This is a genomic window from Mycobacterium dioxanotrophicus, from assembly GCF_002157835.1.
GTDB classification, from domain to species: Bacteria; Actinomycetota; Actinomycetes; order Mycobacteriales; family Mycobacteriaceae; genus Mycobacterium; species Mycobacterium dioxanotrophicus.
This window is the reverse complement of sequence record NZ_CP020809.1, coordinates 6,157,775-7,075,800: the sequence shown is the minus strand read 5'-3', so window position 1 is coordinate 7,075,800 and position 918,026 is coordinate 6,157,775. Positions and strand designations below refer to the sequence as shown.

Annotated in this window: 855 protein-coding genes, 9 tRNA genes, 24 pseudogenes and 4 riboswitches (2 of these 892 running past the window's edge); of the genes and pseudogenes, 481 read left to right on the top strand and 407 right to left on the bottom strand. The window is 66.0% G+C overall.

Annotated features, from left to right (window positions below; translation table 11 throughout):
* The 4 genes from istB to BTO20_RS41440 form a co-directional block, all read left to right on the top strand.
* Positions 1-511, top strand: the 3' portion of a protein-coding gene (gene istB / locus BTO20_RS34290) for an IS21-like element helper ATPase IstB (RefSeq protein ID WP_087072468.1). The gene continues 278 nt to the left of window position 1, outside the view; only the last 511 of its 789 coding nucleotides appear in the window; its start codon lies beyond the left edge, outside the window; it ends in the stop codon at positions 509-511.
* Positions 501-800, top strand: coding sequence for a hypothetical protein (locus BTO20_RS34285; RefSeq protein ID WP_087072533.1), 300 nt, complete (start codon positions 501-503; stop codon positions 798-800). The genes istB and BTO20_RS34285 overlap by 11 nt, the downstream gene beginning before the upstream one ends.
* Before the next feature lie 64 nt (positions 801-864).
* Complete coding sequence (locus BTO20_RS34280) at positions 865-1,278, top strand: RidA family protein (RefSeq protein WP_087080681.1); 414 nt, start codon at positions 865-867, stop codon at positions 1,276-1,278.
* Between the two features lie 556 nt (positions 1,279-1,834).
* Positions 1,835-2,440, top strand: coding sequence for a helix-turn-helix domain-containing protein (locus BTO20_RS41440; RefSeq protein ID WP_408632136.1), 606 nt, complete (start codon positions 1,835-1,837; stop codon positions 2,438-2,440).
* 370 nt (positions 2,441-2,810) lie between these two features.
* On the opposite strand, the gene BTO20_RS34270 is transcribed toward BTO20_RS41440, so the two are convergent.
* Positions 2,811-3,107 carry an antibiotic biosynthesis monooxygenase family protein gene (locus BTO20_RS34270; protein ID WP_029371499.1) on the bottom strand — a complete coding sequence of 99 codons (297 nt, stop codon included), beginning with the start codon at positions 3,105-3,107 and terminating at the stop codon, positions 2,811-2,813.
* 436 nt (positions 3,108-3,543) lie between these two features.
* Here BTO20_RS34270 and BTO20_RS34265 point away from each other — a divergent pair, with 436 nt between their 5' ends.
* On the top strand, positions 3,544-4,446 hold the full coding sequence (locus BTO20_RS34265) for a uroporphyrinogen-III synthase (RefSeq protein ID WP_087080679.1): 903 nt from the start codon (positions 3,544-3,546) through the stop codon (positions 4,444-4,446).
* A 729-nt stretch (positions 4,447-5,175) separates the two neighbouring features.
* Here BTO20_RS34265 and BTO20_RS34255 read toward each other — a convergent pair.
* The 6 genes from BTO20_RS34255 to BTO20_RS34230 all read right to left on the bottom strand — a co-directional run bounded on the left by BTO20_RS34255 (position 5,176) and on the right by BTO20_RS34230 (position 12,742).
* Positions 5,176-6,390: an acetyl-CoA C-acetyltransferase gene (locus tag BTO20_RS34255; protein WP_087080676.1), complete on the bottom strand. Its 1,215-nt coding sequence runs from the start codon at positions 6,388-6,390 to the stop codon at positions 5,176-5,178.
* Between the two features lie 47 nt (positions 6,391-6,437).
* Positions 6,438-7,268: an SDR family oxidoreductase gene (locus BTO20_RS34250; RefSeq protein ID WP_051244096.1), complete on the bottom strand. Its 831-nt coding sequence runs from the start codon at positions 7,266-7,268 to the stop codon at positions 6,438-6,440.
* 97 nt (positions 7,269-7,365) lie between these two features.
* The gene (locus tag BTO20_RS34245) at positions 7,366-8,307 is read right to left on the bottom strand and encodes an AraC family transcriptional regulator (RefSeq protein ID WP_087080674.1); all 942 of its coding nucleotides are present in this window, start codon (positions 8,305-8,307) and stop codon (positions 7,366-7,368) included.
* 242 nt (positions 8,308-8,549) lie between these two features.
* The gene (locus BTO20_RS34240) at positions 8,550-9,848 is read right to left on the bottom strand and encodes a lipase family protein (RefSeq protein ID WP_087080672.1); all 1,299 of its coding nucleotides are present in this window, start codon (positions 9,846-9,848) and stop codon (positions 8,550-8,552) included.
* Between the two features lie 360 nt (positions 9,849-10,208).
* Positions 10,209-11,723, bottom strand: a complete 1,515-nt coding sequence (locus BTO20_RS34235; protein WP_087080670.1) for a long-chain-fatty-acid--CoA ligase — start codon at positions 11,721-11,723, stop codon at positions 10,209-10,211.
* A 50-nt stretch (positions 11,724-11,773) separates the two neighbouring features.
* A complete protein-coding gene (locus BTO20_RS34230) occupies positions 11,774-12,742 on the bottom strand; it encodes a polysaccharide deacetylase family protein (protein ID WP_087080668.1) in 969 nt (322 codons plus the stop codon).
* 260 nt (positions 12,743-13,002) lie between these two features.
* Here BTO20_RS34230 and BTO20_RS34225 point away from each other — a divergent pair, with 260 nt between their 5' ends.
* Positions 13,003-14,019 carry an NADP-dependent oxidoreductase gene (locus tag BTO20_RS34225; protein WP_036425179.1) on the top strand — a complete coding sequence of 339 codons (1,017 nt, stop codon included), beginning with the start codon at positions 13,003-13,005 and terminating at the stop codon, positions 14,017-14,019.
* 90 nt (positions 14,020-14,109) lie between these two features.
* Here the strand turns inward: BTO20_RS34225 and BTO20_RS34220 are convergent, their stop codons facing one another.
* From BTO20_RS34220 to BTO20_RS34195, 6 genes are all read right to left on the bottom strand, one after another.
* Positions 14,110-14,862 (bottom strand): DJ-1/PfpI family protein, encoded by a 753-nt coding sequence (locus BTO20_RS34220; protein ID WP_198344169.1) that lies wholly within the window; start codon positions 14,860-14,862, stop codon positions 14,110-14,112.
* Between the two features lie 124 nt (positions 14,863-14,986).
* Complete coding sequence (locus tag BTO20_RS34215; protein ID WP_087080664.1) at positions 14,987-15,997, bottom strand: alpha/beta hydrolase; 1,011 nt, start codon at positions 15,995-15,997, stop codon at positions 14,987-14,989.
* Positions 15,998-16,071: 74 nt separating this feature from the next.
* On the bottom strand, positions 16,072-16,485 hold the full coding sequence (locus BTO20_RS34210) for a RidA family protein (protein ID WP_087080662.1): 414 nt from the start codon (positions 16,483-16,485) through the stop codon (positions 16,072-16,074).
* 25 nt (positions 16,486-16,510) lie between these two features.
* On the bottom strand, positions 16,511-17,680 hold the full coding sequence (locus BTO20_RS34205; protein WP_198344168.1) for an NAD-dependent epimerase/dehydratase family protein: 1,170 nt from the start codon (positions 17,678-17,680) through the stop codon (positions 16,511-16,513).
* A 148-nt stretch (positions 17,681-17,828) separates the two neighbouring features.
* Positions 17,829-18,257 (bottom strand): Rid family hydrolase, encoded by a 429-nt coding sequence (locus tag BTO20_RS34200; RefSeq protein WP_087080659.1) that lies wholly within the window; start codon positions 18,255-18,257, stop codon positions 17,829-17,831.
* 87 nt (positions 18,258-18,344) lie between these two features.
* Complete coding sequence (locus tag BTO20_RS34195; RefSeq protein ID WP_087080657.1) at positions 18,345-19,055, bottom strand: HD domain-containing protein; 711 nt, start codon at positions 19,053-19,055, stop codon at positions 18,345-18,347.
* 316 nt (positions 19,056-19,371) lie between these two features.
* Here BTO20_RS34195 and BTO20_RS34190 point away from each other — a divergent pair, with 316 nt between their 5' ends.
* A complete protein-coding gene (locus tag BTO20_RS34190) occupies positions 19,372-19,557 on the top strand; it encodes a hypothetical protein (protein WP_087080655.1) in 186 nt (61 codons plus the stop codon).
* A gap of 386 nt (positions 19,558-19,943) precedes the next feature.
* Here the strand turns inward: BTO20_RS34190 and BTO20_RS34185 are convergent, their stop codons facing one another.
* Positions 19,944-20,717 carry an AraC family transcriptional regulator gene (locus tag BTO20_RS34185; RefSeq protein WP_087080653.1) on the bottom strand — a complete coding sequence of 258 codons (774 nt, stop codon included), beginning with the start codon at positions 20,715-20,717 and terminating at the stop codon, positions 19,944-19,946.
* Positions 20,718-20,802: 85 nt separating this feature from the next.
* Here BTO20_RS34185 and BTO20_RS34180 point away from each other — a divergent pair, with 85 nt between their 5' ends.
* On the top strand, positions 20,803-21,552 hold the full coding sequence (locus tag BTO20_RS34180; protein ID WP_232490945.1) for a sulfite exporter TauE/SafE family protein: 750 nt from the start codon (positions 20,803-20,805) through the stop codon (positions 21,550-21,552).
* Positions 21,553-21,693: 141 nt separating this feature from the next.
* Positions 21,694-22,116 carry an NAD(+)--rifampin ADP-ribosyltransferase gene (gene arr / locus BTO20_RS34175; protein ID WP_087080648.1) on the top strand — a complete coding sequence of 141 codons (423 nt, stop codon included), beginning with the start codon at positions 21,694-21,696 and terminating at the stop codon, positions 22,114-22,116.
* 45 nt (positions 22,117-22,161) lie between these two features.
* Here arr and BTO20_RS34170 read toward each other — a convergent pair whose 3' ends face one another.
* Positions 22,162-23,004 (bottom strand): SDR family oxidoreductase, encoded by an 843-nt coding sequence (locus tag BTO20_RS34170; protein WP_087080646.1) that lies wholly within the window; start codon positions 23,002-23,004, stop codon positions 22,162-22,164.
* A 90-nt stretch (positions 23,005-23,094) separates the two neighbouring features.
* Here BTO20_RS34170 and BTO20_RS34165 point away from each other — a divergent pair, with 90 nt between their 5' ends.
* Entirely contained in the window at positions 23,095-24,036 is a 942-nt protein-coding gene (locus tag BTO20_RS34165; RefSeq protein ID WP_087080644.1) for a LysR family transcriptional regulator, read from the top strand.
* Between the two features lie 30 nt (positions 24,037-24,066).
* On the opposite strand, the gene BTO20_RS34160 is transcribed toward BTO20_RS34165, so the two are convergent.
* On the bottom strand, positions 24,067-24,591 hold the full coding sequence (locus BTO20_RS34160) for a winged helix-turn-helix transcriptional regulator (RefSeq protein WP_087080642.1): 525 nt from the start codon (positions 24,589-24,591) through the stop codon (positions 24,067-24,069).
* Between the two features lie 128 nt (positions 24,592-24,719).
* On the opposite strand from BTO20_RS34160, the gene BTO20_RS34155 reads away from it, so the two are divergent.
* Entirely contained in the window at positions 24,720-25,634 is a 915-nt protein-coding gene (locus BTO20_RS34155) for an NmrA family NAD(P)-binding protein (RefSeq protein WP_087080639.1), read from the top strand.
* A gap of 26 nt (positions 25,635-25,660) precedes the next feature.
* On the opposite strand, the gene BTO20_RS34150 is transcribed toward BTO20_RS34155, so the two are convergent.
* Positions 25,661-26,545, bottom strand: a complete 885-nt coding sequence (locus tag BTO20_RS34150; protein ID WP_087080637.1) for a universal stress protein — start codon at positions 26,543-26,545, stop codon at positions 25,661-25,663.
* Complete coding sequence (locus BTO20_RS34145; protein WP_087080635.1) at positions 26,542-28,371, bottom strand: amino acid permease; 1,830 nt, start codon at positions 28,369-28,371, stop codon at positions 26,542-26,544. The genes BTO20_RS34150 and BTO20_RS34145 overlap by 4 nt, the downstream gene beginning before the upstream one ends.
* A 590-nt stretch (positions 28,372-28,961) precedes the next feature.
* Between BTO20_RS34145 and BTO20_RS34140 the strand changes: the two genes are divergently transcribed.
* The 5 genes from BTO20_RS34140 (at position 28,962) to BTO20_RS34120 (ending at position 35,044) form a co-directional block, all read left to right on the top strand.
* Entirely contained in the window at positions 28,962-29,324 is a 363-nt protein-coding gene (locus BTO20_RS34140) for a bifunctional 3-phenylpropionate/cinnamic acid dioxygenase ferredoxin subunit (protein ID WP_087080633.1), read from the top strand.
* The gene (locus BTO20_RS34135) at positions 29,321-30,514 is read left to right on the top strand and encodes an NAD(P)/FAD-dependent oxidoreductase (protein WP_198344167.1); all 1,194 of its coding nucleotides are present in this window, start codon (positions 29,321-29,323) and stop codon (positions 30,512-30,514) included. Before BTO20_RS34140 ends, BTO20_RS34135 begins: the two co-directional genes overlap by 4 nt.
* A 47-nt stretch (positions 30,515-30,561) precedes the next feature.
* Positions 30,562-31,701 carry an aromatic ring-hydroxylating oxygenase subunit alpha gene (locus tag BTO20_RS34130; protein ID WP_087080631.1) on the top strand — a complete coding sequence of 380 codons (1,140 nt, stop codon included), beginning with the start codon at positions 30,562-30,564 and terminating at the stop codon, positions 31,699-31,701.
* A 173-nt stretch (positions 31,702-31,874) separates the two neighbouring features.
* Positions 31,875-33,923: an NADH:flavin oxidoreductase gene (locus BTO20_RS34125; protein WP_087080629.1), complete on the top strand. Its 2,049-nt coding sequence runs from the start codon at positions 31,875-31,877 to the stop codon at positions 33,921-33,923.
* A 35-nt stretch (positions 33,924-33,958) separates the two neighbouring features.
* A complete protein-coding gene (locus tag BTO20_RS34120) occupies positions 33,959-35,044 on the top strand; it encodes an S-(hydroxymethyl)mycothiol dehydrogenase (RefSeq protein ID WP_087080627.1) in 1,086 nt (361 codons plus the stop codon).
* Between the two features lie 127 nt (positions 35,045-35,171).
* Here BTO20_RS34120 and BTO20_RS39635 read toward each other — a convergent pair whose 3' ends face one another.
* The 3 genes from BTO20_RS39635 to BTO20_RS34105 all read right to left on the bottom strand — a co-directional run bounded on the left by BTO20_RS39635 (position 35,172) and on the right by BTO20_RS34105 (position 37,782).
* Positions 35,172-35,519, bottom strand: coding sequence for a hypothetical protein (locus tag BTO20_RS39635; RefSeq protein ID WP_157680401.1), 348 nt, complete (start codon positions 35,517-35,519; stop codon positions 35,172-35,174).
* Positions 35,520-35,855: 336 nt separating this feature from the next.
* Complete coding sequence (locus BTO20_RS39630; protein WP_157680400.1) at positions 35,856-36,131, bottom strand: hypothetical protein; 276 nt, start codon at positions 36,129-36,131, stop codon at positions 35,856-35,858.
* A gap of 1,291 nt (positions 36,132-37,422) precedes the next feature.
* A complete protein-coding gene (locus BTO20_RS34105) occupies positions 37,423-37,782 on the bottom strand; it encodes a hypothetical protein (protein WP_232490944.1) in 360 nt (119 codons plus the stop codon).
* A gap of 284 nt (positions 37,783-38,066) precedes the next feature.
* On the opposite strand from BTO20_RS34105, the gene BTO20_RS34100 reads away from it, so the two are divergent.
* The 3 genes from BTO20_RS34100 to BTO20_RS34090 all read left to right on the top strand — a co-directional run bounded on the left by BTO20_RS34100 (position 38,067) and on the right by BTO20_RS34090 (position 41,173).
* On the top strand, positions 38,067-39,428 hold the full coding sequence (locus BTO20_RS34100) for an FAD-binding oxidoreductase (protein WP_087080621.1): 1,362 nt from the start codon (positions 38,067-38,069) through the stop codon (positions 39,426-39,428).
* 25 nt (positions 39,429-39,453) lie between these two features.
* Positions 39,454-40,248 carry a bestrophin-like domain gene (locus BTO20_RS34095; protein WP_232490943.1) on the top strand — a complete coding sequence of 265 codons (795 nt, stop codon included), beginning with the start codon at positions 39,454-39,456 and terminating at the stop codon, positions 40,246-40,248.
* 85 nt (positions 40,249-40,333) lie between these two features.
* Positions 40,334-41,173 carry a GAF and ANTAR domain-containing protein gene (locus BTO20_RS34090; RefSeq protein WP_087080619.1) on the top strand — a complete coding sequence of 280 codons (840 nt, stop codon included), beginning with the start codon at positions 40,334-40,336 and terminating at the stop codon, positions 41,171-41,173.
* A gap of 310 nt (positions 41,174-41,483) precedes the next feature.
* Here the strand turns inward: BTO20_RS34090 and BTO20_RS34085 are convergent, their stop codons facing one another.
* The 4 genes from BTO20_RS34085 to BTO20_RS34070 are packed head-to-tail and all read right to left on the bottom strand — an operon-like array spanning position 41,484 to position 45,212.
* The gene (locus tag BTO20_RS34085) at positions 41,484-42,308 is read right to left on the bottom strand and encodes a MetQ/NlpA family ABC transporter substrate-binding protein (RefSeq protein WP_087080617.1); all 825 of its coding nucleotides are present in this window, start codon (positions 42,306-42,308) and stop codon (positions 41,484-41,486) included.
* A 36-nt stretch (positions 42,309-42,344) separates the two neighbouring features.
* Positions 42,345-43,013 carry a methionine ABC transporter permease gene (locus BTO20_RS34080; protein ID WP_087080615.1) on the bottom strand — a complete coding sequence of 223 codons (669 nt, stop codon included), beginning with the start codon at positions 43,011-43,013 and terminating at the stop codon, positions 42,345-42,347.
* Positions 43,006-43,833 (bottom strand): methionine ABC transporter ATP-binding protein, encoded by an 828-nt coding sequence (locus BTO20_RS34075; protein WP_087080613.1) that lies wholly within the window; start codon positions 43,831-43,833, stop codon positions 43,006-43,008. The genes BTO20_RS34080 and BTO20_RS34075 overlap by 8 nt, the downstream gene beginning before the upstream one ends.
* Positions 43,830-45,212 (bottom strand): LLM class flavin-dependent oxidoreductase, encoded by a 1,383-nt coding sequence (locus BTO20_RS34070; RefSeq protein WP_087083072.1) that lies wholly within the window; start codon positions 45,210-45,212, stop codon positions 43,830-43,832. Before BTO20_RS34070 ends, BTO20_RS34075 begins: the two co-directional genes overlap by 4 nt.
* Before the next feature lie 577 nt (positions 45,213-45,789).
* Here BTO20_RS34070 and BTO20_RS34065 point away from each other — a divergent pair.
* Positions 45,790-47,145 carry an LLM class flavin-dependent oxidoreductase gene (locus tag BTO20_RS34065; RefSeq protein ID WP_087080611.1) on the top strand — a complete coding sequence of 452 codons (1,356 nt, stop codon included), beginning with the start codon at positions 45,790-45,792 and terminating at the stop codon, positions 47,143-47,145.
* Between the two features lie 15 nt (positions 47,146-47,160).
* Here the strand turns inward: BTO20_RS34065 and BTO20_RS34060 are convergent, their stop codons facing one another.
* The 3 genes from BTO20_RS34060 to BTO20_RS34050 are packed head-to-tail and all read right to left on the bottom strand — an operon-like array spanning position 47,161 to position 51,116.
* The gene (locus BTO20_RS34060) at positions 47,161-48,189 is read right to left on the bottom strand and encodes an ABC transporter permease (protein ID WP_232490941.1); all 1,029 of its coding nucleotides are present in this window, start codon (positions 48,187-48,189) and stop codon (positions 47,161-47,163) included.
* Between the two features lie 4 nt (positions 48,190-48,193).
* On the bottom strand, positions 48,194-49,765 hold the full coding sequence (locus BTO20_RS34055) for a sugar ABC transporter ATP-binding protein (RefSeq protein WP_087080609.1): 1,572 nt from the start codon (positions 49,763-49,765) through the stop codon (positions 48,194-48,196).
* A gap of 10 nt (positions 49,766-49,775) precedes the next feature.
* Positions 49,776-51,116: a sugar ABC transporter substrate-binding protein gene (locus BTO20_RS34050; protein WP_087080607.1), complete on the bottom strand. Its 1,341-nt coding sequence runs from the start codon at positions 51,114-51,116 to the stop codon at positions 49,776-49,778.
* Between the two features lie 139 nt (positions 51,117-51,255).
* On the opposite strand from BTO20_RS34050, the gene BTO20_RS34045 reads away from it, so the two are divergent.
* From BTO20_RS34045 to BTO20_RS34035, 3 genes are all read left to right on the top strand, one after another.
* On the top strand, positions 51,256-52,647 hold the full coding sequence (locus tag BTO20_RS34045; RefSeq protein ID WP_087080605.1) for an LLM class flavin-dependent oxidoreductase: 1,392 nt from the start codon (positions 51,256-51,258) through the stop codon (positions 52,645-52,647).
* 969 nt (positions 52,648-53,616) lie between these two features.
* Positions 53,617-55,116, top strand: coding sequence for an APC family permease (locus BTO20_RS34040; protein WP_087080603.1), 1,500 nt, complete (start codon positions 53,617-53,619; stop codon positions 55,114-55,116).
* 369 nt (positions 55,117-55,485) lie between these two features.
* Positions 55,486-57,378, top strand: coding sequence for an APC family permease (locus BTO20_RS34035; protein ID WP_232490940.1), 1,893 nt, complete (start codon positions 55,486-55,488; stop codon positions 57,376-57,378).
* A 242-nt stretch (positions 57,379-57,620) separates the two neighbouring features.
* Here the strand turns inward: BTO20_RS34035 and BTO20_RS39625 are convergent, their stop codons facing one another.
* From BTO20_RS39625 to BTO20_RS39620, 5 genes and pseudogenes are all read right to left on the bottom strand, one after another.
* On the bottom strand, positions 57,621-58,076 hold the full coding sequence (locus BTO20_RS39625) for a hypothetical protein (protein ID WP_157680399.1): 456 nt from the start codon (positions 58,074-58,076) through the stop codon (positions 57,621-57,623).
* A 231-nt stretch (positions 58,077-58,307) separates the two neighbouring features.
* The gene (locus BTO20_RS40810) at positions 58,308-58,781 is read right to left on the bottom strand and encodes a universal stress protein (RefSeq protein WP_232490939.1); all 474 of its coding nucleotides are present in this window, start codon (positions 58,779-58,781) and stop codon (positions 58,308-58,310) included.
* Entirely contained in the window at positions 58,778-59,026 is a 249-nt protein-coding gene (locus BTO20_RS40805) for a hypothetical protein (protein WP_232490938.1), read from the bottom strand. Before BTO20_RS40805 ends, BTO20_RS40810 begins: the two co-directional genes overlap by 4 nt.
* Positions 59,027-59,165: 139 nt before the next feature.
* Positions 59,166-59,327 (bottom strand): annotated as a pseudogene (locus tag BTO20_RS41435) (amino acid permease); the annotation flags it as partial.
* A gap of 2 nt (positions 59,328-59,329) precedes the next feature.
* Positions 59,330-60,099 (bottom strand): annotated as a pseudogene (locus BTO20_RS39620) (amino acid permease).
* Between the two features lie 952 nt (positions 60,100-61,051).
* Here BTO20_RS39620 and BTO20_RS34020 point away from each other — a divergent pair.
* The 3 genes from BTO20_RS34020 (at position 61,052) to BTO20_RS34010 (ending at position 61,764) form a co-directional block, all read left to right on the top strand.
* On the top strand, positions 61,052-61,537 hold the full coding sequence (locus BTO20_RS34020) for an HNH endonuclease (protein WP_087080598.1): 486 nt from the start codon (positions 61,052-61,054) through the stop codon (positions 61,535-61,537).
* Between the two features lie 68 nt (positions 61,538-61,605).
* Positions 61,606-61,677, top strand: a tRNA-Arg gene (locus tag BTO20_RS34015).
* Positions 61,678-61,690: 13 nt separating this feature from the next.
* Positions 61,691-61,764, top strand: a tRNA-Leu gene (locus BTO20_RS34010).
* A gap of 16 nt (positions 61,765-61,780) precedes the next feature.
* Here BTO20_RS34010 and BTO20_RS34005 read toward each other — a convergent pair.
* From BTO20_RS34005 to BTO20_RS33975, 6 genes and pseudogenes are all read right to left on the bottom strand, one after another.
* A complete protein-coding gene (locus BTO20_RS34005; RefSeq protein ID WP_087080596.1) occupies positions 61,781-62,305 on the bottom strand; it encodes a hypothetical protein in 525 nt (174 codons plus the stop codon).
* Positions 62,306-62,358: 53 nt separating this feature from the next.
* Entirely contained in the window at positions 62,359-65,961 is a 3,603-nt protein-coding gene (locus BTO20_RS34000) for a DUF7379 domain-containing protein (RefSeq protein ID WP_087080594.1), read from the bottom strand.
* Between the two features lie 100 nt (positions 65,962-66,061).
* Positions 66,062-68,572 (bottom strand): CHAT domain-containing protein, encoded by a 2,511-nt coding sequence (locus BTO20_RS33995; protein WP_087080592.1) that lies wholly within the window; start codon positions 68,570-68,572, stop codon positions 66,062-66,064.
* Between the two features lie 219 nt (positions 68,573-68,791).
* Positions 68,792-69,760, bottom strand: coding sequence for a bile acid:sodium symporter (locus tag BTO20_RS33990; protein ID WP_232490937.1), 969 nt, complete (start codon positions 69,758-69,760; stop codon positions 68,792-68,794).
* 105 nt (positions 69,761-69,865) lie between these two features.
* Positions 69,866-70,321, bottom strand: a complete 456-nt coding sequence (locus BTO20_RS33985; protein ID WP_087080588.1) for a MerR family transcriptional regulator — start codon at positions 70,319-70,321, stop codon at positions 69,866-69,868.
* 380 nt (positions 70,322-70,701) lie between these two features.
* Positions 70,702-74,137, bottom strand: a pseudogene (locus tag BTO20_RS33975) (protein kinase domain-containing protein).
* Between the two features lie 317 nt (positions 74,138-74,454).
* On the opposite strand from BTO20_RS33975, the gene BTO20_RS33970 reads away from it, so the two are divergent.
* The 4 genes from BTO20_RS33970 (at position 74,455) to BTO20_RS33955 (ending at position 77,952) form a co-directional block, all read left to right on the top strand.
* A complete protein-coding gene (locus BTO20_RS33970) occupies positions 74,455-75,111 on the top strand; it encodes a VOC family protein (RefSeq protein WP_087080584.1) in 657 nt (218 codons plus the stop codon).
* Positions 75,112-75,256: 145 nt separating this feature from the next.
* A complete protein-coding gene (locus BTO20_RS33965) occupies positions 75,257-76,489 on the top strand; it encodes a L,D-transpeptidase (protein ID WP_087080582.1) in 1,233 nt (410 codons plus the stop codon).
* A 120-nt stretch (positions 76,490-76,609) separates the two neighbouring features.
* Entirely contained in the window at positions 76,610-77,014 is a 405-nt protein-coding gene (locus tag BTO20_RS33960; protein ID WP_087080580.1) for a BlaI/MecI/CopY family transcriptional regulator, read from the top strand.
* Positions 77,011-77,952, top strand: a complete 942-nt coding sequence (locus BTO20_RS33955; protein WP_087080578.1) for a M56 family metallopeptidase — start codon at positions 77,011-77,013, stop codon at positions 77,950-77,952. The genes BTO20_RS33960 and BTO20_RS33955 overlap by 4 nt, the downstream gene beginning before the upstream one ends.
* A gap of 16 nt (positions 77,953-77,968) precedes the next feature.
* On the opposite strand, the gene ripB is transcribed toward BTO20_RS33955, so the two are convergent.
* Together ripB and BTO20_RS33945 are read right to left on the bottom strand one after the other, a co-directional pair.
* Positions 77,969-78,628, bottom strand: coding sequence for an NlpC/P60 family peptidoglycan endopeptidase RipB (gene ripB / locus BTO20_RS33950; protein WP_232491298.1), 660 nt, complete (start codon positions 78,626-78,628; stop codon positions 77,969-77,971).
* A 310-nt stretch (positions 78,629-78,938) separates the two neighbouring features.
* On the bottom strand, positions 78,939-79,601 hold the full coding sequence (locus tag BTO20_RS33945) for a winged helix-turn-helix transcriptional regulator (protein WP_087080574.1): 663 nt from the start codon (positions 79,599-79,601) through the stop codon (positions 78,939-78,941).
* Between the two features lie 245 nt (positions 79,602-79,846).
* Between BTO20_RS33945 and BTO20_RS33940 the strand changes: the two genes are divergently transcribed.
* Positions 79,847-80,218 carry a hypothetical protein gene (locus tag BTO20_RS33940; protein ID WP_087080572.1) on the top strand — a complete coding sequence of 124 codons (372 nt, stop codon included), beginning with the start codon at positions 79,847-79,849 and terminating at the stop codon, positions 80,216-80,218.
* 488 nt (positions 80,219-80,706) lie between these two features.
* Positions 80,707-80,925, top strand: coding sequence for a dodecin (locus BTO20_RS33935; RefSeq protein WP_087080570.1), 219 nt, complete (start codon positions 80,707-80,709; stop codon positions 80,923-80,925).
* A 66-nt stretch (positions 80,926-80,991) separates the two neighbouring features.
* Here the strand turns inward: BTO20_RS33935 and BTO20_RS40800 are convergent.
* Together BTO20_RS40800 and BTO20_RS33925 are read right to left on the bottom strand one after the other, a co-directional pair.
* Positions 80,992-81,141, bottom strand: a pseudogene (locus BTO20_RS40800) (RDD family protein); the annotation flags it as partial.
* Positions 81,142-81,265: 124 nt separating this feature from the next.
* Positions 81,266-82,006, bottom strand: coding sequence for a hypothetical protein (locus tag BTO20_RS33925; protein WP_157680395.1), 741 nt, complete (start codon positions 82,004-82,006; stop codon positions 81,266-81,268).
* 218 nt (positions 82,007-82,224) lie between these two features.
* Between BTO20_RS33925 and BTO20_RS33920 the strand changes: the two genes are divergently transcribed.
* Positions 82,225-82,548 carry a hypothetical protein gene (locus BTO20_RS33920; RefSeq protein ID WP_157680394.1) on the top strand — a complete coding sequence of 108 codons (324 nt, stop codon included), beginning with the start codon at positions 82,225-82,227 and terminating at the stop codon, positions 82,546-82,548.
* A gap of 10 nt (positions 82,549-82,558) precedes the next feature.
* Here the strand turns inward: BTO20_RS33920 and BTO20_RS33915 are convergent, their stop codons facing one another.
* Both BTO20_RS33915 and BTO20_RS33910 read right to left on the bottom strand, forming a co-directional pair.
* A complete protein-coding gene (locus tag BTO20_RS33915; protein ID WP_087080564.1) occupies positions 82,559-84,697 on the bottom strand; it encodes a DNA gyrase subunit A in 2,139 nt (712 codons plus the stop codon).
* A gap of 9 nt (positions 84,698-84,706) precedes the next feature.
* Positions 84,707-86,740, bottom strand: a complete 2,034-nt coding sequence (locus tag BTO20_RS33910) for a toprim domain-containing protein (RefSeq protein ID WP_087080562.1) — start codon at positions 86,738-86,740, stop codon at positions 84,707-84,709.
* Between the two features lie 272 nt (positions 86,741-87,012).
* On the opposite strand from BTO20_RS33910, the gene BTO20_RS33905 reads away from it, so the two are divergent.
* The gene (locus BTO20_RS33905; RefSeq protein WP_087080560.1) at positions 87,013-87,636 is read left to right on the top strand and encodes an IMPACT family protein; all 624 of its coding nucleotides are present in this window, start codon (positions 87,013-87,015) and stop codon (positions 87,634-87,636) included.
* A gap of 4 nt (positions 87,637-87,640) precedes the next feature.
* Here the strand turns inward: BTO20_RS33905 and BTO20_RS33900 are convergent, their stop codons facing one another.
* Entirely contained in the window at positions 87,641-88,306 is a 666-nt protein-coding gene (locus BTO20_RS33900; RefSeq protein ID WP_087080558.1) for a TetR/AcrR family transcriptional regulator, read from the bottom strand.
* Positions 88,307-88,439: 133 nt separating this feature from the next.
* Here BTO20_RS33900 and BTO20_RS33895 point away from each other — a divergent pair, with 133 nt between their 5' ends.
* The 8 genes from BTO20_RS33895 (at position 88,440) to BTO20_RS33860 (ending at position 99,507) form a co-directional block, all read left to right on the top strand.
* On the top strand, positions 88,440-88,865 hold the full coding sequence (locus BTO20_RS33895; RefSeq protein WP_087080556.1) for an MmpS family transport accessory protein: 426 nt from the start codon (positions 88,440-88,442) through the stop codon (positions 88,863-88,865).
* Positions 88,862-91,765, top strand: coding sequence for an MMPL/RND family transporter (locus BTO20_RS33890; protein ID WP_087080554.1), 2,904 nt, complete (start codon positions 88,862-88,864; stop codon positions 91,763-91,765). The genes BTO20_RS33895 and BTO20_RS33890 overlap by 4 nt, the downstream gene beginning before the upstream one ends.
* A gap of 68 nt (positions 91,766-91,833) precedes the next feature.
* Entirely contained in the window at positions 91,834-92,244 is a 411-nt protein-coding gene (locus BTO20_RS33885; protein ID WP_232491297.1) for a DUF5078 domain-containing protein, read from the top strand.
* Positions 92,245-92,396: 152 nt separating this feature from the next.
* Positions 92,397-93,644 carry a threonine/serine exporter family protein gene (locus tag BTO20_RS33880; RefSeq protein ID WP_087080549.1) on the top strand — a complete coding sequence of 416 codons (1,248 nt, stop codon included), beginning with the start codon at positions 92,397-92,399 and terminating at the stop codon, positions 93,642-93,644.
* Between the two features lie 27 nt (positions 93,645-93,671).
* Positions 93,672-94,700, top strand: a complete 1,029-nt coding sequence (locus BTO20_RS33875; protein ID WP_087080547.1) for an alpha/beta fold hydrolase — start codon at positions 93,672-93,674, stop codon at positions 94,698-94,700.
* A 30-nt stretch (positions 94,701-94,730) separates the two neighbouring features.
* Positions 94,731-95,783, top strand: a complete 1,053-nt coding sequence (locus tag BTO20_RS33870; protein ID WP_232490936.1) for a YncE family protein — start codon at positions 94,731-94,733, stop codon at positions 95,781-95,783.
* Positions 95,784-95,832: 49 nt separating this feature from the next.
* Complete coding sequence (gene phoU, locus BTO20_RS33865; RefSeq protein WP_087080542.1) at positions 95,833-96,477, top strand: phosphate signaling complex protein PhoU; 645 nt, start codon at positions 95,833-95,835, stop codon at positions 96,475-96,477.
* Between the two features lie 48 nt (positions 96,478-96,525).
* Positions 96,526-99,507: a protein kinase domain-containing protein gene (locus tag BTO20_RS33860; RefSeq protein WP_232490935.1), complete on the top strand. Its 2,982-nt coding sequence runs from the start codon at positions 96,526-96,528 to the stop codon at positions 99,505-99,507.
* A gap of 16 nt (positions 99,508-99,523) precedes the next feature.
* Here BTO20_RS33860 and BTO20_RS33855 read toward each other — a convergent pair whose 3' ends face one another.
* Positions 99,524-100,216, bottom strand: coding sequence for a DsbA family protein (locus tag BTO20_RS33855; RefSeq protein ID WP_232490934.1), 693 nt, complete (start codon positions 100,214-100,216; stop codon positions 99,524-99,526).
* Between the two features lie 82 nt (positions 100,217-100,298).
* Between BTO20_RS33855 and BTO20_RS33850 the strand changes: the two genes are divergently transcribed.
* Complete coding sequence (locus BTO20_RS33850) at positions 100,299-100,979, top strand: alpha/beta fold hydrolase (RefSeq protein WP_087080538.1); 681 nt, start codon at positions 100,299-100,301, stop codon at positions 100,977-100,979.
* A gap of 104 nt (positions 100,980-101,083) precedes the next feature.
* A complete protein-coding gene (locus tag BTO20_RS33845) occupies positions 101,084-101,734 on the top strand; it encodes a TetR/AcrR family transcriptional regulator (protein WP_157680393.1) in 651 nt (216 codons plus the stop codon).
* A gap of 30 nt (positions 101,735-101,764) precedes the next feature.
* On the opposite strand, the gene BTO20_RS33840 is transcribed toward BTO20_RS33845, so the two are convergent.
* Positions 101,765-102,070 (bottom strand): MerR family transcriptional regulator, encoded by a 306-nt coding sequence (locus BTO20_RS33840; RefSeq protein WP_087080536.1) that lies wholly within the window; start codon positions 102,068-102,070, stop codon positions 101,765-101,767.
* 151 nt (positions 102,071-102,221) lie between these two features.
* Here BTO20_RS33840 and BTO20_RS33835 point away from each other — a divergent pair, with 151 nt between their 5' ends.
* Positions 102,222-102,674, top strand: coding sequence for an Hsp20/alpha crystallin family protein (locus tag BTO20_RS33835; protein ID WP_087083064.1), 453 nt, complete (start codon positions 102,222-102,224; stop codon positions 102,672-102,674).
* Between the two features lie 424 nt (positions 102,675-103,098).
* Positions 103,099-103,734 carry a PAS and ANTAR domain-containing protein gene (locus BTO20_RS33830; protein ID WP_087083062.1) on the top strand — a complete coding sequence of 212 codons (636 nt, stop codon included), beginning with the start codon at positions 103,099-103,101 and terminating at the stop codon, positions 103,732-103,734.
* 13 nt (positions 103,735-103,747) lie between these two features.
* Here BTO20_RS33830 and BTO20_RS33825 read toward each other — a convergent pair whose 3' ends face one another.
* Entirely contained in the window at positions 103,748-104,188 is a 441-nt protein-coding gene (locus tag BTO20_RS33825; RefSeq protein ID WP_232490933.1) for a low affinity iron permease family protein, read from the bottom strand.
* A 112-nt stretch (positions 104,189-104,300) separates the two neighbouring features.
* On the opposite strand from BTO20_RS33825, the gene BTO20_RS33820 reads away from it, so the two are divergent.
* Genes BTO20_RS33820 through BTO20_RS33810 form a run of 3 tightly spaced genes read left to right on the top strand, consistent with a single transcriptional unit; the run spans position 104,301 to position 107,425 of the window.
* The gene (locus tag BTO20_RS33820; protein WP_087080534.1) at positions 104,301-105,002 is read left to right on the top strand and encodes a M24 family metallopeptidase; all 702 of its coding nucleotides are present in this window, start codon (positions 104,301-104,303) and stop codon (positions 105,000-105,002) included.
* 24 nt (positions 105,003-105,026) lie between these two features.
* Positions 105,027-106,076 carry a phosphotransferase gene (locus tag BTO20_RS33815; protein ID WP_198344166.1) on the top strand — a complete coding sequence of 350 codons (1,050 nt, stop codon included), beginning with the start codon at positions 105,027-105,029 and terminating at the stop codon, positions 106,074-106,076.
* Positions 106,073-107,425, top strand: a complete 1,353-nt coding sequence (locus BTO20_RS33810) for an aspartate aminotransferase family protein (protein ID WP_198344165.1) — start codon at positions 106,073-106,075, stop codon at positions 107,423-107,425. Before BTO20_RS33815 ends, BTO20_RS33810 begins: the two co-directional genes overlap by 4 nt.
* On the opposite strand, the gene BTO20_RS33805 is transcribed toward BTO20_RS33810, so the two are convergent.
* Positions 107,412-108,329 (bottom strand): undecaprenyl-diphosphate phosphatase, encoded by a 918-nt coding sequence (locus tag BTO20_RS33805; RefSeq protein WP_087080528.1) that lies wholly within the window; start codon positions 108,327-108,329, stop codon positions 107,412-107,414. The two genes, BTO20_RS33810 and BTO20_RS33805, sit on opposite strands and share 14 nt — an antisense overlap.
* A 172-nt stretch (positions 108,330-108,501) precedes the next feature.
* Complete coding sequence (locus BTO20_RS33800) at positions 108,502-109,191, bottom strand: MspA family porin (RefSeq protein WP_087080526.1); 690 nt, start codon at positions 109,189-109,191, stop codon at positions 108,502-108,504.
* A gap of 207 nt (positions 109,192-109,398) precedes the next feature.
* Here BTO20_RS33800 and BTO20_RS33795 point away from each other — a divergent pair, with 207 nt between their 5' ends.
* Positions 109,399-109,638 (top strand): hypothetical protein, encoded by a 240-nt coding sequence (locus tag BTO20_RS33795; protein ID WP_087080524.1) that lies wholly within the window; start codon positions 109,399-109,401, stop codon positions 109,636-109,638.
* Between the two features lie 261 nt (positions 109,639-109,899).
* Here the strand turns inward: BTO20_RS33795 and BTO20_RS33790 are convergent, their stop codons facing one another.
* Together BTO20_RS33790 and BTO20_RS33785 are read right to left on the bottom strand one after the other, a co-directional pair.
* Positions 109,900-110,988, bottom strand: coding sequence for an LLM class flavin-dependent oxidoreductase (locus BTO20_RS33790; protein WP_087080522.1), 1,089 nt, complete (start codon positions 110,986-110,988; stop codon positions 109,900-109,902).
* Positions 110,985-111,530, bottom strand: a complete 546-nt coding sequence (locus tag BTO20_RS33785; RefSeq protein WP_087080520.1) for a flavin reductase family protein — start codon at positions 111,528-111,530, stop codon at positions 110,985-110,987. The genes BTO20_RS33790 and BTO20_RS33785 overlap by 4 nt, the downstream gene beginning before the upstream one ends.
* A gap of 303 nt (positions 111,531-111,833) precedes the next feature.
* On the opposite strand from BTO20_RS33785, the gene BTO20_RS33780 reads away from it, so the two are divergent.
* The 3 genes from BTO20_RS33780 to BTO20_RS33770 all read left to right on the top strand — a co-directional run bounded on the left by BTO20_RS33780 (position 111,834) and on the right by BTO20_RS33770 (position 115,258).
* Positions 111,834-112,604 (top strand): SDR family NAD(P)-dependent oxidoreductase, encoded by a 771-nt coding sequence (locus tag BTO20_RS33780; RefSeq protein WP_087080518.1) that lies wholly within the window; start codon positions 111,834-111,836, stop codon positions 112,602-112,604.
* 60 nt (positions 112,605-112,664) lie between these two features.
* Positions 112,665-113,519, top strand: coding sequence for a mycofactocin-coupled SDR family oxidoreductase (locus BTO20_RS33775; protein ID WP_087080516.1), 855 nt, complete (start codon positions 112,665-112,667; stop codon positions 113,517-113,519).
* Between the two features lie 266 nt (positions 113,520-113,785).
* Positions 113,786-115,258 (top strand): APC family permease, encoded by a 1,473-nt coding sequence (locus BTO20_RS33770; RefSeq protein WP_157680392.1) that lies wholly within the window; start codon positions 113,786-113,788, stop codon positions 115,256-115,258.
* Between the two features lie 46 nt (positions 115,259-115,304).
* Here the strand turns inward: BTO20_RS33770 and BTO20_RS33765 are convergent, their stop codons facing one another.
* Complete coding sequence (locus tag BTO20_RS33765; RefSeq protein ID WP_157680391.1) at positions 115,305-115,841, bottom strand: TetR/AcrR family transcriptional regulator; 537 nt, start codon at positions 115,839-115,841, stop codon at positions 115,305-115,307.
* Between the two features lie 211 nt (positions 115,842-116,052).
* On the opposite strand from BTO20_RS33765, the gene BTO20_RS33760 reads away from it, so the two are divergent.
* A complete protein-coding gene (locus BTO20_RS33760; protein ID WP_087080511.1) occupies positions 116,053-116,763 on the top strand; it encodes a 3,4-dihydroxy-2-butanone-4-phosphate synthase in 711 nt (236 codons plus the stop codon).
* A 24-nt stretch (positions 116,764-116,787) separates the two neighbouring features.
* On the opposite strand, the gene BTO20_RS33755 is transcribed toward BTO20_RS33760, so the two are convergent.
* From BTO20_RS33755 to BTO20_RS33745, 3 genes are all read right to left on the bottom strand, one after another.
* Positions 116,788-120,243: a serine/threonine-protein kinase gene (locus tag BTO20_RS33755; RefSeq protein WP_087080509.1), complete on the bottom strand. Its 3,456-nt coding sequence runs from the start codon at positions 120,241-120,243 to the stop codon at positions 116,788-116,790.
* 99 nt (positions 120,244-120,342) lie between these two features.
* Positions 120,343-121,008 (bottom strand): SDR family oxidoreductase, encoded by a 666-nt coding sequence (locus BTO20_RS33750; RefSeq protein ID WP_087080507.1) that lies wholly within the window; start codon positions 121,006-121,008, stop codon positions 120,343-120,345.
* Between the two features lie 135 nt (positions 121,009-121,143).
* Positions 121,144-122,103 carry a MerR family DNA-binding transcriptional regulator gene (locus tag BTO20_RS33745; protein WP_087080505.1) on the bottom strand — a complete coding sequence of 320 codons (960 nt, stop codon included), beginning with the start codon at positions 122,101-122,103 and terminating at the stop codon, positions 121,144-121,146.
* A gap of 270 nt (positions 122,104-122,373) precedes the next feature.
* On the opposite strand from BTO20_RS33745, the gene BTO20_RS33740 reads away from it, so the two are divergent.
* The gene (locus tag BTO20_RS33740) at positions 122,374-123,084 is read left to right on the top strand and encodes an Rv3717 family N-acetylmuramoyl-L-alanine amidase (RefSeq protein WP_087083058.1); all 711 of its coding nucleotides are present in this window, start codon (positions 122,374-122,376) and stop codon (positions 123,082-123,084) included.
* Between the two features lie 15 nt (positions 123,085-123,099).
* Here BTO20_RS33740 and BTO20_RS33735 read toward each other — a convergent pair whose 3' ends face one another.
* From BTO20_RS33735 to BTO20_RS33725, 3 genes are all read right to left on the bottom strand, one after another.
* Positions 123,100-123,651 carry a cytochrome b gene (locus BTO20_RS33735; protein ID WP_087080503.1) on the bottom strand — a complete coding sequence of 184 codons (552 nt, stop codon included), beginning with the start codon at positions 123,649-123,651 and terminating at the stop codon, positions 123,100-123,102.
* Positions 123,648-124,757: a catalase family peroxidase gene (locus tag BTO20_RS33730; protein ID WP_232490932.1), complete on the bottom strand. Its 1,110-nt coding sequence runs from the start codon at positions 124,755-124,757 to the stop codon at positions 123,648-123,650. Before BTO20_RS33730 ends, BTO20_RS33735 begins: the two co-directional genes overlap by 4 nt.
* Positions 124,758-124,940: 183 nt before the next feature.
* Complete coding sequence (locus BTO20_RS33725) at positions 124,941-125,753, bottom strand: aminoglycoside 3'-phosphotransferase (protein ID WP_087080500.1); 813 nt, start codon at positions 125,751-125,753, stop codon at positions 124,941-124,943.
* Positions 125,754-125,949: 196 nt separating this feature from the next.
* On the opposite strand from BTO20_RS33725, the gene BTO20_RS33720 reads away from it, so the two are divergent.
* The gene (locus BTO20_RS33720; protein ID WP_087080498.1) at positions 125,950-126,753 is read left to right on the top strand and encodes a hypothetical protein; all 804 of its coding nucleotides are present in this window, start codon (positions 125,950-125,952) and stop codon (positions 126,751-126,753) included.
* A gap of 18 nt (positions 126,754-126,771) precedes the next feature.
* Here the strand turns inward: BTO20_RS33720 and BTO20_RS33715 are convergent, their stop codons facing one another.
* Positions 126,772-128,145: a hypothetical protein gene (locus BTO20_RS33715; RefSeq protein WP_332460250.1), complete on the bottom strand. Its 1,374-nt coding sequence runs from the start codon at positions 128,143-128,145 to the stop codon at positions 126,772-126,774.
* An 898-nt stretch (positions 128,146-129,043) separates the two neighbouring features.
* Between BTO20_RS33715 and BTO20_RS33710 the strand changes: the two genes are divergently transcribed.
* The 7 genes from BTO20_RS33710 (at position 129,044) to BTO20_RS33680 (ending at position 136,965) form a co-directional block, all read left to right on the top strand.
* Positions 129,044-129,862: an FAD binding domain-containing protein gene (locus BTO20_RS33710; protein WP_087080494.1), complete on the top strand. Its 819-nt coding sequence runs from the start codon at positions 129,044-129,046 to the stop codon at positions 129,860-129,862.
* Complete coding sequence (locus BTO20_RS33705) at positions 129,862-132,579, top strand: molybdopterin-dependent oxidoreductase (protein WP_087080492.1); 2,718 nt, start codon at positions 129,862-129,864, stop codon at positions 132,577-132,579. The genes BTO20_RS33710 and BTO20_RS33705 overlap by 1 nt, the downstream gene beginning before the upstream one ends.
* Positions 132,580-132,595: 16 nt before the next feature.
* Positions 132,596-133,567 carry an antibiotic biosynthesis monooxygenase gene (locus BTO20_RS33700; protein ID WP_087080490.1) on the top strand — a complete coding sequence of 324 codons (972 nt, stop codon included), beginning with the start codon at positions 132,596-132,598 and terminating at the stop codon, positions 133,565-133,567.
* 63 nt (positions 133,568-133,630) lie between these two features.
* Positions 133,631-134,716, top strand: a complete 1,086-nt coding sequence (locus BTO20_RS33695) for a hypothetical protein (protein WP_087080488.1) — start codon at positions 133,631-133,633, stop codon at positions 134,714-134,716.
* A gap of 37 nt (positions 134,717-134,753) precedes the next feature.
* Positions 134,754-135,836, top strand: coding sequence for a hypothetical protein (locus tag BTO20_RS33690; protein WP_087080486.1), 1,083 nt, complete (start codon positions 134,754-134,756; stop codon positions 135,834-135,836).
* A gap of 20 nt (positions 135,837-135,856) precedes the next feature.
* Positions 135,857-136,324 carry a nucleoside deaminase gene (locus BTO20_RS33685; protein ID WP_087080484.1) on the top strand — a complete coding sequence of 156 codons (468 nt, stop codon included), beginning with the start codon at positions 135,857-135,859 and terminating at the stop codon, positions 136,322-136,324.
* Complete coding sequence (locus tag BTO20_RS33680) at positions 136,321-136,965, top strand: DJ-1/PfpI family protein (RefSeq protein ID WP_087080482.1); 645 nt, start codon at positions 136,321-136,323, stop codon at positions 136,963-136,965. The genes BTO20_RS33685 and BTO20_RS33680 overlap by 4 nt, the downstream gene beginning before the upstream one ends.
* 2 nt (positions 136,966-136,967) lie before the next feature.
* Here BTO20_RS33680 and BTO20_RS33675 read toward each other — a convergent pair whose 3' ends face one another.
* A complete protein-coding gene (locus BTO20_RS33675) occupies positions 136,968-138,179 on the bottom strand; it encodes an acyl-CoA dehydrogenase family protein (protein ID WP_087080480.1) in 1,212 nt (403 codons plus the stop codon).
* 25 nt (positions 138,180-138,204) lie between these two features.
* Positions 138,205-138,816: a TetR/AcrR family transcriptional regulator gene (locus tag BTO20_RS33670; RefSeq protein ID WP_087080478.1), complete on the bottom strand. Its 612-nt coding sequence runs from the start codon at positions 138,814-138,816 to the stop codon at positions 138,205-138,207.
* Between the two features lie 150 nt (positions 138,817-138,966).
* Here BTO20_RS33670 and BTO20_RS33665 point away from each other — a divergent pair, with 150 nt between their 5' ends.
* Complete coding sequence (locus tag BTO20_RS33665) at positions 138,967-139,575, top strand: cysteine hydrolase family protein (protein ID WP_087080476.1); 609 nt, start codon at positions 138,967-138,969, stop codon at positions 139,573-139,575.
* A 60-nt stretch (positions 139,576-139,635) separates the two neighbouring features.
* Here BTO20_RS33665 and BTO20_RS33660 read toward each other — a convergent pair whose 3' ends face one another.
* A complete protein-coding gene (locus tag BTO20_RS33660) occupies positions 139,636-140,235 on the bottom strand; it encodes a TetR/AcrR family transcriptional regulator (RefSeq protein ID WP_087080474.1) in 600 nt (199 codons plus the stop codon).
* A gap of 331 nt (positions 140,236-140,566) precedes the next feature.
* Here BTO20_RS33660 and BTO20_RS33655 point away from each other — a divergent pair, with 331 nt between their 5' ends.
* The 8 genes from BTO20_RS33655 (at position 140,567) to BTO20_RS33620 (ending at position 149,515) form a co-directional block, all read left to right on the top strand.
* Complete coding sequence (locus tag BTO20_RS33655) at positions 140,567-141,766, top strand: LLM class flavin-dependent oxidoreductase (protein WP_087080472.1); 1,200 nt, start codon at positions 140,567-140,569, stop codon at positions 141,764-141,766.
* Positions 141,763-142,626, top strand: coding sequence for an enoyl-CoA hydratase/isomerase family protein (locus tag BTO20_RS33650; RefSeq protein WP_087080470.1), 864 nt, complete (start codon positions 141,763-141,765; stop codon positions 142,624-142,626). Before BTO20_RS33655 ends, BTO20_RS33650 begins: the two co-directional genes overlap by 4 nt.
* Before the next feature lie 3 nt (positions 142,627-142,629).
* The gene (locus BTO20_RS33645) at positions 142,630-143,457 is read left to right on the top strand and encodes an enoyl-CoA hydratase/isomerase family protein (protein ID WP_087080467.1); all 828 of its coding nucleotides are present in this window, start codon (positions 142,630-142,632) and stop codon (positions 143,455-143,457) included.
* Positions 143,458-143,472: 15 nt separating this feature from the next.
* Positions 143,473-145,380 (top strand): AMP-dependent synthetase/ligase, encoded by a 1,908-nt coding sequence (locus BTO20_RS33640; RefSeq protein WP_332460249.1) that lies wholly within the window; start codon positions 143,473-143,475, stop codon positions 145,378-145,380.
* 8 nt (positions 145,381-145,388) lie between these two features.
* Complete coding sequence (locus BTO20_RS33635) at positions 145,389-146,144, top strand: creatininase family protein (RefSeq protein ID WP_087080465.1); 756 nt, start codon at positions 145,389-145,391, stop codon at positions 146,142-146,144.
* Positions 146,145-146,169: 25 nt separating this feature from the next.
* A complete protein-coding gene (locus tag BTO20_RS33630; protein ID WP_087080463.1) occupies positions 146,170-146,691 on the top strand; it encodes a flavin reductase family protein in 522 nt (173 codons plus the stop codon).
* The gene (locus BTO20_RS33625; RefSeq protein ID WP_087080461.1) at positions 146,688-147,800 is read left to right on the top strand and encodes a 3,4-dihydroxy-2-butanone-4-phosphate synthase; all 1,113 of its coding nucleotides are present in this window, start codon (positions 146,688-146,690) and stop codon (positions 147,798-147,800) included. Before BTO20_RS33630 ends, BTO20_RS33625 begins: the two co-directional genes overlap by 4 nt.
* A 65-nt stretch (positions 147,801-147,865) precedes the next feature.
* Positions 147,866-149,515: a long-chain fatty acid--CoA ligase gene (locus BTO20_RS33620; RefSeq protein WP_087083052.1), complete on the top strand. Its 1,650-nt coding sequence runs from the start codon at positions 147,866-147,868 to the stop codon at positions 149,513-149,515.
* A gap of 579 nt (positions 149,516-150,094) precedes the next feature.
* Here BTO20_RS33620 and BTO20_RS33615 read toward each other — a convergent pair.
* Genes BTO20_RS33615 through BTO20_RS33600 form a run of 4 tightly spaced genes read right to left on the bottom strand, consistent with a single transcriptional unit; the run spans position 150,095 to position 154,604 of the window.
* Positions 150,095-150,838, bottom strand: a complete 744-nt coding sequence (locus BTO20_RS33615; RefSeq protein WP_157680390.1) for an IclR family transcriptional regulator — start codon at positions 150,836-150,838, stop codon at positions 150,095-150,097.
* Between the two features lie 30 nt (positions 150,839-150,868).
* Positions 150,869-151,192, bottom strand: coding sequence for a hypothetical protein (locus BTO20_RS39610; protein WP_157680389.1), 324 nt, complete (start codon positions 151,190-151,192; stop codon positions 150,869-150,871).
* Complete coding sequence (locus BTO20_RS33605; RefSeq protein WP_087080457.1) at positions 151,189-152,256, bottom strand: 2-oxo acid dehydrogenase subunit E2; 1,068 nt, start codon at positions 152,254-152,256, stop codon at positions 151,189-151,191. The genes BTO20_RS39610 and BTO20_RS33605 overlap by 4 nt, the downstream gene beginning before the upstream one ends.
* On the bottom strand, positions 152,253-154,604 hold the full coding sequence (locus BTO20_RS33600; RefSeq protein ID WP_087080455.1) for a transketolase-like TK C-terminal-containing protein: 2,352 nt from the start codon (positions 154,602-154,604) through the stop codon (positions 152,253-152,255). Before BTO20_RS33600 ends, BTO20_RS33605 begins: the two co-directional genes overlap by 4 nt.
* A 268-nt stretch (positions 154,605-154,872) precedes the next feature.
* Between BTO20_RS33600 and BTO20_RS33595 the strand changes: the two genes are divergently transcribed.
* On the top strand, positions 154,873-155,352 hold the full coding sequence (locus BTO20_RS33595; protein WP_408632135.1) for an Lrp/AsnC family transcriptional regulator: 480 nt from the start codon (positions 154,873-154,875) through the stop codon (positions 155,350-155,352).
* Positions 155,353-155,425: 73 nt separating this feature from the next.
* Here the strand turns inward: BTO20_RS33595 and BTO20_RS33590 are convergent.
* Together BTO20_RS33590 and BTO20_RS33585 are read right to left on the bottom strand one after the other, a co-directional pair.
* Positions 155,426-155,918, bottom strand: a pseudogene (locus BTO20_RS33590) (hypothetical protein); the annotation flags it as partial.
* Positions 155,919-155,937: 19 nt separating this feature from the next.
* Entirely contained in the window at positions 155,938-156,660 is a 723-nt protein-coding gene (locus BTO20_RS33585) for an SDR family NAD(P)-dependent oxidoreductase (RefSeq protein WP_087080452.1), read from the bottom strand.
* Between the two features lie 138 nt (positions 156,661-156,798).
* Between BTO20_RS33585 and BTO20_RS33580 the strand changes: the two genes are divergently transcribed.
* From BTO20_RS33580 to BTO20_RS33570, 3 genes are all read left to right on the top strand, one after another.
* Positions 156,799-157,332 carry a helix-turn-helix domain-containing protein gene (locus tag BTO20_RS33580; RefSeq protein ID WP_087080449.1) on the top strand — a complete coding sequence of 178 codons (534 nt, stop codon included), beginning with the start codon at positions 156,799-156,801 and terminating at the stop codon, positions 157,330-157,332.
* 101 nt (positions 157,333-157,433) lie between these two features.
* Positions 157,434-158,240 (top strand): aldolase, encoded by an 807-nt coding sequence (locus BTO20_RS33575; RefSeq protein WP_087080447.1) that lies wholly within the window; start codon positions 157,434-157,436, stop codon positions 158,238-158,240.
* An 11-nt stretch (positions 158,241-158,251) separates the two neighbouring features.
* The gene (locus BTO20_RS33570) at positions 158,252-159,136 is read left to right on the top strand and encodes a dihydrodipicolinate synthase family protein (RefSeq protein WP_087080445.1); all 885 of its coding nucleotides are present in this window, start codon (positions 158,252-158,254) and stop codon (positions 159,134-159,136) included.
* Position 159,137: 1 nt separating this feature from the next.
* Here the strand turns inward: BTO20_RS33570 and BTO20_RS33565 are convergent, their stop codons facing one another.
* From BTO20_RS33565 to BTO20_RS33535, 8 genes are all read right to left on the bottom strand, one after another.
* On the bottom strand, positions 159,138-160,280 hold the full coding sequence (locus BTO20_RS33565; RefSeq protein WP_087080443.1) for an FAD-dependent monooxygenase: 1,143 nt from the start codon (positions 160,278-160,280) through the stop codon (positions 159,138-159,140).
* The gene (locus BTO20_RS33560) at positions 160,277-161,620 is read right to left on the bottom strand and encodes an ABC transporter substrate-binding protein (protein WP_087080441.1); all 1,344 of its coding nucleotides are present in this window, start codon (positions 161,618-161,620) and stop codon (positions 160,277-160,279) included. The genes BTO20_RS33565 and BTO20_RS33560 overlap by 4 nt, the downstream gene beginning before the upstream one ends.
* Positions 161,617-162,969: an MFS transporter gene (locus BTO20_RS33555; RefSeq protein ID WP_087080439.1), complete on the bottom strand. Its 1,353-nt coding sequence runs from the start codon at positions 162,967-162,969 to the stop codon at positions 161,617-161,619. The genes BTO20_RS33560 and BTO20_RS33555 overlap by 4 nt, the downstream gene beginning before the upstream one ends.
* Before the next feature lie 44 nt (positions 162,970-163,013).
* The gene (locus tag BTO20_RS41170; protein WP_269770310.1) at positions 163,014-163,139 is read right to left on the bottom strand and encodes a hypothetical protein; all 126 of its coding nucleotides are present in this window, start codon (positions 163,137-163,139) and stop codon (positions 163,014-163,016) included.
* Complete coding sequence (locus tag BTO20_RS33550; RefSeq protein ID WP_232490930.1) at positions 163,126-163,683, bottom strand: peptidoglycan recognition protein family protein; 558 nt, start codon at positions 163,681-163,683, stop codon at positions 163,126-163,128. Before BTO20_RS33550 ends, BTO20_RS41170 begins: the two co-directional genes overlap by 14 nt.
* 124 nt (positions 163,684-163,807) lie before the next feature.
* On the bottom strand, positions 163,808-164,224 hold the full coding sequence (locus tag BTO20_RS33545) for a DUF5313 domain-containing protein (protein ID WP_087080437.1): 417 nt from the start codon (positions 164,222-164,224) through the stop codon (positions 163,808-163,810).
* An 8-nt stretch (positions 164,225-164,232) separates the two neighbouring features.
* A complete protein-coding gene (locus BTO20_RS33540; RefSeq protein ID WP_087080435.1) occupies positions 164,233-164,730 on the bottom strand; it encodes a MarR family winged helix-turn-helix transcriptional regulator in 498 nt (165 codons plus the stop codon).
* Positions 164,731-164,794: 64 nt separating this feature from the next.
* Positions 164,795-165,847, bottom strand: a complete 1,053-nt coding sequence (locus BTO20_RS33535) for a LacI family DNA-binding transcriptional regulator (protein WP_087083046.1) — start codon at positions 165,845-165,847, stop codon at positions 164,795-164,797.
* A gap of 146 nt (positions 165,848-165,993) precedes the next feature.
* Between BTO20_RS33535 and BTO20_RS33530 the strand changes: the two are divergent.
* From BTO20_RS33530 to BTO20_RS33515, 4 genes and pseudogenes are all read left to right on the top strand, one after another.
* Positions 165,994-167,407, top strand: a pseudogene (locus BTO20_RS33530) (sugar porter family MFS transporter).
* Between the two features lie 26 nt (positions 167,408-167,433).
* Positions 167,434-168,453: a Gfo/Idh/MocA family protein gene (locus BTO20_RS33525; RefSeq protein ID WP_087080432.1), complete on the top strand. Its 1,020-nt coding sequence runs from the start codon at positions 167,434-167,436 to the stop codon at positions 168,451-168,453.
* A 2-nt stretch (positions 168,454-168,455) separates the two neighbouring features.
* Positions 168,456-169,328, top strand: a complete 873-nt coding sequence (locus BTO20_RS33520; protein WP_087080430.1) for a sugar phosphate isomerase/epimerase family protein — start codon at positions 168,456-168,458, stop codon at positions 169,326-169,328.
* A gap of 94 nt (positions 169,329-169,422) precedes the next feature.
* Positions 169,423-170,286, top strand: coding sequence for a LysR family transcriptional regulator ArgP (locus BTO20_RS33515; protein ID WP_087080428.1), 864 nt, complete (start codon positions 169,423-169,425; stop codon positions 170,284-170,286).
* Here BTO20_RS33515 and BTO20_RS33510 read toward each other — a convergent pair.
* Entirely contained in the window at positions 170,269-171,267 is a 999-nt protein-coding gene (locus tag BTO20_RS33510) for a bile acid:sodium symporter family protein (RefSeq protein WP_269770309.1), read from the bottom strand. The two genes, BTO20_RS33515 and BTO20_RS33510, sit on opposite strands and share 18 nt — an antisense overlap.
* 71 nt (positions 171,268-171,338) lie before the next feature.
* Here BTO20_RS33510 and BTO20_RS33505 point away from each other — a divergent pair, with 71 nt between their 5' ends.
* On the top strand, positions 171,339-172,190 hold the full coding sequence (locus BTO20_RS33505; RefSeq protein ID WP_198344164.1) for a LysR substrate-binding domain-containing protein: 852 nt from the start codon (positions 171,339-171,341) through the stop codon (positions 172,188-172,190).
* 2 nt (positions 172,191-172,192) lie between these two features.
* Here BTO20_RS33505 and BTO20_RS33500 read toward each other — a convergent pair whose 3' ends face one another.
* Both BTO20_RS33500 and BTO20_RS33495 read right to left on the bottom strand, forming a co-directional pair.
* Complete coding sequence (locus tag BTO20_RS33500) at positions 172,193-172,633, bottom strand: TIGR03618 family F420-dependent PPOX class oxidoreductase (RefSeq protein WP_087080426.1); 441 nt, start codon at positions 172,631-172,633, stop codon at positions 172,193-172,195.
* A 17-nt stretch (positions 172,634-172,650) separates the two neighbouring features.
* Positions 172,651-173,709 (bottom strand): NAD(P)H-dependent amine dehydrogenase family protein, encoded by a 1,059-nt coding sequence (locus BTO20_RS33495; protein ID WP_087080424.1) that lies wholly within the window; start codon positions 173,707-173,709, stop codon positions 172,651-172,653.
* Positions 173,710-173,810: 101 nt separating this feature from the next.
* Between BTO20_RS33495 and BTO20_RS33490 the strand changes: the two genes are divergently transcribed.
* A complete protein-coding gene (locus BTO20_RS33490) occupies positions 173,811-174,503 on the top strand; it encodes a TetR/AcrR family transcriptional regulator (RefSeq protein WP_087080422.1) in 693 nt (230 codons plus the stop codon).
* Between the two features lie 7 nt (positions 174,504-174,510).
* On the opposite strand, the gene crp is transcribed toward BTO20_RS33490, so the two are convergent.
* From crp to BTO20_RS33460, 6 genes are all read right to left on the bottom strand, one after another.
* Positions 174,511-175,185, bottom strand: coding sequence for a cAMP-activated global transcriptional regulator CRP (crp, locus tag BTO20_RS33485; protein ID WP_083166144.1), 675 nt, complete (start codon positions 175,183-175,185; stop codon positions 174,511-174,513).
* A gap of 50 nt (positions 175,186-175,235) precedes the next feature.
* Complete coding sequence (locus BTO20_RS33480; RefSeq protein WP_087080419.1) at positions 175,236-175,967, bottom strand: response regulator transcription factor; 732 nt, start codon at positions 175,965-175,967, stop codon at positions 175,236-175,238.
* Positions 175,964-177,163, bottom strand: coding sequence for a sensor histidine kinase (locus tag BTO20_RS33475; RefSeq protein WP_087083039.1), 1,200 nt, complete (start codon positions 177,161-177,163; stop codon positions 175,964-175,966). Before BTO20_RS33475 ends, BTO20_RS33480 begins: the two co-directional genes overlap by 4 nt.
* Before the next feature lie 78 nt (positions 177,164-177,241).
* Complete coding sequence (locus tag BTO20_RS33470; protein ID WP_157680388.1) at positions 177,242-177,496, bottom strand: hypothetical protein; 255 nt, start codon at positions 177,494-177,496, stop codon at positions 177,242-177,244.
* A gap of 101 nt (positions 177,497-177,597) precedes the next feature.
* A complete protein-coding gene (locus BTO20_RS33465) occupies positions 177,598-178,557 on the bottom strand; it encodes a DUF808 domain-containing protein (protein WP_087080415.1) in 960 nt (319 codons plus the stop codon).
* A 97-nt stretch (positions 178,558-178,654) separates the two neighbouring features.
* Positions 178,655-180,070 carry an NCS2 family permease gene (locus BTO20_RS33460; RefSeq protein ID WP_087080413.1) on the bottom strand — a complete coding sequence of 472 codons (1,416 nt, stop codon included), beginning with the start codon at positions 180,068-180,070 and terminating at the stop codon, positions 178,655-178,657.
* A 298-nt stretch (positions 180,071-180,368) separates the two neighbouring features.
* Here BTO20_RS33460 and BTO20_RS33455 point away from each other — a divergent pair, with 298 nt between their 5' ends.
* The 9 genes and pseudogenes from BTO20_RS33455 (at position 180,369) to BTO20_RS33415 (ending at position 194,523) form a co-directional block, all read left to right on the top strand.
* Positions 180,369-180,944, top strand: a complete 576-nt coding sequence (locus tag BTO20_RS33455) for a sigma-70 family RNA polymerase sigma factor (protein ID WP_408632134.1) — start codon at positions 180,369-180,371, stop codon at positions 180,942-180,944.
* A gap of 202 nt (positions 180,945-181,146) precedes the next feature.
* Complete coding sequence (locus tag BTO20_RS33450; RefSeq protein ID WP_087083038.1) at positions 181,147-181,584, top strand: MmpS family transport accessory protein; 438 nt, start codon at positions 181,147-181,149, stop codon at positions 181,582-181,584.
* A complete protein-coding gene (locus tag BTO20_RS33445) occupies positions 181,581-184,514 on the top strand; it encodes an MMPL/RND family transporter (protein ID WP_198344163.1) in 2,934 nt (977 codons plus the stop codon). Before BTO20_RS33450 ends, BTO20_RS33445 begins: the two co-directional genes overlap by 4 nt.
* A gap of 90 nt (positions 184,515-184,604) precedes the next feature.
* Positions 184,605-186,335 (top strand): L-aspartate oxidase, encoded by a 1,731-nt coding sequence (locus BTO20_RS33440; protein WP_087080409.1) that lies wholly within the window; start codon positions 184,605-184,607, stop codon positions 186,333-186,335.
* Positions 186,336-186,491: 156 nt separating this feature from the next.
* Positions 186,492-189,281: a helix-turn-helix transcriptional regulator gene (locus tag BTO20_RS33435; RefSeq protein ID WP_087083034.1), complete on the top strand. Its 2,790-nt coding sequence runs from the start codon at positions 186,492-186,494 to the stop codon at positions 189,279-189,281.
* 44 nt (positions 189,282-189,325) lie between these two features.
* A pseudogene (locus BTO20_RS33430) lies at positions 189,326-190,462 on the top strand (acyl-CoA dehydrogenase family protein).
* Positions 190,463-190,535: 73 nt separating this feature from the next.
* The gene (locus BTO20_RS33425) at positions 190,536-193,319 is read left to right on the top strand and encodes an aminotransferase class I/II-fold pyridoxal phosphate-dependent enzyme (RefSeq protein WP_087080406.1); all 2,784 of its coding nucleotides are present in this window, start codon (positions 190,536-190,538) and stop codon (positions 193,317-193,319) included.
* Positions 193,320-193,419: 100 nt separating this feature from the next.
* Positions 193,420-193,692 (top strand): hypothetical protein, encoded by a 273-nt coding sequence (locus BTO20_RS33420; protein ID WP_087080404.1) that lies wholly within the window; start codon positions 193,420-193,422, stop codon positions 193,690-193,692.
* 30 nt (positions 193,693-193,722) lie between these two features.
* The gene (locus tag BTO20_RS33415) at positions 193,723-194,523 is read left to right on the top strand and encodes an acyl-CoA thioesterase (protein WP_087080402.1); all 801 of its coding nucleotides are present in this window, start codon (positions 193,723-193,725) and stop codon (positions 194,521-194,523) included.
* On the opposite strand, the gene BTO20_RS33410 is transcribed toward BTO20_RS33415, so the two are convergent.
* Entirely contained in the window at positions 194,508-195,977 is a 1,470-nt protein-coding gene (locus BTO20_RS33410; protein ID WP_087080400.1) for a PucR family transcriptional regulator, read from the bottom strand. The genes BTO20_RS33415 and BTO20_RS33410 overlap by 16 nt on opposite strands.
* 116 nt (positions 195,978-196,093) lie before the next feature.
* Here BTO20_RS33410 and gabT point away from each other — a divergent pair, with 116 nt between their 5' ends.
* The 4 genes from gabT (at position 196,094) to BTO20_RS33390 (ending at position 200,845) form a co-directional block, all read left to right on the top strand.
* Entirely contained in the window at positions 196,094-197,434 is a 1,341-nt protein-coding gene (gene gabT / locus BTO20_RS33405; protein WP_087080398.1) for a 4-aminobutyrate--2-oxoglutarate transaminase, read from the top strand.
* Positions 197,431-198,723, top strand: coding sequence for a Glu/Leu/Phe/Val family dehydrogenase (locus BTO20_RS33400; protein ID WP_087080396.1), 1,293 nt, complete (start codon positions 197,431-197,433; stop codon positions 198,721-198,723). The genes gabT and BTO20_RS33400 overlap by 4 nt, the downstream gene beginning before the upstream one ends.
* Before the next feature lie 10 nt (positions 198,724-198,733).
* A complete protein-coding gene (locus tag BTO20_RS33395) occupies positions 198,734-200,188 on the top strand; it encodes an NAD-dependent succinate-semialdehyde dehydrogenase (protein WP_087080394.1) in 1,455 nt (484 codons plus the stop codon).
* A 78-nt stretch (positions 200,189-200,266) separates the two neighbouring features.
* Positions 200,267-200,845, top strand: coding sequence for a TetR/AcrR family transcriptional regulator (locus BTO20_RS33390; RefSeq protein ID WP_087080392.1), 579 nt, complete (start codon positions 200,267-200,269; stop codon positions 200,843-200,845).
* Here the strand turns inward: BTO20_RS33390 and BTO20_RS33385 are convergent.
* On the bottom strand, positions 200,842-201,456 hold the full coding sequence (locus BTO20_RS33385; RefSeq protein ID WP_087080390.1) for a TetR/AcrR family transcriptional regulator: 615 nt from the start codon (positions 201,454-201,456) through the stop codon (positions 200,842-200,844). The genes BTO20_RS33390 and BTO20_RS33385 overlap by 4 nt on opposite strands.
* A gap of 56 nt (positions 201,457-201,512) precedes the next feature.
* Between BTO20_RS33385 and BTO20_RS33380 the strand changes: the two genes are divergently transcribed.
* Entirely contained in the window at positions 201,513-202,526 is a 1,014-nt protein-coding gene (locus BTO20_RS33380; RefSeq protein ID WP_087080388.1) for a Rieske 2Fe-2S domain-containing protein, read from the top strand.
* A 6-nt stretch (positions 202,527-202,532) separates the two neighbouring features.
* Positions 202,533-203,603: an NAD(P)H-dependent amine dehydrogenase family protein gene (locus BTO20_RS33375; RefSeq protein WP_087080386.1), complete on the top strand. Its 1,071-nt coding sequence runs from the start codon at positions 202,533-202,535 to the stop codon at positions 203,601-203,603.
* Here the strand turns inward: BTO20_RS33375 and BTO20_RS33370 are convergent.
* Positions 203,568-203,918: a hypothetical protein gene (locus BTO20_RS33370; RefSeq protein ID WP_232490929.1), complete on the bottom strand. Its 351-nt coding sequence runs from the start codon at positions 203,916-203,918 to the stop codon at positions 203,568-203,570. The two genes, BTO20_RS33375 and BTO20_RS33370, sit on opposite strands and share 36 nt — an antisense overlap.
* Positions 203,919-204,058: 140 nt before the next feature.
* On the bottom strand, positions 204,059-205,951 hold the full coding sequence (locus BTO20_RS33365) for an acyl-CoA dehydrogenase family protein (protein WP_087080384.1): 1,893 nt from the start codon (positions 205,949-205,951) through the stop codon (positions 204,059-204,061).
* A gap of 146 nt (positions 205,952-206,097) precedes the next feature.
* Between BTO20_RS33365 and BTO20_RS33360 the strand changes: the two genes are divergently transcribed.
* On the top strand, positions 206,098-207,309 hold the full coding sequence (locus BTO20_RS33360; RefSeq protein ID WP_087083030.1) for a CaiB/BaiF CoA transferase family protein: 1,212 nt from the start codon (positions 206,098-206,100) through the stop codon (positions 207,307-207,309).
* Positions 207,310-207,525: 216 nt separating this feature from the next.
* On the opposite strand, the gene BTO20_RS33355 is transcribed toward BTO20_RS33360, so the two are convergent.
* Entirely contained in the window at positions 207,526-207,969 is a 444-nt protein-coding gene (locus BTO20_RS33355) for an STAS domain-containing protein (protein ID WP_087083028.1), read from the bottom strand.
* A 263-nt stretch (positions 207,970-208,232) separates the two neighbouring features.
* On the opposite strand from BTO20_RS33355, the gene BTO20_RS33350 reads away from it, so the two are divergent.
* The 5 genes from BTO20_RS33350 to BTO20_RS33330 are packed head-to-tail and all read left to right on the top strand — an operon-like array spanning position 208,233 to position 215,232.
* Positions 208,233-209,543, top strand: coding sequence for an MFS transporter (locus BTO20_RS33350; RefSeq protein WP_087080382.1), 1,311 nt, complete (start codon positions 208,233-208,235; stop codon positions 209,541-209,543).
* Entirely contained in the window at positions 209,540-210,703 is a 1,164-nt protein-coding gene (gene rhaI / locus BTO20_RS33345; protein WP_087080381.1) for an L-rhamnose isomerase, read from the top strand. The genes BTO20_RS33350 and rhaI overlap by 4 nt, the downstream gene beginning before the upstream one ends.
* 3 nt (positions 210,704-210,706) lie before the next feature.
* A complete protein-coding gene (locus BTO20_RS33340) occupies positions 210,707-212,755 on the top strand; it encodes a bifunctional aldolase/short-chain dehydrogenase (RefSeq protein WP_087080378.1) in 2,049 nt (682 codons plus the stop codon).
* 28 nt (positions 212,756-212,783) lie between these two features.
* Positions 212,784-214,223, top strand: coding sequence for a rhamnulokinase (locus BTO20_RS33335; RefSeq protein WP_087080377.1), 1,440 nt, complete (start codon positions 212,784-212,786; stop codon positions 214,221-214,223).
* Between the two features lie 16 nt (positions 214,224-214,239).
* Positions 214,240-215,232 carry a LacI family DNA-binding transcriptional regulator gene (locus tag BTO20_RS33330; RefSeq protein ID WP_198344602.1) on the top strand — a complete coding sequence of 331 codons (993 nt, stop codon included), beginning with the start codon at positions 214,240-214,242 and terminating at the stop codon, positions 215,230-215,232.
* On the opposite strand, the gene BTO20_RS33325 is transcribed toward BTO20_RS33330, so the two are convergent.
* From BTO20_RS33325 to ligD, 4 genes are all read right to left on the bottom strand, one after another.
* Positions 215,229-215,837 carry a LutC/YkgG family protein gene (locus tag BTO20_RS33325; RefSeq protein WP_198344162.1) on the bottom strand — a complete coding sequence of 203 codons (609 nt, stop codon included), beginning with the start codon at positions 215,835-215,837 and terminating at the stop codon, positions 215,229-215,231. The two genes, BTO20_RS33330 and BTO20_RS33325, sit on opposite strands and share 4 nt — an antisense overlap.
* Entirely contained in the window at positions 215,834-217,297 is a 1,464-nt protein-coding gene (locus tag BTO20_RS33320; RefSeq protein WP_087080371.1) for a LutB/LldF family L-lactate oxidation iron-sulfur protein, read from the bottom strand. The genes BTO20_RS33325 and BTO20_RS33320 overlap by 4 nt, the downstream gene beginning before the upstream one ends.
* Positions 217,294-218,046: a (Fe-S)-binding protein gene (locus BTO20_RS33315; protein ID WP_087080369.1), complete on the bottom strand. Its 753-nt coding sequence runs from the start codon at positions 218,044-218,046 to the stop codon at positions 217,294-217,296. Before BTO20_RS33315 ends, BTO20_RS33320 begins: the two co-directional genes overlap by 4 nt.
* 177 nt (positions 218,047-218,223) lie before the next feature.
* Positions 218,224-219,453 (bottom strand): non-homologous end-joining DNA ligase, encoded by a 1,230-nt coding sequence (gene ligD, locus BTO20_RS33310; protein ID WP_087083026.1) that lies wholly within the window; start codon positions 219,451-219,453, stop codon positions 218,224-218,226.
* 56 nt (positions 219,454-219,509) lie between these two features.
* On the opposite strand from ligD, the gene fadD2 reads away from it, so the two are divergent.
* Both fadD2 and BTO20_RS33300 read left to right on the top strand, forming a co-directional pair.
* Positions 219,510-221,216: a long-chain-fatty-acid--CoA ligase FadD2 gene (fadD2, locus tag BTO20_RS33305; protein ID WP_087080367.1), complete on the top strand. Its 1,707-nt coding sequence runs from the start codon at positions 219,510-219,512 to the stop codon at positions 221,214-221,216.
* 104 nt (positions 221,217-221,320) lie between these two features.
* Complete coding sequence (locus BTO20_RS33300; RefSeq protein ID WP_087080365.1) at positions 221,321-222,103, top strand: SDR family NAD(P)-dependent oxidoreductase; 783 nt, start codon at positions 221,321-221,323, stop codon at positions 222,101-222,103.
* Between the two features lie 67 nt (positions 222,104-222,170).
* Here BTO20_RS33300 and BTO20_RS33295 read toward each other — a convergent pair whose 3' ends face one another.
* The 8 genes from BTO20_RS33295 to BTO20_RS33260 all read right to left on the bottom strand — a co-directional run bounded on the left by BTO20_RS33295 (position 222,171) and on the right by BTO20_RS33260 (position 231,075).
* Positions 222,171-222,482, bottom strand: coding sequence for a hypothetical protein (locus tag BTO20_RS33295; RefSeq protein ID WP_198344161.1), 312 nt, complete (start codon positions 222,480-222,482; stop codon positions 222,171-222,173).
* 5 nt (positions 222,483-222,487) lie between these two features.
* Positions 222,488-222,772 (bottom strand): hypothetical protein, encoded by a 285-nt coding sequence (locus BTO20_RS33290; protein ID WP_087080360.1) that lies wholly within the window; start codon positions 222,770-222,772, stop codon positions 222,488-222,490.
* 73 nt (positions 222,773-222,845) lie between these two features.
* Entirely contained in the window at positions 222,846-225,062 is a 2,217-nt protein-coding gene (locus BTO20_RS33285) for an acyl-CoA dehydrogenase (RefSeq protein ID WP_087080358.1), read from the bottom strand.
* A 139-nt stretch (positions 225,063-225,201) separates the two neighbouring features.
* The gene (locus BTO20_RS33280) at positions 225,202-225,570 is read right to left on the bottom strand and encodes a hypothetical protein (protein WP_087080356.1); all 369 of its coding nucleotides are present in this window, start codon (positions 225,568-225,570) and stop codon (positions 225,202-225,204) included.
* Complete coding sequence (locus BTO20_RS33275; protein ID WP_157680387.1) at positions 225,567-228,236, bottom strand: hypothetical protein; 2,670 nt, start codon at positions 228,234-228,236, stop codon at positions 225,567-225,569. The genes BTO20_RS33280 and BTO20_RS33275 overlap by 4 nt, the downstream gene beginning before the upstream one ends.
* Positions 228,237-228,350: 114 nt before the next feature.
* A complete protein-coding gene (locus BTO20_RS33270; RefSeq protein WP_087080352.1) occupies positions 228,351-229,316 on the bottom strand; it encodes a 2-hydroxyacid dehydrogenase in 966 nt (321 codons plus the stop codon).
* Positions 229,307-230,449: an alpha/beta hydrolase gene (locus BTO20_RS33265; RefSeq protein WP_198344160.1), complete on the bottom strand. Its 1,143-nt coding sequence runs from the start codon at positions 230,447-230,449 to the stop codon at positions 229,307-229,309. Before BTO20_RS33265 ends, BTO20_RS33270 begins: the two co-directional genes overlap by 10 nt.
* Positions 230,446-231,075, bottom strand: coding sequence for a TetR/AcrR family transcriptional regulator (locus tag BTO20_RS33260; protein WP_087080347.1), 630 nt, complete (start codon positions 231,073-231,075; stop codon positions 230,446-230,448). Before BTO20_RS33260 ends, BTO20_RS33265 begins: the two co-directional genes overlap by 4 nt.
* A 101-nt stretch (positions 231,076-231,176) precedes the next feature.
* Here BTO20_RS33260 and BTO20_RS33255 point away from each other — a divergent pair, with 101 nt between their 5' ends.
* The gene (locus BTO20_RS33255) at positions 231,177-231,770 is read left to right on the top strand and encodes a VOC family protein (RefSeq protein ID WP_087080345.1); all 594 of its coding nucleotides are present in this window, start codon (positions 231,177-231,179) and stop codon (positions 231,768-231,770) included.
* Here the strand turns inward: BTO20_RS33255 and BTO20_RS33250 are convergent.
* Together BTO20_RS33250 and BTO20_RS33245 are read right to left on the bottom strand one after the other, a co-directional pair.
* Complete coding sequence (locus BTO20_RS33250; protein WP_087080343.1) at positions 231,740-232,564, bottom strand: SAM-dependent methyltransferase; 825 nt, start codon at positions 232,562-232,564, stop codon at positions 231,740-231,742. The genes BTO20_RS33255 and BTO20_RS33250 overlap by 31 nt on opposite strands.
* Positions 232,565-232,618: 54 nt before the next feature.
* Positions 232,619-232,942: a VOC family protein gene (locus BTO20_RS33245; RefSeq protein ID WP_332460248.1), complete on the bottom strand. Its 324-nt coding sequence runs from the start codon at positions 232,940-232,942 to the stop codon at positions 232,619-232,621.
* On the opposite strand from BTO20_RS33245, the gene BTO20_RS33240 reads away from it, so the two are divergent.
* The 3 genes from BTO20_RS33240 to BTO20_RS33230 are packed head-to-tail and all read left to right on the top strand — an operon-like array spanning position 232,853 to position 234,431.
* Entirely contained in the window at positions 232,853-233,404 is a 552-nt protein-coding gene (locus BTO20_RS33240) for a TetR/AcrR family transcriptional regulator (protein ID WP_087080339.1), read from the top strand. The two genes, BTO20_RS33245 and BTO20_RS33240, sit on opposite strands and share 90 nt — an antisense overlap.
* Entirely contained in the window at positions 233,401-233,925 is a 525-nt protein-coding gene (locus BTO20_RS33235; protein ID WP_087080337.1) for a VOC family protein, read from the top strand. The genes BTO20_RS33240 and BTO20_RS33235 overlap by 4 nt, the downstream gene beginning before the upstream one ends.
* The gene (locus tag BTO20_RS33230) at positions 233,922-234,431 is read left to right on the top strand and encodes a carboxymuconolactone decarboxylase family protein (protein WP_087080335.1); all 510 of its coding nucleotides are present in this window, start codon (positions 233,922-233,924) and stop codon (positions 234,429-234,431) included. The genes BTO20_RS33235 and BTO20_RS33230 overlap by 4 nt, the downstream gene beginning before the upstream one ends.
* A 15-nt stretch (positions 234,432-234,446) precedes the next feature.
* Here BTO20_RS33230 and BTO20_RS33225 read toward each other — a convergent pair whose 3' ends face one another.
* Complete coding sequence (locus tag BTO20_RS33225) at positions 234,447-236,222, bottom strand: N-acyl-D-amino-acid deacylase family protein (protein ID WP_087080333.1); 1,776 nt, start codon at positions 236,220-236,222, stop codon at positions 234,447-234,449.
* A 99-nt stretch (positions 236,223-236,321) separates the two neighbouring features.
* Between BTO20_RS33225 and BTO20_RS33220 the strand changes: the two genes are divergently transcribed.
* Positions 236,322-237,323, top strand: a complete 1,002-nt coding sequence (locus tag BTO20_RS33220) for an AraC family transcriptional regulator (RefSeq protein WP_087080331.1) — start codon at positions 236,322-236,324, stop codon at positions 237,321-237,323.
* Here the strand turns inward: BTO20_RS33220 and BTO20_RS33215 are convergent.
* Together BTO20_RS33215 and BTO20_RS33210 are read right to left on the bottom strand one after the other, a co-directional pair.
* Positions 237,296-238,120 carry a helix-turn-helix transcriptional regulator gene (locus BTO20_RS33215; protein ID WP_087080329.1) on the bottom strand — a complete coding sequence of 275 codons (825 nt, stop codon included), beginning with the start codon at positions 238,118-238,120 and terminating at the stop codon, positions 237,296-237,298. The two genes, BTO20_RS33220 and BTO20_RS33215, sit on opposite strands and share 28 nt — an antisense overlap.
* Positions 238,117-238,764, bottom strand: a complete 648-nt coding sequence (locus BTO20_RS33210; protein ID WP_232490928.1) for a TetR/AcrR family transcriptional regulator — start codon at positions 238,762-238,764, stop codon at positions 238,117-238,119. Before BTO20_RS33210 ends, BTO20_RS33215 begins: the two co-directional genes overlap by 4 nt.
* A gap of 69 nt (positions 238,765-238,833) precedes the next feature.
* On the opposite strand from BTO20_RS33210, the gene BTO20_RS33205 reads away from it, so the two are divergent.
* The 17 genes from BTO20_RS33205 (at position 238,834) to BTO20_RS33130 (ending at position 259,174) form a co-directional block, all read left to right on the top strand.
* Positions 238,834-239,736 carry an oxygenase MpaB family protein gene (locus BTO20_RS33205; RefSeq protein WP_198344159.1) on the top strand — a complete coding sequence of 301 codons (903 nt, stop codon included), beginning with the start codon at positions 238,834-238,836 and terminating at the stop codon, positions 239,734-239,736.
* 35 nt (positions 239,737-239,771) lie between these two features.
* Positions 239,772-240,671: a class I SAM-dependent methyltransferase gene (locus tag BTO20_RS33200; protein WP_087080323.1), complete on the top strand. Its 900-nt coding sequence runs from the start codon at positions 239,772-239,774 to the stop codon at positions 240,669-240,671.
* 188 nt (positions 240,672-240,859) lie between these two features.
* A complete protein-coding gene (gene eccA / locus BTO20_RS33195; protein ID WP_087080321.1) occupies positions 240,860-242,629 on the top strand; it encodes a type VII secretion AAA-ATPase EccA in 1,770 nt (589 codons plus the stop codon).
* Entirely contained in the window at positions 242,626-244,179 is a 1,554-nt protein-coding gene (eccB, locus tag BTO20_RS33190) for a type VII secretion protein EccB (RefSeq protein WP_087080319.1), read from the top strand. The genes eccA and eccB overlap by 4 nt, the downstream gene beginning before the upstream one ends.
* The gene (eccCa, locus tag BTO20_RS33185; RefSeq protein WP_087080317.1) at positions 244,176-248,153 is read left to right on the top strand and encodes a type VII secretion protein EccCa; all 3,978 of its coding nucleotides are present in this window, start codon (positions 244,176-244,178) and stop codon (positions 248,151-248,153) included. The genes eccB and eccCa overlap by 4 nt, the downstream gene beginning before the upstream one ends.
* Positions 248,150-248,461: a PE family protein gene (locus BTO20_RS33180; protein ID WP_087080315.1), complete on the top strand. Its 312-nt coding sequence runs from the start codon at positions 248,150-248,152 to the stop codon at positions 248,459-248,461. Before eccCa ends, BTO20_RS33180 begins: the two co-directional genes overlap by 4 nt.
* Before the next feature lies 1 nt (position 248,462).
* Positions 248,463-250,031, top strand: a complete 1,569-nt coding sequence (locus tag BTO20_RS33175) for a PPE family protein (protein WP_087080313.1) — start codon at positions 248,463-248,465, stop codon at positions 250,029-250,031.
* A gap of 54 nt (positions 250,032-250,085) precedes the next feature.
* Positions 250,086-250,379, top strand: coding sequence for a type VII secretion system protein EsxG (gene esxG, locus BTO20_RS33170; RefSeq protein ID WP_029373989.1), 294 nt, complete (start codon positions 250,086-250,088; stop codon positions 250,377-250,379).
* A 30-nt stretch (positions 250,380-250,409) separates the two neighbouring features.
* The gene (locus BTO20_RS33165) at positions 250,410-250,697 is read left to right on the top strand and encodes a WXG100 family type VII secretion target (protein ID WP_087080311.1); all 288 of its coding nucleotides are present in this window, start codon (positions 250,410-250,412) and stop codon (positions 250,695-250,697) included.
* Between the two features lie 24 nt (positions 250,698-250,721).
* Positions 250,722-251,639, top strand: a complete 918-nt coding sequence (locus BTO20_RS33160; protein ID WP_087080309.1) for an ESX secretion-associated protein EspG — start codon at positions 250,722-250,724, stop codon at positions 251,637-251,639.
* Positions 251,621-253,030 carry a type VII secretion integral membrane protein EccD gene (eccD, locus tag BTO20_RS33155; RefSeq protein ID WP_087080307.1) on the top strand — a complete coding sequence of 470 codons (1,410 nt, stop codon included), beginning with the start codon at positions 251,621-251,623 and terminating at the stop codon, positions 253,028-253,030. Before BTO20_RS33160 ends, eccD begins: the two co-directional genes overlap by 19 nt.
* Positions 253,031-253,034: 4 nt before the next feature.
* Positions 253,035-254,408, top strand: a complete 1,374-nt coding sequence (gene mycP, locus BTO20_RS33150) for a type VII secretion-associated serine protease mycosin (RefSeq protein ID WP_087080305.1) — start codon at positions 253,035-253,037, stop codon at positions 254,406-254,408.
* Positions 254,405-255,343: a type VII secretion protein EccE gene (gene eccE, locus BTO20_RS33145; RefSeq protein ID WP_087080302.1), complete on the top strand. Its 939-nt coding sequence runs from the start codon at positions 254,405-254,407 to the stop codon at positions 255,341-255,343. The genes mycP and eccE overlap by 4 nt, the downstream gene beginning before the upstream one ends.
* A 667-nt stretch (positions 255,344-256,010) precedes the next feature.
* Positions 256,011-256,448, top strand: a complete 438-nt coding sequence (locus BTO20_RS33140; RefSeq protein ID WP_087083024.1) for a universal stress protein — start codon at positions 256,011-256,013, stop codon at positions 256,446-256,448.
* 183 nt (positions 256,449-256,631) lie between these two features.
* Positions 256,632-256,793, top strand: coding sequence for a hypothetical protein (locus BTO20_RS39605; protein ID WP_157680386.1), 162 nt, complete (start codon positions 256,632-256,634; stop codon positions 256,791-256,793).
* A gap of 348 nt (positions 256,794-257,141) precedes the next feature.
* Positions 257,142-258,674, top strand: coding sequence for an APC family permease (locus BTO20_RS33135; RefSeq protein ID WP_087080300.1), 1,533 nt, complete (start codon positions 257,142-257,144; stop codon positions 258,672-258,674).
* 47 nt (positions 258,675-258,721) lie between these two features.
* On the top strand, positions 258,722-259,174 hold the full coding sequence (locus BTO20_RS33130) for a universal stress protein (protein WP_157680385.1): 453 nt from the start codon (positions 258,722-258,724) through the stop codon (positions 259,172-259,174).
* Positions 259,175-259,265: 91 nt separating this feature from the next.
* Here BTO20_RS33130 and BTO20_RS33125 read toward each other — a convergent pair whose 3' ends face one another.
* Positions 259,266-260,144 carry an amidohydrolase family protein gene (locus BTO20_RS33125; protein WP_087080296.1) on the bottom strand — a complete coding sequence of 293 codons (879 nt, stop codon included), beginning with the start codon at positions 260,142-260,144 and terminating at the stop codon, positions 259,266-259,268.
* Positions 260,145-260,231: 87 nt separating this feature from the next.
* On the opposite strand from BTO20_RS33125, the gene BTO20_RS33120 reads away from it, so the two are divergent.
* Both BTO20_RS33120 and BTO20_RS33115 read left to right on the top strand, forming a co-directional pair.
* Complete coding sequence (locus BTO20_RS33120) at positions 260,232-260,996, top strand: trans-aconitate 2-methyltransferase (protein ID WP_087080294.1); 765 nt, start codon at positions 260,232-260,234, stop codon at positions 260,994-260,996.
* A 50-nt stretch (positions 260,997-261,046) separates the two neighbouring features.
* The gene (locus tag BTO20_RS33115; protein WP_087080290.1) at positions 261,047-261,910 is read left to right on the top strand and encodes an alpha/beta fold hydrolase; all 864 of its coding nucleotides are present in this window, start codon (positions 261,047-261,049) and stop codon (positions 261,908-261,910) included.
* On the opposite strand, the gene cysC is transcribed toward BTO20_RS33115, so the two are convergent.
* From cysC to BTO20_RS33090, 5 genes are all read right to left on the bottom strand, one after another.
* Complete coding sequence (gene cysC / locus BTO20_RS33110) at positions 261,877-263,736, bottom strand: adenylyl-sulfate kinase (RefSeq protein ID WP_087080288.1); 1,860 nt, start codon at positions 263,734-263,736, stop codon at positions 261,877-261,879. The genes BTO20_RS33115 and cysC overlap by 34 nt on opposite strands.
* Positions 263,736-264,656 carry a sulfate adenylyltransferase subunit CysD gene (gene cysD / locus BTO20_RS33105; protein WP_087080287.1) on the bottom strand — a complete coding sequence of 307 codons (921 nt, stop codon included), beginning with the start codon at positions 264,654-264,656 and terminating at the stop codon, positions 263,736-263,738. The genes cysC and cysD overlap by 1 nt, the downstream gene beginning before the upstream one ends.
* Positions 264,653-265,456, bottom strand: a complete 804-nt coding sequence (gene stf0 / locus BTO20_RS33100; protein ID WP_087080285.1) for a trehalose 2-sulfotransferase — start codon at positions 265,454-265,456, stop codon at positions 264,653-264,655. The genes cysD and stf0 overlap by 4 nt, the downstream gene beginning before the upstream one ends.
* Before the next feature lie 78 nt (positions 265,457-265,534).
* On the bottom strand, positions 265,535-266,938 hold the full coding sequence (locus BTO20_RS33095) for a sulfatase family protein (RefSeq protein WP_087080283.1): 1,404 nt from the start codon (positions 266,936-266,938) through the stop codon (positions 265,535-265,537).
* Between the two features lie 83 nt (positions 266,939-267,021).
* Positions 267,022-267,741, bottom strand: a complete 720-nt coding sequence (locus tag BTO20_RS33090; RefSeq protein ID WP_087083022.1) for an NUDIX hydrolase — start codon at positions 267,739-267,741, stop codon at positions 267,022-267,024.
* 55 nt (positions 267,742-267,796) lie between these two features.
* On the opposite strand from BTO20_RS33090, the gene BTO20_RS33085 reads away from it, so the two are divergent.
* Positions 267,797-268,468, top strand: a complete 672-nt coding sequence (locus tag BTO20_RS33085; protein WP_087083020.1) for a phosphatase PAP2 family protein — start codon at positions 267,797-267,799, stop codon at positions 268,466-268,468.
* On the opposite strand, the gene BTO20_RS33080 is transcribed toward BTO20_RS33085, so the two are convergent.
* The gene (locus BTO20_RS33080) at positions 268,422-269,885 is read right to left on the bottom strand and encodes a bifunctional phosphatase PAP2/diacylglycerol kinase family protein (RefSeq protein WP_087080282.1); all 1,464 of its coding nucleotides are present in this window, start codon (positions 269,883-269,885) and stop codon (positions 268,422-268,424) included. The two genes, BTO20_RS33085 and BTO20_RS33080, sit on opposite strands and share 47 nt — an antisense overlap.
* Positions 269,886-269,967: 82 nt before the next feature.
* On the opposite strand from BTO20_RS33080, the gene BTO20_RS33075 reads away from it, so the two are divergent.
* Complete coding sequence (locus tag BTO20_RS33075) at positions 269,968-270,621, top strand: L,D-transpeptidase family protein (protein ID WP_064949664.1); 654 nt, start codon at positions 269,968-269,970, stop codon at positions 270,619-270,621.
* Between the two features lie 3 nt (positions 270,622-270,624).
* Here BTO20_RS33075 and BTO20_RS33070 read toward each other — a convergent pair whose 3' ends face one another.
* Positions 270,625-271,092, bottom strand: coding sequence for a nuclear transport factor 2 family protein (locus BTO20_RS33070; protein WP_198344157.1), 468 nt, complete (start codon positions 271,090-271,092; stop codon positions 270,625-270,627).
* A gap of 215 nt (positions 271,093-271,307) precedes the next feature.
* Between BTO20_RS33070 and BTO20_RS33065 the strand changes: the two genes are divergently transcribed.
* Positions 271,308-273,170: an Hsp70 family protein gene (locus BTO20_RS33065; protein WP_087080278.1), complete on the top strand. Its 1,863-nt coding sequence runs from the start codon at positions 271,308-271,310 to the stop codon at positions 273,168-273,170.
* A gap of 247 nt (positions 273,171-273,417) precedes the next feature.
* Positions 273,418-274,290: a glycoside hydrolase family 16 protein gene (locus BTO20_RS33060; protein ID WP_198344601.1), complete on the top strand. Its 873-nt coding sequence runs from the start codon at positions 273,418-273,420 to the stop codon at positions 274,288-274,290.
* A 24-nt stretch (positions 274,291-274,314) separates the two neighbouring features.
* Here the strand turns inward: BTO20_RS33060 and BTO20_RS33055 are convergent, their stop codons facing one another.
* A complete protein-coding gene (locus BTO20_RS33055) occupies positions 274,315-274,902 on the bottom strand; it encodes a hypothetical protein (RefSeq protein ID WP_087080276.1) in 588 nt (195 codons plus the stop codon).
* 721 nt (positions 274,903-275,623) lie between these two features.
* Here BTO20_RS33055 and BTO20_RS33045 point away from each other — a divergent pair.
* Together BTO20_RS33045 and BTO20_RS33040 are read left to right on the top strand one after the other, a co-directional pair.
* Positions 275,624-276,301 carry a hypothetical protein gene (locus tag BTO20_RS33045; RefSeq protein WP_198344156.1) on the top strand — a complete coding sequence of 226 codons (678 nt, stop codon included), beginning with the start codon at positions 275,624-275,626 and terminating at the stop codon, positions 276,299-276,301.
* A 95-nt stretch (positions 276,302-276,396) separates the two neighbouring features.
* On the top strand, positions 276,397-277,050 hold the full coding sequence (locus BTO20_RS33040; protein ID WP_408632216.1) for a rhomboid-like protein: 654 nt from the start codon (positions 276,397-276,399) through the stop codon (positions 277,048-277,050).
* Here the strand turns inward: BTO20_RS33040 and BTO20_RS33035 are convergent.
* Together BTO20_RS33035 and BTO20_RS33030 are read right to left on the bottom strand one after the other, a co-directional pair.
* Positions 276,975-277,751, bottom strand: a complete 777-nt coding sequence (locus BTO20_RS33035; protein ID WP_087080270.1) for an O-methyltransferase — start codon at positions 277,749-277,751, stop codon at positions 276,975-276,977. The two genes, BTO20_RS33040 and BTO20_RS33035, sit on opposite strands and share 76 nt — an antisense overlap.
* Positions 277,748-278,974: a flavin-containing monooxygenase gene (locus BTO20_RS33030; protein WP_087080268.1), complete on the bottom strand. Its 1,227-nt coding sequence runs from the start codon at positions 278,972-278,974 to the stop codon at positions 277,748-277,750. The genes BTO20_RS33035 and BTO20_RS33030 overlap by 4 nt, the downstream gene beginning before the upstream one ends.
* A 519-nt stretch (positions 278,975-279,493) precedes the next feature.
* Here BTO20_RS33030 and BTO20_RS33025 point away from each other — a divergent pair.
* The 8 genes from BTO20_RS33025 (at position 279,494) to BTO20_RS32990 (ending at position 290,363) form a co-directional block, all read left to right on the top strand.
* The gene (locus BTO20_RS33025) at positions 279,494-281,764 is read left to right on the top strand and encodes an MMPL family transporter (protein ID WP_087080266.1); all 2,271 of its coding nucleotides are present in this window, start codon (positions 279,494-279,496) and stop codon (positions 281,762-281,764) included.
* A 5-nt stretch (positions 281,765-281,769) separates the two neighbouring features.
* Positions 281,770-282,480, top strand: coding sequence for an SGNH/GDSL hydrolase family protein (locus tag BTO20_RS33020; protein ID WP_157680384.1), 711 nt, complete (start codon positions 281,770-281,772; stop codon positions 282,478-282,480).
* 212 nt (positions 282,481-282,692) lie between these two features.
* On the top strand, positions 282,693-284,321 hold the full coding sequence (locus BTO20_RS33015; RefSeq protein ID WP_087080262.1) for an ABC transporter substrate-binding protein: 1,629 nt from the start codon (positions 282,693-282,695) through the stop codon (positions 284,319-284,321).
* Positions 284,318-285,289, top strand: a complete 972-nt coding sequence (locus BTO20_RS33010) for an ABC transporter permease (RefSeq protein WP_087083014.1) — start codon at positions 284,318-284,320, stop codon at positions 285,287-285,289. Before BTO20_RS33015 ends, BTO20_RS33010 begins: the two co-directional genes overlap by 4 nt.
* Entirely contained in the window at positions 285,286-286,152 is an 867-nt protein-coding gene (locus BTO20_RS33005) for an ABC transporter permease (RefSeq protein ID WP_087080260.1), read from the top strand. Before BTO20_RS33010 ends, BTO20_RS33005 begins: the two co-directional genes overlap by 4 nt.
* Positions 286,149-287,786 (top strand): dipeptide ABC transporter ATP-binding protein, encoded by a 1,638-nt coding sequence (locus BTO20_RS33000; RefSeq protein WP_087080258.1) that lies wholly within the window; start codon positions 286,149-286,151, stop codon positions 287,784-287,786. Before BTO20_RS33005 ends, BTO20_RS33000 begins: the two co-directional genes overlap by 4 nt.
* 1 nt (position 287,787) lies before the next feature.
* A complete protein-coding gene (locus BTO20_RS32995) occupies positions 287,788-289,158 on the top strand; it encodes an LLM class flavin-dependent oxidoreductase (RefSeq protein ID WP_087080256.1) in 1,371 nt (456 codons plus the stop codon).
* Positions 289,155-290,363 carry an acyl-CoA dehydrogenase family protein gene (locus BTO20_RS32990; RefSeq protein ID WP_087080254.1) on the top strand — a complete coding sequence of 403 codons (1,209 nt, stop codon included), beginning with the start codon at positions 289,155-289,157 and terminating at the stop codon, positions 290,361-290,363. The genes BTO20_RS32995 and BTO20_RS32990 overlap by 4 nt, the downstream gene beginning before the upstream one ends.
* Before the next feature lie 9 nt (positions 290,364-290,372).
* On the opposite strand, the gene BTO20_RS32985 is transcribed toward BTO20_RS32990, so the two are convergent.
* Positions 290,373-291,350: a hypothetical protein gene (locus BTO20_RS32985; RefSeq protein WP_087080252.1), complete on the bottom strand. Its 978-nt coding sequence runs from the start codon at positions 291,348-291,350 to the stop codon at positions 290,373-290,375.
* A 104-nt stretch (positions 291,351-291,454) separates the two neighbouring features.
* Here BTO20_RS32985 and BTO20_RS32980 point away from each other — a divergent pair, with 104 nt between their 5' ends.
* Positions 291,455-291,646, top strand: a complete 192-nt coding sequence (locus BTO20_RS32980; RefSeq protein WP_029366853.1) for an excalibur calcium-binding domain-containing protein — start codon at positions 291,455-291,457, stop codon at positions 291,644-291,646.
* A 121-nt stretch (positions 291,647-291,767) separates the two neighbouring features.
* A complete protein-coding gene (locus BTO20_RS32975; RefSeq protein WP_087083012.1) occupies positions 291,768-293,552 on the top strand; it encodes an ABC transporter ATP-binding protein in 1,785 nt (594 codons plus the stop codon).
* 38 nt (positions 293,553-293,590) lie between these two features.
* Here the strand turns inward: BTO20_RS32975 and BTO20_RS32970 are convergent, their stop codons facing one another.
* Positions 293,591-294,169 (bottom strand): maleylpyruvate isomerase family mycothiol-dependent enzyme, encoded by a 579-nt coding sequence (locus BTO20_RS32970; protein WP_087080250.1) that lies wholly within the window; start codon positions 294,167-294,169, stop codon positions 293,591-293,593.
* Positions 294,169-294,242: transfer RNA gene (locus BTO20_RS32965), tRNA-Gly, on the bottom strand. The genes BTO20_RS32970 and BTO20_RS32965 overlap by 1 nt, the downstream gene beginning before the upstream one ends.
* Before the next feature lie 49 nt (positions 294,243-294,291).
* Here BTO20_RS32965 and dcd point away from each other — a divergent pair.
* The 12 genes from dcd to BTO20_RS32905 all read left to right on the top strand — a co-directional run bounded on the left by dcd (position 294,292) and on the right by BTO20_RS32905 (position 307,146).
* A complete protein-coding gene (gene dcd, locus BTO20_RS32960) occupies positions 294,292-294,861 on the top strand; it encodes a dCTP deaminase (RefSeq protein ID WP_087080248.1) in 570 nt (189 codons plus the stop codon).
* Between the two features lie 290 nt (positions 294,862-295,151).
* The gene (locus tag BTO20_RS32955) at positions 295,152-296,462 is read left to right on the top strand and encodes an ammonium transporter (protein WP_087080246.1); all 1,311 of its coding nucleotides are present in this window, start codon (positions 295,152-295,154) and stop codon (positions 296,460-296,462) included.
* Positions 296,463-296,781: 319 nt separating this feature from the next.
* The gene (locus tag BTO20_RS32950; RefSeq protein WP_087080244.1) at positions 296,782-298,425 is read left to right on the top strand and encodes a DUF7159 family protein; all 1,644 of its coding nucleotides are present in this window, start codon (positions 296,782-296,784) and stop codon (positions 298,423-298,425) included.
* 83 nt (positions 298,426-298,508) lie between these two features.
* Positions 298,509-299,840 (top strand): UDP-glucose dehydrogenase family protein, encoded by a 1,332-nt coding sequence (locus BTO20_RS32945; protein WP_087080242.1) that lies wholly within the window; start codon positions 298,509-298,511, stop codon positions 299,838-299,840.
* A gap of 38 nt (positions 299,841-299,878) precedes the next feature.
* Positions 299,879-301,195 (top strand): cytochrome P450, encoded by a 1,317-nt coding sequence (locus BTO20_RS32940; RefSeq protein ID WP_198344154.1) that lies wholly within the window; start codon positions 299,879-299,881, stop codon positions 301,193-301,195.
* 1 nt (position 301,196) lies between these two features.
* Complete coding sequence (locus tag BTO20_RS32935) at positions 301,197-301,949, top strand: maleylpyruvate isomerase family mycothiol-dependent enzyme (protein WP_087080240.1); 753 nt, start codon at positions 301,197-301,199, stop codon at positions 301,947-301,949.
* A gap of 18 nt (positions 301,950-301,967) precedes the next feature.
* On the top strand, positions 301,968-302,333 hold the full coding sequence (locus BTO20_RS32930; RefSeq protein ID WP_087083008.1) for a nuclear transport factor 2 family protein: 366 nt from the start codon (positions 301,968-301,970) through the stop codon (positions 302,331-302,333).
* Positions 302,334-302,370: 37 nt separating this feature from the next.
* On the top strand, positions 302,371-303,381 hold the full coding sequence (locus BTO20_RS32925) for an AAA family ATPase (protein ID WP_087080238.1): 1,011 nt from the start codon (positions 302,371-302,373) through the stop codon (positions 303,379-303,381).
* A 7-nt stretch (positions 303,382-303,388) separates the two neighbouring features.
* On the top strand, positions 303,389-304,258 hold the full coding sequence (locus BTO20_RS32920) for a DUF58 domain-containing protein (protein ID WP_087080236.1): 870 nt from the start codon (positions 303,389-303,391) through the stop codon (positions 304,256-304,258).
* Entirely contained in the window at positions 304,248-304,718 is a 471-nt protein-coding gene (locus tag BTO20_RS32915) for a hypothetical protein (protein WP_087080234.1), read from the top strand. Before BTO20_RS32920 ends, BTO20_RS32915 begins: the two co-directional genes overlap by 11 nt.
* The gene (locus tag BTO20_RS40795; protein ID WP_087080232.1) at positions 304,709-306,466 is read left to right on the top strand and encodes a vWA domain-containing protein; all 1,758 of its coding nucleotides are present in this window, start codon (positions 304,709-304,711) and stop codon (positions 306,464-306,466) included. The genes BTO20_RS32915 and BTO20_RS40795 overlap by 10 nt, the downstream gene beginning before the upstream one ends.
* A complete protein-coding gene (locus BTO20_RS32905) occupies positions 306,463-307,146 on the top strand; it encodes a hypothetical protein (RefSeq protein ID WP_087080230.1) in 684 nt (227 codons plus the stop codon). The genes BTO20_RS40795 and BTO20_RS32905 overlap by 4 nt, the downstream gene beginning before the upstream one ends.
* Here the strand turns inward: BTO20_RS32905 and BTO20_RS32900 are convergent.
* The 6 genes and pseudogenes from BTO20_RS32900 to BTO20_RS41425 form a co-directional block, all read right to left on the bottom strand.
* Positions 307,143-308,378 carry a YibE/F family protein gene (locus BTO20_RS32900; RefSeq protein WP_087083006.1) on the bottom strand — a complete coding sequence of 412 codons (1,236 nt, stop codon included), beginning with the start codon at positions 308,376-308,378 and terminating at the stop codon, positions 307,143-307,145. The genes BTO20_RS32905 and BTO20_RS32900 overlap by 4 nt on opposite strands.
* 50 nt (positions 308,379-308,428) lie before the next feature.
* Positions 308,429-309,703 (bottom strand): pyridoxal phosphate-dependent aminotransferase, encoded by a 1,275-nt coding sequence (locus BTO20_RS32895; RefSeq protein ID WP_087080228.1) that lies wholly within the window; start codon positions 309,701-309,703, stop codon positions 308,429-308,431.
* Between the two features lie 122 nt (positions 309,704-309,825).
* Positions 309,826-312,779, bottom strand: a pseudogene (locus BTO20_RS32890) (heterodisulfide reductase-related iron-sulfur binding cluster).
* Positions 312,780-313,073: 294 nt separating this feature from the next.
* Entirely contained in the window at positions 313,074-315,575 is a 2,502-nt protein-coding gene (iniR, locus tag BTO20_RS32885; RefSeq protein WP_087080226.1) for an isoniazid response ATPase/transcriptional regulator IniR, read from the bottom strand.
* 6 nt (positions 315,576-315,581) lie between these two features.
* Positions 315,582-316,310, bottom strand: coding sequence for a hypothetical protein (locus BTO20_RS41430; protein WP_408632229.1), 729 nt, complete (start codon positions 316,308-316,310; stop codon positions 315,582-315,584).
* A 157-nt stretch (positions 316,311-316,467) separates the two neighbouring features.
* Positions 316,468-317,181: pseudogene (locus BTO20_RS41425) on the bottom strand (Hsp70 family protein); the annotation flags it as partial.
* A gap of 476 nt (positions 317,182-317,657) precedes the next feature.
* Between BTO20_RS41425 and BTO20_RS32875 the strand changes: the two are divergent.
* From BTO20_RS32875 to BTO20_RS32855, 5 genes are all read left to right on the top strand, one after another.
* Complete coding sequence (locus tag BTO20_RS32875; protein ID WP_087080224.1) at positions 317,658-318,179, top strand: Rv0340 family IniB-related protein; 522 nt, start codon at positions 317,658-317,660, stop codon at positions 318,177-318,179.
* Between the two features lie 302 nt (positions 318,180-318,481).
* Positions 318,482-319,588 (top strand): IniB N-terminal domain-containing protein, encoded by a 1,107-nt coding sequence (locus BTO20_RS32870; protein WP_087080222.1) that lies wholly within the window; start codon positions 318,482-318,484, stop codon positions 319,586-319,588.
* Between the two features lie 82 nt (positions 319,589-319,670).
* Positions 319,671-321,515 (top strand): isoniazid-induced dynamin-like GTPase IniA, encoded by a 1,845-nt coding sequence (gene iniA, locus BTO20_RS32865; protein ID WP_087080220.1) that lies wholly within the window; start codon positions 319,671-319,673, stop codon positions 321,513-321,515.
* A 23-nt stretch (positions 321,516-321,538) separates the two neighbouring features.
* Complete coding sequence (locus tag BTO20_RS32860) at positions 321,539-323,032, top strand: dynamin-like GTPase family protein (RefSeq protein WP_087080218.1); 1,494 nt, start codon at positions 321,539-321,541, stop codon at positions 323,030-323,032.
* 144 nt (positions 323,033-323,176) lie between these two features.
* Positions 323,177-324,994 carry an Hsp70 family protein gene (locus BTO20_RS32855; RefSeq protein ID WP_232490926.1) on the top strand — a complete coding sequence of 606 codons (1,818 nt, stop codon included), beginning with the start codon at positions 323,177-323,179 and terminating at the stop codon, positions 324,992-324,994.
* On the opposite strand, the gene BTO20_RS32850 is transcribed toward BTO20_RS32855, so the two are convergent.
* From BTO20_RS32850 to BTO20_RS32835, 4 genes are all read right to left on the bottom strand, one after another.
* The gene (locus tag BTO20_RS32850; RefSeq protein ID WP_087080216.1) at positions 324,991-325,494 is read right to left on the bottom strand and encodes a hypothetical protein; all 504 of its coding nucleotides are present in this window, start codon (positions 325,492-325,494) and stop codon (positions 324,991-324,993) included. The two genes, BTO20_RS32855 and BTO20_RS32850, sit on opposite strands and share 4 nt — an antisense overlap.
* An 11-nt stretch (positions 325,495-325,505) precedes the next feature.
* Positions 325,506-327,143 (bottom strand): thiamine pyrophosphate-binding protein, encoded by a 1,638-nt coding sequence (locus tag BTO20_RS32845; RefSeq protein ID WP_087080213.1) that lies wholly within the window; start codon positions 327,141-327,143, stop codon positions 325,506-325,508.
* 42 nt (positions 327,144-327,185) lie between these two features.
* Complete coding sequence (locus BTO20_RS32840) at positions 327,186-328,403, bottom strand: Glu/Leu/Phe/Val dehydrogenase dimerization domain-containing protein (protein WP_087080211.1); 1,218 nt, start codon at positions 328,401-328,403, stop codon at positions 327,186-327,188.
* 84 nt (positions 328,404-328,487) lie between these two features.
* On the bottom strand, positions 328,488-329,099 hold the full coding sequence (locus tag BTO20_RS32835) for a TetR/AcrR family transcriptional regulator (RefSeq protein ID WP_232490925.1): 612 nt from the start codon (positions 329,097-329,099) through the stop codon (positions 328,488-328,490).
* A gap of 185 nt (positions 329,100-329,284) precedes the next feature.
* Here BTO20_RS32835 and BTO20_RS32830 point away from each other — a divergent pair, with 185 nt between their 5' ends.
* Together BTO20_RS32830 and BTO20_RS32825 are read left to right on the top strand one after the other, a co-directional pair.
* Positions 329,285-330,835, top strand: coding sequence for an APC family permease (locus BTO20_RS32830; protein WP_087080207.1), 1,551 nt, complete (start codon positions 329,285-329,287; stop codon positions 330,833-330,835).
* A 37-nt stretch (positions 330,836-330,872) separates the two neighbouring features.
* A complete protein-coding gene (locus tag BTO20_RS32825) occupies positions 330,873-331,268 on the top strand; it encodes a hypothetical protein (protein WP_232490924.1) in 396 nt (131 codons plus the stop codon).
* 74 nt (positions 331,269-331,342) lie between these two features.
* Here BTO20_RS32825 and BTO20_RS32820 read toward each other — a convergent pair whose 3' ends face one another.
* Both BTO20_RS32820 and BTO20_RS32815 read right to left on the bottom strand, forming a co-directional pair.
* Complete coding sequence (locus tag BTO20_RS32820; RefSeq protein ID WP_087083003.1) at positions 331,343-332,272, bottom strand: TIGR03560 family F420-dependent LLM class oxidoreductase; 930 nt, start codon at positions 332,270-332,272, stop codon at positions 331,343-331,345.
* Between the two features lie 22 nt (positions 332,273-332,294).
* Complete coding sequence (locus BTO20_RS32815; protein WP_087080205.1) at positions 332,295-338,528, bottom strand: BTAD domain-containing putative transcriptional regulator; 6,234 nt, start codon at positions 338,526-338,528, stop codon at positions 332,295-332,297.
* Between the two features lie 210 nt (positions 338,529-338,738).
* Here BTO20_RS32815 and BTO20_RS40790 point away from each other — a divergent pair.
* Both BTO20_RS40790 and BTO20_RS32810 read left to right on the top strand, forming a co-directional pair.
* A pseudogene (locus tag BTO20_RS40790) lies at positions 338,739-339,245 on the top strand (DUF222 domain-containing protein); the annotation flags it as partial.
* Entirely contained in the window at positions 339,170-340,756 is a 1,587-nt protein-coding gene (locus BTO20_RS32810; protein WP_232490923.1) for a DUF222 domain-containing protein, read from the top strand. The pseudogene BTO20_RS40790 and the gene BTO20_RS32810, both read left to right, overlap by 76 nt.
* Here BTO20_RS32810 and BTO20_RS32805 read toward each other — a convergent pair.
* From BTO20_RS32805 to BTO20_RS32775, 7 genes are all read right to left on the bottom strand, one after another.
* On the bottom strand, positions 340,753-341,376 hold the full coding sequence (locus BTO20_RS32805; RefSeq protein WP_087080203.1) for a TIGR03085 family metal-binding protein: 624 nt from the start codon (positions 341,374-341,376) through the stop codon (positions 340,753-340,755). The two genes, BTO20_RS32810 and BTO20_RS32805, sit on opposite strands and share 4 nt — an antisense overlap.
* Before the next feature lie 45 nt (positions 341,377-341,421).
* Entirely contained in the window at positions 341,422-341,970 is a 549-nt protein-coding gene (locus tag BTO20_RS32800) for a hypothetical protein (protein WP_198344153.1), read from the bottom strand.
* A 34-nt stretch (positions 341,971-342,004) separates the two neighbouring features.
* Positions 342,005-342,733 (bottom strand): oxygen-binding di-iron domain-containing protein, encoded by a 729-nt coding sequence (locus tag BTO20_RS32795; protein ID WP_087080201.1) that lies wholly within the window; start codon positions 342,731-342,733, stop codon positions 342,005-342,007.
* Positions 342,734-342,742: 9 nt separating this feature from the next.
* Entirely contained in the window at positions 342,743-342,943 is a 201-nt protein-coding gene (locus tag BTO20_RS32790) for a hypothetical protein (protein ID WP_087080199.1), read from the bottom strand.
* A 25-nt stretch (positions 342,944-342,968) separates the two neighbouring features.
* Positions 342,969-344,462 carry an amino acid permease gene (locus tag BTO20_RS32785; protein WP_087080197.1) on the bottom strand — a complete coding sequence of 498 codons (1,494 nt, stop codon included), beginning with the start codon at positions 344,460-344,462 and terminating at the stop codon, positions 342,969-342,971.
* A 101-nt stretch (positions 344,463-344,563) separates the two neighbouring features.
* The gene (locus tag BTO20_RS32780; protein ID WP_087080194.1) at positions 344,564-345,268 is read right to left on the bottom strand and encodes a FadR/GntR family transcriptional regulator; all 705 of its coding nucleotides are present in this window, start codon (positions 345,266-345,268) and stop codon (positions 344,564-344,566) included.
* Between the two features lie 123 nt (positions 345,269-345,391).
* Positions 345,392-346,129, bottom strand: coding sequence for a cutinase family protein (locus BTO20_RS32775; protein WP_087082999.1), 738 nt, complete (start codon positions 346,127-346,129; stop codon positions 345,392-345,394).
* A 224-nt stretch (positions 346,130-346,353) separates the two neighbouring features.
* On the opposite strand from BTO20_RS32775, the gene BTO20_RS32770 reads away from it, so the two are divergent.
* Both BTO20_RS32770 and BTO20_RS32765 read left to right on the top strand, forming a co-directional pair.
* Positions 346,354-346,986 (top strand): hypothetical protein, encoded by a 633-nt coding sequence (locus BTO20_RS32770; RefSeq protein WP_087080192.1) that lies wholly within the window; start codon positions 346,354-346,356, stop codon positions 346,984-346,986.
* Positions 346,983-348,140 (top strand): PrsW family intramembrane metalloprotease, encoded by a 1,158-nt coding sequence (locus BTO20_RS32765; RefSeq protein ID WP_087080190.1) that lies wholly within the window; start codon positions 346,983-346,985, stop codon positions 348,138-348,140. Before BTO20_RS32770 ends, BTO20_RS32765 begins: the two co-directional genes overlap by 4 nt.
* Positions 348,141-348,156: 16 nt before the next feature.
* On the opposite strand, the gene BTO20_RS32760 is transcribed toward BTO20_RS32765, so the two are convergent.
* From BTO20_RS32760 to BTO20_RS32740, 5 genes are all read right to left on the bottom strand, one after another.
* Positions 348,157-348,774, bottom strand: coding sequence for a TetR/AcrR family transcriptional regulator (locus BTO20_RS32760; protein WP_087080188.1), 618 nt, complete (start codon positions 348,772-348,774; stop codon positions 348,157-348,159).
* On the bottom strand, positions 348,764-349,606 hold the full coding sequence (locus BTO20_RS32755) for an oxidoreductase (RefSeq protein ID WP_087080186.1): 843 nt from the start codon (positions 349,604-349,606) through the stop codon (positions 348,764-348,766). Before BTO20_RS32755 ends, BTO20_RS32760 begins: the two co-directional genes overlap by 11 nt.
* Positions 349,607-349,707: 101 nt before the next feature.
* The gene (locus BTO20_RS32750; RefSeq protein ID WP_087080184.1) at positions 349,708-351,030 is read right to left on the bottom strand and encodes a DUF445 family protein; all 1,323 of its coding nucleotides are present in this window, start codon (positions 351,028-351,030) and stop codon (positions 349,708-349,710) included.
* Positions 351,031-351,055: 25 nt separating this feature from the next.
* Positions 351,056-351,880 (bottom strand): Abi-alpha family protein, encoded by an 825-nt coding sequence (locus BTO20_RS32745; protein WP_198344152.1) that lies wholly within the window; start codon positions 351,878-351,880, stop codon positions 351,056-351,058.
* Between the two features lie 148 nt (positions 351,881-352,028).
* Positions 352,029-353,240 carry an FAD-dependent oxidoreductase gene (locus BTO20_RS32740; protein ID WP_198344151.1) on the bottom strand — a complete coding sequence of 404 codons (1,212 nt, stop codon included), beginning with the start codon at positions 353,238-353,240 and terminating at the stop codon, positions 352,029-352,031.
* Positions 353,241-353,406: 166 nt separating this feature from the next.
* Between BTO20_RS32740 and speB the strand changes: the two genes are divergently transcribed.
* The 8 genes from speB to lpdA all read left to right on the top strand — a co-directional run bounded on the left by speB (position 353,407) and on the right by lpdA (position 364,050).
* Positions 353,407-354,411 carry an agmatinase gene (gene speB / locus BTO20_RS32735; protein ID WP_064945759.1) on the top strand — a complete coding sequence of 335 codons (1,005 nt, stop codon included), beginning with the start codon at positions 353,407-353,409 and terminating at the stop codon, positions 354,409-354,411.
* A 32-nt stretch (positions 354,412-354,443) separates the two neighbouring features.
* A riboswitch (glycine riboswitch) is annotated at positions 354,444-354,535 on the top strand.
* Between the two features lie 236 nt (positions 354,536-354,771).
* On the top strand, positions 354,772-357,558 hold the full coding sequence (gcvP, locus tag BTO20_RS32730) for an aminomethyl-transferring glycine dehydrogenase (RefSeq protein ID WP_232491294.1): 2,787 nt from the start codon (positions 354,772-354,774) through the stop codon (positions 357,556-357,558).
* Positions 357,555-358,670: a glycine cleavage system aminomethyltransferase GcvT gene (gcvT, locus tag BTO20_RS32725; RefSeq protein WP_087080181.1), complete on the top strand. Its 1,116-nt coding sequence runs from the start codon at positions 357,555-357,557 to the stop codon at positions 358,668-358,670. The genes gcvP and gcvT overlap by 4 nt, the downstream gene beginning before the upstream one ends.
* Positions 358,671-358,682: 12 nt before the next feature.
* Positions 358,683-359,093 (top strand): glycine cleavage system protein GcvH, encoded by a 411-nt coding sequence (gene gcvH / locus BTO20_RS32720; RefSeq protein ID WP_087080179.1) that lies wholly within the window; start codon positions 358,683-358,685, stop codon positions 359,091-359,093.
* A 2-nt stretch (positions 359,094-359,095) separates the two neighbouring features.
* Positions 359,096-360,364 carry a serine hydroxymethyltransferase gene (gene glyA / locus BTO20_RS32715; RefSeq protein WP_087080177.1) on the top strand — a complete coding sequence of 423 codons (1,269 nt, stop codon included), beginning with the start codon at positions 359,096-359,098 and terminating at the stop codon, positions 360,362-360,364.
* The gene (locus BTO20_RS32710; RefSeq protein ID WP_087080175.1) at positions 360,364-361,740 is read left to right on the top strand and encodes an L-serine ammonia-lyase; all 1,377 of its coding nucleotides are present in this window, start codon (positions 360,364-360,366) and stop codon (positions 361,738-361,740) included. Before glyA ends, BTO20_RS32710 begins: the two co-directional genes overlap by 1 nt.
* Before the next feature lie 4 nt (positions 361,741-361,744).
* Positions 361,745-362,686 carry a lipoyl synthase gene (gene lipA / locus BTO20_RS32705; RefSeq protein WP_087080173.1) on the top strand — a complete coding sequence of 314 codons (942 nt, stop codon included), beginning with the start codon at positions 361,745-361,747 and terminating at the stop codon, positions 362,684-362,686.
* The gene (gene lpdA, locus BTO20_RS32700; RefSeq protein ID WP_087080171.1) at positions 362,683-364,050 is read left to right on the top strand and encodes a dihydrolipoyl dehydrogenase; all 1,368 of its coding nucleotides are present in this window, start codon (positions 362,683-362,685) and stop codon (positions 364,048-364,050) included. The genes lipA and lpdA overlap by 4 nt, the downstream gene beginning before the upstream one ends.
* Positions 364,051-364,164: 114 nt before the next feature.
* Here lpdA and BTO20_RS32695 read toward each other — a convergent pair whose 3' ends face one another.
* From BTO20_RS32695 to BTO20_RS32680, 4 genes are all read right to left on the bottom strand, one after another.
* Positions 364,165-364,920: a hypothetical protein gene (locus BTO20_RS32695; protein WP_157680383.1), complete on the bottom strand. Its 756-nt coding sequence runs from the start codon at positions 364,918-364,920 to the stop codon at positions 364,165-364,167.
* 230 nt (positions 364,921-365,150) lie between these two features.
* Positions 365,151-365,933 (bottom strand): creatininase, encoded by a 783-nt coding sequence (locus tag BTO20_RS32690; protein ID WP_087080166.1) that lies wholly within the window; start codon positions 365,931-365,933, stop codon positions 365,151-365,153.
* Positions 365,934-365,951: 18 nt separating this feature from the next.
* Positions 365,952-366,752 carry an SDR family NAD(P)-dependent oxidoreductase gene (locus BTO20_RS32685; RefSeq protein ID WP_232490922.1) on the bottom strand — a complete coding sequence of 267 codons (801 nt, stop codon included), beginning with the start codon at positions 366,750-366,752 and terminating at the stop codon, positions 365,952-365,954.
* 14 nt (positions 366,753-366,766) lie between these two features.
* Positions 366,767-367,684 carry an NAD-dependent epimerase/dehydratase family protein gene (locus tag BTO20_RS32680; RefSeq protein WP_087080164.1) on the bottom strand — a complete coding sequence of 306 codons (918 nt, stop codon included), beginning with the start codon at positions 367,682-367,684 and terminating at the stop codon, positions 366,767-366,769.
* Positions 367,685-367,787: 103 nt separating this feature from the next.
* Here BTO20_RS32680 and BTO20_RS32675 point away from each other — a divergent pair, with 103 nt between their 5' ends.
* The 5 genes from BTO20_RS32675 to BTO20_RS32655 all read left to right on the top strand — a co-directional run bounded on the left by BTO20_RS32675 (position 367,788) and on the right by BTO20_RS32655 (position 374,514).
* Positions 367,788-369,290 (top strand): PucR family transcriptional regulator, encoded by a 1,503-nt coding sequence (locus BTO20_RS32675; RefSeq protein WP_198344150.1) that lies wholly within the window; start codon positions 367,788-367,790, stop codon positions 369,288-369,290.
* Positions 369,291-369,504: 214 nt separating this feature from the next.
* Positions 369,505-371,130 (top strand): GMC family oxidoreductase, encoded by a 1,626-nt coding sequence (locus BTO20_RS32670; protein ID WP_087080160.1) that lies wholly within the window; start codon positions 369,505-369,507, stop codon positions 371,128-371,130.
* Positions 371,131-371,138: 8 nt separating this feature from the next.
* Positions 371,139-371,531: a hypothetical protein gene (locus BTO20_RS32665; protein WP_087080158.1), complete on the top strand. Its 393-nt coding sequence runs from the start codon at positions 371,139-371,141 to the stop codon at positions 371,529-371,531.
* Between the two features lie 30 nt (positions 371,532-371,561).
* Positions 371,562-372,989: a purine-cytosine permease family protein gene (locus BTO20_RS32660; RefSeq protein WP_087080156.1), complete on the top strand. Its 1,428-nt coding sequence runs from the start codon at positions 371,562-371,564 to the stop codon at positions 372,987-372,989.
* A gap of 25 nt (positions 372,990-373,014) precedes the next feature.
* Entirely contained in the window at positions 373,015-374,514 is a 1,500-nt protein-coding gene (locus BTO20_RS32655) for a PucR family transcriptional regulator (protein WP_087080154.1), read from the top strand.
* Positions 374,515-374,521: 7 nt separating this feature from the next.
* On the opposite strand, the gene BTO20_RS32650 is transcribed toward BTO20_RS32655, so the two are convergent.
* Genes BTO20_RS32650 through BTO20_RS32635 form a run of 4 tightly spaced genes read right to left on the bottom strand, consistent with a single transcriptional unit; the run spans position 374,522 to position 378,363 of the window.
* Positions 374,522-375,490: an ABC transporter substrate-binding protein gene (locus BTO20_RS32650; RefSeq protein ID WP_087080152.1), complete on the bottom strand. Its 969-nt coding sequence runs from the start codon at positions 375,488-375,490 to the stop codon at positions 374,522-374,524.
* The gene (locus BTO20_RS32645; protein ID WP_087080150.1) at positions 375,487-376,239 is read right to left on the bottom strand and encodes an ABC transporter ATP-binding protein; all 753 of its coding nucleotides are present in this window, start codon (positions 376,237-376,239) and stop codon (positions 375,487-375,489) included. The genes BTO20_RS32650 and BTO20_RS32645 overlap by 4 nt, the downstream gene beginning before the upstream one ends.
* A 1-nt stretch (position 376,240) precedes the next feature.
* Positions 376,241-377,080 (bottom strand): ABC transporter permease, encoded by an 840-nt coding sequence (locus BTO20_RS32640; RefSeq protein ID WP_087082990.1) that lies wholly within the window; start codon positions 377,078-377,080, stop codon positions 376,241-376,243.
* Complete coding sequence (locus BTO20_RS32635) at positions 377,077-378,363, bottom strand: aryl-sulfate sulfotransferase (protein ID WP_087080148.1); 1,287 nt, start codon at positions 378,361-378,363, stop codon at positions 377,077-377,079. Before BTO20_RS32635 ends, BTO20_RS32640 begins: the two co-directional genes overlap by 4 nt.
* Before the next feature lie 154 nt (positions 378,364-378,517).
* On the opposite strand from BTO20_RS32635, the gene BTO20_RS32630 reads away from it, so the two are divergent.
* Positions 378,518-379,525 (top strand): LacI family DNA-binding transcriptional regulator, encoded by a 1,008-nt coding sequence (locus BTO20_RS32630; protein ID WP_232490921.1) that lies wholly within the window; start codon positions 378,518-378,520, stop codon positions 379,523-379,525.
* A gap of 6 nt (positions 379,526-379,531) precedes the next feature.
* On the opposite strand, the gene BTO20_RS32625 is transcribed toward BTO20_RS32630, so the two are convergent.
* The 3 genes from BTO20_RS32625 to BTO20_RS32615 are packed head-to-tail and all read right to left on the bottom strand — an operon-like array spanning position 379,532 to position 383,451.
* A complete protein-coding gene (locus BTO20_RS32625; RefSeq protein WP_087080146.1) occupies positions 379,532-379,942 on the bottom strand; it encodes a GlcG/HbpS family heme-binding protein in 411 nt (136 codons plus the stop codon).
* 20 nt (positions 379,943-379,962) lie between these two features.
* On the bottom strand, positions 379,963-381,351 hold the full coding sequence (locus tag BTO20_RS32620; protein WP_087080144.1) for an MFS transporter: 1,389 nt from the start codon (positions 381,349-381,351) through the stop codon (positions 379,963-379,965).
* 48 nt (positions 381,352-381,399) lie between these two features.
* Positions 381,400-383,451 carry an NADH:flavin oxidoreductase gene (locus BTO20_RS32615; RefSeq protein ID WP_087080142.1) on the bottom strand — a complete coding sequence of 684 codons (2,052 nt, stop codon included), beginning with the start codon at positions 383,449-383,451 and terminating at the stop codon, positions 381,400-381,402.
* A gap of 132 nt (positions 383,452-383,583) precedes the next feature.
* On the opposite strand from BTO20_RS32615, the gene BTO20_RS32610 reads away from it, so the two are divergent.
* From BTO20_RS32610 to BTO20_RS32575, 8 genes are all read left to right on the top strand, one after another.
* Positions 383,584-385,182, top strand: a complete 1,599-nt coding sequence (locus BTO20_RS32610) for an FCD domain-containing protein (RefSeq protein ID WP_087080140.1) — start codon at positions 383,584-383,586, stop codon at positions 385,180-385,182.
* Between the two features lie 217 nt (positions 385,183-385,399).
* Positions 385,400-386,710 (top strand): SPFH domain-containing protein, encoded by a 1,311-nt coding sequence (locus BTO20_RS32605; protein WP_087080138.1) that lies wholly within the window; start codon positions 385,400-385,402, stop codon positions 386,708-386,710.
* Positions 386,711-386,714: 4 nt separating this feature from the next.
* Positions 386,715-388,169, top strand: coding sequence for a TFIIB-type zinc ribbon-containing protein (locus tag BTO20_RS32600; protein ID WP_232490920.1), 1,455 nt, complete (start codon positions 386,715-386,717; stop codon positions 388,167-388,169).
* 9 nt (positions 388,170-388,178) lie between these two features.
* Positions 388,179-388,472, top strand: a complete 294-nt coding sequence (locus BTO20_RS32595) for a growth/differentiation factor (protein ID WP_087080136.1) — start codon at positions 388,179-388,181, stop codon at positions 388,470-388,472.
* A gap of 224 nt (positions 388,473-388,696) precedes the next feature.
* Positions 388,697-390,550 carry a molecular chaperone DnaK gene (dnaK, locus tag BTO20_RS32590; protein ID WP_087080134.1) on the top strand — a complete coding sequence of 618 codons (1,854 nt, stop codon included), beginning with the start codon at positions 388,697-388,699 and terminating at the stop codon, positions 390,548-390,550.
* Positions 390,547-391,176, top strand: coding sequence for a nucleotide exchange factor GrpE (grpE, locus tag BTO20_RS32585; protein WP_087080131.1), 630 nt, complete (start codon positions 390,547-390,549; stop codon positions 391,174-391,176). Before dnaK ends, grpE begins: the two co-directional genes overlap by 4 nt.
* A 37-nt stretch (positions 391,177-391,213) precedes the next feature.
* Entirely contained in the window at positions 391,214-392,392 is a 1,179-nt protein-coding gene (gene dnaJ, locus BTO20_RS32580) for a molecular chaperone DnaJ (protein ID WP_087080129.1), read from the top strand.
* The gene (locus BTO20_RS32575) at positions 392,389-392,766 is read left to right on the top strand and encodes a heat shock protein transcriptional repressor HspR (RefSeq protein WP_087080127.1); all 378 of its coding nucleotides are present in this window, start codon (positions 392,389-392,391) and stop codon (positions 392,764-392,766) included. Before dnaJ ends, BTO20_RS32575 begins: the two co-directional genes overlap by 4 nt.
* A gap of 92 nt (positions 392,767-392,858) precedes the next feature.
* Here BTO20_RS32575 and BTO20_RS32570 read toward each other — a convergent pair whose 3' ends face one another.
* From BTO20_RS32570 to BTO20_RS32560, 3 genes are read right to left on the bottom strand one after another with little or no spacing between them, the layout of a single operon-like run.
* Positions 392,859-393,761, bottom strand: coding sequence for an aldose 1-epimerase (locus tag BTO20_RS32570; RefSeq protein WP_087080126.1), 903 nt, complete (start codon positions 393,759-393,761; stop codon positions 392,859-392,861).
* A 43-nt stretch (positions 393,762-393,804) separates the two neighbouring features.
* Positions 393,805-394,971, bottom strand: coding sequence for an FAD-binding oxidoreductase (locus tag BTO20_RS32565; protein WP_087080124.1), 1,167 nt, complete (start codon positions 394,969-394,971; stop codon positions 393,805-393,807).
* Positions 394,972-394,982: 11 nt separating this feature from the next.
* Positions 394,983-395,981, bottom strand: coding sequence for a hypothetical protein (locus tag BTO20_RS32560; RefSeq protein WP_087080122.1), 999 nt, complete (start codon positions 395,979-395,981; stop codon positions 394,983-394,985).
* A 100-nt stretch (positions 395,982-396,081) separates the two neighbouring features.
* Here BTO20_RS32560 and BTO20_RS32555 point away from each other — a divergent pair, with 100 nt between their 5' ends.
* Positions 396,082-396,711, top strand: a complete 630-nt coding sequence (locus tag BTO20_RS32555; protein WP_087080120.1) for a TetR/AcrR family transcriptional regulator — start codon at positions 396,082-396,084, stop codon at positions 396,709-396,711.
* Between the two features lie 2 nt (positions 396,712-396,713).
* Here the strand turns inward: BTO20_RS32555 and BTO20_RS40785 are convergent, their stop codons facing one another.
* The 5 genes from BTO20_RS40785 to BTO20_RS32530 all read right to left on the bottom strand — a co-directional run bounded on the left by BTO20_RS40785 (position 396,714) and on the right by BTO20_RS32530 (position 401,034).
* Positions 396,714-397,337, bottom strand: coding sequence for a hypothetical protein (locus tag BTO20_RS40785; RefSeq protein WP_232490919.1), 624 nt, complete (start codon positions 397,335-397,337; stop codon positions 396,714-396,716).
* Between the two features lie 54 nt (positions 397,338-397,391).
* Positions 397,392-397,703 (bottom strand): ESX-1 secretion-associated protein, encoded by a 312-nt coding sequence (locus tag BTO20_RS32545; RefSeq protein WP_087080118.1) that lies wholly within the window; start codon positions 397,701-397,703, stop codon positions 397,392-397,394.
* A gap of 27 nt (positions 397,704-397,730) precedes the next feature.
* Entirely contained in the window at positions 397,731-399,500 is a 1,770-nt protein-coding gene (locus BTO20_RS32540; RefSeq protein ID WP_087080117.1) for an EspA/EspE family type VII secretion system effector, read from the bottom strand.
* Positions 399,501-399,665: 165 nt separating this feature from the next.
* On the bottom strand, positions 399,666-400,334 hold the full coding sequence (locus BTO20_RS32535) for a GAP family protein (protein ID WP_087080114.1): 669 nt from the start codon (positions 400,332-400,334) through the stop codon (positions 399,666-399,668).
* 76 nt (positions 400,335-400,410) lie between these two features.
* Positions 400,411-401,034 carry a CYTH domain-containing protein gene (locus tag BTO20_RS32530; protein ID WP_087080112.1) on the bottom strand — a complete coding sequence of 208 codons (624 nt, stop codon included), beginning with the start codon at positions 401,032-401,034 and terminating at the stop codon, positions 400,411-400,413.
* Positions 401,035-401,218: 184 nt separating this feature from the next.
* Between BTO20_RS32530 and clpB the strand changes: the two genes are divergently transcribed.
* Positions 401,219-403,765 (top strand): ATP-dependent chaperone ClpB, encoded by a 2,547-nt coding sequence (gene clpB / locus BTO20_RS32525; RefSeq protein WP_087080110.1) that lies wholly within the window; start codon positions 401,219-401,221, stop codon positions 403,763-403,765.
* A 148-nt stretch (positions 403,766-403,913) separates the two neighbouring features.
* Positions 403,914-404,774 carry a trehalose monomycolate transport factor TtfA gene (gene ttfA, locus BTO20_RS32520; RefSeq protein ID WP_087080108.1) on the top strand — a complete coding sequence of 287 codons (861 nt, stop codon included), beginning with the start codon at positions 403,914-403,916 and terminating at the stop codon, positions 404,772-404,774.
* Between the two features lie 68 nt (positions 404,775-404,842).
* Here ttfA and katG read toward each other — a convergent pair whose 3' ends face one another.
* Both katG and BTO20_RS32510 read right to left on the bottom strand, forming a co-directional pair.
* Positions 404,843-407,077 carry a catalase/peroxidase HPI gene (gene katG, locus BTO20_RS32515; RefSeq protein WP_087080105.1) on the bottom strand — a complete coding sequence of 745 codons (2,235 nt, stop codon included), beginning with the start codon at positions 407,075-407,077 and terminating at the stop codon, positions 404,843-404,845.
* A gap of 34 nt (positions 407,078-407,111) precedes the next feature.
* Entirely contained in the window at positions 407,112-407,564 is a 453-nt protein-coding gene (locus BTO20_RS32510) for a Fur family transcriptional regulator (RefSeq protein WP_087080103.1), read from the bottom strand.
* 105 nt (positions 407,565-407,669) lie between these two features.
* On the opposite strand from BTO20_RS32510, the gene BTO20_RS32505 reads away from it, so the two are divergent.
* The 4 genes from BTO20_RS32505 to BTO20_RS32490 are packed head-to-tail and all read left to right on the top strand — an operon-like array spanning position 407,670 to position 411,118.
* The gene (locus BTO20_RS32505; RefSeq protein ID WP_087080101.1) at positions 407,670-408,446 is read left to right on the top strand and encodes an SDR family NAD(P)-dependent oxidoreductase; all 777 of its coding nucleotides are present in this window, start codon (positions 407,670-407,672) and stop codon (positions 408,444-408,446) included.
* A gap of 6 nt (positions 408,447-408,452) precedes the next feature.
* Positions 408,453-409,343, top strand: coding sequence for a hypothetical protein (locus BTO20_RS32500; RefSeq protein ID WP_087080099.1), 891 nt, complete (start codon positions 408,453-408,455; stop codon positions 409,341-409,343).
* The gene (locus BTO20_RS32495; protein ID WP_087080097.1) at positions 409,340-409,993 is read left to right on the top strand and encodes a TrmH family RNA methyltransferase; all 654 of its coding nucleotides are present in this window, start codon (positions 409,340-409,342) and stop codon (positions 409,991-409,993) included. Before BTO20_RS32500 ends, BTO20_RS32495 begins: the two co-directional genes overlap by 4 nt.
* A 15-nt stretch (positions 409,994-410,008) precedes the next feature.
* Positions 410,009-411,118: a glycoside hydrolase family 76 protein gene (locus BTO20_RS32490; RefSeq protein WP_087080095.1), complete on the top strand. Its 1,110-nt coding sequence runs from the start codon at positions 410,009-410,011 to the stop codon at positions 411,116-411,118.
* An 8-nt stretch (positions 411,119-411,126) separates the two neighbouring features.
* Here BTO20_RS32490 and BTO20_RS32485 read toward each other — a convergent pair whose 3' ends face one another.
* On the bottom strand, positions 411,127-411,807 hold the full coding sequence (locus BTO20_RS32485; RefSeq protein ID WP_198344149.1) for a GntR family transcriptional regulator: 681 nt from the start codon (positions 411,805-411,807) through the stop codon (positions 411,127-411,129).
* Positions 411,808-412,518: 711 nt separating this feature from the next.
* Between BTO20_RS32485 and nnhA the strand changes: the two genes are divergently transcribed.
* Together nnhA and BTO20_RS32475 are read left to right on the top strand one after the other, a co-directional pair.
* The gene (gene nnhA / locus BTO20_RS32480; protein ID WP_087080091.1) at positions 412,519-413,658 is read left to right on the top strand and encodes a 2-nitroimidazole nitrohydrolase; all 1,140 of its coding nucleotides are present in this window, start codon (positions 412,519-412,521) and stop codon (positions 413,656-413,658) included.
* 89 nt (positions 413,659-413,747) lie between these two features.
* A complete protein-coding gene (locus BTO20_RS32475) occupies positions 413,748-414,401 on the top strand; it encodes a GntR family transcriptional regulator (protein WP_087080088.1) in 654 nt (217 codons plus the stop codon).
* Positions 414,402-414,745: 344 nt separating this feature from the next.
* Here BTO20_RS32475 and BTO20_RS40780 read toward each other — a convergent pair.
* From BTO20_RS40780 to BTO20_RS32445, 8 genes and pseudogenes are all read right to left on the bottom strand, one after another.
* Positions 414,746-414,952: pseudogene (locus tag BTO20_RS40780) on the bottom strand (pyridoxal 5'-phosphate synthase lyase subunit PdxS); the annotation flags it as partial.
* Positions 414,953-415,117: pseudogene (locus BTO20_RS40775) on the bottom strand (L-serine ammonia-lyase, iron-sulfur-dependent, subunit alpha); the annotation flags it as partial.
* Positions 415,114-415,245, bottom strand: a pseudogene (locus tag BTO20_RS41420) (hypothetical protein); the annotation flags it as partial. The pseudogenes BTO20_RS40775 and BTO20_RS41420, both read right to left, overlap by 4 nt.
* 317 nt (positions 415,246-415,562) lie before the next feature.
* Positions 415,563-416,831, bottom strand: a complete 1,269-nt coding sequence (locus BTO20_RS32465; RefSeq protein ID WP_198344147.1) for a M20 family metallo-hydrolase — start codon at positions 416,829-416,831, stop codon at positions 415,563-415,565.
* Positions 416,832-416,876: 45 nt separating this feature from the next.
* Positions 416,877-418,259 carry a dihydropyrimidinase gene (hydA, locus tag BTO20_RS32460; RefSeq protein ID WP_087080086.1) on the bottom strand — a complete coding sequence of 461 codons (1,383 nt, stop codon included), beginning with the start codon at positions 418,257-418,259 and terminating at the stop codon, positions 416,877-416,879.
* Positions 418,260-418,390: 131 nt separating this feature from the next.
* Positions 418,391-419,401 (bottom strand): GTP 3',8-cyclase MoaA, encoded by a 1,011-nt coding sequence (moaA, locus tag BTO20_RS32455; RefSeq protein ID WP_087080085.1) that lies wholly within the window; start codon positions 419,399-419,401, stop codon positions 418,391-418,393.
* Positions 419,398-420,567, bottom strand: coding sequence for an XdhC family protein (locus BTO20_RS32450; RefSeq protein WP_087080082.1), 1,170 nt, complete (start codon positions 420,565-420,567; stop codon positions 419,398-419,400). The genes moaA (BTO20_RS32455) and BTO20_RS32450 overlap by 4 nt, the downstream gene beginning before the upstream one ends.
* Positions 420,568-420,714: 147 nt before the next feature.
* The gene (locus BTO20_RS32445; protein ID WP_087080080.1) at positions 420,715-421,398 is read right to left on the bottom strand and encodes a GntR family transcriptional regulator; all 684 of its coding nucleotides are present in this window, start codon (positions 421,396-421,398) and stop codon (positions 420,715-420,717) included.
* Between the two features lie 219 nt (positions 421,399-421,617).
* On the opposite strand from BTO20_RS32445, the gene BTO20_RS32440 reads away from it, so the two are divergent.
* From BTO20_RS32440 to BTO20_RS32415, 6 genes are all read left to right on the top strand, one after another.
* Entirely contained in the window at positions 421,618-423,621 is a 2,004-nt protein-coding gene (locus BTO20_RS32440) for an SCP2 sterol-binding domain-containing protein (protein ID WP_087080078.1), read from the top strand.
* Between the two features lie 8 nt (positions 423,622-423,629).
* The gene (locus tag BTO20_RS32435; RefSeq protein WP_087080076.1) at positions 423,630-424,514 is read left to right on the top strand and encodes an FAD binding domain-containing protein; all 885 of its coding nucleotides are present in this window, start codon (positions 423,630-423,632) and stop codon (positions 424,512-424,514) included.
* Positions 424,511-425,068, top strand: coding sequence for a (2Fe-2S)-binding protein (locus BTO20_RS32430; RefSeq protein WP_087080074.1), 558 nt, complete (start codon positions 424,511-424,513; stop codon positions 425,066-425,068). Before BTO20_RS32435 ends, BTO20_RS32430 begins: the two co-directional genes overlap by 4 nt.
* 8 nt (positions 425,069-425,076) lie before the next feature.
* Positions 425,077-427,422: a xanthine dehydrogenase family protein molybdopterin-binding subunit gene (locus BTO20_RS32425; RefSeq protein WP_269770368.1), complete on the top strand. Its 2,346-nt coding sequence runs from the start codon at positions 425,077-425,079 to the stop codon at positions 427,420-427,422.
* Entirely contained in the window at positions 427,422-428,438 is a 1,017-nt protein-coding gene (locus BTO20_RS32420; protein WP_087080070.1) for an LLM class flavin-dependent oxidoreductase, read from the top strand. Before BTO20_RS32425 ends, BTO20_RS32420 begins: the two co-directional genes overlap by 1 nt.
* A gap of 167 nt (positions 428,439-428,605) precedes the next feature.
* On the top strand, positions 428,606-429,667 hold the full coding sequence (locus BTO20_RS32415) for a LacI family DNA-binding transcriptional regulator (protein WP_232490918.1): 1,062 nt from the start codon (positions 428,606-428,608) through the stop codon (positions 429,665-429,667).
* Between the two features lie 29 nt (positions 429,668-429,696).
* On the opposite strand, the gene BTO20_RS32410 is transcribed toward BTO20_RS32415, so the two are convergent.
* The gene (locus BTO20_RS32410; protein WP_087080066.1) at positions 429,697-430,653 is read right to left on the bottom strand and encodes a LysR family transcriptional regulator; all 957 of its coding nucleotides are present in this window, start codon (positions 430,651-430,653) and stop codon (positions 429,697-429,699) included.
* Positions 430,654-430,676: 23 nt separating this feature from the next.
* On the opposite strand from BTO20_RS32410, the gene BTO20_RS32405 reads away from it, so the two are divergent.
* The 8 genes from BTO20_RS32405 to BTO20_RS32370 are packed head-to-tail and all read left to right on the top strand — an operon-like array spanning position 430,677 to position 439,162.
* The gene (locus tag BTO20_RS32405) at positions 430,677-431,849 is read left to right on the top strand and encodes an XdhC family protein (RefSeq protein WP_198344146.1); all 1,173 of its coding nucleotides are present in this window, start codon (positions 430,677-430,679) and stop codon (positions 431,847-431,849) included.
* Positions 431,850-431,900: 51 nt separating this feature from the next.
* On the top strand, positions 431,901-432,791 hold the full coding sequence (locus BTO20_RS32400; RefSeq protein WP_087080062.1) for an FAD binding domain-containing protein: 891 nt from the start codon (positions 431,901-431,903) through the stop codon (positions 432,789-432,791).
* Between the two features lie 2 nt (positions 432,792-432,793).
* Positions 432,794-433,270, top strand: a complete 477-nt coding sequence (locus tag BTO20_RS32395) for a (2Fe-2S)-binding protein (protein WP_087080060.1) — start codon at positions 432,794-432,796, stop codon at positions 433,268-433,270.
* Positions 433,267-435,666: an aerobic carbon-monoxide dehydrogenase large subunit gene (locus BTO20_RS32390; RefSeq protein WP_087080058.1), complete on the top strand. Its 2,400-nt coding sequence runs from the start codon at positions 433,267-433,269 to the stop codon at positions 435,664-435,666. Before BTO20_RS32395 ends, BTO20_RS32390 begins: the two co-directional genes overlap by 4 nt.
* A gap of 11 nt (positions 435,667-435,677) precedes the next feature.
* Positions 435,678-436,469 (top strand): XdhC family protein, encoded by a 792-nt coding sequence (locus BTO20_RS32385; protein ID WP_087080056.1) that lies wholly within the window; start codon positions 435,678-435,680, stop codon positions 436,467-436,469.
* The gene (locus tag BTO20_RS32380; protein WP_198344145.1) at positions 436,459-437,346 is read left to right on the top strand and encodes an AAA family ATPase; all 888 of its coding nucleotides are present in this window, start codon (positions 436,459-436,461) and stop codon (positions 437,344-437,346) included. The genes BTO20_RS32385 and BTO20_RS32380 overlap by 11 nt, the downstream gene beginning before the upstream one ends.
* On the top strand, positions 437,343-437,978 hold the full coding sequence (locus tag BTO20_RS32375) for an SRPBCC family protein (protein WP_087080052.1): 636 nt from the start codon (positions 437,343-437,345) through the stop codon (positions 437,976-437,978). The genes BTO20_RS32380 and BTO20_RS32375 overlap by 4 nt, the downstream gene beginning before the upstream one ends.
* Positions 437,975-439,162, top strand: coding sequence for a vWA domain-containing protein (locus BTO20_RS32370; protein WP_087080050.1), 1,188 nt, complete (start codon positions 437,975-437,977; stop codon positions 439,160-439,162). Before BTO20_RS32375 ends, BTO20_RS32370 begins: the two co-directional genes overlap by 4 nt.
* Here the strand turns inward: BTO20_RS32370 and BTO20_RS32365 are convergent.
* Positions 439,159-439,806, bottom strand: coding sequence for a DedA family protein (locus BTO20_RS32365; protein WP_198344598.1), 648 nt, complete (start codon positions 439,804-439,806; stop codon positions 439,159-439,161). The genes BTO20_RS32370 and BTO20_RS32365 overlap by 4 nt on opposite strands.
* Positions 439,807-439,942: 136 nt before the next feature.
* Between BTO20_RS32365 and fbaA the strand changes: the two genes are divergently transcribed.
* The gene (gene fbaA / locus BTO20_RS32360) at positions 439,943-440,980 is read left to right on the top strand and encodes a class II fructose-bisphosphate aldolase (protein ID WP_087082978.1); all 1,038 of its coding nucleotides are present in this window, start codon (positions 439,943-439,945) and stop codon (positions 440,978-440,980) included.
* 59 nt (positions 440,981-441,039) lie between these two features.
* Here the strand turns inward: fbaA and BTO20_RS32355 are convergent, their stop codons facing one another.
* Positions 441,040-441,801, bottom strand: a complete 762-nt coding sequence (locus tag BTO20_RS32355) for an Rv0361 family membrane protein (protein ID WP_087080046.1) — start codon at positions 441,799-441,801, stop codon at positions 441,040-441,042.
* A 64-nt stretch (positions 441,802-441,865) separates the two neighbouring features.
* On the opposite strand from BTO20_RS32355, the gene BTO20_RS32350 reads away from it, so the two are divergent.
* Positions 441,866-442,282 (top strand): DUF3151 domain-containing protein, encoded by a 417-nt coding sequence (locus tag BTO20_RS32350; protein WP_083165331.1) that lies wholly within the window; start codon positions 441,866-441,868, stop codon positions 442,280-442,282.
* A gap of 6 nt (positions 442,283-442,288) precedes the next feature.
* Here the strand turns inward: BTO20_RS32350 and BTO20_RS32345 are convergent, their stop codons facing one another.
* Both BTO20_RS32345 and BTO20_RS32340 read right to left on the bottom strand, forming a co-directional pair.
* Positions 442,289-443,710, bottom strand: coding sequence for an aldehyde dehydrogenase family protein (locus BTO20_RS32345; RefSeq protein ID WP_087080042.1), 1,422 nt, complete (start codon positions 443,708-443,710; stop codon positions 442,289-442,291).
* A 51-nt stretch (positions 443,711-443,761) separates the two neighbouring features.
* Positions 443,762-444,658, bottom strand: a complete 897-nt coding sequence (locus BTO20_RS32340; protein WP_087080040.1) for a cation diffusion facilitator family transporter — start codon at positions 444,656-444,658, stop codon at positions 443,762-443,764.
* A 124-nt stretch (positions 444,659-444,782) separates the two neighbouring features.
* Between BTO20_RS32340 and BTO20_RS32335 the strand changes: the two genes are divergently transcribed.
* The gene (locus BTO20_RS32335; RefSeq protein WP_087082976.1) at positions 444,783-445,214 is read left to right on the top strand and encodes a hypothetical protein; all 432 of its coding nucleotides are present in this window, start codon (positions 444,783-444,785) and stop codon (positions 445,212-445,214) included.
* Between the two features lie 5 nt (positions 445,215-445,219).
* Here the strand turns inward: BTO20_RS32335 and BTO20_RS32330 are convergent, their stop codons facing one another.
* Together BTO20_RS32330 and BTO20_RS32325 are read right to left on the bottom strand one after the other, a co-directional pair.
* Positions 445,220-445,999: a site-2 protease family protein gene (locus tag BTO20_RS32330; protein WP_087080038.1), complete on the bottom strand. Its 780-nt coding sequence runs from the start codon at positions 445,997-445,999 to the stop codon at positions 445,220-445,222.
* A 28-nt stretch (positions 446,000-446,027) separates the two neighbouring features.
* The gene (locus BTO20_RS32325) at positions 446,028-446,618 is read right to left on the bottom strand and encodes a hypothetical protein (protein WP_087080036.1); all 591 of its coding nucleotides are present in this window, start codon (positions 446,616-446,618) and stop codon (positions 446,028-446,030) included.
* A gap of 85 nt (positions 446,619-446,703) precedes the next feature.
* Here BTO20_RS32325 and BTO20_RS32320 point away from each other — a divergent pair, with 85 nt between their 5' ends.
* Genes BTO20_RS32320 through BTO20_RS32310 form a run of 3 tightly spaced genes read left to right on the top strand, consistent with a single transcriptional unit; the run spans position 446,704 to position 449,307 of the window.
* Positions 446,704-447,999 carry an adenylosuccinate synthase gene (locus BTO20_RS32320; protein WP_087080034.1) on the top strand — a complete coding sequence of 432 codons (1,296 nt, stop codon included), beginning with the start codon at positions 446,704-446,706 and terminating at the stop codon, positions 447,997-447,999.
* Positions 447,996-448,631, top strand: coding sequence for a PaaI family thioesterase (locus BTO20_RS32315; protein WP_087080032.1), 636 nt, complete (start codon positions 447,996-447,998; stop codon positions 448,629-448,631). Before BTO20_RS32320 ends, BTO20_RS32315 begins: the two co-directional genes overlap by 4 nt.
* A 19-nt stretch (positions 448,632-448,650) precedes the next feature.
* On the top strand, positions 448,651-449,307 hold the full coding sequence (locus BTO20_RS32310) for a hypothetical protein (RefSeq protein ID WP_087080030.1): 657 nt from the start codon (positions 448,651-448,653) through the stop codon (positions 449,305-449,307).
* On the opposite strand, the gene BTO20_RS32305 is transcribed toward BTO20_RS32310, so the two are convergent.
* From BTO20_RS32305 to BTO20_RS32290, 4 genes are read right to left on the bottom strand one after another with little or no spacing between them, the layout of a single operon-like run.
* The gene (locus BTO20_RS32305; protein ID WP_087080028.1) at positions 449,290-449,481 is read right to left on the bottom strand and encodes a ferredoxin; all 192 of its coding nucleotides are present in this window, start codon (positions 449,479-449,481) and stop codon (positions 449,290-449,292) included. The genes BTO20_RS32310 and BTO20_RS32305 overlap by 18 nt on opposite strands.
* A gap of 5 nt (positions 449,482-449,486) precedes the next feature.
* A complete protein-coding gene (locus tag BTO20_RS32300; protein ID WP_087080026.1) occupies positions 449,487-450,692 on the bottom strand; it encodes a cytochrome P450 in 1,206 nt (401 codons plus the stop codon).
* Positions 450,693-450,713: 21 nt separating this feature from the next.
* Positions 450,714-452,735 carry an MMPL family transporter gene (locus BTO20_RS32295; protein ID WP_198344144.1) on the bottom strand — a complete coding sequence of 674 codons (2,022 nt, stop codon included), beginning with the start codon at positions 452,733-452,735 and terminating at the stop codon, positions 450,714-450,716.
* A complete protein-coding gene (locus BTO20_RS32290) occupies positions 452,728-454,320 on the bottom strand; it encodes a Na+/H+ antiporter (protein ID WP_087080024.1) in 1,593 nt (530 codons plus the stop codon). Before BTO20_RS32290 ends, BTO20_RS32295 begins: the two co-directional genes overlap by 8 nt.
* Before the next feature lie 42 nt (positions 454,321-454,362).
* Between BTO20_RS32290 and BTO20_RS32285 the strand changes: the two genes are divergently transcribed.
* The 9 genes and pseudogenes from BTO20_RS32285 to BTO20_RS32245 all read left to right on the top strand — a co-directional run bounded on the left by BTO20_RS32285 (position 454,363) and on the right by BTO20_RS32245 (position 462,240).
* On the top strand, positions 454,363-454,665 hold the full coding sequence (locus tag BTO20_RS32285) for a UBP-type zinc finger domain-containing protein (protein ID WP_087080022.1): 303 nt from the start codon (positions 454,363-454,365) through the stop codon (positions 454,663-454,665).
* Positions 454,666-454,689: 24 nt separating this feature from the next.
* On the top strand, positions 454,690-456,057 hold the full coding sequence (gene purT / locus BTO20_RS32280; RefSeq protein WP_087080020.1) for a formate-dependent phosphoribosylglycinamide formyltransferase: 1,368 nt from the start codon (positions 454,690-454,692) through the stop codon (positions 456,055-456,057).
* On the top strand, positions 456,057-456,506 hold the full coding sequence (locus tag BTO20_RS32275; protein WP_087080018.1) for an Rv0361 family membrane protein: 450 nt from the start codon (positions 456,057-456,059) through the stop codon (positions 456,504-456,506). The genes purT and BTO20_RS32275 overlap by 1 nt, the downstream gene beginning before the upstream one ends.
* Positions 456,503-456,913: a rhodanese-like domain-containing protein gene (locus BTO20_RS32270; protein ID WP_087080016.1), complete on the top strand. Its 411-nt coding sequence runs from the start codon at positions 456,503-456,505 to the stop codon at positions 456,911-456,913. Before BTO20_RS32275 ends, BTO20_RS32270 begins: the two co-directional genes overlap by 4 nt.
* A gap of 7 nt (positions 456,914-456,920) precedes the next feature.
* Complete coding sequence (locus tag BTO20_RS32265) at positions 456,921-458,165, top strand: O-succinylhomoserine sulfhydrylase (RefSeq protein WP_087080014.1); 1,245 nt, start codon at positions 456,921-456,923, stop codon at positions 458,163-458,165.
* A gap of 3 nt (positions 458,166-458,168) precedes the next feature.
* Positions 458,169-458,579 (top strand): hypothetical protein, encoded by a 411-nt coding sequence (locus BTO20_RS32260; protein WP_087080012.1) that lies wholly within the window; start codon positions 458,169-458,171, stop codon positions 458,577-458,579.
* A gap of 12 nt (positions 458,580-458,591) precedes the next feature.
* Entirely contained in the window at positions 458,592-459,521 is a 930-nt protein-coding gene (locus tag BTO20_RS32255; RefSeq protein ID WP_087080009.1) for a LysR family transcriptional regulator, read from the top strand.
* A 105-nt stretch (positions 459,522-459,626) separates the two neighbouring features.
* Positions 459,627-461,006: pseudogene (locus tag BTO20_RS32250) on the top strand (APC family permease); the annotation flags it as partial.
* Between the two features lie 217 nt (positions 461,007-461,223).
* On the top strand, positions 461,224-462,240 hold the full coding sequence (locus BTO20_RS32245; protein WP_087080007.1) for an aminotransferase class IV: 1,017 nt from the start codon (positions 461,224-461,226) through the stop codon (positions 462,238-462,240).
* Positions 462,241-462,326: 86 nt separating this feature from the next.
* On the opposite strand, the gene BTO20_RS32240 is transcribed toward BTO20_RS32245, so the two are convergent.
* The gene (locus tag BTO20_RS32240; protein ID WP_087080005.1) at positions 462,327-463,178 is read right to left on the bottom strand and encodes an SDR family oxidoreductase; all 852 of its coding nucleotides are present in this window, start codon (positions 463,176-463,178) and stop codon (positions 462,327-462,329) included.
* Between the two features lie 133 nt (positions 463,179-463,311).
* On the opposite strand from BTO20_RS32240, the gene BTO20_RS32235 reads away from it, so the two are divergent.
* On the top strand, positions 463,312-464,550 hold the full coding sequence (locus BTO20_RS32235) for a PucR family transcriptional regulator (protein WP_232490917.1): 1,239 nt from the start codon (positions 463,312-463,314) through the stop codon (positions 464,548-464,550).
* Positions 464,551-464,641: 91 nt separating this feature from the next.
* Entirely contained in the window at positions 464,642-465,700 is a 1,059-nt protein-coding gene (locus BTO20_RS32230; protein WP_087080001.1) for an Abi-alpha family protein, read from the top strand.
* Positions 465,701-465,704: 4 nt separating this feature from the next.
* On the opposite strand, the gene BTO20_RS32225 is transcribed toward BTO20_RS32230, so the two are convergent.
* Positions 465,705-467,069: a DUF445 domain-containing protein gene (locus tag BTO20_RS32225; protein ID WP_087079999.1), complete on the bottom strand. Its 1,365-nt coding sequence runs from the start codon at positions 467,067-467,069 to the stop codon at positions 465,705-465,707.
* A 255-nt stretch (positions 467,070-467,324) separates the two neighbouring features.
* Here BTO20_RS32225 and BTO20_RS32220 point away from each other — a divergent pair, with 255 nt between their 5' ends.
* Genes BTO20_RS32220 through BTO20_RS32210 form a run of 3 tightly spaced genes read left to right on the top strand, consistent with a single transcriptional unit; the run spans position 467,325 to position 469,230 of the window.
* Entirely contained in the window at positions 467,325-467,825 is a 501-nt protein-coding gene (locus BTO20_RS32220) for a GNAT family N-acetyltransferase (protein ID WP_087079997.1), read from the top strand.
* Positions 467,822-468,919, top strand: a complete 1,098-nt coding sequence (locus BTO20_RS32215; RefSeq protein ID WP_198344143.1) for an LLM class flavin-dependent oxidoreductase — start codon at positions 467,822-467,824, stop codon at positions 468,917-468,919. The genes BTO20_RS32220 and BTO20_RS32215 overlap by 4 nt, the downstream gene beginning before the upstream one ends.
* Positions 468,920-468,930: 11 nt before the next feature.
* Entirely contained in the window at positions 468,931-469,230 is a 300-nt protein-coding gene (locus tag BTO20_RS32210) for a hypothetical protein (RefSeq protein ID WP_232490916.1), read from the top strand.
* Positions 469,231-469,240: 10 nt separating this feature from the next.
* Here the strand turns inward: BTO20_RS32210 and BTO20_RS32205 are convergent, their stop codons facing one another.
* Positions 469,241-469,981 (bottom strand): MBL fold metallo-hydrolase, encoded by a 741-nt coding sequence (locus BTO20_RS32205; protein WP_087079993.1) that lies wholly within the window; start codon positions 469,979-469,981, stop codon positions 469,241-469,243.
* Positions 469,982-470,015: 34 nt separating this feature from the next.
* On the opposite strand from BTO20_RS32205, the gene fgd reads away from it, so the two are divergent.
* Complete coding sequence (gene fgd, locus BTO20_RS32200; RefSeq protein ID WP_087079991.1) at positions 470,016-471,026, top strand: glucose-6-phosphate dehydrogenase (coenzyme-F420); 1,011 nt, start codon at positions 470,016-470,018, stop codon at positions 471,024-471,026.
* Between the two features lie 98 nt (positions 471,027-471,124).
* Here fgd and BTO20_RS32195 read toward each other — a convergent pair whose 3' ends face one another.
* Positions 471,125-471,889, bottom strand: a complete 765-nt coding sequence (locus BTO20_RS32195; protein WP_087079989.1) for a GntR family transcriptional regulator — start codon at positions 471,887-471,889, stop codon at positions 471,125-471,127.
* 222 nt (positions 471,890-472,111) lie between these two features.
* Here BTO20_RS32195 and BTO20_RS32190 point away from each other — a divergent pair, with 222 nt between their 5' ends.
* The 4 genes from BTO20_RS32190 to BTO20_RS32175 are packed head-to-tail and all read left to right on the top strand — an operon-like array spanning position 472,112 to position 478,327.
* Entirely contained in the window at positions 472,112-473,665 is a 1,554-nt protein-coding gene (locus BTO20_RS32190) for an APC family permease (RefSeq protein WP_087079987.1), read from the top strand.
* Between the two features lie 23 nt (positions 473,666-473,688).
* Positions 473,689-474,948, top strand: a complete 1,260-nt coding sequence (locus BTO20_RS32185; RefSeq protein ID WP_087079985.1) for an aspartate aminotransferase family protein — start codon at positions 473,689-473,691, stop codon at positions 474,946-474,948.
* A 19-nt stretch (positions 474,949-474,967) separates the two neighbouring features.
* Positions 474,968-477,082, top strand: a complete 2,115-nt coding sequence (gene pta, locus BTO20_RS32180) for a phosphate acetyltransferase (protein WP_087079983.1) — start codon at positions 474,968-474,970, stop codon at positions 477,080-477,082.
* 48 nt (positions 477,083-477,130) lie between these two features.
* Positions 477,131-478,327, top strand: a complete 1,197-nt coding sequence (locus BTO20_RS32175; RefSeq protein ID WP_087079981.1) for an acetate kinase — start codon at positions 477,131-477,133, stop codon at positions 478,325-478,327.
* A 437-nt stretch (positions 478,328-478,764) separates the two neighbouring features.
* Here BTO20_RS32175 and BTO20_RS32170 read toward each other — a convergent pair whose 3' ends face one another.
* From BTO20_RS32170 to glnX, 3 genes are read right to left on the bottom strand one after another with little or no spacing between them, the layout of a single operon-like run.
* Positions 478,765-481,035: a serine/threonine-protein kinase PknG gene (locus BTO20_RS32170; protein ID WP_087079979.1), complete on the bottom strand. Its 2,271-nt coding sequence runs from the start codon at positions 481,033-481,035 to the stop codon at positions 478,765-478,767.
* The gene (locus tag BTO20_RS32165; protein ID WP_087079977.1) at positions 481,035-481,994 is read right to left on the bottom strand and encodes a glutamate ABC transporter substrate-binding protein; all 960 of its coding nucleotides are present in this window, start codon (positions 481,992-481,994) and stop codon (positions 481,035-481,037) included. The genes BTO20_RS32170 and BTO20_RS32165 overlap by 1 nt, the downstream gene beginning before the upstream one ends.
* A gap of 5 nt (positions 481,995-481,999) precedes the next feature.
* A complete protein-coding gene (gene glnX / locus BTO20_RS32160) occupies positions 482,000-483,319 on the bottom strand; it encodes a protein kinase G-activating protein GlnX (protein ID WP_087079976.1) in 1,320 nt (439 codons plus the stop codon).
* Between the two features lie 127 nt (positions 483,320-483,446).
* Here glnX and BTO20_RS32155 point away from each other — a divergent pair, with 127 nt between their 5' ends.
* Positions 483,447-483,953: an NUDIX hydrolase gene (locus tag BTO20_RS32155; protein WP_198344142.1), complete on the top strand. Its 507-nt coding sequence runs from the start codon at positions 483,447-483,449 to the stop codon at positions 483,951-483,953.
* Here the strand turns inward: BTO20_RS32155 and thiE are convergent.
* Entirely contained in the window at positions 483,937-484,608 is a 672-nt protein-coding gene (gene thiE, locus BTO20_RS32150) for a thiamine phosphate synthase (RefSeq protein WP_087079974.1), read from the bottom strand. The two genes, BTO20_RS32155 and thiE, sit on opposite strands and share 17 nt — an antisense overlap.
* Positions 484,609-484,643: 35 nt before the next feature.
* Positions 484,644-484,757, top strand: a riboswitch (TPP riboswitch).
* On the opposite strand from thiE, the gene thiO reads away from it, so the two are divergent.
* The 11 genes from thiO to BTO20_RS32095 all read left to right on the top strand — a co-directional run bounded on the left by thiO (position 484,750) and on the right by BTO20_RS32095 (position 494,704).
* Positions 484,750-485,754 (top strand): glycine oxidase ThiO, encoded by a 1,005-nt coding sequence (thiO, locus tag BTO20_RS32145; protein ID WP_087079972.1) that lies wholly within the window; start codon positions 484,750-484,752, stop codon positions 485,752-485,754. (Overlaps the previous riboswitch by 8 nt.)
* On the top strand, positions 485,751-485,951 hold the full coding sequence (gene thiS / locus BTO20_RS32140; protein ID WP_087079970.1) for a sulfur carrier protein ThiS: 201 nt from the start codon (positions 485,751-485,753) through the stop codon (positions 485,949-485,951). Before thiO ends, thiS begins: the two co-directional genes overlap by 4 nt.
* Positions 485,944-486,702 (top strand): thiazole synthase, encoded by a 759-nt coding sequence (gene thiG, locus BTO20_RS32135; RefSeq protein WP_064944536.1) that lies wholly within the window; start codon positions 485,944-485,946, stop codon positions 486,700-486,702. Before thiS ends, thiG begins: the two co-directional genes overlap by 8 nt.
* A gap of 164 nt (positions 486,703-486,866) precedes the next feature.
* Positions 486,867-487,769 carry an ABC transporter ATP-binding protein gene (locus tag BTO20_RS32130; protein ID WP_087082966.1) on the top strand — a complete coding sequence of 301 codons (903 nt, stop codon included), beginning with the start codon at positions 486,867-486,869 and terminating at the stop codon, positions 487,767-487,769.
* Complete coding sequence (locus BTO20_RS32125; protein WP_087079968.1) at positions 487,766-488,524, top strand: ABC transporter permease; 759 nt, start codon at positions 487,766-487,768, stop codon at positions 488,522-488,524. Before BTO20_RS32130 ends, BTO20_RS32125 begins: the two co-directional genes overlap by 4 nt.
* 1 nt (position 488,525) lies before the next feature.
* A complete protein-coding gene (locus BTO20_RS32120) occupies positions 488,526-489,029 on the top strand; it encodes a DUF1990 family protein (protein WP_087079967.1) in 504 nt (167 codons plus the stop codon).
* 67 nt (positions 489,030-489,096) lie between these two features.
* A complete protein-coding gene (locus tag BTO20_RS32115) occupies positions 489,097-490,593 on the top strand; it encodes a M28 family metallopeptidase (RefSeq protein WP_198344141.1) in 1,497 nt (498 codons plus the stop codon).
* A complete protein-coding gene (locus BTO20_RS32110) occupies positions 490,590-492,026 on the top strand; it encodes a M28 family peptidase (protein ID WP_087079963.1) in 1,437 nt (478 codons plus the stop codon). The genes BTO20_RS32115 and BTO20_RS32110 overlap by 4 nt, the downstream gene beginning before the upstream one ends.
* Before the next feature lie 58 nt (positions 492,027-492,084).
* Positions 492,085-493,173: a type III polyketide synthase gene (locus tag BTO20_RS32105; RefSeq protein WP_087079961.1), complete on the top strand. Its 1,089-nt coding sequence runs from the start codon at positions 492,085-492,087 to the stop codon at positions 493,171-493,173.
* Positions 493,173-493,682 (top strand): isoprenylcysteine carboxyl methyltransferase family protein, encoded by a 510-nt coding sequence (locus BTO20_RS32100; RefSeq protein WP_087079959.1) that lies wholly within the window; start codon positions 493,173-493,175, stop codon positions 493,680-493,682. Before BTO20_RS32105 ends, BTO20_RS32100 begins: the two co-directional genes overlap by 1 nt.
* Positions 493,679-494,704, top strand: a complete 1,026-nt coding sequence (locus BTO20_RS32095) for an NAD(P)/FAD-dependent oxidoreductase (protein WP_087079957.1) — start codon at positions 493,679-493,681, stop codon at positions 494,702-494,704. Before BTO20_RS32100 ends, BTO20_RS32095 begins: the two co-directional genes overlap by 4 nt.
* Here the strand turns inward: BTO20_RS32095 and BTO20_RS32090 are convergent.
* The 3 genes from BTO20_RS32090 to BTO20_RS32080 form a co-directional block, all read right to left on the bottom strand.
* A complete protein-coding gene (locus tag BTO20_RS32090) occupies positions 494,660-495,958 on the bottom strand; it encodes a uracil-xanthine permease family protein (RefSeq protein ID WP_087079955.1) in 1,299 nt (432 codons plus the stop codon). The genes BTO20_RS32095 and BTO20_RS32090 overlap by 45 nt on opposite strands.
* 90 nt (positions 495,959-496,048) lie before the next feature.
* Positions 496,049-496,819, bottom strand: a complete 771-nt coding sequence (locus BTO20_RS32085) for an SDR family NAD(P)-dependent oxidoreductase (protein ID WP_087079953.1) — start codon at positions 496,817-496,819, stop codon at positions 496,049-496,051.
* Positions 496,820-496,831: 12 nt separating this feature from the next.
* Positions 496,832-497,665 (bottom strand): sugar phosphate isomerase/epimerase family protein, encoded by an 834-nt coding sequence (locus BTO20_RS32080; protein ID WP_087079951.1) that lies wholly within the window; start codon positions 497,663-497,665, stop codon positions 496,832-496,834.
* 219 nt (positions 497,666-497,884) lie between these two features.
* Between BTO20_RS32080 and BTO20_RS32075 the strand changes: the two genes are divergently transcribed.
* The 4 genes from BTO20_RS32075 to BTO20_RS32060 are packed head-to-tail and all read left to right on the top strand — an operon-like array spanning position 497,885 to position 501,717.
* A complete protein-coding gene (locus tag BTO20_RS32075) occupies positions 497,885-499,216 on the top strand; it encodes an MFS transporter (RefSeq protein WP_087079949.1) in 1,332 nt (443 codons plus the stop codon).
* Positions 499,216-500,043: a transketolase gene (locus BTO20_RS32070; protein ID WP_087079947.1), complete on the top strand. Its 828-nt coding sequence runs from the start codon at positions 499,216-499,218 to the stop codon at positions 500,041-500,043. Before BTO20_RS32075 ends, BTO20_RS32070 begins: the two co-directional genes overlap by 1 nt.
* Positions 500,040-501,017, top strand: coding sequence for a transketolase family protein (locus BTO20_RS32065; protein ID WP_087079945.1), 978 nt, complete (start codon positions 500,040-500,042; stop codon positions 501,015-501,017). The genes BTO20_RS32070 and BTO20_RS32065 overlap by 4 nt, the downstream gene beginning before the upstream one ends.
* Positions 501,018-501,060: 43 nt before the next feature.
* A complete protein-coding gene (locus BTO20_RS32060) occupies positions 501,061-501,717 on the top strand; it encodes a GntR family transcriptional regulator (RefSeq protein ID WP_087082964.1) in 657 nt (218 codons plus the stop codon).
* A gap of 75 nt (positions 501,718-501,792) precedes the next feature.
* On the opposite strand, the gene BTO20_RS32055 is transcribed toward BTO20_RS32060, so the two are convergent.
* Both BTO20_RS32055 and BTO20_RS39995 read right to left on the bottom strand, forming a co-directional pair.
* Positions 501,793-502,119, bottom strand: a complete 327-nt coding sequence (locus BTO20_RS32055) for a hypothetical protein (RefSeq protein WP_087079943.1) — start codon at positions 502,117-502,119, stop codon at positions 501,793-501,795.
* 11 nt (positions 502,120-502,130) lie between these two features.
* Positions 502,131-502,355: a hypothetical protein gene (locus BTO20_RS39995; RefSeq protein WP_198344596.1), complete on the bottom strand. Its 225-nt coding sequence runs from the start codon at positions 502,353-502,355 to the stop codon at positions 502,131-502,133.
* A 97-nt stretch (positions 502,356-502,452) separates the two neighbouring features.
* Here BTO20_RS39995 and BTO20_RS32050 point away from each other — a divergent pair, with 97 nt between their 5' ends.
* Positions 502,453-503,763: a TetR/AcrR family transcriptional regulator gene (locus BTO20_RS32050; protein ID WP_198344140.1), complete on the top strand. Its 1,311-nt coding sequence runs from the start codon at positions 502,453-502,455 to the stop codon at positions 503,761-503,763.
* On the opposite strand, the gene BTO20_RS32045 is transcribed toward BTO20_RS32050, so the two are convergent.
* Genes BTO20_RS32045 through BTO20_RS32035 form a run of 3 tightly spaced genes read right to left on the bottom strand, consistent with a single transcriptional unit; the run spans position 503,730 to position 506,477 of the window.
* Entirely contained in the window at positions 503,730-504,002 is a 273-nt protein-coding gene (locus BTO20_RS32045; RefSeq protein ID WP_087079939.1) for a hypothetical protein, read from the bottom strand. The genes BTO20_RS32050 and BTO20_RS32045 overlap by 34 nt on opposite strands.
* Before the next feature lie 16 nt (positions 504,003-504,018).
* Complete coding sequence (locus BTO20_RS32040; RefSeq protein WP_087079937.1) at positions 504,019-505,503, bottom strand: flavin-containing monooxygenase; 1,485 nt, start codon at positions 505,501-505,503, stop codon at positions 504,019-504,021.
* 41 nt (positions 505,504-505,544) lie between these two features.
* Positions 505,545-506,477: a DUF5996 family protein gene (locus tag BTO20_RS32035; RefSeq protein ID WP_087079935.1), complete on the bottom strand. Its 933-nt coding sequence runs from the start codon at positions 506,475-506,477 to the stop codon at positions 505,545-505,547.
* 583 nt (positions 506,478-507,060) lie between these two features.
* Here BTO20_RS32035 and BTO20_RS32025 point away from each other — a divergent pair.
* Positions 507,061-507,585, top strand: a complete 525-nt coding sequence (locus BTO20_RS32025; RefSeq protein WP_087079933.1) for a glycine-rich domain-containing protein — start codon at positions 507,061-507,063, stop codon at positions 507,583-507,585.
* A gap of 12 nt (positions 507,586-507,597) precedes the next feature.
* Here BTO20_RS32025 and BTO20_RS32020 read toward each other — a convergent pair whose 3' ends face one another.
* The 5 genes from BTO20_RS32020 to thiC form a co-directional block, all read right to left on the bottom strand.
* Positions 507,598-508,977, bottom strand: coding sequence for a cytochrome P450 (locus tag BTO20_RS32020; RefSeq protein ID WP_087079931.1), 1,380 nt, complete (start codon positions 508,975-508,977; stop codon positions 507,598-507,600).
* A gap of 45 nt (positions 508,978-509,022) precedes the next feature.
* Positions 509,023-509,550, bottom strand: a complete 528-nt coding sequence (locus tag BTO20_RS32015) for a septum formation family protein (protein WP_087079929.1) — start codon at positions 509,548-509,550, stop codon at positions 509,023-509,025.
* The gene (locus BTO20_RS32010; protein WP_087079927.1) at positions 509,547-510,188 is read right to left on the bottom strand and encodes an alpha/beta hydrolase family protein; all 642 of its coding nucleotides are present in this window, start codon (positions 510,186-510,188) and stop codon (positions 509,547-509,549) included. Before BTO20_RS32010 ends, BTO20_RS32015 begins: the two co-directional genes overlap by 4 nt.
* Positions 510,185-510,967: a bifunctional hydroxymethylpyrimidine kinase/phosphomethylpyrimidine kinase gene (gene thiD, locus BTO20_RS32005; RefSeq protein WP_198344595.1), complete on the bottom strand. Its 783-nt coding sequence runs from the start codon at positions 510,965-510,967 to the stop codon at positions 510,185-510,187. The genes BTO20_RS32010 and thiD overlap by 4 nt, the downstream gene beginning before the upstream one ends.
* Before the next feature lie 56 nt (positions 510,968-511,023).
* Complete coding sequence (thiC, locus tag BTO20_RS32000; RefSeq protein ID WP_087079923.1) at positions 511,024-512,631, bottom strand: phosphomethylpyrimidine synthase ThiC; 1,608 nt, start codon at positions 512,629-512,631, stop codon at positions 511,024-511,026.
* A riboswitch (TPP riboswitch) is annotated at positions 512,624-512,732 on the bottom strand. Its footprint overlaps the gene before it by 8 nt.
* A 177-nt stretch (positions 512,733-512,909) precedes the next feature.
* Here thiC and BTO20_RS31995 point away from each other — a divergent pair.
* Both BTO20_RS31995 and BTO20_RS31990 read left to right on the top strand, forming a co-directional pair.
* Entirely contained in the window at positions 512,910-514,685 is a 1,776-nt protein-coding gene (locus BTO20_RS31995; RefSeq protein WP_087079922.1) for an MFS transporter, read from the top strand.
* A gap of 89 nt (positions 514,686-514,774) precedes the next feature.
* A pseudogene (locus BTO20_RS31990) lies at positions 514,775-515,510 on the top strand (LOG family protein).
* Here BTO20_RS31990 and BTO20_RS31985 read toward each other — a convergent pair.
* The 8 genes from BTO20_RS31985 to BTO20_RS31950 form a co-directional block, all read right to left on the bottom strand.
* A complete protein-coding gene (locus tag BTO20_RS31985) occupies positions 515,491-516,804 on the bottom strand; it encodes a phenylacetate--CoA ligase family protein (RefSeq protein ID WP_087079920.1) in 1,314 nt (437 codons plus the stop codon). The pseudogene BTO20_RS31990 and the gene BTO20_RS31985 sit on opposite strands and share 20 nt — an antisense overlap.
* Positions 516,797-517,411, bottom strand: a complete 615-nt coding sequence (locus BTO20_RS31980; protein ID WP_087079918.1) for a hypothetical protein — start codon at positions 517,409-517,411, stop codon at positions 516,797-516,799. Before BTO20_RS31980 ends, BTO20_RS31985 begins: the two co-directional genes overlap by 8 nt.
* Entirely contained in the window at positions 517,404-519,266 is a 1,863-nt protein-coding gene (locus BTO20_RS31975) for a hypothetical protein (RefSeq protein ID WP_087079916.1), read from the bottom strand. The genes BTO20_RS31980 and BTO20_RS31975 overlap by 8 nt, the downstream gene beginning before the upstream one ends.
* On the bottom strand, positions 519,263-519,877 hold the full coding sequence (locus BTO20_RS31970) for a hypothetical protein (protein WP_087079914.1): 615 nt from the start codon (positions 519,875-519,877) through the stop codon (positions 519,263-519,265). The genes BTO20_RS31975 and BTO20_RS31970 overlap by 4 nt, the downstream gene beginning before the upstream one ends.
* Entirely contained in the window at positions 519,874-521,442 is a 1,569-nt protein-coding gene (locus tag BTO20_RS31965; protein ID WP_087079912.1) for an AAA family ATPase, read from the bottom strand. The genes BTO20_RS31970 and BTO20_RS31965 overlap by 4 nt, the downstream gene beginning before the upstream one ends.
* Before the next feature lie 123 nt (positions 521,443-521,565).
* Complete coding sequence (locus tag BTO20_RS31960; RefSeq protein WP_087079910.1) at positions 521,566-522,378, bottom strand: exodeoxyribonuclease III; 813 nt, start codon at positions 522,376-522,378, stop codon at positions 521,566-521,568.
* Between the two features lie 4 nt (positions 522,379-522,382).
* Positions 522,383-523,276: an N-acetylglutamate synthase, CG3035 family gene (locus BTO20_RS31955; protein ID WP_087079908.1), complete on the bottom strand. Its 894-nt coding sequence runs from the start codon at positions 523,274-523,276 to the stop codon at positions 522,383-522,385.
* Positions 523,276-523,869: a peptide deformylase gene (locus BTO20_RS31950; protein ID WP_087079906.1), complete on the bottom strand. Its 594-nt coding sequence runs from the start codon at positions 523,867-523,869 to the stop codon at positions 523,276-523,278. The genes BTO20_RS31955 and BTO20_RS31950 overlap by 1 nt, the downstream gene beginning before the upstream one ends.
* A gap of 138 nt (positions 523,870-524,007) precedes the next feature.
* Between BTO20_RS31950 and BTO20_RS31945 the strand changes: the two genes are divergently transcribed.
* The 7 genes from BTO20_RS31945 to BTO20_RS31915 are packed head-to-tail and all read left to right on the top strand — an operon-like array spanning position 524,008 to position 528,432.
* A complete protein-coding gene (locus tag BTO20_RS31945) occupies positions 524,008-524,316 on the top strand; it encodes a DUF3263 domain-containing protein (protein WP_029370048.1) in 309 nt (102 codons plus the stop codon).
* A gap of 48 nt (positions 524,317-524,364) precedes the next feature.
* Complete coding sequence (locus BTO20_RS31940; protein ID WP_198344139.1) at positions 524,365-524,838, top strand: LytR C-terminal domain-containing protein; 474 nt, start codon at positions 524,365-524,367, stop codon at positions 524,836-524,838.
* Positions 524,839-524,848: 10 nt separating this feature from the next.
* Positions 524,849-525,571, top strand: coding sequence for a superoxide dismutase[Cu-Zn] (gene sodC, locus BTO20_RS31935; protein ID WP_087079902.1), 723 nt, complete (start codon positions 524,849-524,851; stop codon positions 525,569-525,571).
* Positions 525,552-526,682 (top strand): glutamate--cysteine ligase, encoded by a 1,131-nt coding sequence (locus BTO20_RS31930; RefSeq protein WP_087079900.1) that lies wholly within the window; start codon positions 525,552-525,554, stop codon positions 526,680-526,682. Before sodC ends, BTO20_RS31930 begins: the two co-directional genes overlap by 20 nt.
* Before the next feature lie 9 nt (positions 526,683-526,691).
* Complete coding sequence (locus BTO20_RS31925; protein WP_087079898.1) at positions 526,692-527,099, top strand: hypothetical protein; 408 nt, start codon at positions 526,692-526,694, stop codon at positions 527,097-527,099.
* A gap of 18 nt (positions 527,100-527,117) precedes the next feature.
* Positions 527,118-527,726 (top strand): LON peptidase substrate-binding domain-containing protein, encoded by a 609-nt coding sequence (locus BTO20_RS31920; protein WP_198344138.1) that lies wholly within the window; start codon positions 527,118-527,120, stop codon positions 527,724-527,726.
* Between the two features lie 16 nt (positions 527,727-527,742).
* On the top strand, positions 527,743-528,432 hold the full coding sequence (locus tag BTO20_RS31915; protein WP_087079894.1) for a response regulator transcription factor: 690 nt from the start codon (positions 527,743-527,745) through the stop codon (positions 528,430-528,432).
* On the opposite strand, the gene BTO20_RS31910 is transcribed toward BTO20_RS31915, so the two are convergent.
* Both BTO20_RS31910 and BTO20_RS31905 read right to left on the bottom strand, forming a co-directional pair.
* The gene (locus tag BTO20_RS31910) at positions 528,393-529,796 is read right to left on the bottom strand and encodes an ATP-binding protein (RefSeq protein ID WP_087079892.1); all 1,404 of its coding nucleotides are present in this window, start codon (positions 529,794-529,796) and stop codon (positions 528,393-528,395) included. The two genes, BTO20_RS31915 and BTO20_RS31910, sit on opposite strands and share 40 nt — an antisense overlap.
* Positions 529,793-530,470 carry a phosphatase PAP2 family protein gene (locus BTO20_RS31905; protein ID WP_087079890.1) on the bottom strand — a complete coding sequence of 226 codons (678 nt, stop codon included), beginning with the start codon at positions 530,468-530,470 and terminating at the stop codon, positions 529,793-529,795. The genes BTO20_RS31910 and BTO20_RS31905 overlap by 4 nt, the downstream gene beginning before the upstream one ends.
* Before the next feature lie 143 nt (positions 530,471-530,613).
* Between BTO20_RS31905 and BTO20_RS31900 the strand changes: the two genes are divergently transcribed.
* Positions 530,614-530,847, top strand: coding sequence for a hypothetical protein (locus BTO20_RS31900; RefSeq protein WP_087079888.1), 234 nt, complete (start codon positions 530,614-530,616; stop codon positions 530,845-530,847).
* Between the two features lie 10 nt (positions 530,848-530,857).
* Here BTO20_RS31900 and BTO20_RS31895 read toward each other — a convergent pair whose 3' ends face one another.
* Genes BTO20_RS31895 through BTO20_RS31865 form a run of 7 tightly spaced genes read right to left on the bottom strand, consistent with a single transcriptional unit; the run spans position 530,858 to position 537,933 of the window.
* Complete coding sequence (locus BTO20_RS31895; protein WP_087079886.1) at positions 530,858-531,772, bottom strand: SAM-dependent methyltransferase; 915 nt, start codon at positions 531,770-531,772, stop codon at positions 530,858-530,860.
* Positions 531,773-531,810: 38 nt separating this feature from the next.
* Positions 531,811-532,143 carry a monovalent cation/H(+) antiporter subunit G gene (gene mnhG / locus BTO20_RS31890; RefSeq protein WP_087079884.1) on the bottom strand — a complete coding sequence of 111 codons (333 nt, stop codon included), beginning with the start codon at positions 532,141-532,143 and terminating at the stop codon, positions 531,811-531,813.
* A complete protein-coding gene (locus tag BTO20_RS31885) occupies positions 532,140-532,427 on the bottom strand; it encodes a monovalent cation/H+ antiporter complex subunit F (RefSeq protein WP_087079882.1) in 288 nt (95 codons plus the stop codon). The genes mnhG and BTO20_RS31885 overlap by 4 nt, the downstream gene beginning before the upstream one ends.
* A 31-nt stretch (positions 532,428-532,458) precedes the next feature.
* Positions 532,459-532,998 carry a Na+/H+ antiporter subunit E gene (locus BTO20_RS31880; RefSeq protein ID WP_087079880.1) on the bottom strand — a complete coding sequence of 180 codons (540 nt, stop codon included), beginning with the start codon at positions 532,996-532,998 and terminating at the stop codon, positions 532,459-532,461.
* The gene (locus BTO20_RS31875) at positions 532,995-534,593 is read right to left on the bottom strand and encodes a Na+/H+ antiporter subunit D (protein ID WP_087079878.1); all 1,599 of its coding nucleotides are present in this window, start codon (positions 534,591-534,593) and stop codon (positions 532,995-532,997) included. The genes BTO20_RS31880 and BTO20_RS31875 overlap by 4 nt, the downstream gene beginning before the upstream one ends.
* The gene (locus BTO20_RS31870) at positions 534,590-535,054 is read right to left on the bottom strand and encodes a Na(+)/H(+) antiporter subunit C (RefSeq protein ID WP_087079876.1); all 465 of its coding nucleotides are present in this window, start codon (positions 535,052-535,054) and stop codon (positions 534,590-534,592) included. The genes BTO20_RS31875 and BTO20_RS31870 overlap by 4 nt, the downstream gene beginning before the upstream one ends.
* Positions 535,051-537,933 carry a Na+/H+ antiporter subunit A gene (locus BTO20_RS31865; RefSeq protein WP_087079874.1) on the bottom strand — a complete coding sequence of 961 codons (2,883 nt, stop codon included), beginning with the start codon at positions 537,931-537,933 and terminating at the stop codon, positions 535,051-535,053. The genes BTO20_RS31870 and BTO20_RS31865 overlap by 4 nt, the downstream gene beginning before the upstream one ends.
* Positions 537,934-538,058: 125 nt before the next feature.
* On the opposite strand from BTO20_RS31865, the gene BTO20_RS31860 reads away from it, so the two are divergent.
* Positions 538,059-539,477 (top strand): FAD-dependent oxidoreductase, encoded by a 1,419-nt coding sequence (locus tag BTO20_RS31860; protein ID WP_087079872.1) that lies wholly within the window; start codon positions 538,059-538,061, stop codon positions 539,475-539,477.
* Positions 539,478-539,576: 99 nt separating this feature from the next.
* The gene (locus BTO20_RS31855; protein ID WP_087079870.1) at positions 539,577-540,446 is read left to right on the top strand and encodes a hypothetical protein; all 870 of its coding nucleotides are present in this window, start codon (positions 539,577-539,579) and stop codon (positions 540,444-540,446) included.
* 36 nt (positions 540,447-540,482) lie between these two features.
* Here the strand turns inward: BTO20_RS31855 and BTO20_RS31850 are convergent, their stop codons facing one another.
* Complete coding sequence (locus BTO20_RS31850; protein ID WP_087079868.1) at positions 540,483-541,799, bottom strand: ArsB/NhaD family transporter; 1,317 nt, start codon at positions 541,797-541,799, stop codon at positions 540,483-540,485.
* 7 nt (positions 541,800-541,806) lie between these two features.
* Complete coding sequence (locus BTO20_RS31845) at positions 541,807-542,295, bottom strand: CBS domain-containing protein (RefSeq protein WP_232490915.1); 489 nt, start codon at positions 542,293-542,295, stop codon at positions 541,807-541,809.
* Positions 542,296-542,439: 144 nt separating this feature from the next.
* On the opposite strand from BTO20_RS31845, the gene BTO20_RS31840 reads away from it, so the two are divergent.
* The gene (locus tag BTO20_RS31840; protein WP_087079866.1) at positions 542,440-543,399 is read left to right on the top strand and encodes a HAMP domain-containing sensor histidine kinase; all 960 of its coding nucleotides are present in this window, start codon (positions 542,440-542,442) and stop codon (positions 543,397-543,399) included.
* Positions 543,399-544,043: a response regulator gene (locus BTO20_RS31835; protein WP_064944443.1), complete on the top strand. Its 645-nt coding sequence runs from the start codon at positions 543,399-543,401 to the stop codon at positions 544,041-544,043. The genes BTO20_RS31840 and BTO20_RS31835 overlap by 1 nt, the downstream gene beginning before the upstream one ends.
* Here BTO20_RS31835 and BTO20_RS31830 read toward each other — a convergent pair.
* A complete protein-coding gene (locus BTO20_RS31830) occupies positions 544,010-544,447 on the bottom strand; it encodes a DUF1707 domain-containing protein (RefSeq protein ID WP_087079864.1) in 438 nt (145 codons plus the stop codon). The two genes, BTO20_RS31835 and BTO20_RS31830, sit on opposite strands and share 34 nt — an antisense overlap.
* Before the next feature lie 381 nt (positions 544,448-544,828).
* Between BTO20_RS31830 and BTO20_RS31825 the strand changes: the two genes are divergently transcribed.
* The 4 genes from BTO20_RS31825 (at position 544,829) to BTO20_RS31810 (ending at position 548,906) form a co-directional block, all read left to right on the top strand.
* The gene (locus BTO20_RS31825; protein ID WP_087079862.1) at positions 544,829-545,551 is read left to right on the top strand and encodes an 8-oxoguanine DNA glycosylase OGG fold protein; all 723 of its coding nucleotides are present in this window, start codon (positions 544,829-544,831) and stop codon (positions 545,549-545,551) included.
* A 677-nt stretch (positions 545,552-546,228) separates the two neighbouring features.
* A complete protein-coding gene (locus tag BTO20_RS31820; RefSeq protein ID WP_087079860.1) occupies positions 546,229-546,693 on the top strand; it encodes a hypothetical protein in 465 nt (154 codons plus the stop codon).
* 577 nt (positions 546,694-547,270) lie between these two features.
* Complete coding sequence (locus BTO20_RS31815; protein ID WP_087079858.1) at positions 547,271-548,002, top strand: cache domain-containing protein; 732 nt, start codon at positions 547,271-547,273, stop codon at positions 548,000-548,002.
* 115 nt (positions 548,003-548,117) lie between these two features.
* On the top strand, positions 548,118-548,906 hold the full coding sequence (locus BTO20_RS31810) for a FadR/GntR family transcriptional regulator (protein WP_198344137.1): 789 nt from the start codon (positions 548,118-548,120) through the stop codon (positions 548,904-548,906).
* A gap of 512 nt (positions 548,907-549,418) precedes the next feature.
* Here BTO20_RS31810 and BTO20_RS31805 read toward each other — a convergent pair.
* Entirely contained in the window at positions 549,419-549,670 is a 252-nt protein-coding gene (locus BTO20_RS31805; protein WP_087079854.1) for a CBU_0592 family membrane protein, read from the bottom strand.
* A 555-nt stretch (positions 549,671-550,225) separates the two neighbouring features.
* Between BTO20_RS31805 and BTO20_RS31800 the strand changes: the two genes are divergently transcribed.
* Positions 550,226-550,963, top strand: a complete 738-nt coding sequence (locus tag BTO20_RS31800; RefSeq protein ID WP_087079852.1) for a TetR/AcrR family transcriptional regulator — start codon at positions 550,226-550,228, stop codon at positions 550,961-550,963.
* Between the two features lie 292 nt (positions 550,964-551,255).
* Here the strand turns inward: BTO20_RS31800 and BTO20_RS31795 are convergent, their stop codons facing one another.
* From BTO20_RS31795 to BTO20_RS31780, 4 genes are all read right to left on the bottom strand, one after another.
* Positions 551,256-551,636 (bottom strand): YybH family protein, encoded by a 381-nt coding sequence (locus BTO20_RS31795; RefSeq protein ID WP_087079850.1) that lies wholly within the window; start codon positions 551,634-551,636, stop codon positions 551,256-551,258.
* 196 nt (positions 551,637-551,832) lie between these two features.
* Positions 551,833-553,374 (bottom strand): purine-cytosine permease family protein, encoded by a 1,542-nt coding sequence (locus BTO20_RS31790; protein WP_087079849.1) that lies wholly within the window; start codon positions 553,372-553,374, stop codon positions 551,833-551,835.
* A gap of 464 nt (positions 553,375-553,838) precedes the next feature.
* Positions 553,839-554,789: a PDR/VanB family oxidoreductase gene (locus BTO20_RS31785; protein ID WP_087079846.1), complete on the bottom strand. Its 951-nt coding sequence runs from the start codon at positions 554,787-554,789 to the stop codon at positions 553,839-553,841.
* Complete coding sequence (locus tag BTO20_RS31780) at positions 554,786-555,907, bottom strand: aromatic ring-hydroxylating oxygenase subunit alpha (protein ID WP_232490914.1); 1,122 nt, start codon at positions 555,905-555,907, stop codon at positions 554,786-554,788. The genes BTO20_RS31785 and BTO20_RS31780 overlap by 4 nt, the downstream gene beginning before the upstream one ends.
* A gap of 155 nt (positions 555,908-556,062) precedes the next feature.
* On the opposite strand from BTO20_RS31780, the gene BTO20_RS31775 reads away from it, so the two are divergent.
* The gene (locus BTO20_RS31775) at positions 556,063-556,863 is read left to right on the top strand and encodes a GntR family transcriptional regulator (protein WP_157680382.1); all 801 of its coding nucleotides are present in this window, start codon (positions 556,063-556,065) and stop codon (positions 556,861-556,863) included.
* A gap of 22 nt (positions 556,864-556,885) precedes the next feature.
* Here BTO20_RS31775 and BTO20_RS40770 read toward each other — a convergent pair.
* A pseudogene (locus BTO20_RS40770) lies at positions 556,886-557,089 on the bottom strand (HAD family hydrolase); the annotation flags it as partial.
* A 1,567-nt stretch (positions 557,090-558,656) separates the two neighbouring features.
* Between BTO20_RS40770 and BTO20_RS31765 the strand changes: the two are divergent.
* From BTO20_RS31765 to BTO20_RS31745, 7 genes are all read left to right on the top strand, one after another.
* Complete coding sequence (locus BTO20_RS31765) at positions 558,657-560,201, top strand: APC family permease (RefSeq protein ID WP_087079840.1); 1,545 nt, start codon at positions 558,657-558,659, stop codon at positions 560,199-560,201.
* Positions 560,202-560,457: 256 nt separating this feature from the next.
* Entirely contained in the window at positions 560,458-561,600 is a 1,143-nt protein-coding gene (locus BTO20_RS31760; protein WP_087079838.1) for an agmatinase family protein, read from the top strand.
* 131 nt (positions 561,601-561,731) lie between these two features.
* On the top strand, positions 561,732-561,965 hold the full coding sequence (locus BTO20_RS41415) for an urease subunit beta (RefSeq protein ID WP_157680381.1): 234 nt from the start codon (positions 561,732-561,734) through the stop codon (positions 561,963-561,965).
* 168 nt (positions 561,966-562,133) lie between these two features.
* Positions 562,134-563,267, top strand: coding sequence for a Nickel transporter NicT (nicT, locus tag BTO20_RS31755; protein ID WP_087079836.1), 1,134 nt, complete (start codon positions 562,134-562,136; stop codon positions 563,265-563,267).
* Positions 563,268-563,779: 512 nt separating this feature from the next.
* Positions 563,780-564,904 (top strand): polyprenyl synthetase family protein, encoded by a 1,125-nt coding sequence (locus BTO20_RS31750; RefSeq protein WP_198344135.1) that lies wholly within the window; start codon positions 563,780-563,782, stop codon positions 564,902-564,904.
* A gap of 27 nt (positions 564,905-564,931) precedes the next feature.
* A complete protein-coding gene (locus BTO20_RS39585) occupies positions 564,932-565,096 on the top strand; it encodes a hypothetical protein (RefSeq protein ID WP_157680379.1) in 165 nt (54 codons plus the stop codon).
* 103 nt (positions 565,097-565,199) lie between these two features.
* Positions 565,200-566,048: an EamA family transporter gene (locus BTO20_RS31745; RefSeq protein WP_087079832.1), complete on the top strand. Its 849-nt coding sequence runs from the start codon at positions 565,200-565,202 to the stop codon at positions 566,046-566,048.
* 19 nt (positions 566,049-566,067) lie between these two features.
* Here BTO20_RS31745 and BTO20_RS31740 read toward each other — a convergent pair whose 3' ends face one another.
* The gene (locus tag BTO20_RS31740; RefSeq protein WP_087082960.1) at positions 566,068-566,463 is read right to left on the bottom strand and encodes a hypothetical protein; all 396 of its coding nucleotides are present in this window, start codon (positions 566,461-566,463) and stop codon (positions 566,068-566,070) included.
* Between the two features lie 21 nt (positions 566,464-566,484).
* On the opposite strand from BTO20_RS31740, the gene BTO20_RS31735 reads away from it, so the two are divergent.
* On the top strand, positions 566,485-567,078 hold the full coding sequence (locus BTO20_RS31735; RefSeq protein ID WP_087079830.1) for a TetR/AcrR family transcriptional regulator: 594 nt from the start codon (positions 566,485-566,487) through the stop codon (positions 567,076-567,078).
* Here the strand turns inward: BTO20_RS31735 and BTO20_RS31730 are convergent.
* On the bottom strand, positions 567,075-567,977 hold the full coding sequence (locus BTO20_RS31730; RefSeq protein ID WP_198344134.1) for a LysR family transcriptional regulator: 903 nt from the start codon (positions 567,975-567,977) through the stop codon (positions 567,075-567,077). The two genes, BTO20_RS31735 and BTO20_RS31730, sit on opposite strands and share 4 nt — an antisense overlap.
* 92 nt (positions 567,978-568,069) lie before the next feature.
* On the opposite strand from BTO20_RS31730, the gene BTO20_RS31725 reads away from it, so the two are divergent.
* Positions 568,070-568,495, top strand: coding sequence for a VOC family protein (locus BTO20_RS31725; protein ID WP_087082958.1), 426 nt, complete (start codon positions 568,070-568,072; stop codon positions 568,493-568,495).
* Position 568,496: 1 nt separating this feature from the next.
* Here the strand turns inward: BTO20_RS31725 and BTO20_RS31720 are convergent.
* Positions 568,497-568,860: pseudogene (locus BTO20_RS31720) on the bottom strand (encapsulin); the annotation flags it as partial.
* Between the two features lie 215 nt (positions 568,861-569,075).
* On the opposite strand from BTO20_RS31720, the pseudogene BTO20_RS31715 reads away from it, so the two are divergent.
* Together BTO20_RS31715 and BTO20_RS39580 are read left to right on the top strand one after the other, a co-directional pair.
* Positions 569,076-569,279, top strand: a pseudogene (locus tag BTO20_RS31715) (DUF2945 domain-containing protein); the annotation flags it as partial.
* Between the two features lie 108 nt (positions 569,280-569,387).
* Positions 569,388-569,534 carry a hypothetical protein gene (locus BTO20_RS39580; RefSeq protein ID WP_157680378.1) on the top strand — a complete coding sequence of 49 codons (147 nt, stop codon included), beginning with the start codon at positions 569,388-569,390 and terminating at the stop codon, positions 569,532-569,534.
* A gap of 19 nt (positions 569,535-569,553) precedes the next feature.
* On the opposite strand, the gene BTO20_RS31710 is transcribed toward BTO20_RS39580, so the two are convergent.
* Together BTO20_RS31710 and sodN are read right to left on the bottom strand one after the other, a co-directional pair.
* On the bottom strand, positions 569,554-570,123 hold the full coding sequence (locus BTO20_RS31710) for a DUF488 domain-containing protein (protein ID WP_087079824.1): 570 nt from the start codon (positions 570,121-570,123) through the stop codon (positions 569,554-569,556).
* A gap of 206 nt (positions 570,124-570,329) precedes the next feature.
* The gene (gene sodN / locus BTO20_RS31705; protein WP_029370024.1) at positions 570,330-570,734 is read right to left on the bottom strand and encodes a superoxide dismutase, Ni; all 405 of its coding nucleotides are present in this window, start codon (positions 570,732-570,734) and stop codon (positions 570,330-570,332) included.
* Positions 570,735-570,915: 181 nt separating this feature from the next.
* On the opposite strand from sodN, the gene BTO20_RS39990 reads away from it, so the two are divergent.
* Positions 570,916-571,287, top strand: a complete 372-nt coding sequence (locus BTO20_RS39990; RefSeq protein ID WP_232490913.1) for a S24 family peptidase — start codon at positions 570,916-570,918, stop codon at positions 571,285-571,287.
* A gap of 376 nt (positions 571,288-571,663) precedes the next feature.
* Positions 571,664-571,945, top strand: a complete 282-nt coding sequence (locus tag BTO20_RS39575) for a helix-turn-helix domain-containing protein (RefSeq protein ID WP_087079823.1) — start codon at positions 571,664-571,666, stop codon at positions 571,943-571,945.
* Here the strand turns inward: BTO20_RS39575 and BTO20_RS31690 are convergent.
* The gene (locus BTO20_RS31690; RefSeq protein WP_087079821.1) at positions 571,936-572,955 is read right to left on the bottom strand and encodes an FUSC family protein; all 1,020 of its coding nucleotides are present in this window, start codon (positions 572,953-572,955) and stop codon (positions 571,936-571,938) included. The two genes, BTO20_RS39575 and BTO20_RS31690, sit on opposite strands and share 10 nt — an antisense overlap.
* A 356-nt stretch (positions 572,956-573,311) precedes the next feature.
* Between BTO20_RS31690 and BTO20_RS31685 the strand changes: the two are divergent.
* From BTO20_RS31685 to BTO20_RS31650, 7 genes and pseudogenes are all read left to right on the top strand, one after another.
* Positions 573,312-575,856 (top strand): annotated as a pseudogene (locus tag BTO20_RS31685) (ATP-dependent Clp protease ATP-binding subunit).
* 47 nt (positions 575,857-575,903) lie between these two features.
* The gene (gene fdh, locus BTO20_RS31675) at positions 575,904-579,245 is read left to right on the top strand and encodes a formate dehydrogenase (protein WP_157680377.1); all 3,342 of its coding nucleotides are present in this window, start codon (positions 575,904-575,906) and stop codon (positions 579,243-579,245) included.
* Positions 579,246-579,264: 19 nt separating this feature from the next.
* A complete protein-coding gene (locus BTO20_RS31670) occupies positions 579,265-580,251 on the top strand; it encodes a 4Fe-4S dicluster domain-containing protein (protein ID WP_087079814.1) in 987 nt (328 codons plus the stop codon).
* A complete protein-coding gene (gene nrfD, locus BTO20_RS31665; RefSeq protein ID WP_087079812.1) occupies positions 580,248-581,333 on the top strand; it encodes an NrfD/PsrC family molybdoenzyme membrane anchor subunit in 1,086 nt (361 codons plus the stop codon). Before BTO20_RS31670 ends, nrfD begins: the two co-directional genes overlap by 4 nt.
* A 54-nt stretch (positions 581,334-581,387) precedes the next feature.
* On the top strand, positions 581,388-582,512 hold the full coding sequence (locus BTO20_RS31660; protein ID WP_232490912.1) for an acyl-CoA dehydrogenase family protein: 1,125 nt from the start codon (positions 581,388-581,390) through the stop codon (positions 582,510-582,512).
* Positions 582,513-582,519: 7 nt separating this feature from the next.
* Entirely contained in the window at positions 582,520-583,371 is an 852-nt protein-coding gene (locus BTO20_RS31655; protein WP_087079808.1) for a phosphate/phosphite/phosphonate ABC transporter substrate-binding protein, read from the top strand.
* Positions 583,368-584,546 carry a diiron oxygenase gene (locus tag BTO20_RS31650; protein ID WP_087079806.1) on the top strand — a complete coding sequence of 393 codons (1,179 nt, stop codon included), beginning with the start codon at positions 583,368-583,370 and terminating at the stop codon, positions 584,544-584,546. The genes BTO20_RS31655 and BTO20_RS31650 overlap by 4 nt, the downstream gene beginning before the upstream one ends.
* A gap of 202 nt (positions 584,547-584,748) precedes the next feature.
* Here BTO20_RS31650 and selD read toward each other — a convergent pair whose 3' ends face one another.
* Positions 584,749-585,732 carry a selenide, water dikinase SelD gene (selD, locus tag BTO20_RS31645; protein ID WP_408632215.1) on the bottom strand — a complete coding sequence of 328 codons (984 nt, stop codon included), beginning with the start codon at positions 585,730-585,732 and terminating at the stop codon, positions 584,749-584,751.
* Between the two features lie 34 nt (positions 585,733-585,766).
* Between selD and BTO20_RS31640 the strand changes: the two genes are divergently transcribed.
* From BTO20_RS31640 to selB, 3 genes and pseudogenes are all read left to right on the top strand, one after another.
* A tRNA-Sec gene (locus tag BTO20_RS31640) sits at positions 585,767-585,862 on the top strand.
* Positions 585,863-585,892: 30 nt separating this feature from the next.
* Positions 585,893-587,192: pseudogene (selA, locus tag BTO20_RS31635) on the top strand (L-seryl-tRNA(Sec) selenium transferase).
* A 2-nt stretch (positions 587,193-587,194) separates the two neighbouring features.
* Positions 587,195-588,982, top strand: a complete 1,788-nt coding sequence (gene selB, locus BTO20_RS31630; RefSeq protein ID WP_087079802.1) for a selenocysteine-specific translation elongation factor — start codon at positions 587,195-587,197, stop codon at positions 588,980-588,982.
* Here the strand turns inward: selB and BTO20_RS31625 are convergent.
* Positions 588,961-589,665: an HAD family hydrolase gene (locus tag BTO20_RS31625; RefSeq protein WP_087079800.1), complete on the bottom strand. Its 705-nt coding sequence runs from the start codon at positions 589,663-589,665 to the stop codon at positions 588,961-588,963. The genes selB and BTO20_RS31625 overlap by 22 nt on opposite strands.
* A gap of 144 nt (positions 589,666-589,809) precedes the next feature.
* On the opposite strand from BTO20_RS31625, the gene BTO20_RS31620 reads away from it, so the two are divergent.
* Positions 589,810-590,067 (top strand): DUF7218 family protein, encoded by a 258-nt coding sequence (locus BTO20_RS31620; RefSeq protein ID WP_087082954.1) that lies wholly within the window; start codon positions 589,810-589,812, stop codon positions 590,065-590,067.
* On the opposite strand, the gene BTO20_RS31615 is transcribed toward BTO20_RS31620, so the two are convergent.
* The 6 genes from BTO20_RS31615 to BTO20_RS41160 are packed head-to-tail and all read right to left on the bottom strand — an operon-like array spanning position 590,053 to position 595,380.
* Positions 590,053-591,786 carry a GMC oxidoreductase gene (locus BTO20_RS31615; protein ID WP_087079798.1) on the bottom strand — a complete coding sequence of 578 codons (1,734 nt, stop codon included), beginning with the start codon at positions 591,784-591,786 and terminating at the stop codon, positions 590,053-590,055. The two genes, BTO20_RS31620 and BTO20_RS31615, sit on opposite strands and share 15 nt — an antisense overlap.
* The gene (locus BTO20_RS41165; protein ID WP_269770307.1) at positions 591,783-591,917 is read right to left on the bottom strand and encodes a hypothetical protein; all 135 of its coding nucleotides are present in this window, start codon (positions 591,915-591,917) and stop codon (positions 591,783-591,785) included. Before BTO20_RS41165 ends, BTO20_RS31615 begins: the two co-directional genes overlap by 4 nt.
* Before the next feature lie 9 nt (positions 591,918-591,926).
* Positions 591,927-593,009, bottom strand: coding sequence for an aromatic ring-hydroxylating dioxygenase subunit alpha (locus BTO20_RS31610; protein WP_087079796.1), 1,083 nt, complete (start codon positions 593,007-593,009; stop codon positions 591,927-591,929).
* The gene (locus BTO20_RS31605) at positions 593,006-593,977 is read right to left on the bottom strand and encodes a PDR/VanB family oxidoreductase (RefSeq protein ID WP_087079794.1); all 972 of its coding nucleotides are present in this window, start codon (positions 593,975-593,977) and stop codon (positions 593,006-593,008) included. Before BTO20_RS31605 ends, BTO20_RS31610 begins: the two co-directional genes overlap by 4 nt.
* Positions 593,974-595,212, bottom strand: a complete 1,239-nt coding sequence (locus BTO20_RS31600; protein ID WP_087079792.1) for a cytochrome P450 — start codon at positions 595,210-595,212, stop codon at positions 593,974-593,976. Before BTO20_RS31600 ends, BTO20_RS31605 begins: the two co-directional genes overlap by 4 nt.
* Before the next feature lie 33 nt (positions 595,213-595,245).
* Positions 595,246-595,380, bottom strand: coding sequence for a hypothetical protein (locus BTO20_RS41160; RefSeq protein ID WP_269770306.1), 135 nt, complete (start codon positions 595,378-595,380; stop codon positions 595,246-595,248).
* Positions 595,381-595,587: 207 nt separating this feature from the next.
* On the opposite strand from BTO20_RS41160, the gene BTO20_RS31595 reads away from it, so the two are divergent.
* Positions 595,588-596,850 (top strand): PucR family transcriptional regulator, encoded by a 1,263-nt coding sequence (locus BTO20_RS31595; protein WP_232490911.1) that lies wholly within the window; start codon positions 595,588-595,590, stop codon positions 596,848-596,850.
* A gap of 62 nt (positions 596,851-596,912) precedes the next feature.
* Here BTO20_RS31595 and BTO20_RS31590 read toward each other — a convergent pair whose 3' ends face one another.
* Positions 596,913-598,364, bottom strand: coding sequence for a UbiD family decarboxylase (locus BTO20_RS31590; protein WP_087079790.1), 1,452 nt, complete (start codon positions 598,362-598,364; stop codon positions 596,913-596,915).
* A 100-nt stretch (positions 598,365-598,464) separates the two neighbouring features.
* Here BTO20_RS31590 and BTO20_RS31585 point away from each other — a divergent pair, with 100 nt between their 5' ends.
* Positions 598,465-598,962 (top strand): TIGR02444 family protein, encoded by a 498-nt coding sequence (locus tag BTO20_RS31585; protein WP_157680376.1) that lies wholly within the window; start codon positions 598,465-598,467, stop codon positions 598,960-598,962.
* Positions 598,963-598,975: 13 nt separating this feature from the next.
* Here BTO20_RS31585 and ipdC read toward each other — a convergent pair whose 3' ends face one another.
* Genes ipdC through echA20 form a run of 4 tightly spaced genes read right to left on the bottom strand, consistent with a single transcriptional unit; the run spans position 598,976 to position 602,426 of the window.
* Positions 598,976-600,046 (bottom strand): (3aS,4S,5R,7aS)-5-hydroxy-7a-methyl-1-oxo-octahydro-1H-indene-4-carboxyl-CoA dehydrogenase, encoded by a 1,071-nt coding sequence (gene ipdC, locus BTO20_RS31580; RefSeq protein ID WP_087079786.1) that lies wholly within the window; start codon positions 600,044-600,046, stop codon positions 598,976-598,978.
* Positions 600,047-600,049: 3 nt separating this feature from the next.
* A complete protein-coding gene (ipdB, locus tag BTO20_RS31575) occupies positions 600,050-600,799 on the bottom strand; it encodes a cholesterol ring-cleaving hydrolase subunit IpdB (RefSeq protein WP_087079784.1) in 750 nt (249 codons plus the stop codon).
* A complete protein-coding gene (gene ipdA / locus BTO20_RS31570) occupies positions 600,796-601,674 on the bottom strand; it encodes a cholesterol ring-cleaving hydrolase subunit IpdA (protein WP_087079783.1) in 879 nt (292 codons plus the stop codon). Before ipdA ends, ipdB begins: the two co-directional genes overlap by 4 nt.
* Positions 601,671-602,426 carry a (7aS)-7a-methyl-1,5-dioxo-2,3,5,6,7,7a-hexahydro-1H-indene-carboxyl-CoA hydrolase gene (echA20, locus tag BTO20_RS31565; protein WP_087079782.1) on the bottom strand — a complete coding sequence of 252 codons (756 nt, stop codon included), beginning with the start codon at positions 602,424-602,426 and terminating at the stop codon, positions 601,671-601,673. The genes ipdA and echA20 overlap by 4 nt, the downstream gene beginning before the upstream one ends.
* 61 nt (positions 602,427-602,487) lie before the next feature.
* Between echA20 and BTO20_RS31560 the strand changes: the two genes are divergently transcribed.
* A complete protein-coding gene (locus BTO20_RS31560) occupies positions 602,488-603,267 on the top strand; it encodes an SDR family oxidoreductase (RefSeq protein ID WP_087079781.1) in 780 nt (259 codons plus the stop codon).
* A gap of 25 nt (positions 603,268-603,292) precedes the next feature.
* On the top strand, positions 603,293-604,198 hold the full coding sequence (locus BTO20_RS31555) for an SDR family oxidoreductase (protein ID WP_087079780.1): 906 nt from the start codon (positions 603,293-603,295) through the stop codon (positions 604,196-604,198).
* 70 nt (positions 604,199-604,268) lie between these two features.
* On the opposite strand, the gene BTO20_RS31550 is transcribed toward BTO20_RS31555, so the two are convergent.
* The 7 genes from BTO20_RS31550 to BTO20_RS31520 all read right to left on the bottom strand — a co-directional run bounded on the left by BTO20_RS31550 (position 604,269) and on the right by BTO20_RS31520 (position 611,906).
* Positions 604,269-605,045 carry a hypothetical protein gene (locus BTO20_RS31550; RefSeq protein ID WP_087079779.1) on the bottom strand — a complete coding sequence of 259 codons (777 nt, stop codon included), beginning with the start codon at positions 605,043-605,045 and terminating at the stop codon, positions 604,269-604,271.
* Positions 605,046-605,245: 200 nt separating this feature from the next.
* Positions 605,246-606,598, bottom strand: a complete 1,353-nt coding sequence (locus BTO20_RS31545) for an EspA/EspE family type VII secretion system effector (RefSeq protein WP_087079778.1) — start codon at positions 606,596-606,598, stop codon at positions 605,246-605,248.
* Positions 606,599-606,749: 151 nt separating this feature from the next.
* Positions 606,750-608,075, bottom strand: coding sequence for a histidine phosphatase family protein (locus BTO20_RS31540; RefSeq protein WP_232490910.1), 1,326 nt, complete (start codon positions 608,073-608,075; stop codon positions 606,750-606,752).
* A gap of 208 nt (positions 608,076-608,283) precedes the next feature.
* Positions 608,284-609,603 (bottom strand): histidine phosphatase family protein, encoded by a 1,320-nt coding sequence (locus BTO20_RS31535; RefSeq protein ID WP_157680375.1) that lies wholly within the window; start codon positions 609,601-609,603, stop codon positions 608,284-608,286.
* Positions 609,604-609,767: 164 nt separating this feature from the next.
* Positions 609,768-610,244, bottom strand: coding sequence for a nitroreductase family deazaflavin-dependent oxidoreductase (locus BTO20_RS31530; RefSeq protein ID WP_087079775.1), 477 nt, complete (start codon positions 610,242-610,244; stop codon positions 609,768-609,770).
* 8 nt (positions 610,245-610,252) lie between these two features.
* Positions 610,253-610,603 carry a hypothetical protein gene (locus tag BTO20_RS31525; RefSeq protein WP_087082950.1) on the bottom strand — a complete coding sequence of 117 codons (351 nt, stop codon included), beginning with the start codon at positions 610,601-610,603 and terminating at the stop codon, positions 610,253-610,255.
* A 139-nt stretch (positions 610,604-610,742) separates the two neighbouring features.
* Positions 610,743-611,906, bottom strand: coding sequence for a steroid 3-ketoacyl-CoA thiolase (locus BTO20_RS31520; RefSeq protein WP_087079774.1), 1,164 nt, complete (start codon positions 611,904-611,906; stop codon positions 610,743-610,745).
* A 153-nt stretch (positions 611,907-612,059) separates the two neighbouring features.
* On the opposite strand from BTO20_RS31520, the gene BTO20_RS31515 reads away from it, so the two are divergent.
* The 18 genes from BTO20_RS31515 to BTO20_RS31430 all read left to right on the top strand — a co-directional run bounded on the left by BTO20_RS31515 (position 612,060) and on the right by BTO20_RS31430 (position 633,593).
* Complete coding sequence (locus BTO20_RS31515; protein ID WP_087082948.1) at positions 612,060-613,310, top strand: cytochrome P450; 1,251 nt, start codon at positions 612,060-612,062, stop codon at positions 613,308-613,310.
* Positions 613,311-613,337: 27 nt separating this feature from the next.
* Positions 613,338-614,342: an acyl-CoA dehydrogenase family protein gene (locus BTO20_RS31510; RefSeq protein ID WP_087079773.1), complete on the top strand. Its 1,005-nt coding sequence runs from the start codon at positions 613,338-613,340 to the stop codon at positions 614,340-614,342.
* Positions 614,343-614,345: 3 nt separating this feature from the next.
* Positions 614,346-615,509: an acyl-CoA dehydrogenase FadE29 gene (gene fadE29 / locus BTO20_RS31505; protein WP_087079772.1), complete on the top strand. Its 1,164-nt coding sequence runs from the start codon at positions 614,346-614,348 to the stop codon at positions 615,507-615,509.
* 81 nt (positions 615,510-615,590) lie between these two features.
* The gene (locus BTO20_RS31500) at positions 615,591-616,556 is read left to right on the top strand and encodes a bifunctional MaoC family dehydratase N-terminal/OB-fold nucleic acid binding domain-containing protein (RefSeq protein ID WP_087079771.1); all 966 of its coding nucleotides are present in this window, start codon (positions 615,591-615,593) and stop codon (positions 616,554-616,556) included.
* Entirely contained in the window at positions 616,553-616,963 is a 411-nt protein-coding gene (locus tag BTO20_RS31495; RefSeq protein WP_198344131.1) for a MaoC family dehydratase, read from the top strand. Before BTO20_RS31500 ends, BTO20_RS31495 begins: the two co-directional genes overlap by 4 nt.
* Before the next feature lie 2 nt (positions 616,964-616,965).
* Positions 616,966-618,120, top strand: a complete 1,155-nt coding sequence (locus tag BTO20_RS31490) for a lipid-transfer protein (protein WP_198344591.1) — start codon at positions 616,966-616,968, stop codon at positions 618,118-618,120.
* A 75-nt stretch (positions 618,121-618,195) separates the two neighbouring features.
* The gene (locus BTO20_RS31485) at positions 618,196-619,287 is read left to right on the top strand and encodes a hypothetical protein (protein ID WP_087079768.1); all 1,092 of its coding nucleotides are present in this window, start codon (positions 618,196-618,198) and stop codon (positions 619,285-619,287) included.
* 48 nt (positions 619,288-619,335) lie between these two features.
* The gene (locus tag BTO20_RS31480) at positions 619,336-620,133 is read left to right on the top strand and encodes a hypothetical protein (RefSeq protein ID WP_087079767.1); all 798 of its coding nucleotides are present in this window, start codon (positions 619,336-619,338) and stop codon (positions 620,131-620,133) included.
* A 1,158-nt stretch (positions 620,134-621,291) separates the two neighbouring features.
* Positions 621,292-622,326, top strand: a complete 1,035-nt coding sequence (locus tag BTO20_RS31475) for a Gfo/Idh/MocA family protein (protein ID WP_087079766.1) — start codon at positions 621,292-621,294, stop codon at positions 622,324-622,326.
* The gene (locus tag BTO20_RS31470) at positions 622,323-623,432 is read left to right on the top strand and encodes a DegT/DnrJ/EryC1/StrS family aminotransferase (RefSeq protein ID WP_087079765.1); all 1,110 of its coding nucleotides are present in this window, start codon (positions 622,323-622,325) and stop codon (positions 623,430-623,432) included. The genes BTO20_RS31475 and BTO20_RS31470 overlap by 4 nt, the downstream gene beginning before the upstream one ends.
* 47 nt (positions 623,433-623,479) lie before the next feature.
* Positions 623,480-624,370: a hypothetical protein gene (locus tag BTO20_RS31465; protein ID WP_087079764.1), complete on the top strand. Its 891-nt coding sequence runs from the start codon at positions 623,480-623,482 to the stop codon at positions 624,368-624,370.
* Positions 624,371-624,376: 6 nt separating this feature from the next.
* Entirely contained in the window at positions 624,377-625,984 is a 1,608-nt protein-coding gene (gene murJ / locus BTO20_RS31460) for a murein biosynthesis integral membrane protein MurJ (protein WP_087079763.1), read from the top strand.
* Positions 625,981-627,405 carry a hypothetical protein gene (locus BTO20_RS31455; protein ID WP_087079762.1) on the top strand — a complete coding sequence of 475 codons (1,425 nt, stop codon included), beginning with the start codon at positions 625,981-625,983 and terminating at the stop codon, positions 627,403-627,405. Before murJ ends, BTO20_RS31455 begins: the two co-directional genes overlap by 4 nt.
* The gene (locus tag BTO20_RS31450; protein ID WP_087079761.1) at positions 627,389-628,039 is read left to right on the top strand and encodes a sugar transferase; all 651 of its coding nucleotides are present in this window, start codon (positions 627,389-627,391) and stop codon (positions 628,037-628,039) included. The genes BTO20_RS31455 and BTO20_RS31450 overlap by 17 nt, the downstream gene beginning before the upstream one ends.
* A gap of 73 nt (positions 628,040-628,112) precedes the next feature.
* The gene (locus BTO20_RS31445; RefSeq protein ID WP_198344130.1) at positions 628,113-629,333 is read left to right on the top strand and encodes a glycosyltransferase family 4 protein; all 1,221 of its coding nucleotides are present in this window, start codon (positions 628,113-628,115) and stop codon (positions 629,331-629,333) included.
* Positions 629,228-630,742 carry a nucleotide sugar dehydrogenase gene (locus tag BTO20_RS31440; protein ID WP_157680373.1) on the top strand — a complete coding sequence of 505 codons (1,515 nt, stop codon included), beginning with the start codon at positions 629,228-629,230 and terminating at the stop codon, positions 630,740-630,742. Before BTO20_RS31445 ends, BTO20_RS31440 begins: the two co-directional genes overlap by 106 nt.
* On the top strand, positions 630,732-631,727 hold the full coding sequence (locus tag BTO20_RS31435) for an NAD-dependent epimerase/dehydratase family protein (RefSeq protein WP_157680372.1): 996 nt from the start codon (positions 630,732-630,734) through the stop codon (positions 631,725-631,727). Before BTO20_RS31440 ends, BTO20_RS31435 begins: the two co-directional genes overlap by 11 nt.
* 108 nt (positions 631,728-631,835) lie before the next feature.
* Positions 631,836-633,593 (top strand): FAD-dependent oxidoreductase, encoded by a 1,758-nt coding sequence (locus tag BTO20_RS31430; protein ID WP_087079757.1) that lies wholly within the window; start codon positions 631,836-631,838, stop codon positions 633,591-633,593.
* Here BTO20_RS31430 and BTO20_RS31425 read toward each other — a convergent pair whose 3' ends face one another.
* On the bottom strand, positions 633,594-634,169 hold the full coding sequence (locus BTO20_RS31425; protein ID WP_087079756.1) for an acyltransferase: 576 nt from the start codon (positions 634,167-634,169) through the stop codon (positions 633,594-633,596).
* 182 nt (positions 634,170-634,351) lie between these two features.
* On the opposite strand from BTO20_RS31425, the gene BTO20_RS31420 reads away from it, so the two are divergent.
* Complete coding sequence (locus BTO20_RS31420; protein WP_157680371.1) at positions 634,352-635,398, top strand: GNAT family N-acetyltransferase; 1,047 nt, start codon at positions 634,352-634,354, stop codon at positions 635,396-635,398.
* Positions 635,399-635,416: 18 nt separating this feature from the next.
* On the opposite strand, the gene BTO20_RS31415 is transcribed toward BTO20_RS31420, so the two are convergent.
* Entirely contained in the window at positions 635,417-637,723 is a 2,307-nt protein-coding gene (locus tag BTO20_RS31415) for a GNAT family N-acetyltransferase (protein ID WP_087079754.1), read from the bottom strand.
* Between the two features lie 105 nt (positions 637,724-637,828).
* On the opposite strand from BTO20_RS31415, the gene BTO20_RS31410 reads away from it, so the two are divergent.
* A complete protein-coding gene (locus BTO20_RS31410; protein WP_087079753.1) occupies positions 637,829-638,626 on the top strand; it encodes a hypothetical protein in 798 nt (265 codons plus the stop codon).
* On the opposite strand, the gene BTO20_RS31405 is transcribed toward BTO20_RS31410, so the two are convergent.
* Entirely contained in the window at positions 638,587-639,837 is a 1,251-nt protein-coding gene (locus BTO20_RS31405; protein ID WP_087079752.1) for an FAD-dependent monooxygenase, read from the bottom strand. The two genes, BTO20_RS31410 and BTO20_RS31405, sit on opposite strands and share 40 nt — an antisense overlap.
* Before the next feature lie 913 nt (positions 639,838-640,750).
* Between BTO20_RS31405 and BTO20_RS31400 the strand changes: the two genes are divergently transcribed.
* The 8 genes from BTO20_RS31400 to BTO20_RS31370 all read left to right on the top strand — a co-directional run bounded on the left by BTO20_RS31400 (position 640,751) and on the right by BTO20_RS31370 (position 650,786).
* Positions 640,751-641,524 (top strand): glycosyltransferase family 2 protein, encoded by a 774-nt coding sequence (locus tag BTO20_RS31400; protein WP_087079751.1) that lies wholly within the window; start codon positions 640,751-640,753, stop codon positions 641,522-641,524.
* Between the two features lie 755 nt (positions 641,525-642,279).
* Positions 642,280-643,065, top strand: coding sequence for a glycosyltransferase family 2 protein (locus BTO20_RS31395; protein WP_087079750.1), 786 nt, complete (start codon positions 642,280-642,282; stop codon positions 643,063-643,065).
* A gap of 411 nt (positions 643,066-643,476) precedes the next feature.
* The gene (locus BTO20_RS31390; protein ID WP_198344129.1) at positions 643,477-645,042 is read left to right on the top strand and encodes a glycosyltransferase; all 1,566 of its coding nucleotides are present in this window, start codon (positions 643,477-643,479) and stop codon (positions 645,040-645,042) included.
* Positions 645,027-645,788, top strand: a complete 762-nt coding sequence (locus BTO20_RS31385) for a hypothetical protein (protein WP_087079748.1) — start codon at positions 645,027-645,029, stop codon at positions 645,786-645,788. Before BTO20_RS31390 ends, BTO20_RS31385 begins: the two co-directional genes overlap by 16 nt.
* Positions 645,789-645,795: 7 nt before the next feature.
* The gene (locus BTO20_RS31380) at positions 645,796-647,106 is read left to right on the top strand and encodes a lipopolysaccharide biosynthesis protein (protein ID WP_087079747.1); all 1,311 of its coding nucleotides are present in this window, start codon (positions 645,796-645,798) and stop codon (positions 647,104-647,106) included.
* Between the two features lie 68 nt (positions 647,107-647,174).
* Positions 647,175-648,476, top strand: coding sequence for a polysaccharide pyruvyl transferase family protein (locus tag BTO20_RS31375; protein WP_157680370.1), 1,302 nt, complete (start codon positions 647,175-647,177; stop codon positions 648,474-648,476).
* On the top strand, positions 648,473-648,775 hold the full coding sequence (locus BTO20_RS39570; RefSeq protein ID WP_157680369.1) for a glycosyltransferase family protein: 303 nt from the start codon (positions 648,473-648,475) through the stop codon (positions 648,773-648,775). The genes BTO20_RS31375 and BTO20_RS39570 overlap by 4 nt, the downstream gene beginning before the upstream one ends.
* Positions 648,711-650,786, top strand: coding sequence for a glycosyltransferase (locus BTO20_RS31370; protein ID WP_087079745.1), 2,076 nt, complete (start codon positions 648,711-648,713; stop codon positions 650,784-650,786). Before BTO20_RS39570 ends, BTO20_RS31370 begins: the two co-directional genes overlap by 65 nt.
* 52 nt (positions 650,787-650,838) lie before the next feature.
* Here BTO20_RS31370 and BTO20_RS31365 read toward each other — a convergent pair whose 3' ends face one another.
* Both BTO20_RS31365 and BTO20_RS31360 read right to left on the bottom strand, forming a co-directional pair.
* Positions 650,839-651,624 (bottom strand): polysaccharide deacetylase family protein, encoded by a 786-nt coding sequence (locus tag BTO20_RS31365; RefSeq protein ID WP_232490908.1) that lies wholly within the window; start codon positions 651,622-651,624, stop codon positions 650,839-650,841.
* A gap of 161 nt (positions 651,625-651,785) precedes the next feature.
* On the bottom strand, positions 651,786-652,613 hold the full coding sequence (locus BTO20_RS31360; RefSeq protein ID WP_232490907.1) for a glycoside hydrolase family 16 protein: 828 nt from the start codon (positions 652,611-652,613) through the stop codon (positions 651,786-651,788).
* 379 nt (positions 652,614-652,992) lie between these two features.
* Between BTO20_RS31360 and BTO20_RS31355 the strand changes: the two genes are divergently transcribed.
* A complete protein-coding gene (locus BTO20_RS31355) occupies positions 652,993-654,057 on the top strand; it encodes a carbohydrate-binding domain-containing protein (protein ID WP_198344128.1) in 1,065 nt (354 codons plus the stop codon).
* A gap of 22 nt (positions 654,058-654,079) precedes the next feature.
* Here the strand turns inward: BTO20_RS31355 and BTO20_RS31350 are convergent, their stop codons facing one another.
* Together BTO20_RS31350 and BTO20_RS39985 are read right to left on the bottom strand one after the other, a co-directional pair.
* Positions 654,080-655,309 (bottom strand): alpha/beta hydrolase family protein, encoded by a 1,230-nt coding sequence (locus BTO20_RS31350; RefSeq protein WP_087079741.1) that lies wholly within the window; start codon positions 655,307-655,309, stop codon positions 654,080-654,082.
* On the bottom strand, positions 655,296-656,006 hold the full coding sequence (locus tag BTO20_RS39985; protein ID WP_198344127.1) for a DUF2510 domain-containing protein: 711 nt from the start codon (positions 656,004-656,006) through the stop codon (positions 655,296-655,298). Before BTO20_RS39985 ends, BTO20_RS31350 begins: the two co-directional genes overlap by 14 nt.
* A 345-nt stretch (positions 656,007-656,351) precedes the next feature.
* Here BTO20_RS39985 and BTO20_RS31340 point away from each other — a divergent pair, with 345 nt between their 5' ends.
* A complete protein-coding gene (locus BTO20_RS31340) occupies positions 656,352-657,620 on the top strand; it encodes a hypothetical protein (RefSeq protein ID WP_198344126.1) in 1,269 nt (422 codons plus the stop codon).
* 9 nt (positions 657,621-657,629) lie between these two features.
* Here BTO20_RS31340 and BTO20_RS31335 read toward each other — a convergent pair whose 3' ends face one another.
* The 3 genes from BTO20_RS31335 to kstD form a co-directional block, all read right to left on the bottom strand.
* Positions 657,630-658,616 carry a glycosyl hydrolase gene (locus BTO20_RS31335; RefSeq protein ID WP_157680365.1) on the bottom strand — a complete coding sequence of 329 codons (987 nt, stop codon included), beginning with the start codon at positions 658,614-658,616 and terminating at the stop codon, positions 657,630-657,632.
* A 623-nt stretch (positions 658,617-659,239) separates the two neighbouring features.
* Positions 659,240-660,100 carry a MaoC family dehydratase gene (locus BTO20_RS31330; RefSeq protein WP_087079737.1) on the bottom strand — a complete coding sequence of 287 codons (861 nt, stop codon included), beginning with the start codon at positions 660,098-660,100 and terminating at the stop codon, positions 659,240-659,242.
* Between the two features lies 1 nt (position 660,101).
* The gene (gene kstD / locus BTO20_RS31325; RefSeq protein ID WP_087082946.1) at positions 660,102-661,808 is read right to left on the bottom strand and encodes a 3-oxosteroid 1-dehydrogenase; all 1,707 of its coding nucleotides are present in this window, start codon (positions 661,806-661,808) and stop codon (positions 660,102-660,104) included.
* A 73-nt stretch (positions 661,809-661,881) separates the two neighbouring features.
* On the opposite strand from kstD, the gene BTO20_RS31320 reads away from it, so the two are divergent.
* The 4 genes from BTO20_RS31320 (at position 661,882) to BTO20_RS31305 (ending at position 666,850) form a co-directional block, all read left to right on the top strand.
* The gene (locus BTO20_RS31320) at positions 661,882-662,667 is read left to right on the top strand and encodes a 2-keto-4-pentenoate hydratase (RefSeq protein WP_087079736.1); all 786 of its coding nucleotides are present in this window, start codon (positions 661,882-661,884) and stop codon (positions 662,665-662,667) included.
* A 12-nt stretch (positions 662,668-662,679) separates the two neighbouring features.
* On the top strand, positions 662,680-663,594 hold the full coding sequence (locus BTO20_RS31315; RefSeq protein ID WP_087079735.1) for an acetaldehyde dehydrogenase (acetylating): 915 nt from the start codon (positions 662,680-662,682) through the stop codon (positions 663,592-663,594).
* Positions 663,591-664,637: a 4-hydroxy-2-oxovalerate aldolase gene (gene dmpG, locus BTO20_RS31310; protein ID WP_087079734.1), complete on the top strand. Its 1,047-nt coding sequence runs from the start codon at positions 663,591-663,593 to the stop codon at positions 664,635-664,637. The genes BTO20_RS31315 and dmpG overlap by 4 nt, the downstream gene beginning before the upstream one ends.
* Positions 664,638-664,744: 107 nt before the next feature.
* Complete coding sequence (locus BTO20_RS31305; protein WP_087082945.1) at positions 664,745-666,850, top strand: RecQ family ATP-dependent DNA helicase; 2,106 nt, start codon at positions 664,745-664,747, stop codon at positions 666,848-666,850.
* On the opposite strand, the gene BTO20_RS31300 is transcribed toward BTO20_RS31305, so the two are convergent.
* Positions 666,847-667,746: an IclR family transcriptional regulator gene (locus BTO20_RS31300; protein WP_087082943.1), complete on the bottom strand. Its 900-nt coding sequence runs from the start codon at positions 667,744-667,746 to the stop codon at positions 666,847-666,849. The two genes, BTO20_RS31305 and BTO20_RS31300, sit on opposite strands and share 4 nt — an antisense overlap.
* Before the next feature lie 98 nt (positions 667,747-667,844).
* Between BTO20_RS31300 and BTO20_RS31295 the strand changes: the two genes are divergently transcribed.
* Genes BTO20_RS31295 through BTO20_RS31285 form a run of 3 tightly spaced genes read left to right on the top strand, consistent with a single transcriptional unit; the run spans position 667,845 to position 670,918 of the window.
* Positions 667,845-668,972 (top strand): hypothetical protein, encoded by a 1,128-nt coding sequence (locus tag BTO20_RS31295; protein ID WP_087079733.1) that lies wholly within the window; start codon positions 667,845-667,847, stop codon positions 668,970-668,972.
* A 3-nt stretch (positions 668,973-668,975) separates the two neighbouring features.
* Positions 668,976-669,770: an SDR family oxidoreductase gene (locus tag BTO20_RS31290; protein WP_087079732.1), complete on the top strand. Its 795-nt coding sequence runs from the start codon at positions 668,976-668,978 to the stop codon at positions 669,768-669,770.
* Positions 669,767-670,918: a sulfotransferase family protein gene (locus BTO20_RS31285; protein ID WP_087079731.1), complete on the top strand. Its 1,152-nt coding sequence runs from the start codon at positions 669,767-669,769 to the stop codon at positions 670,916-670,918. Before BTO20_RS31290 ends, BTO20_RS31285 begins: the two co-directional genes overlap by 4 nt.
* A 9-nt stretch (positions 670,919-670,927) precedes the next feature.
* Here BTO20_RS31285 and BTO20_RS31280 read toward each other — a convergent pair whose 3' ends face one another.
* The 4 genes from BTO20_RS31280 to BTO20_RS31265 form a co-directional block, all read right to left on the bottom strand.
* Entirely contained in the window at positions 670,928-671,566 is a 639-nt protein-coding gene (locus tag BTO20_RS31280) for a sensor domain-containing protein (protein ID WP_087079730.1), read from the bottom strand.
* A gap of 4 nt (positions 671,567-671,570) precedes the next feature.
* Positions 671,571-672,020, bottom strand: coding sequence for a hypothetical protein (locus BTO20_RS31275; protein ID WP_087079729.1), 450 nt, complete (start codon positions 672,018-672,020; stop codon positions 671,571-671,573).
* Positions 672,017-673,234: a Rieske 2Fe-2S domain-containing protein gene (locus BTO20_RS31270; protein WP_087079728.1), complete on the bottom strand. Its 1,218-nt coding sequence runs from the start codon at positions 673,232-673,234 to the stop codon at positions 672,017-672,019. Before BTO20_RS31270 ends, BTO20_RS31275 begins: the two co-directional genes overlap by 4 nt.
* 104 nt (positions 673,235-673,338) lie before the next feature.
* Positions 673,339-673,869, bottom strand: coding sequence for a hypothetical protein (locus BTO20_RS31265; protein ID WP_087082941.1), 531 nt, complete (start codon positions 673,867-673,869; stop codon positions 673,339-673,341).
* A 194-nt stretch (positions 673,870-674,063) separates the two neighbouring features.
* Here BTO20_RS31265 and BTO20_RS31260 point away from each other — a divergent pair, with 194 nt between their 5' ends.
* Positions 674,064-674,597 (top strand): gamma carbonic anhydrase family protein, encoded by a 534-nt coding sequence (locus BTO20_RS31260; RefSeq protein WP_087079727.1) that lies wholly within the window; start codon positions 674,064-674,066, stop codon positions 674,595-674,597.
* Here the strand turns inward: BTO20_RS31260 and BTO20_RS31255 are convergent.
* The 5 genes from BTO20_RS31255 to BTO20_RS31235 are packed head-to-tail and all read right to left on the bottom strand — an operon-like array spanning position 674,594 to position 679,138.
* Positions 674,594-675,013, bottom strand: coding sequence for a nuclear transport factor 2 family protein (locus tag BTO20_RS31255; protein ID WP_087079726.1), 420 nt, complete (start codon positions 675,011-675,013; stop codon positions 674,594-674,596). The genes BTO20_RS31260 and BTO20_RS31255 overlap by 4 nt on opposite strands.
* Before the next feature lies 1 nt (position 675,014).
* Positions 675,015-675,893 (bottom strand): TIGR03619 family F420-dependent LLM class oxidoreductase, encoded by an 879-nt coding sequence (locus tag BTO20_RS31250; RefSeq protein WP_087079725.1) that lies wholly within the window; start codon positions 675,891-675,893, stop codon positions 675,015-675,017.
* Between the two features lie 2 nt (positions 675,894-675,895).
* On the bottom strand, positions 675,896-677,074 hold the full coding sequence (locus tag BTO20_RS31245) for a thiolase domain-containing protein (protein ID WP_087079724.1): 1,179 nt from the start codon (positions 677,072-677,074) through the stop codon (positions 675,896-675,898).
* On the bottom strand, positions 677,075-678,136 hold the full coding sequence (locus BTO20_RS31240) for a thiolase domain-containing protein (RefSeq protein ID WP_087079723.1): 1,062 nt from the start codon (positions 678,134-678,136) through the stop codon (positions 677,075-677,077).
* Positions 678,137-678,148: 12 nt separating this feature from the next.
* A complete protein-coding gene (locus tag BTO20_RS31235) occupies positions 678,149-679,138 on the bottom strand; it encodes a Zn-ribbon domain-containing OB-fold protein (RefSeq protein ID WP_087079722.1) in 990 nt (329 codons plus the stop codon).
* 57 nt (positions 679,139-679,195) lie between these two features.
* Between BTO20_RS31235 and BTO20_RS31230 the strand changes: the two genes are divergently transcribed.
* From BTO20_RS31230 to BTO20_RS31220, 3 genes are all read left to right on the top strand, one after another.
* Positions 679,196-680,236, top strand: a complete 1,041-nt coding sequence (locus BTO20_RS31230; RefSeq protein ID WP_087079721.1) for an LLM class F420-dependent oxidoreductase — start codon at positions 679,196-679,198, stop codon at positions 680,234-680,236.
* Between the two features lie 158 nt (positions 680,237-680,394).
* Entirely contained in the window at positions 680,395-681,075 is a 681-nt protein-coding gene (locus BTO20_RS31225; RefSeq protein ID WP_087082939.1) for an acetoacetate decarboxylase family protein, read from the top strand.
* The gene (locus BTO20_RS31220; protein WP_087079720.1) at positions 681,072-682,313 is read left to right on the top strand and encodes a cytochrome P450; all 1,242 of its coding nucleotides are present in this window, start codon (positions 681,072-681,074) and stop codon (positions 682,311-682,313) included. The genes BTO20_RS31225 and BTO20_RS31220 overlap by 4 nt, the downstream gene beginning before the upstream one ends.
* Here BTO20_RS31220 and BTO20_RS31215 read toward each other — a convergent pair whose 3' ends face one another.
* A complete protein-coding gene (locus tag BTO20_RS31215) occupies positions 682,314-682,967 on the bottom strand; it encodes a nitroreductase (protein ID WP_087079719.1) in 654 nt (217 codons plus the stop codon). It abuts the gene before it with no gap.
* Positions 682,968-683,134: 167 nt separating this feature from the next.
* Here BTO20_RS31215 and BTO20_RS31210 point away from each other — a divergent pair, with 167 nt between their 5' ends.
* Positions 683,135-683,422, top strand: coding sequence for a hypothetical protein (locus BTO20_RS31210; protein ID WP_087079718.1), 288 nt, complete (start codon positions 683,135-683,137; stop codon positions 683,420-683,422).
* Between the two features lie 83 nt (positions 683,423-683,505).
* Here BTO20_RS31210 and BTO20_RS31205 read toward each other — a convergent pair whose 3' ends face one another.
* On the bottom strand, positions 683,506-684,306 hold the full coding sequence (locus tag BTO20_RS31205) for a crotonase/enoyl-CoA hydratase family protein (RefSeq protein ID WP_087079717.1): 801 nt from the start codon (positions 684,304-684,306) through the stop codon (positions 683,506-683,508).
* A gap of 33 nt (positions 684,307-684,339) precedes the next feature.
* Here BTO20_RS31205 and BTO20_RS31200 point away from each other — a divergent pair, with 33 nt between their 5' ends.
* On the top strand, positions 684,340-686,028 hold the full coding sequence (locus BTO20_RS31200; protein ID WP_198344125.1) for an acyl-CoA synthetase: 1,689 nt from the start codon (positions 684,340-684,342) through the stop codon (positions 686,026-686,028).
* Positions 686,025-687,146 carry an NAD(P)H-dependent flavin oxidoreductase gene (locus BTO20_RS31195; protein WP_087079715.1) on the top strand — a complete coding sequence of 374 codons (1,122 nt, stop codon included), beginning with the start codon at positions 686,025-686,027 and terminating at the stop codon, positions 687,144-687,146. Before BTO20_RS31200 ends, BTO20_RS31195 begins: the two co-directional genes overlap by 4 nt.
* Before the next feature lie 15 nt (positions 687,147-687,161).
* Here BTO20_RS31195 and BTO20_RS31190 read toward each other — a convergent pair whose 3' ends face one another.
* Positions 687,162-688,220 carry a magnesium and cobalt transport protein CorA gene (locus tag BTO20_RS31190; protein ID WP_087079714.1) on the bottom strand — a complete coding sequence of 353 codons (1,059 nt, stop codon included), beginning with the start codon at positions 688,218-688,220 and terminating at the stop codon, positions 687,162-687,164.
* Positions 688,221-688,468: 248 nt separating this feature from the next.
* On the bottom strand, positions 688,469-690,022 hold the full coding sequence (locus tag BTO20_RS31185; protein WP_087079713.1) for a succinic semialdehyde dehydrogenase: 1,554 nt from the start codon (positions 690,020-690,022) through the stop codon (positions 688,469-688,471).
* 197 nt (positions 690,023-690,219) lie between these two features.
* Here BTO20_RS31185 and BTO20_RS31180 point away from each other — a divergent pair, with 197 nt between their 5' ends.
* A complete protein-coding gene (locus BTO20_RS31180; protein WP_087079712.1) occupies positions 690,220-690,612 on the top strand; it encodes a VOC family protein in 393 nt (130 codons plus the stop codon).
* Here BTO20_RS31180 and BTO20_RS31175 read toward each other — a convergent pair.
* The 4 genes from BTO20_RS31175 to BTO20_RS31160 are packed head-to-tail and all read right to left on the bottom strand — an operon-like array spanning position 690,549 to position 695,186.
* Positions 690,549-691,265, bottom strand: a complete 717-nt coding sequence (locus BTO20_RS31175) for a helix-turn-helix domain-containing protein (RefSeq protein ID WP_087079711.1) — start codon at positions 691,263-691,265, stop codon at positions 690,549-690,551. The genes BTO20_RS31180 and BTO20_RS31175 overlap by 64 nt on opposite strands.
* A gap of 54 nt (positions 691,266-691,319) precedes the next feature.
* A complete protein-coding gene (gene fadD17, locus BTO20_RS31170) occupies positions 691,320-692,864 on the bottom strand; it encodes a long-chain-fatty-acid--CoA ligase FadD17 (protein WP_408632133.1) in 1,545 nt (514 codons plus the stop codon).
* 2 nt (positions 692,865-692,866) lie between these two features.
* The gene (locus tag BTO20_RS31165; RefSeq protein WP_087079710.1) at positions 692,867-693,991 is read right to left on the bottom strand and encodes an acyl-CoA dehydrogenase family protein; all 1,125 of its coding nucleotides are present in this window, start codon (positions 693,989-693,991) and stop codon (positions 692,867-692,869) included.
* A 13-nt stretch (positions 693,992-694,004) separates the two neighbouring features.
* Positions 694,005-695,186: an acyl-CoA dehydrogenase family protein gene (locus BTO20_RS31160; RefSeq protein WP_087079709.1), complete on the bottom strand. Its 1,182-nt coding sequence runs from the start codon at positions 695,184-695,186 to the stop codon at positions 694,005-694,007.
* Positions 695,187-695,351: 165 nt separating this feature from the next.
* Between BTO20_RS31160 and BTO20_RS31155 the strand changes: the two genes are divergently transcribed.
* The 13 genes from BTO20_RS31155 (at position 695,352) to BTO20_RS31095 (ending at position 707,722) form a co-directional block, all read left to right on the top strand.
* Positions 695,352-695,543, top strand: a complete 192-nt coding sequence (locus BTO20_RS31155) for a ferredoxin (protein ID WP_064942352.1) — start codon at positions 695,352-695,354, stop codon at positions 695,541-695,543.
* A gap of 14 nt (positions 695,544-695,557) precedes the next feature.
* Positions 695,558-696,475, top strand: a complete 918-nt coding sequence (locus tag BTO20_RS31150; RefSeq protein WP_087079708.1) for a 3-oxoacyl-ACP reductase — start codon at positions 695,558-695,560, stop codon at positions 696,473-696,475.
* A gap of 261 nt (positions 696,476-696,736) precedes the next feature.
* A complete protein-coding gene (locus BTO20_RS31145; protein ID WP_087082935.1) occupies positions 696,737-697,501 on the top strand; it encodes an MlaE family ABC transporter permease in 765 nt (254 codons plus the stop codon).
* A gap of 52 nt (positions 697,502-697,553) precedes the next feature.
* Complete coding sequence (locus tag BTO20_RS31140; RefSeq protein WP_087079707.1) at positions 697,554-698,396, top strand: MlaE family ABC transporter permease; 843 nt, start codon at positions 697,554-697,556, stop codon at positions 698,394-698,396.
* 5 nt (positions 698,397-698,401) lie between these two features.
* The gene (locus tag BTO20_RS31135; protein ID WP_087079706.1) at positions 698,402-699,604 is read left to right on the top strand and encodes an MCE family protein; all 1,203 of its coding nucleotides are present in this window, start codon (positions 698,402-698,404) and stop codon (positions 699,602-699,604) included.
* A complete protein-coding gene (locus BTO20_RS31130; protein WP_087079705.1) occupies positions 699,604-700,650 on the top strand; it encodes an MCE family protein in 1,047 nt (348 codons plus the stop codon). Before BTO20_RS31135 ends, BTO20_RS31130 begins: the two co-directional genes overlap by 1 nt.
* Complete coding sequence (locus tag BTO20_RS31125) at positions 700,643-701,701, top strand: virulence factor Mce family protein (RefSeq protein WP_087079704.1); 1,059 nt, start codon at positions 700,643-700,645, stop codon at positions 701,699-701,701. Before BTO20_RS31130 ends, BTO20_RS31125 begins: the two co-directional genes overlap by 8 nt.
* On the top strand, positions 701,698-703,137 hold the full coding sequence (locus tag BTO20_RS31120; RefSeq protein ID WP_087079703.1) for an MCE family protein: 1,440 nt from the start codon (positions 701,698-701,700) through the stop codon (positions 703,135-703,137). Before BTO20_RS31125 ends, BTO20_RS31120 begins: the two co-directional genes overlap by 4 nt.
* The gene (locus BTO20_RS31115) at positions 703,137-704,330 is read left to right on the top strand and encodes an MCE family protein (RefSeq protein WP_087082933.1); all 1,194 of its coding nucleotides are present in this window, start codon (positions 703,137-703,139) and stop codon (positions 704,328-704,330) included. Before BTO20_RS31120 ends, BTO20_RS31115 begins: the two co-directional genes overlap by 1 nt.
* Positions 704,331-706,040 (top strand): MCE family protein, encoded by a 1,710-nt coding sequence (locus BTO20_RS31110; RefSeq protein ID WP_087079702.1) that lies wholly within the window; start codon positions 704,331-704,333, stop codon positions 706,038-706,040.
* Positions 706,040-706,732 (top strand): mammalian cell entry protein, encoded by a 693-nt coding sequence (locus BTO20_RS31105; RefSeq protein ID WP_198344124.1) that lies wholly within the window; start codon positions 706,040-706,042, stop codon positions 706,730-706,732. Before BTO20_RS31110 ends, BTO20_RS31105 begins: the two co-directional genes overlap by 1 nt.
* On the top strand, positions 706,732-707,214 hold the full coding sequence (locus BTO20_RS31100) for a mammalian cell entry protein (protein ID WP_087079701.1): 483 nt from the start codon (positions 706,732-706,734) through the stop codon (positions 707,212-707,214). The genes BTO20_RS31105 and BTO20_RS31100 overlap by 1 nt, the downstream gene beginning before the upstream one ends.
* Positions 707,215-707,299: 85 nt before the next feature.
* On the top strand, positions 707,300-707,722 hold the full coding sequence (locus BTO20_RS31095; protein ID WP_087079700.1) for a hypothetical protein: 423 nt from the start codon (positions 707,300-707,302) through the stop codon (positions 707,720-707,722).
* Between the two features lie 6 nt (positions 707,723-707,728).
* On the opposite strand, the gene BTO20_RS31090 is transcribed toward BTO20_RS31095, so the two are convergent.
* From BTO20_RS31090 to BTO20_RS31070, 5 genes are all read right to left on the bottom strand, one after another.
* Complete coding sequence (locus BTO20_RS31090; RefSeq protein WP_087079699.1) at positions 707,729-709,198, bottom strand: alpha,alpha-trehalose-phosphate synthase (UDP-forming); 1,470 nt, start codon at positions 709,196-709,198, stop codon at positions 707,729-707,731.
* The gene (locus tag BTO20_RS31085) at positions 709,199-709,363 is read right to left on the bottom strand and encodes a hypothetical protein (RefSeq protein ID WP_087079698.1); all 165 of its coding nucleotides are present in this window, start codon (positions 709,361-709,363) and stop codon (positions 709,199-709,201) included.
* Between the two features lie 47 nt (positions 709,364-709,410).
* The gene (locus tag BTO20_RS31080; RefSeq protein WP_087079697.1) at positions 709,411-709,800 is read right to left on the bottom strand and encodes an intersectin-EH binding protein Ibp1; all 390 of its coding nucleotides are present in this window, start codon (positions 709,798-709,800) and stop codon (positions 709,411-709,413) included.
* 100 nt (positions 709,801-709,900) lie between these two features.
* On the bottom strand, positions 709,901-710,212 hold the full coding sequence (locus tag BTO20_RS31075; protein WP_083162549.1) for a hypothetical protein: 312 nt from the start codon (positions 710,210-710,212) through the stop codon (positions 709,901-709,903).
* 57 nt (positions 710,213-710,269) lie between these two features.
* The gene (locus BTO20_RS31070) at positions 710,270-710,626 is read right to left on the bottom strand and encodes an intersectin-EH binding protein Ibp1 (RefSeq protein WP_087079696.1); all 357 of its coding nucleotides are present in this window, start codon (positions 710,624-710,626) and stop codon (positions 710,270-710,272) included.
* A 266-nt stretch (positions 710,627-710,892) separates the two neighbouring features.
* Between BTO20_RS31070 and BTO20_RS31065 the strand changes: the two genes are divergently transcribed.
* From BTO20_RS31065 to BTO20_RS31055, 3 genes are all read left to right on the top strand, one after another.
* On the top strand, positions 710,893-711,804 hold the full coding sequence (locus BTO20_RS31065; RefSeq protein WP_087079695.1) for an enoyl-CoA hydratase: 912 nt from the start codon (positions 710,893-710,895) through the stop codon (positions 711,802-711,804).
* A 39-nt stretch (positions 711,805-711,843) separates the two neighbouring features.
* Complete coding sequence (locus BTO20_RS31060; protein WP_083162546.1) at positions 711,844-712,677, top strand: SDR family oxidoreductase; 834 nt, start codon at positions 711,844-711,846, stop codon at positions 712,675-712,677.
* A 138-nt stretch (positions 712,678-712,815) separates the two neighbouring features.
* On the top strand, positions 712,816-713,250 hold the full coding sequence (locus BTO20_RS31055) for a YdeI/OmpD-associated family protein (protein ID WP_087079694.1): 435 nt from the start codon (positions 712,816-712,818) through the stop codon (positions 713,248-713,250).
* On the opposite strand, the gene BTO20_RS31050 is transcribed toward BTO20_RS31055, so the two are convergent.
* The 4 genes from BTO20_RS31050 to BTO20_RS31035 are packed head-to-tail and all read right to left on the bottom strand — an operon-like array spanning position 713,228 to position 717,633.
* Positions 713,228-713,722, bottom strand: a complete 495-nt coding sequence (locus tag BTO20_RS31050) for a (2Fe-2S)-binding protein (protein WP_087079693.1) — start codon at positions 713,720-713,722, stop codon at positions 713,228-713,230. The two genes, BTO20_RS31055 and BTO20_RS31050, sit on opposite strands and share 23 nt — an antisense overlap.
* Entirely contained in the window at positions 713,715-714,590 is an 876-nt protein-coding gene (locus BTO20_RS31045; protein WP_087079692.1) for an FAD binding domain-containing protein, read from the bottom strand. Before BTO20_RS31045 ends, BTO20_RS31050 begins: the two co-directional genes overlap by 8 nt.
* Positions 714,587-715,285: an SRPBCC family protein gene (locus BTO20_RS31040; RefSeq protein ID WP_087079691.1), complete on the bottom strand. Its 699-nt coding sequence runs from the start codon at positions 715,283-715,285 to the stop codon at positions 714,587-714,589. Before BTO20_RS31040 ends, BTO20_RS31045 begins: the two co-directional genes overlap by 4 nt.
* Before the next feature lie 2 nt (positions 715,286-715,287).
* Complete coding sequence (locus BTO20_RS31035; protein WP_087079690.1) at positions 715,288-717,633, bottom strand: xanthine dehydrogenase family protein molybdopterin-binding subunit; 2,346 nt, start codon at positions 717,631-717,633, stop codon at positions 715,288-715,290.
* Between the two features lie 131 nt (positions 717,634-717,764).
* Between BTO20_RS31035 and BTO20_RS31030 the strand changes: the two genes are divergently transcribed.
* Together BTO20_RS31030 and BTO20_RS31025 are read left to right on the top strand one after the other, a co-directional pair.
* Positions 717,765-718,379 (top strand): M15 family metallopeptidase, encoded by a 615-nt coding sequence (locus BTO20_RS31030; RefSeq protein WP_087079689.1) that lies wholly within the window; start codon positions 717,765-717,767, stop codon positions 718,377-718,379.
* Between the two features lie 248 nt (positions 718,380-718,627).
* The gene (locus BTO20_RS31025; RefSeq protein ID WP_198344123.1) at positions 718,628-719,770 is read left to right on the top strand and encodes a glycoside hydrolase 5 family protein; all 1,143 of its coding nucleotides are present in this window, start codon (positions 718,628-718,630) and stop codon (positions 719,768-719,770) included.
* Here the strand turns inward: BTO20_RS31025 and BTO20_RS31020 are convergent.
* From BTO20_RS31020 to BTO20_RS31010, 3 genes are read right to left on the bottom strand one after another with little or no spacing between them, the layout of a single operon-like run.
* Positions 719,767-721,506 carry a DUF885 domain-containing protein gene (locus BTO20_RS31020; protein ID WP_087079688.1) on the bottom strand — a complete coding sequence of 580 codons (1,740 nt, stop codon included), beginning with the start codon at positions 721,504-721,506 and terminating at the stop codon, positions 719,767-719,769. The two genes, BTO20_RS31025 and BTO20_RS31020, sit on opposite strands and share 4 nt — an antisense overlap.
* A 14-nt stretch (positions 721,507-721,520) precedes the next feature.
* Positions 721,521-722,306, bottom strand: a complete 786-nt coding sequence (locus BTO20_RS31015) for an enoyl-CoA hydratase/isomerase family protein (protein WP_087079687.1) — start codon at positions 722,304-722,306, stop codon at positions 721,521-721,523.
* Positions 722,303-723,211, bottom strand: coding sequence for an RNA polymerase sigma-70 factor (locus BTO20_RS31010; protein WP_087079686.1), 909 nt, complete (start codon positions 723,209-723,211; stop codon positions 722,303-722,305). Before BTO20_RS31010 ends, BTO20_RS31015 begins: the two co-directional genes overlap by 4 nt.
* 118 nt (positions 723,212-723,329) lie before the next feature.
* On the opposite strand from BTO20_RS31010, the gene BTO20_RS31005 reads away from it, so the two are divergent.
* Positions 723,330-723,698, top strand: coding sequence for a DoxX family protein (locus BTO20_RS31005; protein ID WP_232490906.1), 369 nt, complete (start codon positions 723,330-723,332; stop codon positions 723,696-723,698).
* Here BTO20_RS31005 and BTO20_RS31000 read toward each other — a convergent pair.
* From BTO20_RS31000 to BTO20_RS30985, 4 genes are all read right to left on the bottom strand, one after another.
* Positions 723,695-724,303 (bottom strand): dihydrofolate reductase family protein, encoded by a 609-nt coding sequence (locus BTO20_RS31000; protein ID WP_087079685.1) that lies wholly within the window; start codon positions 724,301-724,303, stop codon positions 723,695-723,697. The two genes, BTO20_RS31005 and BTO20_RS31000, sit on opposite strands and share 4 nt — an antisense overlap.
* 40 nt (positions 724,304-724,343) lie before the next feature.
* Complete coding sequence (locus BTO20_RS30995) at positions 724,344-724,748, bottom strand: HNH endonuclease family protein (RefSeq protein ID WP_087079684.1); 405 nt, start codon at positions 724,746-724,748, stop codon at positions 724,344-724,346.
* A gap of 47 nt (positions 724,749-724,795) precedes the next feature.
* A tRNA-Thr gene (locus tag BTO20_RS30990) sits at positions 724,796-724,867 on the bottom strand.
* 22 nt (positions 724,868-724,889) lie between these two features.
* On the bottom strand, positions 724,890-725,912 hold the full coding sequence (locus BTO20_RS30985) for a hypothetical protein (protein ID WP_087079683.1): 1,023 nt from the start codon (positions 725,910-725,912) through the stop codon (positions 724,890-724,892).
* Between the two features lie 127 nt (positions 725,913-726,039).
* On the opposite strand from BTO20_RS30985, the gene BTO20_RS30980 reads away from it, so the two are divergent.
* Both BTO20_RS30980 and BTO20_RS30975 read left to right on the top strand, forming a co-directional pair.
* Positions 726,040-726,759 (top strand): response regulator transcription factor, encoded by a 720-nt coding sequence (locus tag BTO20_RS30980; RefSeq protein WP_029374156.1) that lies wholly within the window; start codon positions 726,040-726,042, stop codon positions 726,757-726,759.
* Positions 726,760-726,817: 58 nt separating this feature from the next.
* Complete coding sequence (locus BTO20_RS30975) at positions 726,818-728,260, top strand: sensor histidine kinase (protein WP_087082925.1); 1,443 nt, start codon at positions 726,818-726,820, stop codon at positions 728,258-728,260.
* Here BTO20_RS30975 and BTO20_RS30970 read toward each other — a convergent pair.
* From BTO20_RS30970 to BTO20_RS30925, 10 genes are all read right to left on the bottom strand, one after another.
* Positions 728,220-728,636, bottom strand: a complete 417-nt coding sequence (locus BTO20_RS30970) for an HIT family protein (protein WP_087079682.1) — start codon at positions 728,634-728,636, stop codon at positions 728,220-728,222. The two genes, BTO20_RS30975 and BTO20_RS30970, sit on opposite strands and share 41 nt — an antisense overlap.
* Positions 728,637-728,669: 33 nt before the next feature.
* A complete protein-coding gene (locus tag BTO20_RS30965; RefSeq protein WP_087079681.1) occupies positions 728,670-729,491 on the bottom strand; it encodes an SDR family NAD(P)-dependent oxidoreductase in 822 nt (273 codons plus the stop codon).
* Between the two features lie 29 nt (positions 729,492-729,520).
* Positions 729,521-729,949, bottom strand: coding sequence for a nuclear transport factor 2 family protein (locus BTO20_RS30960; RefSeq protein WP_087079680.1), 429 nt, complete (start codon positions 729,947-729,949; stop codon positions 729,521-729,523).
* Positions 729,950-730,010: 61 nt separating this feature from the next.
* Positions 730,011-731,138 carry an NDMA-dependent alcohol dehydrogenase gene (locus BTO20_RS30955; protein ID WP_087079679.1) on the bottom strand — a complete coding sequence of 376 codons (1,128 nt, stop codon included), beginning with the start codon at positions 731,136-731,138 and terminating at the stop codon, positions 730,011-730,013.
* Between the two features lie 83 nt (positions 731,139-731,221).
* Positions 731,222-731,770 (bottom strand): nuclear transport factor 2-like protein, encoded by a 549-nt coding sequence (locus tag BTO20_RS30950; protein ID WP_087079678.1) that lies wholly within the window; start codon positions 731,768-731,770, stop codon positions 731,222-731,224.
* 2 nt (positions 731,771-731,772) lie between these two features.
* Entirely contained in the window at positions 731,773-731,979 is a 207-nt protein-coding gene (locus BTO20_RS30945; RefSeq protein WP_087079677.1) for a ferredoxin, read from the bottom strand.
* A 6-nt stretch (positions 731,980-731,985) separates the two neighbouring features.
* Positions 731,986-733,335: a cytochrome P450 gene (locus BTO20_RS30940; RefSeq protein ID WP_198344588.1), complete on the bottom strand. Its 1,350-nt coding sequence runs from the start codon at positions 733,333-733,335 to the stop codon at positions 731,986-731,988.
* Between the two features lie 5 nt (positions 733,336-733,340).
* Positions 733,341-734,168: an SDR family oxidoreductase gene (locus BTO20_RS30935; protein ID WP_087079675.1), complete on the bottom strand. Its 828-nt coding sequence runs from the start codon at positions 734,166-734,168 to the stop codon at positions 733,341-733,343.
* Positions 734,169-734,221: 53 nt separating this feature from the next.
* Entirely contained in the window at positions 734,222-735,424 is a 1,203-nt protein-coding gene (locus BTO20_RS30930) for a cytochrome P450 (RefSeq protein ID WP_087079674.1), read from the bottom strand.
* Positions 735,425-735,504: 80 nt separating this feature from the next.
* A complete protein-coding gene (locus tag BTO20_RS30925) occupies positions 735,505-736,098 on the bottom strand; it encodes a TetR family transcriptional regulator (RefSeq protein ID WP_087079673.1) in 594 nt (197 codons plus the stop codon).
* Positions 736,099-736,287: 189 nt separating this feature from the next.
* Here BTO20_RS30925 and BTO20_RS30920 point away from each other — a divergent pair, with 189 nt between their 5' ends.
* The 5 genes from BTO20_RS30920 to BTO20_RS30900 all read left to right on the top strand — a co-directional run bounded on the left by BTO20_RS30920 (position 736,288) and on the right by BTO20_RS30900 (position 741,139).
* Positions 736,288-737,757 (top strand): aldehyde dehydrogenase, encoded by a 1,470-nt coding sequence (locus tag BTO20_RS30920; protein WP_087079672.1) that lies wholly within the window; start codon positions 736,288-736,290, stop codon positions 737,755-737,757.
* Positions 737,758-737,840: 83 nt separating this feature from the next.
* On the top strand, positions 737,841-738,593 hold the full coding sequence (locus BTO20_RS30915; protein ID WP_087079671.1) for an SDR family oxidoreductase: 753 nt from the start codon (positions 737,841-737,843) through the stop codon (positions 738,591-738,593).
* Positions 738,590-739,468, top strand: coding sequence for an NAD(P)-dependent oxidoreductase (locus BTO20_RS30910; protein ID WP_087079670.1), 879 nt, complete (start codon positions 738,590-738,592; stop codon positions 739,466-739,468). The genes BTO20_RS30915 and BTO20_RS30910 overlap by 4 nt, the downstream gene beginning before the upstream one ends.
* A gap of 11 nt (positions 739,469-739,479) precedes the next feature.
* Positions 739,480-739,923: a carboxymuconolactone decarboxylase family protein gene (locus BTO20_RS30905; protein WP_087079669.1), complete on the top strand. Its 444-nt coding sequence runs from the start codon at positions 739,480-739,482 to the stop codon at positions 739,921-739,923.
* A complete protein-coding gene (locus BTO20_RS30900; RefSeq protein ID WP_087079668.1) occupies positions 739,913-741,139 on the top strand; it encodes a hypothetical protein in 1,227 nt (408 codons plus the stop codon). The genes BTO20_RS30905 and BTO20_RS30900 overlap by 11 nt, the downstream gene beginning before the upstream one ends.
* A 15-nt stretch (positions 741,140-741,154) precedes the next feature.
* On the opposite strand, the gene BTO20_RS30895 is transcribed toward BTO20_RS30900, so the two are convergent.
* Positions 741,155-741,667, bottom strand: coding sequence for a sensor domain-containing protein (locus BTO20_RS30895; protein ID WP_157680364.1), 513 nt, complete (start codon positions 741,665-741,667; stop codon positions 741,155-741,157).
* Between the two features lie 236 nt (positions 741,668-741,903).
* On the opposite strand from BTO20_RS30895, the gene BTO20_RS30890 reads away from it, so the two are divergent.
* Positions 741,904-743,169, top strand: coding sequence for a DUF5642 family protein (locus BTO20_RS30890; protein WP_198344122.1), 1,266 nt, complete (start codon positions 741,904-741,906; stop codon positions 743,167-743,169).
* A 46-nt stretch (positions 743,170-743,215) separates the two neighbouring features.
* On the opposite strand, the gene BTO20_RS40765 is transcribed toward BTO20_RS30890, so the two are convergent.
* The 3 genes from BTO20_RS40765 to BTO20_RS30875 are packed head-to-tail and all read right to left on the bottom strand — an operon-like array spanning position 743,216 to position 746,104.
* Positions 743,216-744,217 carry an EspA/EspE family type VII secretion system effector gene (locus BTO20_RS40765; protein ID WP_232490905.1) on the bottom strand — a complete coding sequence of 334 codons (1,002 nt, stop codon included), beginning with the start codon at positions 744,215-744,217 and terminating at the stop codon, positions 743,216-743,218.
* A 4-nt stretch (positions 744,218-744,221) separates the two neighbouring features.
* Entirely contained in the window at positions 744,222-744,836 is a 615-nt protein-coding gene (locus tag BTO20_RS30880) for a TetR/AcrR family transcriptional regulator (protein ID WP_087079665.1), read from the bottom strand.
* A gap of 17 nt (positions 744,837-744,853) precedes the next feature.
* Complete coding sequence (locus BTO20_RS30875) at positions 744,854-746,104, bottom strand: cytochrome P450 (protein ID WP_198344121.1); 1,251 nt, start codon at positions 746,102-746,104, stop codon at positions 744,854-744,856.
* A gap of 92 nt (positions 746,105-746,196) precedes the next feature.
* Between BTO20_RS30875 and purD the strand changes: the two genes are divergently transcribed.
* Positions 746,197-747,465, top strand: coding sequence for a phosphoribosylamine--glycine ligase (gene purD, locus BTO20_RS30870; RefSeq protein ID WP_087079664.1), 1,269 nt, complete (start codon positions 746,197-746,199; stop codon positions 747,463-747,465).
* A 111-nt stretch (positions 747,466-747,576) separates the two neighbouring features.
* Here the strand turns inward: purD and BTO20_RS30865 are convergent, their stop codons facing one another.
* Positions 747,577-748,410: an alpha/beta hydrolase gene (locus tag BTO20_RS30865; RefSeq protein WP_087079663.1), complete on the bottom strand. Its 834-nt coding sequence runs from the start codon at positions 748,408-748,410 to the stop codon at positions 747,577-747,579.
* Between the two features lie 109 nt (positions 748,411-748,519).
* On the opposite strand from BTO20_RS30865, the gene BTO20_RS30860 reads away from it, so the two are divergent.
* Entirely contained in the window at positions 748,520-749,149 is a 630-nt protein-coding gene (locus BTO20_RS30860; RefSeq protein ID WP_087079662.1) for a TetR/AcrR family transcriptional regulator, read from the top strand.
* Here BTO20_RS30860 and relZ read toward each other — a convergent pair.
* Entirely contained in the window at positions 749,146-750,873 is a 1,728-nt protein-coding gene (gene relZ / locus BTO20_RS30855; protein ID WP_087079661.1) for a bifunctional ribonuclease/(p)ppGpp synthase, read from the bottom strand. The two genes, BTO20_RS30860 and relZ, sit on opposite strands and share 4 nt — an antisense overlap.
* A gap of 50 nt (positions 750,874-750,923) precedes the next feature.
* Here relZ and purB point away from each other — a divergent pair, with 50 nt between their 5' ends.
* The 4 genes from purB to BTO20_RS30835 are packed head-to-tail and all read left to right on the top strand — an operon-like array spanning position 750,924 to position 755,032.
* Positions 750,924-752,342 (top strand): adenylosuccinate lyase, encoded by a 1,419-nt coding sequence (purB, locus tag BTO20_RS30850; protein ID WP_087082920.1) that lies wholly within the window; start codon positions 750,924-750,926, stop codon positions 752,340-752,342.
* Entirely contained in the window at positions 752,339-753,559 is a 1,221-nt protein-coding gene (locus BTO20_RS30845) for a cytochrome P450 (RefSeq protein WP_087079660.1), read from the top strand. Before purB ends, BTO20_RS30845 begins: the two co-directional genes overlap by 4 nt.
* Complete coding sequence (locus tag BTO20_RS30840) at positions 753,556-754,470, top strand: tellurite resistance/C4-dicarboxylate transporter family protein (RefSeq protein ID WP_087079659.1); 915 nt, start codon at positions 753,556-753,558, stop codon at positions 754,468-754,470. Before BTO20_RS30845 ends, BTO20_RS30840 begins: the two co-directional genes overlap by 4 nt.
* Positions 754,451-755,032: a DUF1707 SHOCT-like domain-containing protein gene (locus BTO20_RS30835; RefSeq protein ID WP_087079658.1), complete on the top strand. Its 582-nt coding sequence runs from the start codon at positions 754,451-754,453 to the stop codon at positions 755,030-755,032. Before BTO20_RS30840 ends, BTO20_RS30835 begins: the two co-directional genes overlap by 20 nt.
* A 40-nt stretch (positions 755,033-755,072) precedes the next feature.
* Here the strand turns inward: BTO20_RS30835 and BTO20_RS30830 are convergent, their stop codons facing one another.
* Positions 755,073-755,696 carry a hypothetical protein gene (locus tag BTO20_RS30830; protein ID WP_087079657.1) on the bottom strand — a complete coding sequence of 208 codons (624 nt, stop codon included), beginning with the start codon at positions 755,694-755,696 and terminating at the stop codon, positions 755,073-755,075.
* A 30-nt stretch (positions 755,697-755,726) separates the two neighbouring features.
* On the opposite strand from BTO20_RS30830, the gene BTO20_RS30825 reads away from it, so the two are divergent.
* Both BTO20_RS30825 and BTO20_RS30820 read left to right on the top strand, forming a co-directional pair.
* Entirely contained in the window at positions 755,727-756,614 is an 888-nt protein-coding gene (locus BTO20_RS30825; protein WP_087079656.1) for a phosphoribosylaminoimidazolesuccinocarboxamide synthase, read from the top strand.
* A complete protein-coding gene (locus tag BTO20_RS30820) occupies positions 756,611-758,773 on the top strand; it encodes a S9 family peptidase (RefSeq protein ID WP_087079655.1) in 2,163 nt (720 codons plus the stop codon). Before BTO20_RS30825 ends, BTO20_RS30820 begins: the two co-directional genes overlap by 4 nt.
* Here the strand turns inward: BTO20_RS30820 and BTO20_RS30815 are convergent.
* Positions 758,699-759,148: a DoxX family protein gene (locus tag BTO20_RS30815; protein ID WP_087079654.1), complete on the bottom strand. Its 450-nt coding sequence runs from the start codon at positions 759,146-759,148 to the stop codon at positions 758,699-758,701. The genes BTO20_RS30820 and BTO20_RS30815 overlap by 75 nt on opposite strands.
* Before the next feature lie 84 nt (positions 759,149-759,232).
* Between BTO20_RS30815 and BTO20_RS30810 the strand changes: the two genes are divergently transcribed.
* The 4 genes from BTO20_RS30810 (at position 759,233) to BTO20_RS30795 (ending at position 762,722) form a co-directional block, all read left to right on the top strand.
* Positions 759,233-759,778: a TetR/AcrR family transcriptional regulator gene (locus BTO20_RS30810; protein WP_087079653.1), complete on the top strand. Its 546-nt coding sequence runs from the start codon at positions 759,233-759,235 to the stop codon at positions 759,776-759,778.
* A gap of 18 nt (positions 759,779-759,796) precedes the next feature.
* Positions 759,797-760,285 (top strand): glutathione peroxidase, encoded by a 489-nt coding sequence (locus BTO20_RS30805; RefSeq protein WP_087079652.1) that lies wholly within the window; start codon positions 759,797-759,799, stop codon positions 760,283-760,285.
* Positions 760,286-760,352: 67 nt separating this feature from the next.
* Positions 760,353-761,057, top strand: coding sequence for a DUF2334 domain-containing protein (locus BTO20_RS30800; RefSeq protein ID WP_087079651.1), 705 nt, complete (start codon positions 760,353-760,355; stop codon positions 761,055-761,057).
* A 21-nt stretch (positions 761,058-761,078) separates the two neighbouring features.
* Entirely contained in the window at positions 761,079-762,722 is a 1,644-nt protein-coding gene (locus BTO20_RS30795) for an FAD-binding dehydrogenase (RefSeq protein ID WP_087079650.1), read from the top strand.
* Here the strand turns inward: BTO20_RS30795 and BTO20_RS30790 are convergent.
* Positions 762,719-763,357 carry an MBL fold metallo-hydrolase gene (locus tag BTO20_RS30790; protein ID WP_198344119.1) on the bottom strand — a complete coding sequence of 213 codons (639 nt, stop codon included), beginning with the start codon at positions 763,355-763,357 and terminating at the stop codon, positions 762,719-762,721. The genes BTO20_RS30795 and BTO20_RS30790 overlap by 4 nt on opposite strands.
* 31 nt (positions 763,358-763,388) lie before the next feature.
* Between BTO20_RS30790 and BTO20_RS30785 the strand changes: the two genes are divergently transcribed.
* From BTO20_RS30785 to BTO20_RS30755, 7 genes are all read left to right on the top strand, one after another.
* Positions 763,389-764,051: an ATPase gene (locus BTO20_RS30785; RefSeq protein ID WP_087082918.1), complete on the top strand. Its 663-nt coding sequence runs from the start codon at positions 763,389-763,391 to the stop codon at positions 764,049-764,051.
* A gap of 10 nt (positions 764,052-764,061) precedes the next feature.
* Positions 764,062-764,301: a phosphoribosylformylglycinamidine synthase subunit PurS gene (purS, locus tag BTO20_RS30780; protein WP_019970485.1), complete on the top strand. Its 240-nt coding sequence runs from the start codon at positions 764,062-764,064 to the stop codon at positions 764,299-764,301.
* Positions 764,298-764,972, top strand: coding sequence for a phosphoribosylformylglycinamidine synthase subunit PurQ (purQ, locus tag BTO20_RS30775; protein WP_087079649.1), 675 nt, complete (start codon positions 764,298-764,300; stop codon positions 764,970-764,972). The genes purS and purQ overlap by 4 nt, the downstream gene beginning before the upstream one ends.
* 108 nt (positions 764,973-765,080) lie before the next feature.
* The gene (locus BTO20_RS30770) at positions 765,081-765,365 is read left to right on the top strand and encodes a type VII secretion target (protein WP_087079648.1); all 285 of its coding nucleotides are present in this window, start codon (positions 765,081-765,083) and stop codon (positions 765,363-765,365) included.
* Positions 765,301-766,707, top strand: coding sequence for a WXG100 family type VII secretion target (locus BTO20_RS30765; RefSeq protein WP_157680362.1), 1,407 nt, complete (start codon positions 765,301-765,303; stop codon positions 766,705-766,707). Before BTO20_RS30770 ends, BTO20_RS30765 begins: the two co-directional genes overlap by 65 nt.
* A complete protein-coding gene (locus BTO20_RS30760) occupies positions 766,704-767,441 on the top strand; it encodes a hypothetical protein (RefSeq protein WP_157680361.1) in 738 nt (245 codons plus the stop codon). The genes BTO20_RS30765 and BTO20_RS30760 overlap by 4 nt, the downstream gene beginning before the upstream one ends.
* Before the next feature lie 62 nt (positions 767,442-767,503).
* A complete protein-coding gene (locus BTO20_RS30755) occupies positions 767,504-768,784 on the top strand; it encodes a hypothetical protein (RefSeq protein ID WP_232491292.1) in 1,281 nt (426 codons plus the stop codon).
* A gap of 162 nt (positions 768,785-768,946) precedes the next feature.
* Here the strand turns inward: BTO20_RS30755 and BTO20_RS30750 are convergent, their stop codons facing one another.
* On the bottom strand, positions 768,947-769,744 hold the full coding sequence (locus tag BTO20_RS30750; protein ID WP_029369870.1) for a family 1 encapsulin nanocompartment shell protein: 798 nt from the start codon (positions 769,742-769,744) through the stop codon (positions 768,947-768,949).
* A complete protein-coding gene (locus BTO20_RS30745) occupies positions 769,741-770,778 on the bottom strand; it encodes a Dyp-type peroxidase (protein WP_087079644.1) in 1,038 nt (345 codons plus the stop codon). The genes BTO20_RS30750 and BTO20_RS30745 overlap by 4 nt, the downstream gene beginning before the upstream one ends.
* 49 nt (positions 770,779-770,827) lie before the next feature.
* Here BTO20_RS30745 and BTO20_RS30740 point away from each other — a divergent pair, with 49 nt between their 5' ends.
* Genes BTO20_RS30740 through BTO20_RS30730 form a run of 3 tightly spaced genes read left to right on the top strand, consistent with a single transcriptional unit; the run spans position 770,828 to position 773,686 of the window.
* Positions 770,828-772,087, top strand: a complete 1,260-nt coding sequence (locus BTO20_RS30740) for a M18 family aminopeptidase (RefSeq protein ID WP_087079643.1) — start codon at positions 770,828-770,830, stop codon at positions 772,085-772,087.
* A 15-nt stretch (positions 772,088-772,102) separates the two neighbouring features.
* On the top strand, positions 772,103-772,450 hold the full coding sequence (locus tag BTO20_RS30735) for a VOC family protein (RefSeq protein ID WP_087079642.1): 348 nt from the start codon (positions 772,103-772,105) through the stop codon (positions 772,448-772,450).
* Positions 772,451-772,477: 27 nt separating this feature from the next.
* Complete coding sequence (locus BTO20_RS30730) at positions 772,478-773,686, top strand: cation:proton antiporter domain-containing protein (RefSeq protein WP_087079641.1); 1,209 nt, start codon at positions 772,478-772,480, stop codon at positions 773,684-773,686.
* Between the two features lie 9 nt (positions 773,687-773,695).
* Here the strand turns inward: BTO20_RS30730 and BTO20_RS30725 are convergent, their stop codons facing one another.
* Positions 773,696-774,670 carry a hypothetical protein gene (locus BTO20_RS30725; RefSeq protein WP_232490904.1) on the bottom strand — a complete coding sequence of 325 codons (975 nt, stop codon included), beginning with the start codon at positions 774,668-774,670 and terminating at the stop codon, positions 773,696-773,698.
* Between the two features lie 66 nt (positions 774,671-774,736).
* On the opposite strand from BTO20_RS30725, the gene purL reads away from it, so the two are divergent.
* The 3 genes from purL to BTO20_RS30710 are packed head-to-tail and all read left to right on the top strand — an operon-like array spanning position 774,737 to position 779,372.
* The gene (gene purL / locus BTO20_RS30720) at positions 774,737-777,034 is read left to right on the top strand and encodes a phosphoribosylformylglycinamidine synthase subunit PurL (RefSeq protein WP_087079640.1); all 2,298 of its coding nucleotides are present in this window, start codon (positions 774,737-774,739) and stop codon (positions 777,032-777,034) included.
* Positions 777,031-778,755 (top strand): alpha/beta hydrolase, encoded by a 1,725-nt coding sequence (locus tag BTO20_RS30715; RefSeq protein ID WP_087079639.1) that lies wholly within the window; start codon positions 777,031-777,033, stop codon positions 778,753-778,755. The genes purL and BTO20_RS30715 overlap by 4 nt, the downstream gene beginning before the upstream one ends.
* On the top strand, positions 778,755-779,372 hold the full coding sequence (locus BTO20_RS30710) for an Rv0804 family intramembrane glutamic endopeptidase (protein ID WP_087079638.1): 618 nt from the start codon (positions 778,755-778,757) through the stop codon (positions 779,370-779,372). Before BTO20_RS30715 ends, BTO20_RS30710 begins: the two co-directional genes overlap by 1 nt.
* Here the strand turns inward: BTO20_RS30710 and BTO20_RS30705 are convergent.
* The 3 genes from BTO20_RS30705 to BTO20_RS30695 are packed head-to-tail and all read right to left on the bottom strand — an operon-like array spanning position 779,326 to position 782,287.
* Complete coding sequence (locus BTO20_RS30705; protein WP_087079637.1) at positions 779,326-780,591, bottom strand: APC family permease; 1,266 nt, start codon at positions 780,589-780,591, stop codon at positions 779,326-779,328. The two genes, BTO20_RS30710 and BTO20_RS30705, sit on opposite strands and share 47 nt — an antisense overlap.
* A gap of 19 nt (positions 780,592-780,610) precedes the next feature.
* A complete protein-coding gene (locus tag BTO20_RS30700; RefSeq protein ID WP_087079636.1) occupies positions 780,611-781,033 on the bottom strand; it encodes a PPOX class F420-dependent oxidoreductase in 423 nt (140 codons plus the stop codon).
* Between the two features lie 45 nt (positions 781,034-781,078).
* The gene (locus tag BTO20_RS30695) at positions 781,079-782,287 is read right to left on the bottom strand and encodes an MCE family protein (RefSeq protein ID WP_087079635.1); all 1,209 of its coding nucleotides are present in this window, start codon (positions 782,285-782,287) and stop codon (positions 781,079-781,081) included.
* Positions 782,288-782,303: 16 nt separating this feature from the next.
* Between BTO20_RS30695 and BTO20_RS30690 the strand changes: the two genes are divergently transcribed.
* Complete coding sequence (locus BTO20_RS30690) at positions 782,304-782,684, top strand: sterol carrier family protein (RefSeq protein ID WP_087079634.1); 381 nt, start codon at positions 782,304-782,306, stop codon at positions 782,682-782,684.
* Positions 782,685-782,687: 3 nt separating this feature from the next.
* On the opposite strand, the gene BTO20_RS30685 is transcribed toward BTO20_RS30690, so the two are convergent.
* Complete coding sequence (locus BTO20_RS30685) at positions 782,688-784,040, bottom strand: DoxX family protein (RefSeq protein WP_232490903.1); 1,353 nt, start codon at positions 784,038-784,040, stop codon at positions 782,688-782,690.
* A 210-nt stretch (positions 784,041-784,250) separates the two neighbouring features.
* Between BTO20_RS30685 and purF the strand changes: the two genes are divergently transcribed.
* Complete coding sequence (gene purF / locus BTO20_RS30680; RefSeq protein WP_087079633.1) at positions 784,251-785,783, top strand: amidophosphoribosyltransferase; 1,533 nt, start codon at positions 784,251-784,253, stop codon at positions 785,781-785,783.
* A 62-nt stretch (positions 785,784-785,845) separates the two neighbouring features.
* Complete coding sequence (gene purM / locus BTO20_RS30675) at positions 785,846-786,937, top strand: phosphoribosylformylglycinamidine cyclo-ligase (protein WP_064942171.1); 1,092 nt, start codon at positions 785,846-785,848, stop codon at positions 786,935-786,937.
* 84 nt (positions 786,938-787,021) lie between these two features.
* Here the strand turns inward: purM and BTO20_RS30670 are convergent, their stop codons facing one another.
* Both BTO20_RS30670 and ygfZ read right to left on the bottom strand, forming a co-directional pair.
* Entirely contained in the window at positions 787,022-787,195 is a 174-nt protein-coding gene (locus BTO20_RS30670; protein ID WP_072278584.1) for a DUF3073 domain-containing protein, read from the bottom strand.
* 142 nt (positions 787,196-787,337) lie between these two features.
* Positions 787,338-788,423 (bottom strand): CAF17-like 4Fe-4S cluster assembly/insertion protein YgfZ, encoded by a 1,086-nt coding sequence (ygfZ, locus tag BTO20_RS30665; RefSeq protein WP_087079632.1) that lies wholly within the window; start codon positions 788,421-788,423, stop codon positions 787,338-787,340.
* Between the two features lie 32 nt (positions 788,424-788,455).
* Here ygfZ and BTO20_RS30660 point away from each other — a divergent pair, with 32 nt between their 5' ends.
* On the top strand, positions 788,456-789,346 hold the full coding sequence (locus BTO20_RS30660; RefSeq protein ID WP_198344118.1) for an aminodeoxychorismate lyase: 891 nt from the start codon (positions 788,456-788,458) through the stop codon (positions 789,344-789,346).
* Positions 789,347-789,587: 241 nt separating this feature from the next.
* Here the strand turns inward: BTO20_RS30660 and BTO20_RS30655 are convergent, their stop codons facing one another.
* From BTO20_RS30655 to lmeA, 9 genes are all read right to left on the bottom strand, one after another.
* Positions 789,588-790,019 (bottom strand): hypothetical protein, encoded by a 432-nt coding sequence (locus tag BTO20_RS30655; protein ID WP_087079631.1) that lies wholly within the window; start codon positions 790,017-790,019, stop codon positions 789,588-789,590.
* Positions 790,020-790,087: 68 nt separating this feature from the next.
* Positions 790,088-790,339, bottom strand: a complete 252-nt coding sequence (locus BTO20_RS30650; protein ID WP_087079630.1) for a hypothetical protein — start codon at positions 790,337-790,339, stop codon at positions 790,088-790,090.
* Entirely contained in the window at positions 790,339-791,016 is a 678-nt protein-coding gene (locus tag BTO20_RS30645; RefSeq protein WP_087079629.1) for an FABP family protein, read from the bottom strand. The genes BTO20_RS30650 and BTO20_RS30645 overlap by 1 nt, the downstream gene beginning before the upstream one ends.
* Positions 791,017-791,244: 228 nt before the next feature.
* Positions 791,245-791,547 carry a DUF1416 domain-containing protein gene (locus BTO20_RS30635; protein ID WP_029369850.1) on the bottom strand — a complete coding sequence of 101 codons (303 nt, stop codon included), beginning with the start codon at positions 791,545-791,547 and terminating at the stop codon, positions 791,245-791,247.
* Position 791,548: 1 nt separating this feature from the next.
* A complete protein-coding gene (locus tag BTO20_RS30630) occupies positions 791,549-792,385 on the bottom strand; it encodes a sulfurtransferase (RefSeq protein ID WP_087079628.1) in 837 nt (278 codons plus the stop codon).
* A gap of 37 nt (positions 792,386-792,422) precedes the next feature.
* Positions 792,423-792,890, bottom strand: a complete 468-nt coding sequence (locus BTO20_RS30625) for a DUF4395 domain-containing protein (protein WP_087079627.1) — start codon at positions 792,888-792,890, stop codon at positions 792,423-792,425.
* Positions 792,891-792,982: 92 nt separating this feature from the next.
* A complete protein-coding gene (locus BTO20_RS41410; RefSeq protein ID WP_353651897.1) occupies positions 792,983-793,075 on the bottom strand; it encodes an Ms5788A family Cys-rich leader peptide in 93 nt (30 codons plus the stop codon).
* 29 nt (positions 793,076-793,104) lie between these two features.
* A complete protein-coding gene (locus BTO20_RS30615; protein ID WP_087079626.1) occupies positions 793,105-793,530 on the bottom strand; it encodes a thioredoxin family protein in 426 nt (141 codons plus the stop codon).
* Complete coding sequence (lmeA, locus tag BTO20_RS30610) at positions 793,527-794,330, bottom strand: mannan chain length control protein LmeA (protein ID WP_232491290.1); 804 nt, start codon at positions 794,328-794,330, stop codon at positions 793,527-793,529. The genes BTO20_RS30615 and lmeA overlap by 4 nt, the downstream gene beginning before the upstream one ends.
* A gap of 175 nt (positions 794,331-794,505) precedes the next feature.
* On the opposite strand from lmeA, the gene BTO20_RS30605 reads away from it, so the two are divergent.
* The 6 genes from BTO20_RS30605 to pstB all read left to right on the top strand — a co-directional run bounded on the left by BTO20_RS30605 (position 794,506) and on the right by pstB (position 800,331).
* Complete coding sequence (locus tag BTO20_RS30605) at positions 794,506-795,288, top strand: winged helix-turn-helix transcriptional regulator (protein ID WP_232491289.1); 783 nt, start codon at positions 794,506-794,508, stop codon at positions 795,286-795,288.
* Positions 795,285-796,277, top strand: a complete 993-nt coding sequence (gene mshD, locus BTO20_RS30600; RefSeq protein ID WP_087079624.1) for a mycothiol synthase — start codon at positions 795,285-795,287, stop codon at positions 796,275-796,277. The genes BTO20_RS30605 and mshD overlap by 4 nt, the downstream gene beginning before the upstream one ends.
* A gap of 112 nt (positions 796,278-796,389) precedes the next feature.
* Complete coding sequence (gene pstS, locus BTO20_RS30595; RefSeq protein WP_087079623.1) at positions 796,390-797,529, top strand: phosphate ABC transporter substrate-binding protein PstS; 1,140 nt, start codon at positions 796,390-796,392, stop codon at positions 797,527-797,529.
* Between the two features lie 43 nt (positions 797,530-797,572).
* Positions 797,573-798,631 (top strand): phosphate ABC transporter permease subunit PstC, encoded by a 1,059-nt coding sequence (gene pstC / locus BTO20_RS30590; protein WP_087079622.1) that lies wholly within the window; start codon positions 797,573-797,575, stop codon positions 798,629-798,631.
* A complete protein-coding gene (gene pstA / locus BTO20_RS40760) occupies positions 798,628-799,545 on the top strand; it encodes a phosphate ABC transporter permease PstA (RefSeq protein WP_087079621.1) in 918 nt (305 codons plus the stop codon). The genes pstC and pstA overlap by 4 nt, the downstream gene beginning before the upstream one ends.
* Positions 799,546-799,554: 9 nt before the next feature.
* Positions 799,555-800,331: a phosphate ABC transporter ATP-binding protein PstB gene (gene pstB / locus BTO20_RS40755; protein WP_083166334.1), complete on the top strand. Its 777-nt coding sequence runs from the start codon at positions 799,555-799,557 to the stop codon at positions 800,329-800,331.
* A gap of 88 nt (positions 800,332-800,419) precedes the next feature.
* Here the strand turns inward: pstB and BTO20_RS30575 are convergent, their stop codons facing one another.
* Positions 800,420-801,394 (bottom strand): quinone oxidoreductase family protein, encoded by a 975-nt coding sequence (locus BTO20_RS30575; RefSeq protein ID WP_087079620.1) that lies wholly within the window; start codon positions 801,392-801,394, stop codon positions 800,420-800,422.
* Positions 801,395-801,473: 79 nt separating this feature from the next.
* Between BTO20_RS30575 and BTO20_RS30570 the strand changes: the two genes are divergently transcribed.
* Positions 801,474-801,980, top strand: a complete 507-nt coding sequence (locus BTO20_RS30570) for a MarR family winged helix-turn-helix transcriptional regulator (protein ID WP_198344117.1) — start codon at positions 801,474-801,476, stop codon at positions 801,978-801,980.
* Positions 801,981-801,986: 6 nt separating this feature from the next.
* On the opposite strand, the gene phoU (BTO20_RS30565) is transcribed toward BTO20_RS30570, so the two are convergent.
* From phoU (BTO20_RS30565) to BTO20_RS30550, 4 genes are all read right to left on the bottom strand, one after another.
* A complete protein-coding gene (gene phoU / locus BTO20_RS30565; RefSeq protein WP_087079618.1) occupies positions 801,987-802,655 on the bottom strand; it encodes a phosphate signaling complex protein PhoU in 669 nt (222 codons plus the stop codon).
* 72 nt (positions 802,656-802,727) lie between these two features.
* The gene (locus BTO20_RS30560) at positions 802,728-804,986 is read right to left on the bottom strand and encodes an LCP family protein (RefSeq protein ID WP_198344116.1); all 2,259 of its coding nucleotides are present in this window, start codon (positions 804,984-804,986) and stop codon (positions 802,728-802,730) included.
* Positions 804,987-805,195: 209 nt separating this feature from the next.
* Complete coding sequence (gene dusB, locus BTO20_RS30555; protein ID WP_087079617.1) at positions 805,196-806,371, bottom strand: tRNA dihydrouridine synthase DusB; 1,176 nt, start codon at positions 806,369-806,371, stop codon at positions 805,196-805,198.
* Positions 806,368-807,369 (bottom strand): acyl-ACP desaturase, encoded by a 1,002-nt coding sequence (locus BTO20_RS30550; RefSeq protein WP_083166338.1) that lies wholly within the window; start codon positions 807,367-807,369, stop codon positions 806,368-806,370. Before BTO20_RS30550 ends, dusB begins: the two co-directional genes overlap by 4 nt.
* Positions 807,370-807,551: 182 nt before the next feature.
* Here BTO20_RS30550 and BTO20_RS30545 point away from each other — a divergent pair, with 182 nt between their 5' ends.
* Positions 807,552-808,016: a hypothetical protein gene (locus BTO20_RS30545; RefSeq protein WP_087079616.1), complete on the top strand. Its 465-nt coding sequence runs from the start codon at positions 807,552-807,554 to the stop codon at positions 808,014-808,016.
* On the opposite strand, the gene BTO20_RS30540 is transcribed toward BTO20_RS30545, so the two are convergent.
* Positions 808,013-808,606 (bottom strand): TetR/AcrR family transcriptional regulator, encoded by a 594-nt coding sequence (locus tag BTO20_RS30540; RefSeq protein ID WP_087079615.1) that lies wholly within the window; start codon positions 808,604-808,606, stop codon positions 808,013-808,015. The genes BTO20_RS30545 and BTO20_RS30540 overlap by 4 nt on opposite strands.
* Before the next feature lie 81 nt (positions 808,607-808,687).
* Here BTO20_RS30540 and BTO20_RS30535 point away from each other — a divergent pair, with 81 nt between their 5' ends.
* Positions 808,688-809,698 carry an oxygenase MpaB family protein gene (locus BTO20_RS30535; RefSeq protein ID WP_087079614.1) on the top strand — a complete coding sequence of 337 codons (1,011 nt, stop codon included), beginning with the start codon at positions 808,688-808,690 and terminating at the stop codon, positions 809,696-809,698.
* A 28-nt stretch (positions 809,699-809,726) separates the two neighbouring features.
* On the opposite strand, the gene BTO20_RS30530 is transcribed toward BTO20_RS30535, so the two are convergent.
* Positions 809,727-810,074, bottom strand: coding sequence for a DUF732 domain-containing protein (locus BTO20_RS30530; RefSeq protein WP_087079613.1), 348 nt, complete (start codon positions 810,072-810,074; stop codon positions 809,727-809,729).
* A gap of 166 nt (positions 810,075-810,240) precedes the next feature.
* Here BTO20_RS30530 and BTO20_RS30525 point away from each other — a divergent pair, with 166 nt between their 5' ends.
* From BTO20_RS30525 to BTO20_RS30505, 5 genes are all read left to right on the top strand, one after another.
* A complete protein-coding gene (locus tag BTO20_RS30525; protein WP_087079612.1) occupies positions 810,241-810,918 on the top strand; it encodes a TetR/AcrR family transcriptional regulator in 678 nt (225 codons plus the stop codon).
* 140 nt (positions 810,919-811,058) lie between these two features.
* Positions 811,059-811,904, top strand: coding sequence for an ABC transporter substrate-binding protein (locus BTO20_RS30520; RefSeq protein WP_087079611.1), 846 nt, complete (start codon positions 811,059-811,061; stop codon positions 811,902-811,904).
* Positions 811,905-811,918: 14 nt separating this feature from the next.
* Positions 811,919-812,701: an amino acid ABC transporter permease gene (locus BTO20_RS30515; RefSeq protein ID WP_087079610.1), complete on the top strand. Its 783-nt coding sequence runs from the start codon at positions 811,919-811,921 to the stop codon at positions 812,699-812,701.
* A 9-nt stretch (positions 812,702-812,710) separates the two neighbouring features.
* Positions 812,711-813,496 carry an amino acid ABC transporter ATP-binding protein gene (locus BTO20_RS30510; protein ID WP_087079609.1) on the top strand — a complete coding sequence of 262 codons (786 nt, stop codon included), beginning with the start codon at positions 812,711-812,713 and terminating at the stop codon, positions 813,494-813,496.
* 39 nt (positions 813,497-813,535) lie between these two features.
* Positions 813,536-815,143, top strand: coding sequence for a gamma-glutamyltransferase family protein (locus BTO20_RS30505; protein WP_087079608.1), 1,608 nt, complete (start codon positions 813,536-813,538; stop codon positions 815,141-815,143).
* Between the two features lie 18 nt (positions 815,144-815,161).
* Here the strand turns inward: BTO20_RS30505 and BTO20_RS30500 are convergent, their stop codons facing one another.
* Both BTO20_RS30500 and BTO20_RS30495 read right to left on the bottom strand, forming a co-directional pair.
* Positions 815,162-816,760 carry a class I SAM-dependent methyltransferase gene (locus tag BTO20_RS30500; RefSeq protein WP_087079607.1) on the bottom strand — a complete coding sequence of 533 codons (1,599 nt, stop codon included), beginning with the start codon at positions 816,758-816,760 and terminating at the stop codon, positions 815,162-815,164.
* A 195-nt stretch (positions 816,761-816,955) separates the two neighbouring features.
* A tRNA-Lys gene (locus tag BTO20_RS30495) sits at positions 816,956-817,028 on the bottom strand.
* Positions 817,029-817,184: 156 nt separating this feature from the next.
* On the opposite strand from BTO20_RS30495, the gene BTO20_RS30490 reads away from it, so the two are divergent.
* The 3 genes from BTO20_RS30490 to BTO20_RS30480 all read left to right on the top strand — a co-directional run bounded on the left by BTO20_RS30490 (position 817,185) and on the right by BTO20_RS30480 (position 817,484).
* Positions 817,185-817,257 (top strand) — tRNA-Glu (locus BTO20_RS30490).
* Between the two features lie 36 nt (positions 817,258-817,293).
* Positions 817,294-817,370: transfer RNA gene (locus BTO20_RS30485), tRNA-Asp, on the top strand.
* Positions 817,371-817,410: 40 nt separating this feature from the next.
* A tRNA-Phe gene (locus BTO20_RS30480) sits at positions 817,411-817,484 on the top strand.
* A 45-nt stretch (positions 817,485-817,529) separates the two neighbouring features.
* Here BTO20_RS30480 and BTO20_RS30475 read toward each other — a convergent pair.
* A complete protein-coding gene (locus tag BTO20_RS30475) occupies positions 817,530-818,588 on the bottom strand; it encodes a tyrosine-type recombinase/integrase (protein ID WP_232490902.1) in 1,059 nt (352 codons plus the stop codon).
* 118 nt (positions 818,589-818,706) lie between these two features.
* Positions 818,707-819,441, bottom strand: a complete 735-nt coding sequence (locus BTO20_RS30470) for a carbohydrate kinase family protein (RefSeq protein ID WP_157680360.1) — start codon at positions 819,439-819,441, stop codon at positions 818,707-818,709.
* A 141-nt stretch (positions 819,442-819,582) separates the two neighbouring features.
* On the opposite strand from BTO20_RS30470, the gene BTO20_RS30465 reads away from it, so the two are divergent.
* From BTO20_RS30465 to BTO20_RS30445, 5 genes are all read left to right on the top strand, one after another.
* Positions 819,583-819,771 carry a helix-turn-helix transcriptional regulator gene (locus tag BTO20_RS30465; protein ID WP_087075934.1) on the top strand — a complete coding sequence of 63 codons (189 nt, stop codon included), beginning with the start codon at positions 819,583-819,585 and terminating at the stop codon, positions 819,769-819,771.
* Between the two features lie 253 nt (positions 819,772-820,024).
* Positions 820,025-820,372 carry a hypothetical protein gene (locus BTO20_RS39980; protein ID WP_198344114.1) on the top strand — a complete coding sequence of 116 codons (348 nt, stop codon included), beginning with the start codon at positions 820,025-820,027 and terminating at the stop codon, positions 820,370-820,372.
* A complete protein-coding gene (locus BTO20_RS30455) occupies positions 820,369-820,743 on the top strand; it encodes a DUF2742 domain-containing protein (RefSeq protein ID WP_087079604.1) in 375 nt (124 codons plus the stop codon). The genes BTO20_RS39980 and BTO20_RS30455 overlap by 4 nt, the downstream gene beginning before the upstream one ends.
* Positions 820,740-822,104 (top strand): AAA family ATPase, encoded by a 1,365-nt coding sequence (locus tag BTO20_RS30450; RefSeq protein WP_198344113.1) that lies wholly within the window; start codon positions 820,740-820,742, stop codon positions 822,102-822,104. Before BTO20_RS30455 ends, BTO20_RS30450 begins: the two co-directional genes overlap by 4 nt.
* Positions 822,101-822,487 (top strand): hypothetical protein, encoded by a 387-nt coding sequence (locus tag BTO20_RS30445; RefSeq protein WP_087079602.1) that lies wholly within the window; start codon positions 822,101-822,103, stop codon positions 822,485-822,487. The genes BTO20_RS30450 and BTO20_RS30445 overlap by 4 nt, the downstream gene beginning before the upstream one ends.
* 94 nt (positions 822,488-822,581) lie before the next feature.
* Here BTO20_RS30445 and BTO20_RS39560 read toward each other — a convergent pair whose 3' ends face one another.
* The gene (locus BTO20_RS39560) at positions 822,582-822,818 is read right to left on the bottom strand and encodes a hypothetical protein (protein WP_157680359.1); all 237 of its coding nucleotides are present in this window, start codon (positions 822,816-822,818) and stop codon (positions 822,582-822,584) included.
* Positions 822,819-822,878: 60 nt separating this feature from the next.
* The gene (locus tag BTO20_RS30435; protein WP_157680358.1) at positions 822,879-823,097 is read right to left on the bottom strand and encodes a hypothetical protein; all 219 of its coding nucleotides are present in this window, start codon (positions 823,095-823,097) and stop codon (positions 822,879-822,881) included.
* 14 nt (positions 823,098-823,111) lie between these two features.
* Between BTO20_RS30435 and BTO20_RS30430 the strand changes: the two genes are divergently transcribed.
* From BTO20_RS30430 to BTO20_RS30400, 8 genes and pseudogenes are all read left to right on the top strand, one after another.
* Positions 823,112-824,566 (top strand): terminase large subunit domain-containing protein, encoded by a 1,455-nt coding sequence (locus BTO20_RS30430; RefSeq protein ID WP_087079600.1) that lies wholly within the window; start codon positions 823,112-823,114, stop codon positions 824,564-824,566.
* Positions 824,563-825,894: a phage portal protein gene (locus tag BTO20_RS30425; protein WP_198344112.1), complete on the top strand. Its 1,332-nt coding sequence runs from the start codon at positions 824,563-824,565 to the stop codon at positions 825,892-825,894. Before BTO20_RS30430 ends, BTO20_RS30425 begins: the two co-directional genes overlap by 4 nt.
* Positions 825,894-826,067, top strand: a complete 174-nt coding sequence (locus BTO20_RS39555) for a hypothetical protein (RefSeq protein ID WP_157680357.1) — start codon at positions 825,894-825,896, stop codon at positions 826,065-826,067. Before BTO20_RS30425 ends, BTO20_RS39555 begins: the two co-directional genes overlap by 1 nt.
* On the top strand, positions 826,064-826,522 hold the full coding sequence (locus BTO20_RS30420) for a hypothetical protein (RefSeq protein ID WP_087079598.1): 459 nt from the start codon (positions 826,064-826,066) through the stop codon (positions 826,520-826,522). Before BTO20_RS39555 ends, BTO20_RS30420 begins: the two co-directional genes overlap by 4 nt.
* A 99-nt stretch (positions 826,523-826,621) precedes the next feature.
* The gene (locus tag BTO20_RS30415; protein ID WP_087079597.1) at positions 826,622-827,476 is read left to right on the top strand and encodes a phage major capsid protein; all 855 of its coding nucleotides are present in this window, start codon (positions 826,622-826,624) and stop codon (positions 827,474-827,476) included.
* A 4-nt stretch (positions 827,477-827,480) separates the two neighbouring features.
* Positions 827,481-827,780, top strand: coding sequence for a hypothetical protein (locus tag BTO20_RS30410; protein WP_087079596.1), 300 nt, complete (start codon positions 827,481-827,483; stop codon positions 827,778-827,780).
* A 461-nt stretch (positions 827,781-828,241) separates the two neighbouring features.
* Positions 828,242-828,616: a hypothetical protein gene (locus tag BTO20_RS30405; protein ID WP_157680356.1), complete on the top strand. Its 375-nt coding sequence runs from the start codon at positions 828,242-828,244 to the stop codon at positions 828,614-828,616.
* A 79-nt stretch (positions 828,617-828,695) separates the two neighbouring features.
* Positions 828,696-828,902 (top strand): annotated as a pseudogene (locus BTO20_RS30400) (VOC family protein); the annotation flags it as partial.
* Between the two features lie 30 nt (positions 828,903-828,932).
* On the opposite strand, the gene BTO20_RS30395 reads toward BTO20_RS30400, so the two are convergent.
* A complete protein-coding gene (locus BTO20_RS30395; RefSeq protein ID WP_087079594.1) occupies positions 828,933-829,820 on the bottom strand; it encodes a LysR substrate-binding domain-containing protein in 888 nt (295 codons plus the stop codon).
* Between the two features lie 101 nt (positions 829,821-829,921).
* Here BTO20_RS30395 and BTO20_RS30390 point away from each other — a divergent pair, with 101 nt between their 5' ends.
* Together BTO20_RS30390 and BTO20_RS30385 are read left to right on the top strand one after the other, a co-directional pair.
* Complete coding sequence (locus BTO20_RS30390) at positions 829,922-830,332, top strand: cupin domain-containing protein (protein ID WP_232490901.1); 411 nt, start codon at positions 829,922-829,924, stop codon at positions 830,330-830,332.
* Positions 830,333-830,349: 17 nt separating this feature from the next.
* A complete protein-coding gene (locus tag BTO20_RS30385) occupies positions 830,350-831,282 on the top strand; it encodes an NADP-dependent oxidoreductase (RefSeq protein ID WP_087082902.1) in 933 nt (310 codons plus the stop codon).
* On the opposite strand, the gene BTO20_RS30380 is transcribed toward BTO20_RS30385, so the two are convergent.
* Both BTO20_RS30380 and BTO20_RS30375 read right to left on the bottom strand, forming a co-directional pair.
* Positions 831,263-831,835, bottom strand: coding sequence for a hypothetical protein (locus BTO20_RS30380; RefSeq protein WP_157680355.1), 573 nt, complete (start codon positions 831,833-831,835; stop codon positions 831,263-831,265). The genes BTO20_RS30385 and BTO20_RS30380 overlap by 20 nt on opposite strands.
* A gap of 284 nt (positions 831,836-832,119) precedes the next feature.
* Positions 832,120-832,485: a hypothetical protein gene (locus BTO20_RS30375; protein ID WP_087079591.1), complete on the bottom strand. Its 366-nt coding sequence runs from the start codon at positions 832,483-832,485 to the stop codon at positions 832,120-832,122.
* Between the two features lie 371 nt (positions 832,486-832,856).
* Between BTO20_RS30375 and BTO20_RS30370 the strand changes: the two genes are divergently transcribed.
* Genes BTO20_RS30370 through BTO20_RS30360 form a run of 3 tightly spaced genes read left to right on the top strand, consistent with a single transcriptional unit; the run spans position 832,857 to position 834,366 of the window.
* A complete protein-coding gene (locus tag BTO20_RS30370) occupies positions 832,857-833,435 on the top strand; it encodes a YdcF family protein (protein WP_087079590.1) in 579 nt (192 codons plus the stop codon).
* A gap of 46 nt (positions 833,436-833,481) precedes the next feature.
* Positions 833,482-833,745 carry a hypothetical protein gene (locus BTO20_RS30365; protein ID WP_232490900.1) on the top strand — a complete coding sequence of 88 codons (264 nt, stop codon included), beginning with the start codon at positions 833,482-833,484 and terminating at the stop codon, positions 833,743-833,745.
* Positions 833,746-833,778: 33 nt separating this feature from the next.
* Positions 833,779-834,366 carry a TetR/AcrR family transcriptional regulator gene (locus tag BTO20_RS30360; RefSeq protein ID WP_087079589.1) on the top strand — a complete coding sequence of 196 codons (588 nt, stop codon included), beginning with the start codon at positions 833,779-833,781 and terminating at the stop codon, positions 834,364-834,366.
* 12 nt (positions 834,367-834,378) lie between these two features.
* Here the strand turns inward: BTO20_RS30360 and hxlB are convergent, their stop codons facing one another.
* From hxlB to BTO20_RS30335, 5 genes are read right to left on the bottom strand one after another with little or no spacing between them, the layout of a single operon-like run.
* Positions 834,379-834,936 carry a 6-phospho-3-hexuloisomerase gene (hxlB, locus tag BTO20_RS30355; RefSeq protein WP_087079588.1) on the bottom strand — a complete coding sequence of 186 codons (558 nt, stop codon included), beginning with the start codon at positions 834,934-834,936 and terminating at the stop codon, positions 834,379-834,381.
* The gene (locus tag BTO20_RS30350; protein ID WP_087079587.1) at positions 834,933-835,562 is read right to left on the bottom strand and encodes an orotidine 5'-phosphate decarboxylase / HUMPS family protein; all 630 of its coding nucleotides are present in this window, start codon (positions 835,560-835,562) and stop codon (positions 834,933-834,935) included. The genes hxlB and BTO20_RS30350 overlap by 4 nt, the downstream gene beginning before the upstream one ends.
* A complete protein-coding gene (locus BTO20_RS30345; RefSeq protein WP_087079586.1) occupies positions 835,559-836,542 on the bottom strand; it encodes a sugar kinase in 984 nt (327 codons plus the stop codon). The genes BTO20_RS30350 and BTO20_RS30345 overlap by 4 nt, the downstream gene beginning before the upstream one ends.
* On the bottom strand, positions 836,542-837,312 hold the full coding sequence (locus tag BTO20_RS30340) for a fumarylacetoacetate hydrolase family protein (RefSeq protein ID WP_087079585.1): 771 nt from the start codon (positions 837,310-837,312) through the stop codon (positions 836,542-836,544). Before BTO20_RS30340 ends, BTO20_RS30345 begins: the two co-directional genes overlap by 1 nt.
* Positions 837,309-838,616, bottom strand: a complete 1,308-nt coding sequence (locus BTO20_RS30335; protein WP_087079584.1) for an MFS transporter — start codon at positions 838,614-838,616, stop codon at positions 837,309-837,311. The genes BTO20_RS30340 and BTO20_RS30335 overlap by 4 nt, the downstream gene beginning before the upstream one ends.
* A 151-nt stretch (positions 838,617-838,767) precedes the next feature.
* On the opposite strand from BTO20_RS30335, the gene BTO20_RS30330 reads away from it, so the two are divergent.
* From BTO20_RS30330 to BTO20_RS30315, 4 genes are all read left to right on the top strand, one after another.
* Positions 838,768-839,553 (top strand): IclR family transcriptional regulator, encoded by a 786-nt coding sequence (locus BTO20_RS30330; RefSeq protein ID WP_232490899.1) that lies wholly within the window; start codon positions 838,768-838,770, stop codon positions 839,551-839,553.
* Positions 839,554-839,653: 100 nt separating this feature from the next.
* Positions 839,654-841,006 (top strand): cytochrome P450, encoded by a 1,353-nt coding sequence (locus BTO20_RS30325; RefSeq protein ID WP_087079583.1) that lies wholly within the window; start codon positions 839,654-839,656, stop codon positions 841,004-841,006.
* Positions 841,003-841,887: an alpha/beta fold hydrolase gene (locus BTO20_RS30320; protein WP_087079582.1), complete on the top strand. Its 885-nt coding sequence runs from the start codon at positions 841,003-841,005 to the stop codon at positions 841,885-841,887. Before BTO20_RS30325 ends, BTO20_RS30320 begins: the two co-directional genes overlap by 4 nt.
* A complete protein-coding gene (locus tag BTO20_RS30315) occupies positions 841,884-842,738 on the top strand; it encodes an SDR family NAD(P)-dependent oxidoreductase (protein WP_087079581.1) in 855 nt (284 codons plus the stop codon). Before BTO20_RS30320 ends, BTO20_RS30315 begins: the two co-directional genes overlap by 4 nt.
* A 3-nt stretch (positions 842,739-842,741) precedes the next feature.
* Here BTO20_RS30315 and BTO20_RS30310 read toward each other — a convergent pair whose 3' ends face one another.
* The 5 genes from BTO20_RS30310 to BTO20_RS30290 form a co-directional block, all read right to left on the bottom strand.
* Positions 842,742-843,677: a TAXI family TRAP transporter solute-binding subunit gene (locus BTO20_RS30310; RefSeq protein WP_087079580.1), complete on the bottom strand. Its 936-nt coding sequence runs from the start codon at positions 843,675-843,677 to the stop codon at positions 842,742-842,744.
* Positions 843,674-845,053 (bottom strand): sensor histidine kinase, encoded by a 1,380-nt coding sequence (locus BTO20_RS30305; protein ID WP_087079579.1) that lies wholly within the window; start codon positions 845,051-845,053, stop codon positions 843,674-843,676. The genes BTO20_RS30310 and BTO20_RS30305 overlap by 4 nt, the downstream gene beginning before the upstream one ends.
* Positions 845,054-845,719: a response regulator transcription factor gene (locus BTO20_RS30300; RefSeq protein ID WP_087079578.1), complete on the bottom strand. Its 666-nt coding sequence runs from the start codon at positions 845,717-845,719 to the stop codon at positions 845,054-845,056. It abuts the gene before it with no gap.
* 10 nt (positions 845,720-845,729) lie between these two features.
* A complete protein-coding gene (locus BTO20_RS30295; RefSeq protein WP_087082896.1) occupies positions 845,730-847,100 on the bottom strand; it encodes an MFS transporter in 1,371 nt (456 codons plus the stop codon).
* A 128-nt stretch (positions 847,101-847,228) separates the two neighbouring features.
* Positions 847,229-847,699: a DUF2834 domain-containing protein gene (locus BTO20_RS30290; protein WP_087079577.1), complete on the bottom strand. Its 471-nt coding sequence runs from the start codon at positions 847,697-847,699 to the stop codon at positions 847,229-847,231.
* 69 nt (positions 847,700-847,768) lie between these two features.
* Here BTO20_RS30290 and BTO20_RS30285 point away from each other — a divergent pair, with 69 nt between their 5' ends.
* The 3 genes from BTO20_RS30285 to BTO20_RS30275 are packed head-to-tail and all read left to right on the top strand — an operon-like array spanning position 847,769 to position 851,023.
* Positions 847,769-848,386: a TetR/AcrR family transcriptional regulator gene (locus BTO20_RS30285; RefSeq protein WP_087079576.1), complete on the top strand. Its 618-nt coding sequence runs from the start codon at positions 847,769-847,771 to the stop codon at positions 848,384-848,386.
* 48 nt (positions 848,387-848,434) lie between these two features.
* Entirely contained in the window at positions 848,435-849,997 is a 1,563-nt protein-coding gene (locus BTO20_RS30280) for a phytoene desaturase family protein (protein WP_087079575.1), read from the top strand.
* Between the two features lie 48 nt (positions 849,998-850,045).
* Complete coding sequence (locus BTO20_RS30275) at positions 850,046-851,023, top strand: cytochrome c oxidase assembly protein (RefSeq protein WP_087079574.1); 978 nt, start codon at positions 850,046-850,048, stop codon at positions 851,021-851,023.
* Positions 851,024-851,026: 3 nt separating this feature from the next.
* Here the strand turns inward: BTO20_RS30275 and BTO20_RS30270 are convergent, their stop codons facing one another.
* Positions 851,027-854,287: a protein kinase domain-containing protein gene (locus BTO20_RS30270; RefSeq protein WP_087079573.1), complete on the bottom strand. Its 3,261-nt coding sequence runs from the start codon at positions 854,285-854,287 to the stop codon at positions 851,027-851,029.
* Between the two features lie 266 nt (positions 854,288-854,553).
* Positions 854,554-854,901, bottom strand: a complete 348-nt coding sequence (locus BTO20_RS30265) for a UBP-type zinc finger domain-containing protein (RefSeq protein WP_087079572.1) — start codon at positions 854,899-854,901, stop codon at positions 854,554-854,556.
* Between the two features lie 32 nt (positions 854,902-854,933).
* Between BTO20_RS30265 and BTO20_RS30260 the strand changes: the two genes are divergently transcribed.
* Positions 854,934-855,377 carry an SRPBCC family protein gene (locus tag BTO20_RS30260; protein WP_064942269.1) on the top strand — a complete coding sequence of 148 codons (444 nt, stop codon included), beginning with the start codon at positions 854,934-854,936 and terminating at the stop codon, positions 855,375-855,377.
* Here the strand turns inward: BTO20_RS30260 and BTO20_RS30255 are convergent, their stop codons facing one another.
* Positions 855,378-855,863 carry a carboxymuconolactone decarboxylase family protein gene (locus tag BTO20_RS30255; RefSeq protein WP_087079571.1) on the bottom strand — a complete coding sequence of 162 codons (486 nt, stop codon included), beginning with the start codon at positions 855,861-855,863 and terminating at the stop codon, positions 855,378-855,380.
* A gap of 79 nt (positions 855,864-855,942) precedes the next feature.
* Positions 855,943-857,619 carry an alpha-keto acid decarboxylase family protein gene (locus BTO20_RS30250; RefSeq protein ID WP_087079570.1) on the bottom strand — a complete coding sequence of 559 codons (1,677 nt, stop codon included), beginning with the start codon at positions 857,617-857,619 and terminating at the stop codon, positions 855,943-855,945.
* Positions 857,620-857,637: 18 nt separating this feature from the next.
* Between BTO20_RS30250 and BTO20_RS30245 the strand changes: the two genes are divergently transcribed.
* The 5 genes from BTO20_RS30245 to BTO20_RS30225 are packed head-to-tail and all read left to right on the top strand — an operon-like array spanning position 857,638 to position 862,014.
* Positions 857,638-858,720, top strand: a complete 1,083-nt coding sequence (locus tag BTO20_RS30245; protein WP_087079569.1) for a CaiB/BaiF CoA transferase family protein — start codon at positions 857,638-857,640, stop codon at positions 858,718-858,720.
* Between the two features lie 57 nt (positions 858,721-858,777).
* Complete coding sequence (locus BTO20_RS30240; protein ID WP_087079568.1) at positions 858,778-859,665, top strand: universal stress protein; 888 nt, start codon at positions 858,778-858,780, stop codon at positions 859,663-859,665.
* A gap of 28 nt (positions 859,666-859,693) precedes the next feature.
* Positions 859,694-860,587 carry a universal stress protein gene (locus BTO20_RS30235; RefSeq protein WP_087079567.1) on the top strand — a complete coding sequence of 298 codons (894 nt, stop codon included), beginning with the start codon at positions 859,694-859,696 and terminating at the stop codon, positions 860,585-860,587.
* 29 nt (positions 860,588-860,616) lie between these two features.
* On the top strand, positions 860,617-861,060 hold the full coding sequence (locus BTO20_RS30230) for an SRPBCC family protein (RefSeq protein ID WP_087079566.1): 444 nt from the start codon (positions 860,617-860,619) through the stop codon (positions 861,058-861,060).
* Positions 861,061-861,099: 39 nt separating this feature from the next.
* On the top strand, positions 861,100-862,014 hold the full coding sequence (locus BTO20_RS30225; RefSeq protein ID WP_087079565.1) for an LLM class F420-dependent oxidoreductase: 915 nt from the start codon (positions 861,100-861,102) through the stop codon (positions 862,012-862,014).
* A gap of 7 nt (positions 862,015-862,021) precedes the next feature.
* Here BTO20_RS30225 and BTO20_RS30220 read toward each other — a convergent pair whose 3' ends face one another.
* Positions 862,022-863,191 (bottom strand): pyridoxal phosphate-dependent aminotransferase, encoded by a 1,170-nt coding sequence (locus tag BTO20_RS30220; RefSeq protein ID WP_087079564.1) that lies wholly within the window; start codon positions 863,189-863,191, stop codon positions 862,022-862,024.
* Positions 863,192-863,246: 55 nt separating this feature from the next.
* On the opposite strand from BTO20_RS30220, the gene BTO20_RS30215 reads away from it, so the two are divergent.
* The 3 genes from BTO20_RS30215 to BTO20_RS30205 all read left to right on the top strand — a co-directional run bounded on the left by BTO20_RS30215 (position 863,247) and on the right by BTO20_RS30205 (position 867,904).
* On the top strand, positions 863,247-864,350 hold the full coding sequence (locus BTO20_RS30215) for an alkene reductase (protein WP_087079563.1): 1,104 nt from the start codon (positions 863,247-863,249) through the stop codon (positions 864,348-864,350).
* A 164-nt stretch (positions 864,351-864,514) separates the two neighbouring features.
* Positions 864,515-865,726: an acetyl-CoA C-acetyltransferase gene (locus BTO20_RS30210; protein ID WP_087079562.1), complete on the top strand. Its 1,212-nt coding sequence runs from the start codon at positions 864,515-864,517 to the stop codon at positions 865,724-865,726.
* Between the two features lie 15 nt (positions 865,727-865,741).
* Entirely contained in the window at positions 865,742-867,904 is a 2,163-nt protein-coding gene (locus BTO20_RS30205) for a 3-hydroxyacyl-CoA dehydrogenase NAD-binding domain-containing protein (protein WP_087079561.1), read from the top strand.
* A gap of 96 nt (positions 867,905-868,000) precedes the next feature.
* Here BTO20_RS30205 and BTO20_RS30200 read toward each other — a convergent pair whose 3' ends face one another.
* A complete protein-coding gene (locus BTO20_RS30200; protein WP_087079560.1) occupies positions 868,001-868,936 on the bottom strand; it encodes an SDR family oxidoreductase in 936 nt (311 codons plus the stop codon).
* 115 nt (positions 868,937-869,051) lie between these two features.
* On the opposite strand from BTO20_RS30200, the gene BTO20_RS30195 reads away from it, so the two are divergent.
* The 3 genes and pseudogenes from BTO20_RS30195 to BTO20_RS30185 all read left to right on the top strand — a co-directional run bounded on the left by BTO20_RS30195 (position 869,052) and on the right by BTO20_RS30185 (position 873,352).
* Positions 869,052-869,915, top strand: a complete 864-nt coding sequence (locus tag BTO20_RS30195; protein ID WP_087082894.1) for a helix-turn-helix transcriptional regulator — start codon at positions 869,052-869,054, stop codon at positions 869,913-869,915.
* 114 nt (positions 869,916-870,029) lie between these two features.
* A complete protein-coding gene (locus BTO20_RS30190) occupies positions 870,030-871,853 on the top strand; it encodes a S9 family peptidase (RefSeq protein ID WP_087079559.1) in 1,824 nt (607 codons plus the stop codon).
* Between the two features lie 216 nt (positions 871,854-872,069).
* Positions 872,070-873,352, top strand: a pseudogene (locus BTO20_RS30185) (DUF222 domain-containing protein).
* A 387-nt stretch (positions 873,353-873,739) separates the two neighbouring features.
* Here BTO20_RS30185 and BTO20_RS30180 read toward each other — a convergent pair.
* The 7 genes and pseudogenes from BTO20_RS30180 to BTO20_RS30155 form a co-directional block, all read right to left on the bottom strand.
* Positions 873,740-874,336, bottom strand: a complete 597-nt coding sequence (locus BTO20_RS30180) for a class I SAM-dependent methyltransferase (protein ID WP_087079558.1) — start codon at positions 874,334-874,336, stop codon at positions 873,740-873,742.
* Between the two features lie 48 nt (positions 874,337-874,384).
* Positions 874,385-875,575: a WXG100 family type VII secretion target gene (locus tag BTO20_RS30175; protein WP_087079557.1), complete on the bottom strand. Its 1,191-nt coding sequence runs from the start codon at positions 875,573-875,575 to the stop codon at positions 874,385-874,387.
* Between the two features lie 13 nt (positions 875,576-875,588).
* Positions 875,589-876,365, bottom strand: a complete 777-nt coding sequence (locus tag BTO20_RS30170; RefSeq protein WP_157680354.1) for a hypothetical protein — start codon at positions 876,363-876,365, stop codon at positions 875,589-875,591.
* A 17-nt stretch (positions 876,366-876,382) separates the two neighbouring features.
* Positions 876,383-876,943 carry a transglycosylase SLT domain-containing protein gene (locus tag BTO20_RS41405; protein ID WP_408632214.1) on the bottom strand — a complete coding sequence of 187 codons (561 nt, stop codon included), beginning with the start codon at positions 876,941-876,943 and terminating at the stop codon, positions 876,383-876,385.
* Positions 876,935-877,048: pseudogene (locus tag BTO20_RS41150) on the bottom strand (hypothetical protein); the annotation flags it as partial. The gene BTO20_RS41405 and the pseudogene BTO20_RS41150, both read right to left, overlap by 9 nt.
* A 262-nt stretch (positions 877,049-877,310) precedes the next feature.
* Positions 877,311-877,736 (bottom strand): pyridoxamine 5'-phosphate oxidase family protein, encoded by a 426-nt coding sequence (locus BTO20_RS30160; RefSeq protein WP_087079554.1) that lies wholly within the window; start codon positions 877,734-877,736, stop codon positions 877,311-877,313.
* A gap of 48 nt (positions 877,737-877,784) precedes the next feature.
* The gene (locus BTO20_RS30155; protein WP_087079553.1) at positions 877,785-878,669 is read right to left on the bottom strand and encodes a helix-turn-helix domain-containing protein; all 885 of its coding nucleotides are present in this window, start codon (positions 878,667-878,669) and stop codon (positions 877,785-877,787) included.
* An 87-nt stretch (positions 878,670-878,756) separates the two neighbouring features.
* Between BTO20_RS30155 and BTO20_RS30150 the strand changes: the two genes are divergently transcribed.
* The 4 genes from BTO20_RS30150 (at position 878,757) to BTO20_RS30135 (ending at position 882,188) form a co-directional block, all read left to right on the top strand.
* Positions 878,757-879,347: a non-oxidative hydroxyarylic acid decarboxylases subunit B gene (locus BTO20_RS30150; protein ID WP_087079552.1), complete on the top strand. Its 591-nt coding sequence runs from the start codon at positions 878,757-878,759 to the stop codon at positions 879,345-879,347.
* A 20-nt stretch (positions 879,348-879,367) separates the two neighbouring features.
* Positions 879,368-880,792, top strand: a complete 1,425-nt coding sequence (locus BTO20_RS30145) for a non-oxidative hydroxyarylic acid decarboxylases subunit C (RefSeq protein WP_087079551.1) — start codon at positions 879,368-879,370, stop codon at positions 880,790-880,792.
* 13 nt (positions 880,793-880,805) lie between these two features.
* Complete coding sequence (locus BTO20_RS30140) at positions 880,806-881,042, top strand: non-oxidative hydroxyarylic acid decarboxylases subunit D (RefSeq protein WP_087079550.1); 237 nt, start codon at positions 880,806-880,808, stop codon at positions 881,040-881,042.
* Between the two features lie 156 nt (positions 881,043-881,198).
* On the top strand, positions 881,199-882,188 hold the full coding sequence (locus tag BTO20_RS30135) for an LLM class F420-dependent oxidoreductase (RefSeq protein ID WP_087079549.1): 990 nt from the start codon (positions 881,199-881,201) through the stop codon (positions 882,186-882,188).
* Here the strand turns inward: BTO20_RS30135 and BTO20_RS30130 are convergent.
* Together BTO20_RS30130 and BTO20_RS30125 are read right to left on the bottom strand one after the other, a co-directional pair.
* Complete coding sequence (locus BTO20_RS30130; RefSeq protein WP_087079548.1) at positions 882,169-882,534, bottom strand: YybH family protein; 366 nt, start codon at positions 882,532-882,534, stop codon at positions 882,169-882,171. The genes BTO20_RS30135 and BTO20_RS30130 overlap by 20 nt on opposite strands.
* Positions 882,521-883,234, bottom strand: coding sequence for an SDR family NAD(P)-dependent oxidoreductase (locus BTO20_RS30125; protein WP_087079547.1), 714 nt, complete (start codon positions 883,232-883,234; stop codon positions 882,521-882,523). Before BTO20_RS30125 ends, BTO20_RS30130 begins: the two co-directional genes overlap by 14 nt.
* A gap of 118 nt (positions 883,235-883,352) precedes the next feature.
* Between BTO20_RS30125 and BTO20_RS40745 the strand changes: the two genes are divergently transcribed.
* A complete protein-coding gene (locus BTO20_RS40745; protein ID WP_232490898.1) occupies positions 883,353-884,342 on the top strand; it encodes a LysR family transcriptional regulator in 990 nt (329 codons plus the stop codon).
* Here the strand turns inward: BTO20_RS40745 and BTO20_RS40740 are convergent.
* From BTO20_RS40740 to BTO20_RS30095, 4 genes and pseudogenes are all read right to left on the bottom strand, one after another.
* Positions 884,328-885,368: pseudogene (locus BTO20_RS40740) on the bottom strand (YbfB/YjiJ family MFS transporter); the annotation flags it as partial. The gene BTO20_RS40745 and the pseudogene BTO20_RS40740 overlap by 15 nt on opposite strands.
* An 80-nt stretch (positions 885,369-885,448) precedes the next feature.
* Complete coding sequence (locus BTO20_RS30110) at positions 885,449-886,462, bottom strand: alcohol dehydrogenase catalytic domain-containing protein (RefSeq protein ID WP_087079545.1); 1,014 nt, start codon at positions 886,460-886,462, stop codon at positions 885,449-885,451.
* Positions 886,463-886,643: 181 nt separating this feature from the next.
* Positions 886,644-887,666, bottom strand: a complete 1,023-nt coding sequence (locus BTO20_RS30105) for an NAD(P)H-dependent flavin oxidoreductase (RefSeq protein WP_087079544.1) — start codon at positions 887,664-887,666, stop codon at positions 886,644-886,646.
* Between the two features lie 319 nt (positions 887,667-887,985).
* A complete protein-coding gene (locus BTO20_RS30095; RefSeq protein ID WP_087082892.1) occupies positions 887,986-888,633 on the bottom strand; it encodes a helix-turn-helix transcriptional regulator in 648 nt (215 codons plus the stop codon).
* A gap of 151 nt (positions 888,634-888,784) precedes the next feature.
* On the opposite strand from BTO20_RS30095, the gene BTO20_RS30090 reads away from it, so the two are divergent.
* Entirely contained in the window at positions 888,785-889,219 is a 435-nt protein-coding gene (locus BTO20_RS30090) for a DoxX family protein (protein WP_198344587.1), read from the top strand.
* Between the two features lie 49 nt (positions 889,220-889,268).
* Here the strand turns inward: BTO20_RS30090 and BTO20_RS30085 are convergent, their stop codons facing one another.
* The 6 genes from BTO20_RS30085 to BTO20_RS30055 are packed head-to-tail and all read right to left on the bottom strand — an operon-like array spanning position 889,269 to position 894,433.
* A complete protein-coding gene (locus BTO20_RS30085; protein ID WP_087079541.1) occupies positions 889,269-889,988 on the bottom strand; it encodes a hypothetical protein in 720 nt (239 codons plus the stop codon).
* A 1-nt stretch (position 889,989) separates the two neighbouring features.
* Positions 889,990-890,853: an MBL fold metallo-hydrolase gene (locus BTO20_RS30080; protein ID WP_087079540.1), complete on the bottom strand. Its 864-nt coding sequence runs from the start codon at positions 890,851-890,853 to the stop codon at positions 889,990-889,992.
* Complete coding sequence (locus BTO20_RS40735; protein WP_232490897.1) at positions 890,850-891,944, bottom strand: alpha/beta fold hydrolase; 1,095 nt, start codon at positions 891,942-891,944, stop codon at positions 890,850-890,852. The genes BTO20_RS30080 and BTO20_RS40735 overlap by 4 nt, the downstream gene beginning before the upstream one ends.
* The gene (locus BTO20_RS30065) at positions 891,941-892,663 is read right to left on the bottom strand and encodes a flavin reductase family protein (RefSeq protein ID WP_087079539.1); all 723 of its coding nucleotides are present in this window, start codon (positions 892,661-892,663) and stop codon (positions 891,941-891,943) included. Before BTO20_RS30065 ends, BTO20_RS40735 begins: the two co-directional genes overlap by 4 nt.
* A gap of 1 nt (position 892,664) precedes the next feature.
* Entirely contained in the window at positions 892,665-893,516 is an 852-nt protein-coding gene (locus BTO20_RS30060) for an MBL fold metallo-hydrolase (protein ID WP_198344110.1), read from the bottom strand.
* Positions 893,517-893,527: 11 nt separating this feature from the next.
* Positions 893,528-894,433, bottom strand: a complete 906-nt coding sequence (locus BTO20_RS30055) for an alpha/beta hydrolase (RefSeq protein ID WP_087079538.1) — start codon at positions 894,431-894,433, stop codon at positions 893,528-893,530.
* Between the two features lie 169 nt (positions 894,434-894,602).
* Between BTO20_RS30055 and BTO20_RS30050 the strand changes: the two genes are divergently transcribed.
* Positions 894,603-894,896, top strand: coding sequence for a CDGP domain-containing protein (locus BTO20_RS30050; protein WP_087079537.1), 294 nt, complete (start codon positions 894,603-894,605; stop codon positions 894,894-894,896).
* Positions 894,897-894,900: 4 nt separating this feature from the next.
* The gene (locus BTO20_RS30045; RefSeq protein WP_232490896.1) at positions 894,901-895,701 is read left to right on the top strand and encodes a helix-turn-helix domain-containing protein; all 801 of its coding nucleotides are present in this window, start codon (positions 894,901-894,903) and stop codon (positions 895,699-895,701) included.
* A gap of 9 nt (positions 895,702-895,710) precedes the next feature.
* Here BTO20_RS30045 and BTO20_RS30040 read toward each other — a convergent pair whose 3' ends face one another.
* Together BTO20_RS30040 and BTO20_RS30035 are read right to left on the bottom strand one after the other, a co-directional pair.
* A complete protein-coding gene (locus BTO20_RS30040; RefSeq protein WP_087079535.1) occupies positions 895,711-896,085 on the bottom strand; it encodes a hypothetical protein in 375 nt (124 codons plus the stop codon).
* Positions 896,082-896,366, bottom strand: coding sequence for a hypothetical protein (locus tag BTO20_RS30035; protein ID WP_087079534.1), 285 nt, complete (start codon positions 896,364-896,366; stop codon positions 896,082-896,084). Before BTO20_RS30035 ends, BTO20_RS30040 begins: the two co-directional genes overlap by 4 nt.
* A 210-nt stretch (positions 896,367-896,576) precedes the next feature.
* On the opposite strand from BTO20_RS30035, the gene BTO20_RS30030 reads away from it, so the two are divergent.
* From BTO20_RS30030 to BTO20_RS30020, 3 genes are all read left to right on the top strand, one after another.
* Positions 896,577-896,900 (top strand): hypothetical protein, encoded by a 324-nt coding sequence (locus tag BTO20_RS30030; protein WP_157680353.1) that lies wholly within the window; start codon positions 896,577-896,579, stop codon positions 896,898-896,900.
* A gap of 149 nt (positions 896,901-897,049) precedes the next feature.
* Entirely contained in the window at positions 897,050-897,394 is a 345-nt protein-coding gene (locus tag BTO20_RS30025) for a cupin domain-containing protein (protein ID WP_087079532.1), read from the top strand.
* Between the two features lie 88 nt (positions 897,395-897,482).
* On the top strand, positions 897,483-899,042 hold the full coding sequence (locus BTO20_RS30020; protein WP_087079531.1) for a cytochrome P450: 1,560 nt from the start codon (positions 897,483-897,485) through the stop codon (positions 899,040-899,042).
* On the opposite strand, the gene BTO20_RS30015 is transcribed toward BTO20_RS30020, so the two are convergent.
* The 3 genes from BTO20_RS30015 to BTO20_RS30005 all read right to left on the bottom strand — a co-directional run bounded on the left by BTO20_RS30015 (position 899,005) and on the right by BTO20_RS30005 (position 904,773).
* Positions 899,005-900,654, bottom strand: a complete 1,650-nt coding sequence (locus tag BTO20_RS30015; RefSeq protein ID WP_087079530.1) for a DNA repair helicase XPB — start codon at positions 900,652-900,654, stop codon at positions 899,005-899,007. The two genes, BTO20_RS30020 and BTO20_RS30015, sit on opposite strands and share 38 nt — an antisense overlap.
* 130 nt (positions 900,655-900,784) lie before the next feature.
* Positions 900,785-902,233 carry an alpha/beta hydrolase gene (locus tag BTO20_RS30010; RefSeq protein WP_232490895.1) on the bottom strand — a complete coding sequence of 483 codons (1,449 nt, stop codon included), beginning with the start codon at positions 902,231-902,233 and terminating at the stop codon, positions 900,785-900,787.
* Between the two features lie 248 nt (positions 902,234-902,481).
* Positions 902,482-904,773: a helicase-associated domain-containing protein gene (locus tag BTO20_RS30005; protein WP_087079529.1), complete on the bottom strand. Its 2,292-nt coding sequence runs from the start codon at positions 904,771-904,773 to the stop codon at positions 902,482-902,484.
* Between the two features lie 69 nt (positions 904,774-904,842).
* On the opposite strand from BTO20_RS30005, the gene BTO20_RS30000 reads away from it, so the two are divergent.
* The 4 genes from BTO20_RS30000 to BTO20_RS29985 all read left to right on the top strand — a co-directional run bounded on the left by BTO20_RS30000 (position 904,843) and on the right by BTO20_RS29985 (position 906,519).
* Positions 904,843-905,040, top strand: coding sequence for a hypothetical protein (locus BTO20_RS30000; RefSeq protein ID WP_087079528.1), 198 nt, complete (start codon positions 904,843-904,845; stop codon positions 905,038-905,040).
* A 2-nt stretch (positions 905,041-905,042) separates the two neighbouring features.
* On the top strand, positions 905,043-905,522 hold the full coding sequence (gene moaC / locus BTO20_RS29995) for a cyclic pyranopterin monophosphate synthase MoaC (RefSeq protein ID WP_087079527.1): 480 nt from the start codon (positions 905,043-905,045) through the stop codon (positions 905,520-905,522).
* Complete coding sequence (locus tag BTO20_RS29990) at positions 905,495-905,998, top strand: MogA/MoaB family molybdenum cofactor biosynthesis protein (RefSeq protein WP_087079526.1); 504 nt, start codon at positions 905,495-905,497, stop codon at positions 905,996-905,998. Before moaC ends, BTO20_RS29990 begins: the two co-directional genes overlap by 28 nt.
* Positions 905,999-906,090: 92 nt before the next feature.
* Positions 906,091-906,519 carry a molybdenum cofactor biosynthesis protein MoaE gene (locus tag BTO20_RS29985; RefSeq protein ID WP_087079525.1) on the top strand — a complete coding sequence of 143 codons (429 nt, stop codon included), beginning with the start codon at positions 906,091-906,093 and terminating at the stop codon, positions 906,517-906,519.
* 6 nt (positions 906,520-906,525) lie between these two features.
* On the opposite strand, the gene BTO20_RS29980 is transcribed toward BTO20_RS29985, so the two are convergent.
* The 4 genes from BTO20_RS29980 to BTO20_RS29965 form a co-directional block, all read right to left on the bottom strand.
* On the bottom strand, positions 906,526-907,260 hold the full coding sequence (locus BTO20_RS29980; RefSeq protein ID WP_087079524.1) for a transglycosylase family protein: 735 nt from the start codon (positions 907,258-907,260) through the stop codon (positions 906,526-906,528).
* A gap of 8 nt (positions 907,261-907,268) precedes the next feature.
* Positions 907,269-907,452, bottom strand: a riboswitch (cyclic di-AMP (ydaO/yuaA leader).
* 248 nt (positions 907,453-907,700) lie between these two features.
* Positions 907,701-907,961: a MoaD/ThiS family protein gene (locus BTO20_RS29975; RefSeq protein WP_087079523.1), complete on the bottom strand. Its 261-nt coding sequence runs from the start codon at positions 907,959-907,961 to the stop codon at positions 907,701-907,703.
* 2 nt (positions 907,962-907,963) lie between these two features.
* Complete coding sequence (gene moaA / locus BTO20_RS29970; protein ID WP_087079522.1) at positions 907,964-909,034, bottom strand: GTP 3',8-cyclase MoaA; 1,071 nt, start codon at positions 909,032-909,034, stop codon at positions 907,964-907,966.
* A complete protein-coding gene (locus BTO20_RS29965; protein ID WP_087079521.1) occupies positions 909,031-909,423 on the bottom strand; it encodes a YccF domain-containing protein in 393 nt (130 codons plus the stop codon). The genes moaA (BTO20_RS29970) and BTO20_RS29965 overlap by 4 nt, the downstream gene beginning before the upstream one ends.
* A gap of 162 nt (positions 909,424-909,585) precedes the next feature.
* Here BTO20_RS29965 and BTO20_RS29960 point away from each other — a divergent pair, with 162 nt between their 5' ends.
* Positions 909,586-909,996 (top strand): cold-shock protein, encoded by a 411-nt coding sequence (locus BTO20_RS29960; protein ID WP_029369734.1) that lies wholly within the window; start codon positions 909,586-909,588, stop codon positions 909,994-909,996.
* Between the two features lie 27 nt (positions 909,997-910,023).
* Positions 910,024-911,073, top strand: coding sequence for a glutathione S-transferase family protein (locus BTO20_RS29955; protein ID WP_087079520.1), 1,050 nt, complete (start codon positions 910,024-910,026; stop codon positions 911,071-911,073).
* On the opposite strand, the gene BTO20_RS29950 is transcribed toward BTO20_RS29955, so the two are convergent.
* Both BTO20_RS29950 and BTO20_RS29945 read right to left on the bottom strand, forming a co-directional pair.
* Positions 911,058-911,564 carry a DUF2771 domain-containing protein gene (locus BTO20_RS29950; RefSeq protein ID WP_087079519.1) on the bottom strand — a complete coding sequence of 169 codons (507 nt, stop codon included), beginning with the start codon at positions 911,562-911,564 and terminating at the stop codon, positions 911,058-911,060. The two genes, BTO20_RS29955 and BTO20_RS29950, sit on opposite strands and share 16 nt — an antisense overlap.
* Complete coding sequence (locus BTO20_RS29945) at positions 911,561-913,138, bottom strand: MFS transporter (RefSeq protein ID WP_232491286.1); 1,578 nt, start codon at positions 913,136-913,138, stop codon at positions 911,561-911,563. The genes BTO20_RS29950 and BTO20_RS29945 overlap by 4 nt, the downstream gene beginning before the upstream one ends.
* A 328-nt stretch (positions 913,139-913,466) precedes the next feature.
* On the opposite strand from BTO20_RS29945, the gene BTO20_RS29940 reads away from it, so the two are divergent.
* Positions 913,467-914,168: a DUF3027 domain-containing protein gene (locus BTO20_RS29940; protein ID WP_087082884.1), complete on the top strand. Its 702-nt coding sequence runs from the start codon at positions 913,467-913,469 to the stop codon at positions 914,166-914,168.
* On the opposite strand, the gene BTO20_RS29935 is transcribed toward BTO20_RS29940, so the two are convergent.
* Positions 914,165-914,617, bottom strand: a complete 453-nt coding sequence (locus tag BTO20_RS29935; RefSeq protein ID WP_087079518.1) for an SRPBCC family protein — start codon at positions 914,615-914,617, stop codon at positions 914,165-914,167. The two genes, BTO20_RS29940 and BTO20_RS29935, sit on opposite strands and share 4 nt — an antisense overlap.
* A gap of 9 nt (positions 914,618-914,626) precedes the next feature.
* Entirely contained in the window at positions 914,627-914,872 is a 246-nt protein-coding gene (locus BTO20_RS29930) for a DUF2530 domain-containing protein (RefSeq protein ID WP_087079517.1), read from the bottom strand.
* 55 nt (positions 914,873-914,927) lie between these two features.
* Between BTO20_RS29930 and BTO20_RS29925 the strand changes: the two genes are divergently transcribed.
* From BTO20_RS29925 to BTO20_RS29915, 3 genes are read left to right on the top strand one after another with little or no spacing between them, the layout of a single operon-like run.
* Positions 914,928-915,359, top strand: coding sequence for an Rv0880 family HTH-type transcriptional regulator (locus BTO20_RS29925; protein WP_083168925.1), 432 nt, complete (start codon positions 914,928-914,930; stop codon positions 915,357-915,359).
* Complete coding sequence (locus BTO20_RS29920) at positions 915,356-916,183, top strand: TrmH family RNA methyltransferase (RefSeq protein WP_087079516.1); 828 nt, start codon at positions 915,356-915,358, stop codon at positions 916,181-916,183. The genes BTO20_RS29925 and BTO20_RS29920 overlap by 4 nt, the downstream gene beginning before the upstream one ends.
* Positions 916,184-916,192: 9 nt before the next feature.
* Positions 916,193-916,465, top strand: coding sequence for a DUF2537 domain-containing protein (locus BTO20_RS29915; RefSeq protein ID WP_087079515.1), 273 nt, complete (start codon positions 916,193-916,195; stop codon positions 916,463-916,465).
* A gap of 4 nt (positions 916,466-916,469) precedes the next feature.
* Here BTO20_RS29915 and BTO20_RS29910 read toward each other — a convergent pair whose 3' ends face one another.
* Positions 916,470-917,387 carry a class I SAM-dependent methyltransferase gene (locus BTO20_RS29910; protein ID WP_087079514.1) on the bottom strand — a complete coding sequence of 306 codons (918 nt, stop codon included), beginning with the start codon at positions 917,385-917,387 and terminating at the stop codon, positions 916,470-916,472.
* Between the two features lie 184 nt (positions 917,388-917,571).
* Here BTO20_RS29910 and BTO20_RS29905 point away from each other — a divergent pair, with 184 nt between their 5' ends.
* Positions 917,572-918,026, top strand: the 5' end (the start) of a protein-coding gene (locus BTO20_RS29905; RefSeq protein WP_087079513.1) for a dipeptidase. 631 nt of this gene lie beyond the right edge of the window; the window shows 455 of its 1,086 coding nt (coding positions 1-455); its start codon is at positions 917,572-917,574; its stop codon lies beyond the right edge, outside the window.

Sequence of the window (918,026 nt, the reverse complement as noted above, 5' to 3'; positions counted from 1 at the left end):
CCTGGCCAGTCTGCGCTTCCTCGACGACGCGGCCAACGTGCTGTTCGTCGGCCCACCCGGGGTCGGCAAGACCATGCTGGCCGTCGCGTTGGCCCGCGGCGCGGTCGAGGCCGGCCACCGGGTGTATTTCACCACCGCCGCCGACCTGGCGGCCCGCTGCCACAAAGCCGCCCTGGAAGGCCGCTGGCACACCTGCATGCGGTTCTTCGCCGGACCGAAACTGTTGGTGATTGACGAACTTGGCTACCTTCCGCTGCCCGGCGATGGGGCATCCGCGTTGTTCCAGGTGATCAACCAACGGTATCTGAAGTCGAGTACGATTCTGACAACCAATGTTGGGATCGCTGACTGGGCAACCGCTTTCGGAGACGCCACCGTCGCAGCCGCCATGTTGGACAGGCTACTGCACCGCGCCACCGTGGTCGGTATCGACGGACCCAGCTACCGGCTGCGCAACCACCAAGCCACCGCCGAAACGATGCGTAAGGCGGTCGCCGCCCATGTCAGCTGAGACCCGTTCCTGCCAAGCCTGCTGGACCGAATTCACCGCCACCACACCGACCAAGATCTACTGCTCAGACCGCTGCCGCAAACACGCCTGGGAGCAACGCAAACACAGCGACACCGCCGCCACCGTCACCGAGGCCCGGCCACCCGCCCCACAGCCGGCCGCCACCCGTTCCTGCCCGCATTGCGGCGAACCCATCACCATCGTCGCTTTGCTGACCACTCCAGAAGCTGCCCGCCCCAGCACCCCCGGCGACGGCACAATCGTTCCCCTGCAACGACGAACCTGCTAACCTTAGCCACTCAAGCCAACTGGGCAATTTCGCTTAGCATCTCTGGGCAGTCTTCTTTAGCGCCATCAACACTGTTGAGGTCCCCGAAGACTCTGAGATCTTCGGCAAGACCCTGAGCGCCTTCGAGAGTTTCGGCTATTCCGCTGCAGTGCGCTCACACGGACACCTATTCATCGCCGGCACAATCGGTCGGCGCCCCGACAGCACCATCCCTGAGGGCATTGAGGAACAGACCGAGATCGCTATTCGGAAGCTGCGTGAGATTCTCCGTCTGGAAGGACTCGATCTGTCTGCGCTCGTCGATGTCACCAGCTACCACGTCGACATCCACCAGCACTTGTCCGGCTTTACCAAGGCGAAGTCCCGCCTGATCCAGCCGCCTTACCCGACTTGGTCACTGATCGGCGTCAGCGGGCTCGCCAGCCCCGGACTGCTTGTCGAAATTCGCGCTACCGCAGCATATCCGGACGGATCCTGAGCAACACGCCTCTTGCGCGCGGACGCACGCGTGACCTACGGGCTCGCATCTGGGTTGACGTTCCCACCGGTGATCCGTAAGTTAGGGCACCGGGCGCATGAGCCCGACATACCCACCAAGCACGTCTCCGGTTGAACCAAACGCCGTCGCAGAGATGGCCCAGCCCGCTCGGATGTCCGTGCCGGCCTTCATGTGCCGGTTCACCGACCAGACGACTTCGTGCAGTGGCTCGTCATCGCACGAACTGTCGCTGCACACGAATTACTTGAAACCACTTGTCAATGGTTTCTGAAAACTTGACCCTCTGCAGGTCTCGTGAACTTGACCCACCGGGACTGTGGATTAAACGGTGTTTCTGCCCTGACGCGCTGAGCGATGCTCGACGGGGATGGTGCCGTCATGACGACACTGGATGATGTGGCAAAGAGGAAGTCGCCCGATGGTGTCCGTGGCCATGAAAAAGTACCCACTGGTGGCCAAGTAGAGGTATCCGGTTTTGGCCAGGTAAAAGTATCCACCCCGTGTTCGTCGTGTCGATCAGGAACTGCGGGCCCCGATGGTGACGGTGAAGGCGCCAACCAATCGCCGCCACCATCGGGGAGTTCCATTGAAGTCTGCGAAGGACCGTATGGACATCATTTCTGCCTACCAACAGCTCGGGTCGTACAGGGCCGCCGCCGAGGCGTGCGGCACCACCCACCGCACCGTCAAGAAGATCATCGACAAGTTCGAAGCCGACCAGGCCGGCGTGCCACCGGCGCCGCGAACCGAACGGGCCCACAATTACGACGCGGTGGCTCATCTGGTCGCCGAACGGGTCGAGAAATCACAGGGTCGGATCTCGGCCACGCGATTGCTGCCGATCGCCCGTGCCGCAGGGAGGGTTCAGGCCGTCGCCCGGCGGTGTGGTCGCCGGGCGAAGGGTGACATGGCGCAGTGGTGCGTTGGCTCAGGCGAGCACGGGTCGGTCCAGGTCGTTGAGGTGGTCGACGGCGTTGCGCCCGATTACTCCGAGAGCGCCGACGGCGAGGGTATGAGAGTCATTGTCAGACAACGTGAGCCGGTGATCAGCTTGGTGAGATCGGATACCGGGAACACGATTGCGCCGCCGACATCTTCTGGGCCCCGATCTGCCCGACCGGGAGCTTGCGCACCTCGGTAGCGAAATGTTTGATGGCGGCTTCGCGGTCGAGGCCGTACTCGGCAGCCAGACTGACAGCGAACCCGCCGCCCCTGTCCCAATGGGCGGTGCGGGTCGGCCCCCGGAGAGACGATGTTGCTGCGAATGCCCATGGCGCCGAACTCGTTCGCCATGACTTGGACAGGTTGACGACGCTGTATATCACGCGTCCCGTCAACCCTGCGCTGTTTGCCGATACCTGGCGGGACGAGGAGGTGCCGAAATCGTGATGCAGTAGCCGATCCGCAACCGATCGCCTCGAATTGTAACCAAGAACGCGGGAGCCAGCCGATAGTGCCTAAGAACTTCCACCGATACGCTGAGTCCGTAGAGGATCTTCGTCCTGATGCCTTCAGGACAGGTCGACGACTTCGAACTCGAGCAGGTCGGCCCCGGTGGCCACCGGTTTGCGTCCGTCGGCGACCGGCCCGTGGTCAACCGCCTTCGCCCGCCAGGCATCAAAGGACTCCTGGCTCTCCCAGGTCGTCATCACGAAGTACCGATCTTCGCCTTTGACTGGGCGCAACAAGGTAAAACCCTCGAACCCGGGTTCGCCGTCGATAATGCGCGCCCGTGCAGCAAAGCGTCCTTCCAATTCAGCGCCCTGGCCTGCCGGAACATGCAGGGCATTGATCTTCACTACAGACATCAATCTCCTTGTGTCATCGGTTGTTAGTGGCGGTCACTGAGCAGTGAGTGCGACCGATCTTCGGTGATGGACCGAACTGGGCCTGATGCTGTTCACCGACGAAGCTCAATTCTACTGAAGGTTCGGCTCCCGGGCATTGCGACTGTCTCTGCTTGCCGATACGAAAAGCGTTGGCACGCAGTTGTAACACTATGGCAGCAACCTAACGCAGCCTGGCACGATCGCCGCTGGCGACGTCCGAACGCGCCGACGATGATGAAGTGGCCGGTTTCTTCGCAAGCCCAGGAAGGGACAACGCTCTTGATCGCCATCGACCAGTCGCTGGAGCGCTCGTTCGTAAATATCCACGCGGGCAGCGCCTTTCACCTCGCTGTCGCCATGACGAGATCGAACCTCGTCAAAGGCAAATAGCTGGTAGCGATGTCAGCATCAACACATGACGCTTAACGGTGAGAGTTCCTGCCGCACGTTGGGCAGCAGGGAAGTGACGGCATCACCGCTGCGACAAAATGATTCGTCAACCGCTGGGTGGTCTCTTGAAGGTCGCCTGATCGGAGTGACAGCGGCTCGGAAAGCCCGAGAGCAGATCGAGATGTTCCAGCGACGCGGCGCCGATATCATGTGGGCGCCCGCGCTGTCACTTGTCCCGTCGATGATCGACGAGCGGGAGCTTCGCCGCACTACGCAGGCCGTCGTGGGCCGGCCTGCGGATCTGTTTCTGGCGACAACCGGTACCGGCATAAATTCCTGGTTCGAATCCGCCGACTCATGGGGATTGGGTCACGATCTGGTCCGAGTCGCCGCCGGCGCCGAGGTGTTGGCTCGGGGACCGAAGTCAGCCGGTGCACTGGTCGGGCGGGGTGTACGCGTTGACTGGTCGCCGCGGAGTGAGTGCTTCGCAGATGTCCTGGCCCACCTATGCCGCAGAGACCTCTCTGGTAAGCGAATCATCATGCAGGAGCATGGCCTCTCGCAGGATCGCGCAGCTCAGGTCCTGCGCGAGCGGGGGGCTGAGGTGATTATCGCCTCGATCTACCGTGTCGAAGGACCTGAGTCGCCGGCGCGGCTTGATGAACTTCTCGATCTGGTCGTCGGTCATGCTCTCGACGCACTCACCTTCACCTCGGCGCCTGCCGTCGCCTCGATCATGCGCGCCGCCGCACTCACCGGTCGCGAATCCGCCTTCGTTGATGCGCTACGCGGCGACATTGTGGTCGCGTGCGTGGGACCGGTGGCTGCAGACGCATTCTCGCCCTGGAGTATTCCTGTCGTCGTGCCTCGCCGCTATCGGCTCGGCGCGCTCGTCAAACTCGTCGAATCCTACCTAAAGCAACGCTGACCCGTGAACCAGAGTCGATCGACACGCTCACTCACGCCGCATCCCGTTGCGTGGCGACACTTGGGCCCAGCGGCCTCGACCACCAATCGAACAAGGAACGCCGGCAGACCTTTTGGCGATCTCTCTGATGGGAGCGGGTGCACCGGCATGGATGGATCGTTATGAGGCAACCGCATCCTCACCAAGTTCCTTTGATCGGTCTGGTCCGGTCCCGAGCATCGAGCATTGCTCTTCGGGTCGGCTTGGGAGCCGTATGCGCGCTACTCGGCTCCGCCTGTGCGGCACATATAGCTCCCCGCACTGAAACCCGATGGCCTGCTTCGGATAGTAGCTCTCACATAGCACGTGATGTTGTTGAGGAACTGAAGCGCAGCGGGTTACAGCCGGGCCAGCCCGTGGACAGCAGCGCCGCGGACTGTCCGAGGATCGGATGCGCGCAGTCGATCACCACCGAGCGTATGCAAGTTCTCTCGTTTCGCACAAGTGGTGCGGCTCAGCTATATGCAGCAGATCACGGCATGCGCCAGGTAATGACTGTAGTCGTCGCATTCGGCCCGACGATGCATGCCGAGGAGCGTCAGGCATACTGGGCCGCCATCACCCGTCTGATGAGTTAGGTGGGGTCGCAGGGCGAATCGTGTTTGGTCGCGGTGCGTGCGAGAGTCGCATTCCGGTCAATGACGTCACTGGATGCCCGAGTTGAGTGACGTCACCAACCTCTGGGTCATGTTATGACAGGCGTTCGAGAATCATAGCCATGCCTTGGCCGCCCCCGACGCACATGGTTTCTAGACCGAATTGCTTGTCATGGAACATCATCGAGTTGATCAGCGTGCTGGTGATCCGGGCGCCCGTCATACCGAAAGGATGGCCGAGTGCGATGGCGCCACCGTTGATGTTGACTTTGTCTTCGTCCACACCTAGTTCTCGCATGGAAGGGATGACTTGGGCAGCGAAAGCCTCGTTGATCTCGACGAGGTCGATATCGTGGATGTCGAGGTTGGCCCGCCGCAATGCCTGTCTGCTCGCTTCAACAGGCCCGAGTCCCATGATTTCTGGTGACAATCCGGTGACGCCTGTGCTGACTATGCGTGCAAGTGGAGTGATACCGAGTTCGGTTGCCTTGGAATCTGACATCACCACGAGTGCGGCTGCACCGTCGTTGAGTGGGCAGCTGTTGCCCGCGGTTACAGTTCCGTCTGTCCTGAACACCGGCGGCAGTGCGGCTACGGCTTCGAGAGTGACATCGGTGCGTGGGCAATCGTCGGTGCTTACATAGCTGCCGTCGGGTAGACGTACAGGGGTGATGTCGCGACCCCAAAAGCCGTACTGGATGGCCGCTTCGGCGCGGTTCTGGCTGCGCACCGCGAAGGCGTCCTGATCGGCGCGGCTGACTCCCTTTAAGTTGGCCACGTTCTCCGCGGTCTGCCCCATCGCGATGTAGAGATCTGGTAGCTGATCCCCGGCTCGGGGATCAGCCCAGCTGAGGTTGTCCTTTGCTCGGGCGGCGGTGCGGGACTGAGCATCGGCAAAGAGGGGGTTCCGTCCTTCGGGGTTGTCCGAGGCGCCGTTGAAGTATCGACTGACAGTCTCTACACCGGCAGAGATGAATACGTCCCCTTCGCCAGAGCGTATGGCGTGCAGTGCCATACGAGTTGTCTGCAAACTGCTTGAACAGTAGCGATTGACCGTGACACCGGGGAGTTGATCGAGGCCGGCCAAGACGGCTACGGCTCGGCCCAGGTTGTTTCCGGATTCGCCTGCCGGTTGGCCGACACCGAGCATGAGGTCGTCGATCTGGGTGGGATCGAGTTCGGGGACTTTGGCCAGTGCGGCGAGCACGGCGTGTGCGGCGAGGTCGTCGGCGCGAAGGTCTTTGAGGGATCCCTTGACGGCGCGGCCGATCGGGGTTCGCGCAGTGGAGACGATGACGGCTTCGGGCATGCGGGTACTCCTGTGGTGTTGGTGATGTGTGCTGTCGGGATGAGGGTTCAGTTCGTGGCGCCGCTGAATCCGCCGTCGACCGGAAGCACGGCTGCGGTGACGAACGCCCCGGCTGTTGAGGAGAGGAATCTGACGGCGCCGACGATGTCGTCGGCTTGGCCGTAGCGGCCGAGGGGGACGGTGTTGAGCAGCTCGCCTTCCTGCGCGGGGTCGGCCGCGACGTGGCTGAGCATGTCGGTGAGGAACGGCCCGGGGGCGATGGCGTTGACCGTGATGCTGTCTGGTGCCAGGCGGCCGGCTAGATGGCGGGTGAGCATATGCAGGCCCGCCTTGCTGGCGCTGTAGGAGTAGTTCTCCCACCGCGGTGCGACCAGCCCGTCGACGCTGCCGATGTTGATGATGCTGGCGGGACGCTGCGCGTTGGCGCCTTTGCGCAGCAACGGGAGCAGTCCGACGATGATGCTGAAGGGGGAGACAAGGTTGGTGTTCAGGACCTTGCTCCAGCCGGCGATTGGGTAATCCTCCAGGGGTGCTCCCCACGTGGTGCCGGCGTTGTTGATCAGGATGTCGATGTGCTCGTGGCGATCGTTGACCGAGTTGACCAGATGTTCGATGCCGGCCGGCGTCGAGAGATCGGCGCTGATGTAGCTACAGCGGCCTGAACCTCCGAGAGTCTCTGCCTCGCTATTGATCTGGTGGGCAGTGGCGCGGCACTGTTCGACTTTGCGGCTGGTGATGATCACATCGGCACCATCGGTGACCAGCCCGCGGGCGATCATGGCGCCGATTCCGCGGGATCCTCCGGTCACCACGGCTATGCGGCCGCTGACAGAGAACAGGGTGTCGTTATCGGCGAGAGGATGAGTTGCATGTTCCATGCTTCGACGCTAAGAGATGGTGCGGCGTACTAGCTTGGAGCCTTGCGCACGTATGTTGTTGTGCGCGACGTATTTAACGGATGTTGGCAGCAGATTTTCAGTGAGATGTGCGGGTGTCTGATGGTCGTTCGCCGAAGCTGCGGTGGTAGGCGTTGCTGAAGGTGCTCAGGTCGCCGAATCCTGATGAGAAAGCGATCTGGGTGATGCTCTGCGCCCGCCAACCGGGATCCTGAAGGCGAAGTCGCGCCAGTGCGAGCCGCTCCTCGCGGATCAGGTCCGAGGGTGTGGTGCCCACGCGTTGCAGTTGGTTCTGAATATGGCGCAGTGACCAGCCCAAGCCTGCGGCGATGCCTGCGCCGGTCAGCGCCGGATCGTGTGCGTTGCTGCGCACATAGCGGCGGATGGAATCGACTAGTGCGTCGGCGGGAACATTGTCCAGCGGTGCGCTGAGATCGTTGTAGGCGATGGCGATGAGGTCGACGATCCGGTCCATCACTGCGTCGAACTGGAAGCCGTCCAGTTGATCGCGCTCGCCACGGATCGTGCGTAGCTGATCGACGACGATCCGGCCGAGCCCGCGCCGCGCATCAAGGGATATCGGACGATCATTGGTCGGCCGCGCCAGTCGAGAGTCGAGGTGATCTCGTGGAATGACAAGGGCTACCGCCGAGACGTTGTCGCCATGTCGCATATCCATCGCAGCATCCAGCGAGGTGAGCGTCATCGTGTGTGGCACCGCGACGATGTCGCTGTCCCCTTGTGCAAGCTGCAGATGACCATGGACTGGGATGAGCAACTCGTAAGAACCGTGCGGAGATCGCCGGATCTGGGTGGAATCTCGAGTCAGTGCTTCAGCGTCACCCCACCAACGGACCAGTCGATAGCGACCCGACTGCTGATATTCGATCCGCCCGGAGTAGTCATCGGCCAGCGCGAAGGACATCGGACAGTGAATCTCTGACACACGGTCTCGCCACCAGTCGCTGCGATCCTTGGCGCCCAGATCCTGGGTACTAAGGGTCTGCACGATGTAGCTCATGTCGGAACGTCGCTTTCTCGTGGTGGGCGCCTCTGCTTGTCGCCAAGCTGGTTGCGCTGGGCAGGTTTGGTGGCAGCGCACTCACTGTTGAAATGTGACCTAGAACACGTCTTGGCTATATGCGCAGCGTACCTTTTGCTGTGCGCATGGCCAACTTCGTAGCGAACTGTATTCGCCCGATTGCGGTGCGGCCATCACGGTTTGAGGCGACTTCGCAACCGGACCGCGGCAAACGTCACATGTCAGGCCGGGGCCGGAATCTGACCGCAGTTGGGCGCACTGGGTATCCCATTGAACCGGTCGGCGATCCAGCTCATACTTCGCTCTCCATCGACAAAGACGGGCAGCATGGAATTGATGTCCAACTTGTTGAACAGCGGTGGCTGTTCATTGGTCCACAGCGTTACGTCGGCGCCCATCGCGCACCAGTCGGCCGCGGTTTGTTCTACGGCGGAGTACGGATCAAAGGGATCCCACCGATTGTGAGTCAGATAGACAGGGCCGGTGGGTTTGACGTTGCCGATCCGCTGGGCCCACAGCAGGGACTTGAAGGGTTCCGCGGCGGCGGTGGCGAAGATGTCCTGTTTGAACCAAAACTGGATATGACGAAACATGTAGTCGACACCGGTCTGCAGCAGGCATTGACTGCCGGTATTGGCCAGCATTTCCACTCCGCGCGGGGTGAGGGCATCCCAGATGGGCTGCTCGGTCGCAGGATAGGACGCCATGATCCCTCGCAGGACATAGCCGAGAACACCGGCCAAGAAGTTGCCGTCCATGGCGGGCAGGACTGCCGCGATATCCGTTGGTGCCGCAGCAGCGTACGTGCCAACAACGTGCAGCTCGGTACCGTAGCTCGCGGCCAATTCGGCCGCTGACAGCGCCGCGTGCGCGCCCGCGAGCCACCCCCAAAAAGCGACAGGGCCGTGCGGGTCCAGGGACGTGCCGGGCAACTTCATTGCAGCGCGGGCAGCGTCTATGAGTGCAGCTCCGCCAGCGTTGCGGTTGAGGAATTGCGGAGACCTAGAGTCATGGATACCCATCCCGACGCCGTCAGTGATGACGATGGCGAAGCCACGCGCGAGCAGGGTCGCGACCCACCCCTCCTCCAGGTTGAACATGACATCAAAACCGGTCTGCAAGGAGGCGTGGATGCCCTGATTGAACATGCGCGACGGTGCACACTGTTCGCCCATGCCAAAGCCCATGACCGCATACGCGAGAAGGGGACGGGGGCCGATGCCCGGCCAAGGTACGTCGGGTTCTATGTAGGTGCCAGTCACCGCCACTGGCTGTCCTTGGGCATCGGTGCTGCGGTACATGATCCGCGTTCCTGTGCCGACAAACGCTCCGAGTTGCCCGGACGGTTCGAGTACCAGCCGCGACGGTTCGGTGCGGATGAGGTCGCCCGGCCGGCCGGGCGGGAGCGGACTAGGTGGCGTGTAGAACGGGAGATACGCAGTTTCGTCTGCACGCACGACCGGCAGCATTGCCGATCCGCAGACCGCGAGTACGATAACCGCGACGGCCAACCCGAGCATGCGTACCAACCAACGCGTCACGTGAGTACGCACCGAACCTGGCACCACAGCGGTTTGGGACCAGGATCGTGGTGTGGCAGTGCGTTCGGGCGTGAGATGAGTCATGTTGGCTGCTCCGGGGATTGAGGTCTGGGGTCGGGAAATTCGGGAAGAGGCACAGCCTGCAGTCGGATCGCTCGGTCTGCGGTTGAGGCGTCTGCTGCGATGGCGGGCCGGAACGAGTGAACGGCGCTCATCGCCGTGGTGCTGTGGTTCGGGCGCCGATCGTGAAACCCCGGACAGGCGGGTCTGTCAGCCCTCCGAGCCCTGGTGACATTTAGTAAAAGCGCTGTGGCGCAGTGTTGTTAATCCGCCCCCCGACTATGCGATGGCCGCGCTGTTCGCGTTTTTGAGCTGATGTTTGAGGACCTTGCCCGTGGCGTTGAGTGGAAGCTCGTGGCAAAACTGAACTGTGCGTGGGCATTTGTATACGGCCAGGCGGTCACGGCACCATGCGATAACTTCAGATTCGGCAAGCGTCGTGCCCGGCCGCGTGATCACGAAGGCTTTGATCTCTTCGCCGACGCGTTCATCGGCAATCCCCACCACCGCGGCGAGAGTGATGTCGGAATGAGTCATCAGGGTCTCCTCGACCTCGCGGGGGTAGACATTGAACCCGCCGCGCACGATGAGATCTTTGGCGCGATCGACGATGTAGAAAAAGTTGTCTTCGTCGCGAGTGGCGATATCACCAGTGTGAAACCAGCCGGCAGAATCGATGGCCTCATCGGTCGCGTCAGGGCGACCTATGTATCCTTTCATGACGTTGTGCCCGCGGACGACGAGTTCACCGCGATCGCCAGGACCGCAGTGCTGGCCGTCGGCACCGAGCAGCGCGAGTTCGACTCCCCACACCGGCATCCCGATGGAACCGGGGCGGCTGGGTCGGTCGAGTCGATTGAAAGCCACCACCGGGCTTGTTTCGGACAAGCCGTATCCTTCGCGGATGCCCACCCCGAAGACGGTCTCGAATCGCTTGAGAAGCTCGACGGGCAGCGCGGCGCCACCGGACATGGCCACTTTGAGCTGCCTGCCCAGTGCGGTGATGTCATCGCGGTTCGCAGCTGCGCCCAGCAGCGCCCAGTACATGGTGGGTACGCCGGCGAACACCGTGATCTGATGATCGCGGATCAGGTTCAATGCGGTACCGGCATCGAATCGGGTCAACAGCACGAGCGTTCCACCCTGGCTGAAACCGGCGTTTAGCTGGACAGTTTGGGCGAACGAGTGAAACAGCGGCAGTGTCACCAACTGCGACTCACCGTGTATGTCGAAAAGACGGTGACACGTCAGAGCGTTCAGGACAAGGTTAGCGTGTGTGAGCTCGGCGCCCTTGGGCTTACCTGTGGTGCCGCTGGTGTACAGGATGACGGCAGTGTCAGTCGCGTCGGTCGGGACCAACACATCCTCGCCAGAGTGCTCGCCGAGGAGTTCGGCCAGGTCGTTGATGGCAATGGAGAATTCGCATGTGGCGACGTCGTCGAAGCCGCGCCACGCATCGTCGGGCAGGTAGGCATCAGCAAAAAAGTAAGCACGCGCGCCCGAATCGCGAAGATGGTAGGCGACTTCGGCGCGCTTCAGCATGGTGTTCATCGGTACGACGACCGCGCCCGCCTTCAGGATCCCGTAATAGATGACGGGGAACTCGAGAACATTCGGGACACTCATCGCGACTCGATCACCGGCGTTGACGCCACGGCGAATCAACAGCGCTGCGATCTGATTGGCCGCAGCGTTGACCTCACGGTAGGTCATCCGGCGGTCCCCTTCGAGCACTGCTGCCGTAGTGGGTCGTTCCCGGGCGGTATCAGTCAGCATGACAGAGAGATTGAGCACGAGTTACTTTCTCTTTCTTATGATGTGATGGCCTCGACACTGCCCCTTGGTTATGACCAGTCCCATAGATAGGGCGAGCCCACCTGATCAGCGATCGGCTTGAGGACCTTCTCGTCGTAGAACTGAAGGGTGTCCATACCGTTGATCGGGCACTTGACCAGGATTTCGCCGAAAAGCTCGTCAGAAAGGTCGGGTTTCGCGATGCCGGCCGCCATCGCGTAACGCTGAAGGTGGTTGCTGAAGGAGTCCTGCACGGGCGGCATGCTGAAGTTCACCGGGTGCTGCATAGCCTTCTCAAGGCTGACGAATTGCACACCTCGCTGCTTGTACGCCTCGATGATGCGTCCGATAGTGCGTGCGGCCAGGGGCGTGCCATGCACCATCCAGATGTGCGGTACGTCGGTGCCGAACATGGCGCGGGCAGATGCGGCATGCGTCTCCAGTCCTTCGATAGCGCCCTGGACGTGGAGGTCTTCTAACCGGGCTTGCGCGTCAACATCTCCGGTGATGAGGGACCGCTGATACGGCACGATGTAGACGAAGTCACCGAACCAGCAGGTGATGGGTGCGTTTCGATATCCGTTGTCGCGCAAGAAGTCCTCGACTTGTCCACGTTTACTCTCCGATCCGGAACACATATCCATCGGGTAGCGGAAGTAGCGCTCGGGGGCTTGATCGACAAGCGGGCCGATAAGCTTCTCGGCCTGGTCAACGTCACGGCAGAAGTCGTCAGCGCTCATCCAACGCAGTGGAGCGTGTTGATGGGTGTGGTTGCCCAGGTGATGGCCGGCTTCCAGCCACGCGTTCCAGCACGCCAAGCTGGCCGGGTCCTTAGCGATGCTGTAGGTGTGTGCGAACCCGTAGATACCGTGCTGCCCGGCACCGGTCAGCGCCTCCGCGAGCGCGCGGGTCACGTCGAGCGAGCTATGTCCTTCGGGAAGCGGCGTACCGTCCCACAACACGAAATCATCGACCGTGATGGCCACTTGGACGTTACTGAGCGAAGCCTGGCCAGTCATGGCGAAGTTCCTTCTGCAAATGATGTGGCGGTCCGGTTGAACGCCACGCGACATTGAACCTATGAATGTGATGGGGAGCACGTCTTGGGCTCAGGCGCACGCCCACTTTCACCGCGCGCACGGCGATGGACGTCATCCACCTCGATGTTTGATGCAGCGCTGGAATCGAACTCCGTGCGCATGTAGCCAAGCCGCGCCGCTTCGTCCGTTTCTACCGTGGCATGACGGCCGCGCGAGCCGGAAACGGAAGGAAGATCCACGTGACGAAGACCCTGCAGTATGTGCTTGCCCGCCGCCCCAAAGGGCCAGTCGCCGAGGATGATTTTCGCCTCGTGGAGACCGTACTTCCAGATCTCGACGACGGCGATGTAGAGTTCGAAACCCTTTTCGTCTCAATAGATCCAGCGATTCGTGGTTGGCTAGACGACCGTCCAAGCTACCTGCCGCCTGTGCAGATCGGCGCTCCGGTACGAGCGCTGGGAATCGCCCGTGTGATCTCAACACGCCACAAAGGATTCTCGCCAGGAGATCTAGTGCGTGGGTTCGTCGGCTGGCAAGAGCGTTTCGTGGTCACCGCTCCAGGACCTGAGTGGGAACGTATCCCTGAGAATTCGGATGTACCGCTGCAGCGCTGGCTCGGAATACTCGGCATGACAGGGCTCACCGCCTGGGCAGGCATCCGCGACATACTTAAACCTCAAGCCGGACAGACTGTCCTGGTGTCCGGAGCCTCAGGTGCTGTCGGCAGCATCGCAGTGCAGCTCGCCAAGCATGCCGGCGCCCGCGTTGTCGGCATCGCCGGCGGTCCAGAAAAGTGCCGCATGCTCGTCGAAGATCTCGGCGCGGATGACGTCGTCGACCGTAAGGCGAAGAACTGGGCAGAACAACTGGTCGAGGCGACCCCCGAGGGGATCGACCTCGTCTTTGAGAACTCCGGAGGCCCAATGTTCGAAGCGACCATCGATCGACTCAACAACCACGCCCGCATAGCCCTATGCGGCTTGATCGATGGATACAACATGGATCAAAGGCCCGTAGGGCCACGAAACTTCGGACTGCTGCTCAGCAAACGTACCCAGCTACAGGGATTCATCGTCCTTGACTACTTCAACCGCGCGGCCAAGGCCCACCGGGAACTCTCACAGTTACTCCGACAAGGAACTCTCAAAGAACTCGACACCGTGGTACACGGTTTCCATGAGCTGCCGCTTGCTTTCATCCGATCGTTTGAATCTGGAACTCCAGGCAAGTTAGTAGTCGAGACTCTGCCCGTGTAGATACGTGAGCAATGACGTTCACCGTGAGGCAGAACAGGTCTCGCATATGCTGGGCCACTCGTTCGGAAGAGTCCGACGCATTGCCGTGCCTCAGCTATTGGTGACGATACGCCGGGCGGTTTGAATTCGACGCTCAAGAAGTGGTTTGCCTCGGGCGGTGACGGATTGCAAGACGTGTGGCGGCGCCGTTTCGGGTGTGCCGCTGGAGAACGGCGGCTGGGGTGCGTACTGCATGAAGAGTTGGATCGCTTGCGCTTCGTCGAGTCCGCGCAGTTCGGCCGCGACCATCAGGGCCGCGTCGATACCAGCGGTGACTCCGGCTGCGAACACGAAGCTACCGTCGGTGACTACGCGCTCAGGGACGACGGTAGCGCCGAAGACCGAAAGAACTTCGAGCGAACCCCAGTGTGTGGTTGCACGCCGTCCATGCAGCAACCCTGCGGCTCCCAGCAGCAGTGCGCCGGTACACACCGATAAGACACATCGAGCTCCAGACGCCTGCCTTTGCAACCAATCCAAAAGACGCCGGTCTTCCATATGGGCCTGCTGCCCGGGACCACCGGGTACGTGCAGCACATCCAGCTGCGGCGCTTCCTCGAGCACCGCATCGGGTAGAAGTGTCAGTCCACGACAATCACGGACGGGCTGTGGCGACATGCCGTATGTGGTGTACGTGACGTTGCTCAAAGAGGCGAGAACCTCGTAGGGGCCAGTGAAGTCGATCTGATCCATGTCCTCGAAGATGATGGATCCAATCTTCAGATTCTGCCGATGCTGTTTGGCCTCACCGCGATCGTCCATGCCGTCATTCTGGTTGGGGGAAAGGTCCGTTGCGCCAGTCATTGCTGCCACCTTCCGCATGACTGCAGCCATATCGCCGAGCCTTCAGCCGTCTGCGTACGCGGGCACACCGACAAACGCCACTGTCCGACCACTGTAGTCGGGTAGCTCAGTGTCTCGGAGTCAATCACCGTGGGGCACCCCTGCGAGCGAGGTCGTCGATCGCATCGGTGATTTCCGCCGAGCGCTCCTGGTGGACCCAGTGTCCGGCGTCCACTCCACGGATATCGAGATCGTCGCACAACTCGCGCATCGGGGATGCAAGTTCCGAGTAGGCGGCGTCGTTGACGTAGTCATGTCGGCCGACCACCAGCAGAGCCGGGAAGCTCACTCGATCTCGACCGGCCTGTTCGACAAATGCTCGGTTGTCATCATCGTTCATGTACAACGAGTTCACACCGAAAAACCCAGTCCGCGAATAATCGTCGACGAACCGTTTCAGGTCGCCGGTGCTGATCACCGTGGGATCGTGTTCCCTTGCCGGCGCCGGACCACCATCGAACCAGCCACCCCGTCTGCGTACCGTGGCCGTCGGCCACACAACGTTCTGTTGCCCCGGCTCATCGCCGCGGAGGAGGTTCGCGAAGAACGCTGCGATGTCGGCCTCGAATTGCTCTAGTGCAGAATCAAACTCCTCTGCGTAGAACTGGTAGTAGTCCATTTGCCCGGCGGGGTACTCAGTTTCGGGGTAGACATCCCGACGGACGAACGAAGCTACCCGCTCGAACCCCTTCTCTAGGGTGTCGTATGGCGTACTCAGGGATCCACCTGCCGCGAACCTCTCGGGATGGTGCCGGGCGGCGCTCCACACTGCGGGAGCACCCCAATCGTGGCCAACCCACGTTGCTCGATCGATTTCGAGCGCGTCCACTAACGCGATCAGGTCATCGACCTGATGCCGCAGCGCGTAATCATCGTGGTGTTTGAAAACCGTTGATCCACCAGTCCCACGCAGGTCCGGTGCGATTACTCGGTAGCCACGGGCTCCAAGCTCCGCGAGTTGGTGGCGCCAAGCCCATGATGTCTGCGGCCAACCGTGTACCAACACGACAGGCTGTCCATCGACAGGCCCAGATTCGCGGTACGCGATCACCTGCTCATCTATCTGAATCTGTTGCAGTGGCAAGTCTTCAATCATTGGCCTTCGCTTACGGTCGTCGTTTTCAGTAGTAGGCTCACCGTCGGATCGCCGAATTCGGCTGCTGGAAGGGCTCAGTCGCGATATGCGACGGCGGGGATCTCCAGGACTTGACCCGGCAACAAGAAGCCGGCGACCTGGACAATGGACATGTTGGGCGCGTGATCCCCGACCCACGGAACGTAAACTCGGGGGATGGCTTCCGCCAATGCGGGCAGGTCAGATGCGTAGATCGTCAAGGACACAAGATTCGTGCGGTCCAAGTGTTCAGTTTTCAAGAGGTCGTCGATAACTCGCAGGATGAACTCCAACTGCCTGGCAGTGTCATCGGGATGAACGATCTGCAGATCCTCCAAGCTGCCGACGTTCGCGACAACGCCTGCGAGATGGACGGTGTCGCCTGCACTCACGATCTGATTGAAGCCGAAGCCCTTGAAAACGTCAGGGGTTATGAAGTTGTTCACCTGCGGGGAAGACCTGCGAATCATGATGTTCCTTTCAAATAGACCGCATCTATTGCGGTGCACTGTTTCCGCGCCAGCGTGCGGCTCTCAATTGCTTGAGCCCGTCGGCGCGCGAGGTTTGTCCGACGTAGCCGAGCTCGGCACGGGCGGCACGATCGTCGGTAGTGAATTCTCGTCCGATCATGCGGACCATCGTTCGGGTCAAAGGTGGATCGGTCTGATCCGAGCGGAGGGAAGCAATGGTCTCCATGAACCATCCCAGGGAAACCGCCGCGGGGTAGGGAACTGATCGAAGTTTGTCGATGGAGAAGCCCTGGACATCAGCCAGCGACGCGATAAATTGGCGGAAGGTGATGGGTTCCCGGTCGTTCACGAAGTAGGCGTGTCCACCCGGACCGCCGCCGAGTGCAAGTTGCACCGCCTCGGCAACATTGTCGACGTGACAGGTACTGAACGGATAGTCGCCGCGGTTGATGAATGCGAACCTCCCGGTTTCGATGCGGCCGGGAATCTCGCGGCTGAACGAGTCGCCTGGGCCCCAGATCGCCGAGGGGCGCAGTGCGATGGTGCGAAACCTCATCGTGTTCGCCGCCAGCACTTCAGCCTCACTGATCGACTTGGTTGCGATATAGCCTGAGGAGCTTTTCGGATAGGTCTTCGCCGACTCGTTGACAGCGTGCATGGGGGAGCCACGGCCATCCATGACGACTCCAGCCGCACTCATGTACACGAATGTGGTGGCGCCGGCGTGCTTCGCAGCGTTGAGCAGCGCCCGAGTGCCTGCGACGTTGGAGCGGAAGTACGCCGCGCGCGACCCCGCGAAGCGGAAGTATGCCGCGGCGTGCACAACTGCATCGAGCGCGGGTAGGGCGAACTCGTCGGGACGATCGAGATCGCCGGGTAGCGGCGTTGCCCCCAGCGCACGGACCTTCTTGCCTGACGTGGAAGACCGAGCAAGAGCGAGTACGGTGTGCCCGTCCGCAGCCAACCTCCGGAGGAGGTGTTCGCCTACGAATCCGGAGCCCCCGGTGACGAGAATTTTCATGATTGCGGTCCTCTCGTTTCGGACGATTGCAGGCACTGCGCAGCCGACCGGCACGGACCGTGCGCAGTTTGGGGTCGCAAGCCCGTCAGTGTGGCCTTCGGTCGCTTGTTGCGAACGAGACCTGCTGAGGCAGAACATGCTCCGCGTTACGGTGCCGACCGCACGGCGAGCCATGTACTGCAATCTCGTTCGAACAGCAAAGCGCGGGCAGTCGCCGAATCATTCATCTGTTCCGCTCGAAGCAGGGCTACGATGCCTTGGCGATTGCGACAGGGCTGTCCCAACGCCGCCTCGCACCGAGACAGCCCTGTCGTAACGCGAGCTATTCGCCGCCAGCCCGGATCAGAGCGACAGCCTCGACCTCGATATGCATCTCGGGCAGACCCAGCGCTTTCACTCCCAGCGCAGTCCACAGTGGCAGGTGTTCTCCCGCCCGCTTGCGGAACTGATCAACGACTGCTGTCAGGTGATCGGCACCGATAGAACTTTCACTGGTGGGCTTGTGATACGTACTGACCTTCACGACGTCATGCCACGTGGCACCCGCCGCTAATAGGGTCTTTTCGACGTTGTCAAAGGCCTTTTCGATCTCTGCTTCCAGGGAATCGACCGGGAAGGTCAGGTCATCGTTCCATCCGCCCTGGCCGGAGATTTCCACGCGATCGCCGATCCGAACGGCCTGACCGTAGCTGTACTGTGTGCGAAAAATATCCCCATATCCGGGGGTGTCGAAGAACTCAGGGGTAGACATTCAGGTACATCCTTTCGTTGTCATTTCGTATCCACTTCGGCAAGCCCGCCGTCACGGAGTCTCTGTTCGATGGGTGTGCTTCGGCACTCAGTTGCCCCACCGGGAACCGCCCGCAGCGATGAGTTGCTCACTGTAGGTGGCACCGAATTCGCGTCGCTCGCGCAGAACTTCGCCTGGGGGGCTATAGCGCGGGGCGTTGTTCGGATGGCTTGCAGCGTGATCGGCGACCGCATCGATGACCGATGTAGCCATATTGAAACGAGGGTAGGCAGAGTGGATTACGGCTCCGATTTGTGCGGTTACCGCGTTCAGGTGTACCTCCGGCAGACCAAGGACACCGCCGAAGTCGATGGCGACGCCTTGGTATGTCAGCGAAGTCAGGGCGCCCATCCGCTCAGGTATGACCGCCGTGTTGTGGAGGGCGATGGCTTCCCAGACGGCATCGACCTTCTGCGCCTCCAGGCCATGGCCGCTGAGAAACTCGGCCGCGCGGTCCGCACCATCAACCTCGAAGCGAGTGTTTCTCTTGGCGAGCGGTGACAGTCCAACGTCATGCAGGACACACGCGAGGTAGAGCAGCTCGTCGTCAAAATCTCGGCCAGGTGTCAGCCCAACGTGTGGGGCGAGCAGCCGAGCGAACAAATAACTCCGCACGCTGTGATTGGCGATCGCCGGCGACTCAGCGCCTCGGACCAATTCGAGCGCGGCTAGCGCTAGTGGTGTGCTCGGCAAGGTGACCAGATCGGTGTCAGTGGAGGGCTGGTCCTTCTCAGTGGGTGAAGCGTGCGGCAATGTCATACGACGAGTCTGCGGTCACCCCCTGGGTCCAGCCAGAGGCAGAATTGCCGGTATCCGCTAGGTTGCTGCCAATTTCTGGCGATGTGATCTCAGCGACCTCGGTGACATCTTGCTGCGACTTCCGCGCAGGGGTGGAGGTTTGGTGTGACAACTTGATGGATGTTGGAATCGAAAGGGCAGCAACGGCTATGACATCACCATCCGCTCGTCGAACACGCACTGGCTGCTGCGGCGTTTATTGTGCTCCCCACCCGCGGTCGTCGGCTGAGCTAGGCGAGCGTTTCCGGGACGCGCTCAACGATGCCACCGCCCAAGGATGAAAACCATCGTGCACGAGCATATTTGGACGGTGCCCCGACTGGCGGTATTGCTGGTGGCCGACATGCATCCCGATGTCAATGCTGATCTCATTGCTGATTCCTACGACGCATTCGACCACGAACATGTCGTAACCGAACACCCGAACCCGTACAGACTGCCCCTGACGACGGTCCGCGTGTAGCGGTTCCGTCGTGGCTACCGGCCGCCGTCGGGGTGCCGACGCCGGTGAATGCGTTGGTGGTCGATCTGGCGCATGCGGGCCGAGTCGGCCTACATCCACGAAGCAGATGTGACCCGCATCGGCCGACGGTCCGAATAACATGTGCGGCCAGATATTGTTATGGCGCAATCTGATTAGCTCGCCGTGTGGCCGACCCGCCCTGACATGATGTCCGGATGTATCACGTGCCGGCCACCTCCGTGACTTGCTGGCATGGCGAACCTGGCCCGCTCCACGGCGACGCCGCCAACCACCCGCGACGAGTGACAACATTCACGCGCTGTTGCCCTTGAAGACGAACACGCCGCGAACCGAGCAACGGACCCACCTCGGCTGTGCGCCAGTTGTCAGCCCGCCCGCGGCGTCCGTGTCATGCGCGACGGTGCGATTCCGAACTCGGCAGAGAAGGCGGCGGTAAACGCCGCCGGTGTCGCGTACCCGAGGCGGCCCGCCACCTCCGCAACAGTGGCGTCGCGTAATAGTGGAACTGCGGCGAGCAGTCGTGCGCGGCGACGCCACGCGGCAGGGCTCACGCCGGTTTCGGCGCGGAACCGGCGGCTGAACGCTCTCTCGCTGAGATTCAGCCGGGCGGCCCACTGCGCGTTGTCGATTCGAACGTCCGGTTCGGTGAGGTAGTCGCGACATAGGGCGCCTAGATCCGCGGCGCTGGGCAGTGCGACATGAAGTGCAACGGGAGTCAATGCGGCGATCTCATGCAACAGCAACGTAGTAACTGCGCCCTCGCGGCCAGCTGGATCGTAGTCGGCATCGAAATCCGCTGCAACGAGCAGGAGTTCACGCAGAAGTGGCGTGACTTTCACCACGATGCAGTGGTCAGGCCACCAGGGGACGGCGTGGGGTTCTATGTAGAGGCTGCGAGTGCTCACCTGCCGGGTCCGCATCAGGTGTTGAACGCCCGCCGGGATCAGCACAGCGAGGTCGGTGGGAACTGTCCAGGTGCCATCGCGCGTCTCGACCACCATCACTCCGGTCACGCTGTGGAGGAACTGTGCACGCCGGTGCGAATGCCAGTCCAGTACGAAGCCGTCGGGATAGTCGGTTCCTACGGGTAATACGACTCTCGGTGCCTCGTCGAAGTCATCTGCGGCGACATTGCGCACCTGTCCACCCTATATGTCCGAATCGCGAAGGTATTCGTCTGACTTTCGATTGTCGGTAGACATCCCAGGACGGTTCGATGAGGGCGTGACCTTCGAGATCCTGGTCGTAATTGGCGCGCTTTCGGGCGTCACTACGGTGTTGTTTGGGTTTGGCGGCGGGTTCGTGACTGTTCCGGTCATCGTGTGGGCCGACGCGGGACTCGGCTCTGAGGCGATGCGAACCGCAGTGGCCACATCGGCCGTCGTAGTCTTCGCTGCTTCGGCTATTGCCACCGCGTCGACCCGCAGTGAGATCCTCGCGAGCTTGCGCGGGAAACGTGTTCTTCTGGCACTGCTGGCCGTGGGCGGTGTGGTGGGCGGCCTGGCTGCGCGAGTCGCCCCCGCCGAGCTGGGGCGGTGGTCATTCGTGGCGTACCTCGGTATAAGCCTGATCGACGCCGTCGCCCGGCCAGGTTTCGTACGCCCAGTCGGTGTGGCCGCCGAACGTCAGTCCATTCGAGCCGGATTCGGGCTCCCGGTCGGCGCGGTGGCAGCGTTCCTCGGAGTGGGTGGCAGCGTGCTCACGGTCCCGTTGTTGCGTCGAGCCGGCCACTCCATGGAATCGGCTACAGCTCTTGCAAATCCGATGACGATCGCCATCACAGCACCCGCTGTTGTACCGCTGATCGCATCGGTGGACGTTACCTCTGCCGCCGCGCTGCTGCTGGGTGCTACACCGGTGGTGGTTGTGTTGCGGCGCTATGGGATAACGATCCCCGACATCGTCCACGCCCGTGCCTATGTTGGACTGATCGGCACAGTGTGCGTCGCGATGACACTGTCTGCGCTGTACTAAGACTCCCGGAGTCCGGTCCGGGAGCCATGCACGAACTCCGCCCTTTCTACCTTCAGGATAAGGCGTGATGGGGGGCTTGCGGCAAGGCCCGGGTGGTGTTGCATGCTTGCGGGTCTCAGCAGTCTGTCCAAAGGATTTTGTGTGTCCAATTCGCTCGATGAAGGTCCGTTCTTCCACGGCACAACCGCGGAACTGAATGTGGGTGAGTTCTTCACCGCAGGTCGTCGGTCGAACTACCGTCCCGAGATCGTGATGAACCACATCTACTTCACCGCGCTGGTTGATGGGGCCGGCCTGGCGGCGGAAATCGCCGCAGAACTCGCCGAGGGCCACCCCCGCCCGAGGGTGTACCAGGTAGAGCCAACCGGAGAGTTCGAGAACGACCCGAACGTGACCGACAAGAAGTTCCCCGGCAACCCCACTCGGTCGTACCGGAGTACGGCTCCACTGCGGATCGTCGGGGAGATCACCGAGTGGACGCGACTCACGCCCGAGCAACTGCAGACGTGGCGGGAACGACTGTCTGCACTGCTTTCCAGTGAAGGTGGCGAGATCATTAACTGAACCCGTATCCGCATGGCAATACCCGGTGCGTGGGAGGTGCGACAGTTAGAGGAACGCGTCGCGGTGGTCGATTGCCCAGTCGAGGTAGCTGATGGGTCGATGGCCAGTGATGTCGTGAACTGCTGGCGCGACGACGGCCTTCTCGGTCGTTTCGAAGGCCCATTGGCCCATGAGGAGGTCGAGATATTCCGGTGGCAGCACTTGTCCGTACAGTGCGCGTGCTTCAATCTCCGAGAGCTCAGTGATGCCGATGGGCTCGGCGATGGCCTGGCTGATGAGACCGACTTGGTCTCGCATGGTCAAGGAGCTCGGTCCCGTGAGGACGATCTTCTCTCCGTCCAGTTGTGAAGTGGTGATCGCACGTACGGCGACAGCAGCGATATCCTCGTCGGCTATCGGGGCCTGCTGGGATTCTGGGAAGGGCAGGCCAACAGTGCGATGTTCCCGAATTTGATTGGCCCAAAAGCGAATTGCATTGCGGGCGAAGGCGCCGGGCCGCAAGCATACAGCGTTGAAACCGCTGTGGGCGATCGCATTTTCGACCTCGAGGTGACGTTGTTTGTTGTATTCGACGAACGGTTCATGGCGAGTGGTGTCGATCGTGGACAGCACGATCACCTTTTCGACGCCGGCAGCCTTCATCTCTTCGACCAGTCGTGGCAGGCTGTCTCGTTGGGCGAAGCTGTAGAGGAAGACGGTCTCGACACCTTCGAGGGCCTGTCGCATCGTGTGTGGCTGATTGAGATCGCTCGGAAATGTCTGCAGCCACGGCCACCGTTGTGGATCGGGTCGGCGACATGTCGCGCGGACCTCGAGCCCGGTGTCACGCAGCTGGCTGATGATGCTGGATCCGACACCGCCAGCGGCTCCGGTTATCAGTACGCGCATCGCCGTGTCCTTCCTATGCGGTCGGACTCGACTGTAGGTTTCCGGTCATATCAGCACCAATCATGATCTCGCATGTGTCAAATTCACGAGGTGAATCTTTCCGGTGTCGACCTCAATCTCCTCGTCGTGCTGCAGGCGGTTCTTGAAGAACGCAGCGCCACGAAGGCCGCAGCACGGTTGCATCTGACACAGCCGGCGGTCTCGAATGCGTTGGCGCGCTTACGTGTGTTGTTGGGTGATCCGCTCGTGGTGCGCAGCGGTCGAGGCCTCAGCCCCACGCCTGCCGCGCTGGCCATTCAGCCTCGGCTCGACACCGCACTGCGGCTCGTTGACGGCATAGTGCACGACCTCGACGACTTCGATATAGCGACGACGACCCGCGAGTGGGTCATAGCCTTTGCCGACCTATATGGCCCACTGGTGTTACCCGGGCTTGACCGTCAACTACAGCAGAAAGCACCCCGGTCCAGCGTCCGGGTTACACCGCTGGATCGCATCAGCGTTGTCGACGCACTGGCCACGGGAGAGATCGATTTGTACCTGGGCATCCCCACAACAGTCCCGTCGGCATGGCACTCGGAACCCGCATTCGCTGACGACACTGTCGGTGTCATCGCAGCCCACCATCCTGACGCCCGCAGCGTCATGACACTCGAGCGTTTCATCGAGCTTCCCCACGTCCACGTTCGAATCAGCCCGGGTCGAGGTCGGGAAGTCGACGACGCTTTGGCCCGCCTCGGGCGCACCCGACGCATCTCCCTCACCGTGCCGCACTACAGCTCGTTGTTCCCTGTCGTCGAAAACGGTCATTGCATCGCTGTTGCGCCCCGCCGCCTGGCCCGATACCACGCACGCAACTCAGCAATCTCTCTCTTCGAGCTACCGCTTGCACTGCCGCCCTATGACGTCCGACTGTTCTGGCACGAGCGCGTCGACAACGACGCGGGGACTGCGGCCCTCCGCAGCATCCTCCGGGAAGTCCTGGCCGCCGAGCCTTCCGAAGCCGGAAACCCGTCACCCGAACGCGGTTGATCTTGGAGGAGCACCGGTGGAGCAGCGGGTTCAGGGTTGGGTGTCTGGCTGCGCCCGTTGTCGACGTGCTTGGCGCAGTGTGGGGTCGAGCCTTTCCTCCATGAAGGCATCGGCGTCCGGTCCTGGCAGGAATGCGGTGTTGATCGCTGAGAGCTGTCGACCGCTGGCTTGATCGGTCAGGACCGGAATGATCTCCTCGCCGCTGTCCTGATCGACCAGCACAACCTGGCTGTTTCCCACAGCTGAGTGCTTTGTGCCCCACGCGTACAGGGCGACAATCACTACCGCCAGATCCTTACCGCGGGGCGTGGGCAGGTACTCGAAGCGTCTTGGTGTGGCCGTGTATTGCTGTCGCTGCAGCAGTCCGGCCCCGACGAGGGCTTTGAGCCGGCGGGTCAGCATGGTCGGTGCGATGCCCAGATTGCGCTGCAACTCGTCGAATCGGGTGAACCCGTCCAGCACGTCGCGCATGATGACCAGCGTCCACCAGTCGCCGACCATGTCCAGCGCTCCGGCGATCGGGCAGCCCATCGACTCGAAACTGGTGTGCTGCAAAGGGTCTCCTCTCTCCTCGTCCTATCGACGGGCGATCGAACATTACCCGGCAAGTAACTTGCATAATAGTAGTAACCCTCATAGCTTCTGTCTGTCCCACCCCGCCAACGACGACAACGAGGTGCTCTATGCAACAGACGCTGGTACTCGGCGCCACCGGCCGCCATGGCCGAACCGGTGCACGGATGGTCGAGCGGCTACTGGGCCAGGGGCATCAGGTGCGGGTGATGGTCCGCACCGCCGGGCCTGTGGTCGAGGAACTGCGCGACCACGGTGCCAGTGTGGTGATCGGCGACCTGCTGGATCGGCGGACGCTGCGTGCGGCTGTCGACGGCATCGATGGGGCCTACTTCGCCTATCCGGTTGCGCCGGGAGTCGTGTCCGCCGCCGCCAACCTGGCGTCGGTTCTGCGCGAGGCCGCACTGTCACCGAATCTGGTGGTGATGTCGATGGCTGCAGCGGCCACGGAGAATCCCAGTGGGCTCGGACGAGCTCACTACGTGGCCGAAGAAGTGTTCGCCTGGGCCGGGCTCAAGCCGACGGTCCTGCGGGTGGCGGCCCTGTTCTACGAGAACATTCTGCTCCTGCACGGTTCGTCCATCCGGGCGGGTGGCTGCTTCGCCAACAGCTTCGGGGCGGCCCGGGTGCCGTGGATCAGCGGACGCGATGCGGCCGACCTCGCGGTCGCGGCGTTGGTGAACCCGGATCGGTTCGCCGATAGCCGCATCGCGTACCCACCGGGTGCCGAACTGCTCAGCCACAGTGACATCGCCGCGACGATCAGCGCTGAGATCGGCAGTCCCGTCCATTACACCCACATACCTCAACAGCAATGGGAAGCCGAACTTGCGGGCACTGCGGGATCTGTGATCAATCCTGGTATGGCCCAGCACATATCGGCGATCGGAGCCATGCTGTCCAACCCTTCGGCGGCGCTGCCGGTACACCCGGACCCTCGCCGGCTGGCCGCGCTGATCGGTCATGAGCCGATGTCATTCGCCGAGTTCGTCAGTCAGCATCGAAACGAATTCCTATGCCCCTGAGGATGTCCGGTCGCTACCGGCCGCCGCTAGCCCTGCATCTGCGGCAGGATCATGACCGGAACGGGGACGTGTCGCAGGATCTTCGACGCGGCCGAGCCGAGGAACACCTGAGCCAACGGCCCTGCTGCCGCTGAGCCGAGGACGAGGAGGTCGCCGGATTCCCAGGCGATGTCGTTGACAGCGGTGGACCAATCGATGCCCATGCCGATGACGAGATCCACATCGGGAAGTGGAATTGTTTCGCGGGCACGATCGAGTTGTCGCCGCAGCGCGCGCACGGCATTGCTGGTCCATTGGTCGGTGACGAGATCCTCGGCGGAGGGTTCGATTGATCCGCTCAGCATGAGTGGGGGACGGACGGCGAAGGATGCGATTCGCATCTGCACATCCCATTGCACCGCAAGTTCGGCGGCGGTGCCGACGATCGGAGTGGTACCGGACATGCCGCCGTAACCGACCGTGAGCCGTTCTAGGGTAAGTGGGCTGCGCGGGTATCCGCGCGGTGAGATCGCCACCGGTACGCGGGCCGTGTGTGCCAGGCGTTCGGTTACGCTGCCCAGTGCGATTCGGCCCAGCAGTCCCGATGACGATGACCCGACCACGATGAGATCGGCGTTGTGCTGTGCGGTCAGTTCCGTCAGGCCGCGCGGTATCGATGTGGATCGGTGAACGACTGGTGTGATGTCGACATCGGTCCGCATCTGTGCGATCGCTTGGTTCAGCGATCGCAGCACTTGGATGGACAGTTGATGGTGGTATTCGCGGTCGAGTTGGTCGATGCCTATCACTGAGGGCCCGGCGAGTATGGCAGCGGCGATGACTTGTTCACCGGTGGTGCGGGCGATCTGCGCCGCTAGATGCAGTGGCGCACTGCCGTTGTGGGTGGCGCTGAACCCGGCGACGATCGTCACTGCTGGAATTCCTCGGACGAGGCCGGCGTCGCGACGACGTGTGTGACCGGGATGGCTGGATAGTCGCTGCGCGCGCGATCGACCACGTCGAACCGGTGCCAGACCGACTGCTCGGGCGGCAGCGTCGCGATGACGATCTGATCGGGGCGAAAGGTGTCCACGGCGTTGGCCAGGGCACGCAGCGGGCGAAAGTCGCCGTGGATACCGTCGGCGTCGAGATCGGCCGAGCGCAGCACTCCGACGGTGTGGTCGAGCCTGTCCTGTGCGGCCTGCTGGGTCGCCTCCCACACGTCGAGTGGACCGTGGGTGGCCGCGGCGCCGGTCTCGATAGGGCTGTCGGGGACGACGACGAGGTACTTGGCAGTGCGTGCTGCCTTGATGTCGCGCAGTTCGGCAATCAGTTCGTCGGATGCCGCAGTTTCGTTGGCCAGCACAAGAACTCGGGTTGCCGGTGTCTCGGGGATGGCGCTCTCGACGTGCGGGCGGCGGTTGATCGCCCACCGGTTGATGAAATACAGCACGATCACGACAGCCCAGGACAGCAGGCTCAGCACCAGTTGGGACCGGGAATCCGCGCGGATCCCCATCTGGGCGAGGATCGCCATGATGGCGAGTACAGTGCCGATGGACAACACTGGGAACAGCCACATCTTGACCTTCAGGTGCGCAGAACCGTCGCGATAACGCAGGATGACCTGCGAGATCCCGATCAGGCAGTACACGAAGAGGATGACCGCACCGCTGGAGTTGAGTAGGAATTCGAACACGGTGTCGGGGGAGATCGCGGCGGCGATGACGCACAGGAAGCCGACAATCGACGATGCCATGATCGCCACCGCGGGCACGCCGCGGCGTGTGACCCTGACGAGTTGCTGCGGTGCTTCGCGACGTGCGGCGAGCACGAACAACATCCGCGATGCGGTGTACATCCCCGAGTTCAGGCAGCTCAGCACGGCGGTGAGCACCACGGCGTTCATGATGTGGTCCGCGTAGGGCAAGCCCATGTCACTGAACGCTGCGACGTAGGGTGAAGCCGCGATGGACTTGTCGTTCCAGGGCACGATCGTCACCAGTAGGAACATTGAGCCGACATAGAAGATGGCGATCCGCGCGATGACGGAGTTCGCCGCCTTGGCCACTGCTCGTTCGGGATTGTGTGATTCGGCGGCGGCGATGGTGGCCACCTCGGCGCCCGTCATCGAGAAGATGACCGTGACAATGGCTGCGGTGATCGCCCAGCCACCGTTGGGCAGGAAGCCGCCGTGGGCGGTCAGGTTGGAGAAGTCCATCGATTTGTGCGGCCATATTCCCAGCACGTACGCACCGCCGATGGCGAGGAACAGCACGATCGCAGCGACTTTGATTCCGGCGAACCAGAATTCGAACTCTCCGAAGGACGATACCGAGAACAGGTTGGTGAGGGTCATGGCCGTCAGCAGGATCAGTGAACATAGCCAGAGCGGAATTTCGGGGAGCCAGTATTGGACGATCTTGGCTCCTGCGATCGCCTCGAATCCCACGATGATGACCCAGAAGTACCAGTAGAGCCAGCCAACAGAGAAGCCGGCCCACGGTCCGAGCGCGTTGCGGGCGTAGTCGGCGAACGAACCGGTGGACGGGTTGGCCACCGCCATTTCGGCAAGCATCCGCATCACCATGATGACCAGAAATCCGCACAAGGCGTAGGGGATGAACGCAGCCGGACCGGTGGCGTGGATGACCACACCCGATCCGACGAACAGTCCCGCCCCGATGACGCCGCCAATGGCGATCATGCGGAGTTGTCGATCGCTGAGGCCCTTGTGCAACCCGGGCGAAGTGCCCATGGCATATCTCCTTCGTGATGTGAGCTGCGTGCAGCCAAAACTGCTTCAATGCCGTTGGGTCGCTGCGCAGAACGGGGAATGGTGCTGAAGTGCACCTGATACATCAGAAGTATATTTGGGATCCGCCCGACTCACCCCCGCCGCGTGCAAAGTTGCTGTAAACCAAAGTGACCGCCCTGTAACCGAGGCGCCGCTAAACGGCTGAAATCAGTAACATATCGTTCACATTCCTTGCTTGACAGCTGTTTTCGACTGTCTGGACGAGGCGGGCGAGTTACCGCGCCGAGACTGTTGACCCGCGCGCCGCTTCACTTGGCTTCTGGGGATTCGGAGGCGCGCCATACGGTTTCGGCACCGAGCAGTATTGCGCCAGATCGACCCGAAGCCCAGCGTGGGCACCCATGCGTCCGTCAGTTAAACAACTTGAAACACAGGTTTTCTCAGGGTCTTTGGAACAGTGGCGCTGCCGCCGGCGGTGAAGGACGCATCGTTTCTCCCTCCGCTTGACAAGGGTTACGGCAGCTCTCACACTGTTGCGTACAACGAGCGCGTTGCGCTATTCGCACCACTTCGGGTTTGAGAGGCCGTCCATGCTTGAGATTTGTTTGCTCGCCGATCTACCTCCCGGGGAATCGCGCCGCGTGGAAGCCGACCCTCCCATCGCGGTCTTCCATACCGAAGATGGCGAGGTATTCGCCATCGATGACACGTGTTCGCACCAGGACGCTTCGTTGGCAGACGGATGGCTGGAAGGTTGCGAGATTGAATGTCCGCTGCACGCTTCACGATTCAACCTCCGCACGGGTGGCGTGGACGCACCGCCGGCGAAGCTTCCGATTCGCACACACACTGTGGTCATCACCGATGGTGTCATCCACGTCGAACTGAGTACCGACAAGCCGAACTTGCCGCCTGATGTCCGTGCGCGCCTCGGTGAGGGCCCGAGGCCGTGAAACACATCGCGATCGTCGGGGCATCGCTGGCCGGGCTGTCGGCGGCACGGGCCTTGCGGAGCAAGGGGTTTGACGGCAGATTGACCATCATTGGAGATGAGACACGACGGCCGTACGATCGGCCCCCGCTGTCCAAGGAATTCCTGTCCGGCGATATGGCCGAAGCTGATCTTGCCCTCGAGTCTGCCACCGATGACGACCTCCGCGCAGAGTGGCTCCTGGGTAGCGCTGCGACGCAACTTGATAGCAACTGCGGCGCAATAGAACTTGCCGACGGCAGGCGTATCCGCGCAGAGGGTGTAGTGGTTGCGACGGGTTCACGGGCGCGACGGTGGCCGGGCAGCGACGCGCTGGCTGGTGTGCACGTGATTCGCACCGTGGACGACGCCATCGCTTTGCGTGCTGACCTGCGGGCGGGCGCCCGATTGGTTGTCATCGGCGCCGGCTTCATCGGCGGCGAAGTCGCCTCGACCGCAAGAAAACTCGGACTCGATGTGACAATCGTCGAGGCTGCGTCGGCTCCATTGCAGAACCAACTCGGCCGGCGGCTGGGCGCTGTCGTCGCAGCCCGCCACGTCGTCAACGGAACTACGCTGATCTGTGGCGTCGGTGTCGCCGGCCTGACCTCAGAGCATCGGGGCCTGCACAATGGCGACGGCGCGCGCCGCGTCACCGGGGTCGACCTCGCCGACGGCCGACACCTGCCGGCCGAGGTCGTCGTGGTCGGTATCGGCGGCGTGCCCAATATCGAGTGGCTGACAGGTAGCGGCTTGCGTCTCGGCAACGGTGTGCTCTGCGGGGCGAACGGGCAGACCGGCATCCCGAATGTCGTCGCGGTGGGGGATTGCGCGGCGTGGCTCGACGCCTCAACCGGTGTGGCACACCGCGTCGAACACTGGACCGGTGCTCTGGAGCGACCGGCTATCGCAGTCTCCGCCTTGCTATCCGGTGGGTTCGATCCCAGCTCGCCCGTCAAGCCTCCGTACTTCTGGTCAGACCAGTACGGCTCCAGAATCCAATTCGCCGGTATCGCTGCCCCCGACGACGAGATCGTCATCGAAGACGGCAGTTACGAAGACCATTGCTTCCTGGCCACCTACCGCCGTGACAACCGCATCGTTGCGGTCTTGGCGATCGACCAGCCACGGCTGTTCACTCGCTGGCGGCGGCAGATCGCGGCCACCGCTTGATACCCCGTCCCTCAACTCGCCAATCACCGACAGACCTAAGGAAACCCGTGACCACAGCAGCACCCGGATCCGCCACGAGCCTGCCTGAAAGCCTGATTCCCACCCTGCCCGGAAACTACTACACCCACCCCGAGATCTTCGCGCTTGAGCAGGAAAAGATCTTCGAGCGGATGTGGTTTTGCGTTGTGCGCGCGACGGATCTCGACAAGCCCGGCGCCTTCAAGACGGTCCAGGTTGGTCGCGAGAGCGTGCTGGTGGCCAGGTCGCGCTCAGGCGACATCAATGCCTTCTTCAACGTGTGCCGCCACCGCGGCGCGCAGTTGTGCACCGAGGCTGCCGGCGAGGTCAAGCGTGCGTTCCAATGTCCTTACCACGCTTGGACTTACGATCTTGACGGTAAGCTGATCGCCGCGCCGAACCTGACCAGAATGCCCGATGTCGACCGGGTCGAGTACGGGCTGCGCAAGATTGCGGTCAAACAGTGGCTCGGCTACGTGTGGGTGTGCCTGGCCGAGGCGCCCCCATCGTTCGAGGACACCGTCATGCAGGAGGTCGTGGACCGGCTCGGTGACATCGAAGCGATCGACCACTACACCGTCGCAGAGCTAAGCGTCGGGCGTCGGATTGTCTACGACGTCAAGGCGAACTGGAAGCTGATCATTGAGAACTTCATGGAGTGCTACCACTGCGCCACGATCCACCCGGAACTGACCGAAGTGTTGCCGGAGTTTGCCGATGGTTATGCCGCGCAGTATTACGTGGGGCATGGCGCCGAATTCGGGCCGGAAGTACAGGGTTTCACGATTGACGGGTCAGAGGGCCTCGACCAGATTCCCGGCGTGACCGAGGACCAGGATCGTCGCTATTACGCCATTACCGTCCGCCCGCAGGTGTTCGTCAACTTGGTGCCTGATCATGTGATCGTGCACCGGATGTTCCCGCTGGCCGCCGACCACACGGTGGTGGAATGCGATTGGCTTTACCTGCCTGGCGTGGTCGAATCCGGTCGTGACCTCGACCGGTCTGTCGAGCTGTTCCACCGGGTCAACCAGCAGGACTTCGAGGCCTGCGAGCGCTGCCAACCTGCGATGGACTCGCGTATGTACCGCGACGGTGGTGTACTGGTGCCCAGCGAGCACCACATCGGCGCCTTCCATGATTGGTTGCGCGGCAAGATCGCCGAATGACGTTGCGGGAGTGAATCCGCGGCCCAGCATCCGCAATTCGCCACATTCCATCGTTTCAGACACGTACGCCGACGGTGCGGTCGGACACATTCACGACAGCAGCACGGAAACGCCCGCAGCGGAATCTCGGCGTTCTTCCATATGCGTCCAACACTTCAGAAGGCCGGATCCGTATGACATCGCAACTCCTCGACCCGCTCCTGCAACCCTTTCAGTTGAAGAACATCGCCTTGCGGAACAGGGTGGTCAGTACCTCGCATGAACCCTCCTACACTGAGGACGGCATGCCGAAACGGCGCTATCGCCTCTACCACGAAGAGAAGGCCAAAGGTGGGGTGTCGCTCACCATGATGGGCGGCTCGGCGGTGGTGGCTCCGGACAGCCCGGCGGCCTTCGGCAATCTGCACCTCTACAAGGACGAGATCGTGCCCTGGCTGCGAGAACTGGCCTACGGCGTGCACGAGAACGGCGCGGCAGTGATGTGCCAGGTCACCCATCTGGGCCGTCGTACAAGCAACTACGACGGGGACTGGCTGCCCGTGGTCTTCCCGTCATCGATCCGGGAGCCCGCGCACCGGTCGTTCCCCAAGGTTGCCGAGGAATGGGACCTCGAGCGCATCGTGCGCGCCTATGCCGACGCCGCGCAAAGGTGCCGCGAAGCCGGGCTCGACGGGATCGAACTTGAGGCATACACCCACCTGCTGGACGCGTTCTGGTCTCCTCTGACGAACCACCGTGACGACGACTACGGCATCTCCAGCATGGAGGACCGGCTTCGCTTTCCGCTGAGGGTAATTCGTGCGGTACGCGAGGCCGTGGGGCCCGATTTCGCGGTGGGCATCCGGATGTCGCTCGATGAGGATGAGCCAGGTGGGTTGGGCTACGACGAAGGAGTGGAGATCGCCAGACGCGTGGCGGCCGAGGGTATCGATTTCATCAGTGTGATCAAGGGTTACATGGCCAGCGACGAGGCGCTGTCGCGGGTCATTCCCCCGATGGGCACGCCCGTCGCACCGCATCTCGAATTCGCCGGGCAGGTGAAACAGGCGCTGCAGATCCCGGTCATGCACGCCGCGCGGATCAACGATGTCGCCACAGCGCGGCACGCGATTCGTGACGGCATCATCGACCTTGTCGGGATGACGCGTGCACATATCGCCGACCCGCATATCGTCGCGAAAATCCTTGCGGGCGAGGAAGACCGGATCCGGCCGTGTGTTGGTGCCAGTTACTGCCTGGATGAGATCTATCAGAACCGCGACGCCAAGTGCGTGCACAATGCATCCACCGGGCGCGAAGACAGGATGCCGCACACGGTGCCGCCCGCTATGGGGCCTGCGCGCACCGCGGTGGTGGTCGGGGCGGGACCGGCCGGGCTGGAAGCGGCGCGGGTGCTCGGAGAGCGGGGTCACCGTGTGATCGTCTTCGAAGCTGCGGACGAGCCGGGCGGCCAGATCCGCCTCGCGTCCGCGGCGCCGCGGCGGCGCGACCTCATCAGCATCATCGAGTGGCGTCTCGATGAGTGCAAACTGCACGGTGTCGAAGTCCGGACAAACAGCTACGCCGAGGTCGGCGAGGTGCTGGCCGAGGATCCCGACGTGGTTGTCATTGCGACCGGCGGTGTGCCGAACACCGAATTCCTCGAGGACGGAGCGCATCTGGTCACTGACGGCTGGGACGTACTATGCGGTGCGGTGCGCCCGCGCGGGCAGGTGCTGTTCTATGACGACAACGGTGGCCACCCAGGCATGGACGCAGCCGAAATGCTGGCCCGTAGCGGCGCTCCGCTCGAGATCGTCACCCCGGAGCGAACGTTGGCTCCAGACGTCGGCGGTGTGAACTACCCCGGCTACTTCAAGGTGTTCGCCGAGCACGACGTCCGTGTGACCCTCAACGAACGGCTGACCGCGGTGCGACGCAAGGACGGTCGCCTGGAGGTGGATCTGTACAACGAGTACGCGCACGCCACCCGCCAACGCATCGTCGACCAAGTGGTCGTCGAACACGGCACCCTGCCCTCCGATGAACTCTACTTCGCGCTGGTCGCCGGCTCGTCGAACCTCGGCGAGGTCGATCAGCGGGCGCTGCTGAACCTGAAGCAGCAGAACGTCGTTCGGAACGCCGGTGGCAGATACCAACTGTTTCGTATCGGTGATGCGGTCGCCAGCCGCAATATCCATGCCGCGATCTACGACGCCTTCCGTCTGTGCATTGTCCTGTAACCGTCCGAACAAAACCCTGAAAAGAGAGTGATCCCATGCCGCAACGTGTTCGGGGCGTGATAGCCCGAGAAAAGGGGGCGCCGGTCGAGCTCACCACCATCATCATCCCCGACCCTGGTCCAGGCGAAGTCGTCGTGCGAGTGCAGGCCTGCGGGGTGTGCCATACCGACCTGACCTACCGCGACGGGGGAATCAGCGACTCATTCCCATTCCTACTGGGCCACGAGGCTGCGGGTGTGGTCGAAGAGGTCGGCAGCGGCGTCGAATCAGTTGCGGTCGGCGACTTTGTGATCCTCAACTGGCGCGCGGTGTGCGGGCAGTGCCGGGCCTGCAAGCGGGGTCGCCCGCAGTACTGCTTCGACACCTTCAACGCCACCCAGGAGATGACGCTTGAAGACGGTACCGAGCTGACCCCGGCGCTGGGTATCGGTGCCTTCACCGACAAGACCCTTGTTCATGCCGGCCAGTGCACCAAGGTCGACGCCACCGCCGATCCCGCCGTGGTCGGACTGCTGGGCTGCGGCGTGATGGCCGGGATCGGAGCGGCAGTCAACACCGGCAACGTCTCCCGCGGCGACTCGGTCGCCGTCATCGGCTGTGGCGGAGTCGGCGACGCCGCCATTCTGGGGGCTCGCCTCGCCGGTGCCGGGATCATCATCGCTGTTGACCGTGACCTCCAAAAATTACAGTGGGCCAAGGACATTGGCGCCACACACGTAGTGAACGCCGCGGAGGTCGACTGTGTCGAGGCCGTGCAGGCCATCACTGGAGGGTTCGGTGCCGACGTGGTGATCGACGCAGTCGGCCGCCCCGAAACCTGGCAGCAGGCGTTCTACGCGCGCGACCTGGCCGGAACCGTCGTGCTGGTCGGCGTGCCCACGCCGGACATGACCCTACAGATGCCGCTGATCGACTTTTTCTCGCGCGGTGGAGCGTTGAAGTCCTCGTGGTACGGCGACTGCCTGCCCGAACGTGACTTCCCGACGCTGGTGGATCTCTACCAGCAAGGACGACTGCCACTGGAACGTTTCGTTTCCGAACGGGTCGAGCTTGCTGATGTCGAAGACTCCTTCCACACCATGCACGAGGGCAAGGTGCTGCGGTCCGTGGTCGTGCTGTAAGCCGCCCCTACACCGCGGCACCCGGCACTGATGCCCCTGCCTGGCCGCTCATATTGTGGAGGGCCGCTGCGGCACCGGGCAACGTCACCGGCGCCGCAGCGACCTGACCGGGGGCGGTCGATGCTCGTCACGTCGGATGTCCGCCGCCAAGCCTGCGGAGCCGTCGGTAGCTGGGGTGGCCTTCGTACGCACTCACCCACCGACTGAGGCGCCGTGCGAGATCGTCTGGAAGTGCCGCCTTTTCCCGTTCCAGCGCTGTGAGCGCGACATCGATGGCATCAATGCAATCATCGCAGGTGATCCTGACGAAAACCGCGTTGAGTTCAGCGATCGACAGTCGAGAACGAGTGAATTCCACGATGTCCCAGGCCAGTTCGCGCTCACCATGTGGTCCTGCCTCGTGGCTGCCGCCGCCGTCATGATGAGTGCAGCTCTCGTCGGCTTGAGGGGCGATGATGGGTCGATGCGGGTCCATGCTTGACGTCCTTTGCTCCCACAGAGCGAGCTTCGCTGTATCGAGTCGTCTGTTCGACAGATATCCGGGGGCACGACGTTGTGCGAATAGGTGGACGGGTCGGTAGACCCGATTGACCGCGTCCGGGCGGAAGCAGGGCTCCACGTCGGCCAACGGCCCGGCTACAAGCCAACCAAATCGAACAGTCAGATGTGCGAGAGTCGCCGGTCTATAACGGGAATCACACATCGACGTCACAGGACCTGGCTTGATCGGGTGCCCAGCGGTGCGCCGAGACCCGCGTTGGCCGACGAGTGCATGCGGCGAGGGAGTGAACTGACTCATCACGGTCGGCTGCTAACGAAGCTGTACAGCGGTGCCGTTGGTCAATGCGTAGCGGTGACAGAGTGTGCCGATCGCCACGGTGGGCAGGTCGATGTCTTCGATCTGCTGAATGGCGCCATCCCCGATGTCGGCGTCGGGTCCGTAGATCGCAAGCCATGTCAGATCGAGCCGGCAGTCGGTGAATGCCAGCCAGAGTGCGTCGTCGGAGGCCATCTGAGTGGCGACTGCGGCGACCGGTTCATCGGGTTCGACGACCACGACGACGGGTCGCAGTCCTCGGGCTGTCATCGAGCCAAGTTGTGAATTCAGTTGGTGTAGACCTGGATCCGACTCTGCCCGGAGTAGGCGACGCAGGGTGTCGCCGCAAGTGCCAGACCGGTGGGCACCGCCGAGTCGGGTGCGCACCCAAATGTTCGCGATCGCCGCCTCCTGATGTTCGACGACGGAGGGAAGCTCATGGCTGGCGATGCCCGTCCGGCCGGCCATCGCGGACCGAAAACTGCTGCGTGCCTCACTCAAGGTGTCGGCTCCGCCTGTCAAACGGCTTGGAAGCGAGTAGTACTGGACCGCCGGACTGTACTCGGGGTCGCAGACGTAGATGACGTTCTCCGGCGGTGCGGCGTCACGGTCGGTCAGACTCATCACCGGTCCCACCCACGAGCGATGTCAGCGCCGCAGCTGGTGCGAATTCCCCGCAGTCGGGTCGGATGGGTAGCGGAACTGGTGCCGCGGCCGGGTGCCGTCGAGCTACCGGGTGGCGGGTCACCGATCGACTCCTGTTCGCTCATTGAAAAGCCTTCCGTATCGCGGGGTGGGCAGTGCACGCGCCGAGCGAGCCTTGCGAATTGAGCCTCAGCGTGAATGCTTTTTCCGTGTGCGAGCTGGACCATATCCAAACTCAGGTCAGAGGTTTTAGCAAGTCGTGAAATCGGCTTTGACCAGTACCACTTGTCGAAGGTACCAATCGGACACAGACGGTCAACATATTCGTTGACTGGTCGTTCGGAACGGGGCTGGCCTCACCTGTGCCGTTCCGGCTGCGCGTCCCGACTGAAAACGCTCTGTACTGGGGGTTTGCGTCACTATGAGTGCTGACGTGTACGCGTTGGGCAAGAGATCGGCGGCTGGGTGACCGCTTTGCATGGTGCCGTTGAAAGCCCGAATTGAAACGTGTTCTTTTATGGTCTTATTGGGACGGTTTGGATTGTTTCTGAAGCCGATCATTTGTGTTTATTCATCCGTGGCTTTGGTGCCCGTTTGGTGGCAACCGTGTTGATTCTTCCCGGCGCGATGTTGGACTTGTTTGTGTCCGGAAATTGGCCTCCGATGATGCGAGTCCGGATGAGTCGATACGATGGCCGCCCAAAGTCGGCGGTTCTCGGTGTCGCAACCTGGTCGGACTCCCATGCGGCCATGTCACCGTCGCACTCCGGCGCGCCCGGCCCGCAAGCCGTCGGGCTCTTGGAGACGCTCGCGCCACTTGTGCCCGCGTCCGTGCTGTACGCGAGTGATCAAAGCTCGCTCAGTAGCAGGTTGCGACGCCCCCTGCGCCAAAGACGGTGAGAAGAACCAAGGATCCCTATTCCGTCATCCAGTACGTCAGCACCATCGACTGGCCGTCAGTCTGGAAACCGATTCCCTCGAAGGCGATTTCGCCTGGCGCGGAATCGGCGTCGGGTCGGTTACGCCACGTCAGGCGACAAGCGTCCCCGAGCTGCTCGATATGCAAATCCAAATCGCCGACCAATTCGTCCTCGGCGCCGAAGTACTTGACGTGGTAATCACCGGGAAAGCCGTTGGAGGTGTCGCCCGTTGCTCGGCCCCGGCAGATCTTGCAGCCTTCCTCGACCTGGTCAGCTGTGATCCAGCGCGCCTCGATGACGTCTTCTTCAGTACTGATCCGATATTCGCAAACGCCGATCACCGCAGTGTGGATCATGACGAGAGCGTATGCCTCTGGCATGGCGCTGTAGAGGGCGTCGGGGTCTGTCGTGTGCCCGTTCTTCACCAGTGCACCCGAGTCCCCAGCGAGGATCCAGTGAACTCTCAGCAAATAATCTGCGGAGCTGTCAAATTCCCCGAACAACACCCGCCTTGCTGAGTAGATTTGGCGTGTTGATTCCTGCGATGGTAGGGCCGCGATGACGGAAGTTGTGCCGCAAGTTCGCGTTGCCGACGAGTTGTCCGCTGTCATCTGCCCTCAAGCGAGCAAGGAGTGACGCTGTGGCCACAATATTGACCGGTGAGGTTGTGCGGCCCGGTGATTCGGGCTATGAGGCGGCGCGGGTCGGCTACAACCTGCTGTATTCCTCCCATCCTGAGGCCATCGTGTTCTGCACCGAGACGGCGGATGTGGTCAACGCCCTGGCGTGGGCGCGGCAGAACGACGTTCCTGTCCGAGCGCGCAGCGGTGGACACAGCTTGGAGGGTTGGTCGGCTGTCGACGGCGGCCTCGTCATCGACGTGAGCCGCATGAAGTCGACCCAGATCGACGGGGCTTCGAGTACCGCCACCGTCGGCGCCGGACTCAATCAGTTGGAAGCGGTCAGAGCACTCGGTAAGGCCGGTGTCGCGGCGCCGACCGGGACCGAGGGAACGGTCGGGCTGGTCGGGGCGACCCTCGGAGGCGGTTTCGGTCTGCTGACCCGCAGGTTCGGGATGGCATCCGACAATCTGCTTGCCGCGGAGGTGGTCGTCGCGACGGCGGACGGCGGGGCCACAACGATCATCGCCGACGAGGAGAACAACACAGATCTGCTCTGGGCGCTGCGAGGTGCGGGCAACGGTAACTTCGGAATCGTTACGGCACTGACGTACAAGGTTCATCCCTTGACGCAGGTCATCTACGTAACTGTGAAATGGCCGGGGTTGCTCGACCTCCAGGAGGTGTTCGCAGCCTGGCAGACCGTCGCACCTCACACCGACAACCGCCTCACGTCCCAGCTTGAGATTCACCGTGATGAGGTCAAGTTGGTCGGTGTGCTGGCCGGTGGTTCGGAAAATGAGGCCGTGCAGATGCTGGCGCCGATTCTGTCGGTGGGTGACCCCGAGGTCGCGGTCAAGGATGCAGGCTGGGCTGACATCTATGCGGGTTTCCAGATACCGGTCGAAGAAGAACCCGCGAACTGGAAGTACCACTCGCAGTTCATTTCTCAGCCCTTCCCGCCGGAAGCGATCGGTCTGGTCGCATCGCTCATGGCCAAGGCGCCGACTTCGACTTGCGACTACTTCACCAATGCGTTCGGTGGAGCCGTCACCAGCACCGAACCCGCCGGCGGTTCTGCATTCGCGCACCGCGACGCCCTCTTTTATGCCGAACCCGGCGCCGGGTGGGGCACTCGCGGTGCCGTAGCCGCCGCAGACGATCAGTTGACCGCAGAGTGCCTGGCTTGGATCGCGGACTTCGGTGAGGCGTTGAGTCCTTTCGTGAATGGCGCCTATGTCAATGTTCCGAATGCCGATATGGCGGGGTGGGAAGCCGCCTATTGGGGGTCCAACGTCGACCGGCTACGCATCATCAAGGCCAAGTACGACCCTGACGAGGTATTCAGCTACGAGCAAAGCCTCTCCGTTGTCAGCGGGTGAGCGCGGTGCGTGAGGACCGGAGCCGGTGAGTCGCTGGTTGCTGGTCAACGTCCCGTCGTGGCTGCTTCTCCTGGGCCTCATTGCCCTCGTCGCAGGCGGTGCGCTGCTGCTCTTGTTCTATGTCCGGCGCCGGTTCCCGCGGCTGGAGGAGGGCGCGCACAACCATGTCACGTTGTTCGCCTTCAGCTTCATCGGATTCATGTTCGCGATCCTGGTCACATTCTTCACCAACACCTTTTGGGGTCAGATCAATGACGCCGACTCCGCGGTGCGGGCCGAGTCGGCGACCGGGGTGCAGCTGGCCGGGGACCTCAGTGCGTTTGACAAGGCTGACAGCGACCGGATCCGCAAGAGCCTGCTCCAGTACCAACGCGCGGCAATAGCGGAGTGGCCAGAAGCGGCGGGGGGCAACTTCTCTTCCGAAGCGAACAACGCCCTGGCCGGCGTCTACACCGCGTATCGACAAGTCCAACCGCGAAACGATGCTCAAACCAAGTCGCTTGACACTTCCATGGCGAATCTCGACAGCATCCGCCTGTCACGCACAGAACGGATACTGCAGGCCCGGGTTGACGTAGGACCACCTTGGTCGTTGTGGGTGGTCATTCTGCTGACCAGCGGGTTGGTTCTCGGCTGCGCCATCATCTACGGCGTCGAGAAACCCGGCATGCACTACGCGATGGTCGGGAGTTTGGGTGTGCTGATTGCCGCGGCACTGTTCATGGTCTTGGAGTTCTCGCATCCGTACATCGGTGAACTGGCGACGTCCCCGGAACCGCTGCACGAGGTCATTCAGGTGCTCTCGACCGCACCGGCTTAGTGGAGGCGGACTACCGGAAGATGGGCAAGCAGGGCCAACGCTGGACTCGTAGTTACCGGTGCGTCAGTTATGCCACACTCGTCGAATGACGCACTCGGATCCGCGCACCGACGACTCGCTTCCCGCGAAGACGGCGAATCAGGATGTCAGCGAAGCGGCCGACCTGGTCGTCGCGGCTGCCGCAGGGGAGCGGCAGATCAGCGCCACCGAGCTCGGGCGGAGACTACTCGCAGTAAGTCGCACCGTCGCCGACGAGGACGAACTGCTCAGCCTGCTGCAGAACCTCGCCCAAATTGCCCAGCAGACGATTCCCGGCGCCGACAGCACCGGCGTGACCATCGATCTGGCCAGGCGAACCTATACGGCTGTGCACACAGACCAGCGCACTCTGCGGGTCGACACCGAACAGTACGACTGCGGCGAGGGCCCCTGCCTGCAGGCCGCCCGCACCCGCCAGATCGTGCTCGTGGACTTCGGTCAAGCCGCAGCGACATGGCCGCGGTTCGCGGCCGCCGCGCAAGCCGAAGGCATTCTCAGTTTTCTCGCTGCGCCACTGACAACTGAGGACCAGACCCTCGGATCACTGAACCTGTACGGCCGGTCTCCTTCGGCGTTCGACAGCTTCGACGTCGAAATTCTGGATCTGTTGACCGAAGCGGTGTCTCGTGCGATCGGTGATTTCGCGCGCTTCCGCTCGGCCCATGATGTGGCGACCGGACTGCAGCGAGCCCTGGAGACACGCGCGCCCATCGAACAGGCCAAGGGAATGTTGATGGCCATGCATGCCATCGATGCCGATGAGGCCTTCGCCCGGTTGCGTCGCGAAAGCCAGAACACAAATGTGCCACTCCGCATTGTGGCCACTCGTCTCGTGCGGCAGCTCACTTCGCCGCCCGGCACGGAAACCGATGGCGAGGCCGTCTGAGCTCTCACACCGGGAATGTTGTCACACGTCAGCCGCCATGGTTCTGGCGGTGGCCGTAGGCAACATTCCGCGATGGAGTCGGCGATACGGGATCGGCGCTGGGTGCTCAACGCCGCGGCTGCCGTCCAAAGCATCGCCTTGTGCGGACCTCGATGCAGCCCGTCGCAGCCCTCACCGTCGAGTAATGTGCCCACCGAGCTGCTGACGCAAACACCGCAGAAGGAGGCCGCCCGAGATTCCGGGCGGCGACCGCCTGGAAAACCGTCTGACCACGAGCTTCGAGCGCTTGTGCAGGCGCGCGGCGGTGCGGTTACCAGGCGGGGACGAGGACTTCCTTGCCTCCGAACGAATCCAGCAGTTGCTTCTTCACGGAGTCACTCTGGTACGAATCCTTGAGCACCTTGATCTTCTCGGTCTCCTGCTGGCCGTTCTTGACCGCGATGACGTCGGGGGACTGGCTCGACTTGGCTTCCTTGACAAGCGCGGTGTTGTAGTCAATTCCGATGTCAGCGGCCTGCGACCCGTAGAGAAAGCCGGCGTCGGCATCGTCGAGTGCCTTGGGCAGCAAGGCGTAGTCGAGGCCCTGGATCTTGATGTTGCGCGGGTTCTCGACGATGTCCTTGTCGGTGATCGCGAGTGGGTCGACGCCTGGCCGCAGTTTGATCAGGCCCGCGTCCTGCAGCATCAAGAACGTGCGGAAGAAGTTCGACGGGTCGATGTGAGCTGTGACTACGGCGCCGTTCGGCAGATCCTGGATCGACTTCCACTTCTTCGAGAACAATCCACTCGGGTCGGTGAAGGCGGGAAATGCCGCAACGAGATTCCCGTGGAACTGTCGGTTGTAGTAGTCCAGATAAGCCTGATGCTGGTGGTACGTGGCGTCGGCTTCACCGCTTTCCACCGCTGAATTGAGTTCGGGCCCATCGGTGATGAACTTGTAGTCAAGCTTGTAGCCGTGCTTGGCGACCTCGTCCGCCAGTGCCTTGGTGGTGTCCTCGTAGACCGCGATATTGGTCGAGACGAACTTGATCGTCTTGTCGTCGCTGCTGTCGCCGAGTCCGGTGACCGACGAGCACGCCGCAGTGGCACCGGTCATGATGAGCAGTGCAGCGGCGGCGAATGCCTTGAATCTCATATTGACTCCTTCTTGAGGGAATGGGAACGGGGTGGTTCAACGTCTGCGTTTGTCCGTACGGCGGACGAAGTAGTTCCCGGCCATCTGGATCACCTGCACCCACAGGACGATCACCAGCACGGTCGCGGCCATGACGGCGGGCTCGTAGCGGTAGTAGCCGAACGTGATGGCGAAATTGCCCAAGCCGCCACCGCCCACCAGCCCGGCAACCGTCGTGGCCGACAGGTAGATGACACTGAGAATGGTGAACGCATTGATCAGGCCTGGCCGTGCCTCGACCAACAGGATGTGACGGATCAGCTGTAACCGGCTGGCGCCGAAAGCTTGTCCCGCCTCGACCACTCCTCGGCGAACATCCAGCAGCGCCTGCTCGACCAGCCGAGCGAACTCGGGAATCGCGCTGATCGACAGGGGCACCACGACCGCGGTGGTCCCGATCGCGGTGCCGACCACAAAGCGCGTCAAAGGGATCACCGAGATGAGCAGAATCAGAAAGGGGAAGGAGCGGACGAAGTTCACCACGGCGTCGAGCACGAGATAAAGAGATCGATTGGGCGCCAAGGAGTCCGGACGCACTATGTATAACCAGATACCGAGAGCCCCACCGAAGATGAACGCCACGACCAGCGTCAGCACCAGCATGTACGCGGTTTGGGCGGTCGCGATGCCGATCTCGGGCAACACGCCGTGCACCTTCTCAAGCATCGGCGACCTCCCACCCCCGCGACGGCCGGTCAGCCTGACCGAACAGGTACCGCGAAATGGAGGTCTCCGGTCTGATCGGGGCGCCCAAGCTGAAGTTCTCGACGATCACCCCGCGCTCCATCACCGAGATCCGGTCGCACACAGCGTTGATGACGTGTACCTCGTGTGTGACGACGACGATGGTGATACCACGATCGGAGTTGATGCCACGTAACAGCTGGAGGATTTCGTCGGTGGTGCGCGGGTCCAGTGCAGAGGTTGCCTCATCACACAGCAGTACCTCGGGTTCGGTGACCAGTGCCCGCGCGATGCCAACGCGTTGTTTCTGCCCGCCGCTCAGTCGCTCCGGGTACCCGAAGGCCTTGTCCTCTAGTCCGACCGCTGCCAGGGATGCCAACGCCTTCTCACGCCTGGCCGTGCGGCTGACCTTCGCCAGCCTCAACGGCAGTTCGACGTTTTCCACCACGGTCTTGTTCGCCAGGAGGTTGAATTCCTGGAAGATCATCCCGATGGCGCGGCGCCGGGCGCGCAAAGATCGCTCGGAGAGCGTCGTCAGGTCCTCACCATTGACGACGACGGCACCCGACTCGGGTCTTTCGAGCATGTTGACGGTCCGCAGCAGGGTGGATTTGCCGGCGCCGCTGAACCCTGCGATGCCGTGCACGCAGCCACGAGTGATGTCGAGATCCACGTTGTCGAGGGCAGTGAACCGGCCGCCGTCATGGTTGCGGTACGTCTTGGTCACCCCGGCCAAACGCACAAGCGGCTCGGGGACGTCCGGTAGATGCGAGCTGGAAGGCGACTGAGTCTCGGATGTCATGCTCGGGCCGCCGGTCGGGCACCGATCCGGTAGGTCGATGCAGGATGATCATCACCGATTGCAGCAGAGGCGGTTTCGCCGAGCTTCTCCCGCAATGTGCCCGGAAAGTACTCGTTGAGCAACCGACCGCGGCGGCGTAGCTCGGGTACCACGAATTCGATGAAGTCTTCGAATGAACCTGGGCTCACCACGTGCGCCAGATTGAAACCATCGAGGTCGGCTTCCTCTGCCAGCGCTTCGAGGTAATCGGCCACGCGGTGAGGGCCACCGACGATCGTCGGGTGCAAGCCTCCGAGCGCCATGGTGTCCACGATGTCGCGCAGGGTCCGGCCTCGTCCGGAAGCCAGCGTCGACTGCGACGCGTTCGTCTCGGTGCGTTCGACGACTTCATCGAGATCGTGACCGGACCAGTCGTGTCCGGTAAACGCCGAAAACAGTGCCAAGGCACCTTCTGCACTCGAATGGCCAAGGTAATCAGCATGCTTGGACTGCGCCGTCGCGTCGTCGGGACCGGTGATGACAGTCACCGATGTGACGAACTTGATGGCGTCAGGGTCGCGGCCCGCTGCGGCGGCGCGTCGTTTGATCTGGGCGACGTTGCGTCCGATCTCCCGGGCGTCGCGTCCTCCGAGGAAGACCAGTTCGGCGTTTCGTGCTGCGAACTCTTGGCCGCGAGTCGACGCGCCGGCCTGGAAGATCACCGGGGTCCGCTGTGGTGTCGGTTCGCACAGATGAGGGCCCGCTACGGCGTAGTACTTTCCGTGGTGGTCGATGCGGTGCACTTTCGCGGGGTCGGTGTAGACGCCGGCGACACGATCGCGCAGTACGGCTCCGTCTTCCCACGACCCCTCCCAGAGCTTGTATGTCACGTCGAGGAACTCCTGGGCACGGTCATAACGCTCGTCGTGGTCGAACTGCTCCGAGAGCCCCAGATTGCGTGCCGCGCTGTCGATCATCGATGTGACGACGTTCCAGGCGATCCTGCCATCGGTCAGCTGGTCGAGGGTCGAGAACGTTCGCGCGAGCAAGTAGGGCTGCGCGTAGGACGTCGATACCGTCACACCGAAACCCAGATGACGCGTTGCCGCCGCCATCGCTGAAACCGCCAGTAGAGGATCGCTGACCGGCAGCTGCGTGGCATTGCGCAATGCAGCATCAGCCTTGCCCTGATACACCTCGATGGGCCCGAGGACGTCGGCGATGAACAGCGTGTCGAATCCACCCGATTCCAGCAATTTCGCCAGATCGGTCCAGTACTTCAGCGAAGGGTAACGGTATGCGTGGTCGTCAGGGTGCCGCCACAGGCCGGGCGAAATATGCCCGACCGCTGACATCGTGAAACCATTGAGAATCAGTCGTTTTGGACGCGCGGAAGGCATGTCATCTCGTTTCGGTTCGATAGGGAGTCGGCTCAGTCCATCGGTGCGGTCGCCTGACGGCACCGGGCCGGTGCTCAAAAGTAGGTCGGCGGCCGCGTCAGGCGCAGCCGCGGACCACCGCTCGTCGGTGATGCCGGCCGGACGGTAAATGCACGGCAGCAACGTATTGGCGCCGCTGGCATTACTCCGCCTTTCCGAGCCGTCGGTTCACCTGTGGCCCTGCTCACCCGTCATGATGATGCGACGGCGGCAGAGGGGACCAGTTTCGTCTGTACTGTGCCTCAACTGAATCCGCTGCGTCAGTGATCGAATCCGAGAGATTCTTATGGTCTACGCGCGTATTGACGACAGAACGCTCCTTGGCGGACGTATACCGACTGCGCTGCAGTGCGTTTGCGCAGATATCGGTCGAGACGTGATCCCGTCACGTTGATCGCAACGCTGGCCAGCGCAGGGCGGCATCTGCCAATCTTGCTGACGTCCGGGTTATTCGGACGTCCAAACGGTGGTCCCGGATCGGATCGACCAGGTCTCGGAGGACAAACCGATCTTTGCCCTGCCAGGAGAACCGATCTAGATGAGCACACGCGAACTGCACTTGGGCGTCAACGTCCTCTCCGACGGGATGCACCCCGCCGCCTGGCAATACCCCGGCTCAGATCCGAACTGGTTCAGCGATCCCGCATTCTGGGTCGATGTCGCCCGGACGGCAGAGCGCGGCACCCTCGATGCGCTGTTCCTGGCCGACAGCCCCTCGCTGTTCCAGCCGCCGGGAGAACCGTTGGTGGCTCCGCCGCTCGCTCTTGATCCGATCGTGCTGTTGTCGACGTTGGCATCGGCGACGACCCACCTCGGGCTCATCGGAACGGTCTCGACGTCGTTCGAAGAGCCCTACAACATCGCGCGGCGGTTCGCGTCGCTGGACCACCTCAGCCGCGGGCGCGCCGCTTGGAACGTGGTGACCAGCAGCGATCCCTACGCGTGGGGAAACTTCGGGCATGGTGACGAGACGGCGGAGCAGCCCAACCGGGCACAAAGATACCGGCGCGCAGCCGAATTCATCGACGTGGTGCGCGCGCTCTGGGATTCCTGGGACGACGACGCCGTCCTCGCCGACAAGGCGAAAGGCGCCTTCAGCAGAGTCGGATCGATCAACACGATCGACCACCGCGGCGAGTTCTTCAACGTCACCGGTCCGCTGACACTCCCGCGATCCCCGCAGGGCCACCCCGTCCTGTTCCAGGCAGGAGGGTCATCCGGCGGTCTCAACCTCGCAGGCAAGTACGCCGACGGCGTCTTCGCCGCGCAGGCATCGTTGGCCGACGCTCTGCGCAATGCTGACGAACTACGGTCCCGCACAGTCGCTTACGGTCGGCCCAGGGACGCGATTCGGATCATGCCGGGGTTGTCCTTCGTACTGGGCAGCACCGAAGAAGAGGCCTGGCGGCGCAATGCCGAGCTCAACGAACTCGCGGGGGAGCGCAGGCTGGCGCATCTAGCCGCGCAGCTCAGCGTCGACCCGGCCGAGCTCGATTGGGACAGCCCGTTGCCGAAGTGGCTGCTCGACGGTGCCGAGACGATCGGTGGCTCCCAGGGCGCCCGGGACATCGTCGTCAACCTCGCGCGCCGGGAGCAGCTGACCGTTCGGCAGCTGTTGGATCGCGTGATCACGTGGCATCGTTTGGTGATCGGTTCACCGGAGCAGATCGCCGACGCGATCGAGGAGTGGTTCCGGGCGGGCGCGGTCGACGGTTTCAACCTGATGCCCGATGTGTTCCCGTCCGGTCTGGAGCTCTTCGTGGACCACGTGATCCCGATCCTGCGGGCACGCGGACTGTTCCGGCACGAATACCGGCACAGCACCCTGCGCGGCCATCTCGGCCTGCAGCGGGTGCCGGATCGCCGATCGCGGGTCACCGCACAAGCCGGGTGACCGGGACCGAGGGCGTTACTTCACGATGAGTTTGCGTTGTGAAGCCATGGTGAACACCGCGGCGACGATGATGACCAAGCCTTTGATGATGGTCTGTGTGTAGTCGGCCGCCCCGATCTGGTTGAGGCCGTTGGACAGCACGGTGAGGATCAGCACACCGAGCACGGTGCGGCCGACTCCGCCGACCCCGCCCGAGAGCGCGGTTCCGCCGATGACGATCGCGGCCACCGAGTCGAGCAAGATCGTCGACCCCAATGTCGGCCCGGCCGCTCCCAGTTGGGCGGTGAGCAGCAGACCGGCCAATCCCGCAGTGATACCGGAGACCAGCAGAACGAGAACCTTGACTCTCCGGGTGCGCACTCCGGCCAACTCCACCACGCGCTCGTTACCGCCGATCGCGTAGACGTACAGCCCGAAACGGGTGCGGCGGGCGAAGAACCAGATGACACCGAGGGCCACCAATGCGATCAGCGCCGCGTTCTGGATGTTCGGGATCAGCTGTCCGATCGCCAGATTCCGGATCGCCTGATCGGTGAAGTTGATCGTGCTGCCCTGCAGAACGGTCAGGCCGATACCGGCGAACAGTGACAAGGTGCCCAAAGTGGCGATGAACGAGGGAACCCGACCGTAGGCGAAGACCACTCCGTTGAGTACACCGATCGCCGCTCCCACTGCAATCGCGATGAACAGCACCACGATCGGATTGCCGGTCCCGTTGTTGATCAACCAGGCCACGATGGCGCCGGTGAGCAGAGCGATTGAGCCGACGGACAGGTCGACACTGCCTGCCACGATCACCAGGGTGGCGCCCAGCGAGGCGAGCAACAGGATTCCGGCCTGACCGCTGATCAAGGTCAGGTTGGCCGCCGTCAGGAACGCCTCCGCGCGTACCGAGAAGAAGAGTACGAGCGCCAAGAGTGCGGCCAGCGGTAACACGTCGCGTACCAGATTGATGCCGCCCGACAGGCGTCGTCGTGGCGTGGTTCCCGCAACATCCGGCGTGGACTCGGAAACTGGCGCGGAAGTGGCTAATTCGGCGGTCATGTGGTCATCCAATGGTGGTAGGGACGGCGTTCGTGCCTGGCAGCATCAGCGCGACCAGGTCGTGTTCGTCAGGCTTGTTGTCCGCGGGTGCCTGCACAGTGGTCACCAGGCGCCCGTCGGTGACCACGGCGACCCGATTGGACAGGCCGATCAGTTCCGGTAGGTCGTCGCTGACCAGGATGATCGACGTGCCGGTGGCGGCGACTCTGCGCAGCAGGTCGTAGATCCCTTCGCGCGCACCGGTATCCACACCTTGAGTCGGTTCGTCGAGAACCAGCACATCCGGCTCGCGCAACAGCCATTTGGCGATGAGCACCTTCTGTGCGTTCCCTCCCGACAACGACGACACCGGGGCGTCGAGACTGTCGGCAACGATGCCCAGTTCGTCGACATAACGCTGGGCCAGCCTTCTGGCCCGCCCCACCGCCCATAGTCCCACTCGGCGAGTGGCCAGCCGGTCGTGCAAGGAGGCCAACTGGATGTTCTCGACGATCGACGACGAGGTGATCAGGCCCTTCACAGATCGGTCCGGTGGCACATAGGCGATCCCGGCCTGTACGTGACCCGCGATGCTGCCGCGGACTTCCTTGCCGTTGAGGAGAACTCGTCCCGTGGCGGCTGGCACCACGCCGGCAATGATCTCGCCCAACACCCGCTTGCCGGAACCTTCAGTGCCGGCCAGGCCGACGATCTCGCCGGGCGCCACCTCAAGCGTTGCATCCCGCAGGACGCCGGCTCCGGATACCGATTCGACGACCAGCCGCGCCGGCTGCTGCGGTTCGATCGACCGCTGGGTGTGTTCGCGGTAGTAGTTCTCGGCGCGGACCCTGCCGACCATCAGCCGGTGCAGCTCGTTCTCGTCGACGCCTGCGGTGGGGCGGTCGGCCACCGACTGGCCGTCCTTGAATACCGTGACCCGATCGGTTGATTCGATGATCTCCGGTAACCGGTGGGAGACGAAGACCACGGCCGCGACCCCGCGCAACCGCTCGAGCAGTCGCAGGAAGTTGTCCTCATGTTCGGAATCCAGCGCGGTGGTCGGCTCATCGAAGAGCACCACCGGCCGCTGCACGTCAAGCAGCTCTGCGAGCGCGGTGACCCTGGCGATGTCGAGACTCTGCTTCTGGCCCGGGCTCAGCCGGCCGGTCGGTGCGGATACATCGACCCCGTCGACCTCCGCCCGCAACAATGCGTCGGAAGCCGCCTTTCGCAGCGCACGCCGGTCCAATCCGCTGCTGCGGGTGCGGAACAGGTGCTCCCAGCCGAAGAACACATTCTCGTAGACGGCCAGCGAATCGATCAGGTTCGGATCCTGAAACACCCGGAAGATCCCGAGCCGGTTGGCTTCCTGGTAGGTCTTGGGGGCAATCTCCTTGCCGTCGAGCCACAGCGACCCCGCGTCATGGGCCAACACTCCGGACACGATGTTGAGGATGGTGCTCTTCCCGGCGCCGTTCTCGCCGATCAGGCCCACCACCTCGCCGTCCCCGACCGTGAGGTCGACACCTTTGAGAGCTCGGTGGGCACCGAACGTCTTGACGATTCCGCGCGCCTCGAGCCGTATTTGCGTTGTCATGGCGTATCTTTCAGACCTTCTGATAAGGCGACGGTCCCAGTACGGGAGTGCGGTAATGCGCGTTGTAGAGCGCCCGGACCCGGTCGAAATCGCCGTTGCGTCTGGCTTGCAGGTAGGACTCCGGATACTGGAATCCCTTGGGCTTGGGCACTCCTGGCCAGATGGACTCGAGGTCCTCAACGGGATAGCCGTCGAACTGTAGGTCGAAGTCTGCGGGGTGCTCGGTGCGTGACAACAGCTTCACGTCGAACGACTGCGCGATGGGCCCGTCGACGTAGCGGGACTTGAAGGCCTGCACGTTCTCGGCGGTGATGATTTCGGCGTGCCAGCCGTAAAAGCGTTCGGCGGGTTCAGGTTTCCAGCCACGCAACCGGTCATGAAACTGGGCGAGGGTGAAGAACGACGGATACGCAGGCACGTTACCCGTCGTGACCAGTTGTTTGCCCGCGACGATTCGGTCTATCCCTGCGGTGGAACCGTTGGCGCCCACCACGAATACATCCTTGCCCGGCACCTTGCCGGCGGCCTCGATACCGGCGACGACGCCCGTGGCCGCGTCGTCGTTGACGGCCACGATGCCGACGGTGTCGGGGTAGCGCGCCAACAGCGTTGCGGCCGCCCGCTGCGAGAGATCGGCGTCGTACTTGGCATGCAGTTCGCCGGCGAAGCGAATCTTCGGGTATTTCTTGAGAGTGTCGTGGACCGCGAGGCGACGCTGGACTTCGCAGCCGTCGATCGACGGATAGTAACCGCCGACGCGCACGATGGTGCCCTCTTCGCCGATCTTGCGGGCGAGCACGTCAACCGCCTTACCGACCGCGATGTACTCATCGGGCATCAGGAACGTGTTGTATTTGTCCCCGTCTGCGTCGCTGTGCCATGGCGTGTACCAGGCGGGCGAGTTCCACGCCGCTTGGAACAGCACGCCCCCGTCATTGGCGTCATGGGCCAGCGTGGGTAAGGCGCCAGGGTCGTTGAGCCCGACGAAAATGGCGGTGGTCTTCTGCGTGAGCAGTTGGTTGAACTGATTCGACTGCACGGCTGCGTCACTTTTTCCGTCGAGAACCACGCTCTTGTAGCCGAGCTGACTCGCCGCGTCTTGAAAGGCCTTGGCCCACTGCACCTGATAATCCCCGGTGGCCGACCAGTTCAGCAAGGCGAACTGGCCGTCGGTGTAGGCGACCGCGTCTCCTCGTGCGGCGTCACGACGGCCGACCGCGGTCAACGCCCCTGCCGCGGTCAGTGCGGCCGCGCTGCCGGCCAGCAGTTTGACGAACTGCCGCCGGCCCAGTCCGTAGGTGTCCAGGCGGTCCAGGACAGAGTCGATGGCGCGTCGCTCATCGGAGGTCATCGGGCAGAAGCTAGCCGACGCCTTGGGGCCGAACGATGGTCTTGCTCATCGTGAACGCCACGGTGAGGATCTTCGGGAATGCGACGCATCGTGATCGAAACGATTGCACCATGCCGTGTTTCATCGCCAGATTCGGTGAATGTCGACCTCGCCCGCACCGCCTCTGCGTTTTTCCGCCTTCGTCATGAACACCACCTCGCATATCCTGCAGGGACTGTGGCGACAGCCCGATGCGGGCCAGACCGACTTCAATTCGTTGGATCACTGGGTACATCTGGCCAAGGTCCTCGAACGGGGCCGATTCGACTTCATATTCTTCGCCGACGTCGTGGGACTCTACGGTGACTACGGCGGGTCCTATGAGAAGTACGTGCAGAGCGGCCTGCAGATACCCAGTAACGATCCCAGCGTTATCGCGTCGGCCATCGCCTTCAACACCACCGATCTCGGAATCGCCGTCACCAGCTCGGTGATCCAAGAACACCCGTTCAACTTCGCGCGAAAAATCTCGACGCTCGATCACGCATCCCACGGGCGCATCGCCTGGAACATCGTCACCAGCGCCTTGGCCAATGCCGCCCGCAACTTCGGCTACGACGGACTCGAGGAACACGATGAACGCTACCGGTGGGCCGACGAATACGTCGACGTCACCTACAAGCTGTGGGAGGGGTCCTGGGACGACGGTGCGCTGTTGCAGGACCGCACCCGTGGTCTGCACGGCGACTTCAACAAGATCCACAAGATCCATCACGCCGGCAAGCGGTACCGGGTAGAAGGCCCGCACCTGGTGGCACCCTCGCCGCAACGAACACCGGTGCTGTTCCAGGCCGGATCATCCTTGGCCGGGCGTGATTTCGCTGCCCGCAACGCCGAAGCGCAGTTCATCATCAGTCCCGGTCCTGATGCGGCGCGTGACCTGATCGATGACACCCGACGCCGGGTGGTCGCCGCGGGGCGCAAACCCGGTGATCTGAAGTTCTTCCAAGGTTTGCATTTCGTGATAGGCAGCACCGAGCAGGAGGCCCGCCGCAAGGAGCTCGACCTCGATGAAGCGATCGACCTCGACGGCATGGTCGCCCACCTGTCAGGGGCCGTGGGCGTCGACTTCGGCGGCCACGACCTGGACACCCCGCTTGGTGACATCGCCGAGACCGACGGCACCCGCAGCATCGTGCAATGGGTACAGGAATCGGTGCGCGGTCGGGAGGCCACCGTGCGCGACCTCGGACTGTTGCAGGGACGCAACTCTCGTGTCGTCGGAACCCCGGAGAGTATCGCCGATCAACTGCAGCGCTGGCGTGATGCTGGGGTGGACGGGATCAACGTCGTCAATGCCACGATTCCGGGCAGCTACGAGGAGTTCGTCGATCACGTCATTCCGGAGCTGCAACGCCGCGGTCTGGCGCAGCGCGAGTATGCGCCGGGAACAGTGCGTGCCAAACTGTTCGGCACCGACCTGATCAACGATCGGCATCCTGCGGCGCAGTACCGCGGTGCATTCACCACCGCGGCGACCACCAGTCCGTAGGTGACGATCGCGGTGCTGACCGCGGTTGGTGACACGCTGAAGTCTGCGACCATGCCGCCGATCGATACCGGCAGCGCGGCGACGTTGAACGACATCAGCATCTGGGCGAAGGCAACAGTGGGGGTCGCGCGCGGCATTTCATGGTTTTGTCTGCCTTGCAGACGGGTCCCGGTGGTGCGAAACCTCGCCGGTAATGCAAGCCAGCGATGCTGCCGAGGAGCCCACCATCACGTTGCTGTGAGTATCTGATGGCTGACCACATATCCCGGCGGATCAGCAGGACAAGGCTTTTGAGCGGTTGGCGCGGTTGGATGCCGGCCCGGGTGGGCGGTACAACGATCTTGACCTTCAACTCGCGTCGGCGAACGTCGAGGTCAGATCCATTGTCGGACAGACGCGTACGACGAGTTTGCATGGTAGGCAAGGGGTTTGATGGTCGTATCAGTGTTGGTGCCTGAGGTGAGCCGGAGACTCGAAGGTGTGCGAATACGCGGTCGGCATCGTCGCCGAGTCTCACCGCCTGGCATTAGACCTCGAAGGGCGGGTAATTCGCTGCTTCTGTTACCGGCCCGTGGCGCGACTGTCGCGGTCGGCGACGCGTACTACGTTGTTGCCGAAGTGATTTGGAAGACCGGTGGCCACCTTTTATGAACATTCCGGCGACGGGTGAGAAGTTCTGCTGCGTAGAAGAACGGTCGGTGCGGATCGAAGTCAGTCAATTAGAAGGTCTAGGCAATCGCTGCTCGACTGACTGGGCTGTGGAGCGGGATCTCGGACGTTGTTGTGGCGGTGGGTTTTTGCGTGGGCAAGCAGTGCTGATCTGGGGGTGTCGGGGGCGGTCCGGGGCGTACAGGTTTTTCACAACAAGAAATTCTGTTTCTTGCCGCGAAACAGGCGTACTGTGCTCCGAATCACACCGCTGAGGTGCGTTCGTCCGCTGCACGCCGCAGCCCCGCGAAGGGACGCGACATGACGTCGAACCCCGTTGGCCAAGAACGGAAGTTGCACAAAGGCACCAACTGGTGGGGTGCCTTTGTCATCGGTCTGGCCGGCCCCATCCTGGTCACCGGGATCGACCCCCCGGCCGTGCAAGCCCTCGGCGCGGCCGCGATACCCCTGCTCGCCGTCACGACAGCGATCGGTGTGTTGCTGTGCCTGTTCGCCGCCGAACTGGCCGCCGTGATGCCGCACCGCACCGGCGGCCTGCCCTCCTACACCACCGAATCCTTCGAACTCGTCCACCCCGCCACCGCCACCCACCTCGGCGGCCTGTCGGCCTGGGCCTACTGGCTGGGCTGGTTTCCCGTCGCCCCCATCAACATGATCCTGGCCTCGGCCTACATCACCCAACTGTTCTCCATACCGCAAGGACCATCGTTCCTGCCGTTCGGCGGACTGGGCAGCCCCATCACGCTCTCGGTGCTGATCATCTCCGTCGTCGCCATCGCCATCATGTACGTCCCGGCCTACTTCGGCATCAAACTGGGCGCCGAATTCGCCACCATCCTGGGCATCGTGTCCATGGCACCCCTGACCATCCTGATCCTGCTGCCCCTGTTTCACCCCAGCTCGATCCACCTGAGCAACCTCGCCGGCTTCCACTTCGCCCCCGGCGTCCTGGGCAGCCCCACCCTCATCCTGGCCTGGATGTTCGTCATGACCTGGTCGGTGCTGGCCATGGAAGCCGCCGCCTGCTACCTCGGCGAATGCCGCAACCCCGCCCGCGACGCCAAAATCGCCATGACCATGGAAGGCGTCTACGGCTTCTTCATCTTCGTCTTCATGGCCGTCGCCCTGGTCGCAGTCCTGGGCGTGGCCAAAGACGCCGACCCCCTGACCATCTTCACCTCACTGATCACCGCCGTCACCGGATCCTCGGGCGGCTGGGTGCAATGGGCCCTGGGCCTACCGCTGATCGTGGCGCTGCTGCTCTCCGTACTCAACGCCATCATGGGCTGCGCCCGCTCCCTCTACCAAGCCTCCGAAGACGGCATGCTGCCCCGCTGGTTCGGCCACCTCAACACCCACGGCGTGCCCGCCCGCGCGATGGCCTTCAACGTGGTCTGCTCATTCCTGGTCCTGCTCTTCGGCAGCCCCCTGCGCATCTACATCTTCTCCAACATGGGCTACCTCTTCTCCGCCGGACTGGTGTTCTTCGCCTACTTCGCCCACCGCCAAACACGACCCACCATCCACCGCCCCGTACGACTGCCCGGCTTCATGCGCTGGCTGTCCCTGGCCATCGGACTATTCGTCCTGGTGCTATGGCTCTTCGGCGGCTGGAACAGCCCCGCCATCGTCATCGGCACCCCCAGCCACACCCTCTTCTTCGTCGGCGTCCTCATCCTCGCCGCCTACATCCCACTACACATGTGGCGCCGCATCACCGACCGCCGCCGCCCACACACCACACCCACACCCATCACCACCCACACCCCCGAACCCGAACCGGAACCGGAACCCGTATGAACAGGCCGATAAATCCGCATCCTCTGGTGTGGAGACCCAGCGAAATCCGGGCATAACCGAAAACGACACCCACCCCTCGGTCGCCAGCTGACGACCGATCACCCTGACCGGGCCTCTGGCGACCATGACACGCCAGGTGGGGGGCCCAGAAAAGACAGCGGAACTCCCAGTACCGATGGATTGTCCTGCACGACACCATCTCACCTGGGGTTCCGCTGTCGTTCGGACCCGGCCGTGCCCAATTGCCTTACCAGCCAATGCCCTTCGTGGAGGAACACGATGACCCAGACCGGGCTTCCAGATATCACAGTCGCCGATCCGATACCGGACAGACGTCAGCGTTCAGCGAGTCCGTTCGTTCGTTGGCTGATGCGCGAGCGGATCACGTCAATCACCGGGCCGGAGGTATCCGAGGAGCACCACGAGGAAAACGCCTGGTGGAAAGTGATGTGCCTGACCGGTGTGGATTACTTTTCCAGTCTTGGTTATACGCCGGGGATCGCCGCATTGGCCGCCGGCGCCATCTCGCCGCTCGCCACGCTGCTTATCGTGTTCCTGACCCTGCTGGGCATGCTGCCGATGTACCGGAGGGTGGCCCAGGAGAGCCCCCACGGGCAGGGATCGGTGGCGATGCTGGAACGACTGTTGCCGTTCTGGCGGGGCAAACTGCTCGTGCTCGTGCTGTTGGGGTTCGTGGTCACCTCATGGATCATCACCATCACCCTGTCCGCGGCTGATGCCACTGCGCATCTGATCGAGAATCCTTTCACACCAAAAGCTTTCGACGGCCACGCTGTCGTGATCACGGTGATCCTGCTGCTCATCCTGGGCGGGGTGTTCCTGGCCGGCTTCAGTGAAGCGGTCATCGTTGCGGTGCCGCTGGTGGTGGCTTACCTCGGCCTCAACCTGGTTGTGGTGATCGCCGGGGTGGTGTCCTGTATCGGCCAACCTGTCCGCGTGCACGACTGGTTCACAACGATGCTGGCCACCGGCGGCGCGGGGAATGCCCTGGTCACGGCTTTCATTGCGTTTCCGCTGTTGGTCCTGGGCCTGTCCGGGTTCGAGACCGGGGTGAGCATGATGCCGCTGATCAAGGCTGACGGAAAGACCGACAAGGAGCGATTGAAGAGCCGAATCGCCCGCACCCGAAAGCTTCTCGCCTCCGCGGCAATCATCATGAGTGCCTATCTGCTCGCGACCAGCTTCATCACCACTGTGCTCATCCCGGCCCCGGAGTTTGCCGCCGGCGGGCAGGCCAACGGGCGTGCACTGGCATACCTGGCCCACGGTCTACTCGGCAATGGGTTCGGTACCGCTTACGACATCAGCACAATCCTGATCCTGTGGTTCGCCGGCGCCTCGGCCATGGCCGGGCTGATCAACATCGTGCCGCGCTACCTTCCTTCATACGGCATGGCCCCCGAATGGGGCCGCGCGCTACGCCCCGTCGTGCTGCTCAACACCGCGATCGCGATCGCGATCACCATCTGGTTCGGGGCGGATGTCGACTCCCAGGCCGGCGCCTACGCCACCGGCATCCTGGTCATGATGATGTCCGGGGCATTCGCGGTGACCCTGGCCATGCGCCGCTACCACCGCACCGGCGCCGCCATCGGATTCGGCCTCGTGACCGCGCTACTGGCGTACGCCGTGGCTGTGAACATCATCGACAAGCCGGACGGCATCGTCATCTCAGTGCTGTTCATCGTCGCGATGGCCGTGGTCTCGCTGGCTTCTCGGATCAGTCGCAGCACCGAACTGCGGCACGAGCGCATCGAATTCGACGACCTGGCACTGGCTTTCATCGCCGACGGCATCACCGCGGGATCGCTGCATTTCATCGCGCACCGCTATCACTGTGACGAGACCGCAGAAGAGCTGAAAGAAAAAGAACACCAGCAGCGTCTGCTCAACCCGATCCCACCCGAGGCGCACGTCATCGTCGTCGAGGTCGAAGTGACAGACCCCTCGGAGTTCTCCTCCACTCTGATCGTTCACGGGATCGAAACCGCCGGCCACCATCTGCTGAGACTGGAGAGCGCAGCCGCCCCGAACGCCCTCGCCGCGTTGATGCTGCGCGTGCGCGACCACACCGGCCTACTGCCACACCTGCATTTCCAATGGACCGAAGGCAATCCCCTCGCCCACCTGGCCCGATTCGTCCTACTCGGCCAAGGCGAGACCGCGCCGGTCACCCGCGAAGTGCTCCGCCAGGCCGAACCCAATGTGAAACGCCGACCGATCGTGCACGTCGGAGGATAACCCGCTGCCGCAGGCTCTCTCCGGTGTCTGCGGTCAGGCTTGGTTGGCCGCATCGTAGGTGTACTCGGCAGCCACGTTGGTGACAGTTGGTTGATCGGGGAGACATGTCCACCAATCCCGGAGGTCCTCCCGTGTCACACGAAAACAGTCAAACGCCGTCCCTGCGAGTACGTCTCGGGATGGGTAGCTTCGCCGCGTCGGGCATCCATCCGCCGTTGATGCCGCCGTGTTCGCCCTCGCGTTTATGACAGGCGACGACGTGGCCAGGAGACCGCGGGTCCGACGTTTTGCGGCTGGGTAACGGCCTGTGGCACCAGCCGACGGATGAGATCGCGCAGCTGCGATTCGTTGTCGGTGCCGGCATAGCACTCCAGCCATGATTCCACAGCTCTGATGAGCTTGGTCGGCAGAGGAAATCTTTGGCGCACAACAATATCGAGCACTCGCCGGATGGTGGCGGATGCTTCGCCCGCACCCAACGCAGCGTAGGTCCAGGCATGCTCGGCGTCGGTGAAGCAGGCCGCGACCGTGTCGGCAAGCGACCACGCCAGCTTGACCTCTGATCCGGCGCGGATTTGGTGTCTTGAGCCCGGTTTCGTGGAACTTTTTGAACGACGCGCGGGCGGACCGCCGGATCGCCCGATCCCTGACGTGTCCGAGTGGGAGCTTGGTGTGTGCTGGCCTTCAAACCCGCTCACGACATACCTTCCCGTCGTGTTTGACCGTTCGCCGACCGAGCCCTGTGGGCACCGGATAAGGGATGTTCAGGCCAGCTGCCCAACGCCGGGGGCATCGGCCGTGGTCGCCGGGTTGGTTGTCGCTGAATTCACTAACGCCCACTCCGGGCGCATCGGCGACAACCTGACCCGGCTACCACCTCGACGCATCGAAGCCCGAGTCGCTTGATTGGCGATGGGCGGGTTATCGCATCAGGGCTGAGGTATCGATTCGACGGTCACGCTAGGTTCTAATCGGCGCGCGAGCCGGCGATGTAAATCGCCTTCCAGGAACCGCCGAAGTGGGCTGGCGGTCGATGTTTCCATCAGGACCCGCGTTGCGCCGCGAAGGCGAACGATCCGGGTGATCGCACGGTCGGCGTGGCGGGTGACCACGATCTGGCCGTCCACATCGACACCCGCGCGGCGCAGCCTGTCGACGGTCTTGGTGACCCCGGTGTTGGCTGCCGCGGATTCTCGCGCCGTTGGCATAAGACCGGGGTTGGGCATTCCGAGGGAATAACCGTGGATCTTCAGTGGCACAACAACTGTCGCTGTGCCGCCCGCGGCACGTGCGGCCTTGAACAGTGCGTCGGATGCGGGGGCGTTGGGGCGTATGACGATGACGACGTCGCGGGGCGTTGCGGGTTGCTGATCGCCGCGGCGGCGTTTGAATTTGGTGTTCATACGGGTTCCGGTTCCGGTTCGGGTTCGGGGGTGTGGGTGGTGATGGGTGTGGGTGTGGTGTGTGGGCGGCGGCGGTCGGTGATGCGGCGCCACATGTGTAGTGGGATGTAGGCGGCGAGGATGAGGACGCCGACGAAGAAGAGGGTGTGGCTGGGGGTGCCGATGACGATGGCGGGGCTGTTCCAGCCGCCGAAGAGCCATAGCACCAGGACGAATAGTCCGATGGCCAGGGACAGCCAGCGCATGAAGCCGGGCAGTCGTACGGGCGGTGGATGGTGGGTCGTGTTTGGCGGTGGGCGAAGTAGGCGAAGAACACCAGTCCGGCGGAGAAGAGGTAGCCCATGTTGGAGAAGATGTAGATGCGCAGGGGCTGCCGAAGAGCAGGACCAGGAATGAGCAGACCACGTTGAAGGCCATCGCGCGGGCGGGCACGCCGTGGGTGTTGAGGTGGCCGAACCAGCGGGGCAGCATGCCGTCTTCGGAGGCTTGGTAGAGGGAGCGGGCGCAGCCCATGATGGCGTTGAGTACGGAGAGCAGCAGCGCCACGATCAGCGGTAGGCCCAGGGCCCATTGCACCCAGCCGCCGAGGATCCGGTGACGGCGGTGATCAGTGAGGTGAAGATGGTCAGGGGGTCGGCGTCTTTGGCCACGCCCAGGACTGCGACCAGGGCGACGGCCATGAAGACGAAGATGAAGAAGCCGTAGACGCCTTCCATGGTCATGGCGATTTTGGCGTCGCGGGCGGGGTTGCGGCATTCGCCGAGGTAGCAGGCGGCGGCTTCCATGGCCAGCACCGACCAGGTCATGACGAACATCCAGGCCAGGATGAGGGTGGGGCTGCCCAGGACGCCGGGGGCGAAGTGGAAGCCGGCGAGGTTGCTCAGGTGGATCGAGCTGGGGTGAAACAGGGGCAGCAGGATCAGGATGGTCAGGGGTGCCATGGACACGATGCCCAGGATGGTGGCGAATTCGGCGCCCAGTTTGATGCCGAAGTAGGCCGGGACGTACATGATGGCGATGGCGACGACGGAGATGATCAGCACCGAGAGCGTGATGGGGCTGCCCAGTCCGCCGAACGGCAGGAACGATGGTCCTTGCGGTATGGAGAACAGTTGGGTGATGTAGGCCGAGGCCAGGATCATGTTGATGGGGCGACGGGAAACCAGCCCAGCCAGTAGGCCCAGGCCGACAGGCCGCCGAGGTGGGTGGCGGTGGCGGGGTGGACGAGTTCGAAGGATTCGGTGGTGTAGGAGGGCAGGCCGCCGGTGCGGTGCGGCATCACGGCGGCCAGTTCGGCGGCGAACAGGCACAGCAACACACCGATCGCTGTCGTGACGGCGAGCAGGGGTATCGCGGCCGCGCCGAGGGCTTGCACGGCCGGGGGTCGATCCCGGTGACCAGGATGGGCCGGCCAGACCGATGACAAAGGCACCCCACCAGTTGGTGCCTTTGTGCAACTTCCGTTCTTGGCCAACGGGGTTCGACGTCATGTCGCGTCCCTTCGCGGGGCTGCGGCGTGCAGCGGACGAACGCACCTCAGCGGTGTGATTCGGAGCACAGTACGCCTGTTTCGCGGCAAGAAACAGAATTTCTTGTTGTGAAAAACCTGTACGCCCCGGACCGCCCCCGACACCCCCAGATCAGCACTGCTTGCCCACGCAAAAACCCACCGCCACAACAACGTCCATCGCGGATCGCTGCAGGCATTCATCATCGTGGGCCGGTGGGGAGAAAAAGGTAGTTGTGCTGGCGGGCGTCGCTGCTACCGTTGATCGCATGTCTATGACGTGCAACGACAATTTGCTGGCCGGGATGCATCGCGCATCTACGGCCGCTTTGTCATGCGCGGGCGCGGTCGGCGTTGCTGCCGACTTTTGGATCAGCGAAATTCTGCGCAACAGCGAAAGCTGGTCCAGGCGCTTCCGGTTGTTCCATCCCCTTTCTGTCTCGGCTCTCGGTGTGCGCATCAACCGGAAGCAGGGCCTGAAAGAAAAATCTCATACATCTCTCACGATGGCTGTTTGCCCCGCTAGGAACGTCGCTCGACATTCCTAGGTTTCGTTGTATTCAATTACGTTGTAGTGCAGCGTTACTCGGTAAAAATACCGGTTTACAACCACCGCGCTCCGTAGCATCATCAGAACCGCACCGCACGGTGAACAGCGTGATGTCAATCGCAGGTGGAACCACGAATCTCCCTGTCGTGCAAGGTCCCAATCCCAGCCATCAACTTGTGTCCGTGACCATCATCAGAAAGGAGGCACGCGGCCATGCCGATTCAGATACCCGATCTGACAGTCGAGGTCTACAACGCCGACTACCGCGTGCTGTCCCGAATACCGTGGCAGGACGCGATCCAGCTGATGCTGCGTGACGCCGTGTACGTCATCGATCGCCACAGCCCGGCCGTGCACATCCATGGCCCCTCGCTGGTGATCGAGCTGCCCATGTCGGTGGAGTTGCGCGAATACGTGCACATTCCGTACCGGCACAACGAACGTGCAACGCGCGAAGGAATTCTGCGCCGCGACCGCAGCACCTGTGTGTATTGCTGTGGACGTGCTCAGACTATCGATCACGTGCTGCCCAGGAGTCGCGGCGGATCTGACTCCTGGCTCAATTTGGTGGCGGCCTGCCAGGCCTGCAATGGCCGCAAAGGCGACCGCACTCCATACGAAGCCGGGATGCGCATGATTCGCGAACCGTTCGAACCTCGTCAGCGCGACAGGTTCGCGCGGATGCCTGCACTGGTGTGACGGGCGCGTTGGAAGAGCCTGGCTCAACCTCCGCCCGTTCACCACGTGCGCGGCGCAGACGTCCGAATGCCCCTGTAGCTCAACGGAAAGAGCGACAGCCTACGACGCTGAGGATGGGAGTTCGAATCTTCTCAGGGGTACTTCCGTCAACACGTCCTTGTAGCCCAACTGGTAGAGGCGCTGGATTCAGATTCCAGTGGTTGTGGGTTCGACTCCCTCCAAGGACACCGCCAGCCGTAGTGCTCAGACGTTGCCGAACGTGGTGACGGCGTCAGCGGTCGCGATAAAGCCGTTGTACTCGGCTCCTGAACCCATCCGGCAGGCCAGCGCGATGGTGGCGGTCCACACGCAGACCGCATCGTCGAACGCGTACGCGGTGTCCTTGGGTAGCAGATTGATCGGTTGGCCCTCGAACTGGGGAACACCGGTGGACTGTGGTGCGTCGCCGTGGGTGAATTTCACCGGGGTGACCACGTCGCCCGACTCGAAGAGGTTCACCCAGTTCGCCCCGTCGGGCGTGCCAACCAGTGGCCCCGTGCAGTTCACCGCATACATCGCACGGTGATTCGACGACGTGCAGTACAACCCGCTGGGTGTGCGGAACCCACGCACTGAATACGCCAGTCCGGGCCGCACCGTGTAATCGTCCTCGGACACCTTCGGATACGACGAGAAGTCGGGAACGTCCGGTGCCGCTTGCGCGGGAACCGCAGGCGCCGCGGCAAGCATGATCAAACCTCCGACGAACGCCTGCACGATCCGCTTCATACAATTCATTCTCGACGCTCATCTGGGCGACGGCTCGCACCAATTCGGGCTCGCTATCGCTTGATCAGGCGCCCATCGGGTCGTCCGTACACGACGTAGGCCAGCCAGGTGGGGTCACCCGCGGCGCGGCACTTCTGCCGGGCGGCCACTGTCGCTTGTGCCACGGTTTTGCCGGCGATCAGCTCTCCGTAGAACTCTTCGGTGAAGATGCGGGCCGGTTCGTCGACAACCGACCACAGTGTGCTGACGAAGATGCCCGCCCCGGCTTTCAGGAACGCCTGGGCAAATCCGCCGACCCGCGTCAACTGGTAACCGGCACGCCCCACCTGGCAGGCGTTGAGAAACACCAGTGGGCGATTGCCCTTCTCGATGCGTAGCCTCGCGTACTGTTCGACCAGCGTCGGGCTGAGTGACACCGGCTCCCAGCGACCATTCATGTTGCGCACCTGGATGATCAGTCCGGCGTTGGCGATGTCGCCGGCGTCGGCCATTCCATGCCCGGCGAAATGCAGGAGGTCGAATTGGCCGGGCTGTTCGAGCAGAGTCATGATCGTCTCTACATCGGCTTCCACCCGCGTGGCACCGAACGCCGATTCCAGGTAGTCGAACTCGTTGGCCGGTTCCGCGAGGCTCCAGCCCGATCCTTCCGGATAGGACGGAGTGATCGCGTTCGCATGTCCGGAGCGCACCTCGACCTTTTGTGGTGCGATGCGTGCGTTGTCGATCCAGCGAACCAGGCCCATATTGGCCAGGAACAGTTCCTCGGTGGGCAGTTTGCCGTCAGGGCCTTTGAGATGGACGATCTCCCAGGGAATGAACGGGTCGACACTGTTGACCTGAATCTGCTTGATCTTGTCCCGGTTATCCCAGAGCTGCCGTTGGATGGACTCGGGTAGCAGTTCGTCGAACAGCTGTCCCCCGTAGGCGCGCAGTGCGCGGTTGAAGGCCGTGGCGTCTTTGGCACTCGTGCCCCAGTCCGCCTCGATCTGCTTGTACAGCTTGGTCACATAGTCGAGGCGATCGCCCTTGATCGTGTCGGTGGTATCGCGCAGCTCGAGGTCGAGCGTTTCGGATCTGAAGCGCACATCGAACTTGGTGTCGACCACAACCTCGCGCTGACCGTCCGGCGACATCGCGACGGTGGTGTTTTCGTCAATGATCAGCTGATCAGAGTTCGGCGCGTCGGTCACTGTCGGGAGCGCGGCGCAGACCGCGGCGCGCCCGCCGTCGGCCGGCTGGCCGTTGACGACGGTCACGTCGAGGACGAGTTTCACCAGGTCGACCGGCCCCTGTCCGGCGATGACCAAGAGCTGGCCCGGGCCGGGACGAGTGCCTGTCACAGAGAACCGAAGGCTGCGCGGCTCGCCGGCCACCGGCGGCTTGACGGTGGCGTGCTTGTCGCCGTTGATGCTCAGGTTGATCCGCGGCACCACGTGCACGGTGATGGGCTTGGTGCTGTCGATGTCGGCCGAGCCACCCTTTGCGTTCGGCCCGATGAGGCCCTCCAGCACCTCCAGCGCAATATCAACGAGGACAAGTGATTCCTCCGTAGTGCTGATCACTGCGTCAGTCTCGGCGCGGAAGTAAGCCTGAATGGTGGGCTGTGCCGCCTCCTCGAGCTGGTCGTCGAGGGCAAGGGCTTCTTCCTGGCCGCCGCGCCGTCGCCGGCCCGCGTTTGCGTCGAGAACATCGGTCGGCGGTACCACGCCCACAGGTGAACCATCCAACAGCACAACGGTTCTCGATGCCCACGGCGACGCCGCGGCAGGCGGTCGCGGCGCGATGATCCTGATCGAACTGGTCGCCGGGGAGGGCACGGTGTCGGTCAGCGCGCCGGTCTGAGTGAGGCTCAACTGACTCAGCTCGGGCGCGATGGCTCCGGTGATACCGAGGAACTCGTCGGTGGTGAAGGCGTAGTGGACCACCTGGCCGTCGGCGTCCAGGTCCCGCACCACCGCGAAGTCGTGAGTCGAGTCGCGCAGCTGTCGGGTCACGATGTTCACCGGCGAGTACGCGTCGATCATCGCGAAATTGGTGTCGACGAAATCGGGCAGGGCGTTGACCATTTGGCCGACAGGAAAAGCGTCGGCACCGGGCGAGGCGTCGGTGTCGGGCCGCCCGAGCAGCCAGCCTTCGATCGCCTCGAGCACCGATTGATCGACGAAATAGGAGCAGTGGTAGGTGGTGGGGTTGTCGCCCAGGGCGAAGGATTGGTGGATGAGCCCCGGCGTGCCGGGGTCGACCGCCGTCATGGACTTGACGTCGACCACCAGATCGTTTGCCTCACCCATCAATTGGTCGACGAAGCCGTCGGCGACGAGCCGTTTCAGTTTGTCGGGTAGCTCCTGGGGTCCGGACAGCCCGGTGACCTCGAAGTCGGATGACACCGTGTAATACGCCGCGGCGATCGGATGTCCGGGTGCGGCGCTGCGGTTGATGTCGGTGATGAACCTGCCGCCGGGGACCATGGCCCCCAGCCCCGGCACTCGTTGCTCGTCGGCCGCTTCGGCGACGATGGCCTTGACCAGGATGGCAAGAGCCTGAAGCGATTCCCGCAAAATGGTCGTCACTGTCGCTGCCGGCGGCGCGGCAATGCCGATCACCCGGCAGATGCCGACCGCGAGATTCGTGTAGAGGTCGACCAATGTCTTCCAGTTTTTCGGGCTGGCCAGCAGTGTGCCGGCGTTCGGGCCTGCGACCATGACGACCTTGCCGATGCTCAGCCGGTCGTCTGCCTCCAGGGCATGTTCCACCAGACTGCGGACAACCAGTGCGCCGCGGCTGTGGGTGACGACATCGATGTCGACGCCGGCATCAGCGGGCAGTGCGCGCAAGGCAGTCAGCAGCTGTTCGGCGTTCTCGAGCGGGTCTTCGCTGAGTGTGCGGTGGTCGAAGCCCAACACCGCGTCGTAGTCCGCCACGGCCCGCTCGAGGAGGTGCTTGCCGGCGTCGGTGCCGATGAACGAGCCGAAGCCGCCGCGCGTGGAGCTGAAAGTGCCGTGGACGAGAAGCAGCACCCGCGCGCGTCGATCGGTGGGCAACGGGACTGTCTTCGGGTCGGCGAGCTTGGTCCACGTGACGGGATCGACCTGGTCGATCGTGACCACACCGGGCTCGATCGCACGCTCCAGCCGTTTGACGAGTTGGCCGATGACCAGCCTGGCGGCAAACCGAAAGACGATGGTGGTGACCGGCTTGATCAACGCGTCGGAGATCGGACCCCGCTTGGGCGAAGCTCCCCCAGGCGCTTTGGTGTCGAGCGGGATCTCGAACGTGACGATGGCCGTTGACGGGCCGCGGCGCGTCGCCGGCGACGGCGCCTCTTTCGCGCCGGTGATCCAGGAGTAGTAGCCGTCCTGCTCGACGAGTACCACCGCGTGTTCGTCAGGTGCGACGTCGACTCGCATCAGCGCCGACGGCGCCGGGCCGCGGCGGCGAGGCGCTGGTGCACCGGCGGAGACCTCGAGTGGCACGGTGTCGACCACGGTGAGTTGGTCCGCCAGGGCTTGGGCGACCACGTCGGGTGGAACGACATCGGTTGGAGCAACGGCGCCGGCGCCGCCACGGCGACGGCGACCCACGTCGGGTCGTTCCTCCGCGATCGACACGTTGTCGGGAAGGTCGAGCTCCAGTGCGCCACGGCGGATGGTCGCCATCGTGTCCTCCTATTCCTATCGCAAGACGTGACGGGGCGGTTCGCTGGTCCTGGTGAAGCCGAAGATGCCGGGGGAGAACGGAAGTGGGCTCAGCATCAAATCAAACCCGCATTTCCGCAGCGAGTCGCCGATGGTCCGACCCGGAGCCGACCGCCGAAAACGGTTGTCCGTCACCGAAGACCGCGAAGCCGGCCCAATCGCGGATCTGCTCGCCGGCCATCATGAACGCCGTGCTCGCTTTCTGCAGCGCCCCGGCGGGCCCCAGATCGAGCAGATGACGGTAGAACTCCACCATCAGGCGTGCCGTGCGCACGTCGTCGACCTCCCACAGCGGCCCGAGGACGTTTCGCGCGCCGGCGGCCAAAAACGCCGAGATCAGCCCGAACTGCTCATCGCCGGGGCCGAAGCGGGCCAGCCCACCGTCGCAAATGCTCAGTGTGGCCAGCGCGGTGCCCGACAGGTCCATGCCGCGCACCTCTTCTGCATGGAGACGTCCGTCGTGACCGTCGGCCGGTGTCAACAACGCGCGGTGCAGATCGATGGCATCTTCCTGAGGGAATTCGCCGTGGGTGGCCAGATGCAGGATTGACTGGGCCGGCGCCAGCTCGCGGAAACGGGTTTCGGTCGCCTCGGCACCGGTGTGTGTCTGCACCGCCAACGCACTTAGCAGTCCGGCAATTTCGGTGACCTCGCGTCGTGCATCGGGCAGTGCGGCCCACCGGCTGCCCAACCGCGGGTCGGCGAATCCGGCGAAACTGCTCACTGTGGCTGCCGGCCGCTTGCGGAGCCGGTGCCAGACCGAGGCGCTGGGTGCCACGGTGTGGGCGACCATTTGCGCGACGAACCGGCCGTCCTCGGCTTGCAGGGCTGCGAACGGTACCGCGTGCAGCGGCCCGTGCGGAACGATGATCAGTCGGCTGAACGTGTCCGGAGTGCGACCGTAGTCGGCGAGTGGGCCGAGCAGTATGTCGTACAACGGACGCAGGTAACTGGCGGCTTCGTCATCGTGACCTTCGCGGATTGCCAAGCGCGCCAACGTGATGGCTTGTCCCACCGGGCTCACATCGACGGGTTGTTTGCCGTCCACCTGCATCCGCATGGCCCGGAGGTCGTCGTCGGGCGTGAGCCGGTCGGGCAGTGCCCGATGGATGGGTAAGGCGCCCTCGCATGTGATCAGCAAGATCACCAAGTCGCCGGCCGGGTCGAGTGGGTCGTAGGGAATGTGCAGATGCAGCAGTCCCTCGCCGGGCTGGAGACTGTCCATGATCTCCGGCAGGGTGCTGATACCCGCAGACCCGACGAAGCCTGCGCGGTGTCGTCGATAAACCTCGTCGAGCTCGTTGATGCCCTGCACGTCGATCTTGTCCGGCGAGCTGTCGAGACCACCGATGGGCAGGCGGCTGACCAGACTCTGCTCGCCCCAGCCTTTACCGGCCCCCTGTGCGGCCAGGTGTAACAGCTGACTCTCCTTGGCCAGCAGGCCTTTTGCCGTCGCGGCATCATCCACGGTGACGGTGTTACCGTCCAGCTCGTCGAGTAGGATGCGGGACTTGTTGGCCTCCAGCGCCGTGAAGCAGTCATCGACGTCGCGGCCCACCAGCAGCCGGAATTCGTCGAGAATCATCTCGCTGAGCAGGGCGTCCAGCCGTTGCGCGGTGTGCACGCGCGCGGCGCGAGACAATGCGGCGTCGCGCGCGCAGTCTATGGCGAACCACGCGTCGCGGCGCAGTGCGTGAAGCTGGTCAGCGGAGCGCTGTGCCGTCCGCTCCAGGGCGTACTGCGCGCACAGCCTCTCGAGGGGAGCCATCGAGTCGGTGTCGTCATCCGTTCGGCTCGCCAGTAGTCGGCCACGGCCGTGGTCTGGGCTGCCGTATTCGTACGACAATCGGGCCAGCCTAGCGGCGGACTCCGCGCTGATCGCCGGGTCACCGCTGATCGAGAAGTCGTTCGGCACATAGGTTTCGATGGCCAGGGCCAGCGTCCGCAGCTGCTCTCGGACCTCGACCTCGTCATGGCCCTCGAACCAGCCCAGCGCGCCCATCGCCTCGACAACGGTCTGGGTGATCAAGCTGACGAAGACGCGTAACCGAAAGGCGGTCGCGGCCTCGACGAATTCGACCGCACGCACGCAGGCGGCGAGAGCTTGCCTCAAGACGGTGTGGTAACTGTCCCGCTCGCCGCGTTGCTGGTACGCACCGGCCTGGAAGTACGCCGCGTCGGCTGCGGTCGCCAGCGCATCGAAGACGAGTTTCGGTTGGGCGATGCTGCGGGCGAGTTCGCCCAGACTCTCACACGACAGCCGCACGGCTTCGTAGGCCTCCGGCTCTTCCGCCAAGACCTTGTCGACCTCGCACGCGATCAGGTTGCAGTTGATGGCTGCAGCCATCTCACCACTGTGGAGGCACAGCAGTCCTGCAACTCGCAGGATCAGCGGCGCCTCGGCCATCCGGTCGGCGTTGTGCGCCACCTCTTGGCCGTAATCGGCGGCCAGCTCGGCCAACTCACGGCCAACCGCCGGTGGCAATGACTCGATGTGCGCTCTCAGTGCCTCGTAGGAGCGTTCCGCGACGGTGAGGAGGTCGTCGAGGCGCGGGTCGGGTGAGCAGCTCACTGGTCAGCTCAGCGGGGACTTGTCAAGCGGACTAGGGGGCATACCGACCACTTCCTCGCGTGTGCGACTTCGGCTGAGCATTCCGATTGTCGCCGCCGGATTCGGCGGAATATCGAGTAGTCGACTACTCGAATTTCGGCTGGAACCCACACCGGTGGCGCAGGCCCGGCCGTTCCCACAGTGCCGGCGCGCGGTACTCCCGCTGGACCAGGCCCGCGGCTACTGCGCGGCAGGCGTTCTCACGGGTACCAGTCTGGGGATGGCGCGGACATAGATGATCATGCCGAGCAGTTCCACGAGGGTCTGGCTGACCACGATGGCCGGCGTGATCGCGTAGGCGGCGGGTAGTGCGAGCGCCAGCGGTAGTACGACGAGGGAGTTGCGGGTGGCCCCGGTGAAGATCAATGCCCGGCCCCGCCCACTGTCGAACCCGAGCACGCGCACCACGCCCAGCCCAACCGCCGCCATGATGACCAGGAACGCAGCATAGATCGGGACCACTTGGAGAACCTGATCGAGTTGATGGCTGATCTTGGGGAACTGGCTGGCGACCACCACGAACAGGGTTGCGGTCATGAGGGGCACCATGGCCGCTGTCATCGCCGAGGTGATTACTTCTCCGCTGCGGTGGCGGTCAGCGAGTGTTTCTGTGGCCCATGCCAACAGCAGAGGTACCACGATGAGGATGAGGAACGCCTCCAGGAAGGGGCCGACGTCGACGATGTCGGCGAGTTCGGGGCCGACGAACAACCACAGCAGCAGCGGCAGGGCCAGCATCTGAACCAGCATGAGCAGCGGCGCGGCGGCCAGCAGGCGTTGGTTGTCGCCGCCTGCCAGCCCGCAGAACACGATGACGTAATCGATGCACGGCGCGAGCAGCGTCAGCAGCACCCCGAGCAGCACGGCTTGAGGCAGCGACACGACGGTGACCAGGGCGGCGACGACCAGCGGCACCACGATGAAGTTCACCGCCAGGACTGCAGACAAAAACCGGACATCACGAAACGCCGCAGTCAGTTTGGTGAACGGAACCTGCAGAAACGTGGCATACAGCAAGGCGCCGAGTACCGGGTAGATAGCGGCCTCCCACGCATGCCCGCCTGCCGGCCAGACCGCTCCGACGGCAGCGCCGGCAGCGAGCCCTGCGAGGTAGATCGGAATCTGGTGGCGTTCGAGCCAGTCGGTCAACGGCGACGACAATTCGGCATGTCCTCTCTCGAAGTGCCAGGGCGCGGCTGATCGCCCGCGCCCACATCTGTTGCGGTGTCGGTCCGCCCACATCGTTTGCGGAAGCTATCCGCAGCAGCCGCCCTGCTCCACCTGTGGCTCGCACGCGTCATCACTGGCGAACGGCAATGGGCAACAGGGGCTTTCGACGCACACCAGCAGATCATCACAACCTGCCTCCAGCGCGGCGCGCAGAGTGTCGCGCACCGCTGTGAGTTCGGCGAGTTTCTCGTCGATCTCGACCAGCTTGGTCTGCGCACGAGCCCGCAACCCCGCATCCGATCGGGAGCCCGCCCGCGTCGCGGCCAACAGGTCCGCGACCTCTTCGAGAGTGAAACCCAGACGCTGCGCCGCTTTGATCATCCGGAGCATCGTGACTGCGTGCGCCGGGTACAAGCGATGGCCGCCCAATGATCGCTGCGGTTCGGCCAACAACCCACGCCGCTCGTAGTACCGCAACGTCTCGACGTTCACACCCGCCGCCGCAGCGAGTTGCCCGCTCCGCAATCCTGCATCAGTCACGCCCCACCGCCTCGTTTCGCCGCGCCCATCCGCGCCGCCAACCCATCCAGCACAACGGACTGCGATGCTGGAACGTCAATGCACATGACCACTTTCGTCCCGTCTGCTACGAATCTGAACGTGAAGAACGAGCAACACCCTGCCTCCCGTGCTGCCAGACCACGTGCTCGTTCCTCCGCCACGGCATCGAGCACCACATCCAGTCGTGTTGCGTTCGGCCGCGTCCACCGCACGGCCGATTCACCAAACAGCCGGTCGAATTCAGCTACTCGAAAGGGTCGCTCCGCAGTGGGCAATGTGCATGCTTGCGGCACCCACTGCGGGACTTCTCCGGGCGCCATACACCGACGATAAACCCGTACCCAGGTACGGAATGCAAGTTACCAGGTCTCCGGCCCGAGACTGTCGTCCAGGAACGACAGAGGCACGGGCGCCCAGTCGGATTGCCACCGGTTGGCCTGCGCCTCGCGGCGCAACGTCGCGAGCAGCGTACGAACCGGTGCTCCCTCGTCGAGGAGGAACCGCACCATCCGGTGCTCAGCGCACACGGCTGCCGTCGTCGACAGCAGTTGCAGTGCCTCGGTGTCGTGACCGGCCACCGCCAAGCAGGTCACCAGTAGTCGCTTGGCTTGCAGCAGTGCCCTGTGCCGTCCGCGTCCCTCCAGCTGGTCAACCCATTCCCGCGCCCAGGTGACGGCGAGTTCGAGCTGCTCGGGTCGAGCTTCGTTGAGTAGCAACCGGATCGCGGTGGCCTCCTGCAGCTGCAGGGTCACCTCATCGATGCCGTCGGCGGGCTCTCGGCGCGCAGCGTGGTCGATCGGAGGCGCAGCGACGGGCAGGCGTAAGCGGGCACGTTCATGCTCGACGGCAGCGCGTAGGCGCCGCAGCTGCAACGAGTCCGCAACCTGCGCGCCCTCCTTGAGATACTGTGCCGCTGCAGTGAGATCACCGCGCAGCGCCTTGATCCGGGCGCCGGTCGCGTAACGCGCGATCATGAAGTCGACGGTGCCGTTCTCAGCGCCGAGTTCCTGGCTCATGTCGAGAAGTCGCTCGGCCTCGTCGATCTCGCCGCGCTCATACAGCAGATCACCCAGCAGTGCCGAGGCGATGCGGGCAGGGTAGGAATGTTGATCTCCCGCGGAAGTCGCCATCCGCAGACCCTCGCGGAAGAGACCTTCGGCGGCAGCCATGTCGAGCTGCTCGGAGGCCGCGAGCCCGGCAAAGCGGTAGCCGTACACCACCGACAGCGGCCCGCGGGTACGTGCGTGATAGGTGAGCGCCCACTGGTGGCGGCGACGCGCTGCGTCGAAGTCGAATCGGAACAGATTCGCGAACACCGCATCGTCGGCCGCGCACGAGACCACCCAGGCCGGCAACGTATCCGGGCGCGACAGGCACTCGGCGACAAGCTGTTCCACACCATCGAGCCGGTCGCTGATGACATGGATATCGGCCTGGACGACGTCGGCCTCTGCGCGCAGATCAGCGAGTTTGAGGTCGTCACCCTGTTGCGCTGTGAGCAGGGCACGTGCGCCGTTCACGGCGGCCTGCGCAGCCGCTGGACGCACCGCGGCATTGTTGGCCCAGGCGATGGTGAGCTGCAGGCGTGCGCTCTGACTCACCTGCTGCGGCGGCAATTTCGCCACCAGCCCGAGCAGCGTGAACATCCGCCCCTGCTCAAGCAGCTGCATGCCGTCGCGTTCGACCAGCTCGACAGCCCGCCCCGGACCGCCTGCGGCCAAGGCATGATCGACGGCCTCACTGAGCATCCCGTGGTCGGCAGACCATACCGACGCGGTGCGGTGAAGGCGTTCGATGCGGCCCGGTTGATCGCGGTCAAGGCGTTGCCGCAGATACTGGGCGAACAGATGGTGGTATTGAAACCACTGCCCCTCCTCGTCGAGCCGGCGCAGGAACAGATCGCGTTGCTCAACCTCTTCCAGCATGGCCTGCCCGCCCGGGGAACCCATGAGCGCGGACGCCAGCGAGCCGCAGATCCGTTCCGTCACCGACGTCGCCAACAAGAAGTCGAGGATCTCCGGGTCAAGACCGTTGAGGACGTTCTCCGCCAGAAACTCTCCGACCGCGCGATGACGTCCCGACATCTGGCCGATCAAAGCGTCCGGATCCGACGATTCGCGCAACGACAGCGAGGCCAACTGCAAACCGGCAACCCAGCCTTCGGTCGCCTCGGCCAGGCCGGCAATCGCCGAGTCCGCCAATGACAGCCCGCCACGCTCAACCAGGAACGCCCGCGCCTCATCGATGTCGAAACGCAGTGCCGTAGCGTCGATTTCGACGAGCTCGTCGCGCACCCGCAGACGGCCCAGCGGCAGACCGGCCTTCGTCCGACTGGTCACGATCACCTGCAGGTGTTCGCAGCCGCTGTCGAGCAGGAATCCCATCGCTGCGACGGCCGCCGGATCGGAGATGACGTGCCAATCGTCGACGACCACCGCCACCGGCTCACCGCTCTGGTGGATTTCGTTGATCAGCGAGGTCAATACATACCGCTCGGCCTGATCGCCATGCTCCTCGAGCACTCGCCCCAGTTCACCGGCCAGCGACGGTCTGACCTGGCGGATCGCCTCGATGAGATGCGTGAGGAACCACACCACGTTGTTGTCGTCGGTGTCGACCGACAGCCACGCCACCGCCGCTCCTTGCTCGGCGAGCAGTGCGCTCCACTGCCCGGCCAGCGTGGTTTTGCCATACCCGGCCGGGCCGTGGATGAGGGTCAGGCGCCGACCTGCGCCGCCACGCAGTGTCTCGATCAATCGGTCCCGGTCGATCAGCCGCCGCGACGGGCTGGGCGGATGAAACCGGGTGAGTGGCACTGGCGGTGTGATCGAAATGGACCGGCGCGCGGTTGGGACCGGCGCGGCGCGTGTCCCTGACCGTGGCGCGTCGACCGCGGTGGGGAGTGCCAGCTCGTCGATGAACACCCCGCGCAGACGCTGCGCGTGCCGCAATTGCTCCCCGAATGCCGCTGCCGTACCAGGCCGATCGGGAGGATCGACGGCCATGGCCGATGCGATGGCCGCCGAGATCTCGGCGGGGATGTCCTCACCGCGCAGGATGGGGGTCGGTTCGCTGGTGATCCTCAGGAACTGGGCGATCACCTGTTCGCCTCTACGCCGCTCGAAGGCGGCATGTCCGGTGATCGCGCAGAACAACGTGGCGCCCAGACTGTAGACATCGGAAGCGGCCGAGGGGGACCGGCCTCCCAAGACCTCCGGTGCGGTAAAAGGCAGGCGATCCGGTGACCACGCCGGTGCCGGTCTCGTACCCGCCCGCCATCCGCGCGATCCCGAAATCAGTCAGCTGTGGCTGACCGTAATCGGTGAGCAGGATGTTCGCCGGTTTCACATCGCGGTGCAGGATCCCCGCCTGGTGTGCGGTTTCGAGTGCTCCGGCCAGCTTGACGCCCAGCGACAGGGCCTCCGCCCAGCCGAGCGGACCATGCTCGCGGATCCGGCCGTCCAGCGAGCCTCGCGAGTGGTACTGCATGACGATGAATGGCCGGCCGGAAGCTGTTGTCCCGACGTGCAACACGTTGGTGATGTGGGGATGTCCCGACAGCCGTCCCATGGCCCGTTGCTCGCGTAGGAACCGTTCCACATTCTCGGTCCCCAGATCCGCGAGGAGGACCTTGACCGCCACCGTCCGGTCCAGGGCAGGCTGCAGACAGCGGTAGACCACACCGAATCCGCCCCGCCCGATCTCGACCGCTTGTTCGAAACCCGCGGCGCGCAGCTCCTCAGGAATCCGCACCATCGGGTCGGGCTGAGTTGTCAGCGGATCGGATTCGGCCACCGCGGTCGCGCCTCCTTTCCGCCGTCCAACGCGCGCCACCGTCCATCGGCCTGTTGCCCCTCAGCCTTCCCCGACCTGTGATCCGAGAATCCAGACCGGCCGCCGAACGTTGACCACGCACACCATGCGCCTGGTCGACCACCCATTATCGCCCAGTCGGCATCGCCCCACACGATCTCCGGCCAACTTCGGCGACGTAGCAGCAACCGAGAGTCAACGCGCAGATCTCCACTGCGACTAGCATCGACCGCGATGTCCGTAGCGGCGACTCCATCGCCACCTGCCCGTCGGGTTATCTAGAAAGGGCACACACGCTCGTGCACCTCGATCACATCGTCGTCGCAACAACCGATCTCGGCGAGTCGGCGCGCCGGCTGGCTGATACGTCGGGTCTGGCCGCGGTCAAAGGGGGTGTGCACGACGGCTTGGGAACCCATAACTGCATCGTTCCGTTGGGTCGTGGGTATCTGGAGTTGGTCGCTGTGCATGATGCTGACCTTGCTGGGGGCAATCCGTTCGGCCGGTTGGTGCTTTCGGCGTTGGCCGGGGCCGAGGAGGCGTTCGCCGGGTGGGCGGTGGCTGTGGCCGCCGATGAACTGGATGCCCGGTCGCAGCAGGTGGGGTTGCCGATCGGACGGCTGACGCGTGCGGGTGTGGGTGTGCGGCATCTGGGGATGACGCGGGCGCTGGAGTCCTCGGGGCTGCCGTTTCTGTTGGCGAGGGACGCGGGTAATCAGGATCCTGGCTTGTTGGCCGCTGGGCATACGGTCAGGCCGCGTGGGGTGCGGGCAGTGTCGGTCGGCGAGGCTCGGTCTGAGGTGGAGGCCTGGTTGATGACGCGTGTCGGCGTCGAGAACCCTGAGTTGCCGGTGGTGTGTCTTTCTGCTGGGCGGGGTGTCGCCCAGGTCGATATTGAAACCGATGAGGGCACAGTGGCATTGCTCCACACTCAACCCACGACTGCGTTGAGCTGATGCCCCTCGGGCGGTAACCGGGAGGTTGCCGCGCGAGCGCAGGCAGCACAGCCCACCATCTACTATGTAGCCTAGTAGATGTGGTGGATGGTGCATTGTCTCCGCAGTTCTCGGGTGGGAGGCCGACGTGACGATTGACCGCCGGATGCGCGTGCGGGTGCTGGCCGCGGTGTTGCTGCTCACCGCGACACTCGGGGCGGCCCTGGTGGTGAGTATCTCTCGCTGCGCGGACTCTGGCCCGACGGCTCGTCAGCAGCGGGATGGCGCTCCGCCACCTCCGGCGCAGCTGACGATCACCCCCGGTTCGGCGGCTGCCGAGGTGGATCCGATGGCGCCGGTGGAGGTTTCGGCGCGGTTTGCCGCATTGTCGGAGGTGGTGATGGTCAACGAACAGGGCACCCGCATCGTCGGCATCACCACGCCGGATGCCACGCTGTGGAAGCCCGGCGTCCCGCTGGGCTACGGACGTACCTACACCATCACCGCCACCGCTGTCGCTCCCGACGGGTCACGGCTGCAACGTAATTCGACTTTCTCGACTCTGCTGCCGGACAATCAAACCCGGGTCAGGCTGACCACGACGTCCGGCGCGGAATTGCGCGACGGCGGGACCTACGGAATCGGCACCGTCGTCGTGGCGCGGTTCGATGAGCCCATCATCGACAAGGCCGCGGCCGAGCGGCGACTGCTGGTGACCACCGCGCCGGCGGTGACCGGGTCCTGGTACTGGCTCGACGACCAGCGCGCACACTGGAGACCCGCGCAGTACCACGCCCCTGGTACCACGATCCTGGTGCAAGCCAACATCTATGGGGCTGCCCTCGGTGACGGCCTGTATGGGCAGGAAGATGCGCAGGTGAGCTTCGTCATCGGTGATGCCCACGTGGCGATCGCCGACGACACCACCAAACAGGTCAGTGTGTTCAACAACGGTCAACTGGTGCGCACGATGCCGACCTCGATGGGTATGGGCGGTACCGAGACAGTCAATGGGCAGACCATCTCGTTTTGGACCCAGCGCGGCGTCTACACGGTGATGGACAAGGCCAACCCAGTGGTGATGGACTCCTCGACCTACGGCCTGCCTATCAATTCCCGGCTCGGATACCGCGAAATCATCCCGTGGGCCACCAGGATCAGCACCGACGGGATCTATCTGCACCAGCTGGAGAGCACCGTGTGGGCGCAAGGCAAAACCAACGTGTCGCACGGCTGCCTGAACCTCAACCCTGACAACGCCCGCTGGTTCTACGACTTCTCGCAACCCGGCGACGTCGTGGAGGTACGCAACACCGGCGGTGAGCCCCTACAGATCTGGCAGAACGGCGACTGGAGTGTGCCGTGGGAGCACTGGCAGAAAGGCAGTGCGCTGAGCTGACGCCATCTACGATGAAAGTCAGTACACGCTGCAATATCGCGTGGCAATCGCTGTGCCGCAGCGGCCCAGGGGTCACCGGGCGCGGTAGGGTGGTCGCGACGACGTCGGAGGGTATAAGCCGTGCGGACACGAGGTTTCGGGGAACTGGAAGCCGTGATCATGGACCGTATTTGGAGCCACAATCCCGAAACGGTCACAGTCCGTGACATTTTCGACGAACTCGCCGCCGAGCGTCAGATCGCGTACACCACGGTGATGTCCACAATGGACAACCTGCACGGCAAGGGTTGGCTGAGTCGCGAGCGCGACGGACGTGCCTATCGGTACTGGCCGGTCATGAGCCGCGAAGAACATTCCGCGCAACTCATGCGGCAAGCCCTCGACGGTGGCGGGCGCTCGGATCTCGTGCTCAATTACTTCATCGAACAGATCGACCCGGCTGAATCCGAACGGCTGCGCGAGGCGCTACGCCGCCTGGCGCGCCGTACGAGCCGGGCAAAAACGGCCGAAACGAAGAAGCGGTGAACGCGGCGGCGGGCCTGCTCGCCTACGGCGCAGCCGTGCTGGCGTTCGGGCCGTCGGTGTTGGGCCGCCTGTCACGCGCCGGTCATGCCCCGCGGATCGGTGTCGCGGCGTGGTTGGGTGCGGTCGCCAGCGTGCTGGTGGCGTGGCTGGCCGCGGCGATCCTGCTCGCGGTCAGTGTGGCCACCCACTGGGGTCGTCACAATTCGCTGGTGCGGTGCTGCGTGGAAGTGCTGTGCCGCTTGGCCGCCGGCGAAGCCGGTCGGTACGCGCAGTCGGGGGTGCTGGCTGGCCTGGGCGTGGTGCTGGCCGGCGTCGTCTACCTGGTGGTGCGCGGCGGCCGCACCATCGTGCGGCTGCGGGGCCACGCCCGCGCGCACGCCCAGGCCGTCCGCCTCGTCGGGCACCCGACAGACCTGCCCGACGTGTACGTCGTCGACGCGCCCGAACGTACCGCGTACTGCGTGGCCGGCCGTCCGCCGACCATCGTGGTCACCAGCGCGGCGGTGGCCGTGCTGGACCGTCACGAACTCGCCGCGGTGATCGCGCACGAACGTGCTCACGTGGCCGGGCATCATCCCGCCGTGATGACGATTCTGCGGGGCGTGGCCACCGTGTTTTCGCGTCTGACGCTGATGAACCAGGCGGCCACCGAGGTGTCGCGGTTGCTGGAAATGTGCGCCGACGACGCTGCCGCCCGCTGCCACGGTCGCCACGCTTTGGTCGGCGGTTTGCTGGCATTGGTCGCTGCAGTACCCGCCGGTGCGCTCGGTGCGGCCGATGTCGCCGTGTTGAGCCGGGCACAGCGTCTGCTGTCGCGCCCCGAGCCCGGCGGCCGCGTGACTGCGCAAGTTGGGCTCGCCGCCGCTGCAACGGCGTTTCTCCTCACGCCGGCCAGCCTGGTCGTTCTCGACATCGCCGGACTGTTGCCCTGCATTTAGCGACGCCGTCGAGGCCTCAGGTCTCGATGATGCGCGTGACGTAGGGCGTCATCCCGGAGGTGCGCACCGGCGAAACCTTGACCGGCACCCCGGTCTGCTGTGCCTCAAGCATCTGACCGCCGCCGAGGTAGAGCGCTTCGTGCTGGCCACCGCCGGGCCCCCAGAACAACAGATCTCCGCGCTTGGCCTGCGAGGGGGGAAGCTGGCGGCCCGCACTGTACTGGTCGCCGGAATACCTTGGCAGCAGCACTCCTACACCGGCGAACGCATACCGGACCAGCCCCGAGCAGTCGAACCCGACAGTGTCGGCGCCGGAATCCACTCCGCGGCTGGGCCCCGTCAAACTGCCGCCTCCCCACGAGTACGGAACCCCGATCTGAGAGCCGGCCCGCCGGATGACGTACTCGATCGCCTGTCTGCCGTAGACCCGGTTGCCGCGCAGTGCGCCGGGGGCCGTCATGGTGTTGGTCGGCATCAGCCCCAGACTCCCGAGGAACGAGCGGCCCAGGTCCATCGTCGTCTGTGCGGCCCGGGCACTGGCCTGCAGCGAGGCATTGGCTATGGCCACCGGGTCACCGGGGGCGCCCGCACTGAGCAGATTGGGCAACGTCGGATCCCACGCCCCCGTATTCGGTTCGGCGTGAGCGACCGGCGCGGCGTACACCGTCACCGACATGACTGCCAGATATCCCGCGCGCAACAGTGTCCGGCGATCCCACCAACGTGGGTCCGTCGCGGGGCGGTGCTGAAATGCGTGCGGCGGGGAAGGCATGATCGCGTTCTCCCTTCCCTGTCATGGCCAAGTCCGACGGCACCGGGACATGTCGTCGCACTGCGTGCGTCCGGTGCTTGGCATCGTTACGACTTACGTACCTATGTAGTAGATACGTATGTTTTGTACCGTACAACACTCTGTTCACTTTGGTAACACCCGTCGTGTGAATTTCACGGACGTAATTCGATGTGCCCGAAGAACTTCCGTGTGTTCAGTGCCAGCCTTCGGGGGCGAGGCGGAAGCCGCGTCCCCGGACGGTCAGTATCAGCATGGGTCTCGTGGGGTCATCGCCCAACCGCTTGCGCAGCTTCCCGATGTGGACATCGAGTAGCCCCGGGCTACCGGTCCGTTGTGGACCCCACACCTCGGTCATCAATTCGGGCCGGGACACGACCTCACCCGCGCGGCGTGCCAGGGCGGCGAGAATGTCGAACTGCGTCCGGGTCAAGCGAATTTCGACATGGGCGACCGACACGTGGCGGCGGACGGTATCAATGCACAGAGGCCCGAAGATCTGCCTTCCGAACGGGTGTCTCCCGCTCGCCCTCACGGTCTGGATCGGGTAATTGGCGTTGTCGGGCCGCCACGCCAGAGTCGCGATGTCGGCTCCGGTCAGGGCCGTATCGGTAGGGCTGTCTGTGTCCACCTCGATGACATGTGCGTCGCCGGTTTGCCACGCCGCACACTGGCGAGAGAATGCACTCAGGATGATCACCCGTGGTTGGAAATGGTGGGTGAGGTCCCAGGTGGCGGGCCCTTCCGGCACCACCAACACCGGCATCCGGTGACGCCGCAGCTCGGCAAGGATGCCCTGCACCCACCCACCTGCATCGTCGACGACGAGGACCCGAGGTGCGGCGTGGACATCTCGCATTCAGTAATACTGACCTACTACGTAGATCGTAGAAGGTCGTTTCTGAGTGCGGACGTGCTTCTTTAATCAATCGTGACCTTGGCATCTGCCGATCGCCGTGCGACCTGATGACCAAGGGCCCTTCCGTCGGGGCGAGAATGGTGAGACCGTAGTAACGGACCTCCTCACATGGGCATCATCGGGCGGCCCGATCAGCGCGGACGCATCAAACGGCTCGCCACCTATCGATGTGCACGGGAGCAGCGATGAATGAATCCCACGCCGACCTCGACCAGTACGCCGGCGCCCTGTCCACCTGTGTCACTGCCGAGCACGGCGAATATCACGTCAGCATCGTCGCCGGGTACGCCGATGTGGCGTTCGCCGACATCCGGCCCAGCTCCTCGGCCATCGAGCTCAGCATCGACATCGCTGCCGGGAACCCTTCGCCACGGCTGCGCAGGGAGCTGATCGACGCGGTATTCCACCTCGATGTCATGCACAATCCGGTGACATTGAGGGCCACCTTACCCCTCGGCGACGTCGACCTCCTCGACGATGTCGCCCTGCACTGCGCCGACATCCACACTAGGGCGGCCGGTGGTAGTTGCCTTGTCGACGGACATCTGTCGGCATAGCCACGCGTCGAGCGCGAGACATTTCCTGATCGCACGTGGGCCAATCGAAAAGCACGACAATCTGTCTCATAGGTCGACTACCATTACCCGCAATGTGGTGCGACGCTGCGCGCCGCATCCATCGTGGCGCCTGAGCATCGACAGCGGTATTGCTGATGTCCAGAACAGGCGCTATGCCCCGGTAGTTGCCGACTCAAAGACCAACTGCGCCAGCAAAACCAGACGTCAGCGCTTCGTGCAACCGCCCGAGTTCTGACACCCGACGGTGACGCCGCTGAACTCCTCGCCGCGGGACTGCTGCAGTAGCTGGTCTACTGAAACGCCAACCATATCGGGACGGGAGCGCTTGTCCCCACCCATGGCTGGAGTGGTTGCGGCGCATGGTGTTCGGCACAAGCGGTGAACGACTTATGGCGATTTGACCGCCCCGGCAACGCATGTAACCAGTACGCTTGGACGTCCAGGCTGACGTCCGAAAGGGGACCACTGTGAGTGATCACGTCTACCGTGTCATCGAGGTCGTGGGCAGTTCGCCAGATGGCATCGATGCGGCCATCCGCAACGCCATCTCACGCGCTTCGCAGACTGTGCGCGACCTGGACTGGTTCGAGGTGCAGCAGGTCCGCGGCCACCTCGAAGCGGGCGAGGTCAAACACTTTCAGGTCACCCTCAAGGTGGGATTCCGGTTGGAGTCCGCGGCCGACTGATTTCCGCTCGGCCGGTTGAGCCCAGCCGCTAGCCGCGTGCTCGGTTCCACGCCGCCGCTGTCGGTGAGGAACGCAGACGGTGGAGGTGCTCTTGTCGGCGAGCGTCTGGCGGCGAGCATTGCACAGCGGAAGCAGACATCCGGTGTAGCAGATGGGCGCGTCAACCGCGTGTGCCAGCTGCCGCACCGGTGACATGCCGAATCCGATTGATTCGCCGGCCCTTTGATACCTTTTCGGCATCATTGCAGGGACGCAATCGATGATCCAGGCAAGTGCACTGAGCTACGGCGAGAATCACGCCGTTCCGCTTCGGCTACGACTATCGTTGGCGGATAAGCTGTTACGGTTGTGCGAACTGCTTGACGAACGCCACAACGTCATCCTTGGGTGGCGGTACGTCGTAGGTCTTGACTTGGGTGCCATCGTCGAAGCTCATGAACATCGGGCAGGTGTCATCGGTGGTCGATAACTCCGTCCGGCCGAGCTCTTTCGCAGTTACCGCCGACCGCACTGAGAGCGAGTACGTCGCGGCCCGCAGGTTGACCCTGTTTCCGGTCGCGGCGCCGTTGTCCTCGTACCCGGTGCACTCTTTCAAGGGTTGTTCATCGGTCACCTGGATACAGGCCACCAGGTCGATCTCCACGTAGGCATCGCTGTTTTGGCTGTACTGGACCGTCCAATCCGTGGGCAGCATGCTGGTGTCCTCCACGAGTGAGCCGTTGAGGGGAGAAAACAGAATCACCTTGTGGGACTGTGCCTGTGGATCGAAAGCTGTCGCGCGTGACGCAGTTGCACCACTGCACACCCCTTGGAAATCGCCACCGGTCAGCTCTACAGGTGGCGCCGAGGTGTCCGGGTCATAGGTGGGGACCAGCTTGCCTACGTCGACGCTCGAACATGCAGCGGCGAAGGCCAAGACCAGGCTCGCGGCAACAGTGGTGACTGCGCGCGCCACGGCGACGGATTTCGGGTGAGTACGAGCTGCGTCAAGGCTCATCGGCGGGCCTTGCCTGCCGTGTGTACACGGCCTGCAATCGCGCAAATCCGCACCGCGCGTCGACCGGCATTCGGCCGCCAGCATGTCGTCATCTGTCACTCCTCTCTCACCGGCCCGCCGGCACACGGTCCGCCATCGCGAGACCGCGGACGCCGATGTCCCGGTGCACGGTGATAGATAAGTCGCGGGGTTACAGGAGATGGCGAAGCGCCGGTGATCAAGCAGGGTGGGCCAGGGCGAACCAGTGCCGCAACGACACCGATCTATTGTCGGTGTCGCACCTTTGGTGCAGCATGCGCCTTATGACAATCAGCTTCATCACTGCGAGCCTCGCCGCGATCTCGCTACTGCTCAACACCGGTCATCATCGTCGCTGGTGGTCGCCGGTGTCCGTCCCAGCTGTTATCACCGCGTTCGTGTGGCTGCTGACCGCGCTGTCGTGCATCGGGTCAGCTATCGAGGCTGTTGTGCACGAACCGAACCAGTCGGAGGCCCAAGCCGTGCTTTGGGTGTTCGGGGCGATCTTTCCTCTGCTCTTCGCTGTGAACGCCGGTGGTCCCGCGTTTGTGCATGGCTTCTACAGGGAGGCAATGGCTTTAGACTGGGCCAAACAAGAGGTGCCGTAGACGCGGGCCCTTATCCCGCAGGCGACACGTCGGTGCCTGACCCCTTCACCGAAGCCTTCGCGCGCTTCTCGGCGCGTACCGCTTTGCCGTTGCGCACGTACCCGGTCGTCGAGATGGACGCGGCGAGCACCGCGTCCTCACCGCCCACGAATGGGTGAAACCCGACCCCGGCGCCACCGCGGCCCTTGACCGGGATGTCGGCGACTTCGGTGACCTTCCAACCCTTTTCCGAGATCGACAGGATGGCTTCGCCGTTTTCACACGAAATCGGCAGTGCGGCAATGACCTCGTCACCTTCACCCGCGAGCTTCACCCCGGCCACGCCGTTTCCGGCTGCGCCCTGAGGGTTCACCGCGGCGGGGTCGATACGCAGGATCTTGCCGCGTCGCGTCACCAGCGCCAGGTGGTAGCCCGGTGTCAACACGCCCGAGCCCAGCAGACCGGTGATGTCGGGTGCCACGGGGATATCGCGGATCTTGAACGGCAGACCGTTGCCGTTGGTGAACTTGACGCGTCCGTCGGTCCACACCGCCCAACCCAGGCCCGAGGTCAGGAGGTCGCCGTGACTGTCGGAGAACACCCCTCGATCGTCAAGGCGCCAAGCGGTATTGACTTTGCGTTCGCGGGGGCCGTCCTCGTCGGCGCTCGACGCCGTCGGGGTGGCGTCAAAATCCAGGACGGTGCGGCGGTCGAACTCGGGTCCCTTGAAGAGCTTTGCGGTCTCGACGAGCTCGTTGTCGATGACCACTCGTCGCGCGTCGGGATTCGATACCAGCTCGGTCAGATCGGCGAACTCGGCGTCCAGCTTCTCCGCCTCGGCCTGCAGCTCGATGACATCGAGCCGGGTCAAGCGCCGCAGTTGCAGCGCCAGCACGTAGTCGGCCTGGTCGGAGTCGATCTCGAACCGCTCCTGCAGGCCCGTGCGGGCCTCGTCGACCGTGTCGGAGGCCCGAATGATCGCGACAGCAGCATCGATGTCCAGGTGGATCTTCAGCAGGCCGGCTACCAGGTGCCGGCGCGCGACGACCTTTTCCAGCCGATACTCGCTGCGGCGCACCACCACTGAATCGCGCAGATGCAGGAACGCACTGATCAGCTCACGTACCGACCACCACCGCGGTACCCGGTCCTCGTCCAGGGCGACCAGGCTGGCGGCGAATGTCGACTCCAATGGGGTCAACGCGAGCAGTTGATCCCGGATGGTCTCGGCGCTGTGGCCGCGCTTGGCGGTGACCACGATCCGCAGCCCGTTGCGGCGGTCGGTCAGATCGGACATGTCGGCCACGCCCGAGAGTTCGCCGGACTCGACCAGGGCCCGGATCCTGTCCTGCACGGTGTTACTCGCGACACCGGGCGGCAGTTCGGTGATGACGACGTTCTTTCCGTCGACCGTCAAGGTGCCACGGACCGTGAATGCACCGCGACCGGTGGTGATGTACTCGCGCAGTCCGGTGGTGCCGACCACGGTGGCGCCGCAGCCCCAGTCCGGGCCGGGAATGAGCTTCACCAACCTGTCGTCGGTCATGTTCGGGGTTTTCAGCAGTGCCCGGCAGGCAGCCATGACCTCACGCGGGTTGTGTGCCGGCACCTTGGTGGCCCAGCCTTCCGCGATACCCACCGCGCCGTTGCACAGCAGCACGGGCCACCGTGCCGGCAGCACCGTCGGCTCGATCCACTCGCCGTCGAATGTGGACACCATGGGCACCGCGTGATCGTCGAGTTCGGCGGTCAGCGCCGCGCCGGGCGCCGAAAGCCGCATCTCGGTGTAACGGTCGGCAGCGGGAATGTCACCTTGGATGCGTGGGAAAGCGCCTTGCCCGTCAATGACTTTCACGCGCTGGAACTCGGCGGCCATCAACGCGGCCGCCCCGTACATCGATGCGCCGCCGTGGGGGTGCAGGTTGCCGGTGACGGCAGAGCACACTTTCGAGGACTTCTGTGGCTTGTTGCCGGGCAGCAGCTTCGAGTCGTGCATCTGATAGAGCAGACGCCGTTGACCGGGCTTGAGTCCGTCGAACGCCGAAGGGATGGCACGGTCGCTGACGCTGTAGAGCGCGAAAGTCAGCTGGTAGTGGTTCCAGTAGTCGTCGGCGCTCTGGTCGAGCACCAGGTCCGGGTTCTGTTCGGGAACGTCGAGGGTGGCGGTCACTTCGTACTCCTAGTCCAGATCCAGCGCGGAGGTGTCGACGCGGGATGCGACATCGGCCATCCACGTACGCCGGCCCTCGGGCGGCCCGCCGAACAGAGTGTGGTGCAACTTCTTGTCACCGTCGTCGAGGTGTACGCGAATCACCGTGCGCCGCTGCGGATCCAGCACGGTGTTCCAGAAGTCGTCGGCATCCATCTCGCCGAGGCCCTTGTTGCGCTGCACCTCTACCTTGCGTTTGGAGGTGGCGCGCATCTGTGCCACTGCGGCGTCGCGCTCGGACTCGTCCTGGCAGTAGATGCGTTGCGTGCCGTCCTTGACCACGAACAGCGGAGGCAGCGTCACATAGACCATCCCGGCCTCGACGAGCGGGCGGTAGAAGTCCAGGAACATCGAGATCAGGCTCGAGTTGATGTTCCCGCCGTCGGGATCGGCGTCGGAGGCGAACAGGATCCGGTCGTAGCGGCACTGCTCCGGGTCGCAGTTGTCGCGCAGCCCGCAACCCAGGATGCGTTCGATCGAGTCGAACTCGTCTTTGACCCGTGCCTTGCTCACGGTGAACCCATAGACGTTGGGTGGTTTCCCTTTGAGCGGGAAAGCCGCCTGGAACGTGGCGTCGCGCGCCGCTTTGATCGTGCCCAACGCCGAGTCGCCCTCACAGAGGAACAGCTCGGCACCCGACCCGCGGCCGGTTTCCCGGCTGGGCAGCAGCTTCGGTGGCAGCGACAGATTCGTTCCCAGCCCTTTGGCTTTCGACGCTGCGCGGGAGCGGGCCTTGGCGCCTTCGGCGCTGCGTCGCGCCCGGGCCGATTCCAGGGCCAGCTTGGTCCAGAGCGACACCGCGTCGCTGTTTCCGGGGTTGGCCGCCCAGATGGTGACGCTGCGCGCGACGTCAGGGGCCATCGCGACGTTCAAGGACCGCGACGACACCGCGGTCTTGGCCTGGGAGTCCCATGCCACGTCGGGTGCGCGGGTGTCCACGGCGAGCGCGGTGACCGCGGCGAAGTCCTGCGGCTCCGGGCCGTCCTCACCTTTGGCCAGGCCCAGATCGCGGATGCGGGACGCACGGTCGGCCAGGGCTTCGGACAACCCTTTCATTGCGGCCGTCAGATGCGATCCGCCGCCCGGGGTACGCACGGTGTTGCAGAACGCGGCCACCGTCGCCGGTTCGGCAGGCCCGGCGGTCAACGACCAGCGGAACGGCGTGGGACCGCGACCGGTCGTGTACTCACCGCGCCCTTCGACGGCGGCGCGCACGTCGGGCAGGGGAGTGCCGGCAGCGGTGCACATGAGGTCGAGCAGGGTGTCGGTGCCCCACGGGCCGTTGAACGGTTCCATCAACGCGGGCGGTACATCCTCGCCGGGCCAGCCTTCGTCGATGACGTGCAGGTGCACTCCGGGCGACATGCGCGCCGCGGCATGTGCCCGCAGCAGGACCTCGCCGATGTCGACGTTCGAATCCGGCACCACGGCCGGGTCGAACAGGATGCGCACCGTGGTGCCGTGCGCGTCGGGCTTGCGGTTGCCGGTGCCGCGGAGTTTGTGGGTGTCAGCGCGGGTGAACTCGGCGTCCGGATCGAAATCCCTGCCTTCGAACACGCCCGGGTAACCGCGGCCGAAGCTCTGCAGGTAGGTCTTTCCCGCGCGCCGCACCGTCACATCGGTGCGGGCGGAGATGAACACGGCCGCCGCGGCGCCGATGCCGTTCAAACCGGCGCCGGTGCTGGCGGCGTCGGAGTGGACGGAGAACTTGCCACCCGCTCGTGCGGTGCCGAGGGTTTTGACGATGCCGTTCTTCCCGGTGACCGGGTCGGAGTCGACGGGCAGGCCGCGGCCGTCGTCGGCGACGCTGACCGATCCGTCGGTGTGCAGGGTGATGGTCACGGTGGACCCGCCGTGGCTGGGGTCGGCGACCTCCTCGATCGCGTTGTCGACCAGCTCACGCAGCGCGGTGTTGAGCACGTCGAGGCCCAGGTTCACCGCGGGCCGCAGGCGCGTGTGCTGGACATCGTCGAGCTCGGTGATGTCTGCGGCGTTGTAACTCACTGCTGGTCCTTCCCACCGCGGCCGGTGTCAGGGCGATCGGGGTTTCGTCAAAGGTTGTGCCGCAGGAATCGTAGGCGTCGGGACCGACAGCTCTGGGTATGCCGCTCGGGCGATGCGGCAGGTGCCTTTCCAGTAGGTGGCGCGTCGACCTTCTAGCTGGTCTTTTCTGAACACTGTTGTCCGTACTGAAGAACGATGCTCGCTGTTGAGGAGAACAGTCATCCGCTGTTGACGGGGCGGTCGGCGCGACCCGCACTCCTACAATTCCGCCTATGTCGTTCTCGCTCGACCCTGAGGCAAGGCCGTACTCCGAGGAGACGATCAAGAAGTCACGGTTCATCGCCCGGCTCCGCCAGTGCGGCGGCGAGGAAGAAGCCCACGAATTCGTCGCGCTCGCCCGCGAACTAGAACGCGGAGCGGGCCACCACTGTTTCGCCTACGTCCTCGGTGACGAAACCGAGAGTCGCATCGAGCGGTACAGCGACGATGGCGAGCCGAGCGGAACCGCAGGCGCACCGATCCTGGCTGTCCTCAAAGCGCGGGAGCTGGTGAACGTCGTCGCGGTGGTGTCGAGGTACTACGGCGGTATCAAGCTCGGAACCGGTGGGCTCACGCGCGCATACTCCGGCACAGTCACGTCGGCACTCGAATCGACGCCGCTGCAGGCACGGGTCCGGATGCAGGTGTTCACGCTCGCGGTCGATCACGCCGAGGCGGGATGGGTCGAGGCGGAATTGCGCAGGCGCGGATTCGAGGTCGACGGCGTCGACTACGGGCAGAAGGCGGTCATCAGGGTGCTTTGTGCCGAGGCGACGACCCTGGAATCCGCGGTGGCTGAAATAACTTCGGGCCGTGGGGAACTTGTTCACATGGGGCACGTATGGGGCAGCGCGTGACGTCTCATCGGGGCGGGCTGCCCGCCGGATGCCAACCACGCATCGCCGCATCCATCTGCTCGTCTTGCAGCGCGTCCACGCGCAGCCCTGATTGGTCGTCGCGCTGGCGCATGCCGTCGAGCAGCAGTCCGACGTAGCGCCGCCACAGGTCGGGTTCGACGTGGCCGGCCCACTCGCTGACCGTTCCGGCCAGTAGGCCCAGGATCGGCATGTCCGAGCCTTCGACGTCGGGCCGCAGATAGCCGTCGGCCCGGGCGCGCTCGACAAGTTTGGTCACCGACGGGGACAGCCGCAGTCGTGCGCACTCGACCCCATGGCCGCCGTAGCCCCTGCTGTAGACCATCTCACGCAGCCCACGGTCGGTCGCGGTCAGCTCGCACTGTTGCTCGACAAACCACACGAACCCGTCCCACGAATTCTCTTTCTGCAACGCGGTTTCCGCCAGCGCGACGACCTGGTCGATACCGTCCTCGAAGACCGCATCGAGCAGCTCCTGCTTCGTGGCGAAGCGGCGGTACACGGTACCCACCCCGACGTTGGCGTGCCGTGCCACGTCGTTGAGCGTCGCCTCGAGACCTTTTTCGGCGAACAGTTCCCGCGCGGCGTCGAGAACACGCTGCCGGTTGCGCTCTGCATCCTTTCGCAGCACGCGGCGAGTTCCGTCGGTCATATCTCCCAGCTTAAGTGATCGGGGTCATAAGTGGATTGAAGTTATCCACTTAATAGGTTAGCTTGCTTAACTGAACTGAGCAGGCGTCGCGCACAAGGTCGTCGCGAATCCACTGAACGCTGAGAGGCCCACCATGACCAAGGCGCTGCGACGAATGTGGCTCCCTGTTTTGATCATCGTCGCTGTAGTGGCGGGCGGCCTGATGGTGATGAACGTGCGGAAGGTTTTCGGTTCGAATCCCGTTGTCGTGACGGACAAATCCTCGGACAACGCCGAGGACTTCAATCCCAAGATCGTCAAGTACGAGATCTTCGGCTCGGGGGCGACGGCAGTGATCAACTACATGGATCTGGAAGGCAAGCCTCAGCGCGTGCCGAGCACGCCGTTGCCGTGGACGTTGACGCTGCAGACCACGCTGCCTTCGGTGATGCCCAACATCATGGCCCAGGGCGACGGCGACAGCATCGGTTGCCGCGTCACCGTCGATGACGAGGTCAAACAGGAGAGGACCGCTACCGGCATGAACGCCGAAACCTTCTGCTTTGTGAAGGCCGCATGAGCGCGCCGACGGACGACGCTCCGACCGACGCCATACCGGCGGCACGCCACGCCGCGCCCCCGCGGCCGCGCCTTCCGCGGTTCATCCGAACGTTCGCGGTACCGATCATCCTGGCGTGGATTGCGATCGTGGCCGTTCTCAACACCGTCGTCCCGCAGCTCGAGGAAGTGGGCAAGCTGCGCGCGGTGTCGATGAGCCCCAACGACGCGCCATCGATGATTGCCACTAAGCGGGTCGGCAAGGTGTTCCAGGAATACGACACCAGCAGCTCGGTGATGATCGTGCTCGAAGGCGATCAGCCCTTGGGTGCCGATGCCCACGACTTCTACGACAAGATGGTTCGGGATCTGCGCGCCGACACCACCCACGTGCAGCACGTCCAGGACTTCTGGGGCGATTCTCTGACCGCTAAAGGCGCACAGAGTGCCGACGGCAAGGCCGCCTATGTCCAGGTCTACATCGCAGGCGATCAGGGTGAAACGCTGGCCAACGAGTCGGTCGAGGCGGTGCGCCACATCGCCACCGAAAGTCCCGCTCCGCCAGGCGTGAAGGCGTACGTCACAGGACCCGCGGCGACGAGCACCGATCAGAATGCCGTCGGCGACAAGAGCATGGAAATGATCGAGATGGTGACCTTCGCGGTCATCGCGGTCATGCTGTTGGGGGTTTACCGGTCTGTCATCACCATGCTCATCGTGATGGTGATGGTGGTACTCGAACTGTCCGCGGCCCGGGGGTTGGTGGCATTCCTGGGATTCCACAACGTCTTCGGGCTGACGACCTTCGCCACGAACCTGGTGGTCACCTTGGCCATCGCCGCGGCCACCGACTACGCGATCTTCCTGATCGGTCGATATCAGGAGGCGCGGCGGGCCGGTGAAGACCGAGAATCGGCCTACTACACCATGTTCCATGGCACAGCGCATGTTGTGCTGGCCTCGGGCCTGACGATCGCCGGTGCGACGCTGTGCCTGCACTTCACCCGGTTGCCGTACTTCCAGACGATGGGTATCCCGTTGTCGGTCGGCATGGTGATCGTCGTGGCCGCGGCGCTGACCATGGGGCCCGCCGTCATCTCGGTGTTGAGCCGCTTCGGCCGCATCCTGGAGCCGAAACGCGTGACCCAGTCTCGCGGATGGCATCGGATCGGCACCGCCACAGTGCGGTGGCCCGGCGCAATCCTGGTGTGCGCCATCGTCGCATCGCTGATCGGCCTGATCACTCTGCCCGGGTACCACACGACCTACAACGACCGCATCTACTTGCCCGAGGACGTTCCCGCGAACGTCGGCTACGCGGCCGCCTTCCGGCACTTCTCCGAGGCCAAGATGAACCCGGACCTGATGATGATCGAGACCGATCGCGATCTGCGGAACCCGGCGGACTTCCTGGTCATCGACAAGATCGCCAAGGCGCTCAAGGCCGTTCATGGCATCGCCCAGGTGCAGACCATCACGCGACCCGACGGGGATCCGATCAAGCATTCGACGATCCCGTACACGCTGGGCCAGAACGGCACCAGCCAGATCATGAACAACGACTACATGCAGACCAATCTCGACAACATGCTCAAACAGGCCGACGACCTTCAGATGAGCATCGACGCGATGACCGAGATGATGAACATCCAGACGGACCTCGCCGCGGTGTCGCAGCGCATGGCCGACAAGATGAAGACCACCTCTGGTGACATCTCGTCGGTTCGGGACCACCTGGCAGACTTCGACGACCAGTTCCGGCCGCTCCGAAATTACCTCTACTGGGAACCGCACTGCTTCGACATTCCGATGTGCTGGTCCCTGCGGTCGGTCTTCGACAGCCTCGACGGCATCGGCACGATGTCCGACGACTTCCAGGATCTGGTTCCCGACATGCAGCGCATGGCCGACCTGATGCCGCGGATGGTCGCCGTGATGCCGGCACAGATCCAGTCCATGAAGAATCAGAAGCGGACGCTGCTGAACCAGTACCAGGTGCAGAAGGCTCAGCAGAACCAGACGATGGCGATGCAGGAGAACTCCACCGCCATGGGCGAGGCGTTCGATGCGGCCAAGAACGACGACTCGTTCTACCTGCCGCCGGAAGCGTTCCAGACTGCCGACTTCCAGCGCGGGATCAAGCTTTTCATGTCGCCCGACGGACATGCGGTGCGGTTCACCATCATTCACCAGGGTGACCCGCTGACACAGGAGGGAACCTCACGTATCGAGCCGCTCAAGGTCGCGGCGGCCGACGCGATCAAGGGGACACCGTTCGAGGGAGCCAAGATCTATCTGGGCGGCAGCGCAGCCATGTACAACGACATGCAGCTGGGCGCCAACTACGATCTGCTCATCGTCGCGGCGTCCGCGTTGATCCTGATCTTCATCATCATGATGGTGCTCACCCGTGCCGTGGTGGCTTCGGCGGTGATCGTCGGCACGGTGGTGCTCAGTCTGGCCTCGGCATTCGGCTTGTCGGTGCTGCTGTGGCAACACGTCGTGGGCATCCCGCTGCACTGGATGGTGCTGCCGATGTCGGTCATCGTCCTACTTGCCGTCGGCGCGGATTACAACCTGCTGCTGGTCTCCCGCGTGAAAGAAGAGATCCACGCGGGTTTGAAGACCGGCATCATCCGAGCCATGGTCGGCACCGGTGCCGTGGTCACGGCCGCCGGTCTGGTCTTCGCCTTCACCATGGCGTCGATGGCGGTCAGCAATCTGATCATCATCGGCCAGGTCGGCACCACCATCGGCCTCGGCTTGCTGTTCGACACCCTCGTGGTCCGGAGTTTGATGACACCGTCGATCGCCACGCTGCTCGGCCGCTGGTTCTGGTGGCCACAGCGGGTCCGTCAGCGCCCGGTGCCGCAACCCTGGCCGAAGGCGATCCAACGCAACCCCGAGGAGGCGTTGGCCTGATGAGGTCGGAAGCGAAAGGTAAAGGATTGTCTACCAACCTGATTCGGTGTGCTGTCGCCGCCGTCGCGATGGCCGCGACAGTGGGAGCCGTTCCGGCGCTCGCCTCGGCCGATGCCACCGACGACTACCCGATCCCGAACCGCATTCTCAAAACGCCGTGTACCGCTGAGCAGATCATGGCTGCCGCACGTGATGTCGAACCGGTGTACTACGAGCGCTACATGATCGACTACAACAACAAGCCGGCGGCCGATCAGCAAGGTGCCCAGGACCGGATCCACTGGTTCTTCTCGCTGGACTACGCCGGACGGCGTCAGTACTCCGAGGACACGGCCACCAACGCGTTCTACGAGAACATGTCCTGGCGGTGGCCGAACTGGGCCAAGTTGTTCTTCAACAACAAAGGAGTGGCCGCCCGTACCACCGACGTCTGCATGAACTACCCGGCAGGCGACATGTCGGTGTGGAACTGGACCTGATTGCGGACCCGGTCAACAATTACCGACGGCGAAAATTGTTGACCGGGTTGTCGATCCTGCGGAATCGCTGAAATCGCCCTGAGGCGACTCGAGTACGGTTCTGCACGCCAAACTCGGCACGTCCGCACGGCAAACGTTTTACAGTTCCGATCGTGTCCGAGACGGTTGAGCACGTCGACGACGAGCAGCGCGCAGTCGTCGACTATCTGGCGCGGCTCGGTGCCGCGATGCTCGCCGCCGACTATTCGGTCGACTATGTGCGGATGGTGCTCACCCGTGCCAGCGACCGCTTTCGTCTCGAACCTCGTTTTCTGATCTTGCCGAACTACATCCAGGTCGGCGAATCCTGTGACAGCCGTATCGAGCATGTCGGGGAGAGCCTGCGCTACGACCAGGCGTTCCAACTCGGCGCATTGGTGCGCAGAACGTATCGGAACTTCATCAGTCCCTCGGACGGCACCGCTGAGCTCGACCGGATTCTGGCGCTGCCCCGCCCGCTTCCGTGGTGGGTCAACATGATCGGGTACGCAGTGCAGAGCGCGGCGTACGGACTGATCCTGCAGCCGACTCCGGTCGGGTTGGTGGCGGCCACCGGTTTCGGCTTGGTCGTCGGGGCTCTCGATATCATCGCGCGCTTCAATGCCGCATTCCTGCGGCTCCTGCCGTTCATCAGCGCGTTCATCGTCACGTTCGCGGCGTTCAGCATCGGACGGCTGCTGCACATGGGGCAGGACAGTCTGCGGGTGCTCATACCGCCGCTGACGTTGTTCCTGCCCGGTGTCGGCATCACGCTGGCAATACTCGAGGCGTCTACCGGTGAAGTCGTCTCCGCGGCGGCCCGCCTCACGCAAGGGTTCACCCGGCTGGCACAGCTCGCGCTCGGGATCGTGCTCGGCATCCAAGCCCTCGGCATCACGCAGTGGGAGTTGACCGACGCACCGCGAAACCTCCTCGGCCCTTGGGCGCCGTGGCTGGGGGTTGCGGTGTACGGCGTGGGAATCATGCTCTACCACGGGCCGCCCCGCCGATTCATGCCCTGGCTGCTGCTCATCCTGTACGTCAGCTACGCCGCTCAATTCGGCACCGCTGAACTCTTCGGTGCGTACACCAGCGGATTCGGTGGTGGCTTGGCACTCATGATCTGCACCTTGGCGCTGGGTGAGCTGCGCAGTACCCCGTCCTCACGGGTCCTGCTCGTACCCGGGTTCTGGCTCATGGTGCCCAGCTCGATCGGTCTGGTCGGCATCACCGAGATCGTCGGCGGCGACGGCGACAGCACCAACGCGATCATTCTGATGCTGGTCTCGATGTTGTCGATCTCGCTGGGATTCCAGGCCGGGCGCGCCATCTGGGCGCTCATACCGCCCCGCATCCGCTTCCGCGACGACGCAGAATATTGATGGGTCGGACACCGAGAGGGGCCCAGCATGGAACGAACTGCCCAGGCGTGGCTCGAAGCGGGTGCTCACTTCGAGTGGGTTCCGACCGAACCCATGCGGCATGCCCGCACCCTGAACATCTTCCACGCCGAATTCGGCGATCCCGAGGCGCCGGTGCTGCTCATGGTGCACGGGTTTCCGACCAGCAGTATCGACTGGCAGGACGTGGTGGGGGAGCTCAGTGCCGACTATCGCGCGTGCGTCCTCGATCTGCCCGGCTTCGGATTCTCGGACAAGCCCAAGGGCGAGAACTACACCCTGCGGCGCGACAGTGAGTTGCTCGGCTACTACCTGGTCGACGTCCTCGGTGCGCACGAGGGCGCTGTCGTCGCACACGATCGCGGCGACAGTGTCGCGCTGGCGTTCGCGCGCCGCTGTAGCACGGGGCAGACGCCGTTCGCGGTGTCCAATCTGGTGCTCAGCAACGGCAATATCTTTCTGCCCTTGTCGAATCTGAACGAGTTCCAACGACTCGTCCTGCATCCTGAATCGGCTCCCGCGACGATCGCGGCGATCACGCCCCAGATCCTCGCCGCCGGCTTGGGGCAGACGACGTTCACGCCGCGGCGTGGACTGGATGATCCGGCGATCGCTGCGCTGGCAGACACCTTCGGTGTCAACGACGGCATCGGCGTCATTCACGACACCATCCAGTATCTGGTGGAACGATCCGAGCACGAGCAGGAATGGCTGCAGGCGCTGGCCGTCATGCCGGTGAAAACCACTGTGGTGTGGGGGTTGTACGACGAGATATCGCCCCTCCGGGTCGCGGCGTACGTCTGGAACAACTACCTCGCGACCAAGCCGGGCGCTAACGAGTTCTGGCTGCTGCCGGGCGCCAACCACTACCTGCAGAACGATCAGCCTGCACAATTCGTGCAGGTTCTCAGCGCCACTCTGTCGAATAGCTCGCCCACCGCACCGGGTGCGGTGAGCGCCGATCCGCAGGCGCCGGTGTTCCTCGATCGGTCGCGGCCGCAACTGCCCACAGCACAGGAAATGCTTGCCGGAGCCTAGATTCGGCATCCCCGGCGTACGGTTCAACCTGTGACTAACTCAGGTCACGCAATGGTGGGGCGGGCCGCGGCTCGGCGTCTGCTCGACGTTGCGGTGACCGGCGTTCTTGCCGCGGCGGGGTGCACGGGTGGCTCGGCCGGTCCACAGTCCTTGCCATGGCAACAGGTGTCGACGCTCGATCTGACCGGTGGCACAGGGCGTTTCGATTACCAGGCACTCGATGCTGGAAGAGGTCTGTTGTTCGTGGCGCATATGGGTGCCGGTCAACTCGTCGAGGTCGATCTGACCCACCACCGGGTGCTGCGTACCGTGAACGACCTGCCAGATGTGCACGGCGTGATCGTGGTGCCCGAGCAGAGGCGGGTCTATGCGACCGTGACGGCTCGCAACCAGCTGGTGGCGCTCGACGAGGACAGCGCCGCCACCGTCTTTACCGCTTCGACTGCCGCCTATCCGGATGGTCTGGCCTACGACCCGCTACGGCATACGGTGTGGAGCACCAATGAAAGTGCCGGAAACGAAACCGTTGTCGACGCCGGAGCCGGTGCGGTGGTGGCGACCGTGCCTCTTGGCGGCGATGTCGGCAACGTCGTCTACGATCCCGCCATCGACCGCATGGTGGTTGCCGTACAAGGCCGTGGTGACCTGGCGGTGGTCGATCCCGTCTCGAAGTCGGTCGTCGACCGCATTGCGACTCCGGGATGCGATCACCCACATGGCCAGGTGCTCGACAACGTCCACCAGGTGATGTTTGTTGGCTGCGAAGGCAACGCCACCCTGGCCACAGTCGATCTCGCGGGCCGTACCGTCGTCGACACGCTGCCGGTGGGTGATTCGCCCGATGTGCTCGCCTACGATCCGCCGAGAGGTCGGGTGTACGTCGCCACTGAAAGCGGCTGGGTGAGCATCGCCGACCACGACCGCGGACATCTGCACGCGCGCGGATCGGCTCACGTCGCCGACGGGGCTCATACCGTGGCCGTGGACCCCGTAACCGGCCAGAGCTATCTCCCTGTTGCCGACAACGGTCACGGCACACCGCAGTTGTGGGAATACCGACCGAGCGCGGCTTTGTCCCGATAACCGGACGGTTCGGTGCGAGGCCGCCGCGTACGTCATAGCATCAGCGCGTATGCGGCACGCCTTTCGCGCGCAGCTCGACGCCCTCCACGGTGGGATCGCGAACCTGTGCGATCACGCCGGATCTGCCATGGACCACGCCACCGAGGCGCTGTTGCAGGCTGACTTGCAGATCGCCGAAGACGTCATCGACCGCTACAACGACATCGCCTACCTGTGCACATCGCTCGAATCCGACGCGCTGGTGATCCTGGCTCGGCAAGCCCCCGTGGCCGGTGATCTGCGAGCGGTGGTGAGCTCGCTCAAAGATGTGGCCGACCTCCAGCGCATGGGTGCGCTGGCGACGCATGTCGCGCGGATCAGCCGACGACGCCATCCCGCGATCGCAGTACCCGCCGAGGTTGCCGACTATTTCGGCGAGATGGGCCGCATCGCCGTGAGACTCAGCGAGGACACGAAAAACGTTGTGCTGGCTCGGGATCCAGACCAAGCCGCGCAATTGAACGTCGATGACGAAGCGATGGACGAGCTGCACCGAGAACTGTTCGCACAGGTGATGAACCCGGGCTGGTCACACGGCACCGTCACGGCCGTCGACGTCACATTGCTGAGCCGCTACTACGAACGCTTCGCCGACCACGCTGTCGATGTCGCCAACCGCGTCATCTACCAAACGACGGGGAAACAGCAGCGCTGAACCCCACGGCAAGTGGGAGATGGCGGGATACGCTGAATCCGCGCCCAGGTGAATCGCAGGCAGTCGATGGTGGACGGCGATCGCTTCCCGACCCAGCGCGACGGCAGGGCTGTCGCGGCGGAGTTGGGCGCCGCTGGGCTGGCCGACGCGCTGGAAATCGGTCGTGGCGGGTTCGGCATTGTCTACAGGTGTCGTCAGCCCGACCTGGACCGCACAGTAGCCGTCAAGGTTCTCATCGACGTCGGCGACGGAAACCGGGAGCGCTTCCTGCGCGAAGAGCGGGCGATGGGCAGACTGACCGGTCATCGCCACATCATGAGCGTCCTGCAAGTCGGCCAAACGGACAGTGGCTACCCGTATCTGGTCATGCCGTATTTCGCGGCGGGCTCGCTCGACGTCCGAATCCGCCGGCACGGCGCGATGACGGTGGGCGACGCGTTGGAGTTGGGTGAGAAGCTCGCGGGGGCGTTGGCCGCGGCCCACCAGATGGGGATCCTGCACCGCGACATCAAGCCAGGCAATGTTCTGTACAGCGATGACGGCGAGCCGGTACTGAGCGACTGGGGTATCGCCAGGATTGCCGGCGGCTTCCAGACCGCGACCGGGACATTCACCGGCTCACCAGCTTTCACGGCCCCCGAGATCCTCGGCGGGAACGTGCCCAGCCATGCCTCGGACATCTACGCGTTGGGAGCTAGTCTCTTCTGCGCGCTCACCGCACACGTACCTTTCGAGCGGCGCAGCGGAGAACAGGTGGTGGCGCAGTTTCTTCGGATCGCCACCGAACCGGCCCCCGACCTTCGCGTCAGCGGGATACCCGACGATGTCGCGAGCCTCATCGAGTCGGCAATGAGTCGGCGACCCGAGCAGCGGCCGGCCGCTGACGCGTTCCGCGACATGCTGCGAGCTGCTCGCATCCGCCGTGGCCGCGCCGGAACTGCTGCGTTACCCACATCGGAGAGTTCTCATCCGGACCGGCCGCAGCTGTCGGGCCTGGCCGGGAGAACCCTCGGAAGCCTGCCTCCCGAACTCACCAGCTTCGTGGGACGACGCGCGGAATTGGCCAAGGTGAGAGACCTCCTGGCCCGCTCTCGGCTCGTCACCCTCACCGGGGTGGGCGGCGTCGGCAAGACGCGTCTGGCGTTGCGCGCCGCCGCAAAGGCGTCGCGGAGGTTCGCGGACGGCGTCCGCGTGGTCGAGCTGAGTGAGCTCCACGACGCCTCCATGCTCGTCTATGCGATAGCCGCGGGATTGGGGCTGCGCGAAGACCTAGTCAGGTCGCAGCAGGACGTGCTCGTCGAGTTCCTCTCCTGCCGCAAGTTGCTGCTCGTGATGGACAACTGTGAGCAAGTGGTTGATGCGGCAGCGAAACTGGCGGAGTGGTTGCTGTCAGCTTGCCCGGACTTGCGGATGCTGATCACCAGCCGCGAGCGGCTGGGGGTCGCCGGGGAATCGATCCTGCGCCTGTCGCCGTTGGGATCTGACGCGGTGGACCTGTTCGCCGCGCGGGCGGCTCAGTCTGTACCCGGCTTCCGCGTATCGGAGGGGAACAGGAGCACGGTCGCCGCAATCTGTTCCAAGGTGGACGGTTTGTCGCTCGGCATCGAGTTGGCCGCGGCGCGCTTGCGCGCGATGTCTCCCGAGCAGTTGCTGCAGCGGCTGCACAATCGATATGCGTTGTTGTCGAACGCGACGCGGGGTGCGCCGCAACGGCAGCAGACCCTCGGTTACAGCATCGGTTGGAGCTATGACCTGTGCACTCCCTCGGAACAACGTGTGTGGTCACACCTATCGGTATTCGCCGGGAGCTTCGTGTTGGAGGCAGCCGAATACATCTGCGCCGCTGACCTTTCGACCGAAGCCTTCGATGACATCCTCACTGCGCTCGTCGACAAATCAGTTGTGATCAGGACTGAGGCCGAAGGTTCTGTACGTTTTCGGTTGATCGATACGCTGCGCCATTACGGCCTCGACCGCATCGAGGACGTCGCCGAATTTCATGAGCTGCGGATGCGACACCTCTACTGGTACCGATCGTGGGCGGGCCAGGCCGCGGCCGACTTTTTCGGACCACGTCAGCTCGACTGGATACGGTTCGTCGAAGCCGAGATCCACAACTTCCGCGAAGCCGCGGAGTTCGCCCTGACGGTCCCAGGCGGCGACCCTCTGGAGTTGATCGTCGCACTGCAGTGGTACGGCATTGCCCACGGGACATTCAACGAGACGCGGCGAGCTCTGGAACAAGGTCTGGCTGCGGTTCCTCAGGAACCCACGATCGTCAGAGTCAAAGCGCTGCACGCGCTTGCGATGATTGCCGGCGGGCAGGGCGACATCACGACCGCAGCTGGATGTGCTACTGAGGCGCGCGGGCTGGCGGCCCAACTGGCCGACCCCGTGGCGAACGGGCTGGCCTCCATCGCTGAGGGGTTCGCCGCAGTACTGAACAGCCAATTAGACATCGCAGCAGCGCATCTCGACGATGCCATCGCTGCGAGCGATGACCCCATCGTGCAGATTTCCGCCATGATGCTGCGAGGCTGGGTGCTACAAGCCCACGGCGACACCGGACGGGCCCTGGTCTGGCAGGAGAAGGCATTGGCCATCGCGGTGTCTGCCGGCGAGACGGCCTTCCAGTCCTACGGGTTGTGGTCCATCGGGATCGGGTGGTGGCGACACGGCAACGTCGATCGGGCTGAACAGCTACTGCAGCAAGGGATTCAGCTTGCACAACTGGTCGACGACGCCAGGCAGTGCGCGGCTCTGCTGGAGGCGCTGGGGTGGATCGCGAACGCCAGAGGAAACCCGCATCGTGCGGCGGTGCTTCTGGGTGCGGCCGAGCATCTGGGCCGTTCGTCTGGCGTTTCCCCGTCCCCGCTTCCCGACCTCGCTGCTTTCCACGACGAGTGTGAACAGTCCGCGTGCGAGGCGCTCGGCGCGACGGCATTCCACTCAGCCTGGCTGGAGGGTAGTGCTTTCGGGCTCGACGAGTCAGTGCGCTACGCGCTGGACGCCGACCCTGGAACCCGCTGACCTGGCGTCGACATCGTCAGCGTGGCAGCTGGTCGAGCCAGGCGGAGTTACCGTCGACGGCCTTGCTGTCGATGACGACAAGTGGCACACCGGGATCGGGGAACTGACTGAGCAGTGCATGGTTGTTCGTCGCGATGGTGTGCGGGTCGTAGGGGATGGGCAGGCCCAGCCGGATCATGTCTTGCGCGGACTGCGGCGCGCCGACGTGATCCGCGAGGCTCGCGAGTTGATCGTTGCTGAGATCTGACGGGCCCTTCTCCTTCGGCTGCTGATCAGCGGAATAGATCTGCTCTATGAAGCGCCACGTGGTGTCGCTCGTTTGCGAGTGGTCTGCGACGAGGTAGGTAGCGTAGATCGCTCGACTGTCGTAAGTGCCACTGGCCGAGTACTTTTCCAGGAAATTGACGAAGCGAACGTTGACGTGAAGCTTGCCGGCTTCGATGCGTCGGCCGATCTCGGCGCCCTGGTCTCGGACCATCTTGCCGCTGAAGGGGCACAGCGGATCGAGATAGAGCTCGATCTGGCCCGGCGCCGCTGGATCGCCGAGGGCGATGACATCGCCCGCGGGCGACGCGTCGGCCGCGTACGCCCGACCGACGTTGGGACCCCACACCACAAGCAGCGCTGCGAGCAGGCCCACCAACGCGATGTGAATCGATCGAAATGCCGGCGTCTTCACCGAGCTGGCTCCAGTCTGGCTCACATTCATGATCACCATCATGTCCCAGGCGGGGATGCCATCATGTCGCTGTGCGTTCGACCAGTCGAGGTTTGACGCCGGGGCTGGCTGAATGACGACGTTCTTGCTCATCCCGGGCGGCGGCGCGGACCCGTCTTGCTGGCGGTTCGTGGTGGCCGAGCTGGCCGACCGCGGGCACCGTGGAATCGCGGTTGACCTGCCTTGCGAGGACGATGCGGCGGATCTGCACGCATACGCGGAGGTAGTCGCCGCCCAACATGTCCAACAGCGTGAAGACAACGAGCGGCCTATCGTCGTTGCCCATTCTTTCGGCGGCTTCACCGGAGCCCTCGCCTGTACGCGAGTGGATGCGTCTGCTTTGGTCTACGTCTCGGCAATGATCCCGCGTCCGGGGGAACGTCCCGACGATTGGTGGGCGGCGACGGGGTGGAAGAACGCGCAGCGGTCCGCTGCCCTATCTGGCGGGTACGACCCCGACGACATGGATGCCCTGTTCTACAACGGAGTCGACGCCGCGGTGGTCGCGGACGAGGTCGAGCGAAGGCAGTCAGATACGCCGTCGCTGGCCCCGTGGCTGTCAGCAGATCTTCCCCCGATCCCTACCCGGTTCGTGGTGTTCAGGGATGACCGCTTCTTCCCCGAGTCGTTCATGCGTCGGGTGGTGGCCGAAAGACTGGGCATCGAACCTGCCGTCATACCCGGTGGGCACATGGCGATGTTGTCGCATCCGGTTGAGCTTGTCGACCAACTCATCCCGGCGGCCGAAGCCTGAGGGCGATGTAACACGGGGCAACCCCGCCGCCGATACGCGAGTGTGACCGCTCACACGCCTGCTGCGAACCAGCCCCATGAGTCGAGCGTGGCACGTTGCTGGAGGTGACGGGGCCGTCCGTCGCGCCGCGTCGGCGAGGTCGCCCACCGACAGCTACGGCGGCAGGGACGAGGAACCGGATTCTGCAGGCGGCCCGCGAAGTGTTCAGTGAATGCGGCTACGACGCCGCGACGTTCCAGACCATCGCGCGCCGAGCCGGTCTGACCCGACCAGCCGTCTGCCATCATTACGCCAGCAAGTCACAGTTGTACAGCGCAGTGGTCGAGCAGACGACGGCCGCGGTGATCAGTCCCGCCGTCGTCAAGGCTCAGCAGCAGTCGACTCTGTTGGCCAAGCTGTCGACCTTCTTCGCGGCGGTCATGAGCGCCGAATCGGCTGCCGCGGCATTTCTGGTGACGACGGTGTTCGAGTCGCGTCGGCACCCGGAATTCGCCGACTCCACGCCCGATGCGTTGCAGGCTTCGCGGGAGTTCGTCGCATGGGCCCTCGACGACGCCGTGCACCGTGGCCAGGTGGTCGTCAACACCGACGTCGGTGAGACCGTCGAGATGTTGCTCGCGGCCATGTGGGGGATGGGCTTCTACGTCGGCTACGTCAGCAGCGGTGAGCCTCTCGGTGACATGGTCGACCAGTTTGAGCTGCTGATGGGTAACAAACTCTGGCAGCTGAGCGGCGCGGTGGCTGATCAGGTGTAGCGCAGTCGTCGGCTGAGCCTTGTCTTGTCCCTACTCTTGCCGGTCGATGATTTGCCGTAGCTCGGAGTTGTCGTCTTCGAGATCGAGAATGCGGGCGACGCCGGCGATGTTGACACCCGCGGCCACCAATGCCGCGATGCGCCGGACCCGGGCGAGGTCGTCCGCGCTGTAGCGGCGGGTGCCTCCTTCGGTGCGGCTCGGGTACAGCAGGCCGTGGCGCTCCCATAGCCGCAGGGATTGCGTGGGGACGCCGGACAGTTCGGCGGCGACGGAGATGCCGTATACGCCGTGGTCTGGGGCCGGCGCACCGCGGGCCCGGTGCCTGTTGTCACCCACCGATCGGGGGCTTCCAGTGTCGGAGAGATCTTGGGACGGCAATTTACTTGCCTCTCATCTGTCGTGGTGCTATATAAAACTTGTGCCGACTGGCACAGATTATCAGTCGGCTTCCGTTCAGAACAGGAAAGGATATGTGGAGGTGGCCACCATGCTGATGCGTACTGATCCGTTCCGGGACCTGGACCGCTTCGCCCAGCAGGTGCTCGGCACGGCAGCGCGCCCGGCGATCATGCCGATGGACGCCTGGCGTGATGGTGAAGAGTTCATCGTCGAGTTCGATCTGCCCGGTATCGCGGAGGACTCGCTGGATCTGGACATCGAGCACAATGTGGTGACGGTGCGCGCGGAGCGTGCGCCTGTGGACCCCGACCGGGAGATGCTCGCCACGGAGCGGCCCAGAGGGGTGTTCTCGCGCCAGTTGGTGCTCGGTGACAACCTGGATACGGGAAAGATCGCCGCGAAGTATCACGACGGGGTGCTACAGCTACGAATTCCGGTGGCGGACAAGGCCAAACCCCGAAAGATCGTCGTCGACCGACCTCGCGACAACGTGATCGTGGACGCGGACTCCTCGTCACCCAGAGAATCCATCAACGCCTGATCGGCCGCGCACGCGTCAACGGATTTCGCGGTGCGTGGCGCCCCGGGGAGCTGGATGGCTCGGACGTTCTCAAGGCCCAGCGCCCCGGCCGTCCCGCTGAGTAACCGCACATCGGGAAGGGGGTGAGACCACCACGGTGGAGCGAGAGGGGTGGCGGCAGCGCCGCCACCCACTCGCACAGGGCGTCCCGGCCGATCGACCATCCGCTCCTGACGAAAGGCTGTGAAGCGAAACATGTTGGGCGACGATCATTCTGATATGAAACAACGCTTGCTTCCCCGAAGATATTTAGGATGGAATCATGGCTGGGACTGGTGATGGCAGGTCCATTTCCGGGATTGGAGTCTCCAGGAGTGCGGGCGTAGCGGAGGCCGATGTGATCGAGGTCGTGACCGATGATCTAGCTGGACAGACACCGGTGCCGATGGGGTGGTTTCGCTTCTACTTCGATGAGCAGCGCTGGGAGTGGTCAGAGCAGGTTGCGCGGTTGCACGGCTATGCGCCCGGCACGGTGGTGCCCACGACCGAACTGGTGCTGTCGCACAAGCACCCCGACGACCGTGAAAAGGTCGCCGACACCATAGAAGCCATCATGAACACCCGCGGTGCGCTCAGCAGCAGGCACCGCATCATCGACACTGCCGGTGCGGTGCACTGGGTGATGGTGATCGGGGATCAGTTCTTCGATGATCACGGCGCGGTGATCGGCACGCACGGTTTTTACGTCGACGTGACGCCCGCCGAGGATCAGCGTGTGGACGCCGAGCGTCGGCGGCAGGACCTTGTCACGGCACGCGTAGCCGAAATCGCCACGAATCGCGCCAGCATCGAACAGGTCAAGGGCATGCTGATGCTCATCTACAACGTCGACGAAGACGTGGCGTTCGATGTGCTCAAATGGCTGTCCCAAGAGCACAACGTCAAGCTGCGTGTCCTGGCCCAGCAGTTGCGCAGCGACCTGCGGGACATGGCTCGGGAGACCGTTGATCAGTCGACCTATGACCACGTGCTGCTGACGGTGCATCAACGTCTGGCGGCGAACCCCGAAGCAGCGTCGTAAGGCCAATCCCGGCTCAGTCCGCGCTTTCCCGATCTTCGAGGCCGACGGCTGCTCGCAACTCCTTGATGTCGTCTTCGGCGTCGGGATCGTCTCGCAGGTGGTGCATGAGATCGCCGAGGGCCTCGGCGATGGCATTGAGTTTCTGCTGAAGCGCGTCGTCGGCGCGACGCTCGGTGTTCTGCAGCAGTGCCACCAGCAAGAAGGTGATGATGGTGGTGACCGTGTTGATGATCAGCTGCCACGTGTCGAGCTGGAGAAAAGCAAACGTCGGTGCCCAAACCACCACGAGGAGCACACAGCCCAGGAAGAACCACGCCCGGGAGACAAATGAACTGGCACCCGTCGCGAACCTGTCGAACAGCGAGAGGCCCGATTTGCTGTTCGACGGCATGACATCCTGTTCGCCGGGACGGCTCTTCCCGTTGCGCCCCGCCGAACCCTCGACAGCGACCATGTCCGATCCCTTCGTCCACAACCCGACGAACGCTGTGCAGCGCTGATTGGCGTGAATTCCCCACCCAAAGCGAAATAAACCTCGCCACCGGTGTCCGCTATAGCATCGACCAATGAATCGACCGACTGTCGGAGAGCCTGTACGGGCCGCGAAGCTGATCGAAGCCCAAGACATGGCAGCGAAGCTGTTCGCGGAAATCAGCGACCGGCGCATGGTCCGGGCCGGTATCGGCGAGCGGGCTCTCTCCGACGAGATTCACGACTTGGCGGCCGCGATGTTCGGCGTCACGGGGCACTGGCACAAGCGCATTGTCCGTTCGGGGAGCAACACATTGGAGACTTTCCGGGGCAACCCGCCCGATCGCCGGCTGACCGAAGATGACGTCGTCTTCCTCGATTTCGGCCCCATATTCGAGGAGTGGGAAGCTGATTTCGGCCGAACGTATGTATTGGGCGACGACCCCCGCAAGCTCGAACTGCTCGATCGACTACCGGAGGTATGGCGGGCGGGTCGTGAGTTCTTCAGGAGCGAGCCACAGGTCACCGGGGAGCAACTCTACGACTTCGTCGTAGCGACCAGCCGTGATGCGGGATGGGATTTCGGCGGGGTCATCGCCGGGCACCTGGTCGGCGAGTTTCCGCACGAGAAGATCGACGGCGAGGACATCGAGTCCTATGTCGCGCCCGGATCGACCAGGCCGATGCGGCGAAAAGACCGGGCCGGCAACGAGTGTCACTGGATCCTCGAAGTGCATCTCGTCGACCGCAACCGTGGGTTCGGGGGCTTCTACGAAGAGCTGCTCGACCTGCCGTGATCGTGCAGGCGGTGTAGGGGCATGATGACGAGTACGCCGAGCGATCCCGCGGGCGCGGAGATTCCCTTGGTGATGACCCTGGTCGACCGGTACTACGGTATGCAGGTCCACGCGCTGACCTTCCTGGGCGGTGAGATCGACCGCAACTACCGGTTGACGACGGCGGACGGCGCCACCTATCTGGCGAGGCTTCAACTGCCCGTGCAGAACGCCGCGGAATTGCAGTGGCAGGAAGCAATCTTGCTGCACCTGCTCGGCAAAGACCTCGGTGTCGCCGTGCCCACCATCGTGCGTGCGGCCGACGGCAGCCTGCACGTGCCGTTCGAGTCGGGCGCCGACAACGGCGTGCTGCGGGTGCTCAACTGGGTCAGTGGGACTGAGCTCAACAAGGTTGCGCAGCATTCGCCGGCATTGCTGAGACAACTGGGTGCGACTGCCGCCCGGGTGACGTTGGCCCTCGACGGTTTCGCCGCGCCGAATTTCCCGGCTACGCACCACTGGGATGTCACGCGCTCCGGCGAAGCAATCCATGAATGTCTGTCCGCCGCTCCGGAACTCATCGACAGTCACGGCGCCGCCACGGTGCTCGGCTGGTTCAGCGAAATCGAGCCTGTGCTGCGCGAATTGCCCCGGGTGATGGTGCACCAGGATCTCAACGACAACAACGTCCTGGTCGAGCTGCGGGATGGCGTGCAGGTAATCTCCGGCGTGCTCGATTTCAACGATGCGCTGTGCGGCCCTCGGGTCGCGGAGCCCGCGATCGCCGGGGCATATGCGATGCTGCGCAAGGACGATCCGCTGCGGGCGCTGGGGCATGTGGTCGCCGGCTACCACGCTGTCGTCCCGTTGGCGCGGGCTGAAATCGACGTCATCTATCCGCTCGCGGCGGCGAGATTGTGCGTGCAGGTGTTGACATGGACCGTCCGGGCCCGCACCAACCCGACCGCGTACGGCAGCATGCGCATGCGCCACACGTTGCCGACCCTCGAGCGTCTGCTGACCATCGATCCTCGAACGGCCGGTGCGCACCTGCGCTCGATGTGCGACGCCGAACCCCGGAGGGAGTCGAAATGAATTCGCAGCCAATGCATATGGCCAATGCCTACGACGGCATCGGAGCGGCCGAGCTCGACCCCGGTAGCCGCGCCCTCGCCGAGCGCCGGGAGGCGGTGCTGGCACCGAGCTATCGCCTGTTCTACCGGCGCCCGGTGGCGCTGGTGCGTGGCTCCGGCGTCTGGCTCTACGATGCCGACGGCAACCGGTATCTCGACGCCTACAACAACGTTCCAGTGATCGGGCACAGCCATCCACACGTGCAGCAGCTCGTCGGTGAGCAGCTGGGAATTCTCAACACCCACACGCGCTATCTCACCGAACCCCTTGTTGCCTACTCCGAACGACTGCTGGCGCTATTTCCCGCGGAGCTGTCGAAAGTGGTCTACACGTGCACCGGCAGCGAAGCCGTCGACCTCGCGCTGCGCACCGCCCGCTATCAGACCGGTGTGCAGGGCATCATCTGTACGTCGCACGCCTACCACGGCTGCACTGCCGCGGCCGCCGAGATCTCGCCGAGTCTGGGACCCAACAACGAGATTCCCCCTCACGTGGTGTGTGTCGACGCACCCGACTTCTATCGTGAGTCGCCGCATCAGGCGGGCGAGCGTTTCGCGCAGCGGGTCCGGGAGGCCGTCGATGTTCTCGCCCAGCGAGGATTCGGGCTCGCCTGCATGATCGTCGATTCGGTGCTGTCCAGTGACGGCGTGCAGGCCGACCCTGCCGGGTTCCTCCGCCCGGCGGGCGAGGTGATCCGTGCCGCCGGGGGGTTGTGGATCGCCGATGAAGTGCAGCCGGGATTCGGGCGCCTCGGTGCCGGTTGGTGGGGCTTCACTCGACACGGATTGCACCCCGACCTCGTGGTGCTCGGCAAGCCCATGGGCAACGGCATACCGATTGCCGCGGTGGTGGGCCGCGACGACGTAATGGCTCGTTTTGGTCGAGATATCCGTTACTTCAACACCTTCGGTGGCAATCCGGTCAGTATCGCGGCCGCGACGGCGGTGCTCGACGTCATCGAGGACGAACAATTGATCGACAATGCCCGCGCGGCCGGCGCGCGGCTGATGGCGGGGTTGCACGAGTTGGCAGGACGCCACCGCGTGCTGGGCGACGTCCGTGGTGCGGGACTGTTCGTCGCCGCCGAGATCGTCAACGACCGCGAGAGCCGGTCACCCGATGCCGACACCGCCGCGACCGTGGTCAACGAGCTGCGAGAGCACCGCATCCTGATCAGCGCTTCCGGCCGGGAGCAGAACGTCTTGAAGATCCGACCACCGCTGCCGTTCACCGTCGACCACGCCGACTTGTTCGTCACGGCTCTCGATGAGGTGCTGACGGGCGGGTCCGCGCGACTCAGCGCGCCGTGAGCCAGAGCAGGCTGCCGAGGCCGGCGACCACGCAGTAGATCGCAAACGGAGTCAGGGTGCGGGTTTCGAAATAGCGGGTCAGAAAGCGCACGGCCAGGTAGGCGCTGACAAACGATGCGATGCTGCCCAGTAACACCTGGCCCCCGATGCCGCTGCCCTGCGGACCGAACAGCTCGGGGATCTTCAGCACGCCTGCCGCGAGGATCACGGGTGTCGCGAGTAGGAACGAGAACCGTGCGGCGTCCTCATGCGACAGGCCGCGCAGGAGACCGGCGGCCATGGTCACACCGGACCGGCTGATCCCCGGTAGCAGCGCCAAAGCCTGTGCCGAGCCGATCACCACACCGCGCGCCATGGGGATTTTGCTGATCCGCACATCGGCTTCGGTGAGCAGGCCGCCTGCGGTGGCCGCGCCGGGCGCATCGGTGGCGGTCAGCACGGTTGCGCGGCGTCGCAGTCGCTCAGCCCCGTAGAGAACGGCACCGTTGATGGCAAGGAACACGGCGGCCGGCACCGGCTTGCCGAGCGTCGTGCGGAACAGATGATCGAGGGCCAGGCCGGCGACGCCCACGGGAATCGTCGCGGCGATGATCATCCAGGCCAGCCGCTCGTTGGATTCGGTGATGCGCCGATAGCGGATGGACGTGACCAGGCCGCGGACGATGGCGATCCAGTCCCGCCAGAAGAACACGAGCAGTGCCAATGCGGTCGCGACGTGCAACCCGACGATGAATGCCAGATAGGGCGATTCGGGTGCGGACACGTCGAGGTCGCGGCTCCATTGGCCGCCGACGAGCGCGGGGATCAGGATCGAGTGGCCGAGGCTGGACACCGGAAACAGTTCGGTGACACCCTGCAGAGCGCCGACGACGAGCGCCTCCAGATAACTGAGGTGTGCTGACACGCGAGGTTCCCTTCGGTCGACGCCTCGCCGGCGCTCGACGGTGGGGCCATGCCCAGGCGCTGAGTTGATGTCGGTGCGATCGGTGACCGCAACCTGAACCACCGTAGGTGGCCCTTGCTGAGCTTTCGCTGAAGGGAACCAGGGAGGTGCCTGGACCCGGATTGCTACCAGATCAAACGGTTGTCGTGACGCCTACGTAGGACAACACGACGTCGGATTCGTCGGTCCGCCGCGTCAAGGTCGCGTACGAGCGGATGAACGACTGGCCCACGCACCCGTCGATCTTGACGTGAAAGTTACTGATCATGATCCAAGGTCTGGCGCTCTTGAATTCCTTCTTGTCCACCGGAACCACGATGATGATGCCGGGTTTGAGGCCCACTGTGATGACGCCGTTGACCGGCGTGCCGATCACGGGCACCACCGTCGTCGGCAGTGCACCGATGGGACCGGAGAGCCCGACCGACGGGGTGAGCCCGGCGCTGCCGGCCATCGTCACACCGTTCGATGTGCTCATGTCGACGCCACACCCGATCTCATAGCCGACCTCCAACAGTCCTTGGGGATCGCCCGGGCCGGCCAATGTCCCGGTGAACGTGCCGTTGGCAAGGTATTCACGCGATGAGACAGCAGTCGTCAACGGAGGCACCGGAACCTGAGCCTCGTCCATGGCTCCGAGCGTCAGAAACCAGCCGTCCGGCGTGTGAACGCTGACCGTCTCGCCGGATGTCACTTTGCCGTCGGCAGCGGGGGCAGCGTCCGGTGGCGGAGCGGCGGGGTCTGGATCTGCCGCGGCGGGAGGTGAGATGGTCGCGGCGAGGGCGACGCACACGACGAAAGCCGCGGCGCGGCGGAAACCCATGGTCGATGGATTCACGGCCGATACGCTAGACCTGCGGTGATTCGTCGCTTGGCCGACGCTCGGTACTGAGAGCGCAGTCGTTATGGCGCCGTGATCGAGATGGGATGTGGCCAGGGCGGGTGAGTGGTCCAACCCTGTGCGTAATCGGCACACGCGCCCTATCGTGGAAGAGAACGCCTGGTGGGGCGGTGTCATTGAGGAGATGTGATGAACGGTCGCAAGTGGGCGCTCGCCCTGCTGACCGGTGGCGCCCTGGCCATTACGACGGGCAGCGGCCTGGCACATGCGCAGCCCGACCCTTCAGTGCCGGTGATCCCATCGATCCTCGACCAACTGGTGTCGTCCACGCCCGCCCTGTCGGTCGACCCGAGTGACCGAGGCGGTCCATACACCTACTCGGACGACGTCGGCATGGTCTGCCAGAATCTGACGGTTCACTGTCGTTGAGCGATGCTGTGCAGCCGACTAGCAACCGGTTATTGCCGTCGCGAGTGTGCGTCCACTGCGAAATGCGGGCGGGTTTTTCGCAGACAGTTCACACTCGCGACGCGACTGGATCTGACCCCCGTTGAGTGGTGCGGTGCATCGACAGTTGAGGCTCAGAACACCGACCAGCGAGCCAGCCTGGCGAATTCCTCGATGGCCACAACCCCGCCGTGCGTTCGGATCGCGCCGCATCGGGCGGCCCGATCCGAACGCACTACCGGGCTACTCGCCGGTGAGGTGAGTCAGCGCGGGCCGCACCTTGGTGCCCATGAGTTCGAAGCTTCGACGGTATGTCTCGGGCTCGTCGCAGTACTCGTGGGTGAAGGTGACGAGACTTCCGAAACCACCCAGCTTGCTGTACAGGTCTTCGATCTTCCCGATCACGGTGTCGGGCGAACCGACGATGAGGAAGTTGTCCACCATCCATTCGATGGACAGATCCTCAGGGGGGATGGTGCCGCCGGAGATCAGGTCACCGATGTGGAGCTTGTTGACGAAGGTCGGGATGTTGTATTCACCCCACAGCTTTCCGAGGGCGCCGTTGTACACCCGGTCGTAGGCTTCGTCGTCGGTCTCGGCGACGAAGTAGTCCCTGCAGATGCGCCAGTCGGCGCGGGCCGGGCTTCGTCCCGCATCGGTGGCGGCCTTGGAGTAGGTTTCCCAGTGTTGCACGAGTACGGACTCGTGGACCTGCTGGCTCATCGGTATCGCGCCACGTCTGCCCGCTTCGGTCAAGCTTGGTGAGGTTGGTTGCATTCCCGTGATCATCAACGGAATCCCGTTCTGCTGACGGGGTTTGAGGTGCGGACCGGCTATGTCCGGATCGAAGGCCGGCATATCGACCGAGTAGAACTCACCGGTCATAGTGAAGGGTCCCGGTTTTGTCCAGATGGCCTCGATCGTATCGATAGCCTCGACGAGCATCTTCGGGTTGTTCTTGCCGGTACCGAACAGTTGAGCGTCACTGGGGTAGGCCCCCGGTGCCACGCCCGCGATGTAGCGGCCGTCGGTCATGTGGTCGAGCCACATCATGCGGTGCGCCAAGGCAATCGGATTGTGGTAGGGCAGTAGGTGGGCCGCGGCTCCAAGAGTGATGTGCGACGTCAGTTGCGATGCTGCGGCGATCATCAGGTCAGGTGCCGGCGAGGGCTCATCTCCCAATGTGTAGTGCTCAGCGAAGAACGCCTCGTCGAGCCCGTATTCGTCGGCCCATCGGGTGATCTGGAGATCCCAGTCGATCACCTGCCGGGCGGTGCGCCGACCGGCGGAATAGCCCAGTGCGTAGGGTATGTTGAAAACACCGAATCTCATTGTGCCGGTATCCTTTCGATTTGGTTGTGACGATCGGCGTGCAGGCGGGGAAAGCCTGAACGATGAAAGATCAGCGGAGCCGGAGTCGCACCGCTGGAGGTAGGCGCAGAAGCCTCGAGGATGCGCGCCACAACAATGGTGTGGTCTCCTCCGTCGTGCTCAGCCTCGACGGAGCAGTCGACCCACGCGGTTGTTCCGGCCAGCAGTGGGCCACCCAGTTCAGGGGCGGACGTGTAGTCCACGCCGCGAAATTTGTCGGTCGCCGTTCGCGCGAACTGCCGGGCGAGCGATCCTTGTTCCTCGCTCAGGATATTTACTAGGAAGCGCCTGGCGGTTGCGATCTGTGGCCAGGTTTTCGAAGTCTTCGACACTGAGAGAAGCGCGAGCGGTGGAGTGATCGACAGTGACAGAAATGATTGCAACGTCATCCCGACCGGATCGGATTCGATTGTGGCAGTGATGATTACCACTCCGGTCGGAAAGTGGCCCAGTACCGTGCGCAGCGTTGACTCGGTGACTGGGGGACGTTTGTCTCGTTTCATGGAGATCTCCCGAACGGCGCTAGCGCCTTAATGTGAACATTTGTTCAATGTTGCAATGAAGCTACCGGAGTGTCCGCATCACGTCAACTGGCACTTCGGAAGTCGTTGCGGTTCACGGACTTAATGTGACGAGCCGCCTGAGCGGCATGGGCGGAACCGGGGGTTGACAGTGGGTGCGACTGAAGCGACGATGTAGAAGTTCATTACTTGAACAAAAGTTCAAAGTGCTACAAGGTGGCCTGAGCTGCCGGCCGGTCGGACGTGCGGTGCCGTCAAGGCCATGCACTGGAATGGAGAAGTGTTGTGATTCAAGAGTTCAGCGGCAAGACCGTCCTTGTCTCAGGTGCGGCTCGCGGGCAGGGGGCCGCGCACGCGCTGCGCTTCGCTGAAGCCGGTGCCAGTGTGGTGGTGTCCGACCTCCGTGATGACCTGGGCGAAGGTGTCGTCGAGCAGATCCGCATGAAGGGCGGACAAGCCGTCTACCAGCACCTGGACGTCCGCGATGGTGGGGACTGGGATACCGCAGTTGCACGGGCCGAAAGTGTGTTCGGCGGTCTGGACATTCTGATCAACAATGCCGGCGTGGTCGCCTGCGAACCCGTCGACACGTGCACCGATGACACCTGGAACAACGTCATGCAGACCAATGCCGCTGGTGTGTTCCAGGGCATGCGGGCCGCGGTACCCGCGATGCGGCGCCGCGGTGGAGGTGCGATCGTGAACACAGCCTCGATGATGGGGCTCGTCGGATCGTGGGGGTACGCCGCCTACATCGCGAGCAAGTTTGCCGTCGTCGGTCTGACGAAGTCGGCTGCGTTGACATACGCAGCGGACAACATTCGGGTGAACGCTGTCGCGCCTGGATGCGTGGACACGCCCATGCTCGATGAAGAGAAGAAGATCATGGCCACGAATCCTTATTGGGACTTCGATGAATGGGTTGCCAATCAACCTATTTCGACCATCGCTCAGCCGGAAGAGGTCAGCGAGTTGGTGTTGTTCCTTGCCTCGGGGCGCGCCAGGTACTGCACCGGCGGCGTCTACCCCATCGATGGCGGTTCGACCGCGGGATAGGAGTCGCCGGCTGGCGCCGGCGCAACTGTGTACGGAACCTTGTGGAAGGGAATTTTGGGTATGGGCATGCTGGATGGCCAGGTGGTGTTCGTCACCGGCGGCGGGCGAGGACAGGGCCGGGCGCACGCTGTCGCCTCGGCGCGTGAAGGCGCCGATGTCGCACTGTTCGACTGCGTACACGACATCGACACGGTCGGATATCCGCTGGCCCACCGCGCGGATCTGGAAGAGACGGCGTCCTTGGTGGAGTCCGCCGGACGCCGGGCCTTGCAGTTCGTCGGCGATGTGCGGTCGCAAGCTGACCTGGACCAGGCGGTGGCGAAGACGATCTCCGAGTTCGGCCAACTGGACGCGTTGGTCGCGAACGCGGGAATCTGGGCCACGGGTCCTTTCTGGGAACTGTCCGACGACCAGTGGTCGGACATGATCGACATCTGTCTGACGGGGGTGTGGCGTTCGGCCAAAGCCGTTGCCCCGCACATGATCGACCGGCAGAGGGGTTCGATCGTGATGACGTCGTCGGTCGACGGTCTGGAGCCTGGCGGCATCTACGCGCATTACACGGCGGCCAAGCACGGAGTGCTGGGACTGATGAAGAGCGTTGCGCTGGAATTGGCCCCGCACGGCCCCCGCTGTAACAGCGTGAACCCCGGGGCGGTTGATACGCCGATGCTCGACAATCAGCCCGGTTACGACCTCATTTCGGGGCACCCGGGTGGCACCCGCGACGATCTCGTCGAGGGCGGGCATCGCTTCAACGTCTTGAAGAACACGGCGCTGCTTGATCCGATCGACATCGCCAACGCCGCTGTCTTCCTGAACTCGGACCTGGCTGCCCGGATCACTGGGACGACCCTGCTGGTCGATGCCGGGCACATGCTGCTCACGGGCTATAACCACAATCCCGTGCGCTGATTTCCGCAGCCTGTTCTGTTCCTCAAAGATGTTGGTAAAAAACGGATTACTGATCGCCGGCCGCTGCTTTGGGTCAGCGTGATGGCGTGGGCGATCGGTCGCGCGTGCCATCCCGCTTCAACCGTTCGCGTGCATGCCACCGGTAACACATACAGCCCAAATGGGCATTGACGTAGGTCACACCGAAGCCTATATTTCCCAAGTATTGAACTTTTGTTCAAAGTGACATTCAGCGCATGCCGGCCCGTGAAGGAGACTGCATCGATATGACCACGACTCAAGATCCGGCGGACGGGACTAGCACTGCGCCCGAGCAGTTGGTCGGGCACCTTACGGTCACCAAGCTCATCCTCACCGTGCTGGCGATGTCGGCTCCGCTGGGCGCAGTCGCCGGCATTGTGCCGCTGGTGATTGCGGAAGGCAATGGCGTCGGTGCCCCGATGACCTATGCGTTGATGGGGCTTATCCTGCTGATGTTCGCGGTGGGGTTCACCACCATGGTGCGGAACTTTCCCCGTACCGGCGCCTTCTATGCCTACATCACCGGCGGCTTGGGCAAGCCGATCGGACTGCCGGCGGCCTTTCTGGCGCAGTTGGGCTATCTGACGTTGCTGGTCGGAACCTATGCGTTCTTCGGTGACTCGGTAAAGGTCTTGCTGGTATCGCTCTTTGGGCAGGCCTTCGCGCCATGGTGGGTCTGGGCGATCGTCCTCTGGCTGGCAGTGTCTGCACTGGGCCATTTCAATGTCGAACTGTCCGGCAAGATCCTGAGCTTCCTGATGGTCATCGAAGTGCTCATCGTTCTGGTGTTCAACGTTTGCGTCGCGACAACCGGTGGGCCGCACGGGTTTCAGTTCGAGTCGTTCACGCCATCGGCATTCAGCTCGGGTTCGGTCGGCGTGGGTATCCTGTTCGCCAGTGCGACGTTTCTCGGCTTCGAGGGCACGGCGATCTATCGTGCCGAGGTCAGGGACCCGGCGAGAACGGTGCCACGCGCGACGTACCTGGCGATCATCTTGATCGGCCTGTTCTACGTGTTCTCGTCATGGGCGCTGGTGACGTTCTACGGTGTGAACGGCGCGGTGGACGCCGCCAAGGCCGATTCGACCGGAATGTTCGCTGCCGGCCTACGGTTCTACGCCGGCAATGTTGTTGCCGAGATCATGACCTGCATGGTGGTCACAAGCTTGTTCGCGGCGACCTTGGCTGCTCATAATCCGTTGGCGCGCTATACGTTTGCGCTGGCCCGTGACGGTGTTCTGCCATCGTTCCTCGGGCGCGTTGACGCCAACCACGGGTCACCGTCGACGGCGTCGGCGACGGTATCGACGATCGCCCTCTTGCTGACGCTGCCGTTTGTGTTTGTCGATGTCGACGCGGTGACGTTCTATTCGTGGATGTTCGGCATCGGCACTTACGCGATCCTGGTCTTGATGGCGACAACATGTCTGGCGGTTCTGGTCTATTTCCGGCGCATTCGTCATCAGGAGCGAGCCTGGAATACGCTCATCGCACCCGGCCTGGGGTTGGTCGGAATGATCGCGATGCTGTCGATCAGCAGCTACTACTTCCCCTTGCTGGTGGGCGGCAACTTCGCAGTGGGGCTGGGTCTGCAGCTCTTCATCCTCGCATTGGCAGTGTTCGGATGTGTTCTCGCGCTGGTGTGGCGGCGTACCCGGCCGGAGGTCTACCGCCGCATCGGTGGTGAACCCGAGACTCCGGAGAACGCCCATGCATGAGACGTCGACCAGCCGGGCCAGTGAACATATCGAGAACGTGCCTGTGTCAGGTAGTTTTCGACGGTTGCTTCTGCGTGGCGCGCCGCCGCGGCGTCTTGGCCTTCTCCTGGCTGAGCACAAGACGGATGAACGGTTCGGCATCCTCTGCGGATTGCAGGGAACCGCCCATGATGAGCTGAACCCCTACGCCTTCCCAGGCAGCCTCCAGACGCTGCGCGGTTTCGGTGCTGTACAGCCGGGCCAACTCGGCGCGGGTCGACACCGACCAGTTCTCCACCAAGCGGTGATACGCGGGATCCCGCACCGAATGGGCGTAGATCTCGAACAGCAGAATTCTGTCGCGCTTGTCGCCGTACATGACATCGATGAGGTTCAGTACGGCGGCCACCAGCGTGTCTTCATCGACGGCCGCTTGAAATGGCGGCATGAACCGGTCGGTCTGACTCTGAACCCACGCCGCAAACGCCTCGAACATCAGCTCGTCGATGTTCTCGTAGTGATAGCTCGCAGAACCGAGCGCTACCGACGCCACCGAGGCCACCCGGCGGTGAGTGACTCCTTTGACGCCGTATTCACTAGCCACGGTGAGAGCCGCTTGACGCAACGCCGCTCTCGTGGGTTCCGATCGTTGACCGGCTCGAGGCACGTTCTCCCCCTCCCCGCGACACCATTTCAACAGCTGTTCAGACAACACGGTACCAGTCCGAGATCAGTGGTCCTGACGTCGGCCGGGAGCTGATGTGTTGCATCAGAGACCATCTCGTCATGTCCAAGGCGATACGAACGACCAGCTCATGGCCACCTCAGTCGATGACATCGATGAACTCGCCCCGGTCCGGGTCCAGCGCTTTGCCAAGAGCTTCGAGGATGTGCTGACGCGATTCCTCGACGGCGACATCGTGGTCGTCGGGCACGGAACGTCGTGTGCGCTGACGCTCAATGCACGTATCGCGTCGGTGTCGTCGACTGCCGCCATGATCCGGCATGGGTCTGGTCTGATTTTCGTTGCCATGAAACAGAACCGGCTCGCCGAGCTGCGAATCCCGCCGATGCCCGCAGATGCGGCGTCGCGATGTCCGGGCTGCCATGTCGCCATAGATGCCTCCGATGGGACAGGGACGGGTATATCCGCGCGCGACCGCGGTGAGACACTGCGACGGCTCGCGGACAGTGAGAGCGTGCCGCAGGACTTCAGGCGGCCCGGGCATGTCGTACCCGTCGCAGGTGATCTGGTGGTCGGCGGTGTTGCGGCCACGCCGCAGATTGTCCTCATGTTGGCATCGTTGGCAGAGGATGCATCGGCGGCCGGCGCTTTTACGACCCTGATGTCGGTCGAGCGTCCTTGCGAAGTGGCGACGCCTGAGGAGGGGATCGATATCGCCTCTCGCCTGGGGTATCACTATGTCGACGGCCATGCGGTGAGAAAAGCGTTCTACGGCTACAGCTGGCCGAGTCGACCGCCCGGCGGTTTGTCTGGTCGAACGCGTGGCGCGATCGTCAGCTAGCCGTGTTCGGGTTAACCCACAGCATCACACCCGTTGCGGTGCAGCGGCGTTGAGCGCCTGGTCGAGGAAATCGGCTGGCACCTCGGGCCACGCCGGATTCCATTGCCCCGCCTGCTGATCGGAACGCAGCGCAGCGAGGGTGGCGACCACGTGAGGGCCGCCGTCGACGAGGTAACGCAACATCCGCAGCTGGGCACATTGTGCTGCCACCGTTACGACGACGGCCTTGGCGTCGGCCGTCCGTCCGTCGGCGGCCAGGCAGGCACCCAGCAGGCGTCGCGCCCGCAGCATCGCCTGCGGCCGGTTCAGCGGGGCCAGCCGCTCCACCCATTCCCGGGCCCAGCGGCAGGCGAGTTCGCGCTGTGCCGGATCGGCGCCGGAGATGAGCATGCGGATCGCCGAGGCCTCTTCGAACTGCACGGCGATCTCGTCCATCGCGTCGACAGGTTGGCGGCGGGCGTCATAGGACGTCACCGGCATGGGACCGAACTCCGGATGCGGAGGCAGCCCGAGACGGATGCGCTCATGCTCGGCCAGCGCACGCAGCCGGTTGAGGGACAGCGCCCGTGCGACGCGGGTGGCCTCGTCGAGACGTTGGGCGGCTGCGAGCCGATCGCCCTGCAGGGCCTTGATCCGGGCGTTGATCACGTACCGGGAAATCTTGAAGTCGACTGAACCACCCTCCGGCCCGAGCTTGTAGCTCTCGTCCAGCAGGCGCGTCGCTTCATCGAGATCGCCTCGCTCATAAAGCAGTTCGCCGAGCAACGAGCTGGCCAGCCGGGCGGTGTAGGAATGAATGCCGCCCGACCGCTTGGCGATTCGCAGCGCTCTGCGGAAGAACGCTTCGGCTGCGGTGTTGTCGAGCATCAGGTGATGTGCCATCCCGGTGAAGCACAGGCCGTTGACGATGGTGAACGCGTCGCCGCTGCGCGCGTAGAAGGGCGCCGCCCAGTCCTGGATCCGATTGACCTCGTCGAGGTCGTAGCGGTAAGCGGCCGCGAAGGTCGCCACGTTGGCCGCCGACGCGACACTGAACGGGCGCAGCCGGTCCCGGCGTCGAATCGCCGCCGCGATGTGTTCGTCGATACCGGCGAGCCGGTCGGCGCGCAGATCCACCACACCGCGTACCACACCGGCGTCGGCTTGCACGTCGGCGATCTCGTCGGCGGACAGCCCGGAATCTTCCAGCGTCGTATCCACCAGTGCGAGAGCCTGTTCGGCGGTCGGGATCCGATGTAGCACGATGTTGGCCCATGCCAGGGCAAGCTGCAGGCGCGGGTGCGATTGCACGGCAGCAGCGGGCAGCTTGCCCGCCAGCCCGATCAGTGTGGCCATCTGGGAGTTGGCGACGAAGGAGAGGCCGTCCTGCTCGACGAGGGTGACGGCGCGTTGCTCGTCGCCGGCGGCCAGCGCGTGGTCGACCGCCTCGCTGATCAGCAAGTGCTCGGCGAACCATTCCGAGGCCGCCCGGTGCAGCCGTGCCACCCGCTGCGGGTCGCGACCGAGCCGGTGCTGCAGAAAGTCCAGGAACAGTTGGTGGTAGCGGAACCACTGGTCGTCGATCCGGCGGAGGAACAGGTCGCGTTCCTCGATCTGTTCGAGTATCGCGAGCCCATCGGGCACACCGGTCAGTGCGGACGCCAGATCCCCGCAGATCCGTTCAGTGATCGAGGTGGCCAGCAGGAAGTCGAGGATGGACGGTTCCAGGGTGTCGAGCACGTTCTCGGCGAGAAATTCGCTGATCATGTGGTGCCGGCCGGTCATAGTGCCGATGAGCTCGACCGGGTCGTCGCGGTCACGCAGTGACAGCGAGGCCAGCTGCAGGGCCGCCACCCAGCCGTCGGTCTTGGCGGTGAGCTCCTCCACATCGGTCGGGTCGAGGTCGAGACCACCGAGTTCCACCAGCAGATTCTCAGACTCGGAGACGTCGAAACGCAGCGCTGTGGCGTCGATTTCGACGAGTTCATCCTGCATTCTCATCCGGCTCATCGGCACCCCGCTCTGGCTGCGGCTGGTGATCACGATGGTCATACCGGAGGCGACGTTGTCGAGCAGGTAGCGCAGCGCCCCGATGGTCGCGGGATCAGTGACGCGCTGCCAGTCGTCGATCACCAGGGTCATGCGCGTGCCGCTTTGATGGATCTCGTTGATCAGAGACGTCAGCACATAGCGTTCGGCTTCGTCCCCATGTTCCTCGAGTACCTCACCGAGATCGGCTGCCAGCGCGGGCGTCACCGCGCGGATCGCCTCGATCAGATGGGACAGGAACCAGACCACGTTGTTGTCGTCGTGGTCGACGGTCAGCCACGCCACCGTGGCCCCTTCGGATTTCAGCAGCTGCGCCCATTGAGCGGCCAACGTGCTCTTTCCGAAACCGGTCGGCCCGTGGATCACCGTGAGCTTCTTGTCGCGTTGAGCGCGCAGCACCTCGATCAGGCGGGCCCGTTCGACGAGCGTCTTCGTCGACATAGGCAGCCTGAACCGGGTGGCCGGGGCGGGTGGCGTCAACGTTCGTACCCGCTGCCCGCTGAACGGTGTGCGCGGCGACGCCGACGGCTCCGACCGATTCGCCGGTGCCGGGACCGGTATGGCCATGTCATCGACCGGTAGACCGTGACGGCGTTGCAGTTCGCGCAATTGCTCCCCGAAGGCCGCCGCACTCGCCGGACGGTCTTTGGTGTTGCGCGACATCGCCCGTTCGATGATCGTGCACATGTCGGCGGGCAGCTCCGAATCCCGCAGGTTCGGCATCGGTTGTTTGGTGATCCGCAGGAACTGGGCCACCATCTGCTCGCCTTCGCGACGCTCGAACACCGCGTGGCCGGTCGCGGCGCTGAACAAGGTGGAAGCAAGGCTGTAGATGTCGGAGGTGACCTCGGGTGGTTGCCCGAGCAACACCTCGGGCGCTGTGTAGGCGGGCGAGCCGGTGATGGCACCGTCGGCGGTCTCGAATCCACCGATGACGCGCGCGATGCCGAAATCGGTCAGCTGCGGGTCGCCGTACTCGGTGAGCAGAATGTTCGCCGGCTTGACGTCACGGTGCAGGGTGCTGCGACGGTGTGCGGTCTCCAACGCACCGGCCATCTTCACTCCGATGCGCAGCGCCTCCTGCCAGCCGACCGGTCCGGTGTCGCTGACCTTGGCGTTGAGTGAACCGTGCGCGTGGTACTGCATGACGATGTAGGGCCGGCCGGTCGCGGTGGTGCCGACTTGGAAGATGTTGACGATGTTCGGATGGCCGGACAGCTTGCCCATCGCGATCTGCTCGCGCATGAACCGTTCGAGATTGTCTGGTTCCAGATCGGTGGTCAGGACCTTCACCGCGACAGTGCGGCCCAGGGCGCGTTGTGTGCAGCGGTACACCATGCCGAACCCGCCGCGGCCGATTTCCTCGGGATCCTCGTAACCGGCCGCCGACAGCTCCGCCGGGATCCCGGCTGGCAGATCCCGCTGCGTCGGCAGCGGGTCATTACGGCCCATCGTTCGCCTCGAAACTCTCATGGCGTCGCCGCGGCATCTCAGCCGCCTTAGAGAGGATATCTCTGGCTTTGCCGGCGGACGCGGACTCGGAGAGATCGGTTATGCCGGCTGGCGCGTCAGGTGCTCGGGCCCGCTGACATAGACGATGGCGGGGTGGCCGGGGGAGGTCGCAGCGTCGGCGACGGCCGCGGCGAAGTCGACCGCTGAGTCGGAGAGCACCTCGCCGGACACCACGGTGAAGTTGATTCCGTGCCGGTCGAATTCCTTGCGCATCGCGTACAGGGTGGTCTCGCCGGCGCGCTTGCCTGCGGCGATGGATGCGTACCCCTTCGGGACTGCCTTATAGGGGTAGAAGTGCGCCTGATGGCTGGTGACGAAGACGATACGGCCGCCGACGGGGATCAGGGGCAGCGCGAGCCGCGCGAGACGGCGCTGGGCGTCGCGGTTTTGGTGCATGGCCGGGCCGGGCTCGGTGCAGTACTGTCGTCCACCCGATGCGTTGAGCACCAGCATGTCGAGTCGGCCGAAGCGGGTCGCGACGTCGTCGATCATCGCGGCGACTGCCGTTTCGTCGCAGATGTCGGCGGCGGAGGTCGAGGCATGCCCTCCCGCGCAGCGAATGGCATCCGCGACGTAGTCGGCGCGTTCGGTGTTCGACCGGTAGCCGACGACCACGTGGATGTCAGGGTGAGCGAGCTGGAGAGCGATTTCGGCGCCGATGCCTCGCGATGCACCGGTCACCAGAGCGACCCGTTGGCTGTGCATATTCGGTTCCTTTCCCTGGTAGCGGTGACAAAGCACAAATGCGCTCCGCCGCCATGACAACCGGATACGTCGACGCTACACCGAAATTAAGAAAAATAAGAGACTCGTGAGGTCACGGTAAGGTTGAGATGCAGGTCACTTTCGGTGTTCACGGAGCCAGTCGAGCACCTGCTGACCGTGGGTGTTCGGCGGGAAGATCGGGTAGAAGACGTGCTCGATCACGCCATCGGTGACCACCAGCGTTAGCCGCGAGTAAAGCCGCGGATGCCCCGGTGCGGCGAAGGTCGGCAGGCCCAAGGTGTCGCCGAGGGAGAACTCTGGGTCCGACAGCATGCGGAACGGCAGGTGCAGACGCTCGACCACCTCGGCCTGATACTCCGGCGACTGGCTCGACATGCCGTAGATCTCCGCAGCCCCGGCGTCGCGAAGCTCCTGATGATGGTCGCGGAAACTGCACGCTTCGGTTGAACATCCCCGGGCCCCGGGAATCGAGTCCCAGCCTTCGGGCAGATCCGTACCCGGCCGACCGGTGAGCGGATACAGATAGATGATCGTGCGCCCACGGGGGAGGGCGGACAGGTCGGCACTGCCGCCGTCGCTCGTGTGCAGCGTCAGTGACGGCATGGGCTGCCCCGGCAGGTGTGCGGCGCGGCCATCGTCGGTCGGCACGGGCAGGCCGGCGGGCAGAGTGGTGAAGTCGATGGGCATGGTGAAGACCTCCGAGCCGGGTTGATGGTGGTAGGGCCGGGTGGCGCCCCGATGCAGCTTTTCGGCCAGCACGGTCCGGCGATGCGTCAAATCAGCTATGACACGGTCGATTTCGGCGATGCCGTCGCGGTAGGCCGCCAACGATGCGGGGCACTCGTCGCTGTGGATGTGCCCGGCGTCGAGGCATTCGATGAATGGACCCGCTTTGGCAGGCGGGATGCCGATCTGCGCGAGCTCACGAATCTCGGCCACCGCGCGCAGGTCGTTCTCGTCGTACTCGCGGTAGCCGTTGGGTCTGCGCTGCGGGCTCAGCAGTCCCAGCTGCTCGTAGTAGCGCACCGCCTTCACCGAAACCTTGGCCTGCCGGGCCAGCTCGCCGATCTTCATCGTCACCTCCTGTAACCGACGGTAAACCCTGCCCCTGGGGGCAAGGTCAAGTCGTGGGGCCCACGCAGCTTGTTCGGCGGTGGGCTGACAGCACATTCACATGTCCACGTGACGGTTTCGATACGCCACGATTCGGCCCTGTCGGTGTCGGGACGCTCGTCGCCGCCGTACTGTGCAACAGTGCAGATTCCGAGCGGCCGTGGCCGATATCGGCAAGCCGGCTGCGTCACCCGTCGGGATGTACTCCGGTACGCGGCGGCCGGACCACTCCTGCTCGGTCTTCCGACGGTCACTGCGGCACTGACTGCGCCTGTCGCGACAGCCGCATCGGACATCGCCGGAACCATCGTGTTTCTCGATCCCGGGCACAACGGCGCCAATGACGGCTCCATCAACCGACAGGTGCCTACCGGCCGTGGCGGTACCAAAGAGTGTCAAACCACCGGCACCACAACCGATAGCGGTTATCCCGAGCACACCTTCAACTGGGATGTGGTGTTGCGGGTCCGGGCTGAGCTCTCGCAGCTCGGGGTGCGGACCGCGCTGTCGCGAGGCGACGACAACGCGCTCGGGCCGTGTGTGGATCAGCGGGCGGCCATGGCGAATAGCCTGCAGCCCAACGCAATTGTGAGTATCCATGCCGACGGTGGCCCGCCCGGTGGCCGCGGCTTCCACGTCAACTACTCGGCGCCGCCGCTCAACGAGGCTCAGGCCGGCCCAGCCCTGCAACTCGCTCGGGTGATGCGGGACCAGCTTGTCGCGGCCGGATTCACCCCGTCGACCTACCGCGGCACCGACGGCCTCTACGGGCGTTCGGACCTTGCCGGTCTCAACCTCGCGGAGTTCCCGTCGGTGCTGGTCGAACTGGGCAACATGAAGAACAGCGACGACGCAGCGGTCATCGTCAGCGAACAGGGCCGGGCAAAATACGCCGCAGCCGTCGCATCCGGACTCAACGCCTATCTGTCACAACGGGTTTGAAATCCAGCAAGCTGGTCATCGGCTCCTCGACGGCCACAGCGCCATGCGGTCGAGCAACCCATCGCGCAGCACGAGCGTGTGGAACAACACGGCGCACAGGTGCGCGGTGAACGTCACGAACAGCAGGGCCGCCAGCACGACATGCGCAATGTGCAAGCCGCCGAACAGGTTCAGGTTGTGGGGCGCGATCGCGGGCAAGCGCCAGGGGCCGACGACGACGGGCGTTCCCGACGCCGAGACCATGGCCCAGCCGACCAGGGGTTGCAGAAGCAGCAACGCATACAGCAGCCGTTCCGACCAGGTGGCGACGCGGCGTTCGGTGCGGCCCATGGTGGCCAGGAACGGCGGTGGGTGATGCCGCATCCGGTTGCCCAGTCGGACCACGGCGAACAGCAGGATGATGATGCCCAGCGGGCGATGGATCGCCAACAGCAGCGGGTAATACGCCAGCGATGCGACCATCGTGACACCCAGCAGTACCTGGGCGACCACCATGGCAGCCATCGACCAGTGCAACAACCGCGACGCCACGGTGAAGCGCGTTGGGGTGAGCTGGTCAGTGCTCATCGCGCTGCGGCCTCGACGTTCACAGCGCTGGGCTGCTTGGGTTCTGCCGCACGTCGCGCGAACGACCGCGCGTACACCGCTGACCGTGCAGCGAGCAGCGGATCGTCGGAAGGAGCGATACCGCGCGGCAGCACAAGGGGATCGAAGTTGATGTCACGGGCATTGCCCGGCGCCTCGGTGTGGACGGCTTCGATGGTCAGCGTGCCCGCATCGATCGTGCGGCGATCTGCCGGCCAGGGTTTGGTCGCGTCGTTGGTGGGGTCTTCAGGTGCTCCGACCACAATTTTCAGCGTCCACGCCTGCGGCCCACGTTCCATGGCTTTGATCAAGGCGTCGAACAGGTAGTTGGGATCTGATTTCGCGGCGTCTCCGACAGGTTGGCCGGGCTGCTGCTGCGGCACCAGCATCCACCGCACCGGCGCGGTGACGCCCGCGCTGTTGGTCATCCGGAACGCGTTGAGCCCCCAGAATGTGCTGTCGGCGAATCCGGAGGTGGGTGGCTGCTGTGCGATGATGCGCTGCGCGGCAACGGTTTCGGGATGTCTGGCCAGGAAGGCCGACATCGCGGCAGGGTCTGGTTTGCCGGTCTGCGGCTGGGTTTTGGCGGCCAGGATGCGCTCGTAGAACCCCTGTGGTGTGCTGTCGACGAACACCGGGGTGTTGATCATCGGGCTGCGCCACTGCTCGCCGTTGGGCAACTGGTACTGGACCGCCAGGCCACGCACGGTCGCGGGCTTGTCGGCCTGGTCGGGTGCCCCACCCGACAGCGAGAAGCGCGCGTCGACAGGGAGCGTGCCTTTGGCGAACACTGCGGCATGGCAGATGTCGGCGGCGGCGCCATTGCTTGCGAAGGTGCCGGTGGCGGCGAGGCCCTTCGCATGGTTGCGCCGGAAGCCGTCATGGTGGCCCGCGATCTGCTCGAACCGGTCGGCGAACTGCGCCGGGATCAAGGTGTCGGGGCGCAGCCAGCCACCGGCGTACGCGAATCCGCCGACGTCGATCGCGGCGACACCGGCCACGGCGGCCATGCCGAGCATGACGGCGCGCCGATTGATGGGGGGTGTGTCCGGCCCGCGCGGAGCATCGTCGGGAGCCGCGGGTGCCATGGTGTTCCCCCCTCGGTGAATCCGGCGCTCCCACCGATCCTGCACCTGTCTCGACGCTGTGTCGACACCTGCTGGCAGGGAAAGGCAATACCTGCTAGCTGCAATGCCCTGAGCCGGGTCGCCGAGATGCGGTCGGGCAAAGTCGTTCTCGCGCTTGCCGATCTGGCCGGTGCACACTGTGCATCAGGCCAGGTCGTAGAGCAGGCGGTAGTAGGCGATGCGGTGCGGGTCGGGGTCGATTCCGTAGGCGTCGAACAGCACGTCGTCGAAGCCTGGGCCGAAGTCCCAGCCGAGGCTCCAGGTGGCCACCGCCAGATCAGCCCAGCGATCGGCAATCCCAAGCGAGCCCAGATCGACGTGCGCGGCGAATGTCGCGTCGTCATGCAGCAGGGTGTTGGGAACACAGGCATCGCCGTGGCAGACGACCAGCCGGTCGACGGCGGGCGGCGCGTCCAGCCGGGCACGCGCCTCGTCGGGATCCAGGTGCCGGTGCTCGGGGAACCAGTTCGCCGGGCCCTCGCCGGCGGCGATGCGCTCGTCGGCGCGGCGCAGACGACGTTCGATGCCCCAGTCGAACGGGCATTCATCGACCGGCAGCGCGTCGTGCAGCAACCGTAGTCCGCGGCCGATCCCGGCGGCGACGTCGGTGGCGCGCCCGGCCCAGTGAGCGTCGACGGCCGACCGTCCCGGCACGGCCGCTGTGAGCAGCCATGCACCGTCGAGGTCGGTGCCGTGGTCGAGGACCGGCGGCACGGCGACCCGCGCCTGCGCCCACACCAACCGTTCGGCCTCACCGACCAGATCGATCTCCGGAGTGCCTGCGGCAACCCATTTGACGTACGACGTCACCCCATCGCTTCTGTCGAGGCGGAAGGTCAGCCCACCGAGTTCGTTGCGCCACACCGGGGTCAACGCGGCATCGCCGGCGAGGGCGGTCACCACGGCGGGCACCGCGACAGGTTCGACCGGTGGGCCTGACAGCGATGGAGTATGCACGCCACGACATTGCCACAGTACGGCCGGGCCGTTGACGAGCCTCGAGCGGCGCCGTTGACGTCAAACTCGATGTGAGATCGGGTATTGGTGACAAGGTCCCCGACCCGGAATTTCCGCATCGAATCGGTCCGGCAGGGGCCTCGGCCTGAGGGCTCCTGACAAGACACGCCGCCGCAGCACCCGCGAAGATGGCGGCATGGGACTTTCCGTGATGCCGAAAGCACACCTGTCCGACGCCGACGTCGCAGACGCACTGCAGCGCGCTGTGAGTGTGGCGGGCGTCATCCTCGATGTGTTGGCTGAGGCCGATCCGCTCGGGTTGCGGCGTCGCACCCATGACCTGGGTAGCGGGGCCGGTGCGGGCTGCCTGGGTGGGGCGTTCAATCTCGCGGCACGGGTGCTTGACTGCGCCGATCTGCCGGGCACGCAATCCTGGGAACGCAAGGACCGCACCGCCCGCATCCAGTGGTGGGTCCGGCGGGTGGGTGCAATCGATACCGTTTTGGTGGCGTTTCCCGGAGTGTTCGGCGTTCTGGCCAAACGACTGCCCATCCAGGATGTGTTCGGATTCGCCAATCAGGCCCTGGTCTTATGCGCTGTCGCGCGTGAGTACGGGATCACCGATACGCCGACGCAGGTCCGGCTGCTGGCCTCGGTGCTATGCGGGCGCGAACTCGACAAGTCTTCCGCTGCAATGGATCCAGAGGAAGCCTGGCCGGAGTTGTCCGACAGATCGATCATCGGAAAGCTCTGGCACCTGGCCGGCATCCTCAATGCCGTCAGCGAGGAACTCGGCAAACGGCCGCACCCGCGCTCGATCTTCCGGTACTTCGCCATGCTGCCGTGGATCGGTGCGGTCGCCGATTATCTGGGCGAGTACGGGGCGTTGGTACGCGCAGCAGATGCCGGTGAAACGTGGATCCTGGCCCAAGACAACGAAGTTGACGAGGCAGGGTCAGCGCCCGACGCGCGGGAAGCGGTCACCGATCCGATGGTGTGATCAGCCGCGGCCGCCCCGTTACGGCGTGATCAACGTGCCCGCATCCGACGCCGCCTTCTGCAGTTCCGGAATCGTCATGTCGCCGTAGCCGCTTTCCACCGGCCCCATGGTGGCGCCCAGCCACGGCACCACACCGGGATCAGGCGTGACACCCAGGTTGTAGGCCTGCATGCCGGGCAGGTGATGCTCGAAGAAGTTACCCAAGATGTCGACCACGAAGATGACGTCGCCCACCGGATTGGGCCCCCACAGCGAGGCGGCGTTGACCAGCGGTGTCGTTGCATTGGGGTCGCCGATCATCACGATCGAGCCGTAGTGCGGTTTGGTGCCGCCGCCCGGTACGTACGGCGGCACGAACGGTTGCAGCGCAGGCAGATCCGTCGAGAAGTACGCGGCGGTGTCACCGTAGGTCTCGACATTGACGAAACCCGAGTTGGCGCCGTTGCCAGGCACTGTGGTGTTGATTCCGGGGCTTTCGAATCCGATGCCACCGACGCCGGTTTGCTGCGCGACGTACTCCGCTTCCCATCCACCCAGCGAGTGGCCGGTGACGAAGATGTCGTCCTGGCTGTAGCCCTGCTTGGCCGCCTCGGCCGCAACCTGCTGTTCGAAGGCCAGGGAATCGGTGAAGGCCTGCGGGGTGGTGTTGGTGAAGATCACCTGGGCGTCGGTGATGATTTGCGAGACCGCGATCACCGGGTTGGCCAACAGGTTTGTGCCGCCGGTGGTGCCCTGGTAGGCGACGATGATCTGCCCCTGCGGTGTCACCCAGGCCTTCGCGGACTCACCCGAGAGCGTATTGGTGGACTGCATCTGCTTGCCGTTCACCGTGAACGGCTTCAAGTCGCCCGGGGTGCCGCCGAGCACGTACTCGGCGGCCGCGGCGTTCAGGAACTGCGACACCGTAGGAGTCTTGCCCGTCGCCGGACCCGTGTAGGTCAGCGGTGGCGGTGTCGGTTGCGCGGCGGGTGTCTTGTCCAATCCCAAACTCGCTTCGACGCGTCGGAAGGCTGCGAACAACGCCTCGTCGACCGGCTGGAAGTTGATGGGACTCTTCGGGCCGTTGGCAGAGACGGTGATGTCGAGCGCTTGTAGCACCGAGTTGATGACGCGGCCCGGCAACTCGGCGAGCTTGGCGATGGGGGACAGCGGTTGTGGCGGCGTCGGAGTGCTCGGAGTCGGCGTGCTCGGCGCCTCGACCGATGATGTGGCCGCGGCGAGTTTCGCCGTCAGCGGGATCGCCTTGGTCTTGAGGCTGGGTTGGGGCGCCCCAGTGGCGTCGGGCTGCTTGGGTTCGGTCGCCTGCGTCTTGATGGTGCCGCCGGTGAGCGTGGCAGCCACCGTCGTCAGTTGCTTCGCGGCCGCCCGCACGCGGGTCGGAGCCGCCTGCACAGCGTGGGACTTTCCGGTAGGGGTGTCCGGGGCGGGGTCCTGGCGAACAGCACTCGGTTTGCGCTGTGTTGGTGTCGAATCCTGTTGTGGGTTAGCGATATTCGCGGTTTCCGCGGCCGGTTGGGTGGGCTTCGTGTCGGTGTCCGACACTGCTGTGCCACCGGTGGGTCCCTTGTCCTGCGTGTCGTCCTTGGTCGACGACCGACCAGGTCTGGTGCGATGGTCCTGCGTCGATTTCTTGGGGCCGTGGTCGGTGGTGGCACTCGAATGGCTCGCTGTCGTTCTGGGCGAATCGGCCGTGCCAGGGTCCGCCCACGCCACAGCGTGTCCGCTCGCCCCGGCGATGCCGATGCCGACTGCTACGACGGCCAGCCCGTAGCGCGGTGGTAAGCGTCTGGCACTTTTCGGGCAGCGTGAATCATGCACCATAATTGATGTCCCCCTTGACATTTCACGGTGGTGTCCGCATCTGCCGATGGCATGAGTGCCAGCCGCCCCGAACACACGCCGGCTCAATATATGACATCGGGTGATGTCATTCTGGGTTTTGGCGGATGCGGTCGGTACGCGCAACCGCCGTGCTCGGGTCGACCGGCGAAGTCGCTGCCGCCCGGTCTCCCGCAACTCGGCTTCCGAAGCGATCGGTCAGCTGCAGGAGCTCGGCTACAACGTCCAGGTCAACGTCGTGAACGGGCCGCGCTCGGTGGGTGACATTCGTTGCGCACGAGAGGTTTTACGGCCACGCGCCCTCCAGCTCTGAGTCGCTGATTGTTTGCTGATTGACCGCTGGGCTGAATCTGTGAACCCGAACTATGCGCAATCTCTCACTTATTGACGGCGCTTTTTATACAGTTGAGCCGCCAATCCGGGCCGAGCAGCGAGTTCGCTGGAGGTTCACATGGATCTCAATACCGTAACCGACATCATTCGCTGGCCACCCAATCCGCCGGGCGCCGCCTGGAGCGTCGGAGATGCCTGGCTGGCCGGGGGGACATGGCTGTTTTCCGAACCTCAGCCCAGCGTGCACCGCTTGATCGACCTCACCGAACTCGACTGGCCCGATCTGGTCGTGGACGCCGGAGGTCTCCAGATCGGCGCGACCTGCACGGTGCGGAAGCTCCACGAGTATGTGCCGCCGGATGACTGGTCCGCGGGCAGCCTGTTGCGGACCAGCTGTGAGGCGTTCCTGGCGTCGTTCAAGGTATGGAATGCCGCAACGGTGGGTGGCAACATCTGCATGTCCCTGCCGGCAGGCCCGATGACCACCATGAGCGTGGCTCTCGAGGCGTCCTATCGCCTGTGGGCGGCAGACGGAACCGAACGCACCGTCGCAGCCCGGGATTTCGTCACAGGAGACCACCGCAACGTGCTGCGACCGGGGGAGATCCTGCGCAGCGTGTACATACCGATCAGTGCGTTGCGCAACCGCTACACATTCCGACGATTCACCCTGACCAAGCTCGGCCGCTCCACCATATTCATGGTCGCGACGCAGGGGCCGACAACCGACGGCCTGATGCTCACCATCACCGCGGGTACCACACATCCGGTGGTGTTGCGGTTCGACACGATGCCCACCGCCGAGACCCTGCAAGACCACATCGACGCGATCGCACCGGAGTCCTGGTTCGCCGATCCGAACGGCACCCCCGCGCATCGCCGGCATCTGGCGAAGCACTACGCCGAAGAAATCCGGACCGAACTCGGAGGCTTGTGATGAGCTACAGCGTCAACGGCAAGACGTTCTCACAAGAACCGCAGCCGGGCCAGTGCCTGCGCACATTCCTGCGGCACCTGGGCTGGCACGGGGTCAAGAAGGGGTGTGACGCCGGAGACTGCGGCGCGTGCACCGTCTGGCTCGACGGCCGCCCGGTACACAGTTGCATCACGCCGGCGTTCCGCGCGGACGGGCACGAAGTGACGACCATCGAGGGCCTCGGATCCCCCGAGAACCTGCACCCGATGCAGCGGCAGTTCCGCGACGCCCCCGGATTCCAGTGCGGTTTCTGCACTCCCGGCATGATCATGACGGCATCGGCTCTCACCGACGAACAGAAGAAGGACCTGCCGCACGCCTTGAAAGGCAACCTGTGCCGATGCACCGGGTATCGGGCCATCGAAGACGCCGTCAACGGCGTGGCCGCGATCGAGGCGGCGGCGCCGGGCCAGGCGGTCGGGACGAGCGTCGGTGCACCAGCGGGCGCCGGGGTCGTGACCGGGCGCGCGGAGTACACGATGGACACCGACGTCCCGGGCATGCTGCATCTGAAGGTGCTGCACTCGCCCCACGCGCACGCGCGCATCGTCTCGATCGACAAGTCCGCGGCGCTGGCCGTTCCCGGGGTGCACCGCGTGTACACCTGGGAAGACGTGCCCCGCAAGCTGTTCACCACCGCGATCCACACCGATCATCTCGTCGACCCCGACGACACCTACATCCTCGACAATGTGGTGCGCTTCGTCGGCCAGCGCGTGGTGGCGGTGCTGGCAGACACGATCGGCGCTGCCGAAGAGGGCTGCCGCAAGGTGGCCGTCGAGTACGAGGTGCTGCCCGCGGTGTTCGATCCCGAGCAGGCGATGCAGTTCGGTGCACCACAGCTGCATGGATCCGACGATCCGTTCGTGCACGATCCGGTACACAACATCCTCATCGAATTGCACGGCGAAATAGGCGATGTGGCACAGGGATTCGCCGAAGCCGACGTCATCCACGAAGGAACCTACTTCTCGCCGCGGGTACAGCACGCCCATCTGGAGACGCACGGATCGATCGCCTGGATGGAAGACGGCCGGCTGCATGTGCGGACCAGTTCGCAGTCCCCGTGGATCGCCAAAGGCAAGCTCGCCTACCTGTTCGACCTGCGGCCCGATCAGCTGCGGGTGTTCTGCAAGCGGGTCGGCGGTGCCTTCGGCGGCAAGCAGGAGGTGATCAGTGAAGACCTGGTCGCACTGGCCACGTTGGACACCGGTCGCCCGACATGCTGGGAGTACACCCGCGGCGAGGAGTTCACCACCGCCTCACCCCGGCACCCGATGAAGATCACCGTCAAACTCGGTGCCCGCGCGGACGGCACGCTCACCGCGATGCAGTTCCGCAACGTGGCCAACACCGGTGCCTACGGCAACCACGGCGCGGAGACCCTGTTCGCGGGCGGGTCCGCGATCGCGGAATACCGCTGCCCCAACAAGCGATTCGATGGATATTCGGTCTACACCAACACCGTTCCCAGCGGGGCACTGCGCGGCTACGGCATGACGCAGCCGGTGTTCGCGATGGAATCGGCGATGCACGAGCTGGCGGTCGCACTCGGCGTCGACCCGCTGGAGTTGCGGCGGCGCAACATCGTTCGGCCCGGTGACCCGCTGCTGTCGGTGCACGACGAGGCCGACGATGTGGCGTTCACCGACGACAGCTTGGCGGCCTGCATCGACTGTGTCGATGGGGCGCTGCAGGCGCACCCCAACGGACAGGCTCTCGGCGACGATTGGTTGATCGGTGTCGGCACCGCAAGTTCGATCCACGAGACCGCGCCGCCGACCGAGCACATCTCCGTCGGGCTCGCGACGCTGTGCTCCGATGGACTCTATGAGATCGCGGTAGGCACAGTCGAGTTCGGTGAGGGCACCTCGACGGCGCACGTCCAGATCGCCGCGTCGGAGCTGGGCACCACCCCGACCCGGATCCGGCTCGTCCAATCCGACACCGACCGCACGGGGTTCGACACCGGAGCGTTCGCCAGCGCGGGCCTCTTCGTCGCAGGCAACGCGGTGCAACGGTCCTCGATCGCACTGCGGGAGCGGATTCTGCGCTTCGCTGCCCTGCACACCGGGGTGGACTTGGCGGCGTGCACCATGGACGACGACGCAGTCCGTTGCGGTGACATCCGGGTTCTGTTAGGGGACCTGGCCGCAGCGGCAGCGGCGCGGGGTGTGCGGTTGACAGAATCGCGCAAGGCGTACGGCTCGCCACGAAGCCTGGCTTCCAATGCCCACGGCTTCCGCATCGCCGTGCACCGGGTGACCGGTGAGATCCGGATCCTCTACAGCGTGCACGCAACCGACGCCGGGGTGGTCGTCAATCCCGCACAGGTTCGCGGTCAAATCGAAGGCGGCGTGACCCAGGGCCTCGGTTTCGTGTTGACCGAGCATCATCTCGTCGACGGCAACGGCGTGATGACCAACCCGACGCTGCGCAACTACCGGATCCCCACCTACGCCGACGCACCGCGCACCGAGGTGATCCTGGTCGACTCGACCGATTCGGCAGGCCCGGTGCGGTCCAAGGGAATCGCCGAGATGTGCATCAACCCCGTCGCACCCGCCATGGCCAACGCGCTGCATGACGCGACCGGTGTGCGCTACCGCGAGCTGCCGTTGACACCCGACCGGATCTTCACGGCCCTGCAGTCGTCCCGGCTGACCCCGACCGGGTAAGCGGCAGCGGCATCCGATGTCTCCCGGCAGGCTTGTCGGCAACGCCGTCACCGTCATCATCGGCGAACGGGTCCTCTCCGGCTGCGAAGACGCGTTCATGGCGTGGCAGCAGAAAGTGAACAGCGCGGCGTCAAACTATCCGGGATTCATTGCCGCGGAGATCAACCCGGCGACCTCAGTGCAGCAGGACTGGTCGCTGACCTATCGCTTCGATTCAATCCCCAATCTGCAGGCGTGGCTCAACAGTGCCACGCGCCACGACCTGCTCACCGAAGGACGGTCCTACTGCGACGGGCCGCCCACCCAACAGATCGTCACCGGCACGGCCCCGCCACCGGACACACTGGTCACGGCGGTGGTGACACACCGGGTGGCACCGGAGGACATCGACCATTTCCTGGCCTGGCAGCAGCGACTGCGGTTGGCGGAGAGCAAGTTTCCCGGCTACCGGGGATCTGAGATCTTTCGTCCGATCGAAGGTGTGCAGGACGAGTGGACGACGCTCTACCGTTATGACAGCGCCGCAGACCTGGATCGATGGCTGACGTCGAGTGAGCGGCGACAGCTCCTCGACGAAGGGAAGAGATTCGGCGAGTTCGGGCTGCGCACGATCGACAGCTCGTTCGGTAACTGGTTTGCCTTCGGCGAGGTCGGTGGTCAGGCGGCGGTGCCGTCCAATGCCAAGACGGTGATCGCGGTCTGGGTAGGTTTGTATCCCACGGTGATGCTGCTGAGCCTCGCGATGGCGCCCGAGCATCTTCGCATGTGGCAGGGCATGCTGATCGGAAACCTGTTGTCCAGCTTCATCATGACCTACGTCACGATGCCCTTCTACGTGAATCGGTTGCTCTACCGCTGGCTGTACCCGGCTTCCGATACGCCCATGACCGCGACCAACATTCGTACCGCGCTGGTGATCGTCGCGGTGACGGTCTTCTGGGCAGTCCTGTTCTGGTTGGTGACCACCGTGCTCTGGACACTGCCATGAAACCCGCGACCCGACACCAGATGACGTATCCCACGCCACCATCGAGAATAGGAAGTGACCGTTATGTCTGAATCCAATGGCAAGGCATTGCCGGACTTCATGCGTCCCGTCGTCGCCGACGAACCAGCGGCAAGCGACCGTCTCGTCGCCGAGCACGCCGTTCTCGCGCTGAACGATTCGATGCTGCAGCTCTACGAGACATCCCTGATCAAGTTCAAACAGAACATGCGTGATCAGGTGCCCATCATCCTGGCACTGTTCTCCGGCCAGGGCGGACAGATGATTCTCTATCCGCCGGGTGAGCCTGCCGAAGTCGCGCCGCCGGTGCCGCTCGTGTACCAACTGGCCAAATCCGTCGGCCACAGCAGCATGGCCATCTACGAGATCGTCTCGCCGTACCTGACCAATGCCTATAAGAACCACCTGTGGCGGGCTCCGCTCGAAATGTATCGGACGCAGAATCGGACAGCGTTGGAAGGCCTTGAGGCCCTGGACATGTCCGACGATGACCGCGGAGTGCTGCGCCTGATCCTGGAATGCAATCTGGCGTTCATGGACGAGTGTCTGGCCAAAGGCGGCTATAGCTACGACGATGTCGAGCAATTCGTCCGCGACACCGTGCCGCATTCGTTCAAGGCCATCGGCCTGGCGTCGGGAACTCAGGTGAGCCACTGGATGGACGTCCTCGAGTGGTGGAAGACGAAACTTGGTGACGCCTGGGACCGCACCTATGCCGTGAGCAATTCGCTCTACGTCGCACGCCAGAACAACATCCTCTACACCGTGCTCGTCCAGTTCCTGGGCACCGAAGCCATGGGTGACCGGTTGCTGCTCATCGAGACACCGGAATTCGAGACCACGCCCGACAAGATGCTCGACGTCCTGGGCCGCATCGTCGCCGACCGCTCGCTGGGCATGATGTTCTTCCGCGACTACTTCCTCATGGACGTCGAACTTCTCGGTGGTGGTGGCCGGGCCGCGATCGAGCGGGAGATGGCCAAGCGCGGCAAGGAAGCACTGTTGCCGAGCCTGGCGCCGTTCCGCTCCAACGAGTGGCCGTGGAAGACCGACCCTGACCGGGGAACGGGCCCCGCCAGGCTGGAGGACGTCGCCTTCGGCTGCCCGGTCCGGCCAGAACCCGTCAGCTAGGGCGCGATCCGATGTCTCCCAGACCGGATCGAATGTCATGACCGCATCCAACGGTAGTGCCGTGCCGGACTTCATGCGCCCCGTCGTCGCTGATGGGCCGCCGGCCAGCGCACGCGTCGTCGCCGAGCACACCTTCCTGGCGCTCAACGAGTCCATGAAGCAGCTCTACGAGACCTCGCTGACGACATTCACGCAGAACATCCATGATCAGGTGCCCGTCGTCCTGGCGCTGTTCAACGGCGCCGGCGGACAGATGATTCTGTACCGCCCCGGTCAGCAGCCGGAGTGCGCGCCGCCGGTGCCCATCAGCTATCAGATCGAAAAGTCGGTGGCGCACAGCACGATGGCGATCTACGAGATCCTCGCGCCGTATCTGGACGACGCCTACGCGAACCAACTCTGGCGAGCCCCGCTCGCGATGTACCGCACGCAGAATCAGTCCGCCCTCGAATGTCTGGCGGCGCTTGATGTTCCCGACGACACCCGCGCCACCATGCACGGGGTGCTCGAGCACAACCTGGCGTTCATGGACGCCTGCCTGTCCAAGGGTGGCTACACCTACGCAGAGCTGGAGAACTACACCCGCGGCACGACGCCGCTGTCCATCACGTTGATCGGCATGGCGTCGGCCGTCCAGGTCGGCCACTGGATGAGGGTGGTCGAGAACTGGAGGAACGAGCTCGGCGCGGACTGGGAGCGTAGCTACGCGGCCACCAACACTTCACACGTTGCGCGGCGCAACCACATCCTCTACACGGTCCTCGTCCAGTTCATGGGCGCCGAGGCGATGGGTGAACGGTTGTTCCTCCTGGAGACACCGGAATTCGAGACCACACCCGAGAAGATGCTCGACGTGCTCGGCCGTATCGTCGCCGACCGGTCCCTGGGCATGGTGTTCTTCTGCGACTTCTACCTCATGGGTGACGTCGAGCTCCTCGGTGATGGTGCCCGTACAGCCATCGAACGTGAGATGGCCAAACGTGGTCGCGAAGCGCTGCTGCCGCCCAGGGTGCCGTTCCACTGCAACGACTGGCCCTGGGCGACCGACCCGGCCAAGGGAACCGGCCCGGCGCGGCTGGAAGACGCCGTCCTGGGCTGTCCGGTCCGACCGGTCGGCTGAAACAAGATTCGAGGAATCCCATGGATTTTGCACAACGTGCGATCGACATCGCCCACGACAGTGTCGCCGAGGGCGGTCTGCCCTTCGGAACTGTGATCGTCAAGGACGGGGAGATCCTGGCCGAGGGCAGCAATCTCGTCCCTCAGACCCACGATCCGACCGATCACGCGGAGATTCGCGCCATCCGCGAGGCGTGCCGGAAACTGGGCACGGAGTACCTGACCGGCTGCACGGTGTACGCCATCGCACATCCGTGCCCGATGTGCCTCGGGGCGTTGTATCACTGCGCGCCAGACGAAGTCGTGTTCATGGCTACCCGTGAATCCACCGCACCGTACCTGTCCGGCGGACACGAGAAGTACTACGACCCCAGCAGCTTCTATGGCGAGTACGCCAAGCCGTGGGATCAGCGGCGGCTGCCGATGCGTTTGGACTCGCGTGACAGCGCCGTCGCGGTCTACAAGCTCTTCCAGGAGAAGAAGTCGTGATCATCGCCATCGGCTTTTACCCGGGATTCACCGCATTGGACGCGATCGGCCCGTATGAGGTTTTGACCTACCTGCCTTACTACGTGCCCGGCGCCCAAGTCGTGCTCTGCGCCGAGCTGACCGGAATCATCGACGACCAGTACCACCTGGTGCACCTGGGCATCGATACGACGTTCGCCGATGTGCCGCGGCCCGATGTGGTGCTGGTGCCGGGTAGTCCGATCGCCGGCCGGTACGCCGCAGAAGGACACGCCATCGTGGACTGGATCCGCGATGCCCATCCCTACACGACCTGGACGACGTCGGTGTGCACCGGAGCGCTGTTGCTCGGTGCGGCGGGACTGCTAAAAGGTCTGCCCGCGACCACACATTGGGACGCTTACGACGAGCTTGCCTCCTACGGCGCTCAGCCCACCGAACAACGCGTCGTCACCGCAGGGCGCATCGTGACCGGCGCAGGCGTTTCCGCGGGCATTGACCTCGCCCTCACGCTCGCCGGTAAGATCGCCGGACCCGATGTGGCGCAGGCCATTCAGCTGTCCATCGAATACGACCCGCACCCGCCGTTCGACAGCGGAGCTCCGTCGAAGGCGCCGCAGCCGATCTACGAACTTGCGTCGGCAGCCCTCGACGGGAAGTGACGTCAGCGAATCGCCAACCCCGTCAGCGCGCGTGAGATGACCAGGCGCTGAATCTCACTGGTGCCCTCGAAGATCGTGAAGATCTTGGCGTCGCGGTGCATACGCTCGACCGGATAGTCCCGGGTGTAGCCGTTGCCGCCCAAAATCTGGATGGCCTCATCGGTGACGTAGACCGCGGTTTCGCTGGCGACGAGCTTGGCCATCGATCCCTCGGCGTTGTCGAAGCTCTGGTTGTTGCGGGCCATCCAGCCGGCCCGCCAGACCAGGAGTCGGGCGGCGTCGATGCGGCTCTTCATGTCGGCGAGCTTGAACGCCACAGCCTGGAACTCGCCGATCTTGCGACCGAATTGCTCACGCTGGCAGGCATATTCGAGAGCGTACTCATATGCGGCACGGGCCACGCCGACCGCCATGGCGCCCACCGTGGGCCGGGTGCGCTCAAAGGTCTTCATCGCGGCCTGGCCGCCGGCGGACGCGCCGGACTTCACGCGGGCCACCCGCTCCTCGAACTTCTCGCGTCCGCCGAGGATCAGATCTTCGGACAGCCGCACGTTGTCGAGCACCACCTCGGCGGTGTGCGATGCGCGAATGCCGTGCTTCTTGAACTTTTGGCCCTGCACCAAGCCGGGGGTTTCGGGCGGGACGATGAAGGTCGCCTGTCCGCGGGATCCGAGTTCGGGGTACACCGACGCCACCACGATGTGAACGTTGGCGATGCCGCCGTTGGTCGCCCACGTCTTGGTGCCGTTGAGCACCCACTCCCGGGTGGCTTCATCGAACCGGGCCCGGGTGCGGATGGCACCGACGTCCGAGCCGGCATCCGGTTCCGACGAGCAGAACGCCCCCAGCTGCGGTTCGCCGGGCGTACCGAACATCGCGGGCAGCCACTGGCCGACCTGCTCAGGAGTTCCGTTGCCGGCCAAAGCCGCTGCCGCCAAGCCGGTGCCCAAGATGGACAACGCGATACCGGCGTCACCCCAGAACAGTTCCTCGAACACCGTGATGAAGCCCAGCCCGGTCGGTTCGGCGGCCTGGGTTCCGAAGAACTCAGGGGAGTACAGGCCGACCTTGGCGGCTTCCTGGATGATCGGCCACGGGGTTTCTTCCCGTTCGTCCCACTCGGAGGCTGCGGGACGCACGACCTCGGTGGCGAACTGGTGCACCCAGTCGCGGACCGCGATCACGTCGTCGCTGAGCTGAAGGGAAAAGGTCATGTGTGACTCCTCAAAAGCGAAGTGATCAGCGGTTTTTAGGGACGGAATACTGCTTGAGCATGCTGACGGTCTGGGCGACCCATGCCTCGAAATAGCGGTCGTCGTCGATGTTGCCCGGGGTGCGCCGGGTGAGTGCCCGCAGCGTGGCGTGATAGGACAGAGCCCCGATGGCCACTGCGGCTGCCGCGGCAGGATCGGGGATCTGGGTGCGACCCGCGCGGTTGGAGGCCTCCAGCTCGTCGGCGAAGCGCTGGTAGGCGTTGTCGGTGATGGTCTGCCAGGTGTGCTCGTCGAGTTCGCCCAGCTCGTCGGGCTCGCGGAGCATGACCCGCAACAGGTCCTCACTCTCGGAGAGGTTGTTCCAGATCAATTGCCCTGCCGTGCGCACCGCGGCCTCGGTACTCGTGGGTTCACCTGAGTCGAATTGCTCACGGGCGGTGACGATGTTGTCGATCCGGTGGCCGACGGCGGCCTCCAGCAGCGCGCGTTTGGACGAGAAGTGTTTGTAGAGCGCGCCTGACCCAGGCGCCAAACCGGCGGCCTGTTGGATGTCGGCGACCGACGTCGCCGCGTAGCCCTTGGCGGCGAACAGTTCCAGCGCGATGGCCAAAAGCTGATCACGCGTCGATGCGGACATGGTGAGAGAGTACTCACTCACTTCATGTGGGGGCAAACCGGGCCGTCTCGAAGTTGCAGTGATGACGACTGCTCGGAAAGTGCGGTCCGCATATCGCGTACCTGGACGCGACCGATTGCTCTCCGCAGAAGGTGCGATTAACCTGCGGTTATGGCCATCGACCCAGCCGCAACAGCCGTCGTCCTCATCGAGTTCCAGAACGATTTCACCTCGGAGGGTGGCGCCTTGCACGGTGCCGTGGCCGAGGTCATGCAGGCCACGAAGATGCTGGCCAATATGAGGGAAGTCGTCGACGGTGCACGGGCCGCCGGAGCGACCGTGATGCACGCGCCGATCACGTTCGCGGAGGGATACGGGGAGATCTCGGCTCATCCGTACGGGATCTTGAAAGGCGTCGTCGACGGACAGGCGTTCATCAAGGGCTCATGGGGAGCCGCGATCGTCGACGAACTCGCGCCGATGCCCGGCGATATCCTGATCGAGGGCAAACGCGGTCTCGACACGTTCGCCAGCACCAATCTCGACTTCATCCTGCGCAGCAAGGGAATAAGCACGCTTGCGCTGGGTGGATTCCTCACCAACTGCTGCGTCGAATCAACCATGCGCACCGGCTATGAGAACGGCTACCAGGTCGTGACCCTGAGCGACTGCGTCGCCGCCACCTCGATGGCTGAACACGAGAACGCGCTGAAATACGACTACCCGATGTTCTCGCGTCCGATGACGGCCGGTGAATTCATAGCGGAGCTCACGTCGTAGCGGGGTGCGGAGGCAACGAACCAGCTCAAGATGTGCCTCTGTACTTGACCCGGCGGTGCGTCAGTCGTCGCCGGGCGAGGTGAGCGCTTGTATCGCTGCGGTCGACATCGTCTTGATGATGGACTCGTGGTCCAGTCCCTTGTTGAGGGTCGCCACGGAATTGAGCATTGAGAACACCGTATGGGTGAGTAGCCGAACCTCTGGTTCGGATAAGTCCGGCCGCAGCGCTGCCACGATGGAAATCCATTCCTCTGCATAGAGGTTCATCTCGCGTCGGATACGCCGTCGGTCCTTCTCGGGCAAGGCGTGTTCGTTCTTCATGAAGACCAACGTTGTCGGAGCTGAGGTCACCACGCTCCTGATATGGAAGTCGACCAAGATCTCCAGCGCGGCCCGCGGATCAGGCTCAGCCTCCGCGGTTTCCCTGGCGAACTGGTGCAGGGCGGCCAAGGGACTCTCCACCACGGCGAGCAAGAGCGCCTGCTTGTTCGCGAAATGGTTATACAGGCCCGGCCCGGAGATTCCGGCCGCTGTGCAGATCATGTCCACTGTCACGCCGTCGTAGGAGTTTCGCAAGAACAGGTCGGCGGCGACCTTGAGCAAGACATCTCGGCGTGAGGTGCCGGCGGACGGCTCGTGCGCGGCATCGGCAGTGGTCATGGCCAACAACGATAACCATAGCGCGGACCGCTGCCGAGCCCGGGAAGTAGTCGAGGACGTGCCGCGTTGGGGTCGCGCCGAATCTTCGCCGGCTGGATAGGTGACTGACACGAGATTAATAGGTATTCACATAGGGATGAAGCGGCGGCTCGCACGTGTGTGATCCAGGGAGGCTGCAGGAAGACCGGCGGAGCGCGATATAAACCCAGGGTGTGCGGGGTTTTAATGGCTGAGGAGGATCCCCTGCCTGTGGTCCGGAAGTTCTGCATTGACAATCAAGCAGCCTCGCCCTACGTTAAGAAGCGTTCACCTAGTGGAAAGTGGTGAGAATATGCGCTTCATATTCATGAGCGAAGGCGAGACGGTCCCGGGGCATACCCACGAGCACCGCTACCGCGAGCTCGTGGACGAGGTCCTACTTGCGGAGAAAGTGGGGTTCGATGCGTTCGGGACATCCGAGCAGCACGTTGCGATCGGCACGGCGACAACCTCCGCACCTGAGGTCATCTATCCCTATCTGATGGCGCTGACCAAGCGCATCCGATTCATGCACTTGGTCACGCTCTTGCCCACGCGCATCAACCATGCCCTTCGGGTTGCCGAACGGTTGGCAACAGAAGACATCCTGTCCAGTGGCCGAGTGGAACTCGGAGTTGGACGCGGGAACACGACACTTGCGCTGCGTGCCTTCGAAGTTGAACCAAGTGAGAACAAGGATCAGCTCATCGAAGGCCTGGAGGTCATTCGCCGGGCCCTGCACAATGACGTGTTCTCTTACGTTGGCGAGCACTACAAGATCCCGCCGAGAAGCCTGGTACCCAAGGCAATTCAGCATCCATATCCCCCCATCTCGATGGCGGCCGGAAGTCCCGACTCGGTTCGCAAGGCCGCCGAGCTCGGCATCGGAGCCATCGTGGGCGGTTTCTATCTGGGCTTCGAGTTTGTCGAGAGCATGTTGCGCATCTACGACGACGCCCTCGACGGAGCCACGCATATCTATCCGCCGCAAGCGCAGAAGCTGGTTGCGGTCGGAGGCGGCATGCACTGTGCCGAGACGCGTGAGGAAGCCCTCAAGTGGGCGCGGAATCTCAAAGAGACGGTCTCCCTTTCGACGGACGCGTATGAGCGCCTGTCCAAGTTGTCGGCTGACTATCAGTACATGGGTGCGGTGCGGAACGTCGACTTCAACGATGAGCGATACATGTTCGAGGACTCATCCGGATTCATCGTGGGCGACCCGGATGACTGTGCGGAACAAGTGCAGCGATTCGCCGACCTTGGCGCAGACGCCATCGTCATGCGTATCGATGGACTCCCGCACAAAGAGCTGATGAAGTCGATCGAGCTCTTCGGTAAATATGTCATTCCCAGGTTCAAGAACCCGCGGGCTGTGGTGCGGCCCGCTGACGCGATTCTGGCCGACATCCGCAAGGCCCGGCCCGCTCATTACGCGGAGCTCGAAGCGTTCGAAGAGTCGAAATCCCAGTCGAATTCGCACAAAAATGTTGTCACGGTAGGAGAAGCACGATGAGCAAATTGGCCGCTGACGACATCTTCAGCCGCTACCCCGAGGAAGTCATGATCGAGCGCAGGCCCAACGGTGTTCTGCTCATCACGATCAACAGACCCGACCGGCTCAATGCCTTGACGATGCCGATGTTCGATCATCTGTCGGACATCTGGGTGGACGTCGACCGGGACCCGGAAACACGGGTTGCTGTCATCACCGGCGCAGGCCGTGGTTTCTGCACGGGCATGGATGTACGCCAGCCAGAGCCGACGCTGGACGAAGCGGTGGCGCTCATGGAGGGCGAGCGCAAGCGGATTACGGCCATTCTCAACATGGACAAGCCGCTCATCTCGGCGATCAACGGCCCCGCGGTTGGCTGGGGTTTGTCGATGGCGCTTTTGGCCGACATCAGCGTTGCTGCCGAGGATGCCTTGCTTCGAGACGGGCACACCCGTGTCGGTGTGGTCGCCGGCGACCATTCCTCGCTCATCTGGCCGTTGCTCGTGGGAATGGCGAAAACAAAGTATTACCAGCTGACTTCGGCAAGTATGACCGGCGTCGAGGCTGAACGAATCGGCTTGGTGAGTCTCGCCGTACCGAGGGAGAGTGTGCTGGATCGCGCCCTCGAGATCGCCGACGAACTTGCGCAGGGCTCGCAGCAGGCGATCCGCTGGACGAAGCGGTCCCTGAACACCGGCTGGCTCACCAATGCCGTCCCACAGCATGAACTTTCCGCGGCTTTGGAGGTCATCGGCTTCGCGAGCGCAGACTACTTCGAGGCCCGGCAGGCCTTCCGCGACGGCCGTCCGCCGGAGTTTCCGTCCGCACGCGGCGAAGGGCGCTCTGTCCTGGGACCGCAGCCGGCGAACGCAGCCAGGTGACCTATGAGTGCACCCGCGCCCGGCCAGGCCGCCACTCTCGACACTGCTGACCACGATGGCGTTCTGGTCGTCGCGTTGGACAGGCCACCGGCAAATGCGATGAACCGCCAGCTCATCCACGATCTCGCCAGGCTGTTCGAACAGCTCCGCGCCAGGCCAGACGCACCACCGATCGTGCTCACTGGTAAGGGGGGGCGATTCTTCAGCGCTGGAGGGGACATCAAGGAGCTAGAGGGCGCGCTCGTCGGCGAGATCGAGACCCGCATGCGGGAGTTCCACGCACTACTCGTGGCGATGGACCGCTACCGTCGGCCAGTGGTCAGCGCGATCAATGGGCACTGTGTTGGTGGCGGTATGGAGGTTGCGCTCTTTTCGGACAGTGTGCTGGCACTGAACTCGGCACGGTTCGGGTTTCCGGAGATCAATCACGGACTGCTGCCGGCGGACAAAGGAATCCAACGGGCCAACCGCGTGCTCGGTGTGCGCGTCGCCCGGCGAATCATTCTGTCAGGTGAGCTCTTCGACGCGCAGCACGCTCTCGACATCGGCTTGGTCGACGAACTCGTCACTGATTCCAAGGAGCTGATCCCCGCAGCCATCGCGATGGCGCGCGCCGCCGGCTCGAAGGCTCCGGTGCTCTATGGTGCGTTGAAGAGCAGCGTCAACGATCCGGACGACATGCGCGATGAGGCGTCACTGCAACGCACGCTGAAGGCAGCTGCCGACTATTTCAACGACCCGGTAGCACGAGAGTTGCGGCAACGGTGGAGTGGCCGAAGGGCTCCCGCAACCACGGCGCAGTTATCCGACCGGGCGCTACGACTCGGCTGAAGAACTGGGCTGACTATGAACATGCACAACACACATGCAGCGGCCTCGTCGTCGACGACACGGAAGGAGGTGCCGGTGCTTGACACGCTGACGCAGTTCGAAGCCGTGAATCGAACTTTCGCTCAGATGCTCTGTGACCGCGCCGAGCGGGAACCGGACGTGATCGCGTATTGCAGCTGGGAGAACGGGGTAGCCCGCCCGACCACGTGGAGCGAATATCTCCAGCAGGTCCGGGAGGCTGCCCTCGGTTTGCATGATCTCGGTGTCGCGCCAGGCGACCGGGTGGCCATCGTGTCGTCTACTCGCCACGAGTGGGTCGTGGCCGCACTGGCCATACTCAGTCTCGGTGGTGTCCCCGTAGGGGTGTATCCCACGAGCTCGGTCGCCGAAGTCAAGCAGGCACTGGAGAGTTCAGAGGCTAGGGTCGTTTTCGCGGAGAACACGGGAGCTGTCGCGAAAGTTGCCGCCGTGGCAGGCGAGCTGCCGCGATTGCGCGCGGCGATCGGGTTCGACACCACACCGCATGGCCTGGCGGAGTCTGTGTGCAGCGTGCACTGGGGGGAACTGCGCCGTCGCGGTCGATCCCGCGGGGCGACCGAACCCGAGCGGTTTGCGGCGCTGGTTGAGGCGGGCGACATCGACCAGCCGGCCGCTTTGTTCTACACGTCGGGATCTACCGGTGCGCCGAAAGGCGTGATTCACACCCACCGCACCCTGCAGTACTCGGTGCTCGCCTTCGCCATGTCTTACCCGCAGGTCGGCAGGGTCAGGCACGATCTCGTCGCCTTCCTTGGCCTCTCACACGTTGCACCCGCGCTGATCGGCGTATTCACCCCGATCATGACTCGCCTCGTCATCACTTACTGCACCATGGATCAACGTGTGGACGCGCTTGTCGGCGTACGACCGACAGCGGTCCTGTGGCCACCGCGGATGCACGAGAAATTGGCGGGCGAGGTGTTACAGCAGCTCTCAGAGTCTGGCACCGCCTTTCGGTTGCGGTACGCGATAGCGATGCGGATCGCTCGCAGAGTAAGCGAGATGCGTTGGGGAAATCGTGATGTCCCGTGGCATTTCAACTATCTGTACAACGTCTGCCTCCGTCGGGTGTTCATTCCCCTGCGTGCAAAGGTTGGCATGGACCGCATCAGGGTCGCCTGGACTGCTTCGGGCAGCATGTCTCCCGATGTAATAGCGTTGTGGCAGATGTGGGGCCTTGACCTTCGTGAGCTCTTCGGAACGACGGAAACTTGCGGATCGGTTCTGGCCCAGTGGGATCGGGCGTTCCCGCCGCCCGGAACGATCGGGAAATCGATGCCCGACCCACGGTGGGAGGTGCGCGTATCTGGAGACGGTGAGCTGCAGTTGCGCAGCCCCTGCCTCTTCGGTGGTTACCTCAACGACCCGGCGGCGACTGCCGCTGCGATGGACCACGGTTGGTATCGCACCGGCGACCTGGTGGAGATGGATCCCGCTGGGGAGGTGCGGATCATCGGCAGGATCAAAGATGTCCTCAAGACCAGCGGAGGAAAAACCGTTAGCCCTCAGCCGATCGAGCTCCGTCTCAAGGCCAGTCCGCTCATCGATGACGCGATTGTCGTCGGTGAAGGACGCAAGTATCTGACTGTGCTGGTCGGCGTGAGTGAGGCGGCGCGCGCGATGCCCACGGTCGACCGAGATGCCGCGCTTGCCACATGGATCAACGAAGTCAATTCCGAACTCTCACGGCCCTTGCAATTGAAGAAGTTCCGCATATTGCCAAGGCCGCTCTCGGCCGCAGACGGCGAGTTGACGCTCAAGGGCACCATACGACGCTCCGCGATTCTCGGGTCGTTCAGTGACCTGGTCGCCGAGATGTACGACGCCGGGGAGCAGGGGGAGATCGCCCGCCAGGCGCGGTTCGCCGGCGGCAACCTGAAGTAGGTGAGTCGATGAACGAGGTCCGGATCGAGTTCATGACAAGCGCTGAGATCGACGTAGCGATCTCAGAAGGCGCGCGCACAGCAATCCTGCCGTTGGGAGCGGTCGAGCAGCACGGTGGGCACCTGCCGCTGTCGATGGACGCCGATCATGCTGACGCGCTCGCGGTGCGGGTCGCGCGCCATCTAGGGGGTGCGCTGGTTCTGCCGACAGTGCGGGTGGGGTATTCGCCGCACCATCTCGGATTCACCGGCACTCTGTCGCTTCGCGCGTCCACGCTGGAATCGGTCTGTGAAGACTACTGTCGTCACCTCGCCAAAGATGGCTTCGAACGAATCGTCATGTTCTCCGGGCATATCGGGAACCATCCCGTGATGCGTGACTTCGAGGTGCGGCTTGCGGAGGCACTCGCACCGCTGACAGTCATCGTCTTCTCCGATACGGAGGCCATCTTGAACGCGTGGCGACGGGCGGCGGAAATCGTGGCATTCTTGGGCGCCAACGTGGGAGGGCACGCTGACATCGCGGAAACGTCGGTGATGCTCGAACTTCACCCACAGAAAGTTCGCCTCGATCGGCTCTCCCGCGGCTACACCGGCAGGGTGGACCAGCAGCTACTCGATCGGGCATTTCAAGACGGAATCGGAGCAGTCTCACCCAATGGCGTTCTCGGCGATCCAGAAGGCGCCTCGGAGCGGATCGGGGCAGCCTGCCTCGATGCGGTCACATCACTTATTGCCGACTACGCCCGGGCCCGAGGCGCGTGACATTCACGAGAACGGAGTGCAAGCGATGATTACCCTCGATCCCGTTTCTTCTGGGAACGCTGACCAAGATGGGTCGAAACTACGCACACTCTACGGTCGTTTTCCGACAGGCGTCGCGGCGGTGTGCGCACTGCGCGACGGAAAACCGGTCGGGATTGTTGCGACCTCGTTCACGCCGGTATCCATCGATCCGGCGTTGGTGTCGATCTGCGTGCAGCACACTTCGACGACCTGGCCGCAGCTGGCCGATGGAAGCCACCTGGGGGTCTCTGTCCTGGCATCGCGGCATGAAGCCGCATGCCGTCAGATCGCGGCCAAGAATGTGGATCGATTTGCCGGCGTGTCGTGGTTCGCCACCGACTCCGACGCGGTGCTGCTGTCGGACGCGGCGGCGCAGCTCGACTGCGAGATTTCGACGTCCATCTCGGCAGGCGACCACGATGTGGTCCTTCTCCACGTCAAGGCCGCCGCGGCGAACATCGACGCGTCGCCGCTTATCTTTCACGACAGCCGATTTCGAACGCTCACAGTCGGACACGACTCATGACGGTGCACAGCTGTGCGTCTCGGCCGGCGATCGAGCGAGCCGCTGAGGCTCTGCGCGCTGGGACTCCGGTTCTGGTTGTCCACGGCGCTGACGACCTGAGCGTGGCCGATGTAGTGCTCGCGGCTGCCCATGCCACGCCGCACTGGACGGCATGGCTGGTGAGGTTCACCTCCGGGCTGGTTTGTGCTGCGCTGCCCGCGCGTCGAGCAGCCGAACTGGATCTGCCGACCATGGCCCGTGATGATGATTCAGACGTTGACGCGCCCACGTTTGCGGTCGCAGTGGACGCCGCCTCCGGGATCGGCACCGGCATCAGCGCGATCGACCGCGCCCGCACTGCGCGCGTTCTGGCAAGCGACAGCTCCCGACCCAGTGATTTGGTGCGACCCGGTCATCTTCTCCCAGTAAAGGTCGCAGGCAGCGGGGTTCTCAAGCGCCGGGGGAGTGCAGAAGCGGCGGTGGATCTTTGTGATATAGCCGGGCTTTCGCCTGTAGGACTGACTGCTGTCCTACTTGGGGACGACGGTGAACTGCTGCAGGAACCGGAACTCAGTGCGTTCGCTCAGAAGCATCACTTGCCGATGGTGCACATCGACAGTGTCGTCCACCACCGACTTTTCCATGGAGATGGACGTCGTAAACGGGTGATGCTGGTCCAGAATCGGCTCGAGAGGCCGGGCGTCCGAATCAGAGCAGTCGACTTTGAAGACCAGCTGACGGGCGCTCGGCATACGGTGTTCATCGGCACCTCCGCACCTGCTGTCGATTCGCTCGTGTATGTCGTCACAGAATGTGTCCACCGTGACCCACTCCGCGCCTCTCGCTGCGGATGCAGAGTCGAATTTGACAGGTGCCGCGAGCGCATCGCTGCACACGGCGGAGTCATCGTGTACCTGCGGCCACCGATCACCTCAGCGCCGCGGTTCTCGGTGCCGCAGCCAGAGTTGGTCACAGGTTGCATCACCGCGATGCTGGTCGAGCTTGGTTTCACGACAGTGACTTTGGCCGACTTCGCGCGGAGCATGCAGATGACATCACTGTGCGACCTGGTCGTCTCTGGCCCTGCCGCGACCTCGCAGCCGTGCACGCTCTCCGCCGCTGCCCCCTGACACCTCCCGCCTCCTGAGCGCAACAGACGATCGGAGAGACCACATCCATGGACATCCGCGCCACCATGCAGAACGTACCGCTGACGCTCACCGCGCTCCTAGACGGAATCGACGGCACCTTCGGTGATTCAGAGGTCCTCACCTATGCAGGTGCCAACGCCGTCGTACAAGCCGCCACATTCTCTGAGATCGCCACGCGCGCAGCTCAACTGGCCAACGGATTGGCGGGGTTCGGAATCGAGGCCGGTGACCGGGTTGCGACCTTCATGTGGAATAACCAGCGGCACCTCGAGGCCTACCTCGCCGTGCCATGTTCTGGCGCGATCCTGCACACACTCAACATTCGGCTCACGCCTGAGCAACTCGGCCATATCGCGTCCCATGCCGGGGACAAGATCATCATCGTTGACGCCAGTTTGCTCGACACGTTGCTTCCAGCGTTGCCGCTGATGCCGGAGCTGGCGGCGCTGGTAATCGCCGGTGACCCGACCGACGCTCAGCTGGCCGAGGTATCACGTCTGGTGCCCAACGTGATCGCCTATGAGCAACTCGTGAACAGTCAACCGACCACGTTCGCGTGGCCAGTGCTCGACGAACACAGCGCAGCGGCGATGTGCTACACCAGCGGAACCACCGGGGATCCCAAAGGCGTGGTCTACAGTCATCGGTCTGTCTATCTGCACGCCCTTGCCGTCTGCACGGCCAACGTTGCGGGAATCTCCTCCGGTGACCGGGTGCTTCCCATAGTCCCGATGTTTCACGTCAACGCGTGGGGCGTTCCGTATGCGTCGCTGATGGCCGGCGCAGCACTCGTACTGCCGGACCGCTACCTCAAGCCCGACACCCTCGTAGACATGATCATCACCTATGGTGTCACGTTGTCTGCCGGTGTCCCTACGGTTTTCAACGACATGTTGCAGTGGCTTCGCCGCAACCCCGGCCATCGAATCGGCTCGTTGCGCCGGGTGCTGTGCGGGGGTGCCGCGGTGCCGGCGTCCCTGGTCGCCGCGTATCGCGATGAATTCGCCGTTCCCTTGGTCCAAGCGTGGGGCATGACCGAAACCAGCCCCATTGTGACTATCGCTGATGTCCCCGCCGATGTGACCACTACCGATCAGCAGCGAAAGCTCAACAGCGCGGGGCGATTTCTGTTCGGCGCCAAAGGACGCATCGTCGACGAGGCGGGCACTGTTCTGCCCCGCGACGGCAGATCAGTTGGCGAAGTACAAGTGTCTGGCCCTTGGATCACCGGTGGCTACCATGGCGGCGTCGACGCCGAGAGCTTTTCCATCGACCCGGACGGGCAACCCTGGCTCCACACGGGCGACATCGGACACATCAGCGCAGACGGGTACCTGACGCTCACCGACCGTGCTAAAGATGTCATCAAGTCCGGCGGCGAATGGATCAGCTCCGTTCACCTTGAAACCACTCTGGTAGGTCATCCCGATGTGGTTGAAGCCGCCGTGGTCGGCGTACCTGACACCCGTTGGGATGAGCGACCACTGGCATTGGTGACCCTGCGCCCCGGCTCTGCCGTGCGGGTCGAAGACCTGAAGGCATGGCTTGCGGAGCGCGTGCAGCGATGGTGGCTGCCAGAGCGGTGGGCCGTGGTCGGCGCCATCGCTCGCACCGGCGTCGGCAAGTACGACAAGAAGCTGATCAGGCAGCGATACCAGTCAGGCGAGATTCCTGTCACCCTGCTGCCGCGTTAGATCGACATCGTCACTGCGGTGACTGATTGACCAAGCGTGAATCTCACTGCTGCACGTGCCAACCGACCATCTGTGGTGCTGGTATTGGTCGTGAGCAGCCTGGCCGGCTCGCTCGATCGCGATCAGACTCATTGGCGTGCAAAGGAATCCGGATACAATCCCCAAAGTCGCCAGAGGAGAATCTGATCCGAGATAGTCGGACAGCTAATGACGTACATCATGTTTCGCGTGCAGTGTGGTACCCGTCACTTCAACAGTCTTCCGGCGTATCGGCAGGCTGTCACCTTCGATGGGAGACACTATGGGATCCAACACTATTGGAAGCATCATTGGAAGCGTCAAGACGCTGTCAGCGGTGGTGGGTACGGCAGCAGCGATAGCAATGGGGACAATGTGCTTCACCCATGGAAGTGACGTCGTTGGCATCAGTGTTGCGCTTACCAATGATCCGCTGTTGGTCACGGTGACGCGGTCAACGGCACCGAGTGAGCTGGCCACCCCGTTTGCCCGGCCGACCCACACCGCCAAACCCTGTGCCGCGAGGGCCACCATGCCTTGCTGACAAGAGGTCTGCGGGTTTCAGCGCGACGGAACCTCGTTCTGAACGAGGCTACGCGCGGTCCGCCGGGCGATGCGGAAGTACGCTTCCCTACGGTTCATAAGTCGTTCCGTAGGCGCACTGATCGATAATGCCGCGATCGCCCGGCGGTCGCGTTGATGGATGCCCACCGCAATGCATGACTGGTCCGGATAAGTTTCACCGTGCTCTATGGCGACGTCGTCGCGTTGGGCGGAGATGAGCTGCGCACGTAGGTCATTCACGTCAACCACGGAGTTCTCCGTGAATCTCGGCAATCCGTTTCGGTCTATGAGTTCCTCTACCGCCTGCCACGGTAGCTGCGCCATGAGCAGCTTCCCGAGTGCTGAAGTGTGACCGGAGATGTGAAGTCCATCAGTGACTATCGGCTGAGATCTGTCCGGTGACGCGCTGGTGATACAGACGACGCCTTGGCCGTCCCAGGCGCCGACTGTGACCACGGCCGAGAGCCGGTGGGCCAGCGCCACCACGCAGCGATTCGTGTTGGCGTCAAAGCAGCTGGAACTCATGAGCCGACGACTGATGAGTAGAACGCGCCAGCCGAGTCGATAGCGGTCACCTGAAGCCTGTTGTAGTAGGCCGATCGCCGCGAGACTGGCCATGATGTCGAAGGTCGTCGACTTTGGCAGCTGCAGCTGCGCCGCAACCGCCGTCACTCCCCACTCAGGTCTGTCAGCCGTGAATAGATCGAGCACCTTCCCGGTGCGGGCGATGGTGTTGAGCACGTATGCGGCCTCTCGTACCACGGGGCTCAGTCAGGAGTTGAGCGGGCGACTGGCGGCACGAGGTTGATCGGGAAGGCTGAGAGCGGCGAGTTTGGCCAAGCAGTACCCGATCACACGTTGTCGATCCGATTCGCCCATCGCTGGGAATGGTGTGTCTTGGACGAGCGCCAGCACTCGACGATAGAAGATCGACGGCGCTATGCCGAACTCCGGCAAGATGTACTCGTCGCCGTGATCGAACGGTCCCCACCGAGCCACGAAGTCGACCATACGATCGTCTTCAATAATCTTGTGCGAGTTGAAAGTTGTCGGTGTTGGCGCTGGTGAGCCCGACTTTGGGCGTTCGGTGATCATCGAAGGTCCGCATCGTCGAAACCGCGCTCCAAGCTATGGCGCACTGTGCCGAGATAGCGTGCGGCGTCGGCGCCGTCGATGATCCGATGGTCGTAAGACAACGACAGGTAGGCCATCGAACTGGTCTTCACCAGGAGGTTGCCAAGCTCGTCGCGTTCAGGAACCAGTCGTTCGACCACCGTGCCGACGCCCAGGATGGCTGATTGGGGTTGATTGATGATCGGGGTGTCGAACAGCGCGCCGCGGCTTCCGGTGTTGGTGATCGTGAAAGTTCCTCCCGACAGATCGTCAGGCCGTACCGTCCCCGATCTCACCGCCAGGGCTGATACCGCGATGGCTGTTGCCAAGCCGGCCAACGTCATTGACTGGGCGTCGCGGATCACCGGCACCATCAAGCCCTTGTCGCTGTCCACGGCAACACCCAGATGGACCGCACTGTGATAGGTGACCTCGGTGCAGTCGGCGTTCAGCGAAGAGTTGATCACCGGGTGTGCCGTAAGGCTTTCCACGGCGGCGCCGACGACAAACGGCAGGTAGGACAGCTTCTGGCCGGTCCGGGCCTCGAATTCCGACTTGTTGCGGTTGCGCACCACCGCGATACTGGTCAGGTCGACTTCGACCACCGTCGTCAACTGCGCCGATGTCTGTAGTGATGTCAGCATCCGCTGCGCAATTGTGCGCCGGATCCGCGAGAGCTTCTCGACTCGCTCCGTTGCTGTTTCGGCAGGTTCGGGTTCCGGTTTCGGTTCAGGTTCGGTGACCTTCGGAACGCTCTCTTGCTCATAGGCCGTATCGTCGGCGGCCGCCGCGTCGGCAGTGGTGATCACCGCGATGATCGCGCCTATCTCGACCACGGCGTCCTCCGGCTCGATGATCTGAGCCACGATCCCGGCTGCGGGAGAGCAGACTTCGGTATCGACCTTGTCGGTGGCAACCTCGAGCAGGGGTTCATCATGCTGGACTTCATCGCCTACTGCTTTGAGCCACCGGGTGATGGTCGCCTCGGTGACAGCCTCGCCAAGGAAAGGCAACTCCACGTTGGTAATACTTGTGGCGGAAGTCATTTCACGCTCCGTTCGGCCAGGTCGAGCGCCGCGCTGACAATGCTGTCTGTGTCGATGCCGTGATACCGATAGACATCGTCGAGCGAGCCGACCTGCCCGAACCGGCTCACTCCCAGTGCGGCTCCCGCCACGTTGTTGATGCCGGTCAGAAAGGCCAACGTATGTGGATGTCCGTCGAGCACCGTCACCATGGGGGCGGCGCGATCGGCCGGGAAGATCTGGTCGAGGATCCAGGAGGGGCTCTTGGAAAGCCCTCGGCGAGCCTGCAATGCGTCGAACAACAGGCCCGGGCTGGTCACGCAGACGACGTCGGCACCGATGCTCTGCTCGGCCAGCCGATCCGCGGCCTGCAGGGCTTCGGTGATCATCGCTCCCATCCCGACCAGAGTGACCTGCGGTATGCCACCGACTCGTCGCAGCAGGTACGCACCGGCGACCACGTGCTTTCTCCGACGTTCGCGGGCGGCACCGTCGTCGGGCACCGACGCCAGCGTTTGGTCGACAGGCCGGGTGGACAGCCGCACATACGACGACGAGCCATCCGGGCGCCCCAGCCGCCCGATGCATGACAGCAGTGTCCATTCGACATCGATGGCAAATGCCGGCTCGTAGCTGATGCAGCCGGGTTGCTCAAGGCCGATCGACGGTGTCTTGATGGACTGATGCGCGCCGCCCTCGGCCGCGAGGGACACACCGGATGGCGTCCCGACCAGAATCGACTGTCCGCCTGCGTATATACCGTAGGACCACGGCTCCAAGGCACGCTCCACGAACGGGTCGTAGACCACCCCGATCGGAAAGAGAGACTCGCCCCACCGGCTCCACGTTGCGCCGAGTTCACCGATGAGGCCGACGAGATTGGTCTCGGCGATGCCGAGTTCCATGTGCTGTCCGGTCGGTCTCTCCCGCCAGTGCATGATCGTCTCGGGGTCGTCGTCAAACCAGTTCCGACGTTCATCGGGTGACCACACGCCAACCTTGTTGAGCCAACCTGCCAGGTTGGTCGTCGAGCTGACGTCGGGGCTCACGGTCACCACACGTTTGGCCGCGCCCGGAGCTTGACGGCTCAGGTCGAGCAGGACCCGGCCCAGGGCCGCCTGGGTGGACGACGTGCCCGAGGGGGTGCGACCAGTGTCGACCGGAACGGCAGGGGGAGTCGACAATGTCACCGGGTCGCGCCGCAGTCGCTGGGCAGTCTGGGCGCACAGTTCGCCGGCTGCGCTGTCGATCTCGAAACGCTGCCACGGATTGGTCGGGTCCATACCGAGTTCCGTGGCGAGCTGGTCGTACTGCTCGTTTGTGAGCAGTGACGAATGGTTCTGGGGATGGCCCTGGGTGGGCAGTCGGTGACCTTTGATGGTGTAGGCGATGATCACCGTCGGACGGGTGTCATCGATTTGGGCGTAGGCCGCGCGCAGTGCGGCGAGGTCGTGACCACCCAGATTGCGGATCGCGGCCAGCAACGCGTTCTCATCGAGGTCGCGGATCAGCGTCGAGATCGCGTCGGCTGCTATTCCCTTGCCAGGCAGCCTCTCCCGTAGCTCTTCGGCTGAGCAACGCAGCAGACGCTGATACTCGGGATTGGGCATATCGAGGATTCGGGCGCGCAGCGCTGCCCCACCGCTGCGTTCAAACAAAGACTCAAGCTGAGCGCCGAACTTCACGGTGATCACTTGCCATCCGGCGGCCGAGAACATCGCCTCCAGCCGTCCGGCCGCGATGTTCGGCACGACGCGGTCGAGTGACTGGCGGTTGAGGTCGACAATCCAGACGATCTCGCCGAGCTCGGCGACGGAGTTGTCCAGGATGGCTTCCCAGACCGCCCCCTCGTCGAGTTCGGCGTCGCCCACCAGCGAGTACTGCCGACCTTTTCCTGCGGCGCCGATCTGCGCACCGACGTAGCGGCGGGCGATCGTGGCCCAGATTGGCGCGGTCGCCCCAATACCCACCGATCCTGTCGAATAGTCGACGGGGTCAGGGTCTTTCGATCGGCTCGGGTAGGACTGCAGACCACCGAACTCACGCAAAGTGGTCAGGTACTTCTGATCGAGTTCGCCCAGCAGATAGTTGATGCTGTGCAGTACGGGCGAGGCATGCGGCTTCACCGAAACCCGATCGCCTGGTTGAAGCTGTTCAAACCACAGTGACGTCATGATCGAGGTCATCGAGGCGCACGACGCCTGATGCCCTCCCACCTTCAGGCCTGTGGGATTGGGCCGAACACGATTGGCGTGGTGGATGATCGACGTCGACAGCCATAGAACGCGGTCCTCGACTTCGCGGAGGGCAGCATCGAATGACGGGTCGATGCCACGAGCCCGGGTATCGACTGATTGCGTGCGGTCCATCAGTGGCTTCCTTAGCGTGGGAGTTCCAGATCGTTCAACCGGTCTGCGTCGGTGCTCAGATCGTGAGCACGGCGACGACGCGTCGCGGCAAGCGGGCTCGGGTGCGAGCACAGCCGCTGCCGACCGCGGTGAGACGGCCGTCGGAGCTCCAAGGGGTGCAGAACTCACTATCAAGTCGAGCATCCAACTACACTTTGAACAAGTTCGATCCGATTGACTGAGCATTTTGCTGACACGGTCTGACGGCAGATGGCTGGAGGTTGTCATTTTGACCACGGAAACCAGAGTTGACGCCCTGGACGCGCGGATCCTCAAGGCGCTCAACGACGATCCTCGGGCCACCGTGATCGCATTGGCCGACAAGACGCGGCTCTCGCGAAACACCGTCCAGGCGCGCATCAACAAATTGGAACGGCTCGGCGTCCTCCGCTCGTTCGAACGGCGCGTCGACCCAGCCACCCTGGGTTACCCGTTGACCGCGTTCATCCTGACCCGCGTCACGCAGCGCAAGCTCGCTGCCATCGCTCGAGAACTTGAGCAGGTTCCGGAGGTCGTCGAAGTACAGGGGCTCGCCGGTGCAACCGATCTTCTGATCCACGTGGTGGCCCGCGAGGCCGACGATCTCTACCGGGTCGCCGGCCGGATACTCGGCATAGACGGCGTTGAACAGACCACCACCTCACTGGTCATGCGCAAACTCGTCGACTTCAGACTGACACCGCTCCTGGAGAAGCTGGTTGAGGAATAGTCGCTACTTCGCGCAGCTCGGCTCAGTTGCGCTGTACTACCCCGGCGCGCCCGCCGGCGCCAGCCAGGCCGCGATGGTCGGCGAAGTGGTGAAACGTCGACTCCGCCAATGCCCGCCCGAGCCGCCTGCCGTCCGGGGTGCGCTCGCCGTCGATCAGCACGGCGAGGTTGAACCGCCGCCCGCTGGACGTGCTGCGCCCCTGAGCGAGCACGGTCGTGTACGGACCGTCGACCGTCACCAGACCCTCGTGTGGGTGTGCGGGGAACCACTCGATGCGGCCGCTAGCGGTCTGCCTCGTGCGCAGCAGCTCGTGCACCGACCCGTCGACGAACACCGGCTGGTAGTCGCCATTGGCGCCGGAATGGTAGTTCGGCCAGCAGCCAGAGTTGATCGAAGCCGTACTCGTCGAGTTGACTCAGCACCGGGTCATCGCAGTGGCAGGCCCGGTTGCGGGCCACCACGTCATGACCCGCCGCGCGCAATTCGGCAGCCAACAAAGAGAAGCGGCTGATGTCCCAGTCATCACGGTTCGCCGGAATGGTGGTCTGCAGCAGGATCTTCGACACGGCTTCGTCTCCTCGACGGTCAGATGGCGCTGCCGCCACCGTCGACGTGCAATGTGGACCCGGTGATGAAGCTGGACCGTGGCGATGCCAGAAACAGCACGGCCTCGGCGATCTCCTCGGGCCGCGCGGTGCGTCCCAACGGCAGCGAGCGGCCGAGTTCCTCGTTGGTGTCGCCCCATTCCGCTTCGACGCCTTCGGTTTTGGTGGGTCCGGGTGCGACGCTGTTGACCCGGACACCGTACGGGCCGAACTCCGCGGCCCAGGTGCGGGTCAGTGATTCCAGTGCCGCCTTCGATGCACTGTAGGCCGACGCGCCGGGCACGCCTTTGGTGGCGACCATGGTGGTGACGTTGACGATGCTGCCGCTGCCTCGTTCGATCATCCCCGGCACCAGGCCCGCTGCCAGGAAGTACGAGCCGCGAACATTGGTGTGAAAGGTCTTCTCGAAGGCTGCGACTGCCTGGTCGACGGTCAGCGCGGCAGGGAAGCTCGCGGCGTTGTTGACCACGATGTCCACGTTGTCGAGTTGCCGCACAAGGTCGTTCACCGAATCGAGGTCCGACATGTCGGCTCGGGCGAACCGTGTTCCCGCCCCGATGTCGTCGGCGGCCGCCGCGCCGCGGACCGGGTCTCGTCCGGTGATCACCACCGACGCGCCTGCGCGCGCCAGCAAGCGTGCCGACGCCAGGCCGATTCCTGCGGTGCCGCCGGTGACCAGGGCCGTGTGTTGCGCCAATTCCATGTAGCCAAGCCTGGCCGGGACGCGCTGACTTCGGACCCTTGACATCCCGTAGTCGATGTCCGGTGTTGTCGTGACACGCGGTGTCCGATCGGTGAGTGGGTAAACTCGGCTGGCGTCGAGAGGAATGCGGGAGGTGCGATGAGTGCTCTGCTGCGCTCAGTGCGTCAGCAACGGGGGATGACGCTTGAGGAACTTGCCGAGGCGACCGGGCTGACCAAGAGTTACCTGTCGAAGATCGAACGGCAGCGGTCCACGCCGTCGATCGCGGTGGCGATGAAGGTGGCGCGTGTCCTCGACGTCGATGTGGCGCAGCTGTTTTCCGAAGACCCTGAGGTGACGACGTTGTCGGTGGACCGCGCCGGGGACCGTCCGGCCGGCCGCTACCATGCGGTTGGCGCGGGCATGCTCGGGAAGGCGATGTCGCCCTTCATCGTTCACCCGACCCGCGAGTTCAGTGAGCATCCGCACCCCGCCCACGTCGGCCAGGAGATGGTCTTCGTCCACGCGGGCTCGGTGGAGCTGCGCTACGCCGAGCAGATCATCACGCTGGACACCGGGGACTGCGCGTACTTCGACGCTGCGCAGCCACACCAGCTTCGTCAGCGGGGTTCGGTGCGCAGCGAAGTGTTGGTGGTCGCGCAGGCCGACTTCGGTCGCTCCCGGCAGGGTTGACCGGCAGCCGAAACCGCGGAAACACACTATTGACGATAGGACACAATGTGTCCTATCGTCGCTCTTGTGTCGGTCCGTACAGTTCCGGAAAGGCGTTTGAGATGACTGCCACCACCCTTGGTGATTCAAAACAAGTGTTGATGCAACGGGCGCTGGACGCGCTGTCGAGCCACGTCCAAGACTCCCTGCTCACGACCCGCCAGAAACTGGCGTTGACCTGCCGGGCGCTGTTCGACGCCGGTCATGACTCGGGTCTGGCCGGCCAGATCACGGCGCGCGCCGAGAAGCCCGGGACGTACTACACCCAGCAGCTCGGGCTCGGGTTCGACGAGATCACCGATGCCAACCTGCTGCTCGTCGACGAGGATCTCAATGTCCTGGACGGACAGGGGATGGCCAACCCAGCCAACCGGTTTCACTCATGGATCTACCGGGCGCGCCCTGACGTGCAGTGCATCGTGCACACCCACCCGTTCCACGTGGCGGCGCTGTCCATGCTCGAAGTGCCCCTGCAGGTTTCACAGATGGACATGGCTCCGCTGTACGACGACTGTGCGTTCCTGCCCGACTGGCCCGGCGTTCCGGTGGGCAACGAGGAGGGCGAGATCATCAGTGCCGCACTGGGAGACAAGAAGGCCATCCTGCTCGCGCACCACGGCCATGTCGTCGCAGGCGCCAGCGTCGAAGAAGCCTGCTCACTCGCGATGCTGATCGAACGGGCCGCGAAGCTGCAACTGGCTGCCATGGCGGCGGGCACCATCGCCGAGCTGCCCCCGCGACTGGCCCGCGAAGCCCACGACTGGACGCTGCGGCCCAAGCGCAGCCAAGCCAATTTCGCCTACTACGCCCGACGTGCCCTGGTGCGTCACCCCGACGCCCTGACCGGCGATCAGCCCAACAATCACTGAGGAATCCGAACATGGCCAAAGACAAAGATATTCACGGAATCATTGCGTATCCGGTCACGCCGTTCACCGCGGACAACGAGGTCGACACCGGTAAACTCGCCGCTCTCGTCGATCGGTTGGTGGAGACCGGGGCGCACGGTATCGTCCCGCTCGGCAGCACAGGTGAGTCCGCGTACCTCACCGAGTCCGAGTTCGACGCGGTCATCGACATCACCATCGACGTGGTCAACGGCCGGGTACCCGTCATCATCGGTGCATCTGACCTCACCACCGCCAACACGATCCGCCGCGCGCAGTACGCCCAGCGGGCCGGTGCCGACGCCGTGATGATCCTGCCGATCTCCTATTGGAAGCTGTCCGAACGCGAGATCGCCCAGCACTACGCATCTGTCGGGGCGGCGATCGACATTCCGATCATGGTGTACAACAACCCCGCGACCAGTGGCATCGACATGAGTCCCGAGCTGCTCGTGCGGATGTTCAACGAGATCGACAACGTCACGATGGTCAAGGAGTCCACGGGTGACATCACCCGCATGGAGCGCATGTCCGAGCTCACCGACGGGCAATTGCCGTTCTACAACGGCAGTAATCCGATGATCCTCAAGGCTTTCAAGGCAGGGGCCAAAGGATGGTGCACGGCGGCGCCCAACCTGCAGCCGCAGCCGTGCCTGGACCTCTACGCAGCCGCGCAGGCCGGGGACTGGACGAAGGCCGAGGCCATCTACACCGAATTCAAGCCGCTGCTCGAATTCATCGTCGCCGGCGGCTTGCCCACCACCATCAAGGGTGGCCTCGACCTTCTGGGCCAGGGCGTCGGGGTGCCGAGGTTGCCGCTCTTGCCGCTGGACGACAACGACCGTGCCGAACTCGGCCGGCTGCTGAAGATCTCCTGACTCAGCTGCCCACGATGTCGGCGAGCCGGGTCACGATCGTGGCCCGGCGTTGGGCATAACCGCGTGCGGCGCGCTGGATTTCGGCGGTCTGGTCTGTCCGCACGCGCTGATACTGCTGCAGGGCCACGGCATACGATCCGTCGCGCACCCTGCCTAGTTGGGCCGCCAACTCTCCGGCGTCCTGGATCGCCTGATTGGCGCCCTGCCCACCGAACGGGGTCATCGGGTGCGCGGCGTCGCCGAGCAGCGCGATCCGCTGCGTGGTCCACCGCTCGATCGGGTCGCGATCGTAGACCGGATGCATGAACACCGGACCGGTCGCTGACCGGATCATTCGCGGCACGACCGGGTCGAACTCATCGAACTGCATGGCCAGAGCCTCCAGGTCGGCACGCGCCGACCACAGATGCGCGGGCGGTTCGTCGACGCCGAGGGTGGCGTCCACCGCGACCTGCCGCCCCGAGCGCACCGGCATGGTGATCATGTGCTTGGCACGATCGGCCGAGTGCCAGGCCCGCAGCCGATCGTTGGGTCCCAGATCCCGCAGACACGCGGCCGGGCTGACGGCGCGGAAGATCACCGACCCGCAGTAGTGCATGTCGTCGTGGCTGAACAGTTTTCGCACGGTCGAGCGCAGGCCGTCCGCACCGATCACCAGTCCGGCCCGGGCGGTCACTTCATCGTTGAAGACCAGTTGGACATGGTCGTCGCGCTCGACGATGTCGGCCAGGCGGTGATTGAGCCGGATCTCGGCGTTGCCCACCGCCGAGACCAGCAGGGCGTGCAGGTCGGCCCGATGCACTGTGCGCGGCGCCATCTCCGCGTCGGCATAGCCGAACCGGCCGTGATCGGTACCTTCCTCGGGTGCCGCCGCATACTCGGTCACCTTCAGCAGCCGGCCGTTCTGATCGCGGTCCTCGAAACACGGTGTAGCCGAGGAGATCTTCTCGAACTCAGCAAGAATGCCCCACGTCTTGAACAGCCGCAGGGTCTGGGGCGAGATGCCGAGCGGACCACCGACCTCGCCGAGTGCTCTGGTCTTATCGAACACCACCGCGCGGTATCCGTGGTGGTGCAAGGCCACGGCGGCGGCGAGACCACCGAGGCCGGCCCCGACAATGGCGATGGGAACATCGACGGTCATGGGACGTAAACCTTTCGTGTTGTCTGGACGGGCTCGAGCCGAACGAGCCCTTCGGTGTCGAGCCGTGCCGCGACCGCTCCGGGCCGATAGCCGGCCACAGTGCGGACATTGCCGATCGGATACCACAGGCCCCGTTCGATGATCAGCTCCTGGATGGTGTCCACCAGGGTGCGGCGCGCGTCGGTATCGGCACAGTGCAGTTGTGCGTCGAGCAGATCGTCGAGGTCGTCGGATTGTAGGCGGCGGTTCATGTTTCGCTGCGAGACGGCGAACTGGTAGCGCAGCACGTCGGGATCTTCGCCGGTGTAGTAGAAGAACCGGAAGTCGTAGTCGCCGGACTGCTGGCGGCTCCGCAACTCGGCGAAGCCGACGTCGGCGAGCCGCAGTCGGATCCCATGCCTCGACCATTGGTCGGCGACCGCGGTGAGGAGTTCGGTGTCGATCGGGGAGAAGGTGCTGTTGAACAGCACCTCGAAGGTGAGGCCTGGCCCGGCCCCGGCAGCGTCCAGCAGGCGATGGGCCCGAACGGGATCGTAGGTGAGCTCGGTGCTGAGATCCCGGTGGTAGCGCGTGGTGGGCGCCAGAACCGAGGTCGCTGAGGTGTACCCCGCCTGCGCGAGGATGGGTTGCAACCGGGTGTGGTCGATCAGCAGCGACAGCGCACGCCTGATCCTCGGATCGGTGAGCGGACCGCGGGATGTGTTGGGGCACAGCCCGTATGTGATGCCGGCGTTGTCGTGTTCGGCCATCCGGTACTCGGCGGCGGCGTCACCGGCGTAGACATCGGTGTCGGGATGTTCGGCCTGCACGAAGACCACCTGGTGCGAACCGTCGGTCAATGTCGCGGGCACACCGGACCCCAGTGCCGGTCGCCACCTGCCCGTGCCCACCCGGGTGTCACCGGCGGCCTTGCTGACGGCGAGGCCCACGCCGGCCAGCGACCGCAGGAATGCGGCATTGTGGCGTTCGAAGTGAAACGTCACGGTGGCGGCGGTGGCCCGAATGTCCTTGAGCCCGGCCAGCGCTGCCACCGCGGCAGGTAGAGGCTGCACGTGCTGCAGCCCGAGGATGTCCAGGAAGCTCTGCCGCACGTCCGCACCGGATAGTGCTGTGCCGTCGGAGAACTGGACACCCGCGCGGATCACGAACTCGACGGTGAGCGGATCGATCTGCCGCCGTGACGTGGCCAGCCATGGCACCAGCTCTCCGGTGGTTTCGTCGACGTCGAGCAGGCTGTCGAAAGCCATGCGGGCGTAGGTCTTCGACATGGTGTTGTAGGCGAGTCGAGGATCCCGGGTGAGTTGTGCGGTGGGCCAACCGAACGTGATCTCGGCGCTCATCCGACCGGGGCCAACTGCGAGGAGGCCGCGCGTCGGGCCGCCTGGGCGGCAACGAATGCCACGATCCCGGCGAGCGCGATGAGCGCGGCGACGGTGCTGAACAGGTCTGTGCCATCAGCTGTTTCGCCGACGACCGTCGCGCCGATCGACACCCCGATCGCGGCGCCGAGTGCGCGCAGGTAGTGGTACACGCTGGAATCGAAGGGGATCTGTGCGGAATTGGTCAGCACGTTGGCGGCCAACGGACTCCACAGCAGGCCCATCGCGCCACCCATCAGGGCGGCGCTGACGAGCAGCGGGACGACACCGTCGCCTGGCACGGTGGCCGGGACCGTGAGACTCGCCGCGGTCACGATCAGCAGGATGGCACCGTAGCTCACGAGCCGGGTGTTCTCGTGGCTGTTGCCGGGACGTCCCCACGGCAGCACCGGCAGTAGGCCCGCGAAGAATGCCATCGGGAGCAGGACCAGTGCCGACCGATAGGAGTCGAAGGACCGTACCTGCTGCAGGAAGTACATCACCGAAAGGGTGAAGACGTTGGTCGCCATACCGGCGACGAAGACGATGAGGAAGCTCTGGTAGAGGACTGGTCGGGTTCCGTCAGACGTGCGCCGGCAGATCACGATGACCGTGGCGCCGACGGCGATTGCTGTGGTGCACAGCGCAATTCGGGTCACGGCCGTGTCGGCCAGGCTCGTCACCAGGAAGATTCCCACCTGCGCCACGCCCAGGCCGACGATCACCGCCGCCGGGCCGGGCGACCGGTTCGGCGCGGGCTGCTCCTCGGGAGCGCTGCGCCCGGTGGAGGCCAACGCCATCAGGGCAACGGCGGCAATAGTGGTGGCCACGGTCTCGTACGGGAACGAGCGCCATCCCCACGCGTCGTTGAGTGCCGCGGTGATCAGCGGTGACGCCAACGCGGAAGCGGAGACCACCAGACCCCAGGTTCCGAGCACCGCGGAGTGATGATCGGGATAGAACTGTTGGCGGATGATCCGGAAGATCTGCGGGGCCAGGGCGGCCGATGCCACGCCCTGGAGGAACCGGATGACGATCAGGACCCAGAACTGTGGGCTGAGGCTGGCGGCAATACCGAGCACGACGAGCGCCATCGAGCTCACCTGGAAGGCACGCATGGCTGGATAGCGGTGCACGGTCATCCCGGCAGGCAGCAGGGCCAGGCAGAAGCCCGCCAGAAAAGCCACGCCGACGTAGGCGGCTTGCGCGAACGGTATGTCGAAAGACTCGGAAATCGCCGAATTCAACAGCACAGTCGACGAGGAGTTGGAGTAGAGGGTGTATTCGGTCAGATATAGCGACGCCGCAACGGCGCAAAGGGACGGCTTCATGACGCCTCAGAGAACTAGCAGGGGTTAGTCGAACAAACGAAGAACTAACCCGCGATTCTCTTCAGCGGTGCCAGCCGGGCGCGGTTCCAGATCGACGCCAGCAGACTCGGTGCGCACGACACGTCGACCCGCACCACGCGTGCGGATGCGCTGTCGTCACCGGCACCCATGCCGACGACTGTACCGCGTGCGGCCGGGAATCCGGTCTGCGATATCAGCCCGGAGCTGATCCATGCTCAGCGACGGATCGTGTTTGGTGAGGTCCCATTCCTTGTGCCCGATCACATGTGATGCGGGTTGCCCGATCTTGGCGACGACCGCCGCGCAGCACTGCACGTAGGCCAGATACTGCTCCAGGGGATAGGGCTTCTTGCCGGCGCTGACGGCATGGATACCGATCGTGTGGGCGTTGGCCCTGTTGGCAGGCAGATCCGGATACGATCCGTGGCCCGCGTGGTGCGCGATGCCGGCAGCAACGACCGTGGCGGAGCCGTCACGGCCAACAAGAATGTGTGACAACGGGCCCGGTAGGTCGGCGGTGCCGTCAGCAACCAGGTCAGCGGCGACGGTGTCGCCCCCGGTGTGGTGGCACACCACGCCCCACGCGTCGTCGATGTACCCGTGGCCGCGTTGACGCCATCCGTCGATCTCGGTCACCGTGAGCCCCTCGGCCCGCAGGACGTTCGCGAGCCAACCCAAATCATCGATGGCCACAGACCCTCCCTGAAACGCTGCCCGGCGGTGAGATCGCGCATGGGTAGGCGCGATGGATTCATGCTCACGGCTCAGCGGCTCGGGAGGCCCGAGTAGTGCGGTACCTGTTTTTGCTGGGGCCGGTTCAGAAGGGGCTGCTGTTGGCCTGGAAGCGGGCCGATTCCGGCCGGGGGCCGAAGCGCCGGATGTAGTCCTCGTGAATGTGGGCTTCCTTCTTGTACTTGATCTCGTCGACGAGGTTGGGATCCAGATTGTGCTGGGCCAGCCGGTGACGGCGCCACACCTTGTTCAACGCCAATGCCATCAACAGTGCCCAGATGTAGATCGGCACCGTCATCTCCATGTGGACGTACAGCGATGCCGGCAACAACCACAGCGGGGCCAGGACGAGTAGCGGGGGGATCGCCATGCGCACCATATGGCGGCGTACGGCGCCGTAGTCGGCCAGGTCGTGGGCTACCCACTCGCGCATCGAGTCGGGCAGCCGCCGGCCATACGCGTAGGTGAGGTACTGGATTGGATTCGGGCGGTCTTTCGCCATGGTGGCTCCTAGGTTCCGGCGGTGAGTGCGTTGGCGGCCAAGGCCGCGGTGTTGATCCGGGTGAGTACCCGGTGCAGCTCCTCGAGCTCGGCCATGTCGACGCCCAATCGGGCGACGACGGCCGGCGGGATCTGCAAGGCCTGCTCACGCAGGGCGACGCCGGCCTCGGTCAGGCCGATGTCGGTCGAGCGTTCGTCGCCCGTGCTGCGGGTGCGGGTGATCAGGCCCAGCGTTTCGAGCCGCTTGAGCATCGGTGAGAGCGTCGCGGATTCGAGCTGCAGTGCCGCGGCGATCTGCTTGACCGTCAGCGGGGGCATGCCCGCGGCGTCCGACCGCTGGTGGTCCCACAGCGCCAACATCACCAGGTACTGCGGGTGGGTGATGCCCAGTGGCTCCAGCAGGGGCCGGTAGACGGCCTGCACCGCGCGGTTGCTGATGGCCAGCGCGAAACAGACCTGTCGCTCAAGGGCGAGCGGATCGACTTCCACCTCAGTTGGTGTGGGCATGATTAAAAAGTACCCTAATAGTTAGGGCACTATCAATATTTGGTGTGTCACACCTGCGGCGGCGCTACGGTTTCTGGCGACTTTCGGGCGGAATCGCGCCAAAAACCGTCGTCTCGGCGAGCGAGTGGGGGTCCTTCACTTGCGCCGTCGTGGAGCGCACCACCAGCTTGGGTTCCAGTACGACGTCGTCGGCTTCGCTGCGGCCCTCCAGCATCGCCACCGCCAGTCGCACGGCGTGCTGAGCCAGCCCTGCCGCATCCTGATGGATGGTGGTCAGATCGATGCGCGGGTTGTCCGACAGATGACTGTCGTCGTAGCCGATCAAGGACAACTCGCCGGGGATGTCGACGCCGGCGCGGGTGAACACGTCGAGCAGACCCAACGCGCAGCGGTCGTTGCCGGCCAACACCGCGGTTGGCAGGCTGCCCGCGTCGAGCATGGCCCGCGCTGCGGCCGCACCGGCCTGCTCGTTGTGGGCGCCCGGGATCACCGCGACGCGGTCGGCGAGCCCGTGACTGCGCATCGCGGCGCGATACGCGCGGCGGCGGTCGGCCGAACCGGGATCGTCGCCGCCGTCGACGTGGTGGATGTCGCGGTGGCCGAGATCGACCAGATAGTCGACGGCCAACCGCATGCCCTTGGCGTCGTTGGTGCGGACCGTCGCCAACATGGCGGCGCTGTCGACGTGGGCGAGCCTGCGGCCCACCACGACGGTCGGGGCGCGTTCGGCGAGTCTCTTCAGGTAGTCATGAGTTGACCTGGGGCCCAACAGGATCAGGCTGCCGCAGCGGTGGCTCAGCAGCGACTCGACGAACGTCGACTCGGGATGGTCGCGCAGGTTGGCCGACAGCAGCATGTCGTAGCCGCAGCTTTCGGCGGCCGGGTAGATGTTGGTCACCAGCTCGGCCTGGAACAACTGGTGCACGTCGGTGAGCACTCCGATGGTGCGACTGCGGCCCTGAGCCAGCAGTCGCGCCGCCGAGTCGGGGCGATAACCGATCTCGTCGGCGACCGCCAGAACCCTTTGCCGGGTCTCCTCGCTCGCACCCGGCTTGCCGTCGAGGATGAACGAGACCAGCGTTCGCGACACTCCCGCGCGTTCGGCGACGTCGGCCATGGTGGGCCGCCGCGGACCGGTGCGCGGCGACGGGCTCACCGGGCTCCCGGGAAAAGTGACGGTTGACACAGTTCGGGCATGCGCACATAGTAGACCTCACGCGCGTTACTAACGCGCGTTAGTACGAAGAGGAATCGAGGCCTGCAATGTCCGGATCATCTGGCGGAGTCCGAACTGCCCCGCATGGCAGATTCCTGACCAAGCTCACCGTCATCGCCACGCTCGGTGGGCTGTTGTTCGGGTACGACACCGGCGTCATCTCCGGTGCCCTGCTCTACATGAAGGACGACCTGGGGCTCAGTGACTTCGGTGAGGCCACCGTGGTCAGCTGCCTGCTGTTCCCGGGCGCGGCCTTCGGCGCCCTGCGGCCGGGTCGCCGACCGGATCGGCCGGAAACGCACGCTGTTGGTATGCGCCGGCCTGTTTCTCGTCGGCGCGATCGGGTGTGCGCTGGCGCCCGGTGTCCAGGTCATGGTGGCCGCGCGCATCGTCCTCGGGCTCGGCGTCGGCGCCGCGGCGGTGACCTGCCCGCTGTATCTCGCGGAGATGGCGCCCGCCGACCGACGCGGACGCATGGTCACCATCAACGAGCTGATGATCGTCACGGGCCAGATGCTGGCCTTCGCGACCAACGCACTGCTGGACCGCTTGTTCCACGATCCGCACGTGTGGCGGATCATGCTCGCCGTGGCTGCTGCCCCGGCCATCGCTCTGCTCATCGGAATGCTGGTGCTGCCGGACTCGCCGCGGTGGTATGGCCTCAAAGGCCGGATGGCCGAGGCGCGGTCGGTGCTGGGGCTGAGCCGCCACCCAGGCGAGGCCGACGCGGAGTACGTCCTGATCGAAGAACACACCGCACACATGCTCAAGACCACCGCCACACCGTTCTCGGTGATCCGCGACGTGCCGTGGATCCGGCGCGTGGTGCTCATCGGATGCGGCCTGGCGATCATCCAGCAGGCCACCGGTATCAACACCGTCAACTATTACGCCCCAACGATTCTCAAGCAGAGCGGGCTGGGAGTCAGCGCTGCACTGGTGGCGACCATCGCCGTCGGCGTCACGTCCGTGGTCACCACCGTCATCGGGATCGTCCTGCTGGGCTACATCGGCCGCCGGACCATGCTGCTGATCGGATTCGCCGGCGTCGCCGGCTCCCAGGCCGCGCTGTCACTGGTATTCCTGCTGCCGGAGTCGATGACCCGCAGCTACGTGATCCTCGGCTGCATGATCGCCTTCGTCGCGTTCGTCCAGATGTTCATCGGCACGTGAGTGTGGCTGCTACTGTCCGAGATCTTCCCGCTCAGCATTCGCGGATTCGCCATGGGCATCGCCGTTTTCGTGCTGTGGTGTACCAATGCCATCATCTCGTTCCTGTTCCCGCTGCTGAACTCGGCGCTGGGCTCGACCGGCACCTTCGCACTGTTCGTGGCGATCAACCTCGTTTCGTGGTGGTTCGTCCGCCACTACGTGCCGGAGACCAAGGGCACCAGCCTCGAAGAACTCGAAGAGCGTTTCGAGGCCCACGGCACCGGCCCGATCCCCGTCGCTACTCACTGATCCCCCTATAGCCGAAAGGAATTGCCATGTCCGATCTTCGAGTTGCCGTCCTGGGCGTCGGCCTGATGGGCGCCGACCACGTCGAGCGGTTGTCGTCGCGCATCTCCGGTGCGCGAGTTGCGGTTGTCAACGACTTCCTCACCGACAAGGCCGAGAAGCTCGCCGCGGGGATCCCCGGCTGCCGGGCGATCGGCGATCCGCTGGATGCGATCGCCGATCCCGACGTCGACGCGGTGGTGCTGGCAACCCCGGGGCCGACGCACGAGAAGCAGCTGCTGGCATGCCTCGATCACGGCAAGCCGGTGCTGTGTGAGAAGCCGTTGACCACCGACGTCGAATCGGCGCTCGCAGTTGTCAAGCGCGAAGCCGAGCTAGGCAAGCGGCTCATCCAGGTCGGGTTCATGCGCCGCTTCGACGATGAGTACATGGCGTTGAAGGCGATGCTCGACGAGGGCGAGCTGGGACAGCCGCTGGTTTTGCACTGCGCGCATCGCAACCCGGCCGTGCCACACGGTTTCGACAGCGCCATGGTGGTGCGTGATTCGCTGGTCCACGAGATCGATGTCACCCGGTTCCTGTTCGACGAAGAGATCGCGTCCATCCAGATCATCAAGCCAGCACCGAATCCCGCTGGCCCAGAAGGACTTTCCGACCCGCAGATCGCCATCCTGCGCACTGCGAGTGGCAAGCATGTCGACGTCGAGCTGTTCGTCCACACCGGGGTGGCCTATGAGGTGCGCACCGAGGTGGTTGCCGAGCGCGGTTCGGCGATGATCGGCCTGGACGTCAATGTGGTCCGTAGGAGCCAACCGGGCATGTGGGGTGGGCGGATCACGCCAGGATTCCGGGAGCGCTTCGGCCGGGCCTATGACACCGAAATCCAACGGTGGGTCGACGCAGTTCGTAGCGGAGCGAACGTCGATGGGCCCACCGCCTGGGACGGCTACGCCGCTGCCGCGGTATGTGAGGCGGGCGTCGAATCCCTGCGATCCGGCCAGCCGGTCGAGGTGTCCCTGGTCGCGCGCGACTCGATTCCAGGAGCATGAGCATGAAGATCGCGTTGGATCCCACGCCGTTTCATCACTCGCACGGATTGTTGGAGTTTCCGCGGGTGGTGGCGGAGTTGGGTTATGAGTATGTGCAGTTGACGCCGCACCGGGATTTCATCCCGTTTTTCAATCACCCACGCGCCGATGACGATCTGGTCGCCAAGTTCCGCAAGGCGTGTGCCGACGCGGGCGTCGGGATCGCGTCGGTGCTGCCGGTGCTGCGTTGGTCGAGCCCTGACCCCGATGCCCGTGACGCCGCGGTGCGTAACTGGAAACGCGTCATCCAGATCACCGTCGACCTGGGCGTCAACGTCATCAACACCGAATTCTCCGGCCGCCCCGAGAAAGCCGAGGAGTCCGAGCGGGCGTTCTTCCGGTCCATGGAAGAGCTGCTGCCGATCATCGAACGCGAGGGCCTCGACGTGCGCATCGATCCGCACCCCGATGATTTCGTCGAAGACGGCCTGGAAGCGTTGCGCATCATCCGCGGGGTCAACTCGCCCAACATCGGCATGGTGTACGTGGCGTGTCACACCTACCACATGGGTGGCAACATGTCCGAGATCATTCGGACCGCCGGCGACAAGCTGCGGTTGGTGCATGTGGCCGACACCATGGACCATCACCGCAGTCACGGCCTGCGCTACATCACCAATCCGCCCGGCAACCCGGTGCGGGTGCATCAGCACCTCAAGATCGGTGACGGCGACATCGACTGGGATGAGTTCTTCTCCTGCCTGGCCGCTATCGGTTTCTACGACCGGCCCGACACCGTCATGGTCTCCAGCGTGTTCGCCGAGGACGAGACCGCGCCCGACGTGTCGCGCTATCAGCTGGCCACCATGACCGATTACGTGGCCAAGTACCGCTGAGTTTCCCGGCGAGCAGTCACTGCGGTACCGCAACCACGGCGTGTCGCGTACCGCAGCGTCTGCTCGCCAGAAGAACTGGTGGTTAGCTTCGAACATGCGCATCGACGGCCAGCAGCTCGCTGCGCTGGCCGCTGTGGTCGAGTCGGGAAGCTTCGACGCGGCCGCGGCCCGCCTGCATGTCACGCCGTCGGCGGTGAGTCAGCGGATCAAAGCCCTGGAGCAACGGGTGGGCCAGGTCCTGGTAGTCCGCGAAAAGCCTTGCGTCGCAACACCAGCCGGAGTTCCGCTGCTGAGGCTGGCAGCGCAGACCGCACTGCTGGAGTCTGAGGCGCTGGCCGAGATGGGTGGCGAAGCGGCTCCCTGGACCCGTATTGCATTGGCCGTCAACGCCGATTCGATGGCAACCTGGTTCACCACCGTGCTGGCACGGCTGCCCGGTGTGCTGTTCGACATCCACATCGAGGACCAGGACCACTCGGCGCAGTTGCTGCGCGAAGGCGTGGTGATGGGCGCGGTGACCACCGAGCGCAGGTCCGTGCCGGGCTGCCGCGTCCACCCACTGGGTGCCATGCGGTACGTGCCCGTGGCCACCGTCGACTACGTCGAGAGGTACCTGCCGCACGGGTTCACCGCGGCGGCTGCCGCGCAGGCGCCGTCCCTGGCGTGGAACCGCGCCGATGCGTTGCAGGACAGCCTGGTACGCAAGGTGTTCCGCAAAGACGTCGGCCGCCCGGTCCACTTCATCCCGACCGCAGAGGGTTTCGGCGCGGCGGTACGCGCGGGGTTGGGGTGGGGCATGTATCCCGAGGAACTCGTCGAGCCATCCTGGGTCCCGATCGCCCCGCAGCATCTCGACGTCCCGCTGTACTGGCAGTGCTGGAAACTCGACAGCGAGATGGTCTCGACCGTCACCGATACGATCCGCTCGGCGGCGGCGGGCCTACGCGCGCGCCGGTAACGGCGACGCCGTCGCTTCGTGTTCCGCCGCCCTCCTGCCCCACCGCCCCGCCAATGCCGCGCAGGTGATGAGCTGAATCTGGTGAAAGATCATCAGCGGCAACACGATCAGCCCGACCGGATGGCCGGCGAACAGTACGGTGGCCATCGGCAGACCGGTCGCCAGGCTCTTCTTCGAGCCGCAGAAGATCACCACGATGCGGTCGGCCCGGTCGAAGCGCAGCAGCCGTGCCACGCCCGCGGTGACGCCTAGCACCACCGCCAGCAGCATCACGCTGACCGCGATGACCGCGATGACGCTCGTGGCCCTCATGCCCGTCCAAATATGTTCTGCCATACCGGCACTGAAGGCCGCGTACACCACGAGATACACCGATCCCCGGTCGACGACCTTCGTGAGCGTGGTGTGTGACAGCAGCCGGTGCAGTTTCGACCGGAGCACCTGCCCGGCGATGAACGGCACCAGCAGCTGCAGGACGATCTCCAGGATGGAGGTTGCCGAGACGGTCGCGCCGCCGCTGGTCTGCATCAGCAGCGTCACCAGCAGCGGGGTGATGAAGATACCGAGCATGTTCGACGTCGACGCGCTGACGACCGCGGCGGCGACATTGCCCCGGGCGATGGAGGTGAAGGCGATGGAGGACTGCACGGTGGACGGCAGCAGACACAGGTAGAGCATGCCGAGGTAGAGCTCGTCGGTGAGCACGGACGGGACCAGCATCCGCATCGCCAGGCCGAGGAGCGGGAACAGGACGTAGGTCGCGGCCAGCACGGTGGTGTGCAGCCGCCAATGCTTCAGTCCCTCCAGGGCCTCCCGCGGTTCCAGGCGTGTGCCGTACAGGAAGAAAAGCACGGCGATGGCCACCTTGGTCGCCCACTCCAGGGCATTTGCGGCGTCGCCGCGCGCAGGTACCAGCAGGCCGACGGCCATCGAAGCGACCAGGCCGAGCAGGAACCCATCGATGCGGAGTTTGGCGAGCACCGGTTCACGGTACGGCGATCGGCACTCATAGCAGAAGTCGATGGGCTCGATAACTCTGAACGGGTATCGTGATGAATGTGTTCGACCCGGAGTTGCTGCGGACCTTCCTCGCGGTCGAGCGGGCAGGCGGTTTCACGGCAGCCGGCCGGGTGCTGGGGTTGCGGCAATCCACGGTGAGCGGTCATATCGCACGCCTGGAACAGGCTGTCGGCCGCGAGCTGATCCGGCGGGACACCCGGAATCTGGCATTGACGGCCGACGGCGCGGCGATGGTCGGATTCGCGCGTCGCATCCTCGACGTGGAAGCCGAGGCCAAGCGGCATTTCGGCTCGCGGCTCACCGGTTTCATCCGGCTCGGCGCCTCCGACGACCTGGTGACGCGCGAATTGCCCGACGTGCTGGTCGAATTCCAGCGGGCCTATCCGGGCGTGGACCTCGAGCTCGTCGTCGGCCTGAGTGAGAATCTCAAAACGCGCATGGCCGCGGGTGAACTGGACCTGATGGTGGCCAAGCGGTTGCCCGGTGAGCAGCACGGCCAGCTGTTGTGGCGGGACCGATTGGTGTGGGCCGGACGGGCAGGGCTGACCGACGTCGCCGATCCGGTTCCCGTCGTGACCTATCCGACGCCGAGCCTGACGCGCCGCGTCGCGTTGCGCGCGCTGGAACGTGAGCGGCGCACCTGGCGGATCGCATGCGTCAGCGACAGTCAATTGGGTCTGCAGGCCGCGGCGCTGGCCGGGCTCGGTATCGTCCCGCATGCCGAAACGCTGTTACCGGCAGGCCTTTTCCCGGTGGACGACGATCGGCTTCCGGATCTCGGTGAACTCGAATTCGTGCTGCTGCGTAGGCGTACCGCGCCGTCGGAGCCCGAGCAGGCGCTCTACGACGCCATCGTCGACGGTGCGAACCGCATGCACCGCTGAGCCTACCCGTTGCTGTAAACCCTTGTGGGCGCGACGAGTACGGCTGTGCGGCCCTGTTCGGCCATCACCCGGTCGTAGGTGTCCCAATCGTCGTGGGTGCCGCCGGCGGCGGTGAAGATCTCGCGCAGCAAGAGTCGCAGTCGTTCGGGATCCAGCCAGGGTTGCGGATCGTCGGGACCTGCCAGCTCGGCACGTCCCTCGACGGTGGCCCACTGCCAGCCGTTGCGGAATGTGACCGAGATCTGCGGCCTGGCACGCAGATTCGCGAGCTTCACGCGGCCATACGTGACGAACCCGAGAGCCGGTACCGATGTTGCCGGGTGCGCCAGGACGCCGGCGTTGACGAGCGTGGACTGGATGGTCGCGTCGGCGCGCAGGGTCGACACCACCGCCAGGCCATGGTCATCTCGGGCCAGTTCGGCGGCCTCGTCCAGTGTCGGCATGCCGGCGCCTCCTCGTATCAGCCCACCGGCACCACACCACGCGGCAAGATCAGCGGCAGATCGTTGTAGGTGACAATACCCGGAGCGGCCGACACGACGGCGGGGATCGCGTTGAGCGGCGGTGTGGCCGTCATGATGTGGCCGAGCACCATGAACTCCTCGAGTGTGGTGGCCTCGAAGTCGGGTGGCGGCAGGAAACCGACTTTCATGGTGACCGTCGGGCGCCCGGCCACCTCGATCACCCAGCCGTCCTGATCGATCTGCCAATCCGGTTGCAGTGCTTGCCCTTTGCGCCAACGGACGTTGATCTCCACGCGCGTCACGCCTCCGACGATGCCCTTCCAACTGGCATACACGCCGGCCACACACCCCGCCGGAATGGTCCACGAGCCGAGGTCGAGATCCTCGGTGGTCTGGGCGTACTCGGCATCACATCGGACCTCGTCGAGTTCGATGCCGAGGGCATCGGCGACCATGCGCACGGCCTCACCGAACACGCCGGTGCCGCGTGCGGTCATGGCCTGGAGATCGGGATGGTCGATGGGCTGGCCGAAGCCGACCGGCTTCTCGGTGGCGGGGGAGTCGTAGAACGTCGTATCGGCCGCCTCGTTCACGGTGATCTTGTCCACGCGGTCGCAGATACCCGCGGCCACGACGGACAGCTGGTTGACATAGCCCGGGCTGATGCCGGACCCGAACATCGTCGCGCCACCGCGCCGGCACGCGTCGGCGATACGCTGCCGCCCGTCGCCCTGGTTGTGCCCGGTGATGAACGACGCGGTGGCGACGACGTTGATGCCGGCCTCCAGGATGCGGGCCAGCTCGTCGACGTCGATCCACATCGGGTTGTAGACCACGACATCGGGTTTCAGTGCGAGCAGGGCCTCGATGTCGTTGGTCGCGTTGATGCCGAGCGGCTCGATCCCGCAGAGTTCGCCGACGTCGCGGCCCGCCTTGTCGGGCGACCACGCGTAGCAGCCGACGAGCTCGAGCGTGGGATTCCTGGCAATGGCTGCCACCGAGCTCTTGCCGACATTGCCCGTCGTCCACTGGACCACCCGATAGTTACCTGACATCTCGTCAGCCCCTTCCGTCGGCTCCAGCGGAAGTTTTCCACGGCCGTGAGAAAAAGGGAAGAGTTGGCTGCGTCCCCCTCCGGGCCACTACTGTTGCCGCAATGACCGGCCGAGCAGCTGCCCGTACGGGCGATGCCGACGAAACCCGGCGGCGCCGCGGCCGACCTCGACGCATCGATCACGAGCAGATCGTCGCCGCAGCGCGGGGCATCGCCCCCGAAGACCTGACCATGCAAGCCGTCGCCGACGCGCTCGGGGTGGACCGCACCGCTCTGCACTACTACGTCGGCGATCGGGACGGGCTGCTGGAACTCGTCGTCGCCGACCTGTTCGAGAACGAGATCCGGGCGATCGAGCTACCCGATGACGTCGACTGGCGGGAGACCCTGCGGGCCTACGCCAACGCGATCCGGCAGGGCGTCCTCAAGCTCGGTGCGACCGGAATGAGCTTCCGGCTCAGTGGGATTGGCGGAGCGGCAAGTCTCGGGCTCGCCGAGCGTGTGCTGCGGTCGCTGACCGGCGCCGGTTTCGGTGTGGACGATGCGGGACGCGTCCTCACGCTGGTGTCCGGTATCGCCCTGTCAGCCGCCCACGACGTGCTCGGTTCCGCGGAATCGCGGCGGCACCATCAGAACCCGGAGGTCGCCAGGGTCCTCAAAGAGCTACCGGCCGAGGACTTTCCGCTCCTGGGCGCAGTGAACGCCCGACGCGCCGCGGCAGCCGCCGACGACCACGACTTCGATTTCAACCTCGGCGTCATCATCGCCGGGCTCGAACGCACCCTCGGCGACTGACACAGACCTATTTGGCGCGCAGCGCCAGCCGCTCTGCGTTGTCGATCAGAATGCTCTTGCCCTGCACGCGAATCCAGCCGCGCTGAGCGAAATCAGCGAGCGCCTTGTTGACGGTCTCGCGAGACGAGCCGACCAACTGGGCGATTTCCTCCTGGGTCAGTTCGTGATTGACCCGTAGTGCATTGCCTTCGCGGCTGCCGAAGCGCTGCGCAAGGTAAAGCAGCTGCTTGGCGACCCGGCCCGGCACGTCGGTGAAGATCAGGTCGGACAGGTTGTCGTTGGTGCGGCGCAACCGGCGGGCCAGCACCCGCAGCAGCTGTTCGGCGATCTCGGGCTCTTCGGCGATCCATGACTGCAGCGCCGCACGGCTCATCGACACGGCCGACACGTCGGTGAGGGTGGTGACGGTGGACGTACGCGGACCGGGGTCGAAGATGGCGAGCTCGCCGAACATGTCCGACGGACCCATCAGCGTGATCAGGCTCTCGCGGCCGTCGGTGGTCCTGCGCCCGATCTTCACCTTGCCGGAGATGATGATGTAGAGCGTGTCGCCCGGTTCGCCTTCGACGAAGACGGTGCGTCCGCGGGGGAAGGTCACCGGTTCGAGTTGACGCGCGAGTGTCTCGATGGCTTTGGGCTGCAGGCCCTGGAAGATACCGGCACGGGCCAGGACCTCGTCCATGCCGCCCCCCTTCAACTAATCGACTCAGGCGTCACCGTCAATTTCGTACCCTACCGAGGGCGCGGATTTTCCAACGTGACGGATACCACTTTAGCTGACCGGTTTCCCGGCTCCTGTGTCACTGGGGGGGCGACGATCCCGGTGTCGTAGGCGTGGATGATCGCGGCGGCCCGGTCACGCAGGTTCAGCTTGACGAAGATTCGGCCAATGTGGCTCTTGACAGTGAGCCCGGAAATGCTTAGTTCGTCAGCGATCTCGGAGTTCGACCGGCCCCTGGCGATGAGGGTCAGGACATCGAGTTCACGCGCTGTGAGGTCGCTGACGGCGGTGGCGCGCGGTGACGTGGCGGCTTTGCGGTAGGTGCTGAGAACCCTTGACGTCACGGCAGGGTCGAGGTAGCTGTGTCCCGCAGCGACCGCCCGGACCGCCCGGATCAGCTCTTCGGCGGAGGAGTCCTTCAGGACGAATCCGGCTGCCCCGGCCCGCAGCACGCCCGACAGCAGTTCGTCGTCGTTGAAGGTGGTCAGGGCCAGCACAGGTGGACCCGACTGCGCGGTGAGCAGGCGGGTGGCTTCGATGCCGTCGACGCGTTTCATCCGCAGATCCATCACGACCACGTCGGGGCGGTGCCTGCCGACCGCGGCGGCCACCTCGTCGCCGTCGGCGCATTCGGCGATGATGGTGAACCCGTCCTTGCGGCGCAGGATCCGGCGGAGCCCAGAGCGCACCAGGTCCTGATCGTCGACGAGCAGGACCGCGATCTCGGGCGCCGGGTCGGTCATGACGACGCCAACGGGCAGGACGAGTCGGTGGTGCCGAGCGGAATGTTGGTGCGTACCGCCCAGCCGTCGGACGTCGGGCCGACGCTGATGATGCCGCCGAGTTGCCCGACGCGCTGTCGCATCCCGCGCACACCACGCCCTTCTGTACATCCGGCTGTTACCGCCACCGGCAGTTGATTGAACACGTTCAGTGTTACCGATGTGCGTGAGATCGCCAGCGTCACAGTAGATTTAGCTTCAGGCGAATGCTTGGCGATATTGGCCAGCGACTCTTGTGTGATGCGGTACAGGGCCAGGCCGACAGCGGGGGAGACCTGCGCGGCGCGTCCACTCGCGGTGAATTGCACCGTGAGGCCCGCGCGGACGAAGTCGTCGATCAGAGCGGAGATGTCGTCGATGCCCGGCTCGGGCGTGGTGCCCATCGGGGCGCCGTCGAGGAGACCGACCGTCCGGCGGATGTCGGCCATCGCCTGGCGGCCCAGGTGTTCGGCCTGCTCGAGCGCATCGACGGCATCCTCGACATCGCGGTCCTGCTGCAATCCGCGGCGAGCGCCCGTGATGTGCAGCAGCGTCACGCTGAGCGAGTGGGCGATGACGTCGTGCACCTCGCGCGCGATGCGGCGCCGCTCGTCTGCTGCGGCATGGGTTGCCAACGCTGCCTGGGCTTGCTGCTGCTGCTCCATCAATACGGTCTGCACCCGCATGAGATAGCCCACCAGCCAACCCATTCCGAGGATGCCGAGATAGAGCGGAACATTGTCGAGCCTGTGCAGAGCCGACGCGGTCAACAGCAGAGCGGCGGCGCAGAGCGAGGAAAGGCACCCGCCCGGTATCCCGGTCAGCGACGTCACCTCGCCCACCATCAGCACCACCAGCAGGGGAGCGAAATCGTTGGCGACCGGCGTGGACGTCGCGAACAGCAGCAACGCCGTCGCGGCCGTCCAGGCGGCCCACACCACCGGAGCCTTGAACTTGGCGCCCGACGCGTAGACCTGCACAAACGGCGCGACCGCCAGGGCAAGCGCGAGCAGGGACACGGCGAGGTCGGCGGCCGGACGCTGGACGGCGGCGATCACCGCGGCGCCCACCACGGTGGCGTCGACCGCGATCACAGACGCCCAGTTGTGGCCGACCGGGATCGACTCGCCTTGCCGGCGCATCTGCTCGCGCACGGAGCGCGCCATCGCACTCAGCATGTTCCGATCGTAGAAGCCCCGGTCGCCGGTTCGCATCGTTCCGCGGGGGGATGGATGTGTCCTACCACGGTCGTAGAGCTACAGCCGCAACATCTCGCGGCCCATCGCGGCGTCCTCGATGAAGTCCAGTCGGTGCGGTCGGTGGTACTCCTGCGGCGGCCTTGGTGTGAACGCAGGTGCCAGCAGCCAGGCACGTACGGCCGCGATGATTCGGTGGTGTCTGCCGGTGGTCGGACGGGGCCGGATGGCGGGTATCGCGACGGGGACGGCGCGCGGCAATGCACGTGCGACGAGCGCCATCTGGTGGGCTGGTGAACGTTGTGCTTGCGTCATGGATTGACGCTATGAAGTCGAGGGGGCCCTCCACATCGGTCTGTCGTCCGATCTTGATGTGCTACCGCGGTATGACATCGGCACCGACCGCAGCACCAGGCTCAGGAGTGCTTGTCCTTCTTGCCGAATGGCAGCACGTGCATGGTCGCGACCACGATGGCGCCGACCACCAACCCGATGACCGCCGATGCGGCGGTGTTGACCAGCCACGCCGCCACTCCGCCAAGACCCGCCGCATTCGCCAATGCGTGATGCACGAATTCTTCGGCGTGGTGCACCAGACCGTACGGGCCGTGCCAGCCAAGGGTATTGGTGCCGACGAGCAGGATGTGGCCGCCGACCCAGAGCATCGCGACCGTGCCGATGGCCGACAGCGCCGTGAGCAGCTTGGGCATACCGGCGACCAGGCCCCGGCCGATCCATTTGGCGAAACGCGAATTGCGTTGTGTCAGTGCCAGTCCGATATCGTCCATCTTCACGATGCCGGCCACCACGCCGTACACCGCCGCGGTGATCACCAGTGCGACGATGACCAGGATGATCAGCCGGGGGAAGAACGGTTGGTGGGTCACCTCATTGAGGGCGATGACCATGATCTCGGCGGACAGGATGAAGTCGGTGCGGATCGCGCCGGTCACCATGTAACGCTCGGCGTCCCCGCCGACGGCGCCGGCCGGCGCGTCGTGATGCCCTCCGGCTCCGTGCTTGGCGACGTAGCCCCAGACCTTTTCGGCCCCTTCGAAGCAGAGGTAGGTCGCGCCCAGCATCAGGATCGGGGTCAGCATCCAGGGCGCGAACTGGCTGAGCAGCAAGGCGACCGGCAGGATGAACACGATCTTGTTGCGCAGCGAACCGATCGCGATGCGCTTGATGACCGGAAGTTCGCGATCGGCAGTGATGCCGTGCACGTACTGAGGCGTCACCGCGGTGTCGTCGATCACCACGCCGGCGGCCTTCGCGGTGGCTTTCCCCGTCGCAGCGCCGATGTCGTCGATTGAGGCCGCGGCGAGACGTGCCAGCGCCGCGACGTCGTCGAGCAAACCGAACAGCCCGGCGCTCACTGCTTGCTCTCTTCGCGCAAGCGGCTCATCGGTTTGATTTCTCTTCGCGCAAGCGGCTCATCGGCGGCGCGTCTCCCATGAGCCTGAACATTACCTGTCAGTGCATGCCGATGAGCGACTCGATCCAGCCGCGAGCGAAGTACAAGATGAAGCCGGCGGCGACGATCCACAGCAGCGGGCTGATCTCCCGGGCTTTGCCTGCGGCCGACCGCAGCACCGCCCACGCGACGAAACCGACGCCGATGCCGTTCGCGATCGAGTAGCTGAACGCCATGGTCGCCACCGTGAGCACGACCGGCAGCGCGATCGAGAACTCAGAGATGTCGATGTGGCGCAAGTGCGACACCATCATCGCTCCCACGATGACCAGTGCCGCGGCGGCGACTTCCGTTGGCACGATCGAGGCCAGCGGCGAGACGAACATCGCCGCCAGGAACAGCGCACCGGTGACCAGGTTCGCCAGGCCGGTGCGGGCCCCCTCCTCGATGCCCGCGCCCGACTCGATGAAGACCGTGTTCGACGACGCGGAGGTCGCGCCGCCGACGACGGCACCCGCGCCCTCCACGATCAGTGCGGCCCGCAGCCGCGGGAAGGTGCCCTGGGCGTCGGCCAGGCCGGCTTCCCGGGACAGCCCGGTCATGGTGCCCATGGCGTCGAAGAAGTTCGCGAACACGAGCGTGAACACCAGCATGATGGCCGCCAGCGCGCCGATCCGGCCGAAGCTGCCGAGGCTGAAGGCGCCGACCAGAGACATGTCGGGCAGCGCGAACGGAGAGCCGGAGAGCGACGGCACCGACAGTCCCCAGCCGCCGGGGTGCTCGGTCGCCGACCCCAGGTGCCAGATCGCCTCGACGATGATTGCGATCACGGTGCCCGCGGCCAGGCCGATCAGGATGCCTCCGCGTACCCGCCGGGCCACGAGGATGCCGGTGATCAGCAAGGTGAACACGAACACCACGGTGGGCACGGTGTTGATCGAGCCGGTGCCGCCGCTGCCCAGGCCCACCGGCGGCGACGGGCGGCCGGTGGAACCCACGAAGCCGGCGTCGACGAGGCCGATGAACAAGATGAACAACCCGATGCCCGCGGTGATGGCGAGCTTGAGCTGGATCGGCACGGCGTCGAACACCAGCCGCCGCAGACCGCTGGCCGCCAACAGCACGATCACCAGGCCGTTGATGACGACGAGGCCCATCGCCTCCGGCCACGTCACCGACCCGACGACAGTGGTGGCCAGGAACGAGTTGATGCCGAGGCCTGCCGCGAACGCGAACGGCATCCGGGCGATGACGCCGAACAGGATCGTCATCACCCCGGCGGCCAGGGACGTCGTCGCCGACACTTGCGCGAACGCCAGCTTGTTGCCTGCCACGTCTTGAGCGCTCGACAGGATGACGGGGTTCAGCACGATGATGTAGGCCATCGCGATGAACGTGACGACGCCACCTCGTATCTCGGCGGAGACACTGGAGCCGCGCGCCGAGATTTCGAAGAAGCGATCGAGGCGGTTCATAGCTGATGACCCTAAAGTCCGCGGCTGCCGCGCGCTCAGCATCGCCCCGACTGCCATGCCCGTGCCGCGCCATGGAACGCCTTGACCTCAAGTTGACTTCAGGTGCCATGCTGCGGTCATGACAGTCGGACGGCCGCCCGTAACACTCGCGGTCGCGTCGGGAAACCAGCATGAACCCGGAGGTAAACCCCCTGGGAGCGGGCTCCGGCGCGGGATAGCTTCGGGTTACGAAGTGGCCAGGACCGGATCGACGACAAACGGCAGGAGCGGGGCCATGCCAGTCACCAAGCCAGTCCCTATGAGTGTGCGATTCGAGCGCGACGCGCTGCCCCTGTTGGATCAGCTTTACGGGGTCGCGCGCAAGTACGCGCGCAGCGCCGCGGATGCCGAGGACTTGGTGCAGGAGACAATGCTCAAGGCCTACGCCAGTTTTCACACGTTCGAAGACGGCACCAACATCAGGGCGTGGCTGTTCCGGATCCTGACCAACACGTGGATCAACTCGTATCGCGCCGCCCAGCGCAGGCCGGACGAGGTGCTGGCCGACACCGTCACCGAGTCGCAGTTGGCTGCTGTGGCAGCACGTTCGACCGTCGAGCTGGCCTCGGCGGAGCTCGCCGCGCTTGAGGCGCTGGGCGACGACGAAGTCTGTCAGGCCGTGCAGTCCCTGCCGGAGTTCCAGCGGATCGTCGTCTACTACGCCGACGTTGTGGGCTTCCGGTACAAGGAGATCGCCGAGATCCTGCAGATTCCGGTGGGCACGGTGATGTCCAGACTGCACCGCGGCCGACGCGAGTTGCGCGGCCTGCTCGCCGAGATCGCTGTTGCTCGTGGCTATGTCGGCCGCGACGGTTCCGCGGGAGCGGCCGCCTAACTCCCTTGCGTCCGGTCACGGCGAAATTGCCCGGTGAACCGGGAAGCCGGACGCGCCCGCCCGTGTTGTCACCTGATTGAGGCACGGCTCGGTGGAGCGGATAACCCCGCTTGGGTGTAAGGTCTTTTCCCGCTGTACATAGTTATTCGAACTAATTCGCTGAGCGTTCGCACAGTTCGGATGATGTCGGGAGGTATGGGTGGTGGCGAGTCGCATCGCGCGAGCGTTCAAAGTGCTGTGGATACCACTGGTCCTGATCGTCGTGTTGGCGATCTCGGGTCTGGTGGTGTCACGACTGCACCGGATGTTCGGCTCCGAAGATCTCAACGCGAATGCCGGTGCCGGCATCGAGATCGTGCAGTTCAACCCGAAAGTGCTGGTGTACGACGTGTACGGCCCGCCGGGGTCCACCGCGCAGATCAGCTACTTCGACCCGGACGCCAACATCCATCAGGTGAACACGACGCTGCCGTGGTCGGTCACGCTGTCGACGACACTTCCGACGGTCAGCGCCAACCTCATGGCCCGCAGTGACAGCGACCAAATCGGCTGTCGCGTCACGGTGAACGGAACCGTTCGCGAAGAGCAAGCCGCCGATGGCGTCAATGCCCAGACCTACTGCTTGGTGAAGTCCGCATGACACATACCGTGCCCGATCAGCCCGCCGAACCCGCGCAGCCGGCGCACGCCGAGAAAGGCCGTGGCCACCGGCCCTATTTCGCGCACGCCATGCGCATACTGGCCCTGCCCATCATCCTGTTCTGGATCGTGTTCGCGGTCGTGGTCAACGTGATCGCACCGCAGCTGGAGGTCGTCGGCGAGGAACACTCGGCGCCTATGGCGCCGGCCGATGCGCCCTCGATGATCGCGATGAAGCGCATGGGCGCGAACTTCCAGGAGTTCAACTCCAACAGCACGGTGATGGTGGTCGTGGAGGGCGAGAAGCCGCTCGGCCCCGACGCGCACCGGTACTACGACGAGATCATCCGCAAGCTGCGTGAGGATCCCGAACACATCCAGCACATCCAGGACTTCTGGGGTGACACGCTGACGGCCGCGGGCGCACAGAGCGCTGACGGCAAGGCTTCCTACGTCATGCTGAACCTGGCCGGTGAGCAAGGCCAGACCCTGGCCAACGAGGGCGTCAACAAGGTCCGCGATGTCATCAAGAACACGCAGGCCCCACCGGGCGTGCAAGCCTACGTCGCAGGCCCCGCGGCCCTGACCGACGATCTGCACGTGATCGGCAATGCCAGCCTCGGCCAGATCACCCTGTTCACCCTGGTGGCCATCGCGGTGATGCTGCTCATCGTCTACCGGTCGATCCGCACCACGCTGGTGCAGTTGTTGCTGACCGCGATCGGCCTGTTGAGCTCGCGCGGTGTGGTGTCGGTGCTCGCCACCCACGACGTGTTCGGCCTGACGACGTTCGCGGGAAACATCCTCACGATGCTCGCGATCGCCGCGGCGACCGACTACGGCATCTTCCTGTTCGGTCGCTACCGCGAGGCACGCGGTTCGGGCGAGGAACGAGAAGACGCGTACTACACCACGTTCAAATCCGTCGCGCCCGTCATCATCGGTTCCGGCCTGACGATCGCCGGTGCGACGTACTGCCTCAGCTTCGCCCGGCTGCCGTACTTCTCCACCATGGGTGAGCCCGTCGCGATCGGCATGGTCGTGGTGGTCGCATCGGCGGTGACCATGGGACCGGCGCTGCTCTTCCTCGGTACCCTGGTCGGGCTGTACGAAGCCAAGAAGCCCGACACGGGCCGGTTCTGGCGCAAGGTCGGTACTGCGGTAGTCCGTTGGCCCGCACCGATTCTGGTGGCCAGCGCCGTTGTGGTGATGATCGGTCTGGTGGCGGTACCCGGGTACAAGCCCGCCTACAACGACCGCTGGTACCTGCCCACCGATGCACCGGTGAACGTCGGATTCGCCGCAGCGGACCGGCATTTCACCCAGGCCCGGATGAACCCCGACATCCTCATGGTCGAGGCCAACCACGACATGCGCAACCCGGCCGACATGCTGGTGCTCGACCGGGTGGCCAAGAACGTGCTGCGCACGCAGGGCATCGCGATGGTCCAGAGCATCACCCGGCCGCTGGGAATTCCCATCCAGCACAGCTCGATTCCCTTCCAGACCAGCATTCAGGGTCAGACCAGCAACCTGAACCTGCCGTTCCAGCGGGCGCAGTTGGACGACCAGCTCAAGATGATCGACGCGACCAATGAGTCGATCTCCATCCTGGAGAAGCAGTACCAACTGTCCCTCGAGCAGACCAAGCTCACCCAGGACTCGGCGGCCAAGTCGCAAGAGCTGCTCGCCGTCACCGAGAAGATGCGCGACAACATCGCCAATTTCGATGATCAGTTCCGGCCGCTGCGCAACTACTTCTACTGGGAGCCGCACTGCTTCGACATTCCCATGTGCGCCGCGACGAGGTCGATATTCGATTCTCTCGATTCGATCGACGAACTGACCGACAAGACGGCCTCGGTTCAGGTCAACACCGACCAATTGGCGGACCTGGCACCGAAATTGACCGCACTCCTGCCTCAGACGATCGCCTCGATGAAGACCAGCAGAGATCTGTCGCTGGCGTCGTACAACTCGCAGAAGGCCCTGCTCGATCAGATGGAGGCGATGAACAATACCGCGCTGGCGATGGGCCAGAGCTTCGACGACGCCAAGAACGACGATCTGTTCTATCTGCCGCCCGAGGCGTTCACCAACCCCGACTTCGAGCGCGGTCTGAAGATGTTCCTGTCGCCGGACGGGAAGTCTGCGCGCATGTTCATCACCCACCAGACCGACCCGGCGACCACGGAAGGCATCGCGCGCGTCGATGCGGAGCGGACCGCCGCGCAGGAGGGCCTCAAGATGTCCTCGCTGTCCGACGCCAAGATCTATCTCGGCGGCGTGGCGGCGACGTACAAGGACATGAGCGACGGCGCGCGGTACGACCTGATGATCGCGGTGGTGTCAGCGCTGACGCTGATCTTCATGATCATGCTGATCCTGACGCGAAGCGTGGTGGCCGCATTGACCATCGTCGGCACCGCGGCCAGCTCGATCGCGGCGTCGTTCGGTATCTCAGTGTTGTTGTGGCAGGACCTTTTCGGCATCCAGGTGCAGTGGTTGGTCATGCTGATGTCGGTGATCATCCTGCTGGCCGTGGGATCGGACTACAACCTGCTGTTGGTGTCGCGGTTCAGAGACGAGATCCACGCGGGCCTCAAGACCGGCATCATCCGGTCGATGGGTGGCACCGGCGGCGTGGTGACGTCGGCCGGGCTGGTGTTCGCCGCGACCATGGCGGCGATGATGGGCAGCCAGTTGATCGTGCTGGCCCAGATGGGGTCGACCATCGCGATCGGTCTGCTGATGGACACCCTTGTGGTGCGGTCGCTGTTGATGCCGTCGATCGCGACGCTGCTGGGCCGGTGGTTCTGGTGGCCGCAGGTGGTCTACCCCCGTGGGGACTACCACTTCCGCAAGTACCGGCCGCGTCGGCAGGACCACGGCAAGGACGACGACACGGTGTCGCTGCCCGCCCAGGTGTAGCGCCGGGCAGGATGACCGCCGCGCCCTGCCGGCGTTCTGGCTGTCGAGACGTCGCGCGACCTCGTGACGACAGCCACCGGGGAGCGACAGATGGACTGCGTCGAGCAGCAGGTTGCCACGTCGGTACTGGTCATCGGTACCGGCGGCGCAGCGCTGCGGGCCGCCATCGAACTGGCCGAGCGAGGCATCGACGTGCTCGTCGTGGGGAAGAGACCGATGGCCGACGCGCACACCACGCTGGCCCGGGGCGGGGTCAACGCGGCGCTGGCCACCATGGACCCCGACGACAGTTGGCAGCAGCACGCGGCCGACACCCTGACCGAGAGCTGCCTGCTGGCCGACCCGGTCACGGTACGCATCGTCACCGAAGGGGCGGCGGAGGCGATCCGGGACCTCGAGCGCTACGGCATGGCGTTCGCCCGGGAGCGCGACGGCCGGATCTCCCAGCGCTTCTTCGGGGCGCACACGCACCGCCGGACTGCGTACGCGGGCGACCACACCGGCCTGGAGCTGCACCGCACCCTGGTACACCGGGCGCTGGAACTCGCTGTCCCGGTGATGGATTCGGTCTACATCACCAGTCTGCTGGTGCGCGACGCCGTGATTTTCGGAGCCTACGGATTCGACGTGTGCGACGGCACGCGCTACACCATCCACTCCGATTCGGTCATCCTGGCGACGGGTGGACATGCCCGGATCTGGCGCCGGACCTCGTCGCGGCGCGGGGAGAACACCGGTGACTCTTTCCGTCTGGCGCACGAAGCGGGTGCCCGAATCCGCGATGCCGAACTGGTCCAATTCCATCCGACGGGGTTGATCCAACCCGAGGAGTGGGCGGGGACACTGGTCCCGGACATCGCCAGAGCCGAGGGCGGGATCCTGCGCAACGCCCTGGGCGATCGGTTCATGCGGCGTTACGACAGCGAGCGCATGGAGCTTTCGTCATCGAATCAGGTGGCGGTGGCAGCCGACACCGAGATCCGGGCCGGCCGCGGCACGCCGCGCGGTGGGGTGTGGCTGGACCTGACTCATCTGCCGCGAACTCACATCCTCGACCGGCTGCCCCGGCTGTACCAGAGCCTGCTGGACGTGCAGTCGCTCGACATCACCACCGATCCGATCGAAGTCGCTCCCGCCGCCCATTATTCGATGGGCGGGGTCTGGGTCCGCGCCGACGACCACAGCACTGATGTCGCGGGTCTCTACGTGATCGGCGCGGCATCCACCGGCATGCATGGCGCCGGCGTGCTTGGTGGCAACCCGCTCATCGAACTGCTGGTGTATGGCAAGATCGCCGCCCGTGCCGCCGCGCGCTACTCCATTGGGCTTGGCGCACAGCAACGTTCCCGGTCCGCGGTGTCCGACGCACGCGATGCCATCGCCGGGCTGCTGTCGTCGCCGGGCTCGGAGAATGCGCACTACCTCCACCGTGCTGTCCGCGCCACCATGACGCGGCACGCCGGCGTGGTCCGCGACGAAGCGGGACTTCGCGCCGGGCTCGACGAGATCGACGACATCGAAAGCCTCACGCCGCGGCTCGCCGTCCATCCCGACATCGCCGGATTCGTCGAGCTGGCAGAGGCTTTCGATCTGCGGTCGGCGTTGTCGGCCGGGCGCGCCACGTTGGAGACGGCGCTGCAACGGCGGGAGACCCGCGGCTGCCACAACCGTTCGGATTGCCCGCCCGCCGACGAATCGTTGCGCGTCAACCTCGTCTGGTCCGGGCCGGGCAGGGTAGCCGCCGAACCTGTGCCGGACATTCCCGGGGACATCGCCGCGCTGATGCGCCCGGTGAGCACGATCGGCAAACTTCTCGAATAGTCGGTTCAGGGCGAATGCGCTGTCGAGCAAGGCTTTCCGGTCCGGTGTACGGTCTGGTTCTCCATCGGCGGGAAGAGCTCACTATTATTTCGTGATCGGACCTTCTACGGCCGCTGGTGGGCGGCTGGGCGCCACGAGAAACGGACGATGGTGCGGATGACGAGTGTGGGTGGGGGCCAACCGCTGCGGGGACGCGCCGCGGAATGCGAAACGCTACGCGGTGTGGTTGCCGATGCTCGCTCCGGCATCAGTCGGACCCTGGTGCTGCGCGGTGAGGCCGGGGTCGGCAAGACAGCGTTGCTGGAGTATGCCGTACGCCAGGCGTCGAGTTTCCGGCTCGCTCAGGTGTCCGGCGTGGAATCGGAGATGGAACTGGCCTTCGCCGGTCTGCAGCAGTTGTGCGCACCGTTGCTCGGTCACATCGACGAACTGCCCGAACCGCAGCGCAACGCACTGTCGGTGGCGTTCGGACTCGGTGTCGGGCCGACCCCCGACCGCTTCCTGGTCGGGTTGGCCGTGCTGAGCCTCATGGCGGCGGCAGCCGACGACCGGCCGCTGATGTGTGTTATCGACGACGCGCAATGGCTGGACCAGGTATCGGTGCAGACGCTGGGATTCGTGGCACGCCGAATGCTGGCTGAACCCGCGGCCATGATCTTTGGAGTGCGCGATGGTGTCGAAGACTTCTTGACCGGTTTGCCGGAGTTACGGGTCAGCGGCCTGCCCGACAGTGACGCACGGGTTCTCTTGGAGTCGGTCATGTTCGGCGGAATCGATCCGCGGGTGCGCGACCGTATCGTGGCTGAGACCAGGGGAAACCCGTTGGCGCTCCTGGAGGTGCCGCGCACCATGTCGGCGGCGGAGATGGCAGGCGGCTTTCGGCCTGCCGCCGTGCGGCCGCCGGCAGACCGGGTCGAGAGCGGATTCGTCGAGCGGATCAAGGCGCTGCCCCACGACACCCGGCGACTGGTGTTGGCCGCCGCCGCCGAACCGGTCGGCGACGCAGCGTTGTTTCTGCGCGCTGCCGAACACCTCGGTATCTCCGCCGATGCGCTGATCCCCGCCGAGCAAGCCGGGATCATCGAATTCGGTCCGCGCATGCGCTTTCACCATCCGCTCGTGCGTTCGGCCGCCTACCGCGCCGCGGACATCGCCGAGCGCCGCGACATCCACCGTGCCCTGGCGCACGCCACAGACTCGACCATTGACCCCGACCGCCGCGCCTGGCACGCCGCACATGCCACCGCGGGACCCGACGATGCCGTCGCGAAGGAGTTGGAAGCCTCGGCCTGGCGGGCCCAGACCCGCGGTGGTATCGCGGCGGCCGCGACCTTTCTGGAACGCGCGGCCATCCTCACCGCCGATCCTGAGTTGCGCGGCTCGCGCGCCATCGCGGCAGCCCAGACCAAGCGTGATGCGGCGGAACCCCAAACCGCTTATGAACTACTCGCTTTGGCTGAACTGAGCCCCCTGACGGCGCTGCAGCAAGCCGAGATCGGGCGGTTGCGGGCGCAGATGGAGTTCACCCGCAGCCGCAGCGGTGCCGGTGACGCACCGCAAGTCGACCAGGCCGCGGCGCGGCTACTCAAGGCCGCAACTCGACTGGAGAGCCTGCACGATGAACTCGCCAGGGAGGCCTATGTAGAGGCCTTCGCGGCGGCGATGTACGCCTCACGCAACCAGCCCGACGCGCTCGTCCGCGTGGCAACAGCGGCACGCAACGCCGTCGACCGCGTTACGGACCTGCGGCATCCCATCGACCTGCTGCTCAGTGGCATGGCCCATCGCGTCACGGGCGGGCTTGCCGCCGGTACCCGCCAGCTGCGCGCCGCCCTCGAAACATGGTGCACTCCAGCTGGATCCGACGACGTGCAGGCGCTGCGCTGGATGGCGCTGGCGTACCCCGTCGTCCACGAATCCGCCGCGGGTGAGATGTGGGACGACGATCTGCTCGACCGCATGTCCAGCGCGATGGTTCAGCGGGCGCGGGCAGCCGGCGCGTTGGCGCTGTTGCCCCCGGCCATCGCATTCCGGGCTGGCGTGTATGTCCTGGAAGGTGAATTCGCCGCGGCCACAGCACTTATGGAAGAGGCCGACGCGATCTCGGTGGCGATCGGACACCAGCCGATGAAATACCACAAGGTGGAGCTGGCCGCCTGGCAGGGCGACCTGGCGGTGGCGAGCGGTCTGATCGAAGCGGGTACCGCCGAGGCGTCCGCCAAGGGGGAGGGCCGCCTGGCCGGCGTGATCGGCTACACCGCGGCGATCCTCTACAACGGGCTGGGCCGCTACGAGGCGGCCCTCGCCGCTGCCACCGAAGCGTGCGGATTCGACGATCTCGGCTTCTACGGCTGGTGCCTGCTCGAGCTCGCCGAAGCCGCTGCACACACGGGCGATCGCGAAGCGCTCGCGATGGCGGTGCGACGTCTGGAGGAAGGCGCAGGCGTCAGCGGAACGGATTGGGGGCTGGGTGCTTTGGCGAGTGCCCGCGCCATGCTCGCGGACGGCGACGAGGCCGACGCGCTGTTCACCGAATCGGTCGAGCGGCTCGGACGCACCAGGGTCCGGTCGCAGCTGGCCCGTGCGCACCTGCGCTACGGAGAATGGCTGAGGCGTCAGAAGCGTCGCGGCGCCGCGCGTGAACACCTCGGCACCGCCCATGAGATGTTCACCGGGTTCGGCGCGCGGGCGTTCGCCGAACGTGCGCGCCGGGAACTCATCGGCACCGGGGAGAAAGTGCGCAAGCAGGCCATCAGTTCCGGTGACGAGATGACGTCGCAGGAAGCGCAGATCGCGCAGCTGGCCCGTGACGGCCTGACCAATCAGGAGATCGGTGCGCAGCTGTTCATCAGCACTCACACGGTCGAGTGGCACCTGCGGAAGGTCTTCGTCAAACTGGGTATCAGCTCCCGCAGGCAGCTGCGCACGGTGTCCTGGCCCCACTGAGTTATAGCTTTACAAATATTCGCGATACTGTCACGGTAGTCGGTATGGATTTCTCCCGGGTGGCGCTGTCGGCTCAGGACGAGGCCTTCCGTGACGAGCTGTGAACGTTCCTGGCGGCCGTCGTCACCGACGAGGTCATCGCGCGTGACCGGGAAACCGGCGAAAACTTCGATGAGACAGTGCATCTCGCGCTCGGTCGCGCCGGATATCTCGCCGGTGACTACCGCGGCGAGGCCGACGGAGGTTTCAGCGCCGTGCGGCGGCGCATCTGGGAATTGGAGATCGGGCGAGCTCACACTCCCTGGTTCCATTGGGGCACAACGGCGATGGTGGCGCATACGGTCGAGCGGTTCGGTTCGGCGAAGCTGGTCGACGAGGTGTTACCGGGCGTGCTCGCGGGGCGGCTGCGGCTGTGCCTGGGATACACCGAGCCCGACGGCGGCTCCGACGTCGCCACCTGCAAGACCCGGGCGGTGCGCGATGGTGACGGCTGGATCATCAACGGATCCAAGATGTTCACCTCGAATGCCCACAACGCGCAGTACGTCTTCCTGGTCACCAACACCGATCCGGACGCGGCCAAACACCACAGCCTGACCATGTTCCTGGTGCCGCTCGATGCTCCTGGCGTCGAGATCCAGGGCATCCGCACGGTCGACGGCGACCGCACCAACATCACGTACTACAGCGATGTCCGGGTGGCCGACCGCTATCGCGTCGGCGCGGTCAACGGTGGGTGGGCGGTGCTGCGCGGCGCGCTCGACGTCGAGCACGGCACCGTCGAAACCGACACCCAGGGCCTGCAGAAGATCGCGACGATGACGGAGCACATCACGCTGATGGCCGAGGCCGTCGACCACGTCGCCGGCGCCGTGTCGAATCCGGCCGGGCACGACGATTCGGTGTACTACCGGCTCGGCCGCGGTGTTGCCCGGCTGGAGGCTGCGATGAGCACACCCGAGATGTACGGGCGGGTCGCGATCGCGCAGACCTTGCGTGACGTGTCCCCGGATCTGATGGACATCCTCGGCCCGGCCGGAGTCCTCACCGGCGGTGTCGAATACCTCTTCCGGCTGGCCGGCCCCACCGGAATCTACGGTGGCACGCTCGAGGTGTTCCGCAACATGATCGCCCAGCACGCTCTCGGCCTGGGTCGCCCGGTCTACGCAGCGCCCGCGTAACCGCTGCTGCAATACCGCATCGTTTTCCCGGGAAACGGGCGTAATACGCGGCCGCTGGCGGAGGATCGGGGGCATGGACCGAGATAGCGGACGTACCAGAAGGCTGCGGGTCTCTTCGCTGGCGGCGGTGGCCAACCCGTCGTACTCGCGGATCGACACGTGGAACCTGCTCGACGATGCCTGCAGGCAGTTGCTCGCGGTGCACCGCGCGGGTCTGGACACCAAGCATGAGACGGTTCGGGTGAAACGGTTGTTGGACCGGCTCAGCGCCTACGAACGGTACTGGCTGTATCCCGGTGCTGAGAAGGTCGAGGAGTTTCGCGACTACCTGGGTGATCTGGCGACAGAGCTGCTCAGTGACGAGGTGTCGCTCGCCGTCCGGTTGCTCTCGGATTACGGCGACCGCGCGGCGCTGTTCGACACGTCCTCGTCGTTGGCCGAGCAAGAGCTCGAAGCCAGGGTCAAGCGTGCGCAGTACTACACGGTGTTGCTCGCCGATGACTCGACATCGACAGGCCCGGAGGGACTGGCGGAGAGCCTGCGTGCGCTGCGCAATCCGGACGACGATGTGCAGTTCGAACTGCTGGTGGTGCCCAGCGTCGAGGACGCGATCACCGCCGTCGCGCTCAACGGCGAGATCCAGGCGGCGATCATCCGCCACGACCTGCCGCTGCGCTCGCGGGACCGGTTGCCGGTGATGGCGCGGCTGCTCGGCGCCAACGATGTGGCCGTGGCGACCGATCGCACCCACGACTGGGTGGAGTGCGGGGAGTGGATCCGGGAGCTGCGCCCGCACATCGACCGGTATCTGGTCACCGACGAGTCGATCGCGTCACCCGGCGAGTACGAGCCCGACATCTATCACCGCACGTTCTACCGGCTCAACGACGCCACCGACCTGTACAGCACGGTGATGGCCGGTATGCGTACCCGGTTCGCGACGCCGTTCTTCGACGCCCTGCGCGAATTCGCGCAGTCTCCGGTCGGGCAGTTCCACGCGCTTCCGGTGGCCCGGGGCGCGAGCATCTTCAATTCGAAGTCACTGCAGGACATGGGCGAGTTCTACGGCCGCAACATCTTCATGGCCGAGACCTCGTCGACCTCGGGTGGCCTCGACTCGCTGCTGGATCCGCACGGCAACCTCAAGAAAGCGATGGACAAGGCCGCCAAGACCTGGAATTCCAACCACACCTATTTCGTCACCAACGGCACGTCGACGGCGAACAAGATCGTCGTGCAATCGCTGGTCCGACCCGGCGACATCGTGTTGATCGACCGCAACTGCCACAAGTCGCATCACTACGGCCTGGTGCTGGCGGGGGCGTCCCCGCTGTATCTCGATGCCTATCCGCTGGAGTCCTTCGCGATCTACGGCGCGGTGCCGTTGCGCACCATCAAGCAGACCCTGCTGGATCTGGAGGCGGCCGGTCAGCTGCATCGGGTGCGCATGCTGCTGCTGACCAATTGCACGTTCGACGGTGTCGTCTACAACCCGCAGCGGGTGATGGAAGAGGTCCTGGCGATCAAGCCCGACATCTGCTTCCTGTGGGACGAGGCGTGGTACGCGTTCGCCACCGCGGTGCCGTGGTCACGCGGCCGCACCGCGATGATCAGTGCCGAACGGCTGGAGACCATGCTCGAATCGGGCGAGTACGCCGAGCGGTACCGGGCCTGGTGTGCGGACATGAAGGGTGTCGAGCGCAGCGAGTGGGTCAACCACCGCTTGCTGCCCGATCCGAAGAAGGCCAGGGTGCGGGTGTACTCGACGCATTCCACCCACAAGTCGCTCTCGGCTCTGCGACAGGCGTCGATGATCCACATCCGGGACCAGGACTTCAACACCCAGAGCCGGGATGCGTTCGGCGAGGCGTTCTTGACCCACACCTCGACCTCGCCGAATCAACAGCTGCTGGCGTCGCTGGACCTGGCTCGGCGCCAGGTCGATCTGGAGGGCTTCCAGCTGGTCCGGTACGCCTACAACATGTCGCTGGTGTTCCGGCACCGCGTCCGGATCGACCCGTTGGTGAAGAAGTGGTTCCGGATCCTCGACGAGTCCGATCTGGTGCCCGAGCAGTACCGGCCCTCGGAGGTGCGGTCGTACCGACAGGTCAGCCAGGGGGCGTTGGAGGGCTGGAACGAGGCGTGGCGGTCCGATGAGTTCGTGCTCGACCCCACGCGGCTCACGTTGTTCATCGGCAAGACCGGGATGACGGGTTACGACTTCCGGGAAAAGGTGCTGATGGAGCGGTTCGGCATCCAGATCAACAAGACCTCGATCAACAGTGTGTTGCTGATCTTCACCATCGGTGTCACATGGTCGAGCGTGCACTATCTGCTCGATGCGCTGCGCCGCGTCGCGACGGATCTGGACCGGCAGTTCAGCACGGCAAGCAAGGCCGACCGGGCACTGCTGGCGCGCCGGGTCGAGGAGATCACCGAGGATCTGCCGCCGCTGCCGAACTTCAGCGAGTTCGACATCGCGTTCCGCCCCGACGGTGCCAGCTCGTTCGGGGACATGCGGTCGGCGTTCTACGCCGGATACGAAGAATCAGATCGCGAGTACGTGCCGCTGGGGGCGGCGGGCCGGCGCATCGCGGAGGGAAAGACGTTGGTGTCCACCACATTCGTGGTGCCCTATCCGCCCGGCTTCCCGGTGCTGGTGCCCGGACAGGTGGTCTCCAAAGAGATCCTGTACTTCCTCGCTCAACTCGACGTCAAGGAGATCCATGGCTACAACCCGGATCTCGGACTGTCGGTGTTCACCGAAGAGGCGGTCGCGCGGCTCACCGCAGCCCGCCTCGGGAGCGGCACGCCCGCGGTAGACCACCTGCCCGAGACGGCGTTCGACGTCAGGTGAGTGCTCCGCTGAGAGGATTTGCGAAGTCCCGACGACGGCGTCAAATACCTGTCACGATGACAGCCATCGGGGCCATCAGTTGGACAAGTAGGAGCATCACATGGCCAAGCGCACCACGACGCTGTTGTCCGCCGGCTTATTTGCGGCCGCAACGGCATTCGTACCCCTGATCAGTGCACCAGCGGCGGGAGCCGACGTGTGTGCGGGCGCAGACGGCCGGCACTTCGCCGCGGGCGGCTGCACCAACATCGCCGGCGACGTCGCCACCGGTGCCGCCATCGCCGCGGCTCACGTGCCGTACGTGCCGGGCGAGATCCCGTGCTACACGGTCGAAGGCGTGCCGTACTACACCCCACCGGGCGACCCCTGCTGAACACGAACGGCCCCTGCCTACGCTGTCGGAGTGAATTGCTTCGACAAGGCGCTGGAGCTGCAACCGGCCGGTGACGGGCGGCTGCGCGGCCGGACGATGCCGGAATGGGCCAACATGGTGGGGCCCTTCGGCGGGATCACAGCGGCCACCCTGTTGCGAGCAATCGAACTGCAACCGGACCGCCACGGCCGGCCGATCGCCCTGACCGTCAACTACCTGGCGCCGATCGTCGACGGAGATTTCCTGATCTCCACGCGGGCGATCAAGACCAATCGCTCCAATCAGCACTGGATTCTCGAACTGAGCCAGGACGGTGACGTCAAGACTTCGGCCACAGCGGTATTCGGGCTGCGGCGGGACACCTGGTCGGCTACCGAGATCGTCGCGCCGCCGGCACCACGGCCCGAGGAGATCACCCGGTCGCGGCCCCCGTTCGACCTGGTGTGGTTCGACAACTACGACATGCGGTTCGTCGACGGTGCCTTCCCCGACCCCGAGGAGGGCGGCTCGGAGGTGTCGGTCACCACGCTGTGGGTACGGGACAACCCGCCTCGCCCCATGGATTTCGCGGCGCTGACCGCCCTCTGCGACATCTTCTATCCGCGTGTCTACCTGCGCCTCGGCCGGGCTCTGCCGGCGGGCACCGTCACGATGACGATCTATTTCCACGCCGACGAACACGAGATCACCGTTCAGGGCGACGATTTCGTCCTCGCGACGGCACGGGCGCACCGGTTCTCCGGCGGCTACCTCGACCAGACTGCTCAGCTGTGGGGCCGCGCCGGTGCGCTGCTGGCCACCACTCACCAGTTCGTCTACTTCAACGGCTGAACCTGCAACGCGATCCAGGCGCTGACCCGGGTCTGCGGATCGTCGAGCTTTCCCGGAAGCACCGCCTCGATGGCCTCGAGCCGGTTGCGCACGGTGTTGCGGTGCAGGCCGAGTTCCTCGGCGACCTTGAGCCGGGATCCGTGATGGCGCAGGAAGCAGCGCAGTGTCTCCAGTTGTTCGGAATCCAGGTCGCTCAACCATGATTCGGCGAACGCCGCGGCCCGCTGCGGGTCGATCAAACCCAGCGGACCATCGCCGATGACGCGGTCCCAGTTCACCACGCGCGCGGTGGGGGTGGCCTGGGCCAGGGCCAGACCGGCGGTGCGGTAGCCGGCGGCGGCGTCGGCCAGCGGCACGGCATGGCCGATGCCGATCAGCAGACCGGTCTGGTCCAGCCGGTCTGCGGCCTGCTGCGTCTGTTCCGGCGTCAGGACCGCGCACAGTTCGCCCGCCACCATCCCGGCCAGCATGCCGCGTCGTTCCAGCGCCGACATCGCGTCATCGGTGTCGTGCTCGGGCCCCGTCGCACGCAGAATGCGGACCCGCTCCGGCAGCACAGGCACCGGCCAGTCCACATCGAGCACCAATTGAGCTGTCCTGGAATCATTTCCGACCACGAGCTCGACGGCTCGCCCACGCAGGTGCCGCCGGGTCCTGGCGCGACTGCGGTCCTGCTCGTCGACGAGGCCGAGCACGGCCACCGCGGTGGTGACCGCATGCCGCTGCCCGTCGGACAGCCGCATCGGGCCCATCGCGGCCAGATAGGTCGATGGTCTGCCGCGCAACCCGATGGGATAGACCGACACCGACTGGCCCGGGCGGGACTGAACCGCCGCCGAGTGTCTGCCGTGTGCGTGGAGCCGACGGACATCTTCCTCGACCTCATCGAGTGGGAAGTCCGCGCGCCGCGGTCCGACCGGGCCGGTCAGTACTCGGCCGTCGGGGGCCATCAGGCACACCGCGCCGTTGACGGCCTGGGCCAGAGCCGTGATGACCGCTGTCGTCGGGTCGGGTTTGGCCGCCGCGGAGATCAGCTGGCGCTGGGTCGTGAGGGCTTCGCGGGCGGCAGTGGACTCCTGTTCTTCGAGCAGCTGCGCGATGTGCCTGCTGATCGCGACGAACGTGGTCTGGCGCGGTACCTCGAACAGGTTCACGTCGTGGATCCGGCACGCAGTGATCAGGCCCGTCGGCGTCTCGGCGTGGGTCAACCCGGTCGCCATGCCGATGGCGGCCACCCGGGCCTGCGCCAGCCGCTGCACGTACCCGTCCCACTCCGTGCGCCAGCGGCCCGTCTCAAGGCCCGTGGTCAGCAGGATCTCGCCGCTCTCCAGAAAGGGCGCCGGATCGGCCAGTTCGCTGGTGGCCACCCAGCGGACATCGGCATCGGGCCGCGGGACATGGATCCCCTGCAGCCCCAACGCTTCGGATCGCAGGATGTCGCCGACCGTGAGCATGCCGCCATTTTTGCACAGTTTGACGTTATGGAATTGTGCGTCCTTGACATGACGGAGTGACGCCGGTCTCCCTAACGTGGTCAGCAATACCGCTCAGTAGTTTTTAGGAGGAGCACGTGACCACCACGGAGCTTTCGGCCATCGCACAGGAACGCCGGCTCGTCACAGCCATTCCCGGACCCGTCTCGCAGCAGATGCACGCCCGCAAGGAGTCCGCGGTGGCCCGCGGCGTCGGAGCCACCCTGCCGGTGTACGTCGTCGCCGCCGGCGGCGGCATCCTGGTCGACGCGGACGGTAACCAGCTCATCGATTTCGGTTCCGGCATCGCCGTGACCACCGTCGGCAACAGCGCCCCGGCCGTCGTCGACGCCGTCAGCCAGCAGGTCGCGGCCTTCACGCACACCTGCTTCATGGTCACGCCCTACGAGGGTTACGTACGGGTCGCCGAGGAACTCAACCGGCTCACCCCGGGTGATCACGACAAGCGCACCGTGCTGTTCAACTCCGGCGCCGAGGCTGTCGAGAACGCGGTCAAGATCGCCCGCGCCCACACCCGCCGCCAGGCCGTCGTCGTGTTCGACCACGCCTACCACGGCCGCACCAACCTGACCATGGCGATGACTGCCAAGAACCAGCCGTACAAGAACGGCTTCGGGCCGTTCGCCGGCGAGGTGTACCGCGTGCCGACCTCGTTCCCGCTGCGCGACGGCGAGATCGACGGCGCCGCCGCGGCCGCCCGGGCCATCGACCTCATCGAGAAGCAGGTCGGCGCCGAGAACGTCGCCGCCGTGGTCATCGAGCCGATCCACGGCGAGGGTGGCTTCATCGTCCCTGCTCCCGGCTTCCTGGGCGCTCTGCAGAACTGGTGCACGACCGCGGGCGCGGTGTTCGTCGCCGACGAGGTGCAGACCGGGTTCGCCCGCACCGGCGCGATGTTCGCCTGCGAGCACGAGGGCCTCGTGCCGGACCTGATCGTCACCGCCAAGGGCATCGCAGGCGGCCTGCCGCTGTCCGCGGTCACCGGCCGCGCCGAAATCATGGACGCCCCGCACGCGGGTGGGCTCGGCGGCACCTACGGCGGCAACCCGCTCGCCTGTGCGGCGGCCCTCGCCGTCGTCGAGACCATCGAGCGTGAGCAGCTCGTCGCGCGGGCCGCGGCCATGGGGGAGACCATGATCAGCCGGCTCACCGCGATGGCCGCGGGCGATCCGCGGATCGGCGATGTGCGTGGTCGCGGCGCCATGGTCGCCATCGAGCTGGTCAAGCCCGGCACCATCGAGCCCGATGCCGATCTGACCAAGCGCGTCGCCGCCGCGGCGCATGCCCAGGGCCTGGTCGTCCTCACCTGCGGCACCTACGGCAACGTGCTGCGCTTCCTGCCGCCGCTGTCGATGCCCGACCACCTGCTCAACGAAGGTCTGGACATCTTGGCCGCCGCCTTCGCGGAGATCGCATGACCATCGCGACGGAAGTGCCGCAGGCGCCCGCGCCGGAAGCGCCCGTCGCGCTCAATCCGCTCGACGACGCCCGCTCCCAGCTGCGTGAGGCGACCACGATCCTCGGTTACGACGACGGCGTGTACAACGTGCTGGCCACCCCGCGCCGTGAGGTCACGGTCGGCATCCCGCTGCGCCGCGCCAACGGCGACATCGAGCTGCTCATCGGACATCGCGTGCAGCACAACGTTTCCCGCGGTCCCGCCAAGGGCGGTCTGCGCTACTCGCCGGACGTCACCCTCGACGAGGTGCGGGCGCTGGCCATGTGGATGACGTGGAAGTGCGCCCTGCTCGACGTGCCCTACGGCGGCGCCAAGGGCGGGGTCCGCATCGACCCGCGGCAATACAGCACCGCTGAACTCGAGCGCGTCACGCGGCGCTACACCAGCGAGATCAGCCCGCTGATCGGCCCGGCCCACGACATCCCGGCGCCTGACGTGGGCACCGACGAGAACACCATGGCCTGGCTCATGGACACCTACTCGGTGCAGAAGGGCCACACCGTCCTTGGCGTCACCACCGGCAAGCCCGTGAGCCTCGGCGGCTCCCTGGGCCGGGCCACCGCGACCTCCCGCGGTGTGGTGCACGTGGCGCTGGCCGCGATGCGCTCGCGCGGTATCACGGTCGACGGATCATCCGCGGCGGTCCAGGGTTTCGGCAAGGTCGGCCGGCATGCCGCCCGGTTCCTCTTCGACGAGGGTGTCCGGGTGGTCGCGGTGTCCGATCAGTACGGTGCCGTCGCCAATGCCACGGGACTCGACGTGCCTGCCCTCGAAGACCACGTCGCCGCCACCGGTTCGGTGGTCGGTTTCCCCGGCGGGGTCGAGATCTCGGGCGCCGACCTGTTGGAGAGCGACGTCGACCTGCTGGTGCCCGCCGCCATCGAAGGTGTGATCACCGCTGCCAACGCGCACAAGATCCGGGCGCAGGTTGTGGTCGAGGGCGCCAACGGCCCCACCACGCCCGAGGCCGACCTGGTGCTGAACGACGCGGGTCGCCTTGTGGTGCCGGACATCCTGGCCAACGCCGGCGGTGTCATCGTCTCGTACTTCGAATGGGTGCAGGCCAATCAGGCGTACTGGTGGCGGGCCGACGAGGTCGAGTCACGGCTGGCCGAGCGCATGCTCACCGCGTGGGACGAGGTCTGCGCGCACGCCGCCAAATTGAATCTTCCCCTGCGTACCGCGGCCACCTGCCTGGCCGTGGAACGCGTCGCCCAGGCCGCGCAGCTGCGCGGGCTCTACCCCTAGGGAGCCGACCGTGAACTACCAGAAAGCCATCGCCGAACTCGACGCCAAACACGGCATCCTGATCGACGGCCGGGCGCACGGCACCGCAACGACCTTCGAGGTGCACGACCCGGCGAACGGCTCCGTCATCGCCGATGTGTCCGACGGTACGGTGGCCGACGCCACGGCCGCAGTCGACGCCGCACACCGGGCCTTTCGTTCCTGGGCTGCCATGGCGCCGCGCAACCGCAGCGAAATCCTGCGCTGCGCATACGATCTCATGATCGCCGATGCCGACCGTCTGGTCGCGCTGATCTGCGCCGAGAACGGCAAGCCGCAGACCGACGCCCGCGCCGAGGTGATGTACGCCGCCGAGTTCTTCCGCTGGTTCAGCGAGGAGGCCGTGCGTACCGACGGCGGCTACGGAATCAGCCCGGCGGGCGCTGCGCGCACCTTGGTGACGCACAAGCCGGTCGGGGTGGCCGCACTGGTGACGCCGTGGAACTTCCCGGCCGCCATGGCAACCCGCAAGATCGCCCCCGCGCTGGCCGCGGGCTGCACCGTGGTGCTCAAGCCTGCCGCCGAAACCCCGTTGACCGCATTGGCGATCGCGCGGATCCTGTCCGACGCGGGTGTACCCGAGGGTGTCGTCAACGTGGTGCCCACCACCGACGCCGGGGCTGTGGTGTCGGCCTGGCTCGCCGACGAGCGGGTCCGCAAGATCTCGTTCACCGGGTCCACGGGCGTCGGCCGGGTGCTGCTCAAGCAGGCCGCCGATCGAATTGTCAAGGCCAGCATGGAACTCGGCGGCAACGCCCCGTTCGTGGTGACGGCCGACGCCGACATCGAGGCCGCCGTGCAAGGCGCGATGATCGCCAAGTTCCGCGGTGGCGGGCAGGCCTGCACCGCGGCCAACCGGTTCTATGTGCACGCCGCGGTGGTCGACGAGTTCGTCGCGCGCTTCGGCGCCGAGGTCGCCGCCCTGCGGGTCGGCCCGGCGGCGGATCCGGCGTCGCAGGTCGGCCCGCTGGTGAGCCCTCGGGCCGCTGAGCGCGTGCGTGGCGCGGTCGAGGCTGCGGTCGCCGACGGTGCCACGATCGCCGCGCAGGCCCACGTGCCCGCCGATGGTTGGTACGTCGCGCCGACCCTGCTCACCGGGGTCGCCCCCGACGCGGCGATCCTCGCCGACGAGATCTTCGGGCCCGTCGCGCCGGTGGTGGTGTGGGAGGATCGGGACGAGCTGCTGGGCTGGGTGAACGACACCGAATACGGTTTGGCGGCATACGTTTACGCGGGCCGTCTGCAGGATGCCCTGCGACTGGCCGAGTCCATCGACGCCGGCATGGTCGGTATCAACCGGGGCATCGTGTCGGACCCGTCGGCACCGTTCGGCGGGATGAAGCAGAGTGGTCTCGGACGCGAGGGCGCTCGGGAGGGCCTGCACGAATTCCAGGAGACGCAGTACTTCAGCGTGGCGTTCGACTGACCCGCGTGTCGCTTATGACGACCGTTATAGCTGCAGGTAATCTGCGCTAAACGGTCGTCATAGTGAGGGGTGCGACGCATGGTCGACGGGCTCGATGCACGAGGGCGCCTGATAGCGGGCACGGCCGACATGCTCAGGCGCCGCGGCCTGAACGCTGCAAGTGTGCGTGAGCTGGCCAAGCACGCCGGCGCCCCCCTGGGCTCGACCTACCACTACTTTCCCGGCGGGAAGTATCAGCTCGCCGCCGAAGCCGTGCGCTGGGCCGATGACATCACCGCGCGCGCACTTGTCCACGCGATGGCTGCCGGTCCGCAGGAAGGACTGCGGGCATTCCTCGGCATGTGGCGCAAAATCCTGGTGGACAGCGAGTTCCGGGCCGGATGTCCGGTCCTGGCCGTGTGTGTCGATGACGTGCCCGACGAAGATGGCGCACCGCGGGAAGCGGCGGTCTTCGCGTTCAGCAACTGGGTGTCCATCCTCGCGGCGGCCCTGCGAGATAACGGCTGTGACCGCGAACAGGCCATGGGGACAGCCACATTGATCGTCGCCGCGGTCGAGGGCGCGGTGGCGATGTGTCGTGCCGAGCGCAGCGCCGACCCGCTGGACCGGGTGGGGGAGCAGTTGCAGCGCGTGGTGGTTGGTGCGCTGCGGGGCTAACGGGTCTGCGAATTCTCCAGGTACGCGACGATCGCCTTGGACAGGCCGCGGCGCGCCTCGTCGAGGTCGATGTAGGTGCCCAGCTGCCGTTCTGAGGTGATGCCGCGCATGGCGCCCGGGATGAACAGCGCCACCTCCCGCACCCGGGCCGGATCGACGTCCAGATCGGCAAATGCCTTCTGGCAGTCCTCGATCCATGTCCGCTGCCACGACGCGAGCTCGGCAGCGGTCTGCGGATAGAGGCGTTCCAACTCAGCTCTGTCCCGGGGCAGGGCTGCGCGCAGATTCTCGATCGCGCGAGAATCCGTGGCGGTCAGTCCGTCGTACATGACATCGAGGATGCCGGTGACGCGCTCGGCCAGCGTGCCGTGCGGCACAGCGTGCGATGGCATCTGCCCCCGGCGTTCGGCGGTGTGGCGCAACACCGCCGCCCAGAGGCCGTCGATGTCGCCGAACTGGTACTTGACCGTGCCCCACGTGGCACCCGCATCCTTGGCGATGCGGTTGCCCGATACCGAGCCCGGCGCACCCGAGGCGAGCGCATGGACCGCGGCGTCCAGCATGCTCTCGCGGCTTGCCTGGCCACGCCGGTTGGTGCGCCGCTCGGTCATTTCCGGGATGCTACGCGAGTATTGACTTTGATAGAACCCTCTGTGATTCTCGAGCCATGGCAAAACCGCCGTTGTCGATGAAGCCGACGGGCTGGTTCCAGGTGGCGTGGTCGGACGAGATCGGTGCGGGCGAGGTGCACCGGATGAAGTACTTCGATCGCGAAATGGTCGCCTGGCGTGCGCAATCCGGACAGTTGACGGTGATGGACGCCTACTGCGAACACCTCGGCGCACACCTTGGCTATGGCGGACACGTCGAAGGCGAGGTCATCCAATGCCCGTTCCACGGCTGGCAGTGGAACCACGAAGGCCGCAATGTGTGTATCCCGTACCAGGACCGTCCCAACCGCGGCCGCCGCATGCGCACCTACCCGGTGGCCGAACGCAATGCGTCGGTCTACATGTGGCATGACGTCCAAGGCCGCGACCCGTACTTCGAGGTGCCCGACATCTTCGCCGACTTCGGTGCGAAGACCGACGCCGACTACTACCCGCAGCAGCGGTTGTTCCGTCAGGACCTGGAGCTTCATCCGCAGTACGTGCTCGAAAACGGCGTTGACTTCGCCCATTTCAAGTTCGTGCACCAGACTCCTATTGTCCCGGTGTTCACGCGGCACGACTTCGCCGACCCTTGGTCTTACGTCGATTTCACCATCACCTTCGAAGGTGACGATGCGCAGAAGATCGAGGACGTCACCAGCGGCGTCGAGGCCATCAACGGCGGGCTGGGCATAGCGGTGACCAAGAGCTGGGGCATGATCGACAACCGCACCATCTCGGCGGTCACGCCCGTCGACGACCGGACCTCCGACGTGCGCTTCATGGTCTACATCGGCCGGACCCCCGGCCGCGACGACGAGAAGATCGCCGCGCGGGCTCAACTGTTCGGCGACGAAGTCATCCGGCAGTTCACTCAGGACATCCACATCTGGTCGCACCAACGGTATTCGGATCCGCCGGCCCTGGCCGCCGCCGAGTACGAGGGCTTCACCGCGATCCGCAAGTGGGCGATGCAGTTTTATCCGGACGGTCTGGGCGGCAGCGCCGCGGACCTTGCCACGAAAGGCTGAGATCACATGACCATCCGCGTCTTCCAGGTGGCCACCGGCAATGTGGGCACCGAGATGATCAAGCGCATCGCCGCTCACCCCGACCTGACGCTGATCGGGTTGCATTGCTACACACCGGAAAAGATCGGTAGGGATGCCGGTGAGATCGCCGGGCTGGCACCCAACGGGGTGATCGCCACCGGATCGATCGACGAAATCATCGCCGCCAGACCGGATGTCGTCACATTCCACGGCGTATTCCCCGACGAGGACCTCTACGTGAAAGTTCTCGAGGCGGGCATCAACATCGTCACCACAGCGGACTGGATCACCGGTTGGCACCGCGACACCAACCATCCGCATGCCTCGGGCAGGAAGGTCTCGGAGCTGCTCGCGGAGGCTTGCGCGAAGGGTGGTGCGACGTTCTACGGCACCGGCATGAATCCCGGCCTGAACCAGATTCTCGGGGTGGTGTGCTCTGCCGACGTCGCCGAGATCACCAATGTCACGACCATCGAATCCGTCGACGTGTCGTGCCACCACTCGGCGGATACCTGGAAAGAGGTGGGTTACGGTCTGCCGGTTGATGATCCACGCCTGCCCGGCATGCTGGAGAAATACACCCGGGTGTTCGCCGACAGTGTGCTGTTGATGGCAGACTGCTTCGACATGCCACTGGACGAGGTCACGTTCAGCTACGAACTCGGCGCGTGCACCAAGGACGTCGACCTCGGCTGGTATCGGCTGCCCAAGGGCTCACTCGGCGGCAGCTACATCACATACCAAGGTCTGGTCGACGGTGAGCCCAAGATCGAAACGCATCTCGAGTGGCAGATGACCCCGCACACCGACCCCAGTTGGGATATCAAGGGCTGCTACATCACTCAGATCATGGGTGACCCGTGCGTCTACAACAAGCACATGATCTTCCCGAAACCGGGAGTGGACCTGTCCGACCCCAGCAGCTTCGCATCGATCGGGATGACGGTCACCGGTCTGCCTGCGCTCAATGCCATCAAATCGGTCGTCGCCGCTGCGCCCGGCCTGGTCACGAGCGCGGATCTACCACTGCGGGGTTTCGCCGGCCGGTTCAAGTAAGGAGGGGATGACCGGCTGCCACATCTGACCGTTGTTGAACGGTGTGGTGTGCAACGTCGCGCTCAACACGCACACGACCGCGGACAACAGGAACGCCAGCATGACGACAGCCATGACGACGACGACGAGTCCTTTCAGACACTCCCGCTTGGCCCGCTCGAACTTGGCCAAGAATTCGTCATGCTTGAACTCGCTTGCCCAGACGGCGAACTCGACGTCGGTCAACTCCGCTTCGGAGGCGGGGGCGCCGGTGGCGATCTCGCGAAGACGGGCTGCGGCGATCCCGACACCGACGTCCGCGAATCGACGACTCATCTGCCGTGCCTGCCGGCGACTCAGGCAGTGATCACGCATATGCACCGGATGAGGCCAATATCCCCATTCGCCGCCATGCGCGTTCGCCGACGCCATAATTTGCCCAGTTTACTTCTGAGGTGGTGCCTTCGATAGGTCGTTCATCGGATGTGCCGGTGCACGTCTTCGCCGACAGTGCCGCCTTCCTGGGCGATCCACGGTCCCTCGATGGACGGGTCGACGATCCCGCGCTCGAGCCAGGTGTAGCGACCCTCCAGCACATCTTTTGCCAGCGACCGGTCGGACTCGTCGCTGTTGTCCCACAATTGCTCGAACAGCTGATCGGCCCGGACCCGGGCCTGACGGCTGAATGCGTCGGCGAGGTCGCCGGCGCCGTCGTTCATCTCGTCGCACTGAGCCCGGACACAGGCCGCGGTGATCGCGAAGAGCTCCGCACCGATGTCGACGATGCGGCCCAGGAATCGTTGCTTGTGCTCGAGCCCGCCCTGCCACCGCGACATCGCGTAGAAGGTGCTGCGCGCGAGTTTGCGACTGGCGCGTTCGACGTAACGCAGATGTTCGGCGAGCGGCCCGAACTCGGAGTACGACGTGCGCAGCTGGCCTTTACCGGTCACCAGTGTGGGCAGCCAGCGGGCGTAGAACTTGCCGGCCTGTGCGGCCGCCTTCGCCTTCTGGCGCAGGTCGGCCTCGGGGTCGATGATGTCGCCGGCCACCGACAGGTGGGCATCCACCGCCTCCCGGGCGAGCATCAAATGCATGATTTCCGTGGAGCCTTCGAAGATGCGGTTGATCCGCATGTCGCGCAGGACCTGCTCGGCGGGCACGCCACGCTCGCCGCGGGCAGCCAGCGACTCGGCGGTTTCGAAACCGCGTCCACCCCGGATCTGCACCAGCTCGTCGGCGATCAACCACGCCATCTCCGAGCCGTAGAGCTTGGCCAGCGCGGCCTCGATCCGGATGTCGGTGCGGCCCGCGTCGGCCAACTCGCCCGCCAGCTCGACCATGGCCTCGATCCCGTAGGCGGTGGCCGCGATGAATGCCACCTTGCCGGCCACGGCGTCGTGCTCACCGACCGGACGACCCCACTGGACCCGTTCCTTCGACCATTCGCGGGCGATCTTCAAGCACCACTTCGCCGTTCCCGTGCACACCGCAGGCAGCGACAGGCGTCCAACATTGAGTGTGGACAACGCGATTCGCAGCCCTTCCCCTTCGCTGCCGATGCGGTTGGCCGCGGGCACCCGGACATCGGTCAGCCGGGTCAGGCCGTTCTCGATGCCGCGCAACCCCATGAACCGATTGCGGTTCGCCACGACGATCCCGGGCGTGTCGGCTTCGACGACGAAGGCGGTGATGCCGCCCCGATGTCCCTGGCTCGCGGGCACCTGAGCCATCACCACGAGGAGATCCGCGATCACACCGTTGGTGGTCCACAGTTTGACGCCGTTGAGTACGTAGTCGTCACCGTCGGGTGTGGCCGTCGCATGCAGCCGGGCAGGGTCGCTTCCCACGTCGGGTTCGGTCAGCAGGAACGCGCTGATCTCGCGGGTGCAGCGAGGCAGCCAGGTGCGTTTCTGCTCCTCGGTGCCGAACATCGCGACCGGCTGCGGGACGCCGATCGACTGGTGCGCCGAAAGCAGCGCGCCCAGCGAGGGATGCACGGAGCCGACCAGGGCGAGCGCCTTGTTGTAGTACACCTGCGACAGGCCGAGTCCGTCGTACTCGGTGCCGATCTTCATGCCGAACGCGCCGAGCTCCTTCAGACCCCGGATCACCGCGTCCGGGATCTGGGCCTCTCGTTCGATCACCCCCGCGTCGATCTGCGTTTCGCAGAATTCCCGGAGCCGGGCCAGGAACGCCTCGCCCCGCTGGGTCTTCTCGGCCGGCCCCCGAGGATGCGGATAGACCAGATCCAACCGCAATCTGCCGAGGAACAGCTCCTTGCCGAAACTGGGCTGGTGCCACTGCGCTTCGCGGGCCTCCTCGGCAACCTGCCTGGCCTGCCGTTCGTTGACTTCTTCGCTGACGGTCATCGCGGACCTCCATCAGTTCACGCGCAACTGGACGGCAACGCCATCCGAGGTCGGGGGTACCCGCAATCCGCGCGGTTCACGCGCCCTCTTCTCGCTACACTTACCGTAAGTCCAACGGTTGAAGGGGTGCGATGGCGACCATGGTGATGCAGGGTGTCCGGATCTTGGAGGTCGCGCAGTTCACGTTCGTGCCGGCGGCAGGTGCCATCCTCGCCGACTGGGGCGCCGATGTCGTCAAGGTAGAACACCCGCTGCGGGGCGACACCCAGCGCGGTTTCATCCACATGGGCGGTTTCGAGCTCGACCCCGACCGGCATCCGCTCATCGAACATCCCAACCGGGGCAAGCGCAGCGTCGGCATCGATGTGTCGACCCCGGGTGGTCAGGAGGTCCTCTACGAGATCGCCAAGACCGCCGATGTGTTCCTGACCAACTACATGCCGCAGGCCCGGCAGAAGAACAAGTTCGACGTCGAGCACATCCGCGCGGTCAATCCGGACATCATCTATGCCAGGGGTAGCGCCTACGGCGACAAAGGGCCGGAGCGGATGGTCGGCGGTTTCGACGGCACCGCGTTCTGGACCCGCAGCGGGGTCGGTCATGCGCTGACACCCGAGGAACTCGGCGGTGCCCTGTCGCAGGGCATCCCGGCGTTCGGGGATTCCATCGGTGGCATGAACATCGCCGGGGGCATCGCCGCGGCGCTGTTTCACCGGGAACGGACCGGAGAGACGACCGAGATCGACGTGTCACTGCTCAGCACCGCATGGTGGGCCGCCGGCGCGAGCGTCACTCAAGGCATGGAGAGCGGCGAGACGATGCGTTCGGTGATGCCGGACTCGGTCGGCCCCACGGTGAACCCGTTTCTCGGTAACTATCTGACGTCCGACGGCGGCACCATCAACCTGTGCATCGTGAGCCCCACCGGCTACATCAGGGACGCGTTCGAGCACCTCGGGCTGCCCGAATTGGCCGACGACCCGAGGTTCTCCGATGTGCTACCGCTCATCGAGAACGCGGAGGCGGCCGCGGAGCTGATCGCCGGCGCCATCCGGAGCAAGCCTTTCGAGTACTGGCGCAAGCACCTCACGACGATGAAAGGTCAGTGGGCGCCGTTCCAGAGCTTGGTCGACCTGGCCACCGACGAGCAGGCCATCGCCAACGACATGATCGTGGAGGTCGAGGGCGCGGACGGTAAGCCCTTCCGGGTGGTGCGTGGGCCCGTGCAGTTCAACCACGAGCCGCTGGAGACCACGCGGGCGCCGCAGGCCTCCGAACACACCGAACTGGTGTTGATGGAGCTGGGCATCGACTGGGACAGGATCGCCCAGCTCAAGGATTCCGGCGCCATTGCCTGAGCGCCTGATTGCCTGAGCGCCTCAAAAGCGAAACCGACGACGTGCGTGCAGATAACCTCTGCAGCACGCCGTCGGTTTCGCGGTGGTGAGTAGCCGGGTGTTCACCCGGCAGGTCTCAGTGGGCGAGCAGGTGCCGGTGGTGGGCGACCCGGCGCCGGCGACCCAGGAGCATTGTCAGCCATCGAACGTCGATCAGCATGGTGGTGGCCCTTTCTCTCAGGCACTCTTGGTAAGCAGGGGGAGCAGCCGGCGGCGAGCCAGGTTGCCTTCGGCGAAGTGGTGCAGTGCTTCGGCCACGGACGCGGTGACCGGCACGCCGATGTCGTGGAGCTCGGAGATGACGGCGTCGCTCGCGACCACGGCCCAATCGACACCGAGTGCGCCGCAGCGCTCGTCAACGTCGTAGAACAACGAAATCGACTGCGAGGCAAAGCCCGTCACGCCGCTCATGTCGACGACCAGTGGCTTCTCGGGAAGAGTGGACCGGCGCACGTATGCGGTGATGGTGTCGATGTTGAAAGTGTTGACGTCGCCCTTGATCGTCACCACCGTGGCCAGCTGTCGGCACTGTGATCGGATCGAGGCACCGTCGCAGACGAGCGCCTGGTTCACGTACCGAAAATTGCCGTCCGAAGCCGGGGTGTTGGTCGTGATAGTCATGATCAGCCTCCCTTCGGTGGTTCCTGTGCTTGCTGGGTTGTGCGTCATCGCTTCAACCTGTCCCCAACGCTAAGTGGGCAATCTAAGGCGGCTGGGTGCTGCCGTTAATACTTTGCTAAGAACCTGAATTCGTACTGGTCAGTAGCGGAATCGGTCCGGATGGGGCTGCCGGGGCCTTGACGGGGTCGCACCCGATCCTCTAACGTGACCGCCATCACGAATTGAAACGTTTCAATTTTGCGGCCCAGCGGGAGAGGCGGTCCATGAAGATCGGAGCACGCTCCACAACCGGGTGGCGGGCCACCATCGCGGTCGCCATGTCGAACTACATCGAGGCCGGGTCGATCATCGCGATCGCCACCAGTCTGGGGTTCTGGCAGGCGGCCTTCGGGATCGGAAACTTCGCAGTCGGATTGCTGGCGGCGTTGAGCGCCAACGCTTTTGGCGCAGCGATCGGTGCGATTCTGGGTGGTCCGCTGTGTGATCGCTTCGGGCGCAAGGCAATCTACACATACGATCTGCTGGTCTACATGGCCGGCGTGCTGCTCGCCGCGTTCGCGGTGAACTACGCCATGCTGCTCGCCGCATTCGTCATCACCGGTATCGCGGTCGGCGCCGGTGTCCCCGCGTCGTGGACCTACATCGCCGAACAGGCACCGTCGACCGCCCGGGCCAAGCACGTCGGCACCGCACAGCTGGCCTGGTCGATCGGACCGCTCATCGGGTTCGCGTTGGCGGCCGCGCTTGCCCCGCTCGGACTGATCGGCTCCCGCTTGGTGTTCGGCCACCTCTTCGTCGTCGCCGCCGTGGTCTGGTGGGTGCGGCAGGGCCTGGCCGAATCGCAGATCTGGGCCGACGAGGGCCGCCACGAATCGAATTCGCTGGCATCGGCGGTCGGCACGCGCGGACTGCGCGGACTGTTCTCTCGCCGGGTCAACATCACCGCTCTGTTGTTCCTCGGCGGCATCTACCTGTTCTGGAACACGGTCGCCGGACAGGCGGGCATCTTCATGCCCCGGGTCTATGACACCGCCGGGCTGCACAGCCCGGTCGCCCAGAATCTGCTGCAGGTTCTGGTGTGGGGCTGCACGGTGCTCACCACCTACTTCGGCTTCATGCGGTACGCCGACCGGATGAGTCAGCGCCTGCTCTATGTGATCGGGGCGGTGCTGGGAATCGTCGCCTGGATCGTGCTGGTGGCGTTCACCGACAGCGGCGTGCCGACCATGCTGGCCTTCGCGGTGCTGTGGGGTCTCGCCAGCGGCATCGGCGCCCAGGCCTTCTACAGCCTGTGGGCCAGCGAGCTGTTCGCCACGCCGTACCGGGCCAGCGCGCAGGGGGTCATGTTCTTCGTCGTCCGCACCGCCACCGGGCTGTTGAGCTACTTCTTCCCGACCCTGCTCGCGGCCACCGGCCTCACGGCCGTCGGGATCTTGCTCGTCGCTCTGCTCACCGTGGCGCTGCTGATCGGTGCCGTCGGCGCCCCGCGCACCCGCGGCAAGACGCTGCAGCAGATCGAGGTCGAGCGTTACGGTGCGCCCGTCGTCACCACCATGGAAAGGACCGCAGCATGAGCACCCTCGTCCTGCCCGCCGAACTGGACAACCTGGCGATCGAACTTCCATCGTGGGCCTTCGGCAACTCCGGCACCCGCTTCAAGGTGTTCGGCACGCCCGGTACCCCGCGCACTGTCCGGGAGAAGATCGCCGATGCGGCCACGGTGCACCGGCTGACCGGTCTGGCGCCGAGCGTGGCACTGCACATCCCGTGGGACACCGTCGACGACTACGCGGCACTGGGCAGCTACGCCGCCGAGCACGGCGTGCGGCTGGGGACCATCAACTCCAACACGTTCCAGGACGACGACTACAAGTTCGGGAGCCTCACCCACACCGACAAGACCGTGCGGCAGAAGGCCATCGACCATCACTTGGCCTGCATCGAGATCATGAATCAGACCGGGTCGCGCGATCTGAAGATCTGGCTCGCCGACGGCACCAACTATCCCGGCCAGGGCGACATTCGGAACAGGCAGGACCGGCTCGCCGAGTCGCTGGCATCCATCTACCAGCACATCGGTCCGGACCAGCGAATGGTGCTGGAATACAAGTTCTTCGAACCGGCCATGTATATGACCGACGTGCCGGACTGGGGCAGCGCGTACGCCCAGGTGAGTGCGCTGGGGGAGCGGGCGATGGTGTGCCTGGACACCGGGCACCACGCGCCGGGCACCAACATCGAGTTCATCGTCGCCCAACTGCTGCGGCTGCGAAAGCTGGGATCGTTCGACTTCAACTCCCGTTTCTACGCCGACGACGACCTCATCGTGGGGGCCGCCGACCCGTTCCAGTTGTTCCGCATCTTGTATGAGGTGGTGCGTGGTGGCGGGCTCGACGCCCACTCGGAGGTCGCGCTGATGCTCGACCAGTGCCACAACATCGAGGCGAAGATTCCCGGTCAGATCCGGTCGGTGCTCAACGTCCAGGAGATGACGGCCCGCGTGCTGCTGATCGACACAGACGCACTGGCGGTCGCGCAGAGCAGCGGAGACGTGTTGGGCGCCAACGGGATTTTCATGGACGCGTTCTACACCGACGTCCGACCCGCGCTGGCACAGTGGCGCGCCGAGCGGGGACTTCCGACCGATCCGATGGCTGCTTTCGCAGCCTCGGGATACCAGGACACCATCAACGCCGAGCGCATCGGCGGAACGCAATCATCATGGGGAGCATGACGTATGACGAATCCTAGTGTCGCCGAATTGATCGCCCGGTCCAACCGGCTCGGGGCCGATCCGAAGAACACCAACTACGCCGGCGGGAACACCTCGGCCAAAGGCACCGACACCGACCCCGTCACCGGGGCACCCGTGGAGTTGTTGTGGGTCAAGGGGTCCGGCGGTGACCTCGGCACCCTGACCGAGAACGGCCTTGCGGTGCTGCGGCTGGACCGCATGCGGGCGCTGGTCGATGTGTATCCCGGTGTCGACCGCGAGGACGAGATGGTCGCCGCCTTCGATTACTGTCTGCACGGACGCGGCGGCGCTGCCCCGTCGATCGACACGGCCATGCACGGGCTGGTCGATGCCGACCATGTCGATCATCTGCATCCCGACTCGGGCATCGCCCTGGCGACAGCCGTCGACGGTGAGGCGTTGACCGCCAAGATCTTCGGTGACCGGGTGGTGTGGGTGCCCTGGCGGCGCCCCGGGTTCCAGCTCGGCCTCGACATCGCGGCCATCAAGGAGCGCAACCCGCAGGCGATCGGGACCGTCCTCGGGGGTCACGGCATCACCGCGTGGGGCGCGACATCAGCTGACGCCGAGGCGAACTCGCTGGAGATCATCGAAACCGCCGAGCGTTACATCGCCGAACACGGCAAGCCTGAGCCCTTCGGCACGCCACTGCCCGGGTTCGAACCGCTGCCCGACGAACAGCGCCGGACCAAGGCCGCCGAACTCGCCCCGTTCATCCGCGGCCTCGCCTCCACCGACAAGCCGCAGGTCGGCCATTTCACCGACGACCCTCGCGTACTCGAATTCCTTTCCCGCAGTGAACATCCCCGACTGGCGGAGCTCGGCACCAGCTGCCCCGACCACTTCCTGCGCACCAAGGTCAAGCCGATGGTGCTCGACCTGCGGGCCGATGCGTCCATCGAGGACGCCAAGGCCCGGCTGGCCGAACTGCACGGCGCCTATCGTGCCGACTACCAGGCCTACTACGACCGGCACGCGACTGCGGACAGCCCGGCGATTCGCGGCGCCGATCCGGCGATCGTGCTCATCCCGGGCGTCGGCATGTTCAGCTACGGCAAGGACAAGCAGACCGCCCGGGTGGCAGGCGAGTTCTACCTCAACGCGATCAATGTCATGCGGGGCGCCGAGGCGGTCTCGGTATACGCCCCCATCGACGAATCAGAGAAGTTCCGCATCGAGTACTGGGCGCTGGAGGAGGCCAAGCTGGCCAGGATGCCCAAGCCCAAACCGTTGGCGACCCGCATAGCGCTGGTCACCGGGGCGGCGTCGGGCATCGGCAAGGCCATCGCCACGCGGTTGGCTGCCGAGGGTGCGTGCGTGGTGATCGCTGACCTCGACGCGGAAAAGGCGGAAGCGGCTGCGTCAGAAATCAACACAACGATCGGCTCCGCTGATATCGCAATCGGCATCGCCGCCGACGTCACCGACGAATGCGCGGTGCAGGCCGCCATCGACGCCACCGTCCTGGCCTTCGGCGGGATCGACATCGTGATCAACAATGCGGGCCTGTCGCTGTCGAAGTCGTTGCTGGACACCACGGTCGAGGACTGGGACCTGCAGCACAACGTCATGGCGCGCGGCTCGTTCCTGGTGTCGAAGGCGGCCGCGCGAGCGCTGATCGACCAGAAACTCGGTGGCGACATCATCTACATCTCGTCGAAGAACTCGGTGTTCGCCGGGCCCAACAACATCGCGTACTCCGCCACCAAAGCCGATCAGGCCCACCAGGTTCGGTTGCTCGCCGCAGAACTGGGCGAGCACGGTGTCAAGGTGAACGGCATCAACCCCGACGGTGTGGTCCGCGGCTCGGGCATCTTCGCCGGCGGTTGGGGCGCCAAGCGGGCCGCGGTCTACGGCGTCGCCGAGGAGGATCTGGGCAAGTACTACGCGCAGCGCACGCTGCTCAAACGCGAAGTGCTGCCGGAGAACATCGCCAACGCCGCATTCGCCCTGTGCACCTCGGACTTCTCCCACACCACCGGGCTGCATGTGCCGGTGGATGCGGGGGTGGCCGCGGCCTTTCTGCGATGAGCGCTTGGGCGAAGAGCCGAGGGCTGCGATGAGTCAGGTTGCCGCCGTCGACCTGGGCGCGACCAGCGGCCGGGTCATGGTCGCCGACATCGGCGGCGACCGGTTCGACATGCGGACCGTCGCACGGTTCGCCAATGACCCGGTGCGGCTGTGGGACGGCACACGCGACGCGTTGCACTGGGATGTGCCAGGGTTGTACGCGCACGTCATGGACGGCTTGGTCGCGGCAGGCCGGGACTGCGACAACCTGGTCGGGATCGGGGTCGATTCGTGGGCCGTCGATTACGGTCTGCTCCGCGATGGTCGGCTGCTGTCCTTACCGCACCACTATCGTGATATCCGAACCGAGCGTGGCGTCGATCTCGTCCACGCGGTGATCGGTCCAGAGCAGCTGTACCGCCGCAACGGGTTACAGTTCTTGCCGTTCAACACCGTGTACCAACTCGCCGAGGAACGGGCGCACGGAATGCTCGAGTTGGCCGATACCGTGTTGCTCATACCGGATTTGGTGACGTACTGGCTGACCGGTGTTCTCGGAGCCGAACGGACCAACGCGTCGACCACCGGCCTGCTGGGGCTGGACGGCACCTGGGACGGTGAGCTGATGGCGCGGTTGGGGCTGTCGCGTCAACTGTTCCCCGACCTCGTGGAGGCCGGCAGTGGTCGCGGGCGGGTGCTGCCCGGCGTGGCCGAGCAACTCGGATGTGCCGCCGAGGTGGTTTCGGTGGCCTCGCACGATACCGCTTCGGCGGTCGCCGCGATCCCGATGGATCCTGATCACGCCGCGTACATCTCCTGCGGGACATGGGGTTTGGTGGGTGTCGAGCTGACCGGACCAGTCGCGACAGAAGATGCGCGGCGGGCCAACTTCACCAATGAGGTGGGCGTCGGCGGCCGGATCCGCTTCCTGCACAACGTGATGGGGATGTGGTTGCTCAGTGAGACGCTGCGGCAGTACCAGCGGGAGGGACACCGCGTCGAGCTCACAGACCTGCTGGCACAAGCCGCGCAGGCGCCGGCGTCGGACGACGTGTTCGACACCAATGACCCCCGCTTCCTGACACCCGGCGACATTCCCACTCGGATCTGCCAGTGGTACACCGAACACGACCGACCCGCCCCGGCCGGCCACGTGCAGACGATCCGGGTGATTCTGGAAAGCCTGGCCGCGGCCTTCGCCGCAGCGGTGCGCACGGCCGCCGAGCTGTCCGGCGTCGACGTGCAGACGGTACACATCGTCGGCGGCGGTTCGCAGAACGAACTGCTGTGCCAGCTCACCGCCGACCGGCTCGGTGTGCCGCTGCTCGCCGGGCCGGTCGAGGCCACCGCCCTCGGTAACCTGCTGCTCACCGCGCGTGCCCAAGGGCTCATCGACGGGGGCCCGGTCCAGTTGCGTGAGCGGGTGGCCCGGTGGTTTCCGCCGCGCCGGTACGTCCCGCGCACGAAGCGGGCCGCCGCAATGGTGTGATGGTGCCGTGGTGAGCATGCGTGAGGTCGCCGCCGCGGCGTCGGTATCGGTGGGCACGGTCTCCAACGTGCTCAACGCTCCGGACAAGGTCGCGCCGGCAACAGTAGCCCGGGTGCAGGCCGCCATCGACCAACTGGGCTTCGTCCGCAACGACGCCGCCCGCCAGCTCAAAGCGGGCCGGTCCCGCAGCGTGGGTCTGGTGGTGCTCGACATCGGCAACCCGTTCTTCACCGATATCGCCCGGGCTGCCGAACGGCGCGCGGGCGAACACAATCTCACGGTCCTGCTGGGCACCTCCGACGACGACGGCGACCGGGAACGTGCCTACATCGACGCTTTCGACGAGCAGCGGGTGTTCGGCTTGTTGGTATCGCCTGTCGGTGAGGACCTCGCTCGACTGAATGCGTTGCGGGACCGCGACACTCCCGTGGTGCTCGTGGACCGCGATGGCAGCGGAACGGCATTCGATTCGGTGGCGGTCGACGACGTTGCCGGTGCGCGGTTGGCCGTGCAGCACCTCTGTGCGATCGGACGACGCCGCATCGCGTTCGTCGGCGGCCCTGCGACGCTCCGGCAGATCCGGGACCGCCGCCAGGGCGCTGCCGCCGCTGTCGCGGAAACCCCTGGCGCACAACTGGAAATCATCGACACCAGCGCCCCCAGCGTGCTCGACGGGCGGGCGGCAGGCGAGCGGCTGCGAGACCGCCGTCCCGAGGATCGCCCCGATGCGGTGTTCTGTGCCAACGACCTGCTGGCCATGGGGGTATTGCAGGCGCTGACCCTGATGGGTGAGGTGCAGGTGCCTCGCGACATCGCGTTGGTCGGCTACGACGACATCGACTTCGCCCGTTCGGCTGTCGTGCCATTGACCTCCGTGCGCCAGCCCACCGCCGAGATCGGCGCGACGGCGGTGGACCTGCTCGTCGAAGCCGCCGAAGGCCGCCCCGGCGAGCCCAAACATGTGGTGTTCCAACCGGAATTGATCGTGCGGGACTCCACGGCGGGCTAGACGATCAGCACGTCCAGGGTGCGGGGGCCGTGCACCCCTTCCACGCGTTCCAGTTCGATGTCACTGGTCGCGCTGGGTCCTGAGATGAAGGTCAGCGGGCGGGTCGCGGTGAGTGCGGCGAATCCCTGTGGCACGGTGTCGACGATCTGATCGACGCGCACGACGCAGATGTGGTGATCGGGTACCAGGGTGAGGACACGTCGGCCCTGGGTGGCGCCCGCGTCGAGCACGATGGTGCCGGTCGCGGCGATCCCGACGGCGCACCCCGTCAGGACCGCGTCGGCCGCGTCGAGGGCGTCGATTCCCAGCGGCGGATCGTCGGTGACGGTACGCACCCCGGTGACCCAGTCGGCGGGCACGTCGGCGGGGATCACCACGGTGGCGTCGGCGCCGGTCAGTTCGCGCACGGTGGCGGCAATGTCGGCAGCGGCGACGCGGTGTACCCGAGCTCGGTATTCGGCCACCGTTTCGGCGAACCGGTCCACGTTGCAGGGCCCGGTGAGCGGTTGGTGGTCGTAATCCCGGGGTACCGCAACAGATTGCGGTGGGGCGCCGGCCAGGGCCGTGCGGATCCGGCCGAGAATTTCTGAACGTGGGTCGGTCATGGCGTGCTCCCGTGCGTGCGGATCCACCACTGCCGGAAGGTCTCCTTCGGTGGCTCGGGAATGTCGCGGCTGGCGGTCCATTTCGAGGCAGGCCACGGCAGTGCGGAGATGCGGTGATCACGGCCTGCGGCCAATCGTCCAGCGGCCATGGCCTTTTCGGCCAGCGAGAAGCGGCCTGCGGAGGCCATCGCCCAGCCGGCGGCGCGCATGGCCAGATCCTGACCGGAGGGGAGGCCGCCGCGTTCGGCATCCACCTGCTCGGCGCGCAGATGCACCAGGATCGAGGGGATGTCGATGCGCACCGGACACGCCTCGAAGCAGGCTCCGCACAGCGATGACGCGTAGGGCAGGCTGGCGTTGGGATCGTCGTGACCGGTGGTCCCGGTGAGCTGTGGGCTGAGGATCGCCCCGATCGGCCCGGGGTACACCGACCCGTAGGCATGGCCGCCGGTGCGCTCGTAGACGGGACACACGTTGAGGCACGCGCTGCACCGGATGCAGTGCAGCGCAGCACGTCCCACGTCGTCGGCGAGGACGCGGGTGCGGCCGTTGTCCAACAGGACCAGGTGGAACTGCTGCGGCCCGTCGCCGGGATGCACCCCGGTCCACATAGAGGTGTAGGGGTTCATGCGCTCGGCGGTCGACGAGCGGGGCAGCAGCTGCATGAACACCTCGAGGTCGGTGAACCTCGGCACGATCTTCTCGATGCCCATCACGGTGATGAGGGTCTGCGGCAGCGTCAGGCACATCCGGCCGTTGCCTTCGGATTCCACCACGGCCAGCGTTCCTGTTTCGGCGACACCGAAATTCGCCCCGCTGATCGCGACCTTGGCGGTGAGGAACTTGCGCCGCAGATGCGCCCGCGCGGCCATCGCCAGCACCCGCGGATCGTCGGTGAGCTCACCGGCGTCGGGCATCTCGCGGGTGAAGATCTCGCGGATCTCCGCCCGGTTGCGGTGGATCGCGGGGACCAGGATGTGGCTGGGTTTGTCGTGGCCGAGTTGGACGATCAGTTCGGCGAGGTCGGTTTCGAACGCCGTGATGCCTTCGGCTTCCAGGTATTCGTTGAGCCCGATTTCCTGGGTGGCCATCGACTTGACCTTGACGACTTCGTCGGCGCCGGTGGCGCGCACCAATTCGGCGACGATGCGGTTGGCCTCGTCGGCGGCGCGGGCCCAGTGCACCACACCCCCGCGCGCAGTGACGTTGCGTTCGAGTTCGTCGAGCAGTTCGGGGAGCCGGGCCAGCACGTCTTGTTTGAGTGCGCTGCCCGCGGCCCGCAGTTCTTCCCAGTCGGCGCATTCGCGGATTGCGCCCAGCCGCTTGGCGCGAATGGTGTGGGTGGCGTGACCGATGTTGCGGCGCAGCTGGGAATTGTCGAGCGCGCTGCGCGCTGCCTTCGGAAAGGATTCGTCGCCGCGCAGATTGCCCACGCCCGGGGTGCCCAGGAAGGTGGTCATGCTCCCGTCCCATTCCCGCCCCGGCCCGCCAGGATCTCCGCCAGATGCACGGTGCGCACCCCGCTGCGCAACCGGCTGAGCCCGCCGCCGATGTGCATCAGGCACGACGAATCGCCGGCGCTGCACACCTCGGCGCCGGTGTCGAGGATGTTGGTCATCTTGTCGGTCAGCATGGCCGTGGAGGTGTCGGAGTTCTTCAGGGCGAAGGTTCCGCCGAAACCGCAGCAGGATTCGGCTTCGGGCAGCTCCAGCAAGGTCAGGCCGCGGACATGGCGCAGCAGCCGTAGCGGCTTGTCGCCGACGCCCAGCATGCGCAGCGAGTGGCACGTCGGGTGATAGGTGACCCGGTGCGGGTAGTAGGCGCCGACATCCTCGACTCCGAGCACGTCGACGAGGAACTCCGACAGTTCGTAGGTGCGGGCCGCGATCGCCTCGGCGCGGGCGGCCAGTTCCTCGTCGCCCGCGCGGCGGGCGACCATGGCGTGCTGGTGACGTACCGAACCCACACAGGACCCGGAGGGGGCGACGACGGCGTCGCAGTCCGCGGCTTCGAACACCTCCACGTGGTTGCGCACCACAGCGGTGGCCTCTCTGAGGTATCCGGTGTTGACATGCATTTGGCCACAACAGGTTTGGCCGGGTGGAAATGCGACTTCGTGGCCGAGCCGCTCCAGCAATTCGACGGTGGCGATGGCGGCAGGCGGGAACAGGGCGTCAGCCAGGCAGGTCGCGAACAGGGCGATTCGCATGACGCCTCACGCTACCGGCGGCGCCACGGCCGCGGCTGCGGACTCGTGGGTCCACAGGGTCATGCCAGAGGCCTCCCTCGACTGAAACGTTTCAATCATCTGGGACGAACGTAGTGTGACGGCAGTCAGGTGTCAACGTCGGACTCGCGTTCGAAAGACGCCGAGGCGCCGGCAGAGTCAGCCCTGCCGCCACTGCTTCCCGGAGTAGTTCTCCCACGGGCTGTAGTCGGCGATCAGATCCTCTTGTGGCGGGCGCTCGGTTTCCGGTACGTGCTGCAGATTGATCCGGATGCGGTACCAGATGGAGCTCGGCCCGCGCATGCCGTCGACCAGGATGTCCACGGGCTCAAGCCGTTCAGCGACAGCCGGATGCCGCTCACGCCACACGTCCAGCGCCGCCATGGCCTCATCACGGGTCTTGGTGCGGGCGATCTCGATGAGCGGCATCGTAGAAACCCGCCGGCCGTCGCGGGACGCACCCTTGGGGGCCTTCTCGGCGGGGCCGAGTTCGTCGGCCAACTCCAGCAGTGCGTCCAGGCCGCCGGGTGCGTCGTCCATGCCTTCCCAGGGATCGCCGATCTCGGCGAACCGCGCGGGCACTGTGGAAATGGTGAATACCTCGGGCCGGCAGCCCGGAACCTCGTCCCAGCGCAACGGCGTGGACACCCGCGCGTCGGCCGTCGCCCGCACCGAGTAGGCCGAGGCGACTGTGCGGTCCTTGGCGTTCTGGTTGAAGTCGACGAAGACTCCTTCGCGCTCCTCTTTCCACCAGTGCGCCGTCGCAAGCTCCGGAGCGCGTCGCTCCACCTCCCGCGCGACCGTCTCGGCGGCGAGCCGGACCTGCTTGAACGGCCAGCGGGGGTGGATGCGGGCGTAGATGTGAAAGCCTCGCGAGCCGGACGTCTTCGGCCACGCCGTCAGGCCGTGATCCTCCAGCACGTCGCGCGCGATGAGTGCCACCTCGACGATCTGGCGCCAGTCGACGCCGGGCATCGGGTCCAGGTCGACGCGCAATTCGTCGGGATGGTCGAGATCGGTGGCCAGTACGGGATGCGGGTTGAGATCGACGCAGCCGAGGTTCACGGCCCACACCAGCCCGGCGGCGGTGTCGATGACGGCTTCCTTGGCCGATGTGCCGGAGCGGTATTTGAGCTCGGCGACGTCGATGTAGTCCGGGCGTTTCTCGGGCGCGCGCTTCTGAAAAATCGCTTCGGCGGTGATGCCCTTGACGAACCGTTTGAGAATCATCGGACGCCCGGAAACCCCGCGCAGCGCACCGTCGGCAACCGCGAGGTAGTAGTCGATCAGGTCCCGTTTGGTGACGTTGGCGTCAGGGAAAATCACCTTGTCCGGGTTGCTGACCGACACCTGCAGACCATCCACATCCAGTGTCACACCACCGGCCATCAGCTCATGGTAGCTATCCCGCCCGACTGCGACCCGCGTCACATATTGTGGGCCCCATGCCAAGTCTTTCTGACCTGCCTGCGCAGGTCGCGGGGAAAGCCCAGCGATACCTTGACCGCGGTGCCGCGGAGTTGCACTACGCCCGCAAGATGTTCGAAGCAGGCGCATTACGCCTCGAACCGCCGCAGAACATGGCCGCGATGCTGGCCGACATCGTGCGCTGGGGCGAGTTCGGCATGATTCCCGCGCTCAACGCGCGTCGTCACCCCAATCGCACCGCGGTCATCGACGACGACGGGGAGCTGACCTTCGGCGAACTCGACCAGGCCGCCCACGCGGTTGCCAACGGCCTGCTGACCATGGGGATCACGGGCGGCGACGGCGTCGCGATCCTGGCCCGCAACCACCGGTGGTTCCTGATCGCGGTGTACGGCGCGGCCCGCACGGGCGCCCGGATCATCCTGCTCAACAGTGAGTTCTCCGGGCCGCAGATCAAGGAGGTCGCCGAGCGCGAAGGCGCCAAGGTGATCATCTACGACGACGAGTACACCGCCGCGGTCTCGCAGGCCGAACCGGAACTGGGCAAGCTGCGCGCCCTGGGCAAGAACCCGGACAAGGAGGAACCGTCGGGTAGCACCGACGAGACCTTGGCCGATCTCATCGCCCGCAGCAGCGGCAAGCCCGCGCCCAAGGTCAGCAAGCATTCGTCGATCATCATCCTGACCAGCGGGACCACCGGAACGCCTAAGGGCGCCAACCGCAGCACTCCGCCATCGCTCGCACCGATCGGCGGCGTCTTGTCGCACGTTCCGTTCAAGGCCGGCGAGATCACCTCGCTGCCCGCCCCGATGTTCCACGCGTTGGGCTTCCTGCACGGCACCATCGCGATGATGCTCGGCACCACGCTGGTGCTGCGCCGCCGCTTCAAACCGGCCACGGTGCTCGCGGACATCGAGAAGCACAAGGTGACGGCCATGGTGGTGGTGCCGGTCATGCTGTCGCGCATCCTCGACGCCCTCGACCAGACCTCGCCCAAACCGAACCTGTCGTCGCTGCGCATCGTGTTCGTCTCCGGTTCCCAGCTGGGTGCCGAGCTGGCCACGCGCGCGCTCAAGGATCTCGGGCCGGTCGTCTACAACCTGTACGGCTCCACCGAGATCGCGTTCGCGACCATCGCGCGGCCCAAGGATCTCTCGATCAACCCCGCGACGGTCGGGCCGGTGGTCAAGGGCGTGCGGGTGAAGATCTTCGACGACAACGGCAACGAAGTGCCGCAAGGGGAGGTCGGGCGGATCTTCGTCGGCAACACCTTCCCGTTCGAGGGCTACACCGGCGGAGGCGGCAAGCAGATCATCGACGGCATGCTCTCCTCGGGTGATGTCGGCTACTTCGACGAGCACGGCCTGCTCTACGTGAGCGGCCGCGACGACGAGATGATCGTGTCCGGCGGCGAGAACGTGTTCCCGGCCGAGGTCGAGGACCTGATCAGCGGGCATCCCGAGGTCGTCGAGGCCACGGCGCTCGGTGTCGAGGACAAAGACTGGGGTGCGCGGCTGCGTGCCTTCGTGGTCAAGGCCGAGGGCGCCACCATCGACGAAGACGCCATCAAGACCTACGTCAAAGACCACCTCGCCCGCTACAAGGTGCCCCGGGAGGTGGTGTTCCTCGAGGAGCTGCCGCGTAACCCGACCGGCAAGATCCTCAAACGCGAGCTCCGGGACATCGCGGTCGGCGGAGCCGACGAATCAGACAGCGGGGACTGATCCCGGCGAGCAGACATGGCGGTACCGGAGAGCCCGCGTGTCGCGTACCCGCGTGTCTGGTCGCGCTGAAATAAAAGGGGACCGGCGAGAGGTAGTACTGCGACGTGAACATCGACCTCACCGGAAAGACCGCACTCGTCACCGGCTCGACGCAAGGCATCGGGCTGGCCATCGCTGAACACCTCGCCCGCAGCGGCGCCCGCGTCGCCGTCAACGGCCGCACCGCCGAACGGGTCGACGAGGCCGTGTCCAAACTGGCCGGCCTCGACGTGATCGGCGTGGCCGCCGACGTTACGACCGAGGAGGGGACGGCCGAACTATTGCGGACGCTGCCCGCCGTCGATGTCCTGGTGAACAACCTCGGCATCTTCGGCGCGGTGCCGCCCATGGAGATCACCGACGAGCAGTGGCGCACCTACTTCGACGTGAATGTCCTTGTCTCGGTACGACTCATCCGTAGCTACCTGCCCGGGATGGTCGAGCGGGGGTGGGGCCGTGCGATCCAGATCGCCAGTGACTCGGCGATCGTGACCCCTGCGGAGATGATCCACTACGGGGTGTCGAAGACCGCACTGCTGGCCGTATCGCGCGGTTTCGCGAAAGAGGCCGCCGGTACCGGGGTTACGGTCAACTCGGTGATCGCCGGGCCGACCCACACCGCAGGAGTCGAGGACTTCGTCTATCAGCTCGTCGACAAGTCGCTCCCATGGGATGAAGCGCAGCGGGAGTTCATGATCAAGTACCGGCCGCAGTCGCTTCTGCAGCGGTTGATCGAGCCGGAGGAGATCGCGAACATCGTGGCCTACCTGGCGTCGCCGCTGGCTTCGGCGACCACCGGCGGCGCGTTGCGCGTCGACGGAGGTTACGTGGACTCGATCCTGCCCTAGGCCGAATGGCCAGTTGTTGCACGGATTTTCGTGGATCGCGTGCAATAACTGGCCGCTGGGCACAGTCCTACGGGGACAGTATCGCTGAACCCGGCACGGCCAGGCAGACCAGCGACAGAGCCAGCAGGAACCAGCCGGCCCCATGCCAGATGGGCCAGGTCCCGCCGACCTTCCACACCTGGTAAGTGCGCACGAATGCGCCCACACCGCCGACGAACAGGACAGTGGGCACCAGGATGGCGGACAGCACCGAGTGGTCACCGATGAACGCGTACGACGCGAGCGCCACACCTGCCACCACCACGACGCACACCACGTAGGTGACGGCCGACCGGAACATCTGCGGGTCGTGCCAACGCTTTTCGACGTCGTTGGTCATCATTCTCACGGCCCGTTCACGTACCACGACAGGCATCCCGGCTTGCCGCGGCACGCGATGATGGCTCCGGCATCGGGAGCCGCGCCGCGCACCCGCGGCATTCTGGGCTGTAGGTTGCAGTTCACGATGTAGGGGTTCCACGGAATGACGCCGTCTACACATGGGTCGGCGCGAGTTTCGGTGGGCCCGGGTGAGATCTGCTCGATGACCGCCGTCGGTGCGATGACAACCGACAGCGCTGCGGCGCCCACCAACACCGGGCGCAGTACACGTTGCCTGAACATCTTCATCACCAATGCCAACCGTTTGTGACGTCCGCCTATTTCGACGGTAGCACCGGACATCCCCGGCGAGCAGCAAGAGTTACGGGTCGCGCGGCAGTCCCAGCAATCGTTCGGCGATGATGTTGAGCTGCACCTCCGAGGTGCCGCCGTAGATGGTGGTGGCCCGGCTGGCCAGCAGATACTCCGCCCACCGGCCCGGCTGCTGCGTGTTGTCCCCGATCGCCGCGGCGGTGCCGAAGGAGGCCACCGCGAATTCGGCATAGCCCTGACCGGTTTTCATCGACAACAGCTTGGAGATGGCGGCTGCGGGCATCGCGTCGCCACCGGCCAGCGTGAGCAGGGTCGAGCGCAGGTTGAGCACCTTGGCCGCGTGGCCTTCGGCGATCAACTGGCCGGCCCGGTTCTGCTCGATCTGGTCGAAGTGGCCGTCGCGCAGAAACTCCACGAACTGGTCCAGGTTGGCCAGGAACGGCGGCTCGCTGCTGCCGATCGACACGCGTTCGTTGGTCAGCGTGTTGCGGCTGACTTCCCAGCCACGGTTCACCTCGCCCAGCACCATGCTGTCGGGCACGAAGACGTCGTCGATGAACACGGTGTTGAACATCGCGTTGCCGGTCAGTTCGCGCAGCGGCTTGACCTCGACACCCGGTGACTTCATGTCGAGCAGGAAATAGGTGATGCCGTTGTGCTTCGGCGCGCTCGGATCTGTACGCGCCAGCAGCGCGCCCCACGCCGAGTACTGCGCAGCGGTGGTCCAGATCTTCTGTCCGGTGATGCGCCAGCCACCGTCGACCTTGGTGGCCTTGGTGGTCAGGCTCGCAAGATCCGATCCGGCGCCGGGTTCGGAAAACAGCTGGCACCAGATCACTTCGCCGCGGAAGGTGGGCGGCAGGAACCGTTGCTTCTGCTCGTCGGTGCCGAACGCCACGATGGACGGGATGATCCAGGCGGCGATGCCCATCTGCGGGCGCTTCACTCGGCCCGCGGAAAACTCCTGGGCGATGATGATCTGCTCGATCGGTTCGGAGGCGCGGCCCCACGGCGTGGGCAGATGCGGTTGCACCCAGCCGCCCTCGGCGATGGCGATGTTGCGTTCCTCGCGCGGAATCGCTTTGAGGGCATCGACTTCCGCCCGGATCTCGGCGCGCAGTTTCTCGGTGTCGGGGTCGAGGTCGATGTCGACGGGCCGCATCCCGGTGGTGGTCGCGGTGTCGACCACGCGCTGCGGATATTCGGCGGAGCGGCCGAAGGCCGCCGCCAGCACCAGTGCGCGGCGGTAGTAGATGTTGGCGTCGTGTTCCCAGGTGAAGCCGATGCCGCCGTGCACCTGAATGCAGTCTTGCGTGCAGTGCTGCGCCGCGGCGGGCGCGAGTGTGGCCGCGACGGCTGCGGCGAATTCGAAATGGGCTTCCGCTGAATCGTTCTCGCGCAAGTCGTCGATGGCTCGTGCGGCATCCCAGACCGCCGCGGTGGCCCGTTCGGTCTCGGCGATCATCCCGGCGCACTTGTGTTTGATGGCCTGGAACTGGCCGATGGGCCTGCCGAACTGCTCGCGGATCTTGGCGTAGGCCGCGGCGGTATCGGTGGCCCAGCGCGCCACGCCGATGGCCTCGGCCGAGAGCAGGGTGGATATCAGGGCATGGGCCAGTGGCCGGCTGAGGTGGTTGAGCACCCGCGCGGCTTCGTCGTCGGAGCTCAGCTCGACCGCGTTGGCCCGCACGTGGCCCAGCGGACGCAGTGGGTCGACGCTCTTGACCGGTTCGATCTCCAGCGAGTCGGCGTCGAGGACCACCCACTCCTCGCCGGAGTCGATCGCGACCGGGAGCACCAGGACCGAGGCCTGCGCGGCGGCCGGCACCGCCTGCACTTCACCGCGGATCACGAGTCCGTCGCCGTGCCGGGTCGCGGTCAGCCCGGAATCGATGGCGTAGGTCGCGATGGCCTCACCGGAGGCGAGCCCGGCCAGCACGTTGGCCACCGGATCGTGCGCGGCGATCAGCGCGCTGGCTATCGCCGACGAGACGAACGGCCCGGGTACCGCACCGTAGCCGAACTCAGCCAGCACGATGGCGAGCTCGAGGATGCCGAACCCTTGTCCGCCAACGAATTCCGACAAGTGCACGCCCTGCAGGCCTTGCTCGGCCGCGGCCTTCCAGAACGGTGGGGGATTGGGGATCGGGCTTTCCCAGTCGGCGTCCAACGCCTCGTGCAGCACCTCGGACGGTGCGACGCGGGCCACGAACGATCGGACCGAATCGGCGAGGTCGGTGTGCTCAGACGTGATGGCAATGGGCATGCGGTTCCTCCGTTGGCAGCATTTCCCTATTAACCGGTGGGTCGGGTTCGAGGGTACGCCGGGGTGATCGGCGCCACCGCTCCCGGGCTGGATCACTTCGCCGCAGGCAACTCCACGACACGTCGGTCCGGAGTCGGTATCACCCGGCGATGTCGATCGCGGTCACCCGTCCGTCGAGCGAGAGTTGCGCGGTCACGGTGATGGCGTCCATCGTCCAAGCGACGCGTTCGGACGACGCGTCGACCGCCCAGTACCGCTTCCCCGGCCCGAGCCGGACGACCAACTCGTCGAGCGGCGCCGGTTGCGCCAATTGCAGGTGCGCGGAACGAAGTTGCCCTGACTGCACACTGGCCTGCAGCCACTGGACTCGACCGTCGCGGGGCCGGCCCCTGACCATCGTCCCGACCTCGTCGAACGGGACGGCCAGCCAGGCTGTCAGCTCGGCCGCCGTGGCCGGCGCGCCGATTCGCGTCGACCACTCCACGATCAGGGACCAGGCGTCGTTCACTTCTCCTCCGCGAGCTGCGACAGGCCGGCTGCGCTGAGGCCGGCGGCTACCACCGCAGCGATTGCCATGTTGAGCTTTCGCCGGAAGTCCGCTCGCTCAAAGGATTGCAGCAATGCCTCCTGAGCGCCGTACGCCTGTACTTCCTCAGGAAGCTGCTCGTAGGCGCGGATCGACGCTGCGTGCGCAGCAGCCTTCTGCTGGTAATACTGTTGTGCCGTCTGGAGATCGGCGGTGGTCTTTCCTGGGCGTAGCTGGCCGGTCTGCTGGTCGACGACACTGTTGAATCGGAGTTGCTCCAGCTCGAAGTCGAGCTTGGTCAGGGTCATGGTCCGATAGATGGCGTCTCGAGCGCCCTTGTTGACTCCCCAGATGCTCTCGAAAACCGCCTTGGCGCGGGTGTATTCGGCGGCGGCGGGCAGCAGCTTGCCGCGGTTGACTGCGGCGGTGAGACCACGCTGATCGATACCCAGCAATTGCTGAACCTGGCTGGGGGTCAGGTTCTCGCCGAGCTTCAAACGGGCCACGTTGATGAAGTCTTCGAAGTGCACCGCTTCGTGGTACACGAGGCTCACGACGTCCTCCATCGAGTGCAGGCCGTCCAAAAGAGCGGGGTCGATATGCAGGCTCCACGTCACCCAGTCCGCGGCGGCGCCGCCTTTACCGGGCGTGTGGATGACAGCCGCGAAGTCGGGTATGCCTTGTGCCGCCATGCGGTCCTGAACGATCTTGACCACCTTGGCCTCCCGCTCGGCCGAGGTCATCGTCTTCCAAGCCGAGCCGATCTCCTTCCGCGCGGCCTTGACGGTGGCATCGTAGGAGGCCTTACTGCCCAGCCCATTTGGGTCGACGACGGGCGCCGCGCGCGCAACCCGCTTTCCTTCCGCCGCCTCCTGGGTTGCTTGCAACAAGCCTCGTGCTTTCTCTGAAGCCTCCTCGGCACGCTTGACTGCTGCGGCTGCGCGCGCCGATTCTTCGGGCGTCGCGGATTGCGCGGCGCTTCGCGCATCTTCCAGAGCCTTCTGCGCGTTCGCGGCTTCTGCCTGCAACGCGGGCAGTGCGGACTTCGCCTCCGCTGTCGCTTCCTTCGCCGCCTCTTTCGCCATCCACTTGTTGGCGGCGGTGGCTGCCCGTGTCGCCCCCTCGGCTGCGGCCTTCTCGAAGTGGAGAACCTCGCGCAATGCCCCGCGAACTGCGCCCGCGGCGAACACGGTGTCGATCAATGCGAACGCGGCCGTTTCGATGAGTTCGGCCTGCGCGGCGTTGACTTGTCCCTCGGTGATCAGGGACATCTCCTCGGTGGTCGTCGCACCGTATGCGCTTTGCATGGCATCGGCTTTGCCTGCCGCCAGAGCGGTGTTCATCGCACCTTTGGCCGCCAGGCCGATTGCCAGCGCGGTGCCGCCGGTGGCCAAACCCGCGACGACGTACGCACCCAACTCCGCTGCGGCGAGCCCCAGCGCTTCCCACCAGGGTCCCGGTTTGCGTTCCTCCACCATGTCGGCCGCAATGGCGCTGTAGAACGCTGACGTCTTCCAGTTGCGGTCAGGCGAGCCGGTACGGGTGCCGGCGATGAGCTGCCCGTGGATGGGTTCGAGATCGGGGGCAAGTACCGAGAGCATCGGCCGGGCCTTGCCGATGTTGTCCAGGACGCCTTTCAGCCCGTCGCCAATCGTTTTGAGCGCGTCGGTTTGTGAGCCCGCCGCCACGGCTTTGGTTTTGCTCGCGTCTTCGGGCGTGCCCCTGGCAAGCGGAAACAGCGTGGGGTTCACCATCAGGCGAGCACGAATGAGGCGGTCGAGCGCGTCGTATTGCTTTTTGACTTCCTCCCAGGTCTTCATGCCCTTCGCCAGGTCGTCGGGCTGCGGACCGGCGCCGGGTGCGTTGTCGGGATCAAACCTGGCTTGCTGGCCCACGTAGACCGGTGCGCCGGTGCCTCCGGGCGGCGATTCGATATTGGTGTAGCCGACGACAACGTTGCGCAGGTCAGCCATCGCTTCCTGGTCGGCGGCGAGTTTGGCCGCGTCGTTGCGTGTGCTTTCCAGTGCGTGGGCCTGGTCGGCCGTCGGCGGACCGATCGGGATGTCACCGCTTTCGGTCAAGCCGAATCGTCCGAACTCCGATTTGCAGTACTGCTCGTTGACATCCAAATAGTCGTTCGCGACGTGCACGACGTCGCGAACGAACATGGTGCGGGATTGGACAACGTTGTAGTTCGATCGCATGAGCGACGCCGCGACGGTGAACGATTTCTTCCACCGGTCACCATTGGCTTCGGCCGTTGCCCGCAGCTGGTCGCCGAAGGCATCCCACAGGTATGGCAACTGGATGCGCTGGAATTGGGTTCCCGACGAGTTGAGCACGTCGATCATGGCCAGCCGCTGCTCCGGGGTGGCCGCGTTGATCGCATCTCTGTCCAGGGCGGCGATCGCTTCGGGACTCCGTGCATCGGCGGCCTCTTGCGCGCGCTGCTTCGGGGTCTTCTCGTCACCACGTTGCACCGAAATCGATTGAATGCGGTCGGCCACCGCACGATTCCCGGCTTGACGTTGCAGGTCGAGAATATGGGCGGCATCGGAACGCGGCTGCGTCGACTGCTGTGGTTGTGGTGTGGGTCGTACGGGGCGCGGCGAATCCGCCTTATCCCGATGGCTGAGATCAGCGACCACTCTCGGATGCTAGCCACCCAGTGACCGGCTCGGTTGCCCGTTAGGCCCGTCTTGCGGGCGACGTCTTTGCGATGAGTTGGCCTGAGCCGGGCCGGCCTGATCCCTGGGCGGGGCCTAGGTCACGTCGTTCACCACGTTGACCAACGGCTGGCCGTCGTGGATGCGCCGGCAGTTGTCCACCGCCGCCTGCAGATAGCGCCGCATGGTGTCGACGGTGTACCAGGCCACGTGTGGCGTGAGCACCACGTTCTCCAGCCCCAGCAGCGGGTGCCCGTGCGGAATCGGCTCGACCTCGAACACGTCGAGCCCGGCCGCGGCGATCTGCCCGGTGCCAAGGGCTTCGAGCAGCGCAGTCTCGTCGATGATGGGACCGCGCGCGGTGTTGACGATGACCGAACCGGGCTTCATCGAGGCCAGAGCGTCCCGGTCGAGCAGCCCGCGCGTGGCGTCTGTCAGTGGCAGGTGCAGTGACACGATGTCGCTGGTGGACAACAACTCCGGTAGGTTGCGCCAGCGTGGATGGCCCGTGTTGCGGGTGCTGGTGTGCAGTACGTCGGCGTCCATGGCCGTGACGATCCGCTCGACTCGGTGGGCGACATTGCCGTAGCCGATCAGCCCGACCGTGCAGCCGCCGATGTCGCGGACCGTCTCACCCAGCGTCGGATCGGTCGGCCAGCCGTCGCCCTCACGGGTGTACTGGTCGAGTTCGATCACGCGCCGCAGCGCGGCCAGCATCAGCAGCACCGTGCCCTCGGCCACCGAGGCCGCGTTGGCGCCGGGCATGTTGGCCACCAGGATCCCCAGTTGCGTTGCGGTGTCCACGTCGATGGTGTTCACCCCGGCGCCCATCTTGTGCACGAGCCGCAGTCGCAACGCTCGGTGCAGATCGTCGCCGGTGATCGGCCGCAACACGTGCCAGAGCACCTCGGCCTCGGGCAGCTCCCGGTGGAACGTGGCGTCGTCGTCCTCGGCGCAGAACCGGACGTCAAGCCAATCAAGATGGGGCGCAAGGAAGTCCAGCACCTTCTCGCCTGGTTCGAAATGCGCGAGGACCCGGATCGGGCCGGGACTCACCGCCATCTCTTGCCGATCCAGCGGGCGATGGTGTCGGCCTGCTCGCTGCGGGCACCCGGCGTGGTGAAGTAGTGGTCGGTGTTGATCGAGCACTGCGTCTTGTCGGTGCCCGCGAGCGCGCCGAAGATGCGTTGCGCATCGGAGGGGTACACCCCGGTGTCCTGGTGGGCGTTGATAACCAACGCCGGGCAGTGGATGCGGGTCAGGTGCGGCTCGGCGCGGGTCTGGGCGTGGCGCAGGCTCCACATCCCGAGCCAGTTGCGCAGCGTGGTGGCCGCGGCGATACCCCGCGCCGAGCGGTTGGCCTTGACCGGAACCCCGGCGTAGCAGAGGTTGGCCTGACGTGCGGTCGGTTCGATGGTCGGATCCACCATTCGGGGATCGGCCCAGGTGCGCAGCACTGTGAACGGGCGGTCCGAATATCCGGCGGCCTGGACGTGTTCGAGTTCCTGCTCGACCCAATCCGTGATGGCGTCGTTGCGGGCGATCTGGGCGGTCCGGTAGCGGGCGACGAACTCGGGTGCGAAGGGTGGGCCGTTGCGCTGGTCGAACAGGTCCAGTGCGGGGTCGCCGGCCACCGCATCGTTCTCGTCGATCACCGACGCGTCCATCCATGCCGTGAGCACGTCGGGACGTCCCGGGTGGGCGGCGCTGGCGATGTAGCCGTCGGCCGGTGGCAGATTGCCGATGCCCGCCGCCGGGCGCATGCCCTCGGGTGGGGTGATGTGCCGGTCAACGGCCTGGGCCTGGTAGGCGGCCATCAGCGAACCGCCGCCCGAATTGCCGAGCAACACCACGGTTTCGATGCCCTGGACCTCACGCAGCCAGCGCACTCCCACACCGATGTCCACCAGTGCGTGGTCGAGCACGAAACTGCTCTCGAAGCCCCGGAACCGGGTGTTCCAGCCGAGGAAGCCGATACCCCGGGTGGCCATGTAATCGGCGAGATAGTGCTCGGAGAAGTCGATCTGGTAGTGGGTGGCGATCATCGCCACCTTGGGTTTGCGGCCGACGCCGCGGTAGTAGATGCCCTGACACGGGTGTCCGCCTGCGCCGGCGCGGCGCGCGGTGGGGGATTCCAGCCCGACGAACTCGCGGACCACACCCGCGGCCGCTGCCGACCCGGAGGTTCTGCTCATGGACGCGCGCTCTCCTTGTGGTAGATGGTCCGGTAGAAGATGTTGGCCAGGGTCGTCACGCAGGCCTGGTCGTCGACGTCGGCGGCGTTGCCTCCCGATAGCTGCGTGTAGCAGAACTGGTTGAGTGTCGACACCAGCGCGACGGCGGTCAGGTGCGGATCGTCGTCTGGGCAGAAGCCCTGTCGCTGAGCATGTTTGACCATATCGGTGATCAACCCTATGGGCAGTTCGCAGATCTCGGCCCAGTACCGGGCGAAATCCTCGTTGACCATGGCGAGTTGGTACACGCTGATGATCTCGGCGAGGCGGTGCCGGTAGGTCTGCCAGTGGGCGGCGGCGGCTTCATACGAACGTTCCCAGCCGGACAACCCAGGTTCGGCCCCGGCGCGTGCGCGGTCGCGGGCCTCGTCGCGGAAGCGCAGGGCCCATTCGCGGACCATGGCCTCTTTGGAGTCGTAGTAGTTGTAGAACGAGGCTGTGGACCGGCCCGCTTCCGAGGCGATATCGGCGATGGTCGTGGCCAGGATGCCCTTGCGCGCGATCACGTCCCGAGCGGCCGCATCGATGGCGGCCTGGGTCTGCCGACCCCGCGCGGTCGGCAGTTGCTCACGGGGGCTGACGGTCACGGGACTCCTTGTTCGAGCGTTGATCAGACCTGAATCTGATGTTAGATTCAGATTGGGAGCCACGCCAGTTCTCGGCGGGTTCGCAGCGGAGGAGTCGCGACGTGATCAAGCCCAACAATCCCAATTCCGAGTTCGAGCTCGGCGGCATCAACCATGTGGCACTGGTGTGTTCGGACATGGAACGGACCGTCGACTTCTACAGCAACGTGCTGGGCATGCCCCTGGTGAAATCGCTGGATCTGCCCGGCGGCATGGGGCAGCACTTCTTCTTCGACGCAGGCAACGGCGACTGCGTCGCGTTCTTCTGGTTCCGGGACGCGCCCGACGGCGTACCCGGGGTGTCGGCGCCTGCCGCGATCCCCGGTATCGGTGAGATCGTCAGCGCCACCGGCTCGATGAACCACCTCGCGCTGCACGTGCCCGCCGAGAAGTTCGATGAGTACCGGCAGAAGCTCAAGGACAAGGGCGTGCGGGTGGGCCCCGTGCTCAACCATGACACCAGCGCCATGCAGGTCTCGCCCACAGTGCATCCGGGTGTGTACGTGCGGTCGTTCTACTTCTTCGACCCGGACGGCATCACTCTCGAATTCGCGTGCTGGACGAAGGAATTCAGTGACGAGGACATCCATGTGCCCCCGAAGACTGCGGCGGACCGCCGGCCGGCTCAGGCGCCCTTGGCTGCCTCGACGAAGTAGCCGCGCGGGACGTTCGGCACGTCCAGCGGCACCGCGGGGGCGAACCACCGGTTCCAGCGGTTGCCGGGTTCGGCCACGTCGGTGACGACGGCCGACCAGCCCAGCCGCCCACTCAGCTCGCCGGGTTCATCGGTGCCGAACAACCACGGTGCGCTGTTGCGTGCCATGTGCTCGCGGACCGCCGTCAGCATCACGTTGTCCAGCAGGGTCTTGCCCACCACGTCGTACAGCAGTACCGACTCGGGTGCGGACACCGTATCGATGGTTTCGAACAGGGTGCGCACCGCGGATTCATCGAGGTATTGCAGCAGCCCTTCGATCAGCCAGACCGCTGGGTGCTGGGGGTCGAAGCCTGCCGCTTGCAGTGCGGCAGGCCAGTCCTCGGCCAGGTCGATGCCGATGGCGACGCGTCGGCAGCGTGGCTGCTCACCGGCCAGAGCCTCGGCTTTGGCAGCGATCACCGCAGGTTGGTCCAGTTCGTAGACCGTGGTGCCGTCGGGCCACGGCAGGCGGTAGGCCCGGGCATCCATCCCGGCGGCCAGGATCACCACCTGGTCGACCGCCGCGACCACGCGTAGCAGGGCCTCGTCCCAGAAGCGGGTGCGCACCACGATCTGCAGTGTGGTCTTGTCGCCGGCGGTGGCGATGGCCTCCTCGAGCAGGCGGTGCCCGGACTCGCCGGCCAGCTTCTCGGCGAACGGATCGGTGAACAGCCGGTCGTCGCGGCGGGATTCCTTGGCGCGGATGGCGGCCACCATCAGTCCGGTGTCGGCCACGCCCTGTCCAGAACTCATGACGTCATCATGCGGGTCGGATCGCGGACCGTCTTGGATATTTTTGCCGCACTCTCAGTCAGATAGCGGTGAATGGAAGAACCACAGTTGACCTTCAAGGTCGCGGGCTCCCCATTCACGGACGCCATAGGGCTGGTCCGTGGGTTCCTCGATGACCTGGGCGCCTGCGGCGAGGCTGCGGCGGTAATGGTCATCGGCGTTGTCGACGACGATCACTGTCATGCCGGTTGCCGCGCCGAGCGACTTGGGCGATTGATAGTCGGTCGCTGAAGGGTGCAGCCAGATCACATGATCGCCCGCACTGACCTCACCGTGAATGCAGCGGCCCTGGCCAGCGTCGGCGAACGTGCCGGCTACAGCCGGGGGTTGGCCACCCACCACTTCGGTTCCAAAGGCGCATTGATGCAACGCCTGGTCGAAACTGTCACGCATCAGTTCCGTGACGCGATGTTCGACCGGTCAGGCTCCGATCCGCTCGGTGAACTCCTGGCGTTGATCGACATCTACTTCACGGTGCTGTCGAATCCGCTTGCGGTCAACCGGGCCCGGCTCGTGCTCTGGGCCGAAGCCGTCACCAATCCGTCGGAGGAGATCAGGCCGTCGATGGTGGCGGCCGACCGGGAGTTCCGGGAAGAGATCGAGAAGCGTCTGCAGCCGGCTGTGACCGGGGGCAGGCTGCCGGGCTCGGTCGATCCGCACGGGCTGGCCACAGTCATCATCGCCATGCTGCGCGGGGTGGCGCTGCAAGCGCTGATCGACGACCACGTCGACCTTGCCGCGGCCCGCTCGGAGATCGAACAACTCGTAACCGCCAGACTGACCCAGGAGAAGCTGCAATGAGCCGAATGTTCGGCACCGTCAACCAAATCGGATATGTGGTGCGTGACATCCACGCCTCGATGGACCGCTGGGGCCATCACGGTGTCGGGCCGTGGTTCTACGTCGAGAACGTCGTCACCGACTATTTCCGGTACCGCGGTGAGGATTCCGCGATGACGATGAGTGTGGCGCTCGCCAACTCCGGGGACGTCCAGCTCGAACTCATCCAGCCAACCAACGATGCCCCGTCGATGTACCGGGACTTCCTGGAGTCCGGACGCGAAGGGGCCCAGCACATCGCCTACTGGAGTACTGACTACCAGGGCCTCTACGACCGCGCTCTGGCGGCCGGGTACACCGTGGGCCAGGAGGGCTGCATCGGAGGCGAACTGGGCCGATTCGCCTATCTGGACACCGAATTCGACCAGGGCACGGTGATCGAGATCAGTGACATCAGCGGCCCCAAAGGTCAGATGTTCGCCTATGTCCGGGACGTGGCCGCCAACTGGGACGGCAGTGACCCGATCCGGGTGCTCGGATGACCTCAGAATTCGCCTACCCCGATCCCGACACGCTGCCCGGCGAGCTGCGCGAGGCCGTCACACAACGGGCGTCGCTGAACATCTTCCGGATGATCAGCCACACCCCGAACCTGGCGCCCGGCTTCCTGTCCATGGCGGCCGATGTGCTGCAACACAATTCGTTACCGGCGACCTCGCGGGAGTTGGTGATCCTGCGGGTCGGGTACCGATACCAGGCCGGCTACGAGACCTATCAACACGTCAACATCGGCCGGGCCATCGGGATGCGCGAGGACGCCATAGCGGCCGCCGAATCCGGAGCGACCGACGGCCTCGATGAGCGCGAGGCCCTGCTGCTGCGGTTGACCGACGTGCTGTTGGACCGGCACACCCTCACCGATGCGGAACGCGATGAGGCGTTGACGGTGTTGACGGCCAACCAGCTCGCCGACTTCACGCTGACCGTCGGGTTCTACCAAATGGTCTGTAATTTCCTCAACACCTTCGGGGTCCGGCCCGAGAACTGAGAATGCCACTGGGTATCACACCCGCGCCTCGGCGGGAGCGGGCGTTGCGGTATTGGCACGCAGGAAGCTTCCGGTGCGTCGGGACCCGAGCACCTCGGTGGGCTGCCCGTTGAGGAACACCGCTTGCCCGCCGACGAAGACCGCGCTGACGGTGTCGTCGTTACGGTTGACCATCCTCGACATTCCGCCGTACTGCTCGACCGTGTCCTCTGAATAGCTGTCCAGCGAATCGTCGAGGTGCGCCGGATCGACGATCATCAAGTCGGCGCGATCGCCGATCCGCAGGTGCCCCGCGTCGATCTGATACCAGTCGGCCAGTTCGCCAGTGAGCCGGTGTACCGCCTGCTCGACGGACATGAACGGCGCGCCTGCCCTGTTGGCGTCGTGGACGTGGCGCAGCAACCGCAGCCCGAAGTTGTAGAAGGCCATGTTGCGCAGGTGGGCGCCGGCGTCCGAGAAGCCCATCTGGACACCGGTGTCGCGGGCCATCCTCTTGAGAACCTCGGGGCGGTGGTTGGAGATCGTGGTACGCCACCGCAACTCGGTGCCGTGTTCGACCACCAGGTCGAGGAAGGCATCGACGGGGTGCAACCCACCGCGGTCAATCCCGACCTGACCGAACGAATTTCCGATGACCGACGGGTCAGGGCATGCGACGATCTCGGCGTCGAAGAAGTCGCGGTGCCACACCCGGAGCCCGTACTTGTTGTCGTAGTCCTTGCGGAACCACCGCCGGTAGGACTCGTCGCGCAGTAGCTCGTTGCGCTGCGCCACTTGCTCTTTCAGATGCATGGCAGCTGCCCCGGAACCGAACTCCTCGAAGATCACCAGATCGATGCCGTCGGCGTAGACCTCGAACGGTACCGGCAGGTGCTGCCAGCGGAAGTTGCCGCCGAGCTTGTTCACGATGCGGGCCGCCGGGCCCATCGTCGCGATCAGCCACGGGTTGGCTTTGATGTCGGCGGCCGACAACAGACTGGTCTTGAGCGGACGCCGGAGGAGTCCCAACGACTGGGCCGCCTGAGAGACGATGTTGAGCGGGTTCTGGATGTCGGGCCCGGCCTGCAAGACCCTGCCGCTGCGTCGCAGCAGCGCCTTGAGTCGTCGCAGTTCCCGCGGTTTCGCGTACGTCGACGGCAAGGTGCGCGAACGGCACGTATCGCCGTCGAGTTTGTCGAAAAGCAGTTGTTGCGAGGACATTCCGACGAATCCCGCCCGAAGTGCCTCGCCGAGAAGCTGTTCCATCAGGATCTGCTCGGCTTTCGTCGGGCGTACCTCGTGGCGGGTGGCGCGATCGAGGCCCATCACCGCGGCCCGCATGTCGGAATGACCGAGGAAAGCCGCGATGTTCGGACCCAACGGCCGCTCCTCCAACGCGGTGATGTACTCCTCGCAATTGCTCCACGTCTTGTGGCGATCCACCGCGCTGATCACGTGGTCACGTGGGATGGCCTCCACGCGGCTGAACAGGTCACCGGCATCCTGGCCGTCGACGTGCACGGTCGACAGTGAACACGAACCCACCAGCACGGTCGTCACGCCGTGGCGCAGGGACTCCGAGAGTGACGGGGCGCCGAGCACTTCGATGTCGTAGTGGGTGTGGATGTCAACCATCCCGGGCAGCACCCACTTGCCGTCGGCGTCGATCACGTGGTCGCAGCCGGTTACGTCGAGCGGCTGGGCACTGACGGCCACGATGTGGCCGTCGCGGATGCCGATGTCGCGGATCGCCGACGCCGCACCCGTGCCGTCGAACCAACGGCCGTTGCTGATCACGGTGTCGAAACTCATGGAGATGGTCCTTCCTGGTTTGCCTCGTTGGCTTCAGGATGCGGCCGCGATACCGTCGCAGTCTTGACAGTTGCGGACGATTATTTGACATTAGTTGACATGTCGGTGGTGCGAGGCTCGTCCCTGTCGGGCTATCAGAGCCTGGTCGACGAGCTGGGGGGCGACTCCGTCGCGCTGCTGCACGCCGCCGGTATCGACCCCGGTGATGTCGGCGAATACGAAGTGTTCGTGCCCTACCGCAGCCTGATCGTGGCGGTCGAAACAGCAGCCGCGGCGACGACGACCACCGATTTCGGGCGGCGGCTGGCCCTGCGACAGGGCATTGAAATCCTGGGACCGCTCGGGGTGGCCGCCCGCACAGCCGCCACCGTCGGCGATGCGTTCCATATCGTCGAGACCTTCCTGGCGGCCTACAGCCCGGCCATCGCCGTCCGCTTCGAGCCGGCAGCCACCACAGGGCAGGCGTTTTACGCCTTCGACATCGTGATCGAGCGCCCGCCGCCGCATGCGCAGACCACCGAACTGTCCCTCGGGGTATCGCTGCGGGTATTGCGGTTCCTGCTGGGCGCGTCCTACGCGCCGTTGTCTGTGCACTTGACACACGAGCCGCTGACCGCAACCGAGGACTATCTGAGATATTTCGGCTGCCGGGCGTATTTCGCCCAACCCGCAGCAGGCTTCACCGTGCGCACAGCCGATTTTGCGCGTCCGCTCACCCAGGACGCACTGGCTCATCAAGCGGTCGTGCAATACCTGACCGGAATCACGGGACGCCACACGGGCATGACCCAGTCCGTGCGCACCATGGTGCGTCAGCTCCTGCCCACGGGAGCCGCCAGTCTTGAGTTGGTCGCCGCCCAGTTCGATCTACATCCGAAGGCGTTGCACCGCCGATTGTCCGCGGAGAACACCACATTCGGTGAACTCATCGACAGTGTGCGCCGCGAGACCGCCGAACACTATCTGTGCGACACCGACATCAGCCTGTCGCACCTGACCCGGGAACTCGGCTACGCCGAGCAGAGCGTGCTGAGCAGGTCGTGCAGCCGCTGGTTCGGGTGCGGTCCGAGTAGCTACCGCAGGACCGTGCGCTCCGGCTGATGGCCGAGCCCGACGTGGCTGGGCAGCCACATGCGCCGGTGCGCATATTGCGTCGGTGTCATCGCGGTGAATTCCCGGAATTCCCGGGCGAAATGGGCTTGGTCGAAGTAACCGAGGGTCGCCGCGACGTCGGCGCCGCTCGTCGCGCCGCGGTCGAGCAGGCGCAGCGAGGCCTGCAGCCGTCGCACCCGTAGGTAGGCCTTGGGCGTCAATCCCACCTCGGTGCGGAACAGCCCGATCAGTCGCTTCGGCGAAAGACCGGTCAGCGCAACGGCTTGTGCGACACGCATCGACGGATCGCGTTCGGCGGCGTCGAGCACCGCGCTCATCCCTGCATGCCGCGGCCGGATCCTGGGCAGCAAAAACTGTTCCATGAGTGCGATGCGGGACGCCACCGAGGATGCATCGAGCAGCCGGTCGTGCAGCTCGGCTCCGGCGGCACCCCAGACATCAGCCAGCCCCACGCAGCGGTTCTCCAATTCGCTCAGCTCGGCGGCGAATATCACGCCGGGACGAAAGTGGATCGTCAAAACGGTTTGCGCGGTGGCGATCTGGGTGACATAGGAGATGCTGCCCGCCCCCGCGATGAACGCCGGAGGCACGTCGAGGCGGGTGGTGCCGTCGGCGGCATAGAAATCGACCTGCTGGCGCGGGCTGAGGTCGATGATCACCGTTGCCGCCCCGCGGGGCAGCGCGCGGCTGCGATGAGTCGGGCCGCCGTCGCGATCCCAGTAGCCGAAGAAGTCGACGTGCGATGCCAGCGCTGGGCTGGGCCGGAACAGTTGGGGCCCGCTCACGGCACCTTTCGCTGCGACTCGATGCCGGCCAGCCCGTCGAGCATCGACCGCAGCTGCTCGACGAGTTGCTCTGGGCTCAGCCGTAGCTCGCCCGCGAGCCATGCGCTGATGGTCTGGGCCACCCCGCCGACCGCGAAATGGGCTGTGGCTCTCAGATGTTCGTTTTCTTCGAGGTTGAGCGCGGCCTCGGCGTGCTGGCCGAGCAGCATGGCGAAGAACGTGGTCGATTCGACCCGTTTGCGGGCCAGCATCTCGTTGGCGAGTTCGCTGCTGAACAAGAGCCTGCCCACCCGCGGGTCCTCGGCGATGGTTCGCACAATGTTGCGCATCGCGGCGCCGGTCTGTTCGGCCAGCGGTGCGGCCGCCACGACGGCCTGGGTGGAGGTGGCGATGTCTCCGATGACCCAGTCGTACACCGCGGCGACGAAGTGGTCCTTGTCGGTGAAGCTCTCGTAGAAGTACCTCGCGGCCAGTCCAGCCTGGCCGCAGACTGCGCGCACCGTCAGGTCGGTGGACTCGGCGCCTTCTGCACCGAGCAGATCGAGCCCAGCCGTCAGCAATTGACGACGACGCTGCGCGAGGCGAGCGGTTGCGTCGATGCCGCGGTAGGGCCGGACCGGTGTCACGCAGATATCGTGACACATCTTGACACCTGTCAGACGCCCCGCCAATATCAGGAAACAGACGTTCTCAACTTTGCGACAGGGGTGATCATGACGGTCGACGAGCCGATCCTGCATGTCGAGCGCGCCATGGACGAGCCGGCACGTCCCACGCACGCGGCCCGGCGACGCAGGCTTGGTGCCACCATCGACGACGGTCTGATGGGTGTCGCCCTGCTGGCCGGTCCGGCGAACGTGATCATGCAGCTCGCGCGGCCCGGCGTCGGCTACGGCGTGATGGAGAGCCGGGTCGAGAGCGGACGCGTCGACCGGCACCCGATCAAGCGGGCCCGCACCACCTTCACCTACCTTGCGGTGGCGACCCGGGGCACCGAGCAGCAGAAGGCGGCGTTCCGGCGGGCGGTGAACAAGGCGCACGCGCAGGTGTACTCGACCGAGGACAGCCCGGTGCAGTACAACGCGTTCGACAAAGGGCTGCAGCTGTGGGTGGCCGCGTGTCTCTACAAGGGGGCCGTCGACGTGTACCGGATGTTCGTGGGGGAGATGGACGACGAGACCGCCGACCGGCACTACCGGGAAGGCGTCACGCTGGGTACGACGCTGCAGGTGCCGCCCGAGATGTGGCCGGCCGACCGAGCGGCGTTCGATCGGTATTGGCAGGAGTCGCTGGAGCAGGTGCACATCGACGATGCCGTGCGGGACTACCTGTATCCGATCGCGGTCGCCCGGTTGCGCGGAGTGACCTTGCCCGGCCCGCTGCGGCGGGCGTCGGAGGGCACGGCCCTGTTGATCACCACCGGCTTTCTGCCGCAACGGTTCCGCGACGAGATGCGGTTGCCGTGGGATGCGCGACGGCAGCGCCGGTTCGACAGGCTCATCGCCGTTCTGCGTACCGTCAACCACGTGCTGCCGCGGGTGGTGCGGCAGTTCCCGTTCAACGCGCTACTGCTGGAACTGAACTGGCGCATCCGGACGGGACGGCCGCTGGTGTAGGAGGCTTGTCAGGTTCGGCGCGTACTCTCGCGGCCGTGAGCAGCCGCACCGATAAAGACACCTGGGACATCTCCACCAGCGTCGGCCAGACCGCGTTGTTCGTAGCCGCAGCAAGGGCTTTGGAAGCACAGAAACCTGATCCGCTGGCTGTCGACCGGTATGCCGAAGTGTTCTGTCGTGCCGCAGGCGGCGATGCAGCGGCGGCACTCGACGACGCCGATGCGGACTTCCCGCTGCGCACCGAGTGGGGCGGACACTTCGTCAACTTCCAGGGCGCCCGCACGCGGTACTTCGATGACTACTTTCAGGGCGTCGCGCAGGCCGGTGTCCAGCAGATCGTGCTGCTGGCGGCGGGCCTGGATTCCCGGGCATACCGGTTGTCCTGGCCCGCGGGCACTGTCGTCTACGAACTTGACCGGCCACGGGTGCTGCAGTTCAAGCGCGAGACGATGGACAGCCACGGTGACACTCCGACGGCCGAGCGCCGCGAGATCGCGATCGATTTGCGCGATGACTGGCCGCAGGCGTTGCGCAGCCACGGCTTCGACCCGTCGAAGCCGTCGGCGTGGATTGCCGAGGGTCTGCTGATCTATTTGCCTGCGGCCGCGCAAGAACAGCTGTTCGCCGGTATCGACGCGCTGGCGGCCCCAGGCAGCTTCGTCGCCGTCGAAGAGGCGGTGCCCATGGACCGCGAGGTGTTCGAGGCCAAGCGTGCCGAGGGCCGCGTCTCTGGTCAGGAGACTGAATTCTTCTCGCTGGTCTACAACGAACAGCACGCTCCCGCCGAACAGTGGTTCTCCGAGCATGGCTGGACTGCAACCACTACCGGCCTTTCGGGTTATATCCACCAGCTCGGTCGCGAACTCCCTGGTCCCGGCACTGATGCTCGGCACATGCTCGATTCGAACAGTTTGGTTACCGCTCGCAAGGAGTGAGCGGGCTCACGCCTCTTCCCGATACCGTGCGTCTCGACACTTAAGTTATGCAATGCTAACTTCAGCCGAAAGTTAGCTTAGGCATACATAAGGGAGAGAGACGGGGGCGGATGTCGCTTCCGTGCACGCATATGGGTAGTGACACGCTCGCCGCTCCAGTTCAGGGAGCGCCCAGGCTCGACCGCGATGTGGTCAGCCGATTTGCCACATGCTGTCGAGCGCTCGGCCTGACGGTCAACGACCGGCAGCGCCCGGCCGATCTGGCTGCCGCCCGGTCCGGGTTTGCCGGGCTGACGCACATCGCGCACGACCACTGTGACGCCTGGATCGGGCTCGCCGCCGCGGGCGACGTGTCGGCTCCCGTCATCGACTCGGTGTGGCGCACGGTGGCGAGCGCAGGCCGACTGCAGCGTGAGATCGATCTCGCCGCGGGCGACCTCGGATTCACCTACGACACCGGGCTGTATTTGGCATTCCGGGCCATCGACGCGGACGACTTCCAGCTCGCGTACGCCGCACTGCGCTGCGAGGCCGGTGACTTGGCCGAGGCCGACGCGCTGGTCGACGAGGTGCTGACGCGACGGCCGGGCTGGTTCAGCGCGCGCTGGCTACGGGTCGCGATCAACCACCGCGCGCAGCGCTGGTCTGACGTCGTGCGCCTGCTCACCCCCGTGGTGACCGACGAGTCCCTCGATGACGTGACCGCGCATGCGACCAGGACCACCTTGGGTATCGCATTGGCCCGGCTGGGCATGTTCGCGCCCGCGCTGTCGTACCTGGAGGATCCGTCCGGCCCGGTCGCGGTGGCCGCCGTCGACGGCGCGCTGGCCAAGGCCCTGACCTTGCGCGGCCAGGGCGAGGACGAGGACGCCAACGATGTCCTGCAGGATCTGTTCGCCGCGCACCCGGAGAACACGCAGGTCGAAGAGGCGCTGCTGGACCCGACATTCGGTCTGGTGACCACCACGTCGGCGCGCATCGACGCGCGCAGCGACCCATGGGATGCGGAGACCGAGCCGACCGAGGATGAGTTCGTCGACCCGGGCGCCAAGGAACGCAAGGCACACCTGCTGATCGAGGCCGAGGCCGAACTCGCCGAATTCATCGGTCTGGAAGAAGTGAAGTTTCAGGTGGCCCGGCTCAAGAGTTCGGTGGCCATGGCCATCCGGCGTCAGGAACGGGGCCTGGCTGTCGCGCAACGCACCAATCACCTGGTGTTCGCAGGCCCACCGGGAACCGGTAAGACCACCATTGCCCGCGTGGTCGCCAAAATCTATTGCGGCCTCGGTCTTTTGAAGAAGGAAACCGTCCGCGAGGTGCACCGCGCCGACCTGATCGGCCAGCACATCGGTGAGACCGAGGCCAAGACCAACGCGATCATCGACAGTGCTCTGGACGGCGTGCTGTTCCTCGACGAGGCGTACGCCCTGGTCTCCACGGGCGCCAAGAACGACTTCGGCCTGGTTGCCATCGACACGCTGCTGGCCCGGATGGAGAACGACCGCGACCGCCTGGTGGTGATCGTCGCGGGTTACCGCAAGGATCTGGACAACTTTCTGGACACCAACGAGGGTCTGCGGTCGCGCTTTACGCGCAGCATCGACTTCCCGTCGTACAGCTCGTCGGAACTGGTGGAGATCGCCGTCCGGATGGCAGAGAAGCGCGACAGCCTGTTCGAGGCCGCCGCCCACGACGACATGGAAAAGCTGTTCGGCCACCTGGCCCAGGCCACCACGCCCGACGCCAACGGCGTGCCGCGACGCAGCCTCGACATCGCGGGCAACGGCCGCTTCGTCCGCAACCTGGTCGAACGTTCCGAGGAGGAACGCGAATACCGGTTGGACCACTTGGAATCCGATGACTTCACCGACGAGGAGATGATGACGATCACGGCCGGTGACGTCCGTAACTCGGCCGCCCCGCTGCTGCGTGGCCTCGGTTTGACGGTGCCCGAATGACCGCGCCAGGTTCGGAGGATCGACGTTCGTTCAGTTCCCGCACCCCGGCCAACGAGAACCCCGACCGGGTGCAGTATCGCCGCGGCTTCGTCACCCGCCACCAGGTGACCGGATGGCGATTCATCATGCGCCGCATCGCATCCGGCGTCGCGCTGCACGACACCCGCATGCTGGTCGACCCACTGCGCACGCAGAGCCGGGCCGTGGTGACCGGCGCGCTGATCGTCGCCACCGGCCTGATCGGCTGTTTCGTCTTCTCGCTCATTCGTCCCGGTGGGGTCGCGGGCCACGACAAGGTGCTCGCCGACCGATCCACCGCGGCGCTCTACGTGCTGGTCGGTGAGCAACTGCATCCCGTGCTGAACCTGACCTCGGCCCGGCTGATCGCCGGCGCCGCGGACAATCCCACCACGGTCAAGACCAGCGAGATCGACAAGTATCCGCGGGGCAACCTCCTCGGCATTCCGGGTGCTCCTGAGCGGATGGTGCAGACCACCGCCAAGGATTCGGATTGGACTGTGTGCGAATCAGTTTCAGGCCTCAATACCGGTGTGACGGTGCTGGCCGGTCGACCCGACGCCGGCGGTGAACGCGCGGTGTCGCTGCCTGCCGACCGGGGTGTGCTGGTGCACAACAGCTCCGGTCCGAACCCGGGGGACTGGCTGCTGTGGGGCGGCAAGCGCAGCCCGATCGACGTGGGAAACCGTGCCGTCACCGAGGCGCTGGGCCTCGGCGCCGACGTCGCGGTACCTCGCCCGATCGCGGCCGGACTGGTCAACGCGATCCCCGAGGCTCCTACGCTCGCCGCACCCGCCATCGCCGATGCCGGTGCAGCCCCGCACTTCGAACTGCCGATCCCGGTGCCGGTCGGCGCCGTGGTGACCGCGTTCGCCGCAGACAACAGCCTGCGTTACTACGCGGTGCTGGCCGATGGCCTGCAGCCGGTGTCGCCGGTACTGGCCGCGATCCTGCGCAACACCGACTCCTACGGGCTCGAACAGCCGCCACGGTTGGGCGCTGACGTGGTCGCCGCGGCGCCGGTTTCCCGCGCCATCGACACCGCAGCCTTCCCCGGGCAGCCGATCCATCTGGTGCAGGCCTCAGCGGATCCGGTCACGTGTGCCAAGTGGACGAAACCCGCTGGGGCGACCGAGAGTTCGCTGACCCTGCTATCGGGTGCGACGCTGCCGCTGCCCGACGGGCTGCACCCCGTCGACCTCGTCGGGGCAGGAAACAACGGCGCGGCCGACCGCGTCGCACTGACCCCGGGCACCGGCTACTTCGTCCAGACCGTGGGCGCCGAACCGGGCTCACCGACGGCAGGCTCGTTGTTCTGGATCAGCGATACCGGTGTGCGCTACGGCATCGAAACCGCCGGTGACGACAAAGTCGTTGGCGCACTGGGCCTGCACAACCCTGCCCTGCCCATCCCGTGGTCGGTGCTGGCCCAGTTCGCGGCCGGCCCAACCCTGTCCCGCGGCGACGCGCTGGTGGCACACGACACCCTGTCGCCCGACTCCAATTCCGCGCGCCAGGAGGCGACACGATGAGCAGGTTGATCTTCGAGCACCGGCGCCGCGTCGCGCCGCCGACCACCCGCAAGGGCACCATCACCATCGAGCCGCCGCCGGAACTACCGCGGGTGGTTCCGCCGTCGTTGCTGCGCCGGGTGCTGCCGTACCTGATCGTCATCCTGATCGTCGGCATCATCGTGGCGCTGGTGGCGACCGGCATGCGGCTGATCTCGCCGACCATCTTGTTCTTCCCGTTCGTGATGTTGTTGGCGGCCACCGCGCTGTACCGCGGCGGCGGCGACAAGATGCGTACCGAGGAGGTGGATGCCGAGCGCGCCGACTACCTGCGCTACCTGTCGGTGGTCCGTGACAACGTCCGCGCCCACGCCGCCGAACAGCGTGCGGCACTGGAGTGGTCGCATCCGGCGCCCGACGTGCTGGCCACCATCCCCGGCACGCGCAGACAGTGGGAGCGCGACCCCCGCGACCGCGACTTCCTGGTGTTACGCGCCGGATTGCACGATGTCCCACTGGATGCCGCGATTCGGGTCAAGGACACTGTCGACGAGATCGACCTGGAACCGGTGTCGCACAGCACCCTTCGCGGTCTGCTTGATGTGCAGCGCACGGTCCGTGACGCTCCGACCGGCATCGACGTCACCAAGCTCGCCCGCATCACCGTCATCGGCGATGACGAGGACGTGCGCGCGGCGGTGCGAGCCTGGATCGCCCAGGCCGTGACCTGGCATGACCCCACCATGCTCGGTGTCGCGCTGGCCTCGCCCGGCGTCGACTCCGAGGACTGGTCGTGGCTGAAATGGCTTCCGCATGTCGACATTCCGGGGCAGGCCGACGGTGTCGGCCCGGCCCGCTACCTCGCCGACAACGCAGCCGAGCTGCGTGCCCTGCTGCAACCGGCCTTGGGTGACCGGTCGCCGTTCCCGGGGGAAACGGACCTGGCCGCCAAGCATCTGCTGGTGATTCTCGACGATGCTGATGCCGATCCGGACGACATCGCCCGGCGTCCCGGCCTCGCGGGCGTCACGGTGATCCACCGGTCGGCAGAGCTGCCCAACCGCGAGCAGTATCCGGACCCCGAACGGCCCGTCCTGCGGATCGTCGACGGCCGTATCGAGCGCTGGCAGAGCAACGGATGGCAGCCCTACGTCGACCGTGCCGACAAGATGCCCGCCGCCGAAGCCGCCCATATCGCCCGCCGGTTGTCGCGGTGGGACTCCAACCCCGGTTACGTGCGGTCCACCTCGACCGGCGGTGCCACGTTCACCACCCTGCTCGACATCCCCGACGCCTCCGCGCTGGATGTGGCGGGCCTCTGGGCACCCCGGCCCCGCGACGAAGAGTTGCGGGTCCCGATCGGCGTCACCGCCACCGGTGAGCCGTTGTACTTCGACCTCAAGGACGAAGCCGAGGGTGGCATGGGCCCGCACGGGCTGATGATCGGTATGACCGGTTCCGGCAAGTCGCAGACCCTGATGTCGATCCTGTTGGCGCTGTTGACAACCCACTCTGCGGATCGGCTGATCGTGATCTACGCCGACTTCAAGGGTGAGGCAGGCGCCGACATCTTCCGCAACTTCCCCCAGGTCGTCGCGGTGATCTCGAACATGGCCGAGAAGCGGTCACTGGCCGAGCGGTTCGCCGATACGCTGCGCGGTGAGGTGGCCCGCCGTGAGCAGATGCTCAAAGAAGCCGGGCGGCGGGTTCAAAACAGCGCCTTCAACTCGGTGACCGAGTACGAGGCTGCGATTGCCGCCGGCCACGATCTGCCGCCGATGCCGACGTTGTTCGTGGTGGCCGACGAGTTCACCCTCATGCTCGCCGATCACCCCGAATACGCCGAGCTGTTCGACTATGTTGCGCGCAAGGGTCGTTCGTTCCGGATCCACATCTTGTTCGCGTCGCAGACGCTGGACGTCGGCCGGATCAAGGACATCGACAAGAACACCTCGTACCGCATCGGTCTGAAGGTCGCCAGCCCGAGCATCTCGCGCCAGATCATCGGCGTCGAGGACGCCTACCACATCGAGTCGGGCCGCGACCACAAGGGCGAAGGCTTCCTGGTACCCGCGCCCGGTGCGGTGCCGATCAAGTTCCGCAGCACCTACGTCGACGGTATCTACGATCCGCCGAAGGTCGAGAAATCAATTGTGGTACGGGCACTTCCGCAGCCTGCGCTGTTCACCGCCAGCCGCGTCGAGCCGGAACCCGACACCGTCGTGGTGACGGGCGGCGACACAGACGAGCTCGCCGCACTGCCACCACGCAAGCTGATCACCACCATCGGCGACCAGCTTGCGCAGTTCGGTCCGCATGCACCCAAGCTGTGGCTGCCGCCGTTGGATGAGGCCATCCCGCTCGATGATGTGTTGGCCCGCACCGGAATCGACGCCGGTCAGCTGCGATGGCCACTCGGCGAGATCGACAAGCCGTTCGAGATGCGGCGCGATGCACTGGTCTTCGACGCCAACTCCTCGGCGGCCAACGTGTTGATCCATGGCGGTCCCAGGTCGGGTAAATCGACTGCGCTGCAGACGTTCATCCTCTCCGCCGCAGCGCTGCATACGCCGCGTGAGGTGACGTTCTACTGCCTTGATTACGGCGGTGGCCAGTTGGCCGGCCTGCAGGACCTGGCCCATGTCGGAAGCGTCGCCACGCCGCTGGAGCCCGAGCGGATCCGCCGGACCTTCGGCGAGTTGGAGCAGCTGTTGCGGGCGCGGCAGCAGCAGGCTTCGGTGAGCCGGCAGGGCGCGTATGCCGACGGCTACGGTGCCGTTTTCCTGGTCGTCGACAATCTGTACGCCTTCAGCCGTGACAACACCGACACGTTCAACACCCGTAACCCGTTGCTGGCCAAGGTCACAGAACTGGTCAACACCGGTCTGGCCTATGGCATCCACGTCGTCATCACGACGCCGAACTGGCTCGAGGTGCCACTGGCGATGCGCGACGGCCTGGGGCTGCGGCTCGAGCTCAAACTGCACGACGCGCACGACAGCATCGTGCGCGTGGTGGGTGCCCTGCGCCGCCCCGCGGAATCGGTGCCGGCCGACCAGCCCGGTCGCGGCCTGACCATGGCGGCCGAGCACTTTCTGTTCGCGGCGCCGTCGCTCACTGACATCGCTGTCATCAATGCGCGGCACCCAGGTGTCAGCGCCCCACCGGTGCGGCTGCTGCCCGCAGAGCTGTCCCCGGCGGCGGTGGCGCCGCTGTATCCGGCGCCCGAGACGGTGGTCATCGGCCAACGCGAAGAGGATCTGGCTCCCGTCGCCATCGACTTCGCGAACAACCCGCTGCTGACCGTGTTCGGCGACTCCAAGTCGGGCAAGACGACACTGCTGCGGCACATCATCCGGACCATCCGGGAGAACTCGCAGCCCGACGAGATCGCGTTCACGGTGGTCGACCGCAGGCTGCACCTGGTCGACGAACCACTGTTCGCCGACAACGAGTACACCGCGAACATCGACCGCGTGCTGCCCGCGATGCTGGGACTCTCGGCCCTCATCGAAAAGCGCCGTCCACCGGCCGGTTTGAGTCCGCAGGAACTCAGTGGATGGGGTTACACCGGGCACACGCATTACCTGATCGTCGACGACGTCGACCAGATTCCCGACGCTCCGGCCGTCAGCGGCCCGTTCGCCGGGCAACGGCCGTGGACCAACGTCGTCGGTCTGCTGGCCGAGGCGTCGGACCTCGGGCTGCGGGTCATCGTGACGGCCAGGGCCACCGGATCGGCGCACGCGGTGATGACGGCGCCGCTGCTGCGCCGGCTCAACGACCTGCAGGCGACGACGCTGATGTTGTCGGGTAATCCGGCCGACAGCGGCAAGATCCGTGGCCACCGGTTCGCCCGGTTCCCCGCGGGACGCGGCATGTTGCTCGGTGACGGGGACGCCCCCGAATTCGTGCAGCTGGTCAACCCGTTCGGTGCCGATTCGGCGCTGTCGGCGAACAACGGAACCACCACCAGAGGAAAGGAATACCGATGACATTGCGGGTAATCCCGGAAGGGTTGACCGCGGCCAGTTCGGCTGTGGAGGCACTGACCGGGCGGCTGGCGGCTGCCCACGCGGCGGCCGCACCGGTGGTCTCCGCGGTGGTTCCGCCTGCCGCCGATCCCGTCTCGCTGTTGACCGCAACGGGTTTCAGCGCCCACGGTGCCGAGCACAACGCGGTCGCGGCCCACGGCGTCGAGGAACTCGGCCGGTCCGGTGTCGGTGTCGGGGAGTCCGGTGCGAGCTACGCGACCGGTGACGCCATGGCGGCGTCGTCGTACCTGATCGCCCGCGGTATCTGAGATGACAGCCCCCGTGTGGATGGCCCTGCCACCCGAGGCGCACTCGGCGCTGCTCTCCAGCGGTCCCGGTCCCGGGCCACTGCTGGCCGCCGCGGGGGCATGGCAGGCGCTGAGCACTGAATACGCCTCTGCGGCAGCTGAACTCACCAGTGTGCTGAGCGCCGTGCAGGCCGGCGCGTGGGAAGGTCCGAGCGCCGAGCAGTATGCCGCCGCGCACGGGCCCTATCTGGCATGGCTTGCGCAGCAGAGTGCCAACAGTGCCGCCGTGGCGGTGCAGCACGAAACAGCGGCCGCGGCGTACACCACCGCGTTGGCGGCCATGCCGACCCTGCCGGAACTGGCACTGAACCACGTGGTCCACGGCGTGCTGATCGCGACGAACTTCTTCGGTATCAACACGATTCCGATCGCCGTCAACGAGGCCGACTACGCCAGGATGTGGATCCAGGCGGCCACCACCATGAGCACCTACGAGGCCGTGTCGGGTGCCGCGGTGGCGGCCGTGCCGACCAGCACACCGGCACCGATGCTGCTGGCGCCGGGGGTGGGCGAGGCCGGGGATGCCGCCGCGACGGCACAGCAGCTGGCCACCCAGGCCCAGGCCACCGATTCCGGTTCCTCCCTGAGCATTTCCGACTGGTTGTCCGACCTGCTCGAGCAATACCTCAAGAACGTCCCGGGCGGGCAGGAGATCATCGACTTCCTCAAGGATCCCATCGGTAACCTCGGGAAACTCATCACCGATTTCCTGACCAATCCGTCGGGAGCCCTGACCACTTGGGGGCCGTTCCTGTTCGCGGTCGCCTACCAGGTGTTCTTCAACCTGGTGGGCTGGCCCACGTGGGGCATGATCCTGGCGTCGCCGTTCCTGATCCCGGCGTTGGCAGCGCTCGGGATCACCGGGCTGGTACTGCTGATCGATCACGTCATGCAGCCGGCTCCGGAAGTCGCGCCCGAGGAGACGCCGCAGGACGCGGCCCAGCCCCGAGCCGAACAACCGAACGTGTACAGCCTCGCCGGTGTGCCGTCCGGTGGTGGCGCAGCCACCGGCGCCGCGGGTGCGCCGGGCGGTGCCGCGTCGGCCGCAGGCGCTCCGGCGGCTCCCGCGGCTCCGGCCGCGCCGCTGGCGATGTACGCCGTGGCCGGTGGTGACCCGGGCGAAGGATTCACGCCGACGTTGCGCGACAAGACCAGCGCCCAAGCGCCTGCGTCGGGCATCCCGGCCGCTGCCTCAGGAGTCGCCGCTTCGGTGGCGGCACGGCGTAAGCGCCGGCGCAAGCGGGCCGCGGAGCTCGAGGACTACGGCTACGCCGACGCTTACATGGACTACGAGGAGCCGGACCCGGATCCAGATCCGCGGCGCGAGGCCTCCGTGAGCGCCTCCACACGCGGCGCAGGACAGCTGGGATTCACCGGGACCGCGACGCGATCCGATGCCGTCGCCGGCGGGTTGACCACGCTGGCCTCCGACGGTTCGGGGCTCGGCGACGGTCCTGTCGCGCCGATGCTGCCGGGCAGCTGGGAGCCCAGCGATACCCCGGACACACCGGAGGGGGGTCCGCGCCGCTGATCACACCGCACTCGCATGTTCTGACCACCACGCACCATCACGAAAGGAAAATCCATGAGTCTGTTGGACGCTCACATTCCCCAGCTGGTTGCCTCCGAGGCCGCCTTCGGGGCCAAGGCCGCGCTGATGCGCACCACCATGGCCCAGGCCGAGCAGGCGGCCATGTCTGCCCAGGCATTTCACATGGGTGAGGCGTCGGCCGCTTTCCAGGCCGCGCATGCCCGGTTCGTCGAGGTCTCCGCCAAGGTGAACGCCCTGCTGGACGTCGCACAGCTGAACCTGGGCGATGCCGCGAGCACCTACGTCGCGCAGGACGCCGCCGCGGCGAGCACCTACACCTCCGTCTGATCACCAAGCCGAAGAGTCACAGGAGTTTTCATGTCACAGATCATGTACAACTACCCGGCGATGCTCGCGCACTCCAGCGAGATGACCGGCTACTCGGGCGCCCTGCACGCCGTCGGCGCCGACATCGCCAGCGAGCAGGCCGCTTTGGCCAGCGCCTGGCAGGGCGACACCGGGATGACGTACCAGGCCTGGCAAGCCCAGTGGAACCAGGCCATGGAGGAGCTGGTTCATGCGTACCGGTCGATGGCCGGCACCCACGAGATGAACACCATGTCGATGAGCGCACGCGACCAGGCCGAGGGCGCCAAGTGGGGCTGATGCCCGGCCGCCGGTGCATGTCCAGTGGTCGCTAACGCCGTCGAGCTGACCACCGAGCAGGCCTGGTATCTCGCCGACGCGCTCGGCGCCGGGGCGTACCCCTGGGTGCTGGCGATCACGCCGCCGTACAGCGACCCGGCGCAGCGCCCGGCGTTTGTCGCCGAGCAGACCGCCGAGCTGACCCGGATGGGTGTGTTGGGTGCGGATGGCGAGGTCAGAACTGAAGTGGCCCAATGGGTTCGGTTGGCCTGTCGGCCGGTCCAGTGGCTCGACCTGAGGTTTGTCTCGGGACCGGGTGACCTGTTGCGCGGTATCGTGGCCCGCCGACGAGCGCTTGCACGAGGAGCCGATGAACACCGCGACGGGCGCAGCGTCGTGGTGTTGCGCAACGCGCAGCTGGTCACCTTCACCGAACTCGACATCAGCCATCCGCATGCGTTGGTGCCGGTACTGACCGCCGGACTGGCACACCGTAAACCGGCGATCTTCGAGGAGTTCGCGATGCCGGCGGCAGCGGGTGCCCGTGCCGACGAACAGATCCGCTCGGGCACGCCGCTGGCCGAGATACTGGGATTCCTGGGAATCCCACGGTCGGCGCACGCCGTGGTGGAGTCGGTGTTCGAAGGCAGGCGTACCTATGTCGAGATCGTTGCGGGTGAACACTGCGACGGCCACCGCGTGACCACCGACGTTGGGGTGAGCATCGTCGACACCAGCGCCGGCCGTATTCTCATTGCTCCGACCAAAGCATTTGACGGGGAATGGATTTCGACGTTCACCCCGGGTAGCGCCGATGCGATCGCCGTCGCGGTCGAACGGCTGATCGCGGCACTGCCCAGCGGGCGTTGGTTCCCTGACCATCCGCTCACGCGCGACTTCGACGAAGCCGCGCCAACCTATCGAGAAAGACCCAGAGAGAACGAATGCCCGACAACACTGTGATGCCGATTGTCCGGGTGGCCGTGCTGGCCTCCGGAGACGACGGTGGTCGGCTGACCGAGATGGCACTGCCGTCGGAGCTGCCGCTGCGCGAGATTCTGCCCGCCGTTCAACGGATCGTCCTGCCCGTGCGCGAGGACGGAGCAGCGCCGGACCCGGTGCGGCTGAGCCTTGCTCCGGTGGGTGGGGCACCGTTCAGCCTCGACGCCACGCTGGACACTGTCGGCGTGGCCGACGGTGATCTGCTTGCGCTGCAATCGGTTCCCGCCGGTCCGCCCGCGCCACGCATCGTCGAGGACATCGCCGATGCCGCCGTCATCTTCTCCGACGCGCGCCGGCGGCCTTGGGGCCCTGCGCATATCGCTCGCGGTGCGATGCTGGCACTGATCGGACTCATCCTGGTCGGAACGGGTCTGGCTGTGGCCCAACGCATCGGCACCGGCCAGTGGCTGGGTCTGGTCGTCGTGGCGGGCATCGCCGTGGGCACGGCGCTCGCCGCGCTGTGCACCCGCGGGCATGCACCTGTGCTCTCGACCGCACTGTCGGTGACCGCGTTTCTTCCCGTCGGGGCCACCCTGGCTCTTGCGGTCCCTGGCGGCTTCGGTGCGCCCAGTGTGGTTTTGGCCGCTGCCGGTGTCACTGCATGGGCGTTGATCAGCATGGCCGGTTCGCCCGATGATCGCGGTATCGCGGTGTTCACCGCCGTCGCGGTCGCCGGAGTGGGTGTGCTGCTGGTCGCCGGCGCCGCGTCGCTGTGGGAACTTTCGGCCACGGTTCTGGGCTGTGCCCTGGTGCTCGTCGGCCTGTTGGTGACCGTGCAGGCGCCGCAACTGTCGGCCATGTGGGCACGGTTCCCGCTGCCGGTGATTCCCGCTCCCGGCGACCCGACTCCGTCGGCGTTGCCGGTGTCGGTGTTGGCCGACCTGCCGCGTCGAGTCCGGGTGAGCCAGTCCCATCAGACGGGTGTTGTCGCCGCGGGCGTGTTGCTCGGCGTGACCGGATCACTGGCTCTGGTGGCGGCACCCACCGCGTCGCCGTGGGCCTGGTATCTCGTCGTGGCGGCTGCGGTCGGCGCCGCGTTGCGCGCCCGCATCTGGGATTCCGCGGGATGCAAAGCCTGGCTGCTCGGGCACTCATACCTGCTGGTCGTGGCGTTGTTGGTGGCCTTCGCCGGCCAGGGCCGCCACCAGGCGGCGTGGTGGGCGCTCGCGGCACTTGCCGTGCTGGTGCTGACCTGGGTGGTGGCCGCGGTCAGCCCACGGGTCGTGTCGCCGGACACCTACTCGCTGCCGATGCGGAGACTGGTCGGGTTCCTGGCCACCGGTGTCGATGCCTCGCTGATCCCGGTGATGGCGTATCTGGTCGGGCTGTTCAGCCTGGTACTCGACAGGTGACGCAGTGATCCGCAAGAACCTCGGCGTCGCGGCGGTGGCCGCGCTGGTGACGCTGATCGGGTGCCCGTCCGCGGGCGCCATCAGCCCACCGGTGGTCGATCCGCAGGCCGGCCCACCACCGGGCAGCACCGGTCCGCTGCAGCCGATGATGCAGCGCACCGCGTGCAGCACGACCGCGGTGTTGCCCGGCAGTGATCCCGGTGCAGTCAGCGCAAACCAGTTGGCGCTCAATCTTTCCGGGGCCTGGCAGCACAGCCGCGGAGAAGGCCAGACCGTCGCCGTGATCGACACCGGCGTGCAGCCGGGGCCACGGCTGCCCAACGTCGAGCCCGGCGGGGACTACGTTGAGTCGACGGACGGGCTCACCGACTGCGACGGGCACGGCACCGCCGTGGCCGGACTGATAGCCGGACAGCCTGAGGCCGATGGCTTTTCGGGCGTCGCTCCGGCCGCACGGCTGATCTCGATCCGGCAGAACTCACCACGGTTCGCGCCGCGCACGCCGGGCACCGATGCCGTCGTCCGCGCAACGGCTGACGTCGCAACCCTCGCACGCGCCGTGGTGCGGGCGGCCGATCTGGGCGCCCGCGTCATCAACATCTCGGTGGTCACCTGCCTGCCCGCCGACAAGCCCATCGACCAAACGGAACTCGGTGCGGCACTGCGGTATGCGGCCGTCGAGAAGGACGCGGTCATCGTCGCTGCCGCGGGCAACAACCGCGGCGGGGTGAGCACCGGGTCGGCGTGCGAATCCAACCCGCTGTCGACTGCGGGCACCGGCGACCCCCGGAACTGGGGCGCGGTGGCCTCGGTTTCGATACCGTCCTGGTGGCAGCCGTACGTGCTGTCGGTCGGATCGCTCACCGCGAGTGGGCAGCCGTCCGGGTTCACGATGGCCGGCCCGTGGGTGGGCATCGCAGCGCCGGGGGAGAACATCGTCTCCGTGAGCAACGCGCCCGGCGGAGGGTTGGCCAATGCCGTGCACACCGAACAGGACAAGCTGAACCCGTTGAGCGGCACCAGCTATGCGAGTGCGTATGTCTCCGGGGTGGCCGCGCTCGTGCGCAGCAAGTATCCGGGTTTGACTGCTCGGCAGGTGGTGCACCGTCTCACGGCCACCGCGCAAGGTGCAGCCCGGTCGCCGTCGAACCTGACCGGTGCCGGCGGGGTCGACCCGGTGGCCGCGCTCACCTGGGACGTTGCCGACCTCCCGGCCGATGGGCCTGCCGCTCCGGTCGCCAAACCCATTGCCGCTCCTCCAGAACCCGCACCGCGGGACAACACCCCCCGCACCATCGCGTTCGCAGGCACCGCGGTACTCGCAATCGCAGCTCTGGTCGCGCTGGTGGCGCACCGACGGAAGGACAACACCACATGACCGCCCGCCTCGCGTTGGCGTCCCTGTTCGTCGTGGCGGCGGTGCTGGCCCGCCCCTGGCAGAGCCCGGTGGAACGCTGGGTGCTCGGCGTCTCCGTCGCTGCGGTCCTGGTGCTGATCGCCTGGTGGGGCGGGTTGTTCCTGAGCACTCGGATCGCTCGACTGCTGACGATGTGGTGGCGCAATCTGTCGAAGAACAAGGGAGACAGCGGTTTCTCTCCCACAGTCGAGACCGTCGTGCTACGCGTCGACCCCGCCGCCGAGGCGCAGCTGCCGATCGTCGTCGGTTACCTGAACCGCTACGGCATCCGGTGCGACAAGGTGCGGGTCACCCACCGCGACATGGACGGCACCCGGCGCAGCTGGATCAGCTTGACCGTGGCCGCGACCGACAACCTCGCCGCGCTGCAGGCCCGTTCATCGCGGATTCCGCTGCGCGACACCGCTGAAGTGGTAGGCCGTCGGCTGGCCGACCACCTCCGCGAGAACGGCTGGACCGTCACCGTCGTCGACGGGGTCGACACCCCCTTGCCGGACCCGGCGAAGGAGACGTGGCGCGGGGTCAAGGACGAATCAGGATTCGCCGCGGCCTACGGTGTCGCGGTCACTGACTCACTGGCCGACACCCTTGCGGCGGTGCGCGGGCTGCCGGCCCGGCAGATCTGGACCGTGCTGGAGTTCACCGGAGAACCGTCGCAGCCACAGCTCGTCGTCGGCTGCGCGGTGCACACCGACGAGCGTCCCGGCGCCAAGGCCCCGGTCCCGGGACTCATCCCGCAGCGGGGACGGCACCGCCCTGCCCTGCGGGCGCTGAGCCCACTGTCACCGGATCGGTTGGATGACCGGCCGGTCGACGCTCTCGACGTGCTGTTCGAGGGTCCGGTGGTCGAACCTGACGTGCTCGCCCCTGCGACAAAGGAAAAGGCCACGACCTGAGGGTCGCGGCCTTCGCCGTTGCTGTGCCGGTGCCCCCCAGCTACAGCTGCATCTTCGATGCCGGTGTCCACTGCGAGTGTGCAGACCCGCTGGACGAGGCGCTTGCCATGCTAGGAGGCCCCGCGACGCCCGGTCAAGAAGCAAACGTCAAGCAAACTCACAGGAAATTTGCAGGTGGTCTTGAACGCGCGTCTCTGTCGGAATCGCCGCGCACAGCAAACAGCGACACCTGAGGATGGCGGGTTCGTTCCGTGATGTCGGGCCTGGCGGATGCCGGGAAGTCATGCGCTGTTGCGGGTTCATATCTTCGTCGCCACAACTACCTGCCGTCGGCCGTCACGGACCCCGTCGTCTTCCGATTCCTTGTTCCGCAGCACCGGCGGTCCACTCTCGCTCTGCCGGTCGTCGGGACCGGGACGATCTCGCCGGCCGCGCCGTATACCGCCGTATAGAAAATGACCGATCGCACGGCGGATTGCGTGGATGTCAGTCGGCGTGGCCACCCGGAAGGGTAGGTGAGGCGATCGTCTCTTTCCGCTCCCACGCCGAAATCCCCCCGTTTCCAAGGCAACTGGATTGGCCTGTTTTGAGCCGCGCGGGCACGGTCACATGGCATGATCAACCTTGACGGACAACATGATTAGCCCCAGCCTGAGTGGAGCGCACCATGACAGATTCTGACGCCAAGCCCGTTGTTGTTGTGGGCGTTGATGGTTCGCAGAGCAGTAAGGATGCGCTGCGATGGGCCGCCAACTATGCCGAATTGACCGGTGCCGAAATTCGCGCGGTGATCTCCTACAAGACCGAGCTCTTGATCACCAGTTCGCCCAATGCCGGGCTGGCTGCGCAGGCTCGCGAAACTGTCGAAGAGGCGATCAGCGATGTCCTCGGGGCAGAACCGTCGGTGTCGGTAACCTCCGACGTGGTCGGGGGCCATCCCGCCCAGGTGCTTGTCGAGGCGTCCCGCTCGGCCGACCTGCTGGTCGTCGGAAGCCGTGGGCACGGTGCCTTCGTCGGCATGTTTCTCGGATCGGTCAGCAACCACTGCGTCCACCACGCGAAGTGCCCTGTGCTGGTCATCCACCATGACGACGACCACGTCTGAGTAGAAAAGCCGGCTTGATCGGCTTCGGCGCTCTGCGCCGGTCCCCGGTGCTGGGGGCGCGTATGTCGGTGTGACGTCGACATCGATTTTCCGCTGTGAACCCGGCTGTAGATGTGTGCTGGCTGACCGGCGCCGACAATCTCCACGCCGGGCAGTCCTGGCTTCAGCCGTCATCGCCGTCGCATGAAGCTGCGCGACTCCGAAAACATGGACAGCCGGGTTGACGTGCGCGTTCGGGGCGAGATCGCGGTGCGCGTTGCTCAAATTGCCGGTCCGGTGATGTGCAACGTGTTCCATCAGCGGGCTCTGGGCCTGGGCTTTCAGGTTTTTACCAGCCTGCGGTAGGCGCGGTTGGTGCCGTTGAGACCGGTGATCAGTGGGGTGGGCAGTATGCCAGGGACGAACACCGGCATGCCCGAGCGGGCCGGATGGCGGCTGGTATCGGAAACGCCGACAGGCGGGCGGCGCACCCTGAAAGTCGTTGTGCAACAAGCAGGATGCGCTGCTCGCAATGGCCACTCCGGTATACCTCGAGGAGCTTCTTGAGGTCACCGAAACCGCTAAACAGTGGTCCCTATTGACACACCAATAAGAAACGTTGTTTCCTTAGAGGAACCTTGCCGTGACCTGTGCCACAGCCAAGGTAGGGGGTGAGAAGTCTCTCTCTCACAGAAAGCTGGAAGAAGGATCGAGTTGAGCAACAACGACGTAGCTACAGACGATTTCCTGGACTATGAACACGGAAATCTGCAATCCGGGACGAACTGGTGGGGCGCCTTCGTCATCGGTCTCGCCGGCACAATCCTGGTCACGGGTGCGGCGCCCGCGTTTCTGACTGTTTTCGGCGCCTCTTACATCCCCTTCATCACCTTCTTCACCCTCACCGGTGTGGTGCTCTGTCTGCTGTTGGCCGAACTGTCCGCCATGATGCCCGGCCGAACCGGCGGATCGCCGTCCTACGCCTATCCGGCGTTCAAGATGCGATTCCCGCGACTGGCACCGCATGTCAACGGCATGACGGCCTGGATGTACTGGGTGGGGTGGATGCCCGTCGCACCCCTGAACATGATCCTGGCCTCCTTCTACATCACCCATCTCCTCGGTCTCGACGCCACCAAGGGCTTCACCCCGATCAGCACCTTCATTCCCTGGTGGACGCTGGTGATCACGATCGTCGGCCTGCTCATCCTGTCGATTCCGGCCTACCTGGGCATTCGCTTCGGAACCTCCATGGCGACGGTTCTGGCGATTTTGTCGATGATTCCGCTGACCTTCCTGTCCATCGGCTTCATCTTCAAACCGAGCAAGACCAACTGGAACGAGCTCGCCGGGTTCCCGCATCTCGATGGTTCAAGCTTCTCCAGCCCGATCCAAGGTCACTCTTCCTGGGTCATGTACATCGCCTACGCCTTCCCGCTGCTGTGGACAGTCATCGCCTACGAAGCGGCTGCCTGCTACATCGGTGAGTGCAAGAACCCGCATCGCGACGCCAAGATCGCGATGACCCTGGAAGGTGGATACGGGGTGTTCGTCTACACCCTGCTGCCGATCTCGTTCGTTGTCGTTCTCGGCGCGGGTGCCCTCTCCAACCCGGACCTCGTCGACCCGAAGACGATGTTCGTCACGTTCGCCAGCACCATCTTCCCGGGTGTGGCCGGCGCGGTGATGGAGTGGCTGATGGCAGGCATGCTCATCGTGGCGCTCGTGCTGTCGGCGCTGAACTCCCTGATGGGTTGCTCGCGGTCGCTCTACCAGATGTCGCTCGACGGTCAGTTCCCGAAGTTCTACCAGCACCTCAACAAGCACCATGTGCCCGACCGCGCCATGATGACCAACGTCGTTGCGAGCATGCTCATCGCCTTCATGGGTGGCGCCATCGAGATCTACGCGTTCTCCAACGTCGGCTACCTCGGCTCCTTCGTGCCGGTGCTGATCGGTTACTACCTGCTCCGTAAGGACCGGCCGAACCTGCCGCGTCCGTTCCGGTTGCCGGAGCCGTTCAAGTACCTGGCGCTCGCGTTGGCCGCGCTGTACTTCTTCGTGTGGCTGGTCGGCGGCATCATCTACTCCAACATCGGTGGTCAGGCCATTTACTACTACCTCGGCGTCGCGGCGATCTTCCTCTACCTTCCGCTTTACTGGTACCGCAAGCACGAGGATCGTAAGAGCATGGTGAACCAGCCCGTCGGGCCGGATCAGGCACCAGAACCGGAGATGGTGAAGTAGCAGTGTTTCGGAACCGCCAGAATCGCCCACGTCGCTCTCTGCCGCCTGTGGCACCGGAGAACGCGGCTGAGATCCTGCTCGCGTCCGAGGGGCGTCCCTTCACCGAGGATGCTCTGAAGCTTGCGGCGCGGATGTCTAAAGAGGGGCGTGGGCGGGCGATGGTGATCACCATCGCGCGGTTGCACGGCACAAGTTTCGGCCTGCCCAACCCGGGGTTGCAGCCCAACCGGCGGGAGATGGCAGAACAGGAGGAGATCGTCGAGAGCGCCATCGCCAAGCTCAAGAAGCTCGGCGTCCCCGCCGACGGGCACATCGCCATCACCCGCAGCCCCCGAAAGAGCATCCTCAAGGAGGCTCGGCGGTGCCACTGCTCCGCGATCGTGATGGGGGCTGATCCGAAGCGCAACCCCATTGTTTCCTCACTGATGTGGAGTCAGGAACCGTATCGGGTCCGGAGACGGTCCGATATCCCGGTCCATCTCGTGGAGACATCGCCGTAGCCGTCCGGCAGTAACAACCACCACGATGCGGGGTGGTCTCAACTGAGAATGTTGAGACCACCCTGCATCGCCATGTCCGCCGTCTACCGGATCAGGTCAACCCGAACAGGCGCGCCGCGTTGTCGTGCAGCACGTTGCGCAGCCACGCGTCGTCGATGCCGGGCAGATCGGTCATGGTGCGGATGGCATCGACGTAGCTGTACGGGATGTTCGGGAAGTCACTGCCGAACAGGATCCGGTCGCCCATGGCCCGCAACCGGTTCTCATCCGCGCGGGGGAACGGCATGGTGGATTCGACGAACGGCGTGAACGCCATCGTCGTGTCGAGCCGCACGTTGTCGAAGCGTTCGGCGATATCGAGGAATTCGCTGTACTCGGGCATTCCCATGTGCGCGACGATCAACGCCAACCGGGGGTGGCGGGCCAACAACTTCTCGATCCGCAGCGGGCCCGTGAATTCGCCGGGCACCGGTCCAGATCCGCAGTGGATGATCACCGGAACCCCGGCGTCCTCGATGACTCCCCATACGTCGGTGAGTAGAGGATCGTTGGGGTCGTAGCGGCCAACCTGAATGTGGGCCTTGAACACTTGCGTGCCGGCTGCGATGGCACGTGCGACGTAATCCGCGGCACCGGGTTCGGGGTAGAAGGTCGCGGTGGCCAGGCAGTCCGGGGTTTCGGCGGCGAAACCGGCGGCCCACTGATTGAGCCACTCCGCCATGTGGGGCTTGTGCGGATACACCAGCGAGGAGAACCGCCGTACCCCGAACGACCGCAGCGTGGCGACACGCTCGGCTTCCTCGGCCCGGTAGGTGATCGGCCATTCTCGACCGATCATCGGACCCTGCGCGTCAAAGTACTGCCAGACCTTGTCCATGACGTTCTTCGGCATGAAATGGGTGTGGACGTCGATCATGCCGGGCAGGCCCAGTGACTCCCAGATCTGACGTACTGACTCTGACTCGCTCATCGTCAAGCACCATATAAAACCCCGCACGTTGGCTGCCGCACGCCAGGAGGACGATTGGCTGGAGCACGTGAGGAGGACGATTAGCGCATGTGGAACCCCGATACCTATCTGGCCTTCGCCGATCACCGCGGCCGACCATTCTTCGACCTGGTCGGGCGGGTAGGTGCGGACAATCCCCGTCGCGTCGTCGATCTGGGCTGCGGCCCGGGCAATCTCACCGTCACGCTTGCGCAGCGCTGGCCGGGCGCGGTGGTGGAAGCCTGGGACAGCTCGCCGGAGATGGTGACCGCGGCGCAGGAGCGGGGCCTCGACGCCCGCGTCGGCGGCATCGAACAGTGGTCGCCTGAACCGGACACCGACGTGGTGATCTCCAACGCCGCGCTGCAATGGGTGCCCGCGCACCGCCAACTGCTGGTGCGGTGGGCTGCGCAGTTGGCGTCGGGGTCGTGGATCGCGTTCCAGGTGCCCGGCAACTTCGACTCACCGTCGCATCAGGCGGTGCGTGAGGTGGCGCGTCGTCCGAATTTCGCAGATGCCTTGCACGACATGCCGTTCCGCGAGGCGGACGTGGTTGATGCGCCCGAGCGGTATGCCGGTCTGCTGACCGACGTGGGATGCGTGGTCGATGCCTGGGAAACCACCTACACCCACCAATTGACCGGTGACACACCGGTACTGGACTGGATCACCGGGACCGCCCTGACCCAGGTCAAGGGCCGTCTCACCGACGAGGGCTGGAAGCAGTACCAAGAGGAGATCATCCCGCTGCTGGCCGAGGCCTACCCGCGACGCGCTGACGGCATCACGTTCTTCCCGTTCCGGCGGGTGTTCGTGGTCGCGCAGGTGGGCTGATTACCTCCGACGTAATCGACAGGCATACGTACAGGTTCGACGATGGAGGCATGCCGACACTATCGACCGCCGATCGCACCGACATTCACTACACAGACGCCGGAACGGGCCCGACCGTGGTGTTCACCCACTCGTGGGGCCTCAATTCCGGACAGTGGGCAGACCTCGCCGAACGCCTTGTGCAGTCGGGGCTTCGGTGCGTGCGCTACGACCGCCGCGGCCACGGCGCGTCCGGTAGGTACGACGGTGAGTGGACGCTGGATCTGCTCGCCGACGACCTGGCCGCCCTGCTGGCGTATCTCGACGTCAAAGATGTGACACTGGTCGGCCATTCGCTGGGATGCGGCGAGATCGTGCGGTACCTCAGCCGGCATGGCAGCACTCGGGTGAGCGGCGCCGTGTTCGTCGCACCGCAGTTGCCGCTGCTCATCAAGACCGCCGACAATCCGGATGGCGTCGAGGAGGCCATGCTCGACGCGATGCTCGCGCAGCTCGAGGCCGACGTGCGGCAGTGGTGCATCGACAATGCGGCACCGTTCTTCGGAGCCAATCACCCTGTACCGCAGGGAGTTCTGGCTCAGACCATCGAGCAGATCGTGGCGGTCCCGGTGCAGACCCTGGTCGCCACTCAACGGATGGGCGCCCGTACCGATTACCGCGCCGAACTCGTCGACCTGGATCTGCCTGTGCTGGTGATCCATGGTGACGCCGACGTCTCGGCACCCATCGAGCTCACCGGCCGGCGCACGGCAGCGCTGCTGCCGCAGGGCGAGCTCATGGAGATCTCCGGTGCCGCGCACGGGCTCTACGTCACCCACGCCCACACGATTTGTGGTGCTTTGGCCGCATTCGCCACGGCCAAAACACCGCAAATCACAAGTCAGCGGTGGGAATTCAGCAGCTCGACAACCTGAGCGACGAGTGCGTCGATGTCGGCTTCGGTGGTGTCGAGCACCAGGTCCGGGTTCTCCGGCGCCTCGTACGGTGCGTCGACGCCGGTAAGCCCCCGGAGTTCACCGGTGCGGGCCCGGGCGTAGAGCCCCTTGGGGTCGCGCCGTTCGCATTCGGCCAGCGAGGTGGCTACGCGGATCTCGATGAACGGCAGCTTCGCGGCATCATTGAGCGCCCGTGCGGTGTCGCGATCGGACTTCAGGGGCGACACCAGAGAAGCCAACGCCACCACACCGGCGTCGGCCAGCAGCCGGGTCAAATGTCCCACGCGACGGATGTTCTCGGTGCGGTCACCCGCCGAGAAGCCGAGATCATCGGAGAGGCCGTGACGCAGGTTGTCTCCGTCGAGCAGGTAGGCGACCTGGCCGGCCTCGACCAGCGCCCGCTCGACAGCCACCGCCAGCGTGGACTTGCCCGACGCGGGCAGCCCGGTGAACCAGATGGTGGCGCCGCGCTGCCCGGTCTTGCCCCAGCGGTAGGAGCGGTCCAGTGATGAGGGATGCCACTTGATGTCGGATCGGTTGTGCCCGCTGGGCTTTACCTCACGCGCTTCGAGAATGATCCCGGCGCCGACGGTGTCGTTGGACACCTCGTCGATGAGGATGAACGCGCCGTTGTCCCGGTTCTCGGCGTACGGGTCGGCGACGACGACGGAGCTGGTCCGCAGCGTCACCGAGCCGATGTCGTTGAGCGCCAACTCGACTGGACCGTCAACCTCGTCGAGGGTTTCGGGGTCCAGCTTGGTGTGCAGCTCCTGGACGGTGGCCCGCACCGTGCGCGTGCCCTGCTTGAGGGCCAACCGGTCCCCGGCCCGCAGGGGCGCGTCGAAGAACCAGCACACCGTGGCGTCCAATTCCCGGGCCAGCACAGGCAGTACGGCGTGTTCGGAGCCGCTGACGAACACGTCGCCACGCCCCACGTCGATGTCATCGGCCAGTTCGATCGAAACCGACAGCGGCGCAACACCTATCGAGCGGTCGTCGTCGAGGGTGTCCAGGGCGGTCACCGTCGAGCGGTTCCCGGCCGGCAGGCTCACGATCGAGTCACCGACACTGAGCGTGCCGGCCGAAAGCCGCCCTGTATAGCGCCGCCGCTGCTCGGAGGTGGGGCGCGAAACCCATTGCACCGCCAGGCGAACGCTCGCCGGATCCGGGTGTGGCGCCGACAATTCGATGTCCTCGAGGTAATCCAGCAGCGTGGGACCGTCGTACCACGGCGTGCTCTCGGACCGGTGCACCACGTTGTCGCCGTGCTTGGCGGCGATGGGGATGACGGTCAGATCCGCACCGCCGAGCCGGTCGGCGACCTGATGCAGTTCACGCTCCACCTCGGCGAACCGTTGCTTGTCGAAATCGACCAGGTCGATCTTGTTCACCGTGGCGACGAAGTGCTTGATACCCAACAGTTTCGCGATCCGCGCGTGCCTGCGGGTCTGGCGCAGCACCCCGGCACGGGCGTCGACCAGCAGGATCGCCACATGGGCGTTGGACGCACCGGTGAACATGTTGCGGGTGTAGCGCTCGTGGCCCGGGGTGTCGGCCAGGATGTAGCTGCGGGTTTCGGTCGAGAAGAACCGGTACGCCACATCGATGGTGATGCCCTGCTCACGCTCGGCGCGCAGGCCGTCGGACAACGCGGCCAGGTCCGCCACGCCCTCGGAGTCCGTCACCGCTTCCAGATGGTCCAACGGCAGGCTGTCGGTGTCGTGCAACAACCGGCCGATCAGGGTGCTCTTGCCGTCGTCGACCGACCCGGCCGTGGTGATGCGCAGTAGTTGCCGGGTACTCATCAGAAGTACCCTTCCCGTTTCCGGTCTTCCATCGCCGCCACCGACGTCCGGTCGTCGGCGCGCGTTTCACCGCGTTCCGACACTGTGGCAGCGGAGATTTCGGTGATGACACCGTCGATCGTGGTGGCCGTCGAGCGCACGGCGCCCGTGATCGTCAGGTCACCCACGGTGCGGTACCGGACCCATTCCACGGCCGCGTTCTCGTCGCCGGTCGGCTGTGCGTACTCCGACACCGCGAGCAGGATGCCGTCACGTTCGAACACCTCACGTTCATGTGCGAAGTAAATCGACGGCAACTCCAGGTTTTCCAACTCGATATAGCGCCAGATGTCCAGCTCGGTCCAGTTCGACAGCGGGAACACCCGGACTTGCTCGCCCTTGCGGATCCGGCCGTTGTAGAGCGACCAGGGCTCGGGCCGCTGGGCCCGGGGATCCCATTGACCGAACTCGTCACGGAAACTCAGGATGCGTTCCTTGGCACGGGCGCGTTCCTCGTCGCGACGGGCACCGCCGAACGCGGCGTCGAATCCGCCGGCCTCCAAGGCGTCCAACAGGGTTCGGGTCTGCTGCCGGTTACGGGAGGCGCCGGGGCCCGGGTCGGCCACCCGGCCGCTGTCGATGGTTTCCTGCACCGAACCGATGATCAGCTTGTGTCCGACGCCGGTGGTGCGGCGGTCACGGAACTCGATGACCTCGGGAAAGTTGTGGCCGGTATCGACGTGCAACACCGGGAACGGCAGCGGTGACGGACGAAAAGCCTTCTCCGCCAAGCGGAGCAACACGATCGAATCCTTGCCCGCCGAGAACAGCAGCACGGGCCGCTGTAACTCGGCGACCACCTCGCGGATGATGTGCACGGCTTCGGCTTCCAACAGCCTCAACTCGTCGACCTGGGTCAGGGCGGTAATCGTGCTCGTCATACCGGGAGCCCCTCCTTCTCGGCATCCGAGCGGTAGCGGTCCACCCACTCGTCGGAACGTTGATCGGCCTGACGCTCCAGCACTGGCGGGGGAGCGAGCCGCGGGTCGAGGTCCAACGCCTCCAGCACCGTGGCCACGACCTCGGTGAGATTGCGCCACAGGTACGGATACGAAATGTCGATCGGTTTGATGTCTTCCTCGGCGAACCACGAGCGCCAGCCCTCCTCCTGCGCACGCAGCAGGGTGACGACGTGCGCGATGGCGCCTGCGTGGTACTCGGCGCGGGCGTCACGCACCGGGTCGGGCCTGCCGCGCCACACCCGGGTCTGCACGGCCCGCCAGAACGACACGGCCTGGGAGACCACGTCGGGGCGGTACACGTGGATGAGCACGGGGTCGCTGCCGACGACATCGCGGATCGCCGAGAGCAGTCCGGGTCCGGACCGGTCCGGCAGCCCCTGGGCGCGGTCCAACAGCAGCGGTGTCTGGTTCCACATCAGCTTGCCGCCCCACACGCCGTTGGGGGTGCGGCCCACGGTCTGGATGTAGTCGCGCCAGATCGCTGCCGGAGCCAAGTCGGGCTTGCCCTCGTCGAGTGGATCCAGCAGACGCAGGATCGACTCGTCCTCGACGCCGGCGAACCACTGCCGCGGCTGGGGCGACTGGCTGGTGGTCGGCAGGTATTGGAAGAACTCCTGCGGCTCCCCGGCTACGCCGGTGGCGCGTAGAGATTCCACGAGCAGCGTGCTGCCGCTGCGCTGCGATGCGAGCACCAGGTACGCGGTGGGATGGTCTGGCATGGGCGAGACTCTAATCCCATTTTGTTTGCGGCGCCTATTGGAGACGGTGACTGATATTTATATTCACCGTGAACGAAACTATTGTTCGTCCTGTCGTGTTTCGGCCAGGTTGCGATCAGTGGCGATGGCCGATCTGCTGGTGGCAGGACGGCCATGAATATGAAGATATGTCTCGGTATATCGCTCGGATATCCGGGTGCCGGCGAAATCCGAGGGAATGACGTCGTGGGTCTTGTGTCGCCAGTCGTTCAACTGCAGGGCCAGCTCGTCGGCAATTGCCTCGTCCTTGTCATTGACACCGGGTCCGAGCAGGTTATTAGACTCAGTCGGGTCGTCGGTGAGGCGGTAGAGCTCGCGGGCCGGGCGGGGCGTGCGGGTCAGGGGCTCGAGGATGCGTCCCGGCGGGCTGTCCGCGATATCCCACGGGAGATCCAACAACGGCCGTTGCGCATAATTCTCGATATAGCTGTATTCCTTGGTACGAATCGCGCGAATAGGATCGAAAGAATCGTGAAAAGTTTTTGTGGTGTAGACCGCGGCACGCACCTCGTTGCCGTTATCTGAATTCTCACGGAGATTGCTGGCGTGGGACAGCCCATCCACTTCCGCGGGAATTTCCACGCCGAGCAGATCCAGCAGGGTAGGCAGCAGGTCGACCCCGCTGAACAGATCTTCGTAGCGCCGCGGCGCGATACCCGAGCCGGTCGGCGGCCGCGCGATGAGCGCGATGCCGGTGCCCGCGTCGTACAGCGTCGATTTGGCCCGCGGTAGGGCCGGGCCGTGGTCGGTCATGAACACCACCCAGGTGTTGCGGTCGAGACCGCTGGATGCCAGCGCGTCGAGCAGTTCACCCACCTTGGCGTCGGCCAGCGCGATCGAACCGTAGAACTCGGCGAGGTCTTCGCGCACCTCGCCGGCGTCGGGAAGATAGTCCGGCACGCTCACCGCGTCCGGCTCGGCAGGGACGTAACGCTCACGCGGGTAGGGGCGGTGCGTTTCGAAGAAGCCCGTCGTGAGCAGGAATGGTTCGCGCGGGGGCTGGGCCAGCCATGCGATGGCTTTCTCGGTGACGTACTCACAGAAGGAGTTCGACACGTCGAACTGCTTGTAGCCGAGTGTCGTCGGATAGGAGGTTTCGTGTTGCATGCCGAACAGCGCTGTGTACCAGCCGGATTCCGCGAGCAGATGGGGCAGGGTGCGGACACCTGCGTGGTATTCCCAGCCGTGGTGGGCCAATCCGAGAATGCCGTTGCTCTGCGGGTAGCGGCCGCTGAACAACGAGCCGCGCGACGGCGAACACAGCGGCGCGGTGGCATGCGCGCGGGTGAACAGGATGCCCTCGGCGGCCAGCGCATCAAGTCGTGGGCTCGACACATCGGGATGTCCGTAGACACCGAGATAACGTCCGAGATCGTGCCAGTGCACGATCAGCACATTGCTTTTCGAGCTCACGTCCGCCTCCTCATCTTTCGAGGCAACCATCCCACAGCGAGAATTTCATCTGTTGTTGGCTTTTGCTCACCACGATCGAAGTGCTGTACATCGCGGACCCGTCCGCGTTCGCCTTACTTCCAGGCGAAGACGGGTTGTTCGAGCTCATCCACCCGGTCATGGCGTCCTTCCAGACACAGCCACCGCAACTGCAACAGCACAGCGCCCGTCGGAGCGTGGATCAGATCGTTGCCGAGCGGGATCTGCACGACCGGCTTGGGGCTCTCGGGGATGGTGACGTAGCGCGGAGAGTCTTCGCGTTGCAACTGGTGCAGACCGACGCGGTAGGCCGCGACCACCTCGGCGGGGGACGGGCGCGGGTCCAGCCGGCCGCCACCCCAGATCACCACCGGGGTGATGACGTAGCCGGACCGGGTCGGGTAGTCGTCGAGCTGGCCCAGCACGGCGCTGCCGGGCAGGTCGATCCCGACCTCCTCGTGCAATTCGCGCAGCGCCGCGTCGACCGTCGTCTCACCCGGATCCAGCCGCCCGCCCGGCAGTGCCCACTGGGCGGCGTGCGAGTTCATCCGGATCGCCCTGCGGCACAACAGGAACGCCGCACCGCCCGAGACGTCGACCATGCGGCCGTCGAGGTTCGCCTCGGGCATCGGCCGGCCCCCGATCCAGTCGTCGACCGGTGCCGGGTCTACCCGGTCCTCCCCGACGGCCGAATCCACCAGCACCACTGCCACCGCCGCGTGCCTCTTCGTCGGGTCGGTCACGGTGTACCGCTCGTGACTGGCCAGGTTGGCCTGGATCCGCCGGCGCAGCGCCTCGTCGTAGCTGATGGTCATCGTCTGACCATAGGCGCCGTTCATCGGCGGCCCGGTGGCGCGCTTGAATGAAACGGTGACCACACGAACCGGATGGCTGATCGCATCGGCGGTGATCGCCGTGGCGCTGTACGCACTGATGTGGATCGGCTACGGGCAGCAGTGGACCTGGCTGGCTGACTTCGACGATGCCGGGCTGAGCGTGCCGTACCGGTATGGGGCAGCCCACCCCGCCTGGGTCGCGGGCTGGGACGTCTTCTGCACGGTGCTGAGCCCGGTCACCTTCCGGATCGTGACGCTGGTGCTCATTGCCGTCGCCGTGATGCGGCGGCAACTGCGAATCGTGCTGTTCCTGCTGTTCGCCGTCGAGTTGAGCGCTCTCGTCACCGAGGTGGCCAAGAACCTCGCCGACCGGCCCCGCCCGGTCACCGCGCTGGCCTACGCTCCGTCAACGTCGTTCCCGTCCGGGCACGCGCTAGGTGTGATGGTCGGCGTGCTGGCGTTGCTGGCCGTGGCCTGGCCGCTGCTTCGGGCACCGCTGCGCACGTGGCTGGCGGTGCTGGGCGCGGTGGTCATCGTCGCGATCGGGGTGGGGCGGGTGGTGCTCAACGTGCACCACCCGTCCGATGTGGTGGCCGGTTGGGCGCTGGGGTACGCCTACTTCGTCGTCTGCTGGCTGGCGCTGCGGCCCTATCCGACGGTCACGGAAGCGGACGGAACACCGGTAGCGCCCGGTATCGCACGCTGAAATCTGCTTTTGTGCAGGATTCGCCGACTTCGCCGTCGTGGGCCAGCACCGTGGGCCCGTCCAGGGTGGTGAAGCGAAATTCGGGCACCTGCAGTTCGTGGTAGAGCGGGCTGCGCACGAGGCGGCCCAACGCGATCGCCGTGGCGATCCGCAGACCGCTGAATCGCCTGCCGCTCTCCAGAATCCGCACATCGAGCAGCCCGTCGTCCATGCGTGGGCGTACCGACGGCGCGAATCCTGACGGCAGGTACGTCGAATTGCCCAGGAAGAACAGCGAAGTCTGCAACGTCTTGTCGTCGTAGGCAATGCGGACCGACTGGTCGCGGCGCAACGTCAGATACGCCGCGTACGCCCCGGCCAGCCGCTTGCCGATCTTGCCTTCGAGCTTCTCCCGCACCCGGACATAGTTCGGATAGGCACCGATGCTCGCGGTGTTGATCACCGTCTTGTCGTCGTTGAGGCGAACCAGATCCACATACGCCGCGCTGCCGTCGCGGATGGCGTTGACCGTCTGTGCGACCGTGTCACACCCGATGTCCTTGGCGAAGTGGTTGAATGTGCCGCCGGGGAAGACCGCCAGCGGGACCCCCGCGTCGAATGCCACCCCCGCGGCGCAGGCGACGGTGCCGTCACCACCACCGACAGCGAGCACCTCGCCGCGGGCCGCGGCCTCGCGCATCACCTGCACGACATCGTCGTCTCCGTCGAGTTTGACGATCTCGATGTGCGGCAGTCTTTTTCGGACCTCATCGATGACGCGACCGCCGGTGCCCTCACCGGAATCGGGGTTGATCACCAAGACCACGCCGTCGCCGTCCGGCCGGGGATCGGTGTGGTAGCGCAGCGGGTCGGCCGTCGGGATCGCCGAGGTGGGGATGGTGGGCACGACCCTGGCGCCCAGGATGGCGATACCGGCTCCGATGCCGAACCCGGCGAAGACATCTCCGGGATAGTGCGCGCCGGTGGCCACCCGGGACAGCCCGACCAGACCGGCGAGCAGGGCCAGCGCGAGCCCGACGGGCGGGCTTTCCAGGCCGACGCCCACCGCGAACGCCGCGGCGCTGGCCGAGTGGCCCGATGGCAGGGAATGCGAGGTGGGGACGCGTCGCGAGCGCCGGGCCAGGGGGATCAAGGTCCGGTCCGGCCGGGGCCGGTGCCACAGCCGTTTGGCGATCTGGTTGGTCACCAGGCTGGTCACGGCCAGGCTGGCCACGCCCCGGACACTGCCGCGACGCACCGACGAGCCGCCCAACGCGCCCAATACGGTCGCGATACCCAGCCACAGCTTCGAGTGGTCGGCGGCATTGGTCAGCCGCGGCATGGCTGTGTCGAGCAGCGGGCTGGGGGATTCCGCGACAGCTTCGAAGACTTCGCGGTCCAAGGTCCCCAGGTCGCGGGCGATCTTTCGCACGTCCATCAAACCAACTTACCGACCGTCCGCGACCCGATCGTGTCCAAACCTTTACGGCGACGATAGCGTCGCCAGCGACGATGGTTGGGTGCGACGACTGGGAGCCCTGCTGTGCGCCGCGGTGTTGGCGCTGGCGGGCGCGCCGGTGGCCGGCGCGGTCGAGCCGTGGTTCGGCAACTCGGTGGGCACCGCCACACAGGTGATTTCCGTTGTCGGCGTTGGTGGTTCGAAGGCCATGATGGACGTCTACCAGCGGGATGCCACCGGCTGGCAGGCCGTCGCCGCCGGCATTCCCGCCAGCATCGGCGCCAACGGCATGGCTGCCGAAACCCACGACGGCAACATGGCCACCCCGATGGGCGTCTTCTCCCTCGACTTCGCGTTCGGCACCGCGCCGAATCCTGGTGGTGGGCTGCAATACGTGCAGATCACCGACAACAACCACTGGTGGGACGGCGACGTCAAGAGCCCGACCTACAACACCATGCAGGTGTGCCAGAAGGCGCAGTGCCCGTTCAACACCGACCCCGCCAGCGGTACCGAGAACCTGAACATCTCGGCCTACAAGCACGCAGTGGTGATGGGAGTCAACAAGGCTCGGGTACCCGGCAACGGTGGGGCGTTCTTCGTGCACACCACCGATGGCGGACCCACCGCGGGGTGTGTGGCGATCGACGATGCCAAACTCGTGCAGATCATGCAGTGGCTGCGGCCCGGTGCGGTGATCGCCGTCGCCAAATAGGCATCAAATATGCAGGGCGGTACCGGGTTTCAGGTTGAAGTTCAACCCCTCCAGCGACATCGTGGCGTCGTAGGTGCGGTCGTATCCGGTGCCGCTGATCTTCCAGCCGTCACTCGTGCGGCGATAGGTGTCGTGATAGAACGCCGCGCCGATGAGCATGAAGTTGAAGGCCGGTGCGATCACCCGGTCCTGTAGGTACCACGTCGCCGTGGCCTCGTCACCGGTGACCGTGATCTCGGGGTGGGAGACGTGATGCTCGGTGATGGTCTCCGGGCCCAGTGACCGCCGCATGTAGTCCACGAGGGCGTCGCGGTCGGTGAAATGCAGCGACTCGCCGAGCGACTGCCCGTAGTCCGCGACGACGTCGTCGGTGAGAGTCTTGGCGAATTCGTCCCAGTTCTTGGTGTCCAGCGCGCGCAGATAGCGGTATTTGACCTGCTTGACGTCCTCGATGTCGCTCATGCCCGTCATTGCAACACAGTCGCCTGGGGCGGGTACAGAGCCGGCATTGTTAGGGTCGTCAGTGCGCAGCGCGCGGGGGCTATGCGGCATGTGGGCGTCGGTATAGAACGCGCTGTGAATGGCATGTGGAGTCCAAAAGTGCGATGGCGGAACGTGTTCGATTCGATTACGAAAGTGTGTCAGGGGTCTGTGTGCGTGCCGAACCGACTACTGTGATTCCCGTTATGAGCGACCCGCTTGGGTTGTCGATCGGGACCACCAACCTGGTTGCGGCGCGCGTCGGCAATCAACCTGTGATACGGCGATCGGTATTGACCTTGTCGGCAGACCGCACGCCGCAGGTCGGCGTGCCCGCCGACGCGCACGGTGTGACGTTGGCCGGATTCGTGGAACGGGTTGGTGACCCGGTACCGCTGGTGGCGCCCGACGGGGCGTCGTACCCCGCCGACGCCCTGCTGGTCGAGGCGCTCGACGCGATGGTCGATGCCGCAGGAGGCCCGTCGCCGCAGCTCGCGATCGCGGTTCCCGCCCACTGGGGCGCGCCGACGCTGCGCGCGTTGCGCAGCGCCATGCGCACCAACCCGAACCTGTCCCACGACGGGATGCCCGCCCGGCTCGTCTCCGACGCGGTGGCGTCGTTGACGGCGCTGCGGGCAAACCCGGGGCTACCGCTCAGCGGCGTGGTGGCGCTGCTCGATTTCGGTGGCGGCGGCACCAGCATCACCCTGGCCGACGCGGGAGCGTCGTTCGCGCCGATCGACGAGACCACCCGTTATCCGGACTTCTCGGGTGACCAGATCGACCAGGCGCTGCTGACCCATGTGCTCGACGGTGTCGCGCAGGCCGGTGGTATCGATCCCGCGGGCACCGTGGCGGTGGGATCGTTGGCCCGACTGCGCGAGGAGTGCAGGCAGGCCAAGGAGCGGTTGTCGGCGGAGACTGCCACCGACCTCATGGTCGAACTGCCGGGATACTCCGCGACTGTCCGGGTGACCCGTGCCGAGCTCGAGACGCTGATGCGGCAGCCGCTGGCCGGTGCCTTGGCGGCGCTGGAAACGGCCCTGGAGCGCAACGGAATTGGCTGGCCCGCGGTGGCCGCTGTGGTCACCATCGGCGGCGGTGCGAACATTCCGATTGTCACCCAACAACTTTCGGAGCATTCGCAGGCCCAGGTGGTGATGACGCCGCAGCCGGCCCTGGATGCCGCGATCGGTGGCGCGCTCGCCGCGGCGTATTCCGCGGACGCCGACGTCCAGACCGGAGTGGCTCCGACGCTCGAAGCCACCGCCGCGACCCCGATACCGGAAATGACGCCGCAGGAGCCGGATTCGTCGACCTTCCGGGCGCTGGCCTGGTCTCAGGACGACACCGACGACGACGTGGTGCCCTACACCGGGCCGGATCTGGAGTCGTTCGGAACGCAGACCGCTGCGCGCCCGACCGTGCACTACGTACCGCGGACCGGTCCGATCGAAGAACCCCGGTCGGCGTGGCAGAAGCTGCCCGTGGCAGTGTTCGGCGTCGCCGCTGCGTTGGTGGTAGTCGCCATCGGTGGGGTGACCTATGCGCTGACCAGTGCCACGGACACCGCCACGACATCGGTGGCGCCGCCGCCTCCACCACAACCCGTGACCCAGAAGCAGGCCGCACCGGTAGAACCGCCACCTCCGTCGGCGGCACCGCCGCCCCCGCCAGCACCCGTGACCGAGGCGGCCCCGCCACCGGCCCCGGTGACCGAAGCGCCCCCACCACCCCCGCCGCCGCAGACGGAGACCCGGGTGGTGACCGTGACGTCGACGCCGCCACCACCACCGACGCACACGACGACCACCACCACGACCACCGAAACGACGACGACCACGCCGCCGACGACGACCACCACGACACCGACGACGACCACCACGACGACGAATCCGATGACGACGACCTACATCACGGTGCCGTTCGTCCCGGTGCCGATTCCGATTCAGGTGCCCAACACGAACCCGACCACCCAGCAGCCGCAATACCCGTATCAGCAGAACCCGTATCAGCCGCAGTATCCGTATCAGCAGCAGAACCCGTACGGGTCGCCCTATCAGCCGTAGCGGGTGGAGCCCCTGCGCCGAATTCGACGGAAACGTCGTTCGCCGTCGCGATCGACAACATTCACGTCGAATTCGGCGTGGAGTCGAGACGGCTGATTTGGATTCGTTCGGGTCAGACGGCTCGATTGGGCCGGGAGCTGCAGGTTTACCTCAATGGCCGCGATGTCGCCGCCGGACGCGAACACGTTCACAGCACCTAAGTACGCAGGAGCGTGCTTAGCCCCTCTATTGTGTGCCTGTGCCTGATATGGATCGTCGCAGTGTGATGTTCATGATGGGTCTGGGGGTGGCAGCCGCGGCGCTGCCTGCAGGGGTCGCCAACGCAGACCCCGTGGGGGGAAACCCGCCCGGACCCGCCGCGCCCGGAGCTCCGGTGCCGGCTGCTGCTGGAACGCCCAACTACCTGTTCCAGGATGAATTCAACGGACCTGCCGGAACTCCGCCGGATCCAGCGTGGCGGCACCTGGTGCCTGAGCGCGAGACCATCAAGAACCCGGTCGAATGGGACAAACCGTTCAACATGGGGCGGTACGTGACCGACACCGACCACGTGTTCCAGGATGGCAAGGGCAACCTCGTCATCCGTGCGACGCGCGGCCCTGGCACGACGATCCAGGAGAAGTACGCGAGCGCCAAGGTCATCGGGAACTGGCGGGGCGGCATCGGCACCACCTGGGAGGCCCGCGTCAAGCTCAACTGCCTGACCGACGGTGCCTGGCCCGCGTTCTGGCTCCTCAACGACGATCCGGTTCGTGGCGGCGAGGTTGACCTGGTCGAGTGGTACGGCAACCGCGACTGGCCTTCGGGCACAACGGTGCACGCCCGGCTCGACGGTGAATCGTTCGCTACCGATCCTCACCCGATCGACGGCGGGTGGCACACCTGGCGCATGTCGTGGACGCCGCAGGGCATGTACTTCTGGAAGGACTACGCGGCAGGCATGGAGCCGTTCTTCTCGGTTCCGGCGAACTCGTTGGACGACTGGCCGTTCAACGATCCGGGCTACACCCTGGTGCCGGTGTTCAACATCGCTGTCGGTGGCTCGGGCGGTCGCGATCCCAGCGGCGGGAGCTACCCGGCCGAGATGCTGATCGACTGGATCCGCATCTTCCAAGGCTGATCGTTCGCCCGCGGGGTAGACGTTCTAGAACGACCGGCTGCCCTGCGGGCTCAACACGAATCCGTATTGCCATGGCCCGTCCTGGCCGGTTCCTGCCACTGTGCACACCACGTTGTGGTCGCTCGGCACACCGCAGGTGACGGACGAACTATCCTCTGGCACCACAATTTTCGAGCCGGTCGGCAGCAGGTGATACGACGCCGGATCGACCCGGTCGACGTCGGGGCCGCTGCGGTGCTCGTAGCTCCGGTAGGTTTCGAAGTCCTCGAGGTTCGCGGTGCCGAGCCCTGATCTCACATCGTCCGTCGGGCCGAACCATGGCCCTTTGGCGAAGGCATAGTTGGTGCTCCCAGTGACACCTGGCAACGAACCCCAACAATCTGCCGTCGGCGGGCTCTGCCAGCGGGTGATCGTCATGATGCGGCAGTGGATGCCGTCAGCGGTGGTGAACTGCCAGCCGCCGGCGCCGTACGTGCTGTAGGTGCCATAGGTGCTGGCGTCCACCGGTGTGAGTGCGGCCAGCGCGCCGGCATCGGGCGACGCACTCGCCTGCGGTGCCGCGAGCAGTCCGGCGGACACGGCCGCCGCGGCGATGACGCTGATCCGGTGCATCTACCCATTGTCAGTGACCCGTCGGTGGTCTTCCCGCACCAAAAAATCGGTCCCCTCCCTGGCTGCGAGGGGACCGATCACGTCGGTGCTGTTCGGCGTCCCCCGAACCGCCTGCACCGGCGTCGCTCTTGTTTGCTTGGCTGGGTTTGTCTGACTTGGCCGGTTTGGCGAAGGCCTTCTTGAGTCCTTGGCCGATCTTGTTGATGCTGCCGCAGATTCGCTTGCCGACGTCTGAGAGTCGTTTGGTGGCTGTCGAGTTCGCTGTGGTGCCCGGCTTGCCCGGCGTGGAAACCGCTGCGTGGGTTTGGATTGCGGGTGTCGTCGTGGCAGCACCAGTCCGTCGATGAGCGGATCTGCTCGGTGGCGTACCGCAACGAAAGGCCGCGCGTCGCGACGGCTTTCTCCCCGAGGATGACGCGGCGGGTCTTCGGGCGCCCGCCATCCCACGGCTTCATGGACCGGCGCCCCCCGCGATGTACGGCTGCGTCAATTTTGGGTAGGAGCGTAGCGGGCGGCACCTGACCGGGATGACATTTTCAATTCGTTTAGTCGCCTAGGTGGCACGCCGCGCGGCGAGCGAATCGGCCGCTCACAGGTCACGATTGCGTGTCGGTGCGCACCAAAAAGTCGATTGTGTGTTATCTGGCGAGACTCTGAGGAAACTCCAAGATCGGCTGGGGGGTTGCTGCACGGATCCTGAGCCGCTCGTATGGTGCTCCGTGTGGGTCGGCACGCATTAGCCAGTCGGCGGCGGGTATCACCGGCCGTCGGCGCTACCGTGCTCGCCTCGACCGCGGTGTTCTTCGCCGTCGGCGGGAGCGCCGCTGAACTCAGCTCCGGGCAAGCCGCCAAATCGGTCATCGAGGGTGATGTCGCGAGCGGTCTGCAGGTGGTCACGCCGGTGCGGAGCAAGTTCTCGTCAGCCCCGTCCGAGGAGGACTCGGGCATGTCCGTCGTCTCCCTGCAGGCGGCTTCACGCTCGCACTACCGCGTCGTACCCGTCGCCGTCGTCCCCCGCTTCCTGCCGGTCGGGGTCGCGCCCGAACGGGGCCTACAGGTCCGGACGATCCTGACGGCCCGAGCCGTCAGCGCAGCGTTCCCCGAGATTCACCAGATCGGAGGGGTTCGACCCGACGCGCTGCGCTGGCATCCCGACGGGCTGGCGCTCGACGTGATGATCCCCAACCCCAGCAGTGCCGAGGGCATCGCGCTGGGCAATGCGATCGTCGCGTACGCGCTGAAGAACGCGGACCGGTTCGGGCTGCAGGACGCTATCTGGCGCGGCACCTATTACACGCCGAGCGGCCCGCAGAGCGGCGGCTACGGCCACTACGACCACGTGCACCTCACCACCACCGGCGGCGGTTACCCGACCGGCGGCGAGGTCTATCTGCGCTAGCTCGCCGGCTGCGGCGGTTCTTCGAGGCTGACAGCTCGTCCACAGCTTGATCGAGGGCACGACGATGCCGACGTGCGCATACTGGGCGCGTGCGTCTGAATTCGTGGCTGACGGCGGTGTGGCGGTATGTCCGCAGCGCGCCGCTGACCTACACCTGGCTGGCGGCCCTGCTGGTCACCACGATCATTCAGCACCAACTGCACGGGCGGGACCTGCACGTCCTGCTGATCCAGAGCTCGACCAACATCCACCACCTGGAGACCGACCCGCTCTACGTGCTGGTCACCAGCCTCTTCTGGATCGACGGCCGCTTCTGGACGCCGTATCTCGTACTGTTCAGCCTCATCCTCGCGCCCGCCGAACGCTGGCTCGGACAAATCCGGTGGCTCAGTGTCGGCTTGATCGCCCACGTGCTGGCCACCTACATCAGCGAAGGCCTGCTGTACCTGGCGATCCACGATCACGTCGCGCCAGAGCGTCTCGTCCACGTGCGCGACATCGGGGTCAGCTATTTCCTGGTCGGGGTGGGCGCGGTGCTGGCATACCGCATCGTGCGGCCCTGGCGGTGGGTGTATCTGGGGACGGCGTTCATCTACTTCGGGGCCGCGCTGGTGGGCAACATCAACTTCACCGCTATCGGGCATCTCTGCGCTCTGCTGATCGGCCTGTGCTGCTACCCGTTCACCCGGCCGTCGCGTGATGCGGGCAGGACGACCGACTCCAGCATCAGGTCCCGGACCACCGTCTGATATTCGCCGTGGGTGTTGTGCTCGATGGTGTCGAACGTCGTGCCCTGCTGCTGGCGCATGTATTCGCGGTACTTCGGGGCGCCCGGGATCTTGACGTTGTCGGCGACGACGATCGAACCGGGATGCAGCCATCCCCGCTCGACGATGCTGTGCAGATCTGGCAGGTATGCGCTCTTGACGTGGTCGAGGAACAACAGGTCCAGGGCGCCGGCCCGGAATCCGTGGTCTTCGAGTGCCTGCAGAGTGCGCCCGCCGTCGCCGATCATGCCGACGACGCACGTGATCCGGTAGTCCACGCCGGCGTGTGCCCAGATCCGCCGGGCGATGTCGGCGTTGGCCTGCGCCCACTCCACCGAGAACACCTTCGCCGTCGGCGCGGAACGGGCGATTCGCAGCGCGCCGTAACCGCAGTAGGTACCGAGCTCGAGTGCCAGACGGGTGTCGGCGCGTTTGACCGCGGCGTCGAGCAATTCGCCCTTCTCGTCGCCGACGCTGATCAGGAAGGTCTTGTCATAGGCGAATCGGTCCATGGTGGCCAGCACGTCGTCGACGTCGCCTCGGCGGGCGTTGGCCAGCACGTACTCGGCGGCCGCGGCCTCCCGGCCGTCACCGAACTGGCCGGTCCGCGCGAATGTCCGCGGCAGCAGGAACGTGTTGATGACCGACCAGCGCAGCGGCGCCAGGAACCGTTTGAGCGTCATCGGAATCGGCCCTGCTCGGCGGCGCGCCTGCCGCGGGTCCCCGAGACAGGCTGTGGCGCTTCACTTCTGATAGATAAATCCCTCAGATACCGGGCAATGTCGCGGGCCAGCCGCGTCGCGTGCCGACGGATCGACCGCAGCGGACTGTTGGGGGGGATGCCGTAGCCGATGGTGAAGAGACCGTCGCCGAGGTGACCCGAGAAGCCGCCGCGGGGATTGCCGCGATCGTCCAGGACGCCGAGATGGCCGACCAGGTCGTCGAGATCGGGACTGAATCCGGTGGCGGCGATGATCACATCGGGTGCGACGGACGAGCCGTCGGCGAGCGTCACGCAGCTGGGCCCGACCGCTTTCACCGCGGGCACCACTTCGATGCGTCCGGCCCGAACCGCAGCGACGAGTTCGTCGGCGAATGTTGGGATGCGGCCGCGTTGTTCGACAGTTGCCTTCAGTCCCAACGGTGGCCGCTGAAAACCGTAGACGGACAGATCGGTGCCCCACACCAGCCGGTGGGTGCGCGCGATCAGTGGGTCGACCACACTTGCCGGTATCCGGGCGGACAGCTCGAGAAACACGTCGGACGGAATCGGGCCCAGCGCCCGGCGCACGAGATGCGGGGGAGTGCGCACGGCAAGCCAGATCCGGTTGGCGTCGTCGTCGGCGAGTTGGACCGCGATGTCGGCGGCCGAATTCCCGGCGCCGACCACCAGGACATCGCGATTCCGGTACGGCCGTGCATTGCGGAAGCCCGCGGAATGCGTGACCTCGCCCGTGAAATCGTTGAGGCCTGGCCAGGCCGGGATGACCGGCGTCCGGTAGTTGCCCGTCGCGAGTACGACCGTCGGTGCGTGGATCTCGCCCGCCGACGTGTCGAGTTGCCAGCCGTCGGCCGTGCGATCGACCCGGTTGACCTCGCATTCGAAGCGCAGCGAGATGTTCTGACGTTCGACGTAGCTGTCGAAGTAGGCGACCATGTCCTCTCTGGTCGGCCAGCGTCCGGCCGCGACGGGGATTCTCTGCCCCGGGAGATGGGAGAGGAAGCCGGTGGTGTTCAACCGGAAGTTGTCATACCGTGTTCGCCACGAAATTGCCGGTGCCCCAGCACGATCGAGGATCAACGCCTTGATGCCGTGCCGATGCCGCAACTCGCGTGTGACGGCGAGGCCGGACGGACCTGCGCCAATGACGATGGCGTCAAATAGGTTCCGGGCCTCGGTGGTCATCCACCGCCTCCGTTCGCTCAGCTATCACTGCCGGGCCCAAGGGGGACTGGCCTGTGGCGTCGGTCATTTCAGGCTAACTGAAAACAGCGTCGGCGCAGTGCTGCCGATGGAATTTGGCGCACCGCGGCCCCTATGATCCGTCCTCTCCTGGAGACCATCTCCAACACCGTGAATTATGGATGCCGTGTGGTGCGGCGAGATTGAGTAACGCACTACTGCAGTCTCGTCCCGTGGGCCAGGTACTACTGGTGATCGTTGATCAGCTTCGGTCGTCAGCGCTCCAATCTGGTCGTCACTGATGACACGGTGCCGACCGCGCCACGGTTCAACGTTCGCATGCTTAGAAATGCCCGGCATCCCCTGTCGTCCTTGATTTTTGACTCCGCAAAAAGGCCGGCCTCAATCGCGCTGTGCCGGTGGCTCTCGGATCCGGCCAAGGGCTCGCAGAACCTCGATCTGCCGCTGTAACATCGCAAGTCGTCAAGGTAGCTGGAACTGTCGTCCGCAAAGGACACGAACTTGCTGCACCGCATTGCTCGCCTCGCCATCGCGGCACCACGACTGACCGTCTCCGTCGCGGCGCTGGCGATGGTCGTCGCCGCTGTCTTCGGTATCCCGGTGGCCAACAGCCTTTCGCCGACCGGGTTCGAAGACCCGGCATCCGAATCGGCGATCGCGACGCGAATGCTCGCCGATCGATTCGGCCAGGGCGACCAACAGCTCGTGTTCGTCGTCAGCTCGCCGGACGGTGCCGACAGCACAGCGGCCCGCCGGACCGGCACCGCGATCGTCGACGAACTGCACCGCTCACCGCATGTGGCGAACGTGACGTCCGCATGGACCGTCCCGCCGGCCGCGGCCACCCAGCTCGTCAGCAGAGACGGCAGGTCGGGACTGATCGTGGCAGGCATCACCGGCGGAGAGCGGGACGCGCCCAACTACGCAAACACGCTGTCCGAGCAGATATTGCGGAACCACGACGCCGTCACGGTGCAGACCGGCGGCCCGGCGATGGTCAACGCGGGGATCACCCAGCAGACGCAGAAGGACCTGCTGCTGATGGAGTCGATCGCCATACCGCTCAGCTTCCTTGTTTTGGTGTGGGTCTTCGGTGGATTGTTGGCCGCGGCGTTGCCCGTGATGGTCGCGGTGATGGCGATCGCGGGCGCGCTCGCCGTCCTGCGGCTGATCACGTTCACCACCGACGTGTCGATCTTCGCGCTGAATCTGAGCACCGCGATGGGCCTCGCGCTGGCGATCGACTACACGTTGCTGATCATCAGCCGGTACCGCGACGAGTTGGCGGACGGCGCCGGCCGCGACGAAGCGCTCGAGCGCACCATGGTGACGGCGGGCCGCACGGTGTTGTTCTCCGCGACGACGGTCGCGCTCTCGATGGCCGCGCTGATCTTGTTCCCGATGCACTTCCTCAAGTCCCTGGCGTACGCGGGCGTTGCCACGGTGACCTTCGCCGCGAGCGTGGCGGTGGTGGTGACACCGGCAGCGATCGTCGTGCTCGGCACCCGGCTGGACGCGCTGGACGTTCGGCGATTGCTGCGTAGATCGCCACCGGTGCCCCGTCCCGTCGACCAGCAATTCTGGTACCGCTCGACCAGATTCGTCATGCGCCACGCGGTTTCGATCGGACTGGCGGTCGTCACGCTGCTGGTGCTGCTCGGTGTGCCGTTCCTCGGCGTCAAGTGGGGCTTCCCCGACGACCGCGTGTTACCCAGTTCGGCGTCACCGCATCAGGTCGGGAACCAACTCCGCACCGGGTTCGATGCCGACCCCGCCACGTCGGTGTCGGTGGTCATCCCCGACGCCGACGGGCTGGGGCCCCAAGACATTGCCCGCTACGCGGCCGACCTCTCGCGGGTCCCCGGCATCACCGCGGTGTCCACCCCGATGGGCACCTTCGTCAGCGGTGTGCAGACCGGCCCGCCGTCGGCGGCGACCGGCGAGGCACAAGGCAGCATGTTTCTCACCGCATCCAGTACGGCACCGCTGTTCTCGTCGAGTTCGGAGACCCAGCTCGACCAGATCCACGCCCTGGCAGGTCCAGGCGGCCGCAACGTCGACATCACCGGGACCGCGCAAACCAACCGAGACACCGTGAACGCGATCATGTCTCGACTACCCATGGTGCTCGGGGTGATCGCGGTGATCTCGCTGCTCCTGCTGTTCATGCTGACCGGCAGTGTGTTCCTGCCGCTGAAGGCGTTGGTGCTCAACGTGTTATCGCTCAGCGCCGCGTTCGGCGCCATGGTGTGGATATTCCAGGACGGCCATCTCTGCGGATTGGGGACGACGGCGACGGGCACGCTCGTCACCAACATGCCCGTGGTCCTGTTCTGCATCGCCTTCGGCTTGTCGATGGACTATGAGGTGTTTCTCGTGTCCCGGATCAGGGAGTTCTGGCTGGCGTCGGAACGAACCCGCGCCGCCGCCGACGAGAGCGTCGCCTTGGGCGTCGCGCACACCGGGCGCGTCATCACCGCAGCCGCGCTGGTGATGTCGATCTCGTTCGCGGCGCTCACCGCTGCCCACGTGTCGTTCATGCGGATGTTCGGCCTCGGCCTGACACTGGCCATCCTGGTCGATGCCACGCTGGTGAGGACGGTGTTGGTGCCGGCGTTCATGCACCTGATGGGTCGGTGGAGCTGGTGGGCGCCGGCGCCGTTGGTCTGGCTGCACAAGCACATCGGGATCACCCACGGTGAGCCGGCCTCACCCGCACCGAAGCATCGATGGGTGCCCGCGCAACGACGCGACAGCGAGGAGGTGCAGTAGCCGTCATGCCCCGACGCGTCGTGTGCCTCGGCGACAGCATCACCCGCGGCCAACTCAGCGCCGACTACGTGGCGATGCTGTCGGAGCGAACATCGTTGGCGCCGTTGGAGTTCACCAATGCCGGCGTCAACGGTGAACTCGCTGAGAACGTGCTGCGGCGTCTTGCGGGAATCGTCGAACTGCAGCCCGACGTGGTGACGGTGTTGATCGGCAGCAACGACGTGGTCGCAAGCATGTCGGCGAAAAGCGGTGCCAGAGCGCGGCGGATGAACAAGCTCACCGGGCGGCCCGGCATCGAAGGGTTCGCCGACAACGTTGCCGCGATCGTCGAGCGGTTGACGCGAGAAACGTCGGCTCGCATCGGGCTGCTGTCGCTGCCGGTGCTCGGCGAGGACCTCGGGTCCGCATCGGTGCGACGCTCGCAGGAGTACAGCGCGGTGCTCAAGAAAATCGCTGAAAGCGACCGTGTGACATACCTTCCGCTCAACGAACGGCAGGTCGAGTATCTGACCGTGGGCGGGTTCCAGCCATGCACCCACTACCGCGACAACCTGGCCCTCATGGTCGGCGGGGCGATCCAGCACTTTCTGCTGCGGCGATCACTCGACGACATCTCCCACCGGCGAGGGCTGCAGCTCACCACGGACCTGCTGCACCAGAACACTCGAGGCGCGACGATGATCGCGGATCTGATCGAGGAGTTCGTGGCCGGATAAGGATCGCCACGATTCCATTACTTCCGGCATCCGAGGGATCGCGGGATTGTTTCTGGGCCCTGTCCGCCAGAACCACCCGATAACACAACACCAGCGCCAGACCGCACGCCCGTCTCCGTGGGGCGTGCGGGCCGTCTGGCGTGGCGTTGATCGCTGCACCGAAAGACCAACCACCGATGCCAGATTCCTTCCTCTCTCGTCGCGCTGCCGCAATGACCGCGGTGGCCCTCGTCGCCGGCCTGGCGCTGTCCGGCTGCGGTGGTTCGAGCCAGACCTCATCCGATGGCGGCGGTACACCGGTCAGTGGCGGCTCGATCGTCTACGGCGCCGACCGCGAACCGCTGTGCCTCGACCCGCACAACAACGGTGACATGCCACAGACCTACGTCGCCCGGCAGTTCTTGGATTCCCTGGTCTCCGAACGCCGCGACGGCACGGTGGTGCCGTGGCTGGCCGATTCCTGGACGGTCTCATCTGACGGGTTGACCTACACGTTCAAGATCAAGCAGGGCGTCAAGTTCCACGACGGTGAGCCGCTCGACGCCGCCGCGGTCAAGGCCAACTTCGACCAGATGCTCGACCCCGCAACACAATCGTTGACCGATGCCGGCTATCTGAAGCCGTACTACCAGTCCTCGCGCGCGGTGGACCCGGCGACGTTCGAGATCAAGCTGTCCAAGCCGTATTCGGCCCTGCTGCCGGTGCTCTCACAGGCCTTCTTCGGCATCGAGTCGCCCAAGGCGATGGCACGCGGTCTCGGCGCCAATTGCCAGAGCCCCGTGGGTACCGGCCCCTTCAAGGTCAAGGAATGGGTCCACGGCCAGAGTGTCGAACTCGACCGCAATCCCGACTACAACTCCGCACCCGCCGACGCCAAGCACCAGGGCCCCGCCTACCTCGACCATGTGAGCTGGAAGTTCCTCGAAGACGGGTCCGTGCGGTTCGCCGCCGTGCAGGGGCAGGGCGCCGACCTCATCTTCAACCCGCCGCCGCAGCAGAACGCCGCGCTCAAGAACGACCCGAACCTGGCCTTGCAGGAATTCACCCATACCGGGCAACCGAACGGGTTCGCGCTCAACACGACTCGGGCACCGTTCACCGACACCGCCGTCCGCCAGGCCTTCATCCACGGGGCCAACGCGGAAGCGGCCGTCAAGAGCGCATACCTGGGCGTCTTCAACTGGGAGCACGGCCCGCTGTCGTCGACCACGCCGTTCGTCGACGACAGCCTCGGTGACTTCTACACGCACGACCCGGGCAAGGCCAACCAGCTGCTCGACGCGGCGGGATGGACGCAACGTGACGGTGACGGCTTCCGGACCAAGGACGGTAAGCAGCTCACCGCAACGGGCGTGTACTCGTCCGACCCCGGCGACACCCCACCGGCGGACGTCACGCTGTACCAGGACATCCAGGCCGCGGAAAAGGAAATCGGCTTCAATCTCGTCCTCAAGCCGATACCGCAGGATCAGTACTACGCAGCGTTCACCGACCCCAATGCGTACGACGCGTTGGCCGGGGCCTACTGGAACAGCCCGACGCCCCTTGTGTTGTCGATCGTGTACTCCACGGACTCGCTGAAACTGGCTCCCGGCAACAACATGTCGTGGGTGCAGAATCCCGCCATCGACGGACCACTGCACGAGGTTGCGGCATCGAACGACGTCGAGCAGCAAAAGCATCTGTACGACACCGTGCAGAAAGTGGTGGCGGAGAACGCCTATTTCCTGGGCCTGTATCCGCAGACCACCCGGTTGGTGAGCAAGAAGCGGCTCAAGGACGTCTGGATCGAACCGTCCGAAGGCGAACCCGTGCTGCACGACGCGTGGCTGGCGCCGTGACAGACGTCGCCGTTCCGGCGCGCCGCACCCCGATCCGGGTGCGGCGGCTGGCCGGTCGGGTCGTCGGTGTCGTCGGCGTGCTGTGGGGTGCGGCGACCCTGACCTTCTTCGCGCAGAAGCTCATGCGCACCGACCCGGTGCTGGCGATCCTGGGCGGCGCCGGTGCCAAACCCTCCCCCGAGCAGATCGCCGCGGTGCGCGTCCAGTACGGGCTCGACCAGCCGGTGCTGGTCCAGTATCTGCACTATCTCGGTGGATTGGTGCGCGGTGATCTCGGCACGTCCTACAGCCGCAAACAACCGGTGACAGACATGATCGTGCAACAGATCGGTCCCACCCTGACACTCACCGCCGTGTCATTGGCCGCGTCGTGGGTGATCGCCGTTACCGTCACGTTGCTGACGGCGCACCGGAGTCGTCCGGTCGCCGCGATCGGCTCGGCGCTGGAGACCTTTCTGGCCGCCCTGCCCCAATACTGGCTCGGCATCGTACTTTTGGTGATCTTCGCCTTTCAGCTGCATTGGCTTCCCGTGGTCGGTGACGGCGGTGTCGACGCGCTTGTCCTGCCCGCGTTGACCCTCGCGCTGCCGCTTGCGGGGTTCCTCGGACAGGTGACCCGCGACGAATTCTCGTCGGCACTGGAACAACCGTTTGCGGTCTCGGCCCGCGCCCGCGGGATGAGCGACTGGGGAGTGCGCTGGCGGCATGCCCTGCGCCATGCCGTGCTGCCCGGCCTCACGCTGTCCGGGTGGGCGTTGGGCTCGTTGTTCTCCACGGCGGTGATCGTCGAGACCATCTTCGTCCGACCGGGTCTGGGCCGCATGCTCGTCGACGCCGTCATTGCGCACGACATGCCGGTGGTGATGGGCGTGACGTTGTTCGTCGCAGCGGTCTATGTGATCGCCAACGCCGCGGTGAACGCCGCCTTCGGGCGGATAGATCCGCGCTTGCGAAAGGCCGGCCGATGACCGTCAACATCGCGGACCCGACCGCCGTACGGTCCACGCTGCACGTTGCGTCGGCACGTGGGTTCCGCCCGGCGGTGTGGCTCTCGGCGCTGTTCCTGCTGCTGGTGCTGGCGTGGGTGGTTGCACCGGGTCTCTTCACGCACGAGTCGCCATTCGACACCGACATCGCTGCTGCCCTGCAAGGTCCGTCGCCGCAACACTGGTTCGGCACCGACGCATCGGGCCGCGACATCTACACGCGGGTGGTGTTCGGCGCCCGCAGCTCGCTGCTGATCGGCACCGGCGCAACGGCTCTCGCGCTGCTCTTCGCGATCGTCTTCGGGTTCGCGGCGGGGCTCGGCGGACGGATCACCGACGGTGCGATCAGCCGATTCCTCGAAGTCGTCCTGTCGATACCCGGGCTGCTGATCGCGCTGTTGTTCATCGCGGTGTTCGGGCCGGGCGTGGCGACGGAGATCGTCGCGGTCGCACTCGGATCCGCAGCCGGCTACGCGTGGATGGTGCGCGGTCAGGTGATCGCCGTCAAGGATTCCGGATACGTCGATGCCGCGATCGTCCTGGGGCACACCCCATTGCGGATCATCGGAAGCCACGTGTTCCCCAACGCCATGCGGCCGCTGGTGGCGTTGGCGACATTGGGTGTCGGCCAGTCCATCGTGTGGGCGTCCTCGTTGAGCTTCCTGGGGCTCGGCGTCGCGCCACCGGCGCCCGAATGGGGCGCGATGCTCGACGCCGGACGCGATTTCGTGTCGACGGCGTGGTGGCTGGAGCTGTTTCCCGGCCTCGCGATCGTCGGGTGCACCTTGGCCGTCACGGTGCTCGGCCGTCACCTGCAACAGCGACTCGAAGGACGTCTGACATGACCACACAGCTCCTGCGGGTCGAAGACCTGGCCGTCGCCTTCGGTGCCCGCGACCCGCAACCGGTCGTGCGCGGAGTCTCTTTCGACGTCGCACCGGGTGAGTGCTTCGCGATTGTCGGCGAATCCGGTTCCGGCAAAAGCGTCACCGCCCGCACCCTGCTCGGATTGTCCGGCGCCACCGCGCAGGTCACCGCGACCCGACTCGAACTGCAGGGTCGCTCCGTACTGGGGAACCGGGACCGCGACTGGCGCCGAATCCGCGGCAGCCAGGTCGGTTTCGTACTGCAGGACGCGCTGGTATCGCTCGACCCGCTGCGGACCGTGGGCAGTGAGATCGCCGAGACGCTGCGGCTGCACCGGTTCGGTGGGCGTGCCCGGCGTCGAGAGCGGGTACTCGAACTACTCAGTGCGGTCGGCGTTCCCGAACCGGAGCTGCGGGCCCGCCAGCTGCCGCATCAGCTCTCCGGCGGGCAGCGCCAACGCGCCCTCATCGCCTCGGCGATCGCACTCGACCCGCCCCTGCTGATCGCCGACGAGCCGACCACCGCACTCGACGTCACGGTGCAGGCGCAGATCCTCGATCTGCTGCAGAGCATGAAAGAGCGTGGTACCGGGCTGATCCTGATCAGTCACGACCTGGCAGTGGTGACCCGATTGGCCGATCGCGTCGCGGTGATGCGCAACGGCCTACTGGTCGAACAGGGCCCGGTCGCGTCGGTGCTGCAGCAGCCGACCCATCCCTATACGCGCACCCTGCTCGACGCCGTGCCGGCCGCTCACCGCAAAGGCACCCGGCTGTCGGGTACGCCCGCACCGGAGGTGGTAGCGGCGCCGCACCGGGATGAGGTGCTGTTGGCCGCCGAGGGGCTACGGAAGGCGTTCACCGGACCCGACGGCGTGCAACGTGCCGCCGTCGAAGATGTTTCGTTCGCACTCGGGGTGGGGGAGACGCTCGGCATCGTGGGCGAGTCGGGCTCCGGGAAGACGACGACGGCCCGGCTCGCGCTGGCACTGCTGGAACCCGACGCCGGGACCGTGACGCTGGCCGGTGAACCGTGGAGCGCAGTGCCCGAAGCGGCGCGCCGCTCCCGCCGCCGCCGGATCTCGGTGGTGTACCAGGACCCGCTCGGATCGTTCGACCCGCGCTGGACCGTGCGGCGCATCATCGAGGACGCGCTGCCCGTGGAGGTATACGCGGACCCCGAGGCGCGGCAGGACCGCACAACCGAGTTGATCGCCGACGTCGGGCTGCCCGCCGAACATCTGAACCGGCGCCCACTGTTGTTGTCCGGTGGTCAGCGTCAGCGCGTGGCGATCGCCCGGGCCCTGGCACCCGAGCCCGATGTGATCGTCTGCGACGAGCCGGTATCGGCGCTCGATGTGACGATCCAGGCTCAGGTGCTCGACCTGCTGACCGACCTGCAGCAGCGGCTCGGCTTGTCGTATCTGTTCATCTCACACGATCTCGGGGTCATCCATCACATGGCTGATCGGGTGCTGGTGATGCGTGGCGGTCGGATCGTCGAATCCGGCACTGCCGCAGAGATATTCGACTCGCCGAGCGACTCCTATACCCAGCAGCTGTTGGCGAGCCTGCCCAGCGCCGCCGAACCGCAACCCGTCTCCGGAGGCTGACATGACCCGACAGATCGTTCTCAACGCGTTCGACATGAACTGCGTGGCACACATCGTCGCGGGCACCTGGCGACACCCCGAATCGCAGGCCGCGCAGTACAAGGATCTTCGGTACTGGCTGGACCTGGCGAAGTTGTTGGAGCGCGGACTTTTCGACGGGCTCTTCATCGCCGATGTGCTGGGTGTCTACGACGTCTATGGCGGCGGACCCGAGGCCGCACTGCGTTCCGGCGCCCAGGTCCCGGTGAACGATCCGCTGCTGGTGGTACCGGCCATGGCCACGGTCACCGAGCATCTCGGATTCGGCGTCACCGCCGCGACGTCATTCGAGCACCCGTACTCGTTCGCGCGCCGCATGTCGACGCTGGACCACCTGACCAAGGGCCGGGTCGGCTGGAACATCGTCACCGGCTACCTGGAGAGCGCCGCGCGCAACCACGGGCTGGACACCATCACGCCGCACGCCGACCGCTATGACATCGCCGACGAGTACACCGAAGTGCTCTACAAGTTGTGGGAAGGATCGTGGGACGACGATGCCGTCGGCACCGACCCGCGCCGCGCCGAGTACGCCGACCCGGCCAAGGTGCATCCGATTGGCCACGAGGGCAGGCATTTCCGCGTTCCGGGCATCCACCTGTGCGAGCCGTCCCCGCAGCGCACCCCGGTGCTCTACCAGGCCGGCGCGTCCAGCCGCGGCAAGCAGTTCGGCGCCGAGAACGCCGAAGTGATCTTCGTCGGCGCGCCGACCAAGGAGGCGTTGCGGGAGACCGTCGCCGACATCCGGCGCCGTGCCGAAGCCGCCGGCCGCGACCCGTACGACGTCAAGATCGTCAACGGTCACGTCGTGGTCACCGGTGCCGACGATGCCGCCGCGCAAGCCCGGTACGCCGACTTCCGACGCTACATCGACCCCGAGGGCGCGCTGGCATTGTGGTCGGGCTGGCTGGGAACCGACCTCTCCCAGTTCGATCTCGATGATCCGGTTGCGGTGACCGACAACGAATTCCTCAAGTCGTCGGTGCAGAACTACGGCCAGGGCCAGTGGACGCTGCGCGATTTCGTCGATGCACACGCCATCGACGCCGAGGGCGGGTTCAGCGTCGGAGGCCCGCAACGGGTCGCTGACGATCTGCAGGAGTGGGTCGAGGAGACCGACGTCGACGGGTTCAACATCACCAACGCCATCACACCGGGCTCGTTCGTCGACTTCGTCGATCACGTCGTCCCCGAGCTGCAGCGCCGCGGGGTGTACAAGACGTCGTATGCCGAAGGGACATTGCGGCACAAGCTGTTCGGTCAAGGGCCGCGACTGCCCGAGACACACCGAGCGGCGGGTTACCGCCGCGTGACCCAGGAGGCACACCGATGACCGTCACGACCGTCGATTTGGGTGCGGATCGGCTCCAAGAGCTGTTTGCTCTTATCAGCGCGGGTGCGCTGGAGCGCGAGCTCACCGGTGAACGACCCTTCGCAGCAATCGATCTCATCCGAGATGCTCGCCTCGGTGCATTGCGAGTACCCGCCGAAGACGGCGGAGGTGGCGCCAGCCTGCGCGAATTGTTCGCCACGGTGATCGCATTGGCCCGCGTCGACGTCAACGTCGCACACATCCTGCGTGGGCATTTCGCGCATGTGGAAGAGCGGCTGCGGCTCGGGGGCGACGAGCGCACGCGCGTCATCGATCTCGCGCTCAGCGGCAGGCTCGTCGGCAACGCGTCCACCGAGTTGGGCACGACCACGGTGGGTGAATTCACCTGGCAGACCCGGCTCGCACCACATGGCGATGAGTTGCGGCTCAACGGAACCAAGTACTTCACCACGGGCACCCTCTACGCCGACTACACCGAGGTGCTGGCCAGTGACCACACCGGTGCGACCGTGCTGATCCTCGTGCCGACCGATCGCGCCGGCGTCACGGTCGTCGACGACTGGGACGGTATGGGCCAGCGCGCCACCGGAACCGGAACCGCGGTATTCGACGACGTGGTGGTGTACCCGCAGGAGGTACTGCCCCTGCCACCTAACGCAGACGGCAGCGACCCCGCGCCGATGTACCTGTCCGGAGCCTTCTTTCAGCTGTACGTGACCGCTTTGATCGTCGGGGTGCTGCATGCGCTGCGCGACGATGCCGTCGCGCATGTGCACCAGCGCTCCCGCAGCTTCGCCTGGGCGCCCACGCCGTCTGCCCCCGACGATCCACTGCTGCAACGCGAAGTCGGTGAGATCGCCGCCGCGGCCTATGCCGCCGAAGCGACGGTGCTGCGCGCCGCCGATGCCCTGGAGTTGGCGTTCGACGCCGACACCGCGGGCACCGATCCCGATCTGCGGCTCGCGCACGAAGCGTCGCTGCAGGCGGCGCATGCCAAGGTGGTCGTCGACGCACTGGGACAGAAGGCAGCGTCGCAGATCTTCGACGTCGGCGGCGCATCGGTCGTTCGCAACGCGCATCTGCTCGATCGGCACTGGCGCAACATCCGGACCCTCGCGTCGCACAATCCGACGTCCTACAAGGCGCAGGCGATCGGCGCCTACTACGTCCGCGGTACCGCGCTGCCGGGAAGTGGCTACTTCTAACTGGTGCTTCTAGCTCAGCCACACCCAGAGTTTCTGCAATTGCCACCACATGTTGACGCGTGCCGTGCAATCCATGTCGGTCACGTCGGTGTGGATCACGGTCTCGCAGCCGCCGAGGATCTGCACCTTCTCGCCGGCGTGCAGCGCGTCGGCGAAGTCGGTGGCGAACACCGCCGGGCCCGCGGGGATCGGCGGGAACGTGAAATTGAAGTCGTCGCCTTCGAGTTGGACCCAGGTCTGGCTGAAGACGGTCTTGAATGACGTGACGCGCTGATCGCCGCGGAGCACCCGCACGAATACGTGGTGGTCGAGTGAGATGTTCGCCGAAGACAAGCCGAAGTTGTCGGTTCCGCGCACCCAGATCTGGTTGACCAGATTCTTCATGCTGATCGCGACGTTGAGGAAGCCCGAGCTCGGCGACTCGAAATCGATGCCCACCGACACGTCGCAGCCGGCCCAGCGGTTGAAGTCGTTGATCTCGCCGAACGTGTTGTCATCGTGCCAGGTGACGTCGTTGATGATCAGGCCTTGAGGCGGTGACGTCGCGGACTGATTGGATTTGATCGGATCGGTGCCGGGGATGTCCGGGAATTCCACGATGTCCGACGCGGTGAACGGCGGCTCGAACGTTTGCATGCCGAAGGTGTCGAGGCTTTCGGCCCAGGACTTCGCGTGCACTTGGAGCCGATCTTTGCGGTGGTCTGTGAGGCGCTGGTAGTCACGCGAAAACTCTTGCTGCAGTTGCCGTATCGCGTGGTAGTTGGGTAGGTGTTGGAGGGCCTCGCGCTTGTCGGCGAGTAGCTTGGCGCGGGTTTCGGCCATCGCGGCGGGGTCGCCGATCGTCGTCGCCAGCGAATCCGCCCACGCCGACCGGTGGTTGGTCCGGAGCTCGGCCAGCTTGGTTCTGCTGTCGGCGTTCAGGAGTCCCCGGACGCGATCGTCGAACCCGCGCCGCAGCCTGGCGATTTCCTGCGTCCGCTCCCGCATGACTGGAGTTCGTACCACAGAGCGGGACGCGATTTGTGACGAATGTCACGGAACCGCTAGGCTCTGACGTTCTTACGTCCACGTCAATTCAAGGTCAGGTTGCCATGCTCGTCCGTGCGTTCCTCGTCGTTGCCGCCATCGCCGTCGCCGGCACCGGTCTCGCGCCCATCGCCGCCGCGCGGCCCTACGCCAACTGCACCGAGGCGCACAAGGACGGGCGATGGAACATTCCGCAGGACGATCCGGCCTACTGGTCGGGCGGCGACCGTGACGGAGATGGACTCGCCTGCGAGTAGTGGGCGCGCTTTCACGCGCCTTCGTGGAAGATGCCACTGAGCAGTAGAGGCTGCTCTCGCGTCGTACGAAGGGCGGAATCCATTGGCCCGATCTCGCCATCTGGTGTGGCGCAGTCTGCGCATGCTCCGCCCGGTACGCGGGCTGCTCGTCGTGCTCCTGCTGCTCGGGGTGGTGGCGTCGGCGTTGCCGTACCTCACCGTCGCGGCCTTCGGGCCCATGATGCAGGTGGTTGCCGACGCCGGTCGCAGTGGAAACCTCAGCGGGGTCTGGGATTTACGCGGGCCTCTGGTCGCCCGCGACAACGGTCTGCTGCGGTCACTGGCGGGTTCGGTGCCGTTCGCGGTGATGCTGGCGGTGTGGGCCGGTTCGCTCCTACTGGCCCAAGGCATGTACTTCGTCAATGCGTGGGTCGGCACCAAGGTCGAGCGGGCGCTCGTGGTCGACATCCGGCAACGCGTGCACGACCACATGCAAACCCTGTCTCTCGACTTCTTCACCGGGTCCCGCAGCGGTGAGCTGATCCAACGCGTCACGACGGAATCTGCTGGTGTGCAACGTCTTCTGACCGACTGCCTGCTGCCACCCGTCATCGACGCCGTGGTGCTCGTGGTGGTGATCGGGTACCTGTTGGCCATCTCATGGCAGATGACCGTTGCCGCATTGCTTCTCACGCCGCTGGCCCTGCTCGTCCTGAGATTCGCCGGCCGCCAGGTGCAGGCCGTGATGCGCCGAGTGATGAACGCCAACCGCACCATGGCCTCCGAGGTCGAGCAGACCGTCAGCGGTATCGCGGAGATCCAGCTGTTCAACGCTCAACCGGTGCGCAGCAGAAGGTTTCGTGCCGCGTCGCAGGATGCCGCCAAGAGCGACGCCGATTCGGTCGTGTGGATGCAGGCCACCGTGAACGGATCGCAGATCTTCGTCGCCCTCAGCACGGTCGTCGTGCTGATCATCGGCGTTGCCTACAGTGCGACGTTCGGCCTGACATTCGCCGGGCTCTTGGTGTTCGCGGGCATGGTGCCGACGATGTTCGGTGCGGCGCAACGGGTTCTGGGTGCCTACACCACCTACCAGTCCGTGGCGCCGAACGCCGCGGCAACCTACGAGTTGCTCGACACCCAGCCCACGGTGCACGAACCCGCGGACGCCGTCGACCTCGGGCACGTGCGCGGCAACGTGGTCTTCGAGGACATCGCGTTCGGCTACACCTCGGATCGACCGGTGCTCGACGGATTGTCGTTCTCCGTCGCCGAGGGCGAGACCGTGGGCATCGTCGGTGGCATCGGGTCGGGCAAGTCGACCGTGTTCAACCTCGTGCTGCGGTTCCTCGACCCGCAGCGCGGGCGGATTCTGCTCGACGGTCATGACATCACCGGCGTCACGATCGCGTCGTTGCGCGACGAGGTGTCCAAACTCGCGCAGTTCCCGTTCTTCACCAAAGACACCATCCGCGAAAACATTCGGCTGGCTTCTCCGTCGGCAACCGATGCTGAGATTCGGGCGGCATGCACGCTGGCCCACATCCACTCGGTCATCACCGATCCCACGAAGATGGCCGACGGATACGACACCGTCGTCGACGTGCAGGTGCCGTCCGGCGGGCAGAAGCGCCTCATCGCGCTCGCCCGCTGTCTCCTGCGCCGGCCTACGGTGCTCCTGCTCGACGAGCCGACCGAGAACCTCGACGCCGACGAGCGCGCCAGACTCATCGGAGTGATCCGTGGCTACGCGAAGGAGCGCACGTGTCTGGTGATCAGCCACGACATGGACTTCATCGCGGGCGTCGCCGATCGCATCCTGGTCCTGGAGAGCGGCCGAATCACGCAGTCGGGGGACCATCAGTCGCTCTTGGCGCAGGGAGGGTTGTATCGGCGGTTGTATGAGGCTGGTGCCGTTGTTGGGTGAGGCCTCAATGTCTCCGCGGTCTCACGGTCGGCGCGGTCTCACGGCCGGCGCCGGGCGAAGGTCATCACGATGTCGCGGATGGGCTCCTCTCTAAGAGCTCCCCAGTGCGGGCCGACCGCGAAGCCGGCATCGGTGGCGACGAACCGATAGCCCGGCAGGTCGCGGCGCGGGGTGAACGGAAACTTCATGTGCCACAACCGTTCTGCAACCGCCACGGCCGCCTCGGTGGGCATCGGCCGGTCAATTCCCAGCGGTATGCAGATGTCCTGGGTGTGCACCAGGATGTCCATCAGCGGATCGACTTCGGCCGTCAGCGGTGGTCGTTTTCTCGAACCGGCCATGGCGCGCAGTCTTGCGGTGATCTCTTGTGGGCTCTGCGGGTCATTGATCGCCGCATTCCGGACCATGGCATCGAAACGGAAACCCGACTTCAGCGCCCCCACCACCAGCTCCTTGCGGCCGACGTGTGACTGCGTGATGTGGACTGCGACATCACGCACCGTCCAGCCGTCACACAGCGATTGCGTCGCCCACTGTTCCGGGGTCAAAGTGTCGAGCAGATCGGCAAGTGCAGTCCGCTGCTCATCGATCGTGCGCCAGATCGCGTCGGAGTCCATGGAGCCGATGACGGGAATCGAACCCGCGTATTCAGCTTGGGAAGCTGATGTTCTGCCATTGAACTACATCGGCGGTGTGGCTAGGAAGATTAGCATCCGCGCCCTACCTATACGCTCGTCGGGTGCTGCTCTCTGACCGCGATATCCGAGCCGAGATCGCCGCGAAGCGCCTGTCCATCGAGCCGTTCGACGACACGCTGGTGCAGCCGTCCAGCGTCGACGTCCGGCTCGACAGCTTGTTCCGCGTGTTCAACAACACCCGGTACACCCACATCGACCCGGCGCTTCAGCAGGACGAGCTGACGTCGTTGGTCGAACCCAAGCAGGGGGAGCCGTTCGTCCTGCACCCGGGGGAGTTCGTGCTGGGGTCGACGCTGGAACTGTGCACGCTGCCCGATGACCTGGCGGGCCGGCTCGAAGGCAAGAGCTCACTGGGCCGGCTCGGCCTGTTGACGCACTCGACGGCGGGCTTCATCGATCCGGGTTTCTCGGGCCACATCACGCTGGAGTTGTCCAACGTCGCCAACCTGCCGATCACGCTGTGGCCGGGGATGAAGATCGGACAGCTGTGCCTGCTGCGGCTCACCAGCCCGGCCGAGCATCCCTACGGCAGTGCCAAGGTCGGCTCCAAGTACCAGGGTCAGCGCGGGCCGACCCCGTCGCGATCGCATCTGAACTTCATCAAGTCCTAGCGCCTGGCGAGTGGCCAGTTATGTACGTCAGACGCGTCAAATGCGTGCATAGGTGGCCAGTGGGCGCCACCGAGCTCAAACCTCACTCCCCGGCCCCACGAGCGTGCACAAAGTGCTGGTCAAACACGACGTGGCGGGCAACAGACACGCACGCTCGCGGAGCCAACCCGAGCCCAGGACACACGTGAGCTTTCAGTAACCCCGAGGCAACACGAAACATCCCGGAAACACCTTTGCCGCGTGGCTGAAACGCGGGGCCGACATTCTCGTCGGAACCGAAGGAGTCCGAGTTGTCTCACATCGACCCCGCCGCGACCGCCTGGTTGTTGGCGAGCACCGCATTAGTCCTGTTGATGACGCCAGGCCTGGCGATCTTTTACGGCGGCATGGTCCGCACCACCGGCGTGCTCAACATGATCATGATGAGCTTCATCTCGATCCCGCTGGTCACGGTGGCGTGGCTGGTGGTCGGCTACACGCTGGCGTTCTCCGGCGGGGGCGGTTTCATCGGAGACCTCGAACACATCGGGATGGCCGGCATCAACCCTGACACCGCCCATGGCGCGGTCCCTGAGTTGTTGTTCGCGACGTTCCAGCTGACCTTCGCGATCATCACCGCGGCGCTGGTCAGCGGGGCGATCGCGGACCGGGCGCGGTTTGCCGCGTGGATGGTGTTCGTGCCGGTGTGGGCGATCGTGGTGTATGCGGTCGTCGCCCACTGGGTGTGGGCCCCGACAGGCTGGCTGGCCCGCCTCGGCGTGCTCGACTACGCCGGCGGACTCGTCGTCGAGATCGTCTCCGGGTCGTCGGCCCTGGCCCTGGCGATCGTGCTGGGCCCGCGCATCGGCTTCAAGAAGGAAGCCATGCGCCCGCACAATCTGCCATTCGTTCTCCTGGGCGTCGGGCTGTTGTGGTTCGGCTGGTTCGGCTTCAACGCGGGCTCGGCGCTCGCGGCCAACGGCACGGCCGCCGCGATTTTCCTCAACACCCTCATCGCCGGCTGTATGGGCATGTTGGGCTGGCTCACGGTCGAGCAGATCCGGGACGGCAAGCCGACGACGTTCGGCGCGGCCTCGGGTGTGGTGGCCGGTCTGGTTGCGATCACGCCGTCGTGCGGCACGGTGAACACCCTCGGCGCGGTCGTGGTGGGGGTGGCCGCAGGCGTGGTGTGCTCGTTCGCGATCGGGCTGAAGTTCCGTTTCGGGTACGACGACTCTCTCGACGTCGTCGGCGTGCACTTCGTCGGCGGCGTGGTCGGCGTGCTGCTCATCGGTTTCCTGGCCACCGAGGTGATGACGCAGGGTCCACAGGGCTTGTTGTACGGCGGGGGTTTGGTCCAGCTGGGTAAGCAGTTGTTGGCGGCGGTCGTGGTCGCGGCCTACGCGTTCGCGATGTCCTACGGGCTGGCCAAGCTGATCGACCGGTTCATGGGTTTCCGCCTCAGCCCCGAGGACGAAACCACCGGCGTCGACTTCACCCAGCACGCCGAGACCGCGTACGCCGAGGGTGTGCACGGGCACCTGCCGCCGCGTCGGCCCGGACCGTTCGGTCCGACGTTGGGACTGCGGCCGGAGTCTGCCGAGGACGAGCAATCCGGCTGATCTGCCGGGCCAGAAACGAGCGTGCGCAGACTGCTGCTGAAACACGGCGTGTTGGGCAGCAGACACGCACGGTCGCGGAAATGAGGCAATCCGGCGCGAACTGGCTGGCGCCGTCCGCCGTAATACCGAGTAGGGTCTAACTAACCGGCGTCGGCGGGCACCGTGTCGTCGCGGTCCGACCAGAACAAGAGCCATCAGCTAATGCGTTCGGGTGTAACGATCGAGCTGTTTGCGTCGATGAAAGTTCTAGTTGTCGGCTCGTGCGGGATGTGTGCGCAATGGCGACTCACGTAGTGCAGCAAACACTTTGGAGGGCTTGGTGGACATCGTATTAGGTGTGTCGATGACACCTACGACGGTCCGCATGGTGCTGGTCGAGGGGGAGAAAGCCGACGGCGTCACCGTCGATCACGACGTCTTCGACGTCAACGGCGGCGACGGCTCGGCAACCATGAGTGCGGCGGATCAAGTGGTCGCGGCGGTGCTCGGAACCCAAGAGAGCGCCGTGGCGGGCGGGCACCAATTGAAGGCGACCGGGGTCACGTGGACCGACCATTCGGACGCCTCCGCGTTGCGCGACGCCCTGACCGCACACGGGATCGACGACGTCATGCTGGTGTCGGAAGGGCACGCCGCCGCGGCCTTGGCCCAGGCGGTCGGTCACGCGGTCGGCTATGACACCACGGCGCTGCTGTTCATCGACCGCGACGCGGCGACGCTGTCGGTGGTCAAGACCGACGACGGTTCCGTGGTCAAGGTGCTGGGCCGCAGCCTGCACAGCAGTGACGCGATGGCCGTGCTCAGTGAGCTGGCCGCCGCCGTCGACGCGCAGGACGCCGCGCCGCAGGCCATGTTCGTGGTCGGCTCGGGCGTCGACGTCAGCTCGGTCAAGGCCCAGCTGGAGAACCTGGTGTCGCTGCCCGTCAGCGCGCCCGACGAACCCGAACTCGCGCTGGCCCGGGGCGCTGCCCTGGCGGCGGCGAATGCGCCTGCGCTTGAGGCGTCCACCGTCGGTCTGGCCTACTCGCAGGATCCTGACGGCACCACGGCCGGTAGCGCATACGCCGGCCTGGCTGCATTGCCCACCGAACTGGCGCCCGTCGGCACCGAGTTGGATGCGTTCGAATCCGTTGCCGACGACGTTCCGGTCGACGAGGGGCGCAAGCCGTTCCTGCTGGTCGGTAGCGCATTGACCTCCATTTTCGTCATTGGCGTTGTCGCGCTGGTCATTTCGCTGGCGGTCAGCATCCGCCCGACCGTCGACCAGCGGCCCGCCCCCGCGCAGGGCGCGGTGATCCCGGCCGCCCCGGTCAAGCCCGCGGCACCGGCCCCCGCGCCGGTCCCGGAGGCGCAGCCCGCGCCGCAGGCGCCGCCACCCGCACCGCCGCCGGAGACCATCAAGGCTCCGATTCCGGTGGTGCAGGAGGCCCCGCAGCCGCGCACGGTCGTCGTCGACCAGCAGCCCGCGGCCGTCCCGCAGGCCCCGCCTCCGGCGGCGCCCGCCCCCGCACCCGAGGCACCGCCACCACCGCCGCCCGCGGCACCGGTGCCGGTCCTGCCCGCCCCCGCGCCGATCTACAACCCGCCGGGCTACATCCCGCCGGTGGTGGTGCTCCCGCCGCTCCTGCGTCCCCCGGTGATCGACCCGCCGCGGCGCTCACCGTGGCAGCCGCCGTGGCAGCGTCAGCCCGTCGACGAGCCCGACTATCCGTGGCAGCCGCCGTCGCGGCAGAACCCGGACTACCCGTACCCGGGCAACTCCGGTAACGGCTCCGGAGACTGGGGCCCCGGTTCCAACTCCGGCGGAGGCTCGGGCGGCTGGAACCCCGGTTCCGGTTCCGGCGGACGCGGTGGCGACAACGGCTGGAATCCTGGTTCGGGTGGTCACGGCAATGACGGCGGCAGCCGTGGCGGTAACGGCGGCGGCTCCATCTGGCCGTGGCCGTTCGGTGGCGGACACTAGCCACCACCAACCGTTACCTGACGTTGGTTTGCCGCTCAGGGTGACGTAGCGGCTCGCTCATTCGCGCGGCCTATTCAGGCAGTATGCGATGCACCGTATTCGGAACCGGTTACCTCGGCGCCACCCACGCCGCCGGTATGGCAGAGCTCGGCCACGAGGTCGTCGGGGTCGACATCGACCCGGGCAAGGTGGCCAAGCTGGCCTCCGGCGACATCCCGTTCTATGAGCCCGGGCTGCGGAAGGTGTTGAACGACAACCTGTCCGCCGGGCGCCTGCGGTTCACCACCGATTACGAGGAAGCCGCCGACTTCGCCGACGTGCACTTCCTCGGCGTCGGGACACCACAGAAGAAGGGCGATTACGGGGCCGACCTGCGTCACGTGCACGCCGTCATCGACAGCCTGGTGCCGCGGTTGCGCCGCCCGGCGGTGATCGTCGGCAAGTCGACCGTTCCGGTGGGTACCGCCGCGGACCTGTCCAAGCGGGCCCGCGACCTGGCCCCCGAAGGTGTCGACGTCGAGGTGGCCTGGAACCCCGAGTTTTTGCGGGAGGGCTTCGCCGTGCACGACACGCTGCATCCCGACCGCATTGTTGTTGGGGTGCAGGCGGATTCGGTACGGTCTGAGGCCGCGGTGCGGGAGCTGTACGCGCCGCTGCTCTCGGACGGCGTGCCTTTCCTGGTCACCGACCTGCAGACCGCCGAGCTGGTCAAGGTTTCGGCAAATGCCTTCCTTGCCACCAAGATCTCGTTCATCAACGCGATCTCCGAGGTGTGCGAGGCCGCCGGCGCCGACGTCACGCTGCTCGCCGACGCGCTCGGCTACGACCCGCGCATCGGGCGGCGCTTCCTCAACGCGGGCCTCGGTTTCGGCGGGGGCTGCCTGCCCAAGGACATTCGCGCATTCATGGCCCGTGCCGGTGAGCTCGGCGCCAACCACGCGCTGACCTTCCTGCGCGAAGTCGACAGCATCAACATGCGGCGCCGCACCGCCATGGTGGAGCTGACCACGCGGGCGTGCGGGGGATCGCTGCTGGGCGCCAACATCGCGGTACTGGGTGCGGCGTTCAAGCCCGAATCCGACGACGTGCGGGATTCACCCGCGCTCAACGTGGCGGGCATGCTGCAGCTCAACGGGGCCACCGTGAACGTCTACGACCCCAAGGCGATGGAGAACTCGCAGCGGGTCTTTCCCACACTGAACTATTCGACGTCGGTTGTCGAGGCCTGCGAGCGGGCCGACGCGGTGCTGGTGCTGACCGAATGGCAGGAGTTCCTGGACCTCGATCCCGACGCGTTGGCCGGTACGGTACGCGCGAAAGTCGTTGTCGACGGCCGCAATTGCCTGGACGTGCAGCGATGGCGGCAGGCCGGATGGCACGTGCATGCGCTGGGCCGCGCGACCAGCACTGTTTGACACTTGTCCAACAATCCCGCCGGTCGTAGGCTCGGGGCATGCGGGAACGGATCCGTTGGTTTGCCCTGCACGGCGTCATTCGCGGCATGTCCGCGATGGGACTGCGGGACGGGGACCCTCAGGCCAGGCTGATCGCCGATCCGCAGGTACGCGCGGATCCGACGGCCTTCGCCGACGAGATGCGCGTGCGTGGCCCGGTGATCCGCTGCCGCAAGGTGTTGTTGACGTTCGATCACACCGTCGGGCACGAACTGCTGCGGTCAGAGGAGTTCCGGGTCAGCAAGCTGGGAGCGAATCTGCCGAAACCCTTGCGGTGGATCGTCGACAAGACCGACACGGGGCTGCTGCACCCGATCGAGCCGCCGTCGCTGCTGTCGATCGAACCACCCGACCACACCCGGATGCGCAAGCTGGTGTCGTCGGTGTTCACCACACGCGCGGTGGCCCGACTGCGCGAACGCGTCGAGGAAACCGCGGCCGAACTGCTTGACGGACTTGGGAACACCGGCGCACCCACAGATGTCGTCGGCCGGTATTGCGCCAAACTGCCCGTCGCGGTCATCGGCGACATCCTCGGTGTCCCCGAGTCCGACCGCCCCAACATCCTGCACTTCGGTGAACTGGCCGCACCCAGTCTCGACATCGGCCTGTCGTGGCCGCAATACCAGCGGGTCAACGAGGGCATCGCGGGCTTCGATCACTGGCTCACCGGTCACCTGCGGCACCTGAGGAGCGATCCGGGCGAGGATCTGATGAGTCAGATCATCGCCGCGTCCGACAGCGGGCAGGCAGGCGAACCGCTCACCGAGCACGAGTTGAAAGCCCTGGCCGGGCTGGTGCTGGCGGCCGGTTTCGAGACCACGGTCAACCTGCTGGGCAACGGGATCCGGATGCTGCTGGACCACCCCGAGCATCTTCAGACGCTGGCCGCGCGACCCGAATTATGGCCCAACACAGTCGAAGAGATCTTGCGGCTGGATTCGCCGGTGCAGATGAGCGCGCGCATGGCAGCGCGCGACACCGATGTCGCGGGTACCGCCGTGCAGGCCGGCGAGCTCATCGTCATCCACCTGGCCGGCGCCAACCGCGACCCTGCGGTGTTCGCCGACCCGCACCGGTTCGACATCGAACGTGAGAACGCCGGGCGGCACCTGTCGTTCTCCGGTGGCCGACATTTCTGCCTGGGCGCCGCGCTGGCCCGCGCCGAGGGGGAGGTAGGCCTGCGCGCGTTCTTCGAGCGCTTCCCCGACGCCCGGTTGGCGGGCGGAGGCGTTCGGCGCGACACCCGCGTGCTGCGCGGATGGTCGACTCTGCCGATCGCGCTCGGCACCGCGCGTGCAGCGGTAAGTTCGTAATGTGGACTTCCGAGCCGCTCTGCTCGATCAGACCCGCGCCTTCGGGGAATTGGTTGCCACCGGCGATCCCGAGACGCACATCCCGACCTGCCCCGACTGGACGCTCAAACAGCTCTTCCGCCACGTCGGTCGCGGAAACCGTTGGGCAGCACAGATAATCGCCGACCGGAGAACCAGCGCACTGGATCCTCGTGAGGTCCGCGACGGCCGTCCACCCGACGACACCGCTGAGGCGATCACCTGGCTCAACGACGGTGCGGAGCTGATCCTCAAAGCCGTCGACCAGGTCGGTACCGACGCGCGCGTGTGGACGTTCCTGGGGGCCAAACCCGCCGGCTGGTGGATCCGCCGTCGCGTGCACGAGGTCGCCGTGCACCGCGTCGACGCCGCGCTGGCGTTGGGGGTGGCCTTCGACCTACCGCCGGAGCTGGCCGCCGACGCGATCAGCGAGTGGCTGGACCGGACGTGTGTGGAGGCGACGAAAGCGCACCACACGCCACTGCACCCCGGACAGACGCTGCACCTGCACGCCACCGATGACGGATTGGGGCCGACCGGGGAGTGGACCGCCTACAACGAGGACGGTGAGATCTCGTGGTCGCACGACCACGGCAAGGGCAGTATCGCGGTGCGCGGGAGCACCACGAACCTGCTGCTCGCGCTCACCCGCCGGGGTACGGTGGCCGACCTCGGGCTGGAGACCTTCGGCGACACCGCCGTCTGGGACCGGTGGCTCGAGCACACCCCGTTCTGAGTGGCGTACGTTTCGTTCATGACCACATCCGAGATCGCGACGGTTCTGGCCTGGCATGACGCGCTCAACGCGCGGGATTTCGGCACCCTGGACCGGCTGTGCAGCGACGATATCGAGTTCGGTGACGCCCGAGGGGCCGCACAGGGTCGTGCTGCGCTGCGGCAATGGGCCCAGGAGCTGGGCGAAACCGTGACGGCCGGGCAGATGTTCGTGCACGACGGCGTGGTGGTCGTCGAGCAGACCATCGCAGACTCCGACGGCGAGACCGATACCTCGGCGTCGGCGTTCCGGGTGGTACGCGACCACGTCACCTCGGTGTTTCACCACCGCGACCTGGCAGCGGCACTCGCGGCGACCGATCTGACCGAGAGTGATCTTGTCTAAGGCGTGAGAACGGGCATGCCCGGGTACTTCTCCGGGCATGACGGCACCGCGATTGCACGCTGACCCGCGTGACGCCGCCGAAGCTCAGCGCACCATCGACGCGGTGACATCGGCGTTCACCACGCGCGTCGTCGGCCAGGATCACCTGCGCGAATCGATGCTGGTGTGCCTGCTCGCCGGTGGCCATCTGCTCATCGAAAGCGTTCCGGGGCTGGCGAAGACCACGGCGGCACGCGTCGTCGCCGAATCCATCGACGGCACCTTCCATCGCATTCAATGCACCCCCGACCTGTTGCCCAGCGACATCATCGGCACCCAGATCTACGACGCGGGAGCCGCTGCGGAGTCGGCCTTCAGCATCCGGCTCGGCCCGGTGCACGCCAACATCGTGCTGCTCGACGAGATCAACCGGTCCAGCGCCAAGACCCAGAGCGCCATGCTGGAGGCGATGGAGGAACGGCAGACCACCATCGGCGGCATCGAATACCGGCTGCCCGAGCCGTTTCTGGTGATCGCCACCCAGAACCCGATCGACCAGGAGGGCACGTATCCGCTGTCGGAAGCCCAGACCGACCGGTTCATGCTCAAAGACATCGTCGGCTACCCGTCGGTCGAGGACGAGATCGAGATCGTCGCGCGGATGGACGCCGGTCTCTACGCCCGCGACCGACCATCGGACGCCGTCGTCACCGTCGGCGACATCCGCCGGGCGCAACGCATCGTCGCCTCGGTGTACATGGATCGAGGCCTGGTCGAGTACGCCAGCCGGTTGGTGAACGTCACCCGGGAACCGGGCAGGCACCTGCCGGCCAACCTGGCGCGGCTCATCGAGTACGGGGCCAGCCCCCGCGCCACCCTGGCGTTCTGCCGAACCGCGCGCGCGATGGCAGTGCTGCGGGGGCGTGACCATGTGGTGCCCGACGACGTCGCCCGCCTCGCACACCGGGTGCTGCGGCACCGGCTGATCCTCGGATTCGAGGCCGCCAGTGCCCGCGTCACGCCGGATGTGGTGGTCGACGCGGTGCTGCGCGCGGTGCGGGTGCCGTGAGGCCGCCATGGGCAAGTACCTCGATTCTGCCAAGGCGTATGTCGGCCGTGACGCCGGCGGTCTGCTCGAAGGTGGCCACTACGCGCTGATCCACACGCGCAGCCTGGAGTTCGACGAGTTGCGGCCCTACGTACCGGGGGACGACGTCCGCGACATCGATTGGACAGCGACCGCGCGCTCCGGGCACACGCTGGTCAAGCGATTCGTCTCCGAGAAGCATCACAAGATCCTGGTCGTCACCGACACCGGGCGCAACGGCCGTGCGCTGGCGCCCTCGGGTGAATTGAAATATGTGGTGGCCCTTCATGTCATCGGCGCTGTCGGTCTGATGACCCTGCCGCGCTCCGACGAAATCGGCATGGTGCTCGGCGACCGTCGCGGCTGTGTCGACATCCGGTTGCGGCGCGGGGAGACTCACATCGAGAGCATGCTGCACCGCTACCAGCAGCACGCCACGGACGATGATCCCGCGCCCAGCGACATCATCGTCCAATTGAGCTGGGTGGCACGGCACTACCGGCACCGGCTGCTGATCGTGGTGGTCAGTGACGAACCGGACATCAGTGACAGGCTCGCAGAGGTGCTGTGTTCCTTGACCGCGCGTCACGACGTGCTGTGGGCGATGGTTGCCGACATGCCCGCCGTGCATCCCGACGCCCAGCATCGGAAGAGCTATGAGATCACCGATGGGCGACCGATTCTGGATGACTTGGACGCCGACGTGATCGAGGCCTATCGGCGGGCCGAAGCGCAACGGCGCGAGCAGCTGACCGAGTTCCTGACCTTGCAACGGATACCGCACGCGCGGATCACCGGAAGCGCCCGCATCCTGCCGGCTCTCACCACGATGACCGGGGTGTATACGCGTGCCCGATGATCTGCTCTCGCATCTGATCGGGCCGTCACCGTACGCATCGGCGTGGTTGTGGACCGCGGTGGTCCTGGTGTTCGGCCTGATCGCCTGGTACGCGGCAGTTTTCGCACTGACCTCGCGACGCCGGCTGCGGGATCTCCCGGTGCTGGGTGCCGCGCGGGACGAGCTGATCCGGCGCCGGGCGGTCCGCGCTGTTCGCACCATCGGAAACCGTTATCGGGCAGGCGAACTGGAACCTGGCCCGGCCGGCGCCGCGGTGAGCGGTGAGCTGCGCTCCTTCCTGCACGCCGCGACGGGGATGAACGCCGAGTACATGCAGGTCGAGGCCATGGCCGTCGGTAAGCTCGCGCCTGCGGCGCCGATCCTGTTCGAACTCAACGATGTTCAGTTCAATCATCGGTCCGTGGTCGATGTGGGTGCGCTCAGCGAGGCGACCGAGGAGCTGATCCGCGAATGGACCTGATCTGGTGGGTGGTGGCGATGGCCGGTTGCCTCGCACTCGCCGGGTGCGTCGGGCTCGCGGTCCTTTGGCCCCGCCAGGTGTCGCGGGAACAGCTGCGGCCGTTGGCCAATACCGGTCGGCTCACCCGGTTGCCGGAATATCAGCGGGCAGCGCGGCGACGCGCCTTGACCATCGTTGCCATGATCGCCTTGCTGGTGGTCGCATTCGTGGCATCGTTGTTGGTCGCTGCGCGTCCGACAGGACTGCCGTCCTGGGCCCGCAACGCCCAGAGTTCGGCACCCGAGGACATCATGGTGTGTGTCGGCGGCGCGCAGAACAGCCCCGGGGTGGCGGCGACACTGAAGTACTTCGCCGACCGGATCACCACGTTCGGCACCCAACGCATCGGGCTGACCTCGGCCAACCGCCGCATCGTGCCATTGACGCGCGACTATCAATACGCCGCAGCACGATTCGCCGACTACGCACAGCCGCAGGGCGGACCGTCGTTGGTGGCGCCGGTGTCCTATGCCGACTACATGCCGAACGCCGAAGACGTGGTGGCGATGTGCGTGACGGGCTTGCCGCCGTTCGACCGCACAGCTGACCAACGGCGTTCGCTGATCTACGTCGGTCCCCAGACATCTTCCGGTGGTGCTCCGGGGTTGTTCACCGCCGACCGCGTGGCCGATTTGGCGCACCAGGCGGGGGTGCAGATCAACGTTCTCACGACCGGGTCCGCCACCGGGCCGCTGACCGACGTCGCCCACGCCACGGGTGGGCAAGCGTTTTCGGCGGACTCCGATGTGACGGCCCACCTCGACCAGATCCGCAAACACCCACCGGCAGCTCCGCCGGGAGCAGGCGCGGCCCGGACGATGGAGTCCCCGGAGATTCCGGCCATCGTGGCGCTGAGTGCGGTCGTCGTCCTGATTGCCCTCGTCGCGATCCGCCGGCGTGGCACCACTCGGTGGCGAATCGGCCTGATGGCCGGTGCGGCAGTGCTTCTGGCGATCGCCATCGCCCGCCCCGTGATCGGCGGATCCACCCCGCCACCCGCAGTCGCAGGTGCTCACGACCCGAGCATCTTCGTGCTGGTCGACCGGTCTGCGGACATGGGAGTCTCCGATGGGCAGGGGCGTAGCCGGCTGGCTGCGGCACGTGACGACATCGCCACCCTGATGGACCGCTACCCGAACGCCCGGTTCGCCGTCATCTCCTTCGCGTCCCGACCGGCACTGAATTGGCCGTTGTCGCAGGACAACTGGAGCCTGAGACCGATTGTCGACGCCATCACGCCGTACGCGTCGACCCCCGCCCAGGCTGCTCAAGCCGACGTCGGCGCCGCCTCCACAGTGCTGCGCTATCAGCTGTTCGGTGCCGTGCAGCAGTACCCGCGGGCGCAGAATCTGGTCTTCTATCTCGGGGCGGGAGCACCCGAATCGCAAGAGCCGGACCGTGCATTCGACCCGCCTGCCGGAGCGATCGACGGCGGTGCGGTGTTGGCCTACGACGCGGCAGGCGAACCAGCATTGCAGGCCGTTGCCGGACAACTGGGAGTGCCACTGCTCACGCGCGGCGGTGACGGACCGCTCACCGGATGGGCCGAGAACCCCGTGCACGAGACCGTGCCCACAACCGCCGCCGCGACCGGGTTCGAGACGTACTGGATCGTGGCGATGGGTGCGGCGGGCCTCGTTCTCATCGAGTTGTATCTGGTGCTACGGCAATTCGGCCGTACCCGGCTCGTCACACCGGAGTCGCCATGACCACGCGCCGGCGGCTTCTGGTGTACTCGGCCCCGATCGTGGCGGTCGTGATTCTCGTTGTCGTCAAATGCCTTTCGGTGGTCATCGCGGGCAATTTGGCGGCGTCGCACTTCACTGCCCGCGACACCGGCGCGCTGCACCGCGACGTCGCCACGCTGTCGGTGCTCAATGTGGCAGAACCGGCGAAGGCGCCGTTCGCGGCGGGCACCCTGGCGGTGCTGCAGAACCGGCTGGACGACGCCGACCGCGAATTCTCGGCGGCACTGGCGGCCAGTGGGTCCGAAACCTGCTCTGCCCGGGTCAATCTCGTCCTGGTCCGCGAGACCATGGGAGACCGGTCGATGGCGGCCCTTGATGGCCGCGGCGCGCTCGACCACTATCTCAGCGCACGCCAACTCGTCGAACAGGCGCCGCACGGCTGCTTCGCCGGCAATCGCGATCCGGACGAGCCGCGGCGGGCCGTGCGCGACCAGAGTGCAGCCCGCCTCGACAGCAAGATCGCCGCGGCGCGGGCCGCAGTGCCGCCACCGCCGCCGGTGCCCGTCGTCCCGCCGGCAGGTGCGCCCCCACCGGCGGCGGGTACGGCACCGGAAAACCCCGACGCGAGACTGCGACTCGATCCAGGAGCCGGCGACCCGTTCGACCGGCTGCAACAGATCCTGCGCGACGCGCAGCGCTAACGGTGTGAGTGCCGTTCGGGCGTGGCCAGCACGGCCGCGATGCCCGTCGTCAACGGAACCGACAGGGCCAGAGCGATACCGCCCACCGCGGACCGGGTGATCTCGATGGCCACGCTCTCACCGGTCAGCACGTCGCCGAGGGACCGGTTGGCCACGCTGAACAACAGCAGCAGTGGCAACGCGCTGCCCGCGTAGGCCAACACCAGGGTGTACACCGTACTGGCGATGTGATCGCGGCCCACCCGCATGGCGCCCAGGAAGACGGAGCGGCGGGTGCCGCCGTGCTCGGCCAGCTCGAACACCGTCGAGGCCTGCGTGACGGTCACGTCGTTGAGCACACCGAGTGAGCCGATGATGAACCCGGCCAACAGCAGACCCGTGATCGACACGTTGCCGAGATACGCCGCGACCTCGTTGTTCTGATCCTCCGACAGACCCGTCAAGTGCGCCACTTCGATTGCTCCCCACGACAACAACGCGGCGAGCAGCAGGGCGGCCAGGGTGCCCAGCAGGGCAGCGCTGGTTCGCAGGCTCACTCCGTGGGCGAGATAGATGACCGCGTACAAGATCGCCGCAGAGGCCACCAGCGACACCGGGACGGCCGAGGCGCCGTCGCGCAGCGCGGGCAGGAGGAAGACCACCAGCACCACGAACGCCACGGCGATACCGATCAGTGCGCGTAGCCCGCGCCAGCGTGCCACCGCGACGATCACCACCGCGAAGACGGCGGCCAGCGCGGCCAGCGGCCAGGTGCGTTCGAAGTCGAAGAACGCATACGTCGTCGTTCCCCCGTCGTCGACCTGCCGGCTCAGCCGGACGTTGTCCCCGACAGCAAGATGCGGCTGCCCGGGCCCGTTGGTGAACTCCAGCAGCGTGTTGGCGCCCTTGTTGGGCCCCGAATCGATCGCGATCAGGTTCTGCACACACTGGCCGCCGCCGGGTGGGGCCGGGGTCGGATTGGCGGTGAGCACCCCGCCGGTCGACGGGCTGCCACAGTCGACCATGCGGCTGGAGAGGACATGCCCGGCCTCGGTGGTCACGGCGCCGCCCGCCGCGTTCTGGAACGGCAGCGGAATGGCGACCTTCTGCTGACTCGGCCACAGCAGGGCCAACCCGGCCAGGACCGCGATACCGATGGCGATCAGCAGACCGACGACGACCTTGGCGGCCAGCGGACCCAGCGGGGCAGGACCGCCACTGAGTGAGTGCGAGTGCGAGTGGGAATGCGCCACCCGCACAGGGTAGAGCGCCGAGCTGTCCGGTTACTGCGCCGGATTGGCGCCTACTGCCGGTAGCTGGCCAGGAAGTTGCCGAGACGTTCGATCGCGGCGGACAGGTCACGCGACCACGGCAGGGTGACGATGCGCAGGTGATCCGGTGTGGGCCAATTGAATCCGGTGCCCTGCGTCAGCAGGATCTTCTCCTGCATGAGCAGGTCGAGTACGAGTTGCTCGTCGTCCTGGATGTCGTGGACCTCGGGATCCAGTCGCGGGAACGCGTAGAGCGCCCCGGAGGGCTTCACGCAGGACACCCCGGGGATCTCGTTGAGCTTGGTCCATGCGGTGTCGCGCTGTTCCAGCAACCGGCCGCCGGGCAGCACCAGATCGTCGATGCTCTGATGGCCGCCGAGTGCCACCTGAATAGCGTGCTGCGCAGGCACATTCGGACACAACCGCATGTTGGCCAGCAGGCTGATGCCTTCGATGAAGCTGCTTGCGTGCTCCTTGGGGCCGGTGATCACCAGCCAGCCGGACCGGTATCCGGCGACCCGGTACGCCTTGGACAGCCCGTTGAAGGTCAGCGTCAGCACGTCCGGCGCCACCGACGCCATGGAGATGTGCTTGGCGTCGTCGTAGAGGATCTTGTCGTAGATCTCGTCGGCCAGCAGCATCAGCTGATGCTTGCGCGCCAAATCGGCGATCTGCGTGAGGGTTTCGCGGCTGTACACCGCGCCCGTCGGGTTGTTCGGGTTGATCACGACGATCGCCTTGGTGCGATCGGTGATCTTGGATTCCAGGTCGGCGACGTCGGGGTTCCAGCCCTGCGTCTCGTCGCACAGATAGTGCACCGGAGTGCCGCCGGCCAACGAGGTCGACGCGGTCCACAGCGGGTAGTCCGGCGTGGGGATCAGCACCTGATCGCCGTTGTCGAGCAGGGCCTGCAGGGTCATGGTGATCAGCTCGGAGACACCGTTGCCGAGGAAGACGTCGTCGACGTCGAACCGGGGGAATCCCTCCACCAGCTCGTAGCGGGTGAACACCGCACGGCGGGCGCTGAGAATGCCCTTGGAGTCGGAGTAGCCCTGCGCGTACGGCAGTGCCTGGATGATGTCGCGCATGATCACGTCGGGAGCCTCGAAGCCGAACGGCGCCGGGTTGCCGATGTTCAGCTTGAGGATGCGATGGCCTTCAGCTTCCAGCCGCGAGGCGTGCTCGTGTACCGGCCCGCGAATCTCGTACAGGACATCCTGCAGCTTCGTCGATTGGGCGAACACACGTGGCTTCGGGTGGTGCCCGGTACCCTGCCACGGCAGCTGATGGGTAGTCACGTCCACCATGGTCTCACCGTCGTCCAGTTGTTTTGCAATTTGCGGTGTAAGCCACAGAAACGCCAATGGCCAGTCATGACACACAGTTCACGGAGAACCTGTGCCATAACTGGCCACTGCGCGGTACTGATCTAGCGCTTGCCGGGGCGCCGGGCGCCCGGCTTGATACCCAGGCCCACCACCGGGGGCTCAGGCTTGGCCGGCTCCGCCGGTGCGGCGGGGGCGGCCGCGGCGGGTGCCGGTGCGGCAGGAGCCGCGTTGTTGTTCGGCGCGGCCTTCTTTGCGCCGGGACGACGGGCGCCCGCGGCGATGCCCAGACCCACCACCGGGGGCTCGGGCTTGGCCGGAGCTGCCGCTGCCGGAGCAGGCTGCGCCGCAGCGGCGGGAGCCTGCGCGGCCGGAGCCGCCTTCTTGGCTCCCGGACGCTTGGCACCGGCTGCCAGACCCAGGCCCTTCACCGGAGCGGCGGGTGCCGCAGGCGCTGCCTCCGCAGGAGCCGCGGACGCTGCCGGGGTGGCAGCGGTCTTCTTGGCTCCCGGACGCTTGGCGCCGCCGGCGATGCCGAGGCCCTTGACCGGGCGGCGGGTGCTTCGGCTGCCGGAGCCGCGGATGCTGCCGGGGCGGCAGCGGCCTTCTTGGCTCCCGGACGCTTGGCACCGCCGGCCATGCCCAGGCCGGTGACCGGCTTGGCCGCCGTGTCGGTGGCCGTCGATGCGGCCGGTGCCGCGGTCTGCGCCTCGGGTTCGGCCGCCGCCGGAGCGGGAGCCGCGGCTGCCGCAGCAGCTTCGGCCTTGGCCTCGGCCTCGGCGCGAACGGCCGCGCGAGCTTCGGATTCCTTGGCGGCCGCGCCCTTCTCCGGCAGCGTGATGACGCTCTTGTCCAGCGAGTTCAGCAGCAGCTGGGCCACGTCGAGCACTTCGGCCTTCTCGACGTTGCGGGCCGCGGCCACGTCGTCGACACCGTCGGTGATCATCACGCGGCAGAACGGGCAGCCGGTCGCGATCGTCGAGGCGGTGTCCATCGCCTCTTCGGTGCGCTCGACGTTCACGCGCTTGCCGATGTGCTCTTCCATCCACATCCGCGCGCCACCGGCACCACAGCACAGGCCGCGGTCGGCGTGGCGGGGCATTTCCTTGAGCGTCACACCCGAGGCCTCGACCAGCTCACGCGGAGCCTCGTAGACCTTGTTGTGACGGCCCAGGAAGCACGGGTCGTGGTAGGTGACCTCGGGGCCACCCGTGGACTTGACCGGCACCAGCTTCTTGTCCCGCACCAGGCGGTTGAGCAGCTGCGTGTGGTGCACGACGGTGTAGTTGGCACCCAGCTGCGGGTATTCGCGACCGATCGTGTTGAAGCAGTGCGGGCAGGTCACCACGATCTTGCGGTCGACCGTCTCGACACCCTCGAACAGCTCGTTGATGGTCTCGACGTTCTGCGCGGCCAGCTGCTGGAACAGGAACTCGTTGCCGGAGCGGCGAGCCGAGTCACCGGTACAGGTCTCACCGGTGCCCAGAACCAGGAACTTCACGCCGGAAGCGGCCAGCAGTTCGGCAACGGCCTTGGTGGTCTTCTTGGCGCGGTCCTCGTAGGCGCCGGCGCAGCCGACCCAGAACAGGTACTCGAAGCCGTCGAAGCTCTCGACGTCCTGGCCGTAGACCGGAACGTCGAAGTCGACCTCGTCGATCCAGTTGGTGCGGTCCTTGGCGTTCTGGCCCCAGGGGTTGCCCTTGGTCTCCAGGTTCTTGAACAGCACGCCGAGCTCACCGGGGAACTCAGACTCGACCATGACCTGGTAGCGGCGCATGTCGACGATGTGGTCGATGTGCTCGATGTCCACCGGGCACTGCTCGACGCAGGCGCCGCAGTTGGTGCAGGACCACAGGACGTCGGGGTCGATGACGCCGCCCTGTTCAGCGGTGCCGACCAGCGGGCGCAGCGCCTGCTCGGGGCCGGAACCTCCGATGCGGGCGAAGCCGTCTTCGGGCACACCGTGCGCGTGCAGGCTGTCGCCCAGCTTGGCGAAATCAACCGTGCCCTCTTCGGGCATCGGCTTGCCTTCGATGATGTACGGAGCCTTGGCGAACAGGTGATCGCGCAGGTTCATCATCACGAGCTTGGGGGACAGCGGCTTGCCGGTGTTCCAAGCCGGGCACTGTGACTGGCAGCGACCGCACTCGGTGCAGGTCGCCATGTCGAGGTTGGCCTTCCAGGTGAAGTCCTCGATGCGGCCCTTGCCGAACACCGCGTCCTCGGCGGGATCGTCGAAGTCGATCTTCTCGCCCTTGTACTCCATCGGCAGCAGCGGGCCGAGGCCGTCCGGCAGGCGCTTGAACGTGACGTTGATGGGGGCCAGGCCGATGTGCAGGTGCTTGGAGTGCAGCACGATCAGCAGGAACGCCAGCATGACGCCGATGTGGGCCATCAGTGCCACGGTCTCCAGCCACAGGTTGGCGGTGTGGCCCAGCGGAGCCAGCAGGGCGGCCATGCCGTCGGAGAAGAACGCACCGGACTGGTACGGGAAGGCGGCGCGACCCTCGTAGTTGAGCACGTTGACCGCTGCGCCGCGGAAGATCGCGTAGGTCAGGATGACCAGGAAGATCATGATCAGGATCGTCCAGGCGCCGCCGTTGTGCGAACCGTAGAACCGGGATTCGCGGCCGATCTGCTCGGGGTTCTTGCGGATGCGGATGATCGCGAAGACGACGATGCCGGCCAGCACGGCGACGGCGAAGAAGTCCTGCAGGAAGCCGAGCACCGGCCAGCGGCCGACCAGCGGGATGTGGAACTCGGGGTTGAACAGCACGCCGTAGGCCTCGAGGTACACCGTGGCCAGGACGAAGAAGCCCCACATCGTGAAGAAGTGCGCGAGACCCGGGATGGACCACTTCAGCAGCTTGGACTGCGCGAAGACTTCCTTGTTCTGGTTCAGGAAGCGACGGACCAGATCGTCTTTGCGGCCGCGTTCGTCACCGAGCTTCTGCCCGGAGCTGATCAGTTTCGTCAGCCACGTGATGCGCTTGGCGGCGAATACCAAGACGATCGCTGTTGCCAACAATCCAAGGATCAACCGGCCTGTCGTGAGCATATGCTCCAGGCTGTTTTCCAACGGGGGCCTCCCAGTTTCGTGGTTACTCGCCGGTAACAAAATCCATGTTACTGATCGGTAACTTAAGCTCAGTGCCTGCTTATAGTGACATCAACCACAGAACCCGCGCCACTAAGGTTGCCCTAAGTCGATTTCGGGGCCGTTTGCGGAAGGCTTGCGAACCCGGCGCAGCAGACCACCGCGCGCGTCGTCGACGGGCCGAAACCGAGCCGCGACACGCCCGGGATGCATCACGAAATTCTTCGTTTTTCGGACGTGTGATGGACGCTGTCGTCAGCTCTGAACGGCCAACATCGCCCGCAACATCGACAGCATTTCCGAGCGCGATTCGGCGCCCAGCCGCCGCCGGATGCGGGCCACGTGATGCTCGACAGTCTTCGCCGAAATGAACAACTGGCTGCCGATATCGCGATACGGCATGCCGAGGAGGAGCAGCTCGGCGACCTCGCGCTCCCGGTCGGACAACCGCGCCGCGGAGCTCGATCCGGGCTGGGCCGCAGGCACCGGAGCCTTCGCGAGGGCCGCGACATCGGGCAGCGGTGATTCATCGACCGCGCTGCTCTGCTTGAGGTCGCGGGCCAACTGCAGCATCGCCTGCGACACCCGGGCATCCGGGGTCTGCAGCGCCGCCTGACTGGCCAGCCGAGTGCCGTCCCACGTCAGGCCGTACTGCGCAAGCGCCCGCGCGGCCACGGTGACCTCGTCGGTGTCGACCTGGTTGGCCAGCACCCGAAGCCAAGTGCGCCCCGCATGCGCGAGGGCTCGCGCGAACGCGCTCTGCCCGGCGGCCGCGGTCAGCGCCTGCCCGTGCGGCGCCACCGCGGCCGGCGAATTGGCCAGGATTCCGGCGTGCACGCCTGCCCAGTGCAGCGGCACCGACCACAGCACCGGCTTGCCAAACGAATCCAGCAGATCGAACGCCTGCGACAGGGCATGCTGCATGCGGTCGACCTGGCGCATGCGTGCGCCTGCCACCCACAGTTCACCCAGCGGGAGCAGGGAAAACAGATCGATCGAGTACTCGGCGAGGACCTCCATGGCCGCGTACCAGTGCTGCTGCACGGCGCCGCTGTCGCCGGCGCGGCGCGCGATGGCAGTGCGCAGCGCGGCGGCCCACAGGGCATCCCGCCGGTGCAGGCCGTGGTCTGCCGCGGCCGCATCGGCAGTGGCAGACCCGAGCTGACCGTCCTGCATGCGCACCCAGCCCTGCAGCAGCCGGTGCCGGTGCACGGTGAAAGGCACTTCGTCGGCACCTTCGGCCCGCACGGCCCGACCGATCACACTGCGGGCGCGCACCGGATCGCCTCCGTGCAGCGCAACCAGCGTGACCAGCGCCGACGGAGTGTCCGGGGCGACGGCGCCACCATGATGCTCGCTCGCGAGAGCCTGGCCGAGGCGGGCGACGGTGGCCGCGAACGGCTGATCCAGCGACGACAGCACGCCCTCAGCGAGGCTGTGCGCCGCCCGGGCCGCGGCCGTCGGCGGGCCCGTGCGCTCGGCCGTCAGCGCATCGCGTGCCGTCGGCAGGTCGCCCGCCGCGAGACCCACGACGACGGCCGCCGCACTCACCGAAGCATCCGGATACGGGCCCAGCCACCGGAACAGATCCGCTGCCGCCACGGCGTTGCCGTCATGGGCGGCGACACTGGCAGCGACCCGGACCGCCGCCGCCCGCTGGCCGGCGTCGTCGGATTCCAGCAGTTCATCGGCCATCCGGCCGGCCGTCGCGCAATCGCCCGTCAGGGCCAGCGCATCGGCCAGCCGCGCACTACCCGAGATGGACCCGGCCTTGGCGGCGGCCCGGTACAGCGCTGCCGCGCGGGCCGGGCGGCCGTGCACCTCGACCGCACGCTCGATCAGTGCATCGGCCAACCGGTCGTCGCGCAGACCGTGCTCGGCCAGCTGCACCGCAAGATCCGCCGACAGCGTCGACATCCCCAACTGCGAATTCAGCAGCGACGTCTCGATCTCGTGATGCCGCGCGGCCCCCGCGATCTGCGCGAGGCACTCGTGCACGAGCCGCACGAACCGGCGATCGTAGGACGGTTCGACAAGGCCGCAGGCCCGGGCCCGGTCGACGAGGTCGACTGCGTCGGCGCCGCTGCAATGCAACGCCGCGGCCACGTCATCGGGACCAAGGCCCTGACTCAGTGACGTGATCAGCAGGGTGTCGCGGGTGCGTTCATCGATGCGGCGCAAGCGGTCGATCAGGGCGAACCGGGCGGACTGCTCGGGCGGCGTCGTGGCCTGCGCGGCCGCGGTCACCAGCAACGGCAGGCCGGCGGTCGCGATCAGGACCGAGCGGACGGTTTCGGACGACGGGGATGCGCCCAGGGCGGTCGTGAGGATGTGGTTGACCTCGGTAGCGGGCAGCGGGCCAAGGATGACTTCCGGGCTTTCCCGCTGCAGCGCGGTGGCCAGTGCCCGCAGTGCCGGCCGGTGCGCCAGGGGTGCGGCCGCGACCACCACGGTCGCTGCCGGATCGGTGATGTGCTCGACGAACGCAGCGAGTTCGGCGTCGGCGAGCAGGTGCGCATCGTCCACGACGTACGCCGCATCTGCGGCGTCCTCGGCGCGGGGCGGACGGGTCAGTACCACCCGCCCGGCATCGCGCAGCGCGCCGCGCACAGCGGCCAGCACTGACGTCTTGCCGGTCCCGATGCCACCGGTCACCAGCAGTTTCGTCGGCGCGGTCGGCGTAGCGAGCACAGCCGCGACGGCGCGGCGGGCAGCCGGCGGCAGGTCCATGCCGGTGTCCGGCGCCGGGTGCGACATGACCGACTAGGCGCCGCCGCCGGCCGCGGTCGTGGTGACCGGCGGTTGTGTCGTGGTCGGCGGCTTGGTGGTGGTCGGTTGGGTTGTCGTCGGTTGGGTTGTCGTCGGCGCTGTCGTGGTCGGCTGGGTGGTCGTTGTCGTCGTGGTGGGCGCCGTGGTGGTGGTCGTTGTCGTGGTGGTTGTCGTGGTCGGACTCGTGGTCGTGGTGGTGGGCGACTCGCTCGTCGTGGTGCCGGACGTGGCGGTGTCCGTCGGCGTGTGCGTCTGGGTGATGACGGTTGTCGGGGTGATGACGGTGGTGGTGCCCTGACCGTCCGGGCCGACGGTGACCGTGGTGACCGGCGGCAACATCGAGACCGTGGTGCTGGTCTCGGTCACCGGCGTCGAGTCGCCAGACGAGCTGGTCAGCGTCACGGCGAGACCACCCGCCGCGAGCAGGACCGCGGCGGCCGCCGCCGCGAACAGGATCACCGGCCGCCTGTACCAGGGCAGTGGTGCGGGCTCGGCCTCGAACGCCTCTTCTTCGTGGGCGAACGCCATCTGCGGGCGGGCCGAGGTCGGGCCCGTCCCGCCGCTCTCGTAGTTGTAGTTGTAGTCCGGTCCGGCGTAGGGGACCGGTTCGTCGGTGGGGGCGTCGTCGTCCTGCGACCACGCGAGCGAGCGGAACGTCGCGGACGCGGCGCCGTCGGCCGCGGCAGCACCGGCCGCGCCCGCCGCCCAGGCGCTCGGCGCCATGCCGGTCGGGACGTCCGCGGGTTGATCCCCGGCGCCAGACCGGTCGGCGCGTCGGCCGCGATGATCCCGGGGCCATCCCGGTCGGGGCGCCTGCGTCGGCGACGACGTCGGCCACGAGCGCTGCACCCGCCGCGGCGGTCAGCTGCGGCTGCGGCGACGTGACGACCGGTGCGCGCAGGTGCTCCGACAGCCGCTGGGTCACCAGTGGGATCGCGGCCGAGCCGCCGACCGTCGCCACCGCTGTCACGCTCGACAACGCAATGTTGTTGCGCTGCAGCATGTCTGCGACGCTGTTCAGTAGCCCGGTCAGTGGCTCGGCGACGAGTTGTTCGAGCTCGGAGCGCGTCACCCGGACATCGGAGGTGAACCCGGGAAGGTCGGTCGGGACGACAGCGACGGTGTCGGCGGACAACTGTTCCTTGGCCTGGCGGCAGTCGGAACGCAACCGGGCCAGTGAACCGACCGCGGCCGTCCCGGCCGGGTCGGCATTGCCTGCAGCGGCGACACCGCTGAGCACATGGTTGAGCAGCGCCTGATCCACCTGGTCGCCGGAGAAGTCCGGGTATCGCACGGTCTGGCCGATTTGGGACAGGCCCGCGCTCGCGTCGGCCAGTGTCACGCTGGTGCCGCTGCCGCCGAGGTCGCACAGCACCACGACGCCTTCGGTGGGCAGGCCGGGACCGGTGCGCAACGCCGCGAGCGCGGCCAGGGAGTCGGGGACGAGTTCGGCGGGAATGCCGTCGGGAGCCAGGGCGGGTCTGCCGCGCAGCGCGCCGCGCAGTGCGCCGCGCAGTGCGCCGACAGCGGCGGGGCCCCAGTAGGCCGGGACGGCGATCGTGACGGGTGCACCACCACCGACAGCGTGGGCCATCGCGTCGAGGGCCTCGGCGAGTGCGAGCTCACCGCGATGCTGCGAACCGTCGGCGGCGACGATCGGCACGGGGTCGCCCACCCGCTCGACGAACCCCGTCAGCGCCAGGCCATGACCGCCGTATTCGCCGACCTCGGGAGCTCGGTCGGCGAACAGCGTGAGGATCGAGCGGCGAACGACCGGCGGACGGCCCTCGCGGGCAGCCACCAGGTTGGTTGTCCCGATCGACAACCCCAGTGCGTCGGTCATCAGGCGTCACTCCTGTGTTGTCTGGGCCGTCCCCACGATAGCGGCTGGCCCCCCGGTGTCGAGGATCCATCCCCTAGTCGCCAGAATCCCCTAACAGCCGACCCCCTAATTGGACCGCCAAGGGGGTGGGTTGGACACCGATCCCAGTGACGCCACTGGTGGATAGCATCGATGACAGCCGTCACGAGACGGGGCCGAGATGGTCACAAGAGAGTAAGGAAGGTGTCATGGCGAATTCGCTCCTCGACTTTGTCATGTCACTCGTGCGCGATCCGGACGCCGCCGCGCGCTATGCCGCCGACCCGTCGCAAGCCATCTCCGATGCCCACCTGACCGGAGTGACCAGCGTCGATGTCAACAATCTCATTCCGGTGGTGTCCGAATCACTGACCGGCGGCGAGGGGTTCGGCACCGAACCCGCGAGCAACGTCTGGGCCAGCGGGGCGGCCACGGCCGCGTTCGACGCCTTCGGCGACCATGTGCCCGCCGCGGCCACGCTCGCCGATACCGGGCACACCGTGGACCACGTGATCACCCAGCCGGACCACATCGCGCCCGCCGCGCTCGATGACTACTTCACCGACAGCGGGACCACCACTCAGTCACTCGACGATTCATCGCTGCAGCTCAGCGACCCCGTCATCGATGACGCACCGGCCACCCACGCCGACTTCGGTACCGAGTGGGCAGCCCCCGCAGTGGACGATCACCACCACGATGGTGGGGCCGGCTTCGATCTGTTCAGCTGAACGCAGCCGCATCTAACCGTAGCGAATTAGCGCACAACCTCTTTGGTTGTGCGCTTTTTGACGTTGACGTGCATAGATGGCGACCTCCCAGGATCTGACCATATTTGCTTCAGGAACCCCTAGCGATCCCCTAATCCCCTAATGGGTCCCCATTCGCCAGCCCCGGTGGGCCTGCGGGAGGGAGGGGATCCGGCCCCGTTTGCGGGGGCTTGCGGGGCCCATAACGTTGTCACCAGTTCGCCGGGACGCCCCGGAACGAGAACCAGAACCTCAGGCAAGACACAACGAAAGGCAGTACCGAGATGACCACTCTGATCGACTTCATCATGGACCTGTTCCGCAGCCCCGCCGCTGCCGCCGCCTACGTGGCCGACCCGGAAGGCGCGCTGCGCGACGCCGGCCTGCCGAACGTGTCCGCCGCGCAGCTGGCCTCGGTGGCCGCCACCGCCGCTCCGGCCGGTCTGGCCCTGGGTAACGGTGATCCGGTCTACGGCCTGCAGCGGGCAGTCGCCGACTACCACAACATCGCCTCCCCGTTCTCCCCGCAGACGGCCTTCACCTCGCAGCCGACCTTCGCGCCGCAGACCGACACCTCCCTGATGGGCGGCAACTCGACCGACCTGGCCAGCCACAACAACGTGCCGATCATGAGCCCCAACCAGGACGCCGGCGCCAACGCCCAGCAGGGTGCGTTCAACCTGGGCTTCGGCGACATCACCCTCGGCGACAAGACCAGCACGACCAACACCGCCACCAACGGCGGCGTGGTCAACACCGGTCACTCCAGCGGTCCCATCGTCACCGGTGACGGCGCAGTGCTCGGCCACGGCAACACGGTCAACAACGGCGATGTCTGGGCCGGGTCCGGCTCGCACGTCGCCGTCGGCCAGGGCAACGAGATCTCGGACAGCTCGCAGCACGCAGGCGGTCAGATCATCTCCGGTAACGACGGACCGGTCATCAGCGGCAACGACATGAGCGGTGGCCACGGCGGTGGCGCGAGCGCCAGCGGCAGCGGCGGTGGCCTGCTCAACATCGGCGGCAGCGGCGGCCACGCCAATGCCGGCGACGGCGGCAACGCCGGCTCGATCATCGTGACCAGCAACGACAGCCACGCAGTCGGCGGCAACCAGACCACCGCGGGTCACGACGTCGGCAGCGGCAACACCAGCTCGATCGACTCGTCGGTGCACACCGCGTCGTCGACCCACACCTCGCTGTCCGATCAGTCGGTGCACGACAGCTCGGTGGGCAACACGAGCACGGTGCACAGCGACAGCTCGGTGCACAGCTCGGTCACCGACGATTCGGTGCACCAGGTCGGTGGCCTGCACACCAACGTGTCGACCACCAACGATGTGGCCAGCCACAACACCGTCGACCCGCACGCCGGGTTCCACGGCTTCTGATCGGAACAGCACCGCTACTGGCGGGGACCGCAAAGGTCCCCGCCAGTTCGCCGTTTACCGTTAGAGGCCGGAGGGTTTCCCTATGACGCAATCGAACGACCCGCGCAAAGTAGCGGTCATCGTCGAGCTGATCGACCACACCAGCAGGATCGCCGGCGCCAGAGACCGTGGCGACCTCGTCGAAAGCCTGGCCCGCGCCAAGGAGCGCATCACCGACCCGCACATCCGGGTGGTGATCGCCGGCCAGCTCAAACAGGGCAAGAGCCAGCTGCTCAACTCGCTGTTGAACATGCCGGTGGCCCGCGTCGGCGACGACGAGAGCACGGTGCTGGCCACCATGGTGTCCTACGGCGAGCAGCCGTCGGCCCGGCTCGTGGTGGCGCGGCCAGACGGAGCCGAACCCGAACTCATCGACATCCCGCCGGGCGAACTGCGCAACGATCTGCGCCGCGCCCCGCAGGCCGGCGGGCGCCAGGTGTTGCGGGTCGAGGTGACCGCGCCGAGCCCACTGCTGCAGGGCGGGCTGGCGTTCATCGACACCCCCGGCGTGGGCGGGCATGGGCAGCCGCACCTTTCGGCGACGCTGGGCTTGCTGCCCGACGCCGACGCGATGCTTATGGTCAGCGACACCAGCCAGGAGTTCACCGAACCCGAGCTGAGGTTCATCCGTCAGGCGCTCGAAATATGCCCGGTGGCAACGATTGTCGCGACCAAGACCGATCTGTACCCGCATTGGCGGGACATCGTCGCTGCCAACACCGCCCACCTGCAGCGCGCGGGTCTGAATGTGCCGGTTACTCCGTTGTCTTCCGTGCTGCGCAGCCATGCGATCCAGCTCAATGACAAGGAACTCAACGAGGAGTCCAACTTCCCGGCCATCGTCAACTTCCTTTCCGAACGGGTGCTGTCGCGTGAGAACGACCGCATCCGCGATCAGGTGGTCGACGACATCCGGTCTGCCGCAGAGCATTTGAAGCTCGCTGTGGAAACGGAGCTGGCCTCGATCAACGATCCGGAGATACGCGCACAGCTGACCAGCGAGCTGGAGCGTCGCAAGCAGGAGGCGCAGGACGCCCTCGCGCAGAGCGCGCTGTGGCAGCAGGTGCTCAACGACGGTATCGCCGATCTCACCGCCGACGTGGATCACGATCTGCGGCAACGGTTCCGGACCATCAGCGCGCACACCGAGAAGATGCTCGACAAGGTCGACCCCACCGCGCACTGGGCCGAGATCGGTGCTGAGCTGGAGGACGCGGTGGCCACCGCGGTCGGCGACAACTTCGTGTGGGCCTATCAGCGGGCCGAGGCGCTGGCCGCCGAGGTGGCCGACACCTTCGCCAAGGCCGGGCTGGACGCTGTGGCCCTGCCGCAGCTCGATGCGCGTGAAATGGGCGCTGGTTTCGGGGAATTCAGCTCGGTGCAGAAACTGGAGGCCGGGCCCATCCGGGCGGGCCACAAGCTGGTCACCGGTATGCGGGGTTCCTATGGCGGCGTGCTGATGTTTGGCATGATCACCTCGTTCGCCGGCCTCGGCATGTTCAACCCGCTGTCGCTGGGTGCGGGACTCCTGCTGGGCCGCAAGGCTTACAAGGAGGACATGGAGAACCGGATGCTGCGGGTCCGCGGCGAAGCCAAGGCCAACGTGCGCAAGTTCGTCGATGACGTGGCGTTCGTGGTGGGCAAGGAATCCCGTGACCGGCTCAAGGCCATCCAGCGTCAGCTCCGCGATCACTATCGTGACGTGGCCAACCAGACGAACCGCTCACTCAACGAATCCCTGCAGGCCACGCTCTCGGCGGCCAAGGTCGAGGAGAACGAGCGCAACACCCGGGTGGCCGAGCTGGAGCGTCAGCTCAACATCCTCAAGCAGGTGGTCGAGCATGCTGGGAACCTCGCCCAGGGAGCACCGCTAGGCTCGCGGGGTTAAGTGAAAGGGTCGGATTTCGCAGCGTGAGCACGAGCGATCAGGTACGGACGATTCTGGGCGGCACCATCCAGGCGTACCGGGGCGACCCGGCGTACCGTGACCGGCCCGACGTGCACAACGAACTCGACCGGATCGGGCGCAGGCTCAACCAGCCGATTCGCATCGCGCTGGCCGGCACACTCAAGGCGGGCAAGTCCACGCTGGTGAACGCGCTGGTCGGGGAGGACATCGCACCCACCGACGCCACCGAGGCGACGCGCATCGTCACCTGGTTCCGGCACGGCCCCACCCCGAAGGTGACGGCCAACCACCGCGGGGGGCGCCGGTCCAATGTGCCGATCGCACGCGACCCCCACGACCGGGGCCTGACGTTCAGTTTCTCGGCGCTGGATCCCGTCGACGTGGTCGACCTGGACGTGGAGTGGCCTGCCGCCGAACTGATCGACACCACGATCATCGACACCCCGGGCACGTCGTCGCTGTCGCGTGACGTCTCCGAACGCACGCATCGGCTGCTGGTGCCCGAGGACGGGGTGCCGCGCGTCGACGCGGTGGTCTTCCTGCTGCGCACGCTCAACGCCGCCGATATCGCCCTGCTCAAACAGATCGGGGAGCTGGTCGGCGGTTCGGCGGGCGCGCTCGGCGTGATCGGGGTGGCGTCGCGGGCCGACGAGATCGGTGCCGGCCGCATCGACGCCATGATGTCGGCCAAGGACGTCGCGAAACGGTTCACCGCCGAGATGGACAAGACCGGTATCTGCCAGGCCGTGGTGCCGGTGTCCGGGTTGCTCGCGCTGACTGCCCGCACGCTGCGTCAGAGCGAGTTCGTGGCGCTGGAGAAGCTCGCCGGGGTCGACTCCGCCGAGATCAACAAGGCAATGCTGTCGGTGGATCGCTTTGTGCGCGAGGACAGTTCGCTGCCGGTGGACGCGGCGACTCGCGCGGCGCTGCTCGAGCGGTTCGGCATGTTCGGCATCAGGATCTCCATCGCGGTGCTGCGTGCGGGCATCACCGATTCGGTGGCGCTGGCCGACGAACTGCTCGAGCGCAGTGGCCTGGTCGCGCTGCGCGATGTCATCGACCAGCAGTTCGCGCAGCGCTCCGATCTGCTCAAGGCGCACACCGCGCTGCTGTCGCTGCGGCAGTTCGTGCAGCACAACCCGATCTACGCGACTCCCTACATCCTGGCCGACATCGACCCGCTGCTCGCGGACACGCACGCGTTCGAGGAGTTGCGGCTGCTCAGCCAGCTGCGCGGGCGCCCGACGACGCTCAACGAGGACGAGATGGCGTCGTTGCGCCGCATCATCGGAGGGTCGGGCACCGACGCCGCGAGTCGGCTCGGGCTGCAGCCCGACACGCCGTATGACGGGCCGCGCGCGGCGTTCGCGGCCGCACAGCGCTGGCGTCGGCGAGCCGAGCACCCGCTCAACGACCCGTTCACCACCCGCGCGTGCCGGGCCGCGGTACGCAGCGCCGAGGCGTTGGTTGCCGAATATTCGGCCCGCAACCGCTGACGCCAGCGAGGAGCCGGAGGCGGATCGCGCATCGGCGGGTGCAACGAATCAGGGCCCGCGACCGACATAGAAGGTATGCGTGGTTGCCTGGGGTTGTCGGTTGGTGCGACCAACCTGACAGCGGTTGTTGACCAGGCGCCGATCGTGCGGCGGAGCGTGCTGACCCTGTTCCGGGACCGCATGCCCGAGGTCGGCGTCTTGGACGGAGACGGTCTTGTCATCAGCGGCTTCGTGGAGCGGGTCGGTGATCCGATCCCGCTGCTCGCTGCCGACGGCTCGGCCCACCGCGGCGAGCAATTGCTGGCCGCGGCGGTCGAGTCGATGACCCGGGCCGCCAGTCCGGCGCAGCGTCCCGAGCGCACCGTCGTGGCGGTACCCGCGTACTGGGCCCCGGCCGCGTTTGACGCGGCCCGCGCCGCGATGCCAGGGGTGCGGGTGGTGTCCGACGCCGTTGCGGCGTTGACGGCGATGCAGGCACATCCCGGGCTGCCGGCCCGCGGCATCGTCGCCCTTGCCGATTTCGGGGCCACCGGAACCAGCCTGACGCTCGCCGATGCCGGTGCGCGTTTCGCGCCGATCGGACAGACCGTGCGGTACGACGATTTCTCCGGTGATCTCGTCGACCAGGAACTGCTGCGCCACGTGCTGAGCAGCCTCGACGCCGACGCCTCGGGTACCGCGGCGGTGGCCGCACTGTCCCGGCTGCGTGAGGAATCGCGGGCCGCCAAGGAACGGTTGAGCTACGAGGCCGCCACCGGGTTGCCCGGCCCGATGCCGGGGAGCACGTTGCGGCTCACCCGTGCCGAGCTCGAGGCGGTCATCGACGCGCCGCTGGGCGGGGTGGTCGAGGCGCTGCACGACCTCCTGCGGCGCAACGGCGTGCACCCGGCACAGCTGGCGGCGCTGGTGACCGTCGGCGGAACGGCGCGGATTCCCCTTGTCACGCAGCGTCTTTCGGAAGCCTTCCGGATGTCGGTGACCACCGTCGCGCAGGCTCAGGTGGTGACCGCGATCGGTGCCGGTCTGCTGGCCCGCCGCGGTGAGGCCGAGACGGCGGCGACCCGGGCGGTGACGGCCGCACCCTTCGTCGCCGCATCGACGACCGGCACAGTCGCTGCTTCGTCGCTGGCACCGGCCGCGCTGGCCTGGTCGGTCAGCGATCCGGCCGCCGAGGTCATGGACTACATCCCGGAATCGGTGTCTGAGGATTCGGCCAGGCCCGCATTCGTGTTCGCCGAAGCGCCGCGCGAGCCCTCTGCGGCGGCCCGCACCCCGTGGTACCGCGGCATCCTGGTGTGCGCGGCGGCGCTGCTCACGGTCGTCGGCACCGCGGGCCTGCTGCTGTCGGCCCACGCCGACAAGATGGACGCCACGCCTGCCAACGGCCCGGCGGCACCCGGACTCGCACCGGCGGAGGCGCCACTGGCCCAGGTCGGTGCGGCACCGCCGACCCGCACCGTCGTCGTGCAGGATCCCGCGGTACCCGCTCCCGCCCCGCGGCGTCGCCGTCGTCCGCGCCGTATTCGGTCCAGCGCCAGCAGGTGGCGTCGGCTCCGGCGCCGCAGGCCGCTCCGGCCCCGGCTTTGCCCCAGGCCGCGGACCCGGCTCCGGCTGACCTTCCCGCTCCGGTCGCGGTGCCGCCGGCCCCCGAGCTGCCGCCCATCGCGCAGTTGCCCATCCCGGCGCTGCCGCTGCCGCAGTTACCGGTACCGCAGCTACCCGTGCCGCAGTTGCCGATCCCGACGTTCACGCCGCCCCCGCCGCCGACGCACACGCCTGCGCCGGAACCGACCCAGTCCCCAACGCCCGAGCCGACGCACACGCACACCGCGCCGCCCCCGCCGCCCGAGCCGACGCACACTCAGGCGCCGGAGCCCACGGTTGCGCCGAGCGCACCGCCGAAGCCGTCGCATTCGACGGAGCCGACGACGTCTACGGTGCCTACGCCGTAATCGCTGCTAGTTGCCGTGCCTGCGGGGGAACTCGGGAATGGTCACGGTGTTGGTGACGACGGTGGTGCTCGTGCTGACGGTCACCGAGGGTTCGGTCGTCGTCGTGGTGACCGGCGCCTCCGTCGTCGTGGTCGTCGTGCCCGGGTCCGTGGTCGTCGGGGTGTCCGGCGCCTGGGTTTCGGTGACGGTCTGCGTGGCCGGCGGCACTACCGCGGTGCTCTGCTGTGCCGGGGTGGTGGTCGCTGTCGTCGACGACGTGGTCGAGGAGGTCGTCGTGACGCTCGCGGGCTTCGCGTCGCCGCCCGACGAAAACAGCTGCACGATCGCGTAGACGACCAGGGCCGCGACGATGGCGCCGAGTGCTCCGAGCCCGACCAGGGCAGCCGGTTTGCGGTACCAGGGGACGGGTTCAGGAGCAGGTGGCTCGGGTTGCGTTCCGTAGTCGCCGTAGTCGCTGTAACTCTGGGCGTACTGAGTCGGCTCGTTGTCGTCGGAGTAGTAGTTCGACACGCCAACCGATGTTAGGCGGACTCAGTTTCTCGACCGGATACGCGTAGGTGGATGAGCGTGGGTCGGTCGGCGTTCAGCGCGGCCCCGACGGCATCGGCCAATAGTGCGGCGGACTCGAGGGACACCCCGTGGCAGCCGAGGGATCGCGCCAGCGCGGCGAAGTCGGGGCTGGCCAGATCAACCGCGTGCACGGTGTCACCGCGGTCGGCCATCTCGTTACGGATCTCGCCGTAGCCTCCGTTGTCGACGATCACGACGGGTATGGCCAAACCGGCCTGCGCGGCAGCCGCGAGCTCGGCGATGGTGAACATGACACCGCCGTCACCGAGCAACGCCACCACTTGGCGTTGTGGCGCTGCGATTTTCGCGCCGATCGCAGCCGGCAGACCGTAGCCCAGGGTGCCCACCCCGGTCGGATAGAGAAAGGACCGGGGCCGGTGCAGCGGAAGGTTCGACAGTGCGCCGTAATAGCAGGCCATCGCGCTGTCGGCGGCAATCAGGGCGCTGTCGTCGAGTGCGGCGTCCAACGCGGCACACAGCTCGAGGTAGGCACTGCCTTCTTGTGCAGCGTCCTGCCGGAGCAATCGCCGCCACTGCGCGGAAGATTCGCGACCATCGGTGCGCCCTGCGGTGGTGAGGCCCGTGAGCAGCGAGGAGATGGTCTCGGCGGCGTCACCGACCAGAGCGACGGCGGGGGAGATGTTTGTCGCCGCGGCCGTCGGATCGATGTCGATGCGAATCACGGTGCTCTGCTGCGCTATTGGTCCCCACCACCAGTCCGAGGGGGCCAGCTCGGTGCCGACAGCCACGACCACATCGCTCGCGGCCACCAACTCCTTGACGGTGGGGTGATGGACGCCGGCGCCCAGCGACAACGGATGTGTCTCGGGCAGAACGCCTTTGCCGTTGGCAGTCGTGATCACCGGCGCTTGCAGTGCTTCGGCGAGATCACGGACTTCGTTCGCCGCGCCCGATGCGCCGCCGCCGACGATCAGCAACGGGTGCTCGGCGGCATCCAAAAGCTCCGTCGCCGCTCGAATCGACTCCGGATTCGGACGAACCGGGCGACCGGCGTAGGGCGGCACCAGCGCCGTGGTGGCCTCGAGATCGAGGAGGTCCAGCGGGATTTCCAGGTACGCAGGCCGGGGACGCGTACTCGTCATCGCCGCAAAGCACTGCGCGACCGCCAACGGTATCTCTTCGACAGTGGTCACGCGTTGCGCATGCCCGACGATCGAATCCATCGCGCGGAATTGGTCTTTCACCTCGTGGAGGTACCCGTTGCCCCGGCTCGGGTGATGCAGCGGCAGCCCCGGCGCGATGAACAGGACGGGCACGGAATCCGAATAGGCCTGGGCTGCCGCGGCTGCGGCGTTGAGGATGGCCGGTCCGGTGGTCGTGATCACCACCCCTGGCTTGCCGCTGGCCCGGGCGTAGCCGTCGGCGGCGTAGCCGGCACCCTGTTCGTGGCGTGCCAGAACGTGCCGGATACCCGCGCCGCCCAGCGCGGCGTAGACCGGCAGATTGTGCGTTCCGGGGATCCCGAAGACCACGTCGACGCCGTGGAGGGTCAACGCGTCGACCAGAGCTTGGCCGCCGCTGCGGCGCTGTCCGGCGGGCGCGATCGTGGCTTCGGTGTGGGTGCTCATGAGTCCTTCCTGGGGTCGTGCGCGATCTCGTTGGGCCGCAGGCTAACTGGGGTACGCGGTGGTCAACTTGGCGAGCCGGTCGGTGGCCATGGTGTACGCGGCGGCGCGCGCGGTGATCTTGTCGGCGGCCGACAACGCGAACATCTCGCTGCTCAACTCGCGCAGCCGCGTGGAGATCTTGGCGAAGGACTGCTCGGCACTTCCGTCGATGTCGCCGAACAGGACCCACCACCACCACGCGTTGGTCGCGGAATTGGCCACGAAGTCCGGAACGATCACGATTCCCCGTGCGGCCATGTCGGTTTCGGCTTCCGGGGTGACAGGCATGTTGGCCGCCTCGACGACCAGTTTGGCCGTCACCTCATGCTGGTTGGTGGCGTTGATGCAGTAGGACGTGGCGGCGGGGACCAGCACGTCGGCGGCCACCGACAGCCAGCGGTCACCGGGCAGCTCGACATCGTCGGGGCCCAGCTCGGTGCGGTTGACCCCGCCGCTGGGTGTGCGCGTCAGCAGCAGCCGCTCCACGTCGAGTCCGTTCGGGTTGGCGACGACGCCGTGCACGTCGGCGATACCCACCACCCGCACGCCGGCCCGCTGCAGGTACCGGGCGGTCGCCCCGCCCATCGACCCGAAGCCCTGGATGAATGCCGTGGCGGTATCCGGGCGCAGGTCGTGCAATTCCATTGCAGCCAGTGCCGCTTCGGCGACGCCGTAGCCGCCGACCAGCTCATCGAGCTTGACGCCGTCGACGTCCGTGCCGAACGCGACCCGCATCCGGGCTTGCGCCTGCTCGGGATCGTCGACGTGTTGGTAGGCCGCGTCCACCGAGCTGCCGAGACCGATCTGGGCAATGCACTTGTCAACGGTCTCCTGGCGAACGCCGAAGTCTTCGCCCATCGTCCAGCGTTGCTCGATGAGAGGTTTCATCGCTTCCAGATAGCGGTAGAGCACCGACTCTGCCGCCGGATCGGAAGGTTCGAAGTCGATACCGCCCTTGGCGCCGCCCAGCGGAACGTAGCGCGCGGCCTCTTCGTAGTGGATGGCCTCCTTGAGGGTCATACCCCGGGCCAAACCGCGGACCTCGTCCAGCGAGCAGCCTTTGCGCATCCGCAGGCCGCCGCTGCTGATGCCGCGCACGAGCCGGTCGAGCACGAGGTATCCGCGGGCACCGGTGATCGGGTCCGTCCAGATCGCCTCGAAAACCGGCGAGTCGTCGGCCTGCTCGACCGAACCGATGGCATTGGGCAAAGAAAGAGACATGTGACTCCCCAAAAGTGACTGACTAAGCAGTCAGTATGGAGAGTGCGTCAGGTCACGTCAAGTGTGGCTTGGATCGTCGCCGCGCTATGCGGATGGTGCCGGCAGCCCCAGCTCGTTGCGCAGGGCGTCCTCGGTCCAGCGGTGAATCTCCTCGGTGGTCACTGCCCCGCCGAGGGCGACCGACTGAACTGCCAGGCCGTCGAGGAGCAGCGTGAGGCGCCAGGCCGCCCCATGCGGATCGGGGGTGTGGAATTCCCCGGAACCCACGCCTTCCGCGATGAGCATCGCCACGGTCTGGCGCCACTGTGAGTCCATGTTCTTGACGACTTTCCGCAAGTTCTCGTCATGCAGGCCTGCTGACCACGATTCGATCCACAGCCGCCAGCCGAGCGCGTTTCCGGTGGGTCCGTAGTGACGTAAAACCGCGCGCAGTCGATCGAGCACCGACTCGTTCGCGACACTGTCGAGCGTGTTGCGGAGTTGGGTCAAATCGCGTTCGGCGGCAACGGCGAACGCGTGTTCAACCAGATTCGCCAGCGTCTCGAAGTGGTAGAAGATCAGGCCCGTGCTCACGCCGAGGCGTTTGGCGATGTCGACGGTGCGAAGCTGGCCGACGCCGTTCTCGGTGATGAACTCGATGGTCGTGGCCACGATGTCGTCGGCGCGGCCAGGGGACTGTTTCTGTGATCGGACCACATCGGCACCGTACCCGGCCTCATCTGCGCAGGTGGCGCAGTGATGACGCTCGCGGCCTTGACAAATTGTGACGCGCGCCGCACAGTCTTCCTGCTTACTGATTGAGCAGTCAGTTGTTATTGGCCTCTCACGCGCCCGGTCCACTTGGACGTGCATGGACAGTGGCAGAACCAGGAGAAACCGCTATGACGCAACAAATCATCGAGGAACCAGAGATCGAGCGTCCCAGAGCGCGGCTGCGGCAAGGGCTCCGCCGCTTCGATGTCTTTTTCCTGCTGCTGTGCTCGCTGGTCGGGCTGGACACCATCGGCGCGCTGGCTGCCTCGGGGCCCGAGGCGTTTGCCTGGCTACTCGTCTTCTCGGTGGTGTTCTTCGTGCCCTACGGGTTGATCGTCAGCGAACTGAGCTCGACCTTTCCGCTTGAAGGCGGCCAATACACCTGGGTACGTATGGCATTCGGGCGCGGCGTGGCATCCGTGGCGCAGTTCGTGTACTGGCTGTCCAACCCGGTGTGGGTCGGCGGTGCCTTGGCGGTGGTCGCACTGGCCACCTTCCAGACCTTCATCCATCCCTTACCAGGGGCGTGGACGTACGTCTTCGGCCTGGCTTTCGTGTGGGCGGGCGTCTTGGCGGTGTCCGTGTCACTGAAAGCCGGTCGCTGGGTGCCCATCGCCGGTGCCGTGGCACGCATCGTCCTCCTCGGATTCTTCTTCGTGTCGACGGTGATCTACGGCGTCATCCACGGAATCCAACCGCTCACGGCATCGGACTTCTCCCCGTCGTACCTGGGCTTCCTCGCGCTGGCACCCCTGATCGTGTTCACCTTCGTCGGGTTCGAGGTTTCCTCGGCGGCGGCCGAGGAAATGGAAGCCCCGCAACGCACCATCCCGCTCGGTGTCATGCGCTCAGGGCTCGCCGCGTTCCTGATGGTCGCCGCTCCGGTGGTGGCGATTCTGGTGGTCTTGCCACGTGACCAGGTCAGCCATCTGAGCGGATTCCTCGACGCCGCCAAGCTCGTCTTCACTATCTACGGAGGCCATGTCGGCCCGGACGGAACCGTCGAATTGACCGGTGCGGGTGAGGTTATCGGCGTCGTCTGCGCCGCAGGCGTCATCATCGCCCTCTTCACCAGCGGCGTGAGCTGGGCGATCGGTGAGAGTCGCGCCCAGGCCACCGCGTGCTCAGACGGTAGCGGCCCCGCGTGGCTCGGCCAGATCTCCGAACGGTTCGGCACGCCCGTCCGTATCAACGTCTTGGCCGGAATCCTGGCGACCGTGGTGATGATCGCGGCGCTGAACTTCACGTCCGGTGACATCGGCAAGTACTTCAGCGTGGGGCTCAACCTGGCCATCTCGATGACCATGGTGGCCTATCTGGTGATGTTCCCGGCGCTGATGGTTCTGGACCGCAAATACCCTGACGCCAATCGGCCGTTCCGCATCCCGGGAGGTACCGTCGGCCGGTATCTGTGTTCAGCAGCAGCCACACTCGTGGTCATCTTCACCCTGATTCAGCTGCTCTACCCGGGCGCCGGCCTCGGTCTGTTCGGCTCTCCCGGCACCCCCGATGACGCGCTGCCTGCCGGATTCGCCGGGGACCGCCTGGATTACGAACTCGGCCAGCTGATTCCGATGGCGTTGTTCATCGCCACGGGGATCGCGTTCTATCTGATCGGGCAGCGAGAGCTGCGACGCGAGCGCAACGCCGTCCTGGCGCTCGACGACCCGCTGGGGTGATGACGGGCGGCCTCAGTTTCCCGGCAACGGATAGAGCGTGCGCGTCACATTCGTGCGGACCCGTGGGCGGCTGGTGCTGGTGTCGCCGGCATGGCTGCGGGTGGTGGGCAGCTCCCCGGTCGTCGATGGGCTGGTCGACGATGTGTCGCTCGATGACGAGGTGTCCGACCCCGAAGTGGTGGCGGCGTCCGAAGGTCCCATGATCTCGGAGGTGCTCACCGGCGGGGTGGTCGTGATGGTGGCTGTCGTGGTCGTCGTGGACCCCGCAGGCGTCGACGACGAAAACGTCGGATCGACAAACTGGGTCGGTGCCTCCTCCGGACTGTTGGCGCTGCTGGTCAGGCTCACCACGCCCCACACCAGCAGGGCGATGACGCCGAGGGCTACGGCGCTCGCACCAGCGACCGCCGACGTCGAATGGTGCCAGGGCTGATCATGAGCCCGGTCGTCGTCGTCCTTGGCGGTCACGGGGTCCGATGATAATCGCGTTACCTGGTCTTGCCCCTATCAGTTCAATTGGCGGATGACCTCGGTGGAGAACAGTTCGACGTGGTCCAGATCGGCCATATCGAGCACCTGCAGGTAGACCCGCTGCACGCCGGCTTCGACGAACGGAGCCAACTTGTCGACGATCTCCGCGGGTGTCCCGACCAGCGGCGAATTGCTGCGAAGCTCGTCGACTTCGCGGTTGATGGCGGCCGCCCGGCTGGCGATCTCGGCGTCGGTGCGTCCCGCACACAGCACGAACGCCGCGGAGTAGGTGAGCGAGTCGGGGGCTCTCCCGGCGGCAGCAACCGCGGCGGCGACCCGGGCGAACTGCGCCTTGAGGACGTCGAGGGGGACGAACGGGATGTTGAACTCGGCGGCGAATTCCGCGGCCAGCGCAGGCGTGCGCTTGGGGCCGCCGCCTCCGATGATGATCGGCGGATGCGACTGCGTGGGCTTGGGCAGGGCCGGTGAGTCGACGACGGTGTAGTGCTTGCCGTCGAAGTCGAATTTGTCCCCGACCGGGGTGTCCCACATGCCGGTGATGATCCGCAGCTGTTCGGTGAGCCGGTCGAACCGTTCACCCAACGGCGGGAACGGGATGGCGTAAGCCTGGTGCTCGGCTTCGAACCAGCCCGCTCCAATACCCAATTCGACACGGCCACCGCTCATTTCATCGACCTGTGCGACGGAGATGGCCAATGGACCCGGGTGGCGGAAGGTCGCCGAGGTGACCATGGTGCCCAGGCGAACGGTCGAGGTCTCGCGGGCGATACCGGCCAGCGTCACCCAGGAATCAGTCGGGCCGGGCAGGCCATCGCCGCTCATCGCCAGGTAGTGGTCGGACCGAAAGAATGCCGAGTAGTTCAGCGCTTCGGCCGCTCGGGCGACAGCGAGCTGATCGGAGTACGTAGCGCCTTGCTGGGGTTCGACGAACACACGGAAGTCCATGGGCGCCAGCGTATCGGGCATCTCAACCCGCCGATGTGAGCTCCTCGAACCGTGCCAAAGCAGCGGCGAGGTCGGCCTCGTCGAACAGTTCGCAGCGGTTGATCAGGTCGCCGGCGAGCGTGAGGAGCGCGATCTCACGCCATTCGGCGTCGAAGCCCTCCGGCGACGTCCCGTGCACCGCCTGTGTGACGAGCGCACCGCACTTGTTCAGGCGATGGATGGTTTCGGCATGGGCCCTGGCGCCGGGTGTGACATCCCAGGTGGCTTGGATGTAAGAGGTCTGCTCGCCAGGAGCGAAGGCGATCGCGCGCCTGCGGTCGACGTTCTCCCAATCGAGCGTGGTCGCCGGCAGCTCATGCCTGTTGAACGCGGCGTAGCCCGCCGTGATGGCCGACCAGGTGCGCGCGTGGGCGGCGCCTTCGCCGGCGAGATAGCGCGCATCGAGCTCGGCTAGGGCGGCCTCGATGCCGTCGGGATCAAAGGTGACCACCGCGGCGATTCGCTCGTCGGTATCCAGCTCGACGACTTCGAGCACGTAGACGTCAATCGCGGCGGACGGTTGCCCCACGTAACGCGAGCGCCTGAGCATGAGGCGCTCACCCCGCGTCGCGATGACCGTCGCCGCGGCGACCCTGATGCCGAGGCCGGCGATCGCGCAGGCGTCCTGAAGTGCGGCATCCCGACCAATCCGAATTCCGGAGCCTACGAGGTGCCGGCGATCGTCACCGTAGAAGCTCTCGGCCAGCATCGCCTCGATCGCGGCCAGATCCGGTGCAGCGAAACACTTGTGGAAGCGCTCGTACATGTCGCTTGCGGTGTTATGTAGACGCCCGGCCGTCGGGTGCAGCTCCTCGAACCGGGCCAGCGCAGCGTCGAGGTCTGCCTCGTCGAATAGTTCACAGCGGCTGACCATTTCGCCGTCGACCAGCAGAATGTGGGTGTCCTTCCACTCGGCGTGGAAGCCGTCCTGCGAGACCCCTTGCGCGACATGGGTGACCACTGCGCCGTGGTCGGTCAACCGGTGCACCGCCACGATGTGGATCTTGGTGTCAGGTGAGTCATCCCATGCGGCTTGGATATAACTGATCATGTCGCCAGGCTGGAAACCTGCTCCTCGACGGTTGTCGATGTTCACCCAGCCAGGTGTCGTCGGGGCAGTCTCGCGGCGGTTGAATGCGGCGTATGCAGCCACGATTACCGACCAGGTCCGCGCGAACGGCGCCGCCTCACCAGCAAGGTAGCGGGCGTCGAGTTCGGCGAGAGCCGCGTCGATGTCGTCGGGATCGAAAACGACGCGTGCCACAACTTGTCCGTCGGCGTCGGTTTCGACCACGTCGAGCACATCGGTGTGGAACGCCTCCGGTAGTTCGCCGCTCGATGCTCGTGCACGATTGAGAACGATGCGATCGCCACGGACCGCGATAGTGTCCGCCGTCCAAGTCGTTACTCCAACCCCGGCGATGCCAGATATCTCGCTGATCACGGCATCACGCCCACGTTGGACACCCGCGTTGACCACCAGGCGACGGTCGTCATTGGATATGCCCTCAGCTAGTACCTCGGTCAGTGCGGCCCAGTTGCCGCTGGAGTAGCAGTCCTTCATGCGCTCGTACGCACGAGTTGCCGCGTTTTCCAGTCGCGCCCTCGGGGCGCTGAGCTCTTCTAGTTTTGCGACCGCGAGGGCCAGATCCGCCTCGCCGAAAGCTTCAGCGCGACTCATCCGGTCGCCATCGACCGTCAACAAGGCGATGTCTCGCCATTCGGCGTCGAACCCTTCGTTCGAGGTCGCTGATGACACGTGAGTTGTGACTGCGCCGATTTCAGTGAGTCGATGTACTGCTTCGACATAGATGGTGGCTTGCGACGTGATGTCCCACAATGCGTTGAGCGACACTCCCAATTCGCCCGTGTCGACCGTGAGCACCTGTCGGTGATCGATGTCCACCCAGTCCGGCGTCACCGCGGGAAGCTCGCGCCGATTGAGAGTGACATAGGCGTCAGCGATGACGGACCACGTGTGCGCGTGCGGGGCGGCTTCCCCGGCAAGGTAACGAGCGTCCAGTTCCGCGATGGCAGCATCGAAGTCGTCGAGGTCGAACCATATCTGCAGAGCGATTCGGCCGGCGTCGTCGATGCCATATATCTGGAGAAGCTCGTCCTCGGGTGCCCCAGCGCTCATGTCGGCGGTGCCCACTCTCAATCGTGAAAGGGCAAGGCGCTCCCCTCGAACAGCGATCACCGTCGCGGTGACCCGCATGCCGCCGGTCTCGAGGTTGAGTCTGTTCTGGTGCACCCAGTCAGACGGCATGTCGACCGGCGCGAAACCGACGATCTTGCGACAACTTTCTGCAGTGGCCGCAGCTGCGAACAGTTGCTCGAATTCGGCCCACGCCCCTCGGTCGACAGCCGCCAACACGCGCTCGCCTGCTCGCACACATGAGCTATCGAGCTCGCCGCTCGCTGGCTCAGGTAGCGCCGGCGTAGTGGTCCGGACGCTCTCGCCGACAAGGCGACGTGCCTTCTCGACAAGGGCTACAGCCTCCTTCTGCTCGTACAGGGCTGCAGCTCCTTCGGCAGCGGACTGCATCCCGGAGGGATCGCCTGCGGCACCCAGCACTATTGCGAGCACCAAACATGCATCGCCGTGATCGACCAGCGCGTCGGTGCGCTCGGCCAGGGCCACAGCCTCCTCGGCGAGCCGCCGTGCCTCAGCGTGATCTTTGCCTCGTGACAGCAGCTGTGCCTTGAGGACGCGCCACGCAATCGAGGCCTTCAGTGCATGGCCTGCGAGGCGCTCACTCTCGGCGCATAGTTCGTCGGCTTCGTCGTCGCGGCTCAGGAGCATGCACGCGCGCCCCAACAGGGCGGCCGTCTCGGCTGTATCGGCGTCAAGGCCCATCCGGCGAAAGCCGTTGTAAGCCAGACGCAAATGCTGTTCGGCCGCGTCCGGATCGTCGAGAATGAGCTCGACGATGCCGGCGAAGTGCTCGACCTCGAGGAGCCCATGTCGCAAACCAAGTCCGGTGACCGTTCGGCGGGCCGAGTCGATCATGCGTCGTGCGGCACCGGCCCGGCCGCGATATGCCTCCAGTACGGCCTGACACCGCGTCGACGTCGCCTCCACCGCAGGCGAATCGGCGGTGATTCGCAACAGGCGCACCACATCAAGGCAGCGCCCGCCTGCGCGCGGAACCGGATTGGGTCCCCAGAGAGCCGCAAGGGGTGCTCCGGCCAACACGTTGTTCACCCTGCGGTGTTCTCGTGCGCGGCGGGCAGCGGAAAGCGCATGGTCCAAGGCGGTTTCGCAGTCGGCGATCCGACCGAGCCGGGCGAGACATTGCGCGCGCACGGTGTGTGCCTTGGCTTCCCCTGCGCCATCGTTCAATTCGGCCAATCGCTGGGCGGCTTTGTCCAACGCGAGTTCGAGATCGTCGAGTCGCTCGGGATGGATTAGCATCGAGAGTTGTCCGTCGAAGCACGTCGCCCACGCCGCGAGGCGTGCTGAATGCTGGGTCGCTTCCTGGAGTTGGGCGACGGCGCTTGCCGCCGACGCGACGTCACCCGAGGCCAACAGTGCTTCGCACCGTGCGACCAGTAGTTCGGCGCGTTGGTCGTCGCGGTCGGGCAACTCGTCGTCGAGTTCTTCGAGTGCATGCAGGGCTTGGTCATAGAGTTCTGCGGCGCCTTCGTAGGCAAGTCGGGTCATCGCTTGGTCGGCTGCACGTCGGCAGTATTCGACGGCCTTGACTGCATTTCCGGCCCAGGCACATTCGAAGTAATGATGCGCCAGTTCGGCCAACCGCTCGTCGTCGATGCCGGGCGTGTTCTCCAGTGTGGTGGCGATGCGCTGGTGCAGTCGCATGCGCCGCACGGACGCCAGCTCGGCCAACAGTGACTGCCGGACGATGGCGTGATTGAACCGGTAGCAGCCGCCAGGCTCTTCGATGATGATGCCCGCCGTGCACGCTTCGTCGAACGCATCGACGAGCTCCTGGTCAAGCACCCGCTCGACCAGGTCCACGGCAAACCGGCTGCCAACAACCGCGGCTGCCGAAAGCGCCTTGTTGGTCTCCGCGGAAAGCCGGGAGAGCCTGCGGCTCACGGCTTCTCGCACCCCCTGGGGCAGGGTGCTCGAGTCCCAGCGGCCACCGCTTTCACCGACGTGCCGCAGCGCTTCGATGAGAAAGAACGGATTGCCGCCGGTGACCGACGCCAAAGCCCGGCCCAGTTCTTCGTCGTCGTAACCGGCTTCGGCGACGTACGCGGTCACGTCGTCGGTGCCCAGGCCGCTGAGCTGAACGCGGTCGGCTGTGCCGGCGCGATGGAGGTCGGCAAGCATGGCCGCGAGCGGGTGCGACCGGTCGAGATCTGTGCTGCGGTATGTGCCGACGAGCTGTACGCGGGCGTGGTCGCCGAACCGCAGGACGTGTCGCAGCAGCAGCAAGGTGGATTTGGCGGCCCAGTGCAGGTCGTCGAGAACCAGCACGACGGGTGCGGTCGCAGACGCGACTTCCAGGAGCGCGACGACAGCGTCGAACAGCGCGTAGCGTTCGGTGTCCGGGTCGGCTCGGGCGGGTGCGACAAGGTCGGGCAACGCATCGAGCAATCCAGGAATCAAGGGCAGCAGCGCTTCGACGCCGCGCATGGCCCGCAACCGGCTGCCCCCAACGCACGGCACAAGAGTGCGTAGCGATTCCGCGAATGGTTGGTACGGCGCGCCGAGGTCCTCATCGCACCGGCCGTACAGCACGACAGCACCTTTCTCGTATGCCCGAGAGGACCATTCGCCGGCCAGCCGAGTCTTGCCGACACCAGGCTCGCCGGCGATCAGCACTGCTCGGGTGCCGCCGCTGAGCGTGGCTTGCCAGGCGGACGTGAGATGACTGAGCTCAGACTCGCGCCCGACGAAGGGGCCGGATCCGGTGAGTACGGCGGGCAATTCGGGTCGCGCGATCGGGGGAGTGCTTGGGGGCGATGCGTTGTCGTTGGTGTCGAGGCGAAGTTCGTAAACGTGCTCGGGGCGTGCCAGATTCTTCAGTTGTCGCGTCCCCAGATCCACGAGTGCAACGTCGTCGGAGAGGGAATCGATCACGAGTTCGGCGGTCGCACCCGAGCACAGGGTCTGCCCACCCGTGGCCAGGGACCGTAGCCGGGCGGCGCGGTTGACCGATCGACCGAAATAGTCGCCGTCGCGGAGTTCTGCCTCGCCGGTGTGCAAGGCGATTCGGATACGCATGGGTTCGGCCAGCGCCCACGGCTCCTGGAGGATCGCGTCTTGCAGCTCGATGGCGGCAGCGGCGGCTGCCGAAGGGCGGTCGAAGACCGAGAATGTCGCATCGCCCTCCCCGCGCGTCTTGATCAGGCGACCGCCTCGGGATGTGATGACCTGCTCGACGATCTCGTCGTGGCGAGCGAGCGCGACGGCCATGGCGTCGGCATCTGCCTCCCAGGCGGAGGTCGACCCCTCGATGTCGGTGAGCAGGAAGGTCACCGCGCGTGTTACAGCGGGAACATGTTGCGCCGCAGGGAGGTCCAGTGTGTCGTCCTGCGCGACGATCGCGGCCTCGAGGCGTCGAAGCTCGGGTCCGGGATCTATTCCCAACTCATCGGCCAGCAGCGTGCGGGCGCGTCGGTACGCGCCCAGCGCCTCACCCTGCCGGCCGGCACGGTACAGGGCGAGCATCAGCTGGCCCCAACGTCTTTCGCGCAGCGGTGCGTCCGCCACCGAGGCCTCAAGCTCACCGATGATTTCCGCCGCTCTGCCAGTCATCAGCAGCGCGTCGGCCCGATCTTCGATCAGTGCGGCGTGGCCCTCGACCCAGCGCGTCTTCTCGGACGCTCCGCGCCGGCCGTCGGGAAGCTCGGGAACTCCCCGCCACAAGGCCACAGCCTCGCCGAACCGAGCCACTGCACCGCTGGCGTCACCGGCGGCTGCTGCGGCACGACCGAGCCCGACTGCTCGCTTGTAGCGTGAGGCATCAACTTCGGTGGTGCTCAGGCGCCATCCGGTTCCCTCGGTCAAGACGAATCCGTCGCCGAGAGCATGCCGCAACGACGAGATGTGGGTCTGCAGGGCTTTGGCGGCGGTGCGTGGTGGGGCATCGCCCCACAGCAACTCGACCAGCGTCGTGGCGGGGACGACCGAACCACCGTGCAGCCCGAGCATCGTGAGTATCGCGCGCGGCTTTGCGCCCGGTATGACGACGGGCGCACCGTCCTTCCGGACCTGGAGAGGTCCCAAAACCTCCAGTTCCACCGATGGAAGCGTACTCACATGGGAGATCGTCGGTGTGGCGATTCAACATGTGGTCAAGATCGAGTAAAGGGTAGTGAGTGAGCCCTTTTGCGACGGGCATTGTCGCACGATCGTCTGTCGCGCAATTGCATTGCGCCATAAGGCCTGTGGATGAAGTGCGGGTTGTGGATAACCGGTTCGTGGGTCGGTGGATCGCGCTAGAATTCGAACATGCTTGCGAACACCGTGGTGGACCGGGACGCGGTCCTGGCGGCGTTCGACGAGTACGACGCGGTGTGCGACAAGCTGGCGGGGTTGAACTTCGACGCGCTGAGCCTGCCCGAGCTCTTGGAGCTGGCGTCCCGCCGTGAAACCCAGGCCCGCCGCGCCCCCACGGTCGATCACCGGTTGCTCGCCGAAGCACAAACACGGGTCACCGCGCGTGAGATCGGCGCGAAAAGCTGGGCCGACGCGTTGGCGATCCGGCTGCGGATCAGCCCGACGGAAGCTAAACGCCGCGTCACCGAGGCAGCCCTGCTCGGCCCGCGCACCGCGGTGTCGGGCGAACCCCTGCCCCCGGTGCTGCCGGCCACCGCCACCGCCCAAGCCGCCGGCCAGATCAACACCGAGCATGTCGCGGTCATCAAGAAGTTCTTCGACAAATGCCCGGTACCACTGGACGCGTCGACCCACACCGAGATCGACACGGATTTGGCCCGCATCGGCGCCGGCAACTCCCCGGACATCCTGCGGCGCTGCGCCGAACGCATCGCCTATCTGCTCAACCAGGACGGCCCGAACCTCAGGAGTCTGTCCAGGAGCGGCGTCGCGGGATCGTCATCTCCCCGCAACGCCTCGACGGGACGAGCAAGATCTTCGGCTACCTCGACGCCGAAACCGCGGCCACCTTGGCGCCGATGCTGGCCAAACTCTCCGCCCCGGGCATGTGCAACCGCGCCGATGAACATCCATGTGTCGATGGCACGCCCAGCGCCGAGGCCATCGCCGCGGATACGCGTACCGCCGCGCAACGCACCCACGACGCGTTCCTGGCCATGGGGCGCGCGCTGCTGGCCTCGGGAAAATTGGGCCAACACAACGGATTACCGGTATCCGTCGTGATCTCGACCACGGTTCGAGAATTGGAATCGTTATCCGGGGTGGCCACCACCGGCAGCGGGATCCGCTTGTCGATCCCGCAGGTGATTCACATGGCGGCACGCGCCCGGCAGTACCTGGCGGTGTTCGCCAACCACAAGGAAGTGCCGTTGTATCTGGGGCGCGCCAAGCGGCTGGCCTCGGTCGGGCAACGCCTGGCCCTGCACGCCCGCGACGGCGGCTGCACCAAACCCGGATGCTCGCACCCGCCGGATCGCTGCCAAGGCCACCACGCCGAGAGGGACTACGCCCAAGGCGGGCAGACCGACATCACCGACCTGACCCTGGCCTGCCCCAAAGACAACCGCCTGGTCAGCGAACAGGGCTGGACCACCCACGTGCGCGACGACGGCCGCGTGGAATGGATCCCCCCACCGCTGCTCGACACCGGCCAAGACCGCCTCAACCACTACTGGCACCCCGAAGACCTCTTCCACCCCAACACAGACGCCGTCGGCGAGGGCACCGGTGCGGACGCCGACGGACAGCCCGCCGAGGCCGCCCCGCCGGAGGAAGAACCATGCCACCGGAACCCAGACGAAACCGGCGATACCGGCCCAGCGTCCAATCGTGATGAGGCACGGGACCAAGAGACACCTCAGATCGGCGGCGAGGACACTGACGACGACGCCGTGACAGGCGACCAAGCACCCGCCGAGGCCGACCCGTGGCCTGAAGTGGTCACCTCAGGGCCTGAAGAACTGCGCCCCACGAACACGCAAGACACCGGCGATACCGGGACTGACTCCGATAACGATGACGCACCAGAAGATCCCGCCCAACCAGGCGCCGAGGCAACCCAGATCATCGGCGGCGAGGGCACTGACGACGACGCCGTGACGGGCGACCAAGCACCCGCCGAGCCCGACCCGTGGCCTGAAGTGCTCACCTCCGGACCTGAAGAAGTGTGCCCCGCGAATGCGGACGAGACAGGCGATGCCGACCCCGCCTCCAATAATGATGACGCACCAGAAGATCTCGCCCAGCCGGACAATGCGGCACCCCAGGCTATGGGCGGCCGAGACGCCGGCAACCACACCGCCCACGCCACACAACGACCCCGCAACCGGGACGGGCCGGACGACCCCTAGAGGCCGCGGCGGGCGGAGCGCAACGCGGCGACGGCAACGTCGTCGCCGGAGAACGTCACGTCGGCCTGTTCGCGGCCCGCCGCGAACATCAACAGCTCACCGGGAGCACCGGTGACGGTGACCTCTGGGCCGCGGCCGATGGTGGTCAGTGTCTTGCCCTCGGGCGTGGTCAGTGTGACGCGGGCCGGAGACTTCGACATCGTCATCCTGGCCATGTTGGAGACCATCCGGGCCAGTGCGCTGACGGTGGCATCGTCGAGTTCCCTTGGCTTCCAGCCGGGTTGGGCACGCCGGACATCTTCGTTGTGAATGAACATCTCACCGACGTTCACCAACGGGTCGAGCAGGAAGAACGGTGAGTACAGCGGTGGGCCGGCGGCGATCTTGTCCACCAGCTCGGCCCAGTCGGTGCCTGCGGTGACCTGTTCCTGCACCTTGGCGGTGTAGCCGGCGAGCTGCGGAACCAGGATGCCGGGCGCGGCGTCGAGCCGACGTTCCCGCACCACCAGGTGGGCGGCCAGGTCGCGGGCGTTCCAGCCCTCACACAGTGTGGGGGCGTCCGGACCGGCCGCACGCATGGTTTGAACGAGCGCCGCGCGCTCGCGCTTCGCTGCTGTCATGCGCGATCCGCCTTCGGTTCCTCGCTGGAAGTCATACCCACGACTCTAGAAGCTCTCCACACCCTGCACCGCGACAACCATGCCGTGACCAGTCGCATCGTTGGTGAACCGGGTGCCGTCGCTGCCGGCGTCGACGGTCCAACCGAGTGCCCGATACGGGCGGTAGTCGAGCGTCACTGCCGGGATATCGCCGAGATTGCCAAGAACCCAATGGATTTGACCGCCGGTACTGACTCGGACTCCGTTGGCGGGCGCGCCGTCGACGATCGGTGAGTTTGTGAAGTCCGATTCGCAACCGACTTCCCGGCTGGAGATCTGGCAGCGCGTCTTACCGGATTTGGTCTGGATGAAGACGTAGCCGTTGGTCGGTTCGAGCGCGGCGGCACCGGGTGGGGCTTGCGAGGTGGTGGTCGCCGGTGGCGTTGTGGTGCTGGGGGACGGCGTGGGACTCGACCGACTCGGCCGGGGAGTGGGGAAGGTGGGCTCGGTCAGCGAGGGCGGGCTGGTGACGGGCGAGCCCTCGATGCTCGAGTGGCACGCGGTGAGTAAGGCCCCGGCGGTCAGCAGGGCACCCAGCAGTGGCCGAGCCGTCACGCGACAAGGCTATGCAGCCGGCCGCGCCGGTGGGTTATGACGCGCCGACCATTGCCGCATATCCGTCGGCGAGGGCCCGCAGCTGGGCTGCGCCGTCGCCGCTGTGCGATGAGCCGTGCATGATCGCCATAGTCGTCGGATTCAGCTCGGCCAGTTGGGCCAGGGTAGGACCCAGGTTGGTGGTCAGGCCGGTGGCGTGAAACAGCCCCTCGGCTTCCAGTGCCGGTGCCACGCAATCGGATTCGGTCAGTGCCGGGCATTGCCCGGTGTGGGTGAAGAGATCACCCGCCAACAGCGTTGAGGTGGTTTCGTCGAACCAAAGGCCCGCTTCCCAATTGTGTGGCACGTGCGGCGTCGGGATGAATCTCAGCCGGTGGCCGCCGATGTCGTGTGCACCCTCCGGTGCGGCGACCGGCGGCCGGTCGCACATGTCGGCCAGCGACAGCATGATGGCCAACGGGCCGTGGATCACCTCGGCGTTCGGGGCGGCGGCCAGCATCTGGTTCATCGCACCGCATTCGTCGGCTTCCAAGTGACCGAAGGAGATCCAGCGCAGTCGGTCAAGTGGCAGGACGCGTTTGATCGCCTCGGACACCGACGGAAACAGGTACCGCATGCCGGTGTGGAACAGGAAAGGCTGGTCGCCGGTCAACAGGAACTGGTTGAAGGTGAAGCCGTGCTCGGTGATGCCGGGAACCCACGTGGAGATCCGGTAGATGTCCGGTGCGATCTCGTCAACCTGGGCTGCTGTGGAGTCGCTCATCGCCGCGAGTCAGGAGAAGTCGCGGAACGCGAGTGCAAACCCGGCGACCGCAGTCACCGCGGCGATGGCGTAGCCGATGATCGACCACCAGCCGAGGTGGTAATACGCGGTGACGGCCACGATCGCCATCGCGAGGAACACCATCACCATCCCGTACAGCGGCGGGCGAGCGGCGTAACGGTTACGGGTATGGGGATGGCTGCGGGTCATCGATTCACCTCGTCCTGTCCGGTTCTTACTCTTCAGGATCCACCGGACGGTTCGCCACCACCGGGAATTCGCCGGTATAGCCCATACGTTCGCCCGCGGCCTCCATTACGCGGCCGCGCACCAGGTACCAGCCGCCGATGAGCATCGGGATGAGGACGACGAGCGTCCCGACGGTCCAGGTGCCGATCGGAGCGTCGAAGGCCATCAGTACCAGCACGGCGACGAGGAACAGCAGGGTCGCGTAGCCGCTGTACGGCGTGAACGGCATCCGGAAGTTGGGCCGTTTCATGATGCCTGCGTCGGACATCTTCACCAGTCGCAGCTGGCACAGCACGATCGTGCCCCACGACGCGATGATGCCGAGCGCCGCCATGTTGAGCACGATCTCGAACGCCTCACCGGGCTCGAAAGCATTGAGGACCACACCGAAAAGGCAGATCACGCACGTCAGTACGATGCCGCCGTACGGCACGCCGTTGCGCGACATCCTGGCGGTGAACTTCGGTGCGCTGCCGTTCATCGCCATCGACCGCAGGATGCGGCCTGTCGAGTACAGCCCGGCGTTGAGGCTGGAGAACGCCGCGGTGAGCACCACGATGTTCATGATGTCGCCGGCTCCGGCGAAGCCGATCTTGGAGAAGAACGTGACGAACGGGCTCTGGTGCTTGTCGTAGGCGGTGTAGGGCAGCAGCAGCGCCAACAGGACCACCGATCCGACGTAGAAGATTGCGATGCGGGCCACCACGGAGTTGATGGCGCGCGGCATGATCTTCTCCGGTTCGGCGGTCTCGCCAGCCGCGGTGCCGACCAATTCGACTGCGGCATAGGCGAATACCACGCCGGACGTGACGATCAGCAGGGGTAGCGCACCCGTGGGGAACAATCCGCCGTGTTGCGCGATGATGCTCAGGCCGGTGCTGTGGCCATCGACCTGATAGCGGCCGGCGAGGAAGATCGTGCCGACGACGAGGAACGTCATGAGCGCCAGCACCTTGATCAGCGCGGCCCAGAACTCCATCTCGCCGAACATCTTGACCGAGATGAGGTTGACCGACAGCACGATCGCCAGCGCGAGGAACGCCAGCAGCCACTGCGGAATGACGTTGAAGGTCTTCCAGTAGTGGAAGTAGGTGGCGATGGCCGTGGTGTCCACGATGGCCGTCATCGCCCAGTTCAGGAAGTACAGCCAGCCGACGGCGTATGCCGCCTTCTCGCCGTAGAACTCGCGGGCATAGGACACGAACGATCCCGACGACGGCCGGTGCAGGACCAGCTCACCGAGTGCCCGCAGGATCAGGAACACGAAGATGCCGCAGACGGCGTACACCAGGAACAGTCCGGGGCCGGCCGAGGCCAGGCGGCCACCTGCGCCGAGGAACAGGCCGGTGCCGATGGCGCCGCCGATGGCGATCATCTGCAGCTGGCGCGGCTTGAGGCCCTTGTGATAGCCGGCGTCTTCCTTGGTGAGGTTCGGCGACGGGGCGGTGGCGGGTTGGGCTTGCGGAGACTGCGCGGTCATCGGAGTCCAATCTCGGCTGTGCGGCTGTCAGACAGCTTGATCGAACGAGTGTGACACCGGTCACGTTTTTCCGTCAAGGAGGTGAACTTCGGTTCAGGGCCTCATGGGGTCATGGAGGTCAGCTTGTTGACCGCGTCCTCGACCCGATCCAGGTGTTGCCGCATGCTGTCGGAGGCGTCGGCGAAGTCCCCGGCGGTGATGGCCTCGAGGATGCGGCGGTGTTCGCGATCGGATGCGGTGCGTCGTTCGTGGATGCTCGCGTTGAGTAGCCGCGACTGGATCGACAGCGCGCCGCGGATGGCCCCGACCACCGTCGCGAACACCTCGTTGCCCGAGGCTCGGGCGATGCCGAGGTGGAAATCGGTGTCCATCTTGACCCACCGTGCCGGATCGGTTTCGGCACTCATGGCGTCGACAATCTTCGTCAGAGCTGCCAGTTCTTCATCGGTGCGGCGGCGTGCCGCCCAGCCGGCGGCCGGTACCTCGATGTAGGGCCTGGCCTCTACGAGGTCGCGCGCCGAGAACCGGCCATACCGTGGGGCGGCCGCATGGGTCGAGATCACGGTGGTGCCCGAACCGGTCTTGGTCTCGGTCAAGCCGAGTGTTTGGCAGGAGCGCAGCGCCTCCCGGATCACCGAGCGGCTGACTCCGTAGCGCGCGGCCAGCGCGGCCTCGGGCGGCAGTTTCACCCCGAGCGGCAGGTCGCCGTTCTCGATGGCCGAGCACAGGTCGTCGAACACTGTTTCGGCGGCGTTGCGCCGCACGACGGCGGCCGGCCGATCTGTCCAGCTATCGGGCAGATTCATGAAACTAGCGTGCCCGTCAGCTGTGAGGACTGTCAACGTCCGCGAGGCCGGTGTCCCCGAAAAGAGCGACGGCCGGAAGCGGTCCAATGCGGACCTGCTTCCGGCCGTCGGCCCGGGGTTCTGTTAGCTTCCGGCGTCACCCGCGGTCTGCACCACGGTCGCTGCGGGAGCGGAGGCGCCCAACTGGCGGGCCGCGAAATCGGCTGCCTGGATGGCCATCCCGTTGTCCTTGTAGGAGCTGTGCGCCGACCGGTTCAAGCCGCCCGGGTAGCACACCGGGTCACCCGTCGCGCAGAGCTGAATGGTCTTGCCGGAGTAGAGCGGCCCGATGGCGATAGACGGTGCGTCGCGGTCGGCCAGGTGCAGGAACCAGTCGTCGGGCGTACCGAACAGGGCCACGGCGGCGACGTGGGAGGCGACGGCCGGCGGCATCGGACCTGAAATGCTGGCGGGCAGGACGAATCCGGCGGGAACGGAAGCCGATGTGGTGTAGCCGGCCACCGCGGCGCCCTGCGAGTACCCGCCCAGCACGATCTTGGTCGCCGGGCAGTTCGCCGCGATCGACTGAATCCTGTTGCTGGCGTCGGCGATTCCGTCAACCGCCTGGCCGAAATCCAGGGATGCCGGGTAGTTCACCGCGTACACGTCGACGGTCTTTCCCGGCAGCCGGTCGGTGAGGGCGTCGACGAAGGCCTGCCCCGTCGCGCCGACACCGGGTGCTTCGAACGTGCCGCGGGCGAACACGACCTCGACGTTCGCACATGCATCGTCGGCCGCGTTGGCGGTCGCGACCGGGCCGGCGAGCGAGCCGACGACGATAGCTGCCAACGCGAGCACGGTGTAAATCGTGGACTGCGCCATTCTGGTGATCACGTGCCACTCCCATCTCGGTCCGTTTGCCACGGCTACGGTGTCTTCAGTGGCAACTAACTGCTACAAGTGGGAGACCTGAGCTGCGATTCCGTGGACGTCAAGTGATGTACGCCACGTGATGAAAGTGCGTGTTTCGGGATTGCCGAAGGCGCGGCGAGCGTTAGCGCCGCGGATGTCGGCCCGGGCGGCGAGGACGCCGGTAATCTGCGCACATGCTGCCCGTTTACGAGCCCGACGAACGGTGGGTACCCGCCGACCGGCGCTGGTGCGGCCTCGACCGCCGGACCATCCCGCCGGCCCTGGCTGTCCTGTGCCTTGCGATCGTGATGACTGTGGTTGCGCCTGCGGTGAATTCGTCGTTCACCTACACCGAGCAGGTGGCGCCCGGCGACATCATGGAACTGGCCGACGGTGTGACGTTCGTGCCCGAGCCGGGCTGGGGCATCACCGACGGCGTGCGCCGCGGCAACGAGCCCGCAAGCGGTTATCCGAGCACCGCGACCGTGGTCAACGGGGACGCGTCGCTGTCCGTCGGGGTGGTGCCGTTCAAGGGCGACGCCGATGCCGCGCTGGCTCAGCTCGAGGAGCGCGTGCGCAGGGCCGAGCCCGACGGTGCCGAGGCGACGACGAGTGCCCGGGCCCCGGTGACCACGGATCAGGGAGTGCAGGGGAGAACCGTCGACCTCACGGATCCGGTGGCGCACAAGGTGTTGGCGGCGTTCGTCATCGACGGTTTCGCGGTGAAGGCCGTCGCGATCGAGCCGCTGCTGGCCACCAACAGTGACCGTGACACAGCCAACCGGATGATCACCAGCATCCGGCGGGACGTGCAGGTGGGCCGATGACCGCACCGGAAACGGCCCAGATGGATTCCCTTGTCGCCGCGCGGATCTCAGCGATCGACGCGTCCGGATGGGGGCGCCGCTTCGTGTTCATCCAACCGCGCAACCTGGCTTTCTGGGTATACGTGCTGCTGGTCCTCGTCGGGCTCGGCCAGTTCGCCGATTCCGTGGGCAGTTTCAACTCGCACTCGGTGCTGACCGCGGCCGTCGTCTTCGCGATCTACGGCGCGGTCATCTGGTTCCTGGCCCAGCGCGCCGACCGCTACACCGAGCTGCCGGTCAAGCTGCTGATCACGGCCTTCGTGTGGGGTGCCTTCGCCGCGACCTGGGCGATGGCGGCCGTCGCCAACACAGCCATCGGGGACTTGTACGCCAAGCAGTTCGGCCAGCGCTGGTCGTTGGACTGGGCTGCCGGGTTGTCGGCGCCCGTCACCGAGGAACTCGCCAAGGGTGCCGGGCTGGTGCTGCTCATTGTGCTGGCACCGCGCATCGTGCGGACCGCGTTCGACGGATTCATCATCGGCCTGGTCATCGGTCTGGGATTCCAGTTGCTCGAAGACATGTTGTACGCGTTGCGCGATCAGGACGGGATGGCCGTCGTCATGGTGCTGCGCATGCTGACCGGCGTGGGTGGCCATTTCGCCTACACAGCGATCTTCTGCGCCGGGCTCATCTATGTGTTGGGCCGCCCCGCCGAACCCCGCAGGGTGGGCCGCGGGCTGCTGCTCATGGTGTCGGCGCCTGTGCTGCATGGTCTTTGGGACTCGGCCGGAAGCCTGGTCGGTGGCAGCAGCCTGCTGCTGATCGTGCTCTGGGCGGCCATCCTGCTGGTGACGCTGGTCATCTTCTTCCGGGTCTATGTGCTGACCGTGCCGCGGGAGCGGGCGCTGCTGCGCAGTGTGCTGGCGCCCGAGGTGGCGTCGGGAGTGTTGGCGGAGGCCGAGCTCGACGCCATCGCGGGCAACCGCAGAACCCGGCGGCGCTATCGGAAGTCCTTGCGTCCCAAATCCGTTCGGCGTACGGCGCGGCAGGTTCTGCAGGCCGGCTACGATCTGGCGCAGGAACTGGCCCGTTCCCGCGGTGCCGATACTCCGGCGGTCCAGTTCGCGCGGTCGGAGATCGCCCGCATCCGCAGCGGCGCGCCGTCGCGGTGGTGACGCGACGCGGGTGATGTCAGGCCGACGGGCCGAGCAGCCCACGCAGCGCGGTCTTCGCCAGCTGGCGCGCATGTTGTTCGGTGAGCGCGTAGTGACCGGTCATGCGCCGGAAGATCAAAGGCCCGAACAAAATGTCGATGACGTCGTCGATCGCCAGGCCCGGGTCGGCGTCGCCGCGTGCCACGCCGCGCTGCCACAGGGTGGTGATGGCCGCACGCCTGCCGTCGAGGAAGTACTCGCGGAAATATGTTGCGCCGACGGGATCGTCGACGCACGCGGCGAGTAACTGAGCGAACACCTCGCCGCGTGCACTGGCGTAGAAGGCCGACACCCGCATCACCTGTTCGGTGAGATCTCCTGCGGTACTTCCGGTGTCGGGCAGTGGCAGGGCTTGGGCCATCATCGTCCCGAACGCTTCGGCAGCCACCGCGGTGCGCGATGGCCAGTGCTTGTAGATGGTGGCCTTGCTGGCGCCTGACCGCGCCGCGATCGCGTCGACCGTGGTGGCGGGAAAGCCGCCCGTGTCGAGCAGATCGGCGGTCGCGTTCAGGACGGCCTGGTGGATGCGGTCGCTGCGCGCGCCGGTGGGGCGGACGAAGGCGTGCTCACCTGCGCCGTGGGTGTCAGGCGACATCGTCGTGGTCGGTGGACTCGGCGACGGCGCGCCACTGGTTCATCTCGGATTGCACGTGGGCGATCTTGGCCTCGACCGCCGCGATGGTGTCGCGGCCCAGCTGCAGGCGCAGTGGCGGCTGCGGGGACTCCACGACGTCGATGATGGCGTTGGCGGCCTTCACCGGATCGCCTGGCTGATCGTGGTTGCGCTCACCGGCGACGACGCGCATCTGCCCGGCCGGCCCGTCGGTGTAGTCGTCGATGGTCCGCTGCTGGGTCTGCAGGCTCGACGAGTCGAGGAAGTCGGTGCGGAAGTATCCGGGCTCGATCACCATCGCGTGCACGCCCAGCGGTTTGAGCTCGGCATGCAGCGCCTCCGACAGCGCCTCGACAGCGAACTTGGTGGAGGCGTACACGCCCCAGCCGGGCGAGCCGACGAATCCGCCGACCGAGGAGATGTTGGCGATGGTGCCGGAGCGCTGTCCGCGCAGTACCGGGGCCACCGCGCGGGTGACGGTGAGCAGGCCGAAGACGTTGGTGTCGTAGACCGCGCGAATTTCGGCATCGGTGGCTTCTTCGACGGCGCCCAGCAGGCCCCGGCCCGCGTTGTTGATCAGCACGTCGATGCGGCCGAACCGCTCGACCGCGGCTTGAACGGCGTCGCGGGCCTGTGCCTCGTCGGTGACGTCGAGCGTCACGGCCAGCAGATGCTCGCCCGCGTCGGGCAGGGCCGCGGTGATGGTGGCGGCATCGCGTGCCGTGGCGACCACGTCGTGACCGCGGGTGAGGGCCTCGCGGGCGATCTCCAAGCCGAAACCGCGGGATGCTCCGGTGATGAACCAAACGCTCATGTTGTGACCTGCCTTTTCGGACTCAACTGAACTGTACGATCAGTTTAGTTTTGACGGAACGGTCGATGCAACGGACGAGTCGGGATGGTTATTCCTGCGATTCAGTGATGCAGCGCGGTGCGCACCACATCGACCATCGCGGCGGTCTCGGGTGTCCGGCCGAAATGCTCGATGATCTGCACCTGAATCTCACCGACGAGGCCACCGAGGATCGCGCCGACCGCGATCATCGTCGGCTCGTCGTCCTTGAAGACCGGCCGCAGGATCGATTCGTACTCCTCGTTGGTGAGCTGACCCATCTTGTCGACGATGGTCTGCTCGAGGTCCAGCGCGCTCATCGCGTAGTCCTGCGCGTCGCGCAGTGTGGTGGGCAGCCGCTCGAGCACCATCTGCACCAGGTTGTCCTTGAGCGCGTTGTACCGCTGGGTCCCGATGGCGAGCTTCACCAGGGGTGTGGCGATACCGGTCTGCGCGTCGATGGCGGCTTCGACCTCCTTGCCGACGAGCGCGAACAGCTTGTCGGCGCCCGGACCGCGCAGGATGCCGTCGAACAGGATCTCCGGCGAGAACAGATCCTCGGACAGGATCCTGGCGTAGTCCTTGGTGATGGTGTCGCGTTGTGCGTGCAGCAAGCCCTGGAACGGGATGAAGCCCAGATACTTGGTCGGCTGGACCGGCCGGAACAGCATGTTCAGTGCGATGTAGTCGCTGATGAAGCCGACGCCGAAGCCGAACGCCGGCATGATCCACGGGTTCTGGAACAGCGCCCACGCCACCATCTGCACCAAGCCGATGCCCAGGCCGAAGTAGATGCCGCTGCGCCGGACGAACGCCATGGCGTTGTCGCCGAGCCCGCGCATCAGCTTGTTGAGCTTCTCCTTGTTGCGCACCAGCGTGGTGACCGCGAGGAACTGCACGTCGACGAAGCGGGGCAGGTCGGCCCGCATCTCGCCCAGCATCTTCTCGACGACCTTTGGGGTCTGCTCGTGGATGCGGGCCTGAATGGTTCGGCGGGCCGCGTCGGGAAGTGAATCCCACAACCCCGGACGGATCTGCTCGGCGAGTTCGCGGGAGATCTCGTCGACCGCCTGGGTCAGCGGCTCGCGCAGGTTCTCGACAGCCTCCCTGGCGTCGACCTTCTCGAGTAGTTCCTCGGGTTTGAGCAGGTTCTGCGTGAGCAACTCGATGGTCTTGGACCCCACCTTGCCTGCGCGGCGCGGCACGATGCCCTGCCAGCCGATCGGGCCGATGCCGACGAAGGCCAGGGGTCGGTAGAGCATCTCCAGCGCCACGATCTTGGTGCTCCACCCCACGAAGGCGGCCACGAAGGGCATGGAGAGATAGATGAACCAGTTGGCGCCGAAGTCGGCCTTGATCTCCTGCCAGTTCTGGATGGCGAGGATCGTCTCGCTGGTGCTGCTCATGCGCGATCCGCCTCCGGCTCCTCGCTCACCGACCGTCCTGCGCCATAGCGGCCTCCCACAACCCCATGCCCAGGCTCGACAGGCTCAGCGTGAGTCGCTCCACGCGTGCCGTCAACGGACCGCGCGTCGCTGTCTTCATCGCCGCGAGCACTGCCGGCTCGGCCATCAGCACCTCGTAGTCGCTCTTCATGCCCGGGTCCTCGGGCCCGGTCTCCACCAAGCCCAACGAGAGCAGATGCCCGACGTACTGCGGCACCATGCCGGGCAGTGCCACGTTGGCGGTGCGGCCGATCAGGCACGCGTTCTCCAGCACGGCCTGTCCGGGGGTCCGCGAGCGGGTCCAGGACCGGACGTTGACCAGAGGCGAGGCCGCGCCGTCGGACAGCGCGCCGATGATGCGGGCTTCGTCGGCGACGAGCTGGTTGAGCAGCCGGTGGTACAGCTCGACCTGGCTGCCGCTGGTGCTCTGGTCGAGCGCCCGCTCCAGCAGCCGGCCCATCTTCGAGTGCAACGATTCGGTCGTCGGCTCGTCGGGCACCGCCGACTGCGGTGTCTTGGGCGTCGTCTCGACCGCGTCGAGCCGGTCCCGCAGCAGGGTCATCAGCTGCTCTTCGCCCCAGCTGGCGAGTTGCATACCGACCTTGGCGGCGTCGGTCGCCCGGCCGGCGATGCCGAATGGGTCGAACCACTTGGGCACAGGCGCCTGGTACTTCGGCGTGCGGATGGCAAACGCGATCTCACCCACCGGCGTGGACAGCTTGAATCCGCGGCGCTGAAGGGCCCGCCGTTTCTTCGGCGAGTCGGAGGTGACTGGCGTGCTGGAATCCGCCTTCGACAATTCCTGTGACATCGCTGATCGACCGCCTCCCCGGTACCAGATGTGTCCGCAGTTCAGTACCGATCGACCTTAGATCTACGGCATCGAGATGTGCGCACGGTACCTGGTCGGGGGACCGCGGTGCGCCAGTGGGCGCAAACTCACACTCGTTCGGCGACCTTCAGCGGCGGCGGGCGATGGTCGGGACGTGTTCGGGGCGCACTCCGGTGCCGATGATGTAGCCCGGCACGGTAGCCAACCGGGGTAGCCGGTGCAGCAGGTTCCGCAGTGCCGGCGGCGGGATGATCTCCTTGCCCGCCATGGCAGGCGCCAGCACCTGCCGGTGCACGATCCGCTGAAAACCCTGGGTGACGACGGTGGGCACGGTGCGTTGGCGCTGCACCGCGGCCAGATTGGTTTCGGTGAGGCGGTGCTCGCGCAGGGGTGCGTGCAGCAACCGGGACGCCGCAACCGCATCCTGGATCGCGACATTGACGCCGACGCCGCCTGCCGGAGACATGGCGTGTGCGGCGTCGCCGATGCACAGCAGTCCGTCGCGATGCCAGGTGTGCAGGCGGTTGAGCCGGACATCGAGAAATTTGACGTCGTCCCACGAATTGAGCGAATCCACGTCGGACTCGGGGATCAGCTCGGCGAGCTCACTTTTGAAGCGGTCCAGGCCGCGGGACCGCAGGCCGGTGTCACTGCCTTTCGGGATCAGGTAGGCGATCTGGAAGTACCCCCGGCGCGGGATCATGATCAGCGCCTTGCCGGGTGCGGTGCGCGGGATGAGTGAATAGTCACCGTCGTTGGTGCGCGGCACCCGCAGCCACCAGACGTCGAACGGCACCGGGTACTCGCGGACCGACAGGCCGGATTCCCGGCGGGTGACCGACCAGCGTCCGTCGCAACCGACGGTGAGGTCGGCACGTAACTCGCCGGGACCGTCCGGGCTCTCGTAACGGACGCCGGTGATCCGGTCCCCGTCGCGCAGCAGTCCGGTGACCTCCGTTTGCATCCGCAGTGTGAAATGCGGTTCGGATTTGCCGGCGTCGGCGAGCAGGTCGAGAAAATCCCACTGCGGCACCATCGCGACATAAGGATGCGGTTGCCGCAGCCGCCGGAAGTCGACCATGGTGATGGCTTGTCCGTCGACGGTGAAGTCGCCCTTTTCGACCTTGCTGTAAGGGATTTGGTCGAACTTCTGCAGCAGGCCCAGTTCGTCCAGCAGGCGCATGGTGCTGGGGTGGACGGTGTCGCCGCGGAAATCCCGCAGGAAGTCGGCGTGCTTCTCCAGCACCGTCACATCGACCCCGCATCGGGCCAGGATCAGGCCGAGCATCATGCCGGCCGGGCCGCCACCCACGATGGCGCACGTCGTGCTGTCGGTCACGACACCCAGCCAACCACGAAAACCGCCGGCACAGAACGACAGGGCGATTGTGCGATCGCTCAAAGACGCCGGCGGGGGTTTGGGCATTATCTGCTCGCCATCGATGGTCGTCGGGGTCGATGCTGGCAGTCGAACACCCGGCGATTCGAAAGGCTGGAAACCACAGATGACCACGCGAAACGGCATCATCGGCGCTGTGCCCGCCACGCAGGTTCCGCGGTATGCGGGCAAGGGCACCTTCGCCCGGATCGCCGACATCCACGAGGTGTCCGATTACGACATCGCGATCCTCGGCGTGCCGTTCGACGGCGGAACCTCCTACCGCCCGGGAGCACGGTTCGGCCCGCTCGCGGTGCGCACCGCGGCCCGCGCGCTTCGCCCCGGCTACCACGTCGAACTCGGTGTCGCTCCCCTCGAACACGTCCAGGTGGTTGATGCCGGTGACGTCGCGGTCACGCCGTACAACATCGACGAGGCGTGCCGCCAGATCCAGGACCACGCCTCCGACATCCTCGCCGGCGGCGACCGCCGCATCGTGTCGATCGGTGGTGACCACACCATCGCGCTGCCCAATCTTCGTGCGCTGCATGCCAAACACGGGCCCGTCGCGCTGGTTCACTTCGACGCACACCTGGACACCTGGGACACCTATTTCAACGCCCCGGTCACCCACGGCACCATCTTTCGGCGCGCGTTCGAGGAAGGGTTGCTCATCGAGGACCACTCCATCCACGTCGGCATCCGCGGGCCGATCTACGACCAGATGGACCTCGACGACGACGCCAGGATGGGTTTCAAGATCATCCGGGCCGGCGACCTCGACGTGATCGGCGTCGACGCGGCCGTGGACGTGGTGCGCCGGCGGGTCGCCGACGTCCCGGTGTATCTGTCCATCGACATCGACGTGTTGGACCCAGCCTTCGCCCCGGGCACCGGCACCCCTGAAATGGGTGGCCTGACCTCGCGGGAGCTGCTCAAGATGCTGCGAAAGATGACCGGCCTCAACATCGTCGGCGCCGACGTCGTCGAGGTGGCTCCGGCCTACGATCACGCCGAGATCACCTGCGTCGCGGCGGCGACGCTGGTCTTCGACATCGTGTCGCTGATGGTCGCCGGAGCCCGCACCAACCTGCCCGTCAACGGAGAGGTTGCGACAACCGCCCGTCCATGACGTAGCATGCATCACACAACTGAAAACGTCGTTGACGCACTGTGGGAGAACCTCCGTTGTTCGGAGGCGCCGTAGGAGCAACTCCTCCCCGGGAATCTCTCAGGCCCAATACCGCAGTGTCGAGGCAACTCTGGAGAACAGCGCGATCCCTGGATCTCGCTTACCGAAGGGGAACAGCGCGGCAGCGCTAAAACTCTCAGGTTTCAGGACAGAGCGGGGAGGTGTCACCACCCGATACGTCGCGTCATCGCGGCGCCCCGAAACCGGAGTCACCTCGTGCCTGAGCTTTCTGAATTTGTCAACGGCGACAGTGTTTTTCGCGATCGCCACATCGGCCCCGACCGCACCGGCCAAGCCCGCATGCTCGACGTGCTCGGCTATCCGTCCGTCGATGCATTGATCGACGCGGCCGTACCCTCCCAGATCCGCAGTATCGACGGGTTGCGGCTGCCCGCGGCGCGGTCCGAGGAGCAGGTGCTCGATGCGCTGCGGGCGCTGGCGGACCGCAACCAGACGCGGGTGCAGATGATCGGTCTCGGCTACCACGACACCATCACCCCCGCCGTCCTGCGCCGCAACATGCTGGAATCGCCTGCCTGGTACACCGCGTACACGCCGTACCAACCGGAGATCTCCCAGGGCAGGCTCGAAGCGCTGCTGACCTTCCAGACGGTCATCGAGGACCTCACGGCACTGCCGGTGGCCGGTGCATCACTGCTCGACGAGGCCACCGCGGTCATGGAGGCCGTGCTGCTGATGCGCCGGGCCAACAAGACCTCGAAGTCCAATCGTGTTGTGCTCGACGCAGATTGCCTGCCCCAGACGCTCGCGGTGGTGCGCGGGCGGGCCGAGTCGGTGGGCATCGAGGTGGAGGTCGCCGACCTGACGCGGGCATTGCCCGACGCTGACGCGTTCGGCGTCGTCTTCCAATCGCCCGGCGCCAGCGGCGTCGTACGCAACCACGCCCCGCTGATCGCTGCGGCCGCCGACCGCGGCATGCTCACCACGGTCGCTGCCGATCTGCTGTCGCTGACACTCATCACGGCACCCGGCGAGCAAGGTGCCGACATCGCCGTCGGCTCGGCGCAGCGGTTCGGTGTGCCGCTGTTCTTCGGTGGCCCGCACGCCGGGTACATGTCGGTGCGCTCGGGACTGGAGCGCATGCTGCCGGGGCGGTTGGTCGGCGTCTCCGTCGACGTGGACGGCAAGCCCGCCTACCGCCTCGCACTGCAAACCCGCGAACAGCACATCCGCCGGGACAAGGCGACCAGCAACATCTGCACCGCGCAGGCGCTGCTGGCCAACGTCGCCGCCATGTACGCCGCCTACCACGGTCCGGAAGGGTTGCGCGCCATCGCAACCCGCGTGCACGGTCATGCCGCCGCGCTGGCCGAGGGGCTGCGGTTCGCGGGCCGCGAGATGGTCCACGACCGGTTCTTCGACACCGTGATGGTGCGGGTCCCCGGCGGTGCCCACGACATCGTCGACGCCGCCGACCGCGCCGGAATCAACCTGCGTCTGGTCGATGCCGACCACGTCGGCATCTCCTGCGACGAGCGCACCACCGACGACATCGTGCGGCGCGTGCTCGACGTGTTCGGTGCCGTCCCTGTCGCGGTGGGCGGCGGCGTCGCGTTGCCCGCAGACCTGCTCCGCACGTCGGATTACCTGACCCATCCGGTGTTTCACCGGCACCGTTCCGAGACCGCCATGTTGCGCTTCCTGCGGGAACTCTCGGACAAGGACCTCGCGCTGGACCGCACGATGATCCCGCTGGGTTCGTGCACCATGAAGCTCAACGCCGCCGCCGAGATGGAACCCATCAGCTGGCCCGGGTTCGCTGGTATCCATCCGTACGCCCCGGCCGCGCAGACCAGCGGCTATCGGGAGTTGATCGGCAACCTTGAGGACTGGCTGGCCGAGATCACCGGCTATGACCGGGTTTCATTGCAGCCCAACGCCGGATCGCAGGGCGAGCTCGCGGGCCTGCTGGCCATCAACGCCTACCACCGGTCCCGCGGAGACGTCGAGCGCGACGTCTGCCTCATCCCGCAATCCGCGCACGGCACCAACGCCGCGTCAGCGGTTCTGGCCGGCATGCGCGTGGTGGTGGTCAAGACCGCACCCAACGGCAACATCGATGTGGAGGACCTGCAGGCGAAGCTGTCCGACCACGGCGGGCGCGTCGCGGCCATCATGCTGACCTACCCGTCGACCCACGGCGTGTACGAGACCGAGGTGCGCACGGTGTGCGATCTCGTGCACAGCGCGGGCGGCCAGGTGTACGTCGACGGAGCCAACCTGAATGCCCTTGTCGGCCTGGCCAAACCGGGTGAGTTCGGCGGCGACGTGTCACACCTGAACCTGCACAAGACGTTCTGCATCCCGCACGGGGGTGGGGGCCCGGGCGTCGGACCGGTCGCGGTGCGGGCACACCTGGCGCCGTTCCTGCCGGGCGATCCGCTGTCCGTCGACGGTCCGGCCCCGGTGTCGGCCGCGAATTACGGGTCTGCGGGCATCCTTCCGATCACCTGGGCTTACCTGGCGCTGATGGGGCCCGACGGGCTGACGGCCGCGACCAAGACCGCGGTGCTGGCCGCCAACTATCTGGCTGCGTCGCTGGCCGACCGGTACCCGGTCCTCTACACCGGGGAGTCCGGTTTGGTCGCGCACGAGTGCATCCTGGACCTGCGCGAGATCACCAAACGCACCGGGGTGACGGCCGAGGACGTCGCAAAACGGTTGATCGACTACGGTTTCCACGCGCCGACCCTGTCGTTCCCGGTCAACGGCACCCTGATGGTGGAACCCACAGAATCGGAGGATCTGGCCGAGCTGGACCGGTTCATCGCGGCCATGATCGGCATCCACGACGAGATCAGCCGGGTCGACTCAGGAGAGTGGGCGCTGGAACAGAGCCCACTGCGGCAAGCACCCCACACCGCTGAACAGGTCACCGACGCCGAATGGACGTTGCCCTACAGCAGGCAGTACGCGGCGTATCCCGTTGCCTCCCTGCGACTCAACAAATACTGGCCGCCGGTCCGCCGCATCGACGGCGTGCACGGTGACCGCAACCTCGCCTGCTCGTGCCCAGCACCCGAGGCGTTCCAGACCGAACCGAACCTGCAGGAGGCTCTCGTATGACCGACGACCACACCCCGGCTTCGCCGCTGATCGACGAACACCGGGAACTGGGCGCCAGTTTCACCGACTTCGCGGGATGGGCGATGCCACTGAAGTACGGCAGCGAACTGGCCGAGCACCGCGCGGTGCGGGAGACCGCAGGCCTGTTCGACCTCTCCCACATGGGTGAAATCTCGATCACCGGACCACAATCCGCCGCGACGCTCGATTTCGCGCTGGTCGGCGAGGCCTCCAAGATCGCCGTCGGACGCGCCAAGTACTCGCTGATGTGCGACGCCGACGGCGGCGTCATCGACGATCTGGTGGTGTACCGGCTCGCCGACGAGCACTTCCTGGTCGTCGCCAACGCCGCGAACGCCCCCACGGTGGCGGGCGAACTGCGCAGCCGGGCAGCCGAATTCGACGCCCAGGTGGACGACCAATCCACCGATACCGCACTGATCGCCGTGCAGGGCCCCGCGTCCGAAGCCATCGTGAGTTCGCTGGTGCCTGAGAATCAGCGCGAGACGGTGCGAGATCTCAAGTACTACGCGGTTACCGAGGCCACCGTGGGCGACATCGATGTGCTGCTGGCCCGCACGGGTTACACGGGGGAGGACGGCTTCGAACTCTACGTGCCCAACGCGCATGCCGTTGCCCTGTGGCGGTCCCTGCTGGCGGTCACCACTGCCGCCGGCGGGTCACCCGCAGGTCTCGCGTGCCGCGACACGCTGCGGCTGGAAGCCGGAATGGCGCTCTACGGGCACGAACTCGACAAGGCCACCAACCCCTACGAGGCGGGGCTCGGCAAGGTCGTTCGCCTGGGCAAGGAATTTGTGGGACGCGATGCACTGCAGCAGCTTTCCGGGCAGACCGTGCAGCGGGTGCTGGTGGGGCTGAAGGGCTCGACCCGGCGCGCGGCCCGGGCCGGCTACACCGTCCATCACGGTCCCGAAGGGGCCGCGGTCGGCACCGTCACCTCCGGCGCGCTGTCGCCCACCCTCGGATACCCGATCGCTCTGGCCTACCTGGACACGTCGCTCGCCGAACCGGGAACGGTTCTGCAGGTCGACATCCGCGGCAACAAAGAGCAGTTCGAAGTCACCCCGGCGCCGTTCTACCGCCGCAACTGAAAAGGAAGCACTATGGCAGACATCGCCAATTCTCATACAGTCCTGGACGATCGCAGCTACACCGAGGAACACGAATGGGTGCTGATCGTGCCCGGTGCCGCATTGCCTGACGTTCCGGTGCGGGTCGGGATCACCTCCGTCGCCGCGGCGGCGCTGGGTGATCTGGTGTTCCTCGACCTGCCTGAGGTCGGAGCCACCATCACCGCGGGCGAGACCTGCGGCGAGGTGGAATCCACCAAGACCGTGTCCGAGCTGTACCCACCGGTCAGTGGCACCGTCACCGCCGTCAACACGGCCGCTGTCGACGATCCCGCCCTCGTGACGTCCGACCCCTACGGCGAGGGCTGGCTTTTCGAGGTGCAGGCGACCGCAGCGGGAACACTGCTGACCGCTGCCGAATACGCCGCGAAGAGCGAGGCCTAGACATGACTGTGCTCGATCAGGATCTCACCGAGTTCGATCCCGAGATCGCCTCGGCCATCGGCGATGAACTTCACCGGCAGCGGCTCGGCCTGGAGATGATCGCCTCGGAGAACCACGCGCCGCTCGCGGTCATGCAGGCCCAGGGCTCGGTGCTGACCAACAAGTACGCCGAAGGCTACCCGGGCCGCCGCTACTACGGCGGCTGCGAACACATCGACGTCATCGAACGCCTCGCCATCGACCGGGTGAAGGCGCTCTTCGGCGCGGAATTCGCCAATGTGCAGCCACATTCGGGTGCTCAGGCCAATGCCGCCGTGATGCATGCGCTGATCAAACCGGGTGACACCATTCTCGGTCTGTCGCTGGACTGCGGTGGTCACCTGACCCACGGCATGCGGCTGAACTTCTCCGGCAAGCTCTACAACGTCGCCGCGTACGGGGTGTCCAAGGAGGACTACCTCATCGACATGGACGCCGTTGCCGACGCGGCCCGAGAGCACAAGCCGCAGTTGATCATTGCCGGGTGGTCGGCGTACCCGCGGCAACTCGATTTCGCGCGGTTCCGCGAGATCGCCGACGAGGTGGGTGCTTACCTGATGGTCGACATGGCCCACTTCGCGGGCCTGGTCGCCGCCGGTCTGCATCCGTCGCCGGTCCCGCACGCCCACGTCGTCACCTCCACGACGCACAAGACCCTCGGTGGTCCCCGCGGCGGTGTCATCCTCACCAACGAGGCCGACATCGCCAAGAAGATCAACTCTGCGGTGTTCCCCGGCCAGCAGGGCGGGCCGCTGGAGCACGTCATCGCTGCCAAGGCCGTCGGATTCAAGATGGCGGCCCAGCCGGAGTTCGCCGAGCGTCAGCGGCGGGTGCTGCGCGGTGCGCAGATTCTGGCCGAGCGGCTGAACCAGCCCGACGCCCATGCCGCCGGGATCACGGTGCTCACCGGCGGAACCGATGTGCACCTGGTGCTGGTGGATCTGCGCAACGCCGCCATCGACGGGCAGCAGGCCGAGGACCGGCTCGACGCCGTCGGCATCACCGTCAACCGCAACGCGGTGCCGTTCGACCCCCGCCCGCCGATGGTGACGTCGGGGCTGCGCATCGGCACCCCGGCGCTGGCCGCCCGTGGATTCGGCGACGAAGAATTCGCGAAGGTCGCCGACATCATCGTCGGTGCTCTCATCGCCGCGCCGGGCGCGAACACCGATGATCTTGCCGCGCAGGTGCGTTCCCTGGCCGAGCAATTCCCGCTGTATCCGGAGCTGTAATGGCCATCAGCGTGTTCGATCTGTTCTCGGTCGGCATCGGGCCGTCGAGTTCGCACACTGTCGGCCCGATGCGGGCCGCAGGCAGATTCGTCGACGAACTCGTCGCCCGCGACGTACTCGACGAGGTCGCCGACGTCCGCGTCGACCTGTTCGGCTCGCTGGCCGCGACCGGCGCCGGGCATGGCACCATGCCGGCGATCCTGCTGGGGCTGGAAGGCTACCGGCCCGAGACCATCGAGACCGACGACATGGAACGACGGCTCGCGGCCGTCCGGGTCGAGGGAAAGATCCAGCTCGCCGGCCGGATTCTGTTGGCGCTCACCGAAGCCGACATGGTGCTGCACCCGTTGACTCAGCTCGGGCATCCCAACGCGATGACGATCACCGCTGTGGGGGCGCAAGGTCACGAGGTATACCGCGAGACGTACTTCTCCATCGGCGGCGGATTCGTCGTCACCGAAGGGGAATCGGGCGCGCAGGGCGACGGCGAACCGGCCGACGACAATGGGTTCCGTTCCGCCGCAGATCTTTTGGCTCTCACTGAACGCGATCGGAGTTCAGTGAGCCAGGCGATGATGCGGCTGGAATGCGCGACCCGCACCGAGACCGAGGTGCGGGAGCGACTGCTGCACATCCGCGATGTGATGGTCGCCTGCCAGACCAAGGGCATGTCCCGCGACGGCTACCTGCCCGGCAACCTGCGGGTGCGGCGGCGTGCGCACGACTGGTTCGCCCGACTCGCCGCTGAAGACCCGGACCGTGACCCGGCTTTCGCCGAGGACTGGGTGAACCTGGTGGCACTGGCGGTCAACGAGGAGAACGCCTCCGGCGGACGCATCGTGACCGCGCCGACCAACGGTGCGGCAGGCATCATCCCGGCGGTCCTGTACTACGCGTTGCACTACACGCGCGCAGGGCGTGCCGACCCCGACGACGCGACCGTCCGCTTCCTGCTCACGGCCGGCGCGATCGGCTCGCTGTACAAGGAGCGGGCCTCTATCTCGGGCGCCGAGGTCGGCTGCCAGGGTGAGGTCGGCTCCGCGGCGTCGATGGCTGCCGGTGCGCTCGCCGAAATCCTCGGTGGCACACCGCAGCAGGTCGAGAACGCCGCAGAGATCGCGATGGAGCACAGCCTTGGCCTCACGTGCGATCCGATCGGTGGGCTCGTGCAGATCCCGTGCATCGAACGCAATGCCATCTCGGCAGGCAAGGCCATCAACGCCGCTCGCATGGCGCTGCGTGGTGACGGCACCCACCGGGTCAGCCTCGACGAGGTCATCGACACCATGTGGGCCACCGGGATGGACATGAGTGCCAAGTACAAAGAGACCTCCACCGGTGGGCTCGCTGTCGCGGTGAATGTCGTCGAATGCTGATGCCATGACCGTCACCCCAGAAGGGCGCCGCCTGCTGCGCCTCGAGGTCCGCAATGCGCAGACTCCGGTGGAACGCAAGCCGTCGTGGATGAAGACCACGTTCAAGACCGGCCCCGAATACCGTGAGCTGAGTGCGCTCGTGCGGCGCAACGATCTGCACACCGTGTGTCAGGAAGCGGGCTGCCCCAACATCTTCGAATGCTGGGAAGCCCGGGAGGCGACATTCCTGATCGGCGGCGATCAGTGCACCCGGCGGTGCGATTTCTGTCAGATCGCGACCGGCCGACCGGAACCACTGGACCGCGACGAGCCGCGGCGCGTGGCCGAATCGGTGGCGCAGATGCAGTTGCGCTACGCGACCGTCACCGGGGTGGCGCGGGACGATCTGCCCGACGGCGGAGCCTGGCTGTACGCCGAGACCGTCCGGCAGATCCATGCGGTCTGCCCCGGCACCGGTGTGGAACTGCTGATTCCCGATTTCACCGGGACACCCGAGCAGCTCGATGAGGTCTTCGACGCCGCCCCGGAAGTGTTGGCGCACAACCTGGAAACCGTGCCGCGCATCTGCCGCCGGATCAGGCCGGGTTTCGACTATGACCGCTCGCTCGCCGTGCTGTCACGGGCCCGCGGCCAGGGCCTCATCACCAAGTCGAACCTGATCCTCGGCATGGGGGAGACCACCGATGAGATCGTGCAGGCCCTGCGGGATCTGCACGCCGCCGGATGCCAATTGATCACCATCACCCAATACCTGCGGCCCACGCCGCGGCATCACCCCATCGAACGCTGGGTCACGCCAGACGAATTCGACGATCTCGGCGGCATCGCCCGTGAGGTCGGCTTCCTCGGGGTGATGTCCGGACCGTTGGTGCGCTCGTCCTATCGGGCCGGAACGCTCTACAACGAGGCGCGCGCCGCCATGGCAAGTCAAAGGAGCCTTACATGAATACAGCTGACGTCGTCATCCTCGGCGGCGGCCCTGGCGGTTATGCCGCTGCGATCCGCTCGGCGCAGCTCGGGCAATCGGTCATCCTGATCGACGAAGCTCAGGTGGGCGGCACCTGCCTGCACCGCGGCTGCATCCCGACCAAGGCGCTGCTGCACGCCGCCGAGGTCGCCGACAAGGCCCGCACCGCAGCCCAGTTCGGCATCAACGCCACATTCGAAGGCGTCGACCCCGAGAAGCTGCACGGGTTCAAGAACACCGTGGTCTCGCGCTTGCACAAGGGCCTCTCGGGTTTGATCGAGGGCCTCGGGATCACCGTCGTCAACGGCCGGGGCAAGCTCAGCGGACCCACCACTGTCGACGTCGACGGCACCACCATCACCGGCCGCACGATCGTGCTGGCCACCGGATCCGCCCCGAAGGTGCCCGGTGTGATCGCGACGTCAGACCGCGTGCTCACCAGCGATCAAGCACTGGAGCTCACGACCATCCCCGAAACGGCGATCATTCTCGGCGGCGGCGTGATCGGTGTCGAATTCGCCAGTCTCTGGGCCTCGTTCGGCACCAAGGTGACCATCGTCGAAGCACTGCCCCGGTTGGTGCCCAACGAGGACACCGCCATCTCCACCTACCTGGAGCGGTTGTTCCGCCGTCGCCGCATCACCGCCAAGACCGGCGCACGGGTCACCGGCGTCACCTCCGATGACGATGCCGTGCAGGTGACCCTGGAATCCGGTGATGTGCTCACCGCCGACGTGCTGCTGGTCGCGGTCGGCCGCGCCCCGCGTACCGCGGACCTCGGACTGGCCGAGAACGGCGTGACGGTCGAGGGCGGGTTCGTGGTGACCGACGACTCGTTGCGCACCAGCGTGCCAAGCGTCTACGCCATCGGCGACATCGTCGGCGGACTCCAGTTGGCGCACCGGGCATTTCAGCATGGCATCTTCGTCGCTGAGCGGATCGCGGGCCGCGAGGCCGAGTTGGTCGCCGATGCGGGCATTCCTCGGGTCACCTATTGCCATCCCGAGATCGCGTCGGTCGGGCTCACCGAGGAAGCGGCGCGTGAGCAGTACGGCGATGGCGTGGAAACCGTCACCTACGACCTGGCGGGCAACGGGCGCAGCCAGATCCTCAAGGCCTCCGGCGCGGTCAAGCTCGTGGTCGACCCGGCCGGGGCAGTGGTGGGTGTACACATGGTCGGCGCCGGGGTCTCCGAGCTCATCGGCGAGGCGCAGCTGCTCTACAACCTCGGCGTGAAGGCCGCCGAGGCGGCCCGGTTCGTCCATGCCCACCCGACCCAGAACGAGGCCTTGGGTGAGGCGCTGATGGCCGTATCCGGTGCGCCGCTTCACCTCCACGGGTAGCGCGGCCGGGCACCCCCTCACCGAGCCCCGCGAGCGTGCGTGTCTGCTGCCCGACACTCCGTGCCGGGGCAGCATTCCACGCACGCTCGCGGTGCAGAGGGATTCCGGCTTCGACTACCGGTAATCCCGATGGAACTTCATCCTGCCCTGGACGTCGACCCAGCGATCGTCCGGCCAGGCGCAGCTTCCCGGGAGCAACGTGACCCATTTGTCGGGCACCGATATCTCGCCGCGAAGCGTGTAGAAGTGGGCGACCGGCGCGCCCCACCAGGTGGAGAGATCGAAGTTCACGTGCCACTTCTCGGACTCTTGGATCGGGGCGCACGGATCGATGATTATCGTCACGTTCCCGCTGGAATTGCCCCAGAGCGTGCGGCCTTTCCACGTCCCGAGTGGCACCACGACCGCGAATGACCAGTTGACGAACTCGAAGTCGCCGATGTTGGTCTCCACCTCGTAGCTGACAATTGCCTGATTGGCGGCCGGCCCGGGCGGTTTGCCCGGTGCGGGCGGTTGATCCGGCTGGTACTTGTGCAAGACCAGGTCGTGCGTTTCCTGGTCCGGACCGGTGAGGGTGCCGGTCAACTCGTCACCAGCAAACATGCCCGTCAACTGCAGCGGGTCGCGGCTTGCCGCCGGGTCGAGCAGCTGACACTCGAGTCGTCCCGCCGCGGCCCGCCCGTCGACGATGAGTGGATCGCTTCCCGTGCCGGCCGTCACCAACTGGGCGAGGCCCCTGGCTCGGCCGTCGAACAGCAATCCCTTGTCGAGATGGATTGCTAGGTCTCCGCCTTGCGGACGTTGCAGCTTGCCGCGCCAGTGCTGACCCTCAATCAGGACGTTGCCACCGGATGTCGTCGGATACACCATCATGACCCCCTGTCACGTGCCGGATCTGCTGGCTCGTCCAGCAATCACGAACGCGAACCATCATCCGGCAATCTGTCTGCTGGCGTCGGCTGTTCGAACATGTCCGAACGAATTGCAGACGTTGGTGATCGGCATTCCGCACACTGTTGAGAAGTCGACGCCGGGGCAGCTCTCGGTCTGGCCGGCGGCAAACTACCCCCGAGTGGTCTCGCCGGTGCGTCGGTCGGGTGTCAGACGGTCAGTCGGCGGTCGCCGAACTCCTCGTCGAGGATGGCGACGAGGCGGTCGACCATCCACTCGGTGAGCATCTTGCCCTTCTCGGCGCTGGCGGCCTCGGGAGAAGAGAGCGTGCCGGTGGTCGTGGACATGCGGGTGTCGATCGGCAGCACATCGTGGTTGACCACCCGCTCTGGAGCGTCGGCCTTGATGTGCTCGGCGCGCACCAGATGGGGCGCATGATGCAGCAGCAGCGAGGTTTCGATCACCGCGGCATGCTCGAGCGCCAGGCCGGGGAAGCCGTCGGGCCAGATGGCTTGCTGGCGATCCGGCGTGAAGTCGGGGTTGGCGTCCTCCATCACGAGGATCTTCAGATCGGGATGCTTCTCGGAGATCAGGAACGCGGGCTCGTAGATGAATCCGCTGTTCTCGTAGTGCCAGTTGTACAGCACGATGTTGCGGAACCCGGCCCGCTTGAGCTCGCTGAGGATGTCCTCGAGCAGGGCGATGTAAGTGGTGGCCCGCAGTGACAGAGTGCCCGGAATATGTTGTCCGCCGCCGCTTCCCGGCCTGCTGCGGTAGCCGAACGGGACGAACTGCCCGACGACCAGGTCGGTGCGGCGGCTGGCTTCCTCCAACAGTTTCTCGGGGATCAGCCAGTCGGTGCAGACGGGCAGGTGGTGGCCGTGCTGCTCGGTCGAGCCGATCGGGATGGCGACCGGGATGTCGGCGCGCGCCGCCTCGGCGATCTCCGGCCAGGTCATCTCCCGGTAGAGACGCGGCTTCTGTTCAGTCATGTCGTAACTCCTTGTGGCTCAGTAGTTCTGGGAGACGCCGATGTTGCCGGCCGGTATGCAGGTCGACCGGCCACCGTCGACCACGAGATGCGTGCCCACCGCGTAGCTGGCTCGGTCGGACAGCAGGAACACCACGGCCTCGGCGATCTCCTGCGGCTCGCCGAACCGTCCGGCGGCGACGCTGGCCGAGATCTCGGCGATCTCGGCCTCCGGATCGGCGCTGTCCTCGAATTCGACCATGAGCAGCGGGGTGCGGGTGGTGCCTGGACACACCGAGTTGACCCGGATGCCCCAGGTCACCAATTCGGCTGCGGCACTGCGGGTCATCGCGACGATGGCGCCTTTGGTCGCGGTGTAGGCGACGAAGCCCGGCTGACCCATGAGAGCGAGCTCGGAGCCGGTGTTGACGATCGAGCCGCGCCGGCGGGACTGCATGACGCGGGCCGCCTCGCGCAGCACGTAGAACGATCCGGCCAGGTTGATCGACACCAGATCGTCGAAGTCCTTGTCGGTCGTGTCGACCAGCGGTGCGACGCGGGAGATTCCGGCATTGTTGAGCACCGCGTCGATGGGGCCGAGCTCTGCTTCGGCTCGCTCGAACGCCGCCCGCACCGCCGCGGAGTCCCGGACGTCGACGCTGACCGGCAGGGCGCGCCGGCCGTGCGCGCTCACCAGCTGTACGGCCTCGGACAGGTCGTCCTCGGGCCGGGCCAGCACGGCCACGTCGGCGCCTTCGCGGGCCAGCGTCGCGGCGGTGGCCAGCCCGATCCCGGAGGAGGCCCCGGTGACCAGCGCCGTACGGTTCGTCATCTCACCCATGTGCTGCAATCCCTTCAGAGGTTCTCGGTAGCCCGGATCCACTCGATCTGCTTCTCCAGACCCTTCTCCAGCGCCCACTGCGGCACATAGCCGAGGTCGCGTTCGGAGCGGCTCAGGTCGAATTGGACCTGCCGGTCCCAGTCGGGCAGGTAGCCGGGGCCGATGTCGAACTTGGCTTCCGGCAACAGTTTTGCGAGCAGCTCGGCGGTCTCGAACACGGTCATCCGGTCGCCGCCTGACACGAAATACGTCTGCTGGGTGAGGTTTTCGGTGGTGGAGGCGAGCCGGGCGGCGGTCGCGACATCGTCGACGTAGACGAACTGGAACCCGTGGTCACCGCCGGATTCCAGGGTGAAGGGCTCACCACGCAGGCCGGCCCGGATCATGTCGCCGAGCAGGCTGGGCATCCACAGCCCGGGGCCGTACACCTCGGTGATCCGCAGTGACACGATCTCCATGCTGTAGAGCGAGTTGTACGCGCTGCCAAGCAATTCGCCCGCCACCTTCGTGACGCCGTAGACGGTGGTCGGGGCCGGTTTGACGTCCTCGATGACGGGCCCCGGCTCGGTGATGTTGCCGAGCGCGCATTCCGACGAGAAGAACACGATGCGGCGCACGCCAGTCATGCGGGCGGCCTCGTAAACCGCAAGCGTGCCATCGGCATTGGCGGCGAACGTGGTGACCGGCAGTTCGATCGAGAGGGCCGGATGGCTCTGCCCGGCCGTGTGGATGATGCGGTCGACGCCATAGGTGGTCAGCGTGTCGGTCAGGCGGGGGATGTCGAACAGTTCGCCGAGGACCGCGACCACTCCGTCGCGAGGGTCGACGGAGTAGTCGCGGTTGTACATGATGACGCGCTCGCCTTCGGCAAGCAGTTGGTCCACCAGGTGACGACCGACGAAGCCGCGGCCGCCGGTGACGAGTGTGGTCATGGATGCTCCTCGCTGTTGTGTGGACCAGAATGCCCTGCTGGTCCGTCGGCGACAACGGACGAAACGTCATACATTCAACGATGCACGTAGGTCATACTGTCGTATGACCTTGACCGTCGGTGACGTGCTTGCCCACCCGTCGCTGCGGTCGGCCAACCCGGCCGTGCTCAGCGGCCGGGACCACCTCGACCACACCGTGCGGTGGGTGCACTCCACCGATCTGTACGACATCGCGGATCTGCTGCGAGGTGACGAGGTGCTGCTGACCAACGGTGTCGGCCTCGTCGGTGTCGACGAGGGAGGCCGCAGGCTGTACATCCGGCGGCTGGCCGAGCGGGGAGTGGCCGGATTGTTCTTCGAGGTCGGCCGGACGTTCGCGCAGGTGCCGCCGGAAATGGTCGACGAAGCGCAGCCGCTCGGGTTCCTGGTGGTCGAGTTGGCTCCGACGTTGCGGTTCACCGAGGTCGCCGAGGCGGTCAACAGTGAGCTCATCGACCGGTCGGTGTCGCGGTTGCGCTATGCCGACGAGACGTCGCGGGCCTTGTCCGAAGCGTTGGCCCGCGGCGCGACCCTGCACGAACTGATCGATCAGGTCGCGGCGATGCTCGGGACGTCGGCGCGGCTCAGTGATTACGCGGGTCGGGTGATGGTGACCGCCGGTGCCGTCGAGGGAAACGATGCGACGCGCGCGGAGGTGCCCGTCATGGTCGACGGTACGGCCTGGGGTCGGCTGTCGGTGGACCCGTCGGGTGTGCCCGAATTGCTATGCGCCGCAGTGCTGGAGCGGGCGCCGACCGTGCTTGGTCTGTGTCTGATGCGGGAACAGACCGGAATCGCGGGCACCCTGCGGGCGCAACAGTTGGTGCTCGATCAACTGGTGGCCAATCAGGCAGGCGATCATGGCGCGTTCGAAACCCGGCTCCGGGCAGCGGGTATCGCGACGTCGGGGCAGCGCTACGCGTGTGTGGCCGTCGACCCGCAGCGCGTCGACTCCGTCGCGATGGTCGCCGACACCCTGATGCATCACGTGGGCCACGGCATCTTCGGACTGGTCGACGGTCTGTTGTGCGGCGTGCTGGCGGTGTCGGCCGCCGAGCCGCGCACCGACGTCGCCACCGCGGTGCAGGCTGCGGCGCGGGCGCTGCGGTTGTCGCGAAACCGGTTGTGCATCACCGTGAGTCGCATGGTTGACGACATCGACACGTTGCCCCGGGCGATGACCGAGGCGCGGGAGACCCTGCGGCTCGGACAGGATCTCGGGGTGGCGGGTCCAGCGCTCGGGGTGCGGACGCTGGCGCTGGAACGACTGCTGGCCGGCCACGGTGACGTCGATGCCTTGCGCGCGTTCGTCGACGACCAGATCGGCGCGCTGGAACGCAGCGATGCGGCCAAAGGCGGCCAGCTGATGCGGACGCTGGAAGTGCTGATCGAGTGCGGAGGAGCCAAGGCCGAGGCGGCCAAACTGCTGCACATCCGCAGGCAGTCGCTGTACTACCGGCTGGACCAGATTGCCCGCCTGCTCGACGTGAACCTCGACCAACCCGGCCAGTTGACGACGCTCGCGGTCGCCGTCGCGGCCCGACGGATGCGCGGCGTGGTGCGGTAACTCTCTCGGCGAGCAGTCACTGCGGTACCCGAAACGCGGCGTGTCGCGGACCTGAGTGTCTGCTCGGCGGAGAGATGCGGCGGGGGAGTTGGCAGGACGTTGCCAGACTTTGTGCGTATGCACAAGGCAGGTTTACCGTTTTGTGCGGATCACTTCTCGCGCCCGTCAGTGTGACGCACGCATCATTATTCGCACAGCAGCCATCTGACCTGGAGTGCGACTGGTGAATACCCGAGAAATCGACGAGCAACCTGATGTCCTGATCATCGGCGCGGGTGCGTCCGGCGGAGTGGCGGCCCTGGAGCTGGCCCGCCACGGCCTCAAGGTCGTGTGTCTCGAACAGGGCGGCTGGAACCTGCCCGACGACTTCGCAGCCGGCAAGCCCGAATGGGAGCTGACCCGGCTCAAGCAGTGGAACGCCAGCCCGAATGTGCGGCAGAACCCGGCCGACTATCCGATCGACAGCACCGAGAGCCCGGTCGAGCCGCTGATGTTCAACGGCGTCGGCGGCAGCACCATCATGTTCTCCGGACACTGGGTGCGCGCCATGCCGTCGGACTTCCGGGTCAAGACCCTCGACGGTGTCGCCGAGGACTGGCCTTTCGGCTACGAGGACCTGCGCCCGTTCTACGACGAGGTCACCCACCACATCGGGGCGTCCGGGCTCGAAGGCGACCCGGCCTACCCCGACGCGCACACCTTCCCGCTGCCGCCGCTACCGATCGGCAAATACGGCCTGATCGCGGCCAAGGGCATGGACAAGCTGGGCTGGCACTGGTGGCCCGCGCCCAACGCCATCGCGTCACGCAAGTACAAGAACCAGGAAGCCTGCATGCGCTACGGCGCCTGCGAATCCGGCTGCCCCGTCGGCGCCAAGGCCAGCACCGACATCACCCACTGGCGTGACGCGATCAAGCTCGGCGTGCAACTGGTCACCGGAGCCCGCGTCAGCCGGATCACCGTCAACGACCGCGGGCTCGCGACCGGCGCCGAGTACATCGACCGCGACGGCACGCTGCAGCATCAGGCCGCCCGCGTGACGGTGTTGGCGGCCAACGGAATCGGCACGCCGAGACTGCTGCTGAACTCCGCCCCGGACGGCCTGGCCAACTCCTCGGGCCTGGTCGGCAAGCGACTGATGACCCACCCGTACGCCTCGGTCTACGGCGCTTACGACGAGGACATGGAGACCTGGCTCGGCCCGGCCGGCCAGGCGCTGCAATCCCTGCAGTTCTATGAGACCGACACCGACCGTGGATTCGTCCGCGGCGCGAAGTGGAACCTCATGCCGACGGGTGGCCCACTGGCGCAGACCCTCTGGGAGCCGGGCGACGACTGGCGCGACAGCTTCGGCGCGAACTTCCATCCGCGCTTGCAACGCACATTCGGCCGCTACACCGAGTGGGGCATCACTACCGAGGACCTGCCCGACGAATCCAACACCGTGACACTGGATCCCGACGTCACCGACTCCGACGGGATTCCCGCAGCCAAGATCCACTACAAGATCGGCGAGAATTGCCGGCGGATGCTGGACTTCAACGTCGCGCGGGCCGTCGAGGCCCACGAGGCCGCCGGAGCCGTTGAGATACACCCGATTCCGGTGGTTCGGCACAGCGCCTGGCATCTGCTGGGCACCACCAAGATGGGGACCGACCCGGCCAACTCCGTGGTCGACGAATGGTGCCGCACGCACGACGTGCCGAACTTGTTCATCGTGGACGGCAGCACCATGGTCACCTCGACCGGCATGAACCCCACCGCCACCATCATGGCCGTCGCGCTGCGGTCCATGCGGCACCTGACCGAAACCCGCTCCAGCATCCCCACACCGTTCTGAGGACCGCCATGCTCACTCCCGAACAGCGTCAGGTGTTCGCCACCCTGGCCGAAACCCTCATCCCGGCAAGCGACACCATGCCGTCGGCCACCACGGCAGAGGTGTCCGGCGCCCTGCTCGACCAAGCCCTGGGCTATCGGCCCGATCTCGTCGACGCGCTCACCGCCGCACTGGATTCCAGTGCGGACAAGGACCCCGAAGCCGCATTGGACAGCCTCGCCACGGAGCAGCCGGGAGGGTTCGAGGCGCTGACCGTGCTGGCCGCGGGTGCCTACTTCCTCAGCCCCGCAGTGAAAGCCGCCATGCCCTATGACGCGGCACCGCGCCCCGCGCGCGACGACATGGACAGCTACGTCGACATGCTCGAGCACGTCGTCGACCGCGGCTTCGTCATCCGCTGATCCGCCCGACCGCCATCAAAGGAACTCGACATGAGTGAAACCCGCACTAAATCAGCGGAATCCATCTCCTCCATCGAGGAGAACACCATTCAGCAGGTGCCGCTGGATCAGCGGCACGGCCGCAACCGGGACATGTTCACCATCTGGTTCGGCACCAACATCATGATCCTGGCCATCGTCACCGGTGCGCTGGCGACGACGGTGTTCGGCCAGCCGGCCTGGTCGGCGGTATTGGCCATCGTGCTCGGCAACCTGTTCGGCGCGATCTTCATGGCGCTGCACTCGGCCCAGGGTCCCACCCTGGGCGTGCCCCAGATGGTGCAGACCAAAGGCCAATTCGGTTCGCTGGGTGCGGTACTCATCGTCGCCGTCGTGGTGTGTATGTACACCGGGTTCTTCATCTCGATCCTGGTGTTCGGCGGTGAGTCGCTGGCCTCGGTGCTGCCGTTCCTCGGGGTCAAGGGCGGCATCCTCATCCTGGCGTGCGTCAGTATCGCGGCGACGATCTGGGGTTACACGTTGATCCACGCCTACGCGCGGATCATGACCTGGGCCTCGGGCATCACGCTGGTACTGGCCTTCGTCTGGGCGTTCGGTGTCCACCCGATGCCTGCCGACTTCTTCCACAGCACGGGCGCCTCCGCAGCCGGCTTCCTCGGTACCTTCGCGGCCGCCGCGGTATGGCAGATCGCCTATGCCCCTTACGTTTCGGACTACTCGCGGTACCTGCCCAAGGCGACCGGTGCCAAGCCGGCCTTCTGGATGAGTTACTGGGGCACCACCACCGGATCGATCCTGCCGATGCTGCTCGGTGCCGGAGTCGGTCTGCTGGCCCTCGACGACGATCCGGCCATCGCGCTGACGAAGGCCACCGCAGGCATCAGTGTGCTGGTGGTCGCGGTGTTCAGCGTCGGCGTGGCGGCGACCAACGCGATGAACCTCTACTGCGGAACCCTGTGCACCATCACCATCCTGCAGACCTTCTTCCCGAAGTTCACCGCCAGGGCCCGGGAACGCGCCATCATCGCCGCCTGCATCTGCGCCTTCGCGGTGTTCGTCGCCCTGTCGGCCGGTGACGACTTCGTCGCCAAGTACAACAACCTGCTGATCCTGCTGCTGGGTGCGCTGGTGCCATGGACCGCGGTCAATCTCGTCGACTTCTATCTGGTGCGCCACGGCGACTACGTCGTCGAGGACTTCTTCCTGGCCGACGGTGGCCGTTACGGCCGGGTCAACTGGCCAGCGGTGATCTGCTATCTGATCGGTGTCGCCGTGCAACTGCCGTTCATGATCATCGGCACCGCCTACACCGGCCCGATGGCCAAACTCCTTGGCGGAACTGATATCTCGTTCATCGTCGGCCTCGTCGTGGTCTCGCCGCTGTACTACTTCACGATGACCTCGCTGGCGCGTCGGCAGAAGGCCACCGTCCCGGTCGTGCGCAATCCCGTTCCCTGACCCGATCCAGCGATACGGTTGGCAGGTGAGCATCACGGTGCGCGAGCTGCTGGACATGCCGCACCTGCAGCTGCGACTGCATTCCGGCAAGGCCGGGTTGGACCGCCAGGTGTCCTGGACGCACACGTCGGACCTGCCCGAGCCGTGGCAGTGGGTCAGCGCCGGGGAGCTCCTGATGACCAACGGCATGTCGTTCCCCGCGGGGGCGGCCGAGCAGGAACATCTGCTCGACGAGTTGCAGCGGGTCGGCGCCAGCGGGTTGGCCATCGGCGAGGAGATGTATTGCCCCCGGCTGACCCAGCGCTTCACCCGCGCCAGCGAACGCCTCGGCCTGCCGGTGCTGTGGATCCGCTATCCCATGCCGTTCGTGGCGATTTCGCGGGCCATCGCCGAGGCCACGCTGCTAGAGCAGTCGCAGCGGCTCATGCGCACGGCCCGTATCTACGATGCGCTGCGCCGCACCACCGCCGGCGACGTGGCGCGGTCCCGCATCGCCGACGCGCTCACCAAGGAATTGCGGTGTTCGGTGTTCGTCTGCGACCGCGTCACCGGCGACGCGTATCACCCCGACGGACCGCACCCCGGCGATGAGGTCAAGGAGACCGTGCGTGCGGCATCGCAGGGCACGCTCGCCGCAGGGGCGCGGTCCATCCTGACGCCCAGCGGCGTCGAGGTCCTCGTCGGCGAGGTACCGACACACGAACACGCGGTGCTGGCCGTCATCCGGGAAGGCGGAGTGGCCCTCGACGGCGTGCTGATCCAGCACGCGGCGACGGTCGTCGCGCTGGAACTGTCCCAGACCCACCTGGCCCTGGAACACACCCGTCGCTCGGGCGCCGAGCTCACCGCGCAGCTCATCGACGGCCGCATCGATCAGCGGGTCGGGCGCAGGCAATTGCAGTCAGCGGGTCTGGACCCGGCGACGTCGATGTTCGTCTCGGTGACCTGTGCCGACGACCGCAGGCTGCGGGATCTGCATGTGGCCTTGTGGCGGCGCCGGATTCCGCATGTGACCGCGTTCCGTTCCGGCGTCGCACATGCCGTGGTTCCGGGTACCGACGCGGCGGTCGACGCCATCGCCGCGTCGCTCGGCTCGACCGCCAGGATCGGGGCGAGCCGGGTGATGAAGACCGTGGGCCGCTCGGCGGAAGCCGCCCGGGAAGCGACCTGGGCCCTGGGCACCGCGCAGCGGACCGGCGATGCCATCGTGCGGTACGGTACGGCGACGTCGTGGGTCGGGATGGGCGGCGTCGAGGACGCCCAGGCCATGGTCGAGCGGTGGCTGGGCCCACTCATCGAGCACGATGCGCAGCATCGCACCGGATTGGTCGAGACGCTGGAGGCCTTCCTCACCAACCAGCGCTCGTGGCAGCGCACCGCCGCTGCCATGAACGTGCACCGCCAGACCGTGCTCTACCGCGTGCACAAGGTCGAAGAGCTCACCGGCGCACGGTTGTCCGACACCGCCGACATCGCGCAGCTGTGGTTGGCGTTGCGGTCCCGGGATCTGCTGGACGGGCGCTGACCGCCGGCTACGTCGCCGGTTTCGTCAGGAACCGGTTGTCCAGGAACTGCGCGTAATCGGGCAACGCGGCCGTGGCGTCGATCGACTTCTGGGTCTTGGCCCATTCGCCGAGATCGGTCAGCTTGGCAGCGAGATCCGGATTGAGCTGCAGCGTGAAGTCGAATTCTTTGAGCACCGGGCGCAGCAGGCCCGCGTCGAGCTGCGTGGCTTTGGCCACGGCGTCGATCGCGGCGTTGTCCTGTTGGGACAGAGCGGATCCCGCGTCGGCGAGGGCTGCGAAGAAGCTCGTGATCGCCGGACCTTTGTCGGCGATCGCCTGCTGGGTGGCGAGGAACAGGCTGTGCTGGTGATAGGTGCCGCCGTCGAGCTCGACCGCGTCGGTGTCGAGCGCCTGGATGGTCTGCGCCTGGTACGGCTGGAAGATCGACACCGCGTCGACGTTGCGCTGGGTGGCCGCGGTCACCACGGCCGACGGCGCCACCTGCACCAGCTGGGCGTTGATGTGGTTCTGCGCCAGGGCATTCGAGATGTAGTACGCGGCGCTGGTGCCCAGCGGGGTGCCGATCGACTTCCCGTTCAGGTCGGCGATGGTTGTGATGCCCGCGCTGCGCCGCGCCACGATGCGCGAACCTTCCCACCGGGACCCGTCGCCGACGACCCTCAGGGTCGGGGTGCGGGTGAGTGCGGCCGACGTGGGAACGTCTGCGGCAGTGGTGATGTCGACCTGACCCGCCGACGCGGCCTGCAGCGCCTCGACGCCCGAGGAGAAGTTCACCACCTTGACCTTGACGCCGTGCTTGTCGAACAAGCCGGTCGAAGCCGCCACCGGGACCTGCGCCCAGGACGGGTCCACGACGAAGCCGACGGTCAATTCGTCGGCGTTCGCACTGCCCGAGCTGGTGCAGGCGGTGACCGACACGGCGAGCGCGGTGGCGGTCAGTGCGGCGGTGAGCATCCGCCAGAGAGTGGATTTCACGTTCGGGCATCCTCGAGTTGGTGGTGCAGGGTTTTGCGGATCTCGCTGTAGCCGGGCTGATCTGCCAACGCGTCGGCGGGCCGGGGCCGGTTCAGCGGGTTGACGATGTGGTCGGCGATCCGGCCGTCGCGCAGCACACTGACGGTGTCGCCGAGCCGGATGGCTTCATCGATGTCATGGGTGACGAAGACGATGGTGCGGTTCAGCCGCGTCCACAGGTCGATCAGCAGATCCTGCATCCGCAGCCGGGTGAGTGCGTCGAGCGCCGCGAACGGCTCGTCCATGAGCATCACCGACGGTTCGCCCGCGAGTACCCGGGCGATACTGACCCGCTGGCGCATCCCGCCGGACAGTTCGGTCGGGCGTTGGCGCGCCACGTCCTCGCGCAGGCCGACGAGATCGAGCAGGACGCCGATCTGCTCCTGCCGTTGTTCTTTGGCGAGATGCCGTGCCGCCAGCGCGAAGTCGATGTTGTCGGCGACGGTCATCCACGGGAACAGCACATCGCGCTGGAACGCCACGCCACGGCGCGGATGTGGTTCGGTGATGGGTTCGCCGTTGTCGGTCACGGTGCCCGAGGTTGGGGTGATGAGGCCGGCCAGGCAGTGCAGCAGGGTGGATTTGCCGCTGCCGGAGGCGCCGACGAGTACCGCGAACGATCCGTCGGGAACGGTCAGTGAGATGTTCTTCAGCGTTGGTTCGCGTTGGCCGGGAAACCGAACGATCAGGTCGTGCGTCTGAATGGCCACGTCAGTGTTCCTCCTGCGCCCAGCGGGTGAACGGTGTGGTGACCGCGTTGACGGCCAGGTCGCACAGGGCACCGAGGATGCCCAGCACGATCAGGCAGAAGATGAGCCGGTCAGCCTGGGAGAACAACTGCGCCTGATAGATCCGGTAGCCGATACCCGCTGTGGTGCCGGTCATCTCGGCCACCACGATCAACACGAATGCCATCGCGGCACCCACCCGCAGACCCGCGGCGATGTCCGGTGCAGCCTCGGGCAACACGACCCTGCGCAGCGTCTGCCAGGGTCCCGCCCCCAGGCAGCGGGCGGCCTTCAGGTAGTCAGCCGGTGTGCTCGCGAGCCCGGAATGGCTGTTGATCCACACCGGGACGAACACGCCGAGCGCGATCACGAGGGTCTTGCTGTTCTCGCCCAATCCGAACCAGAGAATCGCCAGTGGCACCAGGCCGATCGTTGGGATCGGCGCGAAGACGCGCAGCACCGGCTGCAGGAGGTTGCGTCCGGCCGCGGTGGTGGCCGTGAGCACCGCGACGACGACGCCGATGGCCGCTCCGATCGCGAAACCCAGTGCGGCCCTGCTCAAGCTGGCGCTGATGTCGTCGAGCAGCAGCCCGTCGGCCCACAGGGCGTGGCCTGCGGACAGGATCTGCGGGACGCTCGGGAAGAGCTGACGGGGGAATCGGCCCGTCGCGACCACCAGTGACCACACGGTCGACGCGAGCACCAGGCCGGCGACGGTCCAGCCGAGCGCGGAGAACCTGGTCAGCGCCGAGCGCAGCCGGACCGGACGCGCTCGTTTCGCCGTGCCTGCCGCCGGTGTCCGGACCGCCACTCCCGCGGTCATGAGCGCCCACCCGCGAGCGGGGTCCACTCGAAAGGTACGGCCTGGGACCGGTACACCAGGGCGGTCAAGGTGAGCCGATCGACGCCCGGGACCCTGGGCTGTTTGACCTCGGGCTCGCCGGCGACACCGTACCCCTCATACGGGCTGTGGTACTCCCACGCGACGTCGCCGTCGGCCGTCACCTGGAACAGCCGCCCATGCATGCCCTCGGTGATCAGGGTGTTGCCGTTGGGCAGCCGCTGGGCGTTGCTCACGAAGGAACTGAAGAACGTCCACGACGGGCGGCCCGAATCCTCTGCGGTGTACTGCCACACGATTTCCTGTGTCGCCGGGTCGATTTCGAGAACACGGGAGCCGGCGTAGATGCCGAGCGGTGCGGGCGGGTAACCCGCGCCGCCCTGGTTGTCGAACACCAGGATGTTGCCCGCGCCGGGCAGCCCGGCGGCGATCATGTGCGGATTGTGTTGTCCGGACGTCTGATCCAGTGGGCGCGGCACCTTGTGGGCGTTGATCCGCTGGTGCTGGGCCCCGGCCTGGGCGGCGTAGTAGGGTCCCAGTTTCCAGGCGACGGTACCGGACGCCTTGTCGATGAGCGCGATGATGTTGGCCTTGCGGAAGCTCACCAGGATGTTGTCGGGATGAAACACGGTATCGGGCTGCGCGTCGTACCAGTGGTTGGGGCCAAGGGATTTGGCGCTGTTCATCTCCAGGTAGCCCCACGGGTCTTCGGGATCGCGGGCCACCGTCTCACGCAGCGCGGCCCAACCGGCCTCGGAAAAGCCGAACTCGTCGAGGTGATCGCCGGCCAGCCAGGTCCACACGATCTCCCCGTCCGGTGTCACTTCGTAGAGGCCCTGGTCGCCGACGACGTGGTCGCCCAGTGCCGGTACGACCCGGGGCGCCGTGACCAGGATCAGCCGGTTGCCGCTGGGCAGCAGCTCCCAGTCATGGTTCTGCCGGGCCGCCCCGCCGGGTGCCTGCAGACCCCATTCCCAAACCCGGTCACCGCTCCAATCCAACTGTCCCACAGTTCCGTTGGCGTAGATACCGCCGCGCGCATCGCCACTGTCGGACAACTGCACCCCGACATCGCCGACGCGGCCGCCGTTGAGCGCGGGATCCAGGATGCGGGGCGGCACGCCTGCGTAGGGCCACTCGTGCACGACGGTGCCGCGCAGGTCGATGAGGCGGGTGACCGAATCTGCGCCGGTGAACAGCACGTAGCTGTCGTAGGCGAGTTCGGGGTCGAAATGCGTGACGCCGGACTGTCGCACGAATGCCATGTCAGCTACTCCACCAATGTCGTGTTACGTCCACGGGTCCTCCCCGTAACGGTTCTAATCGATTAGCGTAATGAGCGAAGGTCCTGGCGTAACCGTCATAATCGGCGTGATCGAAAGTCTGGCGAAGCGGCGCCGGGGGACGGGGAATCCAAGGGTGAGCGGAAAGCGTCCGACCCTGGCCGACGTGGCGAGCCGAGCAGGCACTTCGACGGCAGTGGTGAGCTACGTGCTCAACAATGGACCGCGTCCGGTGTCAGAGTCGTTACGCGCCAAGGTGATCGACGCCATTGAAGAGTTGGACTACCGGCCCGACCTGCGCGCCCGAGCATTGCGCCGACCACGCCGGTGGCGGCAGATCGGTCTGCTCGTCCCCGACCTCGGGCTGCCGCTGTTCGGTGAATTCGTCGGGCACATCGAGGTCGAAGCCAGGGCCCGCGACCACCTGACCATGATCGGCAACACCGGTTATGACCCGGAGCGTGAGCTGGAATTCGCGACCGCGTTCGCCGAAGTGGGCGTCGACGGCCTGGTGGTGATCGGCGCCGCCAACGCGCCGGAAACGGTCAAGCTGTGCCGCCACGAACGCATCCCGGTGGTGTGGCTGCACAACATCCGCGGGGACGTTGCCGCTGACATCGTGGCTGTGGACCATACGCATGCGGGTGCGCTGGCCGCCCGTCATCTACGTGACGAACATGCGTGCCACGACACGGCATTCGTGGGTGGTTTCACCGAATCCGATGTCCGTCACGGCGATCGGGAAACCGTGGAGCAGCGGTATCGGGGCGTCGCTTCCGTCGTCGGCGCGCAACTTCGGCACATCCGCACCGATCTCACGCCGGCGGGTGCTTACGCCGCCGTGAGCACGTTTCTGCGTACGGAGCGCCCGCCGCGAGCAATCGTCGTCGGCACCTACGGGCAATCAGCTGCCACCATCCGGGCCGTCGCGGACGCCGGCCTGCGGATCCCGGAGCGTATCCGCGTCGTCGGATTCGACGGTGGCGCAACTGATTACGGTCAGCTTCGGCTCACCGCGGTGCAACAACCGGTCGACGCGTTGGCGCGCCGCGCGGTGGGGCAGCTGCTGGGGGAGAGCGGCGTCGGCACGGAACTCAGGGCATCGCTGCGGATCGGGGACACCTGCGGCTGCCCTGCCCCGTGACCCAGCTCAGCCGAACGCCGCCACCGCGGCCTCGGCACACGCGACGTCGTCGGCCGCGCTGGCGCCGCTGACCCCGACACCGCCGACGATCACACCGCCGGCCCGAAGCGGGATGCCGCCACCGAAGATCACGAATCGCCCGCCGCCGTTGGCCTGCAGGCCGAAAAGCTCACCGCCAGGCGCGGCCAAAACACCCAGCTCCGCGGTCGCAGTGCTGTTGGCCACGGCGGTGTAGGCCTTGTCGACGGCGAGGACGGGGCCGGCGATCTCGGCCCCGTCCATCCGCGCGAACGCCACCAGGTGTCCACCCGAATCGACCACCGCGGCAGATACGGTCACCGCCCGCCGCTGTGCTTCGGCATGAGCGGCCGCCACCAGGCGCTGCGCTGTGGTCAGGTCGACACTCGAAGACGTCATGCGCGCCAACCTACTGCGGATCAGTGCGCCAGCGTCGACGCGGTCTCGGCCAGGGTTCTGCCCTTGGTTTCCGGGGCAAGCCACTGGGACAGCGCGGCTCCCACCAGCGCGACCCCGGCCGCGACCAGCATGCTGACCGACATCCCCAGGTGCGCGATCGACCAGGGCAGCAGGAACGTGCCCATACCCGCGCCGATCCGGCTGAACGCGGCGGCGAAGCCGGTGCCGATGCCACGGACTTCGGTCGGGAACACCTCGCCGGGGTAGACCTGGGTCAGCGTCGTGTAGCCGGCATTGAAGAACGAGAACGCCAGGAACATGGTCAGCACCGCGATGGACGGTGCCCCGGTCCACAACCCGATCACGGCCAGCAGCACGACGCACACCCACTGCGTGGGGACCGACAGCACGCGTCGGCCGAGCTTGTCGAGCAGCAGCGCGGTGCCGAGGACGCCGAGGCATGCCAGCGCCGACAAGCCGACACCGCTGGCCAGGCCCTCACCCATGCCGTACTGCTTGAGCACCTTGTCGGCGAAGGTCGCGATGGCGAAGTACGGGGTCACAGCGCAGAACCAGAAGCCGGCCGTGAACAGGGTGGCGCGCCAGTTGTGCTTGTTGAACAGCATGCTGAACGTGCCGCTGACGACGGGTTTCTTGTCGCAGCCCTCGCTCTCGCGGGTCACGGCGGCGGCTTCGAGCACGTCCATGTACTTGTTGGCGATGGACAGCGCTTCGTCGCGTCTGCCCTTCTGGATCAGCCAGCGTGGCGATTCGGGGAGGCCCAACCGGGCCAGGAACAACCCCGCGGCGATCACGGTGCTGGAGCCGATGATGATGCGCCAGTTCACGCCTGCGTCCATCAGCGCGTGCGCCACGATGAACGCGACCATGAAGCCGACGTACCAGGCCACCAGGGCGGCGCCGAGCAGGCGGCCACGCAGCCGGGCCGGCGAGAACTCGGTCATCAGCGGCATGCCGATCGAATATTCGCCGCCGATCGCGATGCCCATCAGGAAACGGATGATGAGCAGCTGGATTGCCGAGGTGATGAAGAACTGGCCCAGCGCCACGAAGAACTGCAGGAATGACGCGAGCACGAACAGGCCCATGTCGATCAGGAACATCGGTTTGCGGCCGAACTTGTCGGTCAGCCAGCCGCCGACGGGGGCGCCGACGAAGATGCCGAACAGCGTGCCCGCCGCGATCAGGCCGATCCACAAATCGTTTACCTGCAGATCGTCCTGGATCAAGCCGGTGACGGGACCGATGATGCCCAGGATGTAGCCGTCCAGGAACATCCCGCCGACCAGAACCGCGGTGAGCCGGAACAGGAATCGGCGCCTGAACCCCGGAGTGCTTACGGATGAACCAGCGGTGTCCTTACCCGCTGTGCTTTCTAACGAAGACATGGCTGTACTCCTCGGGTGGGTGGGCTGTGGAGGTTTTGCGGTGGATTTTCAGATGGCCAGGCAGAGGCGGTAGGCATCGAGGATCGCGGCGTGGATGTTGCGGCTCGCGACGGCATCGCCGACTCGATAAAGGGCGTAGCGACCGTCGGGATTCGCCGTCGCCGGCTGCGGCGAGCGGGCCAGCAGTTCGCGGATCGCGATCTGGCCGAGGTTGACCGAACCGGGCAGCAGCGCTTCGTAGAGCTCGTTGTCGGGTTCGGTGCCGTGTTCGACCACGACCGTGTCGACGACGCGCTCTGTGGCCGCCTTGGCGCCTTCGACCTGCAGCCGGGCCAGCAGACGGCCGTCGTGCTTCTCGATCGACACCAGCCGGTGCAGCACGCCGGTGGCCACATCGTGGTCGGCGAACAGCGCGAAGTACTGGCCGGCCGGAGACGCGCCGACATCGACGGCGACGCTGCGTTCCGGGGTGACGTATTCGACGGTGCCCGCGGTACGGATCAGGGCCTCCACCGCATCCATCGCCTGGTGGCCGCCGAGATCGTCGTACACGAGCACGTCGCCACCGACCTTGCGGGACCCGGAGATGATGTCCCAGGTGTCCACGGCCAGCTCAGCGCCGGGAATGCCGAGATCGGGGTTCGGCAGGCCGCCGGTGGCCAGGATGACCACGTCCACCGACGCGGTGAGGGAGTCGAGTTCCGACGGGTCGACGTAGTGGTTGCGCTTGAGCTCGACGCCGAGCCGCTTGCACTCGTCGTACCGCCAATCGACGATGCCGATCAGATCGCGCCTGCGCTCGGAGACCGCGGCCAGCGCCACCTGCCCGCCGAAGCGGTCGCCCGCCTCGTACAGGGTCACGGAATGGCCGCGCTCGGCGAGCACACGCGCCGCCTCCAGTCCGGCGGGTCCGCCGCCGATCACCACGCAGCGCTTGTGCTGCTCGGCCGGGGCCGGGGTGACGCGCTGCGGCAGTTGGGTTTCCCGTCCGGTGGCCGGGTTGTGGATGCACATCGCCGAACCGTGGGTGTAGATGCCGTCGATGCACACGCTCGCGCCGACGCACGGCCGGATCCGGTCGGCGTGGCCCTCCTGCGTCTTGTTCGGCAGATCCGGGTCGGCCATCAGTGCGCGGACCATGCCGACCATGTCGAGCAGTCCCTCGCTGATCGCGTAGCGGGCCGTGGCCACGTCCGCAATACGGGACGAGTGCATGACCGGGACCGACAGCTGCTTCTTGACCCAGCCTGCGAACTCCAGGTGCGGGTTGGCCGGGGTGAACATCGGCGGGATGACCTTGGCCAGCTCCCAGTCGGTGTCGGCGTTGCCGCGGTTGACACTGAAGAAGTCGACCCCGGCGTCCTGCATCGCGGCCGCGATCTGCAGCGCGTCGGCAGGGACCATGCCGGAGTTGTCCGGCAGCATCTCGTCGAAGGACATGCGCACGCCGACGATGAAGTCGTCGCCGACGGCTTCCCGCACGGCGTTGATGACCTGCAACGGGAACCGCATCCGGTTCTCCAGCGAGCCGCCGTACTCGTCGGTGCGGTGGTTGTGCCGGGGCGAGAGGAAGCTGTCGAGCAGGTGACCGGTGTACGCGGAGATCTCCACGCCGTCCAGGCCGCCGGCCTTGCAGCGGGCCGCGGTGTCGGCGAAGTCGCGGGCGATGCGCTCCAGGTCGCGGACATCGGCGATGCGCGAGAACGACCGGTGCGCGGGCTCGCGGGTGCCTGACGCCGACAGCGCAGGAATCCAGTCGTGGGTGTAGTTGTCGGTGCGGTGGCCCATGTGCGTCAGCTGGGTCATCACCGCGGCGCCCTGCTCGTGCACGTCGTCGGCGAGCGCGCGCAGCAGCGGCTCGGCCTCGTCACGCCACAGCTGCAGGTTGCCGAACGGCGGCATCGAGTCGGGGCTGACCAGTGCGCTGCCGCCGATCATCGTCAGCGCGACGCCGCCGCGGGCCTTCTCCCGGTGGTACATGCGGTAGCGGTCTTTCGGCAGACCGTCCTCGCTGTAGGCCGGTTCGTGCGACGTGCTCACGATCCGGTTGCGGAGCACCAGATTCTTCAGCTTGAACGGAGTGAACAGCGGGTCACTCATTTTTTTTCGAACTCCCTTCGCCGCGGTACGCGCGGAACCACTGGAAGTACGATGCGTGATGCAAATCACCACGGACTAGTCTGTGTGAGGGATCTGATCCAGATTGATTCACAGGAAAGTTGTGGTTGCAGCATGGCGGACGACGCGCATCGCCTTTCTCGCGAAGACCGGGCGGAACTGTTGCGGATCACCCGATCACGCCAGGTTTCCCATGGTCAGGGCGTGCGAGCCCGGGTGGTTCTCGACTGCGCCGAGATGGGCGTCACCGAGGCGGCGCGGCGCGCATCGGTCAGCACCACGTCGGTGAGTCGGTGGTGGCGCACGTACCGGCACGGCGGAGTGGATGCGCTGCTGGCCGTCACTCCGCCGCAGGGCCGCCCGACCGTGACCGACGACATGCTGCGTGCGGTACTCGGTTGCTCACTCACCGCGCCACCGGATGGTCGCGACCGGTGGACCACGCGCGCCGTGGCCGAGGTGACCGGGGTCAGCCAGGCGACGGTGAGCCGGATCCGCCGCCAGCACTTCCCGCCTGTCACCGGCCTGGATGTCGGCGAGAAGACGCTGATCCTGAGCTACGTCGATATCGGCCCCCGCGGCTGCACGCTCGGCTTTGAACGCGAGACGGGCGAGTCGACCGGGGCGGAACCATCGGCGGTTCTGACCGATGCCGTCGAGACGGTGTTGTGCGCGGCGCTGCTTCGTCGTTCGCGCGCGGACGACGCCGGGACCACCCCCGACGGTGACGCGTTCGCGCTGCTGCGGCGCGCGGAACGGGAGTGGCTGCCCGAGGCGCCCGTGACGCTGGTAGTGGACCAGCCGCTGGATTCGTCTGCCCGGCGCTGGCTCACCCGGCATCCGACGGTGACGGTACTGGTCCGGCCCGGGCCGGAGTGGCCGGCTCAGCTGCACCATCTCGCCGCGCGTATCGCACCCACCCAGCTGCGCGAGCTGCGCGCGCTGCAACTGCGGATCCGTGACGCCGCGGCGACGGCGAGCGGCGAGGAGCCGTGGACGTTCACCTGGAGCCGCGGTCTGCCCCGCGCGACACCGCCGCCCGAACCGATGCCCGCCGCGCCGGCCTCGGTCCAGGACATCTCCGACACCGTGGCTGCCATGTGCTCGGCGATCGCCGACGGCGGGGTGAGACCCGGCGAAGCGATCTCGGTCCGCTTGATCTCGGGCCTGTCGGGGCTGTCGCGGCCGCGCACCAGCGAGGTGCTGAACTACCTGGCCGACCAGGCGATCCTCGACCGCCGTGCGGGCCACCTGTGGTTGCCCGCGCCCACCCCTCGCGACGTGATCGAGACGTACACGGCGCGCGGTCTGCTGGGCACGGCGCTGGTGCGGACCATGGCCTTGCAGCGGATCTCGCCGCCGGCGTACGTGGACACCACGCTGGCCCGCATCTCGGTGTGCGCCGAGCACCGGCTCGACGCCGAGACCTACGCCCTGGACATGGATCTGCAGGACCAACTGGCCCTGGCCGCCGGGATGCCGCGAATCAGCTGGATGTTCGTGCAGCTCACCGCCCAGGTGCGGCTGTTCATCTCGATCCTCGGCCTCGATTACCGGTATCCGACCGCGGAGATCATCGCCGACGATCAGCGGATCATCGATGAGATCCGCAGCCAGGACCCGGCGCGGGCCGTGGAGGCGTGGCGGACCAAGGTGGACAACTGCGTGCGGTACATGCTCGGCCAGCTCAACGTCGACGATCGCCGCAACTGACCCGCGCGCGCCGGGCACGTACCCGAACCCGGTCTTCGATCACGACCACCGGCGAAGAATGTGCCCCGCAGGGCAAAGGGTGTGCCCCCAAGACCGCCCTGTCCGAAGGGTTTACGCGGGTACGCTGTGGCTGCCAGCCAAGGGCAAATGCCCTCTCCGTCGAGGCGATTGACAGCTCCTGCTGTCGGATCGCTGCGAGGTCTAAGGAGCGCCAATCGTGGGATTCATTCAGGCTTTCGCAGGCGCCTTCGGCGGGACGCTCGCTGACCAGTGGAAAGACTTCGTCGTTCCGCCGCAGGTCGCCCCGACGGCAGCGATCTTCCCCGGCGTTCCGGTCGGACAGAACGCCGGCCGTGGCTCCAACACCCGTGGGTCGCAGAACATCATCAGCAACGGATCGAAGATCGTCGTCCCCGAGGGCACCGGCCTGCTGACGTTCCAGGACGGCAAGATCACGGGCTTCATCGCTCAGCCCGGTGGCTACGAGTGGCGTTCCGATGACATCAACTCACAGTCGGTCTTCGCCGGAAACGGCATCGTCAGCTCGCTCGTCACCCAGTCGTTCGAGCGCTTCAAGTTCGGCGGCCAGCCCGGTAGCCAGCAGCTCGTGTTCTATGTGAACCTGCGTGAGCTGCCCAACAACCGCTTCGGTACGCAGTCGGAGATCTATTGGGACGACGCCTATCTCGGCGCCCAGGTGGGTGCCATCACCCGCGGCACCTACACCATGCGCATCATCGACCCGGTCCTGTTCGCCACGCAATTCGTGCCGTTGACCTACCTGCAGGCCGGCGGTCAGGTCTTCGACTTCACCGATTTCGACAATGACGCGGCCACCCAACTCTTCAACGAGGTGGTGTCGTCGCTCGCGCCGGCGTTCTCGCACTATACGAACGACCCGAGCAAGGGCAATCGGATGGCGCGCATCCAGGGCGACTCGATCGGTTTCGCGCAGTCGCTCTCGGCGGCCGTCGACAGTGCCTACCGATGGACCAGCGGGCGCGGCATCACGATCGTCAACGTCGCGATCGCCTCGATCGAGTACGACGAGGACACCCGTCGGCTGCTGTCGGACGTCAAGAAGGCCGATGCCCTGAGCGGTTCGCGTGGCAACTCGTTCCTGCAGCAGTCGGTCGCGCGCGGCATGCAGGCCGCGGGCGAAAACGGCGGTGGTGCTGCCGGAATCGCGATGATGGGCATGGGCATGAACGCCGCGGGCGGCGCGATGGGCGGCCTGCAACAGCCTCCGGGACCTGCGCCGTACCAGCAGGTGCCCCCGCCGCAGCAGGGCTATCCACAGCAGGGCTACCAACAGCAGTACCCGCAGCAAGGGCAGCAGGGTTATCAACAGCAATATCCGCAGCAGGGCTACCAACAGCAGGGCCCTCCTCCGCAGAACCCGCCGCAGCAGGCACCGGCCGGCGACGACCCGGTGGCGAAACTCGCCCAGTACAAGAGCATGCTCGATCAGGGCCTGATCACCCAGGCCGACTACGACGCCGCCAAGGCCAAAGCGCTCGGACTGTAAGGCCATGTCCGACCCTTACGACCGCCGGTCTGGCGGGTATCCGCCGGACAACGGCCAGCCCCCGCCGCCGCAGAATCAATGGCCGCAGCAGGCTCCGCCGTCGCAGCCATACGGCTACGCACAGCCGGGCGGGGTGATCCCGCGTGACCGGGCCGTCGAGGTGACGCCGCCGGGCGAATTCGCCAATGCCACATGGGATGACGTGAACCGGGCGCGCGAGGCCGAGCGCAACGCGGGCTACGGCCCCGGTGAAGCGCCTGTGGTGACCTACGACCAGCACGACGGGCCTCAGGTCATCCAGACCTCGACCGACCGGGCGGACGGGCTCAACAAGTGTCCGCGCTGCGGGGCCACCGACATCGGCTTCGACATCAAGGGCAGCCAATTGGTGTGCCGGTTCTGCCGATTCGCGTGGAGCGAGAAGAACGCCGCGGACCTGTTCAATCTCAACTCGCCGATCAGGGATCTGCGGGGCCGCCAGGTCGGCTCGGCGTCCGGCAACATCGTGCCGGGGGTCGATCAGGTTGTGAGCTTCAAATGCAGTGCGTGCGGCGCCGAGGTGTCGATCGACACCGCCCATGCCGTGCAGGCGCGCTGTCACTGGTGCCGCAACAAGCTCTCGGTCAACGAGCAGATCCAAAACGGCGCGGTCCCCGACGTTGTGTTGCCGTTCTCGCTACCCAAAGCCGAGGCCGTCGCCCGGATCTCCGAATTCGTCTCGGCGCGAAAGTTTTTCGCCAACCGGCGGTTCACCGCGGAGTTCGCACCCGAGAATGTCATGGGCGTCTACCTGCCCTACTTGATCATCGACTTCAACAGCTCGGTGGAGTTCGTGGGTTTCGGCGAGCACACCACCCGCAGCTACACCGTGCGGATCGACGACGAGAGGTCCGAGACCCGTTACGACTTCGACGCGTATCGCGTGGCCCGCAAGTTCGATCTCTACGTCGACGACCTCACGATCGAGTCGGCCGCCGACAAGCGCGACTTCCACACCGATCGCAACACCAACAACATCATCAATTCGATCATGCCGTTCGACACCAAGAACGCCGTGCGCTACGACCCCAACTACCTATCCGGGTTCACCTCGCAGCGCCGCGATCTCGACGTCGACGCCATGTTCGGACCCGCGCGCCTGCAGGCCCAGGACATCGGCCGGTACCGCGCGGCCGAGACCTTGGATTTCTACGACCGGGGCGTGCGGTGGGACCAGCAGCGCATCGATGTCCACGGCGAGCGGTGGGTGTCGGCATATCTGCCGGTGTGGCTCTACAGCTACTACGAGCGCAAGAGCGGCGGGAAAGAGCTGCTGCACTACATCGCGGTCAACGGTCGAACCGGAGAGACGATGGGCTCGGTGCCCATCAACACCACGCGGTTGTGGGTCGCCTCCGGTGTCGCCGAATTGTTCGGGCTCGCAGGGACATTCCTCTCGGCCCTGGTGTTCTGGCGGTAGGGGGCGCAGGTGGACATCTCAATGTGGTCGATGGCGTTCGACATCGTCGCGTCGAGCCATCACTCGTCGTCCTCATCGTCGGGCGGCAGCGAGTGGATTCCCTTCCTCTTCCTCCTCACCGGACCGGCGTTCTTCATGTATCAGTACTCGCGCTACCGGAACAAGAACAAGAGGCATCACCACGAGCGGGAGACGCTCTCGGAGATCGCCAACATGCAGTCGATGGACCAGTTCGCGCAGAGCGTGACCAACACGCGCGATTCCCGCATGTCGGGCGCCAATGAGCGGGAAGTCCTCGGCTAGCAGTAGGCCGGCGCCGCGGTCGCGGCGAACCCCTGAGCAGCCAGTTCGGCATCTTCCGGAAAAATTTGCGGGTTCGGGAACAAATCCCGGTAAACCCCCGTTGACCACATCGACAACAAGTTGAGTGACGCAGACTCAAGTTTGGGTTGACATCCGATGGTCGGCTGCAGCAAGCTTGAGCCCAGTCCGCTCAGACCCCTATATGTCTAACAGGAGGCAACACTATGGCTCGTGCGGTCGGTATCGACCTCGGGACCACCAACTCCGTCGTCGCGGTTCTGGAAGGTGGCGACCCCGTCGTCGTCGCCAACTCCGAGGGCTCCCGTACCACCCCGTCGGTCGTCGCGTTCGCGCGCAATGGCGAGGTGTTGGTCGGTCAGCCCGCCAAGAACCAGGCGGTGACCAACGTCGACCGGACCATCCGTTCGGTCAAGCGCCATATGGGCAGCGATTGGTCCGTGGAGATCGACGGCAAGCACTACACCGCGCAGGAGATCAGCGCGCGGGTGCTGATGAAACTCAAGCGGGACGCCGAGGCCTACCTCGGTGAGGACATCACCGACGCGGTGATCACCGTGCCCGCCTACTTCAACGACGCCCAGCGTCAGGCCACCAAGGAAGCCGGCCAGATCGCCGGCCTCAACGTGCTGCGCATCGTCAACGAGCCGACCGCGGCCGCCCTGGCCTACGGCCTGGACAAGGGTGAAAAGGAACAGACCATCCTGGTCTTCGACCTCGGTGGCGGCACCTTCGACGTCTCGCTGCTGGAAATCGGCGACGGCGTCGTCGAGGTCCGCGCCACCTCCGGTGACAACCACCTCGGTGGTGACGACTGGGACGACCGCATCGTGGAATGGCTGGTCGACAAGTTCAAGGCCACCTCGGGCATCGACCTGACCAAGGACAAGATGGCCATGCAGCGGCTGCGTGAAGCCGCCGAGAAGGCCAAGATCGAACTCTCGAGCTCGCAGAGCACCTCGATCAACCTGCCCTACATCACCGTGGACGCGGACAAGAACCCGCTGTTCCTCGACGAGCAGCTGACCCGCGCCGAGTTCCAGCGCATCACCCAGGATCTGCTGGACCGCACCCGCAAGCCGTTCCAGCAGGTGATCAAGGACGCCGGTATCGCCGTGGGCGACATCGACCACGTCGTGCTGGTGGGTGGTTCCACCCGTATGCCCGCGGTCACCGACCTGGTCAAGGAGATGACCGGCGGCAAGGAGCCCAACAAGGGCGTGAACCCCGACGAGGTCGTCGCCGTGGGTGCCGCGCTGCAGGCCGGTGTGCTCAAGGGTGAGGTGAAAGACGTTCTGCTGCTTGACGTCACCCCGCTGTCCCTCGGTATCGAGACCAAGGGTGGCGTGATGACCAAGCTCATCGAGCGCAACACCACCATCCCCACCAAGCGGTCGGAGACCTTCACCACCGCCGACGACAACCAGCCGTCGGTGCAGATCCAGGTCTTCCAAGGTGAGCGCGAAATCGCCTCGCACAACAAGCTGCTCGGATCGTTCGAGCTGACCGGTATCCCGCCGGCCCCGCGCGGTGTGCCGCAGATCGAGGTCACCTTCGACATCGACGCCAACGGCATCGTGCACGTGACCGCCAAGGACAAGGGCACCGGCAAGGAAAACACGATCAAGATCCAGGAAGGCTCCGGCCTGTCCAAGGAAGAGATCGACCGGATGATCAAGGACGCCGAGGCGCACGCCGAGGAGGACCGCAAGCGTCGCGAAGAAGCCGACGTCCGCAACCAGGCCGAGTCGCTGGTCTACCAGACGGAGAAGTTCGTCAAGGAGCAGCGTGAGGCCGAGGGCGGCTCGAAGGTTCCCGAGGACACGCTGAGCAAGGTCGACGCCGCGATCGCCGACGCCAAGAAGGCGTTGGAAGGCACCGACATCTCCGCGATCAAGTCCGCGATGGAGAAGCTGGGCGAGGAGAGCCAGGGTCTGGGTCAGGCCATCTACGAGGCCACCCAAGCCGAGCAGGCCGCCGGCAGCGCCGGGGGTTCCACCAGTTCCGATGACGACGTGGTTGACGCCGAGGTCGTCGACGATGACAGGGAGACCAAGTGAGCGAGAACGATTCGCACGAGCCGGTGACCGTCACCGACAAACGGCGCATCGATCCGACCACCGGTGAAGTACGTGAGCCGGCGCCGACCCCGGAAGGGGCGGCGCCGGCCGCGGCCGCAGCACCGGAGCCGGCCGGCGATAGCGACGAGGTCGCCGAGCTCAAAAGCACACTGCAACGTGTGAAGGCCGAGTACGACAACTACCGCAAGCGCGCCCTGCGGGATCAGCAGCTCATCGCTGAGCGGAGCAAGGCCGGTGTCGTCACCCAGTTGCTGGGTGTGCTCGACGACCTGGACCGCGCCCGCAACCACGGCGACCTGGAATCCGGTCCGCTGAAGTCCGTCGCCGACAAGCTCGTCGGCGCCCTTGAAGGGCTTGGGCTTTCCGCGTTCGGCCAGGAGGGCGACGAGTTCGACCCGTCACTGCACGAGGCCGTGCAGCACGAGGGCGACGGCACGCATCCGGTGGTCGGAACGGTGATGCGCCGCGGCTACAAGGTCGGTGACCAGGTGGTGCGGCACGCGATGGTCGGTGTCATCGACACCGTGCCGGACGCCGCGTCCGGAGCCGGCGCTGCCGATAACCCGGACGCCGCCGGTTCGCAGGCCGCAGAATCAGACAAGTAAGACCAACTAGAGAGACGAGGTAAGGAGGTGGCGCAGTATGGCCCAGCGCGAATGGGTCGAGAAGGACTTCTATAAGGAGCTTGGCGTCTCCTCTGACGCCAGCGCCGACGAGATCAAGAAGGCCTACCGGAAACTGGCCTCCGAACTGCACCCCGACCGGAATCCCGATGCGGGAGCCGCGGAGCGGTTCAAGGCGGTATCCGAGGCCAACAGCGTCCTGTCGGACCCCGCGAAGCGCAAGGAGTATGACGAAACCCGGCGGCTGTTCGCCGGGGGCGGCTTCGGTCGCCGGTTCAACGACGGCGGCGGTGGCGGCTTCAGCGGCGGATTCGGCTCCGACGGAGCCGAATTCAACCTCGGTGACCTGTTCGACGCGGCCGGTCAGAGCGGCGGCGCGAATATCGGTGACCTCTTCGGTGGGCTGTTCGGGCGCGGTGCGCAACCGCGCCCGAGCCGGCCGCGGCGGGGTAACGACCTGGAGACCGAGACCGAACTGTCGTTCCTGGAGGCCACCAAAGGCGTGGCCATGCCACTGCGGCTGACCAGCCCGGCGCCGTGCACCAACTGCCACGGCAGCGGTGCGCGGCCGGGCACCAGCCCGAAGGTGTGCCCGAACTGCAACGGCTCTGGTGTGGTCAACCGCAACCAGGGTGCGTTCGGGTTTTCCGAGCCGTGCACCGAATGCCGGGGCAGCGGCTCGATCATCGAGCACCCGTGTGACGAGTGCAAAGGCACCGGCGTCACCACCCGCACCCGCACCATCAACGTCCGGATCCCTCCGGGCGTCGAGGACGGGCAGCGGATCCGGCTCGCCGGACAGGGCGAAGCCGGGTTGCGGGGTGCACCATCCGGTGACCTCTATGTCACCGTGCATGTGCGCCCGGACAAGGTGTTCGGCCGTGACGGCGACGACCTGACCGTCGCAGTCCCGGTGAGTTTCCACGAATTGGCGCTCGGCACAACACTTTCGGTGCCGACGCTGGACGGTAAGGTCGGCGTCCGGGTGCCCAAGGGCACATCCGACGGCCGGATCCTGCGGGTCCGTGGACGCGGAGTGCCCAAGCGCTCCGGTGGTCATGGCGACCTGCTGGTCACCGTGAAGGTCGCGGTACCGCCGAACCTCGAAGGCGAGGCGGCCGAGGCGCTGGAGGCATACGCGAAAGCCGAGCGGGCCAGTGGATTTGATCCGCGGGCCGGATGGGCAGGCAACGTATGAGCAAGCGCAAAGAGGAAGCACGCACGTTTCTGATCTCGGTGGCCGCCGAGCTGGCCGGTATGCATGCGCAGACCCTGCGCACGTACGACCGGCTCGGCCTGGTCACCCCGCAGCGCAGTTCCGGTGGGGGACGGCGGTATTCGGAGCGTGATGTGGATCTGCTGCGCGAGGTGCAGCGTCTGTCGCAAGACGAAGGCGTCAACCTCGCCGGCATCAAGCGCATCATCGAACTGACCAATCAGGTCGATGCCCTGCGCGCCCGGGTCTCCGAGCTGACCCAGCAGGTAGAACAGCTCAGTGCGGGCTCCCGCCACGATGTCGGGATGACCTCCAAGGCCGTGGTGGTCTGGCAGCCGCGCAGGGGCGCCCGCTAGTTATCGGCCTTTTCTAGCTGCCGAGTGGCCAGTTATCGCACGCGGATGTCGTAAATCCGTGTCATAACTGGCCAGTCGACGCGATCGACTGCCTAGCTGACCTTGATCGAGAACGTGCTGGTCTCCGGCTGCCCCGGAACGGCCATCGGATAGTTGCCGCGGCGCAAAGAGTCGGTGGGCGCTGCCATCGGTTCGATGCCGATCACGTCGTCGTTCCCCGGCGCGAACAATTGCGCGGCCGGGTAGCCGCGGTCGAACGTCACCTCGACGCGACGGTCGCCGCCCGAGATGGCGAACACGGAACCTTCGCGAACCTGGTCGAAGCCGTGGTCCAGTTCGGTGGTCTTGAGCGGTTCGGTGCCGCCCGGCCATTCCTCGGTCTCTCCGGTCGGGATACCCCAGTTGTCCACCGGCAGATGACGCATCGTCGGCGTCTGCAGCTGCCATTCCTCGCGCGGCACGTCGGGGATCTTGAGATACGGGTGGTAGCCGTAACACAACGGCACCGACGCCGCCGTCGACGGCATCACCGTGGTGGCCACGGTGAGGGTGCGGTCGGCGAGTGTCACCGTCATGGTCAGGATGTGCGCGAACGGGAAGGTTGTCAGCAGTCGCGGCTTGCCACCCCAGTCGAGGATCGCGACCAGTTTGTTGTCGGTCTGTTCGATCACCAGCCAGCCGGGGTTCGCGGCGAGCACGCCGTGGATGGGTACGCCGTGCTGGTCGCTGCGCACCCCGGCCACCCCGGGCGTCAGCGTCACGACCGCGCCGTTGATGGCATATTTACTGGCGCTCAACCGATTTGCCCACGGATACAGGATCGGGATGCCCATGGTCTTGCCGGTGGTGATGTAGGCCTCCAGGCCGCGCCGCTGGCCCAGGAACTCCACACCGTCATCGGCCAGCGACGTGCACACCATCCCGGCGACCGGTACGTACGTCGCGGTCAGCGATGACGACGGGTCGCGCAGGATGACAGGTTGGTAGTCGGCCATGGCGCCAGTCTGTCATGCGCCGGTGGCGGTCACACCAATACGGTCAGTCTGTGAGTGGGTCGTGCTGGATGCGTTCAGGCGGTGCACCTCTGGCGATCAGAGCGGCTTTCGTCGCCTCCACCATGCCGGGACTGCCGCAGATCAGGATCTGCCGGTCGCCCCAGTTGCCGTAGCGGGTCACCACTTCGGGAAGCTGACCGGTCTGGCGGACATGCAGGCCGCGCGGCGGCTGCGGGTCGGGATAGTCGGTGGCCCACGGTGGGTCGGTGCTGTACTCGGATACCGGGGTCACCGACAGCCACGGGTTCGACGAGGCGATCTGCCACAGCGTTTTCAGGTCGTACAGATCGCACGGAAACCGTCCGCCGAAGAACAGGTGCACCCGCGGATTCACGCCGTGCTGGGTCATGTCCATGATCAGCGTGCGCAGCGGTGCCAGGCCGGTGCTGCCCGCGACCATGAGCACGTCCTCGCCGGCGCGGTCGACCTGCATGGCGCCGTGCGGGCTGGAGATCCGCCACCGGTCGCCGACGCGCGTCTCGGCGACGATCGCCGTGCTGACCATGCCGCCGGTGACCGAGCGGACGTGGAATTCGACGGCGCCCGAGCGGTCTGCCGGGATGGCCGGACTGAGGTACCGCCACCGCCGCGGCCATTGCGGGACCTGCACCGTCACGTACTGGCCGGGGTGATAGAACAGCGGCTGGTCGAGTTGCAGCCGGATCACCGAGACGTCGCGGGTGACGCGGAGGTGCTCGATGACGGTGCCGTCGCAGTAGGCCGGGGTCTGCTCGGCGTCGGCGGCCCCGCGCATCACCCCGACGAACAACCCGACCGCCTCATGCGCGGCGTCGGCGATCCGGTCGGTGAACCCGGCGCCGAGATGGGTGCGCATGGTGACCAGTAGCGCTTCCTGCATCGAGTCGTAATGCTGTTGTGTCACACCGTATTTGCGGTGATCGCGGCCCAGCTGCGCCAGGAAGGCCACCGGCTCTTCCGCGCGTTGGTCGATCAGTTCGCCGAACAGCCAGGTCATCGCGCGGGCGAACACCGTGCGCTGCCGGGTCATGTCGGGGGGAAACAGGTCGCGTGCGGTCAGGTCGGTGGCGAACCAGTGGGTGTAGAAGTCGCGGATCAGCGCGTCGGACCCGTGCTCGGGGTCGACCGCATCGCGGAGTATCTGCAGCGCGTCACGGTCATCGAGGCCCACGCGGTCGCATTCTAAACGTGCCGGCGCAAAGCTGCGGTGATCACCAGGGCCGCCCCGGCGAGCGCCCAGCAACTCAGCACCAGGATCGCAGTGCTCGCACCCGCGCCGTCGAAGAACGCCGTGGACCGCAACAGTGTGGCGTTGGCGCCCTGGGGGAGCAGCTGCCCTGCGAATCCCCATCCGCTGGGTAGCATCTCGGGCGCCGAGGTGAGCCCGGACAACGGGTTGCCGACCAGAAGTGCCAGCGCTGCGCCCAGTCCCAACCCGACTTTGCCGAACAGCGAGCCCAGGCCCAGCATGAACAGCCCGGCCGCACCGATGCCGAGGCTCAGGCCCGCGGCCACGCCCCACAGGTTGGTTTCGATCGAGCCGAAGACGTAGTACAGCAGCGCGGCGACGGTGACACCGGCTATCCCGGAGAACGCGATGGTCGCGACGAGGCGCGTCCACACCTCACGCTTGAGCGCGAGCACCAGCGCGATGGCGGGCAGCATGCCGGCCAGGGTGATGGGAAGGGCGGATGCGGCCAGGCCTGCGCCGCGGGGGTCCTTGGCCGGTGGCGGGGCCACATCCTCGGTGCGCAGCGCGACACCCGAGTGCTGCGCGATGCCGGTGCCGACCTGGGTGAGCAGTTGGGCGACCGCGGGGCTGGCCCCGGTGGCGATCAGCAGCACCGGGCCCTGCGGACCGAAGGCTATGCCGCCGTACACGTTTCGATTGCGGATGGCATCACGCAGCTCGGCCTCGCCCGGGTAGTAGGTGACGGTGAAGGCCTCTGCTGCCTGCTGCTCGAGGCGTTCGGCGACTTGGCTGCTCGCCGCCTGTCCGCCGGCGGCACCGATGGGGACGTTGTGAGGTTTGGACCGTGCCGCGGGCAGTGCGAAGGCGATGGCGACGAGCGCGATCGCGGCGGTCAACAGGGCGATGATGCCGAAGGCGCGCAGCGCGGCGGGCGCACGGTGCTCGGGGGCTGCGTGGTGTGCGGGGGTGGGAAACGCGGTTGTTGTCACGGGATCAGCCTTTTCATCCAGTGTTGAATTAACGAGCTGCGCCGAGCGTAACGCCGCCTTGCCAAGATTTCAACAGTCATTGAAATGATAGTGTTCGCGCATGGCTTCACCTGCGCAAACCAGGCGTCGAGGTCGCAGGCAGGGCGACCCGGTCTCGCGAGACGCGGTGCTGGCCGCCGCGAAAGCCCGATTCGCCGCCGACGGTTATGACAAGACGACGCTGCGGGCCATCGCCCGCGATGCCCACGTCGACCCGTCGATGGTGCTCTACCTGTTCGGCTCCAAAGCCGACCTGTTCCGGGAGTCCCTGCGGCTGATCATCGACCCGGCCAACCTGGTGGCGGCCCTGGAAGGGCCCGGCGACGACGTGGGCACCCGCATGGTGCGTGCCTACCTCGGCATCTGGACCGCACCGGACACGGCGGCGAGCATGCGGGTGATGCTGCAGTCCGCGACGTCGAACACCGATGCGCACGAAGCGTTTCGAGGCTTCATGCAGAGTTACGTGCTGACCGCGGTCTCGGGGGTGTTCGGCGGCGGCGAACAGGCGCGGCTACGCGCCATGCTGGCCGCGTCGAGCCTCGTCGGCGTTGCGTTGCTGCGGTACGTGATGGAGATTCCGCCATTGGCGACGTTGTCCGAGGACGAGGTGGTGCGATTGGTGGCGCCGACGGTGACGCGTTATCTCACCGCCGACGCCGACGAGCTGGGGCTACCCGCGGCGGGCTGACCTCACTCCCGCCGATACTGCGCGACGAAGTCGGCCTCGGCCTCCTTGGCCTGCTCGATGTTCGGCAGGTGCATGCCGAACTCGACGAAATTGCGCGCCGACGAATGGTCCATGCCCTGCTTGACCAGGGTGCTGTAGACGAAGTAGTTCAGGCCCGCCTGTGCCTTTTTGATGGCGACGGCAGCGGTCCGCTGGATCTCGTGGCCGAGCTCGGACTCGGTCATCTTGCTCGCCTGGGCGGAGAGCTGAATCTGTTGCAGCTGACCGCTGATCGCGGCGGTGACGCTGACCGTGCCCGGGGGATTGGTGACGACGAACAGCGGGAACAGCGTGTCCTGTTCTTCCTCGCCGGTCTCCGGTACGGGGTCGTGGAACGCGGCGAGGTCGCTGTCCGTGTCGTGCTCGCTGGCCGCTGCGTCCGCGTACAGGACGTCGAAATCGTCGTCCTCGCCGCTGTCGTCGCTCGGTGCGCCGTGATCGTTCGATCCGAAACCGTCGAACGAGTCCAGGCCCGCATCGTCGTCGGCCGCTGCGTCGGGGGTCGAGAAGTCGAACGCACCCAGTCCGTCGTCGGGTGAGCCGCCCCAGTCGTCGGTGTCGTCGTCGAACCGGTCGTGGTCAGCCATTGCTCAATCCCCTCAAGGCGCGGACGGGACAGCGTGGTGCGCGGCGTCGCGCCGTCACGTGTACATCGTGGTGTCGAGTTCGGAGGCCTGCGCGGAATCGGTCTGGTCGTACTGCGAAGCGGCCGTATCGAGCATCTCCGACAGGGTCGACGAGACCGTCGCCGCGGCCGTGCACGCGGATCCCCGCGCGCTGTCGGCCGCCATCACCGCCATGTTCGTCGCGGAGCAGACAATGCCGTGCGAACTCCACATGTTCATGGCGGTGCCCTGTGTCGCGGCGGCGGCCTCGGTGATCGCACTCGCGGCTTCGCTTTGCTGGCTTGCCAATTCGCGCAAATGGGCCGTGGTGACGTTCAAATTTCCCATGGGTATCTCCCTCTGGTCGGATCTCGGTTAGACCTGTTGGGTGGGCGGACGGGAGACGACGGGTGCGGCGTTGGGGTGGTCCGGATCCAGCGTCACGTTGACCGGCCCGTGCACCTGCTCGCGGTCCATGTCGAACTCGAAGTGAATCGGGGCCCGCTCGCCGGGAGCGCCCGGCCCCTCGGCTCCGGCCAGTTGAGCGTCCTCGGGCTTGTCGGCGTCGCCCTCGGCCTTGTCGCCGTCTTCGTCCCTGGTGTCCTTGTCCAGGTCCTTGCCGTCTTTGTCTTTGGCCCTGTCCTTCTCGTCGGCGCCGGGGTCCTGTGCCTTCTGATTCTGTGGATTCTGGGCGGCCTGCGCCCCCTGTTGAGCAGCCTGGCCGATCAACGAACCGAGCGCGCTGCCGAGGCCGCTGAGCAGGCCACTCGGGGAGCCGCCGCCAGACGCGCCGCCGCCGGGCAGGCCACCCGGTACCCCGCCTGACGATCCGGGGGACATGCCGGCCGGGGTCGCGGTGGCTGACCCCTGACTGACCGGGGCGCCACCGCCGGTTGCGCCGCCGCTGCCGGTGCCTGCGCCCGGGTTGCCCCCGCCGCCACCTCCGCCGCCGCTGCCGGTGCCGCCACCGCCGCTTCCGGCGCCATAACCACCGCCCGGATACATGCTGTCGCCGCTACCCGGCGTCGCGTTGTCGCCGAGCGGGGTCTGGGTGAGCCACGGCGGTGTCTGCGACTCCGGCTTGCCGTTGGTCGGCGAATCCTTCTGGTGCGGTCGGCGGTTGCCTCCTGTGGACGGCGAGAACGACGGCGAGCCATCGAGTTTGGCGTTGGACGCGACATCGCGGTAGGAATTGGCGGCCTGTTGGATGGCCTGGGCGTTCTGCATCGAGTTGCTCACCATGTTGGCCATCGCCGGAGTCGCGATGGCCATGCCGCTGGCCACTGCGGCGATCTGAATGGCGACCGAAATCGCCTCGCCGCCGAGCGGATCGGCCATCGCGATGGAGGCGGGCAGGATGGCGAGCTGGAGAATGGTTGCGGCACTGTTGAGTTGCTGCACCGTGCCACCGAGCTGCTCGGCTTCCTGGGCCAGAACTTGTGCGACTGTGCTGTCCGTCTCGGCCAGGGTCTGCATCCGGCCCTGCTGCTTGACGTTCTGCTTGGAATAGGCACTCGCGCCGCCACCCTCCCAGCTGTCGTCGGGCGCAGCCGAATTGAGGGACTGACCGACGTTGTCCAACTGGTCGGCGCCGCCGGCGAAGCCCTCGCCCGTGTCGGGGCTGCCGTTGCCGCACATCTCGCTCATGCCGTTGATGACTTGCAGGCCCGCGTCGATGATCGGCGTCTCCGGCGCCTTGGAGAAGAACTGCCTGCCGATGTCGATGAGATTGCCGAGGCCGCCGGCCAAGCCGCCGAACGTGCCGCTGAATATGTCCTTTACGTCGCTGACGACGTCGGAGACGGTGTCGGTGATGTCCTTGACGTCGGAGACGATGTCTTTGATGTCGGAGACGATGTCCTTGGCGTCGTTGAACGCGTCTTTGATCTTGCCGAAGGTGCCGCCGCCGTGGCCGCCCTCGTCGCTGGGGTGGTGGCCACCGGGATTGTGGGGGTGATGTCCGCCTGGATTAGGCTGGTGCCCACCGGGATTGTGAGGGTGATGTCCGCCTGGATTGGGCTGGTGCCCACCGGGGTTGTGGGGGTGATGTCCGCCTGGATTGGGCTGGTGCCCACCGGGATTGTGGGGATGGTGCCCGCCCGGATTCGGGTGATTTCCCGGATTGTGTGGAATCCTCGGCGCCATGTGGCAACGCCCCCTCTCGTCGAAACTGAGGCTAACAGCGCATCGGTGGGGCTGAGCGCACCAATTCGCCGCGACGTGAGGGGCCTATTGCCAACGCTACCAGTGACTTTCCAGGTTATTCACAGAAACCGCTGGTGGACTGTCCCGACAGTTTCAGCCGGCCCGCTACAGCGCGTGAATACCCTTGTACAGCACCAGAAGTCCGATCACCACGAGGATTCCCGCCACGAGCACCGCATGCTGGCGCTCCATCCATTCCTTGAGGCGGGCCAGCAGCGGGTCCAGGCGTTCGCCCGATATTGCGTACCCCAGGATCGGCAGTGCCACTGTCGAACTGGCGATCACCACGTAATAGATGACGGCAGGCCACGCCCTGTGCTGACCCAGCCCGGCGCTACCGATCGCCAAACCCGCTGCGGCGCAGATGAACAGCACCTTGGGGTTGACCGCCGTCAGCGCCGCGCCCGTGACCGCCGCACGGGGTGGGCTCAGCTTGCTCATGCTGCTCAGCCAGGCCGGGCTGTGTTCGGACTTGGCTCGGGTGAGCCAGCGGTAGACGCCGAAAACCACGAGGGCGATGCCGATCACGATGCGTAGCCACGACGCCCATCGCGGCGCCTTGTCGAGTCCGCCGAGCAGGTTGGACACCTCGACGAACACCGCCGTCAGGATCAAGAGGCCGACCAGCCAGCCGGCGAGGAACGCCAGTCCGGTCGGCCGGGGCCGCGGGGTGTGCAGCACCAGCACGGCGGGGATGATCGACAGCGGTGACAATGCCACCACCAGTGCCAGCGGGATGAGTTCGGTGAGCACCGACCCCCAGCTTTCGGACATGGCCCACTCTCTCGGTGTTCGCAGGATTCGTCGGAGACCGTAGCAACGATGTGGCGTCGGCGGGCCCTGAGTGTCGTCAGGTGCCTTCGAATTGGTTTCGGCCAAGGGTGTCGACGAACGTCGGGCCCAGGGCGTCGAGTTCGCGTCGATACTCGTCGGCCCATCCGCCGAACGGGTGGTGAGCGAGATATTCGTTGCGGAACCGGTCGTCCTCGGACACCTCGGTCACGCAGAACGCGGGGATGGCGAGATCGACCACCGGGCCGCCGCGTTCGACCTCGGACAACACGAGCGGGGTGTTGGCGCCGAGGAACCGGTCGATGATCCAGCCGTCTTCACCCAACCACGCCGAGTACCGGACCTTGGCGACCACGTGCTCGGCCCGGCGCACGATCTGTCCCGCGACCATCGGATCGAGTTCGCGTTCGGCCTCGTAGCGGGTACCGCCCACGGCGGGGCCTTTTGCGGTCATGGTCCCAATCGATTCTTCGCCGAGGGCCTCGACGAGCTCGCCGGGTGTGGCGTGCAGGTCGGCGGGGCCGGGGCCCTGAACCCGGACCCGCACCGCGTAGCCGTCGGCCGAAAACAGATAGGCCTGCACGATCAGCGCAGGGGTGGGATCCGACGCCGCCACGGCAGGCAATTCGCGGACGAAGAACTTCCGCTCGTATTCGAAGTCACCGAAGCCGGATTCGGACATGCGTAGACGGTAGCCCGGTACTGCCGAAACGGCGTGGACCTTGGCCGATTACCGGCGCCCCGTCATCGGAGGCGCGCCTGCGGGAAACTGACCGGAAAATTTTCAGACTTGAGTGGAACAGACTCAACCTTGACTACGTTGTACATCGCGACAAGCATTTTCTGTATCCGAAAAGGGAGGTGTCGTGGACTCGTTCAACCCGACGACCAAGACTCAGGCGGCGCTGACCTCAGCGTTGCAGGCGGCCAGCTCTGCCGGCAACCCCGAGATCCGCCCCGCCCATCTATTGATGGCACTGCTCACTCAGAACGATGGCATTGCCGCACCCCTGCTGGAGGCCGTCGGTGTCGATCCCGCGACGATCCGGGCCGGAGCGCAACGGCTGCTCGACCAGCTGCCCAGCGCCAGCGGCGCCAGCTCGCAACCGCAGCTGAGCCGGGAATCGCTCGCTGCCATCACCACAGCCCAGCAGCTCGCGACCGAGATGGACGACGAGTACGTCTCCACCGAGCATCTGATGGTCGGCCTGGCCACCGGTGACTCCGAGGTCGCCAAGCTGCTCAGCAACAACGGCGCGTCACCGCAGGCCCTGCGGGAGGCGTTCACCAAGGTCCGCGGCAGCGCGCGCGTCACCAGCCCCGACCCCGAGGGCAGCTACCAGGCGTTGGAGAAGTACTCCACCGACCTGACCGCCCGCGCCCGGGAAGGCAAGCTCGACCCGGTCATCGGACGCGACAACGAGATTCGTCGCGTCGTTCAGGTGTTGAGCCGGCGTACCAAGAACAACCCCGTGCTCATCGGCGAACCCGGCGTCGGCAAGACCGCGATCGTCGAGGGCCTCGCCCAGCGCATCGTCGAAGGCGACGTGCCGGAAAGCCTGCGGGACAAGACGGTCATCGCGCTCGATCTCGGATCCATGGTGGCCGGCGCCAAGTACCGCGGCGAGTTCGAGGAACGCCTCAAGGCCGTCCTCGACGACATCAAGAACTCGGCAGGCCAGGTCATCACGTTCATCGACGAGCTGCACACCATCGTCGGCGCCGGTGCCACCGGCGAATCCGCGATGGACGCAGGCAACATGATCAAGCCCATGCTGGCCCGCGGTGAGCTGCGGCTGGTCGGTGCCACCACGCTCGAGGAGTACCGCAAGTACATCGAGAAGGACGCCGCCCTGGAGCGTCGCTTCCAGCAGGTGCTGGTCGGCGAACCGTCCGTCGAGGACACCGTCGGCATCCTGCGCGGCCTCAAGGACCGCTACGAGGTGCACCACGGCGTGCGCATCACCGACTCCGCGCTGGTCGCCGCGGCGACCCTGTCGGACCGCTACATCACCAGCCGGTTCCTGCCGGACAAGGCCATCGACCTGGTCGACGAGGCCGCGTCGCGGCTGCGCATGGAGATCGACTCCCGGCCCGTCGAGATCGACGAGGTCGAGCGGCTGGTCCGTCGCCTCGAGATCGAGGAGATGGCGCTGTCCAAAGAAGAGGACGAGGCCTCCAAGGAGCGGCTGGAGAAGCTGCGCGGCGAGCTGGCCGACTACAAGGAGAAGTTGGCGGAGCTCACCACCCGGTGGCAGAACGAGAAGGGCGCCATCGACATCGTCCGCGAGCTCAAGGAGCAACTGGACACGCTGCGCGGTGAGGCCGACCGGGCCGAACGCGACGGCGACCTGGCCAAGGCCGCTGAGCTGCGCTACGGACGCATCCCCGAGGTCGAGAAGAAGCTCGACGCGGCGCTGCCCGTGGCCGAGGCCCGCGAGAACGTGATGCTCAAGGAAGAGGTCGGACCCGACGACATCGCCGACGTGGTCGAGGCGTGGACCGGTATTCCGGCAGGCCGGATGCTCGAAGGCGAGACGGCCAAGCTGCTGCGCATGGAGGAAGAGCTGGGCAAGCGCGTCATCGGACAGGCCGAAGCGGTCGTCGCGGTGTCGGACGCCGTGCGGCGCAGCCGGGCCGGTGTCGCCGATCCCAACCGGCCGACGGGCTCGTTCATGTTCCTGGGCCCGACCGGTGTCGGCAAGACCGAGCTGGCCAAGGCGCTCGCGGAGTTCCTGTTCGACGACGAGCGAGCGATGGTCCGCATCGACATGAGCGAGTACGGAGAGAAGCACTCGGTGGCTCGGCTGGTCGGTGCGCCTCCCGGCTACGTCGGTTACGACCAGGGCGGTCAGCTGACCGAGGCGGTACGGCGGCGTCCGTACACGGTGGTGCTGTTCGACGAGATCGAGAAGGCTCACCCGGACGTGTTCGACGTGCTGCTGCAGGTGCTCGACGAGGGCAGGTTGACCGACGGTCAAGGCCGCACGGTCGACTTCCGCAACACCATCCTCATCCTGACCTCCAACCTGGGCGCCGGTGGCACCCCGGAGCAGGTGATGGCGGCGGTGCGGGCGGCGTTCAAGCCGGAGTTCATCAACCGGCTCGACGACGTGCTGATCTTCGACGCGCTCAAGCCCGACGAGTTGGTCTCCATCGTCGACATCCAGCTCCAGCAGCTCGACAAGCGGCTGGCGCAGCGCCGGCTGTCGCTCGACGTGTCGCTGGACGCCAAGAAGTGGCTGGGCGACCGTGGTTTCGACCCGCTCTACGGCGCGCGGCCGCTGCGCAGGCTGGTGCAGCAGGCCATCGGCGACCAGCTCGCCAAGGAGCTGCTGGCCGGTGAGGTGCACGACGGTGACGTGGTGCCCGTGAACGTCAGCGAGGACGGCGAAAGCCTCGTGTTGGGCTGATTTCTCGGCCGAGCAGACACAGACTCGCACTTTTCATCAAGGAAATGTGCGAGTTTGCGTCTGCTGGCGGGAAGAGAAACCGCACGTAACCGGGTTGTGACCTCAGTTAGTTCGAGCAACCGGCCTACCAACAAGTAGGCTAGGTCCGATGGTCCCGCTCTGGTTCACGCTGTCCGCACTTTGTTTCGTGGGTGCGGCAGTGCTGCTGTACGTCGACATCGACCGTCGACGTGGGTTGGGGCGACGCCGCAAGTCGTGGGCGAAGTCGCATGGCTTCGACTACGAGCACGAGTCCGACGAGATCCTCAAGCGCTGGAAGCGCGGGGTGATGTCGACTGTCGGCGACGTACCGGCCAAGAATGTCGTGCTCGGCCAGATTCGTGGCGAGGCGGTATTCATTTTCGACATCGACGAAGTCGCCACGGTGATCGCGTTGCACCGCAAGGTCGGCACCAACGTCGTCGTCGACCTCCGACTCAAAGGCATCAAGGAGCCTCGGGAGAGCGACATCTGGCTGCTCGGCGCGATCGGCCCGCGGATGGTGTACTCCACCAACCTCGACGCCGCCCGTCGCGCGTGTGACCGCCGGATGGTGACGTTCGCCCACACCGCTCCGGACTGCGCCGAGATCATGTGGAACGAGCAGCACTGGACGCTGGTGAGCATGCCTGTCACCAGCACCCGGGCCCAGTGGGACGAAGGGCTGCGCACCGTGCGGCAGTTCAACGACCTGCTGCGCGTGCTGCCGCCGGTTCCGCAGAACGGCTCGTCGGCGCCGGCCAGCCAGGCTGCGCTGGTGCGTCGGGCCGGGTCGCCGAGTCGCCCGCTGCAGCCCACTTCGGCCGGTCGGCGCGAGCTGCCGCCGGGCCGTGCCGATGCGCCGCCAGGACGCGGTGACGTGAGCCGCTACACGCAGCCACGCCAGGAGCCCGCCCGCTCGGACACGATCCGCAGGCCCGCGCCGCCGCAGGCGCGCAACGGGCGCCACGCACCGCACTACCAGCGCTAGTACTCGAAAAGACCACCCCGTGAGCCGCAGGCCCACGGGGTGGTCTTTTTCAATGCGTCTTCAATGCGTCACTTCTTGACGTCGAACCGATCGTTGTCGGTCACCTTGACCCACGCGCCGACGAAGTCGTTGACGAACCGGTCCGCACCGTCGGCCTGGGCATACACCTCAGAGATGGCACGCAGCACCGAATGTGAGCCGAAGACCAGGTCATTGGCCGTCGCGGTCCACTTGAGGTCACCCGACGCCCGGTCGCGGCCTTCGTAGACGTTCTCCTGCGACTCCGCAGCCGTCCACTCGGTGCCACCGTCCAGCAGATTGACGAAGAAGTCGTTGCTCAGCGTGCCCGGACGATCGGTGAACACCCCGTGCTTGCTGCCGCCGTGGTTGGCGCCCAAGGCCCGCAGCCCGCCGACCAGCACCGTGAGCTCCGGTCCGGTGACGCCCAACAGGTAGGCACGCTCCAGCAGCAGCTGCTCCAGCGGCGCCTTCTCACCGGCACGCACGTAGTTGCGGAACCCGTCGGCTCGCGGCTCCAGCACCGCGAACGACTCCACGTCGGTGTTCTCCTGGGTGGCGTCGGTGCGGCCCGGGGTGAACGGCACCGTCACCGAGACACCACCGTCCTTGGCGGCCTTCTCGATCGCGGCATTGCCGGCGAGCACGATGACGTCGGCCAGTGACACCTTCTTGGCGCCGGCCGCGTTGAAGTCGGCCTGGATCTTCTCCAGCACCGGCAGCACCTTGTCCAGCTCCGACGGTTCGTTGACCTCCCAGCTGCGTTGCGGTTGCAGCCGCAGCCGAGCGCCGTTGGCCCCACCGCGTTTGTCGGTGCGGCGGAAGCTGGACGCCGCCGCCCACGCGGTCTTCACCAGTTGCGGAACCGAGAGCCCGGAATCCAGGATCTTGCCCTTCAGTGTTGCCGCGTCGGCGTCGTCGATCAGCTCACCTTCGACCGGGGGCACCGGGTCCTGCCACAGCTGCGGTTCGGCCACCCACGGCCCGAGGTACCGCGAGATCGGTCCGAGGTCGCGGTGCAGCAGCTTGTACCAGGCCTTGGCGAACGCCTCGTTGAGCTCCTCGGGGTGGTCGCGCCAGCGCCGGGTGATCTCGCCGAACTCCGGGTCCACGCGCAGCGCCACGTCGGTGACGAGCATCGTCGGCTTGCGGTTCGGCGCGCCGGGGAACGGCGGCGGGATGATCGCCTCGGCGTCCTTGGCCTCGAACTGCCATGCCCCTGCCGGGCTCTTGGTCAGCTCCCACTCGTAGCCGTAGAGGATCTCCAGGAAGGAGTTGCTCCACTTGGTCGGCGTGGGGGTCCACACCACTTCGAGGCCCGAGGTGATGGTGTCACCGGCGTTTCCGGAGCCGAAGGGGCACTTCCAGCCCAGACCCTGCTGTTCGATCGGGGCCGCCTCGGGTTCCGGGCCGACGAGGTCGCCGTCGCCCGCCCCGTGGGTCTTGCCCAGGGTGTGACCGCCGACGATCAGCGCCGCGGTCTCCTCGACGTTCATCGCCATGCGGCCGAACGTCTCCTTGATGTCGACGGCTGCCTTCAGTGGATCCGGATTGCCTTCGGGGCCTTCGGGATTCACGTAGATCAGGCCCATGGTGGTGGCACCGTAGGGTTGCGCCAGCTCACGCTCGCCGGAGTACCGCTTGTCGGTACCCAGCCAGGTGTCCTCCTCGCCGAACAGCACCTCTTCGGGCTCCCACACGTCCTCGCGGCCGAAGCCGAAGCCGAACGTCTTGAATCCGGCCGATTCGAGGGCGACGTCGCCGGCGAAGATGATCAGATCGGCCCAGGAGATCTTGTTGCCGTGCTTCTGCTTCACCGGCCACAGCAACCGGCGTGCCTTGTCGAGGTTGGCGTTGTCGGGCCAGCTGTTCAGCGGGGCGAACCGCTGCAGGCCCTGCCCGCCGCCGCCGCGTCCGTCGAAGATGCGGTAAGTGCCCGCGGCGTGCCAGCTCAGCCTGATGAACAGGCCGGCGTAGCTGCCGTAGTCGGCCGGCCACCAGTCCTGCGACGTGGTGATCACGTCGAGGACGTCGGCCTTGAGGGCGTCGACGTCGAGCTTGGCGAATTCCGTTGCGTAGTCGAAGCTTTCACCCAGCGGATTGGACGCCGGGGCGTGCGGATGCAGCCGCGACACGTCGATCTGCTCCGGCCACCAGTCCTGGTTGGTCAGCGGGGCGTGCGACTGCGGCTTGGGCGAGGCGATGGCCGGGTTCTCGCTCTCGCTGCGGCTCGCGGTATCGGCGTCGGGGTGGGGTGGGCGGCTGTGGGACGTATCGGATGACACAACATTTCCTTCCGGGTTGTCGATGGGGCTGTGATCAGGAGTGCGATCGGGAAGCCGGGGCGGAGCAGTCGGGGCACAGGCCCCAGTAGATGACCTCGGCCTCATCGACCACGAAACCGTCGATGGCCTCGTCGAGGTCGGACGGTGTCAGGCAGGGCGCAGCGCCGATCGCGCAGTCGATGTCGGCGATGGTGCCGCAGCCGCGGCACACGACGTGGTGGTGGTTGTCGCCGACGCGGGTCTCGTAGCGGGCCACCGAACCGAGGGGCTGGATCCGGCGCAGGAGCCCGGCCGAGGTGAGGGCGTTGAGTACGTCGTAGACGGTCTGGCGAGAGACCTCGGGCAGGACCGCACGCACCGCGCTGAAGATGGTGTCGGTGTCGGCGTGCGGATGGGTGCGCAATTTCTCCAGAACGGCGATGCGCGGCCGGGTGACGCGAAGGTGGGCCGCACGGAGTTGCGCCGCATATTCCGCCGTTGACGTCACGGCATCACTATTGCCCGCTATCTGGAATCGATAAACGTTTAGTTGCGGTCGTGCGTTTAAAGCCGGCAGCCATCGCGTCGCATACCGTTCAGTAGTGTGTCGGGCATGTCCCGTCCCGTCGCGCTGATCACCGGACCGACGTCGGGGCTCGGAGCGGGATTCGCCCGCCGATATGCCCGCGACGGGTATGACCTGGTGCTGGTCGCCCGCGACACCGCCCGCCTGGAACAGCTCGCAGCCGAATTGCACGACGAGGCGGGCGTCGGCGTCGAGGTGCTGCCTGCCGACCTGGCGGTGGCCGCCGACCGGGCCAAGGTCGCCGAACGGCTGCGGTCCGGTGTGCAGGTTCTGGTCAACAACGCCGCGTTCGGCACGTCCGGTGAATTCTGGACCGCTGAATTCGCCCGGCTGCAGGCCCAATTGGATGTCAATGTCACCGCCGTGATGGAGCTGACGCACGCGGCGCTGCCGACGATGGTCGAGGCGGGCAGGGGCACCGTGATCAACGTGGCCAGTGTTGCAGGTCTGATCCCGGGACGCGGGTCGACGTATTCGGCGTCCAAGGCGTGGGTGGTCTCGTTCAGCGAAGGGTTGGCCAACGGGCTGGCGGGTACCGGGGTCGGCGTGCACGCGCTGTGCCCGGGGTTCGTCCGCACCGAGTTCCATGCGCGGGCAGGCATCGACATGGCGGATACGCCGTCGTACATGTGGCTCAAGGTCGACGACGTGGTGCGCGAATGCCTTGCCGAGGTGGCCAAGGGCAGGGTCGTCATCGTGCCGGGTCTGCAGTACAAGGTGCTCACCACCGGCAGCCGGCTGGTGCCGCGCGATTTTGTGCGTGCCATGACAAGGGTGGTAGGCAAGGGCCGTGGCAGAACCTGAGACACGGTGCGGGCACTGATCGCGGCGGTGACGGCGGTACTTCTCGTCGTTGCCACTGCTTGTTCGTCTGACAGTGCGCCGCGCCGCACCTACGAGGCACTCACGGCGTCGTTCGGTGCCTCACTGGCGGTGCTGGGCTGGAATTTCACGTTGAACAACCTGCGGTTCGACAGCGAGCACGTCCTCGTCGACGTCGACGCCTCGGCCGCGGGTGACCAACGAGCCAAACCCGAGGACCTCCGGTTCGGCCTGTACGGCGCACTGTCGCATCCACTCGAAGCCAACGGATTGGCCGGGTGTACCGGGGTGAGCAGCCTTGGTATCCGGCCGCTGGCCGCCTCCGGTCCCGACAAGCTCAGTGGCACAGTGTGTCTGGGTCCATTGCGGGACCAGAGCCAGGTCCGCGGGGTGTATGTCTATTCGCCGCGCGAGCGCATCCCGAAGACCACCGTGGCCTACCCGGCGGCCTTCCCCGTGGGCATGCTGCCCACCGACGCCGGCGACACCGGCATCGCGATCAAGACGACGACCGTCGACGCGTTCGGCGCCGACGGTGCTCAACTGGCCCCGACCGCGATGGGTGCACCCGACGCGTTCAAAGGCAATGGCTACATGCTGCTCGGCCTCGAGATCGACGGCCTGGCAAAGCGTTACCGGGACGACTCGGCGCAACGCGGCGGGCCGCTGATGGTCGTGGTGGCTCCGACACTGCCGCCGCCGGGGCTCAGTTACGCCTGCTCGGCATACGGGGCTTCGGTGCTGTTGCTGCCGGACGCATCGCGCGAAGCGGTGAACACCCGGACTTCGCTGTGCACTCAGGGCGAGATCAACGCTGCACTCCTCTACGCCACGGTGTCGGTGATCGGCACGCACGCGGCTCTGTGGACCAAGCCATGAGTGAGCCACTGGGGCCAACGGAATGGGGACAGACACCCGGCGTCGGTCCGTGGCCTGGACCGCTGCCCTCGGGAGACGATGCCGCGCACTACGACCCGGAACTCCTGCGCGAGGGCGATACCCGCAATGTCGTTGACGCCTATCGGTATTGGACCCGCGAAGCGATCGTGGCCGATATCGACCGACGCCGACATGCGCTGCACATCGCGATCGAGAACTTCGGCAACGACGCGAACATCGGCGCGGTGGTGCGGACCGCCAACGCGTTCGCTGTCCACACTGTCCACATCGTCGGCCGGCGGCGGTGGAACCGGCGTGGCGCCATGGTCACCGATCGCTATCAGCGGTTGCGCCACCACGACACCACCGCCGAACTGCTGGCCTACGCCGCCGAGGCGGGACTCACCGTCGTCGCCGTGGACAACGTGCCCGGTGCGACCCGGCTCGAACAGACCGAGTTGCCGCGCGACTGCCTGATGGTGTTCGGCCAGGAAGGCCCCGGAATCACGCCGGAAGCGCAGGCCGGCGCGGCGCTGACGGTGTCGATCGCGCAGTTCGGATCGACCCGCAGCATCAACGCCGGAGTTGCTGCCGGAATCGCCATGCACGCCTGGATCACTCGACACGCCGACATTTCGGCGGCCTGGTAGGGCAGGATCGGGGTCATGGATCAGCTATGGGCCAACCGCGCGGGCAGCGCCGAAGCTGCGATCATCCAACGACATCTGAGCAAACTCTGGTACCTGCCGGGTACTCAACTCGGTGTGGTGGCCTGGCCGTCGACGCCGAAGTATCGGCATTTCGGCACCTGGCACTACTGGTGGCAGGCGCACCTGCTCGACTGCCTGGTCGATGCGCAGGTGCGGGATCCGCAGCCGGACCGCAAGCTGCGGATCGAACGGCAGATCCGGTCGCACCATCTGCGCAACACCGGGTGGACCAACGACTATTACGACGACATGGCTTGGCTGGCACTGGCTTTGGAACGGGCGGGACGGCTGGCGGGGGTCGAGAAACGGGGTGCGCTCAAGAAGCTGTGTGAGCAGTTCGTCAACGCCTGGGTGCCCGAGGACGGCGGCGGAATCCCATGGCGCAAGCAGGACCAGTTCTTCAATGCCCCGGCCAACGGCCCGGCCGGCATCTTCCTGGCCCGCTACGACGATCGGTTGCGCCGCGCCCAGCAGATGGCCGACTGGATCGACGACACGCTGATCGACCCGGAAACTCACCTGGTGTTCGACGGCATCAAGGCCGGTTCGATGGTGCGGGCGCAGTACACCTACTGCCAGGGTGTGGTGCTCGGCCTTGAGGTGGAGCTTGCGGTGCGCACTCAGGACCCCAGGCATTCCGAGCGGGTGCGTCGACTCGTCGCGGCGGTAGCCAAAGAGATGACCGAGGACGGTGTCATCAAAGGTGCCGGTGGCGGCGACGGCGGGCTGTTCAACGGGATCCTGGCGCGGTATCTCGCACTGGTGGCGACGACGCTGCCGGGTGACACCGCCGAGGATGCCGCCGCCCGTGACACCGCCCGGTCGCTGGTTCTGAAATCCGCGGAATCGGCGTGGGATTACCGCCAGACGGTCGACGGCCTCCCGTTGTTCGGCCCGTTCTGGGATCGCAACGCCGAGGTGCCCACGTCCGCGGGGCAGGAGGCCGAGTTCGTCGAGGGCGCGGTCAACGCTTCGGCGATACCCGAACGCGACATGTCGGTGCAGGTGTCGGGGTGGATGCTGATGGAGGCCGCCCACACCCTGGCCGACGAAACTGAGGCGTGAGCAGCCTGCTACGACGCGGGCAGCACCTTGGTCAGACCCTCCAGCGACGGCGCCCGCCCGTGCTCGATGTGGGCCAGCGCGAGCGCACCGGCCAGATCAGGATTGCCGGCGTAGATCGCGTCGCACAGCGCTCGATGCTCTGCGTACTCCACCTCGGGATCACGGTCGGCGGTCAATGCGAACACCCAGCGCATGCGGCCCAGCAGCGGCGCCATCGTGGTGGCCAACAGCGAATTGCCCGCCATCGCCACGATCTCGGCGTGAATCTCGGTGTTGGTCTGGCGGATCGCGACGACGTCGCCCGAGCGGGTGGCACGCAGGGCGGCGACGACGATCTGCTGCAGTTTGTCCCCGGCGCGCCCTCCGGCGCTCGCGAGAGCCGCTTGCCGCGCGGCCAGCACCTCGAGTGACACCCTCAGATCGAACAGTTCGACGACGTCGCGCACTGTCAGTTGGGTGACCACCGCACCACGGTTCGGGCTGGTGGTCACAAAGCCTTCGACTTCGAGCTGGCGCAGCGCCTCGCGTACGGGTATCCGGGACATCTGCAGGTTTTCCGAGAGGTCGCGCTCGCGCAGCCGGCTGCTCGGCGGGTACCGGCCCTCGATGATGCCCTCGCGTATGGCGTGTGCCGCCACCTGCGACATGGAGGTGGTGCTCTCGCCTCCATGCGCCCGGTCTGTCGACATGCTTCGCCCTCCCCGCCGGGCGGCAGGCCGACGATGACCGGGCCCGGCTGATCAAGGCTAGTCAGCCGGTTGTCCGCTCACCGGAAAGGGTCCGGTTCATTTAGTCCCCCGCTGATCGTGGATACATCTGGAGTACGGCCGTCCATCGGTGCGTGAGGTGAGGCAGTCGGAAGCGGGCAGGGCGAAGGCGCCGATGCGATGGGCAGGTCGTGTGACGGGCTAGGCGGCCGTCTTATCGGTCCCTGAGGTTTTTGCCTGATGCATCAGCTACATGCGTGAAATGGAGGCGAGGCGGTGGGATTGCCGAAGGGTGGGCGCTGGCCCAATTCCGTTGGGATTCTGCGGTTCTGGTCGTCGTCGACAGGGACACCCGCGCCGGCGAATTGAGCAGGCCAGTCTTCCCGCGCGCACCGACATGGCTGCGACGCACCTGTGAAGGTGTAGCAGCCAACACTCGCGTTGTGTCGGCTGGGGGATATGTGAGCCCAACTTCGGGCTGCGCACCGCTAATTAGCGTGCGTGATCCAAGTGTGCGCTGTGACGTGGCGGAGTGCGGGTACGTGATGCCTTTAAGTCGGGCATGAATCAACATTGACAAATGATCGATCATTGCGCAAAATTGGCGTGTGACGTAAGTCACGCATCTGACGGGTCTTGCATTCCAGACCCGGCTCCCTTCCCTCTACATGGCAAGCAAAGGGGTTAAGCAGAATGACCACTGTTGACAAGAGGCCGTCTTCACGCGGTTACGGTGATTGGCGGCTTTCAGACATCCCGCAGTACAAAGACGGCATCAGCACCTACGAATTCGTGCGTGCCACACACGAGGCCGATTATCGGACGCATCAGGCGGAACCTGTCGCTGGGCGTACGTTCGGTTTCAACGGGATTGGTCGCCTCACTGAGGTGGCACTTCACATGCCGACCAAGTACACGCTGCACGATCAGAGTTCGCAATACAAGGAATCTCCGTCCTTCTTTCAGGGATTGATGGGTGTTCCAGACCGCGGCCCAGTTGATCTCGCCGCATTCCAGCGCGAAACCGAAGAGCTGGCAACGGCATTCGAGAACAACGGCATCAAAGTGCACTGGGTTGACTATCCGGAGGAACCCGCGAATCCATACGGCCCCTTGATGGGTCATGTGTTCTTGTCGTGGGGATCGATCTGGCGGGGTGGCTCGGTCATCTCGCGTTTCGGCTTCCTGCCGGGCATGGTCGGCGTCAGTGAGTACTTGGCGAAGTGGGCGTGGAACACCCTCAACATCCCTCCGCTCGTTGCCATCACAGAGGGCGCAATGGAGCCGGGTGCATGCAATATGATCGCTGACGAGGTTCTCGTCACCTGCTTGTCGGCCTCCTACGACCAGCGTGGGACTGATCAGTTGGTCGCTGCCATCTCGAAGACCAGTGGTACCGAGGAGTTTCACAACCTCCAGCTGCGGCCTGCAGTGGAAGGGTTCTTCAACAAGGCCACGGGCGCGTGCGCGCACCCCGATATCAATATCAACGCAATCGATGTCGGCAAGCTCGTGGTCTCGCCGGCGGCACTGGATTGGGATGCGCGTACTTGGCTGTATGACAATAACTTCGAGCTCATCGAGGCCGATCCTGACGAGCAGCGCGAGTTCCTCGCTCCGTGCAACGTCTTGCTGCTCGAGCCGGGCAAGGTGATCGCCCACGCAGACTGCCACAAGACCAATCAGAAGATCCGGGACGCTGGGGTCGAGGTCATCGAAGTCACCGGCACAGAGATTCGCAAGGCATGCGGCGGAATCAAGTGCCGCGTGATGCAGATCAACCGTGAGCCCGGCCCGACGCTCGCTGACGTCCGCAACCGGGTTTGGCGTTAGGAGCGACTACCACCGTGACGGGGTGCGGTTTGGGCAACCAAGCCGCACCCCGCATTAACCGCCCGCGGCGTTCCCTAGACTGTATTGCTATGCCCAATATTGGCGAGTCCTCGCCGCCAGTCCGAGGATTGCCTCTACGGGAACAGATTCTGCAGGTTCTCATAGACGGACTGGTTCGCGGCCGCTGGAGTCCGGGTGATCGGATCGTAGAACGCCATGTTGCCGCGGAACTCAATGTCAGCCAGGCTCCGGTTCGGGAAGCGCTCCGGGATCTGGAGGCATTGCGGCTTGTCACGTCTGTGCCGAACAAGGGCGCACGCGTTCGTGATATCGGCCCCGACGATCTTTTCGAACTGTATCCAGTTCGAGCGAACTTGGAGGGTCTGGCGGCTAGTTTGGCGGCTGACAGGCTTGCCGAGGATACCTCTGCACTGCAACGCTGTGCCGACGCGATTCGCCGGGCAGCTGACGAGGGTGATATCGAGATGCAGGTGCGCGCCAGCGTCGCCTTTCATCGCGAGATAGTTGCCAGTTCAGGCAATCGTGTCCTTTTGTCAGTGTGGGAATCTCTCGGGATCGAAGTTTGGACAAACGTCTCGCTTCGGATGCTTCGAACACAACTCCAGGAAAACGTGGACGACCACGACGCAATTGTCGAGGCGTTCAAGACTCGTGATCCCGATGTCGAACGCCTCGTCCGCGAACATGTGCTGTCGTACTGTTACGGGAGTCCTCCGGGATAGCCTCGCAATGCGATCGGCTTCGACTGTCCACAAAGTCGACAACCTCCGCTACTGCAACGTATGTGCACGGAAGTAGTCTCGGTCACCAATCATGGCGTGCGCGAGGTCTCAGCTCGTAGGCACGTGCCTCCGCGATGAGTAGGCGATCTTCGTACGACCGGGCGCCGGTTTCGGTGAGTTCGCGATTTACGATTCTGGAGAATCGTTCGCGCAGAACAGATGTTGTGATGCCGAACTCTATGAAGGTCTCGTCGGCGGGCGGTCCTCCGTAAGGTGCCCACGACAGGACGTATCGGAGCACGTGACGTTCATTCGTGTCCATTCCGTTAGCCGGTTCCGCGGTGCTACCAGCCGCGCTCGGCGAGCCTGTGCGGTTGTGGGATGTCGTCGACGTTGATGCCGACCATGGCCTCACCCAGCCCGCGCGACACCTTGGCCAGCACGTCGGAGTCGTCGTGGAACGTGGTGGCCTTCACGATCGCCGCGGCCCGCGCAGCCGGGTTGCCCGACTTGAAGATGCCGGATCCGACGAACACACCCTCGGCAAGCAGGGCTGCCGCCAGCGATGCAGCCGAGCCCACCTCACCTTGGCAGCCCGCCTCGGCCCCTGATATCGGTGCAGGCTCCTCGCACAGGGTGCCGGTCGCGTCCGCGGCCGGCCTGGAAGGGATCGCGGTGTCATCAGGGTCGGCTGCGCCACCTATGGCGGAGGTCATTTGAGAACCTTTCGGGAGTCGCCGCCGATCTTCGGATCAGACTGTTTTGCAAAGGCTTCCGGAGGTGGGCATGAACACACGAGATTGCGGTCACCGTGCACCCCGTCGATCCTCCGCACCGGCGGCCAGTACGTGGTCGCCCGCAACGAGGCCACCACCGGGCAGGCAGTAAGGCAGTGTCCGGCTGGACATCGATACGGGACGCCCTCCCAGCTCTATCCCGAAACCTAAGAGTCGGTGCGATGAGCTCTACAGCTTGGGTAAGTACCGGTTCTCCCGCCGCGAGTCAGTGGCGTATACAGTTGTGGTGATTCACGTTGCACCGCGACCGCAAAATCGTCTCTAACCGATTCCGCTGTCTTACTTACACTTTCGCAACGGCGATGCTGACAGATGGTCGATGGAGGACACAGGCGCCTCCCTCGATGGTGCTGACCCTGGCCTGTCAGGCGGACGAAACGGAATCGGCCGCATCGAGTGCGGTGATGGTTGCCGAAAGAACCTGAACACCCGCTGCAATGTCGGCGAAGTCTGTCCATTCGTCGGGGCAGTGACTGCGTCCCGCTCGGGACGGGACGAAGATCATGCCCATGGGGCACAGTCGGGCGAGATGGACCGCATCGTGGGTAGCCCCACTGGGTACCGCCTTCCATGAGAGACCTGACTGTTCTGCCGATGTAGCGGCGAGATCCTGGATCTGCGGCGCCGAATGGACGATCTCGTTGTCGGTGGTCCAGTCGAACTCGACGTCCACTCCTTCCGAACGCGCTTCATCGACGATGTCGGTCACGACCTGCTGCTTGGCCAATGAGAGCCACTCGGTGTCGATGCTACGGAACTCGGCTCGCATCTGGACCTCGCCGGGCACGACGTTCGGTGATGCCATACCGTTCGCAAGCCGGGTCGTGGTGGCCACGCCGTGTAACGGTGCACCACAACCGATTCGCTGTACCGCGAGCACAGCGCGCGCGGCCGCGACCATCGCGTCCCGGCGATCGTCCATCGGCCTCGTCCCAGCATGATCGGGTCTGCCGAGGAACATCGCGAGTACGCGCTCGATGCCCGCGATCGCGGTCACCACACCGATCTGCGTTTCGTGACGCTCGAGCACAGGACCCTGTTCGACGTGCAGTTCGACGTAGCTGTGCAATGGGGTATTGCGCAGCCACCGGGCAGAAATCGCCGCAGAAGGGTCCAGCCCGAAAGTGTCGTACCGGTCACCGAGTCGCTGGCCCTGGCCGTCTCTGCGCTCCAGGTCCGCTGCCGTCAACTCGCCCGCGAGCGATCGACTGCCGAGGCAACTGAGGCCCCAGTCGTTGGACTCCTCTCCGAGGAAATCGACCACGATCAGATCTCGCGTGAGTGTGATGTCATTCTCCCGCAGTTGTCGCACCAGCTCGAGGGCACCCATCACACCGACGATGCCGTCGAAGCGGCCTCCCCCTGTGACGGTGTCGGTGTGCGAACCTGTGATGAGTGCCGGTGCGCCGGGCGAGCTTCCGCGCAGAACCCCGACGATGTTCCCGGCCGGGTCGGTGTGTACCTCGAGACCGCAGCGACGCATCTTCGCAGCGACCAGGTCGCGCGACGATCTGTACGGTTCGCTGAACACCTGCCGTGTCCAGCCATGTTGGTCGGGTTCGCGCAACATCGAAAGTTCGACGATGTCGGACTCGATTCGCCCGGCCAGTGGCTCGAATGTTCTTGTGGACAACGAAATTCCTAAGAGTGGTCGAGAACGGTGATGAGATGGGACCGACTACTGGCCGGCCCGGGTGACGAAGCGTCCACGGCCGGATTCGCCGATGTACTGTCCATCCTTGGCGATGAGTTCCCCGCGGGAGTAGACGGCGGTCACGGCACCCGGAATGGTCCAGCCCTCGTAAGGCGTGTAGTCCATCCGCTGTTGTTGGGTGGCCGCGGAGATTGTCGTGCGGCCCCGGGGGTCGAGCACCGTAATGTCGGCGTCAAAGCCGGCGGCGATCGCGCCCTTGGAAGTCAGGCCGAACTGTCGGGCAGGTGCGGTCGAGGTCAGATCGACGAACTTCTGCATCGAAATCCGATTTTGCACAACGCCTTCGGAGTACATCACCATCATCCGGTGTTCCACACCAGGTCCGCCGTTGGGAATCAGGCGGAAGTCGTGTTCGCCCAGGCGCCGCTTCTCTGCGAGGCAGAAGGGGCAGTGGTCAGAGCTTACGACCCCGAGCGAGCCGGCGCGCAATCCTCGCCACAACGCGTCGCGGTGCGTCTGTGTGCGCAGCGGGGGAGTGAGGACCACCTTCGCAGCCTCGAACCCCGGCTGGTCGTAGAGTGCCCGGTCCAGTGTCAGGTAGTGGGTGCAGGTCTCACCGGCGATCGCCCAGTCGTTGGCCCGTGCTTCTGCTACGGCCTCGACCGAACCCTCAGTAGAAAGGTGCACGAAATACAATGGTGCATCGGCCATCCGGGCGATGCGGATTGCCCGGCGGACAGCTTCGACCTCCGTCGAAGGCGGCCGCGAGATCTCGTGTGAGGCCGGCCCGGTCCGTCCGTCCGCTATCAGGTCGGCCGCGAGCCGGTCGATCACATCGCCGTTCTCTGCATGTACGCAGACTTGCCCGCCGGCCTTGCTCGACTCCCGCAGGACATCGAACAACGCCCCGTCGTGCAGCATCAAGGTGCCACGGTAGGCCATGAACACCTTGAAGCTGCTGACCCCGGACTGCACGATCTCCGGAAACTCATCGACGGCGTTGTCGTACAGATCGGTCACGCACATGTGGAACCCGTAGTCGATGACCGCCTTGCCCTGCGCCTTTGCGTGGTGGGCCTCCAGCGATTCCAAGAGGGTCTTGCCGGGCAGTTGCATCGCGAAGTCGACCACCGCGGTCGTGCCGCCGCAGGCCGCTGCCCGGGTGGCGCTCTCGAAGTCATCAGCGGTGACCGTGCCCATCATCGGGGAATCGATATGAGTGTGAACGTCTACACCACCGGGGACCAACAGTGAACCTGAATGGTCGATACGATCCAATCCGTCGATCGCGATACCGTCGAAACTGCCGACGGCTACGATCGTGCCGTCCTTGATGAGCACGTCGGCATCTACTGTCGTCGTGCTGTTCACCACGGTCCCGCCGGTCAGTAATGTGTATGCGGTCATGTGCTACTCCTCGTTGTTGGGCGGGATCAGCAGTGACAGTGATCCCGGACTCAATTTCTGCTGTTCTCAGTCGAATTGGTATGTGCAGACGTTCGCCTTCCGGGGCGCAGTCCACTCACTCGCGGTCGGGATCAGCCGCCGATGGCACTCATGGGACGAACCGGCTGGACGAACCCGTCGGAGTCCATGGCGTGACCGGCGAGCTTTCCCAACATGGCCGCCCGCCAGGCGTGGACGATTTCGTCCTCGCTGCCACCTCGGCGAAGTATCGAGCGCAGGTCAGTTTCCTGCTGGCTGAACAGACAACTGCGGACCTGGCCGTCGGCGGTCAGTCGCGTGCGATCACATGCCCGACAGAACGGGTGGGTAACCGAACCCACGATGCCGACCCTTCCGGGCCCCCCGTCGACCAAAAACTCCTCGGCCGGTGCTGATCCGCGTGGTTCCGGTGCACGCGACAAGTGAAATGTACTGCCGAGGAGCCGCAGGGTCTCGTCCGCGGAGATCATCTCGGACCGGCTCCATTGCCGCTGTGCGTCGAGCGGCATCTGTTCGATGAATCTCAGCTGATAGCCGTTCGCGAGGCAGTAGCGAAGCAGCGGCACGGCATCGGATTCGTTGATGCCACGCAGCAGGACGGCATTCACCTTGACCGGAGTGAGTCCGGCTTGCACGGCCGCCGCTAGACCGCTGAGAACGTCGTCGAGCCGATCGCGGCGGGTGATGGCCACGAACCGGTCCCTGTCGAGCGTGTCCAGCGATACGTTGACGCGGTCGAGCCCGGAATCGGCCAGCGCGTTGGCGTGGCGTCCAAGGTGTATTCCGTTGGTGGTGAGTGACATTTGCGGCGTCGGGGTGAGCTTCTTGATACGCGCGAGCAGGTCGACGAGCCTCTGTCTCAGGAGCGGCTCGCCCCCCGTGAATCGCACCTCTCGCACTCCCAGTCTTTCCACGGCGATCCGGATAAGTGCGAATAGTTCGTCGTCGGAAAGGATCTCAGCACCAGGTAGCCAGTCCAGCCCTTCCGCAGGCATGCAGTAGCGGCAACGCAGGTTGCATCGGTCGGTCAATGACACTCGCAGGTCGGTGGCAACTCTGCCGAACTTGTCCCGGAGAACCGAGGGCGTGCGCTCCATCGTCATCGGACGAGATGTTCCAGAGGCTGTGAGGTTACCCGGATGGACTCGTTGGCGGGATGGATCGCGCCCTTCGATTTCCGGAGCCGCGCACCGCTGCCGCCCCGGGCCTCGGCGATAATCTCTGCCGCAACCGACACCGCTGTCTCCTCAGGGGTATGCGCACCCAGATCGAGTCCGATGGGCGAGTGCAGGGACGCGAGTTCGGTTTCGGTGACGCCACATTCACGTAGCGCGGCGAGGCGCTTGTGGTGGGTCCTGCGGCTTCCCATCGCTCCGACGTACGCCACCGGCAGGCGCAGGGCGGTGGTGAGTACGGGGATGTCGAACTTCTCGTCGTGGGTGAGAACGCAAATGACTGTGCGTTCGTCGGTAGTGGTTTCCTGAAGATAGAGATGGGGCCAGGACACCACGACCTCGTCGGCTGCCGGAAAGCGGGCCACCGTAGTGAATGTCGGACGCGCGTCGCAGACCGTGACGTGGTAACCGAGGAACCTTCCGATCTCGGTAACGGCCCGCGCGAAGTCGATGGCGCCGAACACGATCATCCGTGGGCGGGGAGCGAAACTCTGTACGAGGAACACCTGTTCCCCACAAGCTGCGCCGTTGCGCCCGCACTCGATCACGCCGTCCGCCGCCCGATCTAGGAGGGCGCGTGCCGAGTTCGTGACCATCGTGTCGGTATCCCGATCGCCGAACGATCCGCTGAGCCCGCTCGGGCCGAGGAGAAGGTGGGCGCCGATGTGCTCGCCCGGGGTGGCCTCGGGCGCCTCGGAACCACCTGCAACGCGAGTGATGACAGCAGCCGGTGCGGCACTGATGCGATCCGTGCCTAACGCCCTTAGGTCAACGGAGTGGTCGTCGGGAGCCGGCCGAACGAACACCTCCAGGATCCCTCCACAGGTCAGGCCCGTCTCGAAGGCGTCTTCGTCGCTGATCCCATAGCGCACCAACTGTGGTTGTCCCGTTGCGAGCACTTCCTCCGCCACGGCGTACACCGCGCCTTCGACGCACCCGCCGGAGATGCTGCCCACGACGTCACCGGCCTCAGAGACCGCCATCGACGCCCCAGTTCCGCGTGGCGCGGAGTGCCAGGTCCGAACGATGGAGGCCACCGCGAACCGCGTCCGCGAGCGCTGCCAGTCGGACAGTTCGGTGAGGATGTCGCGCATCAGCGCCTCCGTTCGACAATCGACTGCGGGAGGGTGGCGATGAACCGCAATCGTTTGGAATGCCAAAACGGACTCTACGTCCCGTCGCCGCGTTCGACAAGGGAGCACCCGAAGGCATCGATGTCCACGTGGGGCTGACTGCGTGCCTCAGTCGCCGGACTCGCCGGGGAACAGGCTGGCCAGCGCGAGTTTGCAGCTGTGCCTGACGTGTCCGATCGCGAACTCACGCGCTGCAGACTCGTTGTGAAATGCAATGAGCTGCACGAGGATTGCGTGCTCGTCCAGCAGTCTGGACCAGTCCTCGTTCTGTTGCATGAGCCACCGCATGCGCCCCTGCAGCGGCTGGATCAGGCGATGCAACTGTTCGTTGGCCGCGATCTCGGAAACGACGTCGTGGAAGTCGGCGCTGAGCCGGTGCAGCACTGTTTCGTCGGTGGCCGAGCGGGTTTCGTCCAAGAGGTGGTTCAGCCGGTCGATGTCTTCCGGTGTCGCACGACGTGCGGCGAGTGCGGTCACAGACGGTTCGAGTGCTTCGCGGACTTCGAAGAGGTTCTCGACGTCCCGGCGGGTCCAGCGGCGGACCGTTACTTTGCGCGGGGTCTCGGCGACCAGAAAGCCTTCGAAGATCAAAACTTGCAGCGCTTCCCGGACGGGGCTACGTGATACCCCGAGCTGTTCGGCGACGGAACGCTCGACGAGGCGGTCGCCGGGACGGAGTTCGCCCTCGATGACCTGGCGTCGGATCTCCTGGGTCACCTCTTCGCGCATCGCGGCCAGCGCTGTGCTGGGGGCAGGGGCGCCAGCCAGTGGTTCCGGAGCGTTTGTCGCCATGCGTCAAAGTGTGGCAGACCCGTCGGTGCCCGCCTGTTCATTCGATCGGGTTCTGGAATCTGTCGCAGGGTTTGGAATACCAAACCTTGACTGGATGTCGGATCGGGAGCATCATTGTCGCAATCGTTTGTGTGATTCATCTCCCATCGGCCTGCGGTTGGCCCGTCACGGACTCACGTCCCGCACGAATTGGTTGCCGCGCACATAGGAAGTACACATATGACGTCAGCGAAGCCCAGAAAGCTTCCACTGCTGCAGGAATCGTTCACCGACGACCCCGTGGTGGTGCAGCGGCAGAAGATCGACGATTACGCGGCACATGTCGTCCCGATGACCTGGCGAGCCGGTCGCTGGTCGATGTCCATGGCGTGGTACGCCCTGGCCAGCGCGATGGCATGGTTGTTGACCGCGGGCGTCGCCGCGGTACAGGTCGGACCGCGAGACGCGTTGATCGGAGCAGGCCTGTCGGTCTTCGCCTACAGCGGCATCTGTTCGGCCATGGCGACGTACGCCGCTCGGACAGGGACGAACGTAAACATGTTCTCCCGCATGATCTTCGGGCTCCGCGGCGGTGTCATCGCCACTCTGGTGCTGTTCGCGATCGCGACGTTCTACGCCACCTTCGAGGGCGCTGTCGTCGCGCACGCATTCTCGGTGGAGTTCGGTGGACCGTCCCTGAGCATCTGGTACCTGATCGTTGTGTTGTACAGCGTGCCCTTGGCGGTCGGCGGTGTGCGGGTTTTCCTCGACAAGTTCAACGGCGCACTGCTGCCGATCTACATCATCGGGCTCGTCGCCGCGGTGGTGTGGACAATCAGTGAACGCGGGTACAAAGCAGATTGGCTCAGCGGTCAGGGCACCTCGACCGTCGCGGGGCCGGGTTGGGTCTACAGCTTCTCGCTCTACATGGGTGTGTGGGTGCTGATGATGTTCACCGGGGACCTTGCGCGTCAGGCAAAGGTCGAGGATCTGAGGTTTCACCGATGGTTCACCTTCGGCCCTGTGTTCCACGGCTTCACACTGTTCGTCAACGCAGTGGTCGGGATCTTCCTTGCCGAGCACCTGGTTGTCGGCGAGCTCACCGAGTTGTCCGCGGTCGACGGCATGCTCGCACTGATGGGGGTCTGGGCGGTGGCCCTGATCTGGGTCACGCAGAGCCGGATCAACACCGCGAATTACTATGTGGCATCGAGCAATCTGGCGAATCTTGTCGGCCGGGTAATCCCACGAAGCATCCCGCGCTGGGTCTGGGTGGTCGTCCTCGGCGCCCTGGTTTACCTGCTCATGCTGCAGGACCTGCTGCACAAGCTGTCTATTGCCCTGCAGTACAGCGGAATCATCACGGTCGCCTGGGTGGGTGCGGTCCTCGCATACATGCTGTGGGCAAAAGTCCAAGGCATCCCACCGGAGAACGTTGAGTACCGGCCCGGCCGGGTGCTCACGGTGAATTGGACCGGCGTGATCGCCTGGGTGGCCGGCACCGCTGTCGGGGTTGTATTGCTCAACTGGGGCGGTTCGGTCGGCCTGACGTGGTTTGCGCCCGGGGCCGTGGTCGTGTCGTTCGTGGTGTACAGCGTGGCACTGCTGATCAAGGGTGATGCCAGCTTTGTACTGTCGCGACCGGCGGACCCGCGTAGCGAGGTTGCCGACGCTTGGGAATCACGCATCAGGTGTCACCACTGTGGTCACTCCTATGTCGCTCAGGAGATGGATCGCGATCCCAGTACCGGTCACCAGGCCATCTGCTGTGAGTGTGCTGCCGCCAGTCGCCAGTTCCTCGAGGCAGCGCACCACGAGGCGACCACCGCCGAAAGGATCCAAACCACCTTGAAATGTCAACTGGCCATGAGGGTTTTCACCTACTTCCTCAATCGCACACCTGAGGTCGCGTCGCTGTTGGAGGGCTGGGACAAGACGCTGCAGTTCGACCTTGAAGGCGAACGGGCGTTCCACATCGTCGTCGAGGAAGGACGAGCACGAGTCGTACGCGGACAGGCTGTGAACGCCGATGTCGTCATCGAGGCGCCGGCGGAGCTGTTTCTGACGATGATGCTCGACACCGGTGTTGCCGACGAGTCGTACATGAACAAGAAGTACGAGGTATACGGGCCGCCTGCGGACGCGACCCGGTTCCGCTACCTCGGCGAGAAAGTTCAGGAGTGCCATCCGCTCATCTTCAAACCGTTGCACAAGCTTGCCCCGATCGCCCTTCGAGTGATGTAGGAAATCCGATGCCGACACTGTTGTTTCAACCCGAGGACTACCGCTTCCCGACTTCGATCGATGAGGTGTTGACAACGCTGGCAGAGCAGGGCGACAAGGCTCGGGTGATCGCCGGTGGGACAACCGTTCACGAGCTGGCGTACCGCCGTGCGATGGGAGACGTCCGCACTCTGCTCGATGTCACTCGGCTTCCGCTGCGCCAGATCGCTGAGGCGACCGGAGCCATGCATCTGGGAGCGACGATCACCTTTACCGAATTGGCGGAATATATTTCAGCACACCACCCGTCGACCCTGGCGATCATCACCGATGCGATCGCCGGCATCCGACCCATGCAGATCCGCAACGTCGGGACCGTCGGCGGGTCCATCTGCTCGAGCCTGCCGTTCTTCGACTTGCCGGCAGCGCTGGTCGCGCTCGACGCGAGGGTCACCACGCACGCTGTGACGCGGGCGCCGCGCACCATACCGATCGAGGATTTCTTCCACGACTTCTTCCTGCCGGACCTCCGATTCGGCGAGTTCCTCACGGAGGCGGAATTCACGCTGCCAGTGCATAATTCGTCGGGATCTTTCCAGAAGTTCGAGTCAAACTCAGTCGACTGGGCGCTGGTCAGCATCGGTGTGCAGGTAAGCGTCGACGCCGGCCGGTTCACGTCGGTCCGCATCGCGCTCGGTGGTGGAATCGGCCGCAAGGTCACCCGCGCCATAACTGTCGAGAATGCCCTGCTCGGAGCGCCGGTCGAGGACCAGGTCATCGAGAAGGCCGTGGCACACGTCGCCGACGACGTTCGCGCTTTCAGCGACTTCCGTGGTTCGGCAAAGTTCCGCAACCACCTGCTCAAGGTCTATGTCGCCCGGTGCCTGAAACAAGCAGCAAGGAGAATCCGATGACCCGCACCAACGACCCCCGACACGCCGCCCCGCGGACAGCGCCGAGAACTGACGAACCCGCGCCTCCTAAAACCGCACGCACCCGGGTGCTCAACATCGTCGTCAACGGCGAGTCGCATGCGGTCGCTGTCGGACCCTATGAAAGCCTGAACTCCGTTCTGCGGGACCGACTCAACCTCACCGGCACCAAGCGTGGGTGTGACACCGGTGGTTGTGGCACGTGCACAGTTCAGGTAGACGGGCAGGCCGTCTATTCCTGCATGTATCCGTCGCTGCGCGCCGAGGGCAAGGATGTCGCCACCGTTGAGGGATTGTCCCGCAACGGTGTTCCCAGCTCGATGCAGCAGGCCATGGTCGACGGTGGCGGAATCCAGTGCGGATACTGTACGCCCGGTGTGCTCATGGCCTGCGACGCCATCTTTCGGGAGCACCCCCAGGCCGGCGCCGAAGTCATCGCCGAGGAACTCGCCGGAAATCTCTGTCGCTGTACTGGTTACGTGAAGTTGGTCGAGGCACTAGCCAAGGCTGGAATGACGCAGAAGGAGTCACAGTGACCGAGACCATGCCGGTTTCCGCCGAGTACCACAACATCGGCAGGCGTGTTCCCAAGTTCGACGCCGTGCACAAGGCCACCGGACAATTGAAATTTGTCGGGGACATCCGGCTGCCGAGAATGCTGGACATCAAGATTCTGCGTAGCCCCCACCCGCATGCAGAGATCGTCCGGATCGACATCACACGGGCGCTGGCCATCCCCGGGGTCAAGGCGATCATCACCCACGAGGACGCACCGGCGCACCCATACGGTCGCGAGTTCGCGCTGCCCCCGGAGTACATGCCGCGGGACAACTTTGTCATCCCGGACAAGGCGCGGTATGTCGGTGATGTGGTGGCCGCCGTCGCCGCGACTAGTGTGGAGATCGCTGCGAAGGCCGTCGCGGCGATCGAGGTTGAGTACCGGAAGCTGCGTGCTGCGCTCGATCCGTTCGAGGCGATCGCGCCGGGCGCACCCCAGGTGCATCGCACCGTCTTCTGGGGTGATGAGCGAGACGACCTGTCGGGCAACATCTTACGGACCGTGAAAATGGGTGTCGGCGATATCGACAAAGGTTTCGCGGAGGCAGATCTCGTCATCGAGAACACGTTCGCGGTGCCCAAGCAGCAGCAGAGCCCCATGGAGCGTCGCTGCATCGTCGTTGACCCGCGCCCCGACGGGCGGCTCGACGTGTGGGCCACCACGCAATCCATCCACGGACTTCGCCACAACATGGCACGCGCACTTGGCATCCCGTACAGCCGGATCAACGTCCATCAGGTGTTCCTCGGTGGGGCGTTCGGTGCCCGACTGGACATGAACGTCGACGAACCGATCGCGGCTCTGCTGGCCATGAAGGCTGGCCAGCCGGTCCGACTGCAGCTGACGCGCGAGGAGGACATGATGTCCACCAGCCGGCATCCTGCGACGGTGACGCTGAAGACGGGTGCCCGACGGGACGGCACGCTGGTCGCCCACCAGATGGTCGCCCACGTCGACACCGGCGCCTATGCCTGCTCGGGGGAATGGGTGACCAAATGCATGGGTGGGTGGTTCATGTCCATGTACCGCGTCCCGAATCAGGACTTCACGGGTCACGTCATCTACACCAACACGCCGCCCGCTGCGGGCTTCCGCGGATTCGGCAACCCGCAAGCCAACGTTCCGGTGGAGTCCCACATGGACATGCTGGCCGACAAACTGGGTATCGATCCGGTGGAGATGAGGCTGCGCAACTATATTCGCGAAGGCGATGCCTACTATGCGCAGGGACCCAACGTCATCGACTACATCAAGAGCTGTGGTGTCGAGGAGATCCTGACCGAAGGTGCACGCCGGATCGGCTGGCACCGTCGCGCACAGTTGGCACAGCAACCGAAGACCCAGAAGGTCCTCAAGGGAATCGGGATGGGACGTGCGTTCCATACATCTGGCTGCGGCCAGGCCAACGAGGTGTCAGACATTCTCGAGTACGCCGGCAGCATCATCAAGATGAACGAGGACGGCACCGCCAGCCTCACCACTGCGTTGATCGACATGGGCACCGGAAATCTCATGGGCCATGCGCAGATCGTTGCCGAGGTTCTTGGCCTGCGGGTCGAGGATGTCATCGTCAATACGACCGATACGGATTCGTCTCCGTACGACGTGGTTACACACGCCAGCCGTAGTACCTACGTGTCGGGAATGGTCGCGAAGCTATGCGCGGAGAAGGTTCGAACGATCCTGTGCGAGATGGCTGGTCGCATCCTGGAGGCCGACCCGGGCGACATCGTGCTGGTGGGGGGACGAGCGCAAGTGACAGGTCCGTCAGTGGCCGGCGCGTCGCAACCCTCGATCAGCATCATGGAGATCACCCGGACCGCGCAGATGCGGCAGTGGGGCACCATCATGGCGGAGGAGAGTCGTCGCGCGGTGACGACCGCATCGCATTTCACCTGCAAGTTCATCGAGGTGTCGGTAGACACTGAGACAGGGCACATCTCGATCGACAAGGTCGTCGCGGGATCCGATGTGGGCCAGGTGATCAACCCGGTTCTCGTCGAAGGACAGATCCACGGCGGGGCTGCGCAGGCGTTCGGTTACGCGCTCCTCGAAGAGATCCAAGTGGACCGCGAAACTGGCAGAACCCTCAACGCTGACTACCTGAACTACAAGATTTTCACGTCAAGGGACATGTGCCGTGATTTCGACGTCTTCTTTGCTGCCACACACGAAGACTCGGGCCCGTTCGGGGCCAAGGGAATCGGCGAGGCTGCCAACAATGACGGAGCCGGTGCGGTGGTCAATGCCGTGGCCAATGCGCTCGGGGTGCACATCAAGGAATTGCCTTTGACGCCAGAACGTGTTCTCAAGGCACTCGGGAAAATCTGATGCCGGGCCTGGGCTGCGCAGGGTATCCCAGTATCGGAGTGTTCTTCCACGGATGGGCGACCCCCGACCGTCAGGATGCAGAAGTGTTGGACGAGATCCTCGAATCCACTGAGCGCGCTGATCGCCTTGGCTTCGATATCGCCTGGTACACCGAACAACACACACATTCGTTCGGCAACATCTGGGGGCGGGTGGCAGCACCGCAGTTGCTGATCGCCAATGCCGCGGCCCGGACCGACACCATCGGTCTGGGATCGGCGGTCCGACTGGCCGCCGACGTCAATGCGTCGACACTGGTTGAAGAGATGCTCACCTTGGACGCCCTCACCGACGGGCGGGCCCAATTCGGATTCGGCGCAGGCATGGCCGGAGTCGGACAGGGGTACCGATCACGTGAACTGCGCCGGACGGCCCTGCGTACGCGCGTCGGTGAGGTGGCCGACATGCTCGAAGGGCGGCGGCACGCCACGCGGGAACCGATGGCGATGCAGATCCGCGATTTGAGTGATCGCATTCACGTGGCTTCCATCGACGAACGAACCATCGAACTGGCCGCTTGCCGCGGATTTGGTTACTTTGCAGGACTATTCGGAGGTGCACGGCAGGCCGAATTGGTCAGGAGCTTCCGAGCGGCGGGAGGGCAGGGGCCCGCGCACGCGGTTCGAATGGTCTTCGTGGGAGCCGACGATACCGAGGCGCGGGATTTCGCGGAACCAGCGGTCATGCAGTTCTGGAGCAACTTCACCCCGCCGTCGCCCCAGTGGCGCACAGACGTCGCGAAAGCAGGAACGATGACCTACGAGCAGATAACTGCCGAATTGGGCTGGATCGTCGGAGGCCCCGAGAGCGTGACGCGCGATCTTCGCCGGTACATGGCGGAGTGCGGTCTCGACGGAATCGACGTGTCGTTCCACGCGCCGGGTCTCGACAGTGCGAGTGCCGACCGATCGATGGAACGGTTCGCCCGGCGCGTACTCCCGGGTATCCGCGCATCAGCCAGACTTAATTGCGGGTGACCCCGGCTCGATGTTCAACGAGGTGAGATCGGGGATGCAGGACAGTGCAGATCACCGTTCATCTTTTTGCCGGGGCTGCCGACGGCAGCGGATACAACGGCGACGTTGTTGACCTCATCGTCAGGCGATGCCCGCGGAGCTTCCCACGGTGTTTGTGGTGAGAGCGCATGAAGCCGATTGGTAAGCCGCTTTCGATGAACGGTCCGGTCGCGTCCTCCCGCGTGACACTGTCGACAGTCGCCAGTCGCGCAGGTGTCCACCCGTCCACGGTCTCGCGGGCGCTAAGCGATGACCCCGTCGGCGTGAGCAAACGGACCGTCGCGCGGGTTCGAGGGATCGCCGACGAACTGGGTTATTTCCGCGACATCACCGGCGCGTCGCTACGCACCGGACGGACACGGATGATCGGCGTCCTGGTGCCGCGCCTGACTGACGTTGTGCTCGCACAGATCTACGAGTCGATCGACGACGCAGCGCGTGCCGCCGGCTACAACACCGTCGTGGCCAACACCCGCGACGACCCCGCTGTGCAACGTCTCCGACTGGATGGCCTGCTTTCGCGTCGTGTAGATGGACTGATCGTGTGCGACCTCAGAGATGGGGACGAGCTTGCAGATCACCTGCTGGCCCTAGGCGTGCCATTCGTTCTCACGATGCGCCGCGTGGGCCGGCATCCATCCGTCACCACCGATGACCTCGAAGGTGGGCGATTGGCTGCCGAGCACTTTCTTGAGCTAGGCCATTCGGTCGTCGGTGTGATTGCGGGCGATCCCCTAACGAGTACAGGGCGTGAACGCCGCAACGGCTTCGTCGGACGATACGCGGAGGCCGGAATCACTGTCTCGGCGCACTACATCGTCGATTCCGCATTCGACGTCGATAGCGGGCGATCCGCTGCCGAGATATTGCTCTCGCTGAAGCCACAGCCATCGGCGGTGTTCGCGATCAATGACTTCACTGCGATCGGCGCCATCGGAGCATTGCGCGAGCATGGCCTCGAACTGGGCCGGGATGTCGCGGTGCTCGGGTACAACGACGTTCCGATCGCAGCACAGCTGTCTGTTCCACTGTCCTCGATCCGATCGCCTCTCGACGATATGGGCAGGTTGAGTACGGAAATGTTGCTCACCCGCCTCGATGGCGGGCACCCGTGTTCGATCAGGCTCAGCCCGACGCTCGTTGCTCGTGAATCCACGCTGTTGAGCGGCGTAGGCCCGCTCTCGCGGTAGGAATGGGGCTCTTGGGCTGAGTCAGCCCGTCAACTCCAGAGAGTCACATGCACCTTCGGGCGGAACCGGGCGCCCCCCACACCCGTGCCGCGGATCATCGCCTGGGTACAGCGCGGTGTGGTGATGAAGCGCACCAGCTCCGAGACGGCGGGCTGGCGGGCCGCGGTCGGCAGGGTCGAGGCCGACCACTCGCCGGAGACCTGCAGGCCCGATCCCTTGACGTGCACGAGCCGTCCGCTCGTCAGATCCTTCGCGACGGCAAAGCCGATCGTAGGCGTCACGCCGCCGACCCGCTGGACCTCGTCGAGAGCGGCGGCGTCGCTCTGGAAGATGCGCTGGCGCGCTTCGGGGATCGCGAGATCGCGCAGCATGGAAGCGATTTCGCCGTCCACACTCCCGCCTGACGGGCCCAGCAACCAGTGCTGCTCGCGTAGCAGGGCCGGGGTGGGGGTACGGGTGGCCAACGGACTGTCCGGTGAGGTGACGGTGATGATCTGGTACTTCAGGAAGGGCCGCACGGCGATCTCCCGGCCGGTGCTGTCCGCGGCCGGGCCGAGTGCGATGTCGACGGCACGCGAGGCGATCAGGTGCGCGAACTGGCCCGCCGGATGCACGCTGAGTTCGACCGAAAGGTCGTCGGCGCGTGAGGAAAACAGTTCGATGAGTCCCGGCGCCGCGTGCTCCGCGAAGGCGCTCGACGCCGCGATGCGCAGCAGCCGTCGGCCGTGCGCGGCTTCGGTCACCTCGATGGCGGTCTGTTGCTGCAGGCCGAGGATTTCGATGGCACGGCTGGCCAGCCGCAGCCCACCCGGGGTGAACGCGAGCCCGGCCGCGGTCCTGGTGAACAGGGGATCGTCGAGCTCCTTGCGCAGTTGGGCGACGTGCATCGACACTCCGGCGTCGGAGACGCCCAGCTCTTCCGCGGCCGCGCGCACCGAACCGAGCCTGACCACCGCCGAAAATGCACGCAGTTGCGCAGGTGTCACGTTTGAAGCCTAGATTGATTCTCGTGAGAGAGGTGCTGAGCACTCTGTTAGCAGTCTGGCGGACGGGTGGCACCGCAGGCCTCGGGACAGTGGTGCGCACATTTCGATCGGCTCCGCGCCCGCCCGGTGCGGCGATGGTGGTGACGCCCGACGGCACGGTGAGCGGCTCGGTGTCGGGTGGTTGTGTCGAGGGTGCGGTCTACGACGTGGCGTCCGAGGTGCTGGCCACGGGGATACCCGTCCTGCAGCGCTACGGGGTCAGTGACGACGCTGCCTTCGAGGTCGGGCTGACGTGCGGCGGAATCCTCGATGTCTTCGTGGAACCGGTGTCGCAGAGCACTTTTGGTCAACTCGATGCCATCGCCGCCGACATCGACGCGCACCGCCCCGTCGCGGTCGCAACGGTCATCGCCCACCCCGACGCTGCCTGGGTCGGCAGGCGGCTGGTGGTGCGGCGCGACCCGGGGGACGGTCCGGTCGACGGCGCCCTGGGCTCGCCCCGGGCGGACGCGGCGGTGACCGACGATGCGCGCGGCCTGCTGGCGGCGGGCCGCAGTGAGGTGCTGACCTACGGCCCGGACGGGCAACGGCGTGGCGAAGGCATGGAGGTGTTCGTCGCCAGTCATGCGCCGCGGCCTCGCATGCTCGTGTTCGGGGCCATCGACTTCGCCGCCGCGGTCGCGCAGCAGGGCGCGTTCCTGGGTTACCGCGTCACCGTGTGCGACGCCCGCCCGGTGTTCGCCACCTCGGCGCGGTTCCCGACGGCCGACGAGGTCGTCGTCGATTGGCCACACCGTTACCTGGCCGCGCAGGCCGCCGCGGGTGCCATCGACGCCCGCACGGTGATCTGCGTGCTGACCCACGACCCGAAGTTCGACGTACCGCTGCTCGAGGTGGCACTGCGGTTACCCGAGCACGCCCGCGCCGCCTACATCGGTGCGATGGGATCGCGGCGCACCCACGAGGACCGGCTGGATCGGCTGCGCGAGGCGGGGCTGACCGAGGCTGAGCTCGCCGGGTTGTCCAGCCCGATCGGATTGGACCTCGGCGGCCGGACCCCGGAAGAGACCGCGGTGTCGATCGCGGCGGAGATAGTGGCCCGGCGATGGGGCGGCGGCGGCCGTCCGCTGGCCGAGACCGGCGGCCGGATCCACCATGAGCTGGGCAACGGGAGTCGCAGCCGGCGAGTTAAGTGATCGCTTAACTCGCTATTGACGCTGACGTCGGGCAGGCGTGAGCTGGTTCGCATGCAAGTTCCCGGCCCCTTCGAGTACGAACGCGCGACCAGCGTCGACCACGCCGTCGGTCTGCTGGACAGGTTGGGCGAGGACGCCAGGATCGTCGCCGGCGGGCACAGCCTGCTGCCGATGATGAAGCTGCGCATCGCCAACCCCGAATACCTCGTCGACATCAACGACCTCGCCGCCGAGCTCGGCTATATCGTCACCGACCCCACCCTGGTGCGCATCGGCGCGATGGCCCGGCACTGTCAAGTGCTGGAGTCCGATCCGCTGGCCGCGGTGTGCCCCATCTTCCGCGACGCGGAGCAGGTGATCGCCGACCCTGTCGTGCGCAACCGGGGCACCCTCGGCGGGTCGCTCTGCCAGGCCGACCCGGCCGAGGACCTGACCACCGTGTGTGCCGTCGTCGGGGCGGTGTGCCTGGTACACGGACCGGCCGGGGACCGGGAGATCCCGGTCGACGACTTCCTGGTCGGCCCGTATGAGACCGCGCTGGCCCACAACGAGATGCTCACCGAGGTGCGCATCCCGGTACGGCATCGCACCTCCAGCGCATACGCGAAAGTGGAACGGCGAGTGGGAGATTGGGCCGTGACGGCCGCCGGCGCGCAGGTGACTGTGGACAACGGCTCGATCGCGGTCGCCCGCGTCGGCCTCACCGCGGTGAATGCCGACATGGGTGCCCTGCGTGAGCTGGCGGAGTCCCTGGCAGGCAAACCGGCGACCGAAGAGACCTTCGCCGCGGCGGGAGCAGCCGCCGCGCAGGCCTGTGAACCGGTCAGCGATATGCGCGGCAGCGCCGACTACAAGCGCCACCTCGCGTCCGAACTGACCATCCGCACGCTGCGCACGTCGGTCGAGCGCGTGCGCAACGCCCCTGCACTGGAAGGGAATTAGCCATGCAGGTCAACATGACGGTCAACGGTGAGGTGGTCAGCGCCGAGGTCGAGCCGCGGATGCTGTTGGTGCACTTCCTGCGTGACCAGTTGGGGCTGACCGGAACCCATTGGGGCTGCGATACATCCAACTGCGGAACGTGTGTGGTGGACGTCGACGGCGAACCGGTGAAGTCCTGCACAATGCTGGCCGCGATGGCCTCGGGGCATGCGGTCCGCACGGTGGAGGGCATGGAAGTCGACGGACGCCTGGACCCGGTGCAGGAGGGCTTCATGCAGTGTCATGGCCTGCAGTGCGGATTCTGCACGCCGGGCATGATGATCACGGCCCGTGCCCTGCTGGACCGCAACCCCGATCCGACCGAAGCCGAGATCCGCGAGGCCATTTCGGGCCAGATCTGTCGGTGCACCGGTTACACCACGATCGTGCGCTCCGTGCAATGGGCCGCGCGGCATGCCCGCGAGGAGGCGAACGTATGACGACGCTGGAAAACCCGGTGAGCCGGCCCGAGGACACCGCCGCCAACGACGAAAAGCCGTGCGGGCACGGCAGAATGCTCCGCAAGGAGGACCCGCGGTTCATCCGGGGCCGCGGCAACTACGTCGACGACGTGAGACTGCCCGGCATGCTGCACCTGGCGATTCTCCGTTCGCCGTACGCCCACGCCAAGATCGTCAGCATCGACGTCAGTGCGGCGCAAGCACATCCGAAGGTCAAGGCCGTGGTCACCGGTGCCGACCTGGCGGGAAAGGGCCTCGCATGGATGCCGACCCTGTCCAACGATGTACAGGCCGTGCTGGCCACCGACAAGGTCCGGTTCCAGGGCCAGGAGGTCGCGTTCGTCGTCGCCGAGGACCGCTACTCGGCGCGCGATGCGTTGGAGCTCATCGACGTCGAGTACGACCCGCTGGACCCCGTGATCGACGCCCGCCACGCACTTGACGCAGACGCCCCGGTGATCCGCACCGACCTCGACGGCAAGACCGACAATCACTGCTTCGACTGGGAGACCGGTGACGCCGCGGCCACCGAGGCCGTGTTCGCCACGGCCGACGTGGTGGTCAAGCAGGAGATGGTCTATCCCCGGGTGCATCCCGCGCCGATGGAAACCTGCGGTGCGGTGGCCGATCTGGATCCCGTATCCGGCAAGCTGACACTCTGGTCCACCTCGCAGGCCCCGCACGCGCACCGCACGCTGTACGCACTGGTCGCGGGCCTGCCCGAGCACAAGATCCGGGTGATCTCCCCGGACATCGGTGGCGGGTTCGGCAACAAGGTGCCGATCTATCCCGGCTATGTGTGCGCCATCGTCGGCTCGCTACTGCTGGGCAAGCCCGTCAAGTGGATGGAGGACCGCAGCGAAAACCTCACCAGCACAGGCTTTGCCCGCGACTACATCATGGTCGGTGAGATCGCCGCGACCCGTGACGGCAAGATCCTCGCGATCCGGTCCAACGTGCTCGCCGACCACGGCGCGTTCAACGGCACTGCCGCCCCGGTGAAATACCCTGCCGGTTTCTTCGGGGTGTTCACCGGCAGCTATGACATCGAAGCCGCCTACTGCCACATGACCGCGGTGTACACCAACAAGGCGCCCGGTGGCGTGGCGTATGCGTGCTCGTTCCGCATCACCGAAGCCGTGTACTTCGTCGAGCGCCTGGTGGATTGCCTGGCCTTCGAGCTCAAGATGGATCCTGCCGAGCTGCGACTGCGAAACCTGTTGAAACCCGAGCAGTTCCCGTACAAGTCCAAGACCGGCTGGGTGTACGACTCCGGCGAGTACGAGAAGACCATGCGCCTGGCGATGGAGATGATCGACTACGACGCGCTGCGGGCCGAGCAGCGGGAAAAGCGCGAGCGCGGTGAACTCATGGGCATCGGGATGTCGTTCTTCACCGAGGCCGTGGGCGCCGGCCCCCGCAAGGACATGGACATCCTCGGGCTCGGCATGGCCGACGGCTGTGAGCTGCGGGTGCATCCGACCGGAAAAGCCGTGGTGCGCTTGAGTGTTCAGACGCAGGGGCAGGGTCACGAGACGACGTTCGCGCAGATCGTGGCCGAGGAGCTCGGCATCCCGCCCGAGGATATCGACGTGGTGCACGGCGACACCGATCAGACGCCGTTCGGTCTGGGCACCTACGGCAGCCGGTCCACCCCGGTATCGGGTGCGGCGGCCGCGCTCGTCGCGCGCAAGGTGCGCGACAAGGCCAAGATCATCGCCTCGGGCATGCTCGAAGCCTCGGTCGCCGACCTCGAGTGGGACAAGGGCAGCTTCCACGTCAAGGGTGACCCCACGGCGTCGGTGACCATCCAGGACATCGCGATGCGCGCGCACGGGGCGGGGGACCTGCCGGAGGGACTGGAAGGTGGTCTCGACGCCCAGATCTGTTACAACCCGGAGAATCTCACCTACCCGTACGGCGCGTACTTCTGCGTCGTCGACATCGACCCCGGCACCGCCGTGGTGAAGGTGCGCCGGTTCCTCGCGGTCGACGACTGTGGCACCCGGATCAACCCGATGATCATCGAAGGGCAGGTGCACGGCGGCCTGGTCGACGGCATCGGCATGGCGCTGATGGAGATGATCGCGTTCGACGCCGACGGCAACTGCCTGGGCGGGTCGCTCATGGACTACCTGATTCCCACCGCGATGGAGGTGCCGCACTTCGAGACCGGCCACACCGTCACGCCGTCGCCGCATCACCCGATCGGCGCGAAAGGCATCGGTGAGTCCGCCACGGTCGGTTCGCCGCCCGCCGTCGTGAACGCCGTCGTGGATGCGTTGGCGCCGTTCGGTGTTCGGCACGCCGACATGCCGCTGACGCCGTCGCGGGTGTGGGAAGCCATGCAGGGCCGGGCACGGCCGCCTATCTAGAGGGAGACCGGATGACCCTGACCGAACGGGTAGCGCAACTGCGACGGGCCCGGACACCGTTCGTGCACGCCACCGTGGTGCGCGCGCAACCGCCTGCCTCGGCCCACGCGGGCGACGAGGCGATCCTGTTGGCAGACGGCACCATCGAGGGGTTCGTCGGTGGTCAATGCGCGCAGAACTCCGTACGCAAGGCCGCTCTGGGCGCACTGCAGGTCGGCCAGAGCGTACTGCTGCGGGTGCTGCCGGACGGTGACGTGCATTTCCCGGAGGCGCCGGGCGCCTGCGTGGTGGTCAACCCGTGCCTGTCCGGGGGCGCGCTGGAGATCTTCCTCGCGCCCGAGGTGCCCGCACCCCTGGTGCAGATCGTCGGTGCGACACCGGTGGGCGACCGGGTGGTCGACCTGTGCGCGGTACTCGGCTACGACGTGCGTCGCCCTGCAGACGTCGACGGCGCCGATTTCGGTGATACCACCGCGGTCGTCATCGCGAGCCTCGGTGGTCCCGAGGCCGAGATCATCAGGGCCGCACTGGATGCCGGGGTGCGTTACGTCGGTCTGGTGGCCAGCCGGGTGCGGGGCGCCTCGATCCTGGATGCCATGCAGTTGTCGGAGGCTGAACGCGCACGCGTGCACACCCCGGTCGGGCTGTCCATCGGAGCGAAGACCCCCGCCGAGATCGCGGTGTCCATCGTGGCCGAGGTGATCCAGGGCATCAGGGTCGGTGGCCTCGCGGAGCGTTCGTTCGAGACCCACGCCCGGCCGCCCGATTCCGGCGAACACCACTGCGATGCGCATGGCCACTGAACCATTCGGCGGCGTCGCCGACGTGGCGCGGCGCTTCGACGTCCACGACTACCTGCTCGGCGAAGGCACCGCGACGGCGATCTACCTCGCGGTGACCATGGGCCGGCCGCTGCTGCTGGAGGGCGAACCCGGCGTCGGCAAGACGACCGCCGCCAAAACCCTTGCCGCAGTGCTCGACACCCCGTTGATCCGGTTGCAGTGCTACGAGGGGCTGACGGCGGCCGAGGCCCTCTACGACTGGAACTACCAGCGCCAGTTGTTGTCGATCCGGCTGGCGGAGGCCCACGGCGGAGCGGCAGTCGGCGAATCCGACCTCTATACCGAGGCGTATCTCATCGACCGGCCCATCCTGCAGAGTGTCCGCCATCGCGGGCCCACCCCGCCGGTGCTGCTCGTCGACGAGATCGACCGTGCCGACGACGAATTCGAGGCACTGCTGCTGGAATTCCTCGGTGAGGCCGCGGTCACCGTGCCCGAGCTGGGAACGTTCGCCGCCGAGCGGCCGCCGATCGTGGTGCTGACCTCCAACCGCAGCCGCGACCTGCACGACGCCCTGCGCCGACGCTGCCTCTACCACTGGATCGAGTACCCGGACCGGGGCACGGCCGTCGCGATCGTCCGACGCACCGTACCCGGCGCGACCGACGCGCTCATCGAACGCGTGGCCCAATTCGTCGGTGCCGCACGCAATCTCGACCTGGACAAGCCACCGGGCATCGCCGAAACCATCGACTGGGTGGCCGCGCTGGTGGCACTCGGGGTTTCAGACTTGGTCGATCCCGCCGCGCCGGGCACGCTCGGCGCACTGGCGAAAACCCCTGACGACAGCCAAATCCTGCACGACGCATTGCTGGAACTGAGAGGGAGCCCGCCATGAACATCGCCAACGAGTTCACCGTCAGCGTGCCGATCGAGGACGCGTGGGATCTACTCACCGATCTCGACCAGGTGGTCCCGCTGATGCCCGGCGCACAGTTGACCGGGCAGGACGGCGACGACGTACTCGGCAAGGTCAAGGTCAAGGTGGGCCCGGTGACCAGTGAGTTCAGCGGCAAGGTGCGCTTCGTCGAGCAGAACCGCGACGAGCATCGGGCCGTCATCGACGCCAAGGGCAAGGAAGCGCGCGGCACCGGCAACGCCGCCGCCACGGTCACCGCCCGATTGCACGACGCGGGACAGACCACCCGGGTCACCGTCGACACCGATCTGAAGATCGTGGGGAAGCTCGCGCAGTTCGGCAGCGGCATGCTGCAGCAGGTGTCCGAGAAGCTGCTGGGTCAGTTCGTCGACTCGCTGGAAGCCAAGCTCGCCGCCGACCAGCCCGTGGCCGCGGCACCCGTGGCCGCCGTCGGGCCGGCACAGCGGGCAGCCGAACCCCAGCCCATCGACCTGCTCGACCTGGCCGGTGGCAGCGCGTTGAAGAAGTACGGTCCCCGGGTCGCGGTGGCGTTCCTGATGGCTGCTGTGGTGTTCACGATCGTGCGCCGGATGGCCCGCGCCCGTCGATGACGAGCCCGCACCTGCTCAGGGGGGTCGACCTCGCCGCGTTCGCGGTCGCCCTGGTCGATCGGCTGCGCGGCGCCGGAGTCGCGGTGTCGGCGGTCGGATCCGCCGGCCTGGTCGAAGCGATGCATGTGCTGGCTCCCGCCCGCCGGTCCCAGCTGTACTGGGCGGCGCGGCTGACCTTGGTGAGCCGGGTCGACGACCTCGCGGCATTCGACGCGGTGTTCCATGCGGTGTTCGATGACGCCGTGCTCGGTCTCGATCCAGTGAGCGTGAAAAGGCCGCTGGACCCGGCGCTGAGCCCGGCGGGGCGGCCCACCGCCGATGCCCCGTCGGCCGGGGACGGTGACGGGCTGCCGTGGACCACGCGGCTGGCCTCGGTCAGCGCCGCGACACATCCGCCCACGGGCAGTGCGGTGCCGGAGCTGTTGCCGAGCCGACTCGTCGCGCAGGCCGACACGCCGTTCGAACAATTCGACTCCGACGAGCTGCGCCGCATCGGAGCCTGGCTCGAAAGCGCGCAAACCCGCTGGCCACGGCGGCGTACGTTGCGTCGTCAACGCCACCCGGCCGGGCGGCACGTCGACCTGCGCGCAACCATCAAGGCATCTCGGACGACCGGATGGGAGCCGCTGCGGGTGGCCCGCACCCGTAGGCAGGTGCGGCCGCGCCGGGTGGTCCTGGTCTGCGACGTCAGCGGTTCGATGCAGCCGTACGCCACGGTCTACCTGCACCTGATGCGGGCGACGGCCCTACGCTCCTCGGGGCTGCGTCCTGAGGTGTTCGCGTTCGCGACCACGCTGACGAGGCTGACCGCGGCACTGTCGCACCGCTGTGCCGAGACCGCGCTGGCCCGGGCCAACGACAAGGTGATCGACCGCTACGGCGGCACTCACCTGGGCCGCTCGATCGGCACCCTGCTGGCGCTACCGCACGGCAACGCCCTGCGCGGGGCGGTCGTGGTGATCGCCTCGGACGGCTGGGACGCCGACGGGCCGGACACGCTGCGCCGTGCCATGAGCCGGCTACGGCGTCGCGCACACCTGGTGATCTGGCTCAACCCCCGCGCAGCCGCCCCGGGATTCGCCCCGCTCACCGGATCGATGGCTGCGGCACTGCCGTTCTGCGACCATTTCCTGCCCGCACACACCCTCGCCGGGCTGCGGGAACTGTTCGACGTGCTCGGCTAAGGGGTCTCGGACGCATCCTTCGTCGCGCGGCGACGCTTGAGCCACTCGATGAACATCGGGGCGACCGAGGCCAGCACGATGACGATGAAGATGGGTTCCAGCAGCTTCTGGATGATCGTGAACTGACCCAGCCAGTAGCCCAGCAGGATCAGGCCGACACCCCAGACCACCGCACCGAGGATGTTGAAGGTCGTGAACACCGAATAGCGCATCTTCGCAGCGCCCGCGGTCAGTGGGGCCAGGGTCCGCACGATCGGCACGAAGCGCGCGATCACGATGGCGAACGGCCCACGCTGCTCGAAGAAGGCGTGTGCCTCGTCGAGGTAGCGCTGTTTGAGCACCTTGGCGTCGGGCTTGAACATCGACGTGCCGATGGTGCGCCCGATGAAGTAGCCCACCTGCCCGCCGAGGATCGCGGCCAGCGGGATGAACACCAGCAGCTGCCACAGCTGGAAGTTCGCCTGGGCGTCGATTCCCCGGGCCGCGGTACCCGCCGCGAGCATGCCCGCCACGAACAACAGCGAGTCACCGGGCAGGATCGGGAAGAGGACTCCGGACTCGACGAACACCACGACCAGGATGCCCACGAGCGCCCACGCGCCGAAGTATCCGATGAGGTTGAGCGGATCCATGAAACTCGGCATCAGCGCCAGATTGGTCGTAACCTCTGGGATGGCGGTGGCGATCACGAGTCCCAAGGGTACCTGCGCCCTGTCACCGTCCCGCACCTGCGAGAACCTGCGCCGCAACAATCAGCATGGGACAGGAAAGGACACCGTCATGCCCATCGCCACTCCCGAGGTTTACGCCGAGATGCTGGGCCGGGCCAAGGAGCATTCGTTCGCGTTCCCGGCGATCAACTGCGTCGGGTCGGAGAGCATCAATGCGGCGATCAAGGGCTTCGCCGACGCGGGCAGTGACGGCATCATCCAGTTCTCCACCGGCGGCGCGGAGTTCGGCTCCGGCCTCGGGGTCAAGGACATGGTCACCGGCGCCGTCGCGCTGGCCGAATTCGCCCATGTGATCGCCGACAGGTATCCGATCACCGTCGCGCTGCACACCGACCATTGTCCGAAGGACAAGCTGGACACCTATGTCCGGCCGCTGCTGGCCATTTCCGCCGAGCGGGTGGCCGCCGGGCGCAATCCGCTGTTCCAGTCGCACATGTGGGACGGCTCGGCGATACCGATCGACGAGAACCTGGCCATCGCCCAAGACCTGCTCAAGCTCGCGGCGGCCGCCAAGATCATCCTCGAGGTGGAAATCGGCGTGGTCGGCGGCGAGGAAGACGGCGTCGAAGCCGAGATCAACGAGAAGCTCTACACCAGCCCGGAGGACTTCGAGAAGACCATCGACGCGCTGGGCGCCGGCGAGAAGGGCCGGTACCTGCTGGCGGCGACGTTCGGCAACGTGCACGGCGTGTACAAGCCCGGCAACGTCGTGCTCAAGCCCGAGGTGCTGGCCGAGGGGCAGCGCGTGGCCGCGCAGAAGCTCGGATTGTCCGGCGACGCAAAGCCTTTCGACTTCGTCTTCCACGGCGGCTCGGGTTCGCTGAAGTCCGAGATCGAGGATTCGCTGAAGTACGGCGTGGTCAAGATGAATGTCGACACCGACACGCAGTACGCGTTCACTCGTCCGATCGCCGGGCACATGTTCAGCAATTACGACGGCGTGCTCAAGGTCGACGGCGAGGTCGGCAACAAGAAGACCTACGATCCGCGCACCTACCTCAAGAAGGCCGAGGCCTCCATGACCGAGCGCGTGACCGAGGCGTGCAACGACCTGCACAGCGCGGGCCGCAGTGTGACCGCCGGCTGAGCCGGCAAATTGGGCACCGCCGGCTGAGCCGGCAAATTGGGCACCGCCGGCTGAGCCTGCTAGCCCGTGGGGGCCTGGCAGATCTTCCACTGATCGTCGCGGAACTGCAGATCGAAGCTGCGGGTCGACCGCGTCTGGGGCGCGAACGCCATGAAGGTGGTGACGTTGGCCTCGGCATGGTCGTCGTTGACCATCACCTGGTCGATGCTGGACACCACGGGGTACTGCTTGGCTGCGGCCACGCGGGCATGGGTTTCGTCCCAGGCCCGCTGGTCGTAGTTGACGTAGTTGTCGCGCGTGCTGCCGCAGGTGATGGAGCGCAGCGTGGCCAGATCACCGCTCTGGACCGCGGCGTCGAAGTTCTCGATGGTGGCGCGCACCTTGTCTTCCTGCGACGACGCCGTGGAGTTGCGGGTGAGCAGCACGGTGCCCAGGATCGCGATGGCCACCAGTGCTGCGATCACCAGCAGGACCGCGATCACCCAACCCCAGCTGCGCCGCGACGGCGTCTCGGGGGCGGGTGGCACCGGCGCCCCGTCCCGCGGCGGAATCATCTGGGGCGCCGCGGCTTTTGCCGTCGGTGGGGCGAACACCTCGGTTTCGGGGTCCGGCGGGGTGTCGATCTTCTGTGTCGAACCGTCAAAGCCCGACGGCGCGGTGAACCGTCGCTCGTCGTGCTGCTGCGCCGCTTCTGTCATGGCGGTCGCGGATCCGATGATCTCGGTGGTGGCCTCGGACTCGGCGTCCACCCTCATCTGCTCGGTCTGGTCGTCTGCTCGCCCCGGCCTACCGGCGTCGTCCGGCTCCGATGGATTCGACATCCCTGTTGCGGTCCTCCCGTACGTCGCTACCGGTGGAGCTTATAGGCCGGTGCACAATAGGCCCATGACGCGGATGGGTGATCTGCTAGGACCGGATCCAGTGTTGCTCCCGGGCGACCCCGAGGCCGAGGACGAACTCGCTGCGGGGGAGAAGCCCGCCGTGGTGGCTGCGGCGCATCCGTCGGCGTCGATCGCGTGGGCCGTGCTGGCCGAGGCCGCGCTCGACGACGACAAGGCGGTGACCGCTTACGCGTATGCCCGCACGGGCTACCACCGCGGGTTGGACCAGCTGCGCCGCAACGGGTGGAAGGGCTTCGGCCCGGTGCCGTTCGGCCATGAGCCCAACCAGGGGTTCCTGCGGTGTGTCGCGGCGTTGGCCCGCGCCGCCGACGACATCGGCGAGACCGACGAGTTCCAGCGCTGCCTGGACCTGCTCGACGACTGCGATCCGTCGGCCCGCGCCGAGCTCGGGCTGGGCTGACCGGCCTTAGGGCGCGTACCCGAGGGCGGCCTTGACCTCCAGGTATTCGTCGAAGCCGAAATTGCCCCACTCGCGTCCGTTGCCGCTGCGCTTGTAGCCGCCGAACGGAGCCGCGATGTCGAAGGCGTGGTTGATGGCGACCGAGCCCGCCCGGATTCTGCGGGCGACCGCCCGCGCCTGGTCGAGGTCTGCGGCCGAAACGTAGCCGGCCAAGCCGTAATCCGTGTCGTTGGCGATCTCGACGGCGTGGTCGACGTCGTCGTAGCCGAGGATGCACAGCACCGGCCCGAAGATCTCCTCGCGCGCGATTGCCATGTCGTTGGTGACGTTCGCGAAGACGGTGGGTTTGACGAAGTACCCCGTGTCCATCCCGTCGGGGCGGCCGACACCTCCGACGACGAGCGTGGCGCCTTCCGCGAGCCCCGCGCCGATCAACCTCTGGATCTTGTCGAACTGCGCGCGCGATGCGACGGGCCCGATGGCCGTCTTGACCTCTGGATCGCCGACGGCGACGCCCGAGCCGACCCGCCGGGCGATCTCGATGGCCTCGTCCATGCGCGAATGCGGAACCAGCATGCGCGAAGGAGCGTTACAGCTCTGCCCGCTGTTGAGCATCATCGTCGTGACGCCCGCGGTGACACTCTTGGCGAAAGCCTCGTCGTCCAGCACGATGTTGGGGCTCTTGCCGCCGAGCTCCTGGCTGACCCGCTTCACGGTGGGGGCGGCGGCGCGGGCGATCTCGACGCCTGCGCGGGTCGATCCGGTGAAGGACACCATGTCGATGTCGGGGTGAGCCGAGATGGCGGCGCCGACACCCTGGCCGTCGCCGAACACCATGTTGAACACCCCGGCCGGAACGCCTGCGGCAGCGAGGATCTCAGTGAAGATCTGCGCGGAGTAGGGCGCGACCTCGGAGGGTTTGAGCACCATGGTGCAGCCGGTGGCCAGCGCCGGGTACACCTTGACCGCGATCTGGTTCAGTGGCCAGTTCCATGGCGTGATCAGTCCGCAGACGCCGATGGGTTCCTTGATCAGCATGGTGGAGCCGCGTTGCTCGTCGAACTCGAATTTCGTGAGCACGTCGATGGCGGTGGCGAGATGGGCCAGGCCGAGATTGACCTGCGGGCCCGCCGCCAGCCGTGGCGGGGCGCCCATTTCTTCGCTGACGGCGGCGGCGAGATCGCCTGCGCGCGTTTGGTATTCGGCCTGGATCGCCTGCAGTAGGGCGAGGCGATCCTCCTTGGTGCTTCGTGACCAGGACGGGAATGCCCGGCGGGCGGCCGCCACCGCACGGTCGACGTCCGCCGCCGAACCGTTGGCGATGTGGCCCGACACCCGCTCGGTCCGCGGGTCTTCGACGTCGAGGGCGGCGGGGTTTAGCGGATCGACCCACTGGCCGTCGATATAGAACTGCTGGTATTCACGCACGGGGGCAACTGTGCCTCAGTCGGCGTCGGTGCGGCGTGGTTTCGGGCATCGTCACCATGTCGACTCGCAGGGGCAGTCCCCGCTGGCGCCAGGTGCCTCGACCTGCACCGTGGCGTGTTCCAGGCCGCGTGCGGTGAGGACCGCGCGGGCGCCGTCGAGCACGGTTGCCGCGTCGGCGGTGCTGGTCAGGTGAGCGGTGACCATGTCTTTGCCGGGTACGAGCGTCCACACGTGCAGGTCGTGCACGCCGGTGACGCCGGTGACCCGACCGAGCGCAGTGCGCAGCTCCTCGACGTCGATGTGGCGGGGCGAGGACTCGCTCAGGATGCGCAGGGCGGCACGGGCCAGGGAGATGGCGCGGGGCAGCACCCACAGCGCCACCAGTACCGCGACGACCACGTCGGCGTAGGGCCATCCGGTGGTGACCGTGACGATGCCGGCGATCAGCACTCCGATGCTGCCGACGGTGTCGGCCACCACCTCCATGTAGGCGCCCTTGACCGCGAGGCTGCTTTCGGAGTGCGAGCGCAGCATCAACACCACGACGGCGTTGGCCAGCAGTCCGACGAGCGCGACGACGATCATCGGCACACCGGGAATCTGAGGTGCGTCGCCGAGCCGTTCGAACGCCTCATACAGGATGAAGCCCGCGACGCCGAGCAGCAGGACGGCGTTGGCGACGGCGGTGAACACCTCGGCGCGGTGCCAGCCGTAGGTGCGGGCCGGCGATGAGCTGCCCTTGCGGGCCAGCAGCACCGCGGTCAAGCCCATGAACATCGCAACCAGGTCGGTCAGCATGTGGCCGGCGTCCGCGAGCAGCGCGATGGAGTTGATGGTCAGCGCCGTGACCAGCTCGACGACGAAGAAGATCGAGAGGATGGCGGCAGCCATGACCATCCGGCTGACGCGCGTGTCCATCGAATGGCTGTGATCGTGGCCGGCACCCATAGACGCAATATATGCGCATAATCGCATATGTCGCAAGTGTCACGTTCGCCACGGTTCGGCGAGCGTGTCACCTTCGCCGCATTTTCGGAATTGCGCAGTGACGAGGCTCGTTATGCCGTTCGAAATGAGCTATGACAACGCCTTCGATGGGTCCGCGCTGGTCCGATTCGCCGCGCGGGTGTTTGCGTGGCACTACGACCAGCAGCTGCTCGACGGCGTGACCATCGAGCCGGGCAGTGCGCTGGCCATGCACGTCGCGCGGCTGACCTCCGACCGCCATCGCCACGAGCTGGCTGAGACGCTGGACCTGGCGGTGCAGCGCGCAGAAGCCGACCCGATGTTCTACGCGTCGCGGATCCCGACCCATCTGGGCGCGGTGATGTCGGCCGTCGATCAGATCGAGGAGATCCGGCTGCGGTTGAAAGGCCCCCGGCCCGTGCGGGCGCACGGTGTCGCCCGGCTGCGGATGCTGTTGGCCGACGGTGTGGGTCCGTTCTACGTACCGGGCCGCCGCGGCCTCGCCGACGCGCTGCGGGCCGTGCTCGCCGACCTCTAGGCCGGTTACATCCAGGCCGACCAGAACCGCGTCAGCTGCCCGCCGATCTGCATCAGGAATCTCGGCACGCCGGACAGTTCGCAGGCCCAGTAGACCAGGCCGAAGAACCACCGGTTGAGGGCCGGCGTGATGAGCAGGATCAGCAGGATGAAAAAACTCCACTGCTTGGCCGGCTCCAGCGCGCGCTGCGTCTCGGGGCTCAGGTGGGGTTCGAGTGCGTTGTAGCCGTCCAGTCCCGGAATGGGCAGCAGGTTCAGCACCAGCGCAGTGACCTGCAGAAAACCCAGGAATGCCAGCCCGGACCAGAACACGCCGTGCGCCGGGTCGTAGAACAACCGGGTGGCAGCGAGCAGCAGGATCGCCAGTACCAGGTTGGCTGCCGGACCGGCCAGGCTCACGATCGTTCGCTGGCGGGCCGTCATCCAGGACGTCCGTACGTACACCGCCCCGCCGGGGAACCCGATGCCGCCGAGCGCGATGAACAGCACCGGCAACCCCAGCGACAGCATGGGGTGCGAGTACTTGAGCGGGTTGAGGGTCAGGTAGCCCCGCACCGCGACGTCGTGGTCGCCGAACCGCCACGCCGTGAAGGCGTGCCCGAATTCGTGCAGGCACAGCGACACCAGCCAGCCCGCCACCACCAGCACGAACACGCCCGCGTAAGACAGCGGCCGCACAGTGTCGCCGGCCAGCCACGCGGCCACGCCGCCCGCGGCGGTGATGGCGACGACGGCCAGGAAAACCGGGCTCGGGCGCACCGATTGATGCAGCGGGCGGATGTTCACGATTCGACGCTACCGGTTGCTGTGCTGCTCAGCCGACCCGCAGCCAGCCCTCGGTGTGCCGGTAAAACGTCGAGCGGCGCACCTTGCGCGGTACCGCCACGCCGTCACGGGTGACCTGGGCGCCTGTGGTGCCCAGCTGGGCGGCCCGGCCGGTCACCCAGGTGCGGGGCCGCCCGCGTTCGGTGAGCACGGCCGCGCGCAGCCCCGGCATCGAGAGCGTGGGTTCCACCCGAACACCCGGGACCTCGCCGTCGAACAGCAGATGGTCGTCGACCACCGCTTCGCCGTGCAGTGGCCCGCCGTCGGCGCCGCGCCACTGGGCCGCCGACACGATGACCGCCCCGGTCTCGTCGCGGATCAGCGGAACGCGGCGGGCCGCGGCGCCGAGGGCACGACGTGCGGAGAGGTAGCCGGTGGCATGGGCAACCTCGACATCGAGCCGGTCGGCCCGCAACAACGCGGTCAGCACAGCGGCCAGCTCATCCGCCCCACCTGCGACGATGACTCGGCGCTGGGCGGCGACACCGTCGAGCTCGACGGTCGGCAGCCCGCGCAGCGGCCCCCGTGCGGCGCTGCCGAAGACCGCGACACCAGGCGCATCGGGCGTCTGGTTGGACAAAATGTGTGCTCCTCGCGTGCGCTGGGATAAGGTGACCTACCGGCTGCGCCAGTTCAAGGTGCGGAGATAGGCGGGAGATTACGCCATGCCGGCAATCGTGCTCATCGGTGCCCAGTGGGGCGACGAGGGCAAAGGTAAAGCCACCGATCTACTCGGTGGCCGGGTGCAATGGGTCGTTCGCTACCAGGGCGGCAACAACGCCGGACACACGGTCGTGTTGCCCACCGGGGAGAACTTCGCCCTGCACCTCATCCCCTCGGGCATCCTCACGCCCGGTGTCACCAACGTCATCGGCAACGGTGTGGTCGTCGACCCCGGTGTGCTGCTGACCGAGCTCAGCGGTCTCGAAGAGCGCGGAGTGGACACCTCGGGGTTGCTGATCTCGGCCGATGCGCATCTGCTGATGCCGTACCACGTCGCGATGGACAAGGTGGTCGAGCGGTACGCGGGCACCAAGAAGATCGGCACCACCGGCCGCGGCATCGGGCCGTGCTACCAGGACAAGATCGCCCGGATCGGCGTCCGCGTCTCCGATGTGCTCGACGAGCAGTTGCTCGCCGAAAAGATCGGGGCCGCACTGGAGTTCAAGAACCAGGTGCTGGTCAAGATCTACAACCGCAAGGCGCTGGACCCGGCCGAGGTGGTGGAGAACCTGCTCACCCAGGCAGAGGGGTTCAAGCATCGCATCGCCGATTCCCGGCTGCTGCTGAACAAGGCCTTGGAAGGCGGCGAGACCGTGCTGCTCGAAGGGTCGCAGGGCACCCTGCTCGACGTGGACCACGGCACCTACCCGTTCGTCACCTCGTCGAACCCGACGGCGGGCGGCGCATCGGTCGGCTCCGGCATCGGCCCCACCCGCATCACCACGGTGCTGGGCATCCTCAAGGCGTACACGACCCGTGTCGGGTCGGGGCCGTTCCCGACCGAACTGTTCGACGAGCACGGGGCGTACCTGGCCAAGACCGGTGGCGAGGTCGGTGTGACGACGGGACGGCCGCGCCGGTGCGGCTGGTTCGATGCGGTGATCGCCCGCTACGCCACCCGCGTCAACGGCATCACCGACTACTTCCTGACCAAGCTCGACGTGCTGTCCAGCCTGGAGACCGTGCCGATCTGCGTCGGGTACACGGTCGACGGCAAGCGCACCGACGAGATGCCGATGACACAGTCCGACATTCATCGCGCCGAGCCGATCTACGAGGAACTGCCCGGGTGGTGGGAGGACATCTCCGGCGCCCGCGAGTTCAGCGACCTGCCCGCCAAGGCGCAGGATTACGTGCTTCGCCTCGAAGAGCTTGCCGGCGCGCATATTTCGTGCATCGGTGTGGGCCCGGGCCGGGACCAGACCATTGTGCGGCGCGACATCCTGGCCCCTTCGTGAGTGAGGAAGCGGCGGACTCCGTTTCGGTTTTCGAACAGCACGGCGGATTCCCGGTTTTCGAGGCCGCCGATCCCGGGCCGGGTTTCGGGCGGTTCGTGACGGCGATGCGCCGTGCCCAGGACCTGGCGGTGTCGGCGAACCCGGACGCTCACGTCTGGGACGCGGCCGCCGACCGCGTCGAGGAACTCGTCAAACTGCTCGCCCCGTACGAGGCGCCCGAGGGAGTCGGCCCGGCCAACCGCGTGCCGTCACTGCCCGGTGCGGGCAGCCTGCTGATGCCGCCATGGACCGTCGCCAAGTTCGATCCCGACGGTGTCGAAGTGCAGGTGGATTTCAGCCGGTACTACGTGGGCGGCAACTACGCCGTGCACGGCGGGGTGCTGCCGCTGTTGTTCGACTCGGTGTTCGGCATGGTGATCCACGCCGCCGGGCGGCCCATCAGCCGCACCGCGTTCCTGCATGTGGACTACCGCAAGGTGACGCCCATCGACACGCTGCTCACCGCGCGCGGCTGGGTGCGGGAAGCCGAGGGCCGCAAGGCATTCGTCAACGCCGAATTGCGTGACGCGGACGGGAATCTGCTGGCCGAGGCCAACGGCCTCATGGTCAGATTGTTGCCCGGCCAGCCCTGAGCCGTGCGAACATGACGCGGTGGCTCAACAGCATCTGCGTCGACTCTCCACGCCCCGCGCGGCGGCACTCGCCGGCGTCCTGTTCGCCCTTCTGTGTGGGACGGCGCTGGTCCTGATCCGCACGGCGCTGCCGGAAGGTGCCGAGCCGGGATCACAGTGGCTGGTGACCGGCAGCACCAATCTTCAAGTGGCAGCGACGATCATGCCGTTCGCCGGCATCAGCTTCCTGTGGTTCATGGGCGTGATGCGCGACGGCCTGGGCCGCTACGAGGACAAGTTCTTCTCGACCGTCTTCGTCGGCAGCGGCATTCTGTTCCTGGCCATGCTCTTCGTGGCCGCCGGGGTGGGTGCCGGGCTGGAACACAGTGGCGGGGCGATGGATCCGAGCGTGGCGACCTTCGGCCAGTTCGTCCTTCTCACCATCTCGAAGACCTACGCGCTGCGGATGGCCGCGGTCTTCATGATCTCGCTGGCCACCATCTGGCTCAAGACGGGTCTCATGCCGCACTGGCTGGTGATCACCAGCTACGTGCTGGCCGTCGGGCTGCTGGTGGCCGGCGACGTGTCCATGTGGCTGACGTTGGCGTTCCCGGCGTGGGTGCTGGTGGTCAGCGTGCTGGTGCTGATCCGGGCCGGCGTGATCGACCTGCCGGGAGAGTCAGTCCACCAGACGTAACGCGCTGGCGGGGCACAAGTTGACGGCCTCGCGGGCGTGGTCGAGTTCGGCGTCGGGAACCTCGTCGACCAGCGGCCGCACCACACCGTCGTCGTCCTGGTCGAAGACCGCGCCCGCGACCATCACGCAGTTGCCCGATGCGATGCACGCGTCCCGATCCGCTTCGATCCTCATGGCGCTCACCACGTTACCGCGAGCGATCGCAGCCCGTAGATGAAGTGGAAGGAGCGGTACTGCACCTCCTCGAACGGTTCGGCGAGGGCCAGCCGCGGAAAGCGGCGCAGCAGGGCGGGGAACGCGATCCGCATCTCCATGCGAGCCAGGGGCGCGCCGAGGCAGTGGTGGACGCCGTGGCCGAAGGCCAGGTGTCCCGGTGCGCCGCGGCGGATGTCGAGGGTGTCGGGGGAGTCGATGAAATCCGGGTCCCGGTTGCTCGACGGCAGCGACGCGAACACCAGCTCGCCGGCCGGTATCTGGACTCCGGCGATCTCGACTGCGGTGGTGGTGATGCGGGGGATCGCGTTCTGCACGATCGACAGCCAGCGCAACAGCTCCTCGACAGCCGGGCCGACGGCCGCCGGATCGTCGCGTACCGCGGCGAGCTGGTCGGGGTGGCGCAGCAGCGCAAGTACGCCCAGTCCCAACATGTTCGACGTCGTCTCGTGGCCGGCGAGCAGCAGCAGCCCGGCGATTCCGATCAGTTCGTCGTCGCTGAGCTCGTCGCCGTGTTGGCGCACCAGCATGCCGAGAATGTCCTCGCCCGGATCGCGGCGCGCCCGCTCGACCAGCCGGCGCATGTAATCGCGGCCCTGACGCTGCAATTCGAGGCGTTCGGGGATCGGCGCGGACAGGTCGAGCTGCCGGGTGGAGCGTTGCTGGAAATCGTCACGGTCCGCGTAGGGAACGCCGAGCAGCTCGCAGATCACCAGTGACGGGATGGGCAGGGCGAAATCGGCCACCAGATCGGCAGGCGGCCCCGCGGCGGCCATGGCGTCCAATTGCGCCTCGACGATCTCGACGACCCGTGGCTCCAGGCCGTTCATCCGGCGGATGGTGAACTCCGCGGTGAGCATCCGGCGCAGTCGTTGATGCTCGGGCGGGTCGAGCCCCAGCAGATTGCCTGCCCGGGCGCTGGCCTGCTCGTCGGCGGACATCTCCGGGGCTCCGGGCAGCGCGAAGCCCGGCGGCCTGCTGTTGGAGAACCGCTCGTGATCGGCCAGCACCATCTTGACGTCGTCGTGACGGGTGACCAGGTGTACCGACATGCCCAGCGCGTTGACGACGGTGCGCACGCCGTCGGTCTCACGGACCTCCCGCAGATACGGCGTGGGGTCGAAGGCGTTGCGCCGCATGTGCAGTGGCGGCAGGACCTCGGGCGCAGTCATGAATTCGACGGTACGCCGCTGTCACGTGCGCAGCCCGGGCCACCAGATCCGCGGGCCGATCAACGTGAACAGGGCCGGGACGATCACCGTGCGGACGACGAACGTGTCCAGCAGGATCCCGAGGCCCACGATGATGCCCAGCTGCGTCAGGACGATCAGCGGCAGGACACCGAGCACGCAGAACACCGCTGCCAGCACGATGCCCGCGCTGGTGATGACGGCGCCGGTGGCCGACACCGCGCGCACGATGCCCTGCCGGGTGCCGTACTGCGGGGTCTCCTCCCGGGCCCGGGTCACCAGGAAGATCGTGTAGTCGACGCCGAGTGCCACCAGGAAGAGGAACGCGAACAGCGGAGTGCTGTTGTCCAGCGCCGGGAAGCCGAAGACGTGCACGCTGGTCCAGCCGCCGAGGCCGAGCGCGGCCAGCGCGCTGAGCACCGTGACGGCGACGAGCACCAGCGGCGCGAGCGCTGACCGCAGCAGGAGGTACAGCACGGCGAGCACCACGGCCAGGATCGCGGGGATCACCACGAGCCGGTCCCGTTGCGCGGCCGCGGCGGCGTCCCTGGCCTGGGCGTCCGAACCGCCCACCACCGCCGTGTCGTCCACCGAGTGCACCGAGTTGCGCAGCGCATCAACGGTTTTGAAGGCTCCGTCCGATGCGGGAGCGGCCCGCAGGACCACCGACCACTGGCTCAGCCCGGTCGGCGACTCCCCGGCGCGGGTGGCGCTCACGACGCCCGGGGTTTCGGCGATGGCCTGCTGCACGGCGTCGGCCTTGGTGGTCGCGGCGATGACACGGGTCGGATCGGTGAGGCCGCTGGGGAAGTGCGCGGCCAGCGTCTCGTACCCGGTGACCGATTCGGCTTGGACCCGGAACTGCTCGGTCTGCGACAACCCGATCGGTGTGCTCAGCAGCCCGACGCACAACACCGCCAGCCCCGCCGTGGCGACCACCACGACCCGGCCGGGCCGCTTGGCCACCGCGTCGGCGATCCGATGCCAGATCCCGCTGTCGGTAACGGCTTTCGTGCCGGACTCGGGGACGAACGGCCAGAACAGCCGCGTGCCGCACAGCGCCAGCAGAGGCGGCAGCACCACGAGCACGAAGATCGCGGCGATCACCAGACCCGCGGCGGCCTGGACGCCCAGGCTGCGGTTACTGGGTGCCGACGCGAGCAGCAGGGTGAGCAGCGCCAGCACCACCGTGGCGTTGCTGGCCATGATCGCCGGGCTCGCGGCCCGGACGGCCACCCGCAGTGCCTCACGATGGTCGGTGTGCGTGTTGAGCTCTTCGCGGTACCGCGAAATCAACAGCAGCGCATAGTTGGTGCCTGCGCCGAACACCAGCACGCTGGTGATCCCACCGGTCGACCCGTCGGGGTGCAGGCCCAGGCCGGAGGCGACGGCGGTGCCGAGCACGCCACCGACTCGGTCGGCGAAGGCGATCACCAGCAGCGGGACCAGCCACAGCACGGGCGAGCGGTAGGTGATGATCAGCAGCAGCGCCACCACCGTGGCGGTCACGGCGAGCAGTGTGATATTGGCTCCGGCAAAGGAATTCGCGATGTCGGCGCCGAATGCCGGCCCGCCGGTGAGCTGTGCGTGCAGCCCGGCGGGCAGGCCTGCCCCGGCCTTGTCCCGCAGCTGCCGCACGGCGTCGTTGAGGGCGAATCCGGACAGCCCGGCGTCGAGCGGGACCGTCGCGACCGCGGCTTTGCCATCGTCGGAGGCGAGGACGGGCGGGCCGGAGACGGCGGCGGGCGCGCCGGGCGCATCCGTCATCCGGTGCCGCGCAACGGCCGTGGCATCGATGTCGTCGGCGCCGAGCTCGGCCCCGTCGGTGCGGGTGACCACGAGGATGGCGGGAACCTCTCCGCCACTGGGGAATTGGGCACGCAACGCGTCGGCCCGCGCGGATTCGGCGTTGTCCGGAACGGCGACCGGGGACTGGGACCCTGACTCGTCTCCGCTGAGCAGTCCCAGCAGCGCGCCGGAGAGCAGCACGACCAGCACCGCAACCCAGGACAGTGTTCTAATCACGGTTCAGTGTCGCTTCTTCCAGGTCAAGCCCGCGTAGCACGGTGCGGAGCACCTCGTCGTCGATGTGTCCGGCATCGCGCTCGGCGATGAACGTCTTTCGTTCGGCGGCAAGCATTTCCAACCGTAACCGGCGGAAGGCCGAGGTGGGGCTCTCGCCGATGTCGGCGTCGTCGCGGCCCAGCCGTTCCCAGGCGGCGTTGCGGCGCCGGGTGTTCCACGCCCGCAGGATCTCGGCTGCCCGCTCCGGCACGTCGGTGCTGGCGTGCTGCTCGGCGAGCAGTTCATCGAGCCGGTCGGCGGCGGCCCTGGCCGCCCGGTCCTGTGCGGCCGCGGTGGCGATCGCGTCGGCCTGCTCCTCGTTACCCTGCACTCCAAGCATTCTGATGAACCACGGCAGCGTCAGACCGTGCAGCAGCAGCGTTCCGACCACCACGACGAAAGTGAGGAACACCAGCTGCGGCCGGCCGGGAAAGGGCGCACCGGACAGCGTCGTGGCGGGCACACCGAAGGCCGCGGCCAGCGAGACCACACCACGCATGCCCGCCCAGGCCAGGATGAACACCTGGCCCGGGGTCGGCGCAGGCTCACGGGCCCGCAGCTTCGCCGACAGCAGCCGCGGCAGATAGGCGAAGCAGTACACCCAGACGATGCGCACCACGATCACCGCGGTGAGCACGGCCGCCGACGAGATCGCCAGCGTGGCCGCCGAGATGCCCGTGAGTTCGCCGATCACCTTGGGCAGCTGCAGCCCGATCAGGAAAAACGCGAACGACTCCAGCACCAACTGCAGCGCCTTCCACACCGCGGTGTCCTGCAGCCGGGTCGCGTAACCGGCGTCGGTCTCCCGTTGCCCCAGCAGCAGCGCCGCGACCACCACCGCGATCACGCCGGAGCCGTGCACCTCCTCGGCGACGAGATAGATGGTGAACGGCGCCACCAGTCCGATCGCGCTTTCCACCAGCGGATCGTCGAGCCGCGTGCGGATGTAGTGCACGACCATGCCCAGGGTGACGCCCACCACGATGCCGCCGACCGCCGCCAAGGCGAACGTGCCAAGACCGCGCTGCCACGTGGCCGCCGCGCCGATCGACGCGGCCAGCGCCACTTTGTACGCGGTCAGGGCGGTCGCGTCGTTGAGCAGGCTCTCCCCGCCAAGCAGGGTCATGATGCGGCGCGGCAACCCGAGCCTGCGGCCGATGGCGGTGGCCGACACCGCGTCGGGCGGCGCGACGATCGCGCCAAGGGTGAGTGCGGCGGGGATGGTCAGTTCGGGCACGGTGTGGAACGCCACGATCCCCACGACCAGCGTCGTCGCCAGCGGCAACCCGACCGCCAGCAGTCCGATGGTCCGGATGTTCTTGCGCATCGCCACGTAGCTGCTCTCCAGCCCGGCGGACCACAGCAGCGGCGGAAGGATGACGTACAGCACCAGCTCGGGGTCGAGGTGGACGTCGTGGAGAACGGGGACCGCACTGGCGGCCAACCCGGCCACCACGAGGGCCAACGGCGCCGAAACGTCGCAGCGGCGGGCCACCGCGGCCAGCAGCACCGAGACCACGAGAGCTGCCAAGAGTGAGACACCCACGTCGTCGATCCTCCTTCGCGTCCGGTCCTATCCTTGATCAACATGTTGAGGAGATCACGCCGGCAGGAGCCGACCGCGGTGCCCACGACGTGTGAGCACCTCGCTGCCGCCGTGGACGAACCCGAGCCGATTACCCCCGGGCGGTGTCAGGAATGCGCGGAGGACGGCGAGAACAACTGGGCCCACCTGCGGATGTGTATGACGTGTGGGCATGTCGGCTGCTGTGATTCCAGCCCGCACCACCACGCCACCGCACACTTCAAGCAGAGCGGGCATGCCGTCATGCGGTCGGCCGAACCGGGCGAGAGTTGGCGTTGGTGCTACATCGACCATCGCGTCGGATGACGATCTGGCAGTCTTGGTGGCGCGATGAGTGACTCGATTGACGCAGCCCTCGAAGAGGCCGGCGAGAAGACCGAAGAAGCCGAATCGGCGCAGGAATCTTCTGCTCCGGAGGCGGTGGAGCCTGCGACCCCGCCGGAGGCGGAGCCGATGGACGCGGAGCCGACGGACGCCGAGCCGACGGACGCCGAGCCTGACGATGCCCCGGCAGAACCCTCCACCGTTATTGCTCCTCGCGTGCGCGAGCCGGAGCCGTTGCCTGAGGAACCCGCGCCACGGCGGACCACCGCGCTCATGCTGGGCGCCGGTGAATCCAGCCGTGAGCTGGCGCTGGCCTTCGAGCGGCTGGGCGTTGCCGTGGTCGCGGCGGACCGCGGAGACGACACCGAAGAACTCGCCGCGCTGATCGAGCGCGAGCGTCCGCACTATGTGGTGACCGAGTCCGGCGCGGTCGCGGCCGACGCGTTGATCGCGGTGGCCGAGCAAGGCGACACCGAGGTGCTGCCGACTCCGCGCAGCATCCGGCTCAGCCAGGATCGTGAGGGCCTGCGGCGGCTGGCTTCCGACGAGCTGGGGTTGCCGACCGTGCCGTTCTGGTTTGCCGGGTCGGTCGACGAGCTGACCGCCGTCGCCGAGCACGCCGGATACCCGTTGCTCGTCAAGCCCGTCGCGGGTTCGCTGGAGGACGGCCAGTCGGTGTTGCTGCGTCCCGATGACATCGAGCCGGCGTGGGATCGTGCGACCGCTGCGGGCGGGGTCATGCGGGTGCTGGCCGAGTCGGTGGTCGAGGTCGAACACGCGATCACGCTGCTCGTCATCCGCACGACCGGCCCGGCCGGACCGGCTGTGCACTTCTGTGAGCCGATCGGTCACCGTGACGACGACGGTGATGTGTTGGAGGTGTGGCAGCCGCAGCGGCTCGCGCCTGCGGCGATGGACGGCGCGAAATCCATCGCCGCGCGCATCGTCAACTCGCTGGGCGGACGTGGCGTCTTCGCCGTCGAGCTGCTGGTGCAGGGTGACGATGTGTACTTCGCCGATGTCCGCGTCGGTCCGGGGGACAGCGGCCTGGTCACGGTGCGTTCGCAGCGACTGACCCAGTTCGAGCTGCACGCCAGGGCGATCCTCGGTCTGGCGGTCGACACCATCATGATTTCGCCTGCCGCGGCGGAGGTCAGCTACGGCACCTCCGAATCCGCCGACGCGAGCACCGTCGCCGCGGTGCTCGCCGACGCCTTGGTCACCTCGGAAAGCGACGTGCGGCTGTTCGCCGGCGGCGACGACTCCGATGGCCGGCGGCGGCTCGGGATGGCCCTGGCCACCGCGCCGGATGTGATCGTCGCGCGCGACCGGGCCCGTCGGGTGGGTACCGCCCTGCGCAAGCTCTTCTCGTGATGGCCGACGAACCGGTCGACCGGCCGACGATGGCGCCGTTTCTGGGGGCGTTGGCCATCATTGTGCTCGTCGTGATCGGCATTACCGTGGCCAACGTGCTGTCCAGTGGTGACGGCCTGTCCGAGGAGCAGCGGGTGGGACGCGCCGCGGTCGGGCAGAACGACGCCATGCAGCGGGAGAACTGGAGCGCGTTCGGCGACTACACCTGTCGCGACCAACGCGGCACCGAGGCTGATTTCCTTGCCCGGCAACGCGATTCGGTGGCCAAGCAGGGCGCCCGGTTCGTCGACGACGTGACAGGTGTGCACATCGACGGTGACCGCGCCACCGGCACTGTGGTCTATCACTTCGACAAGGCACCCGACACCAAGCTCGACGCCGAGACGACCTTCGTGCGCGAGGACGGCGCATGGCGCGTGTGCGGTGGTGTGAAAGACTCACGGCCGTGAGCTATGCAGGGGACATTACGCCGCAGGAGGCGTGGAAACTGCTGAGCGAGGACCCTCGCGCCGTGCTGGTGGACTGTCGTACCGACGCCGAGTGGCGCTTCGTCGGCGTTCCGGATCTGAGCCAGCTGGGCCGCGACGTGGTCTACATCGAGTGGAATCACACCGACGGCAGCCACAACGATGCTTTCGTCGACGATCTGCGCGGCAAGGTCGACTCCGCTGACCGCCCGGTGGTCTTTCTGTGTCGCTCCGGCAACCGCTCGATCGGTGCCGCCGAGGCTGCGACCGCAGCGGGCTACGGCCCGTCCTACAACGTGCTCGACGGCTTCGAGGGCAACCTCGACGAGAACCGCCACCGCGGCGCTACCGGTTGGAAGGCCGTCGGTTTGCCCTGGAAGCAGAGTTGAGGACGGCATGACTGACAACCCATCTGTGCCGCCGCGCACGCGAGGAGCAGAAACACCATCTGTGCGGATCCCCGCACCGCTGCCCGACGGCGTCAGCCAGGCCACCATCGGAGTGCGCGGTGGCCTGCTCCGGTCGGAGTTCGAGGAGACCGCCGAGGGCCTGTTCCTCACGTCGGGATACGTCTACGAGAGTGCGGCGGCCGCCGAAAAGGCGTTCACCGGTGAGATCGACCGATTTGTCTACTCGCGCTACGGCAACCCGACCATCTCGATGTTCGAGGAGCGGCTGCGGCTCATCGAGGACGCTCCGGCGTGCTTCGCCACCGCCACCGGCATGGCCGCGGTGTTCACCGCGCTCGGCGCGTTGCTGGGCGCCGGCGACCGGCTGGTGGCCGCGCGCAGCCTGTTCGGTTCGTGCTTCGTGGTGTGCAACGAGATCCTGCCCCGGTGGGGTGTGGAGGCGGTGTTCGTCGACGGCGACGATCTCTCCCAGTGGGAGAAGGCGTTGTCGGTGCCGACGCAGGCGGTGTTCTTCGAGACGCCGTCCAACCCCATGCAGTCGCTGGTCGACATCGCCGCGGTGTCCGAGCTGGCGCACGCGGCCGGGGCAAAGGTGGTGCTGGACAACGTCTTTGCCACCCCGCTGCTGCAGCAGGGCCTGCCGCTGGGCGCCGACGTCGTGGTGTACTCGGGCACCAAGCACATCGACGGTCAGGGCCGCGTACTCGGGGGAGCCATTCTCGGCGACAAGGAGTACATCGACGGCCCGGTGCAGAAGCTCATGCGTCACACGGGCCCGGCGATCAGTGCCTTCAACGCCTGGACGCTGCTGAAAGGCCTTGAGACCATGGCTGTTCGGGTGGACTACTCCAACCGGTCGGCCCTTGAGGTCGCCGAGTTCCTGGAGAGCAAGGCGGGCGTGAACTGGGTGAAATACCCGTTCCTGGAGTCACATCCGCAATACGACCTGGCCAAGCGGCAGATGCGCGGCGGCGGCACCGTGGTCACCTTCGAGCTCGATGGCGGCAAGGACCGGGCCTTCGAGGTGCTCGACAAGCTGCGCGTCATCGACATCTCCAACAACCTCGGCGACGCCAAGACGCTCGTCACGCATCCCGCGACCACCACCCACCGCGCCATGGGGCCCGAAGGGCGCGCGGCGATCGGACTGGGCGACGGCGTCGTGCGGATCTCGATCGGTCTGGAAGGCACCGAAGATCTGATCGCCGACCTCGACCAGGCCCTGGGCTGAGGCGTGTCCCGGGCGTCCGACGGCAAGAAGGCCCGTCGCAAGAAGCGGCAGGCGACCCAGAACTCGCGCTGGGTACCGCAGGAGGTCGTCGAGCAGCTGTCGGCTATCCAGGACGCCGTCGTGGCCGACCTGGCCGAGTTCGACGAGCGAATCACCGAGCGCGGCTGGACTTTTGACGAGGAAACCTCCAGCGACGAGGTTGCCGCGTGGTTCTACGAACCGTCCGGTGCCGAGGTCGATGACGGCCTGCCCGTGACCTCGCTCTGGCTGGACGCGGCCGAGGACGGCGCGATCGTGCGCGTGGTGTTCGTCGGCAGCACCGACAGCCACGAGTTCGGGCACGACGCGTTCGTCGAGCACCTCGATGCCATCGAGGCCTACCGCGCCGGCGATCCGGTCCCGGAGTTCGGTTAGACGCCCGCGGCCATGACCGACGTCACCCTGCGTCAGCTGCGGTACTTCGCGGTGCTGGGTGAAGAGCTGAACTACCGGCGTGCCGCCGAGCGGCTGTTCATCACGCAGCCCGCGCTGTCGACGGCCATCAAACAGCTTGAGCAGGCGTTCGGGGTGGTGCTGCTCAACCGCAACACCCGCGAGGTCGCCTTGACCGATCTGGGTGCGGCCTGGTTGCCGCAGGTGCAGCAGGCCCTCGCCGGTGTCGACGCGGTGGTGGCCAACCTCGTGACGCTCTCGGGTACCCGGCAGGGCCGGTTGCGGGTCGGATATCTCATCGGCACCGGTGCCGACCTGCTGTTCCGGATCGTGCGGCATTTCGAGGCGGCGTACCCCGACGTCCGCGTCGAACCCATCGAATTCGACTTCGCCGACCCGACCGCCGGGCTGGCGGCGGGGACCACCGATGTCGCGCTCATCCGGCCGCCGGTGGATCTGCCCGAGCACCGCATGCTGATCCTGGACTCCGAGACCTGGGTGGCGTGCCTGCCGCGCGATCATCGGCTGGCCGACCGCACCGAGGTCCACATCGCCGAGCTGCTCGACGATCCCATCGTCTGCGCGCCGGTCACCGCGGGGACCTGGCGGGACTACTGGCTCGCGATGGACGCCCGGGGCAACCGTCCGCCGACCATCGCGGCGGTGGCGGCGACCTACGAGGCGGAGACGACGTCGATCGCGCGCGGTTTGGGCATCAGCTTCACCACGTCGTCGGTGGCCCGGTTCTACGACCGGCCGGGCATCGTCTACGTGCCGATTGTGGATCGGCCGGCCAGCCATGTCGCGCTGGCGTGGCATCCCGCCGCGATCACCCCGCAGGCCGACGCGTTGATCAGGCACGTGCAGCGGGAATGGAATTTCGGGGAGGGCGAGGAAGTGGCCGTGCCCGCCACGCAGCACTGATAAAGCACGGTTATCACTCCATCAAAAGATGGAACTTCCGGTAGCCGACCGGTGGCGATTTCCTTACATCAGTCGTTCACTTGCCTTACCTGACCTGGAGTGATCATGACCGACGCACTGGCTTCACCCACTCATTCACCCAACCCCCACCAGCCGCTCGACGCCGAAGACGCCAAGCTGGCCGAGCTGGGCTACACCCAGAAGCTGGACCGGTCGGTCGGCAAGCTGGCTTCGTTCGCCATCGGTTTCGCCACCATCAGCGCCACCACCGCGGTGTTCACCGGCTTCGGTGCCGGCTACTTCACCGCGGGAGCGCCGTTCGTATGGACGCTGCTGCTGGCCGGCGCGGTGTTCGCGCTGTGGGCGTTGATCGCCGCCGATCTGACCGCGAAGCTGCCGCTCGCGGGCTACTCGTATCAGTGGATCAGCCGGATCAACGGGCCCGACCTGGCCTGGTTCACCGGGTTCATCGCGCTGATGGGCTGGGTCTGCGGCATGACCGGCGTCGGCTTCATCCTGTCCGGTTATCTCGGTGGACTGTTCGGCTGGACCATGAGCCAGAGCGCTCAGATCCTGCTCGCCATCGGCGTCGTCTTCGTCTGCGTCCTGATCAACATCTACGGCGTGCGCTTCGCGACCATGGTGAACAACATCGGCGTCAGCCTCGAACTCGTCATCACGGTCGGCGCCACGCTGCTGGTCGCTGTCATCGCGTTCTCGGCCCCCGAACACCATCAACCCATTTCGGTGCTGTTCACCGGCGGCGAGTCCGGTGACAAGAACTCCTACGTGCTGGCCTGGCTGGCGGCCGCCCTCGGACCGTTCTTCGGGTTGATCGGGGTGGAGTCCGGTGCCGATGTCGCCGAGGAGACCCGCAACGCGCGTCAGGTCGTGCCTCGCACGATGTTCTACGCACTGGTGACGTCCATCGTCATCGAACTGCTGATGTACATCGTCTACGTGCTGGCGATCCGCGACGCCGGTGCGGTCGCAGCCAACCAGGCCGCACCGATCGAAGAGATCATCAACCAGCAGGCCGGCCCGGTCGTGACGAAAATCGTTGTCGCCGTTGCCTTGACGAATATCCTGGCCTGCCTGCTGGCCAACATCCTGGTCGCCACCCGGCTCACCTACTCGATGGCCCGCGACAACATGCTGCCGTTCTCGCACATCTGGCGGCACGTCTCGCCGACCCGAAAGACGCCGACCTACGCGGTGATCGGGCTGGGCTGCCTGTCCGCGGCGCTGCTGTTGTCCGCCCTGGTCAACGAGGAGGCGTTCAACTACATCATCGGCATCGCGTCGCTGCTGTTCTTCTTCGTCTACATCCTGCAGACCATCGGCCTGCTGGTCGGCTACCGGCGCGGGACCATTCCCGCCGCCGAACCCGGCACGTTCGACCTCGGCCGGTTCCGGCTGCCGCTCTACATCGCAGCCCTGGTGATCTTCGTCGGAGTCGCCGTCACCCTGCTCTTCCTGCCCCAATTCACCAACAACAAATGGGTTTTCCTCGGCGTCGCGGCCATCGCGGCGGCCTGGTGGGCCACCGGCCTGAAAGCGCGGTTGCGCCGCGGCGACGCCGGTGCCGACTACGTCAAGACCCACGCTTCCTGATTACCGCCTGAGTCTGCGGTCACGGCGCCGATCACTCGTACTTTTGCGCCGTGGCGGCAGAGCCAACTCCACACCGAAGGAAATTGCTATGACAGTCACAGATGCCGGCACCTCCAACCTGGTCGCCGTCGAACCCGGCGCGATCCGCGAGGCCACCCCCGCGGGCTCGGTAATCCAGTACAGCGACTACGAACTCGACGAGTCGAGCCCCTTCGCGGGCGGTGCCGCGTGGATCGAGGGAGAGTTCATTCCCGCCGAGGACGCCAAGATCTCGATCTTCGACACCGGGTTCGGCCACTCCGACCTGACCTACACCGTCGCACATGTCTGGCACGGCAACATCTTCCGGCTCGGCGACCACCTCGACCGGCTGCTCGACGGCGCGGCCAAGCTGCGTCTGGACGCCGGCTACTCCAAGGACGAGCTGGCCGAGATCACCAAGAAATGTGTGTCGCTGTCGCAGCTGCGGGAGTCGTTCGTCAATCTCACCGTCACCCGCGGATACGGAAAACGCAAGGGCGAGAAGGACTTGACCAAGCTCACCCACCAGGTCTACATCTACGCCATCCCGTACCTGTGGGCCTTCCCGCCTGCCGAGCAGATCTTCGGCACCACGGCCGTCGTACCGCGCCACGTGCGCCGGGCCGGGCGCAACACCGTCGACCCGACCATCAAGAACTACCAGTGGGGCGATCTCACCGCGGCCAGTTTCGAGGCCAAGGACCGCGGCGCCCGCACCGCCATCCTGATGGACGCCGACAATTGCGTGGCGGAGGGACCGGGCTTCAACGTCGTCATCGTCAAGGACGGCAAGCTGGCCTCGCCGTCGCGAAATGCGTTGCCGGGCATCACCCGTAAGACGGTGTTCGAGATCGCCGATCAGATGGGCATCGAGGCCACGCTGCGGGACGTGACGAGTTACGAGCTCTACGAGGCCGACGAGCTCATGGCCGTCACGACCGCGGGCGGCGTCACTCCGATCAACACCCTCGACGGCGAGCCCATCGGCAAGGGTGAGCCCGGCCCGCTCACCGCGGCTATCCGAGATCGCTTCTGGGCGTTGATGGATGAGCCCTCGTCCCTGATCGAGCCCATCACCTACTAGCGTCCATCACCTACTAGCGCGAGCAGACACGGGGGTCCGCGACACGCCGCGTGTCGCGGACCTCACTGTCTGTTCGGCGGAGAAACTCAGCTCTCGATGACACCCTGGGCGGCCTGCGCGCGGTCTTCGTAGCTCTTGCGCTTGGCGGCGTCGTACTCGAGGAACACGGTGTCGAGGCCCAGTGCCTTGTTGAGCCGACGGCGTCCGCGCGGCGGCAGCAGCTGGGCGGCCTGAGCGGTGAAACGCAGCGGCGGCGGCACCGACACGTGGGTCTTGGGCTTGTTGAGCGTCTTGATGATCGCCGCGGCGATCTCCTCGGGTTCGACCGGCTTGATGGGCCCGCTGGACTTGGTGCCTGCGATGAGATCGGTGTTGGTGAACGGCGGCATCACCACCGACACGTTGACGCCGTGCGGCGCCATCTCGTCGGCCAGTGCCGTGGACAGCCCGACGACCGCGTACTTGGCGCCGACGTACACCACCTGTCCGGGCAGCGGGATCAGCCCCGACAGCGAGGCGATGTTGATGACGTGGCCGCTGCGGCGCTTGACCATCTCCGGCAGCGCGAGCTGGCAGCCGGTGAGCACGCCGTACACGTTGACCTCGATGGACGACCGGATCGACTGCTCGGTCTGCTCGAGGAACGGACCGATCGGCATGACGCCCGCATTGTTGATGAGCACGTCGATGTGGCCGCCGCCGTCGGTGCGGGCCTTGTCGAGGAAGGTGGCGAAGGATTCCCGGTCGGTGACGTCGAGCGGGTAGCCCGAGACCGGACCAAGTTTGGTCAACTCGACGACCGCGGATTCCTGCAGCGCCACGTCCCGGTCGCCGATCACGACGCGGGCGCCGTGGGCCAGCAGGGCCTTGGCGGTGGCATAACCAATACCGCGGGCGGCGCCGGTGATCGCGATGGTCTTGCCCCTGATGTTGTCCATGGCGGCGAACTTTACACGTGTCAAGTTTTGGAGGGAAGGGCCCGGGCGTTTGTCCTCGGGGGCCGATACCGACGCCCGACACTGTCGTTCGCGGCCAGTGTGTTCGAGCAGCGCGGGCATTACCTTTCATGCAATGACCCCGATGCGCCCGATGAGCGGTTCTGCTGTTCACGACCTGGTCGCGCGGGCTCGACAGGATCTCGGTCGGCTGGTCGACGACGCGTACACGGCCATCCGCGAACAGGTCGACTGCTACCGGCATGCCGACGTGGTCTCGGCCGACGAGCTGCGGCAATCCATCTCGCGCAACCTCGGTGGACTGCTCGACGCGCTGGTCGAGCCTGCCCGCAGCGCACATCTGGGCGCCGCCGGGGAGACCGGGCGGACGCGGGCGCGGCAGCGCGCCCCGCTGCCCGAGGTGCTGCAGGCCTTCCGGATCGGCAACACGATGCTGTGGGACCACCTGGCGGCCCAGGTCCGTGGCACCGTGGACCTGCGTTCGCTCGGCGCATTCGCCGAGGTCGCGACCCTGCTGTGGCATCTGTGCGACGCACAGGCCCAGACGCTCACCGAGGTATATCGCGACGCGACGGCCGAGCTCGTGGCAGCGCAGGAGCGACGGCGATCAGCGTTGGTCGATGCGCTGTTCAGCGGGCAGATCGTGCTCAACTGCGGCCCGTGGGAGGTGGGCAAGATGCTCGGGCTGTCGCTGGACGGCAGCCTCGTCGTGGTCGTCGTCGAGACCTCCGGCCCGCCGCAGGACGGCCGCGCCGTCGTCGAGAAGCGGCTCGCCGAGCACGGCATGATCTCGGCCTGGCACGTGAATTCCTCGCTGTACGCCGGCGTCATCTCGCTGCGCGACGATCAGCACGGGTTGATGCTGCGGGTGCTCCGCGAGGCGGGCGCCACGCGGGCCGGGCTCAGCCCGGTGTACCGATCGCTGGCCGACACGCCGCGGGCGTTCCATCTGGCCCGCACCGCACTGGCGGAGATCCCGCCAGGGGACGCGGCCCTTCGTGAATTCAGTCCCAGCCCATTGGCAGGGCTTGTCGCGCGCGACCCGGACGAGGGCCGCCGGATGGCCCAGGATGTGCTGGGCGCAGTGCTGGATCTGCCTGTCGAAGACCGGCAGGGCCTGTTGGAGACGCTGCGGGCGTTCTTCGACGAGGGTGGGTCGACCGAGCGGACGGCGCGGGCGCTGCACTGCCACCCCAACACCGTGAGATACCGCTTGCACCGCATCGCCGAGCTCACCGGCCGGTCACTGAGTGAACCGCGTGCGCTCGCCGAGCTCGTGACGGCGACCTACGCGCTGGGGCAGCACGACGACGCCCGACGGGGCGGGACGTTCCCCCGGCGGCCGACGGGCTAGTCGGTGCGCCCGAAAATGGTGGTTCACCAGACGCTTTCGCCGCGGTGTCCTAGGGTGAAGGTCGGACACCTGCCATTTGATCGGGAATCCCATGGGGCATAAGGGAAAGAAGAAGGACAAGCGGCCGGAGCCGACCGACGGTCAGTCACTCGGCCTGCTCGGCGCGCTTGGTGAGATCGCCTTGGGCGCAACGAAAAATGTCGATCCGCGGTCATCCGCGGGGCGGCACAGTGTCGACGGCAGGCACAGTGTCGACCGGTCCGACGATGCGCTCGGTGTGGTGACCAACGCGCTGACCGATGTCGCGCGTGCGCTGCGCGGCGAATCGGCCCCCCGCGGCGAGGGCGAGCACACCCGCAAATCGGAGGGCGAGGACATTGACGCGTCCGTAAAACCCCTTGGTGCGCTTGGGATTCTCGGCAATGTCATGGGGCTTCCGAACAACCCGGTCACCGACGCCATGGACACGGTTGCCAACGTGGCGATGGGGCCCGTGCTCGGTGCCGGACAGCTTGCGTCAGCGCCACTGGCAGGTGTCACCGAAGCGCTCGGGCGGGTGCTCGGCACCCAGGCATCGGCGGAATCGGCTGCGGCGCTGCGCAAACGCGGTAGCGCGCTGATCCGCATCTCCTACCAGCCGGACTGCCAGCGGCGCGACATGCATCCATCGTTCCTGCGCATCATCGACGAACTCCTGCCCGACGAGGCGCGCATCCTGCGTTTCATGGCTGTCGCGGGCACCCAGCCCGTCATCGATGTGCGCACCAAGACGCTGTTCCAGATCGGTTCGGTGCTGCTGGCCAGCGGCATCACGATGGTTGCTCAGATGGCGGGCTGCCACTGGCCCGACCGCGATCACCACTACTTCGCCAACCTGCATCGGCTCGGGCTGTTGAACTTCTCCCGGGAACCGGTCGAGGACTATCGCCGCTATGCGCTTCTGGAGGTGCAGCCCGCAGCGGTGCATGCCATCGAAAGTGTGCCGAAGGCCGTGACCATCTACCGCAGTCTGCGGCTGACGCCGTTCGGTGAGCAGTTCATCGACGTCTGTTTCGACACCGAGGGCTATCACGCGGGTGGCTGGGACACCGACGGTCGGCAGGACAAGATCATCGGCAAGGGACCGCCGGCGTTGCGGCACAAGGACTGACGCGTCACCAGCCGAACAGCAGCAGGTGGACCGCGCCCACCAGCACGCCCAGCAAGCCGCCGTGCACATAGAGCAGCCACGCGTCCTGTTCGATTGCCGCATAGAGCATTTCGCTGAACTCGGCGGGAGGCAGCTCACGGAACTTCGTGGTGGCGAAGTCCGCGATCTTCTTGGCCTTCTCGTCGTTGAACTCCTCGGAGTAGAACACCTCCGGGGCCAGGTCGACGATCTCCTGGCTCACCTTGCGTTCCAGATCGTCCCAGTCGACCACCCGCAATGTCCGCCCGACGCTCACCGCCAGCGGAGTGAAAATCTGGTCCACTTCCTCGGCCACCACTTCGGCGAGATAGGACGCGGTCTTGTCACCGCTGGCGCCGAACAGCAGCTCGCGCGTGAAATTCGTTACGGTGAGTACCTTCTCGGACATCATTGTCGCCACTTGCGCAGCAGCCTCGTACTGGCGCTTCGGGAAGATGCCCTGCTTCCAGAGGTATTTGTAGCGGGGCTGCGGGTCACCCGGCTCGAACACGATCTTGATGGCCAGAATGTTGACCACCACGCCGATGATGGCGGCGCCGGCGAGCACCACCAACCAGGACGGGACGGCGCTGAGAATTGGCGGGTGGGCTTCGTGAACCCAGTTGAGGTACAACGCGAGTGGGATTCCGAAGAGGAACCCGAGCGCCCCGATCTTGACCATGAAGCGCAACTCCGGGGCACCCATCCCCTTGAAGATGTCGCTCAGCACAGCCGGATTCCGGCGCAGATGGTTGACCGTCATCAGCTTGACGTTGAGCAGATCGTCGATGTGGTCGCCGACGCGGGCAAAGGCGCGCTGCGAGATCGCCGGAACCCGGGCGTCGATCGTGGCGATCACGCTGTCCTGGGCGGGCGCGGGCAGCGCGTCCCACAGCCATCGGTGGTTGCTGTTGATGACATCACCGGCTATGCGGCGGATGTGCGGCCGTGCTTCGCGGGCCATCTGCTCGGCCATCTTGTCCGGCTCGAGCTGTTGATAGAAGTCGGCGATGCCGCCGATGCGGGCTATCGACATGTCGACGATCAGGCTGGCCATCTTCTCCGCCCGGCACGGGATGAAGCCCTGGAAGCCGAGAATCCCGTTCGGCGCGAAGATGGGCAGAATCTGCACCTTGCGGGGGAGCAGCGGGAAGAGCGTCTTGAGCCCGGGGACATAGAACCCGGTGAACTGCGTGGGCGCGAACAACATGAGGACGCCGGTCCAGTTGGTGATCAGGCCGGCGATCGCGCTGAAGATGGGGATGCTGACCATGTCGATCACAAATTTCGACTGGCCGGTGAGCCCCTCCCAGTCGATGAAAGATGTGGTCGCCAGACCGACAGTGGTCATCTCGGGCCCATCCCTTGTCTTCGGGTCGATGCCAGTTGAAACTAGCGACGCGGCAGACCGTCCGATCCGGAGTTGCGCGTGGCGTTGTCGCAATCCACGGGAGTTGTTGTGGGTGCCCACAATCCGCAGCGGTCAGAAAAATAACGCCTGCGGCAATCCTGCCGTACGTCGCGGACCTCGATGAAATTTCAATCATCGCGATCAAATATCCCCAGTCGGAATGCGGACCGGGCGCACACGTTAGACATTGAAGTGATGCCCGGATCAACGTTGGAGCGGTTGCGCTTCCAGGCCGTGGGACAAGATGACCCGCTGGCCCAGCCGCTGCTGGCCGAGTTGGCCGTCGAATACTCGGGTCGCTACGGCGGCACCGCCGAACGCGTGATGGAGTGGCTGCGCGGCCACCCGGCTGCTGACTTCGCGCCACCCGATGGCGGTCTGCTGATCGGGCTGCTCGACGGCCAACCCGTCACCGGCGGCGCGTTCCAACGGTTCGACGCCGATACCGCGGAGCTCAAGCGCATCTGGACCGCCAGCGGTCACCGCCAACGCGGGTATGCGAGCAGGCTGCTCACCGAGCTCGAAGCGGAGATCGCCACCCGCGGCTATCGGCGCGTCTTTCTGACCACCGGGCATCGTCAGCCCGAAGCCGAGGCGCTCTATCTCTCGTCGGGCTACCGACGGATGGAGCTCGAGATGCAGGCCGAAGGGGGCGGGACGGTGCTTCCGATCGCGTTCGAGAAGGCATTGACGTGACCCTTCCGCTCTCGGTCCTCGACCTCGCACCGATCACTGCGGGCAGTAACGCCGCGACTGCGCTGCGGAACACCGTCGACCTGGCCCGCCACGCCGAACAGTGGGGCTACAAGCGGTACTGGGTGGCCGAGCATCATTTTGTGGCGGTGGCCAGCTCGTCACCCGCGGTGTTGGTCGGGCAGATCGCGGCCGCCACCGAGAAGATCCGCGTCGGTACCGCGGCAGTGCAACTCGGCCACACCACCGCGGTGGCGGTGGCGGAGAGCTTCGGGACGCTGGCCGCGTTTCATCCCGGGCGTATCGACCTCGGCGTGGGCCGGTCGGGGCAGAAGCGGGCCGAGGCCGTCAAGGCCGCGCCCGGCGCGCCGAGAACTCCGCGGGAGTGGCACGAGACCGACGGCGTGGTGATCCCCGCGCCGTTCGATATCGTTGCGCTGCTGCGTAATCCGCGATTACAGGCGCAGGCGGCGGCGCTTCAGCAGCCCGAGGCGGTGGCGCCGGATTTCGCCGATCAGGTCGACGACATTCTGGCGCTGGTGGACGGCAGGTATGCCGTCGGGACGGCGGTTCCGGGTGCCGGTACGGGGCTGACGCCGTGGATCTTCGGCAGTAGCAAGGGCCAGAGCGCCCGGGTCGCAGCGGCCAGGGGCTTGCCGTTCGTCGCCAGCTACCACATCACTCCGGCCACCGCACTGGAGGCGATCGAGGTGTACCGCAACGGATTCAGGCCGTCGGACCGCCTGGCCGAACCGTACGTCGTGGTGTCGGCTGACGTGGTGGTCGCCGACGACGAGGCCACCGCCCGCCATCTCGCGACCACCTATGGACATTGGGTCTATTCGATCCGTTCCGGCGGTGGCGCGGCGCCCTACCCGGATCCCGACGACGCCGCCCCGCTCACGGTCGAACAGCAGGAGTTGGTGCGCGACCGCACCGCAACACAATTCGTCGGCGATCCCGATCAGGTGGCCCACAGGTTGGCGGCGCTGCAGCGGCTGAGCGGTGCCGATGAACTGGTGATCACGTCGGTGACCCACCGGCACGAGGACCGGCTGCGCTCGCATCAGCTGATCGCCGAGCGCTGGGGACTATAAGCTCGGGAGTTGTGCCGAGTTCGCAGGTGCTGGTGGGGACGCTGCTGCTCGCGGGGGCAGCGGCGGTGTTCGCGCTTGGCATAGGGCTGCGGATCTTCATCGGGCGGCGCACCGACTCGTCCGGCATGCGCCGGCGCATGCACAGGTTCCGTCAGACCAGGGTGGCTCGCGTGCTGTTCGGCCCGGTGTACGACGACGAGGAACTGGATCCCGACGAACTCGACCAGATCATCCTGATGCCCGCGATCGTGCTGGCCTGCGGATTGTGCCTCACCGGGTTCTTCCTGCTCGGCTACAAGGTGATCCACTGACTTTCTGCGCCTAGCCGTGCCGGGCGATGGCCTCCTGCACTGCTTCGGCGATGGGGCCGCGCCATACCGGGCCGTGTCCCGGCACCAGCACATCGGTGTCGAGCCGCCCCAGGGCTTCCAGACTGCGCAGGCAACCGGCCTCGTCATGGTTGAACAGGGCGGGCAGCAGCTGTGGCCCGGGCCGCGGTATCAGCGGGTGCCCGGTCACCAGGGCGTCTCCACCGACGAGGACCCCGTCGACGATGAACGAGCAGTGCCCGCCCGTGTGCCCCGGCGTGGGTACCGCCACGGGCGCGCCGGGCAGCGCGGACGCGACGTCGGGCGTCAGCGCCGCTGCGGTGGGGATGCCCGAGTGGTCCAGCCCGCCGTTGGCGATGAGGGTCGCGGTCCACTTGAGCCAGCGCGGCTGCCAGATGTGTTTGACGACGTCTGCCGGGGAGGCTTGCTCCAGATACTCACGTTTGGTGTGGCCGACCTCGTCGGCGTGGCAGAACACCGGTGTGCCATGGGTTTTGGCGAACCAGATGGCCGACCCCAGGTGGTCGATGTGAGCGTGGGTCAGCAGGATCGCGGTGACGTCGTCGACGCCGAAGCCGAGCTGCCGCACCGAATCCAGCACGTCGTCGCGCTGGCCGGGGTATCCGGCGTCGATCAGCATCACGCCGTCGCCGTCGGTCACCAGAGTCCAGTTGACCAGGTCCGTTTGTGCGATGTGTACGTGTTCGGTGATCGCGCTCAGGACTGCTGCCATGCCGCGAGTCTATGGACTGGAGTAGAAACAAAGCGTGGCTGAACTCAAACTTGGTTATAAAGCTTCTGCAGAGCAATTCGCGCCCCGGGAACTGGTCGAGCTCGCGGTGCTGGCCGAATCGTCGGGGATGGACAGCGCGACGGTCAGCGACCATTTCCAGCCGTGGCGCCATGAGGGCGGGCATGCGCCGTTCTCGCTGGCCTGGATGACGGCCGTCGGCGAGCGCACCGAGCGACTGGTGTTGGGCACGTCGGTGTTGACGCCGACGTTCCGGTACAACCCCGCGGTGATCGCGCAGGCGTTCGCGACGATGGCATGCCTCTACCCGGATCGCGTCTTCCTGGGCGTGGGCACGGGGGAGGCGCTCAACGAGATCGCCACCGGCTACACCGGCGAGTGGCCGGAGTTCAAGGAGCGTTTCGCGCGGCTGCGGGAATCGGTCAAGCTCATGCGGGAACTGTGGGTCGGTGACCGCGTCGATTTCGACGGCGAGTATTACCGGCTCAAGGGCGCCTCGATCTACGACGTGCCCGAAGGTGGCGTGCCGGTCTACATCGCTGCCGGCGGTCCCGTGGTGGCCAAATATGCGGGCCGCGCGGGTGACGGCTTCATCTGCACCTCGGGTAAGGGGGAAGAGCTCTACAAGGACAAGCTCATTCCCGCCGTGAGGGAGGGCGCGCAGGCCGCCGGGCGCAACGCCGAGGACATCGACCGGATGATCGAGATCAAGATCTCCTACGACCCCGATCCCAAGCTCGCGCTGGAGAACACCCGGTTCTGGGCGCCGCTGTCGCTCACCGCCGAGCAGAAGCACTCCATCGACGATCCGATCGAGATGGAAAAGGCCGCCGACGCGTTGCCCATCGAGCAGGTCGCCAAGCGCTGGATCGTGGCATCGGATCCCGACGAGGCCGTGGCCAAGGTCAAGGACTATGTCGACTGGGGCCTGAACCACCTGGTGTTCCATGACCCGCGGCCGGATCAGCGTCGCTTCCTCGAGTTGTTCAAGACCGATCTGGAACCCCGGTTGCGCAAGCTCGGCTGAGCCCTGCCCCGCTCTTGCACCGCGAGCGTGCGCGTCTGTCCCTCGACACGCCGCATATGCCCGGCCTGCAGCGCACCCTCGTGCCGCGCGAGCGTGCGCTAAATGCCGGCGAGCATCGGTGTGTCGACCAGCAGACGCGCACGCTCGCGGTGTGAGGTGAGCCGGACCCGGTCGGCCCGGAAGAGGTCGTAGGCGTACTCGAACGGCCGGTCACTGCCATCGCGGGTGACCCGGGTAATGGCCAACAGCGGCTTGCGGTGGGCGATGTCGAGCCATTCGGCTTCCCGCGGGCTGGCGCTGACCACCTCGATGGTTTCCGTGGTGGTGGCCGGGGTCAGCCCGTAGCGCACCCGCAGCAGTTCATAGAGTGAGCCGCCGAGAGGCTGTTCCAGCAGATCCTCCATGTGTTCGGCGACGAAGCACGCCAGGTCCACCGAAAGCGGCACACCGTCAGCGAACCGCAGCCGCCTGATCGTGAATATCTCTGTGCCGTCCGGGATTTCGAGTGCGCGGGCTTCGGCGGACGTGGCCGCCCTGCGGTCGGTCCCGAGCACCCGCGTGGCGCTGGTGTGACCTCCGCTGCGTAACCGGGCCGGGAGTCCGACGAGTTCACCGGCATTGCGTTCGACCACGTCGGCCCGCACGAACGTGCCACCACCGCGGCCCGTGCGCCGCTCCAACACGCCGGCCTGGCTCAACGGCAGCAACGCGCTGCGCAGCGTCGACCGGGACACCGAAAAGTTCTCGGCCATCTCGCGTTCGGTTCCCAGTCGGGAGCCGGGCCGCAGCGTGCCCTGGGCCAGCATGGACAGGATGCGTCGACGGACGTCCTCGGCGACGGGACCGCCGGATGTCGCAGTCATGCCCCGAGTGTGTACCAAACGACTCGGCGCAGCAGACCAAAAAACGAGGTGTAACCTTCCCGTTTCACGATTCCCAGTTTCGAAACATTGCGGAAACAAACATATTGGGCTGCAACGAATTTCGAGTTGACCGAGGCATCATCGCGCGATAGAAATGTGCTCGTCGCACCACAGCGCTGTCGGCGACGCCAAGGAAAACAGACCAAATGGCGGGACCCTGTAATGAGCGAGATCATCGATCCGGCACCGGTTGGTGCTGATATCCAGCGCCTCAAACCCAATGCCGTGGGGCTGGTCGGCGTGCTGTTCATGGCGGTGGCCACCGCCGCACCCATCACGGCCATGGTCGGCAACGTGCCGATCTCGGTCGGCTTCGGCAATGGTGCCTACGCGCCCGCCGGCTACTTCGTCGCGACCATCGTGCTGACCCTGTTCGCGATCGGATATGCGGCCATGAGCAAGCACATCACCGCCACCGGCGCCTTCTACGGCTACATCTCACACGGCTTGGGGCGCATAGTCGGCCTGGGTGCGGGATTCTTGACGGCCTTGGCGTACATGGTGTTCGAGGCGTCGCTCATCGGCATCTTCTCGTTCTTCGGCAACGATCTGTTCACATCGTTCTTCGGTATCGACGTTCCGTGGATCGTGTTTGCGGTCGTGATGCTGGCGGTCAACACCGTGTTGACCTACTTCGACATCAACCTGGCGGCCAAGGTGCTCGGGGTTTTCCTGATCACCGAGATCGTGATGTTGGCGTTGATGGCGCTGTCGGTGGTGTTCACCGGCGGCGGTCCGCAGGGATGGTCGTTGGGATCCCTGAACCCGCTCAACGGTTTTCACAGCCTGTCGGGGTCGGTGACCGGCGCCGACGGCAACATGATCGCGGTCGCGGGTTCCGCGGGCGTCGGCCTGTTCTTCGCGTTCTGGTCGTGGGTGGGCTTCGAGAGCAGCGCCATGTACGGCGAGGAGTCGCGAAACCCCAAGAAGATCATCCCCATCGCGGTGATCAGTTCGGTGGTCGGTATCGGGGTGTTCTACGTGCTGGTGTCGTGGCTGGCGATCGTCGGCACGGGGCCCGACAATGCCGTTGCGTTGGCACAGGATTCGGCCACCGCGGGCAACATCTTCTTCAATCCGGTGCAGCAGCATCTCGGCCAGTGGGCGGTCGACTTGTTCAAGATCCTGCTGATGACCGGATCGTTCGCATGTGGCATGGCTTTCCACAACTGCGCGGCCCGCTACCTCTATGCCCTCGGACGGGAGAACGTCATCCCGGGCATGCGCAAGACCATCGGTGCGACCCACCCGGCGCACGGCTCCCCGCACATCGCCGGATTCGTCCAGACCGGTTTCGCAACCGCCGTGGTGCTGTTCTTCGACGTGACGGGGCGCGATCCTTACACCGGGTTGTACGGCCTGATGGCGTTGCTGGGCACCACGGCGATCATGATCGTGCAGGCGCTGGCGGCGTTCTCGGTCATCGCCTACTTCCACGTGCAGAGGCAGCATCCGGAGACCGCCAACTGGTTCACCACATTCCTGGCCCCGTTGCTGGGCGGCGCAGGCATGCTCTACGTCATCTACCTGCTGGCCAAGAACGCGTCGTTCGCCGCGGGTACGGCCGCGTCGGACTGGATATTCGCCGCGATCCCGTATGTTGTAGGCATCGTTGGTATCGGCGGTGTGGTGCTGGCCCTGTTCTTGAAATACCAGGACCCGCAACGGTATTCCGATCTTGGTCGGACGGTGCTCGAGGAGGCGCACGAACGCTGAACGCACAGGGCTTCTCCAACATCATGGATTCCAACAGCTACTCCGGCGGTCCGGCGACCGATCCGGAGACGGAATCCCTGATCGCGGACCGTACCCGGATGCTGGGACCGGCGTACCGGCTGTTCTATGAACGGCCGGTACATCTGGTTCGTGGTCAGGGCAGCCACCTGTTCGACGCCGACGGGGCCCGATATCTGGATGCCTACAACAACGTCGTCAGTGTCGGGCATTGTCACCCGCATGTGGTCGATGCGGTGACACGTCAGATGCAGACGCTCAACACCCACACCCGTTATCTGCACGAAGGCATCGTCGACTACTCGCGCCGCCTGCTCGCCACCATGCCGTCCGCCGTGGACCAGGTGATGTACGCATGTACCGGCTCGGAGGCCAACGATCTCGCCCTGCGGGTGGCCCAGATGCACTCCGGGGCCCGGGGGGTCATCGTGACCAGCGACGCCTATCACGGCAATACCGAAGCCGTGACGGCGATTTCACCATCGCTGGGCGGAGCCACCGTCGTCGGGCCGCATGTGCGCACGGTATCGGCTCAGACCCTCGATGTTGCAGCGGCGATCGACGATCTGCAGGATTCGGGCCACGGCGTGAGCTGCCTGATCGTCGACACGATCTTCGCTTCCGACGGGATCTTCCCGGATCCCACAGTGCTGGCCCCGGCGGTGGAGGCGGTGCGCGCGGCGGGCGGGGTGTTCATCGCCGACGAGGTGCAGCCCGGGTTCGGCCGGACCGGCGAGGGCATGTGGGGCTTTGATCGCCACGGTGTGGTGCCCGATCTGGTCACGATGGGCAAACCGATGGCCAACGGGCTGCCGGTCGCCGCGATGGCTGCGCGCGGTCACGTGTTGCAGACCTTTGCCCGGGGCGTGCCGTATTTCAACACGTTCGGCGGAAATCCGGTGTCCATGGCCGCCGCGGCCGCCGTCCTCGATGTGATCGAGGACGAGAACCTGATCGACAACGCCGCCCGGGTCGGCACCGCGCTGCGCGACGAGATCGCCCGGATCGGCGCCGACCATCCCCGCATAGGTGAGGTGCGCGGCTGCGGGCTCTACGTGGGTGTCGAGATTGTCACTGCCCAGGGTGCCCCGGACCGCGTCGGGGCCCACGACCTCGTCAACGCGATGCGGGACCGGCACGTGCTGATCTCGGTGTGCGGCAGCGACGGCAACGTGCTCAAGGTGCGCCCGCCGCTGGTGTTCGCGATGTCCGACGTGGACTGGTTCTGCACGGAGTTCGCGGGCGCGGTGGCGGAACTGTCGTGATCTAGGGAATGCTGGAGCGGTGCCGGATGGGAACATCGCGACCGCGATCTATGTAGCCTCGCCCGAGGGGGATACCGGTAAGTCGACCATTGCGCTGGGGATCCTGCACCGGCTCGCGGCGACCGTGCCCCGGGTCGGGGTGTTCCGGCCCATCACGCGCCTCGTCGGAGGGCAGGAGCGAAGCGACTCGGGAAATGGGTCCGAGGACCGCGACTACATCCTCGAACTGCTGTTGGCCGGTGCCACGGCCGGTCTGCCGTACGAGGATTGCGTCGGCGTCGGCTACCAGCAGGTGCATGAGGATCCCGACGCCGCGATCGCCGAGATCGTCGACCGGTTCCACCGCGTCGCCGATCGGTGCGACGCGGTACTGATCGTCGGCAGTGACTACACCGACGTCGCCACCCCCAGCGAGCTGAGCATGAACGCGCGCATCGCGGTGAACCTGGGCGCCCCTGTGGTGCTCGCGGTCAAGGCCGCCGACCGCACGCCAGAGGAGGTCGCACACGTCGTCGAGGTGTGCCTGGCCGAACTGAATCACCAGCACGCGCACGCCGCGGCCGTGGTCGCCAACCGGTGCGATCCGGCCCAACTCACCGCGGTGGCCGATGCCCTCAAACCGCTGGGCCCGCCGGCCTACGTGTTGCCCGAGGAACCGCTGCTGGTCGCACCCTCGGTGGCTGAACTGCAGGTGGCAGTGGACGGCACGGTGATCGCCGGTGATCCGGCGCTGTTGTCCCGTGAGGCGATGGGCGTGCTCGTGGCCGGTATGACCGCCGAGCATGTGTTGGAGCGGCTGACCGAGGGCGTCGCGGTGGTGACACCGGGTGACCGATCCGACGTGGTACTCGCAGTGGTGAGTGCCCATGCCGCGGAAGGCTTCCCGTCGTTGTCATGCATCATTCTCAACGGCGGGCTCGATCTGCATCCGTCGATCGCGGCTCTGGTCGAGGGGCTGGGGCTGCGGTTGCCGATCGTGGCCACCAAGTACGGCACGTTCGAGACCGCGAGCCGGGTCGCCGGTGCCCGGGGCCGCGTGACCGCGAAGGCTCAGCGCAAGATCGACACCGCGCTGGCCCTGATGGACAAGTACGTCGACGTCAACGATCTGCTGGCGCAACTGAGCATCCCGATCCCGGCGGTGACGACGCCGCAGATGTTCACCTATCAGCTGCTCGACCGGGCCCGCTCCGACCGCAAACGCATCGTGCTACCCGAGGGCACCGATGACCGTATCCTCAAGGCCGCGGGCCGGCTGTTGCGGCGCAGTGTGGCCGATCTGACCATCCTCGGTGAGGAAAACCAGGTCCGTTCCCGCGCAGCCGAACTCGGCGTGAACATCGATGCGGCCATCGTCCTCGATCCGCGCACCAGCGAGCTGTGCGACCAGTTCGCCGAGCAGTATGCCGAACTGCGCCGCAAGAAGGGCATCACCGTCGAGCAGGCCCGCGAGACCATCCACGACGTGTCCTATTTCGGCACCATGCTGGTTCACAACAACATGGTGGACGGCATGGTGTCCGGCGCGGCCCACACCACTGCGCACACCGTGCGGCCGGCGTTCGAGATCATCCGCACTGCGCCCGGTATCTCGACGGTATCGAGCATCTTTCTGATGTGCCTGGCCGACAAGGTGCTGGCCTACGGTGACTGCGCGATCGTGCCGGATCCCACCTCCGAGCAGCTGGCCGACATCGCCATTTCCTCGGCACGCACCGCCGCACAGTTCGGCATCGAGCCGCGGGTGGCTATGCTGTCCTACTCGACGGGCACTTCGGGAACCGGAGCTGATGTCGACAAGGTCAGGGCGGCAACCGAATTGGTGCGGCAACGCGAGCCGGATCTGCTGGTCGAGGGTCCGATCCAGTACGACGCCGCCGTGGAGCCATCCGTCGCGATCACCAAGATGCCGGATTCCGCGGTGGCGGGCCGGGCCACGGTGCTGATCTTCCCGGATCTCAACACCGGCAACAACACTTACAAGGCCGTGCAGCGGTCCGCGGGCGCCATCGCGATCGGTCCGGTGCTGCAGGGCCTCAACAAGCCCGTCAACGATCTGTCGCGGGGTGCGTTGGTCGAGGACATCGTCAACACGGTCGCGATCACCGCGATCCAGGCGCAAGGGGTGTCATGACGCGGACGCGAGGAGCAAAAAGATGACGCGCACGCGAGGAGCAATTGGATGACCGACACGGTGCTGGTGATTAACTCCGGCTCGTCGTCGGTGAAATACCAGCTGATCCAACCTGATTCGGGACAGCAGCTGGCCAACGGCATGGTCGAGCGCATCGGCGAGGACTCGTCGACCGCGACGTTGAAGGTGGGCGAGCGCACGCTGCGCCGCGAGGGCCGGGTCGCCGATCACGATGCGGCGCTGCGGCTGGCGTTCGAACTGTCCGCGGAAGCGGGCCTGCACCTCGACGACCTCGACCTCGTGGCGGTCGGGCACCGCGTGGTGCATGGCGGCAAGACGTTCTATCGGCCGGCCGTGATCGATGACGCGATGATGTCCAAGCTCGAAGAGCTCGCTCCGCTTGCGCCGCTTCACAATCCGCCGGCGATGGTCGGAATCGACGTGTCTCGGCGCATCCTGCCCGGCGTCCCGCACATCGCGGTGTTCGACACCGCGTTCTTTCACGATCTGCCTGCCGCCGCGGCCACCTACGCCATCGAGCACGATGTCGCGGAAAAATGGCACATCCGGCGCTACGGGTTCCACGGCACCTCACACGAGTACGTGAGCCGGCAGGCCGCGGATTTCATCGAGCGGCCTTACGATTCGGTGAATCAGATTGTGCTGCATCTCGGTAACGGCGCATCGGCCTCGGCGGTGGCCGACGGTCGTGCGGTCGACACCTCGATGGGGCTCACCCCGCTGGAGGGGCTCGTGATGGGCACCCGCAGTGGCGACATCGATCCCGGTATCGTGGGCTATCTGTGCCGCACGGCCGACATGACCATCGAGGACATCGACACCATGCTCAACCGCCGATCCGGGCTGTTGGGACTCGGCGGCGAGAACGACTTCCGCAAACTGCACGAGCTGATCGAAAACGGCGATGCGGCAGCTCAATTGGCGTACGACGTCTACATACACCGGTTGCGTAAGTATGTCGGCGCCTATCTTGCGGTGCTCGGGACGACCGACATCATCAGCTTCACCGCGGGGGTGGGCGAGAACGACGCCGCCGTCCGCCGCGATGCGCTGAGCGGGCTGGCCGCATTGGGCATCGAACTCGACCCCGAGCTCAACGAGAGCCCGTCGCGGCAGCCTCGGCGCATCTCTGCCGAGTCGTCACCGGTCACTGTGCTGGTGATTCCGACCGATGAGGAACTGGCCATCGCCCGCGCGTGCGTCCAGGTGGTCCGCACCGCTTAGGTGCCGACTGTTCTCGACCGGAGTCACATCAGTCACAGCTGTCCCGGCTGCGGAAGGGAAACTCGAGTTGCCCGCCTGTTAGCGACACTGGAGCGACAATCGCCGCATCAGTACCGCTGGCACCAGGGGCCCCGTGGGGGCCAGTCCCGTGCGTCAGTCTGGCACCATCAGATCGGTTCTGCCCCACTGGTTGTGTGCCCGCGCTGCGAGCGACACTGTCGCTAACAGCCGGGCACGGCAAATTTCGGTACGGATGTGGTTGGCGTTGCTGTCGAGTCCGGTGGGGTTCCGCTGATGGTTCTGAAGTGAAAAGCGATGCAGGCGAGGCGGTTTCCGCGACTTTCTCGCTAACAGGCGGGCGCGACGTCACACGGTTTCCGAGCAGGGACTGGTGTGGCTGGTGTGACCAGTTCCGTCTGATCCGCGTCGACCTGCGCTCAGAACGTGCTCATGGGCCGCACACTGTTGGCCAGGTCCACCAGGGCATACCGATGCGACTGGGTGGGAGCCACTCGGGCCAGCGCCCGCAGTGAGGCCTCCACGCCGAGCTTGAGGCCGTGCTCGGTGAACGGGAAGCCCAGGATGTGGTTGCTGCTGGCCGTGTTGTCGGCCAGCCAGTCCATCGCGGTACCCAACACGAGTGCCCGGATCTGCAACACACGGGGCTCGGTGTCGGGCAGCGCCTCCACCCGCCGCGCGGCGTCACGGATGTTCTGCTCGGTGATCTCACTGGCCGTTCGTCCGGACAGCAGCGTGACGGCGCTCGTGAGCCGCGCAGCGGTGAAATGCCGTGAGGTGGCGGGAACTTCGTCGAGCGTCCGCACCGCGCCGTCGCGGTCCCCGCTGACCGACTGGGCCCTGGCCAATCCGAATCCCGCGGAGATGACGCCGTTGTCGGTACCCCAGACGGTCTTGTAGAACGTCAGCTCGTCGGCCGTGCCTGCCAGCTCTGCGGTTGCGGCCAGGGCCAGCTTCGGTGCCAACTCGCCGGGCAGGGTGTCCAGCACTTCGGTGAAGTGCTTTGTGGCCGAGTCGTAATCGGCGGACAGCATCTCGGCGACCGCGCGGAACCAGATCAACCGCCAGTTCCAGCCCACCCGGGCGGACAGATCGTCGAGCTTGCGGGTGGCCTTCGCCACGTCACCCAGATCGAGCAACGCGCGGGCCTCCATCAGCGGCAGCTCGACCGACTCGGACAGGTCCACGCCTTCCGCGTCGAGCGCCCCGTGCCGCGCGGCGCGCAGCTGATCGAGAGTGTGCACGGGCTGGCTCAGCACGCTGGCGACCAGCATCGGCGCCCCGACATCGGTGCGGTCCACCAACGGCACCGGCAGGGCGCGGACGATCTCCTGGGCCGTCAGCTTTTCCGAGTGCACCTGACCGTCGACGTAGACGTCGGTATGTGCGACAAGCAGATCCACGCCGAACGTCGACCGCGACGGGCTGAACACCGTCGACAGGCCCGGCCGTGGCAAACCGCTGTCGGTGGCCACCACCTCACGCAACACACCGAGCAGCTGTGACGACATCTCCTCGGCGGTGGCGAAGCGCCGTCGAGGATCGGGGTCGATGGCGCGGCGCAGCAGGCGCCCGAACGAGTCGTACTTGGTGAGCACCGGATCGTCGGACGGCAGGCCGTCGACGTAGCGCCCCTTGCGGGTGCGCAGATTCAGCGTCAGGGCGGCCAGGGTCCGGCCCACGGTGTAGATGTCGGTGGCCACGGTCGGCCCGGTGCGCACGATCTCCGGTGCCTGGTAACCCGGTGTGCCGTACAGGTATCCGTAGGAGTTGAGCCGCGACACCGCACCGAGGTCGATCAGCTTGAGCTGCTCCTCGGTGATCATGATGTTCTCGGGCTTGAGATCGTTGTAGGCCAGCCCGATCGAGTGCAGGTAGCCCAGCGCAGGCAGGATCTCCATCATGTAGCCGATCGCCTCGGCGACCGGCAGCTTGGTGCCCTTGGCCTGCTTGAGCGATGTTCCGCCGACGTACTCCATGACGATGTAGCCGACCGGATTGCCGTGCTTGTCATCGTGTTCGACGAAGTTGTAGATCTTGACGATCCCTGGATGGGTCACCTCGGCCAGGAACTGACGTTCGGCCATCGCGATGGCCTGCGCCTCGGCGTCGCCGGAATGCACCAGGCCTTTGAGCACGACCGGCCGTTCGTTGACGTTGTGGTCGAATGCCAGGTACACCCAGCCCAGCCCGCCGTGGGCGATGCAGCCTTTGATTTCGTACTGGTCGGCGACGATCTCGTTGGGGGACAGCTGCGGCAGGAAGGAGTACGAGCTGCCGCAGTTGGGGCACCAGCCTTCCGAGAGGGCCTTGCCATCCGGCGACGACCGGCCGACCGGTTTGCCGCAGTTCCAGCAGAACCGCTTCGATTCGGCGACCACCGGGTTGGTCATCAAGGCGGTCAACGGATCCCGCTCGGGTACCCGCGGGATCTCCACCAGGCCGCCACCCAACCGGCGGACCGGCGAGAGGACGCGGGTCATCACCGTGCCGTGGTCGTGCGCCTCGGTGTCGCCGAAAAAGGAAGGCTGGCCCTGTTCTTCATCGTCATCGAATTCCGGCCGGAACACCGCCTGGGTGGCCATCGGGCGCGCCGTCGACCGCGAATCCATGTCGAGGTCTTCGAAGCTGGCCGGCTGTGTGCCGGGGTCCTCGTCGGGTTCCTCTGGGATTTCTGGGGGCTGTGTCATCAGTCGATGTACCTCGCGACGGGAGGGGAGGGCGCCGGACCAAGGACCGTCAACCACTTGCGGTACAACGTGTTCCACGTGCCGTCCCGCCGAATACGTTCCAGCGTGCCGTTGACGAACCGCACCAGCCCGGTGTTGTCCAGGTTCACCCCGATGCCGTACGGCTCCTGGTTCATGCTCGGGCCGACGATGTGCAGATAGGGGTCTTGAGCGACCAGGCCGGCCAGGATGGAGTCGTCGGTGCTGACCGCGTCGGCCTGCCGCTGCTGCAGTGCCACCAGGCAGTCGGCCCATGTCACCACCGAGACGATGATGGGCGCCGGGCTGATCTCCTGGATGCGTTTGAGTGACGTGGTGCCGTCGACCACGCACACCCGCTTGCCGGACAAGTCGGAGACCTGCGAGATGGTCGAGTCGCGCGGAGCCAGGATGCGCTGATTGGCCATCAGGTAGACGGTCGAAAAGTTCACCTGCTTGCGACGCTCACAGGTGATGGTCATGGTCTTGACGACGATGTCGACCTTCTTGTTCTGCAGTGCGGTGATCCGGTCGGCCGAGGACAGGATCCGGTACTCGACCTGCGCCGGGGTGCCGAAGATGTCGCGGGACACCTCGCCGGCGATGTCGACGTCGAATCCGGTGATCTCACCGGTGATCGGGTCGCGGAACGAGAACAGGTTGCTGCCGATGTCCAGGCCGACGATGAGCCGGCCGCGGTTGCGGATCTCGGCCACCGCGGCGTCGGCCTCGGCCTTGTTACTGAACGGGCGCAGGCTGGCCGTGCGGTCGCAATCGTCGGTCTCGGCCGACGGCACCTGCACCGGCTGGGGCGTCAGTTCCTGCATGCCGGCCGGCGTGGGCGGGGACAGGGTGAGCGCCGGGACGGTCAGAGCAGGCGCGGTCTGGGCGCAGCCGGCCACCGCCAACACTGTCGCGAGTAGGACCAGAACTTTTCTCATCGTGCTTACCGGTACTCACTGAGTCGCGGCCACAACCCCAACGCCACCGCCACCGCAGCGGCCACGCTCAGCACCGCGGCGCCGACCGTCGCGCCCGAGAGCACGCGGCGGGCGTTGACGATGTCGTTGCGCAACTGGTTACGGCTTTGTTGGATGCCTTTGGACAGCGCGTCGTCGAGCTTGTCGAACGCGGGGGTGGAATCGTCCTCGCTGGTGCCCAGCGCCACCTGGGTGGCGGCCTGGTAGTTGCCGACCGCGATGTAGGCGTTGATCCGGTCGTCGGCGGCACGCCAGCGGGTCAGCAACTGATCGGCGTCGGCCAGATCGGTTTTGTCCATACCGTTGTCACGAGCCAGGTAGGCCGCGAGTTGCTCGTGCATCATGTCGATGCGCTGGTAGTAGGACTGCTTGCGCAGGTTCTCGTCGCCGCGGCGGATCAGCGCCAACGTCTCGTCGGCCCGGGCCTGCTGGGCGGTGATGGCCAGGTTGGTCACGGTCTTGAGGGAGTCGGCGGCCGTGACCTTGGCGCTGCGGCTGTCCGACGTGGAGATCACCAGCGCCGTCATCACCCAGATCAGCATGATCAGAACGGCCATCCCACCCGCGACGAAGCCGATGTTGACCCGGCGCCGGGTCCGTCGCGCCAGCCAGCGGTTGGCGAACGCCCCGAACATCAACGTCGCCAACACCGCCAGCACCACCGGCGCCGGGATCCGGGTGGAGGCCGTGGTCTCGGCGTCGACGCGGGCCGAGGTCTGCTCGTAGAGCCGCTGCGCGTCCGGCAGGATCAGCGTCTGCATCAGCGACGAGGCCTCCGACAGATACGACGACCCGACAGGGTTGCCGGCCCGGTTGTTGGTACGCGCGGTTTCCACCAGTCCGGTGTACACGGCGAGCCGGGCGTTGATGCGGCCCAGCAGCTGGACCAGCGGTTCGTCGGTGAGGCCGCTCGAGGCCCGGGTGACCGCGACGGACGCTTCGGTGATCGCCTGTTCGTAGCGCTGCCGGACGTCACGCGGCTCTGCACCCGAGATGAATGCGGTGGCCGCGGCGGCGTCGGCCACCGACAGCGTGGTGTAGAGCTGACCGGCGGCGAAGGACAGCGGTTCGGTGTGGTCGAGCACGGTGGTCAGCGCCTGCTGCCGGTGGTTGATGGTGGTGGAGGTCGCGAAGGCGCTGACGATGACCAGTCCCGACAGCACGAGCCCGATGGTCAGGATGCGCCCCGGTGTCGTCCACAGAAACCACCAGCGCGGATGGGCAGGAGTCGTCGGCGACCGGGACGCGAGCGGCTCGGTCGACGGATGTGCCAACTCCACAGTCACCTGCGCGCGGACCTTTCCGGCTGTCGTACGGCTGTCCCAACTCTATAAAAGAAGTCTAAGAGTTCGCGGGATGGCTCGCCCGGAATCAGGAACCCCCGAAACCGGGCATGTTCCCTATCCTGTACGAGTGCGTGGCGACGGTGACGGATGGGTGGTGTCCGACAGCGGCGCGCGGTTCTGGGGCCGGCACGGTGCGGCCGGGTTACTGCTGCGAGCGCCTCGGCCTGACGGATCGGCCGCGGTGTTGTTGCAGCACAGGGCCCCATGGAGTCATCAAGGCGGGACGTGGGCGCTGCCGGGCGGCGCCCGCGACAGCCACGAGACCGCCGAGCAGGCCGCCGTGCGCGAAGCGAACGAGGAGGCCGGGCTCTCCGGGACGCAACTGACCGTGCGGACCACGGTCGTGACCGCCGAGGTGGTCGGGTCCGGTGGCACCCAGTGGACCTACACCACCGTGATTGCTGACGCGCCAGAACCGTTGGACACCATCCCCAACCGCGAGAGCTCCGAGCTGCGCTGGGTGGCCGAGGATCAGGTGGCCGAGCTGCCGCTGCACCCCGGTTTCGCGGCCAGCTGGCAGCGGCTGCGGGAGGTCACGGCCACCATCCCGCTGCTGGTCATCGACCCTCAGTAAGCGCTGACTTCAGTTCTTCGGCGGCGGCCCGCGGGTCCTCGGCCGCAGTGATGGCACGGACCACCACGACGCGGCGGGCGCCGGCGGCCAGCACCTCGGGCAGCCGTTGCGCGTCGATACCGCCGATCGCGAACCACGGCTTGTCCGGGTTCAGCGCCGCGGTGGCCCGCACCAGCTCGAGCCCGGGTGCCGTGCGCCCCGGCTTGGTGGGGGTGGGCCAGCACGGGCCGACGCAGAAGTAGTCGACGGGTTCTTCGATGGCCGCGGCCACCTGTTCGGCGTCGTGAGTCGAGCGGCCGATCACCGGACGCGTCCCGATGATGCCGCGCGCCATCGGCAGCGGCAGATCGTCCTGGCCCAGGTGCAGCACGTCGGCCCCGGCCGCCAGCGCGATGTCGGCGCGGTCGTTGACGGCCAGCAGGGCGCCGTGCCTGCGGGCGGCGTCGGCGAGCACCTCAAGGGCGTCGAGCTCCTGGCGTGCCTCCAACGGCCCGAACTGTCGCTCGCCGGCGGAGCCCTTGTCGCGCAGCTGGATCAGATCCACCCCGCCCGCCAGTGCGGCGTCGGCGAATTCGGCCAGGTCACCGCGCTCACGGCGGGCATCGGTGCACAGGTACAGCGCGGATTGGGCGAGTCGGTCGGCAGGTTGTTGCACACCGCGACGGTAGTGCCTCGGCTCCGAGTATGGTGAACAGGCAACACGGGAGTCCCGGGAGCGGGGGCTGAGAGTGGGCATACGTACCAGCCCTTACCGTCACACCTGATCCGGGTCATGCCGGCGAAGGGAGGAGATGAAATGGCCCCACCACTATCCGTCATCGGCGGCGGCGTCATCGGGCTGTCCGTCGCCCGCCGGGCGGCGCTGGCCGGCTGGTCGGTGACGCTGCACGCCAGCGTCGAGCGCGGCGCCTCCTGGGTGGCCGGCGGCATGATCGCCCCGCACAGCGAGGGTTGGCCCGGCGAGGAGCGGTTACTGCAGATCGGCCTGGAATCGCTGCGGCTGTGGCACACGGACTTCCTCGACGGGCTGCCGCCCGAGGTGGTCACCGCACGGGAATCGCTCGTGGTCGCCGTCGACCGGGCTGATGTCGCCGACCTGCGGACCGTCGCCGACTGGCTGGCCGCGCAGGGACATCCGGTCGAGCCGACGACGGCTGCCCGCGACGTGGAACCGCTGCTGGCTCAGGGCATCCGGCACGGCTTCCTGGCGACGACCGAACTCGCGGTGGACAACCGCGCGGTCGTGGAAGGCTTGACCGCGCACTGTCGGGAGCTGGGGGTGCAGTGGGCGCCCGCGGTGGATTCGCTCGACGAAGTCGACGCCGAGCAGCGCGTCATCGCCAACGGCATCGACGCTCCACGGCTGTGGCCCGGCCTGCCGGTGCGCCCGGTCAAGGGCGAGGTGCTGCGGCTGCGGTGGCGCAAGGGCTGCATGCCCGTGCCGACCCGCGTGGTCCGGGCCCGCGTGCACGGCCGCCCGGTATACCTGGTGCCGCGTGCCGACGGTGTCGTCGTCGGCGCCACCCAGTACGAGCATGGTCGCGACACCGCGCCGGTGGTCACCGGCGTACGTGACCTGCTCGACGATGCGTGTGCCGTGATGCCGGCGCTCGGCGAGTACGAGCTGGCCGAGACTGCGGCCGGATTGCGGCCCATGACACCTGACGGACTGCCGGTCGTCGAACGGCTCGACGACCGCACGCTGGTGGCGGCCGGGCACGGCCGCAATGGATTTTTGTTGGCGCCGTGGACCGCTGAGCGGATCACGGCCGAGCTCGAGGTGAGTGTGGGAGCGAAATGATCACCATCACTGTCAACGACGAAACCGTCGAGGTGGCCGAACAGACCACCGTCGCCGGATTGCTGGAAACCCGGGGTTTTCCGGACAAGGGCATCGCGGTGGCGTTGGACTGGTCGGTGATACCCCGCTCGGAGTGGGATCGCACCCTGGCCGAAGGGGCTCGCATCGAGGTTGTGACGGCGGTGCAAGGTGGCTGATTCGGTACTGAAGATCGGCGGCCGGGAGTTCGGTTCGCGGCTCATCATGGGCACCGGCGGGGCGCCCAATCTCGCTGTGCTGGAAGAAGCTCTGGTCGCTTCGGGCACTGAGCTGACGACGGTCGCGATGCGCCGGGTCGACGCGTCAGGCGGTACGGGCGTGCTGGATCTGCTCAATCGGCTGGGTATCGCGGCGCTGCCGAACACCGCGGGCTGTCGAGGCGCGGCCGAGGCGGTGCTGACCGCCCAGCTGGCCCGCGAGGCGCTCGGCACCGACCTGGTCAAGCTCGAGGTCATCGCCGACGAGCGCACCCTGCTGCCCGATGCCATCGAATTGGTCAAAGCCGCAGAACAATTGGTCGACGACGGGTTCATCGTGCTGCCGTACACCAACGATGATCCGGTGCTGGCGCGTCGCCTCGAGGACACCGGCTGTGCTGCGGTGATGCCACTGGGCTCGCCGATCGGTACCGGGCTGGGCATCTCCAATCCGCACAGCATCGAGATGATCGTCGCGCAGGCCGGCGTCCCGGTGATCTTGGACGCCGGTATCGGCACCGCGTCTGATGCTGCCCTCGCCATGGAATTAGGTTGCGACGCAGTGTTGTTGGCCACCGCCGTCACCCGGGCATCCGATCCGCCGACGATGGCCGCGGCCATGTCGGCAGCCGTCACCGCCGGCTACCTCGCCCGGCAAGCAGGCCGCATCCCCAAGAGGTTCTGGGCTCAGGCGTCCAGCCCGTCGCTGTAGTCGGGTCGGGGTCTCGCGCTTCGGGCTTCTCGCCCGGCTTTCCCGGCTCAGCCCCGCGAATGTGAATCCTCTGCGAGTTCGCGGCCGATTTTTCGCAGACGATGCATACTCGCGACAAGACGGCCGTTGGCCGCGGCGCGCTGCGGTGGGAATACTGGACGACGATGATCGAAATCGCCGGGCTGACCAAGCTCTACGGAACCCATCGCGCCGTCGACGACCTGACGTTCACCGTCGAACCGGGAGTGGTCACCGGGTTTCTCGGACCCAACGGTGCAGGCAAGACCACGACGATGCGGCTCATCCTGGGTCTCGACCGCCCCAATGCCGGCACGGCCACCATCGACGGCAAGCCCTACCGCGAACTGCGTGATCCGCTGCGAACCGTCGGTGCGTTGCTCGACGCGCGTGCGGCCCACCCCAACCGCAGCGCGCGTAATCACCTCCGCTGGATCGCGGCGGCCAACCGGATCCCGGTACCCCGCGTCGACGAGGTGCTCGACGCCGTCGGCTTGGAATCGGTGAGTGATCGGCCCGCGGGGACGCTGTCGTTGGGTATGAGCCAGCGCCTGGGCATCGCCGCGGCGCTGTTGGGGGATCCGCCGGTGCTGTTGTTCGACGAGCCGGTCAACGGTCTCGACCCCGAAGGCATCCACTGGGTGCGCACGCTGATGCGCAGCCTGGCTGCGGAGGGACGCACGGTGTTCGTGTCCAGCCATCTGCTTGCTGAAATGTCCAACACCGCAGACCGGCTGGTGGTGATCGGCCAGGGCAAGCTGATCGCGTCGACCACGGTCGCGGAGTTCGTCAGCGGGTCGGGCAACGCCGTGCGAGTGCGCAGTCCGCAGCTGGTCACTCTGGCCGAGGTACTGGGCGACGCCGGGTTGCAGGCCGACGTGGACGGCGACGCGCTGACGGTTCGTGGCGCGGCCATCGAGGTGATCGGGGAACTGGCCGCCCGCAATTCGATCGTGTTGCACGAACTGAGCACGCGGTCGGCTTCGCTGGAGGAGGCGTATTTGAAACTCACCGACGACGCCGTCGACTACCGGGCGGGCAAACCATGAGCGCGCTGGCGGTGCTCGACGCCGAACGCATCAAACTGTCGACCACCCGCTCGCCGCTGTGGTCGGTGCTGGGGGTGGCCGCGTTGAGCCTGGGGGTGGCGGCGCTGCAGGGCTGGACCTCCTACGGTTTCACCCCGCTGCCGCCGGGCAAGGCCGCGCTGGGAGTGGCGGTGTTCGGGGTGCCGGTGCTGATGATCCTGGCGTCCATGACGGTGACCGGCGAGTACCGCACCGGCCTGATCCGGACGACGTTTCTGGCAACTCCGAACCGCACCTGGGTGCTGATTGCGAAGGCCATTGTGGCCGCGGCATTTTCGTCGGTCTGCACGGTGGCGATGGTGTTGGCGTCGGTGATGGTGGCGCGGCTGTTCGCCGAACCGGTGGTCGGCGCGCAACTGTCGCTGGTCAGCGCGGCGACCTGGTCGGTGGCCGGCGGTTTCGCGCTGTACGCCGCGCTGGCCGCGGTGCTCGGGGTGGCGGTCGGCGCATTGATCCGCTTCGCGGCCGGCGCCGTCGCGGTGCTGTTGTTGTGGCCGCTGGTCGCCGAGCCGCTGCTGGCCAATCTGCCCTCCACCGGTGTGCAGCTCGGCCCGTGGCTGCCGTTCGCCAACATGTACCGCTTCCTCGGCGTGGAATGGTTGTTCCCGAGCTTCAACATCCCCTGGGGTGAGACAGGGTCGCTGTGTTACTTCGTGGCGCTGGTCGCGGTGGTCTTCGTCGTGGCGGTCGCCGTGCTGAACCGGAGGGATGCCTGACATGGATTGGGCCGCGCTGGGTCGCAAACCGTTGAACTACGCCGAAGTCGGGGCGACTGCGGGTGTGCTGCCGAGCGGCTATCACCACATCCGGCGGACCGCCGCCCTCGGGCAGGGCCGAAGCTGCTTCGAGGAGGCCGCCGACCGGTTGATGCACTGGGGTGTGCAACGCGGTGCGGGATTACGGATCGAGACGTCGTCGGAGGTCGCCGAAGAGGGCACCCTGCTCACGATCAGGCTGGGACCGGTGCTGGCCTACGGGCGGGTGGTCTACACCATCGATGAACCCGACCGACGCGGCTTCGCCTACGGGACGTTGCGTGGACATCCCGAGTCCGGGGAAGAGTTGTTCGCCGTCCGGTATGACGACGGCAGCGTGTACGTGGATGTGGTCGCGTTCTCCAAACCCGCCACGTGGTGGAGCTTGCTCGGCGCGATCCCGGCGGCCGTTGCGCAGAGACTCGTCACCAACCGCTATCTGAAGGCGCTGAAAGCCGACGCCTGACGGAGCTCGGCGGCACGCGACCGATTAACGCCGCCCGCCCGCGGAGCTACCCACTACGGTGGGTGCAATGCGACGCAATTTGACGGGGGCGGTCCTTGGCGCGGTGGTGCTGACCGTGGCTTTGGCCGGCTGTGACAGCAAGACCGAACTCAACGTCGACACGCCGGCGGCCGCGCCCGCGGCCCGAGAATTCGCCGAGCAGCTGCGTCACCAGGTGTCGGTGGACGCGATGATGGGGCACCTCAAGAAGCTGCAGGACATCGCCAACGCGAACGGCAACACCCGCGCGCTCGGCACACCCGGCTACGACGCCAGCGTCGACTATGTGGCGAAAACTTTGCGCGACAAGGGGTTCGACGTGCAAACCCCCGAGTTCCAGGTGCGCATACCGTTCTCCGAAGATCCGCAGGTCACTGTGGGTGGTCAGCCGGTGACCGCCAAGCCGCTGCTCTATACGATCGGCACCGGCGCCGAAGGGGTGTCCGGGCCGCTGGTGCCCGCCCGCACCGGGGATTCTCCGGGGTGCGAGGCCAAGGACTACGACGGGCTGCCCGTGGCCGGTGCGGTGGTGCTGGTCGACCGTGGGCATTGCGCGTTCAGTGCCAAGGAGACTGCGGCCGTCGAACGCGGCGCTGTTGCGGTGATCGTCGCCAACAACCAGGACGGGGATCAGATGGGCGGCACGCTCGGTGAGCGCACCGACGTCAAGATTCCGGTGGTCAGCGTGACCAAGGCCGACGGCGCCCGGCTGCGCGCGGCACCCGGACCGACCACCATCAAGCTCAACGCCGGTGTCCGCACCGAGCACACCCGCAACGTGATCGCCCAGACCAAGACCGGTTCGACCTCCGACGTGGTCATGCTGGGCGCGCATCTGGACAGCGTGCCCGAGGGCCCCGGCATCAACGACAACGGCTCAGGGGTCGCCGCAGTGCTGGAAACCGCGCTGCAGCTGGGTGTTTCGCCCGACGTCAAGAACGCGGTGCGCTTCGGGTTCTGGGGCGCCGAGGAGGAGGGCCTGCTCGGCTCGCGCAACTATGTAGAGTCGCTGGACCTCGAAGCACTCAAGGACGTCGCGATGTACCTGAACTTCGACATGCTGGGCTCGCCCAATCCCGGCTACTTCACCTACGACGGTGACCAGTCCGCACCGCCGGATCCCAGCGGTCCGCCGCGGGTGCCGGAAGGCTCGGCGGGTATCGAACGCACGTTGGCCACCTATCTGCAGAACGCCGGAAAGACGCCGCGGGACACCAACTTCGACGGCCGGTCCGACTACGACGGATTCACCCAGGCCGGTATCCCGGCGGGCGGGTTGTTCTCCGGCGCCGAGGACAAGATGACCGAGGAGGAGGCCAAGTTGTGGAAGGGCAAGGTCGATCAGCCGTTCGACCCGAATTACCACCAGGCCACCGACACCATCGACCACGTCGACCAGACCGCGCTGCAGATCCACGGTGAGGGAGTCGCCTACGTCACGGGGCTGTACGCGCAGGATCAGAGTGGCCGCAACGGGATTCCGATCAGATCCGACCGCACCCGCCGCGAGGTCACCCCGTCGTGAAGGCCGGTTGGGCCGCGGCGCTGGTGGCCGTAGCCGTCGTCGGGTGTTCATCGCAGTCGCCGCCGCAGGCAGATCTGTCGCACGAACTGGCGGGCCGGATCACCGTCGACGCCATGTACACACACCTGCGCAAGTTCGCCGAGATCGCCGAGGCCAACGGCGGTAACCGCGCGCAGGGCACCCCTGGGTACGACGCCAGTCTCGACTACGTCTCGAAGCTGTTGAAGGACAAGGGCTTCGATGTACAGACGCCGGAGTTCGACCGGCTCGGCCCCATGCAGGGCGGCGATCCCGCGCTGGTGGTCGACGGTACCCGGTACCCGGTCGTTCAAGGGTCGCTCCTGGTCCAGACGCAGCCCGGTGGCCTGAACGCACCCACCCTGCATCCCGTCAAGCTCGCGGGCTGCACGGCAGCCGATTACGGGTCCAAGAAGATGACCGGAGCCATCGCGGTTGTCGACGACACCGGGTGCTCGGTGGTGGTCAAGCAGGACACCGCCGTGGCGCAGGGCGCCGTCGGGCTGTTGGTGGTCAGCACCGTAAAACCCAGCCCCACAGGGTTGTTCACGCCAGGCTACTACCGGCAGTTGAAGGTGCCGGTCGGCATCATCGACAAGACCACCGACACCGCGCTGCTGGGTACGTCGGCTGCCGTCAAACTCACCCTGGACGGTAAGTCCGATCTGATCAAGTCGCGAAACCTGGTGGCGCAGACCAAGACCGGATCCACCTCCGATGTCGTGATGGCCGGGGCGCACCTGGACAGCATCCGCGGCGGCCCGGGCATCAACGACAACGGCACCGGCGTGGCCGCGCTGCTGGAAACCGCACTGCAGCTGGGCAGTTCGCCGGCGGTGCACAACGCGGTGCGGTTCGCGTTCTGGGGTGGCCAGGAGACCGGGCTGGACGGCTCGACGCAGTACGTGCGGGGGCTCGACGCGGGGCAGCTCGCGGATGTGGCGTTGTACCTGAACTTCGAGATGCTCGGTTCGACCAACGCCGGGTACTTCACCTACGACGGTGATCAGTCCGCCGCGACGACGGCCGTCAAGGCGGTTCCCGAAGGCTCGGCGGGCATCGAGCGCACCCTGGCCGGCTATCTCAACCTCGCCGGAGTACGGCCCGCCGACATGCCGCTGAGCGATACCACCGACTACACCGCGTTCCTGGCCGCCGGCGTGCCCATCGGCGGTACCACCACGGGATCGTCGCAACGCAAAACGGAAGTGCAGGCGCGGCTCTGGGGCGGTAAGGCCGGCCAGCCGTTCGATCCGAATTACCACACCCCGAGGGACACCGTCGACAATGTCGATGCCCATACGCTGTCAATCATGGGACCGGCGGTGGCGTTTGCTGTCGGTAGCTATGCGATGTCGATCGACGGCGTCAACGGGGTTCCATCGCACGACAAACGAAATCGCCGCGCACGCTGAATCAGAAAAATCGCCGGATTCCGGTGAACCCGACCGCGGGCTACTCCGTAGTACGGGTATGGGAATTGACTTCGGCCACATTGTCAGTCACAGCACAATCGCCGGTGTTCACGGTGTTCTCCCGCCCAATCGATACACCCAGGACGAGGTCACCGAGGCCCTGCTCGCGCTGCCGGGGTATGACACCGTCGCCGACGTGGTGCGCGCGCTGCACAAGAGCGCGAAGGTCAACAGCCGCTATCTCGTCAGACCGCTGGAAGAGTACGCGAGTCTGAGCGATTTCGGTGAGACCAACAACCTGTTCATCGAGCACGCCACCGAGCTGGGCTGCCAGGCGTTGTCGGGTGCGCTCGAAGAGGCCGGCCTGCGCCCGCAGGACGTCGATCTGATCATCACCACGACGGTCACCGGCGCGGTGGTCCCTTCGCTGGATGCGCGCATCGCCGGCAGGTTGGGTCTGCGACCCGATGTGCGGCGAATGCCGATCTTCGGTCTGGGCTGCGTGGCCGGGGCGGCCGGCATCGCCCGGCTCAATGACTACCTGCGTGGGGCTCCCGACAAGGTCGCGGTGCTGGTGTCGGTGGAGCTGTGTTCGCTGACGCGCAAACACCATCCGTCGATGCCGACGCTGGTGGCAGGCGCGCTGTTCGGCGACGGTGCCGCGGCCGTGGTGGCCGTGGGTGCCGACCGGGCAAAGAAGCTCGACCCGAGCGGGCCGGATGTCCTGGACTCGTGCAGCCACCTGTACCCGGATTCGTTGCACGCCATGGGTTGGGACATCGGCAGCGACGGGTTCGAGATTGTGCTGAGCGCCGAGGTGCCGGGCTTCGTGGGCCGGTATCTGGGCGACGACGTCACAGGTTTCCTTGCCGCACATGGCCTCACCATCAGTGACGTCGAGTCGTGGGTGAGCCACCCGGGCGGCCCAAAGGTGATCGAGGCCATCATCGAGACACTCGAACTCCCTTCCGACGCATTGGATCTGACCTGGCAGTCGCTGGCCGAGGTGGGCAACCTGTCGTCGTCGTCGGTGTTGCACGTGTTGCGGGACACCATCTGCAAGCGCCCCGAGCCTGGCACCCCGGGAGTCCTGATGGCCATGGGCCCGGGATTCTGCTCCGAACTCGTCCTGCTGCGTTGGCGCTGATGGGACGCAGAAACATCACAGTCCTCGTCGCCGCGGTCGCCGCCGAGCGGGTGGTCGAGCTCGTGGTCTCCCGGCGCAACCTGCAGTGGAGTAAAGCCAACGGCGGCAAGGAGTTCGGCGCCGGGCATTACCCGGTGATGGTGGTCCTGCACACCGGGCTGTTGGCCGGTGCGCTGCTGGAGGCGCGTCGGCGCCCCTACCGCCGGTGGCTGGGCCGCCCGATGCTGGCTCTGGTGCTGGCCGCACAGGGTCTGCGGTGGTGGTGCATCACGACGCTGGGGCGCCAGTGGAACACGCGGGTGGTGGTGATACCGGGCGCTGCGCGGGTGACCGGTGGACCGTACCGGGTGGTGCCGCACCCCAATTACGTCGCGGTGGTGACCGAGGGGGTGGCCCTGCCACTGGTGGGCGGCGCCTGGCTCACCGCGTTGATCTTCACCGTCGCCAACGCGGTGTTGTTGCGGACCCGGATCCGGGTGGAAAACGATGCGTTGCAAGGCTTGACGTGATCGACCTGTTGGTTGCGGGCGGTGGGCCGGCCGGTCTGGCCACCGCGGTGCACGCGGCGCGCGCCGGCCTCGAGACGGTGGTGGTGGAACGCCGGTGCGGCCCGATCGACAAGGCTTGCGGTGAGGGCTTGATGCCGCATTCGGTGCGGCACCTGCACGCCTTGGGCGTCGACGCGGACGGGCAGGTGTTCCGCGGCATCCGCTATCTGGATGGCCGTCGCGTTGCCGAGGCCCGGTTCTTCGGCGAAGCCGGTCGCGGTGTGCGGCGCACGGTGCTGCACGCGGCATTGTCCGACGCGGCGGCTGCGGCCGGGGTAAAGGTGGTGCAGGGCGAAATCGGTGCAGTGCAGCAGGATTCGACGTCGGTGTCGGCGGCGGGGTTTCAGGCGAGGTACCTGGCCGCGGCTGACGGGTTGCATTCGCCGATCCGACGTTCGCTCGGGCTATCGGAGGACAACGGGCCGCGGCGGCGATGGGGCATCCGGCGCCATGTCCGGATCGCGCCGTGGTCGGACTGCGTCGAAGTGTACTGGGCCCGGGATGGGGAGGCCAGTGAGGCCTACGTGACCCCCGTCGCCGACGACTGCGTCGGCGTGGCGATCCTGACGTCGGCCCGCGGACGGTTCGACGAGCACGTCGGGAAGTTTCCGGCATTGGCCGACCGGATCCACGGATGCCCTCATGGCACGGACCGGGCGGCGGGACCGTTGCGGCAGAAGGTACGTCAGCGCAGCGCGGGACGCGTGCTGCTGGTCGGGGACGCGGCGGGCTACATCGACGCGCTGACCGGCGAGGGACTGGGCCTGGCGTTCGGCGCGGCCGAAGTGCTGGTCGGATGTGTGCTGGCGGACCGGCCGGGCGACTATGACAGGCAGTGGCGGGCGCTGACCCGACGCTATCGGTTCCTGACCGCAGCGCTGTTGTGGGGCAGCGGTTTTCGGCCGGTACGGGCGAGCATCACGCCGGCGGCCGCGGCGCTACCCGTCGTGTTCTCCGCGGTGGTCAACGCGCTGGGGCAGTGAGCGTCGCTGCCCGCCGGCGAACTGCAGCACGCGCATCCCGTGGTAGACCACCAGCGCGGCGATGGACCCGAGGGCGATCCCGGTGAACGTCAACGAGCCTGCGCTCCACGTGAAATCGGCGATCCCGATGATCAACGGGATCGCCGCGGTCATCTGGTTGATCGGCTTGGCGAAGTCGACGTGATTGGTGAGCCAGATCCGGACGCCGAGGATACCGACCAGCCCGTAGAGCACCACGGTCGCACCGCCCAGTACGCCCGGCGGGATGGCCGAAATCGCGGCACCCACCTTGGGACACAACGACAATCCGATCGCCACAGCGGCCGCCACCCAGTACGCCGCGGTCGAGTAGACCCGGGTCGCGGCCATCACCCCGATGTTCTCGGCATAGGTGGTGGTCGCCGACCCGCCGCCGGCCCCGGCCAGCACGGTGGCCAGCCCATCGGCGGCCAGGGCGCGGCCCACGAGCGGGTCCATGTCCGTCGCGGTCATCTGCCCGACCGACTTGACGTGGCCGATGTTCTCGGCGATCAACGCGATCACCGCGGGCACGAACAGCGGCAGTACCGCGACGGTGAACGTCGGCGTCTGGAAATGGGGCAGACCGAGCCACGGCGCCGCGGCGATCGCGGACGTGTCGACCTCGCCGAGGATCAGGGCCAGCAGATAACCGATCAACACCGCCCCGAAGATGGCCAGCCGCCCGATGATGCCGCGGAAGAACGCCAGCGTCGCGACCAGGACCACCAGCGTGACCAGGCCGACCACCGGCCCCTTTTCGAAGTTGCTCTTGGCGGCGGGGGCCAGGTTGAAGCCGATCAGCGCGACGATCGCGCCGGTGACCACCGGCGGAAGGGTCAGGTCGATCCAATGGGTCCCGATCAGGTGCACGACCCCACCGACGATCATCAGCAGCGCTCCGAGCGCGATGAGCCCGCCCAGAGCGCTCCCCATGCCGTGGGAGGCGGTCGCCGCCGTCACCGGGGCGATGACAGCGAAGCTCGAACCCAGGTAACTGGGCAGCCGGTTACCGGTGATGATGAGGAACAGCACGGTGCCGACACCGGAGAACAGCAGCGTCGTCGACGGCGGGAATCCGGTGAGTACCGGAACCAGGAAGGTGGCGCCGAACATGGCCACCACGTGCTGGGCGCCGATGCCGACGGTTCGGGGCCAGTCGAGCCGTTCACCGGGTGCGACGACGAAGTCGTCGTCCGCGCGGGCCTCGACGCGTTTCCAACTCAGCAGGGTCACGCACTATCTATAGGCGTCGAATGGCCAGTTATGCCACGTTTGTTGCGAAAATCCTTGTAAAAACTGGCCACTCGGCGAGAGGAAGCGGCGTCAGTGCATGTGGCTGCCACCGTTGATGTCCACGGTGGTACCGGTGAGGTAGCTGGCGTCCTGGCTGGACAGGAACGTGATGACGGCGGCGACCTCGTCCGTGGTGGCGGTGCGGCCCACGGGGATGTCGGCGGCGAGCTTGGCTTCCTGCTCGTCGGTGGAGCCGACGCGGATGTTGGTGTCCACCGCGCCCGGGGTGACGGCGTTGACCGTGACACCGGTGTTGGCGATCTCGCGGGCCAGCGACTTGGTGAAGCCCAGGATCGCGGCCTTGGCCGAGGAGTAGGGCACCTTGCCGAAGACGCCGCCGCCGCGCTGCGCGGACACCGAGCTCATGTTGACGATGCGGCCCCAGCCTGCGTCGATCATGTCGGGCAGGAAAGCCTTTGTCACAAGATAGGTTCCGGTGGCGTTGACGGCCATGACCTTGTTCCAGAGGTCCAGCGTCGTCTCGAGGAACGGCACGGGGGAGGTGATGCCGGCGATGTTGGCCAGCGCGCCGATCGTGGGCAGGTTGCCCGCGGCGACCTCGGCGGTGACCGCGTCGTACGCGGCGGTGACCGACTCTTCGGAGGTGACGTCGACGGCGTGGCCGAACGCGGGTACCCCGAATTGGTTGCCGATCTCGGCGGCGACCTTGGCGGACTTCTCACCGTCGAGGTCGAGGATCACGACGGCCCAGCCTTCCTTGGCGTAGCGCTCGGCAACGGCCACGCCGATGCCCTTCTCTGAGGTGGCTCCGGTGACGACGGCGGTACGGGTGACAGACATTGGTGGTTCCTTTCAGATCAAGGTGGAGATGAGGTTTCCGGCCGCGGCAGCGGCGGCGGGACGTTCGTCGTGGGTGACGTCGCGGGTTTCCAGTTCCAGCGCGAAGTGCCCCGAATAGCCGGCGTCGGCGAGGCTCTTGAGGCCTGTCGCGAAATCCACCTGGCCGTTGCCGACCGACAGATTGATGTTGCCGGGGACGGCATCACGGATGTGCACGTGCCGGATGCGTGGCCCGAACCGTGCCACGAAGTCGACCGGATCGCCGCCGGACGCCACGATGTGACTGAAATCCATGACTATTCCCACGTTTTCGTCGAGCCGGTCGGTGAGCTGTTGGGCGCGCTCGATGCCGAAGCACAACCGGAAGAAGTGCAGTGACTCGGTCCACAGCGCGACTCCGCGGGCGGTGGCGACCTCGCAGGCCGCGGCCAGCTCACCGGCAACTGCGGTCAGGTCCTCCTCGAGCGAGTTGATCGGCTCGTGGTCGAGCGCACCGCAGGGCAGTACGAGGGCGTCGGCGCCGGTGGCGGCCGTCAGCTCGAGCAGCATCGCCAGGTGTCGGTCCCGGGCGGCCCGACCGGCGGCGTCCAGTGCGACGTTGAGGTCGCCGATGTCGCCGTTGATGGACCGGACCCGGATGCCCGACGCCGCAACGGTGGCCGCGACCTCGCGTACGGCGTCCTCGTCGAGGACGAAGGGAACGTGGTCGCACACGCCGGGTAGCGCACCCAGATCGATCTCGGTGAAGCCCAGGCCGGCGATGGTGTCCAGGGCCTTGGGCAATCGCTGGTGGCGGAAGCTGATGGTCGAACAGCCCAGTCGGCTGTGAAACGAATGAGCTGGCATCTGGCGGCACTTTCTCCCGGGCCTTCGCGGCTGTGGCGGCGCCCACACTACAGTCGTCGACTGTTAACAGTCAACGGGCGGCATTAATTCGTGTTGACTGTTGACAGTGCGTTGTGTGCAGGCTCACACTGGGTGACACCTACCGCATTGTTGACAGTCAACATGTCAGGCAATTCGCAGGTAAACCTGGATTTGAGCGGGATTTGAAAGGATGAGCCCATGAGCGATGACGCTCTGAAAATGCGGGGTCCCGTACTTGGCACCAAGGACGCCAAGAGGGTAGCGGTCGGCTCCGCCGTCGGCGCGGTGATCGAAACCTATGACTTCATCGGGTTCGGAACCGCCGCCGCGCTGTACTTCGGCCACGCGTTCTTCCCGCACTCCAGCCCGGTCGCCGGCACCCTGGCCTCGTTCGCCACGCTCGGGGTGGGCTTCGCGGCCCGCCCGCTGGGCGGCATCATCGGCGGCCACCTCGGCGACAAGGTCGGCCGCAAGCCCGTACTGGTGGCGTCGCTGCTCATCATGGGGCTGTCGACCTTCGCGATCGGGCTGCTGCCCACCTACGCCGCGGTCGGCGTGCTCGCGCCCGCGCTGTTGGTGACCGTGCGGATCATTCAGGGCCTGGCGTTCGGCGCCGAGTGGGGCGGGGCCATCCTCATGAGCTACGAGCACGCTCCGTGGAAAGAGAAGGGCCGCTACACCGGCATCGTGCAGGCCGGCTTCCCGGTGGGGCTGCTGCTGGCCAACCTGGTCTTCCTGGTCAGCGTGCACCTCGGCGGTGACTGGGCGTGGCGGGTGCCGTTCCTCGCCAGCATCGTACTGGTGGTCGTCGGGCTGATCATCCGGGCCAAGGTGCCCGAGTCGCCGGTCTTCGAAGACGTCAAGGACGAGGGCAAGATCGTCAAGGCGCCCATCGTCGAGGTGCTCAAGAACGACTGGCGAAACATCGTGCGCGGCATCGGCCTTCGTGTCGCCGAGACCGCCGGCTATGCCGTGTCGATCACCTACATGATCTCCTATCTCAAGACCGCGAAGCTGGCCACCGCCACCGAAACCCTTGTCGCACTGTGCATTGCTGCCGCAATCGGCATCTTCGCGACGGCGGGATGGGCTCGGCTGACCGACAAGGTCGGTCGCAGACCGGTCTACGTGTGGGTGTGCGCCTTCGGCATCCCCTTCGGCGTGCTGATGTTCGTGCTGGTGAACACCGGCCTGTTCTTCCTCATCATCGCAACCGTCGTGATCGCCTACGGGGTATGCCAGAACGCGCTCGCAGGCTCCCAGGGGGCGTGGTTTCCCGAGTTGTTCACCGCCAACACCCGGGCCTCGGGAGCCTCACTGGCATACCAGATCTCGGCGATGGTGTCGGGCTTCACGCCCTTCATAACGACACTGTTATTCGAATGGATGGGATGGATGGGACCTGCTCTGCTGTTCTCCGCGTACGCCGCGGTCGGCCTGTGGGCCGCGTTGGTGACCCGCGAAACCTGGGGATCTGCCGAACGTCAGGCTGCCGACAAGGCGGCCTCCGACCAGGCGATGGCCGCCTGATGCGCGCCGCGAAGGTGCGTGATGCTGCCTACCGGATGCGGCACCATGTGCTGAACATGGGCGAGGCCCAGGGGCAGGGCTATGTCGGGCAGGCCCTCGGTGCCGCCGACATGCTTGCCACGGTGTACGCCGATCAATTGCGCTTCCGCGCCGACGATCCGGATTGGGACGGACGCGACCGGTTCCTGTTGTCCACCGGGCACTACGCGATCGGACTGTATGCGGCACTGGCCGAAGCGGGCATTGTCGATGTCGCCGAACTCGACACGTACGGATCCGACGAATCTCGGCTGCCGATGTCCGGAATGGCCAGCTACACACCGGGTATGGAGATCTCGGGGGGATCGCTGGGGCACGGCCTCCCGGTCGCCGTCGGCATGGCGCTCGGTCTGCGACACCAGGGGAACGGCGCCCGGGTGCTCAACTTTCTCTCTGACGGTGAACTCGACGAGGGTTCGACGTGGGAGGCCGCGATGGGTGCTTCGCATCATGGGCTGACCAACCTGACCGCGATGGTCGACATCAACGCGCTGCAGGCCGACGGCCCGACCGCGGGCGTGCTGCGCACCGAACCCGTGCCCGACAAATGGGCGGCCTGTGGCTGGCACGTCCAGCGCGTCGACGGCAACGACGTCCAGGCACTTCTCGACGCATTCGACCGGATCAGTACCGAAGCGCCCTCAGTCATCTTGTGCGACACCAAAGTTGGCAAAGGTGTGCCGCTGCTCGAAACGCGGGAGAAAGCGCACTTCATGCGTATCGACGCCGACGAGTGGCAGATCTGCCGCGACCAACTCACAGCGGGATATCAAGGAGTACCGGCATGAGCACCAAACTTCGCACCTCGGCGATGATCGCGTCGTTCGCCGATCCCGGGCAGAAGACCACACCGGCACCGTTCGGGCACGCCCTGGTGAAAGCCGCGCAGGCTGATGACCGCATCGTCGGACTCACCGCTGATCTGGGCAAGTACACCGACATGCACATTTTCGCGCAAGCCTTTCCGGAGCGGTTCTTCCAGATGGGCATGGCCGAGCAGCTGTTGTTCGGCGCCGCGGCCGGTATGGCCGAGACGGGCCTGATCCCTTTCGCGTCAACCTATTCGGTGTTCGCCGCGCGGCGGGCCTACGACTTCATCTGCCTCGACGTCGCCGAGCCGGGGCTCAATGTCAACATCGTCGGTGGATTGCCTGGGCTCACAACGGGTTACGGGCCGTCACACCAGGCGACCGAGGACGTCGCGATCTTCCGGGGGATGCCGGGGCTGACCATCGTCGATCCGTGCGATTCGGTCGACATCGAGCAGGCCGTGCCCCAGTTGGCCGAGCATGCCGGACCCACGTATCTGCGGCTGTTACGAGGAAACGTGCCCACTGTCCTCGATGAGTACGGATACACGTTCGAACTCGGCAAAGCCAAGGTGGTGCGGCCCGGCAACGACGTCGTGTTCGTCTCGAGCGGCCTGATGACGATGCGGGCGTTGCTGGCGGCCGAGGAACTGACGGCCCACAATGTCGACGCGGCCGTGGTGCACGCGCCGACGCTCAAGCCGTTCGACGCCGAAACTGTGCTGCGCGAACTGGATTCGGACCGCCTGGCGCTGACGCTGGAGAACCACACCGTGGTCGGCGGCTTGTTCGAGACGGTGGCCTCGGCCATGGTGCAGCGCGGGGTCGGCCGGCAGGTCACGCCCATCGCGCTGCCGGACGAATTTCTGGCCGCCGGGGCACTGCCGACACTGCACGACCGCTACGGGCTGTCGACTCGGCGCATCGTCGCTTCGGTCCTCGAGCGACTGTAGGATCAGTGTTGACAAACAAATGTTGACACTCAAGGAGCAGGTCATGTCGGAGGCCCCGTCGCTGCTGCGACTTGAGAAGACCAGCCTGCGCGAACAGGCGCTGTCAGCGCTGCGCCGGGCCATCACCTCTGGTCAGCTTCAGCCCGGTACCCACCTCGTGGAGACCGACCTGTCCGATGCCCTGCAGATCAGCCGAGGCACGCTACGCGAGGCCATGCGTCAACTGCAGCAGGAAGGGCTGATCTCGGCGGGGGCGCGCGGTCGACTGTCGGTGCGGCACCTCGACGCCAAGGAGATCAAGGACATCTTCGACGTCCGCGGTGCCCTGGAGTCGCTGGCCGCCAGTGACCTGGCGTCGCGGGACGATCGGGCCACGGCGGTATCGGCCCTGCGCAGCGCCGTCGCCGACATGGAGCGATGGGCCGCGGCCAACCTGGAGGACCGCATCGAGGCCGACCTCAAGTTCCACCGGACCATGTGTCACCTGAGCGGCAACGAGACCCTCCTGCATTCGTGGTCGTCCCTGGAGGGCAGCATCCGGATGTCGATCATGTACGCCGGGGTGGACCGCGCGCTCAAGAACATGGACGCCAAACGTCATCTCGACATCGTCGACGCCATCGAATCGGGCGACCCGGCTGCGGCAGCGGCCGCGGTCCGGGACCACATGTGCACCGCCGCGGCGGTCCTGGTCGACTAGCTACCTCGCCACTGGCCAGTTGTCGCACGCGATTCGCGAAAAGGCGTGCCGCAACTGGCCATTCGACGCTAGAGCTCAGTGGGTGTCGCGCGTCGGAACGAGTGATTCGTGAGCCGACGAGGTCGCCGCCCGCACCAGTACCGCGATGACTGCCAGGGCACCGATCGCCACCACCGGGATGGTCCACAGCCTGCGCGTCAGCAGCGCCGAACCGCACTTGTCGACGTACTGGTCGCCTGCGGCGCTGGCCTGCACCAGATGCGCCGAATACGACGACCCGCACGGGATCTGCATGCCGTACCGGTCGAAGTCGTCGAGGTACACGGGCATGCTCATCAGGTACAGACCGATGCCGAGGACCACTAGACCGGCGATCCCTAGATACACAGCTCGATAACTCATTTATGCCCCCTTCAGGTCATACAAACGTCGGCGAACAGCAGCACCGGCCACGACACGATCGACCCGAGCGCCGACACCACGGCATCCAGGCTGGACATCTCCCGGAGATGTTCGGTGTGGGTGCTCGACCAGATCACCCCGATCAGCCCGTACGGGGTACCGACGATCAGCGCGATGACGATCAACTCGCCGACCGCGACACGGTACGCCAGCAATCTTCGCAACCTGACCAGCACGGGACCCCCATCCGGCATCAACCCTGGCTATGTTAATGGGCATTCTGCCGTGTCTGGCCCCTTTGACCACATTCGCGGGTCCGTTTATGGTGTCGACATGGCGCGCACCCCGCCCACCCGCGGCGACCGGAGTGCAGCTGTCGTGCGACGCCGCCCGAAAGACCGGAAAGCCCAGATCGCGCGCGCCTCGGCGGAGGAGTTCAGCGCCCTCGGCTATCACGGGGTCAGCATGGAGGCCATCGCGTCGCGCGTCGGGATCTCGGCGGCCGCGTTGTACCGGCACTATTCGAGCAAGTACGAACTGTTCCGCGACGCCGTGCTCAACCTCGGCCAGCAACTCGTCGACGGCACTGCGTTCGCCGACGAGATGGACCCCGACCCGGACCCGCGTCAGGAACTGCGGCGCCTGGTCGCCGCCCTGACCGACACCGCGCTGGCCAACCGGGAGTCCGGTGGCCTCTACCGCTGGGAGGCCCGGTTCCTGCGGGGCGACGACCAGACGGCGTTGAACAGCCAGATGCGAACCGTGCACCTGCGTATCCAGCGGCCGCTGCGGGTGCTGCGGCCGGACCTCGGATCGCACGAACGCTGGACGTTGTCCACGGCTGTGCTCAGTGTGCTCGGCAGCATCGTCGACCACCGGGCCAAGCTGCCGGCCGGCCAGATCCGTGCGGTGCTCGCCGAGATCGTCGACACCGTGCTCACCGCGGATCTGCCCGAGCTTCCCGCGGCCGCCGATCCGGTGGCGCAGGGGCGCACGCGAGGAGCAATCGGGGTCGGGCGCACGCGAGGAGCAATCGAGGTCGACGCCCCACCGGCCACCGGCACCACCAAATACGAAGCGTTGCTGAGTGAATCGCTGCGGTTGTTCAACCTGAACGGCTACCGCGACACCACCATGGAGGACATTGCGAGTGCGGTCGGCATGCCGGCATCGGGCATCTACCGGTACTTCTCCGGCAAGACGGACATTCTCGCGGCTGGATTCCGGCGGGCGGCCGATCGATTGTCCGAAGACATGGCCGAGGTACTGCGCACGGTCTCCGATCCCGAGCAGGCACTCGCGGTGCTCATCGACGGCTACGTCGCGCGTTCGTTCGCCCGTCCGGAACTCGACTACGTCTACTACACCGAACGTCTCAACATGACTGGCGCCGACCAGAAGATCCTGCGCGACCTGCAGAGGTCGGCAGTCGAATCCTGGGTGAACCTGGTGATGTCCGTGCGGCCCCAGTGGAGCGCCGGTCAGGCGCGGTTTGCGGTTCATGCTGCGATGGCGTTGGTGATCGACCTGGGCCGGCTCATGGGTTACCAGAATTCGGAGCAGGCCCGGGCCGTGGTCACGGCCATGGTCGATCTGACCCTGTTGGGGCGCTACCGGTTGCGGGCGGCGTTGCCGGCCAGATAGGCGACGTATCCGACGGTTCCGGCCAGCGCCAGCTTGCGGGTCTTGCGCAGGACCAGACCCAACCCGAGCGCGGTTTCGATGCCCCCGTTGGTGTAGATGTGCTTGTGCGTGTCCTTGGGAAACGCGGACTTCGTGATCGATTCGAACAACTGCGGTTTGACGAAATGAGCCACACCGGTTCCGGCCAGGCCGAGGCCGGCGAGCTTGGCCAGCGTCGAGTCGTTGTTCTGTTCGGTCATGGATGATCCTCTCTGATCAGGAAAATGCGTAGTCGCTCAACGGGAATCGGGAAGCATCCGAAACGGCCCGACGCGTTGTCATGGGTCGCAGCAGGGTGGCTTCGCCGCTCGGATTGAAATAGTACGACCGTGCCGAAGCGCAGTCGCCGAGGGTGAACAACGAGTCCCCGAGCAACTCGGTCATCAAGTCCAGGTACCGCGCGTTGGCCTCCTCGGTCACCTCGAACGTGGTGGCGCCACGGCGTTTCAGCTCACCGAACAGCCGGTCCATCAACCGCATCTGGTACTCCATGGTGTTGAAGAAGTTCAACCCCAGGAACGCATATGGACTGGCCAGGCTCAGGTAGTTCGGGAAGTACGGCATCGACACCCCCTGATAGGCCTGGAACCTGGTGTCGCGCCACCATTTCCCCAGGTTGCGGCCTTCCCGGCCGATCACCTCGATGGCAGGGAAATTGGCCTCCCAGAGGTCGAATCCGGTGGCCAGCACGAGGGTGTCGATGACTGTTTTGCTGCCGTCGGCGTTGACGATCCCATCAGATTCGATGTGATCGATGCCGTCGGCCTGCAGCTGCACGTGCGGTTTGGTGAAGGTCCGGTAGTAGCTGTTGGAGAATGTCGGCCGCTTGCAGCCGAAGTCGTAGTCCGGCGTCAGTTTGCGCCGTAGCTCGGGGTCACGGATCGAGGCGAACCGGTGCAGTTTGGCCAGGTCGGCCGCCGCGATGTTGAGCCGGCGGAAGTAGCGGTGTTTGAGCACCGCGGTGTCGACCATGGCCGCGTAGATGCCGTCGGTGAGGGCCCGTATGGTGCGCTGGGTCAATGGGATTCGGGCGAACAACGCCTTGACCCGGGGCGAGAACCGCACGTCGATCTTCGGCACCACCCAGATCGGGGTGCGTTGGTAGACGGTCAGCGCGGTGACCCGGCGGGCCAGCTCGGGGATGAGCTGTACCGCGGTGGCCCCGGTGCCGATGATCGCCACGCTGCGGCCGGAGAGGTCGTAATCGTCGTCCCAGTCGGTGGTGTGGATGATCTTGCCCGCGAAGCTGTCGATGCCGGCGATGTCGGGCGTGTGCGGCTGGGAGAGAAACCCGGTGGCGGTGAAGAGATAGCGGGCCCGCAGTGTCTCACCGGCGGCGAGCGTCACCTGCCACTGCGCGGTCTCCTCGTCCCAGCTCGCGCCCTGCACGGTCGTGTTGAACCGGATGTGTCGGCGCACGTCGTACTTGTCGGCGACCGCGTCGGCGTAGCGCTTGATCTCGGTGCCCGTGGAGAACACTCGTGACCAGTGCGGGTTGGGCTCGAAGAAGTACGAGTACGTGGTGGTGGGGACGTCGACGGCCAAGCCGGGGTAGTGGTTGACGTGCCAGGTGCCGCCGAGGTCGTCTTCGCGGTCGACGATCACGAAGTCGTCGATACCCATCCGCTTGAGCTGGATGGCCGCGCCGATCCCGGCGAATCCCGCCCCGACGATCACCGCGTCGTGTGCCCCCGGACTCATGGCGAAACAGTACCGCAGGTACCGGGTACTTTGTCGAGGGGTTACTGACCGGGCGTGCGCCACCTGTGCGGATCGGTCTCCAATTGCGAGCGGTCCCAGCCCGCTAGGTCAGCGGCCGCGGCGTAGGTCGACTGCAGGAACTCCAGCAGCGCGCGGTCGGGGTCGGAGGAGGTCCGCACCGCCTCGTAGGGCAGCAGGAACTGGCGGAACTCCGGGCTGTAGAAGGCGGCCTCCGGGCCGACCGGGTACTCGGCGAATCCCGCGGGTTCCGGGTAGGCGTACGCGTAAAAGGCGCCCTCTTCGCCGCCGCCAGGCCAGAATCCGCAACTGCTCAACTCGTGCGAGTAGCCCTCCACCATGACCCAGTCGCCGCAGTTGGGTGCCCCGCCGGGGTGTTCGGGGGCGGGTCGGCCGGAGAACCTGGTGCAGGCCATGTCGAATGAACCCCAGAAGAAGTGCACCGGGCTCACCTTGCCGATGAAGAAGGAGCGGAATTCGTTGATCACCCGGTGGGCCTGAATCAATTGGCGCCAGAACAGGTGTGCGGCCTGCGGATCGTAGGACGCGTGTTGGTGGTCCTCGGCGAACGGAATGGCCGGATCGACCTCGTTGGGCCGTGCGGATATCCCAGCCTCGATGCCGAGTTCTCGTAGCGCGGCGACGGTTTCGGCGTAGAACTTCGCGACGGGCTTGGCGGTCAGGGCGACGGTGGCCGACCCGCCGTCGCTGGTGCGCAGTGCCAGCACGTGGTCGACGAAGTCGAATTCCAGGTCGAACAGCCGGTTTTCGTAGGGTATGGACCCGGTGGTCAGCCCGCGTGGACTGACGTACAGGGTGACCTGCCACCAGTGGTTGAGCAGCGGCGAATGGGTGAGGCGGATCTTGCCGACGATCTGCGTCCACATGTGCAGGGTGTCGCGGGTCGGCTCCCAGTCCGCCACTCGCAGGGCCGGCCATCCGTTGGAGGTGCTCATTGCGGTCCTTTCTACGTGCCCACGCAAACATCTCACCGCCGCGCGCCGGTGCGGTCAATGCCGGAACGGCGAGTCGAACCAAATATGTTGTCAGCCCGAGCGATTCGCATGGGCGGCGATGTACCGGCCGAATCTGTGAATCGTGCAAGGAAACGCCTGATGCGCGCCCGATCCCTTCCTTGCCATGTGGCCATCCTCACAGAATGTGATCGTCACGCCGAGCCAAAGGAGGCTCACCATGCACACGACAGAACTGGGCGTAGTGGTGGTCGCACTCGCAGTGCTGTTGACAAGCGCGCTGGTGCGGCATGCCGGCAGGACGCGCCGTCGCGATCAGGAAACCCCGGAACAGCAGTGCCGCAGGGAAATTCGGGCGCTCCGACAGGATTCCGGCCGTTATCTGCGGCCCCGCCGGGTCGCACTCTGGGCGGCAGGCGCACCTTCGCAGCCGCGGGCGAAGCGTACCGCCTCGAAGACCTCGGACGCGGGCGGTTGCGGTGGGTGCGGTGGTGGTTGCGGCGGCTGTGGTGGCTGCGGAGGCTGCGGCGGGTGATCGCCGGTGCCGTCGATGGAGGGCAGACGTATGGAATCTCGCTGGTGGGCACGACGCCGAGACGTCGGGTTCGAAAGGTCCTATGCCGCGGTGGCGGCTCTCGAACTTCCGCAGGCCGTCTTCAAGACCTGCCCGTGGCAGCCACAGGCGCTGGTCAAAACCGGGTTGCGGCAGTGGCTGCGGTGCTGCGCTGCGGCAGTGCGAGACGATCAGCTGATCGGGATGCCGTCGCACGCAGTCGACGAGGCGTGGCACGGGTTGATCCTGTGCACCATGCGCTACCAGTCGTTCTGCGCAGATGCCTACGGGCGCTTCATGCACCACACGCCCGTCGGCGGCGCACCGGCCGACAGTCGTGCCGCAACCGAGCCCATGTCCGAGCAGCTCCGCAGGACCGTCATCGCATGGGAACTCGTCGCGATGCCGGGCGAGCAGTGTGTGCTGTGGGACCTCGACACCCGAGTCGGAGTGGTCGATCCGTGGGGCCTCTGCGCCGACCGCGTGGCGGAGATCCGCGAATCGGTCGCCAAAATCACTGCGGGGGTGAGCTTCTGACGATGACGGTCATCAGGGTGTGCGCCGTGCCACCCGCGCGGGGATCGGCTCGGCGGCAACCACCGTGAAGGGGGTCTCCACCGGGAAGTCGTCGTGCAGAGAAGCCACAGAGACCTCCCGCACCAGGGTGGCCAGCGCCAGGGTCGCCTCCAGCATCGCGAAGTGATCCCCCACGCACGAGCGCGGTCCACCACCGAAAGGCAGGTACTGCCAACGGCTTCGGCCTGCCGAGCGCTCCGGGGTGAACCGGTCCGGGTCGAACGCCAGCGGATCGTCCCAGAGGGCGGGATCACGGTGCATGGCGTAGAAGTTGACCATCGCCATCGTGCCTGCCTCCGCGCGGTAGCCGTCGATGGTGATCTCCTCGTTGAGCATCCGCGGTGTTCCCGCCCCGGGCGGGCACAGCCGCAGCGATTCGTGCAGCACCCGCACGGTGTACTCGAGGCGGGGCACATCCTCGGGCGTGAGCAGTCGGTCACCCAGCGCGGCGACCTCGGCGTGCACCCGGGCCTGGATGTCGGGATGACGGCCCAGCGCCCACAACGAGTAACACAGCGTGGTCGAGGTGGTGTCATGGCCGGCGAGCATGAACAGCACCAATTCATGGCAGATTTCGTCGTCGGTGAGCCGTTTCCCGGTGTCCGGGTCGCTGGCCTCGATCAGGGCGCGAACCAGTGGGGCGTCTCGATCGGGGTCGGCGCGCACGGCGGTCAGGATCTCGTCGGCGAGCTGATGCAGCCGCGCGTTGCCCGCCTTCGCCCGGCGCTGCGCCGGGGTGGGCACCCACTGCGGGAGTTTGACCGGGTGGGTCGCGCGGTCCGATATCCACGACAGCGACGCACGCAACGCCGGGCCCACGTCTTCGGCCCGCTCGTCGAGGTCGAGCCCGAACACCGAGCGGCCCAGGGCCCGTAGCGTCAGCGTGCGGCACGCGGCGTCCAGATCGATCGTCGCGCCGTCATCCCAGCTGTCGGCGACCGCCTGCGCTGCGTCGGCCATGTGTCCGGCGTATCGGGGGACATGCTTCTTGGTGAACATCGGCTGCAGGGTGCGGCGCCGGGGCAGCCAGCGGTCATGCGGCAGATTCAACAGATTGCCACCCATCAGCCTGCGCAGGTCGATCATGTTGACGGCGCCGCCACGATCGGCGACCGCGTCGGGGCGGCCGAGGACGTCGCGTGCCCCTTGGGGTGACGTGATCAGCAGGACCGGCGGGATGAGCCACCGGGGACCCAGCACGATGCGGCTGACCGGACCGCCCGCGTCGCGCAGTCGCTGATGGCCCTCGATGAAGAGCCGCAACGCCTTGATCTGTTGGCGGTAGGGCAGGGGATTGAGGGGTGCCAGCGGCAGCACAGTGGTGGTGACCGCCGGACTGTCGATCTCGACCATGCGTCGAGTGTCGAGCCTGCCGGGTCGCCGGATTAGAGTAGGGCGTTACCCCAATTTCCCGGTGCGGGGATTATCGCTGGTGGCGATGCATGTAACGGTGCGGTCTCCCCGTTGCCAGGAGTCGGACGTCGGGTACAGCACAAACAACTTGACGGTTGCGTCGTTGGCGGCATTCGGTGCGTAGTTGGTGAGCGCCGGCTTGCACTGGTCGGTGTACTTCATCACCGCGGCGTCACCCGGGAAATTGCCGTCGGGCATGGTCAGCACCGAGAACACCTCGCCCTTGTGCGGCTGATCGCAGGTCACGGTGTGCACGTAGAGCACCCTGCTGCTGTCGGGCACCTCGCCGAGGCAGTCTCCGACCTTGACCTGCGTGGCCTGCGTCGAGTCCCGGTTCACCAGGTAATAGACCGCGGCGGCCGCGGCGACGGCGACCACCACGACCACTGCCAGCACGATCAAGATCCACTTGAGCGCCGAGGACTTCTTCTTGGGCTGGGACGCGAACCGGCCGGACTCCGCGGAATACGGCTGCGGTGGTGGGGGTGGGTAGTGCCCAGGCGGATTTGTCACGCCAGCAACCGTAACGCCGCGTCGACGGCCAGCGCTGGCACGTTCGACGTCTTGGAACCCAGATCATGTCGGGCGCCGGGGATCGCGACCAATTCGGTCGGGCCGGCGACGAGCGCGACCGCGGCGGTCAACTCGTCGAGCGTGCCGAACGGGTCGGCGCTGCCGTGGGTGAACACCGTCGGCGCGGTGATGCGCGGCAAGTGCTCGGTGCGGGCGCGCTCCGGCTTTCCCGGCGGGTGCAGTGGGTAGGAGAACAGCGTGAGGACGTCGACTACGAGCGGTGCCTCGGAGCCTTCACCGGCCACCGCCATGGACGTCTGCCTGCCGCCGTAGGAATGTCCCCCGGCGATCACCGGACCCTCGGTGAGCGTGCGGGCCAGCGCCACGGCCTCGGCGATACCGGCGCGGTCGGCGGCCGCCGATCCCGACGGCGGGCCCTTGGGCCTGCGGCGCCGATACGGCAGGTTGTAGCGGATCGCGAGCCAGCCCCGCGAAGCCCATTCATCGCACACCTTGACCAGCATCGGGGAGTCCCGGTTGCCGCCTGCCCCGTGGGTGAGCACCACGACGCCGTGCGGGGTGTTGTCGGGTTCGTGTGCGATGCCGTCGATCGGAGCCAGGCTCGCGTCCACAGTCATGTGTTCAATCTAAAGAGCGCCGACACCGGGCCGTGGCCGTGGCCGAGCGGATACGCCGCGCGCAGGCATTCGGTGACCCATCGCTTGCCGAAGGCGACGGCGTCGGGCACCGAATAGCCGTGCGCGAGAGCACTGGCCGTGGCGGCCGCCAGGGTGTCGCCGGCGCCGTGATCGTGCCCGGTGTCGACGCGTTCGGCGTCGAACTCGTGGAACTCGGCGCCGTCGAACAACAGATCGGGGCTGTGCGTGCTGGCCCGCAGGTGCCCGCCCTTGACCAGCGCCCACCGTGGTCCCAAGGCGTGCAAGGCGCGAGCCGCATCCTTCTGGCTGGCGGTGTCCACCACGTCTATGCCCGTCAGCAGCCGTACCTCGTCGAGGTTCGGCGTGACCAGCGTCGCCAGCGGGAACAGCCGCGTGCGCAGCGCGTCCAGAGCGCTCGGGTGCAGCAACGGGTCGCCGTGCATCGAGGCGCACACCGGGTCCACCACCAGCGGCACACCCAGGCTCAGTTGGTCCCATGTTTCGGCGACGGTCTCGATGATGTCCGACGACGCCAGCATGCCGGTCTTGGCCGCCTGCAGCCCGATATCCGTTGCCACGGCCTCGATCTGGCCTGCCACCACGTCCAGCGGGATTTCGTGAAACCCCTTGACGCCCACCGAGTTCTGGACCGTCACCGCGGTGATGGCGACCAGCCCATGCAGACCCAGCATGGCGAAGGTGCGCAGATCGGCCTGAATGCCTGCACCACCGCCGGAGTCTGATCCGGCGATGGTCATCACCCGGTGCGGGGCCTGGCCCGGTGGGGTCAGCGGCAGGAAGCTCTCGTGGTTCGTCACGGGGCTAAGGGTAGATACACCCGATTTCCATGGTCGGCGAACTCCTGCGATTTCGCCGCCATGCCCTGCGCGATCTCGTCGGGCACTCCGTTCGGGTAGGCGTCGCGGATGTCCTGCGTGATCCGCATCGAACAGAACTTCGGCCCGCACATCGAGCAGAAGTGGGCCGTCTTGGCCGGTTCGGCGGGCAGGGTCTCGTCGTGGAATTCGCGTGCGGTATCCGGATCGAGCGACAGCGCGAACTGATCGTGCCAGCGGAACTCGAAGCGGGCCTTCGACAGTGCGTTGTCACGTTCCTGTGCCCGCGGGTGCCCCTTGGCGAGATCGGCCGCGTGTGCGGCGATCTTGTACGCGATCACGCCGTCCTTGACATCCTTACGGTCGGGCAGGCCGAGGTGTTCCTTCGGGGTGACGTAGCACAGCATCGCCGTGCCGGCCTGCGCGATGATGGCCGCACCGATCGCCGAGGTGATGTGGTCGTACGCCGGCGCGATGTCGGTGGCCAGCGGGCCAAGCGTGTAGAACGGCGCCTCTTCGCAGAGCTCTTCCTCGAGCTTGACGTTCTCCACGATCTTGTGCATCGGCACGTGTCCGGGGCCCTCGATCATCACCTGCACCCCATGGGATTTGGCGATCTTCGTCAGTTCGCCCAGGGTGCGCAGCTCGGCGAACTGCGCCTCGTCGTTGGCATCGGCAATCGAGCCGGGCCGTAGCCCGTCGCCCAGCGAGAAGGTCACGTCGTAGCGGGCCAGGATCTCGCAGAGTTCCGCAAAGTTGGTGTACAGGAACGACTCTGTGTGATGCGCCAGGCACCACGCCGCCATGATCGAGCCGCCGCGGGACACGATGCCGGTGACGCGGTTGACGGTCAGCGGGATGTAGCGCAGCAGCACCCCGGCGTGCACAGTCATGTAGTCGACACCCTGCTCGGCCTGCTCGATCACGGTGTCGCGGTACAGCTCCCACGTCAGCTTGGTGGGATCGCCGTTGGTCTTCTCCAGTGCCTGGTAGATCGGCACGGTGCCGACCGGCACGGGGGAGTTGCGCAGGATCCACTCGCGGGTCTCGTGGATGTTGCGGCCGGTGGACAGATCCATGATGGTGTCCGCACCCCAGCGGGTGGCCCACACCATCTTGTCGACCTCCTCGCCGATGGACGAGGTCACGGCCGAATTACCGATATTGGCATTGACTTTCACGCCGAAGGCCTTGCCGATGATCATCGGCTCGCTCTCCGGGTGATTGTGGTTGGCGGGGATGACGGCGCGGCCGCGGGCCACCTCGTCACGCACCAGCTCGGCTGAAACCCCTTCGCGGGCAGCGATAAAGGCCATCTCGGCGGTGATCTCCCCGGCCCGGGCCCGCTGCAGCTGGGTGCCGCGGTCGCGGATGACGTTGGAACGCGGGCGAAGACCCGCGGTCAGGTCGATCACCGCATCGTCATCGGTGTACGGCCCGGAGGTGTCGTACAGGTCGAGATGCTCACCGTTGGTGAGATTGACCCGGCGGAACGGCACCCGCACGCCGTCGATCTCGCGGTAGACCTTGCTGCTTCCGGTGATGGGGCCGGTGGTCACAGACGGATCGACAAAAACGTCAGTCATGAAGACATCTCCCTACGCCGGCATTACCCGGTCAGGTTCAACGGTCGACGGGCCTACCCGTCCTCTCAGCGCACTCGGCGTGCACTCCCGTGTGGATTTGAATTGTGCGGGTACCAACCTAGCGCAGATGCCTCGCGGTGGGGAACAGCGGTGCGGTTCTCAGGAGATTGGCAGCAACGAGTGGGACTGCACTGGAATTGCCGTCCGTTGATTTACATAGCTAATATATACGTTCTGGGCGGTTCACGAACCGACGATGACTACGACGAAGAAGATTGATGACGACTGAGACGACGACTGAGAACGAGTCCACGCTGACCGGTGCCAACACGGACGCGGCGGCCCTGGAGACGGCGCGCCGACGGATCCGTATGGACCACGACCACCCGTTCTACAAGTGGATCGCGCTGTCCAACACGACGCTGGGCACCTTGATGGCGACCATCAACGCCTCGATCGTGCTGATCTCCCTGCCCGCGATCTTCCGAGGGATCGGGCTCAACCCGCTGGCCCCGGCAAACGTCAGTTACCTGCTGTGGATGCTCATGGGCTACCTCGTGGTGACGGCCGTGCTGGTGGTGCTGTTCGGCCGGCTCGGCGACATGTACGGCCGGGTCCGCATCTACAACCTGGGCTTCGTGGTGTTCACCGTCGCGGCCATCGCGCTCTCGGTGGATCCGTTCCATCTCGGCGGCGGCGCGGTGTGGCTGATCGGCTGGCGCGTGGTGCAGGGCGTCGGCGGCGCGATGCTGATGGCGGCGTCATCGGCGATCCTCACCGACGCGTTCCCGGCCAACCAGCGCGGCATGGCCCTCGGCGTCAACATGGTGTCCGCTGTCGCGGGCTCCTTCCTGGGCCTGCTGATCGGTGGCGTGCTGTCCGAATGGGACTGGCGGGCCATCTTCTGGGTCGGCGTGCCCGTCGGCATCCTCGGCACCGTCTGGAGCTACCGCTCGCTACGTGAACTGGGCACCCGTAGCCCGGGCCGGCTGGACTGGGCGGGCACGCTGACCTTCGGCATCGGGCTGACCGTCCTGCTCACCGGCATCACCTACGGCATCCAGCCCTACGGCGGCTCCACCACCGGATGGCTGAACCCGTGGGTGCTCGGCGCCATCATCGCCGGTCTCCTGATGCTGGTCGCGTTCTGCGTCATCGAACTGCGCGTCGCTCATCCGATGATGAACATCCGGCTGTTCCGCAGCACCGCATTCGGGATGGGCAACCTCGCCGGGCTGATGAGCTCGGTGGGCCGCGGCGGCCTGCAGTTCATGTTGATCATTTGGCTGCAGGGCATCTGGCTGCCCCTGCACGGCTACAGCTTCGAGTCCACCCCGCTGTGGGCAGGCATCTACATGCTGCCGATGACCATCGGATTCCTGGTGTCCGGTCCGCTGGCCGGGACCCTGTCCGACCGCTACGGAGCGCGGCCGTTCACGGTCGGCGGCATGCTGCTGATGGCGGTGACATTCGTGGCGCTGGTGATGATTCCGGTCGACTTCAACTACTGGTTGTTCGCCGCGCTGGTGTTCTTCAACGGTCTGGGCGGCGGCATCTTCACCGCACCTAACACGGCCGCCATCATGTCGGCGGTGCCTGCCGCCGAGCGCGGCGCGGCCTCCGGTGTGCGCGCGACGTTCTTCAACGCGGGCTCGTCACTGTCCATCGGCATCTTTTTCTCACTGATGATCGTCGGGCTCGCCGGAACTCTGCCCACTGCGATGTCGAGCGGCCTTGAGCAGCAGGGTGTCTCCGCGGCGGTGGCCCAAGACGTCGCGCAGCTTCCACCGGTCGGCAGCCTGTTCGCGGCATTCCTCGGCTACAACCCGATCGCCGAGTTGTTGGGCCCCTCGCACGCCCTGCAGCAACCGGGGGTCAACGCCGAGGTGCTGACCGGGCAGCAGTTCTTCCCGCAGCTCATCACCGAGCCCTTCCATTCGGGACTGGTGGTGGTGTTCATCGCGGCGGCGGTGATGATGGTGCTCGGTGCGATCGCGTCGATGTTCAGCGCGGGCCGGTATGGGACCGAGGCGGGAGCCGACAACGCGGCCTGAGTCGGGAGCCGACAACGCGGCCTGAGTCGGGAGCCGACAACGCGGCCTGACCGGGCCCGCCTGCGCATACGCTGGCAAACGTGACCGAGATCGACCAGAGCGAGTTTCAGATCCGCGGTTCGGTGCAGCTGCGCCGGGACCGGTGCGCCACCACCACCGCCGACCAGCGGCTGTTGGATCGACACGACGACACCCAGTGGCTGCACACCGATCCGTGGCGGGTGCTGCGCATCCAGGGTGAATTCGTCGAGGGTTTCGACGCCCTCGCCGAAATACCCAAGGCCGTCACTGTTTTCGGGTCGGCCCGAACCGAGCCCGGCTCACCCGAGTACCGGTTGGGGCGCGAACTGGGTGCCGCGTTGGTGCAGGCGGGCTACGCGGTGATCACCGGCGGCGGGCCCGGCGCGATGGAGGCGGTCAACCGCGGAGCCAGCGAGTCCGGCGGCTACTCGATCGGCCTCGGCATCGAACTGCCCTTCGAGCAGCGCCTCAACGAGTGGGTCGATCTCGGCATCAACTTCCGCTACTTCTTCGTGCGCAAGACCATGTTCGTCAAGTACGCGCAGGCGTTTGTCGTTTGTCTGCCTGCCGGGCGGATTCGGCACGCTCGACGAACTGTTCGAATCCCTGACCCTCGTCCAGACCCACAAGGTCACCAAGTTCCCGATCATCCTGCTGGGCGTGGACTACTGGTCGGGCCTGATCGACTGGATTCGCAACACGGTCCTGCCCGGCGCGAAGATCGACGAATCGGACCTCGCCCTGCTTCATTGCATCGACAGCGTGCCAGAAGCGGTGGAACTCATCACTTCGTCGGCGAAGTAGCCGAGGAGTAACGCCGAGGCTTGCCCGGTCCCAGTTCGGCCAGCGTCGCCACCCGGGTCACCTCGACCGGGCGTCCCAACAGCAGGGCCAGTGCCTCGCAGACCCGCTGCCGGTCACCGGACGCGATCACCGCCGAGATGTGCCCGGCCGCATCCTGTTCGACGCTCCAGCCGCGGGCGCCTGCGGCCTGCAACTGCTGGGTGAGGTCGACGCACGGCACAGCTGCGCCCGTCGTCGTGGTGAAAACCGTTGCCTCCCTGCCTTCCAGGTCGGCCAGCGCGGGCCGATCACGATGCGTGACCAACCGTGCGTAATCGCCGGTGCGATACCGCACCAGTGGCAGGAACTGGTTCTCGCCGCACGTCACGACGACCTCGCCCGCCAGGACCTCGACGTGCACCCGGCGTTCGGCGACCACGAATGGTCCGCCGTCGTCGCTGACCGCGATGGGTCGCGTCTCGTGCAGCCCGTAGATGTCGAGCACCGGACAGGCGTAGGCAGCCTGCAGTGCCTGCCGTAGCGGGGCCGTGAGCGTCATCGCCCCCGAGATCAGCGCCAGGGGGCGCAACGTCCGGGCCAGGCCCGGTTCCAGCAGCACCTCCAGCGACGTGGGTGTCCCGCTGATCACCTGGGGATCGGTGTGCCGCAGAAATTCGTCGCGCTGCGGGCCGCCGCCCGCCCACGTGGCGGGATGCAGGTTGAGCCGGGCCATCAACGCCTCACCGAACCCGGGCAGCACCGAGGCATAGGTGAACGCCTGCCGCTGAAAAACCGTCTGCACCAACGCGACCCGATGCGCCACTGGTTCCCAGTGCGTGCCCACCAACCCGCGCAACCAGTGGAATCCGCGGGCCAGCTCGTCCGGGTCGTCGGGCATCACCAGTGCCGCACCGGTGCTGCCCGAACTAGTGCCGTGCAGCATGCGGTTCAGGTCGGCGCCGGGCGGGACGAACGCCGCGATGTCCCCGACCAGATCCTCGCGCCCGATCAGCGGGAAGTCGGTGAGGTTGTCCAGCGGGCCCGTATGGCCGCGGTACGCGGGCAGTGTGCGGGCCAACGAGAGCTGTTGGGTAAGCCAATCATCAAGGAGCAGTTGATGTGTGGTGGCCTGTTGTTGGTCGGGTGTGAGTCGGTGGCCGGCGCGGTGACACCATGCCGGTGCCAGGTGGTGCTGTTCCAGCTCGGCGAGCCGTTGCCGCCCGGCGGCCGAGAGACCGGGCCAGCGCTGCTCATCGGTCAGCGCCACCTGGCCGAACGGGACGTAATCGTCGAGGCGTAGCGGGTCGTCACTCACTGTTGTACCGCGCCGCAGCTTCTTTGGCCTGAGCATCGGCCAGCCGGCGTTGCACCGCCATGCGATGCTCGTGATCAGCCAGGGCCTGAGCCAGCGCACCCTCGCGCCGCACCGAATCACGCATTTCGAACAACGACCGGGCCTGCGTGGCGTCCTCCCCGTGGGGCAGTAGACCATCCCACAGCAGGAATGTCCGCACCACCTCGTCGCGGCGTTCCGCATCGCTGAGCCAGCGGCCGGGGTCGACCAGCGGTGCCACCCGAAAAGCCAACGCCAGCAGGGCGCGTGCTGCCAGGGGTTCGTCGAGCGGCACGCTGAACGGGCCGATGAGATCCGCGCTGGCGAACAACCACAGGCCCATCGCCGCGCCGCGCTGCGAGGCCGGGGCACCCTGCTCGACGATGCGCTGGGCGGCCGCCGCGCACCCGGTGTGGTTGAACACGTCGCACGCGAGTGCCACCACATCGACGGTGTCGGCGAGGAACGGTTGTGGTGTGCTCGCCAGCCGCGCGGCAACCTCGTCGACAGGCGGGCCGGGTCGCAGCCGCGACCACACCGCGTGTTCGTCCAAGCCCTCGGCGAACCAGTTCGCCAATTGGTCAGCCATGCAACACTTCCCGTCGATATCCTGCGATGTGGGCGGCCAACCTCGCGCAGACCGGCGGGGCGTCGGACATGGTGTCCAGATAATCGACGGCGTAGCCGGCCTCCGCCGCCGGGCCCGCCACCGAACGAGATCGGTCCTGGACCAGCAGAGTGGCGGTGTCGAGATGGCGCCGCACGGTGGCTGCCACCTCGGCGTACTCCTCCTGGCCGGCGCCGAAGAGCGAGGCCAGACCGTCGTCGGACAACACCACCAGATGGCGCAGCTCGTCACGGTCCCGTCCGCCGGCCGGATACCGGTCGGCCAGCAGGTCGAGCGGAAACGACGTGCCGCCACAGAAGAACGTGGTCAGCTGCCGCATGATCTCCAGCCGGTCGCGGGTGAACGCGCTGTCACCTGCCACCTGACCCGGGCCCGACCACGACGTGACCCGCACCCGCCCACCACCTTTGAGCACCGAAAGAATCAGGATCATGCCGGCAAGCACCGCCGGCGAGCCCCGCTGGGGGTTCGGCATCGAGGCCGATGAATCGATGTACAGATCCAGCGTGACCGCTTCGGTGGTGAGCGCTGGATCGTCGGGCAGGTGCGTGCGCCGCCGCGTCGTCACCCCGGGCACCACCACCGGATTGGTGGCAAGGGTTGCCGGCCAGTCGATGTCGGCGACCTCGTCGTCGAGTTCCCACGTCTCCAGCGGCCCCGGGATGCCCGCAGTGGCGATACCGCGGCCCCTTTGTCGCAGCGGAGACACCCACGGTCGCGCCTGCGCCTCGTACCAGGCGAGCATCACCGCGTTCGGATCAGACCCGGCGAACAGCGCCAATGTCTGTGCGACACCGTATTGTTGGCCCGGTGCCGGGTCCTGCAGCGGGACTCCGACGGCGGCGGTCGCGGGGTGCACCGGGGTCTCGTTGAGCCGCGGATCGGCCAGCACCTCGGCGAGCTCGACTGCGGTGGCGGGCGATCCGCCCACCTCGGCGCAACCGCCACCCGAAACTTCTGTGGCCCCGGAGATGATGGAGTCCAGTACCAGGTAGGGCACCAGCACCATGCCGAACGTCAGGGCACCGCCCACCGGGTCGGCCCCGAACGTACGGATCGCGTTCGCGACGTATTCGGCGTCGGCGACCGGCTGCACGGGCTGGCTGAGCAGGAGCTCGTCCTGCAGGGCCTGCACCCGCAGGGCCGCGGCCCGGTGGGCACGTTCCTTCTCCTGGAGGTCCTCGCGGACCATCGACACGTCGAGGGTGGCCGGGTCGATGTGCTGGCGGGCTCGCGCTTCGTCGCGGACGGCTTCGGGCACCACGGGAGGATCATTGGGACACAACGTGTTCGACGGCAGTGACCACAGCAACTCATAGGCCCGCATCAAAACCCACCAAAACGCGTTCGACACCGGGTCTCCGGCCGCGAGGGTACGCCACAACGCGATCATGTCCGGTTCGGTGCCGGGATGGCGCCTGCGCTGCATCCGCACCACCCGATCGTTGATGAGCATGTCCGACCACAGGTTGGAGAGCTTCTGCGCCGTGGTGGTGACGGGGATGGTTCGGCGCGGATCGCTCGCCACGATGGCCCGGGCCATCTGCTGCAGCAGCTTGAACGACACGATGCGGGTGCTCGGAGACAGCACGTGATGGCCGATCTCGTGCGCGAAGACGCTGACCAGATGGTGCTGCGCGCCGTGGCGGGCGAGCTCGTCGACGTCGATCGAGATCGACGGCGGGAACGAGAACCACGCGAAGGTTCCGGTTGCACTGTCGCGCACCATGTTCGGCAGATGCAGTTGCACACCCCACAGCTGCAGTGCGGCCCGCCAGGTCACCAGTTCGGTGTCGGTCGGTGCCCGGCCGGTCATGCCGGCCAGATCTCGGCCAGATACGAGGTCCGACGGACCACCAGTTGCGCGGTCCGGGGCCCGTCGTCGGGCGCGGTGTCGGTGGGGGCGTAGGACAGCACGTGGCCGAAAACGTCGGCGTCGATCTGCCGGCGCTGGTCGCCGACACCGACGGACCATCGTCCCGGGCCGTGGCACGCCGGATTGGTGGGCGGGTGGTCCCACGCGCCGCCGAGTCCGGTGAAACCGCCGATCCGGGCGATCAATTGGCCCTGCGGGCGCAACGGCCAGTAGAAGCGGTCCACCGCCTGCCCATCGGTGAAGGGCACCACCGCGTCGGCGGGAAGGCCCAGTACCGAGGCAGCGACATCGATGGGCAGCAGCTGTAATCGGGCCAGCGCGTCGGCGCGGATACCCAGCACCCCCGACCGCCAGGCCGCGACCGCGGCGACGTTGACCATCGCGTCGGCCGGCGCCGAGATGCCGTGCAGCGCTTGGCGGTAGCGGTGCGGGTCACCGCCGAAGCGGGCCACGTTGTCGGCCGACAGCGCCAGATCGAGCCCGGGCACCGTGGGCAGGTCGACTGCCGCGGGCGCGTCGAGGTTGACTTGGTGGTAGGCCCGGGCAATCACGTGCCGCTCTCCAGCCAGTGCAGGTAGTTCGAATACCGCTGGTAGAGATACTTGAGCGCGACCAGGTCATCGAAATCCCGGCCGTAGATCTTGCCGACACCCGAGACCGCCGAGATCCTGGCCTCGATCGAGGTGAGGCGCCGCGACACCTCGAGCGCGTCCACGCCATCGAGGCCACGGCCGAACTGGGCGAGCAGCTCGGCCACCGGATCCTCGTCGTCGCGGGCCAGCGCGACGAACTGCCGGCAGGACGCGTCGAACAGATCGGTCAGCCAGCTCGCCGGGTCCGACGCCAGTTCCCGGTCCGCGCCGGTGTCGAATCGCGGATGAGCGGGGTTCGGTAACAGCTTGCCGCGCAAGGCGAACGGCACCATCGCCCGGACATCCTCGAGCGTGACGGTGTCGTTGCCGCGGAACCAGGCCAGTGCCTTGGCGTAGAGCACCAGGTTCTGCAGCGAGCGCACCGACACCCCGTTGACCGTCTGTGCGCCGAGATCGACCTGCAGATCGGCACCCGAGTTGGCGTCGATGATCTGCTCGACCTCAAGACCGGCGGTGGCCACCACATCCTTGGTGCGGTACTCGAAACGGCGGCCGCCGTGCTGGACGAATTCGAAGTGGCTGACGAAGAACTCCACGCGGCGGCGCACCTCGGTGGGCACCGGGATCGCGCGGATCTGCTCGACCATCGCGGCCTGCTCGGCGGCGGTGAACACCAACTCGGCGGGCACGTTGTCCTCGGGGCGGTCACCGGCTTCCACCCGGGTCACCAGCTCGTCGAGGAACCGGCTGTTGAATCCGAAGGCCTGCACCGTCACGTCGATCCGGTCGCGCAGCGCCTGGATCACCGGGAAGGTGCCGCCACCGCCGTCGTCGTTGGCGGTGAAAAACCAGCTCTGCACCCCGTTTTCGGGTGCGGTGACCTGCATCTGATCGTGACTCTCGACGTAGCCCTCGGCGACCATGGTCAGCAGCGCGGACTGGGTCTTGGTCGGAATCCGGTTGTACTCGTCGACGATCTTGACCGGCGCGGTCAGCCAGCTCTTCCAGGCGATGGTGATCTCGGCAAGGCTGCCGGCCTGCACCAGATCACGCGGCAGCGGAATCCCGACCAGGTCACCCACGGTCAATTGTGGTTGGCCCTGCTGAACGTGGCGGCGCACATCGGCGGGGGCTGACCCGGCGAGGACGCCCATCAGCACCGCAAGGGTGGTCTTGCCGCGCCCCGGGCCACCGATCAGCAGGCATCTGCCGCCCACGGCGAAAGTCAGCAGTGGCACAAGGACATTGGACGAGTACGCCGGTTGCTTGGGCAGGCTCAGGGCGGCGCCGGCATCGCCGAGCGGATAGTTGACCGTGGTGTCCGAGCCGAATTCGACGTCGTAGAACGGGGAGATGACGGCCTTGTTGATCAGCCAGAAGTAGGCCTGGCGCAGCTTCTCGTCGAGCGTGACCGTCGCGGCGACCGGCGGGGTGAACAGGTCCGCGGCAGTGAGCCCGTCGGCCGGGGCGTGGTGCACGGGCAAGGTCGGCGATGTGGACACCGCGCTCCACCTGTTTGTCATCTGGCCCCTCCCGTCGGGCCAATGCTAACCGTCCGCAGCGTGCCGGCCGTGCGGTGATTCTGCGTCCAGGGCGTGGCTCACTCGGACCTTGGCGCCGTGGACACAGAGGCAACGGATGGGGGCTCAGCTCAGCTCGACGACGACCGGTGCATGGTCACTGGGCGCGGTGGTGCCCTTCTTGGGCCGCCGCTCGTCCTTCACGATCTCGGCATGGGTGACGCGGGAGGCCAGGCCGGGGGAGCCGAGGATGAAGTCGATTCGCATGCCGCGGCGTTTCTGGAATGCCAGCTGGGTGTAGTCCCAGTACGTGTAGATGCCCGGCCCGGGTGTGAAAGGCCGCACCACATCGGTGAATTGGGCGTCGTTGATGGCCTGGAAGGCGGCCCGCTCGGGCGCGGAGACATGCGTGCTGCCGTCGAATCTGGCCATGTCCCAGACATCCTCGTCGGTGGGAGCTATGTTCCAGTCGCCGACCAGGGCGATCGGCATCTGCGGGTCGTCACGCAACCAGCCTGCCGCGGTATCGCGAAGGGCGGCAAGCCAATCCAGTTTGTAGGTGTAATGCGGATCGGCCAGCGTGCGGCCGTTGGGCACGTACAGGCTCCACACCCGCACACCGCCGCACGTCGCGCCCAGTGCGCGGGCCTCGGCGGTCGCCTCCTCTTCGGGCTTGCTGCTCCAGGTCGGCTGTCCGTCGAAGCCGATCTGCACGTCCTCAAGGCCGATTCGCGACGCGATGGCCACCCCGTTCCACTGGTTGAGCCCGACGTGGGCGACCTCGTAGCCCAGCGCGGCGAACGGCATGGTGGGGAACTGCTCGTCGGTGCACTTGGTCTCCTGCATCGCCAGCACGTCGACATCCGCACGCGACAACCAGTCGGTGACGCGGTCGACCCGGGTGCGGATGGAGTTGACGTTCCAGGTGGCCAGGCGCATGGGGTTAGAGCGTACGGGCGTCGACGTAGCGGCTGTGGTGGTGCAGTCGGAAACCCATCAAGGTGTAGAGCGCAATGGCGGGGTCGTTGTAGACCTCGACCTGGACGTAGGCGTGTTGCGCCCCCGCCGCGGCGCCCCACGCGAGCAGCGCCTCGCACAGTGCGCGGGCGTGCCCCTGCCTGCGGCTGCCTTCGGCCGTCCGGATCGACGAGATGCCGAGCCATCGGGTGCCGTCGGGAGTAGCGGTGACCGCGCCGCGGCCGACCGCCCGGTCTGCCATGGACGCGAAGATCAGCTCGCCGTCGACCACGGCGGTCAGCACGTCGACGGGCACCTCACGCCGATAGCCGGCCAGCCACGTCGCGTCGGGCCGGGGCGCCAGCGAGACGGCCGGTGGCGCTGTGGTCGGCGTGTCCAGCGGGCGCACCATGACGCGGGTCGCCTTGACGCCCGGAGTCCGGATCGGCAGCAGCCGCTCGGGCAGCGCCAACCAGGGTGTCAGGCCCCGCTCGCGATACCAGTCCACGATGGCGGGAAGGTCGGCTATCTGCGCCGACATGTCCAGCGGGACAGCCGAATTGGCGCGGCTGGTGACGCCGCCGGCGGCGCGCAGGAGCCAGCCGCGGTGCCAGTGTTGCTCGGTGCCCGGCCACGCGCACGCGGCCGCGTGCTCCAGGGCCCGGATCTCCGAGGCCCGCACCGGGGCGTACGACAACTCCCGCACGCTCACAATGTCGCCGGGGTCGATGTCGACGAGTTCGCCGGATTTGGTGCGCACCAGCACGGTCGGCTCGACCTGCTCCACGTGACCGACGACGTCGGTCAGCGGTTTGGCCGAACCCGCAGGTAGGCGGTACCGCAGGCTGACCCGCGTGCCCGGGGTCGGCAGCGCTGGCATCAATGCCCGAACGGGTCGGCATCCTCGCCGGGCATCCAGGACAGGCCCGGCACGCCCCAATGATTGCGCTTCACCGCACGTTTGGCGGCCCGCGCGTGACGGCCCACCAGCTTGTCGATATAGAGGAATCCGTCGAGGTGACCGGTCTCGTGCTGCAGCATGCGGGCAAACAAATCGGTGCCCTCCAATGTGATGGAGTTACCGTCCGCATCCAGTCCTGTGACGCGGGCCCAGTCGGCGCGGCCGGTGGGGAATTGCTCACCCGGCACCGAGAGGCAACCTTCGTCGTCGTTGTCCGGGTCGGGCATGGTCTCGGGAATCTCGGAGGTCTCGAGCACCGGGTTGATGATCACGCCGCGGCGGCGGTTGGTACGGGTTCGGGTGTCGGCGCAGTCATAGACGAACAACCGCTTGGCGACGCCGATCTGGTTGGCGGCCAAGCCAACCCCGTTGGCGGCGTCCATCGTGTCGTACATGGTCTGGATCAATTCGGCGAGATCAGCCGGGAGTGTTCCGTCCGGTCCGACGGGCACCGGCTCGGTCGGCGTATGCAACACGGGATCTCCGACAATGCGAATCGGTACGACAGCCACGGGGGAAGCTTAGGCGGAAATGCTTCCCACCCGACTCGCGGGCTGATGTGTCACGTCAAGCCAGCAAGCCGTGGTTGAATAATCGCCGAACCACAGCGATGTCATTTCTCGAGTGTCGGAAGGGTCCAAGGGAGCAATATGGACGGCGCCATGGCGCGGACTGAGCGATCCGGGGATGACTCTGATCTGACCGACGGGCTCACCCGACGCGAACACGATATTTTGGCGTTCGAACGCCAATGGTGGAAGTACGCGGGCAGCAAGGAAGACGCGATCAAAGAGCTGTTCTCCATGTCGGCAACGCGGTACTACCAGGTGCTCAACGCACTGGTGGACCGTCCGGAGGCATTGGCCGCCGATCCCATGCTGGTCAAGCGGCTACGCCGGTTGAGGGCCAGTCGGCAGAAGGCCCGGGCGGCGCGGCGGCTCGGCTTCGACGTCACGTAGGCCTGCGCCGGTGACGGGTCGGGCAATTCGCTCGATACAGTGGATCCGATGAATCAGCGAGAATCCTCCGGGCTACCCCTGCGTGCCATGGTGATGGTGCTGCTGTTCCTCGGGGTGGTTTTCCTGTTGGTCGGATTCCAGGCGATCGGCTCAGGCGACGACTCCTCGGGGGACACCTCCACCGTGTCTTCGACGACGACCACCACGACCACCGCCACGTCCGCGGCCCCCAAGGCTGCGCCGGACCCTGCCAAGACAGATGTCCGCGTCTACAACATCTCCGATGTCTCAGGTGCCGCCGAAGGCACCGCCAACCGGTTGCGCGAGGCGCACTGGCACGTCACCGAGACCGGCAACCTCACGTTGGACGGCGTCACCGCCACGACAGTGTTCTTCGGTGACACCCCCGGAGAGAAGGAAGCCGCTGATGAGGTGGGCAAATTGCTCAATGCTCCGGTCGAACCTCGACGCGCTGAACTCAACGAGCAACCACCGGGCGTGATCGTGGTTGTCACCGGCTAGGCTTTTGCCCATGCTGAAGCCCGTCAGTGTCGCTGTCCTGTTCGCCGCCCCCGTTGTCGCGCTGAGCGCCTGCAGCCCGCCTGGTCAGGTGCCGTCCGACACGCCGGGTACCACTCCGTCGATCTGGACCGGATCACCGTCCCCGTCTGCGGCTCCCGGTGAGCACGGCGGCGGGCACGGGAACACCGGGGCCACCGGCACGCAGAGCGCAGGCGAGACCCTGACCGCAGACCTGAAGACCGCCGACGGCACGTCCGTGGCCACCGCGGAATTCCAGTTCGCCGACGGCTTCGCCACCGTCACCGTCGAGACCACCGCGCCCGGGAAGCTGGCCCCCGGATTCCACGGCCTGCACATCCACTCCGTGGGCAAGTGTGAGGCCAACTCGGTCGCCCCGACCGGTGGCGCCCCTGGCGACTTCAACTCCGCAGGTGGACATTTCCAGGTGGCCGGGCACACCGCGCACCCCGCCAGCGGCGACCTGAGCTCGCTGCAGGTACGTGCCGACGGTTCGGGCAAGCTCGTGACCACCACCGACGCGTTCACCGCCGCCGACCTGCAAGGCGGTGCCAAGACGGCCATCATCATCCACGAGAAGTCCGACAACTTCGCCAACATCCCGCCGGAGCGCTACCAGCAGATCAACGGTGGCGCCCCCGGCCCCGATGAGGCCACCATGGCCACCGGCGACGCTGGCAAGCGCGTGGCCTGCGGTGTCATCGGTACCGGCTAACAGCCGCATCGATTTTGCCGGCTCACCCCGGCCCACGCTCGGGGTGGAGTGGGAGTTCGCGCTCGTCGACGCCGGCAGCCGGGAACTGAGCAACGAGGCCGCCGCAGTGATCGCCGACCTCGGCGACAACCCGCACGTACACAAGGAGTTGCTGCGCAACACCGTCGAGATCGTCACCGGGGTGTGTGAGAACACCGCGGAGGCGATGGACGACTTGCGCGGCACCCTTGGCTCCGTGCGGCGCATCGTCGAGTCGCGCGGCATGGAGTTGTTCTGCGCGGGCACCCATCCGTTCGCGAAATGGTCGACGCAGCAGCTCACCGACGCGCCGCGGTACGCCGAGCTGATCAAGCGAACCCAGTGGTGGGGACGCCAGATGCTGATCTGGGGCGTGCATGTGCACGTCGGTGTCTCCTCGGCGCACAAGGTGATGCCGATCATCTCGTCACTGCTCAACCAGTATCCGCACCTGCTGGCGCTGTCGGCGTCCTCTCCGTTCTGGGAAGGGGAGGACACCGGCTACGCGAGCAACCGCGCGATGATGTTCCAGCAGTTGCCGACGGCAGGTCTGCCGTTCCAATTCCAGTCGTGGCCCGAGTTCGAGGGCTTCGTGCACGACCAGAAGAAGACCGGCATCATCGACCACCTCAACGAAATCCGTTGGGACATCAGGCCGTCACCTCAGCTGGGCACCGTGGAGGTACGCATCTTCGACGGCGTGTCCAACCTCCGCGAGCTCAGGGCCCTGGTGGCCCTGACGCATTGCCTGGTCGTCGACCTGGACCGTCGGCTCGACGCGGGCGAGCTGCTGCCCACCATGCCGCCGTGGCATGTGCAGGAAAACAAGTGGCGCGCAGCGCGGTACGGGCTCGACGCGGTGATCATCCTCGACGCCGACAGTAACGAGCGGCTGGTCACCGAGGATCTCGACGAGCTGCTCAACCGGCTGGAGCCGGTGGCCAAATCCCTGAAATGCAGCGATGAATTGGCCGCGGTCGCCGACATCTACCACTCAGGGGCGTCGTATCAACGGCAGCGCCGGGTCGCCGAGGAGAACGACGGCGACCTGCGTGAGGTCGTCGACGCCTTGATCGGCGAGCTTGAGCTATAGGGTGAGCTGATGCAGCGTTCGATGACGGCTGTGATCGCCACTGCGGCCATCTGCCTCGCCGGCTGCACCGATGTCACCGCCGGCTCGCCGATGGCCGACCCGGATCAGACCGGGATCACGACCACCACAACGACTACGACGACCACGACGTCCAGCCCACGGCTCACGCCGTCGCGGACCCCGAGCAGCAGCGGTGACAGCACGCCGCCACCGAACGGCATGTCCACGACGTGCGACGAGTATGCGGCATTCGACGACCCGACCAAGATGGGCATGGTCCAGCTTCTCGGCGACAACGGCTACCCGGGACTGAAGAAGAACCCGTTTCTCTGGGTGAGTTTCATCGGGGCGATCTGCGTGCTCGCCGACCCCGGCGCCACGGTGGTGCAGGCGATCAGCAAGAAAGTTCCCGGCTGACCCGTGACCGCGACACCGATGTTTCCTCTCGAGGTGGCGATGCTGCCGGGTGAGGAACTGCCGCTGCGCATCTTCGAACCCCGCTACGTCGCGCTGGTGAGCGACTGCATGGCCATGACCGAGCCGGCGTTCGGCGTCGTGCTGATCTCGGCCGGCCGTGAGGTCGGCGGTGGCGACCAGCGGTGCGACGTGGGCGCGCTGGCCCGTATCGTCGACTGCCAGAACTTCGGCGTGGACCGCTACCGGCTCAGATGTGTTATGGCCGAACGTATCCGAGTGTTGCGCTGGCTGGACGACGATCCGTACCCGCGCGCCGAGATCGAAGTCTGGGACGACGAGCCCGGCACTGCCGACGCGTCGTTGCTGGCCGACGTGCAGGACCGCATGGTGGCACTGTTCGACTTGATCGGCGAGGCGCGGGGCGTCGCGTTCCACAGCCGCGACATCGTCACCGCCGCGGCGGCCGACCCGATCGATCCGTTGTATGCACTGGCCGCCCGGGTGCCGATGGGGCAGGCCGACCGGTATTCGGTGTTGTGCGCGCCGAGTGCCGCGGCCCGGTTGGATGCGCTGAGTGAAGCCGTCGACACGGTGACGGCCATGGTGGAGTTTCAACTGTCCGAGTAGCAGGATTGACGCCGAGATGCGGGTTTTGATCGTCGACGACGAGCCACGGCTCACCAAGACGCTGAGCTTGGGGCTGCGGGCAGAAGGCTGGGTGGTGGTTGCCGTCGACAATGGTGTCGACGCTGTGCACCACGCGGTCGAAGACGATTTCGACGTCATCGTGCTCGACATCATGTTGCCCGGGATGAGTGGGTACGAGGTGCTGCGCCGCATCAGGGCCGAGCAGGTGTGGACCCCGGTGTTGATGCTGACCGCCAAGGACGGTGAATTCGACGAGACCGACGCCCTGGACCTCGGCGCCGACGACTATCTCACCAAACCGTTCAAGTTCAACGTGCTGGCCGCGCGACTGCGTGCCCTGCAGCGTCGCTGTGCCCCGGAGCGCCCGGTGGTCATGACGGCGGGGACCTTGTCGCTGGACCCCGCCCGCAAGACCGTTTCCCGCGACGGCGTGCCAATCGAGTTGACGCGCAGGGAATTCGGTCTGCTGGAGTACTTGATGCGTAACAAGGACACCGTCGTCGCCAAGTCCGACATCCTTCGCAACGTATGGGACGCCCACTATTCCGGGCCGCACAACGTCGTCGAGGTGTATGTGCGCTACGTCCGCCGGAAGATCGATGCGCCCTTCGGCACCAACACGATCGGCACCGTGCGCGGTGTGGGTTACCGGCTGGAGTCCGGCGAAGTGCCCGACGGGAACTGAACGCGCACGGCGGTCCCGCCGCCGGGTCGATCGGTCATGTTGATGCTGCCATCATGTGCCGCAACGATTTCGGCGACGATCGACAGTCCGAGTCCGGTGCCGCCGCCGCTGCGGGCCCGGTCGGAGTCCAGTCGGACGAAGCGGTCGAACACCCGGAGCCGGTCTTTCGCCGGGATTCCCGGTCCGTCGTCGGCGACCGCGAGCAGGATGCTGCCGTCGTGCTCGCTGAGCGTGATGTCGATGCGTGAATCAGCATGGCGGGCCGCATTGTCGGTGAGATTGCGCAACAACCGCAGCAGCGCCCGGGAATCACCGCGCAGGTGTGCCGGCGTGATGTCGCGGTGTATCGCGAGAGTGGTTTCGCGACACAGCCGGTCGGCCTCGGCGATGGCGATCGCCTCCAGATCGACGTCCTCCCTGCGCAGCTTCAGACCGCGTTCGTCGGCGCGGGCCAGCAGCAGGAGATCGTCGATGAGCAGCTGCATGCGCTGAGCTTCGGGGATCAGGGTCTGCTCGATCATGTCCTGATCGAGCAATTCGGGATGCGACTGTGCGACGTCGAGTGCCGAGATGATCGTGGTCAGCGGGCTGCGCAGCTCGTGCGAGGCGTCGCCGACGAACTGGCGCTGCGCGTTGTGGCCCATCTCAAGGCGGGCCAGCATGGCGTTCATGGTGTCGGCGAGGGCCGCGATCTCGTCGTGGCTCTCGGGCATCGGGACCCGCTCGGACAGATCCGAGGTGCTGATGTCGGAGACTCTGGCGCGGATGGCGTCGACCGACCTCAGGGACCGCTTGACCAACAGATACGTGGCCATGGCGACCACGGTGATCACCAAAGGTGCTGCGCCGCAGAGCAAGAAGGCCACCGTCTGGACGGTGGTCTCGGCGACCTCGCTGCTGCCGGCCACCAGCACCGTGTAGTGGCCACTGGAGGTGTGCACGCGCTCCCCGACGATGCGCAGGTCGTTGTCCGGAGTTGCGTTGTCCGACATCTGAGTCGGCGTCTTGCCGATGCCGCCGATCGGGACCAGCGGAGTCGACGGCGCGTCGGTCGACCGGTAGACGACAGTGTCGTTGTCCGAGACCACCTGGATCGCGATGATCCGCTGATCGGTGTCCAGCAGGGCGCTGTCGAACTCGTTGGGCGGCTCGGAGCGCAGCCCGCTGACGATGTCGTGCAGGCGCGCCGCCGCGGCGTCGTCGACCTCGGAGATCAGGAAGTGGCCAAGCAGCGCGATCAACGCCGCTCCGGCGACGATGTGCACCACCAGCACGACGGTGGCCGCGACGATGGCCGACCGGGTCGCAATGCCCCAGCCACGGGGTCTGAGCCGCAAACCGCGGGTAGCGGCGCGTGACGTCATCCAGACAGTTTGGGCCCAGCTGACACCAGAGTGCGCGTCGGGGTCGAGAGGGTCGCATGCCAGCTCAGGAACGCCGACCCGAGCAGTACGGCGGCGGACCCGAGCACCGCGCCGCCGAGGACATCGGTGAGCCAATGCACGCCGAGATAGAGCCGGGTGGCCGCCACCACGAATCCGGCCAGGGCGGCACCGGTCAGCAGCGCAGGTGTGCGGCCCCAGCGTTGCCCGACGATGACCGCGAGGATGCCCAGCAGCGCCACCGTCCCCGTGACGTGCCCCGAGGGAAATGAGTGGTCGGTTTCGGCGAGCAGTTGGGTGGCGGCCGGCGGACGGTCGGAACCGACGACAAGTTTGGTCGCGGTGCTCACCACCGACGGCAGCCCGACCGTGGCGAGCACCACGGCCGCGGTGAGCGTCGCCCGCGTGCGCCACCAGATCACTGCGGCAGCGACGAACGCGAGGGCGACGATGGCGCCCGGACTGCCGATATCGGTGATGGCGATGGCGACCATGGTCAGCCAGGACTGCCGATGCCCGACGAACCAGTCGAACACCGCGTGGTCGAGCGCGGTGCCGGTGTGAGCCCGGTAGGCGACGGCCGCCAGGCCGAAGAATCCGGCGAGGAGGACGAGCGCAGCGCTGACGGGTCTGGCGGCGTGTTGAGTCGCTGTCACATGTCCACGATCTCCATGGCGGCTGACAGAACGCTGAGAGCAAAGTTCACCGCGGCTTTTATCAGCGTTCTCTCATCGACGCCCTGTCACCATTTGGGCTCCGGTCGGGAAGCCCGAAACGCTCGTTTGCCAGAGGAGAACAGATGTACCAGCCAGACAAGCCGCGCCACCGCGTGAAGAAGTTGGCGGCGGTCGCCGGTCTGGGCGCCATGGCCGTGATGGGTGTGATCACCGCGATCGACGGCACCCAGGCCACAGTGGGCGGAACCACCGATCAGGTCGCCATGAAGCTGGGCGCCACCGTCACCATGACCACGCCGCCGACGGCGCCGGAGACCTCTTTCGCCGCCCCGACGGTCAAGGCCACGCCGAAGTAACTCCGGGCTCTCAGCCCTCGGGACGCTCGTTCAGGACGCCCTCGACGAACACCGACGGCACCCGTGCGTCGTCGGAGTCGTCGAGGGGCGCCCGGTGATAACGGGCCATCAGTTCGTCGGCCGCCACGGACGAGACCTGCCAGCAGTGGTCGTGTAGCCACGTCGCCACGTCCGCGCGCTCCTCGAGGTACCAGAGCTGGGCCGGATCGGGCATGTCGTGACCCGTCTCGGCGGCCTGCTCACGTAGCTGCTGCAGCCGGGCCTGGCGGCGTGCCAGGTAGTCATCGGTGAAGAAGTCGGCGCTGAAGCCCTCGACGGCGATACGGCTGTCGCGGGCCGACAATTCGGTGATCCGCTCGAAGAGCAGATCCTGCGCGGTGGCCGGCAGATAGGGCAGCAGACCCTCAACCGACCATGCGGTGGGTTGCGCCGGGTCGAACCCCGCCTGGCGCAATACGGTCGGCCAGTCCCGCCGGAGGTCGACGGGGACCGCCACCTGCGCCGCGGCCGGCCGGGCATGGTGTGACTCCAAGACCTCGGCTTTGAACTGCAGCACCTTGGGCTGGTCGATCTCGTAGACCACGCTGTCGCCGACCCACGGCAATCGCCAGGCCCGGGCATCGAGCCCCGCGGCGAGGATCACCGCCTGTCGCACGCCGCTGGCGCCCGCGGCGATGAAGAACTCGTCGAACCACTTCGTCCGCGACGCGGCGTAATCGCCGATGGTCTTGATCCGCTCGGCCATCGCGCCCTGCGGCGGGACCCAGCCCCGCTCGGCGGCGGCATCGAGAAACATCTGCGCGTACGGATCGAGGAACAGCGGAGATTCGGACTCGGTCTCGCGGGCACGCGCCATCGCCACGCCCAGCGCCGTCGCACCCACGCTCTCGTTGATGTCCCAGGTGTCGTCGTCAGTTCTGCTCACTGTTTCCAGTGTTCCCGAACTTCGCTCGCCAGGGGTGCTCAGCTGTCGATGTCGCGCAAGTCGTCACGCGTGAGCAGGTCGTCGCGGATGTTCTGCTCGCGGTAGGCGAGTTGCCCGACCCGATTGGCCACTACGGGCGCCGTGATCAAGGTGAACAGACCCGTCAGGATCACCATGCCGACGTCGGCATTGCCCCGCAGCCGGATCGCGGCGCCGGCCAGCACCAGAAGCAGTCCGAGCACCTGCGGCTTGCTCGCGGCGTGCATGCGCGACAGCGTGTCCGGGAAGCGGACCACGCCGATCGCAGCGGTCAACGACAGGGTCGAGCCACCCAGGATCAGGACCGCGGTGACGATGTCGAGGACGTTCACGACACTCCCCGCTTGTTCCGCGGCTTGTCCTTGTCGGGCACGCGGAAGCGCGCCACGCTCACCGAGCCGACAAAGCTGATCAACGCCAACGCGGTGAGGCTGTAGGTCACCGTGCTGTCCAGGCTGAACGCCGCCCAGGTGCCGATCGCACACATCGTCACCGCAACCAGGGTGTCGAGAGCCACGAGGCGGTCCAGAGTGGTCGGCCCGGCCAGCAACCGGAACATGGTGGTGGCCGCGGCGGCCGACAGCATCACCGCGGCAATGATCCAGACGGTATTCATGCGCGATCCGCCTTCGCTCCTCGCTGGCCCTTCATGCGGGCTCCACCCCCTGCTCCGCCGCCGGCCGCCAATCCTCATCCCGTTCGAAGGCCGCCACCAACATCCGCTCGACCTGTTCGACCTGACGGTAGAACCGCTGCACCGACCGCTCCGAACCCACGTCGATGACGTGCAGATAGAGCATTCGGCGCGACTGGTCGATCTCCAGCACGATCGAGCCCGGGATGAGGTTGAAGATGTTGACCGCCAGGGCCAGCACCAGATCCGACTTGAGTGCCAAATGTGCCCGCAGGACGGCGACCAGCGGTGGCGGGCCGGGCCGGATCGCCAGCCAGGCCACCTGCACCGAGGACAGCACGAGGTAATAGCCCACCAGTACATTGAGTTTCAGCAGCGACAGAGGATGCAGCCGACCTTCGACCGGCACCGCGGGCAACGGCAGCAGCAGCGTGATGACCAGCGCCACCACCAGCCCGCTCGCCATGTTGGCGATCGAGAAGTGGCCCCACAACAGGCACCAGACCAGGATCAGGAAACACAGGATCCACAGCCGCAGCAGTGGGTGTCTCATCGCTCACCACCTGCCAGCACCGCCGAGATGTACTGCCCCCGGTCGAGCACCTCGGCGGCCGACCGCTCGGCGTAGGAGAAGATCGGTCCGGCGGCGACGGTCAGGGCCAGCCCCACCGCGATCAACGCACCCGTCGGTATCAACATCCCGATCGGCATGCGCCCCACGCTGTCCCGGTCGGCGAACTCGATGTCCTCGATGTCGTCGAGCAACACCGCCGGGGCGGCCGCGGCCAGATGCCCCTCGGGCGCGTCAGCGCGAGCCCGCCAGAACGCCTTGGTCCACACCCGGGCCACGACGTAGAGCGTCAAAAGGCTCGTGACGACGGCGCCGGCCACCAGGATCCAGGCCAGTGCCGACCCGTTCTGGGCGCCGGCCTCCAGCAGTGCGATCTTCCCGATGAATCCGGAGAACGGCGGGATCCCACCGAGATTGAGGGCGGGCACGACGAACACGAAGGCCAGCACCGGGCTGGCGGCGGCCAAACCGCCCAGCCGCTGCAGCGTCGACGCCCCGGCCTGCCGTTCGATGAGACCGACCACCAGGAACAACGTCGTCTGCACGACGATGTGGTGCGCGACGTAGTAGATCGCCCCGGACATTCCCAGCTGATTGCCGAGCGCGACCCCGAACACCATGTAGCCGATGTGGCTGACGAGCGTGAAGGACAGCAGCCGCTTGATGTCGCTCTGCGCGATGGCGCCGAGGATGCCGATCACCATCGTCAGCAGTCCGGCCACCAGCAGCACCGAATCCAGTCCGCCGCCCGGGAACAACAGCGAGTGCGCCCGGATGATGGCGTACACGCCGACTTTCGTCAGCAACCCGGCGAACACGGCCGTGACGGGTGCGGGCGCGGTGGGGTACGAGTCGGGCAGCCAGGCCGACAGTGGGAACACCGCGGCCTTGATCCCGAACGCCACCAGCAGGACGGCGAACAGGGCGTCGCGGGTGCCGGTCGATATCCCGTCGAGCCGCAGCGCCAGCTCGGCCAGGTTGAGGGTGCCGGTGGCGGCGTAGATCAGCGCGATGCCGATCAGGAAGATCAGCGACGACACCATCGACACCATCACGTACGAGATGCCCGCCCGCACCCGGTCGGGGCTGGCGCCGATGGTCAGCAGCACGAAGCTCGCCGCCAGCAGCACCTCGAACCCGACGAACAGGTTGAACAGGTCGCCGGCCAGGAACGCCGTGCACACACCGGCCGACAGCACCAGGTAAGTGGGCATGAAGATGGACACCGGTTGGCGTTCGTCGCCGTCGCGGATACCCTGCCCGATGGCGTAGACCACCACCGCCAGCAACACGATCGACGACACCACCAGCATCAGCGCCGAGAGCCGGTCGACCACGAGCGTGATGCCCAGCGGGCCCATGCCGGGCACGCTCTGCGCCCAGCCGCCGACATGCAGCACGAGCGTGCCGTCGCGGTCGGCCAGGTACAGCAGGGCCGCGCACACCGCGACCACCGTCGCCAGCGCCACTTGGGTGATGATCCGCTGCAATCGCGGACGACGACCGGCCACCAAGGTGGCGGCCGCACCGAGCGCCGGGATCAGCACCGGCAGCGGGATCAGGCCTTGCGCGCTCACTTGGCGCCCTCGAAACCGGGCAGTGCGTCCAGCTCGTCGGGGGCGTCGGTATCGAGGGCGGCCGTTGGCTGGGGGATGTCTTCCGCCTCGTCTTCTGTGCCGGACTGCTGCGACACCCGGGTGTCCTCGGGATCGTTGCTGACCTCTTCCACAGTGGTCAGCCGGTATGACCGGTAGGCCAGGGCCAGCACGAACGCCGCGATGCCCATGCTGATGACGATGGCGGTCAGGATCATGCCCTGCGCGAGCGGATCGGCCGTGGTGGTGGCGCCGTCGCTGGTGTTGCCGCGGATCGGCGGATTGCCCGATGCCCCGCCGACGGTCAGCATCAGCAGGTTGACGGCATTGCCGATCAACAGCAGGCCCAGGAGCATCCGGGTCAGGTTGCGTTCGAGCAGCAGGTAGACCCCGGTGCTGGTGAGGCCGCCGATGAGCAGCAGGGGAACCAGGAACGTCGTCATCGCGCCACCGCCTTGGCGAGCCCGGCCGCCTCTGCCATCTCGTTGTCCACCCGCGCGCCGAGACTGCGCAGGACATCGAGCACCAGGCCGACGACGATGAGATACACCCCCAGGTCGAAGAACAGTGCGGTGACCAGCTTGACGTGGCCGAACACCGGGAGGTCGAGCTGAACCACGGCCGACGACAACGCGGGTGCGCCCAAGGCCACCGACGTGATGGCAGTCGTGGCCGACAGGGCGAGTCCGGTGCCCAGGATCTTGCCCGCGTCCAGCGGCAGCGTCTCGCCGAGTTCGTAGCGCCCGCCGGCCAGATACCGCAGGACCAGAGCCAGGCCTGCGGTCAGCCCACCGGCGAAACCTCCGCCCGGATGGTTGTGCCCGGCGAAGAAGAAATATGCCGACAACATCATGATCAGCGGGAAGATGACGCGCGTGGCGACCTCGAGCACCAGCGACCGGTGCCGGGGATCGCGCAGTTCGCTGCCGCGCAGCCAGGTGATGTCACCCGCGGCCGGGCTGTAGGCGGCGATGGGCCCGATGTCGGGCTGACCGACGGCCTGGCTGACGCGGGGCGCCGCGCCGAACCGACGGTGCCGGAACACCAGCGACGCCACGCCCGTCGCCGCCACCAGCAGCACCATGACCTCGCCCATGGTGTCCCAGGCGCGGATGTCGACCAGCAGCACGTTGACGGTGTTGGACCCGTGTCCGCGGTAATAGGCCGCGTCCGGTAGCAGCGCGGCGATGCCGACGCCGGTGCGCGCCGCCATCGCGTAGACCGCCAGGGTGGTGACCGCGGCCCCGACCGCCAGCGCCAGAAGGGCGCGCGGCAACCGGTGACGGTTGATGTTGGTCCGGTCCGCCTCGGCGGGCAGGGTCCGCAACACCAACAGGAAGATCACCAAAACCAGTGTCTCGACCAGGAATTGGGTCAAGGCAAGGTCAGGGGCGCCGTGGAAGGCGAAGATCGCGCCGCAGCCGTAGCCGGTCACGCCGATCAGCAGAACGGCGGCCAGCCGGTTGCGCATCACCACGGCGCCGAGTGCGGCGGCCAGCATCAGCACTCCGACGACCACCTGTATCGGGGAATCCCACAGTGCGAAGTCTGGGCGGTCGCGGGCGCCCAACGCCAGCATGATGATCGGCACCAGTACGAGCGTGGAGAGGATCACCGACTGGGTGGCAGGCAGCGAGCCGCGTTGCGTCACAGCGGTCAACCGGACCGCCAGGATGTCCAGTCCGCGGATCACCGCGTCGTACATGCGGTCGGCGTTGCCCAGCGGTAGGAAGCCGGATGCCGTGCGGGGCAATCGGTTCCTGCCGAAGAACGCGGCCGTACCGACCGCGAGCACGACAGCCGACAGCAGCAGCGGCAGGCCCAACCCGTGCCACAGCGCCAGGTGATAACCCGAGCCGCCGGGCATGGTGGTGGCGTATTCGTCGAGCACCGCGTCCATGCCTGCCGGCCACAGCCCGAAGGCCAGGCCCGCAGCGGCGAGGATGGCCGGTGCGGTGAGGAAACTGGTTGAGGGGCGATGCATTTCGGCGACCCGGGTGCTCGGCTGCGGCAGTCCCTTGGCGGAGAACGCGCCCCAGAGGAATCGCAGGCTGTAGATCGTGGTGAACACCGAGCCCACCACGATGCCGGTCAGCACCCACGGGGCCGCGGAGCCCAGCGCCGGGCTGTGCAGCACGGTCTCCAGGTCGGCCTCCTTGGCGACGAACCCGAAGAACGGCGGCAACGCGGCCATGCTCGCGGTCGCGCCGACGGCGATGGCGAACAGGGGACGGTTGTGCCGCCCGAGGCCCGCCAGTCTGCGGATGTCGCGGGTCCCGGTGGCGTGGTCGATCACGCCGACCACCATGAACAGCGCCGCCTTGAACATCGCGTGCGCGCACAGCATGGCCAACCCGGCGAGCATCATGTCGCTGCCGCCGGCCCCGACCATCACGGTGATCAGGCCCAGCTGGCTCACCGTGCCGAACGCCAGGATCAACTTGAGGTCGTATTCGCGCACCGCCCGCCAGCCGGCCAGCAGCATGGTGAGCAGACCGAGACCGATCACCATCGGTCGCCACAGCGGGGTGTCGGCGAATCCCGGCGTCATCCGTGCCACCAGGTAGACACCGGCCTTCACCATGGCGGCGGCATGCAGATAGGCACTGACGGGGGTGGGGGCCGCCATCGCTCCGGGGAGCCAGAAGTGCATCGGGACGATCGCCGATTTGGACAGCGCGCCGACGAGGATCAGCGCCACGCCGATCGCGGTCGCGGTGCCACCGGGCGGGGACGCGATCAGCTCCGACAACAGATAGGTGCCCGCCAGCTGCCCGAGCACCACGATGCCGACCAGCATGGCCAGCCCGCCGAAGGTCGTCACCAGTAAGGCCTGGGTGGCGGCGCGGCGGCTGGTGGCGCGTTCGGCGTAGTGGCCGACGAGCAGGAACGACAGCACTGTGGTGGTTTCCCAGAAGATGTAGAGCACCAGCATGTTGTCGCTGGCCACCAGCCCGAACATCGCTCCGGAGAACGCGACCAGCTCGGCGGCGAAGCTGGGCAGCCGGTTCTCTTTGTGCCCGTCGTGGTGGTGGAAGTAGTCGGCGCAATAGAAGAGGACGAGCGCGCCGATGGCCAGCACCAGCACACTCATGATTGCCGCGAGCGAGTCGAAGCGCAGCGTGATGTCCATCGACAATTCGGGGAGCCACGGGATGTGCACGGTGGGCACCCGGTCGTGGCTGGGCCAGTTCAGCGCCACCCACACCAGCGATCCGAGCGGCACGAGGGCAAGCGGATAAAACGCCGCTCGGCCCCATCTGGCGACCAGAAGGGGCGCAAGCGCGGTGGCTACCGCGTGAGCGACCAATACGGCGAGCATGGCACTCCGATCTGGTTGGGGTCGGGGTGTCGGACACCGTTGAGCGCTGACGCGGAATCAACGAGCACAAATGGCGTCGGGTTTCGGCCATTCTACGTGGGCGGGTGTCGCTAGCATCGGTTCCTGTGGGAACCCGTGAGGTTCTGGTGGTCGGTGCCGGGCCGACCGGTTTGATGCTGGCCTGCGAGCTCGCGCTCGGCGGTGCGGCGGTCACAGTGCTCGAGGAGCGCACCTCAACGCCCAACATCACCAGGGCGTTCGCCGTGCATGCCCGCACCCTTGAGCTGCTCGACGGGCGGGGGCTGGTCGATGAGTTGATCGCTCGCGGAGTGCCGGTCCACGACGTGGCTCCGCCCGGCGGCCGCACGTTGGACCTGCGTGAGTTGCCGACGCAGTTCGGCATGGTGTTGATCGTCCCGCAGAGCGGCACCGAGCACGTGCTGGAAGAGCGGGCCGCGCAGCTGGGCGTCACGGTGCGCCGTGGTGCCGAAGTGGTCGGGCTCCAGCAGGACGACGACGGCGTGACGGTCGAGCTGGCCGGCGGGGACAGTCTGCGGGCCGACTATGTGGTGGGTTGCGACGGCGCGCACAGCGCGGTACGCGAGCTGCTCGGCATCGACTTCGTCGGCAAGCAATACGCCACCCACATCTTGCTGGCCGATGTCCGGCTGGCAGAGCAGCCCACCGAGACCCTGTTCGGCCGGACGAGCGCCGACGGCGTGGTGCTGTTCGTGCCGTTCGGTGACGGCTGGTTCCGGGCGATCGCCTGGGACCGGTCGCGGGAGCAGGCGCCGCTGGACGAGCCCGTGACCCTCGACGAGATGCGCGGCGCGTTCAACCGGATCGCCGGCGAAGACTTCGGCATGAGCGACATGCGGTGGAGCTCACGTTTCCTCAGTGAACGACGGCAGGCCCGGCACTACCGGTCGGGGCGGGTGTTCCTGGCGGGCGACGCCGCACACGTGCATTCCCCGCTGGGCGGGCAGGGTATGAACACCGGGCTCGGCGACGCCATCAACCTGGGTTGGAAGCTCGCGGCCGCGGTCCGCGGGCAGGCCCCGCCGTGGCTGCTGGACAGCTACGAACGCGAACGGCATCCGGTCGGCGAGCGGGTGCTGCAGATGACCGACGCGTTCAACCAGATCGTGCTCGGCTCACCGGTCACGCGGCGGCTGCGGGCTCTGGTCCTCGCGACCGTGCTGCGGATACCTCGTACCCGCCGGTTCGTGGCCGAGTTGCTGAGCGGTATCGGCATCGCCTATCCCCACGCCCGCGGTGAGGACTGGTTGGTCGGTCGCCGGATGGCCGACGTGAAATGCGGCAACACCCGACTGTATGAGCTCCTGCGGGCAGGCAAGTTCGTGTTGGTCACCGCGGCGCCGGTCGACGTCGCCGGCTGCGACGTCGTGCAAGCGATCGACAACCGGCCCGAACTGCCCGACGCGGTGCTGGTGCGCCCCGACGGCTATGTGGCCTGGGCCAGCGAACGATTACCGCGGTCCTCCGATGTGCGTGCGGCGATCGCGCACTGGACTCGCGCGTGAGGCCGACACCGAGACTGTACTGAGGGACAAGATCAGGCCGAGATTTGTCCCTCAGTTCAGCCTCGGTGTGGTGTCGGTACCGCGTGCCAATATTCCGCCATGGGTGGGGTGATCATCGGCAGTGAAGCATTGTCCAAGCGGCTCGTCACGCGCAATGAACTTCGGCATCACTACCAGCGGCTGTTTCCCGACGTATATCTCCGAGGAGAACCGACACTGCGCGATCGGACCGTCGGCGCCTGGCTGTGGTCGGGCCGTCGGGCAGTGATCGCCGGCGTCGCCGCGTCGGCGCTGCACGGTGCGGCGTATGTGGATCCCGACGTCCCGATCGAACTCGTGTGGAACAACACCCGACCACCGGCAGGTTTGGTGGTGCGCAACGAAACCCTTTCTGGCGACGAAATAAGGCGGGTCGTGGGCATGCCGGTCACCACACCTGCGCGCACCGTGTTCGACCTCGGCCGCCATTACCCACGCGACGAGGCCGTCGCACGTATTGATGCGTTGGCGTGGACTCGGCGCGTCACCGTCGACGACGTCACGCCGCTTATCGCGCGGTACCCGAGCGTTCGGGGGATCCGAGCCCTGAAAGTCGCGCTGCCGCTGGTCGATCCGGGTGCCGATTCCCCGCGGGAAACATGGCTGCGCTTGCAATTGACCGACGCCGGAATGCCGCCCGACGAAACTCAGATCGTGGTGATCGCAGGCCGCGGCCGAGTGGTGGCGGTGCTCGATATGGGTTGGGAGCGGTTCGGTGTCGCCGTCAACTATGACGGCATCTTCCACCAGTCCGATCGCAAACGCTATGTGCAGGACCAGAAGACCCTGCGCCAGCTCGAGGCCATGAGGTGGATCGTCATCCGCGTGATCGCTGAGGACAACATCGCCGACGTCCTCGGCCGCGTCGAACGAGCATTGCTCAGCCGCGGCTGGCATCGAGACTGTAGCCAAGGACGAAAATCGGCATGATCCTGTCCCTCAGTACAGTATCGGCGCCCGAGCCCTTCAGAAATAGCGCAGCCATACATAGATCCATGCGAGGGTCGTGCTCAGCAGGGTCACCACGACGCCGTAGCGCGTGAAGCGCCAGAAGCTGATCGCGTGTCCCGCGCGCTGGGCGATCCCGAGCGCGACCACGTTGGCACTCGCCGCGATCGCGGTGCCGTTACCGGAGAAGCAGGCACCCAAGGCGAAGGCCCACCACAGCGCCTGGCCCGTGCCGGCGTCCGGGGTCTGCGCCACCATCGATTCGACGACGGGCGTCATGGTGGCGGTGTAGGGAATGTTGTCCACGAACGCGCCGAACACCGCCGAGCCGAACAACAGTGCCGTGGCCGCGCCGAACCAGTTGTCGCCGAACGCGGACTCGGCCACCGAGCCGAGCTTCCCGATCACCCCGGTGTGCACCAGCCCGGCGACCATCACGAACAAGCCCATGAAGAACACCAGCGTCGGCCATTCGACCTCGGGCAGGATCTCGCTCACATCGATGTCGGTGACCAGCAGCATCACGCCGGCCCCGAGCAGTGCCACGACCGACGGTGCCACGGGCAGCACCGAATGCAGCGCGAAGCCGAGGATGACCAGGTTCAGCACCACCAGCGCGCGCACGAGCAGGCGGGTGTCCTTGATGGCGCGGCGTTCCTGCAGGGCCATGACCTCGTCGATGTGGATCTCCTCGGCGCGCAGGTCTTTTCGGAACAACACCCGGGTGAACACCACGAACAGCGCGAAGATGATCGCCACCGCGGGCGCCATGTGCACCAGAAAGTCGTTGAACGTCAAGCCCGCTCGGCTGCCGATGATGATGTTGGGCGGGTCGCCGATCAGGGTTGCGGCACCGCCGATGTTGGACGCCAGCACCTCGGCGATCAGGTAGGGCTGCGGGGAGATCCGCAACCGGTCGCATATCACCAGCGTGACGGGGGCGACCAGCAGGATGATGGTGACGTTGTCGAGCACGGGCGACGCGATCGCGGTGATCAGCATCAGCATCACCATGAGCCGAAAAGGCTTGCCCCGTGAGCGTTTTGCCGCCCAGATCGCCAGGAAATCGAACAGGCCGGTCTGCTTGACCACACCGACGATGACCATCATCCCGAGCAGCAGGAAGATGACGTTCCAGTCGATGCCTTCGTGTTCGGAGTAGAAGACCCGTTCGCCGGGGATGAGCCCGAGCAGCGCCATCAGGCCGGCCGCTACCAGGACGGTCTTGACCTTGTCGGCCCGCTCGGTGGCGATGAACCAGAAGGCGGTGACGAATATGGCCAGTGCCAGGACCTGGGCGAGCGAAGCGACGGGGGTGACTTCTGCGGCGAGCACCGGGGGATCAGTCGCCGGGCCCGGCCACCGCCAGACTGGTCAGCAGCCGTTCGAGCGTCACCGCCCCGGTGAGCCGGCCGGTGCTGTCGACGACTGCGATCAGCGGGCTGCGCTTGTTCGCCATGACGGTCGCGATCTCGAGCAGGGTCGCGTCGGGCGGCACGGTGGCCGGTTTCGCCACGGGTGTCGGCAGACAGTCGCCGACGGTGAGTTTGCCCGGTCCGTGCCAGAACAGGTCGGCGTGGATCTCGTCGACCGTGCGCACCAGGGCCGGATCATCTTGGTAGGACTCGGGTATCGCCAGGCGCAGCACCTGGGTGCCGGGGAGCACCGCGACGGGCCGCCCCGATTCGTCGACCACCACCAGCCCGGGCAGCCGGTTGACCACCATCAGCTGAACCGCCTTGGACACCGGGTCGTCGATGCGGACCGTCGGCGGGTGGACGGCGATTTCATGTGCCTGCATGTCTTCGTTCCAGTGGGTCGCTACGGTCATGGTCCTCGTTCTCCGAGTCGCCGGGCGTCGATTGCGCTCAGTTTCGGACGCAGCCCCGGCCACTGACCATCGGGTCTGACACCCATTCCGCGGGGGATGGCGCCTGTATGGACAAACCCCGGCGTCGCACGCCACCCTGGTGGGGTGAAACCGGCGCGTACCCCGGCGACGGCGCTGTTCCGACGGGTGTTTCTGATCAACGGGCTGATCTTCACGCTCGGCACGTTGATCCTTGCGGTGTCGCCGGCATCGGTGTCGTCGCGCATCAAGCTCGCCGAGATTCCGGTGTTGCTGGTCGGTTTGGTGGTGATCCTGACCGCCAATGCGCTGCTGCTGCGATCGAGTCTTGCCCCACTGGATCGGCTCGCCGCGTCGATGCGGCGAGTCGATCCGCCCAAGCGCACCGACCGGATGAACCCTGACGGCAACAGCGATCTGGAGCATCTGATCACGTCGTTCAACACGATGCTCGACCGGTTGGAGACCGAGCGGACCACGGCGAGCGCATCGGCTCTCGCGGCGCAGGAGAACGAGCGTCAACGCATCGCCCGGGAGTTGCACGACGAGATCGGCCAGACCCTGACGGTGGCCCTGCTGCGGCTCAAGCGGGTCGCCGACCAGGCGCCCGCCTCGATGCAGGACGAGCTCGCCGATGCCCAGGAGATCGTGCGGTCCAGTCTCGACGAGGTCCGGGAAATTGCCCGACGGCTGCGCCCCGACGCGTTGGAGGACCTCGGGCTGCACAGCGCACTCAACGCGCTGTGCACCGACTTCGGTCAGGCTTCCGGTATAGCCGTGGTCAAACATATTGCCCCACAAGAAGATCGGCTGCGTCCCGACGTGGAGTTGGTGTGTTACCGGATCGCCCAGGAGAGCCTGACGAATGTGGCACGGCATTCCGGGGCGAGCAAGGTTTGGCTCGATTTGCATTCCGGCGCAACCGATGTGACGCTGCGGATCGCCGACGACGGCCGCGGTGGCGTGGATGACGAAGGGGCGGGCATCAATGGCATGCGCGAGCGGGCACTGCTCGTGAACGCCGAATTGACCATCACCTCGCCACAAGACGGCGGTACCGAGGTGCGACTGGTGATCCCGCTCTGATGACCGCCCGGATCCTGCTTGCCGACGACCACGCGCTGGTGCGCAGTGGCCTGCGCATGATCATCGACGCCGAGCCCGATCTGCAGGTGGTGGCCGAAGCCGCCGACGGGTATGAAGCGGTGTCGGCGCTCGACCAAACCCCGGTGGATCTGGCCATTCTCGACATTGCTATGCCGCGGATGACCGGTCTGCAGGCGGCACGCGAGATCAACCGGTCGCATCCGCACGTCCGCATCCTGATCCTGTCGATGTACGACAACGAGCAGTATTTCTTCGAGGCACTCAAGGCGGGGGCATCCGGCTACGTGCTGAAGTCGGTCGCCGATCGCGATCTGCTGGAGGCGTGCCGGGCCACGATGCGTGGTGAGCCGTTCCTGTACGCGGGGGCGGTGACCGCACTGATCCGTGACTATCTGCACCGCGCCCGGCAGGGCGAGCTGCCGGACACCATTCTCACGCCGCGCGAAGAGGAGGTGCTCAAGCTCATCGCCGAGGGCTACTCGACGCGCGAGATCGCCGCGACGCTGACCATCAGCGCGAAAACCGTGGACCGGCACCGCACCAACATCCTGGCCAAGCTCGGCCTGCGGGATCGGTTGGCGCTGACCCGCTATGCGATCCGGGCGGGCCTCATCGAGCCGTGAGCCCAGATCGGGATGGCATGGGACGCAACGCCGATGCCCCAGCCCATGATGGGCCAGACCGGCCAGAAGTACCATCCACCGCCGCCGAGCCCGACCGCGAGCCAGATGCCGATCATCAACAGTGAGACCGCAATGTAGACGCCGCCGTGGATGCGGACGCTGAGCTTCGCGGCGCGGACCTGGGCGGCACGGCGGCGGGGATCGTTGCGGCGCAGCCGCGCCAGCGGGAGGTCGGCCACGAGTTCTCGGAGCTCCCCGTGGGTGTTCGCCCCGAACGTCGTGGCCAGTCTGTCCTCGTATTCGGCCATGGTCAGGTAGCCCTGGGCGAGGGCCTGCCCGAGATCGTTGGCGGTCTGCTCGCGCTCACGGTCGCCGGCGCGGGTGGGTTGCTGCATGACAGACATGACGCCTCCGTTGAACTTGTCACTGACTAGTTCAATGATGAACGCTGATCTAGTCAGCGTCAAGATGCAAAATGTGTGCCGCGACGGCCGATCGGCGGGCCCGCATGGTGGCGCGGCGTTCGAGCAACGAATCAACGGGCCAGAAGGTCGGGATTCGCCCGTGATGGAGTGTTCGCGTCGGCCGCGTCGCTGGCCCAACTCCTCGGGTATAGTCCCACCACCGTGATTCAGGTGGGTCGGTCCGTCGACGCATCGCCGGGACGGTTAGATGCCGCGCTCACCCCGTTTGGACCGGAATCTGTCATGTGATCGTTTTGCTTCGTGCCGATGTGAGAGGGGCTTGGGGCTTGAGATGGACGTTGCAAGTGGAGCAATGCGGTGATGGCCGCGACGCCGTCGAATGAGATCCGGTTGCCCGAAGCAGCGGTTACCGAACTGCAGGAAGTTGATGTCGCCGAGTGGATTGACGACCACGCGATCGTTGTAGAACGCGCCTCGTGGAACCAGATGCTGTCAAGGTATGGCTTCAACGACGGTCCCGTTGGTGAGATCAATGCGCGCGCAGATCTTTTCGATCTTGCAAAGGACGCCAGCACCGATCCAGCGTCGGCGCTGCGCCTCCTGTTCAATTCACTTGCCTGGGCGAGCAGGGAGACCCATCGCACCACCAGGTTGAGCGTCGCCAAGATCGCCGACGACCCATACGACGTCTGCCAGCTACTACAGCGCGCCGCGGCCCTCAGCCATACCAATCCGCGACGGGCCTACGAGTTGCTTTATCCGCGTGGTCGCGCCGTCGTCGCCGACCTCGGTCCGGCGGTATTCACGAAGTACCTGTACTTCGCCGGTGGTGGCGATGCTGAACATCCATGCTGCATCCTCGACGGAAACGTCGCACTGGCGTTGCAGAAAACTTGCGGTTGGCTGTCCCTGGCATCCCATGGATGGCTGGCCCCGGCGTACGAGCGATACACCGCTCTGCTCGGAACGTGGGTTGAGGAATTCGGACTCAGTCGCCGTGACGTGATCGAACGCTGGCTTTTCGAGGAGGGGCGGCGCATCCGGCGGTGTGCTCGCAGTAGTCGCGACGGTGAGGGCACCTGATATGTCCCGTGGGTTGACGAGCGAGACATGTCGCGTCAACCTGCGATTTGATAGTCAGCGACAAAACTGAGCCAGCGCCTGATCGGTGGTCTTTAGCCCAGGCCAGACCTTGTTGTGGCCGAGCGAGACGTTTCGGATCCCATCTCCCTTGGCGGCGGCAGAAGCCATGCGCACAAGGGTATTTCGTCGGCTACGGAGTGCTCGGAGCCAGCTTGGTGGTACTCCGGCATTGGCGGTTCGGGCTTGAACGGGTGACGTAGTTGTCCGAAAGATGCGGTGTGAGACTGCCGGAGCCCCGCCTGACCCGTATCTCAGCGCTGGCCATTCCAAGGGGCAGGTGGGCGCTCCAGCGGTACCGCCGCGGAGGCGCATAGCTTGATGCGGTGATGTTCCGCTGGTTGAGGCTGGGCACCTTGACGTGAGCCACACCACAATGTAAAGATTCGATTCTGAAACATCAAAATCGGTTAATTTTCCCTCCAGCCCGGAAGGCCAGAACCGTGACCATCCGCAGCAAAGCCGGCCTCCGTCCGCCAACCTGGCGGTATGGAACAGCGACTTTCGGACGTTCCTCCTCCGACTTCGCCATCCGAATCCGATTTCTGGGTCGCAGGGCATCTTGCCTCGTGGCACCACCTGCGGCGACGGGATCGTGAATGACGACCAGAGGGTCAGACGTGGCAAGTGATGATCCCTGCAGGCAATCCAACTCATCGTCCGACAGCCGCCAGCACACCGGTGCCCAACACCTCGACTGGTTCGACCGCAAAATCATCGAGTTCATCTTGGCCTGGGCGCCCTACGACGGGCCAACTGACGATGAGACGTTTCCCGAATTCGGTATGAGCACAGAAGATTTGAAGGCTCGTTTCGTGGAGATCATTGCCATGCAAACTCTGATGAGGCACGTGATGGGCAGTGACGACAGGGCGCTGTTGCAGCGAGCACAAGCACACGCCTACTACCTGCACATCACTCACCGCCCACCACTCAGTGTCGCGCCTCCGAAACAGGAGGAACCGGTCGCTGATCGCACCGGCACCACTGAGGGCACGGGGTCCGCGCACCGGGTTCCCGTGCGCTATCACATTCGATCTCCGTCAGCGCACTTCAGTGATGCAATCTCGAACGAGGGGTTATGACGGCCCCGACAGCGGCGAAGGCATTGGTTGCACCGCTGGCGGGGCTTACCTACGGAGTCGCCGATCCTGCGGTTCTTGGCGCAGTTCCCGCGACATCAATAACTCCGTTGTACCGCAGGACAATCCGGTATCCGACGGCCACCGCAACGATGACGCACCGATCCTGGCTTTGGTACGAACCGCCGTTGGGCCGCGGCGAGCGTGCGCGGCTGACACCCGACGACTGCGGGGTCTGCGGAGCAACGGATCACCGCCGGCGTGACCGGTTTCGCTACCAGGTCCACGGATTCGACACCCCCGCCACGCAGACAGTGCCGACCATCGACGCGATTACTCCGTGGCGGCGACGCGCACCAGCGAAGGTACAGCGCACTGCTCCGGAGTATCTCCACTGCGCTCAGAGGTCAACGACCACCACGGCGTCCACCGCCGTGCGGAGAAGCCCCGAGTGCTGCCGGCAGTGGACCGAGTCTTACGGTAGCCGCACCCCGTCGCCTCGTCGGTGTCGACGACCATGCCCCCGGCAGGGTGAACCCCGTGCAAGGGAGTCACGCCGACAGCCAATCAGGAGCAACACGTGAATGACGCCCAGCTGCACAACCTACTTGAAACCACCGCATCGCACCTCGGTCAGCGACTCGACGAGTTGTTCGACCTGGTTGACCTCGTACGCGTCCGAGTCACCGACCTAGCCGGCCGCGCGGCCGAGCACCACAAGCCCTTCGACCGGACCGTCCTGGCCACGATTCGGCCTCTGCTGCAAGACATCCTCCGCCGTGACGAGCCACTCCTAGAAGGCATCGGCGTCGCCGTCGACCAGAACACGCTGTCGGACGCACCCCGCTGGCTGGAGTGGTGGTGGCGCGACAATGCCGAGGAGAGCCATTTCATGGCCCACGTCCTAGACCCCCAAGCAGTTGGGTTCTACGACTATCAGTCGCGGGAGTGGTTCGTGCACCCGCTGGCTGACGACCATCCTCGCGCTATCGGCCCGTATGTCGATTCCGGCGGGGTCGACAAATACACGGTGACTTTGACCAGTCCGGCGCCGCTGGCCACCGGCGGCAGGATTGTGATCGGCGGCGATCTGTGCATCGCGGGCCTGGAGAGCTTCGTACTCGACCAACTGGGCTTCCGACGGCCTCCCGTTGCGTTGGTCGGCAATGGCCGGGTGATTGTGTCCAACAGCGGGCGCTATGTCAGCGGATCGCGGCTACGGCCCCAGACCACGATTCACCACACCGTCGCGGTGCACTCTGCCCGCGACGAGCAGCTCACGTGGCGCCTCGTTGTGTTGGAGACTCCATGATCGGCTCGACCGACTACGTACCTGCCGACGCCAAGATCGCCACACTCGTCCCGGCACAGCTCACCGCCCAGAGGGGGTGGCGTGTTTGACGCTCTATTCATCCTATTCTGGATCGATGACGGGTCTCGAGTTTCTCGATAATCGGGCTCCATTTGCACTGGTCGGGCTGCTGCGGACGAGTGAGTTCGAGGGTGCCAGCCGACCCGATCAGGTCACCCATCAGATCGAAACTGCCATCGCCGTCGGGTTAATCGGCGCTGGTGAGCGACTGCCGCCGGAGCGACAACTCGCGACCCAGCTGGGGGCGACCATGCTGCAGATTCGCCAGTCGCTGGCAACGCTGCGAAAACGCGGGCTGATCGAGACTCGCCGGGGCCGCGGCGGCGGAAGTGTGGTGTGCGATACCTCGGCGGTCAGTCGCAGCGAAGTCGATCGGCGGCTGCGGGAACGCAGTACTGAAGAACTGCGTGACCTTGGCGATTTGGCCGCCTCGTTGGCTGGCTCGGCGGCGCGGTTTGCCGCCGCACGTGCTGAAGAGCCCGAACATGACCGTTTATTACTGCTGGCGCGACAATTCGAGGAAGCCGACAACGTATTGGACCTTCGGCGTGCCGATAGCCGATTTCACATCGGGCTAGCCATTGCCGCCCAGTCACGCCGACTGACCACCGCGCTCGTACAGGTGCAGGGCGAGATGGCACCGCTGCTGTGGGCGCCATGCGACCACATCACTGACACCTCCGAAGCGGTCAACGCCCACACCCAAATCGTCGAAGCAATCGCCGCCGGCGATGAGTATCGCGCCCAAGAAGCGGCCATGGCTCATGGGAGCCGCGAAACCGAACTGCTCGTCGATGCTCGGTTCGAGGTACTCCTGGGCAACGGTCGCCGCGCATCCTCCTGAGGCCTGACTTGGCCCAGCCGACCCTCTTGATCGCGTGGTAAACCGCGACGGCCGCGACCCGGGCGTCAGGCGTGTGGTGCTTGACGCAGGCACCGCGGGGCGTGAGCACAACTTGGGCCACCACCGCCTGTTGGTCGAACAACTCGCAGGCGTCGCGGGTCAGGGCCAGTTCGGCTCGGGCTGCGCGATACGTTGCGGGCAGCCGCGCAACGACCTGCCGGCGCACCGACGACGAATGCTCACTGGGCATGTGAGCTCCCGATGACCACTCTGCCCTCAACTCGCGCAACTGTGGACCGACAACATGGGTGCAGATCAGGTGGTCGCATTCACGGAAACCCTGCACCGGCATGAAACCGGACCGTCAATCGCGTACTCAACCCGCCAGCGATGTCCAAAAACACTGGCGTCCAGGATATCCCGGATAAGTACATAGGCATTGGACCTGTCGATGATGCACGTGCGAAGGAGACAACGCTCGCTTGCCGTCAGCAAGTGCACGTTACGAATGGTCAGTGCAATGCTACGACAGGCCGGCCCGCCGCTTTCCGCATGATCGTGCCGAGGGAGACCAGCGCCCAAACGCCTTCGAGGATGATGAATCCCCATTCACGACTCATGACCGCGGTGCCGACCAGAAATGAGGATCCGACCAGGTTGGTGATTAGGTATGGGTAACTTGAAACGCTCGCCTTTCCGGTCAGCGTCCCTACGAACGCTGCCAAGATCAAAAGTGAGCCGGTGATCTGAATAACGTCATACATGCGCGAGTCTCCTTCACGATGCTGCCCACCGCTGTCGACAGTGCGCCAGGTCGTCTTCCGACGAGATCCACCTGCGGACCTCGATCCAATTCCCAATGTTGCGGTGTTCGTGCCCCGAATCCTGCAGTTCGCGCAATGGACCCGACCAGTTCCAATACGATATAGAAACTTCGGCTCTGTGTGCAAGATATGTGTCGGAAGCACCGTCGTAGGTGGGCACGTTCGACGGTCTACAAGCGCGGTCGCGAACACCCTGGTGAGTTCGTCGACAACGCGTTCGTACGCTGCCTGGGCCCCGGCGGGGACGGCCGAAAAGCCCGCTGCCCCATCATGTTCGGCCCGACTCACACGGGCGGGGGGTTCCGAGTAATCGGCAGGAAAGGGCAATATCGTCTACGCGGTCGCGTCCAGCCGTCGATGGACCCCGTAGACTGGTCCACGCCGCCAGGCACGCCCGGACACGCGCAGTCGACCAGCTGCAAGATCTCTGAAGGCGCACGGCTATCCGCTCATCTCCATGGCGTCAACGGGATCTACTGATAGGAAGGCAGACCGGTGGCCGGACATGCAGCCTCCGATCGTGATCGCGGGGGCAGGACACGCGCCGACGGCAGCCGGTCCTCTGATCCACGCGATGAAATCATCGCTGCTGCAACGCGTCTGTTCGCCGAGAAGGGCTATGCGGACACGACGATGAAAGCTGTCGCTGATGCTGTCGGCCTGCGGCAGCCCTCGGTCTACTACTGGTTTCGCAACAAGGAAGAACTGCTGCATGCCACCGCGTCCATCAACCGGTATTCGGCTACGGTCGTCGCGTTATTGACCGCCAACGACAGCGCCCCTCCGCCGGCGAAACTCTACCGACTGCTGTACGAAGACACCAGACATATTTGTCTACTCCGCCCCCTCGACTACCACCAGGTCGAGAGCATTGCCTATCAACGGCCGCAGGAGTTCAGTCAGTTCTGGGCCGATTACCGGGCATTGTTCGACGGCGTCGTCGCGTTTATCGAGGATTCCCAGAAATTGAAGAACTTCCGTTCGAGCGACTCACTCAGCGCGGCAGCGGCTGCCCTCGGCCTCAATGAGGGACTCCAGAAACTGCGTCGCCACCATGCCGGTTCTGTTGCTGCCGTTGACTTTCCGATCCCAGTGCCGGCTCTTGACGACGTCTCGGCGGTGGCTCACCTCAGCGCCACGACCACGCTGTTGTCGCACCTGGTGGATCACACCTCGCTGGACACTGTCCGTGCCGAGGCGATGGCGATCGAGTTGCCACCGGACTCACAGTGACCCGTTGCGGAACCCCCTTCATTTCGGGCGGTGGGACCAACGGTCAGAAGAATTCCAGAGGGAAGTGATCTCCCACTCGGTGACGTGCGCCCGGTAGGAACCCCGTCCTGTCCGTTCCCATCGAGGAATGACCGCATGGCACGTGGAAAACTCCAGCCCCAGCGATCTGCCGCAGATGAGTCAACCGCTCATGCCTGTCTATCCGTGGTCATGCTCACGGACGGCCGACCCTGGCAATCTGAAACGCCCTATTAGTTGGGTTGGCTGAACCCGTCGCGACACATTGCCATCTTTACGGCAGCGCCGATAGATGCTCATGAATGCAGATCCATCCGTTTGGCTGTTTCTCAAGTATTATCGTCTCTCGCTCGAAGCGCGTTTCGGCATTTCCGTCGATTTCAAGTCTGGTTTCCACATCGTGACAGAAGATGGCGATATCGCCGCACATCTGAACATTCTGATTCGTCGAAATGCATTTGCCTACTTTGAAGCCTCTCTCCAGTTCCCACTGCCGCCAAAGAGCTTCATATGCAGCTCGGGATCCGAGAAATTCCGGCGTGTAGTAAAAGATAAACGTTGCATCTTCTGCGAAGCCCGAAAAATACTCAGCGGTATGGTGTTTTCCGAAATGCTCGATGACCTCCAAGGCCGCATCCACGGCACCCTGCTGCATCACTTATCTAACCCCTTCCACGTGTCGTTTGACCCAGCTGCCAAGACCGCTCGCATCGCGGGGTCATCCTCGGCTGACACCCACAACATAAATTCGTAACTCAACCCAATACCTCCCGTGAGCGTGACAAGCGGTGATATCTACCAGAACCCGCTGAGATCAAGAAGCCCGGCTGTTATGCCCAGATTGAACGCCGTCATTCCGCGCTAGTTCCTACCGTTCCGACTTTGCCGGCATTAGGCTCAGGGGCAAATACTGAACGCGGCTCAGGCCATATCCTGAGTGCCAGGGGATAAAAGACCGCTGTCAGAACCCCGCCGACGATGAATCCGAAGTCTGCTCCGTTCGTCAACTCCGTGCCGGGACCTGTGTACCAAGCTGTGTTCGTGAAGAAGAACGACACAACAACGGCAGTCGCCCAGACCCCGAGAGCACGCCAGTTGAGTCCATGACTAAACCAATAGACCCCTCCGCGCTCACCTCGGTTAAATACCTGTAGATCGTCGACATCGTAATATCCGTCTCGGTGAATGAAGCCAATGATCATGATGATTATCCAAGGCACCGAACAGATGACCAAGAGCGACAAAAATACGCTCACCGACTCCATGAGTTCCGTATAGAAGTATCCCAAGTACACAAGCAATGTAGCTCCGCCACAGGCCGCAAGCGTCGCCTGCACGCGATTGAGCTTGGGAATGAGTGACGATGTGTCTAGGCCCGTTCCATAAGTGTTGATCACGGCTTGTGCAGTGCCGGACGCTAGGCCGAGGAAAATAAGAAGCGGAACGTACCATAAAGGTGCAGCCTTTACGAGGCCAAAGACGTAGGGGGTATATGCGTCACCCAAACCGGAGGAAAGCACGGCGACTGATGTGAAGGTACCGAAGAGAATGCAGCCACCCAAACCGAAGAATCCTCCAAAAAACAGAGATCCTACAACTTGGCGATCACTGAAGCGTTTTTTAGAGATGTGCCTGGTCCAATCGCCCACGTACGCTCCATACGAGGTTACCGTCGAAATGTTCAGGAGCACCGCGGACAGCCAAGTTGGCCAAAATGAGCCGAGTAGGTAATCGCCGGTCCCGGCATAGCCGAAATCAGCCTTCGGCAGAAAGACAAATACTCCAATAAGCAATGCGAGGCCGGCAGTGGGAAGCATGAATTTCTGTGCGGCAACCATGGCATGGTGTCCGAAAACTGAGACGATAGTCACAATCACGCTCAGCACGGCATAAGCGACGATTCGGGTAACAGCGTGGTCACTGACATTGAACAGAGCCTTCATGCCGGCAACGAGCGCGTCGCCGCCGGTCCAAATACTGAGGGCGGCAAAGGCGAGCGACGCACTCGCCTCGAGAAGCGTTCCAATTATCCGACCGACCACCCCAAACAATGCACCACTCGACACCGGATTGTTAGTGCCACTCCGTGGTCCCATAAGTCCCATGGGCGCGAGTAGGAGAGCACCAAGGAACGCACCTACCACCACGGCACTACACGCTGCCCACCAACTCAGCCCGAACGCGATCGGGAACCAACCTAGAATGATGACGCTGAAGGTGATGCTGCCGCCAACCAGTATGTAGAACAGATTGCTGGGCTTAGATTCGCGCTCCTCGTCCGGTATGTAGTCGATACCGTGCGGCTCAATCCTAGTGATACGGTCATCGGCGTCGGTCCGGTCCAATGGATCAAGTTGAATTGCGTTATTATCGGTTTCCTTCGTACGAAACATAGAATTCTCCAATTCTGGGGTGGGCAACAATGCTCTTAGGCAGAAATCTTTTGGGATAGCCCGACGTCTCGGGCCTTCAACGGGATGGCCAACTCGCACTACCAGCTATTGCGACCCGGGCGTCTGTTCGCGACGGTTTGGACAGGCGACGGCGGCACCGATGACGAGCGAATGCTCGCCTCTAGCGGCAGCCTGAATTCCTGATCTCCGGGGATGGGTTCGACTGTTCGCGGCTCAGTCTCATCCCGCTCGATGTCGAACTCGTCGAGCGTGGTTATCGGCTTCGCTTCGTACCGGTGCGGATCGATGTCTCCCTCACCGGGCACCTCGGTAACGTGCTGCCCGGACAACGACCGGGATCTCCGACATCCGACCTCGGACCCATCAAGCAGGTCGACGCTTCACCTGATTGGTCGACTGCTAGGTCTTACACAATAAATACAAGTGGAGAAGAAGCCGACACCTCAAAGATCGAGCTGTATCCGCTCTCCCGCCGCGGCGCGGGAGACACAGATCATCATCGAGGTGTGGGCTATCCGCTCCCCCTCGGTGAGCAGGCTGTCGCGGTGGTCGGCCCTGCCCCCGAGCATCTTGGTCTCGCATGTCCCGCAAAATCCGCTCTCGCACGACGAGTCCACTCCCGGGATGACCTCACGGACGACTTCAAGCACCGACTTGTGTGAAGGTACTTGTAAGACCGCACCGGTGCGGACGAGCTCGATCTCAAAGCCGTCGTTGTCCTCGCTTGGTCGAGGTGCGACAGCCCCGGCGCTGAACCTCTCGGTGTGCAGCACGAGTCCGCGATGCGACCCGCACAGCTCGGTAAGCTGCTCCAGCATCGTCGGCGGGCCGCAGCCGTATATGTGCGTCTCTGGCGGGAGCGAGGCCAGAGCTTCGGCGAGGTCAGCGCGTCCGTCCTCGTCGCCGGCGACAAGCTTGACGAGGCCATGGTTGGGTAGGGAACGGGCTCGGTCCAGGAACGCCATATCTGCGCGGCTGCGTCCGGCGTACAGCAACCTCCAATTCGCACTACGGCGTATTGCCACGTGCTCCGCCATCGTGAGAATGGGGGTGATCCCGATTCCTCCGGCGACAAAGAGGTAATTCGCAGCATCTGTAAGGGAGAAGTGATTGCGCGGTTCTGAGACCTCGACGAGTGTCCCGACCCGGAGCCTGTCGTGGATCTCTATCGAGCCGCCGCGACCCTCCACAACCCGAAGCACTGCGACGCGATAGCTGTACCGGTCCGCGGGATCACCACAGAGTGAGTAGTGCCGTAGCAGACCCGAGGGTAAGCGGATCTCGAGATGCGCCCCCGGCGTCCACTCGGGTAACTCCTGGCCAGTTGGATCGCTCAATTCCAGGGAGACTGTGCGCTCCGCCTCATACCGGACAGCGTTCAGTCGCAACCTCATAGCCCGGGAGACTTCCGCGCCTGCAAGATTGCGTCGACTGCGAACTTTGTGGCCCGACGGTAGTTGAGGGTGAAGACGTCAGCCGGGACGGAGGCTTCGAAAGACTGGCCGGCCAGAGGCACCTCCGGGGGGTGGAGTCCCCCCAGGATGGGCTTGTCCTCGTCGAAGACCTGTGTTTCCAAGACCAGGATCTCGTCGACCGTGCCCCCCTTGAAATCCTTGTCCGTGGCGACGCCCCAATAGATGATGCATTCCCCGTAACTCACCGGCGACGGAAAATCGACCAGGTAGCGTTTGCCGATCTCGGGACCAAAGTCGTACAGGATCGTCGCGATGCCCGGCGCATAGGAGTGGTAGTGCATCCATGAGTCTCCGGTGTCGGAGAAAGGCGAGCCCGGCACCTTGGGGTAGAAGAACGTCGTCCGTATCTCACGGCCATCCCGCTCGACCTCGATGTTGGGGACCGCCGGTTCCACTTCGCCCATCGACACCTCGTGGACGAACGGGAAGTGGGCCATGTCGCGAAAATTCTCCATGGCGGACATGAAGCCGCACTGGGCTGGAATCGGGTCTGCGGCACGCCACTCCAGCGTGAGGTCGGCGATCTCCGGCGGGTCAGGCAATGCGAAGACCGGGTCTCCCAGACACGTCCAGACGTGACCGAATTTCTCCTGAACCGGGTAGCTCTTGACTTCTGCTTTCGGCGGGATCTGTTGGGAGTTGGTCAGCGAGGGAATGCGGGAGCAGATGCCACTTTTCCCTTCAAAGCGCCAGCCGTGATAGGGGCACTGGATCGCGGAGTCGATCACCTTTCCCGCGGCCAGGTCAGCGCCTCGGTGAATGCAATGGCGGTCAAGCACGCGCGCATGACCGTCGGCGTCACGGAAGACGACGAGGTTCTTGTCAAGTAGTTGCGCGGGCCGCGGCTCATCGATGTCCTCCGACCGCGCAACGACAAACCAGTTGTGCAGGTACGCCTCGCGTAGGGTTTCGGGGTCGTAGGTAGTGCTCCTCACCTCCTCTCCCGCTCCAGCCGGCCGATCGCGTGTTGAGGTCCGGCCGGGTGATCCCATGGGGCGCGCATCTTGGGTTGAAACGGGCTGGTTCAGTTCGTGCATTTTGAGTCTCCTGCATGAGTTGTCTGCTGGGTGAACAAGATGCTCTATGCGGGCATATCCCCATGTCAAGAGGCAAAATTTATGTCCAGTGAGGGTGAAAACCGGTTGTCCGATCGCAGCCTGTCTATTTGTCCTATCGTATGTACGATCGAGGAGTGAAAGACAGTGACGTCAGTGGCCTGGCGGGACTCGGCCAATACGAACTTGATCGACACAGCTTCGTGCCCTTGTATTACCAGCTGCAAGAAGTGCTCAAGCGGCACATTGAGTCAGGACGCTGGCAGCCTGGTGACTTGCTGCCCTCCGAACCCACCCTTGCCAAGCACTTGGGAGTCAGTCGCGTCGTGGTGCGCCATGCGCTCGAGATCCTGGCGGACGACAACCAGATCCGGCGTGAGCGGGGCCGCGGTACTTTCGTCACGACGCCAAAACGGGTTCACCGAGCGGGGGGATTGAGCCGTCTCCTGGCTGCTCCGCGCGAGAACGGTGTGGAGATCCTGGTGCTCGATGTCAACACCAAACGTGTCGACCAGAGCGCGCGGGAGTACCTCGGAGTCTCGAAGGACGAGCACCTGCTGGGGGTTACGACTCGACTGATGGCGGGCGACGTGCCGTTCGCCATCGCCTACTCCACTTTCAGACAGTCCGATGCACGCTGGCTTCAGGACGCCATACAAGTTGGACAACCTATCCCGGATGAGCTCACCCTGGCCGACCAGGAGACCTCGCTGAGCCACTCGGAGATCGTCGTCGAAACCAGCCAGAGCGGAAGGTTCGACGCCGATATTTTCCATATCCCCGACCGGTCACCCATACTCCTGGTGCTGTGCACGGAGTTCTGTCGGACCGATGACGGTGTCCGGCCCTACGAGATCGCGCGCGTCGAGTATCGCGGTGACACAATTCAGCTGCGCGTCGATGGCGCCACCACACTGACGAGGCCGCCGTGGAGTTGACCCACTTTCGCGGACACCCGGTTCCTGTGGACACCGCCTGCTCGGCCGTGACGCGGGCGCGGTTCAGCGCTGCTTGGACAATGGCGGGGTCCGGCTTCGCGGTGTCGACGTCGCGGGATGATGTCGCCGCCGAGACGATATCGTCGCAATCGAGTACGCCGCGTAGGACGTCCAGCTCGTCTTCGGGTGCCGAACTGGCCAGTACCACCTGAAGACCCAGTTCGCTTGATCGTCCGTTGAGCATCGGAGACGGCGGCGTCGAACTCGGCAGGACACCGCTGTGTAGGCGAGCGTGCGTGGCCCCCGGTGATCGGTGAGTGCATCCTCCGTCGCTCGCGACGCAAGAGCCGAATGCTCTTACCTCTACCGAAACCGAGACCTGCCAAGGAAAAGTGGACAGACGGCAGCCAGATCCGGTCGGCAGCGTCGCTGTAGGCGCCAATGACACGTCTGCGAATGCCCGTGCGCCACAACCGTTGCAGCGGAGAGTGCACTGATACATCGTTGCCGCACAGACTCAGGCAACCGTCGCGACGCAAACAGTGGGAAACTGACACGCGCACAATATCTTCGGAGTCGCATCACGAAAGGCGGTCAATGCTGTTGCGCCTGGGTGTGACGGCTGGTCTGCGAGGTCGCTGGTGTAGTCAAACGTGCGCTGGACGCCGTCGCGGGCAATCGACAGGCGATACGACCACCCTTGGTAATCGATGAGGTGGGCTGCCGTGCTTCACTCACCATCTGCCTGAACCGGATGATTGCGAAATACCCTCGTAGAATCCACAATTCACTTGACTTCTGGGAACATGTCGTCGACATCAGCCTGAAACGGACCCGACCGATACAGGACCGTCGATCACCTTGAGGCCCAAGCAATAGACGACGACTGCGATGAGCGCGTCGGCCCTCCAGGGTCGCATCAACTCAGAGATCCCGGCCGCAGCGGCGCTATACCCGGTACACCCGCGCCAGGGGCAGTTCTTCGCGATGGACTGAACTCTTCCCACGCGATCTCGCGCTACCTAAGCGAAATGATCGAAATAACTGATCAAACAGCATATTTCAATGTCCAGCGCCTAGGCCTGGGATGGTCAGACTGGGCACTGGGCCAGGGCTTTTGGTCCGAACGGCGCCACCATGTCACGGCACGACAATGTGGGCGTCGGTTCGCGCGTGCCAGGCGCGGATCCACGGACCGCGTATGTAAAGATGTTTGCTGCCAAGCTGATTCGAGTTGTCGACCTCGATGTCAGCGAGCCGGAGAGCCGCAGGGCTCGAGTACGGCAAGGCTCATCCACCGTCTGCGCATACGTTGGCGGTAACCGTGTTGCGGGGGTGCGAGCGGCTGGTGTCGCGGTAAGGCCACTCCGGTTGTCTGCCTGGGTGGGTCGCAACTTCGACGACGGCCGCGGGCACTGCAGGCGCGGCTCGATCGGGACCGTACCTACGTCTTTGTTGATCACCACATCGCACGTAACCATTGAATTAGACCGCCGCGTAAAGGATCCCGCGTCCCGCCTGGCGGGCAGGACGGCGATCGTTCGCGCGACAACCCCGTAAGCGCGCGCGGCCTCCAGCGGCAGTCGGCTTACCGCGGCATCGGACCCCGCCGCTTCTGGTCGCGGGTTTTCAGCCGCCTTCGGGGTCTCGCCATGTGACCCTTGACACAACCTCGTCCACGCTGTTTCATAAATATCGCGAAACAAAGTTTCACATCCGAATATTTTGACCCTGGAAGGACGGCCCATGGATCACCACGCCACAGGGGCGCTGAAGTCGCGAGGAGCGATAGCATGACGCATTTGGATCGGACCACGCCGGAAGACTCGGGTGGCGACGGTGATTCCGTAGAGGCTTTTGGTTATGCGCAGGAACTTCCGCGCGTATTGAAACTGTGGACCAACTTCGCCATCGGGTTCGCCTTTATTTCGCCCGTTGTGGGCTTGTATACCGTCGTTGTTCTTGGAACACAGACCGCAGGGCCGGCGTGGGTCCTGGCTATGCCCGTTGTCATTGCTTGTCAGCTATTGGTGGCGCTCGTTTACACGCAACTAGCGGAGCGTTGGCCGATAGCCGGCGGCATCTACCAGTGGTCGCGGCGGCTTATTGGAGCGCGATACGGTTGGTGGGCTGGCTGGGTCTACATTTGGGCGCTGACAATCACATTGTCTACTGTGGCTTACAGCGGTGGACTGTTCTTGGCCGGACTTTTTGGCATCAACAACCCAACACTGACCGAGAGGGTCGTTTTCGCGCTAATTTTGATGGGAGTTTTCACCTTCGTTAATGCCATCGGGCTAGATCTTCTCAAGTGGACACTGAATATCGGGATCGCTGCAGAGGTCATAGCCACCCTGGGAATAAGCATCGCACTGATCACTTTCTTTCGCGAGCACCCCGTCAGCGTTCTATGGGACACTAGTTTGCGACCTGACGGCACAGCGTGGTGGCCCGCATTCGTCGCGGCGATTGCGATTTCTGGGTGGATTATTCTCGGCTTCGATGCCTGCGGTAGCTTGGCGGAGGAGACTCAGGATCCCAAGAGGGACGTGCCGCGGGCAATCTTGATTTCGCTGTTCACAGTCGGCTTGGTGGACTTACTCGGAGCGGCTGCGCTGATGCTTGCGTCGCCTGACCTTGGCGCCATAATTAGCGGAGAAGTGCCCGATCCGGTGTCGAGCGCGGTGGAAAGTTCGCTGGGCGCTTGGGCTGCTAAGCCATTCCTTGCGGTTGTTATCGTATCGTTCACAGCGTGTGGCATCGCGGTTCAGGCGAGCACAGTTCGTGTCCTCTTCTCATTCGCGCGAGACCGCATGGTGCCGTTCTCGACGATCTGGAGTCGAGTCTCTAAGCGCAACCATTCGCCAGTCTATGCCACCTTGCTGATAGGAACGCTAGCTTCGCTTGCCTTCATTTATGCGAATGCATTATCTATTCTCGTTTCGTTCGCTACTGCGGCGTACTATGTGTCCTTCTTGGCTCCAGTTGCGGGCGTTCTCTACGTACGCATGAAAGGGCGGTGGAGCACGGAAGGCAGATGGAGTCTTGGGAAAGTGGGAGTCGGTATAAATGTGCTGGCCGCCGCCTGGTTGGTGTTCGAACTGATCAATATCGCCTGGCCGCGAAACTCCGCTCTTCCGTGGTGGCAGAACTGGGCCGTGGAGGTAGGGTTTGTCGCATTTGGCCTCATCGGACTCTTGTACTTTTTGAAGGCGCGTCCCGATCGTATGTTCACAACGGACAGCGCCACCATGGCTGGCGTCCCGCTGGAAGCCCTGGAAGTCGAGGCAGATAAGAAGCAGCGGAATCTCGCCACGGCAGGTGAGGGCGGGCATTAAGGCAAACCACGGATTTACGGTGATCTCCAACCCAATGGTTTTCGCCCTCATATTTCGCGCCTGCCCCCTTTAGTCTCCCCGTAACCGGGCCGGAGATTTGACGATGCCACCCGTTATTTCGAGCCCGGCTACGGGGCCTTCTTAAGGCTGTCCGGCCAGCATTTCCAGCGGCCATCGGTGAGGGACTCGCCGATCAGTCGTAAATCAGTTAGATGATGCACCACCAACCCCTTCTGAACCGATAGGAGAATAGGTAATGAGTAAGGCACAACGTCCATCAGACGAAGGCTTTGATCGTACTCAACTGCAGGGAGTCAAGAATCTAGATCTCTTGGCGGCGATTCCCACAAACGTTGAAGAGGAGGCGGTGGCCCGTGGTATCGCGCTTGGTTTGGACGCGGCAGAGTCGATAAACGACAGAAGAATCTCGACGTTCAGCAGAGGAGCACAGCCGGCGTTTGCGGGTATTAACACTTTCCTCAAGGCTCCGTACTGTGAAGACATTCATGACGTCGGGAATTACGATGTCGCCATCTTGGGCGAGCCGTTCGACATGGGTACGACGTATCGATCGGGCTGTCGATTTGGGCCGCAGGCGGTGAGGAGGATCTCCGCACTGTATGACTCCTACAACTTGGATATGGCAGTCGACCTGGCGCAGGAATTGTCTATCTGTGACGCGGGGGATGTCTTCGTGATTCCCTCAAATATTGAAAAGTCGTTCGATCAGATGGACCGTGCTGTCTCCTACATCATCAACGAGGGGGTTTTCCCAGTAATGGTTGGCGGCGATCACTCGATCGCCTACCCGAACATACGAGCCATCGCCCGGCAGACGGAGGGCAATATCGGGGTTATCCACTTTGATCGGCATATTGACATTCAAGAGTCTGACATGGACGAGCGGATGCATACGACCCACTTCTTCCATGCGACAAATCTTCCCAACGTTCCTGCAAAAAATCTTGTGCAGATAGGAATCGGAGGATGGTATGGCTCTCGACCTGGTCTCAAGGTCGCAAGGGATCGTGAGACAACCGTTATGACAATGGGAGACATTGAAAATCTAGGTATCGATAAGGCTGTCGATGCGGCCTTGGAGATCGCCTGGAAGGGTGTCGAGAAGGTTTATCTCTCGTTTGATATCGATGTGGTCGATGGCGGAATGGCGCCCGGCACGGGCTCGCCGGAGCCGGGTGGGTTGCTTCCGCGTGAAGCGCTCAGGGCGTTGAGCAGGGTTGCGCAAGAAGGGATCTGCGGTATGGAGGTAGTCGAAATTGCTCCGCCGTACGACACCAGTGACTCCACCGCACAGCTGGGCTGTCGAGCCATCATGGATGTGCTCGGAACCCTCGTCGCTAATGGCCATTTGGGTTCACGAGCCGCCAAGCAAGGTTAGTCATCCTTCACGCTGTCCGGATTCACTGGCCGTCTTACTGAAGGTAACGAAGGGTTCGCCCAGCACTTGAGCGGGCGGAGAAGCCGTTACCGGCATGCACAAAACCGGCTTCGTCGACAGGAAAGCGTGAGATGACCTACCGAGCCACCCGGCGGGGGCACGCGGAATTGGGTTCGCATTTCGACTTCTTCGAAGCCAACCGAGCGCGGCGCATCAGTCGAAGCGCCGCGCTCGGAAGGCGTCAAGCTGTCCGGCGTGAGGCAGGTTTGCTCGGGCCCATTGAGGTGCAGAGCGTTTCATTGACGCCGTGCGCGGCGGCTCGTGACCACCATGCACAAACCGGGTTCGTTGAGAAGAAGGCGTGAGATGACCTATCGCGGCAGCCCCCGGCGCTTCGCCGAATCATATCGGGGCGCACTGCGGGCGACAGGTTCCGACTGGTCGGCACTGAGTTGCCGGCCAAAGTCGAGACCGTCGCAACAGTGTGCAGCCACCAAGCTGTCTTCGGTGACGGCAATACAAAGGGAGAAGACATGACCGTCCACGACGGAGTCTCAGTCCATAGCTTCGCACAGTTCCGACGCAGCCTGTCGGGTGCCGACCGTCGCTCACTCGTTGGGATGTACGGGTTTATCGTGGCGCTGCACCTGGTGGGGTTTGGGGTTCTTTTCGCCTTCGTCCTTCCGCGGCATTACCAGCTGGGTGGCGATCACCCTGTTTTCACCCTGGGTGTGGGAATCCTCGCCTATACCTTGGGACTTCGGCATGCGTTCGACGCAGACCACATCGCCGCTGTCGACAACACCACCCGCAAATTGCTCGCAGAGAACATCGACAAGGGCATTGATCGCAAACCCCTGTCAGTCGGGTTCTGGTTCTCCCTCGGCCACTCCACCATTGTGTTCACCCTGACCTTCCTGTTGGCGCTCGGCGTGCGGGCTTTGGTCGGTCCGGTGGAGGACGAAGACTCGCCACTGCACACGATCACCGGCGTAATCGGCCCTTCAGTGTCGGGGGTGTTCCTGTGGATTATCGGAATCATCAACCTGGTCGCATTGATCGGCATCGTCAAGGTGTTTCGCGAGCTGCGCCGTGGCCGCTACGACGAGGCCGCCCTGGAACGTCAACTCGATTCTCGAGGCCTGATGAACCGATTCTTGGGTGGCCTGACCAAATCGGTGACCAAGCCGTGGCACATCTACCCGATCGGCGTTCTCTTCGGCCTCGGATTCGACACCGCCACTGAAGTCGGACTTCTGGTGATCGCTGGTGGCGCTGCCGCGTTCAGCCTGCCGTTCTATGCGATCCTCGTCCTGCCGATCCTGTTCGCCGCTGGCATGTGCTTGATGGACACCACCGACGGCGCCTTCATGAATTACGCCTACGGGTGGGCTTTCGCCAAACCAGTGCGAAAGATCTTCTACAACCTCACCATCACCTCCCTTTCGGTAGCGGTGGCGTTGATCATCGGCACCATCGAACTCATAGGGGTACTTGCCGACCGCTTGCATATTGACTCCGGTCCAGTGGCTGCGCTCGCTGCCATTAACCTCGACTATGCCGGCTATTTGATAGTCGGACTGTTCATCGTCTCGTGGCTGATCGCCGTGGCGGTGTGGAAATTTGGACGCATCGAACATCGCTGGTCGGCCAAGCTTGCCGACTAACCACGACCAACCACCCAGGTGGCCGCGGGACCGCACTCCCGCGGCCACCCCAGATCCGCGCAGCGGCCTCCCGTTATACGGATTCTCCTCGTTCACTCAGTCAGAAGTCGGACATTCAGTGTGGCCGTCGAACGCGAATAAGGCGCCGACGGCGTTACCGCTGCAAAATCCTGCAATGCGGTATCCGGCAGATACCCTTCAACGGAGTTGACTATGATCGACCTGCTTGGTATGGAATTGCAGATTCTCGCGGTCCATTCAAAAGCTCGCCGTGACAATTGGCCGAGCGCTGAACTCACCGAGCAAAATTTACATCGGAACGAAATCGGCCCGTGTGCGATCGCACTCTTGATTTGCACCATCGAGTCCTCGGTTCCGGTACCTCGGCCAGCGGACGATTTTGTAGCGGCAGCTCTTATCGCTCCGAAGTCAGTCACCGGAAGACGCTGACCTGCATGACTTCATCCGTCTGCGGGGAGTCGTACCGACAGTCCGCTTGTCCGTTGCCGTCGATGCCCGACCTGGTCGCAGCGATCGACTCGCAGTTGAGCACTCACCTAGATGCCCGACGCCGCGACGCTGCTTACCTCGGTGCTGACTACGAGGCGCTCATTGTCGCGCTGGTGCGATTTATCCTGGGCGGCGGCAAGCGATTGCGCCCAATGTTTGCCTACTGGGGATGGCGGGCAGCGCTGCCAGCGAACTCCCGTCCATCGCCCAGCGAGGTGGAAAACCTTTTGCTGTTGTTCTCAGCTTTGGAGCTCTTGCAGGGTTGTGCGTTGCTGCACGATGACATCATCGATCAATCCGAGCAACGTCGAGGTAAGGCCACCGCGCACATTGCATTTGCGGACCTGCATCGGGCCAGTGAGTGGAGTGGTTCAGCAGAACAGTTCGGCATCTCCGCCGCCATCCTGATGGGAGACCTCTCGCTGACATGGGCTGACGACATCGTCGCTTCGGCGCCGCTATCGCGCGACACCCACCAGAGGGTTCAAAAAGTGTGGTCAAAATTGAGAACTGAGATCCTTGGCGGCCAATTCCTCGACATCGTCGCCGAATGTAGCAACAACGAGTCGATCGTCGCAGCCATGAAGGTAAACAGGTACAAGACAGCTGCGTATACCGTTGCGCGTCCGCTACAGCTTGGCGCGGCCGCGGCGGCGGATAGACCGGACTGTCAAAAAGTCTTTCACTCGATCGGCATGGCCTTCGGCATCGCCTTTCAGCTACACGACGATATTCTCGATCTTTTCGGTGATCCGGCGCTGACGGGCAAGGCTCGCGGCCAAGATCTGCGGTGCGGCAAGCGTACGGTCCTGCTGGCGGAAGCGATTGCGCGTGCAGATAGCTCAGCGCCGAAGACTGGCAATCACTTGCGAGGCCTCGTCGGTTCCAATCTCACGGAAGCTGAGGTGGCCGATTGCGCTGCATTGATCGAGACCTTGGGTGCGCGCGCCGCCGTCGAAGAGCGCATCAACTCGCTAATGCAGCAGGGCCTTCACGCGCTTGATGCCGCACCGGTCGACGCCGTCGCACGAATTGGACTCCGCCAACTAGCGGCAAACTTGTGCACTCCATCCGAGCGGGGAAACGACGATCCTGCGCTTCCAGCCCGAATCGGGGAGCGCACATGACCGCCATCGGCAACATCCTGCCTGGGCTTGGAGATGAGAATTCGGCTGGCTCTGGGCGCGGCCAAGGGCGAGCAGGCCTTCGCGACCACAGCGCACCCGGCGGTGGATTTCCGGCGCTTCCGCGCCGCCGATGTCGGATCATCCTGGCCGCTCCGAGGCAGCCAACTGATCCGGCCATCTCGCAACGGCTGAGTGCGTGCACGAATCGCATTGACCTGAACTGAGATCCGCGACCGGAGTGCAGAAAGCAGCCGGAAGATAGCGGCGTCGAGTCGGTCCGGTAGCGTCGCCTGCCGTGGGTATCCTTCTCGCGCTGGGCGCGGCGAGCATGTACGGGCTATCCGATTTCCTCGGTGGCGTGCTGTCTCGACGGACGTCGGTCTGGCGGGTGGCGTTTGGGGTCCAGCTAAGCAGTGCGGTCGTCCTGGCTCTGGTGGCGGTGGTCTTCGGGGGCGCGCCCAGCAGTACGGCGCTGGCATGGGGTGCACTGTCCGGCATCGGTTCCGGCGTCGGCACCGGATTCCTCTACCGCGGCCTGGCCAACGGGCGGATGAGCGTGGTGGCGCCGTTGTCGGCCGTCGGGGCGGCCGCCTTGCCGGTGCTTGTGGGTGTGGTCGTCGGGGAACGACCCAGCGCGTTGGCCTGGTTCGGCATCGTTTGCGCGCTCCCGGCGATCTGGCTGATCGCCAGCGGCGAGGGCGACGAGAACGTCGAAGGCGGCCACGTCGCCAAGGGCGGAACCGGTGTACTCGACGGGATCGTCGCCGGCATCGGTTTCGGATTCCTGTTTGTCTCGCTGGGGCAGGTGCCCGAGGGCTCCGGGCTGTTCCCGGCCGCACTCAGCCTCGCGGTGTCGGTCGTGGTCATCGCAGTGATCGCCGGCGTGTTGCGGCAGAGCTGGCTGCCGCGGGACCGGTATGCCGCGATATCGCTGGCGGTCGGCCTGGCCACCGCGGCCGCCACCATGCTGTTCCAGCTCGCCACGCAGTCCGGCCTGCTCGCGATCTCGTCGGTGCTGTCCTCGTTCTATCCCGCGTTCACCGTCCTGCTCGCGGTGGTGGTGTTGCGGGAACGGATCCACCAGGGTCAGGCGTTCGGGCTGGCGATGGCCGCCGGGGCGGTCACCCTGGTCACCCTCGGCTGACCCTCGCGGTCCGCTGATTTCAGGCTTGTCGGACGCCCACGCCGCGGCGGCGCGCCTCGTCGGCGATGCGCTTGAGCGCCCAGCGCACGACGATGCGATGGCCGCCAGTCCCGATGACCAGGGCGCGGTAGACCTTTCCGCGGAGATGCGGGAACGCCGCCCACGTCTGCGATCGCACCCGGGTGCGGTTCGGCGTCAGCGCGTCCAGTTCGAAGACCCATTCGTAGACCGCGAACGGGTGGCGCCCGGCGAGCACGAGACGTTCGTTGGCGCGACACTCGCCGATCCTGAAGCCGAGCGGTGCGTGCGGATCGGCCGGGTTGCCGCACAGGACGCTCAGCACCGCCTCCCATGTTGTCGCCGCATCGGCGTCGATGGTTGTGGCATGCTCGTCGATATAGGGTAAACGTTCTATATAGAAGGACCATACTAGATCGTGGCACCTCCGCGGAAGCATGAAACCGACGCAATTCTCGACGCGACGCGCGCACTCGTCCTGACCGACGGACCCCGCGCGGCGAGCGTCGCGGCGATCGCCCGGGCCAGCGGAGCTCCGGCGGGCACCCTCTACCACCGGTTCGGCAACCGCAACGGCATCCTGACCGCGGCGTGGATCCGGGCGTTGGAGCGGTTCCAGTCCCGCGCGATGGCCGCGGCGGGGGAGACGCCGTTGGAGACGGCTGTCGCGATGGGCGTCGCGGCGGTCCAGTTCGCCCGGGCCACCCCTGACGACGCCCGGCTGCTGCTCACCATCCGGCCCAGCGATCTGCTCGACGGCGAGCCCGACGCGGACTTCGAGACTCGGCTCGCCGCTATGAACGCCCCGCTGATCGAGCGCGTGCGCGAGCTGGCCCGCGAGGTGTTCGGCAACGACGAGGCCCGCACGATGGATGCCATGACGCGCGCCGTCGTCGACCTGCCGTATGCCGCGGTCCGACGGCACGCCGACGATGCGCAGTGGCCCTCATGGCTCGAAGAAGATCTGGCGCAGGCCGTGCGCGCGTTACTGTCGGTCGGGCTGGCAGGCTAGCCGGGTTCGACGGTGATCCGAGCGGTCTGCGCGATCTGGACGAGCGCGCGTGCCAACACCGACCCAGGTTCTGCAGCACTGGTCACCAACGCGACCGTCGCCGTCACCGACGGATTGTCCAGCGGCACCACCCGCACCCCGGCGGGCGGACGAAAGGTCCGCAGCCAGGTTTGCGGCACGATGCTGGCCCACTGGCCGGTGCCGACGTGTGCCAGCAGGGACACCACCGAATCCGCCTCCAACCGCGGTGTCAGCGTGAGACCGTGCGCGGCCAACGCCGAGTCGAGAAGTTGACGACCGCGCATTCCTGTATTCAGCAGGCACAGCGGCAGTTCCGGCACGTCGGCCCACGTCGTCGGGTCGGGTTGGCTCGTCAGCAGGTCGCCACTGGCGATGAGCACCTGGCGTTCCTGGTACAGCGGCGTGACGAGAAGGTCGGTGGTGTTCTGGCCGTCCGGATAGATGATGCCCGCGTCGAGTTCGAAGCGGCGGATGCGCTCCACGATGCCTGCCGAGCGTAAGCTGCTCTCCAATTGCACTCGCACCAAAGGATGTTCGAGGCAGAACGGGTTGGTGAGCAATGCCACCGTGCTGGATGCACCGGGGATGACACCCAGGCGTAGCTCGCCGGTCAGGCCGGTCTGTAGCGCGGTGACTTCGTGGATGAGGGCGTCGTGGTCGGCCAGAATGCGCCGCGCCCACAGCACGAGCCGTTCACCTTCGGGGGTCAGGCCGTCGAAACTCTTACCGCGCCGCACCAGCGGAACCTTCAGCTCGTTCTCCAGCTTGCGGATGGCCTCGGACAGTGCCGGCTGCGACACGTAACACGCCGCGGCCGCGCGGGCGAAATGCTTCTCGCGAGCGAGCGCCACGAAATATTCCAGCTGGCGAAAGAGCATGAACCATAAGACCACGGGTGATAGGCGAGACTTATCGGCATGTCGAAATTCCCCGTTGGACGTTTACGGTGAGCGACGGTCAGACTGACATCATGGACAACGAGATCAACGTGACCGTCACATCGTGCGTCGTTCGGGTGACCGACCTGAGCCGGTCCGTCGACTTCTATCGCGCCATTTTCTCCTGCCGGGTCGCGGTGCACACAGACGACATGGCATTGCTGTTGACGCCCAAAGGCTTCCAGATCTATCTGCACGCCAAGGAGCCGTTCCTGGAGCGCGGCATCGGTGTTCTCGGCGTTCAGCACCTGGTGTGGTCCACCGACAGTGCGGCCGATCTTGAGCAGATCACCCAGCGCTTGCAGGCCTACGATCCCGCGACCTACGTCCACACCGATGACGAGACCGGGTTGACCTTCGTCGACGCCGTCGGCCCGGATTACGAGCGGATCATCATCACCCACCCGAGCCCGCGGGAACTGCCCCGCACGGCCATCGCGGATCGCCTGCGCGGCTGACCTACGGTGTCAGCGCCACCGATGCCTCAGCGGTGTAGCACTGGAAGGTCATGGTCCCCTGCAGATACCACTGCACGTTCTGCGCGTCGTGGGAGAGGTATCCGATCGACACGTCAGTGCCAAGGTGCAGATCGAAATCGCCGCCACGCGTGGACAACACGAATGCACCGTCGATCGCGGGAGCCCAGATGATCTCGCCGCTCGCTGAAGGCCAGTTTCTTCGCGGCGGCCTTCACCGGATCCCAGTTCGAATCCTGCGCTCCCCGTTCGATGTCGTCGACGTCCTCTCGGGCCACGGTGAACGGAACCCGCAGTCGCACCAGGACGCCGACGGCTTGACCCGACCATACGCAGGGCTCCGACGGCGGCGCACGGCCAGGCCGACGTGCTGTCGGAGCCGACAAAAGTGGTTGTTGGCCATCACAATCCGAGGCCGATCACTCGGCGCGGCGAAGTACGCTCGGATTCATGACCAACAAGAACGAACGTGAGGAAGCCATCGAAAAGGAGGAGGAGCGTCGGCAAGCAGAACGCGAACGTCTGGAGAAGGAGGAAGAACGTCGCCTCCGTTAGCCACCGCTTCAGTGTCGGTGACCACGTCGCCTGGAATTCCGAGGCGGGGCGGGTCAGTGGCACCGTCATCAAGGTCCACACCCAGGACGTGGATTACAAGGGCTACACCCATCACGCCAGCCCGCACGACCCTCAGTACGAAATCAGGAGCGACAAGACCGATCACGTCGCGATGCACAAGGGATCCGCGCTGACGAAGCTTGCGCGTTGATCGATATCGCTTATTGATCATTCGAAATCACGTCTTGGACGCCGTCGGGTCCTTCGCAACAGACTGGAACCTCCACCAGCGCGGACCGCATTCGACGAGGAGGTATTCGTGTCTGAGCCGACAGAGCCCGCAGAGCCGGATCGCTGGCGTACCCGTCCGGAGCTGCCGTCGATGTGGCAGGAACTCGCCTCGGCCGGACCGGCACTCGTGGCCGCGGGGTGGCGCTGGCTGCGGAGCAACGTTGCCGACAAATGACGGGAACGTATGCAGCCCATCACAGAAGCGTCGGCTGGTCTGGCGGGTAGGACACCGACGTGCCATCGATCTGCGCGAAGCCGGTGAGCTTGTGTATCCGATAGTCGGTGGCGGACAAGATCTCCACGGCGGGAACACCGTGCGCGTAGAGCGCGTCGGCGACCAGCGAGCGGTGGCAGCGCCACGGCACTGCCTCGGCGCACATTATGCAGGTGCGTTTTTCGCGGCCGAGCACGATCAGCGTTTCGATCGCGTGCTGAAAAGCCTCCGTCTGCATGTAATCGGCGTAGCCGCGAAAGCTCTTGTTCTTCCACCCTGTATTGGGTGAATCCTTCCGGGCGTGCCGCAGACCACCCAACGCCGGCAGCGGCAGGTATTCGATGTCGTGAGCCCTCAAGCTGACGGGCAACTCGCTGTCGTTGAACTGCGGATTATGCCGCGAACGCGGAATCGTGCGGATGTCCACGAGTCGTTCGATGCCGTAGCGCATCAGCAGATCGACAAACGCCTCGATCGGTAGCGTCGAATGCCCGACGGTGAAAATCGCGCCGGCGGGCCAGTGTGCTTCTTGTGGCGGGGGGTCGCTCATCCAGCAGAGATGGCCAGCCACGAATCGTCGGCCATGCCGCCTGAGGGATTTCCGATCGTCTTCGCGCTGATTGTCACGTCCCCCGTGCTGTCCCTCGATCCGGTTGACCCGGTTGCAGCCTAATGCGCAGGCGCGACTGCAGACGGGTCAACCGGCGAGGTCTGTGCTTGACTTCGAACTCGATTGTGCGTGACGACAGAATCGAGTCAGGACTTCTTGGTCTCCCAGAAGATCTTGGCGATCTCGTCGATCTTGTCGAGGAGCTGTTGCGCCACCTCCGGGTCGACCGAGCCCTTGGTGCCGGATGCGCCGGCCAGCTTGGTCGCCTCGTTCACCAGCTGATGCAGCTGGGGGTATTTCTCGAAGTGGGGCGGCTTGAAATAGTCGGTCCACAGCACCCAGAGATGGTGCTTGACCAGTTCCGAACGCTGTTCCTTGATGATCAGCGCGCGGGTGCGGAACTCGGGGTCCTCATTGGCCTGGTACTTCTCCGCTATGGCCTTGATTGATTCGGCCTCGATCCGCGCCTGGGCCGGGTCGTACACACCGCAAGGCAGGTCGCAGTGTGCACGGGCGATGACGCGGGGGGCGAGGAAGGACGGCAGTCGCATATGACTCTCTCCTGTACCAACATGAAAACTGCTGTGCGGGTAGGTAGTCCACGCACAGAGCGGATCGACCGTCGCTGCGTCGACTCCTTGTTGTGACATTACTCCTGAACCGGATAACCAGGCTGACAAAGTGGTAAACGTGCCTTGCGGCAATCCGGACCCTCTCGCGTACGGTTCGGTCGTGACCTGGGCATGGCGGGCGAAGACGATTGCGATACTCGTCGCGGCGGCAGGTATCGGCTGGGTGTGGTCGCGGGTGTTCACCGTGGGAGTTTCCGGCCCGTCGATGGCGCCGACGCTGCAGGACGGTGACGCGCTCGTGGTCTACCGGGTGCGGCGGGTACGACCTGGGCACGTGGTGATCGCACGCTTCGACAGCCGCCCTGATCTGCTCGTGGTCAAACGCGCCATCCGGCCCTACCGTGGCGGGTGGTGGATCGAAGGTGACAACCCCATGATGGCCGACGACTCGCGCAAGTACGGCGAGGCTACGGTGACGGCCCGGGTGCTGTTCCGATATTGGCGAGCATCGGCGCAGCCGCCGGTCCGATAGCGCACGTATGGATGCCGCTGCGGGCTCAAGCCGTCTTCGTCACGCCCGTCCCACCAGTACCTGGAAGGTTGGGGTATGTGCCTCCCGGAACGCGCCACCGCCGGCAGTATCAGATTTTTTGGTATCGCCCGCAGTGGCGCATTTCCAGGTGTGGTATGCCTTCAGGGCCACGACACGCCGAGCCCGCCAACCCGCCGCTGCGCTGGCGACCCATCAGCGGTTCGGGTGGTCTGTCGATACCAGTTGCCCCGGTTCATGTTTCGACCTCCGGCCCCGGCCGGCGGCAGCAACGACCGGTACGGTTGATCTGCCGGCCGGCACGGGGCAGCGACACCAGCGAGGTCGGCGTCCTCGCCGGCCAGGTCAGTGAGGCCACGTGAACGAGGCGAGGATCGCGGAACTGGCATCGTGGGCCGAGAGTGGAGTCCTACCGCGCGGCGACTGCCGAGTTGCTGGTCGGACGCCAGCAACGTCGGCCGAATCGACGGCGAAGCTTCTGCACTGCCACCCGAACACCATCCGGTACCGGCTGCGCCGGTTGCACGAGTTCACCGGCCGATCACTGCTCGACCCGCAGGGTGTCGCGCAACTGGCAACCGCCGCCTACGCACTGAGATTGATTCCGGGAGAGGCCAATTCGAGTGGCGCTCAGCCCTGATCGGGGTGCGGGCCGGTGGTTCGGTCCTTGATGATCAGCGCGACCAGGATCGCGGCCCCGACGCCGATGATGGTATCGATGCCGCGATAGGCCAGCAGCTCGAGCGGTGCGGCCGGTTGGGCCAGGTCTGTCATCAGCATGATCAACGGTGTGAAGAAGCCCAGCGCTACCGCGTGGTGATGGGTCATGAACAGTTCGGTCGGGAACAGCAGCGCCATCACGCAGATCGCCAGCACGTACTCGCTCGGCTGCGGGATGAGCAATACCGCGGCCACCATGAGGCCGATGAATGTTCCACCGAGACGGTGGACACCGCGCCGGACGCGTCCGCTCGCGTCGGCGGCGGCCAGTGGGCCGGCGGCCGCGGCCATCGCCCAGTTGGCGTGGTCGATGCCGAGCGACAGCCCCGCAGTCCCGGCGGCGGCAATGGCGATCGCGTAGCGGCTCGCGTGCATCAGCACGTCACGGCGGTCCGGCATGGGCGGCCGTGGCTCCCGCTGCGATCCGCGTGGTGCGTCGAGAACCCCGAGCAGGATCGACAGTAAAGCCGTTGCGGCACAGATGAATATCGCCGAACCCGCCGACACGCGGCCCGCCGGGACGGTCGCCACCGCGCCGAGGGCGAACAGGCCGTAGAAGGGCCCCTCGGGTTTGAGTGCGAGATGGTCCGTCGCCACCGACCCGACCACCGCAAACACCACCGCGGCGAGCACCAAGACTCCCGGCACGACGTGAGAATTGCCCAACGCGACACCGATGGACACCCCGAGTATCAAAATCACGGCGCCCTGGGTCTGGTGTGCGAGCCTGCGCTGGCGTGACTCCGTCCGTCCGTACATCCCGGTGATCGCCCCGAACACCGCGTAGATCATCAGATCAGGGCGTCCGGCCGACAACAGTGCCACGCCGGGGACGGCCAAGCCGAGGGCCACGCGTAGCGCCGGGCGGTGGTCGCCCATGGGTGGAGTCATGGCGATGCGCACCTGCGTGTACACCTGCACGGCGCGCATGGGTTCACTCCGATCGATCAAAAGGTCTGGCAGACAACAACAATGAGGCTGCCGTACCGCGATGTCGCCGTCAAAGCGGAAGTTCCGAGTTGGTGATCGGCGGCGCCTATCAGTGCAGCGGGCGGGCCGTTGATCGGCGTCGCCTATCACGCGGTCGGAAGCAAGTCTTGGACGCACGAGGGGTCGAGGGGACAGGCTTGATGTACCGGGCCGAGCGCCGGTGGCCACATCCGTCACCGGCCCGCTATGAGGACCACGGTCCATTCCAAAAATGTTGTGAATCCGACGATCTGGCGATGCAATGTTCGATCGCAGATCGCCCTTCCATCAATCCACCATGGTTAGGAGCTCTTCTGATGAGTGATTTCGACGATTTCTTCGATGACGTGTTCCAGCGGTTTTTCGGCCCGGGTGCGCGTTCGCGGCCGCCGGTGCAGCAGGTCGACCTCGGCCGGTTGCTGACCGACAGCGCCAAACAGCTCGTCGGCGCGGCACGCGACGCCGCGGTGGAATGGGGCAACCCGGAGATCACCGCGGAGCATCTGCTTTACGCCGCTGCCACCAATGAGCCGACCCGCGAAGCCATCGCGGGTCTGCAGCTGGACCCCGATCAGGTGGCCGAACAGATGAAGGCGGCGGCCGGATCCGGTGACGCCGCGGGCGGCGCGCCCGCGCTGAGCCCGGCGGCCAAGCGCGCCCTGCGCGTCGCGCAGCAGCACGCCGCGCAGGCCGGGCAGAGCTACATCGGCCCGGAGGACATCCTGCTCGGCGTCGCGGCAACGCCCGACACCGCGGCCACGAAGGTCCTCGCCGGTGCGCCCAGCCTGCGCGCCGCAGCCACGGGCAAGCAGCCCGCCAGCGACACCCCCACGCTCGACGAGTACGCCCGCGACGTGACCGCCGACGCCCGGGCCGGCAAGCTCGACCCGGTCGTCGGCCGTGCCGACGAGATCGCCCAGACCGTCGAGATCCTGTCCCGGCGGCGCAAGAACAACCCCGTGCTCATCGGGTGACCCGGGCGTCGGCAAGACCGCCATCGTGGAGGGCCTGGCGCAGCGCATCGTCAACGGCGACGTGCCCAAGACCCTGGCCGACCGCCGGGTCGTGGCGCTCGATGTCGGGTCGCTGGTCGCCGGGAGCAAGTACCGCGGCGAGTTCGAGGAGCGGCTGACCAAGATCCTCGACGAGGTGCGGGACCACTCCGACGAGCTGGTGGTGTTCATCGACGAGCTGCACACCATCGTCGGTGCCGGGTCGACCGGCGAGGGTTCGATGGATGCGGGCAACCTGCTCAAGCCGGCCCTGGCCCGCGGTGATCTCAACGCCATCGGCGCCACGACCATCGACGAATACCGCCGCTACATCGAGAAGGACGCCGCCCTGGAACGCAGGTTCCAACCCGTCATGGTGTCCGAGCCGTCGGTGAACGACACCATCGAGATCTTGCGCGGGCTGGCCGACGTGTACGAGGAGCACCACCAGGTGCACTTCAGCGACGAGTCCCTGGTGGCCGCGGCCGAACTGTCGGACCGCTACATCACCGACCGGTTCCTGCCCGACAAGGCGATCGACCTGATGGACCAGGCCGGGGCCCGGGTCCGGCTGCGCACCAAGACTCCCAGTGCCGATGCGAAGAGCCTCGAAGAGCAGCTGGCCCGGCTCAACCGCGAGAAGGACGCCGCGGTGGCCGCCGAGGACTTCGAGAAGGCCAACGAGCTCAAGAAGGAGATCGCCCAGCAGATCGAGAACTCCAAGGAGCAGGTCGGGGAGATCGAGGCCGGGGCCGAACCTGAGGTCGGCGTGGTCGACATCGCCGAGGTGGTGTCACGGCAGACCGGCATCCCGGTCACCGAGCTGACCGCCGAGGAACGCGACAAGTTGATGGCGCTGGAGGATGTACTGCACAATCGGGTCATCGGGCAGGAGGACGCGGTGAGTGCCGTGGCCGAGGCCGTGCGACGCTCGCGCGCCGGGCTGGCCGACCCGAACCGGCCGATCGGCTCGTTCCTGTTCCTCGGGCCCACCGGCGTCGGCAAGACCGAGCTGGCCAAGGCGCTGGCCGAGGCGGTGTTCGGCGACGAAGGCCGGATGATCCGCTTCGACATGAGTGAATTCCAGGAGAAGCACACGGTGTCGCGGCTGGTCGGCTCCCCGCCCGGCTACGTGGGTTACGAGGACGCCGGTCAGCTCACCGACAAGGTTCGGCGCCAACCGTATTCGGTGATCCTGTTCGATGAGATCGAGAAGGCGCACCCGGATGTGTTCAACGTGCTGCTGCAGCTGCTCGACGACGGCCGGGTGACCGACGCGCAGGGCCGCACAGTGGATTTCAAGAACACCATCGTGATCTTGACGAGCAACATCGGATCGGATCTGATCCTCGACGCCCCCGACGGCGACGTCGAGAAGATCACGCCGCAGCTCATGGAGTTGCTGGGCACGCGGTTTCGGCCGGAGTTCCTCAACCGCATCGACGAGACCATCGTCTTCCACCGGCTGGACAAGGCGCAGCTGCGGCAGATCATCGGCCTCATCCTCGACGGCACGCGGCGGTTGCTGCACGCCCAGGACATCGAACTGGACGTGACCACCGCGGCCGAGGACTGGCTGGCCGAACAGGGCTTCGATCCCAAGTTCGGGGCCCGGCCACTGCGCCGGACGGTGCAGCGTCAGCTCGACAACAAGCTGTCCGGGCTGCTGCTGAAAGGCACTGTGCGCTCGGGCGATACGGTCCGGGTCGATGCCGACGGGACCGGTCTGGTGATCGAGACGGTCAGCCCGGGCGGCGCCGAGGGCACGGCTGACACCACCGGTGAGTCCGCGGCCTCCGGGGACGGTCGGGGGACACAGAAGAAAGCCGCCAAGAAGACCGCGAAGAAGACGCCGGCAACGAAGGAGTGAGGTGATTCAGACCGATGAGCCGGCGTTCGCGTACTAGCCTCGAATCCATGGCAGGACCGAAGTTCTTTCTTCAGTGGCCCGTGCTGCGGCAATTCCGCTCCGGTGACCTGTTGGGTCGCGGGCCCGCGGTCACCTCCGCACACACTCGTGCCATCGAGCCACGTACCTCGACCGCCGACCGCGTCGTGCAGTCGGTGTGCCCGTACTGCGCGGTGGGCTGCGGCCAACGGGTGTACGTCAAGGACGAGAAGGTCGTGCAGATCGAGGGAGACCCCGATTCGCCGATCTCGCGGGGGCGGCTCTGCCCGAAGGGCTCGGCCAGTGAGCAGCTGGTCAACTCGCCCGGCAGGCAGACCGAGGTGCTCTACCGCGCGCCGCGGGCCACGCAATGGCAGAAGCTTGACCTCGACACCGCCATCGACATGGTGGCCGACCGGTTCATCAAATCGCGCCGGTACACCTGGCAGGAGCGCGATGAACAGGGCAGGCCGCTGCGCCGGACCATGGGCATCGCGTCGCTGGGCGGCGCCACGCTGGACAACGAAGAGAACTACCTGATCAAGAAACTCTTCACGGCCGCGGGCGCCGTCCAGATCGAGAACCAGGCGCGTATTTGACACAGCGCCACGGTTCCCGGTCTGGGAGCCTCCTTCGGTCGCGGTGGTGCGACGCAACCCCTGCAAGACATGGCCAATGCGGACTGCATTGTCATCCAGGGTTCCAACATGGCCGAGTGCCATCCCGTGGGCTTCCAGTGGGTCACCGAAGCGAAAAAGCGCGGGGCCACCGTGATTCACGTCGATCCGCGGTTCACCCGCACCTCGGCGGTCGCTGACAAGCACATCCCGATCCGGGCCGGTTCGGACGTGGTGCTGCTCGGCGCGTTGATCAACTACATCCTGACCAACGACCTGTGGTTCAAGGAGTACGTGGTCGCCTACACCAACGCGGCCACGCTGATCAACGAGAACTACCGCGACACCGAGGATCTCGGTGGCCTGTTCTCGGGCTTCGATCCCGAGACGGGCCAGTACGACCCGACGACATGGTCGTACGCCGATGCGGACGGCGGTGGCATCGGGGCGCCCGGCCAGGAGGCGTCTGGTCAGAGCGCGTCGGACAGTGCCACCGGTGACCAGTACGGAAGCGGCGGCCCGCCGCTCGAACACGCAGGCGTGCAGCGCGACGACACCCTGCAGCATCCGCGGACGGTGTTCCAGATCGTCAAACGGCACTACGCCCGCTACACCCCAGAGATGGTGCGGGACGTGTGCGGCATCAGCGTCGGCGACTTCGACTATCTGGCCCGGACCATCACGCAGAATTCCGGCCGGGAACGCACCACCTGCTTCGCGTACGCGGTCGGTTGGACCCAACACACCCTAGGCGCCCAATTCATCCGCACCGCAACCATTTTGCAGCTGTTGCTGGGCAACGTGGGGCGTCCGGGCAGTGGCATCATGGCGCTGCGCGGGCACGCCAGCATCCAGGGCTCGACGGACATCCCGACGCTGTTCAACCTGCTGCCGGGTTATCTGCCGATGCCCAAGGCGGGCAGCCACGACACCTTCGCCGAATACGTGGAGGCGGTCGGGTCGAAGAAGCAGAAAGGGTTCTGGGCCAACGCCGATGCCTACACCGTGAGCCTGCTCAAGGCGTGGTGGGGCGATGCCGCACGGGAGGACAACGACTGGGCCTACGACTACCTGCCGCGGCTCAACGGCCCGCACGGCACCTACCAGACGGTGATGTCGATGCTCGACGACGAGGTCGAGGGGTACTTCCTGCTCGGCCAGAACCCCGCGGTCGGGTCGGCACACGGCCGCATGCAGCGCCTCGGCATGGCGCATCTGAAGTGGCTCGTGGTGCGCGATCTCAACCTCATCGAGTCGGCGACCTTCTGGAAGGACTCGCCCGAGATCGCGTCGGGCGAGCTGCGCACCGAGGACATCGAGACCGAGGTGTTCTTCATGCCGGCGGCCACCCACGTCGAGAAGGCGGGATCGTTCACCCAGACCCAGCGGCTCGTGCAGTGGCGCCATCAGGCTCTCGCCCCGCCCGGGCAGTGCCAGAGCGAGCTGGACTTCTTCTTCAAGTTGGGCCAGCGGATCCGGGCCAAGCTCGCCGGGTCGACCGACGAGCGGGATCGTCCGCTGCTCGATCTCACGTGGGACTATCCCACCGACGAGCACGGCGAACCGTTGCCCGAGTCGGTGCTCGCCGAGATCAACGGATGTCATCTGACCGGCCCGGACGAGGGCACGCCGTTGTCGTCGTACAACGAGCTGCGCGCGGACGGGTCGACCGCCGCGGGCTGCTGGATCTACACCGGGGTATACGCCGAGGGTGTCAATCAGGCCGCCCGCCGGGCGCCGGGCGGCGGCCCGTCGCCGAGCCAGTCGGAGTGGGGGTGGGCGTGGCCGGCCGACCGCCGGATGCTCTACAACCGCGCGTCGGCCGACCCGGACGGCAAGCCGTGGAGTGACCGCAAGAAGTACGTCTGGTGGGACGAGCAGCAGGGCCGCTGGGTGGGCGACGACGTGCCCGACTTCCCGGCGGACCGGGCCCCGGGCAGTCGCCCGGACCCGGCGCTCGGTGGGCCTGCCGCGCTGGCCGGTGACGACGCGTTCATCATGCAACCCGACGGCAAAGGCTGGCTGTTCGCGCCGCGCGGGCTGCTCGACGGGCCGCTGCCCACGCACTACGAGCCGCAGGAGTCGCCGGTCGCCAACGCGCTCTACCCGCAGCAGCAGAGTCCGTCGCGAGTCATCTTCCCGCGCAAGGACAATCTGAGCGCTCCCAGTGCCGGCGACCCGGGCGCGGATGTGTTTCCGTATGTCTTTACGACCTACCGGCTCACCGAGCACCACACGGCAGGCGGGATGAGTCGTTGGCTGCCTTACCTTTCCGAGCTGCAGCCGGAGATGTTCTGTGAGGTCTCGCCGGAGCTGGCCGCCGAACGGGGCCTGGAACCCTACGGCTGGGCCACCATCGTGTCGCCGCGCGCGGCGATCGAGGCCCGCGTGCTGGTGACCGAGCGGATGACCCCGCTGACCATCGGCGGGCACACGGTGCACCAGATCGGCCTCCCGTATCACTGGGGTGTCGGTGGCGACGCCGTCGTCAGCGGCGACGCGGCCAATGATCTCCTGGGCCTCACGCTCGATCCGAACGTGCAGATCCAGGAGTCCAAGGCCGGGTCGTGCGACATCCGGCCGGGCCGCAGGCCCCAAGGTCCCGCGCTGCTGCAGTTGATCGAGGAGTACCAGTCCCGGTCGGGCGCGACGACCGAGACGGACAATGTGCGGATCACCGATCCCGCGCGGGAGATCATCGACCCGCCGGGCGAACAGGACGATCCCGCCAAGGAAGGATGGTCACGGTGGTGACGTCCGGGAGGGAGCGCTGATGGGTCAGTTCGCGGGGCCGAGCGATCCGGCCGCCGACGCGCACTGGGCGGAGCACACCGCGGAACGCAAAGGTTTCTTCACCGACACGTCGATCTGTATTGGCTGCAAAGCCTGCGAGGTGGCGTGCAAGGAGTGGAACCAAAACCCGCGTGACGGTGACCTCGAGCTGCTCGGCTCGTCCTACGACAACACCGGCGCGCTCGGCGCCAGCACGTGGCGCCATGTCGCGTTCGTCGAACAGAACCGGGACCGCATCGAGGAGGCGCGCGAGTCCGGCCGTGCTCTGGTGAGCCTCGGGATGCCCGCTGTCGGCAGGCCGGTCGCGGCCATCGACACCACACCGCCGGACACCCCGGAGTTCCGTTGGCTCATGGCCTCGGATGTGTGCAAGCACTGCACACACGCCGGATGCCTGGATGTCTGTCCGACGGGCGCGATGTTCCGCACCGAATTCGGCACCGTGGTGGTGCAGGACGACGTGTGCAACGGCTGCGGCACGTGCGTGGCCGGCTGCCCGTTCGGCGTGGTCGAGCGGCGCAACGACGGCACCTTCGGGACCACGACCGGGCCCGGCGACCGCAAAGGCGAACAGCCTGAGGTGCCCAAGCGCGGCATCGCGCAGAAATGCACGCTGTGCTACGACCGGCTCGTCGAGGACCAGACCCCGGCGTGCGCGAAGACGTGCCCGACGACGTCGATCAAGTTCGGTGACCACGACGACCTGGTCGTCGAGGCGCGTGAACGGGTGGCGCAGCTGCATGCCCAGGGCTTGACCGAGGCAAGGCTCTACGGCGCCAACGAACTCGACGGGGTGGGCGGCACCGGTTCGGTGTTCCTGCTGCTCGACGAACCCGAGGTGTACGGCCTGCCGCCGGATCCGCGGGTGTGCACAGCCGATCTCATGACGATGTACAAGAGGGCAGGCGTCGCCGCACTGGGAATGGTTGCGGCGGCGGCGTTCTCGTTCCTCCGAGGTAGGTCATGAGCGAATTCGACAGCTATCGGCCGCCCGAGCCGCCGCGGCGGCGGCGCGGCGGCGGTAAGCGGCGGCGCCGTGGTGGCGGGTCCGGCGGGGACGGCGCTCGTGAGATGCCGATGGTGCCGGAGGCCGAATTCACCTCGTACTACGGCCGTCCGGTGGTCAAACCACCGCCATGGGGCCATGAGGTCGCGGCGTATCTGTTCCTCGGCGGGGTCGCGGGCGGTTCGGGTCTGCTCGGGCTCGGCGCGCAGCTGACCGGCAGGCCCCGACTGCGGCGCAATGCACGGTTGGGTGCGCTGGGCGCCGTCGGCCTCGGCGCGGTGGCGCTGGTCGCCGATCTTGGGCGGCCCGACCGGTTCTACAACATGATGCGCACCTTCAAGATCACCTCGCCGATGAGCGTGGGGTCGTGGATCCTCTCGGCGTTCAGCGGGGGTATCGGCGTCGCGGCGGTCGCCGAAGTCGACCGGATGACGGGGGAGCGGCTGCCGCTCGGACCGTTGCGCTCGGTGCTGCGGGTCGTCGAGGGACCGGCCGGCCTCGAAGCAGGCGTGTTCGCCGCGCCCCTGGCCGTCTACACCGCAGTTCTGTTGTCCGACACCGCGAATCCGACGTGGAACGACGCCCACCGGGATCTGCCGTTCGTGTTCGTCAGCTCCGCGAGCCTGGCTTCGGCAGGACTGGCGATGGTCACCACACCGGTGGCCGAGACCGGCCCGGCGCGCACGCTGGCCGCGCTCGGTGTGGTCGGCGACATCACGGCCATGAAGCTGATGGAACGCCGGATGGACCCGGTCGCGGCGGAACCACTGCATCACGGCTCGGCCGGAGAGATGCTGCGGTGGGCCGAGCGGCTGGCCGTCGCCGGTGGTGTGGGTGCGGTGCTCGGCGGGCGTAACCGCGTCGTCGCCGCGGTTTCCGGCCTGGCGTTGATGGCGGCCTCGGCGTTGACCCGGTTCGGTGTCTTCGAGGCAGGCATCCATTCGGCCAAGGATCCGCGCTACACCATCGAACCGCAGAAGCACCGGCTCGCCGCGCGGCGCGCAGCAGGCATTACCGACGACTCGATCACCACGGCAGGCTGAAGCCGGTACGGTGGCGAGCGCTGTGCCTGGCCCGCCTACGTACCGAGGTTGTCTGTGGATTCTGCGCTGTGTTCCGCCCTTGATGAAGTCGTCGGCAATGTCATCGAACCGGCGGCCGCGGCCGTCGACGCAAGCGGCGATTTTCCCCGCGAATCGATCGACGCACTGGCGAAGGCGGGGTTTCTCGGCCTGCTGAGCGCGCCCGAGTTCGGAGGGAGTGGCGGCACCCTCGGGGACGCGGCCGAGGCGGTGCGCAGCGTCGCATCGGTCTGCGGTTCGACCGCGATGGTGCTCACCATGCACTACGCCGCGGTCAGCGTGCTCGAACGCTTCGCCGACGACGACACCCGGACCGCCATCGCGACCGGCATGCACCTGAGCACCCTGGCGTTCTCCGAAGTTGGCTCCCGCAGCCACTTTTGGGCACCGGTCGGCACCGCCGTGCGCGGTGACGGCGACACCGTGCTGCTGGATTCCCGCAAGAGTTGGGTGACATCGGCCGGCCATGCCGACAGCTACGTGTGGTCGAGCCGGGCACTCGAGGCCGAAGGTCCGATGACGCTGTGGCACGTGCCTGCCGCGGCCGAAGGGCTCGGGGTCGCCGGCTCGTTCGACGGGTTGGGTTTGCGCGGCAATTCGTCGGCGCCGATGACCGCGGACCGTCTCGTGGTTCCCGCGTCGGCGATGCTGGGCACCGACGGGCAGGGCCTCGACCTGGCGCTGGAGTCGGCGCTGCCGACGTTCCTGGTGCTCAACGCGGCGTTCTCGGTCGGGTTGATGCGGTCGTTGATCGCCGCCGCAGGCACGCATCTGGCGGGCAGTCGTCTCGAGCATCTCGATCAGAGCCTGGCCGAACAGCCCGAGCAGCGCCGTGCCTACGCGCGGCTGCTGACGCTGGTCGACGGGGCCGCGCTGTTCCTCGACGACACGCTGGGCGCCTTGGCGGCGGGGCGCGCCGATGCGATGTTGCGCGTATTGCAGGTGAAAGCTGTTGCCGCCGAAGCTGCTTCGGAAGTCGCCGACGGGGTGATGCGGTTGTGTGGTGGTTCGGCGTTCCGTAAGGAGCTGGGTATCGAGCGCCGGTTCCGCGATTCGCTGGCGGCCCGGGTCATGGCACCCACCACCGAGGCTCTGCACGATTTCGTCGGCCGCGCCGCGTTCGGCCAACCACTACTGTGAGGCAGCGATGACTCTTCTGCTGGGCGCTGTTGCGTACGACCCCAAGGTGGTCACCATCTGGTCGGGGTTTCGAGACTGGTTGCGCCAGAACGGCCTCGACTTCGACTTCGTCCTGTACTCGAACTACGAGCGGCAGGCCGAGGATCTCGTGGACGGTCGCATCGACGTGGCCTGGAACTCGCCGCTGGCGTGGTTGCGGTGTGAGCGGCTGGCGGCGGCGCAAGGTCGCAAGGTGTCGGCGCTGGTGATGCGGGACACCGACCAGGACCTGACCTCGGTTTTCGTGGTCCGCGCGGATTCGCCGATTCAAGCCATCGCCGACCTGAGAGCGGCGCGGCTGGCGTTGGGTGCCGTGGATTCTCCTCAGGCCACGCTCATTCCGTTGGCGACGCTGGCCGAGGCGGGCTTGCTCGCCGGCCGCGACGTCACCATCGAGCGCTTCGACATCGGTGTCGGCCTGCACGGCGACCACATCGGCGGTGAGCGCGACGCCGTGCGGGCTGTGCTGGACGGTCGGGCCGACGCCGCGGCGATCATCGACACCAACCACCTCGGCTTCGGCCGGAACGGCACGGTACCGCCGTCGAGCCTCCGGATCATCGGTCAGACAACGCCTTTCGACCACTGCAACCTGACCGTGATCGACACCGCGCCCGCCGCGGAGGTCGAGCAACTGCGGGGCCTGCTGCTGTCGATGTCGTATACCGACGAGACCGTGCGGCCCCTGCTGGACCTCGAAGGACTCACCCGATGGTTGCCCGGGCGTGCCAGCGGCTACGACGTGTTGAACACCGCTGTGGAGCTGCTCGGTTTCTACGATGCGTCAGGAGCGATCACCGCATCCGACTACCGGCCATGAATCCGCGGGTCGACCTGGGCGACCTGGGGTTCGACAACGGCGCGCACCTGCTGGTGCAGCGTGCGCTGAATTCCGTGCCGCCGGGCTGTGTCGTCGAAATCGTCGGCCGCGCACCGGCTCTCGCCGTGGATCTGCCGGTCTGGTGCCGACAGTTCGGCCACCGGGCGACCCGCCACGACGACTCCTGGACCATCGAACCGGGTGCGCGTGACCGCTGGGCCGGGGCTGAACGCGCGGGCACACCCGGCCCCGACGGGATCGTCGCCTCCGCTCCCGCCCACTGGGGCCTGGCCGCACGGGGCGCGCTGGTCGAGCGGGGCGCCACGCCGTACTCACCCTTTGACATCCGCGACCGCGACCTGGTGTGGGCGGACATCGCACCCAGCCTGTACGCCCACGCCGCCGCCGAACAATGGGACCCGGCGACCGCCGTGCACTGGGCCGCCCCGATCGACATCCACCCCGACGTCGACCGCGCCGTCGTGCAGGTCATGACGTACCTGGTCGAGAACGAGCAGGCCGCGCTGGTGGTCCCGGCGAAACTGCTGGCCCGTATCCATCCGCATTTCCGCGAGGTGCTGCAGCTGCTGGCGGTGCAGGCCGCCGACGAGGCCCGGCACATGGAGGTCTTCACCCGTCGCGCCCTGCTGACCGGTCTGCCGATGGGTACCTCGACGGTCGGCGGTAGGCAGTCGCTGGCAACGCTGCTCGACGAGGCCGACTTCTCCATGGCCTCATTCCTGTTGTCGGTGCTCGGCGAGGGCAGTTTCCTCAACCTCCTCGAGTTCCTGGACGTGCACGCACCGGACCCCGTGACCCGCGACGTCACCCGGCTCGCCCGCCGCGACGAGGCCCGCCACGTCGCCTTCGGCGTGGCGCATCTGCGTTATCAGGCCGACCGCGACAGCCGGGTGCTCAGCCAGCTTCGCGGTGCCGTCGAGCGTCGGTATTCGGCTCTGGTCGACACCGCGGGCCTCAACGCGGACGTGTTCGACTCGCTGGTCCTGCTGGCGGCGGGCAGCTGGGAACCGGCCGCGATCGCGGCGGGCTACCGTGCCGTGCTCACACTGCAGGACGAGATGGATCAGGGGCGGCAGCGGCGGCTGGTCCACCTCGGTTTCCCGGCCGACGAGGCCGCCGACATCTCCGCGCTGCATACTCGAAATTTCATGTAGCGGCTCAGCGCACTTCACTTGGGCGGTCGAGGTAACCGGCCCACACGACACCGCTCGCCGTTTTCGACCTGAGGGTCGCGCGGGAGCACCCGTGACAGCCCTGGCGTCAAAAGCGTTGTGTTACTTCGTCCGAACCACACGTTACGCCGTGGATTGCAGCCACCCAGTGGCTGCAATCCGAGACGTTGTTTGCGCTAGCGGCTCAGCGCACCGAGATGCCGCTGCCGGCCACCGTGTGGCCGATGACCGGATAGCCGGGCACTTCACCGACGACCAGCAGACCGCCGGAGGTCTGAGCGTCGGCGAGCAGCAGCAGATCGTCCTCGGAGACGTCGGCGCGCAGGTGCGGCCGCACCCAGTCGAGATTGCGCCGGGTGCCGCCGGAGACGTAGCCGTCGCGCAGCGCGTCGAGAGCGCCGTCGACGACGGGCACCGCGGCCCGGTCGATCACCGCACCCACGCCGGAGGCCCGGCACATCTTGTGCAGGTGCCCGAGCAAGCCGAACCCGGTGACATCGGTGGCCGCCCGGGCGCCCGCCGCCAAAGCAGCCTCGGACGCGTCACGGTTGAGCGCCGTCATCGTCGTGAGCGCCTCGGCGAACACTTCGCCGGTCTGCTTGTGCCGGTTGTTGAGCAGGCCGACGCCGATCGGCTTGGTCAGCGTCAGGGGCAGTCCCGGCTCGGCGGCGTCGTTGCGCAGCAACCGGTTCGGGTCGGCCACGCCCGTCACCGCCATGCCGTACTTCGGTTCCGGATCGTCGATGGAATGCCCGCCGATCACCGGGCACCCGGCCTCCGACGCCACCGCGAGCCCGCCGCGCAACACCTCGGTCATCAGCTCCATCGGCAGGGTTTCGCGGGGCCATCCGACCAGGTTGATGGCGACGACTGGCCGTCCGCCCATCGCGTACACGTCGGACAGCGCGTTGGCCGCGGCGATGCGGCCCCAGTCGTAGGCGTCGTCGACCACGGGCGTGAAGAAGTCGGCCGTCGAGAGCACCGCGAGATCGTCACGGACCAGCACGGCTGCCGCGTCGTCGCCGTCGTCGAGGCCGACCAGGACGTGGTCGCCCGACTGCCCGACCAGGCCGCGCACCGCGTCTTCCAGCTCGCCGGGCGGGATCTTGCAGGCGCATCCGCCGCCATGGGCGTAGCCGGTGAGACGAACGGATTCCATGGCGTCAATGTAGCCGCCGAGGGGATTGGCTAAGTTGAGCGGCGGAGGCGTTTGGGTTCCTGGTGGTCCCCCCGGTCTTCAAAACCGGTGAGATCGAGTATCTCGGTCTGGCGGGTTCGATTCCCGTCCGCCTCCGCCAGTTTCTGCTGTCGACGCTCGAGGAGGGCAGGTGACCCAGCCCGACCCCCGTCGGCACATCCCGCGTACCGATCAGCTGTTGGCGCTGCCGCAGGTGCGGGAAGCGCGAAACCGGCTGGGCGACAGTGCGGTGCGCGCCGTGGTCCTCAAGACCCAGGAGCAGGCCCGGCAAGGCGCCCTGCCGGTCGACGAGGTGGCGGCGGCGGTGGTGGCGGGCCTGGCTGCGCGGGCGCCGGTGTCGCTGCGTCCCGTGCTCAACGCCACCGGGGTCGTCGTCCACACCAACCTCGGCCGGGCACCGCTGTCGCGGGCTGCGGTGGACGCTCTGGTGTCGGCGAGTGGGTACATCGATGTCGAATTGGACCTCGCCACGGGGACGCGATCGAAACGCGGTGTCGCGGCCCGGGAGGCTCTGCTGGCCGCGTGTCCGGCGGCCGGGGACGCGCTGGTCGTCAACAACGGGGCGGCCGCGCTGGTGCTGGCCACCACCGCCCTGGCTGCGGGCCGTGAGGTGGTGGTGAGTCGCGGCGAGCTGATCGAGATCGGCGCGGGGTTCCGCCTGCCGGACCTCATCGCGTCGACCGGGGCCAGGCTGCGTGAGGTGGGTACCACCAACCGCACGCACCTGCGGGACTACACCGACGCGCTTGGCCCGGACACCGGATGCGTCCTCAAAGTCCATCCGAGCAACTTCCGGGTCACCGGCTTCACCTCGGGCGTGTCGCTGGCCGAGCTCCGCGATGCGTTGCGGGACAAGGGAATACCGCTCGTCGCCGACTTGGGCAGCGGGTTGCTCGCGCCCGATCCGCTGCTGCCCGACGAACCCGACGCCGCGACGGCGCTCTCCCACGGCGCCGACGTGATCACCGGCAGCGGTGACAAGCTGCTGGGCGGCCCGCAGGCCGGCATCGTGCTCGGCCGGGCCGAGATCGTGGCCCGCATGGCCCGGCACCCGCTCGCACGCGCCGTGCGCGCCGACAAGCTGACCCTCGCCGCGCTGGAGGCCACACTGTGTGGCGGACCGGCCCCGGTCACCCAGGCGCTGCACGCCGACGCCGAGGCGCTGCGGGCCCGGGCCGACCGTATCGCCGACGCCGTCGGCGCAACCGTGGTGGCCCACGACGGGCGCGTCGGCGGGGCGGTGCCCCGGCGTCCCGCTGCCCGGATGGGCGGTCCGGCTGCCCGAAGCCGCTGCGGCCCGGCTGCGTGCCGGCGATCCCGCGATCCTGGCCCGCGTGCACGACGGCGCCTGTCTGGTCGACCTGCGCTGCGTACCCGAGGCCGACGACGAGCGGGTGCTGGCCGCGGTGAAGGCCGCGCTGGACGGTTGACGGTGCAGCAACACGTTGTCGCGACGGCAGGCCACGTCGACCACGGCAAGAGCACCCTGGTGCGGGCGCTCACCGGCATCGAACCGGACCGGTGGGCCGAGGAACGCCGCCGCGGCCTGACCATCGACCTCGGCTTCGCGTGGACCACGCTGCCGTCGGGGCGGGAGGTCGCCTTCGTCGACGTGCCCGGCCACGACCGCTTTTTGGGCAACATGCTGGCCGGCCTCGGGCCCGCGCCGGTGGTGTGTTTCGTGGTCGCCGCCGACGAAGGCTGGCAGGCGCAGTCGAGCGACCATCGCGACGCCGTCGCTGCGTTGGGCATCCGGCACGGGCTGCTCGTGATCAGCCGCGTCGACCGCGCCCCGGACCGCATCGACGACGTGATCGCACAGGCCCGCGCCGAATTGGCCGATACCGGGCTGCGCGACGCCCCGGCGGTCGCGGTGTCGGCCGTCGACGGCAGCGGCTTGTCCGAGCTGCGGACCGCGCTCGATGACGTCCTGGCGGCGGTGCCTGCCCCGTCGACGACAGCGCGGGTGCGGCTGTGGGTGGACCGGTCGTTCACCATCACGGGGGCCGGGACCGTGGTGACGGGCACGCTGGCGGCGGGCACCATCGCCGACGGTGACCGGCTCGAACTGGTCGGCCGCCGGGGCCGCGAAGCGGTTGTCCGCGGTCTGGAATCGCGGGGTGAGCCGTACCCCGCGCTCGGCCCGGTGACGCGGGCGGCGCTCAATCTGCGTGGGGTGTCGGCTGATCAGGTCCGTCGCGGTGATGTGCTGCTTACACCCGGCGCGTGGGAGACCACCCGGACTCTCGACGTGCGTCGCGTCAGCGGAGGCGGGTTCAGCGAGGCGCCCGAGCGGCTCACCGTGCATGTCGGTACCGCGGCGGCACCGGCCCGGCTGCGGCCCTTCGACGACGACCACGCGCGGTTGGTGCTCGACCGCCGGCTGCCCCTCGTGCTCGGTGATCGGTTGGTGCTGAGGCATCCGGGTAGTCGCCGGGTGCTCGCCGGTGCCCAGGTGCTCGACGCCGACCCGCCCGCACTGCGGCGCCGCGGCGACAGCGCCCGGCGGATCGGCGCGCTCGCCGCGATGGACACCCGCGGCGACGTGCTCGTCGAGGTGGCTCGCCGCGGTGTGGTGACTGGAGAACATCTGCACCGGTTGGGTTTTCGGACCGACCATGTGCCGACGGGCATCCGGGTGATCAAGACGTGGTGGGTGCACGTCCCGACGTATGAGGCGTGGCAGCAACGGCTACGGGTGGCGGTGCAGGAGCTGCATGACCGGGACCCGTTGGCGGCCGGCCTGTCTCGCGGTGCGGCCAGCGATCTGCTGGCCTTACCGGACCCGGCGCTGCTCGATGAGATCAGCCACGCGGCGGGTCTCGAACAGGCCGAGGGACTGATCCGGCTGCCCGGCCGGTCCGACGATCTCGGACCCGCCGAAGCCGCTGTCGCCGAGCTGGCGGACAGATTGCGGGACAACCCTTTTCACGCTCCGGAGGCCGACGATCTGGCGGCGCTGCACCTGGGTGTGCGGGAGTTGGCCGCCGCCGAGCGGGCTGGGCGGCTGCTCCGCCTGCGCGACGGGGTGGTGCTGTTGCCCACCGCGCCGGCCCTGGCCATGCGTGAGCTGGCCCGGCTGGACCAACCGTTCACCACCAGCGAGGCGCGCCAGGCATTGAGCACCACGCGTCGCGTCGCCATCCCGCTGCTGGAGCATCTCGATTCCCGCGGCTGGACCCGCAGGCTCGACGCCGGTCACCGCGAAGTCGTGCGCTGATCCTCCCGTTCCGCGTACGCCAACGTGGCGATCGGTGTGGTGTTGATGACATCGAGAAGATCAGCGGGATCGTCGAAGACGGCGACGGCTCCGGCCTGCGCGAGCTCGTCGCGCGATGTGCCACCGCACCGTAGACCGATACACGGCATGCCGGTCCGGCCGGCGGCCTCGACATCCCACACGGCGTCACCGACGAACACCGCCTGCTCGGCCGTGACGCCGGCGCGGTCCAGCGCGGCCTGGACAATGGCGGGGTCCGGCTTCGCGGTGTCGACGTCGCGCGATGACGTCGCGGCCGACACGATGTCGTCGCAATCGAGCACGCCGCGCAGGACGTCCAGTTCATCTTCGGGTGCCGAACTGGCCAGTACCACCTGAAGACCCAGTTCGCTGACCGCGTGCAGGAGCTTCCGCGCGCCGGGTAGGGGCTTCAACAGATTGGTGGTGTCGCGATAGAAGTCCGAGTGCAAGGTCTTGAGTCGCTGGGCGATGTCACCGGCAACGTCGCCCGCGAGCGTCTGTACCAACGTCGCACCGTCCATTCCGATGCTGCGGTGAATCTTCCAGGCCTGCACGGGTATCCGCTCGGAGGCGAACGCTCGGGCCCACGCGTACACGTGCAGGTAGTTGGAATCGACCAGCGTCCCGTCGACGTCGAACAGCACCGCAGCGTTCCGTGTCATCCAGAGCCCCTGACATCGTGTGGTCTTCGCATGTCGGCGACGAATACCCCGTGATGATCAGGTGGAAACGGGACCGATGGGTGGTTTGCCCGGCTGCTCAGCGGGAATAACACAGACAGAATGTCTGCCGAGGAGGTGGCTTGCGTGCCGAATTCGTCGATCAAGAACGAGAAGATGTATCGGGATCTTCGCAAGGAGGGTGACTCCAAGGAGAAGGCTGCGAGGATATCCAACGCGGCTGCCCGCAAGGGCAGTTCCGCGCAGGGCCGCAAAGGCGGCAAGTCCGGCTCTTACGAGGACTGGACAGTTGCCGACCTCAAGAAGCGCGCCAAACAAATTGGTCTGTCCGGGTATTCGTCGCTGCGCAAATCCGAACTGGTGAGCAAGTTACGTCACCACTGACGAGCCGCCAGTCAGTCGCAACGCCGCCGGTGCGCCTGCGGGAACCGCCGGGCGCTGAGGGGCGATCGGGTCCAACCGCCGATACTCGGCGCCGAGCGGCGGACGGGCATCGGGCTCGCCCTTGTTCGGCCACAACGACGTCGCCCGCTCGGCTTGCGCTGTGATGGTCAGCGACGGGTTCACCCCGAGGTTGGCCGATATCGCGGAGCCGTCCAGGATGTGCAGCCCCGGATGCCCGAACACCCGGTGGTAGGGATCGATCACGCCGTCCTCGACGCTGTCGCCGATCACGCATCCGCCGAGGAAGTGTGCGGTCATCGGGATGTCGAGGATCTCGCCGATGCTGCTATAGGGCGCACCGTCGATCTCGTCGGCCAACCGGCGCACCGTCTCATTGGCGGCCGGTATCCAGGTCGGGTTCGGTGTGCCGTGACCCTGCCTGGACGACAGCCGCATCCGTCCGAACCGGCCGCGCTTGGGGAACAACGTGATCGAGTTGTCCTCGGTCTGCATCACCAGCGCGATCACCGTGCGCTGCGACCAATCCTTCAGCCCCACATACAGAGACACAGTCTGACCGGGATGACGCAGCAACTGGCCGAGCCACTTCAGCCACCGCGGCACCCGGCCACCACCGTCGGTCATCACCGTGGTCAGCAGGGCCATCGCGTTGGAGCCCTTGCCGTAGCGGACCGGTTCGATGTGGGTCTTCTCGTCGGGATGGATGGACGACGTGATCGCCACGCCCTGCTCGAACTCGGCGCCCGCCCGCTTGCTCAGTCTGACGCTGGCCGTGCAGAGCGCTTCGGAGTTGGTGCGGGTCAGTTCACCGAGTCGGTCGGACAGCTGGGCAAGGGAGGCTTGGGCTTTCATGCGGTGCAGCAGCTGCTGGGTACCCCACGTGCCTGCTGCGAAGATCACCTGCTCGGCGGTGAAGGTACGCGCGGTGCGCTTGGCCCGCCAGGCGCCCGTCCGGCGGGTGTCCACCGCGTATCCGCCGCCGGGCAGCGGACGCACGGCTGTGACGGTCGTGAGCGCATGCACCTGCGCCCCGGCCCGCTCGGCGAGGTACAGGTAGTTCTTCAACAGCGTGTTCTTCGCGTTGTGCCGGCATCCCGTCATGCATTCACCGCACTGCAGGCAACCGCGGCGGCACGGCCCCGCACCGCCGAAGAACGGGTCGTCGACCTCTTCGCCCGGGGTGCCGAAGAACACCCCGACGGGCGTCATGGTGAAGCTGTCACCGACGCCCATCTGGTTGGCCACCTTGAGCAGCACGCGGTCCGACGGCGTCATGGTCGGATTGGTCACCACGCCGAGCATGCGTTTGGCCTGTCCGTAGAAGGGTGCCAGCTCCGACTTCCAGTCGGTGATGTGGGACCAGTGCGGATCGCGGTAGAACGCATCGGATTTCGGCTCGTAGAGGGTGTTGGCGTAGACCAGCGATCCACCGCCGACACCGGCGCCGGCCAGTACCACGACATCGGGCAGCATGTGAATGCGCTGAATGCCCGTGCAGCCCAGCCTCGGTGCCCAGAACGCCTTTCGCACCTGCCAGTTGGTCTTCGCGAACTCGTGATCCTCGAACCGACGGCCCGCCTCCAGAACCCCGACCCGGTAACCCTTCTCGGTGAGCCGCAGGGCAGCGACCGATCCGCCGAAGCCCGAACCGATCACCAGAGTGTCATAGTCGAAGTGGCGCGTGGTCAGCGATGTCATGAGTCCTCATCGGGATTGTCTTGGCGTCCGCGCCGCCGGTGGCGGGCGCGGACTATGGAGGTGGCTGCGGCGGGCACCAGAACCGGCAGCAGGCTGATGACGACCATCGCGACACCGCCGACGACAGTCACGGGACGCGGCTACCTGGCCGCCGGCCAGCTACGGGTCAGCCTGCCGGATTCTTCGTCGACCATGTCCAGGGCGATGCGCCGGGCCCGTACCGCGGCACGGTCGGCCTTCACGTTGAATTCGCGCCGGGGCGGCTGGGTAGATTCTGTGCTCCTCGCGTCCGCATCCTCGTCGAGGAGATCCTGCATGCCCTCGAGCACTTCGGCGTCGCGTTCGGCCCAGTCGTGGAACATGGTGGCGAGGAACGTGCCGACCGCATCGTCATCGGGCGCGTAGTCGCGGGCCATCTGCAGGAAAACATGTGTGACGCCCGGGGATTCGGGGGTGAACCCCTGGATCCGCAACAGTTGCCGCGGTGCGCCGTCGACCGGTTCGATCACGTAACGCTGGACGTGCAGGGCGGGAGAGGCGAACATGCCCTCCTCACGCCGGATCCCGCTGGTATCGGCGGGCAGGCCGGTGGCCTCGGTCTCCCAGGGTGCGAGCCGGCTGGGTGGGGTGGTGCGAAAGTAGGCCACCGAGCGTTCGGAAACCTCGACCTCCTCCAGCGGGGGCAGCACCTCGATGTCCGGTGGCACCGCCTCGGGATGCAACGTGAACACGTTGGTCAGGTCGAGGTAGTGCTCGTGCAGCAGAAGGTAATTGCATTCGATGCCGAACACCTCGAGCGTGCCGGCCCAATCGGCGGCGTCGGCGAGAAACGGGATGCGCGGGGGATGGCGCAGCGCGGCCGCACCCGGGTCGCCCAGCCAGATCCAGATGAAGGCACCCTGTTCGATGATCGGGTAGGTGCGTACTCGCACGCCGCGCGGCACATTGTCCTGCGACGGTACGTCGACCAGATCGCCTGCGGGATCGTAGGCGAAGCCGTGATATCCGCACCGCACCAGGTCGCCGTCGCGCTGCCCCGTCGAGAGTGGATGGGCTCGGTGGGCGCAGCGGTCTTCCATCGCGACGATCGATCCGTCGGCGATCCGGTACAACAACACGGGGATGCCCAGCAGCCGGCGCGCGAACAGGTCGGGTCCGACCTCGTCGCTCAAGGCGGCGATGTACCAGCAGTTGAAGGGATAGTTGATGCGCGGGTTTCTCATAGGTCCAGCACCAATCGTGGTGAGCGGGAGCGGGATACGCAGATCATGATGCTCTGGCCCGCGGCCTTCTCCGCGTCGTTGAGCACCGAGTCGCGGTGATCGGGATCGCCTTGCAGCACATCGCATTCGCAGGTGCCGCAGACGCCTTCCATGCAGGAGCCGAGCACATCGAGGCCCGCTTCCTCTGCGACGTCGTAGATCGTCTTGTCCGGTGGCACCGTCAAGGTGATGCCGGAGCGTTGGCATTCCACCTCGAACGACTTACGTGTGTCGGCGGTGTCCTCAACGGCCTTGGCCGAGAAGCGTTCGATATGCAGACTGTCGGCCGGCCAGTGCTTGCACCGCTCTTCGGTCGCGGTGAGCAACCCGTCCGGTCCGCAGCAGTACACCAGCGTGTCCGGATGCGGCTCGGCGAGAATGGTTTCCAGCGTGCTGCGGAATGTGGCAGCTTCATCGCGGGCGCACACCGTGACCCGCTCGCCGTAGTGGGCGAGCTCATCGAGGTAGGCCATCGAAGACCTGGTCCGACCGCCGTAGAGCAGCTGCCAGTCGGCGCCGACCGCCTCGGCGGCCGCGATCATCGGGAGCATCGGCGTGATGCCGATGCCGCTGGCGATGAACTGGTAGCGCGGCGCGCTGACCAGACCGAAGTGGTTGCGCGGCCCGCGAACTCGGACCGTGCTGCCCTCATGCAGCTTGTTGTGCACGAACTCCGATCCGCCGCGGCTCGCCGGATCCAGCAGCACGCCGACGCGCCATTCGCCGCGGTTGGTGGTGTCACCGCAGAGGGAGTACTGGCGGACCAGCTCTGGGGTCATCACCAGGTCGATGTGTGCGCCGGGAGTCCACTCGGGCAGCTCGGCGCCGGACGGATCGGTCAGGGTCAGGGTCACCACCCCGTCGGCCGACTCCTCGCGGCGCGCGACGAGCAGGTCGAGTTCGACTTCGCGGTAAGCCGGCCTGGTCATGATGTCCGCCGTACCGGGATCGACTTGTACTGGTTGAGGAACAGCGCCCGCACCCGTGTCGGTTCGCCGTCGAGTTCGAGGTCGGGGAACCGGCGCAGCGTCTCCTGGATCCACAGCTTGAGCTCGAGGCGGGCCAGGTTGGCGCCGAGGCAGAAGTGCCTGCCGCGGCCGCCGAAGGCCTGGTGCCGGTCGGCGAGTCCCTCACGGGTGATGTCGAATGTGTTGGGATCGTCGAACGCGGTCTCGTCGCGGTTGGATGCGATGTACCACAGCAGCAGCCGGTCGTTCTCCTTGATGGTCTTGCCGTGCAGTTCGAAATCCTTGGTGGCGGCGCGGGCCATGAACGCGAACGCCGGGAAGCAGCGCAACCCTTCCTCTACCGTGGCCTCGATCAGCTCGGGGTTCTCCCGCAGCAGTGCGAGCTGGTCGGGGTTCTGCATCAGGGCCAGCATCGTGGCGCTGTAGGTGGCGCGCGTCGAGTCGTTGCCCGCGGTCATCAGCAGCGCGAAGAAGGTCGCCATCTCCAGCTCGGTGAGCTTCTCGCCGTCCACCTCGGCGTTCATCACCGCGGTGATGAGGTCGTCGCGCGGCGCGTCCTTGCGCTGTGCCATCTGCTCGTTGAGGTAGGCGATGATCTCCAGCACGATGGCCCCGGCGTCGTCCCATTGGGCCCGGATCTCGGGGTCCTCGAACGCGCTGAACACATTGGTCCACCGGACCAGCCGGTCGTCGTCGGCGGGCGGCGTGCCGAGCATCGAGCCGATGACCCGGGCAGGCACGGGGCGCGCCACATCGGCCACCAGGTCGAACCGGTCGCGGTCGGCAACGCTGTCGAGGACTTCGCTGATGATCCGTCTGATCGCCTCCTCGTGCGCGGCCACGCGCTCCGGGGTGAAGGCCTTGATCACCAGGGCCTTGAGCCGGTCGTGGCGTGGCGGATCCATCGAGATCAGCTGGAGGCGCTGAACGTCCAGCGGGACGCCGATGTCGTCGACATTGAAGATGCCGCGTCGTTCGGAGGAGAACGTGCGGTGGTCGCGGCTGACCGCGCGGACGTCGTCGTACCGAGTGATCGACCAGAAGCCACCTTCTCCGGGGGCGTTGTGCTGCGGGCTGTAGTGCACCGGGGCCTCGCGCTGCATCTGCGCGAACAGCTCGTACGGCGGGCCGGCTTCCCAGATCGCGGGGTCGGCCAGATCGACGTTGTCGAGGTCTGTGGTGCTCACGGTGCTCATGGCACGTTCTCCTTGTCTGATTGCGGTGGCTGGTTACTGGGCGGCGGCCGCTGCGGCCACGCGGCGCCCACGCCACCCGGAGACGGCCCGGACGGCGGTGGTGGTGGCCGGAACCAGGACCGGGAACAGGCCGATGAAGAAGAGGAGGAAGAAACCGAACACGGACATGGCGAACTCACTTTCGCGATGGGGATTTTTGGGCTGTCGCAGCTGGTAGAGGGCTTGGTGCTGCGTTCGTGAGGTACGTTACGGAGCGCGGATCGGTGTGACGACGTCCTCGGCGGCTGAAATAGCGGGGGCTGACTGTCCTCGGAGGACAAAACCGATCCGGACAACCAGGTCCCGCCGTCGACAGCCGCGTTCTACGGTTTGAGCATGGTGGGGAAGAGCGCGGTGGACGAGGCGGCGGTGGCGCGGGCCGCCATCACCGTGACCGGCCGGCTGGTGGACAAACTGCCGGTCATCACCAAGACGGTTCAGCAGTCCCTGGTTGCCGCCATCTCTGAACTGCGTGATGAAGAGCAGCTGCAGCAGTTGCTCCGGGACACCGTCGAGAGCAACGTCGAGACGTTCTTCGCCGCCGTCCGCCATGGCATCTCGGTGCAGAACGTCGAGCCGCCGATCGCCGCTCTGGAGTACTCCCGGCGGCTGGCCCAGCGGGAGGTGTCGGCGAATGCCCTGACCCGCGCCTACCGGCTGGGGCATCGCGCCGCGCTGCGGTTCATCCTCGACGAGGTGCGCGCGACAGATCTGGATCCGGCACTCCGGCTGGCGGTGTACGAGCTCATGGAAGCCGTGTCTTTCGACTACATCGACGAGATATCCCAGCGCGTGGTCGAGGCCTATCAAGACGAACGCGATCGCTGGTTGGAGTCGCGCAACAGTGTCCGGGCATCGCGGGTGCGCGACCTGCTGGCTTCGGGTGACGACGTCGACGTCGACGCGGCTGCCATGGCAATCCGCTACCCGCTCAGGCGGATTCATCTCGCCGCGGTGGCGTGGTGCGACGAATCCGGCGAAGGTGACGAGCTGTCCTCGATGGAACGATTCTTCAATCGATTCGCCGAATCCATTGGGGCTCAGGAGAACCCGCTGTTCATCTCGGTGGACCGGGTGACCGCGTGGGTGTGGATCCCGGTTCCCGGCGAGGCTGCCGACGATGTGGTCAACCGGCTGCGGGTGTTCGACGACGGACCGTTCCTCGCTGTCGGCAATCCGCTACCGGGTGTCGACGGTTTCCGGCGTTCGCATCGGCAGGCCCAGGACGCCAGGACGGTGGCCGTCGCGGCCGGTGCGGCGTTGTGCCGGTTCACCGCGGCAGGCGACAGCGGGGTGGCCGTGGCCGCGCTGCTCGGCGGCAACGTCGAGTCCGCCGCGGGGTGGGTGACCGATGTGCTCGGGCCGCTCGCCGAGGCCACCGAGAACGACGAGCGGCTGCGTGAGACGCTGCGCGCGTTCCTGGGCAGCGGCTCCAGCTACAAGGCCGCCGCCGAAGACCTTCATCTGCACACCAATTCGGTCAAATACCGGGTGAACCGGGCGGTGGAACGCCGCGGCAGGCCCATCACCGACGACCGCCTCGATGTGGAAGTGGCGCTGCTGCTGTGCCACTACTTCGGCGCGTCCCTCCTGCACTGACTTCTCGTGAAGGTCAGGGGTTCTCCTGTGCCGGTCAGGCTCTGCTGGGGCATGCTTGTGTCCTACGTGAGAGTGGTTGCGGTACGGGACGTCTCGTCGAGCTCCGGGAGCTCGTAGTCCCGCCAACCGGGGATGTCGGCCACCTCGACGACGCGTCCGCCGTGTTCCTCCAGCGCCGGCCCGCACACGTCGCCTACCTTCTTGACCACGGTGCCGTACGGGTAGGTGGCGTCGGTACCGATCGCCGACCCGGTGCGCTGATCCTGCGGCAGCGACTCGTCGGCTGTCGGGTCCAACGGGCCGCCGGGCAGGCTGTCGACGATGATGACGTCGCGCGCCGGTTGGGTGCGAAACGCCATGGCCCACTCCACCTGCTCGGAATCGTGCACATCGATGTCGGGGTCGACCACCACGACCTGCTTTGGCCGCAGGTTGCTGCCCATGGCGGCCAGGATGGCGCTGCGGGCTTCCCCGGCGAAGCGCGGGCGCATGGCGATCACCACGCGGAAGTACACACCGCCCGAGGCCGGGATGGCCACTTTCTCGATGGTCGGGAACTGTTGGCGCATGATGTCGTAGAACGACGCTTCGAATGAAAGCTGCTTGAGGATATGGTTTTCCGTCGTCGGACGGCCGGTCAACAGGGCTTGGAAGTATGCACCGTTGCGGTGGGTGATCGCCGTCGGCCGTACCACGGGCTTGGGTGATGCGGGCGTGTAGTAGCCGGTGTATTCGCCGAGCGGACCTTCTGTCACGGTCTGGGTGAAGTCCACTTCGAACTCGATGACGAACTCGGCATGCGCGGGCACCGACACGTCGCTGGTGCGGCACTTCACCAACTCCACGGCAGCGCCCCGCATACCGCCGACGACCTCCCAGTCGTCGGTGTCCTCGGGCACCTGAATGGGACACGAATACGCGATCATCGGGTCGACACCGATCACCAACGCCGCGCGAAACGTCTTGTGCCCCATGGCCCGGGCTTTGGCCTGATTCTTGGCGAAGCGGTGGTTCGGGATGGCCATCAGGGTCATCGTCTTGTTGTCGATGATCTCGCAGCGATAATGCCCGATATCGGGCACGCCGGTCTCCGGATCGTGGCTGACGACGAAGCCGGGGGTGATGTACCGGCCGCCGTCGTCGGGGCTGTATTTCGGCACGGGCAATATCGAGAGGTCGATGTCGTCGCCGGTGATGACGTTCTCGTGCACCGGTCCGTCGTCGACGTACTTCGGCGGAATCCGGGTCTTCAACCGTTGCACGATGTCGTCGAACGCGTTGGCCTCGGTGCAGCCGTACGCCAGCAGCGCTTTGGCGCGAGAGTTGTAGATGCCGCCCACGAGCGGGAATCCGGTGCCGTTGTTGTTGAAGACGATGGCGGGGCCGCCGGTGGCGGCGCTTTTGCGCATCGCCTTGGCGACTTCCAGTTCCAGGGCCACCGGCCGGTCGACCTCGATGAGCTGTCCGTGGTCTCGCAACGCGCTCAGGAACGAGCGGAAGTCATCGAAGGGCATTGCTTGGCGCCATCCTCACTCTGGTGTTTCCGTAGCCACGGCAAATAACTGTGTACTACGACTAGGCAGGTAGGGCTACCGAACAGCACAATTGGTCACCGTGCAGTTACCAGATTTTGCCCTGCGGGTGCACGGCGGCGACGGAGTGGGGCCTGCGTGTGTGCTGTTGCAGGACCGGTTCGGCCTCGACGTGAACGTGCTGCTGTACGCCGCCCGCGTCGGCATCGGAGGGCCGTTGACGCCGCCCGTGCTGCAGGCTGCGACCGCACGGGTGGCGCTGTGGCACGCCGAGGTGGTGCGGCCGTTGCGTGGGGTGCGTCGACGGCTCAAATCCGGGCCGTCACCTGCCCCGAGCCCTGTCACCGCCGAGCTGCGTGAGCAGCTTCAGAGCCTGGAAATCCGCGCCGAGCTGATAGAGCTCGGCGAACTGGACGCCCTTGTGCGCGACACCGGTCCCGGCGCCGACGATCCCACCGCGCAGGTCACCGCGGCCCTGCTGCTGGCCGTCCACGCACATTCGCAGCGGCCGTTGACGGCCGACGAAGACGCGGCGCTGGCCACGATCGCCGCGGCGGCGGTGGCAGTCGCCACGACATGACGCGAATCAAAAGTTACTGGATGTAACTGGTCGCGGAGCGAAGGTGCTCGACGGCCTCGTCCACGATCGCAGGCACCAGATCAGCGCACGACGGCAGATCCTCGATGATGCCTGCGACCTGACCTGAAGCCAGCACACCTGCCTCGGTGTTGCCTTCCACCAGACCGGCTTTCAGCAGCATCGGGGTGTTGGCCGCCATGACCACCTGCGACCAGGTGAGCTCCTTGCCGTGCCGCATGGCCAGGCCGTCTTTGACCATCGACTTCCACGTCATGCCCGAGAGCTTCTTGAACTTCTGTGCATTGCTGACCGCGGCAGCGAAGCCGCGGGCCCGCGAACCACTTTCGAGCTTCTCGACCAGACCGGTACGCAGGACCCGATGCGGCATGCCGTCGACGCGGGTGGACACCACGGTGCCATCGAGCGCAGCTTGCAGGTAGCGCTGCTTGACCGCGTCAGGCACGGTCGAATCCGACGTCAGCAGGAACCGGGTGCCCATCGCAACGCCCGCGGCGCCGTAGGTCAGGGCCGCGGCCAGCCCCCGGCCGTCGAAGAACCCGCCCGCGGCCACGACCGGCATCCCGGTGTCGGCCACGGCGTCGAGCACCGACGGCAACAGCAGGGTGGTCGCGATCGGGCCGGTGTGGCCGCCGCCCTCGCCACCCTGCACGATGACCGCGTCGGCGCCCCAGCCCGCCACCTTCTTGGCGTGCTTGGCCAGGCCGACCGACGGGATGACCACCACGCCTGCGTCTTTGAGCTTGGCGATCAGGTCGGGTTTGGGAGCCAGGGCGAAGGAGGCGACTTTGACTCCTTCGCGGATCAGGAGGTCGACGCGCGCATTGGCGTCGCCGGCGTCGGCGCGGATGTTGATGCCGAACGGTTTGTCGGTGGCGGCCTTGACCTTGGTGACCGCGGTCTGCAGTTCTTCGAGCGTCATGGTCGCCGAGGCCAGGATGCCCAGGCCGCCGGCGTTGGAGGTCGCCGCGACCAGCCGGGCGCCTGCTACCCAGCCCATGCCGGTCTGTACCACGGGATGTTCGATGCCGACCAGCTCGGTCAGCGGGGTTTTGAGCTTGCCCATCGGCTAGACCTTGACCTCTTTGTCTCGCAACGCCTTCGGATCGATCACCTCACGCAGCAGCTTGAGTTCCTCCTCGGTGGCCAATCGGGTGGTCTCGGCGGAGTCCAGCCCGTGCACCTCGAACGACGTGTTGTCGGCAACCTGTTGAGCGTCGACGCCCGGATGCAGCGACACCGCGCGCATCTGGTGGTCGGGGCCGTTGAAGTCGAACACGCCCAGGTTGGACACCACGCGGTAGATGTTGGCGAACCGGTAGGCCGGGTTCGCCGGATCGACCTTGTCCCAGCCGATTCCGGAGACGATGTCCACCGACTCGCAGAACACCCGCTTGGAGTGGTTGCCCACGAAGTAGCTGGTGGTGTGGTTGATGCTGTTGCCGGGCGCGCCGCGGACACCGAACATCTGGCGGGTCGGGTGCTGGATCGGACCGAACGCCGAGAGGTTCTGGTTGCCGTAGCGGTCGATCTGGTTGGCGCCCATCACCACATGGCGCTTGCCCCAGGCCAAGGTCTCGAAGACCCGGTTGAACGGCATCCAGCCTTCGACGGTGAACGGCGCGCCGATCGCCGGGGTGTCGGCCAGAATTCGTGCCTCACCGTCGGTCAGCACGATGTCGGGGGAGAAGGTCAGCCGGGCCAGGCGCGCACCGATCTGGACGACGGTGGTCATCGGGCTGGCCATGATCTCGCCGGCGTCGCGGAACAGTTCGGCGCAGGCGACGGCGCACACTTCGGCGCGGGTCACGGCAATCACTTGCTGGCCTCCTTGAAGGCGCGGACGGCGGCCTGGTAGTCAAGCTCGCTGCCCGACAGATACGTCTTGACGAACTCGGCCCACGTCTCATCGGAGCCCGCGGCTTCCGCGTAGTGGCGTTGGAACTTCTCGTCGCGGCGGTAGTCGGGCTCGTTGGTGGCGAAGTGGGCACCGTTCGGGGCCTCCACCACGGAATCGACCATCATCCGGTTGATCAGGAGGGCCTGCGTCGGAACGGCTTTGACGAGTTCTTCGGTGGACACGACGCGCTCGACGGACAGGAAGCGGCGCTGCGCCGACATCAGGAACAGGTCGTCGAAGTAGGGGTCAATTCCGGTGTAAGCCGCATTGCCTTGGGCATCACCGAGATTCATGTGTACGAACGCTGCGTCGAGGTTCAGTGCGGGCATCGCGATCAGTTCCTCGTAGGCGCCGTCGGTCGCGTACGGCGACGTCACGGTCTTGAGTTCATCGCCCCAGAACGCGCGCACGTCGCTGCCGAGACCGGCGCGGATCGGCAGGAACGGCAGCCGTTGTGCGGCCGCCTGCAGGCCGCAGCGCAGCATGCCCTCGTCCATCTCGCGGGCCTCGATGGCGCCGGAGGTGCGAGCCTTGGCGAACCACGGGTCGTAGAACGGTGGGGAGTCCAGCGACACGAAACCGTAGTAGACGCGCTTGACCTTGCCTGCCGAGCACAGCAGGCCGAGATCGGGGCCGCCGTAGGTGACCACCGTGAGGTCCTTGACGTCGGTGCGCAACAGGGCGCGGACGAAAGCCATGGGCTTGCGCCGCGAGCCCCAGCCGCCGATGCCGATGGTCATGCCGCTTTCGATCGAGGCGGCGGCCTCGTCGAGAGTTGTTCTCTTGTCGGTCATTCTTTCCCCTTGGAGGTGCCGGCGAAGGCGTCACGGTGCTCGTCGGAGACGCCGGAGAGGTTGAGTTCGAACGTAAAACCTTGTTCCATGCGGTATCTCGCGGTGACTGGCTGTACGTCGATGAAGTTCAGTGCTTCCTTGGCGGCCCGGATCACCCGGGTGTCCTTGCTGGCGATGTCACGGGCCACCCGTAGCGCGGCCTCGTCGAGGTCTGCGCGTGGCACTACCTCGTGCACCGAGCCGAAGTGGTGCAGGGTTTCGGCGTCGACGGTGGCGGCGGTGAAGAACAATCGCCGCATCATGTGTTGCGGCACCAGGCGCGACAGGTGCGTCGCTGCGCCGAGGGCGCCGCGTTCCACCTCGGGAAGGCCGAACTTGGCGTCGTCGGAGGCGACGATGACGTCGGCGTTGCCGACCAGGCCGATGCCACCGCCGACGCAGAACCCGTTGACCGCCGCGACCACCGGCACCTCGCATTCGTAGACCGCCTTGAATGCCGCGTAGCAGCCGCGGTTGGCGTCAATGAGTGCGGTGAAGCCTTCGGTGTTCTGCATCTCCTTGATGTCCACTCCGGCGTTGAAGCCGCGGCCCTCGGCTCGCAGGATCACCACGTGGGTGCTGCGGTCGCGGCCGGCTGCCGTGACGGCGTCGGCCAGCTCGAACCATCCCCGCGATGGGATGGCGTTGACGGGTGGGTAGTTCACGGTGACCGAGACGATGCCCGGTTCGACAGTGGTGGATGTGATCGTCATTGGTTTCCTGATCGTTCCGTCGTCGCTACCTAAGCAAGCACTTGCTTGGTACGCTAGCACAGTGACAGATACGCCAGAAGGCGGTGCCATCAATTTGGGGCTGACCGGCAAAGTGGTGCTGGTAACCGGTGGAGTACGAGGGGTTGGCGCCGGAATCAGCGCTGTTTTCGCCGGTCAGGGAGCCACGGTGGTGACCTGCGCGCGCCGTCCCGTCGAGGGCCTGCCGTACGAGTTCCACAGCTGCGACGTCCGGGACGACGATTCGGTGAAGGCGATGATCGATGCGGTGATCGCCGGGCACGGCCGCCTAGACGTCGTGGTGAACAACGCGGGCGGCTCGCCCTATGTGGCGGCCGCCGACGCGTCGGCGAAGTTCAGCACCAAGATCATCGAGCTCAATCTGCTCGGCCCACTGTCGGTTTCCCAGCACGCCAACGCGGTGATGCAGGACCAGGACAGCGGCGGCTCGATCATCAACATCTCCAGTGTCAGTGGGCGCAGACCCACACCGGGAACCGCGGCTTACGGTGCCGCCAAGGCCGGGGTGGACAACCTGACCGCGACGCTGGCCGTGGAATGGGCACCCAAGGTGCGGGTGAACTCCGTAGTGGTCGGCATGGTCGAGACCGAGCAGTCCGAATTGTTCTACGGCGACGCCGAATCCGTGGCAGCCGTCGCCGCCACCGTGCCGCTGGGTCGCCTGGCCAAACCGGCCGACATCGGTTGGGCCGCAGCGTTCTTGACGTCCGACGCGGCGTCCTACATCAGTGGGGCGACCCTCGAAGTCCATGGTGGCGGCGAGCCGCCGCAGTACCTGGCAGCTTCCAGCGCAAACAAATAGCGCAGACAAACAAGGAGAAACAGCAATGGGTTTGCTTGACGGCCGCGTGGTCATCGTGACGGGTGCCGGCGGCGGTATCGGACGCGCACATGCGCTCGCGTTCGCCGCCGAAGGGGCCCGCGTCGTGGTCAACGACATCGGCGTCGGTCTGGACGGATCGCCGGCGGGCGGGGGCAGCGCGGCGCAAAACGTGGTCGACGAAATCGCCTCTGCCGGTGGCGAAGCCGTCACCAGTGGCGCCAACGTCGCGGACTGGGCGCAGGCTGAGAGTCTCATCCAGACCGCCGTCGACGCGTTCGGCGGCCTCGACGTTCTCGTCAACAACGCGGGCATCGTGCGGGACCGCATGTTCGCCAACACCTCCGAAGAAGAGTTCGACGCCGTCACCGCCGTGCACCTCAAGGGGCACTTCGCCACCATGAAGCACGCGGCGGCCTATTGGCGCGCCCAGTCCAAGGCGGGCAACATGGTTGACGCCCGCATCATCAACACCAGCTCCGGTGCCGGCCTGCAGGGCAGTGTCGGACAGGCGAATTACAGTGCGGCCAAGGCGGGTATCGCGGCACTGACCCTCGTGGCGTCCGCCGAGATGGGGCGCTACGGCGTCACCGTGAACGCCATCGCGCCGTCGGCCCGCACCCGGATGACCGAAACGGTGTTCGCAGAGATGATGGCGACGCAGGACGCCGCATTCGACGCGATGGCGCCGGAGAACGTCTCGCCGCTCGTGGTGTGGCTGGGCAGCGCCGAGTCAAAAGACGTCACCGGCAAGATGTTCGAGGTCGAGGGCGGCAAGATCCGAGTCGCCGAGGGCTGGGCGCACGGACCGCAGATCGACAAGGGCGCGAAGTGGGATCCGGCCGAGTTGGGCCCCGTGGTCTCCGATCTGCTGGCCAAGGCCCGTCCCGCGGTTCCGGTCTACGGGGCCTGAGCTCTTCCCGCGAGCAGACACTCCGGCACCGGCACAACGGCGTGTCGGGTGCCGGAGTGTCTGCTCGCACTTACTTTTTCGGGTCCCGGGTACACGTCGCCAGAAAGGTCTTGCCGTCCTGCTCGGCGACCTGCGCGGGGTTGAGCCACCCGATACCCTGGAACCAGTAGGTGTCAGTGGGATGGTCAGCCGAGTGGCTGACAGCCTCGGTGAGGTCGGTTGTGGGATCCCAGTGTTGTTCGGTGGTGTGGACCGCGAGGGTCAATTCCTGTTGGTTGCGCCAATCGAATCCGAGCGGCAATCCATCGCGAATCACCAAGCCGGGGAAGGACTCTCCCACGGTGTAGCGCTCGAACGTGATGGTGTCGTCGTTGCTTCTGGTCGCCATCGCGAGGTCGGTTTCCGCGGGTTTGGTACGGTCCGCTCGGAAGCTGAGTGTCACGCCGGTGGTGGACGCGCAGGGTGACCCCGTCCAGACCCGAAGTGTGCCATCGGTGACACGCACCCCGAACGCCGTTGGCAGCGATGGTTGCTTCGCGGGGTCGGCTGTGCAGACTGTGAGCAACTGCTTCCGGTTCATGGCTGAGATTTGAGTGGGGTTGAGCCAACCGAATCCCTGGAAAAAGTAGGTGTCGTAGGGGTGCTCGGACGAGCCCGCGATGATGTCGGCGACGCTGGTCGGGGTCGACCCCGCGCCTTCTGCCGCAGTGAGCCATAGGTCAACGGTCTTCGCGGTTCGCCATTCGAACCCGTCGGGCAGGGGTTCGGCGACGGTGAGTCCAGGATTCGGTCCCGCCAGGGACAGGTACTCGAATTGTGCCCACTCGTTGGCTGGCGGCTGCAACACAAGCTGGGCGCTCCCAGGGGAGAACGCGATGGCTATCCGGGAGACCTGCACACACGGGGTGCCAGTCCAAAAGTGCAGTTGCCCATTGGTGATACGTGCTCCGAATACCGGGGGCAGCGATGGGGCCTGTGGGTTCTTTCCGAAGATCTCGCACCCAGAAATCGTCAGTATGGTGAGCAAAATCGCCAGTCCTCGCGCGATCACTTCTCATAGCCTCCGTCGTTCAGTCCGGCGTCGCGCTCCAAGCCCATCCAATCTGACGTCAACGCCCACAGCATGCCGAGGTGGCCCTTCTGCGCCCACTGTTGAGAATGCCGTTCTTCGTGATGCAGCAATTTATCCAGATCGAGCGTGCCAGGCCTGGGGACGCCGTCGGGGCCGACGCCGCGTGACACACCGGACTCCACCATCTGACGGAGTTGATCTGCAGGGCCGTGGGAGTGGTCGATGTTGCTCATGTAGATATCACCCCAAGTACTGCCGCCCATCCAACTGAACTGGTCTTGCACCCAGTTGCCGCCCATTCCCATGAGCATGCCGTTCGGTGTGGTCATCAGTGCTCCGTCGGCGTTGAGGATGAAGTCCACATCGTCGCGGTAGGTGAAGGAGTTTGCGTTTTGCCGATCGACGATCCGCTGTACTTCGTCTGCCGAGTATGGAGTCTCCGCGAAATCCTTCTTGCCAGGCGCTGCACCGTAGTCCGTGCCGCAATTGAGGATGTAGGTCATCAACACGGCCTTGCGCGCTTCGGCGCCGGTGGTGCCTTTGGGCATGAGGAAGTAAGACTTGCCGTCGGGGTCCTTGACCTCTTCCAAGCCGTCGAGGACTTTGAAGCTGTCCGGCGTGATGTGGTGGCGTCGGGCGATCTCGACGATGACTTCTGGTGGTACACCGCGGCGTTCGGCATTCTCCAACCACTTTTTGTAATACCCGTCGGCGGGACCGTTGAGCAGGCCGGCGTCCCTCAACGCCTTCTCGTATTTGTTCTCCGGGGGCTTGTCCGGTTCAGGGCCGTTGCCGTCCGGACCGAAGTTCTGGGGTTGGTCGCCCTTGCCGCGTTTCTGGTCACCGAGCGCGGAGTATTCACTGCCGATCCCTCGGATCGTCGTGGCAATCGAATTCAGTTCACCGTTGGACCGTTTGACGATGTCGGCGACGTCGCTCAGGCCCCGTCGCACGATCGGCACCAGCATCTGCTGGCCGGCCGCGTTCTGGGGAGCCTTGGCTGCGGCGTCGAGCACCCACGTCCGCACCGCGTCCAGATCAGTTCGGCCGACGGTCACCACTCGTGCTGCGCGGTCGATCTGTTCGCCCATCCGGCGGTCCAGGTTCGCGAACTCGGCCACCTTTCCCCGATGTTCGGTGTTGGCCGCATCGTAGGCGGCGGACGCCGTGCCAGACCAGGACGATCCCGGCGTCGCCGCAGTCAGGTGCGCCTGCACCCGGCTCAGCGGCCCATCGGTCTTGAAGGGTTCGCCCGTTTGGGGCACACCCTGGCCGAACGTTGAACGCGCCTCGGCCCAGGTGGAGAGAAATCCCTCCAGAACACTCATCGGCACCCCCGGGCCCCGGTGCAACAGCACTGTCAGCTGTCAGTTTCCCACGAGTCGTGACGCCCGGATCGCACAAATCTGCGGTCGTGCGCACGCCACGGGAACGAGGGCTCGGGCACCGGGGGTCCAGTGCCCGAGCCTCGTGCTCAGCTCAGGCAGCGTCCTTTTCGCCGCCCGTCTTGGCGGAGTCGGCGGGGGCGCCGGACTTGCCTCTCTGCCCGGTGATCTTCTTGACCGCGTCACTGAGCTTCTGCACCGACGTGGCCACCTGGTCGGAGGTGTTCTGCACGGCCTCGCGCACCCGGTCCCCACTGCGACTGATCGACTTCGTCACGCCGGGCAGCGCCTTGTTGCCGTCGGACAGATCCGTCGCGCCATGGGCCTTCGACCTCCCAGCGCCAGTGTTCAACTTCGCTGCACCCGTGAGGCTTTGGGTCCCGACGGCGGAGTCGACGGTCTCCTCGACGTTCTTGACGTTCGCCTCCACGGACGCCTTGACGGTGTCGACCGCGGCGGACACCTTCTTCTGCGCGGAGTCGGCATCGGTCGGCACGGCATCCTTGGTCCGGTTGATGACCTCGGCGTTGATCGCGCGGCCGAACTTGACGACGGAGAAGCTCGCCGTGGCGACAGCATGGTTGATCGCGGTGGCGATGGTCGCCGGGTTCCGCGTCGCGAAGGCGGCCTTCACGCTGTCGGCGGCCTGCTGCAGTTGTCGGGTGAGGGTCCGGACCTGCAGTTGCACGTTTGTTTCGAACGATGGTTGGGTGCCGAACTTTTCGCCGTCCCAGTCCACCAATGTCCAGCCGTCTTCGGGATTGCCCTCGATCACCACGTAGCTGGTGTTGGTCAGCGGATGGGTGGTGAGCAGTCTGACCTTGTCGGCAGTGCTGAGGTTCTGGGCGTTCATCATGGTCCAGAACATGATGGTGCCGCCGTGGGAGAACACCGCGACGTTCCGGTCGCCGTTGTCGTACATGGTCTGCAGCGCTCCGTCGACCCTGGCGTCGAACTCATTGCCGTCGATCGAGCCCGGTATCCGGGCGCCGCGTTGTCCGGCGAACGCCCACGCGATCGGGGCCTTGAGATATCCGTTCATCGCGTCTTTCTCCGGGGTGCCCTCGTAATCACCTGCTTCGATTTCCTGCAGGCCGGGCAGAACTTGAATGGGCAGGCCGAGGTATTGCGACATCGGTGCCGCGGTCAATTGTGTGCGCACCATGGTCGAGGCGTAAATGGCGTCGTAATTGTTGTCGCCGAGTTTCTTGGCGACGTCCTGGGCCTGTTGCTGGCCTTTGGGGGTGAGCACCGGGCCGGGTGTCGAGGTGTCGATCAAACCCGAAGTGTTGCCGTATGACTCGCCATGTCGGATGAACGTCACGCGCATCACCTCGGCGGCGTTGGCGACAGGCAGCGCCAGGCACAAGGCGAGGAATGCCATCGCGACACCTCCCAGGATCGATTGTTTCCGCGTCATGCTTTGGGGCCTCCGTATTTGGTAGTGGGGACGGGCACAGGGATCGTCCAGTAAATCGCAAGGAAATTGGCGGATTGTCCCGCTGTCCGGGATGTCAATTTGACGAATTGCCGACGCGCGTTGCGCAATTCGGGCGCGACAATTCGGCCCCTCCGTCATTCGAGGACGGGGCCGAAGTGCCGGTGTTTATTTGTCGGTGGTCCTTATCTCACGCGGCATCTTTCGACGTGCTGTCCGACCCGCCGCGCGCGGTCTTGTCGGCGCCGGTCAGCTTCCTGACGGTGTCGCCGACCTGCTTGATCGACGACTCGACACCGGCTTGCGCGTCCTTGACGGTTTGCCGAACCCGTTGCCGCGCAACAGAAACGGTCTTGCCGGGCGCAGTCTTGTTGCCGTCGGCGAGATTCGTTGCGCCATTGACCTTTTCGGTGATCTTGGCGACGGACCTGGCGCCGGTGGATGTCTCGGCCACCGGGGTTGCGGCGGTGCTGAGTGTGGAGGTCTGCGGCGTCGGCGACAGGCTGCTCAGTGAGCTCGGGATGCTGGTGATCGCGTTGACAGTGTCGGTCACCGAGTCCGTCACGAACTTCACGCCGGCCTTGGCGACGTCCTGCACACCCTGCGCCCCAGTGCTGACAATGGCGGCGGGATCCGGCGTGAGAACGGGCACCCGCATGTTGTAGACCGCCTGCTGCGGCGCGACGACCAGGTCGCGGACGTTGACGAACATCTGGGTCGGGTAGCTGGCGGGGCCGACCTCTTCGCCCGCCCAGCTCTTGAGGGTCCAGCTGCCGTCGGCGTTCTGATCCACCACCACGGCGTCACCGTTGGTCAACGGGTGCTGCACGATCAACAGCAGGTTCGGATTGTCGACGTTCATCATCGTCCAGAACATGATGGTGGCGCCGTGGGAGAACACCGCGGCGTTCTGATTACCGTCGTCGCCCGCCGGGGTGTCCGCCTCGATCTGCTTCATCGAGTTGTTCATGCGCTCGTTGAATTCCAGGCCGGTCTCGCCGCCGGGGACCGGGACGAACTGCAGTCCCAACGTCCAGGCCAGCGGCGCGACGATGTAGCCGATACGGCCGATGCCGGTCTGTTCGGGCAGGCCCTCGAAGATGCCGGCACTGATTTCCTGCACACCGATGCGCTCTCCGGCGTCGGTGTTCTTCGGATAACCGATGACGGTGACGGGCAGGTTCAAGTCGATCGCGAGCGGCTTGGCCGTCTCCTGCGTCCGGATCATGGTCGACGCATAGATCGCGTCGACGGGCCCGTATTTGTCGGTGTAGGCAGGCGAGGTCAGGTAGGCGGCGACGGCGTCGGCCTGGCCCTCGCCCTTGGGTGTGAGATCCGGCCCCGGTGTCGACGTGTCGATGTTGTTGGTGGCATTGCCGTAGGACTCTCCGTGCCGGATGAACGTCACCGTCATGGCGGACGCGGGCAGCGCTGTCGCCGCCAAGAGCGCGCAGGTCGTCAGGGTCGTCGCAGCGGCCCCGGCGGTCCGGCGTCCCGAGAGTGTTCGCATGTAGTTCTCCATCCGTTCGCCAAGATGTGGGCTGGCGCACAACGGGTGTTCACTGTGCGCGCGCTCACTGTACAACATTCAAAATGTGTCTACTAACGGGTTCGTCAACCATGCAAAAATGCCCCTGAACTGAGAGTTCAGGGGCATTCACGCGATGGCGATACCTACGGGTCGCAGATGACGATCGGGATCTTGCGGTCGGTGTAAGACCGGTAGTTGGCGAAGTCGGGATACATCGCGTCGAGCTTGGGCCAGTACTCGTCGCGCTCGGCGTCGGTCGCATCGCGTGCGGTGAGGTGGAGTTTTTCGCGCTTGGTCTGGAACGTCATCGACGGGTTGGCCTTGAGGTTCAGGTACCACATCGGATTGGTGGCCCGGCCGCCCTGCGATGCGACCAGGACGATGCGCGTGCCCTCCTGGAGGAACAGCAGCGGGCTGTCCCGAGGCTCACCGGACTTGCGCCCGGTCGTGGTCAGGATCCCCACCTCGGCCCCGCGCAGGAACTTGTCGCCCAGGCGGCCGTTGGTCTTCTTGAAGAGCCATGTCTGCGCGCGGGACATCCACTTGATCGCAGTGCCAACGCCCTTCGAATTCAGAGATTCGATCTGCTTGGCGCTGAGCGGGCGGGAGGCTGATGACACGGATGACCCTATCGGCTGACGAACGGTGTGAGCTTGGCCCGGATGTGGTGGATCTGACCGTCCGAGGCCGGGATCAGGAACGTCTCGTCGACGTGCGAGCACACCCGCCGGCCGAACAGTCGCGGCTTGGTAAGCACGTCGAATTTGGCGTGTATGTGGTCGCCGTCGACGGTGAATTCGGGCGGTGTCGTGGCCTCGATCACGCGGTATTGCGGACCGCGATTCAGGCTGCGGCGCAGGTGTTCTCCGGAGAAGCCGGACTTGAGCCCGGCCTCGATGCGGATACACCCTGGCGCGAACGGCACCTTGTCGGCGTCGTGGCTCGACAGCGCATCGATGTACGCCTGGGCCGCCGCGATGCGCTCCGCTTCCGACCGTTTCGATTCCCCGGTCGCTTCGCTCCTGCCCTCCGGTGTCGATTCCCCGGTCGCTTCGCTCCTGCCCTCCGGTGTCGATTCCCCGGTCGCTTCGCTCCTGCCCTCCGGTGCCACGTAACCCTCAGATCCGCTCGATGATCGTGCCGGTCGAGAGCGCTCCGCCGGCGCACATGGTGATCAGCGCGGTGGACTTGCCGGTGCGCTCGAGCTCGTGCAGCGCGGTGGTGATCAGCCGGGCGCCGGTCGACCCGACAGGGTGACCGAGCGCGATGGCGCCGCCGTTGACGTTGACCTTGTCCATGTCGGCATTGTGCACCTGCGCCCACGACAGCACGACGGAGGCGAAGGCTTCGTTGATCTCGACCAGATCGATGTCGCCGAGCTTCATCCCGGCCTTCTCCAGCACGCGTGCGGTCGACTGCACGGGGCCGTCGAGGTGGTAGTAGGTCTCGGCGCCGACATTGGCCTGCGCGACGATCCGCGCTCGCGGCTTCAGGCCGAGCGCCCGTGCCTTGTCTTCGTCCATCCACAGCACGGCGGCCGCACCATCGGAAATCTGCGACGACGTCCCTGCGGTGTGAATGCCCCCCTCCAGCACCGGGTTCAGTGATGCCAAGCCCTCGGCGGTGGTGTCGCGCAGGCCCTGGTCACGCGTCACCGGGGCCCACTCGGCGGTGGGCTGCTTGTTCTCGTCGAGCACCGGCGCCGAGATCGGGGAGATCTCCCGGTCGAAACGGCCCTCGGCCCAGGCCTGCTTGGCCTTGGCCTGCGATGCCAGGCCAAGGGCGTCGACGTCGGCGCGCGTGATGCCGCGACGCTTGGCGATCCGCTCGGCGGCCTCGAACTGGTTGGGCATGTCGATGTCCCACGACGACGCCCGGATCAGGCTGCGGTCCGGCCCCGCGTTGGCGCCAAGACCGACCCGGCTCATGGCCTCGATACCGCAGGCGATGCCGATGTCGATGGCGCCAGTGGCGATCAGGCCGGCGATGAGGTGGTTGGCCTGCTGCGCGCTACCGCACTGGCAGTCGATGGTTGTCGCGCCGACATGCTCTGGCAAACCCGCGGTCAGCCAGCCCACGCGGGTGATGTTGTTGGACTGCTCGCCGTACTGCGTGACGCAGCCACCGATGAGCTGCTCGACGTCGCCGGCGTCGATGCCCGCCTTCTCGACCAACGCCTTCTGCACAGCCCCCAGAAGTTCGGTGGCGTGCAGGCCCGACAACCAACCATTGCGCTTGCCGATCGGGCTGCGAGTGGCTTCGACGATGACAGGATTACCCATATCGTCAGGCTAGAACACGTTTCATTAGTCTGACAAGCAGCGATGCCGCCGTGCCTTTTATCTGCGGTGAAGGCATGTTTCAATGGTCTTCAAGAGGTACTAGACGGATTTGTCTCGCTGCCCGCCATGTACTGGAGTTTCAAGGAGATGAGCATGCCCTGCCCGAACCTTCCCCACGGCTTCGACCCCCTGGATGCGGAGTTGAATCTCAAAGGTCTGCCCGTCGCTGAGCTCGCCGAGCTTCGCACGTCCGAGCCGGTCCACTGGGTCGACGTCCCGGGCGGTACGGGCGGGTTCGGCGACAAGGGCTACTGGCTGGTCACCCGGCACGCCGATGTCAAAGAGGTGTCGAAGCGCAACGACGTATTCGGTAGCTCACCGGACGGGGCCATCCCGGTCTGGCCGCAGGAGATGACGCGCGAAGCCGTCGACCTGCAACGCGCCGTGCTGCTCAACATGGACGCTCCGCAGCACACCCGGCTACGCAAGATCATTTCCCGCGGGTTCACCCCGCGGGCCATCGGCCGGCTGGAGGCCGAACTGCGTGAGCGTGCCCAGAAGATCGCAGAGACCGCGGCGTCCGCGGAGGCGGGCGACTTCGTCGAGCAGGTGTCGTGTGAGCTGCCGCTGCAGGCCATCGCCGGTCTGCTCGGCGTTCCGCAGGACGACCGGGACAAGCTGTTCCGCTGGTCCAACGAGATGACCGCGGGCGAGGACCCCGAATACGCCGACATTGATCCGGCGATGTCCTCGTTCGAGCTCATCACCTATGCCATGAAGATGGCCGAGGAGCGCGCCAACAACCCCACCGACGACATCGTCACGCAGCTGATCCAGGCCGACATCGACGGCGAGAAGCTCTCCGACGACGAGTTCGGCTTTTTCGTGGTGATGCTCGCGGTGGCCGGCAACGAGACCACCCGCAACTCGATCACCCACGGCATGATCGCCTTCTCTCAGCACCCCGAGCAGTGGGAGCTGTACAAGAAGGACCGCCCGGAGACTGCCGCCGACGAGATCGTCCGTTGGGCCACACCGGTTTCGGCGTTCCAGCGCACCGCCCTGGAGGATGTCGAGCTGGGTGGTGTGCAGATCAAGAAGGGGCAGCGCGTGGTGATGTCGTACCGCTCCGCCAACTTCGACGACGAGGTTTTCGAGAACCCGCACACGTTCGACATCCTGCGTAATCCCAACCCGCACGTCGGTTTCGGCGGTACCGGGGCGCACTACTGCATCGGCGCGAACCTGGCCCGGATGACCATCAACCTGATCTTCAACGCCGTCGCCGACCACATGCCCGACCTCAAGCCGCTCGGTCAGCCCGAGCGGCTGAAGTCCGGCTGGCTCAACGGCATCAAGCATTGGCAGGTCGACTACACGGGAAAATGCCCGGTCGCACACTGAGGCGCTGACGGATCAAGGAGCACACGGGTGGACTTCACACCGAATCCCGAGCAGCAGGCCGTCGCCGATGTCGTGACGTCCGTGCTGGAGCGGGACAACAGTTGGGACGCACTGGTTTCCGGTGGCGTGTCGGCGCTGGCGGTACCCGAGCGGCTCGGCGGAGACGGGCTGGGACTGCTTGAGGTCGCCACCGCACTGACCGAGATCGGCAGGCACGGCACCATCGGGCCCGCGCTGGCCACCCTCGGATTGGGGCTGATCCCGCTGCTCGATCTGGCTTCCGAGCCCCAGCAGGACCGCTACCTGGCGGGCGTGGCCAAGGGTGCAGTGCTGTCGGCGGCGCTCAACGAGCCCGGTGCCCAGCTGCCCGAGCGACCCGCCGCGACGTATGCGGACGGGAAGCTCACCGGTACGAAAGTCGGTGTGCCCTACGCTGAGTCGGCACAGTGGCTGGTGGTCACCGCCGACGGCGGCGTCGTCGTGGTCGCCCCGACCGCCGCAGGCGTCACCGTGACGAAGACGCCGACCGCCAACGGTTCCGACGAATACGTCGTGACGTTCGCCGACGTGGAGATTCCCGCAGAGGATGTCCTGCCGGGCGCGACGGCGCACCGCGTGAACCAGCTGGTGTTGGCGACCACGGGTGCGTTCGCGGCCGGGCTCGTGGCGGGTGCGCTGCGGCTCACCGCCGACTACGTCGCCACCCGCGAGCAGTTCGGGCGTCCGCTGTCGACGTTCCAGACCGTTGCCGCCCAGCTCTCGGAGGTCTACATCGCCTCGCGGACCATCGATCTCGTGTCGACGTCGGCCACCTGGCGGCTGTCCGAAGGTCTTGACGCCGACGACGATCTCGCCATCCTCGGCTACTGGTTGACCTCACAGGCGCCGCCCGCGATGCGCACCTGCCATCATCTGCACGGCGGCATGGGCATGGACATCACCTATCCGATGGACCGTTACTACTCGTCGATCAAGGACCTGGCCCGCTTGCTGGGCGGTCCCGTGCATCGGCTGGATCTGGTGGGAGCGTAGAGCATGTTCATCGAACTGACACCCGAGCAGCGGGCACTGCAAGCCGAACTGCGGCAATACTTCTCGACTCTCATCACTCCCGACGAGGCCAAGGCGATGGAATCCGATCGCCACAATGAGGCCTACCGTGCGGTGATCAAGCGCATGGGCTCCGACGGCAAGCTGGGGGTCGGCTGGCCCAAGGAGTACGGCGGGCTGGGCTTCGGGCCCATCGAACAGCAGATCTTCGTCAACGAGGCCAACCGCGCCGATATCCCGCTGCCGTTGGTCACCCTGCAGACCGTGGGTCCCACGCTGCAGGTGTACGGCACCGAGGAACAGAAGAAGAAGTTCCTGCCCGGGATCCTTTCCGGCGACATCCATTTCGCGATCGGCTACTCCGAACCCGAGGCCGGCACAGACCTTGCCTCGCTGCGGACCACCGCTGTCAGGCACGGCGACGAATACATCGTCAACGGCCAGAAGATGTGGACCACCGGCGCACACGATGCCGACTACATCTGGCTGGCCTGCCGCACCGATCCGACCGCGGCCAAGCACAAGGGCATCTCGATCCTCATCGTCGACACCAAGGATCCGGGTTACTCGTGGACCCCGATCATCCTGTCCGACGGTGCCCATCACACCAACGCGACGTACTACAACGACGTGCGCGTGCCGGCCGACATGGTGGTCGGCGGGGAGAACGGCGGCTGGAAGCTCATCACCACCCAGCTCAACCATGAGCGGGTCAGCCTGGGCCCGGCCGGGCGCGTCGCCGGCATCTACGACCACGTCCACGCGTGGGCGTCCAAGCCCGGCTCCGACGGCGTGACGCCCATCGAGCACGACGATGCGCGGCATCTGCTCGGGCAGATCAAGTCCATCTGGCGGATCAACGAACTGCTCAACTGGCAGGTCGCGGCGTCGGGTGAGACCATCGCCGTCGCCGACGCCGCGGCGACCAAGGTGTTCTCCACCGAACGCATCCAAGAGGTCGGGCGCCTGGCCGAAGAACTCGTGGGCCGCTACGGCAACCCGGCCGACCCGGAGACGGCCGAACTGCTGGAGTGGCTCGACAAGATGACCAAGCGCAACCTGGTCATCACGTTCGGTGGCGGGGTCAACGAGGTGATGCGGGAGATGATCGCCGCGTCGGGGCTGAAAGTGCCGAGGGTTCCGCGGTGATGTGTGGTCGAGTGGCCAGTTACCACACGCATTTCTGCCAATTTCGTGCATCAAGTGGCCACTCGGCCGAGGGGACTGCAGATGAGTGACCTTCAAGCAGGCATCGATGAGATTGTCGCGGCCGGGCGTGGCGAGCCGACGGTAGGCCGGGACCCGGTGAATCAGCCCATGATTCACCATTGGACCGATGCGATCGGCGATAAGAACCCGATCTACGTCGACGAGGAAGCGGCACGCGCGGCCGGTCATCCCGGGATCGTTGCGCCGCCCGCCATGATTCAGGTGTGGACCATGATGGGGCTCGGCCGCACCAGGTCCGACGACGATCCGCTGGCCCGGATCATGAAGCTGTTCGACGATGCCGGGTACGTCGGGGTCGTGGCCACCAACTGCGACCAGACCTACCACCGCTACCTGCAGCCGGGCGAACGGGTGAGCATGACCGCGGAGATCACCGATGTGGTGGGTCCCAAGCAGACTGCGCTGGGCGAGGGCTACTTCGTCAACCAGAAGATCCGGTGGCATGTCGGCGATGAGGAAGTCGCCGACATGGACTGGCGCATCATGAAGTTCCTGCCTGCCGACAAGAGCAACAAACCGTCCGCCGAAACCGTGGCCGTCCCCGAGGATCTGGACCCGGACAAGCTGATGCGGCCGGCGTCGTCGCGCGACACCAAGTTCTTCTGGGACGGTGTCAATGCCCACGAACTGCGGATCCAGCGTCGCCCCGACGGCACGCTGCAGCACCCGCCGGTGCCCGCGGTGTGGCAGGACAAAGATGCACCAACGGATTACGTGGTTTCCTCGGGCAAGGGCACGGTGTTCAGCTACGTCGTGCACCACGCACCGAAGGTTCCTGGTCGCACCCTGCCCTTCGTCATCGCGCTCGTCGAACTCGACGAGGGTGTGCGGATGCTCGGTGAGCTGCGGGGTGTCGACCCGGAACAGGTGAAGATCGGAATGCCGGTCACCGCAACATTTATCGACTTTCCGGACAGCGACGTCAGCCCAGCCTGGACTCTTTACGCATGGGAGCCGCAAGCATGAGCCTCACCAAGCTCGACCTCCAAGTCGGCACCAAACTGCCCGAGTTGCAGATCTACGGGGACCCGACGTTCATCGTGTCCACGGCCATCGCGACGCGTGACTACCAGGACGTGCACCACGACCGGGACAAGGCGCAGGCCAAGGGGTCCAAGGACATCTTCGTCAACATCCTCACCGACACCGGTCTGGTGGGGCGCTACGTCACCGACTGGGCCGGACCGAACGCCGTCATCAAGTCGATCAAGCTGCGCCTCGGGGTGCCGTGGTACGCCTACGACACCATCACCTTTACCGGTGAGGTGACTGCGCTCGACGGTGACCTGGTGACGCTGAAAGTGGTGGGCAGCAACAGCCTTGGCGATCATGTCATCGCCACCTCCACCCTCGTGTTGGGAGCAGCGCAGTGAGCCTGTCCGGCAAGGCAGCCATCGCCGGTATCGGCGCCACCGACTTCTCCAAGAACTCCGGCCGCAGCGAACTGAGGCTGGCCGCAGAGGCGGTGCTCGACGCGCTCGACGACGCCGGCCTGCAGCCGTCGGACGTCGACGGTCTGGTGACCTTCACGATGGACTCCAACCTGGAGACCGCCGTCGCGCGGGCCACCGGCATCGGCGACCTGAAGTTCTTCAGCCAGATCGGCTACGGCGGCGGTGCCGCTGCGGCGACCGTGCAACAGGCCGCGCTCGCGGTGGCGACCGGCGTGGCGGAAGTGGTTGTGGCATACCGGGCCTTCAACGAGCGCTCGGAGTTCCGCTTCGGCCAGGTGATGACCGGCCTGACCGTCAACGCCGACTCGCGCGGCGTCGAGTACAGCTGGTCCTACCCGCACGGGCTGAGTACTCCCGCGGCATCGGTGGCCATGATCGCCCAGCGCTACCTGCACGAGTACGGCGCCACGAGTGCCGATTTCGGTGTGGTGTCGGTGGCCGACCGCAAGCACGCCGCGAACAACCCCAAGGCGCACTTCTACGGCAAGCCCATCACCATCGAGGATCACCAGAATTCCCGGTGGATCGCCGAGCCGCTGCGCTTGCTGGACTGCTGCCAGGAAACCGACGGCGGCGTGGCCATCGTCGTCACCACCCCCGAGCGGGCCAAGGACCTCAAGCACCGGCCGGTGACCATCGAGGCCGCCGCCCAGGGTGCCGGTGCTGACCAGTTCACCATGTACTCGTACTACCGCGAGGAGCTCGGCCTGCCGGAGATGGGCTTGGTGGGCCGTCAACTCTGGGAGCAGAGCGGCCTGTCGCCCGCCGACATCCAGACGGCCGTCCTGTACGACCACTTCACGCCGTACACGCTGATCCAGCTGGAGGAGCTCGGTTTCTGCGGTAAGGGCGAGGCCAAGGACTTCATCGCCGGTGGCGCGATCGAACTCGGCGGCCGATTGCCGATCAACACCCATGGCGGCCAATTGGGGGAGGCCTATATCCATGGCATGAACGGCATTGCCGAAGGCGTGCGGCAGTTGCGGGGTACGTCGGTCAATCAAGTCGACGATGTGGAGCATGTGCTGGTCACCGCAGGCACCGGGGTCCCGACCTCCGGGTTGATCTTGGGTTAAAGGTGCGTTGCCACCCCTGTCCGGCACGGTAATGTTTGCTCCACATGTGCAGGATGCATAGAAGGGGGCCGTGGCATGGGGATGCCGCCGGATAGCAGCCCGTACGGGTCGCAGACGGTGACGGGTCCGGGATGGCCCAACATCGATGAGGAACAGCTGACCGCAGCGTCGGCCTCCTATCAGAAGTTGGCGGCCAACATCACCGGCAACATCGTGCCCCAGCAGACCAATCAGCTGATGAAGCTGAACGAGGTCTGGCAGGGCACCGGCGCCACGGCCGCATCCGGCGAAGCCACCACGATGATCGGCCACCACGAAGCCAACGGTGCGCAGGCGGAGTCCATCGCCACCCAGCTCACCGCCATGGCCGCGGCCGTCGTGCAGACCAAGACGGCTGTCAACGCCACCGCGCAGCAGGTGCAGCAGGAGGTCGAGATGCTGCAGGCGCTGCCGATCGACAACAAGCAGGCGCTGATCGAAGGCGTGATCAAGATGGGGCTGTCGCAGAACATCGCCACCGTGACCGCCGCGACCTCGGAACTGGCGAGCAGCCTCGGAACCACGGCCAACATGCCGGCCGTCACCACACCGCCCACGGCTGAAGCGCAGCAAGCCGCGCAGAAGGGCGGCGAGCAGATGATGCAGATGATGGGGCAGTTGCCGCAGATGCTCGGGCAGATCCCGCAGATGCTCGGCCAGGTTCCTCAGCAGCTGACCCAGCCGTTGCAGCAGCTGACTCAGCCGTTGCAGCAGTTGACGCAGATGTTCGGTTCGGCGGGCAAGGGGGGCACCGGCAGTGGTCCAATGCCGTTCTCCGCGTTCTCCACTCACCCCGCGGCGGGCGGGTCCGGCCCGAGTTCGGGTGCCGGGCTGATGAAGGCGGCGTCGTTGCCGGGCTCCGGCGGTGGCGGCGCGCAGACACCGTTGATGGGCAAGCTCGTGGGCGGCACCTCGCCGGTGTCGGTGGCCACCGAACCGGCCATGGCCGGTAGCAATGCGTTCGGCGGGGTGGCACCGGTGTCCGCCGCCGGTATGGGCGGGGGCATGGGTCCGATGGGTGCGATGGGGCATCGCGGCTCCGGTGGTGGTGGCACCACGCAGGGGCTGGCTGTGCCCGCCCCTCTCGAGCACGAACTCGACGACGGCGACGTGGACGATGACTGGTGAATCGGCTGTCATGCGTGTAGGTGCGATGAACTCTGAAAGAGGTGCCCGGTGAGCAGCACACCGTTTACGAGCCCTGGGTTTCTGGGCTGGACCGCGGCTCCGGTCGAGCTGCCGGACATGCCGACGATTCAGGCCGGTGCCGATGCGATGAGCATGACCATCGCCGGCCTGTTGCCAACCCTGGCGGCTTCACTGACCGCCAACGTCACGGCGCTGTCGGCCAAAGAGAACATGTTCAACGGCAAACTGTCCGACGCGCAGGGCGCCTACGAGAACGCCGACCAGTCCGGCCAGCAAGGTGTCGGACAGCTGGGCCAGATGATGGGCCAACTCGGCCAGATGGGCCAGATGGCCAGCCAGCCTGCTCAGGCCGCCGGCGGGATGGGCGGTCAGTTCGGCCAGCTGATGCAGCCCGTGATGAAGGCCATGGAAGGTGCCAAGGGTGGCGGTGGCTCCGGGTCCGGTGCTCCGGGAGACGGCGTGCCGGGTGGTGGCGCGCCAGGTGGTCCCGGCGGCCCCCAACCTCTGAACGACCGCGAGGCCAAGCTCAACGAGCGCGATGCCAAACAGGATGAGCGGGAGACCAGGCAGAACGAACGCGATGTCCAGCAGGACCAGCGTCAGGCCGGCCAGGATGCCCGCGAGGCACAGCTGAACGAGCGGACACACCAGGCTCCGACCGCCCCGCACAACGCGGGCGCCGGGCCGAGTGAGAACCGGCCGAGCGCCGGGCCCGCTCCGGTGGCACCGCACCAGGCTCCGGCCGCCCCGCCGCCTGCCGCGCCGGTGGCTCCGCATCAGCCGCCGCAGCGGTACGACGGTGGTGACTTGTCGCGTCGCATGTAGGCGCGCACGCGCGGGAGTCGATTTCGTGCCTGCGTCGCCGCTCAGCGCCGCTGGCTCAGGTGTCTGGAAAACACTGCCGTTTGGCGCCAGCAAACTCGTCAGCCTCACGAAGCGCTGATCGGACTACGGTAGATCGGGCGGCGTAGACCGCTGCACCAAGGCGTTGGTTTTCCGGTGCCGGAGCTTCCCGGTGGTAGTCGAGCGGGGAATCCGGCTTCGGACACGGGTGAACAACTTTCGCTGCCCACGTGGTGACCCGGCCCGCAGGCGGGAGAAGCTAGGCAAGCGGCGGGAAACCCCGCATAGGGGCGGAAACGCTTGGCTTGAACGTCTTTTCGCGTTCGACTCGACCAAACTGTCGGCTGAGCGTGAGAGGCGGAAGTGGCAGCTGTGGCAATGGTGGTGCGTTGCGTGGGACGTTTGCTCCGAAGCGGCAGCGGGTCATTCGCGTCAAGCGTGGCATCAGCGTCACGGGCGGCCGGCCGGGACACACGGCAGTTTGCCAGAATTACTATTGTGTGCGTAAATTAAGAAGCTTTGTGCGCGCATGCACGACCGCACTACGGTGTGGATCCTGTGCAAACACCGTATTTAAGACATGGTTTCGTGTTCCGAACGGTCGATACCAGGACCAGGTACTTTCAAACACAAGGAGCCGCAATTTAGGGTCAGAAAAGTAGCCTAAAACGCTTGTTCTAGGTGATAGCGTTTGCTCGCTCGCATAGCGAGTTCGCTGACAGCGACTGATGAACCGTTAAGGGGAGTTTGCGCTATCGCGTCGGCTGAGTGCGTCGGCGTCAATATGCAAGGCAGGGTGTCGGAGCGTAGCGGTAACCGAGACGCAACCCACATCCAAGCTCGACTGTCCAGGCGTCGGCGAGGGACGACGGCTCCGCCCGTACCAATCGGAGTTGACAATTGCGATTCCACATTTTTGGCGCCCACCGGTCATCCAAGACGGTCGCGAGTGGTGTTCTTCCGTTGAATACCCACGCTCCCAGGAACATTGAACTCCCGTCTGTATCACGGGCAGACTTTGTCCGCAGCGGTCACGCAGCGGAAAGTCATCCCAGCTCGGAATGGGCTGCCGCAACGCACCGCCGCACCGACACCGCACGGCCGGACGTCGGCCTCCCGCACCGCAACGTCCGGGTCGGCGTGATCGGCTATGGCTATTGGGGGCGCAACCACGTTCGTATTCTCGCCGGACTTCCGGGCCTTCACGTGACGGTGATCGAGAATCGTCCGGACGCACTTCGGGAGGCCCAGCAGCGATACCCCATGGTCGCGGGCGCATCGAGTCTGGACGAGGTAGCCCACGTGTTGGACGCGGTGGTCATCGCCACACCGCCGCATGCTCATGGCCCGGTCGGTCTTCAGGCGTTGCGAGCCGGGTTGCACGCCCTGGTGGAAAAGCCACTGGCTACCTCGGTCCGGGACGCAGCGGCACTGGTTGACGCGGCCAATGACACTGGGCTGACCCTCATGGTCGGGCACACGTTCGAGTACAACGCGGCGGTCCAGAAGCTCAAGCAGACGATCAGCTCGGGAGAGCTCGGCCGCGTTCTGTACATCGACACCGCACGGCTGAACCTGGGGCGGTATCAGGGTGACTGCAATGTGATCTGGGATCTTGCGCCACACGATATTTCGATCGCCTCCTACCTGCTCGGCGAGTTCCCGCGAAAGGTGTCGGTATGGGCGCAGCGCAACGTCGGCAGGCATCACGCTGATGTGGCGTATCTGCGGCTCGACTTCGGCGAGGGGTCGGCGCCTGCGTTCATCCACGTCAGCTGGCTCGACCCGAACAAAGTGCGTCGGATCACGGTAGTCGGTGATCGGAAGATGGCCGTATGCAATGACCTCTCCGATACTGAACGCCTTCGCATCTACGACGTCGGCGTCGCGACCCCCGAGCTGTGCGGCAGTGGCGCGATCGATGCCGCGAACGTCGCCTACCGGACAGGCGATATCACTTCCCGCAGAGTCGATTTCGTTGAGCCGTTGCTGGTGCAAGACAGTCACTTCATTGATTGCGTGCGGACCGGACGACGTCCGGACACTCCCGGCGAGTCCGGTCTGGCCGTGGTCCGGGTCCTCGCGGCCACTGACGAGGCGTGCCGGTCCGGCGGGACTGCGTTGGTTGAGCGGACCGACGAAGGTGAGATAGCGACCGCGGAGGTGGCGTTGTGACCAGCCTTGAACTCGGCGTCCCCTTCCTCGATTTGTGCGCGGTGAACGGCGAACTGCAGTCTGACTACGAACTGGCGTGGAAGCGCGTGCTCAACCATGGGCGGTTCGTCGGCGGTCCTGAGGTTGGGCAGTTCGAGGACAGCTTTGCCGAATACTGCGAAGCCACGGATTGTGTCGGCGTCGCGAGCGGAACCGATGCGCTGGAACTGATCCTCGAATGTCTCGGTATCGGCCCTGGGGACGAGGTGATCGTGCCCGCGAATACGTTTGTCGCATCAGTGGAAGCCGTGTGCTCGGTCGGTGCGCGCCCCCGATTCGTCGACGTGTTGCCGGACACTCTGCTCATCGATCCCAGAGCGGCAGCGGCGGCGGTCAGGCCCTCGACCGCGGCGATCTTGGCGGTGCACCTGTTCGGCCAAATGGCGGACCTGGATGCACTTTACGGCGTGGCTCGGCGCAACGCCCTGGTCCTGATCGAAGACGCAGCGCAGGCACACGGGGCGCGGTTACGCGGACGTCGCGCCGGCGGCATCGGTGTCGCGGCAGCATTCAGCTTCTATCCGGGAAAGAACCTCGGTGCGTTGGGTGACGGCGGAGCCGTCGTCACCGACGACTCCGCACTCGCCGCGCGCATCAGGTGCCGCGCCGACCATGGCCGAGCGCGCTCCGACCGCTACTGTCACGCGGAACGCGGCCGCAACAGCAGGCTGGACACGGTACAAGCGGCGATGTTGTCCGCCAAGCTTGCAGTTCTGGACAATGCGAACTTCGCACGGCGCCGCGTGATGGACAGGTATCGAAGGCAACTTCCGCCATGGTGCCTACCGGTGGCAACGCATCCAGATGCCGAATCGGTCTATCACCTCGCGGTCGTCCGCGTGCGGCGGCGTGCTGAGGTAACGGCTCAGTTGGACCGCCATCGGATCGGCTGGGGGATCCACTATCCCATCCCGTGTCACCGTCAGCCTGCGTACGGCGAGTTCGGCGAATCGTTGCCCGTTGCCGAGCAGGCGGCCGGCGAGATCCTGTCGCTCCCCATGTCTCCCGTGATGACCGATTCCCAGGTGGACCGGGTCTGCGAAGTGTTGTGGAAGGTGCCGACATGACAGGAAAGACTCGAAACCGGGTGTCGAGCAATGGAAACGGTAGTCCTTTGCATCCCGCGGCGTATTCGAGGCACCGCCGGATCGCGAACCAGGATGTCGGTGCCGGCGTAACGACCGCGTTGCCGGTAGCCAAGGTCGACAGCCCGGCGGAGGCCGAGGGCACCAAGGAGATTGCCGACCGGAGCAACATGACGCTGTTCGCTTCCAACCTGAAGTTGATCGCGCTGTTGGTTTCGGTCGTCATCATCGGCGCGGGTACCGGATATATCGGAGCTCTGGTTCTGCCAAAGCAGTTCGCCGCCCGCGCACAGCTACAGTACAACCTGTCGAATTCCGTCCCTAACGAGCTGCTCCGCGAAGATCGTACGCTGACAACCCAATTGGTTCTGCTCGACAGCCGGGCCGTACTCGCGCCGATAGCGTCTGCCAACGGAATGACACCGGAGGATTTCGCCCGCAATGTGTCTGCGGAAATTCTCGACTCCAGCGAGATCATCCAGGTCGAGGTTCGTGACCGAAATGCTGCACGGGCCCAGATGCTGCTGACGAGGGTGATCGACGGATATCTGGCGCTCGCGAACAAGAGTTGGCGAGACCCGGTGCGCAGTTATCAGGAGAGCCAGATCCGTAGTCTGCAGTCGCAACTCGACGATGTGCACAAACAGCTGCAGGTTACGGCAGCGAGCGGGCAAGACGGCACCGCGCTCGTCCAGCGTCAGGAAGTGCTGCAGACCGAACTGGACTCGCTGCATGCCCAGCTGTCGTCCGGGCCGGTCTCGGCGACGGAGCCGCCGGCACGGGTGGTGACCGCGCCGTACCAGGTGGCCGATCAGGTGCGGCCCCGACCCTTGTTGGCTGCGGCCGCCGGAGCGGCCGCAGCGGTTGTGGTCGCCGGTTTCGTTGTCCTTATCGTGGCCCGTCGCAGGGCCCGGTCGTGAATTGACATGTACCGGTCGACGGCCGGCGAGGCAGTAGTCCCGGCCAGCACAGCGCGCAGCTCGGCGACCGTCGCCGGCTGGACACTGGTCAGCCGGGTGACCGGTGTTGGCCGGGTGATCGTCATCGGCGCGGTCCTGGGTCCTACCTTCCTTGCCAACACGTTCGTCGCAACCAACACCATCCCGAACCTGGCGTACCTGGCCATCGCGGGCAGCGTGCTCAGCTCGGTCGCAGTACCCGCGGTGGTCCGGATCGTGACCACCGCCGGAATCCACGGCGCCGCCGCCGTTCTCGGCCGGCTCGCCGGAATGCTGCTCGCGGCGACCGGCGGTGTCGCCTTGCTTCTGGTCATGGCGGCGCCGCTGATCGCTCGCCTGCTGACCTTCGGGATCGCGGACGGCCCAACTCGCGACCGGGCGGCGCACCTCACGGTGGTGATGCTTGTCTTCGTCGCGCCGCAGGTGCTGTTCTACATGATTGCGACGCTCGGGGCGGCGGCGCAGCAGGCGCGGGGAAGTTTCGCACTCGCTGCCGCCGCCCCAGCGGTCGAGAACCTCGGCGTAATGGCGACGGTCGGTGCCGCCGGCGTCCTGTACGCGACCGGGATCGAGATGGACGACGCTCCCCTGGGGTTGTCGATCCTGCTCTGCGTTGGCAGCACAGCGTCGGTCGGCATCCACATGGCATTGCAGCTGTGGGGAGCTGCCCGGGTCGGGCTTCCGATTCGGCCTTGCCTGCGACGCTGGGCGGATCCGGCCACAGCCGACATCGCGCGCCGGATCCGGCAGCTCGTCGTGGTGGCGGCGTGTCCGTATCTCACCTATTTCGGCTTACTGGCCTTGGCCGGGAGCGTGCCCGGCGGGGTCCTCATACTGCAGATCGCCTACACCGTGTACACGGTCCCCGTCGCGCTCGGGGCCCGGGCGGTATCCACCGCAGTGCTGCCGGGACTCTCGGAGGCGGCCGACCGCGAAGACCGAAAGATGTTCAACAAGAAGGTCACTGAAGGTATCGCGTACGCATTTGCGGCGAGCCTGGCGCCGCTGATTTTCCTCGCGGCGTTCGCGGTGCCGATCGCCGACATCCTTGCCAACGGCCGCCTGAGGGTGGGAGCGCTCATCGAATCGCTCGCAGGCTGCTTGGTTGTGCTCGCAGTCGCCCAGGTTGCCGCCGGACTACGCGAGATCGGACTTCAGGGCCTTTTCGCACGCCTCGATGTGCGGGGCCCACGCGTCGTGGCGTTGCTGGAACTCTGTGCAACGGTGATCGTCGGATTGTTCGCACTGAACGAACTCTCGGGCACCACCCGACTTCTCGGTCTGGTCGCAGCAGTTCTGGCGCGGGACGCCGTCGGGGCTCTGAGCGTGATTGTTCTGCTGCATCGGGTGGTGCGCCCAGCACCGATCGTCGACTGGAAGTGGCTCGGGGGTGCGGTGCTTTCCTCGATGGTCATGCTGCCGCTGGTTGCGGGCGGCAGGCTGGTCCTGGAGATGCTCCACGTGAACCGGATCGGACTTGTCCTCATCGTCGGCGGCAGCTCGACGGTTGCGCTCGCGTTGTTCGCCTTCACTCTGCACGCATATGTCACCCGCCGACGGGGGGTGCCGGCATGACCGTTGACGTCGTGGTTCACGAACCTCCGCAAGCGGTGCTCGATCGGACCCGGTCCCGCCGGATTTCGATCGTCGCACTCGGTTGCGCGGTAGGCGCAGGTCTTGTCGCGGCCGGGATCGGACCGATCGCCATCCTCGTTGTGGCAGGTATCGGTGTGTTGGGTCTCGTTGCGTGGCAGCCGATCTGGGCGACGTATCTGTACCTGGCGACGCTGCCGTTCATCGCGGGCATCGGCCGCGGTGCGTTCGTCCCGCTGCTGCGACCCAACGAGGCATTTCTGGTGTTGCTCATCGCAGGAGCATTGGGCGGAGCTTATGTCCGGGTGATACGGGGAGCACCCATGCAACTCCGGATCGGTCCGCTCGACCTGGCACTCGCCGCGTTCGCTCTGCTGAGCACTGTCTGGCCGATCGCCTCGCTGTTGTTGCGCGGTACCATCCCGGGACCGACGGACATCGCCGCGGTGCTGCCCATGTGCAAGCTCGCCGGGCTGCTGCTGCTGGTCCGCAACACGGTACGTACACCGGCACAGGTGCTTTGGTGTATTCGCCTCATCGTCGGAGGCGCACTCGGCATTGCTGTGCTCGCCGTCATTCAGAGCATGAAACTCGGACCGCTCCCGGGGTTTCTGGCCGTGTGGTATCCCGCTTGGCCGGAGGAAGTCGACCGCGCGACGACGACGCTGTCGAACCCCATCGCGACGGGCGACTACGTCCTGATCGGATTGATCGTCCTCGTCACAGCGGGAGTGCGAGGTCTTGTTGGCCGACGGAGTTCGGTTGCGGCAGGGGTTTTGTTGGTGGCAGGCATGCTGGCGGCCGGGCAGTTCTCGACCCTGATCGGCGCGTTCTTCGTCGGCGTGATGCTCATCCGACTCATTCCGAGAGCATCGGTGTTCGTCCTGCGGCTCATGCCGTTGTTGGTACTCGCGATTGTGGTTGGTGCGCCTGCCCTGCTCAGCCGTCTGGAGAAGTTCGAGGGCGGTGGTTTTCCTCCGCACAGCTGGCGTGTGAGATGGGACAACGTCGTTCACCTGTATCTCCCCGATCTGCTCCACAATGGGCGGTTCCTCATCGGCGTGTCGCCGAACTCGGTGAAGGTCCCTCCAGACACCTGGCGCAAGGTCATCTATCTCGAATCGGGATATCTGCAGTTCCTCTGGATCGGCGGCGTGCCGCTGTTGATCGGTTTCATCGCGCTGTCGAGGGTCGTCATCCGAATCGGCCGGAGGCTGAGCGTCGGCACCGACGGTGTGGCTGCATGCGCATCCGCGCTCGTCGTGGCGTGGTGGATGATCATCGTCCTGTCGCTGCTGGACTCGCATCTCTACCTGCGCGGGCCCGGCGACCTGGTGTTCGTGCTGCTGGGAATCGTTGCAGGCAAGGCAGTTGAAGTGAGGACCGATGACGGCACCGGCTAAAGCTGTGAACAACGGCCCCGACCAGGTGGTGCGCCGCTGCGCGGACCTGCTGATCGCGGGGTCCGTCCTCGTGGCGCTGTCGCCCCTGCTGCTGTTCATCGGGGCCGTCATCCGATTGAGCAGCCCCGGCCCGGCGATATTCCGGCAATCGCGAGTGGGACTCGCGCGAGAAACGTTCTGCTTCTACAAGTTCCGCACGATGCAGGCCGGCTGCGATGACACCCCACATCGCGAGTTGGTCTGCCGGGAGTTGCGCGGTGACGAGGTCTCGCGTGGCGGGAGCTGGAAGCTCGACGCCGACAGTCGCGTCACGCGATTCGGCTCTTTCTTGCGTCGGACGAGCCTCGATGAGCTGCCGCAGCTGGTCAATGTACTGCGGGGAGAGATGACGTTGGTGGGCCCGCGGCCATGTCTGGAGTGGGAAGCCGAGATGTTTCCCGGCGAGTTCGGCGAACGGTTCGACGTTCGCCCCGGCGTGACAGGGCTGTGGCAGGTCAGCGGTCGCAGCACCGTGAGCACTCTCGACATGCTTCGGCTCGACGTGCGCTACGTCCGTGAGCGGACGCTGTTCGGTGACTTCGCGATCCTGATGCGGACCGTGCCGGCGGTGCTGCGAGGTGATGGGGCCCGATGAGCGCGGCGACCTCGATCCGGTGGATGAAGACCTCGACGCAACTGGTGCGGCGGCGATGTGCAGGGAGCGACGCGTGGCGACGATTTGCATGATCCGACAGGGCTATTACCCCCTGGATCCCCGGGTTACGAGGCAGGCCAAGGCATTGGCGTCGATGGGCCACGACGTCGACGTACTGTGTATGAGGCGGCCCGGCGAGCCGTTGTTCGAGCAAGCGAACGGAGTCCGGGTCTGCCGGCTCCCGATGCGTCGGCACCGGCGAGGCAAGGTGACATATCTGGTTGAGTATGCCGCTTTCTTCGTGGCGGTTGCGGCGCTGATCTCCGCACGGCAACTCCTGCGTAGATATGCAGTCGTGCAGGTCAATTCGCCGCCGGACACGCTTGTGTTCGCCGCTCTGGTCCCCAAGTTGTGCGGCGCCAGGGTGGTGTTGGATCTGGTCGAGACGATGCCCGAATTCTTCGCGACGAAATTCGACGTGCCGCTGGAATCGTTCGTCTGCCGCGCGATCGCACGAGCCGAACAGCTGAGCATCCGTTTCTCCGACGTCGCGATCACATGCACCGAGCAGCAGAAGGAGGGATTCGTCCGGCGTGGCACGCCATCCCGGAAAATCGGCATCGTCCTCAATTCCTCCGACGAGTCGGTGTTCGACGGCGGCAGGTACGCGCATCGGGGCCGTGACGACGACCGCTTCACGCTGATCTGCCACGGGTCCATCGAGCCGCGATACGGTCATGACACCGTCATCCGCGCACTCGCCCTGCTCAAGGACGACATACCGGGGCTTCGCTTCGTCGTGTACGGCGAGGGCAGCGCAGTTCCCGACTTGAAGAACCTCGTCGGCGAACTGGATCTGGCGGATCGCGTCAGCTTCCACGGCTACGTCCCGATGCACGAACTCCTCACGGCGATCAGCGATGCCGATTTCGGTGTGGTCGCCATGACACGCGACGCATTCCGTGACGTCACCCACTGCCACAAGATGTACGACTTCATCGCGATGGGCGTGCCCGTTCTGATGTCGCGTACCCGATCAGTCGAAGCGTATTTTCCGCCAACATGTTTCAAATATTTCGAATCGGGAGACCCTGCCGATCTGGCTCGTGCGATAAGGGACGTCGAGCGAAATCCGGCACTGGCGAAGGACTTTGTCGAGCATGCCGGGCGAATCAGTGTTCCGTACCGGTGGGACGCTCAGCGTGCCATTTACCTGGATCTTGTCGAACCACTACTCGGGCGGCGCCGTTCGGACCGTCACATGCACAGCGGATTATCCGCGACCCGTTCATAAAACCCGTCACACACCAGTCTGGAGTCCCAATGGACCACACCTGCGCATTCTTCGGTTTGGGTCGAGTCGGGTTGCCGCAGGCCCTTGTTGCCGCCGATTCCGGCCTCGATGTGTTTGGCATCGATGTTGATGAACAGCGGATCGAGTCGCTTGCGATGGGCGTCTGCCCATTCACCGAGCCATCACTGCAGGACCTCCTGGACCGCCATCTCGGTACGGCGTTCCATCCACTGCCGGACCGTGAGGCGTCACCGGTGCTCAGCCGGGCCGACTTCATCGTTATCACCGTCGGCGGCCCGTATCCCAGTGGGCCCCACGAGGCATTCATGACCCTGTCGCGCATAGTCGACCGCATCTTGTCCACCGACGTGCGTCCCGGAGTGACGATCGTGCTGCGGCCGACAGTCGAAATCGGGACAACAGATCGTCTCCGAGAGCACATCGAACTCAAACACGATCTGACGGAAGGAATCGACTTCCACCTGGCCTACGTTCCTGAGCGACTCGCCGAGGGGAACGCTGTCGTCGAGGAACGCACACTGCCCAAGATCATCGGGACATATTCGGATGCGGCGTACGAACGTACCAGCAGCCTGTTCAGCCGCGTCGGCGGTCGCCTCATCAAAGTGTCGAAACCACGCACAGCGGAGACCTGCAAGCTGATCGACAATTCTTTCCGCAGTACGCTTTTCGCGTTCGCCAACGATCTTGCGCTGCTGGCGGAGGGCAACGGCATCGACGCTCTGGAAGTCATCACCGGCTGCAACCAGGACTATCCGCGCAATGCCATACCGGCGCCCGGTCCGGTGTCGGGGTACTGCCTGGGTAAGGACCCCTACATTCTGGAGGAATCCTTCGGGGCGTCGGCCAGTGGCCGCGGATTCGGATCGCTGTGGTACTACGGCCGGAAGGCGAACGACGCACTTGCCGACCACTGCGCTGACGTGCTGCGGCGGACCCTGGGGAAATTGAAACGACACCACGGCGCACGTGTGCTCGTGATGGGTATGAGCTTCAAGAGCGACGTTGACGATTATCGTCTCTCTTTCGGAATCGACCTCGTCGACGTGATTCGCCGCCGCCTTCCCGATGCCAAGGTGCGGATCTATGATTCCCACCTCGGCGCCAACAGTTACACGCGGATGCCGCCATCGCTCAACGTCCCGGTCGAGGACAGATTCGACCGGTTGTCGCCGGAGGTCTTTCGTGACATCGACGCTGTTGTGATCGCGGCCAGGGCGCCCGAAATCGCCGCCCTAGGAGATCGCACCAGTCTCGGAGAATTGCTGGTCCACGCCCAGCCCGGCCTTGTGATCTACGATTGCTGGAATATCTGGCGGCCGGCGGTAGACATCGAGGGCGTGAGCTATTTCGGCCTTGGTTTCCGGAATCCATGCGGTGGCGATTGATATGGCGAAACGATCCGCGTTGGTCACCGGTGCTGCCGGCTTTCTCGGCTCGCACCTCTGCGATCAACTGGTCGTAGACGGTTGGCAGGTTGTCGGAATCGACAATCTGTTCCGCGGGGACATGGAGAACCTCGTGACATGCCTGAAGTCGCCCAGCTTCAGTTTCGAGAAGCTCGACCTGCTGTCGGCGGCCGATCGCAATCACCTCGGCCAGATCATCCGTGAAATGGGCGTCACGACCGTTTTTCACTACGCGGCGATCAATGGCACCGCATATTTTTACGAGCGCCCGCTGGAGGTCCTTCACGTCAACAGCGAGTCGTCGCGAGGGCTGGTCCAGGTGCTGGCCGGCTGCCGTGATGTGTGCAAGCTCATCTACGCGTCCTCGTCGGAGGTGTACGGGCAGGCGAGTGTTTTCCCGACTCCAGAAGATCACGACATCGTGCTGCGTTCGATGGCCGATCGGGATTCGTATGCCGCGGGTAAGGCGATGGGGGAGTTTTACACGCGCCTGTACGCAGAGAGCCAGGGAATCGATTGGTTGATTCTGCGATTTTTCAACACCTATGGCGAACGAATGGATACGTCCGGCTACGGACAAGTGATACCCGAGTTCATCCGGAAACTCGTCCACGACGAGCAGTTCACGATTATCGGCGACGGGTCGCAGACTCGGGCGTTTCTCTATGTGCGTGACCATGTCCGGTTTGTGCTCGCGGCGACCGAACGGGTCCAGAACACCGTTCTGAATGTCGGGAGTGACGACGAAGTCGAGATCAGGTGTGTGGCGGAACGGCTCCACGAAATTGCCGGACGGCGATTCGCGCCGGTGTACCTGCAGGCGCGCCCTCACGACCATATTCGGCGGTGCCCTTCGACGGTCCGGTTGGAAGCCGTCACGGGGTTGCGGCCTGAGGTAAGCCTGGATGACGGGTTGCGGCGATGCTATGAGTTCTATACGCGGGAGAGCATCAGACCGCGATAGGAAACCTGAGGAACCGCGGGGATACGGTTCTGGACCTGACGACAGGGAGGTTTCGATGAATGTCCGAAGTTCGCTGGGACAGGCAGGCTTTCGTGAGGTCACGGCCGGATGATCCGTCGCCGGGAGGACTTCGCCACTGGTTCCGTGATCGAGACCGATGTGGTCGTCGTCGGAGGAGGCCCCATCGGCATCGTCACCGCGCTCGAACTGGCGAAAGCCGGTGTCCGGGTGGCACTCATCGAAAGCGGTCTCGAGCATCAGGATCCGGTGACGCAGGATCTGGCGGTACCGGCTTCGCCCCAGAACGATTACTTCCACTTGCGCAGTGAGGTCTCCGTCCGTCGACAACTCGGCGGCACCACCGCACTCTGGGGCGGGCGCTGCGTCAAATTCGATCCCGTCGATTTCGAGGACCGGCGTATCACCGCTCACGCGCCGTGGCCGATCAACTACGACGACGTCGAACCGTACTGGCAGCGGGCATGTGACTGGGCCGTGTGTGGTCGAGCGGCCTTCAACGCGCGTGAAATTCCGGAGATCGCGCACCGCGACATGGTTACCGGCCTTCCGGACGACGCTGTGCGGACCAGCGACCTGGAACGGTGGTCCCTGCCCACGCGGTTCGGACGGACGTACGCGTCGGCGCTGCGGGACGTCTCGGGTCCCGAGGTCTGGACCGGATTGACCTGCGTCGAGATCGTGACAACCGATGAAGGCGACCGGGTCGACCACCTTGTGGTCAAGACGCTCGACGGCCGGGTGGGGACGGTGGTCGCAACGGAATACGTGATCGCCGCAGGCGGTTTGGAGGCTACTCGGCTGTTGCTCGTGTCGGATCGCCGTCACCCTGGCGGCCTGGGCAACGCGGGCGGTCACCTCGGGCACTGGTACATGTCGCATGTCGTTTGTCGGGTGGCGGTAGCCCAATTCGCCGACGACAGTGTCATTCACGCGCATGAGCGCGACAGTGAGGGTGTATATGTCCGCCGACGCTTCACCTTCAGTCCGCAGCTGCAACGGAGATTGGGTATGCCCAATGCAGCTGTCTGGCTGGTCAATCCACCGATAAGCAATCCGGAGCATCGAAGTGGGGCGCTCTCAGGTGTGTACCTCGCCCTGATCTCTCCGATAGGCAGGTTCCTGCTGGCGCAGGCGATACGCGAACAACACATCGAGACTGGCCTGGCTCCGCAGATCGGTGCCCATCTATGCAATGTGCTGCGAGACCTGCTGCCGTCCATGGGATTCGCTGTCACGTTTTGTTATGCACGCTTCCTCCGGAGAGGGCGAAAGGCCCCCGGCTTCGTTGTTCGCAGCCCGGACAACCGCTATCTGCTGCAATATCACGGCGAGCATCTGCCTCATTGGGCAAGCCGGGTGGAGTTGTCCAGCGAACGGGACGCGCTCGGGATGCGCCGAATCTGCACCCACATGTGCTTCACCGAGGCCGATTACGAGGGTGTGCGCCGGGCGTTAGGGCAAGTGGACGCGCACTTGCGCGAGCATGCTGTCGGACATGTGGAGTGGCTCAGCGACGACGTGGAGGAGTTGATACACCGTGATCTGAAACTGGTCGGTGGCCTCCATCAGGTCGGCACGACACGCATGTCTGAGACCCCCGATGGCGGTGTCGTGGACCGGAATCTCGAGGTTCACGGGGTCAAGGGGCTCTACGTTGCAAGCACGTCCGTATTCCCGACTTCTGGCCAGGCGAATCCGACGTTGTTGGGTATAGCGCTGGGACTCCGGCTGGCCGATCGACTTGTGGCGGCGCGAAACGGGCAGTTTTCCGTAGACCGGACCGTCACCCCTATTCACCGTCGGGGTGGCCCGCCTCATTCTGCCGGCGCGTCGGCGGTGTCGTGATCAACGGATCTTCACGAGTCCGTCGGCAGCTTCCTCGTAGGCGTGCCCGCACTCGCAGATGAGCTTGTCGCCGAGGCGTTTCCCACATTCGCAGGCCCACCCGATCAAACGGCCCGGGTTACCGACCACAAACCCATGAGCTGGCACGTCTCGGGTGATCACTGCTCCTGCCCCGACGAATGCACATGGTCCGATGGTCAATCCGCAGACCACGACCACGCCCGCGCCCAGTGACGCACCGGCGCGGACCACTGTCGGAAGCAGTTCGTCGGTGCTGCGCTTGATAGCGGTGCGCGGACGCAGATCATTGGTGAAAACGACAGCGGGCCCGACGAACACGTCGTCTTCGATGGTCACCCCGTCGAAGAGCAGTACGCTGTTCTTGATCGTGACCCGGTCACCAATGGTGACCCCACCCTCGACATAGGCGTGATCGCAGATGTTGCAGTCGCGCCCGACAATCGCGCCGGCCATGATATGGGCGAAGGCCCACACGCGGGTTCCTGCGCCGACGCGGTCGCTCTCACACAATCCGTGTGAGTGGACGTAGACGCGATCGGATGCATCCGAGTGCATGTAAGGATCATCGGTGTTCTGTCGATCAGCCGAGGCGCTTTTGCCCGGGAAGTGGGGCATCGATATCGACGATCACGGGGCAGCGCACACGTTCGATCGTGAAACACCGAAAACAGTGCTGGTGGTGTGATGCGATAACGGGTACGAGGCGAATCACCCCCCTTCCGAAAGAGGATCGACGATTGCGACGGCCCGGCCCGGCGGTCATCTCGGTGGATCCGCGCACCGACCCGCGATGGCGCGTACTCGCCGCGGGGCCGAAGGGCAGTCTTTTCACCTCGCCGCCCTGGATGAGAGCGGTGTGCGACACCTATGGCTTCACCCCCCAGGCTCGAATAACCGCGGATGCCGACGGTCATCCGACCGGGGGCTTCGCATGGGTGCCGGTCAGCGATATGTGCGGGGACCGGTTGGTCAGCCTGCCGTTCTCGGATCGGGCAGAACCTCTGATCACCGATGCAGCCCAGTGGCCGTATCTGGCGCTCGATGCTGTCGGTACCGACGTCCCGCTCAAGATTCGATGCCTCGACGCCTCGTCGCCGACGTGCGACCCCCGATTCGTCCGGATAGACGAGTCCGCGTGGCACTGCACTCCGTTGGATGCTCCACTGTCCGAGATCCGGTCATCGTTCCGGCCGGCCACACGGCGCAACATCGCCACGGCCGAACGCAGGGGCGTGCACGTCGACGCATCTACCGGGATGGCCGCTGTCCGTACGTATCACCGGCTGCACGTGTCGCTGCGTAAACACAAATACCGGTTGTTGGCCCAGCCGGTGGACTTCTTCGAACGCATCTGGCAAGAATTCTCCGCTCACGACGGGATCGTCACATTCCTCGCTTACGTCGACGGCGAACCGGTTGCCGGCGCGGTCTATCTCGTGTGGAACGACGTCCTCTACTACAAATTCGGTGCGTCGTTACCGGCGACGCTGCCGTTGCGGCCGAACGATGCCGTCACGTGGTCGGCGCTGCAGTGGGCAGCTGAGCGGGGATTCCGGGTGGTGGACTGGGGACTGAGCGCTCTGGATCAACAGGGACTCGTCGCGTACAAACGAAAGTGGGCGAGCGCAGAGCGCCGAATCGTGACCGTTTGTACCCAGCACATCGAGGGCAGTGGAACGCCCAACCGTGTTCTCGGTGAGTTGACCGATCTGTTGACCGAGGATTCGGTGCCCGATCACGTCACCGAACGGGCCGGCGCCCTGCTCTACCGCTACTTTGCTTGACGCCGCAGCAGAGGCTCGTCAGCGGCCCGTTCGCAACCGACGTTGTGCGCTCTGCAAGATGCGGTGGCCCACCGGCGATTCGCGGGTCAGATCGTAGATGAACCGAAATGTCGGAGACGACACGTATTCGACCGGTGTAGGAAACCTGAACGCTGTCGCTCCGAAGGACATTTTGTACGCGTCGCCGCCGGAGTGCGTCGCCGAATTCGGGTGTTGCACGGTGGGGGAGATCGCAGCTTCGCTCACGCCTCCGAAGTCAAACCAGTTGTAGCCCTGTGCTTTCGCCCATCTGATGGCTTCCCATCGGACGGCGGTGGGTACGCCGAATTTCGTCGCAGGCGATGCACGGTCCATGCCGGTCAGTCGGCCGGTGAGGACACCTCCGCAACCGGTGAGCAGATCGGCGACCACGGGGGTGCCCGCGATCTCGCCGATGAACAGCTGTGCTTGTCCGGCGGGCGCCAGCAGGCGGTAGAGGTTGTCCATGTACTGCAACGAGATCGGGGTGAAGCCGTGATGCCGGGCAGTGGCTGCGTGCAACCGTGCCAAGCTGGGCACGTCATCGTGCGTGCCGTGGCGAACACGCACCCCACGTTCGGGCCATTTCTTGGCGCGGCGCCGGGCTTCGGCCGGCAGTCCCGACCACAGCTCCGACTCGCCGCGAGAAAGGTCCAACCGGACCGTTACCCGAGGGGCGATATCGGCGTGGGTGGGTTTGAAGCCGTGTCGCTGCAGTTCGAGGCTGATGTCCTCCCCGCAGGCAGGTGGCTGGATGAACAGCATGCCCGTCTCGTTGTCGGCCAGGTCACGCACGGCAGACGACAGAACGGCGGTGACGGTCGCCCGGTCCGCCGTCCCGGCGATGACAGGGCCGTAAGGGAGGTAGCCCACCTTGCCGACGAACGGCAATTTTCGGGTGAAAGCCTGCGCTCCGCCAACCAACTCGTCGCCGTCGCACGCGAAGACGTATAGCGGTTCGAATCCAGCCAGTCGGCGCACCTCGGCCCACGCCGACAACTGTGCGACGTCGCAGCCTGGCTCCGTGGATACCAATGTGTCCCACCGCTTCAATTGGGCTTTGGTGGGGCTGCGGCTCACGGTCACCGACAACCTCGCCTCGCCGCGAGGATGCTCCAGACACCAGGCCGGACGACCTGCGGATCCGATCAGGCCGTCCACCACGTCCCGGTAACGTCGACGCTGGACCGGCCAGCGGTACGGGCGTGCGGCGTTTCTGGCGCGCGTCGCATACGCTGCGGCCTGATCCCGATCTGCATACAGATGCTGGATGGCTCGAGCGAGGCTGTCCGCGTCGCCGGAGTTGAAAGGCGCGAAGCAGCCGGCCGGGAAGTTCTCCGAGACCGACCGCGTCTCTGAGACCGCCATCGGTATGCCCATCGCGATGTAATCGAACATCTTGCCCGCCAGCGTGAGATCGCGGAAGCTGTCGCGTTTCATCGCCACCACACCGACATCGGAATTCGCAAGCATCGCCACCAGTTGGTCGATCGGGATGAAACCTGCGCTGAAGACGACGTGGTCAGCCACCCCGAGCTGGGAAGCCAGCGCCGCCAACGACTCCCGAGCAGATCCGTCGCCGATGAGATGCAGTTCCAGTTCGGGAATCGTTGTTATCAGCTGGGCGACCGCGTGGATCGCGGTATCCAGTCCGTACTGCGGTTCCATCGTGCCGTGACTGACGAGCACGAACGTGCCGCTATCGTGCCGGTGGTGCTGAGCGGGGTCGAAGATCTCCTCGTCGGAGCCGTCCATCACCACGGTGATCTTGTCTGTCGCAGCGCCTCTGGCGCCGAAGGTCTGTCGCATCTGCTCGGTCACGGTGATCACCGCGTCTGCGAACCGGATACTCGCCTGTTCCAACGCAACAACCAGTCGTACCGCAAGGTGGCGGTCATCGAGCCCAGACTTGGTTTCGAAGAACTCCGGCATCGGTTCCTGCAGGTCCAACAGAACTCGTGCGCCTGCCAACCGCGGAATCAGAGCCGAGAAGACCAGCGCGTCCGGCAACGAGTTGACTTGCACCAGGTCGAGGCGGCGGTGAAGGTGCAGTGCGGTTACTCCCACACTGGCCGCAAGGAAGAACAGGATGTACTCGAAGAGTCGCCGTGCCGTTGTCGCTCCCGCGGTATGTCGCATCGGGATCCGGGTGATGGTCAAGCCATTACGGCGCTCCCGCATGGGCTCGCCCGGTTCGCGCAGGCACAGGACGTGCACTTGGTGTCCCCGGTCGAGGAGGGCGGATATCTCACGTTGGAGCCGGGTGTCGCGAAAGTAGTGACATCGGATAACACACACCCGCGCCATGTCGTCTCCTTGGCGTCGACTGATGTCGTTTCTCACCCTATCCCCTTGACGTGCTGGTCAGAGTAGAGTTCAGCCCGATCGTCTCGACGTCGGCGAGGACCACAAATGGCACGATTGATCAATCGATGGTCGATCCTGGTGTGGGCGGTTGCGCTCGTGGCCACTGTCGTGCTCGTCACCGTATTGGCGACAGACGGTTTGGCGCCAGGAACGGCGACACCGACACCGGAACCAAAGGCAAGCTACGGCGGTGGCGGCACCTTACCCGTCGGCTCGGTCTTGCCGTCCGGCCAGCAGTGTGCGAAATACGCGGACGACGTGGGCCTCGATCGTGAGACGGTCCCGGAGAACCGGGCAGCGAACATGTCGGTTCCGCAGGACCTGCGGATGCCTGCCTGGCCGGATTTCTGGGACGCCTCGGCGAACCGGCTGTTCGTTCCACGTATCGACGGTCAGTTCACCGGCACAACCGATCAGATCATCGTGTGGGGTGCCTGCAAATGGGGCATCGAGACCGACCTGGTCCGTGCGATGGCCATGGCCGAATCCTCGTGGCGTCAGGACAAGGTCTCCGACTTCGTCATGGACCCGGCATTGTGTGTCGACGGCTCCAGCCTGCCGTGCCCGACGAGCTTTGGTCTGTTGCAGCTCAAGCACACCACCCGGCCGGGTTCTTGGCCTAATTCGCTGCAGCACACAGCTTTCAACGTCGATTACTCGTTGGCGGTGCTGCGCGGGTGCTTCGAAGGTTGGGTCACATATCTGCGCAACGGCTACACGTCCGGCGATATGTGGGACTGCGTGGGCTGGCATTATTCGGGGGCTTGGAAGGACGACCTGGCATTGAAGTACATAGACACGGTTCAACATTGGTTGAACGTGCGGCCGTGGATGGATTGGTAATCGGGTTTGGTTGCCGCGTATCTGCCGTACAAGGTGCGCAGTACCGGGCCGACTCGATGGCGTAGTGCGCGCATGAACCCGACGGAGTTCACCACCCGGTCGATGCGCCAGTAGACCTGTGGCGGGATCTTGGCCATGAGTGGGTCCCGTCGGGCGCGCAGCAGTGCGCACAGTGCAGGCGCGGGCAGGTCGGCATATCTGTCGAAGTTCTCGAACCACTCTCGGCTGAACCGGGCCTCGGTCGCGGGGCCGATCAGCGCTGTGCGCCGGGTCTTTTCGTAGGTGGCGAAGGCCTCTGCGACGGTGCGTTGGGTCTGCAGCTGCTCAGCCAGGCAGATCGCGTCCTGCAGCGCCAGGCGCATACCCGAGCCGATGGAGAAATGCGTGGTGTGCGCGGCATCGCCCATGAGCACGACCTTGCCCGAGAACCAGCGATCGTTGGTCACAGTGGGAAAGTTCTGCCACGGCAGCGACGGTTCGGTCCATCCATCACCGGACAAGAGAGGTCGCCCGTCGAGTTGGCCGGCGAACAACTGCTCGAGGACGGCCAGCGCGTCGTCGGCCCCCTTCGCGTCCAGACCGAGACCGCGCCACGTCTCTTCCCCGCACTCGACGATGAACGTGCTGGTGGCGAGGTCGAACGCGTATGCGTAGCACCAGATCCAGCCGGCGGGAGTGGACACGAACGCAAATGTGAACCTGTCGAACACCTTGGTGGTGCCGAGCCAGACGAACCTGGTCTTGCCGAGAGTCACGGCAGTGCCGAACCGTCGGGCATCGCGATCACGCAGCGCGCTGCGGACGCCGTCGCATGCCACCACCACATCGGCATCGGCAAGCTCGTGGGTGTCGAGGATCTCGGTTCCGAACCGAACGTCCACACCGAGCGCGATGGCGCGCTCGGTCAGGACGTCGAGTACGACGGAGCGAGCGATGCCGTAGCAATCGCCGTCGAACAGCACGCGTTCGCCGGCCCGGTCGACTACCAGGCCGTCCCATTTCACCGCAGAATCGGCGATGAGCGAGCCGGCGACGTTGTCGGTCGACCGCAGATCGGTCAGCAGATCGTCCCATACCGTGACACCCCAGCCCCCGGCGTGACCGGGCGGTCGACGGTCGAGCACAACAACCTCGTGGCCGGGCCGCGCCCGCTTCATCAGCAGCGCGAAATAGAGGCCGGCCGGACCGCCGCCCACGCAGACGATTCGCATGCTGCTCCTTTCCCACGACGGATCTTGCCGTGAAAAAATGCGGTCACAAGGCAATTCGCCGGATTCTCGCCGGCTGTTCGCGTCAAGGCCTTTCACCTCGTGTCGGCCGAGGGATGTGCCTGCGAGTCGACTCGACGAGTAAAGCCGTTGCGCCAACCGTGAACTCAGCACCGCCCGGACCGTGACTGGGGCGCGAAGACGCTGTGCACAGTGGCAGCCCCGAATCGGTCGGTCGGCGAGCCGTCACCGCCATCGCGCTGAGCGCGAGTCGGTGCCATCGCAGGATGCTCATCACGCGCAGTTTGCTCACCGCTGACCGGAGCGTGCTGAAGGGATCGACCCAACGAGCCAATGACATTTGCCAAATCTGCATCAGCGCGTCGATTTGTCGGGCGCCCTCAATCCGGAGCCTTCGTCGACAGGCGTCGTGCGAATGTGGAAATAACGTATGGCGTGCAGTTTTCCCTACGGCCTAACGGTGGCTTGAGGTGGATACCCGTGCCCGCTGGTATCGGTTGCAAAATCAGAAAAAGTTGCTAACTTTGACGTTCTGCGGGTGGTCAAAGTCGGGCGCTCACAGGTTGCGATTGCTGTCTGTTGTTGAGAGTGAAGAGAGGTTTGCGCCAGCGCGCCGCACGATTGCTCCGGCGCGAATATGCGAGCCCCGTGGTGGAAGCAGCTGGAAGTAGCCAACGATCATTCCGCGCGAGCTCGGTCGCCTTCGGGGGAGGGCCTTTCTTGGCCTGTTCGATAGTTCAGATGATCTGGGTGGGGTGCTATCGCCTGTATAGACGGAGTTGAAATTGGGATCCCACCCCACGGGCACTCACGGCTTGCCAACGGTTCTTACGCGTGACGTTCCGCAGGCATTCGGTGGTCATCCGGGCATTCGCCAGATGAAGGCCGTTTCCTCATGACCGCCTCCATGCGGCCGTCGGTCTCGGTGGTCATTCCCGCCCTGAACGAGGAACGTAACCTGCCGCTCATCGCCGAAGGTATGCCTCCCGAGATTGACGAGATCATCTTTGTCACAGGGGATTCACGGGACAACACGACTGCGGAGGGACGCCGGCTGTGGCCGGACGGCACCCATCTGCGGCAGAGCCGACGCGGTAAGGGAAATGCGCTGGCTTGCGGATTCGCCGCGGCCTCGGGCGATGTCATCGTCACCCTCGATGCTGACGGAAGTGCCGATCCGGCCGAGATTCCCCGCCTTGTCGAGGCTCTTGTCGCCGGTGCGGATTTCGCCAAGGGGTCCAGATTCGCCCGTGGCAGTCGGTGTGCCGACAGCACATGGTTCCGTGCGGTCGGGAACAAATTCCTGAACGGTCTGGTGAACATCCTCTTCCGCGCCGAGTACACCGACGTGTGCTATGGCTTCAGTGCATTCCGGCGTCACTGCCTCGACGTCATCGACCTGCCGGACGTTGCGGTGAGCGCGCCGCAATGGGGAGACGGCTTCGAGATCGAAACATTGATCAGCGTCCGCCTCGCTGCCGCCGGGGCCAAGATTGTCGAGGTCGCCAGTTCCCCGTGCAGTCGCATCCCGGAGTGCGGCAATGCGAACGCGATTTCGGATGGTCTTCGGCTGCTGTCCACGGTTCAGCGGGAATGCCGCCGGGCGCGGAGCGCACCGCGGTTTTCGGCGGCTGGGCTGCCGGGGGCGCGTCACGCTCGGCCGGGCTGAGGAGTCCGCCGTCTTTCATCGTTTGCCTATCTATCGCCAGCGACTCCGTGGCAACGCCAGGGGTGGTGGATCGTCGCGGCCATCGAAGCCTGCTCTCATAATTAACTTGCGGACAGAATTAACTAAAAATGCATGTTCTGTATGAAGTGCGACGAACTGTCGCACGATCGGATGACTGTAACGGAGGGCTCTGACTGCGTGGATGTCGTTATGTGTGCCGCTGGGCGGGACGTCGAACCCAAGCCGCTCTATCATTTGCCAGAATTGCAATTCTAAGGAAAGATACTGCCCACGCGACCGAGCGAACCCCGCTCTCGCCGAGTTGTAGCTAACTACCAGTGCATAGCCGGAACGCGGGCGGAAGTAGCGCCGCGCCAATTGAGGAGGGACTGTGGTTGACTGCGACGCCGCGTCTGAGCCCGTGGCGTGCCCGGTTTTTGCACGGCAGCACTTTGACGGCTTGGTGCCCAGTGCGCGCTTGCCGCGTCGACGGTGCGACGCGCGTCGGTGCAGACTCCAAAACTCAACGCCTGCAGGAAGTCTTGGCGCGCTGAGTGCTAGTCCTTGGGTCGGGCACGATGCCGCCGTGTCATGCCGACCCACTTCGGCGCCGCTCGCGCGGTCGGCGAAATGTCGCGTCCCGTGCTGACGCGACCCGCGTCGACGCGTGTCGACCGAGGTCTGCGCACCGCTGTCCGAGCCGCCCTGTCACTCCGCATTCACCATTCATCCGTGACGACGAAAGAACGCAATAGATGCAAAATGTCGTGAGCATAAGAGACGCCGTGGCGCGGCCGACTGTTTCGGTGATTATTCCCGCGCTGAATGAGGAACGAAACCTCCCGTATGTCGCTGAACGTATGCCGGCGGGCATCGATGAAATCGTGGTCGTCAATGGCGATTCTCGGGACGACACGGCGAGGGTCGCGCGGCTTCTCTGGCCGGACGGGGTCCATGTTCGGCAGACCCGACGGGGTAAGGGCAACGCCCTGGCATGCGGATTCGAGGTGGCCACGGGCGACATCATCGTGATGATCGACGCCGACGGGAGCACAGATCCGGCCGAAATCCCGCTGTTCGTAGAAACTTTGGTCGCCGGCGCGGACTTCGCCAAGGGCTCGCGTTTCACCGAGGGCGGCGGCAGCGCCGACATCACCAGGATCAGGCGGCTGGGCAATCGTTTCCTGAATCATCTGGTGAACGTCCTCTTCGACATGGACTACACCGACCTCTGCTACGGGTACAACGCGTTCTGGCGACGTTGCCTGGACGTCATCCGCATGCCCGACGTGGCGGCCGACGGGCCGCAGTGGGGCGACGGGTTCGAGGTCGAGACCCTGATCAACGTCCGGTTGGCCGCGCAAGGCGCCAAGATCGTCGAGGTCGCCAGCTATGAGTCCAGTCGTATTCACGGCGTGAGCAATCTCAATGCGGTCAGCGACGGATTGCGGGTGCTGGCAACCATCCAGCGGGAATTCAGCGAGCACGGTCGGCGCGCCACAGCACGATCGGCCGAAGTCCAAGTGATCTCGTCGCAATGAGAAGGACCAGAAATGTCTGCGCCGTCGACGGCGGAATCGTCGCGGAGTGATCCCCGATTGTGGGCCGCCATTCGAGGCCCTCGGTGGTGATCGCCGTCTTGGAGTGGGAAAGTAATGGCAGCCGTTCTTGATCGGGCACGGCCGCCGGCCGAGGAAATGCCCACAGCTTCCCGGCCGGACCGTGAAACGCGGGATCCGCGGGTGCCCAGCGTGATACCGGATGCTGCGCTGGTCGTTGCGGGCGGGGTCTTGCTCGTCGCTTTGGCCTATGCACGTTCACGCGGAGGGCTGAGCCACGCAGCGCCATTGATGTGGGCTGGGCAGCTTCTCATATTCGTTTACGTGGTGGCCCGCATCTTGCATGGGTCCACATCCGCCCGTGATCGTGCGTTCCTGGCGATTCTGTTCGCGGTGGCGCAAGCGGTTGTTCGGTGGGCATACAGCCCGCACGCCTTCACCTTTTCAGATGAGCTTCAGCATCTACGTTCGCTGGAGAACGTTCTTGCCAGCCACCATCTTTTTGAACCGAGTTACGCCCTCCCGATCAGCCCCCAGTATCCAGGCCTGGAGAACGTCACAGCCGAGTTGGCGCAGGTGTCGTCGGCCAGTCCGTTCCTGGCCGGGGTGCTGGTTGCCAGCATCAGCCATGTCTTGACGGCGACGGCGCTGTTGCTGTTGTTCCGCGAGGTGACCGGGTCGTCGCGGGTGGCGTGCCTTTCGGTCGTGCTGTACATGCTCAATCCGCATGCCGCGTACTTCGACACGTCGTTTCTCTACGAGACGTTGGCGCTGCCCTTCCTGGTGCTGGCCGTCGTCCTCGCGATCCGTTTTGCCACCCGGCAGTCTGGCCGTGTGCTCAGTTTCGCCGGCGTGGTGGTGTGCTGCGCCGTCGTGACCATCACGCATCACGTGTCGATCCTGGCGACGGCTGCTGTGCTCGCCGGCATTGCCGCGGCCACAGCGGTTTTCCGCGCCAGTCGGTCGTTGGCCCCCTGGCTGGCAGGGTGTGCAGTGGCAGCCGTGGCGGTGTTCTGGCTGTGGATCCACTTCTTCGCCCCGGCCACCTTGGATTACCTCAGCAGCCCAGGCGACCAGATCTTGTCGGCCCTCGCAAAACTGTGGGAATTCGACGGGCAGATGTCGCTTCCTCGTCCGCCGACACCGTTGTTCGACCGTGCGATGTCCCCGTTGGGAGTTCTGGTGACACTGGGCCTTTTGGCGGTGAGCGTGCGGCTGGCGCGTCGCCGGCAACCGCTGGAGCGCAGCTTCATCGCGGCTGCGGCGGGTTCCTACAGTCTCGTGCTCGCGACCCGGCTGCTCGTGGAGAACGGTCCCGAATTGTCGGCTCGGATGCTCACGTTCACGACGATGTTCACGGCGGTCGCGATGGCGATTGCGCTCGAGTACCTCGTGATCATCAGACCAGGCGGGCACAGACGCGCGGTTCGAACAGCGAGCCGAATGGTCCTGGCGATCGCATTGACCATCGTCCTATTTCTGGCTTCCGTCGTTGCGAGCCTGCCGGAGTGGTTCCAGCGACTGCCGGGCAAATTCTGGATCGACGGCTTCGCCAGTGGTATCGATGCCGTCGGCACCAGCCGGGCCGAATGGGCGGATGCCTACCTCTCGCCCGGTGCGCGGTTCTTCGGGGACACCGCGTCGCTCACCCTCTTGTCGACGCTGGCCGAACTTGACCCGATCCGTGACCCGGAATCTCTGTACTACACCGACTACTTCACGCCCGAGAATCTCGCGCTGGTCCGCAGCGAGTCGGCGGTGTATCTCGACGTCGACCTGCGTATGACAGAGCAGTCGCCGATCACCGGGAACTACTTTGCCGCGGACATCAACAAGGGCCCCGACAGAAAGCCGATCGAAAAGGAGCTTCTGTTGAAGTTCGACAGGATTCGCGGGATCTCCCGGATCTACGACTCGGGCTACGACCGCTTCTACGATCTGCGATGGGTCCAGCCGTGATCACCCGACGGAAATTGTCCTGGATCGACGGGGTCGCGGTGGCCGCAGTCGCTTGCTACCTCGCCGCGGTCCTGCCCATCTTTCCCAATATCGTCGGGCACCTTGCGGGAACGGTGCTCTGCTTCGTGCTTGCGGGTGCCGCGCTGGCAGGTGCGGTGATGCCCCGACAGGTGAGCACCACAGCGTGGTTCACGGCGGTGATGGCCTGCGCGATCGGTGCCGGCGTTATCGGTGGCGTGTTGCTCGATTACCTGCCATCGGGTCTGGTGTCGTTCAACTGGTTGTCCTTCGCCCTTGTGACGACACTTGTGTCGGCGGCAGTGGCGCGGCTGCGCGGTCCCCGAGCTCCGATGCCGCGGGTACGTGTTCCGATCCCCTCGCTCACCGTGGGGATGAAAGTGCTCACGGCGCTGCTGTTGCTCACTGCGGCGATCGTCATCTCGCTCAGCAGCAAGAATCAAGACCGTCCATTCACCGAACTCTGGCTCGTCCCTGACAATCCCACGCAACTCCCTGCTGGTGCCAGCCGCGCGATTGTCGGCATCAAGAGCCACGAATCGGAGGTCGAGAACTTCACGATCGTCTTGGACACGGGCAAGAGGGTGATGACCGGACAGGTGACGCTGCGACCCGACGAGGAGTGGACCCAGACGATCCCGGTCGAGGGCGCGAAAGCGGAGGCGTCGGTGTACCGGGGTGACCCCACCGGCGAACCGTATCGGACGGTGTGGATTGACAAGCAATAACAACGCCGTGAGTTCCGATACCGAGCGTCGCAAGCCGCCTAAGTCCGGGTCAGCCCTGGTGCTCACCATCGCAGCCGCACTGTGCAGCACCACGGTGGTGACCGCAACGCTGGGATTCGCGTTCTGGGCTTTGGCCGCTCATATCGCCAGTGCCGAAACGGTTGGACGGTCGGCGGCAATGATCTCGGCCATGCAGTTCATCGCCACATTCGCCACGCTGGGGCTGCACACTCTGCTGATCGCTGAACTCCCGCGTCGCGATGGTCCGGATGTTCGGCGCCTGGTGGTTACCTGTGTGGGAGCGGCCGGTGCCGTAGGACTGCTGGGCGCGACCGGATATGCCCTCGTACAGAACGGTTTCGGGCACAGCGAGTGGATGTACTCATCTCCGGTTGGCGTGGTGCTCTTCGGTGTCGGCACCGCGGTCAGCACCGTGACGATCGTGCTCGACGGAGCCATGGTCGGAGTTCAGCAAAGCGGGCGACAGGTATCGCGGAACCTGGTCTTCTCGGTGGTGAAATTGGCGGCGCTTCCCCTCGCGGCGTTCGCCGTCGGGATGTCGCCACAGATCATCTTCGCCGTGTGGTTGTTGGGCAATCTCGTCTCGTTGGCAATTCTCGCGATGCGCACCGAGGCCGTGGATCAGTGGCTGACCACTGCGCCGACCGTCCGAGGATTCTCGCCGCTCTGGCGGGCCGCGGCGGGCCATCACTGGGTCAATGTCGCCACCCAGGCACCGCGATTGGCGCTGCCGGTGCTGGTCGCCGTCCAACTCAGCAGTGAAGTCAACGCTGCGTTCTACGCGGCATTGCTTCTGGCGACCTTCATCTGGATCGTGCCCAACCATCTGGCCACCGCGATGTTCGCGCTGCACAGTGGCAACCCGGAGCACTTCGAGACCGGCCTCAACACCGCCATCCGGCTATCGGCAGTTGTCTCGATCCTGGCCGCCGTCGGGGCCCCGTTCCTCGCCCAGCCGATGCTCGCGATCTTCGGGCGGCAGTACGAAGAAGCGCGGTACTGCTTGATCGCGATGGCGGTTTGCACATTTGCCAGTGCCATCAAGTCGATCTATATCGCGGTGCGGCGGGCCCAAGGCGCCCTTGGCCGGGCGGCGCGGGCGGCGATTCTCGGTGCCGGTTTGGAACTGGGGGCGGCCGAGGTCGGGCTGCAACTGGGCGGCATCACCGGAATCGGCATCGCGTTGGGTGTCGCGACCGTGGTCGAGGCGATGTTCTTCTGGCCCGCCATTCGGGCGGCGCGACGGCAGTTCGCGGCGCAGTCGGCGGTACCTGTTTGCGGTGGCGAGAACGCATGAGACGTCCGGTGACTGGGCGAAGAGCTCTGCGTGCGGAGAGCCCCACGAGTTCGCGAGGAGACGGCGCGTTGCGCATATTGGTGGATCACAGCGGCTACGCGCTGCTGAACATAGGTGACATCGCCATGTTGCAGGCGTGCGTCCATCGGCTCAGAAACCTGTGGCCCGATGCGATCATCCACGTTTTCACCGAGTCGCCGGATCAGCTGCACCGGTACTGCCCGGAGGTCAGTGCCGTCGCTCCCACAATTGTCGGCAGGCGACGGGCTTCGGTGCTTCCGAAGTCGGGGCAGTTGGCGGCCGAGCAGATGTGGAAGACAGCGATGCCACTGCTGGCCCGCTCGAATGGGGCGGCGGTTTCCGGGGGTGCGGTGCCACTGCGGGTGCTCGACGCGGTGCGGCGCGCAGACCTGGTCGTCTCGAGCGGTGGCGGGTTCATCAGCGATGTGTTCTGGTGGCATGGGGCCGGGGTGCTCAGCGTGCTCGCGATGGCGCAGCGGCTCGGCAAGCCGACCGCGATGTTCGGCCAAGGTCTCGGACCGGTGACGCATCCGGTGTTGAGTCATGCCGTCAGGCTGACCATGCCGAAGCTGACCACCATCGGTCTGCGCGAACAGGCGCGGTCCACATCGATCCTGCGTGCGCATGGCGTGGACCTCGAGCGGGCAGACGTCACCGGGGACGATGCCCTGGTGTTGGCGACGCCGGCGACACGTCCCCGCGCGGGAATGGCGATCGGCATGAACGTGCGGGTGGCGTCCTACAGTTCGGTCGACACCACCCTCGCGAGTCAGATCGTCGGCGTCGCAAGGGCAGCGGCGCGCAGCCGCGGGGTCGCCACGGTCGCATTACCCGTGTCCCGCTACGCAGCGCAATCGGACTTGAGATCGGTCCAGTCATCAGGCGACGGCGAGCGCAACGGTACCGATGACGAGTTTGCGGACATCCGTTCGCCCGAGGAATTGAAGGCCTCCATCGCCCGTTGCCGGGTGGTCGTGACCGGCAGCTACCACGCCGCGGTGTTTGCCCTGGCGGCCGGGATACCCGCGGTGGGCATCACCAGCTCGAGTTACTACGACGGGAAGTTCGAGGGCTTGGCGGCCCTGTTCCCGGGCGGATGCCAACCGGTGCGTATGGGACCGGGATTCGAGCAGGCACTCACTGACGCGATCGACCGAGCCTGGAACACCGACGACGTCATGCGCGACCGCATTCATGCGGCTGCGCGGACCCAGGTCGCCAGGGGTGATGACCTCTATGCCAGATTCAAATCATTGGCTGCAGAACGTGTTACGGGCACCAACCGCCCACAGTCGGTAGTTCCCACGCGCGCCGCTCACGCGGTGCCGACAGCAGAGGACCTTTCATGACCCTCACCTCTCCACCGTCACCATCGGACACGGAGCCCGCCGAGGACACGTATCGCCAAGGCGGCCCTTCGGTCTCGGTGATCATCGCGGCCTACACCGAACAACGTTGGCCCGACACGGTCGAGGCAGTTACCTCGGCGTTGAACCAGTCGCAGAGCGCACTGGAGGTGATCCTGGTCATCGACCACAACCCGGGCCTGGCCGCCCGCGCGCACCGAGCTGCGCGGGGTCACCGTGCTGGAAAACACTGGGCCACAAGGTGCTTCGGGTGCCCGCAATACCGGTGTGATGGCCAGTAGAGGCGAGATCGCGGTATTCCTCGATGATGATGCGGTGGCGACACCGGATTGGCTGCGGTCCCTGTGCCGGCACTTCGACGACGAGGATGTCGTCGGGGTCGGGGGAGGTCTCACTCCAGCCTGGCCGGACGAGCGGCCGCGCTGGTTTCCGCGTGAGTTCTATTGGGTGGTGGGTGCTTCGTACACCGGCATGCCCGAGGACGCGGCACCCATGCGGAACGTGTGGACGGGCAACATGGCGATTCGGCGCACGGTGTTCGACGCTGTCGACGGCTTCCGCCCCGGATTCGGCAAGACCGGCCGGGTCTCCCGCCCGGAAGACACCGATCTGTGTCTGCGGGTACGACGAGCCGTGCCGTCCGGACACTGGATGTACGAACCGGCGGCCCTTGTGGCACATAAGGTTCCCGCCGAACGGAGCACGCCGTCCTTCTTCCTCACCCGGTGCTGGAACGAGGGCCGCGGCAAGGCCGCGCTGTCCCGGCTCGTCGGGATCGACGACAGCACCGCCGCCGAGCGGCGTTACGCGTCTCGGGTGCTGCCGCGGGGATGCCTGCGTGAGCTCTACCTGGCGCTGCGTCACCTGGATGTGACGCATCTGCAGCGATGCGCGGCGATCGTGGCAGGGCTGCTGGTGACAGCAGCTGGAATGGTCACCGAGATGGTGATCGGCACCCGGACTGCGACTCCGCAGACGAATGCACGGCCGGCCGGAGACCCGGCCGAGCCCTTCCGCCCGATTCGCGTTGCCGAATGGGAGGTCAGCGGACCGCTTCCGGACCTTTTCACCGATGAGACGCCTGGTCCGATCAGTCTGCTCGTGCGGTTGGGGACGGAGCCGCTGGGCATCGTCGATCTTGATGCCGCCGATGCGGTGCTCGGTGAACGCGCGTTGGTGGACGCGGTCTGGCAGTCGTTGGGCCGCGACATCAACGCCCGGCAGGCCGACAGTGGTTTGCCCGCCACCGACACGCTGTCCGGGAAGGGCGTCGCATGCGACCCGGCCGAACTGGCCTTCACCCTCGAGCGTCGACAACTGCTCGCCGACGCGCCGCAGGTTTCGGTTGTCATCTGCACCCGTGACCGTGCCAGCGGTCTTGCGGAATGTGTTGGGCGCGTGGCCGATCAGGAATACCCGAACTTCGAGATCGTCGTAGTGGACAACGCACCGGCTGACCCGAATGCCGTGCCCGCCGCCCTGGCGGCACTGGACGTGTCGGTACCGGTGCGGTATCTCCGAGAGCCCCGAGCGGGGCTCTCATGGGCCCGCAACACCGGATGGCGTGCGGCACAGGCTGACATCATCGCGTTCATCGACGACGACGAGGTGCCCGACCGGCACTGGCTCGCCGAATTGGTGCGCGGGTTCGCGGCTCGACCGGCAGTCGGATGTGTCTCGGGTGCAGTGCTTCCCGCCGAATTGAGGACCGAACCTCAACACTGGTTCGAACAATTCGGTGGGCACAGCAAGGGGCGTGGATTCACGCGCGAAGTGTTCGACCCCGGATATCCGCAGAGCCCGCTCTACCCGCTTCCGCCGTTCGGTGCGGGCGCCAACATGGCATTCCGCCGTGAGGTACTGGCCGATATCGGCGGCTTTCACGTTGCCCTCGGTGCCGGTACCCCGGCCAAGGGCTCGGAGGACACCTACGCCTTCACGCGGTTGCTGCTTGCCCGACACACCATGGTGTATCAGCCGACCTCGATCACCTGGCACTACCACCGGGAAACCCTCTCTGAGCTTCAGAGCCAGCTGCATGGGTACGGAACCGGTCTCGTCGGGTACTACGCCGCCCTCATCGTGCACCGTCCGATGCTGCTGCTTTCGCTGATTCGATTGGTTCCGAACGCGATTCGTACCCTGCGCGGTAACGACACCGTGCGCACCGCGACGATGACGACATTTCCTCCGCACCTGTTACGGGCGGAACTGCAAGGCATGCGCGCAGGCGTCCCGGCCTACATCCGCAGTGTCCGGCAGCAGCGACGGAAAGCTTCGCACGCCGGGTAGGGCCGGGCGTAGTGGCGGATCTTGTCCGGTACCAGAGATTTCGGTTGAGCGGCTAGCTGCGGTGTGTGCTGTCCCGCATGGCGCGCAGCGCCGACCGGCTCCGGCGCACCACGGCGTAACCCGCCGTGAGTGCGCGAGTGGGTGCGTAGTTCACGCCGATTCGTTGCTGATTGACCGTCTCGGCGAATCTGTTGATCGGCGTGGACAGGCGAACGGTGAGCCGCGGAACCCGGAAGGGGTCACTGCCCGGTGAGGCGATTCCGTTGGCCACACCAGCGCCGTTGCGGTAACCGAGTTCGAGCGACATCTCGCGGACCCGCCGGCTGGAATACCCGTACGGATAAGCCAGTGTCGCGACGGTGTGACCGAGACGGTCTTCCAAAAGGCTCTTGGGATCGGCGAGTTCGGCCCGCAGCTGCTTCACGGGTATCTGGTCCAATTGCGGATGGCTGTGGCTGTGCGCGCCGATCTCGACGCCGGCCTGCTCCAGGACTGCCAGCTGACGCCACGTCAACATGCGGTCCGGCGGCGTGCCGGCGGCCCGCTGACCGGCATCGTCCAACCATCCGGTCGTGATGAACACAGTCGCGGGGAACCCATGGCTTGTCAGCACCGGCAAGGCTTCCTCGACCAGGTCGGCGTACCCGTCATCGAACGTCAGGACGACAGGGCGCTGCGGAAGCGGCTCTCCGGATCGTCGAAGCCGACACAGCTCACCGAACGTCAGACCGGTGAACCCGTTGTTGGCGAGGTACGCCACCTGCTCGGCAAACGCTTTGGGGCGAACGGACAGTCCGCGGATGGACGCGGCTGCAGTGTCGCTGACGGAGTGGTACATGAGTATGGGAATGGTATTTCCAGCCGAATCATCATCAGGTCGCTTCATTACGCGAGCCTCTTGCGGCGTGGACGGACAACTCGGTAGCCGGACATCGGGAAGGAGTATATCGCGCGAACGTGCCGGACCAGCAAAGTGATTCGAGGTGACTGATCGGTACTTCAGCGGGTGTACCGGAACCAGTCGATCAGCATGGTCGCCGGGAAGTGGGTCGACTGGTCGGGTGGTCCCGGCCAGTCCCCGCCCACAGCCACGTTCAGCACGGCATACATCGGCTTGTTGAACACCCAGGTCGCTCCCTCGGGCAGCGATGAGGGAGTGAAGTCTGCCAACGCGGTTCCGTCGACTCCGATGGTGATGCTGTCAGGCTGTCGCGTCACCCAGTAGACGTGAAAATCCTTGCTGAGGTCGGTGATCAGCCCGGTCTTACTCAGGCCGTTGGTCGAGTAGTCCGATTTTCCTTGCGGCCCATGCAATGTCACGTTGTAGGTGGTGCCCGTGTTCACGAGTTCCATGACGTCGATCTCGCCGCACTGTGGCCAGCCGACCGTGTCGATGTCTGAACCGAGCAGCCAGAACGCCGGCCAGATTCCCTGGCCGGACGGGAACTTGATTCGTGCGGAGACAGTTCCGTACAGGATCGGGATCTTGCCTTGGGTGATCAGGCGCCCTGAGGTGTAACCGGTGGGGGTCTTCAACGCTTGGACGATCAAGTGTCCGTTGCCGTCGTGGCGAATGTTGGCGGTGGCATCGGTGTAGGTCTGGAGCTCATGGTTGTCTGGGCTCAGATTGCCGAGGTCGTAGCTCCAGAACTTGGTGTTGGGCCGAGACCCGGCCGGGCCGTCGAATCCGTCGAACACGTCGGATGGTGAGGGTGGTGGCGGCGATGCCGGTCGAGGTGTGGCATCGCCGCCCGAGGCGTTGGTGCACGCGGCCAACATCAACACCGCTACCGCCTGTGCGATTGCCAGTCTCGGTCGAGTGTGCACGAACAAACAATAGGGGCTGAGGCGACTGAAGGTCGCCCGGCGCCGGAGAGCCGAATTGTTGCTGACGTAGTCGGACTTCGGGCGCCGAGACATTGCGCGGGCAGGCGGTGTTCTCGAACTGCGGCCAAGCTGTTACCGAAGTGAATGGTGTGCTGTTAGCGATCGCAGGGATACTTGTTCCGCTGGCGCGGGAATCGCCGGACTGCATGTGCCTGGGTGTCTTTGCTGTCGTCGATGGAGCGTACTTGTGAGATATCCGCGCCTAGTTCTCGTGAGTCTGGTGGTTGCCGCAGTTGCAGCACCTGTTGCCCCGGCGGGGGCTGCGGTCACGTCACTCGAAGCCGAATCCATGGTCGTGACTCCGGCAGGGGCCGGCAGTGTGTACGCCGACAAGACCGCTTCCGGCGGTGCGGCACTCGGACTGTGGACAACGGCCCAGGCGACAACCAACATTTCGCTGTCAGCCCCGGCGACCGCCTTGTCGATACGGGCGAAGGGACAGCTGTGTAAGGGCGCGCCAACGATGACGGTGGCCATCGACGGAAAGGCAACGTCTCCAACTGCTGTCTCGACAACTTCATGGGCGGACTACAGCATGACTGTGGCCCTTCAGGCCGGCACGCACACGCTGAGTGTGGCTTTCACCAACCCGTATCGCAAAGGAAACTGTTCCCGGGCGCTCGGGCTCGACCGAGTGACCGTGCAGACAGGCGGTACATCCGGTGCAGGCGCGGTGCTCGACGACTTCGTCGGCGCCGCCGGAACCCAACCCAGCAGCCAATATTGGGATTACGACACCGGGCAGTGGAACAGCAACGGCCAACTTCAGAACTACACCAACTCCACTCAGAACATCCGCCTCGACGGCAACGGAAACTTGATCATTCAAGCGTTGAAGACGTCGACGGGATACACCTCGGGTCGTCTGGTCACGCGGGGCAAGGTGAACATGGTGTACGGCACGATGTCGGCCCGCATCAAAATGCCGTCGGGGAAAGGCATCTCGCCGGCGTTCTGGCTGCTCGGGTCGAACGTAGACACCGTCGGCTGGCCCCAGTGCGGCGAAATCGATCTCATGGAGCTGCCCAAACTCGCAACCTATTACTACACAACCTTGCACGGGCCGTGGGTGCAGCGTCCGGCCGGCGCTTCCGCCGACTACATGATCGGCACCCAGGGTCCGATCGCCGACCTCAGCACGGACTTCCACACCTACTGGGTTCGGCGATCGGCAGGCCAGGTGGTCATCGGTATCGACAACACCACCTTGGGTACCTACACGAAGGCGATGCTGACCAGTAACCAGCAGTGGGTGTTTGACGATCAGCCGATGTACGCGATCTTGAACATCTCTGTCGGCGACAATTCCTCCGGACAACCGGATGCGACCACTCCTTGGCCGGCGACGATGCTGGTGGACTGGTTCAGGTTCGATCCCGCATGACGTGCGGCCCTCGACTGTGCGATCAGGGTTGTGTCGCGCAGTTGGAGGGCGCGGCCACGTCGTCGAAACGGTCGGCTATCCATTGCCGTACGGTCTTGTCCGCGTCGGGTGGCAGCTCCGCGTGGCCGGCACCGGGGATCTGCATGTGCTCGATCCGGCCGCCGATCCGGCAGCTTTGTTGCACCGCCGAGGACACCCACTGCGGACGAACGGTCTGGTCGTTGTCCCCGGAAACCACAAGCATGGGCACGGTGAGGGGCTGCTGCGGCAGCGCGATTCGCTGCAGTGCCCGGCGCAGGGCATCGACGTCGCGGCGTCTGTCCGGCTTGAGTTCCTCTTCTGCGTAGACCCTACTGAGCAAATCTCCGACCGGTGACTGACACTGGGCCAGAATGCCCATTCCGGCGGCGATCCGCCCGTGCACATATCGGCTTTCGTCCAACTCGGCGTTGTACCGTTGCACACCCTCGATCAGTAACGGAAAGTACATCTCCTGGTCGTTGGTCAGCTGTCCCGACCAGGCCAGGTCGGCAAGACCCGTCACATTCGCAGCAGGGGACATCGCGACACTGCCGATGAGGTCGACGCCGTCGCCGTAGAAGGCGTTCAGTTCATCGGCGGCCCACACCGCCTGACCACCTTGTGACGTCCCGGCAGCAACCCAACGTCGCGACACGGTCGAGGTGAGCTCGTGCAGTGCGCGCACCGCGTCGATGACGTTGAACGCCGCGGACTTCGGTTCGAGGTAGGGATGGGTGCCCGGTGAACCGAGTCCCTCATAGTCGGTCATAGCGACGGCATATCCGTCGGCCAGATATGCGCGGACCTCCGCGAGATAGCCCATCAGGTCGGAATGGGTCGACGGACCGCATGCGTTGTCGATTCCCGTCGTTCCGTGGGCGAGGGAGATCACCGGCCAACCGTCCTGCGGCGGGTCGCCGGGCGGAATGAAAAACGTGCCCGAAATCTCACGGGTCCGGCCGTCAACGCCGGACACCGAGGTGTACACCGCCCGCCACGCGTCGCCGATCACCGGATCGTTCAGCGGCGGGTTGAACGGCGCCCGTTCGAGCACATGTCCACGGGCCGACCAGGCTTCGGCGGCCACGTCGGGCAGCGGCGTCTTGATCGGCGGCGCCGCTGATGCGTCCCCGCCATCTGCGCTGCATCCCGACGCCACCGTCGCCAGCACGAGCAGGACGACGAGTACGAAGTCGACCGGGACCCGCGCACGTGGCCTAACGGCCGCCATCGCCAGGATCGCTTGGCCGCTGGAGGTATTCGACGCAATCCTGCGGTGACCGACCCGTTTGTTCCATGCACACCGCGACCGGAGGATCCGTCAACTGGCTCGGGTCCGCGCTGGTCGGGTAGGTGATCTCGCCCCGCACCAGTGACCATACGAAGAACTCCGTGCCTTGCACATGCTCGCAATACGCGACCGATTTGTCGCCGGTGACAGCTGTACGGCTGGCAGGGAGACACGAGGCTCCGATGACGGCGACCTGTCCGGGCTGGCGTGGGGGCTGTTGGGCCTGGGACGCCGGTGCCGGGGTCTGGGGCGCGAGGATCGGCTCGGCCGTCGTGGCCGGCGTCGGTTCGGACTTCCGGATGGACTGCAGCGTGCTGAACGCGGCGATAACGAGCAATGCGCTCACGACGGTCATGCCAATCGCGGCCGCTCGCGGCAGCCAGACTTCTGCCCGGGTTCGCGGTCGCGGCTCCGGGGCAGGCACGGCATCGCTCTCGAAGCTTCCGTTGTCGACGACATGTTCGGTCCAGGTTTCGCCGTCCCAGTAGCGATATTGGTGGCGCGCTGTGGGATCGACGTTCCAACGCCCGGTCCGCGACGGCGTCGAGATGGGAGCGGCGACCGGAGCCGAGCACTGGCTGCAGAACCGGTTGTCGTCTTCGTTGAGGTGACCGTGGATGCAGACGGTCTTCGCCACGATCTGAGTTGCGCATTCTCTGCAGAACAGCGTGTTTACCGGGTTGTCGTGACCATTCGGGCACGTCACAGTGGTCGTCCACCCTTCGTTTGCCTGCGCCATAGAACGCGAAATCGATCTCTGCGAGCCTCCGAGCGCCGCACCGTTGGACGCTACCCCACATCGTCGCACCTCTCGCGGCGTGTCTGTCCAGTGGAGTCGATATCCTGTCGACCAACAGGAACCGAGGTCAGCAAACAAGTGAGTGGATAGCCGGGCGACGGAGTTGATTCTGAGGGTGACCGAAGACAATGTGGACGGGGTGCTGTTCGGGGCTCGCGCTGTGCAGGTGGGACTGATGCGCAGATGATCGCGAAAGGCCGGACCCAGTCGCGGCAATGGGCCAGCGGTACCGATCGGATGCTTGCCGGCGCACGATTCGTTGCGTTGTTCGGCGAACTGGATGTTCCGCACACGTCGGTGCTCGACGAGGCATTGGCCAGGATCGCCATGGCGGGACCCCACACCAGGGTGGCGTTGGATCCGCGTCCGGCGACGCGGCTTTGGCGATACGCCCCTTCGGAACTGGTGGCGGTGCGCGAATTGCCGCGGTCGGTGGTAGAGGGTGGCCGGGCGGCAGTGTTGCAGCACATTCGTCGACGGCCGGGAGCGCGGGCGGCACTGGAAATCCATGCTTCAGAACGGCATATCGCACTCGACGTCGACCATGGTCTCGGTGACGCACGTTTCGCGCTCGAACTGATCGGTGCGTTGTTCGACCATTCCGGCGGTCGGACGTCACGGTGGACCACCGACAACGACACGCCCCTGGCATTGCTGCGGTCGGTGATCCGCACGTTCGGTGCGAATCCGCAGTGGGCCCGGCCTGCGGTGCGGTACGCAGCCGAACAGAGGTTTCAACGTCCCGCTGACAGCGGTGGCGCGGGCGATCCGATGCCGTGGTCCCCTTCATTTGCGGTCCGGATCGCGCACATCGACGCCGATGCGGAGGCCGCGGTGCACGACTGGCGTCGCGCGCAGGCCGGCACGCCGGGAAGTGCCGCAGTGTGGTTGTACATCGTTCGGCAAGCGTTGCAGGTGGCCGGGTTGTCGATGACCGACCGCGTCATGACAGCTTTCGACTGTCGGCGCTACCTGTCCCGGCGGCAACGGGCCAACGGCAACTTCATCATCGGTCTCGAAGTTCCGTTTGCGTCTGATGACCCCCTGTCCGCGGTCAGCACGCGGGTACGTGACCTCGTCATGGCGGCGGTGCCGCTGGCGGGGATGGCTGTGGTGTCGGCACGGGCCATGCTGCCGTTCGGGCGCGATCCGGGGCCTGCGAGTACCTATCAGCCCGGAGCGCCCGCTCACGTCATGTACTCCGACTTGGGCACCGTACGAATGATCGACGACGTACCGTGGCGAATGGGCGGTGATCGATCCCTCACCGCTCTGCTCGACACCGCGGGTCCGCACGCCGTCACTGTTCTGAACAATCGGATCGGCGACACCCGAAACATCTCGATCTCGTTCAACGACAACGCCGTTGAAAGCCACACCATCGACCGCGCGGTGCGCTACCTGGCTGATCCGATGCGGTTTCTACCGCTGGCTACGCAATGCCCGCGTTGACGCCGGGGGTCAGCTGCCTGCGCGATGCCACAGCTCGGCGTACAGGGCGCTGGATGCGGGCATCTGAACCGGATCGATCAGCGAATTGGCCAGGCTGGCTTGCTGATTGAAGTAGGCCTCGTACGCAATGTCGGCGTGGTTCTGCCGGAAGAATTCGTACATCCCTTGGACGTAGGCCGGATTGTCGCCCTGCCCGTCGGTGCCACCGACGACACCCCATTCGGGGATCGCGAGAGGCTTGTGGTGGGCCCTGGCGAACGACAGCCAAGCGGCTATGCCGTGCGGCTGGTCGCGCCACCGCGCGAACGACTCACTGTCGGTGATGCCATTGTCGGCCCAATCGTAGGCATCCACGCCGACGACATCGACGACGTCGTCGCCCGGGTAGCTCTCCGTGAACGGGTCATGGCCTGATGCCGACTGCACCGCATTGCCGTTCCAGTCAAGGGTGAACGCTGGGCTCTCCTGGCGGAAGATCTTGGCAACCCGCCGATACGCGGCAATGAAGGCCTTCGGGTCCCATGCTGACCATCCGTACCAGTCGCCGTTGAATTCCCAGCCCAGCCGGATGTCGGCGTCGCCACGTTGGTGTGCGACAAGGTTGCGAGCTATCTGGACGAAATCGTCGTCGTGACTTCCGTTGGCGATCGCCCCCAGGGTGGTCGACTCGTTCGTCGGGATGAGCGGCACTGCGATCGACAGCCGACCAGCAAACCCGGCGTACCTCTCGACACCCCAGGTGTCATGGCGCAGCGCGTCCCACGTCGAGCGTTCGAGGAAGACGCTCACGATGGCGAGATTTTGACCCCGATACGCGGCGAACTTCTCCGCCGCGGGCCGGTTGCCGTAGGTGCCGAGGTAAGCGCCGCTGGGCCAACTGGATGCTGTGGGTTCGGACTGAGCCACCCCGCTGCACGAGGAGAAGGTGAGGGCAACCACACCGACGAGCGCGGCCAGTGCTCGGGGAATCGATACGAGGCGCCGGCGGCGTGGCATCAAGACGGGCTCCCCGGTGTCCGTACGCGTGGCGACTGCGCGACATTGGCTGTTCTCGCTCGCCATGCTAGCGAAGTTTTGAGTTGGCGACGAAGTCCACCTGGACCGCAGCCGCCTGTGAGGGAAGGGCTACGGCTGCTCCGATATGTTGCCGCCGATCTCCTCGAGTTCAGAGCCTGGGATCGGCCGGCACGAGAGCGGTGACAGTGTTGATCGCTCGAGCCGGGTGCGACGCTGCCGACAGCGGCAAATCATTGCCCATTCAAGGAATTCGGGTCCTCGCGACCCCCGTGTACCAGGCGCGATGCCAATGCGCCCATCCTGCCGCGGAAGGTGTTGGGCCGATATCGGCGGCATTGACACAACGCGCAATCCGTGCCGCGTCGATAGTGCTGATGCGCCGAATGCTGATGACCACATTGGCAATCACTGTGACGCATCTGACAACGATAGCGAATTTCAGACCGAGCTGTCGTGACATCGGCCGCGTTGGCCTCCGAGATCCTCGACCGGCGGGGGCGCGGGCGCGGCGAGATGGTGCGCAACCGTTGCCGAGCGCATGGGCGGTATCTGGAAAAGCTAGGCCGCCAAAGCAATTCAGCGGGCTCGGCTGCCGGCCTCAACTAGGCCGGGACAAGCTCGACGCCGGAGAGCACGATGGTGTTGCCGCGGCCCGGTGCGGTCAGCACGCCGACGAACCTGCCGTCTTCCTTCCAGACGTTGGCCTGCAGCGTTTCTCCGGGGAACACCACGCCGGCGAACCGGGCACCGTAGCTCGCCACCTGTGTCACGTCGCCGTCGAGCAGGGTGTCGACGATGGCCTTGCAGCCGATGCCGTAGGTGCACAGGCCGTGCAGGATCGGCCGGTCGAATCCGGCGGCCGCGGCGAACGCGGGATCCGAGTGCAGCGGGTTGCGGTCCCCGCACAGCCGGTACAGCAGAGCCTGCTGCGGCAGCGTGGGCAGTGACACTTCGAGATCGGGTGCGCGGTCAGGGATTTCAACTGACGTCGACGGGCCGCGTTCGCCGCCGAAGCCACCTTCACCGCGGGCGAAGATCGACCGCTTGGTGGTCCACAGCACTGTGCCTGCCGGATCGGTCACCGTGGTCTCGCTGACGATGACCGCGGCCTTGCCCTTGTCCCAGATCTCGGTGAACCGCTGAACCGACTTCGCGGTCCCGCTGGGCGGGATCGGGCCCGGCACGCTGACCGCCTCGCTGGCGTGCAGCACTTTGGACAGCTCGATGTCGATGCCGGGGAACTGCACCGTCGGCGGTGCGGTCATGTGGAAGCTGGCCGCGACGTTGCCGAAGGTCGGCAGCACCTGGGGCGTGTCATCGATCAGGTAGCGCAGCTCACGCTGGGCCAGAGGGTCGGCACCGGCCCCAAGGCCGAGGTGGTACAGCTGGATATCGCTGCTGGTCCACGAGAATTCGACGGGAGCCAGTTCTGCTGCCAGCGCCTTGTCAACATCGATCGGCATGTCAGCCCCCTGTTTTCGTTGTGGCCGTTCCGGCCGAGGCGAGGTGGAGCGCCGCCAGGTATCCGAACGTCATGGCCGGACCGATGGTCCCGCCCGGGCCGGGATAGGTGTGCCCCATCACCGGCGAGCTGACGTTACCCGCGGCGTAGAGGCCCTCGATGACGGAGTTGTCGTCGCGCAGGGCGCGGCCGTTGACGTCCGTCCGGACGCCGCCCTTGGTGCCGAGGTCGCCGGGCACCATCTTGGCCGCGTAGAACGGACCGTGCTTGATCTCACCCAGGTTCGGATTCGGCTTGTTGGTGGGATCGCCGTAGTAGCGGTCGTATGCGCTGTCCCCGCGCTTGAAGTCGGCGTCGACGCCGGTACGGGCGAAGCCGTTGAACCGCTCGACGGTCTCGGCGAACGCGTCGGCCGGCAGCCCCATCTTCTCCGCGAGTTCGGTCAGCGTCGGTGCCGAAACCACCACGCCGGAGTCCAGCCACCGCTTCGGAATGCGTTGTCCCGGTTGCAGTCCGGCGAAGATGTAGCGGTTGCGGTACTGCTGGTCGAAGACCAGCCAGGCGGGAACGTTCTCGCCGGGGCCCGGCCCCTGCCCGTACTGCCCGCCGTACATGTGGTGGCAGGCCTCGACGTAGGGCATGGACTCGTTCATGAACCGCTTGCCGGCCATGTTGACGATGATCGAGCCGGGGGAGTTGCGCTCCGAGAGTGCGAACCATGGGGCGTCGACGAGCGGCACCGTCGGCCCCCACCACGCGTCCTCCATGAGTTCCAATGCCGCGCCGAGCTTTTCGGCGGCGATGATGCCGTCGCCGGTGTTCGCCGCGGCGCCCACGGTCCACTCGGTGGTGATCGGGGCGCGCTGGTATTTCACCCGCATCTGCTCGTTGTGCTCGAACCCGCCGCTGCCGAGGATGACGCCGCGACGGGCGCGGATCAGTTCCGGCTCAGCCGATTCCGGCGAACCTGCCGTGCGCACATAGATACCGCGGACCGCGCCGTCCTCGACGTAGAGGTCGGTCAGCGCGGTGTTGAGCAGAACCGGCACACCGGCGTCGCGCAGGCCGATCCGCAGTGGTGCGATCAGGGCGCGCCCCATCCCGACCAGGTTCTTGCCGGTGGCGTTGGCCCACATGGACCGAATGCCGACCTTGAGGCTGCGCAGCACGCCGCGCGGATGACGCTTGAGCTGGTTGAGCCGCACGTAGTCCTGCTGCATCACGACCATGTTCAGCGGCACCTTGCCGTAGGGCGGCTCCAGGCCGTCCAGGTCGGGGCCGAGCTTCTTGGCGTTGAACGGCTTGGGTTCCACCGAACGGCCGGTGGGCTTACCGCCTGGCGTCTCCGGGTAGTAGTCCGAGTAACCCGGCACCCAGCAGAGCTTCAGCGGCGAGTTCTTCAGGACGAACGACAGCATCTCCGGACCACGGTCCAGGTAGGTGTCGATCTTCTCGGCGGGAACCACGTCGCCGACGATCGTGTGGAGATACGTTCGGGCGGCGTCTCGGGTGTCTTTGACCCCGTCACGCTTGAGAATCTCGTTGTTCGGGATCCACACCCCGCCGCCGGACCGTGCGGTGGAACCTCCATAGTGCGGGGCCTTCTCTACCAGTACTGTCGAGAGGCCCTGGTGGGCAGCTGTGAGGGCGGCGACCATGCCGGCAGCGCCGCTGCCGACCACGACGACGTCGTACTCCTGTCCAGTCATGTAGAACACGTTATAGAATTGGCCGGCAATCCAACAACTGTCCCGGTCAAACAAGTGAGGGGACTTCATCACAATGCTTAGCGTCGAGGTGCGTGATCAGCTGGCTGCAGACCTGGCCCAGGCCGAGCGCAGCCAGGTTCCGACCACCCCGCTGACTGATCGGTACGGCGACATCGATGTGGTGGACGCCTACGAGATCCAGCTGATCAACATTCGGGCGCGGGTGGCCGGGGGCGCAAGGGTGATCGGCCACAAGGTCGGGCTGTCGAGCAAGGCGATGCAGGACATGATGGGCGTCGACGAGCCGGATTATGGGCATCTGCTCGACGAGATGCAGGTCTTCGAGAACGTGCCGGTCAAGTCGTCGAAGTACCTCTATCCGAGGGTCGAGGTCGAGGTGGGATTCATCCTCGCCGACGATCTGCCCGGGGCCGGTTGCACCGAGGAAGACGTGCTGGCCGCGACCGCTGCCTTCGCGCCGGCCATCGAATTGATCGACACCCGGATCACCAACTGGCAGATCAAGTTGTGCGACACCATCGCCGACAACGCATCGTCTGCGGGTTGGGTGCTCGGCGAGGCGCGGGTGTCGCCGAAGGATGTGGATATCCGCAACATCGACGCGGTGCTGACCAACCACGGCGAGGTCGTCGCCGAAGGTCGTAGTGATGCGGTGCTGGGCAATCCGGTGACCGCGGTGGCCTGGTTGGCCCGCAAGGTGGAGAGCTTCGGGGTGCGCCTGAAGGCCGGAGACATCGTGTTGCCTGGCTCGTGCACGCGTGCGATAGATGCACCAGCGGGCAGCGATTTCGTCGCCGACTTCGCCGGGTTAGGTTCAGTAAGACTGAGTTTCGAATAAGGGGAGCCGACAATGGCTGAGAAGATGTCAGTTGCGATCGTCGGGTCGGGCAACATCAGCACCGATCTGCTGTACAAACTGCTGCGTTCGGAGTGGCTTGAGCCGCGCTGGATGATCGGGATCGATCCGCAGTCCGAAGGTCTGGCCCGGGCCCGCAAGCTGGGTCTGGAAACCAGCCACGAGGGCGTGGATTGGCTTCTGGCACAAGACGAGAAGCCCGACATGGTGTTCGAGGCCACCAGTGCCTATGTGCATCGCGATGCGGCACCGCGCTACGCCGAGGCCGGCATCCGGGCGGTCGACCTCACCCCGGCCGCGGTCGGCCCCGGCGTGATCCCGCCGGCGAACCTGCGCGCACATCTGGACGCACCCAACGTCAACATGGTCACCTGCGGCGGCCAGGCCACCATCCCTATGGTGCACGCGGTTTCACGTGTCGCGGAGGTGCCGTACGCCGAGATCGTGGCATCGGTGTCATCGGCCTCGGCCGGTCCGGGGACCCGGGCGAACATCGACGAATTCACCAAGACCACCAGTGCGGGTGTGCGCGATATCGGTGGGGCCCAAAAGGGTAAGGCGATCATCATCCTCAACCCTGCCGAGCCGCCGATGATCATGCGCGACACCATCTTCTGTGCGATCCCGGAGGATGCCGACCACGCTGCCATCACCCAGTCGATCAAGGACGTGGTGGCCGACGTGCAGACCTATGTGCCGGGCTACCGGCTGCTCAACGAGCCGCAGTTCGACGAGCCGTCGGTGGTCAACGGTGGCAACCACCTTGTCACCGTTTTCGTGGAAGTGGAGGGTGCGGGCGACTACCTGCCGCCCTACGCTGGAAACCTGGACATCATGACCGCGGCGGCGACCAAGGTCGGCGAAGAGATCGCCAAGCAGTCGCTCAGCGTCAAGGAGGCAGTCCGATGAGTGACATTTTCTTCAACCCCGTATGGGACGTCCGGATGACCGACACGTCGTTGCGTGACGGGTCGCATCACAAGCGGCACCAATTCACCAAGGACGAGGTCGGTGCCATCGTCGCGGCCCTGGACGCCGCGGGTGTGCCGGTCATCGAGGTCACCCACGGTGACGGGCTGGGTGGCTCGAGCTTCAACTACGGGTTCTCCAAGACTCCGGAGCAGGAGCTGATCAAACTGGCCGCCGAGACGGCCAAGGAAGCCAAGATCGCCTTCCTGATGCTGCCGGGTGTGGGCACCAAGGAAGACATCAAGGAAGCGCAGAACAACGGTGGGTCGATCTGCCGCATCGCGACGCACTGCACCGAGGCCGACGTGTCGATCCAGCACTTCGGGCTGGCCCGTGAGCTGGGGCTGGAGACCGTGGGCTTCTTGATGATGAGCCACACGATCAGCCCGGAGAAGCTGGCCAAGCAGGCCCGCATCATGGCCGACGCCGGATGCCAGTGCGTGTACGTCGTGGATTCTGCCGGTGCCCTGGTCTTGGATGGGGTCGCCGACCGCGTGGCGGCGCTCGTCGCCGAATTAGGAGTGGACGCTCAAGTTGGTTTTCATGGCCACGAGAACCTCGGCCTGGGTGTCGCCAACTCCATCGAGGCGGTGCGCGCGGGTGCCAAGCAGATCGACGGGTCGTGTCGCCGGTTCGGCGCGGGGGCGGGCAACGCGCCGGTCGAGGCGCTCATCGGCGTGTTCGACAAGATCGGGGTGAAGACCGGTATCGACTTCTTCGACATCGCCGACGCGGCCGAAGAGGTTGTCGCACCGGCGATGCCGGCCGAATGCCTGCTCGATCGCAACGCGTTGATCATGGGCTACTCGGGTGTGTATTCGAGCTTCCTCAAGCACGCCATCCGCCAATCCGAGCGCTACGGGGTGCCTGCGCACCAGCTGCTGCACCGGGCCGGGCAGCGCAAGCTGATCGGCGGCCAGGAGGACCAACTCATCGACATCGCCCTGGAGATCAAACGCGAACAGGAGCAGGCAGGGGTTTGAGTAGTTGTCGCCCAATGTGAACAAGATGGCGAACATTCTCGAGAATGTCACCAACTTCTTCACATTCGGCGGGTGGGCAAGTCGAGGTGTCGGCCGCCGCGGGCAAGATGGGTCAGGTGACATCCGAACTGACTGCACCGGCGCGAGCTGAGGCGCAGTCGATCCTCGAGCAGTTGGCCGGGCCTGCCGCGCGGCTCCGTGACGATCAGTGGACGGCCATCGAGGCGCTCGTGGTGCACCGCAGGCAGGCGTTGGTCGTGCAGCGCACCGGGTGGGGCAAGTCGGCGGTGTACTTCATCGCGGCCAAGTTGTTGCGCAGCACCGGCCACGGTCCGACGGTGATCGTGTCGCCATTGCTGGCGCTGATGCGCAACCAGGTGGCCGCGGCCGAGCGCGCCGGCGTGGCGGCCGCGACCATCAACTCCGGCAACGTCACCGAATGGGACACGATCCATCAGCGGGTCGCCGCAGGCGAGCTCGATGTGCTGCTGGTGAGCCCAGAACGGTTGAACAATCCCGACTTTCGGGACAACGTTTTGCCCGCGCTTGCAGCGGATGCCGGTCTGGTGGTGGTCGATGAGGCACATTGCGTATCCGACTGGGGACATGACTTCCGTCCCGACTATCGACGCATCCGCACGCTGATCGCCGAATTGGGCGCCGACATCCCGGTGCTGGCCACCACCGCGACCGCAAACGACCGGGTGGTCAACGATGTCGCAGCCCAGCTCGGCGTCGGCGGTCGCGACACTGTCGTGCTGCGCGGCGGACTGGATCGCGAGTCGCTGCGGTTGGCGGTGGTCAAGGCGGGCAATCCCGCACAGCGTGCGGCCTGGATTGCCGCACAACTGGGTTCGCTCCCCGGGTCGGGCATCATCTACACCCTCACAGTGGCGCAGGCCCACGACGTGGCCGCCCTGCTGTCCGAGCAGGGCCACAAGGTGGCCGCCTACACCGGGTCCACCGACACTGCCGAGCGAGAACAGCTGGAAGCCGACCTGCTGGACAATCAGGTGAAAGCCCTGGTGGCGACCTCGGCCCTGGGGATGGGCTTCGACAAGCCCGACCTCGGTTTCGTCGTGCATCTGGGCGCGCCGTCGTCGCCGATCGCCTATTACCAGCAGGTGGGGCGTGCGGGCCGTGCCACTGCCAGCGCTGAGGTGATCCTGCTGCCCGGCGTCGAAGACCAGGACGTCTGGCGGTACTTCGCCTCGGTGGCGTTCCCATCAGAAGCCATGGTGCGCAACGTCATCCGAGCACTCGACCCTGAACGGCCGCAGTCGGCACCCGCACTGGAAACCCTGGTGGACCTCAACCGGTCCCGACTCGAGATGGTGCTCAAGGTGCTCGACGTGGACGGCGCGGTCCGTCGGGTCAAGGGCGGGTGGATCTCCACTGGAGAGCCGTGGAGCTACGACGAGGAGCGCTACCGCGCGCTGGACGAGGCGCGGAAACGCGAACAGCAGGCCATGCTCGACTATCTCGACACCGACGCCTGCCGCATGGCGTTCCTGCGTGGGCAACTCGACGATCCCGAACTTCAGCCCGGACAGCGGTGCGGCCGTTGTGACAACTGCGCCGGGACCCACTACGAGACTGCCGTCGACGAGGCAACCCTGACCGCCACGCGGGAGCGGCTGCGTCGCCCCGGGGTCGCGGTGGCGCCCCGCAAGCAGTGGCCGTCGGGCCTGGCATCCCTGGGAGTCGCCCTGTCGGGACGCATCAACGACGGCGCAGCACCGGGGCGGGCCATCGGCCGCCTCACCGATCTCGGCTGGGGCGCGCGGTTGCGCAAACTGCTGGCCGAGCCGGATCAGGAGGTGCCCGACGAGGTGGTGCAGGCAGCGGTCGCGGTGTTGAAGGCCTGGAACTGGGAGAACCGGCCCGTCGCCGTGATGGGTCTGGATTCGCAGAGCCATCCGGTGCTGACCCGCTCGACTGTGCAGCGGCTGGCTGCGCTGGGCCGACTGGCCGACTTGGGCACGCTGCCTTATGCACCCGACCGCCGGCCCGTGACCGCGGCGAACTCGGCCTACCGGGTGGCCGCGCTGAACGGGTCTTGGGAGCGGCCGCAGGTCCAGTTCCCCGACGGGCCCGTCCTGCTGGTCGACGACATGACCGATACCGGGTGGACGCTGACGATGGCGGCGCGCGTGCTGCGCGGCGCCGGTGCGCCCGAGGTGTTGCCGTTCGTACTGGCCAGCACGAGTTAGCGCGCCGGCTTCGAGCCGCCCAACTGGGCCGTCAGCACGTCGGCGGTGGCGCACAGCCCGCGGGCGTGGCGGGTGATCTCGGTATCGGACAGGGCCCGGCCGATCTGCAGCGAGGCCACCATCACCTGGCGTTGATGATGGTCGAACACCGGCGCGGCGATGACGCTGATGTCGTGGGTTTTGGCGTTTGCTTCGCCAGGTAGGTACACGCGTTCGCCGATGTCGGAGATCAGCTCGCCGAGCAATGCGCGCAGCTCGTCGGGCAGGGTGCTCGACATGCCGGCCATCAGTGCGTAGAGGCGTCGGCCGCCTGGGGTGAGACGTTCCACCAGGTATCCCGATGTGCGGCATTCGGCGATGACGCGGTCGAGCCGTTCACCGTCGGTGCGCAGCGGGATGGTCGGTTCTTTGGCGAGCCACCCCTTGACGGCCCGGTCATCCCACAGCACGAACATCAGGCCCACCGGCGGTGCGAACGGATAGCTCTGCCCGACCTGCACGGTGACCGGAGTGCCGGGTGGTGAGACCAGTTCCAGCAAGGTGATGCGATCGTCGACCACGCCGGACAGGGCCGCGGTGGCGTTGAACGTCTCGGAGAGCCGCCGTAGTTCGTCGCGTGCGCCTGGGCTCACGCGCATCGATTCCTGTGCGGTGTGGCCCAGTGAAATGAGCGTGGGCCCAAGCCGATACGTCTTCTGTTGGGCGTCGCGGATCACGTAGCCGGCGTCGGACAGTGTGGTGAGGATGCCCAGGCATGTGGGCTTGCTCAATCCGATGCGGCGGGCCAACTCGGAGAGGCCGAAGTGCTCGTGCGGATGCCCTGCCAAAAAATTCAGGATGGCTACCACCCGCGCAGTCGGTGGCGACGCGCGGCCGGCCGATTCCGTCACCGTCATCCGGACCTCCGACATTGACTCGAACTAGAACACGTTCTAACCTCAGGTCGGAAACTCTACCACTACGGTCCAATATTGGACCGCGAGGACGGGGATGGATGTACGCCCAACCACTTGTCGACGCCATTGCGGAGGCCGAGCGCCTGGTCCGCGAGGCGCCGCACATCGAATCAGAAGCCGATCTGCTCGAGGGCCTGCAATATCTCGCGGGCGGCATCTCGGCCTGTACGCACATCGCGTTCGACTACGACCGCGACCACCCGTTCTTGCTATCGGGCACCGGCCCCTTCAACAAGATGGGGCTGGACAACCCGGACACGCTGTACTTCGGTACCCGGGTGCAGGCGGGCCACGAGTACGTCGTCACGGGAACCCGCGGCACCACAACGGATCTCAGCTTCCAGATGCTCGGCGGTGAGTACACCGACAGAGACGTGCCCGACAGCGAGACGGCATTCGACGACCGTGCCCTCGACATCGCCGAGGACGGCACCTTCGAATGGCGGGTGACGCCGAAAGCTCCCGCCCAGTTGGTGATCCGCGAGGTCTACAACGATTGGTCGGCCCGACGTGGCACGCTGGCGATCGCCAGGACCGACACCGCAGGCACCGCACCGCCCGCGCTCACCCGGGCACTGATCGAAAAGCGTTACGCCACCGCGGGCAAGCAGCTGGTGCAACGGATCAAGACTTGGCTGCAGTTCCCGCAGTGGTTCTACATGAATATTCCCGTCAACACCATGGTGGCGCCGCGGCTCACGCCCGGCGGTCTGGCCACCCAGTACTCGTCGGCGGGCCACTACGACCTCAAGCCGGATCAGGCGATGCTCATCACGCTGCCCGTCACCGACGCGCCGTACCTCGGATTCCAGCTGGGCAGCCTCTGGTACATCTCTCTGGACTACATCAACCACCAGACCTCACTGAACGGCACTCAGGCCCAAGCTGATCCGGACGGCAAGATCCGCATCGTCGTCTCCGACGAGAATCCCGGCGTCACCAACTGGGTGGAGACCCTGGGCCACGCCAAGGGGTTCGTGCAGTTCCGGTGGCAGCGGGTGTCGCGCGAGCTGACCGAGGCCGACGGCCCGACGGTGGAACTGGTGGACCTTGCCAAGATCGAGACCGCCTTGCCGTACTACGAGCACAACAAGATCTCGCAAGAAGAATGGCGGCAGCGGATTGCGCTGCGTCAGAAGCAAATCGCCAACAGGATGCTGGGGTAGCGGATGTCCGTGAAGCTTGATGGTCTGCTAAAAGACCGAGTCGTCGTGATCAGTGGCGTCGGCCCGGCACTGGGCACCACGCTGGCGCGTCGGTGCGCCGAGGCCGGGGCTGATCTGGTGCTGGCTGCTCGCACCGTCGAACGGCTCGACGATGTCGCCAAGCAGGTCGCCGACCTGGGCCGGCGCGCCATCGCGGTGGGCACCGACATCACCGACGACGATCAGGTCAACAACCTGGTGTCGGTCGCGAACGAGGCCTACGGCAAGGTTGACGTGTTGATCAACAACGCGTTTCGGGTGCCGTCGATGAAGCCCTTCGCCAACACGACCTTCGAGCACATGCGCGAGGCCATCGAGCTGACGGTGTTCGGTGCCCTGCGCTTGATCCAGGCGTTCACGCCGGCGCTGGCCGAGTCCAACGGCTCGGTGGTCAACGTCAACTCCATGGTGGTGCGGCACTCGCAAGCCAAGTACGGCGCGTACAAGATGGCCAAGTCTGCACTGCTGGCGATGTCGCAGACGCTGGCCACTGAGCTGGGTGACCAGGGTATTCGAGTCAATTCCGTTCTGCCGGGTTATATCTGGGGTGGCACGCTGGAGAGCTACTTCGCTCACCAGGCCGGCAAGTACGGCACCACGGTCGAGGAGATCTACAAGGCCACCGCGGCCGCTTCGGATCTCAAGCGGTTGCCGACCGAGGACGAGGTCGCCTCGGCCATCCTGTTCATGGCCAGCGACATGGCGAGCGGTATCACCGGCCAGGCGCTCGATGTGAACTGCGGGGAGTTCAAAGCATGAGCAGCAAGGCACGGGTCGACGTCGGCACGGTCGACGATCTGCACGCCTCGGCGACCAAGGCCACCGGCCTCGACGACTTCGGGGCCGACGACGACAATTACCGCGAAGCCCTGGGCGTACTGCTCGAGTCGTATCAGCGCGACGCCGATCTCACCGAGCTCGGCAGCAAGATGTCCCGGTTCTTCCTGCGCAACGCCCTGGTGGCGCGGTTGCTCAGTGAGTCGTCCTGGAAGCAGTACCCCCAGCATGTCGAGGTGGCGATCGAGCGGCCGATCTTCGTCACCGGGTTGCCGCGCACGGGAACCACGGTGCTGCACCGGTTGTTGACCGCCGACCCGGCGCATCAGGGTCTTGAGATGTGGCTGGCGGAGTTCCCGCAGCCGCGGCCGCCCCGCGAAACCTGGCCGGAGAACCCGGTTTACCAACAGCTGGCCGCCCGCTTCGACCAGCATCATGAGGAGAACCCGGACTACACCGGGCTGCACTTCATGACCGCCGACGAAGTGGAGGAGTGCTGGCAGCTGCTGCGGCAGTCGCTGCACTCGGTGTCGTATGAGACGCTCGCGCACCTGCCCACCTACGCCTGCTGGCTCGCCGGACAGGACTGGACCCGGTCGTATCAGCGGCACCGCCGCAACCTACAGCTCATCGGGCTCAACGATCCGGAAAAGCGTTGGGTGCTCAAGAATCCCAGTCATCTGTTCGCACTGGACGCGGTCTTCGCGACCTACCCTGACGCCCTGGTGATCCAGTGCCACCGGCCGGCCGAGACGATCATGGCCTCGATGTGCTCGTTGTCCCAGCACACCACCGAAGGGTGGTCGAACAGTTTCACCGGCGCCCAGATCGGCGCAGACGCGCTCGAGACCTGGTCGCGCGGCCTTGAGTTGTTCAACGCCGAACGCGCCAAGCATGATTCGGCACAGTTCTATGATGTCGACTATTTCGAGTTCATTGCCGATCCGATCACGACCGTGGAGAACGTGTACAAGCACTTCGGCCTGCCCTACACCGATGCGGCCCGCGCCGCCGTCACCGCGGTGAACGAGGCGAGTAAGAGGGGGCCCCGCGCGCCCAAGCACACCTACGATCTGGCCGATTACGGGTTGACCACCGAGCAGGTCAAGGAGCGCTTCAAGGGGCTCTGAGAAGCCCCATCACACCGTGGTGTTGGCGAGTGTGTTGATCCGCTTCAGTGCCTCGCGAGCCAGTGACAGCACGTCATAGCCGCCCACGACGCCGCACGTCGAGATCTCGATGGCGGCGTTGTGGGCGGCGACGAACGCGCTGTCGCAGGCCCAGTCAGGGCTGCGGAACGACCACAGCGCGATGTCCGGGGATCCTGAGTTGGCCTGTGGCAGAAGGGTGAACCTGTAGTGCTGGCCGCGCATCGTGGTGACGGTGAACGTGACGTCGCGGCAGGAATCGATGGCGTGGCGGGCATCGGCGAGCGCCGCCTTCGGGTCGAAGTCTCGGTGGTAGACCGCGACCATCTCTTCGATGTACACCCGGCCCTCGTCGGCCCAGTGCCCACCGTCGGTGGCCGCCGGGTGGCGGTCGGCGATGAACGGCGGATCGACCTCTCTGGCCACCCCGCTGCAGGTTTCGGGTGACACGGTGACGAACAGATTGCCGTCCTGATCCTGCACGTGCGGACTCAGCAGATCGTGGACCTGTCCCGCAGGGATGGGTGCCACCGATTGCTCAGCCTGCGGATGCGGCTGGTCGAGCACCCGGGTACAGCCGGTGAGTGCAAGGGTCAGACCGAGGATCAGAATCGACCCCCGTCGGAGCATGTCCTCAGCCGTCGCCAGGCGAGGGCGCCGAGGAGAACTCCTCCAGGCAACCCTCGGCGACAGCATGCCTGATGCTATCCGTCAGACGCGGGCACGAGCGTGCCCGCGCCGGATCGCCCCCGGATTCCCGCAGTTCGGCGAACACGGCACAACGTTGCGTCGCCTCCGAGTTCCACTGCACCGACGTGTGTTCCGGACCCAGCTTCTTGACCTGGACCGTGACGTGACAGAACCGGCAGTCCACCGAGGCCAGGCCCGAGGTGAGGTACCGCTGCCGGTCCTGCTCGGTGGCCTCCCGGACCGCGGCTGCTCGTTGCGGATCGGACGCGAAATCCGGTGCCTTGGACCATGTTCCGGGCTTGCTGTCACTGCCGGCGGGGTGCGGGTGGTCGTCATCGTGCACCCCGTGCAGCAGCAGCATCGAGCGAGCCAACTCGTCGACCTCGGGCCTCATGACGTCGACGCCTGCTCCGCCTGTTGCTGCCGGAGGTTCTCCTCCACCTCGATGTGCCATTTCTCGTTGGCCGCGGTGGTGTCGATCTCCATCTCGAACCGGTCGGTCATGTCCGGTGTCACGTCGGCGACGTCGACATAGAACTGCTGGTACCAGCGGCGCATCTGGTACACCGCACCGTCTTCCTCGACCAGCAGCGGGTTGTCGATACGGGTCTTGTGCCTCCAGATCTCGACGTCCTGCATGAAGCCCTTGCTGACACCGTCGGTCATCGCCGCGGCCAACTTCTCGGTGGTGGCATCGTCCATGCCCTTGGGCTTTTCGACGATCACACCCCACTGCAGCACGAATGCGTCCTGGCTGACCGGGTAGTGGCAGTTGATCAGGATGGACTCGGCCTTGTAGCCGCCGTAGTTGTTGTGCAGCCAGTTGATCATGAACGACGGCCCGAAGTACGACGCCTCCGAATCCAGATGTGCCTCACCGTAGGCCGTGCCCATGCCCCCGATGTCGGGGCGACCCACGTTGTGCAGGTACTGCGACGCGATGTGGCCTTCGAACACGTTCTTGAAGTACGTCGGCAGGCCGTAGTGAATGTAGAAGAAGTGCGCCATGTCGGTGACGTTGTCGATGATCTCGCGGCAGTTGCTGCCCTCGATGAGCATCGTGTTCCAACGCCAATCGGTCCAGTCGTCGCTCGCAACTTCCGGGATCTCGGGGATCCGCACTTCTTCCTGCGGCGGGTTGCCCTCGTGGTCGTGCCACACGAACAACAAGCCACCGCGGACGTCGGTGTGCCAGGCGCGCGTGCGGGCCAGCCGTGGGGTGCGCTTGGCGTAGGGGACCAACTTGCACTTGCCGTCGCCGCCCCAGCGCCAGTCGTGGAACGGGCAGGCAATGGTGTCGCCCTTGATGGTGCCCTGGGACAGGTCGCCGCCCATGTGACGGCAGTAGCCGTCGAGAATCTTGACGTCCCCCTGCGAATCGGCGAACACCACCAGCTTGGTGCCGAACGCCTCGATGGAGTGCGGCTCGCCGTTCAGGTAGTCCTTCACCGGGCCGAGGCAGTGCCAGCCCCGCGCATACCGATCGGGCAGCGCGCCGGTGTCGATCTCTCGAACAGCAGAGCTGAATCCCCGGTCGCTTCGCTCCTGCCCGCCGACGCTGATTCCCCGGTCGCTGCGCTCCTGCCCGCCGGCAGTCTCCGTAGCCATGACGCCTCCAGTCCGTCTCTCTCTAACTAGAACACGTTACAGTTTTTCCTCCGCGTCTGGCAATGAGGGTGTGTGACCTGTCGCGTAGCGCGCCGTCGGCCGCGTTATGTCGCCGGTAAACCCACCCGGAGGGCGATCTCCTGCATCGTTCCCACGCTGGTCACGACCTGTGGTGACGCCGGCTGGCCAGGGGCGCTGTCGAACTCGAGCCGAACCAGGGCGCGCCCCTCGGTGAACATGAGAAGCGTCACTGCTTTGGCGCCGTCGGGCGAGACGCCGGCCACGACGGTGCCGTCCGTGCCGACCGGAAACGGCTGCGGGGTGCCGCCGGTGACTATCGTGCTCACAGCGGTCGACGCCTGCCGCAGCGTGGCCGTGGCGGTGGCGGCATCGGGATAGATCAGGATCGTGTCGGCGATGGCCTTGGTGTCGTCGGTGTTGACGAAGAACGCGCTGGCGCCGGACATGCCGTTCGGATTGGTGTTCGACGACCTCACGGTGAAGGTGTCCGGCGGAATGCTGATGTCGGTTGCGGTCAGCATCAGGCGGCTGTAATCGAGGCTGCCCGGCTTGGTGGTACCCGCGACCGGCGGGGCGGCTGCGGGTGGCGCGCTGGACGCTGTGGTGGGCGTCATACCCCAGCGCGCGGCGGAGCCTGGGTCGGTGGCGGAGCAGCTCGCCGCCGTCGTGGCGACGATCGTGGCGAGACCTGCAGTGAGCACGAGTTTCAGCGGCGATGACGTCGGGAACGGCATAATTACTGTTCACAGTACGCGTCGCGATGAGCGACTGCCCGGCCTGCGAGGCCGGCCTGCGGTATATGTGAACGATGCCCCTGTACTCATTCGAGGGCCGCGCGCCCAGAGTGGATCCGACTGCATTCGTGGCGCCGACCGCCACGTTGATCGGTGATGTCACGGTCGAGGCCGGTGCGTCGGTGTGGTTCAACGCGGTGCTGCGGGGTGACTATGCGCCCATCGTGATCCGTGTGGGCGCCAACGTGCAGGACGGCTCGGTTCTGCACGCCCCTCCCGGTATTCCGGTGGACATCGGGCCGGGCGCGACGGTGGCGCACATGTGCGTCGTACATGGTGCGCATGTCGGAGCCGAGGCGTTGATCGCCAACCACTCGACGGTGCTCGACGGCGCCGTGATCGGGCGACGCAGCTTGATCGCCGCCCACTCATTGGTGGTGGGCGGCACCAAGATTCCCGACGAGGTGCTGGTCACCGGCGCGCCCGCGAAGATCAGGGGACCGATCGGGGGCACCGGGGCCGAGATGTGGGTCAACACCAACCCACAGGCCTACCAGGAGCTGGCGCAGCGCTACCTGACCGGCCTCTCGGAGGTACCGGAGGGTTAGGCCGGCGTCGCGGTCGCCGCGGCGCGGTCGACCTCCCAGAAGGCCCGCAGCGCGACCATCTCTCCCGCATCGTTGACGCGGTAGGTGAACACGCCTTCGGTGGTGATCTGATGGCCGCCCATGGTGGTCACGATGCTTCCCACGTTGGCTTCCTCGTTGCCGCACTGGAAGGTGTCGACGAACCTGAACTCCAGGTTGTCGGTAGGGGCAATCGCCTTGTCCCAGAAGGCCGCGATGGCCTCCTTGCCGTGATGGCCGTTGCCTTCGGGGTCGAAGAACGACGGCCCGATCGGGTCCTGCACGATCGCGTCGTCGGCGAACACCGCCAGCCACGCCTCCTTGTCCCGCGCCGCCACCGCGGCCCGCGACCGCTGGCCCGCCAGATGAGCCGGATGGTTGGGATCGGTCACTGCCATGTCAGTCCTGCCAGCCGGAGTGGATGTAGATGTCGGCGAACCGCTTGAGCGAGTCCTGCTTCTTCTCCAGCGGAGCGTCGAAGCCCAGGCCCTCGAGCAGCCACGGGATGACGATGTTGTCGGTGATGCCCGCCGCGGCGAGCTCGCGGTGCCCGTCGAGGTCGAATTTGTCGATGCACACCGCCTGGTACTCGAAAGGCTCGTCGGCTCTGCCGTATTCGGCGCGCAGCTTGTTGATGGCCTGAACCGTCTCGGCCAGCTGGGCGCACGTCATCATCGCGCTGGTCCAGCCGTCACCGACCCGGGCGGCCCGCTTGAGTGCGACCGGGGTGTGCCCGCCGACGTAGAACGGGACCGGCTGCGACGGCGCGGGGCTCATCTGCAAGCGGTCGAAATCGTAGAACTCCCCGTGGAACTCGACCATGCCGCCGCCGAGTACCAGCTTGAGCACTTCGATCATCTCGTCGACACGTGCCCCGCGCTTGGCGAACGGTACCCCGCACCATTCGAATTCCTCTGGGGCCCACCCGATTCCGACGCCGAAACCGAAGCGGTTGCCGGTAAGGTTGGCCACTGAGCCAACCTGCCGCGCGAGTAGCAGCGGATTACGCGAGCCGAGTTTCATGACGTTGGTGTAGAACCGCAGCGTCGAGGTCACCGCACCCATCGACGCGGCCGCGATCAGCGGATCCACCCACGGAGTCTCGGCGTTCCACATCCGCGATCCGTCCGGCGTGTACGGGTAATCGGCGGCCTGCTTCTCCATGTAGAACAGCGAGTCGGGCAGGGCGATGGAATCGAACCCGACTTCCTCTGCGGTACGGGCCAATCCGGTCAGATGTTCCAGCGGCCCCATGGCCACGCTCAGCGTGTACTTCATGCTCATGACTTGTCCGCCGGCTTGTCGCTGCCGACCACCCACATCGAGTAGTACTGTGCACCACCACCATAGGCGTGACCGAGAGCCTTGCGGGCGCCCTCGACCTGATGATCACCCGCCTTGCCCATGACCTGGATCGCCGACTCCGCGAAGCGGATCATGCCCGACGCGCCGATCGGATTCGAACTCAGTACGCCGCCCGAGGCGTTGAACGGGATCTTGCCGCCGATGGCCGTTTCCCCGGCCTCGGTGAGCTTCCAGCCCTCACCCTCCGCGGCAAAACCCAAATTCTCCAACCACATCGGTTCGAACCAGGAGAACGGCACATACACCTCGGCGACGTCGATCTCGTCGATCGGGCTGGTGATGCCCGCGTCACGCCACAGCGCTGCGGCGGCGTCGCGGCCGGCCTGCGGGTTGACCTGGTCGCGACCCGAGTAGGCCAGCGGTTCGGTACGCAGTGCGGTGGCGTGGATCCAAGCCACCGGGTGTCCGTCGGCGGCCCGGGCATCGGCCGTCTCTTCGTCGCCGATCACCATCGCGGCCGCACCGTCGGAGGACGGACAGGTCTCGTCGAAACGGATCGGATCCCACAGCATCTGGGACGACATCACCTTCTCCAGCGTGATGTCGGGCTGGTGCAGATGGGCCAAGGGGTTCTTGGCACCGTTGAGGCGGTCCTTGACCGCGACCATCGCGCCGATGTGATCCGGTGCGCCCGAGCGCCGGATGTAGGCGCGCACGTGCGGTGCGAAATATCCGCCGGCACCGGCGCCCACCGGCTTGGTGAATGGCACCGGGATGCTCAACGCCCACATGGCATTCGACTCGGACTGCTTCTCCCACGCCATGGTGAGCACGCGGCGGTACTTGCCGGATTTCACCAGGCTCGCGGCGACGACGGCCGTCGATCCGCCCACCGAGCCCGCGGTGTGCACGCGGATCAGCGGCTTGTTGGTCGCGCCGGTCGCATCGGCCATGAACAGTTCGGGCATCATGACGCCCTCGAAGAAGTCCGGTGCCTTACCCACCACGACGGCGTCGATATCGGCCATCGTCGAACCGGAATCGGCGAGTGCTTTATCGATGGCCTCGCGCACCAGGCCGTTCATCGAGACGTCGTGACGTTTGGCCACGTACTTGGTCTGCCCGGTGCCGAGGACGGCTGCCTTGTTGGCCATCTAGCTCTTCCCTTCCAGGACGGTGACCAGGTTCTGTTGCAGCGCAGGGCCACTCGTGGCATGCGCCAGCACGCGGCCCGCGGAGCCATCGAAAATAAGTTGTGCGGCAAAGCCGATGCGCTCCAGGCCGGCCGAGAACATCGGGTTGGCGGCCAGCGCGCCACCTGACGGGTTGACCTTGGTCGACGCGCCCAGGCCGATGGCCTCGGTGAGGATCAGCTGCTGATGCGTGAACGGCGCGTGCAACTCGGCGACATCGAACGCGGTGTCGCCGCCGGTCGCGGCCTGCGCGGAGGCCTCCGTCGACGGCGAGGTCGTCAGGTCCCGCGCACCCAGGATCGGCGTCTCGATGCGGTGCTCGAAACCGGTGATCCAGGCGGGGTTTTCGCGCAGTTCGCGGGCCCGGTCGCCGGCCGCGAGCACGATCGCCGCGGCGCCGTCGGTGATGGGGGCGATGTCGTGGCGGCGCAGCGGATCGGCGAAGAATGGCCGGTCCAGCAGCTCGGCGACAGTGTCGGCCGATTTCACCGAATCGACCCGCTCAGCTGCGGCGAACGAGTCCAGCGCCACCTGCGCCATGGTCTCGGCGGTCCACTTGCCGGCGTCGAGACCGAAGCGGGCCTGCAGGCCGGCCATGGACACCGAATCGGGCCACAGCGGTGCGACGGTGTACGGGTCGGTCTGCAGGGCCAGCACGCGGCGCAGCACGCCCGCGCTGGACTTCCCGAAACCGTAGACCAATGCGGTGTCGACTTCGCCGGTGAGGATCTTGATGTAAGCCTCATACAGTGCCCATGCGGCGTCCATCTCGACGTGGGACTCGTTGATAGGCGGTACCGCGCCGATCGAGTCGATCGCGGAGATGAACGAGAACGCCCGTCCGGCAAGGTAGTCCGAGGACCCCGAGCACCAGAAACCGATGTCGGTCTGCTGCAGGCCGAGTTCGGCATAGAGCTGGGCGAAACACGGCATCAGCATCTCGACACCGTTGGTGGTGCCGTCGGTGCGTCGCACATGCGGGGCATGCGCGAAACCGACGACAGCAACATCACGAACAGTCATGTGGGGTTTCCCTTACAGGTGGTGCTTGTAGCTGTCGTAGTCGGCGTCGGGCTCACCCGTCGGCCGGAAATGAGAGATGTTGTCGATGCCCAGGCCCCATTCCTCACGGGGGCGCCACACGGCCTCGACCCGCATGCCCATGCGCACCTCGTCGGCAGGGATCTCGGTCACCAGGTGCAGGAACGGGATATCAGCACCGTCGAGCAGCACATACGCCGCCACGTACGGCGGTTTGATGCGCTGTCCCGCGAACGGGATGTTGATGATCGCGAACGTGGTGACAGTGCCCTTGTCGGACAGCTCGACATACTCGGTCAACTGCTGACCGGTGGCCGGATCAGCCTCGCGCGCAGGGAAATACACCTTCCCGTTCTCGCCCGTGCGCGCACCGAGCAGCGTGCCCTCCTGCAGTGCCCGCAGGTACGCGCTCTCCGGGTACGACGCGGAATGCTGGATCTCGATGGCCGTCGGCACCACGAGCATGGTGATCGGATCGCGGTCGTCGGTCACATCCGGAACGTCTTCAGGGGTGTCACCCGGCACGAAGTACGCGATATCGGCGATCGCGCCGACAGGTTCGTCGACCCAGTGCACATGGACCCGGTCCCCGGTGCTGAGCTGGCCTTCCGGGGCGTCGACCGCATGGAGCAGCGGCGTGTCGGCGCCGTCGAGCTTGATCAACGCCCAGGCGAACGGACGGTCCAGCGGCTGGCCCTCGAGTGGCTCCGGCTGCCAGGTCCAGGACAACACCGTCCCGACGCTGGAGACCGGCACCACCTCGGTCAGTGGTTCGTAGCTGACCGGGTCATACTCGGCGGGTGGCACATGCACACGCCCGTCCGACCCGCGTACGCCGACGACGCGGCGGTCACGCAGGGCAGTGAAGAACTGACCGAGCACCGGGCCCACTGAACGGGTGTAGTCAAACGACAGTTTCAGTGGCGCAGAAAGTGGCGGCTCGTGATGATCTATCGAGGCCGGGCGGCTTTGGCTGGCTGTCACACATCGAGTAGAACAGGTTCTAAGAATCGTGGCAAGGACGGGTCGAAAGGCAAACTAATGAAGCTCGGTCTTCAACTCGGATATTGGGGCGCGCAGCCGCCCACCAACCATGCGGAGCTGGTCGCTGCCGCCGAGGACGCTGGGTTCGACACCGTGTTCACCGCTGAGGCGTGGGGTTCGGACGCGTTCACGCCGCTGGCCTGGTGGGGGCGCGAGACCAGCCGGCTGCGGTTGGGCACATCGGTGGTCCAGCTCTCGGCCCGCACCCCGACGGCGTGCGCGATGGCGTCGCTGACCCTGGACCATCTCTCGGGTGGCAGGCACGTCCTCGGGCTCGGGGTGTCCGGGCCGCAGGTGGTCGAGGGCTGGTACGGCCAGAAGTTCCCCAAGCCGTTGGCCCGCACGCGCGAGTACATCGACGTCATCCGCCAGGTCTGGGCCCGCGAGGCCCCCGTCACCAGCGCGGGACCGCACTACCCGCTGCCGGCCTCGGGCGAGGGTACGACCGGGCTGGGCAAACCACTCAAGCCCATCACCCATCCGCTGCGCGCCGACATCCCCATCATGCTCGGCGCCGAAGGCCCCAAGAACGTCGCGCTGGCCGCCGAGATCTGTGACGGCTGGCTGCCGATCTTCTACACGCCGCGCATGGCCGACACCTACAACGCCTGGCTCGACGAAGGGTTCGCGAAGCCGGGGGCGCGTCGATCCCGCGAAAACTTCGAGATCTGCGCGACGGCCAACATCGTCATCACCGAGGACCGCCCCGCGGCCTTCGCGGCGATGAAGCCATACCTCGCGCTCTACATGGGCGGAATGGGTTCGGAGGACACCAATTTTCACGCCGAGGTCTACCGCCGGATGGGCTACGGCGACGTGGTCGACGAGGTGACGGCGCTGTTCCGTTCGGGCCGTCAGGACGGAAAGGACCGAGCGGCCAAAGTCATCCCGGACGAGGTGGTCGACGATGCGGCCATCGTCGGCGACAAAGACTACGTACGGGAGCAGATCAAGGTCTGGGAGGCCGCCGGCGTCACCACGATGGTGGTGAGTGGCCGTAGTGCCGAACAGCTCCGGGAGTTGGCCACCCTCGTGTAGCTGGGACATTTTCCCTCGCCGGTAACGGTAGACACTTCTTGCAAAGTGTTTAGAACGCGTTCTAGATTTGGGGTGTGACCGACGCCACTGGGTCTTCGCGCAAGCGCTCATCCGAAGCCACGCCCTCGCAGCACACCGTCGCCGGCTCTGTGGTGACCATGCCCGTGCGGATCCGCGCCGCGGATCAACACATGGCGATGTTCTCCGTCGACGCCGGCGCCGCGCAGCGGATGATCGACTACAGCGGCCTACAGGTCTGCCGCTACCGGCCGGGCCGCGCCGTCGTCGTGCTGATGCTCATGCGCTACACCGACGGCGACCTGGGGCAGTACCTGGAATACGGCACCAATGTCATGGTCAACCCGCCCGGTTCGACCGCAGGCGGCATGCGCGCCCTTCAGTCCGCCGCAGCGTTCATCCACCACCTGCCCGTCGATCAAGAGTTCACGTGCGAGGCCGGACGGTCGATCTGGGGCTATCCAAAAGTGATGGCGGACTTCACTGTTCGTGACGGCCGGCAGTTCGGGTTCGATGTGACGATCGACGGGCAGCTCGCGGTCGGGATGGAATTCAAACCTGGGGTCCCGGTGCCTGCCAGGTTCACGTCCAAGCCGCAGGTCCACCCGACCTTCTCGCACCTCGACGGCGTCACCCGGGAAACCGCGGGGGAGATGCGGCTTTCCGGCGTGCGCTATCGGCTCGGCGGGGTCCGGCTGTGGCTGGGCGATCACCCGTACGCCAACGAGCTTGCGGCACTTGGCCTGCCCAAACGCGCCCTCCTATCGAGTTCAGTGCAGAACGTGCAGATGACGTTCGGTGACGCCAAGGAGATCTCATGACCCAGACCCTTCCCAGCACCAAGCCCGACGTCGACCTGGCTGACGGGAGGTTTTACTCCAACGGCGGAGCTCGTGAGGCCTACCGCTGGATGCGGGCCAACGAGCCGGTGTTCCGGGACCGCAACGGCCAGGCCGCGGCGGCCACCTATCAGGCGGTGCTCGACGCCGAGCGCAACCCCGAGCTGTTCTCCAGCGCAGGCGGTATCCGGCCAGACCAGCCCGGCATGCCGTACATGATCGACATGGACGATCCCGCACACCTGTTGCGGCGCAAGCTCGTCAACGCCGGGTTCACGCGCAAGCGGGTGATGGACAAGGTGCCATCGATCATCCGGCTGTGTGACACGCTCATCGACGCGGTGTGCGAACGCGGCGAGTGCGACTTCGTCCGCGACATCGCTGCGCCGCTGCCGATGGCCGTCATCGGCGACATGCTCGGAGTGCTGCCCGAAGAGCGGGACATGCTGCTGCGGTGGTCCGACGACCTGGTGTGCGGGCTGTCCTCACACGTCGACCAGACCGTCATCCAGAAGCTGATGGAGACGTTCGCCGCGTACACCGAGTTCACCAGGAACGAGGTCATCAAGCGGCGGGCCAATCCCACTGACGACCTCTTCTCGATCCTGGTCAACGCGGAGGTCGAGGGCCAGCAGATGAGCGACGACGAGATCGTCTTCGAGACGCTGCTGATCCTCATCGGCGGTGACGAGACCACCCGGCACACCCTGAGCGGCGGCGTCGAGCAACTGCTGCGGCACCACGATCAGTGGGACACGTTGGTGGCGGATGAGCGCTTGTCCAAAGACCATAAATCGCACCAGGAGAAACTCCCCGGCGCCATCGAGGAGATGCTGCGCTGGACCTCGCCGGTGAAGAACATGTGCCGCACGCTGACCGCCGATACAACCTTCCACGGCACCGAGCTCAGATCCGGCGAAAAGATCATGCTGATGTTCGAGTCGGCCAACTTCGACGAGGCCGTGTTCGGCGACCCAGACACGTTCCGGATCGACCGGAATCCCAACAGCCATCTGGCATTCGGCTTCGGAACACATTTCTGCCTGGGCAATCAGCTGGCCCGGTTGGAGCTCAAGCTGATGGTCGGGCGGTTGTTGCAGCGGTTGCCCGATCTGCGGCTGGACACCGGAGCCGACGTGCCGCTGCGCCCAGCGAACTTCGTCAGCGGCCCGGAGGCGATGCCGGTGGTGTTCACCCCGACCGCGCCGGTCTCGCGTTGATCAGTCTTCGAGGTAAGAGACATTGTCGCTGACCGGGTTTCGCGGCGACCGCACGGTGTTCGCAGGAAAATCCGTGACGCCGTAGCCCACCGCGACCCCGCACATGATGCGCATGTCGTCGCTGATCCCGAGTTGCTCGCGCACGATCTCGGGATAGCCCGCGATCGATACCTGCACGCAGCTGTCGAGGCCCCGTGCGGTGAGCGCCAGCAGGAACGTCTGCAGGAACATGCCCACCCCGAGGCTGTCGGCATGGCCCAGCTCGCGGTGCATACATACGACGCCGGCCAGCGGTGCGCCGAAAAATTCCCAGTTGCGTAGCACTGCAAGGCGTCTGGCCGCGACGTCGGCGCGGGCGATGCCCATCGCGCCGTACACCAACTTGCCGACGTCGCGTCGGTAGTGCTCGAACTGTGCGGGCAGCGGAGGGATCTGCGGATCCGTCGCCTGTGCCTCGGCCAACAGCGCCTTGACGAGCCTGTCCCGCGCGGGGCCCGTGGTGAACACCACCTGCCAGGGCTGGACGTTGGAGTTCGACGGCGCGTGGATGGCGAGCTCGAGGGCTTCGTCGACCAACTGCCGAGGAACGGGTTTGTTCGGCCGGAACAGTCGCGTGGAGTGCCGCGCCAGGATCGCTGCCTCGAGGTCATGCATAGCTCAGCACCGTATAGGTCCTGGTGAGCGCCTACCCAGTCATTTTCTGCGGGATCCGGAAAGCTGTGTGCTGGTTAAGTTTTCGCTATGTATCTGATACGCGAACTTCCTTTGCGGCGACATTATTAGATAGGCTTTCTAAATGTGATGACGAGGAGGTGCACGATATGGCACGACGTAAATTGCGGCAGAGGCTGATCGGTGGGGTCGTGATCAGCGGAGCGCTCGTGGCGGGATCGCTCGGCGTGTCCGGGGTGGCCAATGCCGAGCCCGCGACGATGCCGGCAGGCGTCCAATTCGGGTCCGTCCCGCTCTGGGGCCCGCCGCCACCACCGCCCCCGCCGTTCTGGGGGCCACCCCCGCCACCGTTCTGGGGTCCACCGCCACCACCGTTCTGGGGACCACCGCCGCCGCCCCCTCCGCCGTTCTGGGGGCCGCCACACCGGCGTTGGTGAGCGACGGGCCCAGATAACGACAGCGCCGAGGACTGCGGCCAAATACTGACCGCAATCCTCGGCGCAAACGTCTGGCGGACGGCCTATTTCATCTGGAAGTTGGGCGCCCGCTTCTCCTTGAAGGCGAGCGGGCCCTCCTTGGCATCCTGAGAGAGGAACACCGGGATGCCGTTGGCGGTGTCGGGCTTGAACGCGTCGAGCTCGTGCATGCCCTCCGTCTCGCGGATGGTCTTGAGGATCGCCTGCACGGCCAGCGGGCCGTTGTTGTTGATCACCTCGGCGATCTCCAGCGCCTTGTCCAGCGCTGTACCGTCGGGCACCACGTAGCCGATCAGGCCGTAGGACAGTGCCTCGGCGGCGGTGATGTGGCGTCCGGTCAGCAGCAGATCGCACGCGATGGTGTACGGGATCTGACGGACCAGGCGCACCGCCGAGCCGCCCATCGGGTAGAGGCTCCACTTGGCTTCGGAGATGCCGAACTTCGCGCTCTCACCGGCCACCCGGATATCGGTGCCCTGCAGGATCTCGGTACCGCCGGCGATGGCCGGGCCCTCGACTGCGGCGATCAGGGGCTTGGTGAGGCGGCGGCCCTTGAGCAGGCCGTCGATGCGTGACGGGTCGTAGCTGCCGTCCTTGAAGGAGTCACCCGGCGGCTTCTTGGTCGCGCCCTTGAGGTCCATGCCCGCGCAGAAGTAGCCGCCCGCGCCGGTGAGGATGCAGGTGCGGATCTCCGGATCGTTGTCGACGCGGTCCCAGGCCTCGACCATGATCGAGAGCATCTCGGTGGAAAGCGCATTGCGCGCCTCCGGCCGGTTCAGCGTCAGGATCAGGGTGTGTCCGCGCTGCTCAATGAGGGCGTCGGGCCCTTTTGGGGTATCGCTCACGGGTGTCCGCCTCTCTGCGTTTCCGCCCCAGACTTGTCACGAAATGTAACACGTTCTAGTTTAGGTTCTGTGGCTCTGAATATCGCCGATCTCGCCGAGCACGCCATCGACGCTGTGCCGGACCGTGTCGCCCTGATCTGCGGGGACGAAAAGCTGACCTACGCCGAGCTTGAGGCCAAGGCCAACCAGTTGGCTCATTACCTCATCTCCCAGGGTGTCAAGAAGGACGACAAGGTCGGCTTGTATTGCCGCAACCGCAACGAGATCGTCATCGCGATGCTGGGCATCGTCAAAGCCGGCGCGATTCTGGTCAATGTCAACTTCCGCTATGTCGAGGGCGAGCTCAAATACCTGTTCGACAACTCCGACATGGTCGCCCTCGTCCACGAGCGCCAGTACTCCGACCGGGTCGCCAACGTGCTGCCGGAACTGCCGCTGCTCAAGACGATTCTGGTCGTCGACGACGGGTCCGACAACGACTTCCAGCGCTACGGCGGGGTGGAGTTCTACTCCGCCATCGCCGACCAGTCGCCCGAGCGTGACTTCGGGCCGCGCAGCGAGGACGACATCTACCTGCTCTACACCGGTGGCACCACAGGTTTCCCCAAGGGCGTGATGTGGCGTCACGAGGACATCTATCGGGTGTTGTTCGGCGGCACCGACTTTGCGACCGGCGAACCGATCGCCGACGAATACGATCTGTCCAAGCAGGCCGCCGCGAACCCACCGATGATCCGGCTGCCCATCCCGCCGATGATCCACGGCGCGACGCAGTCGGCCACCTGGATGGCGCTGTTCACCGGCCACACCGTGGTGCTGATGCCGGAGTTCGACGCCGATGCGGCGTGGCGAATGATCCACGAGCACAAGGTGAATCTGCTGTTCTTCACCGGCGACGCGATGGCCCGCCCGCTGCTGGATGCGCTGCTCGCGCATCAGGACGCGGGTAACGAGTACGACCTGTCGTCGCTGTTCCTACTCGCCAGCACCGCGGCCCTGTTCTCGACCAGTCTCAAGGAGAAATTCCTTGAGCTGCTGCCGAATCGGATCATCACCGACTCGATCGGCTCGTCGGAGACCGGTTTCGGCGGCACCAGCATCGTCGCCAAGGGACAGAGCCACACCGGCGGCCCGCGGGTGACCATCGACAAGAACACCAAGGTGCTCGACGACGACGGCAACGAGGTGGTCCCGGGTTCCGGCGTGCGTGGCATCATCGCGAAGTGCGGCCACATCCCGGTCGGCTACTTCAAGGACGAGAAGAAGACGGCCGAGACGTTCCGGACCATCAACGGTGTGCGATATGCGATTCCGGGCGACTACGCCGAGGTCGAGGCCGACGGCAGCGTGACGATGCTCGGCCGGGGCTCGGTGTCGATCAACAGCGGCGGCGAGAAGATCTACCCCGAAGAGGTCGAGGCTGCGCTCAAGGGTCACCCCGACGTGTTCGACGCGTTGGTAGTGGGTGTGCCCGACGAGCGTTTCGGTCAGCACGTCGCCGCGGTGGTGCAGCCGCGTGAGGGCGCCCGCCCCTCGTTGGCCGACCTGGACGCGTTCGTGCGCACGGAGATCGCCGGGTACAAGGTGCCACGCAGCCTGTGGCTGGTCGACGAGGTCAAGCGCTCACCGGCGGGCAAGCCCGACTACCGGTGGGCCAAGGAGCAGACCGAACAGCGTGCCGCCGATGAGGTGCATGCGAATCATGTGGGAGTAACCAAATGAAGACCGATCTGTGCGAGCGGTTCGGAATCGAATACCCGATCTTCGTCTTCACGCCGTCGGAGAAGGTCGCCGCCGCGGTGAGCAAGGCCGGCGGGCTGGGTGTGCTCGGCTGCGTGCGGTTCAACGACGCCGATGATCTGGAGAACGTCCTGCAGTGGATGGACACCAACACCGACGGCAAGCCCTATGGCGTCGACGTCGTGATGCCCGCCAAGATCCCGACTGAGGGCCCGGCCGTCGACATCAACAAGCTGATCCCGCAGGGCCATCGCGACTTCGTCGCCAAAACCCTTGCCGATCTTGGTGTTCCGCCACTGTCGGAGGACGAGGAGCGCAACGAGGGGGTGCTGGGCTGGCTGCATTCTGTGGCCCGCAGCCACGTCGAGGTGGCGCTCAAGCATCCCATCAAGCTGATCGCCAACGCGCTGGGTTCACCGCCCAACGACGTCATCGAGCAGGTGCACGCCGCCGGTGTGCCGGTGGCAGCGCTGGCCGGCAGCGCCAAGCACGCCCTGCGCCACGTCGACAACGGCGTGGACATCGTTGTCGCACAAGGGCACGAGGCGGGTGGGCACACGGGTGAGATCGGCTCGATGGTGCTGTGGCCGGAAATCGTTGACGCACTTGATGGTAAGGCGCCAGTGCTGGCCGCCGGTGGCATCGGCACCGGCAAGCAGGTCGCGGCGGCGCTGGCGCTGGGGGCGTCGGGCGTGTGGATGGGCTCGGCCTTCCTGACGTCGGCCGAATACGATCTGGGCCACCGTCTCCCCGGCGGCACATCGACCATCCAGGAGGCGCTGCTGCGGGCGGGCACCGCCGACACTGTGCGCCGCAAGATCTACACCGGCAAGCCGGCCCGGCTGCTCAAGACCAAGTGGACCGACGCGTGGGACGCCCCGGACGCACCGGAGCCGCTGCCGATGCCGCTGCAGAACATTCTCGTCAGCGAGGCGCATCAGCGGATGAACGAGTCGGACAATCCGGACACCGTGTCGATGCCGGTCGGTCAGATCGTGGGCAGGATGAACGAGATCCGCCCGGTCGCCGACATCATCGCCGAGCTGGTCAGCGGTTTCGAGGCCGCCACCAAGCGCCTCGACGACGTCCGCGACAGCTAGTTTCGCGAGAGGAACCTAGGGACCGGGTGGTCGGACGCGGTCGGCGGCTGCCCGGTCGACAGCGACGCGACCCGGGGTAGCGCCCGTCGCCCGCTGGTTGTGTCGCATCCACGCCCAGAGCAAGATCAGCGGAACGACCAGCCCGCCGACGCCGAACACGATGAAACTGGGGAAGCCGCTCATATGTTCGGTGAGCCACGCGAAATTCTGCCCGAAGAAGCCGGTGATGAAAGTCAGCGGCAGGAACACCGTGGCCAGGATTGTCAGCTGCTCGATGGTGCTGTTCTGGCGCACGCTCACCTCGGTTTGCTCCACAGAGATGACGGCCATGTTCGCTTGCAGGACCGTGGCCAGGAGCTCCTTCTGGGCGGCCACTTCCTCGCTGATGAGATGCACATGGTCGTGCACATCGCGGAGGTATGGCGCGAGTTCGGGCTCTTCGACATTGCGCTCGACGCGAGTGAGCACCGCGAGCAGCGGATGAACCGCGCGATAGAAGTTGGTGACCTCGCGACGCAGATCGTAGATCTGTTCGGTCGGCGCCACCGCGCCGGAGAACACGGTGCCTTCGACCAGCTCGATGTCGGATTCGAGACCGGCGACGACCGGCCCGTAACCCTTGATCACCTGGTCTAGGATGGCCCACAACACTGAGTTGGGGCCGAGCGCAAGCAATTTCGGATGTTGTTCGAGTCGGGTGCGGGCACCGTGCAGCTCGCTCGCGACACCTTGCCGAACCGTGATGACGAAGCCGGGCCCGACGAAGATGCTGATCTCACCGAAGTCGACCTCGTCCTGATCGTGGTTGTAGCGGGCGGTGCGGAGGATGACGAGCTGCACCCCGGATTCGTATTCTTCGACCTTCGGGCGCAGGTGGAAAGTCTTGGCGTCGTCGACGGCGAGCTCGTGCAGATCGAACGACTCCCGCACCTCGTCGAGCTCCTCACTGCTCGGCTCGAAGAGACCCAGCCAAACAAACCCACCTTGATGGCATTGCTGCGCCGCTTCGTCCAGGGATATCGTCCGGTCGCTTTGCCGGCTACCGTCGAGATAGTGAGCGCAGTCGACAATCACGGGACACCTCCGGCAGGACAAGGGCGAACCTACTGGCTGTATTCAACACCGCCATCGGAATCTACCGCCCGCATATGAGCGCAGATATTGGTGAATTCCGGATGTCCGGACGCGCATAGGATTCCGCGGAGATTGTCTGGCAATTTGCTGGAGACTATCTGGACATCTCCCGCGAGCAGACAGTGCGGTACGCGAAACGCGGCGTGTCGGGGAACCGCAGTGTCTGCTCGCGGGAAAAAAAAAGAGGGTCAGCGTCCGGGCAGCTTCTGCACGGCCTGGATCATGGGCGTCAACGCCTTTTGCCACAAGGTCTGTGAAATGCCCAGCGGCGGATCGAGGTTGAGTACGCGTGCGGTGGAAACCGTTTGTGACTCGGTGTATTTCAGGATGCCGTCGGCGCCGTGGCGGCGACCGATACCGGACGCCTTCATGCCGCCCATCGGTGCCGCGGTGCTGCCGAACGCTAGCGCGTAGCCCTCGTCGACGTTGACCGTGCCGGCCTCCAGCCGAGCTGCGATGGCCTCGCCCTCGGACTTCGACGCGGCCCAGACACTGGCGTTCAGGCCGTATTCGGTGTCGTTGGCCTTGGCGATCGCCTGCTCGACGGAATCCACCGGATAGATGGACACGAGGGGCCCGAACGTTTCGTTGCGGCCGCACTCCATCTCATCGGTCACGTCGGTCAGCACGGTCGGCTCGAAGAACAGCGGGCCGATGTCCGGGCGGGCATTGCCACCGGCGATCACCTTGGCGCCCTTGACTTTCGCGTCGTCCACGTGGCCGGAGACGGTCTTGACCTGATCCTCGGAGATCAGGCTGCCCATGTCGGCGGTGAAGTCGTAAGCGCTGGAGAGCTTCATGTTCCGCACCCGCTCGCCGAACTTGGCGGTGAACTCCTCGGCGACGTCCCGTTCGACGTAGATCCGCTCGATGGAGATGCACAACTGCCCGGCGTTCGAGAAGCACGCGCGGGTGGCGGCTTTGGCGACCACGTCCAGGTCCGCGCCCTTGGTGACGATCATCGGGTTCTTGCCACCGAGTTCCGCGGAGAAGCCGATCAGTCGACGTCCGCACTGTTCGGCCAGTGAGCGTCCGGTGGCCGTGGAGCCGGTGAACATCAGGTAGTCGCAGTTCTCCACGATCGCGGTGCCCACCACCGAGCCGGGCCCGGGAACGACCGCGAACAGGTCGCGCGGCAACCCGGCCTGGTACAGCAGTTCGGCATTGGCCAGGGTGCAGAAGGGGGTTTGGCTGTCGGGCTTGACGACGACGGCGTTGCCGGCCAGCAGTGCCGGGATGGAATCCGAAATCGACAGCGCCATCGGGTAGTTCCAGGGGGAGATCACGCCGATCACGCCCTTGGGGTGGTGGTTGACCACGGTCTTGACGAAGCCGGGCAGCAGGCCCTGGACACGCTTGGGGGAGAGCAGTTTGGCGGCCTCGCGGGCGTAGTAGCGCGAGTTGAGAATCATGTCGACGATCTCTTCCTGCGCGGCCGACCGGGCCTTACCGGTCTCTGCTTGGGCCACGTCCATCAGGAAGTCGCGGTTCTGCGCCACCAACTCGCCGAATCGCTCGATGATCGAGCACCGTTCCTTGACCGGACGCCTCGCCCAGTTCACCTGTGCGGCACGGGCTTTGGAGAACACAGCGGTGACATCCTCGGCGGTGCCGACCGGAATGGTGGTCAGCTCCCTGCCGGTGAAGACCTCCTCGATCGACTTCGACTGACGCGCGTCGGCATCGGCGATCGCGACGAGTTTGCGGAGCCGGGCGAAGTCGGCGGCGGATGGAGCGGGCATGGAGGACCCTCCCTACTGGCGAGTAACTAGCGTATTAGGCCCAACCTACCCGGTACCCGAGGTCCGACCAACCCTCCCGGGAGCCGAGAAAACCGTGAAACTTCGTCCGCGGCCGACTAGACCTGCGGGACCGGGTCGGTTCAACGCTGTCCGATCTGTTCACGACGGCGCCACCAGAGCTGTCCTAACCTGCGGATATGCCTGTTCTCACGTCGACAGTCGTCGAAATCGTCGCCAAAGACCTGCACCGCTCGCTGGAGTTTTATCGGCTGCTCGGCCTGGAGGTCCCCGAACCCCGCGGACCGCACGTCGAGGTGGCCCTGCCCGGCGGCAACAAGCTGGCCTTCGACACCGAGGAGGTGATTGCCGGCATGCACCCCGGGTGGGCACCGCCCACCTCGGCCGGTCGGGTCGCGATCGCGTTCGGTCTGGCCGCGCCCGCAGAGGTCGACGAGCTCTATGAACGGCTCACCGCCGCGGGGCACCAGGGGACACTCAAACCGTTCGACGCGCCGTGGGGCCAGCGCTACGCGACCGTCGAAGACCCGGACGGCACCTCGGTGGACCTGTTCGCGGCGCTGCCGAGCTGACGAAGGGACACCCCGGCCAGCGACCGTACCTCGCGGTGCAGATGGGGTTGATCGGCGTAGCCGGCCTGAGCTGCGACGACAGCGGGCGCGAGACCCGACTGCAGGAGCCGCACGGCCCGCCGGAAGCGCAGGATGCGTCGCAGCTGCGCCGGGCCGTAGCCGTACACCGCCGAGCAGTGCCGCTGCAGGCTCCGGCTGGACCAGCCTGTGGCACGGGCCGTTTCGGTGACAGTGGCGCCGTCGGCCAGCCGTCGGGTGATCCGGTGCAGCACCGGCAGCGACCACGGTGCGGTCTCGGCGCGCGGGGATGCGGTGACGAGCGTGCGGGCCAGACCGTCGAGGGTGGCGTCATGGCGAACGCTGCGCAGCTCACGCAAAGCGGTTCGGGTGTCACGAAGCTCGACCGCCGGAACACCAAGTAGTCGCGGTAGGACACCTGGACGAAATCGCAAGCCCTGCACCGATTCCTGGCTGCCGCAAGCCGTGAACGCCATGGTGTCCGGACCGGCCACCACGATGTCGTCATCGAGTCGGATCAGGTCCATGCAACCGTCGGGCAGCACGCGGCTGGGCGCCGCCGGACCGGTGCGCAACCACCGGCACTCGATCAGGTCATCCAGCCCGCGCGGAGGTGGCAGTTCGCGGTAGCCCACGAGCCCGACGTTACCGGGTGGCACCCGCAGTTGACTCAGCGTTGACGGCGTGCGCTACTCGTACTTTTGGGCCCTGCATGCAGAGTCAATGCGGAACACCGGATCGGCGCAATCGGTGCCCTGCGCGGACAGCTGCCGCTTGATCACCTTGAACGTCTCGGTGCGCGGTAGTTCGGTGGCGACGCGAACGTAGGAAGGCCATTGTTTGGGCCCGAGATCGGACTGATCGGCCAGAAACGACCGGAACGCGGCGGGATCGAACACCGTGCCCGGCCGCAGCACCAGTGCGGCCATCACCTGATCACCGACCGCGGGATCCGGGATCGGATACACCGCCGCCTCGACGATCTCGGGGTAGCGCAACAGGATTCGCTCGATCGGCGCGGTGCCGAGATTCTCGCCGTCGACCCGCATCCAGTCGCCGAGCCGCCCGGCGAAATACGCGTAGCCGTTCTCGTCGCGGTAGGCCAGGTCGCCGGTGTGATAGACACCGCCGGCCATGCGCTGCGCCTCGGCGTCGGGATCGTTGTAGTAGCCGCGGAACCAGCCCCGCCCCGTCGGGTTGACGAGCTCGCCGACGACGCCCGGCGGGCAGGCCTTCCCGGTGTCGACATCGACGATCGCCACCTCGTCGGTGAGCGGGCCCAGGGATCCCTCGGGGGTGTCGGGCGTGCGGGCGATCGCCACACCACCTTCGGTGGAGCCGAACCCGTCGACCACGACCACGCCGAACCTCTTGGCGAACCGGTCGAGATCCCGCGGCGCGCCCTCGTTGCCGTACAGGATCTTCAGGGGATTGTCGGCATCGTCGGGGCGGGCCTCGGTGGCCAGGATGTAGGACAGCGGTTTGCCGACGTAGTTGGCGTAGGTGGCGCCGTAGCGTCGCACGTCACATAGGAAACCCGACGCGGAGAACTTGCGGCGCAACGCGATTGACGCGCCGGCCGCGGCTGCGACCGCCCAGCCGGCCATGATCGCATTGGAGTGGAACAGCGGCATCGACAGGTACGCGGTATCGGCCGGGCCGAGCCCGAAGCGGTCGGCGAGCATCCGGCCGGGAAACGCGACCTTGTCGTGGGTGATCCGGACGGCCTTGGGTTCGCCGCTGGTGCCCGACGTGAAGATCAGCATGAACAGGTCATCGGCGGACAGGTCCCCGAACGTCACGGGGGCGCCCGCGTGCGAACCGAGTTCGATTGCCCAGGATGGTGATCCGACGTCGATGTGGTCGACGCCGGGCGGAACCGTGTCGGGGTTGTCGGTCAGCACCAGTTGGCAGTCGGCCCGCGCGATGTCGCGAGCCAGTGCCTCGCCGCGCCGGGTGGGGTTGAGCCCCACCGGAACCAGCCCGGTCAGCCCGGCGGCCACCAGCAGGCTGGAGAAAAACGGGGTGTTGCCCAGCAACACGCCGACATGCGGTGGCTTGGGCGGATTTTGGCCGGCACCTCGAATATGTAGCCGGGCCCACAACGCCGCTGCGAGTTGCGCTCCGGCCGTGATGTGATCGGCCCAGCTGACGAAGGTGTCGTCCGCGTAGATGCCGCGGTCGGTCACCTTCGCCAGCGGGGCCAACAGTTCCGTGACGGTCGGACTCGGCACAATCAAGCTGGCGTGTCTGCCAATTCGCGGCCGATCCGCAGCAGCTGGCCGGTCGCCCCACCGAGCCCGAACTCGGTCTGCTTGGCGGCCAAGAAGTAGCGATGCACCGGATGGTCCATGTCGATGCCGACACCGCCGTGCACGTGCACCGTGGTGTGCGCGACCCGGTGCCCGGCCTCGGCGGCCCAGAACGCGGCACTGGCGACGTCGATGTCGGCGGGAAGGTCCTCCGACAGTCGCCAGGCAGCCTGGGTCAGCGTCAGCCGCAGCCCCTTGACGTCGATGTAGCCGTCGGCCAGCCGCGACGAGACGGCCTGGAAACTGCCGATCGGCCGGTCGAACTGTTCACGCTCGCGGGCGTACTCGGAGGTGAGCTCGAGTGCGCGTTCCAGCACACCGAGCTGATAGGCGGTCCGCCCCAGGTCGGCGTGGATGGTCAGCCAGTCCACCACGTCGGCCCCGCCGATGAGGCGTCCGGCACCGACCTCGGTGCCCTGCAACTCCAGCAACCCGACACTGCCGCGCGCGGTGGTGTCCAGCGTCGTCACCGTCACCCCGGGATCATCAGCGGCGACCAGGAGAACGCTGAGGGATTCTTGTCCTCCTCGCGTGCGGGTTCCCGAGCCCGTTTCGGCCGGAACCAAAAACGCGTCGGCCACCGGTCCGAAGGCGACGAGGGTGCGGGTACCGGTCAGCCGGTATCCGTCACCGGCGGACTGGGCCTGCACCGGGCCCTGGCCCATCTCGCCGTCGAGCGCGACCGTCAAGATCTTGCCGCCCGCCACCGCGGGCGTCGCCCACTGGGCCGCTAGCTCGTCGGAGCCGAACGCGGCGAGCGCACCGGCGGCCAGCACCACCGACTCCAGGTACGGCACCGCGGCCAGCCGGCGACCCAGCGCGGTAAGCACCGCGGTCTGCTCGAGCACGCCGAATCCGCCGCCGCCCAATGACTCTGGGGCAGCGGCCGAGAGCACGTCGGCCTCGATCAGCTTGGCCCACAGGTCGCGGTCGAAGCGTTGCGGCAGTCCGTCGAGCTCACGCTGATGTTCGGGCGTGCACACCGATTCGGTGATGGTGCGCACCAGGCCACCCAGGTCGTCGGCGGCTTCTGTGGTCTTGAAGTCCATTGCTGTGGTGTCCTTACCGGTTCACTCGGGGCAGGCCGAGGGCAACCATGCCGATGATGTCACGCTGAATCTCGTTGGTGCCGCCGCCGAAGGTCAGAATCAACGCCGAGCGGTGGAAGCGTTCGATGCGGCCGCGCAGCAGCGCGCCGTGGCTGTCGGCGCGCAACGTCGCCGATGTGCCGAGCACCTCCATGAGCAGCCGGTAGGCCTCGGTGGCCAGCTCGGTGCCGTACACCTTGGCCGCCGATGCGTCGGCCGGGGACGGCGCGGCGTCCTGCGCGGAGGCCAGCTCCCAGTTGATCAGCTTGAGCACCTCGGCCTTGGCGTGCACCCGGGCCAGGTTGAGCTGCACCCACTCCGAGTCGATCAGTCTCTTGCCGTGCACATCCTTGGTGTTCTGCGCCCACTCGCGGACTCCGTTGAGCGCGACGTAGATGGGCTGGGCGGAGACCAGCGCGACACGTTCGTGGTTGAGCTGGTTGGTGACCAGCTTCCAGCCGGCGTTCTCCTCGCCGACCAGGTTGGTCACCGGGATACGCACGTCCTGGTAATAGGTGGCGCTGGTGTCGACACCGGACATGGTGTGCACGGGTGTCCACGAGAAGCCCTCGGCCGTGGTGGGCATGATCAACATGGAAATCCCGCGATGCTTCTTCGCCTCGGGGTTGGTGCGTACCGCCAGCCACACATAGTCGGCATAGGCGATCAGGCTGGTCCACATCTTCTGGCCGTTGACGACATAGTCGTCGCCGTCACGGACCGCGGTGGTGCGCAGCGCGGCCAGGTCGGTGCCGGCACCCGGCTCGGAGTAGCCGATCGAGAAGTGCAGCTCACCCGCGGCGATCTTGGGCAGGAAGAACTTCTTCTGCTCGTCGGTGCCGAAATGCATGATCGTCGGCGCGACGCTGTTGATGGTCAGGAACGGCACCGGGGCGCCGGCGATCGCCGCCTCGTCGGTGAAGATCAGCCCGTCCATCGGCGGGCGGGCCTGACCGCCGAACTCCTTGGGCCAGCTCAGGGTCAGCCAACCGTCCTTGCCCATCTGAGCCACGGTCTCGCGGTAGACGTTGCCGCGTCCCATCTCGCCCTCTGAGGAGTTGAGCGCCTCAAGCCGCTCGGGCGTCATCAGCTGGGAGAAGTACGCGCGCAGTTCGCGGCGCAGCTCCTCCTGCTCCGGGGTGTAACCGATCCGCATCCGCTTGCATCCTCACTGCTTGATGGACCTGACTTCTCACCCGGTTGTAACACGTTCTAGTCTTGGGGTCCAGGCCGGTGCTGGACTGGCATCGGCCGGACCGGGTCGTATTCTGTGGCTGCGTGCCGGCAGCCCGGTGCGCACACACGTCTTGAGGAGGTCGTGATGCGAGTTGAAGTTGACCGTGATCGGTGTGAAGGCAACGCGGTGTGCGTGGGAATTGCCCCCGACCTGTTCGATCTCGACGACGAGGACTACGCCGTGGTGAAGGCCGATCCAGTGCCTGCCGACCAGGAGGACCTGGCCGAGCAATCCATCGCGGAATGCCCCCGCGCCGCCCTGCTCCGTAAAGACTAGAGGTATTCATAAATATGACCACCAATGCTGATATCGACCTGTCCGGAAAAGTTGCGGTCGTGACCGGCGCGGCCGCCGGGCTCGGCCGGGCCGAAGCCATCGGGCTGGCCCAGGCCGGAGCCACCGTGGTGGTCAACGACATGGCTGCGGCGCTCGACGCTTCGGACGTGTTCGACGAGATCGCCGCGGCGGGTTCGAAGGGCGTGGCCGTCGCCGGTGACATCAGCCAGCGTTCGACGGCCGACGAGCTCGTGCGGACCGCAGACGAGCTGGGTGGGCTGGGCATCGTCGTCAACAACGCGGGCATCACCCGCGACCGGATCCTCTTCAACATGACCGACGAGGAATGGGACGCGGTCATAGCCGTCCACCTGCGCGGCCACTTCCTGCTGACCCGCAACGCGGCCACCTACTGGCGTGCGAAGGCAAAGGAGGGTGATGGCACCGTCTACGGCCGTATCGTCAACACCTCGTCGGAGGCCGGCCTTTCCGGACCCGTCGGTCAGCCCAATTACGGCGCCGCAAAAGCCGGCATCACCGCCTTGACCCTCTCAGCGGCGAGGGCCCTGGAGCGCTTCGGGGTGCGGGCCAACGCCATCGCGCCGCGCGCCCGCACGGCCATGACCGCAGAGGTGTTCGGTGACGCGCCCGAGCTTGCTGACGGTTCGGTCGATCCGCTGTCCACCGACCATGTGGTGACCTTGGTGCGGTTTCTCAGCTCACCGGCAGCCGAAGCCGTCAACGGCCAGCTCTTCATCGTTTATGGTCCAACTGTCACCTTGGTCGCGGCTCCGACGGCGGAACAGCGGTTCACCGCGAATACCGACGCATGGGCGCCGGAAGACCTCAGCGTGACGCTTCGCGATTACTTTGCTGATCGTGACCCTGAGCGTGGATTTTCGGCCACCGCGCTGATGACGGAACGAGACTGACCGTCTCGGTTGTCATGTTTCAGCGCCGGGTAGAACACGTTCTAGAAAGGTGTCATCGTTACGTGTTGTGATCAGCAAAAACGCGTGAATATTGACTGTTTTTGCCGTTCTTTGACACTGCGAACGTGTTCTAGTTAATATGAGCCGGCTCACTAAGAGCGACGTAAGAACATGGGGTGGGAGCGCCGCCGGGAGCGACGGCCTAGGGTCTTTCGCCATGGAGCCCAACACCTACCCCGACCGCCGAGAATGGAGCCGAGGTTGATCGAACAGCTTGCGGTTCCGGCCCGGGCCGTGGGCGGGTTCGTCGAAATGTCGCTGGACACTTTCGCCAAGATCTTCCGCCGCCCGTTTCAGCTCAAGGAATTCCTCGACCAGACCTGGATGATCGCCCGCGTCTCGCTGCTGCCGACGCTGCTGGTCGCCATCCCGTTCACCGTGCTGGTGGCGTTCACGCTCAACATCCTGCTGCGCGAGATCGGCGCCGCCGACCTGTCCGGGGCGGGCACGGCGTTCGGCACGATCACCCAGCTGGGTCCCGTCGTGACCGTGCTCGTCGTCGCGGGTGCCGGTGCCACGGCCATCTGCGCCGACCTGGGCGCCCGGACCATCCGCGAGGAGATCGACGCGATGCGGGTGCTGGGCATCGACCCGATCCAGCGCCTGGTGGTGCCCCGCGTGCTGGCATCGACGTTCGTGGCCCTGCTGCTCAACGGCCTGGTGTGCGCCATCGGCCTGGCCGGGGGTTACGTCTTCTCAGTCTTCCTGCAGGGCGTCAACCCGGGGGCTTTCATCAACGGCCTGACAGTGCTGACCGGCCTGGGCGAGTTGGTGCTCGCCGAGATCAAGGCCCTGTTGTTCGGTGTGGTCGCCGGCCTGGTCGGCTGCTACCGCGGCTTGACGGTCAAGGGCGGGCCGAAGGGTGTCGGCAACGCCGTCAACGAAACCGTGGTCTATGCGTTCATCTGCTTGTTCGTCATCAACGTGATCATGACGGCCATCGGCGTCCGGGTGCTCGTCCGATGACCGGCATGATTGTTGCGTGCGAAACGACCGGGGGATCGGAGAAGGCGAAGGTATGAGCTACGACGCCACACTTCGTTTCCGCAGGCTGTTCCGCGGTGTGCCGCGGGCCGTCGACAACGTCGGAGAACAGGCGCTGTTCTACGGCGAGACCATGCGCTACATCCCCAACGCCATCACCCGCTACCGCAAGGAGACCATCCGCCTGGTCGCCGAGATGACGATGGGCGCGGGCGCGCTCGTCATGATCGGCGGCACGGTCGGAGTCGCGGCCTTCCTGACATTGGCCTCCGGTGGCGTCATCGCCGTCCAGGGCTACTCGTCACTCGGCAACATCGGTATCGAGGCGCTGACGGGCTTCCTGTCGGCCTTCCTCAACGTGCGCATCGTCGCACCCGTCATCGCCGGAATCGCGCTGGCCGCAACCATCGGCGCAGGCGCCACCGCCCAGCTGGGCGCGATGCGGGTGGCCGAGGAGATCGACGCCGTCGAGTCGATGGCTGTGCACGCGGTGTCCTACCTGGTGTCGACGCGGCTGATGGCCGGGCTCATCGCGATCGTGCCGTTGTACTCGTTGTCGGTGCTCGCCGCCTTCTTCGCAGCGAGGTTCACCACGGTGTTCATCAACGGGCAGTCCGCGGGTCTGTACGACCACTACTTCAATACCTTCTTGATCCCGAGCGACCTGTTGTGGTCGTTCCTGCAGGCCATCGTGATGGCCATCGCCGTCATGCTCGTGCACACCTATTACGGCTTCAACGCCTCCGGCGGCCCGGTCGGCGTGGGTATCGCGGTCGGTCAGGCCGTGCGTACCTCGCTGATCGTCGTCGTCACCATCACCCTGTTCATCTCCCTGGCCGTCTACGGCGCGTCCGGCAACTTCAACCTCTCCGGGTAGGCCCGATGTCTGACGGAAACGCGAAGAAGAGCCATGTCAGGATCGCCGCGGCGATCCTGGCGGCGATCGTGGCCGTGGCCGTGGTCTTCACCTACCTCTCCTATACGGCCGCGTTCACCAGCACCGACACCGTGACGGTCACCGCGCCGCGGGCCGGCCTGGTGATGGAGCAGGACGCCAAGGTCAAGTACCGCGGCATCCAGGTCGGTCAGGTCAAGAACATCGAGTACGCCGGCCACGAGGCCAAGCTGACGTTGTCGATCAAGAGCGACGAGATGCGCTACATCCCGTCGAACGCCGGGGTGCGGATCGCGGGCAACACCATCTTCGGCGCCAAATCGGTCGAGTTCCTGACGCCGGACAACCCGGACAGGAAGTCGCTGCGGCCGGGCACCAACGTCGCCGCCAAGGACGTGCAGCTGGAGGTCAACACGCTCTTCCAGACCCTGTCGGACGTGCTGAACAAGATCGACCCGGTCAACCTGAACGCGACCGTGAGTGCGCTGGGGGAGGGCCTGCGCGGCCACGGTGATGACCTGGGCGCCGCGATCACGGGGCTGAATCAGTATCTGCAGCAATTCAACCCGAAGTTGCCGACGCTGCAGGACGACTTCGCCAAGGCCGCCGTCGTGGCCAACATCTACGGTGACGCCGGCCCCGACCTGGCCAAGGTCATCGACAACGTGCCCGCGCTCAACAAGACCATCATCGACGAGAAGGACGACCTGAACGCGACGCTGCTCGCCGCGATCGGGCTGGCCAACAACGGAACCGCGACCCTGGCTCCGGCCGCCGACAACTACATCGCCGCCATCCAGCGACTGCGGGCCCCACTGAAGGTGGCCAGCGACTACTCACCCGAATTCGGCTGCATCCTCAAGGGAACCAGGGTCGCGACCGAACGCTTCGCCCCGATCATCGGCGGTATCCGGCCCGGCCTGTTCGTGTCGTCGAACTTCCTGCCCGGCTCGCCGGCCTACACCTACCCGGAAAGCCTGCCCATCGTGAACGCATCCGGCGGTCCGAACTGCCGCGGTTTGCCCGACATTCCGAGTAAGCAGTTCGGTGGCAGCTGGTACCACTCGCCGTTCCTTGTCACCGACAACGCCTACGTGCCGTTCCAACCGAACACCGAAGTGCAGTTCGACGCTCCGTCGACCCTGCAGTTCCTGTTCAACGGTGCGTTCGCGGAAAAGGACAGATTCTGATGGCGTCAAGCACGCATCACGACCGAACCATGCTCAAGGTCGCCATCTTCGCCATCGCCATGCTGCTGGTGGCGGCCATGCTGGTCGTCGTGTTCGGCCAGTTCCGGTTCTCGTCGAATCACAGCTATCACGCCACGTTCACCGAGGCGTCCCGGCTGAAGGCGGGCCAGGACGTGCGGATCGCGGGCGTGGCCGTCGGCACCGTCAACAAGGTCAAGCTCAACCCGGACAACACCGTCGACGTCGCCTTCGACGTGAACAAGCGCTACCAGCTCTACACCTCCAGCCGTGCGCTGGTCCGGTATCAGAACCTGGTCGGCGACCGGTACATGGAAATCGCCGCAGGCCCGGGTGAGCTGCGCAAACTGCCGCCCGGCGGCACCATCGCCATCCAGAACACCCAGCCCGCGCTGGACCTCGACGCGCTTCTCGGTGGGTTGCGTCCGGTGCTCAAGGGGCTGGACGGCGCCAAGGTCAACGAGATCTCCAACGCGGTGATCGAGCTGCTGCAGGGCCAGGGCGGCGCCATCTCGAACCTGCTGACCAGCACCGGTGCCTTCACTCAGAACCTCGCGGCGCGCGATCAGCTCATCGGCGACGTGATCACCAACCTCAACACCGTGTTGGGCACCGTCGACGAGAAGGGCGCCAAGTTCGACGCCAGCGTCGACGAATTGCAGAAACTCATCACCGGGCTGGCTCAGGGGCGGGACCCGATCGCCGGTGCCATCGGCCCGTTGGCGTCGGCCGAGAACGATCTGACGTCGATGCTGCAGCAGTCGCGCAGGCCTCTGCAGGCGGTCATCGAGAATGCGCGTCCGTTCGCGCAACGTCTCGACGAACGCAAGGCCGACGTGAACAAGGTGATCGAGCCGCTCGCCGAGAACTATTTGAGGCTCAACGCCCTGGGGGCCTACGGTGCGTTCTTCAACATCTACTACTGCTCGATCCGGATGAAGATCAACGGCCCCGCCGGCAGTGACCTCCTGATCCCGTTCGGCGGTCCGCCGGACCCGTCCAAGGGAAGGTGCTCGGACAATGGCTAGGCGCGGCAGTGACAATGCGCTGCGGACCGGAATCTTCGGCATCGTCCTGGTGACCTGCGTGGTGCTGGTGTCGTTCGGCTACAGCAGCCTGCCCTTCATGCCGCAGGGCAAGGTGTACGACGCGTACTTCAGCGACGCCGGCGGCATCAGTCCCGGCAACGACGTGAGCGTGTCCGGCATCAGGGTCGGCAAGGTGACCGGCGTGGCGTTGGCCGGTGACGCCGCCAAGGTCAGCTTCACCGTCAACCGCGACATCAAGGTCGGCGATCAATCGCTGGTGGCGATCAAGACCGACACCGTGCTGGGTCAGAAGTCGCTTGCGGTGACGCCCAAGGGCTCGGGCACCTCGACAGTCATTCCGTTGGGCCGCACCACGACTCCGTACACCCTCAACACGGCGCTGCAGGATCTCGGGCGCAATGTCGGCGAGCTCGACAAGCCCCGCTTCGAAGAGGCTCTGCAGACGTTGACCGACACCCTGCGAGATGCCACGCCGCAGCTGCGCGGTGCGCTGGACGGGGTGGCCAATCTGTCGCGCAGCATCAACAAGCGCGACGAGGCGCTCGAACAGCTGCTGATGCACGCCAAACGGGTATCGGATCTGCTGGCCCAGCGCGCCGGACAGGTCAACCAGCTCGTCACCGACGGCAACCAGCTGTTCGCTGCCCTCGATGAGCGCCGCCAGGCACTGAGCAACCTCATCGGTGGCATCCGCGGTGTGTCCGAACAGCTCTCGGGATTCGTCGCGGACAACCGACGTGAGTTCAAGCCGGCGCTGGAAAAGCTGAACCTGGTGATGGACAACCTGCTGGAGCGCAAGGAACACATCGGCGAGGCACTCAAGCGCCTGCCGCCGTACGCCACCACACTCGCCGAGGTCGTCGGCAATGGGCCGGGCTTCAACATCAACCTGTACGGTTTGCCGCCTGCCGCGATATCCGAGGTGCTGCTCGATACCTACTTCCAGCCCGGCAAGCTGCCTGACAGCCTTGCCGACATGCTGCGCGGCTACATTTCGGAGCGGACGATCGTGAGGCCGAAGTCGCCATGACGCAAGACAATTCGGTGTCCAAGCGCAGCCGCTGGCTGCGGACGGGGCTGGCCGCGGCGCTGCTGATCATGTTGGCGGTTGGCGTCTATCAGGTGTGGCCGTCGCGGGTCGGGAACAAGCTGACCGCCTACTTCACCAACGCGGTCGGGCTCTACCCCGGCGACGAAGTACGGGTGGTCGGTGTCCCGGTCGGCCGGATCGACTCGATCGAACCGCGGCCGACCGACGTCAAGGTCAACATGACGCTCGATCGCGGCGTCAAGGTGCCCGCCGATGCCAAGGCGCTGATCATCGCTCCGAACCTGGTGTCCGCCAGGTTCATCCAGCTGACTCCCGCCTACACCAAGGGCGACGAGATGGCCAGCGGGGCTTCGATCGGCCTGGACCGCACCGGGGTTCCGGTGGAATGGGACGAGGTCAAGGAGCAGCTGACCCAGCTGAGCACTCAGCTCGGCCCGCAGCAGGGCTCGGTGCAGGGACCGCTGGCACAGTTCGTCAATCAAGCCGCCGACACGTTCGACGGCAACGGTGACTCATTCCGCAACGCGCTGCGTGAGCTGTCGCAAACCGCTGGGCGGCTGGGTGATTCGCGCACCGACCTGTTCGGCACCATCAAGAATCTGCAGATTCTCATCGATGCGCTGTCCAACAGCAACGAGCAGATCGTGCAGTTCACCAACCATGTGTCGTCGGTCTCGCAGGTGCTGGCGCAGAGCTCCAGCGGCCTGGACACCACGCTGGCCACGCTGAACCAGGCGCTCGGCGACGTCCGCGGCCTGCTGCACGACAGCAACGACGCGCTGATCGGGCAGGTCAGCAAGCTGGCCGATTTCACCCAGATCCTCACCGATCACAGCGACGACATCGAGCAGATCCTGCACGTGACGCCCAACGGCCTGGCCAACTTCTACAACATCTACAACCCGGCCCAGGGCACTGTCGGCGGTCTGCTGTCGCTGCCGAACTTCGCCAACCCGGTGCAGTTCATCTGTGGTGGCACGTTCGACGTCGGTGCGAACCCGGACAACTACAAGCGCGCGGAGATCTGCAGGCAGCGCATGGGTCCGGTGCTCAAGCGCATCACGATGAACTACCCGCCTGTGCTGTTCCACCCGATCAACAGCATCACCGCCTACAAGGGGCAGATCATCTACGACACCCCGCAGACCGAGGCCAAGTCGGAGACACCGGTGCCATATCTGCAGTGGCAGAACGCGCCCGGTGTGACGCCGCCGCAGGTGCCCGCGGACGCATCGCTGAGTTCGTTGATGGTGCCCCCGGCGCCGGCCGCGGCCCCGAGCACATCGCATGCCGGTGGTCCCGAGGCTGCCGCACCACCGGGACCCGCTCTGGCTGAGCAGGCACCGGCTGAGCAGGCACCGGCAGAACAGGCGCCGGTGGCGCCGGCGCCCGCCGAACCGGGAGCCGGCGGATGATGCGGGGTAAAGCGTTGGGACGTAAGGCCTCCCGCGTGAGCAGCCGGACCGTGGCGATCGGCTGCGGTACGGTTCTGCTGGCGGGTTGCCAGTTCGGCGGGCTCAACTCGCTCAACATGCCGGGCACCGCCGGGCACGGGCCGGGGTCGTTCACCGTCACCGTCGAGCTGCCCGATGTGGCCACGTTGCCGCAGAACTCGCCGGTGATGGTCGACGACGTGACCGTGGGCAGCGTGTCCGGTGTTGACGCGATGCAACGCCCGGACGGCTCGTTCTACGCCGCGGTCCAGTTGTCGCTCGACGGCAACGTCAACCTGCCGGCCAACGCCACCGCCAAGGTCGCGCAGACCTCGCTGCTGGGATCGCAGCATGTCGAGCTTTCGGCGCCGGTCAGTGAGCCCGGCGAGGGGCAGCTGCGCCAGGGCGCCAACATCCCGTTGAAGCAGACCGGTCGCTACCCGACCACCGAGGAAGTGCTCTCCTCGCTGGGCATGGTGGTGAACAAGGGCAACCTCGGTGCGCTGCAAGACATCACCGACGAGGCATACGCGGCCGTCGCAGGCAGAGCGGGCCAGTTCACCGATCTGATCCCGCGACTGGCCGAGCTGACCCAGTCACTCGACCAGCAGACCAACGACATCATCGCGGCGGCCGACGGACTGAACCGCTTCGCCTCGATCCTGGCCCGCAGCAAGGACAACCTGGGCCGCACGCTGGACACCCTGCCCGCCGCCCTCAAGGTACTCAACGACAACCGGTCCAACATCGTCGAGGCGTTCACCGCGTTGCGCAGCTTCGCCGAGGTGGGTGCGCGCATCCTGTCGCAGACCAAGGACGACTTCGCCGCGGACATCAAGGATCTGTATCCGGTGATCAAGTCGTTCAACGACAACGCGGACGACTTCATCAAGGACCTCGAGTTCCTGCCGACCTTCCCGTTCCACTACAAGTACCTGCGCAACGCGGTCCGCGGCGACTACCTCAACGTGTTCGTGACGTTCGACCTGACCTTGCGTCGCTTCGGCGAATCGGTGTTCACCACAGGCGGTTTCGATCCGAACATGAAGCACCTCGACGAGGTGATCAACCCGCCGGACTGGCTGACGGGAGAGATGGCGAACCTCTCGGGGCAGGCCGCCGATCCGTTCAAGATCCCACCGGGAACCGCGACACAGCATGAAGGGAAGCCGTAGATGATTGACCGGCTCACCCGTATGCAGTTAATGATCTTCGGCGTCGTCACCGTGCTGACCGTCGGGGCGATCTCGCTGTTCTACCTGCACCTGCCCGCCGCGGTGGGTATCGGGACATACCACGTGAACGCCAATTTTGTCACCGGCGGCGGCATCTACCAGAACGCCAACGTCACCTACCGCGGCGTCACCGTCGGTCGGGTGGAGTCGGTGGGACTGGCTCCCGACGGTGTGGTCGCGAACCTGCGGCTCAACAGCAACACAGCGATCCCGGACAACGTCATCGCGACGGTCAAGAGCGTCTCGGCGGTCGGCGAGCAGTACATCGATCTGGTGCCGCCGGCCGACCCGTCGGCCAACAAGCTGCGCAACAACGCCAGCATCGACCAGCAGAACACCCGGGTCGGGCAAGACATCGCCGGGCTGTTGTCGACCGCCGACACCCTGGTCAGCAGCGTGAGCAACAGTCGCCTGCAGGATCTGCTGCGGGAGACGTTCAAGGCCTTCAACGGGTCGGGGCCGGAGTTGGCCCGGCTCATCCAGTCCTCGCGGCTGCTGATCGATGAGGCCAACGCCAACTCGGCGCAGACCAACCAGCTCATCGACCAGGCCGGGCCGTTCCTGGAAGCGCAGATGCGCAGTGGCGACAACATCCGCTCGCTCGCCGACGGGCTGGCCCGGTTCACCGGTGAGGTCAACAACGCTGATCCGCAGCTGCGGTCCGTCCTCAAGACCGTGCCGGGCGCAACCGCCGAGGCAAACACAGCCTTCAGTGGTATCCGCCCGACGTTCCCGGTGCTCGCCGCCAATCTGGCCAACTTCGGCCGCATCGGCGTGATCTACAACAAGTCGATCGAACAGGCCCTGGTGATCTTCCCGGCCCTGCTGGCCGCGCTGAACACCGTGGCAGGCGGCGTGCCGTCCGACGAGGGCGGCAAGCTGGACTTCAAGATCGACCTGGGCGATCCGCCGCCGTGCAACACGGGCTTCCTGCCGCCGACCCAGATCCGGTCTCCCGCCGATCTGACGCTGCGGGACCTGCCGACCGACATGTACTGCAAGACTGCTCAGAACGACCCTGCGGTCGTGCGCGGCGCGCGTAACTACCCGTGCCAGGAGTTCCCCGGCAAGCGGGCCCCCACGGTGCAGTTGTGCCGGGACCCCAAGGGCTACATCCCGCTGGGCAGCAACCCGTGGCGCGGGCCGCCCGTGCCGTACGGCACGCCGATCGAGGACGGCCGGAACATCCTGCCGCCCAACAAGTTCCCGAACATTCCACCGCAGGTCGACCCGGATCCTGGCCCACCGGTGGTGCAGCTGCCACCCGGTGTTCAGCCCGGCCCCGGCCCAGCGCCGCACGCGCCGTTCCCGCTGCCGGTGCCGCCGAACAAGCCGGGCCCGCAGCCGCCGCCATGGCCGTACTTCGCGCCGCCGGACCAGGTGGTGCCGCCGTACGGTCGGACTCCACCGGCGCCCGACGCCCCGCCTGCGCCTGAGGCGCCGGCTCCTGACGCGCCGCCTGCACCGCAGGCGCCGCTACCTGCGGAAGCGACACCGCAGGCCAGTGCTGCCAGCTTGGGCACCTACGATCAGCACAGTGGGGTCTTCGCGGACGCCAACGGTGGCACCGGTGTGTATGCGCCCGGCGCCGACAATCTGAAACCCGCGGAAACCTGGGTAGACCTGATGATGGATCCAAGGCAGGCTTGATGACCGAAGAAACGGCCTTGACGCAGGACACGAGGCCGGTGCGACGCAAGGCGTCGCGGGCAGCCGGCCCAGCGGGCGAGGCGGCCACGACGACCACTGAGGTGCGCGTCGAACCGGCCATCGCCCCCGTGCGTGCGAAATCGGCGACGAAGATGAAGCCGCCGCCACGGCGGCGCCCGAACGGGCGGCTGGTTCTGAGCGTCGCCGGGGCGGTGCTGGCAGCCGCGACCGGCGGGGTGGGGGCGCTGACGTACGTGATGTTCGACGAGCAGCGTGCCGCCGAGGCCGAGCAGGCCCGTGATGAGCAGTTCGTCGCCACCGCCACGCAGACCGTGGTGAACATGTTCAGCTACACGCAGGACACCATCGACGAGAGCGTGAACCGCTTCATCGACGGCACCAGCGGACCGTTGCGCGACATGATGAGCCAGGGCAACAACGCCGACAACCTCAAGGCGCTGTTCCGTGACACCAAGGCCAGTTCCGAGACCGTGGTCAGCGGAGCGGCTCTGGAGAAGGTCGACAACATCGCCAACAACGCCTCGGTGCTGGTGTCCGTCCGCGTGACCGTCACCGACCCGGACGGTGTCAACGCGCCGTCGAAGCCGTACCGCATGCGGGTCGTCGTGCACGAGGACGACAACGGTCACATGACGGGATACGACCTCAAGTACCCCGACGGGGGTAACTGATGAACCGCATCGTCGGTCTCGTCGTCGCGTTGCTGGCGGTCGCTTTTGTGGCGCTGTCCGGGGCGGGCGGCGTGCTGTACTGGAACCGCGTCGAGCAGCACGGCGAGCAGCAGGCCCGCGCCGAGTTGCCGGGGTTGGCCGCCAGCCAGGTCCCGTTGATCCTGGGCTTCGACTACCAGACCATCCTGGACAGCCGGATGAAGGCCTACCAGCTGATGACGCCCGCGTTCCGCAGTCAGTACGAGGACGACACCACCAAGAACGTCATCCCGCAGGCACATGACCGGCAGCTGATCAGCCAGGTCAACGTTGTCGGTGCGGGAATGCTTGATGCGCAACGTAATTCAGGATCCGTGCTGGTCTTCATGAACCGCGTGCTCACCGACAAGAGCAAGCAATCGCTGTATGACGGGTCCCGGCTCAAGGTCGACTACCGCAAGGTCGACGGCAAGTGGCTGATCGATGGGATGAAGCCGATCTAGAACATCGGAGATCTCTGATCCGCAGCACCGCCAGGCTGGGCGAGAATTAGCCGAGCGGGCCGGCAGCGGCAGATCGGGGGCATCGATGACCAACTCCTACGGCGAGCGTCCGGGTTCGAATGACCCTGCGCCGCCGGGCTACGTGCCATATCCGGACGCGACGACGGACCCCGTCGACTGGCCCGACCACAGCCGTCGAAACCTGGTGATCCTCGGCGGTGTCGGGGGCTGTGCTCGCCGTGCTCGCAGTCGCGGCGACAATTCCGCACCCAGGGTGGCCCCGGAGACGCCTGTCCCCGGACGTCTCGACGGCATGCCGACGAGCACCATCGAGGCGGTGGTGTCGGTCAGCATTCCCGACCCGACCATCTGCGGCGACGATCTCGTCGTCGTCATCGTCGGTACCAACCCCACGACGTATTTTCTGGGCTCATCGCCCATCGGTGATGTCGGCCGCCGCGATGTGGTGCAGGCCGCGCTGAAGGCGCTGCACGTCGCGGCGCTGTGACGTCGGCTACTGCTCGGTTTGTTCGGTAGCCGAACTGGTGCCCGCCAGCGCGTCGAGGAACGACCGTGCCCAGCGATCGACATCGTGGGCCAGCACCTGACGGCGCAATGCCCGCATCCGTCGCCTGCCCTCATCGGGTGACTGCTGCAGCGCGGCCTCGATGGCGTCCTTGACGCCCTCCAGATCGTGCGGGTTGGTCAGGTACGCCTGCCGCAATTCGGCTGCAGCGCCGGTGAATTCGCTCAGCACCAGGGCGCCGCCCAGGTCGCTGCGGCAGGCCACGTATTCCTTGGCCACCAGGTTCATGCCGTCGCGCAGCGGGGTCACCAGCATGACGTCGGCGGCCACGTAGAACGCGATGAGTTCATCGCGGGGGACCGGCCGGTGTAGGTAGTGCACGATCGGATGGCCGACCTCGCCGTACTCGCCGTTGATGTGGCCGACCTGCCGCTCGATGTCCTCGCGCATGGCGATGTAGCTGTCGACGCGCTCGCGGCTGGGGGTGGCCAGCTGCACCAGCACGGTGTCGTCGTGCTTGACGCGATGCTCGTCGAGCAGCTCCGAGAACGCCCGCAACCGGACGTCGATGCCCTTGGTGTAGTCGAGCCGGTCCACCCCGAGCAGGATCTTGCGGGGGTTGCCCAGCTCGGCGCGGATCTGCCGGGCCCGCTGCCGGACCGAGCGGTCGCGGGCCTTGGCGTCGAGTTCGGCCGAGTCGATGGAGATGGGGAACGCCCCCACCGTGATGTTGCGGAAGCCGTACTGCACCTCGCCGAAGCGTGACCGCACCCCGATCGACGCGCGTGAGGTGTTCGCGCCGACGAGACGACGGGCCAGCACGAGGAAGTTCTGGGCCCCGCCGGGCAGGTGGAAGCCGACCAGGTCGGCACCCAGCAGCCCTTCGACGATCTCGGTCCGCCACGGCATCTGCATGAACAGCTCGACCGGTGGGAAGGGGATGTGCAGGAAGAAGCCGATGGTCAGGTCGGGCCGAAGCATGCGCAGCATCTTCGGCACCAGTTGCAGCTGGTAATCCTGGATCCACACGGTGGCACCGTGCGCGGCGGCCCGGGCGGTGGCCTCGGCGAAGCGCCGGTTCACCTCGACGTAGCTGTCCCACCATTCCCGGTGGTACTCGGGTTTGACGATGAGGTCGTGGTAGAGCGGCCACAGCGTGGCGTTCGAGAACCCCTCGTAGTAGGCCGCCACGTCAGCGGCCGACAGCCGCACCGGGTGGAGCCGCAGATCGTCCTGGACGATCGGTTCTTCGTCGCTGTCCGGTATGCCTGCCCAACCGATCCACGCGCCGCGGCGTTTCCGCAGCAGCGGCTCCAGGGCTGTGACCAGCCCACCTGGGCTGCGCTTCCACCTGGTGGTGCCGTCGGGCAGCCGCTCAAGGTCGATGGGCAGCCGGTTGGCCACCACGACGAAATCGGACTCCCCGGAGGCAGCCGTCAGACCGCCGTCCGGAGCCATTTACGCCTCGATTTTCGACGGCCCAATGCCGAGCATCGAAAGGAACATCCGACATTCGTCGGCATCGGTCGCGTAGGTGGCAACAACCCGTCTGGCCTGGCTGGCGGTGCTATCGGCTAACGGTTCTACATCGTCGATATCGGTGGGATCAGTTTTTGCGGACATACGGCAACTCTAGGCGACCGGGCAGCGACCGGTCGCCACAGCGGCCGTCAGCCGATGGAACCCGTGACGGTCGGGCTGCTGCCGACTGTCGATTCCGGGACCGGCTGCGGGCCCTCTGACTGCTGTTCCTCGGACAGGCCGATGCACTCGCCGGAGTTGGCGCCCGTGCACGGGATCGAGCCGCCGCCACCGGGCACGTCGACCGACGGCAGCGTCGGGTTGTCCGGGGTGGCCGCGATCGGCGAACCGGAGTTGGGCACGGTGTGCGGGACGCACATGCCGGTGTAGAGGTCTTCTTCTTCACCGGCGACGCATGCCACGGCGGGTGCGGACGACGCGGGGAGGGCGGCAACGGCAATTGCCGGGGCAGCGACCGCTGCGACGGCGAACCCGCCGGCCAGGATCAAACGTCGCATCGAGAACGGGAAGGTCGCCATCGTCACGCTTTCTGTAGTTATTCGACTGCTTGTCGGTGGATTCTATGAAAGCTGAGCGCAATCTGCATTGGTTCTGTCTGTTGTCTGGCAGCGTGCCGGGTTACGGACTCGCGCTGATGGTCGTGCGAGGCACCACCTCGGGCCCCGCCGCCTCGGCGTCCTCGGCCAGCCCGATGCACTGACCGGAGTCGCGACCGGTACAGGGCACACCGTCGATTGCCGGGATGTCCGGATTTCCCGGGATGGCTGTGAACGGTGACGTGGTGTTCGGCGCCATGAACGGCGTGCACACGGTCGTGTAGACGTCCTCTTCCTCGCCGGCTGTGCACGATGCGTGCGCAGCGGGAGCGAGCAGCGTCGAACCGGCGATGGCCACCGCGAAACCGGCGGTCAGAGTCAGGCGTGGGATCACACCTGGCAGCTTATGGCTGCTGGACGTTTCCTGGGTGCGGTCTGCGGATCCGCTGTGTCAGCCGATGGAACCGGTGACAGTCGGGCTGCTGCCCACGGTCGACTGCGGAACCGGTTGCGGTCCCTGTGCCTGCTGCTCTTCGGAAAGGCCGATGCACTGACCGGAATTGCCTCCGGTGCAAGGGATCCCGTTGATCTGCGGGAGCTGATCCGGCGCCGAGCTGATCGACGGGGTGTTCGGCGCGATGTCCGACGTGCACATCCCGGTGAAGAGGTCCTCGGACTCGCCGCTGGGGCAGTCCGCGAGCGCAGTGGCGGGCAGGGTGAATGCGGTCAGCGCGGGCGCGCCGACGACTGCCAGCGCGAGTCCTCCCGCCACGATGAACCGGCGTGCTGAAAGCTGGGAAATGGCCATGAGTCATGCTTTCTCTCGAGTGCTGACCAGTTTGCTGACTGCACGGTTGCGATGGTTGCACCATCGTTGGCCACGATGTCGTCTGGTGATGCACAGATTACGCGTAACCGGCGAAATGCGCTGCAGGATCGGGGGTGTCGGCGCGTGCCGGGGTGGCGCCTGTGAGCCCACTGTCAAGTTGCTGTTGGACCGGTGACGGAAGCTTCGCGTGATACACGTAATGTGCAGTTTGTTACGTGCCGGCCCGCTCGACAAGGTGGTTTGCGATGGTCAGTTCCGACGACGGCTCGACGCGCCAGGTCGATTACGAAACTCTGGACGACGGCCGCATCGCGCGGATCTGGCTCAACCGGCCGGCGGCGCAGAACGCCCAGACCCGGACGCTGCTCGTGCAATTGGATGAGGCGTTCGGCCGGGCCGAGGCCGACGACACGGTCCGGGTGGTGATCCTCGCTGCTCGTGGCAAGAACTTCTCGGCCGGCCACGACCTGGGCTCGGAGGAGGCGCTCGCCGAACGCCAACCGGGCCCCGGTCAGCATCCGACGTTCGGTTCCCACGGCGCCACCGCGACGGGTGTCGCGGAGCGGACGTATCTGCAGGAGTGGCACTTCTACTTCGAGAACACCCGGCGCTGGCGCGATCTGCGCAAGATCACCATCGCCCAGGTGCAGGGCAACGCAATCTCGGCCGGGCTGATGCTGATCTGGGCGTGCGATCTGATCGTGGCGGCCGACGACGCCAAGTTCAGCGACGTCGTGGGTGTGCGGATGGGCATGCCCGGTGTCGAATACTATGCCCATCCCTGGGAATTCGGACCCCGTAAAGCCAAAGAGCTCCTGCTGACCGGTGATTCGATCGACGCCGAGGACGCTTACCGGCTCGGCATGGTGTCGAAGATCTTTCCGCGCGACGAACTCGAGGACAAGACACTGGAATTCGCGCGCCGTATCGCCGAGCGGCCGACCATGGCGGCGCTGCTGATCAAGGATTCGGTCAACGCGGCCAGCGACGCGATGGGATTCACCGAAGCGTTGCGGCACGGCTTCCACATCCATGAACTCGGCCACGCGCACTGGGCGGCGGCCAACGAGAACCGGTTCCCGGTGGGTCTGCCGCCCGATGTGCCGGATTGGCGCACATTGGGTGCCCCGAAGCCGGCCCGGCGTGATACACCTTGACGCAATAAGAACGTGTTCCAGTTTTAAGGAGTCGCAGCGGTGCAGCTGTCGTTGGCGGATCGGACGTATCTGGTAACTGGCGGCGGTAGTGGCATCGGCAAAGGTGCCGCCGCCGCGATCGTCGCCTCCGGCGGTAACGCCGTGCTCGTGGGTCGCAACGCTGACAAGCTCAGTGCCGCGGCCGACGAGATCGCCGCACAAGGCCCCGGTTCGGTGCGGTACGAACCCGCCGACGTGACCGACGAGGACGAGGTCAGCCGCGCAGTCGACGCCGCCACCGCCTGGCACGGCCGATTGCACGGCGTCGTGCACAGCGCGGGCGGGTCGGAGACCATCGGGCCCATCACCCAGATCGACTCCGAGCTGTGGCGGCGCACCATCGACCTGAACGTCAACGGCACCATGTACCTGCTCAAACATGCCGGGCGCGAGCTGGTGCGCGGCGGCGGCGGATCGTTCGTCGGGATCTCCTCGATCGCCTCGAGCAACACCCACCGGTGGTTCGGAGCGTACGGCGTGAGCAAGGCCGCGCTCGATCACCTGCTCAAGCTGGCCGCCGACGAGCTCGGGCCATCATGGGTGCGGGTCAACAGCATCCGGCCCGGGCTGACCCGCACCGACATGGTCGGCCCGGTCTTCGAGTTACCGGCCGCCCGCGACGACTACCAGGCCTGCACGCCGTTGCCGAGGTTCGGTGAGGTCGAGGACATCGCGAACCTGGCGGTGTTCCTCCTCAGCGATGCCTCCGGCTGGATCACCGGGCAGGCCATCAACGTCGACGGCGGCCACGGGCTGCGCCGCGGCCCCGACATCTCCGCGATGCTCGAGCCACTCTTCGGAGCCGACGGGTTGCGCGGCGTGGTGCAGTCCTAGCGGCCGACTGGCCAGTTACGTACGTGAATTTCCGAATTTCCGTGTCATAACTGGCCACTGGTCACTACTTGCCCAACCCGATCAATCCAATCCTCATGACTCCACTCCTACCGGGTTAGTTTGGAGTCGGGAGGGCTCATGAAATTCTCGACGGAAATGCTCCAGATGGGCAACAACACCGGCATCGAGGTTCCTGCCGAGGTGGTGGAGGCGCTCGGTGCCGGCAAGCGTCCGGCTGTGGTGGTCGACGTCAACGGCTATCGGTACCGCTCGACCGTCGCCCCGATGGGCGGAAAGTACCTCATCCCGTTCAGTGCCGAACGGCGCACCGAATCCGGCATCAACGGGGGCGACGCGATAGATGTCGAGTTGACCGTCGACACCGAGCCGCGCCTCGTCGAGGCACCCGAGGATCTGCGCGCTGCGCTCGACGCGTCACCCGCAGCGGCCAAGCGCTGGGAGGCGCTGTCCTACAGCAAGCAGAAGGGCCACGTCACCGCGGTGGAAGGTGCCAAGGCAGCCGACACCCGGGCCCGTCGCATCGCGAAAGTCATTGCTGAGCTGGAGAGTTGAGCTCTGCGGTCTCACCGGCCCGCCGTACCGCGGTGATGATGCCCTGATAGCCGGTGCACCGGCAGAAGTTGCCGGAGAGCCCCTCGCGGATCTCGGCCTCGGTCGGTGCGGGGTTGTCCCGCAGCAGCGCGGTGATCGAGGTGACGAAACCCGGTGTGCAGAAGCCGCATTGCAGCCCGTGGCACTCCTTGAGCGCGGCCTGTACCGGCGAGAGCTCACCGTCGGGACCCTCGATCCCCTCCACGGTCGTCACCTCCTGGCCGTCCACCTGCACCGCGAAGATCAGGCACGACCGCACGGCCTGACCGTCCAGCAGCACGGTGCAGGCACCGCACGCGCCGTGTTCACAGCCGAGGTGCGTGCCCGTGAGCCCGCAGTTCTCCCTCAGGAAATCCGCGAGGGTGACGCGGGGCTCGACCATGCTGCGGTAATCGCGGCCGTTGACCGAAACCGCAACCGGCAGTTCATGCATTGAGCGCCTCCACGCTTGCGTGTTTCCAGGCCCGGGCCACCATGGTGGCACCGACGCGCGCCCGATAGGACGCCGAGCCCTGAAGGTCCGAAGGGATGTCGGTCAGTGTCGACATCGCGAGTTCGCCGATGCGCTCGGCGGTCACGTCGCCGATCGGCATTCCGGTCGCCGCGGCTTCGGCCGCGGTGGCCCGCTTCGGCGTCGAACCCAGGCCGAGCAGGCCGATGCCGCACCTGTGCACCCGGTTGTCGTCGTCGAGCTCGATACCTACCACGGCGCCGGCGATGGCGAAATCACCGTGGCGGCGGGCGAACTCCTCGACCGCGAAGCCACTGCGCGAAGACCACACGGGAAACCGTACGGCGGTGAGGATCTCGTCGGCGGCCAGTGAGGTCTCCCACAGCCCGGTGAAGAACTCACTCGCCGGGATCGCGCGGGTGCCGCGCGGTGAGGTGGCCTCGATCGTGGCGTCGAGCGCCAGTGCCACAGCCGCGTATTCGGCGGCCGGGTCGGCGTGGGCGATCGCGCCGCCGAGCGTGCCGCGCGTACGGATCTGGAAGTGCCCGATGTGCGGGGTGGCCAGGGTGAGCAGCGGAACCGCTTCGGCCACTTCGTCGTCGAGGCCGACCAGCGCATGGGGCGTGGCGGCGCCGATCACCACCTCGTCGCCGCGCCGGTCGATATCGTTGAGCCCGGCGACACGGGATATGTCGATGAGGTTGTCGAAATGTGTCAGCCGCATGGCCAGCATCGGCACCAGGCTCTGCCCGCCGGCCAGGATTTTCGCGTTGTCGCCGTACTCACCGAGCAAGGCGACCGCGTCGTCGATACCGGTCGGCCGGTGATAGGCGAACGGTGCGGCTTTCACGACACCAACCGGAGCAGCGCGGCATGCAGATCCTCGGGCGTCGGGACCGGGTGCCGAGGGGTTCGCCGGCCGGCCCGTCCCAGCAGGTAGCCGAGCACACCCGCGACGGCGACGGCGCCGACGGTCGGGGCGAACCGCTTGGCCATCGGCACCGCCATCACCTTGGCCAGCGCGATCGCGTTGATCGGGGCGCCCTGCTGAGCTCCGGGTGTGCTTGGCGCCGAGTCGGTTTCGGCCGCGGGCGCGGTACCGGCGAGCAGTTCGGCCTCGAGACTGTTGGCGAACTGGTCGATCAGGCTTGCGGCGACATCGCTCAGCACGCTGCGGCCGAACTGCGCGGCCTTCCCGGAGATGGTCAGGTCGGTGGTGACCGAGACAAGCGTGCCTGCGGTGCCGTCGTCTTTCAATTGGGCGGTGACGACGGCGGCGGCGCTGCCATTGCCGCGGGTCTCCTTGCCGTTGGCCTTGAGCACGACGCGCTGGGCCTGCGCATCCTTCTCCTGAAAGGCCGCGTTGCCTTGATAGGACACGGTGATGGGTCCGACCTTGACCTTGACGGCGCCGGTGAAGTCGTCACCGTCGACACTCAGCAGCGTCGCGCCCGGCAGGCAGGGGGCCACGCGTTCGACGTCGGTGAGCACCTCCCAGGTCTTCGCCGCAGGCACCGCGACCCGGAATTCGTTGTTGAGCTCCACGGCTAGTGGTCCTTCCCTTCGGATCGTTCGAGTGCCGCGACGATGGCGGCCGGGCTTGCGGGCAGGGTTGTCAGAGTGACTCCGAGCGGGGCCAGGGCGTCGTTGATCGCGTTGATCACGGCGGGCGTGGATCCGATGGCGCCGCCCTCACCGGCTCCCTTGTAGCCACCCACGCCAGGCCCGGGGATCTCGACGTGGCCGTACTCGATGAGCGGCACCTCGGTGGCGGTGGGCAGCAGATAGTCGACAAAGGTTGAGGAGAGCGGATTTCCGGCCTCGTCGTAGGAGAGCTGTTCGAGCAGGGCGCCCCCGATACCCTGCACGGTGCCGCCGGCGATCTGCCCTTCGACGACGTTCGGGTTGATCATCGGGCCGACGTCTTCGCTGACGATGTAGCGGGTGATGTGGACCCGGCCGGTGTCCAGATCCACTTCGCACGTACAGGCGTGGGTGGCGTTGGCCCAGTGGATCGGTGCGGTCGGTGGCGCGGTGAAGCGGGCCGTGGCCTCCAGCGTCGCCGACATGCCCGGCGGCAGCTGCTGCGGCTCGTAGTATGCGCGGTAGGCGAGATCGGCGAAGGTGACGGCCTTTTCGGTGTCTCCGCGAGCGACCGCTCGTGATCCGGCGAGTTCGATCTCGGCTTCTTCGACGCCGAGCCTGGCCGCGGCCATGGCGACGAGTTGCTTGCGCAGGATGGTGCCTGCCTCATTGACCGCTCCGGCGGTCATCGGCGCGCTGCGGCTGCCTTGCGTGCCCGCGCCGTACGGCGTCACCGCCGTGTCGCCCTGGATGGTGGCGACGTCGGTGATATCGGCGCCCAGGGCATCGGCGGTGAGCTGAATGACGGTGGTCTCCAAACTGTTTCCAGTCGAACCACCGTTGACGTAGACGTTGATCTTTCCCGTCGGCTCCATCCGGATCGTGCAGCCCTCGGTGGCCAGGTGGCCGGTGGCCGCACCCGTCGGCTCGATGTAGGCGGAGAAACCCAGCCCGAGGTAGCGGCCCTGGGCGAGCGCCTCGGCCTGTTCCTTGCGGAAGCCCTCATGGTCGAGGATCTTCACCGCCTGTTCGAAGGTCTCGATCGGGGCGACGTGGTCATAGGGCATGCCGTTGGGGTTGAAGTACGGCATCTCGTCGCGGCGCAACAGGTTGCGGCGGCGCAGCTCCACCGGGTCGAGGCCCATCTTGCGGGCCGCGACGTCGAGAAGTATTTCCCGCGTGAGGGTTTCGTACTGCCACGGCCCGCGGTAGGCGTGCAGGCCCGCGGTGTTGGAGAACACCGTCTTGTAGTTGAAGCTGGCCTTGGGTACGCGGTACGGACCGGGAAAGAACATGCCGATGGCCGCGGTGGTCAGCACCGGATACGGGGTGGGGTAGGAGCCGACGTCCTGGATGAAGTCGATGTCGGCGGCCAGGATGGTGCCGTCGTCGTCGAACGCCATCCGCACGTCGCCGTCGACGTGCCGGGATTGCCCGGCGGACATCAGGTTTTCCCGGCGGTCCTCGATCCACTTCAGCGGGCTCGGAACCTTGCGGGCGGCCAGCATGATGCACATGTCCTCGCGCATCGGCACCACCTTCTGCCCGAAACCGCCGCCGGTGTCGCGCATGATGACGCGGACGTGCTGGGCCGGGATGCCCAGCAGCCGAGCTCCGAAGGCCCGCAGTTCGTGAGGAGTCTGGGTGGACGCCCAGATGGTCAGTTCGCCGGTCGACGCCGCCCATTCGACGACCATGCCGCGGGTCTCGATCGGCACCGGAACGTACATCTGTTGGTAGATATGCTCTTTGACCACATGGGCGGCCGAAGCGAAGGTGTCCTCGTCGGGTGGTGCCCCCGCGAGACCGCCCGCGTTGTTGTCCGGATACGCCGCGTGCACCGCGATGTCGGAGGTCAGCGCGTCACGGAAATCGGCGATGGCGGGTAGCGGGTCGTAGCCGACGTCGACCAGGTCGGCGGCATCCTCGGCGACGTACCGGCTCTCGGCGATCACGAGGGCGACGGGGTCGCCGACGAATTTGACCTCGCCCTCGGCCAGCGGCGGCCGTGGCGTGTCCGGCATGTCCTTGCCGGCCACGGCATGCCAGGCCTCCTTGACGTCGGGGTTCAGATCGGCCGCGGTGAACACAGCGCGGACGCCGGGCAGGGCGAGTGCCGCAGCGGTGTCGATGCCCGTGATGGTGGCGCGTGCGAAGGGGCTGCGGACGAAACAGGCGTGCAGCATGCCGGGGCGGGTGATGTCGTCGACGAAGGTGCCGCGACCGGTGAGCAATCGGGTGTCCTCGACGCGCTCGATCCGCCGGCCTGCATAGCGGGTACTGACGGTCCCGGATGTGGCTGACGCCATGTATCGCTCCGATTCGTGGGCTACTTCTGCGCGTAAGTAGAGCATGATTATCGTACAACGGAAGGAAATCTTCCTCTAGAAGAGAGTGGCATTTCCACTGCGATCGCGACCGACCTTTAGGCTTGCCGACTATGCGTCCCATCGCGTTCGGACTGCTGGTGACCGCGGCTGCCGTGCTGGCTCCGACACCCGCGGCGTCGGCCGTGCCCGCGGCCGACGCCGGTCTCGTCGACATCCACACCGTGGTGCCCGATGCGATCGTCGACCTGCGCTACGCCACCACGGACAACTTCGTCGGCCAGCAGCTCTACCCGGCCGACGCCCACTGCCTCGTGCACGAATCCATGGCGGCCGGGCTGGCCGCGGCCGCCGCGGCACTGCGCCCTGACCGGCTGGTGTTCTGGGACTGCTACCGCCCGCACGAAGTACAGGTCCGAATGTTCCAGGCCGTGCCTGATCCGAACTGGGTGGCGCGGCCCGGCACGTCGGCGCGCAGTCACGAGGCCGGTCGCTCGGTGGACGTGACCATCGCGGGCGTCGACATGGGAACAGGGTTCGACGACTTCACGCCGCGGGCCAAGGCGTATGCGACCGACGGTGTCAGTCCCACCGAGCAGGCCAACCGAGCCCGTCTGCGGCAGGCCATGCAGTCCGGAGGGCTCTCGGTGTACTCGGGGGAGTGGTGGCACTTCGACGGCCCGGGCGCAGCCGAGCCACGACCGTTTCTCGACGTCCCCCTCGACTGAACCGGGATCACCCGCAGCGCCTCATCTTTCGCGATGAACCACCTCTGACGGAGGTGCCAATTTTCACTCGGGGCGACGTCAGCCACGAGGTTCGGGTCACAGACGCATCGAGACGTTTCGCCTCGAGGTTGTCCCGGGTATGCGTTTGCGTGTGCACACGACCCTGATGGATAACGATTTGAAACCTCAACGATTTCAAAGTGATACGAGAGACGAAGCCCATCCTCCGCACACACTACGGTCACTTGGTGCACCGTCGAACGGCCCTGAAACTCCCGCTGGCGCTGGCAGCCGCCGCGGCTCTACCCGCCATGTCCGCGATGCCTAGCGCCGGCGCAGACACCGGGCGGTGGCCGGCCGACCGCGCCAACGCGTGGTACCAGGCCCAGGGCTGGTTGGTCGGTGCCAACTTCATCACGTCGACCGCGATCAACCAGATCGAGATGTTTCAGGCAGGCACGTACGACCCGCGGCGCATCGACGCCGAACTGGGTGCGGCCCGGCTGCTGGGGTTCAACACTGTACGGGTCTTTCTTCATGATCTGCTGTGGGCGCAGGACCGCGGTGGATTCCAAAGCAGGCTGGCGCAATTCGTCGGTCTCTCGGCGAACCACGGCATCAAACCGCTGTTCGTGTTCTTCGACTCGTGCTGGGATCCCTATCCGCGGCTCGGTGCCCAGCGGGCGCCGCGACCCGGCGTGCACAACTCGGGCTGGGTGCAGAGTCCCGGCGCCGAGCGCATCGCCGATCCTCGGTATCGGCAGGTCCTCTACGACTATGTGACGGGCGTGATCGGCCAGTTCCGCAACGACCAAAGGGTGCTCGGCTGGGACCTGTGGAATGAGCCCGACAACCCCGCGGGCCAGTACCGTTCCGTCGAACGCAAAGACAAGCAGCAGCAGGTCGGAGCGCTGCTCCCGCTGGTGTTCCAGTGGGCGCGGTCGGTCAATCCGGCCCAGCCGCTGACCAGTGGTGTCTGGCAAGGCAGTTGGGGATCCGGTGACCGCAGTGCGATGAGCGGCTTCCAGCTCGACAACTCCGACATCATCACGTTCCACTCTTACGGCACGCCCGATCAGTTCGAAGCGCGGATCGGGGAGTTGGCGCCGCTGGGGAGACCGATCCTGTGCACCGAGTACCTGGCCCGCACGCTCGGCAGCACCATCGAAGGCGTGCTGCCGGTTGCCAAGCGGCACAACGTCGGCGCCTACACCTGGGGGTTGGTGGCCGGGAAGACCCAGACGTACTTCCCGTGGGATTCCTGGAGCCATCCCTACAAGACTTTGCCGAAGGTGTGGTTCAGCGACCTGCTGCAGCCCGACGGCCGGCCCTATCGCGACAGTGAATACCAGACGCTGCGCAAGCTCACGAGCACGCCCGGGGCGACCTAGAACAGATCGCCGGTCTCACCGAGCATCGCCCTACGGATCAGTGGCAAGGGCAGAGGCCCGATCTTCACGAAGGCGTCGTGGAAGCCCTTGAGTGAGTAGGCGTCGCCCATCTTCGCCTGGTAGTCGTCGCGTAGTTTCAGGATCGCCAGTTTGCCCATGGTGTAGTAGCCGTACGTCGCATCTGACGTGCCGCGTTTGGCTTCCGACTCCGCCACCGGCGCAGGCTCGTACGCCTGCTCGACGAACATCTGCTGCGCCTGCTCGACCGTCATCCCCTCGGTGTGCATCTTGATCCCGACGATGAAGCGGACATCGCGCAGCAGTGCATCCTGCAGCTGCGCCAGCCGATCTCGCGGATCGCCACCGTGCAGGCCCTCGTCGAGCATCATCTGCTCGCAGTAGTGCGCCCAGCCCTCGAAATTGCTGGCCGCGCTGAACACCTTGCGGACGTCGGAGGGGTAGTCCTTGGCGTAGAGGAACTGCAGGTAGTGCCCGGGCCACACCTCGTGCACCGACACATTGCTGATCGCCGGGCGGTACCACTGCGCCATGAACTCGTCCTGCTCGGACTTCGGCCAGCTCGGATCCGGCAGGGTCATGTTGAAATACGCTTCGGTCGCGACCTTTTCGAACGGACCGGGGATGTCCATCGACGCCGACGTGGTGGCCCGCAGGAAGGGCGGGGTCTCCACCACTCGAGCCGCAGGCGCCTGCGGGATGTCGGCGATCTGCTTGTCGCGGACGAACTGCTCGATGCTGTCGAGATTGCTTTGCGTCACAGCGAGCAGCTGCGTCGGTGGCGGGTAGTCCTTCTGCACATCGGCCAGCACATCCACCGGCGCCTTGGCGGGGTCGATCGCATGGGCCGCGTCGGCGAACGCCTGCTGGTTGCGCTTGAGGTCTGCCTCCGCGATGGTCAACAGATCCGGTAGCGGTGTGGTGATCATCTCGTCGGCGGCCAGCACCTTCCGATAGGTGTCCGGGCCGTACGCGAACGATCCATTGGACCGGGGCAGCAGGTCGTTCTGCAGCCAGGTCTTGTAGTCGTCGAGCGCGGCGACCACCGCAGCGTTTGCCGTCGCGAAATCCGCAAGCAGTGCCTGGTCTTTCACTCCGGTGAAGGCCGCAGGCACATCGTGGGCGAAGAAGTCCCGGTTGCCGTCGAGCTGGTCGATGGCGATCTGGGTGTAGATCCGCGGCGGATCGTCGAGGTTGTCCCGGGCCTCGGACAAGGCGTTCGGCATCAGCTTCAACCGGTTGGTCAGTGACCGCAGGCGCTGCTCCGGCGGCGCGAAATTGCGGGAGATCATGACGAAGGCGTCATTGGTGATCCCGCTGCTGTAGGCGTCGGGGTCCTTCGCCCAGCGGCGAACAACCTGATCTTGCAACAGGATTCCATCCAGCGCGTGTTTGGTCTGCTCGAGATCGAGTTGATCGTCGAAGGTCAGGGCGTCGGCGTCGATTCCGTCGAGGCGCGACCGGAAGGACTTCACGGCTTCGGCCTCGGCGGTCACGGCGGCAGCCGAGTAGTCGGGAATCACGTCGTCGTACTTGTGGATACCCAGCGACGTGGCGTGGGAAGGATTCTGCCGGTAAGTGTATTCGAGGATTTCGGCGGTGAGCTGCTGGAAAGCGGTGTCGCCGGAACCGGCCTCGGGTTCGGTGCGTTTGTCGCATGCCTGCAGAAAACCGATGGCGAGGACGAGAACCGTGAGCGTTGACCCCAGACGCTTCATGGTCGGAGGCTAAGTCACCGGGCGTCCGATGGGAAACCCTTCCTGAAATCCGCTGAGCTCAGACAGCGGGCCTGGGCTTCGACGGCGACCCGCAAGGCGGCTGCCGGCCCCAGGTGGCGGCCGGCCTCGATGGCGGCCCGCGCACCCCGGACGGCGAGCGGCGGTTGGGCGGCCAGCCGGTCAGCGAATTCGGCAGCAGCGGAATCGAGTTCGTCGCCAGGAACGACGCGGTTCGCCAGCCCGATGCGCAACGACTCTGCCGCATCGATGATTTCACCGAGCAGGATCAGCTCACGGGCGCGACCTTCACCGACGATGCGCGGAAACCGGAAGGTGGCACCCATATCCGGAAGCAGGCCGAAGCGTGATTCGGTGAGACCGACGCGGGCGTCGGCGGCGAAGATCCGGAAGTCGCAGGCCAGCGCCAATTGAAGACCCGCGCCGTAGGCGTGGCCACGCACGGCCGCGACGCTGGGGCAGGGCAGCTGAGGGATGAACTCGAAGACCCCGGCCACAGTCAGGCCCAGCTCGAACGTTTCGGCGTCGGGTGTGCGGGCGACGAACTGTGCCAACGTGCCCGTCATCGCCTCGGCCAGGTCCAGCCCCGCCGAGAACGACGGTCCCGCGCCCCTCACGACCAGGCACCGCAGCGTGTCGTCATCGGCCAACAGCGCGCCGAGACGACCGAGGTCTTCGCGCATCTGCGGGTTCAGCGCGTTGAGTTTGGCCGGACGGTTCAATGTCAGGGTTCCGACGTCGGCGCGCCGCGAATAATCGATGGTCTCGTAGTCCGGGGTCATCGCGTCGCCCGCCGGGCCAAGGGGGAGAGCGGGAAGCCGAGGTGGTCCAGCTTGTCCGGATTGATCACCGAGCGGACCGTGCAGATGCTGTCGCCCTCGACGTCGACGGTCAGCACGTTGATGAGCGCGCCGTCGGGGTCGAAGGCCAGCAGCCCGGGTTGCCCGTTGACCAGTGAGCGCTGGAGCCGCGCGCCGACTCCGCGATACGCCCGCACGATCCCGGCCAGCACCCGCTGGACCCGGTCGCATCCGAACACCGGTCGCGGCAGGCCCCGACCTTGTCCGCCACCATTGCCGTAGAACGCCACGTCGGCAGCCAACAGCTGCACGAGATTCTCGAGGTCGCCGTCTTCGGCGGCGCGGAAGAACCGGTCGGCCAACTCGGTGCGGTGCGCGGCGTCGACATCGAACCGGTGCCGCCCGGCCTCGATGTGCCGACGGGCCCGGTTGAGCAGCTGGCGGCAATTCGCGGGTTCTTTTCCGACGATGCCTGCGATGTCGTCGTAGTCGTAGGCGAACACCTCACGCAGCAGGAACACCGCGCGTTCCACCGGCGAGAGGGTTTCCAGGAGCACCAGGAATGCCATCGACAGCGAATCCGACGTCGCCGCCAGCTCTGCGACGTCCGGATCGGCGGACGTGAGCAACGGCTCGGGAAGCCAAGGGCCGATGTAGGTTTCGCGCTGCACCCGGGCAGAACGCAGATGGTCGATGGCCAGCCGCGTCGTGATCGTCGTCAGCAGTGAACGCGGTGACTCCGCCTCGCTGCCACGGTCCAGATAGTCGAAGTAACGCAGGTACGCGGCCTGCACGGTGTCTTCGGCGTCGGTGACGCTGCCCAGCATCCGGTAGGCGATCGAGAACAGCAGCGGCCGCAGCTCGGCGGGGTCTTCCCGGTCAGTCATGGCACCTCCCTGTCTTCCCCATAGACGATCCGCAGAGCGCATCTGTGACACCGGCGCGCATGTCACAGGCGACGGCGGTTGTCCGTCATCAGGTCTGCACACCCAGACGAGAAGGGCCATGACCATGAACACCGCACTCTGGACCGCGCAACTCATCCTGGCCGCGACATTCGCGTTGTCCGGCACGGTCAAACTCACCATGAGTCGACAACGGCTGCTGGACACCGGTCAGACCGGGATAGCCATGTTCCCCATGCCGGTGGTCCGGTTCACCGCGGCCATGGAGTTGCTCGCGGTGATCGGGTTGGTGGCGCCGGGACTCACCCGCATCGGCTTGCTGTTCACCCCGCTTGCAGCCGCCGGACTCTGCGTGGTGATGATCGGCGCCGCCTGGGCGCACAGCCGACTGCATGAGCCGCGCAGCGTGCTGGCCAACGCCGTGCTGTTCGGGCTGGCCGCGTTCGTATTTATCGGGCGACTGCTCTAGCGAGTGAACCGGTAGCGGACGTGCGTCGCCAACGGCGAATGCTCGGTCTCGACGAGCTCAAGCTCATTGACCGTGGTCTCGTCGAAGATGCGTTCCCCGTGTCCCAGCAGCACCGGGATGATGTCGAGGCTCAGCTCGTCGAGTTCGCCGGCCGCGAGGGCCTGACGGACCGCGGAGGCGCCGCCGGCGATGTCGACGTCACCATCGCCTGCAGCGCGGGCCTGCGCCAATGCGTCGCCGATGCCGCCGGTGACGAAATGGAATGTGGTGCCGCCCGCCATCTCGATGGGGTCGTGCTCGTAGTGCGTCAGCACGAAAACTGGTGCGTGGTAAGGAGGTTCGTCACCCCACCAGCCACGCCACTGCTCACCGTCGGTCTCCCAGTCGCCACGGATCGGTCCGAACATGTTGCGGCCCATCACATATGCCCCACGAGGGCGAAGCAGGTTCGCGGTCCAGCGGGCGTCGACGTCGTGCTGAGGTTGTTCGAGGTGCCATCGATGCAGCCGCATGCCGCCGCGGCCGATCGGGTCGTCACGCGACTGGTCAGGGCCTGCGACGAAGCCGTCCAGTGAGATCGACATGTGTGCGGTGGTGAAGGTCATGTACGAGTAGACCGCAGGCGGGCCACAAAATCATCTGTGGCTAGTACGACTGCCCGTTGGCATATCGCTCGCGGCGGTAGTGGCGCCCGTTGCCGCGGTTGCGACTCTTGTACGTCGGCAGCTGAGAGTCACAGTTCGGGCAGATCAGCCGCAGGTTGTCCCGGCGGTTGTTGGTCGCATTGCCATCCATGTGATCCAGCACCAACACCAGCGGCAGGCCCTGCCATGTGGTGGCGCCACCGCAGATCGCGCAGCAGCCTTCCTGAGCCTCGACGAGGTACTGCCGGATGTAGTGCCCCTGGTGCCCGTCGATCCGTGCCTTGCCGGAGTCGAGCCAACGTTTCGTGCTCGCCTGGCGGCGGGCCGATGCCTGGCATGAGTTACCGCAGTAGACCTTTTGGCTGCGCTTCGTCAGTGGGCCACCGCAGCCCAAACATTGCCTCATGCGCGGACATTACGACGAGCCACTGACAAGCTGCCGCACTGGTTTTGAGCCCCCGGTCAGGATTGAACTGACGGCCTACGCTTTACAAGAGCGTTGCTCTACCACTGAGCTACGGAGGCGGACGGCGTCTATCTTAACGGGTCACATGTCTTGGTCGATGACCCGCTGCGACGCGACCACGCGGGCCGCGGTGCGGCGGCGTTGCCGGGAGAGTGGGATCCGGTCGGCGATGTTGCTCAGCGGGTTGACCACTGCGGTCAGCGACAGGACCGCGTCGTGCAGCGTGTCGACCATCGGGGCCAGCGCTTCCAGGCCGGGCACCAGGCGGTTGAGGGTGTCGGAAAGGTCGACGAGCTTGGCCAGCGGCCCGTCGGGATCCGCCAGGGTCTCCAAGAGGCCGTCGTCGGCAAGCAGTTTGTCGACGACGCCGTCCTCGCGCAGCAGCCGCTCGATGAGGCCCTCGTCGGCGAGCAGCTGATCGGCCAGCCCACCGGGCGAGACGACCCGTGACAGCGCGCCGTTCTCGGTGGTCAGCCGGTCCATCAGACCGCCTTCGGAGGTGACCTGATCGACCAGGCCGCCTTCTTGCAGCGCGCGGTTGACAGGTCCGTTCTCGGCGAGAAGTTTGTCGGCGACGCCGTCCTCGCGCAGGATCCGCTCGACGATTCCGTTCTTGGCGATCAGTCGGTCGGCCAGACCGCCGGGCGCCAGTACCCGCGACACGACGCCGTCTTCGGCGGTGAGGCGGTCGGCGAGCCCGCCCTCGGCGGTGATCTGATCGACGAGGCCACCCTCGGCGAGCGCGCGTGACACCGGACCGGTGTCGGAGTTGAGCCGATCGAGGAGGCCGCCGGGTTTGGTCAGCTGGTCCACCAGGCCGCCGGGCTGCAGTAACTGATTGAGCGGGCCTTCCGGAGCGAGCGCCCGCCCGATGGGGGCGTCGTCGTCCATGAGGTGGGCCAGCCGGTTTGCCCGGTCCACCGCGTCGTCGAGTCCGAGCAATCCGGCCACCGAGGGCTTGCCCTGGATGGGGTTGGCGTCGTTGAGCGAGCGTTGTACGACGTTGAGGGTGCCCCCGGCGATACCGAGGCCGAGGTCAGCGACGGCCAGACCGACCTTGACCGGGGCGGTGGCAACCTGGACCAGGGTTTTGCCGAGGTTCATGAGGCCAGTCTAGGTGCGTGTGGCAGGCATCACCCCGGGGGTTCTCACGGCTCATTGGAGCAAAACTTTCAGGAAGCTCACAGCTAGCGCGCAGGATTAAGTCATGCGGCAGCGGCAACATGGCAGGATGGCCATGCCAGCAGTACCCGAGAGCGTCCCTGAAGCACGGATCCTTGTCGTCGACGACGAGGCCAATATCGTGGAGTTGCTGTCCGTCAGCCTCAAATTCCAGGGCTTCGAGGTGCATACCGCGTCCAACGGCGCGGCTGCCCTCGACAAGGCCAGGGAAGTTCGTCCGGACGCGGTGATCCTGGACGTGATGATGCCCGGCATGGACGGCTTCGGTCTGTTGCGACGCTTGCGCGCCGACGGCATCGACGCCCCCGCGCTGTTCCTGACCGCGCGCGACAGCCTGCAGGACAAGATCGCCGGCCTCACCCTCGGCGGCGATGACTACGTCACCAAGCCGTTCAGTTTGGAAGAGGTGGTGGCCCGCCTGCGGGTGATCCTGCGCCGGTCCGGCCGTGGAGTAGAAGAGACCCGCGTCGCCCGGCTGTCCTTCGCCGACATCGAACTCGACGAAGACACCCACGAGGTATGGAAGGCCGGCGAGCCCGTCTCGCTGTCGCCGACCGAGTTCACGCTGCTGCGCTACTTCATCATTAATGCCGGCACGGTCTTGTCGAAGCCGAAGATTCTCGACCACGTGTGGCGCTACGACTTCGGCGGCGACGTCAACGTCGTCGAGTCCTACGTCTCCTACCTGCGCCGCAAGATCGACACCGGCGACAAGCGCCTGCTGCACACGTTGCGCGGCGTCGGCTATGTGCTGCGCGAGCCGCGCTGAGGACTCTCCGCGGCGAGGCGCGCAGACGGCAATTGTCCGGCGGCATACTTCTTGAGTGGTGTTAGACCGGGTTAACCGCGCGCGCGGACAGGGCGTGCCGCTGCGGGTCGGGTTGGTTGCCGCGGCCTTGGTGCTGGTGGCGTGCGGCTTGCTCGCGTCGGGCATCGCCGTCACCTCGATCATGCGGCACACCGAGGTCGACCGGATCGATCAGACGTTGCTCGACGCGTCACGCAGCTGGGCGCTGGAACCGCGACGGATGCCGTCCACGCCGATGGAAGGTCCGAACCCGGCTCGGCCGCCGTCGAACTTTTACGTACGTGGCGTCGACGAGGACGGCCGCACCTGGATCGCGATCAACGACCGGGAAGCCGAACCCGAACTGCCCGACGACAACGACGTCGGGCCCATCCCGGTGACCGTCGGGTCGATCGGGGACTCCAACATCCAATGGCGGGCGATGACCGTGCGGTCATCGGACGGCTCGCTCACCACGGTCGCTATCGACCTGTCCGACGTGCAGTCGTCGGTACGCGCACTGATCTGGTCGCAGATCGGGATCGGCGCGGCGGTGCTGCTGGTTCTCGGCATCGCCGGCTACGCCGTGGTGCACCGCAGCTTGCGCCCCCTGGTCGAGGTTGAACAGACCGCCGCCGCGATCGCGGCAGGGCAGCTCGATCGTCGTGTCCCCGAACGGGATCCGCGGACCGAAGTCGGCCGCTTGTCCCTGGCGCTCAACGGGATGCTCGCCCAGATCCAACGGGCGGTGGCGTCGTCAGAGGCGTCGGCGGAGCAGGCCCGCAGTTCCGAGGAGCGCATGCGACGGTTCATCACAGACGCCAGCCACGAGCTGCGCACACCGCTGACCACCATCCGCGGTTTCGCCGAGTTGTACCGGCAGGGCGCGGCCCGCGACACCGAGATGTTGATGGGCCGCATCGAAAGTGAGTCGCGGCGCATGGGCCTGCTCGTCGAGGACCTGTTGCTGCTGGCGCGCCTGGACGCCCAACGCCCGCTGGAACGCCGCCGGGTCGACCTGCTGACGTTGGCCACCGACGCTGTGCACGACGCGCAATCCATCGCACCCGAGCGCACGGTGTCCATGGAAGTGTTCGACGGGCCGGGAACACCGGAAGTGCTCGGTGACGACGCCCGCTTGCGGCAGGTATTGGGAAACCTGGTGGCCAACGCGCTGCAGCACACGCCGGAGACCGCCGGCATCACGGTGCGGGTGGGTACCGACGGGGACAACGCGGTGCTCGAGGTGTGCGACGAAGGTCCCGGCATGAGCCAGGAAGATGCGCGACGGGTCTTCGAGCGGTTCTACCGTGCCGACGTCTCACGCACTCGGGCCAGTGGCGGTACCGGACTGGGCCTGTCGATCGTCGATTCATTGGTGTACGCCCATGGCGGGACGGTGCGCGTGGTCACCGCCCCGGGCCAGGGCTGCCGCTTTACCGTCAGCCTGCCGCGGATTGCAGATCTGCCAGCGCGGCTGTGATCTTCGCCTGGGCCTCGTCGAGGGATTCCGCCGACGGGTTGTTGTCGACGTGGGCGAACCCGAAGTCGGACAGGTTGTAGGCGGGGAAGACGTGCACGTGCAGGTGCGGAACCTCAAGCCCGGCGATGATCACACCGGCGCGCTCCGCGCCGAAGGCCTTGCACACGGCCTTGCCGATCAGCTGGGACACCTCCATCACGCGCGCGAAAACGGCGGGCTCGACATCCTGCCAGTTGTCGATCTCGGCGCGGGGCACCACGAGCGTGTGGCCCTGGGTCATCGGGGCGATCGTCAGGAACGCGACGATCTCGTCGTCCTGATAGACGAATCGGCCCGGTAGTTCGCCGTTGATGATCTTGGTGAAGACGGTCGCCATGCCCCGAGCATAGTGAGCGACCCCCTGACCGTCTCAGCCGATCAGCTGCGCCAATTCGTCGACGGTCCACGGCGGTGACGAGTGGTGGTCCCGGTAGGCGATGAATCCGGGTGTGGGGCGCGCGAATTCACCGACGAAACCGCCCGCGGCGATGAAGATCCGGCCGGTCACGTTGCGCGCAGCGTCGCTGACCAGGTAGCCGTAAGTCGGCGCGACGTAGTCCGGCGAGGCCGCGTCGAGCGCACCCTGCATGCTGACGTCGTCGAGCAGGCCGCGGAGGTTGAGCTCGGCGATGTGCTGCTCGTAGTCGGGGCCCGTGGACAGCCGGGTGCGCGCGCCGGGGCACACCACGTTGGCGCGCACCCCGTGCTCCTTGAGTTCGGCCGCGATCGCCAGCGTGAGACCGTTGACCGCACCCTTGCCTGCCGGGTAGCCCGAGCCGCCGTAGTCGCCGAGGAACGCGAACGAACTGGTGTTGACGATGGCTCCGCCGCCCTGGGCCACCATCCGGGGTGCCGCGGCGCGGCAGGTCTCGAACACCGTGACCAGATGCGCGTCGAGCAGATCTCGGAATTGGGTACTGGTCACGTTGAGGATGGACGAGCCGACCGGCTCGGCTGTCCCGGCACAGTTCACCAGGATGTCGATGCTGCCGAATTCGGAAACACACCGGTCGATGAGGGCGGCCGCGACGGCCGGATCAGACGGCGAACCCGCATGTGCCACACCCGAAACCCGCTCGGCTGCGGACTCAGCGGCTGCGGCGTCGCGGCCGCTGACCACGACGCCCGCACCCAGCGATCCCAGCAGCTCCGCGACGGCGAGGCCGATGCCCCGAGTGCCGCCGACCACCACGGCACCGCGGCCGGTCAGTGCCCCGGCGGTCAGCTCTCGCCCTCCTGGGCGAACGTCATCGCGTCCATGTTCCAGTAGCCGCGCAGATTGGTGATCAAGCCGGCCTCATTGACCTTGTAGGTGAACACCCCGCGCACGGTCGCGGTGAAGCCGTTGGGAAACCTGGTGTGCAACACCAGGATGTAGGCGATCTCGGTCGGTGAGCTTGACGGAAAGGTCTCCTCGCACGTGACGGTCAACGTGTTCGGGCCGATGTTGGTGTCGTAGAAGACCGCGACGGCGTCTTTACCGCGCACCCCGGAGCCGTCGGGATTGGTGACGGCCTCGCCGATCGGGTCTTCCACCACGACGTCGTCGGCCATCAGGGCCAGCCAGCCCTCCCGGTCGCCGGACTGCACGCATCGCCAGGATGCTTGCGAGGCGATCTGGACGGGCGAAAGCTCTTGGGTCTGCGTCATATTCGTCTCCTCATCCGCCGAAACCGCATTCCGGCCAGAATGCGGTTTCGGCGGGAAGTGGTCAGCGGTCGGCGTCGGTGTAGCGGATGATGCCGCGGATGTTACGGCCCTCCAACATGTCCTTGTAGCCGTCGTTGATCTGCTCCAGCTTGTACTGGCGGGTCACCATGTCGTCGAGGTTCAGCTTGCCCGCCTTGTACATCGACAGCAGCTGCGGGATGTCGTAGTGCGGGTTGCCGCCGCCAAAGATGGTGCCCTGCAAGTTCTTCTGCATGAGCGTCAGCATGGCCAGGTTCAGCGTGACGTTGGTGTCGAGCAGGCTGCCGATCGCCGTCACCACGCAGGTGCCGCCCTTGCTGGTGAGGTTGAGGTAGTTGTCGACGTCCTCACCCTTGAGCTCACCCACGGTGACGATCGTCTTCTTGGCCATCAGGCCCCACGTCACCTCGGCGACGCCCCCCATGGCGGCGAAGATGTCCGGGTAGACGTGGGTGGCACCGAACTTGAGCGCCTGATCACGCTTCCACTCGACCGGGTCGACCACGAAGATGTGCCGGGCGCCGGCATTGACCGCGCCCTGCAAGGCCGCCATCCCGACACCGCCGACGCCGATGATGGCCACGTCGTCACCGGGGCGGATGTCGGCGGTGCGGACCGCTGAACCGTAGCCGGTGGTGACGCCGCAGCCGACGAGGCATGCCACCTCGAAGGGGATGGACTTGTCGATCTTCACCACCGAGCTCTTGTGCACCACCATGTACGGGCTGAAGGTGCCGAGCAGGGTCATCGGGAAAACGTTCTGGCCCTTGGCCTGAATACGGAACGTGCCGTCGGAGACGGCTTGACCGCCGAGCAGTCCGGCGCCCAGATCACACAGGTTGCGTAGGCCGGCCTGACACGACGGGCACTGGCCACAGGACGGGATGAACGACAACACCACGTGGTCGCCGGGCTCGATGCCTTCGACGCCGGGCCCGACTTCCGTGACGATGCCCGCGCCTTCGTGGCCGCCGAGCACGGGGAAGCCGCCCATCGGAATGCCGCCGGTCACCAGGTGGTGGTCGGAGTGGCACATGCCCGACGCTTCCATCTGGATCTTGACCTCATCCTTGACGGGATCACCGATTTCGATCTCCTCGATCGACCACGGCTGGTTGAACTCCCAGATGAGAGCGCCCTTTGTCTTCATCACGTCCTACTTTCGTTGGAGGCTTCCCGCGCCAGACTAAGTTATCTAGGTCACATAAGGAAGGTCGCATTTGACCTTCGGGCTCACCAGATCGGAACCGGTGCTTCTCCCAGCGGGTAGTAGCCGGGCAGCTTCTCGCCTGCCAGGCTCCGTTCGATGCGCTTCTGCATGCCCGCGCTGAGGTCACCGGAGGTGATGAGCTTCATGAACATCGACGAGACATGGCCGAAATCGAAGAAATCGCGTTGCCATTCGATCAGCAGCTCGCCGTCCTGCTCGGTGAGCCGGAACCAGCTCCCGCCGATGCCGTAGATCTCGTCGGTCGTGTCGTCGGACTTGTTGACGATCTGCTTCCAGAAGCCGACGATCTCGCTCTGCCTGTCGTCGACCAGAACCTTCTGATATTCGTAGACCCAGTTCTCCAGGCCTTCCATCTCCAGACCCAGTGCAACGTCGCGGATTTCGTCGCGTCCGACGCACATCACGTCTTCCTTGGGGCCGATGTTCCAGCCGTAGGTGGCGTCAGCGGTGTAGAAGTCGGCCAGCGGCTTCCAGTCACCGGCCTTCTCGGCGTCCTTGTTGGCTTGCAGCCAACGTTCGACCCAGTTGTCTAGTGCTTCGCGCGACGGCATGGCTATTCCTTCTCGGTGATGGACAGGGCTCGGGTGGGACACATATCGACCGCTCGCTCGACGTCCTCGCGGAGCTCGTCGGGTGGTTCGGGATCGGTGATCTCCACCGTGCCGCGTTTGGGCACGGTGAAGACGTCCGGGGCCTCCAACTCGCACATCGCGTGGCCCTGGCACAGGTCGGCGTCGACCTCAACGCGGTAGCAACCCATGGACGCTCACCCCTTCGTGCGTCTGCGGTACCGAACTTTGGCGGGGCGTTCCAACTGGACGACCATCTTCGAGTGGTCGTTGCGATACGAATCCGCAGGCTGGGCCATCTCGAACTCGTACTCCCGCAACAACACCGAGAAGATCGCTTTGATCTGCATCTGGGCGAACGCCGCCCCGACGCAGCGATGCCGGCCGGCTCCGAACGGGATCCACGTCCACCGGTTCGCGACGTCGGCCTGTTCGGGTTTGTCGTAGCGATCGGGGTTGAACGCGTCGGGGTCGGGGAAGTCCTCCGGGATGCGGTTGGAGATCGCCGGGGACGCCGCGACGAAGTCACCCTTGTGAATCGGGAACCCCTCGACCTCGAACTCGCCCTGGGCTACCCGCATCAGGATGATCAGCGGCGGATGCAGCCGCAGCGTCTCCTTGACCACGTTGTCGAGCTTCGGGATCTGGCGCAGCGCGTGGAAACTCACCTCTTGGCCGTCGGCGTAGAGCTCGTCGAGTTCATTCTGGACCTCGGCGTAGACGTCGGCGTGCCGGATCAGTTCGATGAGGGTCCACGATGACGTGCCGGAGCTGGTGTGGTGGCCGGCGAACATCAATGAGATGAACATTCCGGTGATCTCATCGGCCGAGAACCGGAGGCCGCCTTCTTCGTCCTTGATCGACACCAGCACGTCGAGCATGTCGCGATCGGACTTGTCCCGCGGCGGGTTGGCCAGCCGCTGGTCGATGATCTCCTGCACCAGCGCAACGAGTTTCACGCGCGCTTCATCGCGCCGCTGGAAACTCTCGATCGGCAGATACGGGTCGACGTAGCACAACGGATCGGTGCCGCGTTCCAGTTCGTGGTAGTACCGAGCGAACCGGGAGTCCAGTTGTTCACGGAATTTCAGGCCGATCAGGCATGCCGTCGAGGTGTAGATCGTCAGCTCGGCGAAGAAGTCCAGCAGTTCGATCTCGCCTTCGTCGCCCCAATCGGCGATGATCTTCTTCACCTCGCCCTCGATGGTCGCGGCGTGGGCCTTCATGTGGTCACCGCGCAACGCCGAGTTGTGCAGCATCTCCTTGCGCCGCTCGGGACTGGCGTCGAACACCACACCCTTGCCGAAGATCGGCGTCATGAACGGATAGGCCTCGGCCTGGTCGAGATCCTCGTCGGCAGAACGGAAGAAGAATTCGTTGGCCTGTGCGCCCGAGAGTAGGATGACGTGCTTGTCGACCAATTGGAACCAGCCGACGTCCCCGCATTCGTCCCGGACCCGCTGCATCAGGCCGATGGGGTCGGTGCGGAACTCCTCCAGGTGGCCGTGCTCCTCTGCACCACCGGAAACGCGTTGTACTTCCTTCAGAGCGGTCACTGTCCGGGCATCCCTTCCCCCCCGAGGGCGAGCTTCTGGCGGTCTTTGACGTCGGCGAGCGGAGCCTCGGGCTGAATCTCCAGGTTCGCGATGAATCCGCCTCGCGGCGTCTCGGCGACGAACGTGATGGCGCGTGCCAGATCAGCGGCACGCAGGAAGTAATCGTGGCGGGCCTGCCCCCATTTGGCCCAATCTTCCAGGGCGGGGCCGATTTTCTCGGCGGGCAGTGTCCAGCCCATCGCCGTCCGGGTCGGCCCCGGATGCACGATCGAGGCACGCACGCCGGTCCCTTCCAGCTCCATCTGCAAGTTGGTCACCATCGCGACCAGGCCGGCCTTGGCGGCGCCGTAGGCGCCCATATGGGGCCGCTGCCGCAGGGCGACGTCCGAGCCGACGAAGATCACGTCGCCGCGTCGGCGTTCCACCATGGCGGGCAGCACCGCCGTCGCCATCCGATTCGCCCCGATGAGGTGGATCTGCACCTGGGCCTCGAACTCGTCGGTGCTCATCTCGTGCAGCCGCCCGAAGTTGGTGTCGCCTGCGCCGGCCACCAGTACCTCGATCTCGCCCAGCGCCTCAGTGGCACCGTGCACGAACGACTTCACCGAATCGGTGTCGGTCACGTCAAGCGAAAGCGCAATCGCCTCGCCGCCACCGGCTTTGATCTCCTCGACGAGTTCCTGACATTTCTCGACCCTGCGTGCGCCGAGCGCGACCGGGAAGCCGTGAGCGGCCAACTGCTTCGCAGTCGCGGCGCCGATACCTGAGGAGGCGCCTGCGACGATCGCGGGCCGGCGGTCAGGGTGCGGTTCAAAACGGGCCATTTAGCGTTTCTCCACTGTGATGGGTTTCAGCGGTGGGACACCGCAATTGGGCTTCAGCGGTGGGACACCGCAATTGGCAGATGCGCGAATCCGCGGACATTGCTGGAATGCACCCGCACGGCCGCGGATTCATCCACCTCATATCCACGGATTCGTTTGAACAGCTCGGTCAATGCCACCCGGGCCTCCATGCGGGCCAGGTGCGCGCCGAGACAAAAGTGCGCTCCACTGCCGAAACTCACCAGCTTCGAGCCGATGTCGCGGCCGATGCGGTATTCGTCAGGGTTTTCGAAGACGCGTTCGTCGCGGTTGGCGGACCCGGCCAACAGCAGCAGCACGTCCCCGGCGGGGATGGTGGTGTCGTAGAGGGTGAGGTCTTCGACCACCGCGCGGGCCAGGATCTGGCTGGACGTGTCGTATCGCAGGGTTTCCTCCACCCACGGGGTGATGAGGTCATGATCGTCGAATACCGGCGCCAGCTGGTCCGGATTCTTGAATCCCCAATACGCGGCATTGGCAAGCAGTTTCGTGGTGGTCTCATTTCCCGCGACCACCATCAGGAACAAGAAGGCCATGATCTCGTCGTCGGTGAGCTTGTCGCCGTCGATCTCCGCTTCGATCAACGCCGAGGTGAGGTCATCGGTGGCCTTCGTGCGACGCTGCTTCACCATGTCGGCGTAGTACACCAGCAGCTCAGCTGAGGCCTGCATGGCGGACGCGGGGACATCGGCGACCCCGTCCTCACGGTGCATGACACCGTCGGCCAGGGCGCGGATGCGGACCCGGTCCGACTGCGGAACACCCATCAGTTCGGAGATGACATCCATGGGCAGCTTGCCGGCGAATTCGTCGACGTAGTCGAAGCTTTCGTGTTCCAGTGCGGCCTCGAGGTGCTGGACCGCGATCTCGGTGACCCGACCCTCCAACTCGCGGATGCGCCGCGGCGTGAACCCCTTCGACACCAGAGTGCGCAACCGCAGATGGGCCGGATCATCCAGCGCCAGGAACGACATCACCCGGTGGGCCTCGTCGTTGCGGGAGATCGGATCCAGCGACACCCCATGTTTGTTGGACAGTGCGGTGCTGTTCCGGAAACCCCGCAGCACGTCGCTGTGCCGCGACAGCGCCCAGAAGTTGAGCTTGTCGTTGCGGTACACCGGGGCTTCGTCGCGTAGCCGCCGGTAGTACGGGTACGGGTCCTCGTGCAGGTCGTAATCGTAGGGGTCGAAAACCAGTTCTGCAGTTTTCGCGCTCATCGGTGTTGTCTCCTCTTCGCGCAAGCGCTCATCGGTGTTGTCTCCTCTTCGCGCAAGCGCTCATCGGTCTTCTCCCAGGCTCAGGCATTCTTGTCCTCTCCGAGGACGAGGCCCACCACATACGTCAGCCGGTCAGCGATCTGGTGGTAGGTGAAGGCGCCACTGCCGGCATTGACCAGTGCGCCGAAGAACGTCATCTCCAAGGCCGAGACGATGCGCGGATCGGCGTCCGGGCCCACCGCGGAGCGGATGCGTTTGTGGATCTCCCCGCCGATGCGGTCGCGGACCGTGCGTACCGCGGGATCGCTGCCGCCACCGAGCAGGGCGGTGGTGCATGCGGCGGCGACTTCTGGTTCGTCGGCGACGACCAGCGTGAGGGCGCGCAAGACCTTGTCGACCCGCGTCGTCATCGCGTCGTTGACGTCGGTGAAGTACGGAACCTGGTTGACCAGGTCGAGGTACACCTCGGCGATCAGGTGGTTCTTCGAGGAGAAGTAGGTGTAGGCAGTCGCCGGCGCCACCTTCGCGCGAGCTGCGACGGCACGCACCGTGAGATCGGCGTACGAGGACTCGCGCAGCATCTCGATCCCGGCGCTGAGGACCTTGCGGAAGGTTTCTTCCTGCCGACGGTTGCGCGGTGTTTCTGTGACTGCTGCCACGGCATCGCTGGACACATGTCCAAATTATCTGACGACGCGGACATTGAGCAAGTGTGCGTCATATATTCGCAGATCAGCGCCATCGAATTCGGTCGACCGGGTGCGGTCTGGTGGTGCGCCCTTGCGGGTCTGCAGCCTCTGACGCTATGGTTCGAAATGAGACAGCCGGACAGTTGTCCAGAATTCGCGAAGTGGAGTTCACCGATGCCGGTACTGGCCGATCGCCAGAGTCAACTGCTCATCGACGGCAAGCTCGTCGCCGGTCGCGGCGGAGTGTTCGACACCGTCAACCCCGCGACCGAAGAGGTGCTCGGCATCGCGGCTGATGCTGACGCCGAGGACATGGGCAATGCCATCGAGGCGGCGCGGCGGGCATTCGACGACACCGACTGGTCGACCAACACTGCGCTGCGGGTGCGTTGCCTGCGTCAGTTGCGGGACGCCTTGCAGGAGAACGTGGAAGACCTGCGCGAGCTGACCATCGCGGAGGTGGGGGCACCGCGGATGCTCACTGCCGGTGCGCAGTTGGAAGGGCCCATCGGCGATTTGGCATTCTCGGCCGATACGGCGGAGCACTATCAGTGGCGTACCGATCTGGGACATGCCACCCCGCAAGGGATTCCGACCAACCGCGTGGTGGCTCGCGAAGCCGTCGGTGTCGTCGGCGCCATCACGCCGTGGAACTTCCCGCACCAGATCAACCTGGCCAAGGTCGGTCCCGCGTTGGCGGCGGGTAACACCCTGATCCTCAAGCCCGCCCCGGACACCCCGTGGGCTGCCGCAGCCGTCGGCCAGATCATCGCCGAGCAGACCGATTTTCCTCCCGGCGTGATCAACATCGTCACCTCCAGCGACCACTCTGTCGGCGCGCTGCTGTCGAAAGACCCGCGGGTGGACATGGTTTCGTTCACCGGGTCGACTGCGACGGGCCGTGCGGTGATGACCGACGCCGCGCTGACCATCAAGAAGGTGTTCCTCGAGCTCGGCGGCAAGTCGGCTTTCCTGGTGCTCGATGACGCCGACCTAGGTGGTGCGTGCGCGATGGCGGCGTTCACCGTCGCCATGCACGCCGGTCAAGGCTGCGCCATCACCACCCGGTTGGTGGTGCCGCGATCACGCTACGACGAGGCCGTCGAGGCCGCTGCCGCAACTCTCGGGTCCATCAAGCCCGGCGATCCCAACAGCAAGCGCACGGTGTGCGGGCCGCTGATCTCAGCGCGGCAGCGGGACCGGGTGCAGTCCTACCTGGACCTGGCCCTGCAGGAGGGCGGCCGGTTCGCCTGCGGCGGTGGGCGGCCCGCGGATCTGGATACCGGGTACTACATCTCGCCGACGGTGATCGCCGGGCTCGACAACTCTGCGCGGGTAGCGCGCGAGGAGATCTTCGGGCCGGTGTTGACCGTGATCGCCCACGACGGTGACGACGATGCGGTGCGCATCGCCAACGACTCGCCCTACGGCCTGTCCGGCACGGTGTTCTCCGGCGACGACGCCCGGGCTCAGGCCGTGGCTGCGCGGATGCGCGTCGGCACCGTCAATGTCAATGGCGGTATCTGGTACTCGGCAGATGCGCCGTTCGGCGGCTACAAACAGTCCGGCAACGGCCGGGAGATGGGGCTGGCCGGCTTCGAGGAGTACACCGAGATCAAATGCATTGCCACTCTGGCTGGTTGAGACGGTATCGAGCGGCCAGTTGTGACTCGCGATCTCACGAGAATCGTTCAGCAACTGGCCATTCGGCGGGAAAGGATTGAGACATGGGACAGTTCGACGACAAGGTGGCCATTGTCACCGGGGCCGGTGGCGGCATCGGGCAGGCCTACGCCGAAGCGCTGGCGCGTGAAGGGGCGGCAGTCGTGGTGGCCGACATCAACGTCGAAGGCGCTCAGAAGGTCGCTGACGGCATCACGGGAGAGGGCGGATCGGCGCTCGCGGTACGCGTCGACGTCTCCGATATCGACTCGGCCAAAGAGATGGCTGCGCAGACGCTTTCGGAGTTCGGTGGTATCGACTATCTGGTCAACAACGCTGCGATCTTCGGCGGCATGAAGCTCGACTTCCTGCTCACCGTCGACTGGGACTACTACAAGAAGTTCATGAGCGTGAACCTCGACGGTGCGCTGGTGTGCACCCGCGCGGTGTACCGCAAGATGGCCAAGCGTGGCGGTGGCGCGATCGTCAACCAGTCCTCGACTGCAGCCTGGTTGTACGCCAACTACTACGGTCTGGCCAAGGTCGGCATCAACGGCCTCACCCAGCAGCTGTCCCGTGAACTCGGTGGGCAGAACATCCGCATCAACGCCATCGCGCCCGGACCTATCGACACCGAGGCCAACCGGACCACCACGCCCAAGGAGATGGTGGATGACATCATCAAGGGAATTCCGTTGTCCCGCATGGGGCAGCCCGAAGACCTCGTCGGCATGTGTCTGTTCCTGCTCAGTGACCAGGCCAAGTGGATCACCGGCCAGATCTTCAATGTCGACGGCGGACAGATCATCCGGTCATGAGTGCCGACGAGCGCTTGCGCAAGGAGCCGACCAGCACTGTGTACGGATACATCGGCCTGGGCAACATGGGTGCTCCGATGGCCAAGCGCTTGGCAGAATGGCCGGGCGGCTTCATCGTGTACGACGTGCGGGCCGATGCTCTCGCGCCCTTTGCCGAACTCGGCGCCACGTTGGCCGATGACGTCGCCACTGTCGCCGACGCTGACATCATCAGCATCACGGTGCTCAACGACGAGCAGGTGCGGTCCGTCATCGCAGAACTGGCGGCAAAGGCCAAGCCGGACACCGTGATCGTGATCCACTCGACGATCAGCGACACCACCGCCGTCGAGCTCGCCGAGCAGTACAAGCCGCAGGGCATCCACATCGTCGACGCCCCGGTCAGTGGAGGTGGGGGAGCCGCCGAAAAGGGCGAGCTGGCCATCATGGTCGGCGCCGAGCGTCCCGTCTACGAGCGGATCAAGCCCGCGCTCAAGCAGTTCGCCTCGATGGTGATCCACGCCGGCGAACCCGGCGCCGGTACCCGAATGAAGTTGGCTCGCAACATGTTGACCTTCACCTCGTATGCCGCGGCGTGTGAGGCGATGAAGTTGGCCGAAGCCGCCGGGCTGGATCTGCAGGCACTCGGCCGGGTGGTGCGCCACACCGATGCGCTGACCAGTGGGCCGGGTGCCATCATCGTGCGCGACAACATGTCCGAGCTGACGCCGGATCACTGGCTGTACGACGCCTTTACCCATACCCGAGGACTCGGTGAGAAAGACCTGAACCTGGCGCTCGGGTTGGGTGAGGTTGTGGGGGTGGATCTTCCGTTGGCTCAGGTGGCGTTGCAACGACTGGCAGACGGTCTCGGTGTACCGCACGGAAACGACTAGGAGAACTTTCGATGGACGAGTTGCGCGCCAAGGGCCTGGCCAAGATGAACGAGGTGTACGGCTGGGAGATGCCCAACATCGAGGGCGACCCCTATTTCGATCTGACGGTGGATCATCTCTTCGGCACCATCTGGACCAAGCCCGGACTGTCCATGCGCGAGAAGCGGTTGATGACGCTGTCGGCGGTGACGGCGCTGGGCCTGCAAGATCTCGCCGAGGTTCAGGTGAACGCGGCCCTGCTCAACGGTGAGTTCACCGAGGAAGAACTCAAGGACATCGCCATCTTTCTCACCCAGTACGTCGGCTTCCCACTCGGTTCCGGCCTCAACGGCACCGTGTCGAAAGTTGTGGCGAAGCGGCGCAAGGCGGCTGAGAAGGGACTTGACGAGGACAGGCGGGCCAATGTGAACGCCGCGGTCAAGATGAACACCGGGAGCGAGCTCGATGACAAGTAGGTACGTCTCCCTGTCGCACGCTGAGCTCGTCAAGCTGGTACCCGAGCTGCTGCTCATGGGGCAGCTGATCGACCGATCCGGAATGGCCTGGTGTATATCGTCATTCGGCCGCGCAGAGATGCTGCAGATCGCCATCGAGGAGTGGATGGCGTCGAGTCCGATCTACACCAAGCGGATGCAGCAGGCGCTGAATTACGAGGGCGTCGACGTCATCACCATCTTCAAGGGACTGCAGCTCGACATCGGTGCGCCACCGCAGTTCATGGACTTCCGCTACACAGTGCACGATCGCTGGCACGGTGAGTTCCAGCTCGATCACTGTGGGGCGCTGCTAGACGTCGAGCCAATGGGCGACGATTACGTGCGCGGCATGTGCCACGACATCGAGGACCCGACGTTCGATGCGACGGCGCTGGCCACCAACCGCCGCGCGCAGGTCCGACCGATCCACCGGCCGCCGCGGACGCCCGCCGACCGGAAGCCACATTGCGCGTGGACCGTCATCATCGACGAGTCCTATCCGGAGGTCCCCGACATTCCGGTGTTGGATGTGATTCGCCGAACCCACGCTGCCCAAACGGTTCTCGATGACATCGACGTGTCTCAGCCCGGGCAGTCCGACTACTCGGGCCCGCTGGTGTCCGACTTCGACTTCGCCGCCTTCTCGCATTCCGCACTGGTGCGGATGGCCGACGAGGTGTGTCTACAGATGCACCTGCTGAATCTGGCGTTCGTGCTCGCGGTCGGCAAGCGTGCCGGTACCGACACTGCCCTGGCCGCCGATATCTGTGTCAAGCAACTGATCGGCGTGGCAGGCGTTGGCGCCGAACGCATTCACCGTGCGCTCGAGTTGCCCGGCGGCATCGAAGGCGCCGTGCGTGTACTCGAACTGCATCCTCTGCTGAACCCGGCCGCTTACGTCAGTGCAGAGTTCGGACCTGATGTGGTGTCCGTGCGGCGCTCGCCGGCGCACGAGGACGGGGCTTGGGTGTCGTTGGCCGGCCCAGACGAGACCCGGCCGCTGCAGGCCATCGTCGCCGCCGTCGACCCGCACCTGTCTGTTGAGGTGATCGGATCAGATACTGAATGGATAGCGCGGGTGATTGAAACTGATACGGCGGCAAAGGAATTCGGTGAGGTGGCGGTCGTCAAGTTCAGTGGCGGGGCGTCGTTCGTCTTTGAGCCGCGGAAGTCACTGCCGTTGACGGTGGTGTGAGGCGCGCACGCGGTACTACCGCTGTGCATCCTGGAGCCGCTCGACAAGATTCAGTGCGTCGATCGGAGCAAGTTCGCTTGGCACCAGCGTCGACACTCCGATGAGAGCGGTGTCCGACAGTCGGTACCCGTCAGTCACCATGTCGCCGTTGAGGATCAGAGTGTTCGGGTCAGGATGCTGCAGCGTGCGGTGGTAGTAGTCGGCATTCATATCTGAGCACGCCGGCGCCGCCGCGACGATCCGCTCGAATGCGCCACGGGCGGCGCCTGCATCGGGATATATGGCAATGCTCTGGGCAAGGGAGGCGATGCCGGGGAGCAACGGGTGCGGGATGTCAGCGCTGTAGGTGACTGAGCGGAACTGTGTCCAGTCCGTGCCGAACACGACCGGTTGGTCGTAGACGGCCCGGCACAGTGCTGGCGTATCGGGAATCGGGACCGGGGCGACAAGATCGCCGTGGCCAGGTACATCCGGGACGTGGAATTCATGAATACCGGTGATAGCGCGTATGTCGTCGACGGAGAGCACCGTTGGGCTCGTCGGTGTTGCAGTAGTTGTCGGTGCGCCGGCTGTCGCCGTCGCGAGTGCGAGACAGCAGAACGCGGCCACCATAGGCAATGACCTGCGTGCGTGTCCAGCAAGTATCTCAGTCATTTCGCCCCTCGTACTTCAGGTTTGACTCAGTCTAGGGGCGGCCCGACGGGTGCCTGGTCGGCGATTTCATTGGTGTCCGGCAGGATCGGTACGTCGCTTAGGCTTGGGCAATGGGGTCACGGATAGCCGCGTTCGTTGTTGCGGTCTGTACAGTTGTCGTTGCTGTTGTCGGTTGCTCGCCGAGTTCACGGGATGCGGCTCCGACCACCACGGCCCAGACCCCGGACTACGACATCTCGCGGTTGAGTGAGATAGCGCCGGCGTTCCCGCCGGGGAACGTACCGCAGGTGACCCCCAAGCAACGAGTGGATTCCATTCTGCCCGGTGATATCGATCGTTTCGCAAATGGCACTTTGTCCAGTGTTGACCCGCCGCAATGCCGTTCGCTGCTCAGGCCAGTGGACGTATCAGTGGGCAGCGAAGTTGCGAGGATCTACGCCCCAGGGCCCACCAGCGACATCTCGATGATGGCTGTGAAACTGGCCGCTCCTCTGACGGCGGATATCCCCGTGCAGGGCTGCGATCACGTCGGCTATACCCTTGATCAAGGTCAGCCCGGCGGTACCGTCGAACGGATCGAGGCTCCGCACATCGAGGGCGCCAGAACGCAGGGGATCCGATATCAGGTGTCGACCGATCCTGTTGCGTTCACGTATGAGTACACAGCATTTCTCGGCGACCGAGTCGTGGTTACACTGCGCACTTCGCGTAAGCAAGAAACACCCGAACCACCCGGAGTTGCGGATTTGCTCGGTGACGCCGTCGCGGCCGTAAAGGGCACGTATACGCCTTCCTCATCGAAGGCCCCCCTGTTGAAGAACGACATCAACCGCCTGGCGAATGTGAAAGACGCTTTCCCGCAAGGTATTACGCCGAACGTCATCCCGGCCCGGACCTCGGGCGATATCGACACTGTGAAAATCGGCCGCCTCGTCGGGTCTGCGTCGACCAGTGTCGATCCGCCACAGTGTGAGCCGGTGTTGCAGCCTGTTCGGCAATCGGGCGGAGCATTAACGACGGCGCTGGATACACCTGGGCGTGACGGTCCCCACGTTGTCGTGGGCGCGTCGCAATCCGATCACTTATCGCAGGTCGAGCTGCCGCAAACAGGATGCGAGCACATTTCCTACTCGGCGGAAGGGGAGCACGGAACGGTCGACCGGTTGGTGCCGCCGACGATCGACCATGCCACAACCTTCGCGTTCAGAACCCAATACACCTACGACTACGGCGTGTCCGGAACCAGGCACTTCTACTCGGCGATTCTCGACGACAACATCTACATCACTGTCCGCGGCCAGCTTGACTCGGATGAGGAGTCTGAGCAAGCGCTTCCGGAGCTATTGGTCAAAGCAGTGGCCGCGATCCGCGGGTAGCGGGCCTCCGGCGATTGGGGGTCGGCGCACCGACGATGTGCAGCTGTCAGTTCGGTCGAGGCTGCATCGGCGGTGGCGGCGCGGTTAGCGGACCGGGAACCCAAACGTCAGGCCCGATCTCAACGTAGCCGTACGGTGCGAATACATGGTTGCTTGGGTCGAGGTGCACGGTCACCACCTTGCTGAGATCGAGGGGAACGACCGGCTCCGTCGGCTTGTAATCGGGGTTGCGTGGGTCGGGGACCCAGGCATCCGGACCGATCTGAATGTCAGGCCAGGGCATGTACTTGCTCCTCACCGGGCCAGGCTGGATCTCCGTGGTGTTGATCGGATGCTTGGGCGGGTGTGGCTTGTAGTACGGGCTGTTCACATCGGGAACATAAATCCCCGATCCAGGCACAATTTCTTTGTATCGATTGAAGTCAATCTCGTCCTTGCCGGCGTACTTGATGTCATCGGCATCCAGAATTACCGGTCCCTTGGAAGTGGGCCACGGCGTCAACTTCGGGCCCATGAAGTTCGACATCTCTTTGGCGTCGGGGGCTTTCTTTTTGTCGTCTCCGCCGATTTCGTCGTATTCCTTGCCGATGCCGCGGACGCGTTCACCGATGGCGGTCATCTGGCTGTTGGACTGCTGGATGATGTCGCTGATCTGGCTCAGGCCCTTGCTGGCGATGGCGAGTTTGACGTATTCGCCGGACTTGTCGTTGGGGGCTGAGGCGGCGGCGGTGGTGACCCAGTCGCGGACTTGGTCGAGGTTTTGGCGGCCGGCGGTGACGACTGCTGCGGAGCGGTCGACTTCGGTGGCCATGCGTTGGTCGAGGTCGGCGAGTTTGCCGTAGACGGCGGCGTGCTTCTGGTTCTTCGCAGTGTAGGCGTCGGCGGCCGAACCCTGCCAGCGCGAATCTGGGGTTGCCGCCTGCACGGCGGACTGCATGTCACGCAACTGCGAGCTGCGGTCGAACTCCGCGCCGGTTTGTGGCGCGCCGGAGCCGAAGGTGTTGCGGGCCTGGTCCCAGGTTGAGTAGAAGGCGTCGAGCGCGCTCATTTCATCAGTCTAAGGGCGACGCAGCGGCCGCAATGACAGCAGATCCGACCCATCGCCGCAGGTAGGCGCGTAGCGCTTCACCGGTGCGCGGCGGCCGGCCGGGGTCGATGACGAACGACTGGATGATCCGCAGCAGATGCTCGGCGAGGTCGTCGAGGTCGTCGTCGGTGAATCCGAGGCTGGCCCAGTCGACGTCGAATCGGCGCAGCACGGCCCGGGCGAAATCGACCGCCACATCCGAGGTCACCGACTCGGTGTGGGCGTCGGCGCGCCCGGGAGCGATCAGCAGGCCGATGTGCTTGTCCTTCGGCAGCCACTCCAGTGCGGTGGCGATGGCTTCGGTGACAGCCTCCACGGGATCGGTGATGCCCTGCAGGTGGGCGGCCAGCCGATCGAGGAAATCGCTGGCCGCATGCACCGCGGCGGCCACCAGCAGGGCATCGGTGCTGGGGAAGTACCGGTACACGGTCTGGCGGGTGACACCGAGGGTGCGGGCGACGTCGGCAATCGAGAAGTCGGCGCCGCGCTCGTCGATCGCCTTGCTGGCGGCGGTCAGAATGCGCGCGACGGCCTCGTCATCGGTGGCGGGCGCTGAGCCGGCCCAGCCGTGGGTACGCACCCCGGAATTGTAGCCAGCTACCGGTAGGCGACCTGCAGATCCTTGACGCCGTTGATCCATCCCGACCGAAGCCGTTGCGGTTCACCGAGTTTGGAGATGTCAGGAATCTGGTTGGCGATCTCGTTGAAAATCAGCTTGATCTCCATCCGGGCCAGGTTGGCACCGATGCAGTAGTGCGCGCCGTTGCCGCCGAACCCGAGGTGAGGGTTGGGATCGCGCAGGATGTCGAAGGTGAAGGGGTTCTCGAAGACGTCTTCGTCGTAGTTGGCCGAGCTGTAGAAGAGGCCGACGCGTTGTCCGGCACGCACTGTGACACCGCCGATTTCGCTGTCGACCAGGGCGGTGCGCTGGAAGCAGTGCACGGGGGTGGCCCAGCGGACGATTTCGTCGACGGCGGTCTCGGGCCGTTCACGCTTGAAAAGCTCCCACTGGTCCGGGTTTTCGAAGAATGCGTTCATGCCGTGCGTCATGGCGTTGCGGGTGGTCTCGTTGCCGGCCACGGCGAGCAGGATGACGAAGAACGCGAACTCGACGTCAGTGATGGGTTCCCCACCTCCGTCGCTCAAGTCGGCCTGCACCAGCTTGGTGACGATGTCATCGGCCGGGCACTGCCGACGCTGCTCGGCCATGTTGTACGCGTAGCCCATCAGCTCGGCGTTGGCCATTGTCGGATCACTGTCGAAGTCGGGGTCGTCGGTGTTCATGATCGCGTTGGTCCAGTGGAACAACCTCTCCCGGTCGGCCTCTGGCACGCCGATCAGGTCGGCGATGGCCTGCAGCGGCAGGCTCATCGCGATGTCGTCGACAAAATTGCCACTGTGCTTCTCCGCGGCTGCGGCCACGATCTCCCGCGCGGCGACGGCGAGTTTCTCCTCCAGCGTGGCCACCGCCCGCGGCGTGAACAGCCGCGAGACGATCTTGCGCAGCCGGGTGTGCTCGGGCGCGTCGTGATTGATCAGCAGCGCCTTGGTCAGGTCCAGCTGCTCGCTGGTGACGCCCTCGGGCAGCCGCATCACCGCGCCCTTGGCGTTGGTGGACCACACGTCGCCGCCGTTGCGGGAGATGGTCTTGATGTCCTCGTGCCGGCTGACCACCCAGTAGCCGCCGTCGTTGAAGATCGATTCGCCCTGCTCGTTCCACCACACGGGGGCGGTCTTGCGCAGCTGGGCGAACTCGGCGACCGGGATGCCATGCAGCAGCACCTCGGGGTCGGTGAAGTCGTATCCCTGCCCGAACGGACAGGCGCTCAGTGTCGTCAAACCGACCATCTCCTCGTGTGACGTCGAACACTTTCTTGAGTTTGACCATACACCTCGGTGTCAACTGTATGCCCTAAGGCGTGCCGCTACGCTTTACCTCCGTGCGCGTCCTCGTGATCGGATCCGGTGCCCGTGAACACGCTCTGCTCCTGGCGCTGCGCCGGGACCCAGAGGTCGAAGAACTGGCAATCGCCCCCGGCAATGCGGGGACGGCGATCATCGCCGACCAGTACGACGTCGACGTCACCTCCGGTGAAGCCGTCGTCAAACTCGCCCAGCGGTTGGGATCGGACCTCGTGGTGATCGGTCCCGAGGTTCCCCTCGTGCTCGGTGTCGGCGACGCGGTGCGCGCGGCAGGCATCGCCTGTTTCGGGCCGACGAAAGACGCCGCCCGGATCGAAGGCTCCAAAGCTTTCGCCAAGGACGTCATGACCAAGGCCGGTGTTCGCACCGCGAGCAGCGAGATCGTCGACAACCCCGGCCACCTCGACGCCGCGCTGGACCGGTTCGGACCGCCGGCTGGGCAGGCCGCCTGGGTGGTCAAGGACGACGGCCTGGCCGCCGGCAAGGGTGTTGTGGTCACCACCGACCGCGACACCGCGCGGGCACACGCCGCCAGCCTGCTCGACTCCGGCCACCCGGTGTTGCTGGAGTCATTCCTCGACGGCCCCGAGGTCTCGCTGTTCTGCGTCGTCGACGGGGAGACCGTGGTCCCGCTGCTGCCGGCCCAGGATTTCAAGCGCGTCGGCGACGGTGACTCCGGACCCAACACCGGCGGCATGGGCGCCTACTCGCCGTTGCCCTGGCTGCCCGATGCGGTGACCACGCAGATCGTCGACGAGATCGTCAAACCCGTTGCCGCCGAACTCGTTGCGCGTGGCAGCTCGTTCTCGGGCTTGCTGTACGCGGGCCTGGCCATCACGTCCAACGGGCCCGCGGTGGTCGAATTCAACTGCCGCTTCGGTGATCCCGAGACACAGGCGGTGCTGGCGTTGCTGGAGTCACCGCTGGGGCAGCTGTTGCGTGCAGCCGCGACGGGTGAGTTGGCGTCGTTCGGTGAGCTGCAATGGCAGGACGGCTACGCCGTCACCGTGGTGGTCGCCGCCGAGAACTACCCGGGCCGGCCGCGGGTGGGCGACGTGATCACCGGATCGGAAGCCGACGGCGTGCTGCACGCCGGTACTGCGCGTCGCGATGACGGCGCCGTCGTGTCCTCCGGCGGCCGGGTGCTGTCGGTGGTGGGCACTGGTCCGGATCTCTCAGCCGCCCGCGATGCCGCGTACACGTTGGTCAAGTCAATCAAGTTGCCGGGCAGCCACTTCCGCACCGACATCGCGCTGGCCGCAGCCGAGGGTCGCATCAGTTTGTAGGGCTCACCTTTCCGGCGCGAGCAGACAGTGCGGTACGCGAAACGCGGCGTGTCGGGGTACCTGAGTGTCTGCTCGCCGGGAAAGGTGAGGCGGGGAGAAGGTGACGCGGGATCAGGCCACCAGCAGCGGAGCCATCCAGGAGATCTCGGCGGGCAGCTGCTGGCTCCAGAACCCTGAGTCGTGACCGCCGGGGGAGAAGCCGCCGGCCGGATGGTTGGGCAGCTGCGCGATGAACTGCTGAGTGGCCGAGTAGAACGGATCGCTGTTGCCGCAATCGATCCGGATGGGGATCGACCCCAGCGCGGGCAGTCCCCACACGGTGTTGGCGGCGTAGTCGTCGGCGCCGTCGAAAGCGCCCGGCGCGGTCGCCCCGGATGACGTCCACAGTGCCGGGCTCACCGCGCAGATCGCCGCGGTGCGCGCAGGCCCCAGCCGCGCGCCGAGCAGCAGGGCGCCGTATCCGCCCATCGACCAGCCCAGGAAGCCCACGCGTGAGGTGTCCAGACCCTGGTCGCCGAGCATCGGGATCAGCTCGTTCAGCACCATCGTCCCGGAATCCTCACCGGACGCGCGCTTGTGCCAATAGCCGCCTCCGCCGTCGACGGCGACCACCGCAAACGGCGGCAACCCGGCCGCAACCGCTTGTGCCAAACCGTTTTCCACGCCGCCGGCCATCACCTCGGCGGCGTCGGAACCCTTGCCGTGCAAGGCGATGACGGGCCGCAGCTTGCCGGTCTGGCCGGGTGGGCGGGCGATGGCCCAATTGGTGTCGACGCCGCCGCGGGCTGCGGACGTGAACGATCCGCTGACATAGGTCGGCGCGGCGGCGGGCGGATTGGCCAGCGCGGGAGCGGACCCCAGAGCTGTTCCCAGCGTGTAGGCACCGGCCGCACCGGCACCGAGGCGCAGCAGGGCGCGACGGTTCAAGTCAGGCATGGCGGCCATCTTGCCATCGTGTCGTCGCCACCGACGAATGGCTCCGTCGTCCGAATAAACCTGAGTAAAGACTGATGATTGGCCGAAAGCCGTATGGCGGGTGGGCTCGACTGGCAGCATGCTAATGGTGACAGCAGCAGTCACTCCGAAGGGGGAGCGTCGGCGGTACGCCCTCGTAAGGGCGGCCGCGGACCTGTTGTGTGAGGGCGGATTCGACGCCGTCCGTCACCGTGCCGTGGCCCGCCGTGCCGGCTTGCCATTGGCATCGACCACCTACTACTTCTCCTCCCTCGACGACCTGATCGCCAAGGCCGTTGAGGACATCGGAATCCGGGAAGCCGAGCAGCTGAAGGCCGGAGTGGCCGCGTTGAGCCGTCGCCGCCGCGGCGCCGAATCGACCGCCGACGTGCTGGTGGACCTCCTGGTCGGGGACTCTCCGGAAACCCGGGTCACCGAGCAGTTGATCTCCCGCTACGAGCGCTACATCGCGTGCGCACGCCAGCCCGGGCTGCGCGACATCCAGCGCCGAATTCGCCAACAGCGCACCGACGCGGTGGTGGAAGTGGTCGAGCGCTCCGGCCGGGCGGTGCGTTCCGAATTGCTCACCGCGCTGGTGTGCGCCGTGGACGGCGCGGTGGTCGCGTCGCTCATGGACGAAGGCGATGGTCCCCGCGCCAGCGCCCGCGCGACGCTCATCGATGTGATCGACGTGCTCGCCCCGGTCGACGAGCGGCCCGTGCACATCTAAGAATTGCCGCGCAGCTTCTCAATCCTGTTCTGCAACAACTCTGTTCGGTGTGCATTGCCCTCCAGGCCGATATAGCGCTCGCCGTACAGTGCGAGCAGGACGTCGTCCAGGCGGCGCACCGCACCCGGCGGGAACCGGTAGCCCATGGCATCGTTGACCTTGTCGGCGTCCACCGAGTCGAGCAGCCCGCTCAGCGCGTCCAACGACGTGATGCCGAGTTCCAGCAACAGCCCGGAGATCCAGCCGTAGTGGTCGGTGCGCGACCACCCCGCATCGCTGTAGCGGTTACCCAGATACGTTGCCAGCACGGGCGTGGCGATGCGCGAATCCGTCGACCAATCGGATTCCTCTTCGGTGACCGTCGTGCGCAGCCGCTGGCGGATCGCGGTGAACTCCCGGTCGGCCAGCTCCAGCAGCCCGGCCGCGAGCGTGAAGCGGCGGTCGAGATCGGCGCCGTGCTCGGCGGGGATCTGCCCTTTGTAGCGGACGTCGTGCTCGAACTCGGCCCACGCGTGCTGCAGCACCGTGCGCACCTGGATGGAGGCCGGCTGCTTCTCGCCCTCGACGCCGACCAGCAGGTGCCGGCTGGCATAGCCCCAGCGACCTTTGCGCGCGGTCTGCAGGCCGATGTCCTGGTCGTCGAGGAGGCGCATCTCCGTGGCCAGCAGATGGGCCACCGTGTCGACGTCCTCGCGCAGGTAGGTGATGACCCGCAGCCCGACTTGATCGGTGATCTCCACCAGGGGGTCGGTGTAGAGCCGACGCCCGTCGACGGTCCGGTCGACCTTGGCGGCGAACGATTCGACGCTCTTGGTGCGTGCCGTGATGCTCAGGTAGTTGATGCCCGCGTCGTCGAGCAGCCCCTTCACCAGAGCGAAGTAGCGGTCGGTGGCGGCGACCAGGGCGGGACGTCGTTCGCGGTACTCCGCGACCGCGTTCTGCGCCGTCAGCGCGGTCGGCGGCACCGGTTGGTCCGCGGGCTGTTTGCGGGTACGGGGCAGCCTGTCGGCGGGCAGCGAGGGGGTGACGATATAGCCCGAGGCGACGTCACCGTAGATCGTCACGTCCTCCGGCCGGTGGTACCAGTACAACCCGATGTAGGCACAGATCAGGGCGTCGACGGGGTCTTCGTCGCGGTCCAGCTGGCCGGGGCGCGTCGCGGCTTCGACCCGCTTGCGCAGCTCGACCCAACTGACGCTGCGGTTTGCCCGCAGCCGCGGGGTCGCCTTGTCGAGCTCCTCGACGTGGGTCATCAGTTTCAGTAGCTCGCGTTGACGATCCTCGAAAGATCCGCGCTTGTACTTCAGCGTCTTGTCGAGCCCGAACAACACGACCGCCGCGGGATGCGGGTACACCTCGATCGCCCGTCGGTGCGATGACGAGGCGGGGTCTATGTCCAGGTCGAGCGCGGAGGCGATCCGTGCCGCGCGGGGGTGCTTGAACTCGGGCCGCTCGGTGAACGCGGGGCGCGCGCCGGCGTCGAACCGCTGGAAGTCCCGGTTCAGCTCGCGTTCGCACGGTCGGTAGCCTTCGGCGTTCTTCACGATGAGCGGGGCGTCGATGGCCACCAGGCAGTCGTCTTTGACGTACGGCTTGATGGTTGCTGCGATGCTGTCGTCGTCCTGGGCCACGCCGACGTGGAGAACGCGCCCGTCGGCGTCGATCGCCGCGACACCGGTCTGATTCTTCTCGCCCCAGGCGAGGTCGAGCCCGACGAAGTGCATCCGTCCACTGTCTCATTGGTGCGCCCGGCTGGCCCGTAAGCTGTGTGTTCGTGACGATTCCGAATGTTCTGGCCAACCGCTACGCCAGCGAGGAGATGGTCGCGATCTGGTCGCCAGAGGCCAAGATCGTCGCGGAGCGCCGGCTGTGGGTGGCTGTGCTGCGTGCCCAGGCCGAGCTGGGCGTCGACGTGCCCGAGGGCGTGATCGACGACTACGAACGCGTGCTGGACAACGTCGACCTGGCCTCCATCGCCGCCCGCGAACGGGTGACCCGCCACGATGTGAAGGCCCGCATCGAAGAGTTCAACGCGCTCGCCGGCCACGAGCACGTGCACAAGGGCATGACCAGCCGCGACCTCACCGAAAACGTCGAGCAGCTGCAGATCCGCAGCTCCCTGGAGCTGGTGTTCGCCCACGGCGTCGCGGTGGTGGCCCGGCTGGCCGAGCGTGCCGTGGTGTACCGCGACCTGGTGATGGCCGGGCGCAGTCACAACGTCGCCGCGCAGGCCACCACGCTGGGCAAGCGGTTCGCCTCGGCGGCCGAGGAAAGCTTGGTGGCCCTGCAACGCGTCCGCGAGCTGATCGACCGGTACCCGCTGCGGGGCATCAAGGGACCGATGGGCACCGCGCAGGACATGCTCGACCTGTTCGACGGCGACACCGGCAAGCTGGCCGAGCTGGAACGCCGGGTTGCCGAATTCCTGGGATTCACCGACGTTTTCACCAGTGTCGGGCAGGTGTATCCGCGGTCGCTGGATCACGACGTGGTGTCCGCGCTGGTGCAGCTGGGCGCGGGGCCGTCATCATTGGCGCACACCATCCGGCTGATGGCCGGGCACGAACTGGTGACCGAAGGCTTCGCGCCGGGGCAGGTCGGATCCTCGGCCATGCCGCATAAGATGAACACCCGCTCCTGCGAGCGCGTCAACGGCCTGCAGGTGGTGCTGCGCGGGTACGCCTCAATGGCCGCGGAACTGGCCGGAGCGCAATGGAATGAGGGCGACGTGTTCTGCTCGGTGGTGCGCCGCGTCGCGCTGCCCGACGCGTTCTTCGCCCTCGACGGACAGACCGAGACGATCCTGACGGTGCTCGACGAATTCGGCGCCTACCCCGCGGTGATCCAGCGGGAACTGGACCGCTACCTGCCGTTCCTGGCCACCACCCGCATCCTGATCGCGGCGGTCCGCGCCGGGGTCGGCCGCGAAGCCGCCCACGAGGTGATCAAGGAACACGCGGTGGCGGTGGCGCTCGCCATGCGCGAGCAGGGCAAGGAGCCCGACCTGCTGGACAGGCTGGCCGCCGACCCGCGCCTGCCGCTGGACCGGGTCGCGCTGGAGACGGCCCTGGCCGATCGGCAGGCGTTCACGGGAGCCGCGGGCGCACAGGTCGACGGAGTGGTCGCGGCCGTCGACGAACTGGTCAGCCGCTACCCGGAGGCCGCCAAGTACACCTCGGGTGCCATCTTGTGACATTGGCAGATCTCACCGATCTGGACAATTTCGCTCATGGGTTTCCCCATGAGCTGTTCGCCGAACACCGGCGGGTGGCGCCGGTGTACTGGCACCCGCCGACGGAACACACGCCCGACGGCGAGGGTTTCTGGTCGGTGGCCACCCACGCTGAAACCCTTGCGGTGCTGCGAGATCCGTCGACGTTTTCCTCGGTGACCGGGGGCTCGCGGCCGTTCGGTGGAACCCTGCTGCAGGACCTGTCCATCGCGGGGCAGGTACTCAACATGATGGACGACCCGCGGCACTCCGAGATCCGCCGGCTGGTCAGCTCGGGGCTGACTCCCCGGATGATCCGTCGTGTCGAGGACGATCTGCGGACGCGGGCGCGCGCCCTGTTGGATTCCGTCTCGGTCGGCGAAGCCTTCGACTTCCTGGTCGACGTGGCGGCGGAACTGCCCATGCAGATGATCTGCATCCTGCTGGGAGTGCCTGATTCTGAACGGCATTGGCTCTTCGAGGCCATCGAGCCGCAGTTCGACTTCGGCTCGGCCCGCACGGCGTCGGTCGGGCAGTTGTCGGCCGAGGAGGCGGGCACTCGGATGTACACCTATGGCCAGGAACTCATCGCCGCCAAGCGGGCACACCCGACCGATGACATGCTGTCGGTGGTGGCCAACGCCTTTCGCGGTGACGAAGCGGCGGCACTCTCCGACGTAGAGCTGTACCTGTTCTTCAGCCTGCTGTTCAGCGCGGGTGCCGAGACCACGCGCAACGCGGTCGCGGGCGGCCTGTTGGCGTTGATCGAGCATCCGGATCAACTGCAGTTGTTGCGTTCGGATCCTGAGCTGCTGCCCACAGCGATCGAAGAGCTGGTGCGCTGGACCTCGCCGTCACCGTCGAAGCGTCGCACTGCGACCCGTTCGGTGTCCCTCGCAGGCTGCGATGTCGAGGCCGGGCAGAAGGTCCAGGTGTGGGAAGGTTCGGCCAACCGCGACGAATCGGTGTTCGCCAACGCGGACGTTTTCGACATCACGCGTAAACCCAACCCGCACTTGGGCTTCGGGTACGGCGTTCACTACTGCCTCGGCGCCAATCTGGCCCGGCTGGAACTACGCGTGCTGTTCGAAGAACTGCTTGAGCGGTTCTCGTCGGCCCGACTGGTCCAGCCCGTCGAATGGACCCGCAGCAACCGGCACACCGGCATCCGGCATCTGGTGGTGGAGCTCGCGGCGTGAAACCCGAGATGTTCGCGATAGTCATGGCGACCGGCATCGTGTCGATCTCCGCTGCGGACCACGGTTTCGGCATCGTCAGCGTGCCGTTGGCGGCGCTGGCTGCTGTCGCACTTCCAGTGTTGATGTACCTGGCAGCCGCGCGATGGCGGACGTTCGATCTGCGCGACATCGACACGGTGGTCGGCTTCTTCACGTATGTGGCGGCATGTGCGGTGCTGGCCTCGCGATTCGCCGACCACTCCGTGGTGCTGTGGGGGCTTGGGGCGATGGGCCTCGTGGGCTGGTTGTCGCTCGTCCCGTCGCTGCTGAAGAGGATGTGGCGGCTGGGCCCGACTGGGCTGCGCGACCGGGCGCATGGCACTTGGGAACTCGCCAGCGTCGCGACGTCCGGACTGGCCATCGTCTTTGTCGCCGCCGGAATCGTGTTCTGGGCGCTCATCTTCTGGGCCTGCGCGCTGGCGGCGTACTGCGTGATGACACTGCTCATCGCGTGGCGGGCGTTGGGCGAACCCGAAGCTCGGCGCAACGTCCCACCCGATCACTGGATCCTGATGGGCGCGCTCGCCATCGCCACATTGGCCGGCGAGCACATTCACGCCGCACTGCACCCGGGACCGCTCGCCGACGGCGTGCGGATCATCACCATCGTGACCCTCGCCGTCGCCACCGTGCAGATCGTGCCGCTGGCCATCACCAGCTGGCGTCAGATGCTCGACTGGCCCGCGGTGTTCCCGCTCGGCATGTACTCGGCGGCCACCTTCGCGATGATGCTCGAAACCGGTTGGCAGCCATTGGCGATCGTCTCGCTGGTGTTCTTCTGGATCGCGCTCGCGGCGTGGCTTGCGGTCGCGGTCATCGTGACTCGTCGGCTGATTCGCCTAACCTCGGAGCATGGACTCAGGCCAGAATGACCACCTCCGCGTCTCGGACGCCGAGCGGGCCAAGGTAGGCCAACTGCTTGAGCGGGCGGTCAGCGAGGGAATGCTCACGCTCGACGAATTCACCCAGCGCTACGACGCCGCACTGGCCGCACGCACCCGCGGCGAACTGCGGGTCGTGCTCGCCGACCTGCCGATGGCGGTGACCGCCGCACCACGCCCGGCCCCGGAGGTGTTGCGGGGCCGCATGTCATCGATCGTGCGGCGGGGGCAATGGACGGTGGCCCCGGTTCTGCAACTCAACACGCGGATGTGTAGCACCACGCTCGACTTCACCTCGGCCGTGCTGCCCGGCCCGCTGGTGGAGATCGTCATCGACGACTACTGCAGTTCGACCGAACTGATCGTGCCGTCCACGGCGACCGCGGACCTCAACGGCGTCGACGCCGTCGCGGGTAGTGCGACGGTCAAGGTGCGCACCAGCCCGCCGTCGCAGCAGCTGCATCTCATCGTGCGGGGCCGAGTCCGGATGGGCTCGGTCACCGTGCGCCATCCGTTCGGGAGCTGGCTGCGACGGCTGCACGGGAGTCGATAGCGACCGGATCTCGGCTAGCACCCGGTGCGGGTATGCGCGATCAGTCGAGGCGACGCAGGCGCATGCCCGCTGAGCGCAGTTCGAGGGCGGCCAGGCCGCGGATGGCGTGTGGTTCCTCCCGGCGCCACGCCCCCACGGGGTCGTCGGACACCGCGGTCAGCTTGGTCAGTGGCCGGTTGGCGAGGGCGCGCAGGGCCAGCAGTTGCTCGCCCGCGGCGGTCGAGGCCAACGTGATGGCCGTCCACTTGCGCCGGAAGAACCGCACGCGCAGGTACAGCCACGGCATTGCGACGAACAGGATGGGAGCGGCGGCCACGGCCAGTGCCAGCACCCAGGCCAGCCAGCTGGCGGTGGAGTCGAGGCTGCTGCCTGCTCCGGCGATGTCCAGCGCCGCCTCGCTGGCTGCCCGTAGTGGCTTGCTCAGGGTGTCGCCGACCAGCGGTATGTGGTGCGCGCTGTCGCCGGCCGAGTCCAGATTGTCGGCCACGCCGTTGGCGCCGTCATGCACTTGGCGGCCCACCGTGGCGATGGTTGCGATGGCCGAATGCACGGCAATACCGACGAGCACCCACACCGTTATCCACGCCAGTACCGCGACGTCGCTGAACAGTTGCGCCAGCAATCGGCCGGGTCTGTGGGCGTACGGCAGGTACCGCGATCTCATGGCACCGATCCCAACACATAGTCTGACCGAATGCGTCCCGCTCTGTCCGAGTACCAGCACCTGGCCAGCGGCAAGGTCCGCGAGCTGTACCGCGTCGACGACGACCACCTGCTGTTCGTGGCGTCCGACCGGATCTCGGCCTACGACCACATCCTCGACTCGCAGATCCCCGACAAGGGTCGGATCCTCACCGCGATGAGCGTCTTCTTCTTCGACCACGTCGAGGCGCCCAACCATCTCGCGGGTCCACCGGACGATCCGCGCATCCCCGAGGAGGTGCTGGGCCGTGCGCTGGTGGTGCGCCGGCTCAAGATGCTGCCGGTCGAGTGCGTGGCGCGCGGCTACCTCACCGGATCCGGTCTGATCGACTATCAGAAGACCGGCTCGGTGTGCGGTATCCCGCTGCCGCCCGGGCTCGGGGAGGCCAGCAAGTTCGATGAGCCGTTGTTCACCCCGGCCACCAAGGCCGAATTGGGTGAGCACGACGAGAACATCTCGTTCGCCCAGGTGATCGATCTGGTGGGCCCGGTGCTGGCCAACCAGCTCAAGGCGCGCACGCTGCAGACCTACCTGCAGGGCGCCGACCACGCACTGACCAAGGGCATCATCATCGCGGACACGAAGTTCGAATTCGGTGTCGACGAGAACGGCGACGTGGTGCTGGCCGACGAGGTCTTCACGCCGGATTCGTCGCGGTACTGGCGCGCGGATTCATACCGGCAGGGCGTGGTGCAGGACAGTTTCGACAAGCAGTTCGTGCGGAACTGGCTGACCGGGCCGGAGTCGGGCTGGGACCGTCACGGAGAGGCCCCGCCACCGCCGCTGCCCGATGAAATCGTGACGGCGACGAGGGACCGCTATATCGAGGCCTATGAACGCATTTCGGGGCTGCGCTTCGCCGATTGGATCGGCGCATGAGTGAGCCGGTGACTCCTCCGATCGCCAAGCGTGGCAACCATCGCCGCGAGCACCACGGCGACGTGTTCGTCGACCCGTACGAGTGGCTGCGCGACAAGGACGATCCCGAGGTGATCGCCCATCTGGAAGCCGAGAACGCGTTCACCACGTATGCGACGGAGTATCTGGAGCCCTTGCGGCAGAAGATCTTCGACGAGATCAAGGCCCGCACCAAGGAGACCGACCTGTCGGTCCCGACTCGTCGGGGCAGCTGGTGGTACTACGCCCGCTCCTTCGAAGGCAAGCAGTACGGCGTGCACTGCCGTTGCCCGGTCACCGATCCCGATGACTGGACGCCGCCCGAGTTCGACGAGCACACCGACGTCCCGGGTGAGCAGGTGCTGCTCGACGAGAACGTCGAAGCCGACGGCCACGACTACTTTGCGCTCGGGGCGGCCTCGGTCAGCCTGGACGGCAATGTGTTGGCGTATTCGGTCGACGTCAAGGGCGATGAGCGCTACACCCTGCGATTTCGGGACCTGCGCACCGGGCAGGAGTATGACGACACGATCGTCGGCATCGGTTCGGGCGCGACGTGGGCAGCCGACAGCAGGACGATCTACTACACCACCGTCGACGACGCCTGGCGCCCGGACACGGTGTGGCGGCACCGTCTCGCTGCGGGCCTACCGGCCGAAAAGGTGTACCACGAACCCGACGAACGGTTCTGGGTCGGCGTCGGACGCAGCCGCAGCAACAAGTACCTGTTCATCGCGGCGGGCAGCGCGGTCACCACGGAGGTCCGTTACGCCGATGCCAACGATCCGCAAGCGCAGTTCGTCCCGGTGTGGGAGCGGCGGGATCTGGTCGAGTACTCCGTCGAGCATGCCGTCATCGGAGGTGAGGACCGCTTCCTCATCCTGCACAACGACGGTGCCGAGAATTTCACGCTCGTCGATGCACCTGTCAACGACCCCAACGCTTTTCATCCGCTGATCGCCCACCGCGCCGATGTGCGTCTCGACGCCGTCGACGCTTTCGACGGATTCCTGGTGATCAGTTACCGCAGCGAGGCGCTGCCGAAGATTCAGCTGTGGCCCGTGAACGCCAACGGCGGGTACGGCACAGCCGAGGAACTGACTTTCGACTCCGAGCTGACCGCTGCGGGCCTGGGTGGCAATCCCAACTGGTCTGCACCCAAACTGCGGATCGCCGCAACCTCATTCGTCACCCCGGCCCGGGTCTACGACCTGGATCTCGCGACGGGGCACCGGACGCTGCTGCGCGAGCAGCCGGTGTTGGGCGGCTACCGGCCGGAAGACTATGTGGAACGCCGGGATTGGGCGACGGCGCCCGACGGTGCGCGGGTACCGATCTCGATCATCCATCGGGCGGGTCTGCAATTCCCCGCCCCCACATTGCTGTACGGCTACGGTGCCTACGAGTCGTGCGAGGATCCGCGGTTTTCGATTGCCCGGCTGTCACTGCTGGACCGGGGCATGGTGTTCGCGATCGCCCACGTGCGCGGCGGCGGTGAGCTCGGTCGGCCGTGGTACGAGCACGGCAAGCTGCTGGAGAAGATGAACACCTTCACCGATTTCATTTCGGTGGCAAGGCATCTCATCGACACCGACCTGACGCGGTCGCAGAACCTGGTGGCCCTCGGGGGCAGCGCCGGTGGGCTGCTGATGGGCGCGATCGCCAACATGGCACCGGAACTGTTCGCAGGCATTCTGGCCCAGGTGCCGTTCGTCGACGCGCTGACCACGATTCTCGACCCGTCGTTGCCGCTGACCGTCACCGAGTGGGACGAGTGGGGAAATCCGTTGGAGGACCCCGAGGTTTACGCCTACATGAAGTCCTACACGCCGTATGAGAACGTCGCGGCCAGGGAGTACCCGCCGATCCTGGCGATGACCTCGCTCAACGACACCCGGGTGTATTACGTCGAACCGGCGAAATGGGTTGCCGCGCTGCGGCATGTCCAGTCCGATCCGGCGAACGACGCCAACAAGGTGCTCCTGAAGACCGAGATGGTGGCCGGTCACGGCGGTATCAGTGGACGCTACGAACGCTGGAAAGAGGCGGCCTTCCAGTACGCCTGGCTACTGGCCGCCGCCGATCGCGACAACTACGGCAGCGGCCAGGTAGACAGCCTCTTCAGCGGCCCGAAGACCTAACCGGGAGGTCATCGACTTCGGCGGGCTCGGCATCCGGGCGGCGTACACGTTGGCCGGAAACATGGCGAGCATCAGCAGAAAGAGACATACCGCCGCGGCTACCCGGGTCGGCGGGTAGAGCAGGCCGAGCGCACCGGCCAGCTCGAGCACACCGGTGACGGTCACCAGCAGCGCCGGGGCGGGAAGCCGCGGCGGCACGATCGCGATCATGTCTGCGCGCAGTGGATTGACGAAGTGGGCGACGCCCGTCATCACGAACATCGTCGCGAGGCCGACGGCGACGGCGCGGGGCCAGCTGTCGACGTAGTCGACCCCTGCCCAGCCGATGACGCGGGCTGCCACGCTGCCCAGAACCAACGTCAGGAACACGGCCATCGCGAACCCCAATCTTGTCATTGTCTAGTTAGACACGGTACCGCCAATCTAGGCGATGTCAAGATTGCGCACTAGGATGGTCGCATGAGCTACCACCACGGGGGTCTGAGGGCCGTGATCCTGGCCCACGCCGCGACCCTGGTGGCGCAGCGCGGGGCCGACGGCGTCTCGCTGCGTGAACTGGCACGCGCGGCCGGGGTATCGCATGCCGCACCGGCGCACCACTTCACCGATCGGCGCGGACTGTTCACCGCGCTGGCCACCGAAGGCTTCCAGTTGCTGGCCGCGGCGCTGACCGACGCCCGTCCCAAGTTCATCGACGCCGCCAAGGCCTATGTCCGGTTCGCGCTGGACCATCCCGGCCACTACGCGGTGATGTTCGACAAGTCGCTCTACGACGAGACCAATCCCGAACTCGTCGTGGCGGCCGCGGCCGCGCGGGCCGAACTCGACAGCGGGGTGGGCACTCTCGTCGACGCCAAAGCCCACGCCGACCCCGAAGCGGCGGCGCTGGCGGCATGGTCGCTGGTGCACGGCTTCTCGTTGCTCTGGCTCAACGATGCGATCGACACAGGCGCCGACCCGGTCGGCGTCGTCGAGAGATTGGGCCTGATCCTGTTCGACGCCTAGGTGCGGTAGCGTCGAGCTGTGAGCATCGACCAAATACCGCTGACCACCCTCGACGGCACCCCGACCACGTTGGGCGCGTTGGCAACTGGCGCGGCACTGGTGGTCAACGTGGCGTCGAAATGCGGTCTCACCCCGCAGTACGCGGCGCTGGAGAAACTCGCGCAGGACTATGGCGACCGTGGTCTGACCGTCGTCGGCGTGCCGTGCAACCAGTTCATGGGGCAGGAGCCCGGCACCGCCGAGGAGATCCAGACCTTCTGCTCGACCACCTACGGCGTCACCTTCCCGCTGCTGGCCAAGACCGACGTCAACGGGCCGGACCGGCACCCGCTCTACGCCGCCCTGACCACGGCCGCCGACGCCGAGGGTGCGGCCGGTGACATCCAGTGGAATTTCGAGAAGTTCCTGCTCGCCCCCGGTGGGGTGGTGGTGAACCGGTTCCGACCGCGTACCGCGCCCGATGCACCCGAGGTGCTGGCAGCCATCGAAGCTGTCCTGCCGCGATAGCCGAATCGACATTCCGCGGCAGAGTGTTGGAAACCGTTGCGTCATGTGACGTTGTCACACTGATGGGGTGACCGGACAACTCTTCGTCTCGATCTCACAGATCAGCGACCGCACGCTGGCCGACGTCGAGTCGTTCTGCGCCGAACTCGACAGCCGGGGCGTGCCGGCCTCGCTTCTGGTCGCACCACGACTCAAGGCCGGATACCGCCTCGACCGCGACGCCCCGACGGTGGAATGGCTGACCACGCGCCGCGCCGCCGGCGACGCCGTGGTCCTGCACGGGTACGACGAGGCCGCCACCAAGAAGCGGCGCGGCGAGTTCGCGAGCCTGCCCGCGCACGAGGCCAATCTGCGGATCATGGGAGCCGACCGGGTGCTCGAGCACCTCGGGCTACGTACCAGGCTGTTCGCCGCCCCGGGCTGGACGGTGTCGCAAGGCACCGTGACCGCATTACCGCGCAACGGCTTTCGGTTGCTGGCCGGCCTCAGCGGAGTCACCGACCTGGTCCGCCAGACCACCCTGCGGGCCCGGGTGCTCGGTATCGGCGAGGGCTTCCTCACCGAGCCGTGGTGGTGCCGGACACTCGTTCTGGCCGCTGAACGCACCGCCCGGCGCGACGGCGTTGTGCGCGTCGCGGTGGCCGCGCGTCACCTGCGCAGGCCCGGTCCGCGTCAAGCCATGCTCGACGCCATCGACCTGGCTTTGCTGCACAACAGCGTGCCTGCCGTCTACCACTGGAACGCCGATCCGGTACTGACCGACGCCGCCTGACTCGCGCTAGTCTTGCCTCTCATGGCAGACGCCGACGTCATCGTCGTGGGAGCAGGTCTGGCTGGACTGGTGGCCGCCTGCGAACTCGTCGAGCGTGGACACCGCGTGCTCATCGTGGACCAGGAGAACGCGGCCAACGTCGGCGGTCAGGCGTTCTGGTCGTTCGGCGGACTGTTCTTCGTCGACAGCCCCGAACAACGCAGGCTCGGCATCCGTGACAGCGAAGCGCTCGCGCTGCAGGACTGGTTGGGCACGGCGGGATTCGATCGGCCCGAAGACCACTGGCCCCGCGAATGGGCGCATGCCTACGTGGATTTCGCGGCGGGGGAGAAGCGCAGCTGGCTGCGGGCCCGCGGGTTGCAGACCTTCCCCTTGGTCGGCTGGGCCGAGCGAGGTGGGTATGACGCGCTCGGACATGGCAATTCGGTACCGCGGTTCCACATCACGTGGGGGACCGGACCCGCGCTCGTCGAGATTTTCGCGCGCCGCGTGCGCAACAACGCGCGCGTCCGATTCGCCCACCGGCACCGCGTCGACGAGCTGATCGTGTCCGACGGTCTGGTGACCGGCGTGCGAGGCTCGGTGCTGGAGCCGTCGTCGGCCGCCCGTGGTGTGGCGTCATCGCGAAATGTAGTGGGGTACTTCGAGTTCCATGCGGCGGCCGTGATCGTGGCCAGCGGTGGGATCGGCGGTAACCACGAGCTGGTCCGCAAGAACTGGCCGGAGCGGATGGGCCGGGTGCCCGAACAACTGCTCAGCGGGGTGCCCGCCCACGTCGATGGACGCATGATCGGCATCTCCGAGGCCGCTGGTGGGCGCGTCATCAACAGTGACCGCATGTGGCACTACACCGAGGGAATCACCAATTACGATCCCATCTGGCCCGCACACGGCATCCGCATCCTGCCCGGTCCTTCGTCACTGTGGTTGGACGCCAACGGAAGACGCCTACCGGTGCCGCTGTACCCCGGTTTCGACACCCTCGGCACATTGGAGCACATCTGCCGAACCGGGCAGGACTACACGTGGTTCATCCTCAACGCCCGGATCATCGCCAAGGAGTTCGCGCTCTCGGGTCAGGAACAGAATCCCGATCTGACCGACCGCAGCGTGCGGGACGTGCTGGCGCGGGTCAGGCGCGGCGCCCCCGCTCCGGTCCAGGCGTTCGTCGACCGCGGCGTCGACTTCGTCAGCGCAGATACCTTGCGCGAGTTGGTATCCGCGATGAACACGGTCCCCGATGTCATCGGACTCGACTACGCAACGGTTGCCGCCGAGGTCACCGCCCGCGACCGCGAAGTGGCCAACCGCTACACCAAGGACGGACAGATCACCGCGATCCGCGCAGCGCGTGGCTACCTCGGTGACCGGCTGGGTCGCGTCGTCGCACCGCACCGGCTCACCGATCCGGAAGCCGGCCCCCTGATCGCCGTCAAACTGCACATCCTCACCCGAAAGTCCTTGGGTGGCTTGGAAACCGACTTGGACTCCCGGGTGCTGCGCGAGGACGGCACTGCACTGCCCGGGCTGTACGCTGCCGGCGAGGCGGCCGGATTCGGCGGCGGGGGCGTGCACGGCTACCGGTCCCTGGAGGGAACGTTCCTGGGCGGCTGCATCTTCTCGGGCCGCGCCGCCGGTCGGGGCGCGGCGGCCGACATCGCTTAGAACTCGGTGCCGTTTTCCTCGTCGAGTACCTGGAAATCGGTGGTGGTCATCTCGCTGAGCCGGCCGTAGTAGATGCCCCGCGCGTTGCGCTCGATGATGCCCTGGTGGATCGGCACCGCCCGGGCCGGCGCCACCGCGCGCAGGTACTCGACGGCCTCGGATACCTTCATCCACGGCGCGGCAGCCGGGGTGGCCAGCACGTCGACCGGCTCGCCGGGTACGAACAGCGCGTCGCCCGGATGCATCAATCGCGCCGGATGCTCGTCATCGCCCAGCAGATACGAAATGTTGTCGATCACCGGGATTTCCGGGTGGATCACCGCGTGCCTGCCGCCGACGCCGCGAACGGTGATGTTGCCGACCTGGAACTGGTCGCCTACCTGCACGGCCTGCCAGGCTCCACCCAGCTGGGCAGCGGTCTGCGGATCGGCGTACAGGGCGGCCTGCGGGTTGGCGTCGACCAGCGCGGGCAGGCGGGCCGGATCGGCGTGATCGGGGTGCTGATGGGTGATCAGGATTGCCGACAGGCCGGTGATGCCCTCGAATCCGTGCGAGAAATTGCCCGGGTCGAACAACACCGTGGTGTCCGACATGCTGGCCAGAAGGCATGAATGTCCGAAATGCGTCAATTGCATGCCTATATTGTTGCCCTCAGTGGCTGCAATCATGCGGATGATGTGGGCGATGTTGCTCGCGGTCTTCGGACTGGCGGCCGCGCCCGGGGCGGCCTCGTCGCAGCCCTCAACCTGTCCGCCGATGTGCGACCAGATCCCCGCCTCCGCATGGATCGCCGCGTCGGAGATTCCCCTGTTCCGCAACTACCACTGGCAGGAGCCTGCCGGGTTGGCGGTGGCGACGGTGAGCCCGCGGTTCCGCTTCGAGGACGACTGCGCGACGCCGCCGCTGCCTGGTGACGCCCGCGGCTACGCGGTCAGTGCGCGGGCGCTCATCCCTGAGCCGGGCGGTCAATGGCAGGTGCAGGCGCAGGTGGTGCACTGGCGCGGCGAGACCTGGCGCGGCGCCGACATCACGCTCGGGGTGATCCGGGTGGCGGCCGGCGCGCTGCGGGCCTGCCAACTGACCGCACCACAGGCCTCTCCGTCGATCACCACCGACGTGCCCGGTCAGCTCGCGGCGGTGCTGAGCGTCGACGGCACCAGGGTGCTGCATCAGTATTTGCTGGCCGACACCCGCAACAGCACCGTGGTGGAGCTCGCCATGTGGTCAACGACCCCGCCGCAGATTCCGTGGCCGACGATTCCCGATAGCCAGGTCTTCGATGCGATGACCAGGCCACTGTGCGACGCCTACCTGGGGTCGTGCCGGTAGAGTGTGCGCCGTGGCAAAGGTAGTTGTGCATGTGATGCCCAAGGCTGAGATCCTGGACCCCCAGGGGCAGGCCATTGTCGGGGCGCTCGGCCGTCTCGGGCATGCGGGTATCTCAGATGTTCGACAAGGCAAGCGCTTTGAGCTCGAGGTCGACGATTCCGTGGCCGACGAGACGCTGGCCGAGATCGCCGAGTCCCTGTTGGCCAACACCGTGATCGAAGACTTCGCGGTGAGCCGGGAGGATTCGTGACCGCCCGCGTCGGGGTCATCACCTTCCCCGGCACCCTCGACGACGTCGACGCCGCGCGTGCGGTGCGACTGGCCGGGGCCGAAGCGGTCAACCTCTGGCACGCCGACGCGGACCTGCACGGCGTCGACGCCGTCGTGGTGCCCGGCGGCTTCTCCTACGGCGACTACCTGCGCTGCGGCGCGATCGCCAAGTTCGCCCCGGTGATGGGTTCGGTGATCTCCGCGGCTGAAAACGGAATGCCGGTCCTGGGCATCTGCAACGGTTTTCAGGTGCTGTGCGAGGCGGGCTTGCTGCCCGGTGCCTTGACCCGCAACGCCGGACTGCACTTCATCTGCCGCGACGTGTGGCTCGAGGTGTCATCCTCCTCGACGGTGTGGACGACGCGCTACGAGCCGGGCGCCGATCTGCTGATCCCGCTGAAGTCAGGTGAAGGCCGCTACGTGGCCTCCGAGGCGGTGCTCGACGAACTCGAAGCCGAGGATCGCGTCGTCTTCCGCTACCGCGAGAACCTCAACGGCTCGATGCGCAACATCGCAGGCGTCTGCTCGGCCAACCGTCGCGTCGTCGGCCTCATGCCGCACCCCGAACACGCAACGGAAGCCTTGACCGGCCCCTCCGACGACGGTCTCGGCCTCTTCTACTCCGCACTGGACGCGGTCCTCACGGCCTGACGGCTGAGGCTTGGCGAAGTTGCCGCCCCGCTTCCTGTGAAGTAGCTGTTAGATTCAAGCCAGTGGTCCCGCGTGGACTGCTGGCTTGAAACAGCTTGAGGGGGCTAGGTGTTAGTCAATCCGGAATTGTTGCGCGCGTTCGCCAGTCAGGTCGACAACGCCGCGGCGGAGATCAGTGGGCTTGATGTCGGCAAAGTCGCCAGCACCGCGGCTGACGGACTGCCCGGGTCAGACACGCAGTGGGCGGCACGCCTGGTAGGCGAACATCTCGGGTCGGTGGCAACCGATATCGTCAGCGACATCGGTGCGGTTGGGCGAGCGGTCCGAGGTGCCGGAGACCGGTACGAAGTCGATGACGCTACGCTCGCCGGCGATTTCAAGGGACTGTTCTGACATGTTGCCGTCACGTTCGCGGCTGCAAAGCTGGAACCCGGAATCGCTGGAGCCCGCTGGAACGTCGGTCAAGAACTCCGGAATATCGATTCATACCGTGGTTCGAAATCTCGATGATCGCATCGACGCGATGCCTGAGGCACGCGGCTGGGCCGGACAAGCCCATACTGCCGCCGCAGGCATGTTCGAAAGGGCGACGAACAAGGCGTCGGCATTCAAGGACTACGCCGAAGCGTTCGCCGGCGCATTGCACAGTGGCAGTACCTGGATCAGCGCGGCGCGCAGGGATCTGCTGGCCAAGGCTGATGCGATCGACGCGACCGAATTGAACGTCACCGACCAATGGGTTGTGTTGATCGACCCGGCGGGAATGTCGGCGGAAAAAGCGGCCCAGTTGCAGAAGCAGGCCGAGGCAGCACAAGGTGAAATCAATCGATTGCTTGCGGCAGTCGACGACGCCGACAGCGCGGCCAGGGGTCGGCTACTTGCCGTGCTTGCAAGCGATGGGGCCGTCTTGGGCGATCCCGGGCAGGCGCCGCCTCGGCTACCGGCGCCTCCTCCAGTCGACGATGTTCCTGATCCCAAAACTGATGAGGGAAAGCAATTCCAGGAGGTTGCTCGCGCACAGGACATGGCGACAACAGTCCGCGAAGTCACCCATACGACGGACCCACGCGGCAACGAGGTCACCACGTACACGATGCTCGACGGCAGTCAGCAGATCGCGACGGAGTATGTGGAAGACCTGCCCAGCCAGATGATCTACCCGACCGGAACTGTGAGAGTCCTGCACCTCGACAAGAACGGCAACTGGATATCGGATACCACGACCACCCCGCGTGAGGACGGCGGCAAACGCACAGATGTGGCGTGGGCCGACGGGACACACATGACCATCTCGCAGAACCCCGACGGGACCCAGTCCGGGAGCTGCATCGCGGCCAACGGCAACGAAAAGAAGCTGCCGGATTCGTTCTTCCAAGACCCGATACCGACGTTGACCGGTGGCGCGCTTTCCGGTTTGGAGGTCAAGGCCGGCAAAGGCATCCAGGGAGTGAGCCCACACGTCCTCGATGGGCTGAAAGCGGGCGCAAAATGGGGCGGCCCCGCGATGGGCATCGCGCAGATGGCTCTCGGGATCTACACGGGGGACACAGCGTACGAGAAATGCGTGGCAGCCTGGTCCGGTGGAATCGGCCTGGCAGGAGGTTTCGCCACGTCGATTGCGGTAGGTGCGATACCCGGGGTTGGCCCGCTTGCCGCCATGGGAGGAAACGTGGCGGGCGGCTTTGTCTTTGGCTACGTCGGAAAGTTGGTCGGCAACGTGATGTGTGGGCCGTGAAGTCCTCTGTCGCCGCCGCGTTTCTGTGCCTCATCTTCGGCCCGTTCGGGGCGTTTTGTGTGGTGTGGACGTTCCTGTTCGCTGGGCGTGCTGAGTGGTTGTCGGCGGCCGTGGCGTTGGGTTTCGCGGTCTTCGCTTTGGGGATGGTCGCGATGCTGGTGGTTGTCGCATCGGGAAGAGTGTCACCCCGCGTCACGTGCCGCGACGGCGTGACGACGGTTCGGCCGGATCCCCGGATTGACCGCTGTCTCATGGCGTCGACGATCGGCGTGTTTATCGCGATGGGTGTCTACGCGGTGTTCGCGCCCCTCAACATGTTGGACATCCCGACACCGCGCGGCGACCAGAAGTATTACGTAGCCATGTGCGCTGTCGGAGCGGCCATTGGTGTGTTCAGCATGGGTCAGATTGCCCGGCAACGCGGTATGAGCCTGCTCCGGATGAGCGCCGACGGCATTGCAATGGGGAACTCGATGACAACAGCACGGCGCACCTGGGATGAACTGGCGGAGATCGCGGACAGGCCGCGTAATGGACGTAAGCCCACCGGGACGACGTATATAGCAACCGACGACGGGGGAATTCGGACACTTCCGTCGGACTGGTACACGCCGGCAGGTCAGGCGTTACGTGACCTGATGCGTTTCTATTGGGAGCATCCCGAACATCGTGAGGAGCTTGCCGACGGCCAAGCGGTACAACGACTCAACGTCGTTGCGAGAGGTGCTGAATGACGGTGAGACCGCTGTCACGGCTTCTTCGACGGTGCCTGGCCGTACTTACCGTTCTTGTCTTGGTGAGCTGCGGTGGCAAGACGACGCAAGGGCAGCCCCAATCCGAGGCTTTGGCACTCGACTTGCCGCAACAGACGCTGTTGGCACAGTCGATGCGCCAGCTGCCGGTTCCGGGCTGGACGGTCACCGTCGATCAGCTCGGGCTCCCGCCCGGTACAGTCGCGCGACCGGTAGGAAACGTCGGTGATCTAGGCGTGTTTCTCGGTATCACGGACGAAGGTTGGTGGCTGCTCGGCCTTGATGTGACCAGCGGCAAGCGCACGTTCGGACCAGTGCGGCTCGGACCGGCCGGCAACGCAACAAATTTCAACTGTTTCGTGAACGGGCCGCCCATGGTCCTGTGCGTTCGGCAGCCGGCTGACCTCAACGTGCCGTCGACAGCATGGGTGGTCGACACTTCATCCGGTGAAATGGTTTACGACGGGCCGACAGATCTGCGCGTCGCAGGGCGGCAGGGACAACCAAATCTTGAGCAACTCGGCGAATATGCAATAGCGATCGTGATCGGCGTGGGTATATACGGCGTTGGTGCACACGGCGAGTTGACCTGGTTTGTGCCCGGCGACGGTGGCTTGACTTCGCAATTCAGTGTGCGGCACCGCGACACTGTGCCCTCGACGTTGGCGGTCCAGGGCAGTGGGAGAGTCGCCGATGTGGTGTTCTCCGTCGTCGACGGCCACGTCGTCAAACCGGATATCGCGCCCGGCACCGACCTCGGACGTGCCGTCGTCTATCAAGGTGGCTTCGGATATGAATACACCGTGGCCGGTGACTATACGACCGAACGAGTGGCATTCTTCGACCACACGGGCAAGAAGCTCAGTGAACCGCGAGTGGAGGGCACACTCGAAAACCGTTCCCTTGACATACCGTTGGTTGGTTCAAAGACGAATGACGTGGTCCTCACATTGGACGGCCAGCGGGTTCTCGGGCTACCACCATCAGGCCCTTCGCCGTACGCCCGACTGATCGGATCCCGGTTTCTCGTCTCGGCCGATGCCAAACAACGAGTGTGGCAGCAATTCGACCTGCGAACGGGTGAGGCAGGGAAAACCTGTGAAGGCGAAAGCCTTTGGACGTACTACATAGGTTCGGACGGAGAGGTGGTCGTTGCGCGCGACGAGGGCGACGGACTGGTACAGGGCGTCGATCTGACGACGTGCGCTGTGTTGTGGTCGATACCGGGTCCTGCTCCGAGCGAGGCGAAAGAGGTGTGGAAGGTACACACCACTTTGGTTCAACGCACGGACGACAAGCTCTTCTCACTGGTGGCGCCGAAGTAGGCGTCACCCTCGATCACCGCGAGCGTGCGCAAAATGCCGACCGCGAGCGGCGTGTCGCGGAGCAGACACGCACGCTCGCGGTGCGAAAGGGCTCGCGGTGCGAAAGGGCGCGCGGTGCGAAAGGGCGCGCGGTGCGAAAGGGCGCGCGGTGCGAAGCGAGCGTCAGGCGGTGAGGGCCACCGATGCCTCGGCGGTGTAGCAGAGGAACGTCAGAGTCTCCTGCATGTACAGCTTGACGCTGTCGGCATCGTGGGACAGGTACCCGATGGACACATCGGTGCCGAGGTGCAGATCGAAATCCCCACCGCGGGTGGACAACACGAACGCACCGTCGATGGCAGGCGCCCAGATGATGTCCCCGTCGACCAGTCGGCTGAGATGATCCCGGATCGGGTAACCGTGTGCGGTGGTCTCGCTGACCTTGGTGTAGGTCGCCGCGGAGAGCAGAACCGAGTACGGGCCGTCGACACCGGCCAGGCGCAGCTCCGAAAGTGCCTGGGCGATCACGTCGGGAATCTCGCGAGCATCATCGGGAAGGGCCAGCGCGGGATTGGAACTGGCGCTGCGGATGCCTTGGATGGATGCGGCGCCGTAGCCTTCGAAGATGGCTCGGTCTTCCACGAAGGCCAGCTTCTTGGCGGCGTCTTTGACCGGATCCCAGTCCGAATCCTGGGCGCCGCGCTCGACATCGTCGATTGCGGTGCGCGACACCGTGAACGGCACGCGCAACCGCACCAGGGGCTGGCTCGCCCGCAGATTGGCCTGCACCCCGTCGGCGGGCGCTTCGACGTCGAGCAGGTGACCGGTGCTCACCGCGGCCTCCACCGGACTGCCAGACCCCGTCACGTCGACGACTCGGCGCCCGGCGATGTGGCGCTTGAACGTCCGGGTCGCCTCGGTTTCGATTTCGCCCCAGGCGGACTCGGTGATCGGAGCTAGTTCGCGGTAGAGATTGTTCATTGCGGTGTTCCTTTCAGGCTGCCGATCGCAAGTGAGGTGTCATTGCTGCTCGCCGCCGGCTCCTCGACAGAAACCGGTTGCGATTCTTCTGCCCGGTCCGCCGGGAGCGGCGGTGGATCATCCAGGAAGTCGATGGTGGGACTGAAGAACAGGCCGCCTGTGACGGCCGTGGAGAAATCGAGGATGCGGTCGGTGTTACCCGGGGGGTCACCGATGAACATGTTGCGCAGCATCCGCTCGGTGACGTTGGGTGTGCGGGAATATCCGATGTAGTACGTGCCGAATTCGCCCTTGCCGATCTCGCCGAACGGCATGTTGTGTCGGATGATCTTCAGCTCATTGCCGTCGGCGTCTTCGATGACGTTGAGGGCGAGGTGAGAATTGGGTGGTTTCACCGCATCGGACATCTCGATGTCATCGAGTTTCGTGCGCCCGATCACCCGCTCCTGCTCCTCGACGGACAACGAGTTCCACGATGTCATGTCGTGCAGGTATTTCTGGACATGCACGTAGCAGCCGCCGGCGAAATCCGGGTCCTCATCGCCGATTTGGGTGGCGTTGGTGGCCACCGGCCCGTTCGGGTTCTCGGTGCCGTCGACGAATCCGAGCAGATCCCTGTTGTCGAAGAACTTGAAGCCGTGCACCTCGTCGACGATGGTGATGGCACCCGCCATCGCATCGACGAGTTTGGTTGCGAGTTCGAAACATACGTCCATGGACTCGGCCCGCAGGTGGAACAGCAGGTCTCCCGGCGTTGCCGGGGCGTGGTGGCGCAGACCGTCGAGGGCGACAAAGGGATGCAGTTCGGCCGGGCGTGGACCGGAGAACAGCCGGTCCCAGGCGTGGGAGCCGATCGACACGATCGCCGACAAATGTTTGGTGGGATCACGGAATCCGATTGCGCGGACCAGGCCCGAGATATCGGTCAGAGCGTCGTGGACTGCCGCTTCCTGACCTTCGTCGATCGTCGAGACCATGAACACGGCAGCCGGTGTCAGCGGGGCCAGAACCGGCTGGGGCTGTGGTGCGGGCACATCAGGACCCTAGCGCGGACCGCCGTGAAATCCAGGCCAAGATAGAGATATGGCAGCTAGCCCACATGGTCTGTGTGAATTCATCGATGCCTCGCCGTCTCCGTTCCACGTGTGCGCTCATGCCGCACAACGACTGGTCGCAGCAGGCTTCACGGAGCTGGCCGAAACCGACGCCTGGCCCGCCAGCGGTCGCTACTTCACGGTACGGGCCGGTTCGCTGGTGGCGTGGCGGTCCGACGATTCCGGCCCGGTGACACCGTTTCGCATCGTCGGCGGGCATACCGACAGCCCGAATCTGCGGGTCAAGCAATATCCCGACCGCGTGGTAGCCGGCTGGCAGGTGGTGGCGCTGCAGCCCTACGGCGGTGCGTGGCTGAACTCCTGGCTGGACCGTGACCTCGGCATCAGCGGCCGGCTGGCGGTGCGCGTCGGGAACCGCGTCGAACACCGCGTGGTCTGCGTCGACGACCCGATCCTGCGGGTGCCGCAGTTGGCAATTCACCTGTCCGACGACCGCAAGGGTGTGAGCCCCGACCCGCAGCGACACGTCAACGCGGTGTGGGGGTTGGGGGAGCGGCCGGGGTCGTTTCTCGGCTTCGTGGCCGAGCGGGCCGGTGTCGCCGAGGCCGACGTGCTGGGGTTCGACCTGATGACGCACGACACGAACCCGTCGGCCGTCACCGGTGTCGACGACGAGTTCGTCAGTGCGCCACGGTTGGACAACCAGGTGACGTGCTACGCCGGGTTGGAGGCCTTCCTCGCCGCGGGCGACTCCGATCACCTCCCGGTGCTGGCCCTGTTCGACCACGAGGAGGTCGGGTCCACCTCCGACCACGGTGCGCAGTCCGAGTTGTTGCCCACCGTGCTGGAACGCATCACGCTGGCAGCCGGGGGCAGCCGGGAGGACTACCTGCGCCGGATGGCCGGGTCGATGGTGGCGTCCGGCGACATGGCGCACGCCACCCACCCCAACTATCCCGAGCGCCACGAGCCCTCCCACCAGATAGCGGTCAACGCCGGGCCGGTGCTCAAGGTGCAGCCGAACCTGCGCTACGCCACCGACGGTCGGACCGCGGCGGCCTTTGCGCTCGCCTGCGAGCAGGCGGGCGTGCCGCTGCAACGCTACGAGCACCGGGCCGATCTGCCCTGTGGGTCGACGATCGGGCCGATGACCTCGGCCCGCACCGGCATCCCGACCGTCGACGTCGGGGCGGCGCAGCTGGCGATGCATTCCGCGCGGGAGTTCATGGGCGCCCGTGACGTCGCGGCCTACTCGGCGGCGCTGCAGGCGTTTTTGTCACCGGCCTGATCTATCGTCGGCCGCATGACGCTGCATGTGGAGATGGTCACGGTCGACTGTGCCGAACCGGAGCCGCTGGCCCAGTGGTGGGCGCAAGTGCTCGGCGGCACGGTAAACGCCGTGATGCCAGGCGAATTCATCGTTGTTGAGCTGCCCGACGGCCCCAAGCTGGGGTTCCAGCACGTCGAGGAGCCGACGCCGGGCAAGAACCGCGTGCATCTCGACTTCCATGCTGCCGACATGGAGGCCGAGGTGGCGCGGCTCGTGGGGCTGGGTGCCAGTGAAACCGAGCGGCACAATTTCGGCGACGAGTTCTCCTGGGTGGTGCTCGCCGACCCGGTGGGCAACGCGTTCTGCATCGCCGGTCAATAACAGCCGGCAGCTGGCAGGATTCCGGCCATGCTGTTGTCGCTCGTCGCGGTCTCGGTGGTGCTGGCGTGCTGGTCGCTCTTCTCGCGTGGCTTCGAGCGGCTGCGGCTCACCTCGCCGATGCTGCTCGTGCTGGCCGGGATTGCGGCAGGTTTCACCACCAAGGATGCGCTGGCGTCGACCCTGAATGCCGTCGCCGCCCAGCATGTAGCCGAAATCATCCTTGCGGTCCTGCTTTTCGTCGACGCCACGGATGTGCGCGGCGGGTATCTCGGTGCCGATCCGCGCTCGGCGCTGCGGTTGCTGTTCATCGCGATGCCACTCGGCCTGGCCGCGTCGGTCCTGCTGGGCCTGTGGCTGCTGCCGGGCCTGCCGTGGGCAGTGCTGCTGGTCATCGCCTGTGTGGTGGTGCCGACCGACTTCGCGCCGACGTCCTCGCTGCTACGTGATGACCGGATTCCCGAACGGGTACGCGGCCTGCTCAACGTCGAGGCCGGCTACAACGACGGCATCGTCTCACCGGTCTTCATCTTCGCGCTCGTACTGGCCTCCGACCGCACCCAGGCCGAGACGCCGCTGGACGCGCTGGGCCGGGCCATCCCTGAGGCAGGCAAGGCGCTGCTGGTCGGCGCCATCATCGGCGCTGTTCTGGCGGTGGCGACCAACACGGCCGAACGCCGGGGCCTGATGACCGGCCAGGCCAAACGTCTGATCCTGGTGACCGCCCCGCTGTTGTCGTTCGGAGCCAGCCTCGGCGTCGGCGGCAACGGCTTCGTCTCGGCCTTCGTCTGTGGCATCGCGTTCAACTACTTCCGGACCTCGCCGACGTTCTCCACCGAACTGGAGCTCGTCGACGACGTCGGATTTCTCCTGGCTTCGGGCATGTGGTTCGTGTTCGGCCTCACCGCCGTGCTGGCGCTCGGTTTCGGCGTGCCGTGGGGGATGGTCGTGTTCTGCCTGCTCGTGCTCACGGTGGTGCGCGTCGTCACGGTGCTGCTGGCGATGCTCGGCTCACCGGTCGGATGGCCCGAACGGTTGCTGCTCGGCTGGCTGGGACCGCGCGGCACCAGCTCGATCGTCTTCGGGCTGCTGGCGTTCAACGCCCTCGAGGGCGTGGCCGAGGACACCGTCGTTCAGGTGCTGGTGATCGCGGTGCTGGGCAGCGTCATCGTGCACGGAGCCAGCGCACCGGCGGCCGCCCGTGCCTACCAGCGCTCACAGAGGAAGGTGGTGACATGACGGCCGGGCTCAGCCACGGCACTGCTCGAATTGGGTGCGCAGCCTGGCTTGCAGGTCCACCTCCGCCGGCGTCTGCGGCTGAGGTTCCCGGACATCCTTCGAACAACCCCCGGGCCGCACCGTGATCTGGGCGTCCTCGACCTCGTACGCCGCAGACAGCCCCGAGTCCTTGATGAGCTGAAGTTGAGCGATGACAACGCGCTCCACGTCCGGACCCGGGGGCAGCGCATCCAGCGTGAAGCTGTTCCGGTCGGGCCGGTCGACATTGAACGCGCCGTCGATCGGCGCAATCTGATCGAGCGCCTGCCACAGCGCCAGTTGAGCCTGGTTGGGCAGGCCGCGGTCGGAACGGATGCGTGGGGCGTTGTTGGTGTCGGCGTCGAAGACGGTCCAGCCGACGGTCGAATCGGGGAAATCCGTGACCAGCCGCCGGACCGACGTGGCGAACTCCGAAGCACTGAGGGGGTCATGCGAGTGTTCGATGCTGCGGAGCGCCACCGTGAGGTCGGTGTTGTCGGGCCACGCTGACCCGGTGATCTCGTACGCGTAGTCGCCCTTGGACAGGGCGAGCCAGTCCCGCCACGGCGCCTCCGGGGTGGGACGCGACGGTTCGAATCGGACATACATCGTGGAACCTGACTGCGCGGGGTAGGACTGCTGCGCGCTGCGCATGACAATGAAGCTGGCACCCAGCCCGCCGTACACCCAGGAATCGTGGATCTGCGTGGCGAGGGTGTGGCCCAGCGCCGACAACTGGTCGGCGGTCGCATCACCGCTGACGTAGACATTGAAGCTGGCGGTGCGGACCCCGAAGCCGTTGTCGCTCGAGACGGTGTGAGTCACGAACGTCACACCCGGTTGCCGCCGCAACGCGCTGTCGATCAGGCGGGCCGACCACGCGCCCCTGAACTGGTAACAGGTGGCGACGAGCACCAACACCACGACGACAACGACGAGCCGCCCCCTGGACCCGAGCTTGCGCATCCGCCGAGTATGCCGCTGACCTGCTGGGGGTCAGAGCCGCAGGGCCGGCAACGATACACTCTGAGCGTGACGTCTGAGCTCACCCACGACATCGACTCGGTGGAGCGGGCAGCCGCCACCCCCGATCACCCCCAGCCCTACCGCGAACTCGGCCTCAAGGATGACGAGTACCAGCGGATCCGGGAGATCCTCGGCCGGCGTCCCACCGACGCCGAACTGGCCATGTACTCGGTGATGTGGAGTGAGCACTGCTCCTACAAGTCCTCCAAGGTGCACCTGCGCTATTTCGGTGAGACCACCACCGACGAGATGCGCGCCGGCATGCTGGCCGGCATCGGCGAGAACGCCGGTGTCGTCGACATCGGCGACGGCTGGGCCGTCACCTTCAAGGTCGAATCCCACAACCACCCGTCCTACGTCGAGCCCTACCAGGGCGCGGCCACCGGTGTCGGCGGCATCGTCCGCGACATCATGGCCATGGGCGCGCGCCCGGTCGCGGTGATGGACCAGCTGCGGTTCGGCGCTGCCGATGCCCCCGACACCCGCCGCGTGCTCGACGGTGTGGTGCGCGGCGTGGGTGGCTACGGCAACTCCCTTGGCCTGCCCAACATCGGCGGCGAGACCGTCTTCGACGCGTCGTACGCCGGCAACCCGCTGGTGAATGCGCTGTGCGTCGGCGTGCTGCGCAAGGAAGACCTGCACCTGGCGTTCGCGTCGGGCACGGGCAACAAGATCATCCTGTTCGGCGCCCGCACCGGCCTGGACGGCATCGGCGGTGTGTCGGTGCTCGCATCGGAGACCTTCGGCGGCGACGAAGGGTCCGGCCCCGGCCGCAAGAAGCTGCCGGCGGTGCAGGTCGGTGACCCGTTCACCGAAAAGGTACTCATCGAGTGCTGTCTTGAGCTGTACGCGGCCGACCTGGTGGTCGGGATCCAGGATCTCGGCGGCGCCGGATTGTCCTGCGCCACCTCCGAACTGGCCTCCGCCGGCGACGGCGGTATGCGGGTGGAACTGGAACGGGTACCGCAGCGCGCCGCCAACATGACCCCGGCCGAGATCCTGTCGAGCGAATCGCAGGAACGGATGTGCGCGGTGGTCACCCCGGAGAACGTCGACGCGTTCCTGGCCGTGTGCCGCAAGTGGGAGGTGCTCGCCACCGTCATCGGCGAGGTGACCGACGGCGACCGGCTACAGATCACCTGGAACGGCGAGACCGTCGTCGACGTGCCGCCGCGTACCGTCGCGCACGAGGGCCCGGTGTACCAGCGTCCGGTGGCGCGCCCCGACAGCCAGGACGCGCTGATCGCCGACACCTCGGCGAAGCTGCCGCGACCCACCACCGGCGACGAGCTGCGGGAGACCCTGCTCACGATGGTCGGCAGTCCGCACCTGTGCAGCCGGGCGTTCATCACCGAGCAGTACGACCGGTACGTGCGGGGCAACACCGTGCTGGCCGAGCATGCCGACGGCGGCCTGCTGCGCATCGACGAGTCCACCGGCCGGGGCATCGCGCTGTCCACCGACGCCTCGGGGCGCTACACGCAGCTGGATCCCTACACCGGCGCGCAGCTCGCGCTCGCCGAGGCCTACCGCAATGTCGCCGTCACCGGCGCCACGCCCGTCGCGGTGACCAACTGCCTCAACTTCGGGTCTCCCGAGGATCCGGGTGTCATGTGGCAGTTCAGCCAGGCTGTCCGCGGCCTCGCCGATGGCTGTGCGGCTCTGGGCATTCCGGTGACCGGCGGCAACGTCAGCTTCTACAACCAGACCGGGACCACCGCGATCCTGCCGACCCCGGTGGTCGGCGTGCTCGGCGTCATCGACGACGTGAAGCGCCGCATCCCCACCGGCCTGGGCACCGAGCCCGGCGAGACCTTGATGCTGCTCGGCGACACCCGCGACGAGTTCGACGGGTCGATCTGGGCGCAGGTCACCGGCGACCACCTCGGCGGGGTGCCGCCGAAGGTGGACCTCGACCGCGAGAAGCTGCTGGCCGAGGTGCTGGTGTCGGCATCGCGCGACGGGCTGGTCTCCGCCGCGCACGACCTCAGTGAAGGTGGCCTGATCCAGGCCGTGGTCGAGGCCGCACTCGCGGGTGAAACCGGTTGCCGGGTAATCCTTCCCGAAGGTGCCGATCCTTTCGTGACGCTGTTCTCCGAGTCGGCGGGCCGGGTACTGGTGGCCGTGCCGCGTACCGAGGAGAGCCGATTCCGGTCGATGTGCGAGGCACGCGGCCTGCCGGTGACCCGCATCGGCGTGGTCGACCAGGGGAGCGATTCGGTCGAAGTGCAGGGCCAGTTCAGTGTCACCTTGTCCGAGCTGCGGAGCACGTCGGAGGGCGTGCTGCCCGGGTTGTTCGGGTGATTGAACAGACCACAAACCGACATCCGTTACTGGTCTGGGCCTGGAACCTGGTCCGGCTCGATTTCGCAGGCGTCGCCGTCGGCGCCCTGTTCTTCTGTCTGTCGCTGACCCCGTCGTTACTGCCCAGGGACTGGTTGTTCGCCGGGCTGATCGGCGGGATCAACGCCGCCATCGGCTACGGCATTGGCGTCGTACTCGGAAAACTGCTGTACCGCTTGCTTTTACGGCGCAGACCGTGGTGGCCCCCGAGCAAGCGGGTGCTGTACGGTCTCAAGGCGGTCGTCGTCACCAGCGCCATTGCGGCCTGCATTCTGATGTTGATCCCGGCCGCGGCCTGGCAACGGCAGGTGTCGGCGGTGATGGGCATGGAAGGGCCGGGCACCGCGGGCTATCTGCGCACGCTGATCATCGCCGTGGCCGTCGGCACGGCCTTGATCTCCACCGCGCGGGTGCTGCGCGACGCCGTGCGCCTGCTGGCCCGGCTGTTCATCCGGCGTTGGCATCTGCACCGCGAGGTCGCCCAGTTCATCGGCACCGCGATCGTGGTGGTGCTGGTGGTCATGCTGGTCAACGGTGTGCTCTACCGCGGGTTTCTGGCCGGGGCCAGTCGGGTGTTCCAGCCGCAGAACACCACCACCCGCGAGGGCGTCAGCCAGCCCGATCAGCCTGAGAGATCAGGCAGCCCAAGCTCTTTCGCGCCGTGGAACACCCTCGGCTTCCAGGGTCGCAACTTCGTCGCCACCGGGCCGCATGCCGACGAACTCACCAAGCTCAACGGAAGGCCCGCCAAGGAACCCATCCGGGTCTACGCCGGATTGCAGACCGGCGACAACGATCAGCAGCGGATTTCGGTGGTACTGAGCGAACTTGAACGCACCCACGCGTTCGACCGAAAGATGCTGGTGATCGTCCCGACCACGGGTACCGGCTGGGTCAATCCGGTCGCCGCGCGGGCGCTGGAGATGATGTACAACGGCGACACCGCAATCGTCGGCATGCAGTATTCCTATCTGCCGAGCTGGATTTCGTTCATGGCCGACCGCGAGAAATCGGTGGACTCCGGCCGGACCATGATCAACGCCATCCATGAACGCTGGGACCAACTGCCCGCGGACCACCGCCCGGAACTCGTGCTCTACGGCGAGAGTCTCGGTTCACTGGCCGGGCAGGGGGCATTCAGCTGGCTGCCCGACATCGCGAGGATGGGTTTTTCCGCTGTGCTGTGGGTGGGCCCGCCGAACGCCAGCACGCTGTGGCACGGCCTGGTGGTGCGACGCGATCCGGGAACCCCGGCGGTCAGACCGCGCTACGACAACGGCCGCACGGTCCGGTTCTCCGAAGCCGTCGATCCGGGCGAAATCGCCGCCGACACGGCAGGCACCTGGGAGGGGACCCGGGTGCTGTTCCTGCAGCATCCGTCGGACCCGATCGTCTGGTGGTCGACGGATCTGCTGTTCTCCCGGCCGGATTGGCTCGTCGAGCCACCCGGCAGGGACCGCACGGCATCGATGCGCTGGTATCCGATCATCACGTTCTGGCAGGTCGCCGCGGACATCACCAACGCCTCGGGCGTACCGGCCGGACACGGACACAACTACGGCGAATCGGTGTTGGACGGCTGGGTGGCGGTGGCGCCGCCTGCTGGTTGGACACCGCATGACACCGAGCGGATCCGGATCGCGCTGCAGAAGACGATGGCCCAGGATGGCCCCGAAAACTGATGCGCACCAACACGTTACGAGCGCTGCTGCTGGCCGGCGGGCTGGTGGCCTGGAGCACGCTGGTGGACCCGCGGCTACCGAAACGCTGGCAGCCCGCGGTGCGGGCACTGTTGGGGACCGGCCTCGTCGCACTCACCCGCGCCCCGACCGGTCTGCACCCGACCCGGGTGCGGCCCGGCCTGCGGTGGGGTGCGTCCGCAGCCGCCGCGATCACCGCCGGGACCGCGGCGACGACGGCGGTGCCTGCGGTCCGTGCCGTGATGCGTCAGCGGGAACTGCCCTCAGATCCGATCGGATGGCTCACGCTGCGGATTCCGATCGGCACGGTGTGGGCGGAGGAGATGACTTATCGTGCCGTGCTGGCGAACCTGGGTTCCGGCGCATTCGGCCCGCGTGGCGGGCGGCTGTTGCAGGCAGTGGCATTCGGCTTGTCGCACATAGCCGATGCGCGAGCGACAGGGGCACCGGTGCTCGGCACCGTGCTGGTGACCGGGGGCGCGGGATGGGTGTTCGGATGGCTGGCCGAGCGCTCCGGTGGCCTGGCCGCGCCGATGCTGACGCACCTGGCGCTCAACGAGGCTGGGGCGCTGGCCGTGCTGTTCGTCCGACGCCGCTGAGCAGCGCCGCGACACCGACGATCACGACGGTGACGCCCAGCGGCCACCATGCCGCAATCGTGAAGTCCCTGGCACGAAGCGGGATGAACACCACCGCGGCTGCCGTCGCCACCATCACGGCGCGCGGCACCTGCGTCGCGGCGGGTGTCCCGGATACGCGCGAGTTCGCCTCGGCGACAAGGATGTACACCGCGAGCAGAAGCAGCGCCGCCACGATGGACAGCAGGCCGCTGATGTCGCGCTGGTAGCGACAGAGCGCCACGGCAACGACGGCGATGGCCGCCGCGACCAGGCAGGAGGTCGCCACCCCTCCGCCGAACAGCCGGCCGGCGACCCGCGTGGCCGCCCACAGCAGCGCGAGCACGGCCGCACATGACAGCGGTACGGGGCCGGCGAGCAGCCAGAGACGACTTGGCTCACCGAAGATTTCGATCGCGATCGACGAGAACGAACCGGCCTGGTATTGGAAACCGCCTGCCGCCGCGACGTTCACAGCCGCCAGCAACGTGACCGTGCACACGCCGACCGCGGCCAACACCACGCCGAGGGGCCGCCCCACCGACCGCAGCCTGCCGTTGGCTGCGCTCGCCACTTCGAACCCGGCCAATCCCAGGCCGAGGGGAATCACGGTGGCCAGGGTGACCAGCGCCGACGGAAAGCGCTGCGGGCCGATGTCGAGCGGCGCGGTGCCGCTGAGCATCTTGGCGATGATCGCCAGGCCGACGTAGAAGTACACCAACAGACCTACCGCCGCCAGCACGGCGGCCGTCGCGCCGATGGTCCGGGTCGGCAGCACCGCAACCAGTGTTGCGGCCAGGCCGACGAAGGCCAGCGACAACGTCGGCCACCACCAGCTGGCCATCGCCGAAGCCGGGTCCGCCGAGTGGTAGAACGACAGGCCGCCGAGCGACACCGCGACGCCGGCAGCCATGACCGCGTAGGCCGCCAGTTGGATCATGCCGGTGAACCGCGCGGCTGACGGACCGAGCGTCGATCCGACCAGATCACCGGTCGAGGGCGCTTCCGGTGCCTGACGATGCAACCGCTCGAGCGCGTAGACCACCACTGCGGCGATCAGTACGGCACCGAGTGCGCCGACCCCGTTGAACACAGCGCTTCCGGCCACCGCGAGCGACAGGCCGGCCGCTCGCCACATCGGCAAAATCCCGGGCACGAAGTAGCCGATATCGTCGGTCTCGGACACCGTCCGCTTCGGCATCGTTCGATGGTAAGGCCGCCTACATCGTCCTGACGTCAGGAATCAGTTGGTGCGGTTCGGATTCCTGATCGTCGATGCCGAAGCTGATGATCTTGTGCGGCGTCACCCGGATGATGGCGGTGTCCAACTCATCGCCCGCGCCGCCGCGGGCGGCGGGCACGCGCGCCTGCTCGGCGGTTCCGCGGATCTCCAGGCAGCGAACTCGCCACGGATCTCGGGACGTGATGTCGTCGACCACGAACGCGACTTTCTGATTGCCGGCGATGTTGCGGAATTTCTGGCTGTGCGACATTCGGTAACCGGCGATGTCGATCGTGCCGAGTTGCTCGTTGAACGTGAAGCCGACCGGGCTGTTCTGCGGTGTGCCGTCGGGTTGGATGGTGGCCAACCTGCCGAGGTCGGCATCACGCAGAAAGGCGATCTCATGCGGTTTGAAGATCATGACGTCACGGTAGAACCTCAACGAAAGTTCATGTCAACGCCGGCGTCACGGGTTGATGGTCGGTTCCCCGATCTGACGACCCCACACGTAGTCGGTGAACATCGGTGAGCCGAGCTCCAAATGGTTGTACGGCGCGATCGACAGCCCGGTGTCCATCACCAGGTACGGGGCGGGCCACAGGTCGCGCGTGATCTTCTGCCAGCAGCCGGGCTTACCCTCGGGACCGCCGTGGGCGTTCACACGCGGCAGGTTGTCCGGGTAGACAAAGGCATTGGCCGACCCGATGCTGTACAGCGTGCCGGAGGACGCCAGCGAATAGCCGTTGTCTCCGCCGAGTGCCAGATTCAGCTCCGGTGCGACGTCGTGATAGTTGCGGATCATGCACAGAATCTCGCCCTGATAGTCGTCGAGCAGCTTCGACGTCGGAAGCAGATCCTGCGCGCCACGCTGCAGGTACGGTCCGCCGCGGTCCAGGATGTCGGCCCCGGTCCCGGCGAACCCGATCGCCGCCATCAGCGCCGAATCGATGTTCCCGCGTTCGGCGTTGAACGTGGCTGCGGTGCGGGTCGCGTCGGTCAACCCGTCGAACAGGTCCGGTGCTGCGCCGGTGTACACGTCGCCGAGATCGGCCAGCGCGCTGATGTCGTGGTGCAACTGCGGCATCCGCGGGTTCAGGTCGTCGAGGATGGTGTTCCCGTCGACCAGTGATCGGCCGAACTTGTCGCCGAGACCGGACAGCGCCTGCGCGGTGGCCGACAGGGTCTGGTTGAGCTTGATGGGGTCGACCTGCTCGGAGATGGCCGTGATGGTTTCGAACAGCGTGTTGAATTCGGTGGTCACCGCTGACACGTCGATCGGTGTCGTGGTGGAAACCCGCTCTGCACTTGGGTTTTGCGGCGAGCGGAACGCGACGTACTTGTTCCCGAACACCGTGGTGGCTTGAATTGAGGTTTCCACGTTGGCAGGTAACAGGTTCAGATAGCGCGGATCGATGTCGAGCATGACCCGCGCCTTGAGGTCATCTTCGTTGACTGTGCTGACCCCCGCGACCCGGCCGATCGGGACACCGTTGTAGGTGACCTTGGATCCCGGGTCCAGCACAAGACCGGCGCGCGACGACAACAGGATCAGCTGTGCTTTCGGCTGGAAAGCACCGCGGAACTGCAGCGCGACCAGCATCAGCAGAAGCGCCACGACCGCGAGGAGAGCGGCTCCGGCCGTCTTGTACGGCGGATTGTGGCGATCGGCAAACACTTTGAGACACTAAGGTATGGCCGCCCGTGGTAGTGCAGATCCGGTGAAGACCCGGGTCGCCGTGTCGGCGGTGGCCGACTGGTTGCGGGACGCCGGCGCCGCCGAGCCCAGTCGGGCCGAGCTTGCCGACGCCGTGCGACTGACCGCGCGCACGCTGGCAGCCGTCGCACCGGGCGCGAGCGTCGAGGTGCGGGTACCGCCGTTTGTGGCGGTGCAGTGCATCCAGGGGCCGCGGCACACCCGCGGCACGCCGCCGAACGTCGTCGAAACCGACGCCCGCACCTGGCTGTTACTGGCTACGGGGCTGTTGTCGCTCGACGACGCCGCAGGCGCCGTGCAACTGTCGGGTTCGCGCGCCACCGAGGTCGCGCGGTGGCTACCACTGGTCACGCTGTAGCACTCAGCGGAAGAACGGATAGTCCTGCACCCAGTGAAAACCCCTGTTGCGCAGGGTGAATTGGTTCACGTCGACCTGGTCGAGCGTCATCGCAACGGGACGGCCCCGCAACGTGCCCGCCAGGTGCAGCTGCTGCGGCGTCGGGCGTGACACGCGCAGTTCGGCCAGCGCGGCGCCGCCCGGTTCCGCGGCCCTGATGGTGTCCGCCGTGACGTCGGCGGTGGCATCCACCAGGTCGCCGTTCATCCTTTGGTACGTCAGTGCGCCCGGCTTGTCGAAAATCACACGTTGCCAACGGGTCTGGTCGGTGGTCAGCGGCGGCAGCGGCTTGCCGTCGACACTGAACTCGCGGACCGCCCAGATGCCGTACAGCTCGGGCTTGGCGCTACCGCCACCGTATTGATTCCAGGCCTGCCAACCGGTCCACACGCAGCCGATCGCCACCCAGATGCCGAGCACGGCCTGAGCCGCGGCGACTCTGCGGTTGGCCCGCTGCGTGCCGAACAGCTCGGGTTGACTGAGCGGCTCCGACGGGCGTTGCAGGACAAACAGGTTCGTCAACCGGCGCAGCTGCGGCGCGAGCAGGACCAGGCTCATCAACAACAGGTGACCCGACAGGATCTTGACCGGCACGTCGAAGGTCATGTTCAACAGGAACACCTGCGCCATGCTCACCACGCCGACCAGCGCACCGAGCGTCGCGGTGCGCGGCAGGAACAGCAGCAGCCCCGCCAGCACCTCCGCGGCGCCCAACGCCATCTCGTAGGGCTGCGACGTGCCGACCTGCAGCCACAGCACCGAGGCCGGACTGAAGTTGCCGTAGGGCTGCAGCAACGCGGTCAGCGGTGGGCTAGGCATCTGCGTCGGGATGAGCTTGGCGAACCCGTAGAACAGCATCTGCCCGGCCACACACAACCGCACGAAGGTCAGGAACCACGCCCAGAGCCGCGAGTAGTCGCGGCGGGACCGGTCCACCAGCGACCACACGGCGGCACCGACGACGGCGACGACGAGCAGGCAGAACACCATGACCCAGATGGCGGCCTGATCCCCGCTGCCCGAATCCCGGTGCAACACCGCCTCGACACCGAAGACGTGGCGGCCGACCCAGGTCAACACCGGTCCCAGCGCCGTCATCTGCCACATCACCGCCGATTCCGGCAGCCACGTGCCCACGATGCCGAGGAAGGCGAACGTGATCTGTGCGAACAGCAGACAGAACAGGCCGAAGTAGATGAAGCAGAATCGAAATGAGGTCTTCGTCACGTTCGACCACGGGTGCGGCCGAGCTGCGCCGACGGAATCAGCAGGACCGGTCGAGGGCTTCTCCGAGAGTTGGCTGGTCACGAAATTCATCCTTGCCGTTGGCCAGTGGCGAATCGATGGGGTTATCCCGACGGATCGGGGTGCGGTTGTCCACACCGTCGGGGCGGCCCGGAAATGCCGCCGGCGAGTCCGTTGTTGCACCCTCGCGATACCAGAACCGGCCGTTCGATTCCTTTTCAGGGCCGTCTGGACCGTAGACTCTGTGATGTCTCCAACCGCCGCCCCGGGAGCAGCCCTATCGTGACTGGTCAGGAACACGACGACAACGAACCGCGCGAAGAGTGTGGTGTATTCGGGGTCTGGGCCCCGGGAGAAGACGTCGCCAAACTCACCTACTACGGCCTGTACGCGCTGCAGCACCGTGGTCAGGAAGCCGCGGGTATCGCGGTCACCGACGGCTCACAGATCCTGGTGTTCAAGGATCTCGGCCTGGTCAGCCAGGTGTTCGACGAGCAGACCCTGGCCGCGATGCCGGGCCATGTCGCCGTCGGCCACTGCCGCTACTCGACCACCGGCTCCACCACGTGGGAGAACGCCCAACCCGTCTTCCGTAACACTGCCGCAGGCACGGGCGTGGCGCTCGGGCACAACGGCAACCTGGTGAACACGGCCGAACTCGCGCGCCGGGCGCGCGAAGCGGGCCTCATCGACATGAAGGGCGCCCCCGCGGCGACGACGGACTCCGACATCCTGGGCGCGTTGCTGGCCCACGGCGCCGCCGACGCCACCCTGGAGCAGGCGGCCCTTGAGCTGCTGCCGACCGTGCGCGGCGCCTTCTGCCTCACCTTCATGGACGAGACCACCCTCTACGCCGCACGTGATCCGCACGGGGTGCGGCCGTTGTCGTTGGGCCGGCTGGACCGCGGCTGGGTCGTCGCCTCCGAGACCGCGGCGCTCGACATCGTGGGTGCCTCGTTCGTCCGCGACATCGAGCCCGGGGAACTGCTGGCCATCGACGCCGACGGGGTGCGCTCCACTCGCTTCGCCAACCCGGAACCCAAGGGCTGCGTCTTCGAATACGTCTACCTGGCCCGCCCGGACAGCACGCTCGTCGGCCGCTCGGTGCACGCCACCCGCGTCGACATCGGCCGCCGGCTGGCCCGCGAGCACCCCATCGAGGCCGACCTGGTGATCGGCGTGCCGGAATCGGGCACCCCCGCAGCGGTCGGGTACGCGCAGGAGTCGGGCGTTCCCTACGGCCAGGGCCTGATGAAGAACGCCTACGTGGGCCGCACGTTCATCCAGCCGTCGCAGACCATTCGGCAGCTGGGCATCCGGCTCAAGCTCAACCCGCTCAAAGAGGTGATCCGGGGCAAGCGGCTGATCGTCGTCGACGATTCGATCGTCCGCGGCAACACGCAGCGCGCCCTGGTCCGCATGCTGCGGGAAGCCGGTGCCGTCGAGGTCCACGTCCGGATCGCGTCGCCGCCGGTCAAATGGCCCTGTTTCTACGGCATCGACTTCGCGACCCCGGCGGAACTGATCGCCAACGCCGCGCCCCAGGAGCACGAGGGCGAGATGCTGGAGGCCGTCCGACACGCCATCGGCGCCGACACCTTGGGCTACATCTCCCAGCAGGGCATGATCGCGGCCACCGAGCAGCCGGCAACCCGGTTGTGCTCGGCGTGCTTCGACGGCAACTATCCGATCGAACTGCCTGGTGAGACCGCGCTCGGCAAGAACGTCGTCGAGCACATGCTGGCCACCGCGGCGCGCACCGGCATCCCGGTGACCGCCGACAACGACAACGTCTCGGCGCTGCGCAGGCCCTGAGTACAGCGTCAGCGCGCTGGCGCTGTATCGCGCCGATCTCCGGGGCGGTAGCCTTATTTGCGATGACTAAAGGCGCCGCACAGCACGGCATCGCCGATCAGCAGGGCATTTCCTACGCATCGGCCGGGGTGGACATCGAAGCCGGTGACCGCGCTGTGGAACTCTTCAAACCGCTCGCTGCCAAAGCAACCCGTCCCGAGGTCCGGGGTGGGCTGGGCGGCTTCGCCGGACTGTTCGCCCTGCGCGGCGGTTACCGCGAGCCGGTCCTGGCCTCGTCGACCGACGGCGTTGGCACCAAACTGGCGGTGGCCCAAGCCATGGACAAGCACGACACCGTCGGGCTGGACCTGGTCGCGATGGTGGTCGACGACCTCGTCGTGTGCGGGGCCGAGCCACTGTTCCTGCAGGACTACATCGCCGTCGGGCGGACCGTTCCCGAACGTGTCAGCGCCATCGTGTCCGGCATCGCCGACGGGTGTGTGCTGGCCGGCTGCGCGCTGCTGGGCGGGGAGACTGCCGAGCACCCGGGGCTGATGGAGCCTGACCACTACGACATCTCCGCGACCGGCGTCGGCATCGTAGAGGCAGACGATGTGCTGGGGCCTGATCGGGTCAAGCCGGGCGATGTGATCATCGCCATGGCCGCCAGCGGGCTGCACTCCAACGGCTACTCGCTGGCCCGCAAGGTGCTGCTGGAGATCGACCGGATGAACCTGGCCGGCCACGTCGAGGAGTTTGGCAGGACCCTCGGTGAGGAGCTGCTGGAGCCGACGCGCATCTACGCCAAGGACTGCCTCGCGCTGGCGGCGGAAACCCAGGTCCGCACGTTCTGCCACGTCACCGGCGGTGGCCTGGCCGGCAACCTGGAACGGGTCATCCCGCACGGCCTGACCGCGACGCTGGATCGCGGCACGTGGACGCCCGCACCGGTGTTCCAGATGATCGCCCAGCGTGGCCGCATCGAACGTGTCGAGATGGAGAAGACGTTCAACATGGGCGTCGGCATGGTCGCCGTCGTCGCGCCGGAGGACACCGACCGAGCGCTGGCGATCCTGACTGCGCGACACCTGAACTGCTGGACGCTGGGAACCGTCGAGAAGGGCGGGAAGGACAGTTTGCGCGCCCAACTCGTCGGTCAGCACCCGCGCTTCTGACCCGGAAAGGGTTCTCGTCGCGGATACGGATAGAGGAATCCGGCCCTGCGGCCAAAGTGCCGTGGGGCCGGAATGCCGGTCAGCTCAGCGCCGCCAGTCGTCCTCGTTAGCCCACTCGTCGGCGTCGTCGTTTGCATCCTCAGAATCGGGAGCACCCGACAGCTCACGTTGGAGCTGGGAGAAATCGGTCTGCGGTGAGCTGTACTTGAGCTCACGTGCAACCTTGGTCTGCTTTGCCTTAGCCCGGCCGCGGCCCATGGGGGAACCCCCTCGCGCAATAACGGAGCGGCCCATTTGCTAGGCGGCTCCGATCTGTGTGTCTTTATTGTCCTGCCAACACTTTACCGTGCCCGGCGGCGAAGTGCTGGCAGGCCCTGCCTCCGACGGGGCGTGAGGGCCGTTACGCGCCGCTGCGCAGCCGGTCCACCGCAGCCCGTCCGGCGCCCGCACTGGTATCCGCGGACGGCAACGAGTCCGGGTCGATGACGGCCGCCACGGCGACCTCACCGCCCGTGAGCAGCTCGGTCTCGGCCGGAATTCCGCGTTTGAGCAGCGCGAGCGCAATCGGGCCATCGTCGACGTGGTCGACGACGGTGCCCAGCCGGCCCACGGTGCGCCCGCCCGCGGTCACGGGGTCACCGGTCGAAGGGCGCTCGGAGGATCCGTCGAGCTGCAGCAGAACCAGCATCCGGGGTGGTTTGCCCAGGTTGTGCACGCGCGCGACGGTCTCCTGACCCCGGTAGCAGCCCTTGTCCAGGTGGACCGCGGACCCGATCCAGCCGACCTCGTGCGGGATGGTGCGTTCGTCGGTGTCGATCCCCAACCGGGGCCGACGCGCCGCCACCCGGTGCGCTTCGTAGGCCCAGACCCCGGCTCGCTGCACCCCGGCCGCCTCCAGCCGCTGCTTCCAGGCGTCGACCTGGTCGCGGGGCACCACGAGATCCAATTCGAGTGCGTCGGCCCGCATGCGCCGCACGAACCCACCGTCGGCCAGCGCCACCGCCGACAGTTCGGCGGGCAGGGCCTCGAGGCCGAGTGCGGTCAGCACCGCCGAGTCGGCCAGCGTCGGGCCCAGCAGCGACAGCACCGCCAGCTCGGCGGGCTCGACCTGCACGTCGGCCCAGAACACCATCTTGCGCAGGTAGCTCAGCAGCGGTTCGGCCCGCCACGCCTCGGTGTCCAGGTACGTCATGCCGCCGAGTTCGGTCTGAATCCAGTGATCCTCGACCCGGCCCTGCAGATCCAAGCTGAGGTTCTCCGTCACGGCGCCGTCGGGCAGCGCGCTGACGTGCTGCGTCGAGATGCTGTGCAGCCAGCTCTGGCGGTCTTTCCCGGCAAGGGTGAGCGCCGCGCGGTGCGATCGGTCGATCACGACGGCGCCGCGGACCGCGGCCCGCTGCTCACCGAGGGGATCGCCGTAGTGCCACACGGCACCGGCATCAGGACTGCTGTCGGGCGCGGGAACGGCTGTCGGTACTTCTGACATGGTCCAACTCTACGGCGCTAGGGTGAGGCCCCATGGCGAGTCAACCAGCCGTGGTGGTCACCCTGGACGGGCAACTCCACGATCCGACGGCACCTTTACTGCACGCCGACGATCTGGCTGCGGTGCGCGGCGACGGAGTCTTCGAGACGCTGCTGATCCGTGACGGCAAGCCGTGTCTGTTGGAGTCGCATCTGACGCGGCTGAGCCAGTCCGCCCGGATGCTCGACCTGCCCGAGCCCGATCTGGCGGCGTGGCGCAGTGCGGTGGGCATCGGCGCGCAGCGCTGGGCGGCCGAACACCCGTCCGATCAGGCTGGCGACGGGGTGCTGCGCCTGGTGTACAGCAGGGGCCGCGAAAGTGGCGGGCCGCCGACGGCGTTCGCCACCATCGGCGAGCTGGCCGACCGGGTTGCCGGTGCCCGGCGGGACGGGGTCGCGGCGATCACGCTCGACCGGGGACTGCCGCTCGGGGCCGCCGACATGCCGTGGTTGGTCGCCGGCGCCAAAACGCTGTCCTACGCGGTCAACATGGCCGCGTTACGCCACGCCGCGCGCCGCGGCGCCGGGGACGTGATCTTCGTCAGCTCCGACGGGTATCTGCTGGAGGGACCGCGGTCGACCGTCGTCATTGCGACCGCGGACGAGTACGGAGCACCGCTGCTGCTGACGCCGCCGCCGTGGTACCCGATCCTGCGCGGAACGACGCAGCAGGCGCTCTTCGAGGTGGCCCGCAACAAGGGTTATGACTGCGACTACCGCCAGCTCACACCCGGGGATCTGGTTACCGCACAAGGGGTTTGGCTGGTATCGAGCATCACGCTGGCCGCGCGGGTGCACATCCTGGACGGACAGCGGCTCCCCGATGCTCCGCTGCACGACGAACTGGCAGGTTTGGTGGACGCGGCCATCGTCAGCGATCGCTGAGAGTAAATCGCTTGTCGCGGTGCGCATACGGGGGTACGGTCGCTCGTACACAGGGAAGGAGGTGGTCCGACAAATTGATTGATTTATGGACATGTGAGGTGGCTGCCCGCTAGCAGCGCGGGGTGAATTGCCTGCGCGCGCTGGCGAATTCCCCGCAGCCACCCGGCCCCCGAGCCCCTCGGTCAGTCCAACCCAGGAACCAAGGCTCGGGGGCCGCTCCATATCCGGGGCGGAATTCTCGTTACCGCGGCGGCGGTGCCGGTGCCAACGAGGCGCACGCCTGCAACGCGTTGTTCCAGGCGTCCTGATCTACACCCGGCGGCGGTGGCGGCGTCGCGCCGTCGCCGTGGTGGCCCGGCGGCGGTCCGGCCGGCGGCGCTCCCTCGGGAGGCGTCATGCCATCGGGTGGCGGGCCGTCCGGATGCCCCGGCGGCCGCTGGCCGAACCCGCCCGGAGGGGCAGGCATGCCGTGATCTTCCATGCATTGGCCATAGGCATCGGGTGCCGCCGATTCCGGGGCCGCTGACGTTGCGGCCGGAGTCGACGCAGCGGATGCGGCCGTCGAGCCGGTCTGCCCGCTTGATGGTTGGCTCGATGAACAGGCGGCAACACCACCGATGAGTGCGGTGGCCGCCATGCCGGTCAAGACCGTTTTCAAGATCGTCTGTCTCATGGCGGTGACGCTATGCGGCCGTGCTGGGCGCGGGTTATCGGATGGCTATGTGTGCGCTGTGCGGCCGGTTAGCGCGGCCCGGGAGCCAGGTCCGAACATGCTGTCATGGCCTTCTGCCAGGTGCCCGGGTCGACGCCCTGCGGCGGGCCGGCCACCGGGCCGGGCGCTGCGGGCACACCATGTTCGGTGAGGCAGTGCGCGAACGAACCGTGCTCGGGAGGCGTCGACGTCGGTGCCGGTTGCGGGGCACTATCGGTCGAACAGGCCGCCAGGGTTGCCGCGGCGGCCAGCGCGGCCACCGGATATCCGAGGCGGTGCACTAGCCGACGAACCGGCTCAGCCGGGCTGACAGATGCGGGACGAGGCCGCCGTCGGCGTCGACGCGCTCCTCCACATATGCCAGATCGCCGCCCTCGATGATGCCGTAGAGCCGCTTGGCCCCACCCACCAGCACCCCGGAGCGGCTGCGGGCCAGTGCATCGGTGGCCAGCTCCCACGACGACTGGTTGAGCGGCTGGCCGTAGAACAACTCCACGTAGCCGGCGGAATGCGCGAGAAGCAATTCGATGGCCTGGGCCTCGGACGGATCCGACGGATCGTCGACGAAGCGCCAGTAGCCGGTTTCACGCAGGGCGGGGGAGTCGTAGTCCCCGGACTCGTTGAGCCGCCAGGACCTAGCTTCCCAGTTCAGATAGTCAGAGCCGTCGTGCGACACCACGATCTGCTGGCCGAATCGGTAGTCGCCGTCGGCGTCGCGGCCCTCGCCCTCGCCGCGCCACACGCCCACGAGCGGCAGCAATGCCAGCAGGGCGTCGTTGAGCCCAACGCCGTCGCGCAGATTCGCGGTATCGGCGGGAAGCGGTAGATCCTGGAAGGCCGGGATGTTGCGTACCGCGGTGGCCTTGGCGCGTTCGGCAGCCGCGGCGACCGCGCGGTCACCGGAGCCCGGTACGACCGGCTCGGGTCCGTCGGCTGGAACGTCCTGCTCGGACGTCACGACTCGTCAGTGACGAGCCGGTAAAGGGTGTACAACGCGAACCACGTGATGACCACGACGGCCGCGACAAGCATGATCTCGAAGAAGAGCACCACGGCGATGAGTCTAGTTCCTCGGCGAAGGTCCGGCGGCTCCGGGTGGTGTGCCGACGGTCACTCGCCGAACGTGAACTTGTGTGCCAGATACGGGCGAATCCTCGCGCACAAGCTCACGTTCGAGCGAAGAGAACTAGGCGACCTTGACGTCGACCTCGTGGATGCCCGCACCCGTCGGCGCGACGCTGGCGTCACCGTTGCCGGCAGGCGACAGCGCACGCAGCGTCCAGGTGCCGGGCGCGGCGAAGAAGCGGAAGTCACCGGTCGCCGACGCCACCACCTCGGCGGTGAACTCGTCGGAGGAGTCGAGCAGGCGTACGAACGCCCCGCCGACTGCCTGGCCGGAGCCGTCGACCACGCGTCCCGTGATCACGGTTTCCTTCTCCAGGTCGACGCCGGCCGGCAACGTCTGTCCTTGCTTGGGTGCAGAGCACATATCAACTTCCCAACTCGATCGGGGCGCCCACGAGGGAGCCGTATTCCGTCCAACTGCCGTCGTAGTTCTTGACGTTCTGGTGTCCCAGCAGTTCCTGCAGCACAAACCAGGTGTGCGACGAGCGCTCACCGATCCGGCAGTAGGCGATGGTTTCCTTCTCGCCGTCCAGGCCCGCCGCGGCGTACAGCGCCGCGAGTTCCTCGTCGGACTTGAAGGTGCCGTCCTCGTTGGCGGCCTTGCTCCACGGAACGTTGATGGCTCCGGGGATGTGTCCGGGCCGCTGGCTCTGCTCCTGCGGGAGGTGCGCGGGGGCCAGGATCTTGCCGGAGAACTCGTCGGGCGAACGCACGTCGACCAGGTTCTTGACGTTGATCGCGGCAATCACGTCGTCGCGGAAGGCGCGGATGCTGTGGTCCTGCGGCTTGGCCGAGTACGACGTTGCCGGGCGGCTGACCGCGTCCTTGACCAGCGGGCGGGCGTCGAGCTGCCAGCGCTTGCGGCCGCCGTCGAGCAGCTTGACGTCGGCGTGGCCGTACAACTTGAAGTACCAGTAGGCGTATGCCGCGAACCAGTTGTTGTTGCCGCCGTACAGGACCACGGTGTCGTCATTGCTGATGCCCTTGTCGCTCAACAGCTTCGAGAACTGCTGCTGATCGACGAAGTCGCGCTTGACGGCGTCCTGCAGGTCGTCTTTCCAGTCCAGCTTGACGGCGCCGGGGATGTGTCCCTCGTCGTCATAAGCGCTGGTGTTCTCGTCGACCTCGACGAATACCACGCCAGGAGTTTCGAGATTGTTCCCGGCCCATTCGGTGGAGACCAGGACGTCGGAGCGTGCCATAGACGAGATCCTTTCGGTTGCTTGATATTTGGGGGGGTCAGGCGGGACTTGGTGTGCGACGGAAACGAGCCACCAGCGGGTAGATCTGGCAGCCCAGGCAGATGCCGAAGGCGGCATTGAGGAACGCTGCCACCAAGGCCAACGCGGTGGCGGCCAAGCCCAGCGCGGGGACGCCGAGCGCGAAACCGACGGTACCCACGACGGCGAACGCGAAGCCGACCAGTTGAGCGAACTTCAGCGGAGCAACCGGTTCACGTTCGGTGACGGGTCCGAGACGGGGCGCGACGAGCGTGGCGAACACCCGGCCGTAGGGATGGCGGCGAGGACCACCGAGGGCGCCGACGGCGAACACCACCGCCTGCAGACCGAGCAGCACGGCCGCCGCGACATTGCTGACCCCGGAGACCAGCAGGATGAGGATCAGTGCACCGGTGGTGACCCAGGCGGCGAATCGCGGGCCGCGCACGTCGACCTGACCGGCTGTCTCGAGGTGGGGACCTGACATGTGAACAAACTCCTGTTGTTGTTGGAAGGCTGGAAGGTGAGCAGTCCGGAGGACAAGTCTCCGAGCGGGCACGTCAAGACGCGCGGAAGCGCTCAGCAGCAGCAACAACAACAGCAGCAACCCGCGACGCGGCACAGATCGACTGCGCGGCGCTTGGTGAGCACAAGCTCAATGCGGGCGGACACGAGCGACAGCTTACCCAATGACGGCCGAGTCAGGCCAACAGCGGTTTCAGCGCCGCGCGCAGGTCAGCAGCCTTGGGCACGCCGCTGGTGCGGTGCCGCTGATGCCCTTCGGCGTCGAAGATGAACGTCGTCGGCAGCGACAAAACCGAAAGACGCCGCGCCGCTGCCGGATTCGCGTCCATGTCGATCTCCACGTGCGCCACCGCAGGCAGCTCGGCGCACACCTGGTCGACCACGCGGCGCACGCCTGCGCACGGTCCGCACCATTCCGCGCTGAAATGCAGGATGGTCGGTCCGGTGCTGGACAGCCCGAGGTCGGAGGTGTCCAGTTGCGCGGTGGCGTCGTCGGCGGCCCGCAGCATCCCGGCGCGCCGGGTCACCAGCCGGCCGATCACATGCGCCACGCCCAGCGCGGCGACCAGCACCGCGATCACGGTGATCATGGAAGTGCTCATGTCTGTCTGAACTCGCTGAGCTCGACGGTTACTCCCTCGGCGATGCCCTCGATGATGATGTCGGAGCCGCGGGCGCCTTCGCTCGTCGGGGCGATGCCGAAGGGCAGCTTCTGTCCGGTGATGGTGCTGCTGAACTCCGCGAGCACCGCGGCGGTCTTGTCCTCGGGAACCGGCTGGTCGGCGGTGCCTGCACCGGTGAGTACCCCGGTGGCGGTCATCACCAGCGTGCTGTGGTCATCGCCGGTGATGGACAGGTCCACCGTGACGCTGACGCGCTTGTCGATGCCCGCCGCCCTCGGAGTACCGGTGAACACCAGGCCCTGATTGCTCGATATGCCCGATTCGGTGGTGCCGCCGGTGGGGTCGTTGGTTTCCCGGGACGGGGCCTCCACGAGCAGGTCGTCGATACCCATGAACCGCCCCACATGGGTGGAGTCGATGATGATGCGGCTCTCCAGCTTGCCGATGTGCATGGGGGCGTTCGGCCGGATGAGCCAGGAAGCCTCGGTCAGGTTGATGTGATGCATGGTGGCTTCCAGCGATGCCTTGCCGACCACGGGGTGGTCCACCCCGATCGCCCGCAGCTCCACCTCGTTGTACTGGTGCCGTCGAGCCTGGGTGATGAACGGGAATCCGAGGATTGCGGCGGTGGGGTCCCAGTTCAGGGCCGCGACCGTGCGCAGCGTGCGGGCCAGCCGGTATTCGGCGTAGATGGCGGCGCCGAAGTCGACGCCGACGGCCGCCACGACGAGCGCAAGCACGGTCGCGACGAAGCCGATCACCAGTTTCCGCACCGGCATATTGTTGCCCACGTCCGGGCGGACGCTTCTCGCGGCGCGGCCGAACTGCAGGTAAGGCGTTATCGTTAGAAGACAAATGGCCGGTAACGGCCACGTGTCAGCCATGAATCCGGGTAACCACCTCCGACATCGGCGTCCGGGCGGTTCCAAAGTGATTCCCGGTGCGCCGGAGGACCTGTTGGATCTGCTGCTACTCACCCTCGACTCGCATCCGGAGTCTGTCCTGCCTTCCCTGTCGCTGCTGGCACATAACGTGCGGACAGCGCCGACCGAGGTGTCCTCCCTGCTGGAGGCGGGCAACGCCGACGTGGCGATCGTCGATGCGCGGGTGGATCTGGCCGCCGCCCGCGGCTTGTGTCGGTTGTTGGGCACCACCGGGACGTCGGTGCCGGTCGTCGCGGTGCTCAACGAAGGCGGACTCGTCGCCGTGACCCACGAGTGGGGTCTCGACGAGATCCTGTTGCCGGGTACCGGCCCGGCCGAGATCGACGCGAGGCTGCGGCTGCTGGTGGGGCGCCGTGGTGGCGCGGCCAGCCAGGAGAACGTCGGCAAGATCTCGCTCGGTGAGCTGGTCATCGACGAGGGCACCTACACCGCGCGGCTGCGCGGCCGGCCGCTCGACCTCACCTACAAGGAGTTCGAGCTGCTGAAGTACCTCGCGCAGCACGCGGGCCGGGTGTTCACCCGCGCCCAGCTGCTGCAGGAGGTGTGGGGATACGACTTCTTCGGCGGCACCCGCACCGTCGACGTGCATGTGCGGCGACTGCGCGCCAAGCTGGGGCCGGAGTACGAATCGCTGATCGGAACCGTGCGCAACGTGGGCTACAAGGCGGTCCGCCCGTCCCGCGGGCGCGGCCCCGCCGTCGGGCATACGGCCGACGACAGCGACGACGATGACGACGACTACTCGCCGCCGGTCGCCAAGGGCCCGCTGGCCGATCGGCTGCCCAGCCAGTGACGTCGATCAACTGGCGCACATCTTTGTCCGGCGCCGATCAGCAGCAGATCCGCGCCCTCATCGCGACGGCGACGGAGCGCGACGGGATCGCGCCGGTCGGTGATCAGGTGTTGCGCGAGCTCGGCCGTGACCGGACCCGTCATCTTGTCGCTGCCGACGGCGACGAGGTGATCGGCTACCTCAACTTGGCCCCGGCCGGCGGTGACGATCCGGCGATGGCCGAGCTGGTGGTGCACCCCGATGCCAGGCGGCAGGGGACCGGGTCGCAGCTGGCCCGCGCGGGGCTCTCCGCAGGCGGGCCCGGCGCCAGGATCTGGGCACACGGCAACCTCGAACCCGCCCGGGCCCTGGCGGCCCAACTGGGATTGGTCATCGTCCGGGAACTGCTGCAGATGCGTCGTCCGCTGGCCGACCTGCCTCCGCAGCGGGACGTCCCCGGCGTGACGATCAGGACGTATCAGGGGCCGCAGGACGACGCCGAGCTGCTCCGCGTCAATAATGCGGCCTTCTCATGGCACCCCGAGCAGGGCGGCTGGACCGAGCAGGACATCGTCGAACGTCGCCACGAGGCGTGGTTCGACCCCACGGGTCTGTTTCTGGCGTTCGAGGCCCGCACGCGAGGAGGACCAGAATCGTTCCGCACGCGAGGAGGACCAGAATCGTCCCGCACGCGAGGAGGACCAGAATCACCCGCACGCCTGCTGGGTTTCCACTGGACGAAGATCCACGCCGGTGGTCTGCCGGACGGCTCCGGGCTCGGCGAGGTGTACGTGGTGGGCGTCGATCCATCGGCGCAGGGCCGCGGGCTGGGATCCCTGTTGACCTTGACCGGGCTGCATCACCTCGCGGCGGCGCTATCAGGGACTTCACAGCCTGTGGTCATGCTTTACGTCGAGGCAAATAACTCGGCGGCGGTGAACACTTACCGAAAACTCGGTTTCGAGGTGGCTGTTGTCGATGCGGCCTATGGGCCCTCGCAGCGCGACTAGCAGTGAACACGCCGAACCTGTTCACCGTCCGTTCATATTCCATCACCGCACCGTCCACTGCGGCCGCATACGTTGCCGGGGAGTCTGACGCCGTCAAACGAAAGTGGGATAAGTGAAGCTCAACAGCATTGGTAAGCGGGTCGGCACTCCGCTGGGAGTGTTCTTGTCTGCGACGGCCGTCGCCGCGCTGACCCTGACCGCGTGCGGCAGCGACAACAACAGCGGCACCAAGTCGAGCTCCGCGGCCTCCGGGAGCGCTGCGGCTTCGGCGGAGTGCGGTGGCAAGAACGCGCTGACCGCGGAAGGCTCGACGGCCCAGCAGAACGCCATCGCGCTGTTCAACCAGGCTTGGGGTCAGGCGTGCTCGGGCAAGAACCTGTCGTACAACCCGACCGGCTCGGGAGCGGGTCGTGAGCAGTTCATCGCCAAGCAGGTTGACTTCGCCGGCTCCGACTCGGCGCTGAGCGGCGATCAGGTCAAGGCTGCCGCGGATCGCTGCGGTGGAAACCCGGCCTGGAACCTGCCGCTCGTGTTCGGCCCGGTCGCGCTGGCCTACAACCTCGAGGGCGTCGACAAGCTCGTCGTCAACGGTGACGTGCTCGCCAAGATCTTCCAGGGCCAGATCAAGAAGTGGAACGACCCGGCCATCGCGGCGCTCAACGCCGGCACCACCCTGCCGGACGTCGACATCAAGCCGGTCTACCGCTCGGACTCCTCGGGCACCACCGACAACTTCCAGAAGTACCTGTCCGCCGCCGCTCCGCAGGCGTGGACCAAGGGTGCGGGCAGCGAGTTCCAGGGCGGCGCGGGCGAGGGTGCGCAGAAGTCCTCGGGCGTGGTGCAGGCCGTGCAGAACACCCCGGGATCGATCGGCTACGTGGAGAAGGGCTTCGCCGACAAGGCCAAGCTGACGGCCGCGCAGATCGACAGCGGTGCGGGCCCGGTCGCGCTGACCAACGACTCGGCGGCCAAGGCCATCGACGCCGCCAAGTTCGCCGCCGAGGGCAACGACCTCAAGCTCGACCTGAACTCGCTGTACGGCTCGAAGGAAGCCGGCGTGTACCCGCTGGTGCTGGCGACCTACAACATCGTCTGCTCCAAGGGCTACGACGCCGACACATCCGCAGCGGTCAAGTCGTTCCTGACGGTGGCCGCCAACCAGGGCCAGTCCGGGCTCGGCGACGCCGGTTACGTTCCGCTTCCGGACGCCTTCAAGCAGCGCCTGCTGACATCCGTCAACGCGATCGCTTAGTTCGCCGGCGCAATTATTCTGGTGAGGATGGATTTTCGATCGTATGACCGACAGGGGCCCGGACGGGACAACCGTGACAACACCTGATCCTGCCGACTCAGGGTCGGGCGAGGCCATCGCCGCGCCCGCCCCGAAGCCGGAACCCATCTCCACCGACCCGTCGCGCGGGGCGGCGAAAGTACGGCTGGGCGACCGCATTTTCCGCGGCCTGGCCGAAGGCTCGGGCATCCTGATCGTCGCGCTCATCGCGGCGATCGGGGTGTTCCTGCTCTGGCGGGCCATCCCAGCGCTGGCCCGCAACCAAGAGAACTTTTTCCTCTACGGCGGTAACTGGGTCACCACCAACACGTCGGCGATGCACTTCGGCATCCTCGACCTGCTCCAGGTGACCGTGTTCGTGTCGGTGTTCTCACTGATCCTGGCGATGCCCGTCGCACTGGGCATCGCGATCTTCCTCACCCAGTACGCCCCCAAGCGGCTGTCCAGCCCGCTGGCGTACATGGTCGACCTGCTCGCGGCGGTGCCGTCGATCGTCTATGGCGTCTGGGGTCTGTATGTCCTGGCCCCGGTGCTCAAGCCACTGGCGGTGTGGCTCAACGAGAATCTGTCGTGGCTCTTCCTGTTCAAGACAGGCAATGTGTCGCTGGCCGGCGGCGGAACTATTTTCACCGCGGGCATCGTGCTGGCGGTGATGATCCTGCCGATCATCACCGCGGTGACGCGTGAAGTGTTCGTCCAGACGCCCCGTGGGCAGATCGAGGCCGCATTGGCCCTCGGTGCGACCCGCTGGGAGGTCGTGCGCACCACCGTGCTGCCGTTCGGGATGTCGGGTTACATCAGCGGTGCGATGCTCGGCCTGGGTCGCGCGCTCGGCGAGACCATCGCCCTGCTGATCATCCTGCGCGGCACCCAGACGGCGTTCGGTTGGTCGCTGTTCGACGGCGGCTATACCTTCGCCAGCAAGATCGCCGCCACTGCAAGCGAATTCAACGACCAGTACAAGGCGGGCGCCTACATTGCGGCCGGCCTGGTGCTGTTCATCCTCACGTTCGTGGTCAACTCACTGGCGCGCGCCGTCGTCGCCGGAAAGGCTGCGCGATGAGCGCTCCGACACTCGACCAGCCGGTCAAGGCGCCCGCCTTCCAGGGCGTCAGCGTTCGTCGCAAGCTGACCAATCACCTGGCCACCGTCCTTGTTTCGGCCTCCATGCTGATCGCGTTGGTGCCCCTGCTGTGGGTGCTGTGGTCGGCGGTCACCAAGGGCTGGACCGCGCTGACGTCCCCGGTGTGGTTCACCAATTCCCAGTCGGGCATGACGGCGTTCGCGCCGGGCGGCGGTGTGTACCACGCTCTGGTCGGCACGCTGTTGCAGGGCGTCGTGTGCTCGATCATCTCGATTCCGATCGGGGTCATGGTCGCGGTGTACCTCGTCGAATACGGCGGCGGCACCCGGCTGGGCAAGCTCACCACCTTCATGGTCGACATCCTCACCGGTGTGCCGTCGATCGTCGCGGCCCTGTTCATCTATGCCTTGTGGGTCGCCACCCTTGGGTTCGGCCGGTCCGGCTTCGCGGTGTCACTGTCCTTGGTGCTGTTGATGATTCCGGTGATCGTGCGTGCCACCGAGGAGATGCTGCGCATCGTCCCGATGGACCTGCGCGAGGCCAGCTATGCGCTGGGTGTGCCGAAGTGGAAGACCATCCTGCGCATCGTGATCCCGACGGCGCTGTCGGGCATCGTCACCGGCGTCATGCTGGCACTGGCCCGCGTGATGGGGGAGACGGCTCCGCTGCTGATCCTGGTCGGTTACGCCCAGGCCATGAACTTCGACATGTTCAACGGGTTCATGGGATCGCTGCCGGGCATGATGTACGACCAGATCTCCGCGGGCGCGGGCGCCAACCCGGTGCCGACCGACCGGCTGTGGGGTGCGGCGCTGACGCTCATCCTGTTGATCGCGGTGCTCAATGTTGCGGCCCGGTTGGTCGCCAAAATCTTTGCCCCCAAGAAGTTCTAGGAGCACACCATGGCCAAACGGCTTGATCTCAAAGACGTCAACATCTATTACGGCTCCTTCCACGCGGTCGCCGACGTCGCGCTGTCGGTGCAGCCGCGCAGTGTCACCGCGTTCATCGGCCCGTCCGGCTGCGGCAAGTCGACCGTGCTGCGCACTCTGAACCGCATGCACGAGGTCATCCCCGGCGCCCGCGTCGAGGGCTCGGTGCTGCTCGACGGCGAGGACATCTACGGTGCCGGTGTCGACCCGGTCGGCGTGCGCAAGACCATCGGTATGGTGTTCCAGCGGCCGAATCCGTTCCCTACCATGTCGATTCGCGACAACGTGGTGGCGGGCCTGAAGCTTCAGGGCGTGCGCAACAAGAAGACCCTGGACGAGGTCGCCGAGCGCTCGCTCAAGGGTGCGAACCTGTGGAACGAGGTCAAGGACCGGCTGGACAAACCCGGCGGTGGCCTCTCGGGCGGTCAGCAGCAGCGGTTGTGCATCGCGAGAGCCATTGCGGTGCAACCCGATGTGTTGCTGATGGACGAGCCGTGCTCGGCACTCGACCCGATCTCGACGCTGGCCATCGAGGACCTGATCTCGACGCTGAAGCTCGACTACACGATCGTCATCGTCACGCACAACATGCAGCAGGCCGCCCGCGTGAGTGATCAGACGGCGTTCTTCAATCTCGAGGCCACCGGCAAACCGGGCAGGCTCATCGAGATCGATGACACCGAGAAGATCTTCTCCAACCCGAGCAAGAAGGCCACGGAGGATTACATCTCCGGCCGTTTCGGCTGACGTTCCTCACGCGAGCAGACACCAAGGTCCGCGAAGCGCGGCGTGTCGGGGTGCCTTGGCGTCTCTTCGCGGAAAGAAGCGGAAAGAACTAGGGAGTCAGGACCACCCGGGTTCCCGACGGTTCGCGGTCGGTCCACACCTGCTCGACCTCAGCCAGCGGGCGGGCCTGGGTGCGCAGCTGCAGCTCGCCTGTGGCGACCATGGCGAACATGCGGGCCAGCCCTTCGGTGCGGGCCTGTAGCAGCGCCTCGGGCGATACGCTGCCGATGCCCACGCCGCACAGGGTGATGCCGTTGCCGCGCAGCACTCCGGCGTCGAGTTCGAGCGTGGGCCCTGCCATCGAGCCGATCTGCACGAAGCGTGTGGCGTGGTAGTGCGCAGACGGGTGGCTTGCGGCCAACGCTGTCAGCACCTGCGTCGCCGGGTCGCCCCAGAGGTAGTCGAGCACGGCGTCGAACGGCTGCTCTGCGTGGAGCGTCTCGACGCGGGCAGCGAGATCCTCTGTGCCGAGGGCGATCACGTCGTCGGCGCCGACCGAGCGCAGCCACTGCAGCCGGTCGGCGTCGCGGCCGGCGACCACCACCCGGCCCGCGCCGAACACGGACTTCGCGAGTTGCACGGCCGTGGCGCCGGTGACTCCGGTGGCGCCGAGCACCAGCAGATGGTCGCCGGTCGTGACTGCGCCGGCGTCGGCCAGCGCGGTCCACGCGGAGACGCCCGGGTTGGGTAGGGCAGCGGCGGTCACGGAATCCAGCGCGTCGGGGATCTCGATGGCGCCGCTCGGGTCGATCAGGGTGCGTTCGGCCATCATGCCGTAGGGCGCGAGTGCACCGGTGTAGACGCGACGCCCGTCGGCCAGCCGGGCCACGCCGTCCACGCCGGGTATGGCCGGAAGCTGTATCTCCTTGCTGGCGTAGTGCTTTCCCGATATCAGGGCCCGGGTGAGGTTGGTCAGGGCGGAGGCCTCGACGGCGACCACCTCGGCTCCGTCTCGGGGCTCGGGCTCGGGTGCGTCGGTGTAGGTGGGCACCTGGCCCCAATGGTCGACGACGGCGGCTTTCATGCCTGCTCCTTGGTTGCCGTAGATATAGTTTCTATGGAAACCATATACGGAAGCTGGTCGAGATGGCAATATGGTTTCCGTGAAAACCAAGCTCGCGCTGGTCGACGACATCACCACGCTGATCGGCGTGGTCGGTGACAGGTTCGACGATGGCGACGACGGCGACGCCGAACGGGATTTCATGGTCGACCGGTGCCCGGCCCGGCTGGAGCGGGCGCTGCGCGATCTGCCCACGCTGAGCTTGCACCTGCTGGCAGACATCGCCGACGGGCCCGTCAGCGTGGTCGGATTGGCCGCGCGGTCGGGCAGGCTCAAAGGCACGGTGTCCAAACACGTTCAGCGCCTGGTGGCCGCCGGGTTGGTGACGCGGGAGGCAATTCCCGGTAACCGCAAGGAGATCGAGCTCAGCCTCACCGCCGACGGCGAGCTCGTCGTCGGTGTGCACCGGCAGATGCACACCGAGATGGACTCCGGCTGGCGCGATTTCCTGCTGCGCTACAGCAGCGCGGAACTGCAGGTGATCACCAAGGTGCTCGGCGATCTGGCGGCCGCCCGTAAGGTCGGCGTGCGGCTGGTGCCGGACTAGACCCGCTTACTGTTGCTGCGGGATGGTCTCGCCGTCCGGGTAGACGCCGGTGACCTGGAAGATCACCCGGCGGGCCACCTCGACGGCGTGGTCGGCGAAGCGTTCGTAGAACCGGCTCAACAGCGTCACGTCGACAGCGGCGGTCACACCGTATTTCCAGTCCCGGTCCATCAGCACGGTGAACAGGTGACGATGCAGATCATCCATCGCATCGTCTTCCTCCTGGATCCGCGCGGCCTTCTCCGGATCGCGGGTGATCAGCACCTCGCGCGCGGCGTGGCCCAGTTCGACTGCCACGCGGCCCATTTCGGCGAAGTAGCCGTTGACCTCCTCGGGCAGGGCGTGCTGCGGGTGGCGACGGCGAGCGATCTTGGCGACGTGCAGCGCCAGCGCGCCCATCCGGTCGACGTCGGCCACGATCTGGATCGAGCCCACCACCGAACGCAGATCGCCCGCGACCGGGGCCTGCAATGCCAGCAACACGAATGCGGATTCCTCAGCCCGGGTGCTCAGCGCGCTCATCTGGTCGTGGTCGGTGATGACCTGCTCGGCCAGCACCAGATCGGCCTGCAACAACGCCTGGGTGGCGCGTTCCATCGCGGTACCCGCCAGCTCGCACATCGCGCCGAGCTGAGCTGTGAGGGAATCCAATTGTTCGTGGTACTGGGTACGCATGCGACAAGATTAGGCTGTCAGTCGCTAGGTAGTCACGACGCTACCGGTGAACGGAGGGTGAATGCCCCCCGATTATTCACAGGTGGTGTCGGCGGCGTTGGTGACCGTCAGATCCTGGGGCAGCTCGGTGTGTGCGGTGCTGGTGCCGTGCACCACGTTGACCTGCACCTCCGAACCGCTGGGCGTGGGCGCATTCACGTTGTGGAAGTCAGAGCCCAACACCACCCGCACCACGCTGCCCATGCCGCTCACCCGCTCGATCGTGGGGTTGGCGAACGAGGACGCGACCGTGGCTGCCGCCTGCTCGTTACCGGGGGAGAAGAACACCGTGGTGGACGGCAGGGCCTCCGGGTAGTCGTCCGGGCTCGACACGTTGAAGCCGTGCTCCTGCAGTTCCTGGGCCGCGGTCGCGGCGAGCCCGTCGGCGCCGGTCGAGTTGGACACGCGGACCGTGACATCCTGCGGGTCGGTGGTGACGGCGTTGACCATCTCGGCGGGCGCCGGGTCGGCCGGGGCGGGAGCCGTGGTCGCCGTCTGCGGCGCCTCCGACGACCGTGCGGCCGACGTGCTCGACGGTGTGCTGCCCGGCACCGGGGTGTTGTCGGCGTTCTTCTCACCCGGCAGCGGATCGTCGTTGATGATCGCGTCGAACAGCGCGCGCATGTCATCGGTGCGCGGGGTCTCGTTGCCGCTTTCGTCGGCGTATCCGACGGTGGGCACCGTGACGAAGCTGATCCGGCCGGCGTTGACACCCTGCACCGACTGCCCCAGGTCGACGAGGTCCTTGGTCTTGATGTTGTCGACGTAGCTGTCACTGATGAACATGTTGACGACGTTGTTCAGCTTGCTCAGCGAGAAGAACGTGTCCTTGGAGATCAGCGACCGCAGCAGTGAGGACAAGAACAACTGCTGACGTTTGATGCGGCCGTAATCGCCGTTGAACTCGGTGGTGACCTGGCGGGCCCGCACGTAGTTCAGTGCGGTGTGGCCGTCGACGATCTGCCGCCCGGCGTTGGGTAGCACCGTGCCGAGTTCGTAGTCCTCCAGCGGGGTGGTGCTGCACACCTCCACACCACCGAGGGCGTCGACCATCTTGGAGAATCCGGCGAAGTCGACGGCCATGAACCGGTTGATGGACAGGCCGGACAGCTTCTGGATGACCTTCACCAGGCACCTGGGGCCGCCGAATGCGAAGGCCGAGTTCAGCTTGGTCTCGGTGTACACCTCATCGGGACCGTAGGTGCCGGTGTCCTTGTCGTACAGCGGGCCGTACGTGGAGGTTTCGGGATTCCAGGGCTCGCACTGGGTCGGTGTGATGGCCAGGTCCCGGGGGAACGACACGGCCACCACGCGCTTACGGCTGGCCGGGATGTTCACCAGCATGATCGTGTCGGAGCGGGCGCCGCCGGCATCCTGCGTGTCGCCCGCGCCCATCTGGGCGTTGTCGCCGAACCGGCTGTCGATGCCGACGATGAGGAAGTTCTCGTCGCCGAACTGTGCATTGGGGTCGAGGATGTCGCGCGAATTCGGGTCGAGGGCCGACACCTTGTTGAGCATGTTGTTCTTCGAGGACTGCCACTGCCACGCACCGCCGGTCAGCACGAGGGCGAGCACGGCCAACAGCGCCGCCACCGCGCGGCCGGCCAGCTTGACCCCGTGGTGGCGCGCCGGCACCGGCTCGATGATCTCGGTCAACGGGTCGGAATCGAGTGGCCGACCGACTGCGCGGGCGGGCAGCATTCGCGATGTCCGCCAGGAGCGACGGCCGGGCTCCGGCGACTCCGGATCGTCCTGCGGTTCATCGTCGGTCACGACGGGGATGACGGTCGTCTCCGTCATGTCGTCGCGGTCCACCGGGTCTTCGAGGGAGCCGGCGACCTCGGCATATCCCGAGTCCTCGGCATATCCCGAGTCCTCGGCGTATCCCGGATCGTCGGCGTATCCCAGATCGACGTAGCCCGGGTCCTCCGGGATGTCGCGTACGGCCTCGATCACCTCGGTGGGGTCGGGCCGCTCAGGCTCGGGAAGGGGTTCGTACGCGGGTTCGGGTTCTGGCTCGGGGTCCGGCTCCGGATCGGCGCGGTGACGCGAGCGGCGCGGCACGGGGGCGTCGCCGGTGCGGGTCATTCTCGCGATGAGGTCAGCAACGGTGACGCCGTCGGCGTGGTTGCCGGTCGGCTCGTCGGGTGTCTGGTCAGCGCCAGTCAGATGATCTGCGCGTTCCCACGGCGCGGCGCCTGGCAATGGTTGCGGAGATCGGGTAAGCCATTGGTTGTCGCCGTCTTCTGCGCGTCGCCGACGGCCGGGAGTGGCGTTGTCACCGTCACTCATGTCCCTACGGGCCTCCGACTCTGTGGGCGTGCGCGTCGGTGCGCATCAAACGTTTCGCGACGCGATATGCGTCTCTAGCTGCAGTAAGTGTGGTTCCGGGCCCCGGCACCGGCCACGACCGAGCCCCCATCGTAACGAGAAGGCCGGGGTGTGGGCCAGCCAGAGCAGATGACGGACTCATCTCGAAACCGGGTCGGAACGGCCACCGATCAGCCTCCCGAGTGCATCACGTCCGCGCCGAACGGCACCGCACAGTCGTCCGGATCGTCCAGCCAGCCCTCCGGCAGCGAGACCGACGCCGCTGAGCCCTGACGGCCCCGCGGGCCGGTGGCGGCTTGCGGAAACGCCGTCTCGCCGTCCAGTTGGCGGAGCAGCTCGCCGAGTTCGGCACGGGTCTTGACCAGCGCCAGGCCGCGACGCAGCTCGGCGCCGGCCGGGAAGCCGTGCAGATACCACGCGACGTGCTTACGGATGTCCCGCATGCCCTTGTCCTCGCCGAAGTGGGCACTGAGCAGCTCGCCGTGGCGGCGAACGATGTCCGCGACCTCGCCGAGCGTGGGCGGCGTGGGGGCGGGACGCCCGGTGAACGCGGCCGACAGTTCCGCGAACAGCCAGGGCCGCCCCAAGCATCCGCGGCCGATGACGACGCCGTCGCAACCGGTGGCCGCCATCATGGCCAGCGCGTCGTCGGCTTCGAAGATGTCTCCGTTGCCGAGCACCGGAACGCTGGTGACGTGCGCTTTGAGGGCGGCGATCTGCTCCCAGTCGGCGGTGCCGGAGTAGCGCTGCGCCGCGGTACGCGCGTGGAGCGCGACGGCGGCTGCGCCTTCCTCGGCGGCGATGCGGCCGGCGTCGAGGTGGGTGTGGTGGGCGTCGTCGATGCCGATGCGGAACTTGACCGTCACCGGAATATCGGTGCCCGCGACACCGCGCACCGCGGCGGCGACGATCTGGCCGAACAGCCGCCGCTTGTACGGCAACGCGGAGCCGCCGCCACGCTTGGTCACCTTGGGGACCGGGCAGCCGAAGTTCATGTCGATGTGGTCGGCCATGCCCTCGTCGGCGATCATCTTGGCCGCCCGGTAGGTGGTCTCCGGGTCAACCGTGTAGAGCTGCAGCGACCGCGGTGACTCGTCGGGAGCGAACGTCGTCATGTGCATGGTGACGGGATGGCGCTCGACAAGGGCGCGGGCCGTGACCATCTCGCACACATACAGACCGCTGACCGTGCCGGCGCGAGCGACTTCCAATTCGCGGCACAACGTGCGGAATGCGACATTGGTCACACCGGCCATGGGGGCAAGCACGACCGGGCTGCGCAATGCGATCGACCCGATCTGCAGTGCAGACCGGGTCGACGTCGCAGTCGTGGGTGGCGATGTCATGCAGTCGACGACGACACCAGAAGGTTCTTCATGGCCTTCTTCTCGGCCATCTTGCGCTCCCGCTCCAGGCGCCGCTCCTTGGCGACCTCGAACTTCTCGCAGGCGTCCTCCAGCTCCTTGACCAGGCGGCCGAGGTCGTCACGCAGGCGCGCGCCCTCACCGGTGAAGTCTTCCCGCTCGAAGATGCGCCACTTCTTGAGCACCGGCATCACCACGTCGTCGAGGTGGATCCGCGGGTCGTAGACGCCGCCGACGGCGATGACCACGGCCTTGCGGCGGAAGTCCGGCACGGTGTAGCCCGGCATCTTGAAGTTGTCGAGCACCCGGTGCAGCGAGGCCATCGCCTGGTTGGGGGAGATGTCCAGGCCGGCCGCGCTGACGTCGCGGTAGAAGATCATGTGCAGGTTCTCGTCGCCCGAGATGCGCTGCAGCAGCTGGTCGGCGATGGGCTCGTCGCAGGCCTTGCCGGTGTTGCGGTGCGACACGCGGGTGGCGAGCTCCTGGAACGTCACGTAGATGACCGAGTCGAACAGGCTCTCGGCGAACAGATCGCCCTGCTGGTTCTGGCCCGGGGAGAATCCGCGCGTGACCTGCTCGACCCGCAGCTCTTCGAGCTCCACGGGATCGATGGCGCGGGTGACGACGAGGTAGTCGCGCAGCGCGATGCCGTGCCGGTTCTCCTCGGCGGTCCAGCGGTTGACCCACTGGCCCCAGGCGCCGTCCATGCCCATGTTCATCGCGATCTCGCGGTGATAGGACGGGAGATTGTCCTCGGTCAGCAGGTTCTGCACCATCGCGGTCTGGGCGACCTCGGAAAGCTTGGATTGACCGGGCTCCCAGTCCTGTCCGCCGAGCGCGTAGTAGTTCTTGCCGTCAGACCAGGGGATGAAGTCGTGCGGATTCCAGTCCTTCCGCATCTGCATGTGCCGATTCATGCTCTTCTCGACGACAGGTTCGAGCTCCTGCAGCAGCTGCAGGTCGGTCATTTCCTTCGACATGGGTGCTCGCTTTCTCGTAACCATGTGTCCGAGTTATCTGTACCCGTTGGTTGCACTCAATATATCTGTGTATCCCGGTGACATTCAAGTTACTCCGGCTTGTGCCGCAGTGGCCTGCGCCACGCCCGGGATGGCGGTAGCATCCGTCAATACTTCACAGCGGACTCGGAGGTACGGCACAGGTGAAGAAGCTTTTCGTCGTCGGGGCAGGCTCGGCAATCGCAGCAACGGCGGCCATGGCAACCGTCCTGTTCGGGGCCGGTGTCGCCGCCGCCGACGACTACGCCGGGCAGACCTACGCCGACGCGTCGTCGGCCGCGGGTGACGCGGGCCTGTCGGTCAAGGTTGCCGCCCGGGTGGGCGACAAGCTGCCCGAGGATGAATGCCTGGTCACGCGGTCGCAGACCGCTCCCTTCGCCAGCGCCAACGACGGCCTGCACCGCAGTGGCGAAGTGCAGTTCTATCTGAACTGCGCCGGTGCGTACGCCTCGGCCACCAAGCCGGGAGCTTCTGTGGCCAGCCCTGAGGGGCGTGAGGCCAAGGCTGCCGCCGACGCTGAAGCCGCGAAGGCCGAGGCCGAGGCGCAGGCTGCCGCGGATACGTCCGAGGAGCAGGCGATCATCGACACCAGCACGCCCGACCGCTAACTCGGTCCGAAGCTCACTACGCGTCCGACCAGCATGTCGACGCAGTAGTCGATGAACTGATCGCGCGTCACCGGCAGCCTGTCGTTGAGATAGGCGGTGAACAGCGCGGTCAGTGCACCGATCAGGCTGGTCGCCATCATGGCCTGACGGACCGGGTCGGCGATCCGCGTGAGTTTCTGCTGCAGCAGGTCGATGAAGCTCGGCATCCACTCGGCCCCCGATCGCGTCAGCACGGGCTCCGATTCCGGTGCCAACAGCAGTACGCGGCCGCGGGTGGGGTCGTCGACCATCAGGGCGACGAACCGCTCCACCGCTTCGCGCGGTGTCGTGGCACTGGTCAGCGCGGTCATCGCGCCTGCGCAGACGTCGTCGTACACCGCGCGCACGAACTCGTCGCGGTCGTTGAAGCTCTCGTAGAAGTAGCGCTCGGTGAGTTCGGCCTCCCGGCAGACGGCCCGCACCGTCAGCGCCGGGCCTTTGGCGCTGCCCAGCAACTTCACCCCGGCGGCGATCAGTTCGTCGCGCCGCAATTCGGCGCGTTCCCGCAGCGGGACACCCGCCCATCGGCGCGAGCGTTGACCGGACGGCACATATGCTCCTAAACTCTCGCTGACAACATGCGTAGTCAAAATCGCGTGAGACGACCGTTTCTGCTGGCAGAAAGTGCACTTGTGACTCAAGATACGTCTGAGACATGCCCGGTGACCAGCGCCTCGCCCGCCACGGCGGCAGGGTGCCCGATGGCCCCGGGAGGGTACGACGCGCCGCCGGTCCCGCTCGGTCCCGATTCGCTGACGTGGAAGTACTTCGGTGACTGGCGGGGCATGTTGCAAGGCCCGTGGGCCGGCTCGATGCAGAATATGCACCCGCAGCTCGGCGCGGCCGTCGAGGAGCACTCGATCTTCTTCCAGGAGCGGTGGCCGCGGCTGCTGCGCTCGCTGTACCCGATCGGCGGGGTCGTCTTCGACGGGGACCGCGCGCCGCTCACCGGCGCCGAGGTGCGCGACTACCACGTCAACATCAAGGGCGTCGACGCACAGGGCCGCCGCTACCACGCGCTGAATCCCGAGGTCTTCTACTGGGCGCACGCGACGTTCTTCGTCGGCACCATCATCGTGGCCGATCGGCTGGCCGGCGGCATCTCCGAGGCCGACAAGCGGCAGCTGTTCACCGAGCACAAGCAGTGGTACTCGATGTACGGCATGAGCATGCGGCCCGTCCCGGAAACCTGGGAGGATTTCGGCGTCTACTGGGATCACATGTGCCGCAACGTGTTGGAGAACAACAAGGCCGCACGTGACGTGCTTGACCTGTCCGAGCTGCCCAAGCCGCCGTTCGCCGCGAAGATGCCGGACTGGATGTGGGCGCTGCAGCGGCGCTACCTCGTGCACCCGCTGTTCGTCTGGTTCACCGTCGGCCTGTACGACCCCGCCGTGCGGGACCTGATGGGCTACACCTGGACCGACCGGGACGAGCGTCGACACCGCTTGCTGGGCAAGGTGATCGGGCACGTGTTCAAGCTGGTGCCGAAGCGCTATCACCATCACCCGAGGGCTCGCGCCGGCTGGGACCGCGCCGCGGGCCGGATCCCGGCCGATGCTCCGCTGGTGCACACCCCGGCCCGGAACCTGCCGCCGGTCGGGCACCGCGACAACGGGATGCATTACAGCCCGGCCGTGTGACCGCTTCCGGCTGTGTCAGCGGCCTGCCTCAGCGGCCGACGAGCGAGCGGTACTGCGGGCAGTAGACGTCTACCGCGCCCCAGATGAGGTTGACGGCGACGCCCTTCTGCAGACCGCTCGAGGTGAGCTGACCGAGGATGCTGCGTACCGTGCGCGCCGGCTCGATCTTGCCCGCGGCGACCTTGTCGCAGATCCCGTGACCGGCCTGCACGGCCTGCTCGGGGGACTCCATCGGAACGTTGAGCTGTTTGACGATATCGAGGAACCTCGCGTCGTCGGCCGGGTCGGCGTGTGCCGGGGCGATCCCGAGCGCCATGGCGACGACGAGCGCGCCTGTGCCTGCCGCCAGGTGCCGAGAAGCCCGCCGGGACAACATAGGACGCTCCTCCGATCTCAACCGCCGACCCTCGGCTAAACCATAACTGGTAATCGCCTGTGGTTGCGGGAGAGGGCCTCAGCGCCCACGTCATGTCGAGTATCTACGACCAGCTCGCGTCCGTGCACAGCGCTTGACTGCCCAGTGGCTGTGTCACAGTTGATCGGTGAAGTACGGGCAGGGGCAGGAGCCGAAGCCGGTCGATTGGACCTCGACGCGCGGCCGAATCCTGCTGGCGGCATCGGTCCTGTTTGCCCAGCGCGGGTACTTCGGCACCTCGACGCGTGACATCGCCGACGCCGTTCAGATCCGGCAGCCCTCGCTGTTTCACCACTTTCAGGCCAAGCATGAGATCTTCCGCGCCCTGATCGAACTCGATCTGGGGCCATCTATCGACCGGATGAACCAACGGCTCAGCGAGCACTCGAGTTGGGCCGAGAAGCTGTACCTGGCCATCGCGTGTGATGTGCGGGAGATCCTTCTGCAGCCGTTCGACGCTCGGGGCCTGTATCAGGACGCCGTGCTCGCCCTCGACGACTTCGAGGCCGAGCGCGAAGGCATTGCGCTGTTTCACGATCAGGTGGAGCGGGTGATCGATGGCGGCCGTCGGGCGGGTGAATTCGTCTCGTGCGAACCGAGTTTCGTGCTGAGGGCGATCAACGGCGTGCTCTTCGAGACGCTGCGCGAACAAGGTGGTCCGTCGGGGCGGATGCGGCACGAACGCCCCCTGCAAGCCGCCGACTTCGTCCTGCGCTCGCTGCTCGTCGACCAGTCGCGGCTGGCGGATATTCGGGAATCGACGAGCGGCAGACTTCGCGAAATGGAACTCGCCAAGGTCCACTGAGGCCGTCGCGCCATTGGCCCGTGTGACAACCCGGTAAAAAATCTGGCCAAACAGTTCCCTATCGATCGATAGCGGCCTATCGTTCGATAGGTCCCAGCTGTGACCTGGCTTACGTCGCCGGAACCGATCTTGGAGGAACGTTGAAGCGTGCGCTCGTCGCCGGCTTGGCCGGCCTGGCAGTCGTGGGTCTCGCATCTTGTTCGCGGACAGAGTCATCGGATCCCGCCCCGAGTGGTCCCGCGAAGATCGCGCCGCCCGCAATCCTGCAGGCAGGCACGCTGAAGATCTGCGCGCCCAACGACGGCACGCCGCCCAACGTCTACCACGACGAGTCGGGTGCGCTGGTCGGCGCCGAGGTGGACCTCGGCAAGGCGCTGGCTTCGCAGATGGGGCTCAAGGCCGACTTCGTGCAGTCCGCGTTCGCGGCGGTCATCCCCACGCTGCAGGCCAAGCAGTGCGACGTGATCATGGCGCAGCTCTACATCAAGCCCGAGCGCACCCAGGTCGTCGACTTTGTCCCCTACGTCTACTCGGGTACCGGCATATCGGTGGCGAAGGACAAGCAGAGTGACATCACGGGCATGGATGACAGCCTCTGCGGCAAGAAGGTCATGGTCGCCGTCGGCACGACCGCGGAGTCGCTCGCGCAGGAGCAATCCGACAAGTGCAGCGCCGCAGCCAAACCCGCCATCGACATCAACCGCAACAACCACGCCGACGTATCGCTGCAACAGGTGCAGAACGGTCAGGTCGACGCCTACATCGACACCGCGGAAACGCTCGGGTACTACGCGACCAAGACCGGCGCCGACATCCAGATGGTCGGGCGGCCGTTCGGCACCATCAAGATCGGCGCCGCAACGCTCAAGGGCAACAAGGAACTTCATGACGCGCTGGCTGCGGCCCTGGCCGCGCTGGAGAGCAATGGCTCGTACAACAAGATCCTCGATGAGTGGGGCATGACCGATCTCAGCATCGAGAAGTAGTTCGGGAAGCACCCATGAACTTCGATTGGCCGTTCTTCTGGAAGTCGCTCTTCACTCCGAGCGAACCGTTCCTGCAGGGCCTGGTGCTCACGATCGTCATCTCGGTCGTCGCGATGGTCCTTGCGACCCTGTTGGGTTTGGTCCTTGCCCTCATGCGGCGCTCTCCGTATGCCGCGGTGCGGTGGTGTGCGAGCGTCTACATCTGGGTGATCCGCGGTACCCCGCTGTTGGTGCAGTTGGTCATCATCTACACGGGTCTGGCCGCAGTGGGCATCTATCGGTTCCACGATGTATCGCTCGTCGGGTTCTCGGTGAAGGCTGCCGTGCAGGCCGCCATCATCGGTCTGATGATCAACGAGAGCGCCTACATCGCCGAAATCATCAGGGCTGGACTGGATTCCGTGGCCAAGGGGCAGTTCGAGGCGGCCGCCTCCCTTGGCATGACACCGGCCAAGCTGATGCGCTGGATCATCGTGCCGCAGTCGCTGCGCGTCATGGTGCCGCCGCTGGGCAACTCGTTCAACGGCATGATGAAGACCACGTCGGTGCTGTCGGTGATCGGTGTCAGCGAGATGTTCCTGGTCACCCAGTCGATCAGCTCGTACACGTTCCATACGTTCGAGATCTTCATCGTGGCGGCCGTGTATTACCTTGCGCTGACCACGATCTGGACGTTCGTCCAGGCCTGGATCGAGAACCGGCTGTCCCGCCAGCTCGGTATCGACCAGCGCGTCCCGATCACCCAGCGGCTGCTGGGTGCCCGCCGCGCGGCGACGCTGCAGCCCGCGGGTGAGTGAAGGAGTTGCATGACTTCCCAACGCGAAATCGCGCAGCCGGCAGGCGCACCGATCGTCTCGGTGCGTAACGCGTGCTGTGTGCTCGGCGGCCGCCGCGTGCTCGACGATGTCAACCTCGACGTCGACCGCGGTCAGGTCGTCGTCCTGATCGGTCCGTCCGGCGCGGGCAAGACCACGCTGCTTCGATCGCTCAATCACCTCGAGGAGCTCCAGAGCGGTGAGGTGTTCATCGCCGGCCAGTCGATCGCGCACAGCTCGGGTGGCCGCAAGATCGGCAAGACGGAGCTGGCCCGCCGCCGTCGCGAGATCGGTTTTGTGTTCCAGCATTTCAACCTCTTCCCGCACATGACCGTGTTGGAGAACGTGTGGAACGCCCCGGTCCGGGTACTCGGGCAGCCCAAGGAGGAGGCACGTGAGGATGCGAAGGCGCTCCTTGCGCGAGTCGGGTTGCGGGACAAGGCCGAATCACGCCCGAGTCAACTCTCGGGCGGGCAACAGCAGCGGGTCGCGATCGCGCGGGCGTTGGCCATGCGGCCCAAGGTGATGCTGTTCGACGAACCGACGAGCGCGCTCGACGTCGAGATGGTCGGCGAGGTGCTCGAAGTGATGCGCGAACTCGCGCGCGAACAGATGACCATGGTCGTGGTGACCCACGAGATGCGGTTCGCCCGCGACGTCGCGGACCGGATCATCGTCATGGACGCGGGACGCATCATCGAGGACGCGCCGCCCGCGGAACTGTTCGCAAGTCCGAAGAACGAGCGCACCAAGGCTTTTCTGTCGACGATTCACTGACACGTCCCATCAACCACCGATACAAGGGGTAGCTGAACCGTGCCCGTAACATCCACGCCTCAGTCATTCACCGGCGCCATCGCCACACCGCACGTCCTGGCGACCGAGGCGGCGACGGAGGTGTACCGCGACGGTGGTGGCGCCGTCGACGCCGCGATCGCAGCGGCCGCCGTACTGACGGTGGTCTATCCGCACAACGTCGCGCTGGGCGGTGACCTGATTGCGTTGGTGCGCACCCCGGATGGTTCGGCCACTTGTGTCAACGCCTCGGGGTGGGCCGGCGCGGCTGCCGACCCGGCGGCGATGCGCATCAAACACGGTGCGCGGCTGCCCGTTCGCGGTGCCGACACGATCACCGTCCCCGGTGGTGTCCGGGGATGGGAGACGTTGCGCAGCTTCGGAAGTCGACTGCCCTGGGACCGGCTGCTGGCACCCGCGGAAGAGGCGGCCCGGGCTGGGGTTCCGGTCGCCGGGTCGTTGGCCGCGAACCTGGCGGACCCCGAGAACGGGGACCTGATCGGTATGGAGGACTTCGAGCGGGTGTTTCGCCCCGGCGGGCGAGTGCCGGCTGTAGGCGAGGATTTCCGGCAACCCGCGCTGGCGGACACCTTCGCAGCCTTGCGCGACGGCGGAGCGGCCGAGCTGTACACCGGTGGATTGGCCGCGCAGATGGTGCATTTCCTGCGGCAGCGCGGATCTGCACTGGATGCCGACGACTTCGCCGAGTTCCAGCCCGAGGTGACCGAACCCTTGTCGGTGACCTTTCGGGGGCTGACCGTGCTGTCCAGCCCGCCGAACTCCCACGGCTTCCTGATGCTGCGCGCCTTGCGGGCGATCGACGAGCTGGACCTGGATGCGCCGGTCACGACGAACATCGGCTGCCTGATGCGAGTGTTCCATCACGGAAACCGATTGCGGTCATCGCGTTTGGCCGACCCGCGCCTGGTGCCGGTGGATTTCGCCGCTCTGCTCAATGACGATTTGAGTGCCGACGCTCCGGAGGTCGACACCGCCGGCGCCGCACACTCGGTGCCGCGCGGGGATACCGTCGGGATCGCTGCGGCTGACAGCGACGGTGTCGCAGTGTCGTTGATCCAGAGCGTATTCCACGCGTTCGGATCCGGTGTCGTCGACCCGCGGACCGGCATTCTGTTCCACGACCGTGGCACGAGCTTCTCTCTGGATGCTGGATCTCCCAATGTGTTGGCGCCCAGGAAACGTCCGGTGCACACGTTGATGCCGGTGCTGACTACTGAAAATGGTTCGGTCCGGCACATATTGGCGACGATGGGCGGCCAGGGGCAACCCCAGATCCTCACCCAGGTGCTGCTCCGGATGCTTGCCGGAGCCACGCCTGTCGCTGCTGTCGCCGCACCGCGCGCCATCGTCGGCTCCCAGGGATACGGCAGCACAGCCGATTCCGTCCTCGTCGAGGCGGACATCGACGCTGTCGCCGCCACCAGCGTGGCCATGTCGGGGCTGACCGTCGTCGAGGTGCCCCCGCACAGCGAGGAACTCGGTCAGGCCAACGTCGTCGAGATCGACCGCCGCCGGCAGTTCACCGCGGCGTCCGACCCCCGTGCCGACGGAGCGGCCGCAGTGGTGCAGTACCCGCGACGTCGGCAACCGTCGGACATGCAGGGGTGACGCGAAAGCCTCCCGCGGTCAGTCGATCCGAATCAGTTTCATCTCGGCGAGCCGTTGCGCGAGCGTGTCGACCTGCTCGGCGAATACCTCGCGCCGCGACCGTCCGGCGGCGTCCTCGACCTCGATCGGGTTCTCGGCGTCGATGGCCACGAGCGCGTCGACGAGCGTGTCACGGTCCCGCGTGCCGTCCAGCAACGGAACAAGGTGTCGATCGACAGGGGAGAGGATCAGCGGCTCGTGCCACGCGTTGAATGTCGACGCTTCGCCGCCCGCTGCCAGTCCGGCCATCCGCCCGGCAGCGTCGTCCACTCGCAACGGGGTCTGCGTCGGTTCCGGCAGCACCGGGTCGAGCCGGAACCGGGCCTGTCCCTGCCCGATCAGCACCCCCATCAGGTTGTCGACGGTGTCGGCGATGGTGACGCTGGGTGTGAAACCCGCGGCGATCAGCCGAGCTGTGACGGTGTCGATCAACTCCTGCCGGGACAGGGTCCACGGCCAGCGGGCGTTGAGCGCTTCGAGCGCCGCCTTGATGCCCGGGTCGTTGGTGAACAGGGTCGCTCCGTCCGCCTCGACGTACTCCTGCCGCGACTGATCCATCCTGGTCTGGCCGTCGGCCGGGGGAGTCCACGCCGCGAAATGCAGCCGCTGGTAGCGGCGCGGGTCAGGTTGGTAGGCGATCTGACGGGCGCGCTCGGCGTGCACGAACAGGGACTCCCGGAACGAGCGGTTGATGGCGAAATCGATGTACTGCTCGACGAGTACCTGAACACCCGCGCACTTCTCGGCGAGAAACTCAGCGACCTTGGGGCCGTGGTTCGCGGGCACCATGGTCTCGGGGCGCGCCTCCCCGAGGTAGACCAGTCCCTTCTCGGCGGCACGACCCACCATCTCGTAGAAGTAGCACGGTGAGTTGACCGATTCGAGTTCGTCGTGCAGAAGGAAGAAATCTCCGAAAGCTTCGTCGCGCGAACGGAATTCGGCGAGCACCCGGGCCAGTACACCGTCGGCCGGGGCGACCTCCTCCAGAAAGCCGACCATGTCGCGGGCGTCGGTGACCCGTTGTTCGGGAGTGCCGCTGGCGCCACCGGCGAGCAGCATCGCGTCGCGCATCACTTCCTTGGACTTCCAGCCGGGATACGTGTTGTAGCTGAGGTACGCCACCCCCTCTGGTGCCAGGAGCTTGCGGAACGCCGTGAGGATCGCGTCCTGCACGTTGTCCGGTACCCAGCTGTAGACGCCGTGGCAGACGATGAAGTCGAATTGGCCCAGAACGGCGAGGTCCGCCGTGGCGATGTCACCGACCGCCAGTTCCACGTTGTTCAATCCCAGGGCGGCCACGTGCGCGCGACCCTGCTCGATCTGGACCGGCGACAGATCGATGCCCACCACGCGTGCCTCGGGATGCCTGGCGGCGAACGGGATGATGTTGCCGGCCGCGGCGCAGCCGATCTCCAGGACCCGGGCCGTCGCCACGTCGGCGGTTTCCAGCCCGAACAGGTGCGCGATCGCCGCCAGCAAGCCAGGTGCGGACTGTGGGATCGCATACGACTTGTAGGGCGTCGCGTCGTAGTCCGCGCGCAGCGCATCGGTGGCTGCGTGGTGCTCTGGTGCCGTCAACGGCGCTCCCTCTGGTCTGTATGACCCATGGTCGGCCTGATCCGCCCCATTCGACCACGCCGACGCCGGGCCGACCGCACGAGCGAGAGGCGGAAAGCTGGGCTTTGCCGCCTGTTCAGGCGGCGTTAACGGCCCGTCGGCCGGTTGGGCAAAAAATGAGGCCGGTACGGAAACTCCAGGTACCGGCCTTGCCAGTGCCCCCAGTAGGGCTCGAACCTACGACCTGCGGATTAAAAGTCCGTAGCTCTACCAACTGAGCTATAGGGGCGCGGAGTGAAAGGATACTTGGTGGGCGCGACGATGTCTGCGGCCGCCCACTTTAGGCCTTCTACCATTGGGTTTGAGGATTTGGGCATCCGTACCCTAAGCTATCGAAGCTCCCAACGGACAACGTAGTGAGTACCCCGGAGAGATTCGGATTTAGGCCCCCATCGTCTAGTGGCCTAGGACGCCGCCCTTTCACGGCGGTAGCACGGGTTCGAATCCCGTTGGGGGTACGCTACGCAGTAATGCGGAGCAACGCAGGAAAGCAAGGCCCTGTGGCGCAGTTGGTTAGCGCGCCGCCCTGTCACGGCGGAGGTCGCGGGTTCAAGTCCCGTCAGGGTCGCCATCACGGCGAGGCATTTCGGTTGGAATGACCGACGCCTTCCGGCCAGGTAGCTCAGTTGGTACGAGCGTCCGCCTGAAAAGCGGAAGGTCGCCGGTTCGATCCCGGCCCTGGCCACTTCAGAGGGTATAGCTAGCTGTACTCCACATCTCGAACTGACGTTTATTCGTCGCTTATACCGACCGCTTTGTCCAGCACATCGGCCACCTCGGTGTGCACCTGCCCGCGGCTCATGTAGACGTCCTGCGTCATCGATGGCCGCGCGTGCCCGAGCTGGTCGGCCCCGATCCGCGCCGACAGTCCAGCATCGTCGATCATCGTGGCCACCGTCTTGCGGAAGCTGTGCGACGTCACATCAGGCAGTCCGAGCGACGTACGAACCTCGCGCCACTGCTTTCCCATGTTGTCCGGGTCCCGCAGCGTGCCCGTGGACGACGGGAAGATCACCCCGGCCGTGTTCGGTCCCGACCATTCATCCTTACGTCTGCGCAGTGCATCCACAGCGAACCGGGGGAGAGGGAGTGTCCGCGCCTCCCCGCCGCCCTTCGTGCGGTCCTGCCTCACCAGGCCCTTGCCCTTCAACCGCACCACAGAGAACGCTGCCGTCAGCACACGCCCATCAAGATCGACGTCCTCCCACCGCAACGCCAACACCTCAGACCTCCGTAACCCGGTCGCCGCGAACACGATGACCGGGTCGCGGAGGTCCTTCTGTTTGCATACCTCAGACCCCTCCAGCGCGGTCAGAAGTGCACGCACCTGGTCGACACCGAGGGCCGGCGCGCCCTTCGTCCGTTTGTCGGTCTTCCGCTTACGTCGGGTGCCGAGCTCGCGCACCGGATTCGACCCGATGGCACCGGCCAGCACCGCGTCCGTCAGTACCGCGTTTAGCGCCACCTTCGTGTGCCGCTCGCGCGTCGCGCCGTGGTCCCGGCGGATGCCTCGAAGAATCTCGTCGAGCAGACCCGGTGTCGCCTCACTGACACGCACCCCGACGAACCGCGGCTTGACCGTGCTGATCGTCGCCTCGTAGGTGTCGACACTCTTGGGCGCTAACTCCCCGTCGTCCCGACAACGCGCGATGTAACCGGTCAGCAGATCGCCGAGCAGGGTGGTGCCGGTGATGCTCCCCGAGCCCGGCGGCCGGCGCGCTCCAATCGCGTCGAGCAAGACATTCTCGGCACCTCTGCCGTACTCATCAGCAGCGCCGTCTGGGCTCATTCGCTCCATCCGACGTGTCACTCCATCACGGTCGCGGTACCGGCACCGCGCCACCCAAACACCTTCGGAGATCTCGGTTCTGGTGATCTTCCCGTGCTGCCCGATCCGCAGCGGAGGCCTACCCGCCATCTCGGTCTCCGAACATCTCGTCGACAGCCTCCGCGTGCAGATCCCTGCCGCCGAGCTTCCAAAGTTCGTCGATCCGCTCCTGCAGCTCGCCGATCTCTGCAGTGAGGTCGTCGAGCTCTTCGTCGGAAACCTTGTCAAGCCCTTGACGTTTCGCGTTACGACGGACGCGGAGTTTGGCGATCAAGTCCCATTTGCGCGCAGCCAGATCACTCGCTTTCCTGGCGCGCGTCAACGCGAGAAGGTGCGAGTCGTAGTTCATCTGGTCAACCATCGACAGGCCGAGAGCGTCAAGGGTCAGCTCGGGCTGGGCCGAATTGTCTGGAAGATCAAGGGTCGGCTTGGGATCGCCTGAAAACCATTGCACTGCAACTATTTTCTGAAAATCCCTGGGCTGCCCACCCTCGGGCGTGGGGAGGATCTGAATCGTGTCCCGGTACGGCGCGGGGTAGAGGAGCGCGATCGGGGCCGTGTCCAGCGCCCTCGCTAGGACGATCAGCTCGGCAGTCGTAACGTAGCGCCGCCGGCCTACCTCGATGTCGGAGATCACGGCGCGCGTAAGCGGGTAGCCGAGTTCCCTGGTGCGGTCTGCCAGCCACTGGCCGGTGCGCTTGCCGCGGAGGCGACTGACCTCAAGCGCCACGCGGTGCGCCTGCTCCTCGGCCCAATCGCGTGGCGGAACTTCTGTCCAATTCGGCTTCTGCTTCGGCTTCTGCGGTCCATCCATGCCGTCAGCGTACGTCAGACGCACGACGCGCGTCATATGCCGTCGCTTGCGGCTGATGGCGACCAGGTGTTAACGTCGCCATTGGACGCGCATCAACCACAATTATCGCCTATTTGCGTCCCACGGCGACGGGAGTTGATTATGGAGAACGTTGTCTGGCTCACCCGGACCGAGCTGGCCGAGCGGGAGAAGCTGCCCGTCGCCACGCTCGCGCAGTGGGCGAGCCAGGGAAAAGGGCCGCGCTACGCCCGCTTTGGTCGGCATTGCCGCTACAGGCTGTCCGACGTAATCGCTTGGGAGGAACAGCAATTCGGCGATGGCGCCGCATGATGCGGACATACCCGCAGTTCGAAGACCTCGGCCTCGATCCGGAGGCCGACCGGACCGAAGATTTGCGGCCCGGAAAAGACGACGACCCCAGGGCTGCCACCCCGAGGCCGTCAGTAACCCATCACTCAGCAGAGATCTAGGAGAACACCATCATGACACAAACGGAGATCGCCCTGCCGCCGGTGCTGACACCGAATCAGACGACTGGTACGCCGACGAGGGAGTCACACAACGGCTCGTCTGGTCACGGCCGATGCAGCTTCCAGAACACCTCGCCACCAACGACATCCGAGTGGTTGTCGTACAACGAGCGGACGGCACGATCATCAACGTCAAAGGAGATGACGAGCCGCTCGTATACCACGGCTGCTTCGACTACACGACGGAAGATGCCCGGACAGTCGCACGGGCGCTCCTTGAGGCCGCCGACCTCGCCGACACGTGGGCTGGCCGTTCTGACGCTGCGGACACTGCAATGATCGCCGCCCATCGAGCGGTGCGGGCCGCGTACGCGCTGCTGCGCACCACTCCAGGCAACGCAGGAGACTACTTGCGGGCCGCACTGGACAGCCTCATCGACGCCACCGAAGCGATCCGATGACCGATCAGGCCACAACTCGCGACAAGCTGGAGACCCGCACCGATAGCCACGGTGCGGGTTCTCCCGCATCCCAGCAAGTTTCGTGGTGGCCAGTTCATCAGTTCCTCGAAAGCGTCGTCGCTCAAGCGAATTACGGACCACTACCGATCGCTGGTACACCAGCGTGGCAGCAGCTCGCCGACGGCGACCCCAGGAAGTTGTTGGCCGTCGCCATGAGCGGCGAGCACTGGGTGCTGCGCACCGAGGTAGCTCAGGAGAAGCGAGCCGAGGCATCCCACGAAATCGCTGCTGCCGGTGGATGGACCGCAATGGCCCAGCGGATCCGCAACCGCAGCGACAACACCTACATCCCGAGAAAGAGATCCGCGTGACAGAACCACACCCCGACGATCCCGGCCCGGTAGACCCCGACATGCCGACCCGCCGGCTCATCGTTACCCGCGGCTCACGCATCAAAGCCAAGAAGTTGGTCTGGTGGGAACTGGGCCTGATCCTGCAGTACGCCATCAACCTGCTCGCCGCCCGAGAAGGCAAAGGCAAAAGCACCGTCGCGTCGTCCTGGGCCGCCCGCGAAACCCGCAACGGCGGCACCGTCCTCTGGATCGGGACCGAGGAATCCCGCGAAAGCGCCATCGTGACACGCCTCATCGCCGCCGGAGCCGACATGGACAAGGTGATCTTCGTCGACGTCCAGACCGACCTCGGCACCGGCGCTCTGGTGTTCCCACTGGACCTCAACGCCATCGAGGACGTCATCCGCGAGCACAACGTCACCATGGTGTTCCTCGACCCCGCCAAGGCCGTCGTGCCACCCGGATTCTCCGGCAACGACGACATCGCCGTCCGCCAATACCTGGAGCCGATCGCCGCCCTGGCCGACCGCTGCAAGGTCACCATCATCGGCCTGGCCCACTTCGGCAAGCGCGACGGGGCCGACTCCGGTCAACTCATGCTCGGAAGCGTCGCCTGGTCCCAGGTCGCCCGCTGCGTCCTGTCCATCGCCGAAGACCCCGACACCGGCACCCGCGTGCTCACCAACACCAAAGCGAACTACGCCGGCACCGACCGCTCAGTGGAGTTCCGCATCGTCAGCACCACCGTGGACACCGACGACGGCCCCACCGAGATCGGCTCGGTCGAATGGCTCGGCGACACCACCGTCGACGCCCGAGACCTCCTCGCCGGTGACGCCCACGACGACGATGCCGGGGAGCGCACCGCCGCCGAACACTGGCTGGAGGACTACCTCACGGCAAACGGGCCGACGCCATCGAAGGTGGTCAAGACCGAGGCCGCTAAGGAGAAGATCAGCGAGGCAACGCTCAAGCGAGCAAAGAAGAAGCTGGGCGTCATCGACGAGTCGTCAGGGTTCCCGCGGACCTCGACCTGGCAGCTCCCCAGTCGGCTCACCGCCAGTCAGGCCACCCCTGTCACGCAGGACCGTGAGCCAACTGAGCCAACTGGACCCGACCAGCCAAAACAGGATGAGCCAACTGAGCCAGAACCCCAGTCGGCTCACGCCAACATGTCTGAGCCGACTGGTGATCCAACTGGCCCATCGCCAGCCACCATGCCTGCCAGACAGTTCTCCAAGCCTGCCCGCAACCGGCACCGCACCATCAGCGGCAAACCCATCTCCAGCTACCCCACATGCATCGTGTGCAGCAAGCCGGTAGTGGCTGGGCAAGGCGACCGACACCTCTCCTGCGGCAAAGACGAGGCAGCGTCATGACCCGCCGCCGAGTGATCTTCCCCGACCCCGACATATGGACCCGCAAGGAGCACCACATGCCCGACCAACCCGCGGCCATCCGCCGGCCACTCACCGACCGCGAGCGCGCACTACTCGACGAACTCACACGATGGGTCGTCACCGAACAAACCGGATGGACCGATCAGCAAGCCGTCGACTGGCTCGAAGCCACCAACGAGAAGATCGGCATGCACCGACACGGCGACAGCGTCAACGCCTACGTCAGCACCGGCAACGGCCACGTCATCCTTCACGTCACCCGGGAGTGGCTCGCCTACTGGGCGCACACCGACGAGCAGATCAGCGACGACGAACTCCGCGGATACGTCCAGTTCTTCCGCCAAGAGAACGGCAACCAATGACCATGACCGCCTGCATCGACTGCGGCGAGCCCAGCGACGGGCCACGCTGCCCCGAGCACACGGTGGACACCAAGCCATCGGCGACCGATCGCGGCTACGACGCCGCATGGACCCGACTGTCCAAGCGCGCCAGACGACTCCAACCCTTCTGCTCCGACTGCGGCAGCACCGAGGACTTGACCGCCGACCACAGCCCCGAGGCATGGGCACGCAAGGCCGCCGGCAAGCCCGTCAGGCTCCGCGATGTGGACGTGGTCTGCGGACCCTGCAACCGCGCCCGCGGCGCCGCACGCGGCCCGTCAGCCACCAGGGGGATACCCCCAAGGGGCATCGCTACTGACCCCTCCCCAAGGCAAAGTTTTAGTCACACACCCCCGGGGGGTATGCGGTGCTAGAGAATCGAATCCCTGACGTCGTAGTCACCGCGCTCACCTGGCGCCATTGGGGAGGAGACGTATTCCCACGCGTGTGGTGCGAAGTAGTCGGACGACTTGATCCCGTCGCCGTAGTGGAGCACGAGCACACCGCTAGGCAGGATGTCGAACCAGTCTCCCTCGTGGGTCAACGATTCGGAGGATTCGGCACCGGTCAGTCTCACTTCAATAGCCACGCTGGGAGTCTGCCATGAAGGCCGGGCCGAAGGGTGCGATCAAGGCCGCGCCGCTGGATCTGTCCGGGCTGCCCTCCGATCGTGCCGAGCGCCGGTTGGCGTTCATCGCGGAGTATCTGGTGGTCCCGAAGGGTGTGGGGGCGGGTAAGCCGGTGCGGCTGCGGGACTTCCAGGCCGAGATCATCCGGGGCGCGTACGGGCCCGGTATCCGTACGGGGTTGGTGTCGGTGGCTCGTGCGAACGGCAAGACCGGCCTGGCCGCCATGCTCGCTGTCACTGAGTTGTTCGCGGGGGACGCGAGCGCCGAGGTGCTCGTGGTGGCCAGTGATCAGCGGCAGGCCAACATCACGCTGCGGATGGCGCGCCGGATGATCGAGTTGAATCCGGAGTTGGAGAAGCGGGCGCAGATCTTCGCGGACCGGATCGTGGTGCCGCACAACGATTCGATCCTGTTGCCGTTGCCTGCCGAGCCGGGTGCGCTGCATGGTCACGATCCGTCGCTACTGATCGTGGACGAGCTGCACGTGGTCAGTGGAGCGGTGTGGGAGGCCGTCACCAGCGTGTCGGGTAAGCGCCCGGAGTCACTGACGCTGGCAATCTCCACGCCGTCGTCGTCGCCGGATTGTGTGATGTGGCGCCTGGTGGAGCACGGCCGCGCCGGGGACGATCCGGCGTTCTACCTCCGCGAGTTCTCTGCCCCGGAGGGATGCCCTACCGATGACCGCGATGGTTGGCGGCAGGCCAATCCGGCATTGGCGTGCGAGGAACCGTTCCTCGCCGAGGATGGCCTCGAGGCTGCCCGACGGACGTTGCGCGAGCCGGTGTTCCGGCAGCTTCGTCTGGGCCAGTGGGTGACCGGTGTCGAGGCGTGGTTGCCGTGGGGTGCCTGGGATACCTGCCGGACCGAGCGCAAGGTACAGCCCCGGGAGCGTGTCGTCCTGGCGTTCGACGGGTCCGCGTCGGGTGACTCCACGGCGCTGGTCGGCTGCACCCTCGACGGGCACCTCTGGGTAGAGGGTCTGTGGGAGAACCCCGGCGATCCACGCTGGCGTGTACCCCGGGAGGACGTGACCCGCGCGGTCGATGTGGCGTTCACCAAGTACGACGTCGTGGAGCTGGCGTGCGATCCGTGGGGGTGGCGCAGCGAGATCGAGGACTGGGCCAAACGGCACGGCGAGAAGCGGGTGCTGGAGTGGAACACCGCGCACGCCGCCCGGATGGCGCCGGCCACCGACCGGCTGTACCAGGCCGTCGTCACCAATCAGGTCACGCACGACGGGGATCCGCGGATGGCCGCGCACATCGCTCACTGCGTGGCCAAGTCGACCCCACAAGGTGATCTCGTCAGTAAGGACAAGCGGGGTTCGCCCCGCAAGATCGACGCGGCCGTGGCCGCCATCGTGGCCTATGACCGGGCCGCGTTCCATCAGCAACGAAATCGTAAGAGAGTAAGGAGTTTTGCATCATGACACTGCTAGGAGATCTGCTTCAACGATTGGACGCGCCGGCCGCCCGGTACGCCGACCTGGACCGGTATTACCAGGCCAAGCAACCGCTGGCGTACCTGAGCCCCGAGGCAAAGGTGGCGCTGGGTAACAGGTTCGGCATCATGGCCAGCAATATCCCGAGGCTGGCCGTCACCGCGCTGGCCGAGCGCCTGCGCATCACCGGGTTCGCCGGGGACACCGTGCTGTGGGCCGACTGGATCCGCAACGACCTCGATCAAACCTCTGGTGTCGCGCACAGGGAAGCGCTGATGCTCGGCGATAGCTATGTGATCGTGTGGGCCGACCAACTGGGCCGACCGCAGGTAACGGTGGAGAGCGCGAAACAGGTTGCCGTACTCAATGATCCGGGCAGCCGCCAAACGTACGCTGCGATCAAGCGGTGGGAGGACACCAACCTCAAGCAGACCCACGCCGTGATGTACCTGCGCGACAGGATCATCCGGTTGCAGGCCGACCAGCAGGGCGCGGTTGCCAACGGGTTCAAGACCGTCGAGGAGATCCCGAACCCGCTCGGCGTTGTGCCGGTGGTGAACCTGCGCAACACCGACCGCATCATCGGCAACAGCTACGGCACCTCGATGCTAGGCGAGTGGGGATCTTCGGAGATCGACGATCTCAAGCCTCTGGTCGACGCGTTGAACAAGTCCCTGGCCGACATGATGGTCACGTCGGAGTATGTGGGACGGCCGCGGCGCTGGGCCACCGGCATCGAACTCACCGAGGAACCGGTGCTCGATGAGAATGGTGATCCCGTCCTCGACGGCGACAACCAGCCGGTGATGGCCGAGGTGAACCCGATCCCCGAGGGTCACCGGGCGATGATCTCGGAGAACGAGGCGGCCAAGTTCGGGCAACTCGCCGCTGCGGATCTCGGTGGTTACGAGGCTTCGGTGCGGGTCATCCTGGGCCAGATCATGGCAGTCAGCACTTTGCCGGCGCATTACGTTGGGGTGCTGTCCAATCAGGTCACATCGGCGGACGCTCTGCGGGCTGCGGAGGCATCGTTGACGGCCAGGGCCGAGGCACGACAGCAGACGTTCGGACGCGCCTGGGAACAGGTCGCCCGCCTGATGATCGCGGTCCGGGATGGCAGCGACCCCAACATGATCGACGACATTCGGGTGCAGTGGTGCGACGCCGCGACCCGCAGTGTGGCGCAGGAAGCCGACGCCGTGGTGAAGCTCTTCCAGGCCGGCCTTCTCCCCGCCTCGTATGCGCTGGGCAAACTCGGCTACTCCGACGACGAAATCGCCAAGATCAGCGCCACCAGGACACCGGTGGTGGCGTGATGCGGATCGCTGCGAACCTCGCCGCCCGTGTGGGCACAAGACCGGACGCGGTGCGGCCGATACGGCTACACCTCGGTGGCCTGACGTTCGGCATGGACACCGACGAAGCGGTAGAGCTGGCAACACAACTGGCCGATGCGGTCACGACAATCAGACAGGAGACACAGCAATGACCGAGAACAGCACCGACACAACCGAACCCGATGACACCCCGTCAGCCACTCCCGAGGCACCTGCGGCAAATGCCGCACCAGAGGTGGAGGGTTTGGCCACCGAGGTTCCGGAAGAACCCGAGTCCGAACCTGATTCGTTCCCCCGCGAGTATGTCGAGAAACTGCGGACCGAGAACGGCAAGTACCGTCAGCGTGCGGGTGAGGCGGACTCCCTCGCAAAACGGTTGCACACCGAACTGGTCCGGGCGACAGGACGTTTGGCCGACCCGACCGACCTGCCGTTCAACGAAGAGCATCTTGCTGAGAGTGACAAGATGTCACGCGCTATCGACGAGTTGCTTGAAGCCAAGCCGCATCTGGCGACCCGCCGGCCTGCCGGGGACATCGGGCAGGGCAACCGCGGTCCAGCATCGTCGGGGTTCTCCCTGCTGGACACGCTCAAGGGTCTAACCTGAGCGCGGTACACTCAACTCTGCAGGGCCTGGCGCCCGAGCCCGATTGACGTCCTGGCGACGTGTCGAACCAACCATCCGACACGTCTCTAGGAGTCAACCGTGGCAATCGAAGTCACCTCTGGCAATTCAACTCTCATCCAGTCGCAGGTATCCAACCTGCTCGTCCAGCCCCTCGAACAGGCCTCCACGTTCCTCGCCGCCGGGCCCGTCGTCCTCGACAGCTCCAGCCCGGTCCGGGTGCCGCGCATCGTCAACGGCGTCACCGCCGGGTTCGTCGCCGAGGGCGCCCAGATCACCGACGGCGACGTCGCGTTCGACGAAGTCACCCTGCTGCCTTCGACCATGAAGGGCCTCAAGGTTCTGGTGAAGCTCTCCAACGAGCTGATCCGCACCTCGGTAGTGGGCCTCGAAGCGGTACTGCGGACCCGCCTCGTGACCGACGTCGCCAACGCGCTCGACGCGGCCCTATGGGACGGCGCCGGCACCTCCAACACCATCAAGGGCATTCTCCGTCAGACCGGGATCGCCACCGGCACCCTCGACCTCACCAACCCCGATTCCCTGATCGATGGCCTGGCCGTCGCCCAGGGCAACAAGGTCAACCCCACGCACTGGGTGATGACCGCGGCGTCGTTCGCAAAGGTCCGCAAGGTCAAGGTCGGCACCGGTGACGCCCGGTATGTGATGGATCCCAGCACCATCCAGAACGGCACCGATCTGCGCCTGTTGGGCCTGCCTGTCATCATCACCGACAACATCCCGGCCGTATCCACTAAGAACCGTGTGGCCCTGGTGGATATGTCCAAGGTGGTCGTAGCCCGCGACGTCAACGCCGAGGTGAAGATCCTCGACCAGACCTGGGGTGACTACGACTCCATCGGCATCCGGGTCGTGTCCCGCTGGGATACCGCGCTGCTGCAGGCCAAGGCCGTCACTCTGCTCACCGAGGCGTAGAACAGTGCCGGTTAATCCGACCACGGTCACCTCTCTGCAATCCGGGGAGGTGACCACGGTCGTCCCGATTGTCACCACGATGGCCAAGGCCTACACCCGCGGCAGAGGCTTCACCGGCAACGAACCGAACGACGAGATCGCCGCGGTCATCGCAACCGCATCAGCACGTCTGGCCGCCAACGGCACCGGCCTGCAGTCCAAGAAGGTCGATGACGTCGAGTACCAGTACTCCCTGGCGTCGTCGTTCGGCTGGACCCTCGCCGAGCAGATCGTCCTCAACCGGTACCGGGTGCGGGCGCAGTAGACCAGGTGGTCCCGGCGTCAAACCTGGTCCTTTCTACGGGCAAGGCGCGACCATGACCGGGTTCTCCAATCGCCGAGAGTCGCGACCTGCGCCGGGACCACCCACCACCCAAAATCCGACGCTTATTCGTCGCATATACCCGAGACACGCCGAGAAACAACGGTAACCGTCGGAAAGTATGGGATGCCGAACGGTGCTGTATTGCAAGGCAATTGGCAACCGTTGCGGCGTGTCGAGAATCCTCGACCTAAAAGCGGAAGGTCGCCGGTTCGATCCCGGCCCTGGCCACTGAGAGAACCACCTGGCAACAGGTGGTTTTTCTGTTTCTGGGGACGTTCGATCCCGCATGATGTTGGGATCGGTAGTAGCCCTGACGGCGTCCACTTGCAGCACGGTCGAAGACGGCCGACAGCAAGCATGGGAACCGGGTACGGCCCCTGCTCCCTACCGGGAGGTGCGTAGTGAAGCGACTGATGGTCGGACTCTCAGCGGCTGTGCTGGTTTGGGGCAGCGTCGCAGGCGTGGTCGGCATGACCTCGGGTATCGCCGAGGCCCAGCCGGGGCCGGTGCCGCTCGACAACCATGCGTGGCCTGGTTGCCCGGACAGCAACCCGGCAGGGCCGTGTCACTGGTGTCCGGGTGATCCTCCGGTGCAGACCGGCAATCTTCGCGTGAACCCGGTGGTCTGGGACAACACGGTCTGCCACACCTACTGGTACGTCACGCCGGGGCTGGGCAACGTCGCGCAGAACATCTTCGAGGGCGACAACCCGCCTGCGCCACCTCCGCCACCGCCGGCCCTCAACTTCTGCCCGATCCCGCCCTGGTGCCCGTGATCGACTGCGCGGAAAATCGTTCGCCGGTCCATGCGGCATTCGATACGGTCGCAATCCCCGGTCGAGAGCAGGTGCGTCGATGGCATGTCGGATCAGTGAGCTCGTGCTCGAATGCCGCGAGCCCGAGGTGTTGATGCGGTTCTGGTGTGACGTGCTGGACTACGTGGTGCTCGATCGCCCCGCTGACGGCTCGGTGGAGATCGGGCCGCGTGAAGGCTTCGGCGGTCCGCAGCCGACCCTCATCCTCAGCCCCAATGACGAGCCGAGCCACGGCAGGCCCGGGCTGGATCCGCTGGCATAGCCGGCGCGGGGCGGGTCAGTCGTCGGCGAGGGCGAGCAACATCTCGGCCAGCTTGGCCGTCGCAGGCCCGAGCTTGGACTGCTCGGCTGAGGCCAGATAGATCTTCCACATCACCGCGGGCAGCACGTGCACCGCACGCAGGTCGGAAAAGCGGGCCGCCTCACTGGCCGGCATGAAGATGGTGCCGATGCCGTGCCGCACCAGCTCGGCCGCGATCGAGTACTCAAGCGCGACTTCATGCGGCGTGTGTGCGGTGACGCCCGCGGCGGCGAATGCGTCGTCGACGAGGCGCCGGAGCCCGAACGGCGGCGGGAATCCGATCAGATCCTCGCCGGTGAGTTCGGTAATCGCGACCTCGTTGTAGGCGGCGAGCGGGTGGTCGGTGCGGCACACGAACACCATGGGCTCCTGGCGCAACAGGTGCATCTGGATACGTCCGGGAAACCTGTCGGGCGCGGATACCAGCGCCAGATCCAGTGACCCGTCGACGATCGCCGACAGGTACGCACTGGAGCCGGTCTGGCTCTGTCGCAACCGGATCTGGACGAACGGGTAGTCCCGGTGGAACTGTCCGAGCACCTTCGGGACGTCCAGCGCGCCGGACGTGATGAGGGCCCCGAGATCCACCGTCCCGGTCAGTTGGCCCCGGAAGTCGCCGACGGAGTCCTTGGCGATGCGAGCGGTTTGCAGCACGCGTCCGGCATGCTCCCGGAACAGTTCCCCGGCCGGGGTCAGCTTGATCTGCTGGCGGGACCGGTCGAACAGTTCGACGCCGAGTTCCTTCTCCAACTTGCCGACTGACGTGGACAGTGCGGACTGCACGACGTGGACGCGGTGGGCGGCCCGCGAGAAGCTCAGCTCACCCGCAACGGCGACGAAGTGTTCGAGCTGGCGCAGTTCCATACCTCTTTCTATCAATATTGCAGATGAGAAGTATCAAAAGCATTCGTTGGACTTGATGACTTGCGGGCGGTGTGATGGAACCACGAGAGAAAGGACCGACTGTGCTCGCTGCCGGAAACACCAAGATCACCGACCTGCTGATGGCCACCCCACCGCGCATTCCCGAGGGATCCCATGCGATGACGCAACTGGTGGAACTGCCGCCCGCCGATGCCGGGGTGGCGCCGCACCGCCATTCTGGGCCGGTGTTCGGCTACCTGCTCGAGGGCCGCATGCTGTTCGAGCTCGAGGGCGAGGAACCTCGGGAAATCGTCGAGGGCGAGGCATTTTGGGAGCCCGGCGGTGAGGTCGTGCACTATCAGATGGTCAACCTCGAGCCGGACCGGTGGTGCCGGTTTCTCGCGGTCTGCCTGTGCGCTCCCGGCGTCGACATGATCACGATGCTCACGCCGGAGGAGATCGTGGCCCGAGATCACCTGCGGCACCCCAGCGCCCGTCAACACGCCAACTGACATCGAAACGAGGAATGATGCAAGCGATCGTCACGCAAGACCGCGAGGCCGGGATTTCGGGTCTTTCTCTGGCCGACCTGCCGTATCCACATGCCGCCGAGAACGACGTCGTCGTCCGCGTCCATGCGGCCTCATTCACCCCCGGCGAGTTGGACTGGCCGGGAACGTGGACCGACCGGGCCGGCCGAGACCGCACGCCCACTGTCCCGGGACATGAGCTCTCCGGTGTCGTCGCCGAATTGGGCTATGGCACAACCGGGTTGACGGTCGGGCAACGTGTTTTCGGTATCACCGACTGGGCCCGTAACGGCACGCTGGCCGAATATGTTGCCGTAGAGGCGCGCAACCTCGCACCGCTGTCGGCCGGTATCGACCACACGGTCGCTGCGGCGCTGCCGATTTCCGGATTGACGGCGTGGCAGGGGTTGTTCGAGCACGCCCGCGTCGAGGCGGGGCAGACGGTGCTGATCCACGGAGCCGCGGGCGCCGTTGGTTCCATCGCCGTGCAACTCGCGCACGATGCCGGAGTGCAGGTGATCGGCACCGGGCGCGCCGGACAGCGGGATGCCGTGTTGGGGTTGGGCGCCGACGCCTTCGTGGAACTGGAGGCAGACCGCCTCAAGGAGGTCGGTGAAGTCGACGTGGTCTTCGACGTCATCGGTGGAGAGATTCTCGATCGCTCAGCCGAATTGGTGCGCGCCGGGGGCACGCTCGTCACCATCGCCGAACCACCGCGGGTGTACCCCGACAAGGCGCGGGCAGTGTTCTTCGTCGTCGAACCGGACCGTGCGCAGTTGGCTGCGCTGGAGCGCCGGGTCCGTGACGGTCGGCTGGCCCTGAACGTCGGGACGGTCCTGCCACTCTCCGACGCGCCGAAGGCGTTCGATCCGGCTTATCGGCGTCCGGGCAAGACCATCATCGCTGTGGCGGCTACGCCGGACGCTTACTGATATCGGCGTTCTCGTCCTCCTGAATCGGCACGCCGTCGCTCTGTGAGGTCGATTCGATCGAGCCGATGGTGGCGTTCAGATCCGTGACACCGCTGGCATCGCCGCCCTTGAGCTTGTCGAACGCGGCCTTGACGGTGTCGCCGACCTTCGCCAGCGGCTTGATGAGCGCGCTGCACAACTTGGGGTCAGCCTGAACGTCGTTGCTGGCCAGGCGGATTTCACGCTTGATGAAAAGCGCCGCCAGACCGCCCTTGATGAAGGCGGTGATCCGGCCGCCGGCGCCGGACTTGAATGTGCCTGCCTGATAAGGCTTCCACAGCCAGCGGTGGAAGACGCCGAAGGCCAGACCGCTGTGCAGGACGAATTTCGTTTTGGCGAACGATGTGGTCGGCTGCGCCGGGCAGGACTCGGTGATGCCGGCCGCGTCCCCGGCATCACCGGACGGATCCGCGGGGATCGACTGGGAACTGCCGCCCGACGCGGCGTTGTGTTTGGCTCCGCACCCACTCATGAGCACAGCCAACGGAATCAACAAGACGGCGATCAGCCGCACTGCAACACTCATAACCCACCCCTGGCAAACAGTTGTAATCGGCCCCCACGGCAACGTAGCACGGCTGTGGGAACACCTCCAGCTTGCGGGGAGGTTGGTCGCAGCTCAGATCGCCGCAGTCGCTGTATCACTTCCAAAACGACTGCACGACAGGTGAATTGTCACCTGTCGATAGCCTGTCAGTTCCCTTGGGGAGTGCCGTGTGTCAGGCGGACGGCAACTGCCATCGTGATCAGTGGGAAGTCATGCCAACCCGGTTGGACCGATCGGCAGCAACACTGTGATCAGCCTTTGCCTTTGTGGGACACCACCCCGGTGGCATCGCGGGTGGCGAGCGAATTGTTCTTGATCTGCGTCGGAGACATGCTGGTCTGCATCGGTGTTGCCGTGCCGTTCACGGTGGTCTTGGCGCATGCCGTGTCGTACTGCGACGGCGCGCCCGCGCCCTGGCGGGCGCTGTTGTAGGCCTGCCCACCTGTCCCGCCGAGCGGGCTGTTGATACCACCCTCGTTGAACACCGAACCCGGCGACGTGGCCGAGTTGCCAGGCGTGCCACCGCCATTGGCTTCGATGCTCTGACAATTGTTGTTGTGGGTCGTGTTGTCCGCGTAAACCGGCGCTGCGGTGCCGATCAGGGCGATGCCCGCCATGCAACCTGCTGCCAATAGCGTGCGCATCGTTATCACCTGCCTGTGTCGGGGACGCGCCCTTTCGCGCGCCCGTACCTAGGTGACACGGCATCACGGCGTGGGGCGTTCAATGTTGGCGGGAATCCGGTTGGCGGGACAGGCCGTTCGTTCCGGGCGCAGATGCCGAACAGTGCTGGGGGAACACGGATTCCGGCGAGGTCGTCGCCGTCGGACTTCCCGAGACGAGCTGTCGACGCTTGGCGGTGTGTGCAGCTGGCCGAGCAGGTCCCAGGTGGGCCTCGAGACCGGATCGCCGCCCCATCTGTCAGATCGGTAACATCGGGCTCACGGGTAACGACAAACACAGGTGTCGCAGCTGTTTGGGGGATCAGATGACACGTCGCCTGAAATTCGGAGTCGCAGCGGTGGTTCTCGCGGTCGCCGTCGCCTGTGGAGGATTCGCCCCGGGCGTCGCAGCGGCGGGTCCACCGGTCGCCGGGAAGGACTTCTCGAAACCGGCCATCGTCATCCTCGGCTACGGCCTCAAGCCCGACGGTTCGATGCGCACCATCCTCTACCACCGGGTACTCACCGGCCTGGCGATCGCACAGGCGTTTCCGCAGTCGCCCGTCATCGTCACCGGCGGTAACCCGCAAAACGGCCGGACCGAGGCATCTGCGATGCGCAATCTTCTTCTCACGCTTGGCTTTCCGGCCAACCGGATCATCGTCGAGGACAAGGCCAACAGCACCGTGCAGAACGCGCAGTTCTCGGTTCCCCTGGCCAAGGCGGCAGGCACGTCGGGCATCATCCTCGTCACGTCGTCCACCCATCAGGGCCGTGCCGACCAGAACTTTGCCGACGCCGGCGGCAACATGCTCGCCACCGTGAGCTTCCCGGACGGCAATCCGTCTGTGAACATCGCCCAGTTCGTCAGGGATGTGCTGAGCCCGATGACGGCCATAGGCTGACCCGAGGCGATACGCTGCGGCTACGAGCCGATGAAAGCGTGACGAGATGGCCGACCGCGGCGGGCTGCTCCGGGTGTTGCTGGGGTGTTGGGCACTCGCGCTCGCCGTCGCTGCGACTGCCGTCGCGGATCCGTCGGACACCGACAGCACCGAGGTGCGTTCGGGCGGCCCGGTGCCCACGGTCAACGGCGTTCCGTGCGTGGCCGGGCATCTCGGGACGTGCCTGGGGTTCCTGCAGAACAACCCGCCGGGAACCAATCCGGTGGTGCCCCGGTCCGAGGTGGGGCACAGCCCGACGGTGCGCCGCTGAGCCGGGCGGGGATCAGTACCATGGCTGCCCGGGATGAATGACGCTGACAAGACCGACTTCCGTGCGCGCCTGCTCGATGCGCTCGAAGAGTCGATAGCCGCCGACGGGTACCAGAAGACGACGGTCGCCGACATCGTGCGGCGGGCGCGTACCTCGCGACGGACCTTCTACGAACATTTCGCCAGCCGCGAGGAATGCTTCGTGGCGCTGCTGACCGCCGCCAACGCCGAACAGGTGCGGATGATCGCCGCCGCGGTCGACCCGCATGCGCCGTGGCGGGATCAGGTCCGCCAGGCCGTCGAGGCCTGGATCGCCTCGGGTGAGTCCCGGCCGGAGCTCATGCTGAGCTGGATCCGCGACGTACCGGCGCTGGGCGCGACCGCACGCGAGCTGCAACGCGACGTGCTGGAGAACTTCGTGGTCATGGTGCAGACGATGACCGACACCGACGAGTTCCACAGCGCGGGTGTCGAGGTTTCGCGGCCGCGGGCCATCATGTTGCTCGGTGGCCTGCGTGAGCTGACGGCGAACACCGTCGAGGCCGGCGGAGCGATGAGCGACATCGCCGAGGAGGCAGTCAATGCCTCGATCGCGCTGCTGACGCCGCCGGCGCCCCGCTGAGCAGACCCCCAGCTACTCGGTGTTGGCGTGAGCGGCCCGGGCCGCCGCGTTGTCCACCTCACGCAACATCGCCAGCCGCAGACACACCGCGTCGAACACGATGTGGCAGACCTGGTCGAAGAGGCTCGACAGCGGCTGGATGGTCGCCGCCTCACCGGGTTTGCGGTATTTCGTGGCGGCGGGGACGTGCACGACCGTCGCGGCGGCGGCCGCCAACGGCGAGTCGGGGTCGGTGGTCACCGCGATCACCCGGCCGCCGACTTTGTTGGCCTGCTCTGCCGTGCGCACGGTGCTCGCAGTGGTGCCTGATCCGGATACCGCGACGAGCAGGTCTGCGCTGCCCAGGGCAGGTGTGGTGGTCTCGCCGACGACGTGGACCGGCAGGCCCAGATGCATGAGCCGCATGGCAAACGCCTTGGCCATGAAGCCCGAGCGGCCCTCGCCGGCCACCACGACATGGCCGGCGGAGTTGAGTTCGTCGGCGATGGCGTCGAGCGGGGCGTAGTCGAAAGCGTCCAGCACGCCCCGGATTTCGCCGAGGATCGTCGAGACGAGTTCCGCGCTGCTCATCGCAGCACCTCCGCCCCGGCTGCCGCGCGCAGTGCCTGCACGGCGGCCAGCGGATCGGGGCTGGAGGTGACCGCCGAACCCACGATCACGCGGATGTCGGTGCCCGCCAACACAGGCATGTCGGCGACCCCGAGACCACCCGCCACGGCGATCCTGCGGCCGTCGGCCCATGGACCCAACTGCGCGAGCGGACTTCCGCCGTCGCCTTGTGCGTCCTTGCTGACGTGCGCGGCCAGCACGACGTCGGAGGGCAACCGGTCGGCCAATGCAGCACGTGCGGCGGCGTCGAGACCCATCAGGTCGACGACGAGTTCACGGCCACGCTCGCGGGCGACCTGCACAGCGGTGTCGATGGTGGTGGCGGGCGCCAGGCCCAGCACGGTCGCCGACCGGGCGCCGGCGTCGTAGGCCATCGTCAGTTCCCAACGCGCGTCATCGGCGGTCTTGAGATCGGCCAGCACGGGGGTGTCACCGGCGGCATCGGCCACGGCGGTCAGATACGCCGCGCCCTCACGCTTGATCATTGAGGTGCCGACTTCGATCCAGTCGACGTGCGGTGCCACCGCGGCGGCGACGTCGAGCGCTGTCGCGGCGGGCATGCGGTCCAGGGCTATCTGCAGTTTCATGCGCAAACGGTTCCTTTTCGTCGGTCGGGTTCGCAGTGTGGGCGGGCGGCGGCGAGAAACGCCTCGAGCGCGGTGCGGGTCGGCAAGCCGTCCTTGTCGCCGGGGGAGGTGGTGGCCAACGCGCCGACGGCGCTGGCTCGCGCCAGTGCTGCTTCGGGCCCCAGACCGTCGAGGTGGGCGCTGATCAACCCGGCCGCGAAACCGTCACCGGCGCCGACGGTGTCGACCACGGTGACCGGGAATACGGGGCGACGCCACACGCCGTCGTGGGTGTGGATGGCCGATCCGCGGCTTCCGTCCTTGATCACCACGCGCGAAACACCCTGCCGCAGATAATGGTCGGCCACTCCGCCGGCGGTCGCGGCACCGGTGAGCAGCGCCCCTTCGGCCAGCCCCGGCATGACCCAGTCGCACCGGCGGGCCATGTCGTTGATCACCGCTGTCATCTCGGAAGGCGAATCCCACAGTGCCGGACGCAGATTGGGGTCGAACGAGATGGTGGCCCCGGCCTTGCGGGCCACGTCGACGGCGTGGAACGCGAACGCGCGGGTGGTTTCCGAGAGGGCCAGCGGAATGCCGGTGAGGTGCAGGTGCCGGGCGCCGGACAGGTAGACGTCGGCGGCCGCGCTCGGCGCCAACCGGCTGCCCGCCGAATTCTTCCGGAAGTACACCACCTCCGGATCACCGCCCTGGGCCAGGCTTTTGAGCTGGGATCCCGTGGGTGCGGTGGCGTCGACGCCGACCAGCGACACGTCGACGCCTTCGGCGGCGAGTTGTTCGACGGCGAACTGGCCGATGGGGTCGGCGCCGACCCGACCGACCCAGCCGACCCGGTGTCCGAGTCTGGCCAGTCCGGTTGCGACGTTGGCTTCCGCGCCGGCCAGTGCCAGCTCGTAGCCGCGCACCCGGTGCAACGGGCCGGGTGAGGTGGCCATGAACATGCCCATCATCTCGCCGAAGGTCACCGCGTCGAGGTTCATCAGGCCACCTCCCGCTGGTCCTCGGCCGCGCAGACCGGGTTGTGAAGTTCGCCCACCCCGGCGACGGTGGCGGTGACCGTCGATCCCGCGGTGATGGGTCCGGTGCCGCCGGGTGCTCCTGTCAGCACGACGTCGCCGGGGTGCAGCGTCAGCACGCTGGTGACGTAGACCAGGCATTCGAGCACCGAGCGGGCCAGCTCGGCGGTGCCTGCGGCCTGCAGGTCGACGCCGTCCACCTGCAGGCTGATCGACAGATCGTCCGGGGCGAGGCCGGTGGCGATCCACGGACCGAGCGGTGTCCAGCCGTCAAAACCCTTGGCGGCGAACCACAGTGGGTCGCTCTTCTGCAGATCGCGAGCGGTGACGTCGTTGGCGACCGTGAGGCCGAGGATGTGCTCTGCAGCGTTGGACAAGGTCAGTCGCGTTGCGCGGCAGCCGATCACGACCGCCAGCTCGGCCTCGGCATCGACCCGGCCGATCCCGGTCGGCAGCGGGATCGGCGCACCGGGTCCGGCGACGGTGGTGGCCGGCTTGAGGAATGCCTGCGGGGGCAGCTGCCGGTCGGCTGGCCCGGTGTTGTGTGCCATGCCGACCACGGTGCGCGGCGTGACCGGGGCGAGAAGCCGAGCATCACGCGTCGGCACCACGGTTCCGTTGTGGCGCAAGCGCTTTGTGAACGGATCATCGATCAGCGCGTAGCCGTCGGGCTCGACCGTGGCGTGGTGGATACCGCCGGGATGGGCGATGCGGGCGATTCTGCGGGCCGTCATGCGGCAATCCGATGGTTGGTCGCGGCCGCCGTCGGCTTCGGCGCCTTGACCAGGAAGATGATGCCCGCAGCAACCAGCAGGCAGGTCGCCATCAGCAGGAACGAGGCGTCGGTGGAGTTGGTGAGCCCGTTGAGCCAGCCGACCAGATAGCTGCCCGCGAATCCGCCGACCGCGCCCAGCGAGTTGACCAGCGCGATCGAGGGCGCGGCCTGATCACGGGGGAGCAGTTCCGGGATGTGCGCGAAGTACGGGCCGTACGGGGCATACATGCACGCACCCGCGACCACCAGGAGCGCGAAGGCCACCCAGAAGTGGTCCCCGGCAACGTAGGAGCCGTAGAACGCGAGCCCGCCGATCAGCAGCCACGGCCACACGCAGCGGGCCCGGCGTCCGGTCTTGTCCGAGATCCGGCCATTGAGCAGCATGGCCACCACGGCGAAGGCGTACGGGACCGCGGCGATCAGGCCCGTCGAACCGATGCCCTGCCCGGTGCCGTGCTTGACGATCGAGGGCAGCCAGAACACGAAACCGTAGATGCCGAGGCTCCACAGGAAGTATTGGATGCTCAGCAGCACCACGTTGCGCGAACGGAGGGCATGCAGATAGCTGCCCGTCGACGTCTGGAACCCGCGCTGTTCGGCGTCGAGGGTTTCCAGCAGGGTGCGCTTCTCGGTGGCGCCGAGCCAGGTGGCCTGTCCGGGGCGGTCTTGTACGAGCTTGCGGAAGACGAAGGCCCACAGGATCGCGGGCAGACCTTCCAGGATGAACATGCCGCGCCACGACGTCGCCTCGATCAGATAGCCCGAGACCGCCGTGAGCCACAGGACGGTCACCGGATTGCCGAGGATCAGATACGTATTGGCCCGTCCGCGTTCGGCTTTGGTGAACCAGTGCGACAGGAAGATCACCATTGCGGGCAGGACCGCGGCCTCGACGACACCGATCAGGAAGCGCACCATGATCAGCAGCGCCGCGCTGTGCAACAGGCCCTGCACGGTGGCGAGCACACCCCACAGGATCAGCGACCAGAAGATCAGGTTCTTGACGCTGCGGCGCTCGGCGTAGATCGCGCCGGGGATCTGGAACAGGAAGTAGCCCAAGAAGAACGCGGCTCCGATGAGCGCCGAGATGCCGCTGGAGATTGCCAGGTCTTCCTTCATGCCGCCGGCGATGCCGACGGAGAAGTTCGAGCGATCGAGGTACGCCAGGGAGTAGGTGATGAACACGATCGGCAGCAGCCGCGACCAGCGCTGTGTGCCGATGACCGCTCCGCTGGAGGCGGGCGTGCTGGAGGTTTCGGCCACCGCGGGCTCCTTCCGTAATGTCTTCCGCTATATGGAAGTAGCTTCCATAACATAGAACACAGTGGCAGATTGCTGCGACCCACGTCAAGTATGTCTTCCAAAATACGGATGGCACTTCCATATTGCGGAAGCTCTGAGCTAGAGTTGCGGCGTGACCAGTGCCGCGAACGATCAACCCGTCAGCCGCACCGACATGGTGGGCAAAGCGCTGTGCGTGATGCGGGCGATCGGGGCCGGTCCGCTCGACGGCCGGACGTTGACCGAACTGGCCCGCGAGACGGGCTTTCCGCTCTCCACGGTGCACCGCCTGGTCGCCACGCTGGCCCGCGAAGGCTATGTCGAATGCGACGAGCAGTCCAAGCGGTACCGCGTCGGCCTGACCGTTTTTGCCCTGGCTCAACGTGTATCAGAGGCACGCGGTTACGACGGGGTGGCGCTTCCGGTGCTGCGGCGGCTTGCTGCGCAGACCCGGGAGTCGACGCTGATGTCGGTGCTCGACGGCACCAACCAGTTGTATCTGCACCACATCCACGGACCGCGTCAGATCAATGTGATCGGTGAGCCGGGCACCCGGGGACCCCTGCATTGCACGGCCATGGGCAAGGTGCTGGTCGCGTATGCGCCGCGCGCGCAATCTGCAGAGTTGGTGGCGACGTTGGAGCTGCCCAAGCTCGGGCCCAACACCATCACCGATCGGGACGCGTTCGCCGCGGAGATCGCCCGCGTGCACGCCGGCGGTTACGCCGTCGCCGACGAAGAGCACGAACAGGGCATCGGAGCGGTGGGGGTTCCGGTGCTCGGCGCCGACGGCACGGCGATCGCCTCGATCTCGGTGGCCGGCCCGTCATTTCGGCTGTTGCGCGACGACCTCGTCGCGATGGTTCCCGAGCTGACCGCGGCCGCCCGCGAGCTGGCCCTGAAGTTGCCGGCCCGCTAGCTCCCCGCGTCTCCGCGCGGTGGATGGGTCCCAGTCCCTTGCCGGACCCGGTACCGACGCGTACCGTAATCGGTACTTCGCAGTACCAAGGAGGTTCGGCATGGCGGAAGCAACGACCGACCCGGTGCGCTTGCCGCCGGGTCCACGGATCCCGAAGATCGCTCTCGGTATGGCCTTCCTGGCCTTGAGGCACCGGGTGATCACCGTCCTGGGCCGCCGATATGACGGCGCCTACACCATCGACCTGCCCATTTTCGGCAGAACCGTGGTGCTCAGCGACCGGGCCCTGGTCAAGGACCTGTTCACCACCAGCGGGGACTTGGTGCACCGCGCATCGAATCTCGGGGCGGTGCTGGGCCCCGGCTCGACGTTCAGCCTTGACGGCCCGGCCCATCTGCAACGCCGCAAGCTGCTGGTACCGGCCTTCCACGGCAAGCGAATGGGCGGCTACGAGGCCATCGTCGAGGAGGAGGTGCGCCGCGAGATCGCCGGCTGGCCCACCGGCATCGAGTTCGAGACGTTGGAGCCGATGATGCGGATCACGCTCAACGCGATCCTGCGTGCCGTGTTCGGGGCCCGCGGCGCGGCGCTCGACGAGCTGCGTGAATTGCTTCCGCCGATGGTGCCGCTGGCGTCGCGCATGGTGGTGATGCCGCCACGGCTGCGCCGCGACCTCGGCCCGTGGAGTCCGTGGGGGCGGGTGGAGCGGTCCCGGCGCCGCTACAACGAGATCATCGCCGATCTGATCGCCGAAGCCCGGTCGGACCCGAATTTCGCCGACCGCAACGACGTCCTGGCGCTGATGCTGCACGCTCGCTACGAGGACGGTTCGGCGATCACCGACAGTCACGTCGCCGACGAACTGCTGACCCTGCTGACGGCGGGCCATGAGACCACAGCCACCACGCTGGCCTGGACCCTCGAACGGCTCCGCCGGCACCCCCGGTTGCTGTCACGGCTGACCGCGGAAGCCGACGCAGGCGGTTCGGAGCTGCGGCAGGCCACCATCTGGGAGGTGCAGCGCACCCGGCCCGTCATCGAGGCCACCGTGCGTACGACGCAGGATCGGATCAAGCTGGGGGAGTGGGTGATTCCCGAAGGGACGACGGTCATCGTGGGTATCGCGGCATCGCACGAATCGGAGCGCAACTTCTCCGACCCGGCAACGTTCGACCCTGACCGGTTCCTGGGCGCCACGCCGGACACCTACACCTGGATCCCGTATGGCGGCGGGATCCGGCGGTGCATCGGCGCCGCCTTCGCCAACATGGAGATGAACGTGACGCTGGCCACGCTGCTGCGGGAATTCGAGTTCGGCACAACCTATTCCGCGGGGGAGCGGCGGCATTCCCGCGGCGTGGCGATCGCGCCCGGTGACGGCGGGCGGGCTGTGGTGTATCCCCGAACGCCGGTGGTGCATGCGCCTGCGGTGGCCGAGCAGGTGTCGGCATGACCGAGCAGCACATCGTCGACGTCGGTCGAGGAATCTCCTTGTGCTACGAGCAGTTCGGCGACCCTGCCGACCCGCCGATCGTGTTGATCGCCGGGTTGGGGCAGCAGTTGCACTCCTGGCCGGACGGTTTGGTCGCCGAGCTGGTCGCGCGGGGTTACCACGTGACACGCTTCGACAATCGCGACGTCGGGCGGTCCACCCACATGTCATTCCGGCCGCCGGGCCCCGTGGCCATCATCAGGGGCGGCAACGATCCGAAGCAGTACCACCTCGGCGACATGGCGCGTGACACCGTGGGTCTGCTTGATGCCCTTGGCTTTTCGGACGTGCACCTGGTCGGCGTGTCAATGGGCGGCATGATCGCCCAGACCGTCACCGCACACTACCCGGGCCGGGTGCGGACCCTGACCTCGATCATGTCGAACACCGGCGCTGCCCGCATCGGCAGGCCTGCGCCGTCGACCTGGTTTCGGATGGCCACCCGGCGCCCCGCCCGCACCCGCGCCGAGGCGGTCGACGCCGCGGTCAAGATTTTCCGGCACATCGGATCGCACGGGTTCCCTTTCGACGAGGAGTGGGTGCGCGAGAAGGCAGGCGCCGACTGGGATCGCGATCGGTCGGCCGCGGGGACGCCGCGCCAACTCGCAGGCATCTTCGCCTCCGGTGACCGCACCGCCGAACTGGCGCAGATCGATGTTCCGACACTGGTGATCCACGGTGACCGCGACCGCATGGTGCATCCCACCGGGGGCGCGGCCACCGCCAGGGCGATCCCGGGCGCACGGCTGGAGACCATCGTCGGCATGGGCCACGACTTGCCACGTGGGGCCTGGAACCAGTTGGCGGACCTCATCACCAAACACACCAAGGAGCATCTGTGAGCAAGCGTCGAACCATCAGCGGCCGCACGGTCGTCATCACCGGAGCCGCCTCCGGAATCGGTCGGGCCCTGGCCCAACGGCTTTCGGCGCATTCCTGCCCGGTCGTGATCGCCGACGTCGACGAGGTGGGCCTCAAGGAGACCGAGACGAGCCTGCCCGGCCCGGTGCTGACCCGGGTGCTCGACGTGCGCGACGCCGCCGATCAGCGCGCGTTCGCCGACGAGGTGGCCGACTGGGCGCCGCAACCGCTGGGCGCGGTGTTCAACAACGCCGGCGTCGCGGTCGCATCCAATGTGCTCGACGCCGTGCCCGAGGACGACCAGTGGCTGTGGGACATCAACTTCCACGGCGTGGTCAATGGGACACGGGCGTTCCTGCCGATCCTGGCCAAGCAGGACGAGGGCGTGATCGTCAACACCTCCAGCGTGTTCGGACTGGTCGGGATGCCGAGCCAGAGCGCATACTGCTCGGCGAAATTCGCGGTCCGCGGGTTCACCGACGCGTTGCGCCAGGAGCTGCGCGGCACCGGAGTGTCGGCCGTCAACGTGCATCCGGGCGGCATCAACACCAACATTGTGCGCAACGCGCGGTTCCGCAAGGACCCGGAAGGCCGGGGCCGCAACCAGACTCAGATGGCCGACGAGTTCGCCGCGATCACCTTGACGCAGCCGGCCAAGGCTGCCGAGATCATCCACCGGGGTGTCGAGGCGGGCAAGGCGCGAATCCTGGTGGGGCCGGACGCCTATGTGTTCGACGCGCTGGCCCGCATCGCTCCCACGCACTACTACGACGTCATCGGATTCGCGCAGACGCGGTTGCGTGGCCGGGCGCGGGCTCGGGCGGCACGGTAGCAGTCAGCCGTGCAGCCGGCGGTAGGCCTGCGCCGCGCCGGGATGCAACGGCACCAGCCCGGTCTGGATCATCGTCGCCGGGGCCAGGTACTGCAGGCCACGCACATGCGCGGGTACCAATTGCGCTGCGTCCGAGGCGAGTACGTCCACCGCTGCGGCCGCCACGGCGTCGGCGACGGCGTCACCGATCAGCAGGAGGTTCGGGACACCGATCGTCTTGAGACCCGGCGGGGCGTAGGTGCCGGTGGGCACGCTGCGCAGCAGGTACGGGTAGCCCGAGAGCCCGGTCATCGGTGTGGCGAGGTTGCCGATGTCGAGCATGCGCAGTGGCTGCCGGGCATCGAGGTCGGTGATCGCGGGTGTCGGGACGCCGCCGGACCACACCACGGCCTGCAGGTCGCCGTTCGCGAGTCCGGTCAGGCCGTCGCGTAGGCGATAGTTCACCAGTGCCACCCGGTTTCGCAGACCGGCCGCGTCGAGCATCACCACGCTGGTCGCCGCTGCGCCCGAGCCGCCGGGTCCTATCGAGACACGTCCGCCCTTGAGATCGGAAAGTCGCTGCGCCGCAGCGGCATCCCGCACCACGACCTGCAGGTAGTTCTCGTACACCCGGGCCAGCGCCTGCGGTGCGGTGTCACGCGGTCCGCCGGCCAGGTCGTGTTCGGCGACATCGGCCAGGGCGAGCCCCATATCGGCCTCGCCGGAGCGTAGCCGGGCAAGGTTGTCGACGCTGCCTTCGGTGGCGATGACGTCGACCTGCAGATGCGGGTAGCGGGCGTGCATACGTTCGGCCAGCAGTTCGGCGAACGCCAAGTAGAGGCCGCCGGATTCGCCTGCGGCCAGCCGCACGCGCGCAGTCGGTCCGTTGCGCATGCAGCCCGCGGCCAGCAGGCTCGCGGCGCCGATCGCGAAGGCGCGCCTGGTCATTGCCGCCGTCATGCCCGCGAACCTGCCACCGGGAGCCCGAAGCACACGCGCAAACCGCCTTCGCCGGCCTTGTCCACTGTGAGCGTCCCGCCGTGGCCCGCCGCGATCTCGGCGGCGATCGCCAGGCCGAGTCCGGTGCCGGACCGGTCGTCGCTCCCGCGCCAGAATCGGGTAGTGGCCCTTGCCAAGTCGTCCTCGGACAATCCGACACCGTCGTCACTGACAGTGAGGTCGACCGCCTGATCGGCCGGTGTCGCCGACACCGTCACCGTGGTGGCGGGCCCGGCGTAGCGCAACGCGTTGTCGATCGCGACGTCGAGCAGCTGCTCCACATCGTGTCTGGCCAGCTGAACGGCGAGCCCGGGGCGGGGATCGCAGTGCGTCAGACGCTGATCCTGACGGTCGGCGACGGGTTGCCAGAACGCCAGGCGTTCATCGATCACATCGGCAAGTTCGGTCGACTCCTCGGCCGTGGTGGACAGGCCCACCCGACGACTGCCGCTGACCTCCTCTGCCCGGGCCAGCCGCACCAACTGCTGCAGCAGGTTTTCGAGGCGGTCCAGTTCCGCGGACATCGAACCGTAGGTCGGCCGCCCTTCCTCGGACACATAGTCTTCCAGGTTGTCCGCGCGAAGCCGCACGGCGGCAAGGGGATTGCGCAGCTGGTGCGATGCGTCGGCGATGAGGCGGCGCTGCCGGTCCAATGACGCCCGCACCACCTGGGCCATCGTGTTGAACGCCGAGGTGAAGTGGCGCAGCTCAGGCGGACCCGCGACATCGGCAGGTGGGCCGGACACGCCTTCGGTCATCTCGGCGACGGCGCGTTCCAGGCCGTTCAGTGGACGCAGCACCCAGCGGGTCAGGCCGCGACCCACCAGGGCCGCAAGCACGAGCAGGGCCAGGCACCCCGCCGTGACCCACAACCAGCCGATGCCGATATCGCGTGCAGCAGTGGAGGTGTCGACGGCGATCAGCACGGCGCCGACGAGTTCGCCGTCGCGCCGGATGCCCGCGGTGTCCAGCCGATGCTGTCGGTTCCACGGCATGATCGGGGCCCAGTGCGACGCAGGCGCGTCGACCAGGGCATGGTCGACCGCCGTTGCGGCCTCCGGATCGGCAGTGGTGAGTCCGCGCGCAGCGAGAGGCTGACCGTTCGCGTCGACGACGAGTACACCTTCCCCATAGAGGTCGTGGTAGCGGTCGACGAGCCGGTCCAGCGGAACGTTCGGCATCGCCGCCGCGTCGGCCAGCGCGGCCAGTTGTCGTCCCCGTTCGGCGGCCAGCGCAGCCGAACGCCGGTCGGCCAGGCTCAGGGCCAGGGGCACGGCCAGTGCGGCGATCGCCAGCAGCGACAGGACAACGAGAATGACTCGTACCCGGACGCCCATCTAGCTGTCCAGCCGGAAACCGAAGCCGCGCACGGTGTGTAGCGGCAGCCCGGTGAGCTTGGCCCGGATCTGCCCGATGAAGAAGTCTAGCGACCTGGACCGCCCGACCACCGCGGTGCCCCACACCTCGAGCATGAGTTCCTCACGGCTGACGGCCTCGCCCTGCTGCGCGGCCAGGGTCGCCAGAATCTGGAACTCGGTCTTGGTCAAGGACTGTGGCGTGCCTGCCACGCTGACTTCCCTGCGGTCGCGGTCGATTCGTACCGGCCCGGCGACGACCGGTTCGGCATGTGATGGCGCGGGGCCGCCGACCCGTTGCACCCGGCGCATGACGGCCTGAATGCGGGCCAGCAGCACAGCCTTTCGAACGGGTTTCACCAGATAGTCGTCGGCGCCGGCACGCAACCCGAGCACCACCGCGCCGTCGCCGTCGCGGGCGGTCATGATGATCACGGGAACCGTCGATGCTCGCCGCAGCGTGCGCAGCACGTCGAGGCCGTCCATGTCCGGGAGCCCAAGGTCGAGCAGCACCAGATCGCAACCCTTGACCCGGTTGAGCGCATCGCCCCCGCGCCCGGCGCGCACCACGGTCGCGCCGGTCTGGCCGAGCAATTCGGCCAGCGCCGACGCGACACCGTCGTCGTCCTCGACGAGCAGGACTTGCATGACGCTGATGCTAGGAAGCCGTGGGCGAAACCGTGACGGATTCGCCGATGCCGGCGTTCAATTCGCGGGTTTCCCGTTCCAGCTGCGACCGGCGCGAAGACTCGCCCATGAAGACGTACACCAGCAGCGATACCAAGGCGGCTGCGGCGACATAGCCGAAGAACCAGTTCTCGTGGCCAATGTTCTTGAGCCCCAATGCCACGTATTCGGTGGTGCCGCCGAAGATCGCGACCGTGAGCGCGTAGGGCAGGCCGACGCCCAGCGCGCGGATGCGGGCGGGGAACAGTTCGGCTTTGACCACGGCATTGATCGACGTGTATCCCGACACGATGACCAGACCGATCATCATCAGGCCGAATGCCGCCAACGCCGATTCGACATGGGCCACCGCGGTGAGCAGCGGAACCGTGCACAGCGTGGCGCCCACCCCGAATGCGATGAGCAACGGGCGGCGGCCGATGCGGTCCGACAGCGCGCCCACCAGTGGCTGCAGCGCCACGAAGATCAACAGGGCGACGAAGTTGATCCAGGTGACTTCCTCTTTCGGCAGGCCCGCGGTGTTGATCATGAACTTCTGCATATAGGTGGTGAAGGTGTAGAACGCGATGGTGCCGCCCAGCGTCAGGCCTACTACGGTCAGGCATTCCCGCGGATACTGCAGCAGCACGCGCAGGCTGCCACGTTCACCGCCTGCGGCGTTCTCGCGCACGGCCAGTTCGTAATTCGGCGATTCGTCCATGGTGCGGCGCAACCACATGACGGTGACGGCTGCCGCGGCCCCGATCACGAATGCGATGCGCCAGCCCCACGAGTGCAGCTGCTCGGGCGTGAGCATCTGCTGAAGGATGATCTGCACCCCGAGCGCCAGCAGCTGCCCGCTGGTCAGCGTCACGTACTGGAACGACGAATAGAAGCCGCGCCGGTGCGGCGTGGCGACCTCACTGAGATAAGTCGCCGACGTCCCGTATTCGCCGCCGAGCGACAGTCCCTGCAGCAGCCGCGCGATCACCAGCAGCACCGGCGCAAGGGCCCCGATCTGCGCGTATCCGGGCAGAAATGCGATGCCCAGCGAGCCGGCGCCCATCAGGGTCACCGACAGGGTCAGCGCCGCGCGACGGCCGAACCGGTCGGCGTAGCGGCCGAACATCCAGCCGCCGAGCGGGCGGACCAGGAAACCGACCGCGAAGATGCCCGCGGTGTTCAGCAGCTGCGCGGTCGGATTCCCGGACGGGAAGAACACGCTGGCGAAGTAGATGCTGAACGCCGCGTAGGCGTACCAGTCGTACCACTCGATCAGATTGCCCAGCGATCCGCGAATCACGTTGCCCGCCACGGATCTCGCCCGCGGCTCCGGGTCGCTGCTGCGCTGTGTTGACGTCATTGTCGTGCCTCCCCGCCGGTTGTAGGTGTTGCCCATGATGTGAGGCCGGTCACCTGCGGGAGAAGGGGCCAGGCCCGGATCCCGACGTTTCCTTGCACGATCCACAGATTGCGCGTCGAGGGCCGGGCTCAGCCGACGGCGACCCCCGATTCCTGGTGGCGGCGTTGCCGTTCGGCGGTGGCGAGGTAGAACGCCCAGGCGAAGGCGAAGTTGGTGAACAGGCTGGACACGAAATACAGCCAGGGATACCGGATTCCGCGTCTGCGGCCGTCGATGATGGTGAACAGCGGGAGCAGGATGACGTTGCCTACGGTGTAGTCGGAGCTCGCGGACCCCGCGGCGGGGTTGGTGTATCCGAGCCGCAGGAACTCACCCCAGGAGCCCTGTCCCCAGAAGGGGTTGGCGGCGTATTCGTAGACGTAGCGAATGTTGAAATACCAGGTCAGCGGGAGTGACGCGATGCCGACGACGTAGAACACGGCCTCCAGCGTCGACACCTTCGGGCCTGCTGGGACGCGGGTGAAGACCGCCGGGTTCAACCGGACGATCAGCACGATGGTGATGATGCCCAAAGCCGCGTGGACGATCAGCGAGACCATAGCCGAGTGTCACCACGCGAGGAAAGTTTTGTCAATATTGACATTACTGGGATGCGGTACGTTACCCGCATGGTCCGGCCGGCACAGACGGCGCGCAGCGAACGCACCCGCGAGGCGCTGCGGCAGGCTGCGCTGGTGCGGTTCCTGGCCCAGGGCGTCGAGGAAACCTCGGCCGAGCAGATCGCCGCGGACGCCGGGGTGTCGCTGAGGACCTTCTACCGGCACTTCACTTCCAAGCACGATCTGCTGTTCGCCGACTACGACGCCGGGCTGCACTGGTTTCGCGCCGCGCTGGCCGACCGACCGCCCGGCGAATCGGTGATCGACTCCGTGCAATCGGCAATCCTGGCTTTCCCGTACGACGTTGACGCGGTGACCAAGATCGCCGCGATGCGGGCGGCCGAGCTCGACCCCGGCCGGATCGTCCGGCACATCCGGCAGGTCGAGGTGGATTTCGCCGAGGCGGTCCGAGAGCGGCTCGCGCACGACGACCCGCCGGGGCCGGGTGTGGACGATCAGTTGCGGCTCACGGTGGCCGCGCGCTGCATCGCCGCGGCGGTGTTCGGCGCGATGGAGTTCTGGATGCTCGGTGACGAGGCGGGTGAGCGGTCGCTACCGGAGCTGGCGCGGTTGTGCCGGGCTGCGCTGGAGTCGTTGCGGGACGGTGTCATCCCGACCGACGCCTGATGTTTTGTCATTATTGACAAAACATGGTGACCGTGCCAGCCTCAGCCGATGGCGGACTTCGACGCGATCGTCATCGGCTCCGGCCACAACGGGCTGACGGCCGCGGCGCTGCTGCAGCGCGCCGGCCTGCACACCGTGTGTTTGGAGGCCAAGCGCTACGCCGGCGGCATGGCGTCCACGGTCGAGCTGTTCGACGGCTACCGGTTCGAGATCGCCGGATCGCTGCAATTCCCCACCTCGGCGGTGGTGAGCCGCGAACTCGGCCTCGAGACGCTGCCGACCGTCGACCTCGAGGTGATGTCGGTGTCGTTGCGCGGCACCGGGGATGCGCCGGTGATCTACTACGCCGATCCCATGAAGATGCTCACCCACCTGGGCGAGGTGCACGGCGCGGACGCCGTGATGGGCATGGCCGGGCTGATGGCCTGGAGCCAGGCGCCCACGCGCGCGTTGGGTCGCTTCGACGCCGCCCGCCCGCCGCGCAGCATCGACGAGATGTATGCCTGCGCCACAACCGAACTCGAACGTTCTGCGATCGACGATCTGCTGTTCGGGTCGGTCAGCGACGTGCTGGACCGCTACCTGCCGGACCGCGAGAAACACGGCGCGCTGCGCGGCATGCTGGCCTTCCTGGCTGTCAACACCACCTACCGCGGCCCCGAAACCCCCGGCAGCGCTGCGGCATTGGCCTACGGGCTGGCGGTACCCGACGAGAACGCCATGCTGATGAAGAAACTCGCGGGCGGTATCGGTGCGCTCACCGAACATCTGTACGCACTGCTGACCGACGCCGGCGGGGAAGTGCGGCTCAACGCCGCGGTCGCGGAGATTCTCGTCGACACCGGTCGCGTCACCGGCGTACGGCTGGCGGACGGGTCGACCGTCAGCGCGCCCGTGGTGGTCTCCGCCGTTGCCCCGGACCTCACCGTCAACCGGCTGCTCGCCTCCGACGCCGTGCCCAGCGAGATGCGGGACCGGTTCGCCCGCGTCGACCATCGAGGCAGCTACCTGCAGATGCACTTCGCACTCGACGGGGCACCCACCTTCGCCGCGCCGTACGAGTTGCTCAATGATCCCGAAATGCAAGCGGCCATCGGGATTTTCAGCACACCTGAGGAGCTTCAGCAGCAGTGGTTGAACGCCAGGAAGGGCATCGTCCCCGACGATCCGGCCGTCGCCTTCCAGATCCCGTCGGCGCACGACCCGACCCTGGCGCCCGCGGGCAAGCATGCGGCCTCCGCGTTCGCGCTGTGGTTCCCCGTCGAGGAATCCGCGTCGAGCTACGGCGAGCTGAAAGCCGAGATGGGCCGACGGGTCATCGACAAGATCACCCGGCTGGCGCCGGATTTCGAAAGCCGGATCGTGCTGCACACGACCTTCACGCCCCGCCATATGGGCACCATGTTCGGCGCACCCGGCGGGGACTACTGCCACGGCCTGATCCACCCCGAACAGATGGGCCGTAACCGCCCCGGCCCGCGCGGCCACGTCGACCAGCCGATTCCCGTGGCCGGCCTCTATCTCGGGAGCGCCGGTTGCCACGGCGGGCCCGGCATCACCTTCATCCCCGGCTACAATGCCGCCAAAGCTGTTCTCGCCGACACCGCCTGACAGTCGACACACGGCTCACTGACAGGTACCGGTCGCATACTGTCGCCCATGCGAACCGAGGTCGGACCCCTGACATTGCAGGCCGTCCTGACGTCGTGGCAGTTCGACGCGGTGTCGGTGGTCGTGGTGCTGGCGCTGGCGGTCGGTTACGGGTGGTGTGTCCGGCGCAGCGGTCTGCGCGGCAGGCCCGTGTGGTGTTTCGGCGTCTCCATGGTGCTCTGGCTGCTGGCCACGGTCAGCATGGTCGGGGTCTACGCGTACGTGCTGTTCTGGGTGCGGGCCCTGCAGGTGGTGCTGCTGCTGCTGGTGGTCCCGTTTTTCCTGGCCTCGGCGACGCCGGTCACCGCCTTGCGCGCCAGCCTGCCCGCCGCAGGACGAGACAGGCTGGATCGGCTGCTGGCGGGTCGGGTCGCGCGGGTGCTGCTGCACCCGGCCACCACGTCGATCGCCATGCTGGGTACGCCCTGGCTGCTGTACCTGACGCCGTGGTACACCGCCGCGTTGCAGCAGCTCGCAGTGGCGGCGGCCACGCGAATACTGTTGGTGCTCATCGGTTTCGGCTACTTCTATGCCCGCCTGCAGGCCGATCCGGTGCCCCGGCGGTACTCCCAGCTGATCTCGTTGCTGATCAGTGTGGTGGAGTCGATCGGCGACGGCGTCCTCGGCATCGTGCTGTGGCTCGGCCCGTTGATCGCTCCCGCGTACTACGCGGCACTGCACCGGGATTGGGGTCCGAGCGCGCGGATGGACCAGGTGATCGGCGCGGGCGTGCTGTGGATTCTCGGCGACGTGCTGGGGGTGCCGTTCCTCATCGTGTTGATGCGGGCGCTGTCGGCTGATGAGAAGGCACATGCCGCCGAGGTCGACGCCGAGCTGGACCGCGCCGAAGCTGCCGAGGCCGAGAAAACCAAGGAAACCGACACGGTCGACGAACCCAGGGAAACCGAGGCCGCCGAGGAACCGGCCCGGCCCGCGCTGTGGTGGGAAGCCGACGAGCAACTGGCCCAACGGTTCCGGCGCCACTGACGCTCAGGGTGTCCCGGAACCCTTTTCGCGCTGCTCGACAACCCATACCGCGATCTGGGTGCGGGAGATGAAGCCCAGCTTGCCGAGAATGTGCTCGATATGGGCCTCCACGGTGCGGCGCGCGATCAACAGCTTCGCGGCGATTTCCTTGTTGGTCTTGCCTTCGGCGATCAGGGCGGCGACCTCGTTTTCCCGTCGGGTCAGCGCACCGTCCGGCCGCGGTGCGGCTGTCGCCGGCGCGCGTTCGTCGAGTGCATACCGGATCGCGGCGTCGGTGTGCATCTGGTGGCCGCGCCCGAACTCCGCGTCATATACCTTGCGTCCCAGGGCTTTCTGGACCCGCTCCTGCTGCTGATCGTGCACCGAGACGAGATGGCGCATGCCGAACAGCGGTGCTCCGGTCCGACGCCACAACCGGTCGGCCGCACCGAGCAGCCGGGCCGCGCGCTCGGGCACCGGCTCGCCGCCGGCTGCCCAGGCCAGGATCTCCAGGCAGAAGGCGATCACCCACTGCTCACTGAACTCACGGGCCAGTCGCATGCTGTCCCGCGCCGATTCGGCGGCCCCTGCGACGTCGCCGTGCAGCCACGCGACGAGCGCGCGGTCCCACAGCATGTACGACTTCAGCCAGCGCTCGCCGAGGCTGTCGCACAACGTGACGGCGTCGGTACAGACCTGCATGGCCGACTCCGTGTCGCCGAGCAACGCGGTGACACCGACGAGGTAGAAGCTGGTGTCGAGGGTGCCGAGCCTGCTGCCGGTGGCGTGGTGCTGGTCAAGCGCCTCGGCGAGCAGACGCCGCGCTGCGGGCAGGTCGCCCTGGGACATCTTCGTCATCCCGTCCAGCTGTACGGCCCACGCGGCCGCATCGGCGTCGCCGAGCTGCCCGGCGAGCGGCACGCACTCCTGGAGCAGCGCCCCGGCTGCGGCGATGTTCTCTTCGAGCGTGCACAGGTATCCGGCGACCCACAGCGCCCGGGCGCGAATTTCGCTGGGCTCCTTGTCCAGTGCGAGCCCGCGTTCCAGCCAGCGGCGACCTTCGCTGGTCAACCCGGTCGCGATCCAGAAAAACCACAACGCGCTGGCCATCTGCAGGCCGGGTGCGGCCTCGTCCGGTTCCGTGAAGCAGAACTCGAGCGCGGCACGGAGGTTGCCGTGTTCATGCTGCAGCGCACTGAGCCGCCGCGCCTGCTCGGGGCCCAGCCAGTTCGCGCGGGCCTGTTCGACCAGGTCGGCGAAGTAGTCACGGTGGCGTCTGCGCTGCGCCTGCTCTCCGCCGCCGGCACGCAGCCGCTCCAGTCCGTACTGGCGGATGGTCTCCAGCAATCGGTACCGCAGGTGATCGTCGACCTGTTCGGCGATCACGATCGACTTGTCCACCAACGTCTCCAGCACACCGAGCACGTCCCACTCGTCGAGTTCGTCGCTCGAGCAGATCGCTTCCGCCGCGGACAGGGTGAATCCGCCGGCGAACACCGACAGCCGCGCCCACAGCAGCCTCTCCTGCTCCGAGCACAGCGCATGGCTCCATTCGAGCGATGCCCGCAGCGTTTGATGCCGGGGCAGCACCCCCGGGCTGCCGCCGGTGAGCAGCCGGAAGCGGTCCTCGAGCCGATGCAGGATCTCGGTGGGGGACAGGGCGCGAAGCCGCACCGCCGTCAGTTCGATGGCCAGCGGGATGCCGTCCAGCCGCTGGCAGATGCGCGAGATCGTCTCGGCGTTGCCCTCGTTGAGCGCGAACTCCGGCTGCACCGCGGTCGCCCGGTCGACGAACAGCGTGACCGCCTCGTACTGGCCGAGTTCGTCCGGTGGCAGCCGCGCCTCGTCGGGCATCGACATCGTCGGAATCTGGAAGATGTGTTCCCCGGTGAGCCCGAGGGCCTGCCTGCTGGTGGCGAGGATGCGTACCCCGGCCGCGCCGTAGAGCACCGCCTCGGCGATCACGGCGCAGGCGTCGCGCAGGTGCTCGCAGTTGTCCAGCACGAGCAGCAGGTTTCGGTCCGACAGATACTCCACCAGGGCAGGGGTGGGCAATCGTCCGCTGCGGTTGTGTAGCCCGAGAGTGCTCGCGATGGTTTGGGCGAGCAGGGCCTCGTCCTTGAGCTCCGCCAGCTCCACGAACCACACGCCGTCGGGAAAGGTGCGTTGCAGATCCGCGGCGACTCGCTGAGACAGCCGGGTCTTGCCCGCACCGCCGACGCCGGTGAGGGTGACCAGCCGCGAGGTCGAGAGCAGCCGCTTGATCTTGGCGATGGCACGTCGTCGTCCGATGAAATTCGTGAGTTCGGCCGGAAGGTTGCCCTTGGGGCGCGCACCCGACGGTGACTCGGGTTTCCACGTCGTGTCCTGCCCAGCCGCCCCCAGTTCGGCCTGCACGGGCATCTCGTCGACCGCGAAGCCATGGTGGCGTTGGGCCTCACGCAGGTTGTGGCCCAGTTCCGCAGCCGATGGTCGGTGTTCCGGGTCGGCGGACATCGCTTGTTCGATGATCACGCTGACGTCCTCGGGAATGCCGTGTTCCCGAAGGTTCGGAACGGGCTCGTTGGTGATCCTCATGAACTGGGCCACCACCTGTTCACCGCTGCGCCGTTCGTAGGCGGCGTGACCGGTGAGCGCCGCGAACAGGGTCGCACCCAGGCCGTAGACGTCGGCGGCCGGGGTCGGCGCATGGCCCAGGATGGTCTCCGGTGCGGCGAACGCCGGGGAACCCGTCACGACACCGCTGGCGGTCTCGAAACCTCCCGCGACGTGCGCGATGCCGAAGTCGGTCAGGGCCGGCTCGCCGTAATCGGTGAGCAGGACGTTTCCCGGCTTGACGTCGCGATGCACGATGCCCAGGCGATGCGCGGTCTCCAGGGCGCCTGCCAGTTTCACCCCGAGCCGCAACACATCTTTGAGCGGCAGCGGACCGTGCCCGCGGATCCGCGAGTGCAGCGAGTCCTGGGGGTGGTAGGGCATGACGAGGTAGGGATGGCCGTTGTCGGTGGTGCCCACCTCGAGGACGTAGACGATGTTGGGATGTCCCGTCATCCGGCCGACCGCGCGCTGCTCGCGATAGAACCGCGCACAGTTCTCTTCATCCAGGTCGGCCGTGAGGACCTTGACCGCCACGGTGCGGTCGAGCGAGGGCTGGGTGCAGCGGTAGACGACGCCGAAACCACCGCGGCCGATCTCGACGGCGTCTTCGAATCCGGCCGCTGCCAAATCTGCCGTGACGGAGCCCGAAATATCGTGCTGCGTCGCGAACGGATCGACATCGGCCATCGTTACCTCGATTCATCCGAGACGCCGGCCCAGCTGCAACATCAGCAATATCGCGATGGATCTACGCCTAAGCATATCCCCGGCAGCGCGGGCAAACCCTCCGCACCATAGCCGTTGACGCCCTGCGGCGAGCCGATTTACGAATCGCCGGTTTTCGGTTCACGCGCACCGGTCCGAGGCTGGCCGATCTGCCCACCGCACGCGCCGGCCGTCCACCACCGGCTGTGAAATGCCTGTGCGGCAAGCGATTTGAGTGTGAGCCTGGGCTAACGGGCGCGCAGTTGTTGCGCCCAATCGGCAGGCACGCGGCCCTGGGGTCCGGGCACGGGCTGGTCGGTGGGGTGGTTTTCGGGCGGGGCGAGTTCAGGGCCGTCGTAGTACTGATTGGACGAGTAGTCCCAGAACCAGTCTTCGCCTGGCTCGAATGAGCGGATGATTGGATGACCGGTCTCCTGCCAGTGCGCCGACGCGTGGCGCGACAGCGAATCGTCGCAGCATCCGATGTGTCCGCACGCCGCACACCGACGCAGGTGCACCCACCAACCGCCCGCTGCATCGCATTCCACACATCCGGCGCCACTGGGCGGCACGGTCGGATCTACGGCACTGGTCATGTCGGCGAGCGTAGTCCGAGTACCCTCCCCGCATGGCAACCAGCGATTCCCGCGAAGTAGTGATCGAAGCGACCCCGCAGGAGATCCTCGACGTCGTCGCCGACATCGACGCAACCCCCTCCTGGTCTCCGCAGTACCAGAGCGCTGAGGTCATGGACACCTACGAGGACGGCAGGCCGCGTCGGGTGAAGATGACGATCAAGGCCGCCGGGATCACCGACACCCAGGTGATCGAATACACCTGGGCCGAGAACAAGGTGAGCTGGACGCTGATCCGGGCCACGCAGCTCAAGAAACAGGACGCCAGCTACACCCTGACGCCCGACGGCGACAAGACCAGGGTCAAGTTCGACATCACCATCGATCTGGCGGTGCCGCTGCCGGGCTTCATCCTCAAGCGGGCCATGAAGGGCGGCACCGAAACCGCCACCGACGGCCTGCGCAAGCAGGTGTTGAAGGTCAAGAAAGGCGGCTAGCTAGGACGCCTGCGCGGCGAATTGTCCGGGCTGGTAGTCGCCTGCCGGCTGCTGGATGATGACGTTGAGCCGGTTCACGGTGTTCATGAACGCGATGAGGCACACCAACGCGACGAGCTGGTCCTCGTCGTAGTGTTTGACGGCATTCGCCCAGACCTCATCGGACACGCCGCCCGCTGCGTCGGCGATGCGAGTGCCCTGCTCGGCCAACTCCAATGCGGCGCGTTCGGCTTCGGTGAAGACCGTGGCCTCCCGCCAGACCGCCACCAGGTGAAGCCGGGTCGGGGTCTGCCCGGCGAGCGTGGCGTCCTTGGTGTGCATATCGGTGCAGAACGCGCAGCCGTTGATCTGGCTGATCCGCAAGGCCACCAATTGTTGTGTCGCCTCAGGCAAAGTCGAGGTCGTGACGACTTTGCCTGCCGAGGTGACGTGCTTGATCATCTTGGCGGCGGTCGCGTTTTCGAAGATGTTCAGTCGGGCATCCATGGTGCGCTCCTTCGTCGATCGGGCTTACGTCCTCTAGACACCGCGACTCGACGGAATGTGACATCGTTTGCGGCAGTCGCTACGACGTCCCACGGGAATTGGCCTCTGACGCCGACTGCGCGAGTTCGGTCAGCAGCGGCGGGATGTCCATCCGCGCCAGCACCGCCTCGATGAACACCATGCGATCAGCGGTGGCAGCCGCCGCGGTGAGTGCATCGTCGAGTTCCCCGCAGGTGGACACCCGGAACGTCAGGGCGTCGGCCACCCCCAGCGCGGCGGGCAGGTCCGACCAGCGCCAAGCGGTGATGTCGTTGTACGCCGCAGTCACACCGTGGATCGCCCGCTCCACCGTGTAGCCGTCGTTGTTGACCACCACGACGACCGGCGCCAACCCTTCGCGGCCGAAGGTGCCGAGTTCTTGGATCGTCAATTGCGCTGCGCCGTCACCGATCAGCAGCACCGTGCGCCGACTGCGGTCGGCCAGCCCGGCTCCAAGTGCGGCCGGCAGGGTGTAGCCGATGGACCCCCACAGCGGTTGGCCGATGAACGTCACGCCCGACGGAAGCCGATGCCCCGCCATGCCGTAGAACGACGTGCCCTGATCCGCCAGCACCACGTTGCCCGGCGTCAGCGCCTGAGAGAGCCTGTCCCACAACGCTTCCTGGGTCAACGTCGCGTCCCTGACCGGTGCCTGGGCCTGGGTCCGGGTCGGTGCGGGTGGGAGCTCGGGCGAGGTGATCCCACGTTCGGTCAGGATCGCGGTGACGGCCTCCAGTGCGGCGGACATGTCCAGTGGCGCGTACACCTGACCGGCGATGACGCTCTGGTTGGCGCCGATGTCGATGGTGCGGGCCGGGTCCAGGCGCTGGCTGAAAAACCCGCTGACCATGTCGGTGAACAGCACGCCCGCGGTCACCAGCACCGGCGCGTCCTCGATCACCTCGCGCACCGAATCCTCGCTCGCCGCACCGGCATAGATGCCGACATAGTTCGGTGAACTCTCGTCCACCAAGCTCTTGCCCCACATGAGGGTGGCGTGCGGCACGGTGTCGGCGGCCAGCAGCGCGTTGAGTTCCTTGACGCAACCCAGCCGGTGCACCAGGAAGTCGGCGAGCACCGCGATCCGGTGCTTGTCGATGAGTTCGGCCGCGGCCGCCGTGAACAGTGTCAGTGCACGCGGGCTGGTGCCAGCGGTGTAGCGCGGGAGCGGAGCGGCGGGAGGTTCGGTGGGGAAGCGGGCGACGTCGGTCGCGATCAGCAGATAGCCAGGGCGTTTCTGCTCGCGCACCTCCGAGAGCACGCGGTCGATCTCCCGCGTCGCGGTGGCGGGCACCAGATTGGCTTGGGCGCAGGTGATTTCGCGGCTGATCCGCAGGAAATGGTCGAAGTCGCCGTCACCGAGCGTGTGGTGCACGATGCGGCGGGCGCCCTGCGCGTCCTTGGACGGGGCGCCGACGATGTGCACGACCGGCACGTGTTCGGCGTAGCTGCCCGCCACGGCGTTGGCGGCCGACAGCTCGCCCACCCCGAATGTCGTCACCAGGGCCGCCATGCCGCGCAACCGGCCGTACCCGTCGGCGGCATACCCGGCGTTGAGTTCGTTCGCGCCACCCACCCACCGCACATGCGGGTGGGCCAGGACGTGGTCGAGGAATTCCAGCTGGTAATCGCCGGGCACTCCGAAGATCTCGGTCACCCCGAGCTCGGCGAGGCGGTCCAGCAGATAGTCACCGACCGTGTAGGCGTTTTCGGGCATGCCGCTAGTGTGCCTCGCATGACCACAACCGGCCCCTTGGATGGCGTGAGAGTTGTCGAACTCGGGGGTATCGGCCCCGGCCCGCACGCGGCGATGATGCTCTCCGACCTGGGGGCCGACGTGGTGCGGGTACGCCGCCCGGGCGGGCTGACCATGCCCGCCGAGGATGTCGACCTGCTGCACCGGGGCAAGCGCATCGTGGATCTCGACGTCAAGGCGCAACCAGATCAGCTGCTCGAACTGGCCGCGAAAGCCGATGTGCTGCTGGACTGTTTCCGTCCTGGCACCTGTGAGCGGCTCGGGATCGGGCCTGCCGAATGCGAGGTCGTCAACCCGCGGCTGATCTTCGCCCGCATCACCGGCTGGGGCCAGGACGGCCCGCTGGCGCAGACGGCGGGACACGACATCAACTACCTGTCGCAGACCGGAGCACTGAGCGCCATCGGCTACCGCGACCGTCCACCGGTCGCGCCGCTGAATCTGGTCGCCGACTTCGGAGGTGGATCGATGCTCGTGGTGATCGGCATCGTCACGGCGCTCTACGAGCGGGAGAAGTCCGGCAAGGGCCAGGTGATCGACGCGGCGATGGTCGACGGTGTCAGCATGCTGGCGCAGATGATGTGGACCATGCGGGCCACCGGCTCGCTGCGCGACGAGCGGGAGTCGTTCCTGCTCGACGGCGGTGCGCCGTACTACCGCACCTACGAGACCTCCGACGGCGGCTACATGGCGGTGGGCTCGATCGAGCCGCAGTTCTTCGCGCAGCTGCTGGCCGGATTGGGACTGTCCGCCGATGAGATTCCCGGACAGTTCGAACTGGCCCGGTACGACGAGATGCGTGCGGTGCTCGCCGAACGCTTTGCCACCAAGACCCGGGACGAATGGACCGAGATCTTCGCCGGCACCGACGCCTGCGTGACACCGGTGCTGACCTGGGGTGAGGCCGCGGACAACGAGCACCTACGGGCCCGTTCGACGCTGCTGTCGGTCGACGGCGTAGACCAGGCCGCACCGGCGCCCCGGTTCTCCCGAACGCCCACCGGAACCCCGGGCACACCGCCGAAGGGCACCACCGCCATCGAAGACATCGGCTGGACCTGACCGGCCAGAGGACTTTCGACCCTGCAGAACCCGCCGATCACCGGCCAGTATCGAGGTATGACTTCCTCGAACAAACCGGTAGTGGTCGGAATCGACGGCAGTGACTCGGCGATCAACGCCGCCCGCTGGGCCGGTGGCGTTGCCGACGCATTCGGCGCACCCCTGCACATCGTGTACGCGCTGCCGACCGTCGGCGCACATCTGACCCAGACGGCGGCGGCCATGACCGCGGCGATGATGTCCTACCAGCGGGATTCCGCCGACCTGTACCTCAAGGCCGCTGCCGACGCGGTCCGGTCGGACCGGCCGGGACTCACGGTCACGACGGCCTCGGTGGACGAACCCGCCGACGCGGCACTCGTCGCGGCCAGTCGGACGGCGCAGCTGGTGGTGCTCGGCGGCAAATCGGTCACGCCGGCGGCGGCGTTGCTACTGGGTTCGGTGTCGCTGGCGGTGGCAACGCGGGCGGCGTGCCCGGTGGTCGCGTTTCGCGGGGACCCGGTCACACCGGGGGATGGCCGTGTCGTTGTGGGAGTCGACGACAGCCCGGCGGCCGCTGCGGCATTGGCTGCGGCATTCGAGCTCGCCGACAGTTTCGGTGCACCGATCACCGCGGTGCGGTCACTGTCGCTGACACCGTCACCCGAAGCCGGCGTGACGATCCCGTTCCTGATCGACTGGGAAGGGCTGCAGGCCGCCGAGCTGGTGTCGCTGGCCGCGGCCGTCGATGCCGAGAACACCAAGCACCCGTCGGTCGAGGCGCAGTGCTTCGTCGAACTGGGATCCCCGGGAAAAGCGCTCCTACAGCACGCTTCCGATGCTCAACTGATCGTGGTGGGAACCAGGGGCCGGGGCGCCGTGGTCGGCACTCTGCTCGGGTCGACCAGCCTGAACATGCTGCACCACAGCCCCGTGCCGGTGCTCATCTGCCGCAGTCCCGAGTAGTGAACCGCTGCCAGGAAAGGAGATTCGTATGTCTGAGGAGCCGGTTCGGCACGGCATCGTGGTCGGTGTCGACGGATCGCCGTCGTCCGATGTCGCCGTGGCGTGGGCCGCCCGGGATGCCGCATTGCGTGGGGTGCCGCTGACCTTCCTGCATGTGATGCCGGTGGCCGCCTCGCCCGCCTGGCTCGACATGGGACTGCCCGACGATTACTGGGGTTGGCAGCAAAAGCGTGGACAGGAGGTCGTGGCGCTGGCCCGTGACATCGCCAACAAGGCCACCGCGGGGCAGGAACGCCTGCAGCTCGACGCCGATGTCGTATCGGGCAACACGGTCGGCACGCTGGTCGACCGCTCGCGCCACGCCGACCTGCTGGTCGTCGGGAGCCGAGGCCTCGGCAAGTGGAGCCGCCGGGTGCTCGGCTCGGTGAGTTCCAGTCTCGTGCGGCATGCGCACTGCCCGGTCGCGGTCATCCACGATGATTCCCATCCCGCGGCCGACGCCCCGATCGTCGTCGGTGTCGACGGGTCGCCCGCATCGGAACTGGCCACCGAGATCGCCTTCGACGAGGCGTCGCGGCGCGGCGTCGAACTCATCGTGGTGCACACCTGGCACGACGTGGATTACGAGTTTCCCGACGTCAAGTGGACCGATCTGACGCCTCGCGAGGACCGGGTGGTCTCCGAGCAGTTGGCGGGCTGGTGCGAGCGCTATCCCGATGTGGTGGTGCGCCGGGAACTGATGCGGGACCGGCCCGCACGCCAGTTGGTGGAGCAGTCGCAGGGTGCCCAACTGGTGATCGTCGGTTCCCGGGGCAGGGGCGGCTTCGTCGGCATGATGCTCGGCTCGGTGAGCGCGACGGTGGTGGAGTCTGTACGGGTCCCGGTGATCGTCGCGCGCGGATCGGCGGAAACCGACAGTTAGCCGGGACGGCAGTAACTACATTCGTAGGTATGGCCGTTCGCGCGTCGCGTGAGGTCGTCTTCGACGCCCCGCCGGAGGCGATCATGAACGTCCTCGCCGATGTCGATGCGCTTCCCACCTGGTCATCGGTGCACCGGCACGTCGAAATCGTCGACCGCTATCCCGACGGCAAGCCCCATCACGTCCGCGCGACCATGCGATTGCTGGGCATCACCGACAAGGAAATGCTCGAATACCACTGGGGCGACACCTGGATGGTGTGGGACGCCGAGGAGAACCTGCAGCAGCGCGGTCAGCACGTCGAGTACAACCTCACTCCGGAGATCGACCAGACCCGGGTGCGGTTCGACATCACCGTCGACGTGTCCGTGCCGCTTCCCGAGTTCATCGTGCGGCGGGCCAAGAAGTTGGTGCTCTACGTGGCATTAGACCGCTTGCGCCAGCGCGTCATGGGATTGGCTCAGCCTGCGTAGAACGGAATAGCTGGCTCGGCATGGCCGGTTGGTGCGGACATGCCGACAGGAATCGTTCTCCGGGTCAATCCCGATGCTGCCAACGTCGTCGACGACGCGATCGCCCAGGCCCGCCGCGCCCATGAGGCCGGCGTCCGCCACGTGTGGCTGGCCCAGCAGTTCGACATCGACGCCATCACGCTGTCCGCGCTGATCGGGGCCGCGGTACCCGGGCTCGGGGTGGGGACCTCGGTGGTGCCGATCAACCCCCGCCACCCGCTGCTCGTGGCGTCCGCGGCGCAGACCGCGCAGGCCGCGTCGCACGGGCGCTTCAGCCTCGGTCTCGGCCTGGGTGCCCACCATCCCGAGCGCCAGGCTTTCGGCACCGACTGGCCCAAGCCCGTGCAGCGGCTGCGTGAACACCTCACCGTGCTGCGGGCCATCTTCGACGACGGTGTCGTCGACTACCGGGGCGAGCAGTTCAGCGCCGCCCCGCAGTGGCCGGTCCACGTTGGTGGGGGCACGCCGATTCCGGTGTACGTCGCGGCGATGGGACCCGCAGCCCTGCAGGTGACCGGTGAACTCGCCGACGGCACCATGCCGTATCTCGCGGGGCCCCGGACCGTGGGGGAGTTCATCGTCCCGACCATCAGCGCCGCGGCCGAGGCGGCCGGGCGCGCGCAGCCACGGATCATCGCGATGGTGCCCGCGCTGGTGTCCGACGATGCGACGAGTGCGCGCGAGCTGGCTGCCGAGCGCCTGGAGTTCTACCAGAGCATCCCGTCGTACCAGAAGGTCATCGCCCGGGAGGGCGTGGCCAACGTGGCCGACCTCGCTGCGGTCGGATCAGCCGCCCAGGTGCGGGCGCAGGTGCAGACCTACCGCGATGCCGGGGCGACCGACGTCGTACTCAGCCCGCTGCGAGCCGAGCCCGCCGACCTCGAAGCGCTGTGGGCGGTCACCGCCGAGCTGTGACCCGCGCTCAGAGTTTGAGTACCTGCAACCGCCGGATCGCTTCGTCGAGCGTGTCGTAGCGCTTGCAGAACGCGAAGCGCACCAGGTGATTCCACAAGTCGGCGTGCGGTGCTTCCGCATCGCAGAACGCCGCCATCGGGATGGCTGCCACGCCGGTCCGGTGTGGCAGCTCGGCGCAGAACGCGGTGCTGTCGTCGTAGCCCAGCGGCCGCGGATCGGCACACAGGAAGTACGTGCCCGCGCTGGCGTGCACCTCGAACCCGATCTCGGTCAGGGCTGAACTCAAGCGGTTCCGCTTGCCCTGAAACGACTCTCGCAGATCGGCCACCCAGGCGTCCTCGTGGTTCAAACCGTGGGCGACCGCGGGTTGGAACGGGGCGCCACCCACATAGGTCAGGTACTGCTTGGCGGCCCGCACGCCGGCGATGAGATCCGGTGCGCCACAGGCCCAGCCGATCTTCCATCCCGTGACGTTGAACATCTTGGCCGCGCTGGAGATCGTTATGGTCCGCCCCGCCATCCCGGGGTAGTCGGCGATCGGCCGGTGCGTGTGCCCGTCAAAGACCAGCTGCTCGTACACCTCGTCACTGATCACCAACAGGTCGTGTTCGACGGCCAGGGCCGCGATGGCGTGCAGCTCGGCATCGGAGGCCACGGCGCCCGTCGGGTTGTGCGGCGAGTTGAGGATCAGCGCCCGGGTCTTCGGCGTGATCGCAGCGCGCAGGCCCGCCAGGTCGATCGCGAACCCGTTCCCGTCGGCGACCAGCGGGACATTGCGGCGCACACAACCGGCCATGGCGATCACAGGGGAGTACGAGTCGTAGAACGGCTCGATCACCAGCACCTCGGAGCCGGGTTCGACCAGGCCGATGAGCGAGGCGGAGATGGCCTCGGTGGCGCCGACCGTCACCAACACCTCGGTGTCGGGGTCGTACACCGTGCCGTAATGGCGGTGCCGCTGCGCGGCGATCGCCTGCCGCAGCGCGGGAATACCGAGGCCGGGCGGGTACTGGTTGATGCCTTCGGCGATGGCGTCCTGCGCGATCTTGAGCATCGCGGCCGGGCCGTCCTCGTCGGGAAAGCCCTGGCCCAAGTTCACCGCGCCGAGCTCGGTGGCCAGCGCCGACATCTCGGCGAAGATGGTGACGGCGTAGGGCCGCAGCCGTGTGACAGTCATGTTGCAAGAGGCTAGTGCGGGAATTCAACGGGCACGCGGGGCGCTTACTGCAGGCGTGACTTACACACTCGCCGCCGATTCCGCACTGCTCCAGCCCATCCAGGTCGGTGACACGCTCGCCACCAACCGTCTGTTCATGGCGCCGCTCACGCGGTCCAGGGCCGCCGCGGACGGCACACCGTCGGACCTGGCGGCCGAGTACTACTCACAGCGCGCCGCCGCGGGGCTCATCGTCTCCGAGGCCACAGCCGTCTCCCGGGGAGCCAACGGCGCCTACATGAACACCCCCGGCATCTACACCGATGCCCACCAGGCGAAGTGGGCCGAGATCGCGCAGGCCGTGCACGACGCAGGCGGCAAGATGTTCGTGCAGCTGTGGCACGTCGGCCGCATGGCGCATTCGGAGATCAGCGGGTCCCAGCCCGTCGCGCCCTCGGCCATCGCCGCAGACATGCTCACCCACACCCCGACCGGCAAGAAGCCGCTGGAGATCCCGCGGGCGCTCGACATCGAGGAGATCCCCGGCATCGTCGCCGACTTCCGGGCCGCGGCGCGCCGCGCGATCGACGCCGGGATGGACGGCGTGGAGATCCACGGCGCCAACGGTTACCTGCTGCACGAATTCGCCTCCGACGTCGTCAACCAGCGCACCGACGCCTACGGCGGATCGCCCGAGAACCGGGCCCGGCTGACCGCCGAGGTCGTCGAGGCTGTCGTCGCCGAAATCGGTGCGGGCCGCGTCGGCCTGCGCATCTCGCCCGGAAACCACGCCGGCGACATGCATGAGAACGACATGAGCGCCTACGAGGCCCTGCTCAACCGCATCGCGCCGCTGGGCATCGCGTACCTGCACGTGCTCATCGACCCCAGCGCGCACATCTTCGGAGTGCTGCGCGCGCTGTGGTCGGGGACCTTCGTGCTCAACACCGGCCGCGACACCGGCACCGACTTCTCCCAGCTCGAGGGGTACGCCGAGTGGGGCGCGATCAGCGCGGCCGCGGTCGGACGGGCATATCTGGCCAACCCCGATCTGATCGACCGGCTCGTGCTGGGTGCCGAGCTCAATGAGCCCGTCGTCGCGACGTTCTACGCGCCTGGCCCGGTGGGCTACATCGACTACCCGACGCTCGACGAGGTCGCCGAGCCCCGATCTGCCTGATTCGCCGCCTGTCTGCACATGCAGCAGGCGCGATTCGGTGTGGCGTAAGTCTCCCAACCAACAGGTTGGTTTGCAATCCTGTTACCCTCCGGTAGAGAACTGCTGTCGGCGGTTCCGCAACCCAATACCTGAACCTGGACTGCAAAGAGGCAGGGAGCAGACACATGTCCGAAGAAGCCTTCATTTACGAGGCGATCCGTACGCCGCGTGGCAAACAGCGCAATGGCGCTCTCAACGAGATCAAGCCCGTCAACCTTGTGGTTGGGCTGATCGAGGAGATCCGCAGCCGCTACCCCGACCTCGACGAGACGCTGATCAGCGACGTCATTCTCGGCGTGGTGTCCCCGGTCGGTGATCAGGGTGGCGACATCGCGCGCACCGCAGGCCTGGTCGCCAAGCTGCCGGAGACCACCGGCGGTTTTCAGCTCAACCGCTTCTGCGCGTCGGGCCTGGAGGCCGTGAACCTGGCCGCCCAGAAGGTCCGATCCGGCTGGGACGACCTGGTGCTGGCCGGTGGCGTCGAGTCCATGAGCCGCGTCCCGATGGGTTCGGACGGCGGCGCCTGGGCCGGTGACCCCGAGACCAACTACCGCATCGGCTTCGTGCCGCAGGGCATCGGCGCTGACCTGATCGCCACCATCGAAGGCTTCTCCCGCGAGGACGTCGACGCCTACGCCGCGCGTTCGCAGGAGCGCGCCGCCGCGGCCTGGTCCGGCGGCTACTTCGCCAAGTCCGTCGTCCCGGTCAAGGACCAGAACGGTCTGGTCGTGCTCGATCACGACGAGCACATGCGTCCCGGCACCACCGTGGAGAGCCTGGGCAAGCTCAAGTCGGCCTTCGAGGGCCTGGGCGCGATGGGAGGCTTCGACGATGTGGCGCTGCAGAAGTACCACTACGTCGAGAAGATCAACCACGTCCACACCGGTGGCAACAGCTCGGGCATCGTCGACGGCGCAGGCCTGCTGCTGATCGGTTCGGAAAAGGCCGGCCAGAGCCAGGGCCTGACCCCGCGGGCGCGCATCGTGGCCACCGCCACCAGCGGCGCCGACCCGGTCATCATGCTGACCGGTCCGACCCCCGCCACCAAGAAGGTCCTCGACCGCGCCGGCCTGACCGTCGACGACATCGACCTGTTCGAGCTCAACGAAGCGTTCGCCTCGGTGGTGCTGAAGTTCCAGAAGGACCTCAAGATCCCGGACGAGAAGCTCAACGTCAACGGTGGCGCCATCGCGATGGGTCACCCGCTGGGCGCCACGGGCGCCATGATCACCGGAACCATGGTCGACGAGCTCGAGCGTCGTGGCGCTCGGCGTGCCCTGGTCACGCTGTGCATCGGCGGCGGCATGGGTGTGGCCACCATCATCGAGCGCGTCTGAGAGGGCTGAACAACAATGGCTGAGAACACCATTCAGTGGGACAAGGATGCCGACGGCATCGTCACCCTGACGCTGGACGACCCGACCGGTTCGGCCAACGTGATGAACGAGCACTACAAGGAATCCATGCATGCTGCAGTGGAACGCCTTGTGGCCGAGCAGGATTCGATTACCGGTGTGGTGATCACCAGTGCGAAGAAGACCTTCTTCGCCGGTGGTGACCTCAAGGGCATGATGAGCATCGGCCCCGACGACGCCGCCGAGGCGTTCGCCATGGTCGAGGACATCAAGGCCGACCTGCGCAAGCTGGAGACCCTGCCCAAGCCCGTCGTCGCCGCCGTCAACGGCGCCGCGCTCGGTGGCGGTCTGGAGATCGCGCTGGCGTGTAACCACCGCATCGCCGCCGACGTCAAGGGCAGCCAGATCGGCCTGCCCGAGGTCACCCTGGGCCTGCTGCCCGGCGGTGGCGGTGTCACCCGCACCGTGCGCATGTTCGGCATCCAGAAGGCGTTCATGGAGGTGCTTTCGCAGGGCACCCGCTTCAACCCGACCAAGGCGAAGGAGACCGGTCTGGTCGACGAGCTGGTCGGTTCGGTGGACGAGCTGGTTCCGCGCGCCAAGGCTTGGATAAAGGAAGAGCTCAAGGCCAACCCCGACAGCACCTTCCAGCAGCCGTGGGACGTCAAGGGCTACAAGATGCCTGGCGGCACCCCGTCGTCGCCTGCGCTCGCCGCGATCCTGCCGTCGTTCCCGGCGCTGCTGCGCAAGCAGCTCAAGGGCGCTCCGATGCCCGCACCGCGCGCCATCCTCGACGCCGCCGTCGAGGGTGCCCAGGTCGACTTCGACACCGCGAGCCGCATCGAGAGCCGTTACTTCACCCAGCTGGTCACCGGCCAGACCGCCAAGAACATGATTCAGGCGTTCTTCCTGGACCTGCAGGCCATCAACGGCGGTGCGTCGCGGCCCGAGGGCATCGCCAAGCAGGAGATCAAGAAGATCGGTGTGCTGGGCGCGGGCATGATGGGCGCCGGTATCGCCTACGTGTCGGCCAAGGCCGGCTACGACGTCGTGCTCAAGGACGTCACCATCGAGGCCGCCGAGAAGGGCAAGGCGTACTCGGAGGGCTTGGAGGCCAAGGCGCTCAAGCGGGGCAAGACCACCGAAGAGAAGAGTGCCGCACTGCTCGCCAAGATCACCCCGACTGCTGACCCCAACGATTTCAAGGGCGTCGACTTCGTGATCGAGGCCGTGTTCGAGAACCAGGAACTCAAGCACAAGGTGTTCCAGGAGATCGAGGACATCGTCGAGCTCAACGCGCTGCTCGGGTCGAACACCTCCACGCTGCCCATCACCGGCCTGGCGACCGGGGTGAAGCGCCAGGAGGACTTCATCGGCATCCACTTCTTCAGCCCCGTCGACAAGATGCCGCTGGTGGAGATCATCAAGGGCGAGAAGACTTCTGACGAGGCGCTGGCCCGGGTGTTCGACTACACGCTGGCCATCAAGAAGACCCCGATCGTCGTCAACGACAGCCGTGGCTTCTTCACCAGCCGCGTGATCGGCACCTTCGTCAACGAGGCGCTGGCCATGCTCGGGGAGGGCGTCGAGCCCGCGTCGATCGAGCAGGCGGGATCGCAGGCCGGTTACCCGGCGGCGCCGCTGCAGCTTTCGGATGAGCTCAACCTCGAGCTCATGCACAAGATCGCCGTTGCGTCCCGCAAGGGCGTCGAGGACGAGGGCGGCACCTACGTGCCGCACCCGGCCGAGGCCGTCGTGGAGAAGATGATCGAGCTCGGTCGCCCGTCGCGCCTCAAGGGTGCCGGCTTCTACGAGTACGCGGACGGCAAGCGCACCCAGCTGTGGCCGGGCCTGCGGGAGACGTTCAACTCCGGATCCTCGCAGCCTCCGCTGCAGGACATGATCGACCGGATGCTGTTCGCCGAGGCGCTGGAGACCCAGAAGTGCATCGACGAAGGCGTTTTGACGTCCACGGCTGACGCCAACATCGGCTCGATCTTCGGTATCGGCTACCCGCCATACACCGGTGGTTCACATCAGTTCATCGTCGGCTACGAAGGCCCCGGTGGCGTCGGCAAGGAGGCGTTCGTCGCCCGTGCCAAGGATCTGGCCGCCAAGTACGGCGACCGCTTCCTGCCGCCGGCCTCGCTGGAGAGCTAGTTTCTCTGGCGCGAGTTTCTAGCGCGAGCAGACATGGAAGTCCCCGACACGCCGCGTGTCGGGGACTTTCGTGTCTGCTCGGCAGGTCCGCGGTGGCTACGGCGCGAACGGCACGGCTGTCAGCTGCACCGAAGCTTCCCACAGGCGGGACGCGGTTGCGGTGTCGCGCAACGGTTTCCAAAGGTCTTGGGCACCGGGAGGCCCGCCCGCGTTACCCGGCCACTGGGGTCCGAAGAACCCGCCGTGAGCGCCCGAGGTGGCAGCAAGCAGTGCCGGGAGTTGTGCGCTGTCCACCGTTCCCACCAGCAGTCCCCATCGCGAGAGCCGCCGGATCATCCGAACTCCCCGGGTGTCCTCGGCTCGACCGACCTCCGGCCGGGCTGCCAGGAGGCTGGTCGGGGCAACCCCGGGATGGGAGATGGTGCTGGTGATGCCCCAGCCCGCGGCGGCGCTCCGACGGTCCAGTTCCAGCCCGAACAGACCGACGGCGATCTTGGATTGCCGGTAAGCGGCCATCCCGTCATAGCCGCGCTCCCAGTTGAGATCGTCCCAGTTGATGGCGCCGCGGCGGGCGGCCAGGCTGGTCTGCGACGTCACCCGCGCCCGACCGGCAACCAGTAGCGGCAACAGGTGGGCGGTGAGCGCGACGTGGCCCAGATGGTTTGTGCCGAACTGCAATTCGAAACCGTCGCTGGTGCTCTGCCGATCGGGCGGCGTCATCACCCCGGCATTGTTGACGAGCACATGGATCGGCGCACCCTGGGTGCGCATCGTGTCGCCGAATGCTGCCACCGACGCCAGCGAGGACAGGTCCAGCGCCGCCAGGGTCAGCTGCGCCCGCGGGTGGCGCGCGCGGATGGAGGCCACGGCGGCCTCACCTTTGGCGCGGTTCCGCACCGGCATGATCACGTTGGCGCCGGCACCGGCGAGGCGGGCGGCGATGCCCAGCCCGATGCCGTCGCTGGCGCCGGTCACCACTGCGCGCTTACCGGACAGGTCCGGCAGCTGGATGTCGAATTGTCCGCGTGGCATGAGTTCGCTCCTCGGTGTCGGTGGCCTGCACTGGCCACACTGCCCCGTGGGCGGCTCGCTATCCACGGTCTGACGATCCGTGGCTGCGGACCGGGCGCTGCGGGAAAATGCATCCATGATCGATCGTGCGGGGCTGGCGGGGTTCCTTGTCGGACGGCGAAATGCGTTGCAGCCGGAGGACGTCGGATTGCCCAGGGGGAAGCGGCGCCGAACCAGTGGGTTGCGGCGCGAAGAGGTTGCCGCGCTGTGCCACATGTCCGCGGACTATTACTCGCGGCTGGAGCAGGAACGCGGACCGCAGCCGTCGCAGGCGATGCTCGCCTCGATTGCCCAGGGGTTGCATCTATCTCGTGACGAACGTGATCACCTGTTCCGGTTGGCCGGACATCAGGCACCGACCCGCGGGGAGAGCACCGACCACATCAGCCCCGGCATGCTGCGCATCTTCGACCGGCTCGTCGACACCCCGGCCGAGATTGTCACCGAACTGGGGGAGACGCTGCGCCAGACGGCGCTCGGCGTTGCGCTCGTCGGCGATCTGTGCCGCTACACCGGCCCATCCCGCAGCATCGGTTATCGATGGTTCACCGATCGAGCCGCCCGCGATCTGTATCCGGTCGAGGACCACGAGTTCTACTCGCGGATGTACGTGGCAGGGTTGCGTGGCGTGCTCTCCCTGCGCGGGCCCGAGTCCAAGGCCGCGCGCTACGCCGATCTGCTGACCTCCTCCAGCGCGGAATTCCGGGAGCTGTGGAAGGAACACGAGATCGGGATCCGCCCGCGAGATGTCAAGCGCTATCAGCATCCCGAGGTCGGCTACCTGGAACTGAACTGCCAGATCCTGCTGGACCCCGACGCCGCCCACACGCTGCTGGTGTACACCGCCGTGCCGGGAAGCGAGAGCCACCAGAAGCTGCAATTGCTGTCGGTGCTGGGCGCCGGGGCCTCGGAATGGGGTGAGTTTCGGGCGGAGCGCTAGGAGCCGGTGCAGGCAACTCGTGAAACCGCCTCCCGGAATTGGGGGAGTTTGCGTCTGCTCGGCAGGTCGGCTCGGCAATACTGACGTCGCAACACCGACGACAAGGGGGCTGTCATGGCGGATGCGACGTTGATCCCGCTTGAAGTGCTGTTCGGCAATCCCGAGCGCGTGGGTGCGCAAATATCGCCCGACGGGACGCGGCTGTCCTACCTGGCACCGCTCGACGGCGTGCTCAACGTGTTCGTCGGGGACATCGGGGCCGGTACCGCCCAGCCGGTCACCCACGACACCGACCGGGGGATCCAGAACTACTTTTGGACCTGGGACAACCGGCACCTGATGTACGTCATGGACAAGGACGGCAGCGAGAACTTCCGACTCTATGACGTGGACCCCAGCACCGGCGTCGAGCGCGACCTCACCCCGTTGGACGATGTCCAGTGCCGAATCATCGCGCACCGCAAGAGATTTCCGAACGAGGTGCTGCTCGGCATCAACAAGTCCAATCCGCAGTTGCACGACGTCTACCACCTGGATCTGACGACCGGTGAGCTGCGCAAGATTCTGGAGAACCCGGGCTACTTGGGCTGGGTGGTCGACACCGACCTGCGGGTGCGTGGCGCGTTGGCTCCCACACCCCAGGGCGGCATGACGATCCTGGTGCGCGACGACGAGGACGGGGACTGGCGGGTGCTGCTGGACGTCGGACCGGAGGACGCCGAGACGACGGGCCCGGTCAGCTTCAGCCTGGACGGCACCGCGATGTATCTGCTGTCTTCGGTGGACTCGAACACCACCCGGCTGGTGAAGATGGACATCGCCAGCGGTGCAGTCGAGGTGATCGCCGAGGACCCGGTGTATGACGTCAGCGGGACCATCATCGACCAGGACACCCGCGAGATCCAGGGCGTAACGGTGTACGCAGATCGGGTGCAGTACCGCATCTTCGACGACCGGATTCGCGGTGACATCGACGCGCTGGAACAGTTGAGCCCGGGTGAGTTGATGATCACCGACCGCAGCGCCGACGACGGCACCTGGCTGGTCGCGTTCGACAACGACGCCGGCCCGGTCAAGTACTATCTCTGGGACCGGGCCTCGCAAACCCCGACGTTCCTGTTCGACCATCGTCCCGAGCTCAACGACTACCCGCTGGTGCCGATGGAGCCGTTCAGCTTCACCTCCCGCGACGGCCTGACCGTCCACGGCTACCTGTCGTTCCCGCCCGGGGTGGAGCGCTCCGGGTTACCCGCCGTGCTCAACGTGCACGGCGGGCCGTGGGCCCGCGTCGGCTGGGGTTTCGACCCCGAGGCGCAGTGGCTGGCCAACCGCGGCTACGTCGCCGTGTCGGTCAACTTCCGAGGTTCCAGCGGCTACGGCAAGGAGTTCCTCAACGCGGGCAATCGCGAATGGGCCGCGAAGATGCACGACGACCTGCTCGACGCCGTAGACAATCTGGTCGGCAAGGGTTACATCGACGCCAAGCGTGTTGGTATCTACGGCGGCTCCTATGGGGGCTACGCGGCGCTGGTCGGTGCGACGTTCACGCCCGACGTGTTCGCGTGCGCTGTCTCCGCGGTCGGTCCGTCCAACCTGAACACCCTGATCGCGTCGTTCCCGGAGTACTGGAAGCCGATGATCCAGTTGTGGCACAAGCGCGTTGGGGACGACCCGGACTTCCTGTGGTCGCGCTCGCCGCTGTCGCGGGTGGACGCGATCACGATTCCGATCCTGATCGGCCAGGGCGAGAACGACCCCAGGGTCAAGCGGGCCGAGTCGGAGCAGATCGTCGCGGCGATGACCGAGCGCGGCATCGAGCACGAATACGTGATGTACGAGAACGAAGGTCACGGCTTCGTCAAGCCGGAGAACCGGTTGGACTTCTACCACCACGTCGACCGCTTCCTCGCCAAGCACCTCGGCGGCCGCGCGGAGTGAGACAGCTTCGCCGCGTTGAAACTGCACTCAGGGCTGTGGAATTCGACGATTCACGACCCTGGGTGCAGTCTCAAGTGGCGTATCGGAAACGTTTCAGTATCGTTGAGTCCCTGAAGTTCTCGCAGCACTTACTTGGCCTTTGCGGGCGCGACTGGAGGGTTGAGGCTGACGCGCTGCGAGTCCGGTTTTGTCGGTGCCCTCTGCCAGAATGGTGGTATGTCCTCGCAGTCAACACCTTTCGACGCTGACGGGGTGAGCCCCGCGCAGCGTTTGGAGGTGTTGTTCGAGGAGTTGTCGGAGTTGGCCGGGCAGCGCAACGCGATCGACGGACGCACGGTCGAGATCGTCGCCGAGTTGGAGCGCGACGAGTTGTGTGGTGCCACGGGTGCTCGGTCGATCACGGCGTTGGTGGCGTGGAAAACCGGTGTCACGCCGCATAATGCCGACACGATGGTGACGGTCGCGCGTCGCCTCGACGAGTTCCCATTGTGTGCCGACGGCCTGCGGGAGGGCAGGTTGTCGTTGGATCAGGTCGGCGTGATCGCCGAACACGCCGCCGACGGTTCCGATGCGCATTACGCCGAGCTGGCTGCGGTCGCCACCGTCGCCCAGTTGCGTACCGCGGTCAAGTTGGAACCGCGCCCCGAACCCGAACCCGAAGCCGACGCGGAAGCCGAGCCGGAGCCGAAGCGGTCGTTCCGCAAAGAGGTGCACGACGACTACACGACCTATCAGATCGTGCTACCCCGGCTGGAGGCAGCCAAACTCGATGCCGGTATGCAGTCCCACCACGAGGCGCAGATCGCGGCATGGAAACGCGACCACGAAATGCCGACCAGGTCTCGGAGCAGGCGCCACCCTTCCCGAATGCTGTGGACGCGTTCATGGGTTTGGTCGAGGCGGGGTGGGATGCTGATGTGGCGGCCCGCCCGCACGGGCAGCACACCACCGTCGTCGTGCACGTTGATCTCGATACAGATGGCGAGAAACCCGTCGCAGCCTTGCATCTGGGCCCGGTGCTCACCGACGCGGCGCGGCGCTACCTGACTTGTGACACGACCTGCGAGGTGTGGTTCGAACGCCACGGGCAACCGATGGGGGCGGGGCGTTCCGCCCGCACCGTCAACCGTCGGCTGCGCCGCGCCCTGGAGCGTCGGGACCGGTGCTGTGCGGTACCCGGCTGCGGAGCGACCCGGGGTTTGCACGCGCATCACATCGTCCATTGGGAGGATGGCGGGCCCACCGAGTTGGACAACATGGTGTTGCTCTGCCCTTACCACCATCGGCTGCACCACAAGGGTGGCATCACCATCACCGGCCCCGCGCATCAACTCACGGTCACCGACGCCACCGGTCGGGAACTCCACCCGGGTTCCCTGGCGCGTCCACCGACCACACCGCCACCCGATGTCCCGCCCTATCGCGGGCCGACCGGCGAACGCGCCGATTGGTGGTGGTACACCCCCTTCCAACCCGAGCCACCACCGTCGACGAACTAGGCAGGTTCGCCGTGGCTCGGCTCGAGCGGTCTGTCACACCGCGTCACGCTGAAATGTCTTGTGACGCGGTCAGAACAGCATGAGCACTCGTCGGACATCGTCCGGGAGCGATGAGCAGATAGGGATGCTGCGCGATGCGCTGGTCCTCGGTGGATGCGCTGCCCGGTGCGTCGATCGAGTATTGGAAGTGGGCTTGCGACGGTATTTCGATGTTATTCACTTCACTTCGGCAGCATCGCTAGCATCAACCTTGCTCATGAATGGAGCGCACACTTGCGCGCATCGGGAGTCATCGATGCCGCCGGCCGACCGGTCATCGATCCGGAGCGCGACATGAAGACGGTCGAGCAGGGCGCTGCCACAAGCTGCGCAAGGTCTTTGGCACGCTCAGCTGCGGCGCGCGAAAACGTAGTGCCGGGCCGGATCCTTGCCGTTGTGATCCATCGCGGGCTCGCTGCCGCTGGACAACAGCGACCAGTGTTCGGAGAACCGGTGCTTGACCTCGGCCTCGGCGATGCCGGGCACACCGAACGAGGCGCCGGGGACGAACGCCACGATGGACAACACCGCGTCCGGTGCGGCGACCGCGGTGATCTCCCGGACGTACGCGTCGCGGTCATCGGCGCTCATCCCGTGCAGGCACCCGCTGTCGACGATCAGGTTGTAGTCGTGGTCGACCGGCTCGGTGCTCAGCCGCGTCGCGTCGGCTTGCAGGAACCGCACGTCGACGCCTCGTCTGGCTGCCTTCGCTCGCGCCTTGACAACCGCCGTCCCGACGAAATCGACGCCGGTCACCTGCCAGCCCTGCTGCGCCAGATAGATCGAGTTGTCGCCGGTGCCGCACCCGACGTCGAGGGCCTTGCCCGGCGTCAGCGGATCCGCACCCTCGATGAGCTCCAACAATCCCTCAGCGATGGGGTGCCCGTCCCACGGCGTGAAGCCGAGCCGGTAAAACACTCGGAACAACCGCTGTCGGGACGCCATACCCCCACCCTGCCCCGTCGAGCGATGCCTGCCAAGGCGGGGTCAGGCTCACCAGTCGTCGTGTTCGAGCTCTTCGCCTTCATCGACCCAGATGCGGTGAGTAAATCCATCGTCGTCGACTTCGGCTTTCCATCCGGTCGGCAAGTTCCCCGCGCCACCGTCGAATGCGGTGAACACGCGCTCGCCACCGCTGGTGGCAGCGGATGCGGTGCCGGTCGCCGTGGCGGTGCCGCCGTCGAACCGGGTTGGCGCCGACGTCGCAGGCATCGAGGCGGTTGCGCTGGCTGGCCCGCCCCTGCCGACCGGCGGGGCGCCCGCACCGGACGGAGCTGATGTCGGGCCTGAGCGGGTGGCCGGTTCTTGTGCCGGGGTGTTGGCCTGGACGGGCGCAGATCCGGTGTTCGTCGATGCCGGTCGAGTCGGCGCTGCACCGGGGTTGCGGCCTGGGGTCGACGGGCCTGCCTGCGCCGGCGTCGTGCCGGACGCGGGCCGCGGCGTCGGCGCGGACGGAGGTTGGGCGGGCGTGCGCGGGGCGCTTTGTGGACTGCCGGGCGCAGGCTTCTGTGTGGGAGGCGTGGTCTGGCCAGAACCGTCGACGCCGCCCGGCTTGGCGCCCGGGCCGGGCTCGGGCGCAGTGGTGTTGCCGTCCTTGGGTTTTGGTTCGCTGGGCGACGGATTGTCTGAGCGATTCGGGGGTCCGGCCGGGGCAGCTGACGCGTCGAGCCCTGCGGTCGCCTTGCGAACCGCGTCGGCCAAGGCCCGGTCCGCACCGTCGAACTGCGCCAGCATTGCCTTGAGCTTGACCGAGCTGGCTGCGGCAATCTGCCGAAGTTGCATGGCGGTGACCGGACTCAGCTTCGCCAGTTGGTCCAGTGGGCTTCCCGGACGCACCGTCACGGTGCCGTCATCGGCGACGTGCCAACCCTGCTGGGTCAACGATTCGACTCCGTCGACGATGCCGGAGCGGATGGCTGACAATTGCGATCCACCGTCGGACAGTGCGGACTGCAGCTGACGGAGCACGTCGGAAATCTTCTGCTGCTCGATGAGTGTACGTTCCGCACTGGCGACCGCAGCCTCGGAAGCGCCTCCCTCCCAACCACTTTTCAAAGCGGCCAGGTTCTGCTTCCCGGCGTCGATCTGCTGACTGACGGTGGTCGCCGAATTCCCGGCATGGGCTGCGGCAGCCAGCACCTGCTCGGGTTGCGAACCGCTGACCGTAGAAATCGTGACCGTCATCGGTGGGTCCCTGTCAGCATTCCCACACGGTGCACAGCTGCGGGTTCATGGCGGCGAACACATCTTCGTCAGCGGCGCCGGCCCATGGTGTGCTGGGGGTGCCGTTGGCCCACACTGTCAGCTCGGTGATGGTGCTGCCGACATTGGCAAGGTAGACGTGTGCCGTGGATTGGCCGTCAGCAGAGCGTATTTCAGCGGCAACCTGGTGGCATCCACCGCGCGCCACGCTGGGACATCTTGAGCTCACGGGGGTGGTGAACTGCAGTGTTGTACCCGGTGCGGTGGAGGTGCACTGGGTCAGAACGTTCTGCAGGTTGGCGGCATCGAGGCTCACTGTCTGCCCCATGGTCCACGGGTCACCGGGGTAGTGCACGATGACTTGTTCGGCCGACCAGTGGCCGTCACCGTTGTCCACCACGGCTCGGGCGTTGTCCCCGTTGGCAATCGGTGATGGTGTCGCCCCGCACAGTCCGTAGAGGCGGAACGTGTTTGTTCCCAGCGGTTCGGCGCGGTCAGCGAGATCCGGCCACGGTTGGTCGGAGTTTTGCGGAATTCGGTCGGCACTGATCCACGCTGCGGCCGGCACAGGCACCGCTGCTTGCGATTTCGCGCTCGATGACGGGGAAGCGCTCGCCGTTTCGGCCGTCGCGACCGGGTTCGGCTGGGTAGAGCTTGTCTGGGTGATCGGTTCAGCCTGGGGTGTGCCTGTCGTCGTGGTCCCGCAGGCCGACATGGCCGCGGCGGCAACGACTGTCATGACAACGAGCGCCAACGCGTGCCTGGCTGTCATCGAACTCCTGTTCAGTCTCAGTAGCCCTGGTGGACGCCAGGGTTGGCTTGCGGGATCTTGGCGAGAATGTCCGAACCGTCCGGGGCGACGCCATAGTTTCCGACCAGGTAGTTCATCGATGCGGCGATGTTGGCGACGGGATCGTAGATGTCGTTCGACGTGCCGGGTTGGTGGTATCGGGCGAAAGTTCCCGGCACGCACTGGGCCAGACCGCGCGAACATCCGTTGCCGGAGCCGTCGGAGACTTTGTAGGTCGAGTTGGGCGGCTTGGCGTTGATGTCCCAGTTGTTGACCGCCATGGGGTTATACGACGATTCGTGCTCGGTCAGAGTCATGTAGGCGTCGATCCAGCGTTGCCGTGCAGCCGGGTCGGTGACGCCGCGTTGGTCCAGGGCCTGATTGATGGCGGTGCGGGTGGCGTCGGCGCCCGAGGGCCAATTGCCGTTGGCGTAGGTCACCTGGTCGACGGGGATGGCCTGCGGACCAGCGGGCGCCGTGGGGCCGGGCTCGTCCTTCTTCGTGCCGCCGCCGTCCTTCTTAACAGGATCATCGACGGTCTTGTCGAGCTTTCTGCCCAGTTCGGCATCGGTCTTTTCGTACTTGTCGGCTGCGGAACCCAGGTTGGTGGAGAGCTGAGACAGTTCTGTACCCACGCGTCTGGCGGCGCCGTCGACAATCGCGGCGGCCTGCTCGGCAGCACCACCGGTGACGAATCGGGCAGGCTCGCGGTCAGCCCGGAGAGGCCCTGCCCGATGTTCGCGCCGGACAGGGCGGCTCCGATCTGGTTGAACCCGTCAGCAGCTGAGCGCAAGACACTCGGATCGACGCGCAGTTTCGGGGCCACCCACGGAGCCTAACCGCCGATGAGCTGTCGTCTGCGCGCCAATTCCGTTGTGCCAGTAGATCTGTGAACCAACTGTCAGATTGCTGTGAACGCCTTGGGGATCAGAGGTTGCCCAGGTCGGCGGAGAGCCAGTGCTCGGGCTTCAAGTAGACCGCGACACTTTCGCCGTGCTCGCGGCGCGCGTACTCCAGGTACGGTTCGACCTTGTCCGGGGCCAGATAGCGCTTGGCCATCTCGACGAGCTGCTCGTCGGTGCCCGGCTCGATGCGGCTCACCGCCCCGTCGACCGCCACGTAGCGCACGCTCGGTTCGAGCCGCTCGGCCATCAGCGACAGGTGACCGGCCGCCTCGATCAGCCGGTGCTTGCGGGACCCGTTGCCGGTGAGCAGCCAAGGCTCACCGCCGGGGGAGTACTGGTACCAGATCGGTACGGTCAGCGGTCCGCGCTTGTCGCCGGCGTAGACCGACAGGGCGGCGATGTGCGGTTCGGCTAGAAACTGTTCGCGTTCGTCCTTGGAGAGGGCCATCCTGACAGCCTAGAACGACATTTGGAAAATGCTGTGACCCAGCTGTATTCAGATTCCGCGGACGCGGGACCGAAAAGTTGCGGGGGTTTCGCCGGTACGGGTGCGGAAGAACTTGGTGAACATCGTCGGGTCGGGAATGCCGACTCGGGCGCCGATCGCGGTGCCCGTCAGGTCGGTGTGCACCAGCAGTCGTTTGGCCTCCAGTAGTACCCGGTTGTCGATGACACGCTTCGCGCCGTGGCCGGTCGCCAGCCGGCACGCCCGCGTGAGCGTGCGCACGCTGTACCCGAGGTCGGTGGCGTAGTCCTCGACCCGGTGCCGGTGCGCGTAGTCGCGCTCGACGGCCAGCTGGAAGTCACGGAACACGGTGTTGGTGGGATCCGTCGACGAGCTCTCGGCGGTGCTTGCCAGGTGCAGCAGCAGTGCCGACAGCAGGTGGCGCACGATCTCGATACGGATGGCCTGAGGCAGGCCCGTCTGGTCCCGGTGCGCGTCGACGAGGAGTCGGGCGGTCCGGTCGGCCGTGGAGGATCGCACCGGGGTCGGAGCCGCGGCCGGGCTGTCGACGTGCGCCGTCGCAACCGTGGTCTCGTCGAGGAAGCCCGACGGAAACAGCAGGATGGTGCCCTCGGAATCGGCCAGGTCGGGCCGCCACTGCAGGACCTGGCGCGGCCGTATCCACAGCCAGTCATGTTGGGTCAGTTCATATTCGGTGAAGTCGACCGCGCAGTGCAGCGGGGGGCCGCCGGTGACCGTGACGAGATGGTGGAACGCCGGGCGCATCGGGGTGAACGGGTCGAGGCCGTGACCGCGCGCCCGCCGCGTCAGTGCGGCAAAGGTGAGCACTTCGACGCCAGGGGTGTCCGTCGAGTCGTGGAACGGCACCTCGGTCGGCAGCACTTCCCTCACCTCGGGTTGTCCGATTTTCACCATATGGTGTCCGCCTGGGGCGTGGTCGGCTCCAGTGTATGCGCCGTAACGTCTGATTTCAGTACACAGAGTCGACCGAAAGAGACCATCATGCGTTTGATTGTCGGGATGACCGGGGCGACCGGGGCCGTCTTCGGGATCCGGCTGCTGGAGATCCTCGCACAGCTGCCGGAGGTGGAAACCCACCTGGTGCTCAGCCGCTGGGCGCGTACCACCATCGAGCTCGAAACCGGGATGTCGACCGCGCAGGTGGGGCAGCTCGCCGACGTCGTACACCATCCCGAGGACCAGGGGGCGACCATTTCATCGGGTTCGTTCCGTACCGACGGCATGGTGATCGTGCCGTGTTCGATGAAGACGCTGGCAGGCGTCCGCGCCGGGTACGCCGACGGACTGGTGGGCCGTGCCGCCGATGTCGTGCTCAAGGAACGCCGCAAGCTGGTACTGGTGCCGCGCGAGACCCCGCTCAGCGAGATCCACCTCGAGAACATGCTCGACCTGGCCCGCAAAGGCGTGCAGATCGTGCCGCCGATGCCGGCGTTCTACAACCACCCGCAAACCCTGGATGACATGGTCGACCACGTGGTCGCTCGCATCCTCGACCAGTTCGACCTACCTGCCCCGGCCGCCAAACGCTGGGACGGTATCCGCGCCGCCCGCGAAATGCATTCCGTCGCCTGACAACCCGAGAGGAGAACGCTATGGCCTACGACGATCTGCGCAGCTTTCTGCAGACCCTGGACGAGCAGGGGCAGTTGCTGCGCATCACCGACGAGGTGATGCCTGAACCGGACATCGCCGCGGCGGCCAACGCCGCGCCTCGGCTCGGCGACAACGCGCCCGCGCTGTACTTCGACAATGTCACCGGCTTCACCAACGCCCGCATCGCGATGAACGTGCACGGGTCGTGGGCCAATCACGCGCTGGCGCTGGGGCTGCCGAAGGACACCGGCGTCAAGGCGCAGGTGGAGGAGTTCATCGCGCGCTGGGCCGAGTTCCCGGTCGCGCCCGAATGGCGCGAGGACCCGCCATGGGCACAGAACATCCAGACCGGTGACGACATCAACATTTTCGAGGTGCTACCGCTGATCCGGCTCAACGACGGTGACGGTGGCTTCTACCTCGACAAGGCCGCGGTGGTGTCCAAAGATCCTGAGGATCCGGACAATTCGGGTAAGCAGAACGTCGGGATCTACCGGATCGAGGTGAAGGGTCGTCGTAAGCTCGCGCTGCAGCCGGTGCCGATGCACGACATCGCCCAGCATCTGCACAAAGCCGAGCAGGTCGGGGAGGATCTGCCGATCGCCATCACGCTCGGCAACGACCCGGTGATCTCGATCGTCGCCGCCACACCCATGGAGTACGACCAGAACGAGTACGAACTGGCCGGCGCGCTGCGGGGTGCTCCGGCACCCATCGCCCGCTCGCCTCTGCACGGGCTACCGGTGCCGTGGGGCTCCGAAGTGGTCATCGAGGGCGTCATCGAAGGGCACAAGCGTGAAATCGAAGGGCCCTTCGGCGAATTCACCGGACACTACTCGGGTGGCCGGAACATGACCGTCATTCGCATCGACCGTATCTCCTACCGGGACAACCCCGTGTTCGAGCACCTCTACCTGGGCATGCCGTGGACCGAGATCGACTACCTCATGGCCGCCAATACCTGCGTTCCGCTGTACGAACAGCTCAAGAAGGACTTTCCCGAGGTGCAGGCCGTCAACGCGATGTACACCCACGGCCTGGTAGTGATCGTGTCCACCAAGAAGCGTTACGGCGGATTCGCCAAAGCGGTCGGGATGCGGGTGCTGACCACGCCGCACGGACTCGGCTACGCCGCGACGGTGATCGTCGTCGACGAGGACGTCGACCCGTTCAACCTGCCGCAGGTCATGTGGGCCTTGTCGACGAAGATGAACCCTGCCGGGGATCTGGTGCAGGTGCGCAACCTGCCGATCCTCGAACTCGCACCGCAGGCCAATACCCCCGGTGTGGTGGACAAGCTCATCATCGACGCCACCACACCCGTGGCCGCGGATCGGCGCGGCAACTACGGCAACCAGGTTCGAGATCTGCCCGAGATGGGGCAGTGGCTCACCAAACTTCAACAGCTGCAAACCAACCATTAAGGAGAACCTCGTGATGTGTCCACGATGTGCGTTCGAGACCATCGAAAAGCTCTACACTTCACCGGTTCCCGGGGTCTGGGACGTGTTGCAGTGCCAGCAGTGCCTGTATTGCTGGCGCACCAGTGAGCCGGCGCGGCGCACCGAGCGGGACTGCTACCCGGACAGTTTCAAGATGACTGTCGAAGACATCGCCAATGCCCCCGAGGTTCCGGCCATTCCACCGTTGATCAGCGGTAGCGTGAGGCCGTGACCCGAACCCTGCGTCATGCCATCAAGATCGCTGCGCCCGGCACGCGGTGGCCTGATCTGCGCCGAATGGCCAGTTATGGGACATCTCTCGCGAAAATGCGTGCAATAACCGGCCACTCGGCGACAGATTGAGCGCCGAGGCATACAGTCAGAAGCCATGCGCTTTGGACTCTTCATTCCGCAGGGCTGGCGACTCGACCTGGTAGGCACACCCACTGAACAACATTGGCCGGTCATGCGTGATCTGGCGGCGTACGCCGACGCGGGCGAATGGGATTCGCTGTGGGTGTACGACCATTTCCACACCGTGCCGGTGCCCACCGACGAGGCCACCCATGAGGCCTGGACGTTGATGGCGGCGTATGCCGCGACCACCTCACGCATCAAGCTGGGCCAGATGTGCACGGCCATGAGTTACCGCAATCCGGTGTATCTCGCCAAGGTCGCGGCGACGGTCGACGTGATCTCGGGTGGTCGGGTGCAGATGGGTATCGGCGGTGGCTGGTACGAGCATGAGTGGCGGGCCTACGGTTACGGCTTCCCGTCCGCCGGGGTGCGGCTGGCAAGGCTCGATGAGGGCGTGCAGATCATGCGCGACGCGTGGCGCGATGGCCGGGTCAGCCTCGACGGCAAGCACTATCAGGTCGACGGCGCGATCGTCGCTCCGAAACCGTTACAGGACGGCGGTATTCCACTGTGGATCGCCGGAGGCGGCGAGAAGGTGACCTTGCGGATCGCCGCCAGGTATGCGCAGTACACGAATTTCACGTCCGAGCCGGACGGATTCGCCCACAAGTCGCAGATCCTTGCCGAGCACTGCAAGGAGGTCGGCACCGACTACGGCGCGATCGTGCGGTCGGCCAACTTCAACGCCGTCGTCGGCACGTCGGAATCCGACGTCGCCGAGCGCCTCGAACGCATCCGGGCACGGCAGATCCCGGTCGCCGGTGAGCCCGCCGTCGACGCCATGCTGGCCAATGTGGCCTCGCCCGACTCCGCGACCGGCACTCCCGAACAGGTGGTCGAACGGCTCAAACGGCTCCGCGACCTCGGGTGTGAGTACGCGATCGTGTACTTCCCCGAGGCCGCGTACGACCGGTCCGGTATCGAGTTGTTCGAGCGTGAGGTCATCCCGGCACTGGGCTGACCTGGTAGAAGGAGATCCGCCAGCCTTCAGGGCCCAAGGTTGCCAGCACGCTGAGGTTCAGCGGGACGGCCGTGCCGTCGGGGAGGGTGAAGTCCGCCCGCAGGTAACCCAGTGCGACACCACTGGCGGGCCTGCGGGTTTCGTGGAACCGGTAGTCCACCGTCAGCCCGACCGGCTGCGAGTCGTAGTAGGCGTACACGCCGCGCCGTCCCACGCTGTGCGGCTGCAATCCCTGGAAGATCGCGTCCTCGGTGAACACCGCGGCGACCCGGTCCGGATCGTGACCGTCCACCCCGGCCTTCCACTCATCGAGGAGCTCACGAAGGAGCGTCTCAGCGTCCGGCACTCTGGCCTCCGTCGACGTGCAGGATCTCGCCGGTCACAAACGTGGCGGTCTCCAAGTACAGCACGGCCTCGACCACGTCGTCGATATCGCCCATGTGACCGACCGGGTGCAGCTTGTTGAGGAACTCGTGGGTGGACGGATCATGCATCGGAGTCCGGATCGTGCCCAGTGCCACTGCGTTGGAACGGATTCCGCGAGTCGCGTACTCGATGGCCAGTGCCTTGGTGGCTGCGTTCAACCCACCCTTGGTCAGCGACGCCAGTGCCGACGGCACGCGGGAGTCGGCCTGATCCACCAGGCTCGTCGAGATGGTGACGACGTGACCACCCTCGCCGTGCGCCTCGACGGCGGCGATCCCGGCGCGGGTCAGCTCGAAGAAGCCGCGCAGGTTCACCCCGGTGATCGCGGCGTAGTCCTCGTCGGTGTAGTCGGTGAACGACTTGGAGATGAAGATGCCGGCGTTGTTGACGATGGTGTCGACCCGCCCGAACCGCTCGACGGCGGCGTCGACGACGCGCTGCCCGACACCCGGCTGACCGATGTCGCCGGCAACCGTCAGCACCATCGGATCGTCGCTCGCCGCGATGCTCCGGGAGTTGGCGACGACGGCATAGCCCAGCTTGCGGTAGCCCGCGACCAGCGCCTCGCCGATGCCCTGTGATGCCCCGGTGATGATGGCTACCTTGGGTGTGTTGCTCATGATCCTGGCCCTTTCTGTGGTCCGTCGCCGGATACAACAGAGCGAAGGAGCCGTCGACTCCCGCAGGTCACGACGGGTTTGCTCACTGCTGAGAGGCTGCGCCTACTAGTCTGCAACCGTGGAACTGCGCCAGTTGCGGTACTTCGTGGTGGTCGCCGAGGAGTTGAACTTCGGCCGCGCCGCCGAGCGGCTACACATCGCGGGCCCGTCACTGTCCCAGCAGATCAAGGCGCTCGAGCGCGACCTCAAGGTCGGTCTCTTCGATCGTGACCGGCGGTCGGTGGCCCTCACCCCGGCGGGTGCGGCGCTGCTGCCCGAGGCTCGTGCGCTGGTTCGGCGTGCCGATGAATTCCGCAGACGGGCAACGGGATTGGCGGTCTCCGATCCCGTACGGATCGGCTACGTCAATTGGCGTCCCGTGGATCTGGCCGATCGGGCGGCCGGCGTCGCGCAACTGCGGGTGGACACCTGGGTGATGCCGTCGCACACGCAGGCGGCCAGGGTCGCCGACGGCAGCCTGGACCTGGCGATCTGCTGGGTGCCTACCGACGACCTGGCCGAGCTGTCACTTCAGGCGCACCTCATCGGCGTGGACCGGCTGTACGCGCTGTGCGTCGGCACCGACGACGGCCCGGTCGCGGCCAAGGACGTGGTGGTGCTGGTCGACGCCGACGTGGCCAGCTGGTCGTCCTGGAACCGCTACGCCGAGGAGTTCTCCGCGGAAACCGGGGCCCGGTTGATGCGCACCGACGACGGCGGGGTCACCGGGCCGACGTTCTTCGAGCATGTCCGTCGACTGGGCCGGCCGGTGCTCAACAACCCAAAGGGGCAGGATGCCCCGCTGCCCCGTGATCTGGTGCGACGCCCGATCGTCGCCCCGACCCCGCTGTGGACCTGGTCGCTGGTGTGGCGCCGCGCCGAGGACAACGCTGCCGTCCGCGCGCTGATCGACGCATTCACCAGTGAGGTAGGCGATTTAGGCGTTCACGGCGACGGCGTGTGGCTGCCGCCCGACGATCCCCATCGCGGTCGCGGTCAGGGCGGCCAGCACGACGATGACCGACCCGGCGACCAACGCGAGCTGAAACCCACTGTGCAGCAACGGTGACACCGCGACAGGGCCGACGATCTGACCGATCGAATAGCCCACTGTCAGCAACGCGACGGCGCCCGGGAACTGCAGCAGCCGCCCGGCCGCCAGCGCCAGGACACTGACGCCGATGAACGTGCCGCCGAACAGGATTGCCCCGACGAGCGCGGCACTGCCGGAACCGGTGCAGGCCAGCGCTATTCCGGCGGCCTGCAGCATGAGCGCCGCGGTGAGCAGCACGGGGTGCGAATAGCGCGAGCTCAGCCGGGCCCACAACACCGCCGACGGGATCACCGCCAGACCGACCAGCAGCCAGGTCCCGTTGCCGAGCCGTCCCGGGGAATGCTGCGCGACGGCGGCGACCAAGAACGTCCCGGCGATGATGTAACCCACCCCTTCGAGGGTGTAGCTGGTGAGCAGCAGGGCAAATGGCGTGTGCCGCTTCTTGTGTTGGTCTACCGGGGTTTTCGTCGTCGCGGAAGTCGTGTGCGTCGCGGCCGGCATGAACCAGGCCGAGACGCTCAACAGCGCGGCCAACGCCGCAGCCGCCCACCACGCAGCCCGCCAGTCCGCCGATGCGGGCAGCGCGAACACCAGCACAGCCGAGGCTGCTATACCGACCCCGACACCACCGAAGGCCCAGCCCGCCAGATGAGCCGGATGGTCGTGCAACCGGTCCAGTAGCGTGTTGACGGCGATGACGAACACCAGCGCGCTGGCGAAACCGGCCACCGTGCGCAGCGCCGCCCAGGCAATGACGTTGGTGGTCAACGCCATTGCCACCAGGCTCGCCACCAGCACCAGCAGCGACGCTCGGCAGGCGGACACCGATCGGGCCAGCCGGGGCGAGAACGTCCCGGCGAGCGCGCCGAGTAGGTAGCCCACATAGTTGGCGGTGGCCAACTGTCCGGCTGCCTGCGGGGACAACTGAGCATGTGCGGTCATCAACGGCAGGATCGGCGTGTACGCGAAGCGCCCGATGCCCATCGCCGCGCCCAGCACGGCGGCAGTTCGAACGATCTGCGCCCAGGGGTGTTTCGGCATTGCCCCATGATGTGCCCGATGCGGCCCCGCAGACCACGTCCAATTATCTTGCAGCTGAAAGGCAAAGCCTCACACGCTTCTCAGATCGTGAGAACTCCCCGATAACGGGCCCGCCCCTCGGCCATCGCGGCGTAGGCGTCCGCCGCGTTTTCCAGCGGAAATTCCTGGATCTGGGCCCGGACATTGTTGAGCAGCGCGAAATGCATGGTGTCCTCGATCTGCGATGCCGTGCCCGACGGGTGACCGGTCACCCGCAGCGCCGGGGTGATCAGGTGCAGCGGACTGATCGGCAGCGGGTCGGCGGACACCCCGATCACGATGAGTTCGCCCTGGGGCGCCAGGCCGCCGATCGTCTGGCCGATCGCATCGGAATTAGCGGCGGTGGCCAGCACGACGCTCACGCCGCCGAGCTTCTGCAGCGCCTCGCTGACGGGGCCGGCCGTGGAGTCGATGTAGTGGTGCGCGCCGAATCGTTCGGCATCGGCTGCCTTGTCGGCGCCCCGTGCGATGGCGACGGTCTCGAATCCCATGGCGCGAGAGAACTGGATACCCAGGTGGCCGAGCCCACCCACGCCGAGGACGGCCACCCGGTCACCGGCCACGGCCACGCTGGTCCGCAGCGCCTGGAACGTCGTCACGCCCGCGCACCCCATCGGCGCTGCTTCGGTGAAGGACAGCCCGGCGGGGATCCGGGCGAGTGCGGTGGCGGGGACCGTCACCGACGCGGCGTAGCCGCCCGGGTACTGCCAGCTGGGAACCTGACCGTTGAGACAGTGCATGAACTGGCCCTTGCGGCACTGCGCGCAGTGATTGCAGTTGCCGCCGAACCAACCGACGGCAACCGAGTCGCCGACACCGAATTCCTCGACGCTGCTGCCGATTTCGGCGATGGTTCCCGCGATTTCGTGCCCGGGCGTCAGCGGCCAGGTCATCGCCGGGAAGTGGCCGCTGACGAACTCGCGATCGGTGCCGCACACACCGCATGCCCGCACATCGATGCGGACCTGGCCCGGTGGTGGGGACGTGGTCTCGACGTCGGCCAGCTTCAGCGGGGCGCCTGCGGTGTCGACGTGGACTGCGCGGTGCGTGGCCATGGTGGGTCTCCTGTCGTCGGCGGACCAAGGAATGTGTCCACTCTGGCAGGGGAGGCCTGGGTTCGTCACGTCATCGGGCGCGACGAGCTGTGCCGAGCACTACGCCGAGGATTGCGGCAAATAGGACAAGCCGCATGTTGACCTCAATCCTCGGCACAACACCTTCGAGAACTGGCCTCGGTCAGGGCGCCAGCGCTGTCAGAATCCTGGCGGTGGGCGCACGGCGCGCATGCCGGTATCCGGTGCCGGCCCACAGGTGCACGAGCTCCGGTTCACCGGCGGCCGCGGCGGCCTTGCGCAACGGGCTGGTGAGGAAGTGGATCGCCGGGTAGCCCAACGGGGCCGAGGCTTCATAGGCGTCGATGAACCGGTTGCGCAGTCCGCGGGCCGGACGGCCGGTGAACGCTTTGGTGACAACGGTTTCGGTGCGCTCGGGATCCTCAAGAGCCGCTTGATGGGTCGCTGACGCACCGCTCTCGTCGGCGAGCAGCAGCACCGTACCCACGGCCACCGCCTCGGCACCGGCCTGCAGCGCGCCGGCCACATCGGCAGCGGTGCCGACACCGCCCGCGGCGATGACCGGCAGCCTGACGGCCGAGGTGATCTGCGCGACCAACTCACCGATGGGCAGGGCCTGCGGCGGACTGTCCGGGGTGAGCGTCCCCGAGTGCCCGCCTGCCACGCTGGCCTGCACCGCGAGGGCGTCGACGCCTGCGGCCGCAGCCGCCTCCGCTTCGGCCCGCGACGTCACTGTCTGTACGACGGCGCTGCCCGCCTGCTGCAGGCTGCGGATCACGTCTTGTGGGGGTATGCCGAAGGTGAAGCTGACCAGCGGGACCGGATTGGCGCCCAGCAGGTCGACCTTGGCGGCGAAGTGGTCGTCACTGTCGTTCGGGGCGTCGGGCAGCGTGAGCCCGAACCGGTCGGCCTCACGCTGCATCGCCTGCGCGTACTCGGCGTAACGCTCAGCCGAGATCGGTACGGGGTTGGGTGCGAAGACGTTGACGCCGAAGGGTATTCCGGCGTCGCGCATAGTGTGTAACTCTGCCTCGACGGCCTCGGGCGTCTTGTAACCGGCGGCCAGGAAACCGAAGCTGCCTGCGCTGTGCGCGGCGATGACCATGGCCGGTGTGGTGGGTCCGCCCGCCATCGGCGCGGCGATCACCGGGATCCGCAGATCGAGATCCGCTATCGGTGAGCTCATGATTGCCTCCAGGAATCCACTGTGGACAGTAGTGCGGTCACTTCCGGCACGTCGACCTGTTCAACAATCGTCGCGCCCTGATCTGCCCGTCGGCTATGAGCGTTTTCTTCGATGCTGGGAGGTTCTGTCTCTTACCGTGGGTCCGGTGGGGCACTGTGTCGGCGGGTGCGCCAGTGACAATCGCTCATCGAGTAGCTCGTCGGCCCGGGCGATGTTGGGCAGGCGCACGCTGTCGCGGCGGCACGCCGCCCGAATCACCGAGATGACCCACAATTCGAAGTCGATCATCTCGATGTCGTGCATATCTGTTGTCACGGTTTCACGTTCGGCTCGGTTCGACGGGGATGACGTCGTGCAGCTCGACGCAGCAGTGCCCAGGGCGCGGATTCAGCGCTGCCCGTGCGTCATTCGACGAGCTGCCGGCAATCGCTCCGTTGATCAGCTCAAGGTTCAAACCGCACACCACGTTGAGGTGGTCTCTGGCGATGGCGTGAAAAGGGCAGTTCCGCAGGGAGATATCGCCGTCACCGTCGGTGCGGGGAAGGTAGCCACAGTCGCGCAGCGCTGCGACCAGATCGCCGTCAGCCTGCCGGGCCGCCTCCGACCCCGCTTCGCGGGCGGCGTGGGCGACCACTGCCCGGACGCTGCCGTCGGTGTCTTGTTCGATCGCCGCGACGAGGATTGCGGCCAGCAACAGGTAGTCGCGGGGCGGCACGCTGACAGCGAACTCGCGTTCGGCGAGGCCGTACAGCTTGGCCGGCCGGCCGGCGCCGGGGCCGCTGCGACCGTCGGGCCGTTGATAGGTGATCGCGAGCAGCTCGGCATCGGCGAGCTTGTCGAGGTGGTAGGCAGCCAGGGTGCGCCCGATCCCCACGGCCGACGCCGCGTCCTCGCGCGACACCGGCTCGCCACTGTCGGCCACCAGCTGGTACAGCTCGCGACGCAGCGGGTCGTCGAGGACGCTCATCGCGGACATGGCCGCGGGTTCGGCGGACCGGGGAAACACGCCCCAATTCTAACACCAAAGATCATTGACAAAACCGTCATCGCAGGTCGAGTCTATAAACATCAATAATTGGTTTTAGAAAGGAGTGGTCATGACCACCTGGAACGCGCACATGGCCGACGGGATGAGCCAGTCCGACACACTTCAGCGGGTCCGCACCGACCCGGCCTATGGGGCGTACCTACTGCTGCGCATTGGATTCACCGTGCTGCCCATAGTGTTCGGCCTCGACAAGTTCTTCGGCGTCCTGGCGAACTGGGACGGCTATCTCGCCCCATGGATCGTCGCGCTCAGCCCGATCGGCGCACATCCGACGATGCTCGTCGTCGGCGTGATCGAGATCGTGGCGGGCGTCGCGGTGGCCATCAAGCCGCGGTACGCGGCGTACGTCGTGGCAGCGTGGCTCGCCGGGATCATCGTCAACCTGGTGAGTTACCCGGGCTTCTACGACGTCGCCCTGCGCGATTTCGGATTGCTCCTGGGTGCACTGACACTGGCTCGGCTGGCCTCGGTCTATGACCCTGCGTGGCACCGCGGAACGAAGTGAGCTCTGGCCCCCCGGTCGCCCGGTACGGCGCGATCGGGGTGTGCGTCGCTCAGCTGAACCGGATGTCGCTCAGATCGATGGCGACCATGAGCTCGTCGGGCAGCAGCCTGCCGGTCGAATCGCACCGGTACGCGCGACGTTTCGTCGGAACCTTGATGCCGTCGAATTCGACGAGGTCGTCGGTGTAATGCATGGTGGCAAACCCGCCCGCGACGTCTACCCGGTAGTCGTGGCGCCGGATCAGGTGATCGGAGTCGAAATAGAATTCCTCCACCGGGCTGTGACTGGCGACGTTCGTCGGATAGCGCACCCGTAACCCGCACCACGTCTCGCCCCGATCGGTGACCGGCTCGATCTCCTCGACGGAGACGCCCGGTAACGACATCAGAAACGGCGCGGTCAGATAGTTCCACAGCGCGTAGCCGTTGAAATACGCGCGCTGCAGCGCAGTCCACGGGGTGTCGAGGTGGTGACCGGCGAACGAGTCACGGGGGTGGGCAAGTTCGGCGACCACCCGGCCGTCGAGTTTCTCGATGGCGACACGATCGGCGGTGAAATCGGTCTTCTGGTCGGGCGCGCCGAACGGGGCTACCGAGGCCCACTGCCGCTGGAGCGTCACGGCCATCCGCCGTGGTGTGGCGTCCTGCGGCTGACCTTTGATCCCCCAGAGCTTGCCTGCGGTCACGATCGTCGCCTCGACCCGGGAGAACTCGTTCCACCGGGACAGTCCGCCGTGCGCTGCCAGGACCTCCGCTACCACGTTCGTCATCTCAACCTCGTGAGTTCGTCGGGAACAGGGTGATCGCCGCACCCCACAGCGCACCGGGGTTGATCCGGTCCGGGTGCAGCGCCAGCATGGTGCCGTAGAAATCCTCAGCACCAGAGGATGTTTCGAGCAGACTACGCGCATCCTTCAGGTACCGCCGGGTGGCGTCGAGCTGTGCCGGATCATCGGCTGCATCGGGATCCTTGTGGCCGGCGATCACGACAACGGGTCGCAGGCTCTCGGCGATATCCAAGGCGACCAACCATTGGTCGAGTCCAGACACCCCGCCCGACTCTGTGAGATACAGGTGAACGCCGTTGTAGACGACGTCGCCGGCGACGAGCAGACCGGCGCTGGGAGCGTGGAGCATCGTCGTCGCATCGGTGTCGGTGTGGCCGACCTCGATCGGTTGCAACCATTGCCCGTCGAGTTCGAACCCGTCCTCGCCGACGACGGTGACGTCAACATCACCGGTCGGCAGTTCGCCGGGAAACACCTTGTCCCAGAATGATGATCGGAACTCCGGCGAGTTCTGACCGGCCATGTGTTGCGCCGTACCCGCAGTGGCATAGACCACCGCGTCCGGGAACCGCTGCAGCAGCGGGATCGCGCCGAACCAGTGGTCGCCGTGACCATGGGTGACGTAGATGCCTGCGAGGCGTCGGCCCGCTGCCGCGACCCAGTCGCCGACTTCGCGCGCCTGCGCGGTGGTCAGCGGCGGGTCGACCAGCAGCGCATCGCGCGCTCCCGTGATCAGCGTCGAGGTGGTCGGCGACCACATCCGCGGGCTGCCGTCGGGAAGCGGGCCCCGACCAGCCTGCGGAAGCTGGGCGGTGACGTGAACCCGGTGCTGCAAGGTGGCGGTCATGATTGCGTCCCGTCCAAACGATCGCGAATCTCGGATGCGAACCGCAGCACCGCGCCCAGAGGACGGTGATGAATGGCGATCGCGGTGATGAGGCCGTCGGGCCCGCGATCCAGGATGGTCACGCCGCGCAGCGACATGTTGTCGAAAGCCGTTGCTCGCCACTGCAAATAGCTTGACGAGCCGCTGTGGACCTCGGCAGTGAACTCCAGCGACTCGTAGATCGAGCTCGCCGCCGCCAGCGTCGCGGCCACCTGGTCCCGGCCCTCGACCGGGTCGGGCAGTGTGGTGGCATCGAGCACGACATCGCCGGCGAAGGTCGCGGCGAACGTGTCACGGGACTGCTCGGCGAACCCGCGCCGCCAGCCTGCGGCCGAGCCCGTCTCCCGCACGAATTCGGTGATGGACGCTGCGACCTGACCGGCGTACTCGACATGCACCCAATGCCCACCCCCGTCGATGATCTGCTCGCGCGCGTGCGGGAAGCGCGGCGTGATCGCGGCAGCCAGTGCAGCGGTGACGAACGGATCGGCGCCGCCGCGGATGATCAGCACGGGACCCGTGAACGCGCTCACCGGCGGCGCATCCGTGACACCGTCGTTCCAGACGTCGACGTAGCGGCTGACCACGTCCCGGTGTGCCGATACACCGGCCCGCGTCAAGCGGTCGAGCTGCTCGGCAGTCAGGGTCGGAGACAGGTCGGCCCGGGCGGCGCGTTGCGCGGCGGCATCTGCGGCCAACGACCGGAACGGGATCAACGCGTCGTCAGGAAGCCGGGTGCCGCCCAGCGGAACCGGCGTGATCAGCACCAGGCCGCTGACCTTCTCGGGGCGAGCGGTCGCCACGAGTTCGGCGATCTGCGACCCGAGACTCTGGCCCACCACGATCGCGTGGCCCTCGACGCCGTCGAGAAGAAGCCCGGCCTCGGCCGCGAGGGTCGCCAGTGTCGGCTCGGGCGTCCAATCCTCGGTTCGCGTCCCGAAACCCGGCAGCTGATAGCGGATGGTGTTGACGTCTTCCGGCAGCGCGGACACGAGGTCGTCCCAGACGTTGACGTCATCGAGGAAGCCGTGGATGAGTAGCAGCGTGCTCATTTCGTCGCCGCCTTCGTGGCGCCCGACGGTGACCAGTCGGTGGTGTCGATCGGGGAGTAGTCGGTTGCCTTGCCGTCGAGGCGTTCGGCGCGCTGGGAGGCCAGCTGCCGGGCCAGACCGTCGGGCAGCGGGGTGGTGAAGATGTTGTTGACCATGGTGTATTCGGCGGCGAGGCGGCCGAATGCGTTGAGCGCGCCGACGTCGATGCGTCCGCGGGAGAGGTACAGGTCGTCGCGCACGTGGATGCGCTTCACGCGGCCCCACACCACATGGTCGGGTAGCGGCGGCATCGGGATGATGCGGTCCACCACACATTCGAAGGAGATCGGTGCCTCCGCGATGCGGGGTGCCGAGATGGCCTCCGACGGTGCCTTCGTCAGCCCCAGGGCCTCGAATTCATCGACACCGGAATCGAATTCGAACGCCGACCGGTGCAACGCATCGGCCTGGTCGATCGACGCGATGTTCACCACGAACTCGCCGGTGTCGCGGATGTTGACGAAGGTGTCCTTGAGCGTGACGCCGTCGGACCGCGGCTGCAGCGATACCGACAGAATCGGCGGAATGCGGCCCACCACGGTGAAGAAGGACACCGGCGCGATGTTGCCGACTCCGGTGGTCGAGGCGGTGCTGATCCAGGCGATGGCGCGGGGCAACACGCTGCCGATGAGAAGTTTGTAACTCGACGTCGCGTCGAGGTTGTCTGCGTCGATGATCATTTCAGGATTCCTTTCCAGAAAGCAGCGCCACTGCGCTGTACCAGACCGGTCCGACGTTGAGCCGGTGCGGATAGAGCCGTGTCATGTAGTCGAAAAACTCTTGGGGACTGGGGCTTCCGGCGATGAGCCGCTGCGCGTCGAGCAGATAGTCGCGGGTCTCGGCGAGGATCGCCGGATCGTCGGGTAGATCCTTGTTCTTGTGTCCGGCGACCACTGCGCGCGGCTGCAGTGCCGTGACCTTGGTGAGCGCCTGCAGCCACGCCTTGATCCCGCCGTGGTCGCTTTCCAGCAGGTACTGATGTACGCCGTTGTAGGCGACGTCGCCGGCCACCACCAGCCCGATCGAGGGCACGTGCAGCACGGTGGTGTCATCGGTGTCGGTGTGGCCGACCTCGACGGCGACGAGGTGCTCGCCCTCCAACTCCAGGCCGGTGGCAGGGATGGGTTGGTACACAACGGGGCTCGGCGGGATTTGGCCGGGGAAGTCGACGTCCCACATCTGAGCGCGGCCGTCGGCAGCCTGCTCGTGCATCTTCGCGATGGTGCCTTCGGTGGCGTAAGCCACCGCCGCGGGGAATCGTTGCAGCAGCAGGTCGGTGCCGAACCAGTGATCCCCGTGACCATGCGTCGCGTAGACGTATTTGAGTGTGCGGCCCGAGTCCTCGATCCAGTCGCCGGTGCGGAACACCTGGTCGCGGGTGAACGGAGGGTCGACCAGTACGGCCTCGTGCTCGCCGAGGATGAGTGTGGACGATACGGGTGAGGACACGATTGGGCTGCCATCGGGCAGTCGCTGTTGGCGATGGCGGGTCAAGCCGTCGTGGACCATCACTTCGTAGCGCAGCTGGGACATGATGTTTCCCTTCACAATTCGGATTGGGCGAGGTGCTCGATGAACCAGTCGCGGGCCGCGCCTGCGGCCTGGTCGAACCGGTCCAGGTACGGGTCGAAATGTCCGCCCGGGACGGTCACCAGCTTCTTGGGCTCCAAGGCGCGTTCGTAGGCCCCCAGCGCGAGATCGGTGACTGTGACCGTGTCCTGCAGGCCGACGACCATCAGCAGCGGGGTAGGCGAGACCCGGTCGATCCAGGTACCGGGTTCGTACATACGGGCCGCCCAGGACGAGCGGACCGTCATGACGTTGTGCCACACGTTGTCTGCAGTTGGTTGGGTGTAGAAGGCGATGGCGTCAGGGGCGCGGTAGGCCGCCGGAACCTTCGGGTCGCTGCTCACCACCGCCTGCACGGTCGGGGGCTCGCCCCGGAACTGGGCCCGGTCGTCGGCGATGAACTGTGCCTGCAGGGCCGCCACCTGATCGGGTGCCACGCGCCGCAGGCTCTGCTGATAACCGCTGATGGTGGGCACCTGGGCGACCACGGCCCGCAGGCGGCGATCGGTGGCACCCAGCACGATGGCGTGCCCACCGGCGTAGCTGCTACCCCACAGGCCGATCCGCTCGGGGTCGACGTCCGGGCGGCTCTCCAGGAACGAGATCGCGCGGCGCCAGTCGGCGATCTGCACCCACGGGTCGATGTCGAACCGCGGCGTGCCGTCGCTGGTGCCGAACCCCCGGTGATCGTGCACCAGCACCACGAACCCGGCTTCGGCGAAAAACCGGGCGAACCGCTCCAGGCCATGCTCTTTCACCCCGGCGAAGCCGTGTGCCATGGTGATCGCGGGATGTGGGCCCGGTCCCTGCGGCCGGAACAACCAGCCGCGCAGTGTCACCGACCCCTCGGCGGGAAACTCGATGTCGTGTCGTTCGGTCATGCCTCCACCTTCGGATCTCCCGAAGTGGCGTGGGAACGCCGCGCTGATCCTGGTATTGGCAGGGACAGGGTCTGGCTCAATACGTCATCTGTTCTCCAGGCTTTCGCCGACGCGGTTCGCGACGTGGGCCCGCTGCGGTAGCGTCATTGGGGGGTGATGGGAGAACCCTATGAAGCTCTGCACCGTCGGTGGACTGGCCGTGATGTTGGCGGCAGGAGGTCTGATTGTCGCGGCACCGCCGGCCAGCGCCGGGTGCCTGTATGGCGGGCCGGTCATCAGTAAGTGCGACGGACCGGTCCAGCCCGACGGCACCTGGCAGCGTTGCACGGCGGTGTACAACTATGTGCCCAGTGGCCTCAGTTCGCACCTGGTGCCCGTCAAGCGCTGCGATCTGATGGGCCCCGGCCACGACTATCCTTTTGATTTCACGTTCACCGACCCGCCGACACATATCGACGACTGATGTGGTGAAGGGCAACGCGCTCGGCGACTATCTGCGTGCGCGGCGTGAGCAGGTCCGCCCGGACGATGTCGGCCTGGTCGCAGGCTCGCGACGACGGGTCGCAGGGCTGCGCCGCGAAGAGCTCGCATTGTTGGCCGGGATCAGCTCCGACTACTACCTGCGGCTGGAGCAGGGACGGGACAAGAATCCGTCGGCTCAGGTACTCGATGCCTTGGCGCGGGCGCTGCAGCTGGACATCAAGGGCACCGAGTATCTGCATCAATTGGCGGGGCAGACCGGAACCCGTTGGGAACAGGGTGATCTGGAGGAGGTGGCCGACGGCCTCGATGAGCTGATCGAGCAGTTTCCGATGCCGGCCATCGTCGCCAACAGGTATCAGGACGTGCTGGCGGCCAATGCCGTCGCGCAGGCACTGGCCCCGGCCTTCCGTCCCGGTGAGAACTTCCTCCGGTGGCGGCTGCTGGATCCGGCGGCCCGGGAGTTCTTCGTCGACTGGGACGACGCGACAGACATCGCCGTGAGCGGGCTGCGGGAAGTCGCAGGCAGTACCCCGGACGATCCCCGGCTGCGTCGGATGATCGACGAATTATCCTCGGCCAGTGAGCGATTCCGGGAACTGTGGGCGCGCGCCGATGTCGGCTATCGACCCGGCGTCACCCATGTGCGCCATCCGCGGGTCGGCGAGATGCGCCTACAGCGCAACCGGTTGCACGTGCCGCACTCGGGCGGTCAGCATCTGATCATCTTCCGCGCCGAACCAGGTAGCGACTCCGCCGCAGCACTGGAGGCGCTCCGCGCGTTGTAGCCGCTCGCCTCATCCGTGGAAGTTCGGATCCGGATGGGGCGGAATCGGGCACCAGAACAAGCCGCAGTTCACCGGCTCCGGCACCGGGGGGTCTTCTCCGTCCCACGCGCTCGAGCCCTGTAGGGTCTGCTGCCCGTTGATGTCGCGGGGAACGTTGCCGTATCCGTACGACACGCGGTACCAGGTATGGCACCCGTTCATGTCCCAAACATATTGAGTGCCATATCTGTTCGGCCCGCTCGGATCGTCCATCGATTGACCCGGGCACCACGTGTAGGGACCGCCGTTGGCGTGGGCGATCCCCGGCGCCAGGCCCAAGCCGACGACTGCGACCGCGCCCGACAGCACTGTGCCGGCAACGGTCCGCAGCAGTCGGTCGGTCATCGGTGATCCACGTGATCGGTGTCGGATGCGCTGCCCTTGGCGTAGTGGGTCAAAAATGCGGTGGCCGCGATGCCGGCAGCGGCCGCGATCACACCCCACAGCACGATCGGGAAAACCAGTGATCCGAAGATGAAGTCGTAGGTGAACGCGAGGTAGAGCGCCCAGATCACCCGGTAGACGGACCAGAACGCCAGCAGGCCGCAGCTGATCCCGATGAGCAGGCTGCGCTGACGATCGACGCGGTTGATCTGTTGCTCGATGCCGGCGGGCAAGATCTTCATGAGCGGTGTTCCTTGTCTGTCGTGCGGCGCCGTCTCGTCGGCGCCGCGATGACAGCAAGCACACTCCGTACCCGCCGGCTACCGATCCCAAGAATCTGGCCCTCGCTCGTTAGCTGAGCGGGGTCGCTGCGGCCGAAAGGTGGCGGAAATATGAATGCCCGATGAACCTGTGGAGTCGCTGAGGGAAGCAACTTGCGTCACGATACGTCCGTGCTGTCACAGCGACGCGAGCCCAAAGCGAATGCGGTACCGTCCCGGGCGCCACACGTCGATACGTGGTCGCGGCCCCCGCATCCGGCCGATGTGGCGCAATCGCGCCTGTTCGAAGAGATGATGCAGGCTGAGATCGCGGAGCTTCGTGCGCTCGCAGTACTCGCCGAACGTGCCTGGCGCGATCGGTCGGAGCGACATACGGCGACGCCCACCCGGCTACCCGAAGCCGTCCTTCGCGTGCATGCCCGCGTGGCGGAGGTCGAGCGGATGCTGACCGCGTTGCGGGGCAGGTTTTCCGGGAACGAGATCCGCTCGGCCTGATCGGAATCCGCGGCGTACCCGGTCATGGCGTCCCGCACGGTTTGCCGGGCCATCGGCGGGGTGCCGCGATCGGTCACGATTTCGACGTTTCTTCCATTGTTCCCGACCGACCGCCGGAATCCGTCGAACCCGAGTGGCACGATCCGGTTATGGAGAAGATCTCGCTCACTGCCCTTGCCCGTCAGCAGCTGACCACAGCCCGGTCGGCCAGCAGCGGCCGCAGCGCGCATACCGTTTACGGCGGGCACGAACACACGCTGCGGCAGACCCTCATCGCTCTCACCGCGGGCAGCGCTCTCGACGAGCACGAGAGCCCGGGCGAGGCCACCCTGCAGGTGATCGAGGGCAGGGTGTCGTTGGGGAACTCGGAGGCCAGCTGGGAAGGGTCGCCCGGCGACCACATCGTGATTCCGCGCAGTAGGCACAGTCTGCGTGCGCTCGAGGATTCCGTCGTGCTGTTGACGGTGGTCAAGGCGGTCGGGCCGCACGCGTAGCGCCGTCTGGCCAAAACCCGGTACCGTCGGTACTGTATACCGGGAGTCCGAACTTGGGGTGCTCGGACTCCGACCGGGAGGTGGTCAGATGTCCCAGCCCGCCACGAAGGACGCCGTCGGTACCTGTCCCGTCCATGACACGCTGCATCCACCGCGGTGGGCGCCGACCCCGATTCGCTGGCAGCACACCGACATCGGATACCTCAAGTCATGGTGGTTGGCGCTCAAGGCAATCCGAGCCGGCTACCGGCACACCATCTACGAATACGCGACAGAGCTTCCCGGACAGGACGACATCGTCGTCGCCCGCACCCCGCTGGCGAAGTTCGTCGTGGTGCGCAATCCCGACATCGCACGCCACATCCTCGTCACCAACCAGGACAACTACACCAAGAACGCCGAGTACGACCTGCTGGCGGTCGCGTTCGGCCGCGGCCTGGTGACCGACCTCAACGACGAACTGTGGCAACGTAATCGGCGGCTGGTTCAGCCGATCTTCGCCAAACGTCATGTGGATTCGTTCGCGCCGCAGATGGTGGCCGCGGCGAGCGCGGCAGCCGACCGATGGGAGCGGTACACCGATCCCATCGACATCGCCGCCGAGATGAACTACGTGACGCTGGACATCATCGCCCGCACCATGTTCGGCATCGACCTCGACGGTCGCCTCGCCGAACAGATGCGTACCGATTTCGCGCGTCTGTTAACCCTTTTCGGCTACGGATTCCTGCTCGGCGTGGCCCGGCCGCTGCGGTGGCGCGCCGATCAGTTGTCCAAGCGCGGCCCGCGGTGGCTGGCTGCGCGTGCGCCCCGCATGGCCATCAACGAACTGCGACGCGGTGCTTGGGTGGTCGCTCCACGGGCACGACGTGGACTGGGCCGCATCGAACGATTCATCGATGAGATGATCGCCGACCACCGCAGCGGCAAGATCACGGGCACCGACAACCTGCTGGCCCTCTTGATGTCCGCTGAAGATCCCGAAACCGGTTACCGCTACCGCGATCTCGAGATCCGCGACGAGGTGCTGACCTTCCTGGGCGCCGGGTTCGAGACGACGGCCGCAGCCCTGGCGTGGACGTGGTTCCTGCTCTCCCAACACCCGCAGGCCCGTCGGCGGCTCGGCCAGGAGCTCGACGACGTACTCGGCGGGCGCGAACCCACCGCTGCCGACATCGACGACCTGCCCTGGACCCAGGCGGTGGTGGCCGAGGCCATGCGGGTGTTCCCACCGATCATGGGTGTGGCCCGCACCGCCAAGGCCGACGACGTGCTGGGTGACTATCCGATCAAGGCGGGCACCAGCATTGCCGTCCTGATGCACAGCGTGCACCACAACCGGCGGGTCTGGGAGAACGCCTACGACTTCGACCCGTCCCGGTTCCTCAAAGAGAATCTCGACGGGCCGCAGCGGCGCGCCCACATCCCGTTCGGTGCGGGCAAAAGGATGTGCATCGCATCGGGTTTCGCCAATCAGGAAGCCACGCTGATCATCGCCCGCCTGGCCCAGCGCTACGAACTCGACCTGGTGCCCGGTCAGCGCCTGCGGCGTGAGCTGACGTTCACCGGCGGTCCGGACGGCAAGATGCTGATGACGGTGCGGTGCCGGGTCAAATCGCCGGGCCCAGCAGATCGTCGGCGTCCTTGATGATGTAGCCGTAACCCTGCTCGGCGAGGAACCGCTGCCGGTGCGCGGCGTACTCGGCGTCCAGCGAATCACGCGAGACCACCGAGTAGAACACCGCGCCCCCGCCGTCGGCCTTCGGCCGCAGCAGCCGGCCCAGCCGCTGCGCCTCCTCCTGCCGGGACCCGAAGGTGCCCGAAACCTGAACGGCCACAGACGCTTCGGGCAGATCGATGGAGAAGTTCGCCACCTTGCTGACGACCAGCGTCGAGATGTCGCCGCGGCGGAACGCGTCGAACAGCGCCTCGCGTTCGGAGTTCTTCGTCGAGCCCTGGATCACCGGGGCGTCGAGCTCCTGCCCGAGTTCCTCCAGCTGATCCAGGTAGGCGCCGATCACCAGCGTCTGTTCGTTCGGGTGGCGTTCCAGGATCGAGCGGACCACCGCGATCTTGCTGTGCACCGTCGAGCACAGCTTGTAGCGCTCGTCCGGCTCGGACGTCGCGTAGATCATCCGCTCGTTGTCCGTCATGGTCACCCGGACCTCGATGCACTCGGCAGGGGCGATCCAGCCCTGGGCCTCGATGTCCTTCCACGGGGCGTCGTAGCGCTTCGGCCCGATCAGCGAGAACACGTCACCCTCGCGGCCGTCCTCACGAATCAGGGTCGCGGTCAGCCCGAGCCGGCGCCGGGACTGCAGATCGGCGGTCATCCGGAACACCGGTGCGGGCAGCAGGTGCACCTCGTCGTAGATGATCAGCCCCCAGTCGCGGCTGTCGAACAGCTCCAGATGCTTGTACTCACCCTTGGTGCGGCGGGTGATCACCTGGTAGGTCGCGATGGTGACCGGCCGGATCTCCTTCTTCTCCCCGGAGTACTCGCCGATCTCGTCTTCTGTCAGCGAGGTGCGGGCGACCAGTTCGCGCTTCCACTGCCGGCCCGCCACGGTGTTGGTGACCAGGATGAGCGTCGTCGCACCGGCCTTCGCCATCGCCGCCGCCCCGACGAGCGTCTTACCCGCGCCGCACGGCAGCACCACGACACCGGAACCGCCCGCCCAGAACGAGTCGGCGGCCATCTCCTGGTAGTCCCGCAGCTGCCAGCCGTCCTGCGCCAGTTCGATCGGGTGGGCCTCGCCGTCGACGTAGCCGGCCAGGTCCTCGGCGGGCCAGCCGATCTTGAGCAGCATCTGCTTGACCCGGCCGCGCTCGCTGGCGTGCACGATCACGGTGTCGTCGTCGATGCGCGCCCCCAGCATCGGCGCGATCTTCTTGTTGCGCAGCACTTCCTCGAGCACGGCGCGGTCGAAGCTGACCAGGGTCAACCCGTGCGCCGGATGCTTGACCAACTGCAGCCGGCCATAGCGGGCCATGGTGTCGACGATGTCGACCAGCAGCGGCTGGGGCACCGCGTAGCGGGAGAACGAGACCAGCGCGTCGACCACCTGCTCGGCGTCGTGGCCGGCCGCGCGGGCGTTCCACAACGCCAGCGGCGTGATGCGGTAGGTGTGTACGTGTTCGGGCGCGCGCTCCAGCTCGGCGAACGGAGCGATGGCCGCGCGCGCCGCACCGGCCTGTGCATGGTCGATCTCCAGCAGCACCGTCTTGTCGGACTGCACGATCAGCGGGCCGTCGGTCATTTGTCCCATTATCCAGAGCGCGGCGACAGTGGCGCCTACTGCGGGGCGCGAGCGTGCGGGAACTGCTGCTGAAATGCGGCGTGTCGGGCAACAGACCCGCACGCTCGGCGAGCGGAGAGATCGAGGTGGGTCAGTGGGTGGCGGCCTGCAGCGGGACACCCGCCGGTGCGCGCCCCTGCCCGTCACCGGGCAGCGGCACCTTGGCCACGCCCGGGGTGCCGACCTGGCCGGCCAGCCAGGGCAGCGAGGCTTTGAACACGTCCATCGCGAACGGCCAGTCGTGCTTGCCCGGGCTGGCGACGACGGCGCAGGTGATGCCGTGAGCCCGGCCGAGCCCGCACAGTGAGTTGGCGGCGTCGGTCTGATCACCCGGGTTGCCCGCCGCGTCCTGCCCGCCGAGGCCGACCGCGTTCGGATTGCCGTACCCGCCCTTGCGCTGCTGCGGGGCATCCGAAGAGATCGCGAACCAACCCGAAACGCCCTGGTACGGGCCGTGCTTGTTGATCACGGTGGTGGGGTCGTAGACCGGCCACTGCGAGGCGTCGCCGCCGTAGATCCTCGCGACGGTCTGATCCTTGGTGCCGGCGTTGGGCCCCATATCCCCGGCGATGTCGACGAACGAGCCGAAGAGTTCGGGGTGCATCACCGTCAGGTCGACCGCGCAGGTGCCGCCCATCGACCAGCCGACGACGCCCCAGTTGGCCTGCTGGACGTCGAAGGTGTCGGCGACATAGGGCGGGACGTCCTTGGTGAGGTGATCGGCCACGTTGCCGCGCGGACCGTTGACGCATTCGGTGTCGTTGTTGAACGACCCACCGACGTCGACGAACACGAACACCGGCGCATTGCCGCCGTGCGCGGCGGCGAAGCTGTCGATCGTGGCGATGGCGTTGCCCGTGCGGGGCCAGTCGGACGGGGTGTTGAACTCGCCGGCGATCATCATCACCACCGGCAGCTTCGGCGCACCGGCGGCGAACCAGGCCGGCGGCAGGTAGATGAGCTCGGTGCGGTGCTTGAACCCCGACGCGTCCTGCGGGATGTCCACCGGAACGAGGGCCCCGTGCGTGGGTGCGCCCTTGCCGCGCATGCCCTGGACCGTGGCCAGGTCGGTCTCGTCGGGCAGCGGCCCGGCCGTCAGCTCGTTCCAGGCGGCCGGGACCGTCGGAAAATAGCCGACCCACAAGTTGAGGGCCAGGCCCGCGCTCAGCAGGCACAACGGCACCGCCACCACGGACACGCCGCGGCGCCACCAGCGGCTGCCCCGCCATCCCAGCACCGCGACCGCTGCCGCCAGACCGGTCAGGCCGACCCACACCCACAGCGAGTCCGGCGCGGGATCGCCCGCCAGCCCCTGCGCATCGATGTACCAGTGGGTCCACCCCGCGAGAATCAGGCCGATCACGATCGCCACCGGCAGCCAGACCAACCGCCACCGCCGGTTCCGCCAACCGATCGCCAGCACCAGCACCACGGCGGCCACGGCCCACACCGTCGGCGGCAGCCAGCCATGCAGCAGCGACACGCCGCGCCTTGCCGGAGCCACGGCAGCCTCGCTCAACAGGGTCGTCACGAGAGACATGGTCGTGAACGGTTCTGTGGATGAGCTGTGCCGGAGCTGTTCGCCCGGTTAGTCGCGCTGACCGAGCAGCTCTGGCCCCAACTGTCACAGTGGTACCGGAAAGTGTGTGGCACATGCTGCTCGAAATGCGCCACCACCAGTGGTATCAATTTTTCTGATACCGCGGGTGATGGCATATTTCGAGGTCGGTGTGTGCTCCGAAGCCGCGACACGCCGCCAGTCGCGACACGCCAGCCGCTGACCGCCGATCAGTCGTCGTTGGCCGACACCACGGACGTGACCCGGTGGATCGCGAACTCGCGCACGCGTCCCGCGGCGGGATCGTAAGCGGTCAGCTGGCCTCCGCGGATGTTGATCGGGGCCACCACGCGCTGGGTCGCGACGCCCGCCGGGTCCACATACCCGATGAGCACCGAGGTCTGGGCGATCGCGGCATCCTGCAGTTGGGTGATGGCCACTGCGGGATCCAGTCGGACGTTGGCGAACGGTCCGCTGGACACCTTGCGCAGCACCGCGATGATGGCCGAAAGGGTCTGCGTGGTCGGAGGTGTCGCGGGTCGATGCACCCGGCGCCGGGTGGGGGCGGCGACGCGGTAACCGAGAGCTTGGATGTCGACGATGGTGCCCGACGAGTCCTCGGCGGCCGGGGCGAATCCGGCGTCGCGCAGGCCGGCGAGCACGTCGGAGATCGGGGCCTGTGACACCGCGACGGTGGGGGCCAGCAGGCGCAGCTCGAGGCGCTCGGTGGCCGACGATGCCACCGCCTGCGCCAGCAGCGCGGCGTCCTCACACCGCACGAACGACGACGCCATCCCGACCCGCAGCTGCCCGTGCCTGCGGGCGACGTCGTCGATCAGATACGTCAAGCCTTGCGGTACAGGGGTTTTGGAGTGCTTCTCGAACAGGTTGTGCAGTTCGCCGGCAGTGCGCCCCGCATCCAGTGCGTGCCGCACCGAGGCCTCGGTGATGCGGTACACCATGGCCGCGCCCGCCGATTCCACGGTGGCCACCGTCGCCAACTTCTCGGCCAGGTCACGTTCCAGCGGCCCCGGCACGATCACCGTGAGATCGGCCTGCAACAGGAAGTGGTCGAGCGGCTTGGGCAGCACCTTCGCCATCGTCGCCAGCACGTCGTCGGCCGGGTCGTCGGCCAGCAGCCCGCGTCCGGGCGTGCTGATCGCGCCGCGCCCGGCCAGGCCCACCGCGTGCGCCTCGTCGAGCAGGTTGCCGACCGTGGCCGGCTGCAGGCGCGCCGCCCAGCGGGGCCGGTGCCAGATCATGGCCCGTGACGCCTCGGCCGCGTCGACACCGGTGCCCGGTGGCAGCTCGGCGAGCACGGTGAGCAGGAGCCGGCGATCCAGCGGTGCCGCGGTGGAGAACAGCGAATCGGACAGTGCTGCAAAGGGTTTGCCGTCGGGTCCGCGGGAGCCGATCAATGCGGGGCGGGCCTGCAGGTCCAGCCAGGTCGACGCGATCAGCTGCCAGCGCGCCGCCGTCGGCGATTCCACGAAACGGTCGGCGGTCACCGTCGGCGCCCAGTACGGCCCCGTGCCGTCGCCCGGGTCGGGATCGGGCATGCCGACCGCGATCAGGCCGGCCGTCGCCGCCAGCTCCAGGATCAGTCCCAGCCTCGGTTCGTCGATGCCGGTGGTCTTGGCCAGCCGTTTCACGTCGCGCACGCCGAGGCCACCGTTGCGCAGCTCGGGAACCGGTGTGGCGCTGAGGGTTTCGACCACCAATTCGATCTCGCGCAGCACGTCGATGGCGGCACCGGCGGCGACGGCGTCCACGTCGGCGGTCGTGGTGGTCGTGGACTGCAGAGCGGGCACCGCCAACTCCGTGGGGCCGGGAACCTCGCCCCGTAGCGACTGGGCCACCAACCGCGGCAGGATCACGGTCTCGTCGTCGATCCGGCGCAGCAGCCCGGCATCCAAAAGCCGTGGCACCGGCCGGTCCGGCGGGGTGTCGGGTGCGGCGTCGCGGGTGCGACCCACCGGCGAACCCTCCACCAGGCGGGCCAGAAGTTCCTTCTGGGGGTCGTCGAGATCCGCCAGCTGGTCGGCGATTTCGTCGGCGGTGCGGTCCGACGACTCCAACGCGGCCTGGCCCGGATACCACGGCAGCGACCCGGTCGTCTCGGGCGCCACCCGCACCTCGTCGGCGCCCCACACGAGGGCCCGCTCGCGCAGATCGTCCACCGCGGCACGGATCGCGTCGGGATCGCCGCGGTCACCCAGCAGCTCGATCACCTCGCTGACCGCGACCGCTCCGGAGTCGGCGTGCAACACCAGCAACGCGTCGAGCACCGTCAGGTGCAGGAAGTCCAGGCTGTCAGTGGCTGCCTTGACCGACTGCCGCGACAGGGCCCGAGCAGCCAGCGCTGCCAGGCTGGCAGGAGGCGGCTGGGTCAGGTCCCCCCGCAGCTGCAGAATCCGCAGGAGTCCCTCGTCGGGGAGCTCGGCCAGCCAGGCGCCCAGCGGGATCCCGGCGCTCGGCCGGGGTGCGGCGCTCCTGTCCTCCGAAGGAGTCTTCGCGGTCATATCCTGACCAGCGTAAAGCAGCGCAGTGGTGACATGCCGGTCTCGCCTCCGGATGTCTGGCCTGCCACAATGTGGGGCGTGGCTGACAACAAGAAGAATCAGTACGTCGACAACGGCTGGCCGGTACTGAGCGACGGCGACGATCACGCCGTCAGCGAACTGGCGACCGACCGCACCGGCGCCCTGTCTCCGTTCGGGGACGTGACCTTCCCCGTACCGGCAGACACCCTGCCGTTCATTCAGTCGGTCACCGTCGTCAACCGGTAACGGTGGGCCTGTCGCACCTCGACGAAACCGGGGCGGCGCACATGGTCGACGTCACCGCCAAGGACGTCACCAAGCGCACCGCCGTGGCAGCGGGCTGCCTGCTGACGACCGCCGAGGTGGTCACGCTGATCGCCTCGGGCGGGCTGCCCAAAGGTGATGCGCTCGCCACCGCCCGCGTCGCCGGCATCCTGGCGGCCAAGCGCACTTCCGACCTGATCCCGCTGTGTCATCAATTGGCACTCACCGGCGTCGACGTCGATTTCGGTATCGGCACCGACCGCGTGGACATCACCGCGACCGTGCGCAGCACTGACCGCACGGGTGTGGAGATGGAGGCACTGACCGCCGTCAGCGTCGCAGGCTTGACGCTCTACGACATGATCAAGGCCGTCGATCCGGCGGCTCGCCTCGACCAGATCCGGGTACTGCGCAAAGAGGGCGGTAAAACGGGTCTATGGACTCCAGACACTCCACCGGCGTAACCCGTTCGGCCCGCGTGGTGATCGCCTCGACGCGCGCGGCAGCCGGGGTATATGACGACCGCACCGGCCCCATGATCGTCGGCTGGCTCGCGGACCGCGGCTATGACGTGACCGAGCAGATGGTCGTCGCCGACGGCGCCGCGGTCGGCGCAGCGCTGCGCTCAGCTCTGGCCGAACACATCGATCTGATCATCACATCCGGCGGCACCGGCATCTCGCCGACCGACCGCACGCCCGAAGCCACCATGGCGGTGCTGGACTATCAGGTGGTCGGTCTGGCCGATGCGATCCGGCGCTCGGGCGGGCACAAAGTCCCCACCTCCGTGCTGTCGCGGGGCGTGTGCGGCGTCTCCGGACGCACCCTGATCGTGAACCTGCCGGGCTCTCCTGGCGGGGTGAAGGACGGCCTGGGCGTGCTCGATCATGTGTTGGAGCATGCGTTGGATCAGTTGAGCGGCCGCGACCATGGCCGATGAGCGCTTGCGCGAAGAGGAGACAACAGCGATGAGCGCTTGCGCGAAGAGGAGACAACAGCGATGAGCGCTCGCGCGAAGAGGAGGCAATACCGATGAGCGCTGTCGTCGCTCGGGTCGCACTCACCGAGGACCCCATCGAGCTGACCGAACACGAGGCGCTGGTGGCTCACGAGGCCGCAGGCGCCGTCGTGGGATTCTCCGGTGTGGTTCGCGACCATGACGGTGGCCGGTCGGTGACGCGGCTCGAGTACTCCGCCCATCCGACTGCCCTACAGACGTTGCAGGCCGTTGCCGCCGAAATCGCCGCGGAGAGTGAAGGAGTCCGGGCCATCGCGGTCAGTCACCGCATCGGAGCCCTCAAAATAGGCGACGCCGCCCTGGTGGCCGCTGTGGCAGCGGACCATCGCAGGGCGGCGTTCGAAACCTGTGCCCGCCTCGTGGACACCGTCAAAGAGCGTCTACCGGTGTGGAAGCACCAGCACTTCGCCGACGGCACCGACGAGTGGGTCAACTCGGCCTGAGCGAGCTCAGCCGATGATGACGTTGCCGTGCAGGCCCTGCTTCTCGATGGCCTGCTGGATCTGCTCCGAGTAGGAGACAGGCTGAGCGTCCACGGGAGCGGGCGCTTCGGCCGGGGGAGCTTCGGGGGCCGGAGCCTGCAGCGCGGCATCGGTGACCGGCGCGGCGGGCGGCGGCACATCAGCCGGGGCCGGGGCCTCGGGAGCCGGGGCAGGTCCTGCGGAGCCGGCGGGGAGCGTCGGGGCCGGGGCCGCGGCGGGATCGAACGCGGCGGGCTCGACGGCCGGAGCGGGAGCGTCGGGGGCCGGGGCGTCGGGAGCGTTGACGGCCGGGTTGTCCAGCGGCTGCGGCTGATTGACCACGTTGCGCGGGGTCGAGCCCGACAGGCCGTGGCCGCACACCGGCCAGGCACCCTTGCCCTGGCTCGCCAGAACGCGCTCGGCGACGGCGATCTGCTGATCCTTGGTGGCCATGTTCGCGGCCGGGGCGTACTGGCCGCCACCGTGCGCCGACCAGGTGCTCGGCGAGAACTGCAGCCCGCCCTGGTAGCCGTTGCCGGTGTTGATGGCCCAGTTGCCGCCTGACTCACAACGAGCCACGGTGTCCCATTCGCCGTCGGTTGCGGCCGACGCCTGGCTTGCCAGTGCGAGGCTGCCGCCGGCGAGCGCAACGCCGGTTACCGCGATCTTGGCGACGTTCTTGGCTGATGAAGACGTAGTGGGCTTGCGATGCCGTCCACTCATGAGCGTGAAGGTCCTCTCGTATGCGCCCACGAGGTCAGCTGTCGGGTTCGGGCTGGAGAGGTTGCCCGGCCGGCGACGTCGAAACGGCGACGGCTTCACCCCAAGGGGCCGCAAGCGGCTCCTGGTCCTTGTAGCTCGGTGGACCGGTGGGTCCCCCGCCTCCATCCAAGTTGTGTTCGTCGTGTAACCACTCGCCCGATGGATGGAGCTCGGCGCAATCGGGGTGGCAGGTCATCCGATACGGAGTCAGTTGACTTGGGAATGAAGGTAACGGCTCGCCGCGGTCTCGTCATCTTTTGTCGGGTCGGGCGTTTTCCCGCCCGGCAAAACTTAAAAGAGCATTAAAGGCGCAGGTTGCTGAAGCGTTTCCGCAGGTCGCGGCAGCGATAAACCCGCTCGTAGCCAGCTCGTGACCATTTCGTTATGTGAGGTAAATCACGTTAACCACCGGCGAACGGGGGTAACACATCGAGGGTCTGCGGCGTTGTCACAGCGCTCGATCTGTCGCGCACCGCAATGCCATCGCACAGGTAGGAGCACCGTTTCAGCACTCGCGCGAGCTCCGGGTTGCCCTCACCGAGCCGTCCGACGAGTTCCTCGATGGTCGTTCCCGATTTGAGACCTAACGTTTCGGTCTCGACGCCCGCGGCGGCCGCCGCAGCGGCGAAATACCGGACCGTCACCTCGACCGTCGCTGTCATCGTCAACCCCCGATCGCGCTCATCGGGCGCTGCGGTTGCACGAAGCTCGGATCGTTGATGCCGTGGCCGGCGGGCTTGGCCCACATGGCGCCCCGCCACGCCGCCTCGATCGCAGCGTCGTCCGCGCCGCCGCGCAGCAGCCCCCGCAGATCGGTCTCTTCGGTGGAGAACAGGCAGCTGCGGATCTGGCCGTCGGCGGTCAGTCGGGTGCGGTCGCAGGCCGAGCAGAAGGCGTGCGACACCGAGGCGATGACACCGACCGTCCCGCCAGGATGCGTCGGGCCGGGCCCGACCTGCCACAGTTCGGCCGGTGCCGAGCCGCGCGGTCGGGGATCGGGCTGCAGGTCGAACTGCTGTCGCAGGGTCTGCAGGATCCGGTCGGCGTCGATCACCGCGTCACGCTTCCAGCTGTGCCCGGCATCGAGCGGCATCTGCTCGATGATGCGCAGTTGGTAGCCATGCTCGAGGCAGTACCGCAGCAGGTCGACCGCGTCGTCGAGCCCGGACACCGGGTCGAGCACGGCGTTCACCTTCACCGGGTCCAGTCCGACGGCCTTGGCGGCCGCCAGGCCCGCGAGCACGTCGGCGAGCCGGTCCCGGCGGGTGATCCGGGCGAAATGCGCCGCGTCCACGCTGTCGAGCGAGACGTTGATGCGGTCCAGCCCGGCTCGACGCAGGCCGGCGGCGCGGCGTTGCAGCCCGATGCCGTTGGTGGTCAGGGTGATCTCCGGGCGGGGTGTCAACGCGGCGGCCGCGGCCACTACGTCTTCCAGATGCCGGGTCACCAGCGGTTCGCCGCCGGTGAAGCGCACGCTGGTGACGCCGAGGCTCGTCACCGCGATACGCAGCAGACGGGCCAGCTCGTCCGCGCTGAGCAGGGCCTGGCCCGGCAGCCAGTCCAGGCCTTCGGCGGGCATGCAGTACGTGCAGCGCAGGTTGCACCGGTCGGTGAGCGAGACGCGCAGATCGGTGGCGACCCGCCCGTAGGTGTCGATCAGCGGTCCGCTCGCCGGGGCCGGCTCCGTGGGCCCGCCACGGTTCACGGTGGGCAATCCGAGCGCGGTGACGGTCATGCCGGTGTCCTTACCGAGTCCACCGGCACGATCTCCTTACCGAGCGGCATCAGCGACACCGGGATCAGCTTGAGGTTGGCCAGCGCCAGCGGGATGCCGACGATGGTGATCGCCATCGCGACCGCGCTGACCAGGTGGCCGATGGCCAGCCAGATGCCGCACAACAGAATCCAGATGATGTTGCCGATCAGCGCGCCCGGCCGGGTGCCCGGTTTGTCGACGATGGTGCGGCCGAACGGCCACAGCGCATAGGACGCGATGCGCAGCGAGGCGAACCCGAAGGGGATGGTGATGATCAAGATGAAGCAGATCAACGCTGCCAGCAGGTATCCCAGCGCCAGGTAGAGGCCGCCGAAGATCAACCAGATGACATTGAGTATCAGTCGCATATAGGGCGCATCTCCTCCAGCGGTGGCCCAAGCCTACCGAGTAATGGGGATGAACGAGCGAATCGCCTCAGAGTAGGATCTGCACATCGCGTTCCGGCGCAAACCGGGACGCGAACTTTGTGTGTCTCCAGTAGTGCTACCAACGACGAGCAGGTGAGTCCAGTGCCGACCGGCAGGGTTAAGTGGTACGACGCCGAAAAGGGCTTCGGGTTTTTGTCCCAGGAGGAAGGCGAGGACGTCTACGTCCGGTCTTCCGCGTTGCCTTCGGGCATCGAGGCGCTCAAAGCCGGCCAGCGCGTCGAGTTCGGGGTCGCCGCAGGTCGTCGTGGTCCTCAGGCACTGAGTCTCAAGCTGATTGACCCGCCGCCGAGCCTGAGCAAGGCTCGCCGCGAAGCCGAGCGTCCCGAGCACAAGCACACCCCCGATGAGCTGCACGGCATGGTTTCGGACATGATCACGCTGCTGGAGGACACGGTGCAGCCGGAGCTGCGCAAGGGCCGTTATCCCGATCGCAAGGTCGCCCGGCGGGTGTCCGAGGTGGTCAAGGCCGTCGCCCGGGAACTCGACGCCTGACGCCGCGCGGCGGGGCAGACTGGGTGTATGACCCAGGGCTCATACGTCGCCGACAAGTCCTCGTCCGGAGGCGAATTCAACCGCGACACCAGCTACATCACCACCCGGATCACGTCGCGCACGCGAGGAGCAGAGGGGGGTGCGGCGGGCGGTCATTATCCCGTCGAGGCCGGCCGTTACCGGTTGGTGGTGGCGCGGGCCTGTCCGTGGGCCAACCGGGCGATCATCGTGCGCAGGCTGCTGGGGCTGGAGGACGCACTGTCCATCGGCTTCTGCGGCCCGACGCATGACGCGCGCAGCTGGACCTTCGACCTCGATCCCGACGGCCTCGACCCGGTGCTGAGGATCCCGCGGTTGCAGGACGCCTATTTCGCGCGTGATCCCAACTATCCCAAGGGCATTACGGTGCCGGCCGTCGTCGACGTGCCGACGGGTGCGGTGGTGACCAACGACTTCGCCCAGATGACGCTGGACTTCTCCACCGAGTGGACCGAGTTCCACCGTGACGGTGCTCCGCAGCTGTACCCCGAGCCGTTGCGCGACGAGATCGACACGGTCGCCAGACGCATCTACACCGAGGTCAACAACGGCGTGTACCGGTGCGGTTTCGCCGGCTCACAGGAGGCGTACGACGCTGCCTACGACCGGTTGTTCACCGCACTCGACTGGCTCTCCGAACGGCTGGCGACCCAGCGATATCTGGTGGGCGACACCATCACCGAAGCCGACGTGCGACTGTTCACCACGCTGGCGCGGTTCGACCCCGTGTACCACGGCCACTTCAAGTGCAACCGGTCCAAGCTCGCCGAGATGCCCGTGCTGTGGGCTTATGCCCGTGACCTGTTCCAGACCCCGGGGTTCGGCGACACCATCGATTTCGTGCAGATCAAGCAGCATTACTACATCGTCCACGCCGACATCAATCCGACGCGGATCGTCCCGAAAGGGCCGGAACTGGCCAACTGGCTCACCCCGCACGGCCGGGAGTCATTGGGCGGCAGGCCGTTCGGCGATGGCACCCCGCCCGGGCCGACGCGCGAGTCCGAGCGGGTACCCCCCGGTCACGGCGCCGGCTGAGCCTTGTCCGGCCAGACGGTGCGCACCGACCATTCGGCGTGCGGCAGGTCGAACACGTCGCCGTTCTGATCCTGCACCAACGTGAGCAGCTGCACGGCGATGCCGGTGAGCCGCCCGCGCTGCGGGTCGACCGTCGGAATGGTCACGGCCAGAGTGGTATTCGGGCGGTAGAGCGACAACGTCGTGTCGATCGGGTTTTCGTAAACGCGGAGCAGGCGCCAGGGCGCGCGGGCGATCTCCGCGGGCACCGACAGCTGCACGGGGTGTTCCTTGTTGACGCGCAACTCGCCCTGGCTGCCTGACTGCGTGCAGTCGTTGAGGTTGAGCACCGGGCAGTAACGGAACGGCCCGACGCGCGTCAGATGCCCGTTGCTGTATGCGCTGATCTTCGGCAACTTGTCGTGTCCGTGGCTCAGCTGCGTCACCGCCACGGCCGTGCCCGCGGCCGCCACCACGACGATCACCGCGAGAATGGCCAAGAAACGCCTCATCGCGGCATGTCCGTCGTGCTCGCCATCGCGGGCCCTCCGCCTTCCTGTTGCGCCAGCACCGGGCGGTTGCCGCCGAGGCCGGGGATCAGTGACTCGCCGCGGTAGCTCACGATGGTCTGCGCGAGGCCGAGTATCAGCACGGCGGTGATGGTAGTGAACCCGACCGTGAGGTCGGTGTAGATCAGCACGCCCGTCGCGCCACCGGCCACCCAGGCCAGCTGCAGAACCGATTCGGAGCGGCCGAAGGCCGAGGCACGCGATTCTTCCGGCAGATCGTCCTGCAGCGACGCGTCCAGCGATGCCTTGGCGATCGCGCTGGCAGCCGAGGTCACCAGCGTGGCGCCCGCCGCGACGAAAAGGTTGCCGGTCAGCGCGGTCGCCAGCGCGACCGCGGTGACGGCGACGGAGGCGCGCACGACCAGTTGGGCGGGGTGGCCCAGTTTGAGCCGGGCAGCGGCGATGTTGCCGCCGAAGTTGCCGATGCCCGCGGCCGCCCCGATCAGGCCGAGCATCAGCAGCTGTTGCCAGCCGGTGGCGTCGTGCGATTTGGCCACGAAGGCCGGGTACAGGAACAGGAACCCGACCATCACCTTGATGGTGCAGTTGCCCCACAGCGCGGTGATGGTGTTGCGGCCCATGGGTTGGCGCGCGGCCTTGGCCTTGCCGGGACGCCGCAGATCACCCGGGCCGCCGTGATAGCTCAGCGTCGTCGGCACCTCGCCCTCGGTGACCTCGACCCACTTCGGGATCCGCATGGCCAGCACCGCACCGGCCGCCGAGACGGCGGCGACGACATACAGCGCACCGGGCAGATGCACGACGTTGAGCAGATATTCGGCGCCCGCGGCGATACCGCCGCCCACCACGGTTCCGCCGAGCAGGCCGAAGGTGGTCAGCCGGGAGTTGACCCGGACGAGGTCGATGCTCGGGGGCAGCACGCGGGGCGTGACGGCGCTGCGCAGCACCGAGAACGATTTGGAGAGCACCATCATGCCCAGCGCGCACGGGTAGAGCACCCACGACGGGTAACTGCCCGAATCACCGTCGTAGTTCGCGATCAGGACCACGATGAGCACCGTGCGCAGTGCGAACGACGCGGCCAGCGCCACCCGGCGGCCGTGCTGCAACCGGTCGAGCGCGGGTCCGATCAGCGGCGCGATCACGGCGAACGGGGCAATGGTGATCAGCAGGTACAGCGCCACCTTGCTCTTGGATTCACCGCTGGCGGCGGCGAAGAACAACGTGTTGGCCAGGGCGACGGCCATGGCCGCGTCGACGGCGAAGTTCGCCACCACCGGCCACGTCAGCGCGGTCAGCCCGGATTTGTCGGCGCCGTCGGCGGTGGCCGCGCGGTGCACGAACCCGTACATGCGCGAACCCATCTCGCGGCTGCGTGCGGCCGCGGCACGGGTCACCGTCACCTTCTCACCGGCGGCGGAGCCGCCCCGCGGCTGCGGATCCGAGTGATGGCCGGCGGCCTGTTCGTCGTCCAGCGGCGGCAACCAGCGGTTGGAGCTCGGGCCCGACGGCCGACGGGGACGTCGGGGCGTCTCGTCGCTGGGGTAATTGGCCATGCCGGGATGCTCCGCGCCACGATCGGCCGGCGGCCGCGGCGGGTAGTAGGTCACCCCTCGATTCTCGCCTATCCGCGCCCCGCAGGGCGCACCGGCGACCGGTGTGGCTTTCGACCGAACCGGTCAGGCACTATGGATGGCGATGGAAAGCGTGACCGAACCTGTCGAGCAGGCCGCCGATCGGGTTTCCGAGCCGGCCGAGGTTGCTGAGCAGGCCGAAACCCCTGAGCAGGCCGTGGAATCCGAGCAGGCCCCCGAGGCTGAGCAGGCCCCCGAGGCCGAGACGGCGACGGATGCTGTGCCGGCGCCGGGCCTTGAGGCGTTGCTGATGGGTGCCGTGGAACAGGCGCGCGCGGCGTTGGCCGACTTCAGCGGTCCCGAGACGGTCGGGGAGTACCTCGGTGCCACGTTCGAGGACCCCAGTTCGGCGACTCATCGCTTCCTGGCGAACCTGACCGGCTACCGCGGTTGGCAGTGGGCGGTCGTGATGGCGGCCTACCCGGGCGCCGACCACGCCACCATCAGCGAACTGGTCCTCGTGCCGGGGCCCACGGCGCTGCTGGCGCCGCAGTGGGTGCCGTGGCAGGAGCGGGTCCGGCCTGGCGATCTGGGGCCCGGTGACCTGCTGGCTCCGCCGCCCGAGGATCCCCGGCTGACCCCGGGTTTCATGGCGACGGGCGACGCCCTGATCGACGACACCGCGGTGGAGCTGGGACTCGGCCGCCGCCAGGTGCTCAGCCCCCTCGGGCGCGCCGAGGCCGCGCAGCGCTGGCACGACGGCGACTACGGCCCGGGTTCCGCGATGGCCCGTTCGACCCGCAAGGCGTGTCGCGACTGTGCCTTCTACCTACCGCTCGGCGGCGCACTCGGCCTGATGTTCGGTGTATGTGCCAACGAACTCTCCGCCGATGGCCATGTCGTCGAGGCCAACTACGGCTGCGGAGCCCACTCGGACACCCCGCAACCGCCGGGGACGGGTTCGCCGCTGTACGAGCCCTTCGACGACGGGGTCCTCGACCTCGCCGATTAGCGCTCGGCGGCCGCCTTGATGCGGGCCAGTGACGCGTTCATGCCGTCGACGAGTTCGTCCTCGAAGCTCGGGACCCCGCCCATGAACGCGTTGACCAGCGCGTTGGAGATCGCCGTCGCGCCGTTCTCGGCGTGACGGGTCTCGGTGACCCGGGTGCCCCATTCGGTGGGCTGCAGCTCATAGGACCAGATGGTGTTGTTGAGGTCGACTTTGAAAGCCAGCTTCTGCTGCGGGATGACCTCGGTGATGGTGCTGGTCGTGGGCCAGTAGGTGAACTTGCGCTTGTTGAGGTTGACGGTGCGGGCACCCGGCCGCAGCGGCCCGCGCAGCTTCATCACCCGGCATTGCGGGCTCCATTCCGGCATCCGGCTCAGATCCGAGATCAGCGCCCACACGGTGTCGATCGGTGCATCGATGTCGATCTGGGCCTGTAAGAGTGGGGCAGCCATAGGTTCTCCTCAGGTCAATCCGCGTTGGGCACCGCGCGCTCCGCGGCGCACGGCGTGACGTTGCCACAGGAAGATCGACGTGCCGAGTAGGCCGATGGCCAGCCCTGCCAGCGACAGTGGCCGCCAACTGTGCAGACCCGGCACGGTGAAGGCCAGGACGGTCGCGATCAGCCATCCTGCCGCGATCACCACGATCACCGGCCACGGCTCGAGGAGCGAGGCGGGCAACGGCGGCGGTTGCGGCTCGTCGGTCATCGCTGACCAACGTACTCGAACACCGGCGATCCAGGCACTCAGTACTATTTGCCGTGTGAAAGACCCGAATGCTCGGCTGGCGAGTGACCTGGCCCTGGCCGTCATGCGGTTCACCCGGCAGCTGCGGGTCCGGCGCTCTGACTCGGCGGTGTCGCTGACCCAGCTCTCCGCCCTGTCGACATTGGCCAAAGAGGGTTCCATGACGCCGGGAGAATTAGCTGTACGTGAGCAGGTCCGCCCGCCGTCGATGACCAGGGTGATCGCGGCGCTGGCCGAGCAGGGCCTGGTGGAGCGCACCGCCCATCCGGTCGACGGACGCCAGGTCATGGTCTCGGCCCTGCCCGCCGGCGTCAGCCTGATCGAGGCCGAACGACGGGCCACCCAGGACTGGCTCAAGGATCGGTTGGCTCGGCTCGACCCCGACGAACGCGAAACGCTGGTTGCGGCGGCCGATCTCATTTCGGCGATGGTCGACGACGGCGCGTGAGCGAACTTCAGGTCATCGACATCGAGGATCCCGCTGACCCGCGTATCGACGATTTCCGCGATCTCAACAGTGTGGATCGCCGTCCGGATCTGCCCAGCGGCAAGGGTCTGGTGATTGCCGAGGGAGTGCTGGTGGTGCAGCGCATGCTGGCCTCGCGGTTCGTGCCGCGGGCGCTGCTGGGCACCGACCGGCGGCTCGGGGAACTGGCCGACGACCTCGTCGGTGTGCCGGTGCCGTTCTACCGGGCCAGCGCGGAGGTGATGGCCACTGCCATCGGCTTCCACCTCAACCGCGGCGTGCTGGCCTCGGCGTCGCGGCCACCGGAACTGTCGGTGGCCGACGTGATCTCCGATGCCCGGACCGTGGTGGCGCTCGAGGGCGTCAACGACCACGAGAACCTCGGTTCGATCTTCCGCAACGCGGCAGGGCTCGCGGTGGACGCGGTGGTGTTCGGCGCGGGATGTGCCGACCCGCTGTACCGCCGCGCGGTGCGGGTGTCGATGGGCCACGCCCTGCTGGTGCCGTTTGCCCGGGCCCAGTCCTGGCCGGGGGACCTGAAAATATTGCAGGACAACGGGTTTCGTGTGCTTGCCATGACACCGGATGCGGCCGCGGCGACGTTGCCCGAGGCGATGGCGGATCTGCAGTCCGAGCGGGTGGCGATCCTGGTCGGCGCCGAGGGCCCCGGGCTCACCGAGCACACCATGCGGACCAGCGACGTGCGGGTGCGGATCCCGATGTCGCGCGGCACCGATTCCCTCAATGTCGCCACGGCCGCGGCCCTGGCGTTCTACGAGCGGGCCAGGCTCTCGGAGCCGACGTAGATTGAATCCGTGACCGACGATTCGACACCGTGGGGGACCGGGCTGACCGTCGCCGGATTCGTGGCCGCGGTGCTCGCGGCGGCCATCGTGGTCCTCGGCCTCGGCCTCACCCGGGTGCACCCGCTGCTGGCGATCGGCCTGAACATGGTGGCGGTCGGCGGTCTCGCCCCGACCGTGTGGGGTTGGCGCCACCGGCCCGTGTGGCGGTGGTTCGTCCTCGGCGCCGGGGTGGGAGTCGCCCTCGGTTGGGTGGCCCTGCTGGCGGCCGTGCTGTCGCAGTGAGGCTTCAGGCCGGCGCGGCGGTCAGCGTCGCGGCGGTGTAGTTGGCATCGACGAGCCCGGCCACGGCGTCGTCGCGGCGGAACTCGACGCCGTGGATGGCGAACATCCGCTCTGCCGTGGTGGTTTCGGGCAGCCAGCCGCTGTCCGTCAGGTACTGCGCGACGGCGTTGCGCTCACCGGTGAAGATCAGGTCCGACAGGTCGTCGAGTTCCATGCCCTGTTCCCGCTGATGGTCGGCCAGCGCCCGCACCCGGTCGTTGTCGAGCTGCGACTGTTCGTCGATCCAGTCGGTGGCGATGCGGCTGCCGGCGGCGCTGAGTGTCGTGATGTTGTCGAAGAGCCGGTCCTGGGCGTCGGGCGGCAGGTAGCCGAGCAGCCCTTCGGCGATCCAGGCGGTCGGAGCATGTGGGTCGAAGCCCTGGGCGCGCAGTGCGGCAGGCCAGTCGTGCCGCAGGTCGATGCCGATGGTGCGCAGGTCGGCGGTCGGCGTCGCGCCCAGATCGGCCAACGTGCGGGTCTTGAACTCGACGGCGGCAGGCTGGTCGAGTTCGAACACCGTCATGCCGGCGGGCCACGACAGGCGGTAGGCGCGGGCGTCGAGGCCCGAGGCCAGAATGACGGCCTGGCGGATACCCGCGTCGACCGCGGCCAGCAGGAAGTCGTCGAAATAGCGCGTGCGGATCGCCATGCCGTCGGCGATCACATGGGGATCGAGCGCGTCGGCGTCGTCGGCGTCGAGGCGGCCCTCGGCCAGCCGCATGTAGTAGTCCACCCCCACGGCGTCCACCAGCGGCTGCGCGAAGGGATCGGAGATCAGTGGTTCGGGGACGCGTGACGCCAGGGCTCGCGATGCCGCCACACCGGTGGCGGTGGCGCCCACGCTGCTGGCCAGGTCCCAGGTGTCGTTCTCGGTGCGCGGCATGACCCCTCCAGATGTATAGCTAGACTAGTTATTAGTCACTATAACTAATGGAGAGCGCGTCGTCACGGGGGCCCCGCTCGTCGCGCGTCCGGTCGACCGGACGGCTGAATCGTAGGATCGGGGCTCACGCCGCTCGATGGAGACATCGCGCGGGGGAGCGCGGCAACGGTCTGAGGAGAAGGCGATGCTGATCGACGGTCACAACGATCTCGCCTGGGCCTTGCGTCAGGAGTACGACGCCGACCTGGATGCCGTCGACTTGACCGGGGTGGTGCCGAATCTGCATACCGACCTGAAGCGCCTGGACGCCGGCGGAGTGACCGGGCAGTTCTGGTCGGTCTACGTGTCCCCGGAGCTTTTCGTCGGTCCCGCGGCAGTGACTGCCACGCTGGAGCAGATCGACTTGGTGCGACGTCTCGTCGCCCGTTACCCCGACCGACTGGTGCTGGCGACATCTGCGGACGAAGTGGAGGCGTCCGGCGGCCGGATCGCATCGCTCTTGGGCATGGAGGGGGGCCACTGCATCGACGGATCGCTCGCGGTGCTGCGCATGATGCACGCGTTGGGGGTGCGTTACCTGACCCTGACCCACAACAAGAACGTGCCCTGGGCCGACTCCGCGACCGACGACCCGGTGCT

Excerpts from the sequence above, each read along its gene's own strand:
- BTO20_RS31005 (WP_232490906.1), top strand. The coding sequence starts at position 723,330 with ATGACCATGAACACCGCACTCTGGACCGCGCAACTCATCCTGGCCGCG.
- BTO20_RS30700 (WP_087079636.1), bottom strand. The coding sequence starts at position 781,033 with ATGATCTTCAAACCGCATGAGATCGCCTTTCTGCGTGATGCCGACCTC.
- BTO20_RS31290 (WP_087079732.1), top strand. The coding sequence starts at position 668,976 with ATGTCCGTGAAGCTTGATGGTCTGCTAAAAGACCGAGTCGTCGTGATC.
- BTO20_RS33165 (WP_087080311.1), top strand. The coding sequence starts at position 250,410 with ATGTCACAGATCATGTACAACTACCCGGCGATGCTCGCGCACTCCAGC.
- BTO20_RS32570 (WP_087080126.1), bottom strand. The coding sequence starts at position 393,761 with ATGGCCGACTACCAACCTGTCATCCTGCGCGACCCGTCGTCATCGCTG.
- BTO20_RS33545 (WP_087080437.1), bottom strand. The coding sequence starts at position 164,224 with ATGGCGAAAGACCGCCCGAATCCAATCCAGTACCTCACCTACGCGTAT.
- BTO20_RS31915 (WP_087079894.1), top strand. The coding sequence starts at position 527,743 with ATGCGGGTTTTGATCGTCGACGACGAGCCACGGCTCACCAAGACGCTG.
- BTO20_RS33705 (WP_087080492.1), top strand. The coding sequence starts at position 129,862 with ATGAGCTACAGCGTCAACGGCAAGACGTTCTCACAAGAACCGCAGCCG.
- BTO20_RS32625 (WP_087080146.1), bottom strand. The coding sequence starts at position 379,942 with ATGACGTCTTCGAGTGTCGACCTGACCACAGCGCAGCGCCTGGTGGCG.
- BTO20_RS34085 (WP_087080617.1), bottom strand. The coding sequence starts at position 42,308 with ATGAGATTCAAGGCATTCGCCGCCGCTGCACTGCTCATCATGACCGGT.
- BTO20_RS33265 (WP_198344160.1), bottom strand. The coding sequence starts at position 230,449 with ATGAGCAGAACCTCCGGGTCGGCAGCGGCCGCGGGTGTGGTCCGCGAG.
- BTO20_RS32685 (WP_232490922.1), bottom strand. The coding sequence starts at position 366,752 with ATGGGTGAGATGACGAACCGTACGGCGCTGGTCACCGGGGCCTCCTCC.
- BTO20_RS32660 (WP_087080156.1), top strand. The coding sequence starts at position 371,562 with ATGAGTGAAACCCGCACTAAATCAGCGGAATCCATCTCCTCCATCGAG.
- BTO20_RS34035 (WP_232490940.1), top strand. The coding sequence starts at position 55,486 with ATGCGCGAGCGGATCACGTCAATCACCGGGCCGGAGGTATCCGAGGAG.
- BTO20_RS33385 (WP_087080390.1), bottom strand. The coding sequence starts at position 201,456 with ATGACCGAGCGGCGCACCAACCGGCGTGGCCAGGCAAGCCGCGAGAGC.
- BTO20_RS32185 (WP_087079985.1), top strand. The coding sequence starts at position 473,689 with ATGGATTCCAACAGCTACTCCGGCGGTCCGGCGACCGATCCGGAGACG.
- BTO20_RS31880 (WP_087079880.1), bottom strand. The coding sequence starts at position 532,998 with ATGAGACACCCACTGCTGCGGCTGTGGATCCTGTGTTTCCTGATCCTG.
- BTO20_RS34020 (WP_087080598.1), top strand. The coding sequence starts at position 61,052 with ATGCCGATTCAGATACCCGATCTGACAGTCGAGGTCTACAACGCCGAC.
- BTO20_RS31760 (WP_087079838.1), top strand. The coding sequence starts at position 560,458 with ATGAGTAAGGCACAACGTCCATCAGACGAAGGCTTTGATCGTACTCAA.
- BTO20_RS31845 (WP_232490915.1), bottom strand. The coding sequence starts at position 542,295 with ATGACCGTAGCGACCCACTGGAACGAAGACATGCAGGCACATGAAATC.
- BTO20_RS30465 (WP_087075934.1), top strand. The coding sequence starts at position 819,583 with ATGGAGAACGTTGTCTGGCTCACCCGGACCGAGCTGGCCGAGCGGGAG.
- BTO20_RS32475 (WP_087080088.1), top strand. The coding sequence starts at position 413,748 with ATGCCCAATATTGGCGAGTCCTCGCCGCCAGTCCGAGGATTGCCTCTA.
- BTO20_RS31020 (WP_087079688.1), bottom strand. The coding sequence starts at position 721,506 with ATGAAGCGTCTGGGGTCAACGCTCACGGTTCTCGTCCTCGCCATCGGT.
- BTO20_RS32225 (WP_087079999.1), bottom strand. The coding sequence starts at position 467,069 with ATGACCACTGTCGGTCTGGCGACCACATCTTTCATCGACTGGGAGGGG.
- BTO20_RS32170 (WP_087079979.1), bottom strand. The coding sequence starts at position 481,035 with ATGACACAGCCCCCAGAAATCCCAGAGGAACCCGACGAGGACCCCGGC.
- BTO20_RS31830 (WP_087079864.1), bottom strand. The coding sequence starts at position 544,447 with ATGTCTGTCATGCAGCAACCCACCCGCGCCGGCGACCGTGAGCGCGAG.
- BTO20_RS30860 (WP_087079662.1), top strand. The coding sequence starts at position 748,520 with ATGCTAATGGTGACAGCAGCAGTCACTCCGAAGGGGGAGCGTCGGCGG.
- BTO20_RS32745 (WP_198344152.1), bottom strand. The coding sequence starts at position 351,880 with ATGTCACAGGAATTGTCGAAGGCGGATTCCAGCACGCCAGTCACCTCC.
- BTO20_RS33625 (WP_087080461.1), top strand. The coding sequence starts at position 146,688 with ATGACGGTGCACAGCTGTGCGTCTCGGCCGGCGATCGAGCGAGCCGCT.
- hxlB (WP_087079588.1), bottom strand. The coding sequence starts at position 834,936 with ATGAGCAGCGCGGAACTCGTCTCGACGATCCTCGGCGAAATCCGGGGC.
- BTO20_RS33425 (WP_087080406.1), top strand. The coding sequence starts at position 190,536 with ATGGACCGAGATAGCGGACGTACCAGAAGGCTGCGGGTCTCTTCGCTG.
- purT (WP_087080020.1), top strand. The coding sequence starts at position 454,690 with ATGAGTGACTCGATTGACGCAGCCCTCGAAGAGGCCGGCGAGAAGACC.
- rhaI (WP_087080381.1), top strand. The coding sequence starts at position 209,540 with ATGAGCACCCTCGTCCTGCCCGCCGAACTGGACAACCTGGCGATCGAA.
- BTO20_RS33220 (WP_087080331.1), top strand. The coding sequence starts at position 236,322 with ATGTCGGTGGTGCGAGGCTCGTCCCTGTCGGGCTATCAGAGCCTGGTC.
- eccB (WP_087080319.1), top strand. The coding sequence starts at position 242,626 with ATGACCGCGCCAGGTTCGGAGGATCGACGTTCGTTCAGTTCCCGCACC.
- BTO20_RS29965 (WP_087079521.1), bottom strand. The coding sequence starts at position 909,423 with ATGCGACTGATACTCAATGTCATCTGGTTGATCTTCGGCGGCCTCTAC.
- BTO20_RS30865 (WP_087079663.1), bottom strand. The coding sequence starts at position 748,410 with ATGGCCGCCATGCCTGACTTGAACCGTCGCGCCCTGCTGCGCCTCGGT.
- BTO20_RS30930 (WP_087079674.1), bottom strand. The coding sequence starts at position 735,424 with ATGAGCGCGAAAACTGCAGAACTGGTTTTCGACCCCTACGATTACGAC.
- BTO20_RS34005 (WP_087080596.1), bottom strand. The coding sequence starts at position 62,305 with ATGAAGCGGATCGTGCAGGCGTTCGTCGGAGGTTTGATCATGCTTGCC.
- BTO20_RS33775 (WP_087080516.1), top strand. The coding sequence starts at position 112,665 with ATGGGCATGCTGGATGGCCAGGTGGTGTTCGTCACCGGCGGCGGGCGA.
- BTO20_RS33005 (WP_087080260.1), top strand. The coding sequence starts at position 285,286 with ATGACCGTCAACATCGCGGACCCGACCGCCGTACGGTCCACGCTGCAC.
- BTO20_RS31600 (WP_087079792.1), bottom strand. The coding sequence starts at position 595,212 with ATGAGCACCGTGAGCACCACAGACCTCGACAACGTCGATCTGGCCGAC.
- BTO20_RS31135 (WP_087079706.1), top strand. The coding sequence starts at position 698,402 with ATGTCTGACGGAAACGCGAAGAAGAGCCATGTCAGGATCGCCGCGGCG.
- BTO20_RS33335 (WP_087080377.1), top strand. The coding sequence starts at position 212,784 with ATGAGTCAGGTTGCCGCCGTCGACCTGGGCGCGACCAGCGGCCGGGTC.
- BTO20_RS32945 (WP_087080242.1), top strand. The coding sequence starts at position 298,509 with ATGCGATGCACCGTATTCGGAACCGGTTACCTCGGCGCCACCCACGCC.
- BTO20_RS30195 (WP_087082894.1), top strand. The coding sequence starts at position 869,052 with ATGATCGATCGTGCGGGGCTGGCGGGGTTCCTTGTCGGACGGCGAAAT.
- BTO20_RS31070 (WP_087079696.1), bottom strand. The coding sequence starts at position 710,626 with ATGGCCATTTCCCAGCTTTCAGCACGCCGGTTCATCGTGGCGGGAGGA.
- BTO20_RS31115 (WP_087082933.1), top strand. The coding sequence starts at position 703,137 with ATGCGGGGTAAAGCGTTGGGACGTAAGGCCTCCCGCGTGAGCAGCCGG.
- BTO20_RS30385 (WP_087082902.1), top strand. The coding sequence starts at position 830,350 with ATGCAAGCGATCGTCACGCAAGACCGCGAGGCCGGGATTTCGGGTCTT.
- BTO20_RS33690 (WP_087080486.1), top strand. The coding sequence starts at position 134,754 with ATGACCGCATCCAACGGTAGTGCCGTGCCGGACTTCATGCGCCCCGTC.
- BTO20_RS31095 (WP_087079700.1), top strand. The coding sequence starts at position 707,300 with ATGACCAACTCCTACGGCGAGCGTCCGGGTTCGAATGACCCTGCGCCG.
- BTO20_RS34120 (WP_087080627.1), top strand. The coding sequence starts at position 33,959 with ATGCCGCAACGTGTTCGGGGCGTGATAGCCCGAGAAAAGGGGGCGCCG.
- BTO20_RS31210 (WP_087079718.1), top strand. The coding sequence starts at position 683,135 with ATGGCACGACGTAAATTGCGGCAGAGGCTGATCGGTGGGGTCGTGATC.
- BTO20_RS31610 (WP_087079796.1), bottom strand. The coding sequence starts at position 593,009 with ATGAGAAACCCGCGCATCAACTATCCCTTCAACTGCTGGTACATCGCC.
- BTO20_RS33020 (WP_157680384.1), top strand. The coding sequence starts at position 281,770 with ATGCCCCGACGCGTCGTGTGCCTCGGCGACAGCATCACCCGCGGCCAA.
- BTO20_RS33640 (WP_332460249.1), top strand. The coding sequence starts at position 143,473 with ATGAACATGCACAACACACATGCAGCGGCCTCGTCGTCGACGACACGG.
- pstB (WP_083166334.1), top strand. The coding sequence starts at position 799,555 with ATGGCCAAACGGCTTGATCTCAAAGACGTCAACATCTATTACGGCTCC.
- BTO20_RS32385 (WP_087080056.1), top strand. The coding sequence starts at position 435,678 with ATGACCCTGACCGAACGGGTAGCGCAACTGCGACGGGCCCGGACACCG.
- BTO20_RS33225 (WP_087080333.1), bottom strand. The coding sequence starts at position 236,222 with ATGAGTTTCGACACCGTGATCAGCAACGGCCGTTGGTTCGACGGCACG.
- BTO20_RS32100 (WP_087079959.1), top strand. The coding sequence starts at position 493,173 with ATGGGACGCAGAAACATCACAGTCCTCGTCGCCGCGGTCGCCGCCGAG.
- BTO20_RS31015 (WP_087079687.1), bottom strand. The coding sequence starts at position 722,306 with ATGACCCCGGACTACGAGACCATCGATTATTCGCGGCGCGCCGACGTC.
- BTO20_RS33965 (WP_087080582.1), top strand. The coding sequence starts at position 75,257 with ATGCGCGTGCGGGTGCTGGCCGCGGTGTTGCTGCTCACCGCGACACTC.
- BTO20_RS30010 (WP_232490895.1), bottom strand. The coding sequence starts at position 902,233 with ATGTCTCTCGTGACGACCCTGTTGAGCGAGGCTGCCGTGGCTCCGGCA.
- BTO20_RS33560 (WP_087080441.1), bottom strand. The coding sequence starts at position 161,620 with ATGAGCGCCGAGATCACGTTCGGTTGGCCCACCGCACAACTCACCCGG.
- BTO20_RS31980 (WP_087079918.1), bottom strand. The coding sequence starts at position 517,411 with ATGGCTGACCAATTGGCGAACTGGTTCGCCGAGGGCTTGGACGAACAC.
- BTO20_RS32230 (WP_087080001.1), top strand. The coding sequence starts at position 464,642 with ATGGGGCATAAGGGAAAGAAGAAGGACAAGCGGCCGGAGCCGACCGAC.
- BTO20_RS32785 (WP_087080197.1), bottom strand. The coding sequence starts at position 344,462 with ATGACCGCGCAGTCTCCGCAAGCCCAACCCGCCACCGCCCCGTCGCCG.
- BTO20_RS41170 (WP_269770310.1), bottom strand. The coding sequence starts at position 163,139 with ATGGGTGCCGGTGACGACAGCGCATCCGCACGCGTGGTGCGGGTCGAC.
- thiO (WP_087079972.1), top strand. The coding sequence starts at position 484,750 with ATGGCCCCACCACTATCCGTCATCGGCGGCGGCGTCATCGGGCTGTCC.
- BTO20_RS30260 (WP_064942269.1), top strand. The coding sequence starts at position 854,934 with ATGGCAACCAGCGATTCCCGCGAAGTAGTGATCGAAGCGACCCCGCAG.
- BTO20_RS32615 (WP_087080142.1), bottom strand. The coding sequence starts at position 383,451 with ATGAGTGACCCGCTGTTCACTCCGTTCAAGCTGAAGAATCTGGTGCTC.
- thiD (WP_198344595.1), bottom strand. The coding sequence starts at position 510,967 with ATGACCATCGCCGGATCAGACTCCGGCGGTGGTGCAGGCATTCAGGCC.
- BTO20_RS34105 (WP_232490944.1), bottom strand. The coding sequence starts at position 37,782 with ATGATCCACACTGCGGTGATCGGCGTTTGCGAATATCGGATCAGTACT.
- BTO20_RS32105 (WP_087079961.1), top strand. The coding sequence starts at position 492,085 with ATGGGAATTGACTTCGGCCACATTGTCAGTCACAGCACAATCGCCGGT.
- BTO20_RS30190 (WP_087079559.1), top strand. The coding sequence starts at position 870,030 with ATGGCGGATGCGACGTTGATCCCGCTTGAAGTGCTGTTCGGCAATCCC.
- echA20 (WP_087079782.1), bottom strand. The coding sequence starts at position 602,426 with ATGACGATCACATCCACCACTGTCGAACCGGGCATCGTCTCGGTCACC.
- BTO20_RS31110 (WP_087079702.1), top strand. The coding sequence starts at position 704,331 with ATGATTGACCGGCTCACCCGTATGCAGTTAATGATCTTCGGCGTCGTC.
- BTO20_RS33470 (WP_157680388.1), bottom strand. The coding sequence starts at position 177,496 with ATGACGCAAGCACAACGTTCACCAGCCCACCAGATGGCGCTCGTCGCA.
- BTO20_RS32065 (WP_087079945.1), top strand. The coding sequence starts at position 500,040 with ATGAGCACCAAACTTCGCACCTCGGCGATGATCGCGTCGTTCGCCGAT.
- esxG (WP_029373989.1), top strand. The coding sequence starts at position 250,086 with ATGAGTCTGTTGGACGCTCACATTCCCCAGCTGGTTGCCTCCGAGGCC.
- BTO20_RS32450 (WP_087080082.1), bottom strand. The coding sequence starts at position 420,567 with ATGCGCGACATCCTCACCGAACTGTCCGACTGGCAGCGCTCGCGGACG.
- BTO20_RS34240 (WP_087080672.1), bottom strand. The coding sequence starts at position 9,848 with ATGCTCGGGTTGGCCGTCGCGGTTATCGTACTCGCGGTCTGCGGATCG.
- BTO20_RS32995 (WP_087080256.1), top strand. The coding sequence starts at position 287,788 with ATGACCCGACAGATCGTTCTCAACGCGTTCGACATGAACTGCGTGGCA.
- BTO20_RS31125 (WP_087079704.1), top strand. The coding sequence starts at position 700,643 with ATGGCTAGGCGCGGCAGTGACAATGCGCTGCGGACCGGAATCTTCGGC.
- BTO20_RS31615 (WP_087079798.1), bottom strand. The coding sequence starts at position 591,786 with ATGACATCGCTGACCACGCGCCACTTCGACTATGACACTCTGGTGATC.
- BTO20_RS32495 (WP_087080097.1), top strand. The coding sequence starts at position 409,340 with ATGAGTGAGCCACTGGGGCCAACGGAATGGGGACAGACACCCGGCGTC.
- BTO20_RS30005 (WP_087079529.1), bottom strand. The coding sequence starts at position 904,773 with ATGACCGCGAAGACTCCTTCGGAGGACAGGAGCGCCGCACCCCGGCCG.
- BTO20_RS32240 (WP_087080005.1), bottom strand. The coding sequence starts at position 463,178 with ATGGACAACATCAGGGGCAAGACCATCGCGATCACCGGCGCCGCCCGC.
- BTO20_RS31810 (WP_198344137.1), top strand. The coding sequence starts at position 548,118 with ATGACGGGTCTCGAGTTTCTCGATAATCGGGCTCCATTTGCACTGGTC.
- BTO20_RS31315 (WP_087079735.1), top strand. The coding sequence starts at position 662,680 with ATGGCTGAGAAGATGTCAGTTGCGATCGTCGGGTCGGGCAACATCAGC.
- BTO20_RS32235 (WP_232490917.1), top strand. The coding sequence starts at position 463,312 with ATGACCCCGATGCGCCCGATGAGCGGTTCTGCTGTTCACGACCTGGTC.
- BTO20_RS33750 (WP_087080507.1), bottom strand. The coding sequence starts at position 121,008 with ATGCACAGCCAACGGGTCGCTCTGGTGACCGGTGCATCGCGAGGCATC.
- BTO20_RS30625 (WP_087079627.1), bottom strand. The coding sequence starts at position 792,890 with ATGTCAGGTCCCCACCTCGAGACAGCCGGTCAGGTCGACGTGCGCGGC.
- BTO20_RS30170 (WP_157680354.1), bottom strand. The coding sequence starts at position 876,365 with ATGACAGCCAGGCACGCGTTGGCGCTCGTTGTCATGACAGTCGTTGCC.
- BTO20_RS33565 (WP_087080443.1), bottom strand. The coding sequence starts at position 160,280 with ATGACCGTCGATGTTCCCATCGCCATTGTCGGGGCCGGCCTCGGTGGT.
- dnaJ (WP_087080129.1), top strand. The coding sequence starts at position 391,214 with ATGGCCCAGCGCGAATGGGTCGAGAAGGACTTCTATAAGGAGCTTGGC.
- BTO20_RS31455 (WP_087079762.1), top strand. The coding sequence starts at position 625,981 with ATGACCGTTGACGTCGTGGTTCACGAACCTCCGCAAGCGGTGCTCGAT.
- BTO20_RS32130 (WP_087082966.1), top strand. The coding sequence starts at position 486,867 with ATGATCGAAATCGCCGGGCTGACCAAGCTCTACGGAACCCATCGCGCC.
- BTO20_RS34055 (WP_087080609.1), bottom strand. The coding sequence starts at position 49,765 with ATGACAACGCAAATACGGCTCGAGGCGCGCGGAATCGTCAAGACGTTC.
- BTO20_RS32770 (WP_087080192.1), top strand. The coding sequence starts at position 346,354 with ATGCTGCCCGTTTACGAGCCCGACGAACGGTGGGTACCCGCCGACCGG.
- BTO20_RS30655 (WP_087079631.1), bottom strand. The coding sequence starts at position 790,019 with ATGAGACAGACGATCTTGAAAACGGTCTTGACCGGCATGGCGGCCACC.
- sodC (WP_087079902.1), top strand. The coding sequence starts at position 524,849 with ATGCTGAAGCCCGTCAGTGTCGCTGTCCTGTTCGCCGCCCCCGTTGTC.
- BTO20_RS33270 (WP_087080352.1), bottom strand. The coding sequence starts at position 229,316 with ATGGCGGTGAGTCCCGGCCCGATCCGGGTCCTCGCGCATTTCGAACCA.
- BTO20_RS41415 (WP_157680381.1), top strand. The coding sequence starts at position 561,732 with ATGACCTACCGAGCCACCCGGCGGGGGCACGCGGAATTGGGTTCGCAT.
- phoU (WP_087080542.1), top strand. The coding sequence starts at position 95,833 with ATGCGGCACGCCTTTCGCGCGCAGCTCGACGCCCTCCACGGTGGGATC.
- BTO20_RS32970 (WP_087080250.1), bottom strand. The coding sequence starts at position 294,169 with ATGGACTCCGACGCGATCTGGCGCACGATCGATGAGCAGCGGACTGCA.
- BTO20_RS32675 (WP_198344150.1), top strand. The coding sequence starts at position 367,788 with ATGACCTTGACCGTCGGTGACGTGCTTGCCCACCCGTCGCTGCGGTCG.
- BTO20_RS31515 (WP_087082948.1), top strand. The coding sequence starts at position 612,060 with ATGCCCTGCCCGAACCTTCCCCACGGCTTCGACCCCCTGGATGCGGAG.
- BTO20_RS29950 (WP_087079519.1), bottom strand. The coding sequence starts at position 911,564 with ATGAGGCGTTTCTTGGCCATTCTCGCGGTGATCGTCGTGGTGGCGGCC.
- BTO20_RS31220 (WP_087079720.1), top strand. The coding sequence starts at position 681,072 with ATGACCCAGACCCTTCCCAGCACCAAGCCCGACGTCGACCTGGCTGAC.
- BTO20_RS33365 (WP_087080384.1), bottom strand. The coding sequence starts at position 205,951 with ATGACCGTCAGCGAAGAAGTCAACGAACGGCAGGCCAGGCAGGTTGCC.
- BTO20_RS31650 (WP_087079806.1), top strand. The coding sequence starts at position 583,368 with ATGAATCCGCGGGTCGACCTGGGCGACCTGGGGTTCGACAACGGCGCG.
- BTO20_RS33250 (WP_087080343.1), bottom strand. The coding sequence starts at position 232,564 with ATGAGTTCTGGACAGGGCGTGGCCGACACCGGACTGATGGTGGCCGCC.
- BTO20_RS31885 (WP_087079882.1), bottom strand. The coding sequence starts at position 532,427 with ATGAATACCGTCTGGATCATTGCCGCGGTGATGCTGTCGGCCGCCGCG.
- BTO20_RS32275 (WP_087080018.1), top strand. The coding sequence starts at position 456,057 with ATGGCCGACGAACCGGTCGACCGGCCGACGATGGCGCCGTTTCTGGGG.
- BTO20_RS31785 (WP_087079846.1), bottom strand. The coding sequence starts at position 554,789 with ATGAGGTTGCGACTGAACGCTGTCCGGTATGAGGCGGAGCGCACAGTC.
- BTO20_RS32695 (WP_157680383.1), bottom strand. The coding sequence starts at position 364,920 with ATGGTGTATCCGACGACATCCGGTGGCAACGTCCTGATTGAGGGTCAG.
- BTO20_RS29930 (WP_087079517.1), bottom strand. The coding sequence starts at position 914,872 with ATGACCGACGAGCCGCAACCGCCGCCGTTGCCCGCCTCGCTCCTCGAG.
- BTO20_RS32830 (WP_087080207.1), top strand. The coding sequence starts at position 329,285 with ATGACGCAACAAATCATCGAGGAACCAGAGATCGAGCGTCCCAGAGCG.
- BTO20_RS32190 (WP_087079987.1), top strand. The coding sequence starts at position 472,112 with ATGAGCGAGATCATCGATCCGGCACCGGTTGGTGCTGATATCCAGCGC.
- BTO20_RS29985 (WP_087079525.1), top strand. The coding sequence starts at position 906,091 with ATGAGCGCTGTCGTCGCTCGGGTCGCACTCACCGAGGACCCCATCGAG.
- BTO20_RS33285 (WP_087080358.1), bottom strand. The coding sequence starts at position 225,062 with ATGCCCATTGCCATCACGTCTGAGCACACCGACCTCGCCGATTCGGTC.
- BTO20_RS30550 (WP_083166338.1), bottom strand. The coding sequence starts at position 807,369 with ATGTCGAAGGAAATGACCGACCTGCAGCTGCTGCAGGAGCTCGAACCT.
- BTO20_RS32905 (WP_087080230.1), top strand. The coding sequence starts at position 306,463 with ATGACCACGCGCCGGCGGCTTCTGGTGTACTCGGCCCCGATCGTGGCG.
- BTO20_RS32530 (WP_087080112.1), bottom strand. The coding sequence starts at position 401,034 with ATGTCCGAATCCGGCTTCGGTGACTTCGAATACGAGCGGAAGTTCTTC.
- BTO20_RS30530 (WP_087079613.1), bottom strand. The coding sequence starts at position 810,074 with ATGTTGTCCCGGCGGGCTTCTCGGCACCTGGCGGCAGGCACAGGCGCG.
- BTO20_RS32195 (WP_087079989.1), bottom strand. The coding sequence starts at position 471,889 with ATGACTGCGACATCCGGCGGTCCCGTCGCCGAGGACGTCCGTCGACGC.
- glyA (WP_087080177.1), top strand. The coding sequence starts at position 359,096 with ATGACTGTGCTCGATCAGGATCTCACCGAGTTCGATCCCGAGATCGCC.
- nicT (WP_087079836.1), top strand. The coding sequence starts at position 562,134 with ATGACCGTCCACGACGGAGTCTCAGTCCATAGCTTCGCACAGTTCCGA.
- BTO20_RS32680 (WP_087080164.1), bottom strand. The coding sequence starts at position 367,684 with ATGACCACACTCGTCACCGGCGGCCGCGGCTTCGTCGGTCGTCACCTG.
- BTO20_RS30960 (WP_087079680.1), bottom strand. The coding sequence starts at position 729,949 with ATGACGCAGACCCAAGAGCTTTCGCCCGTCCAGATCGCCTCGCAAGCA.
- BTO20_RS30810 (WP_087079653.1), top strand. The coding sequence starts at position 759,233 with ATGAGCTACCACCACGGGGGTCTGAGGGCCGTGATCCTGGCCCACGCC.
- BTO20_RS31485 (WP_087079768.1), top strand. The coding sequence starts at position 618,196 with ATGGGGATGCCGCCGGATAGCAGCCCGTACGGGTCGCAGACGGTGACG.
- BTO20_RS33460 (WP_087080413.1), bottom strand. The coding sequence starts at position 180,070 with ATGAACCGCCTCGATCGCTTCTTCGAAATCTCGGCGCGCGGCTCCAGT.
- BTO20_RS33205 (WP_198344159.1), top strand. The coding sequence starts at position 238,834 with ATGACGGTCGACGAGCCGATCCTGCATGTCGAGCGCGCCATGGACGAG.
- BTO20_RS33585 (WP_087080452.1), bottom strand. The coding sequence starts at position 156,660 with ATGGAATTGGCGCAACACACGGCCCTGGTCACCGGCGGCACCGCAGGA.
- iniR (WP_087080226.1), bottom strand. The coding sequence starts at position 315,575 with ATGTCGCACCCGGCGCCGGACACCGGCATGGACCTGCCGCCGGCTGCC.
- BTO20_RS33230 (WP_087080335.1), top strand. The coding sequence starts at position 233,922 with ATGACCTCAGAATTCGCCTACCCCGATCCCGACACGCTGCCCGGCGAG.
- BTO20_RS33035 (WP_087080270.1), bottom strand. The coding sequence starts at position 277,751 with ATGACGCTCAAACGGTTCCTGGCGCCGCTGCGCTGGTCGGTCATCAAC.
- BTO20_RS30210 (WP_087079562.1), top strand. The coding sequence starts at position 864,515 with ATGTCCGAAGAAGCCTTCATTTACGAGGCGATCCGTACGCCGCGTGGC.
- BTO20_RS30750 (WP_029369870.1), bottom strand. The coding sequence starts at position 769,744 with ATGAACAATCTCTACCGCGAACTAGCTCCGATCACCGAGTCCGCCTGG.
- BTO20_RS33060 (WP_198344601.1), top strand. The coding sequence starts at position 273,418 with ATGGATCGTCGCAGTGTGATGTTCATGATGGGTCTGGGGGTGGCAGCC.
- BTO20_RS30820 (WP_087079655.1), top strand. The coding sequence starts at position 756,611 with ATGAGTGAGCCGGTGACTCCTCCGATCGCCAAGCGTGGCAACCATCGC.
- BTO20_RS32340 (WP_087080040.1), bottom strand. The coding sequence starts at position 444,658 with ATGGGTGCCGGCCACGATCACAGCCATTCGATGGACACGCGCGTCAGC.
- BTO20_RS32165 (WP_087079977.1), bottom strand. The coding sequence starts at position 481,994 with ATGAGAAAAGTTCTGGTCCTACTCGCGACAGTGTTGGCGGTGGCCGGC.
- ygfZ (WP_087079632.1), bottom strand. The coding sequence starts at position 788,423 with ATGTCAGAAGTACCGACAGCCGTTCCCGCGCCCGACAGCAGTCCTGAT.
- BTO20_RS33370 (WP_232490929.1), bottom strand. The coding sequence starts at position 203,918 with ATGAGTCGTCGATTCGCGGACGTCGGTGTCGGGATCGCCGCAGCCCGT.
- BTO20_RS32975 (WP_087083012.1), top strand. The coding sequence starts at position 291,768 with ATGCTCCGCCCGGTACGCGGGCTGCTCGTCGTGCTCCTGCTGCTCGGG.
- BTO20_RS33090 (WP_087083022.1), bottom strand. The coding sequence starts at position 267,741 with ATGACCATCAGCTACGACGAGGCGCTGCGCCGGCGGATCCAGGCCAAC.
- BTO20_RS33720 (WP_087080498.1), top strand. The coding sequence starts at position 125,950 with ATGGGACTTTCCGTGATGCCGAAAGCACACCTGTCCGACGCCGACGTC.
- BTO20_RS30145 (WP_087079551.1), top strand. The coding sequence starts at position 879,368 with ATGGCCTACGACGATCTGCGCAGCTTTCTGCAGACCCTGGACGAGCAG.
- BTO20_RS30705 (WP_087079637.1), bottom strand. The coding sequence starts at position 780,591 with ATGCCGAAGCGGACGGTGTCCGAGACCGACGATATCGGCTACTTCGTG.
- BTO20_RS39560 (WP_157680359.1), bottom strand. The coding sequence starts at position 822,818 with ATGCCCCTTGGGGGTATCCCCCTGGTGGCTGACGGGCCGCGTGCGGCG.
- BTO20_RS30345 (WP_087079586.1), bottom strand. The coding sequence starts at position 836,542 with ATGAACCTCGACGCGGTGACCTTCGGCGAGATGATGGGCATGTTCATG.
- lmeA (WP_232491290.1), bottom strand. The coding sequence starts at position 794,330 with ATGCCGGTGCGGAAACTGGTGATCGGCTTCGTCGCGACCGTGCTTGCG.
- BTO20_RS34050 (WP_087080607.1), bottom strand. The coding sequence starts at position 51,116 with ATGACCTCCGATGAGCGACGCGCCATCGACTCTGTCCTGGACCGCCTG.
- BTO20_RS31155 (WP_064942352.1), top strand. The coding sequence starts at position 695,352 with ATGCGAGTTGAAGTTGACCGTGATCGGTGTGAAGGCAACGCGGTGTGC.
- hydA (WP_087080086.1), bottom strand. The coding sequence starts at position 418,259 with ATGACCGCATACACATTACTGACCGGCGGGACCGTGGTGAACAGCACG.
- BTO20_RS34270 (WP_029371499.1), bottom strand. The coding sequence starts at position 3,107 with ATGTCTGTAGTGAAGATCAATGCCCTGCATGTTCCGGCAGGCCAGGGC.
- BTO20_RS34205 (WP_198344168.1), bottom strand. The coding sequence starts at position 17,680 with ATGGCTCGCCGTGCGGTCGGCACCGTAACGCGGAGCATGTTCTGCCTC.
- iniA (WP_087080220.1), top strand. The coding sequence starts at position 319,671 with ATGACGCAATCGAACGACCCGCGCAAAGTAGCGGTCATCGTCGAGCTG.
- BTO20_RS39570 (WP_157680369.1), top strand. The coding sequence starts at position 648,473 with ATGACCCTCACCTCTCCACCGTCACCATCGGACACGGAGCCCGCCGAG.
- BTO20_RS32265 (WP_087080014.1), top strand. The coding sequence starts at position 456,921 with ATGACTGACAACCCATCTGTGCCGCCGCGCACGCGAGGAGCAGAAACA.
- BTO20_RS33355 (WP_087083028.1), bottom strand. The coding sequence starts at position 207,969 with ATGACTATCACGACCAACACCCCGGCTTCGGACGGCAATTTTCGGTAC.
- BTO20_RS33065 (WP_087080278.1), top strand. The coding sequence starts at position 271,308 with ATGAGCGACCCGCTTGGGTTGTCGATCGGGACCACCAACCTGGTTGCG.
- BTO20_RS33745 (WP_087080505.1), bottom strand. The coding sequence starts at position 122,103 with ATGAAGATCGGCGAGCTGGCCCGGCAGGCCAAGGTTTCGGTGAAGGCG.
- BTO20_RS31995 (WP_087079922.1), top strand. The coding sequence starts at position 512,910 with ATGACGACTGAGACGACGACTGAGAACGAGTCCACGCTGACCGGTGCC.
- BTO20_RS30065 (WP_087079539.1), bottom strand. The coding sequence starts at position 892,663 with ATGATCATCGACGCAGACAACCTCGACGCGACGTCGAGTTACAAACTT.
- BTO20_RS32870 (WP_087080222.1), top strand. The coding sequence starts at position 318,482 with ATGACCACTCTGATCGACTTCATCATGGACCTGTTCCGCAGCCCCGCC.
- BTO20_RS33095 (WP_087080283.1), bottom strand. The coding sequence starts at position 266,938 with ATGGTTGCCTCGAAAGATGAGGAGGCGGACGTGAGCTCGAAAAGCAAT.
- BTO20_RS31365 (WP_232490908.1), bottom strand. The coding sequence starts at position 651,624 with ATGTACCACTCCGTCAGCGACACTGCAGCCGCGTCCATCCGCGGACTG.
- crp (WP_083166144.1), bottom strand. The coding sequence starts at position 175,185 with ATGGACGAGGTCCTGGCCCGTGCCGGTATCTTCCAGGGCCTGCAGCCC.
- BTO20_RS33290 (WP_087080360.1), bottom strand. The coding sequence starts at position 222,772 with ATGAAGATGTTCAGGCAACGTGTACTGCGCCCGGTGTTGGTGGGCGCC.
- BTO20_RS33495 (WP_087080424.1), bottom strand. The coding sequence starts at position 173,709 with ATGTCAGGTAACTATCGGGTGGTCCAGTGGACGACGGGCAATGTCGGC.
- BTO20_RS32750 (WP_087080184.1), bottom strand. The coding sequence starts at position 351,030 with ATGAGCAGCACCAGCGAGACGATCCTCGCCATCCAGAACTGGCAGGAG.
- BTO20_RS30710 (WP_087079638.1), top strand. The coding sequence starts at position 778,755 with ATGCGCACCAACACGTTACGAGCGCTGCTGCTGGCCGGCGGGCTGGTG.
- BTO20_RS31855 (WP_087079870.1), top strand. The coding sequence starts at position 539,577 with ATGGGTGGGGTGATCATCGGCAGTGAAGCATTGTCCAAGCGGCTCGTC.
- BTO20_RS34285 (WP_087072533.1), top strand. The coding sequence starts at position 501 with ATGTCAGCTGAGACCCGTTCCTGCCAAGCCTGCTGGACCGAATTCACC.
- BTO20_RS34145 (WP_087080635.1), bottom strand. The coding sequence starts at position 28,371 with ATGGGCACTTCGCCCGGGTTGCACAAGGGCCTCAGCGATCGACAACTC.
- BTO20_RS32335 (WP_087082976.1), top strand. The coding sequence starts at position 444,783 with ATGAGCTATGACAACGCCTTCGATGGGTCCGCGCTGGTCCGATTCGCC.
- BTO20_RS31000 (WP_087079685.1), bottom strand. The coding sequence starts at position 724,303 with ATGACCTTCACCACCGCACACATGTCGATCTCACTGGACGGCTTCGTC.
- BTO20_RS34060 (WP_232490941.1), bottom strand. The coding sequence starts at position 48,189 with ATGACCGCCGAATTAGCCACTTCCGCGCCAGTTTCCGAGTCCACGCCG.
- BTO20_RS31140 (WP_087079707.1), top strand. The coding sequence starts at position 697,554 with ATGAGCTACGACGCCACACTTCGTTTCCGCAGGCTGTTCCGCGGTGTG.
- BTO20_RS39555 (WP_157680357.1), top strand. The coding sequence starts at position 825,894 with ATGCGGATCGCTGCGAACCTCGCCGCCCGTGTGGGCACAAGACCGGAC.
- BTO20_RS40805 (WP_232490938.1), bottom strand. The coding sequence starts at position 59,026 with ATGCGCTGGCTGTCCCTGGCCATCGGACTATTCGTCCTGGTGCTATGG.
- BTO20_RS33855 (WP_232490934.1), bottom strand. The coding sequence starts at position 100,216 with ATGAATGTGAGCCAGACTGGAGCCAGCTCGGTGAAGACGCCGGCATTT.
- BTO20_RS32535 (WP_087080114.1), bottom strand. The coding sequence starts at position 400,334 with ATGTCCGAAAGCTGGGGGTCGGTGCTCACCGAACTCATCCCGCTGGCA.
- BTO20_RS30685 (WP_232490903.1), bottom strand. The coding sequence starts at position 784,040 with ATGAATTTCGTGACCAGCCAACTCTCGGAGAAGCCCTCGACCGGTCCT.
- BTO20_RS32035 (WP_087079935.1), bottom strand. The coding sequence starts at position 506,477 with ATGAGCACCTCCAACGGATGGCCGGCCCTGCGAGTGGCGGACTGGGAG.
- BTO20_RS31545 (WP_087079778.1), bottom strand. The coding sequence starts at position 606,598 with ATGAGTGTTCTGGAGGGATTTCTCTCCACCTGGGCCGAGGCGCGTTCA.
- BTO20_RS30015 (WP_087079530.1), bottom strand. The coding sequence starts at position 900,654 with ATGACCGACGGCCCGCTGATCGTGCAGTCCGACAAGACGGTGCTGCTG.
- BTO20_RS30935 (WP_087079675.1), bottom strand. The coding sequence starts at position 734,168 with ATGGCCCGTTTTGAACCGCACCCTGACCGCCGGCCCGCGATCGTCGCA.
- BTO20_RS32985 (WP_087080252.1), bottom strand. The coding sequence starts at position 291,350 with ATGCGGGAGCGGACGCAGGAAATCGCCAGGCTGCGGCGCGGGTTCGAC.
- BTO20_RS31605 (WP_087079794.1), bottom strand. The coding sequence starts at position 593,977 with ATGACCAGGCCGGCTTACCGCGAAGTCGAACTCGACCTGCTCGTCGCG.
- BTO20_RS31900 (WP_087079888.1), top strand. The coding sequence starts at position 530,614 with ATGTACCAGCCAGACAAGCCGCGCCACCGCGTGAAGAAGTTGGCGGCG.
- BTO20_RS30025 (WP_087079532.1), top strand. The coding sequence starts at position 897,050 with ATGGAGAAGATCTCGCTCACTGCCCTTGCCCGTCAGCAGCTGACCACA.
- BTO20_RS30515 (WP_087079610.1), top strand. The coding sequence starts at position 811,919 with ATGAACTTCGATTGGCCGTTCTTCTGGAAGTCGCTCTTCACTCCGAGC.
- BTO20_RS33295 (WP_198344161.1), bottom strand. The coding sequence starts at position 222,482 with ATGACCAACGACGTCGAAAAGCGTTGGCACGACCCGCAGATGTTCCGG.
- BTO20_RS33655 (WP_087080472.1), top strand. The coding sequence starts at position 140,567 with ATGCGCTTCATATTCATGAGCGAAGGCGAGACGGTCCCGGGGCATACC.
- BTO20_RS41440 (WP_408632136.1), top strand. The coding sequence starts at position 1,835 with ATGGTGACGGTGAAGGCGCCAACCAATCGCCGCCACCATCGGGGAGTT.
- BTO20_RS33390 (WP_087080392.1), top strand. The coding sequence starts at position 200,267 with ATGGTCGACGGGCTCGATGCACGAGGGCGCCTGATAGCGGGCACGGCC.
- BTO20_RS32255 (WP_087080009.1), top strand. The coding sequence starts at position 458,592 with ATGACCGACGTCACCCTGCGTCAGCTGCGGTACTTCGCGGTGCTGGGT.
- BTO20_RS31405 (WP_087079752.1), bottom strand. The coding sequence starts at position 639,837 with ATGCGAATCGTCTGCGTGGGCGGCGGTCCGGCCGGCCTCTATTTCGCG.
- BTO20_RS30475 (WP_232490902.1), bottom strand. The coding sequence starts at position 818,588 with ATGAGCCCAGACGGCGCTGCTGATGAGTACGGCAGAGGTGCCGAGAAT.
- stf0 (WP_087080285.1), bottom strand. The coding sequence starts at position 265,456 with ATGCCAGACCATCCCACCGCGTACCTGGTGCTCGCATCGCAGCGCAGC.
- moaA (WP_087080085.1), bottom strand. The coding sequence starts at position 419,401 with ATGACGATGGAGCGCACGCCCTCGGTTCTCCGGGACAAGTTCGGCAGA.
- BTO20_RS32120 (WP_087079967.1), top strand. The coding sequence starts at position 488,526 with ATGGATTGGGCCGCGCTGGGTCGCAAACCGTTGAACTACGCCGAAGTC.
- BTO20_RS31265 (WP_087082941.1), bottom strand. The coding sequence starts at position 673,869 with ATGACGCCCACCACAGCGTCCAGCGCGCCACCCGCAGCCGCCCCGCCG.
- pstC (WP_087079622.1), top strand. The coding sequence starts at position 797,573 with ATGACCGACAGGGGCCCGGACGGGACAACCGTGACAACACCTGATCCT.
- BTO20_RS33795 (WP_087080524.1), top strand. The coding sequence starts at position 109,399 with ATGAACGGTCGCAAGTGGGCGCTCGCCCTGCTGACCGGTGGCGCCCTG.
- BTO20_RS30155 (WP_087079553.1), bottom strand. The coding sequence starts at position 878,669 with ATGGTGAAAATCGGACAACCCGAGGTGAGGGAAGTGCTGCCGACCGAG.
- BTO20_RS40765 (WP_232490905.1), bottom strand. The coding sequence starts at position 744,217 with ATGAGCGCGCTCGACGCCTTCTACTCAACCTGGGACCAGGCCCGCAAC.
- BTO20_RS30735 (WP_087079642.1), top strand. The coding sequence starts at position 772,103 with ATGACGCTGCATGTGGAGATGGTCACGGTCGACTGTGCCGAACCGGAG.
- BTO20_RS30150 (WP_087079552.1), top strand. The coding sequence starts at position 878,757 with ATGCGTTTGATTGTCGGGATGACCGGGGCGACCGGGGCCGTCTTCGGG.
- BTO20_RS33620 (WP_087083052.1), top strand. The coding sequence starts at position 147,866 with ATGCAGAACGTACCGCTGACGCTCACCGCGCTCCTAGACGGAATCGAC.
- BTO20_RS33790 (WP_087080522.1), bottom strand. The coding sequence starts at position 110,988 with ATGAGATTCGGTGTTTTCAACATACCCTACGCACTGGGCTATTCCGCC.
- BTO20_RS30285 (WP_087079576.1), top strand. The coding sequence starts at position 847,769 with ATGGTCCGGCCGGCACAGACGGCGCGCAGCGAACGCACCCGCGAGGCG.
- nnhA (WP_087080091.1), top strand. The coding sequence starts at position 412,519 with ATGACCACTGTTGACAAGAGGCCGTCTTCACGCGGTTACGGTGATTGG.
- BTO20_RS30920 (WP_087079672.1), top strand. The coding sequence starts at position 736,288 with ATGCCGGTACTGGCCGATCGCCAGAGTCAACTGCTCATCGACGGCAAG.
- BTO20_RS31410 (WP_087079753.1), top strand. The coding sequence starts at position 637,829 with ATGGCACGATTGATCAATCGATGGTCGATCCTGGTGTGGGCGGTTGCG.
- BTO20_RS32575 (WP_087080127.1), top strand. The coding sequence starts at position 392,389 with ATGAGCAAGCGCAAAGAGGAAGCACGCACGTTTCTGATCTCGGTGGCC.
- BTO20_RS30245 (WP_087079569.1), top strand. The coding sequence starts at position 857,638 with ATGACCACAACCGGCCCCTTGGATGGCGTGAGAGTTGTCGAACTCGGG.
- BTO20_RS33435 (WP_087083034.1), top strand. The coding sequence starts at position 186,492 with ATGACGAGTGTGGGTGGGGGCCAACCGCTGCGGGGACGCGCCGCGGAA.
- BTO20_RS33440 (WP_087080409.1), top strand. The coding sequence starts at position 184,605 with ATGGACTGCGTCGAGCAGCAGGTTGCCACGTCGGTACTGGTCATCGGT.
- BTO20_RS32370 (WP_087080050.1), top strand. The coding sequence starts at position 437,975 with ATGACGAGCCCGCACCTGCTCAGGGGGGTCGACCTCGCCGCGTTCGCG.
- BTO20_RS32895 (WP_087080228.1), bottom strand. The coding sequence starts at position 309,703 with ATGGTGGACGTGACTACCCATCAGCTGCCGTGGCAGGGTACCGGGCAC.
- BTO20_RS32305 (WP_087080028.1), bottom strand. The coding sequence starts at position 449,481 with ATGAGGATCGAAGCGGATCGGGACGCGTGCATCGCATCGGGCAACTGC.
- BTO20_RS32930 (WP_087083008.1), top strand. The coding sequence starts at position 301,968 with ATGACCACATCCGAGATCGCGACGGTTCTGGCCTGGCATGACGCGCTC.
- BTO20_RS29990 (WP_087079526.1), top strand. The coding sequence starts at position 905,495 with ATGGACTCCAGACACTCCACCGGCGTAACCCGTTCGGCCCGCGTGGTG.
- BTO20_RS30325 (WP_087079583.1), top strand. The coding sequence starts at position 839,654 with ATGGCGGAAGCAACGACCGACCCGGTGCGCTTGCCGCCGGGTCCACGG.
- BTO20_RS31305 (WP_087082945.1), top strand. The coding sequence starts at position 664,745 with ATGGGTCAGGTGACATCCGAACTGACTGCACCGGCGCGAGCTGAGGCG.
- lpdA (WP_087080171.1), top strand. The coding sequence starts at position 362,683 with ATGAATACAGCTGACGTCGTCATCCTCGGCGGCGGCCCTGGCGGTTAT.
- BTO20_RS32545 (WP_087080118.1), bottom strand. The coding sequence starts at position 397,703 with ATGGGAAATTTGAACGTCACCACGGCCCATTTGCGCGAATTGGCAAGC.
- BTO20_RS32125 (WP_087079968.1), top strand. The coding sequence starts at position 487,766 with ATGAGCGCGCTGGCGGTGCTCGACGCCGAACGCATCAAACTGTCGACC.
- BTO20_RS33600 (WP_087080455.1), bottom strand. The coding sequence starts at position 154,604 with ATGGACCGCACGCAATCAGTCGATACCCGGGCTCGTGGCATCGACCCG.
- BTO20_RS31450 (WP_087079761.1), top strand. The coding sequence starts at position 627,389 with ATGACGGCACCGGCTAAAGCTGTGAACAACGGCCCCGACCAGGTGGTG.
- BTO20_RS33900 (WP_087080558.1), bottom strand. The coding sequence starts at position 88,306 with ATGACCGACGGAACTCGCCGCGTGCTGCGAAAGGATGCAGAGCGCAAC.
- BTO20_RS31230 (WP_087079721.1), top strand. The coding sequence starts at position 679,196 with ATGAAGCTCGGTCTTCAACTCGGATATTGGGGCGCGCAGCCGCCCACC.
- BTO20_RS30995 (WP_087079684.1), bottom strand. The coding sequence starts at position 724,748 with ATGAGGCAATGTTTGGGCTGCGGTGGCCCACTGACGAAGCGCAGCCAA.
- BTO20_RS30725 (WP_232490904.1), bottom strand. The coding sequence starts at position 774,670 with ATGCGCAAGCTCGGGTCCAGGGGGCGGCTCGTCGTTGTCGTCGTGGTG.
- BTO20_RS33945 (WP_087080574.1), bottom strand. The coding sequence starts at position 79,601 with ATGCGAGATGTCCACGCCGCACCTCGGGTCCTCGTCGTCGACGATGCA.
- BTO20_RS31080 (WP_087079697.1), bottom strand. The coding sequence starts at position 709,800 with ATGGCGACCTTCCCGTTCTCGATGCGACGTTTGATCCTGGCCGGCGGG.
- BTO20_RS32435 (WP_087080076.1), top strand. The coding sequence starts at position 423,630 with ATGCCGACACTGTTGTTTCAACCCGAGGACTACCGCTTCCCGACTTCG.
- BTO20_RS31780 (WP_232490914.1), bottom strand. The coding sequence starts at position 555,907 with ATGCACGAACTGAACCAGCCCGTTTCAACCCAAGATGCGCGCCCCATG.
- BTO20_RS31130 (WP_087079705.1), top strand. The coding sequence starts at position 699,604 with ATGGCGTCAAGCACGCATCACGACCGAACCATGCTCAAGGTCGCCATC.
- BTO20_RS30055 (WP_087079538.1), bottom strand. The coding sequence starts at position 894,433 with ATGACCGAACGACACGACATCGAGTTTCCCGCCGAGGGGTCGGTGACA.
- gcvP (WP_232491294.1), top strand. The coding sequence starts at position 354,772 with ATGCTCGACGTGCTCGGCTATCCGTCCGTCGATGCATTGATCGACGCG.
- BTO20_RS33670 (WP_087080478.1), bottom strand. The coding sequence starts at position 138,816 with ATGTCCGCATCGACGCGTGATCAGCTTTTGGCCATCGCGCTGGAACTG.
- BTO20_RS30575 (WP_087079620.1), bottom strand. The coding sequence starts at position 801,394 with ATGAAAGCCGCCGTCGTCGACCATTGGGGCCAGGTGCCCACCTACACC.
- BTO20_RS33770 (WP_157680392.1), top strand. The coding sequence starts at position 113,786 with ATGACCACGACTCAAGATCCGGCGGACGGGACTAGCACTGCGCCCGAG.
- BTO20_RS30040 (WP_087079535.1), bottom strand. The coding sequence starts at position 896,085 with ATGACCGACCGACTGCTGCGGACCGTTGCCGGCACAGTGCTGTCGGGC.
- BTO20_RS33630 (WP_087080463.1), top strand. The coding sequence starts at position 146,170 with ATGATTACCCTCGATCCCGTTTCTTCTGGGAACGCTGACCAAGATGGG.
- BTO20_RS34040 (WP_087080603.1), top strand. The coding sequence starts at position 53,617 with ATGACGTCGAACCCCGTTGGCCAAGAACGGAAGTTGCACAAAGGCACC.
- BTO20_RS33890 (WP_087080554.1), top strand. The coding sequence starts at position 88,862 with ATGAGCGCGCCGACGGACGACGCTCCGACCGACGCCATACCGGCGGCA.
- relZ (WP_087079661.1), bottom strand. The coding sequence starts at position 750,873 with ATGCACTTCGTCGGGCTCGACCTCGCCTGGGGCGAGAAGAATCAGACC.
- BTO20_RS31320 (WP_087079736.1), top strand. The coding sequence starts at position 661,882 with ATGCTTAGCGTCGAGGTGCGTGATCAGCTGGCTGCAGACCTGGCCCAG.
- BTO20_RS32505 (WP_087080101.1), top strand. The coding sequence starts at position 407,670 with ATGTCCCGTCCCGTCGCGCTGATCACCGGACCGACGTCGGGGCTCGGA.
- BTO20_RS31340 (WP_198344126.1), top strand. The coding sequence starts at position 656,352 with ATGATCGCGAAAGGCCGGACCCAGTCGCGGCAATGGGCCAGCGGTACC.
- BTO20_RS31225 (WP_087082939.1), top strand. The coding sequence starts at position 680,395 with ATGCCCGTGCGGATCCGCGCCGCGGATCAACACATGGCGATGTTCTCC.
- BTO20_RS32620 (WP_087080144.1), bottom strand. The coding sequence starts at position 381,351 with ATGTCTTCGTTAGAAAGCACAGCGGGTAAGGACACCGCTGGTTCATCC.
- BTO20_RS33375 (WP_087080386.1), top strand. The coding sequence starts at position 202,533 with ATGACCATCCGCGTCTTCCAGGTGGCCACCGGCAATGTGGGCACCGAG.
- BTO20_RS34045 (WP_087080605.1), top strand. The coding sequence starts at position 51,256 with ATGTCGACCTCGCCCGCACCGCCTCTGCGTTTTTCCGCCTTCGTCATG.
- BTO20_RS33000 (WP_087080258.1), top strand. The coding sequence starts at position 286,149 with ATGACCACACAGCTCCTGCGGGTCGAAGACCTGGCCGTCGCCTTCGGT.
- BTO20_RS33575 (WP_087080447.1), top strand. The coding sequence starts at position 157,434 with ATGACTGCCACCACCCTTGGTGATTCAAAACAAGTGTTGATGCAACGG.
- BTO20_RS31255 (WP_087079726.1), bottom strand. The coding sequence starts at position 675,013 with ATGGCAGTGACCGATCCCAACCATCCGGCTCATCTGGCGGGCCAGCGG.
- BTO20_RS33660 (WP_087080474.1), bottom strand. The coding sequence starts at position 140,235 with ATGACCACTGCCGATGCCGCGCACGAGCCGTCCGCCGGCACCTCACGC.
- BTO20_RS31030 (WP_087079689.1), top strand. The coding sequence starts at position 717,765 with ATGCGTCCCATCGCGTTCGGACTGCTGGTGACCGCGGCTGCCGTGCTG.
- BTO20_RS33115 (WP_087080290.1), top strand. The coding sequence starts at position 261,047 with ATGCCGACACTATCGACCGCCGATCGCACCGACATTCACTACACAGAC.
- BTO20_RS33320 (WP_087080371.1), bottom strand. The coding sequence starts at position 217,297 with ATGACCACCTTCCTGGGCACCCCGGGCGTGGGCAATCTGCGCGGCGAC.
- BTO20_RS30235 (WP_087079567.1), top strand. The coding sequence starts at position 859,694 with ATGTCTGAGGAGCCGGTTCGGCACGGCATCGTGGTCGGTGTCGACGGA.
- BTO20_RS30630 (WP_087079628.1), bottom strand. The coding sequence starts at position 792,385 with ATGGCACGCTCCGACGTCCTGGTCTCCACCGAATGGGCCGGGAACAAT.
- BTO20_RS33120 (WP_087080294.1), top strand. The coding sequence starts at position 260,232 with ATGTGGAACCCCGATACCTATCTGGCCTTCGCCGATCACCGCGGCCGA.
- BTO20_RS40810 (WP_232490939.1), bottom strand. The coding sequence starts at position 58,781 with ATGAACACCAAATTCAAACGCCGCCGCGGCGATCAGCAACCCGCAACG.
- BTO20_RS33445 (WP_198344163.1), top strand. The coding sequence starts at position 181,581 with ATGACACATACCGTGCCCGATCAGCCCGCCGAACCCGCGCAGCCGGCG.
- BTO20_RS31670 (WP_087079814.1), top strand. The coding sequence starts at position 579,265 with ATGGGTCAGTTCGCGGGGCCGAGCGATCCGGCCGCCGACGCGCACTGG.
- BTO20_RS31035 (WP_087079690.1), bottom strand. The coding sequence starts at position 717,633 with ATGGCGTCAGCCACATCCGGGACCGTCAGTACCCGCTATGCAGGCCGG.
- BTO20_RS34070 (WP_087083072.1), bottom strand. The coding sequence starts at position 45,212 with ATGCCTTCCGCGCGTCCAAAACGACTGATTCTCAATGGTTTCACGATG.
- nrfD (WP_087079812.1), top strand. The coding sequence starts at position 580,248 with ATGAGCGAATTCGACAGCTATCGGCCGCCCGAGCCGCCGCGGCGGCGG.
- BTO20_RS32710 (WP_087080175.1), top strand. The coding sequence starts at position 360,364 with ATGGCCATCAGCGTGTTCGATCTGTTCTCGGTCGGCATCGGGCCGTCG.
- BTO20_RS30785 (WP_087082918.1), top strand. The coding sequence starts at position 763,389 with ATGCGGATGATGTGGGCGATGTTGCTCGCGGTCTTCGGACTGGCGGCC.
- BTO20_RS32820 (WP_087083003.1), bottom strand. The coding sequence starts at position 332,272 with ATGGACTTCCGTGTGTTCGTCGAACCCCAGCAAGGCGCTACGTACTCC.
- BTO20_RS31090 (WP_087079699.1), bottom strand. The coding sequence starts at position 709,198 with ATGGCTCCGGACGGCGGTCTGACGGCTGCCTCCGGGGAGTCCGATTTC.
- BTO20_RS32075 (WP_087079949.1), top strand. The coding sequence starts at position 497,885 with ATGAGCGATGACGCTCTGAAAATGCGGGGTCCCGTACTTGGCACCAAG.
- BTO20_RS31955 (WP_087079908.1), bottom strand. The coding sequence starts at position 523,276 with ATGCCAGCGCTGCCGACCCCGGGCACGCGGGTCAGCCTGCGGTACCGC.
- BTO20_RS32990 (WP_087080254.1), top strand. The coding sequence starts at position 289,155 with ATGACCGTCACGACCGTCGATTTGGGTGCGGATCGGCTCCAAGAGCTG.
- BTO20_RS33325 (WP_198344162.1), bottom strand. The coding sequence starts at position 215,837 with ATGACCGACCCACGTTCAGAAATTCTCGGCCGGATCCGCACGGCCCTG.
- BTO20_RS32055 (WP_087079943.1), bottom strand. The coding sequence starts at position 502,119 with ATGAGTTATCGAGCTGTGTATCTAGGGATCGCCGGTCTAGTGGTCCTC.
- BTO20_RS33850 (WP_087080538.1), top strand. The coding sequence starts at position 100,299 with ATGACGACGTTCTTGCTCATCCCGGGCGGCGGCGCGGACCCGTCTTGC.
- BTO20_RS32765 (WP_087080190.1), top strand. The coding sequence starts at position 346,983 with ATGACCGCACCGGAAACGGCCCAGATGGATTCCCTTGTCGCCGCGCGG.
- BTO20_RS32380 (WP_198344145.1), top strand. The coding sequence starts at position 436,459 with ATGGCCACTGAACCATTCGGCGGCGTCGCCGACGTGGCGCGGCGCTTC.
- BTO20_RS30090 (WP_198344587.1), top strand. The coding sequence starts at position 888,785 with ATGGCCGACGGGATGAGCCAGTCCGACACACTTCAGCGGGTCCGCACC.
- BTO20_RS30615 (WP_087079626.1), bottom strand. The coding sequence starts at position 793,530 with ATGAGCACTTCCATGATCACCGTGATCGCGGTGCTGGTCGCCGCGCTG.
- BTO20_RS33240 (WP_087080339.1), top strand. The coding sequence starts at position 232,853 with ATGATCGCCCGCACTGACCTCACCGTGAATGCAGCGGCCCTGGCCAGC.
- BTO20_RS30230 (WP_087079566.1), top strand. The coding sequence starts at position 860,617 with ATGGCCGTTCGCGCGTCGCGTGAGGTCGTCTTCGACGCCCCGCCGGAG.
- BTO20_RS30815 (WP_087079654.1), bottom strand. The coding sequence starts at position 759,148 with ATGGCCGTGTTCCTGACGTTGGTTCTGGGCAGCGTGGCAGCCCGCGTC.
- BTO20_RS30295 (WP_087082896.1), bottom strand. The coding sequence starts at position 847,100 with ATGACGTCAACACAGCGCAGCAGCGACCCGGAGCCGCGGGCGAGATCC.
- BTO20_RS31275 (WP_087079729.1), bottom strand. The coding sequence starts at position 672,020 with ATGAGGCCCGAGGTCGACGAGTTGGCTCGCTCGATGCTGCTGCTGCAC.
- dusB (WP_087079617.1), bottom strand. The coding sequence starts at position 806,371 with ATGACATCGCCACCCACGACTGCGACGTCGACCCGGTCTGCACTGCAG.
- BTO20_RS32040 (WP_087079937.1), bottom strand. The coding sequence starts at position 505,503 with ATGAGTCCGGGGGCACACGACGCGGTGATCGTCGGGGCGGGATTCGCC.
- BTO20_RS32320 (WP_087080034.1), top strand. The coding sequence starts at position 446,704 with ATGCCGGCAATCGTGCTCATCGGTGCCCAGTGGGGCGACGAGGGCAAA.
- murJ (WP_087079763.1), top strand. The coding sequence starts at position 624,377 with ATGTACCGGTCGACGGCCGGCGAGGCAGTAGTCCCGGCCAGCACAGCG.
- BTO20_RS32440 (WP_087080078.1), top strand. The coding sequence starts at position 421,618 with ATGACGTCAGCGAAGCCCAGAAAGCTTCCACTGCTGCAGGAATCGTTC.
- BTO20_RS31765 (WP_087079840.1), top strand. The coding sequence starts at position 558,657 with ATGACGCATTTGGATCGGACCACGCCGGAAGACTCGGGTGGCGACGGT.
- BTO20_RS30175 (WP_087079557.1), bottom strand. The coding sequence starts at position 875,575 with ATGACGGTCACGATTTCTACGGTCAGCGGTTCGCAACCCGAGCAGGTG.
- ipdA (WP_087079783.1), bottom strand. The coding sequence starts at position 601,674 with ATGACCGACAAGAGAACAACTCTCGACGAGGCCGCCGCCTCGATCGAA.
- BTO20_RS33760 (WP_087080511.1), top strand. The coding sequence starts at position 116,053 with ATGGCCACCTCAGTCGATGACATCGATGAACTCGCCCCGGTCCGGGTC.
- BTO20_RS41430 (WP_408632229.1), bottom strand. The coding sequence starts at position 316,310 with ATGGCGCCGAGCGCCTGGGCGGCGGGCGCGGCCGGTGCTGCCGCGGCC.
- BTO20_RS30360 (WP_087079589.1), top strand. The coding sequence starts at position 833,779 with ATGAATGACGCTGACAAGACCGACTTCCGTGCGCGCCTGCTCGATGCG.
- BTO20_RS30945 (WP_087079677.1), bottom strand. The coding sequence starts at position 731,979 with ATGGGTTGCTACCGCGTTGAGGTCGACGCCGACCTGTGCCAGGGCCAC.
- BTO20_RS34000 (WP_087080594.1), bottom strand. The coding sequence starts at position 65,961 with ATGGCGACCATCCGCCGTGGCGCACTGGAGCTCGACCTTCCCGACAAC.
- BTO20_RS33605 (WP_087080457.1), bottom strand. The coding sequence starts at position 152,256 with ATGACTTCCGCCACAAGTATTACCAACGTGGAGTTGCCTTTCCTTGGC.
- BTO20_RS30095 (WP_087082892.1), bottom strand. The coding sequence starts at position 888,633 with ATGAGCGTCCTCGACGACCCGCTGCGTCGCGAGCTGTACCAGCTGGTG.
- BTO20_RS31805 (WP_087079854.1), bottom strand. The coding sequence starts at position 549,670 with ATGTATGACGTTATTCAGATCACCGGCTCACTTTTGATCTTGGCAGCG.
- BTO20_RS30080 (WP_087079540.1), bottom strand. The coding sequence starts at position 890,853 with ATGACCGCCACCTTGCAGCACCGGGTTCACGTCACCGCCCAGCTTCCG.
- BTO20_RS30470 (WP_157680360.1), bottom strand. The coding sequence starts at position 819,441 with ATGGATGGACCGCAGAAGCCGAAGCAGAAGCCGAATTGGACAGAAGTT.
- BTO20_RS33210 (WP_232490928.1), bottom strand. The coding sequence starts at position 238,764 with ATGTGTCACGATATCTGCGTGACACCGGTCCGGCCCTACCGCGGCATC.
- BTO20_RS34220 (WP_198344169.1), bottom strand. The coding sequence starts at position 14,862 with ATGACTGGCGCAACGGACCTTTCCCCCAACCAGAATGACGGCATGGAC.
- BTO20_RS32775 (WP_087082999.1), bottom strand. The coding sequence starts at position 346,129 with ATGGCGCAGTCCACGATTTACACCGTGCTCGCGTTGGCAGCTATCGTC.
- BTO20_RS33920 (WP_157680394.1), top strand. The coding sequence starts at position 82,225 with ATGACAATCAGCTTCATCACTGCGAGCCTCGCCGCGATCTCGCTACTG.
- BTO20_RS32445 (WP_087080080.1), bottom strand. The coding sequence starts at position 421,398 with ATGGCGACAAACGCTCCGGAACCACTGGCTGGCGCCCCTGCCCCCAGC.
- thiC (WP_087079923.1), bottom strand. The coding sequence starts at position 512,631 with ATGACTGACGTTTTTGTCGATCCGTCTGTGACCACCGGCCCCATCACC.
- BTO20_RS31180 (WP_087079712.1), top strand. The coding sequence starts at position 690,220 with ATGCCTGTTCTCACGTCGACAGTCGTCGAAATCGTCGCCAAAGACCTG.
- BTO20_RS31960 (WP_087079910.1), bottom strand. The coding sequence starts at position 522,378 with ATGCGCCTGGCCACCTGGAACGTCAACTCCATCCGCACCCGGGTCGAC.
- BTO20_RS31215 (WP_087079719.1), bottom strand. The coding sequence starts at position 682,967 with ATGCATGACCTCGAGGCAGCGATCCTGGCGCGGCACTCCACGCGACTG.
- thiS (WP_087079970.1), top strand. The coding sequence starts at position 485,751 with ATGATCACCATCACTGTCAACGACGAAACCGTCGAGGTGGCCGAACAG.
- BTO20_RS31280 (WP_087079730.1), bottom strand. The coding sequence starts at position 671,566 with ATGCTCCGACGGGGGTCGATTCTGATCCTCGGTCTGACCCTTGCACTC.
- BTO20_RS33125 (WP_087080296.1), bottom strand. The coding sequence starts at position 260,144 with ATGAGCGAGTCAGAGTCAGTACGTCAGATCTGGGAGTCACTGGGCCTG.
- BTO20_RS32050 (WP_198344140.1), top strand. The coding sequence starts at position 502,453 with ATGGCGCGCACCCCGCCCACCCGCGGCGACCGGAGTGCAGCTGTCGTG.
- BTO20_RS31655 (WP_087079808.1), top strand. The coding sequence starts at position 582,520 with ATGACTCTTCTGCTGGGCGCTGTTGCGTACGACCCCAAGGTGGTCACC.
- BTO20_RS33330 (WP_198344602.1), top strand. The coding sequence starts at position 214,240 with ATGCGTGAGGTCGCCGCCGCGGCGTCGGTATCGGTGGGCACGGTCTCC.
- BTO20_RS32610 (WP_087080140.1), top strand. The coding sequence starts at position 383,584 with ATGGCGGACGACGCGCATCGCCTTTCTCGCGAAGACCGGGCGGAACTG.
- BTO20_RS32555 (WP_087080120.1), top strand. The coding sequence starts at position 396,082 with ATGGCTTCACCTGCGCAAACCAGGCGTCGAGGTCGCAGGCAGGGCGAC.
- BTO20_RS33410 (WP_087080400.1), bottom strand. The coding sequence starts at position 195,977 with ATGCTCACGGTCGGCGACATCCTGCGATCCGAAGCGTTGGGGCTGCAG.
- BTO20_RS30280 (WP_087079575.1), top strand. The coding sequence starts at position 848,435 with ATGGCGGACTTCGACGCGATCGTCATCGGCTCCGGCCACAACGGGCTG.
- BTO20_RS32810 (WP_232490923.1), top strand. The coding sequence starts at position 339,170 with ATGCCCGGTACCACTGGACGCGTCGACCCACACCGAGATCGACACGGA.
- BTO20_RS33015 (WP_087080262.1), top strand. The coding sequence starts at position 282,693 with ATGACCGCGGTGGCCCTCGTCGCCGGCCTGGCGCTGTCCGGCTGCGGT.
- BTO20_RS32760 (WP_087080188.1), bottom strand. The coding sequence starts at position 348,774 with ATGTCGCCTGACACCCACGGCGCAGGTGAGCACGCCTTCGTCCGCCCC.
- BTO20_RS30220 (WP_087079564.1), bottom strand. The coding sequence starts at position 863,191 with ATGACTGTCACACGGCTGCGGCCCTACGCCGTCACCATCTTCGCCGAG.
- BTO20_RS34080 (WP_087080615.1), bottom strand. The coding sequence starts at position 43,013 with ATGCTTGAGAAGGTGCACGGCGTGTTGCCCGAGATCGGCATCGCGACC.
- BTO20_RS31300 (WP_087082943.1), bottom strand. The coding sequence starts at position 667,746 with ATGACGGTGACGGAATCGGCCGGCCGCGCGTCGCCACCGACTGCGCGG.
- BTO20_RS31835 (WP_064944443.1), top strand. The coding sequence starts at position 543,399 with ATGACCGCCCGGATCCTGCTTGCCGACGACCACGCGCTGGTGCGCAGT.
- BTO20_RS32060 (WP_087082964.1), top strand. The coding sequence starts at position 501,061 with ATGTCGGAGGCCCCGTCGCTGCTGCGACTTGAGAAGACCAGCCTGCGC.
- BTO20_RS32640 (WP_087082990.1), bottom strand. The coding sequence starts at position 377,080 with ATGACCGCGGGAGTGGCGGTCCGGACACCGGCGGCAGGCACGGCGAAA.
- BTO20_RS30795 (WP_087079650.1), top strand. The coding sequence starts at position 761,079 with ATGGCAGACGCCGACGTCATCGTCGTGGGAGCAGGTCTGGCTGGACTG.
- BTO20_RS30000 (WP_087079528.1), top strand. The coding sequence starts at position 904,843 with ATGTGGGGCGTGGCTGACAACAAGAAGAATCAGTACGTCGACAACGGC.
- BTO20_RS32665 (WP_087080158.1), top strand. The coding sequence starts at position 371,139 with ATGCTCACTCCCGAACAGCGTCAGGTGTTCGCCACCCTGGCCGAAACC.
- BTO20_RS33755 (WP_087080509.1), bottom strand. The coding sequence starts at position 120,243 with ATGGGCCGTAATGACCCGCTGCCGACGCAGCGGGATCTGCCAGCCGGG.
- BTO20_RS33875 (WP_087080547.1), top strand. The coding sequence starts at position 93,672 with ATGGAACGAACTGCCCAGGCGTGGCTCGAAGCGGGTGCTCACTTCGAG.
- BTO20_RS30085 (WP_087079541.1), bottom strand. The coding sequence starts at position 889,988 with ATGACGAACGTGGTAGCGGAGGTCCTGGCAGCGCACGGCGGACTGTCC.
- BTO20_RS40795 (WP_087080232.1), top strand. The coding sequence starts at position 304,709 with ATGGACCTGATCTGGTGGGTGGTGGCGATGGCCGGTTGCCTCGCACTC.
- BTO20_RS31185 (WP_087079713.1), bottom strand. The coding sequence starts at position 690,022 with ATGCCCGCTCCATCCGCCGCCGACTTCGCCCGGCTCCGCAAACTCGTC.
- BTO20_RS30980 (WP_029374156.1), top strand. The coding sequence starts at position 726,040 with ATGGCCATGCCAGCAGTACCCGAGAGCGTCCCTGAAGCACGGATCCTT.
- BTO20_RS31120 (WP_087079703.1), top strand. The coding sequence starts at position 701,698 with ATGACGCAAGACAATTCGGTGTCCAAGCGCAGCCGCTGGCTGCGGACG.
- BTO20_RS30430 (WP_087079600.1), top strand. The coding sequence starts at position 823,112 with ATGAAGGCCGGGCCGAAGGGTGCGATCAAGGCCGCGCCGCTGGATCTG.
- BTO20_RS40735 (WP_232490897.1), bottom strand. The coding sequence starts at position 891,944 with ATGAGCACGCTGCTACTCATCCACGGCTTCCTCGATGACGTCAACGTC.
- BTO20_RS32245 (WP_087080007.1), top strand. The coding sequence starts at position 461,224 with ATGACAGTCACAGATGCCGGCACCTCCAACCTGGTCGCCGTCGAACCC.
- BTO20_RS30350 (WP_087079587.1), bottom strand. The coding sequence starts at position 835,562 with ATGAAACTGCAGATAGCCCTGGACCGCATGCCCGCCGCGACAGCGCTC.
- BTO20_RS33635 (WP_087080465.1), top strand. The coding sequence starts at position 145,389 with ATGAACGAGGTCCGGATCGAGTTCATGACAAGCGCTGAGATCGACGTA.
- BTO20_RS32920 (WP_087080236.1), top strand. The coding sequence starts at position 303,389 with ATGGGCAAGTACCTCGATTCTGCCAAGGCGTATGTCGGCCGTGACGCC.
- BTO20_RS40785 (WP_232490919.1), bottom strand. The coding sequence starts at position 397,337 with ATGGCTGACCACGACCGGTTCGACGACGACACCGACGACTGGGGCGGC.
- BTO20_RS33540 (WP_087080435.1), bottom strand. The coding sequence starts at position 164,730 with ATGCCCACACCAACTGAGGTGGAAGTCGATCCGCTCGCCCTTGAGCGA.
- sodN (WP_029370024.1), bottom strand. The coding sequence starts at position 570,734 with ATGCGACTGCCGTCCTTCCTCGCCCCCCGCGTCATCGCCCGTGCACAC.
- BTO20_RS31055 (WP_087079694.1), top strand. The coding sequence starts at position 712,816 with ATGAAATTCTCGACGGAAATGCTCCAGATGGGCAACAACACCGGCATC.
- BTO20_RS30035 (WP_087079534.1), bottom strand. The coding sequence starts at position 896,366 with ATGAAGATCTTGCCCGCCGGCATCGAGCAACAGATCAACCGCGTCGAT.
- BTO20_RS33175 (WP_087080313.1), top strand. The coding sequence starts at position 248,463 with ATGACAGCCCCCGTGTGGATGGCCCTGCCACCCGAGGCGCACTCGGCG.
- BTO20_RS33360 (WP_087083030.1), top strand. The coding sequence starts at position 206,098 with ATGCAGGGTGTCCGGATCTTGGAGGTCGCGCAGTTCACGTTCGTGCCG.
- BTO20_RS33500 (WP_087080426.1), bottom strand. The coding sequence starts at position 172,633 with ATGCCGACACTGGACGAGGCCGCCGAACTGGCCCGAGATGACCATGGC.
- BTO20_RS33505 (WP_198344164.1), top strand. The coding sequence starts at position 171,339 with ATGAATGTGTTCGACCCGGAGTTGCTGCGGACCTTCCTCGCGGTCGAG.
- fbaA (WP_087082978.1), top strand. The coding sequence starts at position 439,943 with ATGCCCATCGCCACTCCCGAGGTTTACGCCGAGATGCTGGGCCGGGCC.
- BTO20_RS34215 (WP_087080664.1), bottom strand. The coding sequence starts at position 15,997 with ATGATTGAAGACTTGCCACTGCAACAGATTCAGATAGATGAGCAGGTG.
- BTO20_RS34155 (WP_087080639.1), top strand. The coding sequence starts at position 24,720 with ATGCAACAGACGCTGGTACTCGGCGCCACCGGCCGCCATGGCCGAACC.
- BTO20_RS33825 (WP_232490933.1), bottom strand. The coding sequence starts at position 104,188 with ATGGTCGCTGTCGAGGGTTCGGCGGGGCGCAACGGGAAGAGCCGTCCC.
- BTO20_RS31520 (WP_087079774.1), bottom strand. The coding sequence starts at position 611,906 with ATGGGTAATCCTGTCATCGTCGAAGCCACTCGCAGCCCGATCGGCAAG.
- dnaK (WP_087080134.1), top strand. The coding sequence starts at position 388,697 with ATGGCTCGTGCGGTCGGTATCGACCTCGGGACCACCAACTCCGTCGTC.
- BTO20_RS32045 (WP_087079939.1), bottom strand. The coding sequence starts at position 504,002 with ATGACCGAACAGAACAACGACTCGACGCTGGCCAAGCTCGCCGGCCTC.
- BTO20_RS30140 (WP_087079550.1), top strand. The coding sequence starts at position 880,806 with ATGTGTCCACGATGTGCGTTCGAGACCATCGAAAAGCTCTACACTTCA.
- BTO20_RS32220 (WP_087079997.1), top strand. The coding sequence starts at position 467,325 with ATGCCCGGATCAACGTTGGAGCGGTTGCGCTTCCAGGCCGTGGGACAA.
- BTO20_RS31945 (WP_029370048.1), top strand. The coding sequence starts at position 524,008 with ATGGACGGCGCCATGGCGCGGACTGAGCGATCCGGGGATGACTCTGAT.
- BTO20_RS32690 (WP_087080166.1), bottom strand. The coding sequence starts at position 365,933 with ATGACTGAACAGAAGCCGCGTCTCTACCGGGAGATGACCTGGCCGGAG.
- BTO20_RS30370 (WP_087079590.1), top strand. The coding sequence starts at position 832,857 with ATGACACGTCGCCTGAAATTCGGAGTCGCAGCGGTGGTTCTCGCGGTC.
- BTO20_RS33235 (WP_087080337.1), top strand. The coding sequence starts at position 233,401 with ATGAGCCGAATGTTCGGCACCGTCAACCAAATCGGATATGTGGTGCGT.
- BTO20_RS33535 (WP_087083046.1), bottom strand. The coding sequence starts at position 165,847 with ATGGCCGACGTCGCCGAACGCGCGGGAGTGTCGCGAACGCTGGTCTCG.
- BTO20_RS32635 (WP_087080148.1), bottom strand. The coding sequence starts at position 378,363 with ATGGCATTCGTGCGACAGTCCGGCGTCACGCATTTCGACCCCGAACTC.
- BTO20_RS33030 (WP_087080268.1), bottom strand. The coding sequence starts at position 278,974 with ATGACCACCGAGGCCCGGAACCTATTTGACGCCATCGTCATTGGCGCA.
- BTO20_RS31795 (WP_087079850.1), bottom strand. The coding sequence starts at position 551,636 with ATGCAGCAGGGTGCCGTGGATGCGGCCTTGGAGGTCATCGAGCATTTC.
- BTO20_RS29945 (WP_232491286.1), bottom strand. The coding sequence starts at position 913,138 with ATGGCCAATTACCCCAGCGACGAGACGCCCCGACGTCCCCGTCGGCCG.
- BTO20_RS31295 (WP_087079733.1), top strand. The coding sequence starts at position 667,845 with ATGTACGCCCAACCACTTGTCGACGCCATTGCGGAGGCCGAGCGCCTG.
- BTO20_RS33710 (WP_087080494.1), top strand. The coding sequence starts at position 129,044 with ATGGATCTCAATACCGTAACCGACATCATTCGCTGGCCACCCAATCCG.
- dmpG (WP_087079734.1), top strand. The coding sequence starts at position 663,591 with ATGAGTGACATTTTCTTCAACCCCGTATGGGACGTCCGGATGACCGAC.
- BTO20_RS30275 (WP_087079574.1), top strand. The coding sequence starts at position 850,046 with ATGCGAACCGAGGTCGGACCCCTGACATTGCAGGCCGTCCTGACGTCG.
- BTO20_RS32805 (WP_087080203.1), bottom strand. The coding sequence starts at position 341,376 with ATGACAGCAGCGAAGCGCGAGCGCGCGGCGCTCGTTCAAACCATGCGT.
- BTO20_RS30890 (WP_198344122.1), top strand. The coding sequence starts at position 741,904 with ATGGGGTCACGGATAGCCGCGTTCGTTGTTGCGGTCTGTACAGTTGTC.
- BTO20_RS32085 (WP_087079953.1), bottom strand. The coding sequence starts at position 496,819 with ATGTCTGTCACCCGTACCGCCGTCGTCACCGGAGCCACCTCAGAGAAG.
- BTO20_RS32115 (WP_198344141.1), top strand. The coding sequence starts at position 489,097 with ATGCGACGCAATTTGACGGGGGCGGTCCTTGGCGCGGTGGTGCTGACC.
- BTO20_RS34255 (WP_087080676.1), bottom strand. The coding sequence starts at position 6,390 with ATGCCCGAAGCCGTCATCGTCTCCACTGCGCGAACCCCGATCGGCCGC.
- BTO20_RS29980 (WP_087079524.1), bottom strand. The coding sequence starts at position 907,260 with ATGAGTGGACGGCATCGCAAGCCCACTACGTCTTCATCAGCCAAGAAC.
- BTO20_RS30340 (WP_087079585.1), bottom strand. The coding sequence starts at position 837,312 with ATGACGGCCCGCAGAATCGCCCGCATCGCCCATCCCGGCGGTATCCAC.
- BTO20_RS30395 (WP_087079594.1), bottom strand. The coding sequence starts at position 829,820 with ATGGAACTGCGCCAGCTCGAACACTTCGTCGCCGTTGCGGGTGAGCTG.
- BTO20_RS30830 (WP_087079657.1), bottom strand. The coding sequence starts at position 755,696 with ATGAGATCGCGGTACCTGCCGTACGCCCACAGACCCGGCCGATTGCTG.
- kstD (WP_087082946.1), bottom strand. The coding sequence starts at position 661,808 with ATGACTGGACAGGAGTACGACGTCGTCGTGGTCGGCAGCGGCGCTGCC.
- BTO20_RS34195 (WP_087080657.1), bottom strand. The coding sequence starts at position 19,055 with ATGACATTGCCGCACGCTTCACCCACTGAGAAGGACCAGCCCTCCACT.
- fadD2 (WP_087080367.1), top strand. The coding sequence starts at position 219,510 with ATGCCAAGTCTTTCTGACCTGCCTGCGCAGGTCGCGGGGAAAGCCCAG.
- BTO20_RS30375 (WP_087079591.1), bottom strand. The coding sequence starts at position 832,485 with ATGGCGGGCATCGCCCTGATCGGCACCGCAGCGCCGGTTTACGCGGAC.
- fadE29 (WP_087079772.1), top strand. The coding sequence starts at position 614,346 with ATGTTCATCGAACTGACACCCGAGCAGCGGGCACTGCAAGCCGAACTG.
- BTO20_RS32485 (WP_198344149.1), bottom strand. The coding sequence starts at position 411,807 with ATGTCGACAGACCGGGCGCATGGAGGCGAGAGCACCACCTCCATGTCG.
- BTO20_RS30635 (WP_029369850.1), bottom strand. The coding sequence starts at position 791,547 with ATGTGCTCTGCACCCAAGCAAGGACAGACGTTGCCGGCCGGCGTCGAC.
- BTO20_RS34140 (WP_087080633.1), top strand. The coding sequence starts at position 28,962 with ATGCTTGAGATTTGTTTGCTCGCCGATCTACCTCCCGGGGAATCGCGC.
- gcvH (WP_087080179.1), top strand. The coding sequence starts at position 358,683 with ATGGCAGACATCGCCAATTCTCATACAGTCCTGGACGATCGCAGCTAC.
- BTO20_RS31160 (WP_087079709.1), bottom strand. The coding sequence starts at position 695,186 with ATGCGGATCGGTTACACCCCGGAGCAGGAGGAGCTGCGCCGCGAACTG.
- BTO20_RS39635 (WP_157680401.1), bottom strand. The coding sequence starts at position 35,519 with ATGGACCCGCATCGACCCATCATCGCCCCTCAAGCCGACGAGAGCTGC.
- BTO20_RS31825 (WP_087079862.1), top strand. The coding sequence starts at position 544,829 with ATGGCCGCGACGCCGTCGAATGAGATCCGGTTGCCCGAAGCAGCGGTT.
- BTO20_RS30020 (WP_087079531.1), top strand. The coding sequence starts at position 897,483 with ATGTCCCAGCCCGCCACGAAGGACGCCGTCGGTACCTGTCCCGTCCAT.
- BTO20_RS30125 (WP_087079547.1), bottom strand. The coding sequence starts at position 883,234 with ATGAGCAACACACCCAAGGTAGCCATCATCACCGGGGCATCACAGGGC.
- BTO20_RS30180 (WP_087079558.1), bottom strand. The coding sequence starts at position 874,336 with ATGGCGTCCCGACAGCGGTTGTTCCGAGTGTTTTACCGGCTCGGCTTC.
- BTO20_RS30105 (WP_087079544.1), bottom strand. The coding sequence starts at position 887,666 with ATGAGCTCACCGATAGCGGATCTCGATCTGCGGATCCCGGTGATCGCC.
- BTO20_RS31100 (WP_087079701.1), top strand. The coding sequence starts at position 706,732 with ATGAACCGCATCGTCGGTCTCGTCGTCGCGTTGCTGGCGGTCGCTTTT.
- BTO20_RS31270 (WP_087079728.1), bottom strand. The coding sequence starts at position 673,234 with ATGGCTACGGAGACTGCCGGCGGGCAGGAGCGCAGCGACCGGGGAATC.
- BTO20_RS33735 (WP_087080503.1), bottom strand. The coding sequence starts at position 123,651 with ATGAGCACTGACCAGCTCACCCCAACGCGCTTCACCGTGGCGTCGCGG.
- ipdC (WP_087079786.1), bottom strand. The coding sequence starts at position 600,046 with ATGGGCAAGCTCAAAACCCCGCTGACCGAGCTGGTCGGCATCGAACAT.
- BTO20_RS33525 (WP_087080432.1), top strand. The coding sequence starts at position 167,434 with ATGTCCGATCTTCGAGTTGCCGTCCTGGGCGTCGGCCTGATGGGCGCC.
- BTO20_RS30310 (WP_087079580.1), bottom strand. The coding sequence starts at position 843,677 with ATGACGGCGGCAATGACCAGGCGCGCCTTCGCGATCGGCGCCGCGAGC.
- BTO20_RS33475 (WP_087083039.1), bottom strand. The coding sequence starts at position 177,163 with ATGCTGAGTGCGATGGCGCGCTCCGTGCGCGAGCAGATGCGCCGGCAA.
- BTO20_RS31690 (WP_087079821.1), bottom strand. The coding sequence starts at position 572,955 with ATGCGCGCCGTGCAGGTGTACACGCAGGTGCGCATCGCCATGACTCCA.
- BTO20_RS31975 (WP_087079916.1), bottom strand. The coding sequence starts at position 519,266 with ATGACCGGCCGGGCACCGACCGACACCGAACTGGTGACCTGGCGGGCC.
- BTO20_RS33080 (WP_087080282.1), bottom strand. The coding sequence starts at position 269,885 with ATGGACGTGCGAAAGATCGCCCGCGACCTGGGGACCTTGGACCGCGAA.
- BTO20_RS30660 (WP_198344118.1), top strand. The coding sequence starts at position 788,456 with ATGGCGAGTCAACCAGCCGTGGTGGTCACCCTGGACGGGCAACTCCAC.
- BTO20_RS33700 (WP_087080490.1), top strand. The coding sequence starts at position 132,596 with ATGTCTCCCGGCAGGCTTGTCGGCAACGCCGTCACCGTCATCATCGGC.
- BTO20_RS34170 (WP_087080646.1), bottom strand. The coding sequence starts at position 23,004 with ATGCGCGTACTGATAACCGGAGCCGCTGGCGGTGTCGGATCCAGCATC.
- BTO20_RS30225 (WP_087079565.1), top strand. The coding sequence starts at position 861,100 with ATGCCGACAGGAATCGTTCTCCGGGTCAATCCCGATGCTGCCAACGTC.
- BTO20_RS30730 (WP_087079641.1), top strand. The coding sequence starts at position 772,478 with ATGCTGTTGTCGCTCGTCGCGGTCTCGGTGGTGCTGGCGTGCTGGTCG.
- BTO20_RS31750 (WP_198344135.1), top strand. The coding sequence starts at position 563,780 with ATGCCCGACCTGGTCGCAGCGATCGACTCGCAGTTGAGCACTCACCTA.
- BTO20_RS33055 (WP_087080276.1), bottom strand. The coding sequence starts at position 274,902 with ATGCACCGGATCAGCGTCATCGCCGCGGCGGCCGTGTCCGCCGGACTG.
- BTO20_RS32845 (WP_087080213.1), bottom strand. The coding sequence starts at position 327,143 with ATGAGCACCCACACCGAAGCCACGATCGCGCCCGCCGGACAGCGCCGC.
- phoU (WP_087079618.1), bottom strand. The coding sequence starts at position 802,655 with ATGCGTACCCAGTACCACGAACAATTGGATTCCCTCACAGCTCAGCTC.
- BTO20_RS30510 (WP_087079609.1), top strand. The coding sequence starts at position 812,711 with ATGACTTCCCAACGCGAAATCGCGCAGCCGGCAGGCGCACCGATCGTC.
- BTO20_RS30740 (WP_087079643.1), top strand. The coding sequence starts at position 770,828 with ATGGCAGCTAGCCCACATGGTCTGTGTGAATTCATCGATGCCTCGCCG.
- BTO20_RS33685 (WP_087080484.1), top strand. The coding sequence starts at position 135,857 with ATGGATTTTGCACAACGTGCGATCGACATCGCCCACGACAGTGTCGCC.
- BTO20_RS31010 (WP_087079686.1), bottom strand. The coding sequence starts at position 723,211 with ATGACTGACCGGGAAGACCCCGCCGAGCTGCGGCCGCTGCTGTTCTCG.
- BTO20_RS30305 (WP_087079579.1), bottom strand. The coding sequence starts at position 845,053 with ATGGGCGTCCGGGTACGAGTCATTCTCGTTGTCCTGTCGCTGCTGGCG.
- BTO20_RS31065 (WP_087079695.1), top strand. The coding sequence starts at position 710,893 with ATGGTCAGTTCCGACGACGGCTCGACGCGCCAGGTCGATTACGAAACT.
- BTO20_RS32070 (WP_087079947.1), top strand. The coding sequence starts at position 499,216 with ATGCGCGCCGCGAAGGTGCGTGATGCTGCCTACCGGATGCGGCACCAT.
- BTO20_RS39610 (WP_157680389.1), bottom strand. The coding sequence starts at position 151,192 with ATGATCACCGAACGCCCAAAGTCGGGCTCACCAGCGCCAACACCGACA.
- BTO20_RS31425 (WP_087079756.1), bottom strand. The coding sequence starts at position 634,169 with ATGCACTCGGATGCATCCGATCGCGTCTACGTCCACTCACACGGATTG.
- BTO20_RS32205 (WP_087079993.1), bottom strand. The coding sequence starts at position 469,981 with ATGGCAGCAGTCCTGAGCGCGATCACCGAACACGTACACATCGCACAA.
- BTO20_RS29975 (WP_087079523.1), bottom strand. The coding sequence starts at position 907,961 with ATGACAGCGACGGTCGAGGTGACGGTCCGGTATTTCGCCGCTGCGGCG.
- BTO20_RS33380 (WP_087080388.1), top strand. The coding sequence starts at position 201,513 with ATGGCAAAACCGCCGTTGTCGATGAAGCCGACGGGCTGGTTCCAGGTG.
- BTO20_RS33580 (WP_087080449.1), top strand. The coding sequence starts at position 156,799 with ATGAGTGCTCTGCTGCGCTCAGTGCGTCAGCAACGGGGGATGACGCTT.
- lipA (WP_087080173.1), top strand. The coding sequence starts at position 361,745 with ATGACCGTCACCCCAGAAGGGCGCCGCCTGCTGCGCCTCGAGGTCCGC.
- BTO20_RS31710 (WP_087079824.1), bottom strand. The coding sequence starts at position 570,123 with ATGAGCGACCCCCCGCCACAAGAAGCACACTGGCCCGCCGGCGCGATT.
- BTO20_RS33895 (WP_087080556.1), top strand. The coding sequence starts at position 88,440 with ATGACCAAGGCGCTGCGACGAATGTGGCTCCCTGTTTTGATCATCGTC.
- BTO20_RS30135 (WP_087079549.1), top strand. The coding sequence starts at position 881,199 with ATGCGCTTTGGACTCTTCATTCCGCAGGGCTGGCGACTCGACCTGGTA.
- BTO20_RS30905 (WP_087079669.1), top strand. The coding sequence starts at position 739,480 with ATGGACGAGTTGCGCGCCAAGGGCCTGGCCAAGATGAACGAGGTGTAC.
- BTO20_RS30985 (WP_087079683.1), bottom strand. The coding sequence starts at position 725,912 with ATGAACCTCGGCAAAACCCTGGTCCAGGTTGCCACCGCCCCGGTCAAG.
- BTO20_RS30265 (WP_087079572.1), bottom strand. The coding sequence starts at position 854,901 with ATGACCAGTGCCGTAGATCCGACCGTGCCGCCCAGTGGCGCCGGATGT.
- BTO20_RS31105 (WP_198344124.1), top strand. The coding sequence starts at position 706,040 with ATGACCGAAGAAACGGCCTTGACGCAGGACACGAGGCCGGTGCGACGC.
- BTO20_RS31400 (WP_087079751.1), top strand. The coding sequence starts at position 640,751 with ATGACCGCCTCCATGCGGCCGTCGGTCTCGGTGGTCATTCCCGCCCTG.
- BTO20_RS30445 (WP_087079602.1), top strand. The coding sequence starts at position 822,101 with ATGACCCGCCGCCGAGTGATCTTCCCCGACCCCGACATATGGACCCGC.
- BTO20_RS34265 (WP_087080679.1), top strand. The coding sequence starts at position 3,544 with ATGACGCTTAACGGTGAGAGTTCCTGCCGCACGTTGGGCAGCAGGGAA.
- BTO20_RS33480 (WP_087080419.1), bottom strand. The coding sequence starts at position 175,967 with ATGACCGACCCGGCGCCCGAGATCGCGGTCCTGCTCGTCGACGATCAG.
- BTO20_RS33455 (WP_408632134.1), top strand. The coding sequence starts at position 180,369 with ATGAGTGTGCGATTCGAGCGCGACGCGCTGCCCCTGTTGGATCAGCTT.
- BTO20_RS39980 (WP_198344114.1), top strand. The coding sequence starts at position 820,025 with ATGCAGCTTCCAGAACACCTCGCCACCAACGACATCCGAGTGGTTGTC.
- BTO20_RS30270 (WP_087079573.1), bottom strand. The coding sequence starts at position 854,287 with ATGGCCGATGTCGATCCGTTCGCGACGCAGCACGATATTTCGGGCTCC.
- BTO20_RS30365 (WP_232490900.1), top strand. The coding sequence starts at position 833,482 with ATGGCCGACCGCGGCGGGCTGCTCCGGGTGTTGCTGGGGTGTTGGGCA.
- BTO20_RS32755 (WP_087080186.1), bottom strand. The coding sequence starts at position 349,606 with ATGAGCGTTTGGTTCATCACCGGAGCATCCCGCGGTTTCGGCTTGGAG.
- BTO20_RS30670 (WP_072278584.1), bottom strand. The coding sequence starts at position 787,195 with ATGGGCCGCGGCCGGGCTAAGGCAAAGCAGACCAAGGTTGCACGTGAG.
- ripB (WP_232491298.1), bottom strand. The coding sequence starts at position 78,628 with ATGTCGGTGACGGTGTACGCCGCGCCGGTCGCTCACGCCGAACCGAAT.
- BTO20_RS32400 (WP_087080062.1), top strand. The coding sequence starts at position 431,901 with ATGCAAGTTCCCGGCCCCTTCGAGTACGAACGCGCGACCAGCGTCGAC.
- BTO20_RS31725 (WP_087082958.1), top strand. The coding sequence starts at position 568,070 with ATGGACAACGAGATCAACGTGACCGTCACATCGTGCGTCGTTCGGGTG.
- eccCa (WP_087080317.1), top strand. The coding sequence starts at position 244,176 with ATGAGCAGGTTGATCTTCGAGCACCGGCGCCGCGTCGCGCCGCCGACC.
- BTO20_RS33515 (WP_087080428.1), top strand. The coding sequence starts at position 169,423 with ATGCGCATCGACGGCCAGCAGCTCGCTGCGCTGGCCGCTGTGGTCGAG.
- BTO20_RS31870 (WP_087079876.1), bottom strand. The coding sequence starts at position 535,054 with ATGACGACGTTCCTGGTTCCCCTGCTGCTCATCGGCGGCCTCACCAGC.
- BTO20_RS31500 (WP_087079771.1), top strand. The coding sequence starts at position 615,591 with ATGAGTGACCTTCAAGCAGGCATCGATGAGATTGTCGCGGCCGGGCGT.
- BTO20_RS31595 (WP_232490911.1), top strand. The coding sequence starts at position 595,588 with ATGGTGGGGAAGAGCGCGGTGGACGAGGCGGCGGTGGCGCGGGCCGCC.
- BTO20_RS31415 (WP_087079754.1), bottom strand. The coding sequence starts at position 637,723 with ATGGCGCGGGTGTGTGTTATCCGATGTCACTACTTTCGCGACACCCGG.
- BTO20_RS34250 (WP_051244096.1), bottom strand. The coding sequence starts at position 7,268 with ATGGAACATGCAACTCATCCTCTCGCCGATAACGACACCCTGTTCTCT.
- BTO20_RS31430 (WP_087079757.1), top strand. The coding sequence starts at position 631,836 with ATGATCCGTCGCCGGGAGGACTTCGCCACTGGTTCCGTGATCGAGACC.
- BTO20_RS31150 (WP_087079708.1), top strand. The coding sequence starts at position 695,558 with ATGACCACCAATGCTGATATCGACCTGTCCGGAAAAGTTGCGGTCGTG.
- BTO20_RS30825 (WP_087079656.1), top strand. The coding sequence starts at position 755,727 with ATGCGTCCCGCTCTGTCCGAGTACCAGCACCTGGCCAGCGGCAAGGTC.
- BTO20_RS30205 (WP_087079561.1), top strand. The coding sequence starts at position 865,742 with ATGGCTGAGAACACCATTCAGTGGGACAAGGATGCCGACGGCATCGTC.
- BTO20_RS30915 (WP_087079671.1), top strand. The coding sequence starts at position 737,841 with ATGGGACAGTTCGACGACAAGGTGGCCATTGTCACCGGGGCCGGTGGC.
- BTO20_RS32540 (WP_087080117.1), bottom strand. The coding sequence starts at position 399,500 with ATGGCGCCGAGGATTCCACACAATCCGGGAAATCACCCGAATCCGGGC.
- BTO20_RS30300 (WP_087079578.1), bottom strand. The coding sequence starts at position 845,719 with ATGCAAGTCCTGCTCGTCGAGGACGACGACGGTGTCGCGTCGGCGCTG.
- BTO20_RS33555 (WP_087080439.1), bottom strand. The coding sequence starts at position 162,969 with ATGAAGCCGTCCCTTTGCGCCGTTGCGGCGTCGCTATATCTGACCGAA.
- BTO20_RS34190 (WP_087080655.1), top strand. The coding sequence starts at position 19,372 with ATGAAAACCATCGTGCACGAGCATATTTGGACGGTGCCCCGACTGGCG.
- BTO20_RS30240 (WP_087079568.1), top strand. The coding sequence starts at position 858,778 with ATGACTTCCTCGAACAAACCGGTAGTGGTCGGAATCGACGGCAGTGAC.
- BTO20_RS33665 (WP_087080476.1), top strand. The coding sequence starts at position 138,967 with ATGGCCATCGACCCAGCCGCAACAGCCGTCGTCCTCATCGAGTTCCAG.
- BTO20_RS31385 (WP_087079748.1), top strand. The coding sequence starts at position 645,027 with ATGGGTCCAGCCGTGATCACCCGACGGAAATTGTCCTGGATCGACGGG.
- BTO20_RS33340 (WP_087080378.1), top strand. The coding sequence starts at position 210,707 with ATGACGAATCCTAGTGTCGCCGAATTGATCGCCCGGTCCAACCGGCTC.
- BTO20_RS30420 (WP_087079598.1), top strand. The coding sequence starts at position 826,064 with ATGACCGAGAACAGCACCGACACAACCGAACCCGATGACACCCCGTCA.
- BTO20_RS30690 (WP_087079634.1), top strand. The coding sequence starts at position 782,304 with ATGGCCGCCCGTGGTAGTGCAGATCCGGTGAAGACCCGGGTCGCCGTG.
- BTO20_RS33940 (WP_087080572.1), top strand. The coding sequence starts at position 79,847 with ATGAATGAATCCCACGCCGACCTCGACCAGTACGCCGGCGCCCTGTCC.
- BTO20_RS33650 (WP_087080470.1), top strand. The coding sequence starts at position 141,763 with ATGAGCAAATTGGCCGCTGACGACATCTTCAGCCGCTACCCCGAGGAA.
- BTO20_RS33675 (WP_087080480.1), bottom strand. The coding sequence starts at position 138,179 with ATGACCTTTTCCCTTCAGCTCAGCGACGACGTGATCGCGGTCCGCGAC.
- BTO20_RS30290 (WP_087079577.1), bottom strand. The coding sequence starts at position 847,699 with ATGGTCTCGCTGATCGTCCACGCGGCTTTGGGCATCATCACCATCGTG.
- pstA (WP_087079621.1), top strand. The coding sequence starts at position 798,628 with ATGAGCGCTCCGACACTCGACCAGCCGGTCAAGGCGCCCGCCTTCCAG.
- ligD (WP_087083026.1), bottom strand. The coding sequence starts at position 219,453 with ATGGCCGGTGGTGTGACACTGGATGTGGATGGTCTGCAGGTGTCGGTC.
- BTO20_RS30910 (WP_087079670.1), top strand. The coding sequence starts at position 738,590 with ATGAGTGCCGACGAGCGCTTGCGCAAGGAGCCGACCAGCACTGTGTAC.
- BTO20_RS30950 (WP_087079678.1), bottom strand. The coding sequence starts at position 731,770 with ATGCCGTCGCGCGAAGCACTAGACAACTGGGTCGAACGTTGGCTGCAA.
- cysD (WP_087080287.1), bottom strand. The coding sequence starts at position 264,656 with ATGACGAGCACGATTACCGCCCTGACCCAGGTCGACGAGTTGAGGCTG.
- BTO20_RS33180 (WP_087080315.1), top strand. The coding sequence starts at position 248,150 with ATGACATTGCGGGTAATCCCGGAAGGGTTGACCGCGGCCAGTTCGGCT.
- eccD (WP_087080307.1), top strand. The coding sequence starts at position 251,621 with ATGCCCGACAACACTGTGATGCCGATTGTCCGGGTGGCCGTGCTGGCC.
- BTO20_RS30050 (WP_087079537.1), top strand. The coding sequence starts at position 894,603 with ATGAAGCTCTGCACCGTCGGTGGACTGGCCGTGATGTTGGCGGCAGGA.
- BTO20_RS33785 (WP_087080520.1), bottom strand. The coding sequence starts at position 111,530 with ATGAAACGAGACAAACGTCCCCCAGTCACCGAGTCAACGCTGCGCACG.
- BTO20_RS31910 (WP_087079892.1), bottom strand. The coding sequence starts at position 529,796 with ATGACGTCACGCGCCGCTACCCGCGGTTTGCGGCTCAGACCCCGTGGC.
- BTO20_RS30455 (WP_087079604.1), top strand. The coding sequence starts at position 820,369 with ATGACCGATCAGGCCACAACTCGCGACAAGCTGGAGACCCGCACCGAT.
- BTO20_RS33140 (WP_087083024.1), top strand. The coding sequence starts at position 256,011 with ATGACAGATTCTGACGCCAAGCCCGTTGTTGTTGTGGGCGTTGATGGT.
- BTO20_RS30900 (WP_087079668.1), top strand. The coding sequence starts at position 739,913 with ATGACAAGTAGGTACGTCTCCCTGTCGCACGCTGAGCTCGTCAAGCTG.
- BTO20_RS32020 (WP_087079931.1), bottom strand. The coding sequence starts at position 508,977 with ATGGTCGAGATCGACAGTCCGGCGGTCACCACCACTGTGCTGCCGCTG.
- BTO20_RS31165 (WP_087079710.1), bottom strand. The coding sequence starts at position 693,991 with ATGGACTTCAAGACCACAGAAGCCGCCGACGACCTGGGTGGCCTGGTG.
- BTO20_RS30425 (WP_198344112.1), top strand. The coding sequence starts at position 824,563 with ATGACACTGCTAGGAGATCTGCTTCAACGATTGGACGCGCCGGCCGCC.
- BTO20_RS34230 (WP_087080668.1), bottom strand. The coding sequence starts at position 12,742 with ATGACTGGCCAGGCTTCGCTCAGTAACGTCCAAGTGGCCATCACGGTC.
- BTO20_RS31195 (WP_087079715.1), top strand. The coding sequence starts at position 686,025 with ATGAAGACCGATCTGTGCGAGCGGTTCGGAATCGAATACCCGATCTTC.
- moaA (WP_087079522.1), bottom strand. The coding sequence starts at position 909,034 with ATGACCGTCACCGCGCTCGGATTGCCCACCGTGAACCGTGGCGGGCCC.
- BTO20_RS31260 (WP_087079727.1), top strand. The coding sequence starts at position 674,064 with ATGCCCCTGTACTCATTCGAGGGCCGCGCGCCCAGAGTGGATCCGACT.
- BTO20_RS33835 (WP_087083064.1), top strand. The coding sequence starts at position 102,222 with ATGCTGATGCGTACTGATCCGTTCCGGGACCTGGACCGCTTCGCCCAG.
- BTO20_RS32420 (WP_087080070.1), top strand. The coding sequence starts at position 427,422 with ATGCCGGGCCTGGGCTGCGCAGGGTATCCCAGTATCGGAGTGTTCTTC.
- BTO20_RS30200 (WP_087079560.1), bottom strand. The coding sequence starts at position 868,936 with ATGCCACGCGGACAATTCGACATCCAGCTGCCGGACCTGTCCGGTAAG.
- BTO20_RS33885 (WP_232491297.1), top strand. The coding sequence starts at position 91,834 with ATGGCCGCGACAGTGGGAGCCGTTCCGGCGCTCGCCTCGGCCGATGCC.
- BTO20_RS31350 (WP_087079741.1), bottom strand. The coding sequence starts at position 655,309 with ATGGCGGCCGTTAGGCCACGTGCGCGGGTCCCGGTCGACTTCGTACTC.
- BTO20_RS34075 (WP_087080613.1), bottom strand. The coding sequence starts at position 43,833 with ATGACATCCGAGACTCAGTCGCCTTCCAGCTCGCATCTACCGGACGTC.
- BTO20_RS34125 (WP_087080629.1), top strand. The coding sequence starts at position 31,875 with ATGACATCGCAACTCCTCGACCCGCTCCTGCAACCCTTTCAGTTGAAG.
- BTO20_RS31865 (WP_087079874.1), bottom strand. The coding sequence starts at position 537,933 with ATGCTCGCCGTATTGGTCGCTCACGCGGTAGCCACCGCGCTTGCGCCC.
- gcvT (WP_087080181.1), top strand. The coding sequence starts at position 357,555 with ATGACCGACGACCACACCCCGGCTTCGCCGCTGATCGACGAACACCGG.
- BTO20_RS32365 (WP_198344598.1), bottom strand. The coding sequence starts at position 439,806 with ATGCCGAGTTTCATGGATCCGCTCAACCTCATCGGATACTTCGGCGCG.
- BTO20_RS29955 (WP_087079520.1), top strand. The coding sequence starts at position 910,024 with ATGACCCAGGGCTCATACGTCGCCGACAAGTCCTCGTCCGGAGGCGAA.
- BTO20_RS33820 (WP_087080534.1), top strand. The coding sequence starts at position 104,301 with ATGAATCGACCGACTGTCGGAGAGCCTGTACGGGCCGCGAAGCTGATC.
- BTO20_RS31555 (WP_087079780.1), top strand. The coding sequence starts at position 603,293 with ATGGGTTTGCTTGACGGCCGCGTGGTCATCGTGACGGGTGCCGGCGGC.
- BTO20_RS31540 (WP_232490910.1), bottom strand. The coding sequence starts at position 608,075 with ATGACGCGGAAACAATCGATCCTGGGAGGTGTCGCGATGGCATTCCTC.
- BTO20_RS39605 (WP_157680386.1), top strand. The coding sequence starts at position 256,632 with ATGAAGCTGCGCGACTCCGAAAACATGGACAGCCGGGTTGACGTGCGC.
- BTO20_RS31940 (WP_198344139.1), top strand. The coding sequence starts at position 524,365 with ATGAATCAGCGAGAATCCTCCGGGCTACCCCTGCGTGCCATGGTGATG.
- BTO20_RS32300 (WP_087080026.1), bottom strand. The coding sequence starts at position 450,692 with ATGACTGCGCCCGAGGTCCTGCCGCCACTGCACATGCGGCGCAACGCC.
- BTO20_RS39630 (WP_157680400.1), bottom strand. The coding sequence starts at position 36,131 with ATGACAGCCCGAGGACTGCGACCCGTCGTCGTGGTCGTCGAACCCGAT.
- BTO20_RS30110 (WP_087079545.1), bottom strand. The coding sequence starts at position 886,462 with ATGGCCACGCACCGCGCAGTCCACGTCGACACCGCAGGCGCCCCGCTG.
- BTO20_RS32080 (WP_087079951.1), bottom strand. The coding sequence starts at position 497,665 with ATGCCAGCTCATTCGTTTCACAGCCGACTGGGCTGTTCGACCATCAGC.
- BTO20_RS31925 (WP_087079898.1), top strand. The coding sequence starts at position 526,692 with ATGCAGCGTTCGATGACGGCTGTGATCGCCACTGCGGCCATCTGCCTC.
- BTO20_RS32390 (WP_087080058.1), top strand. The coding sequence starts at position 433,267 with ATGACGACGCTGGAAAACCCGGTGAGCCGGCCCGAGGACACCGCCGCC.
- BTO20_RS32375 (WP_087080052.1), top strand. The coding sequence starts at position 437,343 with ATGAACATCGCCAACGAGTTCACCGTCAGCGTGCCGATCGAGGACGCG.
- BTO20_RS32175 (WP_087079981.1), top strand. The coding sequence starts at position 477,131 with ATGACCGACACGGTGCTGGTGATTAACTCCGGCTCGTCGTCGGTGAAA.
- BTO20_RS32840 (WP_087080211.1), bottom strand. The coding sequence starts at position 328,403 with ATGTCTCTTTCTTTGCCCAATGCCATCGGTTCGGTCGAGCAGGCCGAC.
- BTO20_RS31245 (WP_087079724.1), bottom strand. The coding sequence starts at position 677,074 with ATGGCCAACAAGGCAGCCGTCCTCGGCACCGGGCAGACCAAGTACGTG.
- BTO20_RS34245 (WP_087080674.1), bottom strand. The coding sequence starts at position 8,307 with ATGAGCTACATCGTGCAGACCCTTAGTACCCAGGATCTGGGCGCCAAG.
- BTO20_RS33815 (WP_198344166.1), top strand. The coding sequence starts at position 105,027 with ATGACGAGTACGCCGAGCGATCCCGCGGGCGCGGAGATTCCCTTGGTG.
- BTO20_RS30560 (WP_198344116.1), bottom strand. The coding sequence starts at position 804,986 with ATGAGTGACGGTGACAACGCCACTCCCGGCCGTCGGCGACGCGCAGAA.
- BTO20_RS30875 (WP_198344121.1), bottom strand. The coding sequence starts at position 746,104 with ATGGTCGGTTTGACGACACTGAGCGCCTGTCCGTTCGGGCAGGGATAC.
- BTO20_RS32395 (WP_087080060.1), top strand. The coding sequence starts at position 432,794 with ATGCAGGTCAACATGACGGTCAACGGTGAGGTGGTCAGCGCCGAGGTC.
- BTO20_RS34065 (WP_087080611.1), top strand. The coding sequence starts at position 45,790 with ATGAGCACACGCGAACTGCACTTGGGCGTCAACGTCCTCTCCGACGGG.
- BTO20_RS31920 (WP_198344138.1), top strand. The coding sequence starts at position 527,118 with ATGTTTCCTCTCGAGGTGGCGATGCTGCCGGGTGAGGAACTGCCGCTG.
- BTO20_RS32980 (WP_029366853.1), top strand. The coding sequence starts at position 291,455 with ATGCTCGTCCGTGCGTTCCTCGTCGTTGCCGCCATCGCCGTCGCCGGC.
- cysC (WP_087080288.1), bottom strand. The coding sequence starts at position 263,736 with ATGAGTACCCGGCAACTACTGCGCATCACCACGGCCGGGTCGGTCGAC.
- BTO20_RS31335 (WP_157680365.1), bottom strand. The coding sequence starts at position 658,616 with ATGCCACGCCGCCGGCGCCTCGTATCGATTCCCCGAGCACTGGCCGCG.
- BTO20_RS30835 (WP_087079658.1), top strand. The coding sequence starts at position 754,451 with ATGGACTCAGGCCAGAATGACCACCTCCGCGTCTCGGACGCCGAGCGG.
- BTO20_RS34200 (WP_087080659.1), bottom strand. The coding sequence starts at position 18,257 with ATGTCTACCCCTGAGTTCTTCGACACCCCCGGATATGGGGATATTTTT.
- ttfA (WP_087080108.1), top strand. The coding sequence starts at position 403,914 with ATGGTCCCGCTCTGGTTCACGCTGTCCGCACTTTGTTTCGTGGGTGCG.
- BTO20_RS33570 (WP_087080445.1), top strand. The coding sequence starts at position 158,252 with ATGGCCAAAGACAAAGATATTCACGGAATCATTGCGTATCCGGTCACG.
- BTO20_RS33830 (WP_087083062.1), top strand. The coding sequence starts at position 103,099 with ATGGGGTGGTTTCGCTTCTACTTCGATGAGCAGCGCTGGGAGTGGTCA.
- BTO20_RS31050 (WP_087079693.1), bottom strand. The coding sequence starts at position 713,722 with ATGCATGAACTGCCGGTTGCGGTTTCGGTCAACGGCCGCGATTACCGC.
- BTO20_RS33350 (WP_087080382.1), top strand. The coding sequence starts at position 208,233 with ATGAAGATCGGAGCACGCTCCACAACCGGGTGGCGGGCCACCATCGCG.
- BTO20_RS32925 (WP_087080238.1), top strand. The coding sequence starts at position 302,371 with ATGACGGCACCGCGATTGCACGCTGACCCGCGTGACGCCGCCGAAGCT.
- BTO20_RS31790 (WP_087079849.1), bottom strand. The coding sequence starts at position 553,374 with ATGTTTCGTACGAAGGAAACCGATAATAACGCAATTCAACTTGATCCA.
- BTO20_RS32285 (WP_087080022.1), top strand. The coding sequence starts at position 454,363 with ATGTTGAGGAGATCACGCCGGCAGGAGCCGACCGCGGTGCCCACGACG.
- speB (WP_064945759.1), top strand. The coding sequence starts at position 353,407 with ATGACCACGCGAAACGGCATCATCGGCGCTGTGCCCGCCACGCAGGTT.
- BTO20_RS32875 (WP_087080224.1), top strand. The coding sequence starts at position 317,658 with ATGGCGAATTCGCTCCTCGACTTTGTCATGTCACTCGTGCGCGATCCG.
- BTO20_RS32010 (WP_087079927.1), bottom strand. The coding sequence starts at position 510,188 with ATGACTGTGGACGCGAGCCTGGCTCCGATCGACGGCATCGCACACGAA.
- BTO20_RS41160 (WP_269770306.1), bottom strand. The coding sequence starts at position 595,380 with ATGTCCGTGTTCGGTTTCTTCCTCCTCTTCTTCATCGGCCTGTTCCCG.
- BTO20_RS30250 (WP_087079570.1), bottom strand. The coding sequence starts at position 857,619 with ATGCCCGAAAACGCCTACACGGTCGGTGACTATCTGCTGGACCGCCTC.
- BTO20_RS32940 (WP_198344154.1), top strand. The coding sequence starts at position 299,879 with ATGCGGGAACGGATCCGTTGGTTTGCCCTGCACGGCGTCATTCGCGGC.
- BTO20_RS31625 (WP_087079800.1), bottom strand. The coding sequence starts at position 589,665 with ATGACACGGAACGCTGCGGTGCTGTTCGACGTCGACGGGACGCTGGTC.
- BTO20_RS31535 (WP_157680375.1), bottom strand. The coding sequence starts at position 609,603 with ATGCGAACACTCTCGGGACGCCGGACCGCCGGGGCCGCTGCGACGACC.
- BTO20_RS33730 (WP_232490932.1), bottom strand. The coding sequence starts at position 124,757 with ATGGCACCCGCGGCTCCCGACGATGCTCCGCGCGGGCCGGACACACCC.
- BTO20_RS33420 (WP_087080404.1), top strand. The coding sequence starts at position 193,420 with ATGGCCAAGCGCACCACGACGCTGTTGTCCGCCGGCTTATTTGCGGCC.
- eccE (WP_087080302.1), top strand. The coding sequence starts at position 254,405 with ATGACCGCCCGCCTCGCGTTGGCGTCCCTGTTCGTCGTGGCGGCGGTG.
- BTO20_RS32430 (WP_087080074.1), top strand. The coding sequence starts at position 424,511 with ATGACCCGCACCAACGACCCCCGACACGCCGCCCCGCGGACAGCGCCG.
- BTO20_RS34090 (WP_087080619.1), top strand. The coding sequence starts at position 40,334 with ATGACGCACTCGGATCCGCGCACCGACGACTCGCTTCCCGCGAAGACG.
- BTO20_RS30320 (WP_087079582.1), top strand. The coding sequence starts at position 841,003 with ATGACCGAGCAGCACATCGTCGACGTCGGTCGAGGAATCTCCTTGTGC.
- BTO20_RS33315 (WP_087080369.1), bottom strand. The coding sequence starts at position 218,046 with ATGCGAATCGCCCTGTTCGCGACCTGCCTGGCTGACGCCCTGTTCCCG.
- BTO20_RS31240 (WP_087079723.1), bottom strand. The coding sequence starts at position 678,136 with ATGACTGTTCGTGATGTTGCTGTCGTCGGTTTCGCGCATGCCCCGCAT.
- BTO20_RS32780 (WP_087080194.1), bottom strand. The coding sequence starts at position 345,268 with ATGAATCTGCCCGATAGCTGGACAGATCGGCCGGCCGCCGTCGTGCGG.
- BTO20_RS32795 (WP_087080201.1), bottom strand. The coding sequence starts at position 342,733 with ATGAGCGACTCCACAGCAGCCCAGGTTGACGAGATCGCACCGGACATC.
- BTO20_RS32790 (WP_087080199.1), bottom strand. The coding sequence starts at position 342,943 with ATGACCCGCAGCCATCCCCATACCCGTAACCGTTACGCCGCTCGCCCG.
- BTO20_RS31285 (WP_087079731.1), top strand. The coding sequence starts at position 669,767 with ATGAGCAGCAAGGCACGGGTCGACGTCGGCACGGTCGACGATCTGCAC.
- BTO20_RS33800 (WP_087080526.1), bottom strand. The coding sequence starts at position 109,191 with ATGGGTTTCCGCCGCGCCGCGGCTTTCGTCGTGTGCGTCGCCCTCGCC.
- BTO20_RS32355 (WP_087080046.1), bottom strand. The coding sequence starts at position 441,801 with ATGTCGAATCCATCGGAGCCGGACGACGCCGGTAGGCCGGGGCGAGCA.
- BTO20_RS33810 (WP_198344165.1), top strand. The coding sequence starts at position 106,073 with ATGAATTCGCAGCCAATGCATATGGCCAATGCCTACGACGGCATCGGA.
- BTO20_RS30060 (WP_198344110.1), bottom strand. The coding sequence starts at position 893,516 with ATGTCCCAGCTGCGCTACGAAGTGATGGTCCACGACGGCTTGACCCGC.
- BTO20_RS32415 (WP_232490918.1), top strand. The coding sequence starts at position 428,606 with ATGAAGCCGATTGGTAAGCCGCTTTCGATGAACGGTCCGGTCGCGTCC.
- BTO20_RS30160 (WP_087079554.1), bottom strand. The coding sequence starts at position 877,736 with ATGGCCCTCTCCAAGGACGAACGCGAACAGTTTCTAGCCGAACCGCAC.
- BTO20_RS31330 (WP_087079737.1), bottom strand. The coding sequence starts at position 660,100 with ATGCCGATCGATGTTGACAAGGCGCTGGCAGCAGAACTGGCTCCCGTC.
- BTO20_RS31495 (WP_198344131.1), top strand. The coding sequence starts at position 616,553 with ATGAGCCTCACCAAGCTCGACCTCCAAGTCGGCACCAAACTGCCCGAG.
- BTO20_RS33070 (WP_198344157.1), bottom strand. The coding sequence starts at position 271,092 with ATGACGGGCATGAGCGACATCGAGGACGTCAAGCAGGTCAAATACCGC.
- BTO20_RS29940 (WP_087082884.1), top strand. The coding sequence starts at position 913,467 with ATGGGTGCCGTGGAACAGGCGCGCGCGGCGTTGGCCGACTTCAGCGGT.
- BTO20_RS33645 (WP_087080467.1), top strand. The coding sequence starts at position 142,630 with ATGAGTGCACCCGCGCCCGGCCAGGCCGCCACTCTCGACACTGCTGAC.
- BTO20_RS30970 (WP_087079682.1), bottom strand. The coding sequence starts at position 728,636 with ATGGCGACCGTCTTCACCAAGATCATCAACGGCGAACTACCGGGCCGA.
- BTO20_RS32025 (WP_087079933.1), top strand. The coding sequence starts at position 507,061 with ATGGAATCTCGCTGGTGGGCACGACGCCGAGACGTCGGGTTCGAAAGG.
- BTO20_RS30790 (WP_198344119.1), bottom strand. The coding sequence starts at position 763,357 with ATGCAATTGACGCATTTCGGACATTCATGCCTTCTGGCCAGCATGTCG.
- purM (WP_064942171.1), top strand. The coding sequence starts at position 785,846 with ATGACTAAAGGCGCCGCACAGCACGGCATCGCCGATCAGCAGGGCATT.
- BTO20_RS31590 (WP_087079790.1), bottom strand. The coding sequence starts at position 598,364 with ATGCCCTTCGATGACTTCCGCTCGTTCCTGAGCGCGTTGCGAGACCAC.
- BTO20_RS33520 (WP_087080430.1), top strand. The coding sequence starts at position 168,456 with ATGAAGATCGCGTTGGATCCCACGCCGTTTCATCACTCGCACGGATTG.
- BTO20_RS31395 (WP_087079750.1), top strand. The coding sequence starts at position 642,280 with ATGCAAAATGTCGTGAGCATAAGAGACGCCGTGGCGCGGCCGACTGTT.
- BTO20_RS29935 (WP_087079518.1), bottom strand. The coding sequence starts at position 914,617 with ATGGCTGCCCCACTCTTACAGGCCCAGATCGACATCGATGCACCGATC.
- BTO20_RS30255 (WP_087079571.1), bottom strand. The coding sequence starts at position 855,863 with ATGGATGCCCGACTGAACATCTTCGAAAACGCGACCGCCGCCAAGATG.
- BTO20_RS31730 (WP_198344134.1), bottom strand. The coding sequence starts at position 567,977 with ATGCTCTTTCGCCAGCTGGAATATTTCGTGGCGCTCGCTCGCGAGAAG.
- BTO20_RS33400 (WP_087080396.1), top strand. The coding sequence starts at position 197,431 with ATGACCATCGCGACGGAAGTGCCGCAGGCGCCCGCGCCGGAAGCGCCC.
- BTO20_RS31250 (WP_087079725.1), bottom strand. The coding sequence starts at position 675,893 with ATGAAGTACACGCTGAGCGTGGCCATGGGGCCGCTGGAACATCTGACC.
- BTO20_RS32600 (WP_232490920.1), top strand. The coding sequence starts at position 386,715 with ATGTCCGACCCTTACGACCGCCGGTCTGGCGGGTATCCGCCGGACAAC.
- BTO20_RS33925 (WP_157680395.1), bottom strand. The coding sequence starts at position 82,006 with ATGCTGGCGGCCGAATGCCGGTCGACGCGCGGTGCGGATTTGCGCGAT.
- BTO20_RS33695 (WP_087080488.1), top strand. The coding sequence starts at position 133,631 with ATGTCTGAATCCAATGGCAAGGCATTGCCGGACTTCATGCGTCCCGTC.
- BTO20_RS32350 (WP_083165331.1), top strand. The coding sequence starts at position 441,866 with ATGACGCGGATGGGTGATCTGCTAGGACCGGATCCAGTGTTGCTCCCG.
- BTO20_RS33490 (WP_087080422.1), top strand. The coding sequence starts at position 173,811 with ATGACCGGCCGAGCAGCTGCCCGTACGGGCGATGCCGACGAAACCCGG.
- BTO20_RS30955 (WP_087079679.1), bottom strand. The coding sequence starts at position 731,138 with ATGAAGACAAAGGGCGCTCTCATCTGGGAGTTCAACCAGCCGTGGTCG.
- BTO20_RS31965 (WP_087079912.1), bottom strand. The coding sequence starts at position 521,442 with ATGACAAACAGGTGGAGCGCGGTGTCCACATCGCCGACCTTGCCCGTG.
- BTO20_RS29910 (WP_087079514.1), bottom strand. The coding sequence starts at position 917,387 with ATGCCGCGCACCGAGAACGACACCTGGGACCTGGCCAGCAGCGTGGGC.
- BTO20_RS34210 (WP_087080662.1), bottom strand. The coding sequence starts at position 16,485 with ATGATTCGCAGGTCTTCCCCGCAGGTGAACAACTTCATAACCCCTGAC.
- BTO20_RS32425 (WP_269770368.1), top strand. The coding sequence starts at position 425,077 with ATGCCGGTTTCCGCCGAGTACCACAACATCGGCAGGCGTGTTCCCAAG.
- BTO20_RS32490 (WP_087080095.1), top strand. The coding sequence starts at position 410,009 with ATGGATCAGCTATGGGCCAACCGCGCGGGCAGCGCCGAAGCTGCGATC.
- BTO20_RS33905 (WP_087080560.1), top strand. The coding sequence starts at position 87,013 with ATGTCGTTCTCGCTCGACCCTGAGGCAAGGCCGTACTCCGAGGAGACG.
- BTO20_RS31085 (WP_087079698.1), bottom strand. The coding sequence starts at position 709,363 with ATGTCCGCAAAAACTGATCCCACCGATATCGACGATGTAGAACCGTTA.